The sequence below is a fragment of the Pusillimonas sp. SM2304 genome, assembly GCF_031628915.1.
In the GTDB taxonomy this organism is placed as follows: domain Bacteria; phylum Pseudomonadota; class Gammaproteobacteria; order Burkholderiales; family Burkholderiaceae_B; genus Pusillimonas_C.
Genome location: NZ_JAVLUJ010000001.1, coordinates 230,420 through 1,153,165, shown reverse-complemented (window position 1 = coordinate 1,153,165; position 922,746 = coordinate 230,420). Strand labels below are relative to the sequence as shown.

General features: G+C 60.9%; 833 protein-coding genes, 6 tRNA genes, 3 pseudogenes and 2 riboswitches (2 of these 844 only partly in view). Of the genes and pseudogenes, 505 read left to right on the top strand and 337 right to left on the bottom strand.

The annotated features are described in order from the left end of the window. On the bottom strand, positions 1-1,456 hold the 5' portion of the coding sequence (locus tag RE432_RS05250; protein ID WP_310932186.1) for a GDYXXLXY domain-containing protein. 1,094 nt of this gene lie to the left of the window's left edge; the window shows 1,456 of its 2,550 coding nt (coding positions 1-1,456); it begins with the start codon at positions 1,454-1,456; the stop codon falls past the left edge of the window. Between the two features lie 62 nt (positions 1,457-1,518). Between RE432_RS05250 and RE432_RS05245 the strand changes: the two genes are divergently transcribed. Next, positions 1,519-4,203 (top strand): DNA topoisomerase III, encoded by a 2,685-nt coding sequence (locus RE432_RS05245; protein WP_310932184.1) that lies wholly within the window; start codon positions 1,519-1,521, stop codon positions 4,201-4,203. 757 nt (positions 4,204-4,960) lie between these two features. Here RE432_RS05245 and RE432_RS05240 read toward each other — a convergent pair. After that, on the bottom strand, positions 4,961-6,028 hold the full coding sequence (locus RE432_RS05240) for a LacI family DNA-binding transcriptional regulator (RefSeq protein ID WP_310932182.1): 1,068 nt from the start codon (positions 6,026-6,028) through the stop codon (positions 4,961-4,963). Between the two features lie 104 nt (positions 6,029-6,132). Between RE432_RS05240 and RE432_RS05235 the strand changes: the two genes are divergently transcribed. From RE432_RS05235 to RE432_RS05220, 4 genes are all read left to right on the top strand, one after another. Continuing rightward, positions 6,133-6,705: a gluconokinase gene (locus tag RE432_RS05235; protein ID WP_310932180.1), complete on the top strand. Its 573-nt coding sequence runs from the start codon at positions 6,133-6,135 to the stop codon at positions 6,703-6,705. Further along, on the top strand, positions 6,692-7,195 hold the full coding sequence (locus tag RE432_RS05230) for a TRAP transporter small permease (RefSeq protein ID WP_310932178.1): 504 nt from the start codon (positions 6,692-6,694) through the stop codon (positions 7,193-7,195). The genes RE432_RS05235 and RE432_RS05230 overlap by 14 nt, the downstream gene beginning before the upstream one ends. Position 7,196: 1 nt before the next feature. Beyond that, positions 7,197-8,477, top strand: a complete 1,281-nt coding sequence (locus tag RE432_RS05225; protein WP_310932176.1) for a TRAP transporter large permease subunit — start codon at positions 7,197-7,199, stop codon at positions 8,475-8,477. Positions 8,478-8,555: 78 nt separating this feature from the next. After that, complete coding sequence (locus tag RE432_RS05220; RefSeq protein ID WP_310932174.1) at positions 8,556-9,572, top strand: TRAP transporter substrate-binding protein; 1,017 nt, start codon at positions 8,556-8,558, stop codon at positions 9,570-9,572. A 128-nt stretch (positions 9,573-9,700) separates the two neighbouring features. On the opposite strand, the gene RE432_RS05215 is transcribed toward RE432_RS05220, so the two are convergent. From RE432_RS05215 to RE432_RS05195, 5 genes are all read right to left on the bottom strand, one after another. Next, complete coding sequence (locus tag RE432_RS05215) at positions 9,701-9,895, bottom strand: hypothetical protein (RefSeq protein ID WP_310932172.1); 195 nt, start codon at positions 9,893-9,895, stop codon at positions 9,701-9,703. Between the two features lie 746 nt (positions 9,896-10,641). Next, positions 10,642-11,916 (bottom strand): TRAP transporter large permease subunit, encoded by a 1,275-nt coding sequence (locus tag RE432_RS05210; RefSeq protein WP_310932170.1) that lies wholly within the window; start codon positions 11,914-11,916, stop codon positions 10,642-10,644. Positions 11,917-11,970: 54 nt separating this feature from the next. Next, on the bottom strand, positions 11,971-12,465 hold the full coding sequence (locus RE432_RS05205; protein ID WP_310932168.1) for a TRAP transporter small permease: 495 nt from the start codon (positions 12,463-12,465) through the stop codon (positions 11,971-11,973). 109 nt (positions 12,466-12,574) lie between these two features. Beyond that, positions 12,575-13,555: a TRAP transporter substrate-binding protein gene (locus tag RE432_RS05200; protein ID WP_310932166.1), complete on the bottom strand. Its 981-nt coding sequence runs from the start codon at positions 13,553-13,555 to the stop codon at positions 12,575-12,577. 83 nt (positions 13,556-13,638) lie between these two features. After that, on the bottom strand, positions 13,639-14,133 hold the full coding sequence (locus RE432_RS05195) for an Lrp/AsnC family transcriptional regulator (protein ID WP_310932165.1): 495 nt from the start codon (positions 14,131-14,133) through the stop codon (positions 13,639-13,641). 243 nt (positions 14,134-14,376) lie between these two features. Between RE432_RS05195 and mdeB the strand changes: the two genes are divergently transcribed. Then, positions 14,377-17,031 carry an alpha-ketoglutarate dehydrogenase gene (mdeB, locus tag RE432_RS05190; protein ID WP_310932164.1) on the top strand — a complete coding sequence of 885 codons (2,655 nt, stop codon included), beginning with the start codon at positions 14,377-14,379 and terminating at the stop codon, positions 17,029-17,031. 15 nt (positions 17,032-17,046) lie between these two features. Here the strand turns inward: mdeB and ilvB are convergent, their stop codons facing one another. After that, positions 17,047-18,792, bottom strand: a complete 1,746-nt coding sequence (ilvB, locus tag RE432_RS05185; RefSeq protein ID WP_310932162.1) for a biosynthetic-type acetolactate synthase large subunit — start codon at positions 18,790-18,792, stop codon at positions 17,047-17,049. 76 nt (positions 18,793-18,868) lie between these two features. On the opposite strand from ilvB, the gene RE432_RS05180 reads away from it, so the two are divergent. Further along, the gene (locus tag RE432_RS05180) at positions 18,869-19,423 is read left to right on the top strand and encodes an SET domain-containing protein-lysine N-methyltransferase (protein ID WP_310932161.1); all 555 of its coding nucleotides are present in this window, start codon (positions 18,869-18,871) and stop codon (positions 19,421-19,423) included. On the opposite strand, the gene RE432_RS05175 is transcribed toward RE432_RS05180, so the two are convergent. Continuing rightward, complete coding sequence (locus RE432_RS05175) at positions 19,418-20,353, bottom strand: LysR substrate-binding domain-containing protein (protein WP_310932160.1); 936 nt, start codon at positions 20,351-20,353, stop codon at positions 19,418-19,420. The genes RE432_RS05180 and RE432_RS05175 overlap by 6 nt on opposite strands. A 72-nt stretch (positions 20,354-20,425) precedes the next feature. Between RE432_RS05175 and RE432_RS05170 the strand changes: the two genes are divergently transcribed. The 5 genes from RE432_RS05170 to RE432_RS05150 all read left to right on the top strand — a co-directional run bounded on the left by RE432_RS05170 (position 20,426) and on the right by RE432_RS05150 (position 25,751). Continuing rightward, positions 20,426-21,625, top strand: a complete 1,200-nt coding sequence (locus RE432_RS05170) for a M20 aminoacylase family protein (protein WP_310932158.1) — start codon at positions 20,426-20,428, stop codon at positions 21,623-21,625. A 45-nt stretch (positions 21,626-21,670) separates the two neighbouring features. Next, on the top strand, positions 21,671-22,651 hold the full coding sequence (locus tag RE432_RS05165) for a tripartite tricarboxylate transporter substrate binding protein (RefSeq protein WP_310932157.1): 981 nt from the start codon (positions 21,671-21,673) through the stop codon (positions 22,649-22,651). A 166-nt stretch (positions 22,652-22,817) separates the two neighbouring features. Continuing rightward, positions 22,818-23,348 carry a TRAP transporter small permease gene (locus RE432_RS05160; RefSeq protein ID WP_310932156.1) on the top strand — a complete coding sequence of 177 codons (531 nt, stop codon included), beginning with the start codon at positions 22,818-22,820 and terminating at the stop codon, positions 23,346-23,348. Further along, positions 23,345-24,643 (top strand): TRAP transporter large permease, encoded by a 1,299-nt coding sequence (locus RE432_RS05155; protein WP_310932155.1) that lies wholly within the window; start codon positions 23,345-23,347, stop codon positions 24,641-24,643. Before RE432_RS05160 ends, RE432_RS05155 begins: the two co-directional genes overlap by 4 nt. Before the next feature lie 76 nt (positions 24,644-24,719). After that, positions 24,720-25,751, top strand: a complete 1,032-nt coding sequence (locus RE432_RS05150; RefSeq protein ID WP_310932154.1) for a DctP family TRAP transporter solute-binding subunit — start codon at positions 24,720-24,722, stop codon at positions 25,749-25,751. 1,226 nt (positions 25,752-26,977) lie between these two features. Here the strand turns inward: RE432_RS05150 and RE432_RS05145 are convergent. Beyond that, positions 26,978-27,475, bottom strand: coding sequence for a nucleoside 2-deoxyribosyltransferase (locus RE432_RS05145; protein ID WP_310932153.1), 498 nt, complete (start codon positions 27,473-27,475; stop codon positions 26,978-26,980). 55 nt (positions 27,476-27,530) lie between these two features. Next, positions 27,531-29,033: an AMP nucleosidase gene (locus RE432_RS05140; RefSeq protein ID WP_310932152.1), complete on the bottom strand. Its 1,503-nt coding sequence runs from the start codon at positions 29,031-29,033 to the stop codon at positions 27,531-27,533. 176 nt (positions 29,034-29,209) lie between these two features. On the opposite strand from RE432_RS05140, the gene RE432_RS05135 reads away from it, so the two are divergent. Continuing rightward, entirely contained in the window at positions 29,210-30,145 is a 936-nt protein-coding gene (locus RE432_RS05135; RefSeq protein ID WP_310932150.1) for an AEC family transporter, read from the top strand. Between the two features lie 72 nt (positions 30,146-30,217). Here RE432_RS05135 and RE432_RS05130 read toward each other — a convergent pair. The 3 genes and pseudogenes from RE432_RS05130 to RE432_RS05120 all read right to left on the bottom strand — a co-directional run. Further along, a pseudogene (locus RE432_RS05130) lies at positions 30,218-30,511 on the bottom strand (4a-hydroxytetrahydrobiopterin dehydratase); the annotation flags it as partial. A gap of 90 nt (positions 30,512-30,601) precedes the next feature. Then, a complete protein-coding gene (gene guaD, locus RE432_RS05125; RefSeq protein ID WP_310932149.1) occupies positions 30,602-31,951 on the bottom strand; it encodes a guanine deaminase in 1,350 nt (449 codons plus the stop codon). Between the two features lie 92 nt (positions 31,952-32,043). Continuing rightward, positions 32,044-32,961, bottom strand: a complete 918-nt coding sequence (locus RE432_RS05120; protein WP_310932148.1) for a LysR family transcriptional regulator — start codon at positions 32,959-32,961, stop codon at positions 32,044-32,046. Between the two features lie 204 nt (positions 32,962-33,165). On the opposite strand from RE432_RS05120, the gene RE432_RS05115 reads away from it, so the two are divergent. From RE432_RS05115 to RE432_RS05090, 6 genes are all read left to right on the top strand, one after another. Further along, complete coding sequence (locus tag RE432_RS05115) at positions 33,166-35,325, top strand: malate synthase G (RefSeq protein ID WP_310932147.1); 2,160 nt, start codon at positions 33,166-33,168, stop codon at positions 35,323-35,325. A 215-nt stretch (positions 35,326-35,540) separates the two neighbouring features. After that, positions 35,541-36,554, top strand: a complete 1,014-nt coding sequence (locus tag RE432_RS05110) for an ABC transporter substrate-binding protein (protein ID WP_310932146.1) — start codon at positions 35,541-35,543, stop codon at positions 36,552-36,554. 21 nt (positions 36,555-36,575) lie between these two features. Beyond that, positions 36,576-37,343 carry an ABC transporter ATP-binding protein gene (locus RE432_RS05105; RefSeq protein ID WP_310932144.1) on the top strand — a complete coding sequence of 256 codons (768 nt, stop codon included), beginning with the start codon at positions 36,576-36,578 and terminating at the stop codon, positions 37,341-37,343. Further along, positions 37,340-38,209, top strand: a complete 870-nt coding sequence (locus tag RE432_RS05100; protein WP_310932143.1) for an ABC transporter permease — start codon at positions 37,340-37,342, stop codon at positions 38,207-38,209. Before RE432_RS05105 ends, RE432_RS05100 begins: the two co-directional genes overlap by 4 nt. Before the next feature lie 24 nt (positions 38,210-38,233). Then, entirely contained in the window at positions 38,234-39,961 is a 1,728-nt protein-coding gene (araD, locus tag RE432_RS05095; protein WP_310932142.1) for an L-arabinonate dehydratase, read from the top strand. A 142-nt stretch (positions 39,962-40,103) separates the two neighbouring features. Beyond that, entirely contained in the window at positions 40,104-41,708 is a 1,605-nt protein-coding gene (locus RE432_RS05090) for an argininosuccinate lyase (RefSeq protein ID WP_310932140.1), read from the top strand. A gap of 66 nt (positions 41,709-41,774) precedes the next feature. Here RE432_RS05090 and RE432_RS05085 read toward each other — a convergent pair whose 3' ends face one another. Together RE432_RS05085 and RE432_RS05080 are read right to left on the bottom strand one after the other, a co-directional pair. Then, positions 41,775-42,965: an acetylornithine transaminase gene (locus RE432_RS05085; RefSeq protein WP_310932139.1), complete on the bottom strand. Its 1,191-nt coding sequence runs from the start codon at positions 42,963-42,965 to the stop codon at positions 41,775-41,777. Between the two features lie 94 nt (positions 42,966-43,059). Continuing rightward, complete coding sequence (locus tag RE432_RS05080) at positions 43,060-43,950, bottom strand: EamA family transporter (protein WP_310932138.1); 891 nt, start codon at positions 43,948-43,950, stop codon at positions 43,060-43,062. A gap of 106 nt (positions 43,951-44,056) precedes the next feature. Between RE432_RS05080 and RE432_RS05075 the strand changes: the two genes are divergently transcribed. Beyond that, positions 44,057-44,929, top strand: a complete 873-nt coding sequence (locus RE432_RS05075) for an MOSC N-terminal beta barrel domain-containing protein (RefSeq protein ID WP_310932137.1) — start codon at positions 44,057-44,059, stop codon at positions 44,927-44,929. 28 nt (positions 44,930-44,957) lie between these two features. Here RE432_RS05075 and RE432_RS05070 read toward each other — a convergent pair whose 3' ends face one another. From RE432_RS05070 to dinB, 3 genes are all read right to left on the bottom strand, one after another. Further along, positions 44,958-45,620: an amino acid ABC transporter permease gene (locus tag RE432_RS05070; protein WP_310932135.1), complete on the bottom strand. Its 663-nt coding sequence runs from the start codon at positions 45,618-45,620 to the stop codon at positions 44,958-44,960. A 19-nt stretch (positions 45,621-45,639) separates the two neighbouring features. Continuing rightward, positions 45,640-46,449 (bottom strand): cystine ABC transporter substrate-binding protein, encoded by an 810-nt coding sequence (locus RE432_RS05065; protein ID WP_310932133.1) that lies wholly within the window; start codon positions 46,447-46,449, stop codon positions 45,640-45,642. A gap of 221 nt (positions 46,450-46,670) precedes the next feature. After that, entirely contained in the window at positions 46,671-47,834 is a 1,164-nt protein-coding gene (gene dinB / locus RE432_RS05060; protein WP_310932132.1) for a DNA polymerase IV, read from the bottom strand. Positions 47,835-48,024: 190 nt separating this feature from the next. Between dinB and RE432_RS05055 the strand changes: the two genes are divergently transcribed. The 9 genes from RE432_RS05055 to RE432_RS05015 all read left to right on the top strand — a co-directional run bounded on the left by RE432_RS05055 (position 48,025) and on the right by RE432_RS05015 (position 59,405). Further along, a complete protein-coding gene (locus RE432_RS05055) occupies positions 48,025-49,332 on the top strand; it encodes a CmpA/NrtA family ABC transporter substrate-binding protein (RefSeq protein ID WP_310932131.1) in 1,308 nt (435 codons plus the stop codon). An 11-nt stretch (positions 49,333-49,343) separates the two neighbouring features. Further along, the gene (ntrB, locus tag RE432_RS05050) at positions 49,344-50,171 is read left to right on the top strand and encodes a nitrate ABC transporter permease (protein WP_310932130.1); all 828 of its coding nucleotides are present in this window, start codon (positions 49,344-49,346) and stop codon (positions 50,169-50,171) included. 4 nt (positions 50,172-50,175) lie between these two features. Beyond that, on the top strand, positions 50,176-51,033 hold the full coding sequence (locus RE432_RS05045) for an ABC transporter ATP-binding protein (RefSeq protein WP_409079813.1): 858 nt from the start codon (positions 50,176-50,178) through the stop codon (positions 51,031-51,033). Then, positions 51,030-53,462, top strand: coding sequence for a nitrite reductase large subunit NirB (gene nirB, locus RE432_RS05040; RefSeq protein ID WP_310932129.1), 2,433 nt, complete (start codon positions 51,030-51,032; stop codon positions 53,460-53,462). Before RE432_RS05045 ends, nirB begins: the two co-directional genes overlap by 4 nt. 6 nt (positions 53,463-53,468) lie before the next feature. Next, on the top strand, positions 53,469-53,804 hold the full coding sequence (gene nirD / locus RE432_RS05035; RefSeq protein WP_310932128.1) for a nitrite reductase small subunit NirD: 336 nt from the start codon (positions 53,469-53,471) through the stop codon (positions 53,802-53,804). A gap of 9 nt (positions 53,805-53,813) precedes the next feature. Further along, a complete protein-coding gene (locus RE432_RS05030) occupies positions 53,814-56,537 on the top strand; it encodes a molybdopterin-dependent oxidoreductase (RefSeq protein WP_310932127.1) in 2,724 nt (907 codons plus the stop codon). Beyond that, positions 56,534-57,325 (top strand): uroporphyrinogen-III C-methyltransferase, encoded by a 792-nt coding sequence (gene cobA, locus RE432_RS05025; RefSeq protein ID WP_310932126.1) that lies wholly within the window; start codon positions 56,534-56,536, stop codon positions 57,323-57,325. Before RE432_RS05030 ends, cobA begins: the two co-directional genes overlap by 4 nt. A 120-nt stretch (positions 57,326-57,445) precedes the next feature. After that, positions 57,446-59,017 carry an ABC transporter substrate-binding protein gene (locus tag RE432_RS05020; RefSeq protein ID WP_310932125.1) on the top strand — a complete coding sequence of 524 codons (1,572 nt, stop codon included), beginning with the start codon at positions 57,446-57,448 and terminating at the stop codon, positions 59,015-59,017. 133 nt (positions 59,018-59,150) lie between these two features. After that, a complete protein-coding gene (locus RE432_RS05015; RefSeq protein ID WP_310932124.1) occupies positions 59,151-59,405 on the top strand; it encodes a heavy-metal-associated domain-containing protein in 255 nt (84 codons plus the stop codon). 7 nt (positions 59,406-59,412) lie between these two features. Here RE432_RS05015 and RE432_RS05010 read toward each other — a convergent pair whose 3' ends face one another. Beyond that, complete coding sequence (locus tag RE432_RS05010; protein WP_310932123.1) at positions 59,413-60,351, bottom strand: 2-hydroxyacid dehydrogenase; 939 nt, start codon at positions 60,349-60,351, stop codon at positions 59,413-59,415. Between the two features lie 152 nt (positions 60,352-60,503). On the opposite strand from RE432_RS05010, the gene RE432_RS05005 reads away from it, so the two are divergent. Then, positions 60,504-61,382 carry a LysR family transcriptional regulator gene (locus tag RE432_RS05005; RefSeq protein ID WP_310932122.1) on the top strand — a complete coding sequence of 293 codons (879 nt, stop codon included), beginning with the start codon at positions 60,504-60,506 and terminating at the stop codon, positions 61,380-61,382. A 46-nt stretch (positions 61,383-61,428) separates the two neighbouring features. Here the strand turns inward: RE432_RS05005 and RE432_RS05000 are convergent, their stop codons facing one another. Then, on the bottom strand, positions 61,429-63,174 hold the full coding sequence (locus tag RE432_RS05000) for an IlvD/Edd family dehydratase (RefSeq protein ID WP_310932121.1): 1,746 nt from the start codon (positions 63,172-63,174) through the stop codon (positions 61,429-61,431). 21 nt (positions 63,175-63,195) lie between these two features. Then, the gene (locus RE432_RS04995; protein ID WP_310932120.1) at positions 63,196-64,206 is read right to left on the bottom strand and encodes a tripartite tricarboxylate transporter substrate binding protein; all 1,011 of its coding nucleotides are present in this window, start codon (positions 64,204-64,206) and stop codon (positions 63,196-63,198) included. Positions 64,207-64,341: 135 nt separating this feature from the next. Between RE432_RS04995 and RE432_RS04990 the strand changes: the two genes are divergently transcribed. After that, on the top strand, positions 64,342-64,926 hold the full coding sequence (locus RE432_RS04990) for a DNA-3-methyladenine glycosylase I (RefSeq protein WP_310932119.1): 585 nt from the start codon (positions 64,342-64,344) through the stop codon (positions 64,924-64,926). Between the two features lie 80 nt (positions 64,927-65,006). On the opposite strand, the gene RE432_RS04985 is transcribed toward RE432_RS04990, so the two are convergent. From RE432_RS04985 to RE432_RS04975, 3 genes are all read right to left on the bottom strand, one after another. Next, positions 65,007-65,432: an organic hydroperoxide resistance protein gene (locus RE432_RS04985; RefSeq protein ID WP_310932118.1), complete on the bottom strand. Its 426-nt coding sequence runs from the start codon at positions 65,430-65,432 to the stop codon at positions 65,007-65,009. Between the two features lie 155 nt (positions 65,433-65,587). Further along, positions 65,588-66,055 carry a MarR family transcriptional regulator gene (locus RE432_RS04980; RefSeq protein WP_310932117.1) on the bottom strand — a complete coding sequence of 156 codons (468 nt, stop codon included), beginning with the start codon at positions 66,053-66,055 and terminating at the stop codon, positions 65,588-65,590. Between the two features lie 157 nt (positions 66,056-66,212). Continuing rightward, positions 66,213-66,995 carry an IclR family transcriptional regulator gene (locus RE432_RS04975; protein ID WP_310932116.1) on the bottom strand — a complete coding sequence of 261 codons (783 nt, stop codon included), beginning with the start codon at positions 66,993-66,995 and terminating at the stop codon, positions 66,213-66,215. Positions 66,996-67,144: 149 nt separating this feature from the next. Here RE432_RS04975 and RE432_RS04970 point away from each other — a divergent pair, with 149 nt between their 5' ends. Next, positions 67,145-68,044, top strand: coding sequence for an NAD(P)-dependent oxidoreductase (locus RE432_RS04970; RefSeq protein WP_310932115.1), 900 nt, complete (start codon positions 67,145-67,147; stop codon positions 68,042-68,044). 46 nt (positions 68,045-68,090) lie between these two features. Here RE432_RS04970 and RE432_RS04965 read toward each other — a convergent pair whose 3' ends face one another. Genes RE432_RS04965 through RE432_RS04930 form a run of 8 tightly spaced genes read right to left on the bottom strand, consistent with a single transcriptional unit; the run spans position 68,091 to position 77,307 of the window. Continuing rightward, a complete protein-coding gene (locus RE432_RS04965) occupies positions 68,091-69,320 on the bottom strand; it encodes a CoA transferase (protein WP_310932114.1) in 1,230 nt (409 codons plus the stop codon). Positions 69,321-69,333: 13 nt separating this feature from the next. Further along, positions 69,334-70,476 carry a thiolase family protein gene (locus tag RE432_RS04960; protein WP_310932113.1) on the bottom strand — a complete coding sequence of 381 codons (1,143 nt, stop codon included), beginning with the start codon at positions 70,474-70,476 and terminating at the stop codon, positions 69,334-69,336. Between the two features lies 1 nt (position 70,477). Then, positions 70,478-70,921 (bottom strand): OB-fold domain-containing protein, encoded by a 444-nt coding sequence (locus RE432_RS04955; protein WP_310932112.1) that lies wholly within the window; start codon positions 70,919-70,921, stop codon positions 70,478-70,480. A gap of 39 nt (positions 70,922-70,960) precedes the next feature. Continuing rightward, entirely contained in the window at positions 70,961-72,307 is a 1,347-nt protein-coding gene (locus tag RE432_RS04950) for an MmgE/PrpD family protein (RefSeq protein ID WP_310932111.1), read from the bottom strand. Continuing rightward, positions 72,294-73,526, bottom strand: a complete 1,233-nt coding sequence (locus tag RE432_RS04945; RefSeq protein ID WP_310932110.1) for a methylaspartate ammonia-lyase — start codon at positions 73,524-73,526, stop codon at positions 72,294-72,296. Before RE432_RS04945 ends, RE432_RS04950 begins: the two co-directional genes overlap by 14 nt. Before the next feature lie 34 nt (positions 73,527-73,560). Further along, entirely contained in the window at positions 73,561-74,343 is a 783-nt protein-coding gene (locus tag RE432_RS04940; protein ID WP_310932109.1) for an enoyl-CoA hydratase-related protein, read from the bottom strand. A 6-nt stretch (positions 74,344-74,349) separates the two neighbouring features. Further along, positions 74,350-76,245 (bottom strand): TRAP transporter large permease subunit, encoded by a 1,896-nt coding sequence (locus RE432_RS04935; protein ID WP_310932108.1) that lies wholly within the window; start codon positions 76,243-76,245, stop codon positions 74,350-74,352. Between the two features lie 39 nt (positions 76,246-76,284). Beyond that, positions 76,285-77,307, bottom strand: coding sequence for a TRAP transporter substrate-binding protein DctP (locus tag RE432_RS04930; RefSeq protein ID WP_310932107.1), 1,023 nt, complete (start codon positions 77,305-77,307; stop codon positions 76,285-76,287). A gap of 201 nt (positions 77,308-77,508) precedes the next feature. Between RE432_RS04930 and RE432_RS04925 the strand changes: the two genes are divergently transcribed. After that, positions 77,509-78,507 carry an NADPH:quinone reductase gene (locus RE432_RS04925; protein WP_310932106.1) on the top strand — a complete coding sequence of 333 codons (999 nt, stop codon included), beginning with the start codon at positions 77,509-77,511 and terminating at the stop codon, positions 78,505-78,507. Positions 78,508-78,602: 95 nt separating this feature from the next. Here the strand turns inward: RE432_RS04925 and soxR are convergent, their stop codons facing one another. Then, a complete protein-coding gene (soxR, locus tag RE432_RS04920; protein ID WP_310932105.1) occupies positions 78,603-79,058 on the bottom strand; it encodes a redox-sensitive transcriptional activator SoxR in 456 nt (151 codons plus the stop codon). A gap of 78 nt (positions 79,059-79,136) precedes the next feature. On the opposite strand from soxR, the gene RE432_RS04915 reads away from it, so the two are divergent. Together RE432_RS04915 and RE432_RS04910 are read left to right on the top strand one after the other, a co-directional pair. Continuing rightward, complete coding sequence (locus RE432_RS04915; RefSeq protein ID WP_310932104.1) at positions 79,137-79,694, top strand: NAD(P)H-dependent oxidoreductase; 558 nt, start codon at positions 79,137-79,139, stop codon at positions 79,692-79,694. Between the two features lie 26 nt (positions 79,695-79,720). Then, positions 79,721-80,623: an AlkA N-terminal domain-containing protein gene (locus tag RE432_RS04910; protein WP_310932103.1), complete on the top strand. Its 903-nt coding sequence runs from the start codon at positions 79,721-79,723 to the stop codon at positions 80,621-80,623. A 41-nt stretch (positions 80,624-80,664) separates the two neighbouring features. Here the strand turns inward: RE432_RS04910 and RE432_RS04905 are convergent, their stop codons facing one another. From RE432_RS04905 to RE432_RS04895, 3 genes are read right to left on the bottom strand one after another with little or no spacing between them, the layout of a single operon-like run. After that, entirely contained in the window at positions 80,665-82,020 is a 1,356-nt protein-coding gene (locus RE432_RS04905) for a M48 family metalloprotease (RefSeq protein ID WP_310932102.1), read from the bottom strand. Further along, positions 82,017-82,385 (bottom strand): hypothetical protein, encoded by a 369-nt coding sequence (locus RE432_RS04900; RefSeq protein ID WP_310932100.1) that lies wholly within the window; start codon positions 82,383-82,385, stop codon positions 82,017-82,019. Before RE432_RS04900 ends, RE432_RS04905 begins: the two co-directional genes overlap by 4 nt. Continuing rightward, positions 82,382-83,893: a CHASE2 domain-containing protein gene (locus RE432_RS04895; RefSeq protein ID WP_310932098.1), complete on the bottom strand. Its 1,512-nt coding sequence runs from the start codon at positions 83,891-83,893 to the stop codon at positions 82,382-82,384. Before RE432_RS04895 ends, RE432_RS04900 begins: the two co-directional genes overlap by 4 nt. A gap of 179 nt (positions 83,894-84,072) precedes the next feature. On the opposite strand from RE432_RS04895, the gene RE432_RS04890 reads away from it, so the two are divergent. Further along, positions 84,073-85,296 carry an MFS transporter gene (locus tag RE432_RS04890; protein WP_310932097.1) on the top strand — a complete coding sequence of 408 codons (1,224 nt, stop codon included), beginning with the start codon at positions 84,073-84,075 and terminating at the stop codon, positions 85,294-85,296. 31 nt (positions 85,297-85,327) lie between these two features. Here the strand turns inward: RE432_RS04890 and RE432_RS04885 are convergent, their stop codons facing one another. From RE432_RS04885 to tssA, 17 genes are all read right to left on the bottom strand, one after another. Then, positions 85,328-89,281: a type VI secretion protein IcmF/TssM N-terminal domain-containing protein gene (locus tag RE432_RS04885; protein ID WP_310932096.1), complete on the bottom strand. Its 3,954-nt coding sequence runs from the start codon at positions 89,279-89,281 to the stop codon at positions 85,328-85,330. Positions 89,282-89,285: 4 nt separating this feature from the next. Next, entirely contained in the window at positions 89,286-89,921 is a 636-nt protein-coding gene (locus RE432_RS04880) for a DotU family type IV/VI secretion system protein (RefSeq protein WP_310932095.1), read from the bottom strand. 34 nt (positions 89,922-89,955) lie between these two features. Further along, on the bottom strand, positions 89,956-91,353 hold the full coding sequence (gene tssK, locus RE432_RS04875) for a type VI secretion system baseplate subunit TssK (RefSeq protein ID WP_310932094.1): 1,398 nt from the start codon (positions 91,351-91,353) through the stop codon (positions 89,956-89,958). Beyond that, the gene (gene tssJ, locus RE432_RS04870; protein ID WP_310932093.1) at positions 91,350-92,063 is read right to left on the bottom strand and encodes a type VI secretion system lipoprotein TssJ; all 714 of its coding nucleotides are present in this window, start codon (positions 92,061-92,063) and stop codon (positions 91,350-91,352) included. Before tssJ ends, tssK begins: the two co-directional genes overlap by 4 nt. 7 nt (positions 92,064-92,070) lie before the next feature. Further along, positions 92,071-92,475 carry a DUF4150 domain-containing protein gene (locus tag RE432_RS04865; RefSeq protein WP_310932092.1) on the bottom strand — a complete coding sequence of 135 codons (405 nt, stop codon included), beginning with the start codon at positions 92,473-92,475 and terminating at the stop codon, positions 92,071-92,073. 10 nt (positions 92,476-92,485) lie between these two features. Further along, positions 92,486-93,178, bottom strand: coding sequence for a DUF3540 domain-containing protein (locus RE432_RS04860; RefSeq protein WP_310932091.1), 693 nt, complete (start codon positions 93,176-93,178; stop codon positions 92,486-92,488). Positions 93,179-93,198: 20 nt separating this feature from the next. Further along, complete coding sequence (locus RE432_RS04855) at positions 93,199-94,149, bottom strand: pentapeptide repeat-containing protein (protein ID WP_310932090.1); 951 nt, start codon at positions 94,147-94,149, stop codon at positions 93,199-93,201. Then, positions 94,142-96,766, bottom strand: a complete 2,625-nt coding sequence (locus tag RE432_RS04850) for a DUF2169 domain-containing protein (RefSeq protein ID WP_310932089.1) — start codon at positions 96,764-96,766, stop codon at positions 94,142-94,144. The genes RE432_RS04855 and RE432_RS04850 overlap by 8 nt, the downstream gene beginning before the upstream one ends. Positions 96,767-96,779: 13 nt before the next feature. Then, the gene (locus tag RE432_RS04845; protein WP_310932088.1) at positions 96,780-99,248 is read right to left on the bottom strand and encodes a type VI secretion system Vgr family protein; all 2,469 of its coding nucleotides are present in this window, start codon (positions 99,246-99,248) and stop codon (positions 96,780-96,782) included. After that, a complete protein-coding gene (gene tssH / locus RE432_RS04840) occupies positions 99,245-101,932 on the bottom strand; it encodes a type VI secretion system ATPase TssH (RefSeq protein ID WP_310932087.1) in 2,688 nt (895 codons plus the stop codon). The genes RE432_RS04845 and tssH overlap by 4 nt, the downstream gene beginning before the upstream one ends. Then, positions 101,929-102,966 carry a type VI secretion system baseplate subunit TssG gene (gene tssG / locus RE432_RS04835; RefSeq protein WP_310932086.1) on the bottom strand — a complete coding sequence of 346 codons (1,038 nt, stop codon included), beginning with the start codon at positions 102,964-102,966 and terminating at the stop codon, positions 101,929-101,931. The genes tssH and tssG overlap by 4 nt, the downstream gene beginning before the upstream one ends. After that, a complete protein-coding gene (gene tssF / locus RE432_RS04830; RefSeq protein ID WP_310932085.1) occupies positions 102,930-104,651 on the bottom strand; it encodes a type VI secretion system baseplate subunit TssF in 1,722 nt (573 codons plus the stop codon). The genes tssG and tssF overlap by 37 nt, the downstream gene beginning before the upstream one ends. A 2-nt stretch (positions 104,652-104,653) precedes the next feature. Continuing rightward, complete coding sequence (tssE, locus tag RE432_RS04825) at positions 104,654-105,073, bottom strand: type VI secretion system baseplate subunit TssE (RefSeq protein ID WP_310932084.1); 420 nt, start codon at positions 105,071-105,073, stop codon at positions 104,654-104,656. A gap of 39 nt (positions 105,074-105,112) precedes the next feature. Next, positions 105,113-105,601 (bottom strand): Hcp family type VI secretion system effector, encoded by a 489-nt coding sequence (locus RE432_RS04820; RefSeq protein ID WP_310932083.1) that lies wholly within the window; start codon positions 105,599-105,601, stop codon positions 105,113-105,115. A gap of 92 nt (positions 105,602-105,693) precedes the next feature. Beyond that, a complete protein-coding gene (gene tssC / locus RE432_RS04815; RefSeq protein ID WP_310932082.1) occupies positions 105,694-107,181 on the bottom strand; it encodes a type VI secretion system contractile sheath large subunit in 1,488 nt (495 codons plus the stop codon). A gap of 3 nt (positions 107,182-107,184) precedes the next feature. Continuing rightward, on the bottom strand, positions 107,185-107,700 hold the full coding sequence (gene tssB / locus RE432_RS04810) for a type VI secretion system contractile sheath small subunit (protein ID WP_310932081.1): 516 nt from the start codon (positions 107,698-107,700) through the stop codon (positions 107,185-107,187). A gap of 26 nt (positions 107,701-107,726) precedes the next feature. Further along, complete coding sequence (gene tssA / locus RE432_RS04805; protein WP_310932080.1) at positions 107,727-109,334, bottom strand: type VI secretion system protein TssA; 1,608 nt, start codon at positions 109,332-109,334, stop codon at positions 107,727-107,729. Between the two features lie 338 nt (positions 109,335-109,672). Between tssA and RE432_RS04800 the strand changes: the two genes are divergently transcribed. Beyond that, positions 109,673-113,278, top strand: a complete 3,606-nt coding sequence (locus tag RE432_RS04800; RefSeq protein ID WP_310932079.1) for an AAA family ATPase — start codon at positions 109,673-109,675, stop codon at positions 113,276-113,278. A 6-nt stretch (positions 113,279-113,284) separates the two neighbouring features. Here the strand turns inward: RE432_RS04800 and RE432_RS04795 are convergent, their stop codons facing one another. Further along, on the bottom strand, positions 113,285-114,532 hold the full coding sequence (locus RE432_RS04795; RefSeq protein WP_310932078.1) for a D-amino acid dehydrogenase: 1,248 nt from the start codon (positions 114,530-114,532) through the stop codon (positions 113,285-113,287). Between the two features lie 135 nt (positions 114,533-114,667). Then, a riboswitch (glycine riboswitch) is annotated at positions 114,668-114,758 on the bottom strand. Between the two features lie 79 nt (positions 114,759-114,837). Next, complete coding sequence (locus tag RE432_RS04790; protein WP_310933029.1) at positions 114,838-115,068, bottom strand: DUF3820 family protein; 231 nt, start codon at positions 115,066-115,068, stop codon at positions 114,838-114,840. 78 nt (positions 115,069-115,146) lie between these two features. Between RE432_RS04790 and RE432_RS04785 the strand changes: the two genes are divergently transcribed. Together RE432_RS04785 and RE432_RS04780 are read left to right on the top strand one after the other, a co-directional pair. Continuing rightward, the gene (locus RE432_RS04785; RefSeq protein WP_310932077.1) at positions 115,147-116,151 is read left to right on the top strand and encodes an NADP-dependent oxidoreductase; all 1,005 of its coding nucleotides are present in this window, start codon (positions 115,147-115,149) and stop codon (positions 116,149-116,151) included. Between the two features lie 48 nt (positions 116,152-116,199). After that, the gene (locus RE432_RS04780; RefSeq protein WP_310932076.1) at positions 116,200-116,874 is read left to right on the top strand and encodes a hypothetical protein; all 675 of its coding nucleotides are present in this window, start codon (positions 116,200-116,202) and stop codon (positions 116,872-116,874) included. A 13-nt stretch (positions 116,875-116,887) separates the two neighbouring features. On the opposite strand, the gene RE432_RS04775 is transcribed toward RE432_RS04780, so the two are convergent. From RE432_RS04775 to RE432_RS04765, 3 genes are read right to left on the bottom strand one after another with little or no spacing between them, the layout of a single operon-like run. After that, on the bottom strand, positions 116,888-117,226 hold the full coding sequence (locus tag RE432_RS04775; protein ID WP_310932075.1) for a hypothetical protein: 339 nt from the start codon (positions 117,224-117,226) through the stop codon (positions 116,888-116,890). A 5-nt stretch (positions 117,227-117,231) separates the two neighbouring features. Continuing rightward, positions 117,232-119,778 (bottom strand): cbb3-type cytochrome c oxidase subunit I, encoded by a 2,547-nt coding sequence (locus RE432_RS04770; protein WP_310932074.1) that lies wholly within the window; start codon positions 119,776-119,778, stop codon positions 117,232-117,234. Then, positions 119,775-120,725, bottom strand: a complete 951-nt coding sequence (locus RE432_RS04765; RefSeq protein ID WP_310932073.1) for a c-type cytochrome — start codon at positions 120,723-120,725, stop codon at positions 119,775-119,777. Before RE432_RS04765 ends, RE432_RS04770 begins: the two co-directional genes overlap by 4 nt. Before the next feature lie 422 nt (positions 120,726-121,147). On the opposite strand from RE432_RS04765, the gene RE432_RS04760 reads away from it, so the two are divergent. Then, complete coding sequence (locus RE432_RS04760; protein ID WP_310932072.1) at positions 121,148-121,552, top strand: c-type cytochrome; 405 nt, start codon at positions 121,148-121,150, stop codon at positions 121,550-121,552. Between the two features lie 18 nt (positions 121,553-121,570). Then, a complete protein-coding gene (locus tag RE432_RS04755) occupies positions 121,571-122,437 on the top strand; it encodes a c-type cytochrome (protein ID WP_310932071.1) in 867 nt (288 codons plus the stop codon). 45 nt (positions 122,438-122,482) lie between these two features. On the opposite strand, the gene RE432_RS04750 is transcribed toward RE432_RS04755, so the two are convergent. Next, complete coding sequence (locus RE432_RS04750; RefSeq protein WP_310932070.1) at positions 122,483-123,190, bottom strand: TerC family protein; 708 nt, start codon at positions 123,188-123,190, stop codon at positions 122,483-122,485. A gap of 496 nt (positions 123,191-123,686) precedes the next feature. Here RE432_RS04750 and RE432_RS04745 point away from each other — a divergent pair, with 496 nt between their 5' ends. The 6 genes from RE432_RS04745 (at position 123,687) to RE432_RS04720 (ending at position 130,722) form a co-directional block, all read left to right on the top strand. Then, positions 123,687-124,226 carry a hypothetical protein gene (locus tag RE432_RS04745; protein ID WP_310932069.1) on the top strand — a complete coding sequence of 180 codons (540 nt, stop codon included), beginning with the start codon at positions 123,687-123,689 and terminating at the stop codon, positions 124,224-124,226. Positions 124,227-124,279: 53 nt separating this feature from the next. After that, positions 124,280-127,000: an ATP-binding cassette domain-containing protein gene (locus RE432_RS04740; protein WP_310932068.1), complete on the top strand. Its 2,721-nt coding sequence runs from the start codon at positions 124,280-124,282 to the stop codon at positions 126,998-127,000. Between the two features lie 33 nt (positions 127,001-127,033). After that, positions 127,034-127,606, top strand: coding sequence for a hypothetical protein (locus RE432_RS04735; protein WP_310932067.1), 573 nt, complete (start codon positions 127,034-127,036; stop codon positions 127,604-127,606). A 7-nt stretch (positions 127,607-127,613) separates the two neighbouring features. Then, a complete protein-coding gene (locus RE432_RS04730; RefSeq protein ID WP_310932066.1) occupies positions 127,614-128,315 on the top strand; it encodes a PIG-L family deacetylase in 702 nt (233 codons plus the stop codon). A 41-nt stretch (positions 128,316-128,356) separates the two neighbouring features. Continuing rightward, on the top strand, positions 128,357-129,199 hold the full coding sequence (locus RE432_RS04725) for a glycosyltransferase family 2 protein (protein WP_409079812.1): 843 nt from the start codon (positions 128,357-128,359) through the stop codon (positions 129,197-129,199). 122 nt (positions 129,200-129,321) lie between these two features. Further along, positions 129,322-130,722, top strand: coding sequence for a UDP-glucose/GDP-mannose dehydrogenase family protein (locus RE432_RS04720; protein WP_310932064.1), 1,401 nt, complete (start codon positions 129,322-129,324; stop codon positions 130,720-130,722). Here the strand turns inward: RE432_RS04720 and RE432_RS04715 are convergent. From RE432_RS04715 to RE432_RS04665, 11 genes are all read right to left on the bottom strand, one after another. After that, complete coding sequence (locus RE432_RS04715) at positions 130,623-131,603, bottom strand: UDP-glucuronic acid decarboxylase family protein (protein ID WP_310932063.1); 981 nt, start codon at positions 131,601-131,603, stop codon at positions 130,623-130,625. The two genes, RE432_RS04720 and RE432_RS04715, sit on opposite strands and share 100 nt — an antisense overlap. Next, complete coding sequence (locus tag RE432_RS04710) at positions 131,596-132,558, bottom strand: glycosyltransferase family 4 protein (protein ID WP_310932062.1); 963 nt, start codon at positions 132,556-132,558, stop codon at positions 131,596-131,598. Before RE432_RS04710 ends, RE432_RS04715 begins: the two co-directional genes overlap by 8 nt. After that, positions 132,558-133,622, bottom strand: coding sequence for a glycosyltransferase family 9 protein (locus RE432_RS04705; RefSeq protein ID WP_310932060.1), 1,065 nt, complete (start codon positions 133,620-133,622; stop codon positions 132,558-132,560). The genes RE432_RS04710 and RE432_RS04705 overlap by 1 nt, the downstream gene beginning before the upstream one ends. Beyond that, positions 133,619-134,605: a glycosyltransferase gene (locus RE432_RS04700; RefSeq protein ID WP_310932059.1), complete on the bottom strand. Its 987-nt coding sequence runs from the start codon at positions 134,603-134,605 to the stop codon at positions 133,619-133,621. The genes RE432_RS04705 and RE432_RS04700 overlap by 4 nt, the downstream gene beginning before the upstream one ends. Continuing rightward, positions 134,602-136,335 carry a carbamoyltransferase C-terminal domain-containing protein gene (locus RE432_RS04695; protein ID WP_310932058.1) on the bottom strand — a complete coding sequence of 578 codons (1,734 nt, stop codon included), beginning with the start codon at positions 136,333-136,335 and terminating at the stop codon, positions 134,602-134,604. Before RE432_RS04695 ends, RE432_RS04700 begins: the two co-directional genes overlap by 4 nt. A gap of 14 nt (positions 136,336-136,349) precedes the next feature. Further along, positions 136,350-137,456 carry a glycosyltransferase family 9 protein gene (locus tag RE432_RS04690; protein WP_310932057.1) on the bottom strand — a complete coding sequence of 369 codons (1,107 nt, stop codon included), beginning with the start codon at positions 137,454-137,456 and terminating at the stop codon, positions 136,350-136,352. Next, positions 137,453-138,040 carry an HAD family hydrolase gene (locus tag RE432_RS04685; protein ID WP_310932056.1) on the bottom strand — a complete coding sequence of 196 codons (588 nt, stop codon included), beginning with the start codon at positions 138,038-138,040 and terminating at the stop codon, positions 137,453-137,455. The genes RE432_RS04690 and RE432_RS04685 overlap by 4 nt, the downstream gene beginning before the upstream one ends. Beyond that, positions 138,031-138,765: an SDR family oxidoreductase gene (locus tag RE432_RS04680; protein ID WP_310932055.1), complete on the bottom strand. Its 735-nt coding sequence runs from the start codon at positions 138,763-138,765 to the stop codon at positions 138,031-138,033. Before RE432_RS04680 ends, RE432_RS04685 begins: the two co-directional genes overlap by 10 nt. Before the next feature lie 72 nt (positions 138,766-138,837). Next, entirely contained in the window at positions 138,838-140,121 is a 1,284-nt protein-coding gene (locus tag RE432_RS04675) for a glycosyltransferase family 1 protein (protein WP_310932054.1), read from the bottom strand. A 111-nt stretch (positions 140,122-140,232) separates the two neighbouring features. Continuing rightward, on the bottom strand, positions 140,233-141,324 hold the full coding sequence (locus RE432_RS04670) for an FUSC family protein (protein ID WP_310932053.1): 1,092 nt from the start codon (positions 141,322-141,324) through the stop codon (positions 140,233-140,235). Between the two features lie 101 nt (positions 141,325-141,425). Continuing rightward, positions 141,426-142,313 (bottom strand): YihY/virulence factor BrkB family protein, encoded by an 888-nt coding sequence (locus RE432_RS04665; RefSeq protein ID WP_310932052.1) that lies wholly within the window; start codon positions 142,311-142,313, stop codon positions 141,426-141,428. Between the two features lie 181 nt (positions 142,314-142,494). On the opposite strand from RE432_RS04665, the gene RE432_RS04660 reads away from it, so the two are divergent. Then, the gene (locus RE432_RS04660) at positions 142,495-143,490 is read left to right on the top strand and encodes an SDR family oxidoreductase (RefSeq protein WP_310932051.1); all 996 of its coding nucleotides are present in this window, start codon (positions 142,495-142,497) and stop codon (positions 143,488-143,490) included. 89 nt (positions 143,491-143,579) lie between these two features. Here the strand turns inward: RE432_RS04660 and RE432_RS04655 are convergent, their stop codons facing one another. The 4 genes from RE432_RS04655 to dnaA all read right to left on the bottom strand — a co-directional run bounded on the left by RE432_RS04655 (position 143,580) and on the right by dnaA (position 152,404). Then, positions 143,580-146,948 carry an autotransporter domain-containing protein gene (locus tag RE432_RS04655; RefSeq protein WP_310932050.1) on the bottom strand — a complete coding sequence of 1,123 codons (3,369 nt, stop codon included), beginning with the start codon at positions 146,946-146,948 and terminating at the stop codon, positions 143,580-143,582. Between the two features lie 377 nt (positions 146,949-147,325). After that, positions 147,326-149,776: a DNA topoisomerase (ATP-hydrolyzing) subunit B gene (gyrB, locus tag RE432_RS04650; RefSeq protein ID WP_310932049.1), complete on the bottom strand. Its 2,451-nt coding sequence runs from the start codon at positions 149,774-149,776 to the stop codon at positions 147,326-147,328. Between the two features lie 94 nt (positions 149,777-149,870). Next, positions 149,871-150,980 (bottom strand): DNA polymerase III subunit beta, encoded by a 1,110-nt coding sequence (gene dnaN / locus RE432_RS04645; protein WP_310932048.1) that lies wholly within the window; start codon positions 150,978-150,980, stop codon positions 149,871-149,873. 2 nt (positions 150,981-150,982) lie between these two features. Beyond that, a complete protein-coding gene (gene dnaA, locus RE432_RS04640; protein WP_310932047.1) occupies positions 150,983-152,404 on the bottom strand; it encodes a chromosomal replication initiator protein DnaA in 1,422 nt (473 codons plus the stop codon). A 371-nt stretch (positions 152,405-152,775) separates the two neighbouring features. Here dnaA and rpmH point away from each other — a divergent pair, with 371 nt between their 5' ends. From rpmH to RE432_RS04585, 11 genes are all read left to right on the top strand, one after another. Next, positions 152,776-152,910 carry a 50S ribosomal protein L34 gene (gene rpmH, locus RE432_RS04635; protein ID WP_128355903.1) on the top strand — a complete coding sequence of 45 codons (135 nt, stop codon included), beginning with the start codon at positions 152,776-152,778 and terminating at the stop codon, positions 152,908-152,910. Positions 152,911-152,964: 54 nt separating this feature from the next. Next, positions 152,965-153,333 carry a ribonuclease P protein component gene (gene rnpA, locus RE432_RS04630; RefSeq protein WP_310933028.1) on the top strand — a complete coding sequence of 123 codons (369 nt, stop codon included), beginning with the start codon at positions 152,965-152,967 and terminating at the stop codon, positions 153,331-153,333. Further along, positions 153,330-153,569: a membrane protein insertion efficiency factor YidD gene (gene yidD, locus RE432_RS04625; protein WP_310932046.1), complete on the top strand. Its 240-nt coding sequence runs from the start codon at positions 153,330-153,332 to the stop codon at positions 153,567-153,569. Before rnpA ends, yidD begins: the two co-directional genes overlap by 4 nt. A 124-nt stretch (positions 153,570-153,693) precedes the next feature. After that, entirely contained in the window at positions 153,694-155,391 is a 1,698-nt protein-coding gene (gene yidC, locus RE432_RS04620; protein ID WP_310932045.1) for a membrane protein insertase YidC, read from the top strand. 341 nt (positions 155,392-155,732) lie between these two features. Continuing rightward, on the top strand, positions 155,733-156,938 hold the full coding sequence (locus tag RE432_RS04615) for an ABC transporter substrate-binding protein (protein WP_310932044.1): 1,206 nt from the start codon (positions 155,733-155,735) through the stop codon (positions 156,936-156,938). A 55-nt stretch (positions 156,939-156,993) separates the two neighbouring features. Beyond that, positions 156,994-157,914 carry a branched-chain amino acid ABC transporter permease gene (locus tag RE432_RS04610; RefSeq protein WP_310932043.1) on the top strand — a complete coding sequence of 307 codons (921 nt, stop codon included), beginning with the start codon at positions 156,994-156,996 and terminating at the stop codon, positions 157,912-157,914. Positions 157,915-157,928: 14 nt separating this feature from the next. Beyond that, positions 157,929-158,927 (top strand): branched-chain amino acid ABC transporter permease, encoded by a 999-nt coding sequence (locus tag RE432_RS04605; protein ID WP_310932042.1) that lies wholly within the window; start codon positions 157,929-157,931, stop codon positions 158,925-158,927. Next, the gene (locus RE432_RS04600) at positions 158,924-159,667 is read left to right on the top strand and encodes an ABC transporter ATP-binding protein (protein ID WP_310932041.1); all 744 of its coding nucleotides are present in this window, start codon (positions 158,924-158,926) and stop codon (positions 159,665-159,667) included. The genes RE432_RS04605 and RE432_RS04600 overlap by 4 nt, the downstream gene beginning before the upstream one ends. After that, on the top strand, positions 159,664-160,377 hold the full coding sequence (locus RE432_RS04595; RefSeq protein ID WP_310932040.1) for an ABC transporter ATP-binding protein: 714 nt from the start codon (positions 159,664-159,666) through the stop codon (positions 160,375-160,377). The genes RE432_RS04600 and RE432_RS04595 overlap by 4 nt, the downstream gene beginning before the upstream one ends. A 23-nt stretch (positions 160,378-160,400) precedes the next feature. Then, positions 160,401-161,555 (top strand): iron-containing alcohol dehydrogenase, encoded by a 1,155-nt coding sequence (locus RE432_RS04590; protein WP_310932039.1) that lies wholly within the window; start codon positions 160,401-160,403, stop codon positions 161,553-161,555. 215 nt (positions 161,556-161,770) lie between these two features. After that, complete coding sequence (locus RE432_RS04585; RefSeq protein WP_310932038.1) at positions 161,771-163,204, top strand: catalase; 1,434 nt, start codon at positions 161,771-161,773, stop codon at positions 163,202-163,204. Here the strand turns inward: RE432_RS04585 and RE432_RS04580 are convergent. The 4 genes from RE432_RS04580 to RE432_RS04565 form a co-directional block, all read right to left on the bottom strand. Then, the gene (locus RE432_RS04580) at positions 163,201-164,172 is read right to left on the bottom strand and encodes a succinylglutamate desuccinylase/aspartoacylase family protein (protein ID WP_310932037.1); all 972 of its coding nucleotides are present in this window, start codon (positions 164,170-164,172) and stop codon (positions 163,201-163,203) included. The genes RE432_RS04585 and RE432_RS04580 overlap by 4 nt on opposite strands. Before the next feature lie 30 nt (positions 164,173-164,202). Beyond that, positions 164,203-165,189 carry a tripartite tricarboxylate transporter substrate binding protein gene (locus RE432_RS04575; RefSeq protein WP_310932036.1) on the bottom strand — a complete coding sequence of 329 codons (987 nt, stop codon included), beginning with the start codon at positions 165,187-165,189 and terminating at the stop codon, positions 164,203-164,205. 186 nt (positions 165,190-165,375) lie between these two features. Next, entirely contained in the window at positions 165,376-166,284 is a 909-nt protein-coding gene (locus RE432_RS04570) for a LysR substrate-binding domain-containing protein (RefSeq protein ID WP_310932035.1), read from the bottom strand. A 25-nt stretch (positions 166,285-166,309) separates the two neighbouring features. Then, positions 166,310-166,606: a YciI family protein gene (locus RE432_RS04565; protein ID WP_310932034.1), complete on the bottom strand. Its 297-nt coding sequence runs from the start codon at positions 166,604-166,606 to the stop codon at positions 166,310-166,312. A gap of 77 nt (positions 166,607-166,683) precedes the next feature. On the opposite strand from RE432_RS04565, the gene mnmE reads away from it, so the two are divergent. Together mnmE and RE432_RS04555 are read left to right on the top strand one after the other, a co-directional pair. Next, on the top strand, positions 166,684-168,069 hold the full coding sequence (gene mnmE, locus RE432_RS04560) for a tRNA uridine-5-carboxymethylaminomethyl(34) synthesis GTPase MnmE (RefSeq protein WP_409079811.1): 1,386 nt from the start codon (positions 166,684-166,686) through the stop codon (positions 168,067-168,069). Positions 168,070-168,197: 128 nt separating this feature from the next. Then, the gene (locus RE432_RS04555; protein ID WP_310932033.1) at positions 168,198-168,365 is read left to right on the top strand and encodes a hypothetical protein; all 168 of its coding nucleotides are present in this window, start codon (positions 168,198-168,200) and stop codon (positions 168,363-168,365) included. Here the strand turns inward: RE432_RS04555 and RE432_RS04550 are convergent. Then, on the bottom strand, positions 168,362-168,982 hold the full coding sequence (locus tag RE432_RS04550; RefSeq protein ID WP_310932032.1) for a Fic family protein: 621 nt from the start codon (positions 168,980-168,982) through the stop codon (positions 168,362-168,364). The genes RE432_RS04555 and RE432_RS04550 overlap by 4 nt on opposite strands. Before the next feature lie 460 nt (positions 168,983-169,442). Further along, entirely contained in the window at positions 169,443-170,612 is a 1,170-nt protein-coding gene (locus RE432_RS04545) for a methionine aminotransferase (RefSeq protein WP_310932031.1), read from the bottom strand. 314 nt (positions 170,613-170,926) lie between these two features. Between RE432_RS04545 and RE432_RS04540 the strand changes: the two genes are divergently transcribed. The 19 genes from RE432_RS04540 to rpoC all read left to right on the top strand — a co-directional run bounded on the left by RE432_RS04540 (position 170,927) and on the right by rpoC (position 191,557). Next, positions 170,927-171,133 carry a cold-shock protein gene (locus tag RE432_RS04540; RefSeq protein WP_013743985.1) on the top strand — a complete coding sequence of 69 codons (207 nt, stop codon included), beginning with the start codon at positions 170,927-170,929 and terminating at the stop codon, positions 171,131-171,133. Between the two features lie 641 nt (positions 171,134-171,774). Then, on the top strand, positions 171,775-173,691 hold the full coding sequence (gene mnmG, locus RE432_RS04535) for a tRNA uridine-5-carboxymethylaminomethyl(34) synthesis enzyme MnmG (protein ID WP_310932030.1): 1,917 nt from the start codon (positions 171,775-171,777) through the stop codon (positions 173,689-173,691). Further along, positions 173,691-174,365 carry a 16S rRNA (guanine(527)-N(7))-methyltransferase RsmG gene (rsmG, locus tag RE432_RS04530; RefSeq protein ID WP_310932029.1) on the top strand — a complete coding sequence of 225 codons (675 nt, stop codon included), beginning with the start codon at positions 173,691-173,693 and terminating at the stop codon, positions 174,363-174,365. The genes mnmG and rsmG overlap by 1 nt, the downstream gene beginning before the upstream one ends. Next, positions 174,362-175,180 carry an AAA family ATPase gene (locus tag RE432_RS04525; RefSeq protein ID WP_310932027.1) on the top strand — a complete coding sequence of 273 codons (819 nt, stop codon included), beginning with the start codon at positions 174,362-174,364 and terminating at the stop codon, positions 175,178-175,180. The genes rsmG and RE432_RS04525 overlap by 4 nt, the downstream gene beginning before the upstream one ends. Positions 175,181-175,205: 25 nt before the next feature. Beyond that, the gene (locus RE432_RS04520) at positions 175,206-176,126 is read left to right on the top strand and encodes a ParB/RepB/Spo0J family partition protein (RefSeq protein ID WP_310932026.1); all 921 of its coding nucleotides are present in this window, start codon (positions 175,206-175,208) and stop codon (positions 176,124-176,126) included. A 338-nt stretch (positions 176,127-176,464) separates the two neighbouring features. Next, positions 176,465-177,775, top strand: coding sequence for a short-chain fatty acid transporter (locus RE432_RS04515; RefSeq protein WP_310932025.1), 1,311 nt, complete (start codon positions 176,465-176,467; stop codon positions 177,773-177,775). A gap of 69 nt (positions 177,776-177,844) precedes the next feature. After that, a tRNA-Tyr gene (locus tag RE432_RS04510) sits at positions 177,845-177,931 on the top strand. A 96-nt stretch (positions 177,932-178,027) separates the two neighbouring features. Beyond that, positions 178,028-178,101 (top strand) — tRNA-Gly (locus tag RE432_RS04505). A gap of 52 nt (positions 178,102-178,153) precedes the next feature. Next, positions 178,154-178,228 (top strand) — tRNA-Thr (locus RE432_RS04500). Between the two features lie 52 nt (positions 178,229-178,280). Beyond that, on the top strand, positions 178,281-179,474 hold the full coding sequence (gene tuf, locus RE432_RS04495) for an elongation factor Tu (RefSeq protein WP_310932007.1): 1,194 nt from the start codon (positions 178,281-178,283) through the stop codon (positions 179,472-179,474). A 93-nt stretch (positions 179,475-179,567) separates the two neighbouring features. Continuing rightward, positions 179,568-179,643, top strand: a tRNA-Trp gene (locus tag RE432_RS04490). 48 nt (positions 179,644-179,691) lie between these two features. After that, positions 179,692-180,072: a preprotein translocase subunit SecE gene (gene secE, locus RE432_RS04485; protein ID WP_310932024.1), complete on the top strand. Its 381-nt coding sequence runs from the start codon at positions 179,692-179,694 to the stop codon at positions 180,070-180,072. A gap of 9 nt (positions 180,073-180,081) precedes the next feature. Then, complete coding sequence (nusG, locus tag RE432_RS04480; RefSeq protein WP_310932023.1) at positions 180,082-180,615, top strand: transcription termination/antitermination protein NusG; 534 nt, start codon at positions 180,082-180,084, stop codon at positions 180,613-180,615. Between the two features lie 65 nt (positions 180,616-180,680). Continuing rightward, positions 180,681-181,112 (top strand): 50S ribosomal protein L11, encoded by a 432-nt coding sequence (rplK, locus tag RE432_RS04475; RefSeq protein ID WP_013743977.1) that lies wholly within the window; start codon positions 180,681-180,683, stop codon positions 181,110-181,112. A 2-nt stretch (positions 181,113-181,114) separates the two neighbouring features. Continuing rightward, the gene (gene rplA / locus RE432_RS04470) at positions 181,115-181,810 is read left to right on the top strand and encodes a 50S ribosomal protein L1 (protein ID WP_310932021.1); all 696 of its coding nucleotides are present in this window, start codon (positions 181,115-181,117) and stop codon (positions 181,808-181,810) included. Positions 181,811-182,062: 252 nt separating this feature from the next. Continuing rightward, positions 182,063-182,587: a 50S ribosomal protein L10 gene (gene rplJ / locus RE432_RS04465; protein ID WP_310932020.1), complete on the top strand. Its 525-nt coding sequence runs from the start codon at positions 182,063-182,065 to the stop codon at positions 182,585-182,587. Positions 182,588-182,659: 72 nt separating this feature from the next. After that, positions 182,660-183,040 carry a 50S ribosomal protein L7/L12 gene (rplL, locus tag RE432_RS04460; RefSeq protein WP_013743974.1) on the top strand — a complete coding sequence of 127 codons (381 nt, stop codon included), beginning with the start codon at positions 182,660-182,662 and terminating at the stop codon, positions 183,038-183,040. Positions 183,041-183,200: 160 nt separating this feature from the next. Then, positions 183,201-187,313: a DNA-directed RNA polymerase subunit beta gene (gene rpoB, locus RE432_RS04455; RefSeq protein WP_310932018.1), complete on the top strand. Its 4,113-nt coding sequence runs from the start codon at positions 183,201-183,203 to the stop codon at positions 187,311-187,313. Then, positions 187,313-191,557: a DNA-directed RNA polymerase subunit beta' gene (rpoC, locus tag RE432_RS04450; protein WP_310932016.1), complete on the top strand. Its 4,245-nt coding sequence runs from the start codon at positions 187,313-187,315 to the stop codon at positions 191,555-191,557. The genes rpoB and rpoC overlap by 1 nt, the downstream gene beginning before the upstream one ends. 82 nt (positions 191,558-191,639) lie before the next feature. Here the strand turns inward: rpoC and RE432_RS04445 are convergent, their stop codons facing one another. Genes RE432_RS04445 through RE432_RS04430 form a run of 4 tightly spaced genes read right to left on the bottom strand, consistent with a single transcriptional unit; the run spans position 191,640 to position 195,788 of the window. Further along, complete coding sequence (locus tag RE432_RS04445; protein ID WP_310932015.1) at positions 191,640-191,975, bottom strand: SMR family transporter; 336 nt, start codon at positions 191,973-191,975, stop codon at positions 191,640-191,642. Between the two features lie 42 nt (positions 191,976-192,017). Then, positions 192,018-193,976 carry a CHASE2 domain-containing protein gene (locus RE432_RS04440; protein WP_310932014.1) on the bottom strand — a complete coding sequence of 653 codons (1,959 nt, stop codon included), beginning with the start codon at positions 193,974-193,976 and terminating at the stop codon, positions 192,018-192,020. A 1-nt stretch (position 193,977) separates the two neighbouring features. Beyond that, positions 193,978-195,084 carry a FecR domain-containing protein gene (locus tag RE432_RS04435; protein WP_310932012.1) on the bottom strand — a complete coding sequence of 369 codons (1,107 nt, stop codon included), beginning with the start codon at positions 195,082-195,084 and terminating at the stop codon, positions 193,978-193,980. Further along, positions 195,081-195,788 carry a response regulator transcription factor gene (locus tag RE432_RS04430; protein WP_310932011.1) on the bottom strand — a complete coding sequence of 236 codons (708 nt, stop codon included), beginning with the start codon at positions 195,786-195,788 and terminating at the stop codon, positions 195,081-195,083. Before RE432_RS04430 ends, RE432_RS04435 begins: the two co-directional genes overlap by 4 nt. 132 nt (positions 195,789-195,920) lie before the next feature. Between RE432_RS04430 and RE432_RS04425 the strand changes: the two genes are divergently transcribed. The 6 genes from RE432_RS04425 to rpsJ all read left to right on the top strand — a co-directional run bounded on the left by RE432_RS04425 (position 195,921) and on the right by rpsJ (position 201,040). Further along, positions 195,921-196,163 carry a hypothetical protein gene (locus tag RE432_RS04425; RefSeq protein ID WP_310932010.1) on the top strand — a complete coding sequence of 81 codons (243 nt, stop codon included), beginning with the start codon at positions 195,921-195,923 and terminating at the stop codon, positions 196,161-196,163. A gap of 130 nt (positions 196,164-196,293) precedes the next feature. Next, on the top strand, positions 196,294-196,671 hold the full coding sequence (rpsL, locus tag RE432_RS04420; protein WP_041682771.1) for a 30S ribosomal protein S12: 378 nt from the start codon (positions 196,294-196,296) through the stop codon (positions 196,669-196,671). 136 nt (positions 196,672-196,807) lie between these two features. Beyond that, positions 196,808-197,278: a 30S ribosomal protein S7 gene (rpsG, locus tag RE432_RS04415; protein ID WP_130038211.1), complete on the top strand. Its 471-nt coding sequence runs from the start codon at positions 196,808-196,810 to the stop codon at positions 197,276-197,278. 18 nt (positions 197,279-197,296) lie between these two features. Then, on the top strand, positions 197,297-199,399 hold the full coding sequence (gene fusA / locus RE432_RS04410) for an elongation factor G (protein WP_310932009.1): 2,103 nt from the start codon (positions 197,297-197,299) through the stop codon (positions 199,397-199,399). Positions 199,400-199,474: 75 nt separating this feature from the next. Then, positions 199,475-200,668, top strand: a complete 1,194-nt coding sequence (tuf, locus tag RE432_RS04405; RefSeq protein WP_310932007.1) for an elongation factor Tu — start codon at positions 199,475-199,477, stop codon at positions 200,666-200,668. A 60-nt stretch (positions 200,669-200,728) separates the two neighbouring features. Then, positions 200,729-201,040, top strand: coding sequence for a 30S ribosomal protein S10 (rpsJ, locus tag RE432_RS04400; RefSeq protein ID WP_013743964.1), 312 nt, complete (start codon positions 200,729-200,731; stop codon positions 201,038-201,040). A gap of 115 nt (positions 201,041-201,155) precedes the next feature. Here rpsJ and RE432_RS04395 read toward each other — a convergent pair whose 3' ends face one another. Continuing rightward, positions 201,156-202,736 (bottom strand): IclR family transcriptional regulator C-terminal domain-containing protein, encoded by a 1,581-nt coding sequence (locus tag RE432_RS04395; RefSeq protein WP_310932006.1) that lies wholly within the window; start codon positions 202,734-202,736, stop codon positions 201,156-201,158. 201 nt (positions 202,737-202,937) lie between these two features. Between RE432_RS04395 and RE432_RS04390 the strand changes: the two genes are divergently transcribed. The 3 genes from RE432_RS04390 to RE432_RS04380 are packed head-to-tail and all read left to right on the top strand — an operon-like array spanning position 202,938 to position 204,540. Beyond that, positions 202,938-203,747, top strand: a complete 810-nt coding sequence (locus RE432_RS04390) for a ribonuclease activity regulator RraA (RefSeq protein ID WP_310932005.1) — start codon at positions 202,938-202,940, stop codon at positions 203,745-203,747. 30 nt (positions 203,748-203,777) lie between these two features. Beyond that, positions 203,778-204,233, top strand: coding sequence for a nuclear transport factor 2 family protein (locus RE432_RS04385; RefSeq protein ID WP_310932004.1), 456 nt, complete (start codon positions 203,778-203,780; stop codon positions 204,231-204,233). A 13-nt stretch (positions 204,234-204,246) separates the two neighbouring features. After that, positions 204,247-204,540, top strand: a complete 294-nt coding sequence (locus RE432_RS04380; protein ID WP_310932003.1) for a Dabb family protein — start codon at positions 204,247-204,249, stop codon at positions 204,538-204,540. 59 nt (positions 204,541-204,599) lie between these two features. Here the strand turns inward: RE432_RS04380 and RE432_RS04375 are convergent, their stop codons facing one another. Beyond that, positions 204,600-205,793, bottom strand: coding sequence for an L-talarate/galactarate dehydratase (locus RE432_RS04375; protein WP_310932002.1), 1,194 nt, complete (start codon positions 205,791-205,793; stop codon positions 204,600-204,602). A gap of 92 nt (positions 205,794-205,885) precedes the next feature. After that, positions 205,886-206,884, bottom strand: coding sequence for a tripartite tricarboxylate transporter substrate binding protein (locus tag RE432_RS04370; RefSeq protein WP_310932001.1), 999 nt, complete (start codon positions 206,882-206,884; stop codon positions 205,886-205,888). Positions 206,885-207,306: 422 nt separating this feature from the next. On the opposite strand from RE432_RS04370, the pseudogene RE432_RS04365 reads away from it, so the two are divergent. From RE432_RS04365 to rpsQ, 13 genes and pseudogenes are all read left to right on the top strand, one after another. Next, a pseudogene (locus RE432_RS04365) lies at positions 207,307-208,209 on the top strand (ABC transporter substrate-binding protein); the annotation flags it as partial. 177 nt (positions 208,210-208,386) lie between these two features. After that, positions 208,387-209,250: a proline/glycine betaine ABC transporter permease gene (locus RE432_RS04360; RefSeq protein WP_310933026.1), complete on the top strand. Its 864-nt coding sequence runs from the start codon at positions 208,387-208,389 to the stop codon at positions 209,248-209,250. Beyond that, the gene (locus RE432_RS04355; protein ID WP_310931999.1) at positions 209,250-210,083 is read left to right on the top strand and encodes a betaine/proline/choline family ABC transporter ATP-binding protein; all 834 of its coding nucleotides are present in this window, start codon (positions 209,250-209,252) and stop codon (positions 210,081-210,083) included. The genes RE432_RS04360 and RE432_RS04355 overlap by 1 nt, the downstream gene beginning before the upstream one ends. A gap of 248 nt (positions 210,084-210,331) precedes the next feature. Beyond that, a complete protein-coding gene (rplC, locus tag RE432_RS04350; RefSeq protein ID WP_310931998.1) occupies positions 210,332-211,021 on the top strand; it encodes a 50S ribosomal protein L3 in 690 nt (229 codons plus the stop codon). A gap of 2 nt (positions 211,022-211,023) precedes the next feature. Beyond that, complete coding sequence (rplD, locus tag RE432_RS04345) at positions 211,024-211,644, top strand: 50S ribosomal protein L4 (protein ID WP_310931997.1); 621 nt, start codon at positions 211,024-211,026, stop codon at positions 211,642-211,644. Then, positions 211,641-211,937: a 50S ribosomal protein L23 gene (rplW, locus tag RE432_RS04340; RefSeq protein WP_130038195.1), complete on the top strand. Its 297-nt coding sequence runs from the start codon at positions 211,641-211,643 to the stop codon at positions 211,935-211,937. The genes rplD and rplW overlap by 4 nt, the downstream gene beginning before the upstream one ends. Further along, entirely contained in the window at positions 211,938-212,765 is an 828-nt protein-coding gene (gene rplB, locus RE432_RS04335; RefSeq protein WP_310931996.1) for a 50S ribosomal protein L2, read from the top strand. It begins immediately after the preceding gene. A gap of 12 nt (positions 212,766-212,777) precedes the next feature. Continuing rightward, positions 212,778-213,053: a 30S ribosomal protein S19 gene (gene rpsS, locus RE432_RS04330; protein ID WP_013743956.1), complete on the top strand. Its 276-nt coding sequence runs from the start codon at positions 212,778-212,780 to the stop codon at positions 213,051-213,053. A 3-nt stretch (positions 213,054-213,056) separates the two neighbouring features. Further along, on the top strand, positions 213,057-213,386 hold the full coding sequence (rplV, locus tag RE432_RS04325) for a 50S ribosomal protein L22 (RefSeq protein WP_129969638.1): 330 nt from the start codon (positions 213,057-213,059) through the stop codon (positions 213,384-213,386). 9 nt (positions 213,387-213,395) lie between these two features. Next, positions 213,396-214,196 (top strand): 30S ribosomal protein S3, encoded by an 801-nt coding sequence (gene rpsC / locus RE432_RS04320; RefSeq protein ID WP_310931995.1) that lies wholly within the window; start codon positions 213,396-213,398, stop codon positions 214,194-214,196. Between the two features lie 2 nt (positions 214,197-214,198). Then, positions 214,199-214,615, top strand: a complete 417-nt coding sequence (gene rplP / locus RE432_RS04315) for a 50S ribosomal protein L16 (protein ID WP_180068450.1) — start codon at positions 214,199-214,201, stop codon at positions 214,613-214,615. 9 nt (positions 214,616-214,624) lie between these two features. After that, positions 214,625-214,816 (top strand): 50S ribosomal protein L29, encoded by a 192-nt coding sequence (rpmC, locus tag RE432_RS04310; RefSeq protein WP_013743952.1) that lies wholly within the window; start codon positions 214,625-214,627, stop codon positions 214,814-214,816. Between the two features lies 1 nt (position 214,817). Beyond that, positions 214,818-215,099, top strand: a complete 282-nt coding sequence (gene rpsQ, locus RE432_RS04305) for a 30S ribosomal protein S17 (protein ID WP_310931993.1) — start codon at positions 214,818-214,820, stop codon at positions 215,097-215,099. A 101-nt stretch (positions 215,100-215,200) separates the two neighbouring features. On the opposite strand, the gene RE432_RS04300 is transcribed toward rpsQ, so the two are convergent. From RE432_RS04300 to RE432_RS04265, 8 genes are all read right to left on the bottom strand, one after another. Continuing rightward, positions 215,201-216,892, bottom strand: a complete 1,692-nt coding sequence (locus RE432_RS04300) for an AMP-binding protein (protein ID WP_310931992.1) — start codon at positions 216,890-216,892, stop codon at positions 215,201-215,203. Between the two features lie 75 nt (positions 216,893-216,967). Then, positions 216,968-217,486, bottom strand: a complete 519-nt coding sequence (locus RE432_RS04295) for a DUF4442 domain-containing protein (protein WP_310931990.1) — start codon at positions 217,484-217,486, stop codon at positions 216,968-216,970. A gap of 22 nt (positions 217,487-217,508) precedes the next feature. After that, entirely contained in the window at positions 217,509-218,828 is a 1,320-nt protein-coding gene (locus RE432_RS04290; RefSeq protein ID WP_310931989.1) for an outer membrane protein transport protein, read from the bottom strand. 97 nt (positions 218,829-218,925) lie between these two features. After that, entirely contained in the window at positions 218,926-220,884 is a 1,959-nt protein-coding gene (locus RE432_RS04285; RefSeq protein WP_310931988.1) for a 3-hydroxyacyl-CoA dehydrogenase NAD-binding domain-containing protein, read from the bottom strand. 2 nt (positions 220,885-220,886) lie between these two features. Continuing rightward, positions 220,887-222,179, bottom strand: a complete 1,293-nt coding sequence (locus RE432_RS04280) for an acetyl-CoA C-acetyltransferase (protein WP_310931987.1) — start codon at positions 222,177-222,179, stop codon at positions 220,887-220,889. Positions 222,180-222,190: 11 nt separating this feature from the next. After that, on the bottom strand, positions 222,191-224,539 hold the full coding sequence (locus RE432_RS04275; RefSeq protein WP_310931985.1) for an acyl-CoA dehydrogenase: 2,349 nt from the start codon (positions 224,537-224,539) through the stop codon (positions 222,191-222,193). Further along, positions 224,536-225,270, bottom strand: a complete 735-nt coding sequence (locus RE432_RS04270; RefSeq protein ID WP_310931984.1) for a TetR/AcrR family transcriptional regulator — start codon at positions 225,268-225,270, stop codon at positions 224,536-224,538. The genes RE432_RS04275 and RE432_RS04270 overlap by 4 nt, the downstream gene beginning before the upstream one ends. A 213-nt stretch (positions 225,271-225,483) precedes the next feature. Next, entirely contained in the window at positions 225,484-226,911 is a 1,428-nt protein-coding gene (locus tag RE432_RS04265) for an NAD-dependent succinate-semialdehyde dehydrogenase (RefSeq protein ID WP_310931982.1), read from the bottom strand. Positions 226,912-227,540: 629 nt separating this feature from the next. Between RE432_RS04265 and RE432_RS04260 the strand changes: the two genes are divergently transcribed. The 29 genes from RE432_RS04260 (at position 227,541) to dsbD (ending at position 266,507) form a co-directional block, all read left to right on the top strand. Continuing rightward, on the top strand, positions 227,541-228,992 hold the full coding sequence (locus tag RE432_RS04260; protein WP_310931981.1) for a TolC family outer membrane protein: 1,452 nt from the start codon (positions 227,541-227,543) through the stop codon (positions 228,990-228,992). Positions 228,993-229,050: 58 nt separating this feature from the next. Then, positions 229,051-229,269: a hypothetical protein gene (locus RE432_RS04255; RefSeq protein ID WP_310931980.1), complete on the top strand. Its 219-nt coding sequence runs from the start codon at positions 229,051-229,053 to the stop codon at positions 229,267-229,269. Then, on the top strand, positions 229,269-231,434 hold the full coding sequence (locus RE432_RS04250; RefSeq protein WP_310933025.1) for a type I secretion system permease/ATPase: 2,166 nt from the start codon (positions 229,269-229,271) through the stop codon (positions 231,432-231,434). The genes RE432_RS04255 and RE432_RS04250 overlap by 1 nt, the downstream gene beginning before the upstream one ends. Next, a complete protein-coding gene (locus RE432_RS04245) occupies positions 231,431-232,771 on the top strand; it encodes an HlyD family type I secretion periplasmic adaptor subunit (protein WP_310931979.1) in 1,341 nt (446 codons plus the stop codon). Before RE432_RS04250 ends, RE432_RS04245 begins: the two co-directional genes overlap by 4 nt. Positions 232,772-232,795: 24 nt before the next feature. Then, positions 232,796-233,416, top strand: a complete 621-nt coding sequence (locus RE432_RS04240; protein WP_310931978.1) for a response regulator transcription factor — start codon at positions 232,796-232,798, stop codon at positions 233,414-233,416. Positions 233,417-233,706: 290 nt separating this feature from the next. Then, the gene (locus tag RE432_RS04235) at positions 233,707-242,712 is read left to right on the top strand and encodes a retention module-containing protein (RefSeq protein ID WP_310931977.1); all 9,006 of its coding nucleotides are present in this window, start codon (positions 233,707-233,709) and stop codon (positions 242,710-242,712) included. 253 nt (positions 242,713-242,965) lie between these two features. Beyond that, positions 242,966-251,941, top strand: a complete 8,976-nt coding sequence (locus RE432_RS04230) for a retention module-containing protein (protein ID WP_310931976.1) — start codon at positions 242,966-242,968, stop codon at positions 251,939-251,941. A gap of 78 nt (positions 251,942-252,019) precedes the next feature. After that, positions 252,020-252,706 (top strand): transglutaminase-like cysteine peptidase, encoded by a 687-nt coding sequence (locus tag RE432_RS04225; RefSeq protein ID WP_310931975.1) that lies wholly within the window; start codon positions 252,020-252,022, stop codon positions 252,704-252,706. A 54-nt stretch (positions 252,707-252,760) separates the two neighbouring features. Then, positions 252,761-254,767, top strand: coding sequence for a LapD/MoxY N-terminal periplasmic domain-containing protein (locus RE432_RS04220; protein ID WP_310931974.1), 2,007 nt, complete (start codon positions 252,761-252,763; stop codon positions 254,765-254,767). 334 nt (positions 254,768-255,101) lie between these two features. After that, on the top strand, positions 255,102-255,470 hold the full coding sequence (rplN, locus tag RE432_RS04215; RefSeq protein ID WP_013743946.1) for a 50S ribosomal protein L14: 369 nt from the start codon (positions 255,102-255,104) through the stop codon (positions 255,468-255,470). 10 nt (positions 255,471-255,480) lie between these two features. Then, the gene (gene rplX, locus RE432_RS04210) at positions 255,481-255,801 is read left to right on the top strand and encodes a 50S ribosomal protein L24 (RefSeq protein ID WP_310931973.1); all 321 of its coding nucleotides are present in this window, start codon (positions 255,481-255,483) and stop codon (positions 255,799-255,801) included. Between the two features lie 12 nt (positions 255,802-255,813). Then, positions 255,814-256,353 (top strand): 50S ribosomal protein L5, encoded by a 540-nt coding sequence (rplE, locus tag RE432_RS04205; protein ID WP_310931972.1) that lies wholly within the window; start codon positions 255,814-255,816, stop codon positions 256,351-256,353. An 11-nt stretch (positions 256,354-256,364) separates the two neighbouring features. Then, positions 256,365-256,670 carry a 30S ribosomal protein S14 gene (gene rpsN / locus RE432_RS04200; protein WP_310931971.1) on the top strand — a complete coding sequence of 102 codons (306 nt, stop codon included), beginning with the start codon at positions 256,365-256,367 and terminating at the stop codon, positions 256,668-256,670. Between the two features lie 11 nt (positions 256,671-256,681). Beyond that, complete coding sequence (gene rpsH, locus RE432_RS04195) at positions 256,682-257,077, top strand: 30S ribosomal protein S8 (RefSeq protein WP_310931970.1); 396 nt, start codon at positions 256,682-256,684, stop codon at positions 257,075-257,077. 10 nt (positions 257,078-257,087) lie between these two features. Further along, entirely contained in the window at positions 257,088-257,621 is a 534-nt protein-coding gene (gene rplF, locus RE432_RS04190; protein ID WP_310931969.1) for a 50S ribosomal protein L6, read from the top strand. 21 nt (positions 257,622-257,642) lie between these two features. Beyond that, the gene (rplR, locus tag RE432_RS04185; RefSeq protein ID WP_310931968.1) at positions 257,643-258,008 is read left to right on the top strand and encodes a 50S ribosomal protein L18; all 366 of its coding nucleotides are present in this window, start codon (positions 257,643-257,645) and stop codon (positions 258,006-258,008) included. 15 nt (positions 258,009-258,023) lie between these two features. Then, a complete protein-coding gene (gene rpsE, locus RE432_RS04180) occupies positions 258,024-258,545 on the top strand; it encodes a 30S ribosomal protein S5 (protein ID WP_227683198.1) in 522 nt (173 codons plus the stop codon). 3 nt (positions 258,546-258,548) lie between these two features. Then, positions 258,549-258,734, top strand: a complete 186-nt coding sequence (gene rpmD, locus RE432_RS04175; protein WP_013743938.1) for a 50S ribosomal protein L30 — start codon at positions 258,549-258,551, stop codon at positions 258,732-258,734. 11 nt (positions 258,735-258,745) lie between these two features. Next, positions 258,746-259,186, top strand: a complete 441-nt coding sequence (rplO, locus tag RE432_RS04170) for a 50S ribosomal protein L15 (protein WP_310931967.1) — start codon at positions 258,746-258,748, stop codon at positions 259,184-259,186. A 9-nt stretch (positions 259,187-259,195) separates the two neighbouring features. Next, complete coding sequence (gene secY, locus RE432_RS04165) at positions 259,196-260,521, top strand: preprotein translocase subunit SecY (RefSeq protein ID WP_310931966.1); 1,326 nt, start codon at positions 259,196-259,198, stop codon at positions 260,519-260,521. A 6-nt stretch (positions 260,522-260,527) separates the two neighbouring features. Further along, a complete protein-coding gene (gene infA / locus RE432_RS04160; RefSeq protein ID WP_009523889.1) occupies positions 260,528-260,746 on the top strand; it encodes a translation initiation factor IF-1 in 219 nt (72 codons plus the stop codon). Between the two features lie 31 nt (positions 260,747-260,777). Beyond that, a complete protein-coding gene (gene rpmJ / locus RE432_RS04155) occupies positions 260,778-260,891 on the top strand; it encodes a 50S ribosomal protein L36 (RefSeq protein WP_003805360.1) in 114 nt (37 codons plus the stop codon). A gap of 33 nt (positions 260,892-260,924) precedes the next feature. After that, positions 260,925-261,290 carry a 30S ribosomal protein S13 gene (gene rpsM, locus RE432_RS04150; protein WP_165023368.1) on the top strand — a complete coding sequence of 122 codons (366 nt, stop codon included), beginning with the start codon at positions 260,925-260,927 and terminating at the stop codon, positions 261,288-261,290. Between the two features lie 14 nt (positions 261,291-261,304). Next, positions 261,305-261,706 carry a 30S ribosomal protein S11 gene (rpsK, locus tag RE432_RS04145; protein WP_013743934.1) on the top strand — a complete coding sequence of 134 codons (402 nt, stop codon included), beginning with the start codon at positions 261,305-261,307 and terminating at the stop codon, positions 261,704-261,706. Between the two features lie 11 nt (positions 261,707-261,717). Further along, positions 261,718-262,341 carry a 30S ribosomal protein S4 gene (rpsD, locus tag RE432_RS04140; protein ID WP_310931950.1) on the top strand — a complete coding sequence of 208 codons (624 nt, stop codon included), beginning with the start codon at positions 261,718-261,720 and terminating at the stop codon, positions 262,339-262,341. Between the two features lie 166 nt (positions 262,342-262,507). Continuing rightward, the gene (locus RE432_RS04135; protein ID WP_310931948.1) at positions 262,508-263,497 is read left to right on the top strand and encodes a DNA-directed RNA polymerase subunit alpha; all 990 of its coding nucleotides are present in this window, start codon (positions 262,508-262,510) and stop codon (positions 263,495-263,497) included. Positions 263,498-263,654: 157 nt separating this feature from the next. Continuing rightward, positions 263,655-264,038, top strand: a complete 384-nt coding sequence (gene rplQ, locus RE432_RS04130) for a 50S ribosomal protein L17 (protein ID WP_310931946.1) — start codon at positions 263,655-263,657, stop codon at positions 264,036-264,038. 92 nt (positions 264,039-264,130) lie between these two features. After that, on the top strand, positions 264,131-264,472 hold the full coding sequence (gene cutA / locus RE432_RS04125; RefSeq protein WP_310931944.1) for a divalent-cation tolerance protein CutA: 342 nt from the start codon (positions 264,131-264,133) through the stop codon (positions 264,470-264,472). A gap of 106 nt (positions 264,473-264,578) precedes the next feature. Beyond that, positions 264,579-266,507, top strand: coding sequence for a protein-disulfide reductase DsbD (gene dsbD, locus RE432_RS04120; protein WP_310933024.1), 1,929 nt, complete (start codon positions 264,579-264,581; stop codon positions 266,505-266,507). Between the two features lie 60 nt (positions 266,508-266,567). Here the strand turns inward: dsbD and RE432_RS04115 are convergent, their stop codons facing one another. From RE432_RS04115 to yihA, 3 genes are all read right to left on the bottom strand, one after another. Next, on the bottom strand, positions 266,568-266,774 hold the full coding sequence (locus tag RE432_RS04115; protein ID WP_310931943.1) for a dodecin: 207 nt from the start codon (positions 266,772-266,774) through the stop codon (positions 266,568-266,570). An 83-nt stretch (positions 266,775-266,857) separates the two neighbouring features. Continuing rightward, entirely contained in the window at positions 266,858-267,874 is a 1,017-nt protein-coding gene (gene hemB / locus RE432_RS04110) for a porphobilinogen synthase (protein WP_310931942.1), read from the bottom strand. Beyond that, positions 267,871-268,494, bottom strand: a complete 624-nt coding sequence (yihA, locus tag RE432_RS04105; protein ID WP_310931941.1) for a ribosome biogenesis GTP-binding protein YihA/YsxC — start codon at positions 268,492-268,494, stop codon at positions 267,871-267,873. Before yihA ends, hemB begins: the two co-directional genes overlap by 4 nt. 153 nt (positions 268,495-268,647) lie before the next feature. Between yihA and RE432_RS04100 the strand changes: the two genes are divergently transcribed. The 4 genes from RE432_RS04100 to RE432_RS04085 all read left to right on the top strand — a co-directional run bounded on the left by RE432_RS04100 (position 268,648) and on the right by RE432_RS04085 (position 274,118). After that, entirely contained in the window at positions 268,648-269,349 is a 702-nt protein-coding gene (locus RE432_RS04100) for a c-type cytochrome (RefSeq protein WP_310931939.1), read from the top strand. Between the two features lie 160 nt (positions 269,350-269,509). Then, entirely contained in the window at positions 269,510-271,495 is a 1,986-nt protein-coding gene (locus RE432_RS04095; protein WP_310933023.1) for a cytochrome c biogenesis protein ResB, read from the top strand. Between the two features lie 11 nt (positions 271,496-271,506). Then, on the top strand, positions 271,507-272,865 hold the full coding sequence (gene ccsB / locus RE432_RS04090; protein WP_310931938.1) for a c-type cytochrome biogenesis protein CcsB: 1,359 nt from the start codon (positions 271,507-271,509) through the stop codon (positions 272,863-272,865). A gap of 230 nt (positions 272,866-273,095) precedes the next feature. Then, on the top strand, positions 273,096-274,118 hold the full coding sequence (locus tag RE432_RS04085; protein ID WP_310931936.1) for a GGDEF domain-containing protein: 1,023 nt from the start codon (positions 273,096-273,098) through the stop codon (positions 274,116-274,118). Between the two features lie 27 nt (positions 274,119-274,145). Here the strand turns inward: RE432_RS04085 and RE432_RS04080 are convergent, their stop codons facing one another. The 4 genes from RE432_RS04080 to RE432_RS04065 form a co-directional block, all read right to left on the bottom strand. Further along, on the bottom strand, positions 274,146-277,061 hold the full coding sequence (locus RE432_RS04080; RefSeq protein WP_310931934.1) for an EAL domain-containing protein: 2,916 nt from the start codon (positions 277,059-277,061) through the stop codon (positions 274,146-274,148). Positions 277,062-277,330: 269 nt separating this feature from the next. Beyond that, positions 277,331-278,599 (bottom strand): diaminopimelate decarboxylase, encoded by a 1,269-nt coding sequence (gene lysA / locus RE432_RS04075; RefSeq protein WP_310931933.1) that lies wholly within the window; start codon positions 278,597-278,599, stop codon positions 277,331-277,333. 56 nt (positions 278,600-278,655) lie between these two features. Beyond that, complete coding sequence (gene lptM, locus RE432_RS04070) at positions 278,656-278,898, bottom strand: LPS translocon maturation chaperone LptM (protein ID WP_310931932.1); 243 nt, start codon at positions 278,896-278,898, stop codon at positions 278,656-278,658. 13 nt (positions 278,899-278,911) lie between these two features. Beyond that, positions 278,912-281,338 (bottom strand): PBP1A family penicillin-binding protein, encoded by a 2,427-nt coding sequence (locus RE432_RS04065; protein WP_310931930.1) that lies wholly within the window; start codon positions 281,336-281,338, stop codon positions 278,912-278,914. Positions 281,339-281,453: 115 nt separating this feature from the next. Between RE432_RS04065 and RE432_RS04060 the strand changes: the two genes are divergently transcribed. From RE432_RS04060 to RE432_RS04050, 3 genes are read left to right on the top strand one after another with little or no spacing between them, the layout of a single operon-like run. Further along, positions 281,454-282,050: a shikimate kinase gene (locus tag RE432_RS04060; protein WP_310931928.1), complete on the top strand. Its 597-nt coding sequence runs from the start codon at positions 281,454-281,456 to the stop codon at positions 282,048-282,050. After that, on the top strand, positions 282,047-283,135 hold the full coding sequence (aroB, locus tag RE432_RS04055; protein ID WP_310931926.1) for a 3-dehydroquinate synthase: 1,089 nt from the start codon (positions 282,047-282,049) through the stop codon (positions 283,133-283,135). The genes RE432_RS04060 and aroB overlap by 4 nt, the downstream gene beginning before the upstream one ends. Positions 283,136-283,144: 9 nt before the next feature. Beyond that, the gene (locus RE432_RS04050; protein WP_310931925.1) at positions 283,145-284,272 is read left to right on the top strand and encodes a deoxyguanosinetriphosphate triphosphohydrolase; all 1,128 of its coding nucleotides are present in this window, start codon (positions 283,145-283,147) and stop codon (positions 284,270-284,272) included. A gap of 16 nt (positions 284,273-284,288) precedes the next feature. On the opposite strand, the gene uvrA is transcribed toward RE432_RS04050, so the two are convergent. Next, the gene (gene uvrA, locus RE432_RS04045; protein WP_310933022.1) at positions 284,289-287,138 is read right to left on the bottom strand and encodes an excinuclease ABC subunit UvrA; all 2,850 of its coding nucleotides are present in this window, start codon (positions 287,136-287,138) and stop codon (positions 284,289-284,291) included. 144 nt (positions 287,139-287,282) lie between these two features. On the opposite strand from uvrA, the gene RE432_RS04040 reads away from it, so the two are divergent. From RE432_RS04040 to RE432_RS03950, 19 genes are all read left to right on the top strand, one after another. Beyond that, positions 287,283-288,491, top strand: coding sequence for an MFS transporter (locus tag RE432_RS04040; RefSeq protein WP_310931924.1), 1,209 nt, complete (start codon positions 287,283-287,285; stop codon positions 288,489-288,491). 74 nt (positions 288,492-288,565) lie between these two features. Continuing rightward, positions 288,566-289,477, top strand: coding sequence for a LysR substrate-binding domain-containing protein (locus RE432_RS04035; protein WP_310931923.1), 912 nt, complete (start codon positions 288,566-288,568; stop codon positions 289,475-289,477). A gap of 153 nt (positions 289,478-289,630) precedes the next feature. Then, positions 289,631-290,620 (top strand): D-2-hydroxyacid dehydrogenase family protein, encoded by a 990-nt coding sequence (locus RE432_RS04030; RefSeq protein ID WP_310931922.1) that lies wholly within the window; start codon positions 289,631-289,633, stop codon positions 290,618-290,620. Between the two features lie 11 nt (positions 290,621-290,631). Beyond that, entirely contained in the window at positions 290,632-291,651 is a 1,020-nt protein-coding gene (locus RE432_RS04025) for a tripartite tricarboxylate transporter substrate binding protein (protein ID WP_310931920.1), read from the top strand. 20 nt (positions 291,652-291,671) lie between these two features. Further along, positions 291,672-292,691 carry a tripartite tricarboxylate transporter substrate binding protein gene (locus RE432_RS04020; protein WP_310931919.1) on the top strand — a complete coding sequence of 340 codons (1,020 nt, stop codon included), beginning with the start codon at positions 291,672-291,674 and terminating at the stop codon, positions 292,689-292,691. 30 nt (positions 292,692-292,721) lie between these two features. Then, positions 292,722-293,543 (top strand): polysaccharide deacetylase family protein, encoded by an 822-nt coding sequence (locus RE432_RS04015; protein ID WP_310931918.1) that lies wholly within the window; start codon positions 292,722-292,724, stop codon positions 293,541-293,543. 55 nt (positions 293,544-293,598) lie between these two features. Next, entirely contained in the window at positions 293,599-296,253 is a 2,655-nt protein-coding gene (gene acnA / locus RE432_RS04010) for an aconitate hydratase AcnA (RefSeq protein ID WP_310931917.1), read from the top strand. A 2-nt stretch (positions 296,254-296,255) separates the two neighbouring features. After that, the gene (locus RE432_RS04005; protein ID WP_310931916.1) at positions 296,256-297,248 is read left to right on the top strand and encodes a 2-hydroxyacid dehydrogenase; all 993 of its coding nucleotides are present in this window, start codon (positions 296,256-296,258) and stop codon (positions 297,246-297,248) included. Positions 297,249-297,317: 69 nt separating this feature from the next. After that, on the top strand, positions 297,318-298,118 hold the full coding sequence (locus RE432_RS04000) for an amidohydrolase family protein (protein ID WP_310931915.1): 801 nt from the start codon (positions 297,318-297,320) through the stop codon (positions 298,116-298,118). Further along, the gene (locus RE432_RS03995) at positions 298,115-299,479 is read left to right on the top strand and encodes an MmgE/PrpD family protein (protein WP_310931914.1); all 1,365 of its coding nucleotides are present in this window, start codon (positions 298,115-298,117) and stop codon (positions 299,477-299,479) included. The genes RE432_RS04000 and RE432_RS03995 overlap by 4 nt, the downstream gene beginning before the upstream one ends. Before the next feature lie 416 nt (positions 299,480-299,895). Further along, complete coding sequence (gene ssb / locus RE432_RS03990) at positions 299,896-300,381, top strand: single-stranded DNA-binding protein (RefSeq protein ID WP_310931913.1); 486 nt, start codon at positions 299,896-299,898, stop codon at positions 300,379-300,381. Between the two features lie 71 nt (positions 300,382-300,452). Continuing rightward, positions 300,453-301,139 carry a TetR/AcrR family transcriptional regulator gene (locus RE432_RS03985; RefSeq protein WP_310931912.1) on the top strand — a complete coding sequence of 229 codons (687 nt, stop codon included), beginning with the start codon at positions 300,453-300,455 and terminating at the stop codon, positions 301,137-301,139. A 93-nt stretch (positions 301,140-301,232) separates the two neighbouring features. Next, positions 301,233-302,087 carry a MaoC family dehydratase gene (locus tag RE432_RS03980; protein WP_310931911.1) on the top strand — a complete coding sequence of 285 codons (855 nt, stop codon included), beginning with the start codon at positions 301,233-301,235 and terminating at the stop codon, positions 302,085-302,087. After that, positions 302,084-302,968: a branched-chain amino acid ABC transporter permease gene (locus tag RE432_RS03975; protein WP_310931910.1), complete on the top strand. Its 885-nt coding sequence runs from the start codon at positions 302,084-302,086 to the stop codon at positions 302,966-302,968. Before RE432_RS03980 ends, RE432_RS03975 begins: the two co-directional genes overlap by 4 nt. 1 nt (position 302,969) lies before the next feature. Next, positions 302,970-304,007, top strand: coding sequence for a branched-chain amino acid ABC transporter permease (locus tag RE432_RS03970; protein ID WP_310931909.1), 1,038 nt, complete (start codon positions 302,970-302,972; stop codon positions 304,005-304,007). Beyond that, positions 304,000-304,716, top strand: coding sequence for an ABC transporter ATP-binding protein (locus tag RE432_RS03965; RefSeq protein WP_310931908.1), 717 nt, complete (start codon positions 304,000-304,002; stop codon positions 304,714-304,716). Before RE432_RS03970 ends, RE432_RS03965 begins: the two co-directional genes overlap by 8 nt. Continuing rightward, positions 304,709-305,410, top strand: a complete 702-nt coding sequence (locus RE432_RS03960) for an ABC transporter ATP-binding protein (RefSeq protein ID WP_310931907.1) — start codon at positions 304,709-304,711, stop codon at positions 305,408-305,410. The genes RE432_RS03965 and RE432_RS03960 overlap by 8 nt, the downstream gene beginning before the upstream one ends. A 41-nt stretch (positions 305,411-305,451) precedes the next feature. Next, complete coding sequence (locus tag RE432_RS03955; protein WP_310931906.1) at positions 305,452-306,687, top strand: ABC transporter substrate-binding protein; 1,236 nt, start codon at positions 305,452-305,454, stop codon at positions 306,685-306,687. A gap of 16 nt (positions 306,688-306,703) precedes the next feature. Next, positions 306,704-308,311, top strand: coding sequence for an AMP-binding protein (locus RE432_RS03950; RefSeq protein ID WP_310931905.1), 1,608 nt, complete (start codon positions 306,704-306,706; stop codon positions 308,309-308,311). A 23-nt stretch (positions 308,312-308,334) separates the two neighbouring features. Here the strand turns inward: RE432_RS03950 and RE432_RS03945 are convergent, their stop codons facing one another. Continuing rightward, a complete protein-coding gene (locus RE432_RS03945; RefSeq protein WP_310931904.1) occupies positions 308,335-309,369 on the bottom strand; it encodes a LysR family transcriptional regulator in 1,035 nt (344 codons plus the stop codon). Positions 309,370-309,450: 81 nt separating this feature from the next. Here RE432_RS03945 and RE432_RS03940 point away from each other — a divergent pair, with 81 nt between their 5' ends. The 3 genes from RE432_RS03940 to RE432_RS03930 all read left to right on the top strand — a co-directional run bounded on the left by RE432_RS03940 (position 309,451) and on the right by RE432_RS03930 (position 312,255). Beyond that, on the top strand, positions 309,451-310,806 hold the full coding sequence (locus RE432_RS03940; RefSeq protein WP_310931903.1) for an acyclic terpene utilization AtuA family protein: 1,356 nt from the start codon (positions 309,451-309,453) through the stop codon (positions 310,804-310,806). Positions 310,807-310,808: 2 nt separating this feature from the next. Continuing rightward, complete coding sequence (locus RE432_RS03935; RefSeq protein WP_310931902.1) at positions 310,809-311,198, top strand: hypothetical protein; 390 nt, start codon at positions 310,809-310,811, stop codon at positions 311,196-311,198. Between the two features lie 76 nt (positions 311,199-311,274). Continuing rightward, the gene (locus RE432_RS03930; RefSeq protein ID WP_310931901.1) at positions 311,275-312,255 is read left to right on the top strand and encodes a tripartite tricarboxylate transporter substrate binding protein; all 981 of its coding nucleotides are present in this window, start codon (positions 311,275-311,277) and stop codon (positions 312,253-312,255) included. A gap of 41 nt (positions 312,256-312,296) precedes the next feature. Here RE432_RS03930 and RE432_RS03925 read toward each other — a convergent pair whose 3' ends face one another. Next, on the bottom strand, positions 312,297-313,919 hold the full coding sequence (locus tag RE432_RS03925) for an MFS transporter (RefSeq protein WP_310931900.1): 1,623 nt from the start codon (positions 313,917-313,919) through the stop codon (positions 312,297-312,299). Positions 313,920-314,100: 181 nt separating this feature from the next. Here RE432_RS03925 and RE432_RS03920 point away from each other — a divergent pair, with 181 nt between their 5' ends. Both RE432_RS03920 and RE432_RS03915 read left to right on the top strand, forming a co-directional pair. Beyond that, positions 314,101-315,261, top strand: a complete 1,161-nt coding sequence (locus RE432_RS03920; protein ID WP_310931899.1) for a PepSY domain-containing protein — start codon at positions 314,101-314,103, stop codon at positions 315,259-315,261. Next, entirely contained in the window at positions 315,258-315,452 is a 195-nt protein-coding gene (locus tag RE432_RS03915; protein ID WP_310931898.1) for a hypothetical protein, read from the top strand. The genes RE432_RS03920 and RE432_RS03915 overlap by 4 nt, the downstream gene beginning before the upstream one ends. On the opposite strand, the gene RE432_RS03910 is transcribed toward RE432_RS03915, so the two are convergent. Continuing rightward, the gene (locus RE432_RS03910; protein WP_310931897.1) at positions 315,446-316,024 is read right to left on the bottom strand and encodes an AAA family ATPase; all 579 of its coding nucleotides are present in this window, start codon (positions 316,022-316,024) and stop codon (positions 315,446-315,448) included. The two genes, RE432_RS03915 and RE432_RS03910, sit on opposite strands and share 7 nt — an antisense overlap. Before the next feature lie 210 nt (positions 316,025-316,234). Between RE432_RS03910 and RE432_RS03905 the strand changes: the two genes are divergently transcribed. Next, positions 316,235-316,420: a DUF3008 family protein gene (locus RE432_RS03905; protein WP_310931896.1), complete on the top strand. Its 186-nt coding sequence runs from the start codon at positions 316,235-316,237 to the stop codon at positions 316,418-316,420. A gap of 43 nt (positions 316,421-316,463) precedes the next feature. Here RE432_RS03905 and RE432_RS03900 read toward each other — a convergent pair whose 3' ends face one another. After that, positions 316,464-317,369 (bottom strand): LysR family transcriptional regulator, encoded by a 906-nt coding sequence (locus RE432_RS03900; protein WP_310931895.1) that lies wholly within the window; start codon positions 317,367-317,369, stop codon positions 316,464-316,466. A gap of 128 nt (positions 317,370-317,497) precedes the next feature. Here RE432_RS03900 and RE432_RS03895 point away from each other — a divergent pair, with 128 nt between their 5' ends. From RE432_RS03895 to RE432_RS03870, 6 genes are read left to right on the top strand one after another with little or no spacing between them, the layout of a single operon-like run. Further along, a complete protein-coding gene (locus RE432_RS03895; protein ID WP_310931894.1) occupies positions 317,498-318,496 on the top strand; it encodes a D-cysteine desulfhydrase in 999 nt (332 codons plus the stop codon). Between the two features lie 21 nt (positions 318,497-318,517). Next, entirely contained in the window at positions 318,518-319,417 is a 900-nt protein-coding gene (locus RE432_RS03890; protein ID WP_310931893.1) for an amino acid ABC transporter substrate-binding protein, read from the top strand. Positions 319,418-319,426: 9 nt separating this feature from the next. Further along, entirely contained in the window at positions 319,427-320,185 is a 759-nt protein-coding gene (locus RE432_RS03885) for an amino acid ABC transporter permease (protein WP_310931892.1), read from the top strand. Then, positions 320,182-320,871: an ABC transporter permease subunit gene (locus RE432_RS03880; RefSeq protein WP_310931891.1), complete on the top strand. Its 690-nt coding sequence runs from the start codon at positions 320,182-320,184 to the stop codon at positions 320,869-320,871. Before RE432_RS03885 ends, RE432_RS03880 begins: the two co-directional genes overlap by 4 nt. 27 nt (positions 320,872-320,898) lie before the next feature. Then, on the top strand, positions 320,899-321,633 hold the full coding sequence (locus tag RE432_RS03875) for an amino acid ABC transporter ATP-binding protein (protein WP_310931890.1): 735 nt from the start codon (positions 320,899-320,901) through the stop codon (positions 321,631-321,633). Between the two features lie 2 nt (positions 321,634-321,635). Further along, on the top strand, positions 321,636-322,358 hold the full coding sequence (locus RE432_RS03870; RefSeq protein WP_310931889.1) for an aspartate/glutamate racemase family protein: 723 nt from the start codon (positions 321,636-321,638) through the stop codon (positions 322,356-322,358). Between the two features lies 1 nt (position 322,359). On the opposite strand, the gene RE432_RS03865 is transcribed toward RE432_RS03870, so the two are convergent. Beyond that, complete coding sequence (locus RE432_RS03865) at positions 322,360-322,968, bottom strand: 2OG-Fe(II) oxygenase (protein WP_310931888.1); 609 nt, start codon at positions 322,966-322,968, stop codon at positions 322,360-322,362. Positions 322,969-323,153: 185 nt separating this feature from the next. Here RE432_RS03865 and RE432_RS03860 point away from each other — a divergent pair, with 185 nt between their 5' ends. From RE432_RS03860 to RE432_RS03760, 21 genes are all read left to right on the top strand, one after another. Continuing rightward, positions 323,154-324,203, top strand: coding sequence for an aromatic ring-hydroxylating dioxygenase subunit alpha (locus RE432_RS03860; protein ID WP_310931887.1), 1,050 nt, complete (start codon positions 323,154-323,156; stop codon positions 324,201-324,203). 15 nt (positions 324,204-324,218) lie between these two features. Beyond that, complete coding sequence (locus tag RE432_RS03855; RefSeq protein WP_310931886.1) at positions 324,219-324,341, top strand: hypothetical protein; 123 nt, start codon at positions 324,219-324,221, stop codon at positions 324,339-324,341. Positions 324,342-324,485: 144 nt separating this feature from the next. Then, complete coding sequence (locus RE432_RS03850; protein ID WP_310931885.1) at positions 324,486-325,682, top strand: PLP-dependent aminotransferase family protein; 1,197 nt, start codon at positions 324,486-324,488, stop codon at positions 325,680-325,682. 45 nt (positions 325,683-325,727) lie between these two features. After that, positions 325,728-326,720, top strand: coding sequence for a 4-hydroxybenzoate octaprenyltransferase (gene ubiA / locus RE432_RS03845; protein WP_409079810.1), 993 nt, complete (start codon positions 325,728-325,730; stop codon positions 326,718-326,720). A 19-nt stretch (positions 326,721-326,739) separates the two neighbouring features. Continuing rightward, positions 326,740-328,020 (top strand): putative Na+/H+ antiporter, encoded by a 1,281-nt coding sequence (locus RE432_RS03840; protein ID WP_310931884.1) that lies wholly within the window; start codon positions 326,740-326,742, stop codon positions 328,018-328,020. Positions 328,021-328,146: 126 nt separating this feature from the next. Next, on the top strand, positions 328,147-328,467 hold the full coding sequence (locus RE432_RS03835) for an FmdB family zinc ribbon protein (protein WP_310931883.1): 321 nt from the start codon (positions 328,147-328,149) through the stop codon (positions 328,465-328,467). Between the two features lie 19 nt (positions 328,468-328,486). Continuing rightward, entirely contained in the window at positions 328,487-329,179 is a 693-nt protein-coding gene (locus RE432_RS03830) for a DUF502 domain-containing protein (protein WP_310931882.1), read from the top strand. Between the two features lie 37 nt (positions 329,180-329,216). Further along, positions 329,217-331,007, top strand: a complete 1,791-nt coding sequence (gene aspS, locus RE432_RS03825) for an aspartate--tRNA ligase (RefSeq protein WP_310931881.1) — start codon at positions 329,217-329,219, stop codon at positions 331,005-331,007. A 32-nt stretch (positions 331,008-331,039) separates the two neighbouring features. Beyond that, positions 331,040-331,897 carry an endonuclease/exonuclease/phosphatase family protein gene (locus RE432_RS03820; RefSeq protein WP_310931880.1) on the top strand — a complete coding sequence of 286 codons (858 nt, stop codon included), beginning with the start codon at positions 331,040-331,042 and terminating at the stop codon, positions 331,895-331,897. A 2-nt stretch (positions 331,898-331,899) separates the two neighbouring features. Continuing rightward, complete coding sequence (locus RE432_RS03815; protein ID WP_310931879.1) at positions 331,900-332,769, top strand: alpha/beta hydrolase; 870 nt, start codon at positions 331,900-331,902, stop codon at positions 332,767-332,769. Between the two features lie 30 nt (positions 332,770-332,799). Continuing rightward, complete coding sequence (gene clsB / locus RE432_RS03810; RefSeq protein WP_310931878.1) at positions 332,800-334,029, top strand: cardiolipin synthase ClsB; 1,230 nt, start codon at positions 332,800-332,802, stop codon at positions 334,027-334,029. A 122-nt stretch (positions 334,030-334,151) separates the two neighbouring features. After that, entirely contained in the window at positions 334,152-335,258 is a 1,107-nt protein-coding gene (locus RE432_RS03805) for an S-(hydroxymethyl)glutathione dehydrogenase/class III alcohol dehydrogenase (protein WP_310931877.1), read from the top strand. Then, on the top strand, positions 335,258-336,130 hold the full coding sequence (fghA, locus tag RE432_RS03800; protein WP_409079809.1) for an S-formylglutathione hydrolase: 873 nt from the start codon (positions 335,258-335,260) through the stop codon (positions 336,128-336,130). Before RE432_RS03805 ends, fghA begins: the two co-directional genes overlap by 1 nt. 137 nt (positions 336,131-336,267) lie before the next feature. Further along, positions 336,268-337,770 carry an aldehyde dehydrogenase family protein gene (locus RE432_RS03795; protein WP_310931876.1) on the top strand — a complete coding sequence of 501 codons (1,503 nt, stop codon included), beginning with the start codon at positions 336,268-336,270 and terminating at the stop codon, positions 337,768-337,770. Positions 337,771-337,820: 50 nt separating this feature from the next. Next, the gene (locus RE432_RS03790; protein ID WP_310931875.1) at positions 337,821-338,702 is read left to right on the top strand and encodes a transporter; all 882 of its coding nucleotides are present in this window, start codon (positions 337,821-337,823) and stop codon (positions 338,700-338,702) included. Positions 338,703-338,733: 31 nt separating this feature from the next. Continuing rightward, positions 338,734-339,921: an amine dehydrogenase large subunit gene (locus RE432_RS03785; RefSeq protein WP_310931874.1), complete on the top strand. Its 1,188-nt coding sequence runs from the start codon at positions 338,734-338,736 to the stop codon at positions 339,919-339,921. Beyond that, the gene (locus RE432_RS03780; RefSeq protein WP_310931873.1) at positions 339,921-340,454 is read left to right on the top strand and encodes a MauE/DoxX family redox-associated membrane protein; all 534 of its coding nucleotides are present in this window, start codon (positions 339,921-339,923) and stop codon (positions 340,452-340,454) included. Before RE432_RS03785 ends, RE432_RS03780 begins: the two co-directional genes overlap by 1 nt. A 9-nt stretch (positions 340,455-340,463) precedes the next feature. Further along, entirely contained in the window at positions 340,464-341,102 is a 639-nt protein-coding gene (gene mauD / locus RE432_RS03775; protein WP_310933019.1) for a methylamine dehydrogenase accessory protein MauD, read from the top strand. After that, complete coding sequence (locus RE432_RS03770) at positions 341,086-341,604, top strand: methylamine dehydrogenase light chain (RefSeq protein WP_310931872.1); 519 nt, start codon at positions 341,086-341,088, stop codon at positions 341,602-341,604. Before mauD ends, RE432_RS03770 begins: the two co-directional genes overlap by 17 nt. An 8-nt stretch (positions 341,605-341,612) precedes the next feature. Further along, the gene (locus tag RE432_RS03765; protein ID WP_310931871.1) at positions 341,613-342,128 is read left to right on the top strand and encodes a cytochrome C; all 516 of its coding nucleotides are present in this window, start codon (positions 341,613-341,615) and stop codon (positions 342,126-342,128) included. A gap of 159 nt (positions 342,129-342,287) precedes the next feature. Further along, entirely contained in the window at positions 342,288-343,238 is a 951-nt protein-coding gene (locus tag RE432_RS03760; protein WP_409079808.1) for a helix-turn-helix domain-containing protein, read from the top strand. 30 nt (positions 343,239-343,268) lie between these two features. On the opposite strand, the gene RE432_RS03755 is transcribed toward RE432_RS03760, so the two are convergent. From RE432_RS03755 to RE432_RS03705, 11 genes are all read right to left on the bottom strand, one after another. Continuing rightward, positions 343,269-344,423 (bottom strand): ABC transporter substrate-binding protein, encoded by a 1,155-nt coding sequence (locus RE432_RS03755; protein ID WP_310931869.1) that lies wholly within the window; start codon positions 344,421-344,423, stop codon positions 343,269-343,271. Positions 344,424-344,589: 166 nt separating this feature from the next. After that, complete coding sequence (locus tag RE432_RS03750; RefSeq protein WP_310931868.1) at positions 344,590-345,318, bottom strand: SDR family oxidoreductase; 729 nt, start codon at positions 345,316-345,318, stop codon at positions 344,590-344,592. Next, positions 345,315-346,115: a cyclase family protein gene (locus RE432_RS03745; RefSeq protein WP_310931867.1), complete on the bottom strand. Its 801-nt coding sequence runs from the start codon at positions 346,113-346,115 to the stop codon at positions 345,315-345,317. Before RE432_RS03745 ends, RE432_RS03750 begins: the two co-directional genes overlap by 4 nt. A 58-nt stretch (positions 346,116-346,173) precedes the next feature. After that, positions 346,174-347,418: an SDR family NAD(P)-dependent oxidoreductase gene (locus RE432_RS03740; RefSeq protein ID WP_310931866.1), complete on the bottom strand. Its 1,245-nt coding sequence runs from the start codon at positions 347,416-347,418 to the stop codon at positions 346,174-346,176. Next, positions 347,415-348,590 (bottom strand): thiolase family protein, encoded by a 1,176-nt coding sequence (locus RE432_RS03735; RefSeq protein WP_310931865.1) that lies wholly within the window; start codon positions 348,588-348,590, stop codon positions 347,415-347,417. The genes RE432_RS03740 and RE432_RS03735 overlap by 4 nt, the downstream gene beginning before the upstream one ends. Continuing rightward, entirely contained in the window at positions 348,587-350,218 is a 1,632-nt protein-coding gene (locus RE432_RS03730; protein WP_310931864.1) for an AMP-binding protein, read from the bottom strand. The genes RE432_RS03735 and RE432_RS03730 overlap by 4 nt, the downstream gene beginning before the upstream one ends. A gap of 10 nt (positions 350,219-350,228) precedes the next feature. Then, on the bottom strand, positions 350,229-350,723 hold the full coding sequence (locus tag RE432_RS03725) for an aromatic-ring-hydroxylating dioxygenase subunit beta (protein WP_310931863.1): 495 nt from the start codon (positions 350,721-350,723) through the stop codon (positions 350,229-350,231). Further along, entirely contained in the window at positions 350,720-352,042 is a 1,323-nt protein-coding gene (locus tag RE432_RS03720; RefSeq protein ID WP_409079807.1) for an aromatic ring-hydroxylating dioxygenase subunit alpha, read from the bottom strand. The genes RE432_RS03725 and RE432_RS03720 overlap by 4 nt, the downstream gene beginning before the upstream one ends. 16 nt (positions 352,043-352,058) lie before the next feature. Then, positions 352,059-353,036 carry a PDR/VanB family oxidoreductase gene (locus RE432_RS03715; RefSeq protein ID WP_310931862.1) on the bottom strand — a complete coding sequence of 326 codons (978 nt, stop codon included), beginning with the start codon at positions 353,034-353,036 and terminating at the stop codon, positions 352,059-352,061. A gap of 28 nt (positions 353,037-353,064) precedes the next feature. Beyond that, positions 353,065-354,618 (bottom strand): indolepyruvate oxidoreductase subunit beta family protein, encoded by a 1,554-nt coding sequence (locus RE432_RS03710; protein WP_310931861.1) that lies wholly within the window; start codon positions 354,616-354,618, stop codon positions 353,065-353,067. Positions 354,619-354,624: 6 nt separating this feature from the next. Next, complete coding sequence (locus tag RE432_RS03705; protein ID WP_310931860.1) at positions 354,625-356,835, bottom strand: indolepyruvate ferredoxin oxidoreductase subunit alpha; 2,211 nt, start codon at positions 356,833-356,835, stop codon at positions 354,625-354,627. A gap of 265 nt (positions 356,836-357,100) precedes the next feature. Between RE432_RS03705 and RE432_RS03700 the strand changes: the two genes are divergently transcribed. Next, positions 357,101-357,535 carry a MarR family transcriptional regulator gene (locus RE432_RS03700; protein WP_310931859.1) on the top strand — a complete coding sequence of 145 codons (435 nt, stop codon included), beginning with the start codon at positions 357,101-357,103 and terminating at the stop codon, positions 357,533-357,535. 221 nt (positions 357,536-357,756) lie between these two features. Next, the gene (gene rpoH / locus RE432_RS03695; RefSeq protein ID WP_310931858.1) at positions 357,757-358,641 is read left to right on the top strand and encodes an RNA polymerase sigma factor RpoH; all 885 of its coding nucleotides are present in this window, start codon (positions 357,757-357,759) and stop codon (positions 358,639-358,641) included. 198 nt (positions 358,642-358,839) lie between these two features. On the opposite strand, the gene RE432_RS03690 is transcribed toward rpoH, so the two are convergent. Beyond that, the gene (locus tag RE432_RS03690; protein ID WP_310931857.1) at positions 358,840-359,475 is read right to left on the bottom strand and encodes a LysE family translocator; all 636 of its coding nucleotides are present in this window, start codon (positions 359,473-359,475) and stop codon (positions 358,840-358,842) included. Between the two features lie 179 nt (positions 359,476-359,654). Here RE432_RS03690 and RE432_RS03685 point away from each other — a divergent pair, with 179 nt between their 5' ends. Together RE432_RS03685 and RE432_RS03680 are read left to right on the top strand one after the other, a co-directional pair. Next, positions 359,655-361,691, top strand: coding sequence for an EAL domain-containing protein (locus RE432_RS03685; RefSeq protein WP_310931856.1), 2,037 nt, complete (start codon positions 359,655-359,657; stop codon positions 361,689-361,691). Positions 361,692-361,830: 139 nt separating this feature from the next. Next, entirely contained in the window at positions 361,831-364,449 is a 2,619-nt protein-coding gene (locus RE432_RS03680; RefSeq protein ID WP_310931855.1) for a cation:proton antiporter, read from the top strand. On the opposite strand, the gene RE432_RS03675 is transcribed toward RE432_RS03680, so the two are convergent. The 5 genes from RE432_RS03675 to RE432_RS03655 form a co-directional block, all read right to left on the bottom strand. Next, positions 364,444-365,046, bottom strand: coding sequence for an SCO family protein (locus RE432_RS03675; protein WP_310931854.1), 603 nt, complete (start codon positions 365,044-365,046; stop codon positions 364,444-364,446). The two genes, RE432_RS03680 and RE432_RS03675, sit on opposite strands and share 6 nt — an antisense overlap. Before the next feature lie 20 nt (positions 365,047-365,066). Then, a complete protein-coding gene (gene cyoE, locus RE432_RS03670; protein ID WP_310931853.1) occupies positions 365,067-365,957 on the bottom strand; it encodes a heme o synthase in 891 nt (296 codons plus the stop codon). After that, positions 365,954-366,976: a COX15/CtaA family protein gene (locus tag RE432_RS03665; protein WP_310933017.1), complete on the bottom strand. Its 1,023-nt coding sequence runs from the start codon at positions 366,974-366,976 to the stop codon at positions 365,954-365,956. Before RE432_RS03665 ends, cyoE begins: the two co-directional genes overlap by 4 nt. 82 nt (positions 366,977-367,058) lie before the next feature. Then, a complete protein-coding gene (locus RE432_RS03660) occupies positions 367,059-367,625 on the bottom strand; it encodes a hypothetical protein (protein ID WP_310933016.1) in 567 nt (188 codons plus the stop codon). 84 nt (positions 367,626-367,709) lie between these two features. After that, a complete protein-coding gene (locus RE432_RS03655; RefSeq protein WP_310931852.1) occupies positions 367,710-368,504 on the bottom strand; it encodes an SURF1 family protein in 795 nt (264 codons plus the stop codon). 36 nt (positions 368,505-368,540) lie between these two features. Between RE432_RS03655 and RE432_RS03650 the strand changes: the two genes are divergently transcribed. After that, positions 368,541-368,747, top strand: a complete 207-nt coding sequence (locus RE432_RS03650; RefSeq protein WP_130038048.1) for a twin transmembrane helix small protein — start codon at positions 368,541-368,543, stop codon at positions 368,745-368,747. A gap of 148 nt (positions 368,748-368,895) precedes the next feature. Here RE432_RS03650 and RE432_RS03645 read toward each other — a convergent pair whose 3' ends face one another. From RE432_RS03645 to coxB, 4 genes are all read right to left on the bottom strand, one after another. After that, positions 368,896-369,771: a cytochrome c oxidase subunit 3 gene (locus RE432_RS03645; RefSeq protein WP_310931851.1), complete on the bottom strand. Its 876-nt coding sequence runs from the start codon at positions 369,769-369,771 to the stop codon at positions 368,896-368,898. A 35-nt stretch (positions 369,772-369,806) separates the two neighbouring features. After that, the gene (locus RE432_RS03640; protein ID WP_310931850.1) at positions 369,807-370,034 is read right to left on the bottom strand and encodes a DUF2970 domain-containing protein; all 228 of its coding nucleotides are present in this window, start codon (positions 370,032-370,034) and stop codon (positions 369,807-369,809) included. A 125-nt stretch (positions 370,035-370,159) separates the two neighbouring features. Beyond that, a complete protein-coding gene (ctaD, locus tag RE432_RS03635; protein ID WP_310931849.1) occupies positions 370,160-371,758 on the bottom strand; it encodes a cytochrome c oxidase subunit I in 1,599 nt (532 codons plus the stop codon). Positions 371,759-371,844: 86 nt separating this feature from the next. Next, entirely contained in the window at positions 371,845-372,930 is a 1,086-nt protein-coding gene (gene coxB, locus RE432_RS03630; protein WP_409079806.1) for a cytochrome c oxidase subunit II, read from the bottom strand. A gap of 334 nt (positions 372,931-373,264) precedes the next feature. Here coxB and RE432_RS03625 point away from each other — a divergent pair, with 334 nt between their 5' ends. From RE432_RS03625 to RE432_RS03570, 12 genes are all read left to right on the top strand, one after another. Then, positions 373,265-374,098 carry a DUF4743 domain-containing protein gene (locus RE432_RS03625; RefSeq protein ID WP_310931847.1) on the top strand — a complete coding sequence of 278 codons (834 nt, stop codon included), beginning with the start codon at positions 373,265-373,267 and terminating at the stop codon, positions 374,096-374,098. A 165-nt stretch (positions 374,099-374,263) separates the two neighbouring features. Next, positions 374,264-375,013 carry a PhaM family polyhydroxyalkanoate granule multifunctional regulatory protein gene (locus RE432_RS03620; RefSeq protein WP_310931846.1) on the top strand — a complete coding sequence of 250 codons (750 nt, stop codon included), beginning with the start codon at positions 374,264-374,266 and terminating at the stop codon, positions 375,011-375,013. Positions 375,014-375,077: 64 nt separating this feature from the next. After that, on the top strand, positions 375,078-376,451 hold the full coding sequence (gene glmU, locus RE432_RS03615; RefSeq protein ID WP_310931845.1) for a bifunctional UDP-N-acetylglucosamine diphosphorylase/glucosamine-1-phosphate N-acetyltransferase GlmU: 1,374 nt from the start codon (positions 375,078-375,080) through the stop codon (positions 376,449-376,451). Between the two features lie 5 nt (positions 376,452-376,456). Beyond that, the gene (locus tag RE432_RS03610) at positions 376,457-377,845 is read left to right on the top strand and encodes an MFS transporter (RefSeq protein WP_310931844.1); all 1,389 of its coding nucleotides are present in this window, start codon (positions 376,457-376,459) and stop codon (positions 377,843-377,845) included. Positions 377,846-377,854: 9 nt separating this feature from the next. Next, complete coding sequence (locus tag RE432_RS03605) at positions 377,855-378,922, top strand: glycosyltransferase family 4 protein (protein ID WP_310931843.1); 1,068 nt, start codon at positions 377,855-377,857, stop codon at positions 378,920-378,922. Between the two features lie 184 nt (positions 378,923-379,106). Then, entirely contained in the window at positions 379,107-380,309 is a 1,203-nt protein-coding gene (locus RE432_RS03600; RefSeq protein WP_310931842.1) for an ABC transporter substrate-binding protein, read from the top strand. A gap of 147 nt (positions 380,310-380,456) precedes the next feature. Then, entirely contained in the window at positions 380,457-381,317 is an 861-nt protein-coding gene (locus RE432_RS03595) for a branched-chain amino acid ABC transporter permease (RefSeq protein WP_310931841.1), read from the top strand. After that, complete coding sequence (locus RE432_RS03590) at positions 381,314-382,300, top strand: branched-chain amino acid ABC transporter permease (RefSeq protein WP_310931840.1); 987 nt, start codon at positions 381,314-381,316, stop codon at positions 382,298-382,300. The genes RE432_RS03595 and RE432_RS03590 overlap by 4 nt, the downstream gene beginning before the upstream one ends. Next, positions 382,297-383,061, top strand: a complete 765-nt coding sequence (locus tag RE432_RS03585) for an ABC transporter ATP-binding protein (RefSeq protein ID WP_310931839.1) — start codon at positions 382,297-382,299, stop codon at positions 383,059-383,061. Before RE432_RS03590 ends, RE432_RS03585 begins: the two co-directional genes overlap by 4 nt. Further along, positions 383,061-383,765: an ABC transporter ATP-binding protein gene (locus RE432_RS03580; RefSeq protein ID WP_310931838.1), complete on the top strand. Its 705-nt coding sequence runs from the start codon at positions 383,061-383,063 to the stop codon at positions 383,763-383,765. Before RE432_RS03585 ends, RE432_RS03580 begins: the two co-directional genes overlap by 1 nt. A gap of 36 nt (positions 383,766-383,801) precedes the next feature. Then, positions 383,802-385,067 carry a Zn-dependent hydrolase gene (locus RE432_RS03575; RefSeq protein ID WP_310931837.1) on the top strand — a complete coding sequence of 422 codons (1,266 nt, stop codon included), beginning with the start codon at positions 383,802-383,804 and terminating at the stop codon, positions 385,065-385,067. Between the two features lie 15 nt (positions 385,068-385,082). Next, positions 385,083-386,594: a M81 family metallopeptidase gene (locus RE432_RS03570; RefSeq protein WP_310931836.1), complete on the top strand. Its 1,512-nt coding sequence runs from the start codon at positions 385,083-385,085 to the stop codon at positions 386,592-386,594. On the opposite strand, the gene RE432_RS03565 is transcribed toward RE432_RS03570, so the two are convergent. After that, the gene (locus RE432_RS03565; RefSeq protein ID WP_310931835.1) at positions 386,591-387,094 is read right to left on the bottom strand and encodes an Lrp/AsnC family transcriptional regulator; all 504 of its coding nucleotides are present in this window, start codon (positions 387,092-387,094) and stop codon (positions 386,591-386,593) included. The two genes, RE432_RS03570 and RE432_RS03565, sit on opposite strands and share 4 nt — an antisense overlap. Positions 387,095-387,242: 148 nt before the next feature. Here RE432_RS03565 and glmS point away from each other — a divergent pair, with 148 nt between their 5' ends. Together glmS and RE432_RS03555 are read left to right on the top strand one after the other, a co-directional pair. Next, positions 387,243-389,075: a glutamine--fructose-6-phosphate transaminase (isomerizing) gene (glmS, locus tag RE432_RS03560; protein ID WP_310931834.1), complete on the top strand. Its 1,833-nt coding sequence runs from the start codon at positions 387,243-387,245 to the stop codon at positions 389,073-389,075. A gap of 383 nt (positions 389,076-389,458) precedes the next feature. Further along, a complete protein-coding gene (locus tag RE432_RS03555; protein ID WP_310931833.1) occupies positions 389,459-390,481 on the top strand; it encodes a LysR family transcriptional regulator in 1,023 nt (340 codons plus the stop codon). A gap of 20 nt (positions 390,482-390,501) precedes the next feature. On the opposite strand, the gene RE432_RS03550 is transcribed toward RE432_RS03555, so the two are convergent. Beyond that, positions 390,502-390,963 carry a Rid family hydrolase gene (locus RE432_RS03550; RefSeq protein ID WP_310931832.1) on the bottom strand — a complete coding sequence of 154 codons (462 nt, stop codon included), beginning with the start codon at positions 390,961-390,963 and terminating at the stop codon, positions 390,502-390,504. 344 nt (positions 390,964-391,307) lie between these two features. Between RE432_RS03550 and RE432_RS03545 the strand changes: the two genes are divergently transcribed. Then, positions 391,308-392,894: an MFS transporter gene (locus RE432_RS03545; RefSeq protein ID WP_310931831.1), complete on the top strand. Its 1,587-nt coding sequence runs from the start codon at positions 391,308-391,310 to the stop codon at positions 392,892-392,894. 78 nt (positions 392,895-392,972) lie between these two features. Here the strand turns inward: RE432_RS03545 and RE432_RS03540 are convergent, their stop codons facing one another. From RE432_RS03540 to RE432_RS03530, 3 genes are all read right to left on the bottom strand, one after another. Then, positions 392,973-393,557, bottom strand: coding sequence for an AraC family transcriptional regulator (locus RE432_RS03540; RefSeq protein WP_310931830.1), 585 nt, complete (start codon positions 393,555-393,557; stop codon positions 392,973-392,975). Positions 393,558-393,685: 128 nt separating this feature from the next. Then, positions 393,686-394,324 carry a response regulator gene (locus RE432_RS03535; RefSeq protein WP_409079805.1) on the bottom strand — a complete coding sequence of 213 codons (639 nt, stop codon included), beginning with the start codon at positions 394,322-394,324 and terminating at the stop codon, positions 393,686-393,688. Next, positions 394,321-397,419: a two-component regulator propeller domain-containing protein gene (locus RE432_RS03530; RefSeq protein ID WP_310931828.1), complete on the bottom strand. Its 3,099-nt coding sequence runs from the start codon at positions 397,417-397,419 to the stop codon at positions 394,321-394,323. The genes RE432_RS03535 and RE432_RS03530 overlap by 4 nt, the downstream gene beginning before the upstream one ends. 289 nt (positions 397,420-397,708) lie before the next feature. Between RE432_RS03530 and RE432_RS03525 the strand changes: the two genes are divergently transcribed. From RE432_RS03525 to RE432_RS03505, 5 genes are all read left to right on the top strand, one after another. After that, a complete protein-coding gene (locus RE432_RS03525) occupies positions 397,709-398,395 on the top strand; it encodes a hydrolase (protein WP_310931827.1) in 687 nt (228 codons plus the stop codon). Positions 398,396-398,502: 107 nt separating this feature from the next. Beyond that, on the top strand, positions 398,503-398,763 hold the full coding sequence (locus RE432_RS03520) for a XapX domain-containing protein (protein WP_310931826.1): 261 nt from the start codon (positions 398,503-398,505) through the stop codon (positions 398,761-398,763). Positions 398,764-398,876: 113 nt separating this feature from the next. Continuing rightward, entirely contained in the window at positions 398,877-400,772 is a 1,896-nt protein-coding gene (locus RE432_RS03515; RefSeq protein ID WP_310933015.1) for an amidohydrolase, read from the top strand. 16 nt (positions 400,773-400,788) lie between these two features. Beyond that, a complete protein-coding gene (locus RE432_RS03510; protein WP_310931825.1) occupies positions 400,789-401,229 on the top strand; it encodes a DoxX family protein in 441 nt (146 codons plus the stop codon). 93 nt (positions 401,230-401,322) lie between these two features. Beyond that, complete coding sequence (locus tag RE432_RS03505; protein WP_310931824.1) at positions 401,323-402,216, top strand: pirin family protein; 894 nt, start codon at positions 401,323-401,325, stop codon at positions 402,214-402,216. 73 nt (positions 402,217-402,289) lie between these two features. Here the strand turns inward: RE432_RS03505 and RE432_RS03500 are convergent, their stop codons facing one another. The 4 genes from RE432_RS03500 to RE432_RS03485 form a co-directional block, all read right to left on the bottom strand. Beyond that, positions 402,290-404,383 carry an acetate--CoA ligase family protein gene (locus RE432_RS03500; protein ID WP_310931823.1) on the bottom strand — a complete coding sequence of 698 codons (2,094 nt, stop codon included), beginning with the start codon at positions 404,381-404,383 and terminating at the stop codon, positions 402,290-402,292. 194 nt (positions 404,384-404,577) lie between these two features. Beyond that, a complete protein-coding gene (locus RE432_RS03495) occupies positions 404,578-405,729 on the bottom strand; it encodes an acyl-CoA dehydrogenase family protein (protein WP_310931822.1) in 1,152 nt (383 codons plus the stop codon). Between the two features lie 29 nt (positions 405,730-405,758). Further along, the gene (locus RE432_RS03490) at positions 405,759-406,730 is read right to left on the bottom strand and encodes a tripartite tricarboxylate transporter substrate binding protein (RefSeq protein WP_310931821.1); all 972 of its coding nucleotides are present in this window, start codon (positions 406,728-406,730) and stop codon (positions 405,759-405,761) included. Positions 406,731-406,814: 84 nt separating this feature from the next. Continuing rightward, on the bottom strand, positions 406,815-407,981 hold the full coding sequence (locus tag RE432_RS03485) for an acyl-CoA dehydrogenase family protein (protein ID WP_310931820.1): 1,167 nt from the start codon (positions 407,979-407,981) through the stop codon (positions 406,815-406,817). A gap of 187 nt (positions 407,982-408,168) precedes the next feature. Here RE432_RS03485 and RE432_RS03480 point away from each other — a divergent pair, with 187 nt between their 5' ends. Both RE432_RS03480 and RE432_RS03475 read left to right on the top strand, forming a co-directional pair. Beyond that, positions 408,169-408,945, top strand: coding sequence for an IclR family transcriptional regulator (locus RE432_RS03480; RefSeq protein WP_310931819.1), 777 nt, complete (start codon positions 408,169-408,171; stop codon positions 408,943-408,945). Beyond that, on the top strand, positions 408,942-409,769 hold the full coding sequence (locus tag RE432_RS03475) for a helix-turn-helix domain-containing protein (RefSeq protein ID WP_310931818.1): 828 nt from the start codon (positions 408,942-408,944) through the stop codon (positions 409,767-409,769). Before RE432_RS03480 ends, RE432_RS03475 begins: the two co-directional genes overlap by 4 nt. 44 nt (positions 409,770-409,813) lie before the next feature. On the opposite strand, the gene RE432_RS03470 is transcribed toward RE432_RS03475, so the two are convergent. Continuing rightward, positions 409,814-410,707, bottom strand: coding sequence for a LysR family transcriptional regulator (locus tag RE432_RS03470; RefSeq protein ID WP_310931817.1), 894 nt, complete (start codon positions 410,705-410,707; stop codon positions 409,814-409,816). A gap of 95 nt (positions 410,708-410,802) precedes the next feature. On the opposite strand from RE432_RS03470, the gene RE432_RS03465 reads away from it, so the two are divergent. The 8 genes from RE432_RS03465 to RE432_RS03430 all read left to right on the top strand — a co-directional run bounded on the left by RE432_RS03465 (position 410,803) and on the right by RE432_RS03430 (position 419,498). After that, complete coding sequence (locus RE432_RS03465) at positions 410,803-411,669, top strand: pirin family protein (protein WP_310931816.1); 867 nt, start codon at positions 410,803-410,805, stop codon at positions 411,667-411,669. Between the two features lie 37 nt (positions 411,670-411,706). Further along, positions 411,707-412,396 carry a hydrolase gene (locus RE432_RS03460; RefSeq protein WP_310931815.1) on the top strand — a complete coding sequence of 230 codons (690 nt, stop codon included), beginning with the start codon at positions 411,707-411,709 and terminating at the stop codon, positions 412,394-412,396. A gap of 121 nt (positions 412,397-412,517) precedes the next feature. Next, positions 412,518-413,408: a pirin family protein gene (locus tag RE432_RS03455; protein ID WP_310931814.1), complete on the top strand. Its 891-nt coding sequence runs from the start codon at positions 412,518-412,520 to the stop codon at positions 413,406-413,408. A gap of 24 nt (positions 413,409-413,432) precedes the next feature. Further along, entirely contained in the window at positions 413,433-414,023 is a 591-nt protein-coding gene (locus tag RE432_RS03450) for an NADPH-dependent FMN reductase (RefSeq protein WP_310931813.1), read from the top strand. Positions 414,024-414,181: 158 nt separating this feature from the next. Further along, positions 414,182-414,697: a sigma-70 family RNA polymerase sigma factor gene (locus RE432_RS03445; protein WP_310933014.1), complete on the top strand. Its 516-nt coding sequence runs from the start codon at positions 414,182-414,184 to the stop codon at positions 414,695-414,697. Positions 414,698-414,713: 16 nt separating this feature from the next. Continuing rightward, positions 414,714-415,745, top strand: coding sequence for a FecR domain-containing protein (locus RE432_RS03440; RefSeq protein WP_310931812.1), 1,032 nt, complete (start codon positions 414,714-414,716; stop codon positions 415,743-415,745). Positions 415,746-415,938: 193 nt separating this feature from the next. Further along, complete coding sequence (locus RE432_RS03435) at positions 415,939-418,419, top strand: TonB-dependent siderophore receptor (RefSeq protein ID WP_310931811.1); 2,481 nt, start codon at positions 415,939-415,941, stop codon at positions 418,417-418,419. Next, positions 418,419-419,498, top strand: coding sequence for a serine hydrolase domain-containing protein (locus tag RE432_RS03430; RefSeq protein WP_310931810.1), 1,080 nt, complete (start codon positions 418,419-418,421; stop codon positions 419,496-419,498). The genes RE432_RS03435 and RE432_RS03430 overlap by 1 nt, the downstream gene beginning before the upstream one ends. On the opposite strand, the gene RE432_RS03425 is transcribed toward RE432_RS03430, so the two are convergent. After that, complete coding sequence (locus RE432_RS03425; RefSeq protein WP_310931809.1) at positions 419,487-420,062, bottom strand: cysteine dioxygenase; 576 nt, start codon at positions 420,060-420,062, stop codon at positions 419,487-419,489. The genes RE432_RS03430 and RE432_RS03425 overlap by 12 nt on opposite strands. A gap of 61 nt (positions 420,063-420,123) precedes the next feature. After that, positions 420,124-420,891, bottom strand: a complete 768-nt coding sequence (locus RE432_RS03420) for an IclR family transcriptional regulator (RefSeq protein WP_310931808.1) — start codon at positions 420,889-420,891, stop codon at positions 420,124-420,126. A gap of 293 nt (positions 420,892-421,184) precedes the next feature. Here RE432_RS03420 and RE432_RS03415 point away from each other — a divergent pair, with 293 nt between their 5' ends. From RE432_RS03415 to RE432_RS03395, 5 genes are all read left to right on the top strand, one after another. Further along, positions 421,185-422,399 carry a mandelate racemase/muconate lactonizing enzyme family protein gene (locus RE432_RS03415; RefSeq protein ID WP_310931807.1) on the top strand — a complete coding sequence of 405 codons (1,215 nt, stop codon included), beginning with the start codon at positions 421,185-421,187 and terminating at the stop codon, positions 422,397-422,399. 85 nt (positions 422,400-422,484) lie between these two features. Then, positions 422,485-422,832 (top strand): carboxymuconolactone decarboxylase family protein, encoded by a 348-nt coding sequence (locus RE432_RS03410; protein ID WP_310931806.1) that lies wholly within the window; start codon positions 422,485-422,487, stop codon positions 422,830-422,832. Positions 422,833-423,017: 185 nt separating this feature from the next. Next, complete coding sequence (locus RE432_RS03405) at positions 423,018-424,001, top strand: tripartite tricarboxylate transporter substrate binding protein (RefSeq protein ID WP_310931805.1); 984 nt, start codon at positions 423,018-423,020, stop codon at positions 423,999-424,001. A 9-nt stretch (positions 424,002-424,010) separates the two neighbouring features. Continuing rightward, on the top strand, positions 424,011-425,510 hold the full coding sequence (locus RE432_RS03400; protein ID WP_310931804.1) for a class I adenylate-forming enzyme family protein: 1,500 nt from the start codon (positions 424,011-424,013) through the stop codon (positions 425,508-425,510). Next, positions 425,507-426,253 carry an enoyl-CoA hydratase-related protein gene (locus tag RE432_RS03395; RefSeq protein WP_310931803.1) on the top strand — a complete coding sequence of 249 codons (747 nt, stop codon included), beginning with the start codon at positions 425,507-425,509 and terminating at the stop codon, positions 426,251-426,253. The genes RE432_RS03400 and RE432_RS03395 overlap by 4 nt, the downstream gene beginning before the upstream one ends. A gap of 88 nt (positions 426,254-426,341) precedes the next feature. On the opposite strand, the gene RE432_RS03390 is transcribed toward RE432_RS03395, so the two are convergent. Next, positions 426,342-427,091, bottom strand: a complete 750-nt coding sequence (locus RE432_RS03390; protein ID WP_310931802.1) for a GntR family transcriptional regulator — start codon at positions 427,089-427,091, stop codon at positions 426,342-426,344. 206 nt (positions 427,092-427,297) lie between these two features. Here RE432_RS03390 and RE432_RS03385 point away from each other — a divergent pair, with 206 nt between their 5' ends. Then, positions 427,298-428,443: a mandelate racemase/muconate lactonizing enzyme family protein gene (locus RE432_RS03385; protein WP_310931801.1), complete on the top strand. Its 1,146-nt coding sequence runs from the start codon at positions 427,298-427,300 to the stop codon at positions 428,441-428,443. A gap of 30 nt (positions 428,444-428,473) precedes the next feature. Then, positions 428,474-429,445 carry a tripartite tricarboxylate transporter substrate binding protein gene (locus tag RE432_RS03380; protein WP_310931800.1) on the top strand — a complete coding sequence of 324 codons (972 nt, stop codon included), beginning with the start codon at positions 428,474-428,476 and terminating at the stop codon, positions 429,443-429,445. A gap of 46 nt (positions 429,446-429,491) precedes the next feature. Here the strand turns inward: RE432_RS03380 and RE432_RS03375 are convergent, their stop codons facing one another. Both RE432_RS03375 and RE432_RS03370 read right to left on the bottom strand, forming a co-directional pair. Further along, positions 429,492-429,755: a Txe/YoeB family addiction module toxin gene (locus RE432_RS03375; RefSeq protein WP_310933013.1), complete on the bottom strand. Its 264-nt coding sequence runs from the start codon at positions 429,753-429,755 to the stop codon at positions 429,492-429,494. Next, a complete protein-coding gene (locus RE432_RS03370) occupies positions 429,752-429,997 on the bottom strand; it encodes a type II toxin-antitoxin system Phd/YefM family antitoxin (RefSeq protein WP_310931799.1) in 246 nt (81 codons plus the stop codon). The genes RE432_RS03375 and RE432_RS03370 overlap by 4 nt, the downstream gene beginning before the upstream one ends. A gap of 258 nt (positions 429,998-430,255) precedes the next feature. On the opposite strand from RE432_RS03370, the gene RE432_RS03365 reads away from it, so the two are divergent. The 9 genes from RE432_RS03365 to RE432_RS03325 all read left to right on the top strand — a co-directional run bounded on the left by RE432_RS03365 (position 430,256) and on the right by RE432_RS03325 (position 437,133). Continuing rightward, positions 430,256-430,945: a GntR family transcriptional regulator gene (locus tag RE432_RS03365; RefSeq protein WP_310931798.1), complete on the top strand. Its 690-nt coding sequence runs from the start codon at positions 430,256-430,258 to the stop codon at positions 430,943-430,945. 18 nt (positions 430,946-430,963) lie between these two features. Further along, complete coding sequence (locus tag RE432_RS03360; RefSeq protein WP_310931797.1) at positions 430,964-431,878, top strand: fumarylacetoacetate hydrolase family protein; 915 nt, start codon at positions 430,964-430,966, stop codon at positions 431,876-431,878. Positions 431,879-431,925: 47 nt separating this feature from the next. Further along, positions 431,926-432,321, top strand: coding sequence for a cupin domain-containing protein (locus RE432_RS03355; RefSeq protein ID WP_310931796.1), 396 nt, complete (start codon positions 431,926-431,928; stop codon positions 432,319-432,321). Between the two features lie 40 nt (positions 432,322-432,361). Further along, on the top strand, positions 432,362-433,369 hold the full coding sequence (locus RE432_RS03350; protein WP_310931795.1) for a TRAP transporter substrate-binding protein: 1,008 nt from the start codon (positions 432,362-432,364) through the stop codon (positions 433,367-433,369). A gap of 71 nt (positions 433,370-433,440) precedes the next feature. Continuing rightward, positions 433,441-433,956, top strand: coding sequence for a TRAP transporter small permease (locus tag RE432_RS03345; RefSeq protein WP_310931794.1), 516 nt, complete (start codon positions 433,441-433,443; stop codon positions 433,954-433,956). After that, positions 433,953-435,233: a TRAP transporter large permease subunit gene (locus tag RE432_RS03340; protein ID WP_310931793.1), complete on the top strand. Its 1,281-nt coding sequence runs from the start codon at positions 433,953-433,955 to the stop codon at positions 435,231-435,233. The genes RE432_RS03345 and RE432_RS03340 overlap by 4 nt, the downstream gene beginning before the upstream one ends. A 6-nt stretch (positions 435,234-435,239) precedes the next feature. Next, entirely contained in the window at positions 435,240-435,992 is a 753-nt protein-coding gene (locus RE432_RS03335) for an SDR family NAD(P)-dependent oxidoreductase (RefSeq protein ID WP_310931792.1), read from the top strand. A 16-nt stretch (positions 435,993-436,008) separates the two neighbouring features. After that, positions 436,009-436,791, top strand: coding sequence for an SDR family oxidoreductase (locus RE432_RS03330; RefSeq protein WP_310931791.1), 783 nt, complete (start codon positions 436,009-436,011; stop codon positions 436,789-436,791). A 30-nt stretch (positions 436,792-436,821) separates the two neighbouring features. Then, the gene (locus RE432_RS03325; RefSeq protein WP_310931790.1) at positions 436,822-437,133 is read left to right on the top strand and encodes a Dabb family protein; all 312 of its coding nucleotides are present in this window, start codon (positions 436,822-436,824) and stop codon (positions 437,131-437,133) included. A 70-nt stretch (positions 437,134-437,203) separates the two neighbouring features. Here RE432_RS03325 and RE432_RS03320 read toward each other — a convergent pair whose 3' ends face one another. From RE432_RS03320 to mbhE, 9 genes are read right to left on the bottom strand one after another with little or no spacing between them, the layout of a single operon-like run. Beyond that, positions 437,204-438,523 carry a sigma-54 dependent transcriptional regulator gene (locus RE432_RS03320; protein WP_310931789.1) on the bottom strand — a complete coding sequence of 440 codons (1,320 nt, stop codon included), beginning with the start codon at positions 438,521-438,523 and terminating at the stop codon, positions 437,204-437,206. Continuing rightward, on the bottom strand, positions 438,520-439,923 hold the full coding sequence (locus tag RE432_RS03315) for a HAMP domain-containing sensor histidine kinase (RefSeq protein WP_310931788.1): 1,404 nt from the start codon (positions 439,921-439,923) through the stop codon (positions 438,520-438,522). The genes RE432_RS03320 and RE432_RS03315 overlap by 4 nt, the downstream gene beginning before the upstream one ends. Positions 439,924-439,983: 60 nt before the next feature. Continuing rightward, entirely contained in the window at positions 439,984-440,403 is a 420-nt protein-coding gene (gene mnhG, locus RE432_RS03310; RefSeq protein WP_310931787.1) for a monovalent cation/H(+) antiporter subunit G, read from the bottom strand. A 1-nt stretch (position 440,404) separates the two neighbouring features. Continuing rightward, positions 440,405-440,695 (bottom strand): monovalent cation/H+ antiporter complex subunit F, encoded by a 291-nt coding sequence (locus RE432_RS03305; RefSeq protein ID WP_310931786.1) that lies wholly within the window; start codon positions 440,693-440,695, stop codon positions 440,405-440,407. Next, a complete protein-coding gene (locus RE432_RS03300; protein WP_310931785.1) occupies positions 440,692-441,021 on the bottom strand; it encodes a Na+/H+ antiporter subunit E in 330 nt (109 codons plus the stop codon). The genes RE432_RS03305 and RE432_RS03300 overlap by 4 nt, the downstream gene beginning before the upstream one ends. Further along, the gene (locus RE432_RS03295; protein WP_310931784.1) at positions 441,008-442,519 is read right to left on the bottom strand and encodes a proton-conducting transporter membrane subunit; all 1,512 of its coding nucleotides are present in this window, start codon (positions 442,517-442,519) and stop codon (positions 441,008-441,010) included. Before RE432_RS03295 ends, RE432_RS03300 begins: the two co-directional genes overlap by 14 nt. Next, positions 442,516-442,902 carry an NADH-quinone oxidoreductase subunit K gene (locus tag RE432_RS03290; RefSeq protein WP_310931783.1) on the bottom strand — a complete coding sequence of 129 codons (387 nt, stop codon included), beginning with the start codon at positions 442,900-442,902 and terminating at the stop codon, positions 442,516-442,518. Before RE432_RS03290 ends, RE432_RS03295 begins: the two co-directional genes overlap by 4 nt. After that, positions 442,903-443,301, bottom strand: coding sequence for an MnhB domain-containing protein (locus tag RE432_RS03285; protein ID WP_310931782.1), 399 nt, complete (start codon positions 443,299-443,301; stop codon positions 442,903-442,905). Continuing rightward, positions 443,298-445,646, bottom strand: a complete 2,349-nt coding sequence (gene mbhE, locus RE432_RS03280; protein ID WP_310931781.1) for a hydrogen gas-evolving membrane-bound hydrogenase subunit E — start codon at positions 445,644-445,646, stop codon at positions 443,298-443,300. Before mbhE ends, RE432_RS03285 begins: the two co-directional genes overlap by 4 nt. A gap of 258 nt (positions 445,647-445,904) precedes the next feature. Between mbhE and RE432_RS03275 the strand changes: the two genes are divergently transcribed. Further along, a complete protein-coding gene (locus RE432_RS03275; protein WP_310931780.1) occupies positions 445,905-446,513 on the top strand; it encodes a hypothetical protein in 609 nt (202 codons plus the stop codon). Between the two features lie 94 nt (positions 446,514-446,607). On the opposite strand, the gene RE432_RS03270 is transcribed toward RE432_RS03275, so the two are convergent. From RE432_RS03270 to RE432_RS03260, 3 genes are read right to left on the bottom strand one after another with little or no spacing between them, the layout of a single operon-like run. Further along, complete coding sequence (locus RE432_RS03270; RefSeq protein ID WP_310931779.1) at positions 446,608-447,501, bottom strand: MaoC family dehydratase N-terminal domain-containing protein; 894 nt, start codon at positions 447,499-447,501, stop codon at positions 446,608-446,610. 53 nt (positions 447,502-447,554) lie between these two features. Continuing rightward, complete coding sequence (locus RE432_RS03265) at positions 447,555-448,529, bottom strand: YhdH/YhfP family quinone oxidoreductase (RefSeq protein ID WP_310931778.1); 975 nt, start codon at positions 448,527-448,529, stop codon at positions 447,555-447,557. A gap of 41 nt (positions 448,530-448,570) precedes the next feature. After that, on the bottom strand, positions 448,571-449,794 hold the full coding sequence (locus RE432_RS03260; RefSeq protein ID WP_310931777.1) for a CoA transferase: 1,224 nt from the start codon (positions 449,792-449,794) through the stop codon (positions 448,571-448,573). 155 nt (positions 449,795-449,949) lie between these two features. On the opposite strand from RE432_RS03260, the gene RE432_RS03255 reads away from it, so the two are divergent. From RE432_RS03255 to RE432_RS03225, 6 genes are all read left to right on the top strand, one after another. After that, positions 449,950-450,750, top strand: coding sequence for an IclR family transcriptional regulator (locus RE432_RS03255; RefSeq protein ID WP_310933012.1), 801 nt, complete (start codon positions 449,950-449,952; stop codon positions 450,748-450,750). Positions 450,751-450,781: 31 nt separating this feature from the next. Next, the gene (locus RE432_RS03250; protein ID WP_310931776.1) at positions 450,782-451,774 is read left to right on the top strand and encodes a tripartite tricarboxylate transporter substrate-binding protein; all 993 of its coding nucleotides are present in this window, start codon (positions 450,782-450,784) and stop codon (positions 451,772-451,774) included. Positions 451,775-451,828: 54 nt separating this feature from the next. Next, positions 451,829-452,812 (top strand): tripartite tricarboxylate transporter substrate binding protein, encoded by a 984-nt coding sequence (locus tag RE432_RS03245; RefSeq protein ID WP_310931775.1) that lies wholly within the window; start codon positions 451,829-451,831, stop codon positions 452,810-452,812. A 66-nt stretch (positions 452,813-452,878) separates the two neighbouring features. Next, complete coding sequence (locus RE432_RS03240; protein ID WP_310931774.1) at positions 452,879-454,093, top strand: acyl-CoA dehydrogenase family protein; 1,215 nt, start codon at positions 452,879-452,881, stop codon at positions 454,091-454,093. A gap of 261 nt (positions 454,094-454,354) precedes the next feature. Beyond that, positions 454,355-455,071: an AzlC family ABC transporter permease gene (locus RE432_RS03230; RefSeq protein ID WP_310931773.1), complete on the top strand. Its 717-nt coding sequence runs from the start codon at positions 454,355-454,357 to the stop codon at positions 455,069-455,071. After that, complete coding sequence (locus RE432_RS03225; RefSeq protein ID WP_310931772.1) at positions 455,061-455,369, top strand: AzlD domain-containing protein; 309 nt, start codon at positions 455,061-455,063, stop codon at positions 455,367-455,369. The genes RE432_RS03230 and RE432_RS03225 overlap by 11 nt, the downstream gene beginning before the upstream one ends. 83 nt (positions 455,370-455,452) lie before the next feature. On the opposite strand, the gene RE432_RS03220 is transcribed toward RE432_RS03225, so the two are convergent. Next, positions 455,453-456,436, bottom strand: coding sequence for a tripartite tricarboxylate transporter substrate binding protein (locus RE432_RS03220; RefSeq protein WP_310931771.1), 984 nt, complete (start codon positions 456,434-456,436; stop codon positions 455,453-455,455). A gap of 182 nt (positions 456,437-456,618) precedes the next feature. Next, positions 456,619-457,374 carry an IclR family transcriptional regulator gene (locus RE432_RS03215; RefSeq protein WP_310931770.1) on the bottom strand — a complete coding sequence of 252 codons (756 nt, stop codon included), beginning with the start codon at positions 457,372-457,374 and terminating at the stop codon, positions 456,619-456,621. 122 nt (positions 457,375-457,496) lie between these two features. On the opposite strand from RE432_RS03215, the gene RE432_RS03210 reads away from it, so the two are divergent. From RE432_RS03210 to RE432_RS03175, 8 genes are all read left to right on the top strand, one after another. Further along, positions 457,497-458,453 (top strand): tripartite tricarboxylate transporter substrate binding protein, encoded by a 957-nt coding sequence (locus RE432_RS03210; protein ID WP_310931769.1) that lies wholly within the window; start codon positions 457,497-457,499, stop codon positions 458,451-458,453. 28 nt (positions 458,454-458,481) lie between these two features. After that, positions 458,482-459,408 (top strand): amidohydrolase family protein, encoded by a 927-nt coding sequence (locus tag RE432_RS03205; protein ID WP_310931768.1) that lies wholly within the window; start codon positions 458,482-458,484, stop codon positions 459,406-459,408. Continuing rightward, entirely contained in the window at positions 459,408-460,403 is a 996-nt protein-coding gene (locus tag RE432_RS03200; RefSeq protein ID WP_409079835.1) for a Bug family tripartite tricarboxylate transporter substrate binding protein, read from the top strand. Before RE432_RS03205 ends, RE432_RS03200 begins: the two co-directional genes overlap by 1 nt. Positions 460,404-460,466: 63 nt before the next feature. Then, the gene (locus RE432_RS03195; protein ID WP_310931766.1) at positions 460,467-461,150 is read left to right on the top strand and encodes an RraA family protein; all 684 of its coding nucleotides are present in this window, start codon (positions 460,467-460,469) and stop codon (positions 461,148-461,150) included. 35 nt (positions 461,151-461,185) lie between these two features. Continuing rightward, positions 461,186-462,109, top strand: a complete 924-nt coding sequence (locus RE432_RS03190) for a hydroxyacid dehydrogenase (RefSeq protein WP_310933011.1) — start codon at positions 461,186-461,188, stop codon at positions 462,107-462,109. Between the two features lie 4 nt (positions 462,110-462,113). Continuing rightward, positions 462,114-463,079 carry a tripartite tricarboxylate transporter substrate-binding protein gene (locus RE432_RS03185; RefSeq protein ID WP_310931765.1) on the top strand — a complete coding sequence of 322 codons (966 nt, stop codon included), beginning with the start codon at positions 462,114-462,116 and terminating at the stop codon, positions 463,077-463,079. A gap of 61 nt (positions 463,080-463,140) precedes the next feature. Then, the gene (locus RE432_RS03180; protein WP_310931764.1) at positions 463,141-464,037 is read left to right on the top strand and encodes an amidohydrolase family protein; all 897 of its coding nucleotides are present in this window, start codon (positions 463,141-463,143) and stop codon (positions 464,035-464,037) included. Positions 464,038-464,103: 66 nt separating this feature from the next. Beyond that, entirely contained in the window at positions 464,104-465,021 is a 918-nt protein-coding gene (locus RE432_RS03175) for an SMP-30/gluconolactonase/LRE family protein (RefSeq protein ID WP_310933010.1), read from the top strand. Positions 465,022-465,061: 40 nt separating this feature from the next. Here RE432_RS03175 and RE432_RS03170 read toward each other — a convergent pair whose 3' ends face one another. Continuing rightward, positions 465,062-466,624, bottom strand: a complete 1,563-nt coding sequence (locus RE432_RS03170; RefSeq protein ID WP_310931763.1) for a sulfatase-like hydrolase/transferase — start codon at positions 466,622-466,624, stop codon at positions 465,062-465,064. Positions 466,625-466,651: 27 nt separating this feature from the next. Continuing rightward, positions 466,652-467,635, bottom strand: coding sequence for a tripartite tricarboxylate transporter substrate-binding protein (locus RE432_RS03165; protein ID WP_310931762.1), 984 nt, complete (start codon positions 467,633-467,635; stop codon positions 466,652-466,654). A 106-nt stretch (positions 467,636-467,741) separates the two neighbouring features. Here RE432_RS03165 and RE432_RS03160 point away from each other — a divergent pair, with 106 nt between their 5' ends. From RE432_RS03160 to RE432_RS03140, 5 genes are all read left to right on the top strand, one after another. Further along, on the top strand, positions 467,742-468,320 hold the full coding sequence (locus RE432_RS03160; protein WP_310931761.1) for a MarR family winged helix-turn-helix transcriptional regulator: 579 nt from the start codon (positions 467,742-467,744) through the stop codon (positions 468,318-468,320). Positions 468,321-468,447: 127 nt separating this feature from the next. Further along, complete coding sequence (locus RE432_RS03155; RefSeq protein ID WP_310931760.1) at positions 468,448-468,951, top strand: sigma-70 family RNA polymerase sigma factor; 504 nt, start codon at positions 468,448-468,450, stop codon at positions 468,949-468,951. 89 nt (positions 468,952-469,040) lie between these two features. Continuing rightward, complete coding sequence (locus tag RE432_RS03150) at positions 469,041-470,039, top strand: FecR family protein (RefSeq protein WP_310931759.1); 999 nt, start codon at positions 469,041-469,043, stop codon at positions 470,037-470,039. A 209-nt stretch (positions 470,040-470,248) separates the two neighbouring features. Continuing rightward, positions 470,249-472,663: a TonB-dependent receptor gene (locus RE432_RS03145; RefSeq protein WP_310931758.1), complete on the top strand. Its 2,415-nt coding sequence runs from the start codon at positions 470,249-470,251 to the stop codon at positions 472,661-472,663. A gap of 39 nt (positions 472,664-472,702) precedes the next feature. After that, positions 472,703-473,872 (top strand): YncE family protein, encoded by a 1,170-nt coding sequence (locus RE432_RS03140; protein WP_310931757.1) that lies wholly within the window; start codon positions 472,703-472,705, stop codon positions 473,870-473,872. Between the two features lie 59 nt (positions 473,873-473,931). Here the strand turns inward: RE432_RS03140 and RE432_RS03135 are convergent, their stop codons facing one another. After that, positions 473,932-474,579, bottom strand: coding sequence for an FMN-binding negative transcriptional regulator (locus RE432_RS03135; RefSeq protein ID WP_310931756.1), 648 nt, complete (start codon positions 474,577-474,579; stop codon positions 473,932-473,934). Between the two features lie 103 nt (positions 474,580-474,682). On the opposite strand from RE432_RS03135, the gene RE432_RS03130 reads away from it, so the two are divergent. After that, positions 474,683-476,200 carry a PLP-dependent aminotransferase family protein gene (locus RE432_RS03130; protein ID WP_310931755.1) on the top strand — a complete coding sequence of 506 codons (1,518 nt, stop codon included), beginning with the start codon at positions 474,683-474,685 and terminating at the stop codon, positions 476,198-476,200. A gap of 5 nt (positions 476,201-476,205) precedes the next feature. Here the strand turns inward: RE432_RS03130 and RE432_RS03125 are convergent, their stop codons facing one another. Beyond that, positions 476,206-477,429 (bottom strand): MFS transporter, encoded by a 1,224-nt coding sequence (locus RE432_RS03125; protein ID WP_310931754.1) that lies wholly within the window; start codon positions 477,427-477,429, stop codon positions 476,206-476,208. 212 nt (positions 477,430-477,641) lie between these two features. After that, positions 477,642-478,649: a LysR substrate-binding domain-containing protein gene (locus RE432_RS03120; protein WP_310931753.1), complete on the bottom strand. Its 1,008-nt coding sequence runs from the start codon at positions 478,647-478,649 to the stop codon at positions 477,642-477,644. A 111-nt stretch (positions 478,650-478,760) separates the two neighbouring features. On the opposite strand from RE432_RS03120, the gene RE432_RS03115 reads away from it, so the two are divergent. The 4 genes from RE432_RS03115 (at position 478,761) to rssA (ending at position 483,172) form a co-directional block, all read left to right on the top strand. After that, positions 478,761-480,596: a gamma-glutamyltransferase family protein gene (locus RE432_RS03115; RefSeq protein ID WP_310931752.1), complete on the top strand. Its 1,836-nt coding sequence runs from the start codon at positions 478,761-478,763 to the stop codon at positions 480,594-480,596. Positions 480,597-480,677: 81 nt separating this feature from the next. Then, on the top strand, positions 480,678-481,652 hold the full coding sequence (locus tag RE432_RS03110; RefSeq protein ID WP_310931751.1) for a tripartite tricarboxylate transporter substrate binding protein: 975 nt from the start codon (positions 480,678-480,680) through the stop codon (positions 481,650-481,652). 9 nt (positions 481,653-481,661) lie between these two features. Continuing rightward, positions 481,662-482,183: a GAF domain-containing protein gene (locus RE432_RS03105; protein ID WP_310931750.1), complete on the top strand. Its 522-nt coding sequence runs from the start codon at positions 481,662-481,664 to the stop codon at positions 482,181-482,183. Positions 482,184-482,266: 83 nt separating this feature from the next. Beyond that, positions 482,267-483,172, top strand: a complete 906-nt coding sequence (gene rssA / locus RE432_RS03100) for a patatin-like phospholipase RssA (protein WP_310931749.1) — start codon at positions 482,267-482,269, stop codon at positions 483,170-483,172. Positions 483,173-483,212: 40 nt separating this feature from the next. Here the strand turns inward: rssA and RE432_RS03095 are convergent, their stop codons facing one another. Further along, positions 483,213-484,499 carry an MFS transporter gene (locus tag RE432_RS03095; protein ID WP_310933009.1) on the bottom strand — a complete coding sequence of 429 codons (1,287 nt, stop codon included), beginning with the start codon at positions 484,497-484,499 and terminating at the stop codon, positions 483,213-483,215. Positions 484,500-484,606: 107 nt separating this feature from the next. Here RE432_RS03095 and RE432_RS03090 point away from each other — a divergent pair, with 107 nt between their 5' ends. Then, positions 484,607-485,395, top strand: a complete 789-nt coding sequence (locus tag RE432_RS03090) for a winged helix-turn-helix domain-containing protein (protein WP_310931748.1) — start codon at positions 484,607-484,609, stop codon at positions 485,393-485,395. Positions 485,396-485,447: 52 nt separating this feature from the next. After that, positions 485,448-485,933 carry a hypothetical protein gene (locus tag RE432_RS03085; protein WP_310931747.1) on the top strand — a complete coding sequence of 162 codons (486 nt, stop codon included), beginning with the start codon at positions 485,448-485,450 and terminating at the stop codon, positions 485,931-485,933. A gap of 58 nt (positions 485,934-485,991) precedes the next feature. Here the strand turns inward: RE432_RS03085 and RE432_RS03080 are convergent, their stop codons facing one another. The 8 genes from RE432_RS03080 to RE432_RS03045 form a co-directional block, all read right to left on the bottom strand. Then, the gene (locus tag RE432_RS03080; RefSeq protein ID WP_310931746.1) at positions 485,992-486,387 is read right to left on the bottom strand and encodes a VOC family protein; all 396 of its coding nucleotides are present in this window, start codon (positions 486,385-486,387) and stop codon (positions 485,992-485,994) included. A 64-nt stretch (positions 486,388-486,451) separates the two neighbouring features. Then, positions 486,452-487,204 (bottom strand): SDR family oxidoreductase, encoded by a 753-nt coding sequence (locus RE432_RS03075; RefSeq protein ID WP_310931745.1) that lies wholly within the window; start codon positions 487,202-487,204, stop codon positions 486,452-486,454. Between the two features lie 67 nt (positions 487,205-487,271). Further along, entirely contained in the window at positions 487,272-487,790 is a 519-nt protein-coding gene (locus RE432_RS03070) for an Ohr family peroxiredoxin (RefSeq protein WP_310931744.1), read from the bottom strand. 19 nt (positions 487,791-487,809) lie between these two features. Continuing rightward, positions 487,810-488,565, bottom strand: coding sequence for an SDR family oxidoreductase (locus RE432_RS03065; protein ID WP_310931743.1), 756 nt, complete (start codon positions 488,563-488,565; stop codon positions 487,810-487,812). Positions 488,566-488,679: 114 nt separating this feature from the next. Continuing rightward, a complete protein-coding gene (locus RE432_RS03060) occupies positions 488,680-489,666 on the bottom strand; it encodes a LysR substrate-binding domain-containing protein (protein WP_310931742.1) in 987 nt (328 codons plus the stop codon). 83 nt (positions 489,667-489,749) lie between these two features. Beyond that, a complete protein-coding gene (locus RE432_RS03055) occupies positions 489,750-490,157 on the bottom strand; it encodes a cupin domain-containing protein (protein WP_310931741.1) in 408 nt (135 codons plus the stop codon). 70 nt (positions 490,158-490,227) lie between these two features. Then, positions 490,228-490,707 carry a carboxymuconolactone decarboxylase family protein gene (locus RE432_RS03050; protein WP_310931740.1) on the bottom strand — a complete coding sequence of 160 codons (480 nt, stop codon included), beginning with the start codon at positions 490,705-490,707 and terminating at the stop codon, positions 490,228-490,230. A 142-nt stretch (positions 490,708-490,849) separates the two neighbouring features. Beyond that, the gene (locus tag RE432_RS03045) at positions 490,850-491,773 is read right to left on the bottom strand and encodes an RNA polymerase sigma-70 factor (RefSeq protein ID WP_310933008.1); all 924 of its coding nucleotides are present in this window, start codon (positions 491,771-491,773) and stop codon (positions 490,850-490,852) included. A 296-nt stretch (positions 491,774-492,069) separates the two neighbouring features. On the opposite strand from RE432_RS03045, the gene RE432_RS03040 reads away from it, so the two are divergent. Continuing rightward, positions 492,070-492,561: a hypothetical protein gene (locus RE432_RS03040; RefSeq protein ID WP_310931739.1), complete on the top strand. Its 492-nt coding sequence runs from the start codon at positions 492,070-492,072 to the stop codon at positions 492,559-492,561. 79 nt (positions 492,562-492,640) lie between these two features. Here the strand turns inward: RE432_RS03040 and RE432_RS03035 are convergent, their stop codons facing one another. From RE432_RS03035 to RE432_RS03020, 4 genes are read right to left on the bottom strand one after another with little or no spacing between them, the layout of a single operon-like run. Continuing rightward, entirely contained in the window at positions 492,641-493,492 is an 852-nt protein-coding gene (locus tag RE432_RS03035; protein ID WP_310931738.1) for an amidohydrolase family protein, read from the bottom strand. Then, positions 493,492-494,556 carry an isocitrate/isopropylmalate family dehydrogenase gene (locus RE432_RS03030; RefSeq protein WP_310931737.1) on the bottom strand — a complete coding sequence of 355 codons (1,065 nt, stop codon included), beginning with the start codon at positions 494,554-494,556 and terminating at the stop codon, positions 493,492-493,494. The genes RE432_RS03035 and RE432_RS03030 overlap by 1 nt, the downstream gene beginning before the upstream one ends. Positions 494,557-494,578: 22 nt before the next feature. Further along, on the bottom strand, positions 494,579-495,610 hold the full coding sequence (locus tag RE432_RS03025; RefSeq protein WP_310931736.1) for a tripartite tricarboxylate transporter substrate binding protein: 1,032 nt from the start codon (positions 495,608-495,610) through the stop codon (positions 494,579-494,581). Further along, complete coding sequence (locus RE432_RS03020) at positions 495,607-496,272, bottom strand: GntR family transcriptional regulator (protein ID WP_310931735.1); 666 nt, start codon at positions 496,270-496,272, stop codon at positions 495,607-495,609. Before RE432_RS03020 ends, RE432_RS03025 begins: the two co-directional genes overlap by 4 nt. 297 nt (positions 496,273-496,569) lie before the next feature. Between RE432_RS03020 and RE432_RS03015 the strand changes: the two genes are divergently transcribed. Then, entirely contained in the window at positions 496,570-497,499 is a 930-nt protein-coding gene (locus tag RE432_RS03015; protein ID WP_310931734.1) for an ABC transporter substrate-binding protein, read from the top strand. A gap of 190 nt (positions 497,500-497,689) precedes the next feature. Continuing rightward, complete coding sequence (locus tag RE432_RS03010) at positions 497,690-498,571, top strand: tripartite tricarboxylate transporter substrate binding protein (RefSeq protein WP_310931733.1); 882 nt, start codon at positions 497,690-497,692, stop codon at positions 498,569-498,571. 8 nt (positions 498,572-498,579) lie between these two features. On the opposite strand, the gene RE432_RS03005 is transcribed toward RE432_RS03010, so the two are convergent. The 10 genes from RE432_RS03005 to RE432_RS02960 are packed head-to-tail and all read right to left on the bottom strand — an operon-like array spanning position 498,580 to position 508,671. Next, positions 498,580-499,476, bottom strand: coding sequence for a DMT family transporter (locus tag RE432_RS03005; protein ID WP_310931732.1), 897 nt, complete (start codon positions 499,474-499,476; stop codon positions 498,580-498,582). A 31-nt stretch (positions 499,477-499,507) separates the two neighbouring features. Beyond that, complete coding sequence (locus RE432_RS03000; RefSeq protein ID WP_310931731.1) at positions 499,508-500,494, bottom strand: NAD(P)-dependent oxidoreductase; 987 nt, start codon at positions 500,492-500,494, stop codon at positions 499,508-499,510. Beyond that, positions 500,491-501,384, bottom strand: a complete 894-nt coding sequence (locus RE432_RS02995; RefSeq protein ID WP_310931730.1) for an alpha/beta hydrolase — start codon at positions 501,382-501,384, stop codon at positions 500,491-500,493. The genes RE432_RS03000 and RE432_RS02995 overlap by 4 nt, the downstream gene beginning before the upstream one ends. 8 nt (positions 501,385-501,392) lie before the next feature. Continuing rightward, entirely contained in the window at positions 501,393-502,214 is an 822-nt protein-coding gene (locus tag RE432_RS02990; RefSeq protein WP_310931729.1) for a sugar phosphate isomerase/epimerase family protein, read from the bottom strand. After that, on the bottom strand, positions 502,204-503,460 hold the full coding sequence (locus tag RE432_RS02985; RefSeq protein ID WP_310931728.1) for a TRAP transporter large permease: 1,257 nt from the start codon (positions 503,458-503,460) through the stop codon (positions 502,204-502,206). The genes RE432_RS02990 and RE432_RS02985 overlap by 11 nt, the downstream gene beginning before the upstream one ends. 9 nt (positions 503,461-503,469) lie before the next feature. Beyond that, positions 503,470-504,006, bottom strand: a complete 537-nt coding sequence (locus tag RE432_RS02980) for a TRAP transporter small permease (protein ID WP_310931727.1) — start codon at positions 504,004-504,006, stop codon at positions 503,470-503,472. Positions 504,007-504,022: 16 nt separating this feature from the next. Further along, a complete protein-coding gene (dctP, locus tag RE432_RS02975) occupies positions 504,023-505,027 on the bottom strand; it encodes a TRAP transporter substrate-binding protein DctP (RefSeq protein WP_310931726.1) in 1,005 nt (334 codons plus the stop codon). A gap of 42 nt (positions 505,028-505,069) precedes the next feature. Continuing rightward, a complete protein-coding gene (locus RE432_RS02970) occupies positions 505,070-505,852 on the bottom strand; it encodes an enoyl-CoA hydratase (RefSeq protein ID WP_310931725.1) in 783 nt (260 codons plus the stop codon). Then, entirely contained in the window at positions 505,852-507,039 is a 1,188-nt protein-coding gene (locus RE432_RS02965; protein ID WP_310931724.1) for a CoA transferase, read from the bottom strand. The genes RE432_RS02970 and RE432_RS02965 overlap by 1 nt, the downstream gene beginning before the upstream one ends. 18 nt (positions 507,040-507,057) lie before the next feature. Further along, complete coding sequence (locus RE432_RS02960; RefSeq protein WP_310931723.1) at positions 507,058-508,671, bottom strand: amidase; 1,614 nt, start codon at positions 508,669-508,671, stop codon at positions 507,058-507,060. A 101-nt stretch (positions 508,672-508,772) separates the two neighbouring features. On the opposite strand from RE432_RS02960, the gene RE432_RS02955 reads away from it, so the two are divergent. Then, positions 508,773-509,432, top strand: a complete 660-nt coding sequence (locus RE432_RS02955; RefSeq protein ID WP_310931722.1) for a GntR family transcriptional regulator — start codon at positions 508,773-508,775, stop codon at positions 509,430-509,432. 35 nt (positions 509,433-509,467) lie between these two features. On the opposite strand, the gene RE432_RS02950 is transcribed toward RE432_RS02955, so the two are convergent. After that, positions 509,468-510,367, bottom strand: a complete 900-nt coding sequence (locus RE432_RS02950; RefSeq protein ID WP_310931721.1) for an alpha/beta hydrolase — start codon at positions 510,365-510,367, stop codon at positions 509,468-509,470. A 179-nt stretch (positions 510,368-510,546) separates the two neighbouring features. Here RE432_RS02950 and RE432_RS02945 point away from each other — a divergent pair, with 179 nt between their 5' ends. Both RE432_RS02945 and RE432_RS02940 read left to right on the top strand, forming a co-directional pair. Continuing rightward, positions 510,547-510,963, top strand: coding sequence for a DUF411 domain-containing protein (locus RE432_RS02945; protein ID WP_310931720.1), 417 nt, complete (start codon positions 510,547-510,549; stop codon positions 510,961-510,963). A 63-nt stretch (positions 510,964-511,026) separates the two neighbouring features. Then, entirely contained in the window at positions 511,027-511,974 is a 948-nt protein-coding gene (locus tag RE432_RS02940) for a hypothetical protein (RefSeq protein ID WP_310931719.1), read from the top strand. Between the two features lie 64 nt (positions 511,975-512,038). Here the strand turns inward: RE432_RS02940 and RE432_RS02935 are convergent, their stop codons facing one another. The 10 genes from RE432_RS02935 to RE432_RS02890 form a co-directional block, all read right to left on the bottom strand. Then, positions 512,039-514,072: a TRAP transporter fused permease subunit gene (locus RE432_RS02935; RefSeq protein ID WP_310931718.1), complete on the bottom strand. Its 2,034-nt coding sequence runs from the start codon at positions 514,070-514,072 to the stop codon at positions 512,039-512,041. 63 nt (positions 514,073-514,135) lie between these two features. Beyond that, a complete protein-coding gene (locus RE432_RS02930) occupies positions 514,136-515,098 on the bottom strand; it encodes a TAXI family TRAP transporter solute-binding subunit (protein ID WP_310931717.1) in 963 nt (320 codons plus the stop codon). Positions 515,099-515,231: 133 nt separating this feature from the next. Then, the gene (locus tag RE432_RS02925; protein WP_310931716.1) at positions 515,232-517,952 is read right to left on the bottom strand and encodes a bifunctional diguanylate cyclase/phosphodiesterase; all 2,721 of its coding nucleotides are present in this window, start codon (positions 517,950-517,952) and stop codon (positions 515,232-515,234) included. A gap of 141 nt (positions 517,953-518,093) precedes the next feature. Continuing rightward, positions 518,094-519,449, bottom strand: coding sequence for an amidase (locus RE432_RS02920; protein ID WP_310931715.1), 1,356 nt, complete (start codon positions 519,447-519,449; stop codon positions 518,094-518,096). Between the two features lie 19 nt (positions 519,450-519,468). Next, positions 519,469-520,152, bottom strand: coding sequence for a DUF2848 domain-containing protein (locus RE432_RS02915; RefSeq protein WP_310931714.1), 684 nt, complete (start codon positions 520,150-520,152; stop codon positions 519,469-519,471). A 22-nt stretch (positions 520,153-520,174) separates the two neighbouring features. Continuing rightward, positions 520,175-521,458 (bottom strand): TRAP transporter large permease, encoded by a 1,284-nt coding sequence (locus RE432_RS02910; protein ID WP_310931713.1) that lies wholly within the window; start codon positions 521,456-521,458, stop codon positions 520,175-520,177. Further along, positions 521,455-522,078, bottom strand: coding sequence for a TRAP transporter small permease (locus tag RE432_RS02905; RefSeq protein WP_310931712.1), 624 nt, complete (start codon positions 522,076-522,078; stop codon positions 521,455-521,457). The genes RE432_RS02910 and RE432_RS02905 overlap by 4 nt, the downstream gene beginning before the upstream one ends. 62 nt (positions 522,079-522,140) lie before the next feature. After that, positions 522,141-523,199, bottom strand: coding sequence for a TRAP transporter substrate-binding protein (locus RE432_RS02900; protein ID WP_310931711.1), 1,059 nt, complete (start codon positions 523,197-523,199; stop codon positions 522,141-522,143). Between the two features lie 126 nt (positions 523,200-523,325). After that, on the bottom strand, positions 523,326-524,132 hold the full coding sequence (locus tag RE432_RS02895) for a putative hydro-lyase (RefSeq protein ID WP_310931710.1): 807 nt from the start codon (positions 524,130-524,132) through the stop codon (positions 523,326-523,328). A 97-nt stretch (positions 524,133-524,229) separates the two neighbouring features. Next, on the bottom strand, positions 524,230-525,126 hold the full coding sequence (locus RE432_RS02890) for a LysR family transcriptional regulator (protein ID WP_310931709.1): 897 nt from the start codon (positions 525,124-525,126) through the stop codon (positions 524,230-524,232). Between the two features lie 122 nt (positions 525,127-525,248). Between RE432_RS02890 and RE432_RS02885 the strand changes: the two genes are divergently transcribed. The 4 genes from RE432_RS02885 (at position 525,249) to RE432_RS02870 (ending at position 528,923) form a co-directional block, all read left to right on the top strand. Further along, positions 525,249-526,745, top strand: a complete 1,497-nt coding sequence (locus RE432_RS02885) for a diguanylate cyclase domain-containing protein (protein ID WP_409079804.1) — start codon at positions 525,249-525,251, stop codon at positions 526,743-526,745. A gap of 165 nt (positions 526,746-526,910) precedes the next feature. Beyond that, positions 526,911-527,636 carry a TerC family protein gene (locus RE432_RS02880; protein WP_310931708.1) on the top strand — a complete coding sequence of 242 codons (726 nt, stop codon included), beginning with the start codon at positions 526,911-526,913 and terminating at the stop codon, positions 527,634-527,636. A 66-nt stretch (positions 527,637-527,702) separates the two neighbouring features. Continuing rightward, positions 527,703-527,831 (top strand): hypothetical protein, encoded by a 129-nt coding sequence (locus tag RE432_RS02875; protein WP_310931707.1) that lies wholly within the window; start codon positions 527,703-527,705, stop codon positions 527,829-527,831. Between the two features lie 207 nt (positions 527,832-528,038). Further along, positions 528,039-528,923 (top strand): hypothetical protein, encoded by an 885-nt coding sequence (locus RE432_RS02870; protein ID WP_310931706.1) that lies wholly within the window; start codon positions 528,039-528,041, stop codon positions 528,921-528,923. A 48-nt stretch (positions 528,924-528,971) separates the two neighbouring features. On the opposite strand, the gene RE432_RS02865 is transcribed toward RE432_RS02870, so the two are convergent. From RE432_RS02865 to RE432_RS02850, 4 genes are all read right to left on the bottom strand, one after another. Next, the gene (locus RE432_RS02865) at positions 528,972-529,337 is read right to left on the bottom strand and encodes a DUF4148 domain-containing protein (protein ID WP_310931705.1); all 366 of its coding nucleotides are present in this window, start codon (positions 529,335-529,337) and stop codon (positions 528,972-528,974) included. A 279-nt stretch (positions 529,338-529,616) separates the two neighbouring features. Next, positions 529,617-529,817 carry a DUF2061 domain-containing protein gene (locus RE432_RS02860; RefSeq protein ID WP_310931704.1) on the bottom strand — a complete coding sequence of 67 codons (201 nt, stop codon included), beginning with the start codon at positions 529,815-529,817 and terminating at the stop codon, positions 529,617-529,619. 131 nt (positions 529,818-529,948) lie between these two features. After that, positions 529,949-530,287, bottom strand: a complete 339-nt coding sequence (gene fdxA, locus RE432_RS02855; protein ID WP_310931703.1) for a ferredoxin FdxA — start codon at positions 530,285-530,287, stop codon at positions 529,949-529,951. A gap of 56 nt (positions 530,288-530,343) precedes the next feature. Beyond that, entirely contained in the window at positions 530,344-530,946 is a 603-nt protein-coding gene (locus RE432_RS02850; protein ID WP_310931702.1) for an FmdE family protein, read from the bottom strand. Between the two features lie 231 nt (positions 530,947-531,177). On the opposite strand from RE432_RS02850, the gene RE432_RS02845 reads away from it, so the two are divergent. Genes RE432_RS02845 through RE432_RS02835 form a run of 3 tightly spaced genes read left to right on the top strand, consistent with a single transcriptional unit; the run spans position 531,178 to position 535,693 of the window. Beyond that, complete coding sequence (locus tag RE432_RS02845) at positions 531,178-533,988, top strand: aconitate hydratase (protein ID WP_310931701.1); 2,811 nt, start codon at positions 531,178-531,180, stop codon at positions 533,986-533,988. Between the two features lie 28 nt (positions 533,989-534,016). Continuing rightward, entirely contained in the window at positions 534,017-534,229 is a 213-nt protein-coding gene (locus tag RE432_RS02840) for a SlyX family protein (RefSeq protein ID WP_310931700.1), read from the top strand. Between the two features lie 51 nt (positions 534,230-534,280). Continuing rightward, positions 534,281-535,693, top strand: coding sequence for an MFS transporter (locus RE432_RS02835; protein WP_310931699.1), 1,413 nt, complete (start codon positions 534,281-534,283; stop codon positions 535,691-535,693). A gap of 19 nt (positions 535,694-535,712) precedes the next feature. Here the strand turns inward: RE432_RS02835 and RE432_RS02830 are convergent, their stop codons facing one another. Further along, positions 535,713-536,552: an aldo/keto reductase gene (locus RE432_RS02830; RefSeq protein ID WP_310931698.1), complete on the bottom strand. Its 840-nt coding sequence runs from the start codon at positions 536,550-536,552 to the stop codon at positions 535,713-535,715. 157 nt (positions 536,553-536,709) lie between these two features. Between RE432_RS02830 and panB the strand changes: the two genes are divergently transcribed. The 5 genes from panB (at position 536,710) to RE432_RS02805 (ending at position 541,547) form a co-directional block, all read left to right on the top strand. Further along, a complete protein-coding gene (gene panB, locus RE432_RS02825; RefSeq protein WP_310931697.1) occupies positions 536,710-537,531 on the top strand; it encodes a 3-methyl-2-oxobutanoate hydroxymethyltransferase in 822 nt (273 codons plus the stop codon). A gap of 119 nt (positions 537,532-537,650) precedes the next feature. After that, entirely contained in the window at positions 537,651-538,613 is a 963-nt protein-coding gene (locus tag RE432_RS02820; RefSeq protein ID WP_310931696.1) for a LysR family transcriptional regulator, read from the top strand. Positions 538,614-538,729: 116 nt separating this feature from the next. Next, a complete protein-coding gene (rmuC, locus tag RE432_RS02815) occupies positions 538,730-540,178 on the top strand; it encodes a DNA recombination protein RmuC (protein WP_310931695.1) in 1,449 nt (482 codons plus the stop codon). Between the two features lie 61 nt (positions 540,179-540,239). Then, complete coding sequence (locus RE432_RS02810; RefSeq protein ID WP_310931694.1) at positions 540,240-540,650, top strand: PaaI family thioesterase; 411 nt, start codon at positions 540,240-540,242, stop codon at positions 540,648-540,650. Between the two features lie 15 nt (positions 540,651-540,665). Further along, on the top strand, positions 540,666-541,547 hold the full coding sequence (locus RE432_RS02805) for a ZIP family metal transporter (RefSeq protein ID WP_310931693.1): 882 nt from the start codon (positions 540,666-540,668) through the stop codon (positions 541,545-541,547). Between the two features lie 36 nt (positions 541,548-541,583). On the opposite strand, the gene RE432_RS02800 is transcribed toward RE432_RS02805, so the two are convergent. After that, entirely contained in the window at positions 541,584-544,214 is a 2,631-nt protein-coding gene (locus tag RE432_RS02800) for an EAL domain-containing protein (RefSeq protein WP_310931692.1), read from the bottom strand. 456 nt (positions 544,215-544,670) lie between these two features. Here RE432_RS02800 and RE432_RS02795 point away from each other — a divergent pair, with 456 nt between their 5' ends. The 5 genes from RE432_RS02795 to RE432_RS02775 all read left to right on the top strand — a co-directional run bounded on the left by RE432_RS02795 (position 544,671) and on the right by RE432_RS02775 (position 552,433). Continuing rightward, positions 544,671-545,627: a TAXI family TRAP transporter solute-binding subunit gene (locus RE432_RS02795; RefSeq protein ID WP_310933006.1), complete on the top strand. Its 957-nt coding sequence runs from the start codon at positions 544,671-544,673 to the stop codon at positions 545,625-545,627. A 140-nt stretch (positions 545,628-545,767) separates the two neighbouring features. Continuing rightward, on the top strand, positions 545,768-548,404 hold the full coding sequence (locus RE432_RS02790) for a TRAP transporter fused permease subunit (protein ID WP_310931691.1): 2,637 nt from the start codon (positions 545,768-545,770) through the stop codon (positions 548,402-548,404). A 94-nt stretch (positions 548,405-548,498) separates the two neighbouring features. Continuing rightward, positions 548,499-549,698, top strand: a complete 1,200-nt coding sequence (locus RE432_RS02785) for a glycine C-acetyltransferase (protein ID WP_310933005.1) — start codon at positions 548,499-548,501, stop codon at positions 549,696-549,698. 725 nt (positions 549,699-550,423) lie between these two features. Beyond that, positions 550,424-551,452, top strand: coding sequence for an L-threonine 3-dehydrogenase (gene tdh, locus RE432_RS02780; RefSeq protein WP_310931690.1), 1,029 nt, complete (start codon positions 550,424-550,426; stop codon positions 551,450-551,452). A 30-nt stretch (positions 551,453-551,482) separates the two neighbouring features. Then, on the top strand, positions 551,483-552,433 hold the full coding sequence (locus RE432_RS02775) for a pseudouridine synthase (protein WP_310931689.1): 951 nt from the start codon (positions 551,483-551,485) through the stop codon (positions 552,431-552,433). 9 nt (positions 552,434-552,442) lie between these two features. Here the strand turns inward: RE432_RS02775 and RE432_RS02770 are convergent, their stop codons facing one another. The 7 genes from RE432_RS02770 to RE432_RS02740 all read right to left on the bottom strand — a co-directional run bounded on the left by RE432_RS02770 (position 552,443) and on the right by RE432_RS02740 (position 559,301). Beyond that, positions 552,443-553,489 carry an asparaginase gene (locus tag RE432_RS02770; RefSeq protein WP_310931688.1) on the bottom strand — a complete coding sequence of 349 codons (1,047 nt, stop codon included), beginning with the start codon at positions 553,487-553,489 and terminating at the stop codon, positions 552,443-552,445. Further along, positions 553,486-554,160: an ABC transporter permease subunit gene (locus tag RE432_RS02765; RefSeq protein ID WP_310931687.1), complete on the bottom strand. Its 675-nt coding sequence runs from the start codon at positions 554,158-554,160 to the stop codon at positions 553,486-553,488. Before RE432_RS02765 ends, RE432_RS02770 begins: the two co-directional genes overlap by 4 nt. After that, positions 554,160-554,873, bottom strand: a complete 714-nt coding sequence (locus RE432_RS02760; RefSeq protein WP_310931686.1) for an ABC transporter permease subunit — start codon at positions 554,871-554,873, stop codon at positions 554,160-554,162. The genes RE432_RS02765 and RE432_RS02760 overlap by 1 nt, the downstream gene beginning before the upstream one ends. Before the next feature lie 6 nt (positions 554,874-554,879). Further along, entirely contained in the window at positions 554,880-555,695 is an 816-nt protein-coding gene (locus RE432_RS02755; protein WP_310931685.1) for a transporter substrate-binding domain-containing protein, read from the bottom strand. A 126-nt stretch (positions 555,696-555,821) separates the two neighbouring features. Then, complete coding sequence (locus tag RE432_RS02750) at positions 555,822-556,595, bottom strand: ATP-binding cassette domain-containing protein (RefSeq protein WP_310931684.1); 774 nt, start codon at positions 556,593-556,595, stop codon at positions 555,822-555,824. Between the two features lie 90 nt (positions 556,596-556,685). After that, positions 556,686-558,164 (bottom strand): RNA polymerase factor sigma-54, encoded by a 1,479-nt coding sequence (locus RE432_RS02745; protein WP_310933004.1) that lies wholly within the window; start codon positions 558,162-558,164, stop codon positions 556,686-556,688. 174 nt (positions 558,165-558,338) lie between these two features. Beyond that, on the bottom strand, positions 558,339-559,301 hold the full coding sequence (locus tag RE432_RS02740) for a sigma-54 dependent transcriptional regulator (protein ID WP_310931683.1): 963 nt from the start codon (positions 559,299-559,301) through the stop codon (positions 558,339-558,341). A 161-nt stretch (positions 559,302-559,462) separates the two neighbouring features. Between RE432_RS02740 and RE432_RS02735 the strand changes: the two genes are divergently transcribed. Both RE432_RS02735 and RE432_RS02730 read left to right on the top strand, forming a co-directional pair. Further along, positions 559,463-560,812, top strand: coding sequence for a sigma-54 dependent transcriptional regulator (locus RE432_RS02735; protein ID WP_310931682.1), 1,350 nt, complete (start codon positions 559,463-559,465; stop codon positions 560,810-560,812). A gap of 73 nt (positions 560,813-560,885) precedes the next feature. Continuing rightward, the gene (locus RE432_RS02730) at positions 560,886-561,812 is read left to right on the top strand and encodes a glycosyltransferase (protein ID WP_310931681.1); all 927 of its coding nucleotides are present in this window, start codon (positions 560,886-560,888) and stop codon (positions 561,810-561,812) included. A gap of 21 nt (positions 561,813-561,833) precedes the next feature. On the opposite strand, the gene RE432_RS02725 is transcribed toward RE432_RS02730, so the two are convergent. Continuing rightward, on the bottom strand, positions 561,834-562,088 hold the full coding sequence (locus tag RE432_RS02725) for a hypothetical protein (protein WP_310931680.1): 255 nt from the start codon (positions 562,086-562,088) through the stop codon (positions 561,834-561,836). Between the two features lie 142 nt (positions 562,089-562,230). On the opposite strand from RE432_RS02725, the gene glgA reads away from it, so the two are divergent. The 3 genes from glgA to treY are packed head-to-tail and all read left to right on the top strand — an operon-like array spanning position 562,231 to position 568,170. Continuing rightward, the gene (gene glgA / locus RE432_RS02720; RefSeq protein WP_310931679.1) at positions 562,231-563,853 is read left to right on the top strand and encodes a glycogen synthase GlgA; all 1,623 of its coding nucleotides are present in this window, start codon (positions 562,231-562,233) and stop codon (positions 563,851-563,853) included. Beyond that, positions 563,843-565,660 (top strand): malto-oligosyltrehalose trehalohydrolase, encoded by a 1,818-nt coding sequence (gene treZ, locus RE432_RS02715; protein ID WP_310931678.1) that lies wholly within the window; start codon positions 563,843-563,845, stop codon positions 565,658-565,660. Before glgA ends, treZ begins: the two co-directional genes overlap by 11 nt. Next, positions 565,657-568,170 (top strand): malto-oligosyltrehalose synthase, encoded by a 2,514-nt coding sequence (gene treY, locus RE432_RS02710; RefSeq protein ID WP_310931677.1) that lies wholly within the window; start codon positions 565,657-565,659, stop codon positions 568,168-568,170. Before treZ ends, treY begins: the two co-directional genes overlap by 4 nt. Here treY and RE432_RS02705 read toward each other — a convergent pair. Then, positions 568,167-569,456: a Glu/Leu/Phe/Val dehydrogenase gene (locus tag RE432_RS02705; protein ID WP_310931676.1), complete on the bottom strand. Its 1,290-nt coding sequence runs from the start codon at positions 569,454-569,456 to the stop codon at positions 568,167-568,169. The genes treY and RE432_RS02705 overlap by 4 nt on opposite strands. Before the next feature lie 263 nt (positions 569,457-569,719). Between RE432_RS02705 and RE432_RS02700 the strand changes: the two genes are divergently transcribed. The 4 genes from RE432_RS02700 (at position 569,720) to RE432_RS02685 (ending at position 573,727) form a co-directional block, all read left to right on the top strand. Then, complete coding sequence (locus tag RE432_RS02700; RefSeq protein WP_409079803.1) at positions 569,720-570,436, top strand: phosphoadenylyl-sulfate reductase; 717 nt, start codon at positions 569,720-569,722, stop codon at positions 570,434-570,436. A 13-nt stretch (positions 570,437-570,449) separates the two neighbouring features. Next, positions 570,450-571,358 carry a sulfate adenylyltransferase subunit CysD gene (cysD, locus tag RE432_RS02695; RefSeq protein WP_310931674.1) on the top strand — a complete coding sequence of 303 codons (909 nt, stop codon included), beginning with the start codon at positions 570,450-570,452 and terminating at the stop codon, positions 571,356-571,358. Further along, the gene (locus tag RE432_RS02690) at positions 571,358-572,653 is read left to right on the top strand and encodes a GTP-binding protein (RefSeq protein WP_310931673.1); all 1,296 of its coding nucleotides are present in this window, start codon (positions 571,358-571,360) and stop codon (positions 572,651-572,653) included. Before cysD ends, RE432_RS02690 begins: the two co-directional genes overlap by 1 nt. 111 nt (positions 572,654-572,764) lie before the next feature. After that, on the top strand, positions 572,765-573,727 hold the full coding sequence (locus tag RE432_RS02685; protein ID WP_310931672.1) for a tripartite tricarboxylate transporter substrate binding protein: 963 nt from the start codon (positions 572,765-572,767) through the stop codon (positions 573,725-573,727). Between the two features lie 4 nt (positions 573,728-573,731). Here the strand turns inward: RE432_RS02685 and RE432_RS02680 are convergent, their stop codons facing one another. Further along, positions 573,732-574,406, bottom strand: coding sequence for a Crp/Fnr family transcriptional regulator (locus RE432_RS02680; protein ID WP_310931671.1), 675 nt, complete (start codon positions 574,404-574,406; stop codon positions 573,732-573,734). A gap of 175 nt (positions 574,407-574,581) precedes the next feature. On the opposite strand from RE432_RS02680, the gene RE432_RS02675 reads away from it, so the two are divergent. The 12 genes and pseudogenes from RE432_RS02675 (at position 574,582) to RE432_RS02620 (ending at position 589,978) form a co-directional block, all read left to right on the top strand. Continuing rightward, complete coding sequence (locus tag RE432_RS02675; protein ID WP_310931670.1) at positions 574,582-576,558, top strand: AMP-binding protein; 1,977 nt, start codon at positions 574,582-574,584, stop codon at positions 576,556-576,558. Further along, the gene (locus tag RE432_RS02670; protein ID WP_310931669.1) at positions 576,559-577,356 is read left to right on the top strand and encodes an ABC transporter ATP-binding protein; all 798 of its coding nucleotides are present in this window, start codon (positions 576,559-576,561) and stop codon (positions 577,354-577,356) included. Between the two features lie 11 nt (positions 577,357-577,367). Next, the gene (locus RE432_RS02665; RefSeq protein ID WP_310931668.1) at positions 577,368-578,297 is read left to right on the top strand and encodes a branched-chain amino acid ABC transporter permease; all 930 of its coding nucleotides are present in this window, start codon (positions 577,368-577,370) and stop codon (positions 578,295-578,297) included. A gap of 21 nt (positions 578,298-578,318) precedes the next feature. Continuing rightward, complete coding sequence (locus RE432_RS02660) at positions 578,319-579,383, top strand: branched-chain amino acid ABC transporter permease (RefSeq protein ID WP_310931667.1); 1,065 nt, start codon at positions 578,319-578,321, stop codon at positions 579,381-579,383. Between the two features lie 105 nt (positions 579,384-579,488). Next, positions 579,489-580,814 carry an ABC transporter substrate-binding protein gene (locus RE432_RS02655; RefSeq protein ID WP_310931666.1) on the top strand — a complete coding sequence of 442 codons (1,326 nt, stop codon included), beginning with the start codon at positions 579,489-579,491 and terminating at the stop codon, positions 580,812-580,814. A gap of 69 nt (positions 580,815-580,883) precedes the next feature. Continuing rightward, the gene (locus tag RE432_RS02650; RefSeq protein ID WP_310931665.1) at positions 580,884-581,714 is read left to right on the top strand and encodes an ABC transporter ATP-binding protein; all 831 of its coding nucleotides are present in this window, start codon (positions 580,884-580,886) and stop codon (positions 581,712-581,714) included. Between the two features lie 38 nt (positions 581,715-581,752). Next, the gene (locus RE432_RS02645; protein ID WP_310931664.1) at positions 581,753-583,027 is read left to right on the top strand and encodes an AMP-binding protein; all 1,275 of its coding nucleotides are present in this window, start codon (positions 581,753-581,755) and stop codon (positions 583,025-583,027) included. A 110-nt stretch (positions 583,028-583,137) separates the two neighbouring features. Continuing rightward, positions 583,138-584,115, top strand: coding sequence for an amino acid ABC transporter substrate-binding protein (locus tag RE432_RS02640; protein WP_409079834.1), 978 nt, complete (start codon positions 583,138-583,140; stop codon positions 584,113-584,115). Positions 584,116-584,458: 343 nt separating this feature from the next. Beyond that, positions 584,459-584,932, top strand: a complete 474-nt coding sequence (locus RE432_RS02635) for a GNAT family N-acetyltransferase (RefSeq protein ID WP_310933003.1) — start codon at positions 584,459-584,461, stop codon at positions 584,930-584,932. 440 nt (positions 584,933-585,372) lie between these two features. Beyond that, positions 585,373-589,041 (top strand): restriction endonuclease, encoded by a 3,669-nt coding sequence (locus RE432_RS02630; protein ID WP_310931662.1) that lies wholly within the window; start codon positions 585,373-585,375, stop codon positions 589,039-589,041. Between the two features lie 224 nt (positions 589,042-589,265). Beyond that, positions 589,266-589,367: pseudogene (locus RE432_RS02625) on the top strand (integrase); the annotation flags it as partial. Between the two features lie 311 nt (positions 589,368-589,678). Further along, positions 589,679-589,978 carry an addiction module antidote protein gene (locus RE432_RS02620; RefSeq protein ID WP_310931661.1) on the top strand — a complete coding sequence of 100 codons (300 nt, stop codon included), beginning with the start codon at positions 589,679-589,681 and terminating at the stop codon, positions 589,976-589,978. 52 nt (positions 589,979-590,030) lie between these two features. On the opposite strand, the gene RE432_RS02615 is transcribed toward RE432_RS02620, so the two are convergent. From RE432_RS02615 to dprA, 11 genes are all read right to left on the bottom strand, one after another. Next, positions 590,031-590,645, bottom strand: coding sequence for an ATP-binding cassette domain-containing protein (locus RE432_RS02615; protein ID WP_310933002.1), 615 nt, complete (start codon positions 590,643-590,645; stop codon positions 590,031-590,033). 23 nt (positions 590,646-590,668) lie between these two features. Further along, on the bottom strand, positions 590,669-591,085 hold the full coding sequence (locus tag RE432_RS02610) for a VOC family protein (protein WP_310931660.1): 417 nt from the start codon (positions 591,083-591,085) through the stop codon (positions 590,669-590,671). Positions 591,086-591,158: 73 nt separating this feature from the next. After that, positions 591,159-591,707: a YdeI/OmpD-associated family protein gene (locus tag RE432_RS02605; RefSeq protein ID WP_310931659.1), complete on the bottom strand. Its 549-nt coding sequence runs from the start codon at positions 591,705-591,707 to the stop codon at positions 591,159-591,161. Positions 591,708-591,832: 125 nt separating this feature from the next. Beyond that, positions 591,833-592,360, bottom strand: a complete 528-nt coding sequence (locus RE432_RS02600) for a nucleotidyltransferase family protein (protein ID WP_310933001.1) — start codon at positions 592,358-592,360, stop codon at positions 591,833-591,835. A 312-nt stretch (positions 592,361-592,672) separates the two neighbouring features. Then, positions 592,673-594,028: a hypothetical protein gene (locus tag RE432_RS02595; protein ID WP_310931658.1), complete on the bottom strand. Its 1,356-nt coding sequence runs from the start codon at positions 594,026-594,028 to the stop codon at positions 592,673-592,675. 351 nt (positions 594,029-594,379) lie between these two features. After that, positions 594,380-595,051: a hypothetical protein gene (locus RE432_RS02590; RefSeq protein ID WP_310931657.1), complete on the bottom strand. Its 672-nt coding sequence runs from the start codon at positions 595,049-595,051 to the stop codon at positions 594,380-594,382. A 599-nt stretch (positions 595,052-595,650) separates the two neighbouring features. Further along, positions 595,651-595,995: a type II toxin-antitoxin system RelE/ParE family toxin gene (locus RE432_RS02585; RefSeq protein WP_310931656.1), complete on the bottom strand. Its 345-nt coding sequence runs from the start codon at positions 595,993-595,995 to the stop codon at positions 595,651-595,653. After that, positions 595,976-596,236, bottom strand: a complete 261-nt coding sequence (locus RE432_RS02580) for an addiction module antitoxin (RefSeq protein WP_310931655.1) — start codon at positions 596,234-596,236, stop codon at positions 595,976-595,978. Before RE432_RS02580 ends, RE432_RS02585 begins: the two co-directional genes overlap by 20 nt. A 96-nt stretch (positions 596,237-596,332) precedes the next feature. Beyond that, positions 596,333-596,812: a hypothetical protein gene (locus tag RE432_RS02575; RefSeq protein WP_409079802.1), complete on the bottom strand. Its 480-nt coding sequence runs from the start codon at positions 596,810-596,812 to the stop codon at positions 596,333-596,335. After that, positions 596,812-597,720 (bottom strand): hydroxymethylglutaryl-CoA lyase, encoded by a 909-nt coding sequence (locus RE432_RS02570; protein ID WP_310931654.1) that lies wholly within the window; start codon positions 597,718-597,720, stop codon positions 596,812-596,814. The genes RE432_RS02575 and RE432_RS02570 overlap by 1 nt, the downstream gene beginning before the upstream one ends. Positions 597,721-597,763: 43 nt before the next feature. Continuing rightward, the gene (gene dprA, locus RE432_RS02565) at positions 597,764-598,912 is read right to left on the bottom strand and encodes a DNA-processing protein DprA (RefSeq protein ID WP_310931653.1); all 1,149 of its coding nucleotides are present in this window, start codon (positions 598,910-598,912) and stop codon (positions 597,764-597,766) included. A 137-nt stretch (positions 598,913-599,049) separates the two neighbouring features. Between dprA and def the strand changes: the two genes are divergently transcribed. Genes def through RE432_RS02550 form a run of 3 tightly spaced genes read left to right on the top strand, consistent with a single transcriptional unit; the run spans position 599,050 to position 601,196 of the window. Further along, positions 599,050-599,562, top strand: a complete 513-nt coding sequence (def, locus tag RE432_RS02560; protein WP_310931652.1) for a peptide deformylase — start codon at positions 599,050-599,052, stop codon at positions 599,560-599,562. Between the two features lie 6 nt (positions 599,563-599,568). Continuing rightward, positions 599,569-600,528 (top strand): methionyl-tRNA formyltransferase, encoded by a 960-nt coding sequence (gene fmt, locus RE432_RS02555; RefSeq protein WP_310931651.1) that lies wholly within the window; start codon positions 599,569-599,571, stop codon positions 600,526-600,528. Between the two features lie 35 nt (positions 600,529-600,563). Next, on the top strand, positions 600,564-601,196 hold the full coding sequence (locus RE432_RS02550; protein WP_310931650.1) for a class I SAM-dependent methyltransferase: 633 nt from the start codon (positions 600,564-600,566) through the stop codon (positions 601,194-601,196). Here RE432_RS02550 and rimO read toward each other — a convergent pair. Further along, positions 601,193-602,509, bottom strand: a complete 1,317-nt coding sequence (gene rimO / locus RE432_RS02545; RefSeq protein ID WP_310931649.1) for a 30S ribosomal protein S12 methylthiotransferase RimO — start codon at positions 602,507-602,509, stop codon at positions 601,193-601,195. The two genes, RE432_RS02550 and rimO, sit on opposite strands and share 4 nt — an antisense overlap. 147 nt (positions 602,510-602,656) lie before the next feature. Between rimO and rsmB the strand changes: the two genes are divergently transcribed. From rsmB to RE432_RS02525, 4 genes are read left to right on the top strand one after another with little or no spacing between them, the layout of a single operon-like run. Then, on the top strand, positions 602,657-604,012 hold the full coding sequence (gene rsmB / locus RE432_RS02540) for a 16S rRNA (cytosine(967)-C(5))-methyltransferase RsmB (RefSeq protein WP_310931648.1): 1,356 nt from the start codon (positions 602,657-602,659) through the stop codon (positions 604,010-604,012). A 55-nt stretch (positions 604,013-604,067) separates the two neighbouring features. Then, positions 604,068-604,643, top strand: coding sequence for a DUF4390 domain-containing protein (locus RE432_RS02535; RefSeq protein ID WP_409079801.1), 576 nt, complete (start codon positions 604,068-604,070; stop codon positions 604,641-604,643). Then, on the top strand, positions 604,595-606,985 hold the full coding sequence (locus RE432_RS02530) for an ATP-binding protein (RefSeq protein ID WP_310931647.1): 2,391 nt from the start codon (positions 604,595-604,597) through the stop codon (positions 606,983-606,985). The genes RE432_RS02535 and RE432_RS02530 overlap by 49 nt, the downstream gene beginning before the upstream one ends. Positions 606,986-606,995: 10 nt before the next feature. Further along, positions 606,996-607,688: a response regulator gene (locus RE432_RS02525; RefSeq protein WP_310931646.1), complete on the top strand. Its 693-nt coding sequence runs from the start codon at positions 606,996-606,998 to the stop codon at positions 607,686-607,688. 12 nt (positions 607,689-607,700) lie between these two features. On the opposite strand, the gene RE432_RS02520 is transcribed toward RE432_RS02525, so the two are convergent. After that, the gene (locus RE432_RS02520) at positions 607,701-608,654 is read right to left on the bottom strand and encodes a methyltransferase domain-containing protein (RefSeq protein WP_310931645.1); all 954 of its coding nucleotides are present in this window, start codon (positions 608,652-608,654) and stop codon (positions 607,701-607,703) included. Positions 608,655-608,735: 81 nt separating this feature from the next. On the opposite strand from RE432_RS02520, the gene RE432_RS02515 reads away from it, so the two are divergent. After that, complete coding sequence (locus RE432_RS02515) at positions 608,736-609,506, top strand: ComF family protein (protein WP_310931644.1); 771 nt, start codon at positions 608,736-608,738, stop codon at positions 609,504-609,506. Between the two features lie 67 nt (positions 609,507-609,573). Then, entirely contained in the window at positions 609,574-610,044 is a 471-nt protein-coding gene (locus RE432_RS02510; RefSeq protein WP_310931643.1) for a tRNA (cytidine(34)-2'-O)-methyltransferase, read from the top strand. 880 nt (positions 610,045-610,924) lie between these two features. Here the strand turns inward: RE432_RS02510 and RE432_RS02505 are convergent. The 5 genes from RE432_RS02505 to RE432_RS02485 are packed head-to-tail and all read right to left on the bottom strand — an operon-like array spanning position 610,925 to position 614,287. Next, entirely contained in the window at positions 610,925-611,923 is a 999-nt protein-coding gene (locus tag RE432_RS02505; protein ID WP_310931642.1) for a tripartite tricarboxylate transporter substrate binding protein, read from the bottom strand. 31 nt (positions 611,924-611,954) lie between these two features. Next, positions 611,955-613,016, bottom strand: coding sequence for an NAD(P)H-dependent glycerol-3-phosphate dehydrogenase (locus RE432_RS02500; protein WP_310931641.1), 1,062 nt, complete (start codon positions 613,014-613,016; stop codon positions 611,955-611,957). Between the two features lie 12 nt (positions 613,017-613,028). Beyond that, positions 613,029-613,553 carry a protein-export chaperone SecB gene (secB, locus tag RE432_RS02495; protein ID WP_310931640.1) on the bottom strand — a complete coding sequence of 175 codons (525 nt, stop codon included), beginning with the start codon at positions 613,551-613,553 and terminating at the stop codon, positions 613,029-613,031. A gap of 40 nt (positions 613,554-613,593) precedes the next feature. Further along, a complete protein-coding gene (gene grxC / locus RE432_RS02490; RefSeq protein WP_310931639.1) occupies positions 613,594-613,857 on the bottom strand; it encodes a glutaredoxin 3 in 264 nt (87 codons plus the stop codon). 19 nt (positions 613,858-613,876) lie between these two features. Further along, on the bottom strand, positions 613,877-614,287 hold the full coding sequence (locus RE432_RS02485; RefSeq protein ID WP_310931638.1) for a rhodanese-like domain-containing protein: 411 nt from the start codon (positions 614,285-614,287) through the stop codon (positions 613,877-613,879). 89 nt (positions 614,288-614,376) lie between these two features. Between RE432_RS02485 and gpmA the strand changes: the two genes are divergently transcribed. The 4 genes from gpmA to RE432_RS02465 all read left to right on the top strand — a co-directional run bounded on the left by gpmA (position 614,377) and on the right by RE432_RS02465 (position 618,889). Continuing rightward, the gene (gene gpmA, locus RE432_RS02480; protein ID WP_310931637.1) at positions 614,377-615,126 is read left to right on the top strand and encodes a 2,3-diphosphoglycerate-dependent phosphoglycerate mutase; all 750 of its coding nucleotides are present in this window, start codon (positions 614,377-614,379) and stop codon (positions 615,124-615,126) included. Positions 615,127-615,128: 2 nt separating this feature from the next. After that, positions 615,129-616,496, top strand: a complete 1,368-nt coding sequence (locus RE432_RS02475; protein ID WP_310931636.1) for a peptidoglycan DD-metalloendopeptidase family protein — start codon at positions 615,129-615,131, stop codon at positions 616,494-616,496. A gap of 108 nt (positions 616,497-616,604) precedes the next feature. Further along, positions 616,605-618,113 (top strand): S41 family peptidase, encoded by a 1,509-nt coding sequence (locus RE432_RS02470; RefSeq protein ID WP_310931635.1) that lies wholly within the window; start codon positions 616,605-616,607, stop codon positions 618,111-618,113. After that, complete coding sequence (locus RE432_RS02465) at positions 618,110-618,889, top strand: molybdopterin-synthase adenylyltransferase MoeB (RefSeq protein WP_310931634.1); 780 nt, start codon at positions 618,110-618,112, stop codon at positions 618,887-618,889. The genes RE432_RS02470 and RE432_RS02465 overlap by 4 nt, the downstream gene beginning before the upstream one ends. On the opposite strand, the gene RE432_RS02460 is transcribed toward RE432_RS02465, so the two are convergent. From RE432_RS02460 to RE432_RS02435, 6 genes are read right to left on the bottom strand one after another with little or no spacing between them, the layout of a single operon-like run. Then, the gene (locus RE432_RS02460) at positions 618,819-619,577 is read right to left on the bottom strand and encodes a pyrimidine 5'-nucleotidase (protein WP_310931633.1); all 759 of its coding nucleotides are present in this window, start codon (positions 619,575-619,577) and stop codon (positions 618,819-618,821) included. The genes RE432_RS02465 and RE432_RS02460 overlap by 71 nt on opposite strands. Next, positions 619,578-620,480 (bottom strand): acetylglutamate kinase, encoded by a 903-nt coding sequence (gene argB, locus RE432_RS02455; protein WP_310931632.1) that lies wholly within the window; start codon positions 620,478-620,480, stop codon positions 619,578-619,580. It abuts the gene before it with no gap. A 1-nt stretch (position 620,481) separates the two neighbouring features. Beyond that, on the bottom strand, positions 620,482-620,976 hold the full coding sequence (locus tag RE432_RS02450) for a TlpA disulfide reductase family protein (RefSeq protein WP_310931631.1): 495 nt from the start codon (positions 620,974-620,976) through the stop codon (positions 620,482-620,484). Then, a complete protein-coding gene (locus RE432_RS02445; RefSeq protein ID WP_310931630.1) occupies positions 620,973-621,674 on the bottom strand; it encodes a BON domain-containing protein in 702 nt (233 codons plus the stop codon). Before RE432_RS02445 ends, RE432_RS02450 begins: the two co-directional genes overlap by 4 nt. Further along, positions 621,674-622,267 carry a phosphoheptose isomerase gene (locus RE432_RS02440; protein WP_310931629.1) on the bottom strand — a complete coding sequence of 198 codons (594 nt, stop codon included), beginning with the start codon at positions 622,265-622,267 and terminating at the stop codon, positions 621,674-621,676. The genes RE432_RS02445 and RE432_RS02440 overlap by 1 nt, the downstream gene beginning before the upstream one ends. An 8-nt stretch (positions 622,268-622,275) precedes the next feature. Then, positions 622,276-622,758 carry a YraN family protein gene (locus RE432_RS02435; protein WP_310931628.1) on the bottom strand — a complete coding sequence of 161 codons (483 nt, stop codon included), beginning with the start codon at positions 622,756-622,758 and terminating at the stop codon, positions 622,276-622,278. Between the two features lie 38 nt (positions 622,759-622,796). Between RE432_RS02435 and rsmI the strand changes: the two genes are divergently transcribed. Next, a complete protein-coding gene (rsmI, locus tag RE432_RS02430) occupies positions 622,797-623,738 on the top strand; it encodes a 16S rRNA (cytidine(1402)-2'-O)-methyltransferase (RefSeq protein WP_310931627.1) in 942 nt (313 codons plus the stop codon). Here rsmI and RE432_RS02425 read toward each other — a convergent pair. The 10 genes from RE432_RS02425 to RE432_RS02380 all read right to left on the bottom strand — a co-directional run bounded on the left by RE432_RS02425 (position 623,721) and on the right by RE432_RS02380 (position 631,440). Further along, positions 623,721-624,746 (bottom strand): septal ring lytic transglycosylase RlpA family protein, encoded by a 1,026-nt coding sequence (locus RE432_RS02425; protein WP_310931626.1) that lies wholly within the window; start codon positions 624,744-624,746, stop codon positions 623,721-623,723. The two genes, rsmI and RE432_RS02425, sit on opposite strands and share 18 nt — an antisense overlap. Beyond that, complete coding sequence (gene rapZ / locus RE432_RS02420) at positions 624,743-625,615, bottom strand: RNase adapter RapZ (protein WP_310931625.1); 873 nt, start codon at positions 625,613-625,615, stop codon at positions 624,743-624,745. The genes RE432_RS02425 and rapZ overlap by 4 nt, the downstream gene beginning before the upstream one ends. A 38-nt stretch (positions 625,616-625,653) precedes the next feature. Next, entirely contained in the window at positions 625,654-626,589 is a 936-nt protein-coding gene (hprK, locus tag RE432_RS02415; RefSeq protein ID WP_310931624.1) for an HPr(Ser) kinase/phosphatase, read from the bottom strand. 9 nt (positions 626,590-626,598) lie between these two features. Beyond that, positions 626,599-627,054 carry a PTS sugar transporter subunit IIA gene (locus RE432_RS02410; protein ID WP_310931623.1) on the bottom strand — a complete coding sequence of 152 codons (456 nt, stop codon included), beginning with the start codon at positions 627,052-627,054 and terminating at the stop codon, positions 626,599-626,601. A gap of 153 nt (positions 627,055-627,207) precedes the next feature. Further along, positions 627,208-627,537, bottom strand: coding sequence for a ribosome hibernation-promoting factor, HPF/YfiA family (hpf, locus tag RE432_RS02405; protein WP_310931622.1), 330 nt, complete (start codon positions 627,535-627,537; stop codon positions 627,208-627,210). Between the two features lie 211 nt (positions 627,538-627,748). Next, complete coding sequence (gene lptB / locus RE432_RS02400) at positions 627,749-628,543, bottom strand: LPS export ABC transporter ATP-binding protein (RefSeq protein WP_310931621.1); 795 nt, start codon at positions 628,541-628,543, stop codon at positions 627,749-627,751. A 32-nt stretch (positions 628,544-628,575) separates the two neighbouring features. Then, positions 628,576-629,226 (bottom strand): lipopolysaccharide transport periplasmic protein LptA, encoded by a 651-nt coding sequence (gene lptA / locus RE432_RS02395; protein ID WP_310931620.1) that lies wholly within the window; start codon positions 629,224-629,226, stop codon positions 628,576-628,578. Next, complete coding sequence (gene lptC / locus RE432_RS02390; protein ID WP_310931619.1) at positions 629,223-629,846, bottom strand: LPS export ABC transporter periplasmic protein LptC; 624 nt, start codon at positions 629,844-629,846, stop codon at positions 629,223-629,225. The genes lptA and lptC overlap by 4 nt, the downstream gene beginning before the upstream one ends. A 2-nt stretch (positions 629,847-629,848) precedes the next feature. Further along, complete coding sequence (locus RE432_RS02385; RefSeq protein ID WP_310931618.1) at positions 629,849-630,448, bottom strand: HAD hydrolase family protein; 600 nt, start codon at positions 630,446-630,448, stop codon at positions 629,849-629,851. 2 nt (positions 630,449-630,450) lie between these two features. Then, positions 630,451-631,440 (bottom strand): KpsF/GutQ family sugar-phosphate isomerase, encoded by a 990-nt coding sequence (locus RE432_RS02380; RefSeq protein ID WP_310931617.1) that lies wholly within the window; start codon positions 631,438-631,440, stop codon positions 630,451-630,453. Positions 631,441-631,648: 208 nt separating this feature from the next. Between RE432_RS02380 and RE432_RS02375 the strand changes: the two genes are divergently transcribed. Continuing rightward, positions 631,649-632,200 carry an adenine phosphoribosyltransferase gene (locus RE432_RS02375; protein ID WP_310931616.1) on the top strand — a complete coding sequence of 184 codons (552 nt, stop codon included), beginning with the start codon at positions 631,649-631,651 and terminating at the stop codon, positions 632,198-632,200. A gap of 22 nt (positions 632,201-632,222) precedes the next feature. Here the strand turns inward: RE432_RS02375 and RE432_RS02370 are convergent, their stop codons facing one another. Together RE432_RS02370 and RE432_RS02365 are read right to left on the bottom strand one after the other, a co-directional pair. After that, a complete protein-coding gene (locus tag RE432_RS02370) occupies positions 632,223-636,161 on the bottom strand; it encodes an FAD/FMN-binding oxidoreductase (RefSeq protein ID WP_310931615.1) in 3,939 nt (1,312 codons plus the stop codon). Between the two features lie 75 nt (positions 636,162-636,236). Further along, the gene (locus RE432_RS02365; RefSeq protein ID WP_310931614.1) at positions 636,237-636,758 is read right to left on the bottom strand and encodes a YqaA family protein; all 522 of its coding nucleotides are present in this window, start codon (positions 636,756-636,758) and stop codon (positions 636,237-636,239) included. A 102-nt stretch (positions 636,759-636,860) separates the two neighbouring features. On the opposite strand from RE432_RS02365, the gene ilvA reads away from it, so the two are divergent. Then, entirely contained in the window at positions 636,861-638,369 is a 1,509-nt protein-coding gene (ilvA, locus tag RE432_RS02360) for a threonine ammonia-lyase, biosynthetic (protein ID WP_310931613.1), read from the top strand. Position 638,370: 1 nt separating this feature from the next. On the opposite strand, the gene RE432_RS02355 is transcribed toward ilvA, so the two are convergent. From RE432_RS02355 to phoB, 5 genes are all read right to left on the bottom strand, one after another. Then, on the bottom strand, positions 638,371-639,357 hold the full coding sequence (locus RE432_RS02355) for a biotin-dependent carboxyltransferase family protein (protein ID WP_310931612.1): 987 nt from the start codon (positions 639,355-639,357) through the stop codon (positions 638,371-638,373). Next, complete coding sequence (gene pxpB / locus RE432_RS02350; RefSeq protein ID WP_310931611.1) at positions 639,354-640,085, bottom strand: 5-oxoprolinase subunit PxpB; 732 nt, start codon at positions 640,083-640,085, stop codon at positions 639,354-639,356. The genes RE432_RS02355 and pxpB overlap by 4 nt, the downstream gene beginning before the upstream one ends. An 8-nt stretch (positions 640,086-640,093) precedes the next feature. Continuing rightward, the gene (locus tag RE432_RS02345) at positions 640,094-640,525 is read right to left on the bottom strand and encodes a VOC family protein (protein ID WP_310931610.1); all 432 of its coding nucleotides are present in this window, start codon (positions 640,523-640,525) and stop codon (positions 640,094-640,096) included. A 116-nt stretch (positions 640,526-640,641) separates the two neighbouring features. After that, positions 640,642-641,937, bottom strand: coding sequence for a phosphate regulon sensor histidine kinase PhoR (phoR, locus tag RE432_RS02340; protein ID WP_310931609.1), 1,296 nt, complete (start codon positions 641,935-641,937; stop codon positions 640,642-640,644). A 48-nt stretch (positions 641,938-641,985) separates the two neighbouring features. Next, positions 641,986-642,687 carry a phosphate regulon transcriptional regulator PhoB gene (gene phoB / locus RE432_RS02335; protein WP_310931608.1) on the bottom strand — a complete coding sequence of 234 codons (702 nt, stop codon included), beginning with the start codon at positions 642,685-642,687 and terminating at the stop codon, positions 641,986-641,988. 205 nt (positions 642,688-642,892) lie between these two features. Between phoB and ubiE the strand changes: the two genes are divergently transcribed. From ubiE to RE432_RS02305, 6 genes are all read left to right on the top strand, one after another. Then, entirely contained in the window at positions 642,893-643,687 is a 795-nt protein-coding gene (gene ubiE, locus RE432_RS02330; RefSeq protein ID WP_310931607.1) for a bifunctional demethylmenaquinone methyltransferase/2-methoxy-6-polyprenyl-1,4-benzoquinol methylase UbiE, read from the top strand. Between the two features lie 190 nt (positions 643,688-643,877). Further along, positions 643,878-644,852, top strand: coding sequence for a TIM44-like domain-containing protein (locus tag RE432_RS02325; protein ID WP_310931606.1), 975 nt, complete (start codon positions 643,878-643,880; stop codon positions 644,850-644,852). Between the two features lie 243 nt (positions 644,853-645,095). Next, positions 645,096-645,674: an SCP2 sterol-binding domain-containing protein gene (locus tag RE432_RS02320; protein WP_310931605.1), complete on the top strand. Its 579-nt coding sequence runs from the start codon at positions 645,096-645,098 to the stop codon at positions 645,672-645,674. Between the two features lie 2 nt (positions 645,675-645,676). Continuing rightward, the gene (gene ubiB, locus RE432_RS02315; RefSeq protein WP_310931604.1) at positions 645,677-647,233 is read left to right on the top strand and encodes a ubiquinone biosynthesis regulatory protein kinase UbiB; all 1,557 of its coding nucleotides are present in this window, start codon (positions 645,677-645,679) and stop codon (positions 647,231-647,233) included. Between the two features lie 138 nt (positions 647,234-647,371). Continuing rightward, entirely contained in the window at positions 647,372-648,223 is an 852-nt protein-coding gene (locus tag RE432_RS02310) for a ferritin-like domain-containing protein (RefSeq protein WP_310931603.1), read from the top strand. A gap of 6 nt (positions 648,224-648,229) precedes the next feature. Next, positions 648,230-648,712 carry an adenylyltransferase/cytidyltransferase family protein gene (locus RE432_RS02305; protein ID WP_310931602.1) on the top strand — a complete coding sequence of 161 codons (483 nt, stop codon included), beginning with the start codon at positions 648,230-648,232 and terminating at the stop codon, positions 648,710-648,712. A gap of 51 nt (positions 648,713-648,763) precedes the next feature. On the opposite strand, the gene RE432_RS02300 is transcribed toward RE432_RS02305, so the two are convergent. The 8 genes from RE432_RS02300 to RE432_RS02265 all read right to left on the bottom strand — a co-directional run bounded on the left by RE432_RS02300 (position 648,764) and on the right by RE432_RS02265 (position 656,194). Next, complete coding sequence (locus tag RE432_RS02300; protein WP_310931601.1) at positions 648,764-650,122, bottom strand: TolC family outer membrane protein; 1,359 nt, start codon at positions 650,120-650,122, stop codon at positions 648,764-648,766. After that, the gene (locus RE432_RS02295) at positions 650,123-650,803 is read right to left on the bottom strand and encodes a protein-L-isoaspartate O-methyltransferase (RefSeq protein WP_310931600.1); all 681 of its coding nucleotides are present in this window, start codon (positions 650,801-650,803) and stop codon (positions 650,123-650,125) included. A gap of 103 nt (positions 650,804-650,906) precedes the next feature. Then, positions 650,907-651,728, bottom strand: coding sequence for a bifunctional hydroxymethylpyrimidine kinase/phosphomethylpyrimidine kinase (gene thiD / locus RE432_RS02290; RefSeq protein WP_310931599.1), 822 nt, complete (start codon positions 651,726-651,728; stop codon positions 650,907-650,909). A gap of 10 nt (positions 651,729-651,738) precedes the next feature. Further along, positions 651,739-652,536, bottom strand: a complete 798-nt coding sequence (locus RE432_RS02285) for a thiazole synthase (protein ID WP_310931598.1) — start codon at positions 652,534-652,536, stop codon at positions 651,739-651,741. Between the two features lie 108 nt (positions 652,537-652,644). After that, the gene (locus tag RE432_RS02280) at positions 652,645-653,496 is read right to left on the bottom strand and encodes a cobalamin-binding protein (protein ID WP_310931597.1); all 852 of its coding nucleotides are present in this window, start codon (positions 653,494-653,496) and stop codon (positions 652,645-652,647) included. 108 nt (positions 653,497-653,604) lie between these two features. Further along, positions 653,605-653,919 (bottom strand): transcriptional regulator, encoded by a 315-nt coding sequence (locus tag RE432_RS02275; RefSeq protein ID WP_310931596.1) that lies wholly within the window; start codon positions 653,917-653,919, stop codon positions 653,605-653,607. Continuing rightward, on the bottom strand, positions 653,916-654,254 hold the full coding sequence (locus RE432_RS02270) for a toxin (protein ID WP_310931595.1): 339 nt from the start codon (positions 654,252-654,254) through the stop codon (positions 653,916-653,918). The genes RE432_RS02275 and RE432_RS02270 overlap by 4 nt, the downstream gene beginning before the upstream one ends. A 47-nt stretch (positions 654,255-654,301) precedes the next feature. Beyond that, entirely contained in the window at positions 654,302-656,194 is a 1,893-nt protein-coding gene (locus RE432_RS02265; RefSeq protein WP_310931594.1) for a TonB-dependent receptor domain-containing protein, read from the bottom strand. 110 nt (positions 656,195-656,304) lie between these two features. Next, positions 656,305-656,485, bottom strand: a riboswitch (cobalamin riboswitch). Between the two features lie 222 nt (positions 656,486-656,707). On the opposite strand from RE432_RS02265, the gene RE432_RS02260 reads away from it, so the two are divergent. The 5 genes from RE432_RS02260 to RE432_RS02240 all read left to right on the top strand — a co-directional run bounded on the left by RE432_RS02260 (position 656,708) and on the right by RE432_RS02240 (position 665,202). Continuing rightward, on the top strand, positions 656,708-657,583 hold the full coding sequence (locus tag RE432_RS02260) for a hypothetical protein (protein WP_310931593.1): 876 nt from the start codon (positions 656,708-656,710) through the stop codon (positions 657,581-657,583). Then, the gene (locus RE432_RS02255) at positions 657,568-658,746 is read left to right on the top strand and encodes a hypothetical protein (protein WP_310931592.1); all 1,179 of its coding nucleotides are present in this window, start codon (positions 657,568-657,570) and stop codon (positions 658,744-658,746) included. Before RE432_RS02260 ends, RE432_RS02255 begins: the two co-directional genes overlap by 16 nt. A gap of 15 nt (positions 658,747-658,761) precedes the next feature. Further along, complete coding sequence (locus RE432_RS02250; RefSeq protein ID WP_310931591.1) at positions 658,762-660,429, top strand: hypothetical protein; 1,668 nt, start codon at positions 658,762-658,764, stop codon at positions 660,427-660,429. A gap of 150 nt (positions 660,430-660,579) precedes the next feature. Continuing rightward, complete coding sequence (metH, locus tag RE432_RS02245) at positions 660,580-664,353, top strand: methionine synthase (protein WP_310931590.1); 3,774 nt, start codon at positions 660,580-660,582, stop codon at positions 664,351-664,353. Between the two features lie 18 nt (positions 664,354-664,371). After that, positions 664,372-665,202, top strand: coding sequence for a helix-turn-helix transcriptional regulator (locus RE432_RS02240; RefSeq protein ID WP_310931589.1), 831 nt, complete (start codon positions 664,372-664,374; stop codon positions 665,200-665,202). A gap of 38 nt (positions 665,203-665,240) precedes the next feature. On the opposite strand, the gene RE432_RS02235 is transcribed toward RE432_RS02240, so the two are convergent. Next, a complete protein-coding gene (locus RE432_RS02235) occupies positions 665,241-666,614 on the bottom strand; it encodes a DHA2 family efflux MFS transporter permease subunit (RefSeq protein ID WP_310932998.1) in 1,374 nt (457 codons plus the stop codon). Positions 666,615-666,770: 156 nt separating this feature from the next. Here RE432_RS02235 and RE432_RS02230 point away from each other — a divergent pair, with 156 nt between their 5' ends. From RE432_RS02230 to RE432_RS02215, 4 genes are all read left to right on the top strand, one after another. After that, on the top strand, positions 666,771-666,959 hold the full coding sequence (locus RE432_RS02230; protein WP_310931588.1) for a DUF3460 family protein: 189 nt from the start codon (positions 666,771-666,773) through the stop codon (positions 666,957-666,959). Positions 666,960-666,967: 8 nt separating this feature from the next. Next, positions 666,968-667,846 (top strand): ScpA family protein, encoded by an 879-nt coding sequence (locus RE432_RS02225; RefSeq protein WP_310931587.1) that lies wholly within the window; start codon positions 666,968-666,970, stop codon positions 667,844-667,846. Between the two features lie 36 nt (positions 667,847-667,882). Continuing rightward, a complete protein-coding gene (panC, locus tag RE432_RS02220; RefSeq protein WP_310931586.1) occupies positions 667,883-668,734 on the top strand; it encodes a pantoate--beta-alanine ligase in 852 nt (283 codons plus the stop codon). A gap of 61 nt (positions 668,735-668,795) precedes the next feature. Continuing rightward, positions 668,796-669,026 carry a helix-turn-helix transcriptional regulator gene (locus tag RE432_RS02215; protein WP_310931585.1) on the top strand — a complete coding sequence of 77 codons (231 nt, stop codon included), beginning with the start codon at positions 668,796-668,798 and terminating at the stop codon, positions 669,024-669,026. Between the two features lie 18 nt (positions 669,027-669,044). Here RE432_RS02215 and RE432_RS02210 read toward each other — a convergent pair whose 3' ends face one another. Next, positions 669,045-669,704, bottom strand: coding sequence for a hypothetical protein (locus RE432_RS02210; protein ID WP_310931584.1), 660 nt, complete (start codon positions 669,702-669,704; stop codon positions 669,045-669,047). Positions 669,705-669,830: 126 nt separating this feature from the next. Between RE432_RS02210 and RE432_RS02205 the strand changes: the two genes are divergently transcribed. The 7 genes from RE432_RS02205 to RE432_RS02175 all read left to right on the top strand — a co-directional run bounded on the left by RE432_RS02205 (position 669,831) and on the right by RE432_RS02175 (position 681,297). Further along, positions 669,831-670,622: an A24 family peptidase gene (locus RE432_RS02205; RefSeq protein WP_310931583.1), complete on the top strand. Its 792-nt coding sequence runs from the start codon at positions 669,831-669,833 to the stop codon at positions 670,620-670,622. An 11-nt stretch (positions 670,623-670,633) separates the two neighbouring features. Beyond that, positions 670,634-671,281 carry a dephospho-CoA kinase gene (coaE, locus tag RE432_RS02200; protein WP_310931582.1) on the top strand — a complete coding sequence of 216 codons (648 nt, stop codon included), beginning with the start codon at positions 670,634-670,636 and terminating at the stop codon, positions 671,279-671,281. Positions 671,282-671,304: 23 nt separating this feature from the next. Beyond that, positions 671,305-672,057, top strand: a complete 753-nt coding sequence (gene zapD / locus RE432_RS02195) for a cell division protein ZapD (protein ID WP_310931581.1) — start codon at positions 671,305-671,307, stop codon at positions 672,055-672,057. A 151-nt stretch (positions 672,058-672,208) separates the two neighbouring features. Further along, entirely contained in the window at positions 672,209-673,471 is a 1,263-nt protein-coding gene (locus tag RE432_RS02190; protein WP_310931580.1) for an MdtA/MuxA family multidrug efflux RND transporter periplasmic adaptor subunit, read from the top strand. Between the two features lie 9 nt (positions 673,472-673,480). Beyond that, a complete protein-coding gene (locus RE432_RS02185) occupies positions 673,481-676,588 on the top strand; it encodes an MdtB/MuxB family multidrug efflux RND transporter permease subunit (RefSeq protein WP_310931579.1) in 3,108 nt (1,035 codons plus the stop codon). Next, a complete protein-coding gene (locus RE432_RS02180; RefSeq protein ID WP_310931578.1) occupies positions 676,585-679,689 on the top strand; it encodes a multidrug efflux RND transporter permease subunit in 3,105 nt (1,034 codons plus the stop codon). The genes RE432_RS02185 and RE432_RS02180 overlap by 4 nt, the downstream gene beginning before the upstream one ends. Before the next feature lie 51 nt (positions 679,690-679,740). After that, positions 679,741-681,297, top strand: coding sequence for an efflux transporter outer membrane subunit (locus tag RE432_RS02175; protein ID WP_310931577.1), 1,557 nt, complete (start codon positions 679,741-679,743; stop codon positions 681,295-681,297). Positions 681,298-681,324: 27 nt separating this feature from the next. Here RE432_RS02175 and RE432_RS02170 read toward each other — a convergent pair whose 3' ends face one another. Both RE432_RS02170 and RE432_RS02165 read right to left on the bottom strand, forming a co-directional pair. Beyond that, positions 681,325-682,296 carry a Nudix family hydrolase gene (locus tag RE432_RS02170; protein ID WP_310931576.1) on the bottom strand — a complete coding sequence of 324 codons (972 nt, stop codon included), beginning with the start codon at positions 682,294-682,296 and terminating at the stop codon, positions 681,325-681,327. Between the two features lie 57 nt (positions 682,297-682,353). Continuing rightward, on the bottom strand, positions 682,354-683,220 hold the full coding sequence (locus RE432_RS02165) for an ATP-binding protein (RefSeq protein ID WP_310931575.1): 867 nt from the start codon (positions 683,218-683,220) through the stop codon (positions 682,354-682,356). A 139-nt stretch (positions 683,221-683,359) separates the two neighbouring features. Between RE432_RS02165 and RE432_RS02160 the strand changes: the two genes are divergently transcribed. Then, positions 683,360-684,325, top strand: coding sequence for a polyprenyl synthetase family protein (locus RE432_RS02160; protein WP_310931574.1), 966 nt, complete (start codon positions 683,360-683,362; stop codon positions 684,323-684,325). Positions 684,326-684,372: 47 nt separating this feature from the next. Beyond that, positions 684,373-684,449, top strand: a tRNA-Pro gene (locus RE432_RS02155). A gap of 61 nt (positions 684,450-684,510) precedes the next feature. On the opposite strand, the gene RE432_RS02150 is transcribed toward RE432_RS02155, so the two are convergent. Further along, positions 684,511-685,578, bottom strand: coding sequence for an alkene reductase (locus RE432_RS02150; RefSeq protein WP_310931573.1), 1,068 nt, complete (start codon positions 685,576-685,578; stop codon positions 684,511-684,513). Positions 685,579-685,685: 107 nt separating this feature from the next. On the opposite strand from RE432_RS02150, the gene RE432_RS02145 reads away from it, so the two are divergent. From RE432_RS02145 to RE432_RS02135, 3 genes are all read left to right on the top strand, one after another. Then, the gene (locus RE432_RS02145; protein WP_310931572.1) at positions 685,686-686,579 is read left to right on the top strand and encodes a LysR family transcriptional regulator; all 894 of its coding nucleotides are present in this window, start codon (positions 685,686-685,688) and stop codon (positions 686,577-686,579) included. A 124-nt stretch (positions 686,580-686,703) separates the two neighbouring features. Next, entirely contained in the window at positions 686,704-686,937 is a 234-nt protein-coding gene (locus tag RE432_RS02140) for an AbrB/MazE/SpoVT family DNA-binding domain-containing protein (protein ID WP_310932997.1), read from the top strand. Continuing rightward, the gene (locus tag RE432_RS02135; RefSeq protein WP_310931571.1) at positions 686,924-687,340 is read left to right on the top strand and encodes a PIN domain-containing protein; all 417 of its coding nucleotides are present in this window, start codon (positions 686,924-686,926) and stop codon (positions 687,338-687,340) included. Before RE432_RS02140 ends, RE432_RS02135 begins: the two co-directional genes overlap by 14 nt. Before the next feature lie 56 nt (positions 687,341-687,396). Here the strand turns inward: RE432_RS02135 and RE432_RS02130 are convergent, their stop codons facing one another. Further along, entirely contained in the window at positions 687,397-688,446 is a 1,050-nt protein-coding gene (locus RE432_RS02130; RefSeq protein ID WP_310931570.1) for an NADP(H)-dependent aldo-keto reductase, read from the bottom strand. Between the two features lie 487 nt (positions 688,447-688,933). On the opposite strand from RE432_RS02130, the gene RE432_RS02125 reads away from it, so the two are divergent. The 11 genes from RE432_RS02125 to RE432_RS02075 all read left to right on the top strand — a co-directional run bounded on the left by RE432_RS02125 (position 688,934) and on the right by RE432_RS02075 (position 700,680). Beyond that, positions 688,934-689,923, top strand: a complete 990-nt coding sequence (locus RE432_RS02125) for a tripartite tricarboxylate transporter substrate binding protein (RefSeq protein WP_310931569.1) — start codon at positions 688,934-688,936, stop codon at positions 689,921-689,923. A 73-nt stretch (positions 689,924-689,996) separates the two neighbouring features. Continuing rightward, entirely contained in the window at positions 689,997-690,782 is a 786-nt protein-coding gene (locus tag RE432_RS02120; RefSeq protein WP_310931568.1) for a helix-turn-helix domain-containing protein, read from the top strand. 14 nt (positions 690,783-690,796) lie between these two features. Then, positions 690,797-691,975 (top strand): acyl-CoA dehydrogenase family protein, encoded by a 1,179-nt coding sequence (locus RE432_RS02115; RefSeq protein ID WP_310931567.1) that lies wholly within the window; start codon positions 690,797-690,799, stop codon positions 691,973-691,975. 9 nt (positions 691,976-691,984) lie between these two features. Then, positions 691,985-693,160, top strand: coding sequence for an acyl-CoA dehydrogenase family protein (locus RE432_RS02110; protein ID WP_310931566.1), 1,176 nt, complete (start codon positions 691,985-691,987; stop codon positions 693,158-693,160). Between the two features lie 138 nt (positions 693,161-693,298). Then, positions 693,299-693,691, top strand: a complete 393-nt coding sequence (locus tag RE432_RS02105) for an OB-fold domain-containing protein (protein WP_310931565.1) — start codon at positions 693,299-693,301, stop codon at positions 693,689-693,691. After that, positions 693,688-694,848, top strand: a complete 1,161-nt coding sequence (locus RE432_RS02100) for a thiolase (RefSeq protein WP_409079800.1) — start codon at positions 693,688-693,690, stop codon at positions 694,846-694,848. The genes RE432_RS02105 and RE432_RS02100 overlap by 4 nt, the downstream gene beginning before the upstream one ends. Before the next feature lie 4 nt (positions 694,849-694,852). Continuing rightward, positions 694,853-695,542 carry a 3-oxoacid CoA-transferase subunit A gene (locus RE432_RS02095; protein ID WP_310931564.1) on the top strand — a complete coding sequence of 230 codons (690 nt, stop codon included), beginning with the start codon at positions 694,853-694,855 and terminating at the stop codon, positions 695,540-695,542. Next, positions 695,539-696,204 carry a 3-oxoacid CoA-transferase subunit B gene (locus RE432_RS02090; protein ID WP_310931563.1) on the top strand — a complete coding sequence of 222 codons (666 nt, stop codon included), beginning with the start codon at positions 695,539-695,541 and terminating at the stop codon, positions 696,202-696,204. Before RE432_RS02095 ends, RE432_RS02090 begins: the two co-directional genes overlap by 4 nt. Further along, positions 696,194-697,381 carry an acyl-CoA dehydrogenase family protein gene (locus tag RE432_RS02085; protein ID WP_310931562.1) on the top strand — a complete coding sequence of 396 codons (1,188 nt, stop codon included), beginning with the start codon at positions 696,194-696,196 and terminating at the stop codon, positions 697,379-697,381. Before RE432_RS02090 ends, RE432_RS02085 begins: the two co-directional genes overlap by 11 nt. 2 nt (positions 697,382-697,383) lie before the next feature. Continuing rightward, complete coding sequence (locus tag RE432_RS02080; protein ID WP_310931561.1) at positions 697,384-698,511, top strand: acyl-CoA dehydrogenase family protein; 1,128 nt, start codon at positions 697,384-697,386, stop codon at positions 698,509-698,511. 51 nt (positions 698,512-698,562) lie between these two features. Continuing rightward, positions 698,563-700,680, top strand: a complete 2,118-nt coding sequence (locus tag RE432_RS02075) for a 3-hydroxyacyl-CoA dehydrogenase NAD-binding domain-containing protein (RefSeq protein WP_310931560.1) — start codon at positions 698,563-698,565, stop codon at positions 700,678-700,680. A gap of 102 nt (positions 700,681-700,782) precedes the next feature. Here RE432_RS02075 and RE432_RS02070 read toward each other — a convergent pair whose 3' ends face one another. Beyond that, positions 700,783-701,757 (bottom strand): tripartite tricarboxylate transporter substrate binding protein, encoded by a 975-nt coding sequence (locus RE432_RS02070; RefSeq protein WP_310931559.1) that lies wholly within the window; start codon positions 701,755-701,757, stop codon positions 700,783-700,785. A gap of 285 nt (positions 701,758-702,042) precedes the next feature. On the opposite strand from RE432_RS02070, the gene RE432_RS02065 reads away from it, so the two are divergent. The 9 genes from RE432_RS02065 to RE432_RS02025 all read left to right on the top strand — a co-directional run bounded on the left by RE432_RS02065 (position 702,043) and on the right by RE432_RS02025 (position 713,913). Beyond that, complete coding sequence (locus RE432_RS02065) at positions 702,043-703,077, top strand: YncE family protein (protein ID WP_310931558.1); 1,035 nt, start codon at positions 702,043-702,045, stop codon at positions 703,075-703,077. A gap of 316 nt (positions 703,078-703,393) precedes the next feature. Further along, positions 703,394-704,524, top strand: a complete 1,131-nt coding sequence (locus tag RE432_RS02060; RefSeq protein ID WP_310931557.1) for a C4-dicarboxylate TRAP transporter substrate-binding protein — start codon at positions 703,394-703,396, stop codon at positions 704,522-704,524. A 12-nt stretch (positions 704,525-704,536) separates the two neighbouring features. Then, on the top strand, positions 704,537-706,561 hold the full coding sequence (locus tag RE432_RS02055) for a hydantoinase/oxoprolinase family protein (protein WP_310931556.1): 2,025 nt from the start codon (positions 704,537-704,539) through the stop codon (positions 706,559-706,561). Next, positions 706,554-708,245 carry a hydantoinase B/oxoprolinase family protein gene (locus RE432_RS02050; protein ID WP_310931555.1) on the top strand — a complete coding sequence of 564 codons (1,692 nt, stop codon included), beginning with the start codon at positions 706,554-706,556 and terminating at the stop codon, positions 708,243-708,245. Before RE432_RS02055 ends, RE432_RS02050 begins: the two co-directional genes overlap by 8 nt. A 9-nt stretch (positions 708,246-708,254) precedes the next feature. After that, positions 708,255-708,782 (top strand): TRAP transporter small permease, encoded by a 528-nt coding sequence (locus tag RE432_RS02045; RefSeq protein WP_310931554.1) that lies wholly within the window; start codon positions 708,255-708,257, stop codon positions 708,780-708,782. Between the two features lie 33 nt (positions 708,783-708,815). Then, entirely contained in the window at positions 708,816-710,123 is a 1,308-nt protein-coding gene (locus RE432_RS02040; RefSeq protein WP_310931553.1) for a TRAP transporter large permease subunit, read from the top strand. 19 nt (positions 710,124-710,142) lie between these two features. Next, entirely contained in the window at positions 710,143-710,799 is a 657-nt protein-coding gene (locus tag RE432_RS02035) for a helix-turn-helix domain-containing protein (protein ID WP_310931552.1), read from the top strand. 52 nt (positions 710,800-710,851) lie between these two features. Beyond that, a complete protein-coding gene (locus RE432_RS02030) occupies positions 710,852-712,621 on the top strand; it encodes a gamma-glutamyltransferase (RefSeq protein WP_310931551.1) in 1,770 nt (589 codons plus the stop codon). Then, positions 712,618-713,913, top strand: coding sequence for an FAD-binding oxidoreductase (locus tag RE432_RS02025; protein ID WP_310931550.1), 1,296 nt, complete (start codon positions 712,618-712,620; stop codon positions 713,911-713,913). Before RE432_RS02030 ends, RE432_RS02025 begins: the two co-directional genes overlap by 4 nt. A gap of 53 nt (positions 713,914-713,966) precedes the next feature. Here RE432_RS02025 and RE432_RS02020 read toward each other — a convergent pair whose 3' ends face one another. The 6 genes from RE432_RS02020 to RE432_RS01995 form a co-directional block, all read right to left on the bottom strand. Continuing rightward, positions 713,967-714,953: a tripartite tricarboxylate transporter substrate binding protein gene (locus RE432_RS02020; RefSeq protein ID WP_310931549.1), complete on the bottom strand. Its 987-nt coding sequence runs from the start codon at positions 714,951-714,953 to the stop codon at positions 713,967-713,969. Positions 714,954-715,087: 134 nt separating this feature from the next. Then, complete coding sequence (locus RE432_RS02015) at positions 715,088-716,086, bottom strand: hydroxyacid dehydrogenase (protein ID WP_310931548.1); 999 nt, start codon at positions 716,084-716,086, stop codon at positions 715,088-715,090. A 41-nt stretch (positions 716,087-716,127) separates the two neighbouring features. Next, positions 716,128-717,198, bottom strand: coding sequence for a tartrate dehydrogenase (locus RE432_RS02010; RefSeq protein WP_310931547.1), 1,071 nt, complete (start codon positions 717,196-717,198; stop codon positions 716,128-716,130). 13 nt (positions 717,199-717,211) lie between these two features. Further along, a complete protein-coding gene (locus tag RE432_RS02005) occupies positions 717,212-718,123 on the bottom strand; it encodes an NAD(P)-dependent oxidoreductase (RefSeq protein WP_310931546.1) in 912 nt (303 codons plus the stop codon). 32 nt (positions 718,124-718,155) lie between these two features. After that, a complete protein-coding gene (locus RE432_RS02000) occupies positions 718,156-719,616 on the bottom strand; it encodes an NAD-dependent succinate-semialdehyde dehydrogenase (RefSeq protein WP_310931545.1) in 1,461 nt (486 codons plus the stop codon). After that, a complete protein-coding gene (locus RE432_RS01995) occupies positions 719,613-720,620 on the bottom strand; it encodes a D-glycerate dehydrogenase (RefSeq protein WP_310931544.1) in 1,008 nt (335 codons plus the stop codon). Before RE432_RS01995 ends, RE432_RS02000 begins: the two co-directional genes overlap by 4 nt. A gap of 181 nt (positions 720,621-720,801) precedes the next feature. On the opposite strand from RE432_RS01995, the gene RE432_RS01990 reads away from it, so the two are divergent. Then, on the top strand, positions 720,802-721,590 hold the full coding sequence (locus RE432_RS01990; protein WP_310932995.1) for a FadR/GntR family transcriptional regulator: 789 nt from the start codon (positions 720,802-720,804) through the stop codon (positions 721,588-721,590). 72 nt (positions 721,591-721,662) lie between these two features. Here RE432_RS01990 and RE432_RS01985 read toward each other — a convergent pair whose 3' ends face one another. From RE432_RS01985 to RE432_RS01975, 3 genes are all read right to left on the bottom strand, one after another. Next, positions 721,663-722,772 carry an enolase C-terminal domain-like protein gene (locus RE432_RS01985; protein WP_310931543.1) on the bottom strand — a complete coding sequence of 370 codons (1,110 nt, stop codon included), beginning with the start codon at positions 722,770-722,772 and terminating at the stop codon, positions 721,663-721,665. Between the two features lie 16 nt (positions 722,773-722,788). Next, positions 722,789-723,763 (bottom strand): tripartite tricarboxylate transporter substrate binding protein, encoded by a 975-nt coding sequence (locus RE432_RS01980; RefSeq protein WP_310931542.1) that lies wholly within the window; start codon positions 723,761-723,763, stop codon positions 722,789-722,791. A 190-nt stretch (positions 723,764-723,953) separates the two neighbouring features. Continuing rightward, entirely contained in the window at positions 723,954-725,378 is a 1,425-nt protein-coding gene (locus RE432_RS01975; protein ID WP_310931541.1) for a PLP-dependent aminotransferase family protein, read from the bottom strand. 90 nt (positions 725,379-725,468) lie between these two features. Here RE432_RS01975 and RE432_RS01970 point away from each other — a divergent pair, with 90 nt between their 5' ends. The 8 genes from RE432_RS01970 to RE432_RS01935 all read left to right on the top strand — a co-directional run bounded on the left by RE432_RS01970 (position 725,469) and on the right by RE432_RS01935 (position 732,406). Continuing rightward, positions 725,469-725,900, top strand: coding sequence for a GNAT family N-acetyltransferase (locus RE432_RS01970; RefSeq protein ID WP_310931540.1), 432 nt, complete (start codon positions 725,469-725,471; stop codon positions 725,898-725,900). Positions 725,901-725,961: 61 nt separating this feature from the next. Further along, on the top strand, positions 725,962-726,393 hold the full coding sequence (locus RE432_RS01965) for a carboxymuconolactone decarboxylase family protein (RefSeq protein WP_310931539.1): 432 nt from the start codon (positions 725,962-725,964) through the stop codon (positions 726,391-726,393). Positions 726,394-726,417: 24 nt separating this feature from the next. Further along, positions 726,418-727,608, top strand: a complete 1,191-nt coding sequence (locus RE432_RS01960) for an NAD(P)/FAD-dependent oxidoreductase (RefSeq protein WP_310931538.1) — start codon at positions 726,418-726,420, stop codon at positions 727,606-727,608. Between the two features lie 70 nt (positions 727,609-727,678). Further along, entirely contained in the window at positions 727,679-728,290 is a 612-nt protein-coding gene (locus tag RE432_RS01955; RefSeq protein WP_310931537.1) for an NAD(P)H-dependent oxidoreductase, read from the top strand. Positions 728,291-728,393: 103 nt separating this feature from the next. Continuing rightward, complete coding sequence (locus tag RE432_RS01950; RefSeq protein ID WP_310931536.1) at positions 728,394-729,584, top strand: CaiB/BaiF CoA-transferase family protein; 1,191 nt, start codon at positions 728,394-728,396, stop codon at positions 729,582-729,584. Between the two features lie 3 nt (positions 729,585-729,587). After that, on the top strand, positions 729,588-730,553 hold the full coding sequence (locus RE432_RS01945) for a tripartite tricarboxylate transporter substrate binding protein (RefSeq protein WP_310931535.1): 966 nt from the start codon (positions 729,588-729,590) through the stop codon (positions 730,551-730,553). 8 nt (positions 730,554-730,561) lie between these two features. Continuing rightward, positions 730,562-731,347: an enoyl-CoA hydratase gene (locus tag RE432_RS01940; RefSeq protein ID WP_310931534.1), complete on the top strand. Its 786-nt coding sequence runs from the start codon at positions 730,562-730,564 to the stop codon at positions 731,345-731,347. Positions 731,348-731,455: 108 nt separating this feature from the next. Then, complete coding sequence (locus tag RE432_RS01935; RefSeq protein ID WP_310931533.1) at positions 731,456-732,406, top strand: LysR family transcriptional regulator; 951 nt, start codon at positions 731,456-731,458, stop codon at positions 732,404-732,406. A 47-nt stretch (positions 732,407-732,453) separates the two neighbouring features. On the opposite strand, the gene RE432_RS01930 is transcribed toward RE432_RS01935, so the two are convergent. Next, complete coding sequence (locus RE432_RS01930; protein ID WP_310931532.1) at positions 732,454-733,554, bottom strand: YncE family protein; 1,101 nt, start codon at positions 733,552-733,554, stop codon at positions 732,454-732,456. 196 nt (positions 733,555-733,750) lie between these two features. Between RE432_RS01930 and RE432_RS01925 the strand changes: the two genes are divergently transcribed. After that, a complete protein-coding gene (locus tag RE432_RS01925) occupies positions 733,751-735,940 on the top strand; it encodes a TonB-dependent receptor (protein ID WP_409079799.1) in 2,190 nt (729 codons plus the stop codon). A gap of 106 nt (positions 735,941-736,046) precedes the next feature. Here the strand turns inward: RE432_RS01925 and RE432_RS01920 are convergent, their stop codons facing one another. After that, complete coding sequence (locus RE432_RS01920; protein ID WP_310931531.1) at positions 736,047-736,958, bottom strand: LysR family transcriptional regulator; 912 nt, start codon at positions 736,956-736,958, stop codon at positions 736,047-736,049. Positions 736,959-737,058: 100 nt separating this feature from the next. On the opposite strand from RE432_RS01920, the gene RE432_RS01915 reads away from it, so the two are divergent. The 3 genes from RE432_RS01915 (at position 737,059) to RE432_RS01905 (ending at position 740,997) form a co-directional block, all read left to right on the top strand. Beyond that, positions 737,059-738,768 carry an acyl-CoA dehydrogenase family protein gene (locus RE432_RS01915; protein ID WP_310931530.1) on the top strand — a complete coding sequence of 570 codons (1,710 nt, stop codon included), beginning with the start codon at positions 737,059-737,061 and terminating at the stop codon, positions 738,766-738,768. Positions 738,769-738,843: 75 nt separating this feature from the next. After that, positions 738,844-739,821 carry a tripartite tricarboxylate transporter substrate binding protein gene (locus RE432_RS01910; protein ID WP_310931529.1) on the top strand — a complete coding sequence of 326 codons (978 nt, stop codon included), beginning with the start codon at positions 738,844-738,846 and terminating at the stop codon, positions 739,819-739,821. An 18-nt stretch (positions 739,822-739,839) separates the two neighbouring features. Continuing rightward, a complete protein-coding gene (locus RE432_RS01905) occupies positions 739,840-740,997 on the top strand; it encodes a CoA transferase (RefSeq protein ID WP_310931528.1) in 1,158 nt (385 codons plus the stop codon). 8 nt (positions 740,998-741,005) lie between these two features. Here the strand turns inward: RE432_RS01905 and RE432_RS01900 are convergent, their stop codons facing one another. After that, entirely contained in the window at positions 741,006-742,367 is a 1,362-nt protein-coding gene (locus tag RE432_RS01900; RefSeq protein WP_310931527.1) for an MFS transporter, read from the bottom strand. 208 nt (positions 742,368-742,575) lie between these two features. Between RE432_RS01900 and cyoA the strand changes: the two genes are divergently transcribed. From cyoA to RE432_RS01865, 7 genes are all read left to right on the top strand, one after another. Further along, positions 742,576-743,667 (top strand): ubiquinol oxidase subunit II, encoded by a 1,092-nt coding sequence (cyoA, locus tag RE432_RS01895; protein ID WP_310931526.1) that lies wholly within the window; start codon positions 742,576-742,578, stop codon positions 743,665-743,667. 108 nt (positions 743,668-743,775) lie between these two features. Continuing rightward, on the top strand, positions 743,776-745,767 hold the full coding sequence (gene cyoB / locus RE432_RS01890) for a cytochrome o ubiquinol oxidase subunit I (protein WP_310931525.1): 1,992 nt from the start codon (positions 743,776-743,778) through the stop codon (positions 745,765-745,767). Beyond that, a complete protein-coding gene (gene cyoC / locus RE432_RS01885) occupies positions 745,760-746,398 on the top strand; it encodes a cytochrome o ubiquinol oxidase subunit III (protein ID WP_310931524.1) in 639 nt (212 codons plus the stop codon). Before cyoB ends, cyoC begins: the two co-directional genes overlap by 8 nt. Next, complete coding sequence (gene cyoD, locus RE432_RS01880) at positions 746,398-746,793, top strand: cytochrome o ubiquinol oxidase subunit IV (RefSeq protein WP_310931523.1); 396 nt, start codon at positions 746,398-746,400, stop codon at positions 746,791-746,793. The genes cyoC and cyoD overlap by 1 nt, the downstream gene beginning before the upstream one ends. Before the next feature lie 79 nt (positions 746,794-746,872). Then, positions 746,873-747,664: an SURF1 family protein gene (locus tag RE432_RS01875; protein WP_310931522.1), complete on the top strand. Its 792-nt coding sequence runs from the start codon at positions 746,873-746,875 to the stop codon at positions 747,662-747,664. Continuing rightward, positions 747,661-748,992, top strand: coding sequence for an ATP-binding protein (locus tag RE432_RS01870; RefSeq protein WP_310931521.1), 1,332 nt, complete (start codon positions 747,661-747,663; stop codon positions 748,990-748,992). Before RE432_RS01875 ends, RE432_RS01870 begins: the two co-directional genes overlap by 4 nt. Continuing rightward, the gene (locus RE432_RS01865) at positions 748,982-749,560 is read left to right on the top strand and encodes a response regulator transcription factor (protein ID WP_310931520.1); all 579 of its coding nucleotides are present in this window, start codon (positions 748,982-748,984) and stop codon (positions 749,558-749,560) included. Before RE432_RS01870 ends, RE432_RS01865 begins: the two co-directional genes overlap by 11 nt. Positions 749,561-749,573: 13 nt before the next feature. Here the strand turns inward: RE432_RS01865 and RE432_RS01860 are convergent, their stop codons facing one another. After that, positions 749,574-750,446, bottom strand: a complete 873-nt coding sequence (locus RE432_RS01860; protein ID WP_310931519.1) for a LysR family transcriptional regulator — start codon at positions 750,444-750,446, stop codon at positions 749,574-749,576. 70 nt (positions 750,447-750,516) lie between these two features. Between RE432_RS01860 and RE432_RS01855 the strand changes: the two genes are divergently transcribed. Genes RE432_RS01855 through RE432_RS01845 form a run of 3 tightly spaced genes read left to right on the top strand, consistent with a single transcriptional unit; the run spans position 750,517 to position 753,263 of the window. Then, positions 750,517-751,368, top strand: a complete 852-nt coding sequence (locus RE432_RS01855; RefSeq protein ID WP_310931518.1) for an amidohydrolase family protein — start codon at positions 750,517-750,519, stop codon at positions 751,366-751,368. 8 nt (positions 751,369-751,376) lie between these two features. Next, on the top strand, positions 751,377-752,369 hold the full coding sequence (locus RE432_RS01850; RefSeq protein ID WP_310931517.1) for a tripartite tricarboxylate transporter substrate binding protein: 993 nt from the start codon (positions 751,377-751,379) through the stop codon (positions 752,367-752,369). 57 nt (positions 752,370-752,426) lie between these two features. Next, positions 752,427-753,263: a zinc-dependent peptidase gene (locus RE432_RS01845; RefSeq protein WP_310931516.1), complete on the top strand. Its 837-nt coding sequence runs from the start codon at positions 752,427-752,429 to the stop codon at positions 753,261-753,263. Positions 753,264-753,296: 33 nt separating this feature from the next. On the opposite strand, the gene RE432_RS01840 is transcribed toward RE432_RS01845, so the two are convergent. Further along, complete coding sequence (locus RE432_RS01840) at positions 753,297-754,055, bottom strand: SDR family oxidoreductase (RefSeq protein ID WP_310931515.1); 759 nt, start codon at positions 754,053-754,055, stop codon at positions 753,297-753,299. Between the two features lie 53 nt (positions 754,056-754,108). Then, positions 754,109-754,831, bottom strand: coding sequence for a DUF2238 domain-containing protein (locus RE432_RS01835; protein ID WP_310931514.1), 723 nt, complete (start codon positions 754,829-754,831; stop codon positions 754,109-754,111). A gap of 152 nt (positions 754,832-754,983) precedes the next feature. Here RE432_RS01835 and RE432_RS01830 point away from each other — a divergent pair, with 152 nt between their 5' ends. From RE432_RS01830 to RE432_RS01805, 6 genes are all read left to right on the top strand, one after another. Then, entirely contained in the window at positions 754,984-756,180 is a 1,197-nt protein-coding gene (locus RE432_RS01830) for an MFS transporter (RefSeq protein WP_310931513.1), read from the top strand. Beyond that, a complete protein-coding gene (locus tag RE432_RS01825; RefSeq protein WP_310931512.1) occupies positions 756,161-756,838 on the top strand; it encodes a response regulator in 678 nt (225 codons plus the stop codon). The genes RE432_RS01830 and RE432_RS01825 overlap by 20 nt, the downstream gene beginning before the upstream one ends. Next, complete coding sequence (locus tag RE432_RS01820) at positions 756,831-758,261, top strand: sensor histidine kinase (RefSeq protein WP_310931511.1); 1,431 nt, start codon at positions 756,831-756,833, stop codon at positions 758,259-758,261. Before RE432_RS01825 ends, RE432_RS01820 begins: the two co-directional genes overlap by 8 nt. 164 nt (positions 758,262-758,425) lie before the next feature. Beyond that, positions 758,426-759,370 (top strand): tripartite tricarboxylate transporter substrate binding protein, encoded by a 945-nt coding sequence (locus RE432_RS01815; protein WP_310932993.1) that lies wholly within the window; start codon positions 758,426-758,428, stop codon positions 759,368-759,370. Positions 759,371-759,374: 4 nt separating this feature from the next. Next, entirely contained in the window at positions 759,375-759,809 is a 435-nt protein-coding gene (locus RE432_RS01810) for a tripartite tricarboxylate transporter TctB family protein (protein ID WP_310931510.1), read from the top strand. Further along, entirely contained in the window at positions 759,809-761,329 is a 1,521-nt protein-coding gene (locus RE432_RS01805; RefSeq protein WP_310931509.1) for a tripartite tricarboxylate transporter permease, read from the top strand. Before RE432_RS01810 ends, RE432_RS01805 begins: the two co-directional genes overlap by 1 nt. A 10-nt stretch (positions 761,330-761,339) precedes the next feature. On the opposite strand, the gene RE432_RS01800 is transcribed toward RE432_RS01805, so the two are convergent. Beyond that, positions 761,340-762,689 carry a CoA transferase gene (locus tag RE432_RS01800; protein WP_409079833.1) on the bottom strand — a complete coding sequence of 450 codons (1,350 nt, stop codon included), beginning with the start codon at positions 762,687-762,689 and terminating at the stop codon, positions 761,340-761,342. Between the two features lie 538 nt (positions 762,690-763,227). On the opposite strand from RE432_RS01800, the gene RE432_RS01795 reads away from it, so the two are divergent. Further along, a complete protein-coding gene (locus RE432_RS01795; protein WP_310931507.1) occupies positions 763,228-764,925 on the top strand; it encodes a sodium:solute symporter family protein in 1,698 nt (565 codons plus the stop codon). Between the two features lie 12 nt (positions 764,926-764,937). Continuing rightward, positions 764,938-765,069, top strand: a complete 132-nt coding sequence (locus tag RE432_RS01790) for a putative transporter small subunit (protein ID WP_409079798.1) — start codon at positions 764,938-764,940, stop codon at positions 765,067-765,069. A gap of 2 nt (positions 765,070-765,071) precedes the next feature. On the opposite strand, the gene ppc is transcribed toward RE432_RS01790, so the two are convergent. From ppc to RE432_RS01750, 8 genes are all read right to left on the bottom strand, one after another. Then, positions 765,072-767,927 carry a phosphoenolpyruvate carboxylase gene (gene ppc / locus RE432_RS01785; RefSeq protein ID WP_310931506.1) on the bottom strand — a complete coding sequence of 952 codons (2,856 nt, stop codon included), beginning with the start codon at positions 767,925-767,927 and terminating at the stop codon, positions 765,072-765,074. A 41-nt stretch (positions 767,928-767,968) separates the two neighbouring features. Then, positions 767,969-768,343, bottom strand: coding sequence for a Rieske 2Fe-2S domain-containing protein (locus tag RE432_RS01780; RefSeq protein WP_310931505.1), 375 nt, complete (start codon positions 768,341-768,343; stop codon positions 767,969-767,971). A 55-nt stretch (positions 768,344-768,398) separates the two neighbouring features. Beyond that, positions 768,399-769,148, bottom strand: coding sequence for an SDR family oxidoreductase (locus tag RE432_RS01775; RefSeq protein ID WP_310931504.1), 750 nt, complete (start codon positions 769,146-769,148; stop codon positions 768,399-768,401). 108 nt (positions 769,149-769,256) lie between these two features. Next, positions 769,257-771,359, bottom strand: a complete 2,103-nt coding sequence (locus RE432_RS01770) for a TonB-dependent receptor domain-containing protein (RefSeq protein WP_310931503.1) — start codon at positions 771,357-771,359, stop codon at positions 769,257-769,259. Positions 771,360-771,382: 23 nt separating this feature from the next. Further along, positions 771,383-771,823, bottom strand: coding sequence for a hypothetical protein (locus RE432_RS01765; protein ID WP_310931502.1), 441 nt, complete (start codon positions 771,821-771,823; stop codon positions 771,383-771,385). Next, entirely contained in the window at positions 771,820-772,512 is a 693-nt protein-coding gene (locus tag RE432_RS01760) for an ATP-binding cassette domain-containing protein (protein WP_310931501.1), read from the bottom strand. The genes RE432_RS01765 and RE432_RS01760 overlap by 4 nt, the downstream gene beginning before the upstream one ends. Next, entirely contained in the window at positions 772,505-773,287 is a 783-nt protein-coding gene (locus tag RE432_RS01755) for an ABC transporter permease subunit (RefSeq protein ID WP_310931500.1), read from the bottom strand. The genes RE432_RS01760 and RE432_RS01755 overlap by 8 nt, the downstream gene beginning before the upstream one ends. Next, positions 773,284-774,282, bottom strand: coding sequence for an ABC transporter substrate-binding protein (locus RE432_RS01750; RefSeq protein ID WP_310931499.1), 999 nt, complete (start codon positions 774,280-774,282; stop codon positions 773,284-773,286). The genes RE432_RS01755 and RE432_RS01750 overlap by 4 nt, the downstream gene beginning before the upstream one ends. Before the next feature lie 217 nt (positions 774,283-774,499). Between RE432_RS01750 and ilvD the strand changes: the two genes are divergently transcribed. Further along, positions 774,500-776,185 carry a dihydroxy-acid dehydratase gene (gene ilvD / locus RE432_RS01745; RefSeq protein ID WP_310931498.1) on the top strand — a complete coding sequence of 562 codons (1,686 nt, stop codon included), beginning with the start codon at positions 774,500-774,502 and terminating at the stop codon, positions 776,183-776,185. Here the strand turns inward: ilvD and RE432_RS01740 are convergent. Next, on the bottom strand, positions 776,182-777,384 hold the full coding sequence (locus tag RE432_RS01740; protein ID WP_310931497.1) for an MFS transporter: 1,203 nt from the start codon (positions 777,382-777,384) through the stop codon (positions 776,182-776,184). The two genes, ilvD and RE432_RS01740, sit on opposite strands and share 4 nt — an antisense overlap. 101 nt (positions 777,385-777,485) lie before the next feature. Here RE432_RS01740 and nadE point away from each other — a divergent pair, with 101 nt between their 5' ends. Further along, the gene (gene nadE / locus RE432_RS01735; RefSeq protein WP_310931496.1) at positions 777,486-778,319 is read left to right on the top strand and encodes an ammonia-dependent NAD(+) synthetase; all 834 of its coding nucleotides are present in this window, start codon (positions 777,486-777,488) and stop codon (positions 778,317-778,319) included. 50 nt (positions 778,320-778,369) lie between these two features. Here the strand turns inward: nadE and RE432_RS01730 are convergent, their stop codons facing one another. Together RE432_RS01730 and RE432_RS01725 are read right to left on the bottom strand one after the other, a co-directional pair. Next, positions 778,370-779,941, bottom strand: coding sequence for a sensor domain-containing diguanylate cyclase (locus RE432_RS01730; protein ID WP_310931495.1), 1,572 nt, complete (start codon positions 779,939-779,941; stop codon positions 778,370-778,372). Positions 779,942-780,058: 117 nt separating this feature from the next. Next, entirely contained in the window at positions 780,059-781,108 is a 1,050-nt protein-coding gene (locus tag RE432_RS01725) for a cytochrome-c peroxidase (protein ID WP_310931494.1), read from the bottom strand. Positions 781,109-781,270: 162 nt separating this feature from the next. Between RE432_RS01725 and RE432_RS01720 the strand changes: the two genes are divergently transcribed. Beyond that, entirely contained in the window at positions 781,271-782,014 is a 744-nt protein-coding gene (locus RE432_RS01720) for a TSUP family transporter (protein WP_310931493.1), read from the top strand. Positions 782,015-782,038: 24 nt separating this feature from the next. Here the strand turns inward: RE432_RS01720 and RE432_RS01715 are convergent, their stop codons facing one another. Next, positions 782,039-782,671, bottom strand: coding sequence for a LysE family transporter (locus RE432_RS01715; protein WP_310931492.1), 633 nt, complete (start codon positions 782,669-782,671; stop codon positions 782,039-782,041). A 143-nt stretch (positions 782,672-782,814) separates the two neighbouring features. Between RE432_RS01715 and RE432_RS01710 the strand changes: the two genes are divergently transcribed. From RE432_RS01710 to RE432_RS01695, 4 genes are all read left to right on the top strand, one after another. Beyond that, positions 782,815-783,711 carry a LysR family transcriptional regulator ArgP gene (locus RE432_RS01710; RefSeq protein WP_310931491.1) on the top strand — a complete coding sequence of 299 codons (897 nt, stop codon included), beginning with the start codon at positions 782,815-782,817 and terminating at the stop codon, positions 783,709-783,711. 174 nt (positions 783,712-783,885) lie between these two features. Beyond that, complete coding sequence (locus RE432_RS01705) at positions 783,886-785,019, top strand: C4-dicarboxylate TRAP transporter substrate-binding protein (protein WP_310931490.1); 1,134 nt, start codon at positions 783,886-783,888, stop codon at positions 785,017-785,019. A gap of 39 nt (positions 785,020-785,058) precedes the next feature. After that, a complete protein-coding gene (locus RE432_RS01700) occupies positions 785,059-785,592 on the top strand; it encodes a TRAP transporter small permease subunit (RefSeq protein ID WP_310931489.1) in 534 nt (177 codons plus the stop codon). Positions 785,593-785,595: 3 nt separating this feature from the next. Further along, positions 785,596-786,903, top strand: coding sequence for a TRAP transporter large permease (locus RE432_RS01695; protein ID WP_310931488.1), 1,308 nt, complete (start codon positions 785,596-785,598; stop codon positions 786,901-786,903). Between the two features lie 86 nt (positions 786,904-786,989). Here RE432_RS01695 and RE432_RS01690 read toward each other — a convergent pair whose 3' ends face one another. Both RE432_RS01690 and RE432_RS01685 read right to left on the bottom strand, forming a co-directional pair. Beyond that, on the bottom strand, positions 786,990-787,358 hold the full coding sequence (locus tag RE432_RS01690; RefSeq protein WP_310931487.1) for a tautomerase family protein: 369 nt from the start codon (positions 787,356-787,358) through the stop codon (positions 786,990-786,992). Positions 787,359-787,360: 2 nt separating this feature from the next. Continuing rightward, the gene (locus tag RE432_RS01685) at positions 787,361-788,152 is read right to left on the bottom strand and encodes a crotonase/enoyl-CoA hydratase family protein (RefSeq protein ID WP_310931486.1); all 792 of its coding nucleotides are present in this window, start codon (positions 788,150-788,152) and stop codon (positions 787,361-787,363) included. Positions 788,153-788,418: 266 nt separating this feature from the next. Between RE432_RS01685 and RE432_RS01680 the strand changes: the two genes are divergently transcribed. From RE432_RS01680 to RE432_RS01660, 5 genes are read left to right on the top strand one after another with little or no spacing between them, the layout of a single operon-like run. Beyond that, complete coding sequence (locus tag RE432_RS01680) at positions 788,419-789,570, top strand: acyl-CoA dehydrogenase family protein (protein ID WP_310931485.1); 1,152 nt, start codon at positions 788,419-788,421, stop codon at positions 789,568-789,570. Between the two features lie 9 nt (positions 789,571-789,579). Beyond that, complete coding sequence (locus RE432_RS01675) at positions 789,580-790,581, top strand: acyl-CoA dehydrogenase (RefSeq protein WP_310931484.1); 1,002 nt, start codon at positions 789,580-789,582, stop codon at positions 790,579-790,581. A gap of 54 nt (positions 790,582-790,635) precedes the next feature. Beyond that, complete coding sequence (locus tag RE432_RS01670) at positions 790,636-791,856, top strand: CaiB/BaiF CoA-transferase family protein (protein WP_310931483.1); 1,221 nt, start codon at positions 790,636-790,638, stop codon at positions 791,854-791,856. Positions 791,857-791,865: 9 nt separating this feature from the next. Further along, on the top strand, positions 791,866-793,047 hold the full coding sequence (locus RE432_RS01665) for an alpha-hydroxy acid oxidase (protein WP_310931482.1): 1,182 nt from the start codon (positions 791,866-791,868) through the stop codon (positions 793,045-793,047). Beyond that, positions 793,044-794,036, top strand: a complete 993-nt coding sequence (locus tag RE432_RS01660; protein WP_310931481.1) for a quinone oxidoreductase — start codon at positions 793,044-793,046, stop codon at positions 794,034-794,036. Before RE432_RS01665 ends, RE432_RS01660 begins: the two co-directional genes overlap by 4 nt. Before the next feature lie 55 nt (positions 794,037-794,091). On the opposite strand, the gene RE432_RS01655 is transcribed toward RE432_RS01660, so the two are convergent. Then, entirely contained in the window at positions 794,092-794,871 is a 780-nt protein-coding gene (locus tag RE432_RS01655; RefSeq protein WP_310931480.1) for an SDR family oxidoreductase, read from the bottom strand. A 165-nt stretch (positions 794,872-795,036) separates the two neighbouring features. Here RE432_RS01655 and RE432_RS01650 point away from each other — a divergent pair, with 165 nt between their 5' ends. From RE432_RS01650 to RE432_RS01610, 9 genes are all read left to right on the top strand, one after another. Beyond that, a complete protein-coding gene (locus RE432_RS01650; protein WP_310931479.1) occupies positions 795,037-795,936 on the top strand; it encodes a LysR family transcriptional regulator in 900 nt (299 codons plus the stop codon). 117 nt (positions 795,937-796,053) lie between these two features. Further along, entirely contained in the window at positions 796,054-797,742 is a 1,689-nt protein-coding gene (locus RE432_RS01645) for a thiamine pyrophosphate-binding protein (RefSeq protein ID WP_310931478.1), read from the top strand. Between the two features lie 37 nt (positions 797,743-797,779). Beyond that, positions 797,780-799,234: an aldehyde dehydrogenase family protein gene (locus RE432_RS01640; RefSeq protein WP_310931477.1), complete on the top strand. Its 1,455-nt coding sequence runs from the start codon at positions 797,780-797,782 to the stop codon at positions 799,232-799,234. A gap of 52 nt (positions 799,235-799,286) precedes the next feature. Further along, positions 799,287-799,961, top strand: coding sequence for an RraA family protein (locus RE432_RS01635; protein ID WP_310931476.1), 675 nt, complete (start codon positions 799,287-799,289; stop codon positions 799,959-799,961). A 30-nt stretch (positions 799,962-799,991) separates the two neighbouring features. Then, positions 799,992-800,843: an IclR family transcriptional regulator C-terminal domain-containing protein gene (locus RE432_RS01630; protein WP_310931475.1), complete on the top strand. Its 852-nt coding sequence runs from the start codon at positions 799,992-799,994 to the stop codon at positions 800,841-800,843. 282 nt (positions 800,844-801,125) lie between these two features. After that, positions 801,126-802,094, top strand: coding sequence for a tripartite tricarboxylate transporter substrate binding protein (locus tag RE432_RS01625; protein ID WP_310931474.1), 969 nt, complete (start codon positions 801,126-801,128; stop codon positions 802,092-802,094). Then, positions 802,091-802,714, top strand: a complete 624-nt coding sequence (locus tag RE432_RS01620) for a glutathione S-transferase family protein (RefSeq protein WP_310931473.1) — start codon at positions 802,091-802,093, stop codon at positions 802,712-802,714. Before RE432_RS01625 ends, RE432_RS01620 begins: the two co-directional genes overlap by 4 nt. Before the next feature lie 33 nt (positions 802,715-802,747). Beyond that, complete coding sequence (locus RE432_RS01615; protein WP_310932991.1) at positions 802,748-803,530, top strand: aldolase; 783 nt, start codon at positions 802,748-802,750, stop codon at positions 803,528-803,530. An 81-nt stretch (positions 803,531-803,611) separates the two neighbouring features. Further along, complete coding sequence (locus RE432_RS01610) at positions 803,612-804,172, top strand: cupin domain-containing protein (RefSeq protein ID WP_310931472.1); 561 nt, start codon at positions 803,612-803,614, stop codon at positions 804,170-804,172. A 67-nt stretch (positions 804,173-804,239) separates the two neighbouring features. Here the strand turns inward: RE432_RS01610 and RE432_RS01605 are convergent, their stop codons facing one another. Beyond that, a complete protein-coding gene (locus tag RE432_RS01605; RefSeq protein WP_310931471.1) occupies positions 804,240-804,521 on the bottom strand; it encodes a peptidylprolyl isomerase in 282 nt (93 codons plus the stop codon). A 116-nt stretch (positions 804,522-804,637) separates the two neighbouring features. Between RE432_RS01605 and RE432_RS01600 the strand changes: the two genes are divergently transcribed. From RE432_RS01600 to RE432_RS01580, 5 genes are all read left to right on the top strand, one after another. Continuing rightward, a complete protein-coding gene (locus RE432_RS01600; protein ID WP_310931470.1) occupies positions 804,638-805,438 on the top strand; it encodes a uracil-DNA glycosylase in 801 nt (266 codons plus the stop codon). 18 nt (positions 805,439-805,456) lie between these two features. Continuing rightward, positions 805,457-806,584: an aminotransferase class V-fold PLP-dependent enzyme gene (locus RE432_RS01595; RefSeq protein ID WP_310931469.1), complete on the top strand. Its 1,128-nt coding sequence runs from the start codon at positions 805,457-805,459 to the stop codon at positions 806,582-806,584. 142 nt (positions 806,585-806,726) lie between these two features. Continuing rightward, entirely contained in the window at positions 806,727-806,948 is a 222-nt protein-coding gene (locus RE432_RS01590; protein ID WP_310931468.1) for a YgdI/YgdR family lipoprotein, read from the top strand. A 63-nt stretch (positions 806,949-807,011) separates the two neighbouring features. Continuing rightward, positions 807,012-807,488, top strand: a complete 477-nt coding sequence (locus RE432_RS01585) for a VOC family protein (protein WP_310931467.1) — start codon at positions 807,012-807,014, stop codon at positions 807,486-807,488. A 70-nt stretch (positions 807,489-807,558) separates the two neighbouring features. After that, complete coding sequence (locus RE432_RS01580; RefSeq protein ID WP_310931466.1) at positions 807,559-809,040, top strand: MFS transporter; 1,482 nt, start codon at positions 807,559-807,561, stop codon at positions 809,038-809,040. 42 nt (positions 809,041-809,082) lie between these two features. On the opposite strand, the gene RE432_RS01575 is transcribed toward RE432_RS01580, so the two are convergent. Continuing rightward, entirely contained in the window at positions 809,083-809,778 is a 696-nt protein-coding gene (locus RE432_RS01575) for a GntR family transcriptional regulator (RefSeq protein ID WP_310931465.1), read from the bottom strand. Between the two features lie 222 nt (positions 809,779-810,000). On the opposite strand from RE432_RS01575, the gene gabT reads away from it, so the two are divergent. The 17 genes from gabT to RE432_RS01490 all read left to right on the top strand — a co-directional run bounded on the left by gabT (position 810,001) and on the right by RE432_RS01490 (position 827,549). Beyond that, complete coding sequence (gene gabT, locus RE432_RS01570) at positions 810,001-811,353, top strand: 4-aminobutyrate--2-oxoglutarate transaminase (protein WP_310931464.1); 1,353 nt, start codon at positions 810,001-810,003, stop codon at positions 811,351-811,353. Further along, entirely contained in the window at positions 811,350-812,324 is a 975-nt protein-coding gene (locus RE432_RS01565) for a hypothetical protein (RefSeq protein ID WP_310931463.1), read from the top strand. The genes gabT and RE432_RS01565 overlap by 4 nt, the downstream gene beginning before the upstream one ends. A 1-nt stretch (position 812,325) precedes the next feature. Beyond that, positions 812,326-813,099, top strand: a complete 774-nt coding sequence (locus tag RE432_RS01560) for an enoyl-CoA hydratase-related protein (protein WP_310931462.1) — start codon at positions 812,326-812,328, stop codon at positions 813,097-813,099. Between the two features lie 17 nt (positions 813,100-813,116). Beyond that, positions 813,117-814,322: a CoA transferase gene (locus tag RE432_RS01555; RefSeq protein WP_310931461.1), complete on the top strand. Its 1,206-nt coding sequence runs from the start codon at positions 813,117-813,119 to the stop codon at positions 814,320-814,322. Between the two features lie 44 nt (positions 814,323-814,366). Next, positions 814,367-815,599, top strand: a complete 1,233-nt coding sequence (locus RE432_RS01550; protein ID WP_310931460.1) for an ABC transporter substrate-binding protein — start codon at positions 814,367-814,369, stop codon at positions 815,597-815,599. A gap of 21 nt (positions 815,600-815,620) precedes the next feature. Further along, positions 815,621-816,496, top strand: coding sequence for a branched-chain amino acid ABC transporter permease (locus RE432_RS01545; RefSeq protein WP_310931459.1), 876 nt, complete (start codon positions 815,621-815,623; stop codon positions 816,494-816,496). Positions 816,497-816,501: 5 nt separating this feature from the next. Beyond that, positions 816,502-817,398: a branched-chain amino acid ABC transporter permease gene (locus tag RE432_RS01540; RefSeq protein WP_310931458.1), complete on the top strand. Its 897-nt coding sequence runs from the start codon at positions 816,502-816,504 to the stop codon at positions 817,396-817,398. Continuing rightward, the gene (locus tag RE432_RS01535; protein WP_310931457.1) at positions 817,398-818,159 is read left to right on the top strand and encodes an ABC transporter ATP-binding protein; all 762 of its coding nucleotides are present in this window, start codon (positions 817,398-817,400) and stop codon (positions 818,157-818,159) included. Before RE432_RS01540 ends, RE432_RS01535 begins: the two co-directional genes overlap by 1 nt. Before the next feature lie 122 nt (positions 818,160-818,281). Beyond that, positions 818,282-818,944, top strand: a complete 663-nt coding sequence (locus RE432_RS01530; protein WP_409079832.1) for an ABC transporter ATP-binding protein — start codon at positions 818,282-818,284, stop codon at positions 818,942-818,944. Then, complete coding sequence (locus RE432_RS01525; RefSeq protein ID WP_310931455.1) at positions 818,941-820,308, top strand: amidase; 1,368 nt, start codon at positions 818,941-818,943, stop codon at positions 820,306-820,308. The genes RE432_RS01530 and RE432_RS01525 overlap by 4 nt, the downstream gene beginning before the upstream one ends. 210 nt (positions 820,309-820,518) lie before the next feature. Continuing rightward, positions 820,519-821,649 carry a mandelate racemase/muconate lactonizing enzyme family protein gene (locus RE432_RS01520; RefSeq protein WP_310931454.1) on the top strand — a complete coding sequence of 377 codons (1,131 nt, stop codon included), beginning with the start codon at positions 820,519-820,521 and terminating at the stop codon, positions 821,647-821,649. A gap of 32 nt (positions 821,650-821,681) precedes the next feature. Next, positions 821,682-822,881, top strand: coding sequence for an ABC transporter substrate-binding protein (locus RE432_RS01515; protein ID WP_310931453.1), 1,200 nt, complete (start codon positions 821,682-821,684; stop codon positions 822,879-822,881). Between the two features lie 83 nt (positions 822,882-822,964). Beyond that, positions 822,965-823,825 (top strand): branched-chain amino acid ABC transporter permease, encoded by an 861-nt coding sequence (locus RE432_RS01510; protein ID WP_310931452.1) that lies wholly within the window; start codon positions 822,965-822,967, stop codon positions 823,823-823,825. A 14-nt stretch (positions 823,826-823,839) separates the two neighbouring features. Continuing rightward, positions 823,840-824,895 carry a branched-chain amino acid ABC transporter permease gene (locus RE432_RS01505; RefSeq protein WP_310931451.1) on the top strand — a complete coding sequence of 352 codons (1,056 nt, stop codon included), beginning with the start codon at positions 823,840-823,842 and terminating at the stop codon, positions 824,893-824,895. 1 nt (position 824,896) lies between these two features. Next, on the top strand, positions 824,897-825,652 hold the full coding sequence (locus RE432_RS01500) for an ABC transporter ATP-binding protein (protein WP_310931450.1): 756 nt from the start codon (positions 824,897-824,899) through the stop codon (positions 825,650-825,652). Between the two features lies 1 nt (position 825,653). After that, the gene (locus RE432_RS01495) at positions 825,654-826,406 is read left to right on the top strand and encodes an ABC transporter ATP-binding protein (protein ID WP_310931449.1); all 753 of its coding nucleotides are present in this window, start codon (positions 825,654-825,656) and stop codon (positions 826,404-826,406) included. A gap of 45 nt (positions 826,407-826,451) precedes the next feature. Continuing rightward, positions 826,452-827,549, top strand: a complete 1,098-nt coding sequence (locus RE432_RS01490; protein WP_310931448.1) for a mandelate racemase/muconate lactonizing enzyme family protein — start codon at positions 826,452-826,454, stop codon at positions 827,547-827,549. On the opposite strand, the gene RE432_RS01485 is transcribed toward RE432_RS01490, so the two are convergent. Both RE432_RS01485 and RE432_RS01480 read right to left on the bottom strand, forming a co-directional pair. Next, positions 827,543-828,838 (bottom strand): FAD-dependent oxidoreductase, encoded by a 1,296-nt coding sequence (locus RE432_RS01485; protein WP_310931447.1) that lies wholly within the window; start codon positions 828,836-828,838, stop codon positions 827,543-827,545. The genes RE432_RS01490 and RE432_RS01485 overlap by 7 nt on opposite strands. Positions 828,839-828,875: 37 nt before the next feature. Then, positions 828,876-829,577 (bottom strand): GntR family transcriptional regulator, encoded by a 702-nt coding sequence (locus RE432_RS01480; protein WP_310931446.1) that lies wholly within the window; start codon positions 829,575-829,577, stop codon positions 828,876-828,878. Positions 829,578-829,731: 154 nt separating this feature from the next. On the opposite strand from RE432_RS01480, the gene RE432_RS01475 reads away from it, so the two are divergent. Genes RE432_RS01475 through RE432_RS01455 form a run of 5 tightly spaced genes read left to right on the top strand, consistent with a single transcriptional unit; the run spans position 829,732 to position 834,867 of the window. Then, the gene (locus tag RE432_RS01475) at positions 829,732-830,694 is read left to right on the top strand and encodes a tripartite tricarboxylate transporter substrate binding protein (protein WP_310931445.1); all 963 of its coding nucleotides are present in this window, start codon (positions 829,732-829,734) and stop codon (positions 830,692-830,694) included. Positions 830,695-830,705: 11 nt separating this feature from the next. After that, a complete protein-coding gene (locus RE432_RS01470; protein ID WP_310931444.1) occupies positions 830,706-831,845 on the top strand; it encodes a mandelate racemase/muconate lactonizing enzyme family protein in 1,140 nt (379 codons plus the stop codon). A gap of 4 nt (positions 831,846-831,849) precedes the next feature. Next, positions 831,850-832,740, top strand: coding sequence for a fumarylacetoacetate hydrolase family protein (locus RE432_RS01465; protein WP_310931443.1), 891 nt, complete (start codon positions 831,850-831,852; stop codon positions 832,738-832,740). Between the two features lie 4 nt (positions 832,741-832,744). Then, positions 832,745-833,704, top strand: coding sequence for an NAD(P)-dependent oxidoreductase (locus RE432_RS01460; RefSeq protein ID WP_310931442.1), 960 nt, complete (start codon positions 832,745-832,747; stop codon positions 833,702-833,704). A 20-nt stretch (positions 833,705-833,724) separates the two neighbouring features. Then, complete coding sequence (locus RE432_RS01455) at positions 833,725-834,867, top strand: mandelate racemase/muconate lactonizing enzyme family protein (RefSeq protein ID WP_310931441.1); 1,143 nt, start codon at positions 833,725-833,727, stop codon at positions 834,865-834,867. 87 nt (positions 834,868-834,954) lie between these two features. Here the strand turns inward: RE432_RS01455 and RE432_RS01450 are convergent, their stop codons facing one another. Next, positions 834,955-835,281, bottom strand: coding sequence for a BON domain-containing protein (locus RE432_RS01450; protein ID WP_310931440.1), 327 nt, complete (start codon positions 835,279-835,281; stop codon positions 834,955-834,957). A 255-nt stretch (positions 835,282-835,536) separates the two neighbouring features. Here RE432_RS01450 and fdnG point away from each other — a divergent pair, with 255 nt between their 5' ends. The 9 genes from fdnG to selD all read left to right on the top strand — a co-directional run bounded on the left by fdnG (position 835,537) and on the right by selD (position 847,813). Continuing rightward, positions 835,537-838,605 carry a formate dehydrogenase-N subunit alpha gene (gene fdnG / locus RE432_RS01445; RefSeq protein ID WP_310931439.1) on the top strand — a complete coding sequence of 1,023 codons (3,069 nt, stop codon included), beginning with the start codon at positions 835,537-835,539 and terminating at the stop codon, positions 838,603-838,605. Between the two features lie 11 nt (positions 838,606-838,616). After that, positions 838,617-839,513: a formate dehydrogenase subunit beta gene (fdxH, locus tag RE432_RS01440; protein WP_310931438.1), complete on the top strand. Its 897-nt coding sequence runs from the start codon at positions 838,617-838,619 to the stop codon at positions 839,511-839,513. Then, positions 839,506-840,147: a formate dehydrogenase subunit gamma gene (locus RE432_RS01435; RefSeq protein ID WP_310931437.1), complete on the top strand. Its 642-nt coding sequence runs from the start codon at positions 839,506-839,508 to the stop codon at positions 840,145-840,147. Before fdxH ends, RE432_RS01435 begins: the two co-directional genes overlap by 8 nt. Positions 840,148-840,241: 94 nt before the next feature. Beyond that, positions 840,242-841,180 (top strand): formate dehydrogenase accessory protein FdhE, encoded by a 939-nt coding sequence (fdhE, locus tag RE432_RS01430; RefSeq protein WP_310931436.1) that lies wholly within the window; start codon positions 840,242-840,244, stop codon positions 841,178-841,180. Next, entirely contained in the window at positions 841,177-842,628 is a 1,452-nt protein-coding gene (gene selA, locus RE432_RS01425; RefSeq protein ID WP_310931435.1) for an L-seryl-tRNA(Sec) selenium transferase, read from the top strand. The genes fdhE and selA overlap by 4 nt, the downstream gene beginning before the upstream one ends. Then, positions 842,625-844,553 (top strand): selenocysteine-specific translation elongation factor, encoded by a 1,929-nt coding sequence (gene selB, locus RE432_RS01420; RefSeq protein ID WP_310931434.1) that lies wholly within the window; start codon positions 842,625-842,627, stop codon positions 844,551-844,553. The genes selA and selB overlap by 4 nt, the downstream gene beginning before the upstream one ends. 9 nt (positions 844,554-844,562) lie before the next feature. Further along, positions 844,563-844,658: transfer RNA gene (locus RE432_RS01415), tRNA-Sec, on the top strand. A gap of 251 nt (positions 844,659-844,909) precedes the next feature. After that, positions 844,910-846,661 (top strand): diguanylate cyclase domain-containing protein, encoded by a 1,752-nt coding sequence (locus RE432_RS01410; RefSeq protein WP_310931433.1) that lies wholly within the window; start codon positions 844,910-844,912, stop codon positions 846,659-846,661. Between the two features lie 90 nt (positions 846,662-846,751). Next, the gene (selD, locus tag RE432_RS01405) at positions 846,752-847,813 is read left to right on the top strand and encodes a selenide, water dikinase SelD (RefSeq protein WP_310931432.1); all 1,062 of its coding nucleotides are present in this window, start codon (positions 846,752-846,754) and stop codon (positions 847,811-847,813) included. A gap of 14 nt (positions 847,814-847,827) precedes the next feature. Here selD and RE432_RS01400 read toward each other — a convergent pair whose 3' ends face one another. Next, entirely contained in the window at positions 847,828-848,745 is a 918-nt protein-coding gene (locus RE432_RS01400) for a LysR substrate-binding domain-containing protein (protein ID WP_310931431.1), read from the bottom strand. A 148-nt stretch (positions 848,746-848,893) separates the two neighbouring features. Here RE432_RS01400 and RE432_RS01395 point away from each other — a divergent pair, with 148 nt between their 5' ends. The 4 genes from RE432_RS01395 (at position 848,894) to RE432_RS01380 (ending at position 853,034) form a co-directional block, all read left to right on the top strand. Beyond that, the gene (locus RE432_RS01395; RefSeq protein ID WP_310931430.1) at positions 848,894-849,898 is read left to right on the top strand and encodes a tripartite tricarboxylate transporter substrate binding protein; all 1,005 of its coding nucleotides are present in this window, start codon (positions 848,894-848,896) and stop codon (positions 849,896-849,898) included. A gap of 4 nt (positions 849,899-849,902) precedes the next feature. Next, on the top strand, positions 849,903-850,967 hold the full coding sequence (locus RE432_RS01390; RefSeq protein ID WP_310931429.1) for a maleylacetate reductase: 1,065 nt from the start codon (positions 849,903-849,905) through the stop codon (positions 850,965-850,967). A 127-nt stretch (positions 850,968-851,094) separates the two neighbouring features. Then, complete coding sequence (locus tag RE432_RS01385; protein WP_310931428.1) at positions 851,095-851,880, top strand: citryl-CoA lyase; 786 nt, start codon at positions 851,095-851,097, stop codon at positions 851,878-851,880. Continuing rightward, positions 851,877-853,034: a CoA transferase gene (locus RE432_RS01380; protein WP_310931427.1), complete on the top strand. Its 1,158-nt coding sequence runs from the start codon at positions 851,877-851,879 to the stop codon at positions 853,032-853,034. Before RE432_RS01385 ends, RE432_RS01380 begins: the two co-directional genes overlap by 4 nt. A gap of 76 nt (positions 853,035-853,110) precedes the next feature. On the opposite strand, the gene RE432_RS01375 is transcribed toward RE432_RS01380, so the two are convergent. Together RE432_RS01375 and RE432_RS01370 are read right to left on the bottom strand one after the other, a co-directional pair. After that, positions 853,111-853,731, bottom strand: coding sequence for a DUF4202 domain-containing protein (locus RE432_RS01375; protein ID WP_310931426.1), 621 nt, complete (start codon positions 853,729-853,731; stop codon positions 853,111-853,113). 35 nt (positions 853,732-853,766) lie between these two features. Continuing rightward, positions 853,767-854,552 carry an IclR family transcriptional regulator C-terminal domain-containing protein gene (locus tag RE432_RS01370; RefSeq protein WP_310931425.1) on the bottom strand — a complete coding sequence of 262 codons (786 nt, stop codon included), beginning with the start codon at positions 854,550-854,552 and terminating at the stop codon, positions 853,767-853,769. Between the two features lie 190 nt (positions 854,553-854,742). Between RE432_RS01370 and RE432_RS19595 the strand changes: the two genes are divergently transcribed. Together RE432_RS19595 and RE432_RS01360 are read left to right on the top strand one after the other, a co-directional pair. After that, positions 854,743-855,918: a TauD/TfdA dioxygenase family protein gene (locus RE432_RS19595; RefSeq protein WP_409079797.1), complete on the top strand. Its 1,176-nt coding sequence runs from the start codon at positions 854,743-854,745 to the stop codon at positions 855,916-855,918. Then, positions 855,813-856,541 carry an alpha/beta fold hydrolase gene (locus RE432_RS01360; protein ID WP_409079796.1) on the top strand — a complete coding sequence of 243 codons (729 nt, stop codon included), beginning with the start codon at positions 855,813-855,815 and terminating at the stop codon, positions 856,539-856,541. Before RE432_RS19595 ends, RE432_RS01360 begins: the two co-directional genes overlap by 106 nt. 62 nt (positions 856,542-856,603) lie before the next feature. Here RE432_RS01360 and RE432_RS01355 read toward each other — a convergent pair whose 3' ends face one another. From RE432_RS01355 to RE432_RS01345, 3 genes are all read right to left on the bottom strand, one after another. Continuing rightward, positions 856,604-857,593 carry a tripartite tricarboxylate transporter substrate binding protein gene (locus RE432_RS01355; protein WP_310931423.1) on the bottom strand — a complete coding sequence of 330 codons (990 nt, stop codon included), beginning with the start codon at positions 857,591-857,593 and terminating at the stop codon, positions 856,604-856,606. A 105-nt stretch (positions 857,594-857,698) separates the two neighbouring features. Further along, positions 857,699-858,703 (bottom strand): tripartite tricarboxylate transporter substrate binding protein, encoded by a 1,005-nt coding sequence (locus RE432_RS01350; RefSeq protein ID WP_310931422.1) that lies wholly within the window; start codon positions 858,701-858,703, stop codon positions 857,699-857,701. Positions 858,704-858,765: 62 nt separating this feature from the next. After that, positions 858,766-860,331, bottom strand: coding sequence for an acetolactate synthase large subunit (locus RE432_RS01345; protein WP_310931421.1), 1,566 nt, complete (start codon positions 860,329-860,331; stop codon positions 858,766-858,768). Positions 860,332-860,503: 172 nt separating this feature from the next. On the opposite strand from RE432_RS01345, the gene RE432_RS01340 reads away from it, so the two are divergent. From RE432_RS01340 to RE432_RS01315, 6 genes are read left to right on the top strand one after another with little or no spacing between them, the layout of a single operon-like run. After that, positions 860,504-861,553, top strand: coding sequence for a glycoside hydrolase family 88 protein (locus RE432_RS01340; RefSeq protein ID WP_310931420.1), 1,050 nt, complete (start codon positions 860,504-860,506; stop codon positions 861,551-861,553). A 2-nt stretch (positions 861,554-861,555) separates the two neighbouring features. Continuing rightward, entirely contained in the window at positions 861,556-862,746 is a 1,191-nt protein-coding gene (locus tag RE432_RS01335) for a CaiB/BaiF CoA-transferase family protein (RefSeq protein WP_310931419.1), read from the top strand. A gap of 35 nt (positions 862,747-862,781) precedes the next feature. After that, positions 862,782-863,912: an acyl-CoA dehydrogenase family protein gene (locus tag RE432_RS01330; RefSeq protein WP_310931418.1), complete on the top strand. Its 1,131-nt coding sequence runs from the start codon at positions 862,782-862,784 to the stop codon at positions 863,910-863,912. 12 nt (positions 863,913-863,924) lie between these two features. After that, the gene (locus RE432_RS01325; RefSeq protein WP_310931417.1) at positions 863,925-865,055 is read left to right on the top strand and encodes a CoA transferase; all 1,131 of its coding nucleotides are present in this window, start codon (positions 863,925-863,927) and stop codon (positions 865,053-865,055) included. A gap of 48 nt (positions 865,056-865,103) precedes the next feature. Beyond that, on the top strand, positions 865,104-866,780 hold the full coding sequence (locus RE432_RS01320) for an AMP-binding protein (RefSeq protein WP_310931416.1): 1,677 nt from the start codon (positions 865,104-865,106) through the stop codon (positions 866,778-866,780). A 35-nt stretch (positions 866,781-866,815) separates the two neighbouring features. Further along, positions 866,816-867,469, top strand: a complete 654-nt coding sequence (locus RE432_RS01315) for a TetR/AcrR family transcriptional regulator (protein WP_310931415.1) — start codon at positions 866,816-866,818, stop codon at positions 867,467-867,469. Here RE432_RS01315 and RE432_RS01310 read toward each other — a convergent pair. From RE432_RS01310 to RE432_RS01295, 4 genes are read right to left on the bottom strand one after another with little or no spacing between them, the layout of a single operon-like run. Then, positions 867,439-868,197: a GntR family transcriptional regulator gene (locus RE432_RS01310; RefSeq protein WP_310931414.1), complete on the bottom strand. Its 759-nt coding sequence runs from the start codon at positions 868,195-868,197 to the stop codon at positions 867,439-867,441. The two genes, RE432_RS01315 and RE432_RS01310, sit on opposite strands and share 31 nt — an antisense overlap. Beyond that, a complete protein-coding gene (locus tag RE432_RS01305) occupies positions 868,198-869,775 on the bottom strand; it encodes an AMP-binding protein (protein ID WP_310931413.1) in 1,578 nt (525 codons plus the stop codon). 27 nt (positions 869,776-869,802) lie between these two features. Further along, positions 869,803-870,843, bottom strand: coding sequence for a cyclase family protein (locus RE432_RS01300; RefSeq protein WP_310931412.1), 1,041 nt, complete (start codon positions 870,841-870,843; stop codon positions 869,803-869,805). A gap of 44 nt (positions 870,844-870,887) precedes the next feature. Further along, on the bottom strand, positions 870,888-871,610 hold the full coding sequence (locus tag RE432_RS01295; RefSeq protein WP_310931411.1) for an SDR family oxidoreductase: 723 nt from the start codon (positions 871,608-871,610) through the stop codon (positions 870,888-870,890). A gap of 124 nt (positions 871,611-871,734) precedes the next feature. On the opposite strand from RE432_RS01295, the gene RE432_RS01290 reads away from it, so the two are divergent. The 6 genes from RE432_RS01290 (at position 871,735) to RE432_RS01265 (ending at position 877,959) form a co-directional block, all read left to right on the top strand. Next, positions 871,735-872,712, top strand: a complete 978-nt coding sequence (locus RE432_RS01290; protein WP_310931410.1) for a tripartite tricarboxylate transporter substrate binding protein — start codon at positions 871,735-871,737, stop codon at positions 872,710-872,712. 50 nt (positions 872,713-872,762) lie between these two features. Continuing rightward, positions 872,763-873,938, top strand: coding sequence for an acyl-CoA dehydrogenase family protein (locus RE432_RS01285; protein WP_310931409.1), 1,176 nt, complete (start codon positions 872,763-872,765; stop codon positions 873,936-873,938). Between the two features lie 7 nt (positions 873,939-873,945). Further along, positions 873,946-874,359, top strand: a complete 414-nt coding sequence (gene arfB / locus RE432_RS01280) for an alternative ribosome rescue aminoacyl-tRNA hydrolase ArfB (RefSeq protein ID WP_310931408.1) — start codon at positions 873,946-873,948, stop codon at positions 874,357-874,359. A 137-nt stretch (positions 874,360-874,496) separates the two neighbouring features. Continuing rightward, positions 874,497-875,297 carry a citryl-CoA lyase gene (locus RE432_RS01275; protein ID WP_409079831.1) on the top strand — a complete coding sequence of 267 codons (801 nt, stop codon included), beginning with the start codon at positions 874,497-874,499 and terminating at the stop codon, positions 875,295-875,297. Between the two features lie 3 nt (positions 875,298-875,300). Next, on the top strand, positions 875,301-876,932 hold the full coding sequence (locus RE432_RS01270; protein WP_310931406.1) for an AMP-binding protein: 1,632 nt from the start codon (positions 875,301-875,303) through the stop codon (positions 876,930-876,932). Between the two features lie 43 nt (positions 876,933-876,975). Next, positions 876,976-877,959, top strand: coding sequence for a tripartite tricarboxylate transporter substrate binding protein (locus tag RE432_RS01265; RefSeq protein ID WP_310931405.1), 984 nt, complete (start codon positions 876,976-876,978; stop codon positions 877,957-877,959). Between the two features lie 70 nt (positions 877,960-878,029). Here the strand turns inward: RE432_RS01265 and RE432_RS01260 are convergent, their stop codons facing one another. After that, entirely contained in the window at positions 878,030-878,830 is an 801-nt protein-coding gene (locus tag RE432_RS01260; protein WP_310931404.1) for an IclR family transcriptional regulator C-terminal domain-containing protein, read from the bottom strand. A gap of 22 nt (positions 878,831-878,852) precedes the next feature. Further along, a complete protein-coding gene (locus RE432_RS01255; protein WP_310931403.1) occupies positions 878,853-881,285 on the bottom strand; it encodes a membrane-bound PQQ-dependent dehydrogenase, glucose/quinate/shikimate family in 2,433 nt (810 codons plus the stop codon). Positions 881,286-881,559: 274 nt separating this feature from the next. On the opposite strand from RE432_RS01255, the gene RE432_RS01250 reads away from it, so the two are divergent. Genes RE432_RS01250 through RE432_RS01240 form a run of 3 tightly spaced genes read left to right on the top strand, consistent with a single transcriptional unit; the run spans position 881,560 to position 884,514 of the window. Beyond that, positions 881,560-882,516 (top strand): tripartite tricarboxylate transporter substrate-binding protein, encoded by a 957-nt coding sequence (locus RE432_RS01250; protein WP_310931402.1) that lies wholly within the window; start codon positions 881,560-881,562, stop codon positions 882,514-882,516. Positions 882,517-882,537: 21 nt separating this feature from the next. Next, a complete protein-coding gene (locus RE432_RS01245; protein ID WP_310931401.1) occupies positions 882,538-883,026 on the top strand; it encodes a tripartite tricarboxylate transporter TctB family protein in 489 nt (162 codons plus the stop codon). Next, complete coding sequence (locus RE432_RS01240) at positions 883,027-884,514, top strand: tripartite tricarboxylate transporter permease (RefSeq protein WP_310931400.1); 1,488 nt, start codon at positions 883,027-883,029, stop codon at positions 884,512-884,514. It begins immediately after the preceding gene. Here the strand turns inward: RE432_RS01240 and RE432_RS01235 are convergent. Then, positions 884,498-885,427, bottom strand: a complete 930-nt coding sequence (locus tag RE432_RS01235; RefSeq protein WP_310931399.1) for a LysR family transcriptional regulator — start codon at positions 885,425-885,427, stop codon at positions 884,498-884,500. The two genes, RE432_RS01240 and RE432_RS01235, sit on opposite strands and share 17 nt — an antisense overlap. A gap of 177 nt (positions 885,428-885,604) precedes the next feature. Between RE432_RS01235 and RE432_RS01230 the strand changes: the two genes are divergently transcribed. Genes RE432_RS01230 through RE432_RS01220 form a run of 3 tightly spaced genes read left to right on the top strand, consistent with a single transcriptional unit; the run spans position 885,605 to position 888,967 of the window. Beyond that, positions 885,605-887,080, top strand: a complete 1,476-nt coding sequence (locus tag RE432_RS01230; RefSeq protein WP_310931398.1) for an aldehyde dehydrogenase — start codon at positions 885,605-885,607, stop codon at positions 887,078-887,080. Between the two features lie 20 nt (positions 887,081-887,100). Continuing rightward, on the top strand, positions 887,101-888,054 hold the full coding sequence (locus RE432_RS01225) for a tripartite tricarboxylate transporter substrate binding protein (protein WP_310931397.1): 954 nt from the start codon (positions 887,101-887,103) through the stop codon (positions 888,052-888,054). A gap of 16 nt (positions 888,055-888,070) precedes the next feature. Then, positions 888,071-888,967 carry an NAD(P)-dependent oxidoreductase gene (locus RE432_RS01220; RefSeq protein ID WP_310931396.1) on the top strand — a complete coding sequence of 299 codons (897 nt, stop codon included), beginning with the start codon at positions 888,071-888,073 and terminating at the stop codon, positions 888,965-888,967. A 141-nt stretch (positions 888,968-889,108) separates the two neighbouring features. On the opposite strand, the gene RE432_RS01215 is transcribed toward RE432_RS01220, so the two are convergent. The 7 genes from RE432_RS01215 to RE432_RS01185 all read right to left on the bottom strand — a co-directional run bounded on the left by RE432_RS01215 (position 889,109) and on the right by RE432_RS01185 (position 895,981). Beyond that, positions 889,109-890,089: a N(4)-(beta-N-acetylglucosaminyl)-L-asparaginase gene (locus RE432_RS01215; protein ID WP_310931395.1), complete on the bottom strand. Its 981-nt coding sequence runs from the start codon at positions 890,087-890,089 to the stop codon at positions 889,109-889,111. Positions 890,090-890,154: 65 nt separating this feature from the next. After that, positions 890,155-891,201 (bottom strand): extracellular solute-binding protein, encoded by a 1,047-nt coding sequence (locus RE432_RS01210; RefSeq protein WP_310931394.1) that lies wholly within the window; start codon positions 891,199-891,201, stop codon positions 890,155-890,157. A gap of 41 nt (positions 891,202-891,242) precedes the next feature. Beyond that, the gene (locus RE432_RS01205) at positions 891,243-892,112 is read right to left on the bottom strand and encodes an ABC transporter permease (RefSeq protein WP_310931393.1); all 870 of its coding nucleotides are present in this window, start codon (positions 892,110-892,112) and stop codon (positions 891,243-891,245) included. After that, entirely contained in the window at positions 892,109-893,113 is a 1,005-nt protein-coding gene (locus RE432_RS01200) for an ABC transporter ATP-binding protein (RefSeq protein WP_310931392.1), read from the bottom strand. The genes RE432_RS01205 and RE432_RS01200 overlap by 4 nt, the downstream gene beginning before the upstream one ends. A 71-nt stretch (positions 893,114-893,184) precedes the next feature. After that, entirely contained in the window at positions 893,185-894,015 is an 831-nt protein-coding gene (locus RE432_RS01195; RefSeq protein ID WP_310931391.1) for an ABC transporter permease, read from the bottom strand. A gap of 26 nt (positions 894,016-894,041) precedes the next feature. Then, positions 894,042-894,974: a MurR/RpiR family transcriptional regulator gene (locus RE432_RS01190; RefSeq protein ID WP_310931390.1), complete on the bottom strand. Its 933-nt coding sequence runs from the start codon at positions 894,972-894,974 to the stop codon at positions 894,042-894,044. Between the two features lie 128 nt (positions 894,975-895,102). After that, on the bottom strand, positions 895,103-895,981 hold the full coding sequence (locus RE432_RS01185; RefSeq protein ID WP_310931389.1) for a LysR family transcriptional regulator: 879 nt from the start codon (positions 895,979-895,981) through the stop codon (positions 895,103-895,105). Positions 895,982-896,124: 143 nt separating this feature from the next. Here RE432_RS01185 and RE432_RS01180 point away from each other — a divergent pair, with 143 nt between their 5' ends. Continuing rightward, a complete protein-coding gene (locus tag RE432_RS01180; RefSeq protein ID WP_310931388.1) occupies positions 896,125-896,739 on the top strand; it encodes an RraA family protein in 615 nt (204 codons plus the stop codon). Between the two features lie 23 nt (positions 896,740-896,762). Then, entirely contained in the window at positions 896,763-897,743 is a 981-nt protein-coding gene (locus RE432_RS01175) for a tripartite tricarboxylate transporter substrate binding protein (RefSeq protein WP_310931387.1), read from the top strand. Between the two features lies 1 nt (position 897,744). On the opposite strand, the gene RE432_RS01170 is transcribed toward RE432_RS01175, so the two are convergent. Further along, on the bottom strand, positions 897,745-898,053 hold the full coding sequence (locus tag RE432_RS01170) for a YchJ family metal-binding protein (RefSeq protein WP_310931386.1): 309 nt from the start codon (positions 898,051-898,053) through the stop codon (positions 897,745-897,747). 236 nt (positions 898,054-898,289) lie between these two features. Here RE432_RS01170 and RE432_RS01165 point away from each other — a divergent pair, with 236 nt between their 5' ends. The 5 genes from RE432_RS01165 (at position 898,290) to RE432_RS01145 (ending at position 903,998) form a co-directional block, all read left to right on the top strand. Further along, complete coding sequence (locus RE432_RS01165; protein WP_310931385.1) at positions 898,290-899,213, top strand: LysR family transcriptional regulator; 924 nt, start codon at positions 898,290-898,292, stop codon at positions 899,211-899,213. Positions 899,214-899,324: 111 nt separating this feature from the next. Next, positions 899,325-900,752 (top strand): FAD-dependent tricarballylate dehydrogenase TcuA, encoded by a 1,428-nt coding sequence (tcuA, locus tag RE432_RS01160; protein WP_310931384.1) that lies wholly within the window; start codon positions 899,325-899,327, stop codon positions 900,750-900,752. Continuing rightward, on the top strand, positions 900,739-901,911 hold the full coding sequence (tcuB, locus tag RE432_RS01155; protein WP_310932990.1) for a tricarballylate utilization 4Fe-4S protein TcuB: 1,173 nt from the start codon (positions 900,739-900,741) through the stop codon (positions 901,909-901,911). The genes tcuA and tcuB overlap by 14 nt, the downstream gene beginning before the upstream one ends. Before the next feature lie 49 nt (positions 901,912-901,960). Next, positions 901,961-902,914: a Bug family tripartite tricarboxylate transporter substrate binding protein gene (locus RE432_RS01150; RefSeq protein ID WP_409079830.1), complete on the top strand. Its 954-nt coding sequence runs from the start codon at positions 901,961-901,963 to the stop codon at positions 902,912-902,914. 112 nt (positions 902,915-903,026) lie between these two features. Continuing rightward, a complete protein-coding gene (locus tag RE432_RS01145) occupies positions 903,027-903,998 on the top strand; it encodes a tripartite tricarboxylate transporter substrate binding protein (RefSeq protein WP_310931382.1) in 972 nt (323 codons plus the stop codon). 17 nt (positions 903,999-904,015) lie between these two features. Here RE432_RS01145 and RE432_RS01140 read toward each other — a convergent pair whose 3' ends face one another. Continuing rightward, complete coding sequence (locus tag RE432_RS01140; RefSeq protein ID WP_310931381.1) at positions 904,016-904,708, bottom strand: transglycosylase SLT domain-containing protein; 693 nt, start codon at positions 904,706-904,708, stop codon at positions 904,016-904,018. A gap of 290 nt (positions 904,709-904,998) precedes the next feature. Between RE432_RS01140 and RE432_RS01135 the strand changes: the two genes are divergently transcribed. Then, positions 904,999-905,352 (top strand): DUF1428 family protein, encoded by a 354-nt coding sequence (locus RE432_RS01135; RefSeq protein ID WP_310931380.1) that lies wholly within the window; start codon positions 904,999-905,001, stop codon positions 905,350-905,352. 2 nt (positions 905,353-905,354) lie between these two features. Here the strand turns inward: RE432_RS01135 and RE432_RS01130 are convergent, their stop codons facing one another. Beyond that, the gene (locus RE432_RS01130; protein ID WP_310931379.1) at positions 905,355-906,269 is read right to left on the bottom strand and encodes a LysR substrate-binding domain-containing protein; all 915 of its coding nucleotides are present in this window, start codon (positions 906,267-906,269) and stop codon (positions 905,355-905,357) included. Between the two features lie 150 nt (positions 906,270-906,419). On the opposite strand from RE432_RS01130, the gene RE432_RS01125 reads away from it, so the two are divergent. Both RE432_RS01125 and RE432_RS01120 read left to right on the top strand, forming a co-directional pair. Then, positions 906,420-906,806: a RidA family protein gene (locus RE432_RS01125; protein ID WP_310931378.1), complete on the top strand. Its 387-nt coding sequence runs from the start codon at positions 906,420-906,422 to the stop codon at positions 906,804-906,806. Between the two features lie 5 nt (positions 906,807-906,811). Then, positions 906,812-907,960, top strand: a complete 1,149-nt coding sequence (locus RE432_RS01120; RefSeq protein ID WP_310931377.1) for an NADH:flavin oxidoreductase — start codon at positions 906,812-906,814, stop codon at positions 907,958-907,960. Here the strand turns inward: RE432_RS01120 and RE432_RS01115 are convergent. Continuing rightward, positions 907,947-908,366 carry a helix-turn-helix domain-containing protein gene (locus RE432_RS01115; RefSeq protein WP_310931376.1) on the bottom strand — a complete coding sequence of 140 codons (420 nt, stop codon included), beginning with the start codon at positions 908,364-908,366 and terminating at the stop codon, positions 907,947-907,949. The genes RE432_RS01120 and RE432_RS01115 overlap by 14 nt on opposite strands. A gap of 145 nt (positions 908,367-908,511) precedes the next feature. Between RE432_RS01115 and RE432_RS01110 the strand changes: the two genes are divergently transcribed. From RE432_RS01110 to RE432_RS01090, 5 genes are all read left to right on the top strand, one after another. Next, positions 908,512-909,351 carry an SDR family oxidoreductase gene (locus RE432_RS01110; RefSeq protein WP_310931375.1) on the top strand — a complete coding sequence of 280 codons (840 nt, stop codon included), beginning with the start codon at positions 908,512-908,514 and terminating at the stop codon, positions 909,349-909,351. A 137-nt stretch (positions 909,352-909,488) separates the two neighbouring features. Beyond that, entirely contained in the window at positions 909,489-910,166 is a 678-nt protein-coding gene (locus RE432_RS01105; RefSeq protein ID WP_310931374.1) for a TetR family transcriptional regulator, read from the top strand. 35 nt (positions 910,167-910,201) lie between these two features. Next, positions 910,202-911,182, top strand: coding sequence for a tripartite tricarboxylate transporter substrate binding protein (locus RE432_RS01100; protein ID WP_310931373.1), 981 nt, complete (start codon positions 910,202-910,204; stop codon positions 911,180-911,182). Between the two features lie 2 nt (positions 911,183-911,184). Beyond that, the gene (fahA, locus tag RE432_RS01095) at positions 911,185-912,513 is read left to right on the top strand and encodes a fumarylacetoacetase (protein ID WP_310931372.1); all 1,329 of its coding nucleotides are present in this window, start codon (positions 911,185-911,187) and stop codon (positions 912,511-912,513) included. Between the two features lie 32 nt (positions 912,514-912,545). Beyond that, positions 912,546-913,085, top strand: coding sequence for a cupin domain-containing protein (locus RE432_RS01090; RefSeq protein WP_310931371.1), 540 nt, complete (start codon positions 912,546-912,548; stop codon positions 913,083-913,085). A 14-nt stretch (positions 913,086-913,099) separates the two neighbouring features. Here RE432_RS01090 and RE432_RS01085 read toward each other — a convergent pair whose 3' ends face one another. The 3 genes from RE432_RS01085 to RE432_RS01075 form a co-directional block, all read right to left on the bottom strand. Continuing rightward, the gene (locus tag RE432_RS01085) at positions 913,100-913,828 is read right to left on the bottom strand and encodes a peptidoglycan DD-metalloendopeptidase family protein (RefSeq protein WP_310931370.1); all 729 of its coding nucleotides are present in this window, start codon (positions 913,826-913,828) and stop codon (positions 913,100-913,102) included. 95 nt (positions 913,829-913,923) lie between these two features. After that, a complete protein-coding gene (locus RE432_RS01080) occupies positions 913,924-914,937 on the bottom strand; it encodes a CaiB/BaiF CoA-transferase family protein (protein ID WP_310931369.1) in 1,014 nt (337 codons plus the stop codon). Between the two features lie 102 nt (positions 914,938-915,039). After that, positions 915,040-915,870 carry an IclR family transcriptional regulator gene (locus RE432_RS01075; RefSeq protein ID WP_310931368.1) on the bottom strand — a complete coding sequence of 277 codons (831 nt, stop codon included), beginning with the start codon at positions 915,868-915,870 and terminating at the stop codon, positions 915,040-915,042. A gap of 172 nt (positions 915,871-916,042) precedes the next feature. Between RE432_RS01075 and RE432_RS01070 the strand changes: the two genes are divergently transcribed. From RE432_RS01070 to RE432_RS01060, 3 genes are read left to right on the top strand one after another with little or no spacing between them, the layout of a single operon-like run. Continuing rightward, entirely contained in the window at positions 916,043-917,032 is a 990-nt protein-coding gene (locus tag RE432_RS01070) for a tripartite tricarboxylate transporter substrate binding protein (protein ID WP_310931367.1), read from the top strand. Between the two features lie 22 nt (positions 917,033-917,054). Further along, entirely contained in the window at positions 917,055-918,470 is a 1,416-nt protein-coding gene (locus RE432_RS01065) for an MmgE/PrpD family protein (RefSeq protein ID WP_310931366.1), read from the top strand. 55 nt (positions 918,471-918,525) lie between these two features. Further along, entirely contained in the window at positions 918,526-919,248 is a 723-nt protein-coding gene (locus RE432_RS01060) for an SDR family oxidoreductase (protein ID WP_310931365.1), read from the top strand. A 10-nt stretch (positions 919,249-919,258) separates the two neighbouring features. Here RE432_RS01060 and RE432_RS01055 read toward each other — a convergent pair whose 3' ends face one another. The 4 genes in view from RE432_RS01055 to RE432_RS01040 are tightly spaced (at most 24 nt apart) and all read right to left on the bottom strand, a layout consistent with a single transcriptional unit that may run on beyond the window. Further along, positions 919,259-919,747, bottom strand: a complete 489-nt coding sequence (locus tag RE432_RS01055) for a flavin reductase family protein (RefSeq protein ID WP_310931364.1) — start codon at positions 919,745-919,747, stop codon at positions 919,259-919,261. Then, entirely contained in the window at positions 919,744-921,144 is a 1,401-nt protein-coding gene (locus RE432_RS01050) for a hypothetical protein (RefSeq protein ID WP_310931363.1), read from the bottom strand. The genes RE432_RS01055 and RE432_RS01050 overlap by 4 nt, the downstream gene beginning before the upstream one ends. 15 nt (positions 921,145-921,159) lie before the next feature. Next, positions 921,160-921,630: a flavin reductase family protein gene (locus RE432_RS01045; protein WP_310931362.1), complete on the bottom strand. Its 471-nt coding sequence runs from the start codon at positions 921,628-921,630 to the stop codon at positions 921,160-921,162. 24 nt (positions 921,631-921,654) lie between these two features. Further along, on the bottom strand, positions 921,655-922,746 hold the 3' portion of the coding sequence (locus RE432_RS01040; RefSeq protein ID WP_310931361.1) for an acyl-CoA dehydrogenase family protein. 75 nt of this gene lie beyond the right edge of the window; only the last 1,092 of its 1,167 coding nucleotides appear in the window; its start codon lies beyond the right edge, outside the window; it ends in the stop codon at positions 921,655-921,657.

Genomic DNA, 922,746 nt, shown 5'->3' with positions numbered 1-922,746 from the left:
GGCGGGCAGCGGCGAAAGCCAGGACCCCGGCCACCGCCAGCCACCATAGGCGCAAGTAAGCCGGCACATGCTGCCAGATGGACCCTTTGTCGAACAAGGCATTCAGGGCCTCATACTCCGGCCCGGGCCAGGTCAACAGGCAGGCCAGCGCCAGGACGAAAAATGCGCACAAGAAGCGCAAGGCAGCCCCAGCGGCCCAACCGTAGACGATGATGCCGAGCAGCAGCGTGCCCGCCGTCCTGGGCAAAGCACCGACATCGTCCAGCGCATACAGCCCCGACCCCGCCATGATCAGCCCCGTTGCGGTCAGCGTCATGCCCAGCTCACGGATGACGCTGCCGCCGCCCCTGAGAGCCAGCAGGCCCAGGCCGCACACCACCAGGCCGGCCAGCCACAGCTGCTCGAGCTCCAGGTCCAGCGTCATGAACAGGAACACAATAATCAGAATGGCGGACAGCCCCATGACGGCCAGGCGAAACAGGCTCACGTACCAGGGGTCCAGCCCCGGCGCGGCGTCCTGCGCCGGCTCAGCGCTATCCGAAGGCCTGGCCGCGCGAATCAGCTTGCCCAGTTGGCGCAGGGCCAGGCCGGCCAGCACCAGCAGCGCCACAATCGCCAGCAGCAGCGAGGCTTCGGACTCGACCCAGCTCAGCAACGGAATCGCCAGCAGGAAGAAAGCGGTGGCGGCAGCCAGGCTGACCATGGCCAGGTCGGGGCGCCAGGCGGTATAGACGCGGTACATCAGGGCCATGGCCATCAGCCCGATGGCGGCCGGCGCCGCGGGGCCGTTCTGCATATCGAAGCCCGCCATGGCTGCCACGATCAGCCAGCCCGCCATGGCTGCCGCCAGCGCGCGCGGCCCAATCCGCCAGGGGTCGTCCAGTAGCGCGCCCGCCCTTTCCCAGAGCGCCAGCAGCACCGCGTTCATCAGCGCCAGCAGCAAACCGGCGCTCGCCCAGTGCGGGGTGGCGCCGAACCAGAACCGCCCATCGAGCATGTTCAGGTATAAAGCCGCGGCCAGATTCAACAGCAAGGCGAACAGCATGCCCAGGAACACCGTGCGCGCGGCCAGCAGCCAGGGGAGGATCAATACGGCCCAAAGCAGGAACAGCTGCCAGGGATCCGCGCCAGTCTGATATATTTGGCCCACGAGGGCCAGCAAACCGCCAACCGTCACAGCAGCCAGCGCAGTCAGCAGGGCAAAAGGCGAGAAATCGCGAATGGCGGACGGCCTGAGGGCGCCCGACTGACGCCAGGCCAGGAAAACCAGCAGCACCAGCACAACCTGGGTGCCGGCCAGCTTCTGGAAGGCGCTGGCGTGTTCCCAATTGGCTGCAAGCCAGCTGATACCGGCGCTGGCCAGCAGCAGGCAAGCCAGCGCAAGCGCCGTTTTTTGCAGGAAAACGGCCCAGGAAATGCCCCGCACGGGATGGCTTTGTTGACCCTCGACTTGCATAGTGCGTTTCTCACCTCGTATTATCCGCGCTATTGCTGCTGAAACGCAGTTACTGGAAACTCATGACTAAAACGCTCATTATTGCCGAGAAACCCTCGGTTGCCCTGGACATTTCCCGCGCCCTCGGCGGCTTCACCCGGGAAGGCGACTATTTTGAAAGCGAGCACTACGTGCTGGCTTCCAGCGTGGGCCACCTGCTCAGCCTGGTTGCGCCCAACGATCCGGTGCGCGGCAAATGGAGCTTCACGCACCTTCCCGTGATTCCGCCTCAGTTCGAGCTGGGCCCCACCGACAAGCGGTCGTCCGAACGGCTCAAGCTGCTGGTCAAGCTGCTCAAGCGCAAGGATGTCGATGCGGTGATCAACGCTTGCGACGCGGGGCGCGAGGGCGAGCTCATCTTCCGGTACATTGTGCAGTATTCAGGGGTCAAGAAACCCGTCAAGCGCCTGTGGCTGCGTTCGATGACGCAAGCCGCCATACGCGAAGCCTTCGCCAACCTGCGCGACGACGACGCCATGAAGCCGCTGGAGGCAGCGGCCCGGTCGCGCGCCGAAGCGGACTGGCTGGTCGGCATCAACGGCACGCGCGCCATGACGGCGTTCAACAGCAAGGACGGCGGCTTTTTCAAGACACCGGTCGGCCGCGTGCAGACGCCCACCCTGGCCATCGTCAACGAACGCGAAGAGCGCATACGCAAGTTCGTGTCGCGCGATTATTGGGAAGTGCATGCCACCTTTGTGGCCGCGGCGGGTTTCTACAGCGGGCGCTGGTTCGACCCCAAGTTCGTCAAGGACGAGCGCGACCCCGAGCAGCGCGACTCCCGGCTCTGGTCCAGCACGGCCGCGCAAACCATCGTCATGGCCTGCCGTGGGCAACCGGGCCATGTGACCGAGGAGTCCAAGCCTTCCACGCAGATGTCGCCAGCGCTGTTCGACCTGACCTCGCTGCAGCGCGAGGCCAACTCGCGCTTCGGGTTTTCGGCCAAGACCACCCTGGCGCTGGCTCAAACGCTGTATGAACGCCACAAGGCATTGACCTATCCGCGTACCGACTCGCGCTATCTGCCGGAAGACTATATTCAAACGGTTCAGCAGACGATGGAAGCCTTGGCTGAAGGCGGCTCCGCGGCCGCGGCTCCCGTACGCCCGTTTGCGGAAACAGTGTGCAAGCAGAAATGGGTCAAGCCCAACCGGCGCATTTTCGACAATAAAAAGGTGTCGGATCACTTTGCCATTATTCCGACGCTGCAGATCCCGCGTGAATTAAGCGAGGCCGAAAGCAAGATCTACGACCTGATCGCCAAACGCTTCCTGGCCGTATTTTTCCCCGCCGCCGAGTTCCGCACCACCACCCGGATTACCGAGGTATCGGGGCATCACTTCAAGACGGAAGGCAAGGTGCTGATTGCGCCGGGCTGGCTGGCGATCTACGGCCGCGAGGCGCAAGGCGACGATACGACATTGGTCGCCGTGTCCGAAGGCGAGCAGGTCAAGACCGAAGATGTCGAATCCAAGGGGCTGGTCACCAAGCCGCCCGCGCACTTCACCGAGGCCACGCTGCTGTCGGCCATGGAAGGCGCGGGCAAGCTGGTGGACGACGAGGCGCTGCGCGAAGCGATGTCGGAACGCGGCCTGGGCACGCCGGCGACGCGGGCGGCGATTATCGAGGGCCTACTGAATGAAGGGTATTTGCGGCGCGAAGGCCGCGACCTGGTCACGAGCGCCAAGGCGCGCCAGTTGATGACGCTGCTGTCGGGACTGGGGGTGAATGAACTGACCTCGCCCGAGCTGACCGGGGGCTGGGAGCACCGTCTGAAGCAGATCGAGCAGCGCGAGCTGGATCGCGATGCCTTCATGCGGGAAATTGCCCAAATGACGCAGGTGATCGTCAAGCGGGCAAAGGAATATGAGCGGGACACGGTGCCGGGCGATTATGCAACGCTGGCGACGCCGTGTCCGAAATGCGGCAGCGTGGTGAAAGAAAACTACCGCCGCTATGCCTGCACCAGCTGCGATTTTTCGATCGGGAAACATCCGGGCGGGCGGACGTTCGAGATTGCCGAGGTCGAGGAACTGCTGACGAAGCGGGAACTGGGCCCCCTGCCGGGTTTCATCAGCAAGATGGGGCGGCCGTTCGCGGCGTTGCTGCGGATTACGGATGAATACAAGCTGGAGTTCGATTTCGGCCAGAAGGACGACGAGGACACGGAGCCGGTCGATTTTTCAGGCCATACGCCGGTGGGCGAGTGTCCGAAATGCCACCATAAGGTGTATGAGCATGGCATGAATTATGTCTGCGAGAAGTCGGTGGGCCCGGAGAAGACCTGCGATTTCCGTACGGGCAAGATGATTTTGCAGCAGGAGATTTCGGCCGAGCAGGTCAGCAAGTTGTTGTCGGAGGGCAAGACGGATTTGCTGGACGGTTTTGTGTCGAGCCGTACGAACCGGAAGTTCAAGGCGTTTTTGGTGAAGCAGCCGAACGGGAAAGTTGGTTTCGAGTTTGAGCCGCGGCCCGAGAAGCCGGGAAAGAAGGCGGCGTCCAAGACAGCGGCCAAAACAGCGACGAAGGCGGCAACGAAGACGGCTGCCAAGAAGGCGGCGGCTAAAAAGACGACGAGCAAGACAGCCACCAAGGCGCCAGCCAAGAAGGCAGCGGCTAAAAAGGCGGCCAGCAAGACGGCTGTGAAGAAGGCGGCCAAGGCGGCGCCTGTGGCAACCACGGGGGATGATGACGATCCGCCGTTTTAGGGGTTGTCGCAGTTGCGGTGAATGGGGCGGCGTCTTTTTGGGGCGCCGTTTTTTTGCCTTGTACGTCTTGCCGATTGGTTGGTTCCCTGCTGTTTCTTTCGTTCGGTTTCGTTTTTTTATGCCTGCTTTTTGTTTTGTGCCTCGGCCTCGTGCCTGCTTTTTGGCCTTGTTCTTGTTCTTAAGGAAGGTCGGCGTGACGCGGGTGGCGGGCCATCGCTGTTTCTCTGTTTCTCTGTTGTCTTCGTTGCCGCTGTTGTCGCTGCTAGTCGGAACAAGCGCAGCGGCACATGTGAATCGTAATCCATCTGTTTTGCGCAGGCTGACTACATTCGCTACAGAGGTGTTTGGGGTGGAGGGGGTGGAAAAAGTTTGAGGCGCTGCGTCACGGTATTTACAAGAAACAGGACACCGTTCGCAGCGACGATCTTTTTCCACCCCCTCCACCCCAAACGCCTTGACATCACCGTAGTAAAAGCTCACCTTGATACCGCCGTAGCATCAACCATCGCCGCCCCTTTATGTCCGCCGAGCTGTTCGTGATGCCCACAAGCCCTGCGGTGTGCCTTGGGCTGGTTCCGGCTACGGCGTGCTTGTTTCCGCGTCTACGTCGTCCAGGCGGGCGGCGGGAGAACTCGCGCTGACGCGCTCAGACAGCTCCCGCCTTTTTCCCCGCCTTCCCTTCCGTAGCCCGCGGCGCACGCCTAACCGCCGGCCCCAGCCCAAGGCACACCGCAGGGCCGGCGATCAAGCGACACGGTCAGCTGCTTTCGCGCACCATCAGCTCGAAACCCAAATCGATGGCGGGTTCGGGAACAGAATCGCCGCGCATGAGTTTGAGGAGCATGTCGGCGGCGGCCAGTCCGATTTCCCGGCGGGGGGTGCGCAGGCTGGATAGAGCGGGCAGCATTTGGGCGTTGCCCGGAAGGTCGTTGAATCCGACAATGCTGACCCGGCCGGGGACGGATACGTTCATGCGCAGGGCCTGGAGCAAGCCGCCATGGGCCAGGTCGTCGTTACAGAAGAAGATGGCATCGATGTCCGGATGGGCCGACATGAGCTGCTCGAAGCATTCGGCACCCAGTGCCACTGACGACGGTTTGGGGCTGAGGATTTCCAGCGCGGGATCGTAGCAGCGGGCCTCTTGCAATGCGGATCTGAAGCCGCCGGCGCGTTCTATTGTGCGCGGGTCAAGCTGGGCGCCGACAAAAGCGATTTTCTTGCGGCCTCGGGCCAGGAGATGGCCGGCAACGGCGCGGGCGGCTTCGTCCTGCGAGAAGCCCACGCAGTGCAGCGAGGAGTCGTCGCTCAGTTCCATGACGTGTACGCAGGGGGTGCGGCTGTCCTGGATCAGTTTGCGTTGGCCTTGGCTGCGGTCCAGCCCGGTCAGGATGATACCTGCGGGTCTGTGCGACAGATAGCTTTCAAGCAAGGCGGCTTCCCGGGCGGGCTGGTAGTGGGTGATGCCGACAAACACCTGATAGCCGGCATGCCACATGGATTCCTGCACCGCTTCAAGCAGGTCGGTGAACAGGGTGTTGGACAGCATGGGGATCAGGACGACGACATGAGTGCTTTTGGCCGAGGCCAGCGCACGGGCGGAAGGGTCGGGCCGATAGCCGAGTTTTTCCACGGCGGCGCGAACCCGCCGGGCCAGCTCGGGGTCGACCCGGGCTTTGCCGCTGACAACGCGAGAAGCGGTAATGGGGCTGACGCCTGCTATCGCCGCGACGTCGGCCAGGGTGACGCGGCCCGTGGCACGGCTGCTGGCGCGTGGCTTTCTGACCCTGGAGACGGGTGGCGTTGCGGGTAAAGAAGGGTCGGTCATACGTGTAATCCCTAGCTTGTGCCGCACATTATGATAGCGCTATCTTTGCGGCTTGCTCTGGTTTAGCCAGAGTACCCATTTTACGGAAGTTTCCTTTTTTTTCAATGATAAAGATAGCGCTATCTTCTATAGAAACCGACGCACCGGATCAGGGATTCATTGCACCGCAGGCGGTGGTGGTCATGGGCGTATCGGGCAGCGGCAAGTCGACCGTGGGCCAATTGCTGGCGCAGACGCTGGAATGGACGTTCATTGAAGGCGACGCATATCACAGCCCCGGCAACTGCGCCAAAATGGAAGCCGGTATCCCGTTGACCGATGCCGACCGCGCTTCGTGGCTGGATGTATTGGGCGTGCAGTTGTCGATGCATAGCGCCCAAGGCGTGGTGCTGAGCTGTTCGGCGCTCAAGTCCAAGTATCGCAATCAGCTACGCGCGCATGTGCCTGCGCTGCGTTTCATCTGGCTGAAGCTTGAACGCAGCGCGGCGCAAGCCCGCGTGGCGGCGCGTGGGTCCAGCCATTTCTTTCCGCCGGCGCTGATCGATAGCCAGTTTCAGACGCTCGAACCGCCTGTCGATGAAACCGCGCTATTGCCGATAGACGGCGATCAACCCGTTTCCGACATTATCCAGGCCAGCCTGCGCTGGCTGCATGCGAGACAACATGAATCCATCTGAAGTGTTCATCAACCCGGACAGTCCGAAGCCATTGCTGCTGAAGGCTGCCGAGGCGTTCCTGGCCGTTACGCTGACCATCATGGTGGTCGCAGTGTTCAGCAATGTGGTGCTGCGCTATGCCTTCGACACAGGGCTGGTCATGTACGAGGAGCTGTCCCGGCTGCTGTTCGTATGGCTGGTCTGCGTCGGAACGACGGTGGCGGCCTACGAGAACAAGCATCTGAGCTTTACGCTCGTCGTCGACCGCGTCGGCCCCCGGACGCGCAGTGCGCTGTACTTCCTTGCGGCAGGCATTGCGGCGGTCGTGCTGGGCATGGTGGTCAAGGGTTCTTGGGATCAGGTGCTGGCCGGCATGCAAAGCTTCAGTCCGGTCATGGGCTACCCCTTGGCACTGGCTGCGGCGGCAACGCTCTTCATGGCCTGCGTCATGGAAATACTGCTCTTCAAGGAAGTGATCGTCGATCGGCTTCTGCGGCGGAAGGGGCGCTGATATGGAATCCACTTTATTGTTTCTGGCGGTGCTGTTCGGCGGCATGGCCATCGGCATCTCGATTGCCGTATCACTGATCTTGTCGGCTGTGGCGCTGATGTGGCAACTGGATTTTTTCAATACCCAGTTGCTGGCGCAGAACCTGCAGGCGGGGTTCGATAACTTCCCCTTGCTGGCCGTGCCCTTTTTCATTCTAGCCGGCGAATTGATGAACGCAGGCGGACTCAGTCAGCGCATTATCGACATGGCGCGCGCTTTCGTGGGCCATATCTCGGGCGGCCTGGGTTATGTGGCGGTGTTCGCCTCGGTGCTGCTGGCCTCGATGAGCGGTTCGGCCATCGCCGATACGGCTGCGCTGGCAACGATTCTGCTGCCCATGATGCGCCAGCAGAATTATCCGGAAGGCTATAGCGCCGGGCTGCTCGGTTCAGGCGGCATCATTGCGCCCATCATCCCGCCGTCGCTGCCCTTCATCATCTATGGCGTCACCACCAATACGTCCATCAGCCAGTTGTTCATCAGCGGCGTCTTTCCCGGAATCCTGATGGGTACTGCGCTCTTGCTTGCGTGGCGGTCGATTGCACGCCGGCACAAATTGCCTTCCATGGAGAAAAAAGACTGGGCATTCCGGAAACAGGCGCTGGCCAACGGCACATGGGCCATCGTGATGCCTGTCATTATCCTGGGCGGCATCCGCTTCGGTATCTTCACCCCGACCGAAGCGGCGGTCGTCGCGGCAGTCTATGCATTTTTCGTGGCGCGCTTCATCTACAAGGCCATGACGTGGGCCGACTGCTACAAGGTGCTGGTCGCCTCCAGCAAAACGACGGCGGTGGTCATGTTCCTGTGCGGGGCCGCCACGGTCGCGGCCTACATGATCACGCTGGCCGACCTGCCCAACCAGTTGGCCGTGCTGTTCGAACCCATCATGGACAAGCCGCTGCTGTTCATGGCGCTGATGGTTTTCTTCCTTCTGCTGGTGGGCACGTCCATGGACCTGACCCCCACCATCCTGATTTTCGCGCCGGTGTGCTTGCCGCTGGCCATGAAAGCGGGCATCGACCCGATCTATTTCGGCTTCATGTTCGTGTTCACCGGCTGCCTGGGCCTGATCACGCCGCCGGTGGGCACTGTTCTGAATGTCGTGGCGGGCGTGGGGCGCATCCGGATGGAATCCGTCATCAAAGGCATCTCGCCGTTTCTGATGGTCTACGTGATTCTGCTGGCGCTGTTCGTGCTGTTCCCGCAATTGATTATTGCGCCGGCACGCTGGCTGAATTGATACAAGGCAGCTTGATGCCGCCGCAACACCGGCGCTTATGCGCCGTTGCAGTCTTCACTCTATATAAGGAGAGACACCATGAAGTTGAAAACACTGTTTCTTGCCGCCGCACTCGTTGCCGGCTCGCCCGTGCTTACCGCGCACGCGGCTGATATCCAGTCGCGCCTGATCCGTTTTGGCTACGGCCTGAACCAGGACTCCAACCAGGGCCGCGCCGCCAAGGTTTTTGCCGACGAGGTGGCCAAGCTATCGGACGGCAAGATGAAAGTCCGGGCCATTGGCGCGGCCGCCCTGGGCTCCGATATCCAGATGCAGCAGGCTTTGATCGGAGGCGCTCAGGAAATGATGGTGGGCTCTACCGCAACACTGGTGGGCATCACCAAAGAGATGGCCATCTGGGACACCCCTTTCCTGTTCAATTCGGGCGAAGAGGCGGATAAGGTGCTGGACGGCCCTACAGGCACGCTGATCAAGGACAAGCTGAAAGACAAGGGTCTGGTCGGCCTGGTGTACTGGGAGAACGGTTTCCGCAACTTGACCAACAGCCGCCATCCGGTCGCCACGGCTGACGATTTCAGCGGACTGAAGTTGCGTGTGATGCAGAACAATGTGTTCCTGGAAACGTTCCAGAAGCTGGGCGCGAATGCGATTCCGCTGCCGTTCTCGGAGCTGTTTACGGCGTTGGAGACGAAGACGGTGGATGGGCAGGAAAATCCGTTCAATACGATTCTGTCGAGCAAGTTCTACGAGGTTCAAAAGTACTTGAGCGTGACCAACCATGTGTACAGCCCGTGGATTGTGACGGTAAGCAAGCGCTGGTGGGATGGCTTGAGTGCGGACGAGCAGGATGTGCTGATGAAGGCGGCCGAGACCAGCCGCGACTATGAGCGCAAGGATACGCGGGATGAGGCGGACAAGGCGTTGGCTGCTTTGAAGGAGCACGGGATGGAAGTGAATGTGGCGGGTCCGGACAGCGTTGAGCAGATGCGCAAGACGATTGCGCCGGTGAATGAGCAGATCAAGAAGGAGGTGGGTGCGGAGATCTGGCAAGCGGTGCAGGATGAGCTGGCGGAGATTCGGAAGCAGGGGTCGTAATGGCTGGGGTTGGTTGAATTGAGCATGGCTATGAGCGGCGTCTTTTTGGGGCGCCGTTTTTTTTGGCTGCTTTTCTTTTGTGTATTGTTTTTGTATCTACGTTGTTTGTCTCGTTTTGGGCCTGGGTTTTATGCCTCGTCCTTGTCCTTGGACCCGTCCTTGCCCTTGGACCCGTCCTTGTCCTCGTTCTTAAGGAAGGCCAGTGTGGCGGGGGCTGTTCCGGCTTCGCGCGCTACGGCCTTGGCTGCGCCAAGGCTGCCCGTATCAGGCCGGGCAATCAGGGCGGGGGCGGAACTCGGCCGGTCGGGCCAGTGGCCCGACATGCACCGGCCTCAAACAGGCCGCCCCCTTGCCTCCCTGATTGCCCGGCCTGAGACGGCGTGCGCGAGGCGCCTGCACAGCCCCCGCCACGCTGACCTTCTTAGGAATCGAATGATTGAACGAATGATAAACGCCTGACGCTGTGCGTGGCTTGGCCGCTGGTGGCAGGCCATCGCTGTTTCTCTGTTGTCTTCGTTGTCGCTGTTGTCTCTGTTGTCTCTGCTGGCCGGAACAAGCGCAGCGGCACATATGAATCGTAATCCATCTGTTGTGTGCAGGCTGACTACACCTGCTACAGAGGTGTTTGGGGTGGAGGGGGTGGAAAAAGTTTGAGGCGCTGCGTCACGGTATTTACAAGAAACAGGACACCGTTCGCAGCGACGATCTTTTTCAACCCCCTCCACCCCAAACACCTTGACATCACCGTAGTAAAAGCTCACCTTGATACCACCGTAGCATCAGCCATCGCCGCCCCTTTATGTTCGCCGAGCTGTTCGTGATGCCCATAAGCCCTGCGGTGCGCCTTGGGCTGGGGCCGGCGGTTAGGCGTGCGCCGCGGGCTACGGAAGGGAAGGCGGGGAAAAAGGCGGGAGCTGTCTGAGCGCGCCAGCGCGAGTTCTCCCGCCGCCCGCCTGGACGACGTAGACGCGGAAACAAGCACGCCGTAGCCGGAACCAGCCCAAGGCACACCGCAGGGCCGTCGTTCCGCACACAACAACGCATCAACTCAAAACGGCGTTACGCCCCTCTACCCATACACCAGCTCCTTAAAGAACAGCGTGATCCAAGGCACATAGGTGATGACCAGCAAGCACCCGACGACCACCGCGACAAAGGGCAGCAGCGGCCGTATCAGCCGTTCTATGGGCAGGTTGGCGACGGTGCAGGCGGCAAACAGGTTGACGCCGAAAGGCGGCGTGACCATGCCCAGGGCCAGGTTGACCACCATGATGACGCCGAAGTGGGCCGGGTCCACCCCGAACTGCATGGCTACCGGCAGCAGCAAGGGGGCCAGCACGACGATGGAGGCGGATGTCTCGATGAACATGCCGATGATGAACAGCGCTGCGTTGACGCCCAGCAGGAATGCATACTTGTCGTGGAAGATCATGCCCAGCCAGTCGCCCAAGGCGGCGGGGATGCCCGCCCGGTTGAGCAGGAAGCCGAATACGCCTGCGTTGGCGATGACGAACATGATGACGGCGGTGGAAATCACAGAGCGGTGCAAGGTGGCCGACAGGCTTGCGAAGGTCAGCCGGCGATACACGAATATGCCGACGATCAATGCGTAGACGACGGCCACGGCCGAGGCTTCGGTGGGGGTGAAGATGCCGCCGTAGATGCCGCCCAGGATGATGGCGGGCATCAGCAGGGCCAGCCAGGCGCGCTTCAAGGCCGGCCACAGGGGCAGGCGGTCTGCGCCGTCGTGCTTGCCATAGCCATGCCGGCGGGCATACAGCCAAACGTAGATCATCAGGGTGCCCGCGATGAGGATGCCCGGGCCGATGCCGGCGATGAAGAGTTCCCCCACCGAGGTATCGGTCGATACGGCGAACAGAATCATGGGGATGGATGGCGGAATGATCACGCCCAGTTCGGCGGCCGAGGCTTGCAGCGAAGCGGCAAAAGGCTTGGGGTAGCCATGCTTGACCATGGCGGGAATCAGGATGGCGCCGACGGCGAAGGTGGTGGCCACGCTGGACCCGGCCACTGCGGCGAAGATCATGCAGGTCAGGACGCAGCTGCATGCCAGTCCGCCCTGCATGCCGCCGACCACGCTTTTGGCAAAGTCGACCATGCGCTCGGAAATGCCGCCGGCCTCCATCAGGTTGCCGGCCAGGATGAAGAAAGGCACGGCGACCAGGGGATATTTATCGAGCGCGGCGTAAACCTGCTGCGCAATCACCAGCCAGGTCATGCCGTCGTAGGCGACCCCCAGCATGCTGGCCAGCCCGATGGACACAGCCACCGGCACCGACAGCGCAAAAAACAGCAACATTGAAACAACCATCAACTGCGGCATGGTTTCACCTGGTTTTGTTCGTTATGGAATGGGTTGTCAATCACGTTGCGCCTGTCAGATGACGGTGTCGTCGACAATCGCCTTGCGCGGCCCTTCGGACCAATAGGCCACGACCGCCAGTATGGCCAGCGTCATGCCGATGGGGATGGAGATATACACCCAAGAGATGGATACCTCGAGGCTGGGCATGGTCTGGAAACGCACCCGCCACGACATCTGGCCGCCCACCCAGGCCAGGAAACCCAGAAAGCTGACGCAAATGACCAGGATCAGATGCTCGAGCCAGCGCTTGTTGCGCGGCCCCAGAAAGCTGTGCAGCATTTCGACGCTGAGCATGGCGCCTTGCCTGAAGGCCAGCGCGACGCCCAGCATGACCGTCCAGATGAGCGAGGCGCGGGTCCAGGCTTCGCTCCAGTCGGCCGGGGTCGCCAGGACGAAGCGCGCAATGACCTGGTAGAAGCCCGCCGCGACGGCGGAAAGGATCAATAGCTGGGTAATGACCGAGACCAGCCGAAAGAGGGAACGGTCCAGAAAGCGAATGACTGTCACTGCCTTGTCCTGTGTATGTCGCGCCAGGCGTCCGAAGCCGGAACAGGCCGGCAAACGACAGAGGCTGGCGTATAGCCAGCCCCGTTCTTGGCGCTACGTGCTCATGGTTTTACTTTGTGTTTTGAATCGACTCGACCAGTTCCTTGCCGAACTGTTTGTGGTACTGCGGGTAGACCGGTTGCACCGCCTTGACGAAGGCAGCGTGATCAACCGTGTTGACCTGCATGCCTTCCTTCTTGACCGCATCCACGCCACTGGCTTCGATGTCATCGACGTACTTGCGCATGGCCACGGCGGCATCGTGGCCGGCTGCCTTGAATTTTTCCTTGTCGGCGTCGGACAGGCCGTCGTAGACGTTGGGCGACATCAGGACCAGGGCCGGACCGTATACGTGGGCCGTCAGCGACAGGAATTTCTGCAGTTGGGGCAGTTTGGCGGACACGATCACGGACAAGGGATTTTCCTGGCCGTCGATGGTGCCTTGCTGCAAGGCGGTGGCCACTTCGGGCCAGGCCATGGGCGTAGCCAGGATGCCGATTTCGCGGAAGGCGGCAATGTGGATGGGGTTTTCGGTGGTGCGGATTTTCAGGCCCTTGGCGTCTGCGGGCGAGGCGACCGGACGCACGTTATTGGTCAGGTGGCGAAAGCCCTGCTCGCCCCAGGCCAGGGCCACGATGCCGCGCTTGGGGAATTCTTGCAGCATTTGCTGGCCGATATCGCCGTCGAGCACTTTACGGGCGTGGTCCAGGTCGCGGAACAGGAAGGGGATATCGAACACCCCCGTCTTGGGGACGAAGTTCAGCGTCGCGCCGGTGGATACGATGGCGATATCGATGGTGCCCAGTTGCAGGCCTTCGATGACTTCGCGCTCGCCGCCCAGGGCGCTGTTGGCGAACTGCTGGACCTTGAATTCGCCCTGCGTGCTGCCTTCGATGGATTTGGCAAAGGCATCGGCACCCGCACCGTAGTGGGAATTGGTCGACAAGGCATAGGCCATCTTGAGGTTGCTGGCTGCCAGTACGGGCGCAGCGGCGAACATGCCGGCCACCGATGCGGCCAGCAGTGCTTTTGTAAACCAGGTATTACGCATTTTTTCCCCAACTATGTGGTCATTGTGAAACGGCTCTCAGGGTTTTACCTTAATCGCCGCCAGCACGATATTGGGGTTTTCTATCAAGCAGCGCCTGTTCTGCCCGCCGGCAAGGGCAGCGCGGTTTTATACAGCACTTGCTTCAATGCGAAGCTGGAGCGGATTTTCTCAATGCCGGGGATGGGCGTCAGCTGGTCCAGGATGAAACGCTCCAGCGCCGAGATATTGGGCACGGCAACGCGAATCAGATAGTCGGAATCCCCCGTCATCAAATAGCATTCCATGACCTCCGGGTGCTCGGCGATGCGGCCCTCGAAGCTGGCCAAGGCTTCCTTTTCCTGTGATTTCAGGCTGATGGAGATGAATACGTTCAGGCCCAGGCCCAAAGACGCCGCATCAGCCAGCGCCACGTAGCGCGCGATCACCCCGGCGGCCTCCAGGGCCTTGACCCTGACCAGGCAGGGCGATGGCGACAGGTGCACACGGCGGGCCAGCTCGACGTTGCTCAGCCTGCCGTCGCGCTGCAACTCGTCCAGGATGCGCAGATCGGTCGCATCCAGTTCAACGCTTGGCTTCATGTAAGACTCCCCCGGTTTTGCAAGCCGCTATCTGGTTCCGGCACGGTCCGGCCCCATGGTCCACAGTCGGAGCAGCGCGCAACGCAAATTGAACATACGTTAAAAACTGATTTTTAAAGCATTTTATGCTTAAAAACCATCTTGCGGCATGTGAATTTAGAAGCCCATGCCGACGCTTTGGACGCACAATAAACAGCATCGGATCGCATTCCCCACACCACCCGCCGTCACACGAGCCCAGACATGAATTCGCCGCTGTCCCTGCACCATCTGCTCCCCTCCTCCGACCCGCATGGAGACGCGGACCCGGAAGAAACCCTGGAATGGCGCGAAGCCTTCCAGGCCCTGATCGCGACCCAGGGCGCCGAACGCGGCACCTTCATGCTGCAGGAGCTGCACCGCCTGGCCAGCGGACTGCAAGTCCCCTGTCTGCCGCCGGCCGGCACACCGTACGTCAACACCATCCCGGCGCAGCAGCAGCCGGACTTTCCCGGCGACCTCGACCTGGAAACGCGGCTGGGCGGGCTGATGCGCTGGAATGCGCTGGCCATGGTGGTGCGCGCCAACGCAGCCTATGGTGAACTGGGCGGACACATTGCCAGCTATGCCAGTGCCGCCGATCTGTTCGAGGTGGGCTTCAATCACTTCTTCCAGGCTCGCCGCGACGGCGCCGACGCGCATGGCGGCGACCTGGTGTTCTTCCAGCCTCACAGCGCCCCCGGCGTCTATGCCCGCGCCTATCTTGAAGGGCGCCTGCAGGAGCAGGACCTGGCCCACTATCGCCAGGAGCTGCGCGGCCCGCGCGAAGGCGCGCGCGGCCTGTGCAGCTACCCGCACCCCTATCTCATGCCGGATTTCTGGCAGTTTCCCACCGGGTCCATGGGCATTGGTCCCATCAGCGCCATTTATCAGGCCCGCTTTATGCGCTACCTGACCCACCGGGGCCTGCTGGACTGCACGGGCCGCAAAGTGTGGGGGATATTCGGCGACGGCGAAATGGACGAGCCCGAATCCATGAGCGCGCTGACCCTGGCGGCGCGCGAAGGCCTGGACAATCTGGTGTGGGTGGTCAACTGTAATCTGCAGCGGCTGGATGGCCCGGTGCGCGGCAATGCACGCATCGTCGACGAACTCGAGCGCTTGTTCCTGGGCGCGGGCTGGAATGTCATCAAACTGCTGTGGGGCAGCGACTGGGACGGCCTGTTCGCCCGCGATACGCAAGGCGCGCTGGTGCGCGCCTTGTCCAATACCGTCGACGGGCAGATGCAAACCTTTGCCGCCAAAGACGGCCGCTACAACCGCGATCATTTCTTTGGCCAGAATCCCGACCTGATCCGGCTGGCGCAAGGCATGACCGACGAGCAGATCGACACCCTCAAGCGCGGCGGGCACGATCTGGTGAAGATCCATGCCGCCTATGCGGCCGCGGCCGCGCATCGCGGCCAGCCCACCGTCATCCTGGCGCACACCAAGAAGGGTTACGGCATGGGCACGGCCGGCCAGGGCCGCATGACCACGCACTCGCACAAGAAATTCGAAGATACCGATCTGCTGGCGTTCCGGGATCGCTTCAAGCTGCCCTTGACCGACGAGCAGACCTTGCGCCTGGAGTTTTTCAAGCCCGCCCAGGACAGCCCCGAGTTGCAGTACATGCACAGCAAGCGCGAGGCCCTGGGCGGCTATCTGCCTGTACGCCATACAGACGCCGACCGCGTGGCGTTGCCCTTGCTGAACGACTATGCCCGGTTTGCCCTGCAAGGCAAAGGCCGCGAGATGTCCACCACCATGGCCTTCGTGCGCATGCTGGGCGGACTGCTCAAGGACCGTGAACTGAGCCCGCGCATCGTCCCCATCGTCGCCGACGAGGCCCGCACCTTCGGCATGGCCAATCTGTTCAAGCAGGTGGGCATTTATTCCAGCGTTGGCCAACGCTACGAGCCCGAGGACATCGGTTCGCTGCTCAGCTACCACGAGGCCACCAACGGGCAGATCCTGGAGGAAGGCATCAGCGAGGCCGGGGCCCTGTCCAGTTGGACGGCGGCCGCCACCAGCTACAGCGTGCATGGCCTGGCCATGCTGCCTTTCTACATTTATTACTCGATGTTCGGCTTCCAGCGCGTCGGCGACCTGATCTGGGCAGCGGCCGACCAGCGCCCGCGCGGTTTCCTGATCGGCGCCACGTCGGGCCGAACCACCCTGGCGGGCGAGGGCCTGCAGCACCAGGACGGCAGCAGCCACCTGTGGGCGTCAGCCATCCCCAACTGCAAGGCTTACGATCCCGCCTTCGCGGGCGAACTGGCCGTCATCATTGATCACGGCCTGCGGGAAATGCTGCAGGAACAGCGCGACGTCTTCTATTACGTAACGGTCATGAACGAGAACTACGCCCAGCCCGACCTGCCTGACGACAAGCACGGCGATGTGATCCGCGGCGCCTACCATTACGCCCGCTACGACGCGCAAGGCGGCGCCGCGCAGGCGCCTTGCGCCACCTTGCTGGGTTCGGGCGCCATCCTGACCGAAGCCGTGCGCGCTGCCCAGGCGCTGGCCGCCGAAGGCATCACCGTGGACGTATACAGCGTTACCAGCTGGAGCGAGCTTGCCCGTGAAGGACACGATGTCGTGTCGGCCGACCTGGCCGATGCCGATGCCGTAAACCGCTGCTTCATCGCCCGCCAATTGGCGGGCAGCGCCGGCCCCATCGTGGCCGCCAGCGACTATGTGCGTCTGGTCCCCGAATCTATCCGCGCCTACCTGCCAGCCGGCCGCCGCTACCTGACCCTGGGCACAGACGGCTTCGGCCGCAGCGATACCCGCGGCGAACTACGGCGCTATTTCCAGGTCGATGCCCACGCCATTGCGCAGGCGGCGCGGGCCGGCCTGGGCCGGCCCGGCTAGGAGCGCCGCAGCACGCTAGTCTTCAACGTACCAGGTGTCCTCGGATAGCATGACTTGCTGATGGCCATAGCCGGCGGGCATCATGGGGAAACAGTTTTCCTGGGCCAGCACGACCACGTCCAGGAAGTAAGGCCCCTCGTAGGCCATGCATTCGGCCAGGGCCGCGTCCAGGCCGGCCGGGTCTTCGACCCGCGCGGCGCCCCAGCCGAAGGCCTTGGCCAAGGCCACGAAGTCAGGCAGCGAGGCGTTATAGCTATGGCTGTAGCGCCCGTCGTGTATCAGTTCCTGCCACTGGCGCACCATGCCCATGTGGCCGTTGTTGCACAACACCACTTTGACCGGCGTCTGGTGCTGGGTGGCGCTGGCCAGTTCCTGGATGTTCATGAGTATCGAGGCATCGCCGCTGACGCAGACCACCGGCTTGCCGGGATGCGCGATCTGCGCGCCGATGGCCGCCGGCAGGCCGTAACCCATGGTGCCCGCCCCGCCGGAGGTCAGCCAGCGATTGGGGCGATTGAACTTGATGTATTGCGCGGCCCACATCTGATGCTGGCCGACATCGGTGGAAATGATGGCATCGGTGCCGGTCAGCGCCTGGTCCAGGCGCTGCATCAAGTGCTGCGGCAGAATGTGTTCGGGCGACGGCGTTACCTTCAGGCAGTCTTTGGCGCGCCAGACGCCTATGCGCTGCCACCAGGGCTCCAGCCGCGCGGCGTCGGGGGCAAGCTGGGCCAGTTCCTTGCGCAGCGCGCGCAGCAGGGGATAACAATCACCCACGAGGGCGACATCGGCGCGCACCACCTTGTTGATGGAAGCCGGGTCGATATCCAGGTGAATCTTGCTGGCGTGCGGGCAGAAGTCCGACAGGCGGCCCGTGATGCGGTCGTCGAACCGGGCGCCCACGCAGATGATCAGGTCGGCATGGTGCATGGCCAAGTTGGCTTCCAGCGTGCCGTGCATGCCCAGCATGCCCAGGAACAAGGGGTCGTCCGCAGGGAAGGCACCCAGGCCCATCAGGGTCAGCGTGCAGGGCGCCCCCATGTCCTGCACCAGGCTGGCAAAGGCGTGGCAGGCGTCGATACCCGAGTTGATCAGGCCTCCGCCGCCATAGAAAACCGGCCGCTTGGCGTTGGCGATCAACGCCACTGCGCGCTTGACGGCGGCTTCGGTGGCTGGGCTGTTGGTCTCGACGGCCACCGCTTCCGGCGCATCGGTATCGCCCGTTTGCTCGGGCACCAGGCCGATCTGCATGTCTTTGGGAAAGTCCAGCAGCACCGGCCCGGGCCGGCCCGACGTCGTCAATTGATAGGCCTTGGCCGCCATCGGGGCCACGTCTTCCGTGCGCCGGACTTGCGCATTCCACTTGGTGACCGGGCGCGAAATGCCAATGGCGTCGCATTCCTGGAAAGCATCGGTGCCGATCGCCCCCGTGGCGACCTGCCCGCTGATGCACAGCACGGGAATCGAATCGCACAAGGCGTCCAGCAGGCCCGATGTGGTGTTGGCCATGCCCGGCCCCGAGGTCACGATCACCACGCCCGGCTTGCCGGTGGAACGGGCATAGCCTTCGGCCGCGTGCACGGCCCCCTGCTCGTGCCTGACCAGCACATGGCGTATGCGCGGTTCGGAATACAGGGCGTCGTACAGCGGCAGCACGGCGCCGCCCGGATACCCGAAAATCGTGTCCACCCCATTGGCGATCAGGGTGTCGAGCAGGGCTTGGGCACCGTTGCGGGTGACGGTTTCAGTAGTAGTATTCACGGGATCACGCTTTATTGCATAAGATATCGGTCACAGAAGTTTATTACCTTTTCATGCTGCGCCACAAAACCCACTTATGACTGAACCCTCTCAACCCTGGCACCTTGTCAAGAAATCCACGCTGCATGGCACGGGGGTTTTCGCCGCCCGCGATATTCCGGCGGGTACGCAAATCGTCGAATATCGCGGCAAGCGCATCACACCCGAGCGGGCGGACGAGATGCATCCGGTCAACCCCGACGACCCTTTCCACACATTTTTCTTCTCGCTCAGCAGCGGCAAAATCATTGATGGCGGCGACCGGGGCAATGACGCGCGCTGGATCAACCACGCCTGCGCGCCCAACTGCGAGGCGCAGGAAAACGCCAGCGGCAAGAAGGTGCACATCGTCGCCTTGCAGGACATTCCCGCCGGGGCCGAGCTGTTCTATGACTACGGCCTGATCCTGGATGGCCGCATCACGAAAACGCTGCGCCAGCAGTATCAGTGCCTATGCGGCGCCGACACGTGCCGCGGCACCATGCTGGCCCTGCCCAAGAAAAAACCGGCCGCGTCCGCGAAAAGCAAAAAGCCGGCGAAAAAGAACAAAAGCGCCGGCAAGAAAGACAAGGCACGCGCCAAGGGCTCATGATCCCGCCGGCCATGACGCCTTGCCCGACTGCCGCTTCAGGTACAAGCCGAACAGGTCGGCCAGGGTCATGGCAGCGGCCGAAAGCGGCACATTTTTCAGGCGCAAGATGCCCAGCACTGCGTCAGGCAGGTCGATATCGAAACGGATTATTCCCGCCGCTTGCGCGCCGATCGACGGCGCATCAAAGAACACGGCGGGCAACACGGTCAGCATATCGGTGCTGCTGATCAACTGCCAGTTGGTCAGCGTTGAGTTGCAATCCAGGATGCGCGCGGGCGGCGCAAGCCCGCGATCCGCCATCCAGTTCAAGACGCGCTCGCTATAGCTGCCTGCATGCAGGCTGAAGATCCACTCGTAATCCAGCAAGTCAGCGATATGGGCGGTATGCGCCATGGGATGGCCCTTGCGGCCCGCCACATAGAAAGGCGTGCGTACCAGCGGCTCGAAGCTGAGCGCATCGGGAACCAGGCCGGGCTGGGCCATGACGACCGCGAAGTCGAGTTCGCCGTCGAGCAAGGCCGGCGCGACCAGCGATGGCAAGCCTTCGCGCAGGTTCAGCGCCACCTGCGGCTTCAAGCGCCGGAAATGCGTGCACACATCGGACAGCACCGATAGAACCACCATGGGAGTCACCCCCACGGCCAGCCGGGCGTGCCCCTGCCCCGTCAAGGCCTGAATTTCAGACCGGGCGATATCCAACTGCCGATGCGCCACCTTGGCCCGGTCTTGCAGAATCTTTCCGGCGGCGGTCAGTTCCACCCCCCGATAACTTCTGATTAACAGCTCGGCGCCCACCTCGCCTTCCAGCGCTTTCAAGGACTTGGTCAAGGCCGCCTGCGACAGGTTGAGCTGCCGAGCAGCGCCCCTGATGGTGCCGGTTTCGGCCACGGCGAGCAGCGCGTTCAGATGATGCTGTTTCATACCGCTCATGATAACTACTGGTTGTCATGAAAAACAAATTATCAGTGCATGGATTGCAACAGCCTCATCAATAATGCAGCCATGGATATCAAAACACGACAAGCCAGCCACTGGGATGACTACATTGCGCTCAGGCGCGACATCCATCGCCATCCCGAGCTTGGCTTCGAAGAGCATCGCACCGCGGGCCTGGTGGCGGACCGCCTGAGGGCGCTGGGCTACACCGTGACCGAAGGCATCGCCGGAACGGGGCTGGTGGGCAGCCTTCGCCACGGCGCATCGGCGCGCAGCATAGGATTGCGCGCCGACATGGATGCCCTGCCCATTCAAGAAGCCAACGACATTGCGTGGGCCAGCCAGACGCCGAACATCATGCATGCCTGCGGCCACGATGGCCATACCGCCATCTTGCTCGCGGCCGCCCATGCCATTGCCCAGCGCCGCGCCTTCGACGGCACGGTCAATCTGATCTTCCAGCCCGCCGAGGAATTGGGCGGCGGCGGCGGTGCGCGGCGCATGATCGAAGAAGGCCTGTTCGAACGCTTTCCCTGTGACGCTGTATTTGCCCTGCACAATATGCCTGGGTGGCCCGCCGGCCAGTTCATGTTCAAAGATCAAGTCATGATGGCCTCGGCCGACCGGGTGGTGGTGACCTTTCAGGGCAAGGGCGGCCATGGCGCCGTGCCCCACCGGGCCGTCGACCCGACCATTGCGGCCGCCAGCGCCATCATGGCGCTGCAGACCATCGCCTCGCGCACGATAGACCCCCTGCAAAGCGTGGTCATCAGCGTGGGGGCGCTGAACGCCGGTTCCACCTACAACGTGATCCCCGACAGCGCCCGTCTTGAACTGAGCGTGCGCACGCTCTCGGCCACCGTGCGCGACCAGTTGGAAGCCAGCATCACCCGCATCTGCACATTGCAGGCCGAAAGCTTTGGCGCAAGCGCCCACATCGACTATCAGCGCGGCTACCCCGTTCTGGTCAACACGACAGCGGAAACACAAAGCGCCATCGCCGTGGCCCGGCAGCAATTCGGCGATGCCAGGGTCGTGACCGATATCGACCCCTTGATGGGCAGCGAGGATTTCGCCTACATGCTGCGCGAATGTCCGGGCTGCTATCTGCTGATCGGCAATGGCCAGATCGGCGAGCACGACGACGCCACCGGCCTGACGAACTGCATGGTGCACAACCCGGGCTACGACTTCAACGACGCCTGCCTGGCCCCCGCCGCCACGTTCTGGGCGGCGCTGGTCGAGCACCGCCTGGCGCCGGCCTGAGTCCGCCAGGCATTCGCCTACCTATATCCATAAACGGAGACATCCATGCATAAACCGCTACTCGCGCTGGGCCTTGCCGCCACCGCCCTGTTTTCCCTGCTATCGCCCGCCGCAGCGGCCTCTTCGGCCCAAGTCAACCTTGTCGTGCCTTACCCGGCCGGCGGCGGATCCGATTTCATCGCCCGTACGCTGGCCCCCGTGCTGGCCGAAGCCCTGGGCCAGAACATCATTGTCGAGAACCTGGGCGGCGCAGGAGGCGCTTTGGGCAGCCACCGCGTGCTGCAACGCCCCGCCGACGGCCATACGCTGCTGTTGGGCTCGCCCAACGAAGTCATTCTTGCCCCGGCGGTCAACAATGCACTGGAGTACAAGGCCGAGGACTTCCAACTGGTCGGGGCCGCGACCCAGACCAGCCAAGTCCTCGTCGCCCGCCCTTCTCTTGAAGCCCCCGACATCAAGGCTTTGCTGGCACAGGCCAAAGCGCCTTCAGCCGAGCCCATCAGCTACGGCAGCGTCGGGATAGGCTCGCTTTATCACGTCACCGGCGCCATGCTGGCCTCGGAAACCCACAGCGATATGTTCCACGTTCCCTATCGCGGCGCGGCGCCGTTGGTCCAGGATCTGATCGGCGGGCAAGTGGACATCGCCTTCCTGCCCCTGGCGGGCAATGTGCTGGGCCTGATTCAGGATAAAAAGCTGAAGGCGCTGGGCGTTGCGCAGGCCGAACGCAACCCCCTGGCGCCCGGCATTCCCACCCTGGGCGAAATCGATCCGCAATTGGCGAACTTCCACTACCCCACCTGGGCGGGCTTGCTGGTCCGGGCAGGCACCCCGGACGAAGCGCTTGTCCGGCTGCAAACCGCGCTGGGCAAAGCCCTGGCCGACCCCAAAGTCAGGGCCAGCATCCAGGACAGCGGTTCCGGCGTCGCCGAGCCGCCAAGCCTCGAACAGGCCCGCCGCTTCTATGAGCAGGAAACCAGCCTATTCCGCAAGATTGTGTCGGACAAGCACATCAGCGTCGACTAAGCCCGTCGACTGAACCGGCAGGCCAGGGGAGGGCCGGCGGGGCGGCATCCTGGCTGCCCCGCCGGCCCTCCCCCCATAAACGCGGGAAACCCCGGGCTAGCAAAAACGGCACGACGCGTTAGCATGTCGGCTATTGCATAAAACAGCCGTTCTACACATTGCCCCCATGTCTTCCCCGAATCAACCCGACGACGAACCCATAGAACCCATTCTGCCCGACGTTGCAGACCCTCCCGTCAAAGTCCCCCTTAACATCGAAGACTGGATTTCAGTGCTCGTCATGGCGGCGCTGGCGCTGATCACCTTCGTCAACGTGATCACCCGCTACCTGACCAACGGCTCCCTGGCCTGGACGGAAGAAATCTCCGTCTTCCTGCTGATTGTGCTGACCATGACGGCGGGGGCCACCGCCTTCGTGCGCAACCAGCACATACGCATCGAACTGTTCGCCGACGGCGGCACGCCCGCGCGGCGGCGCAAGCTGGCCCTGGTCAGCTACGCCCTGGTCCTGGCCTTTTTCGTATTGCTCACCATCCTGTCCGCGCGCATGGCGCTGGACGAATACAACTGGGGCGACACCTCGCCCGCCATCGGCGTGCCCACCTGGTGGTATTCGATCTGGATGCCGGTGTTGTCCTTTGCCATTTCCTTGCGCATCGCCGGCATGCTGCGCCGCTTGCTGCGGGGCCAGGCATGATCGTCACCACCCTGTTCATTGTCTTCATCATCCTGATGGTCATCGGCATGCCGGTGGGCGTGGCGCTGGGCATCGCCGGCACCCTGGCCATCGTGATGTCCAACCTGGACACCCAGTGGTTCGGCCTGCTGGCGGTGCCGCAAAGCTTTTACGCCGGCCTGGCCAAATACCCCTTGCTGGCCATTCCCATGTTCGTGCTGGTGGGGTCGATTTTCGACCGTTCCGGCGTAGCCAGCCGCCTAGTCAATTTCGCCATTGCCATCGTGGGCCGCGGCCCGGGCATGCTGCCGCTGGTGGCGATCGCCGTGGCCATGTTCCTGGGCGGTATCTCGGGTTCAGGACCGGCCTGCGCCGCCGCCGTCGGCGCCGTGATGATAGGCGCCATGACCCGCGCCGGTTACCCCAAGCCCTACTCGGCCAGCATTGTGGCCGCGGGCGCCTCGACCGACATCCTGATCCCTCCCTCCATCGCCTTCATCGTCTATTCCATCCTGGTGCCGCAAGCGTCCGTGCCCGCCCTGTTCGCGGCCGGCATGTTCCCCGGCATTCTGGCCGGTATCGCGTTGATCATCCCGGCCGTCTGGATGGCCAGGCGCCACAACATGGGCAGCCTGGAAAGCAGCCTGCCGCGTCCGCCCTTCTGGTCCAGCCTGTTCGAGGCTTCGTGGGGCCTGATCGCGCCGGTCATCATCCTGGGCGGCATGCGCATGGGCTATTTCACGCCCACCGAGGCCGCGGTGGTTGCCGTGTTCTATGGCCTTTTCGTAGGCATGTGCGTGCATCGCACCATCAAATTCCGCGATCTGTTCATCATCCTGCGCGAAGCCGCCGAGCTTTCAGCCGTCATCATGCTGGTCGTGACCCTGGCCGGCATTTTTGCCTGGGCCTTGTCCACCCTGAGCGTGATCGACCCCATTACCCAGGCCATTGTCAATTCCGGCTTGGGCGAGTACGGCGTGCTGACGCTCTTGATCGTGCTGCTGGTGATCCTGGGCATGTTCCTGGACGGCATCTCGATCTTCCTGATCTTCGTGCCGCTGCTCATGCCCATTGCCAATACCTATAACTGGGATGCGGTCTGGTTTGGCGTGATCCTGACGCTGATGGTGGCGGTGGGCCAGTTCACGCCGCCGCTGGCCGTCAACCTGATGGTGTCATGCCGCATCGCCAAAGTGCCGATGGAAAGCACAGTACGCTGGGTGCTGTGGCTGCTGGTGTCCATGTTTGCGGTGTTGTTGCTGGTGATTCTGTTCCCCGAGCTGGCGCTGTGGCTGCCCCGCTACCTTGGCTTCTAGAAATAGTTACCCTTTACCCGCCGGCAGGCGCCACGCCACCGGCATTTCCGTGCATTGACACACCCGAGGAGACCTTATGAAAATCCGTTCACTACTTGGCGCCATCACCTGCGCGGTGGCGGCCCTGGCGGCAAGCTCCGCCGCCCACGCCGCCAACTACAAATCCGAATACAAGCTGTCCATCGTAGTCGGCACCACCTTCCCCTGGGGCCAGGGCGCTGAAATCTGGTCCAAGCTGGTCAAGGAACGCACCGACGGGCGCATCAACATCAAGATCTATCCCGGCACCTCGCTGGTGCAAGGCGATCAGACCCGCGAATTCACCGCGATTCGCCAGGGCGTGATCGACATGGCTATCGGCTCCACCATCAACTGGTCGCCCCAGATCAAGCAATTGAATCTGTTCTCGCTGCCCTTCCTGATGCCCGACTATGCCGCCATCGACGCCCTGATACACGGCGAAGTCGGCAAGCAGCTGTTCAAGGACATTGAAAAAGCCGGCGTTGTACCGCTGGCCTGGGGCGAAAACGGCTATCGGCAGCTCAGCAACTCCAAGCACGAGATCAAATCGCCGGAAGACCTGAAAGGCCTGAAACTGCGCGTGGTCGGCTCGCCGCTGTATATCGACACATTCACTGCGCTGGGCGCCAATCCCACGCAAATGAGCTGGGCCGATGCGCAACCCGCACTGGCGACCGGCGCCGTAGATGGCCAGGAAAACCCGCTGTCCATTTACGCCGGCGCCAAGCTGTACGACGTGGCCCAAAAATACCTGACGCTCTGGAACTACGTGGCCGACCCGCTGGTGTTCGTGGTGAACAAGCAGGTGTGGGAGTCCTGGACCGAGGAAGATCGCAAGATCGTGCGTCAAGCCGCCATCGATGCCGCCGAGCAAGAAATCGTTATCGCACGCAAGGGCGTGACGCCCGAAGACCCGTCCATGCTGAAGGACATCGAAGGCCACGGCGTGACCGTCACCAGCCTGACGCCCGAGCAACATGAGGCGTTCGTGCAGGTGACCAAGCCGGTGTTCGAGAAATGGAAGAAGACCATTGGCGAGGACTTGGTCGATCAGGCCCAGAAGGATATCGCGGCCCGCAAGAAGTAAGAAGCGCGATGCAGGTGAACACCCGGCGGATGCTTTTGCCGGGTGTTCTCTTTTGACATGACCTGTTCAGGTTGGACTGTTCAGGTCTTTGAACACGGGTTGTTTGGGGCCTATGGCATGGGTTGTTCAGATCTTAAACATGGACTGCTCAGGCCTTTACATGGGTTGTTCAGGTCTTTGAACACGGGCTGTCCGGTTGACCGGGGTATCGGGCTAGTCGAAGGCGGTTCAGGCCTGCGGCCTGAACTTCCCGGATTTTGCCCGGACCCAGGGCGGCCGCGGAACTCGTGCGCTCGGGCCAGTGGCCCGAAAACGCGCACTCAAACAGCCGCTGCCTTGCACCCCTGGCTCCGGACAAAACCCGGCGCCTCCGAAAACCGCCCTCCACCCCTGTCAGCCGCACAGCCCTGTAAAGCGTCTGATTGGGCTGAACCCATCGATAGGACTGCACTCGGCAATTGGACTGAACTCATCGCTGTGCCATGGCGTCTTGATAGAGCGTCCATGGTTCGAAGCGCATGGCTCGACGCACAGGGCATTTGGGCGGAAATGCCCTGCATTGCATGACCTCAAGCGTGAGTGCGAGCTGACTGTTTGACTTCTGGAGTATTTGACTTCTGAGCAGGTGCCCAAGCCACCCGTCATGACAGGTAGCAAAGAGCGAACCCTGCACGACTGAGTCCGGCTGCATTCAGGCTGCAGTCGCTTGGTACAGGCATCGCACCCATGCCATCCCCCACGACAGACAGTAAAGAACCAAACCCTGCACGACAGCGTTCAGCGTCCATCGCACAACACCACCCATGCCCATCCATCCCATGACATGACAAGCAAAACGGGGTACCAATCCTATTTATTATGAGGCCTGCCGGGTGCTTGCGGGGTGGTCGGGCGACTTTGGGCCACGCCGTGGCAAGACGGGCTGGCGGAGAGGCAAGGGCGCAGTTGTCTGAGCGCCGGCTTTCGGGCCACCGGCCCGATGGCGCGAGTTCTGCGCCTGCTCCGCCAGGCTGGCTTGACGCGGGCAGTCCTGCGCAGCAGGACCGGGGCACGGAAGCCCGGCTACCCCGCAAGCACCCGGCAGGCCGCCTTAAAAAACCCAAACCACCCCAAAAAGCACCAAAAGCCTGAACCCTCAAACACCCATCTTCAGGCCACCACCCCATCAATGCCGCAAGTTCTGCGCCCACTCCGGCAGCCTAACCTGGAAAGCGCCACAACTGAAATCAGGCATGCTCAGCCATCTCGCTCAAGCAATCCTCAATCGAGCCGATGACCACCTGCGCGCTGCAGGCAACCATCAGATTCAGATTAAGCCCGAAATCCTCCACCGTATAACCCTGAGTATCCGTATAAACCGGACTGCCCGGCGCACGTATCGCCGCCACCTGCTTCACCAAAGGCCGCGCATCATCGGTATACACCCACACCGGCTTGCCCAGCGCAGTCGCATAGCCCACCTCAAAGACAGTGCCCGAATCAGGCTCCGCCCCCCGAAAAGCATTGACGTTCGCCGCCACCATATCCGCCTCGTGGATCAGGCCAACATTGGCGCGGTATATCCATAGCGCCAACTCCGGCCCCGCCAAACTTCTGGGGGCCTCGTTATCAAGCGGGTACAGCCCCTTAAAACCGTACTTGCTGCACAAATCCTTCAGCGTATCGCCCCATTCTCGGGCGTCGGGCCGGAACACATCGAAGCCGGCCAGGTAAATCGATTTCATCTTCACTCCCGCCCGAAGGCCATCGCCGCATAATCCGGCGCAAGACCGCACCGGCCTATTTGAATGCGGTTTCGATAAAGCTGCGCAACTTGCGCGAATGCAGCCGCTCGCGCGGCATATCGCGCAATAGTTCCAGCGCCCGGATGCCAATATGCAAGTGCTGCCCGACCTGAGTGCGATAAAAGTCGCTGGCCATACCCGGCAATTTCAGCTCGCCATGCAGCGGCTTGTCGGACACGCACAGCAAAGTACCGTAAGGCACCCGAAAGCGGAAACCATTGGCGGCAATAGTGGCCGACTCCATATCCAGCGCAATGGCGCGCGATTGCGACAGGCGCTGCACCGGTTCATGGTGATCGCGCAGCTCCCAGTTGCGGTTGTCAATCGACGCCACCGTGCCCGTGCGCATAATCTTCTTCAGCTCCCACCCCGACAGGCCCGAGACATCGGCCACGGCCTGCTCCAGCGCAATCTGTATTTCCGCCAGCGGCGGCACCGGCACCCACGTGGGCAGATCGGCATCCAGCACATGGTCCTGGCGGACATACCCGTGCGCCAGGACATAATCGCCCAGGCGCTGGGTGGTCCGCAGGCCGGCGCAGTGGCCCAGCATCAGCCAGGCCGAAGGCCGCAGCACCGCCACGTGATCGGTAATGGTCTTGGCGTTGGACGGCCCGATGCCGATGTTGATCAAGGTGATGCCCATGTGCTTGTCGCGCACCAGATGGTAGGACGGCATCTGCGGCACACGCATGAGCGGCAGGCCAATGCGCTCGGCATCGGCGCCGGCCCGCGTGATGACATTGCCCGGCTCGACCAGCGCGGTATAGCCGCCCTCGCCCTGCGCCAGCGTTTCCTTGGCCCACTGGCAGAACTCATCGACATAGAACTGATAGTTGGTAAAAAGCACGAAATTCTGGAAGTGCTCGGGTGCCGTGGCCGTGTAGTGCTGCAGGCGGTGCAGGGAATAATCGACGCGCGGCGCGGTAAAAGGCGCCAGCGGCTGCGGCTCTTCCGGCCTGCCCAGCCATGTGCCATTGACAATGGCGTCGTCGGTCACCGCCAGGTTGGGCACATCGAAATGATCGCGCAGCGCATCGCCCAGCAGGGAGTCTGAGTAGACGCCCTCCACATACTCCCCGTCGCCGAACGAAAAGTGCAGGGGAATCGGCATGTCGGACTCGCCGACCTCGACCGGGACCCCATGATTCTTGATCAGCAAGCCGATCTGCTCGAGCAGGTAATCGAAGTACAGCGCGGGCTGGGTCACCGTGGTCATGTAGGCGCCCGGTTCGACCACGTGGCCGTATGACAGGCGGCTGTCGACTTCCTGATAGGTATTCACCTTGATCCGGATGGCCGGGTAATAGGCCCGCACGCGCCGGCCGCCCGCATGGCGGCCCTTGGCATAGTCGGCAAAGGCGTCCCGGATGAAGGCGGTATTCCTGGCGTAGATCTCGACCAAGCGCTCTGTGGCGGCTCGGGCGTCGGTATAGGCCGTGAAGGGAATGACGGGCGGCAACAGGGTGGAGGGCGCAGAGTCCGATGAGTCAAACATGTTCGCTACCAGCAAAAATGACAATATATAAATCTACTATGACACGATATGCGTTGCCGTGCACTGATCCCCACGGCGCTTGAATATTTGTTTTAATAAGCCCGATCCGAATCAGGGCCTGCCCCGGTCCCAACACGGTCCCACCCGTCAACAGGCCCTAGCCGGCAGGAGCCCCCTTGAGCGTCATCATCAATGCTGTTTTCCCGCTGTTCGCGCTCATTCTGATCGGCTACCTGAGTGCCCGGAACAGGCTGCTGGGGCCGGGCGCGGTCGACAGCCTGAACAAGTTCGTCGTCTACATGGCGCTGCCCGCCCTGCTGTTCCAGGCCATGGCGCAAATCACCTGGGACGAGATCAACCAGCCGGGCTATATCGCCGCAACGGTTCTTTCCATCGCCGCCGTCTTCGGGGTGTCTTACCTGCTGGACCGCCACCGCCGCGGCCGCCTGGCCGATGCCAGCATTGAAGGCCTGGCGGCCTCTTATTCGAATGCGGGGTTCATGGGCATACCTCTGTGCCTGATGCTGTTCGGCGACGCCGGCCTGCCGCCGGTCATTATTGCCACCCTATTGACCGCCTGTGGCCTGTTCGCGTTTTCCATCGTACTGATCGAGGTCGACCTGCAGGCCTCGCCCAGCATGTGGCGTACGGCGCGCAAGGTGGGCATGGCATTGCTGCGCAATCCCCTGGTCGCCGCCCCGCTGCTGGGCCTGCTGATGGCCGCCATGCAATGGCCCCTGCCCTATGCCGTCGAGCAATTCACCACCTTGCTGGGCGCGGCCGCCAGCCCCTGCGCGCTGGTGACAATAGGCCTGTTCCTGGCCCAGGGCCAGCCCACCGAACATCACGGCGCCGTCTGGCGCATCGTAGCGCTGAAGCTGGTCCTGCATCCGCTGATCGCCTTCGTGCTGGTGTACTGGGTTTTCGATATGCCGCCGCTATGGGCCAGCACCGCCATCCTGCTTGCCGCCCTGCCGGTGGGCACGGGCCCCTTCATGCTGGCCAAGCTATACGAACGCGAGCCCGCCATTGCCTCGCGCGCCATCTTGCTGTCCACCGTGCTGTCGCTGGCCACCGTATCGCTGCTGGTGTCCTGGCTGCACCCCGCCTGACTGCTTTCCGGGCCAGGGCGGCGGCCGCTTTGGCGCATAGCGCAGGCCGTGCCGGTCAAACCCCGGCAAGGCTCAGGCCAGTTGGTCCATGAACAAGGCCAGGGCCACATCCCGCTCGGTGACGCCCTTGGCATCATGCGTGGTCAGCGTGACATTCAGCCGGTTGTACACGTTGGTCCATTCGGGATGGTGGTCGAGCTTTTCAGCCTGCATGGCCACTTGCGTCATGAATCCGAAAGCCTCGTTGAAATTCTTGAAGATAAACGTCTTGTGAATGGCATCGCGCCCCTCGGTGGCCGACCAGCCCTCGAGCAACAGCAGGGCGGACGGGGCGCCGATCAATTTCAGCTGGTTCTTCATGATGACTTTCCTTTGAGTGAAGCGTCGTCAAAACCGCGTAGCCTTACATCATAACGGGTTCACCTAGCCCGAATATGACAAACTGCGCGTCCCGCCCTACTGGCCGCGCGCCGGGCTGCCGTCACGCGCATGCAGCAGCCGGCCGGCCGAATAGGCCGCGGCCACGGCACGGTCGTCGCCCAGCATGATCAGCGCGAAAAGCACCTCTTCCAGCGATTCGGCGCGCGCCGTGCGCCGTGCCAGCAGCGGCGTCGCTTGCGGATCGAGCACGATGAAATCGGCCTCGGCCCCCGGCGCCAAGGTGCCGATCCGGCCGCCCAGGTCCAGCCCGCGGGCGGCGCCTTCAGTGGCCAGGTAGAACAGGCTGTGGCCGCTCAGGTGGTGGCCGTTCATGCGGGCCACATTGTGGGCGGCCGCCATGGTCTGCAGCATGGAAAGCGAGGTGCCGCCCCCCACATCGCTGGCCAGGGCGACCGGCATGCGGCTCGCCTCGGCCGCGGCGAAGTCGAACAGGCCGCTGCCCAGGAACAGGTTCGAGGTCGGGCAATGCGCGGCCAGCGCCCCCGCTTCGCCCATGCGGCGCCGGTCATGCTCGTCCAGCCAGATGCAATGCCCATACACTGCGCGCGGGCGCAGCAGGCCGAACTGATCGTAGATATCCAGATAACTGCGATGGCCCGGAAACAGCGCCATCGCCCAGGCGACTTCCTGGGTGTTTTCCGCCACGTGGCTTTGTATGAAGACGTCGGGGTAGCGTTGCGCCAGCTCGCCGCACAAGGCCAGTTGCGCCGGCGTCGACGTCGGGGCGAACCGCGGCGTCAAGCCGTACATCTGGCGCCCCTGGCCGTGCCAGCGCTGAATCAGGGCCTCGCTGTCGCGCGCACCCGATTCAGCCGTGTCCTGCAAGTAGCCGGGACAATTCCTATCCATCAATACCTTGCCCGCCACCATGCGCACGTTGCGCGCGTGGCTTTCGGCAAAAAAGGCGTCGGCCGAGCCCGGGTGCACGGTGCAATACACCAGCGCCGTGGTGGTGCCGCTGCGCAGCAGCTCGTCCAGGAAGAAGCGCGCCACATCGGCGGCATAGGCCGGATCTTCAAAGCGCCGCTCGGCCGGAAAGGTGTAAGTGTCCAGCCACGACAACAGCCCGGGCGCCGGCGAGGCAATGATGTCGGTCTGCGGGTAATGAACGTGGGTATCGATGAAGCCCGGCACAATCAGCTTGCCGCGCCAGTCCACAACGGGCAAGCCTTCCAGCCCGGGCGACAAGGCTGCGTAATCGCCCAGTTGCACAATGCGGCCATGCTCGACGATCAGCAGTCCATCCGGCACGTACACGGTCGACCCGTCGTCCACGTCGGGGCCGGGCGGCGCGGCAAAGTAGAGCAGTTGCGCGCGATAAGCGGTTTTTTCGTCGGGCCTGCCGGCCTGGTCGGTTGGCAGCATCAAGCGTTCACTTCACGGGTTGCGGCATCCGGTATGGATACGGTCAACGGCAATGGTAGCAGGACATGACCCGGCAGCCCCCGCGACGCGCATCAATCCGCCGCGCTGTCTTCCCAGTATGCCGGCCGGTTGTAGATGTCGCGCAGATAATCAATGAAGTGGCGCACCTTGGCCGGCAAATAGCGCTGCTGCGGGTACACGGCCTGTATGTCGTAGTCGGGCAGTGCAAACTCATCCAGCACGGTCATCAAGGTGCCCTGCTTGAGTTCAGCCTGGATTTCCCAGGTAGAGCGCCAACCCACGCCCAGGCCCTGCTTGACCCAGCCGTGCAGCAGCTCGCCGTCATTGCAGGCCAGGTCGCCTTCGACCCGAACGGCAAAGGGCTTGCCGTCGCGCACGAAAATCCAGCCGCGCTGCTGCCCGCCCTGCAAGTTGAAAGCCAGGCAGTTATGCCGCGTCAGGTCTTCGGGAATGCGCGGCACGCCATAGCGATTGAAATAGTCGGGCGTCCCGCACACCACGCGCTGGTTCGGATACAGATGCAGGGCCACGTAGTTGGGGTCCTTGACCTCGCCCACGCGGATGGCCACGTCATAACCTTCCCGCACCAGGTCTTCAACGCTGTCGGTAAAATTGAAGGACAGGCGCAGTTCCGGATAGGCCTTGCGGAAAGCGGCTGCATGCGGCGCTACATGCTTGCGGCCGAAAGCCGCCGGCGCCGCCACGGCCAAATGGCCTCGCACCACATTGCGGCCCGCGCTGATACTGCCTTCGGCCGCGTCGAAGTCCAGCAGCAGTTGCTGGCAGCTTTCCAGGAACTGCTCGCCCAGGTCCGTCAGGGTCAGGCCCCGGGTCGAACGATGCATCAGTTGCACGCCCAGGCGGCGCTCCAGCGAGGTCAGCCGCCGGCCCATGACCACGGGCGTCACCCCTTCGACCAGCGCGGCCGCCGCAAAGCTGCCTTTCTCGGCAATCAGGGCAAAGCTGCGTATCGTGGTGTAGCGATCCATTCCATACCTTTGTTTAAGGGCTATACCCGTACCGTAAGGGAAAAATGGGCGAACTTCGGCCTATAAAGCCCTTTATTCGATACTAAAAGTATCGACAGCAAGGATGAATCATAGCATTCAATTTGGCCGGTTTTTTCACTATCCTATCGTCATATCGGCGCGTTCAGGCTGCCGTCCCTTCATTACTCTATCCAAAGGAACATCATGAGCGAACGCACTTCCAGCAATCGGCTGCAGATTGCCACTGAGCTGTACCAATTCATCCAGGAAGAAGCCCTGCCCGGCACCGGCCTGGACGCCGCCGCTTTCTGGTCCGGCTTCGACCAGTTGGTGCACGACCTGGCGCCCAAGAACCGTCAATTGCTGGCCGAGCGCGATCGCCTGCAGGCCGAGCTCGACAACTGGTATCGCAACAACCCCGGGCCGATCAAAGACGCCGAAGCCTACCAGGCCTTCCTGCGCCAGATCGGCTACCTGAAAGACGCGCCCGCCAAGGTGGCCGTCAAGACCAGCAAGGTCGACTTTGAAATTACCAACCAGGCGGGTCCGCAACTGGTCGTGCCCATCACCAATGCGCGCTACGCCCTGAACGCCGCCAATGCCCGCTGGGGCAGCCTGTACGACGCCCTGTACGGCACCGACGCCATTGCGGAAGACGGCGGCGCCACGCGCGCCGGGGGCTACAACCCGGTGCGCGGCGCCAAAGTGGTTGCCTTTGCCCGCGCCTTCCTGGACGACAGCATCCCCTTGGCCTCCGGTTCGCACAGCGATGCCAAAGCCTATGCCGTCGCCGACGGCCGGTTGCAGGTCACCCTGGGCAACGGGCAGCAGACCACGCTTGCGGACACCGGCCTGTTCCTGGGCTACCGCGGCGACGCCGCCAAACCCGAAGCGCTGGTTTTCCGCCATAACGGCCTGCACATCGAAATCCAGATCGACAACAGCCACCCCATCGGCAGCCAGGACCCGGCCGGCATCAAAGATGTCGTGCTTGAAGCGGCGCTGACCACCATCATGGACTGCGAAGATTCCATCGCCGCCGTCGACGCCCAGGACAAGGTCACCGCCTACCGCAACTGGCTGGGGCTGATGAACGGCACCCTGACCGAGGAAGTCGCCAAAGGCGGCAAAACGTTTACCCGCGCCCTGAACCCCGACCGCGAATACATCGACCTGAACGGCAACACCCAGTCGCTGCACGGCCGTTCGCTCATGTTCATCCGCAACGTGGGGCATCTGATGACCAACCCGGCCATTCTCGACGACGCCGGACGCGAAGTCCCCGAAGGCATACTGGACGGCGTCTTCACCTCGCTGATCGCCATGCACGACCTGAAAAAGCAGGGCAACTCGCGCGCGGGTTCCATCTACATCGTCAAGCCCAAGATGCACGGCCCCGACGAAGTGGCCTTTGCCACCGAACTCTTCGCCCGGACCGAAGCCTTGCTGGGCCTGGAGCCCAACACGATCAAAATGGGCATCATGGACGAAGAACGCCGCACCAGCGCCAACCTGAAGGCGTGCATCGACGCCGCCCGCGAGCGCGTCGCCTTCATCAACACGGGCTTTCTGGACCGCACGGGCGACGAGATGCACACCTCGATGGAGGCCGGCCCCATGGTGCGCAAAGGCGACATGAAGCGCAGCACCTGGATCGATGCCTACGAACGCAACAACGTGCAGACCGGGCTGGAATGCGGCCTGCGCGGCCAGGCGCAGATCGGCAAGGGCATGTGGGCCATGCCCGACCTGATGGCCGACATGCTGGAGCAGAAAATCGGCCACCTGAAGGCGGGCGGCAATACGGCCTGGGTCCCCTCGCCCACCGCCGCCACCCTGCATGCCCTGCACTATCATCAAATCGATGTGCAGGAAGTGCAGCGCGGCATGGAAGGCCGGTCCGAACCCTTGCTCACCAAGCTGCTGACCATTCCCGTGGCTACCGACACCAACTGGTCGGCCCAGGAAATCCAGGAAGAGCTCGACAACAACGCCCAGGGCATCCTGGGTTATGTGGTGCGCTGGATCGACCAGGGCATAGGCTGCTCCAAGGTGCCCGACATCCATAACGTGGGGCTCATGGAAGACCGCGCCACCCTGCGCATCTCGAGCCAGCACATGGCCAACTGGCTGCGCCATGGCGTGGTCAGCGCAGAGCAGGTCCGGGAAACCATGGAACGCATGGCTGCCGTGGTCGACGGCCAGAACGCGGGCGACCCGCTGTACCGGCCCATGGCGGGGCATTTCGATACCTCGTCCGCCTACAAGGCCGCTTGCGACCTCGTCTTCAAGGGCCTGGAGCAGCCCAACGGCTATACCGAGCCGCTGCTGCACCAATGGCGCCAGGTCGTGAAGGCGCAATAAGCCTGACTGCCCGTCCCGGCCCAGAACGCCCGAAGGTCCGCCTTCGGGCGTTTTTGCCTTGCGGCGTCCACGCGAGGCGTTATAGTTAAAAACAATCGCGTCCTGAAATTGATGAATATTAATGATTTATCGTTCACATACTAATATATTAGTATGTTTCCTGTTGATTGCAGCACGCATAAACCAAAACAGTCATTCAACGGAGACAACACACCATGAAGCGAACTCGCCAATATGCCGCCGCCATCCTGATGGCCGCGATTGCAGGCACGGCCGGCGTTGCCGGCGCCCAGGAAAAAACCGAAATCACCATCACCAAGCAGCCCAGCATCTTGTATCTTCCCGCCTTGGTCATGCAAAAGCAGGAACTGATCGAGAAGAAAGCAGCGGAAGAAGGCTTGAAAGACCTGAAGGTCAACTGGCGTTCATTCAGCGGCGGCGGCGCCGCCACCGATGCCTTGCTGTCCGACAATGTGGAAATCGTCAACAGCGGTGTCGGCAACCTGCTGCTTTTGTGGGATCGCACCAAAGGCAAGGTCAAGGGCATTACCACCCATTCGGCGCTGCCGCTTGCCCTGGTCAGCCGCGACCCCAATATCAACGGGCTGAAGGATTTCGGCCCCAAGGACAAGATTGCGGTGCCCACCGTGCGCGTCTCGACCCAGGCCATCCTGCTGCAGATGGCGGCCGAAAAGGAGTTCGGCGCAGACAACTGGTCCAAGCTGGACGCCAATACGGTCCAGTTGGGCCACCCGGATGCCGCCGCCATGCTGGCCAATCCCAATGGCGAAATTTCCACGCACTTTGCCGCGCCGCCCTTCTTTTACAAAGAGCTCAAGACCATACCCAACGCCCATGTGATCCTGCGCTCCAACGACATCATCGACGGCGGCCTGTCGCAATCGACGCTGTTCACGACCACCAAGTTCGCCGAGGCCAACCCCAAAATCATCAAGGCCGTGCTGGCGGCATCGCAGGAAGCCATTGATTTCATCAAGGCCAACACCGAGCAGGCGGTGGACATCTACCGCGAAGTCAGTGGCGACCAGACCAGCGCCGCCGAACTGCTGGATATGCTCAAGCAGCCCGGCATGATGGACTTCCAGATGGCGCCGGCGGGTTCGATGAAGTTTGCCGAACACATGGCCAAGGTCGGCATCCTGAAGACCAAGCCCGAGCAATGGACGGATTATTTCCTGCCCGAATCCGCCTCGTTGAACGGCAGCTAAGCCCTGTTTCCGGAGAACCCGATGTCACACCTGCTGGAAGTGGATGCCGTCACCTTGCGGTACAAAACGCCTGAAAGCATTATTACCGCGACCGACAAAGTCAGTTTCAATGTCGGCAGCGCAGACCGCTTTGTACTGCTTGGCCCATCGGGCTGTGGCAAATCGACCTTGCTCAAGGCCGTGGGCGGCTACCTGACGCCGGAAGAAGGCGAAATCCGCATCAAGGGCAAGCCCGTCAAGCGTCCCGGCGCGGACCGCATGATGGTGTTCCAGGAGTTCGACCAGTTGCTGCCATGGAAGACCGTTCTGGAAAACGTCATGTTTCCCTTGCTGGTCGCCCGCAAGATGCCCAGGAAAGAGGCCGAGGAACGCGCCCGCAACTATGTCGAGAAAGTACACCTGGGCAAGTTCGCCGACAGCTACACCCACACGCTGTCGGGCGGCATGAAGCAGCGCGTGGCGATTGCGCGGGGCATGTCGATGGAACCCGACATCCTGCTGATGGACGAGCCATTCGCCGCGCTGGACGCCCTGACGCGGCGCCAGATGCAGGATGAACTGCTGCAGTTGTGGGACGAAACGCGCTTTACCGTGATGTTCGTCACCCACTCGATTGCCGAAGCCATCCGGATCGGCAATCGCATTTTGCTGCTGTCGCCGCATCCGGGCGAAGTCAAGGCCGAAGTCTCCGGCATCGAAGCCATTGCCGACGATCCGGCCGCCGCCGCCGAGCTGGAGCACGAGATTCACGGATTGCTGTTCAATCAAGAAGAAGCCCACACATCATGACACGCCCCACCATCACCCTGAAACAGGACACCGCGGCCGAACAGGATGCCGCCCGAAAAGTCGTGCTGGTGCGCGAGCTGCCGCTGATTCAAAGGCTATGGGGCAACGCCTTCCTGCGCAAGACGCTCATCATCCTGCTGCTGGCGCTGGCCTGGGAAGTGTATGGCCGCGTGCTGGACAACCCGCTGCTGTTTCCCACGCTGTCCGACACCATAGGCGCTTTCTTCGGCCGCATTGCCGATGGCGTGCTGGTCGACCGGGCCTGGACATCCATGAAGGTCCTGCTCATAGGCTATACCTTGGGGATCATACTGGCTGCCGTCATCACCATCCTGGCGATCAGTACCCAGATCGGCACCGACTTCCTGGAAGTCATGACGGCCATGTTCAATCCGCTGCCGGCCATCGCTCTGCTGCCGCTCGCCCTGATCTGGTTCGGGCTGGGTACCACCAGCATCGTTTTCGTGCTGCTGCATTCCGTCGTGTGGGTCGTCGCGCTCAATACGCAGTCGGGCTTCATGGCCGTATCGCACACCTTGCGCATGGTGGGCCGCAACTACGAGCTGACGGGCCTGAACTATGTGGCCAAGATCCTGATACCGGCCGCCTTTCCTTCTATTTTGACCGGCCTGAAAATTGGCTGGGCCTTCGCCTGGCGCACGCTGATTGCCGCCGAACTGGTCTTTGGCGTGGCATCGGGCCAGGGCGGCCTGGGCTGGTTCATTTTCGAAAACCGCAACCTGCTCGACATCCCCGCCGTGTTTGCCGGTTTGCTGACTGTGATTATCATCGGACTGATCGTCGAGAATTTCGTCTTCCGGCTGATCGAGAAAAAAACCGTACGCCGTTGGGGCATGCAAAGCTAAGCAGACACGATACAAAGGAAGGATATGAAAACGCCGGAATCATTACGCAGCGCGCGCTGGTTTGCGCCCGATGACTTGCGCGGCTTCGGCCATCGATCGCGCATCATGCAGATGGGCTATGGGCCCGAAGACTGGGCGGGCAAACCCGTCATCGCCATCATCAACACCTGGTCAGACATCAATCCCTGTCATGCGCATTTCAAGCAAAGGGTCGAGGACATCAAGCGCGGCGTGCTGCAAGCCGGCGGTTTCCCGCTAGAGCTGCCGGCCCAGTCGCTGGCCGAGCAATACGTCAAGCCGTCGACCATGCTCTACCGGAACCTGCTGGCGCTGGAAACCGAAGAGCTGATACGCTGCCATCCGGTGGACGGCGTCGTCTTGATGGGCGGGTGCGACAAGACCACGCCCGCCTTGCTGATGGGGGCGAGCAGCGCGGGCGTGCCGGCGATCTACGTACCGGCCGGCCCCATGCTGCGCGGCAACTGGGAAGGCCAGACCCTGGGTTCGGGGTCGGATGCCTGGAAATACTGGGACGAGCGCCGCGCCGGCAACATCACGCCGGTGCAATGGCTGGGCATAGAAGGCGGCATTGCACGATCGCACGGCCACTGCATGACCATGGGCACGGCCAGCACCATGACGGCCATTGCCGAGGCGCTGGGCATGACCTTGCCGGGGGCGTCATCCATCCCCGCGGCCGACGCCAATCATGTACGCATGTGCGCGGAAGCCGGCCGCCGCATCGTGTACATGGTCTGGGAAGACCTGACTCCGTCCAAGATACAAACCACCGCCTCGTTCCTGAACGCCATCACGGTGGCCATGGCCATGGGCTGCTCGACCAACGCCATTATCCACGTCATCGCGCAGGCCCGGCGCGCGGGCTGCGACATCAGCCTGGACGACTTCGAACGGGCCAGCCGCAAAGTCCCGGTCATCGCCAATGTGCGCCCCAGCGGCGAACGCTACCTGATGGAAGACTTCTACTATGCGGGCGGGCTGCGGGCATTGATGGCCCAGCTGAAAAGCCTGCTTGACCTGACTGTGCTGACGGTCACGGGCAAGACGCTGGGCGAGACCCTGGAAGGCGCGCAAGTCTATAACGACGATGTGATCCGCAGCCTGGACAATCCCATTTACGACGAAGGTTCGCTGGCGGTGCTCAAAGGCAACCTGGCGCCCGACGGCTGCGTCATCAAGCCGGCCGCCGCCGAGCCGCGCCTGCGCAAGCACACCGGCAAGGCCCTGGTCTTCGACAGCTATCCCGACATGAAGGCGCAGCTCAACCGGCCCGACCTGGATGTCAGCGCCGATCACGTGCTGATCCTGCGCAATGTCGGTCCGCAAGGCGGGCCGGGCATGCCCGAATGGGGCATGATCCCCATTCCTCAAAAGCTGGTCGAGCAAGGCGTGCGCGACATGCTGCGGATTTCGGACGCGCGCATGAGCGGCACCAGTTACGGCGCCTGCATCCTGCACGTAGCGCCTGAAGCCTATGTGGGCGGCCCGCTGGGCCTGGTCGAAACCGGCGATGAAATTTCCGTGGACGTGGCCGCACGCAGCCTGCATCTGCATGTGAGCCCCCAGGAACTGGCCCGGCGCCAGGCGGCGCGCACCGCGCCCGAACCCCGCTACGAACGCGGCTACGGCTGGATGTTTACCCGACACATTCAGCAGGCCGATGCCGGCTGCGATTTCGACTTCCTGCAAACCGACTTCGGCAAGGCGGCAGGCGAGCCCGATATCTTCTAGGGCCGCCGTCCAGGCGCTTGCATCGCGCCCCGCAAGGGAAGAGGCGGGCCCACCGGCCTGCAAGCTTTTTTTACAGTTCACGCCCGGCAGCCATGCTATGTTGAAGCACCATAACAATCGACAATGCATACGGAGACATGGCGTGAACCTTAAACTAGCCCTTATTATTTCTGCGCTATCGCTTCCGCCTGTGGCGGCTTTTGCCGCCGACACCGGGCAACTGCCTTGCCGCACGACCGCGGAATGCAACCAGCAGGCCGCCAAGGCGGGCACCTCGACAGGCACGCCTTCCGCGGGCGACATCGGCACCAGCGAAACCGATCAGGCCGAAGACCAGTTCTATTGGCTCAACAAGATCAACAAGGCGTCCGTGGTCATGCTGACCGAAGAGCAGATCATCACGCCGGACATGGGCAAGAAAATCGCCGGCGGCGTGGCGCACGCCATCGAGCAGGCCGGCCAGCCCGATGGCAAGCGTCCCAAGGACGTACTTCAGATCGAGCGCATCATCAGCGATGCCATCGGGCCGGATGCCTCGCTGGTGCATACCGGCCGCAGCCGGCAAGACATGTACGCCACCTACCGCATGGCCAAGCTGCGCACCCAGCTGCTGGATTATTCCGATGCGCTGAACACGCTGCGCGAACGCATCGTGGCCACCGCGGCCCAGAACGTCGACACCATCGTGCCCGCCTATACCAACGGCGTGCAGGCCATGCCCATCAGCTATGCGCATTACCTGCTGGCCTACGAGGCCTCGTTCGAACGCGATGCCCAGCGCATCCATGAACTCTACAAGCGGCTGAACCGCAGTGCCATGGGCACCGCCGTCCTGGCCAATTCAAGCTGGCCCCTGAACCGGGAAAGGCTGGCTGATTTGCTGGGCTTCGACGGCGTGATCGAGAACTCCCTGGACTCCAGCCAGGTCAGCCCCTCTGATATTTCGCTGGAAGCTGTCGGCATCGCGTCGTCGGCCGCCATCCGCCTGGGCGCGGTATTGGGCGACATCCATACGCAATACCACCAGACCCGGCCCTGGCTCTTGTTGGACGAAAGCTCTACCTACACCAGCAGCGCCATGCCGCAAAAACGCAATCCAGGCATCATCATGCGGGCCCGCGAAGCCGCCTCCGATGTAGTGGGGCTGGGGCAAACCGTTGTCTTCCGGGCGCACAACGTCACGACCGGCATGACGGACTATAAGTCCTCCTGGGCCGAGATCGGCTTCTTTCCGCAAGCCATCAAGATGATAGAAGGCATGAACAAAGTCATGGATGCCTTGAAGATCAATCCCGAGCGTTCGCTGGAAGAGCTTGAGGACGACTGGACCACGTCCATGGAGCTGGCCGAAACGCTGCAGAAGGAGCACAAGATCCCCTTCCGCGTGGGCCATAGCTTTGCCTCGGCCATTGTGACCGAAGCGCGCAGCCACGGATTCAAGCCCAAGGACTTCCCCTACCCCACGGCCGTCGAGCTTTATGCCAAGGTCATCGCCAAGTACAAGCTGCCCGATACCATCCTGCCTATCCAGGAAGCCGAGTTCCGGCAAGTGCTGTCGCCGGCATTCATGGTGAAAACCCGTCTGGGCACAGGCGGCCCGCAGCCGGCCGAAGTCGAGCGCATGCTGGCCCAGGCCCAGGCCACGCTCAAGGCCGATCAGGACTGGATGCAGGCGACGCGCAAGAAGCTGGCCGATGCCGACAGCCGGCTTGACCAGGTGTTCAATCAGCTCAAGAACGGAAGCTGAAGCCGTTAACAGCAAAAAAGGCAACCCGCTGGGGTTGCCCTTTTTATTGCCGCCCCGACGGAAGGACTACGCGCGAACCTTGGCCACGACGTCGTCCAGCATGGCCAGCATCAGGTCGATTTCCTCGGCCGTCACATTCAGGGCCGGCATGAAGCGCAACAGCGAAGGCCGCGGCGCATTCAGCAACAGGCCTTTGGGCGTCCAGTCGCGTGCGGTATCGACCATGGCAACGGCGTCATCGCGATCCAGTATCAAGGCGCGCAACAGGCCGGTGCCGCGCTCGCCCTTCATGCCCCATTTGGCCGACAGCGCCAGCAGCCCTTCGGACAACTGCTGCGCCCGCGCGTTGACCGCCTCAAGAAAGCCGGGCGCGGTCAGGGTATCGAACACCGCCACGCCAACCGCCGTCATGAGCGGGTTGCCGTTATAGGTGCCGCCCTGGTCGCCATACGCAAACACGCACACCTCTTCGCGCGCGCACAGGGCGGCCAAGGGCACGCCCGCGCCTATGCCCTTGCCCAGGGTCATGATGTCGGGCGTAACGCCTGTCTGCTCGTAGGCGAACAGCGTGCCGGTGCGGCCCATGCCGGTCTGCACCTCGTCGACGATCAGCAACAGGCCGTGCTCATCGGCCAGCTTGCGCAGGCCCTGCATGAACTCGCGGGTGGCGGGAATCACGCCGCCCTCGCCTTGCACCGGCTCGAGCATGATGGCCACGGTCTTGTCGTCGACCAGCGCGCGCACCGAGTCCAGATCGTTCAGGCCGGCCTTGGGAAAGCCATCGACCTGAGGCGCGAACATCGTATCCCAGCCCGGCTTGCCCGATGCCGACATGGTGGCCAGCGTACGGCCGTGGAAGCTGTGATCGAAAGTGATGATCTTGTAGGCGCCATTGCGCTTGACCCGGCCCCATTTGCGCGCCAGCTTGATGGCGCCTTCGTTGGCCTCGGCCCCGCTGTTGGCAAAGAAAATACGGTCAAAGCACGAAGCGCCCGTCAGGCGCTTGGCGAGCTCCATCGATGGCGTGTTGTAGAACGCCGGCGAAGGGTTGACCAGCAGCTCGGACTGCGCGTTCAGGGCTTGCGTCAGTTCGGGCGGACAGTGGCCCAGGCAATTGACCGCCCATCCTTGAACAAAATCCAGGTATCGCTTGCCAAGATGATCTTCCAGCCAGGCGCCTTGCCCTCGCACAAAAACGAGTTCGGGACGCGGGGTGATGTCCATGAGCGCCTTGACGCCCGACTGATCAAATTTCATTGTGGCTTCCTGTATTCAAGAAAAAAGGATTGCAGCAAACCCTGCGGCTCGGATTTTACCGCAGTACGGCGCGCGGCAAGGCCTGCGGCCGCTTTCACGCCCGCCGTGCGCGGCGCAGCAACGCCGCCAGCATCGGCCCGAATGTATTGACCGCCAGACCCAGCATGACGACCAGCCCCCCCGCCCACTGGATCAGCGCCATCTGCTCGCCCAGCAGCCAGGCCGCCGACACCAGGCCAAGCACCGGCACGGCCAGGCTGAGCGGCGCCACTTTGCTGGCCGGATGCCGCGACAGCAGGCGGCCCCACAGGACATAGCCGATGACGGTGGCGATCAGGGCAAGATAGGCCACGGCCAGTATGCCCACATGCGTGATGCCCGACAGGCTGGCCTGTATGGCTTGCGGCCCCTCCAGCGTCCACGACAAGGCCAGGAAAGGCAGGGGCGGGATTAGCGCGCCCCACACCACCAGGCCCAGCATGTCCACCTTGCCGGCGTGCTTGACCACGATATTGCCGGTGGCCCAGCATAGCGCCGCCAGCAATGTCAGCAGAAAGCCCAATAAAGTCATGGAGCCCGGCGCCGCCCCCAACTGGATCAGGAACAAGCCCAATACGGCCGCCCCCATGCCCAGGATGTTGTGCCTGCGCACGCCTTCGCCCAGCAGCAGCGCCGCAATCAGTACGGTAAAGAACGCCTGCGACTGCAGCACCAGCGAAGCCAGGCCCGCCGGCATGCCCACGTACATGGCGGTAAACAGGAAGACGAACTGGCCCAGGCTGATGGTCAGGCCATACAAAATGATAATGCGCCAGGGCAATTGGGGCCGCTTGACGAACAAGATGGCGGGAAACACCACAAACGTGAACCGCAAGGCGCCCAGCAGCAAAGGAGGCACTTCGCTCAGCCCGATCTTGATCATCACAAAGTTCACGCCCCAGGCACAGATCACGACCAGTGCCGCCAGCCAGTCTTTCAATGGCATCCAGATTCCTTCACGGATACATTCAGGAAAGCGGTATTATGCGCTAGTTGACCTGGCCGGCACGCGGCCGCAACACCCCCGTCCATGACTACACAGCGCCACGGCCATGACTATTTCCCTTCTCAGCCTGCACAGCTATCCGGTCAAGTCCTGCGCCGGCATTTCACACACGCGCGCCCGCATCAGCCAGAGCGGCCTGCTGTTCGACAGGCAATGGGTCATTGTCGACGGGAACGGCGTCTTCATGACGCAGCGCCAATACCCAAAAATGGCATTGATCCAGCCCGCGGTCCAGGACGGCGACCTGACGCTGTCCGCGCCCGGCATGCCCGACATTATGGTGCCCTGGCTGACCGACACCGCCGAGCCCGCCCAGGTCCTGGTACGCATCTGGGCGGCCGATACCCTGGGTTTTGACGAGGGCAGCGCCGTGGCCGCCTGGCTGAGCGATTTCCTGGCGCTGCCATGCCGGCTGCTGCGCGTACACCCTGAAGCCGAGCGCCTGGCCAGCCCAGAGCGCGTACAGGACTGGCGCCTGAAGCATTACGACCTGGCGCCCGACTTCCCCGTCCGGCACCGCTTCGGTTTTGCGGACGGCTTTCCCTTCCTGATCGCCAACCAGGGTTCGCTGGACGACCTGAACCAGCGGCTGCGGGCCAAGGGGCAGCCGCCCGTCCCCATGAACCGCTTTCGGCCCAATATTGTGCTGCAGGGGCTGGAACCCTACGAAGAAGACTATCTGGCCTGCATCAAAGTGGGCCAGCTGACCCTGGCCATCGTCAAGCGCTGTGCCCGCTGCCCCATCCCCAATATCGATCAGGCGACCGCCCTGTCGGCCAGCGAGCCCGGCCTGACGCTGGCCGAGTACAGGCAGTTCCCTGAAGGGGTCCTGTTTGGGGTGAATGCCGTGGCCGCCGGCGCGGGCGTGGGCGCCAGCCTGCAGGCTGGCGATCAGGCCGAGGCCGAGTTCGACTTGTGACCCCGGCGGCCGGGCCGGCGGGCAGGTCCTAGGCGTTGCGGGTACTGCGGCCGTAGTGTTTTTCCAGACGACCCTGCACACGCTCCAGGCACAGGCTCAGCATCCAGTAAATGCCGGCGGCGGCCAGGTACAGGGGCAAAGGCTGGAAGGTGGTGGCAATGACATCCTTGGTGGCCAGCAATAACTCCGTGACCGTAATCACCGACACCAGCGAGGTATCCTTGATCAGGCTGATCAAGGTATTGCTCATCGAGGGCACCGCCAGCCGCAAGGCTTGCGGCATGACGACATAATGCAGGTTCTGCCAGTAGTTCAGCCCCAGGCTGTAGCCCGCCGACCATTGGCCGCGGGAAATCCCCACGATCGCGCCGCGCAGGCTTTCCGAAATATAAGCCCCCGCATTCAGGCTCAGCGCCAACACGCCAGCGGTCAGCGGCTCGAACGAAATGCCCACGCTGGGCAGGCCGTAGTAAATAATGAACACCTGCACCAGCAGCGGCGTGCCGCGCATCATGCTGACATACACCGTGGCCGGCACCTGGCTCCAGCGGCTGGGAATAATGCGCGCCACAGCCAGCACAAAACCCACCAGCAATCCGCCGAACATGGCCGAAAAGGCAAAGATCAATGTATAGCCGGTCCCTTTCAAAAGAATGGGACCGGCCAGGACCATCAGGTCGAAGAAATTCATGCTTGGTCAGTCACGGGAATTACTCGGGCTTGCGAACCTTGCTGACGTCGATGCCAAACCACTTGTTCGAGATCTTGGCAAACTCGCCATCGGCAAACGAGTCTTCCAGCGCTTTGTTCACCGCGGCCTCGAAGCCCGGGTTGCCTTTACGGAAAGGGATGCCGTTGAACTTGGGCTCGCCCACGATGGCCCCGCCCTTGATGGGAATATTGGATGTCTTGACCAGATAAGCGGTCATCAGTTGATCGTTCAGCGCAGCATCGACACGCCGGCTGACCAGGTCTGACAGGTACTCAGGCGCGCCGGGGTAGCTTTTGACATCGACGCCTTCCTGCGCCTTGGCCAGGGCTTCGTAGTTGCTGCCTTGCGATACGCCCAGCTTCTTGCCTTTCAGGTCGGCAAAGCTGGTGTAGCCGGCGTCGTCATTCTTGCGCAGGATCAGTTGCGGGCTGGACGCCACATAGGGCACGGAAAAATCAAAGGTTTTTTGCCTTTCCGGGGTAATGCCCACCTGGTTGACGATGACGTCGAACTTGCCCGAACTGAGGCCGGCCAGGATCGCGCTCCATTCCGTCTTGACGAACTGCACCTTGACGCCGAGCTTGTCGGCAATCAGTTGCGAGACCTCGATATCAAAGCCGTCGAGCTCGCCGGTCTTGGTGTCGACATAATTGAAGGGCGGGTACGTGCCTTCTACCCCAACGATCAGCGTGCCGCGTTCCTTGACCGTATCGATCAGGTCGGCCGCCTGGGCGCCGGCGGCGGCAAACGCCGACACGGCCGTCACGCCGGCTGCGAGCAAGCCGCGTACAAAACGAGAAAATTTCATGGTTGATTCCTGCCAGAGTTCAGTAAAAGCGGACGATGGCCACCGTGCGAAGCCGTCTGTGGATGCATCCGCCAGAAGCATATGCTAACAAGCTTTCCGGCCGTTTATAACGATAGGATAATTACTTATATATTACCAAAAGACATATAAATAAATGATAGATTGGTTTTTCGTTATTAGAAATCGCACCCCCGGATAGCGGCACGCCCGTCCCCTCGGCGCTAATAAAGGCTCAACTGGCTGGGCCCCCTGACGACGTCGTCCCCGGCATCCGTTCCAGGCTCCAAACCGCTGACGCGCACGCCCAGCAGACGAATCCTGTGCGCCATCGTGATGCGTTTCAGGCACAGTCCGGCCGCATGGTGTATGGCCTGTGCCCTGCCGATGGGGGCGGGCAGGGTCAGGTCGCGCGTGACCGTGCGGAAATTGTCGAAACGCAGCTTGATGCCTATGGTACGCCCCACATAGCCCTTGCGCAGCAGATCGCCCTCGAGCTGTTCGCACAACTGCAGAAACTGGGCGGACAGCACAGTGCGATCGCGCTGCACGTGCAGATCCCGGTCAAAGGTGGTTTCGCGGCTGATGGACTTGGGTTCCGAATACGTGACCACCGGCCGATCGTCAATGCCGCGCGCAACATTCAGCAGCCAACGCGCATAGCTCAGCCCAAACAGGGTTTGCAGGACCTCGGGCGGCGCGGCGGCCAGTTCGGCAATCGTCTGGATGCCCGCCGCGGCAAGCCGGGCGTTGGCCTTGGGGCCTATGCCGTTGACTTTGCCGACCGGCAAAGGCCAGATCCTGGCCTCGAGGTCGCCGGGTCCAATCACCGTTATGCCGTCGGGTTTGTCCAGCTCGGAAGCGATCTTGGACAACAGCTTGTTGGGTGAAATGCCAATGGAACAGGTCAGCCCGGTGGCCTGGAAAACCGCCTGTTTGATGCGGCGGGCCAGCACCAGGGTGTCATCCGGGTGGTTGCTCAGGTCGACATAGATTTCGTCGATGCCCCGATCTTCGATATGGTCGGCGACGCTGGCCACCGCCGCCTTGAACCGGCGTGAATAATCACGATAAGCCTTGAAATCCACCGGCAGCAGAATGGCCTCTGGCGCCAGTTGGGCCGCCTTCATCATGCCCATGGCCGAGAACACGCCCAGCGCCCGCGCTTCGTAGGTCGAGGTCGTGACCACGCCCCGGCCCACATAGCCCCGCAAGCGGGAAAACAGGCGTGTGCCATCGGGCAGCACGCTGGGCTGGCTGGCGCTGCCACCGCCGATCACCACAGGCAAGCCTTTCAGCTCTGGATAGCGCAGGCGCTCGACCGACGCATAAAAGGCGTCCATATCCAGATGAGCGATGCGGCGGGTGGGAGCGTGATCGGGGTCCATGACAAGCTGCTGTACAAATGCACAGCAAATTATAGGCCAAGGCCGGTCTGCCGGCGGCACAGTCCTGGTGCGGCGCAACATGCCGCGCACAATCGCGGTGCGCTGCGCCGCGCCCGCGGCCTGCCGGGACGGCGCATAAACTGGCACGCGTTTTGCTTTGACTCCTGTGCCACGTTTACATGGAGTCCCAATGAAAGCCGCCCACAAGCCGTCCCGTTTCTTCACCGCAACAAGCGCCGTCCCATCGCAAGCCGCCCGCGTCGACCGGCAACGGCGCACCCTGCTTGGCGCCACGGCGGCCGCGGGGCTGGGCGCGCTCTCGCTGATCGATCCCATGGTCCGCGCCGCCGCCTGGGCCGCCGGTTCCGACGCGCCCGAAAAATCCGAAGTGAAAATAGGCTTTATTCCCTTGACCGACTGCGCCTCGGTGGTCATGGCGTCGGTCATGGGGTTCGACCAGAAGCATGGCATCAAGATCATCCCGGCCAAGGAAGCGTCATGGGCCGGGGTCCGGGAAAAACTCGCCAACGGCGATCTGGACTGTGCCCATGTGCTGTACGGTCTGATCTACGGCATGCAGCTTGGCCTGGCGGGCGCGCAACAAGACATGGCCGTGCTCATGGGCCTGAACCAGAATGGCCAGGGCATCACCTTGTCCAGGCAACTGCACGAGGCCGGCGTGACCGATGGCGCATCGCTGGCGCAGAAAATCGCCAGTGATTCGCGCCAGTACACCTTCGCCCACACCTTTCCCACCGGCACGCACGCCATGTGGCTGTATTACTGGCTGGCCAGCTTCGGCATCGACCCCGGCAAAATGCGCAACGTCACCGTCCCGCCCCCGCAAATGGTGGCCAATATGCGCATCGGCAATGTCGACGGCTTCTGCGTGGGCGAACCCTGGAACGCGCGCGCCATCATCGATAAGCTGGGCTTCAGCGCAGCCGCGTCGCAAGACATCTGGGTGGACCACCCCGAGAAAGTGCTGGGTACCCGCGGCGATTTCGTCGAACGCTACCCGAATACCGCACGCGCGGTCACAGCCGCCGTGCTCGAGGCCAGCCGCTGGATAGACAGCTCGCCCGACAACGTGCGCAAGACGGCGGAAACGATTGCGGCCAAATCGTATGTGAACACCGATGTGGCCACCATCATGGGCCGCATGCTCGGGCAGTACGAGAACGGGCTGGGCAAGTCCTGGACGGATGCGCACGCCATGCGCTTTCACGGCGACGGCGCGGTGAACTTCCCCTACTTGAGCGACGGCATGTGGTTCCTGACTCAGCACAAGCGCTGGGGCCTGCTTAAAAACCACCCCGACTATCTGGCTGTGGCCCGGCAGGTCAACCGGATCGACGTCTACAAGCAGGCCGCCGCGGCGGCAAACGTGTCCCTGCCCGCCGGCGAATCGCGCGCCAGCACACTGCTGGACGGTGTACGGTGGGACGGCAGCGACCCGGCCGGCTATGCCGACGGCTTCAGCATCAAAGCGGCATGAGAGGAAGGCATATGAATCTGGCAAGCTCTTCCTTCTGGCTGGAAAGCGCTAAAAGCTGGCGCGCCGGCGCCGGGCGGCTGGCCTGCGCGTGCGCCGGCCCCCTTGTCGGCTTCGCGCTGCTGCTGATCGTCTGGAAAGTCATTTCCATGCGGATCGCCGACATTCCCGCGCCGGAATCCACCCTGCTGGCCGCCTTCGAGCTGTTCAAGCATCCGTTCTACGACAATGGCCCCAACGACGTGGGCATAGGCTGGAACATTCTGGCCTCGCTCAGCCGCGTGGCCATCGGCTTTGCACTGGCGGCGCTCGTCGGCATCCCCGCCGGCTTCCTGATCGGACGCGTGCCGGTCATCAATGCCATCTGCTCGCCCGTCATCAACCTGCTGCGCCCCATTTCGCCGCTGGCCTGGCTGCCGCTGGGGCTGCTGCTGTTCAAGGCCGCCGGCCCCGCCGCCATCTGGGCCATTTTCATCTGTTCCATCTGGCCCATGATCATCAACACCGCCGACGGGGTCAGGCGCGTGCCGCAAGACTACCTGAACGTGGCGCGGGTCCTGAATCTGTCCGAATGGAACGTCTTCACGCGCATTCTGCTGCCCTCGGCGCTGCCCTACATGATGACCGGCGTGCGCTTGTCGATCGGCACGGCCTGGCTGGTCATCGTCGCGGCCGAAATGCTGACCGGCGGCACCGGCCTGGGATTCTGGCTATGGGACGAGTGGAACAACCTGAACGTACAGAACATCCTGATTGCCGTGCTGGTCATCGGCGTGATCGGGCTGATTCTGGACCTGGGCCTGCTTGCCGCGGCCCGGCGCCTGGACCATAGCGAGACCTGACATCATGGAAAAATTCGTACGCATTGAATACGTCGGACAAACCTTCGACACGCGCAACGGCCCTTTCGTCGCGCTGCGCGACATCAACCTGGACATCCGGCAAGGCGAGTTCATCTCGCTGATCGGGCATTCGGGCTGCGGCAAATCCACCCTGCTCAATCTGATTGCCGGGCTGGACCGCCCCACGGAAGGCGTGCTGCTGTGCGCCGAGAAGGAAATCACCGGCCCGGGTCCCGACCGCGCGGTGGTGTTCCAGAACCATAGCCTGCTGCCCTGGCTGACCTGCTACCAGAACGTTCATCTGGCGGTGGAGCGCGTCTTCGGCGCCCGCGAAACGCGGGGGGAACTGAATGTGCGGACGGCGTCGGCCTTGAACCTGGTGGGCTTGCGCCATGCCATGCACAAACTGCCCAGGGAGATATCGGGCGGCATGAAGCAGCGCGTCGGCATCGCCCGGGCGCTGGCGATCGAACCGAAAGTGCTGTTGCTGGACGAACCCTTCGGCGCGCTGGACTCGCTGACCCGCGCCCATCTGCAGGACGAGCTGCTGCGCATCGTCGCCGCCACGTCGACCACGGCCATCATGGTGACGCACGATGTGGACGAAGCCGTCCTGCTGTCCGACCGCATTGTCATGCTCACCAACGGCCCGGCCGCCACCATCGGCCAGATCCTGGCGGTCGGCCTGCCCCGTCCGCGCAACCGCGTCGCGCTGCTGGACGACCCCCGCTATGCCGCCTGCCGCAGCGCCGTGCTCGGCTTCCTGCATCAGCGCCACGCCCATTCCTCGCAACCGGCCAGCGGCAGCCATCGCGGACCCGGCGCCGAACAGACGCCCCTCCAACTTGTGAAAGCATCATGAAGAAAATGAAACTTGTCGTCGTCGGCAACGGCATGGCCGGCATCCGTACCCTGGAAGAACTGCTGAAGCTGGACAGCGGCCTGTACGACATCACGGTGTTCGGCGCCGAGCCGTATCCCAACTACAACCGCATTCTGCTGTCGCCCGTGCTGACGGGCGAGCAAACCATCCAGGACATCATCCTGAACGACCAAAGCTGGTACAAGGCCAATGGCATCACCCTGCACCTGAACAGCACGGTCACCCAGATCAATCGGGCGCGCAAGGAAGTCGTGACCGCCGACGGCATCGTGGCCCGCTACGACCGCCTGCTGCTGGCCACCGGCTCCAAGCCGTTCATCCTGCCGGTGCCCGGCGCCCAACTGGACGGCGTCATCACTTTTCGCGACATCCGCGACGTCAATCTGATGATAGAGGCGGCGGGGCGGCTCAAGCAGGCCGTGGTGATCGGCGGCGGCCTGCTGGGGCTGGAAGCCGCCAACGGCCTGGCCTCGCGCGGCATGCAAGTGTCGGTGGTGCATCTGGGCGCAACGCTGCTGGATCGCCAGCTCGACACCGCCGCCGCCGCGCTGCTGCAGTCCAGCCTGGAAGCGCGCGGCCTGCGTTTCCTGATGTCGCACCAGACCGAAGCGATCCTGGGCAATGATCAGGGGTCGGTACGCGGCATACGGTTCAAGGACGGCAGCGAACTGGCCACCGACCTGGTGGTCATGGCGGTGGGCATACGGCCCGACACCGACCTGGCCGAGGCCGCCGGCATCTATACCGATCGCGGCATCGTCGTGAACGACACGCTACAGACCTACGACCCCAGCATCTACGCCGTGGGCGAGTGCGTCAGCCATCGCGGCATGGCCTACGGCCTGGTCGCGCCCCTGTTCGAACAGGCCAAGGTCGCCGCCAACCATCTGGCCTTTCATGGCATTGGCCGCTATGCCGGCAGCACCACCTCCACCAAGCTGAAAGTCACCGGCATCGACGTCTTCTCCGCCGGCGAATTCGTTGGCGGCCCCGACACCGAAGCCATTACGCTGGCCGACCCGACAGGCGGCGTCTACAAGAAGCTGGTCATCCGCGAGGACAAGCTGATCGGCGCCTGCCTGTACGGCGACACCGTGGACGGCGCCTGGTATTTCCGCCTGATACGCGAAGGAAAATCCATCAGCGAACTGCGCGAACACCTGATGTTCGGCGAAGGCGCTATCGGCGACACAGGGCATGCCGGCGAACACAGTGTCGCGGGCATGCCCGACACCACGGAAATCTGCGGCTGCAACGGGGTGTGCAAAGGCACCATCGTCAAAGCCATACGCGAGCAGGGGCTGTTCACGGTCGACGAGGTGAAGAAACACACCAAGGCCGCCAGTTCCTGCGGATCGTGCACCGGGCTGGTGGAACAGCTGCTGATCAGTTGCATCGGCGGCGCCGCCGACATCAAGCCCAAATCCGAAAAAGCCATCTGCGCCTGCGCCGACTACACCCACGGCGAAATACGCAAGGCCATACGCGAACAGCACCTGACCAGCATTCCCCAGACCTTGCGCTTTCTGGAATGGCGCAGCACCGATGGATGCGCCACCTGCCGTCCCGCCTTGAACTACTACCTGATGTCCACTTGGCCGGGCGAAGCCAAAGACGACGCCCAGTCGCGGCTGATCAACGAACGCGCGCATGCCAACATCCAGAAGGATGGCACCTACTCTGTGGTGCCGCGCATGTGGGGCGGCGTGACCAACCCGTCCGAACTGCGCCGCATCGCCGATGTGGCCGACAAGTACCAGGTGCCCATGGTCAAGGTCACCGGCGGCCAGCGCATCGATCTGCTGGGCATCAGGAAGGAAGACCTGCCGGCCGTCTGGAAAGATCTGGATATGCCGTCGGGCCACGCCTACGGCAAGAGCCTGCGCACGGTCAAGACCTGCGTGGGCAAGGAATTCTGCCGCTTCGGCACGCAAGACTCCACCGGCATGGGCATCGCGCTGGAAAAAGACCTGGTCGGCATGTGGAGCCCGCACAAGGTCAAGCTGGCGGTATCGGGCTGCCCGCGCAACTGCGCCGAATCCGGGATCAAGGACATCGGCATCATCGCGGTGGATTCCGGCTGGGAGCTGTATGTGGGCGGCAACGGCGGCATCAAGACCGAAGTGGCCCAGTTCTTTGTCAAGCTCCAGACGCATGAAGAAGTGCTGGAATACACCGGCGCCTTTCTGCAGCTGTACCGCGAAGAAGCCTTTTATCTTGAGCGCACCTGCCACTATCTGGCGCGGGTCGGGCTGGAACACGCCAAGGCGCGCGTTGTGGACGACGCCGCCAACCGGGCCGAACTCTATGCGCGGCTCAAGTTCGCCATTTCCTTCGAGCAGGACCCCTGGGCCGAGCGCATTGCGCCGACGCCCGCCCGCCGTGAATTCGAAACCCTTACCGCCTGAACGCCCATGAATGCTTCCCTTTCCGCCCAACAATGGACCCCGGTCTGCCTTGTCGACGACATCCCCCGGCTGGGATCGCGCATCGTGCATCAGGCGGGCCGCGAGCCCATCGCCGTATTCCGCTCCTCGGACGATCACATCTTTGCCGTGATCGATCGCTGCCCGCACAAGGGCGGCCCGCTGTCGGCGGGACTGGTGCATGGCCACGCCGTCAGTTGCCCCCTGCATGGCTGGAATATCAACCTGGAAGACGGCCAGGCCCAGGCGCCCGACCAGGGCTGCGCCCACAAGATAGGCACGCGCGTCGACGCCGGACGGGTGTACCTGGACCTGCCGGATTAGGGCCAGCCCATGAGCACAACCCCCGCACAGGACGCCGGCGGCCCGGTTCGCGACACCGCGTCGATCTGCTGCTACTGCGGCACGGGCTGCGGCGTGCGGATACGCAGCCAGGGCCAGCAAGTGCTGGGTGTGTCCGGCGACGCGCAGCACCCCTCCAGCCACGGCCAGCTGTGCAGCAAGGGCCGCGAGCTGGCGGCCACCGTCCGCCACGACCACAGCCGCATCCTGCGGGCACAATGGCGTCCCGACAAAAACACGGCGCGCCACGACATCCCCCTGGCGGACGCCTGCGACATCGCCGCCGGCAAGCTGGCCGAAACCATCATCATGCATGGCCCCGACGCCGTGGGCTTTTATCTGTCGGGACAACTGCTCACCGAAGACTATGCCGTGTTCAACAAACTGGCGCGCGCGCTGGTCGGCACCAACAACATCGACACCAACTCGCGCCTGTGCATGTCCAGCGCGGTATCGGGCTACAAGCTGACGCTGGGCGCCGATGCGCCGCCCGCCTGCTACGACGATCTGGACCATGCCGGCGCCGTGATGATTGCCGGCGCCAACATGGCGTATGCGCATCCGGTCCTGTTCCGCCGCCTGGCGCAGGCCAAGGCGCGGCGGCCCGGCATGAAGGTCATCGTCGTGGATCCGCGCCGCAGCGACACCTGCGACATCGCCGACCTGCACCTGGCGATTGCGCCCGGCAGCGACGTGGCGCTGTTTCACGCCATGCTCAACGTCATGGTGTGGGAAGACCTGATCGACCGCGACTACATCGCGCGGCATACCCAGGACTTCGCCGCCTTGAAGCGGCGCATTCATGAGTTCACGCCACAGGCCGCGCAGGAAGTCTGCGGCGTGCCGGCCGCCGACATCATCCAGTGCGCCCGCTGGTTCGGCCAGGCCGATGCCGCGCTCTCGCTGTACACCATGGGCCTGAACCAATCCAGCAGCGGCACCGCGAAGAACGCCGCACTGATTCACCTGCACCTGGCCACCGGCCACATCGGCAAGCCGGGCGCCGGCCCGTTCTCGCTGACGGGCCAGCCCAATGCCATGGGCGGGCGCGAAGCCGGCGGCATGGCCACCCTGCTGCCCGGCCATCGCAGCCCGGACAATGCCGCGCACCGCGCCGAAGTGGCCCGGCTGTGGCAGGTCGACGCGCTGCCCGATACGCCTGGCCATACGGCCATCGACATGTTCGACGCGGTACTGAAGGGCGACATCAAAGTCTTGTGGATCGCAGCCACCAACCCGGCCCAGTCCCTGCCCGACCAGGCCCGGGTGCGCGCTGCCCTGCAAAAAGCCGAGCTGGTGATCGTACAGGAGGCCTTCGCCCATACCGAAACCCTGGCGTACGCCGATCTGGTCCTGCCGGCCGCGACCTGGCCCGAGAAAGACGGCACCGTCACCAACTCGGAACGGCGCATCAGCCGCGTGCGCGCCGCCATCGCCCCGCCCGGCGACGCGCAACCCGACTGGAAGATGGCCTGCACCGTTGCCCGCAAGCTGGCCCAGCACATCGCGCCAGGCAAAGCCGACCTGTTCGATTATCAGGACGAAGCCGCCATTTTTGCCGAGCATGCACGCAACACCGCCGGCCGCGACCTGGACTACAGCGCACTGGACTACGCCGCGCTGGACGCGCACGGCCCGCAGCAATGGCCTTATCTGCAGCCCACGCAGGCGCCCCGGCGCCTGTATGGGGACGGCCTGTTCCCCACGGACAACGGCCGGGCCCGATTCATCGATGTGGGCTACGCACCGGTGGCCGAGAACATTTCCGCCCACTACCCCTTGCGCCTGACGACCGGACGCATGCGCGACCAATGGCACACCATGAGCCGCAGCGGCCTGGCGCCCGCGCTCAGCCGCCACGTCGAAGAACCCTTTGTCTACCTGCACCCCGGCGACATGCAGCGCTACCGCATCGCCGACGATGCCCTGGTCAAGATCAAGACACGCCGCGGCCATGTGGTCCTGCCGGCCAAAAGCGACGACAGCCTGAAGCCGGGACACGCCTTCCTGCACATGCACTGGGGTAGTGCGTACATGGCGGGCCATGGCGTCAATGCGCTGGCCAACAGCGCGCGCGACCCGATCTCGCATCAGCCCGAACTCAAGCACAGCGCGGCGGGCATTGAAGTGCTCCAGTATGCCTGGCATGCCAGCGCATGGGCACAGGGCGATCCCACGCAATGGCGGCAGAAGCTCAGCCCCTGGCTCAAGCGCTTTCCCTATGCGGTGCTGGTGCCGTCGGCGCTGGGCGGGCAGAGCGTGCGGCTGCGCCTGGCCAGCCCCGAAGCCGCCACGCCCCAGACCCTGGCCATGCTGGCGGCCGACCTGGGCCTGGAAGCGGCCAACCTGGCCTATGACGATCCCGCGCGCGGCATCCTGCGCCGCGTCCTGCATCGCGACGGCGGCCTGGCCGCCTATCTGCTGGCGGGCGACACCCGCGCGGCCGATGCCCTGCTGCAATGGGCCGACACCGGCGACACGCCCGCCCATGTCAGCCAGCTGCTCATGGGACGCCAACCCGCCGTTGCGCGCGCGCGCATCGTGTGCACCTGTGCCAGCGTCTCCGACACCGATCTGCAAGCGGCCATCCAGGCCGGACAAGACCTGGAAGCGCTCAAGGCCTCGCTCAAGTGCGGCATGACCTGCGGCTCCTGCCTGCCGCAGATCAAGCGCATGATTGCACAACACGCCCCTTCGACGGAGCCACACGCATGAACACACCAACACCCGCGACCCGCCCCCGCGGCAAAGTCTGGCTCATCGGCGCCGGGCCGGGCGACGCCGAGCTGCTGACCTTGAAAGCGGCCCGCGTTCTGCAGTCGTGCTCCATCTGGCTGGTGGACGACCTGGTCGGGCAAGACATCCTTGCGCTGGCCGCCCCCTCCACCCGCCTGATCAAGGTAGGCAAACGCGGCGGATGCCGCTCTACGCCCCAGCCCTTCATTCTGAGGCTGATGGCGCGCTATGCGCGCAAAGGCCATGCCGTGGCCCGGCTCAAGGGCGGGGACCCTTTCATTTTCGGGCGCGGCGGAGAGGAAATGGCCTGGCTGGACCATCACGGCATCGATGCCGAAGCGCTCAGCGGCATCACCGCCGGACTGGCCGCGGGCGCCGCCCTGGGGCTGCCGCTGACCCATCGGGCCTGCGCGCGCGGCGTCACCCTGGTCACCGCCCATACCGCGGACGGCAGCCAGCCCAATTGGGGCGCGCTGGCCCAAAGCGGCCTGACCATTGTCTGCTATATGGGGATGAGCAACATACAGGCCTTGACCCATCAGTTGCTGACAGCCGGCTTTCGCGCCGATCTGCCGGTTGCCGTGGTCCAGCACGTTTCCTGTGCTGCGCAAAAGCACCTGATCGCCACGCTTGCCACCCTGGCGCGCGAGGTCAAGGCCAGCGGCCTGGGCAGCCCCTCGGTCATCGTGCTGGGCGAAGCGGCCGGCCTGGCCTGCCGCGCCACCCGCCACGCCGAGACAGCCATGCCTATGCCGCTGGCCATGTAAGGCCTTGCCCGCAGCGGCTTGCCTCTTTTGCCACAAATATCAGATTGACCAGGCTGGCGGGCTCGTGCATTATCGCCTCGAATCGCGGTCTTTGTTTCAAATCTTGGCAAGGAGGCTCTCTTGCATCGTTCACTTATGGCCGTCGTCCTTGCCGCCGCCATCGTTCTGCCGACCGCAAGCCAGGCCAAAACGCTGCGTTGGGCCAGCCGCGGCGACATCCTGACCATGGACCCGCATGCGCAGAATGAAGGGCTGACCAACACCATTTCCAGCTATGTCTATGAACCGCTGGTGGCCTACGACCAGCACTTCAAGATCGTGCCCGCCCTGGCCGTCAGTTGGGAACAGCCCGCGCCGACCATCTGGCGCTTCGCCCTGCGCGAAGGCGTCAAGTTCCACGACGGCACGCCCTTCACCGCCAACGATGTCGTGTTCTCGATCCAGCGGGCCCGCAGCCCCGCATCCCGGTTCAAGGTCTACGTCAACAGCATCGTCGAAGCCAGGCGCGTCGACGACCTGACGGTCGAGCTCGTCACCAGCAGCCCCAACCCCATCCTGCTGCGGCAGTTGACCAATGTGTTCATCATGAGCCGTGCCTGGGCCGAACAGCACGATGCGGTCGCGCCGCACGAGGCCTCCACGACGGGGACCGCCCTTGCCGCGCACCGTGCCAACGGCACAGGGCCCTACAAGCTGGAATCGCACGAAGCGGAAGGGAGCACGATTTTCACGGAGCATGCCAACTGGTGGAACAAACGCCAGAAAATCGGCAATGTCAGCAAGGTCGTCTACACGCCCATCAAGCAAGATACCGCGCGCACCATGGCGCTGCTGTCCGGCGCCATCGACTTCGTGCTGGACCCCGCCGCCCAGTACCTGGGCCGGCTGCGGCAACAGGCCAAAGTGGTCGAAAGCAACGAGTACCGCACCCTGTTCCTGGGCTTCGACCAGAAAAGCCCTGAACTGAAGTACGCCAACGTCAAAGGCAAGAATCCGTTTGCCGACCCGCGCGTGCGCGAAGCGCTCTATCGCGCCATCGACACCAACTCCATCAAGAAGTCCGTCATGCGCGGCGCGGCATCGCCCACCGGCACCATGATCGCACCGCAAGTCCATGGCTGGACCGAAAGCCTGAACCGGCGCGTGCCCCACGACCCCGATAAGGCCCGGGCCCTGCTGAAAGAAGCGGGCTACCCGAACACGCTCGAGTTCACACTGGACTGCCCCAACAACCGCTATATGAACGACGAAGCCATTTGCCAGGCCATCATCAATATGTGGTCCAAGGTCGGCGTCAAGGCAACGCTCAACGCCTTGCCCAGCAGCGCCTACTTTCCCAAGCTCCAGGCCTACGACACCAGCGCCTATCTGCTCGGCTGGGGGGTGCCGACTTTCGATGCCCTGTATACGCTGCAAAGCCTGATCCACAGTCCAGGCGAAGGCGCCGACGGCGCCTTCAACCTGAGCGGCTACGCCAATCCGGACGTCGACGCGCTGATCGATCAGATCAAAACCGAGCTCGATCCGGCCGTGCGCGACGAGGCCATCCACAAGGCGCTGACGCTGCATGCCAACGACTTCGGCCACATCCCCCTGCATAATCAAATCATTCCGTGGGCCATGCAGAAGCATGTCCATGTCGTCCATCGCGCCGACAATCGCCTGTCCGCCGAGTGGGTCGTGATCGATTAGACCGCAAGCGCAATAGGGATAAGCGCGGGTTCGCCGATTAAGATACCTACAATATGAACCTTCAAGAAGGCGGCCTGCAAACCGCCTGTCCATTCACAACGAACCCCGGGTTCGCTCCTTCTGAAGGAAACTCATGCAAATCGGAGTACTCAAACTCGCCGGCCTGGAAACCGAACAATGCGCCGCCACGCTGGCCGGGGCGCTCAAGGCCGTGAACGGCGTCAACGCCGTCGACGTGTCATTCAGCCACAGCAAGGCCACCGTCTCGTTCGATGAAGACCTGGTTTCCACCCAGCGCCTGCACGTCGCGGTGGAAGATGCGGGCTACCACATTGCAAAACCCGTGCATGGGGAAGACGGCGCGTGTTGCGGCGGCTGCGGCGGCTGATCAGGCGTCAGCCGACCGGCGTCAGGGCCTGGCCCGTCTTGAAGAAACCGCTCAGGTTATCGATGGCCAGGTCGGCCATCCGCAGCCGGGTTTCATTCGTGGCGCTGCCCATATGCGGCGCCAGCACCACATTGGAGAAACCGCGCAAAGGGCTGTCGCCCAGCGGTTCCTCATTGAACACATCCAGCGCGGCGCCGGCAATTACCTGGCCGGCCAACGCCGCGCACAGCTGCGCCTCGTCCACCACGCTGCCCCGGGCGACATTGACCAGCACACCCGACGGCCCCAACGCGCGCAACACCGCGGCATTGATCAGATGATGGGTCGCGGGCCCGCCCGGACAGCACACGATCAAGATATCGGTGTCGGCGGCCAGCTTTTCGACGTCATCGTAAAAATCCCATGTAAGGTCCTGCCGCGTCCGGCCGAAATAGGCAATCTCAACCCGGAACGGCAGCAGCCGCTGGGCAATTTCCCGGCCTATCCGGCCCAGGCCCACAATGCCGACTCTTTTGCCGGCCAGCGTCGTCGTCAACGGGAATGGCGCCGTCTGCCATGCGCCGCTCTTGACGAAGGCATCCGCAGCGGGAATATGCCGCAATAGCGACAGCAGCAGGCCAAGCGCCAGCTCGGCCACGGCTTCATTCAGCACATCGGGGGTGTTGGTCACCACGACCCCCTTCTTTTGCGCATACTCGACCGGAATGCCGTCGTAGCCGACGCCATTGGTCGCGATAATGCGCAGCCTGGGCAAACGGTCTATCAGCGCTTCGGCGATGCGGTAGTTCGAGCGGGTCACGATACCTTCTATCCGTTCGCACAAGGCCGGATCGCCGTCCAGGTCGCCGGGCTCGAACAGTTGAAAGGTCTGGTGCAGTTTCTGGTCTATGCGTTCTGGAAAAACACCCACTTTCAGTATCGGCGGGAACGGCAGGGGCATCGTCATGGCGTGTGGGCAGGTCAGCAATCAATAAGGTCGAAAAAAGTGAAACCGCAGCAGCGTGCGCATAGTATTGCACCGGCGGCTTTTACGTTAAAGTAGTTCACCCTTGATTCACAGCAAAGAATTTTTTACGTTAACCGAACCCGCCCAAGCCCATGGATACGAAATACATGCAAAGCTTCGTTGCCGTTGTCGAAGCCGGTTCATTTGCCGAAGCGGCGCGGCGGCTCGATCTGACCTCGGCCGCCATCGCGGCACGCATCAAGGCGCTCGAGAACGACCTGGGCGTCACCCTGGTCCAGCGTTCGGGCCGCTCCGTCAAGCCCACCGAAAGCGGCATCCGCATCCTTGAGGGGGCCAAGGCGGTCATGCGCGATATCCGCGATCTGCGGGCCATGGCCACGGGGGGCGACCAGTTGGGCGAGTTCAGAATAGGCTGTTTCATCTCGGCCCTGACCAGTGTGCTGCCGCCCTTGCTCAAGCGGGTCTACGCGCTGTATCCGGGCACGTCCATTTTTGTGACGCCGGGCGCATCGGTGGATCTTTGCAGCAAGGTCGCCAGCGGCGAGCTGGATGCCGCCATCGTCGTCGAGCCCCAGTTCGCCGTGCCCAAGAACTGTGACTGGCAGCCCCTGATGGAAGAGCCACTGGTGGTCATTGCGCACAGCAGCCTGAAGGATCAGTCCGCCCACCACTTGCTGGAAACGCAGCCCTTCATTCGGTACGACCGCAACATCCATGGCGGCCAGTTGGCCGAACGCTATCTGCGGGATCATCAACTGCATCCAAAGCAAAGGCTGGAAATCAACGGCATACAGCCCATTGCCGCCCTGGTCCACGAAGGCCTGGGGGTGTCGCTGATCCCCGACTGGTCGGCCATGTGGCAATCGCTGTCCATTGCGCGCATTCCCCTGCCTGGCCGGGCGCCGGTGCGGCGCAACGGCCTGATCTGGAACAGGCAGGGCCATCACGCAAAAATGGCCTCGCTGATCCACCACGAGGCCAAGGATATCTTTGTGGCGCCTGCGGAATAAGCCGTCAAGCGCGGGCGGCCGCGCACCGCGCCGCCCCGCATGGTGTTTATTTGGGCGCCCTGCCGTTCACACTAGGCGCGCGCAGGAAGTCGAAGTCCACCCCCTTGTCGGCCTGGGTCACGGTATCCAGAAACAGCTTCTTGTAGCCCCGCTCCGCGGTGGGCGGCACCACTGGCGCGGCCGCCTTGCGCCTGGCCAGCTCCTCGTCGGAAACCAGCAGGGCAATTTCGCGGCGCTTGACGCTCAGGCGGATGCGATCGCCATTCTGCACATACGCCAGGGGGCCGCCGATGGCCGATTCGGGCGTCACGTGCAGCACGATCGTGCCGAAAGCGGTGCCGCTCATGCGGCCATCGGAAATCCGGACGATGTCCTTGACCCCCTTGACCGCCAGCTTGCGGGGAATGGGGATGTAACCCGCCTCGGGCATGCCGGGCGCGCCTTTGGGGCCGATATTCTTCAGCACCAGGATATCGTCGGCCTGTACATCCAGATCGTCGCCGTCGATCCGGTCGGCCATGTCGGCCGCATTTTCGAAGACCACGGCACGGCCCTCGTGCTCCATCAAGACGGGGTCGGCCGAGGACTGCTTGATAATCGCCCCGCCCGGAGCCAGGTTGCCTTCCAGCACGGCGATGCCGCCTTGCGGATAAATGGGGTCGGCAGCCGTCTTGACCACATCCTGCGCAAACCCCGGCCCCGCGGCCTCGATCTCTTCGCCCAGCGTGCGGCCGGTCACGGTCAGCGCATTTAGATTCAGCAGGGGCTTGAGCTCGCGCAGCAACGTGGCCATGCCGCCTGCCTTGTGGAAGTCTTCCATATAGTGCTGGCCTGATGGCTTCAGATCCAGCAGCACCGGCGTTTCCTTGCCCATGCGATCCAGCGCCTTCAGGTCGATGTCGATGCCCAGCCGCCCGGCAATCGCCGTCAGGTGGACAATGCCATTGGTCGAACCGCCGATGGCCAGCAACACCCGCATGGCGTTTTCAATCGCGTCGGCCGTCAGCACCTTGTCGATGGTCAGGCCGGTCTGCGCCATCTTGACGGCCTGCGCGCCCGTCAGCTCCGCGATGCGCATGCGATCGGCGGTGACGGCCGGCGGCGTCGCGCCGCCCGGCACCGTCATGCCCAGGGCTTCCGCAATACACGCCATGGTGCTGGCCGTGCCCATGACCGAACAGGTGCCCACGCTGGCCACCAACTGATTATTGACGTCGGCGATTTCCTCGTCGGCGATTTCTTCCGCCCGATACTTGCCCCAATACCGGCGGCAGTCGGTACAGGCGCCCACCCGCACCGAGCGATGCGAACCGGTCAGCATGGAGCCGGTGATCAACTGGATGGCCGGAATGCCGGCCGAGGCCGCCCCCATCAGTTGCGCCGGCACGGTCTTGTCGCAGCCGCCGATCAGCACCACCGCATCCATGGGCGCCGCCCGGATCATTTCCTCGGTGTCCATGGACATGAGGTTGCGCAGGTACATGCTGGTCGGAAACGAAAAGCTTTCGTGGATGGAAATAGTGGGAAAGTCCATGGGCAAGCCGCCCGCCAGCATAATCCCCCGCTTGACCGCCTCGATCAGTTGCGGCGCGTTGCCATGGCAAGGGTTATAAGCGCTTCCTGTGTTGGCAATGCCGATGACGGGCCGGTCCAGCGCCGAATCGGTGTAGCCGGCGCCTTTGATGAAGGCCTTGCGCAAGAACAGGGAAAAACCATTATCGCCGTAGCTGGTCAAACCTTTACGCAGCCCGGAGGCGTTTTCGTCAGGCACTTGGGGATTGCTTTTGGACATATGCTGCAGTTCTCTTCAGGGTTAATTGACGGTGATCTTGCCGTCGTGAATCACTTTGGCCCACTGGTCGATTTCGGATTTCAGCCGTTTTTGCGACTCGGGCACCGACATCGGGCTGGCGTAGACGCCTTGCTCCAGCAATTGGGACCTGACCTCGTCCTTGCTCAGGGCTTTGACCAGCGCGGCATTCAGTTTATCGACAATTTCGGGCGCTGTGCCGGTGGGCGCCATGACGCCGAACAGCGAGCTGACGTTGAATCCGGTCAAGCCTTGCTCCTGGGCGGTGGGCACGTCGGGCAGCATCGAGATGCGCTCCGGCGTCAGCACGGCCAGGGGACGCAACTGACCGCTTTTGATAAAGGCAATCGCCGCCGGTACGGTTTCCGTCATGGTCTCGACCTGGCCACCCACCAGATCCGTCATGGCTGGGCCGCTGCCGCGATAGGCCACATGCACGATATTGACACCGGCGATTTGCTTGAACAGCTCCATGGCCATGCGCTGGGGCGCGCCCGCGCCGGACGATGCGAAATTCAGCTTGCCGGGATTTTCCTTGGCGTAAGACACCAGCTCGTTCAAGGAGTTGATGGGCAGCTTGGGATTGACCACCGCGACCAGGGGCACCGAACCGGCAATGCCGACGGGCGTCAGGTCTTTTTCCAGATCGTACTGCAGCTTGCCCTTTTCCAGCGTTGCCATCACCGAGTGCGACGTCAAAGCGCCCATCAGCAAGGTATAGCCATCGGGCTTGGCGCGCGCCACTTCGCCCGCGCCGATATTGCCGCCGGCGCCGCCGCGGTTTTCAATCACCACTTGCTGGCCGATCTCATCGCTCAGGTTCTTGCCGACGATGCGGCCGATGACATCGGTTGCGCCGCCGGGCGGGTAAGGAATGATCAGGCGTATGGGCTTGTCGGGATAGGATTCCGCGGCATGGGCCATCCCTGCCAGCGGCGCGGCCGCGACCAGCGCACAGATCGAAAGGCTGCTCGCCAGCCGCCCGGGGGTCAGTTGAATCAGTTTACTTAACATGCTTGTCCCTTTTAATATGAATTATCTATATTGGTTCGTCGCTGCATCCGCATCATCCCAAAGTTCGCCGCGCAGTAAACCAAAAAACTTTTTTTTCAATCACTAAAATTTGCACCCATCCATCGAGCCCCCGACATGACGCCAGACAACCGATTGACCCGCTGCGCCTGGTGTTCCAGCGACCCCGTCTACATGGCCTATCACGACACTGAGTGGGGCGTACCGTCGCACGACCCGCGCCATCTGTTCGAAATGCTGCTGCTGGAAGGCTTTCAGGCCGGGCTGTCGTGGATCACCGTGCTCAAGAAGCGCCCGCGCTACCGCCAGGTCATGTTCGGCTTCGACCCGGAACGGCTCGCCGGCATGAGCGACGGCTACATCCAGGAACTGATGCAAGACCCCGGCATCATCCGCAACCGCCTGAAGCTGAACGCCGCGCGCCAGAACGCCCAGGCCTGGCTCAGGCAAAGCGACCCGGTGGCCCTGATCTGGTCCTTTGTGGACGGCCAACCCAAGATCAACCATTACGCGCGTATGCAGGACGTCCCCACGATCACACCCGAGGCCCAGACCATGAGCCGCACGCTGAAGAAAGCCGGCTTCAATTTCGTCGGGCCCACCATCTGCCAGTCCTACCTGCAGGCCATCGGCTGCCTGATGGATCACACGACCGATTGCCATCGGCACGCGGCGCTGGCGCGGCCCAGCGGCAATAAATAAGCCACGCGGCGCCCCTGGAACGAGGCGCCGCGTGGCCGGCACTGCCTTGGAGGACGCGGTAAAACCGCAATCCCCGCGGCTTACACCAAGGTCAGCGTCACATCAATATTGCCGCGCGTGGCGTTCGAATAAGGGCAAACCACGTGCGCCTTGTCCACCAGCGCCTGCACCTGGTCGCGCGGCAGGCCGGGCACCGCGATCTTCAGCTCTACTTCAATCCCGAAACCGCTGGGAATGGGCCCGATGCCCACATTGCCCTGGATATTCGTTTCGGCGGGCAGAGCGACCTTTTCACGCGAAGCCACCAGCTTCAGCGCACCCAGAAAGCACGCCGAATAGCCTGCGGCAAACAGCTGCTCGGGGTTGGTCCCCTGCCCCCCAGCGCCGCCGAGTTCGGCCGGGGTCGCCAGCTTGACATCCAGCGCCCCGTCGGACGACACCGCACGGCCGTCACGGCCGCCATTTGCCGTTGCCTGGGCACGGTAAAGCACTTTTTCTATAGACATGGTCAATCTCCTGATAAATAAAAAAAACAGACATCAAACGGAATCAGCGGCGCTGCTTCAGCCGGCCCGCTGGCGCCGGCAATTAATATACGCGATTAAATAGTACGCTATTTATTTTATAAAACCTTTCATACCCCTATCCCGGCCAGGGTTACTTATCCATGCTTAAGCAGGCGTTTGCGCAACTTTTCCAGGGCTTTCTTGGTAGAGGCCAACTCGTCCGGCGAGCACTGCACCGCACAAACCACCCCTTCCGGAACGGACTCGGCCCGGGCCCGTACATGCCGGCCTTCGGTGGTCAAGGACACAATCACCTGGCGTTCGTCCGACACCGCGCGCTTGCGCTGCAACAGGCCGGCGGTTTCAAGCCGCTTGAGCAAAGGCGTCAGCGTGGCCGAGTCCAGAAACAGCCGCTCGCCGATCTCGGACACCGTCAACTCGTCACGCTCCCAAAGCACCATCATGACCAGGTACTGAGGGTAGGTCAGCCCCAATTCGCGCAGCAGTCCACGATACACCTTGTTCATGGCCAGGCTGGTGGAATACAGGGCGAAGCAGAGCTGGTCGTCCAGCAACAAACCGGGATGGCCGATGGGTTGTGCCAATGCTTTCTTTGATTTCATATGTGTATTATTAAATAGAGCACTATTTAAATGCAAGCTATTTTTTGTGCGGGCGGCCGGCGTAGTCCTTGCGGCTTATAGCCATAGCCGGGGGGCCTGGGTCTTGCTCGGCCAGCTCGTTGCCGGACTGCGCAACGGGGCAGCCCTGAGGCGCGATCTATTCAGGCATCACATAGCCCAGGCTGCGGCTTAGGCGGGCCGCATGCTCTATCAGCGCAGCCCCCAGTGTCTTTTCCTGCTTGGGATCAAAACGGGTTTGCGGAACGGTTATGCACACCGAACCAACGACCTTGCGATTGGCGCCGAAAACGGGGGCGCCCAAGCCGACCGACCCCGCTACCCGCTGTCCAGGGGTATAGGCGTAGCCGCGTTTTCTGGTCAGCGCCAAATCAGCATGCGTGCGTTCGTCTATCGGGTCCCCGCTGACTTGAGAAGGCCCCGAGCTTGCCAAAATGTCGTCGATCTCGGCCTGCGGCAAGAAGGCCAGGATGCTGCGGGCCGACGCCCCCCACGCCAATGGCAGAGGTGTGTTTTCACGGATGTCGTAACGCAGCAAGTGCGTCCCGTGGATGACCTTTGAAATGGTGTAGCGCTGCTGTTGCTCAAGATACAGGCACAGAAGGCTGGTTTCATTGAATTGATCGACCAGTGACTGCAACACGGGCACAGCCAGGTCCACCAGTTGCGATGAGCTCACCACCAAAGATGAAATACGGACAAATTCGGCGGCACAGAAATAGGTCTTGGTGACCGGATTGCGTCCCACCAGCCCTTCTTTGATAAGCAGCGCAAGCAGCCGGTGGATGGTGGACGGCGCCAACCCCAGCTTTTCCGACAGCACGGTCAGCGTCAGGTCGTTGTGGCTTTCCGCCATCAAGCGCAGGAGCGCAATGACCCGCGCCACGGTGCCCAGAGATTCCGCCGTCTTCTCTTGATTCATAGACTGATAAACATCCAGATAAAGGTTAAAATCATACCATTGAGCAGAATCAATTACCACTAAACGGAAATACTATCGCCTAGTCATCATCGCATACTCCGGCACGGCGCCCGGAAAACGATACTGGCCCGGGTAAATAAAGGAGCAACATGGATAGCACGGTTGGTTTTATCGGTTTGGGGCATATGGGGGGCGCCATTGCCGAACAATACTTGAAAGCCGGCCACAAGACGGTTGTTTTCGACTTGTCTGAAAAGCTCATGGCCAAATTGGCAGCACAGGGCGCACAAGCCGCAGGGTCGGCGCGCCAACTGGCCGACAGCGTTGACATCATCGTTGCCTGCCTGCCCTCTCCCGCTGCCAGCCATGCCGTTGCGCTCGGCGAGCAGGGCATATGCCATGGCCGGAAAGTCAAATTTTATATAGAAACCTCTACGATCGGCGTGATGGCCTGCAAGAACATCGCCGCAGGGCTCGCCCAGTACCAGATCCAGATGATCGACGCCCCCGTCAGCGGCGGCCCGCGGGCGGCAGCCCAGGGCAAGCTCACCTCTATGGTTGCAGCCCCGGCAGCCGCATGGGACCAGGCCAGTCCCGTCATCAATGCCTATAGCGGCAAGACCTTTTTAGTAGGCAAAGAGCCCGGCCTTGCCCAGGCCTGCAAGCTGGTCAACAATGCCCTGTCGCTCTCGACGCTGGCGCTTGCTTGCGAAACCGCCGTGTTCGGTGTTGCCGCCGGCCTGGACGCCCACACGATGATCGAGGTCATCAATGCCAGCTCGGGCCGCAGCGCCGCGACCCAGGACAAATTTCCCGCCTCAATATTGAATCGCCATTTTGACTACGGCGCGTCTGTGCGCACCGCCGCCAAGGACCTGGCGCTGTTCGTGCAAGAGGCCCAGGCCCTGGGCATGGACGTCTCGGGCACCAGCCGCCTGGCCGACATCTGGAAGAACGCCGAAGCGGCGGGTGATCCAGAGCGTGATTTCACCACGCTCATTCAGCATTACGAAACGGCGCCCGACGTCATCGTCGGCCGCCCGGCTTGAGGCCTCCCCAGTCAAAGGGAGGCCGTGTTCCAGGCCGCGTGTCCGCTTAACCCCGCTCCGGCGCGTTGCTGAACACGACGGTCTTGCTGTCGACGAGGCGCGCAATACGGTCGCCATCCATATCCAGCCAGGCGCCCAGCACGCCCCGCGCATCCGCGCCCAGCGCGGGCGGGTAGCGTCCAGGCAATTCAGGCGCATCGATGAACTTGATGGGGTTGCCCACCACATCGATTGTCGTGCCATTGTGCTTGCTCAACGGCATGATCATGCCGCGCCCGCTGTGCCGGGCATCGTCCAGCGCCTCGGGCACTGTTTTGATCAAGGCCACCGGCACGCCATTTTCCGCCAGCGGCTCCACCCACTGCGCAGCCGGCCGCGCCAGGAAGGCGGCCTCCAGCAACGCCCACAGGGCCTCGCGGTTTTCCAGCCGCTTATCGCCGCTGGCGAACCTTGGGTCATCTTTCAACTCGCCCAAGCCCAGGGTATCGCACAAACCATGCCACATGCGCTCTGTATTGGCGGTAATGACCAGTTCACGCCCGTCGCCCCCCACAAAGGAACGATAGGTGGGAATGGAGTCATGCCGGGCCGCCTGCCGCTGCGGGGTGATCCCGGCAATCAAGGCATAGGTACTTTGATACGAGAGCATCGCCAACTGGCAATCCAGCATGGAAACATCAATATGGCATCCTGGCTCGCCACGTCCGCGCGCCGCCAATGCGGCATTGATGGCAATGGCGGCATACATGCCCGCCACCATGTCTCCGGCGGGAATGCCCAGCCTGACTGCCGGGCGCCCCGGCTCGCCCGTCAGGCTCATGACCCCCGCCAAGGCTTGCACGATCATGTCATAGGCCGGCCTGTCGCTCAGCGGGCCATCCTGGCCGAACCCGCTTATCGACGCCCAGATCAAGCCCGGCGACGCCGCCCGAAGCGCCTCGACGTCCAGACCGATGCGCGCCGCGACGCCGGGGCGATAGTTCTCGACCACCACATCCGACTTGCCGATCAAGTCTTTGGCCAAGGCCAGGCCCTCGGGCGATTTCATATTGATGGCGATACTTTTCTTGTCCCGGTTGATGCCCAGGAAATAAGCGCTTTCGCCTTCGACAAAATAAGGGGGGATATGCCGGCTTGAATCACCCCCGGGCGCCTCGAGCTTGACGACTTCAGCCCCCAGGTCGGCCAGTATCTGCGTGCAGAACGGCCCCGAAAGAAACGTCGTCAAGTCAAGAATGCGATACCCCTTCAGGGGCTTGCTGCTTACAACCGTCATTTTGTTGCGACCCCTACGCAGTCTCGTAAAGATGAATGGTGCAGGCGCCATGATCCAGGCCGGCAATGCCGCCGCCGGTAACGTGGCTCAGACCGCGCTTCGCGCCATCTACCTGGCGTTGGCCCGCCTGGCCCGTCAGTTGCCAATAGATCTCCACCGCCTGTGCCACACCGCTGGCTCCGACCGGGTGGCCTTTCGATAACAGGCCGCCGCTGGGATTGACCACGACGTCCCCGCCATAGGTGGTTTTCCCCTGCCGCAAATAGTTGGCCGACTCTCCGGGCGGACACAGGCCCAGCGCCTCGTAGTACACCAGCTCGGCAATGGAGAACGCATCATGCAGCTCGATGACGTCCAGGTCTTTTGGGCCAAAGCCGGCGGCTTCATAGGCGTCCGATGCCGAGTCATAGCTGATCTCGGGACGCAGCATGTCGCGAAAGCCCGCCGTGACCTGGCCGGAATGCAGAACAGACGCAGCAATGCGCACGGCGGGCTTGCCCAGCTTGCGCCGGCCCGCTTCGGAAACCAGAATGACGCAGGCCGCGCCATCGCCCGTGGGGCAGCATTGCATCAAGGTCAGGGGGTCGGAGATGGGCCGCGACTGCAGTACTTGCTCAACGGTCACCTCGCTGCGGAACTGCGCATAAGGGTTCCGCACACCATGCCGGCGCGCCTTGACGCTGACTTGCGCCAGGTCTTCCACCGTGGCGTCCCGCTCGTGCAGGTAGCGTCTTGCACGCATCGCATACACCGCGGGCATGACGATGCCTTGCCTGACCTCGGGGTCTTCGACGACCAAGGGCAGCGTTCCCCCGCCAAACTGGGTCAGCTTGTCCACGCCGATCACCAGGACAATATCGTGCCTGCCCGCGGCAATGTCCTTCCAGGCCAGATGCAAAGCGGTTGCACCGCCCGAACAAGCATTGTCCACATTGGTCACGGGAATAGACCCGATGCCCAGCTCTTTGACAATGCGCTGGCCTGTCAGCATGCCGCCGAAGGCATGGCCGCATACCGCGGCATCCACCTGCCCGGGCGCCACACCCGCGGACTTGAGCGCATTCAGGACGGCGGGCACCGCCAGGCCGGAATAACTGCTGTCGCGATGCTTGCCCATGGGTATCATCGCCGCACCCACAATATATGCTTGACTCATTTCATACTCCAGTCTGTTTTCCAACGGGCACCACAAACCAATCATCGCCCTCGGCGCGCACTTGAACCGGCTGATCGCAGGCCAGCGGCACGCCATCGGGCGCTTTCACGTGCGCCAGGACGCGCACCCCGTTGGGAAAATCCACGTAACCCAGCGTGTACGGCACGGCACGGGTAGCGGAAACATGTATGGCGCTGTAGGAATACAGGATTCCGTCGGGGCCGAACAGAAATGGCTCCATGTCCCGCGCGCCGGTTTCCAGGCACACTTCGCGCACCGGAAAAGCCATGCTGCCCGATGAGCGGCTGCGGCTGCCGCGCAGCAGCACAGCGCCGTCGCGTACCACGAATGGCGGTTCCGCACCCTCTTTCAGGTCCTCAAACGGCAACGCATCGGCGGCAAAGCCGGCGCCCGATGTCGCCGCATCCAATACAAGGTCTTTCATTTATTCATGCTCCTGATTAATCCGTATAAATTGCCGGGGCTACGCCACACAGTGGTCCAGCAGGCCATGCACGTTGGGTAAATGTTCCACCTGCTGTATCTGGGCCAACAGCGCCGCGCAGCGGGATGCGCCCAATACCGGCTCGGCCAGGCGCTGAAACTTGGCGGTCAGGCGGTGCTCCTGGCCGGCCAGGTCGCTACTGGCCACGCCTGCGTCATGAACGCAGGAATAGCGCTCTGCCCGTTTGGTCTGGACATGCACTTCGGCCTGCATGGACGGCCAGCCATCGACCAGCTCGACCACCACCTTGTCGCGCAAGGCGACCGCATCGTCCGCGTTGACGGCTTCGTCCGTATAGGATTCGATTTTTCCTGTATCGACGCCCAGCAGGGCAAATGCCACGTTCAGGCGCAAGCTGAACTTTCCCTGCATCCCGGTCGATGGGCTCTGGATATTGCATATCGAGTCGGAAGACCGATCCGCGCGGACCCATACCGCCTCGACGTCTTCGGCCCCTAAGCCATGCCGGGCCTTGATCTGCCGCACGCATTCAATGGCCGCATGGGTGCCATAGCACGAGGCGTCATACTTGAACAGCGTGTTCCGGATATGGAAGTAGTCAGGCTCGTGCTCCAGCGCCTGATCAACATTGAAATCAGCGCTGTGCGTCGACGCAAAGCCCATGGCGCATTCCAGGATGTCCGGGCGGCTGTCCACCCCCCTGGCCACCCATAAGGCCGCTTCCACGCCGCGCCGCGCCGCCAGGCCGGCATGCAGCGGCTTGACCATGGTGCCGAACATGGCTTTCAAGCCGGCTGCCTGCGTTCCTGCAATACCCAGGGCCGCGGCCGTTTGTGCCGCATCGAACTTGAGCAAATGGGCGCAGGCCGCTGCGGCGCCCAATCCAGAAACCGTTCCGGTGGCATGAAAGCCGCGCTCCAGATGATCCGGGCATACCAGCTTGCCGATGCGGCAAGCGGTCTCATATCCGGCAACAAACGCCGCGACCACATCGGCGCCGGCGCTGCCTTTTTGTTCGGCCAATGCCAGCACAGCGGGAAAAATCACCGCCGTCGGGTGGCCCGAGATCGCCAGGTTGACGTCGTCGAAATCCAGCGCGTGAGCCGTCATGCCGTTCACCAGCGCGGCGTGGGCAGCGGGATACCTGCTCGCATGCCCTACAATGCGCGCGTTTCCGCCTGACGGCACATCGGTATCGTTGGCCAATGCGCTATGTACGGGGTCGTCCAACGCAGCAAGAGTCACACTGAACCAATCCAGTATGCACTGCCTGGCCAGCGTGCGCACATCGGCCGGCAGCGTATCCGTCCGGTACGACAGCGCGCGCCGGCTCAGCGCCATGGTCACCGCTTCACGATTGGGCATCTTCGTGCTCCAGCCGCGCCGCTGTCCTGCGCATTTCATTGGTGGTCACCATCAGCCCTTCGTCAAAGCCCAGGCCTGGACGTGTGAACATGCGCCAGACATTCATGGCCATGCCGACATGCACCGACGCTCGCACAGAGATATCGGTTTCGTTGCAGCTGCCGCCCAGATACGGCAGTACGCCGTGCTCATGGCAAATGCGTATCGAATCGATGGTGTTGGTCAAAGAACCATTGTCGGGCGTCTTGATCTGGAACACATGGGCGGCGCGCGCCTGGGCGAAGCGCTTGGCTTCGCCCGGCGCGTTGACCCATTCGTCAGCGACCAGCCGGCAGCTCATCCCTCGCCGCTCAAGCTCCTCATAGAGCTGCGCCATGCGCTCCATCGCTTCAGGCGCGGTGTCGGCATAGAGCGGATCTTCGAAATAGACCTGCCGGCCTGCGGCTCGCGACACCACGTCGGACAGATAATTGCAGATTGCGTCCACATTGTTGTCCAGCATCCGGCCAAGCGACGAGTGAAAGTCGAAATGCAAATCGGGCGTATACCCCTGCCCGCCGATTTCATCGATGCGCGCATTGATCCACGATACATACTCGGGCAGGCGCTCGCATTGCTCCCGCGTCTGGATGGCATATTGCGGGAACATGGATATCTGCCGCGCAATGGCCTTGTCCACATTGTCTTTCCAGTTGCCGCCGCAAGATCCCGCCAGGCCTGGCAAGGAATAATGCTGGACACCGTACTCCCGCATGAGCACGCGGGCCATCGTCGTGCGCGCCGACAAAGCCGCCGCCGACAACAAGGCTTGAGACATGCCGAAAGCGATCGGCCGCAAAAGTATGTCTTGATGCGGTTCGCTATCAAGCAGTGCGGCCGCAGCCCTGAAGCCCTCGAAGCGGCGCCCCTCGAACAAGGCGCGCAGGACCTCTTGCGTCTTCCCCAAATCTTGCGCAAGCACAGGGGCGGGCCTGCCGCCATAGCCCAGATTCAGGACCGTCACGCAATCCCCGTACGCGTACTGGCCGTCCGCCAGCTCCAGCATGATGCAATAGGCCACGCTGGGCTCGCGGATGGCATTGAACCCGGGCGAGCGCGCCGGCCCCTTGAAGAAAAAACCATCGGCCGGCGCGCCCAACTGAATCGCGGGCTGATCGTTCACCCAGAAACCGCCAATGCCTTCGACCAAGGCAAGGCGTTTTATCTCTAATTCCGACACGGTATCTCCTGTTTCTTTGGTTTGGCGCGCATAGTCAACAACCCGTGAATTCGGGCTTGCGCTTTTCGCGGAAGGCCGCCTGGCCTTCAACATAATCGCGGCTTGCAAAGCACCGCTTCAACGCGGCTTCGCAGGCTTCGTAGTCATAGGGCCCGGGGCTTGCCGATTGATCAATCGCAATTTTGCTGGCTTGCTGCGTCAATGGCGCCATGGCGCAAATCGACGCGGCTATTTCCGTGAACGCATCATCGTTGCAAACACGATTGATCAGTCCCATGTCCACCGCTTGGCGCGCACTGTAGCGGTCGGCGGTCAGCATGATTTCCTTGGCGTGCGCCGGCCCCACCAGACTGGCCAGGCGCTGCAGCCACAGGTGCTGGTAGGCAAGGCCAAGCTTGCCGGCAGGGATGGCAAAGAATGCATCCTCGGTCGCATAGCGCAGGTCGCAGTGGATGGCCAGTGCCAAACCGGCGCCTATGCAGTAGCCGTGGATCCGGGCCACCAGCGGCTTGCGAAACGCCCGCAGGCTGTCGATGGCGCCCGAGACCGTCGCGTTATAGCGCGCGACGCCTTCCGGCGTACTGCGCAGCGCGCCGAATTGCGAGATATCCGAACCCGCGGCAAAAGCGTCCCGTCCTGCGCCCCTGATCACGGCTAACCGGCAGCCTGGATCCTGATCAAGGCGCTGGAGCAAGCCCGGAATGCTTTCCCACATATCGAATGTCAAGGCATTGTGCTTGCGCGCATGATCGATATACAGGCAGGCAACCGGCCCGTCCTGTTCCAGGCGTATTTGGGGGTTTGATTGGTCGTCCATATGCGCCTACCGGTTGAAACCCATCGTGCTGGGGAACCACAGTGCCAGGTCGGGCCAGGCCATGACCAGCGCCAATGCCAGCATCATCAAGGCAATGAACGGCCAGACGCCCCGTATGACCACCCCCAGCCGCGCTTTGGTAATGCCCTGCACCACAAACAGGTTCATGCCGACAGGCGGGGTGATCAACGACACTTCCATCAGGATCACCAGCAAGATAGCGAACCACACACCATCAAAGCCCAGCGTGGTGACCAGGGGATACACAATCGGCAAAGTGATCAGAAGGATGGACACGACTTCAAGGAACATGCCCAGTATCAGGTAGATCACCACCAGCACCGCCATCACCGTCCAGCGCGAGATTTCCATTTCCTGGACAAAATCGAGCAGATTCTGCGGCAGCTGCAGTACGGTTGTAATCATGCCAAGCAGGATCGCCCCGACGATGATCATCATGATCATGCCGCTGCTGAGGATGCCCTCGGCCATGACGGCCTGCAGGTCGCGCAGGCGTATCGTTTTGCGCAGCAGGCCCACGACCAGCCCATACAGCACCGCCACCGCCGCGGCTTCCGTGGGCGTGAAGATGCCGGTGTAGATGCCCACCAGGATGATCACCGGAGCCAGCACACCCCAGATGGCTTCCTTGGTCGCGGCAACGCGCTCCGTCATGCTGGCTGCGGGGGTTGTGCTTTTCTCGCTCGCAAGCACCACATACACCGCGAACAAGGTCAGCAGCAGGACACCGGGCACCACACCCGCCATGAACAGCGCGCCCGTCGATTCGTCCGTCATGCCGCTGTATAGAATCAAAGGGGTGCTGGGTGGTATCAGGATGCCCAGCGTGCCGCCGGCGGCCACAATGCCATAGGCAAAGTGCGGCTTGTAGCCCCGCTTGAGCATTTCAGGGATGGCAAGTATGCCTATCGCCGCCGCGGTCGCGATACTGGACCCGGATATTGCTGCGAATACCCCGCAAGCCAATACCGTGGCCACGCCGAATCCGCCCCGGATGTGGCCTATCCAGGCCGCGGCGAAGTTGAACAGTTCGGGGCCGATGCGCCCGGCGAGCAGGATCTGCCCCGCAAGCACATACAGGGGCACCGCAAGCAAGGTATTGCTGTGCGTTGCCTTATAGCCAATCTGCGCGAGCTGCGGATAGCCGTCGGCGCCGAACACATAGAAAATACCGATGGTTCCCGCCACGCCCAGGCAGGTGAAAACCGGCACCCCCGCCACCAGCAGGCTGATCAGGAACAGGAAAAGGCCCAGGCCCGGCCAGTCATTGGCCAACAGATAGATACCCGCGCCAGCCCCAGCCAGCACCAGCGCAAGAAAGGCGGCCGGGCTGCGCAGGAAAAGACCCGTTTTGCGCTCGGGTCCCGGCAGCGACGGCCATTCCGCCACCGTCCGGCACAGTTCCCGGATGATTTGCAGGATGAAAATGAACAGCCCCAGCACCATGCCCGCCAGCACCATATAGGCCGGCGTCCGGATGATCGTCGGCTCAAGCTCCCCGGTAGCAAAGGTATGCGCCATGTCCTGGTAGGAATACACCAGCATGAACCCGATGAAGCCCAGCATCAACAGCAAGGAAAGCAGCTCGGACGCGGCCTTCACCCGCGGCGCGGCCAAGGCGATCATCAGGTCCACCGCCAAATGCTTTTTTTCCTTCAGGACGAATCCCGCTGCAATAAAGCTGAACCACACCAGCGAGTACGTGGATATGTCATATACCCATACCGACGGTTGGGAGAACAAGGCGCGGGAAAGGATTTCATAGCCTATAAAGACCGAAACCGCCACCATGATCCAACCCGCAAAGGAGCCGGCGGCGGTTGATGCTCGATCTATCAGGCTGCCCAGACTGGCTGTTGTCGGCCTGCTTATTGTTGTCATGATCTGAATTGTCTCTGTTCGTTGCCGGGACAGCCTGCTTTATTCGCCACGCAGTGCGTTGGCCTTTTCCAGGATTTCGTTAGCCTGCGCTTCGCCCACGTGCTCGCGATATTTCTTTTCAAGCGCGGGCCACACGACCTGCTTGATCCGGTCGAATTCCGCGGGTTCGATCTGCTCGTCGATTTCAAGACCGTTTTCACCCAGTTTCACGATCGCGTCGGCGCTGGCTTTCTGGAACGCATCGCGCGTGAACGTCTCGACCTTATCCGCGGCTTGTTCCACCGCCTTTTGCTGATCCGGCGTCAGCTTATTCCAGGTATCAAGATTGATCAGGATGGCGTATGACAGCACCGGCTGGATGAAGCTCGGCTGCGTGATCAAGTACTTGCCCACTTCATAGAATTTGCGGGACAAGTGGCTGGTGGGGCCAGACATCGTGCCGTCTATGGTGCCTTTCGACATGGCGTCGTAGGCTTCACTGGAGCTCATGACAACGGGCGAACTTCCCACCGCCTGCAGGAACGACGCCGCGTATTCGCCGTAGCCGCGCAGCTTGGTGCCTTTGAAGTCTTCAAGCTTTTGAATCTCTTTTTTGCTGATCAATGCTTCAGCGTCGTAATCCGCCCAACCCAGCAGCTTGACGTTGCCCTTCTCGGCCAGGTCCTTGGCAATGATGGGCGACACGAACTTGCGTATCGCATAGTAGTGCTCAAGATCTTTGTAGTAGGTGGGCATGTACAGAATACCGGCCGAAGGCACCAGGCCTGCCCACATATCCAGTTGCACGACGCCCATGTTCACCGCACCGGTCGGGATCACCTTGACCGCATCGCGGTCGTTGTACAGCTGACCGGCGGGGAAGGTGTCGACTTTCAGTTTCTTGTCGGTGGTTTTTTCCACTTCCTTTTTGAAAACACGCAGCGCTTCCGTCATGTGATGGCCCAGCGGCAGCGTGCCGATGATGCGGATTTTGTCGACCGACTGGGACCAGGCGGCGCCCGACATGAATGAGCACGCCATCAAGGCCACAAGATATCGCTTCAGGGGGGAGGTATTCATCATAGTGTCTCGTTAAAGTTGGTTTTGTGTCGGACAGAACGGCTCTGTTGCTGTCCCCTTGCTGAGCGATCTGACGCCGCCTTTTATTCCGCTGAATGGAAGTTAATTCCGTTTAATGGATAGTCTATAAGGTATTTGCTACCATTGCAATAGGGAAAACACGGCGTCCAGCCCACATCGCCATCAGGCATAAAAAGGAAAATCATGAAAGCAGCTTGGTACGAACGCAGCGGTAAAGCATCCGAAGTCCTGCAGGTAGGCACACAGGCCAAACCGGCGCCCCAGCCGGGCGAAGTGCTGGTGCGCATCCATGCAAGCGGGGTCAACCCCTCTGACACCAAGGCGCGCAATGGACTGCGGTCGCGGAATGCGGGATACGCCAAAGTCATTCCCCATCAAGACGGCGCGGGCGTTATCGAAGCGGTCGGCAAGGGCGTTGACCCAGGACGGGTGGGGGAGCGCGTATGGATCTATGAGGCGCAACTTGGCCGCCCATTTGGCTGCGCGGCGCAGTACACGGCCGTGCCGGACGCCAACGCGGTGCCATTGCCCGAGCACACCAGCTACGAAGAAGGCGCCTGCCTGGGCGTCCCTGCCCTGACGGCGCATTACTGCGTCACCGCCGACGGCCCCATTCAAGGCAAAACGGTTCTCGTTCACGGGGGCGCCGGCGCTGTCGGCTTTTACGCCATCCAGTTCGCCAAGCTTGCGCAAGCCACGGTGATCAGCACCATCAGCACGCCTGAACAAGCGCAAATCGCCAAGCGGGCCGGCGCAGACCATATTATTTTTCGCAAGAGCGAAAACATCAAAGATCGTATCGCCGACATCACCCAGGCTGAAGCAGGCCGAGGCATCGACCGCATCATTGATGTCGCGTTCGGCGCGAACCTGCAAACCAATATCGCTGTCCTGAAGCAGAACGGCGTCATTGCCACCTACGCCTCCGATCAGGCCGCGACGCCGCAGATTCCTTTTCACGACCTGCTGGCGCTGAACGCCACCATCCGTTACGTGCTCGTATACCGCATGAGCCGGGCCGACCACCAACGATCCATTCAAGCCGTCACCGAAGCCCTGCGGGCGCAGCAACTGACGCACCACATTGCCGCCAGGTTCAGCCTGGACCAGATTGTCCAGGCTCACGAAACTGTCGAAGCCGGCTCGCCCGGCGGCAAAGTCATGCTGGTGATCGACCCATAAAAAGGTCAATCGCCCCTTACGGCTACGGCATCGCTTGCTTGACGCAGCCGTAACGCGCCAGCCCCATCAACGCCGGCCGGCGCATCCCTTGCGGCTCACAGCCATAGCCGGGGGCCCGGGCCTTGCTCGGCCAGCTCGTCGCCGGGATTGCGCAACGGGCATGACTGCGTCGACAGGCATCCACAGCCAATGCATTGATTGAGCTGGTCGCGCAGCGCGGTCAAGGCCACAATCCTGTCATCCAGATCCTGATGCCATAGCGCCGACAAGCGCTGCCAATCGTTCACCGTGGGCGTGCTTCCCGTGGGCAGCGTCTTCAGCGCCTGCCCTATGGCGGCCAACGGAATCCCCACGCGCTGGGCCACCTTGATGATGGCAATGCGCCGCAGCACCTCCCGGTGATAGCGGCGCTGGTTGCCTTGATTGCGCAGGCTATGAATCAAGCCTTTCGCCTCATAGAAATGCAAGGCGGAAACGGCAACGCCGCTGCGGGCCGCCACCTCCCCCACCGACAGCAGCTTGTCGCGGTCTTCCGGCCGTATCTTTGCCACGGCAAACCCCTTTACCTAAAGTTAAGTTTAGGTTTTATAACATGGCCTACCCATTACATTCCGCCGGGAGCAACATCCGTGAACCAGCGAATCAGCTTGGCCATTATCTACGGCAGCGCACGCCAGGACTGCTATTGCGACACCATCATCGAATGGATCGCTTCGGCAGCCGCCCGCTACAGCCACTTCGATCTTCAACTGATCGATCCGCTCGAATCAAGCCGGGCCCGCGGGCCATCGTCTCCGGGCTTGCCGCTCAAGCAGCTTGAGCACCAGCTTGGCCAGGCCGATGCCTTCATCGTCATCACGCCGGGCTATCACTACGGCCATGTCGCCCCGTTGAATGGCTTGATCGACACGGCCCGCGAACACTGGCAGGCCAAGCCCGTCGGCTTCATCTCGTACGGGGGCCTGTCCGGCGACCTGCGGGCAACCGAGCAGTTGCGCCTGATGTTCGCCAAGCTGCATGCCATTACCCTGAGTGAAAGCGTCAATTTCGCCAGCCCCGGACAAGACCCCTGCGCCGCGGGGCCGTCTGCCGAGCCCGCCGCCGGCCTGGACGCCATGAAATCCTTGCTGGCCAATCTGGGCAGATGGGCAACGGCCCTGCGCGCCGCCCGCTATGCGATGACGTAAGGAGCGCAGGCTGCTACGATGCGCCCATGCCTGCCCATCTGACCTGCCAGATACCGCTGCCCCCGGGATTCCGGCCCGGCGACACCCTGGCCTTCCATCGCCGCGACACCCAGGAAATCGCCGAACGCGCCCACGGGGCGTCGCTGCAAAAAGGCCTGTTATGGCAGGGTGCGCCAGCCTGCTTGAGCCTGCGCCTGGAGCCTGGGCAAGTCTTGGCTGAACTGGCGCTGGACGGCACGGCATCCGGCGATAGCCAGGCGCAGCTGGACAGCATGCTGCGGCGCATGCTTGGCCTGTCGCAGGACGTGGATGCCTTCGAACAGGCGTATCGCGGGCACCCGCTGATCGGCCCCCTGGTCAGCCGGCAGGCCGGATTGCGCGTGCCGCTGGCCGCCACGCCCTTCGAGGCCCTGTCCTGGGCCATCATCGGCCAGCAGATCAGCGTCAGCGCCGCCGTATCCATACGGCGCAAGCTGATACAGGCCGCGAACGTCAATCACTCGGACGGTTTGCTATGCCATCCAGGCCCCGAGCAGGTCGCCGCCCTGGGCGCGGAAGGCCTGCGCCAGGCGGGGTTTTCGGCCAGCAAGAGCCAGACGCTGCTGCACATTGCAGACCTGGTCGCAAGCGGGCAACTACCCTTCGACCGCTGGCAGCAGGCACCGCCCATCGACGAAATCCGTGATCGCCTGCTGGCCCTGCGCGGCATTGGTCCCTGGACCGTCAGCTATACCCTGTTGCGCGGCTTCGGATGGCTGGATGGCTCATTGCACGGCGATGTGGCCGTACGCCGGGGCATCGAGACCTTGCTGGAGACGCCTGAAAAACTCAGCGAGAAACAGGCCAAGGCCTGGCTGGAAGCCTTTTCACCCTGGCGCGCCCTGCTGGCCGCGCACTTGTGGGCGTCGCGCTCCAGCACCGCATATTGACCACGGCGCGGCGCCGCCAGGGCTGCCGCCGCGAACCTGGCCTACCAATCCGCCAGCCTGCCCGACTGCGCCTGCTTGCTGAACTGGTCGCATAGATTCAGCGTCTTCTGGTCATCCACCATTGTCATCAAGCATCGGCTCATGGAAAAAAGATGGGCCGTGAAGAGTTTGTGGCGCTCTGCCAGGTAACCCTCCACCGGCAAGAGCGCAGGCATCAGGCCGACTTCTTCGTGCGCCTCTTGAATGACCTTTTCCACCTCCCGCGCATCGCCCCGGCGGTCCACCTGCTTGTACAGCGCATTGAAGGTCCAGGCTGTTCGCGGCCGGCTCTCGAAGCTTTGAGTCAGATAGGCGGCCGCTTTCGCTTTGTTGCCCGTCATGGCATAAGCCGCGGCCAGCTTGTTGGATACCGCCACATTCCCCGCCAGCGTGGACGGTATCGGGCGGCGCTCAAGGCGCGCCAGGTTTCTTTTCAGCGTTGCGGCGTTGTTCGACACCAGGCTATTCATGCTGAACAAGTAATCGATGGACGCAAACGTAGGCGGCCTGGGCCCCGCCCTGCGGCGCCGGTCTTCCGGATCGAGCTGTCGGGCAGCCACGACTATCGCTTTCAAACGCTCGTCCCGGTCCTGGTAAATGCTTTGCTCGACGCCGGTCAGCTGCTTGCTGCACGCCTTCAGGTTCAAGGACGTTTTCCTGCCCTCGCTCTTCACGCACTCGCCAGCCGTGGCCGGGCGTGCGGCGTTCACCTGGGCGCCATATTCCGACAGCCGGCGTATGGCCATCTTCAGTCCGTCTATCGAATAGCCCGCCTTCGCCAACAGGTTCATGGCAAACAGGTCGGCCTCCGATTCCTGGCCGGTATTCCACTGGCGGTAGATCAGCCCCTTGGCCGCATCGTCCACATACTCGCCCAGCATCATCGTGTAGCCGCCCTGTCCCAGCGCAAACCCGCCGGCCTTGGCCATGTACAGTGACGCGTCCTGCAGAAAGCCCTTGATGTTGTCGCCCTCGTAGGCGTGGCCCATTTCATGGGCCAGAATGGCGGCGACCTCATCTTCCGACTCCGCCTGGGCAAGCAGGCCCGCCGAGAGCACCAATGTCTTGTGCGACAAGGAGTAGGCCTCGTAGCCGCCGAAGGAGTCCACCAGCACCACGCAATCGCAAGGCTTGCCATGCGCCTGCTCCAGCCGCTTGCGTATGTCTTCCACATAGCCGATCAGCGCCAGGTCCTGCACCATGGTCCTGTCCATCTGATGCAGGCGCTGGGTGTCGATGATGTTGACCGGGTTTTCATAGCCGGCCATCTGCTTGCCGGCGCCCGTCCCGGCAATGCCCGCGCAGCCGGCCAGCACAGATGCCGCCGCCAGCGCCCATAGCGTTTTGATCCCTCTCATTTGCATGCTTCTCCCGCCCCTTTTACGCTCGCCGAGCGCGCGTCCACCGCAAGCGTCACCGGCACGGTCTTGCAAGCGTCGTTGACCAGTTTCTCACCCGCCAGCGTGACGTCGGCCCTGGAAATCCTGTAGGCGTTGCCGCCGCTCTTGAACTGAAGGGTGCCGTCCTTCTGCCGGGACGCGCTCAGCGGAAACTTGATGGCGCCCAGGTCCGACACCATGACATAGCTGCCATCTTTGACGGCGACGACTTCGATGCTGTCCGGATTGGGAATAGCGACAATGCGCAGCGCCTGGGCCGTTGCCTGCTGCGTCGTGACAAGGCCGCCCAACACGAATGCGGTCAGAATAAGGGTTGATTTCATCCGTTTGCCTCTCCATTTTCCTGTTCAAGTTTGTTTTCCGTACCGGCCACCACCTGGCGCAGCAAAGGCACCAAGGCAATCAAGGACAGCCAGCCTTCCGGCGCGATATCGCCCACCACATAAAAGCCCACATACAGGCCCACTACGGCAAGCGCGAAAAGCGCCCACAGGCCAAGCCGTCCCAGCGCCCATCGCGCGGTATGCATCCATCGGCGCCCCGCAGCGGCCGCATCTGCCGCCGCCCGCTGTTGGACATGTCTTCGTGTTTTGCGGGGCGCCTTGCCGCCGGCCCGCTTGCGCCGCCCCCTGTGCACCCAGAAAGCCAGCAACAAGGCCAGCCATACCCCTATGCTCAGCCCCCGGATATCGCGATCGCGGATATAACCGCTGCCCATGCGGTCCAGGTTCTCCAACGCTGCGGCGTGCAGGTAAACGCCCTGGATCTGCCCGTACAAAGGCGTCAGGTGGTAGTCGTTCATGCTTTTCATCACCACGCCCACCAGCACGGCATAGGGTTCGCCGGGCGCCAGATGCGGCGGCCGGAGGCTGGCCGGTTGACCGGCGTACAGCTCCGACAAACGGACTTGATGAAAAGGCAGGCAAGCAGGCGGGGCGATGTCCAGCTGATTCGTCATGCCCAGCATCCGGCCGACAATGCTCCGAACGCCGGCCAGCACGCGGCGCCATCCCTGAATCGGATCCCTTGTGCTGCAGCCCGGCTCATTCAGGACCTCCCACTGCAAGGCCAGGGGGGCCGCATCCTGGTCCCGCGCCCAGCCGCAATCCTGTCCGCGCCGCTCGCACAAGGCCAGGTATAAAGCCGTTGCCGCCAGGGCTGTCTTTTCCTTCGGCTGCGCGACGCCGTCCCGCGCGCCAAGCGACGCGTGCAGGGGGTAGTAGTCGCCATAGCCCTCCCATGCCGACACCGCCAGCAATGGCTCATCCAGCGCTGTATAGGCGTCCGCCGATATAGGCATGTAGGCGCCGCCGCCCGCCAGGTATACGGACGGCATCTGTGGATGCTGGTTGGCCCGCTGCACCAGCCGCCCCAACGGCGCCATGGTCCCGCTCAACGTGCGGGGACGTTCGAAGAAAATATCGTAGAAGATGCCAGCAGGGCGCTCCGTCGCCGGCGGATTCATCAGATCGCGAAGAATGCGGCTATGGTCCGCGTAGGCCAGCGGCCAGTCATTGGCCTGCATCCAGCCCTGCCCCTCATTGTGCAGCCCCTTGATACTTTCATAATCTATCGACACAACCGTGATCGGCGCCGGCGCGACCGGGTACAGGTAGGCCCTGATGCGGCTCAGCTCGTCGGACAAAGCCTTGTCCGACGCGGAAGACAGGCCAAAGGGGTCTGCCTGAATGGCCCAGACACCCAATCCAAAGTAAATCAGAAAAGGCACAAGCCGCCACTGCCTGGCCTTTGTCAGCCAGCTTGCCGCAGGGCCGCGCACCGATTGCCTCGCCTTTGTTTGTTCGGGTGCCTTGACAACGCCTTCCGTCACCTTCCTCACCTTGCCGCAGTATTTTTACAAAAGTTACTTTTGAAGCAAATTAACAACAAAGTATACATTTGTTAATGATAGGCGCTGCGGCAGGCAGAAAAACATTGGACTGATATTAATTCGCTTGCCGTACAGACTACGAGCGGGCCAAAATAGCGGCTCGCTCACGAAGGAAATGTATGTTTCAGTCATTGCGCCGGCCCGACGCGCTGGTCATCACGCTGGCGGCGGCCGGCATCCTCATGGTCACCATGGGCATACGCCAGTCGTTCGGTCTGTTCATCAGCCCGATGAATGCCTCGACCGGCATGGGTATCGCCACCATCAGCCTTGCGCTGGCCATTGGGCAGTTCACCTGGGGCGCCATCCAGCCTATCGCCGGCGCGGTCGCCGACCGGTATGGCGCCCGCTCGGTGCTGATAGGCGGGCTGGTCATACTGGCGGCCGGCTGCACCCTGACACCCTTTATTTCCAACGGTTTTGGGCTGGCGGTATCGCTGGGGCTGCTGGCCAGCATCGGCTCGGGCGCCGGCAGCTTCTCGGTCTTGATCGGGGCCGGCTCGCAGCGGCTGCCCGCCGAATCGCGCGGCGCCGCCTCGGGCGTCATCAACGCCGGAGGCTCTTTCGGCCAGTTCGTTTTCGCGCCGGTCACGCAAGGCCTGATCCAGGCCGTGGGCTGGATGGGCGCCATGTGGGCCCTGGCCGTCGCCGCCCTGGCGACCCTGCCGCTGGTCGGCAAGGTGGCGGGCGCCAAGTCGGCGCCGCGCCCCCAACACACGGACAGCAACGACCTGGGCCTGCGCAATGCCGTCGGCAGCGCCATGAAGGACCGCAGCTATCTGCTGCTTCATGCCGGCTTTTTCACTTGCGGCTTTCACATCGCCTTCATCGTCACCCACCTGCCTGGCGAAGTCGATCTGTGCGGCCTGCCGCCCTCCGTCGCCAGCTGGTCGCTGGCCATCATCGGCCTGGCCAATATCCTGGGCAGCCTGTATGCCGGCTCCTGGGTTTCCAAATATCGCAGCAAATATGTGCTGTCGGCCATGTATGGCTCGCGCGCCGTGCTGATTGCCTGGTATTTGATGATGCCCAGCACGTCCTGGACGTTTTATCTCTTTGCCGCCGGCCTGGGCTTTACTTGGCTGGCCACTGTTCCGCCCACGGCGGCCATTGTCGGCAAGCTGTTCGGCACCCGCTATCTGGCCACCCTGTTCGGGATGACGCTGTTGTCGCACCAGATCGGCGGCTTTCTGGGCGCATGGCTGGGCGGCATTGCCATTTACCAGTTCGGCGACTTTGGCTGGATGTGGTACGCCGATATTGCGCTGGCCTTGATGGCCGCCATCGTCAACCTGCCCATACGCGAGGCGCCCGTGGCGCGCCCCGCGCTGGGCACAAGCTGATCAATAATACACAGCCTGCGCATGACTTTTTCTATTGATCCATGCGTATCACGTAGGGCTTGACCCGCAGCAGGCGTGCAATATCCCGGGCTGCCTCGTCGGCAGCCCGCTGGCTATCGAAACCGCCAGCCCGAATGTTCCGGTATGTGCCGCTCTTCAGGGTAATAGGGTCATCCTGCACTTGGTAGTTGTGTTGCTCGAGCGCCGCGCGCACCTTGTCCGGATGCTCAAAGACACCCACTTGCACAGCATATTCACCGGCGCCGTCCGTATCGGCGCGCAGCACCGGCTTGGGTTCCGGCCCGGCATGCTTCTGTTGCGCCTCATTGGCGCCTTCCATTTTGGCTTCGTCCTGACCGGATGAAGGCGCAATCGTATACAGCTCCAGCGTATTGGCCGGCCCCATGCACATCGTAATAATGCTGTCGGGCAGTGGTGGAGGCGACCCCGTTCTTGCTTCGTCGGGGGCCGCCACCTTCATCTGCTGCATGGCGCTCAAGGTATCCTTGACCTCCCGAGCTTGTGCGTGCAGGGTGTCCGCCTCGGCAAAGGCCTGCAAGACGGCTTCCTGACCGCTCTGCCGATACACCACATCCAGCCATTCGACGCCGGCTTGCTGCATGGCATCGGCGCTGTCGGGAAAGTCCGCAGGGGTGTAACGCCGCTTTCCGCTGGCATACTCCTGCAGGAAGCGGACAAAGCCGTCGGCCCCGCTCCAGTGCTGCCCCACTTCAAAGCCTTCATACTTGATACGTAACTGTGTGTCCGCACACTGGGACATCGACCAAGTGAAAACCTGGCTGTTCGAGAAGTTCAGATTCTCCAGCACGACAGGCCCCCCCGCGCACTGCAGGCTAAGCGTAATTCGCTCGGGCCGCTCACGCGCGTCGGCGTTGGTCAATGGCGGCTCGGTACTCAGCGTGACATTACCTTTGACCTCTTCCAGCTTGGCGATCTGCTCATCCAGTTGCTGAGCCTGGTCCTTCAGGGCTGCCGCGGATTCCTGAACGCGCTGATTTTCCAGCTGCGCCCCGGCCACGGTGGCCTTGCGCAATTGCGCAAGGCTGGCAAACGCATAGAACTGTCCATTAAGCGGCACCGTGCCTGTGCCATCCAGTGCCTTGCGAGGCAGATAGCGCGTGCCATCCCGATCCACGAAGTGCTTCACGTCCCCGTCCAGAAAGACATTGACCTGCCCTTGCTCGCCAAAGAGCAGGGTATCGGCCAACTGCCTGTCGGTCACGCCCTGGACAGTGCCCCGTACATTGACGTTCCAACTGCTCTGCAAGGAGCAGGCCACATTGCGGGCCGCGTAGTCCAGCGTAAATTCCAGCGGGCCCTGCAGGATTTGCCAAACGACAGCCGTACGCGGGTCCACCGCGGGATCGTAATGCTTGCGCAGATCCTCAAGCGCCCGATGGGCGTCGATCAGGGGAACGTCTTTGACCTTCGGATCGTGCCCATACGACCAAACCTCGATCGCCGCCGCCATGGCGCTGCCATCTCCCTGCAGCAAGGGCTGGGTCGTGGCGCGCACGCCCACCAGGTAATCCTGCATGATTTTCAAGGCCTGCTTGTCCGCCTGCAGACTGGCATAGCCCTGGCCGAAGGAGGTGTTTTGCGGCAAAGCCTTGAGCACCTCGCCGCCAAACTGCTGTATGACGTCGACATTCTGCCGCGCGGTCAGGCCGGTGCGCGCTTGCGCACCGGCCTGCTTGGCAACAGGCGGCAGTTTCACCAAGCCGCCCAGCTTGGCCAACTGCTCAGCCCGTACCAGCCACTCAGGACGCGCATCGGCCGGCAGCGACGCCGACAACTCGGAAAGCCGGCGCATATACATGCTGTAGGGGCCCGTGGAGGTCATTAATGACGACAACACCGTGCGCCGGGCTGTGGCGTCGGCCAGCAAATCAGGCGCATGCAGGAATGCATCCGAAAAGGCGTACCAGCTCTGCAGGCCAATATCCAGGTACAGCTTTTCATACTGGGCCGTACGCTGCTGCCAGAGCGTCGGGTTGTTGGTGGCAGCCGCGATCTCTTGAAGAAAGGCGGCAACGGCCGCTTTACCCTTCACCGTCAACGCGGCCGGCACGAAAGGCAGACGCTCATCCGGCGGAATGTCCCAGAAATCCGTCAGCCGCATGGGCTGCAATTGGGGCTGCAGCGCAGCCCAGGCATGCACCCATTTCACAGGCAACTCGGGCAGGCCGATATCCACCAGCGCCGTCTGGAGTGCCTTTTGCTCATCAATCAACAACTGGCGGCTCTGCTGCCACGACAGATAGTCACGATACATGTCCCCGAGCAGCAACCCATCCACATACTCCACATCATTCGTCTGGCCAGCCGGCATCAGCGCGGCCACTTCTATTCCCGACGTAGGAAGCCGGGAGATATCCAACCCGTTCAGCCGCGCACTGACCAGATTGGTGCGCCGCACCAGATTCTGGGCCAGTGCGACCGTCATCTTCTCTGGCCGGGCCTGAAGATCCACCGACAGAATGCGCTCAAGCAAGGGCGCCAGATTCGCCACCAGCACTTCGCGGTAGAAGGCGTCCGTATAAGCGTCTTGCATCGCCTTCTGGCCGGCCGTCACCCGGCTCTGGAAAGGCAGCCAGCGCGTCTTCCAGGCGGGGCGCTCATTCAGCGTATGAATGGCATGACGCACATCGTGCAAGGCGTGCAAGTCGGTACTCAGGCCGCCGGAAAAGTCCGCCTTGCTCCCCAGTTGGCCATGGCTGGCCTGCGCCAGTTGTTCCCTGGCGATATTGGCCGAATAAATCAGGAAAACGCCCACACCCACGCAACCCAGCAACCAGCCCGCCACAGCAACATGACGCAGCAGGCGGCGCCAATGGCGCCAGCGCTCCAGCGGTTGCCAGGCCGCGCGCTGCGCTGGCAAGACATCATCAAAAAGGCCGGCACTGAACCAATCCGCCTGCTGCTGCGGCCGCGCGTCGTGCGCCGTGAAGAACAAACCTCTCAGCAGCGGCGTTTCCGCATACGGCGTAGCCACGAAGGCGGGACGCAATACCTTGTCCAGTCTGTCTGCCAGCGGCGCCATTCGCTCGGGCAGGCCAAATGCATCCTGCTGAGGGTTGGCATGAATACCTTGCTGTATGCGAAGGTCGCGCATGCGTCCCAGCGTGTGTGCGAACGCCGTGTCGATAAACTCGCCAATGTTGTCGGCATGGCCGGCGCCGGTATAGCCCATGGCCCATTTCCGGGCGTCTTCGCCCAGCGATGCCGCCCAGCTTGCAAAACCCGGCAGCGCTTCGCAGTCGGTCAGCACAAGATAGACCGGCATCCGGGCGTTGTAAACGCGCGTCAATTCATCGACACGCTTACGCAAGGCCTGCCCCGCATCCGCCAGAACGGTGTCGCTGCTGTCGAGCAGCCAGCGGGCGCTCAGGGCCAGCACCAGCCCATTGAGCGGCTCACGGCGGCGTGTGCGGATCATCCAGTGCAGCAGCCGCTGCCAATTCGATGCTGAAGGCGCGAGCGCTTCCCGGCTGGCGCCCGGCTCCAGCATGACCAGACCGGGCAGCAGCCACCATTGCAGGACGGGAGACTCTTCGCCCCTGCCCGACACCGCCTCGCGGGCCGCCGCCCGGCGCAGCATACCCGTACGCGCTTCGTCGTCCGGACCCAATGCCAGGAACCAGGGCAGTACATACAGCGGCGAGCCGAAGCGCGACAGGCGCGACTGCTTCAACGCTGTCAACCCGGCGCGCCAATCCGCATCAAGGCGGCCGGTGCTTTCTGTCGAGCCCATGGCAGGGCGCGCCAACCTTCTGCGCAAGCGCCAGGCATACCAGTACCGGCGCAACCAGGACAGAGCCAGCACGCCCACAATGACCCCGGCAAACAGCAACAGCGATTTCCAGAGCGGCCAACTGAGGTACACGCCCAGCACCCAGCACGCCCCGGCCAGCAGGACCAGGCAAATCACCCATAACACGGCACTGAAAAGTTTTTTCATCATGACTTCAGAGCCCCTTGGTCATGGGACCGACCAAATCCGCCACCACGTGCGTCAGTTGCACATCAAGGTAGACGAACAGCGCAAGCAGTGCCAGCAGCGGACCGATCACCAATATCAGCAGCGACATCGAGGGCCCCCACCGTTGCGCAACCGGACCGGCTGCTGACGCGTTGGCTTTGGGAAACAGAGGCAAGCCGTTGCCCAGCGGCGCCATGCCGTTCTCCTGCGCCACGCGCTCGAGCAAATCTCGACGGAACTGCGTCAGCTCGGCGGGTGGCCGATGCGAGTAGTCCCCCTGAAACCCTGCCAGCAGCATCAGTGCATAGACTTCGCGCACCTCCCGCGCTTGCGGCGCCAGGCCCTCCAGGCGCTCGAAAAAGCCGACACCAGCCCGCGTGGTCGAAAAATAATGGCGCTGAAGGGGTGAAAGCCGCCAGGCGGCGGCGCCTGGCCAGTCGAAAGACATCGCCAGTTCATCAATCCAGGCCACCACCGCGTACAGGGCATCCTGCACCTCATCGGGCGCGTGGCCATGCCGGGCCGCACTCACGCAGCATTCGTCCAGCGACGCCTTCAATTGGACAACCACGTCGGCGGCGGTGGCGCCTTCCTGTCTGATGGCGCCGTAAGCGGATTCCATTTCGGGTATCCAGTAACTGGCAAGACGCATCACATCACCCTTTAATCACGATCAGTTCCAGCCGGAGTTCGGCTGGAGGATTGGGCAGGAAGAGCATCAAGCGGCCATCGGCTGCAACGTCTTCCCAAAGTCCGGACTGGCTTTCTATCCGGAAGTAGACCGCCCCGCTACGCCGAGGCATGCCCAGCGGCAGGGTTTGCAGCGGAATCAGTTCAATGCCCGGCAGGGCGCGGCTTACCGTCGTCTCGATGGCATCAGGCGGCGCCAGCTTGCCTTCGAGCAGCAGCATGTCGGCCATGTCGGCGGGCGCCAACGCGCTGCGGGCAAGCAAATAGTAGCGATGGCGCGGACCAAAGAATGCCCCAGGCATGTCGGCGCGGTACAGCGTATCGGCAGCACCGTCGCGCTCGAAACGCACGAACATCTCGGGCCCCAGCGTGATCTCGTTGAGCAAGCGCAGAAGCAAGGCCTTCATGGCGTCAAAGACGGCGCCCTGGTCCGCATGATCGTAAGGCTGCAGCAAAGTCTGATGATCGCGGGTTTCACCCAATAGATCGCAATACTCGGTGAACGTGCTCAGCTCCCCCGCCAGTTGGCGCAACACGCCATAGACTTGCCAGGGGTGTGTTTCGCGCGCTTCGATCAAGTGGTTCAGTTGCGGTCCGTACCGATTCAATACCGACAATGCCAGCACAGTACCCAACTGGGCGTCGCCTTCGCCGCCACGGTTGGCCAGCGGCTGCTTGAACACCTCGAGCTGGCGCGCACGACCAATAATCTCGTCACGCAGCTCGTGCAGCAAATGGTGCAACTGCCCGGCCGCCGCCAGTGTCATGCTGGGGGGCGCAAATCCTGCCACTGGACGCACCTGTTCGCCGTCCTGCTCCAGACGCGCCAGCGGAATCAGCTCGTAATCGCCCAGGTTATCGATCTCGTCTTCCCAGAAAATCCTGAGCACATAGCTCATCAAGGCCACGTTGCCGGGCGCACCGGCGCCATACCGGTCCGGCACTTCCTGCGGATCGGCCAAGGCCGCGAATCGCGAGCGGCTTTGCGCCGCATCGTCCAAAGTTTCGTAGCGCTTGACGTTCGCCTCATCGTCGATCAAGCGGCGCAAGCCCAGATAGGCCGTGCGTGGCCCCTGGGTGAAGTCGGCCAACTCGAAACGGCGCGACTCCACCCGGGCATTGCCCGGAAACTCCGTAAAGGCCCCATCGCGCCAGCGCACGGCAACATGGCTTATGGCCAGGCTGCGCGCCTGTAATCCTGATTGATCGAGCTTCAGGGCGCAGTATCCCCACATCCAGGGGGCGGTCAAGGTCAGGTGCCGCTCCAGGGCCCGCTCCAGCTTCGCCTCTTGGTGCTGGAAGTGCTGCGGCTCAAGGAAGAGGCCCTGATGCCAGAAGATAGTAGGTTTCAGGTGATCACTCATTTTTTTTCTGAAGAAGTATCCGTGGAAGGCGTGTCGGCCGACGCCGACCCTGGCCCATCGGTGGATGGATGCACCAGGCCGGCTTCGGGCTTGACGGGATGGGTGGGTTGGGCCTTGCTGCTGGGCGAGTCTTGAATACCGGAGGGCCCCAAGCGCAAGGAAATCTTCAACGGCTCGGGGGCGGCCGCTCGTGTCTTGACCACGATGCCGGAAGAATCCACCTGCACGCCGATACGGTACAGCCGTGCGCTGCGTGCGGGATCCAAATGGTCATAGCCGGCAACCAGGCCGATGTACTTTGCGTTTTCAACGCGCACCAGGTCCAGCCGGCGCTTTTGGCCGGGCGCAATGTAAATGCGCCGCAACGATAATGTTCCGTCAGGAGGGCTTTCAGCCAACAGCAGGCTCTTGAGCGTGGCAGCGCTGGCCACCAGCTTGTTGAAAGCACTTGGGTCGGCCATCTGCACGAGCGACAGCGCGAGCATATGCGGCTGGCCCCCGGACTCGTTCAAGGACGGGTCGGCTTGTATGTCCACCTGAATGCCGTCCTCGGCATAAGACCATTTCATGTCTTTCAGGGCGTCCTGCTCGGAATTACCGCCCAGCATGCTGTTGACCGAGCTGCACCCGGCAATCAGCATGCCGCAGGCGAGCACGAGCAGGCAACGCGGCAGACGGATAGCGGGGCAAGCGAGGTTCTTATCAAACATGGCGGCCTCAACTCATCAGCATGACGACTGTCTGGCTGGGCGAGGCCACCAGGCCAACCGTATTGGTATTGTTCTGGGTCGTCATGCAAGAAAGCCGCACCCCCGGCTTGCCGCCTATCATCACCTTCATGCTTCCCATGGTGAACGCCGCTTCGCCCATGATCTTGTGGGTCGCGACGCCGCCGCCGGCCGTCCCCGCCTGGTCGCCGTTGCTCAGCATAATCTTGGTGGCCTGATTCAGGGCCGGCATGGCAACGAGCAACACGTTCTCAACGATGCCGCCCGGATCAGCCACGGTCGTGGCCGCGATATTGGGATAGGGAACCGGAATCGGTGATGGAGCGGCCGGGGTCAGGCAAACGTCGGGAGCGGTGGCAACGGCCTGCGCACCGGCGTTATTCAATGCAAACATTCGTATCCTCCTAACCAATCTGTACAGAATCGCCGTCAACGGCGATACGGTCACGGCCAACCAGCGTTGCCGTACCCGCGCGCATGGTCAAGTCGCGGGCCACAAGCTGTCGGCTGGAGTCTGCGCTGACCTCCTCATGCCCCGCAATACGCCGAGTGCTGCGTCCCAGGTGCGACTCGCTGCTGGCCGCAATTTCTACATGCTCGCGCGCAATATCGGTTCGCCTATCCCAATGGGACTGCATCTGGGTACCGCTGATGGCCAGCGCCTTGCAATCGACTTTGGCCGACACCACACTGACCTGCGCGGTTTGCGCGCTGACGGCAAGCCCGGCGCCGGCGTCCAGGGCCAGCCCCTGCTCCGCCGCAATCTCCAGCCGGCCGCCACGGGCCTGCAGGCGCGCATTGCCCTGGACCGAGAGCACGGCCGTTTCATCCTTGTGCTCACGCTCGAGCACCGTCAACACATAGCCTTTGGCGCCGGTGGTGCTCACCAGAACGACGTCGCCCAATGCGGGCTGCAACAGGCAGCCTGCGGCCGCCACCACCCAAATGGCCCCGGCATCGGTCAGCGCGCAATAGCGCTCCCCATCCTGCATCACCAGGCGTGCGTGGTACTGCCGCGCCTGGCAGCCTGTGTTGCCTGGAACCCTGTCCGGCGCAGTCCCGGCAACGTCGGTCGATCGTACTTGTGTTGTATTCATGGTGGGCTCGCAAAAAGTGTTCAGACAGCGGGTTGCCATAATTCCGCCTCCCGCAGTTGTGCATCGTCACGCCGCACATCATCCAGCACGGCATCGCGCCATACCGCGCGCGGCAACTGGGCGGCGTGCAGCAGGCCGCCCTTCAGATTGACCTTGGAAAAGTCGGCGTTGACCGCCTGGAAGTGGGAAAGATCGGCGTGGCACATCCGGCTGCCAGTGAAATCGATGGCCATGGACGAGGCCTCGTAGAAACGCGCATTGAGCAGCGAGGCGCCCCGCAGCGTGGCGTGATCCAGCCGCGCCATATCGAAGATCGCGCTGTCCAGCATCGCGCCGTCCAAGCAGGCGTTATCCAGCGTGGCGCGGTACAGCGACAGGCCGGCCGCCTGAACTCCGCGTAGATCAAGCGCCGGCGCCATGACACGATTGAAGGCGCACTGCACCAGCGTGGCATCAGCCAGCGAACATCCTTCCAACGTGCTGTCCGGCAGCAGCACCCTGTTCCAGCAGGCGCCCGCCAGGTCCAGGTCCTGCAAAGTGCATTGGGATAGCCAGGCCTCGCCGATCAGGGCGGACTGCAGCTTGCAAGCGCGAAACACCGTATCCAGCGCAGCCAGCCGCGTCATGTCGGCCTCGTGGAAGTCGCAATCCTGCCAGGTCGAGTTCTGCATCCAGGTGTGGTCCAGCCTGGCGCCGCGCAATGACACGCCCGTGGCGGTGCACTGCGAAAAGTGGGCATTGCTCAATACCGCCGCATCCAGACCCGCCTGGTCCAGCGTGCACGCCACCCATGAACTGCCTTCCAGGTTCGCGCCATCCAGGCGCGTGCCGTTCAGATTCATGCCCTGCAGGCGCACACCCGACAAGTCCGCCTGGCGCAAATCGGCCTGAGCCAGCAATTGCGGAGCAATCTCGCCCCCCTTGCGCAGCATGGCTGTCAGTTCATCAGTGCTGCGTACGGCATCAACCATGGCCATACTCCTGCAGCAGGCGGCAGCGCGTCATAAGGGCCTGGTCAAGCGTCAACCCCTGGATGGTGGCCGTGCGCGTCTCGCAGGCATGCAGATTGGCCCCCGTCAGATCCGTATCCAGCAGCGTGGCCTGTCGCATCGACGCCTGCATCAAATTGGCGCCCCGCCAGCTCGCCTGGGCGATGCGGCTATCAGTAAAGTCCGCCTTGCGCGCCTCCATCCGCCAGGCATCCGTGCCGCTCAGGTCGCATGCTTTGACAAAGGCACCGTCCAGCCGCGCCTCGCGCAGAATGGCGCCCGCCAGGGCGGTATTCTGCAGGCTTGCCGCTTCCAGGTCTGCGGCGTGCAGATTGGCGTTGTTCAGTTGCGTGTCAAGCAAAGTGCGCAATCCAGGCATGCTGGCGCCATCGAACTGCGCATGCGCAGCCTGGCAGGCCTGCAGCGTCGACCCCGCCAGCGTGGCGGCATTGAACCGGGCACCGTCCAAGGCACATTGCTCAAAGCTCGCCTTGCTGAAGTGACTGCCCGATGCATCGATGCCAGGCATAGCACAGTGTTGAAACACCGTACGCAAACCGCAAGCCTGCTTCAGCCGGGCGCCCGCCAGGCTGCATTCCACAAACTGCGCATCGTCCCAGCGGCTGGCTTCAAGCTCGCTGCCGTCCAGCACGCATTGGTGCAGGCGTGCACCCGAACCATCGACACCGGCCAGCCGACTGTCCTGAATGTGGCAGGCGTCAAGCTGCGCACCGGCCAGGCAAGCCGACTCAAGGCGGACGGCACTCAAGACACACTGCGTCAGGATGGCATCTGTCAGGTTGGCGGAATCGAGTTGTGCACCTTGCAGATTGCAGCGCGTGAGCACGGCCTGACGCAAGTCCACCTGGCTCAGTTCCACGCCCGACAAGTCCAGATCTTCCATCTGCGTCCAGGCGCACGACTCACCCGCCTCAACCCGATTCAGCAAATCCTCACGCGTCAGCGGCACTCTGGGCCCTTCAGGCAGGCCCGTCCCGCCCCGCGCGCGACCCTCTGCCGCCAGGGCCGCATCCGCTTCTTGCTGCGCGGCGTCATATTGCGCCTGCAACTGTGCCCCCAGCCCTTCCATTTCTTTTTCAAAGGCAGCCACTTCATCAACCAGAGGCTGGCGCGGCATATCGTCGGGCAAAGGCATGATCCTGGCCAGTCCCGCGAGCGTGTCGGGCAGCTTTGGCTGGGTGGCAGCCTGGGCCCGCAACGCATCGGCATCCAGGCCTTGCGCCGTCAGCGCATCACGCGCCTCTTGCTCGGCTTGAACAAATGCCTGGTCAATCCGCGCTTTCAACGCCGCGGCATACGCAGCCGGCTCGCTGGGCAAGGGCGGTTCCGGCGGTTCAACCGGGGGCTTGGGCGCACGCGCACGCAACGCCGCCACATCCAGGCCCTGCGCGCGCACCTGCGCCGTGGCTTCCGCCTCGGCCGACTGAAACGCCTGCTCAATGTCCTGGGTCAACGTTGACTCGAACTCGGCAGCCGTACTGCCGGCCTCTTCCTGGGCGGCCTGTATCTTAGCCAGCGCTTCTGGAGCCAGCGGCACGGGCACGGGCGGCGCGGTGGCGTGCTCCGCTTCCAGCGCATCGCGCCATGCTTGCGACCAATGCGCCAGCGGGTTGGGCGACTCCGTCAAGCTCTCGGTAAACACCGCCAGGCCTGCAATATCCCTGGCATCCTCGCGTGCCACCTTGGTCTGTGCACGGTACAGCACAACGGCCCGCTCATCGTTAGGCATGAGCCATACCGTATCCAGGTCCAGCGCCAACTCTTGGTGACGATCAGGCTCGGCCACGGTGCGCAGCAGCAGCCGCGGGCGCAGACCCGGCAGCTTGCCACGCACTTCCGGTTGCCGCGGATGCATGTTGCGCACGAACCATGGCTCATCGCCGCGCCAGTATGCGGCCTGGCATTGGGCGGGATCGAAACGATCGAACCAACGGGGATCGGTATCATCGGGCAGCCAGGGCAGACGCCGGAGCGCCCATGCCTCATCCAGCTTACCCAGCCAGCGCGTACGTGCAATGCTGCCCATGGGGTGCGGCCCGAATGTCGCGGTGGCGGGCGTATCGGTGGGCTTCAGCACGGGATGGGCGGGCAACTCGACATTAGGCAGGGCGAGCCCATCGAGCTCCACACCCTCGGGGGCCCATCCGCGGCCATACGGGTTATCGCTCCACTCGGGCGCGCCATAGGCGCGCGCCAGACCGACAGGCATGCGCTCGAAAGGACGCGGTTCGCTAGCCTGCCAGCCCGACAGCCCACGCGTCCAGTAACGGTCGCCCAGCACCAGCAGGCTGGTTTCCAATGTGCCCACGCCCGCCTGCACCGTCAAGCCGGTGACCTGGCTTCCCTGCGGCGCGCAAGCCTCCCCCGCCACCCCGAAGCCGCCTCCCGCTTTCTTCTCGCCCAAATCGAACGGCTCGTCAGGAAAGAGGGGCAGCAGCCAGGACCAGGCCGCCTGCTCCGTCAAACGCACGCCATCCAGCCCGAAGACATAGGCAACAGTCACCGTCAGCGTCGGCCGGCCGGTGCGTTCCGCATGGTTCAACAGCAGGAGTACATCATCAGGTTTATGGATATGCATATCGGCGCCAGTGCTACCCAAACTTGATGAGACTGCCGTTGACGGTCGCCATGCCCGCCGACTTCAGTTCAATCTGTGCAGGTGCGGACAACTTCGCCGACGCCAAATCCAGCTTGAGCTTGCTATCGCCCGTGCTGACCTCCGTGAGCAAACTGCCGCTTATGCCCGTCAACTCGCCAACAATATTGGTCTGCGTGCCCATCACAGTCGTCTCGACGATGTTGGAGGAGAAACCCTCTCCCGTCTGTGTCATGAGCTTGATCAAAGGGCTTTTCATCGTGTAGCTCTTATAAGCGTCGCCCTTGTAAGTCAGTGTCTTGAACTCGCGTTCCAGGGTGTCTTCCGACCACGTCAGGCGTTTGACCTTGTAACTTCGCCCCACTGCATTGGTGCTGTTGATCACCATCTTCTTCTCTTTCAGATTCATTTCACTGCCGCCCACCCAGGAAATCGCGGCGCCAAAGCCAAACTGGCTTTCAAACGTGCCGCCAATGAAGTTTTCTGTTTTCAGGCCAAACGTCAAGTTCGCCACGATCGACTCAGCAAGCTCGAACTTTGCGCCGGTAAAGTTTTCGAACACCACCCCCCCGCTGTGCTCCATCGACAGCCAGGGAGCCCAAGGCCACGTCCGCTCGCTACCCAGAAATTTGTCCATCGCAGTGTCTGACCCGGCACACACCCGATAGTGGTCGGGCACTTCTATCAGGATACTTCTGCCGCCGTAGATTTCAGCGTGATTCTCTGCGCTCAACAAGAAGCCGGGGCTGACCTCCTCCTCTTCGTCCTCAGGCACCGCTCCCAGATTCAGCATGGCTTTCGGGTTGCTTGTGGACAGACGGATGTACGTGTCCGCCTCCTCTTCCAGATGGTCTTCGCTGGCCGGATCGGTCTCGGGTGGTTCGCCATCCTGCATGGATAAGCAACTGCCCGCGGGCGTCCGTATTACGTGCTGGCGCGCGTTGTCCTGCGTCACCACACTGGGCGCTTCGGCGTTGGGCAGTGCGCCCACAATCACGGGCTGATCCGGATCGCCATTCAGGAAAGAGATCAATACCTCTGTGCCTTCGCGCAGCGGGAAATGCATCCCCGCATCAGCCAGGCCTTGCTGCGAGGCCCCGCCTGCGTAGGGACTGCTCATGCGCAACCAGGCGGAATTGCGATAACTGCCGTAGTTTTCGCGCACGAAGGTCAATTGCACTTTGTAGCGCCCCTTGTCATCTGGCTGGGCATAACGCTTGGGACCGGTCTCCTGATCCATGTCCACAAAACCACTCATCAGCCGGGTGATGTGCGGCACAGGCGTGTTGCGCGGTGGACGGAACTGAATCGGCTCGCTCTGGGCGGCCTGATCCTGCCAGCGCGGCAAGGCTGTAAACCGGGCGCAGTAGGACGGCTCGTCGCTGGCCGATGATGCATCCGGCGTCTGCGCCCCTTCATGCTCGACGCGCAACACGTAATACTGGGCGGCGTCCGATTGACGCTGATATTCCGACACCGCGACAAATCGGCCTGCCGACATCCCGGGTGTGCGCGCTTCGCCCTGCACGCCCAGGCTGCGACAAGCAAGCTCCTGAGCACGCCACTGCGCAAGGGTCGCGCCCGGCACACTGTCCTGCGCGTCGGTACCGTCCAGCACCGAGAAGTGGTCTGCGATACTCTGGCGCTCACCCTGCCCGGGGAAGGCGGCCCGTATATCCGCGCCTGCCTTCATTTCGAGCCGGACATTATCCTGTTCATGCAGGGCATGCAGCGTGACCGTGGCAGGCCGCAGGGCAACATGGCGGTCCATCCGCGTCAGGACAATCTGGCGAGTATCCGGGTCGAGCGCCCCCTTGGGATAGTAGATGGCGTTGTCCATCTGCGCAGGCTGCTGCGAGACATCGTTGCCGAACACGATCGATTCCCGATCTTCACCCTGCTCAAACCAGAAGTACACACCATAGAACTCCAGCTTGCGCTTCAGGAAATCCAGGCAACTTTCTTCGAACTGGCACACGAATTCGCGGCGCATGGAAGCCAGCGCCTGGTCCGGCACGGCAATACGATAGTCGTACGGTGCATCATCGCTGTGATACTTCTCGTTCAATTGCGCCTGCCAAAGCAGTTGCATGATCAGGTCATCCAGCTGCTCGTTCAGATAAATGTCGGACCATGTACGCAGCGCCAAGCGGACCAGCCTGGGCTCGAGCACCAGTTGGTAGTAGTCATAGATTTCATCATGCCCGTATTGCGCGCCCTGCGTGACGATGCCATGCCATCTTGCGGCCGATCCATCGGGCTTGCGCAGGCCCAGCGTCGCAGGCTTATCCAGCAGCGTTTCCAGCGCCAGATCGGCACCGCGCACCGCCACCGTCACTTCGAAGCGATACGGTTGCGACACGGCTTCGGTCCCGCGCCACCGCGTCACCAGAATATCCTGACCCGGGAGCAAATCCTGCAGAGCACGGCAGATAAAGGTGTAGTCGTAAGTGCTTTCCGTCATGATGCTGTTTCCTGAGCCGTGTCATCCACATCATTTGCCGCCACCGTGTCCGTTGCATCAAACAAGGGGTCTATGACCCATCCGCCCGCCTCGCCGGGGCTGACATGCAAGCCTTTAAGCTTGCGGCCTTCCGCCATGGCCGACAGCACCGCGTCGGACAACAGCGGGGTCAGGCTCTTGCCCAGAATAAAATCGATATTGCGCGCGCCGCTGTCCACTTCGGTGCACCGGGCAGCAATGGTCTGCGAGACGTCCGGCGCAAAATCGAGTGCAATGCGATTCGCCGAACTCAAGCGCTGCGTCAGGCGTCCCAACTTCAGGTCCACGATGCCGGTCAGATACTCTGGCGGCAAGGTGTAGTAAGGCACGACGGTCATGCGGGCCAGCAGCGCCGGCTTGAAGTACTTCGCCAACAGGGGGTGTATGGCCTCGCTCAGTGCATCCGGGTCGGGCCGGCCTTCGCGCGTCATGGCGGTGATCTCGTCGGTGGCCAGGTTGCTGGTCAGGAAGACGACGGTATTGCTGAAATCAATCACCCGGCCCTCACCGTCAGCCAACGTCCCTTTGTCGAACACCTGGTAGAACAGATTAAGCACATCCGGATGCGCTTTCTCGACCTCGTCCAGCAACACCACAGAGTAAGGCCGCTTGCGCACCGCTTCGGTCAAGATACCGCCTTCGCCATAGCCAACATAGCCGGGGGGCGAACCGACCAGACGGCTGACCGTATGCTTTTCCTGGAATTCGCTCATGTTCACCGACACCAGCGACTGCTCACCGCCAAAGAGCTGGTCGGCCACTGTCAGCGCGGTTTCGGTCTTGCCCACGCCCGATGGGCCCACCAGCAGGAACACACCCATGGGCTGCTGCGGGTCGCGCAAGCCGGACTGCGCAGCCTTTACCGCGGCGGTGATCTTGTCCACCGCGTGGTCCTGGCCACGTATGCGCTCTTTCATGCTGGTCGCCAGCGCCAAGATTCCCCCCACGGCATCGCGCTGCATTTTGCCCAGGGGCACCCCGGTCCAGTCCGACACCACGCGAGCAACGGCATCGGGATCGGTCTCGATGAAGATCAGGGGATCATCGCCCTGCAGCTGTGCCAGCTTATCGTGCACGGCACGCAGCTGAACGGCAAGCGCCTCGGCGTCCGGCGTTTCCTTTTCGTCAAGTTGCTTTCTCAAGGACACGACTTCTTCTGCTGCTGCTTTCTGTTGCTGCCAACGGGCATGCAGGGCATCGCATTGCGCCTGGATCCCGGTGGACTCTTCGGTAATGGCCGCCAGGCGCGTTTGGTGCGCGCCAGGGCTGTAGTCCTGATCGCGCTGCAACGCGGCACGCTCGCGCTCCAGCCCTGCCAGCGCGTGCTCAAGACGTTCGAGTTCGGCCGGCTTGATGCCCATGCCTATACGCACGCGTGCAGCGGCGGTGTCCAGCAGGTCGACCGCCTTGTCGGGCAGCAAGCGTCCCGTGATGTAGCGACTGGCCAACTGCGCGGCCGCCACGATGGCATCATCACGCACAATCACGCCATGGGCCGCCTCGTAGCGGTCTTTCAGGCCGCGCAGAATCTGTACCGCCGTGCCCGTATCGGGTTCCTCCAGCTTGACCACCTGGAACCGGCGCGCCAGAGCCGGGTCCTTTTCAAAATACTTCTTGTATTCGGACCAGGTGGTGGCGGCAATGGTCCGCAGTTCGCCGCGGGCCAAGGCCGGCTTGAGCAGGTTGGCGGCATCCCCGCCCCCGGCTTGGCCGCCCGCCCCGATCAGCATGTGCGCCTCATCGATGAACAGGATGACCGGTTGCGTGGACGCCTTGATCTCGTCGATGACGCCGCGCAATCGCTTCTCGAATTCACCCTTCACACTGGCGCCGGCTTCCAGCAGGCCCAGGTCCAGGCCCAGCAAACGCGTGCCGTGCAGGAAATCGGGCACGTCATCGTTGACGATGCGCAAGGCAAGGCCTTCGACGACTGCGGTCTTGCCCACACCGGGTTCGCCTACGCAGATTGGGTTGTTCTTGCGCCGGCGGGCAAGAATGTCGATCATCTGGCGGATCTCGCTGTCTCGTCCAAACACCGGGTCGACCTTGCCGGCAGCGGCCTTGGCGGTGAAGTCCTCGCAGAACTGATTGATGGCTTCCTCGCCGCGGGCGGGCGGACGCGCGCCGGCCGCAGCCGCTTCGCCCCCGGCGCCGGCCTGCAAGTCGGTTTCGGACGAACCGGCCGTTATCTCGTCAAAGCGCGACGTCAACGTGTCCCGGGAAATCGCGCGCAAGGTGTCGACCCATTGGGTTCCGGCGCCGTAATAACCCAAGCGGGCCGCCAGCGCCAACACCATCGCACCGCTGCTGATGCGCCGTTGGCCCAGCGTAATGGACGCCATCAGCCAGGACTCCTGCACCCACTCCGTCAGCAGTGCCGCAAATACGGGCCGACCCGGATTGCCGTTCTTGAGTTGCGCCAGGCTATCGTCCAGCTGTGCTGCAAGACGCAAAGGGTCGATATCGAAGTGCGTCAGGATCCGCAGCGTGTCACTGCCGGCATCATCGAGCAAGCGGCGCAACATGTGCTCGATCCCAATCTCATAGTGATTGCGGGCCAGCGTCAAACCGGCAGCGCCTTCCAGCGCAGCGGAGCAATAGGGGTTCAGACGAGCAAACAGCGGTTTGAGTTCTACCAACATCATAATGAGGCCCTCGTGTTCAAGCGGTGCGTGTCGGTATCGACAGGAAGAAAGATTTCGTCGCAACTGCGGCCCGGCGAAGCGGCGTCGCCCGGCACCGCCTCGGGCAGCCAGGTATTCAGCCCCAGGCGATGCCATCGATGGCCCAAAGCCACGCGCTGACGATGTTGCGTCGCCACGCGCAAGCCCAACACACACTCGACAGGTGTGTCGACGTAGTGTCCGATCGCCTGGGTCAGCCGTTCATGCTGGCGGCCTCCCGGCAGCAGATCGGACAATTGCTTTGCCGGAATCGGTCCGATGTGAATAATCACCAGGCTTGATCGCTCCGTCACGTGCCGACCCAGCAGGGCGTTCTCGCCCAAGGCGCAAGCCTGTTGACCCAACACAGTTCGTGCCGTCACAGGAATCGGCGCCTCGCGCGACACGCAAGGCTCGACATCAACCGGCATGCTGTCCAGCAAACCGCTCACCAGTGCTTCCAATCCCAATGCCGAACGTGGCGACTGATTGAAATTACCCGCATGCGGCAGCAAGGCCTGCAAGCCAATGCCGGGCACTTGCTTGCCCTTCTGCTGCAATCCGACCATTGCCATCAGTTGGTTCAGCCGATCCGGATCGCGCCGTTCGGCAACGGCAAGCCATATACGGTTCTTCTCCCAGGCCTTGAAGAGCATGGGATACAGCTTGGCGTGCAAAATATCCAGAAAATCACGTGAGCTCGACCCGCCCGCCAGTTGCTCATCAATCAAGTCTTCCGTATAGAACGTGGGCAGGGGCGACGTTACCCCGTACAGTCCAAAGAAATTGGCCGTGATATGGACCTTATCGCCGTCGGCGGCAATGGCGTCGATGTCGTTCTCGGGGAACGATAGCTTGAGCGCAGGCCGCACACGCACTGCCTGCGCAAAGTCCCGAACGCCCAAGCGCAGCCGCAGCAGGCGCAGCGCCTGAAAGAAGGCGTAGCGCGAGCCGTTGTCCAGCAGCGAATCGATATCCGCTACAGAAGGCGAAAGCGGCCGATCTTCGCGGGCCATGTCAGTATGTCTCCGTTAACGGTGTCTTCGATTGTGAGCGCACTGAATGTGTTCAGCGCGACGGTTCCTGCCAGCAGTTCATCCAGTACCGTGCCAAAAAGAAACAAGCTTCCTTTGCCTGGAAAATGGTCCCCCTGACACCGGATATGCACCTCACTGCCCTGGACCGGGACGCCGCGCACGATGCGCCGGGCCGGTTCCACGCGGATGTCCTCGATGGCGCCCACCGCCCGGCTTGCCGCCGCATGACGTTGTCCACTAGCTTGCTGCGGCGGCACATACAACGACAGCAGGTCGCGAAGCTGATTCTCGCTGGCCATCGAAAGGTGATTGGCATTCAAATGCGACAACACGCGCCAAAGGAGCTTGCTGTCGAAGTTGGGCGGGCTGTAAGGCGTGACGCTATTGATGTTGCGAAAGCCCACGCGCGCCGGCGAATTGTCGGTGGGCGTATTGATATCGCCCAAACGCAAGCTTTCGGGCAGCGCTCCGTGCGTGCAAGTCAGGGCAACCGAAAGCGTCAGCGGCTGAGGATCGTCGTCAGGAGCATAAGGCAAACTCAGGTGATGCTCATAGTCCCGGCCCAAAGCCGAGGGGCGGATGCGCACGTTGTATGACGCCGCCTCGCCCTCGAACGCCGAGAATGGGTGGTAAGCCAACTCCTCGCCCGTGGCGGTACGCGCGTTGACCTTGTCAATGGAAAAGATCTGTTCGGTATGCCGGCTCCCTCGCGATACAGGCTGCACTTTGTAGTCCGGCAAACGGTGGTCGACACGGATGGGGTGCGCATCGACACGCAGCAGATTGGCTGCGGGCGTGGCGTTCATGACAAAGCTCGATGGACTCATGCGCGGCGCCCAATCGGGAACCTGCTCGAACTTGAGCAGGATAGAAAAATGCGTGGCGGCGTGTCGCTCGGGCCACTGCGAGAAGCCGCTCACATCCACGAACAACAGCTTCTCGGGTAGTGCGAAGTACTCATGCAAGATGCGCCACGCCGGGTGCGCCGTGGCGGGCCAGGGCAGCAGATCCAGACCTGGACGCAGTCCCGCCGGCGTGATGCACGAAGACGGCAGGACGGTAACCGCGCCCTTCTCGGCGCTGATGTGCACCTCACTCACATAGCGCATCAACAGCAGAAACAACCGCGAGGCGTCGGCGTGGGCGTCGCCCAGGAAAAAACGCAGGCTGTCACTGTTCCAACTGCCGGGCGCGGCACCGGTATAGCGCATGCGTAAGCGTAACGCCCGCGCCGACGTGTCGCCCCCTTCCCATTGCGCTGACACCAGCTCAACCGGCTCCAGCGTTACAGGAAACGACGCGCGAAACACCACGCGCTGGCCATCGATAGGGACCGAACCGAACTCCGTGCCGGCCGGAATCGTCATCGCCTGCTCAAGCAGCATGCGCGGCTCGTACTGCATGATGGTCATGCAAGGCAGAGGTTGCAGGAAGTGCGGAAACAACAGCTGGGCCAGGTTCTGTATGAACTCAGGGAAATCGTCATCCAGCCGCTGACGAATCAGGCCGGTCATGAAAGCCACACCCTCAAGCAACCGCTCTACGTCGGGATCGCTGGCCCGGTCCGCGCCGAGCATGGGCGCCAGCGCGGGATTGTTCTGCGCAAACTCGACGCCCAGCTTGCGCAGGTAAGTCAGCTCCTGTTCGTAGTAGCGGTTCAACATGACTATTGCCTCCTGAGCGACACTTGGCCGTTGGAAGACACATGCGAGGACAGCCGCACCGGAATATCCCGGTCGCCCACGTTGACCGTGCCGGAAATGCTGAACGCCAGTGACAGGACGTCTTCCTGGCTGGTAGAGAACGTAATCCGCGACTGGTGCAGACGCGGTTCGTAGCGCTGGATCATGCGGCTCATGTCCTCAATGATCTGGTCCGTCGTACCGGCACTGAAAGAGCCGGCAAGATTGGTGAAATCGGGTACGCCGAAGGCGGCGTCAATGGGTACGCTGCCCTGGCGCGTGTTCAGGATGCGATGCAGATGGTCCAGTATGGAGTTGATGAGAATCTCTGCCCGGGTCGTGTGGCCCAGTTCCTCATCCGCCCCCACGCTGGCAATGCGCTCGAGCAGACGGCGTTCGTTCATGGCAGCGGGAACGTGGCGCACCACGTCCCAACCTCTGCATTAGCTCTTGGGCGCCAGCCATGAGTCTTCCGCCTCGATGCCGTCAGGCTCCCATGTCCACACGATTTTCTCGTAGGTCATGCCGACGTCTTCCATATGCCCAAGCTGCCGGCTGACCGGATCCAGGCAGTTGGGCACCCACAATCGCGTGCTCACCACGACCGCCTTTTCCAGATGGACGGTGTAGTATTTTTCTTCAGTACCCTTGGGGCTGATACGGTAGAACTCCAGATCGACGGTCTTGAGCTGCTCGCCCGAGCACAGCGCCTGGTACAGCTTGGGGGACGACTTGTCGATTTCCTTGGTCAGCGTGATCCCAAGGTGCTGGCGTTTTCCCGACGGCAGGCCGGTTTGCGGATTCTTGGGCAGTTCAATCACATGTTCGACAGCTTGAATCAGAATCTTTCCCTGATGTCCGATGACTTCGCACGACCCTTCGATTTTGCCCTGGTTCTCGCCTTCCAGAGTGAGGTAGCATGGCATTGGCATGATAAAATTTCCTTGCAGTAATAGATGTAGTGAAGTTGCTGTAAAAGTCCCGGTGGCGGCACGCACGCTCCCACCGGGCGTTCAATTGTGGTTCAGCTCTTATCGAGCTTGCCCACTAGCGAAAGCGTGAAGGAAGCCCCCATGTACTTGAAATGCGGGCGCACCTTCAAACCTACGCGATACCATCCGGGGTCGCCTTCAACGTCCGAAACAGTAATTTCTGCCTGGCGCAGCGGCCTGCGGCTGCGTACACCTGCCGCAGGGTTATCCATATCCGCCACATACTGGCGGATCCAGTTGTTCAGTTCGGCTTCCAGATCATTACGCTCTTTCCAGGTACCGATGTTCTCGCGCTGAATGACCTTGATGTAATGCGCCAGGCGGCTCACTACGAAGATGTATGGCAACTGGGTGCCCAGCTTGTAGTTCAACTCGGCCTGTTTGCCTTCGGGGTTATTGCCGAAAAACTTCGGCTTCTGCACCGAATTGGCTGAAAAGAACGCCGCGTTGTCCGTGTTCTTGCGCATGGTCAGGCCAATAAACCCCTGCTCGGCCAGTTCGAACTCGCGCCGCTCCGAGATCAACACCTCGGTGGGAATCTTCATCTGCGACTCGCCCATGGCCTCGTAGTTGTAGACCGGCAAGTCTCCTACCGTACCGCCGCCCTGCGGGCCAATGATGTTTGCGCACCAGCGATATTGACCAAAGCTTTCAGACAGCCGGCTCGCAAAGGCAAAGGCCGCATTGCCCCATAGGAAGCTTTTGTTGCCGCCCGATACTTCTTCGTTGTAGCGGAACTTCTTGCTGGGGACAGTTTCGTCGCCATAGGGCACGCGCAGCAGGAAGTTCGGCATGGTCAACCCCACAAAGCGGGCGTCCTCGGATTCACGGAAGGCGTTCCACTTGGCGTACTGGGGACCTTCGAAAACCGCCGACAAATCCTTCAAATTGGCCAGTTCCGAATACGACTCCATACCGAAGAACTGGGGTCCCGCAGCCGCAATGAATGGCGCATGCGCCATGGCGGACACGCTGGCGATCGACTGCAGCAGCTTGATGTCCTGGCCGCCGGGGCCAAAGTCGTAGTTACCGATGATGGTGCCGAAGGGCTGGCCGCCGAACTGGCCGAACTCCGCCGTGTAGACGGCCTTGTACAGGCCTGAGCGAGTCACATCGGGCGCATCCTCGAAGTCATCCAGCAACGCTTGCTTGGACACGTTCAGAATCTCGATACGGTTGTTCTCGCGGAAGTCGGTGCGGTCCACCAAAAACTTCAGCGAGCGCCAGGCCGATTCCATTTTCTGGAATTGCTCTTGGTGCATGATGGCGTCAACCTGCTGGCAAAGCTTGCTGTCCAGGTTGGAAATCATCTCATCAATCAAGCCCTGGCTGACCTTTTCACGTGCCCGGGACGGTTCCAGCAATTCAGCCACGAAGGCTTCCAGGCCCTGGCGGGTGATTGAGTACGCATCATCACCGGGCTTGACCCGTGTCGATTCGATCAGTTGGTCGATCAGCGAGCCCTCGGCCTGGGCTTCGGGCTTGGCCGCATCGGGCTGTGCCTGGGTGTTGTCGTTCATTGATTACTCCTTGTCCTGGCCATCCGGCCCCTTGTCCTGCACGCCCAGTTCGCTCAACAAGCGCTCCCGGGCGCCTTCATCCTGAATGAGGGTCTGAAGCTGCTTGCGAAAATCGGGCAGATTTCCCAATGGTCCCTTGAGCGACTTAAGCGCTTCGCGCAATGCGATCAACTGACGCAGCTCCGGCACCTGTTCGACAATGGCATCGGGCTCGAAATCGCGAATATTCTCGAACTTCAACGACACAGGCACCTGCTCGTCCGGGTCGCCTTCGGAAAGCTTGTTCGGCACCGACATATTCAGCTCCAGCCCCTGCCCCTTGAGCACATCGTTGAAGTTGTCCTTGTCGACCTGAATAGGCTTGCGCTCATCAAGCGGGGTATCGACCTCTTTGAGCGTGAAGTCGCCGATCACGAGCTGCTTGAGCGGCAGTTCGACGTCTTCCTGGGCATCGCCCGTCGAGGGCTTGTAGACGATGTTCACGCGCTCTTTAGGTGCTACCGATCCATCCTTGGCCATCTTTGTTCTCCTTGAGGCTGATGTACTCAACCAGTTGTTGATTGTGAAAGCTGCCAGGCGGCACGCACGTCGACACGCGACAAGCGCCCCAGAATGGCGGCAGCCGGGCTGGCGTCATTGACGCCGTATCGCAATTCAATGCCTGCCGCCAGCGCCAGGGCTTGCCGCGCAAGCTCGGGCTCCCAGTCTTCCAGTCGATGCGCATCGATGGCCTCCAGCAAGGGAAGCATCAATGCCCGCATATCGGTCTTTGCATCAAACCGATGTATCAGGCCGCACTGTGCAAGCCGCAGCCGAAACCCATCCCGCCGTCCATCCACCTGGTGCGCCGCGCCTTGCAGATGCTCCAGCGCTTCGTTCAGTTTGCCTTCCGCAGCTTTGCTTTCCGCCTCGCGCATCAACACGGCAATGTCGTCGGCGCCCGCCTCTGCCGTTGCGACGGACGTGGCATCCAGGCTCTGCAGCCATATCTGCGTGACGCTGTCGGCAAAGGGCCGCTCGTCGTTGAATGCCAGTTGCGCCAGTTCAGGCAACCTGGCATTCAAGCGGCTGGTTTCGAACGCCACCGCGGCAGCCCCCTCATTGGCCCCCAACTGAATCAAGGCATGGTGACTGGCGCGGTTCAAATCGAGCCAGCACGGAAAGCTTGCCAGGCGCGATTCCGCGAACCGTACGACGGCTTCGGGCTCGCCGGTCTGGACGATCTGCACAAAGCTGTCGATGATTTGCCCAGCCGGAGCAGGCAAGCGTGTCGTGCGGCCTTGCGACTGCGGCAACTGATCCAGCGTGGTCCAGGCACAGATACGGTTCAGCCGAAACAGAATCGGCGCGGTCGGCAGCTCCTGTACGAACCAGTCGACCAAGGGGTGCAAGGCGGCCAAGGCGTGTTCCACAGCCTCACTGGCCTGCGCAGCGGAAGCGGGTACAGCGATCGGCGCCATCGCTGCGGGGGCCTGCTTGCTGGCAGGCGATGCCACTGCAGCATTCGTATTGGCGGCGGCGCTTGTAGGGGGTGCCGAGCCTGCTGCTTGGTCACCCTGCATCGCGGCGCCCTGCACCTCTTCCGACTGTTCTGGTACCTGTACGGGCAAGCGCCGCAGCACCGCCGCCAGGCCATAAAAGGCAGGTGCCTGATCATCATGTCCTTGCCATAGCTCATCAAGTACATTCCAGTCTTCCAGCATCTGCGCATGCAATGCCTCGTCCAGCGCGGGCATTTGCCCTGAAGCCTGTTCACCGAACGCTTCGCTTAACTGGTCCAGCAGCCATTGCATCTGATTGCGCCGGCCGCGGAGCCGGGTGGTTGGCGGAGACATGGTGTCCCAAAAGTTTTCCACCAGACCGCGCAACACATGAATCCCGTCGGCCAGGCCAGGCAGGCCGTGCTGGTGGAACCACCCCAGCGCAAGCCAGGTACCGCAAGCCAGGTCCTTGCCCTCCTCACGCAGTATCTTGCTTGCCAGCTGCGCCACCACAGGCCACTCTATGGATGTGCTGGCATGGATGTCATTCAGGCGGTCGATCTGTGTCTGAAGCGCGGCGAATGTCTCGCCGGCGCGCGGATCGCCCCCCAATGGGGGGGTCGCGCTGATTGGCGATGATCCCAGATTGCGCTCGGCAAGTGTGTCGTACACGGATTGCACCCTTTGTCCAGATTCGAATAGAACCGCCTTGGCAACCTCAGGATTTACCGACTGGGGATCAGGCGTACTTGCTACTCGGTGGAAATTTGTTGCAATGCTAAACAAAAAGTCGTTAACGGAATGTTTAAGAGAAATTTTTTTAATTCTTGACGTTTTATAAACAATTAACGATCCTTTAACGTTTAACGGCTTATATTCCGTTGTCGCAGATACATTTCCTCTTAATCGTTTCTCTTTGAAAGAAGGCATTCGTTAGCGGCTGACGCCCCCAATGTGCTGTTCGCGCATTGCCGGACCGCCAACCATTGCCTTCAAATAGGCTGCCTGTCATGCACCCTAGTCTGACTCGACCCATACAATTGAGGTTGCTCGGCGAATTCGATGTCGCAGTAGACGATATCAGCGGTGCACGTGCCATCAACTACACCAAACCCAGGCTGTTGCTGGCGATTTTGGCGCTCTCGGCAGGCAAGCCCTATACGCGGCTCGAACTGGCCAACATGCTGTGGCCCGCCAATCAGCAGGACAGCCGGGCCAACCTGCGTCACGCACTGTTTGTGCTCAGGCGATTGTTCGAGTCTGTGCCCAGCGCCTGGATTTCGTCCAACAGCACGCTGGCCCTCAACCCCGACGTCATCATGGTCGATGTATTGGCGCTTACGGGCGCCTACGGCGTCTTGGACCATGAAGAGCGCCTGGCCTACTATCGGGGCGGTTTGCTCGAGTACATGGACTTGCCCGAAATCCCTGCATTCTCGAGCTGGCGCAGCGGCTGGCAGGCGCGCATCGAGCGCGAGGCCACGGAATGCCGTGAAAAGCTCGTCAAGATGCTCGTCGCCACAGGCCAGCGCGCCAAAGCCAGTGAAGTGGCCAAGCATTGGGTACATCAACATCCAGGGGACGAAGGCGCACATCGCCATCTGATACGCTTGCTGCGCGACGCAGGCAATCAAGAAGCCGCCATGCTGGCGCTGGACCATTGCAAGAGCATGCTGCGCCAGTACCGTAATGTCGAACCGTCGGATCAGACGCTCGATCTGCTTGGCCAATTCGCCCTGTCCGCATCACGCGCCCCCGCGCCCCCGGAGCCCGCGCAAACGCTCGCCGTTACGCGTCAGTTGCGCCCGCTGGCCGTTCTGGCGGTCACGCTGGTTCTGGACGACACGGATGCCGACGCAGAAGAACAGCTACGGCGCCTTCGCACAGCGGCAGACGCTATCCGCATCCAAGCCGAACAGACCGGCGCCCATGTGCAACGCGGGGTGGAAGGGAGCCTTCTGATCGTCAGTGGCTACCCCGGCCTGGCGGAACGGCCGGCCCACCTTTGCGCGCGGCTGGCCTGCGCGCTGCGCGAGTCCACCCTGCCCGAAGGCGTAAGCATCGGCATGGGCATGCACGCAAACGTGAGCAAGATTTCGGTCAGTGATTCACCCCACCCTGCCCGCCTGCTCTATCAGCGTGCCATGCGGCTTTCCTATCTGGCCGAATCCGATGAAATCCTGGTCTCGGCGGGTGTACGCGACCGCATCATCGATCAGTTCACGGTGCATGCAGAGATGCGCCATGGGCATAATCGATACGTACTCGACTTCCAGCGCGAAGCGCGCCCGGTGGGACGCATGTTCGGCCGGGTACGTGAGTTCGATACGCTGGTGCGCCTATGGGCTCACCTGCCGATGGGTCAGGAGCCGGTGGGGGTACTGGTTCGTGGCGGCCTGGGCATCGGCAAGTCTTTGCTGGCCGGCGTCATGGCCGAGTATGTGCGCCGCACGGGCGGAGAAGTGCACACGCTATATTGTGAAGAAGGCTATGAGCACAAGCCATTTCATCCTGTACGCAATTATCTTTCCACGGGCGCCGGTCAATCGTGGACAGAAGGCCGCTCGCCTCTGGCCCGCGACGTAACGGTTTTGCTGCACCGCACCCTATACCCTGAGAAGGCGCGATCGAACGCAGCCACTGCATTACCCAACGGCCCGCAGACGCGCCCGGCGGTACTTGATGCCATGTCGCAGCTATTGCTAAGCCGCGCGAACGGCCAGGCACCGCTGCTGATCATCTGGGAGGATCTGCATTGGGCAGATCCATCCAGCCTGGCATTGCTGAGCGGGCTCATGCAGCGTTGCCAGACCGCACCCACGATGGTGCTGTGCACGACCCGCAACGCGTTTACTTGCCCGTGGCTCACGAACGAGCTTCTGCTCAAACCCCTCGACAAGCGTGCCATGGCCGAACTGGTCGTACATCGCTCGCGCGGCCAGCACCTGTCCTCCTCACAGCGCGATCGCATTGTCGAAAAAGCTGACGGCATACCCTTATTTGCAGACGAAATCGTGCGTCAGGTTGCCCTGGGCGACACCATCAGCACCACACCCGTCATGCTCGACCTGATCGCTGCACGCATTTCAGCACTCGTCCCCGAAGCGCGGCAACTGGCACAATTTGCCTCGGTGGCTGGCCGGATCGACGACAGCCTGGTTGCGCAGTTCGGGCTGGAACAGGAAATGAAACCCAGGCAAGTGCTCGTGCTGCTGCGCCAGTTAAGCCAGCACGGCTTGGTCGACGAAGGCATGCCCGCGCGCTTCTGCCATGCTGTCACGCGCGATGCGATCTACCAAACACTGGATGCCGCGCAACGCCGCCGCCTGCACCAACAGATCGCACAGTTTCTCATTAACCAAGAGCCGCGCAAGGCGCGCAGCGATGCCGCTTATGTGGCCCGTCACCTGGACGCCGCCGAGCATCCAGATGCCTGCCGCTGGTGGTGCGTCGCCGGCCGCGATGCCCTGGCGCAATCAACCGCCAACGAGGCGGAGATCATGGCCAGGCGCGCGCTGTCGGCCCTGGCCCGCATCGATGACCCTCACGTGCGGCGCAAGCTCGAACTTGAATGCCAGTTACTGCTTGGATCTGCGCTGACCTTGCTCAAGGGCGGCGGGGCGCAAGAGACATCAGACGTCTACGATCGCCTGGCCGCATTGCACCAGCAGGACGACGACCCCGATATCCATTATCAAACCCAGTGGGGCGAATGGGTGGTAGCCTTCAACACCCTGCCCCACGCACAGGCCCTGCACCGGGCCGAGCAGCTGCTGCTGCTTGCTGAAGAACGTGGCGCAAACATGCAGATGGCTTCGGCCCAATATGCGCTGGGGCAATCACGGCTGTTCATGGGCGATGTGGTCAGCGCGGAACGCTGGCTACGGGCGTGCCTGCATTCATTGGGCGGCCTTGCCGGAGGCAATAAGCGCGCCTACACGTGGGGCGCGGAAAGGGCTCAAAGCGCGCGTGGCTTGCTGGGTTGGGTGCTGGCCTTGCAGGGACGGGAAGAAGAGGGAATGAAGGTCGTCAAGATGGCCTTGTCCGACGGGCCCGAATCCAGCGCAATCTCGGGCCGCACACTTTGTCAGGCAGTCCTGTCTGAGCTATACCGCCTGCGCGGCGATGTGGAAGGCACATTCAAGGCAGCCTCTGAGCTCAAGGCCATGACCGAGAGCGTTGATTTGGCATTTTGGAAAGGTCTGGCTCAAGGTATGTCGGGATGGGCGCTGGCGCATCGGGGCGACAACCGGGGACTAGGACAAATCGAGCATGCCATCACGGTTTCCAGCCATGCCATGCCGGTATGGCAATCACTGCTGGAATTATTGCTCGCCGATTCACTCACCTACCTGGGCCAGCCTGTCCAGGCGCTTGAGGCAGTAGAGCGAGCCGGCGTGCTGATCGAGCGTTATGGCACGCAGTGTTTCCGCGGTGCATACTTGTGCCTTAACGGCGATGGCCTGGCCGGCGAGGGTCAGCCAGGCCAAGCCAAGGCGTGCTGGCAACAGGCAATGGTCGAAAGCCGCCGGCTCGGCCTATCGTTATATGCGCGCCGTGCCGAGCTCAGGCTGAACACCGCCTTGGGCGGCGTCGGCACGACAACACCTGCGTGACGCCACTCAGGCCGGCACCGGTTCGGCGGACGGCCCCGCCGCCTGCTGTATCGTGTCGACCAGCATGTGCGCCGTCACCGCCGACAGCGTCCACCCCAGATGGCCATGGCCGGTGTTGTAGAAGACACCGGCACGCCGTCCGGCTTTTACCCGGGGCATCATATCGGGCATCATGGGCCGCAGGCCGGCCCACGGAATAACACGCGAAGTGTCGATGCCGGGAAAATGGCGCCGCACCCAGTCGGTCAGGGGCTGAATGCGGTCTGCGCGAATGTCTTTGTTGAAACCATTGAACTCCGCCGTGCCGGCCACGCGAAAACGGCCGCGCCCCAGGCGGCTGGTCACGATCTTGGCTTCTTCGTCCAGCAGGCTGGTCCAGGGGGTTGCCTCCTGGCTGGCCTCATCATCGAGATTGACGGTAATGGAATAGCCTTTGACCGGATACACGTTAAGGCGGTCGCCCAGCATGGCCGCGACTTGGCGGCTGGCTGTGCCGGCGCACACGACCACCGCGTCCACATCCAGCTGCCCGGCCTGCGCCCCCGCCTGGCTGAATACGACTTGATGGCCCTGGCCGGTTGAAAGAATATTCCGCAGCTCGGTATCCATCAGGAACGTGACGCCTTTGCGTTCGCATGCCAGCGCCAGTCCGCGCGTGAACTTGTGGATATCGCCGGTCGCATCGGATGGCGTATAGAACCCGCCGTAGCAGTCCCGGGTCAGGGCGGGTTCTATCTGGCGGGCCTCCTGGGCGGTGACTTCATACCGGTCCAGGCCGCCCTCGCGCAGCAGCGTGTTCACGCGCCGGCCGGATTCGAAGCTAGCTTTATCGTGATAGATATGCAGGATGCCGCGCCGCTCCAGATCGAAATCAATGTTCTCGTCTTCCGCCATCTGGTAAAGATGCTGTCTGGCTTCAATGGCCAGGCGGGTGGTCTTGATGGTATTGGCGCGGTAATGGGCGATATAGCGTACAAACTCGGCCATCCATGCATACTTGTGCCAGCTTGGGGCCGGATTCACCAGCAGGGGCGCATCGCGCTGCAGCATCCAGCGCATGCCTTTCATGATGGTGGAGGTGTTATTCCAGACCTCGGCATTGCTGGCCGACAGCTGCCCGCCGTTGGCGTAAGAGGTTTCCATGGCGCTATAGCGCTGGCGATCGATGACGGTGACTTTATACCCCTGCCGGGCCAGGGCATAGGCAGACGTGACGCCGGTAATGCCGGCGCCAATAATGGCGATGTGGTGCATGAGAGCTCCAAAAAAGGTGGTCGCCGCCGTTTGACGGCGACGCCCCATCTGTTCTTGGTACCTGAGAGTTTCACCATGCCGGCTTGCGGATGGCTCCCCTTCGGTGGGCGCGAAAGCGCCGCTCTCCAGATCGTCTTGGTGTATGCAGTCCTGTTGCCTGAGAGTTTCCGGGGCGGTTGCTCCGTCGGCGCCGGCACAATGTGCCGGACTCTTCTGCATAACCTGTATTTCGACTGCATAAGCCTACCTGTTATAGGCGGGCAGCTCAATAGGGGGAAACACATATTGCGCAATCAGGCGCCGCATCATGGCGCACGGTCCGCGCCGGCCTTGCGCAGCGGCGCCAGCAAAGGGGTCAGGCCGTTGTGATCCACTTCATGCATCAAGGCCAGCAGGCGCCCGATTTCACCCTTGGGAAAGCCGTTCCGGGCAAACCAGTTCAGGTAATGGCCGGGTAAATCGGCCAGCAAGCGCCCTTTGTATTTGCCGTAGGGCATCGTACGGGATACAAGCAGTTCCAGGTCTTCGGGTTGCATGGTCAGTGCGCGGGCCATCATCAGTTGGGTACACTGGATTTTAAGACCTCTTTGCCCGCTATTGATCAGGAGAACAATGTGAGCCCGCTTGTCAACGAATGCATCCGCGTCGCAACGCGGCCCACCGGTATTCCGGCACCCGGGCATTTCCGCATGGACACCGCGGCGGTGCCGCCGCTCGAACAAGGCCAGATTCTGGTGCAGAACCAGTGGCTGTCGGTTGAACCGGCGATGCGGGGCTGGCTGGCCGATGCCAACAACTATGCCAGCGTAGCGGTCGGCGACGTCATGCGTTCGCTCTGCGTCGGCGTTGTGGTGCAGTCCAGGGCAAAGGGCTTCAACGAAGGCGAGTGCCTGATGGGCTGGTTCGGCTGGCAGAAATATGCCGCGGTGCAGCCCGCCGCCGTCGTACAGAAGATCACCGCCACCGACCTGCCGCCATCGCTGTACTTGGGCGTGCTGGGGCTGAACGGCGTCACCGCCGCGACGGCCCTGGACAAACTGGGACAGCCCCAACAGGGCGAAACCGTCGTCGTGTCCACCGCCGCGGGCGGGGTCGGATCCTGCGTGGGCCAGTTGGCGAAAGCCCTGGGCTGCCGCAGCGTCGGCTTGACCAGCACGCCTGAAAAAGTCCAGGCCTGCCAAACACGATTCGGCTACGACCACGCCATCAACTACAAGACCCAGGACATCGGCCGGGCCCTGAAAGAGGCCTGCCCCAACGGGGTGGACGTGTACTTCGACAATACGGCCGGGCCGATCTCGGACGCCGTCCTGCCTCACCTGGCCATAGGCGCAAGAGTCATCGTATGCGGCACCGCATCGATCGCCAACTGGGATCCCCCGCCCTCCGGCCTGCGCGTCGAACGCATCTTGCTGACCCGGCGCGCCCGCATGCAGGGCTTCATTCTGTTCGACCACATGGACACGTATCCGTCCTATGTGCGCCAACTGGAAGACATGGTCCGGACAAACCAGCTGGCCTACAGCGAACACATCACCGACGGCCTGGATACCGCCATGGGCGCGATTCAGGAGCTCTACCGGGGCGAAAACCTGGGCAAGCGCCTGATTCGCTTGTAGGCCCGGCCAAGTACACTAACAGGCAACGCAGACACTGCCGAGGTTCACGTGCGCTATTTCGATTTCAGTTCGTGGCAAGGAATCCTGACCACCCTGTTGGGGCTCGCCCTGTTCACCCTGATCGGCGTGGGCGTGCGGGTGCTCATGATGCAAACCCTGCAGCAACGCCGCGAGCGCATGAACCGGCAGATCAATGAGCGGCTCAGGACACTGATTGCCGCCTACAAGACCTTGGGGGGCTCTTTCACCGGGCGGCTCACGGTAGACCCCACGCATCTGCGCGACTTGGGCGCACAAGCGCCGGTACAGGACGAAGAAGCCGGCAGCCAGGATGCGGCCAGCGGCTCCGACCGCTCACGCCGCATCCGCGATGCCGTCGAAGCCGCCTTGGCGGACATTGTCCTTCTGGGGACCGAAGAGCATGTCCGCCTGGCAGGCCAGGCGGCCGCCGACATGGCTGCAGGCCGCCCCATCCACACCGCCGAACTGGTGATCTCCCTGCGCAATTTCATCCGCAAGGCGCTTGATCTGGGACCGGTGCCGGACGATGCCGAGATCCCGCTTCAAGGGCCGACCCGTGTGCAAGGCAGCGGCAGCCGCGCAAAGAGCGATGGCGCAAGAAGCGGCGGACGCGGCGGCGGCATGGGCGGCGGTGGCGGAGCCGGCATGGGCATGGGGCTTGGCCTTGGCGCGGGGCGCAAAGACACCGACCCCCATGGGTGACCGCCTTGCCCCGCTAACAGGCAGGCACCAGCAACACCGGTATGGTCTCCCAGACGATCGCCAAGGCAGACAACAAGCTGAGCGCACCGGCCGTCCATAAAACAAACCCCCGGTCCTCACTGCGCCGCAACTGTGTGCGCAGGCGCAGGAAGATCAAGCCCATCGCGGCAAGCGCCAGCACGCTCGCCGCCACAATAATCCACGCGGACACCGGCGCCCCCAGCCAGGCGCCATACAGCGCGGGCCGCGCGCAAGCCACGCCATGCACCGAATAGATGAACAGAAAGTGTGCCGCCCAAATGAGGGGGCCGGCAAGCATGAACAAGAAGACGCGAGAGAAGCTCCTTTGCATGCGCTTCATCCGATCAGGCGCGGAAAGCCGTGGATCAACCCCAAAGAGAGCAAACCCTGCGCTACCGTGTAGTGCCAGAAAATCATCGTACTGTCGTAGCAGGCCCGCCGCGCCGGCGACAGCCTGCCAGCCAGCGAACGCGCCATCGTGAATACGCCCATGTAACACAGCGCCGTCGTCAATACGCCCAACAGGCCGACCACGGCATAGACCGCCGCGGCATAGCCGCTATCCTGCGGCCGCAAGCCCGCCTGCCACTGGGCATGGCCCTCCAGGCCAACCGCCGCCAGCAGCATCAGCAAGGCAACCGGCATGCCCAGGCACAATCCTTTCTGCCTTGACTGCCCCAGCCTGCGTCCGAGCCACGCCAGTACCGCGCTGCTGCCCAGGAGCAGGCAGGCGGACGCCAGGGGGAAAGCCGCCGCGGGAAGCCGGGCCGGATCGGGCCACATTCCCGGCGACGTCGTCCACAAGAACAGATAGGCGAACATCAGCGAGCTGAAAATGCTGGTGCAGACCATGATAAGCATGATCATGGCCCACCAGGAATGAGAGGCACTGCCGCGGCAAGATACCGGCACGCGCACGCCGCCTCCGATGTCCACCGGAGGGTGATCCGGCCCCGCATCGGCATCCCACAGCCAGCGCCATATCATCGCCAGGGCCAGCAGGCCGCAAGCCGCCGCCAATGCGGTCATCTTGAAGGTCAACAGCAGGAAGAAGCCCGCCGTGCCAAGCGCGGCAAAGAAAGGCGGCCAGCCCGGCCCCGGCAGCTCGAGCAGATATTCGGGCCGCGCATCCAGGGCGTTCGTCACCAGCGTCGACCGCCGCCCGGTTGGCGCATCGGGCAGGTAGTAGCGCCCCGCGGCCACGTCTTCGGCCAGGCCGGGCTGGTCCCAAAGGGGCTCCCGGCTTGTCACGATCGGGATACTGCGCAGCCCGAACGTGCTGCTGGGCGCCCACTCCAGGGAGCCGGCCCGCCACAGGTTGCCGGCATTCCGCCCCTGGCTCGGGCGGAAGTTGCGGGCCAGGTCGGCCAAGAACACCAGCACGCCGGCGGCAATCATATAGGCGCCCACCGTGGACACCATGTTGAGCACGCCCCAGCCAACGCTGTCGGCATAGGTGTAGACACGCCGGGGCATGCCCGCCAGGCCCGTAAAGTGCATGGGGAAGAAACTGACGTTGAAGCCAATGAACATCAGCCAGAACGCCCAACGCCCAAGCCGGTCGGACAGGGCGCGCGCGCTGATGAAAGGCGCCCAATAATAAAAGGCCGAAAACAGCGGGAAGACCATGCCGCCAATCAGCACATAATGAAGATGCGCCACAATGAAGTAGCTGTCATGCGCTTGCAAGTCGAAGGGTATGACCGCCACCATGACCCCGGTCAGCCCGCCCAGCACAAAGATAAAGAAAAACCCCAGTATGAACAGCATGGGAACCTGCAGCGGACGCAAGCGGCGCGCCAGGGCGATGGTGGCGATCCAGGCAAATACCTGTATGCCGGTCGGCACGGACACCGCCATGCTGGCCGCCGACGCAAAGCTCAGCGATAGCTGCGGAATACCGGTGGCGAACATGTGGTGCACCCATAAGCCGAAGCTCAGGAAGCCGGTCGCAACGACCGCCAGCACAACCAGGCGATAGCCGACCAGCGGCGTACCCGTCATGGCCGGAATGATCATCGACACCATGCCCGCCCCCGGCAGGAAAATAATATAGACCTCCGGGTGGCCAAAGAACCAGAACAAATGCTGCCACAGCAGGGGGTCGCCGCCTCGTTCGGCAATGAAGAAAGGCAAATCAAAGGCGCGTTCCAGCTCCAATAGCGCCGTGGCCACGATCACGGCCGGGAATGCGATGATCACCATGCCGCAGAACACCAACATCACCCACGCAAAAATGGGCATCCGGTCCAGCGTCATGCCCGGCGCGCGTGTCCGCAAGATGCCAATCGCCAGCTCAATGGCGCCGGCAATCGCCGAGATCTCGATGAAGCCGATACCAAGCAGCCACAGGTCCGCGTTAAGGGCGGGCGAATAGGTGGAACCGGTCAGCGGCGGGTACATAAACCAGCCGCCCTCGGGCGCCAGTCCCACAAAGATGCTGCAGAAAAAAATCACGCCGCCGACGGCATACGCCCAATAGGCATACGCGGACAAACGCGGAAACGGCAGGTCGCGCGCACCCAGCATATTCGGCAGAAGCAGCATGGCCATGGCTTCCACCGCCGGCACCGCAAACAGGAACATCATCACCGTGCCATGCATGGTGAACAGCTGGTTGTACAGCTCATGTCCGATCAAATCATTGTCGGGCACGGCCAACTGCGTACGCATCAGCAGCGCCAGCACACCGGCAAGCAGGAAGAACAGCAGCGCCGTGCCGATGTAAAACAGTCCAACATTGGTGTTATTGACGACCGTGAGCGCACGCAGCCCGCGCGGAGGCTGCCAGACACGCCGCAATTGCTCCAGCTCTCCGTCAGGCCGGGGCAAGGAGTTGGGCAGCGCGGATACCCGGTCCGCTGTCGGATGCTCGGGCGTCACTGGAGACTTTCCATGTAGTGCGCAACAGCCCGCAAGTCCTCGCCGGACAATTGGTCGAACGAGGGCATGTGATTGCCCGGCTTGATACGCTGGCTTGCCCCGATCCAGCCGGCCAGCGTCCCGGCATTATTGGGCAATACGCCCGCCGCCAGCGAAAGGCGGCTGCCGACATGCGTCAGGTCGGGGCCGAGCGTGCCCGCCGCCTGGGTGCCCCGGATGGCATGACACTGCGCGCAAGCCTGCATGAAGGTCTGCTTCCCGCTCCTGAGCCTGGCATCGGCCGGCTCCCGCGCCGGCTGACGTTGCGATGCCAGCCATGTCTGGAAGGCGTCCGGCGCCATCGCCTGGACGTCGAACATCATCTTGGCATGCTGCGCGCCGCAGTATTCCGCGCACTGGCCGCGAAAGACGCCCGGCTCGTTGGCTTGCACCCGCAGACGATTGACATGCCCCGGCACCATATCCAGCTTGCCGGCCAGGTTGGGCACCCAGAAACTGTGGATCACATTGTCCGATTTGAGCACGAACTCCACAGGCAGGCCCGACGGGATGCGGATGTCGTTTGCCGTTTCAAACATCGTCCGGCCGTCATGGTCCAGATACCGCAGCCGCCACCACCACATTTCGCCGATCACTTCGATACGCAATACCGGCTGCGTACCGGCCCGGACCATGGACGAAGCCGCATTCAAGGCATAGACCAGCAGTGCGCTCAGGACGATCACCGGAAAAGCAATGCCGGCGCCGATGATCACCGAGCGCCGGCCCAACAGCCTGCGCAGCGCGGGCGGGCCGGCCAGCGCCAGAAACAGCATGGCAAGGACCAGCAAAAAGATCAGGGCCGCGCCGATGAACAGGACCCAGCTGATTTCCACAATCCGGCCGGCATCTTCGCTGCCGGGATGAAGGGCCGATTGCACACCCGCCCACACTGGAAGCGGCAACATCACGAGAAGTACAGTAGGGCGCGAACGAAACATAAGAAGGTCCGGTGCTGGGGGTTGGCCGGAAAAACACAGGTGGATCGGCGTATGGCGGCAGTGAGCCATTGCGTTTAGCACGTTGCATGCCACCCTGGCCGCAGCATGGGGGATACGCAGGCAGCCACCCGCGAAAGCGTGCAGCGCATGGGTATGTTTTCGCCCGATTTTGAATAATTTACACACGCGTTCGCTTATTTTTGCCGTCGGCGCACGCCGCAATGCCGGGACTTGTCCATGGCCTGCGGACCTTGGCAAAGAATTTGCTAAGGAACGACAGGATCAGCAAGCGTGAACGGGCCAGGACGCCCTTTTTGGCTCCGTGCAATTACATTCAGATGCAAAAGAGATTTCCAAGACCGGCTTTTCTTCTCTGCATGGCAGCGTGCGTGCCTATCCCGGCTGCGGGCCGACGCTGGCCCTTGCTGGCCGTGATTGCGCTCTTCGCGCTCGCCGGCTGTGGCAAGGCGCCTCCCCCGCTTTCACCCCGGGGCCAAGCCGATCAGTTGACAGGAACAGACGTAGAACGTGGCAGGCAACTGATCGGAAGCTATGGCTGCGTCGCCTGCCACACTATCCCGGGCGTAAAGGGCCCTGCGCCACAGGTCGGTCCGCCGCTGGCCGACATGGCGTTGCGTGCCTACATCGGCGGGGTGTTGCCGAACACGCCCGACAACCTGGTGCAATGGCTGCTTGACCCGCCGGCCATCGATCCGCGCACCGCCATGCCCAACATGGGACTCAGCACCGGCGATGCCAAGGACATCGCCGCCTACCTTCTTACCCTCCACTAACCTCAGGGGCAGCCGAAGATGAAGACATGGAAGCGCGTTGCAGGCATTACCCTGACGGCATCAGCGGCAAGCGCCGCGCTGCTGGGGGGGCTGTTTGTGTATTCGGGTGTGTACGACGTCAGCGCGACTGACCAGCACACCGCCCCCGTGTATCACTTGCTCGAAACCTCCTTGCGGCGCTCGGTCAAGCTGCGCACGTCCGGCACAGAGGTGCCCAACCTGGAAGATACCGGGCGCGTCGTCGCCGGCTTCAAGCTCTTTCGTTCGCATTGCGTCCAATGCCACGGCGCGCCGGGGATCGCGCCCCAGCCTTTTGCGCTGGGCCTGACGCCTGCGCCCGCATCGCTGGTCGCTTCCGCCCAGGAGTGGACGGCAGCCGAAACCCACTGGATCATCCGGCGTGGCATCAAGATGAGCGGCATGCCTGCATGGCAGTACCGGATGAGCGACGAGGAAATATGGGACGTGGTGGCCTTCATGAAAGTCTTGCCGACCTTATCGCCGGCCGACTACGCGCGCTGGAGCCGGGAGCACGCCGAGACGCCATCGGCAACGCCGCAGGCGCCCATCACATCGGCGGCGCAAGAAGCCCGGCTTGGCGATGCGGGCGCCGGAAAAAAGGCGCTGCAGCAATACCTGTGCGCCACATGCCACGCTATCCCCGGCGTCGTTGGCGCGGATAAGCATGTCGGGCCGCCCTTGGCGGGCATCGCCAACCGGCAATATATTGCCGGGGTATTACCCAATACCCCGGCCAATATGCTGCGCTGGCTGCGCAAGCCGACTGGGGTCGACCCCCTGTCGGCCATGCCCGACCTGGGCGTAAGCGAGCAAGATGCACGCGATATCGCCGCATTTCTATACACGCTGCGCGAGCCGCAATAAGCAGGCCGCGCAGCGTAACGGCGCCATCGCCGGACCGTGGGCTGCTTAGGCGCTGGCCATGGCGGCGCGCTTGCGCTGCGCAAACCAACGGCCGGCCAGCACAATGATCAAGGCGCCTGCCACTTCAGCCGACAGCTTCAACATGCCTGAGGGCTCGCCGAACTGCTCCACAATGACAATGTCCGTGATCAGCATCCCGCCTGCAATCCAGCCCAGCAACCCTGCGCCGAAAGTGACGACGCTGGGGAAGCGGTCGATCAGTTTCAGCACCAGCGTGCTGCCCCAGATGATGATGGGCACGCTGACGACCAGGCCGAAGATGACCAGGCCCATTTGATGTTCGGGATTGGCCCCCTGCGCCGCGCCCGCGATGGCGATGACATTGTCCAGACTCATCACAAAATCGGCCACGATGATCGTCTTGACGGCGGACATAATGGACGTGCCGCCATTGATCTTGCCGTGCGCATCCTCTTCTGGAATCAGCAGCTTGATGCCGACCCACACCAGCAATAGCGCACCCACGATCTTCAGGAACGGCACACTGAGCAAGGTCAATGCAAAAGCAATCAGGGCCACACGCAGGCCGATCGCGCCCGCCGTACCCCATAGAATCCCCTGCATGCGCTGTTTGCGCGGCAGATTCCGGCAGGCCAGCGCAATGACCACGGCATTATCGCCGCCCAGCAGAATGTCGATCAGGATGATCTGAAAGACCGCTGCCCAGCTCAGTGTTTGTAAAAATTCAAGCATAAGTCACCCTTTAGGTACCAAGATAAAAACTGTGAAGGGAAACGGATCAGGCCAGTGCCATGGCCTGCTTGCTTGAACCACACGCGGTGTAGACATGTAGACAGGGCGAGCGTCAGACAAAAACAAAAATGGCCTGATCCGTAAGGACGCAGGCCACAGCTATCGCTGGAGTATAGACCTTGCCCTTATTGGCAAGGTCTTGCTTGCAACATGACTGTTGCCCGAGCACCGGGAGCTTGCAAAGACTTGCAAAACTGCCGTAATGACGATGCTGCGGTGGAAAGCTACTCCCCTTGATGGACGTAAGTATATTCACACATCGCGGAAAGTCAAGGTTTTTTCATGTCTGGCTCCTGTTCCGCGCTCCGCCACAGTCGGCACATGTATTGCTGAGCAAACCAGCATCGGTCGCATCCTGTGGCCGATGCTGCACCCAGGGGCATGCCGCAGCGCTGTGCGCGGCCCCCTATAAACCAGCGTTATACGAGGTAAAGCGATGAGTAAAGCGCATGGAGCACTGGGCAGCGCACTGGCCGACAAGTCCGCAGCCAAGCAGGCGGTGGATCTGGCCTTGCCCATGATCGAAAAGGGAATCGCATCGCGCACACTGGGCGAAAGCGGGTTCTTGTACATCGTCATCATGGATCCCGGACTCAGGCCGGAACACTGTGACTTTGAACAGGCCATTCTTTACGAGCATGCAGTCGGCGACCGTGACGCCTGGGATGCCGACTACGCCCGTTACGCGCGCGAAAAAGCCCGTGTGTGCTGGCGTGTGCAGCGTAGTGGACACGAGCTTCGCTACATGGCGGCACACTTGCTCAGGGCTGTCGAAACGGGCGTCTGGGGCGGTGTCTGGGCTGACGGGATCGCGGTCGGCGTCAGTGGCGCGGATCCCTGGTTCGACGAAGCCATTGGCACAGCCGTCGCCGGCTTTCTACGCGCCATTGCAAAGCAAAGGGCTTTGCAGATGGCCGAAAGGCTGGAACTCGGCCGGCATGACAATCACGGCTCGCATCAACTGCCTTTGACTTGAGCTGATGCGTGAAAAAGCTCGCAAAGACCCTGCGTTACCCCCGGATCAGATTCATGGAGCAACGTGAACTCTATGCCACTATTTGGCAGGTAGTCTGGCGGTTCCGGCGGCGGACGGCCTTGGCGCTGGTCTTGCTGATCGCCGCCAAAGTCTTTGCCCTGCTTGTACCGGTATCCCTGAAGCACATCATCGATAGCCTGGACGGCGGCCACCTCTCGCTGAGCTTGCCGGTGTTCCTGCTGCTGGCCTACGCGCTGCTGCGTTTTCTTTCAGGCTTGTTCACCGAACTGCGAGACATGGCCTTCGCCAAGGTGACCGCTACGGCGGTGGCCGACTTTACCGTACGGGTATTCGAGCACTTGCATCGGCTTGGCGCACGGTTCCTTGGCAGCCAGCAAACTGGCGTGTTTGCCCGCGATGTGTCGCGCGGCACGGCAGGCATAGGCTTCTTGCTTGGTACCGCGCTGTTTACCGTGCTGCCCACGGTCATCGAGATCACATCCATCATCATCATTCTGCTTTCTGCGTACCGAATGGGGTTTGCAGCGGTACTGGCCGTTACCTTCATGGCCTACGCGATCTACACCATCGTGTTTACCGAGAGGCGCATTCACTACCAGCGCGCCTTGAATGAACTGGACTCCGCCGCCAATGGCCACTTGGTGGACAGCCTGATGAACTACGAAACCGTCAAGCTCTATACCAGTGAACGGTCCGAATCAAACAGATTGAGCAGCATCATGAGCCGCTGGATAGGCGTAGGCGTCGACAACCAGAAAGCATTGTCGGTACTGCACATAGGACAGAGCGCGATCATTGCGGTGGGCGTAGCCCTGGTCATGCTGATGGCCGGACAGGATGTGGTCAATGCCGGCCTGAGCGTGGGAGACCTCGTTTTGATCAATGCCTATGTCATACAAGTCTGCCTGCCACTGAACACACTCGGCCTGATTTTTCGCCAGACACGCGAGGCCTTGATCAATGCCGAGCGCATGTCGAGCCTGCTGCGCCTGCCCACGGAAACAGACCAGGATAAGCGCCCGCCCGCCCTGGACATTCATGGCGGGGCGGTCTGTTTCGACCACGTCGATTTCGCCTATGACTCCGCCCGGCAGATACTGTACGACATCAGCTTTCGAATCGAGTCCGGCCAGCAGGTAGCGGTAGTCGGCGGAAGCGGATCCGGTAAATCGACGCTGACGCGACTACTGCTGCGCCTATACGATGCCGATGCCGGCAGTGTCACTGTCGACGGCCAGGATGTTCGCGCCGTCACGCAGGCCAGCCTGCGCGCCAGCATAGGCGTCGTCCCGCAAGAGTCCCTGCTGTTCAACAACACCATCTTCTATAACATCGCTTACGGAAAGCCTGGGGCAAGCATGGGCCAGGTGATTGAGGCCGCCAAGGCTGCCCGCATTCACGAACTCATAGAAAGCCTGCCGGCCCAGTACGACACGCCGGTCGGCGAGCGCGGCATCAAGCTGTCCGGCGGAGAACGCCAGCGTATCGCCATTGCCCGCGCATTTCTCAAGAATCCGCCCATACTCGTGCTGGACGAAGCGACCTCGGCGCTTGATACGCGTACCGAAAGAGCGATTCAGCAAGAATTGAAGGCCCTGTCGCGGGGGCGGACGACACTTATCATCGCCCATCGGCTATCGACTATCGTCGACGCCGGCCTGATTCTCGTCATGGACCATGGCCGTATCACCGAGCGCGGCACGCATCACGAGTTGCTTCGCCAGCAAGGACAGTACGCCCAGATGTGGCAACTGCAACTTCAGCAGGAAGCAATGCACGAAAAAGAAGCCCGGCTCAGCGCCCAGCCGATCAACCTCGTGGCGCTGGTAGCGGGCGTGCTGGATGCCATCCGGCCTGCTATCAATGCTCGAAACATCGCGCTCTATACCTTGATCCGGGCCGATACCGCCCGTGTGACCGGCGATCCCGGGGCGCTCCAGCACCTGCTGGGTGAAATGCTGGAGAATGCCATCCTGTTCACGCCGCCCGGTGGCCGCATAGCCATCAGCCTGGAACGAGCGGGAACGGAAGTCGTCGTTACGGTCACGGACAGTCGGTATGCGGCTAGCGAAGAAAGCATCGCGGATGCCCCCGATAAGCCGGCCGCCCTCGCCGCGGCCGATGGGAATGTCGCGTTGCTGGACCCGCCACGCGCCCATGCATTGATGGAGAAAATGGGCGGACGATTCGAGGTGCAAACTGCCGCGGATGGGCCGGGACTGTCTTTCGTTCTACACATGCCAATGCGCGCGGTGGTGGAAATGGCTCCCCATGTCGCCCCTCCGGATGCCGCACCCGAACCTCTTAAGGGGCTTGAAATATATGTGGTCGACGACCAAGAGGAAGCCCGGATATTGCTGGGTGAATCACTGGAAGACCATGGCGCCCATACGCGTCTTTTCACGTCGGGCGAGGCCATCGTCGCCGCATTGTCCGAGCGCCCTCAAGATCAATGGCCCCACGTGCTGGTGTGCGACATTTCGCTGGGCGACACCGACGGCTACCAAGTGATAGGGAAAATCCGGCAGATCGAAGAAGACCGCGATGTGTCCTTGCGCCGGCGTTTGCCCGCCATCGCGCTGTCCGGGCATTCCGCCGCCGAGGACAGGCTTTATGCGTTGCTCGCGGGCTTCCAGGTTTACATGGCCAAGCCCGTGGACCCGCGCGAGCTGGTGGCGACCGTTCTCGCCCTGACACGAGGCACAGTACCGGCTTCATCGTCGGCCCACCCGGACCGGCAGATCAAGCCATGAACGCATGTTCGACATCAACTTATGGAGGTGTATATGAGCAGCAAGCATTTTTCATCGACAACCGCCCAGTGGCCCGACGACGCCCGAGAGGCGGCGCAACTGGTGATCGATCAGTATGGCGAGCCTGACGAGGCCACGCCCAGTTGCTTAGTGTGGCATAAGCCTGGGCCCTGGAAGCGCATCGTGGCTTCCCGAGAGGTACACGAGCACCATTTCCCCGCACCCCATCTGGATTCGGTGGAGTCCGTCATCAACTACCGTATCCCCGATGATAAGGCGCAAGACATCTATTTGTTCGATGGAAGCGTCGTCGTGAACCGGACCGAGGGGGAAGTATCCGCCCGTTGCCATGACGAGCAAGCCAACTTTCTTGCCCTGAACCTTGTTCATGATATTGCCACGGGGGCCAAGAACGTGCAGCAGGCGCGCGACTACTACGCGCTGGAGTTTCTGAATGCGCGCCGCAAAAAGCCCACACCATACATGGAGAAATTGCGCTTCACGCCGGCGGCCGGCTCCGCGGCAGACCCGGACACCCGCGTGCTGTCCGATGCGGCATTGCAGGAGGCGGTCGAAGAAGGAAAACGCAATTCTCCACACGTTTAGCCTCGATATGGTTACCGGCATCTCATCTTCCCCGGGCGCGATCATTGTCGTTTCGCCGCATTACGATGACGCGGTCTTCAGTTGCGGCGATCTGCTGGCGCTGTCGCCGGGAAGCACCGTTGTCACCGTTTATACCGGCCTCCCGCGCAATCCAGGCATACTTACCGACTGGGACCGGCGCTGCGGGTTCGCCAGCGCGGCGGATGCGATGCGGGCACGCGCTATGGAGAACAGCAAGGCGTTGACGCTTTTACAGGCCAGCGGCGTCGATCTTGACTTCCTGGACAGCCAGTATGCGTCACCCGCGGACAATGGGTCTGATTTGCTGGGCGATACGCTGGCATCCACGATCGCCCGGATGCAGCCTTCTGCCGTATTCTTCCCGCTGGGACTATTCCACGAAGATCACATCCATGTGTCGGATGCCCTGATCGCGGCATGCTATCGCTTTCCGGCCATTCTTTGGTTCGCCTATGAAGACATCCCCTACCGCAAGCGGACAGAACAAGTGCGGCAACGGCTGGCACAGCTTATCGACCGGGGCATCGGTGTCACGCCATTTCATCTTGGTAGCGCGGCGCGCTACAAGGCAAGCGCCATCAACGCCTACCGAAGCCAGTTTCGCGGCCTGGGCTACGAAGACGGACAGCCGGTGCTGAGACATCCCGAGCAATACTGGCGCCTGCATTCCAACATGGAGCTTCTATAGTGCTTGCGGCCGCGCCTGACAGTGAACGTGTAACGGTCGTCATGCTGACACATAACCGTAGCGAAGAGCTATGCCGCAGCCTTGCGCACCTGCTGGCCCTGCCCGAGCAGCCGCTTGTCATCGTGGTCGACAATGCCAGCACCGACGACACCCTGGATTGCGTCTCGGCCAGGTTTCCACAAGCCAGGCTCGTACGGGCCGAGCGCAATCTGGGCGCCGCCGGCCGCAACCTGGGCGTGGAACACGTACGGACCCCCTATGTAGCGTTCAGCGATGACGACACGTGGTGGGCGCCGGGCTCACTTCACACGGCGGCGGATTTGCTTGACGGGCATCCTGACATTGCCGTGCTGAACGCCTGCATCGCCGTAGGCCCCGAAGCGCGTCCCGACCCCGCCTGTACCGCCATGGCGTCAAGCCCGCTGGAAGCGGTGGCGGGCGTAGGCCCCAGGCTGACCGGCTTCATGGCCGGTGCCGCGGTCATGCGCACCAGCGCGTTCATCCGGGCCGGCGGCTACTGGCGCGCTTTCTTCATTGGCGGAGAAGAAGCCTTGCTGGCGCTGGACATTCTGGACGCAAACGGGCTCATCGTCTATGCGCCCGCACTCCAGATGCATCATTGGCCTTCAAAGGCGCGGGATGATGGCTTGCGGCGCAGGTTGATAGCCCGCAACGGGATATGGACTGCCTGGCTGCGGCTGCCATGGCGGCTGGCGTGGCGCAGAACCTTGCAGGCCGTGCTGCGATTGCCCACGTGGCGCTTGCGTTTCCAGGTACTGGCAGATGCCCTGCGCGAAGCGGCTGCCATCCGGTCAAGACGGCGTGTCTTGCGTCCGGAAACCTGTGCGTTGCTGAAGCGTGTGTGGCAACACGAAACACAATGACTTGCAGTATCCGCGCAGGCATACCGTTTGCTTGAAGGTGCAGGCGTACATACTTGATTTGCAAGGTTCGCATCATGCCCTTCCGCGTCGGCGGACGCATTTTTCTACAACAGGATTTCACCATGAACGTCGTTGTCATTGGCTCTGGCTATGTAGGCTTGGTTACCGGGTGTTGTCTTGCCGAAGCGGGCAACCGGGTGATTTGCGTCGACCACGATGCCGAAAAAATTGCCATGCTCATGGCCGGCCGAGTGCCTTTTCATGAGCCCGGGCTAGAGGCGATACTCCAGGCCCAGTGGGCCGCCGGCCGGCTTTCCTTCGACACCCGCATCGCACGGGCCATGCAAGACGTCGATGTTGCCTTCCTTGCGGTCGGCACGCCCGCGCGGGCGGATGGCGGCGCCGATCTCGGGAACTTGATGCGCTGCGCTCACGAACTGGCGAACACGGTGTTCGACGACTGCATTGTCGTCGTCAAGTCCACTGTTCCCGTCGGCACCGGCGACCGTATCGAGGCCCTATTGAATGAGAAGCGTGATGTCTCTTCCAGCTACCTGAAGGTACGGGTGGCGTCCAACCCCGAGTTTCTCGCGGAGGGGCGGGCCGTGCACGATTTCCGACATCCAGACCGTATTGTCATTGGCGCAAACGACCCTGGCGCAGCGTTGGTGCTGGCACAGTTGTACGCCCCGTTCGACGATCATGGACAACGCATCATGCTCATGGACCGACGCACGGCTGAATTTTCCAAATATGCCTGCAACGCCATGTTGGCCGCGCGAATCTCGATGATCAACGAACTGGCCGGCCTGGCCGGAAGCTTCGGCGCCAACATACAAGCCATCTGCAGCGTCCTGAAGGGCGACCCCCGGATAGGCGGCAGCTACCTGTACCCCGGCGCTGGCTATGGCGGCTCCTGCCTGCCCAAAGATGTGCGTGCGCTCATCCATGCAGCAAGAGGCGTGGGTGAGCCCGCCGATATGCTCCGCAGTGCGCAACGGGTGAATCGCCGGCAGGGGCGGCGCCTTCTGAACGCGGTACGCGAACATGTTGGCGGCCGTCTGAAGGGAAAGCATATTGCGATATGGGGCTTGTCTTTCAAGCCGGGCACCGACGATGTGCGCGCGGCGCCCAGCCTGACGCTGATTCGCCACTTGCTGGAAGAAGGCGCCATCATATCCGCGTACGATCCGGTGGCCATGCGCCCCGCGCAGCGCGCATTGGGCATGGCGCCTGTCGTATTCGGCAGCTCGCCCCTGGATGTGTGCCGGGACGCGGAAGCACTCATCGTGATGACGGAGTGGGACGAATTCAAGGCGCCGGACTTCGCAGCGCTGTCCCGCTGCATGCGCGGGGCGATGGTCTTTGACGCCCGCGCCATCTATCACACCGGCACCTTACAGCAATATGGCTTGCAGCATTATCATGTGGGTTCATGGACGCGGCAGGAAGCGCCGGCAAAATATGCATATGTACGCGCCAGGCCCTCATCCAGCGACACGGTCGGCTGCCAGCTCAGGTGACGCTTCGCCAGCTCGATATCGGGGCAACGCAGGACCGGATCGTCAGAGGGCAAGGGCTGGAACTCTATCTGCGGGCAGCCCGGCGACAAGCTGCAAACACGCCGGGCAATATCCAGCACCGACACCTCTTCTGTGTTGCCCAGGTTGACAGGGCCCTGGAAGCCGGCGGGGCTATTCATCAATAGCACCAGGCCGTCTATCATGTCATCGACGTAACAAAGCGATCTCGTCTGGCTGCCGTCGCCATAGATGGTAAGCGCCTCGCCCGCAAGCGCCTGGCAAATGAAATTCGACACGACGCGCCCGTCATCCGGCGCCATGCCAGGTCCGTAGGTGTTGAAAATGCGGGCTATCTTTACGGACGTGTGGCGCTGACGCGCGTAATCCGTAAACAGCGTTTCGGCGCAACGCTTTCCTTCGTCATAGCACGAGCGCAGACCGACGGGATTCACGTTGCCGTGATAACCCTCGACCTGGGGGTGTACTTGCGGCCCGCCATAGACTTCGCTGGTCGATGCCTGCAGTATCCGGGCATTGCTGGCCGTGGCCAGCTCCAGCAAATTCAGCGCGCCCTGCACGCAAGTGCGCACCGTGTGTATGGGGTCGGCCTGGTAGTGGCGCGGCGAGGCCGCGCAAGCAAGATTGTAGATTTGCGTCGGCCGCAAACCTTTCGGCAATGGATTGATGATGTCGTGGTGTATTAACATGAATCGAGCATCGTCAAGCATGCATGCGACGTTCTCCCGGGGGCCCGTCAAAAAACTATCCATGCAGATTACCCGATGGCCTTGCGCCAATAGCCGGCGGCACAGATGTGCGCCCAGGAAACCTGCGCCGCCGGCAACCAATGTAACGTGAGACTCACTATGTATTTCAGACATTGCCCACTCCCGTCAGTTTAAAAAGCAGGCGCTCCCAGTCCGCCACAAATCGCGTCATGTTGTACCGTTCGCGCGCTGTACGCCGTGCGGCCTCGCCCCATTCCCGCGCCATGGCCGCGTCCGCCAGAAGCTGGCGCGCCACGTCGAGCAAGGCAGGCCGCCGGTTATCGACATAACCGTTGATGCCATTCTGAATAACACGAGGCAGTTCCGTGGCCGCAACGCCCACCACCGGCACGCCTGCCATCATGGCCTCTATCAATGAAAGTCCCAGGCTGGCATACCTGATGGGCGTAAAGAAGAAACGGTAGCGCGCCACAAAGGCCGGCACGTTCATGTTGTCTATCTCGCCTTTGCCGCCCGCCATGGATTCCGAGCCCATGCCGATCAAGTCGAGCGGAATGCGGCTTCGCGCCCACTCGTAAACATCGGCGCCGACGCGCCGGCCACGGGCGCCAAGGTTGTTGATCACCACAATACCGCGCTCCAGCTCCCCCCCGTAGCTCACACCTTCAGCCTCAGGCACCCCATGCTCGATCACGGCGTCCGGCATGCCGCCGGCATCCCACATCAATGCGTTGTAGTGCGTAACGTGCACGAGCACACCGTGCCCATGCTGGAAAAAATGCCGTGTGTCGGTAGGGTGCGGCTCGGGCGGATTATGCTCGATATAGGCGCTGGGCAGCGCTTGCTGGGCCGAGGTCAACAGCGACAACCTGTCGTGCTCGTACGCTTGGCGCGATTGATAAATGACGCAGTCAAACGGCTCATCGCGTAGCTGGTCCGCGGGCACCATGCGCACATTGCCGCCCCAAGGTATTTTATTGCCCAGCATGGCATAGCCCGGCCGGCCGTCGGGCATCACCGGAACAATGAATTCATGGGGCACCTGCGTCAGAGAATAAAGATAATTCCCATGAACGTGCCAAGTAAGGATACGCAGCCGGGCCGTCATCAGTGTCTGCCCCTGTTCAGATGCCCAAACGCTTCCGCCAGCACGTGATCCACCTCGACGCCCAGCGCGCAAGGATGGCCGATGGGACACTCATCGTAGGCGCAGGGGCGGCACTCGGCGCCAGCATGCAGGACCGTATGCCGGCGCGTATCCAGCGGCGCCCACCTGGCCACATCGCTCCCGCAGGCAATGACCACGCTGGGCAAATGCACGCTGGCCGCCACGTGCGAGATGCCGGTGTCGTTGCAGACCAGCAATCGCCCGCGCTGCAGCAGACTGGCCAGCGCACCCAGCGAAGTCTTGCCGCACATATCCACGGTGGGCACGCCCGCATCAACCGTCAGCGCGCGGGCCATTTCCGCTTCGCCCTGGCTGCCAGTGACCGCCACCTGCCAGCCCGCGCCAGCCAGCGCACGGGCCACGGCGGCATAGCGGCCCAGCGGCCAGCGCCTTGATGCCAGCCGGGCGCCCGGATGTATGAATATCGTCCTATCCAATGCCAGCCCCAGGCCGGCCGCCAGCGTGTCGGCTTCCGCCTCGTCTGCCGTACTGACCGGAAACTCCAGCGTATCGTCTTCTGCATCCAGGCCCATATACCTGAGCAGGGCAAGATAGCGATGCACCTCATGCAGATGATCGGGCCAAGGCAAGAGCCGCCCCTGTACGGCCAGCTCGTCCCGTGGGACGAAGCCGGCCCATTGAGCAGGCGCCATGGCCCGCACAATGTCGTTGGACTGTTGCCCGCTGCCATGCATTTGCAGAACCATATCGAAAGCCCGCGCACGCATATCCCGATAAAATGCCGGCAAGGCGCCCTTGCGCACCGCCTGCTCGGGGAAGGCCGGATCGCCGGGAAATTCGACCAGCTCGTCCAGATAGGCGGAAAAGTGACGCAGCACCGGCTTGGCGCTTTGCAAACCCACCAGCGTGATGCGCGCATCAGGCAGCTTCTTGCGCAGGGCGCGCAATGCCGGCATGGCGCACAGCATGTCGCCCAGATTCAATGCCCGGAACACGGCCACATGCTTCGCTGTGGCTTCCCAGTCCGCAGCGCGGCTCGTCATGGAAACCTCGGCCCGAAGCGGCGCGCGCCGACCAGGCGCCAGAATAGGGAAAGCGGCGGAATGAAAAGCGAAGTGACGAACAGTTCGGCAGCGTTGCGTACCGTGAGCGCGCTCACGGACAGGCGCCGCAAGAAAAATGATACGGTGGCCAGCCCCCAGCCGGCTAATGTGAATGCCGCCAATCCGCTACGGCCTGCCAGCGCAAACAACAGGGTGAGCAGCAACAAGCCTGATATAAGCACATACAGCCACGGGGGGCCCTGCCGTATCCGCTCGCGATAAAGCCGCGGATGCTTGCAGAACAGCAACACATCGAACAGCACTTTCTTTTGCATGCCTATCCCAGCGGCGAAACGCGTTTCCCGCAACGGATGCACCACCACCGCCCGCGGCGCCCGCGCGACAACGCATCCCCCTTCCAGCAGCGTGAAATGCAGATCGGAATCTTCGCGCCACGCCATGCCGAAACGCTCGTCGAAGCCCTTGACGGCTTCAAGCACGTCGCGCCGCACAAAGCAGTTGGCGGTGACAAACTCCGCCCGGGTCAAGCCCGCGGCATCCAGCTCAATATCCGAAGGTCTCTCGGGTAGCGGCATGAGTATCCGCCCGGCGGCCGCATCAGCGCCTGTGCCCATGACTTCAAGGCCTTCCGCAAGCCATGCCGCATCGGGCACCGTATCATCGTCGGTAAATGCAACGACAGGCGCGCAGGCACGTTGCCAGCCGCGGTTGCGGGCGGCTGCCGGCCCTTGCGTATCGGCGATCTCCAGATAGAGCACGTTCGGCCCATGCGGCATCGCGGCCCGCGCCTTTTGCACCGCCTCCCGCGCCTGACTGCTCGGACCATCGTCGCACACGATGATCTCGAACGCGCCGGGCTCGAGCGTCTGGCGTGCAAGCGCGCCCAGGCAGCGCTCAAGCAAATCGGGCCGCTGGTACGTGGGCACGACCACACTGATCCGCAAGGGTGCGTTGGCGTTCATGGCGTTTTCTCTACGAGATAACGCCCTATCAGCAGGGCATCGAGCGGCGAGGTCCAGAATGACTCGAGCGCGTCGCGCGGACTGCACACCACCGGCTCGCCACGTGTATTGAAAGAAGTATTCACCAGCACAGGCACTCCGGTGTTTGCCTCGAATTCGGACAGCAGTTCGTGAAGCAGCGGATTCTGGCGCTTGCTGACAGTCTGGACCCGGGCCGTGCCGTCCGTATGGCGCACAGCCGGAATCAGCGCCGCCTTTTCCGGCAGCACGTCGAAAACGAACAGCATGAAGGGCGCCTCGATGCAGTCTTTGCCGCGGCTGTCGAACCACTGCTGCGCTTTCTCGGCAAGCACCACCGGCGCAACCGGCCTGAAGTCTTCGCGATCCTTGAGCTCATTCAGCCGGGCCTGCATGGCGCTGCTGCGCGGAGACGCCAGAATGGAGCGCCCTCCCAGCGCCCTGGGTCCGAACTCCATTCTGCCCTGAAACCATCCGATCACTTTTTCATCCGCCAGCAGCTCGGCGGCCGTCCGAGCCACATTGGACAGCTTCCGATGCGGAACCCCCGAGCGCGTCAAGAACTGATCGATCTCGTCGTCGCCATAATCCGGCCCAAGATAAGCATGGTCCATGAACCACCTGGTTTGTTTCGCTTTGTCCTGTTGCCCGTCTACCCACAGCGCGGCGCCAAGCGAGGTGCCGGCGTCTCCTGCGGCAGGCTGCACCCAGATGTTGTCGAATGGGCCATGGTTGGCCAGATGGGAGTTCAGGACGCAATTAAGCGCAACGCCGCCCGCCATGCACAGGTTTCGAGACTGTGTTTGCTGGTGCAGCCATTCAGCCATCGCCAGCACGGTCTCTTCAAGGACTTTTTGCAGGGAATGCGCAATGTCCATGTGCTGCGGCAGAAACTCCGCGCCATGCACCCTCGCCGGCCCAAAGGTCTCTACCCAGCGACCGGGGTGCAACGTATACCCCCCTGCGCCGTCGTATTGCAGGATGCGCCGGAACTCCTCAAGGTAGGCGGGCTTGCCATACGAAGCCAGCGCCATGACTTTATATTCATCGGAAGAATGCAAAAAGCCCAGGTAACGCGTTACCTCTTCATAAAGCAAGCCTAGCGAGTGCGGCAGGCAGACTTGCTTGATGCGATCATAGCGGCCCTTCGCGTAAAGCCCATAGCTGGTCGTCGTGCGTTCGCCGCGTCCGTCCATGGTCAGTACCGCCGCTTCCTCGTAGGGCGCGGCCATGAAGGCGCTGGCCTCGTGGCACAGGTGATGCTCCAGGAATTGCCAGCGATCCATAACATGCTGCAAAGTGTCATGTCGAAAACGCTTCTGCACATGCAAGGGCACCCCGTCAACGAGCTGACGCGGCGCATTCAGAATATACGAAAGGAACAACCCATCCCACGGCGATCCCGGGCCTTTCCATTGTGCCGACGGTTCCAGCGGCAACACGATACGCCCGTCCGGCGCAATATCCTCCTTGAGCAGAGACGGGTCAAAGGCATACACAATATGGTCGACGTCGGCCAGCTCGCATCCGGCTTGCGCCAGACAATAATCAATCGAGCGGTAAGGCAGCTGCCATGTGGAAAAAGGCACTGGCCGCTTGCCATGCTTGATCCGGGTAAAGCGCTCTTCCTCTACCGCGGCCAGCACTGTCCCGTCACGCACAATCGACGCGGAGCAATCATGAAACGTCGCATTGAGACCCAAGGTCAACATGGGTGTCCTCCCGTTCAGGCAACCCGGTCAGGCTGCCTGGCAGATAGCGGCCGGGTTTCGGCCAGCAGTTCCAGTACGGCGCCGCACACCGCTTCGGGCGGCACCTTGCGTAAACAATCATGGTGTCGTTCCGGGCATGCGCTGCGATAGCAGTACTTGCAGGGAACGTCGTGATACAAAAGGCGATGCGGCACCATCCATGGCGCATGCTGTGGATTCGTCAATGCATACAGATCCACTACGGGCGTGCCCAAGGCCGCGGCCAGATGCACCGGCCCCGTATTGTTGGACAACAGCAGCCCGGCCGTCTCGATCAGGCAGGCCAATTCGCCCAGGCTGAGCGCACCAGCCAGATCCACGACCGGTACCCGGACACACATCCGGGCAATCTCGTGCGTAAGGGCTTGTTCCGTAGCGTCGCCGGTCAGTATGACGGTGCCCGCGCGCGCGCCCAACTGCGTCAGCGCCTGGGCGAAGTGCTCAGCCGGATAGCGCCGCGAAGACGCCGTGGCACCGCAATGGGCCACGACCAGCGCATCATCAGGATTCAGGCCCCGGGCGGCCAGCTTGTCGCGCAGACTGCGGTGGTCAGTACGCCGCGTCTCAAAGACAAGCCGGGGATCGTGTGAAAACGCGCCAGTCCGCTCGACCAGATCAAGTTGCCGCCGTGCCTCATGCCGCGTTGCCGGACCAGGCTCGGTTTCATGTGCCCAGTGTGACAACAAGCGGTAGGGATTTTCCCGGCAGTGAGCCAGCGTCAGCGGTATGCCGGCCAGGCGGCACATGAATGCGGCGGGCAATGGGTTCTGACTGTAGACCGTAAAAATGACAGCCGCGTCAAATTGCCCCCGGCGCAATGCCTGGATGATGCGCGCATCGTCGGCCGGGTCGCCACGTTCATTCTTCACCCAGGGGGCATCGTAGGCCAGGACCTCGTCGATGTCGGGCAGAAAAGGAGCCAGCGCCGCGCCTGCGGGCGAAGCCAGGAGCGTCAGGCGCCGGCCTGGACACGCATGCCTCAAGGCCCGCATGGCAGGCGTGGTCATGAGCACATCGCCCATGTTGTCCAGGCGGATACACAACACTCTGGACGCATTGGCCCAGCTCGACGCACCGCTCATGGCAGCCCCTCTTCGATCTGTAGCTGGCGGGCCGCCAACAGATGGCTGGCGGCGTCCAAGTCCGGCAACCGATAATCAGGTGTCCGCCACTCATTCATCATCCATTCAGTTTCATTGCCGTTATCGATCAGCACGGTCTGGCAGCCCGCGCGGCGGCCCGCTTCGATATCGTTAAGAATGTCACCCACGAACCACGAGCGGGATAGGTCGATATGGTGCCGTTCAGCGGCAAGCAGCAGCAGGCCCGGCGCGGGTTTTCTGCAGTCGCATACACGGGCATAAGCAGGCAGCAATCCATCGGGATGATGCGGGCAGAAATAAAAGCCAGCCAGTCTGGCGCCCAACGCCAAGAACATCTGGCGCAAACGCTGCTGCATGCCGCAAAGCTCGTCAAAGCCAAACTTGCCCAGCGCAATGCCTGGCTGGTTGCTGACGATAATGATCGGCATATTCAACTGTGCCAGCCGGGAAATTCCCTGTCGCGCTCCGGGTGCAAAAACCATCTTCACAGGATCGGCGTTATAAGGCACGTCTTGCAAAACCGTACCATCCTTATCCAGGAAAACAGCAGGCCTCAGGGCCATGATGTTTCCTTCATGGGCAGCACCATCACTTCGGGTATCACGGTCTGCGGGGGTTGGGTCAACACAAACTTGACGGCCCGGGCCACATTGTGCGGATCTTGCAGGGACTCGACATCGATGTCAGGAAACCGATCAAGCAAGAAAGGCGTGCGCATCCCACCGGCAATGACCGCCGACACCTTGACCCCCGCGCCGCGCAGTTCGGCGTGCAAGGCATGGGTAAGCCCCATCAAACCCCATTTACTGGCGTGATAGGCGCTCGCGTTGGGCCACGTCCGCCGGGATGCTGTGGACGCAATATTGACAATATGGCCGCCGGAAGCCAAATGGGCCAAACCATGCTTGGCAAGCAGAAAGGGGCCTGTCAGATTGGTCGCCATGACGCGGTGCCAATCCGCCGTCTCCATCTCGCGTATGCCTATCGTCACGTCGACGCCTGCGTTATTGATGATGGCGTCCAGGCGGCCAAACCGCGACACCACGCGCGCGAGCACGTCGATAATGACTTGTTCGTCGCCAACGTCCATCAAGAAGGCGTGTGCGGTCCCACCCGCCTGATTGATGTCGTCCGCTATCCGGCCCGCGGTGGTTTCGTTAATATCGGCCACTGCCAGTTGCGCGCCTTCCCGCGCCAGCACGCTGCACATTGCCGCGCCCAGCCCGCTCCCGCCGCCGGTGACCAAAATGACCCTGCCGGCAAGGCTTTCGTCGTCGTAAGCGTCCATTTTTACTCCATATCGGTCTGGTACCGCCGGCCATGCCAGGCGTCCAGGTTAAAGGGCTCGCAATGAATGAGATCAGTGAGCGAGTGGCAAGCGCTCGCCAGCAGATAGCTTCCACGGCGAAGTGCGCTGGCTGCCCAGGCTGTCGAATATGGCTGCCAGCTCCGAGCCGACACGCCGCCATGTGAACATCTTGTGCGCGCGCAGCGCGCCGGCACGGCCCATTCGCGCGGAAAGGACACGGTCACCGGCAAGCACGGCCAACTTCTCCGCCAACGCGTCGGGGTCTTTGGGCGGCACCAGGAAACCCGTCTCGCCATCCACCACGGTGTACCGGATGCCCCCCGTGTTGGACCCGATTACCGGCCGGCGGCATGCCATGGCTTCAACCGGCGTAATGCCGAATGGCTCATACCAGGGCGTTGTCACAAAAACGTCAGAAGCGCTGTAGTAACGGCTTAACTGGTTTCGCCCGCGGCTTCCTGTAAATTCCACAAAGTCGGCAATCTTTTCTTCCCGGGCGACCTGCATAAGGCGTTCCAGTTCTTCTGTATCGCCAGAACCGCCCACCGACAGATTGCCGCCCACCACGCACAAGCGCGCCTGAACGCCATGCCGTGTCCGCAACCGCGCCAAGGCCCGTATGACGTTGTCTATGCCTTTGCGAGGCACCATGCGGCCGAGCTGGAGCAGGTAAAAGGTGTCGTCATCCCACCCAAGCGTCTTTCGGGCGTCAGGCATCTTGAGCGGGGTCAGTTCGCTCGGGTCATAACCGCAAGGGACCATGCTGATGCGATCAGGGTCGGCATCATAAAGCGCTATCAGATCCCGTTTGTCTTGAGGGCACTCCGCAATAATGCAATCGGCGTTGCGCACGATGTTTTCCTCGATGGGAAAGCGGCAGTCGGAAAAATGATCGTTGTGGGCCTGATGAAGCCGCCGCACTTTTCCGAGCGCGTGAAAAGTGACGGCCAGAGGTGTATTGGTTTGCTTGGCCAGCGGCATGGACGCCAGGGCCGACATAAAAAAATTGGCGTGTATGACGTCGTACTGAATCACGTGTTCATGCACATATGATTGCATGTAATCGCCAAATTCCTTCATGTAGGGGAGCAGGCTCTCTTTGGGCAGATGGCGCGCCGGCCCGGCAGGGACATGGATAATGCGTACATTGTTGTCCCAATCCATCTGCTCGGGCAGATACGGGTTATCCAGCCGCGTGAAAACATCCACACAATGCCCCTGGCGAGCCAGCTCCCGCGCGACATTCGCTACATACACATTTTGTCCGCCGCTATCCACACCGCCCAACTGTGCCAGTGGGGATGCGTGCTCACTGACGATTGCGATTCTTTGCATTCTTGCTCTCCGGTTGACTCATACGGCCCGCTGACTGGGGGCTGCGCTCTTTTCCATCTGTACGCCATCACAGAGAACCGGTATGCAAACAGCATGCCCAACGCAGGGTAGTCAGCACGTCTCCTTGCGCGGCTGTCGCGCTTCGCCCACGTGCTGCGCCAATGCGTCTATGCTGACTACTATCGAATGGCATGCCCACTTCAGCGCCATAAGGTATTCGCGCTCCTCGGTTGTATCGGCGTCATCGCATATTTCGTCGATCGCCTGGCAGAATTCTTCATATCGCCGCCAGATCTCCCCTATCTCCGCACGATTGCGCCCCGCCGCCAGCGCATCGCCAAGGCGGTTCAGTTGCGCTTGCATCATGCTCGCCAGATTCTGTATTGCTTCCACTTGTACCTGACTCATCTGGCACGAGGGAGGCGCTTGGCTAAAGCGGTCGGCGAGCGCCAGGCTTTGTTGCAGGTGGCCCGCCTGCTCCAGCAGCGCTTCGGACATGGCCGCATAGCGCTGCTTCCTGAAAGTGAACGACGGTTTTTCCATGCCTGCCTGCTGCCACATCAACGAAGCCCTGTGTATGGCGCTCAGGGCGTCGGCCTGCATTTCCGGGCTCTTGCGTGCTTCCCCGTCGGTCACGCAACGCATACATTCAACGATGTATTCTCCAGACATACGCAACGCATTCGCAAGCTGTACATTGGCACTGCGGTGCGCGCTGACCGGAAATACGATCAAGCATGCCAATATGGCGCTGCACGAGCCGACGGTAATGGCGGCTACCTTTTCGAAAGCGCTTTCAATCAGCTGAATGTCAGGTGTAACGGTAATGATGGAAACGGTCACGAGCCCGTAGGAAAGCGCGGGCCACCGCACGGAAATCAGGCTCATGACAAGCACACCCACGCCCAGCACCGTGACCTGTCCGCTGCCCACGTGCCCCGCGCCCAGTATCAGCAGGATGGCAATGACCGCCCCCACCAGAGCGCCCGCCACCCTCCACAAGGCCAAATCGATGGTTCCGCCAATGTTCGCCTGGACCACAAACAGGGCAGAGAACACCGCCCACGAGGCCGTTTCCAGCGGCAACAGATGCATAGCCCCGTAAGCCATCAACACCGCGCTGACCGTCTGTACGGTGGTCCGAACATCATCATGCTCCAGGAATCGGACGGCCCGGGATGGCAGCAATGAAAGCACCGTCATCTTCCCCTCCTTGCCGGCGCGGCGCCAACCGCCTCAGGCACGACGATGGCCACAGACAGCCTGGTCGTCACACAGAAGAGACTCGGGGAATACACACCCGCTCATGCGCGGCCTTTACGCTGTTCTGCGCCACGCCCACGGCGCGAGCCATGGTGATTGGCGTAGAACCAGGTGAACTCCGCCCCCAGCAGGAACACTTGTGCAGCGTAATACACCCAGATCAAGACAACGACCAGGGACCCGGACGCCGTCAGCGATGAAATCGTCGCGCTTTTGCCCACATACAGCCCGATCAACACCTTGCCGATCTCGAACAGGACTGCGGTCACGATAGCGCCGACCCAAACGTCGCGCCACGCGATCGAAGCCTGAGGCATGTACTTGAAGATCACCGCAAACAGCACCGTGGCAATGCCCAGCGACGCAATCGCATTCAAGCCCTGCATCAGCGCTTCCCATCCCGGAAACAAACCGGTCGCCCATTGGCCCAGCACAGCCAGTCCGGCGCTGACGACTAAAGAGACCAGCAGCAAGAAGCCCAAGCCCAGTATCAGCCCCAAAGACAGCAGCCTGGCACGCACCATCCGCCACCACCCGGCTGTCTGCCGCAGTGCAGGTACTTCCCATATGCGGTCCAGCGCGCTTTGCAGTTCTGCGAAAACGCGCGTTGCGCCGACAAGCAGTATTCCTATACTGATCAAAGTGGCGCTCAGGCCCTGCGTCGGCTTGTCCGCGCTGCGGATAAGCGTCTGTACGCTTTCCGCGCCCTCTTGTCCGACCTGCCCGCCAAGCTGACGGAAGACTTCCCCCCGCACCGCATCTTCGCCCCACAGAAAGCCGGCCACCGCAATCACGATAATCAGCAAAGGTGCGATTGAAAATACGGTATAGAACGCGATGGCGGCGCCCATGCTCGAAGCATAGTCGTCCCGCCAGGCCTGGTATGAACACTTTGCCAAATGAAGAAACTGTCTGGGGGTCAGGTGCATGGTCCTCCTCACTGCCGCATGCTCACACCTCTGCCGGGCGCAGTGCGTCCAGCAAGCGGCGTGCCACCGGAGAGCGGCGGCGCGGCACGCCGCTTGCAGCCCTGTCGTAACGCCAAAGCAGGATCAATGGACCGCGCTGTTCCGCGCGGGGGACTTCAGCACCTTCAGACAGGAGAACCACATGAGCCAAGGAAAAGATTCCAAGCCCAAGACAGAAAGTACCGCCGAAAAACAGCGCGACATTCAAAAGCAGCAAGACCGCAACGATGCCGGCAAGCCGGAGCAGAAGCCAGGCCAGAAAGACGCCAGCCAGGCTGGCGGACGCAAGCATCCCGAGCCGCCCATGCCCGCGCAGCACCTGGACAAGCCCGGCAGGGAAAAGGATATGCATCTCAAGCCTCAGTATCACGCGCCGCACTATAAAGGCAGCGGCAAGCTCGAGGGCTTTGCCACGATCGTGACGGGCGGCGATTCCGGCATAGGCCGGGCGGTGGCCGTCCTGTTTGCCCGCGAGGGCGCGGACGTTGCCATCGTTTACCTTGAAGAACATGCGGATGCCGAAGAAACCAAGCAGGCTGTTGAGGCAGAAGGCGGAAAATGCCTGCTGATACCCGGCGACGTCAAGGATCCGGCGTTCTGCCAGCGCGCCATTCAAAAAACCGTGGACGCTTTTGGAAAACTGGATGTCCTGGTGAACAACGCCGCCTTTCAAGAGCATGCCGACACCCTGGACCAGATCACGGACGAGCGCTTCGACGAGACGATGCGCACCAATATCTATGGCTACTTCTACATGGCGCGCGCAGCCCTGCCCCATCTCAGGGAGGGCTGCAGCATCATCAACACCGGTTCAGTGACGGGGATCAAAGGACACGCTACGCTGCTGGACTATTCCAGCACCAAGGGCGCCATCCATGCGTTTACCATGTCTTTGGCGTCCAATCTGGCCAAGAAAGGCGTGCGGGTGAATGCCGTGGCGCCAGGGCCCATATGGACACCGCTGAATCCGGCCGATCAACAGGCAAGCGAAATCACCTCTTTCGGGAAAAACACAGCCATGGGACGCCCCGGCCAACCGGAAGAATTATCGCCGGCCTATGTGTACTTGGCCTCTCCCGTTTGCTCCAGCTACGTGACAGGGATCGTTCTGCCGGTCATGGGCAGCCCCGGCGGATAGGCGCTTGGGCACGGTCTCCTCATTGGCGTCACTGCACGGTTGTCGTTCTGAGCCCCAGGGCCGCGGTATGGCTGGCCCGAAGCGCGCCCTTAGAACCGTGTACGGAGCAAAGCCTTGGCGGTATGCGACGAACCCTGGTTTGCCAGAGAGCCCGAATAGCCAATCCCGAACTGCGTGGTCGGCGAAAGCTGCCAGTCAAGGCTAAAGTCCAGCAAAGCGGCGTCTTTGGCCAGCGGCGCACCTTGGATGCCATAGGCGGGTCCGCCCTGGGCAAACGCCAGCGTGGATTCAACATCACGTTTGCTGAGCGCATGCTGCCAGCCCAGCTTGGTGCTGACGACAACAGGCTCGGCCTGGCCCAGTACAAAGCTGCCTTTCACCCCCAGTGTGGACCACGCATAGTTGCGCGAGCGGCTTTCGCCACGCAAGGCCAGGCTGCCGCCGTCCTCGGCGAAGGCATCGTTCTTTAGCCACAGCGCATTCACGCCCACAAAAGGCTCGACCACGAGAGCGTCTGCCAACTGCAGGGGATAGCCAACTTCGCCAAACAGCGTAGTGGCCGTCCCGCCATACTTAGCCGAGAGGTGATCAGACAAGGCGCCGATAGCCACATTACGAGAAGTATTGAAATCCAGATCGCTGTAGCTGGCGCCCGCACGCAAAGCCAACTTACCCAAACGGGTGCCGGCATAGGCCGTAGCGGAAAGTGCTTTGGTGTCGGCACTGGAATTGCGTGCATGCACGCTGACGTCCGATGTCGCGTAGCTAACCGCCACCCCGGCGCGCACAGCACCCAGGTCGGTATCTACGCCCAGGCTCAAACCGCCTGCATCGCGCACACTGACTTTGGCGCTATTATCGTTGCCGCTCAGGTGGGCCAGCTCGCCATTGGCCTGTACCCAAAGCTGCGTACCCTTGGCATTGACATCCAGGCGGTTCAACGCGGTACGCCGCAGCGTTTCGCTTTGCTGCGCCACGGCGCTGAGCGTCGAAGCGTGCACTTCGCCCGACAAGGCATCGAAAGCCTGACGGGCTCCCTCGGCCGTGCTCGTAATCAAGGCTTGGTAAACCGGGCTGTCCGCAGCAAAGACGCTGTCGATCGCTCCGGCTGTCGCACGCTGGTTGGGTGTTGCTGCCATCTGCGAAAAGGTCGCGCCATTGCGGGTCAAGGCCAAAGTGACCGTATTGGGGGCATATATCAGGCTGGGGTTCAGGAAGGCAAAATTGCTGGTGGCGTTCTCAAAGCGTCCCGATATACCGCCATCCGCATCAAGGATCAGGTAACTCGTATACGGGTTGTAGTTGCCGGCTTCGGCCAGCACTTGGACAGTACCGCCATTCAGCACCGCCGAACCCGAAGTCAGGATCTTGTCGCTATTGCCAGCGGCATCTACCTCGACCGCGTAAATCGATCCGGCATCGAATTGCACGTCGTTGTTCACGCGCAAGGTGCCGATGGAGTTGCCCGGCGCGATGGTGCCGCCCTGGCGCACGATGACGGAACCCGCCACACCGCTGCCTCCCAGCACACCAGAATTCTGCACGGTGATGGTGCCCGGCAGTTGGCCATTGAGCATTAACCAGCCGCTATTGACATTGACCTGGCCGCTGAAGCCGCTGAAGCCTGTCAGATTGAGCGCCGCCGCACCATTTTTATTGAATGTGCCCGTCCCTGAGAGGATACCGCCAAAGCTGCTGTCATTGTTCTGGTTGACCGTCAGGTTGCCCGTCGCCCCGAAAGCGAGCTCGCCACCGCTGCCACTGAGGCCGGCCACCGTCTGGGTCTTGCCACTGAGATCGAAAGTCCCGTCATTGATCAATATATCCGTGCGCGGATCCAGTTGGGCCGCCAGGCTGACAGTCCCACCCTGCACCACGGTGGTCCCTTGATAATGGTAATCACCGGAGAGCTTCAGGACGCCGTTGCCGCGCTTGATAAGTCCGCCGCTACCGGACAAGGCGCCGAGATAATCGTAATCACCGGTTTGATCGAAAATCAGCGTGCCATGATTGACCGCATCACCCGTCAGACTGCCATTGGTTGCGCCATCGCCCACCTGCAGCAGGCCATTGGCGTCGATCCGCACCGTCCCGCCCAACGTTCCCGTCAAGAGCACCGTGCCCGCTTTGATGGCGGTGTTTCCACTGAAGCCGCTGCTATCGCCTGCCAGCACCGTCGTTCCCGACAAGACATCCACCGTGCCGTTTCCTGAAATGTCGGAGGCCAGCACATAATCGGTAGCCGTGTGGTTGAGCACTAGCTTACCCGTACCGTCCCCGAACACAATCCCTTTGGCCGTGGATATATTGCCCGCGCCTGTGGCGGCTTGGCCGGCTGCGGCGCCGATATTGAGCGTACCTGTTGAACCCGCAGCGTAGGCAATCCGAATACCCCCAGCCCCATCATCGCGCAAGGTGGCGCCGTTCGACACGGTTGCCGTTCCCGCGCCTTGATAACCCACCATCGTGTAATTATTGGAGCGGGCCACGGTGCCTGCGCCATCCAGTGTCAGCGTCCCTTTGCCCGTGTTGTTAAAACCAAGAATCGTCGTGGCAGCATCTGCGGACCCGCCCTCGCTGAGAGCCAGCGTACCCTCGCCGCTATACCCAACCGCCATGTAATCAGAACCCGTCGTCCCCAAGCTGGAAATCCGACTGTCCGCACCCTTGATGTCGACATAGCCCACCCCGGTGGCGGTCGAGCCCACCTTGAGAGCCCCTTGTGCGATCGTCACGACAGCACCATCAGCCACTTTGAGCGTACCCATATCGGACTGACCGACTGTCACATTCGCGTCGGTCACCATCCAAGAGGTTCCATCGCCTTCCACCGTGGCGTCGCCGGTGGCCCCGGCATTGAGGCCGATGGACGCCGAATAGGTCGTCGCCGTAGCACCGTCCGACAACCGGAAAGTCCCTTTGCCCGAACTGCCTATGCCCAGACTTCGGCTACTGAAGGAACTGCCATTACCGGCGACATTGAGTGTGCCATGGCTGCTGTCATTGCTGATTGCCCCTAAAGTAACGTCTGTATCGACAAGCACAGACCCGCCATTGTCGATACTGAGTATCCCCTTGCTGTAATAACCCACCGTCAACCCTGAGGTTGTCAGTGTCGAGCCATTGCCATCTACCGTCAGCATCCCGGATTCTTGGGTGATATTGGGTGCGGCGCCGTTATTCGTGCTGTTGCCGATCACAAGGCTCTTTGCCGTCAGTTCCCCCCCGCTCTCAATGGCCAAAGACGAGCCGTCTACGCTGCCGATGAACACATTGTTGGCTTCTGCGCCCGGCTGCGAGATGACAGGCTGCGTCGAGGCAGGGGACTTGATGAATACGAAAACAGGGGATTCCAAGGCAGGCAGGGCTGCGCCGGACCAGTTGGCCGCGTCATGCCAGTTGTCGTTGTTTCCTAGCCAAGTAGTCGTCTGTGCCCAAGCGGTTGGTTGTATGGCCATAGCCAGCAACGAATATTGAAGACTTTTCTTTGAGCGCTGAATACTTCGCGCTTTGCCTCGAATGATTCGATTGCCAGATCCCATGTTTGCCCCTTGGTTTTTGCTGTAATGAGTGGTTCCAATCACAAAAGCAAACTTTCGGAATTGGTAAAAAATTTTACAGCATAAAGTGACATGTTGATACATTCACGCCTAACAAACTTGTAAGTGCACTTGAACAGTCGACCTCTTCTTTGCGTGACAGCACACTTGGATTGATCCACAGTGCACACGGCTTGATCGAGGGGTTTCGGAGCCCGTCCAATAGAAACAAGGCCCATAAGTTTGTCAACTTATGGGCCTTGGATTTTCAGCGTATGCCTTCGCCTATATAGCGCCTAAACGTCAATATTCCCCGCCTGCAGGGCGTGCGACTCGATGAATGCCCGGCGCGGCTCGACGTTGTCGCCCATCAGCGTGGTGAAGATTTCGTCCGCCGCGATGGCGTCTTCGATCTGCACGCGCAACAGACGGCGCACATTCGGGTCCATGGTGGTTTCCCATAGTTGCTGCGGGTTCATCTCGCCCAGGCCTTTATAGCGCTGCTTGCTGATGCTGCGATCGGCTTCGCTGCGCAGCCATTGCATGGCTTCGCGGAAATCCGAAATGTACTTTTCCTTGCGCCGGTCGCCTTCGCCGCGTACGACCATCGCGCCCGTTCCCATCAGGCCGGTAAAGGTCTGAGCGGCCTTGGACAAGATGGCATAGTCGGCGCCCCGCACAAAGGCACGGTCGAAAATGGTGACCCGCACATTGCCGTGGTGCATGCGATTGAGCACCAGGCGCCAGGAGTCGCCTTCTTCATTGGCTTCGACGTTGACCGTTACCCCATTGGGCACAGCGGGGTCGTTGATGGCGTCGAACAAGCGCTGCGCCGATGCCGCAGCCTGGTCGGCATCGGCCAGGCTGATCTGCACGCCTTCGGCCATGGCCGACAGGGCTTCGGTATCCATGGTGCGCGTCAGGCGGTTGATGACGGAATCGGCCATGATGTACTGGCGTGCCAGCTCGGCCAGCGCATCGCCGGTAATGGGATCGGCGCCTTCCTTGACGAACAGGGCGGCATCCTTGAGCGCAACCTGCAGCATGAACTGCGCTTCTTCCGCATCGTCTTTCAAGTAGCGCTCGTCGCGGCCGACCTTGACCTTGTACAAGGGCGGCTGTGCAATATACACGTGGCCGCGCTCGACCAGTTCCGGCATTTGACGGTACAGCAGTGTCAGCAGCAAGGTGCGGATGTGCGCGCCATCGACGTCGGCGTCGGTCATGATGATGATGCGGTGATAGCGCAGCTTGTCGATATTGAAGTCGGGGCCGATACTGGTGCCCAGCGCGGTAATCAGCGTGGTGATCTGTTCGCTGGCGATCAGGCGGTCGAAGCGGGCCTTTTCCACGTTCAGCACTTTACCGCGCAGGGGCAGGATGGCCTGGAACTTGCGGTCGCGGCCTTGCTTGGCCGACCCGCCGGCGGAATCGCCTTCGACGATGTAGATTTCGCACAGGGCGGGGTCTTTTTCCTGGCAGTCGGCCAGTTTGCCCGGCAGGCCGGCGCCTTCCAGCACGCTTTTACGGCGCGTCATTTCGCGCGCTTTGCGGGCTGCATCGCGCGCGCGCGCGGCCTCGATCACCTTGTTGCACAAGGCCTTGGCATCGTTGGGGTTCTCGAGCAGCCAGGTCTCCAGCGTGCGGGCAACAGCCTCTTCAACCGCCGGACGCACTTCGCTGGACACCAGCTTGTCTTTGGTCTGGCTGCTGAACTTGGGCTCGGGCACTTTCACCGACAGCACGCAAGCCAGGCCTTCGCGCATGTCGTCGCCGGTGGTGTCGACCTTGGCTTTCTTGGCCAGTTCGTTGTCGGCAATGTATTTGTTCAACACACGGGTCATGGCCGCGCGCAGGCCGGTCAGGTGGGTGCCGCCGTCGCGCTGCGGAATGTTGTTGGTAAAGCACAGCACCGTTTCGGTATAGCTGTCATTCCATTGCATGGCCACATCGACGCCTATGGTCGTATCGCCCACGATAGACTCGGTGCTGACCGAGAACACATTGCCATGCAAGACGGTTTTGGCGCGGTTGATGTACTCGACAAAGCCTTTCACGCCGCCCAGAAAGGCGAAATCCTCTTCCTTGTCGTTGCGCTCGTCGATCAGGCGGATCTTGACGCCGTTGTTCAGGAAGGACAGCTCGCGCAGGCGTTTGGCAAGAACGTCGTAGTGGTATTCGATGTTCTCGAAAATTTCATCGTCGGCCAGGAACTGGACGCGGGTGCCCGAGGCATCGCTTGCGCCGGTCACCGCCAGGGGCTCGACGCGTTCGCCGCGCCGGAACTCCATTTCGTGGGTCTGGCCGTTGCGCGAGATCGTCAGGCGCAGCCATTGCGACAAAGCGTTCACGCACGATACGCCCACCCCGTGCAAGCCGCCCGAGACCTTGTATGAGTTGTGGTCGAACTTGCCGCCGGCGTGCAGTTCGGTCATCACGATTTCAGCCGCGCTGCGGTGAAATTCGTCGTCTTTGTGTATGTCGGTGGGAATGCCGCGTCCGTTGTCGCTGACGGAAATACTGTTGTCGGCGTGTATGGTCACGACGATATCGTCGCAATAACCCGCCAGCGCTTCGTCGATGGCGTTATCGACGACTTCGAAAACCATATGATGCAGGCCGGTTCCGTCGGAGGTGTCGCCAATGTACATGCCCGGGCGCTTGCGTACCGCTTCAAGCCCCTTGAGCATTTTGATGGAGTCCGCACCGTATCCGGGCACGGCGACATTCGTGGTTTGATCTGACATAGTTTATGAAAACCTTATATACGCCTTGCGGCTATTGAAGCGCTCCGGGCCATGCGGCCCGGGCACGCTTCGTGCAACGTGACATTCCGGGGACTTAAATGCGCATCGGCATGACAACGTATTTGAACTGGTCGTCTTCCGGCGACGTGATCAGCGCCGACGCGTTGACATCGGGCTGTACCGACCACTGTATTGTTTCGGTCTTGACGTTGGCCAGGACGTCGAGCAGGTAGCTGACGTTGAAACCCACATCCAGCGGCTCGTGGCTGTAATCGATATCGATCTCTTCCTGCGCCTCTTCCTGCTCGGCGTTCGACGAGGAAATCTTCAACTGGTTGTCCGACAGCTGCAGGCGCACGCCCTTGAGCTTGTCGGTGGTCAGAATGGCGGCGCGCTGCAAGCTGCCCTGCAGTATTTCGCGATTGACCGCGAAGTGCCGCGTGTAGTTGCTGGGGATGACGCGGGTGAAGTCGGGGAACTTGCCTTCGACCAGCTTGGACACCAGCTCGACGTCGCCAAAGCGGAAGCGGATCTGGCCGACGGCGACATCGATGGATACCGGCTCATCGGTGTCGGCAAGCAGGCGCTGCATTTCCAGGACCGTCTTGCGCGGCACGATCACGTCGTGCTTGCCTTCAATGCCATCGACCGCTGTGCCGCTGTGCGCCAGGCGGTGGCCATCGGTGGCAACGGTGCGCACAAAACCCGGCTCGAACACAAACAGCAAGCCGTTCAGGTAATAGCGGATATCCTGCTGGGCCATGGCGAAATGCACCATGTTGAACAGGTGCTTCAGCGTTTTCTGCGGCAGCGAGAACGACACATCCCATTTTTCGGGCTGGGCCAGGGTGGGAAATTCGGTGGCGCCCAGCGTCTGCAGGGCAAAACGGCTTTTGCCCGACTGTACCGACAGCTTGGCGCTGGCCAGGCCCAGCTTGATATCGCCCGATTCGGGCAAAGCGCGCAGGATGTCCAGCAGTTTGCGCGCGGCAACCGTCGTCGACTCGTTCTCGTCGCCCACGCCGAACTCGGCATGGGTGGTGATTTGAACCTCGAGGTCGGTGGCAATGAACGCCACGCTCTTGCCTTCTTTACGCAGCAGAATATTGGCCAGGATCGGCAGCGTGTTCCTTCTTTCGACAATTCCCGCTACGGTCGATAAGGGCTTGAGCAATGCATCACGAGTCGCTTGTACGAGTTGCATGGTTATCCTTTTAAGGTTTGTTCTAATACGTGAAGAGCGTGGTTGAGCTCGGTCTGCTTGGACCTGGCATCGGCAATTTTACGCACTGCATGCAGCACGGTCGTGTGATCCCGCCCGCCGAACAAATCGCCAATTTCGGGCAGGCTTTTTTGTGTGAGTTCCTTGGCCAGGTACATGGCCACCTGACGCGGCATGGCAATGTTGGCGGGCCGGCGCTTGGAATACATGTCGGCCACTTTGATCTTGTAAAAGTCGGCCACGGTCTTTTGTATGTTCTCGACCGTGATCTGCCCGTTGGACACGGACAGCAAATCTTTCAGGGCGTCTTTGCAGACATCGACAGTAAGCACTTCGCGCCCGTGGAAGCGGGCATACGCCGACACCTTGCGCAGCGCGCCTTCAAGCTCGCGCACATTGCTGCGCAGATGCTTGGCAATGAAGAAGGCGACCTCCTCGGGCATGGTCACGCCCTCGGTGGCGGCCTTGTGCAGCAAGATCGCCACCCGCATTTCAAGCTCGGGCGGCTCGATGGCCACCGTCAGGCCTGAATCGAAGCGGGAGATCAGCCGGCTGTCGATATTGGCCAATTCCTTGGGGTAAGTGTCGGACGTAATGATGATTTGCTTGCGCTGCGCGACCATGGCCTCGAACGCATAGAAGAACTCTTCCTGGGTCCGGTTCTTGCCGGCGAAGAATTGAATGTCGTCAATCAGCAACAAATCCAGCGAATGGTAATAACGCTTGAATTCGTCGAACGCCTTGCGCTGATAGGCCTTGACCACGTCGGACACGTACTGGTCGGCATGAACATACCGCACCCGGGTCCCGGTGCCGTTGGCCAGCAGGGTGTTGCCGATGGCGTGGATCAGATGGGTTTTACCCAGGCCCACGCCACCGTACAGGAACAGCGGGTTATATGACACGCCCGGGTTCTCGGCAACCTGCAGGGCGGCCGCGCGGGCCAACTGGTTGGCCTTCCCGGTCACGAAATTATCGAAGGTCAGATCGGTGTTCAAGCGCGAGCGGTCGTGCGCCAGTTCGACGGCGGCATTGACCGCCGCCGCAGCCGGGGTCGCACTGGCCGCAACGGGGGCGGGCGCGCCGGGCACGATAGGTGCTGACGCAGCGGCAGCAGGCGCGGGCGCACGGCTGGCGGCAGGACCGCGCGACGCCCCCCCGCCGCTGGCCAGCTCGAACGCAACCTGCACTGGACGCTCGTACCATTCGGCGGCCAGCGTTTCTATCTGATGCGAAAAATTCTTGCGCACCCAGTCCAGCTTGAACCGGTTCGGCGCGGAAATGCGCAGCACCGCCTGCGTCTCGTCGAACGCAAGCGGTACCAGGGGGCGTATCCAGGCGCTTATTTGCTGCGGAGGTAGGTCCTGCTCCAGTCGCTGGACGCAAGTCTGCCAAAAATCTTTCATGTCCACCACTTCTGTAAACCTCGATTCTACCCTGTCGAAGGCCTAGTTATCCACAGGCCGGACAATCCAGATACCGTGTAAAGGCGCTAACCATTTGACTAAACACCAAAAATTTGATGAAATGGCGGGCTGTACACCGAATTTTTAACACCCAAACCAGTATTGCCCGGCATGCATCCGGGCCTTGTGCCCCGGGGGCGCCCCGCGGACACAAGCCCGGAATCCCTGGGGGTGCGTGCCCAAGACGGGTCCGCGCCAGCCTCTTGCCGGATTCAAGCCAGGAATTCGTAGGGCTTCGCCTTAAGAATCCCTACGTGTCCAAGCGGCGGATCAACACTGGTTTTTGGCAGCTCTTTTATTTTGGATTATTCATGAAACGCACTTTTCAACCTTCAGTTACCCGTCGCAAACGCACCCACGGCTTTCGCGTCCGCATGAAAACCCGCGGCGGCCGTGCCGTGATCAACGCGCGCCGCGCCAAAGGCCGCAAGCAGCTGGCTGTTTAAGCCTGCCGCTTACCGCCCCGGCCGGCTGGCCCCATGGCTGGTGAAACAGCCTCGATGCGTGCCACGTTTCCCGCTGCGGCCCGCTTGCACCGCCCCTCCGAGTATGCGCTGGCCCTTAAAGGCAAGCGTCTTGCCAGAGGGGCGTTGTTCGTTGTTACGACGCCACGCTCAGGTCCGGACCTTATTCCCGCCTCTTCCGCCCGGCTCGGGCTGATCATCGCCAAGCGTTTTGCGGCCCGATCGGTCACCCGCAATACAATCAAGCGTGTGATTCGCGAGGCTTTCCGCCACAAGCGGCACAGTTTGCCCGCCCGCGATCTGGTGTTCAGGCTGCACACCAAAGTCATGCCCGTCAGCCTGACGGCGCTGAAGAAACAGGTGCGCGACGAGGTCGACATGCTGCTTGACCGGGCCATGCAATGATCAAGGCCTTGCTCATCGCCCCCATCCGGTTCTACCGGTATTTTTTAAGCCCATGGGTGGGCAGAAGCTGCCGCTTCACCCCCACGTGCTCGCAGTACGCAATAGAAGCAATCGAAACGCATGGAGCCCTGAAAGGCTTATGGCTGGCAGTACGCCGCATTGGCCGCTGCCAGCCCTGGTGCCCGGGCGGATACGACCCGGTCCCCGAACCGAAGCCGCGCCACCGGCATGGTTGAGCCGCCGGTGGCGCGGCCCGGCTCGCGGTTGTTTTTTTCGTATAAATCCCCGCTCATCTGAGATTCAGCTGGGCTACGTTAAACTGTTGGGCTTTTGCTCGGCTTTAACTCAAAAACAGGCGCTATGGATATCCGACGCACCGTCCTCTGGATGATTTTCTCTCTCTCGCTCTTGCTGTTATGGAATAACTGGCAAGTGCATAATGGCAGGCCCTCATTGTTTGGCGCCAGTTCGACGGCCACACAGACGGCCGAGGCGCCGCAACCAGCGGCCGCACCGGATCCCAGCGTACCCAACGCAGCGCCCAGCACACCGGCCGCGCCGGCGGCGGCAGGCGAGGCCGCCGTGCCCGCCAGCGACAGCCCGGCGCCCGCCACCGCCGCATCGCAAAAAATCAACATCACAACAGATGTCTATGATCTGACCTTCGACACGATGGGCGCCCAACTGGTCAAGGCGGAGCTGGTCAAATACACCGCCCCCGGCAGCAAGGACGAGCCCATGGTCCTGCTGGACAACTCCAGCACCTCGATCTACCTTGCGCAAACGGGCGTCATCGGCGCCGCGGATGGGCAAAGCTATCCCACCCATCTGACGCCGTTCAGGCTGGTGTCGTCCGAAAACACCCTGACGGGCGACATGCTCAAGGTCGTGTTCGAGGCCGAGTCCGGCGATGTCAAGGTCGTCAAGACCTACACCCTGCACAAGGGCCGCTACGATATCGACGTCCAGCACGACATCCACAACCTGGGCACGGCACCCATTACGCCGTCGCTGTACTTGCAGCTGGCGCGCGATGGCAACGACCCGTCCGATAAGTCGTCGTTCTACAGCACCTTCACCGGTCCCGCCCTGTATTCGGCCGACGACAAGTTCCAGAAGATCACGTTCTCGGACATCGACAAGGGCAAATCCAGCTATACCAAACAGGCCGACAATGGCTGGATAGGCATGGTCCAGCATTATTTTGCATCGGCGTGGGTTCCCCCCGAAGGCAAAGTGCGCCACAACGAAGCGCTGCGCCTGTCCACCAATCTGTACGCCATCCGCAGCATCGAGAACGTGGGCACCATTCAGCCCGGCCAGAACCTGGCTGTGGACGCCCACCTGTGGGTCGGCCCGCAGGACCAGAAAGCCATGAGCGAGCTGGCCCCCGGGCTCGAGCTGGTGGTCGACTATGGCTGGCTGACCATTATCGCCAAGCCTTTGTTCAAAATCATGACCTGGCTGCACGCCATCTTGGGCAACTGGGGTTGGACCATTGTTGCACTGACCTTCCTGATCAAGCTGGTGTTCTACCCCCTGTCGGCCGCCAGCTACCGCTCGATGGCCAAGATGAAGCAGGTCACGCCCCGCCTGCAGGCGCTGCGCGAAAAATTCGGCGACGACAAGGCCAAGCTGAACGCCGCCATGATGGAGATGTACCGGACCGAGAAAATCAACCCGCTGGGCGGCTGCCTGCCCATGGTGGTGCAGATCCCGGTCTTCATTTCGCTGTACTGGGTGCTGCTGGGCAGCGTGGAAATGCGCGGCGCGCCCTGGATCCTGTGGATTCAAGATCTGTCTGTGCGCGATCCGTGGTTCATTTTGCCGGCCTTCATGATGGCAACCATGTTCCTGCAGATCAAGCTCAACCCCACGCCGCCGGACCCCACACAGGCCAAGATCATGATGATCATGCCCTTGGTCTTCGGCGGCATGATGTTCTTCTTCCCCGCCGGGCTGGTGCTTTACTGGTGCGTGAATAACGCGGTGTCCATCGCCCAGCAACGCTACATCATGCACAAGCTCGACAAAGAAACCGCGGCCGCCAATCGCTGATCGCAGGCTCCGCCTTCCCAAGCGCCTCCCTTTCCGGAGGCGCTTTTTTTGCCGCCGGGCCGTCTCAAGGCAAAAAACACCCCCTTGGGGGGCAGCAAGCAGGTACCTGCCTGCGCAGCGTGGGGGCTTTCTGTCCCGCCGGGCCGCCCCAAGGCAAAAACGCCCCCTTGGGCCCCATTCGTTCATTGGGTATTTCCCGATGGAAAAAGCTTTAGGCTTAATGTAATTTTGCGGTACGCTGTCATCTGTGCCGCCAGAAAACCCACGGCCATGGCAGCACCTATTTAAATTGATTATCCAGAACAACATCTTCGCTAGCCTCTATGCGAACAGGAGACACCATGAACCTCGCCACTTCGCCTGCAAGGCGCCGCCGCTTTCTGCGCCATAGCCTGGCCGCCGCTGTGCTATGCGGCACGCTCGGCGCCACCACGGCCAGCTTTGCGCAAGAATCCGTCAAAATCGGCTTTATCGGTACGCTGTCAGGGCCGGGCGGGGCACTGGGCCAGGACCAGTACGACGCCTTCATGCTGGCCATCCAGCAAAATGGGGGCAAGCTGGGCGGGGTGCCCGTCGAAATCGTGCGCGAAGACGACCAGCTCAAGCCCGATGTCGGCGTGCAGGCGGCCACCAAGCTGCTTAAAAGCGAGAATGTCGACATCATCACGGGGGTCACCTTCTCCAACGTCATGATGGCCATTCATAAACCCATCACCGACGCCAAGGTCTTCTTTATCGGTTCCAACGCGGGGCCAGCCCCCATCGCCGGCAAGGCCTGCTCGCCGTACTTTTTCTCCACCTCTTGGGATAACGACCAGCTTCACGAAGCGGGTGGCCAGCTGGCCACCGACCTGGGCTACAAGAACATGTACGTCATGGCCGCCAACTACCAAGCTGGCCGCGACGCCGTGTCGGGCTTCAAGCGCGACTACACCGGCAATGTCATCGACGAGGTCTACACCCAGGTCAACCAGCCCGATTATTCAGCCGAAATCGCCCAGTTGCAGGCCGCGTCGCCCGACGCCGTCTATGTGTTCTATCCCGGCGGCATGGGGGTCAACTTCGTCAAGCAATACCGCCAGGCCGGCCTGCTGGGCAAGGTGCCGCTGATCTCGGTGTCCACCATCGACGGCTCCACCCTGCCGGCGCTCAAATCGCTGGCGGTGGGCGCCATTACCAGCGCCCCCTACGCGCCTAATATCGACAACGCCCAGAACAAGCAGTTCGTCGACGCCTTCGTCAAGGCCTACAAGCGGCAGCCCTCCATGTACGCCGCGCAGTCCTACGATGCCGCCAACCTGATCGCTTCGGCGCTGGAAAAGGTCAAGGGCAAGCTCGACGACAAAGACGCAGTCCTGGCCGCGCTGAAAGCCGCCGATTTCGATTCGGTGCGGGGCGACTTCAAGTTCGCGTCGAACCAGTTCCCCGACGCACCGTTCTACCGCGTCGACGTGGTCGAAGGCCCCGACGGCGCCGAGCTCCAGGCCAAGACGCCCATCGTCATCCAGACGCGCGCCGGCTTCCCGGATCAGTGCCCTATGAAGTAAACCCGCCCGCCGGCCAGCCGCAAGGCTGGCCGGCCTAGTTGTTCCGGAGGCCCCATTGAGCCTGACCCTATTTGTAATTCAATCGCTGAACGGTCTCCAGCTGGGCGTGCTGCTGTTCCTCATGGCGGCCGGCCTGACCCTCGTCTTCGGCATCATGAGCTTCGTCAACCTGGCCCATGGCTCCATGTACATGATGGGGGCCTTCTTCGCCGCATCGCTGTACAACGCCACGGGCTCGTTCCTGCTGGCGGCGCTGTTGCTCATTCCCGCCATGATGGCACTGGGGCTGGCGGTGGAATGGATCGCGCTTCGCAAGCTTTACCAGCGCGATCACCTGGACCAGGTGCTGGCCACCTTCGGGCTCATCCTGTTCTTCAATGAGATCGCCCGCATGATCTGGGGGCCGTCCCCCTACTACATGGACGTGCCCGAATTCCTGTCCGGCGCCATCAATCTGTTCGGGATACGCTATCCCGCCTACCGCTTCGTCATCATCAGCTCCGGCCTGCTGATCGCGCTGGGCTGCTACCTGCTCATACACCGTACCCGCGTCGGCATGCTCATCCGCGCCGGCGCCACCAACCGGGCCATGGTCGGCGCGCTGGGCGTCAATATCGTCCTGCTCAACTCCCTGCTGTTCGCCCTGGGCGCAGTCCTGGCGGGACTGGCCGGCCTGCTGGCCGGACCCATCATGTCGGTCCAGGCCGGCATGGGCGAGCCTATTCTTATCCTGACCATGGTGGTCATCGTCATCGGGGGCATCGGCTCCATACGCGGCGCCTTCTATGCGGCCCTGATCGTCGGCGTGGTCGATACGCTCGGCCGCACGCTGCTGCCCACGCTGCTGCGCAGCTTTCTGGAACGCAGCAGCGCCGATATCGCCGGCCCCGCCCTGGCCTCCATGATGATCTACCTGCTCATGGCCGTGGTACTGGCCATCAAGCCCAAGGGCCTGTTTCCCGTCCATAACACCTGAACCACACACGCCTCATGCGACTGTCTTCCCTTCTTCCGCAAAAGTGGTCCACCAGTGGTGTGATCAGCGCATGCCTGCTGGCCGGGCTTGCGCTGGTGCCCCTGTATGCGCGCAGCATGGCCGACCCCTTTGTGGTCACCCTGATTACCCGCATCCTGATTTTTGCCATTGCCGCCCTGTCCCTGAACCTGATCCTGGGCTATGGCGGGCTGGTCAGCTTCGGGCACGCGCTATACCTGGGGCTGGGCGTGTACGCCGCAGCCATCCTGAGCTTTCATGGCATCGACAACGGCTGGCTGCAACTGCTGGTCACCCTGGCCGTGTGCAGTCTGGTGGGCCTGTTCACCGGCAGCATCGTGCTGCGCACTTCGGGCATCTCCTTCATCATGATCACGCTGGCTTTTGCCCAGATGTTCTACTTTCTGTTTGTCAGCCTAAGCCAGTACGGCGGGGACGACGGCCTGCGGCTGGCCAGCGGCAGCGACTTCAGCGGCATGATCCTGACCGATCCGCGCAGCTTGTACTTCACCTCGTTCATTCTGCTTTGCCTTTGCCTGTACGGATGCCACCGCCTGGTGCACTCGCGCTTCGGCGTCGTGATCCGTGCCAGCAAAAGCAATGAGCAGCGCATGAAGGCCCTGGGTTATCCCACCTATCGCTACCGCCTGGCCATTTATGTCATCTCGGCCGCGCTGTGCGGCGTGGCCGGACTGCTTTACGGCAACCTGACCCAGTTCGGCTCGCCATCTTATATGTCATGGACCATGTCGGGCGAGCTTATCGTGATGGTCATGCTGGGCGGCATGGGCACCTTGTTCGGGCCGCTGTTCGGCGCGCTTGCCATGATCCTGACCGAAGAGGGACTCAAGGCGCTGACGGAACACTGGATGGCCCTGTTCGGCCCCCTGATCGTCATCATCATCATCACCAGCCGCCTGGGCGTCGCGGGCATACTGCAGACCCTTGACCAGCGCCGCGGCAAACCGGCCGCCGAACGCAAGGAGCCGGCATGAGCCTACTGACCGTCAAGCAACTGGTAAAACGCTACGGCGGGCTGACGGCCACCGACCACTTCGATTTCGACGTGCGGCCGGGTGAAATCCATGCCGTCATCGGACCCAATGGGGCCGGCAAAAGCACGCTGATCACGCAACTGGCCGGCGAAATCAAGCCGGACGCCGGCCAGATCCTGTTCAATGGCCACGACATCACGGCGGAACGCGTGGAGCAGCGGGCGCTGCGCGGCATCGCCCGCTCTTACCAGATCACCTCGGTGTTCTCTGAATTTTCCGCCCTGCAGAACGTCATGCTCACGGTCCAGGCCCACCAAGGCCACAGTTTCCGCTTCTGGTCGCCCACCTCGCGCCAAGCTTCGCTGGTCGAGCCGGCCGAGCAAGCGCTGGAGCGCGTCGGCCTGAAAGACCGCCTGCATGTCCCGGTTTCCGACATGGCGCACGGGGAACAGCGCCAGCTGGAATTGGCCATGGTGCTGGCCGGACAGCCCCGGCTGCTGCTGCTCGACGAACCCATGGCCGGCATGAGCCAGGCGGAATCCCTGCAGATGACCACCCTGCTGCACAGCCTTAAAGGCCAGTACGGCATCGTACTGGTCGAGCACGACATGGACGCCGTCTTCAGGCTGGCCGACCGCATTACCGTACTGGTGTACGGGCGCAGCATTGTATGCGGCGCGCCGGACGAGATACGCGCCAACCCGGACGTCAGGGCCGCTTACCTTGGAGGTGACGAATGACCGCCGCCATGCTCGAGGTCCGCGACATCCATGCCTTTTACGGACCAAGCCAGGCCTTGTTCGGCATGAACTTCACCGTCATGCCGGGCCAGTTCGTTACCCTGCTGGGCCGCAACGGCATGGGCAAATCGACCAGCGTCAAGACCATCATGGGGCTGATTCAGCCCACCCAGGGTTCCATTCATTTCGACGGGCGGGAAATCATCGGCCTGCCATCGTACAAAGTGGCGCGCGCCGGCATGGGGCTGGTACCCGAAGGGCGGCAGATTTTCCCCAACCTGAGCGTGCGCGAAAACCTGGTCGCCACCGCCCATAACCGGCAGCGTTCGGCGTCGCCCTGGACGCTGGAACGCATCTTCTCGCTCTTCCCCCGCCTGGCCGAGCGGGCCGGCAACCTGGGCTCCAACCTGTCGGGCGGCGAACAGCAGATGCTGGCCATCGGACGCGCCCTCATGACCAACCCCCGCCTGCTGATCCTGGACGAAGCCACGGAAGGGCTGGCGCCGCTCATTCGCGCGGAGATCTGGCAATGCCTGGCGGGGCTCAAGGCGCTGGGGCTGACCATCATCTGTATCGACAAGAACCTGAATTCCCTGCTCACACTGGCCGATCAGCACTATATTGTCGAAAAAGGCCATGTGGTCTGGTCGGGCGACTCGGCACAACTGGACGCGCAACGGCCGCAACTGCAAACGTATCTGGGCGTCTAGCGCTCATTCAGGAGACCTGCACAATGAACCCATTCGCATTCCGTACCGTGGCCGACATTGTGGTGGAAACCGGCGCGATGGAACGACTGGGGCCGCTGCTGCGCGAGCGCTATGCGCAAACCCGGCTTTGCCTGGTCACCGATCGCCATCTGCACCAAAGCGGCCTGCTGAATCCGGCGCTGGCCAGCCTGGAAACGGTCGGCTGGCAGGTCAGCATTATCGACGACGTCGTGGCAGACCCGCCGGAGCATGTCGTGCTGGCCGCCGCCGATCGCGCGCGCCAGGCCGACGCCGAAGTCGTCGTGGGGGTGGGCGGCGGGTCTTCCATGGACGTGGCCAAGCTGCTTGCCCTCTTGCTGGGTTCCGACCAACCCCTGCCGGACATGTACGGCATCGGCAACGTGCGCGGCCCGCGGCTGCCCCTGGTGCAGATTCCCACCACAGCGGGCACCGGCTCCGAAGTCACGCCCATCTCTATCGTCACCACGGGCGAAACCACCAAATCCGGCGTCGTGTCGCCCGTGCTGTACGCCGACCTGGCCATTCTGGACGCACAGCTCACCACCGGCCTGCCGCCCAAGGCCACTGCCGCCACCGGCATCGACGCCATGGTCCATGCCATCGAAGCCTATACCAGCAAGCATCTGAAGAATCCCATCTCCGACATGCTGGCCGTCAAAGCCTTGCAACTGCTGTCCGCCAACTTGCTGCCGGCCTGCCGCAACGGCCAGGACCTGGCGGCCCGGGAAGCCATGCTGCTGGGCGCGATGCTGGCGGGCCAATCCTTCGCCAACGCGCCGGTGGCCGCCGTGCACGCCCTGGCCTACCCCATAGGCGGCATCTTCCATGTCGCGCATGGCCTGTCCAATTCCCTGGTCTTGCCGCATGTGCTGCGCTTCAATGCCCCCGCGGCGTCCCGCCTGTACGCCGAGCTCGCCGACATCATCGTGCCGGGCCCTGCCGGCAGCGACGAAGCCAAGACCAACGCCCTGATCGCCTACGCCGACTCCCTGGCTCAGGCCACCGGCATCGAAACCACCCTGCGCCAGGTCGGCGTGCAAGAACACGACCTGCGGCACATGGCCCAAGAAGCCATGAAGCAGACGCGCCTGCTGGGCAACAACCCCCGGGACGTGACTGAAGAAGACGCCTACGGCATCTACGCCGCGGCATTCTGATCCGCGTCGAGCGCCGAGGTATCACCCCCTTTTGTGTCAGCGCCGTCCATATAGTCAATAACTATTGATTCAAGTCAATTAATCAATTTTACTATCGGGCCGTAGATCGGTAGACTGCCTCCATGCGTTCGACACGGTGCTTGGCATTCACACAGGTACGCCAGGATCAAAGCCGTCGAATCGTTTCGTCATACACCACTCCCAGGAGGCCCATCATGAAAAAACTCACTACCGCGGCTGGCGCGCCCGTTGTCGATAATCAAAATATCCAGACTGCAGGCCCTCGCGGTCCCGCCTTGCTGCAGGACGTATGGTTGATTGAAAAACTGGCGCACTTCGACCGCGAGGTCATCCCCGAGCGCCGCATGCACGCCAAGGGCGCGGGCGCATATGGCACGTTCACCGTCACGCACGACATCACCCAATACACGCGCGCCAAGATTTTTTCGGAAGTCGGCAAGCAAACGCCGATGTTCGCCCGGTTTTCAACCGTTGCGGGCGAGCGCGGCGCGGCGGATGCAGAACGCGACATTCGCGGGATCGCCATGAAGTTCTATACCGAAGAAGGCAACTGGGACCTGGTGGGCAATAACACCCCCGTCTTCTTCTTTCGCGACCCGCTCAAGTTCCCCGACCTGAACCATGCCGTCAAGCGCGATCCTCGCACCGGCATGCGCAGCGCCCAGAACAACTGGGAGTTCTGGACGGGCCTGCCCGAAGCACTGCACCAGGTCACCATCGTCATGAGCGATCGGGGCATCCCCGCGGGCTTTCGCAACATGCATCTGTTCGGCAGCCACACGTTCAGCTTCATCAACGCCGCCAATGAACGCTTCTGGGTAAAGTTCACCTTCAAGACCCAGCAAGGCATCAAGAACCTGACCGACGCCCAGGCCTGTGAACTGGTCGGCCAAGACCGCGAAAGCTCGCAGCGCGACCTGTTCAACGCCATCGAGAACAAAGACTTCCCGCGCTGGACCGTCTATGTGCAGATCATGCCCGAAAAAGAAGCCGGCACCTACCACCTTAACCCCTTCGACCTGACCAAGGTCTGGCCGCATGGCGATTACCCGCTGATCGAAGTCGGTGTTCTGGAGCTGAACCGCAATCCCGAAAACTTCTTTGCCGAAGTCGAGCAGGCGGCCTTCACCCCCGCCAATGTGGTGCCGGGCATCAGCTTCTCGCCCGACAGAATGCTGCAGGCCCGCCTGTTTTCCTACGGCGACGCCCAACGCTATCGCCTGGGCGTCAACCATCACCAGATCCCGGTCAACGCCCCCAAGTGCCCGTACCATAGCTTTCACCGCGACGGCGCCATGCGCGTCGATGGCAATTACGGCCGCACGACGGGCAACGAACCCAACACCCAGGGCGAATGGCAGGAACAGCCCGAGTTCCGCGAACCGCCGCTGTCCATCGAAGGCGCGGCCGACCACTGGAACCACCGCGAAGATACCGACTACTTCTCGCAACCCGGCAATCTGTTCCGCTTGATGAACGACACGCAAAAGCAGGCACTGTTCGACAATACCGCGCGTGCTATTTCAGGGGTGTCGAAAGACGTGCAGGACCGCCACATCGATCACTGCACGCAAGCCGATCCGGCCTATGGCGCGGGCGTTGCGGCCGCCATCAAGGCGCTGGGCTAAGAAGCAGCCGCAGCCTGGGCCTGGGGCAACGGCGAGTAGTCCCTGGCCAGCCTTACCACCGTGACCCCAGGGCGCAACTGCCGCAGCGATGGCATGACCAGGGTGCAGTTGTCATAAGGCGTCGTGATCGGCTGGCCGTCGGCCCAGCCGATCAGCGCGCCGGCTTTGGACAGGCATTCCAGGCCTTGCCAATCCTGGGCGAAGCGTACGTCCATGGACGGCGCGACAACCGCATCCGTCACCTCCAGGACACGTTGCGCCAAAGGGTCGGGCCGAAGCCAGTCTTGCGGAATCTGATCGGCGTCCAGCACACCGGCCTCGCGCAACATGCGGGCCACCATGTCAACGGCCACCCAGCGGGCATCCGGATCACCGTGGTAGCCGCATTCAATCAACAACGCGCAGGCGTCATCCCCCGGATCACCGAAACGGCCGTAATCACGCAAGCGCACGCCATCTTTATGGCCCGCATCGACAATCACATGTTCCGGCGCCGCCAGGGTGCGGGCCAATGCAATATTGCGCGGCAGCACACCCGTCAACAGCAAGGGCTTGCTGGGCTCATGCATGGAATGCAGGTCCAGCAACCAATCGGCCCGCTTTACCCATGGCAACAGCTCGGCGGCGCGGCGGCGCTCGCGGTTGCCGGCCGCCGCAAGCCGCTCATCCAGCCACACCCGATTCAGATCTTCGTCAAGATACCGGCTTGCATCAGGCCGCTGCAGGTCAAAATGATCGTAGCCGTCCAGGTTGCAGAAGGCCAGTATCCATGCGCCTCGCCGGGGCCGCAGGCCACTGGAAAGCAGTGTCTTCAGGGCCCAGGCCCCGCACAGCTCATTGCCATGGACCAGCGATGTCACCATCACCGTCCGCCCGGGCAGGCCCGAGTCAACATGCCACACTCCCGGGGTGCCGGTATTGCCCAGGCGCTCCTGCGCCAAATCGGGATAAGGAAGATCAAAACTCATGGTCGATTGCCCTGGATGTATGTACCCGGCTTACTGGCGTTCAATCTTCGCCAGCTTGACCAGGCGGCCGTATTTTTCAGTTTCCGTCACCTGGAATTGCGCGGCGTCCATGCCGGGCTGATACAAGGTGGCGCCGCTGGCCGCCATCTTCTCGCGAAAAGCGTCTTGCTGAAGAATATCGTCGAGCGCCGACCGCAATGCGGCGACGACATCATCGGGCAAGCCGGCGGGCCCATACAAGCCGAACCAGACATTGATATCGACTTTTTCGAATCCGGGCGTGCCCGACAGCGCGGGAATATCCGGCGCCGCCGGCGAGGCTTGCGTCTCGGTGACGCCCAACGCCACAACCTTGCCCGACTTCACATGCGGCAGTCCCGAAGACATGACAAAGACACCAAAATCCAGCTGTCCACTTACCAGGTCCGTCAGCAAGGGCGATACGCCCCGGTAGGGGATGTGCTCGGCATGCGTCTGGGTCGATTCGTTGATCATTTCCCCCGCCAAGTGCAGTGCCGTGCCCACGCCTGAAGAGCCAAACGTATAAGCGCCGGACGCACCCTGCTTGAGCTTCTCCAGGTATTGGGCGGCATTCGTCACGCCGGTTTCCCTGGATGCGACCAGCATCATCGGCTGGGCTGCGATCATGCCGACAGGCGTAAAGTCTTTCAGGCCATCGTAGCGCACCGCGCTGTTGATCATTCCCGCAATGACCATTTCGTTGGTGGAGCCTACCAGCAAGGTGTAGCCATCGGCCGTGGCACGGGCGACCCGATTGGCGCCAATGGTGCCGCCGGCCCCACCCAGGTTTTCAATCACCACACTTTGCCCCAACCGCTCGGACAAGGCTTCGCCGAATACCCGCGCCGTCAGGTCCACGCTGCCGCCGGCCGGGTAGCCCACGACAATGGTGATGGCCTTGGAGGGATAGCCGGCCGCGTGCGAGGGCGCCGCGGCCGAGAGGAGCGAAGAAGATAATAAAGCGGCCAATGCGCCGCGACAGAAAAAGCGCTTCATAGTATGTCCCTGTTTTATTCTTATGAAACCGATCGTGGTCGACCGGCGCTCTATGCGCGGATATATCGCTATCCGTACCAGTCCGTTTGTGGACCAGTGGACATTCTGATCAAGCCTTTCATCGTAGACGTGCTGATTCAGCACATTGCCGTGCCAAATACGATGGCCAGCGATGCTTCTTCTTGATTATCTTTTTTCCATCGCCTTCCATACCGCCTCGGCCACATTGGAAAGCCGGCTGCGTGAACGGTACAAGCGCACCTCGAAGGCAATCTGCTCGCTACGGCCGCCCAGCACGGCCAGGGAACCCTGCCTGCAGTCCGCCGCAACCATGGACCAAGGCAACCAGGCAATGCCCAGCCCGTTCGATACCGTGCCATGTACCGCATCCAGGGAATCACAGCGTATTGAAGGAACCAGCGGATAAGGCATGGTCTCAATCCGATCGCCCACAATGCGCCCCATGGCGAGCCCCCTGGAATAGGCAATCAATGGCAGCGAGCCATGCCCCCCCTCCAGCGCATAGCGCGGCTTTCCCTGGGCCGTGACCTGGCAAACCGGCACCAGCTTATCGGTTGTCAACGTCATGTATTGATAGTTGTCGGGATGAAGCTCCAGCGACATTGCGGGATGCTCGTAGCACACCAGGAAGTCCGCCTTGCCTTGCGCCAGGCGGGCCGACATATCGGCCATCATGCCCGTGAAAATATCCACGGGCGTCGCCGGTGCAAGCACAGCCGGCCGGCTTTTGCGCAATCGGGCCACCCAATCGGCCACCAGCGTGCGTCCCAGGCTTCTTCCGGCGGCGATACGCAACGCGTCCGGCGACTCGCCGCCGTGCAGCGAGATTTGGCTGCGCACGCGCTGAAGCTGCTCAATGACCTGACAGGCGGTCTTGAGCAGCACCTCGCCCTGCTCCGTCAACACGACCGGGACTTGCGACCGATCGACAAGCGGCGCGCCCGCCCAGCGTTCCAGCGCGCGGATACGGCGCCCGAAAGCGGGATGGGTGACATGACGCGCTTCCGCCGCCCGTACAAAGCTTCTGGCCCGCGCAAGCGCGATGAAATCCTCGAAAAGCTTCAGTTGCGACATGACTTCAGGCGGTAGCGGCTACTTCTTACAGATAGCATTCGCCGTTCAAATAGGCCTTGCGCCAGCGTGTAATCACAGTGCGCTCGAACAGGCCGCCGGCCGCAAACGGGTCGGCGTTCACAAAGTCTTCCGCTTCGGCACGGGTTTCAAGATCGACAATATAGACACTGCCGGTGCCTCCGGTGCCGTCATCCTCGAGCTTGGCGCCGCAAGCCAGCAACAAGGACTTGTTCTCCTCCAGATAGTCCAGATGCTTGTCGCGCAACGCCTGGCGCAGCGCTTGCGTATGAGGCTTGTCAAAGGTTTCGATCAGAAATGGCATAAGGGCTCCTGGTTCAAGATAAACTGTCTCTGCCGCAATATTAGTACGCTTTCCCCTTTTCCAACCAAGTACCTGCCATGACCTTGCGTTCGCACGACCCCATTGTTGCCATTGCCACCGCCCCCGGCCGCGGCGGTATCGGCGTCGTGCGCGTGTCGGGAAGCCATCTGGAACCCTTGCTCGCCGCCCTGTTCAACACACCGCTCCAGGCCCGGCACGCATATTACCTGCCCTTCAACGACCGGCACGGCGACGCCATCGACGCCGGCATCGCCCTATTCTTCAAGGGCCCGCATTCCTATACCGGCGAAGACGTACTCGAGCTGCAGGGCCACGGCGGCCCCGCCGTGTTGCGCCGTCTGCTGGCGCGCTGCCTGGAAGCTGGCGCGCCGCTGGGGATCCGTCACGCCGAGCCGGGCGAGTTCACCCACCGCGCCTTCCTGAACGAACGCCTGGACCTGGCCCAGGCCGAGGCCGTCGCCGACTTGATCGATGCGTCCTCCGAGGCGGCGGCGCGCAGCGCCATGGCCTCTTTGAGCGGTGCGTTTTCCCAGCACGTCAATGCCCTGAGCGACCGCATCGTTCACTTGCGCATGCTGGTCGAAGCCACCCTGGATTTTCCAGAGGAAGAAATCGACTTTCTTGAAAAATACCAGGCCCGCGAAGCCCTGGAGGCCATCCAGAACGACCTGCGCCACCTGACACAACAGGCCCGCCAAGGCATGATTCTGCGTGAAGGCCTGCACGTCGTACTGGCCGGCCAGCCCAACGTGGGCAAGTCCAGCCTGCTGAACGCCCTGGCCGGCGACGACGTCGCCATCGTCACCCCCATTGCCGGCACCACGCGCGACAAAGTCATACAACAAATCCACATACAAGGCGTCCCCCTGCACATCGTGGATACCGCCGGCCTGCGCGACACCGATGACACCGTCGAAAGCATAGGCATCGCGCGGACCTGGGCCGAAATCGAAAAAGCCAACGTCATCATCCACCTGCAAGACGCGCGCGCCCAGAACGACGAACTCGACACCGCCATCACCCAGCGGCTGCCCGCCCGTACACCCGTGCTCAAGGTATTCAACAAGATAGACCTACTGCCGGAACCTGGGCAGACGCCGCATCCAGACAGCAGCGATGGCCGCCAGGAACTGGCGCTGGGCATTTCGGCCAAAACCGGGGCCGGGCTCGACACCTTGCGCCAAAAGCTCCTGGACATCGCCGGCTGGAACCCCGGCACTGAATCTCCCTGGCTCGCACGCGAACGGCACCTGACCGCTCTGCAACACGCCAACGAACACCTGTCGCTGGCCGAAGAGCACGCCAGCCAGAACGACCGCGTGCTGGACCTGTTCGCCGAAGAACTCCGCCTGGCCCACGAAGCGCTCTGCCAGATCACCGGCCAGTTCACCAGCGATGACCTGCTGGGCGAGATTTTTTCCAGTTTCTGTATTGGGAAGTGATGCGGGGTCCGCTAGGGCGAAGGCAACTGTCGTACTAATCTCACACGCGGCGCGAATCGGGCCCGCGTTTCTTTTTATTGTGTCCGGGAAAAGTTATAATCAAGACAATTCAAGCACTTACTCACTCAATGAAATCCAAACCCGCAGTGGCAGCAAAGCCCGCGCAAACGCGCATCATACGCGCCGTGGCCAGCTCGACGGCGATCGAAACGGGTCAGTCCATCAAAGAGCTTGAAGCCTTGCTCAAGGCGCAAACCAGCAAGTACCAGCAACTTAACCTGGCCACTGCCAACTAGGCCGGTTCCAGCGCACGCGCAGTCCAGAATTTCATCGGCTCGTAGTTACGGCCCAAGCCCTGCTGTATGGCCAGAATGTAGTCCGGCCGGTTTTGCTCCCAACTGCTGTAGTCCAGCGGGCCATGCCCGGCCTGCACAGCCATGACGTCGGCCAGCAAGCGTGAAATCCGCCCATTGCCCTCCCTGAAGGGGTGCATCAAAATAAACTCCACATGCGTCACGGCAATGGCTTCTACCAGCTGTTCGTGTCCATAAGCCGTGCAGGGCGTATATTGGGCCAGACAATCGCGGTCGAAGCTACCCAGCAGCCTGGCCACTTGCGCGGCCGGTGCAAACGGAAATCCGCCCTTGCTCATGTTTACCGTACGTACCTGCCCCGCCCACGCATAGACATTTCCCAGCCAACGCCGGTGCCAGGTCCTTAGATGATGGGCCGTGATACGGCCCTGCGGAAGGTGGTCCCGCAAGACGGATTCGTACAGCTTCTGCAGCAGTACCAGTTCGGCCTCGTCTATGTCAGCCGGATCGCGTATCCCCAGCTTGTTCGCCAGCACGAGGCCATTGGATCCAGGTTCCAACCAGCCTTGTGCCCCGCTTACATCGTATCGGGTCGTCATAAGCCACCTATACGGACGGTGTCAAGACATTGTAGACGGCTGCGATCAGCGCGCAAATGGGTTTATTTACATAATGTCACAATATAAATGGCGAATGAAAACCTGCCAAGACCTGTGGATAACTCTTAGGAAGGGAAATTGTGCACAGCTTGTGGATGAGGCAGGGACAACTCATCGCTTTTCCCTGGCAAGAAAAGTTATCCTGATTTCATCCTTCTTGAAAACATGACTTATGCCCGCCTGAATAATCCTGCAGCCTATTGAAAAATATAAGGGTTTCATGCTTGTTCGAGTTATCCACAGACACCCATTATCATTAGTCTTTATATATAGAAAAGATAAAGAACAGCTAAAACATTACTGCCCAAATCCCGTCCAGCCCGGCTTTCACGCTACATGTATACTTCATCGGGTCAATAAAAAGCCCGCAACAGCGGGCATGTATGAAAGTGATAGGGCTTTAAATGCGAACCAGTTTTTCAATTGCTGCATCCAGGGTGTCGTCCCGCTTGGCAAAACAAAACCGAATCAGCTTATGGTTGGATTCGGGTGCGTCCGGTGTCCGATAGAAAGCCGATACAGGAATAACGCCTACCCCATGCTCCACTGTCATCCAACGCGCAAACTCGGCTTCGGGCAGATCCGAGACTGCGCTGTAATCGGCCAGCAGGAAAAAGGTCCCTTGACTATGCATGGGAACAAAGCGGGTGCTGGCCAAGCCATTGGCCAAACGATCGCGCTTTTCTTGGTAGAACGCCGATAAGCCGGCATAAGCCCGTTCGTTTTTCATATAGCCCGCCAGGGCGACTTGCATGGGGGATGTCACCGTGAACACCATGAACTGGTGTACTTTGCGAATTTCAGTGGAAATAGCTTTGGGTGCACAGCAATAACCGATTTTCCAGCCAGTAGCGCTATAGGTTTTGCCGAAGGACGACACAATAATGGCATGGGCGGCCAGCAAGGGGCGGCTGGCAAGGCTTTGATGGGGCTGGCCATCAAACACCAGGTGTTCATAGACTTCGTCGGACAAAAGCAGAATGCCTGTTTCCTTGACAATATCTTCCAGCTTGTCCAGGTCGTCCGCGGTCAGATTGATACAAGTGGGATTGTGCGGGAAGTTAAGGATCAACATCCGGGTTTTAGACGTGATGGCTTCACGAACCCGTTGCCAATCCACGCGGTAGGAAGGGGTATCCAGCGTAGGCGCCAGCATAGGTACGATCACCGGCTTCCCGCCTGCCAATTGAATGGCGGGTATGTATAAATCGTAGAAGGGTTCAATAATGACCACTTCATCGCCTTGCTGGACAAACGCCAGAATGCTGGCCATCAGGGCTTCGCTGGCGCCGCTGGTGACGGTGATCTCGGTGTCGGGGTCATAGCCGTGTCCGTATAGGGTCTGTACCTTTGTCGAGATTTGTTGACGCAAGGCCAGTACCCCCGCCATGGGGGGATACTGGTTATAGCCATCCTGCATGGCCTGGGTAACCAGATCCAGCAAGGCTTGGTCGGGATCAAAGTCCGGAAAGCCCTGCCCCAGGTTGATGGCTTGATGCTCGGTTGCCAGTTGACTCATGACGGTGAAAATAGTGGTACCGACGTCGGGCAGCTTGGAAGTAAAGTTCATGATCTCTGTTAGTTTTTTAATGAAGAAAGTATCGATAAATGCATAGCGTAAGCTTGGCACTACCTGCTTATTGTGGCCACAATGTTGCATGACGGAAAAATACCACATTGGGGTTAACTATCATTTGATAAAGCCATTAGGCATGGTTATGCTCACACCTGCAGTAATAATCAAGCCGTACGCAATTTCGCGGTTAGCAGCCAGTAAAACTTTAGGCTTAAATCAATTCTTGCCTATTGTTTCTTGATGGTCTAGGTTCGAGTCAGCGTCCTTGGTTAATTGCATTTTTGTTTATTTTTAGGACGCTACACATCATGGCTCAAAAGGGCAAAGTTAAGTGGTTTAACGCCGACAAAGGCTTCGGTTTTATTACACCCGACGCAGGCGGCACCGACGTATTCGCTCATTTCTCGGCAATCGAAGGACGCGGCTACCGCAGCCTGAATGAAGGCCAGGAAGTCGAGTTTGAAGTCAAGGATGGCCCCAAGGGTCCCCAAGCAGCCGAGATTCGCCCGCTGTAATCCTTGCCTGATTTTGTGTAGCGCCATAGCGTGTTCACACTGGCAAACGCCCTCGCCGCAAGCGTGGGCGTTTTTCTTTGTGCGTCACCCTGCTTTTGTTCTCCTTTCTTTGCCAGTACCGCACTGAAGTTATCCTGAATATATGCACTGGGCTGTCCACAGTATTATCCACAGGCCGATCGCTTCAGAAGAAAACCCATAACCCGCCTGAATATTGGCAGTATGCTTTCATTTCTGCTCAGCGTGCCACCATGCAATGGGACGTTGACCATGCATAGTCTGCATCCCTAACTATACACAACTTATCCTCTTGATTATCCCCAACCTTATCCACAGCGAGGCCTTGAGCAGAATATGTACAGAGGGTCCTAGTGTGGGCATTATTTGAGCAGACGCTTTCTTCTGTGCGTGCTTTTCAGTTCCCGTTGTTCCGAATCGCTGGAAACCTGTGTTCCACGTGGAACACACCGATACCACTTCTATGTTCCCTTATAGATCACTGATGGATGGTTCCACGTGAAACAACTCTGGACTCACTTTGCACGTTCTTTCTTAAAATAACTTCTGAATGGTTTCACGTGGAACAGTCAGGAGTAGCCGAAGTATAATAAGACGTTAAGCCTCTTTCGCTCGAGCGAACAATGATTTATCCAGACGAATTTGACGTGATTGTCGTAGGTGGCGGTCACGCCGGCACCGAAGCCGCTCTGGCTGCGGCACGCACGGGTGCGTCCACCCTGCTCTTGACCCACAATATGGAAACACTGGGTCAGATGTCTTGTAACCCCTCTATCGGCGGTATAGGGAAAGGCCACTTGGTTAAAGAGGTCGATGCTCTTGGTGGAGCAATGGCCTATGCGACCGACCAGGCTGGTATTCAGTTCAGAGTGCTGAATCGATCCAAGGGGCCGGCAGTCCGTGCTACCCGGGCCCAGGCCGACCGTTCCCTTTATAGGATGGCCATCAGGACGACACTGCAGAATCAAGCTAACCTCACCATCTTTCAGCAGTCTGTCGATGACTTGATGCTGGAGGGCGACCGGGTTGTGGGCGCGGTAACGCAAATTGGTCTGAAGTTCAGGGGACGAACCGTGGTACTGACTGCGGGGACCTTCTTGAACGGATTGATTCACGTGGGACTAGACCATTATTCCGCAGGGCGTGCCGGCGATCCGCCTGCTATCACTTTGGGCCAGCGGCTGAAAGAATTGAAGTTACCGCAGGGTCGTTTAAAAACTGGGACACCCCCCAGGATCGATGCACGAAGCATAGACTTCAGCAAGACAGAGGTGCAGGCGGGCGATACGGATCCTATTCCGGTATTTTCTTACCTGGGTTCGGCATCCATGCATCCAGAGCAGCTTCCGTGCTGGATTACCCACACCAACGAAAGAACACACGATATCATTCGATCGGGCCTGGATCGTTCTCCCATGTATAGCGATAGTGCCACCATAGAAGGGATAGGCCCCAGGTACTGTCCTTCCATCGAGGACAAAATTCATCGCTTCGCCGATAAGTCCAGCCATCAGATATTCCTGGAACCGGAAGGGCTAACCACTCAAGAAATATATCCAAACGGTGTCTCTACCAGCTTGCCATTCGATATTCAGCTTGCGCTGATAAGAACACTACCGGGTTTGGAAAATGCGGTGATCATGCGCCCAGGGTATGCCATTGAGTATGACTACTTTGATCCACGTGAACTCAGCTCGACTCTGGAAACACGGGCGATAAAGGGCCTGTTCTTTGCGGGCCAGATCAACGGAACCACAGGATATGAGGAAGCGGCTGCACAAGGGTTGTTGGCTGGAGTGAATGCGGCTCGGCAAGCCCGGGGCGAAGAGGGATGGTGCCCCAAGCGAAACGAAGCTTATCTTGGCGTACTTGTTGACGACCTGATCACCCGTGGAGTCACCGAACCGTATCGCATGTTTACTTCGCGTGCGGAGTATCGCCTTAGTCTTCGTGAAGATAACGCGGATATGCGCTTGACTGAAATAGGGCGCGAACTCGGTCTGGTTGATGATCATAGATGGGACTTGTTCAACAGGAAGCGCGATGATGTTTCACGTGAAACAGAACGGCTTAAATCCGCCTGGATCAACCCCAAGACCTTGACCCAGCATGCTGCAGAAGCGCTATTGGGTAAGCAGTTGGAAAAAGAGCATTCAATGCATGATCTGTTGAAAAGGCCGCAAGTCAGCTACAAAGCACTCATGGCTTTGCACAAGGAAGACGGCAGCTTGGTGGCAGGTCCCGGCTTGTCCGACGCTGTGGCCGCAGAGCAGGTGGAAATACAGATCAAGTACGCCGGCTATGTCGCAAAGCAGCAGGAAGAAATCGACCGGCAGGCAGAACAGGAATCCCAATTGATTCCCGTGGATATTGATTATGATGCCATCACCAGCCTATCTATCGAGGTGCGGCAGCGTCTTAAAGCGAGCCGGCCTGAAACGATAGGGCAGGCCAGTCGGATTTCCGGTGTTACGCCGGCGGCTATCTCTTTGTTGCTGATTCACATCAAACGACTGCAGTATCGGAAGAAAGCAGCGTAATGGCCGCAGCGGAACAATTCAGGCAGCGTTTACTTGCTGCGGGGCAAGCATTAAAGATAGATATCGATGCCCAGCAGGCTGACATGCTTTTGACCTATTTAGCGCAACTGCAACGTTGGAATAAAACCTATAATCTAACGGCATTGCGCGATCCGGAACAGATGCTGGTTCAGCACGTTTTCGATAGCCTTTCAGTACTAAGGCCTTTACTCAATATACTGGATAAAAACACAGTATCAAACAGACTTGTCGTGGACGTCGGTTCTGGCGCCGGTCTGCCTGGTGTTGTGCTGGCGATCATGCAGCCAAACTGGCAAGTGCATTGCATTGATGCGGTTGAAAAGAAGATGGCGTTTGTCCGGCAAATGGCTGGTGTACTGCGTTTGCCCAACTTGCAAGCGCAGCACCGCCGCATCGAAAGCATGCCCGTGTTTGAAGCCGATATTGTGGTTTCCCGCGCGTTTGCATCACTGGCCGATTTTGCTACCCTTGCCGGACGCCATGTCGGGCCGGAAGGGCACTTGGTCGCCATGAAAGGGCGTGAGCCCCATGACGAAGCGCAGGCCTTGCAACAGAACACCCCATGGCATATTAGCCGCATCGAAACATTGTCTGTACCCGAGTTGAACGCCCAGCGCTGCCTGGTTTGGATGAGCCGTCAAGGAAACCTATGAGTCAGAGTATGTCCACCGCCAATGTATTTTGCATTGCAAACCAGAAAGGCGGTGTGGGGAAAACCACCACTGCCATCAACCTTGCCGCGGCACTGGCTGCATTAGGCAAACGGGTGCTGCTGATCGATCTGGACCCCCAAGGCAACGCAACCATGGGCAGCGGTGTCGACAAAAACAAAGTAGAGCAGAATCTTTACCAAGTGCTGATCGGCGATGTCACCATTGCCCAGGCCCGGGTTCGCTCAGAGGCGGGGGGGTACGACGTCCTGCCGGCGAACCGGGAGCTTTCGGGTGCGGAAATTGATTTGATCCAGATGGATGACCGCGAACAGCAGCTTAAGCAAGCCATTGTCCAGGTGGGCGATGACTATGACTTTGTGCTGATAGACTGCCCGCCAACGCTGTCCTTGCTGACGCTCAATGGCCTGGCATCGGCACATGGGGTCATCATACCCATGCAGTGCGAATATTTCGCGCTGGAAGGCCTGTCCGACCTGGTCAATACCATCAAGCGGGTGCACCGCAATATCAATCCGGAACTCCAGTTGATTGGTTTGTTGCGGGTCATGTTCGATGCGCGGGTTACCCTGCAGCAACAGGTGTCGGCGCAGATAGAGGCCCATTTCGGCGACAGGGTCTTCGATACGATCGTACCGCGCAACGTGCGCCTGGCGGAAGCGCCCAGTCATGGTTTGCCCGGCATTGTCTACGATAAGAATTCACGCGGTGCAAAGGCATATACCGAATTCGGCGATGAGCTTATCAAGCGTGTCAAGAAGGAAGCCCTGCGCCAGCAGGCACGGCCACGCATTTAACCGGATCTGAAAAGGAACACACACTATGGCAACGAGAAAACCCAAAGGCTTGGGACGCGGGCTGGAGGCATTGCTGGGTGAGGACGCCCCCGCCATTGGCAACCTTGGCCGATCCGAACCTGAAAGCAACCTGCCGTCCACCCTTAAAGTAGGGCTGATGCGAGCCGGTAAGTATCAGCCGCGCACACGCATGGACGAAGGCGCGTTGAACGAGCTGGCCGACTCCATCCGCGCCCAGGGCATCATGCAGCCCATTCTGGTGCGGCCTCTGGCGGGCAAAGACAGCGGCAAGTACGAAATCATTGCGGGCGAACGACGCTACCGCGCGGCCAAGCTCGCGGGCTTGGCGGAAGTGCCGGTGCTGGTGCGCGAAGTGCCCGACGAAAACGCGGCTGTCATGGCCCTGATCGAAAACATACAGCGGGAAGACCTGAATCCCCTGGAAGAAGCCCAAGGGGTACGGCGCCTGCTTGATGAGTTCGGGCTCACGCATGACCAGGCTGCGCAGGCTATTGGGCGTTCCCGGCCGGCAACCAGCAATCTGCTGCGTCTTTTGAATCTGGCAGGTCCGGTGCAAACCATGCTGCTTGCCGGCGACATTGATATGGGCCATGCCCGGGCACTGCTGGCCACGGATGCCGCCACGCAGATCCTGCTGGCCAACGAAGTGATCGCCAAGCGTTTGTCGGTCCGGGAAACTGAAAAACTGGTCAGCCGTTCGGTCCGCGAGGCGGACGAGCCCGCCGCCAAACCCCAACGCAACGGCGCCGCCCAGAACGGCGATGTAAAACGGATGGAAGAAGCGCTGTCGGATCACCTGGGTACCAAAGTCAGCCTGAAGATGGGCGCCAAGAACAAAGGCCAGCTGCAGATCGACTTCCATGGCTGGGAGCACCTGAACGCCTTGCTTGAGCGTCAGGGCCTGTCAGGCATCGTCGACGGTTGACCCTTCTTCCCAAGGCCTTTCCCGTCGGCCGGGCTTGAGCTTGCCTTTCATCAAGCATCCCTTCTTTTTATGCGGGAAACAAGGGTAAATACCAATCGGGATTACCCTTGTTTCCCGCTTCGTGCGTGGTAGGATTCCGTCGGCGTCTTTCCTGACGCGAGGAACATCCAGCTTGTGATCACGCTTTCCGGCCAAGCCGGGCCGTCTGCAAAGCTCATCCCATGATTTGTCAGCGCACGCGGCCAAGTGCGCAAGGATTGTGTGTGCAGGCTGGCTGTGCTGCGGCGGCTTCAGGCGGATTGCGTATCTATTCATATCGACAGGAACAAGAATTCAACATGTTTAAAGCCTTGACTCGCTCATCAGTCAAACTGGTAGAGCGCTATTTGCCCGATCCGTATATTTTCGTCATATTGCTGACCCTGTTCGCCGGCGTGTCGGCGGTTCTGGTCGAAAGCAAGACGCCGATGGAAATCGTCACCATGTGGGGCGATGGGTTCTGGGGGCTGCTGGGCTTTACCATGCAAATGGTGCTGGTGCTGGTCGCCGGCTACATGATGGCCAGTACGCCATTGATCAAGCGTGTGCTGGCGGTGCTGGCCCGTTTGGCGAAAACGCCCGGTTCGGCCATTATCCTGGTCACCGTCGTTGCATTGATCGCCAACTGGATCAACTGGGGCTTCGGCCTGGTGGTCAGCGCGCTATTCGCCAAGCAATTGGCCCGCACGGTGCGGGTCGACTACCGTTTGCTGGTCGCCAGCGCGTATTCGGGCTTTGTCGTGTGGCACGGCGGCCTGGCCGGCTCGATTCCACTGACCATTGCCACCGAAGGGCATTTCCAGGCAGACAAGATCGGCCTGATTTCCACCAGCGACACCATATTCTCGACCTATAACCTGTTGATCATCCTGGTCATGTTCATTATGGTGCCATTGGTCAACCGGTTCATGATGCCGGACGAGAAAGACAGCATCTATGTTGAAGAAAGCAAGCTGAATGAAGCGGTTGCGGCGGGCGAGAAGGACAATCGCCCCGCAGCCAGGCTGGAAAACAGCAAAATCCTGTCGCTGCTGATCGGCGTAGCGGGCCTTGCCTATATTTTCGATTACTACGTCGTGCGCGGCGGCGGTCTGAATCTGAATATCATCAACTTCACTTTTCTGTTCCTGGCGATCGTGCTGCACGGCAATGCCCGCAACCTGCTCGATAGCCTGGACGAAGCCATCAAGGGGGCGGCGGGCATCGTGATCCAGTTTCCCTTCTATGCGGGCATTATGGCCATCATCATGCATTCGGGCCTGGCAACTACCCTGTCGGACTGGATGACCTCGTTCGCCACGGCCGATAGCCTGCCGTTCTGGACGTTCATGAGCGCCGGGATCGTCAATATCTTCATCCCTTCGGGCGGCGGTCAATGGGCGGTGCAAAGCCCGGTCGTCATTGCCACGGCCCAGGCGCTGGGCGCCGACATGCCGCGTGTTGCGATGGCCGTTGCCTGGGGGGATGCCTGGACCAATCTGCTGCAGCCCTTCTGGGCGCTGCCGGTGCTCGCCATAGCGGGTCTCAAGGCCAAGGACATCATGGGCTATTGCCTGATCCAGCTGTTCGTGACGGGGGCCATCGTCTCGGTCGGGTTGACCTACTTCTGACTCTTGTCCCGTCGTCAATAGGTATTTGACAGGGTCTAAAAAACCCTGCATAATTCGGAGTTCGCTTTTGGTGGGATGCCCGAGTGGTTAAAGGGGGCAGACTGTAAATCTGTTGGCCTTGCGCCTACGTTGGTTCGAATCCAACTCCCACCACCAGCAGCATTGTGATTTTGCGTATTGCCACACCACTTGGCCATGCGGCAGCACAGTAAATACAGCAGCAAAACAGCGGCGCTGGTGAAACGAATCTTCGCGGGTGTAGCTCAATGGTAGAGCAACAGCCTTCCAAGCTGATGATGAGGGTTCGATTCCCTTCACCCGCTCCAGTACAGTTTTTCGAATTTCGCCCCGCAAGGGGCGGAAAGCAACAAAGCAGTTGCCCATGTGGCTCAGTGGTAGAGCACTCCCTTGGTAAGGGAGAGGTCACGCGTTCGATCCGCGTCATGGGCACCAAAAACTTTTATTTTTATTTATAGCTCTAATTCCATAGTCAGGAGTGTCAGCCATGGCAAAAGGTAAGTTTGAACGGACCAAACCGCACGTAAACGTAGGTACGATCGGGCACGTTGACCACGGCAAGACCACGCTTACAGCGGCAATCACCACGGTGCTGGCCAAGGCCTTCGGGTCGGGCGAGGCCAAGGGTTACGATCAGATCGACGCGGCGCCCGAAGAGAAGGCGCGCGGTATCACGATCAACACCTCGCACGTTGAGTACGAAACGGCCGCGCGCCACTACGCGCACGTTGACTGCCCGGGCCACGCTGACTATGTCAAGAACATGATCACGGGCGCGGCGCAAATGGACGGCGCCATTCTGGTGGTATCGGCCGCTGACGGCCCCATGCCGCAAACGCGCGAGCACATCCTGCTGTCGCGCCAGGTGGGCGTGCCTTACATCATCGTGTTCCTGAACAAGGCCGACATGGTCGATGACGAAGAGCTGCTCGAGCTGGTCGAGATGGAAGTGCGCGAACTGCTCTCGAAGTACGACTTTCCGGGCGATGACACGCCGATCGTCAAGGGCTCTGCCAAGCTGGCGCTCGAAGGCGACGAAGGCCCGCTGGGCAAGGAAGCGATCCTGAAGCTGGCCGAAGCGCTGGACACGTACATCCCCACGCCCGAGCGCGCGGTGGACGGCACGTTCCTGATGCCGGTCGAGGACGTGTTCTCGATCTCGGGTCGCGGCACGGTGGTCACAGGCCGTATCGAGCGCGGTATCGTCAAGGTGGGCGAGGAAATCGAGATCGTGGGCATCAAGGACACGGTCAAGACCACGTGCACGGGCGTAGAGATGTTCCGCAAGCTGCTCGATCAGGGCGAGGCGGGCGATAACGTGGGTATCTTGCTGCGCGGCACCAAGCGCGAAGACGTCGAGCGCGGCCAGGTGCTGGCCAAGCCCGGCTCGATCAAGCCGCACACGGACTTCTCGGCCGAGGTGTACATTCTGTCCAAGGACGAGGGTGGCCGTCACACGCCGTTCTTCCAGGGCTATCGTCCCCAGTTCTACTTCCGTACGACGGACGTGACGGGCACGATCGAGCTGCCGGCGGACAAGGAAATGGTCCTGCCAGGCGATAACGTGTCGATGAAGGTGAGCCTGATCGCGCCGATCGCCATGGAAGAGGGCCTGCGCTTCGCTATTCGCGAAGGCGGCCGTACCGTGGGCGCAGGCGTCGTCGCCAGCATCACTAAGTAAGCGTCAAGTTGTATTGCGGACGGGCGCTATGCGCTCCTCCGCTTTTGTTGTAAAGGGCGATGGCGTCATAAGGTGTCATCGCTTTCAGGGTCTAGGGGTATAGCTCAATTGGCAGAGCGTCGGTCTCCAAAACCGAAGGTTGTAGGTTCGATTCCTACTGCCCCTGCCACACAGTCAGTCACATCGCAGCCGCCCACGCGGCGCCACATGCCGGAATATGTCGAATAGCAACGTAGAAACCGTTACCAGTAGCACAGATCGCGTCAAGCTGGGTCTGGCGGTGCTTGTTATCGTGGCCGGCATCGTCGGCTATTCGATGCTCGAAGACCAGCCAACCATCGCGCGCGTCGGTGTGTTCATCGGCAGCCTGGTTGTCGCCGCCGTCATCGCATGGTTCAGCGAGCCCGGGCGCCGCACCTTGAGTTTTGGGCGCGATTCCTATAACGAAGTGAAGCGTGTTGTCTGGCCGACGCGCAAAGAGTCCATACAAATGACGGGTATCGTCTTTGTATTTGTGATTGTGATGGGACTCTTGTTGTGGGTCGTCGACAAAGGTCTTGAGTGGGTCATTTATGGCCTGCTGCTGGGCTGGAAATAAAGGACACACATGAGCAAGCGTTGGTATGTCGTCCACGTTTATTCCGGTATGGAAAAAAGCGTGCACAAAGCGCTCGTCGAGCGTATCGAGCGTGCAGGGCTGGAAACATCCTTCGGACGGATTCTGGTTCCCTCCGAAGAAGTCGTCGAAGTAAAGGGCGGTAAGAAATCCATTACCGAACGCCGTATTTTCCCGGGTTACGTGCTGGTCGAAATGGACCTCACTGACGAAACCTGGCACTTGGTCAAGAATACCAACCGGGTAACCGGTTTTCTGGGCGGTTCCGGTAACCGTCCCGCGCCGATATCCGAGCGCGAAGTCGAAAAAATTCTGTCGCAAATGGAAGAGGGCGTCGAAAAACCGAAGCCCAAAGTCCTTTTCGAGGTGGGCGAAATGGTCCGCGTCAAAGAAGGCCCGTTTGCAGACTTCAACGGCAACGTCGAAGAAGTCAACTACGAGAAAAGCAAAGTGCGTGTCTCGGTCACCATTTTTGGCCGCGCCACCCCTGTCGAACTCGATTTTGGTCAGGTCGAAAAAACCTGAATTTTCAACCCCGGGGAGCCGTCCGCGCACAGCGCGCCGGTGTTTGAACCCGCAAGGAGCTAAGCATGGCGAAGAAAATCGTCGGCTTTATCAAGCTGCAAGTACCAGCTGGTAAGGCTAATCCCTCACCCCCTATCGGTCCGGCGCTGGGTCAGCGCGGTCTGAACATCATGGAATTCTGCAAGGCGTTCAACGCCAAAACCCAAGGCGTCGAGCCGGGTTTGCCCATTCCTGTGGTCATTACCGCCTACGCAGACAAGAGCTTCACCTTCATCATGAAGACGCCGCCTGCCACCATCCTGATCAAAAAGGCCAGTGGTGTGCAGAAGGGCTCGGCACGTCCCAACCTCGACAAAGTCGGTGTGTTGACGCGCGCTCAAGCTGAAGAAATCGCCAAGACCAAAACGCCCGACCTGACAGCCGCCGATCTGGACGCCGCTGTTCGCACGATCGCTGGCAGCGCTCGCAGCATGGGCATCACGGTTGAAGGGGTATAAGCATGGCCAAGTTGAACAAGCGCGCGGCCGCTATTGCCGCCAAGATCGATCGCAACAAGTTCTACCCTGTTGCCGAAGCGTTGACCCTGGTCAAGGAAACCGCCACCGCCAAATTCGATGAGTCCATCGACGTGGCCGTGCAGTTGGGCATCGACCCCAAGAAGTCCGACCAGCTCGTCCGTGGCTCGGTCGTCCTGCCCGCCGGCACCGGAAAATCGGTGCGGGTTGCCGTGTTCGCCCAAGGCGACAAGGCTGAAGCCGCCAAGGCTGCCGGCGCCGATATCGTCGGCATGGAAGACCTGGCTGAAACCATCAAGGGTGGCCAGATCGATTTCGACATCCTGATCGCTTCGCCCGACACAATGCGTATCGTCGGCGCCCTGGGCCAGGTGCTGGGTCCCCGCGGCCTGATGCCCAACCCCAAGGTCGGCACGGTGACGCCCGACGTCGCCACGGCGGTCAAGAATGCCAAGGCAGGCCAGGTTCAGTACCGTACCGACAAGGCCGGTATTATCCACGCCACCATCGGCCGCGCCTCTTTCGGCGTCGAACAACTGCAAACCAACCTTGCCGCGCTGGTCGAAGCCTTGAACAAGGCCCGTCCCGCTGCCGCCAAGGGTGTGTACCTGCGCAAGCTGGCCGTTTCGTCCACCATGGGCGGCGGTGCGCGCGTAGAAATAGCTTCTCTGGCGGCGTAAGCGCTGCCGGAAACAGAACTTTGGGCTGTGCCTGGGATTCTCCAGGCATTGCTGTCAAAGACCGCTGGAGCCGGGCCATTAACGTACTCGTACGCCAGGGCCAGGCTTAATTTCAGACTGTTCGCAGTTTGATTCCAGCGCAGACGGCGTCCCATGGAAGATTTCTTGTTGTATGAAGAACTCGACCAGGTGCGCCGCATTCGGTAGACGCAAGGGACCCTCCCATGCGTCATTTGATGGAGTGTTCAAACCGTGAGTCTCAATCGTAAAGAGAAAGCGGTAGTTATCGAAGAGGTCTCTGCAGAAGTTGCAAAGGCGCAATCGATCATTATCGCTGAGTACCGTGGTCTGGACGTCGCCTCTGTTACCGTATTGCGCAAAACTGCGCGTGAGTCGGGTGTGTATTTGCGTGTTCTGAAGAACACGCTAGTCCGTCGCGCTGTGGCTGGAACTCCCTACGAGGAGCTCACAGCCCAGTTGACCGGTCCGCTGATCTATGCGGTCAGCGCCGATCCAGTCTCGGCGGCAAAAGTACTTGCCGGTTTCGCAAAGACCAACGAAAAGCTGGTTATCAAAGGCGGGGCATTGCCCAACAGCCTGTTGGACCAGGATGGCGTAAAGGCTTTGGCCACGATGCCTTCCCGCGAAGAGTTGCTTTCGAAACTTATGGGTACGATGCAAGCACCCGTCACGCAATTTGTGCGTACGCTCAACGAAGTTCCAACCAAGTTCGCCCGCGGCCTTGCTGCTGTGCGCGATCAAAAAGCGGCCGCGTAAGCAGCCGCCCGGAATTTCGTCGAACCGAGCGACACCCAACCCTGGCATTTATCAATATTTGGAGTTCTTAAAATGGCATTAAGCAAAGCTGAAATCCTTGACGCTATCGCTAGCATGACCGTGCTCGAATTGTCCGAGCTGATCAAGGAAATGGAAGAAAAATTTGGCGTGTCGGCTGCTGCCGCCGCTGTGGCTGTGGCTGCTCCCGCTGCCGGTGGCGCTGCCGCCGCTGCTGAAGAGCAAACCGAGTTCACCGTTGTTCTGGCTGAAGTCGGCGCCAACAAGGTCAGCGTCATCAAGGCCGTGCGCGAAATCACCGGTCTGGGCCTGAAAGAAGCCAAGGACCTGGTTGACGGCGCTCCCAAGCCCGTTAAAGAAGGCCTGGCCAAAGCCGACGCCGAAGCTGCACAGAAAAAGCTTGAAGAAGCTGGCGCAAAAGTCGAACTCAAGTAAGACTTTTCCTGCTTGCCCGGGAAGGCTTTGGCCCTCCCGGGCTTTTGCGTTTCCAGAAAACCCGCGATTCCGGTGCGGTTATTGTCCCGAGTGGGGTTTTCTGGAGTCGTAAACCAGGGCCGTGGTTGACGGCCCATGTAACCCTCGAGTCGGAGTGCTCATGCCTTATTCGTATACCGAAAAAAAGCGCATACGCAAGAGCTTCGCCAAGCGTGAAGACGTCCAGGACGTCCCTTACCTTTTGGCGACTCAACTGCAATCATTTAAAACATTTTTGCAGGCGGATACTACACCATCCAAACGCAAAGAAGAAGGCCTGCAAGCGGCTTTCAGTTCAATTTTTCCGATCGTAAGCCATAATCAGATGGCGCGCCTGGAGTTCGTGAGCTACGTGCTTGGTGAACCCGTGTTCGACGTCAAAGAATGTCAACTGCGCGGCCTGACCTATGCTTCGCCGCTGCGCGCCAAGGTGCGCCTGGTCCTGATGGATCGCGAAGTCAGCAAACCCACCATCAAGGAAGTCAAAGAGCAGGAAGTGTACATGGGCGAAATTCCGCTCATGACCAACACCGGCTCGTTCGTCATCAACGGCACCGAGCGCGTGATCGTATCGCAGCTGCACCGGTCGCCGGGTGTCTTCTTCGAACATGACCGCGGCAAAACCCACAGTTCGGGCAAGCTGCTGTTCTCGGCACGCGTGATCCCCTACCGCGGCTCCTGGCTCGACTTCGAGTTCGACCCGAAAGACATCCTGTTCTTCCGTGTCGACCGTCGCCGCAAGATGCCCGTCACCATCCTGCTGAAAGCCATTGGCATGACGCCGGAAGCCATCCTGGCCTACTTCTCGGACTTCGACAACGTCGAGATCCACAACGAAGGCGGCATGCTCGAGTTCGTGTCCGAGCGCTGGAAGGGCGAAGTGGCGCATTTCGACATCACCGATCGCTCCGGCGCGGTCATTGTCGAAAAAGACAAGCGCATCAACGCCAAGCACCTGCGCGACCTGGCCAACGCCAAGGTCGAGCGCATTTCCGTGCCCGAGGATTTCCTGCTGGGCCGGATTCTGGCCAAGGGCGTGGTCAACCCCGAAACGGGCGAAATCATCGCCAATGCCAACGACGAGATCACGGAAACCATTCTGGCCGACATCCGCGCCGCGAATATCCGCGAAATCCAAACGCTGTACATCAACGACCTGGACCGCGGCGGCTATATTTCGCAAACGCTGCGCACGGACGAAACCGTGGATCAGATGGCTGCGCGCGTTGCCATCTACCGCATGATGCGTCCTGGCGAGCCGCCTACCGAGGACGCCGTCGAAGCCCTGTTCCAGCGCTTGTTCTACAGCGAAGAAGCCTACGATCTGTCGCGCGTGGGCCGCATGAAGGTCAACAGCCGTCTAGGCCGTGGCGAAGACATCACCGGTCCCATGACGCTGACCAACGAAGACATTCTTGAAACCATCAAGGTACTGGTCGAACTGCGTAACGGCCGTGGCCAGATCGACGATATCGATCACCTGGGCAATCGCCGCGTGCGCTGTGTCGGCGAATTGGCCGAAAACCAGTTCCGCGCCGGTCTGGTGCGTGTCGAGCGCGCCGTCAAAGAACGTCTGGGCCAGGCAGAGACCGAAAACCTCATGCCGCATGACCTGATCAACTCCAAGCCGATCTCGGCCGCGATCAAAGAGTTCTTCGGCTCCAGCCAGCTGTCGCAGTTCATGGATCAGACCAATCCGCTGTCCGAGATCACGCACAAGCGCCGTGTATCGGCCTTGGGCCCCGGCGGTCTGACCCGCGAGCGCGCCGGCTTCGAAGTGCGCGACGTGCATCCCACGCACTACGGCCGCGTTTGCCCGATCGAAACGCCTGAAGGTCCGAACATCGGCCTGATCAACTCCATGGCGCTGTATGCGCGCCTGAACGAGTACGGCTTCCTGGAAACCCCGTATCGCAAGATTATCGAGGGCAAGGTCAGCGAGCAGATCGACTACCTGTCGGCCATCGAGGAAAGCAACTACGTCATTGCCCAGGCCAACGCCGAGCTTGACGCGGAAGGCCGCTTTGTCGATGACCTGGTCGCTTGCCGCCAGGCTGGTGAAACCATGCTGACCGCACCGTCCAACGTGCACTACATGGACGTCGCACCGTCGCAGATCGTTTCCGTGGCCGCATCGCTCATTCCCTTCCTTGAGCACGACGACGCGAACCGGGCCTTGATGGGCGCCAACATGCAGCGCCAGGCCGTCCCTTGCCTGCGCCCCGAAAAACCGCTGGTGGGCACCGGCATCGAGCGCACCGTTGCGGTCGACTCGGGCACCACCGTGCAGGCGGTTCGCGGCGGTATCGTCGATCATGTCGATGCCGAGCGTGTGGTGATCCGCGTGAACGATGACGAAAACGTGGCCGGCGAAGTGGGTGTAGACATCTACAACCTCATCAAGTACACGCGTTCCAACCAGAACACCAACATCAACCAGCGTCCCATCGTCAAGCGTGGCGATCACGTGGCGCGCGGCGACGTCCTGGCCGACGGCGCCTCGACCGACCTGGGCGAGTTGGCGTTGGGGCAGAACATGCTGATCGCGTTCATGCCCTGGAACGGCTATAACTTCGAAGACTCGATCCTGATCTCCGAAAAAATCGTGGCCGACGACCGCTACACCTCGATTCACATCGAAGAACTGACGGTCGTTGCCCGCGATACCAAGCTGGGCGCCGAAGAAATCACGCGCGACATCAGCAACCTGGCCGAAACCCAGTTGAACCGCCTGGATGACTCCGGCATTGTCTACATCGGCGCCGAAGTGCGCGCCGACGACGTGCTGGTCGGCAAGGTCACGCCCAAGGGCGAAACCCAGCTGACGCCGGAAGAAAAACTGCTGCGCGCCATCTTTGGTGAAAAAGCTTCCGACGTCAAAGACACCTCGCTGCGCGTGCCTTCGGGCATGGTGGGCACGGTGATCGACGTCCAGGTCTTCACCCGTGAAGGCATCGAGCGCGACAAGCGTGCGCAATCCATCATCGACGACGAACTGCGCCGCTATCGCCAGGATCTGAACGATCAGCTGCGCATCGTCGAAGACGATACGTTCGACCGTATCGGCAAGTTCCTGGTCGGCAAGACCGTCAACGGCGGCCCGCGCAAGCTGGCCAAGGGTTCGGCGCTCGACAAGGCCTACCTGACCGACCTGGATCGCTGGCAGTGGTTCGACATCCGCCTGGCGGATGAAGAGCACGCCGTGGTGCTGGAGCAGGCCAAGGAATCGCTCGAACAGAAGCGCCATCAATTCGACCTGGCCTTCGAGGAAAAGCGCAAGAAGCTCACGCAGGGCGACGAATTGCCTCCAGGCGTGCTGAAGATGATCAAGGTCTACCTGGCCGTCAAGCGCCGCTTGCAGCCGGGCGACAAGATGGCCGGCCGTCACGGCAACAAGGGCGTGGTCTCGCGTATCACGCCGGTTGAAGACATGCCGCACATGGCCGACGGCACCCCTGCCGACATCGTACTGAACCCGCTGGGCGTGCCTTCCCGGATGAACGTCGGGCAGGTGCTCGAAGTCCACCTGGGCTGGGCGGCCAAGGGGGTGGGTTATCGCATCGCCGACATGCTTCAGGACGAAAAGAATATTCAGGTCAAGAATATTCGCGGCTATCTGGAAAAGGTCTACAACACCACCGGGGCCGGCGCGCGCATCGGCGAGCTGTCCGACGACGAAGTGGTCGAAATGGCCCGTAACCTGAAGAACGGCGTGCCGCTTGCGACACCGGTTTTCGACGGGGCGACCGAAGGGGAAATCACCCAGATGCTCGAATTGGCCTACCCGGACGACATCGCGGACCGCCTGAAGCTGACGCCCACGCGTTCGCAGGCATGGCTGTTCGACGGCCGCACGGGCGAGCAGTTCGAGCGCCCGGTCACCATCGGTTATATGCACTACCTGAAGCTGCATCACCTGGTTGACGACAAGATGCATGCCCGCTCGACCGGACCTTACTCGCTCGTGACGCAGCAGCCCCTGGGCGGTAAAGCCCAGTTCGGCGGCCAGCGTTTCGGCGAGATGGAAGTCTGGGCGCTGGAAGCCTACGGTGCTTCGTACACGCTGCAAGAGATGCTCACGGTCAAGTCCGACGACATCTCCGGCCGCACCAAAGTGTACGAGAACATCGTCAAGGGCGACCACGTCATCGATGCCGGCATGCCTGAGTCGTTCAACGTTCTGGTCAAAGAAATTAGATCCCTGTCCCTGGACATGGATTTGGAGCGTAAATAATGAAAGCGCTACTCGATCTATTCAAACAAGTCTCGCAAGACGAGCAATTCGATGCCATCAAGATTGGTATCGCGTCGCCTGAAAAAGTGCGGTCGTGGTCTTACGGCGAGGTTCGCAAGCCGGAAACCATCAACTACCGTACTTTCAAGCCCGAGCGCGATGGCCTGTTCTGCGCCAAGATCTTCGGTCCGATCAAAGACTACGAATGCCTTTGCGGAAAGTACAAGCGCCTGAAGCATCGCGGCGTGATCTGCGAAAAGTGCGGTGTCGAAGTCACCGTGGCCAAAGTGCGCCGCGAGCGCATGGGCCATATCGAACTGGCCAGCCCGGTTGCGCACATCTGGTTCCTGAAGAGCCTGCCCTCGCGTCTGGGCATGGTGCTCGACATGACCCTGCGCGACATCGAACGCGTGCTGTATTTTGAAGCATGGTGCGTGATCGAACCCGGCATGACCCCGCTCAAGCGCGGCCAGATCATGTCCGACGACGACTTCCTGGCCAAGACCGAAGAGTACGGCGACGACTTCCACGCCCTGATGGGCGCGGAAGCCGTGCGCGAATTGCTGCGCACCATCGACATCGACCGCGATGTCGAAACGCTGCGCGCCGAACTCAAGGCCACATCGTCCGACGCCAAGATCAAGAAAATTTCCAAGCGCCTGAAAGTGCTGGAAGGCTTCCAGAAATCGGGCATCAAGCCCGAGTGGATGGTCATGGAAGTGCTGCCCGTGCTGCCGCCCGACCTGCGTCCGCTGGTGCCGCTCGATGGCGGCCGTTTCGCCACGTCCGACCTGAATGACCTGTATCGCCGCGTCATCAACCGCAACAACCGCCTGAAGCGCCTGCTGGAGCTCAAGGCCCCCGACATCATCCTGCGCAACGAAAAACGCATGCTGCAGGAATCGGTGGACTCCTTGCTGGACAACGGACGCCGCGGCAAAGCCATGACCGGCGCCAACAAGCGCCAGCTCAAGTCCCTGGCCGACATGATCAAGGGCAAGAGCGGCCGTTTCCGTCAGAACCTGCTGGGCAAGCGCGTCGACTACTCCGGCCGTTCGGTCATTGTGGTGGGTCCTCAGCTCAAGCTGCACCAGTGCGGCCTGCCCAAGCTGATGGCGCTGGAACTGTTCAAGCCTTTCATTTTCAATCGTCTTGAAATGATGGGCCTGGCCACGACCATCAAGGCCGCCAAGAAGCTGGTGGAAAGCCAGGAACCGGTCGTCTGGGATATTCTCGAAGAAGTCATCCGCGAACACCCGGTCATGCTCAACCGTGCGCCTACGCTGCACCGCCTGGGCATTCAGGCTTTCGAGCCGGTGCTGATCGAAGGCAAGGCCATTCAACTGCATCCGCTGGTTTGCGCCGCCTTCAACGCCGACTTCGACGGCGACCAGATGGCCGTTCACGTGCCGCTGTCGCTGGAAGCCCAGCTGGAAGCGCGCACCCTGATGCTCGCGTCCAACAACGTGCTGTTCCCCGCCAACGGCGAACCCTCCATCGTACCGTCGCAAGACATCGTGCTGGGCCTGTACTACACGACGCGCGAACGCATCAACGGCAAGGGCGAAGGCCTGTTCTTCATGGACATCGCTGAAGTCCAGCGCGCCTATGACAACCGCGAAGTCGAGCTGCAAAGCCGCATCACGGTGCGCCTGAACGAGTACGAGAAAGACGCCGAAGGCCAATGGCAGCCGGTGCTCAAGCGTTTCGAGACCACGGTCGGCCGCGCACTGCTGTCGGAAATCCTGCCGCAGGGCCTGCCGTTCTCGGTGCTGAACCGCCCGCTGAAAAAGAAAGAAATTTCCCGCCTCATCAACCAGTCGTTCCGCCGTTGCGGTCTGCGTGCCACGGTGATCTTCGCCGACAAGCTCATGCAGTCCGGCTTCAGGCTGGCTACGCGCGGCGGTATCTCCATCGCCATGAGCGACATGCTGATCCCCTCGGTCAAGGAAGACATCCTTGCGCAGGCCAGCAAGGAAGTCAAAGAGATCGACAAGCAGTACTCGTCGGGTCTGGTCACGTCTCAAGAGCGCTACAACAACGTGGTCGACATCTGGGGCAAGGCCGGCGACAAGGTCGGCAAGGCCATGATGGAACAACTGGCGACCGAGCCCGTGGTCAACCGCCACGGCGAAGAGGAACGCCAGGAATCGTTCAACTCGATCTACATGATGGCCGACTCGGGCGCGCGGGGTTCCGCCGCCCAGATCCGCCAATTGGCCGGGATGCGCGGCCTGATGGCCAAGCCAGACGGTTCGATTATCGAAACGCCGATTACCGCCAACTTCCGTGAAGGCTTGAACGTACTTCAGTACTTCATCTCGACGCACGGGGCGCGTAAAGGCCTGGCCGATACCGCGCTGAAGACGGCAAACTCGGGTTACCTGACACGCCGTCTGGTCGACGTGACCCAGGATCTGGTCATCACCGAATCCGATTGCGGCACGACACGCGGCTACTCCATGAAAGCCCTGGTCGAAGGCGGCGAGGTCATCGAGCCCCTGCGCGACCGTATCCTGGGCCGCGTGGCTGCCGTCGACATCGTCAATCCCGACACGCAGGAAACCGCCGTTGCAGCGGGAACCCTGCTGGACGAAGACCTGGTCGAATACATCGACAGCATCGGCGTCGACGAAGTCAAGGTGCGTACTCCGCTGACTTGCGAAACGCGTCATGGCCTGTGCGCGCACTGCTATGGCCGCGACCTGGGCCGCGGCTACCTGGTGAACCGCGGCGAAGCGGTCGGCGTGATTGCCGCCCAGTCCATCGGTGAGCCCGGCACGCAGCTGACGATGCGTACCTTCCACATCGGTGGCGCCGCATCGCGTGCAGCCATGGCCAGCTCGGTTGAAACCAAGTCGGCCGGCAGTATCGGCTTTGCCATCGGCTTGCGCTATGTCACCAATGCCAAAGGCGAGCGCGTGGCCATTTCCCGTTCGGGCGAGATCGTCATTTTCGACGACAACCGCCGCGAGCGCGAACGCCACAAGATCCCTTACGGCGCAACGATCGCCGTGGGCGACGGCGATACCGTGAAGGCCGGCCAGCGCCTGGCCAGCTGGGACCCGCTGACGCGTCCTATCGTGTCCGAATACGCCGGTCAGATCCGCTTCGAGAACATCGAGGAAGGCGTCACGGTGGCCCGCCAGCTGGATGAAGTCACCGGCCTGTCCACGCTGGTGGTCATCACGCCCAAGACGCGCGGCGGCAAGACCATGATGCGTCCTCAGATCAAGCTTCTGAACGAAGCCGGCGAAGAGGTCAAGATCTCGGGCACCGATCACTCGGTGAATATTTCATTCCCGGTGGGCGCACTGATCACCGTTCGCGACGGCCAGCAGGTTACCGTCGGCGAGGTGCTGGCGCGTATCCCGCAAGAGTCGCAGAAAACCCGCGATATTACGGGCGGTCTGCCTCGCGTTGCCGAGCTGTTCGAAGCCCGTTCGCCCAAAGACGCCGGCATGCTGGCCGATGTCACGGGTACGGTTTCCTTCGGCAAGGACACCAAGGGCAAGCAGCGCCTGGTCATCACCGACCTGGAAGGCGTCAGCCACGAGTTCCTGATTCCCAAGGAAAAACAGGTGCTGGTGCACGACGGCCAGGTGGTGAACAAGGGCGAAATGATCGTCGACGGCCCGGCCGATCCGCACGACATCCTGCGCCTGCAGGGCATCGAGCGGCTGGCCAGCTATGTGGTCAACGAAGTTCAGGACGTGTACCGTCTGCAGGGCGTGAAGATCAACGACAAGCACATTGAAGTGATTGTGCGTCAGATGCTGCGCCGTGTAACGATCACCGATGCCGGCGATAGCAGCTTCATCACCGGTGAACAGGTCGAGCGTTCCGAACTGCTCAATGAAAACGACCGCATGGATGCCGAAGGCAAGATCCCCGCAACCTACGACAACGTGCTGCTGGGTATCACCAAGGCCTCGCTGTCGACCGACTCGTTCATTTCCGCGGCTTCGTTCCAGGAGACCACGCGTGTCCTGACCGAAGCGGCGATCATGGGCAAGCGCGACGATTTGCGTGGCCTGAAAGAGAACGTCATCGTTGGCCGCCTGATTCCCGCAGGTACCGGCATGTCGTATCACATGGCGCGCAAAGACAAAGAGGCGCACGAGGCAGCCGAGCGTCAAGCCGCTCGCGCCCTGGCCAATCCTTTCGAGGACACGCCGGCCGAAGTCGTGGAAAGCCAGGAGCCGCCGGCTGCTGACGACGCCGCAGGCAACACCGAAGCGTAACGCTTCGCTTTGCTCCAGCAAAAACGCCAGGTTTCACAACCTGGCGTTTTTTTTGCTGTGGACGATAAAGGTGCGCCGCGGCTTAGTGTGGAACGCTTTTGGAAAACACGTTGACGACCAGCACGCCGGCCACGATAAGGCTCAGGCCCAGTATGGCCGGAAGGTCCAGCGCCTGCTTGTGAACCACCCAGCCGGCCAGGGAGATCAGCACGATGCCGACACCCGACCAGATCGCGTAGGCGATGCCGGTAGGAATCGTCTTGAGCGTCAATGACAGGCAGTAAAACGCCAGGGCGTAGCCGATGATGACGACGATGCTTGGAACGAGCCGATTGAAGCCGTCCGATGATTTGAGTGCGGTCGTCGCAATGACCTCGGCAACGATTGCAATCCCCAAGGGGATGTAAGGGGAAGCCATGTAGTTGCTCTCCGTAAATGAAAGGATTGTTTGCGTGGCCGCCTACGGCACGCGCGGCAGACGTATGCTGAAGGTGCTGCCCGCGCCTTCCCGGCTTTGAACGGTGATGGTGCCGCGGTGACGGTTGATGACCGTGATGACGAACGCCAGGCCCAGGCCGGTGCCGGTGGGATTGTGCGGCGCGTCTTCTTTGATGCGGGCAAATGGTATGAAGAGTGTAGCCTGTTGATCGGCGCTGATGCCGCGCCCCTGATCCTGAATGATCAGCGACCAGGCATCCTGGTCTTCGATAATGCGGCAGGCGACTTCGGTGTGGTCCGCGCTGTACTTCAAGGCATTGTCCAGCAGGTTGCAGCAAGCGCGCGTCAACAGGGCCAGGTCGCCCATGACCCATGCCTGGTCGGGATGCTGGTCGAACCGGATATGGATGCTTTTCTGGCGTGCCGGCGCCCAGAACTCGTCGCAGCATTGCGCCAGCAGTTCCACCAAGTCGACGCGCTGCCGCGACAAGGGCGCCGCTTCCGCCCTGGCAAGCTGGACGAAGCCGTCGACCAGGCCCAGCGTCTTGCCGGCGTAGGTATCGATACGCTGCAGGAATTCCGCCGGCGGCAGGGCGGTTCCGGGCTCTTGCTGCAGTTGCGTCAGCGCCAGAATCGAATTCTGGGGTGCCCGCATGTCGTGAGACAGGAATCGCAGGGTTTCATCGCGCTTCTGGTGGGCTTGGCGCAGTTGCGCGATGGCGCCATGCAACTGGGTGACGCGGGCGGAAAGCGACCCGCCCGCGTGTGCCGGTTCGTCTGCGCCCGCCAGGCCATGCAGGCCCTGCCGTTCGGCGTTCAGGGCCAGCAACTCGCGGTCGATGTGCTGGAGCGCCGCTTCTTGACTGCGCCAGCTCCACACGGGGTAGGCCAGTGCGACGCCGATGATGCTGGCAGTGATGGGTGTCCAGAATTGGGCATAACGCATCAGCAGCCAGCTGGCCGCGAAGATCAGCAACAGCGCGATCAGGGTGGCCAGGAACGATCGGCGGGGCGAGAGGCGGCGCAGCGCCGTGCAGGCCAGCAGCACGGGCAGGCAGGCCAGCAAGCTGCCCAGCCACCGCGGCGGGGTGCGTATCCAGTGGTCATGAAGAGCGCTGTGCAGGCCATTGGCCATGATCTCGACCCCTGCCATGGCCTCGCCCTGCTGCGATAGGGGGGTGGGAAAGACGTCGCCCAGGCCCGATCCCCAGGAACCGACCAGAACGAGCTTGCCTTTGAACGCGGATTCCGGAATATGCCCGTTCAGCACCTGGGCATAGGGGTAGATGGTGAAATGGCCGGGTGTCCCGGCATAGGGAATCAACCGCTGCGCAGGCTGCTCCAGAAGGCGCCGCAGGCTGGCCTGGTCGTTGGCCACGTCCAGCATGGCCGCAATGAAATGGTGCGCCTGCCCGTCAGCGTCCAGGGGCTGGAACAGCGTCAGCGACCGGATGACGCCGTCCGTGCTGGGGTAGATGTTGATGTAGCCCAGGGCCGCGGCGGCCAGGCTGAGCGGCTCGAGCGGGTCCAGGGTGTGGCGCCCGCCGGGCTCGATGACCTGCGGCAGGACGACCCGGCCGTGCCGCGCGATGGCCTGTGCCAGGGTCTGGTCATCCTTGGGGTAGGCCGGATTCGTGTCGCTCAGCACAAAGTCCATGCCGACCACGCGTGCCTGGCGCAGTTTGTCGAGCAGTTGCGCGTGCAGGGCGCGGCGCCAGGGCCAGTATCCGATCTGATTGATGCTGCCGTCATCGATGGCCACGATGACGATGTCCTCGTCATGGACGGGCTGGGTCGTGGCGGCCAGCATTTTGTCGTAGAACACTTGGTCCAGCCGCGTCAGCCCGGCCTGCGGGCTGAAATACGCGATGCACAGCGTCAAAAAAACCATGACCGCCATGACCAGCCGCCATTCCGTCTGGACTCGCCGTTCCAGATTGCCCCAGAAGCGCGCGTCCGTTTCGCGGGCGGGACGCGGCATGTCAGTAGTCCGTCAGCACCACGAATTGGCCGAACTGGGTCGATATGGGGGCGCCGTCGGAGGACTGCAGCACGGGCTGGCCCAGGAAGGGCTGGACGGCATCCGCGCCATTCAGGCCATCGGCATCGATGCCGCGCACCATGACGTAATACGTGCCTGCGCCGGGGGCGCGGAACGAGGCATCGGTCGAGTGGATGCGCTGGCTGGAATACAGCTGGGTGCCCTGGGGATCGCCCGCAACGCGCAGCAGATACGCGCTTGCGCCGGCTACCGGCGGAAAGGTGGTGGTCCAGCCGCCGCCGTCGCGCACAGGGGCGGCAAGGACGGGCGCGGGCAGCAAAGTCTTGACGCCCAGCAGTTTGCCGTCGGGATTGACCGCCGCGCCTTGACCGGGCCTCAGGCGGGCCGATTCGGCGTCCCCGGCATGGAGTCCCGCGGCCCCGGCCAGGACTTCGCTTTGGGCGCCTTGGGCGTTGGCGTGCACCCGTAGATGCGTGCCCCGCACGCCGGTGATGCTGACAGGGGTGCGGACCTCGAAACGCCCCACGCCGGTGCCTTGCGGCGCCACCTGCGATTCCAGCGAGCCGTCTTCCAGCGTGAAGATGGTGTCGGTCAGTGCCGTGCCCTTGAACACCCGGAGGCGTTCCAGGCGGAGCGCCGATTGGGCCGGAATGGTAAGCGCGCTGCCGTCTTCCAGGGCCAGTGTGACGAAGCCGTTGGCCTCGGTATGTACGACGTCGCCTTCGGCAAGGACGCTGCCGGCGGCCAGGGGCCCCTGATTCGTTCGTGCCTGCCCCGCCACGTGTGTGACCTGGGCTTGCGCCGGCAGTTCGGGGATCAGCGAAAAGGGGATTTTAAGTTCCAGGCCGATGGGCAGCGCTGTGGGCTCCTGGACGGCGTTGAGCGTTTGCAGCGTGCGCCAGTGATCCGCCCGGTCGGTGAAACGCTCTGCCAGGGCGGTCAGGGTATCGCCGCTGACGACCCGATAAATAAAGTTGTCGCCCTGCGCGCCCGCCGGCTGGGCCAGGCTGGGGGTGCAGAACAGACTTGCAAAGACGAAAAGGATGAGCGGCCGGATAAGGCGGGGTAAAAGCAAGGAAAGCGTCATGAGGGTTCAGAAGTGTCCGAGACCAGTTCCAGGCGGTAGCCCAGGGCATAGGAAGAGATCAGGCGTACGCCATGCTCGGGCCGCAGCTGCAATTTGCGGCGGATGTTGGAAAGATGGGTGTCCAAGGTCCGCGATGTGGCGGGAATGTCGCGGTTCCATACATTGCTGCTGAGCACATCGCGGGAAAACAGCTTGCCGGGGTTGCGAAAAAGCAGCAGGGCCAGCTCGTACTCCTTGGGCGCCAGCTCGGCTTTCCGGCCATGCAGCGCAATGCTTTCGGTAGCCGGGTCGATCTCGAATGCGCCGCAGCGGAACGGCCCTTCGTTGTGGGCTTCGGTATTATGGCGCCGCAGCAAGGCGTCTACACGGGCCAGCAGCTCGCCCTGGCGCACCGGCTTGAGCATATAGTCGTCGGCGCCGGCCCGCAAACCCGCCACCAGGTCGTTTTCCAGGACCCGGCTGGTCAGGAACATAAGGGGAAGCGAGTATCCCAGGTTGCCGCGCACCCATCGGACGACATCGATCCCGCTGATATCGGGCAATTCCCAGTCAATCAGCAGCAAATCGAAGCTGGCCTTGCGTTGCAGCGCGGCCAGAAGCCCGCTGCCTGTATCGAACAACGTGCATTGGTGTCCGGCCGAGACCAGGATTTCGTGTATGAGCCGACCTTGGGCAAGGTCATCTTCGACGGAGGCTATATTCATGCAGGATTTGGCCCCTTAATGAGTGAGTGAGAGCTAGGCCAATGTTACGAGTTAGGTCCAATGTTACGATACCACTCAAGCCGTGTCGAGCGATGCCGCCTGCCGCCCCCTTTGTCCGGCATGGCGCAGGCCATGTTGCGCGTCCTGCAACACTTTGCACCCTGGCGCTTGCTCATTTTATTTTGGGCGTGCTATGATGGTGAGCTAACTTTAAGGGTCGTGTTTTCTTTTGGTATGTATTTTGGTATACGGCAAGCTTTGCCGCGTACCGGCCCCAAACACACTGCCAACCCTGTAAGTTATTTTCAAGTTTTGCTGCAAGGCCCGCTCTTTTACGTTATTCGTGTCAGGCGGTTTTTTGCGCAAACCGCCTGAAGCTCTTGGGCCGGGGTTGTATTGTCATCTTTGTCATATAGCCTTGGCGCCAAAGAACAGGCGTTTATTCAAATACGTAAATCTAAGTACGCAAGTACCGATTTTAAACGTCACAGGATGCGTAAAGGTTATGCCAACCATTAGCCAACTCGTGCGCAAGCCGCGCGAAGTCTCCCGCGAGAGCAGCAAGAGCCCGGCGCTCGAGAACTGCCCTCAGCGGCGCGGTGTCTGCACTCGCGTGTACACCACCACCCCTAAAAAACCTAACTCGGCTTTGCGTAAAGTCGCCAAGGTGCGTCTGACCAACGGCTTCGAAGTCATTTCGTACATCGGCGGCGAAGGCCACAACCTGCAAGAACACTCGGTGGTTCTTGTGCGTGGCGGCCGTGTAAAAGACTTGCCAGGTGTGCGTTACCACATCGTGCGCGGTTCGCTCGACTTGCAAGGTGTCAAAGACCGCAAGCAGTCGCGTTCCAAGTACGGCGCAAAACGCCCGAAAAAAGCCTAAGTTTTTCCCTAGTCCAGCCAGTCTGGTCATCTCAGTGCAGCCGTGGGCATGGGCCCATAGCATGTAAGTGACCATTTAGATAAATGGTCGTGGCCGTGTAAAAGCGGTTCAACTGAACTGTCACAAGGAAGTTAAAATGCCTCGTCGTCGCGAAGTTCCCAAACGTGAAATTCTCCCCGATCCCAAGTTTGGCAGCGTAGAGCTCGCCAAATTCATGAACGTTGTTATGTTGTCTGGTAAAAAAGCCGTCGCTGAACGTATTGTTTACGGCGCGTTCGACCAGATACAGGCTAAAACTGGCAAAGAGCCCATCGAGGTGTTCAACACTGCGATTAACAACATCAAGCCTCTCGTTGAAGTGAAAAGCCGCCGTGTAGGTGGCGCGAACTATCAAGTGCCGGTTGAAGTGCGCCCTGTGCGCCGCCTGGCCCTGGCCATGCGCTGGTTGCGTGAAGCAGCCAAGAAGCGTGGCGAGAAATCGATGGATCTGCGCCTGGCCGGTGAATTGCTTGACGCCTCCGAAGGCCGTGGCGGGGCGATGAAGAAGCGTGACGACACGCACAAGATGGCCGAGGCCAACAAAGCATTCAGCCATTTCCGTTGGTAATCTAAGGACATTTTTATTATGGCCCGCAAAACCCCCATTTCGCGCTATCGCAATATCGGTATTTCCGCGCACATCGACGCAGGGAAAACTACCACTACCGAGCGCATCCTGTTCTACACCGGCGTCAACCACAAGATTGGCGAAACCCATGAAGGCTCGGCCACCATGGACTGGATGGAGCAGGAGCAAGAGCGCGGCATTACCATTACTTCAGCGGCCACTACGGCATTCTGGCGCGGCATGGCCGGCGATCGCCCCGAGCACCGCATCAACATCATCGACACCCCGGGACACGTTGACTTCACCATTGAAGTCGAGCGCTCCATGCGCGTGCTCGATGGCGCCTGCATGGTGTATTGCGCTGTGGGCGGTGTGCAGCCCCAGTCGGAAACCGTATGGCGTCAGGCCAATAAATACGGCGTGCCCCGTTTGGCGTTCATCAACAAGATGGACCGCACCGGCGCGAACTTCTTCAAGGTCTACGACCAGCTCAAGCTGCGCCTGAAGGCCAATCCTGTGCCTATCGTGATCCCAATCGGGGCCGAAGACACCTTCACGGGCGTCGTCGACCTGATTCGCATGAAAGGCATCATCTGGGACGAAGCCAGCCAGGGCACCAAGTTCGAATACGTCGATATCCCCGCTGAATTGGTCGATTCGGCCAACGAATGGCGTGAAAAGCTGGTCGAGTCGGCAGCGGAATCGTCCGAAACGCTCATGGACAAATACCTGGAAACAGGCGAACTGACCGAAGACGAAATCAATTTGGGCATCCGTACCCGCACCATCGCTGGCGAAATCCAGCCCATGCTGTGCGGCACGGCGTTCAAGAACAAGGGCGTGCAGCGCATGCTCGACGCAGTTATCGACTATCTGCCTTCGCCCGTGGACATCCCGCCGGTTGAAGGTGTCGACGATGACGGCAACGCCATCAGCCTGCCGGCTGACGACAGCGCCAAGTTTTCGGCATTGGCCTTCAAGCTCATGAGCGATCCGTTCGTGGGCCAACTGACGTTCGTGCGCGTGTACTCGGGTGTTCTGAATGCCGGTGAAACGGTGTACAACCCCATCAAAGGCAAGAAAGAACGTATCGGCCGTATTCTGCAGATGCACGCCAACAACCGTGCTGAAATCAAGGAAGTTCTGGCCGGCGACATCGCCGCGGTGGTGGGCCTGAAAGACGTAACCACGGGTGAAACCCTGTGCGACGTCGGTCAGCACATCCTGCTCGAAAAAATGGAATTCCCCGAGCCCGTGATTTCGCAGGCCGTTGAACCCAAGACCAAAGCCGACCAGGAAAAAATGGGCATCGCGCTGTCGCGCCTTGCACAGGAAGATCCTTCGTTCCGCGTACGCAGCGACGAAGAATCCGGCCAAACCATTATTTCCGGCATGGGCGAGCTTCACCTGGAAGTGCTGGTTGACCGCATGCGCCGCGAATTCGGCGTCGAGGCCAATGTCGGCAAGCCGCAAGTGGCCTACCGCGAAACCATCCGCAAGACGTGCGAAGAAATCGAAGGCAAGTTCGTCAAGCAGTCGGGCGGTCGTGGTCAGTACGGTCACGTCGTGCTCAAGCTCGAGCCGCTTGAGCCGGGCGGCGGCTACCAATTTGTCGACGCCATCAAGGGCGGTGTGGTTCCTCGCGAATACATCCCCGCGGTCGACAAGGGCATCCAGGAAACCCTGCCAGCCGGCGTGGTGGCGGGTTACCCGGTCGTAGACGTCAAGGTAACGCTGTTCTTCGGTTCTTACCACGATGTCGACTCGAACGAAAACGCATTCCGCATGGCTGCCTCGATGGCATTCAAGGACGGCATGCGCAAGGCCAGCCCGGTCTTGCTCGAGCCCATGATGGCGGTTGAAGTCGAAACGCCGGAAGACTATGCCGGTACGGTCATGGGCGATCTGTCCTCCCGTCGCGGCATGGTCCAGGGCATGGACGATATTATTGGCGGTGGCAAGATCATCAAGGCCGAAGTACCCCTGGCCGAAATGTTTGGCTACTCGACCAACCTGCGTTCGCAAACGCAAGGTCGCGCAACGTACACGATGGAGTTCAAGCACTACGCCGAAGCTCCCAAGAACGTTGCTGATGAAGTCATCAGCGCGCGCGGCAAGTAATTAATCAGCGCCTGCCCGCAAGGTTGCGGGCAGGTAAATTTTTTTGTTTCCTTGAAAACATTGATGGGATAAATCATGGCAAAAGGTAAGTTTGAACGGACCAAACCGCACGTAAACGTAGGTACGATCGGGCACGTTGACCACGGCAAGACCACGCTTACAGCGGCAATCACCACGGTGCTGGCCAAGGCCTTCGGGTCGGGCGAGGCCAAGGGTTACGATCAGATCGACGCGGCGCCCGAAGAGAAGGCGCGCGGTATCACGATCAACACCTCGCACGTTGAGTACGAAACGGCCGCGCGCCACTACGCGCACGTTGACTGCCCGGGCCACGCTGACTATGTCAAGAACATGATCACGGGCGCGGCGCAAATGGACGGCGCCATTCTGGTGGTATCGGCCGCTGACGGCCCCATGCCGCAAACGCGCGAGCACATCCTGCTGTCGCGCCAGGTGGGCGTGCCTTACATCATCGTGTTCCTGAACAAGGCCGACATGGTCGATGACGAAGAGCTGCTCGAGCTGGTCGAGATGGAAGTGCGCGAACTGCTCTCGAAGTACGACTTTCCGGGCGATGACACGCCGATCGTCAAGGGCTCTGCCAAGCTGGCGCTCGAAGGCGACGAAGGCCCGCTGGGCAAGGAAGCGATCCTGAAGCTGGCCGAAGCGCTGGACACGTACATCCCCACGCCCGAGCGCGCGGTGGACGGCACGTTCCTGATGCCGGTCGAGGACGTGTTCTCGATCTCGGGTCGCGGCACGGTGGTCACAGGCCGTATCGAGCGCGGTATCGTCAAGGTGGGCGAGGAAATCGAGATCGTGGGCATCAAGGACACGGTCAAGACCACGTGCACGGGCGTAGAGATGTTCCGCAAGCTGCTCGATCAGGGCGAGGCGGGCGATAACGTGGGTATCTTGCTGCGCGGCACCAAGCGCGAAGACGTCGAGCGCGGCCAGGTGCTGGCCAAGCCCGGCTCGATCAAGCCGCACACGGACTTCTCGGCCGAGGTGTACATTCTGTCCAAGGACGAGGGTGGCCGTCACACGCCGTTCTTCCAGGGCTATCGTCCCCAGTTCTACTTCCGTACGACGGACGTGACGGGCACGATCGAGCTGCCGGCGGACAAGGAAATGGTCCTGCCAGGCGATAACGTGTCGATGAAGGTGAGCCTGATCGCGCCGATCGCCATGGAAGAGGGCCTGCGCTTCGCTATTCGCGAAGGCGGCCGTACCGTGGGCGCAGGCGTCGTCGCCAGCATCACTAAGTAATCTGCTTGTCCAGACGGGGGCGATATTGCCCCCGGTCTAATTCGTTCTTTAGGAATTCCCATGAAAAACCAGAAAATCCGCATCCGTCTGAAAGCATTCGACTATAAGCTGATTGACCAATCCGCTGCCGAAATCGTCGAAACCGCCAAGCGCACGGGCGCGGTTGTGCGTGGTCCCGTACCGCTGCCGACTCGTATTCGCCGTTACGACGTGCTGCGTTCGCCGCACGTCAACAAGACGTCGCGCGACCAATTCGAAATGCGTACTCACCAGCGCCTCATGGACATCGTTGATCCAACGGATAAAACGGTTGACGCACTGATGCGCCTGGACCTGCCCGCAGGTGTGGACGTGGAAATCGCGTTGCAGTAAGACACTTCATGCAAGCCCCTTTTGGGGCGCAAGTAAAAACGCCATGCATTCGTGCATGGCGTTTTGCATGATGCGGCCTGCCTGGCCGTGCGCAAGACGCTTGTTGTGCAAGGGCTTAGCTTGCGCTCACGGTAAACAGCCTGCCCGACAAGGGCGCTGAAGCCAGTGCGTCCAGCGACACAAACTGGCGGGCGCTGGTCACATACAGCGTCGTCAGTTCCGGGCCGCCCAGCGCCAGGTCGGTTGGGCAGGGCACAGGCATGCCGATCACCCGGTCGACATTGCCGTCGAGCGAGAAGCGGATGACGCTCCAGCCGTCCCGCAACGCTACCCACAGGCCTCCCCGGCCGTCCAGCATCAGGCCCGCCGGCTGGCCGGAGCCCCGGGGCATGCTGACGAAGCGCCGGATGTTCTGGTTGGCGGGATTCAGGATGAAGATGGAACCCGATTCCGGTGCGGTCATGTAGAGCAGGTTTTCCCGGGTATCCCAGCGCAGGCTGCCGCTGGCTTCATCCAGGTTCCAAAGCGCTTCGTAGCGGCCTTCCATGTCGGCCGGCCCGGCGGTAAACGAGCCGTCGTCCGCCTCGATCACCATCCAGAGCCGGCCGGCCGGTTCGGCGCACAAAGCCTGGATGCGGCCAGGCAGATCCAAGTCGACGGCTTGGGCTTGACCCTCGGCATCCAGAAGCAGGCAGCCGCCGTCGTGGGCGATGAACAGCCGGTCGCCGGCCAGCGCCATGCCGTGTATCGGTCCTTCGACCCGGGCCAGTTCCCGGTCGATGCCGTCCTTCAGGACGCGCACGGCGGGAGCCAGGGTATCGGCCCAATACAAGCAATCCTGGTCCTGCGACCATATCGGAAATGCGCCATGAAAGGCCCAGGGTCCCGGCACGGGCGCGGCCTCGTCGGGTACGGCGGGCGCGGGCATGTCGACGATCAACTGGGCGCCGACCCGCTTGGCCGCGTCGGCCACTTCCGGACCCAGCAAGTCGAGCCGCTCACGCGTCAGCCGATAGGCCGGTCCGGCAACGCTGAGCGCGCCCCTTACCTTGCCTTGGGAGTCGGTGATGGGGGCGCCCACGCAGCGTATGCCCAGCTCCATTTCCTCGTCATCGATGGCGTAGCCGCGCGCGGCGGTAATGCGTATCTCCGCCTGCAGGCGCCGCCGGTCGGTGATGGTCAGCGGCGTCTTGGGGCGCAGCGAGATCTCCTTGATCAGCCCGTCTCGCGTGGCGTCGTCCAGCGCCGACAGGATCGCCTTGCCCTGGCTGGTACAGTGCAAAGGCTTGTGCTTGCCGAGCACGGCTTCCGACCGATGGCTGTGCGCCCCGTCCGCCCGATCCAGCGAAAGCACTTCCAGCCCATCGCGCGCCGCCAGGTAGGTGGTTTCGCCGGTGAGGTCGCGCAAGGCGCGTATTTCGACCGAGGCTGCCGCGACCAGATCGGGCATTGAGTATGCCTGACGGGCCATTTCAAAGCTGCGCAGACCCAGGCAGTAGACTTTACGCAGGGGATCGCGCCTGACCATGCCCCGGGCCACTAGGGTCGCCAGCAGGCGGTAGACCGTGGTGCGCGGCAGATTCAGCAGGGCAGCCAGCTCGGCCTGGCTGGCGCCTTCCGGCGCGGCGCTGATGGCCTGCAGCAGGTCGATGGCTTTTTCCAGAGCCCCTGTTCCGTTACCGAAGTTTGCTGACATGGCGCACTCGTCTCAGTGTGTGGGATTTATCGGCCGGCTTGGACCCAGGTATGGAAAACGAACACGCCGGCACAGCCTTGTCATCATTATAATTTTTCTATACTGGTTTTAAATGTGGCCCTGCTGCTTTGTCTCATTGAATGAGACAAAGCAGCAGGCGACGACGCCTTCATAGTCTTACCCGATCTGGAATCCATCGCCATGTCTGCCTTGTACCCGCCGCCGCTCAAGTCCATTCCCCAACGCGCCCCCACGGTGCATGTGCCGACAGCGGTGCTGGACCGGCTGGCCAAGGTGAGCAGCGGCTCCCTGACCACACAGTTGTACATCAAAGGTTTTCGCCAGCCCGTCTTGCACGGACTGGTGTCCTTGAACAAGAAAATCAAACCGTTCGCGGGCCGCGCGTATACGATGCGCTTCATCCCCGCGCGCGAGGACGTCGACGTGTACGGCAACCTGACGACCCAGCCCGATGCCGACAACCTGCAGTGGGTCGGCGTCGAGCAGATCGAGCCGGGCCATGTGCTGGTGATCGACAGCAACAAAGACGGGCGCGCCGCTTCGATGGGAAATATGCTGGTCACGCGCATGATGATGCGGGGCGCGCGCGCAGTGGTGACCGATGGCACATTCCGCGACGGCACCGAACTCAGTGAAATGGACTTCCCGGTATGGAGCACGGGGGTGACCGCGACCACGCGCCTGTCTTATCACCACGTGGCCGATCTGCAGGTGCCCATAGGATGCGCCGGCGTGGCCATTTATCCGGGCGATGTCATCCACGGCGATGGCGACAATATCACGGTTGTACCTGCCCACCTGGCGGCCGAGATGGCCGATCTGTGCGAGGCGCGCGACGATATCGAGGCCTACCTGGCGCTGCGCGTGCGCGCCGGCGAGCCTTTGTGGGGGCTGTATCCGCCCAGCCCGGAAACACGCGCGCAGTACCATGACTGGGTCGCGCAGGGGCGTCCGGCGATTCCGGCGGGCCAACCCGCCACCGGGACGTAATGACTCTTTATCGCAACAGAAGGAAAGGCTATGACCGCTACCCGCTACACCCCGGCAGATCATGAAGCGCTGATACGCCGCTATTTTCAGGCATGCAATGCCGCCAGCTATGAAGATCTGGTCGATTGCTTCACGCCGGATGCCGTGCATTATTTTCCGGCCGGATTGCCGGACGTGCCGTGGCGGTCCGCCGATACGATTGCCCGTAAATGGATATGGTGTGTCGAGAACCTGGGTTCGAAATGGACCATAGAAAAGATCCTGGTCAGTCACAACAGCCCCGAGGCCGTCATCGAATGGACGCACTGGAAGACCGGCCAGGGCACGGCATTGCGCGGCGACGAGTGGTACCGCTTTGATCCCGAAACAGGCAAGATCAGTGAAATAAGGGCGTACTATGCCGCGCCGGCGGACAAAACGGCGGCGATCAACGAACTGGTGGCGTTCGACTATCCGGGCCGCGGTTATCACTTGAAACCCGAATAACGAGGAATGCCTGATGATCAAGCATATTGTGATGTTCCGGCGCAAGGCCGGTGTGGCTTTCCAGGCGGGGCTGGAACAAGGCCTGGTCGAGCGCATGCGCGGGCTGAATAAACAGGTCGATTGCATACGCGAATGGCGGCTTCAAGCCAACGAAGTCGATCGCCCGATCAGCTGGCATTATGTGCTCGAGTCGTCATTCGACAATGTGGATGCGCTGAACGAATACCTGTTTCATCCGGTGCATCAGGCGTTGATTGCCGACCTGAAGCCTTATTTCGAGTGGGGCGCCGTCGATTACACGGCATAGCGGCAAGCCGGCCGCCGGCGCGCTGACCTGGATACGCTCCGGGCCGGCGCGCCCGTCCGTCAGGGCTTCTTGCCTACGGCGTGCGTGTCCGCAGTCCAGCGCTGGGCCTGTTCGCTTAGCGTGAATCCCAGGCCTGGGCGGTCAGAGACATACATGCGGCCATCCTTCAGATGCATCTGTTCATTGAACAGCGGACCCAGCCATTCGAAATGCTCGAGCCAGGGTTCGATACCGTAGGCCGCGGCCAGATGCAGGTGAATTTCCATGGCAAAGTGCGGCGCCAGCTTGCGCTGCTTGAACTCGCCCAGGGCCATGATCTTCAGGAACGGGGTGATGCCGCCTACGCGCGGGGCATCCGGCTGGATGAAGTCGGTGCCGGCCTGGATAAGTTGAGCGTGCTCATCGAAGCAGGTCAGCATTTCTCCGGTGGCGATGGCGGTATCGAAGCGGTCGGCCAGCAGGCCATGGCCTTCGAAATCATGTGCGTCCAGCGGCTCCTCGATCCAGGTCAGGTCGAACTGCTCAAGCGCCCGGCAGGCCCGGGTCGCCTGCTGGCGATCCCATTGCTGGTTTGCATCCACCATCAGCGGAAAACTGTCGCCTAGCAGCTTGCGGACGGCGCCTACCCGCTCGATATCGATCGACAAGTCCGGTTGCCCCACTTTCAGTTTGATGCCGCCGATTCCGCTGGCGCGGCTGATCTCTACATTCTTCAGCACCTGGTCCAGCGGCGTGTGAAGATACCCGCCCGAGGTGTTGTAGCACTGGACCGAGTCGCGCTGCGCCCCCAGCAGCTTGGCCAGCGGCAGGCCGGCGCGCTTGGCCTTCATGTCCCATAAGGCGATGTCGAATGGCGCAATCGCTTGCGTGGTCAGGCCGCTGCGGCCCATGCTGGCTCCGGCCCACAGCAGCTTGGTGAACAGCCGCGAAATGTCGTTGGGGTCTTCGCCGATCAGATTGGGGGCCAGTTCCTTGGCATGCGCGTACATGCCCGGGCCGCCCGCGCGCTTCGAGTAGCCGAATCCAATGCCCGAAAAACCGTCTTTGGTATGGATCTCGGCAAAGATGAAGGCGATTTCGGTCAGCGGCTTTTGACGTCCGGTCAGCACTTTGGCATCGCTGACCGGCGTGCCCAGCGGCAGGTAGACCAAAGACAGGTCAATGGCGGCGATACGGTCGCCGGCGTCGGCTGCTGTGCGGGCATCGGCAGCAACCTGGGCATACGAAACGATGGTGGATTCGACGGATTTCATGGCGGGTCTTCATAAAGGAAATGCGGAAACACGATACGCTCCCAGCAGCGTGTCCATCGTGCTTCCGGCATGGGCGTGGATAAACAGAATGCTTATTTGGCGGCGGTGGGCGCCTTGATGTTGGCATCCTTGATCAGATTGCCCCATTGCTGGATCTCCTGATCAACGAACTTGGTGTATTCCTCGGAGGTTGACGTAATGACCACGAAACCGGTGGACTCGAGCTTGGCGCGCGTCTCGGGCTTCTTGAAGGCTTTGATCAGGGCCTGCTCGATCTTCTTGACAATGGGCATGGGCGTGCCCGCGGGCGCAGACAAGCCGGCCCATGACACGGCCAGGAAGCCTGGGTAGCCCGACTCGGCAACCGTCGGCACATCGGGGAACTTGGGATTGCGTTCGGCGCTGGCCACAGCCAATGCCCTGAGCTTGCCGGCCTGTACGTGGGGCAGCACGGCGTCCTGGTTGACGAACATGGTGTGCACTTCGTTGGCCAGAACGGCGGTCAGGCCTGGCGCGCCGCCCCGGTAAGGCACACCCGTCATGTTGATGTTGGCTTTATGCTTGAGCAGTTCCATCGACATGTGGCCCGATGCGCCGAAGGTGACGGCGTAGTTCACTTCCCCGGGGTGGGCTTTGGCGTAATCCACGAATTCCTGCAAGGTCTTGGCGGGAAACTGCGGATTGACCACAATGACGTTGGGGCCTGCCTGCAACTGCGAAATGTGGACGAAATCCTTGAGCGAGTCGTAGCTGGGCTTGGGTTCCAGGCCGTGCACAATGGCATTGCTGCCGATGCCCGACAGCAGCAGCGTGTAGCCGTCCGGCTTGGCGCGCGCCGCGACCGCGGTGCCGATGACCCCGCCGGCGCCGCCCTTGTTCTCTACCACGAAGGACTGGCCCAGTTCCTTTCCCAGCTCGTCGGCCATGAGCCGGGCCATCAGGTCGCTGGTGCCGCCCGCCGGGAAGGGCACCAGAATGGTGACCGGGCGTTCCGGATAATTATCTGCCTGGGCAAAGCCCGCGGTGGGAAGGACGGTCGATGTGGCGGCGAGTACGCAGGCCGCCAGGAAGGTACGCTTGGTAATCATCATGGTGTGTCTCCTTCGTTTTTCTGATAGTGGTGGTATGCAGCAGTCCGGGGACGGATACATGGCCAGGGCATAGAGGCCGGCCCCGGCCACGTTGGTGAGCCTTGAGGGCTCGAACAGGTTCGCATCGCCTTCTATGAACTTGGGACTATTGCCTCAGTGCCGGTGCAGCCGGTCTGTGTGCATATTCTTGTGCAGTGCCGTCATTAGCGCAAGAAGTGGTTCATGTCCATGACTTTTCAGCACCCTGCTTGTCCCGCAATTTGGGAGTTTCCAGTCTGGACGCTGCCAACGCATTGCAGTAAGCTCTACCAGAGCGCCTTAGGCGCAAATAAAACGCCATGCTCACAACATGGCGTTTTGCATTGGGGCGGCCAAAGCACGCGACAGGTCGTTTGTGTAGATAAAACAGAGGGCCCGTCCAAATGAAAACACTGCTGCGCATGCTCGGGATTTTGTCGGTGTGCCTGGCCGTTGTGCTGCCGCATGCCGCCCGTGCGCAAGCCGCACCCTGCAATGGCGGGCAACCGGTCAAACTGGCCGACCTCAGTTGGGAAAGCGCCACCTTCACCACGCATGTCATCAGCAAGCTGCTGAGTGCCGGCTATGGCTGCGAAACCGAAATCGTGCCGGGCGCATCGGCTGCCATCGAGTCGGCGCTGGTGCAGGACGACCTGCAGGTCATTGCCGAAATGTGGTCGGGCCGGTCGGCCATTATCGAGCAGGCTGTGCAACGGGGCCAGGTCAAGATCGTGGGCGATACGCTGGCCGGCGGCGCCGAGCAAGGGTGGTACGTACCCGACTACCTGATTCACGGGGACCCGGAACGCGGCATCAAGGCGCTGGCGCCCGACCTGGAAAGCTGGCGCGATCTGGCACGGTACAAGTCGCTGTTTACCGACCCCGAGGACCCCGCCAAGGGCCGCTTCCTGAACTGCCCCTCGGGCTGGGTCTGCGAAAAAACCAATAGCCGGCTGCTGCAGCTGCATGGGCTGGAAGAGGACTACACTAATTTTCGCGCGGGAACCGGGGCGGCGCTGGATGCCGCGATCAGTTCGGCGTACGACCAGGGCAGACCTATCCTGTTCTATTACTGGCAGCCCGCAGGCCTGATGGCCAAGTATAAGTTCCACAAGATCCAGCAAGACCCCTTCAACAAATCGTGCTGGGACGCCATCGTCAGCGGCGAAGGCGAGTTGTGTTCTTCCGACTTCCTGCTGGCGCGCCTGGCCGTAGCTGTGTCCGCGCCCTTTGCCGAGCGGAATCCCGAGCTCGAGGCTTTCTTCGAGAAGCTGCAGTTCGAGCCCGAGCTGCTGAACCGCATGATTCTGGTCATGACCGAGACACGCACCGGGGGCGAGGCGATGGCCGATCAGTTCCTGCGCGAGCATCCCGAAGTCTGGCATGCCTGGCTGTCGCCGCCCATGGTCGAACGCGTGAATGCCGCGCTGGATATCAAGCCGGCAGCCGACGCGGGCGACGGGCCACCCGCGGCCACGGGCGGCATCTTTCCGGATTGGTCGGCCGCCGCTTTCGTGAACCGCCAATTGATGGGGATGGTCAAGGCATACGGCGGCGTGTTCCGGCAGGCCAGCAACCTCATGCTGACCGGCGTGCTGCTGCCCGTGGAGCGCCTGATGCAGGCCATCCCGCCCTGGGCCTTCCTGCTGCTGGTGGCGGCGCTGTCGTGGCATGCGACACGCAAGCCGGTGGCGACGGTGCTGTATGTGGTGTGCCTGTACCTGATTGGCGCCGTGGGCTTATGGGACAAGCTCATCCAGACTTTTGCGCTGGTGCTGGTCTCGACCCTGGTGTCTATTGTGCTGGGCGTGCCGATCGGCATCATTGCCGCCCGCAGCCGGCTGTTGAGGCGGGTGCTGACGCCGGTGCTCGACGTCATGCAGACTTTGCCCAGTTTCGTCTACCTGATTCCGGTGCTGATGCTGTTTGGGCTGGGCAAAGTGCCCGCCCTGTTCGCCACCATTATCTACGCCGTGCCGCCCTTGATCCGCTTGACCATACTGGGTCTGCGCCAGGTCGATCCCGATGTCATGGAGGCGGCGCAGGCCTTCGGCGTCACGCGCTGGCAAATGCTGACTCGGGTGACCCTGCCGCTGGCCCGCCCCAGCATCATGGCCGGCATCAACCAGACCACCATGATGGCGCTGGCCATGGTTGTCGTGGCCTCCATGATCGGCGCGCGCGGCCTGGGTGAAGACGTACTGGCCGGCATCCAGACGCTGGATGTGGGCCGGGGCCTGCAGGCGGGGGTGGCGATTGTCATCCTGGCCATTGTGATAGACCGGATTACCCAGGCCTATGGGCAGCCGCGCCGGCGCCGCCGCGCCCCACAACAAGAGAAACTCTGATGAGCGATGCCAAGATAGAAATACGCGACGTCTACAAAGTGTTCGGCCCCCGCGAGGGCGGGCCGCAAGAGGCCAGGGCGGTCGAGCTTTTGCGCCAGGGGGCGGACAAGACCAGTGTCCAGGCCGATACGGGCTGCAACGTGGGCCTGGCCGGCGTCAGCGCGCAGCTGCCGGAAGGGCAGATCTCGTGCATCATGGGCCTGTCGGGGTCGGGCAAATCGACCCTGGTCCGGCATCTGAACCGCCTGATCGACCCGTCCGCCGGCCAGATTCTGGTCGATGGCCAGAATATCCTGGAACTGAGCATGCCCGAGCTGCGCGAACTGCGCCGGCGCCGCATCAGCATGGTGTTTCAGAATTTCGGCCTGCTGCCGCACATCAATGTCATCGATAACGTTGCCTTCGGCCTGAGCGTGCGCGGCGAAAACCAGGCCCAGGCGCGCAAGGCCGCCCGTACCTGGCTGGAGCGGGTCGGCCTGCTGGAGTATGAAAAAAACTACCCGGATGAGTTATCGGGCGGGATGCGCCAGCGGGTAGGCCTGGCCCGCGCCCTGGCTATCGATGCCGATGTCCTGCTGATGGACGAAGCGTTCTCGGCGCTGGACCCGCTGATCCGCTACGATATGCAGGACCAGTTGCTGACTTTGCAGCAGCGCCTGCAGAAAACCATTGTGTTCATCACCCATGATATCGAAGAGGCCTTGCGCCTGGGCCAGAACATTGTCATTTTGCGCGATGGCAAGGTGGAACAGGTGGGTACGCCGGACGACATCCGCCACCATCCGGCCAACGAATATGTGGAAAGGTTTGTGGTGCGGCGGACCGAGGCGTAGGCCAAGGGTGTTGCTTTTCCGCCAAGCTTGCCGTGCTTTGGGGTAAATACCCATAGCCTGCTTGCAAGATGGTGCTTGTCCATGCTAAAGTGCTAAGCTTGACCGAAAAAAATTTGGTGCGCGTTTGCGCGCTGCCAGGGTGATTTGGTCAATACAGGTATCAAGAAATCGTGTGCGCCTGGGCGGGAAACCGCCTTGTGCGCACTGTAATTAGCCCCGACCAATCGCAGTCGGGAATGGAGAAAACGATGTCGAACTCGACACCTACACCCGCCGCTCATCGGCTGGGGCTTGTGGGGCGTAAAGTTGGCATGACCCGTATTTTCACCGAGGAAGGCGAGTCCATCCCGGTGACCGTACTGGACGTGTCGAACAACCGCGTTACCCAAGTCAAGTCGCCAGAAATCGATGGCTATGCGGCTGTGCAAGTTGCCTACGGTACACGTCGCGCTACCCGCGTGACCAAGCCCCAGGCAGGGCATTACGCCAAAGCCGGCGCCGAAGCCGGCAGCATCCTGAAAGAATTCCGTCTAGACCCCGCCAAGGCCGCTGAGTTTTCAGCCGGCGCTGTCGTGGCCGTCGAAAGCGTCTTCGAAGCAGGGCAAAAGGTTGATGTCACTGGCACGACGATTGGTAAAGGCTTTGCCGGCACCATCAAGCGGCACCATTTTGCCGGTCAGCGCAACTCCCACGGTAACTCGCTTTCGCACCGTGTTCCGGGCTCCATCGGTATGGCGCAGGATCCGGGCCGTGTTTTCCCCGGCAAGAAAATGTCGGGTCACCTGGGCGATGCTACCCGTACCGTTCAAAACCTCGACATCGTGCGTGTCGACGCCGAACGCGGCTTGTTGCTGGTCAAGGGCGCAGTCCCCGGCCACAAGAATGCCGACGTGATCGTGCGTCCCGCCATCAAGATGTCGGCCAAGAAAGGAGCCTAATCATGGAACTCAAGCTCCTGAATGACCAGGGTCAATCCTCTGCTACGGTTGCCGCGCCCGACACCATTTTCGGCCGCGACTTCAACGAAGCGCTTGTGCACCAAATCGTTGTGGCCTTCCAGGCCAACGCCCGCAGCGGCAATCGTGCGCAAAAAGGCCGCGATACCGTCAAGCACAGCACCAAGAAGCCATGGCGCCAAAAAGGCACCGGCCGTGCCCGTGCGGGTATGACTTCCTCGCCCATCTGGCGTGGGGGTGGCCGCGCGTTCCCGAACTCGCCCGAAGAGAACTTCTCGCATAAGGTCAACAAGAAAATGTATCGTGCCGGTCTGCGCGCGATCCTTTCCCAGTTGGCGCGCGAAGACCGCATCGCCGTCGTCGATACGTTCGTCCTTGACGCCCCCAAGACCAAGCTGGCTGCCGACAAGCTCAAAAGCATGGGTCTGGAATCGGTGCTCATCATTACCGACGTGCTCGACGAAAACGTTTATCTCGCTACGCGCAACCTGCCGCACGTTGCCGTGGTCGAACCGCGTTATGCCGATCCGCTGTCGCTGATCCACTACAAGAAAGTGCTGATCACCAAGCCGGCTATCGCTCAACTCGAGGAGATGTTGGGATGAACGCCGAACGCTTATTGCAAGTTATCCTGGCTCCTATCGTGACTGAAAAAGCCACGTTCGTTGCCGAAAAAAATCAGCAAATCGCTTTCCGTGTAGCGGCCGACGCTACCAAGCCTGAAATCAAAGCTGCTGTCGAACTCCTTTTCAAAGTCGAAGTCGAGTCCGTGCAGGTTTTGAACCGCAAGGGCAAAGAAAAGCGTTTTGGCCGTTTCATGGGTCGCCGCCGTAACGAGCGCAAGGCATATGTGTCGCTCAAAGACGGTCAGGAACTCGACTTTACAGAGGTGAACTAAATGGCACTCGTAAAAGTCAAGCCGACTTCGGCCGGCCGCCGTGGCATGATCAAGGTCGTTAGCCCTAATCTGCACAAAGGCGAGCCGTTCGCAGCTCTGCTCGAAAAGAAAAAACGTGGTTCTGGCCGTAACAACAATGGCCACATCACCGTTCGCCACCGTGGCGGCGGTCACAAGCAGCACTACCGCCTGGTCGATTTCCGTCGCAACAAAGACGGCATTCCGGCCAAGGTCGAGCGCCTTGAATACGACCCCAACCGCACTGCGCATATCGCACTGCTGTGCTATGCCGACGGCGAGCGCCGCTACATCATCGCTCCGCGCGGTCTGGAAGTGGGTGCAACGCTGTTGTCCGGCCTGGATGCTCCCATCCGCGCAGGCAACACGCTGCCTATCCGCAACATACCCGTGGGTTCCACTATTCACTGCATCGAAATGCTTCCGGGCAAGGGTGCACAAATAGCACGCTCCGCCGGTGCATCGGCTGTCCTGCTGGCTCGTGAAGGTACATACGCTCAGGTGCGCTTGCGCTCCGGCGAAGTCCGTCGCGTTCACATCGACTGCCGCGCAACCATAGGCGAAGTCGGAAACGAAGAACACAGCTTGCGTCAAATCGGTAAAGCCGGTGCCATGCGCTGGCGTGGTGTGCGTCCTACCGTTCGTGGCGTTGCCATGAACCCGGTCGATCACCCGCACGGTGGTGGTGAAGGACGTACTGGCGAAGGTCGCGAACCGGTCAGCCCATGGGGTACGCCGGCCAAGGGCTACAGAACCCGTAGTAACAAGCGCACGGACAATATGATTGTCTCGCGTCGCAAGCGCAAGTAAGGGGCGAACAACATGTCACGTTCGATCAAAAAAGGCCCATTCGTCGATGCGCATCTGATCAAGAAGGTCGATGCCGCTGTCGAGGAAAAAGGCAAAAAGCCGATCAAAACCTGGTCGCGCCGTTCCACCATCCTGCCCGAGTTCATTGGGCTGACGATTGCTGTGCACAATGGCCGCCAGCACGTTCCCGTTTACATCAACGAGAACATGGTCGGCCACAAGCTCGGCGAGTTCGCACTGACCCGTACGTTCAAGGGTCATGCTGCGGACAAAAAGTCCAAGAGGTAAGTGATGGAAACTACAGCAATTATCCGTGGAGTCCATATTTCGGCCCAGAAAACACGTCTTGTAGCGGACCTCATCCGCGGCAAGTCCGTTGCCCAGGCGCTGAATATCCTGACTTTCACACCCAAGAAGGCCGCGGGCATCCTCAAGAAAGCGCTTGAGTCCGCGATCGCCAACGCCGAGCACAACGACGGCGCCGACATCGATGAACTCAAGGTCACCACGATCTACGTGGACAAGGGCCAGTCGATGAAGCGTTTCTCCGCACGTGCAAAAGGCCGCGGTAACCGTATCGAGAAGCAGACTTGCCACATTGTGGTCAAAGTCGGGGCTTAAGGAGTCACAATGGGACAGAAAATACACCCGATTGGGTTCCGCCTCGCGGTCAACCGCAACTGGAGTTCGCGCTGGTACGCAGACGATAAAGCCTTTGGCGGCATGCTCGCCGAAGACATCCGCGTACGCGAATATCTGAAGAAAAAACTGAAAAGCGCTTCCGTTGGTCGCGTGGTGATCGAGCGTCCTGCCAAGAACGCCCGTATTACGGTTTACTCGGCTCGCCCGGGTGTCGTGATCGGCAAGCGCGGCGAAGACATCGAAAGCCTCAAGGCCGATCTGCAGCGCCTGATGGGCGTGCCCGTGCACGTCAACATCGAAGAAATCCGCAAGCCCGAAACCGACGCTCAGCTGATTGCCGACTCCATCGCGCAGCAGCTTGAAAAACGCATTATGTTCCGCCGCGCCATGAAACGCGCCATGCAGAACGCCATGCGCCTGGGTGCCCAAGGCATCAAGATCATGAGCTCGGGCCGTTTGAACGGCATCGAAATTGCCCGTACCGAATGGTATCGCGAAGGCCGTGTGCCCCTGCACACCCTGCGCGCCAACATCGATTACGGCACTTCCGAAGCCCAAACGACCTACGGCATTATCGGTATCAAAGTCTGGGTCTACAAGGGCGACATGCTGCCTAACGGCGAATTGCCTCCCGAGACCGCCGCGCCTCGTGATGAAGAGCGCCGTCCGCGTCGCGCGCCTCGTGGCGAACGTCCCGATGGCCGTCGTCCTGGTGGTGGTGGCCGTGGTCGGGCCCCTCGCAAAGACGCTGCGCCAGCTGCTGCTGCGCCGGCGCCTGAAGGAGAATAAACATGCTGCAACCGTCACGCAGAAAATACCGCAAAGAGCACAAAGGCCGCAATACCGGCCTGGCGACTCGCGGTGCGCAAGTATCGTTTGGTGAATTCGGTCTGAAAGCCACGGGTCGTGGCCGCCTGACCGCGCGCCAGATCGAATCTGCTCGTCGTGCGATCAACCGTCACATCAAACGTGGCGGCCGTATCTGGATCCGCATCTTCCCCGATAAGCCGATTTCGCAGAAACCTGCTGAAGTCCGTATGGGTAACGGTAAAGGTAATCCTGAATACTGGGTCGCAGAAATTCAACCCGGCAAGGTGCTCTATGAAATGGAAGGTGTAAGCGAAGAGCTTGCACGTGAAGCTTTCCGCCTGGCCGCCGCTAAGTTGCCGATTTCCACGACCTTCGTGTCGCGGCACATTGGTGCTTAAGGAGACCTCATGAAAGCCAGCGAACTCCGTTCCAAAGATGCTACCGAGCTCAGCAAAGAGCTCGAAAGCCTGCTGAAGGCACAATTCAACCTGCGCATGCAGCGTGCCACCCAGCAGCTTTCCAATACCAGTCAGATCGGTAAAGTCCGCCGCGATATCGCGCGCGTCCGTACCATCATGACTGAGAACGCAGGAAAGTAAAATGAGCGAAACTCAAAACACTCAAGCCGCCAAGCGCCAACGTACCCTCATTGGCCAGGTGGTCAGCAACAAGATGGACAAGACTGTCGTGGTTCGCGTCGAGCGCCGCGTCAAGCACCCCATCTTTGGCAAGATCATCGTACGCTCGAACAAGTACAAAGCGCATGATGAAACCAACCAGTACAACGAAGGCGACACGGTTGAAATCGCGGAAGGCCGTCCTATCTCGCGCGACAAGTCGTGGACTGTTGTGCGTTTGCTGGAAGCCGCACGCGTGATCTAAGAAACCGGTCCGGCGGCAAGCGCCGCCAGGCTGCGTTCACTTCGCTACGCAACAAAAAAGCCCCGAATCCGTTCGGGGCTTTTTATTTGAGCCGGGGCTTTTCATTTCTCCTGTGTGGCGTCTTCCTTGATTTCTTCCTTCAGTTCGCGCCGCAGAATCTTGCCCACATTGCTGCGGGGCAGGTCGTCGCGGAACTCGACCAGTTTCGGCGCCTTGTAGCCCGTCAGCTTGCTGCGGCAGAACTTGATCAGTTCTTCTTCCGTCAGCGTGTTGTTCTTGCGGATCACGAACAACTTCACGACTTCCCCCGAGTGCTCGTCGGGCACGCCGATGGCGGCCGCGTCGCGCACATCGGGATGCTCCATGGCCACGGCCTCGACCTCGTTGGGATACACATTGAAGCCCGACACCAGGATCATGTCCTTCTTGCGATCCAGGATGTACACATAGCCCTGCTCGTCGACGTAGCCGATATCGCCCGTCATCAGGAAGCCGTCCGGGTGGAAGGCCTTCCTGGTTTCGTCGGGTTTGTTCCAGTAGCCCGGCGTCACCTGGGGACCGCGCACGCATATCTCGCCGCTTTCGCCCTGGGGCAGGTCCTGCCCCGTTTCGTTGCGTATGGAAATTTCGGTGGATGATACCGGCAGGCCGATGGAGCCGGTGAACTCGGTTTTATCGAGCGGATTGATGGTGACGGCCGGCGAGGTTTCGGTCAGGCCGTAGGCTTGGGCAATAGGCTTGCCGGTGGTTTTCAGCCAGCGTTGGGCGATGACTTCCTGGACCGCCATGCCGCCGCCCAGCGCCAGCTTGAGCGCGCTGAAATCCAGCTTGGCGAAATCGGGATGGTTGAGCAAGGCATTGAACAGGGTGTTGACCCCGGTGATGGCCGTGAACTTGTGCTGGCCCAGGCTTTTGGTAAAGGCGGGAATGTCGCGGGGATTGACGATGAGCAGGTTGCGGGCGCCCAGCTTCATGAAGGTCAGGCAATTGGCCGTCAGGGCGAAGATATGATACAGCGGCAAGGCCGTGACGATCAGTTCCCGGCTGCCGTCCAGATAGGGATCGACCCAGGCCTGGGCCTGGCATACGTTGGCCACCATGTTGCCGTGCGTGAGCATGGCGCCTTTGGCGACGCCCGTGGTGCCGCCGGTGTACTGCAGCAAGGCAAGCTCTTTGTGCGACAGTTCGGGGCGCGTGTAAGGCAGGCTGCGGCCTTCCTTGAGCACCTGCTTCAAGTCCAGGGTGCCGGATAGCGAATAGGCGGGGATCAGTTTCTTGACGTGCCGCACCACCAGGTTGGTGACCGCCCCCTTGACCGTGCCCAGCATATCGCCCAGCGATGTCATGACGATGGTCTTGATCGGCGTGTTCGGCAGCGCTTTCTGCAAAGTGTGGGCGAAGTTCTCGGCGATGACGATGGTTTCAGCTCCGGAATCCTGCAGCTGGTGCTCGAGTTCGCTGGGGGTGTACAGGGGGTTGGTGTTGACCGCGACGGCCCCTATGCGCAGCACGCCGAACAGGCAGACCGGGTACTGCAGCAGGTTGGGCATCATCAAGGCGACCCGGTCGCCTTTCTTGACGCCGCGGGCTTGCAGCCAGGCGGCGAAGTGCCGTGAACGCGCATCGAGCTCGGCATAGGTCATCTGGACACCCATGCTGATATAGGCGACGTTCTGCGCGTAGCGCGAGCAGCTTTCTTCGAACATGGCCACCAGCGAATCGTACTTGGCCGCTTCGGCGGTGATGTCGGCCGGTATGCCGGATGGATAGTGGTCTAGCCAGATAGGTTCCATGATGTCTGCCCTGTTGAATTGCGTCTTTGCGCCGGCCGAAGTGAGCCCGCTTTATGGTAGCACCCGCTGCGTTTTTCAACGTGATGCCGGCGAACCCTGCATTTTTTGTTTGTGATGATGCTTGTCGGCGATATATACCATGCGCTCCACCACCGTGTATATATTTCCCAGATCGTCCTTGAGCTCGATGGTGTAGCGGCGCGATGTCTCGTGCTGGGCGTCCAGTTCTTGTTCTATTTGTGCCAGCTCATCGGCGGCGAGCCGGAAATCGGCGTGCAAGGTGGTGTAGGCCGGCCGGCGGTAGCGTATGGACGCCGCCTTGTCCCAAATGATGACGTCGCGTTCCATCAGCGTGAGCAGCATGGCGACATGTACGCCGTCAGTGACGGCGTACAGGGAACCGCCGTACAGCGAGCCCACAAAATTGCGCGTACGCCGCGCCAGAGGCAGGCGCACGCGCACGTGCGTGAGGTCCGGCGAGATGTACGCCACGCGGCCGCCGGTGCCCCGAAAGGCCGGATGAAAGTTGAAGCCCACGCGCATGACCCATGCGCGCCACCGGGGCGGCACCCGTTTGAGCGTGGAAAGCTTCATGCCGGTATTGCGGTGGCCAGGATCAGAAGCGGTGCGATACCTGCACGCCAATAATATTGGCATTGGACGAATAATCGCCCCGCACGGTGCCCTTGCTTGCCGCATCGGTGTCGTTGTCGATCGACGTGCTCTTTACAAACAGATGCGCGTAGCCGATGTCGACGCTGGTGCGGTCGTTGACGTTGTACTGCGCGCCAACCGATACCCAATAGCGATTGTTGTCGGGCAAAGAGGTGGGGCGATACTTGCTGCTGTCCACGGGCGATTGATCCCACGCCACCCCGCCCTTCAGGGTCCACTGGTGATTCAGCCTGTAATTGGCGCCGAATGCAACGCGCCAGGTATCGCGAAAGCGCAGGTCAAGCTCGTCGTCGAACGCGGGGTTGCCATTGTTGATCTTCAGCGATTTGATGCTGCTCCAGCCGGTCCACGATACATCGGCCAGCAATTGCCATTTGCTGTTCAGGTCGTGCACCACACTGAAAATAGCCGTGTCGGGCAGTTCGACCGTGGCCTTGGCATCGAAGTGGGTCGGGATGGGAACGGGTGTCGTATTGTCGATGTTGGTATCGCCGCTGGCCTTGATCTTGACCTTGGACCGGTACGACAAGCCCAGCCGTGTATCAGGAGTGACCTGGTACATCAGGCCCAGATTCCAGCCCCAGGCGTCCCCTTTCATCTTGACTTGCGCTTCTAGGTCGGGGGCTCCCAGCAAGGTCGGCGCCAGAGGGTTGGCCATGCCGCCGGGCAATTGGCCGATCAGGCCCGCAGCCGGGCTGTTGCGCCGATAGTTGGCATCGAGCTGCATCCAGTTGACCCCCGCGCCGATGGACAGCTGGTCATTGACCTTATAAGCCACCGAGGGGTTGATGTTGATGCTCTTGATGCTGAACTTCTTGGAATGGTAGCGCCCCACCCAGCCCTCGTCGTATTCGGTCATCAGCCCGAAGGGCGCGCCTATGCCCAGGCCCAGGTACCAGCTGGGGTTCACTTCCCACGACACATAGGCATTGGGCACTAGGCCCAGCGAACCGGCATCGCCCCCGTTGTCCGATCCCAGGGGAAGTCCGCCGGGTCCCGTGCTGCCGCTATTCTTGAACTTGAACGATGGCCTGACGCCCGTGAGGCCGCCCGAGACATTCACGCCCGGCAAGCGGGTCATGCCTGCCGGATTGTAGTAGATCGTACTGGCATTCTCGGCAATAGCGGCCGATCCCGCGTAAGCGTTGCCAATGCCGCTTGCATTTTGCTCCAGCAGTTGGAAACCCGCTGCCTGGGCGCCCCCTGCGCCCAGGCCCAGTATGATTGCCGAAACGATGCGCAACGACTGTGCTGCTTTCATATGCCACCTCCGTTTGAATCCATGCTGATTCATCAATGAATTGAGAGAGAACTTTCTTCTTATGGAATGACAGGTGCTACCTGAAAAGATGCGGACATCAGCTTGTGGACTGTGTGTCCAAGGGGTCTGTGCAGCTGTAGTGCAGGGGGCCGCCGCGGAAAGGAGCAAATCCCGTGCCAAAGATGACACCGGCATCGGCCAGGTCGGCATCCGCTACGACACCCTGTTCAAGCTGCTGCCGGGTTTTGTCTATCAAGGGGGTAATCAGGCGAGCCGCCAGGTCGGGCGGTATGGCGCCTGCCTCTTGCTTGACCGCCTTGCCGTCTTTCCAGCGGTAGAACCCCTGTCCCGACTTGCGGCCCAGTTCATTGCGAGCCAGGTGGTGTTCCAGGCAAGCCGGCATGCTTGCTTGATCGGATAGCTGGCGGCCGGCATCCCGGGCGATGTCCAGGCCCACGGTGTCGATCAGTTCGATGGGCCCCATGGGCATGCCGAACTTCAGCATGGCCGCGTCCAGGGTCTCGGGCGGGATACCTTCGTCCACGCAGCGCATGGCTTCCAGCATATAAGGCGCCAGGACGGCATTGACCAGGAAGCCGGGCGTGCTTTGTACGGGCAAGGGCAGTTTGCCGATCGCGTCCACAAAAGCGTAGGTGGCGGTTTTAACCGCCGCGCCGACCCCGTCGGTTTCCACCACCTCCACCAGCGGCATTTTTGCCACGGGGTTGAAAAAATGAATACCGATGAAGCGCTCCGGCCTATCCAGGCCCATGCGCAGTTCTTCCAGCGACAGGCTGGACGTATTGGTGGCCAGAATGGCGCCAGGCTTCATCAGCGGTTCGATCTGCGCATACAGGCCGCGCTTGATATCGGCGTTTTCTGTGATGGCTTCGATCACGAAGTCGGCATGCCGGACGCCGTCGCCCCGCAGGTCCGGCGTGAGCCGGTCGGCGGCGGCCCGGGCATCGCGAGGGTGCCGGGTCTTGCGTGCAAACAGCGTGTGGGCCCGCCCCTGCGCCGCCGCGATGCGTTCGCGGTCCTGGTCCTGCAGGGTCACGGTGAACCCTTTCAGCGCGCACCAGGCGGCGATGTCGCCGCCCATGACGCCCGCGCCGATGACATGCACATGACGGGCGTGAGGCTGCTGGCGCCCCGCTTTGCCGAACGCCTTCAGGCGCTCTTGCAATCGAAAGACACGCAGCAGATTGCGGGCGGTATCGGACCGGATCAGTTGGTCGACCAGTTGCGGCGCCTTGAGCGCGTTGCCGTCATGCTTGGCCCATATCTGCAGGATGGCCCGTGGGGCCAGGTAGTGGCGATAGGGGTCGCGGCCATCCAGTTTCCGGGTGGTCTGCCTGACGACCAGGGGTCGCGCCAAGGGACTGTTGAGCCATGCGGGCAAGCCTTTGGCGCGGCGCCGGGGTTTGCCGCCCAGCACCATTGCCTTGGCGGCCTGCTCCGCCAGCCGGGGCGCCACCAGGCCATCGGCCAGGCCCAGCCTGGCGGCCTTGCGGGCATCTTGCGGTTTGCCGCTGAGCATCATGTCCAGTGCGGCCGGCGCGCCAATCAAGCGCGGCAGGCGCTGCATGCCGCCCCACCCGGGGAAGATGCCCAGCATGACTTCGGGCAGCGACAGCGATGTACCGGCTTGGTCCACCACCAGGCGATAGCGGCATGCCAGGGCCAGCTCCAGCCCGCCGCCCAGGCAGTGGCCGCGTATCAGGGCCAGCGTGGGGTAGTCCACCTTGGCCAGGCGATTGAACAAGGTCCATCCGCGCGAGACCAGCTCCATGCCTTTGGCGGGGGTGTCCAGGCCGGCGAACTCGTCGATATTCGCCCCCGCAATGAAACCGGCCTCTTTGCCGGACTGGATCACCACCCCGGCGGGGCGAGTCTGGTCGAAGTAGTCCAGCGCCAGGCCCAGTTCGTGCATGACGTCGGCCGAAAGCCGGTTGACCGCGCTGCCGGGACAATCCAGGGTAAGCCAGGCGACGCGTTCGTCGTCCAGGCGGCAGCTGAAATTGGCCAGGCCCAATGAATCAAAATCATGCGTCATGGTCATCCCTCGTTGTGGCAGGTTTCGATCAACATGGCGCCGCCCTGCCCGCCGCCTATGCAGATGCTGGCAATGCCGCACTTGAGATGCCGCGCATGCAAGGCGTTGAGCAGATGCAGCACAATGCGGGCGCCCGATGCGCCGACCGGGTGCCCCAGCGCAATGGCGCCGCCGTCGACGTTCAGCTTTTCCGGGTCCAGCTCGCCCAGGGCAGCACGGCCCAGGTGCTCCTGGCACCAGGATTCGTCGCGCCAGGCGGCCAGGCAGCCCAGCACCTGGGCGGAAAATGCTTCATTGATTTCCCATAAGTCCAGGTCGTTCAGGCCGAGCTGGTGACGTTCCAGCAAGGGGGTGGACGCCATGACCGGACCCAGCCCCATGACGGCCGGATCCAGTCCGGCCCATTGGGCGTCGGTAATACGGCCCAGCGGTTTCAGTTGCCAGCGGTCTACCGCGGCCTGGGAAGCCAGCAGCAGCAGCGCTGCGCCGTCGGTCACCTGAGAGCTGTTGCCGGCCGTGATATTGCCCCAGGGTTTGTCGAAGACGGGCTTGAGCTGCCCCAGCTTGGCCGGGGTGGAGTCCGCGCGGATGCCGTCGTCCTGGGCATAGAGCCGGCCTGTCGGGTCGGCAAGCGGCACTACTTCCTGGAATGCGTCCGCTTGCTGCGCCGCGAGTGCGCGCTGATGGCTTTGGGCGGCGTACGCGTCCATGGCCTGGCGGCTGATGCCGAACTGGTGGGCCAGGTTTTCGGCGGTCTGGCCCATGGACAAGCCGATAACGGGGTCGGTCAGCCCTTTGAGCAGCCCGATGACGGGCGCCAGGTGTTTGGGCCGCAGCGTTTTCAAGGTGGCCAGCTTCTGGCTCAGGCTGCGGCTTCCGCCCCAGGCCGCCAGCCATTTCACCATCTCGTCGGACAGCAGGACCGGCGCGCGCGACAGGGCGTCCACGCCGCCCGCCAGCACCAGATCGGACCGCCCGGTTTGAATCGACATCAGTCCCGAATCAAGCGCCTGCATGCCTGACGCGCAATTGCGCATGACTGTCCAGCCGGGCACCTTGTGGCCGCAGCCAAGGCGTAGCGCAATGACCCGCCCGATATTGGTTTCGTCCGGCGAGGGGGCGGCGCAGCCGATGATGACTTCGTCCAGGTCGGCGGGTGTAAAGGCTTGCCGCAGCAGTAGCTCGCGTCCGGTCTGGACGGCGAGGTCGGACGCGGCAAATGGGCCGGGCGCATTGCGGGCCTTCAGGAAGGGGCTGCGCGCGCCGTCAACGATATATACCGGTTCAAAAGCCATATGTCTTGTCCTTATGCAACTTTGCGCGCCGGCGATGCCGCGGCGCCGGCAGTGCTCGACATGTCGAAGGGGAAGTCGTCCACGGCAATCACGCGGTCACGCAGCGCGTTGCGGCGTTGAATGCGCTGGTATTCGTCGTCGTCGATGCCGCCGGCGGCATGTACGGCTGTGGCAATGTCGCGTACGTTGGCCAGAGGGTTGCCGTCCAGCTTGCCGCTTTTTTCGAACTTGCGGATCTTGCTGTCTATGGCGGCGGTATCGCGCGTCATGGCGAAGGCCGCTTCGATGGCGCCTACAGGGTCCTGTACGTCGTCGGGCACGAAGCAGTCGCGTGTCAGGCGGTCACGGCTGGCGCCAGGCTGGGTCAGCAGCTTCGCGACGTCTTGGCCGAGCTGGTCGGAGGGCGGGCCGAAGGGGTGGCCGAAAGGGAAAACCAGCACGCGCAAGGCGCCCGCCACCACGCGGTTAGGGAAATTCGCCAGCACGCCTTCGAACGCATCCTGCATTGTGTGCAGGGCGTCTTGAATCGCCCAGTGTGCCAGGGGGGCGTCGGCGGCTTGGCGGCCTTCGTCTTCAAAACGCTTGAGCGTTGCGGAAATCAAATACATTTGAGACAGGATGTCGCCCAGCCGGGCCGACAGGCGTTCGCGCATTTTCAGCGAGCCGCCCAGCACCAGCATGGCGGCATCGGCCAGTACGGCAAACGCGCTGGAATAACGGCCAAGCTGCCTGTAGTACACCGCCATGTCGTCCGCAACGTCGGTGTCTATCTTGACCAGGCGGGCGCCCGTCAGGCCGTGGCCCAGCGCGCGCAGCACGTTGCCCACCGTAAAGCGGACATGGCCCCAGAAGGCCTGGTCGAAGTCGTGCAGGCCCTGTTTGGGGTCGGGATGCTGGGCGGCGTGCATTTCATCCAGCACGTGGGGATGGCAGCGGATGGCGCCCTGGCCGAAGATGATCAGGCTGCGGGTCAGGATATTGGCGCCTTCCACCGTGATGCCCACCGGAATCTGCTGGTAGGCGCGGCCCAGGAAGTTCGATGGCCCCAGGCATATGCCCTTGCCGCCTATGATGTCCATGCCGTCGTTGACGACGCTGCGGCCGCGCTCGGTCAGGTGGTATTTGACGATGGCCGAGACCACCGACGGCTTTTCACCCAGGTCGACCGCCGTGGCCGTCATGCTGCGGGCCGCATCGATCAGGTAGGTGTTGCCGCCTATGCGGGCCAAGGCTTCTTCGACGCCTTCGAATTTGCCGATAGGCGTGCGGAACTGGTGGCGGACCAGGCAATAGGCGCCTACGGCGCGTGTGGTGATCTTGGCCATGCCGGTAAATGACGAGGGCAGGGAAATCGAGCGTCCGGCGGCCAGGCACTCCATCAGCATGCGCCATCCCTGGCCCGCCATGGCGGCGCCGCCGATAATGAAATCCAGCGGCATGAAGACATCGCGGCCGCGCGTGGGGCCGTTCATGAACATGGCATTCAAGGGAAAGTGGCGGCGCCCGGTTTCGACGCCCGGGTGATCGGCGGGCACCAAAGCGCAGGTGATGCCGATGTCTTTCTGCGGGCCGAGCAGGCCGTCGGGATCGTACAGCCGGAAAGCCAGCCCCAGCAGGGTGCAGACGGGCGCCAGGGTGATGTAGCGCTTGTCCCAGCTGACGCGCATGCCCAGCACTTGCCGCCCTTCCCATTCGCCCATGCATACAATGCCGCTGTCGGGAATAGCGGCGGCATCGGAGCCCGCCCACGGGCTGGTCAAGGCAAACGCGGGTATGTCCTCGCCCGTGGCCAAGCGGGGCAAATAATGGCTTTTCTGCTCGTCGGTGCCGTAGTGCAGCAAGAGTTCGGCGGGCCCCAGCGAGTTGGGTACCATGACGGTGACCGACAGGGCGGAGTTGCGGGTAGACAGCTTGGTCACCACCTGCGAATGCGCCAGAGCCGAGAAACCGCGGCCTCCGTATTCCTTGGGAATAATGAGACTGAAGAAACGGTTCTCCTTGATGTACTGCCAGACCGGCGCGGGCATGTCGTACAGCTCGTGGGTAACTTGCCAGTCATCGACCATGCCGCACACCGTTTCCACCTCGTTGTCCAGGAAGTCTTGTTCTTCTTGGGTCAGTTGCGGTTTGGGAATGGCGTGCAGCTTGGCCCACTGCGGTTTGCCGCGGAACAGCTCGGCCTCCCACCATACGGTGCCCGCTTCCAGCGCATCGCGCTCGGTGTCGGACATTTGTGGAAGAATTTTCCGGTAGAGCGCGAATATCCGGCGCGACAGCAGGGCATAGCGCAAGGGCCGCAGGCCCAGGACCAGGGCTGCGGCCACGATAAGAATAGCCAGCAAGGCAATGAAGGCGTTCATGAAAAGCTCCTGGAGTCAGGTGCTGCCGTGGGGGTGGGCGATTCGTGTTTGCCGTAGGCTGGCAAGGGCTCGGCGCCGGGCAGCGGCGCCCGCAAGCCGCCCAGCAAAAAGCTCATCAAGCGATCCAGCAGCAGTTGCGTGTTGCCGGCTTCGCCGTTTTGCGTATGGGACAAGTTGGCGGCGGCACGCAGATCGGACGTTCCGCCGATGGCGTACGACGTAGCCCCCAGCATGAACTGAAAGCGCCAGACGATTTCGTCTTCGGGTACGCCGGGAAGCGATTTGAGCAGCGCATGCTTGAAGCGCGCGAACACGCCGGAGTGCTCGTCGATGATGGCGGCCCGGATGAAGCCCCCCGGATCGGACATGCTGCGCTCCAGCAAAGGGACGAAGGCGGTCGGGCTGTCGCCGGCGCCGCAGGCATGGCGCACCAGCGGGCCGAAAAATGCCTCCACAATCTGCGACGGCTTGAGCGCCAGCCCCTGCGCCTGTTGCTCCAGCTCGTCCAGCAGGGTCAGGCGTTCATTATTCAGGGCGGCCAGGCGCCGTTGAAAGACGGCTTGTACCAAGCCGTCTTTAGAGCCGAAGTGGTAGTTCACGGCGGAAAGGTTGACCTGAGCCGCCGTGGTGATCTGGCGCATCGAGGTGTTGTCGTGTCCTTGGCGGGCGAATAACTGCTCGGCGGCATCAAGAATGGTGTCACGGGTAGCGGAGGAGCGAGAGGCGACCATGGTGTCTGAGGGTGTGTAAGTGGCAAGAATTAGTTCAAACGTTTGTTTGAATTTACGCGTGAAACAGGGAAAATGAAAGCTGGGGTTTGTCCCAAGTCCTGGGAAGGGGCAGGCACAGCGCGGGCAACATTCAGGCCAAGAAAAACCGCCATGCCCTTTTCAGGGACATGGCGGTCAGTGAAATCCACGGCGCCGCACAGGCGCCGAATGGCATCAGATATGGGTCACGAACTTGGTGACCAGATAGCCGTCGAAGGTTTCCGTGCCGCCTTCGCTGCCGATGCCGCTGTCTTTGATGCCGCCGAACGGGGTTTCGGGCAAGGCGCTGCCGAAGTGGTTGATGTTGACCATGCCCGCCTCGATGCCGTTCGATACTTTGGTCGCCGTCTGCAGGGAATTGGTGAACACGTAGGATGACAAGCCGAAGGGCAGCGAATTGGCCCGCTTGATGACATCGTCGGTGTCCGAAAACCGGGTCAGAGGCGCAATCGGCCCGAACGGTTCTTCCGTCATCAACATCGAGTCCTCGGGGACATCGGTTACCACGGTTGGCGAGAAGAAATGGCCTTTGCGGTCAAGGGTCTCGCCGCCCAGCACCACTTTGCCGCCCAACTGCAGTGCGTTGTCGACGAACTTCTGCATGGTCGGAACACGGCGTTCGTGCGCCAGAGGCCCCATTTGCGTGTCGGGGTCCAGGCCATCGCCGACCTTGACGGTTTTAAGCGTATTGACGAACCCTTCCAGGAACTGGTCATAGACCTTTTCGTGAATGTAGAAGCGGGTGGGCGACACGCATACCTGACCGGCGTTGCGGACTTTGAAGCGGGCCAGTTGCTTGGCGGCGCGGTCGATATCGGCGTCGTCGAAAACCAGGACGGGGGAATGGCCGCCCAGCTCCATGGTGACGCGCTTCATGTGGGCGCTGGCCAAGGATGCCAAGTGTTTGCCCACGGGTACCGACCCCGTGAATGACACCTTGCGCACGATGGGCGAGCGGATCAAGTAGTCGGACACTTCGCTGGGTACGCCCCAGACAATGTTCAGCACGCCGGGAGGCAGGCCGGCATCGTGGAACATGCGGGCAATGGCCATGACAGCGCTGGGCGAATCTTCAGGCCCCTTCAGGATGATGGTGCAGCCGGCGCCGATGGCGGCGCACACCTTGCGTATGGCCTGGTTATAGGGGAAGTTCCAGGGGGTAAAGGCGGCGCAGACGCCAATGGGCTCGCGCAGCACCATCTGCCGGACCTCCGGCGAGCGCGGCAAGATCACGCGTCCGTATATGCGCCGGCATTCTTCGGCATGCCAGTCGGCGTGATCGGCGCAGGACATGATTTCGCCCACGGATTCGGCCAGCGGCTTGCCCTGGTCGAGGGTCATGTTGCGGCCGATTTCCTGGGCGCGCTCGCGCGACAGCTGGCCTACCTTGCGAAGGATCTCGGAACGCTGCATGGGCGAGCTGTGCCGCCAGGTTTCGAAGGCCCGCGCGGCTGCGGCCAAGGCCCTGTCCAGGTCGGCGGTACTGGCATGCGGCAACTGTCCCAATACGTCAAGCGTGGCCGGGTTGGTGACTTCTTCGGTCTTACGGCCATCGCCCTCCAGGAATTCACCATCTATATATAGGGCCAGTGTCTCGTACATGTTTGTTCTCGCTTGCGGATAGGGGATTATGAAAGATCAGTGGGGCGCCGCCGTACGGAAGCGCCCCATGTTTTATAGCATGGGGGCGCCGCTGCATAAAAGTTGCCCCGATGCAACGTTTGGTGTTTTGTCCCGATTTATGCTGGTTTTTGGGAATTTACCCGGGGAAACGGTGGATTCCCGATACGCCGTGAGCAATAAAAATAAGCAAAATTAACAATTGTTGTGCTAAAAGAGTGTAAAAGCGGGTGTTTATAGATAGTAATAACAGACATTAATGGATACAATCGCCCCAAGATGAAGATCGCGCATGCGTTTCGGCGGCGTCTGCCTGCAGTGCCCAGCGAAACCAATGCCGTATCCGATATCCCCAAGACGCAAGGTTATGCTTCAAGAATACGGGCCAGAATCCCGTAGCTCCGCCTTGCCACTAGCGAGCTAGACGGTCGAGTGCCACGAAGGGTCATAAAACAATACGACTCCGTTTGCGGAACACTCGCTTCCCTGTAAGCGGAATACACCCACCCTGAATAAATAAGCCACTGGTCATTGACCAGGCAGACACGTGTGCGTCGATGCAGCGTGCTCGCGCTTTCATATAAACCTTCAAAGCATTCCAGGAGACCCTGATGTCCTTGCGTCAAGTGATAGGTGTTGCTTTATTCTCAGCAGCAACGACTTCCGCCCCCGTGGCGTGGTCGCAAACGAGCAACATTCAGCAGTCCATAGAAAGAACCGTACTGAGCCACCCGGAGATCCAGGCTCGGTTTCATGACTTTCAGTCTACGCTGGAGGGGCAAAATGTAACGCGCGGCGGCTTGTTGCCGGAAATCACCGCCCAGGGCTGGACCGGCCGGGAGTGGCGGGGCAGCACGTCGGACTCCGATTCGGCAGACTGGAGCCGCAACGGCTATAGCCTGCAATTGCGCCAGTTGCTGTTTGATGGCTTCTCGACCCTGAACAATGTCAAGCAACTGGGTTTTGAGAAGCTGTCGGGCTATTACGAGTTGCTGTCGACGGTTGACAACCTGGCCGCCGAAGCCGCCTTTGCCTACCTGGATGTGCAGCGCTATCGGGAAATGGAACAATTGGCGCGCGACAACTACGGCGTGCACGAAGCGACCTTGAAGCAGATACGCGAACGCCAGGAGTCGGGTGTAGGCCGGGGTGTGGATCTTGAGCAAGCCAATGGCCGGCTGGCCCTGGCGCAGTCCAATCAAATGACGGAAACCAGCAACCTGAACGATGTTTCCATGCGGTATCGCCGCATTGTGGGCGAGGCCCCGCCTGCGACACTGCTGGATGCGCCCGATATCTCGACTTATCTGCCCGACGCACCCAAAGACTTCCTGCCGGCATTGCGCAGCAGCCCCATGATTCTGTCCAAGCAGGCCTTGGTGCAGGCTTCCGAAGCGGGCGTGTCGTCCGCCAAGGGCCTGCATGCGCCCACGCTCGAACTCAGGGCCGCCACGGGCAAAGACCGCGCGCAGCCCGGCATGCCGTATCGCGACGCCCAAAGCTCCAACGTGCAACTGGTCCTGTCATACAACCTGTTCCGCGGCGGCGCCGACCAGGCCCGGGTGCGCCAGACCAAGGCGCAGTCCTACGCGGCACGCGATGTGCGCGACTACACCTGCCGCAATCTGCAGCAGGACCTGTCGGTTGCCTGGAACAACATCATCAAGCTGCGCGAGCAAATGCCCTTTCTGCAAGAGCATGAGCTGGCCACGTCCAAGGTCCGCACCGCCTATATGCAGCAGTTCCAGATTGGTCAGCGTTCCTTGCTTGACTTGCTGGACACCGAGAATGAGCTGTTTGATTCGCGCCGCGCGCTGGTCAACGCTGTTTACGACCTGAAAAAAGCCGAGTTCCGCTGGCTGGCGCTGTCGCACCGCGTGTTGCCGGCGGTGTCGCTGTCGCAGCCTTACGACGACGCGCCCGACGAAATCAAAGAGCTGGAATTCACTGAAGAACACTATCAGGCTTGCATGGCGCCCGCGCCCGACACCAGCAATCTTAAACCGATTGCCATGGAGTACCGCGACAATATGCAGCCGCCCGTTATCAAGACCTTGAACTGATCGGATCGGGGCGCAGCCGCGCCCAGGATCATCGTGGTGTTGCCATGAAGGACGTTTTGTGGAAAAAGATCAAGCCCGGAATGCAGAACTTTCAAACCTGGACGCTGGCTTCATCCGGGTTCTGGAAGATCTTATCGACGCGTTGCTGGCGAACGGTACGTTGCGGCTGACTGACTTGCCGCCAGAAGCACTGGCCAAGTTGAATCAGCGCAAGCATGCGCGCAAGCGCTTGCGCAACGCGCTTGACCTGATCGACGACGAGGACAGTGTGCTGTGATGCAAGCCGTCCACGACCCGCAAAATCAGTCTCATCCGCCGCACCTGGTGCATGACGACCCCCTGCTGGCCTGCATGGTGGCGTTGACCAAAATCCACGGCCATCCCTGCTCGGCCCAGGCCTTGTCGGGCGGACTGCCTTTGGTCAACGACAGGCTGACCCTGGCCCTGCTGCCCCGCGCCGCGGCGCGGGCGCATTGCTCGGCGCGTTTGCTGCGGCGCCAGTTGAACAACTTGCCCGATGCCCTGCTGCCGGCGATTCTCATCCTGAAGGGCGAACGCGCCTGCCTGTTGCTCGAGGCCCGGGCCGGTACGTACGTGGTGCAATATCCGGAAGTGGACACGCCGGTCGAGGTTGTGGCCGACGTGCTGAATGCCGACTACACAGGGCTGGCCTACTTCGTCAAGCCGCTGTTCCGCTTCGAGCCGCGCGCGCGGGACACCCCCCAGGCGCGCAGCAAGCATTGGTTCTGGGCAGTGGTGTTCGAAAACTGGCGCCTGTACCGCGACGCCCTGCTGGCCGCCGTGCTGATCAATATCTTTGCCCTGGTCATGCCGCTGTACACCATGAATGTGTACGACCGCGTGGTGCCCAACAATGCGATTGAAACCCTGTGGGTGCTGACGGCCGGCATTGCGATTGCGATGGTGTTCAACCTGGTGCTGACCAGTGTGCGGTCTTATGTGATCGACACCGCCAGCAAGCGGGTCGACGTCAAGTTGTCGGCCCGGATCATGGAGCAGGTCCTGGATCTGCGCATGGAAGCGCGGCCCGCTTCGGTGGGTTCGTTCGCCGCCAACCTGCGCTCGTTCGAATCTGTGCGCGACTTTATTGCATCGGCCAGCCTGACCACGCTGGTCGACTTGCCCTTCGTCCTGCTTTTCCTGGCGGTGATGGCCTGGATTTCCCCCTGGATGATCATTCCGCCGATCGTCGCCATTGTGGTGGTGCTGGTGGTGTCCTTCGTCGCCCAGGCGCGCATGTCGGCGCTGGTGGTGGAAACCTTTCAGGCCAGCGCCCAGCGCAACGCCGGCCTGGTCGAGTCCCTGGCCGGGCTGGAAACCGTCAAGACGCTGAATGCGCAGGGAACCGCCCAGCGCAAATGGGAAAGCGCCACCGAATTCCTGGCGCGCCTGGGTGCCCGCATCAAGCTGATTTCGGCGGTGACGGTCGGCTTTGTGCAGACGGCCCAGCAACTGGTCACTATCAGCGTTATTGTGATCGGCACCTTCCTGATCCAGGATGCGGCCTTGTCCCTGGGCGGCATCATCGCCTCGTCCATGATCGCCGGCCGTTGCCTGGCGCCTTTGGGCCAGGTTGCGGGCCTGATGATGCAGTATCAGAATGCGCGGATTTCGCTGGCGTCCATCGACAATTACATGGGCATGCCGGTCGAGCGTCCGATCGAGCGGAACTTTGTGCCGCGCCCCTTCCTGAAAGGCGCCATCGAACTGCGCAATGTCAGCTTTCAATACCCGGGTAGCGCCCAGGGGGCGCTGGACAAGGTCAATCTGAAATTCGCGCCCGGCGAGAAAGTCGGCATTATCGGGCGTATCGGATCGGGCAAGTCCACGCTGGAAAAGCTTATTCTGGGCCTGTATGAGCCCACAGCGGGGGCGGTGCTGGTGGACGGTATCGATATCAAGCAGATCGATCCGGCCGACCTGCGCCGCGCCATTGGCTATGTACCGCAAGACCCCGTGCTTTTCTATGGCAGCCTGAAATACAACCTGACCCTGGGCGCACCGTTTGCCGAAGATTCGCGCATGTTGAATGCTGCCCGGGTGGCGGGTATCGAAGAATTCGCCGCGCGGCACCCCGACGGCTATGACATGATGATAGGCGAACGCGGCGAGTCCCTGTCGGGCGGTCAACGCCAGTCGGTGGCGGTGGGCAGGGCGTTGATCAACGACCCGCCCATATTGTTGATGGACGAACCCAGCAGCAATATGGACAACCAAAGCGAAGCGCTGCTCAAGCGGCGCCTGAAAGCCATCTCCACCGATAAGACGCTGGTCCTGATCACGCACCGGACGGCGCTGCTGGAACTGGTCGACCGCCTGATCGTCGTGGATAACGGACATGTCGTCGCCGACGGTCCGAAAGACCAGGTGGTGGAAGCCTTGCGCCAGGGCCGTATCGGCCGCTCGCGGGAGGCCGCATGATGCCCGCAGGCGGACTGAAGAACGGTATTGCGTCGAGCCGCAGCGAGGCGGAAGTCAGCGACGCCAATCTGGTCATCGAGCTGCAGCAGGCGCGAGGTTCCCGCCTGTTGTTGTGGGTGTCCTTGCTGGCGGTGGTTGCGCTGATCGTGTGGGCGTCCATGGGCAGCATCGACGAAGTGGTGCGCGGGGAAGGCAAGGTCGTGCCATCGCGCCAGGTACAGATCGTGCAAAGCCTGGATGGCGGTATTGTCGAAGAGATCCTCATCCGGCCGGGCCAGGCAGTGGAAGCGGGCCAGACGCTGCTGCGCATCGACCCCACCCGCCAGTCTTCGTCGCTGGGCGAGAACCAGGCCGAGATGCTCAGCCTGACGGCCCGCGCAGCGCGCCTGGAAGCCCTGGCCACGGGCGAGCCTTTCGTGGCGCCCGAGGAAGTCCTGCTCAAGGCGCCGCAGGTGGTCGAGATGGAGCGCCGCGTATGGGAGTCGCGCACGCAGGAGCTGAATGCCGCCATCAAGCAGGCACAGGATCAGCTCAAGCAGCGCGAGCAGGAGCTGCGTGAAACACAGGCCAACCGCGACCAGGCCGCGTCCAGTTGTGGGCTGACGTCCCGCGAGCTGCAGGTGACGCGGCCATTGCTTAAAAGCGGCGCCGTTTCCGAGGTCGATCTGCTGCGCCTGCAACGCGATGTGGCCCGCTATTGCGGCGAAGCCAAGGCGGCGGGCGCACAGATCGACCGTATCCATGCCGCCATTGACGAGGCCAGCACCAAGGTGGAAGAGTCGGAACTGACCGTGCGCAACCAGGCCCGGGTCGAGCTGTCGGAGGTGCGCGGCAAGCTGGCTACCCTGCAGCAGGGGCAAGTGGCCTTGGTCGACCGGGTCAACCTGGCCGAAGTGCGCTCGCCGGTGCGGGGCACGATCAAATCGCTGATGGCCAACACGGTGGGCGGCGTGGTGCAGCCGGGCAAGGACATTCTGGAAATCGTGCCGACCGACGACACGCTGTTGCTGGAGGTGCGCGTCAACCCGCGCGATATCGGCTTCCTGCATCCGGACCAGAAGGCTGAAGTCAAATTCACCGCCTACGACTTTGCCATTTATGGCGGACTGCAAGGGCAGGTCGAGCAAATTGGCGCCGACACGATAACCGACGAAAAAGGCAATTCTTTCTACATCGTCAAAGTCAGGACAGACCGTGCTTATGTGGGGGACGATGCCCGTCCCATCATTCCCGGAATGGTGGCGGAAGTACACATATTGACAGGCAAGAGGACAGTGATGCAGTACCTGCTCAAGCCCGTTTTGCGGGCTCGAGCCAACGCGTTTACCGAGCGCTAGGCTCTCGGGGTTAAAGAGGTTGATATGCAAGCGGTTTCAGTATTGTTCGTTACGCACGACGACATCCTGTGGCAGCATTGGCGGCAACTGGATCAGGCCGCATGGCTGCCCGCGCGTGGCCGGGGACTGCAGGATTTAAGGCGTTGGAGCGGCCAAGGCCGCGGCTTGGCCGTGCTGGACGCAAGCCTGCCGGGCTTGCCCGCCTGGGGCGATCCGGCCTGGGCGGGCCTGGTGGCCGGCCAGAAAGTGGTCGTGGCCAGCATGCACCCTCATGACGAAGAGGGCAAACAAGTGCTGGCATCGGGCGCAAGCGGCTATATCCACGCCTACATGCCCACGAAGGCGATGGCGACGGTGTTGGAAACGGTCGCGGCCGGCAGCGTATGGATGGGCCAGACCTTGCTGGCCCGCCTGTTGCGCCAGATCGATCACACCCTGCATAAAACCGATTACTGGGGCGAAGGCCTGACCTCGCGCGAGAAAGAAGTGGCCGAGCGCGCCGCCATAGGGCACAGCAACCAGGCCATTGCCGAAACACTGGGCATCACCGAAAGAACCGTGCGGGCCCACTTGTCTGCTGTATTCCAGAAACTGGGCGTGAACGATCGCTTGATGCTGGCTTTGAAGGTGCACGGTATCCAGTAAAACGACACCACCGCATAGATCCGTGCCGCCGCAGCGGCTTGACGGCCCCTTTCGCATCACCCGCGCAAGGGGCCGCATGCGTTTTACAACACGCTAAACACAAACTTTACTCAACTTGACGTTTCAAGGCGGCGAAAAGGCGTCTTTTCGCCTGAACCTGTCGTGTCCGACAGTATTCAGGCAAACGCCCGGCACCTACCATCCCAGTGCTGTTTCGTCTGCTGCGCCTTTTTGCAAGGGGCGGCAATCCGCATCTCATCAATTGCTTAATCGTTAAAGGTTCTCTCATCATGGCAACGAGCACATCCCTGATCACACAAGTCACTGGTCAAGCCTGGGTACGGGGCAGCGACGGGTCGCTGACCGCCCTGCAGCCGGGTATGCGTGTGCCGGTCGGTGCGGATATTGTGACCGCCGTCGGGGGCAGCGTTCAATTGCAGGCTGACGGCCTGCCGCCTATTACCATCGGCGCAGGCCAGGATGTGCAGCTGAGCGCTGACATGTTCCAGCCGGACGTTGATCCGGCATCCGCTGCCGCGGAAACGCCGGCCGATGCGGACGTAGCCCGGGTTGCTCGTGCGCTTGAATCCGGGACGGACCCCTTTGAAGAGCTCGATCCCACCGCTGCCGTGGTGCAGGGCTCGGGCGGCGATGGCGGCAGCAGCTTCACTCGCTTGGCAGCCGTGGTGGAAACCACGACCCCCTTGGGCCTGGAATACCCCCGCCCGGTGGTCCCCACGCCAGAAGAAATCCGCTTGGGCGGCACCGGCAGCAACCGGGCGCCCGAGTTGGTCGATCAAGGCGTATCCGGTACGGGCTTGCTGGACCAGTTCAATGATGACAGCGACGACATCACTCCCATCAACGTCGGCATGCATTTCACCGACCCCGATGGCAACCCTTTGACCTTTACCGCCACTGGCCTGCCCCCCGGGCTGGTGCTGGACCCGATTACCGGCATCATCAGCGGTACGCTTGACAGCTCCGCCAGCCAGGGCGGCACGAACGGCAACGGCATTTACAAGGTCGTGATTACCGCCACCGACCCCTATGGCGCCAGCACATCGCTGACCTTCAATTGGGGCGTCAACAACCCGCCGCCCGTCGCTGATGACGATGCCGCCACCACCGAAGAAAACACCGTCGTCACCGGCAATGTGCTGCGCGGCGAACCCGGCACAGGAGTGGGCCGCGACAGCGACCCCGATGGCGACAAACTGGTGGTGACGGAAGTCACCAATACCGACGGCGCCAAAGTGCCGGCCGGCAGCCCGATTACGGGCGTAAACACCGATGGCGGCAAGGGCGGCGGTACTTTCGTCATTCACCCTGACGGCAGCTACACCTTCACGCCCGGTAAAGACTTCGATTACCTGGCCGACGGCGAAAGCACCACCACCACGGTCACCTACAAGATCAGCGATGGCGACGGCGGATTCGATACCGCCACCCTGACGATCACCGTCACGGGCAGCAACGATGCGCCGCGAATCGATGCGGGCGGTACCGACGACGCGGCGACCATTACCGAAATCGAAGACGGCAAGCCGGGCGAAAACACGGTCACGCATGAAAAAACAGGCGTCATCAAATTTGCCGATGCCGACGACAGCGATACCCACACTATCGACGTGGCGCCCAATCAGCCCGGCTACCTGGGCGAACTGACTATTGCCGACAATGGCGACCGGACCATAGGCTGGACGTTCAAGGTCGATGACAAGGATATTGATTACCTGGCCGTGGGCGAGACGCTGACGCAGGAATACGAAGTGACCGTGACGGATGAAAACGGCGCACAGACCAAGCAAACCGTCACGATCACCATCGTGGGTACGAACGATGCGCCCGTCATTGACGAGGCCGGCAGCGACACGACGGGCGCAGTCACTGAAGATGCGGCGGACCCCACGGCGAGCGGTTCGCTGGCATGGGGCGATGCCGACACCCGAGACGAGCATACCTGGACGGTGACCCAGCCAGGTCAGTACGGTGAGCTGACCATTAACGATAACGGCGAGTGGGTCTATGAGCTGGACAGCCGGAAGGCCGATCATCTGCCTGCCGGAGAAACAGCGACCGACACCATTACCGTAAAAGTCGACGACGGCCATGGCGGATGGGATACGCAAGAAATTGTCATTACTATTACCGGCACGAACGACGTGCCGGTCATTGAGGACACGACTGTGGCCGCCGGCCTGGTCAAGGAAGCCGGCCATGAGGAAGCGGGCATCCCCAGCGTCGCGGGGCAACTGGTGGCCAGCGATGCCGACGACGATGCCAAGCTGACCTGGAACTTGAAGGATGCGGATGACAACGATGCCTTGACGCTGCAGGGCGTGTACGGGTCCATTACCCTGAACGCCCAGACGGGCGAATGGACGTATACGCTGAACAACGACGCCGACGTGACCGAAAAGCTGAACGCTGGGGACAAGGAAACCGAAATCTTCAAAGCCTACGTCAGCGATGGCCAGGGCGGCGTGGTGGAGCAGAACATCACGGTAATCGTTGAAGGCACCAACGACGCGCCTGTGGCGGTTGCCGATACGGATACCGTTGTAGAGGCTGGCGTTGCTATTGGCGGCAACGATGCGTTTGCCGGCGCCAAGGCGCAAGCCACGGGCAACGTGCTGGACAACGACACCGATGTGGACGAGGGCGACAAGGCGAATCTGAAAGTGGGGGGTGTTTACCTGGGCGCGGATACCAGCGGCACCGAAAGCGCGGCAGGCAGTCCCGTGGACGGCAAGTATGGCAGCCTGGTGTTGAATGCAGATGGCACGTACACCTATACCCTGGCGGATGGTAGTAGCGAGGTGCAGGCACTGAAGGCGGGTGCTGAAGTCACGGAAACCTTTACCTACGTGGTCGTGGACGAGCAGGGCGCCGAACACTCGAATACATTGACCATTACCATCACCGGCACCAATGATGCGCCAACGATTACTTCTGACGCCACCGCAGCCCAGGGGACGGTGACTGAGGCAGGGCATGACGCGGATGGGACGGCGAATCCTGGCGTCGACACGGTCGGCGGCACCTTGACCTCGGATGATGTGGATGCCGATGCAACGGCCACCTGGAGCATCCAGGGCAGCGGCAACGGCACGTATGGCACGATTGCAATCGATCCGTCGACGGGGCAATGGACCTACACGCTGGATAATGATCGCGATGCAACCCAGGCGCTCAAGAATGGCGACGAAAAAACGGAAACCTTCACGGCCCGCGTTCAGGACGAGCATGGCGCCTGGGCCGAGCAGGTCATCACGGTGACCGTGCATGGCACCAACGATGCGCCCACGGCCACCGGCGAAAACGTGACGCTGAACGAGGATCCCACCGAGGGCCCTGCGGCCAATGCCAAGATCGGCAACGTGCTGGACAATGACCACAATGCTGAAGGCGACAATCTGGTCATCAGGGAATTCACCATCGAGAGTAATGTGGCAGGTGATGACGGCGCCTTGGTGGTCTACCAGCCCGGCACGGTCGTCGAGTTTGCCAACGGTATCGGCACATTTGTGTTGAACGCCGATGGCAGCTATGTCTTTACGCCCGCAGCGAACTATTCAGGACCCGTACCCAAAATCACCTACACCGTGCAAGAGCCTTCCGGCAGCGGTGAAGACGGCCTGACGGCGACCGCTGACCTGCAGTTCACGGTGACGCCGGTGGCCGATGCTCCCGAGTTGTCTGACCCCACAGACGTGGATACGCCCGAAGACACTGCCATTGCCTTGAACCTGACGGCGCCCGTTGTGACAGACAAGGTCGACCATAACGGCGCCGCAGGCGATGGCGACAACCCTGAGCAGCTTGGGCCGATTACCCTGACGGGCATTCCGGCGGGTGTCCAGCTGCTTGATGGCGACGGCCATGTGTTGGCTACGTCGAATGGCGGGCCTATCACGATCGTGCTGAGCAACCCTGAAGCCGGCAATGGCCACACTGCCGGCGCCACCGGCGTGAGCATGACCAAAGAGCAGTTCGAGTCGCTCCAGGTCAATCCTGTCGCCCATGACGGCAACAATTTTACGGTGACGGTCAGTGTCGGCAGCTATGAAGTCGACAATGCCGGCAATCCCCTTCCCGGCATTGCGCCCGCCACGACCACGGTCACTGTCGAGGTGGATGTGCAGGCGGTGACCGACCCGGTCACGCTTGAATTCGAGGACGGCACGGCTGAACGCACCGTCTCCATGAACGAGGATGCCAAGTTCGACCTGACCAGCCAGCTCAAAGCGGCATTTGAGGACACGGATGGTAGCGAGCAGCGCGAGATCGTGATTGGCGGCCTTCCCCCCGGATCGAGTGTCTTCGTGAACGGAACGGCGATCACGGTGGGAAGCGATGGCAGTTTCACCATACCGACCACAGGCCAGACCGGCGACATCGGCAGCTTCCCCAAGATAGAAATCCGCCCGCCCGCTCATTTCAGCGGCGATATCGACAATATAACCGTCACGCTCAATGCCAAGGACACGGATGGAGACAGCAGCCATACGACGACGGTCGAGACCGATAGCGTTACGCTGAACTTGCAGGTGGGCGCCGTGGCGGGCGACGTGTCCGTCGGCGGCGTGACCGGCAAGGAAGATACAGCGATCAAATTCCTGGCCAACGTCAAGCTGGTGGATCTGGATGGCAGCGAGACCATCACGGGGCTTGCCATCAAAGGCGTGCCAGAGGGCTGGGTCGTCAAGGATGCCGGCGGAAATGAGGTGCTTCCGGATGCGGATGGAAACTATGTCCTGCCCGGAACGAGTCTTGGCACAGATGCTTCCGGCAACTTGACGGCATACAAGGATTGGACCGTTACGCCCCCCGCGCACAGCAGCAAGGATGCCACCTTCACGCTGAATATTGAAACGACCGATGTCAATCCCGTGACAGGCGTACCCCATGTCGTTGACAAGGACTACAGTCTTAACGTGACGGTGACGCCCGTGGCTGAAAAGGTAGGTGGCGACACCGACGGCGATACGAACGCCGACCTGACCATGACGGGGGGCCACAGCTACAGCGATGGCGTAGCGGGCGCCGAGGACGGCTGGTTTGAGCTCAATCAGGATGGCTTCAATCTGCAAGCGGGCTGGGCCAACGAGGACGGCCGGCCCATGGATGGCGCCGGGCCTAACGATCATGCCGCGGATGGTGGTACGGAAGCCACGTATGCCTTGCTCACGCCGGTTCTGGTACAAGGAGACTCCGAAGCCAAGACCTCCGTAGAGGGCGCGCAGTTCAGCTACATCGATGCGGATGGCAAGGAAGTGGTCCTTACCTACAATGGCAAGGATCCCGTCCAGATTCCGATGGAGTTCCTGCATACGGTCAAGTTCAAGGCGCCCCCGCATGTGTCGGGCGAGTTCCAGATAGGGGTCCAGGCCAAAACGGTCGATACTGATCCCGACACCGGCGCAACGGTCGAGGCGATTTCCGGCAATGCGACGCTGGATGGCATCTTCATCGCGCCCGTGGCCGACAAGGTGACGCTGGCGGTGGGCGGCGTCGATGGCAGGGCGCAGGGCGATGAAGACACCGCCATCGGCCTGTCCATCCGCCCCAGCAGCTCGGATCCTTCGGAGATCTTCACGGTCAGGATCAGTGATATCCCCGCCGGCGCGGTGTTGACCTATGACGGCGCGGTTGTAGAGATCGTCGGCGGTATCGCCACGATCCCGGATTTCGACAGCAGCAAGCCTCTGACCATTACGCCGCCGCTAAACAGCAATACGGATTTCACCCTTAAAGTGGAAGCGCAATCGGTCGATGCCAGCCCTGGCGGCCCAACCAGCGAATCGCCCTGGCAAACGCAGGATTTGCCTGTTCGCGTCGATGGCGTGGCCGATGCGGCAAACGTCGAGCTCAATGATGTGTCATTCGTCGAAGACCAATCAGGCGCAGGCATTACCATCAGCTTGTCCGAGCTGGTTGCCAGCGCCACGCTGACGGATACCGACGGTTCTGAAACCTTGTCGTTCAAGATCACCGGCTTGCCCGACGGCTTTACCGTCGAAGGGGCGACTTTCATCGGGGGCGAAGGCGCCGAACGCGAATGGGTGTTTACCCAGGACCAGTTGAACAGTGTTTCTATCAAGGTGCCCGAGCACTACAGCGGCAAGCTGCCGGGAGAGCTATTGGCCATCACCACCGAGAACGACGGACATTCGACCGGAACGTCGGTGGACTGGAGTGTGGACATCACCCCTTCGCCCGAATCCGATATGGCGATGCGCTCCATTATTAACGAAGACCAGCGCGGCAAGGTGGACTTCAGCATTGCCAACAATCATGGCGATACCGATGAAGCGCTGACGGCGGTGTGGATCAAGGTTGATGAGGTGGACGGCAAGGATTTCACCTTGTTCCTGGGCGAGAATGGGCCAAGCCTTGCACAGGCGCTTATACAAGGCTTAATCCAACTGGATAGTACGGGCCAGTATTACGAGCTGCGCGGCGATAACATCAATAATGTCTACGCCCAGGCAGGCGAAAACTTTGCCGGCAATCAGCCCGGAAAGCCCAACCCCTCTTTCGATGTGAAGTACGAAGTCACCGATAAATCCAATGACGGTACGCAAACGGAAGTCACGCTTGTAAAAGAGGGCCAGCACACGCTGGAGGTCGCTCCTGTTACAGATCCGATTGACTTGGTGCTGGGCAACGTTACCGGTGATGGCGTGACTGGCAGTGCGACGGACGGCTTTACCTTGACGCAAAGCGGCCAAATCAGTGTCGATATTACGTTAGCTAAACAGCCAGACGAGTCGGCGGGCACTGGCCCGGATCATGACGGCAGCGAACAGTTCACGCAAGTCGTCATTTCCGGTGTGCCTGACGGCATGCTTGTCGACGGCCTGAACGTCGGCGGCCAACCTATCGGCAGCGTGACTTTCCTGGGTGACGGCAAGTGGGTCATTTCCATTCCGCAAGACCAGTATCCCGCCTTCACGGGTAGCGGCATTGCCGGCAGTGTGCAGTTCAGCGCAGGCAGCCACTTGAGCGGCAACTTGGTAAACCACCCCATTACCATCACGGTCGTCACGCAGGACAGCGGCGCGACGGGCACGGCGACGGATAGCGAAACCTTGCTGGTATCCACCGACTTCGCGGACGGCGGCGACCCCGAACCGACGGTAGATGTCACGTTTACGCAGAACCCGGACTTTGTGGGGACGGAAGACACGTCCTTCAAGCTGAGTGAGGCGTTTGCCGGCACGGTGAACGGATCCGGCACCCATTTCACCGTGGTGCTGACTTTGCCCCCGGGCGCCCAGGTCAGCAGCGGCGGCCAGGCCCTTACGCCGACCATGATTGATGGCCAGGAAGTCTGGGTCATCAGCGGTCAGGGCGATCAGGCTGCGCTCGATGCTTTCCTGGATAACATCCTGGTCACACCGCCCGCCAACTTGAACGACAACACGGGCGGTTTCGAGATCGATGCCACCTTTGCGGCGCATCTGGACAATGGCAGCCAGGATCAGGCCAAGCTGGAAGATGTGGTGATCCCCTTGACGCCTGTGACCGACCCCGCCGTGATCGAGGTCGGTTTCTGGGCTGCTGACGAGAACGGCCAGCCGACTGAAGAACCTGCGCAGGAAGGCCGCGATGTGGCCATCACCCTGGATGTGACCAGCCCGCTGGACGGCGCCACCGCATTAGGCGACACCTTATACGTCAAATTCGAAGAAGGCGGCGGCTTGAGCGGCGGCATCTTGAAAGACGCGGACGGCAACCCGCTGGTTCTGCAGTCCGTGGCGGCAGGCCAGGTGCCGGGCCTGGACGCGGGTGACTACTATGTGGTTGATCTGGGCGGCAACGCCACTGCGCCTCACAATGTGAACTTGATCTATACCCCTGCTGAAGGCCAGGCATTCCAGGATGGAACGCTTGCTGTGGGGGCGTGGGCACAGAATCAGGAGCTGGGCGCGGAAAATACCACCCTTGGCACGGGCGTCGCCACGGGCGAGCTGCAAGGCGTCAACAACGGCTACGAGATCACCGTCGGTACAGAGGTGGAGCCCGGTAGCTGGGTGGTCACCGGGGCTGAAAACCAGCATGGGGGCGCCGGCGGCCGTATCCAGTTGGATGTGGGCGGCGCGGGGCTGATTGATGCCGATAGCTCGGAATCCGCCTTTGTGGCCTTGCTGAAGAACCTGCCCGCCGGTTTCCTGGTCTACGTCGGCAGCGATGCCGGCTCCGCGGTATTGGCCGGGAACGCCGGGGTCGACGCCAACGGCAACAACGTCTGGAATATTCCTTTGGACGCCAACGGCATGTTGCCCGCCTATATTGCCGTGCAGCCGCCGCAGAATTGGAGCGGTACGCTGGAAGATGTGCATCTGTCCGTGCTGTCGGGCGAGAATGGCCAGGACACCCGCGACACGACGGTGGCGGAATTCGACCTGGTCGTAGAGGCCAAGGCGGACGGCATCCTGTCGTTCAGCCCGGCGCCCTCCTTTGGCCAAGAGGGCGACATTATTCAACTGAACCTGAATATGGTCATGGCCGACGGTAAGCTCGCGGGTGAAACCGACCAGTCGCACGAAACCATCACGCTGACCTTGTCAGGCCTGGGCGAACATACCGCGTTCTACGTGGGTGGCGGCCTGGACGGCTTGTTGGGAAGCGACAAAGTCACGTATGACAGCGTTACCGACACCTACACGGTGTCAGGCTTGAGCCAGGCTGATGCCGACAAGCTTGGTTTTGTCCAGGCGGCGGGTGCGGCACAAGGCACGGTCACTGTTGACGCGTGGACCGTCGAGTCGGCAGGGGGCGACGCCTCCGACGTGAAGACGGGCGAGTTCGACCTGAGCATCTTTGACCATCCCGCCACAAATGGGGACGACACACTGCTGTACGGCGGCGGCCTGCTCGATGGCGGTACCGGCGAAGACACTGTCTGGCTGCGTCTGGGCGAAGACATCGACTTTGGTGAGGTCAACGGCGGCGATATTTTCAGGAATATCGAGACGATCGACCTGACTCGCCCGGGCTTCGACCATGAATTGTCGAACTTGAGCGCCGAAGACGTCCTTGATATGACGGATGCCGACAACTTCCTGACGATCAAGGGCGATGAAGGTGATGCGCTATCGTTGGCGGGCGACGGCTGGAGGCTTGATGATGCCAAGACGGAAGAGTATGGCAAGGATGTATACACCGCCAAGGTGCAGCAGGGAGATCAGGAAGTTGATGTCTTTGTGGCGGTTGACGGTGTAGAGCTTGCCAATCAGCTTGCCAACAAGTTGATTCAACAGGGTGGCGCTGCCACAGAAGGGTAGAAAACCTGCAGTCTGATTGAGCGTTGCTGCTCACATCGCCCGCCTATGCAACCCGTAGGCGGGCGATTTTCACAAGTGGCCTAAACCATTTGGTGATCAGCCAAATCAGTAAAAACTTCCAAAACCTGTCGCCAGCGCCAGTATCGCAATATCAAATGGTTACCTATGATCCGGTTTTACTTACATAATTGCGTCGTCTTGTAACTATTTGTGCGCCGCAACTAGCCAATCACCTACTAGGGAATCTTTGGACATGGCAACAACTTCGCTGGTCACACAAGTAACAGGTCAAGCCTGGGTTCGCGGCGCAGACGGTGCACTGAACCCTTTACGTCAAGGTATGCGCGTACCGGCAGACGCCGAAATCGTTACCGCCACAGGGGGGAGCGTGCAGTTGCAGGCCGACGGCCTGCCGCTGATGACCATCGGTGAAAACCGTGATGTCCAGATGGGCCCCGATACCGCCGAAGCGGATGTGGACCCTTCCACAGCGGCGGTCGCCGCGCCGGCCGACCCCGCCGTCGCCCAGGTGCTGGCGGCGCTGAACGATGGCGCCGACCCTTTTGAAAACCTTGATCCTACCGCGGCTGTTGTACAGGGCGGCTCGGGCGGCGATGGCGGCAGCAGCTTTACCCGTTTGGTGGGTATTGTCGAAACCACGACGCCGCTGGGTCTGGAGTACCCGCGCCCGGGCACGCCCAGCGTGGAAGATGTACGGCTGGGCGGCACGGGTGGCAACACCGAAGACGACGAGGCGGTTGTGCAAGTGCCGCTGCCTACATTAACGATCGAAGACCTGAACGCGATCGAGGCAGGGCAAATTACGATTGCCGAAGATGCGGCGGGCGCCGTTTCGGGCAGCTTCACCATCAGCGCAGCCGCTGGCCTGGCCTTCCTGACCGTCGGCAACACGACCCTGACCGCTGCGCAACTGAACAATATTGCAGCAAATCCCGTCACGATCCAGACGGCCAATGGGAACATTACGCTGACCGGTTTCGACCCGGCAACCGGGAAAGTATCGTACGAATACAGCGTTGATGGCGCACAGGACCACTCCGGCGGCGACGATTCGGTCAACGACATCGTACCTATCACGGTGACCGACAGCAGCGGGCGCCAGGTGACCGATAACCTGGGCATCCACATTACCGACACCAACCCTAGCGCCCAGAACGACGATGGCGGGCAGTTGGTTGAAGATGCGGCGGTGGGTGAAATCAGCGGTAATGTGACCGGCAACGATACCGCTTTCGACGGCCCGGGCAACGTAAGCTGGGCAGGTAGCGAAAACGCTGCCGTATTGGCACAGTTGGCGCAGTACGGCGACATCGTCTTGGGCAACGACGGAAAATGGTCGTTCACGCTGGACAATGCCAAGCCTGCGGTTCAGGCACTGGCCGAGGGCCAGGTCATTGATTTCAGTATCAACTATGTACTGACCGATGCCGACGGCGACTCGGTCCAGGCAACGCTATCGTTCAGCATCAAGGGTAGCAACGATACGCCGGTCATCACCTCTGGCGCGCAGTCCGCTACGATTACAGAGATTGCGGACAATGCCACAGGCGAGAATGCCACCGAGCATGCCGCCAACGGCACCATCACCTTTACCGATGTGGATACGCTGGATACCCATAGTGCTTCGGTTCAGGCACAAGGCAACGGCTACCTGGGCACACTGGTGTTGGGTAGTGTGGATGCCGCCACAAAGAGCGTGGACTGGGACTTCACCGTTGAGGACAGCGTGTTGGATTCGCTGGCCGCGGGGCAAACCCTGACGCAGGATTACGTCGTGACTGTTGCTGACGGCCATGGCGGCACAGTCACCCAAACCATCACTATTACGATCGTGGGTACGAATGATGTGCCTGTGATCACCTCGGGTGTGCAGGCCGCTACGATTACCGAGATTGCAGACAAGGCCACAGGCGAGAATGCGACCGAGCATGCTGCCGCTGGCACCATCGCCTTTACCGACGTGGATACGCTGGATGCCCATAGCGCTTCGGTTCAGGCGCAAGGCAACGGCTACCTGGGCACATTGGTATTGGGTAGTGTTGATGCCGCCACAAAGAGCGTGGGCTGGGATTTCACCGTTGAGGACAGCGTGCTGGATTCGCTGGCCGCTGGGCAAACCTTGACGCAGGATTACGTGGTCACGATCGCTGATGGCCACGGCGGGGAAGCTACCCAAACCATCACTATTACGATCGTGGGTACGAATGACGCACCCGTGATTACTTCGGGCGTCCAGGCGGCGACCATTACCGAAGTCGTTGATGGCGAGGCTGGAGAGAACACGCTGCAGCATGAAGCCAATGGCACCATCACGTTTAACGACGTGGACACAATTGATACCCATAGCGCAGCAGTTCGGGCGCTCGGTTCAAGGTATATAGGTTCGTTGACCCTGGAGCCCGTGAACCAATCGGCTGACAGTGTAGGCTGGAATTTCAAGGTTTCGGACAAGGTACTGGATTCACTGGCTGCCGGCCAGACGCTGACGCAGCGCTATGAGATTACCGTTGCCGACGGTCACGGCGGAAGCGCCAAGCAGGTGGTGACGATCACCATAGTGGGTACCAACGATGCCCCGGTCATTGTGTCGGGCAATCAAGACAGCACGATCACAGAGATCGGCGATCATGCCTTCGGCGAGAACGTCTTGCCTCACCTTGCTGGCGGGCTCATCCGCTTCTCGGACGTAGACACGACAGACAGGCATACGGCCACGGTGCAGCCACAGGAAAGCGATTACCTGGGAACGCTGACTCTGAGCCCGGTTGGGCAGCTTACGAATAGCGTGGTGTGGGCATTCTCCGTTGGTGACGGTCAGCTTGACCACCTGGCTGCTGGCGAAACATTGGTTCAGAAGTACGATGTGACCATCGATGACGGTCATGGCGGCACAGTTGTACAGACGATCACGATTACGCTCGTAGGCACGAACGATGCGCCGGTGATTACTTCCACCGTCCAGGCGGCGGCCATCACCGAGGTCGAGGATGGCAAGGCCGGCGAGAACGCTACCGAGCATGCCGCCAACGGTGCGATCACCTTTGCCGATGTGGATCTGACCGATGAGCATACGGCCACCTTCACGGCCCATGGCAACGGCTACCTGGGTACGTTGGTGCTGGGTAATGTTGATCAGACCGGCAACAGCGTGGGCTGGGACTTCAAGGTGCAAGACAGCGTGCTCGATTCGCTGGCCGCTGGGCAGACCCTGACGCAAACCTACACGGTGACGATCAGCGACGGCAAGGGCGGCACGGCCACGCAGGACATCACGATTACCATTACAGGGACCAATGATGCGCCGGTCATCAGCGGTCCGGATACCGGTGCGGTACAGGAAGATGGTGCGTTGACAGCCCAAGGCCAATTGACGGTGGCTGATGTGGACACCACCGACACGCATACCTGGTCGATTGATGGCGATGGCCAGGGTACTTATGGTTCGTTTGCCCTGGATGCGACAGGTAAGTGGGTATACACGCTGGACAACACCAAGCCGGAGGTTCAGGCGCTTGATGCAGGCGATACGCGCACCGAGACCTTCACGGTTCTGGTGGATGACGGCAACGGCGGTATTGACACGCAGTTGGTGACCATCACCGTCCACGGTGCTGACGACAGCGGCAGCGTCACGGTGGATGCGGGTACAGGCAATGATGCGGGCAAGGTGTACGAAGCAGCTCTGGACGATGCGGATGATGGGCGCGAGACCACCACTGGCACGATCAGTGTAAGCAGCACCGACGGCATCGCCACGGTCACCATAGGCGGGACAGAATACGCGCTGGGCGACTGGCTGAACAAGAGCGTAGATACCGGTGAAGGTACGCTGACGATCACATCGGTGACGCCTGCGGCGGATGGCAAGAGTGCCGAGATCGGCTACAGCTATACGCTCAAGGAAGCACAGACGCACGATAAAGCCACGAGCGATGATCAGATCACCGATACCATCGCCGTGACGGTCGACGGGATTGGCGGCTCCACCGCGTCGGGCAACATCACGATCAGTATCGTTGATGATGTGCCCGTGGCTCATGCCATCGATGCGGGTTCCGTCACAGAAGATACGGCTGACACGGCTGTCGGCGGCGACGTCACGGCCGACGCAGGCAACGCCTTCGGCGCCGACGGCGAGCATGCCACAACTGCAGTCACTTGGGGCGATACGATCACCGCCACGCTGGGCGGTGTAACCGTTAACCTGGCTGACTACGGCAGCCTGGAACAGAATCCTGATGGCTCCTGGTCCTTCACTCTGGACAACACCAAGGCAGCCACGCAGCAGCTTCAGGCCGGTCAAAGCATCGATGTCTCCTTCGGCTACAGCCTGACGGATGCCGATGGCGACGTCAAGTCCAGTACGGTCAGCTTCCAGATCCATGGCGCGGATGACAGCGGCAGCGTCACGGTGGATGCGGGTACAGGCGATGATGCGGGCAAAGTGTACGAAGCAGCGCTGAATGACAGCGCCGATGACCGCGAAACAACCACGGGCACGATCAGTGTAAGCAGTACCGACGGCATCGCCACGGTCACCATAGGCGGGACAGAATACGCGCTGGGCGACTGGCTGAACAAGAGCGTAGATACCGGTGAAGGTACGCTGACGATCACATCGGTGACGCCTGCGGCGGATGGCAAGAGTGCCGAGATCGGCTACAGCTATACGCTCAAGGAAGCACAGACGCACGATAAAGCCACGAGCGATGATCAGATCACCGACACCATCGCCGTGACGGTCGACGGGATTGGCGGTTCGACCGCGTCGGGCAACATCACGATCAGCATTGTGGACGACGTGCCGGTGGCCCATGCCATCGATGCGGGTTCCATTACAGAAGACACAGCTGACACGACGGTCGGCGGCGACGTCACGGCTGATGCGGGCAACGCCTTCGGCGCGGACGGCGAGCATGCCACGAGCGCTGTCGACTGGAGCAATACGGTCACCGCCACGCTGGGCGGCGCGTCCGTTGACCTGGCTGACTACGGCAGCCTGGAACAGAATCCTGATGGCACCTGGTCCTTCACTCTGGACAACACCAAAGCGGCCACGCAGCAGTTGGCGGCAGGCCAAAGCATCGATGTCTCCTTCGGCTACAGCCTGACCGATGCCGATGGCGACGTCAAGTCCAGTACGGTCAGCTTCCAGATCCATGGCGCGAACGATGCGCCGATCATTACGAGCGCCCCTGCCGTCGCAACGGTGTCGGAAGAAGGCTTGCCGACGGGCATCGAGGATGATGACGGATCGCCCGCCGACACGACGAACAGCGCGGTGGCAACGGGTCAAGTCACCTTTACCGATGCCGACACCGCAGCGACCAATATCTCGGTATCGCTTACCGTGCCTGCAACGGAACTCAAGTCGCATGGCACCGCCGTGCAGTGGGGTCTAAGCCAAGACGGCCAGACCTTGCTTGGCACAGCAAATGGCCAGGATGTCATCAAGGTCACTATCGATGACGCGGGCAACTATAAGGTGGAAGTGCTTGGACCGGTCGATCATCCAGACACCACGACAGAGGATGTCATCAGCCTGAATGTTGGCGTCGTCGTGAGCGACGGCGCTAAAAGCGCGTCAACCACGATCACCATCAACATCGAAGACGATTCGCCCAAAGTCGTGCAGACGGACGTTGTAGCGGTGACTTCCACCGGTATTCCGGATGTATATACCGGCATGGTGAGCTTTGCGGACGGCGCAGATCAAAACGGCCAAGTGCTTACGTTTGCCAACGGTGCTGTGGAAGTGAGCGCCAAGGGCTTCAAGGCAGAAGACGATCTGACGCTGGTCGCTGCCGATGTCGTCAAGGACAGCAACGGCTTGGGCGTAGACAGTGTCGGCCCCTATTTCCCCATTCCTGGCGAAGTTGATTTCCGCAAGACTGCCGATGATTCCGCGTCGGAAGAACTGACCATCAGGCTGACCGGCGGCAAAGTTGCTTATGGCGCCAAGATCGGGTTTGCCGACATGTTCGGCGGTGAACTGGAAAGAGGGGTCGCCGAGTTCTATCGGGATGGCGTATTGATCGCCACCCAAGAGTTCTCTTCGGATCAAAGCAGCGGCAACTATGCGGCCAACTTCGTTGTGGAAGAAGGCGGTTTCGACACCATCGTTCTGAAGGCGTTGGACAACGGAAAATCACATACCCACAACGACAACAGCGATTTTACGGTCACCAGCGTAGAGTTCCTGGGTACCAGCGAAGTCAAGGCATTTGCTTCGGCCGAGGGCACGTTAAATTATCAGTATGGCGCGGACGGTGCCGGCGATATTGCGCTTACCGGTGTAGAGGGCGGGCTTAAAACCTGGGATGGCAGGGATGTGACATCCACCCTGGTTAGCGATAACTTGATACAAGGCCGGGATAGCAGCGGCGCATTGGTCTACGAGATACGCTTGACTCCTGCGACCGGTAAATGGGAGCTGTTCCAGTACCAGCACATGGCTGAGGGTGATGACGGCAAAATCGACTTCACTTTCAAGGTTACCGATGCCGACGGCGATGGGAAAGAGGGTATGTTCCAGGTTGCGCCGGCGGCTGCACCCGTCGACTTGCCTCCCACAATAGAGGCTGACAGCACGAATCTTTCGGAAGCCAACGTCATCGGACATGGGTCAACGTCGGTGTCTGGCACCATGAATATTGGCGACCCCGATACGCCGGCCGCGCAACTTGAAGTTTCGCTGGTTATTACCCCCGAAATGCAAGGCATGACCTCGGGCGGCGCACCTATCGTATGGGCCACGAGTAACGGTGGCCATACGCTGGAGGGGTCTGCAGGAGGCCAGGTGGTGGTCAAGGTCACGATCGATGATGCGGGCCGGTATGACGTGACCTTGTCGGGCCCTGTTGATCATGGCCAGCCAGGCCAGGACACGCTTGGCCTGAACGTGGGCGTTCAAGTCTCCGATGGCAACACCACGACGGATTCGACGCTTACGATCAATATTCAAGACGATGTGCCGGTTGCCAATCCCTACGCGGATCAGTCGGCAATCCAAACGGTCAGTACGAACGTTCTGCTGATGATTGACGTGTCAGGCAGCATGGGGGGAGAGAAAAACTGGAATGGCTCATTGGTATATCCCAGTGGCGTTTTTGAAAACGGCGTGGAGTTGACCCGCTTGGAAGTTGCCAAACGCGCGATAGCCGCCATGCTGGACAAGTACGATGACTTGGGCGACGTCAAGGTGCGTGTAGTCACATTCAGCAGCAGTGGCTCGCAGAAAGGCGGCGCATGGCTGTCCGTAGACGACGCCATGGACTACATCAATGGGCTGTCTGCAAACGGTGGCACCAACTACGATGCCGCATTGAACTCCGCGACTTCGGCTTGGGGAAGCAATGGCAAGATTCCGGGTGCTAACAATGTTTCGTACTTCTTCTCGGACGGGGCCCCCTCCAGCAACAGCGACGGTATCAACAGTACGGAGCAGACTGCTTGGGAAAACTTCCTGAAGGGTAACGACATCAACTCGTACGCCATCGGCATGGGCACCAATGTGAACGAAGGCAATCTGAAGCCCATTGCGTATGATGGCGTGAATAACAGCAATAATGATGCCGCCAACGTCATTCTTGTCGACAACTTCAATGATCTGGCCGACCGGATTTCCGGCACGGTGGGGTCGCCGACGGTACAAGGCGGCCTGATTTCGGGTTCGCTGACCGAAGGTGCCCATGTGGGCGCGGACGGTGGATATGTGCAGTCGATCACCATCGACGGGGTGACTTACACATACAACCCGGATGCGAACACCGTGTCAGCCAGCGGTGGTGCCTCTGCCGGGGTTTACAACGCTTCTACACATACCCTGACGATTACGACCGGACTTGATGCCAAATTCGTTATCAACCTCGACACCGGTGCATTTACGCATACCGGGGCCACCCAAACCGGTGCTGACCAGTTCAACTACACGGTGGCGGACGGAGACGGCGACTCGGCGAGCTCTACGCTGACCATTACCGTTACAGGTCCTGTGGCGCCGGATGCGGTCAACGACCACATCATCACCAACATTCTTAGCTCGCAGATCACCATTGATTCGGCAGTATTGCTGGCCAACGATCAACCCGGCACAGCGGCTCAGCCGCTGGGCGATGTAACGGTCAATACCGGCTGGCTGGGGGCGGACTTTACTCGGAGCAGCGTACGGACTTACGACTTTGACACTCCGGGCAACCAAAATGGCAACAAGGCGCTGACAGTGGCGCGCAATCAGTTCTCCAAGTCAGGCCAGCCTGCGGATCGGGCTCAGGTCAAGGTGGATGGCTATCTCGCCAAATCTGACAGCACTAACGGCAACAATATAGACATCATTACTGTGGCGCTGGTCGCAGGGGAAAGGCTGACGCTGGATCATGATCTTAGTGCTGGCTGGATCAAGATGGAGTACAAGGCGCCAGGTGGTAACTGGACAGCGATCGATGATGGTTCATTCATAGATGCCCAGCATAGTGGCGACTATGAGATACGTATCACGAATATTCAGGATCCTGGCTCTAACCATTGGTTGTGGGGATGGCAACCGGGCAGTACCGGAGCAGAAGACTACCTGCTCACGATGACGGTCGACTACAGCAACGCACAGGTGGTCAATCCGGCCGATGTGCATGACTCCTACACCCTCAATGGTGCCGCGGGCAGCGATTCGGCTGATATCACCGTGTCTTACCAGGCGGGCAATACGCTGCAGGGTACAGATGGGCATGACACGCTGTTGGCTGGATCTGGCAACGACACACTGATCGGCGGCAAGGGCGACGATATCTTGATTGGCGGCAAAGGCAACGACACCATGACGGGAGGCGAAGGTGACGACACCTTCCTGTGGCTGGCCAATGATCAGGGTTCGACGTCCCATTTCGCCAGTGACACCATCACGGACTTCGGTCTTGGCGGCGCCAAGGGCAACGATGTGCTGGACCTGAGCGATCTGCTGGTGGGCGAGCAGTCTGTGGGCAGGGACGGCCAGGGCAATCTTGACCTGGATGGCTACCTGCACCTGGCACAGAACGGCGCCGATACCGTCATCAAGGTCAACACCCAAGGCAACCTGGGCGCGAACGGCAGCAATGCCGACCAGCAGATCATCCTTAAGGATGTCGATCTGGCCGACCTGGCAGGCAGTGGCAATCAGAACGAAATGATCAAGAACCTGATCGACAGCGGCAAGCTGAATGTCGACCAGTAAGCCGGGTTGTTTGGGGTGCTAAGACGCAACAAATGATTGTTATTATTAACTTTTTGTTTGCTGCGGCTTAGCGTTCCCATGATTGCTGTTCGAGTGCGTCGTCATCTGTTTACGGCCAGCACAGTTATTGTGCTGGCGTTGCCGTTGGCGATTTTTACGCCGCTGCAGGCCCTGCAGTTCGACGCTTCCCGGATCCAGCAGTCGGCGCGGGCCAGCTATGGGCAGCAGGGGGCCGAGACGGTGTCCCGCTGGCTGGCCATGCTGTCTCAGCAGCACGGCCAGCCGGAATCCGCGCAGTTGAAGGCGGTCAACAGTTTCTGGAACGCCACCGTGCGGGGCGGCGAAGACGCAGTGATCTGGAAACAGGCGGATTATTGGGCGACGCCGCTGGAAACCTTGGGCAAGCGGTGGGGCGACTGCGAAGACTTCGTGATCGGCAAGTATTTCTCGTTAGTGCATGTGGGCGTGCCGGCCGAGAAGTTGCGCTTTATTTACGTCAGGGCGCGCTTGGGCGGGCTGGGCAGTTCGCAAACCATTGCGCACATGGTGCTGGGCTATTACAGCAGTCCAGACGCCGAACCCCTGGTGCTGGACAGCTTGACCAGTTCTATTGTGCCGGCCAGCCAGCGGCGCGACCTGACGCCTGTGTTCAGTTTCAATGCCCAAGGTGTTTATGTTGCCGGCGCTGCGCAGGCCCCGGTCGAGCGGATCAGCCGGTGGCGCAATTTGCTTGTCCGCATGGAGCGAGAGGGTTTTCGTCCCTGAAGCAGTCATTTTTCATAGTCGGCTGGGTGCTTCCGGCCTGAAGGCAGAATAACGATGTCCTTACTTAAACAATTGTTGATCAGTGTCACGGTGGCGATTCTATGCATACTGGTGGGGACACTGGTGCTTAGTATTGATGGCGCGCGCACTTATCTGAACAATCAACTGCAGGCGCAAAGCGAAAACGCGGCCTCGTCGCTGGCCTTGTCGTTGTCGCAGCCTGCCAATCAGGACGAGGTGTTGCGCGAGCTGCTGATGTCGGCCTTGTTCGACAGCGGGCAGTTCCGGCAGGTGCGTTTCAGCGGGGTGGACGGGCAGGTGGTGTTTGACCGCAGTATGCCCGCTTCGGTCAGCGGCACTGTCCCCGAATGGTTCAGCCAGGCGCTGCCGCTGAGGCAGCCCTCCGCCGTGCGTTATATCAGCGACGGCTGGAAACAGGTGGGCGAGCTCACGGTAACGGCCGATGACTTGTTCGCGCGCGAGACCTTGTGGAAGACCAGCGCGCGCGTCCTGCTGCTGGTGGTGGGGGCCGGTTTGCTGTGGGCGCTGTTTGTGGTGTTGCTGATGCGTTGGCTCAAGCGTGTGCTGAATGATGAGATTACCGAGCAGGTACGGGCGATCGCCGAGGGCGGGGCGCCCGCCCAACCTCACCGCAGGCGCATCGCCGAGCTTAGCCAGGCGACCCAGGCCATCAAGGAGGTGCGCCAGCGTGTGCGGGCCACGGCGCAAGAGCAGGTAGCCCGCATCGAGTCGCTGCAGCTGGAGCTGAACAGCGATCCGGTGACGGGCCTGGCCAACCGCAAGTTTTTCGTGAATGAGCTGCGCCGTGTCCTTCAGGCCGGCGATGCGGCGTCCGAGGGGCATGTCCTGATTTTCCGCCAGCGCGATCTGGCCGGGGTGAATGCCCAGATGGCACGGGTCGAGGCCGATTCCTGGCTGCGCTCGGTGGGTGAAACGGTGCTTCGCATCCTTCATGACAGCGTCGAGGGGCAAGAGGTCGGGGAAAAACCGCTGCTGGCCCGCTTGAATGGGTCGGATTTTGTGTTGCTGCTGCCGGTGTTCAACGGCTTGCGGGCTACGCGCCTGGTCGAAAAAGTCAGGCAGGCGCTGAGTATTTCACGTGTGCGCGTGGCGGGCGGCGGTTTGTGCCGCTGGAGCCTGGCGCTGACGGATTATTCGGCGGACTGCCTGGTCAGCGATGTCCTGGCCAGGCTGGATCACGGCCTGATGAGTGCGGAGAGCGCGGGGAAAGACAATATAGAGGTGGTTGCCCGTGCCGACGGGCAACCGGGCCTTGCCTCGGCCGCCCCGGGTGAAAAAGCCTGGCGCAGCCTGATCGACGACGCTTTGCTTTATGGCAGGCTGGAACTCAGCGTGCAGCCCTTGGTGTACGAAAACGACACGGTCACTGATCGCCATGAGGCGACGCTGGCATTGCGTGACGAGGCCAATGGCGGCAGCCTGCTGTCGGGCCATTTGTTCATGCCGGCGGCGGTCCGGTTGGGCTTGTCGGCGGCCTGCGACCTGCGCGCCATCGACTTGGGCCTGACCTGGCTGAGCCAGCATCCGGGCAAGCTGGTCGTGCGGGTGTCCCTGCCCTCGCTGCTGCAACCGCATTACCTGCCCGAAATGAAACGCCGCCTGCAGGGCCTGAAGGCGCAGCCCGAAACGGTGAACCGCCTGATTCTGGAAATCGATGCCCATGGGCTTGTGGCCTATGCGGAAGAAGTCGAGGCGTTCTGCCGCGAGGTCGTGTCCGCCGGGGCGGGCGTGGGCCTGCGCCGCCTGGCCGAACAGCCGGCGGCTTTGCTGTACCTGCACCGTGCGCCGCTGCACTACATCAAACTGGGCGGCGACATCATCGGCGGCTTGATGAGCAGTCCAGGCGCCATGCAATTGATGGTGGCGATCAGCGAAACGGCCATCGGCATGGGCATCAAGGTATACGCCGATGAGGTCGGCGATGCGGGAACGGCCGCTGTGCTGCGCGAATACGGCGTACAACTGGCCGAGGGCGCGGTCCCGGTCCAGGAAGAACAGGAAGGCGGCTTCGGAGAATAGTTGGTTGTGGCGCGCGCGCCGCATCGGCGGGGCGCGTATCGGGTTTTTTTGTGCGATACGCCACATAGGGTGAATATTCACTTGCAAACCTTCCCGAAACATTCTATTATCTAGGACTTGCCTATTTCAGGCGGCTGCAACAGCCCTTGGATTAAGGATGCAAGGTGGTTTCGCATGAATAGCGGGGCAGCCAAGTGCAGGCAGGCAAAACACAGTTTTTTTAGCAGATTTCAACCCAGGGCCGGGTATGTGCCGGGCCTGACGGGACCAAAACTGGTTGTGTGGCGTTACCGATGTTGGTGCGCCGCGCGTCTAAGTTGGAACAGGAAAAATCATGATCCAAATGCAGACCACGCTGGACGTGGCCGATAACACTGGCGCACGCTCGATTATGTGCATCAAGGTGTTAGGCGGCTCGAAGCGCCGTTATGCCGCTATCGGTGACATTATCAAGGTTAGTGTCAAAGATGCGGCCCCACGCGGACGCGTCAAGAAGGGCGAAATTTATAACGCAGTAGTGGTTCGTACCGCTAAGGGCGTTCGTCGCAAAGACGGTTCGCTGATCAAGTTCGGTGGCAATGCCGCCGTGCTGCTCAACGCTAAACTGGAACCCATCGGCACCCGTATCTTCGGACCTGTCACGCGCGAGCTGCGTACAGAAAAGTTCATGAAGATCGTGTCTCTGGCTCCAGAAGTGCTGTAAGGAGCCCATCATGGAAAAAATCCGTAAAGGCGACGAGGTCATCGTATTGACCGGTCGCGACAAAAAGCGCCGCGGCACCGTATTGCAGCGTGTTGACGCTGACCATGTGCTGGTAGAAGGCATCAATGTCGTCAAGAAGCACGTCAAGGCCAATCCCATGGCGGGTTCGCAAGGCGGCATCATCGACAAGACCATGCCCATCCACATTTCCAATGTGGCCCTTTTCAACCCCGAGACCGGCAAGGCCGATCGCGTTGGCGTGAAAGTGGTGGATGGCAGCAAGGTCCGTGTATTCCGTTCCAGCGGCGCTGTCGTTGGCGCCAAGGCTTAAGGGGCGAAGAACATGGCTCGTTTACAAGAGTTTTACCGCAGCAAGGTCATGGCCGACCTGCAAGCCAAATTTGGCTACAAAAGCATCATGGAAGTGCCGCGCATCAGCAAGATCACCCTGAACATGGGTGTGTCCGAAGCGGTTGCCGACAAGAAAGTCATTGAGCATGCAGTCTCTGACTTGACCAAGATCGCAGGCCAGAAGCCAGTTGTCACCAAGACACGCAAAGCCATCGCGGGCTTCAAGATCCGTGAAGACTACCCCATCGGCTGCATGGTCACTCTGCGTGGCCGCCGCATGTACGAATTTCTTGACCGCCTGGTCGCCGTGGCACTGCCGCGCGTGCGCGACTTCCGCGGTATTTCGGGTCGTGCTTTCGATGGACGTGGCAACTACAACATCGGGGTGAAAGAGCAAATCATTTTCCCTGAAATCGAATACGACAAAATCGACGCCGTACGTGGGATGAACATCAGCATCACCACGACAGCCAAGACCGACGACGAAGCCAAGGCACTGCTTACCGCCTTTAGCTTCCCGTTTCGCAATTAAGGGGCGATGACGTGGCAAAACTTTCACTCATCAATCGCGATATCAAACGCGCCAAGCTGGCAGAAAAATTTGCACCCAAGCGTGCCGCACTGAAAGCCATCATCGACGACCAGACCAAGTCCGACGAAGAACGCTATCAGGCTCGCCTGCAACTGCAACAACTGCCGCGCAATGCAAACCCGACCCGCCAACGCAATCGTTGCGTGGTGACCGGCCGTTCGCGCGGTGTTTACAGCAAGTTCGGTTTAACTCGTCACAAATTGCGTGAAATGGCAATGCGTGGCGAAGTGCCGGGCATGACCAAAGCCAGCTGGTAGGAGAAATACACATGAGCATGAGCGATCCCATCGCCGACATGTTGACCCGCGTGCGCAATGCGCAACAAGTCAACAAAACGTCGGTCAGCATGCCCTCCTCGAAGCTTAAGGCAGCCATTGCTGCCGTGCTGAAAGACGAAGGCTACATCGACAGTTTCCAGATCACCGGCGACCAGGCCAAGCCTGTCCTCGAGATCACCCTGAAATACTACGCTGGCCGTCCGGTCATCGAGCGCATCGACCGCGTTTCCCGTCCAGGGCTGCGCATTTACAAAGGCAGCAAGACCATTCCTCAAGTGATGAATGGCCTGGGCGTCGCCATTGTATCGACGCCGCGCGGTGTCATGACCGATCGCAAAGCACGCGCCACCGGCGTGGGCGGCGAAGTACTGTGCTACGTGGCCTAAGGAGATACATATGTCACGTATTGCTAAGTACCCGGTCCCCGTACCCCAGGGCGTAGAAGCCACGATCAGCGCAGGCCAGATTGCCGTTAAAGGTCCTTTGGGCACGCTGACGCAAGACTTGACGGGCGACGTCGTCGTTCGTCAAGAAGACGGTCAACTGACATTTGCTGTTGCCAACGAGTCCCGCCAGGCCAAGGCCATGTCGGGCACATTGCGCGCATTGGTTGCCAACATGGTAACGGGCGTCAGCAAAGGCTTCGAGCGTCGTCTCAACCTGGTCGGCGTGGGTTTCCGCGCTCAGGTTCAGGGCGAAGCACTGAAGTTGCAGCTTGGTTTTTCCCATGACATCGTTCACAGCATGCCTGCTGGCGTCAAGGTCGAGTGCCCCACTCAGACCGAGATCGTCATCAAGGGCGCCAACAAGCAGGTCGTTGGCCAGGTGGCTGCTGAAATCCGTGCATACCGCGAACCCGAACCCTACAAGGGCAAGGGCGTGCGTTACGCCGATGAACGCGTCATCATCAAAGAAACCAAGAAGAAATAAGCGCGCAGGCAAGGACGAATTATGGACAAGAAAATCTCCCGTTTGCGTCGTGCGGTTTCGACTCGCCGGAAAATCTCCGAGTTGCGTGTACATCGCCTCTCGATTTACCGCTCGAATCTGCACATTTACGCGAACATCATTTCGCCGGAAGGCGATCGTGTGCTCGTCAGCGCTTCCACGCTCGAGCCCGAAGTGCGCAAAGAGCTCGCCAGCCAGAAAGTCAACGGCGGCAACACTGCCGCTGCAGGCCTGGTCGGCAAGCGCGTAGCCGAAAAAGCAAAAGCTGCCGGTATCGAGCTGGTTGCATTTGATCGTTCGGGCTTCCGTTATCATGGCCGCGTCAAAGCGCTGGCCGACGCCGCGCGTGAAGCCGGCTTGAAATTCTAAGCAAGGAATTGTCAAATGGCTAAAGCACAAGGCAGGCAAGCCGCCGAAAAAGAAAACGACGACGGCTTGCGTGAAAAAATGATTGCGGTCAACCGCGTCAGCAAGGTGGTCAAGGGTGGTCGCACCATGAGCTTTGCTGCGTTGACCGTAGTAGGTGATGGCGATGGCCGCATCGGCATGGGCAAAGGTAAAGCCCGTGAAGTGCCCGTCGCTGTACAAAAAGCAATGGAACAGGCACGCCGCGGTCTGGTCAAGGTGTCGCTCAAGAACGGCACGCTGCACCACACTGTCGTTGGCAAGCATGGCGCCTCTACCGTTCTCATTTCGCCAGCCGCTGAAGGTACCGGTGTGATCGCCGGCGGCCCGATGCGCGCTATTTTCGAAGTGATGGGCGTTCGTAACGTGGTTGCAAAGAGCCTGGGCTCCAGCAATCCTTACAACTTGGTCCGCGCAACGCTGAACGGCTTGCGTGCCTGCTCGACTCCTGCCGAAGTGGCTGCCAAGCGCGGCAAGTCGGTAGAAGAAATTCTGGGGTAAGTCATGGCACAGAAGCAAATCAAAGTTACTCTCGTGCGCTCTGTCATCGGCACCAAGGCATCTCACCGCGCAACCGTGCGTGGTCTGGGCCTGGGCCGCATTAACAGCAGCCGTGTATTGGTCGATACGCCCGAGGTGCGTGGGATGATCCGCAAGGTGGATTACCTCGTTACCGTCTCGGAAGCCTGAAAGGAATCGGGATGTCAGAAACTCAACTTAATACGCTAAAGCCGGCTGAAGGCGCCAAGCATGCTCGCCGCCGTGTCGGTCGCGGTATTGGCTCGGGCCTGGGTAAAACCGCTGGCCGCGGCCATAAAGGTCAAAAATCGCGCACTGGCGGTTTCCACAAGGTCGGTTTTGAAGGCGGTCAAATGCCTTTGCAACGCCGTCTGCCGAAACGCGGCTTCACGCCTTTGGGCCAACACCTGTCGGCCGAGGTTCGCCTGTCCGACCTCGAACGCCTGCCTGTCGACGAAATCGACGTGCAAGTGCTCAAGCAAGCCGGTGTGGTGGGCCAGGCCGTTCGTTACGCCAAGGTCATCAAGTCCGGCGAACTGACGCGCAAGGTCGTCCTGAAAGGGATTGCCGCGACGGCCGGCGCTCGCGCCGCAATCGAAGCTGCTGGCGGTTCGCTGGCTTAAGGGGCAACGGTGGCTAAAGCTCAGGCACAGAGTAAATCGGGTTCCCGCTACGGCGATTTGAAACGCCGTATCGTGTTCTTGGTACTCGCCCTGGTGGTCTATCGGTTGGGAACGCACATTCCCGTCCCTGGCATCAACCCCGATGCGCTGGCCGACATGTTCCAACAGAACCAGGGCGGTATCCTGGGTTTGTTCAACATGTTCTCCGGTGGCGCGCTTGAACGGTTTTCCGTGTTCGCGCTGGGCATCATGCCGTATATCTCCGCGTCCATCATCATGCAGTTGATGGCGGTCGTGGTGCCTACCCTGGAAGCGATCAAGAAAGAAGGCGAATCGGGCCGGCGCAAGATCACCCAGTACACCCGCTACGGCACGGTGTTCCTGGCGCTGATCCAGGCAGTCGGTATTTCGGTCGCGCTTGAGTCGCAGCCCGGGCTGGTCATTGATCCAGGCTTGATGTTCCGCTTTACCACCATCGTTACGCTGGTGACCGGCACCATGTTCCTCATGTGGCTGGGCGAGCAGATTACCGAGCGTGGCATGGGCAACGGTATTTCCATCCTGATTTTTGCCGGGATCGTCGCGGGCTTGCCCAGCGCGCTGGCCGGAATGCTGGATCTGGTGCGTACCGATTCCATGTCGGTGTTGTCGGCGCTGTTCATCTTCGTGATGGTCATCGCGGTTACTTACTTCGTGGTGTTCGTTGAACGCGGCCAGCGCCGCGTCACGGTCAACTACGCCAAGCGTCAGGTTGGCAACAAGATCTACGGTGGGCAAAGTTCGCACTTGCCCCTCAAGCTGAATATGTCCGGGGTCATCCCGCCCATCTTCGCCTCGTCGATCATTCTGTTGCCCGCCACGGTAACCAGCTGGTTCTCCAGCAATCCGAACATGCGTTGGCTGGGTGATCTGGCTGCAGTCTTGTCGCCGGGGCAACCGCTGTACATTACGTTGTATTCCGCCGCCATTATTTTCTTTTGCTTCTTTTATACGGCATTGGTGTTCAACAGTCGTGAAACGGCAGATAACCTGAAGAAAAGCGGTGCTTTTGTTCCGGGTATCCGGCCAGGTGAGCAAACTTCGCGCTATATCGACAAGATACTGATGCGATTGACCCTGGCAGGCGCTCTTTACATAACTTTGGTGTGCTTGTTGCCCGAACTTATGCAAGCGCGCTGGAACGTGCCGTTCTATTTCGGTGGCACCTCTCTGTTAATTATCGTGGTGGTGACCATGGATTTCATGGCGCAGGCTCAGGCCTACATGATGTCTCACCAATACGACTCGCTGCTCAAGAAGGCCAACTTCAAGGGTGCGGGACTGCCAATGCGGTAGAAGGGAATGGCAAAGGACGACGTCATACAAATGCAAGGTGAGGTTCTCGAGAACCTTCCCAACGCAACTTTTCGCGTCAAGCTCGAAAACGGCCACGTAGTGCTAGGCCACATATCAGGCAAGATGCGTATGCATTACATCCGGATTCTGCCGGGTGACAAGGTCACAGTGGAGCTCACGCCCTATGACCTGTCGCGTGCCAGAATTGTCTTCCGCTCTAAATAAGCGGCCGGTTACAGGAAACTAGGAGTCAACCATGAAGGTAATGGCATCGGTAAAGCGGATCTGCCGCAACTGCAAGATCATTAAACGTCACGGCGTGGTGCGCGTCATTTGCACCGACCCACGTCACAAGCAGCGCCAGGGCTAACGCCAGGCGCAACGGATTTAACAAGGAACAGTCATGGCCCGTATTGCTGGCATCAACATTCCGCCGCATCAACACGCCGAAATCGGTCTTACCGCTATTTTTGGTATTGGTCGCACTCGCGCTCGCAAAATCTGCGAAGCCGCGGGCATCGAACTTTCCAAGAAGGTCAAAGATCTGACCGACGCCGAACTCGAGCGTATCCGCGAACACGTTGGCGTGTTCACGGTTGAAGGTGATTTGCGTCGCGAAGTACAACTGTCGATCAAGCGTCTGATCGATTTGGGAACTTACCGGGGTATGCGCCACAAGCGTGGCCTGCCCGTACGCGGCCAACGTACGCGTACCAACGCCCGCACCCGTAAAGGGCCGCGTCGCGCTGCTGCTTCCCTGAAGAAATAATCGAGGAATAGAAGATGGCGAAAGCTTCCAACAGCGGCGCATCGCGCGTACGCAAGAAAATCAAGAAGAGCGTGTCGGACGGCATTGCGCACGTTCACGCGTCCTTCAACAACACGATCATCACCATTACCGATCGCCAGGGCAATGCCTTGTCGTGGGCGACGTCCGGTGGTGCAGGTTTCAAGGGCTCGCGCAAGTCCACGCCGTTCGCCGCCCAGGTGGCTGCCGAATCGGCCGGCCGCGTAGCGTTGGAATATGGCATCAAAACACTAGAAGTTCGCATCAAGGGCCCCGGTCCTGGCCGCGAGTCGTCCGTGCGTGCGCTGAATGCGCTGGGTATCAAGATTTCCAGCATTTCAGACATCACGCCCGTGCCGCATAACGGCTGCCGTCCGCCCAAGCGTCGTCGCATCTAAGGGGAAGCATCTTGGCACGTTATATTGGACCTAAATGCAAACTCTCGCGTCGCGAGGGTACAGATTTGTTCTTGAAGAGCGCACGTCGCTCGCTCGATTCGAAATGCAAAATCGAATCCAAACCCGGCCAGCATGGCCGTACTTCGGGCGCTCGTACGTCCGACTACGGTGTGCAGCTGCGCGAGAAGCAAAAACTCAAGCGCATGTACGGCGTTCTGGAAAAGCAGTTCCGCAAATATTTCGCTGAAGCTGAGCGTCGCCGTGGCAACACTGGCGAGACCCTGATTCAGTTGCTGGAATCGCGCCTGGACAACGTCGTCTACCGCATGGGCTTTGGCTCGACGCGCGCAGAAGCCCGTCAGTTGGTGAACCACCGTGCTGTCGAACTCAACGGCCACACCGCAGACATCGCTTCCATGCTGGTCAAGGCGGGTGACGTGATTTCGATTCGCGAGAAAGCCAAATCGCAGTTGCGCATTCGTGAATCGCTCGATCTGGCGACCGGCCAAGGCCTGCCGCAGTGGGTCGAAGTCGACGCCAACAAGCTCACCGGTACCTTCAAGCAAGCTCCCGACCGCGCTGATGTCGCCCGCGACGTCAACGAGTCGATGGTTGTCGAGTTGTACTCGCGCTAATCGCAGTAGTTGTACTCGCGCTAATCGCAGTATTGCAGTATTGCCGCAAACCGCCCACTTCTTCGGCCTTGGCTGGAAAGTGGGCTTTGCGGTTCTTCGCCGGTTCGCCGGCTTGTCCGTCAGCCTTATCGGTGTAACGAGCCGAGGGTATTGAAAAGGAACACACATGTCGTCTCAAGGTTTTCTGAAACCCCGTTCTATCGAAGTCGAACCCGTTGGCAAGAATCACGCTCGTGTCGTGATGGAGCCGTTCGAGCGTGGCTATGGCCACACGCTGGGCAATGCCCTGCGCCGCATCCTGTTGTCGTCCATGACCGGTTACGCGCCCACTGAAGTCCAAATGACGGGCGTGGTGCACGAGTACTCGACCATTGCCGGCGTTCGCGAAGATGTGGTCGACATTCTGCTGAACCTGAAGGGCGTGGTGTTCAAGCTGCACAACCGCGAAGAAGTGACGCTGGTACTGCGCAAGCAGGGCGCCGGCGTTGTACTGGCCAGCGATATCGAATTGCCGCACGATGTGGAAATCATCAACCCCGATCACGTCATTGCCACGTTGACCGACGCAGGCAAGCTTGAAATGCAGATCAAGGTCGAGCAAGGCCGCGGCTACGTGCCCGGTAATATCCGCGCCCTGTCCGATGACCGCACCCACACCATCGGCCGTATTTTGCTCGACGCATCGTACAGCCCGGTGCGCCGCGTCAGCTACGCTGTCGAAAGCGCGCGTGTTGAACAGCGTACCGACCTCGACAAGCTGGTGCTCGATATCGAAACCAACGGTGTGGTCTCGCCTGAAGAAGCGGTTCGTCAATCGGCACGCATCCTGATGGACCAGATTTCGGTATTCGCCGCCCTGGAAGGTGCTGGCGATTCGTACGACACGGCACCGTCGCGCGGCACGCCGCAGATCGACCCCGTGTTGCTGCGCCCGGTCGACGATCTGGAACTCACCGTCCGTTCGGCCAACTGCCTGAAGGCCGAAAACATCTACTACATCGGCGACTTGATCCAGCGTACCGAAAACGAATTGCTCAAGACCCCCAACCTGGGCCGCAAATCGTTGAACGAAATCAAGGAAGTGCTTGCCGCGCGCGGCCTGACTTTGGGCATGAAGCTCGAGAACTGGCCTCCCCTGGGTCTGGAACGTCCGTAATTGCAACAAGGCGGGCTGCTTTGGCGGCCCGCTCAAGAAATGGGGCGATGGCACAAATGTGTTAAAGTCCCGCCTTCACCCGGACCGCAGCATTGCTGATAGAAGAGCCGGTTAACCAGCGGATTCGTCCGCTAACCTAGATTCAAAGGAAAACATCATGCGTCACCGTAGTGGTCTGCGTAAACTAAATCGCACCAGCAGTCATCGTCTTGCCATGTTCCGCAACATGGCCGTTTCGTTGCTGACTCACGAAGCCATCAAAACTACTTTGCCCAAAGCGAAAGAGCTGCGCCGCGTCGTCGAGCCGCTGATCACGCTGGGTAAAGAACCCACCCTGGCCAACAAGCGCCTGGCTTTCGCCCGCCTGCGCGACCGCGATGCCGTGGTCAAGCTGTTTGCCGAAATCGGTCCTCGCTATAAAGAGCGCAACGGCGGCTACACCCGTGTGCTGAAAATGGGTTTCCGTCAGGGCGATAACGCCCCCATGGCATTCATGGAGCTTGTCGACCGTCCGGAAGTCGAGGAAGTCGAAGCCGAATAAAGGCTCAAGCACTCCAGAAGAACGGGCCTAGGGCCCGTTTTTTTATACACGGTAAAATCGCTTGTATGCAGTGATTTGTCAGGTTGAAAACCATGAACTCCTCTGTGCTGTCCGCCCACGATGCGGTCGTGATTCTAAGCAACGCACCCGACATGCTGCTGGCCAAGCGCATCGCGCATGTGCTGGTCGAGGAACAACTGGCCGCTTGCGTGAACCTTGGGGCGCCGGGCTTGTCTATGTACATGTGGCAGGGCGAGCTGGAAGGCACGGAAGAGGTGCCCATGACCATCAAGACAACAGGGGCACGGGCACAAGCCGTGATGGAGCGCCTGATGGCGCTACACCCTTACGAGGTCCCAGAAGTGCTGGTGCTGCCCGTTTTGGGCGGCTCCGCCGGCTATCTGGAGTGGCTGCGGGCACAAGTACAGGTTTAAAGGAAATTTTATGCGGTCTATGCCGCCGGCTAAGAACATGGCACAGGCGCAGGCAGGCCTTATGCCACGGCAATCCCCCAGGGATGCCCATCGTCAGTACGCGTTGATGGCCGCCTTGTTCAGCGCCTTGCTGATGGCAGTCCTGTTGTTGCGGCCCGGCCCGGCCCTGGCGGAAGAGGAGTTCCTGGACCCCGAGGTGGCTTTTGTCCTGTCGGCCGCCACCCAGGCGCCGGATGCCCTGGACGTCCACTTCAAGATTGCGCCCAAGTACTATATGTACCGGGAGCGCTTCGAGTTCACGGCGTCGACCGATGCGGCATCGAAGATGCTGGGCGAGCCCGTTTATCCTGCCGGCATCGTCAAATACGACCCCACTTTCGAGAAAGACCTCGAGGTCTACTACCACCAGGTGACGGTGCGCGTGCCGTTGGCGCCGGGCGGGCAGCAGCCTTTTACCCTGTCGGTCACCAGCCAGGGTTGCGCCGACGCCGGACTCTGCTATCCGCCCATGACCAAGGAAATCCAACTGACCCCGGTCGCGGGCGGCTACCAGGCGCAGGGGCAGCATGTGGTGGCCAGTGTTCCGCCACCGCGTTCGCAAGCCGAACTGACGGCGGAAGCCGGCGCCGCAAGTACCGCCGGCCTAGGCAGCGCGCTGCAGTTGGGCGATACGGGGTTTGCCGCGTATCTGGCCGACGCGGGCTGGGCGCAGATCATTCTGCTGTCCTTGCTGCTGGGCTTGTTGTTGTCCTTTACGCCCTGCGTTTTGCCCATGGTGCCGATACTGCTGGCGATACTGGCCGGCAACGCGGACGAGCAAAAGAAAATATCACGCTGGCGCGGCCTGTCGCTGGCGGCGGTATTTGTGTTGGGCATGTCCATTGTCTACACCGTACTGGGCGTGGCGGCCGGGCTGATCGGCGCCAGTCTGGCCAACTGGCTGCAGACGCCTTGGGTGCTGACGCTGTTTGCCATCTTGCTGGCCTTGCTGGCCTTGGCCATGTTCGACGTATTGACCGTTCAGGCTCCCGCCGCCATGCAGTCCGCGCTCAACCATCGTCTGGCCCGCTTGCCGGGGGGACGCTATGGCGGCGTTTTCTTGATGGGGATGGTCTCGGCGTTGATTGTCGGACCCTGCGTGGCCGCGCCGCTGGCAGGTATTCTGCTGTTCATTTCGCAAACCGGCGACCTGGTGCTGGGGGGCACGGCCCTGTTCGCCATGGCCTGGGGTGAAGGCTTGCTGTTGCTGGCCGTGGGCGCAAGCTCCGGCCTGTTGCTGCCCAAGGCGGGCCCCTGGATGAACGGCGTCAAGCGCTTGTTCGGTATTTTGCTGCTGGCCACGGCCTGGTGGATGGTCAATTCCATTTTGCCGGGCTGGCTGAATATGCTGGGATGGGCCTTGCTGGCTTTGTGGGGCGGCGTCATGCTGGGCGCCTTCGACGCCATGCACGCCGGGGTCGGCACGGGGCGGCTTCTTGGCAAGGCCCTGGGCCTGCTGTTGGCCTTGTGGGCGGCCGTATTGATCGTGGGCATGGCAGCGGGCGGCCGCGAGCTGCTGCGGCCCTTGGCCCCCTTTGCGGGCATGGGCGCGGCATCAAGCGCCGCCGTCGCCGGCCCGGACGGCGATGCCATCAAGGAACAGTTCACACAGGTGCGTTCGGTGCAAGAGCTGGACAACCTGCTGGCCAATGCCAATCGTCCGGTGATGCTGGATTTTTATGCGGACTGGTGTGTGTCGTGCATAGAAATGGAAAAATTCACGTTCACGGACCCGGGCGTGGCGCGGCAGATGTCGCAATTGCTGCTGGTGCAGGCCGATGTCACGAAGAATACGGATGATGACCGGGCCTTGCTGAAGCGTTTCAACCTGTTCGGGCCGCCGGGCATCATTTTCTTTGACGCGCAGGGCCGGCAACTGGCCGATGCCCGGGTCATCGGGTTCAAGAACGCGCGGGATTTCGGGGCGGTGCTCGACAAGGTGCTGGCCGGGCGTGCAGAGCCGGCGCCTGGCTTGCTGTCGCTGACGAGTCAATGAACCCCCAGGGTTGATCCTGACAGGCGCCAGAGGCCGTCTGCTGGCCTCTGGCGTGGATGTTTACTCGAGTGTGAACCCGAGCTTGATGGTGACTTGCCAATGTGCGACTTTACCGTCGGAAACATGGCCACGCGTTTCTATTACTGTAAACCACTGAATATTGCGCACGGTTTCGCTGGCTTTCGCGAGCGCCGTGTTGATGGCGTCTTCGATGCTGACTGTGGAGGAGCCCGTCAGCTCAAGATGTTTATAGACATGATCACCCATGCGATTTCTCCTAAAGGGACATCAGGCCTTTCATCTTAAGCTTTTGGGCGGCTCAGGTATATGCCGTTTTCGATGCGTGGCGATTATTGCTGCGCTTTCAGAAGCTTTGCCGCCGCCACCGCGAAATACGTCAGAATCCCATCGCCGCCCGCTCGCTTGAAGGCCAGCAGCGATTCCATCATCACCTTGTCGTGATCCAGCCAGCCATTGGCCGCCGCCGCCTTGATCATCGCGTATTCGCCGCTCACCTGGTATGCATACGTCGGCATTCCGAAGGCGTCCTTCACATCGCGCAAAATATCCAGGTAAGGCAAGCCGGGCTTGACCATGACCATATCCGCGCCTTCGCGGATATCTGCCGCGACCTCCCGCAGGGCTTCGTTGCGATTGGCCGGGTCCATCTGGTACGTGGCCTTGTTCGACTTGCCCAGATTGGCAGCCGATCCCACCGCGTCGCGGAAGGGGCCGTAAAACGCACTGGCGTATTTTGCCGAGTACGCCATGATGCGCGTATAGATCAATTGCTGCGCTTCCAGCGCCTGGCGTATCGCACCGATGCGCCCGTCCATCATGTCGGACGGCGCGACGATGTCCACGCCTGACTGCGCCTGGACCAATGCCTGCCGGGTCAGGATATCGACGGTGGGCTCGTTCAGCACATAGCCGTTTTCATCGATCACGCCATCCTGGCCGTGGCTGGTATAGGGGTCCAGCGCTACGTCTGTCAGGATACCCAGTTCCGGAAAATGCTGCTTCAGGGAAGCGACGACGCGCGGGATCAGGCCGTCGGGATTGGCCGCTTCGATGCCGTCCGGCGTCTTCAGCCCCGCGTCGATCACCGGGAACAGCGCCAGGACGGGGATGCCCAGCGATACGCATTCCTGGGCCGCCTTGAGCAGCGTGTCGGGCGAATAGCGCACAACGCCGGGCATGGAGGGAACGGGTTCCTGCACGCCCTGGCCTTCCATGACGAAGACCGGATAGATCAGGTCGTTGGCGGTCAGCACATTTTCGCGGACCAGGCGGCGCGAAAAATCATCGCGGCGATTGCGGCGCAGGCGGGTGGCGGGAAAGTCGGTGGGAAGCATAAAAGAAGTCATGGCACTACCTTGGGGGAAATCCAGTTTTCAATTTGCGCAGCGGCCGTGTCCAGGCCAATGCGGTGTGTGGCGGAGAACGGCATGGCGTTCAGGGCGCCGATATCGGCAAGTTGCTTTTTGACGGCGGCAACGGCCTTGATGCGCTGGCCGTACGGAAACTTGTCGGCCTTGGTCAGCAAGGCCAGGACCGGGGTGCCGGTGGGGGCGATCCAGTCGGCCAGGCGGCGATCCAGTTCGGTCACGCCGCGCCGTATGTCGATGAGCATGACGATGCCTGCCAAAGACGGACGGTCGCGCAGATAGCCGCCCAGCACGTCGGCCCATTCTTCGCGGGCCTCGCGGGCGACCGACGCATAGCCGTAGCCGGGCAAATCGACCAGGAAGCCCAGGAAGGCGCCGGGTTCGACCGGATCGGGGATGCCGAACAGGTTGATCAGGCGGGTGCGCCCGGGCGTTTTACTGGAAAAGGCCAGGCGACGCTGATTGGTCAGCACATTGATGGCCGAGGATTTGCCCGAATTGGATCGGCCAACAAAACAGACTTCGGCCGTTGTGGGCGGCGGCAACTGGTCGAGGCGGGCCGCTGAAACGGTGAAGGAAGCGCGATGCAAAATGGACACTGGTTTACCTAGGTCGGTTTAATTCAACTGCTATTGTATAATCGCAGGTTTGAAACAGTTGCGTCATTTCTTCCTGGGCGTGCTTTAGGGGAAGTGGCATTGTCATCGTGGTGTCTACGGCACCCGGATCGAATAGCGATCGTCGAGGTCTTCATGAAGCGTATGCTTTCCAGAATCGTAGTTGCCAGCGGCTTGCTGCTGGGGTCTTCCGTAGTTTCCTTGGTCCACGCCGCCGATGTGGCCGTTGCCAAACCCGATGCCGCCAAGGGCGAGCAGCTTTATGCCAACGGCGATGCCGCGCGCGGCATCCTCGCCTGTGCGAGCTGTCATGGCGCGGCCGGGAACAGCACCATTCCGGCCAACCCCAACCTGGCAAGCCAGCCGCACGAATATCTGGTCAAGCAACTGGTCGACTTTACCGCCAAAGACGATAAATCCAAACCTGCCCGTGGCGGCGCCAATGGCGCGCCTTCGATCATGGCGCCCTTTGCCGCCGCGCTCAGCCCCGAAGACAGGCAAAATCTTGCCTACTACCTGGCCCAGCAGGCGCTGGACCCCGAAGCCGCAGGCACGGCCAGCAAAGAAGCCACCATGGAACGCGGCCAGCATATCTGGCGCGGCGGCTTGCCCGATCGCAAGGTACCTGCCTGTGCGGGTTGCCACTCGCCCAACGGCGCGGGCATTCCTGGCAGCTATCCCCGCCTGGCCGGCCAGCATCCCGCCTATCTAGAAGAACAGCTCAAGCACTTCCGCAGCGGCGACCGGGCCAATAATACGGTCATGCACGAGATCGCCGACCGCATGTCCGACGCCGACATCGCCGCCGTGGCGGACTATGCCGCAGGTTTGCGCTAAAACAAAAAATCATTCTGTCGCGGCATACGTACCGCGACAACCGCTTTAAAATAATGGGGGACGCTATCGCTGGCATCCCCTTTTTTATGAAGACCGCCCCGTGAAATCTTCTTCATCCACGCGTCGCCTTGGCGCAGACGTCTTCGAACTGCTCGGCTCCATGCGCTTTGCAGTCAGTTTGCTGATGTTTATCTGCGTGGCGAGCGTGATCGGCACGGTGCTGCAGCAAAATCAGGCCGACAACAACTACATTGACCAGTTCGGGCCTTTCTGGTTTACGGTTTTCGACAAATTCTCCATCTGGCATATTTATAACAGCTGGTGGTTTTTGCTGATCATGGCTTTCCTGGTGGTGTCGACCACCATTTGCCTGCTGCGCAATGCGCCCAAAATGGTGCGCGACATGCAGTCATTCCGCGAATATGTGCGCGCCAGCAGTTTGCGCTCGTTTCACCATCGGGTCGAAGCCACGGCACCGGTTTCCCCTGCGGAAAGCCTTGCCCGCCTGCAGCAGTGGCTGGGGGCGCAGGGTTATAAATCCAAGGTCAGGCAAGACGGCGACAGCATGATGCTGGCCGCCAAGAAGGGCGCCGCCAACCGCCTGGGGTATATCTTTGCCCATGCCGCCATTGTGGTGATCTGTGTCGGCGGCCTGCTTGACAGCGAATTGCCGGTGCGCCTGCAGGTGTGGCTGGGAGGCAAGCAACCCGTTACGGAGAACATGCTGATCTCACAGGTGCCCGAATCGGGCCGGCTGTCCGCGCGCAACCCCAGCTTCCGGGCCAATATGCTGGTGCCCGAAGGCGCGCAAAGCAGCAGCGGCATCATCAGCGTCGACGAGGGCGTGCTGGTGCAGCCCTTGCCCTTCACCCTGAAGCTGAACAAGTTCCTGGTCGATTATTACTCCACCGGCATGCCCAGCAGCTTCAAGAGCGAGGTCGAGGTGACGGACCCGGAAACGGGCAAATCCTTCAGCCAGACCATCGAAGTCAATGAGCCGTTGCGCTACAAGGGCGTTACCGTGTATCAGTCCAGCTTCGACGATGGCGGCAGCACGCTCGAATTGCTTGGCTACCCCCTGGCAGGCGCTTCGGCCAAGCCTTTCGAGCTGGCCGGCACCGTGGGGTCGAGTGCGGATCTGATGGCTGCCGGCGGGAGCAGGGCAGTACCGTTGAAGATCGAGTTTTCGGGTTTGCGCGTGATCAACGTTGAAGACCTGTCGGGCGAGGTCGCCCCCCAGCCCAAGGCGGTCATTGATCACGTGGCGGCGGTCACCGGCAGCGCGGCGGGGGCCAAGAATGAACATCTGCGGAATGTGGGCCCCAGCGTTCAGTACCGGATTATCGGCGAAGACGGGCAGTCTTATGAATACACCAACTACATGCTGCCCATGATGCTGGATGACAGCCTGGTCTTTCTGGCCGGGGTGCGTGAATCGGAAGCCGTGCCGTACCGCTACGTCCGGATTCCCGCCGATGCCGACAACTCGGTGGCCGAATTCATGAATTTGCGGGCGGCCCTGGCTGATCCTGCTGCAGTGCAGCAGGCAGCGCAGCGGTTTGCCCGGAAGAATGCCAATGAAACCATGCAGGCGCCCATGCTCGAGAAAGCTGTGCTCGGAGCGCTGGATACTTTCTACCGCAAAGGTTTCAACGGCATCATCGAGCAGGTTCCCGAGCAGGACCGCGAAAAAGTCCTGGGTTTTGCCGTCCCCATGATTCAGCTATCATTGGCCGAGCTGCGTGATGTGATGCGTGAACGTTCTGGCCAAACGGCGGTCAAACGCGAAGGTCAGGAAGGCATTCAGGCTGATCAATGGATACAGATGTCACTGTTGGCGCTGGCCAATCTGCCCGATTATCCGGCGCCGGTGTTCCTGACGCTCAAAGGATTCGATCAGGTCGAGGCCAGTGTATTTCAGGTGGCGCGCAGTCCCGGCAAGAATACGGTTTACCTGGGCTGCCTGTTCTTGATCATCGGCGTTTTTTCCATGTTTTATATCCGTGATCGCAGGGTGTGGGTATGGATCAAGCCCCATGCCGGCGGTAGCGAGCTGTTGGCCGCCATGACATCGCAGCGGCGTACGCTTGACTTCAATCACGAGTTCGACCGTTTCAAAGAGGCGTTCAAGCGTCTCTCCACGTAACGAGGTTCCCAATGTCCGAGTCCATCATCCAGTCGAGTACTCCCTTGTGGCAAGAGGCCATGACGGCCAGCGGCGACTCGCGCGGCCGCCGGGGCAAGCCCGATTGGACCGATATCGTCTTTTTCCTGCTGCTGGCGGCGGGTGCCGCGTGGGCGCTGACCCAGTTCAGCCAAAGCATGGATTACTACGAAAAGCTCATTCTCTGTGGTTCGGTGGCCGGCCTGAGCTGGATGGCCTGGCTGTGGCGTCCCTTGCGCACGCTCATGGTTGTGTCCGGCGCAAGCGCTTTGTTCGCCATCTGGCTCTATAGCGGCGGCGGGGGACTGGGGCAAGGCGATATCGCCCGTGCCGAGAACGTGTTCTTCCTGAAGTACCTGTTTTCGTCCCAGTCGGCCATTTTGTGGATGTGCTCGCTGTTTGTGCTGGCCATGGTGTGTTACTGGATCGGTATTTTCAGCCAGACGGCGGCGTGGCTGGGCACGGCGCTGACCTGGGGGGCGGTGTATGCGGGCGTCACGGGCATGCTGGTGCGCTGGCGCGAAGGCCATTTGCTGGGCCCGGATATCGGCCATATTCCCGTTAGCAACTTGTATGAAGTGTTCGTGCTGTTTGCGCTGATCACGGCTCTGTTTTACCTTTATTACGAACGCCGCTACGCGACGCGCGCGCTAGGCGGTTTCGTGTTGCTGGTCATCAGTTCGGCAGTGGTTTTCCTGCTGTGGTATTCGTTCACGCGCGACGCGTTCCAGATCCAGCCGCTGGTGCCCGCCTTGAAAAGCTGGTGGATGAAGCTGCACGTACCGGCCAATTTCATCGGCTATGGCACGTTCTCGCTGGCGGCAATGGTGGGGTTTGCCTACCTGGTCAAAGAGCATGGCCAGACGCGTTCGCTCAGCAAGCTGGCGCCCGTGTTTTTGCTGGGCGCCGTTCTGTGTGCCGAGCCGATGGTGTTTGGCTCCGGCGAGCTGTCGGCCACGTGGATGTTGTACTTTGGCATAGGCGCCATCATTGTGGGCACCATTCTGGCCTTTCGCGGCCCCATCGCCAGCAAGCTGCCTTCGCTCGAGATCCTCGACGACATCATGTATCGGGCCATTGCCGTCGGGTTCGCCTTCTTTACGGTGGCCACGGTGCTGGGCGCGCTTTGGGCGGCCGATGCCTGGGGCACCTACTGGCAATGGGACCCCAAGGAAACCTGGGCGCTGATCGTCTGGCTCAATTATGCCGCCTGGCTGCACATGCGCCTGATGAAAGGCCTGCGCGGCACCATGGCCGCCTACTGGGCGCTGGCGGGCCTGCTGATCACCAGTTTTGCCTTCCTGGGGGTGAATATGTTCCTGTCGGGCCTGCACTCATACGGCGAGCTATAGGCGCCCGGGCCGCCTGGGGCGGCGCCTGGACACGGGCGCCGCTTTTTTCATGCTGTCGGCTGGCATGATAGCTATTGCGCCGAAACACAAATAAAGTGTATTGAATTCCTATATATATGATAATATGGCTAAATTTGCTGCTGAATGTAAATTAAGTTTCAATACGTGGTAAGCGGCGCGCCTGGTGTGATGTGCAGCACCAACTTCTTTGCTCTAAAAAATAACTAATTATGTTTGTGGTTAAAGAAGGCCCGGGCATTAAAGTGCGGGCAACGATACTGGCCAGTGAAGCGCTCTTGGCACAGCTGAACATGCTGCAGGTGTTTTTGCCGTTGCCAGGCTGGCTTGTCAGCAAGAGCGACGGCCAACAATCCGACATGGTCGCCGCCACGGGCGTTTTCGACCCCCTTCCCTGCGAACAGCTGGAACGCCTGTTGCAAGAGAACTGGCAGGGTGCGCGCCGGGTCGAAGACTTTTACTATCGCCTGGCGACCGAGGCCGAACGGCAGTGGCTGCAAGAGCATATGGCCGTTGGCTCGCAGGGGCTGTACCTGGTCATGGCCGACTTGTGCGAGCCCGACGGCCGCAGTGTAGGCCGCGTACTGGGGCTGGCCCCGGAAGCCTCGCTGTCGGGGCTGATCGTCGGCGCCGATAAAATTGCCTTGTGCCTGCAGGCCATGATGTTTACGGTCGCCCTGCAGGCAGAGCTCGACGCCGCCGAGCAACTGGTGGTCGAAATGCAGCACGACGCCTTCACGGATCCCTTGACGGGCATCTTCAATCGGGCCGGCTGGATCAACCGGCTTGCGCATATCGACGATCAGGCCTCGGCATCGGACGAAGACGCGGCCATTGTCATGCTCGATCTCGATTTCCTGAAGGTGGTCAACGACAGCCGGGGCCACGCGGCGGGAGACGATCTGCTGCGCCTGACGGCACAGACGATTTCATCGGTGCTGCGCAACAGCGATTCGGTGGGACGGCTGGGCGGCGATGAGTTCGGCGTGGTCATACAGCATGCAACCCCCATGGCGGCGGAAAGGCTGCTGGAGCGCCTGAAAGAGGCGCTGGCCGTGGTGGACATACAGATTTCGATCGGCATGGCCTTAAGGTCTGAATCCGGCAGCCTGAAGAACGCCATGCACCTGGCTGACCAGCGCATGTATATCGAAAAGCGCAAGAAATCGCTTCCGGTCAGGACGCGCGCCACGGACAACGACAGCTCGCTGCTAGCCAACAGCAACGTTGCCTGAGTGCCTCATTGCCTGGCAGGCAATGGCTCAGGCCCCGTTCTGCTTCACTCTTGAAATAAATGCCAGGGTATCGGGCGAACTCACCAGATCGGTGATGCTGTTCGCGTTCAGGATATCGATGGGCGGCCTGCCCTTGGACACCACAAAGCCCTGCACGTAGTCTACGCCCATGTTTTTAAGGGCTTCCAGGGTAGCGCCGTCTTCGACCCATTCCGCGATGCTCTTCATGCCCAGGTTGCGGGCCAGCTCGATCACGGTGCGCACAATGGCCACATTGGTGTCATTGGCCAGCATGTCCTTGATCAGCGCGCCATCGATCTTGATGGCATCGGTGCGCAGTTCTTTCAGGTACGAGAAGGACGAATAGCCGGCGCCGAAGTCATCCAGCGAAATGCGGACCCCCATGCGCTGCAGGCGCTTTATGAAGACGCGGGTACGGTCCAGATCCTGCAGGGCGACCCCCTCGGTGATTTCAACGTACAGGCGATCCGTCAAGTGTTCGTGTTTGGCCAGGCAGGCGAACAGCGCTTCGATGAACTTGTCGTCGTTCAGCGAAACACCGCTTAGGTTGATACTGACGAACTGCGTCTTGGACAGCCGCTTTTCATGCTTGGCCAGCCATTCCAGCGTGGCTGAAAACACCCATTTGTCAATAATGGAGATGGTTCCGTTTTCTTCGGCCGACGCCACGAACTTGCCCGTGGGAATGATGGCGCCGGTAGAGTCCCTGACCCGCAGCAGCACCTCGAAGTTAAGCGATTCCAGCGGCTTGTGCAGCGACATGATGGGCTGCAGCTCCAGGTACAGGCCGCGGGGCGATTCGCTGCCTTCCAGCTCATCGAACAGGCGCAGTTCTTCGGCATGCTCTTGCAGTTCGTGCGAATCGTGTTCGTAGACGACCACGTCCTGGCGCTGCTTGCGCGCTTCCCGGCAGGCATGGCTGGCAGCGGAAATGGCGTCTTTGGCGTTCATGCTGCTGTTGACTTCCACCACGCCGATTGCGCTTTTTACGTGGAAGGCGCGCGTACCGATATGGAAGGCCGACGAATGCAGGTCTTCGATGATCTTGATGGCGGCTTCACGGGCTTCGTTGGCCTTGGTATTGGGGAAGATGACAATGAACTCATCGCCCCCGATGCGGCCGACCTTTTGCGATTCGGACAGGGAAGACTGGATGCGCTCGCAAACCTGCTTGAGCACTTCGTCGCCCGCAGTATGGCCAAACAGGCCGTTGATGCGCTTGAAATGGTCCAGGTCCAGATAGGCCAGCGCGCAGGGCTCGCCGTTGGCCAGGCTCTCCAGCGATTTGTCCAGTTCCTTTTCGATGCCCCGGCGGTTCAGGACATCGGTCAGCGGGTCGCGTTCGGCCATCAGGCGCAGCCGGTTCATGGTTTTGGTGCGTTCGGTGATGTCCTGCAAGGACCCTTCGATGCGGTTGCCCCCCAGCGCGATGCGCACGACAAAATGCCGCGGCCGGTCGGGCTGGATGGCCGAGTCGATGAGCTTGATCTCGACCTCTTTGCCGGCCGCCGTCAGGTCGGACAGATGCTGCCAGTCTTGCGTTTCGAAATAGTCGGTCCAGTACACGGTGCCGTCATTGACCAGCGAAAAGCCCAGCATTTGTTCCAGAACCGGATTGGCGCGCTGGAAGGTGTTGTCCATATCCAGCGAAAACATGCCTATGGGCGTGACGGTGTAATTCGAGACCAGTTCGGTTTGTGCGCGTATGCGCTCGCGCCGATCTTCGCGCATGCGTTCGGCCACGGCCAGCGCGATCATGATGTTGGACAGCAGCAAGGCAATGACGGCGTTGAAGATGTCGATGAACTGGGTGCGGCCGAACACCGCCATGACGATGCCGGACAGCATGACGCACAGCGCCATGCCCAGCGAGACGATATGCCACATCCATATTCTGGACCGCGTCTGGTACACGGTGCGGGTCAGCAGGAAGGCGGCCACGGCAATCCCATAGCCGCAACTGACCCACATGAGCGGCTGGAACCATTTATAGGGCAAGATGAATGCGCCCGCCAGCAGGGCTATGCCGGCCCACTGCGCTATGCGCAGCAAGATGGGACGGCTGGCGGTATCGCTGTTGCGGAACAACTGCGTGAACAGGGTATAGGTCAACAGATAGTACGCGGCGATGGTCAGTTGCCGGATAAAAGGCATCCAGTCCAGCGGAATGCTGCGCCCCAGCCATTGGGTATCCCAGCCCATGGCAAAGGCGCCCAGCCTCAGGTTGCCGACCAGCCAGGCAGCCAGCAACAGGTAGATCCATTCGCGGTTGGTGATGGCAATGACAACGATAAACAGTGCGATGGTCAGCAGGCCGCCTTCGAGCAGGCTGATGCCGCGTACAAAACGGTTGGTTGATTTCCTGAGATCGGTGATGGACCAGTGCTCGACCGAGAACGGGCCGGCATCGGCAAACGTAGCATGGCAGAGCATGGAAACAGGCGTTTCGCTGCGGCCCAGCATGACCGCGAATCCTTGCTTGGATGAGCGCAGAGAGCCGGTGGCCTGATCGCGATTGGCGGTGCCCAAAGGCTTGAGGGTGCGCGTGTTCCAGCACGCCAGCGACTCTGTGTGCCGCGAGGGGATGTCGACGGCATCTTCGCCCAGTTCGGGGCGGAACGGCACGTCGACCAGAAACCAGGTGGGCGCATCGGTGCGGGCGGACCGGACCGGATTCTGGGTCTTGAGCGCCGACAATGCCGTGTACGGGGTCTGGAAGGCGCTGCTGTCGGGCAGCAGCCGGATCTCGAGCGTGCGCCCATGCGTGATCGGGTACAGGTTGTTCAGCGCCAGCAGCGCCAGCGAGGACACAACCAGTATCCCGATAGGGACGAGATACAGGGAAAAGTAGTAAATCAGCCGACCTCTGAAGGTAGCAATCTTCGCGGCAGAAATGCGGCTAAACGTGTTTGAAACCGTCATGATTTACTGTAGTGGACCTTGTTGCCCTGTAATCGCCCGGTCAAGGTCGTTACCGAAGCGTTATGTTTTGAATTTATATCGCTGCCTGTTTCAACAGGAAAACGGCAGGCGCTTTTATCAATGCCAGGTTTTCGCAACACGGCCCTGTGTGGGGGCCGCCAATTATGAAGCGAATAACCTGTTTACGTCCTGTACGGCGAATTCTTTATAGTGCTTGGTATGCGTGCTGGGTTATGTGCGTCCCTATTGTTATGAACCGCCGGGCCGGATTAGTCAAGTACGGTTTCGGTCGAAAACAGACTTCCCAGTGTCTCCCTGGGGCGTACAACATGCGCTTTGGCGCCATCGACCATGACTTCGGCGGCGCGCGGACGGGTGTTGTATTGGCTGGCCATGGTAAAGGCATAGGCGCCGGCCGACATGATGGCCAGCAGATCGCCCTGCTGCAGTTCCATGGGCCGGTCGCGGGCCAGCCAGTCGCCGCTTTCACAGATCGGGCCCACGATGTCGTAACGAGGCGTGCTGCCTTCGGACTGGCGGGGCGCGACGGCCTCGACGCTGTGCCAGGCGTCGTAAAGGGTCGGGCGCAGCAGGTCGTTCATGGCGGCATCCACAATGGCGAAATTCTTCGCCTCGCTATGCTTCAGGAACTCGACGCGCGTCAGCAGCGCGCCGGCGTTGCCCACCAGCGACCGGCCCGGTTCGAGCACGATCTGCAAGTGGGCCAGGCCCTGCTGTTCCAGCACGCGGAACACATTGTCCAGCAGGTCGGTGGGCGACAAGGGGGTTTCGTCGGTATAGCGGATCCCGATGCCGCCGCCCAGGTCCAGGTGCTTCAGGTGGATGCCTTGGCTGGCCAGAGCCTGGATCAGCGCCACCAGTTTGTCGAGTGCGTCGAGATAGGGGCTGACCTCGGTGATCTGCGAACCGATATGACAGTCCACGCCCACGACCTGGAGGCTGGGCAGGGCCGCGGCGCGCTGGTACACCGCCATGGCGCTTTCAATGGCAATGCCGAATTTGTTTTCTTTAAGGCCGGTCGAAATGTAAGGATGGGTTTTCGCGTCGACGTCGGGATTGACCCGCAGGGATACGGGGGCAACTTTACCCATTTCCTGCGCCACCTGGGCCAGCCGCAGCAGCTCGGCTTCGGACTCGACGTTGAAACACTTCACACCCGCTTCCAGTGCGGCCCGCATTTCCCAAACCTGCTTGCCCACGCCCGAAAAGACGATCTTGCCGGGGTCCCCGCCAATGGCCAGGACACGGGCCAGTTCGCCGCCCGACACAATATCGAAGCCTGACCCCAACTGCTTGAATTCATTGAGCACGGCCAGGTTGGAATTGGCCTTCATGCCATAGCACACCAGTACATTGCGGCCTTCGGACGCAACACGGTAGGCATCCCAGGCATCGTGCAGGGCTTGACGCGAATAAACATACAGCGGCGTACCGTGTTCTTCAGCCAGCGCGGCCAGCGAGACGTCCTCGGCGTGTAGCGTGTTGTTCTTGAACTGGAAATGTGCTGCGACAGTCATCGTGGATGGCTTGAAAAGAATAAGTCTTCAATGTTACTGGATGTTATGCCCTTTGCCTAGTTCAGTTGCACTGGGCTGGGTGTGGCCGATGCCGGCGATTCGCCGGGCTGGCCGGCCGCTTCGGCTTCCGGGAGCGCCGCCGGTGTCGGAGGCGTGGTCAGCGATGCGTCGGGCGCGGGCGGCGGGGGCATGTATAGCGGGCCTTTGTAGCCGCAAGCGGCCAGCATGGAAACCAGGAAAAGGCCGGTTGCCAGGCGGCAAACGCCGATGGCGCGCGTCGTACTGCGGGGCGCTTGCATAAAGGACTCCAATTTAAAACGGGACGTTGGGCGGCTGTTCACGTCGCGGACTGCTGGTCAGCTGATTGAGCAGGTCTCCGATGCCGTCCGGCCCGCCGCCATCGACCGGGATGTCGTTGGGGGAAGGCAGGCCCACCCGTGCAACGGCCTGGCCGGGCGGGAACTCCGAGAAATAGAATTCGCCATCGATCCTGGCCAAACCGTCGGGGATGGGGCCTGGCGGCGTCTGGGGCTGATCTTCCAGGGCATCGCGCATGTAGTTCAGCCAGATGGGAAGCGAGGCGCCGCCGCCCGTTTCGCTTGAACCCAGCGAGCGAGGGCGGTCATAGCCCATCCAGACCACGCCGACGAGCTTGGGCGTGAAGCCGGCGAACCAGGCATCGTGAGAATCGTTGGTGGTGCCGGTCTTGCCGCCGATATCGTCGCGCTTCAGTTCGCGGTGAACGCGCGCGCCCGTACCGTAGGTGGCCACCCCGCGCATCATGTCGTTCATGACATAGACCGTGCGTGGATCGATGGCCCGCGCAGCGGCGTCGCCGGCAACAACCGGCTTGGCCTGCATGATGACTTTACCGCTGCTGTCCGTGACATGATCGATCAGATAGGGCGGGACACGGTAGCCGCCATTGGCAAATACCGAATAGGCTCCGGCCAGTTGCAGCGGCGTGACGCTGCCGGCGCCCAGCGCAAGCGGCAAAACGGCTGGCTGGCGGGCGCGGTCGAAGCCGAAACGGGTCAGGTAGTCTTGCACATACTTGGGCCCCACCGCCTGCATGATGCGGATCGACACCATGTTCTTGGACTTGTACAGGCCTTGGCGCATGGTCAGCATGGGCTCGTACTGGTTGCCGTAGTTCTTGGGCGTCCAGGCTTTCGAGCCGGTTTGCGCGGCGGTCAGGACAAAGGGTTCGTCGGATACCTGTGTGCCCGGGGTCAGCCCCCGCTCAAGCGCCGAGGCATAAATAAACGGTTTGAACGCCGAGCCGGGCTGCCGCCAGGCCTGGGTGACGCGGTTGAACTTGCCTTCTTCGAAGTTGAACCCCCCCACCAGCGCCTTGATCGCGCCGTCCTGCGGACGCAGGGACACAAAGGCGGCCTGGACGTCGGGCATGTTGATCACTTCCCAGTGTTCGCCGTTCATGTGCAGGTACACCACCGAACCGCGCTGTATGCGCACATCGGCCTTGGCGTCCTTGACCAGGCCGCGCGCCACGATCTTGAGCGCGCCCTTGTCGGTGACATCGATGATTTCGGTGGCGCTGCGGGCCACCGTGATCTTGGTGGGGCTTGCGTCGAGCACCACCCCGGTCAGCAGATCGCCCTCGTCGGGGTATTTTTCCTGCAGCTCGTCCAGCAGGGCATCCAGCTGGGCCGGATCTTTTTCGATGCCGGCAGGCAGGCTGAGGGTTTCCTCGGGGCCCGGGTAGCGGGCGCGGCGGGTGTAGTCGAGTATGCCTTCGCGCACGGCGTCGTAGGCGGCTTCCTGGTCTTGCGATGTGACCGTGGTGTAGACATTGAAGCCGCGTGAATAAATGTTGTCCTGGTACACGCCGTAAAGCAGCTGCCGTGCGAGCTCGGCCACATATTCGCCGTGAATCGCATAGCCGCCGGCGGGGGTGCCCGGGGCCGATTTAATCACGATTTCCTGAGCCCTGGCCTGTTCGTATTCGGCCTCGGTCAGGTAGCCCAGGTTCTTCATGCGCCCCAATACATAGAGCTGGCGCGATTTGGCGCGCTCGAAGTTGGCAATGGGATTGAAGCGGGACGGCGCCTTGGGGATGCCGGCCAGCATGGCGGCCTCGGCCGGCGTGATCTCGCCCAGTTGCTTGCCGAAATAGGTGCGCGATGCCGCCGCAAAGCCGTATGCGCGATGACCCAGGTAGATCTGGTTCATGTATAGATCCAGAATCTGGTCTTTGGTCAGCGTCGCTTCGATCTTGAAGGTTAGCAGCAGTTCGTAAAACTTGCGGGTGTAGGTTTTTTCGGACGACAGGTAGAAGTTGCGGGCGACCTGCATGGTAATGGTGCTGGCCCCTTGCGTTTTGGACATATGCGTCAGGTTGGCGACGACTGCGCGCGCAACGCCTGTCCAGTCGATGCCGCCGTGCTGGTAAAAGCGATCGTCTTCGGCTGATAAAATGGCCGATTTCATGACGTCGGGTATTTCGTTGAAGCGCAGTACGTTCCGGCGTTCTTCGCCAAATTCGCCTATCAGTACTTTATCGGCCGTATAGATGCGCAGAGGCACGCGAGGCCGGTAATCGATCATCGCGCTCAGGTCGGGCAGGTTGGGCCAGGCAAGCGCCAGGGCCAGTGAACCGAGCAAGGCCACGCACAGTCCAAGGCCGGCCATAAAAATGCCGGCCTTCAAGATAAAGCGGCCGAGCCACGAAGACTGCGTGTCGGATTTGTTTTTCGAGGAATTGGTAGAGGAACTCATTAGGGGCGATTTTAAGTCTAACCTTGGTCAGACTATGATTTGCGCATCAGGTTTATGTAACCGAGTAATGCAGTGTAGCGGCGTAAGGTCGGATTGCAAGTGGGATAATACACAAATGAATGATTCTTTACCTATCGAATCCGCCGAGCCGCGGCTTGAGGACGGCCTTCAGGCCGATCTGCTGCCATACAGCCAGCCGGTGTTCTTGGTCGGCATGATGGGTGCAGGAAAAACCACGATCGGCCGCCAGCTTGCACGCGCCCTGAACCGGGAATTTCTGGATCTGGATCACGAGCTGGAGGCGCGCTGCGGTGTCCGGGTATCGTTGATTTTCGACATCGAAGGCGAAGAAGGGTTCCGTAAACGAGAGTCCGCGGCCCTGGAGGAATGTTCGCAACGCCGCCATATTGTACTGGCGACCGGCGGCGGCGCGGTGCTGGCCCCCGAAAACCAGCGCTGCCTGAACGAGCGCGGCGTGGTGGTATACCTGCGTGCGACCGCCGAAGAGCTGTTTCGCCGCGTGTCGCGCGACCGCAACCGCCCCTTGCTGCAAACCGCCGATCCACAAGCCAGCCTGCGCACACTGTTGGCGCAACGCGAGCCTATATACGAAAGCGTGGCCGACCTGACATTCGAAACCGGCAACATGCCGGCCACGCAGGTTGTGCGCTCGCTTCTTTCCATGCTGCAACACTACGAGGTGCAATCATGAGCACAGTCCAGGTCGATACACCCGGGGGCGCCTACCCCATCCACATCGATTCGGACCGCCTGGGCCGTCTGGCGCAAAGCATTCCGGACGATGCCACCACGATTGCGCTGGTCAGCAATGCGACGGTGGCCGGGCATTATCGCGCGCGGGCCGAAGCGGCGCTGGCGGCAAGCGGAAAGCGTCTGGTGTACATCGAACTGCCGGACGGCGAAGCCCATAAAGACTGGCAGACCCTGAATCTGATTTTCGACGGCTTGTTACAAAACAGGCTGGATCGCAAGGCCGTATTGATCGCCCTGGGGGGCGGGGTGATCGGCGACATGGTCGGATTTGCCGCAGCCAGCTACATGCGGGGTATCCGCTTTGTGCAGGTGCCCACCACGCTGCTGGCCCAGGTGGATTCGTCGGTGGGGGGCAAAACCGCCATCAACCATCCCTTGGGCAAGAATATGATCGGCGCCTTCTATCAGCCGGTGGCCGTCGAGATCGATATCGATGTCCTGTCGACCTTGCCTGCGCGCGAAATATCCGCCGGCCTGGCCGAAGTCATCAAGTACGGCCTGATTATCGATGCCGAATTTTTTACCTGGTGCGAGCAGAATGTCGGCGCCTTGCGCGCGCTCGATCGCGCAGCCATTACCTATGCCATCCAGCGTTCCTGCGAGCTCAAGGCTTATGTGGTGTCGCAAGATGAACGCGAATCGGGCCTGCGCGCCATTTTGAACTTTGGCCATACCTTTGGGCACGCCATTGAGTCCGGCCTGGGATACGGTGCCTGGCTGCATGGCGAAGCCGTCGGTTGCGGCATGGTGCAAGCGGCCGAGCTGTCGGCCTTGACGCATGGCCTGCCGGCCGACAGCGTCGAGCGTGTGCGGGCGCTGGTGCGGGCCATAGGCTGCCCGGTGCAGGCTCCCGACTTGGGAACGGCCCGCTGGCTCGAACTGATGCAGGTGGACAAGAAAACGGAAGGCGGCCAACTGCGTTTTGTCCTGCTGCCTGAAATCGGGCAGGCATGTTTTGAACCCGTGCCGGCCGAGGCCCTGCAGCGGGTCCTGGAGCAAGCCGCTGTACCGGCACAGGCATAGAAGCCAGCCATGACCGAGATTGCGCCCTACGCTTGCGATCCGGGCCGCACCCGCGGCCGGCGGCATCCCGAGGAGCCGCCGGCCGGGCGCAACCAGTTCCAGCGTGACCGCGATCGCATCATCCACTGCAATGCCTTTCGGCTGCTTGAATACAAGACCCAGGTTTTCATCAACCACGAGGGCGACCTGTTCCGCACCCGCCTGACCCACAGCATCGAGGTCGCCCAGATTGCCCGTACGCTTGCGCGCAACCTAGGCCTGCACGAAGACCTGACCGAGGCGATTTCGCTGGCGCATGATCTGGGCCATACCCCGTTTGGCCATGCGGGGCAGGACGAGCTGAACGCCTGCATGCGCGAACTGGCCCCGCAAGCCGGGGGCTTTGAGCACAACCTGCAAAGCCTGCGGGTGGTCGATGAACTGGAAGAGCGCTATGCGTCCTTCAATGGCTTGAATCTATGTTTTGAAACCCGCGAAGGCATATTGAAGCACTGCTCGGTCAAGCATGCGCGGCTGCTGGGCGACGTGGGAGAGCGCTTCCTGGCGCGGACGCAGCCGTCGCTGGAAGCGCAGATAGCCAATCTGGCCGACGAAATCGCCTACAACAATCATGACATCGATGATGGCCTGCGATCCGGGCTCATCACGCTGGAACAACTGCAGATGCTCGAAATTTTCGCCACGCATCATGCGCAGGTCAGGCGCAAGCACCCGCGGATAGAAAAGCGGCGCCTGATCGCCGAAATCATCCGTGCCATGATCAATACCCTGGTGGTGGATCTGACTGAAAACACGCTGGCCAATATTCGGACCCACAAGCCCGGCAGCGTGGACGATATCCGCGCCAGCCCGGCCATCGCCGCATTTTCGCCGTCCATGCGCCGCCAGGCCAACGCCCTGAAAAGCTTCCTGCTTGAAAATCTGTACCGTCACTACCGCGTGATGCGCATGACGACCAAGGCCCGCGCCATCGTGCGCGAGCTATTCGAGGCGTTTTTGCGCGAGCCGCGCCTGCTGGCCGACGAATACCGGCGCGATGATGAGGTGGCGCAGGCACGGGCCATTGCCGATTACATCGCGGGCATGACAGACCGCTACGCGATCCGCGAGCACGGTCTGCTGTTCCGCATGGACTAGCTTTGCGGCCTGCTGCTTACGCTCGACCCAGATAGGGACGCAAGTAGCTGCCGGTGTGGCTGGTCGGCGTGGCGGCGATGTCCTCGGGCGTGCCCTGCGCGACGATCCGGCCCCCGCCATTGCCGCCTTCGGGGCCCATGTCTATGATCCAGTCGGCGGTCTTGATGACGTCCAGGTTGTGTTCGATGACGACGACGGTGTTGCCGCCTTCGACCAGCTTGCGCAGCACATCGAGCAGCAGGGCGATATCGTGAAAGTGCAGGCCCGTGGTGGGCTCGTCCAGTATGTACAAAGTGCGCCCCGTGCTGCGCTTGGACAGCTCCAGCGACAGCTTGACGCGCTGCGCCTCGCCCCCCGACAGCGTCGTGGCGCTTTGCCCGAGCCGCAAGTACGACAGCCCGACGTCCATCAGGGTATGCAGCTTGCGCGACACGGTCGGTACGGCTTCAAAATAGTCCAGCGCCTGTTCGACCGTCAGCTCCAGCACTTCGCTGACATTGCGGCCCCGGTAGCGGATCTCCAGTGTTTCCCGGTTGTAGCGTTTGCCGCCGCAAACATCGCAAGGGACGTACATGTCGGGCAGGAAGTGCATTTCCACCTTGACGACGCCGTCGCCCTGGCAGGCTTCGCAGCGGCCGCCTTTCACATTGAACGAAAAGCGGCCCGGGTCGTAGCCGCGCGTGCGTGATTCGGGCACCCCCGCGAACAGTTCGCGTATAGGCGTGAACATGCCGGTGTAGGTGGCCGGATTGCTGCGCGGCGTGCGGCCGATGGGACTTTGGTCGACATTGATGATCTTGTCGAAGTGCGCCAGGCCGTCAAGACTGTCGTAGGGCGCGGGTTCGGTCTGGGCGCGATGCAGTTTTTGCGCCACCGCCGTGGCGAGCGTGTCGTTGATCAGGGTGGATTTGCCCGAGCCCGATACGCCGGTGATGCACACCAGGCGTCCGGCCGGTATGGACAGATCCACCGATTTGAGGTTATTGCCTCGGCAGCCCTTCAGCTCCAGCCTGGGCAAATCGGGCGTCACGGGACGCCGGGCGGGGATGGCAATGCGTTGCGCCCCGCTCAGGTATTGGCCGGTCAATGACTTCGGGTTGCCGGCCAGATCCTGCGGCGTGCCCTGGGCCACGATGCGGCCGCCATGCTCGCCCGCGCCCGGCCCCATGTCCAGGACGAAATCGGCCGAGCGGATCATGTCTTCGTCGTGCTCGACCACGATCACACTGTTGCCCAGATCGCGCAGATGCTGCAGCGTCTGGATCAGTCGGTCGTTGTCGCGTTGATGCAGGCCGATCGACGGCTCATCCAGCACGTACATGACACCGGTCAGCCCCGAGCCTATCTGGCTGGCCAGCCTGATGCGCTGCGCTTCGCCCCCCGATATCGTGTCGGCGCTGCGGTCCAGCGACAGGTAGCTCAGCCCGACATTATTGAGGAACTGCAGGCGCGCTTCGATCTCGCGCACGATGCGGTCGGCGATTTCCTTTTTGGCCCCGGCGAGCACCAGGTCCTGGAACCAGGCCAGGCAGGCCGACAAGGACAGGGCCTCGACCTCGAAAATGGCGCGGCCGCGCCGCTCGGCCTCGCCCGGTTCATTGCCTATGAGCACATGGCGTGCTTCGGCGCGCAGGCGCGAACCCTGGCAGTCGGGACAGGTCTTGGTGTGCCGGTACTTGCCCAGCTCTTCGCGTACGGCGCTGGAGTCGGTTTCGCGCCAGCGCCGTTCCAGATTGGGAATAATGCCTTCGAATGCGTGCTTCTTGACCGTGGTCCGGCCTTTTTCGTTCAGGTACAGGAAGGAGATTTCCTCGTCGCCCGAACCGAACAGGACGCGCTCGCGGATCTCGGGCGCAAGCGCTTCGAAGGGCGTGTCGATGTCGAAATCGTAATGGGCGGCCAGACTGGTCAGCAGTGTGTGGGTGAACGCATTGCGGCGATCCCAGCCGCTGACCGCGCCGCTGGCCAGGCTCAGTTCGGGAAAGGCCACGACTCGCTTGGGATCGAAAAAATCCACGCAACCCAGGCCATCGCAGGTGGGACAGGCGCCCACCGGATTATTGAAGCTGAACAGGCGCGGCTCGAGTTCCGTCAGGCTGTGATGGCAGACCGGGCAGGCGTACCGGCTCGAGAAAGCGTGTTCTTCGCCGGTGTCCATATTCAACGCGATGACGCGGCCCTCGGCCAGGCCGAGCGCCGTTTCGAAGCTTTCCGCCAGCCGCTGCTGGCTTTCGGGCTTGACGCGCAACCGGTCCACGACCACATCGAAATCGTGTTTTTCGGTTTTCTTCAGGGGCGTCAGGGTGTCGATGGACACCATTTCGCCGTTGACGCGCAGGCGCACGAAGCCCTGGGCCTGCAGGCTGGCGCATTCGTCTTCGAAGCTGCCCTTGCGCGAGCGGGCCAGCGGCGCCAGGATGGCGAGCCGCGTATCCGGCGCCCAGCTCAATACCTTGTCGACCATCTGGCTGACGCTCTGTGCCTGCAGCGGCAGGCCGTGCTCGGGGCAATAAGGCGTACCGACCCGCGCGTACAATAGCCGCAGGTAGTCATGGATTTCGGTAATGGTCCCCACTGTCGAGCGCGGATTATGGCCGGCTGATTTCTGTTCGATGGATATCGCGGGCGACAGGCCTTCGATCAGGTCGACGTCGGGCTTGTCCATCAACTGCAGGAACTGGCGGGCGTAGGCCGACAGGCTTTCCACGTAGCGGCGCTGGCCCTCGGCATACAGGGTGTCGAAGGCAAGCGATGATTTCCCCGAGCCGGACAGGCCGGTCACCACCACCAGTTTATGGCGGGGCAGGTCGACGGAAATATTTTTAAGATTATGCGTTCGGGCGCCCCGAATGCGTATCGCTTCCATAAGCTTCATCGTGATTGAAGGTCCTGAGCCTTTCAAAGGCCAACTTGCTACTATAACGCGCAGCCCGTTTCTGTGTGCCGGCCGGTTTACGCAAACTTGCGATAATGCGGCGTCTGACCGGGCTTTTTAACTAACCGAGTTTTTATGAGCATCCCTGCCGCCCATCCGGGCCATTCACCCAAAGCCAGGCTGAAGCTGACGCCCACGGAACGGCGCGCCAGCATCACCCTGGCGCTGCTTTTTGCCTCGCGCATGCTGGGGCTGTTCCTGCTGACGCCGATTTTTGCCGTGGCGGCCCAGGCCTTGCCCGGCGGCCATGATGCCGCCCGCGTCGGCCTGGCGCTGGGGGCTTATGGCTTGACCCAGGCCGTCATGCAGATTCCCCTGGGCATGGCGTCCGACCGCTGGGGGCGCAGGCCCGTCATTGTCTTCGGCATGTTGTTGTTCATTGCCGGCGGAGTGATCTGCGCGCTGGCCGAAAGCGTGGACTGGATTACCGTGGGCCGGGTCATACAGGGCCTGGGGGCGGTATCGGCGGCGATCACCGCCTGGGTGGCCGACGCCACCCGCCCCGAAGTGCGCACGCGCGCCATGGCCATGGTGGGCGGCTCCATCGGCGTGTCGTTTGCCGTATCGCTGGTGCTGTCGCCTATGCTGGTGGGCGAGTTCGGCCTGTCGGGCCTGTTCTGGGCCATCAGCCTGCTGGGCTTCGTGTGCCTGCTGATTGCCTGCTTTGTGGTGCCTTCGGTGCCGCAGGCCAAGGCGCCCATCATCCAGGCCCGCCCGCGCGACGTGCTGGGGCATATTGACCTGCTGCGCTTGAATTTCGGCGTATTCTGCTTGCATTTCATCCTGATGGCGCTATTCATTGTGGTGCCCGGCCTGCTGGCGGGGCTGGGGCAATACGACTCGGCCAATTTATGGGAAGTGTATTTGCCGGTCATTTTGCTGTCTTTCGTGTTGATGGTGCCCGCCGTGTTTTACACGGAGACCCGGCGGGTGCACAAAGTGGCGCTCGAAGTCGCCGTAGCGGGGCTGGTCGTGGTGCTGGCCCTGATGCCGCTGGCCAGCAGCAGCTTTTTTGCCATCGTCGCCATGCTGGTGGGCTTTTTCATCGCTTTCAACATTCTCGAGGCCTTGCAGCCTTCGCTGGTGTCAAGGGTGGCGCCCCCCGAATACAAGGGGCTGGCCCTGGGTTTCTACAACACGGCGCAGTCGCTGGGCGTGTTCCTGGGCGGGGTGACGGGCGGCCTGCTGGCCTCGCAGGGCCGGCCCTCCGCCGTTTTCCTGCTGGCGTCCGCCCTGGCGTTTGTGTGGTTCCTGACCGCGCGGGGCTTCAAGGACCAGGCCTGAGTCTCTGGGAAGGGTTTTCATCTCGCGCCGGCTGATTAAAATGATATGCAGCGGCCCCTATGAGACTACGAACTATGAAATCCCATCGCCTCGACTATTTCTGCAAGGTCGCAGAGTTCGGCAGCTTTTCACGGGCCGCTATAGCATTGGGCATCAACCAGTCGGCCCTATCCCGCCACATTACCAACCTTGAGAAAGAGCTTGGTGTTCCGCTTTTTTATCGGAACGGCCGCGGCATTATCCCGACCGAACAGGGAACACGCCTGTTCTTGCGTGCGTCGAAGGCGCTCGAGGAACTGCGGTCGGCCCAGCAGGAAGTCATGCGTTCGGGTGATACCGCCTTGAACTCGGTCGTGATCGGCATGCCTCCAACCCTGGGGCGAGTGCTCGTCAGGCCAGTAACGGAACGGCTTCTTGCCAAGTTTCCAGACGCCAAACTACGATTTCTTGAGGGGCTGACGGGCAACGTGATCGAGTGGATCGATGAGGGACGCGTCGACATCGCCGTCTTCTACGGAAGCTGGGCTACCCATCGCCTGGGCGCTGAAGTGCTGATGGAAGAAAAACTCTGCCTTATTTCCAGCAAAGACGCTCCTAGGCTGGGCGATACGGTTCCGTCAGCCATCCTTGGCAAGGTGCCGCTGATTGCGCCCAGCCATGTTCACGGTCTGCGCCGGCGGCTCGAGGTGCTGGCGGCCGAGCAAAACCTGACACTTGATATCCGTATCGAAGCAGACTCCCTGGACTTGATCCTGGCGCTGGTGAAGGCCGGGTTCGGGCGGTGCCTTCTTCCTGAGCAAGCCGTACGCGGCGAATTGCTACGCGGAGAAATTCAACTCACGGAACTGGTGGCGCCCGAAGTCACCCGCTCGATGATTCTTGCCTCGCCCAATAATCATCCCAGGGTTCATGGCTTTCACGAGGTGGCGGCCGCCATCAAAGCTGAAGTTGAAATCATGTTGCAGAATAAAACGACAAAAAACTGAGCGCCGTGCGTCGGTCCGAGGGGATGCCTCCATCTCTTCGCCGGCGTAGACTGAATCCCGCCCGGACCTATGACATTTAGTCATATCAGCCTGACGCTTAAAAACGCATGCTTCTGAGGACTATCATTTTTGGACACTTACCAGAGGTCCAATATGCATATCGTTATTGCAGACGACTATCAGCGTTGCGTCAGAGAGCTTGAGTGCTTTTCCCTGCTGGCGGGGCATGACATCACCGTTTACGAAACGGCGGCAAAAGACAAGGCCGAACTCATCAAGCGTCTATCGGCGGCGGAGATCCTTGTCGTGGTGCGCGAGCGCATCACGCTAGACGAAGAAGTCATTGCCGCATTGCCGCGGCTGCAGCACATTGCGCTGGTCGGGCGCCATACCAAGACCATCGACTTTGAAGCCTGTACCCGTCACGGCATAGTCGTCACTAACGGGGTGTTCGCATCGCCCATTGCCCCGGCCGAACTGACGATGGCGCTCATCCTGGCGTCACGCCGCAATGTCGTGCTCGAGGCAAACCGCATGAGGGCCGGCGAGTGGCCCAGCACCTTCTCGTATCGGCTCGATGGGTCGACATTGGGAATCTACGGGCTGGGCGTCATCGGGGAGCGCGTTGCCCGCGCATGCGCCGCGCTCGGAATGAACATCCTGGTGTGGGGCGGCGAAGGCTCGCAGACCAGGGCAAAGGCAGCCGGTTACGAGATTGCCGAGAGCCGGGAAAGCTTCTTCAAACGGGCGGACGTTCTATCCATTCACCTGCGTTACGGCCCTAGCACCAAGGGTGCTGTGAAACTCGACGACCTTCGTTTGATGAAGCCCTCGTCGCTGTTCGTGAATACGGCGAGAGCCGAACTCATCGAGCCAGATGCGCTTGTGACCGCCCTTCGTGAAGGGCGGCCCGGGTCGGCCGCTGTCGATGTCTATGAAGTAGAGCCGGTGCTGAACGGCGACCATCCATTGCTGAAAATGGACAACGTGATTTGCATGCCGCATCTTGGCTGGGCCGATAAGGAGACTTTTGAACTGTATTACGGGGAGGCATTCGAGCAGGTCAGGAATTTTGCGACCGACGGACCTCTTCGCATTGTGAACAAAGACGTAACAAGGCGAGCGGTTTCTGCCAAAAAATAAAGGAGACAGACATGAAGCGTGACATTGAATGTACACATCCATCGCACCGCGTAGCCAGACTGAAGAAGCTGATTATCTACGCAATAGGCTCGATGGCGTTCGCCCTTGCACCCGCTATAGCGGCGGCTCAGAGCTACCCAAGCAAGATCGTGCGCATCGTCGTGGCGCAGGCGCCCGGCTCTTCGGCGGACGTCGTGGCGCGTATCCTTGCAAAGAAACTGAATGAACATTGGAATAACCCGGTAATCGTCGAGAACAAGCCCGGGGCGAACGGCAATATAGGTATGGGCGCGGTGGCCACGGCCGCTCCCGACGGCTACACACTTGGCCTTGCCGTGCCAAGCGTGATGACCGTCAACCCCTTTGTCTACAAAAATATGTCGTTCAAGCCGATGGAAGATCTGGTCCCTGTGACGCAAGTCACATCCATTGAATTCGGGCTATTCGTAAATCCCGAATTGCCGATCAAGACTGTGGAGGAATTGATCTCCTACAGCAAGAAAAAAACCGAAGGCTTGACCTATAGCTCTGCGGGCGTCGGGAATCTTGGGCATCTGGCGGGTGAGCTATTCGCCGGCCAGGCAGGCGTCACGATGCGCCATATTCCAAACAAAGGCGACACCCCCGGCCTGCTCGATGTGATGAGCGGATCAACCGACATGATGTTCGCGCCGCTGCCGTCGGCCCTGGGGTTTGTCCGCAGCGGCAAGCTCACGCTGCTTGCGGTCGCCTCGCGCAAGCGCACGACGTCTTTCCCCGATGTGCCCACGTTGATCGAATCAAATCTTCCAAATGCGATTACCGAGGGCTGGACCGGCATCGTCGCACCGGCTGGCACCCCGCCCTCGGTGATCGCCGAGATCGAGCAAGCGGTCAACAACATACTCAAGGACCAGGAAGTCACGGCGGCAATCAACAGCCAAGGCTTTGACGTTGCCGGTACGAGCTCCGAAAGTTTCGGCCAATTGATGCAGGCGGATACCCTCAAGTGGGGGCAAGTGATCGAAAAAGCCGGCATCAAATTCAACTAATAGAAAAAAAAGGCTAAATCATGAGAACGCTTTATCAACGGACAAATACGTTCGACAACACTCGCCGCAGTATCCTGAAGTATGCCAGCGGCACGGTGGTTGCCGCGGCGCTTCCCTCTTTCGCATTTGCACAGTCATACCCCGAGAAACCAAGCAAGATACTCCTGGGCTACTCAGCGGGCGGCACCGCTGACACGATGCTCCGCCTTGTGGCCCAGCAGTTGACGATCGAGTTTGGACAGCCATTCGTCGTTGAGAACAAGCCTGGCGCCAGTGGAAACATAGCGGCGACTCAAGTAGCCCGGTCGCCGGCGGATGGCTATTCATTGTTGCTGGGAAATACGGCCGAAATGGCCGTGAACAGTTCTTTCATGAAGCACACCGGATTCGATGTGGAAAAGGACTTTGCTCCGGTTGCGCTCGTCTACGATGTGCCGCTCGCGCTAGTGGTCAGCGCAGCGTCGCCGTTCAAGACACTCGATGATCTGATCGCGGCTGCAAAAAAACCAAATAGCAATATCACCTTCGCATCCGCCGGTCAGGGCAGCCCGGGGCATCTGGCCGGCGAAGAACTGGCGCGCAGCATGAACGCCTCCACCAGTATCACCCACGTTCCCTACAAGGGCGCGGCGCCCGCATTGGTCGACGTTATTGCCGGCCATGTCACCTATTACTTCTCGGGCGTGACTGCCATCACGCAATTTGTTAAGTCCGGACAGGTCCGGGTTCTTGCCCTCTCCTCGCAGAAGCGTTCCCGCTTCATGAAGGACGTGCCTACGATTGCCGAGCTGACCGGCGCGGATTTCAGCTTCACCTTATGGGGCGGAGTCTTTGCACCGGCCAAGACAGACAGGCTGATCATCGAGGCGCTGAACAAAAAAATAGGAACGGCCATGGCACAGCCCAACATCAAGGCGGCCATGGAACGTGAGGGCTCAGACGCAAATCCGATGTCGCCAGATGAATTTTCCGCCTTTGTAAAAAGCGAATCGGAAAGATATCGGCTGCTCGTTGAAAACCTTGGCATCAAGCCTGAATAAATGAATGAACGATCGTTAAAAGGAATATAGATGGACAAGCAGATGATATGGCCGGAAAACAAGAAAATCGCCGTGGTGTTCAATGTTTGCGTCGAAGCCTGGTCCGATGGAAAGGCCCCGGGAATCAGCCCGATGGGGAACCCTTTGCCGTCCGGCGTGCTGGACAACATGGCAATTTCGTGGGCTTCGTATGGCTATAAAGAGGGGATCTATCGACTGCTCGATGGGTTTGCAAAACACGGGCTGAAAGCCAGCATGATGGTCAACGGCATCGTCGCCGAACGCGCGCCCGAAGCGGTCAAGGCCATCGCCATGGGCGGCCACGAAGTGCTTTCACATTCATATTCCATGGATGTGATTCCAGCGCTGCTCGATGAAGCCGAAGAGAAAAAAAACATTCAACGTTGTCTGGAACTGCTTGAGAACGCTTCCGGACAGCAGGTGAAGGGCTGGTTGAGTCCCCGCGGCACGCCCAGTCCCAATACTGGCCGTCTTCTGAGCGACGCCGGCTTCAAGTGGTATGGCGATGTTTTCGACAGAGACCTCCCCTATCTGCAGGAATTCAACGGCAAGAAGATCGTCGCCATTCCCCTGGGCACCGATGTGAACGACATGCCTTTCATGAAATACGGCGCGCCACCGAAGCAGATGCTGGAATCCTTCATGCAGAACCTGGAGGTAGCCAATGCGAGTGGGGAAACCTGCATTATTGATGTCACCAGCCACGCGCATATCTTCGGCCGGCCGCGCGGCGCCTACTTCTACGCCCAGATCATGGCCGAGGCAGCCAGATCGGGCGCTTGGGTTGCCACGCGCAGCCAGATTGCGGATCACGTGCTTGCCTCCGCGTGACCCCTGATCGCAATCCTGTTGCACGTCGGGACGCAGTTCAGAAACACTGGAATATATGGAAAAGTTTGACATTCAATCGCAGCCATCCACACTTGAGGCCGGCAGTAAAAAGTACGAGTATTACAGCCTTGCGCAGGCCAATGCCCAGAGGGGGGAAGAGGTCGATCGCCTTCCGTATTCACTCAAGATTCTGCTGGAGAACCTGCTCCGGCAGCATGCGGAAGGCATTGCCACAAGCGATGACATCGCTAACGTAATCGACTGGCTCAAGGCGCGTACCTCCAGCAATGAAGTGGGTTTCAGGCCCGCGCGCGTAATGATGGTCGATTCTTCCGGCATTCCCTGCCTGGGCGATATGGCTGCGATGCGCGATGCCCTTCACAAGCTGGGCGGAGATCCACAGAAGATCAATCCATCGATTCCTGTGGATTTCATTGTCGACCACTCGGTCATTGTCGATTATTCAGGGACGCCCGAAGCGCTCTCCAGGAATGTTGCGCTGGAATTCCAGCGTAACCAGGAACGCTACGCCTTCTTGAAGTGGGGGGCCAAAGCATTCAACAACATGCGCCTGTTTCCCCCGGGAACGGGCATCTGCCATCAAATCAATCTGGAATTCCTTGCGCGTGTCGTATGGTCAAAGGAAGAGAACGGCCAGACGCAGGTCTACCCCGATTCGGTGCTAGGCATGGACAGCCATACACCGATGGTCAATAGCCTTGGCGTGCTGGGATGGGGCGTGGGAGGACTGGAAGGCGGGACGGCCGCGATGGGCGAGCCTGTATCGATGCTGATCCCGGAGGTGGTGGGGTGCGTGCTGACGGGGCGGCCGAAGCCGGGAATCACCGCCACTGACATCGTCCTGACCATTGTGGAAGCGTTGCGCAAACATGATTTGGTTGGGAAATTCATTGAGTACGTAGGCCAGGGAGTGCATCATCTGTCAGCCCTGGACCGCGCGACCATTGCCAATATGACACCCGAAATCGGGGCTACCGTCGGCTTCTTCCCTGTCGATTCGGAGACGATTCGTTTCCTGCGCCAGACGGGCCGAAGCGCCGAGCAGGTCGAGCTGGTCGAAGCCTACTGCAAGGCGCAGGGGCTTTGGAGGGAGTGTGAAGATCCCTTGCCCGAATACACCAGCATCATTGAAATCGATTTATCCAGTATCAGTGCCTCGATCGCCGGCCCACGCCACCCGCAGCAGCGCATCTCCATTCAGGATGCTCCAGCTGCTTTCAGTGGATGGCTGGCCTCGTTGAATGATCGCAAGCCGACGAATGGCGTCCAGGGTTCAGTGAAGGATGGCGATCTGATCATCGCGGCTATTACAAGCTGCACCAATACGGCGAACCCTTATGTGATGGTCGCCGCGGGCCTCCTGGCCCGCAACGCTGTAGAACGAGGCTTGCGAGTGCCGGCGCATGTCAAGACGTCACTCTCGCCAGGGTCACGGGTCGTCAGCGACTACCTCGAGAAAAGCGGGTTGATGCGCTCGCTTGAACAGCTCGGGTTCAACCTGGCCGGTTTCGGATGCATGACCTGTATAGGGAATTCCGGCGGCATAGACGAAACGATCGCCCGCGACATCAAGCAGCACGACATAGCCGCGGTCGCCGTGCTCTCGGGAAATCGTAATTTCGAAGGGCGTGTTCACCCCAGTGCGCGGGCCAACTTCTTGGCCTCGCCCCCCCTGGTGGTTGCGTACGCGCTGGCGGGGTCGATCCGCAAAAATCTGGTAACGGAGCCTCTTGGCGCGGACAAGGATGGGAAGCCTGTTTACTTGCGCGACATATGGCCCGGGCAAAGCGAGATCCAAGAGATCGTGGATGCCTCGCTTGTGCCTTCCGCGTTCAGTAGCCGCTACCTGGACGTCAGCAGAGGCACGCCCGAGTGGGCGTCGATAAACGCAGCCGATGGCGCCCTTTTCGCCTGGCCTCGCAGCACGTTCGTACGCCGTCCCCCATTCTTCGATCAGTTGGCCGCAAGCCCCGAGCCCACGGAAAACATCGTTGGCGCACGCGCGCTCGCGATATTCGGCGACATGCTCACCACCGATCATATCTCGCCAATCGGGGCGATTTCCCCTGGCACCTCCGCTGCGAACTACATGCAGTCTATTGGAATAGCACAGAAGGATTTTGTGAATTTCGGAGCGCGGCGACTGAATCATTCGATCATGGTCCGCGGGACTTTCGCAAACATCAGGATCAGGAATGAAATGACACCTAATGTCGAGGGCGGCTATACAAGGCATATGCCGGACGGCGAACAGATGTTCATCTTCGACGCGGCAGAGAAATATCGCACCGAAAACATACCCGTTGTCGTTGTCGGGGGAAAGGATTACGGAGCCGGATCATCGCGCGACTGGGCGGCGAAGGGAACGCGCCTGCTTGGGGTTCGCGCGGTGATCGCCGAGTCGTTTGAGCGCATCCATCGTTCAAACCTTGTTGGGATCGGCGTGGTACCGCTTCAGTTCATGCCAGGAGAAACACGCAAGACATTGGAGCTTGATGGCGCCGAGGTGTTCGATATCGATGGGCTGGACGGCGACATCCTTCCCAAGTCCAGGGCGGGATGCGTCATTACTTACGCAGACGGCCGCAAGAAAAGAATTTCGCTATTGATTCGGCTCGACACCTCTCGCGAGGTGGAGTACTTCAAGCATGGCGGAATCCTGAATATCGCGATACGCGAGAGGCTTTAGACATGTCACATTCCAGCGTTTTGTTCCTCCACGGCCTTGATGAGCCGCTAGTCGATCTCATCGTGTCGGCCGCCGCTCCTGATTTCACGGTCACCGCGCTCAAAGGAAGCGCGGCGGAAAGCGAGCAGATTGCCGCCGCGTGCGTGGCGGACTTCATGATGATCTACCGTGCGAAACCGTCCGCCAATGTGCTCAAGAGCGCAAAACGCGCACGCCTCATCCAGTTGTTGGCGGCGGGCTACGACGGAATGGACATGGAGATCATCAAGAAACTTGGCATCCCATGCGCCAACAATGGCGGCGCGAATTCATGGGCGGTTGCGGATCATACCTTGCTGCTGATGCTATCCCTTTATCGCCGCCTCATTGAAACCGACAAAGAGGTGCGCGAGGGGAAGTGGCAGTCGGGAACCACGGGCCTCAATACCTTCGAGATGGCTGGAAAGCTGGTGGGGATACTCGGGCTTGGCAATATCGGGCAGAAAGTGGCGAAGCGTGTCCAGGCGTTCGATGCCCGTGTGCAGTACCACAGCCGCCGGCGCTTGAGTCCGGACCACGAAAAAGCGCTGGGCGTGACTTATGCAAGCCTCGATGAGCTATGCGTTACGTCTGACATATTGAGTCTTCATGCGCCGCTTACCGACGAAACCGAGAAACTCATCAATGCCGAACGCCTGCGGTCGATGAAAGCATCGGCCATGCTCATCAACACAAGCCGGGGCGCTCTTGTGGATGAAGCGGCCCTGGCAGAGGCTTTGCGCTCCGGGCGTATTGCGGGGGCTGGCCTGGATGCATTTGTCGACGAACCCGTCAAGCCCGACAGCGAGCTGCTCGCGCTAAAGAATGTCGTGCTTTCGCCGCACACCGGCGGGACGACTGCCGACACCTGGCTGCGCCGCGCCCGCTTCGGATTCGGCAATATGCGCAAGGTATGCGACGGAGAGGCGCCGGAGGCGCTGGTCAATGGGATTCCCGCCAGAGTGATCGCGAATTGACGTCGCCTTTCGCATGGGCTCCCGCATCGTTTTCACTGAATATATGATCTTCCTGCATAGTTAATCATCATGATAGACACACACGTCCATATGTTTGTTCGAGGCCTCAAGTTGGCATCCGTCAGGCGATACGCTCCGGATTACGATGCAACCGTAGAGGCATATCAGCAGCTCATGAGCAAGACAGGTATTTCGCGCGCAGTCATCGTCCAGCCTAGTTTTCTGGGCACCGACAATAGCTATATGTGCGGGATCATCAAGCGGTTCCCCGACACATTCCGAGGCATCGCCACCGTCGACGCGAGCATCCCGGATGACGAGCTCGACGCCCTTGACGCAAGCGGCATCGTCGGAATCAGACTGAACCTGGATGGGCTGCCCCTACCTGATTTTTCTTCGGCCGAATGGGTGCGCCTGTTCGAAGCGCTGCGCAAGCGGCGCTGGCAGATCGAGGTCCACCGGCAGGGCAAGGATATCCCAACGCTTATTGCCCCTTTGCTGGACACCGGCCTGGACATCGTCGTTGATCATTTCGGCCGTCCTGATGACGAGGACGGCGTGAACGACCCCGGATTCCTGTACATGATGCAGCGCAGAGACTCGAAGAATCTTTGGGTCAAGCTTTCCGCGTCGTACCGCAATGGCGATAAAGGGCGCGGCGCAGCCACGGCGGTCAAGGCCGCCCGCATGCTGATCGATAACCTGGGGCCGGATCGGCTGGTGTGGGGCAGCGACTGGCCCCATACGCGACACGAAGAACAGCAGAGCATTCCAGCGACGATCAAAGAGTTTCAAACGTGGGTCCCCTCTGAATCTATGCGTGAACTGATTCTCGAATCCAACGCGGCCAGACTCTTTCACTTTGAATGAACATCATGCCAGATCAGATAAAAAGCCAAACTCAGCGTGTATGCGATTACATCGTGGAAGCGCAGGTGCGCGATATTCCCCCCGACGTGATGGGCGAAGCAAAGAAGTGCCTGGTCGACTGGGTGGCGGTCTGCATCGGAGCCTATGGTTCCCAAGAGGCCGAGATCGTGAAGTCGACCTTCGGGCAGTGGCAGAGCCGCGGCGGTTCACCCTTGCTCGAAGGGGGGAGCGCAAGCCCGGCCATCGCGGCATCTGTCAACGCAACGCTTTCACATTGCCTGGACTACGATGACACGCACATCTCCTCCGTGATTCATGTGAGCGGTCCCCTGTGGGCTGCAATTCTTTCAGTCGGGGCCGATCGATGCGTGGATGAAAACCTTTTGCTCAGGGCGTTCGTCACCGGCTTCGAAGTTGCAGCGAGGATCGGCGGCAATGGTATCGGTCTGCGCATGAACACCAACGGCTGGCATGCAACCCCAGCGTTGGGGCGCATTGCGGTTGCCGCCGCGCTCGCGGTGGTTGCCAGGCTTCCCAAAGAAAAAATCCCGCATGCATTGGGTATCGCCGCGGCTCAGGCGTCGGGTCTTACTTCCGCGTTCGGCACCATGTGCAAGCCATTCCAGATAGGCAAGACAGCAATGGATGGCGTCTTGTCGATGGAACTTGCGGAAGCCGGCTTGACCGGGCCTGCCGACGTCCTGGATACGACGCGCAGCTTCGTTCAAACCATGTTCCAGGACGGCGAGCTTACCCTGCAATTGGCGCCCTTTGAAGATGTCTGGGAAATCCGGAATAATAGCTTCAAGCCGTACGCGGCATGCCAGTTGACTCATGCAGCCATTGATGCGGCACGCATGATGGCGCCAGCGCTTGGGAATCGCGACGTTCAGAGCGTGCAAGCCATTGTCAACCCTCTGGCGTTGAAGATTGCCGGCATCCGCAATCCAGTCAGCACGACGCAGGCAAAATTCAGCCTGGCCTATTGCGTTGCGCTTGGTTTGCAGGGGTACGCCGCTACACTCGAAGACTTTGCGCTTGATCGCGTCACTGATGCGCGGCTGGCCGCACTCGCGGCCCAGGTCAAGGTTGTCGCTGATCAGTCCATGAGCCGCACCTCGGCGCGGCTGGAGGTCAGGCTCGCTTCCGGACATGTGCTTCATCAGGATGTGGAGCACGCATCAGGCAGTATTGGCAACCCCCTATCGTGGGAAGACGTCGACAACAAGTTCATCGCCGTGGTCAAACCGAAGCTGGGAGAAAAGGCAGACGTGTTGCGGCAAGTCTTGCACTCATTCGAGCTGCGCGGCTCGCTGAGGCGTTTGTTCGACCTTTCCCGTACTCCTGAAGATCACGCTTGATCATCCTGCGTCCTGATGGACCTTTGGAGCGTGTGAGCAAGTGTGCTGGAAAAGACGCACTGAGGTTGAGACGGCCCTGATAAAGGTTATGATTTCTCGTAACGTAGCGATGTCTACGTAAAGAGGGTAAAGTTTTTATTTTATCGGCAGAGCCTTGGCGCTTAAACGGCCAGGTACAAATTCAGAGTACGAGTAAGTTACACTGCTTTGGTAAGCATCACCTCAGGGTACTCAACCTTTGCCGGGAATACAAAAAGCTTTGATGCCAAAATAAAATTCATCTTTGGCGTCCGACAGGATTTTTGGTTTGGTTGACCCTTGAAAATTCATAACTATTTGATTTTATTCAGTTATAAGCGACGATTTTTTGTCCGGTGACGGAAAATTTCTGTCTATTCACAGTTAAGGGTATTGTCATGGCCTCAGTCAACAAAGTTATTCTCGTCGGCAACCTGGGACGAGATCCCGAAGTACGCTACAGCCCCGACGGCGCAGCCATTTGCAACGTATCCATCGCTACGACCAGCACCTGGAAGGACAAGGCCACCGGCGAAAAGCGCGAAGAAACCGAATGGCACCGGGTCGTGTTCTACAACCGGCTGGCCGAAATCGCCGGCGAATACCTTAAAAAGGGCCGCGCCGTGTATGTCGAAGGCCGCCTGAAGACCCGCAAATGGCAAGACAAGGACACCGGCGCCGACCGCTACAGCACCGATATCGTGGCCGACCAAATGCAAATGCTGGGCGGCCGCGACAGCGATGCCGGCATGGGCGGCGGCACCGAATACAACCAAGCGCCTGCCCAGCAGCGCAGCCAGCGTCCCGCCCAACCGCGCCCTGCCGCGCCCCAGGCTTCGCCGGCAGCGAACTTGGCCGATATGGACGACGATATCCCGTTCTAAATAACGCCGCCTACTCTTCCGCTATGCGGGCCTACCGCGACGTCAAGGCGCGTCGCGCGGGTCACTTTGCCATGTCCATAAAAAAACCAACTAAAACGAAGAAACGTCCGTGGGCCGGCGCCGCGCCACGACTCAATGTTCGTGACCTTAAGCTGGACGCCATCTATCGTGAAGCGGCTGCTTGCTTTCGCCACAATGGTTACCACGGCACCTCGCTGGAAGTCGTGGCGCAACGCCTCGGTGTTGGCAAGGCGACGCTCTACCATTACTTTTCGAACAAACAAGAGCTCTTGTTCCAGTGCCATATGGTCGCTGCCGATCAAGCCATCGCAGCTGTCAGTGACGACACGGATATATCTGGTCTGGAAAGACTGCGCTTAAGTATGAAGCGCTACACCGAGTCGATCATCGGGCCTGAGAGTTACAGCGTCGTCATCCTGGAAGAACGATCGCTCGCCCCCGATCAACTAAAACTCGTTATCGAAAAGCGCGATGAATTTGAGAGGCGCCTTCAGGCAGTTGTTTTGGTCGGCCAAGCGGATGGGACCATATTGCCCTGTGATCCCAAATTCGCCGTGTTTGCAGCGCTGGGCGCAGCCAATTGGGTCACCAAATGGTATCGCTCCAACGGCAGTTGGACGATAGGACAGGTCGCTGACGCTATGTCGCATTTTATTGTACGTGGCCTAGCTGCAGGCGCTGATTTTTCAATGAGTGAAAACCCTATATTCCCCAATAAATCAATGCCTAACAACTAATCTCGACTTTAAAGTCGAATTATCGACTCATTGGTTTACTTATCGACTTTCGGGTCATATACTTGCTGATCACGTAACTCTAGTGGACAGCAAATGTCGACGAAGTCTTCTATTCAAGCAGCGTCCGAGGCTGTGTTCGTGCGATGGGCGCCAGAGGGGTTCAAGTATCCAGTCCGCCCTATTGTGCATAGTGCACAGTGGCAGGCGGAGCGATTAAGCGCTTCTGACGTGTCGCATCATGTGCATGGCGATGTCGCGGAAGCGGGATTGTTCGGATTGGATTGCTTCGATTCCATGGTTCAGGCCGGCCTGAACATTGACGGCTATATCTTTTTTGACCAGACGTTCACGGTGTCCCGCCTGCCCGCATTGGGTGAGCAGCTCACTATAGAGGGTGAAGTGTGCGGCGTTCTGCCTGTAAAAAGAGGCTTGTTCGTGGATGAGACGTTTACGGTGCGCGATGCACATGCACGTGTTTGCCTGACCACCCGACTGCGCGGCATCGTCGATGTTTCGACGGCTTCGCTGCCAGAGGTGCACCGGATGCCCGTACGTGACAGCGCTCCTGAAGACGGCTGGCGGCAGGTCGCATCCAAGACGCTCACTCCTGACCACGTTAGAAGGTTTTCGGAAGACGTCGGAAATGATCTGCATTTCGACCCGGCTGCAGCCGCACGGTATGGCTTCGATGCACCGTTGGCGCAGGGCGTCATGTCTGCTGTCTATCTGCTTTCGCCGCTTGCCATGGGACGCATGCCTGCGCGCTTTGATGTAACCATCGACTTTCTTCGACCTATTTACTGGCATTCGCCCGTCACGCTATGGGCCCGCGACACGGCGCAAAGTGATTCGATTTCCATGGTGCAGACTCGGGACGAAGCCGATAAGGTTACTGCGCACCTCAGTGTGCGGTCGTTGTCATATATCAATAAGAAATTGTCGCCATGACTATGATCCTAGTTCAGCTCATTGTGTCCGGCATATTGCTTGGCATCATTTACGCATTGGTAAGTGTTGGTCTGACACTTATCTTTGGGGTTTCGCGCGTCAAGAACTTTGCGCACGGCGACTTTGTCATGTTGGGCATGTATGGAGCCTACGTACTGAACACCACATGGGACATTGATCCGTACATTGGCATATTGATCGTTGCACCCGTGATGTTCGCCTTTGGTTGGTTCATTGCCCGGCTACTCATCAAGCCCATTATCGGGGCGCCACAGGTCGCGCAGATTTTTGCCACCTTGGGCCTGGGTTTGGTATTGCAGAACATTGCCTTGTTCGTATTCGGCGCCGACTTTCGTTCGGCGACTTCAGTCGCCTCGGGTCACATCGTGCGTATCGGAGGCGTGAGTCTGCCGCTGGCCAGCCTCATTGCGTCGGTGGTGGCTTTGGTGGTCATACTCGGTCTCTATCTCTTTCTGCGTCGCTCGTATCTTGGCAAGGCGATGCGTGCAGTCGCGCAGGATCGTCGGGCGGCAGCGTTGATGAGCATCAACGTTAGCCGCATCGACTTTCTTACATTTGGCCTTGGCGCGGCATGTGCCGGGATTGCGGGTGCCTTGCTGGTGCCGCTGATGCCGGTTTATCCGACGGTTGGCTTCAATCTGGTTTTGATCGCTTTTGTCGTCGTGATCCTTGGCGGGCTGGGAAGCCTGTGGGGTGCGCTTGTAGGCGGGATAGCCATTGGGCTCATTGAGAATCTAAGTGCCTTTTTCATTGGTTCAGAAATGAGGCAAGTGGCTTACTTTGTGGTGTTCCTCATTGTGCTCCTCGTGAGGCCTGCCGGGTTGTTCGGCATCAAAGGTTCGGAAAAGATAGGAGCGTGACGTGAAGACATCGAATGACGGTTTAATGAGTAAAGCCTTGGGTCTTCCAGGAACGCTGGTCTTTCTTGCGCTGGTTGCCCTGTTTCCGATATTTGTCTCGGACAGCTATGCACTGCATTTCGTATGGAAGATACTGTTCTGGACGGTTGCCGCATGCGCGTGGAATATAGCCGGTGGCTACGCAGGACAATTCTCTCTGGGGCATGCGGCCTTCTTTGGCATAGGCGCCTACACCTCGACCATACTTTTCATCAGTTTCGGCGTGAGCCCCTGGCTGGGCATGTTCGTCGGCGCGGTGCTTGCCGCCCTGGTGTCCGTTGTGTTGGCAAAGCTGACGTTGCGCCTGAAGGGGCCATTCTTCGCTCTCGCGACAATCGCATTTGCTGAAGTCTTACGTATTGTCGTTGTGAATATGCGGGACATCACTGGTGGATCGCAGGGACTATCAGTGCCCTTCCAGCCGGGAATCGGCAATATGATGTTCGGAGGTAGAGAGGCCTATTTGTATGTAATGCTCGCTCTCCTTGTGATCGTGGTGCTGATCACCCATGCCCTTGAGCGCTCGTGGCTAGGCTATTCGCTTGCAGCGATAAGAAATGATGAAGAGGCCGCAGAAACACTGGGCGTCGATACCGAGGCGATGAAGATACTGGCAACAGGTATCAGCGCTTTCCTGATCGCTATCGTTGGCACTTTGTACGCCCAATACATTCTTCTGATAGAGCCGTCGACGGTCATGGGGCTCGATTTTTCGATACAGGTCGCGGTCATTGCCATTATTGGTGGCATGGCTACGCCGGCGGGCCCAATTCTGGGAGCGCTATTGATCGTGCCGCTAAGCGAGTACTTGCGGGCCGAGTTTGGAGGAACGTTTCAAGGGCTCTACCTATTGGTGTACGGTGCGCTCCTGATGATTATGGTGATCTTCATGCCCACCGGCATGGCCAGCGTCTTCCGCGACCCCAAAGCGGCCTGGCATCGAATCCGAGCGATCTTCCTCGGACAGCGAAGGAGAGGGGGAGGTAAGCGGCATGCTTGAAGTTCAGAACGTCTCGAGGCACTTCGGTGGAGTGAAGGCAGTCGACGGGGTGTCATTTAGCGTGAAGCAAGGCAGTATCGTTGGGTTGATCGGTCCCAATGGCGCCGGCAAAACGACGCTTTTCAACTGCATCGCCGGCGCAATTCCACCGTCACTCGGTGAGATCCGACTCGATGGGAAAGAGATTGCGGGCTTGAGAAGCCATGCGGTATGCAGACTTGGGCTGGCGCGCACCTATCAGATCGTGCGGCCGTTTAACGATCTAAGCGTTTTGGACAATGTCATTGTGGGTGCACTGAATCGCAGCCGTAATATTGGACGGGCCCGAAAGTACGCCGAAGAGGCCTTGGACATGACGGGACTTGCCCATGCGCGGGACCTACCCGCAAGCCAGCTCCCTTTGCCTGGCAGGAAGCGCCTGGAGATTTCGCGTGCCCTGGCCTCTGGCCCAAGAATACTGTTGCTTGATGAAGTCATGGCCGGACTTAACCCGACGGAAGTAGAGACCGCAATTGGCCTGATTCGGGACATCAGCAAAAGCGGCGTCACTATTTTGATCATCGAGCACTTGATGCGGGTAATCACCTCGGTAAGTGAACACATTGTTGTGCTCCATCACGGCCAGAAGCTCGCTGAAGGCCCACCGGCGGAAGTCATGAAGAACAAGGACGTTATCGCAGCTTATCTTGGAGAGGACTTCGTTGCTTAAAATACGCTCACTTGATGCCTACTATGGCGAATTCCAGGTGCTGTACGACGTCGAACTAGACGTTTCTCCCGGCGAAGTGGTTGTTGTGGTCGGAGCGAATGGTGCTGGCAAGACCTCTCTGATCAATGCGCTCTCGGGAACTATCGACCGGGAAGGAGAGGTATGGTTCGATCAGCGCAATATTTCTACCGTACCGGCACATGAAATCGCGGCAACGGGGCTTGTACAAGTTCCCGAGGGAAGACGCTTGTTCCCCTTTTTGAGCGTGATGGAAAACCTGGAGCTAGGTGCCTACCCGGCACACGCGCGAGCCTCTGCTGACGACACGAAGCGACGCGTGTTCGACCTGATGCCGCGCCTTCGCGAAAGGGTGGACCAGCTTGCGGGCTCCCTCAGCGGAGGTGAGCAGCAGCTATGTGCTATCGGTCGTGCGCTGATGTCACAGCCCCGCGTACTGATGTTGGATGAGCCGACGCTCGGTCTTGCACCCATCATGGTATCGATGGTCTTTGAACTCATTGATGAGATCCGCGCAAGCGGCACCACGATCCTGCTTGTCGAGCAGAACGTAAACCGATCGCTTGAGCTGGCTGACCGAGGTTATGTGCTGGAGGGGGGGCGCGTCGTACTCGAAGGAACAGGAGCAGAGTTGTTAGCAAACGATAGGCTGAAGGCAGCCTATCTGGGCGGTTGATTTCTATACTTATCTATACATCCAAGATTGGAGGAAGACATATGCGATTTAAAAGAATCATCGCGGGGCTCACCCTGCTGACTGCAGCGGTTTCACCTGTCGCGCTAGCTGCGGAAGAGATAAAAATTGGAACATTGTTTCCTCTAAGCGGCCCAATGGCCCTGCTGGGCAACGAAGCCTTCAAGGCGGCTGAAGTTGCGCGCGACATGGTCAACGAAAAAGGTGGAGTGCTAGGCAAGCAAGTTGTCTTCGCGTCGGCCGATGCCCCCAGCCCGACAGCGGCTAACGCTGAGGCGACCCGTTTAATCATTCGGGAAAAGGTGCCCCTTATTGCGGGTAGCTATTCAAGCGCCATCGCTCTGGCTGGAAGCGAGGTGTCTGAGCGTGAAGGCGTCTTGTACTGGGAAACCGTAGCAGTGGCCGACAAGATCACCGAAAGGAACTACAAGAACGTCGTGCGTCTGACGTTCAATGCCTCCATGATGGGGCAAACGGCAGCCAAGTTTGCGCATGAACTGGCCGGCCGTCTGGGTAAGGATCCCAAGGATTTTCGTCTGGCCATCATCTCAGAGGACTCAGAGTTTGGTCAATCCGTCGGCGACGCGGCGGCTGCCGAAGGCAAGAACCTTGGAATGAAAGTAGTCGCAAACGAGTTCTACAGCAAGACGGTCACAGATTTGTCATCGCTGGTATTGACGCTCAAATCCAAGCGGCCTGATGCCATCATCGCTACCTCTTACCTTAACGACGGCATTCTTTTCTGGCGACAAGCCAGGGAGCTGGATCTCAACGTTGATGCCATGATCGGCATTGGAACGGGATATGCGTTACCCGACTTCGTACAGGCTGCGGGCGATTCCGCAAATGGTATCTTTGACGTCGATGCACCCAGCTCGCTGAACATCGCTGCGCTGCCCGAAAAAACACAGAAGCTCTACACAGAGTTCACCAAGCGCTTCCAGGAGAAAACCGGTCGGCAGCCAGGGCCTCTTGCGTATATATCGTTTGGTGGTTTCTGGACACTCTTTACCGACGTGATACCACAAGCCGGTTCGATGGATCCCGCTGCATTGCGCAAAGTCGCTGGATCATTGGATATGCCTGCGGGATCCCTCTTAACTGGCGCAGGCGTTAAGTTGGATGAGAGGGGTCAGAATACGCGTGCACTGATATCAGTCATGCAGTGGCAAGATCAGAAGCTTGAGGTTGTATGGCCCGACAATGTGGCCTCAAAACAGGCCATCATGATTCCGTTGCCCGCATGGAGCGAACGTTAACCATTGGTAGAAAGCGATGGCATTGGACCTGTCCCCTACTGTCACACAGTTACTTCAGCTGGCGGCAAATGCGCATCCGGAGGCCAGGCTCATTTGGGCAGGCGCGGGCACGCGTAGCTACAAGCAACTGCTGGACGCCAGCCAGCGATGCGCGGGAGCGATGGCGCAGTTAGGCATCCAAAAAGGCGACAGGGTCGCCTTCTGGATGCCTAACGGCTGGGCGTATCTCGACTTCCTGTTCGGCGCGTTGCAATTGGGCGCCATCGCTGTAGCGGTTAACACGCGGTTTCGTGCGGCCGAAGTTGGCGCCATACTGAATCACACTCGGCCCAAAGCGCTGGTCATGGAGCCCGGCTTTCACGATATTCCCTTTGGGAACATATTGGCGAGCATTGAGCCTCATTGCGTCGCGAGCATCACGACTCTTTTTTCCTGTGGTGCCGGGGGCTTGGCTAGCAACGTCCTGCCTGATGTGCAGGTGGTTCCGTACGAGCAAGCGCTTTCCGGGCCTGTCGCACTGACGCAGCCCTCACCACAGGATTCCTGTGTGATCTTCACCACGTCGGGCACAACCAGCGGGCCGAAGTTCGTGGTGCATAATCACAGGTCTGTGGCGGGGCACGCGATAGAAGCTGCAAGCGCGTTTGGCTACGACGATTCCGATGCCCAGCTTTTGCATGCGCTTCCGTTTTGTGGCATTTTTGGCTTCAGCCAGCTTACCGCCACGATTGCTGCAGGGGCGAGCAGCATTTTCATGACGATGTTTGAGGCTGTAGAGTGCGCGCGGCTGATGCAAGAATCCACGGTCACTCATATTAGCGGGACCGACGACTTGCTAAAGCGGGTTTTGGACGTGACTACGCAAGATAGGCCATTTCCGCGATTAAGGGAGTGCGTATACGCGGGCTTTAATCCTGCCTTGGCCACCTTCCCCGAGGTTGCTGATGTTCGTGGGATGCGATTGATTGGATGCTTCGGCATGAGCGAAATCCATTCGTTTTTTTCGCGCCAGCCGGCGGATGCACCCGTCCAAGAAAGAAAGCGTCCGGGGGGCCTGCCGGTGGGCGCGACCACCAAGGTACGGGTTCGTGACACCGATACCGGTCACCTTTTGACTTATGGAGAGATCGGCGAACTGGAAATCTTTTCTAGGCACATGTTCTCCGAGTACTTTGATCAACCGGAGGCGACCCGGCTCGCCTTTACGGAAGACGGCTACTTCAAGACTGGCGATCTTGGTTGTGTTTACAACGATGGTCGCTACGAGTTCAGAGGCCGGCGAGGGGACTACATGCGGCTGTCCGGCTTTCAGGTGAATCCGCTGGATATTGAGCTTGTGATTCAGGAAATCGCTGCCGTGAATACAGCGATCGTTGTTGAAGCGCCAGCAGCAACGGGTACCCGGGCCGTGGCGTTCGTGAGGCTGAATGTTGGCCAGCTTTGGGACGAAGACGCGATACGTCAGCATTGCATAGACCGCTTGGCCAATTTCAAGGTTCCGGCTCGTTTTATTCAAGTAGAGACCTTTCCCTCGGTGATGGGGCCGAACGGAGAAAAAATTCAGCGTGGAAATCTGAAAACAGAAGCAGCTATGGCGCTTGCCTGTACACGGCATCCGCAGTAGAAGGGGAGGCACCACCAAGGCGTCTAAGAGTGGCGCTTTTTATTCGGCTGCGACCCACCGGCCTTGGCAAAATGCGTTTCCAGAAACGTCACGAAGGCCTTCACCCGGGGCGCTGGCGTCCGCCCTTGCGGATACAGCACATACATGATGTCGGCTTGCGCTTGTTCGTAATCGGAGAGCACTTGCACCAGACGCCCGGCGGTGATGTCCCTGGCGATATGAAATTCTGCCAGGCGCACGATGCCCAAGCCCTGTAGCGCCAGCGTGCGCAGCAGTTCTCCCTGGTCAGCCCCGATATAGCCGGGAATATTGATGGTGCGCGGGCCGGCCGGCTCCATAAAGGTCCAGGCGTTCCAGTGCGTGCGTATGGTGAAGTTCAGGCACTGATGGCTGGCTAGCTCGGCGGGGCTGCCGGGGGTGCCGTGGCGTTGCAGGTATTCGGGGGCGGCGGCGACGATCCAGCGCCGCTGGAATAGCGGCTTGCCGATCAGGGAAAGCTCGGTCGGATTGCCGCTGTGTATGGCGACGTCTATCCCTTTCTTGAGAAAGTCGCCCCGCTCTGTACCGATGATGAATTCAATGCGCAGCTTGGGATGCAATTGCAGGAAGCGGGGCAACAGCGGCGCCAGTTCATACTTGGCGAAGGTGAGCGATGTATGGATGTGAAGTACGCCGGCCACGTCCCGTTCGTGCGGGCTGACGGCATTTTCCGCCTGGGCCATGGCGGCGACCACATGCTGGCTCGCGGCCTGGAAGTTGTGCCCTTCTTGGGTCAATCGTATGGAACCGGCAATACGATCGAACAGGCGTACCTGCAAACGGGATTCAAGCCTTGCGATGAGCTTGCTGACGGCGGAAGGGCTGCGTTGAAGGCGCCGCGCGGCCGCCGAAAAGCTGCCCTCTTCAACCACGCATAGAAACACCATGATTTCGGTGAACTTGTCCATGCGCAAGTGCCTGTCGTCATCGATCAGCATGGCGGCCGATTCTCCTTTCAGTCGAACCCATGGCCTTGCTTGCCGGGGCGGGTGGTTCGTCAGCCTGTGAATTGTATTCATAGGTCCTTTGTCTTGGCGATAGTGGTTGACCCGTGTTTCGGTGGGTAGACTCGATTCAGATCAATTGAAGGAGACAGAACCATGGCAAAAACAATCCGCATCGGCTCGGGTGCGGCGTGGTGGGGCGATCGTGTCGAACCCGCCGCGGTCAACGCCGAGCGCGGCGATCTGGACTATCTGTGTTTCGAGACCATGGCCGAAGCCACCGTGTCGGCGGCGCAGGTGCGCAGCCGGCGCGACCCCGGCTTTCCCGGTTATGACACCTACCTGGAAGACCGCATGCGCGCGGTGCTGCCGGCCTGCATGCGCCGAGGGACGCGGATTATCTCCAATCAGGGCTGGATCAATCCCGCCGCCGCCGCCGAGCGTATCGTGGAGCTGCTGCGTGAGCTGGGGATTTCGGGCGTCAAGGTGGCGGCTGTGACCGGCAGCCTGATCACCGACCGTGTGCTGGACCTGACTGATCGCATCCTTGAAAATGGCGAGCCTACCAGCACGCTGGCGCCGACCTTGATTTCGGCGGAAGCCTATATGGGCGCCGAGCCCATTGTCGAGGCCTTGAACGCAGGCGCGCACATCGTGGTGACGGGCCGTGTGGCCGACCCGTCCATCTTCATGGCGCCCATGATGCATGAGTTCGGGTGGGATCCGCTGGACCATAGCCGCCTTGGGCCCGGCAACGGGCTGGGGCATTTGCTGGAATGCGGCGCCCAGGTGACCGGCGGCTACTTTTCAGATCCGGGCTTCAAAGACGTGCCTGAGCCCTGGAACTTCGGTTTCCCCATTGCCGAAGTCAGCGAGGACGGTTCGGCGGTCATTACGAAAGCGCCGGATACGGGCGGCGCGGTCACCTTGCAGACGGTGAAAGAACAACTGCTGTACGAGGTGCATGACCCGGCCAATTACATCACCCCCGATGTCGTGGTGGACTTCACCACGGTCAACCTGGAAGCCATCGGTCCCGATCGTGTGCGTGTGTCCGGCATCAGCGGCAAACCGCGGACGCCCACGCTGAAGGTGTCCATTGGCTGCACCGAAGGGTTTATTGGCGAAGATATGTTCTTCTACGCCGGCCCCGGCGCCTTGCGGCGATCGAAACTGGCCAAACGCATTCTTGAAGAGCGCTTCAAGACCGTGAACCTGCAGGCCGACGAGTTCCGCGTGGATTTCCTGGGCATGAATGCCATTCATGGGGATGCCACGCCCGACAACGCACCTGAGCCGTATGAGATCGCGGTGCGCGTGGCGGCGCGCACCAAAACGCGCGAAGAAGCGGCCAAAGTGGGCCGCGAGGTGGACGGCATGGCCGTGTCGGGCATCGCCCACACCGGCAAGCGCGTTCCGCACCAGGACCGCACCCGCGAAATCATCGGCGTCTGGTCATCGCTTGTACCGCGCGAACATGTGCCCGCCACCGTTACTTACTTCGAGAGCTGACCATGAAAGTACTTCTTCAGCATGTAGCGCATGCGCGCTCCGGCGATAAAGGCAATACCTCCAATATTTCAGTGTTTGCCTACGAGCCCGAATTCTACGATCTGCTTAAAACCCAACTGACGGCGGAACGCCTGAAGGCGTTCTATCGCGCGGCCATCAAGGGCGAAGTATTGCGCTATGAAGTCGACAATATCCAGGCACTCAACTTTGTTGCGCACGGCGCGCTGGGCGGCGGCGTTTCGCGCAGCCTGTGCCTGGACAACTACGGAAAAGCGCTGTCGGCCGCGATACTCGGCTTCGAGATAGAGGTCCCCGATAGCCTGGCGCATAAATTACACGGACAGCATTTGCTCAAGCCCGTGCAGCGCGTCGATGAAAACCTGACCGCCTAAAGGCGCCGCGCCAAAGGAAAAAGACGGAGCACTATAAAAACTCAGCAGGACACGACCTATCAATAAGGAGACAAGCATGTTGAACAAAAAGTGGCACGTATTGGCGCTGAGCCTGGGCGCCGTCGCGGCGATGGGTGGCGCCGCCCCGGCCTATGCCGACTATCCGGACCGGGCGGTCACCATGGTGGTGCCCTACCCGCCGGGCGGCACCACCGATATTCTGGCGCGGCTGGTATCGAACAAGCTTACCGAGAAACTGGGCCAGACCTTCGTGGTCGAGAACCGGCCGGGCGCGGGCGGGCAGATCGGCACGGCCGCTGTGGCGCGTGCCAAACCCGATGGCTACACCATCATGATGGGCACCATTAATACGCATGGCATCAATGCTGCCCTGATGAAGTCATTGTCTTACAAGACGATTGAGGACTTTGCGCCTGTGAGCACGGTGGCCGATACGCCCAACGTGCTGATCGCGACGAAAGATGCGCCGTTTTCCAACTTGAAAGAGATGATCGCCTACGCCAAGGCCAATCCGGGCGCGATCAGCTTCGGCTCCACGAGCATGGGCGGCAGCCCGCACATGTCGGGCGAACTGCTCAAGGCGAAAGCCGGCATCGACATGGTTCACGTTCCCTACCAGGGCGGCGGGCCCATGTTGAATGATGTGATCGGCGGGCAGATTCCTATTGGTTTCGATAATTTGCCGTCTTCGGCTGCGCATATCGCCTCGGGCAATGTGCGCGGTCTTGCCGTGACCACCACCGAGCGCTGGAGCAGCTTCAAAGACATACCCACCATGGTTGAGTCGGGCGTGGAAGACTACGAAGTCGCGGCGTGGTTCGGGGTCCTGGCGCCCGCCGCAACGCCCAAGCCCATCGTGGAAAAACTCAGCACGGCCATTGCGGAGGCATTGAAAGAAGAAGAGGTGGCCAAGCGGCTGGAAGGCCTGGGCGCCCGCCCTGTGGGCGACACGCCCGAGCAATTCACCGAGCGTATCAAGAGCGAGGTGGCAAAGTGGACCGAGGTCGTTGAAATCAACAAGATGGAGCGGCTATAGCGGCGGCCTGACCGCCCCCTTATTTGCGCGCGGCGGGCGGACTAGGGTATTTCGGTATGCTGCTTGAGCGGCATATCGTCGCGTATCGGTACGGTCTGGCGTTCTATCATGCGGTGCACATGCGGTGGCCGCTGGCCGCGGTGCAAGGCCAGCAACTGGTCGAACACTTCCGCATCGGCCTGGGTGCGGCGCTGGTGATGGCGCACGTACTCCACCCAGGTAGGCACGTGGTAGCTCTCGGACCAGATGCGCGGGTTTTCCAGGTCGCGCAGTAGCGACCACTGGCGCGCGCCATCGCGCAGGCGGATGCGGCGGCGCTGCGCCATCAGGTTAAGAAAGGTATTGACATCCTGCTGGGCGATTTCGTAGTCGACCATGACCAGGATGGGCCCGCTGCGCGGCCTCAGGTCCAGTTGCAGGGTCGGTTCGTTGAACCGGTCGAGCGGGTCAAGACTGAGCTTGCTGAATTCCGGCAGCACATAACGCAGCCCAACGGCCGCGCCCAGCACCAGCACGGCGCCCGATGCAATCAGCGCGTTGCCGGTTCCGTGGGCATCGGCCGTGAGGCCCCAGATCCAGCTGCCCGCCGCCATGCCGCCGAACGTGGCGGTTTGGTATAGCGCCAGCGCGCGCCCCACGACCCAGCGCGGGGTGGACAACTGCACCGTCACGTTGAACAGCGACAAGGTCAACACCCAGCATGCCCCGGCGGGCAGGACGGCCAGGCAGCTGAGCCACATCTGGCGGCTGAAGGCCAATGCGACCACGCTCAGGGCAAACAGCAGGAAGGTTGCCCGCACAATGGTTTCGTTGCCCCAGCGCTCACGCACGCGTGCATTGAGCAAGGCGCCCCCGATCGCGCCCGCACCGAAGCAGCCCAGGATGATGCCGTACGAGAACGCGCCGCCCGCCACCAGGTCGCGCGTCACCAACGGCAGCAAGGCCAGGACCGAGACCGCCGACAGCCCGAAGAGGAAGCTGCGGAACATGACTTTCAGCAGATTGGGCGACATGGCGATATAGCGCAGTCCCACCGACATGGCGCTGCCGAACGATTCCCGCGGCAACGTGCTGGGCGCCCGTTGCGGCTTCCAGCGCGACAGCGCCCTGATCAGGGCGATATAGCTGAGCGCATTGACGGCAAAGGCGAAGGCCGCGCCCGCGACCGCCACAATCAGGCCGCCCACGGCAGGACCGATACTGCGCATAAGGTTGTAGCTCATGCTGTTCAGCGTGACGGCGCCCGGAAGGTCTTCGCGCGGAACGAGGTCGCCCATGGACGCCTGCCACGAGGGGTTGTGCAGGGCGGTTCCGCAGCCGATAAGGAAGGTAAAGGCCAGCAGCAGCCAGGGCGTCAGCAGCCCCGTCACGGCAAAGATGGCCAGCCCCGCCGAGACGACCATCATCAGTATCTGCGCCACCAGCATGATGTTGCGGCGGTCAAAGTTGTCGGCCAGCGCGCCGGCCGCGAGCGAGAAAATCATAATGGGCAGCGTCGTGGCGGCTTGTACCAGGGCAACCATGTCGTCCGACGCGGAGATGGTGGTCATCATCCAGCCGGCGCCCACAATTTGAATCAGGCCGCCCAGATTGGACGCCAGGGTGGCTGTCCAGAGCGTGCGGAAGGCGGCGTGCCGGAAGGGAGCTAAAGGGGAAACACTCATAAGAGGCAATAATGCTGCGCGGCTGTGCGGAAGTTACACGGCATCTTATGCCAGTTGGCGCATAAGAGCCACGACTTGATGCCCGGACGTTGTATGAAAAGGCCAATAATAATTTGTCAGGTAAAAACAATAACGTTTATCATTTCGTTTTGGACTTTTCTTGAAGCAAGCCGAGGGTGATATGACGAATGGTGCGCTTCGCACGTGGGCGTGGGTACACAAGTGGACCAGCCTGGTGTGTACGATCTTCATGCTGTTGCTCTGTCTGACCGGCTTACCGCTGATTTTCCATCATGAAATCGGCCATTTGCTGGGCACGGAAACCGAGACCGCCGCCATGCCGGCCGATACCCCCAGGGCGGACATCGACCAGGTTCTGGACGCGGCGCGCGCGGTGTATCCGGGCAAGCTGGTGCGCTATATCAGCCAGGAACCCGATGACAACACTTTCTGGTACGTAAGCCTGGCGGCGACGCTGGATGAGCAGGAAAAATTCGACGTGGCGGTGGTGGATGCGCGGACAGCCCAGGTGCTGGGCACGCCGCGGTTCGACGAAGGATTCATGGCGATCATGACCCGGCTGCATATCGATCTGTTTGCCGGCGTGCCGGGCATGCTGTTTCTGGGGTTCATGGGGCTATTGCTGGTCATCGCCATTGTTTCGGGGGTGGTGCTGTATGCGCCTTTCATGCGCAAGCTGGACTTTGGCACGGTGCGGCGCGATCGCTCCACGCAGTTGAAATGGCTGGACCTGCACAACGTGCTGGGTGTCACGACGGTGGCCTGGGCTTTTGCGGTGGGCGTCACCGGCGTGATCAACACCTTGTCGGTGCCTGCCGTCGGCTATTGGCAATCCAGCCATGTGATGCCGCTGATTGCGCAGTACCAGCAAGGCAGGACCGCGCCGGCTCCCGCCCCTGGACAGTGGGCTTCGCTGCAAAAGGCGGTCGTGGCCGCCGAGGCCACCGAGCCGGGCATGACGCTGAGCTTTGTGGCTTTTCCGGGTGCGCTGGGCGCCACCGACCACCACTACGCCATCTATATGCGGGGCGAAACGCCTGTGACTTCGCGGCTGTACAAGCCTGTGCTGGCCGACGGCGCGACGGGCGAAGTGATCGTCAGCATCGATCCGCCCTGGTATCTGAAAACCCTGTATTTATCGCAGCCCCTGCATTTTGGGGATTACGGCGGCATGCCCTTGAAGATATTGTGGGCCTTGCTGGACCTGATCACGATTGTGGTGCTGGGCAGCGGCCTTTACCTGTGGTGGAGCAAGGCGCGCTCGGCGCGGCGGCGCAGCGCCCTGCAAGCCGAGACAGTTGTTCATGCGGGGTCAGTATGAAGTCTTCTTTCAAGAGCAAGAAACAAATATTTTTCATCCCCGCCGTGCTGGCCCTGTTGACGGCCTTTGGCCTGGTGGCCGGCTTGGTGGGGGACGGCGCTTACGACCTGATATCCTGGTTGGCTTTACTGGCGCCGGTGCTTGTGGTGGCCTGGGCCTGGCTGCTGTACCGGCCTAAAAACGTTCATTGAATCAGGGCGTCCAGGGCGCTGATCTGTTCGGCCAAGGGCAGGCTGGCATCCAGTACCGGCACGCGTCCGTCCTGAACGGGAATGGGGCGCTTGAGCGCGCTGATGTAATCGTCCCAATGGTCCAGCTTCCACTGATCGCGCGGGTCTGCCCGCTGGATGATGCGATCCCTGCGCACAGGAATGGGCAGCTCGAGCCAGACATGGCGCAACTGCGTGTGCTGCGGGAATCCCAGCGCCTGATTCGAGAACAGGGCGGATGAGGCCAGCTCGCGGCTCCAGGGGGCGGGAAAGACCACATTCAGGCCAAGCTCAAGCTGGTCCCTGGCGATGCGCAAGGTACTCAGGTATTCAAGGTCGCGGACTTGGTCTTTAAAGAAAGGGCTGTCCCGGTCATTGGGGTCTTGGCCCATGGCCTCTAGAAAGGGGCCGGACCAGATTTCACTGACCACATCTTTGTCCAGGACGCACCAGGCCCGCCCCTGGGCTTGCTGCTGCGCAACAAAATGGTCGGTCAGGAAGGATTTGCCGGTTCCCGCGTGGCCAAGGATAAATAAAGCAGTGGTATGGCTCAAAGTGTGCACCCGGTGATACGCGCGATGATACGCAAACGCTAATGGCTTATTAAACCAGAGTCTGCATCGCCCTGTCGGCGGCCGCCTGACGCGACGCGATAATGATTTGCTTACATGTCCATGTATTCTGTTGTTGGATGCGCGGCCTGTCCGGAGAATAATGGATAGGTGTCATTGCTTATAGCGGATCATCCGTTCAGGAGGCTTGTCATGCCAGCTAAATCCCAGGCTCAGCAAAAGGCCGCCGGCGCAGCATTGTCGGCCAAGCGGGGCGATACCAAGGTCAGCCAGCTGAAAGGCGCATCGAAATCCATGTACGAATCCATGAGCCCGAAAGAGCTCAAGGATCTGGCGGAAACCAAGCGCAAGGGCAAGCCCGAGCATAAGTCCCATTGATTGCCGTCCCGGAAGCGCGGCATCGCCGTCCGGGACGGCAGATTCAGGCCTGCGTCGAGCCCAGCAGGTTCCAGATCCGGTCGATGGCGGGCGGGTAGGGGGCGCGGGCGTTGCGGTACAGGCCCAGCTCGAGCGAGACGCTTTCCAGACCGTCGTCCAGGGCGGCCAGGCTGCCCGCCAGCAACTCGCGCTGTATCAGGCTTTCAGGCAGCCAGGCCATGCCCAGGCCGGCCATGACCATCTCTTTGACGCCGGCCAGGAAGACGGATTCGTGGACGATTTCGACGCGCTGGCGCCGCAGCAAGGCGCCCAGGCTGTGCTTGTACATGATGCGCCCCAGAAAGCTGTCGAGCGGATACGCCAGCAGCTTCAGGCTTTCGCCCGCGCGCGGCCTGTGCATGGGCTTGCCGTCGGCGGCCAGCGCGCTGACCGGCATCAGGGTTTCGGTGCCCAGGCACATGCGGCCCGCGTCCGGCATCAGATTCAGCAAGAGTTCGTCGGACTCTTCCATGCATAGCAGCAGATCCGCCTGATCCCGCATGAACAGCGTGACGCATTCGTCCCGGTTTTCGGACCGTACCTTGAATTCCAGCTGCGCCGCCGGGTTCTGGGTAATGAGTTTCAGCAAAGCGGGAAGCCGGGTCATGGTCAGCGAGTGCTGGGTGGCCAGTATGACCCGTGCCATGCCATTGTTTTCGGACTGTATGCGGGTACGCAGCTGATTCAGGTCATGCAGCAGGGCGCGAAACTCCGGAATGTGGTGTTCGGCGACCGCCGTCAGGCGCATGGGCTGGCTGCGCCGGTCTATCAGCTCTGCATCCAGCCATGCTTCCAGCAGTTGAATGCGGCGCGAGAACGCAGGCTGCGTCACGTTGCGCAAGACCGCAGCCCGAGAAAACGTGCCCGCGTCCACCAGGGCAAGCAGGTCTTCTATCCAGGACAGCTTCATAGGGGTCTCCGTTCCGGTATGCAAGAAATGCATAAGCCACTAAGAATATAGTATTAGGCAAAGTGCCATGCTGTCAGTACGATGCGAAAATTATCTGGCTTTTCCGCCGTCTTTTTGGAGTCGTTGCAATGCATCTTGGTGCCTTTCCCCGTATCCGCTTGGGACATTTCCCCACGCCCCTGGAGTTCATGCCGAATCTGACCAGGCATTTGAACGGACCCAATCTGTATATCAAGCGCGACGATTGCACCGGCCTGGCCACCGGCGGCAATAAAACCCGCAAGCTGGAATTCCTGGTGGCGCAGGCCCTGGAACAGGGCGCCGATACCCTGATCACGCAAGGCGCGGTGCAGTCGAATCACGCGCGTCAAACGGTGGCGGCGGCAGCCCGGCTGGGTCTGAAGTGCAAGATTCTGCTCGAGCAGCGGGTCAACGATGGCGGCGACGAGTACGAGGAGTCCGGCAACGTGTTGCTCGATCGCCTGCTGGGCGGCGAGATCGTTGCCCGTTATCCGGCCAACACGGATATGCAGCAGGAAATGGACAAGCTGGCGGCCGAGTTGCGCAGCGCCGGCAGCAAACCCTATGTCATACCGGGGGGCGGTTCCAATCCCGTGGGTGCGCTGGGCTATGTGGGCTGCGCGCAAGAACTGCTGAACCAGTCCTTTGAAACGGGCCTGCGCATCGATCACGTGGTGCACGCCACAGGCAGCACCGGTACGCAGGCCGGGCTGGTGGTGGGCCTGCGCAGTAGCAATAGCGGCATACCGGTCTATGGCGTCAGCGTGCGCGCGCCCAAGGAAAAGCAGGAAGAAAATGTATGGAAGCTGGTGCAGGCCACGGCCGACTACATGGGCTTGCCGCCTTCGTCGGTGGAGCGCGCCGATGTGGTGGCCAATTCCGATTATGTGGGCGATGGCTACGGTGTGCCGACCAAGTCCATGATTGAAGCGGTCCGCCTGACCGCCGAGCTTGAAGCAATCCTGCTGGACCCGGTATATTCTGGCAAAGGTATGGCCGGGCTGATCGATCTGATCCGTTCGGGGCATTTCAAGAAAGATGAAAACGTGGTGTTCGTGCACACTGGCGGCGCAGTAGGCCTGTATGGGTACCGCCAGATTTTCTAGGCATACCAAGGAGACAAAACCATGAAAATATCCACCCTTACCCTTTTTACGGCGCTTGCCGTGGCCGTGGCGGCGCCTGTACATGCCGATGGCCGTTTGGAAAAAATAAAATCCAGCGGTGAAATCGCATTGGGACATCGCGATTCCTCTATTCCTTTTTCCTACCTTGACGACAAACAGCAGCCCATCGGCTATTCCATGGACATCTGCCACAAAATCGTGGATGCCGTGAAAGAAAAGCTGGGCATGGACAAGATCAATGTTAAGGTCGTGCCGGTCACCTCCTCGACGCGTATTCCGCTGCTGGCCAACGGTACGGTCGACCTGAATTGCGGTTCGTCGACCAATACGGTCGAGCGCCAGGCGCAGGTCACGTTTGCCCCCACCACCTTCGTGACGGCGACCCGCTTCGTGGCCAAGAAATCATCCAATATCAATAACCTGGACGACCTGAAAGGCAAGACCGTTGTGTCCACGGCGGGCACCAGCAACATACGCTGGGCGACCGGCGCCAACGACCAGCAAAAACTCGGCATGAGCATCATCCCCGCCAAAGATCACGCCGAGGCCATGCTGACCGTCAATAGCGGGCGGGCAGCGGCCTTCTTCATGGACGACATTCTGCTGGCCGGACTGGTGGCCACCTCGCGCGATCCGGGCGAATGGGTGATCAGCAAAGATGCCTATACCGTCGAGCCCTATGCCATTATGGAGCCCAAGAACGATCCCGAATTCAAAAAGGTGGTGGACGACACCATTATCGGCATGATGAAAGACGGTTCACTGGCCGAGCTCTACAAGAAATGGTTCGAATCGCCGATTCCGCCCAAGAACGTCAACCTGAATTGGCCCATGAGCGAACAGCTCAAGAAGGTGGTGGCCAATCCAACCGATTCGCCCGACCCCGCTGATTACCAATAACAGGCCGGTATGAATTACAGCTGGAACTGGCTGGTCTTTTTTGACGAGGCGCCAGGCGGTGTCACCTATCTGGAGACGCTGCTTGGCGGCCTGGCCTGGACGGTAGGCACGGCGGCATTGTCATGGATCCTGGCCTTGACCATGGGCACCATTGTGGGCGTGGCGCGCACCACCAACGTGGCATGGGCCCGGCGCCTGGGCACCGCGTATGTGGAATTGCTGCGCAACATACCCCTGCTGGTGCAGATGTTCCTGTGGTATTTCGTGATGCCGGAACTCGTGCCGCGCGCCTTGGGCGATGCCATCAAGCAGATTGCGCCGCCCTGGGGCATATTCGTGCCGGCCGTGCTGTGCCTGGGCTTTTATACCTCGTCGCGGGTGGCCGAGCAGGTCAGGGCCGGCATCGAGTCGCTGCCGCCCGGCCAGCGCATGGCGGCCACCGCCCTGGGGCTGGAAACCATGCAAGTGTATCGCTATGTGCTGTTGCCCAGCTCGTTTCGCATCATCCTGCCGCCGCTGACCTCGGAACTGCTCAACCTGATCAAGAACACGTCGGTGGCGTTTACCATCGGCCTGTTCGAGCTGGTGGGGGCGGCGCGGTCCATGCAGGAGTTCAGCTTCCAGGTGTTTGAAACCTTTGCGCTGGCGACGCTGTTCTACCTGATTTTGAACCTGATCGTGGTGCGCGGCATGCAGTTGGTGGAACGGCGCCTGGCCGTCCCCGGCTTTATCGGCCCCGTATCGGCGGTTGAAAAGGTGGCGCCATGAACGGCTTCGACTTCGATGTGATTCAGCGTTCCTGGGTGTATCTGTTCAGGGACGGCATGGTGTTTACGCTGAAGCTGACGCTGATGTCGGCGCTGGGCGGCCTGGTGCTGGGCACCTTGCTGGCTATGTGCCGCCTTTCGGGGATCAAGCCCCTGGCCTGGGTGGCCGGGTTGTATGTGAATCTGCTGCGTGCCTTGCCGCTGATCCTGGTTATTTTCTGGTTCTATTTCCTGGTGCCCTACATTGGCGCCTGGCTGACGGGCGCATCGCGGCCGGTGGCTGTGGGGGGCTTCACATCGGCGCTGGTTACCTTCACCCTGTTCGAAGCGGCTTACTTTTGCGAGATCATGCGTGCCGGCATCCAGTCGGTGCCGCGCGGGCAGCTTGCCGCCGGCTATGCATTGGGCATGACTTACTGGCAGGTCATGGGCAAGGTGGTGCTGCCGCAGGCGTTTCGCAACATGACGCCCATATTGCTGACCCAAACCATCGTCCTGTTTCAGGACACCTCGCTGGTGTATGTGCTGTCGCTGACCGATTTTCTGGGCGCGGCGGTCAAAGTGGCGCAGCGCGACGGCCGCCTGATTGAAATGTACATGTTTGTTGCGGTGGTCTATTTCATCATGAGCTATGCCGCTTCGTTGCTGGTGCGATACCTACGCCAGCGCACCAGCATTGTGCGATAAGATGCAAACGAAACAGCGGGAGTCTGAATGATAGAAATCAAGCACGTCAGCAAGTGGTACGGATCGACCCAGGTGCTGGACGATTGCAGCACGCAGGTGGCCAACGGCGAGGTCGTCGTGGTGTGCGGGCCGTCCGGGTCCGGCAAGTCGACCTTGATCAAGACCGTCAATGGCCTTGAACCCTTCCAGAAAGGTGAAATCCTGGTGGACGGCGTATCGGTGGGCGCGCCCGGCACCAATCTGCCCAAGCTGCGCGCGCGCATCGGCATGGTCTTTCAAAGCTTCGAGCTGTTCCCGCATTTGTCCGTCACGCAAAACCTGGTGCTGGCGCAAGTCAAGGTGCTGGGCCGCAGCACTGACGAGGCCACCACCCGGGCCATGACCTTGCTTGACCGGGTGGGCCTGCGGGCGCACCAGGACAAATTCCCGGGGCAACTGTCGGGCGGTCAGCAGCAGCGCGTAGCCATTGCCCGCGCCCTGGCGATGGACCCGATTGCCATGCTGTTCGACGAACCCACCTCGGCGCTTGACCCGGAAATGGTCAACGAGGTGCTGGATGTCATGGTTGACCTGGCCCGCGAGGGCATGACCATGATGGTGGTGACCCACGAAATGGGCTTTGCCCGCAAAGTCGCCGACCGCGTCGTCTTCATGGACGTGGGGAAGATCGTTGAGGACTGCGGCAACGAAGAGTTTTTCGGCAATCTGGAAGCGCGCTCTGAGCGCGCGCAGCAATTTCTTTCCAAGATCCTGCATCACTGATCATGTCCGACAGCGCGTTTACCGGCCGTTTCCTGGGTGTGCTGGGTGGCATGGGCCCAATGGCCGGCGCCGCTTTCATGGTTCGCCTGACAGCGCTGACCGACGCCGCGACCGAGCAGCAGCATGTGCCGGCCATGTTATGGAGCGATCCCAGGGTACCTGACCGGCCCGCGGGGTATGCGGGCACCGGCGAAGACCCTTTTCCGTGGATGCTGCATGGCGTCCGGCAAATGGAACAGATGGGGGCGGGCGCGGTGGCCATCCCCTGCAATACCGCGCACCTTTGGTACGACAGGCTGGCGGCCGGCACTTCGCTGGCCGTATTGCATATTGTGCGGTCGGTGGTGGCCGACCTGCGGCGCCAGGGCATCGCGCAGGGCCGTATCGGTCTGCTGGGCACGGCGGCCACCTTGAGTTCCGGCCTGTATCAGCGCGAGCTCGAAGCCCAGGGCTATGAATGCGTCCTGCTGCCCCAGGAAGATTTGCTGCGTTACTGCGCGGAATCGATCAGGCGGGTGAAGCTGAACCAGACCGAGGCCGCCTTCGAGCCGGCGGCCCAGTGCGTGCGCCTGCTGCGCCGCCAAGGCGTGGATGCGGTGGTGCTGGGCTGCACTGAATTGCCGCTGGCCTTGCCGCATGGCTTGCGGCCGTCACTGGACGTCGCCGTGATCGACTCGATCGATGCGCTGGCCCGGGCGGCCATCGCCTGGCATCGCGGCGGCTGATTCAGGCCCTGTCGGTACGAAGCCAGCCGGTCAGGCTCCAGCGGGTCCGGGTGCACGGCAGCACTTCGTGGGGAAAGAGGTCGCTGCGAAACAGGACCAGCCGTCCGGGCTGCGGCAAGATTCGCGCAACTTCCCTGTTTTCGTCCTGGGGGTCATACAGGCACAGCTCGCCCTGATCGGCGGCGGTCCATTGCGGATTCAGATAGAGCACCAGCGATAGCTTGCGGTGGCGCTGGCCTTGGTGCTGATCCCTGTGCTTTTTGTAGCCCTGGCCGGCGGGGTAGCGTGCAAAATGGAATTCCGCGCTGTGCAGGCCTGCATAGAGCAGCCGGTTGAGGTCTTGCTTGAGTTCGGCCGCCCATTGCAGGAACTGGCTGCTGGGCTGGTCCGCGGGGCCTGGCTCGATCCAGCAGATGGCGTCGCCCCGTATCTGGGTGTCCAGCGTGTGCGTTGCCAGGCGCCCGATGCCGGCCTGCCGGAAGGCATCCGATGCCCAGGCCTGGGTGCATTCCGTGTATAGGCCGTGCCGCAAAGACGTGTCGATGATTCCGTCTGAAACAGCCCATCCCTGGTCCGCCAGTGTGTCGATCAGGTGTTCAGTAGGCGCCATGGCGCACCACAAATATAAATCGGTGCAAGGAACTCATGATGTTGTCTGTTCTGTTCAAAACAGCGCTAAAAAAGTGGGGGTGGGATTATAAATCACGGCCCAGCGTATACGCTAGGTGGGTCCAGAAATGGAATGAACTATGATTTACCCGTTGTGATTTGACCAAGTATTGCCAAGGAGTATGCATGTTCCTGAAGAACGCCTGGTATGTGGCGGCCACCGATCACGAAGTCGGCCGTCATCTGCACGCTGTGAAAGTGCTGGGCGAAGACATTGTGCTGTACCGGACCCGGGACGGTGTCGTCGTGGCGCTCGAAGACGCCTGTCCGCACCGCAGGCTGCCCCTGTCGATGGGCCGTTTGCAGGGGGATGAGGTCGAGTGCGGTTACCACGGCCTGGTGTTTGACTGCGCGGGCGCCTGTACGCGCGCGCCCGGCATGGCGCATCCGCCCAAGCCGGCCGTGGTGCGCAGCTACCCCATTGCCGAGCGTTACGGCCTGGTCTGGATCTGGATGGGCGATTCCGCTCAGGCCGACCCCGCCGATATCGTCCAGGTAGCGCACTGGGGCGATCCGGCCTGGGGGGTGAACCGGGGCGATGCCATGCTGGTGCAGTGCAACTATCTGTACCTGACCGACAATCTGCTCGATCCCTCGCATGTGTCGTGGGTGCACCAGACCTCGTTCGGGAATGCGTCCATGATAGGCGAGCCCCTGAAAACCCAGGTCAACGATGATGGGGTGCTGGTTTCACGCTGGATGCGCAATGTCGAGGTGGCGCCGTTTTATGCAAAATTCGTCAAGTTCGACGGCAACTGCGACCGCAAGCAGCATTACGAAGTGCGTGTTCCCGCCCATGCGGTGATCAAGGCGATCTTCACGCCTGCGGGCACAGCGTCCGACACCGAGCCTTTTCACCCCGATGTCTTCCTGATGGATTCCTATAATTTCCTGACGCCGGTCGACGAATCCACCACGCGCTATTTCTGGTTCCAGCTGCGCAATTTCAGTCCCGACGACGAGTCGGTGTCGAAACAGTTCGCGGAAGATGTACGTGGGGCTTTCGAAGAAGACCGCGTCGTGCTGGAGGCGGTCCACGCCGGCATGGCCAAGAATCCCTCAAAGATGAATCTGCCGCTGGACGCGGGTCCGCTGCGTTTCCGCCAGAAAATGAAAGCGCTGATCGAGGCGGAGCAGGCCGCGGGGCAGCCTGCCGCGTTGGTGGCGGCTCGATAACATTTGGAGTAAGACATGACAACGGGTGAATGGATCGTACTGGGGATTTTCGGGGTCGGGATCGCGTGTTCGATCTCGCTGTTCTGGTGGTTGATCCGCAACGTCAGGCGCGATAGCCGGCGTGATGGCGAAAGCTGAGCCCGAACGCGGCAAGCCCGCCTGTAGCGGCGTGTTCAGGATGCCGCGCCAGCGCGGCCTGGTGGTGGATTGACGCTGATTGCGTTAATCTATAACGTTATTTCTTTTTGCTCTTTACCTTATTACCGGGAATTTTTCAGGATCATGGATTCGTACAGCCTTCCTTATACTTTTTCGCAGCGCGCCCAACAACTTACCAGCTCTACCATCCGCGAGATTCTGAAAGTTACCGAACGTCCTGAAATCATTTCGTTTGCGGGCGGCCTGCCGTCGCCCAAGGGGTTTCCGGTAGACGTCATCAACAACGCCTTTGACCGCGTCCTGCAACAAAGCGGCCCATCGGCGCTGCAGTACGGCCCCACCGAAGGCTACGCGCCCTTGCGCGCCTGGGTGGCCGAAGACCTGAAAAGCAATGGCGCCGATGTCTCGCCCGACGAAGTCCTGATCGTCTCGGGTTCGCAGCAGGCGCTCGATATGCTGGGCAAGCTGTTCATTGACCCGGGCAGCAAGGTGCTGGTCGAGGCGCCCACCTACCTGGGCGCGCTCCAGTCGTTCTCCCTGTTCGAACCCAATTATGTGGCCGTTCCCACCGACGCAGGCGGCCTGATCCCCGAAGCGCTCACCGCCGAGCGCGCCGCGGGCGCCCGTTTTATCTACGCCTTGCCCAACTTCCAGAACCCCACCGGCCTGACCCTGAATCTGGAACGGCGCCAGGCGCTGGTCGAGCGCTGCGCCGCCTTGCAGGTGCCCATTATCGAAGACGACCCCTACGGCGAACTGCGTTATGCCGGCGAACCGCAGCCCGGCCTGCTGGGGCTGGGCCGTCAGGCCGGGGCAACCGTCATCCGGCTGGGCACGTTTTCGAAAGTGCTGGCGCCTGGCCTGCGCTTGGGCTACATCGTTGCCCCCCGGCCGATCGTGGCCAAGCTGGTGCAGATCAAGCAGGCCACCGACCTGCATACGGCCAGCCTTACCCAGATGGCTGTCTACGAAGCCGTCAAAGACGGTTTCCTGGCCACCCATCTGCCCAAGGTGCGCGATCTGTACAAAGAGCAATGCGGCTATATGCTCGACGCCATGGACCAGCATTTTCCGGACACGGTCACCTGGACGCGCCCCGAGGGCGGCATGTTCATCTGGGTGACTTTGCCCGCCCATATCGACGGCACCCAGTTGCTGGCGCGCGCGATTGAACGCAATGTGGCCTTTGTGCCGGGCGCCCCCTTCTATGCGGATCCCAATCCAAAGACCAACACCCTGCGCCTGAGCTTTGTGACCGTTTCCGAAGAGAAAATCCGGGAAGGCATTGCCATCCTGGGACAACTGATCAAAGAAAGCTGATCCCTGGCCCTGAGCCTGCCGCAGGCTCAGGGTCCGCCATTTGCAATGACACCTCCCGCTTCAAACGAATCTCCGCAAGGTCAGGCAGACCGGCACTTTCCCGACAAGGCGCCGGGAACGCCGGACTTGGCCGACATGCGTCCCGATGACTGGGTGGCCCGATGGCTGCCGCCGTCCTGGGGGCCTTACGCCCGGCTTTGCCGGCTGGACCGGCCGGTGGGCACTTGGCTGACGCTCTTGCCCTGCCTGGCGGCCCTGGTGCAGGCGGCCGACGGCTGGCCCACGCTGTTCAGGCTCTTTATTTTCTCGCTGGGCGCGCTGCTGATGCGGGGCATCGGGTGCTGCTTCAACGACATTTTCGACCGCGACATCGACCAGAAGGTCGAACGCACGCGCTTCCGCCCCTTGACCAGCGGGCAATTGAGCCTGAAAAACGCCTTGTGGTTCGTCTTGGCCCAGTTGGCCGTGTGCGCGCTGCTGCTGCTGGCGTTGAACCCCTACAGCCGCTGGCTGGCGGTGGCCTTGCTGCCCATTGTCATCGTCTACCCCCTGTGCAAGCGGTTTACCTACTGGCCGCAAGTGGTGCTGGGCATCGGTTTTAACTGGGGCATGCTGATGGCCTGGTCCGACACGCAAAACACCGTGCCGGCGGCGGCGATCGCCATGTGGCTGGGCGCGGTGCTGTGGCAGGTGGGCTATGACTCCATCTACGCCTATGTCGATGTGCGCGACGACGTCAAGCTTGGCTTGCATTCCACCGCCTTGCGTTTTGCCGACAAGGGGAAAATCTGGATCAGCGGGTTTTATATCGCGACCATTGCCTTGTGGCTGTATGCCGGCGCGGCCATGGAGCTGGACTGGCCCTATTTTGTGGTCATTGCCGCCATCGCCGCACACTTCTTCTGGCAAATGTGCGTGTTCAGCCTGGCCAGGCCGGATCGTAATTTCATGTTGTTTCGCGCCAATATGGCGGTGGGCGTGCTGCTGCTTGTGGCTGCGCTGGCAGGCACCGTCTTGCGGCAATGGATGCCAATTTAATCAATAAAAAGGGTCGGGCATGACCAGCTTTCTGGAATATCTTGCGACCGCGCTGTTTGCGATCGCCATCATCCATACCTTTTCGGTGCCGGTTTTTGCGCGCCTGGCCAATCGCGGCGGCCCGCATGCGGGCTTGTGGCATTTGTTGTCAGAGGTTGAGGCGGTATTTGGGGTCTGGGCGTGCGTGCTGCTGGCCTGCATGGCCCTGTTTTCCGGGGTGGGCGATACGGTCACTTATATCGACACACGCAACTTCACCGAGCCGGCGTTTGTCTTTGCGATTATGGTGGTGGCGGCCAGCCGCCCCATTCTTGAACTGGTCAATATGGCGGTCAAGGCGCTGGCGCGGATATTGCCGATCCGCAATGAGCTGGCCATGTTCTTCGTGATCATGTCCTTTGTGCCCCTGGCGGGCTCCTTCATTACCGAACCGGCCGCCATGACGCTGGCCGCCCTGTTGCTGCGCGACGCCTATTTCGGCCGTCCGGGGCAGGACGGTTTCAAGTACATGACGCTGGGGGTGCTGTTCGTCAATATCTCCATCGGCGGGGTGCTGACGGCATACGCTGCGCCGCCGGTGCTGATGGTGGCGCAAACCTTCAACTGGGATACGGCCTACATGGCGACGCATTTCGGCTGGCGCGCTGCGGTGGCGGTGTGCATCAACGCCGCGGCCTTGACCTTTATCTGCCGTACACACTTGCTGGATGGCAGCATAGGCCGAAATGCGCCGGACGAATCTGCGGCGGTACGTCCGGCAGTGCCGTGGGTGGTGATTGCCATCCACACGCTGTTTCTGGTCGGCGTAGTGCTGTCGGCCCATCATCCCGTTGTTTTCCTTGGTTTTTTGATGCTTTTCATCGGTTACGCCCATGCCTACAAGCGTCATCAGAATCCCCTGCTGATCCGCGAAGGCTTGATGGTCGGGTTCTTCCTGGCCGGATTGGTGGTGCTGGGCGGCCTGCAGAAATGGTGGCTGCAGGACTTGCTGGCCGGTTTGTCGCCCACGGTGCTGTATTGGGGCGCCACGGCGCTGACGGCCGTCACGGACAATGCCGCGCTGACCTACCTGGGTTCACTGGTCGAAGGTACCAGCGAGCAGTGGCGTTATATGCTGGTGGCCGGTGCGGTGACCGGCGGGGGCTTGACGGTCATTGCCAATGCGCCGAATCCAGCGGGTTTTTCGATTCTGAAGGGTTGTTTCCCCGATGGCGCGATTTCTCCGCTGAAGCTGTTGATGGCCGCGGCCATCCCCACCTTGGTGGCGGCAGGCATGTTCATGTTGCCCAAATCGTTCTAAGGCCCGCCAGGGCGGGTATTGCCTGGCAAAACCGGCTAAAATTAGCCGGTTTTGTTGCTGGTCCGCGCGTCCCCGCTCTTGCATAGCGGGCGGTTTCCGGCGTTTTTATTTGCTTGGGATGTTCTCGTGCCTATTTATGCTTACAAATGCAGCGCCTGTGGCCATGCCCAGGATGTCCTGCAGAAGATGTCCGACCCTGTCCTGACGGTTTGCCCCGAATGCGGGGAAAGCACCTATGCAAAGCAGGTGACCGCCGCCGGTTTTCAATTGAAGGGTTCAGGCTGGTATGTGACCGATTTCCGCAATGGCAACAGCAGCGGCGGCGCCAAGCCGGCTTCCTCCGATGCCGCCTCCGGCAGCGCTGGCAACAGTGCGGCTGCGACTACGGCCGCGCCAGCAGCGCCCGCCGCCCCTGCGGCGCCGGCCGCCAGCACGCCCGGCACCTGACCGGGTATCCGGGCACCGCATGCGTTTCTTCAAGCGTTACTTCGTCACCGGCCTGCTGATCTGGATTCCCCTGGTCATCACGGTATGGGTCATTGCCTTGCTGATCAGCACGCTCGAAAGCGTCGTGCCGCCCTTTCTGACATCGCAGTCGCTGTTCGGCTATCAGATTCCCGGCTTTCAGGTCGTCCTGGTGCTGGGAGTGGTATTGTTGACGGGTTTGCTTGGCGCCAACTTCATCGGGCAGACGCTGGTCGACCGCTGGGAGCAACTACTGGGCCGCATACCGCTGGTCCGGTCGATTTATAATTCGGTCAAGCAGGTAAGCGATACGGTGCTGGCCCCCGGCGGCCAGGCCTTTCGCGAGGCCGTCCTGGTCCAGTACCCGCGGCAGGGCGCCTGGACGATTGCATTTCTGACGGGGGCGCCCAGCGGCGAAATTGCCGAGAAGCTGGGGGGCGACTATATCAGCGTCTACGTGCCCACCACGCCCAACCCGACGTCGGGCTTTTTCCTGATGATGCCGCGCGAGGATGTGCAGGTGCTCGACATGAGCGTCGATGCGGCGCTCAAATACATTGTGTCCATGGGGGTCGTGGCGCCTGTTTCCGTCAAAGCGCTCGAGGACGGCCACGAAGCGGTTTCGATGGTCGAGGCCGCGCAACGCATTGACCAGGCCGATGAAACCCATCGCCCCGGAAACGGCCAGCCCTGATTTTTGTTTACAGAATTTTTATACGGAGTAATCCTTGATGCGTACCTGCTATACCGGCGAGGTCAGTAAAGAACAACTTGACCAGACAGTGACTTTGTTTGGCTGGGTCCATCGTCGTCGCGACCATGGCGGCGTGATTTTCATTGACTTGCGCGATCGTGCCGGTTTGGCGCAGATCGTGGTCGATCCCGATAATGTCGAGGCCTTTGCCACCGCCGAGCACATCCGCAACGAGTTCTGCATCCGCGTCACAGGCTTGGTGCGGCTGCGCCCCGAAGGTACCAGCAATCCCGACCTGAAGTCGGGTGAAATCGAGGTGCTGTGCCGCGAAATCGAAGTGCTGAACGCGTCGGTCACGCCGCCCTTCCAGCTGGACGACGACAATCTGTCGGAAACCACGCGCCTGACCCATCGCGTGCTTGATCTGCGCCGGCCGCAAATGCAGCACAATCTGATGCTGCGCTACCGCGTGTCCATCGAAGTGCGCAAGTATCTGGACAACCTGGGCTTCATCGACATCGAAACCCCGATGCTGACCAAGAGCACGCCCGAAGGCGCGCGCGACTACCTGGTGCCTTCACGGGTCAACGACGGCCAGTTTTTTGCCCTACCGCAGTCGCCGCAGTTGTTCAAGCAGCTATTGATGGTCTCGGGTTTCGACCGCTATTACCAGATCACCAAGTGCTTCCGCGACGAGGACTTGCGCGCGGATCGCCAGCCGGAATTCACCCAGATCGATTGCGAAACCTCTTTCCTGAACGAGGCGCAGATCCGTGAAATTTTTGAAGGCATGATCCGGCATGTGTTCGCCAGCGTGCAACAGGTCGAATTGCCGGGCAGCTTCCCCACCATGACGTGGGAAGAAGCCATGCGCCGCTATGGTTCCGACAAACCCGACCTGCGCGTCAAGCTGGAGTTCGTCGATGTCGGCGACCTGATGCAGGACGTCGAGTTCAAGGTGTTTTCGGCGCCCGCCAACGATCCGGCCAGCCGCGTCGTGGCCTTGCGCATTCCCGGCGGCGCCAGCATGCCCCGCAGCGAAATCGACGCCTACACCAAGTTCGTCGCCATTTACGGCGCCAAGGGCCTGGCCTATATCAAGGTCAACGACGCGGCCGCCATACCCGAAGGCCTGCAGTCGCCCATCGTCAAGAACATCAGTGTCGATGCCTTGACCAAAGTCATTGAGCGCACCGGCGCGCAAAGCGGCGACCTGATCTTTTTTGGCGCCGACAAGGCCAAGGTGGTCAACGATGCCATTGGCGCCCTGCGGGTCAAGATCGGCCACAGCGAGTTCGGCAAGCAGAGCGGCCTGTTCGAGGCCGGCTGGATGCCGCTGTGGGTGGTGGATTTCCCCATGTTCGAATACGACGAGGAAGAAGGCCGCTACTTTGCCGCTCATCATCCCTTCACCAGCCCGAAAGACGGCCACGAGGATCTGCTTGAAACCGATCCCGCCAGCGCGCTGGCGAAGGCGTACGACCTGGTGCTCAATGGCTGGGAAGTCGGCGGCGGTTCGGTGCGTATTCATCGCGCCGAGGTCCAGACCAAAGTATTCCAGGCCCTTAATATCGGCGCCGAAGAAGCGCGCGCCAAGTTCGGCTTCCTGCTCGATGCCCTGCAATATGGCGCACCCCCGCACGGCGGCGTGGCCTTCGGGCTGGACCGCCTGGTCACCATGATGGCCGGGGCGGAATCCATTCGCGACGTCATCGCTTTCCCCAAGACGCAACGCGCCCAGTGCTTGCTGACGCAGGCCCCCTCGGCCGTCGACGAGAAGCAATTGCGGGAGCTGCATATCCGCCTGCGCAATACCGAGGTAAAGTAAGCAGCAGGGATATAAGCGCAAGGAGGGTGCGGGTGTCGGTGATCCGGGTCGTCAGTTACAACATTCACAAGGGCCGTTCGGCGACGGGCGGCAGGGAATCGTTGTCCGACTTGCGGCTCGGCTTGTACGGCCTGTCTCCCGACTTGCTTTTCCTGCAAGAGGTGCAGGGCCGCAACGAGCAGCGGTTCAGCCTGGATGCACAGCACGAATCCCTGGCGGCAGCACTGTGCATGCATGCCGCCTATGGCTGCAATGCCGTGCGTCAGCGCACCGATCACGGCAATGCCCTGTTGTCGCGCTACCCCATTCTGCAGCACGAGAACCAGGATATTTCCGATCACAGGCTTGAGCAGCGCGGGCTCTTGCATGCCCTGGTGGAAGTACAGGGCGTGCCGGTGCATTGCCTGGTGGTGCATCTGGGCTTGTTTGCCGGAGGGCGCTCACGCCAGGTGGCTGCCTTGCTCGAGCGCATCAAGCGGATGGTGCCCGAAGGCGAGCCCATGCTGATCGCCGGCGACTTCAACGATTGGAGCAACCGGCTGGCGCCGCTGTTCGTGCAGCAGTTGGGCCTGTACGAGGTGTTCGCCATCGCTCCGCATCAAGATCCCGGCCCCCGCCTGTTGCGCTACTCGGTCGAGCGTTTGCGCAATAGCTTGCGGGGCACGCCGCAAAGCGCGCCGCTGGCCCAGAAAGTGCACGAATTGGGTATTAACGGCGCGGCGCGGATGACCCCCCCGCCCCGCACCTTTCCCGCCGCGTTCCCGTGGCTGCGGCTGGATCGCATCTATCAGCGGGGCTTTGCCGTGCGCAAAGCACGGGTGTTGCAGGGCATACCGTGGAAGCAGATTTCCGACCACGCCCCGCTTTATGCCGAACTGGAGCTGCCTTGATCATGACCGGTCCGGACATCAACCCCATGGGCTATTCCCCCGACGAAATCGACCGGCAATACAACGCCCGCGCTTCCGTTCCCGATTGCCTGCCTTTCCTGCAAGCGTACGCCGACACCAGCAAGCGGGCGCGCGAACAGCTGGGGGGCGAGCTGTCCGTGCCTTATGGCGCGCATCCCGACGAGACACTGGACATTTTTCCGGCTGCGCAAGCAGATGCGCCGGTATTCGTCTTTATCCACGGCGGCTACTGGCGCGCGCTGTCGAAAGACGACTCCTCGTTCATGGCGCCGGCTTTTACCGCGGCGGGCGCCACGGTGGTCGCGGTCAACTATTCGCTGGCGCCCGCCGCGTCGCTCCCCGTCATTGTCGATCAATGCCGCCGCGCCGTTGCGTGGGTGCATAAGCACATCAGCCGCTTTCAGGGCGATCCGGCGCGCATCCACGTCAGCGGCAGTTCCGCCGGGGGCCACCTTGCCGGCATGATGTTGGCCCGCGGATGGCACGATGCGCTGGGCGTGCCTGGCAACGTCGTGCACAGCGCCAGCCCCATCAGCGGGCTGTTCGACCTGCGCCCGCTGCTGAGCACGCACATCAATGCCTGGGCGCACCTGGACCCGCAGTCGGCGCAGGCACTGAGCCCGGTGTTTCACCTGCCGGATCAGGGCTGTCCCCTATTGCTTGCCTGGGGCGAGCACGAGACAGCCGAGTTCAAGCGCCAAAGCCGCCTGTATGCCCAGGCCTGGCAGGCCCGTGGGTATCCCGCCAGCACGCTCGAGGCGCCGGGCGTCAACCACTTCAACATACTGATGGATTTGCGTGATCCCCATTCGGCGCTGAGCCGTTCGATTCTTGGCTTGATGGGTCTGTGAGCCCGTCCGGCCCCGGCAGGGCAGGTGTGTATGGCGCGTAAAGACTTGCGATTGAACTGGCACGAAGGCAATCAGATCGATCTGCTGCAAAACGGTGCGGCCTTTTTCCCCGCCCTGTGCGAAGCCATCGACGCCGCGCAGCGATCCGTGCACCTGGAAACCTATATTTTCAACTTGGACCCGGCGGGCGAGTTGGTGCTGGACCATCTGCGGCAGGCCTGCGAGCGCGGCGTGAAGGTGCGTGTGGTGATAGACGGCTTTGGCAGCCAGGCGCATGCGCAGGACATCGTCCGGCAACTGGCCGGCATGGGCGCGCAGTACCGGGTGTACCGGCCCGAGCCAGCGGGCGTGGGCGCGGTCCGTTTCAATCTGCGGCGCTTGCGGCGGTTGCATCGCAAAGTCACGGTGGTGGATCATGCCGTGGCGTTTGTGGGGGGCATCAACGTCCTGGACGATTACGTCGACGTCCCCGATGATGGCCAGGGGCCCAGGCCGCGTTTTGATTTTGCCGTGCGCCTGCGGGGGCCGATTGTCGACGATGTGGCCCGGGCGCAGCGCGGGCTATGGTTGCGCATGGCCTGGCGCCGGCGCGACGACTGGGCGGCGTTCTATGAGCGCCTGACGCATTTGCGGCAATGGATGCAGTCGCGGCGCAAGAAGGGGCAGCCCGTTTTCACGCCGGGCCGGCGCGCGGCCTTGCTGCTGCGCGACAACATACGGTTTCGCCAGACCATTGAGAATGTGTACTTGGCCACCATGGCGCATGCAAAAGCCGACATCCTGATTGCCAATGCCTATTTTTTCCCGGGCCGCCGATTGCGCAAGGCGCTGGAGGAAGCCGCGCGGCGGGGCGTGCGCGTCAGGCTGCTGCTGCAGGGCCGTTCCGAGTATCCCATGCAATACCGGGCGTGCCGCTATATGTACTGCAAGCTGCTGGACGACGGCATAGAACTGTACGAATACATGGCCAGCTATCTGCACGCCAAGGTCGCCGTGATCGACCAGTGCGCCATGGTGGGGTCGTCCAACCTGGACCCCTTCAGCCTTCTGCTGGCGCGCGAGGCGAACGTGTATGTCCAGGATGCCGGTTTCGCCAGGGACCTGGCCGGGGCGATCGAGACCGAAATCCGCAATAACGCGCAGCCGGTGACCGAAGACAGCCTGCAGCGGCGAAGCTGGCTGGGCCGCTGGGTCGATGCCTTTTCCTATTTCATGCTGCGCGTGGGCGTGGCGCTCACGGGCAAGTCGTCGGAGTACTGACGATGCGCGGAAAAACGGAGTAACGTCGCGCATATCCGGTCCATCATCGTTTTTTTTCGTTTAACATCACAGGTGGCTGCGCCCGCAGGGGCGCCATGGTATGCAAACAGTTAGGAGCAGGTATGAAAACGAAAGCGGCAATTGCCTGGAAGGCGGGCGCACCACTGACGATTGAAGAGGTCGAGCTTGCCGGCCCCAAGGCCGGCGAAGTGCTGGTCGAGATCAAGGCCACGGGTATCTGTCATACCGACTACTACACCTTGTCGGGCGCCGATCCTGAAGGTATTTTTCCGTCTATCCTGGGTCACGAAGGCGCCGGGGTCGTGCTGGAAACCGGTCCTGGCGTCACCTCGCTCAAGGCGGGCGACCACGTCATCCCGCTTTACACGCCCGAGTGCCGCCAGTGCAAATCCTGCCTGTCGCGCAAAACCAATTTGTGCACGGCCATACGCGCGACCCAAGGCAAGGGCCTGATGCCCGACGGCACATCGCGCTTCACGGTGGGCGGCAAGCCGGTGCACCACTACATGGGCACGTCCACCTTCTCCAACCACATCGTGGTCCCCGAGATTGCGCTGGCCAAGATTCGCAACGATGCCCCTTTCGACAAGGTGTGCTACATCGGCTGCGGCGTCACCACGGGCCTGGGGGCGGTGCTGTTTACCGCCAAGGTCGAAGCCGGCGCCAATGTGGTGGTGTTTGGCCTGGGCGGCATCGGCCTGAACGTCATACAAGGCGCCAAGATGGTGGGCGCCGACAAAATCATCGGTGTCGACTTGAACCCGGAACGCGAAGCCATGGCCCGTAAGTTCGGCATGACGCACTTCATCAATCCCAACGAGGTTGAAAATGTGGTCGACCACATCATTGCGCTGACCGACGGGGGCGCCGACTATTCGTTCGAGTGCATCGGCAATACCAAGGTCATGCGCCAGGCGCTGGAATGCTGCCACCGCGGCTGGGGCCAGTCCATCATCATCGGCGTGGCCGAAGCGGGCGCGGAAATCTCCACCAGGCCCTTCCAGCTGGTCACCGGCCGTGAATGGAAAGGCTCGGCGTTCGGCGGCGCGCGCGGCCGGACCGACGTCCCGAAAATCGTCGACTGGTATATGGACGGCAAGATCAACATCGACGACCTGATCACCCACAAGCTCGGGCTCGAGCAGATCAACGACGGTTTCGATCTGATGAAACGCGGCGAATCGATTCGTTCCGTCGTGGTGTACTGATGACGGGCCCCAAGTCACTGGATGATCTGGAGCTGCTCAGCGAACATCGTTGCTTCGATGGCGTCCAGCGCTATTATCAGCACAGCTCCGAAGCCGTTGGGCTGCCCATGCGGTTTTCCGTGTTCATCCCCCAGCAGGCAAGCGAAGGACGCGTGCCGGTCCTGTTCTACCTGGCGGGCCTGACGTGCACGGAAGAAACCTTCATGATCAAGGCGGGCGCCCAGCGCGCCGCCGCCCAGCACGGCCTGATGCTGGTGGCGCCCGATACCAGCCCGCGCGGCGCGCAGATTCCCGGCGAAGACGAAAGCTGGGACTTCGGCACCGGCGCCGGTTTCTACCTGGATGCCACGCAAGAGCCCTGGAGCCGCCATTACCGCATGGAAAGCTACGTGGCCGACGAGCTCTTTGGCATCGCCACCACCCTGTTGCCGGGCCAGGCCGCGTGCGCGGGCATCTTTGGCCATTCCATGGGCGGCCATGGCGCGCTGGTCCTGGCGCAGCGGCATCGCGACAAATTCCAGTCGGTCTCGGCCTTTGCGCCGATCGCGGCGCCTTCGCGCTGCCCCTGGGGTGAAAAAGCATTCACAGGCTATCTGGGGGCCGATCGCCAGGCCTGGGCCGACTACGATGCGACGCTGCTGATGGAAAGATCGCAGAACCCTTTTCCACAGGGTATTTTGATCGACCAGGGCCTGGCGGACGGCTTCCTGGCCGAGCAACTGCACCCCGAAGCCTTCGAGGCCGCCTGCGCGCAGGTCGGGCAGCCGCTGGTGCTGCGCCGGCACAAGGGCTACGACCACGGCTATTACTTCATCTCGACCTTCATGCAGGACCACATCGACTTTCACGCCGAGCGCCTGCGCGGCGGTTGAGTAGGTACTAATACCTACTCGTCGTGATTTCAAGCATGAGGTGCGCAAACTGACATGCCAGGGTGCACGGGTAGACAATACCTGTGCACCCTGCGTTGCTATGCTTCATTTTGATGAAGCCCTCAGGAGCAACGGATATGTCGGTCACCCTGGCACAGAGTCGGCCCGAGCTTGCCGCGATACGCGAGCACATGATTATCGATGGCCAGCCCTGCACGCAGGGCGATGGCGCGACCATCCCCGTTTACGATCCCGCCACAGGCAAGGTCATTGCCCAGCAGATACAGGCCGGGTCCAAGCAGGTCGACCAGGCCGTGCAGGCGGCCCGCAGGGCTTTCGGCCATCCGGCCTGGCGCGACCTGCCCCCGGTTGCGCGCGAGCGTTTGCTGCTGAACCTGGCGGATCTGGTCGAGCAGCACGCAGAGGCCTTGGCCAGGCTGGAGACGCTGAACAACGGCAAGCTGCTGGCGCTTTCGCAAGGGCTGGAGGTGGGCGCGGGCGCGCAGTGGCTGCGCTATATGGCAGGCTGGTCCACCAAGATATCCGGAGAGACGCTGAATGTCTCTATCCCTTTTCCTCCGGGCTTTCATTATCACGCCTATACACGGCCAGAGCCGGTTGGCGTCGTGGCGGCCATCGTGCCCTGGAACTTTCCGCTGCTCATGGCCATATGGAAGATAGCGCCTGCGGTTGCAACCGGCTGCACCGTGGTCCTGAAGCCGGCCGAGGAAACCCCGCTGACCGCAATCCGGCTGGCTGAATTGGCGCTTGAGGCGGGTTTCCCGCCCGGGGTCATCAATGTGATTACAGGCCGTGGCGAGGTGACGGGCGCCGCGCTGGTGGCGCACCCCGGCGTCGACAAGATTGCCTTCACCGGCTCCACCGAGGTGGGCAAGTTGATCGGCCATGCCGCTATGGACGACATGAAGCGTGTGTCGCTGGAGCTGGGGGGCAAGTCGCCGGTTGTGGTGCTGGACGACTGCGATGTCGAACTTGCCGTGCAAGGCGCGGCGAACGCGATCTTTTTCAATCAAGGGCAGGTTTGCACGGCCGGGTCGCGCCTGTATGTCCAGGAAGGCATTTATGACAAGGTCGTATCCGGGCTTGCCGACCTGGCTGCGGGGATGACGCTGGGTTCCGGCTTTGACCCGACCACCCAGATCGGCCCCATGGTGTCGGCCAGGCACCGCAGGCGGGTTCTGGACTATATCGACATCGGCAGGCAGGAAGGCGCGCGCTTGCTGAGCGGCGGGCAGGCGGCGGATGGCGATGGCTATTTTGTGCGGCCAGCGGTATTCGCCGATGTGGACCGCGATGCGCGCATCGCGCGGGAAGAGATCTTCGGGCCGGTGGTGGCCGCGGCCAAGTTTGCCAGTGACGAGCAGGCCATTGCCTTGGCCAACGATACTTGTTTTGGCCTGGGCGCCAGTATATGGAGCAATGACCTGGCGCGGGTCAACCAGATGATTCCCCGCATCAGGGCAGGCACGGTCTGGGTCAATACGCACAACATGCTCGACCCGCACATGCCTTTTGGCGGCTACAAGCAATCAGGCATCGGCAGGGAGCATGGCCGCGCGGCGATTGACATGTATCTGGAAAGCAAGTCGGTCTGCATGGCTTACCCGTCCAGGCATTGACTGCATCATCGTAGCCGACACACAAATTACATAATGGCTAAGGAGACATAATGATGAAAGGAGCATATAGCGGCGCCTGTGCCGTACTGGCCGGCCTGATGTGCCTGGGCCTGTCGGGCGTTGCGCAAGCGGGCGATCCAAGCGCACGCGACTGGATTCCCGCGCCGCCCGGTACGAATGTGATCGCCACGTACTTGGCATCGCTGCACAGCCATGGCTTTTATGATCGGGGGGATCGCATACCCAACGGCCCCAAGGTGGACGTCCAGGCGCTGGTTCTGCGTCCCATGGCCTTTCGCCAGATCGGCAATGTCACGGTCCAGTACGAGTTGATTGCGCCGATGTATCGCACTTCCCTGAAAGTGCCTGGCGTGCCCGACGATCGTATGACCGGTTTTGGGGATGTGCAGGCCGGCGCGGCATTCTGGTTCTATAACAATGAAGAAACCAAGACCTGGTTTGCCTGGGAGCCATTCATTACCTTCCCGATCGGACGCTACGACGGATCCCATGCTGATGTGTCGCCCGGCAAGAACCGATGGACCACCATCCAGGATTTCGCTTTCGTGAAGGGGTTTGGCGAGTCGACGTTTCTTGAGGGCGTGGCCGAATTCGAGTTCTACGGAAACAATGACAACTACTACGGCCAGACGCTGAAGAAATCCCCTTCTATCCGTTTGATGGCACTGGCTTCGACCAATATTTCACCGAATGCTTATGTGGGGCTGCGGTATCGCTATGAAACGGGTGGCCGCGAGAAGGTCAATGGCCAGGTTTATACGCCGCGCCTGAAAAACCATCAGTTGGCCGCAGAAGCCACGTACCAGATTAACGACGCGAACCAGATCCAGCTTCAGTACATTCACGATCTGAAGGTGGAAACCGGACCACGCATGCGGGGTGTGCAGCTGCGTTATGCCTATGCGTTCTGAAATGAATGTTTCAGTCAGGAGACGAAAACACATGACTACTTCTTCCAAAATCCACCCGCTTGCGCTCAGCCTGCTCGCCACCGCGCTTATGCTTGGGCCCGGGTGGGCCACGGCCCAGCAGGCCCCGCTCGAGACGCTGACAGGCGGGCATGTTCTGCCGGCGGATGCTTCGCAACGTATTTATGTAATGGATTCGGTCTTTCAGCATCTGACCGAGAGCCGCCTGAACATCTTTGATGGCGCCACGGGAAAATTCCTGGGCATGGTACCCACCAGTTACAACGGCCATATGCAATTGTCCAAAGACGGCTCTCGCATCTACACCATGACAACCTATCACGAGCGGGTGACACGGGGAAAGCGGACGGATGTGGTCGAGATCTGGGACGCGTCGGCGCTGACCTTCAAAAAGGAAATCATCATTCCTCCAAAAAGGGCGCAAGCACTGAACTATCGCGGCATTTTCCGGCAGACGACCGATGGCAAGTTCATTGTGCTGCAAAATGCCACGCCCGCCACATCGATCACCGTGGTCGATATGGAGCAGGGGAAATTCGCAAGCGAAATCACCGCAACAGCCGGGTGCTGGAGCGTTATCCCCCTGCCCAACAAGCCGCGCAGCTTCATGACGATATGCGGGGACGGCGCATTGCTGTCGATCGATCTGGATGAGCAGGGCAAGGTGGCCAGGCAGCACCGCAGCAAGCCCATGTTCCCGGTACAGGACGACCCTGTTTTCATTGCGCCGGGCTTGGCGGGCGATACCGCCTACTTTGTCTCGTTCTACGGCAACGTCTATACCGCCAGGCTGGGCGGGGACGAGATCACATTCGAGCCGGTGTGGTCCTTGCTGGACGAGGCTGACAAGGCCCAGGGCTGGGTGCCGGGCGGGTACAACGTCATTGATGTGGAACAGGCCAACAAGCGCTTGTATGTATTCATGCATCCCGATGGCAAAGAAGGATCGCACAAGAATCCCGCGGCGGAAATCTGGGTATACGATCTGGAAAGCAAGAAGCGGATAGCGCGCGTGCCGGGGCGCGACGGCCTGTCGATGTCGGTGGCGCAAGGGCCGGCCCCGCGCCTGTTGACGCTGGATGGAGGCAACGTGAACATCTACGATATCAGCGCGGCTGAACCCAAGTACCTGAGAACCATAGAGGGCGCCGGCGAGGCCGCTTTGCAGGTCGAGCCGCAGCCCCAGGCCGGAGGCAAATAATGGATCCCATCCTGATCTATGCGGCGACGGCCAGCCTGGCCGTCATCCTGTTGCTGGGGGCGCTGCAAAAGCTGCGCCACTTCCTGCTGTTCGAGTCCGCCGTATCGGGCTACGCCCTGCTTCCGCCAGGGGGGGTACGCCTCTTTTCCGTGCTGTTTCTGGGCGCCGAATTACTGGCTGGCCTCATGCTGCTGGTTCCGTCCGCACGAATGGCTGGGGCTGTGCTCGCCCTGGCGGTGCTGCTTTGCGCCACCAGCGGCATTGTGATCAACCTGCTGCGCGGGCATCGGGATATTGATTGCGGCTGCGGCGGTTTTTCGCAGAAAGCGGGTGGGCTGTCCGGGTGGCTGGTCGTGCGCAATATGGTGCTGGCCGGCCTGTCCGCCCCGGTGCTGTTGGCCATGCACAGTTCGGGCCGGCCCTTGAGCCTGATGGACGGATTGACGTTTGTGGGCGCTACCCTGGCGGTGCTGGGGCTTTACTTTACGTTCAATCTGCTGATCGATACCCATACCCGATTCCAGGAAATATAAGGAGACATGATGAGTGCGTTAATGATTTCAAATGTTGTGCTGTGGGTGGTCGTACTTTGTCTGGTCTTGCTGGTTCTGGCGCTTTCCCGGCAGATCGGCGTGCTGTACGAAAGGGTGGCGCCCATGGGGGCATTGACCATGGACAGGGGCCCCGGCGTGGGCGAGGCGGCGCCTGAGTTCGAGCTGTCCGACATGCTGGGGAACAAGCAGACCGTGGGCCGCGCCGGCGCCCGCAGCCAACTGCTGTTCTTCCTGTCGCCCACATGCCCTGTGTGCAAGAAGCTGCTGCCTATTCTGAAGTCGGTGGCGGCAACCGAAAGGAAATGGCTGGACATCGTCCTGGCCAGCGATGGCGAAATGCCCGAGCACCTGGCCTTCTACCGCCAGGCGGGACTGGAGCAGTTCCCCTATCTGTTGTCGAATCAGCTGGGGATGCGCTTTCAGATCAGCAAGCTGCCTTATGCCGTGTTGATCGACGACGCCGGCATCATTCGCGCCAAGGGGCTGATCAACTCGCGGGAACAGCTGGAAAGCTTGTTTACGGCAAAAGAGCTGGGCGTGGGGTCGGCGCAAGAGTACCTGGCGGGCAACACGCTGCAGGAAGTGAACGTATCGCGTAAGGAGAACGTCAATGCGCTGGCTGGATAAACTGGGCGAGAACGTCGCCCGCAAGGTGGCCCATACCTCATCGCGCCGCAGTGTGCTGTGCACCCTCGGCAAGGCAATGGTGGCGTCGGCATTCGTCATGCCTGTCCTGCCTGTGGCCCGCGCATCAGGCAAGCCGTCCGATCTTGAAACCGCAAGCGATGAAGCGCTGACGTCCTGCGATTACTGGCGCTATTGCGCGGTAGACGGATTCCTGTGCTCGTGCTGCGGCGGGACGGCCACAACCTGCCCGCCGGGCACAACACCGTCGCCTATCTCGTGGGTGGGTACTTGCCATAACCCCAACGACGGCAAGGACTACCTGGTCAGCTACCATGACTGTTGCGGGAAAACCGCGTGCAACCGGTGCTTGTGCTCGGCACAGACCCGGGAGCGTCCCGGTTACGAGTTCTTCCTGCACAACGACGTTAACTGGTGCATGGCGAACGAGAACTCCACCTTCCACTGCACCACGTCCGTGGTCGTGGGGCTGGCCAAGAACTGAGGCGCGCCATGCGTTGCAGCCAGTGGGTCGCCTTGCTTATGCTCCTGGGCGGGGGGCTGGACGCCGTTGTGGCGGCGCCAGCGTCCGTGCCGGCCGCAGCGGCGCCGGCAGCCTATGCGGAAAGCACGGCGGCTTATAAAGACTACATGCTGCAATGTGCTGGCTGCCATCGCTACGATGGCGCGGGCGTTTCGCAAAGGGCCGTGCCCAGTTTCCGTAACTCGGTCGGCCTGCTGGCCACGCTGCCCGCGGGCCGCGACTACATGATTCGCGTCCCCGGTGCGGCACAGTCCCAGCTGGGCAATGCCGAACTGGCTGCCGTCCTGAACTGGATTGTGGCAACGTATGGGCCCGATCGCGCGGCGTCCGGTTTCAGGCCGTTTACCCCCGCCGAGGTGGGGGCGGCGCGCCCTTATCGTTTCGACGACGTGGCCCCGGTGCGCAGGGCGCTTGATCAACAGCTTGCAGAGCAAGGCCACCAACTGTCACCGTATACCTTTGGCGAAAATACAGACCACCCATGATGTGCCGGCCGCCGGGTCAGCCCGGCGAATAGGATGAGTACAGGTTTTTACTCATATATTCATCCGGGAATTTTAGGTATAAAATTTTTCTGGGCCGGTTTTTATCATCATGGCTCGCCCGGTGTCATGCACGGCCCGATTTTATAAGGCATTAGGCGTATGTCGTCCATGCTGCTACGTACCCCCCGCAAGCGTTACGACAACCAAAATCTTTGGCGCGATGGTGTGTGCGAATATTTTGTGCCGCTCGAAGTCAATCCAAGCCGGGGCGGCCCCTTTATCAATATCGCCGCCAGTGACACACTGGGCTGTTTACAGGTGACCGAGCTGTTGACCTCGGCGCAAAGTGTGTGCCGCACCCGCCGGCTGGCCGACCGCTCCGAAGCCAGCGGCTACAAGGTCACCCTGCAGCTGTCAGGCCGCAGCGAAATCATCCAGGAGCAGCGGGCTGCCATCTTGCAGCCGGGCGACTGGAGCCTGTATGACACGACCCGGCCTTACCAGGTCTCTGTCGACCAGGATGCCCATTTTCTGGTGCTGCAAATATCCACCTCGAATATGTTGGTGTGGCAGCCTTATCTGCAGCGTGCCGTGGCCCGCCCCTACAGCGCGCGCCACGGCAGTGCTCGTATTGCGATGGAAACCCTGCAGCTGGCGCTGACGGAAAGCCCCAGCCTTTCCAGCACAGCCACGCGCCATGTCGCACATTCTGTTCTGGAAATGATCGGGCTGAATATTTTCGAGCAGTCCGGCGCATCGAGCATGTCCGACCTTGACGAGGTCCGGCATGCCCAGTTCCGCAACATCCGGCAGTATATCGATGACAACCTGCACGATCCCGACCTTTCGGTCATGGCCATCGCCAATCGGTTTCGTGTGTCGCGCCGCTATCTGTACAAGCTGTTTTCAGGCCAGAGCATGACGCCGGCCGATTACATCCTGGGGGCGCGCCTTGAGCGTTGCCGCGATCTGCTGGCCGACACGGCCATGACACGCCAGATTAGTGAAATCGCCTATCAGTACGGTTTCTCCGACTCGACGGTATTCAGCCATGCATTCCGGCGCCGCTTCGGGATGTCGCCTTCCGAGTGGCGGCGTCAGGGTAGCTGACCGCCGCCGCGAACAGGCGCCGGCCCGCGCTTACTTCACCAGCCGCCATTGCCCGTCTTTCACGGTAATCAGCTCGCGGCCGCGGTCATCGAAACCGCTGTGGTCTTCGGGGCTCATGTTGTAGACGCCTTGCGTGGCCACCAATTCCTTGGTTTGTTCCAGCGCGTCGCGCAATGCGCTGCGAAACTCCTTGGTGCCGGGCTTGGCCGTTTTGGCGGCTTCAGGAATGGCTTGCTCCAGCAGCAGGCCGGCATCGTACACGTTCGCCCCGAAGGTGGCGGGCTTCTCGCCATACTTTTCGCTGTAGCGGGCGATATAGTCTTCGGCCACTTTCTTCGACGGGTTGGTATCGGCGATTTCAGGCAGGACCAGCATCAGGCTGGCGGCCAGTATGGTGCCTTCAACCTGTTTTCCGCCCAGAGACAGAAAGGCCGGCAGCGCGGCGCCATGGGTTTGGTAGAACTGGCCCTTGTAGCCCTGCTTGACCAGGGTGGTTTCGGGCAGCACGGCGGCCGAGCCCGTGCCGGCGACCAGCACGGCGTCGGGCTTGGCCGACAGGACTTTAAGCGCCTGGCCGGTGACGGAGCTGTCGGAGCGCTGATAGCGTTCCACGGCCACGATCTTGATGTTGTGCTCTTTGGCCAGTTCCGAAAACACTTTCAGCCAGTTCTCGCCGTAGGCGTCGTTCAGCCCGATGAAGCCGGCGGTCTTGATGCCCGACTGGGCCATGTGGCCGACCAGCGCCTTGGCGATGATGTCGTCGTTCTGGGTGGTCTTGAAGACCCATTTCTTTTCGGGCGTCATGGGCAGGACGACAGAGGCCGTGCCAACGGGCGCCAGCATGGGGGTGCCCGATTCGGCGGCGAACTGGATCACGCCCATGGCATTGGGAGAGCCGGACGGGCCGATCAAGGCGTCGACTTTTTCTTCGGTAATGAGCTTCTTGAAGTTGGTGACCGACTGCGTGGGGTCGCTGGCGTCGTCCAGAGAGACATATTCGACGGTCAGGTCGCCGATCTTCCGGGGCAGCAGCGCAACGGTGTTCCGCTGCGGAATGCCGATGAGCGCGGTGGGGCCGGTGGCCGAGGTGACCACACCCACTTTGACCTGGGCGAAGCCAGGGGCGGGGGCCATGCCGACGGCGGCAAACAGGGCGGCGGATAGAGCGAGTTTCTTGAAAGGCATGGGTTTGTCTCCGTGGGGTTTTATGCTGCGTAGTCGTGACGAAGGGGATAAAACGTTTTTTTACTGTTATTCAGGGTGGCAAAACAAAAGATAGTTGATGCTTAAAATAGATATTACGTGCGGCGTTTATTTCTGTAAACAGGCGCTTTCCCGCGATGGGCGGGCTTCATATGGTGACCGAGCTGACGCTGGCGCCCCCGCACACGTATAGGGTCTGGCCGGTCACAAAGCTGTTGGCCGGGTCGGCAAAAAACATCACCGCGCGGGCGACGTCGTCGGCGCGCCCCAGGCGCTGCACGGGTATGCCTTGGGCAATATTGCGTTCGCGCTCGCTGCCTGCCGGAATCACGTCGTAGAACATATCGGTCTGTATGGGGCCGGGCGCGACGACATTGACCGTGATGCCTTTGGGGGCGAGCTCCAGCGACCAGGTGCGGGCCATGCCTATCATGCCCGCCTTGGTCGCGGAGTAGGCCGTGCGGGTGGGCAGCCCCAGGGCGCCGCGGGACGACATCAACACAATCCGGCCGAAGCCCGCGCTTTCCATGCCGGGCAGCGCTGCCTGGACCAGCGAGATCGCGGACCCCAGGTGAATCTGGGTCAAGCCTTGCAGTTCGTCCAGCGAGACATCAGGCAGCAGATTGGGCCAGATGACTCCGGCGTTGTGCACGATATGGCTGACGGCGTGCTGTTTGGCGATTTCATGGCCGGCCTGTGCGGTCGCCTGCGGGTCCAGCAAATCCACCAGCACCGAATGCAGCCGGGCATGGGTGAAGTCCGGCGCGCGCCTGGCCAGTGAAATGACTTCGTAGCCGGCATCCAGCATCTGGCGGCAGATTTCAGCGCCGATGCCGGCGCTGCCGCCGGTGACGATGGCGGTGTAAGGTTTGCTCATGCGCCCTTCCCGTTCGTGTTGGGCGTCAGGGCCAGGACGCGCAAGGGGCTGCCCGAACCGCTGCGTATCTTCAGGGGGGCGGAGAAGATCACGGCCCCCTTGGCGGGGAGCTGGTCCAGATTGGTCATGCATTGCAGCCCGTAGCGGTTGTTGCCGTGCATGAAGTAGTGGCAGGGAAAGGGCGGATCCAGATGCTGGGCCTGCCCGGTGTCCGTGCCCACCGATTCGGTGCCGAAGCCATGTACGTCGCGTTCCTTGATCAGCCAGGGGACGACCTGGGCGTCGGGGCCGGGCGAGTGGGCGCCGTCTTCCTGCATGTTCAGGTAGTCGGTGGGCTTGCTGCGCTTGGACCAATCGGTTCGCATGAATACCCAGGAGCGCGCGGGGATCTTGCCATGCGTGGCCTCCCATTGTTCGACGAAGTCGATGGTCAGCAGGAAGTCGGGGTTCTGGCGCGATTCGCTCGAGCAATCTATGACACAGGCTTCGGCAATAAAGGATTCCAGCGGAATGGTGTCCACGGTGTTGTCGGGCAGGTCTTTGCCGCTGACCCAGTGGGCGGGGGCGTCAAAGTGGGTGCCCGTGTGTTCCGACATGGAAAAGTTGTTCCAGTACCAGGCTGGCCCGCGCTCGTCGTAGCGCGAGATCTCTTCGATGCGAAACGGCCAGGCCTGGCCGAACTCAGGCGGCAGCACGATGGTGGGAAACTCGGGCGTTAGCGTTTCGGTCAGATCTACGATCTTGATCTTGCCGGAAACCAGTTCCGCCATGAATTGTGTCAGTGCCGTGGTCGTCATGGTGTCTCCTGATGGATGGTCGTGGTGGCAGGGGCGCCGCTTGGCAAGCGGGCGGGCGTCATGCGCCGCCCAGTTCGCGTTCCAGCCCCTTGGGGTTGTCGCGCAGGCGCGACATGAACTCCTGGGCGACATCGCCCACGTAGACATCTTCCGTGCCCGCCTGCAACGCTTTCACGATCGCCGCGGCGACCGCTTTGGGGTTGACCCGCGGGGGCGGGGTCAACTGTTCCCATTCATGGTCGACCGGACCCGGAAAAACGTTGACGACGCGCACGCCGGATTGCAGGAACTCATTGCGCAGGCACTGGGCCACCGACAGCGCGGCGGCCTGCGAGGCGGACCAGATGCCGCGCGACGGCAGATTGACGTGCGCGTAGATGGACAGCACGTTGACCCAGGCCACGGCGCTGTTCAGGCCGTCGGCCGCGCGCGCCGCCATGCCGGGGCCGAAATGCTGGGCCAGGCGCATCAGCCCCATGCAGTTGACGTCCAGCGCGTCGCGTGCCTTGCCGATGTCGCGGCTGTGCAGCACGCCGCCGTCCCGTTCATAGCCGGCCGTGTTGACCAGGATATCCACCTTGCCGCCGATGCTGCGTGAAACGCGCTCGACCGAGTCGGTGTCGGTGATGTTCAGGTCCTGGACCTGGATGCGGGCATCGTCGCACAGGGTGTTGAAGGCGGCCGATTGCTTCCAGATTTCCGGGTCGCCGGCAAACACGGTGGTGGCGCCGGCATCCAGCAAGGCGCTGATGACCGCCATGCCCACGGCGGACTTGCCATCGGTGACCAGCACCCGCCTGAATTTCGGGTCGCACGAGGTTTCGCGCAGGACTTTGTCGTCTTCCATATGGGGAGTCGCCTGTAAGGGAAGTGCAATCATGACCGCTTGCCCGCTGCGATCGAGTTTGAGCGCCAGCCGGACGGTGTCGCCGTCCTGGCAGTCGCCATGAACGTGGGCCACGACAGACGGGCCGGCGGCCATTTGTACCGTGCCAATGCGCCAGGGCAGGCGTTCGCGGAAATACAGATCGTTGCTGTGGTGCAGCACCGTAGAGACCAGCAGCCGGCCTTCCGGATTGACCGTTTGCCAGCGCAACTGGCCGGATAGGCATTGGTGGCAGACTTCGCGCGGCGGGTACTGCACGGCGGCGCAATCCTGGCAGACCTGCAGGCTGAAACGGCCCTCGGCTGCAGCGGCGGTCAGGCCCAGCGCGCGCCGGCTGCGTGGCGCGGGCGGCCGGGTGGCTTGCCGGGTGCGGGCCACCGGATTCTTGCGCGGCGGCTTGGAAAGCGCTTGGGTCATGCGTCGCTCCTTGCAAGCAGGGCGGCGGCGGTGCAGATGCCGCGGTCGTAATTGATCATGCCGAATCCGCTGACCAGGCCGATTTTTGCATTGCTCACCTGGGTGCCGGCGGCTTGCCCGGTCAACTGGCGCAAGGCTTCGACCATGCCCAGATAACCGCCCGCGGCCCCCGCCTGACCCACCGACAACTGCCCGCCGTTGGTATTGAAGGGGAAGCTGCCGTCCACCGTAAAGCTGTGGTCGCGCACGAATTGCGGCGCATCGCCTTTATCGCAGAAACCCAGGTCTTCGATCTGCATCAGGTTGATGACGGGGTAGTCGTCGTAGGCCTGCATGAAGTCCACGTCTTGCGGGCCTACGCCCGCGTGCGCGTAGAAGCTGTCGCGGTCCATGGTCCAGCCGCCGCGCGTCTGTATGGGGTCGTCCATCCAGGCATTGTGCCGTTCGAGGGTGGACAGGATGCGGACAAAGGGCAGCCCCAGTTCGCGTGCGCGCGCTTCGCGCATGACCAGGAAACCGTCCGCGCCGGCGCAAGGCATGACGCAGTCGAATAAATGGATGGGTTCGGTAATGGCGCGGGCATCCAGGTACTGCTGCAGCGTCAGCGGCTTTTTCATGAGGGCATGCGGGTAGCGCAAGGCGTTATCGCGCTGGGCCACGCAGAGCTTGCCGAAGTCCTCGCGCGTGGCGCCGCTGGCATTCATATAGTGGCGGGTCAGCAAGGCGAAGCTGGCGTTGGGGCCGCCTGCCCCATACGGATAGACGCCGTCTTGCGCAAAGCGCGAAAACTGGCTGACGGTGTGCCGGAAGGAATCCACGTGGTTGGTGTCGCCCGCCAGGCACGCCACGATATCGGCATCCCCCGCCTGCACGGCCCGCGCGGCCCGGCGCAGGCCGATGACGCCGCTGGCGCCGCCCATGGGAATGTGGTCCAGCCAGCGCGGGCTCATGCCCAGGTGCTGGGTCAGCCCCACGGCGGTGTCGGGCGCCAGCGTAAAGCTCGATACGCACATGCCGTCGATGTGCGTCTTGGCGATCCCGGCCTGCCGGATCAAGGCGCCCAGGGCCATGCCCAGCCACCAGTGCGCGCTTTCTATCGAATAGCGCACGTAGGGAATGGTAACGGGCACGGTCGCGACAATGCCGTCGTAGCCCTGGCGGCTTGCGGTCATGCGGCGGGCTCCTGGCGTTTTTTCATGGCGCGGGTATCTATGCACAGCGGGGAGCCCGGCAGGGCGGGAGCAAGCTTCTTCAGCTCGCCGCGTTGTATCTTGTTGGTGGCGGTGAGCGGCAGCTCGTCCACCAACGCAACATACCCGGGAACCTTGTAATACGCCAGCTGTGTCAGGCTCCAGGCGACGATGTCCTTGGCCAGGACACCCGCCTGCCCGGACTCCAGGGGGCGATGCAGCACCACGCAGGCCAGGACTTCATCGCCGCGCACTGCGTCGGGTACGGCGGCGACGGCAACGGTTCGGACGGCAGGGTGCTGCCCCAGCACGGACTCGACCTCGACGGCGGATATATTTTCGCCGCTGCGGCGGATCACATTCTTTTTGCGGTCTACGAAGTGCAGGGCGCCTTGCTTGTCCCGCCTGACGATATCGCCCGTATGAAACCAGCCGTCTTGCCAGGCTTCCTGGGTGGCCGCCTGGTCTTTCAGGTAGCCCGCAAAAAAACCGAAACGGGGATTGGCGCCGGCATGCCTGACCAGGAGCTCGCCATTTTCATCGGCGGCGGCATCCTGGCCGGCATCGTTCAGCAGCCGGACCAGGACATCGGCTTCTTCCTGGCCGAAACAGCTGGTGCCGATGTGGCGCGGTTCGCGATTGGCGATGATGACGGCGCCTGCGCCGGTTTCCGTCATGGCCCAGGCCTCCAGCAGAGGAAAACCGAAACGCTGCTCGAACGGCTCATGCAGCGAACGTTCGACGCCGGCACCGAAGCCGAACCGCACTTGATGGGCTGTATCTTGCGGGGCCGCCCCGGCTTTCATGAGGATGGCGGGCATGACCCCAAGATAATGCACGACCGTCGCGCGGGCATCGCGCACGGTATTCCACCACGAGGCGGGATGGAAGCGGTCAATGGGAATCAGGCAGCCGCCTATGGCCACCATGGCCATTACGGAATAGGCCATGGCATTCATGTGCACCAGCGGCAGGGGCGTCAGCATGCGCTCGCTACCTTGGCGCAGCGTGGCCAGGCCGCCGATGTTGGCGTACCACCTTCCCGCATGCAGGAAATATTCGTTGGGCAGTATGCAGCCCTTGGGCCGGCCGGTGGTGCCCGAGGTATACAGCAGGGCGCATTCGCTTGCGCTGCCGGGCGCCTGATCTTTCAGCGGCGCTTCGCAGGCGGCGGGCGGCGGCGCGTCGTCCGGGCCGGCCAGGGCCAGCGGCTGGCCGGCCGCTCTGGCGGCCGCGGCCAGGCTGGCATGGCGCTCGGGCAGGGCGATGGCAATGACGATCTCGGCATGGCCCACCAGATATTCGAGTTCGGCCGCCCGCAGGTCTGCATTAATGGGAACAACGGAAACGCCCAGGCCGTTCAGCGCAAACCAGTGCAGCAGGAAATCAGGCCGGTTCTCCAGCAGCAGGCCGGCGCGATGGCCATGGCCGTAACCGGCGGCCGCATAGGCGACCATCAGGCCGTCGATGCGCTCCCGAGCCTGGCTGTAGGTGATCTCGCCGGCGGCGATGCCGTAGATGTGCGCCGTTTCGGGCATGACGCACAGAAAAGGCTGGCCGGGCCATTGTCGCGCTGCATCGGTAAAGGCGTGGTAAACCGTATTGGACAAAACCTTCCCCTTACATGAACAGCTGAATGCTGCGCAATGCCGCGTCGCAGTTGAGCAGGTCGATGCGCTTTTGCTGTATGCGCAAGGCGCCGTCCACGGCCAGCAGTTCGAGCGTGGCCCAGCCTGCATAGAGCGATTGCTGGTCAAGCCGGGACTCCACGTAATGGAAGGCCGTGCGTACGGCATATTGGCCTTTTTCGGGCTGGTGCCACGGGTGGCCGGATTCAATGCCGGGCTGCTGCAGCAGATGATGGCTGCGGCTCTTGGGCTGTTGGGAAAACGTGCGCTGGCCGGCCAGCCGCTCGATGCGCACGCGCAGCAGCAGCTTGTCTTCGTACATCAACGAGCCTTCCAGCAGCGGGTCGGTCTGGCCGTGCGACAGCGGCATCCAGTAATGGCCGTCTTCGGTGAAAAGCGCCAGCCAGTCGTCAAAGCGCTGCTCGTCCAGCATGCGCGCCTCGGCATAGGCAAAATCGATGAGCTGTTGATCCGTGACGTGACTCATGCTGTCTCCTTCATGGTGGCCGTCATATAGCGAGCCCATGCCTGGTACTGGTTGCGCATCTGCCACTCACTGGTGCCGTTGGTGATTTCATTCTTGCGCCCGGCCTCGTCCGATTCATAAAGACGCGCCACATTGACCCAGTCGCGGCCGCGGCTGTGCAGCCCATGCTGCGACCGTTCGTAGACTTCATGGTCGTCGTGGCCCACGACCGACGTGGGAGCGTTGATCAGGCGGTTGTACATAAGCGTGCGCTCCAGCAGCTTGTCCGGCGCGCCCACCAGGCGGAAAGTCCACGACTCCACCAGCGTCTTGTTGGCGGCCAGGGGTTTGAATATTCGCAAGGTCTGGATCGGCCCCTTGACCATGATGTTGGGGAAATAGGTGGTGTTGTGCCGCGTGTCGCCCAGGATTTCCTGGGTGCGCTCTTTGCCGTAAGCCGCCTCCATGGCTTCAAGGTAGGCGGGCACGGGGGAATAGGCGGCATGAATCGAGTTGCTGACGCCTGTATGCCCGTGGCCGTTTTCCCAGACGCGTATGCCCATGCCTTCGAAGAACTCATAGGGGGAAATGAAGGGGGCGAACTGCTCGACCGCCATGGGCTTGGGTGTGCCTTCGGGCGCTTCTTCCCACACGCGCACGGCCGTGCCCGCCGATGACTCGTGCGCCACCATGGGGTGGCAGGTATCGGTCTGGTTGTCGACCAGCATCTTCCAGTTGCAGTCATGCAGATAGCGCAGGACGCCGCCCGCCACCTGAAGCTCGCCGGCCGGCGAGCGGTCCACCATGTTGTCGATGGTCGACAGCGATTCGCCGAAGAATGCGTCGAACGACTGCCCTTCGGCGCTGAGCCGGCAGAAAACGAAGCCGCGATAGTCGCGCACATTCTGGACGGGGGCCATGCCCTGGCTGGCTTCACAGGCCTTGAAGACGTCCGGATCGTAGCCTTTTTTCAGGGGGACGGACAGCAATTGCCCATCGGTCTTGAAGGTCCAGGCATGGTAGGGACAGCGGAAGAATTTTCCGGTATTGCCGCAGGTATCGGCCGCCACCATGACGCCTTTGTGCGGGCAGCGGTTATGCAGCACGCGTATGGTTTTATCCGTGTGCCGCACCATGATGACGGGCTGGTCCCCGATGGTGGTGGTGTAGAAATCGCCCGGATTGGGCACCTGGCTGGCATGGCCCACGTAGACCCAGGTGTTGGCAAACAGGTGCTCCATTTCCAGCTCAAAGATTTCGTCATCGATGAACAGGTCCTTGTGCACCTCGGTCGGGCGCACAAGCGCGGAGACGGCGGCGGGATTGTTTCGATAGTGCATGATGGCCTCCTGTCAATCAAAGATCCAGAACCAGCCGGTCGGAATGGCTGCGGGAAATGCAGATCTGGATGACGTCGCCGGCATCGCGTTCCGCATCGGAAAGGTAGTAGTCGCGGTGGTCGGGCGTGCCTTCCAGCACAGTGGCCTGGCAGACGCCGCATTCGCCGCGCCGGCAGTCGTACAGCGGGTCGCAGCCGGCCTCTTCCAGAACGTCCAGTATGGTTTTGTCGGCGGGCACCTGAAGCACTTTGCCCGACTGCCTGAGTTCCACCTCGAAAGCCCGGTCGCCGAATTGCGGGGCGGCGTTGGCAAACAGTTCGAAATGCAGATGGGCATTCGGCCAGGACTTGTTGCGCGACTGCTCGATCACCGCATCGATCAGCCCCTTGGGTCCACACACATACACATGCTGCTTCTGATTGATCTGGTCCAGCAGATCGGGCAGGGGCAACTGCGTGCCGGCATCATCGTCGGCATGGACATGCAAGGCATCGCCGTGGCATTCGGCCAGGGTCTGCAGAAACCCCATTTGTTCACGGCTGCGTCCGTAATAGTGCAGGATGAAAGGACGGCCCGCGCGCTTCAGGGCGGCGGCCATGGAGGCGATGGGGGTAATGCCGATGCCCCCGGCGATCAGGACGACGGTTTGTTCGTTGGCGTGGATATCGTGCAGCGGGAAGTCATTCTTAGGGCCTTCTACCTCCAGCGTGTCGCCGGCCTGCAAGCCGTGCATGAACTGCGAGCCGCCGGTGCTGGGATCTTCCAGGCGCACGCCCAGGCGATAGGCGCTGGGCGTATTGAATGCGGCCTCGTCGCCGTCCAGGCACACCAGTGAATAGCAGCGCGGCTCGGACTGGCCTGGAATCCTGATTTTAAGATGGGCGCCCGCGGCAAAAGGCGGAAGCGTGCCGCCGTCGGCGGCCGTCAGGGTGATGCTGCGGATCATCGGTGTTTCAACACGCGTGTCGCTTACGGTCAGGGTCAGTTTGGCCACGGCAGGTCTCGTTTACGTGATTGGGGGGTCAGCCAGGGGCGCTGACGGTCTGCGCCATCAGGCTGTCGAGCTTGTCGCCCTGGTCGTCGGCCAGGGCCGCCTCGCGCAGCGCATGCAAGCGGGCGGCCGCATTGGGTTGGCCCAGCAACTGGCTGGCCGCCAGGCTGAGCCGCTGGTACTTGCTGTTGCCCCGCTCGTGCGTATCGCTATAGCCTTTGACCAGGCGCCGGCAGTTCACGACCTCGACCGCCAGGTCGTAATCATGATGGACGGTGTCGGACATGAGCTTGAGCCATTGCGCCAGGCTCCTGGCCTCGATCTGGTGCCTTAGGGTGCGCCGGCGGAAACGGCGCATGCCGGCCAGGGTGTACAGCATCAGGAAGCCGCTCAGGGTGCCGCTGCGCAAAAAACGCCCTTTGCGGAAATAACGGCTCAGAAAGCGGCTGAGCCGTGGCGAACGCTCGATGGCGCGGCCCAGTCCCGCCGGCAGGGTGCCGCATATTTCGTCCAGGCGCGGATGCATGTACTCGGTGGTGTAGACCAATTGGCCGGGCGCGGCGCGCACTTCCTTGCGTACCCGCTCGAAGCGGGCAGCCCGTGTTTTCAGGTCGGCGACACGGATGACGTCGTCGTAGGCCATGGCGACCGCCACGTAGCGCGCCGCCGCCGTCGTCAGCGCCCAGTCTTTCGGAGCGCCGCCAAATTGCGCATCCAGCGCGCGGACGTCGTGCATGTGGTCCAGGTACTCGTGGGCATAGCGCAGGTCCTGGAATTCCAGCGCGCGGCGCAGGCCGGCCACCAGCAGGGGCTGTGCCTGCGCGGGGAAGTTCTGGCGGATGTCGTCCAGAAGCCCTTGCACTTTTGGATGGCTGGCTTTTTCGGGAATGCTGTCCACCGGCCTGGCGGTGTCGATGAAAGGCGGTGTCCGGGGCGCCTGCGCGGCAGCGTCAAAGCCCAGGCCGAACGCCTTCAGGCTGGCGGCCACGCCCACGCCTGCGCGCTGTATGGTGGCTTCATAATCGTTGCGCGCAAAAGGCAGTGCGCCGCTGCCCGCCAGCGCGCCGAACAGGCTGGCGCTGATGACACTGCCCGCCTCGTCGGCCAGCGCCTGCAGGTCGAAGCAGTAAAACCGCCTGGCGGCCTCCCGGCCTGCCTCCAGCACGGTATTGGGATCGGCGATACCGTTGCCATGCGCGGACTTTTCAGAGACGGCATAGCTGCGGTGCGAAGACGAGATCAGCGTGGTGCGTGCCGGCGTGACCAACCCGCGCTGTATGGCGCGGCCGCCCTCCATCAGTTCGGCCGCAATCACAATATCGACATCGCCGGGGGTGGGCATCATGGCCAGGGCCGGGGCCTGGCCGGCGGCCTGCACGGCGCTTTCGGGCAGCAATTCCAGGTAGTAGATGGTGGCGCCGGTACGCTGGGCCACGCCCGGAACCGACGTGGTCTGGGCCCACCACTGAGCGTGTTCGGCCATGTCGACGATCCAGTCGGCCAGAACGCCGCCGCCCTGCCCGCCCATGGCCAGAATGGCGATCTTGATGGGTGTGCCCGCATGGAATGCAATGGGTGTCGTCATGGCAGCCTACAGGGAATAGCGGTTCAGCTGCGTGCTGCGGCGCGATTGCAGGTAGCCGATCACGCGCTGACGCATGCCGGCCTTGAAGGTGTCCCACCGGCTGGGGTTGTGCACGATATCGGCCCGGTAGAACGATGGGCACAGGACGGCGGCGTGGGCGACTTCGCCGCAATTGCCGCAGCCCACGCAACTGTTGTCCACGTGGGCGACCGGATCTTCCTTCAGCGGGTCGCCGCTGTCCTTGATGGTCAGCGACGGGCAGCCCGACAGCCGCATACAGGCGTGGTCGCCGGTACAGACATCGGGGTCCACGCCGAAGCGTTCCTTCACTGCCCGCTTGCCGCTTTTGACGGCCTTGTTGAACAGCGGCTTGACCCGGCGCTGCTTGTTCAGCATGCATTCCGATTGGGCAATAATGACCTTGGGGCCCTTGGCGGGCGTCGTCAGGGCTTCTTCGATGGTGGCCTGCACTTTGGCGACATCGTAGGTACGGTCCAGGGTGCGCAGCCACTTGACCCCCACGCCGCGCACCGCTTTTTCGATGGGGTTGTTGGTGGACCGGTTGGCGTTGCGGGCTCGTGACGACAGAATGTCCTGCCCGCCCGTGGCCGCTGAATAATAGTTGTCGATAATGATGATGACGCCGTCGTACTTGTTGAAGACGGCATTGCCCAGGCCCGAAGCCAGGCCGTTATGCCAGAATCCGCCGTCGCCCATGATGGAAATGGCCCGTTTGGATGACGGCACGTTGAAGGCGGCGGCGCTGGATGCGCCCAGGCCGTAGCCCATGGTCGTGGCGCCCAGGTTGAAGGGCGGCAAAATGGAAAACAGGTGGCAGCCGATATCGCAGGCAATGTGGTGCTCGCCCAGCTTCTTCTGCGCCAGGGTCAGGGCCGAAAACACCGGCCGCTCGGGGCAGCCGGTACAGAAGCCGGCGGGCCGGGCGGGCACGGCTTGCGCCAGCGCAGCTTGATGCGCGGGCTTGACTGTGGGATGAAAGGTGATGGGCTGGTCCTTGGGCTGCGGCCGCGCGGCCTGCCGGACGTCCATGGCCGGTAGGGGCGTATCGGGCAGGGTAGGCAGCAGCTCGGGCTTGTGCTCGGCCAGGAAGCCTTGCAGGCCGTCGCGCATCACGGCGGTCGTATATTCGCCCGCCATGGGCAGGAAGCCTTTGCCCGACAGCAGGGTGGCGATGCCGGCCTTGCGCAGGATGGTGTGCAGGCTTTGTTCTATATAGTCGGGCTGCCCCTCTTCGAACAGCAGGACGGCTTTCTTGCCGCGGCAGAATGCGGTGATCTCGTCGTCGATGACCGGGTAGGTGACGTTCATGACATACAGCGGAATCCGGCTGTTGCCGAAGCTGTCGGCCAGCCCCAGCAATTGCAGGGCGCGGATCACGCCGTTGTAGAGTCCGCCTTGCAGGATCAGGCCCAGGTCATCGTGATCGCCCTGGAAATGTTCGTTCAAGCCGTGCTGCTTGATGAAGCTGACGGCGGCCGGCCAGCGGGCATTGATTTTCTCGTGCTCGTGCTGAAACGAGGCGGGCGGCAGCACAATGCGGTTGGTGTCGCGCACCGGCTGGTCCATGGCCTGGCTCAGCGTCATGGCGGGGCGCCGATTGTCTTTGGCGGTGAAGCGCCCGTGTACATGGCAGCCGCGTATGCGCAGTTGCAGGATCACCGGCGTGTTGCTGGCTTCAGACAGCTGGAAGCCGTCTTCCACCGCCTTGACCATGCTTTCCAGATTGGGCCGGGGGTCAAGCAGCCAGATTTGCGATTTCATGGCAAAGGCATGGGTGCGCTCTTGCATGATGGAAGAGCCTTCGCCGTAGTCTTCGCCCACGATGACCAGGGCGCCGCCCGTGACCCCGCCTGACGCCAGGTTGGCCAGCGCATCCGAGGCGACGTTGGTCCCCACGGTGGATTTCCAGGTGACGGCGCCGCGTATCGGGTACATGACGGACGCCGCCAAGGTGGCCGCGGCGGTGGCTTCCGAAGCGCTGGCCTCGAAATGCACGCCCAGTTCATCCAGGATCTCTTGCGCATCGGCCAGCACGTCCATCAGGTGCGAGATGGGCGAGCCCTGATAGCCCGCCACATAGCCCACGCCCGATTGCAGCAAACCCTTGGTGACGGCCAGTATGCCTTCGCCCCGGAATTCCTGGCCTTCGCCGATACGCAGCTGCTGTACCTCTTTCTTGAATGAACGCTCTGCCATGTTGCCTCCGGGACGACGCAATGTTGTGTCTGTTCTTTTGCTTGTCCCAGATACTTTAGGCTTCAAGCGACAGCGCGTCAATAAAAATCATGAAAATTCATGTATAGGCAAAATTTAATATACAGAACAGGTGCTTGTGTATAAGTACTTACCATTAAATTGGTGCGTCCGACGTACGGAAACAGGCATTTGCAGGCTACTATTAAACTTGCATACGCCAGGGCGCACGGGGCGCCTGGTTCTGTCCGCATATAGGAATGTTGTCATGCAAGCTGATGGGTCGACTCGTTTTGTGCATCGTTACCTGGCGTCGGTGCTGGCGCAGGCGAGCCATCGAATTTCGGCGGAATTCCATGTGGAGGTCAGGAAAGCGGGCCTGACAGTCACCGAGTGGCGGGTGCTGGGCAGCCTGATCGATGGCGAAGGCGAAACCGTCGGCAGGCTGGCTGAACTGGCCGTCACCAAGCAGCCCACGCTCAGCAAAGTGCTGCCCGGCTTGGCCTCGCAGGGGTATATCAGCCTGCAGACGGCACGCAGCGACCGGCGCCAGACCATGGTGACGATCACACCGAAAGGCGCGAAGCTGATCAGTGGGTTGTGCGAGCAGGCGCTGGCGCACCAGCGGCGCGTGTTGTCCAAACTCGACGCCGACCACGCCGACCGGCTGGTCGACATGCTGCGGGCCATTATTGCGCACTGAAGCGCCCGGATCGGTCGCTATGGCAGCGGCGTGCCTGGTTTTGACATGACACGGTTTTCGCCCAAAAAAACAGCCAAAATGCGCTTTGGACATGAACTTTTCATCAAAAAACGGCTCTTACAGATATATCATGTGTCAAAATGTTCTTGTATTAGCACTCAGCCATCCAGAGTGCTAATATAATGATAAACATCGCTTTTTTCAGGGGGATCCCTCGTCTGATGACTCATCGTTCGCAATCTTTAGCCCTGTCCAACAATCAATTGGCCATGGCGATCTCGAATCCGGGTGCTTTAGGCACGATCGAAGCCTATATCAGCGCTGTCAATCGTCTGCCCATGCTCACGCAAGAGGAAGAAACGAATTTGGGCAAGCGCCTGCGCGACGACTCCGACCTTGATGCCGCGCGCCAACTGATCACCTCGCATTTGCGCCTGGTCGTTTCCATTGCGCGCCAGTACTTGGGCTATGGGCTGGCGCATGCCGACCTTATTCAGGAAGGCAATGTTGGCCTCATGAAGGCGGTAAAACGTTTCGACCCTGATCGCGGCGTACGCCTGGTGTCGTTTGCCGTGCATTGGATCAAGGCTGAAATCCACGAATATATTGTGCGCAACTGGCGCCTGGTCAAGGTGGCCACCACCAAAGCGCAACGCAAGCTGTTCTTCAATTTGCGCCGCATGCGCCCCGATGGGCAAACACTGGACACCGAGCAGGTCAACGAGATCGCGCGCGAACTGAATGTGCGTCCCGAAGACGTCTCCGAAATGGAAGTCCGCATGTCCGGGCGTGAATTGGCGCTGGAAAGTCCCAACGACGACGAAGACCATTACGCGCCTATCACCTACTTGTCGGACGAGGGGCAGCAAGAGCCCTCGCGCGTGCTCGAACGGCGCGCCTACGATGCCTTGCAGGGTGCCGGCCTGGCCGATGCCCTGGACGGGCTGGATGCGCGTTCGCGTCATATTGTGCAGGCCCGCTGGCTGCAGGATGACGGCGGGGCAACCTTGCACGAGCTGGCCGCCGAATATGGCATATCGGCCGAGCGGGTAAGGCAGATTGAAGCCGCGGCATTCAAGAAGCTGCGTACGGCGCTGGCGGATTAGCGCATAGATATAATTTTTTACACCTTAAGTCGGCGGAAGCAGAACTTATTCGCAGTTGGCCTGACTAACTTCCTATGAGCGATGTGTTTGCATCACGATGCGCGAGGCATCGTTCATCATCCGCTTCGGCTTCTCCTCTTCCCCTCCCTTTTGAAGCGGATGTTTTATGGGACACCTCCAGGTGTCCCATTTTTTCGTTCAGCGCCGTCCTTCCATAGCCATGCGCACGGCCAGGCCGGCCAGGACGGTGCCCATGAGCCAGCGCTGCACGACCTGCCACACGGGCCGGCCGGCAAGAAAGACCGCGATCGAGCCGGCCATGATGGCAATCAGGGCATTGACGCTCATGCTGATCATAATTTGGGTAAAGCCCAGTACCAGGGATTGCGTGAGTATGCTTGCTTGATCCGCGGGGCTGATGAACTGGGGTAGCAGCGACAAGTACATGATGGCAATCTTGGGGTTCAGCAGATTGGTGACAAACCCCATGGTGAATAGCTTGCGCGGGCTGTCCTTGGGCAATTCGCGCACATGGAACGGCGAGTGGCCGCCCGGCTTGACCGCCTGCCATGCCAAGTACAGCAAATAGAGCGCGCCTCCGATGCGTAATGCGTCATATGCATAGGGAACCGCCAGGACGAGCGCGGTAATGCCCAATGCCGCGCAAAGCATATAAAAGACGAAGCCCATTGCCACGCCGCCCAGGGAAATGAGCCCGGCAGCGCGGCCCTGGCAGATCGACCGCGAAATAAGATAGATCATGTTCGGGCCGGGCGTGAGGACCATGCCCAGTGAAATCAGGCCAAATGCAAGCAGGTTGGACAGTTCTGGCATGGGTGTGCGTCCTGTGATGGGGGGAAGGGGTAGCGCCGCAGGATCAGTATAATGCAGCGGGCTTCGCTCATGCGGGGCGCGCAACAGGGCGGCGATGGAATCATTGCAAGCCCGGCCCCTTAATAAATGGGCAAGCCTGTCGTTAACGTTTTATCCCTTCCCAAACACATACCCTTCTCATGATGCAAGGCACTTACGCCCCCGCTCTGGTGGCCATGTCGATTGTCGTGGCCGTCGTGGCGGCCTATACCGCCATCGATATGGCGCGGCGCATTGCCTCGACGCGCGATCGTGTCTCGCGCTGGTGGCTGGCCGGAGGCGCCTGCGCCATGGGCACGGGTGTCTGGTCCATGCATTTCGTGGGCATGCTGGCTTTCAGTCTGCCCATGCCTATGGGCTACGACCCGGCCATTACATTGCTGTCATGGTTTATTGCGGTCGCCGCTTCGGCTTTTGCGCTCTGGCTGACCGCGCGCTCCCGGCTCCCGATGCACCTGCTGGCGACCGGCGCCCTGGTGATGGGCGGCGGCATCGCGAGCATGCACTATACCGGCATGGCCTCGATGCAGATGCAGCCGGGTATCGATTACAACCCTTGGCTCCTGGCCCTGTCGGTCACTGTCGCCGTCGTGGCATCGGGTGTCGGGCTGTATATCATTCACATCCTGCGTTCCACGCAGCGCCACGCCCGCTGGTTGCGCCTGGCGGCTGCCCTGCTGATCGGTGCAAGCATTGTCGGCATGCACTATATCGGCATGGCTGCCGCCCGCTTTCCTGTCGGCAGCATTTGCGGCGCGGCGCAAGATGGGCTGCAGACCGAATGGCTGGCAAGCCTGATCGTCCTTGGCTCGCTGGGCGTCCTGGCCATTGCCTTGATCATATCCGTGCTGGACCAGCGCCTGGAGTCGCGCACAGCGGTGCTGGCCAAATCGCTGGCGCACGCCAATCGCGAGCTGACTCACTTGGCCCTGCACGATTCGCTGACCAAACTGCCCAACCGGCTGCTGCTTCGCGACCGCTTGGCCCAGGCGATCGGGCCGCGCGCCCGGTTCGCCGTGATCTTCATGGACCTGGACGGTTTCAAGGCCGTCAACGATGCTTTCGGCCACCATATGGGCGACCTGCTGCTCATCGAAGTGGCGCGCCGCTTGTGTACCGCCCAGCGCCATGCGGATACCGTTGCGCGCCTGGGCGGCGATGAGTTCGTCCTCCTGATTCACATTGAAACCCGCGAAGACGCCGAGGCCGTTGCCCGGCGCCTGATTGAACTGATCCGTCAGCCGGTCCGGATCGATGGGCAGGACCTGCGCATCTCCACCAGTCTGGGCATTGCCCTGTACCCGGAAGACGGCGCCGACTTCGATTCCCTGGTATCCAATGCCGACGCGGCCATGTACCACGCCAAGGAACAGGGCCGTAACGACTATTGTTTCTTCGAGCCCGCCATGAACGTGCTGGCCCAGAGCCAACTGCAGTTGTTACAGGCGCTGGCTCCGGGTCTGGGGCGCAACGAGTTCTATCTGCTGTACCAGCCCAAATACAACGCGGCGGACAAGAAACTGGTCGGTGTGGAAGCCCTGGTCCGCTGGGCGCATCCCACCCAGGGCCTCATCGGGCCGGATGTCTTCATCCCCTTGGCCGAGCGTTCCGGCCTGATCATCGAGCTGGGCCTGTGGATACTGGACGAAGCCTGCCGCCAGTTGGCCGAATGGCACCGGCAGGGCAAGCTGATCCAGATGTCCGTCAATCTGTCCGCCCTGCAGTTCTGCAGCACCCGCCTGGTCGATGATATCAGTGCGTGCCTGGCCCGGCATGCGCTGCCGCCCCAGTATCTGACCCTGGAAATCACCGAATCCATGGCCATGCAGGATGTCGAGCACAGCTTGCGTATGCTGCAGCAATTGCGCGCGCTGGGGGTCATGATTTCGATCGACGACTTCGGGACGGGCTACTCCAGCCTGGTCTATCTGAAACGCCTGCCGGCCAGTGAACTGAAGATCGACCGCGATTTCGTGAACAACCTGCAAGGCGGCCAGGAAGACGCCGCCATTGTCTCGGCCATTATCGGCCTGGGCAAGACGCTGGGGCTGACCGTCACCGCCGAGGGCGTTGAAACAGACGCGCAGCAGGACTTCCTGGCCGAGCAAGGCTGCGATCTGCTGCAGGGCTTCCTGCTTGGCCGCCCGGCGCCCGCCGCGGCACTGAGCTTCGGCTGACTGTTTCTGCATAGGGCGGCTGCCTGCCGCCTGTCCATGCGATGCGGGGCCGAAAAAAACTTTCGCCCGAACACGAAACGGCTGAAAAAAAGCGATATCCTTGGGTTTCCGTCGGTAGACACGGGCAAGGAACACAACAATGCAGATAGGACACCTGGTTTTTGGCCTGGCCGGCTTGCTGGCCCTGGTGTCCTTCATGCCGCCGGTCGCGGGCCGCTTGCATCTGCCCTACTCAGTGTTGCTGGCCATTGTGGGCTTTGTGCTGGGCTTGATCATCCATGTCCATGGCTGGGCGCCTCTGGTCATGTCCGACTTCCTGGATTCGCTGCAGAACTTCGAGGTTTCATCGGAAACCTTCTTGTTCGTCTTCTTGCCCATTCTGCTTTTCGAGACGGCCCTGTCCATGAACGTGCGGCGCTTGCTGGACGATATCGGGCCTATCCTGATGATGGCGATTGTGGCGGTGGTGGTCTGCACGCTTGCCGTGGGCTTTTCCATCAGCGCGGTATCGGGCTATGGCCTGGTGGTTTGCCTGATGCTGGGCGCGATCGTGGCGACCACCGACCCGATTGCCGTGGTGGGCGTGTTTCGCGAAGTGGGCGCGCCCAAGCGCCTGACCACGCTGGTCGAAGGCGAGTCGCTGTTCAATGATGCGGCGTCCATTGCCTTGTACTCGGTGTTGCTGACCGTCATGTATGGGGGCGGCACTTTGTCCACCGGCAAGGTGTTCTACAGCTTTGTATTCAGCTTTATCGGGGGCGGTTTGGCTGGTTTCCTGATGGGCCGCCTGGCCAGCGGCCTGTTCATCTGGCTGCGGGGCTGGCCCACTGCCGAAATCACCCTGACGGTCGCGCTGGCCTACCTGACTTTCTATATCTCCGAGCATTATCTGGGGGTATCGGGGGTGGTGGCCACGGTCATTGCCGGCCTGGTCGTCGGTTCAACCGGCCGCACCCGCATGTCGCCCGCCACATTCGAGCAATTGTCCAGTTCGTGGTCGCAGTTTGGCTTCTGGGCCAACTCCCTTATCTTCGTGTTTGCAGCCATGCTGATCCCGCGCATGATGGCCGACATCACCTGGACCCAGGTCCTGCTGGTGCTGCTGGTGTTTGCCGTGACGCTGCTGGCGCGGGCATTGATGGTATTTGGCGTGTTGCCGCTGCTGGGCCTGACGCGCTTCGGCACCAAGGTCAGCCCGGCCTACCGTATTGTCATGTGGTGGGGCGGGCTGCGTGGCGCGGTATCGCTGGCGCTGGCGCTGGCGGTCACCGAGCAGCACAATGTGCCCTATGAGGCGCGGCAGTTCATTGCGGTGGCCACCACGGGCTTTGTGTTGATGACCTTGTTCATCAATGGTGTCAGCCTTAGAAAGCTGATAGGCCGGTTGGGGCTTAACCAGCTTTCGCCTTTCGAGCGAACCTTGCGCAACCAGGCGGTGGTGGTGGCGCTGGAGGACCTGCGGGAAAAGACCCAGGAAATTGCCGAATATGAGCATATCGGCCAAGATGCCCGGGACCGGGTGCAATCGGTGTTCGATGCGACCCTGGCCAGTGTGGATGGCGGCGAGCTGGCGCAATTGTCGCTGGATCAGAAAGTATCCATGGGCCTGGCGGTGGTCGCGGCCCGCGAAGAAGAACTGTTTTTCGATACGCTGAAGGCGCAGGTGGTTGACTGGCGCACGGCCGAATCGCTGCTGGCCCGGGCCGAGCGGCTGAGCGATGCGGTGCGCGCCGGCGGCCTGCAGGGCTTCGAGGCGGCCATTGCCGCCGACTTGCGCTATTCGTCGAACTTCCGCCTGGCGTTGCGCCTGCACTATCTGTTCGGCTTCCAGGAGTGGCTCAGGCGTGAGCTGGCCAAGCGATTCACCAATCTGATGTGCAAGCGCTCGGTGGCGCAGCAACTGATCCGTTTTGCTGAAAAAGAGATCCAGCCCTTGCTGGGGCCGGAGGCCACCGGCATCATCATCGAAGCGCACAAGCACCGCCTGGTCCTGCTGGAAAGCGCCCTGCAGGCCATGAGCCTGCAGTATCCCGTCTTTGCCCAATGGCTCCAGGAAGCCTATCTGGGGCGCATGGCCCGTGCGCTGGAGCGCTTGCGCTATCGCGATATGCTGTCGCAGTTTCTGATTACGGGCGAAATGTATTCGGATCTGGTCAAGCAGATAGACCTGCGTTGGGAGCACGTGCAGAAGCATCCTGCGCTGGATATCGCCATGAGCGCGAGCGACCTGGTCGGCCGCATACCGCTGTTCGGGGGCTTGTCGCCGGAAGCGCTCAAATCCATCGGCAAGCTGTTGAAGCCGCGCCTGGCCGTGCCCGGCCAGCATATTCGCATGCAGATCGGCCGCAGCCGGGCCATGTATATTGTGGCGTCGGGGGCGGTCACCCTGGACTTGCCGGATGGGACCACCGTAGAGTTGGGCACGGGTGAAATCTTTGGCGAGATGGCCTTGCTGGCCGGCGCCGAATTCGAAGCCAAGGCAACGTCGCTGGGCTACAGCCGCTTGCTCATGCTGCTAGAGGGTGACTTTGATACCTTGCTGGATCGCGACCCGGTCCTGAGGGAAAAAGTCGAAACGGTGGCCAGGCAGCGCTTGCGCGCCCTGGAGGTCTGGCAGGAATTCGAGTCGGGCCAGCGCCAGCACGAGCCCTTGCCCGATCTGTCGCGGCGCGCGTCCACGGATGCCGATGCCCAAGGCGACACGGATGCGTCGGACAAACCCGGCCCTGATGCACCGGCGCCCCGCGACGCCCTATAGCAATTGACGGATGTCGCTGGCGATGTCCTGGGCGGACGCATTGCCGCTGACCAGCACCCGTGCTTCGCCTTTGGGGTCGATCAGGTAAAAGGACGAGGCATGGTCCATGGAGTACTGCTCCGGCGTGGCGCCGGGGGATTTGGCGTAATACGCCTTGAATGACTTGGCGGTGGCGCTCAGTTGCTCGGGCGAGCCGGTCAGGCCCACAAAGCTGGGGTGAAAGGCGGTTACGTAGGCGGACAGGACTTCGGGCGTATCGCGCGCCGGGTCGACGCTGATCATCAGCACCTGGACCTTGCCGGCGTCTTCGCCCAGCAGTTCCATGGTCTCGGACAGCTCGGCCATGGCGGTGGGGCAGACGTCGGGGCATTGGGTAAAGCCGAAGAACACGACGGCGACCTTGCCTTTGTAGTCGGCCAGCGTGCGGACCTGGCCGGTGCCGTCCACCATGGCCATCTCGCGGCCCAGCTTGGTGCCGGTGATGTCGGACCCAATGAACGCAATGTCTTCCTTGCCGCATGCGCTTAACGCGGATGCGAATCCCGCCGCCATGGCGGCGGTGAGCAAGGTGCGGCGCTTGTTTGAAAACACAGACATAAGACTTCCGGAAAAAGAGATCAAATGAGCCTGACCCAGTGGTCGATCAGCAGGGCCCCGAACAGCAGCGCCAGGTACAAAATGGAAAAACGGAACAGTTTGCGCGATAGTTCGTCGGAGTAAGCTTTGTACAAGCGCCAGGCATACATGATGAACATGCCGCTGAGCACAATGGCGGATATCAGGTAGAACAGGCCGCTCATGCGTACGATGAAGGGCAGCAGGGTCGCGGCAAACAGTACAAAGCTGTACAGCAGTATATGCAGGCGCGTGAACTGCTTGCCATGGGTCACCGGCAGCATGGGCAAGCCCGCCTTGGCGTAGTCGTTGTTGCGGTAAAGCGCCAGGGCCCAGAAATGCGGCGGGGTCCAGATGAAGATGATCAGGACGAGTATCCAGCCCTCGGCCGGCACGGAATTGGCCACGGCGGCCCAGCCCAGCGCGGGCGGCATGGCGCCCGACAGGCCGCCGATCACAATATTCTGCGGGGTCAGCGGCTTGAGAATGACGGTGTAGATAATGGCATAGCCGACAAAGGTGGCAAACGTCAGCCACATGGTCAGCGGATTCACCAGATGGTAAAGCACCACCATGCCCAGGCCGCCCAGCACGCCCGACAACATGATGACCTGCATGTTGCTGATGGTGCCCCGGGCGGTGCCGCGCCTTGCCGTGCGCAGCATGCGCGCATCGATTTCCTGCTCTATCAGGCAGTTCACGGCGAATGCGGCCGCGGCCAGGAGCCAGATGCCGGCCGTGGCGGCCACGACGACGCCCAGGTCGGGCAGGCCGGGGCTGGCCAGGAACATGCCAATGACGGCGCAGAACACGGCCAGTTGGGTAACCCGGGGTTTGGTCAGTACCAGATACTGCCGGAAAAGAGCTTGCGTGGGAGCAGGAACGGTAGTCATGCCGGTATTTTAGTCTGTTGGGCGCGCGAAAGGCGCAGCAAGAGTGTGACGCTGGCCAGGACCAGGCCGGCCGCGCCGCCATTATGCAATACCGCGATCAGCAGGGGCCATTGGAAGAAGATCGTGGTCAGGCCCGTCAACAACTGGGCCAGCAGCAGGGCCAGCATTAATCTGGCCGGCCCGCGCAGGCCCGGCTCGCGCAGCATTTTCCAGCCCAATACGCCCAGATAGGCAAACACCAGGAAAGCAAAGTTGCGATGGGTCCAGTGAATCGCCGTAAGCGCATGTTGTGAAATCATCTCGCCCGATGGCAGCATGCCCAGGCCGCGGATCAGCGAATAGCCGCCTTCAAAATCCATAGGCGGGACCCATTCGCCGTGGCAGGTGGGAAAGTCCATGCAGGCCAGCGCCGCGTAATTGGTGCTGACCCAGCCGCCCAGCGCGATCTGGGCAAAGAGCAGGGCCAGGCCGCCTGCCATCCAGGGCAGCCAGCGCCGCGCGGACCCGTGCACGGGCACATGCGTTTTTTCGCGGGCGGCCAGCCAAGTCATGAGGGCCAGCAGGATCATGCCGCCCAGCAGGTGGGACGTCACCACGATGGGCATGAGCTGGTGCGTGACCGTCCAGGCCCCGAACGCGCCTTGCACACAGACAGCCACCAGCGTGACGACGGCCAGGCGGGGGGTGTGGCCCAGCTCGCGCCGATACCGCCAGGCCAGATAGACGATGCCGATGATCATCATGCCCAACAGCGAGCCGACGTAGCGGTGGATCATCTCGATCCAGGCTTTCGAGAAGCTGACCGCGCCGTAAGGCATGGCCTGCAGTGCTTGCTCGATGTGGCTGCTGGCTCCGATCGGCGTGATTTTGCCGTAGCAGCCCGGCCAGTCCGGGCAGCCGAGCCCCGAGTCAGTCAGCCGTACGAAAGCGCCGAACATGATCAGGTCCAGCGTCAGGAACCAGGTTACAAAGACCAGTTTCCGATAGCGTGAAACCAGCCGCTCCGTCGCCTTGCGCAGGCCGGCGCCGGGCGTGCCTTCGGCGGCTTCTGCGCGTTGAGGGTCAGCGGTGTGCGTGCTCATGTCATCGTCCTTCCGGTCATTAGCCTATGCGTGAATTGCGGATCAGCTTGCTGAGATCGTCACGCACCGAGATCGGATCGGCATCGGCCGGAAACTGCATCATCAGGTTGCCCAGCGGGTCGATGATCCACATGGGCGCCTTGAGCGCCGCTTCGCGTTCGGCGGCACTGGCCTGCGGCGCCAGGAAGGCAGCCAGTTTTTCGGGGTCGGCCCGCAGCATATTGGTGCCTTTGTAGGCGTCCATGACCTGGTCGGGAATGGGGGCGTCGTCGGTCAGGAACCACACGCGGGTCAAGCGCTCTACATTTTTACCCTGGCTGGCGTGCGAGTTGCGCAGGATGAACAGTTTCTTGACGCACGATTCCGGGCAGGCGCCGCTGTCCGCGGTGACCAGTATCCATTTTCCATGCAGGCTGGACAGCTCGAAGGGCTGGCCGTCCAGGGTGGTCAGCGGCAATGCGCCGGCGTCGGGCACAGGACGTTGCGGCTGTATCAAGGCGCCATAGTTGGTATGGTCGGTGGGGCGCAGCCCCAGCGCGGGTACATAGTAGGCCAACAAAGCGAAGACCACGGGCGCCAAACACATGATCACGATCAGGTAGAGCGGCCAGACCGACCTGCGGCGAGCTTGAGCAGGCGTGACGGGGGAGTTGCTTACCACGAGAATTCCTTAAAAAGAGTTGGGTTTGCCGCGCCGGCGCACAGTACGCCAGGCAATGACCAGCCAGGCAATGGCCGCAATGGCGGCAAATCCAAACCATTGCAGGGCATAGCCTTTGTTCTTGTCGGCATCCAGGGAGGGTTCGGGCCACTCGCGCAGCAACTGGGCTCCCGTTTCGGTTTCGCCATTTTCCTGGATCGCATCCGCAGTTTGCGCCAGGACCATCGGCATGAATTTTAAGCCAGTTGCCGCCGCATAGGCGTCCAGGTCCAGATTCTGCACCCGGGGAGGCCCTTGCGCGGGATCGGGCAAGGTGGACGGCAACTGCGTGGCGCTGCTGAGTTCGAACAGCCTGGGCACCCGCGCCAGCAGTTCGCCGGCGATGGTCTGCTTGCCATCGGGGGCGGGAATCGCCGGCAGGGCCTGCTCTATCGATGCGGGCCGGGGCAGCCATCCGCGCAGTACCAGTACGGCGGTATCGGCCTTGCCGTCCAGCATCAGGGGGGTAGCCACCCAGTAACCCGGCCGGCCTTGGTAATTGCGATTCTCCAGCAGCACCGTCAGGTCGTGCCGCCATACGCCTTGCGCGCTGGCAGGGCGCCATGCCGTGAAGGCGCTGGGCGGTGTGCCGGCGCTGAGCTGCAAGGGCGCGGTACTGCGCCCCGCCTGAATATCTTGCTTGATGGCGATGCGCTGGGCGGCGCGGTCCAACTGCCAGTTGCCCAGCGAAACACACACCACGGCCACTATGCCCAGCAAGAGCAGGGCGGACAAACTGCGATAAATCGTGTGTGGACGAGCCATGTCTGCAATAATTCAGGTTTAATCGGAGGCCAAATAATGCGTTACATCGTGATCCTGGCGTTCCTGGGGATTATAGGAAGCCTGGCTTCTGCGCTGGTATACCTAATGCGTGACAAAGGCGGGACCAATCGTACGGTCAATGCGCTGACAGTGCGTATAGGCCTGTCGATCGCCCTGTTTCTGTTTGTGCTGTTCGCACACCACATGGGCTGGATAGAAAGCACCGGCATCGCTGCCCGGTAATTCCATTTTCAGATCAGGGAACAAGCCCTGCATTGTGCAGGCGGTGCCTGCTTGCGCCACCCCAAAGGGGGGCTTTCTGCCTTGGGACGGCGCAAGGGCAGAAAAAAAGGCTGGCCAGGGCCAGCCTTTGTCTTGCGGCCCCGATCGCCTAGAACCAGTATACGAACAAGTACAGGCCCAGCCAAACGACGTCGACAAAGTGCCAGTACCAGGCGGCGCCCTCGAAACCGAAGTGATGATCGGCGCTGAAGTGGCCCCTGATCAGGCGGAACAGGATAACGGTCAGGAACGTGGCGCCCAGAATGACGTGGAAGCCGTGGAAACCCGTCAGCATGTAAAACAGCGCACCATAGGCGCCCGAGTCAAAGCGCAGGTTCAGGTCCTGGTAGGCGTGGTGATACTCGTAAGCCTGACAGGCCACGAAGGTGAAGCCCAGGATCACGGTGGCAGCCAGCCAGAAGATGGCTTTGCCGCGATGGCTGGCGCGCAGCGCGTGGTGCGAAATGGTCAGGGTCAGGCCCGAGGTAAGCAGCAGCGCCGTGTTGATGGTGGGCAGCCAGAAGGGGCCTACCGTCTTGAACTCGGGTACTACGCCCGCAGGTCCCAGATTGGGCCAGGTGCCCGAAAAGTTGGGCCACAGCAGGTTCTGGTGGTCAAGGTTGCTGAGCCAGGGCGTGGTGACTTCGCGGGCATACCAGAGCGAGCCGAAGAACGCGGCGAAGAACATGACTTCCGAGAAAATGAACCAGGCCATGCTCCAGCGGTAGGAGTGATCGACCCGCTGGCTGTTGATGCCGCTTTCGGATTCGCGAATGGCATCGCCAAACCAGCCATACAGCACCACGAACAGGCTGAGTATGCCGACAATGAAAAGCCAGAAGCCGACGGTGTAGTTGTTGATCCACAGCGCGGCGCCCAGCAGCGCAAAGAGCAATGACATGCTGGCGCGTACCGGGTGGACTGATTCGGCGGGCACGTAGTAGTAAGGTGCCTCTTTGCCCTGAGCCAAGTGACTTGCACTCATGGTGTTCTCCTGCGAATTATTGAATAAAAATATTATTAGATCGTCAAATAGCCAATGAACCAACGGGCAGCCATTATCAGTCCCACTACAAAAACAATAGCGGCGATGACGCCGGCAATGATCAAGTGAACCGGATTGAGGCTGCCGATGTCTTCAGTGTAGCCCCTGCCCTTGCGCACCCCGAAAAACCCCCAGGCCACTGCTTTGAGCGTCTGAAAGAAGTTCAGCTTGCGGCGAGAGAGTTCTTTGATGTCGTCGGTCATGGCTTCATCCGCCCAGGGACCCGCCGCGCCAGAAGGCCCACACCATGACTGCGATCACGAGGATCACCAGCGCGATGGCCGTGTTGCGGTTCTTCCGGCGTTGTTCGGGTGTCATGTGCGTGGCCTTACTTGACAACGGGAGGCGTTACAAAGGTATGGAAAGGCGCGGGCGAAGGCACGGACCATTCCAGGCCGGTAGCGCCTTCCCAAGGCTTGGCGGGGGCGGGTTCGCCACGGCCGTTCCAGGCCCTGAGGGCCAGGAACAGGAAGATCAGTTGCGAAAAGCCGAAGAAGAAGGCGCCGATGGTGGCGATTTCGTTGAAATCGGTGAATTGCGCAGGGTAATCAGCGTAGCGGCGCGGCATGCCGGCCAGCCCCAGGAAGTGCATGGGGAAGAATGTGATGTTGAACGAGATCATGCTGGTCCAGAAGTGCCATTTCCCCAGCTTTTCGCTATACATGCGGCCCGTCCATTTGGGCAGCCAGTAGTAGGCGCCCGAATACATGCCGAAGAGCGAACCCGCAACCATCACGTAGTGGAAGTGGGCGATCACGTAGTAGGTGTCGTGGACGGCGATATCGATGGGCGCCACCGCCAGGATCAGGCCGGTAAAGCCGCCGATGGTGAACACGAAGATAAAGCCGATGGCGAACAGCATGGGTGTTTCGAAGGTCATGGACCCGCGCCACATGGTGGCGACCCAGTTGAAGACCTTGACGCCCGTGGGAATGGAGATGAGCATGGTGGCGTACATGAAGTACAGCTGGCCAGTCACCGGCATGCCCGTGGCGAACATGTGGTGCGCCCAAACCAGGAAGGACAGGATCGCGATGGCCGCGGTGGCGTACACCATGGAGGCGTAGCCAAACAGCTGCTTGCGGGAAAAGGCGGGCACGACGGCCGACACAATACCGAAAGCCGGCAGGATCATGACATAGACTTCGGGGTGGCCGAAGAACCAGAACACGTGCTGATACAGGACGGGGTCGCCGCCTGCGGCTGCGTTGAAGAAAGAGGTGCCGAAGTGGCGGTCCGTCAGGAGCATGGTGACCGCGGCGGCCAGTACCGGCATGATGGCGATGAGCAGGTAGGCAGTGATCAGCCAGGTCCAGCAGAACAGCGGCATTTTCATCAGGGTCATGCCCGGCGCGCGCATGTTCAGCACCGTGACAATGATGTTGATGGCGCCCATGATGGACGATGCGCCCAGGATGTGCACGGCGAAGATGTTGAAGTCCATGCCCGGGCCCATTTGCAGCGACAGCGGCGCGTACATGGTCCAGCCGGCGGCGTTGGCGCCGCCCGGCACGAAGAAGGAGACCGTGAACAGGATGGCGCCGATGGGCAGCAGCCAGAAGCTGAAGTTGTTCATGCGGGCAAAGGCCATGTCGGATGCGCCGATCTGCAGCGGGATCATCCAGTTGGCAAAGCCCACGAAGGCCGGCATGATGGCGCCGAAAATCATGATCAGGCCATGCATGGTGGTGAACTGGTTGAACAGTTCAGGCTGGAAGAACTGCAGGCCGGGGGAAAACAGCTCGGTGCGCAGCAGCAAGGCCAGCACGCCGCCTTCCAGCAGCATGCAGAACGAAAAGATCAGGTACATCGTACCGATATCTTTGTGGTTGGTGGCAAACAGCCAACGGCGCCAGCCGTGCGGTTTGTGGTCGTGGTCGTCGTGGCCGTGACCGGCTGGGACGTGATCGGCAGCAACACTGCTCATGGTGGACTCCTTCCTGCTTAGCCGGGCCGCCGCCTTGCGGCAACCCGGTAAGAAACATTCAAATTTGTTTTACACGCGCTAACGGTTTAGCGCAAGGCTTTGACATCAGCGGGTTGAACAACGGGGTCCTTGCCCTTGCCCGCATTGCCCCAGGCATTGCGGGTGTAGGTGATGACCGCGGCGATTTCAACGTCGTTCAACTGGTCGCGGAAAGCCGCCATGGCGGTTCCCGGATGACCGTTCAGCACGGTGAGGATTTGATCTTTCATGGGGCCGAGCACGTATTTTTCGTCGCCGTCAAGCGCGGGGAAGGTGCCTGGCAGGCCCTTGCCGTTGGCCTGGTGACAGGCTACGCAGTTGGCGGTGTATACGGTGTTGCCGCGAGCGATCAGCTCGTCCTGGGTCCATTCTTTGTTGGGGTCGTCGGCCGCCGAGGCCAGCGCCTTCTTTTGCTCGCCCGCCCAGTTGTCGTAGTCTTCTTGCGAGACCACATTGACCACAATAGGCATGAAGGCGTGATCTTTACCACAGAGCTCGGCGCATTGGCCGCGGTAGACGCCGACTTTCTCGGCGCGGAACCAGGTGTCGCGCAGGAAGCCGGGCATGGCGTCTTGCTTGACGCCGAATTCGGGAATCATCCACGAGTGGATCACGTCGTTGGAAGTCAGGACGATCCGCACTTTCTTGTCGACAGGCACGACCAGCTCGTTGTCGACTTCCATCAGGTAGGTGTCGCTGCGGGGCTCGGTGCCTTCGATCTGCGCGCGGGGCGTGGTCAGGTTGGACAGGAATTTGACGCCTTGCGCGGGGCCGTCGATGTATTCATAGCCCCATTTCCATTGGAAGCCCGTGACCTTGACGGTCAGGTCGGCGCTGGAGGTGTCTTTCATGGCGACCACCGTGCGCGTGGCGGGCAGGGCCATGCCGATGACGATCAGGAAGGGGATCACGGTCCAGGCGATTTCGACGCCGACGTGTTCGTGGAACTTGGCGGGGACGGCGCCGCGCGATTTGCGGTGCATGAAGATGGAGTAAAACATTGCCCCAAACACGCCCACGAAAATGATGGCACAGATGATGAGCATCATCCAGTGAATCCATACAATTTCCTGCTGTATTTGCGTCACCCCCTCGTGGAGGTTGAGCTGATTAACCCTGGGGCCTCCGGGCATATCCTTGATCTGCGCACTGGCAATGCCCGCCATGAGCAATGCGCCAGTGCCCAGTAACCCTCTCAACTTCTTCATGCTGACCTCGAAATACGACGCGCCCTAGCCAAACGTTGATTCTGATCAAACAATATGATCGGAATGACGCCGAATGAGCACACAATTATTGGACGGCAGGCTTAAAATGTTAAAGCCGTGAACTACCTGCTCGAATTTACTTAAAGACCGCAGAATTATAGCGAACTAGAGCTGACCGTGGGCTGGCACTGCGTTGTCATCAGCTTGGCGGCTGTTAAAAACAGCGCATGGGCAGGCAGGCTTACACTACAATTATTGCATGAAAGATGCACACGCCCGCGCGTTGGCGCCCGCCCTTCAGGCGCGCCATCGACAACTGATCAAACGAATTCAGCAGTTGCCGCCTAGCGGCTCCCGGCCCTTGACCGTAGCGGGCCGGGTCGCGGGCTGGATTACCGCCAAGGCCACCGGACACCTGCAGGGGCTGCCCGGCGTGCATATTGAAGACGAAGCCGTGCACATTACTTCGGCGCCAAGCCAGCGTCTACCGCTTAACGCCGTATTGGCGCGGCTTGCGGTGTCGCTCAAGGATACCGGCTGCCTGCGTGGCTGGCGCGACGAGCTGCTGGATGTGGTCGGTGAAGGCCGCCGGCTGGGCGCCATCGAACGCGCCGCGGTCCGGCCCTTGGGTCTGTTGACGAAGGCGGTGCATCTGAACGCCTGGTCCCCCGATGGCCGGCTCTGGATTGCGCGCCGCGCGTCCAGCAAATCGACGGACCCCGGGCTGTGGGACACCTTGGTCGGCGGGCTGGTCGCTGCCGGCGAAAGCCTGGAGAATTCATTGTTGCGGGAAAGCAACGAGGAGGCCGGGCTCCAGGCGGCCGACATAGAAAGCCGTTCAGCGCTGCGCATTATCTTGCGCATGCACCGTCGTCTGCCAGAGGGCTATCAGGTCGAGGATGTGCTGGTCAGCGACTGCGTACTGGCTGAATCGGTGCAACCCAAGAACCTGGACGGCGAGGTCAGCGAGATCCGGCTGGTCGGCATGGACGAACTCCGCGAGTTGGTCGAGGCGGGCGAGTTCACGCGCGAAGCCGAGCTGGTCGTACTGGATGGCCTGCAAAAACGGATAGAGCAAGGCCTGATCCTGTAGTGCCGGCGATGCAAACGCCTTAAGGGCATCCGTCCTCCATTCTTGATTAGACGGCGCCGATGCTTCAGTTTAAGCTAACCGTGTACAGGGCGCGGCGACCGCAGCCGGCGGCACGCCCCTTTCTTTAACCGACAGCGCTTACCGGCAGCGCTCAAGGAGCCCACCATGGCCACTCAACCTCACAACCCTTTTGTGTTGCCCGGGTTCGGACAAAGCGGCGGCTTGGCCAACAATCCCCTGATGGCCAGCATGGAAATGATGCGCCAGGCCTGGCAGGGCCTGGCCAACGCGGGCGGCCTGGATCATTCGGCCGTCGCGACCCCCATGAGCATCGACGACCTGGATCGGCGCATCAGCGATCTGCGCGCCGTCGAAAACTGGCTGCGCATGAACTTGTCCATGCTGTCCAGCACCATACAGGGGCTGGAAGTACAGCGGGCAACGATTTCCACGCTGAAATCATTCATGAGCAGTACCGCATCGGCTGCGGGCGGCACGGCGCCGGCGGGGCCGTCGCCGCTCGAAGTCGTGCTGGGCATCAAGCCCGATGCCTCGCGCGGGGCGCCCGAACCGGCTCCCGAGCCGGAAACGCCCCAGGATCAGGCGGCTGCGGCGCAGGGTGTCAATGCCGCCGCTGCGCAGGGCTGGTGGGACATGCTCCAGCAACAGTTTGACAACCTGGCGTCCGCGACGGCTGCCACCCTGCAAAGCGCGGAAACCGCCCGGGCCGCCGCCGCGGCGGCGGCACAGCAATCGGCGCAAGCCTCGTCGGACTCTACCCTGGGCCGGCAGCCCCCGCGCAAGCCGGCCAAGAAGGCCGCGCGCACGGCGACGGCGTCCCGGCCCGCCAAGAAAACGGCCAGGAAGACGCCGGCGCGCAAACGCACGCCGGGGGCCGCCGGCCAAGGCAGCTAGGTCCGTGTGCAATTCCGTGATTCCGGGTATTCTGATTCCTTAGCCATATTTAATAAGTCTTTTCATGCTGAACATTGTTATTCTGGCCGCTGGCCTTGGCAAACGCATGCAGTCCGATCTGCCCAAGGTGCTGCATCCGCTGGCGGGCAAACCTATGTTGGCGCACGTACTCGACAATGCGCGTGCGCTGGATCCCAATCGTATCGTGGTGGTGGTGGGGCACGGCGCCGAGCGCGTCAAGCAGGCCTTTGCCGACCAGCCGGACATCGAATTTGCCTTGCAAAGTCCACAGCAGGGGACCGGGCATGCCGTACAGCAGGCGGCGCCCTTACTGCAGGAAAGCGGCAAAGCGGACGACGCCACCCTGGTCCTGTATGGCGATGTGCCGCTGGTGCAGTCCGACACGCTGCGGCGCTTGATCGACGCGCGCGCCGGCGGCATGGCGGTGCTCACTGAAAAACTGGACGATCCGTCCGGCTACGGCCGCATCGTGCGCAATGACCGGAACGAAGTCGTGCGCATTGTGGAGCACAAGGATGCCACAGCGGCGGAACAAGCCATCAACGAAGTCAATACCGGCATATTGGTCGCGCCTACAGGCCGTCTAAAAGACTGGCTCTCGCGCATCGACAACAACAATGCCCAGGGCGAATACTATCTGACCGACGTGGTGGGCCTGTCGGTGGCGGACGGCCTGCCGGTTTATGCCGCGCACCCTGCCGCCGCCTGGGAAACCCTGGGCGTCAACAGCCGTATACAGCAGGCGCAGCTAGAGCGCAACTGGCAGGGCGAGCAGGCGCGGCGCCTGCTCGAGGCGGGCGTGACGCTGGCCGATCCCGCCCGTTTCGACCTGCGCGGCGCGCTGGTTTGCGGCCGCGATGTCTTTATTGACGTGGGCTGCGTGTTCGAGGGCCGGGTCGAACTGGCCGATGGTGTGCGCGTCGGTCCCCATTGCGTCATTAAAGACGCCGTGATCGGCGCGGGTACGCGCATCGAGGCGTTCAGCCATGTTCAAGAGGCCCAGGTGGCCGACGAAGCGCACATCGGGCCGTACGCGCGTTTGCGCCCCGGCGCCCAGATCGGCGCCCAGGCGCACGTCGGCAACTTCGTGGAAATCAAGAAAAGCGTGCTGGGCCAAGGTTCCAAGGCCAATCATCTGGCGTATATCGGCGATGCCCGGATCGGCGCCCGCGTCAACATTGGCGCCGGGACCATTACGTGCAATTACGATGGCGTCAACAAATCGCTGACCGTGATCGAGGACGATGCCTTTATCGGCTCCGACACCCAGTTGGTCGCGCCGGTGCGCGTGGGGCAAGGCGCCACGCTGGGGGCCGGCACCACCCTGACCAAGGATGCGCCGGCAGGCAAGCTGACCATTTCGCGGCCTGTTCAAAAAACCATTGACGGCTGGACGCGGCCCATCAAGAAATCGTAAGTCTTATGGGAGCCAATGCTGAGTCTGGCCCCTCAGGCAGTTGCGCAGACGGCCTGGACGCGCCCCGCCGCCACTGGGCCGCGCTGACATTATTGCTGGCGCTGACCATTTCCGTGCTGGATGCCAGCATGGCCAATGTGGCGCTGCCTGCCATCGCGACGGCCCTGAATAGGGACCCCGCCGATGTGGTCTGGGTCGTCATTGCCTATAACCTGATCGTGGTCGTTTCATTGTTGCCGCTGTCCGCCATGGCGGAGCGCATTGGGTTCCGGCGCATGTTCACCCTGGGCCTGACCTTGTTCATGGCGGCGTCCCTGGCGTCGGCGGCGTCGGGAACCCTGGTGACGCTGATGCTTGCGCGCGTGGCGCAAGGATTGGGCTCGGCCATGCTGATGTGCCTGTTCGGCGGGTTGGTGCGCAATATCTATCCCCTGAACAAGCTGGGCGTGGGCCTGAGCCTGAATGCCATGACGGTTGGCGTGATGTCGGTGCTGGGGCCGACTCTGGGCGCGTTCATCTTGCAGTGGGCGTCGTGGCACTGGATCTTCCTGGTGACCATTCCTTTATGCCTGATTGCTTATTCCGGCATACGCTTCCTGCCGGACATCCCCCGCAACAGCGGACGTTTCGACTGGACCGCCTGCGCATTGAGCGTGCCGCTTTTCGGCCTGTCCATTATCGGCCTGGATGCGCTGGTCAAGAACCCATTGCAGGCGGCCTTGTGCCTGCTGCTGGCGGCGCTGGCCGGCTGGGTGCTGGTGCGGCGCTCGCGCGATCAGACGGCGCCCATCATGCCGATCGACTTGCTGCGCATCACGCCCATTGCCTATGCCGTTGGGGCATCGGCTTTTTCCTTTGCCGCCCAGATGTCCGCCTTTGTGGCGCTGCCCTTTTACTTCAAGCAGGTGCTGGGCTATTCCTATGGCGATGTGGGCCTGCTGCTGGGCGCCTGGTCGGTCGGCGTCGCGGTCATGGCGCCGGTGGCGGGCTATTTGTCCGACCGTTATGCGGTGGCGGTGCTGTGCGGCATCGGCGCGGGCGGTATTGCCCTGGGCATGCTCTGGCTGATATTGTTGCCGGTGAGTTCGGCATTTCTGTGGTTTGTGCTGGCCATGTTGCTGGCGGGCGTGGGCTTTGGTTTTTTCCAGACGCCCAACAATCGCGCTTTGCTGGCCGGTTCCCCCCGGCATCGCAGCGGCGCGGCGGGGGGCATGCAGGCCACCACGCGCGTGTTTGGACAGAGCTTCGGTACGACGCTGGTGGGGCTGTCGTTCAACCTGAGCGCAAACCATGGCGCCAGGCTGGGCGTGATGGCGGCCATTGTCTGCGCCCTGATCGCCATGTTCATCAATGTCATTCGTCATCAGAGTCCCATCGCGGACCTGGAGCTTTAAGCGTATTCAATGAAAATCCTGCAACTGAACTTCGAGCGGGGCTGGCGCGGCGGCGAGCGGCAGACCTTGCTGTGCATGGAACAGTTTCGCCGGGCCGGGCATCAGGTGGTGCTGCTGGCGCGCGCCGGTGGCGAACTGGCCGCGCGCGCCAAAGAAGCGGGATTCCTTGTGCATGAGCGCTCGAATATCGGCGGTGTCTGCCGGCTGCTGTTGAGCCAGGGCAGGCGTTTCGATATCGTGCACGCGCAAACTGCCAATATGGTGACCTGGCTGGCTCTGTTTCGCGTATGGCTGGGCCGCCGGGTTGTCTTTACGCGGCGTACCGCCTTTCCCGTGCCCCCGCGCCGCCAGCGCCGCACCTTGTGGAAGTGGAAGCACGTGGATATATTGGTGGCCATCAGCCAGGCAGCCGCCGCAGAGCCGCGGCGGCTGGGCTTGCAGGTCAGCCTGATTCCCAGCGCCATCGAGGCAAAACTGCTGGACCTGGATCATACCCGCGCCTTTGCCGAGCAGTTCAACCTGTCGGGCAGGCGGATGCTGGCCACGGCCGCGTCGCTGACGATCGATAAAGATCCGTGCACCTTGGTGCGGGCGGTACATGCCCTGCGGCAGCTGCGTGACGATTTCATCTTTCTGCACTTGGGGGCGGGGGGCGATGCCGAAGCGGATGCGCGGGCGCTGGTGCGCGAGCTGGGCCTGGAGCAAACATATGTATTTGCCGGCTTCCAGACGGGCGTTGAAGATCTGTATAGGCTGATGGATGTTTTTGTGCTGAGTTCCCGCGAGGAAGCCCTGGGTTCCAGTGTGCTGGATGCTTTCCTGTATTCGGTGCCGGTGGTCGCGACGGATGCCGGGGGATTGAAAGAGATACTGGCTGGCGGACGCGGGCAACTGTGTCCGGTGGGCGATCATCAGGCGCTGGCTGACGCCATGCATCGGGTGTTGTCCGACCGCGGCCTGCGGGCCGACATGACTGAAAAAGCCCGTCAATACGTGCTTCAGGAACACGATCCGCAAGTCATGGGGGAACGCTATCTGGCCGAGTTCGAGCGCTTGGTGGGCGAAGCCAAAGGCTGACCGAAGAGGCCAGTACAGTTTCTTAGTTCATGCCTGTACAGTTGTTATTATTCTTGATATCTGTATATTTTCGTCATATGGGCCTTCTGTTAGGATTTGTCGTGCAGTGTGCGCCAGAATACAGGCCATTACGCACGGTTCTGGCACAACAGTATCAAGAATTATTAAAACGCCCGGAGACATTATGAATAGACGCGACCTGTTGAAAATAGGCAGCCTTGCTGCGCTGGCCACACCGTTTGCGGTCAAAACGGCGTTTGCCGCCGACGACCCCATCGTTTTTGGCGCCCCCAATCCCATGTCGGGGCCTTTTGCGGCCAACGGCAAATTTGCCGAGATGGGCGTGCAACTGTTTGTCGAGCACAATAAAACCCTGATCGGACGGCCTGTTTCATACCGGGTGCTCGATACCCAAGGCAAGCCGGCAACCGCCGTCCGGCAGGTGCAAGACCTGTTCGAACAGCAGAAGGCCCGCTTCTTTGCCGGCGGCATTCTGTCATCGGAAGCGCTGGCCATGGGCAAGAGCCTGGACAAGCAGGGCGGTATCTTTGTGACGACGGCGGGGGCCGATGAAATCACCGGGTCGGACTGCAATCATGCCATGTTCCGCTGGTCCGTTCCCACCTATGGCGCTGTGCGGGAAACCGTTGGGCCGCTGATCAAGCAGCATCCCGATGCCAAGCGCTGGTACACCATTACGCCCCAGTATGTTTTTGGCGAGGGCCTGCTCAGCGCCACCAAGAATATCCTGAAGGAAAACAATCTGGAGCACGTGGGCAACAGCTACCATTCCCTGGACGAGCGCGAATTCAGCGGCTATCTGACCAACGCCATGGCTGCCAAGCCCGATGTCTTGGTGCTGCTGAACTTCGGTTCGCAAAGCTCGGAAGCCCTGCGCCAGGCAGTCAGCTTCGGCATGAAGACCAACACCATCATCCTGATGGCCTGGGCGTCGGGCCTGGAGCAGTTTGAGTCGCTGGGCGCCGATCTGTGCCAAGACGTCTATTTTGGCGTCCAGTACTGGCACACCATTGATTCGCCGCTGAACAAGCAGTTGGTGGAGCAAACGCGCGCCAAATTCAACATGAATCCGAACTACAGCCTGGCGGGGGCCTACATCATTACCAAAATGATGGCCGATGGCATCGTCAAGGCGAACTCGGCGGACCCGGACAAAGTGATCGCGGCCATGGAAGGGGCCGAATACGACGGCCTGACCGGCAAGGAAATGATCCGCAAAGAAGATCATCAGGTCATCAAGAATTACTACCTGCTCAAGGGCAAGGCCAAGGCCGCCATGAAAGACAAGGACGACTATGTCGATGTCGTCCATGGCGGGCAGTCGTTCCTGACGCCCGAGCAGGCGGGTTGCAAGATGTCCACCTGACCGGCAGCGGGCAGCGCAGCCTGCTGTGCTGTGCTGCGCTGCCGGCCCGTCCGCTTTATCGTTCAGCCATCAGTTCAAACTTTTTAGTTCTTCTCCCGGATTTACCTGTATGCATCCGGGCGGCAGAGCGGGGGATTCCTGCCGATCATGAATTTATACCTGCTGCAAGTGATCAACGGCATAGGCATAGGAATGATTTATTTCCTGCTGGCCGTGGGGCTGTCGATTGTGTTCGGCCTGCTGCGTTTCGTGAATTTTGCCCACGGGGCGTTTTACCTGCTGGGCGCCTATGCCTGCTACCAGTTGATGCGCCTGGGCCTGAATTTCTGGGTTGTTCTGGTCGTGGGGCCTATTCTGGTGGGCTTTTGCGCCTGGCTGGTTGAGCGCATGCTGCTGCGCCGTATCTACGATCTGCCGCACGAGTTCCATATTCTGTTCACGCTGGGCCTGGCCTGGGCCATACAAGAGCTCGTCATCCTGTACTGGGGGCCGGTGGGCGTGAATGTGCCGCCGCCGGATTCCTTGCAAGGCGTCGTCATGTGGGGCTCGTTCATCTATCCCAAGTACCGGGTGTTCCTGATTGCATTTTCCGCAGTGCTGGCGGTGGCCATCTGGTTGCTGCTCGAACGTACGCGCCTGGGCAGCATCGTGCGGGCGGGCAGCGAGTCGGCCGAAATGGTCACGCTGCTGCGTTTCAATGTGTACAAGGTGTTCGGCCTGACCTTTGCGCTGGGCGCCGCGACCGCGGGCCTGGCCGGGGTATTGGCCGCGCCCTTGCGCGGGGTCGAGCCGTTCATGGGGATCGAAGCGCTGGCCGTCGCCTTTGTCGTGGTGGTGGTCGGCGGCATGGGAAGCTTTAGCGGCGCCTTGCTGGGCGGATTGCTGGTGGGTATTGTGCAAAGCGTCATGAGCACGCTATGGCCGCAGGGCGCCAGCCTGATGATTTACGTTGCCATGGCGCTGGTGCTGCTGCTCCGGCCGGACGGCCTGATGGGGAGAAGCCAATGATCCTCGTAAAAAACAATCGCTATCTGTTGATGGCGCTGGCCGCCGTGCTGTTGCTGCCGGTGTTCCTGGAGTCGGGCTCGCTGGCGTCCGAGGTCCTGATCTTCGCGCTTGCGGCGCTGGGCTGCAATCTGTTGCTGGGCTATGCGGGCCTGCTGTCCTTCGGCCAAGGCATTTTCTTCGGTGTCGGCAGCTACGCGCTGGGTATATTGCTGACCCGCACGGGTCTGCCCATGCCCCTGGTCCTGTTGGCGGCGATTGCGCTGGGCGCTATCGTGGCGGGGATGGTAGGGTGGCTGGCCATACGCCAGAAAGGCGTCTACTTTGTCATGCTGACCCTGGCGCTGACGCAGATGTTTTACTTCATCGCCTATTCCACGCCTGAATGGACGGGCGGCGACAATGGCCTGCTTGATATCCCCAGCCTGCCCTTGAGCATTTTCGGCTATGTGCTGCTGCCCAACAAAACCGCCTGGCAATACTACAGCTTTGTGGCATTGCTGTTCATGGTGGTGTACTGGGCCTTGCAGCGGGTGGTGGATTCCATCTTCGGCCGCACCCTGCTGGCCATACGCGACAACCCCGCGCGCGCCACGGCACTGGGCTACAACATCATGCATTTCAAGCTCACGGCGTTCATGATTTCGGGCGGCGTCACGGCTTTGGCCGGCGCCCTGTATGCCATGATGACCGGCATTGCGCCCTTGACCAGCATCAACTACCACATGAGCGAAGTCATTCTGCTGGTCACGGTGCTGGGCGGGACCGGCAGCCTGATCGCGTCGCTGCTGGGGGCGGCGTTCTACGTGATCGTCTCCGATTGGCTTTCGCACTTGTGGCCGCGCTGGCTCTTGCTGTTCGGCTTGCTGTTGATGGCGGTGAGCCTGTATATGCAGGGCGGCTTGTGGGGCGCGCTAAAGCTGCTGTCCGGGCGGTTCGGGTCTGCCTCCCGCAAGACCGGAAAAAATGCGAAGGAGCCGTCATGACGCAGCCTATTCTTGATGCAAGCGGCGTGGTCAAGCGCTATGGCAAATTCCAGGCTTTGTCAGGCGTGGACCTGCGCGTCACGCCTAACACGATTCACTCGGTGATCGGGCCCAACGGCGCCGGCAAGACGACCTTGTTCCATGCGCTGACCGGCACCGTCCCCTTGACGGCGGGATCGATCTTGCTGAATGGGCAGGAAGTGGGCAAGCTGCCGGATCACGAGCGTGTGCAACTGGGCATGGCCCGCTCGTTCCAGGTGACTTCGCTGTTTCCCAGCCTGACCGTGCGCGAGAACCTGCGCGTCGCGGCGCAAGGCATACAGCCCGGCAAGGCCTTGCACTTCTGGTCCAAGGCCTTGCTGCACGATGCCCATGACGAGCTGATCCGTTCCATACTTGAACGGCTGGAACTGACCCATTGCCTGCATCGCACCAGCAGCCAGCTGTCGCATGGACAGCAGCGCCGGCTCGAAGTGGGCATGGCCCTGGCGGCCAAGCCCAAGATCATTTTCCTGGACGAGCCTACCTCCGGCATGGGCATCGATGACATCGATGCCATGAAAGCCATTATCCATGGCCTGCGCGACGACTTGACGGTCGTGCTGATCGAGCACAACATGGGCATTGTCATGGATATCTCCGACACGATCACGGTCATGCAACTGGGCAAGGTGCTGGTGGAAGGCGCGCCCGAACAGGTCAAGGGCGATGCGCGCGTGCGCGAAGCGTATCTGGGTAACATGATCACGGGGGGAGCCTGATGCTGCTCACAGTCGAAAACATAGACGCTTATTACGGGCTGAGCCACGTCATCCAGGGTGTGTCGCTGCAAGTGGACAAGGGCGAGCTCGTGTGCCTGCTGGGGCGCAACGGCGCCGGCAAGTCCACCACACTCAAAAGCATTATGGGCATTGTGCCTGCCAGACAGGGGAAGATCGCCTTTGACGGCACCGACATCACCGCGCTGCCCACGTACCGCATTGCCGACCACGACATCTGCTTCGTGCCCGAGCACCGGGGCATATTCCGCTTGCTGACGGTCGAAGAAAACCTGAAGCTGGCCGCGCACAAGAAGTCGCGCTGGTCGCTGGACGACATCTACACGATTTTTCCCAGGCTGCGCGAGCGGCGCAACAACGGCGGCGGGCAGTTGTCGGGCGGCGAGCAGCAAATGCTGGCCATAGGCCGCGCGCTGATGAATTCGCCCCAGCTGCTTATACTGGACGAACCGGTGGAAGGACTGGCGCCGGTGATTGTGGAAGAGATCGTCGAACAGCTCAAACTGATCAAGAATAGCGGCATTGCCATCTTGCTGGTTGAGCAGAACCTGGAAGTCTGCACACAGCTTGCCGACCGGCACTATATTCTTGAAAGCGGGCGTATTGTGTATCACAACGACAACGCGGCCTTTGCCGCCGATGCGTATGTCAAAGATAAATACCTGGGAGTCGGTGTGCCGGAATAAGGCACCGGCGATTGCCACTGCATAGAGAGGTCATTGATGATGGATACCGCTACTGTCAACACCGCAACGCTGCGCATCGACTCGCAGCGCCTATGGGATTCGCTCATGTCGCTGGCGCAAATCGGCGCCACGCCCAAGGGGGGCGTTTGCCGCCTGGCCCTGACCGATCTGGACAAACAAGGCCGTGACTTGTTCGTGCAATGGGCCGAGCAGGCCGGCTGCACGGTGCGAGTGGACCAGATCGGCAACATCTTTGCCCGCCGCGACGGGCTCGATAACACCCTGCCGCCGGTACTGACCGGCAGCCATATCGATACCCAGCCCACCGGTGGCAAGTTCGATGGCAATTATGGGGTGCTGGCCGGGCTGGAAGTCATACGCCGCCTCAACGATCAGGGCATACAGACCCAGGCGCCGCTGGAAGTCGTGGTCTGGACCAATGAAGAAGGCTCGCGCTTCGTGCCCGTGATGATGGGCTCCGGGGTGTTTGCCGGCGCCTTCACCCTGGATCATGTTCTGGTTCAGACTGATACCGAAGGCAAAAGCGTCGGCGACGAGCTGAAAAGAATTGGCTATGCCGGCGCGACGCCCTGCGCGCCTTTCCCGGTCAAGGCCTATTTTGAAGCGCACATCGAGCAGGGGCCCATGCTGGAAGCGACCGATAACGTTATCGGTGTCGTCACGGGCGCACTGGGCCAGCGCTGGTACGACGTGGTGGTCACGGGCATGGAAGCGCACGCAGGGCCTACGCCCATGGAACTGCGCAAGGACGCCCTGCTGGCGGCCGCCCGCTTGATCCAGGACATCAACCAGATTGCGCTCGATCATGCTCCGCACGCGCGTTCGACCGTGGGCTGGATCGATGCCTACCCGAACTCGCGCAACGTCATCCCCGGCACCGTCAAGCTGAGCGTCGATCTGCGCGCCGCCAGCGACGATGTCCTGAGCGCCATGGACGGCGAATTGAAAGCGTTGTGCACCCGCCTGCAGGACGAAGGCCGGGTCAGCCTGTCGATGGAGCAGGTGGTGTATTTCCCGCCGCAGCCCTTTCATCAGGAGCAGGTCGATGCCGTGCGCCAGGCCAGCCAACACCTGGGCCTGTCGCATAAAGACATCGTCAGCGGCGCCGGTCACGATGCGGTGTATATGGCGCGCGTTACGCCCACCGCCATGATTTTCGTACCTTGCAAGGACGGCATCAGCCACAATGAAATCGAAGATGCCAAGCAGGATCACCTGGAAGCCGGGTGCAATGTGTTGCTTCAGGCCATGCTGCAGCAAGCCGGCGTGGCGGGCGGCTGAGGGGAACCACCACTCATGAAACTACTGATCGCCCGACTGAACCACGAAACCAATACGTTCTCGCCCGTGCCGACACCGCTGTCGGACTTCGGCGCCCGCGGTCCCGACTACGATGCCGACGCCTACCAGGCCAATAAAGGCGCGCGTACGGCCATGGGCGCATTCATCGACCTGGCCGAAGCGGCCGGCGCCGAGATCGTGACCCCTTTGTCCGCCACGGCCAATCCCAGCGGTCCGGTCGATGCGCAGGCTTATCACAGCATGTGCCAGCGCATTCTGGATGTGGCGCCGGGCTGCGATGCCCTGATGCTGGACCTGCACGGCGCCATGGTCGTGCAAGACAGCGACGACGGCGAGGGCGACCTGCTGGAACGCCTGCGGCAGCGTTGCCCCGGCATACCCATTGCCGTCGCGCTGGATCTGCACGGCAACGTCACCCAGAAAATGATAGACAACGCCGACATCATCGCCGGCTTCAAAACCTATCCGCACATCGATATGTACGAAGCGGGGCAATTGGCCGGCAGCCTGCTGCTGCAAAAGCTGGACGGCAAGATCGCGCCTGCCCTGGCGTGGCGGCGCCTGCCCCTGATGACGCACACGCTGAAAAGCTCCACCCAGTCGCCAGCCATGCGGGCGGCCGTCGGCCAGGCAATACAACTGGAAGAGCAAGGTAGCGTGTACGCGGCCACCATCATGGCCGGGTTTGCGCTGGCCGACATCCCCGCGCCCTGCATCAGCGTGGTCGTGGTGGGCAAAGACCAGGCCTCGGCGCAGCAGGCCGCCGACGCGCTGGCTGGCGATATCTGGGCCGACCGCGACGGCTTCGTCTATAGCAGCCCGCCCCTGGCCGATGCCATCCGCACGGCCAGGCGCATGGCCGAACAGCCCGGCCTGGCCCAGGCGGAATGCGGCAATGCCGAAGGCCCCGTACTGCTGCTGGATCACAGCGACAATTGCATGTCGGGCGGTACCTGCGACACCATGGACGTCTTGCAAGAGGCATTGGCGCAAGGGCTCGGCAATATTGCCGTGGGGCCGCTGTGCGACCCCGAGGCGGTGGCCAAACTGTTCGATGCCGGCGAAGGGCAAAGCATCACCCTTGAGTTAGGCAATAAAAGGCCGCTGACCAGCCTGGGCATAGAAAAAACGCCGGTCACACTGAGCGGGACGGTGGCGCGGCTGAGCGCGGGCGAATATGTGATTACCGGGCCGACCTACCGGGGCATGAAATGCAGCATGGGCCGGACCGCCCTGTTCGATACCGGCGACGTGCAAATCGTGGTCACTGAGAAGACGCAGGAACCCTGGGACCTGGGCGTGTTTACCTGTGTGGGGGTCGACCCCGCCAGCAAGGACTACCTGCTGCTGAAATCGCGCATGTATTGCCGTCCCGTGTTCTTTCCCATCGCCAAAGGCTATGTGGAATGCGACAGCCAGGGGGTGACCAGTTCCAACTACGATCTGTTTCCCTTCCAGAAAGTGCAGCGGCCCGTGTACCCGCTGGATGCGGACGTGACGTTTTAATCCTGATCCGCGCGCGGGTTCGGCAGTACGAGCCGGGTTTCAAACTTGCTTCGATGTATGGAAAAGAACGTGCGCACATTGCGCACGTTGGCCTGCGATGTAAACATAGTGTGCGCCATGGCGTGATAGGCCGGCATGTCGGCCACTTGCGCCACCACAATGAAGTCGGGCCCGGGCGATACCCGGTAGCACTGCAAAATGGCGGATGCGTGGCTGATGTGCGCCTCGAATGCGTCCAGATGTTCGGCCGTTTGAACATCGAGCGTGATCTCGATAATGGCGGTCAGGCCGCTGGCGACTTTTTCCGGGTTGACGATGGCGACCTGCTTTTCGATCACGCCTTCGTCGATCAGCCGCCGCACGCGTCGCAGGCAGGTCGGCGCCGATGCATGCACACGCTGCGCCAGATCCTGATTGGTCAAAGAGCTGTCGGCCTGCATCTGCTCCAGAATACGTAAATCCAGCTCATCAAGGCGTGTTTCAGTTTTGTTGTCTTTCATTTATTTCATTTTATAGGATGAATATGAAATAATCTAACGACATAAATAGACACAGAAATATAATGCCATTTATAAGAAAAATAAGAAATCTAATTTCTTCTTAACTTACGCACAATACACAGGTACTCAATTATCTGGAGCAAGCTTTATGTGTGGAATTGTTGGCGCGGTTGCGCAACGGGACATCACCCCCATCCTGCTCGAAGGCCTGAAGCGCCTGGAATACCGCGGCTACGACTCCTGTGGCGTTGCTGTGCACGCCCAGGGCGAACTGCGTCGCGCACGCAGCACCGAGCGGGTTGCCGAGCTTGCCGATCAGGTCGCCAAAGAAGGCATCGAAGGCTTTACCGGCATCGCCCATACCCGCTGGGCCACGCATGGCGCGCCCGCCACCCACAACGCCCATCCGCATTTTTCCGGGCAGGGCAAAGCGTCTGCCCGTATCGCGCTGGTGCATAACGGCATTATCGAAAACCACGACGAACTGCGCGCCGAGCTGCAGGCGGCAGGCTATGTGTTCGAAAGCCAGACCGATACTGAAGTCATCGCCCACCTGGTCGACCATCTATACTCCGGCGATCTGCTCGAAGCCGTGCAGCAGGCCACCCGCCGGCTGGCCGGCGCCTACGCCATTGCCGTATTCTGCCGCGATGAGCCGCACCGTGTGGTCGGCGCGCGCCATGGTTCGCCGCTGGTCGTGGGCCGGGGCGACAACGAAAACTTCCTGGCATCCGACGCGCTGGCCCTGGCGGGCACCACCGACCAGATCGTTTACCTGGAAGACGGCGATGTGGTCGACCTGCAGCTTGCCCGCATCTGGATCGTCGACATGGAAGGCCGGCCCGTAGAGCGCGACGTGCACACCGTCCAAGTGCATACGGGCGCGGCCGAGCTTGGCCCCTACCGCCACTACATGCAGAAAGAGATCTTTGAACAGCCCCGCGCCGTCAGCGACACCCTGCAAGATATCGAAAGCATCACCCCCGAACTCTTCGGGGACGGCGCCTACAAGGTCTTCAATGAAATCGACAGCGTGCTGATCCTGGCCTGCGGCACCAGCTACTACGCCGGCCTGACCGCCAAATATTGGCTGGAGTCCATCGCCAAAATCCCCGTCAATGTTGAAATCGCCAGCGAGTATCGCTACCGCGACAGCGTGCCCAACCCGCGCTCGCTTGTCGTGACCATTTCGCAGTCCGGCGAAACGGCCGATACCCTGGCCGCCCTGAAGCACGCGCGCAGCCTGGGCATGGCCCACACACTGACCATCTGCAACGTGTCGACCAGCGCCATGGTGCGCGAATGCGAATTGAACTACATCACGCGCGCCGGCGTGGAAATCGGTGTCGCCTCGACCAAGGCCTTTACCACGCAGTTGACCGCCCTGTGCCTGTTGACCCTGGCGCTGGCCCAGACCAAGGGCCAGCTCAGCGACGAGCGCGAAGCCGACATGCTGAAGTCATTGCGCCACCTGCCTGTGGCCATTGGCGCCGTGCTGGCCCTGGAGCCGCAAATCATGGCCTGGGCCGACCGCTTCGCCAGCAAGGAAAACGCCTTGTTCCTGGGGCGCGGCATGCATTACCCCATCGCCCTGGAAGGCGCATTGAAGCTCAAGGAAATCAGCTACATCCACGCCGAGGCCTATCCGGCCGGGGAGCTCAAGCATGGCCCGCTGGCCCTGGTGACCGAAGCCATGCCGGTGGTGACGATCGCGCCGCGCGACGAACTGCTGGAAAAACTGAAATCCAATATGCAGGAAGTGCATGCGCGCGGCGGCGAACTGTATGTGTTTGCCGACGCCGACACCAAGATCGTGAACAGCGACGGCATCCACGTGATCCGCATGCCCGAGAACTACGGGAAGCTGTCGCCGATACTGCATACGATACCGCTGCAGTTGCTCGCCTATCACACCGCATGCGCCCGGGGTACGGATGTGGATAAACCCAGGAATCTGGCGAAGAGCGTGACGGTGGAGTAGGGATTAGTTCAGCGCAAGGAACACCTAAGTGTGTTTTGTCGCATGAATCTTCCATAACAGCAGATCTGTCCAATTAACAGAGGGCCGATCTTGAGATAGTGACAACGTCTTATGGCGTTGGCGTGATTGAGGCCATTAATAGCCGAAATGCTCTGGTTGACTATGCGTACACGATGGTACACAGAGCGCTGCAGCGAGCCGGGCACGGGCGGACGCTCTGCCCCGGTGGCTGCCTCTCTGTAATCATCAGGGCGCACACGGTTCGAGCCAGATCGAATCAAGCCATGTTCTGACTGATTCGATCGCTGCGCCCTGTAAAAATAAACACGACGAAGGGGAGGGGCGAACATGAAACTCTATACTTTCTCTCTGAAGTGGTCTTTATGAATGTCGGTCACAAACCATGCGGCGTGTCTGCGCCGCTAATGCGTGATGCAGATATGATGGTCCGCCATGGTGTACATGACCGTGCCAGGCGGGATCCGGGCGACCCAGCCGGCCAGCTTTCCTGGGATGATCTTCGTATCGTCAAGATACTCGGCGAATGCGGCAATCGCGCCGCTACGGCTACGAAGCTTGGCATCAATGTGTCCACCGTGTCGCGCCGAGTGGCTCAGCTTGAGCAGACGCTGGGGGTCGTCTTGTTCGATCGGCGCCGTTCCGGGCATCGGCTCACTGCCGAGGGATTGGAATTGCGAGCGCTCGCCGAGCGAGTCGAGCTCGATATCGTGAGTGTCGCCCGCCGGGTCACGCCCGCCATGCAGGGGGCGCTTGGCAAACTGCGCATCACCATGAGTGATTCATTGTTATTGAACTTCTTCACCCCTTTGATCGCAGACTTCAAAGCCGCCCATGCGGCGATAGTGGTTGAGGTTTTTGTCGGCAACGGTACCCTGAATCTTGCCCGGGACGAATCGGATATCGCGCTGAGGGCCACCAAGAATCCGCCAGAGAGCCTTGTCGGACGCAAGCTCGCGACGATCGCGTGGGCGCCATATGGACGCGCTGCAGATTTCCCTTATAAGATCCCTGCCCCGAACGCGCTCTACGATCAAGTGTGGGTGTCCTATACCGCGAGTTTGTCCAACCTCCAGGCAGCGTACTACGTCGAGAGCAGAGTCGCCGCGCGGAATATCTCGTACCGGTGCGATTCCGTAGCCGCCATAGGCGCGGCGGTCGCTGCGGGGCTTGGCCTGGGGTTTCTTCCTTGCATGCTGGGCGACAGCATGCCCGGGTTGAGGCGTGTCGGCCCCATCATGGCCGAGCTGAATGATGAGCTTTGGCTGCTCACCCATCCGGACATCAGAAAATCCCAGCGAGTCCGGGCTTTCATGAATTTTTGCGCGGATGCCGTTGCCAGGCAGAAGCCCTTGATCGAAGGGCACATGCCCCTCCTGGTTGCATAGCTCGCTGCCGGGAGGGGTTGTCAGGCGTTCGGCTTATCAAGTTCCGCCTTGCAGGCGATTTCGATAAGCAACGGAGGCTGAGCCAGCCTGGCCACACCTATCAGGTGGCTCGCGCATTGCGGCCGTTCGGTACCATAGGCTTGCTTGCGAACTTTGCCGGCTGCGGCGAACGCTGCATCCACATCCAGCACAAACAACGTTTCTTCCACTACGTCGTCAAGTGACGCGCCAAATCGCGCAAGCAATTTGGCAATGTTGTCGTAGGCGGTGCGCATCTGCGCTTCCATGGTGGAAAAATCGCTGGGCTTGCCTGTCTCGTCGAGTGCTGCCGCCGCCACAAGATTGCCGCTTTCGTCGTGGCTTAATTGGCCGGACACATAGATCGTGTTGCCCACCCGTAACGCCTGCGGATAGCCGTAAGCCTCTTCCCATGGCACGCCCCAATAGGTGGTTTTCCGGTCGCTTGAACGAGTCGTTGTCATTGCTCTCTCCTTGGGTAATGTGGGCCGCCTAGAGTTGGGCGGTCCCGATAGAGCCAAGGTATCACAGGCGAAAAGCGCCAAGAGAGGCATTCCTGCACTCGTATATAAGCAAAATTGCACACGCTGGAAATCTCTAAACCCCGCTACCGTACTGTCGGCGGAATGGTGCCAACCTGATGGGCGCTACAACTAAACAACGATGCATTGACCGCATGAATCTTCCAGAACAGTAAGCCTGTCCAATTAGTAGAGGGGCGTTTACGAGATAGTGATGTTGCAGTGATAGCAGCAGCGAATTTGCGGCGCTCTCGACCGAATCTATTTCCTGCTGAAAAGGAGCCGAAATGACCGCCATTGATATATCCTCCCCGGCGAAGGGCCCGCTCGGCTTCCCGGTCTTTCGGGCGCTGTGGATCGCCACGATTATCTCCAACGTCGGCACCTGGATGCATGATGTCGGTGCGGGGTGGCTGATGACCTCGTTGTCTCCCAGCCCGCTGCTGGTAGCGCTGGTGCAGGCCGCCACGACCCTGCCCATGTTCTTGCTGGCCCTGCCGGCCGGAGCGCTGGCCGACATCGTTGATCGCCGGAAGATGCTGCTGGCCGCGCAAGTCCTCGGCCTTACTGCCGCAGCAACTCTGGCCTTCCTGACGCTTCAGGGGTTGACCACCCCGTGGGTACTGCTCGCCGCCACCTTTATTCTCGGCTTGGCAGCGGCGCTTAGCGCGCCGGTGTTTCAGGCCATCGTCCCGGAGCTGGTAGACAAGGCTGCCTTACCCGATGCGGTGGCGCTCAACAGCCTGGGCGTCAACATCTCGCGTGCCATCGGCCCGGCGCTTGGCGGGGTGATTGTTGCGATAGCCGGCGTTCCAGCGGTCTTCGCGCTGAATGCCGTGTCGGTTGTTGCGGTACTGATTGTGCTTGTCACGTGGAAACGCCCCGAGACCCTACATCGTCTGCCGCCCGAACATTTTTTCGGCGCACTTCGGGCTGGCTATCGCTATGCGCGCCACTCGCCAGCGTTGCGGCTAGTGCTGATCCGCACCCTGGGCTTCTTTTTGTTCAGCAGTGCACTTTGGGCGATGCTGCCGCTGGTGGGCCGCCGTGAACTGGGACTGGATGCAGCGGGCTACGGCGGGCTTCTCGGCTGCATGGGCGCCGGCGCTGTTGTCGGGGCATTGTTACTGAAACAGCTGCGCCAGAAGGTAGCCTCAAACACAACCTCGATCGGGGCGACACTGCTGTTCGCGGCCGCAACCCTTGCGCTCGCGTTGGCGCACAATGCGTGGCTGGCGGGAGCAGTGATGTTCGTTGCCGGTCTCGCCTGGATCGGCATGCTGACCTCACTCAACGTCGCGGCGCAGATGGCCTCGCCTGGGTGGGTCAAGGCACGGGCGCTCGCAGTCTATCTGCTGGTGTTTCAAGGAGCCATGACGGGTGGCAGTATCCTGTGGGGAACCCTTGCCAGCAGCGCGGGCGTCAACGGTGCCTTGACCATCGCAGCCATCGGCCAGACGCTGGCGATTGTGCTGGCCTTGCGCTGGCGGCTGCCGAAAGACTCCACCACCGACCTGGCTCCTTCGAACCATTGGGCCGAGCCTGTTGTCGCGACCCCGCTTGCCAATGACCGCGGGCCCGTTCTGATCGAAATAGAGTATCGGGTCGCCCCGGAACGTCAGGAGGATTTCATTACAGCCCTTCGCGATTTTCGTGTGACGCGCCATCGCGACGGTGCGATCCGCTGGGACGTCTGGGAGGACGTCGCTGAGCCCGGGCGGGTGGTTGAGGAATTTGTCGTTGAAAGCTGGATCGAGCATCAGCGCCAGCATGCGAGAGTGACCCATAGCGATGCCTTGGATCAAGAACTGTTGAATGCCTTTCACATTGGCGGCCAGCCGCCTGTGGTCCGTCATCTGTTGCGGCCAATTTGACCGGGCACGGTCTAGGCTGACACGCTGTTTCGCACTGGCAAGCCGGTTCCGGGAAATGTGGCGTACACCGGCATCGGATTAAGCTGCCAATTCCTTGGCCCAAGCAGGGTGAACCGCTTGGTCCTCGTACAGCTCGAGCCTGCGCAGACGTCTCCAGGTTTGAGGGGGCATGCCAATTTCACGCCGAAATGTTCGGCTGAAATGGGATTGGTCGCAGAAACCGTGGCTCAAAGCGATTTCAGTGAGTGAGGAATCCGTGGTAAGCATGATCTGGCAAGCTGAATCGATGCGGCGGCTTGCCAGATAAGCCAGGGGGGGCATACCGAATGTATTTTTGAAAGCATGCGAAAAGTGGCTGACGCTCAGGCTCAGGACTGCGGCTAAGCGAGACGTACGAATCGGGGCATCAAGGTGAGCATCGATATAGTCCACTACGCGCTTGATTTGCCAGTTGGCGAGACAGCCAAAGCTGGTTTTCGGCAGCGTTTCGCCTTCCTGCAATATGTTCAAAGCGCGAGTCAGGTACAGGGACGTCAAGTTGAGGTCGCCGGACAGGGATGCCTGGGCATCTTTTATCAACAGGATGATGCTTTCGTGGCTTCCGTCGAAAATACGGCGTCGAGTCTGGTTGCCCGAGACGGTTATCGGAGTGCTGGCATGCATAGGTGTACTCCACTGTGGTCCCGTGCTTCGGGGACCCTGTTCATTTACAACATGCCAGTCATGTTAGGGCGCATGCTCTCTGCCCATAAGACTACATCGGGGGGAGAAGCACCCCCCTATAAGTGGGGTTATACGGTGACGATGCCGCGCTGAATGCCGATCGTGACCGCATGGGTGCGATTGAGCGCGCCCGTTTTCTCCATGATGCTTCGCAGGTGCCCTTTGACGGTGTCTTCGGAGATCGACAGTTCCGCTGCGATCTGCTTGTTTGGTTTGCCCATGGCCACGCACTGCAGGACTTCTATTTCCCTCGGCGTCAGTGATTCCTGGCTCAGGTGGTCGGCCAGCTCTGCTGCGATATCCGAGTGAATATATCGCTTGCCTGCTGCAATGGTGCGTATTGCACCCAGGAGCTCTTTACGTAGCGTGCTTTTCAACAGATATCCGTAGGCGCCCGCTTTGATTGCATGCAATGCCCGAACATCTCGTTGGTAGGTGGTCAGGACGGCAATGCGAGCGAGAGGAAACTCGGCACGAATGGCGTGTATCGCCTCGACGCCACCCATTCCGGGCATTTGCAAATCCATCAGGGTGACATCCGGCTGCAGTGCGCGAAACATCTGTAGGGCTTCGTACCCATTCGCAGCTTCGCCAGCCAGTACGATATCCGGCTGCGTACTGAGCGCGGCGGCAATCCCTTCACGCAACATGGGGTGATCATCAACGACCAGGACGCGGATTATTTCTTTCGTTGGCTGCATAGTCATGGTTCCGATCGGAATAATGCGCGCAGCCACGGGACCAGGCGGCGCTGCCCCTGCCGGTAGGCCGTCGAGGCGGGTACAGTCAACTCAACCACAGTGCCACTGTGGACTCCTCTCCGTATAGACAGCCGTCCCCCCATCTTTTGCGCACGCTCGAGCATCCCATGAAGTCCCCAGTGGCCGGGGCGCATATTAGGAGGTACGTACTGCAGATCGATACCGTTGCCATCATCGCTGACGATGAGTTGAAACGTTTGCCAGGTATAAGCCACCTTGATCTTCACATTCTTCGCATGTGCATGCTGGACAGTGTTCATGAGTGCTTCATGGCCGATACGATAACTCTCTTCTTCGACGATAGGGTGTAGCAGTCTAGGTGTGCCTTGATTGCTTAACGTGAAGTTTGTGGAGCTGATCTCCTGCAACCCACGGGTGAGGTCAGTGAGCGCAGTGATGAGACTCAGGCCAGAACGACTTACATCTCGTAATTCGCTCACTCGATTTCGAGCTTCTACCAATACGAGATCGGCGCGGCCGAGCGCATGTTCCATCTTGCCTCGCACCGGATCCGCAGGGGGAAGTGATTCAGCAACAGCTTGGAAGGTCAACGCTAGCCCTTGCACGCTTTGCAAAAGCGTGTCGTGCAGCTCGCGGGCGATTCGTTCGCGTTCCGCATGCCGCTCCTGAAGGCGGGCTCGGAGCTGCTCGGTTGCTCGTTGCATTTTAATCCGATGCAGCCTCCACAACGCAGCCGCCGCGGCGATACAGCACAGTAGAATGAATAGCGGGTCGCGGTAGAAAACGGGCCGAATGCTGAAGCGCAGCGACGCCTCGTCGGCGCTGAGCACGCCGTCAGGATTGGTCGCTCGAACGCGAAATCGGTAGCTCCCTGGACCCAAGTCGGTATAGATGGCTTTGCGCACTGCGGCGACCCGCTGCCAGTCCGTGTCGATTCCTTCCAGTTGATAGCGAAAATGCATGCCGTGATGGCCGGAGAGATTAAGTGCGGAATAGGCGATTTCAATACGCTTGGGTTGAGGTTCGAGCTGGGGCAATCTATTGACTGGAAGTTCTGTGCCGTCCACGGTGAATGACTCGATCAGTGGCTTGGCATTCGCGCGTTTCGGCGCGGGCTGTGCCGGGTCGATCCCGATTACGCCGTTGCTGGTGGCAAACCACAAGCGTCCGTCCGTGCTGCGCACCGCAGTGGGCAAGGGCAGCACTTGATGCGGGTCATTCGCCAGTCCGCCTATCGCCTCATGGCTGCGAAAGCTGATGTGGTGATCCGGATCCGCCATGGTGCGTTGAAGCTCGTGCGTGCTTATCTGGAAGATGCCGTTTTTACTATGTAACCAAAGATCATAGCTGCCATCGCCCCGCCGCATGTCGCTGGGCGTGGCGATGATGGCGTAGATATTGTCAAACAGGCCGTTGTCGGGCAGTCGCAGGCTCTGGAAGCGTTTTCCGTTGAACAGTGCCACGCCACGTTCGCCGCCAACCCATGTCTGCCCGTCCTGATGCAGCATCGCCGTGACATGACCGATTTGCAATCCTTCTTTTGCTCCCCAGTGCCTTTCCCCGCCATCGTCGTAAGTGACAATCAAGTTGTTACGGTATCCGAACCAAAGCTGGCCCTGCTGTGTTGTGCTGGCTGAGACGGGCATCAACTGGCTGGGGTCATTATTGGGAGGGGCTGCCTTGGACCAACGCCCATTACGGAGCACGAAGAGGCCAGCACGGTTGATCGACACCCACAAGTTGCCGGCCCGGTCCAGAGTCATTGCACGGACGGCGGAATCGGGCTCGTCGTCGATAGGCAAGGAGGCCACACGCTCTGTTTTGTCGTTCTGTACGCGCCAGATGCCGTTAGTCCCGGCCAGCCAGACCTTACCTTCCGGGTCACTGAAAGCGCTATGGATCGGTGCCGGCACATCCAGGTGGACAAGTCCCAATTTGCTCAGGCGCATGACCGGCAGGTTACTCGTAGCCGCCAAGACGCTGCCGTCAGCCCCGGCGGCCAAGGCAAAGTTCAGGGCATGCTTTGGGAAGGGGGCCTGGACTATGTCGCTGGGACGGAAACGATCAAGCCCGGCACTGGTGCCCACCCAAATATTACCTTCCGCATCCTCGAGCATCGAGCGCACCGTCTCGGCGCTCAATCCGTCCTGGACCGAGTATTCCTTCGCCTTACCGAGTGCTGCGTGCAAGTCGTCATCGGAAGGCGCCATATAACGTATGCCACTGCTGCTGGTGCTCACCCATAAGGCACCATTGCTGTCGAATAACAGTCCGTTGGCACCGTCAACGACAGTCCTCAGGGTCACTGTCGCTTTGTCCTTCAGAACGAAACGCCGCAGCACCCCGCCGTATCGTTCTGCCAACCAGATTGAACCGTCGGGCGCCTGTGTGATCTGGCTGACGCGATCAACCGCGATGCCTGCATCGATGAACTTCCGGGCTCCGGACGGCAGGTAAAACAGCCGTTCTTCATTGGCCGCCCATAGCGTGCCAATGCGGTCGAGAAACACCGCGTGGGCATGTTGTCCAGGAAAATTCCAGTTGGAACCGATGCGTTGCCACGTTTCGCCGTCGAAACGCGCCAACCCATCATTGGCAGCAATCCAGACGGCGTCGTTGCGATCTTTGGCGATGCCGTAGACGACTCCGCGTGGCAGTCCATCGTTCGCCGAATAGTTCGTTATGCCCGCTTCGGTGATGAAGCTCACCCCCCCTTTGCGCAAACCCACCCAAAGACCATCGTCTTCTGCCTGGAGTGCGGAAACGATGCCCAGCGTCTGGTTGTCGGGCGATGTGTAGCGCACGAAACGCAAGCCATCGAAGCGGTAAAGCGTATCGTTGGTGCCAAGCCAGAGGTAGCCGTCACGCGTCTGTGCCATTGCCCCGATCTGGTTCGGGGCTTCGTCGGCAAGCGTCCAACGCCGGTGCTCGCGCTCGTCCAACTGAGACGCTGACGCCAGGAGCGTCTCACTGAATGACAGCAGGAAAATCGACACACTGCACATCCCCAAGGCCATCGGCACACGCCATAGCCGTTCTAGAACCCGTAATGGCCCGTTCATTGAGTAAGTGCTCGACATTCTTATCACGTCCTGAGTCTGAAGCTTATTGCGAAGTGATGGAGGGTCGTGTCGGAGAATTTCTCTGGTCAAGAATACATTGACCGCATGAATCTTCCATAACAGCAAATCGGTCCAATTAAGAGATGGCCAATCTTGAGATAGTCATATTGCCTTACGGCAATAGGTGAATAAGGCCATTAAAGGCCGATAACCGCTCGGGCGTCCGCCCCAGGTACCGCCATGGTCAATCGGGTGTCGCTGCCATGAGGGCGGTAATTGTACAAGCATACTCTATAGGACTTTTAACATGACCAATCCGAAACTCGAAGTACTGACGCCAGAAAATTGTCAGGTCATTTTCATCGATCAGCAACCGCAAATGGCCTTTGGGGTGCAAAGCATTGATCGACAAACGTTGAAGAACAACGTGGTTGGACTGGCTAAAGCTGCAAAGGTTTTCTCGATTCCGACCACTATCACCACCGTCGAATCGGATAGTTTCTCTGGCTATAGCTACCCTGAACTGCTGTCGGTCTTCCCCGAGGCGCCTATTCTTGAGCGCACCTCGATGAACTCTTGGGACGATCAGAAAGTGCGCGACGCGCTCAAGAAAAATGGCCGCAAGAAAGTGGTCGTATCCGGTTTGTGGACTGAAGTCTGCAACAACACCTTCGCGCTGTCGGCCATGCTGGAAGGAGGCTACGAGATCTACATGGTAGAAGATGCGTCGGGTGGCACAAGCCAAGCGGCCCACGACTACTCCATGCAGCGCATGATTCAGGCTGGCGTCGTGCCCGTTACCTGGCTGCAAGTCCTGCTCGAGTGGCAACGCGACTGGAAGAACAAGACAACTTACGACGCAGTCATGGAGCTGGTCAAAGAGCACGCCGGCGCCTATGGCATGGGGGTTGACTATGCATACACGATGGTGCACAAAGCGCCGCAGCGAACCGAACACGGGCCGACGCTTGCTCCGGTGGCTGCCTCTCTGTAACCAGCAGGGCGCACACGGTATTCGAACCGGATCGAATCAAGCCATGTCCTGACTGATTCGATCGTTGCACCCTTTGCAAATAAACACGACCCAGGGAAGGAGCGAACATGAAGCTTTATATCTTTTCTATAGGCGCCGGCGTATTGGTGGGTGTTATCTATAGCCTGCTTAGTGTGCGCTCGCCAGCCCCGCCGCTGGTCGCACTGCTAGGCTTGCTCGGCATGTTGATCGGTGAGCAGCTTATTCCGGTGAGCAAGCATATCTTGGACGGGACGGCCTTCACCACTGCCTGCGCGAAAACGCAAGCGACTGAGCATGTGCTAGGACAACTGCCGGGAAGGCATCGGATAAGCAAGGACACGGTATGAGCAGCCGCCGGAGTGTCCTTGGCGTTGCTACTTCGCTTGCATCCGCCGCTGCACTTAATAGCATGATGGGGCGCAAGAGCGTCGCAGCAGTCATTCGTAAAGGAGATTCTCTAGTGGCTGATTCCATTCCAGATATTGTTTTCCATAATGGCCGGATCACGACACTTGATCGGGGCAACCCTGCCGCTACAGCGGTCGCCATCAAAGACGGAAAGTTTCTGGCGGTCGGTTCGGATAGTGACATGCTCGCCCTGGCCACCCCGGCAACCCGGGCCATTGATTTGCTGGGCAGGCAAGTACTTCCCGGCCTATATGACAATCATACCCATGTGGTTCGGGGCGGTCTGAACTACAACCTGGAGTTGCGCTGGGATGGCGTGCGTTCATTGGCCGATGCGCTGGACATGCTGCGCCGCCAGGTCGCTATCACGCCTGCACCGCAGTGGGTCCGTGTGGTGGGGGGATTCACCGAACATCAGTTCGCCGAAAAACGCTTGCCGACGATCGACGAAATAAATGCTATTGCGCCTGACACGCCGGTTTTTCTTCTGCACCTTTACGACCGGGCGTTGCTGAACGGTGCTGCGCTACGGGCGGTCGGCTATACCAAAGATACGCCGCAGCCTCCGGGCGGGGAAATTACGCGCGATGCGAATGGCAATCCGACTGGCTTGCTGCTGGCCAAGCCCAACGCGATGATTCTTTACTCCACTTTGGCTAAAGGCCCTAAGCTGCCTTTTGACTATCAGGTCAATTCAACGCGTCACTTCATGCGTGAACTCAATCGTTTGGGTGTCACAGGTCTGATTGATGCGGGGGGCGGTTTTCAGAACTATCCGGAAGATTATGCCGTTATCCAGAAACTGGCAGATGAAGGCCAGATGACGGTGCGCCTGGCCTATAACCTTTTCACGCAAAAACCCAAGGAGGAGAAGGAAGACTTCCTGAACTGGACGAGCAGCGTAAAGTACAAACAAGGGACGGACTACTTTCGTCACAATGGCGCCGGCGAGATGCTGGTGTTCTCTGCTGCTGATTTTGAGGATTTTCGCCAGCCGCGGCCAGATATGCCGCCCGAAATGGAAGGCGAGCTGGAAGAGGTAGTCCGCATTCTGGCGCAAAACAACTGGCCCTGGCGCCTGCATGCCACGTATGACGAGACCATATCGCGGGCGCTGGATGTGTTCGAGAAGGTCAATCAAGATATCCCGCTGCGAGGCATCAACTGGTTCTTCGATCACGCCGAAACAATATCCGACAAGTCGATTGATCGCGTAGCCGAGTTGGGTGGTGGCATTGCGGTACAGCATCGCATGGCGTACCAAGGCGAATACTTTGTTGAGCGCTACGGTGCCAAAGCCGCCGAAGCGACCCCTCCGATTGCCAAGATACTGGACAGAGGCGTAAAGGTTTCCGCTGGAACGGATGCCACGCGTGTAGCGTCTTATAACCCCTGGGTATCGCTTTCCTGGATGATCACGGGGAAAACGGTGGGTGGCATGCGCTTGTATCCCCAGCATAATCTTCTCGATCGGGAAACGGCGCTGAGAATGTGGACGGAGAATGTTGCCTGGTTCTCCAATGAGGAGAACAAGCGAGGGCGCATCCAGGCAGGCCAGTTCGCTGACTTCATCGTTCCCAGTAAAGACTATTTTGGGGTGCCGGAAGACGAGATTTCGTTTCTTACCTCGCACTTGACCGTGGTGGGCGGACGCATTGTTTATGGTGAGGAGCAATTTCTTTCGCTGGATGATAATCCAGTGCCGCCCGCCATGCCGGATTGGTCGCCCACGCGCCTGTTCAAAGGCTATGGGGCTTGGGGCGAACCGGAGGGCGCAGGCAAGAACTCCCTTCAACCGCTCCGATATAAGGCTATTGCCTCGTGCGGCTGCGCTAGCGCATGTGGGTTGCATGGCCATGACCATGCACGGGCCTGGGCGTCAAAGGTGCCTGCCTCTGACCTAAACGGCTTCTTTGGTGCGTTGGGCTGCTCTTGCTGGGCTGTTTAAGGAGCCGCCGATGTCTATGAACAACACGCTTGCTAATAGATTGGCCGCAACGGCGCGGCTAGTCTTCGGAAGTAGAACCGTCCGCTTTATTGCGTACCTGGGATTATGCGCGGCATATTTGCAGGGTGGCTTGGTCAAGCTCACGGATTTTCCTGGTGCCATCGCAGAAATGAATCACTTTGGGCTGACGCCGGCATCGCTGTTTGCTGTGCTGGTGATCGCACTGGAACTGGGTGCGTCGGCGATGATACTGACAGGCCGTCTGCGCTGGCTGGGAGCCTTGGGGTTAGCGGGTTTCACATTGCTTGCCACGGGCATCGCCTTGCGTTACTGGGAGCTACCTATAGGACACGAACGTTTCATGGCTGCGAATGCATTCTTTGAGCACCTTGGCTTGGTCGGTGGCTTCCTTCTCGTGGCATGGCTGGATTTCCAGGAAAACGAGTATGACGGGTAAGCGCTCCGTTCTCTATGGGATCTCGCTTGGAGCAGTCGGCGTTTTATTTGTTGCAAGGAATTTTTCAGCGGTTGGCCTGACGGGAGACACGGCATGATTGAAATGGTTATCGAGCAGCGGCGTCGCGATCTTGGCGGCGGCTTCGAAGTCGGCCGCGTTTTGCCGATCGCAAAGCAACGCATGGTGGGGCCTTTTATTTTCTTCGACCACATGGGTCCGCTTGATCTCGCACCTGGTATTGACCAGAGCCTTGATGTTCGCGCTCATCCGCATATCGGACTTGCAACGGTGACCTATCTGTTTTCTGGCGAAGTAATGCATCGCGATAGCCTTGGCTACGAGCAGGCGATCCGGCCACAGGAAGTGAACTGGATGACTGCGGGCAGCGGCATCACGCATAGCGAACGGTTCGAGCGAGCGCGGATGCAAGGCGATCACCTGCACGGCATCCAAGCCTGGGTCGCGCTGCCGACCGAGTTGGAAGAAATCGCCCCGTCCTTTTCGCATCGTTCGGGGAGTGAGCTACCGAAATGGAACGAGGATGGCGTAAACGGACAGCTTATCGCCGGTAGTGCCTATGGCCTGACAGCCGGTGTCGAAACGTATTCTCCGCTGTTCTATGCCCATCTCGATATGATGCCGGGCGCGACTGCCGAGATACCAAGTGGACACCGGGAGCGTGCGATATACATCGCCAGCGGTGCGGTAGAGCTGGATGGTACGCGCTACGAGCGTGGCAGGATGCTTGTGCTCGGCGCGAACGCCTCGAGCGTGCGGGCCTTGGAACGCGCTGCGGTGATGGTTCTTGGCGGCGAGCCCGTCGGAGAGCGCTTCCTTTATTGGAACTTCGTGTCCTCCTCGAAGGATAGGCTCGCGCAGGCGGCATCTGACTGGAAGGCGGGAAGGATGAAGCTGCCGGACGCCGACGATGCAGAGTTCATTCCGCTGCCGGACGAGCCGAAGCCGCCCGCGCCAGCCATGTCATGAGCTTGCATACGTTGGAAGCTTCATTTGAATCAATGCGGTGTCCCGGAATGTGCATGATGCCGGCGGTCATTCGTCAGCCCTTCAGTACAACCAACGCGTCAAGCGCCATGGCGCCCTGGCCGTCAGGCAAGACGACAAATGGATTCACATCGATGGACGAGAGCCTGTCGCGCAAAGTATGGGCCAGATGAGAAAGCGAAGAAAGCGCTTGGGCGATCGCGTCGATGTCCATTGGGCCCTGGCCGCGCGCACCCTGTAGGAGTGCCAGCGCGCGCGTTTCTTCTATCATGCTTCGTGCTTCTGCCTTGTCGAAGGGCGCCAGGCGAAAGCTTACGTCCTTGAGCACTTCCACGAATATTCCGCCCAGGCCGAACATGACCACCGGGCCGAAAACCGGGTCGACAAGCACGCCCAGAATGCACTCCGAACCGCCTTTCACCATGGGCGCAAGTAGAACGCCTTCGATGCGGGCGTCAGGCGCATGCCGGGTGACATTCGACAGGATTGTCTCGTACGCTTGCGCCGCCGCGTCGGCGCCGTTGATGTTGAGCAGGACTCCGCCAGCATCGCTTTTGTGCAGGATATCGGACGAAAGCACCTTCAAGGCAAGAGGGCGGCCGATTTTCCCGGCCAGGGCTGATGCCTGTGCTTTGGAATGGGCGACGTCGATGGATACAACCGGAATGCCCGCTCCTGACAGCACCTGAAGGGATTGGGCTTCATTCAGCGCCCCGCCCCCGGCGGGGATCTCAACATTGACTGTGTGAGGCGTGGGCGCATTGGCCAAGCGGCGAACGCGCGTGGCTGCGATGGTCCGGATGGCGGTGCTGGGATCAGAGAAGACCATTGCGCCGCGCCGCTCGAGTTCAGCTCGTTTGTCGTCCGGCAACAGGGTGCATATCGCAAGCGGGCGCGCTTGTGGATGTCCACGTGCCATGTCTGCCAGTTCACACATGTGGGGCCAGAGCGTGTCAGACGAGCCCGCCGCGGCAAGAAACACCGTCAATGCGCCGTACTGTTGCGTATCGAGCATGCTGGACACGGTATCGCGCAGTATGGTTGGATCGGTAAGGGCCTGGCCGGTGACGTCGACGGGGTTGCCGGCGCTGGCGAATGTGATGCGTTCGAGCAGTTTGCGCTGATCGTCTTTGGGCAAGGCGGGCAACGAGAGCTCGTGATCGTCCGCCTCATCAGCCATCAGGGCGCCCACCCCACCTGAAACGGAAACGATTCCCACGCTGGCCTGTGATGGACGTTGCTCCCAAACACTTAAGGCATGGCCGATGTTGAAGAAGTCATCAATCGTTCGGGCACGGATCACGCCGTACTGTTTGAATAGCGCGTCATAGACAGCATCGTCGCCCGCAAGTGCGGCGGTATGTGAAGCGGCCGCGCGCGCGCCGGAAGCCGTACGTCCGATCTTCGTCATGATGACGGGCTTGCCTGCCTGGGCGGCTGCGGCGAGTGCGCGTTTCAGCTTGTCGCCGTCTTTGCAACCTTCCATGTAAGCCATGATGATCCGGGTGGCCGGGTCTTCGACCAGCCAAGCGATGCAGTCCGCGACGGTGACATCGCTTTCATTGCCGGTGCTCGCCCAGAACGAGAGCCCTACTCCGCGCTGCCGCGCCATGCTGTATGCGTAGGCGCCGAAGGCCCCGCTTTGACTGACCATGCCCACGTGTCCGGGCAAGGCTTCGCTCTGGAGCGCTGCGGGGGTGAACGTGGCATACACGCGTTTTCGCATATTGATGAACCCCAGGCAGTTGGGACCCAACAGTCGTATACCCCGCTCAGCGGCAATGCGTTCAAGCCGTGATTGCTCGGCACGCCCGTCGTCACCGGTTTCCGCGAACCCTGATGTCAGCAGGACCGCAGCCTTCACCTGGCCCGGCCGCGCATCCTCAAGTGCATTGCAAACATGTTGTGCGGGCACCGCCAGGATGGCCAGGTCAATATCCTGTTCGATCTTTCCCAATGAGTCGTGGCATATCAGCCCCTGCACTTCACCGACCCTTGGATTGACAGGCAGGATGCGCCCCTCAAAGCCATATTGCTTCAAGAGCTGTATGGGTACCGCGCCCACCTTCCCAAGGGTATCGGATGCGCCGACAACAGCGATGCTGTCCGGCGAGAACAGTGTTTGCAGTGATGGAGAGAATGAAGTCATAACCGTATTTTTGGTAAGTCAAATTTGAGCGGCAATGCGCCCGTATGCTGGCGATTCAGGATGGAAGCCAGGTGTTCCTCGATGTTCTCAAGTCCAATCATCCTTGTCGTTGAGGCCAGCGTAGACAATGCAAATAAGGCCATCGCCTGCATGGCGCCGAAAGGCCTTGAAAGGAGGAGCGCGATAAGGCGATGTCATGGGGAAATATTCCTGTCCAGGATACGGCGGGCGAGTGCGCTTCGATGCACTTCGTTTGCGCCGTCGTAGATACGAAATGGCCGCATTTCACGCCAGATCGCCGAGATGGCTGCATCTTCCGAAATGCCCAGGGCGCCGCACATTTGCATGGCCCGGTCGGCGACCCGGCCGACGGCTTCAGAAACAAATACTTTGGCCATGCTGGAGTGGTGTTTCACGGATTTCCCTTCATCCATGAGCGCGGCGCAGTGCAGTGTAAGGAGCCGGCTGGCATGAAGATCGATATGGGAGTCGGCCACCATGGCTTGCACTTGTTGCTGTTCTGCCAGGCGGGCGCCAAACGAAACGCGCTCGTTGACATAACCCTGTGCAATGTCCATGGCGCGTCGTGCCCGCCCGATAAACCGCATGCAGTGAGACAAGCGCGCCGGCTCCAGCCGTAACTGGATGTGCGCCAAGCCTTTGCCCACGACACCTAGAACGGCATCGTCAGCGAGTTCACAGTCTTCAAGAAGGATCTCGGCATGTCCGCCGATCTGATACCCGGTCACCATGGGGATGTCGCGTACGACGCGGTAGCCTGGCGTGGCCGTCTCAAAGACAAATAGCGTCACGCCTTCTTCAGTTCGGGCCGGCACGATAGCGATATCTGCCTTGATGCCGCCACTGATAAATTTCTTGTGCCCATTCAGCACCCATTTGCCGTGTTTGCGACGTGCCGTAGTCTGAAGCATGGAAGGATCGGACCCAGCCCCCGGTGCAGGTTCCGTCATGGCAAAGCAAGCGCGTTTCTCGCTCCGAGCGATGGGCTCCAGGAACTGTGCGCGCTGTGCGGGGCTTGCCAATAGATCGAGCAGCAGCGCGTTGGGTTGATCCGGCGGGGCGCAGTTCAATGCGATGGGGCCCAGCAGGCTGCGTGCGGACTCTTCGAAAAGCTCGGCGCAGGCAAGCCAGGGTAGTGCCAGCCCGCCATACTCACGGGGTAGCTGGGGGCCATAAATGCCTGCTTCCCTGGCTTGCCGGCGTAGTGTTCTGGCGATGTCATCCAGGGCATCCACATCCCGCTCGATGTCCAGGCTTTCGAGTGGGATGGCGACGTCGTCGATGAATCTCCGTACGCGCTCTTTCAGTTCCTTTAGTGTGCGCATGATGAACGGGTCTCCTGTGCGACTTATGCTTATTGCAAAGTTGTATTGGTTTGCTTGATCAGGTCTGCCCACCAAGCGGTCTCGTTGCGGATTTGTTCGCCAAATGCTTCAGGTGTGTTGCCTTCGGGTTCTGCGCCCAGTTGGGTCAGGCGTTCCTGAATGTCGGGTTGATTCAGCACCTCTACGCATGCTGCATGAAGTTTTTGAATAATCTCGGGTGGTGTGTCCTTGGGCGCCATCAGCCCCTTCCAGGCCATGACAACGTAATCATCGACGCCCGCTTCCTCGAACGTAGGAAGCTCGGGTACGGCCTCTGCCCGCGATGCACTGGGCAGGGCGAGCGCGCGAAGCTGGCCGGATTTCACATGGGGCAGCAGGGGCGGCATGTTGTCTATCATCGCGTTGATGCGGTTGGCAAGCAGATCGGTAATCGCGGGGCCTGTTCCTTTATAAGGCACATGCAGCATGTCTATGCCCGCCTTCTGGTTCAACAGTTGGCCGGCAAGGTGTCCGGGCGTGCCTGTGCCGGGTGAGCCGTAGCTGATCGTGCCAGGATGCTTCTTGGCATATGCGATGAATTCCTGCAAGGTGTTGGCGGGCACCTCTGGGTTCACCACCATCATGTTATGTTCCCGCGTCAGGGCAGTGATGGGCGCCAGGTCCTTGATGGGGCTGAAGGACATGTCTTTGTACAGGCTGGGGTTGATGACGGTGGGGCCCGCGGCGGCAAGCAACAAGGTATAGCCGTCTGGTTTAGCTTGGGCCACGGCTGCGCCGCCAATGTTTCCCGCGGCGCCGACCTTGTTTTCCACGACAACCGTCTGGCCCAGGATGGGTTGCAGGGCTTTGGCGAGCAAGCGCCCCAGGATGTCTGTGGATCCTCCGGGCGAAAACGGCACGATCAGTTTGATGGGATGTTCGGGATAGGCGGCATGCGCCGTCAGGGGCGCAGCCAGGCTGGCTGTTGCGATCAGGGAGGACGCAATAATCTGTTTGAACATGGTGTGTCTCCTGTGTTGTGAGTGAAGGCGTGTGATGCACGATTGATGTGCATAGCGCCGATCTGCTTCTTATGGGTGAGAGCGTTACTTTCCTACGCTATAGCCAGCCTGCTTCAGACTGTGCTTGGCAATCGTGAGTTGGTGTATTTGGCTGGTGCCTTCGTACAGCCGGAACAGACGTACGTCGCGATAGAACCTTTCCATGCCGTAGTCGGCGATGTAGCCATAGCCGCCAAGCATCTGTATGCACCGATCGGCCACTCGGCCGCACATTTCCGATGAAAAGTACTTGCAGATAGAGGCGTTCATGGTGACGTCTTCGCCGCTGTCCCGCTGACGCGCGGTTTGCAGCACGAGCGCTTTTGCTGCCTGGATTTCGGTCTGGCATTCGGCAATCATGGCCTGTACCAATTGGAAGTTCATGAGTGACTGGCCAAATTGCTGCCGAGTCGCGACGAAGGCCATGGCATCGTTCAGCATGCGTATGGCGGGGCCTATGCACAGCGCAGCAAGGTGTATCCGTTGCTTGTTCAGAACTTTCATGGCTGTCTTGAAGCCGCGGCCTTCGGTGCCGCCGATGATGTTAGCGGCGGGCACGCGGCAATTGTCGAAATGCACCTCGGATACCGGGGAGCCGGCCTGGCCCATTTTGTCGTATGGCTTTCCAGTTGACAGGCCGGCAACGCCTCGCTCGACAATGAAAGCGGAAATGCCGTTTGCGCTCTTGTCGTCCGGGTTGGTGCGGGCCAGGACGGTAAAGAGATCTGCGATGGGGGCGTTGGTAATGAAGCACTTTGTGCCATTCAAAACGAAATGATCGCCGTCCCTGCGTGCACTTGTCTTTAACGCCGTGGCATCCGAGCCCGCCTCCGGTTCGGTCAGTGCAAAAGACCCCGTCTTTTTCCCCGACGCCAAGTCGGGCAGATAACGTTGCTTCTGTTCATCCGTGCCGTCCGCGACCAAGCCTTCCGATCCAATGCCGGTATTGGTTCCGACACGCGCGCGGAAAGCGACCGAGCATTGCGACAGCTCCATGGCCGCCAGGACAAGTTCTTCCGTCGTCATGCCCAAACCCCCGTACTGTTCAGGAATCGAGTAGCCGAACATGTGCTGCCTGGCCATTTCCTGCACCAGCTCGTCAGGCACTTCATCTTCCTTCGCCACGCGTTCTTCATGGGGAACGAGCCGCTCGCGTACAAATGAGCGCAGGGTATCGAGAAACAGATAAAAGCTTTCTTGGTCTCGGATCATGATGGGTCCTTGGGGGCAGAGGAATGGCTAAGCGGCCGTGTCTTCGTGTCTTGGCGCAACCAAATATTTGTGGAAAGCGTATCAATGTATTTAAAATATAGATATCTATGTTTTGACATATTGAACAAACTATTGAAATGGCCGTGTTCACCGCGGTGGAACCGATTCGGAGATGCATGTGTCTGTCATGAAAACCAAAGAGAAAACCGACCCGGCCTTTGCCACATCCTTGGCAAATGGCTTCGCCGTGCTGGAGTGTTTCCGCGCAGGGGACCCGGTGCTCAGCAATAAAGACCTTGTCGTGCGTACTGGCCTATCCAAGGCGACGATCTCCAGATTGACCTACACGCTTTCGTTGCGGGGGCTATTGCAATATGACCCGGCCTTACGCCGATATCGGCTAGGATCGCGGGTACTTTCGTTGGGGTATCCGCTCCTGGCGGGTATTCCTGTGCGCCAACAGGCCCGGCCCATCATCCGGCGCCTCGCCGAGACGACGGGCGGGACCGTTTCCTTGGGTGTGAAACATGAAATGCGTATGGTCTACATCGAGACCAACCGCAGCCACGATCTGATGGCTTTTCGTCCAGACCTGGGCGCCTCGCTGCCTATCCTGGCGACGGCCATGGGGCGGGCATGGCTCTGTGGCGTATCGCCGGACGCACGCACTGCAACGCTGGAGTCGTTGCATAAGGCAGAGCCCGGCCTACACGATCACCATGACGTTGTCAGCGCTTCACTGAAGCAGTTTGAACAGTTGGGATTCTGTGTCTCGGAAGGAGCGTGGTTTGCAGACGTACACGCCGTTGCTGTCCCCTTGCGAACAAAAATAAATGAAGGGCCATTGGTGCTTAATTGCGGCGTAACGTTGAATCGCCTGAGTGGAAAGCCCATTGCCGAGGCCGCAGGGCCCGCCTTATTGCAGGCCGCAGCCGACATAGAACGTTTGGAGGCAGGCGCATGAATCAATGGAAGACTACTTTTCCTGAAGCTGCTGATAAGCAATTCGCATCGACCGTTGCCCAGGGCATTGATGTGCTTGCTGCATTCCGGCCGGGTGACAATAGCTTACGCAATCGCGATATTTCAGAGCGCACCGGTATTCCCAGGCCGACGGTTACCCGCTTGGCGGCGACCTTGGTTCAACTGGGCTACTTGCGGCGTAACCCGTCGAAGCAGGCGGGCTATCTGCTGGGATTCGGACTGCTCACGCTGGGATATCCTCTGCTGGCAAGCATGCAATTGCGGCAGATGGCGCGGCCATTGATGACGCAACTTGCAAGTGAGATCAATGGCGCAGTATCACTTGTGATACGCGACGGACTGGATATGCTTTATGTCGAGACGGCGCGTGCAAACGAAGGGTTGCTGACACATCCGGATATTGGCTCTACATTACCGATGCTGACCACGGCGGCGGGCCGGGCCTGGCTGTGCAGTGCGCCTGCCAACGAGCGCCAAGACGTGATGAACAGCCTGCGTGTGAAGTTGCCACGGCAGTACGAGCAGGGTGTGCAGGGTGTGGAACGCGCCATGAAAGACTTCAGTCGCTTGGGTTATTGCTACAACAATACGGAATGGCGTGCGGATTCCTACGGCTTTGCGATACCCCTGCGGCGTGCCCTGCATTCACGGTTGTTCGTTTTCAACTGCGGCGTGCCGCTGGAGGCAGGATCGTTCGAGGAACTGAATAGCATTGTCCCGCCAAAGCTGGCATCGCTTGTGCGTGGTGTCGAAGCCATGCTGGGATTGGATTACGGTACTCACCCTGGTGCTGCGCATCCATAGTCATCGGCAGTGTGGTGTAACCCTCCGATAGGTTCAGAATCCAATTACGATTCCTCTAATAACTTCCTCAGCTCTTGGGAAGCTATATCAACAAACATTCGAAGCTTGAGCGGCATGAAACGCTGGCGAGGATAGACGATGTTAATTTCATGGACGTTGGCATGCCATTTTGGAAGGACGCGCAGCAGCCGTCCCTCTTCGCACTCCGAACGACAAAGATAACTCGGGAGCAAAGCAACGCCCTCGCCACCCAGCGCCATGGCACGGATCACTCCCACATCGTTGGCCATCACTTTGCCAGACATGGGAACGGTCACAGTTGCGTTCCCATCGTTAAATGTCCATGTTTCTTTGCCAAGAGGCGTGAATTGCAAGCAGTTATGGTGACGCAGCGCCTGCGGTGAATTCAACGATGGTGCTGATTTCAGATAGCTTTCGCTGGCGAAGGGCACCCAGCGCGCAATGCCGATTTTTTTGGCGACCAATGTCGAGTCCTTGAGCTTGCCTGTTCGAATCGCTACGTCCACGCCTTCGGCGACTAAGTCGACATAACGATTTCTTAGCACCATATCCACATTGACTTGTGGAAAATTGCGCCTGGACCGGCTGAGAATGTTGGCCAGAATTTGATCGCCGATATCTGCAGGTGCTGTGACACGCAGCAGGCCTTTCGGTTCAGCAACCAGCGCCGTTACCGCTGTTTCCGCCTCGGATAAATAACCCAGACCAATGGATGCATGCTGATAGTACAACTGGCCAGTATCTGTCAGATGCAGTCGCCGTGTCGTTCGTTGCAACAGCGTTATACCTAATCGCTTTTCAAGACGCGCGACTCGTGTGCTGACTGTGGATGTGGGCAAGCCGAGCTGACGCGCGGCGGCACTAAAGCTCCCGGCCTCCACCACCTTGACGAAAACGGCAGCTTCGTTGAAGTCCATTATTCATTTGAATGAAAAGTAATTATCAATTTAACCATCTAGTTCATGAATTGTCGACGGAGTAGAGTGAAGAATCTTGGTTAGGGACGGCGATCATGAAAAAACTGGCGTTTATTAAACAGAGCACCGATAGCCACTGGGTAGGCGATGGCTTCCCAGTCAGAGGCATCTTTTCCTACAATGACATTGCCGAGGAAATGTCTCCCTTTCTTCTCCTGGATTACGCGGGTCCTGCTGATTTTCCGCCGACAAGCAGCCGTCTAGGCGTCGGCCAACACCCGCATCGCGGCTTCGAAACAGTCACCATTGTCTACGAAGGTGGGGTGTCGCACCATGACTCCACAGGCGGTGGTGGCACCATCGGCCCAGGCGACGTGCAGTGGATGACCGCTGCCTCAGGTTTGATCCACGAGGAATACCATAGTCCGGAATTCGCTAAAAAAGGCGGCGCTTTCGAGATGGTTCAGCTGTGGGTCAACCTGCCAGCCAAAGACAAGATGTCAGCTCCCGGTTATCAGAGCATCACGGCGGATCAAATCCCCAACGTGGCATTGCCAAAACAGAGCGGCACAGTACGTGTTATCGCCGGCCAATACAAAGACGCTTTAGGCCCGGCTCAAACATTCAGCCCAATCAACGTGTGGGATCTTCGCCTGACAGCAGGCCACCGTTTGTCACTTGACCTGCCTGCCGGGCATACAACAGCTCTTTTTGTCCTGAATGGCACTATTCGGATCGGCGATCGACACACTGTCGGTGCCGCAGCATTGGCTGTCATGGAGCGCGATGGAAATCGGCTTGAGTTTGATGTCATCGAGGACACAACATTGCTCCTGCTTAACGGTGCGCCGCTGAACGAACCCGTTTTTGGATACGGTCCGTTCGTCATGAACTCGCAAGAGGAAATCATTCAGGCAATGAATGATTTTAACAACGGCCATTTCGGACAGATTGGCCATTAACTTGGCAGTAATTTCAGCATCTTTTAAAGGAATGCTTATGAACTTTCCAAACAATATCGCGAACTTCGATGGCGCACGACCGGTTATCAATCCGGACGATGCAGCCATGCTATTGATCGACCACCAAAGCGGTTTGTTCCAAACCGTAAAAGATATGCCCATGACGACGTTGCGCGCGCACGCCGCCACACTCGCCAAGATCGCAACACTGTGCAAGCTTCCGGTCATTACCACGGCCTCGGTGCCGCAAGGACCGAACGGGCCGCTGATTCCCGAGATCCACCAGAATGCGCCTCACGCCCAATACGTAGCGCGTAAAGGGGAAATCAATGCGTGGGATAACGCTGAATTCGTTGCCGCAGTCAAGGCGACGGGTCGAAAAACCCTCATTATTGCGGGCACCATCACCAGTGTGTGCATGGCCTTCCCGGCTATTAGCGCGGTGCACGAGGGCTACAAAGTATTCGCGGTGATTGACGCTTCGGGCACGTATTCAAAGATGGCACAGGAAATTACATTGGCGCGCATTGTGCAGGCCGGCGTTGTGCCGATTGACATGGGGGCTATCGCAGCTGAACTACAAAAAACGTGGAATCGTGAGGATGCCCAGCAGTGGGCCGAGGTCTACACCAATATATTTCCTCCCTATCAGTTATTGATCGAGAGCTACACCAAGGCGCAAGAGGTACTCAGCAACAAGGAACAGCTGGACTCACAACGTAAGTAAGGCTTTCAACACGTGGGGCTGATCAACGCTTACACGACCCTCAAATCAGGCAAGTAAGAAACAGGATCATCCGCGATCATGACAGCCTGTAGCAGCCAGATCATTTTGCAAGGAAATGGATATGATTGAAATGGTAATCCATCAGCGCCGCCGCAGCTTAGGCGGATTCGACGTCGGACGCGTGCTGCCATTCGCCAAGCGGCGAATGGTGGGGCCGTTTGTGTTTTTCGACCATATGGGCCCGCTGGATATGCCTGCACACGTGTCGCGCAAGGTTGACGTCAGGCCGCACCCGCATATTGGGCTATCGACCGTCACTTACCTTTTCTCTGGTGAAATCATGCATCGCGACAGCGTTGGCTCCGAGCAAGCGATCCGCGCCGGCGAAGTCAACTGGATGGTCGCGGGACGCGGTATCACTCACTCGGAGCGATTCGAACGCGCGCGGCGCGAAGGCGACCATCTTCACGGTATCCAGGCTTGGGTGGCGCTCCCCGAAGCGGACGAGGAAAGCGAACCCGCGTTCGCTCATCATGATGGCGGTGATCTGCCAATCTGGCGCGATAACGGGGTGCGCGGGCGGCTGATTGCAGGAGACGCATTCGGTCTTAGTGCGCGCGTGCACACCCACTCGCCATTGTTCTATGCGCATCTGGACATGGAAGCAGGTGCGAAGGCGGCACTGCCCGACGGGCATCGAGAGCGTGCGCTCTATGTGGCATCTGGTTCAGTAGAGATGGCGGGTGCGCGCCACCAAGCGGGCGACATGCTGGTCGTCGGGCCGGGTGATTCAGGCTTCGCCGCGCTTGAGCCTTCGGCCGTCATGCTGCTGGGCGGCGAGCCTCTCGGTGAACGCTACTTGTATTGGAATTTTGTCTCTTCATCCAAAGATCGCCTGGAGCAGGCCAAGGCCGACTGGACGGCGGGGCGAATGAAGCTGCCTGATCTTGATCATGACGAGTTCATTCCGCTACCCGAAGAGGCTGCCTCTTCGCCCAATCCGATGTCCTAGGACACGAAATTCAGGAGAATGATCATGACCAAACTGGTCGGCATTGCTGGAAGCTTGCGGCGCCATTCCTATAACCGGGGTCTATTGAAAGCCGCTGTGGAATCCATGCCATCCGGCGCAACGCTAGAGGTAGCCGAGATCGATGAGATCCCACTGTATAACGCCGATCTCGAAGAGTCCGATGGTATTCCTCACGCTGTCAACCGCATTAAGGACGCGATTGCAGTCGCCGATGGATTACTGCTGGTGACACCCGAATATAACAACGGCATTCCAGGTGTATTCAAGAACGTCATTGATTGGCTCTCGCGCCCGCCGACGGACATCCCCCGTGTTTTTCACGGCAAGCCAGTGGCGTTGATTGGCGTCTCGCCTGGCGGATTTGGCACCGTGCTCGCGCAAAATAGCTGGCTGTCGGTGCTTCACACGCTGGGTACCCGGCCTTGGTTCGAGGGCCGTCTGCTTGTTTCGCGCGCCGGCTCCATGTTCGATAGCGAGGGCAATCTTACAGACAAGGATACGCGTGAGAGGTTAAGCGGGTTTTTAGACGGCTTCGCGACGTTTGTAAGAGCGGGCGCTGCGGCCCGACGCGGCGGACAAAACATGGGCTCATAGATGTACTGCACTGATGTTATCCGAATTGGGGCCAGTACGCATAAGGTATATAATGCGACTCATTCCCATTTAAGACTTCAGGACGACGGTCAGTGCAGGATCAGCCATCGCACGGCATTTTGCCGGCGGCCGAACATCAATCGCAGCCAAGCGTGCAAATGCTATACAGCCATCACAGCAACTGGTTGTATGGCTGGCTGCGGCGCAGGCTGGGCTGCCCCCACAATGCCGCGGATTTACTGCATGATGTCTACGTGCGGGTGCTGGTCTCCGGCCGTACGCCGACTTCGGAGCAGGCGCGGCCGCACCTGATGCAAATCGCCAAGGGCCTGGTGGTCGACCGGCATCGGCGCCAGCAGATTGAACAGGCTTATCTGGAAGCACTGGCGGCCCGGCACCACGAGTATGCGCCTTCCCCCGAAGAGCGAAGTATTGCACTGAACGCCTTGCTGCGCATTTGCAGCATGCTGGATGGCCTGCCGCCGAAAGTACGCGAGACTTTTCTGCTGTCCCGCTTCGAGGGGTTGACCTACACCGACATTGCTGCCCGCGAAGGGATTTCTGTGGCGACCGTCAGGAAATATATGCTCAAAGCCTTGATGGCATGCTTTGTCGCGCTGGAAGGCGAAGGGCCGTTGTCCACGAACGCAAACCCCGGCATGCCTGCCTGCTAATCCCATAACAAGAATCATGACGGACTCAGTCTCTTCCTCTGCGCCTGCGGCCCGGCATGACCTCTGGCCGGCGTCTGGAACCACCATCAGCCAGGCCAGCCTGGACGCGCTCCAGTGGCAGGTGGCATGGTGGTCCGGAGAATTGAGCGCCGAAGAGCGTCAGGCATTCGACACCTGGCTGGCGGCCGATGCGGCGCATCAGCACGCTTGGTCACATGTGCAGGGCATAGGCCGGGAATTGGCTGCCGTGCCGGGCGCCATAGCGGGTCCGGCGCTGCGTGCGGCATTGCCGCCGCGCGGCGGCAATGCGCGCCGCAATGTATTGCGCGGAATGTGCCTGCTGGCGGGCGGGGCGGCATCGGCCTACCTGCTGCGGGAAAGCGGACAATGGGCCGCGCTCAATGCCGATTACCGCAGCGCGCGCGGAGAGCGCCAGGATCTGACTCTGCCGGATGGGACGCGCCTGTCCTTGAATACCGCCAGTGCGGTGGATCTTCGGTTCAATGAGCGCGAGCGGCGTGTCTTGCTGCGCAGCGGCGAGGTGCTGATCACGACGTCGGCCGACCAGGCGCCCGTTCATCGGCCTTTCATCGTGCAGACAGATGAAGGCAGCGTGCAGGCCTTGGGCACGCAGTTTCTGCTAAGACGTCTGGAAGACGCTTCGCCTGCCTTGACGTCTGTGCAGGTGTTTGATGGCGCCGTTGACATCGTGCCGGTTTCGGGCAGTGTGCCGCTGCGCTTGAAGGCGGGGCAGCAGGCCCGATTCAGCCGGAGTGATGTACAGGCGCCGGCCATTGCCGACCCGCAGGACGCGGCCTGGCGGCAAGGCCTGCTGGTGGCCGAGCGCCAGCGACTGGGGGATTTCCTGGCTGAGCTGAGCCGTTATCGGGCAGGTGTCCTGCGTTGCGATCCCGCTGTGGCCGACCTGCTGGTGTCCGGCGTCTATCCCCTGCAAGACATCGATAAGGTTCTGGCGTCTTTGGCGCAGGCACTGCCCATTCGCGTGCATCGCATGACGCGCTATTGGGTCACGGTGGCCGCAGCGTGAAAGACATCCATGGTGTTCCTGCGCCGACCTATCGTGCTGTTACAAAATAATCAGGCATTGCCGTAGCGCTTTTCCCTGCTCGCTCGGGATATAGGGTAAGGACCCGCATCGATGACGGGCGCTTATATCCAAATACAAAAGGGAATCTATGGGAATCAGTCGTTCGCAACAAGGTGCCAGGCCATCTGTCGTCATGCGCAATGCCTTATCGCAAGCCGTCCTGGCTGCTTGCCTGATGCTGGGGGCTTCGGTGGCGGTGGCGCAGGCGCCAGCGGGGCCGGCAGCCCAAGCCTACTACGATATTCCGGCGGGCACGCTCGACCAGGTGCTGAATCGCTTCGCCTCGAGCGCGGGCTTCATGCTGGTGATCGATGCCACCTTGACCTCGGGCAAGACCAGCCCGGGCCTGAGCGGCAGCCATACGCCACGGGAAGGCCTGGCAACCATACTGGCGGACAGCGGACTGGAGGCGGTGCAACAGGCGGGCGGGGGCTATTCCCTTCGGCGTGCGCCGGAAGCCCGGAGCGGCAGGCAACTCGATGCCGTTCTGGTAAGAGGCGCGCGCGAGACAGCCACGGGCCCGGCGAACGGCTATTTGGCTACGCGCAGCGCCACCGCCACGAAGAGCGATACGGAGCTCATGGATACGCCCGCATCCGTGTCGGTCGTGACCCAGCAGCAAATCGAAGCCCAGGCCACGCGCACCATAGGCGAGGCTTTGCGCTATGTGCCCGGCGTGGCGGTGGAGTTCGATGGGGTGGATTCCCGTTTTGACACGATTGCGTTCCGGGGCTTCGATGCCGGTTCGACCACCTGGCTGGATGGCATAAAGCTTGAAGGTGGCGTGGGCTCCGGCAATAACTGGACCCTGCCGCAGGTCGATCCTTATACCCTGGAGCGCATCGAAGTGCTGAAGGGGCCGGCTTCGGTGATCTACGGCCAGGTCGTGCCGGGCGGGATGGTGAATATGGTCAGCAAACGTCCCACTCGCGACCCGATCGGGAATATCGACCTGACGGTGGGTTCGCCCGAGCAGAAACGCCTGGGCGTAGACTTGGGTGGCGCGCTGGGTGATTCCGGCGTGGCGGCATGGCGTCTGCTGGCCCTGTCCTCCGATGCTGACAGCCATATGGATTATGTCGAACGCAAGCGCACGATGGTGGCGCCGTCGGTCAAGCTGCCGCTGGGTGAAAACGGCGAGATCACCTTAATGGGATCGTTCCAGCGTGATCGGGGCGGCAGCGACTACGCCTGGCTGCCCGCCTACGGCACGCTATACGACAACCCAAACGGGGAAATCCCGCTATCGCGTTTCATAGGCGAGCCGGGCTTCGACCGTTACGACCGCGATCAGGATATTGTCGGCTGGTCGGTTGAATACGATATGAATGACTCCTGGACGTTGCGGCAAAACCTGCGCGCGCAGCGCATCAAGACAACAATGGAATCCGTAACCAGCGATATGTATGGGGCGGGCGACCCGGCTGAATGGGGTTGGGATGGGCGTACCATCGATCGCTACGCCAACCGGGGTATTGGCACGGCGCGTGCGCTGGGGGTGGATACCCAGTCGGAATGGCGGATATCGGTGGGCGAGGCCAAGCATACCTTGCTGGCCGGCATCGACTACCACCGCAGTAGGTTTGATGCCCAGCGCGAAACGGCCGACGTGGGCCCGGCCGGCAGCGCCGGCGCCTTTGATCTGTACGCCCCCGTTTATGGTGCACAGATCGGCGCCTTTTCGCCTTTGAGTGCGGTCGACAGCAAAAGCCGTCAAACAGGCTTCTATCTGCAGGACCAAGTGGAATGGGGCAAATGGCGGCTGGTGGGCGGCATCAGGCATGACCGCTCCACGATCAGCGGTAGCACCGAATACCGAGGCTCCGGTGAGTTAGAAGACATCGGCCAGCGGGACAGTGCCACGACGGGGCGGCTGGGCGCGCTGTACCGCTTTGATTCCGGCTGGGCGCCCTATATAAGCTATGCCACCTCGTTCGAGCCGGTGGCCGGCGCCACGGCCGAAGGCTCGCCGTTCGAACCCATGCGGGGCAAGCAAACGGAGATCGGCATCAAGTACCAGCCCACGGGCGCCAAGTGGATGGCCAGCCTGGCCGTTTTCGACTTGCGCCAAACCAACCGCCTGACTGACGATCCCGTCCATGGGTACCCCGACCAGGTGCAAACGGGTGAGGTGCGCTCGCGCGGCCTGGAGCTCTCGGTGACCGGGCGCCTGAGCCCCAACTGGTCGGTCATCGGCAGCTACGCCTACCTGGATACCGAAGTGACCGATAGCGAGATCCCCGAAGAGCTGGGCAAGCCAGCGCTTTATGTGCCCAAGCATCAGGCTTCGCTGTGGGTCGACTACACCGTTACCGGGCAAAGCGCGCTGGCGGGCACAGTGATGGGCGTGGGCATACGGCATGTCGGCTCCTCGCACGGGGGCGACATCGAAGCGCCTTCCTATGCCAGCATCAAGATTCCCTCGCACACCGTGGCTGATCTGCGCATTGCCACCCAGCTGCGCAGGCTGTCGCCGGCATTCGGAGACAGCGAGCTGGCGCTGAACGTCACCAACATCACAGACAAACGCTATGTGAACGGTTGTGGATCCTTATGGACTTGCGGTTGGGGGCTGGGGCGCCAGGTCAGCCTGACGTTCTCGGGGCGCTTCTGATGAAGCGCATGCTGGCGGGCATATTGTTGGCGGCGGGTGCGAGTGTGGGCCCTGAGGCCCTGGCGCAGTCAAGCGCCGCAATGGAACATGAGCCGGGCTGCGCCTGGGTGCGCCTGCATCCCGCGTTGGGGAATGCAGCCGGCGGCTGGGGGGCTGCAGACAGGCAGACAGGGCGCCCCAATGACGCGGACACCATCTTCAACATCGCCTCGGTGTCCAAGCAATTCACGGCGCTTGCCGTGCTGCTGTTGGCGCATGAGCGGCAAGTCGACCTGGATGCGCCGCTGTCGCGATACCTGCCGCAAATAACGGGAGAGCTGGGCACGCCCACGTTGCGACAGATGCTGCGGCATACCTCGGGTCTGCCAGACTATATTTCCCCCTTGTTCGACGGCGGGCGCGAGGATGAGGTGGTGACCGTGGCGGAAACCATGGCGGTCATCCTGCGCCAGCCGCAACTGGAATTTACGCCAGGATCGCGTTTTGACTACAGCAATACCGGCTATTTTCTATTGGGCCAAGTGGTTGAGCATGTCAGCGGCCAGACGCTGGCTGATTTTTCCAGGCAGTATATTTTCCAGCCGCTGGGCATGAGCGCTACCACCATTGTCGATCATTATCCCAGCGGCATTGCGCGGTTGGCGCGCGGTTATGAAAAGCGGGACGGGCATGTCAGTATCAGCGAATCGGCGTGGGAGCAATCCGGCGACGGCCAGGTGCACACCAGCGCCCGCGACATGCTGCGCTGGCTGCGGCACCTGGATGCCGACACGCCGTTGGCAACGCCGGGCGGCTTGCATACCGCCGGTGTCTTGACCCTGTTGACCGAGGGCAATGTTCCGGTGGCGGGTAAGCCTGAAGTCAGCTATCACTACGGGCTCGAGGCCGTCAACCTGGGAAACGAGGCCGTGTGGGCGCACGGCGGCGGCTGGGCGGGCTATCGCAGTTTCATGGCATACGCGCCCAAAAGCCATCGCGGCGCGGCGGTCCTGTGCAATATTACGGACGTCGATGTGAAGGCGGTGGCAGAAGGGCTGTTGGCCGGTGAATTGCGAAAGATAAAGAGGTCAGACCCATAAATTAGGTACGGTTTCGTTTGAATAGCCCGACACAAACTCTTTGCGCGTCGCCGTCTGGGGATCAAAAACGCTACGGGTGATGCGGCCAATATTGCCTCCATACAAATGGATGCTAATAGAAACCTGATCGTCATAGGCATTGCTGACACGGTGAATGTCGCCGATGCGTGGCGATACGCAGGCAACCTGGCCTGGCCGCAGCACATGAGCCTCGCCAGCCTGTTCAAGGCTGCCATTGACAAAGTGGTAAGGTTGATCGATTTCAGCGCCACGCAACATACCGATAACGCCCCAAACAGTATGATCGTGCACCGGCGTTTTTTGCCCTGGACCCCATACAAAGCTCACTATCGAAAACCGATCTTGAGGGTCACCGTACAACAGGTACTGACGATAGTATTGAGAATGCGGCTGGGCAAACTCGGCCGGCAGCCAATCGTCCTTGGCCACTAAGTTGGCGATTAACTGTTGCGCCTCATTGAGAATGCTGCTTTCATCCAGGCCTTGCCGCTCAACCAAGCGGCTTAAGGCTTCGATCGTGTTCAATAGCTTTGCATCCGGCATGAGTGCCTCCTTATGGTCGATTGTGTTCCGTCACGGCTATTCCGTTGCGCGTGCATTTGTGTCAAGCAAGGCCAAAGTAGCGGCCGCTGTATCCCATATGAGCAGAAAGCTGTTGCGCAATCTGCTGCACCACCGGCGCATACTCCGCCATTTTCTGATTGGTGAGCCGTTCCAACGGCCCTGATATGCCTAAAGCCGCCACGGCGTTGTCCAGTCCATTGAAAACAGGTGCCGCGATACCGCCTATGCCTGCGCGCCATTCGCCACGATTGATGGCATAGCCGATGCGGCTGATGTCAGCCAATTCTTGTTTGAGCACAGGCATGGACACATGCGTGGCGTCTGTATGTTTTTGAATGGCGTTGCCGTAATGTTCGATGTAATCGGGGGCTTGAAAAGCCAATAAGGCCTTGCCGGTAGCCACGGCATAGGCCGGAGCCCTGCCCCCAACGGCGGAGTAGGCCAGCAAAGGTTGAGGGCTGTCGACTTTGTCGACATAGACGACATCGACGCCGTCGAGCACTGATAGGTGAACGGTTTCGCTCGTCCGGCGGGCCAATTCGCGCATAAAGGGCGGAGCGAACTTGCGGGCATCGAGGTTCGCCAACTGGCGTGCGCCCAGCTCGAACATTTTGAGGGTGCAGCCATACGCACCCGTGGAGGGGTCACGCCGCACATAACCCGCATGCGCCAAAGTCTGCAAGGTACGGTGGGTATTACTGAGCGTGAGACCTACTTCGCTTGAGATTTCGTCTAGGGTGAGCGCCTGTCCGTCAAGACGGCTGATCGCCTCCAGCACAGTAAGCCCTTTCAATAGCGTCTTGTCCATTTAATTCCTATATATTGGGATTAAATATGTATTCTATATGTTTTTAAAGAAAATTCGCCCATAGACTCAAAACTATATTTTACACACCATAATCCTGTTTTAACAGATAGCAAGGCTGCTCAAACAATATGTTTTCCTATCATTTGAGAAATGAATATTAAATATTGTAGATTTTCTTTCCTTACGATATGATGATTTTCACGAAAGCAAAAATAGCGCTACTCATGCAGAAGTCCGCATGGACATGCCGCAGGAAAGCAGCGTAGTCGACGCCGACAACACAAGGAGACGACATGGTCGTAACAAATGTGGAAACAATGAGTTGCGATGCAGGATGGCGCAACTATTACTTCGTGAAAATCACCACTGATAAAGGCATTGTCGGCTGGGCTGAATACGATGAAGGCTTCGGTTCGCCGGGCGTTACCAAGGTCATCCAAACGCTTTCGGCTCTGCTCATCAATCAGCCGCTACCGGGCGTGGAGTTATTCCATGCGCATGCCTACGCTCGAACACGGCCCGCCGCAGGCGGTATTGCCGCGGAAGGAATCGCCGCTCTGGAAAACGCACTACTCGATGCGCATGCCAAGCGCCTGGGTGTGCCATGCTACGAATTGCTGGGAGGCAAAGTGCGCGACACGCTGCGTGTGTACTGGTCTCATTGCCCCGCCTGGCGCATTAACCATCCCAAGTACTTTGGGCCTGCCGTCACAGATCTGGCGGGCGTCGCAGAGATGGGCAAAGAGGCTCAACAACGGGGCTTCACAGGTTTGAAAACCAATCTTTTCATGTTTGACGACGGCCCTGCCTATGCGTGGCGGCCAGGGTTTGCCTCGCCTTTCCAGCCTGATCTTAATATTGAGCGCCGCCATGTGCGCAACCTGCGCGATAACATCGAGGCCCTACGCGAGGGCGCCGGCCCCGACATGGATATCCTGCTCGATGTCAATTTTCACGCTAAAACGGAAGGCTTCCTGAAGCTGCTGCGCGGGACCGCCGATCTGGATATTTTCTGGGTCGAGATCGATAGCTACAACCCCGATGCCCTGGCGTATATCCGCGATCACAGCCCCCACCCCATCAGCTCTTGCGAAACCTTGTTCGGTGCGCGCGAGTTCCTGCCTTACTTTGAAAAAAATGCCGTCGATGTCGCCATTATCGATGTTGTATGGAACGGTGCCTGGCAGGCCAAGAAAATCGCCGCCCTGGCCGACATCCATGAAGTGAACATTGCGCCACATAACTTTTATGGACACCTGTGCACCATGATGAATGCCCATTTTGCGTGCTCGGTGCCGAACTTCCGCATCATGGAAACCGATATCGATCGCCTGGCGTGGGACAAAGAACTCTTTACCCACATACCCGAATACAAAGACGGGCACCTTGTCGTGCCCGATAGGCCGGGCTGGGGCACCGAACCCATCGAAGCTGCCATTTGCAGGTATCCCCCGCGGAGCGGCGGCGGTTTGGTGCAGCCCAGGCAGACGTCCTCCACCCAGTCATGAGCTCAGCCCGTCCAAGGTTCACTGAAAGCTCAATTAGCTCGATTCTTACCAAGCCAGACTCACCCATCCTAAAGGAGATATCACCATGATGAACAACTGGATCGACCAACTCAGCAACTTGCGCAAAGGGGGCAAAGCACTTGCCGACCATAATCCGGCAGTCGTCAAGGCCTATCGAGGGCTGAACGAAGCGCTTGGCGAAGGCGGCGCACTCGACAGCAAAACCCGCGAGCTTATCGCCCTTGCTGTGGCGGTTACCACACGTTGTGACGGCTGCATTTCGTCTCATTCCGCGGCAGCCCGCCAAGCTGGCGCCACCGAGCAAGAAGTGGCTGAAGCCTTGGGCACCGCTATCGCCCTGAACGCCGGCGCCGCCTATGTGTACTCCGCCAGAGCAATGGAAGCTTTCGGGCAGTTCGGCGAAAACAAATAAAAGATTTCCCAGCCCGCACGACGCCTTTGCCTGGAACTGCCTTCAGCCCTGCAAAGCGGGCTGCTCCAAGTACCCAGTTAATTACCCATACCAAACAGAATCCGCAAAATATGTTGAATCAGTAGCCTATTCATTTCCATACCAGCTGCTCCACGCTATGGAGCAGCAACAAAGAGGAGACAAGTATGAAAAGCGCAACTCAATATAACTTTCGCTGGCTAGGTTCCGTTGCAGCCCTGTCTGCAACCATGATGCTGGCTGCCAGCCCGGTACATGCGGCCTGGCCGGATGACCAGCCGATCAGAATGATCATTCCCTATGCGCCCGGCGGCGCAACCGACACCTTGGGCCGCATCATTTCCAAAAGTCTGTCCGACAGCCTTAAGCAAACCGTTATCGTAGAAAATCGGCCAGGGGCTGGCAGCATGATCGGCTCCGAATACGTGGTCCGGGCAACACCAGACGGCTACACGCTGGTATTGGGCAGCATCTCTAATGTATTGAATGCTTTTTTCTACAAAGCGCCTCTCTATGACATCTTGACCGACCTCAAGCCCGTGGGGCAGGTAGTGTCCGTGCCCAACTTCCTTGGCGTTCATAAAGATGTTCCGGCCAACTCCATCAAAGAGCTCATTGCCTTGGCCAAGGAAAAACCGGGCGAGCTTAGTTGTGCGGTGTCAGGAGTAGGCTCATCTCCCCATTTGTCTTGCGAGCTGTTCAAGGCTTTGGCCGGCATAGACCTTATTACCACGCCGTTCAAGGGCGGCGCGCCCGCCATTCAATCGACGATGGGCGGGCAAACGACGATGTTCTTCGCCAATGAGGCGCGACCCTATATCGAGGCCGGTCAAGTTCGCGGCCTGGGCGTGACCACCCCCGAACGGTCAGAATACTCGCCTGATCTGCCGGCCATCGCCGACCAGTTGCCTGGCTACGATGTAACCGCATGGTATGGCGTGTGGGCGCCAGCCAACACGCCCGACGATATCGTGAACCGCATCAGCGACGAGCTGAATAAATCACTGAAAGATAAACAGGTCCTGAACGTGCTGGCCTCATTGGGCGCCTCTCCAACCCCTAGCGATCCGGAAAAATTCACTTCCTACATCAAAAGCGAGTACGAGCGCTGGAAAGGGATTACCGCAAAGATGGACATTCAGCAGCAATAGGGGCACATCATGCAACGCATCGCCGACTGTATTTCTGAATGGGTGGCAAGTTCCCCGGATCAGCCTGCCATTTCAGACGACCATTACCATTGGACGTACACTGAACTTGATCTGCACATTCGCCAAGCCGTACAGTATCTTCGCTCTCTTGGCGTGGGGCCAGGCGATCGCGTTGTGCTGATCGGCGAGAACAGCGCCACCTTGGCTGCGCTGATTCTCGCCACGGGCTGCCTCGACGCATGGGCTGTGCTCGAGAACGCCCGGCGCGCCGCAATGGAAGTAGACGCGGTGTGCAAGCATGCGCACCCGCGCGTCATTATCCATGTGGTCGACAACTCGCCGGCGGCCCGCGAGCATGCCCAACGCAACCATGCCGTCAGTACTGAAACACCCTTTGGACTTGTCGCGGCAAGTCCGGTTGACCCAACCAGCCAGCCCGAGCCCGTCCACTTGAGCGGCGCAGATCAAGTTGGGGTGCTGATCTATACAACAGGCACCACAGGCGTGCCCAAAGGTGTGATGATCACACATGCCAACCTGCTGCATATCGGCAGGCAGATGCAGCAAGAACGCCGGCTCACACCCGATGACCGCGTGTATGGCGTGCTCCCCATCACCCATGTCATGGGCCTGGCATCCGGGCTACTGGGCACGCTCTCGTCCGGGGCTCGTATCAAAATGGTGGCACGCTTCGACAGGGAGCGCTGCATACAATCCCTGCGGGAGGATGGCATTACCATCCTGCAGGGGGCGCCGGCCATGTTTGCCCGGCTTGCCCAGGGGTGTGCCCCGATGAAAAGCCCGGGGCCCGGCCTTCGGGTAATCGCTGCGGGTGGAGCACCGTTGGATGCCGGCATCAAAAAGAAGGTTGAGGCCGTATTCGGAATGACCTTGCACAATGGCTATGGTTTAACCGAAGGTTCCGGCGTGTGCTGGACACGCCTGGACGACGACAACCAAGATTGCTCAGTGGGGCCGCCCAACCCCGGTATGGAACTGCGCATCTGCGACAAAGCAGGCAAACCCGTCGCGCCCGGAGAGGTCGGCGAGTTATGGATACGCGGTCCTTGCATTATGAAAGGCTATTACAAAATGCCCGAGCTGACCCGAGAGGTACTTGCTCCAGGCGGTTGGTTCAACTCTCAAGACCTGGCTTGGCAAGCTCCTGACGGTCGCATCCACATACACGGCCGCAGCAAAGAGCTCATCATACGCTCGGGCTTCAATGTCTCGCCCCTGGAAGTCGAAACGGCACTGAATACCCACGAGCTCGTCCAGTACTCTGCCGTGCTGGGCCATACCAAAGATGGTAACGAACAAATCATTGCCGTTATTGAACCGAAGGCAAACGCCACCCTCTGCGAGACCGAGCTGAAAGCCTATCTGGCGGACAGGCTGTCGCCCTACAAACGGCCCAGCCGAATCATCTTCATGGACAACCTTCCCGTTGCGCCAAACGGAAAAGTACTGAAGCAACAACTTATGCAGAAAATAGGAGAAATATTATGAGTGACATCGTGACCTATGAATCGCGAGATGGCATCGCCCTGGTGTCAATCAATTGCCCAGACCGGCTCAACGCGATCGGCCCGGAGGTGGAGGCCGGATTGCGTCAGGCGTGGTTGCGGTTGCGTGATAGCGACGAAGACCGCGTCGCCATCCTCACGGGTGTCGGCGAAAAAGCGTTTTCGGCAGGCAAAGACATGAAATCCAGCGCCCCGCCCGACTATCGCAGCTTTACGCCAGGCGTAGGCGTGCAGCTCGACAAACCCATTATTTCAGCCGTCTCCGGCTGGTGCATCGGAGGCGCCGTGGTCATTGCCCAGATGTGTGATTTATGCGTTGCGACCGAAGACGCCAAGTTCACCTACCCCGAGGCTCAAATGGGCTTCGCCGGAGGGATGATCGCCTCTCTTGCTTCCCGCATACCTGTGAAAGTGGCCATGGAGCTCATGTTGCTGGGCGAGGTTATCGACGCGCAACGGGCCTATGATGTCGGCATGGTGAACCGTGTGGTGCCCAAAGGCCAGCACATCGAGGAAGCGATGAAGATGGCCCGCCGGCTGGCAGCCAATGCCCCCATCGTGATGTCTATGCTTAAACGATTTGCGGCGGCCACCGTGCCGCAAAGTCCGGTGGAAATTGCCGGCCACGCTTGGTGTGAAACTGAGCGTGTCTTTAGCAGTGAAGACTTCCAGGAAGGCCTGAATAGCTTTGCCGAAAAGCGCCCGCCTGTATTTTCAGGCCGATAGACGAGAAACGGAGGAAGAATGTTGAAAGTAGTCTTGATCGACAAGAAAGATGATCAACAAACTTTTTACGCTTCAGTGAGGCCCGGCCCTAAGGCTTGAGATCAATCTCCAGCCTGATCGCATCGCCGCGATAACTGACTTCGGCGTAGTACACGATACGGCCATCGTCGCTACGGAACACCCGCGTCATATTGGCCAATGGTGCGCTGGTGGGGATGCCCAGCAGATCCGCCGTTTCCGCATCTGCGGCCGAAATGCTCAAGGTTTGTTTGGCCTCTTGGACGATCAACGATTTATGCTGGAGGAGTAGCGGTATGACCGCAAGGCTGCGAAACTGCGCAGGCTTGGAATTGAAGATGTCTTGTGCAATATACAAAGCGATGACGCAGTAGGGTCGCCCGTCCAGCGAGTGCAAACGCCGCATATAGATATAGTCGGCCGGGCCATCTGGCGCAATGGGCAGCGTACGCGGGGTTTCGTCGATTTCGAGTATCTTGGGCGACAAGCTTTTATAGGTTTGCGCAAGCTCGTACAAAGACGTTTCCAGTGGCGTGGTCTTGATCGGCGTCGCGGCTTGCGTAACAAAAGTGCCCTGTCCGCGTTGACTGCTCAGCAAGCCCTCTTTGACTAAAAGCTGCACCGCTTGGCGAGCGGTGGGCCGGGCAACGTCGAACTCTTCCGCAAGCTTGTGCAGCGAGGGCAGCAGTGTGCCGGCACGCCATGCGCCCGACGTGATGCGCTGGCGCAAGCGGTCAGCAATGCTCACATAACGAGGAATCAGGCTGGTCCGCCGCTCTGCGGCTTCAGCGGCCACCCCAGAGATCTCCGTATTTGCCAAGATTGGCTGCTCCAAAATAGTGAACGAGGCCGCCCCTGGCCGGGGCGGTGCCATGTGCCCATAGTTTACGTGAGCGCGAGATGGCCGTCGTCATAAAGTTAATAAGGTACATACTTCTTTACTTTAAACGGATAATTGGTTTAGCATGCCATAACGGCCGCGGCACGGCGCCGCGTCCCACCCCGCTCTCGTGACAGGAAACACCCATGCATCAGCAAGCCCACCCTTTCCATATCGTCAAGGCGGAAGCGATGGTTTTTCGCGCCCCTATCGACACCCCCGTGCGCACGTCTTTCGCGACGATGCATAATCGGCCGGCGCTGCTGATACGCCTTACCGATATCGACGGCTTCGTGGGCTGGGGTGAAGTTTGGTGTAATTTCCCCTCGGTTGGCGCTGAGCACCGGGCACGCTTGCTGTCCTCGGTGGTGGCGCCCATGCTATGCGCCGGCCCTTGGGCGTCTCCATTCGCCTGCTTCGACGCCTTGACGGCCCGGACCCATATTCTTGCGCTGCAAACCGGCGAACCCGGGCCGCTTGCCCAGATAATCGCCGGCGTGGATATCGCCGTATGGGATCTGGTTGCCAAACGAGCTGCTCAGCCCTTGTGGCAGCTGCTGGGCGGCGAGCATACGGTGGCCGTTTATGCCTCGGGTATCAGTCCAGATGAGGCAGTGAGCCTTGTAGACGCAAAAGCGAAAGAAGGCTACACCGCCTTCAAGCTCAAGGTGGGTTTTGACGACCAGCAGGATGAGAAAAATGTACAGCGGCTTCGGGACCATGTGGGCCCTGAGGGCGTACTGATGGTGGACGCCAACCAGGCGTGGAGCCTGGAACGCGCGCGCAAGATGATTGCGCAATTGGCACCCTATGGCCTGGCATGGATAGAAGAACCCGTACCCGCCGATACCCCCTGGGCTTCCTGGCGCCAATTGGCGGATGGCACGGAGCAGCGCCTGGCAGCGGGAGAAAACCTGCGTGGCGCAGCGGCCTTTTATGGCGCGCATACTGAAGGCGGGCTGCGCGTCATACAACCCGATATCGGCAAATGGGGCGGCTTTAGCGGCTGCTTGCCGGTAGGGCGTACCGCCAACGAACAAGGCCACTGGTTCTGCCCGCATTGGCTGGGCGCCGGGATTGGGTTGCGGGCCTCCATGCATTTGAAGGCCGCGGTCGGCGGGCCCGGCTATGTGGAAGTCGATTCCAACCCCAATCCCTTGCGTGAACTTTTGGCCGACCCGGATTTTTCTGTACAGGATGGCACCGTATCTTTGACCGATGAACCCGGACTGGGGGTAGAGCCTCTGCTTGATGCGGCCCGTCCCTATCTGGTGCCAGTATTGGCAGAATAATTCAACACCACTAGAGACAGGAGACATTCAATGAAGATCAAACACCTTATCCTTGCCGGACTATTGCCTCTGGGTCTGTCGCTGCAGGCTCACGCGCAAAGCAACTGGCCAGAACGCGCCGTCACCGTCGTGGTGCCGTACACGGCGGGTGGCGGCACCGATTCCGTTGCCCGTTTACTGGCGGAAAAGCTCACCGAGCGTTGGGGGCAAACCGTCGTCGTCTCGAACAAAGACGGTGCAAGCGGTACGATAGGCGCCGCCTACGTCGCCCGGGCCAAGCCCGATGGCTACACCCTTATGTTATCGGCAACGTCTGAGGTGGTGATCAGCCAGCACATCATGGACAAAATGCCCTATGACCCTGAAAAGGATCTGCAGCCGGTCACGCTGGCGGTCAAGCTGCCCTTCTTGCTCGTGTCCAATCCAAGTAAACCGTACAAGACAACCGCCGAGCTGATCGCCTACGCCAAGGAGCATCCGGGCACAGTCTCGTATGCCTCATCCGGAACCGGCACACCGCAGCATTTGGCCGGCGTTTTGCTTGAGCAATTGAGCGGCACCAAGCTCTTGCATATACCCTACAAGGGTGTCGCTCCTTCCATAAGCGCCTTGCTGGCGGACCAGATCGATATCGGTTTTGTCGGGTTGCCCATTGGCTTTTCGCATGTGCAAGCCGGGAAATTGCGGCCCTTGGCGGTATCTTCCACGGTGCGTTCCAATGCCGTCCCGGACGTTCCAACCGTCGGGGAGACCACAGGCCTTGGGGTCGAAGCCTTCGACCTGACCCAGTGGTTCGGCATCTGGGCACCTGCCGGCACGCCGGATGAGATTGTGCAAAAAGTCCAGCAGGATATCGCTGCCGTATTGAAGCTTCCCGAGTTGCGCGCAACGTTGGAGAAACAAGGTGCGGAGCCTAGCGGCATGCCGACAGCCGAGTTCGAGGAATTCGTCACAACCGAAAGAGCAAAGTTTGGCAAGATCGTCCAGGCATCGGGACTTTAACTTTATACGGCTCGCCCGTCACCATTCGGGCAGCCCATTCAGTTGCCTAAGCATAGTGTGTCCAAATTCTTAAAACACGGACGACACGTTCCTGAATAAACACCTCGTACACCAATCGATGCTGGATGTTGATGCGGCGGGAGTACGCCCCGGAAAGGTCACCGACCAATTTTTCGTAAGGCGGTGGATTCTGGAATGGATCATGCTCCAGAATCTCAAGCAGCGCTTGCACTTTAACTTTAAAGCCAGCCGCGGCTACCTTTTTCGCATCCTTGAGCGCCGCATTCGCGAAGACGACCTGCCAAGTCACCATTCCAGCTCTTTGGCGCTTTTGCCTAGCGGCTCTGCCATGCCTTCTTTGATGGATTCACGCATGCCAGGCACAGAGGCCAGATACAGGGTCTCTTGAATAGCGTCCCAATCGGCTTCCGAGATCAGCACGGCACTTGCCCGCTTGCCTGCAATTCGAATAGGTTGATGGGACTCGGCGGCTTGATCGATGAGGCGGTAAAGGTTCGCCCGCGCCTCGGTCGCAGTCAGGGTGGTGGACATAATGGATCTCCCAATACGCCTAAATGGTACGCTTTTACGTACGTAATATCAAATCATCATCCGTGAGAGACAAAGCGCGCTCTCGTTGCCCCGAAGGCTCGCAAAAGCCATGCACGCCATTCCAAATGTCATTACATGCGGACATAAACCGCGATATTCCTGGATTATTAGTCGTTCCTGCGCGTTAACCCTAATAGACATCAAATAGACACAAAATCATAATTTGCATCCATAACTTCTAGATTGCATACAAAATAGATGGATTGCACACCAAAAAAACACACTGCCCAGACCGTCTTTGAAGACGTCAGCGCACTATTGCTTGAAAGAATGAAGGGCATTACGGAGCCTGTGCGGGTCCGCGAGGAAGATCTCGCCAACCAACTGGGTGTAAGCCGGACCCCTGTTCGAGAAGCATTGATTCGTCTTGAAAGCACGGGTGTGGTGAGTTTGCGTCCGGGGCGGGGGGCTCTGCTTAGCCCGGTGACGGATGAGGAGTACATCGAATGGCTGCAACTGCGTGAGCAGCTTGAAGGCTTCGCAACGCGCGAGGCAGCCATGAATGCGTCTCAGCGTGACGTTGAACGTTTGCGTGGAATCTTCAAGCCCTTCCTCGATGAACAGGCAGGGGAGGCCGCGCCGGAGGCCTATGCTCAGGCGAATGTCGCATTCCACATAGAAATTATCAAGCTTGCCAACAATCAACTGCTTGAGAAAGTGTGGGAAGCGTTCGGACATCGCCAGACCACATATCGGCGGCAGACGATTAAGCGTTTGCATCGCAGCAGCGATTCACTGCGTGAGCATTTGGCCATTATTGAGGCGATAGCACAGCGTGATGCGCAATTGGCCGAGACGCTCGCGCGAGAACATGTTCGTTCTTTGTATAAGGCGTTTATACAGTCTCGATCCGAAGCCCCTATTCAGATCAAACCCCGTTCTATATAAGTTTTTTCAAGGCGTTAGATGAAGTTCTTAAGTTTTGCCATCGACAATCAGCCTCGCTTGGGGCTGTTGACAGATGAGGATCAGGTTGTTGATCTGACTATGATGCTGCGTTCCACTCCTGATCATGGGTTGATCGCTATTCCCGAGCGTGTTTCAGACCTGATTGAAGCAGGGGATGAAGCCATACTTCGTCTGCAGCGACTTATTTCAGAAAAAGGATCGGCGCGGCAGAGCCTTCAACGGCTGGACGAAGTCAATGTGCTGCCGCCACTGCGTCCGAAGAAAAATATCTATTGTGTGGGCCGAAACTATCGTGAACACATCATTGAAGGCAATATCGCCAACGGGCGCCCGGCCAATGCATTCCCTGAGGCCATAGAGTTCTTTTCTAAACCGCCAACGGCTGTGGTTGGTCATCGGGCAAATGTACGCCGGCACGCGGAGCTGACGAATAGCCTGGATTATGAAGTCGAGCTGGCGATCGTGATTGGAAAACGCGGCACTGACATCAAACGCGCCGATGCATTGAACTATGTATTTGGCTACACCATCGTCAATGACATTACAGCGCGTGATCTGCAAAAGCGGCACGGGCAATGGCTAAAGGGGAAAAGTCTGGATACGACCTGCCCCATGGGTCCGGTCGTCGTTCACCATTCTGCTGTTGGAGACCCCAATAACCTGAATGTGGGCTTGAAGGTGAATGGTGAGGAGCGTCAGAACGAGAATACGTCTTCCATGATCTTCAGTATTGAAGCCATTATCGAGCAGTTGTCGGCAGGCTTGACGCTTGAGCCGGGCGATGTCATCGCGACAGGTACACCCAAGGGCGTTGGTTTTGCGATGTCGCCGCCTGGGTGCCTGGAGATCGGCGATGTGGTTTCCGCGTGGGTTGAGCGTATTGGCACACTGACTAACACCATTGTTGACTGATTCAAGCAATCCGTCTTGAGTATTTCTATATTTACAGGAGAAGTTTGATGAACTTACCCGAGGAACTTGCACCTTATGCAACAGGGGAATTGGCTTCCCGCTATATCAATGTTGAAGAGCTGCCCTGGAAACCAACGCCTACACAAGGCATCGACATGAAGATATTGCTCGATGTGCCTGAAACCGGCTTGCTGACCGCGTTGTTCCGCTGGCAGCCAGGAACCGAATTGCCATTGCATGAGCACGTCGAAATCGAGCAGACCTATGTATTGAGTGGGAGCATTGTCGACGATGAGGGTGAGGTGCGTGAGGGAAACTATGTATGGCGTCCTAAAGGCAATCGCCATATTGCAAGGTCGCCTAATGGCGCGCTAGTCCTGTCATTCTTTCTCAAGCCTAACAAGTTCCTGGAAGGAGCGCTGGCTGGCAAGGAACTGAAGTAATCCACAACCTCATTTCAAGAGCACGAATCAGGAGACAGGTATGTCAAACAAATTCAAGAAAATTGCTGTAGGTATTATGGCTGCCACGATGGCCGGCCTTTCTTTTCAAGCCGTTGCACAAGTCAAGGCTAAGTTCAGCTATCCAGTCAGTCAGTCCAATCCGGTTGGGATGGCAGTCACCAAGTTTGTCGAGCTGGTTGACCAGAAGAGCGACGGAAAAATCAAGGTAACCGGCTATGCGGATGCGCAACTGGGCAACGAGATCCAGTCTATGTCGTCTGCACAAGGGGGCATCATCGAGCTGGCGGTGACGTCCACCGCGGGCGCTGCCGGTAACGTCAAGGAGCTGGGGATTTTCGACTTGCCCTTCATGTTTGAAACAGTGGAAGAGGCAGACGCTGTGGTGGACGGAGAGGTGGGACAGCAACTGCTGGATAAATTCAAAGAAAAGAATCTGGTCGGCCTGTGTTACTGGGACTATGGCTTTCGCCAAGTATCCAACAGTAAGCACCCCATCCGCAAGCTGGAAGATTTTGAGGGCCTGAAACTGCGTGCACTGCAGAATCGGATCTACATCGATATATTCAAGGCCTTGGGCGCAAATCCGCTGCCGCTGCCTTACCCAGAGACTTATACGGCCCTTGAAAGCAAAGCGATCGATGGGCAGGAAAGTGCTTATCTGGTGACGCAAAGCAGTGGTTACCAACAGATTCAGGCTTACATGACCGAGACCAATCATGTCTATCTGCCTGCCGTAGTGATGGCCAGCAAGCGTTTCTGGGACCGCCTTGGCGCTGAGGACCAGCAAGTCTTGGTGGACGCTTGCCATGAGGCAAAGCTTTATCACCGGGAAGTCAGCCGCAAGATGGAGCAGGATGTGGTCCAGGACCTTATCAAGGCCGGCATGGAAGTGAACACGATCGAGCCGGCCGAAAAGGCTCGCATGATTGAAGCGACTGCCGGCGTGACTGAGAAATACAAGGCCGAGTTGGGTGCTGAACTGGTTGATCAGGTTTTATCCACAGTTGAGGCAGTGCGCAAGCAGTAATTCACATGCTTAAAGGCCGGTCCGCTGACCGGCCTTTCCTGCTTTTTCTTCCTCTTTCAGAGGCATCCCTAATGTCAAAAATTGTTCAAGCCTACTTCGGCCTGCTGAAAATAGTCATTGTTGCCTGCTTGGCTGCCATGGTCATCATGGTATTTTCAAATGTGGTGCTGCGTTATGCCTTTAACTCGGGGTTGGCTGTATCAGAAGAGCTATCACGCTGGGCTTTTGTCTGGATGATCTTCCTGGGCTCCATCGTGGTCGTTAATGATCGCGCACACTTGGGTGTGGATATTGTTATTCAGGCACTAGGCCCGCGCAAGCGTAAAGCATGTTTGATTATTTCCAACGCCTTGATGGTGTATGCCTCCTGGTTGATATTGCTGGGCAGTATTGAGCAGACCAAGGTGAACATAGGGGCGACAGCGCCGGCTAGCGGGCTTTCCCAAGGCTGGTTTTTCTCGGTTGGCATCGTGTTTTCCGTATCGAGCGGGATCATTCTGCTCTATCAGCTATACATGCTGATACGTACGCCATCGGATCAGATTGACGCCCTGGCTCAGCGCCCAGCAACCGGAGCCGAACTATGATCTTGCTTATCTTTCTAGGCGTACTCCTTGGAAGTTTGGCTATCGGCATGCCAGTGGCCTATGCGCTGATCCTGACCGGCGTAGCAATGATGTACCAGCTGGATTTTTACGACCCGCAGATTGTCGCGCAGAATTTACTGAACGGTGCAGACAGCTTTCCACTGATGGCGGTGCCTTTCTTCATACTGGCGGGAGCCATTATGAACAAGGGGGGCTTGTCTCAACGCATCGTCGATCTGGCCCTTGCACTGGTCGGACACATAAAGGGCGGACTGGGCTATGTGACCATTCTTGCCGCTTGCATACTTGCAAGCTTGTCCGGCTCGGCAGCGGCCGATGCAGCAGCGCTTTCAGCGCTGTTGGTTCCCATGATGATGAAGGCAGGCCATTCCAAAGCGCTTTCTGGCGGCTTGGTCGCTTCCTCTGGCATTATTGCGTTGGTCATCCCCCCATCCATTGGCCTTGTGTTGATTGGGGTGACCGGCAATATTTCGATCACTGGGCTTTTCATGGCGGGTATTGTGCCCGGCGTCCTCATGGGTTTGTCGTTGAGCGTGGCCTGGTGGCTGGTATCACACAAAGAAAGCGTCAAGCCTATGCCGAAAGTGCCGGCGTCTGATGTGCGCAAGACATTGATCAAGAGCATCTGGGCGCTGATGCTTCCCGTCATCATTATTGTCGGCTTGCGTTTTGGGGTCTTCACGCCAACCGAAGCGGGCGTGGTTGCCGCCGTCTATGCGCTATTTGTCGCTACATGTGTTTATCGCGAACTGCGCTTGAAGCACCTATATAGGGTGTTTCTTGAGTCCGCGACCATGACGGCAACTGTTATGTTTCTGGTGGCGGCAGCGCTTGTGTCAGGCTGGATGATCACCATTGCAGGCCTGCCGGCGCAAGTGACTGCCTTAGTGGCGCCTTTTAGCGATTCACCCACGCTGCTGATGGCCATCATCATGGGGCTATTGTTGATTATCGGCATGGGCATGGACATGATTCCCATCGTGCTTATTCTGCTGCCGGTGCTACTGCCGTCCGTGATCGCTGCCGGTATCGATCCCGTCTATTTTGGCGTGATGTTTATGCTGGTATGTTCCATTGGCCTGATCACGCCGCCTGTCGGTGCCGTATTGAATGTGGTCGCGGGTGTGACTGGCACGCGGATGGTTGATCTGATCAAAGGGGTCTGGCCTTTCTTGCTGGCCCAGACACTGCTTATGATCCTCATGATTCTGTTCCCGGGAATCATCATGATGCCGTACAAATGGTTGATGGGATAAGCACAGATGACGCATGCAACAACATTTTGGAATGATTTTTCGGGTAGGGTAGCCGTGGTGACGGGGGCGGGATCCAGTGAAGGCATCGGATTTGCCACCTGCCGGCTGCTTGCGCAGTTGGGAGCACAGGTATATGCCCTGGACTTGGGGTTTCAGAACGATGCGCAAGGCAGCTGGACGCAGCTGGAATGTGATGTCTCTGATGCGCATGCCTGCGAAGCTGTATTCCGTACGATTGTTTCTGAGAGCCAGGGAATCGATGTGCTGGTTAACAATGCCGGAATCGTATCGGCGACACGCATCCCCGACATGGAAAGTGCCAGCTTCCAGCGCATGATGGAGGTCAATGCGCTAGGTGTGTTCAATGTGACGCATACCGCGCTTGAAGGCATGAAGGCGCGCGCAGGCGCCATTGTCAATGTGGCGTCTATCGCCGCGCAGCGTGGCGGCGGCTTGCAGGGTGGGGCGCATTACGCCGCATCCAAGGGGGCGGTCGCCAGCTTTACCAAGGCCTGCGCGCGCGAGCTGGGCCGTTGGGGCATACGCGCCAATTATGTGAACCCAGGCGTTATTCATACGGGCATGACCGATGGAAAGTTCAGTGCGGAGCAACTCGCTGGCATGCAAGCGCAAATCCCGCTTGGCCGGCTGGGCACGGCTGCAGAAGTCGCCAGTGCCATTGTCTTTCTGGCGTCGCCAGCGGCAGCATATATAACGGGTAGTGCTCTGGATGTGAATGGCGGCTACCACATTCATTGACTCGTCGGGAGAAGACATGTTTGCCGAGAAGAATTTTGAAGGGTGCCGAGTCATGATATCGGCCGGTGCGTCGGGGATAGGCAGAGCGATAGCTGACGCTTTTGTCGCGGCCGGAGCCCATGTACAGGTGTGCGATATTTCAGAGCCGGCACTAGCGGATGCAAGAGCCAGCCTGCCAAAAAATAGCGTATTTCGTGCCGACGTGGCTGATCCGGCTCAGGTAAGAGCCTGGTTCGAGCATGCGCTTGGCTTGTTGGGAGGGTTGGATGTATTGGTCAATAATGCGGGCATTGCCGGCCCGACTGCTGCGGTGACTGATGTATCTGATGAGGATTGGGATCGTTGCATGGCTGTCAATTTGCGTAGCCATTTTTTGTGTGTCAAGCAAGCGGTGCCAGCGCTAAGGGATTCCAACCGCGCCACCATCATCAATATGAGTTCGGTGGCTGGCCGCCTGCCCTATGCCTTACGCACGCCTTATTCTGCATCCAAGTGGGGAGTTATCGGCTTTACTCAAAGCCTGGCGCTTGAGCTTGGCGGTGACAACATTGCGGTCAACGCCATATTGCCGGGTATTGTGGATAGTGATCGTGTACACCAAGTGGTGGAGGCCAAAGCGCAGGCACAAGGAGTGGATATACAGGCCAAATATGAGGAAGTGCTGGAGCATGTCGCCTTGCATCGCATGATTCCTCGCAGCGACATTGCGGCAACGGCCTTGTTTCTGGCATCGTCAGCAGGCCGAAGCATATCGGGTCAATGCCTGAATGTGTGCGCCGGGGTACAAACCCTGCGCTGACGAAATACACAAAGTTCTTCTGGTACAAGTATGTTTTTGCACATTGTAATGATGCGGTTCGACGATAGCGTGGATGCTCAGTTTTTTGAGCATGTTCACAGGTACGCCCAGCGTGTGGAGTCAGAGTGCGGCGGACTGCTGATGTATCATTTTGGCGAAAATAAGGCGGATCGGGCTGGCGGATACAACTATGTGACCAGTTCGGTATTCGTGGATGCTGCCGCACACGATGATTATCAGGTCAGCCCAGCGCATACGGCAATGAAGGCGTTCATGGGTCCATATATTAAAGAGGTCGTGGTTTACGATAGCGTTGTGCCCGATATCAGGTCGCCGCGTTAACTCTCTGCAAACTGTTCCCCGTAGTTGTCTGGCCGTTTTGTGCTTTGGTTTGCGCCGCTCGCCTCTATGCTCATGACTGTCCCTCGCTTTGCCGCCGCTTCCACAAGGTAGTCCGCGATATACCAAGCCGCTTTGCGGCTTCACCGATTCTTCCGCCGCACTCGGCGATCACCCGCTCGATCTCTTCTCGTTCAGCGCTTGCGCGTGCATGAGAGAGAGAGGGCGGCGTAGTTGGCTGCTGAGCCATTTCAGGGAAGATGTCGCTGACATTGAGTACGGACTTGTCGGCCAATGCGCAGGCCTGCGCGACCCTATTTGTAAGTTCGCGCATGTTTCCGGGCCACTGATGCGTGATAAGCGCCCTTTTGGTTGCGTCGGAAAGCGAGAAAGGAGTTAACGGATTGTTGGAACCATAAGCTTCCAAAAGCTTCTCGGTGAGTGGAATGATATCCGCCACTCGTCCGCGTAGAGGAGGGAGAGTGAGTTGGGCATTCTGCAAGCGATAATAAAGGTCGGCACGCAATTGGCCTGATTCGAGCGCTGCGTTGATATCTGCGGTGGTCGCCGCCACGACACGCCCCTTGAACGGTACAAATGTATTGCCCCCTATCCTGTGGAAGCCGCCATCCTGCAGCGCCCGGGCAAGAAGAATTTGCATTTTTGGATGCATTTCGCAAATTTCGTCGAGGAATAAAGTGCCAGTGCCAACTTGTTCTAGCAAACCTATACTGGGCGTCAGGGAACCATGTGCTGGGGCAATCTCACTGCCGAAGTATTTATTTTCCAGCGTTGTCTCGGTGATGTCCGCACAACTGACAGGAATGAAAGGTGCTGGCGCTCGTCCGGAGGCCTCGTGGATAAGCCGGGCAGCCATTTCCTTGCCCGTGCCGCTTTCTCCTAGCAGCAATATTGAGAAGCTTTCTCGTGCCAGCCGCTTTAACTGAGATACAACCCGGCCCATCTCCGGGGTTTCATAGTGGAAGCCGCGCAGGGAAACCTTTGCGCCACGCGGCAGCGAGGCACGTGCAAGACTCGACTTAATTCGCCTGACAAGATCATTAATGTCATACGGCTTTATCAAGTAGTCAGTGGCGCCTGTTTTGACCAAGTCAATTGCCTGCTGAATATCTGCGTATGCCGTCGCAAAAATGACGTCCGTTTCCCAGATGAGCTTTCCCGCCCGCTTATACAAGTCCGTACCGGTTCCGTCGGGCAGCCTAATGTCGCACATCATGAGTGCAGGTTCGTACTTTTCCAGGCTTCCCAACGCATCAGAAATAGTTTGCGCCCAGTGAACCGATATCCCCTCTAAACGCAGACGCTGTGCTACGGCACCGCCCAAGACGCCATCATCTTCAACTAGAAGTACATCAATATTATCCCGTTTCATTGAGTGTCAATCTCCGTTAAGGGGAATCTTAACTCGATGGTAGAGCCTCGGCCTCCTTGGTTGTACACCGCAATTTCACCCTTCATGTCTTGGGTCAGGCGACGTACGATCTCTAACCCCAGCGACCTGTCGCTGAGTACCGCATCCCCGGCCAAAAGAAAGTTTCGTACATGCTGGGGTAGCCCTTCGCCTTCGTCGCTTACCTTCATGGTGAAGACGTTGTCACGGTATGATGCCTCAAGCGCCACGGTGCCGCCCGCGGGTGAAGATTGGATGGCGTTGAGCAGAAGGTTCAGAGCAATTTGCCGAATCTTGAACGCATCGAGCTTCACCGAAGAAAATGGCGAAAGATGATGTGCCGCATTCACTCTTTTGCGTGCCGCATGGGGGTCTACCAGCAAGAGCACGTCATGCAGGTCCCGGCTTTCCAGGTCAGGGCCTGGAGCGCTTGGACGATACGCCTTTAGCGTCGCCTCGGCAACCCCCTGAAGAGACTGAACTCCGCGGTCAATGAAATCCAATGCCTCTCCTCGAATACGGTCATTTTCACCGTACATGCGTATAGTCTGAAGGGCCGTCATCATCCCGGCGAGCGGGTTGCGCAGCTCGTGGGCCAGTGTTGCAGCAATGCGGCCCAGCAATGCTTGCTGGTCCTGCTTGGCAAGTTGCTCGGACAGCCTTTCGCGATCCTGCACCGCTGTGGTCATGCGATTGTATGCCTGCATGAGCGTGGACGTTTCTTCGTCGTCCTTCGGAATATGTGATTCTTCAATTTCCTGGGGGCCGAACGCGACCGCGTTTGATAAATGTTCGTTGATGGTCCTTAAGGGGCGTTGCATGCGGCGAATGACGATGTAGCCGACAAACGCGGCGACGATGCTCATTAGCGCACCAATCAACACGAGCTGCAAGTGCAAGGCAGAGCGCTTTTGAGCGTATTCAGAAAGGTCTAGGTTCGCGGCAATGATCCCGCTTTCCCCTAACTCACGCCAGACCCACATGCTTTGGGATTCAGGCTCATAAAAATACCCCTTTGAGGCGAGGGAAATGGCGTCGGGAGGCGGTGTTGTCGCTTCCAGGTTTGGGCCCGATACGTGGGCCATGATGCCGACGTCTTCGTCGATAAGCACGAGTTGCCGGTCCACTATGCCTAAATAGAAATCCAAGGATTGCCGCAACGCGCGGTCAATGCCTTCGGAGTCATTCTTTCGATAGGCGGGCAGCACGGAAGCAGACAGACCGTCCAGATAGACTTGACCCACACGCTCGGTCAACTGTTCATATTGCTTCGATAAGCTGAAGACTGCGATCTGCGTGACCAGCATGGCAATCGCAAAAATCATGATTGCCGACAGCAACGGAATTCTGACCAATAGAGGTATACGACGGAACCACTTCAAAATATCGGACTCCTCTTGCCACGCACTGGCATGTTATTAATGCTGCAGCACGGCCGGATCTCACTGCTCTGGCAGTGCCTTGGGTGCGCTGGCCATCGTCTTAGCCGCTGGCTGCTCGCTAGATGTTGAAGCATCCGACTCTACGAAAACATGGGAGGGTAGTACATTGTCCAAATCGTTGCGCGCTGTTCCCTCCCAAAGGCTGACGCCACCTATGAAACCGGCTTTACCTAGCAAGTGAGAGGCAATCGGCGTCGTCATGAAAAGAAACAAGATGGCCAGGGCAATCTTAATCCATGCATCCCATGAGGGCTGATACAGGCCAGCTCCCACCAGAATCAGGCTAGGTCCTACCACGCCTGCTTTGGTTGCCGCGTGCATGCGCATGAAAAAGTCAGGCAGGCGAAGGACACCCAAGGCAGCAATGAACGTGATGATGGATCCAGAGAGCACACAGAATGCGGACAGCCATATCAACATTTTAGTCCTCTCTATCTTGCGCGGCCCCCCGCGCAATGAAGCCAGCAAAGGCTACGGTCGCGAGAAAGCCAATGAGTGCGATGCCAAGCACTACGTCGATAAATGCCATTGAGCCGCTGGCGATAGCGGCTAGCGCCGCAATGCCGACGCCAAGCAGGCACAGCATGTCCAGGGCAACCACCCTATCCCCGGCATGCGGCCCACGAACTATGCGTATGCACACCAGGATCATGGACAGAAACAGCAGAAATTTGCTGATCTCGATGGCCACCGAGAAAACGGTATCTATCATCGCAGCACCTTTAGTATCTGGCGTTCAAACCCTTGTTTGATGTCCTGGATCACCGAGTCCGAGTAGTTCATCACATGAGCGTACAGGCGGCTTTTATCTTCCGAGATGTACAGTGTCGTCGTGCCCGGAGTCAAGGTCACCATGTTTGCAAGAAGCGCAATGCCCAAGTCGCTTTTCACATCCAAAGGAACCTCGACGATGGCGCTTTGAGAAACCCGCTTTGGGTGGAGAACGTTCAACACAACATCATGGACGGACTTGGCCAGCTCCCTGCCGAAGGTGAGGATGAGCACTGTCCAGTTGAATAACCAGCTAATCGCGCGCATAGGGGCTCTCCAATACAGCATTGATGTAGTGACTACGGTTCGTCAGCTGACCCGCCGCGTCGACAGAGAAAACCACAAACGGCTCAGGATTCAAGCCGATGCACAGGGTGATTGCCGATAACGCAGCGATAGCAACGTATTGGGCAGCGAATGAGCTGTTCGAACCCGGTGCGGGGGCGGGCGCTGGTGTTGCCGGTGCCTTCCAGAACGCTTCGTTCCAGATTTTCAGCATGGAATACAGCGTGAGCACGCCCACGATCAAGGCAGTGGCGGCCAAGTACCAACTGCCCGCATCGAGACTGGGCTTGACGACGAGGTATTTAGCCCAGAAGCCCGAAAGAGGAGGCAGGCCCGCGAGCGATAGCGCGGGGATGCAAAACATGATTGCAAGGAAGGGCGCAGTCCGGTGCAGGCCCCCGATCTGTTTGAGTTGATATGAGCCGCTCTTTCTTCTGATGACGCCGCCGATCAAGAAAAGATTAGCCTTCACAATAATGTGATGCACGATATAAAGCACCGAACCCGCAAGAGCCAGGGGCGTTGCAATCGCAACGCCTACAAGCATGTAGCCGATCTGGCTAATGACATGAAAAGAAAGGATTTTTCGAATATCGAAGTGGGAAGCCGCGCCAAGAACGCCGGTGATCATGGTAAGCGCAGCGATGATGCCGATGATGATCGCCAGCCCCTCTGTGACCGGGAAAATAAGCGTGAAGCATCGAACAATGGCGTATACACCTACTTTGGTCAGCAAAGCGGCAAAGATCGCCAGTACTGGCGTGCTGGCTGTGTGGTAGGACGCAGGTAGCCAGAAGAACAGCGGGAATAATGCCGCTTTCGAGGCGAATGCCAACAAGAACAATACGGCCAAGGCCCCCACCAGGCCAGTGTTCTCTATCGTGGGAACTCGATTCGCAAGGTCGGCCATGTTCAATGTGCCGGTTGCACCGTATAGAAAGGCGACGGCCACAAGAAATATTGTGGTCATCACGAGATTCAGCATCACGTACTTTACGCCGGCATCCAGTTGTTCTTTCGTGCCTCCCAGCACCAGTAGGCCAAAGGACGAGATCAGCATGATCTCGAACCATACGTACATATTGAAGATGTCGCCGGTCATAAAGGCACCTGTCACCCCCAGCAGCAGCCCGTGATACAAGGGGTGGAACATCGGGCGGCCATGCTCTTCTGGATCAGTCAGTTGATAGACCGCAATCACCACAGCCATGATGGCCGTAATGAGCACCATCGCCGATGTCAGATTATCGGCAACGAAGCTGATCCCGAAAGGAGCTTCCCATGAGCCAAACTGGGTCGCCAGAATGGTGCCGTCTATCGTGGCGCTTAACAATGCGATGGCACTCAATAGGAAGACGAAACTTGAAACAAGGCTGGCAAGCCGCTGTAGATGGGCCGTGCGCCATAGCAGTGTCGTCAGTGCCAAACCAGCTAGAGGCGCCGCAATTGGGATGGTGAGCAGGGCATGAGACGACATCATTGCTTAGCCTCGCTCAGCTCGCTGGCCGTATCCGATGCGATGGGCTCCGCTACTCTCATCTCCTCGGTGTCGACAATATGCAGGCGTTGATGCGCTTTATGCAGTAACACCACAGTGAAGGCAACCAGAGAAAATGAAATCACAATCGCTGTCAAGATAAGGGCCTGCGGCAGAGGGTTGGCGCTCATGGCAATGGTGATCTGATCACCCGATATAAGCGGCGGCAAACTAGAGCCAAGGCGGCCGGCGACGAAGAGGGTGAGGTTGGCTGCGTTGCCGAGCAGTAGCAGGCCCAAGACCATGCGCAGCACATTGCGAGACATCAGAAGATAGGCTGCGACACCCGCCATTACCCCAATTGCAATGATATAAAGCGGCTCCATTCATTGCTCCAGGAAAAGGCTGAGGAATGTCAGAATGGCGCCGAGCACAGTGAGGTAGACGCCGATATCAAACAGCAGTGTCGTACCTAGAGCAATACCCGCAACTTCTGTCCAGGCATGCGTCAGGTACGCGGCATTCCCCATTAACCCGGCTATGCCGGAGATCAATGCAGCGCTAAGTCCAAATGCCAGGAGTTGCAACGAGTCAATAGGCAGGACTTTCCTGAGCGCTGCATGTCCGCGAGGCAAGGCATAGCAGGCATAGCCAGCCGCCGCAATGAGGCCGCCAATAAATCCTCCGCCCGGCTCGTTATGGCCGCGCCAAAGCAAGTAGAGCGATAGCAGTAAAGCGAACGGAAGGACGACGGTAGACCCGACCCTGAAAATGATGGAGTTCATTGCACTGCCCCGGAAGCGGCCCTTGCATCATCATCAAGGGGTTCATTCTGTTTCCCGGCGCTGAAGTACACCGCGACTGCGGCTAAGGCCGCCAGGGCCAGCACGGTTATCTCTCCTAAGGTATCCAGTGCCCGGAAATCCACAATGATGACGTTGACGAGATTGCGCCCGTGAGCCAATGGGTAGCTGGATTCACGGAAAAAGTCGGACAAAGACTCGTTGAACGGCAGTGCCACTACACTGAACATCACGATGACGAACATCAGTCCGAACATCATTCCGATGAAGACATCTCGTAGCCGTTGCCTGGATGAACGTGGGTCGGACGTGCGGAAAGGCATGTGGCCAATGACTGCCAGCAAAATGACTACAGACAGCGCTTCAACTGAAAACTGGGTAAAGGCCAGGTCAGGGGCGCCTCCCAGCAGAAATACAATCGCCACGCCAAAGCCGACAGTCCCCGCGGAGATGATTCCCTGTATAAAGCTGCGTGAGCGCAGCACCATCATGGAGGCCGCAATTAATAGAATGGGCAATATGGCCTCCGCCCCGATCCCCTTTGCATGGAGCGGGGGAAGCGCCAGTGCGTCGTTCAGCACCATGGCGATCAACGTCGCTGCCGTGACGATACCTACGCTCATCGCCATATAGTGACGCAAGCTGCCGGTTTGAATCAGGCCGGTTTGCCAGCCGGAGAATCTGACCAGCGCATCCAGGGCCCGGTCATACAGCGCATCGGGGCCCCAGTCGTCGATCAGGCGGCAATCCGTCAAACGCCGCTGGATGCGGCTCCAGCAAAGATAAATACCGGTTCCGATGGCCAAGGTCACCACGCTCAGCGCCAGCATTGGCGTAAATCCATGCCATAGGTTTAGCTGAGGCTCAATGACCTCACCCTGGACCGCAGTGGCCGAAGCGGCCAGCAGATCTTGAATCCACCTTGGCATAAGCCCTAGAACCAGTCCCAATACCGCCAGGACCAGGGGCCCTATCCACATGCTGATTGATGGATCATGAGGAGTTGAGCCAGACTGTTTCAGGGTTTCTGACGGGGTGCCAAGAAAGCAGCGCAATGCAATCACCCCTGCGACCACTACCATACATGCGTTAGCCAGTATGACGACAGCAAATGCAATAATCGAAAGTTCAGCGGAAATTGCGGCCTCGTAGATCAGTTCTTTGCCAATAAATCCAAATAATGGAGGGATGCCCGCCATGGACAGGCAGGCCGCGCAGGCAACTCCCGCCGTAATGGGCATGTTTTGAGCCAAACCGCCAAGTATCGAACTATCCCTTGTCCCGGCTGAATGATCGATCATGCCAGCGACCATGAATAGACATGCTTTGTAAAGGGCATGCACGACAAGGAAGGTCACCATGGCTGTGGTCGCGGTGGGATGGTCGATTCCGATCAGTGTGATGAGTGTCCCAAGAGACACAATGGTTGTATAAGCCAGGATGCGCTTAAGGTCGGTTTCGCGAAGCGCGAGAATCGCTCCAGAAAGCATGGTGATGCAGCCCACACCGACCAGCAAGGGCGTCCAAAGTTCTATATCCGATAGGGCGGGGCTTAGGCGTGCCATGAGATAGACGCCGAGCTTTACCATGGTTGCCGAATGCAGGTAGGCGGACACCGGTGTGGGGGCCACCATTGCGTTGGCTAACCATGAGTGCAATGGAAACTGGGCAGACTTGGAGCATGCACCGATGGCGATCAGGATGAGAACCACCGAACCGATGGGGGCCGTAAGCATAGCGCTTACATCGGTCGTGAGTATCTCGGATATCCGGTAGGTTCCTGCAAGATTGCCCAGCAGGACGATACCGGCAAGCATGGCCAGGCCTCCTGCGACAGTGATAAGCAAGCCTTGCTGTGCGGAGCGCCGGGACTCTGCTTGACTGGGGTTGAATCCAATCAACATGAACGACGATAAGCTTGTCAGCTCCCAAAATACCAGCAGCCCGAAAAGATCATCTGAAATGACTGCGCCGAGCATTGACGCCATGAAAACGGCCAATGCCGCAAAAAACCGGGGAGTCTGCCAGTTCCTTGGAAGATAGGCGGAAGCATAGAGAAAAATGGCTGTGCCGATCCCTGTGATCAGCAAAGCAAATATCAGGGACAGGCCGTCAAGCCGAAACGAGAGCGAGATTCCCAGGGCCGGTATCCAATGAACATGCTGAACGACGGCGCCCAGTTGCGTGACCACAGGACCATGGCACGCAAACCCAATAAACAACAACGCAGGGATGAGCGCCAGAAATGACGAGCTCCCATAGCGTGCTGCTAAGTATGCAATGGGCGCCGACAAGAAGGAGAGAAAAATCAGGGATGAAAGCGTCATGCCTTAAAGGCCACAGGTCAAAAAATATGCTGGCGTTCATTTCATAACAATTTCATACCTCGCATCAATGAATAAAAAAAACGTTCGCGAATGTGAACCTAAATGTTCATCTTGTTCTGAAAAGTGAACGCGGAAGAATATTAGGCAGTGAGGATGTTTATTAACTCAACAATGCTCCCCCCGGGCGGGGCAGAATAATAACTATGGAGTGAGGCGTGTCCGCATGCCGGCGCTTATTGCAACAACCGAAGGATAACGATGGTGAAAGAACTGCTCTACGATTGGTTCGGTTTGAATGAGTGGCTGTTTACTGTTCTCTACTCGTTGCATTTCCCTTATCTTGGCCGAATCTGGGAATTGGCAAGCTATGGGTACAGCTATTGGGCGGTTGCTTTTGTTGCCATCGCCCTTGGCTATCGCTACCTGCGGATACGGCACACTGCAACTGAGCAGGAACTTGAGAGCATGGGGGAGTTCATGGTTGGGCTCATCATGGCTTTCAGTGTGGTCTGGTGTTCCTTGTACACGTTCCAGAATGTCACTTTGATGCCTCGGCCATGGGCTGTGCTTCAAGATGCAGTTGCGGCTCAAAGTCCAGTTCTGTGGCACGAAGGGATGCCAGCTTCAGCGCCTGCGATATCACTGATGTTCGCCTGCCTGGCCTGGAAACATGTAGGTGGCCGGGCAAGGAAGTGGCTTCAGTTTTATGTGATACTTGGCTGCTTGCTGAGCATCGTCTCTGGTGTTAACTGGCCCGTCGAAGTGTTGGCTGGCGCGTTCGTAGGCTGGATCGGCGTCCGATTTGGACAATGGTACGTTCGCCTTGGCAGGAGGCTGGTTGCGCCTAAAAAAACTAGGGATATTTAAAGTTATGCGAGACCTTGCGTAAGCAGCTAAAAACTTTTATGGAAAAAATGGATGTGCGTCCGCTCGAAGGGTCGCCCGAAGACGCTGGGACCCTTCAGTTGAATATGCCTTCAGCGTGCATGCAGGTCCTGTTGCGATAGTCTGTGGCCCATGTGGTGAACTGTTTGCCCGAGGACGGGTGAAGGCGCAGGTTCAGACGGAAGGGATGCAGATCGAAGATGGGATGCACGGCTTTGAATGAGAACGACTGTATACGCCGCCTTGGGCAGTGGCGATCGACAAGGTCGAGCAATAGCGTAGCGATCAAGGGCCCATGAACGACTAGTCCGGGATAGCCTTCTGTTTGTGTTGCATGGGGGCGATCATAATGGATGCGATGCGAATTAGAGGTCAGGGCTGAATAGCGGAACAGCAAAATCTCATCCGGCACGATCTCTCTCGAATGGTCGGGTTCTGGCTCCTGTTCGGCGCTGCGGCAGGCTGGGTCACCGTCCTGCTGGGTTTTTGCGGGCTTCATCGGCCTTTTTTCCCCAAGGCCGCGAAATACGATAGTGTGGCGCTCGGTCAGCGCGACCCCTTGGGGGCCGGTCAGTGTGTGCTCCAGCTCCACAAAAACCAGCTCTCCTGTACGTCCCTGCTTGTGCGCAATATTGGCAATCCTGGACGCTCGGCGGATGGCGCCGCCCACATGAAGATCGTCGTGAAATTGCAATGCGCTGGATGCCCACATTCTTCTAGGTAAGGAAATAGGTGGCAGGATGTCTGACTCGAGCGGCATCCCGTCGGCTCTAAGCTGGGATTGCTCCAATATGGGCTGGCCATATAGCCAATGCCACAAAGGGGGCAGAGCCGGTGCTTTTCCGTTCAGCAGGTCGAGTCTGCCCAAGGTTGCCGCCATGCGGGCGAAGGGTTCTGCGGTAATCCGGCCGTCCCAACGGGTGGTTTTTCCTATCCACTGCCGCAAATACTGGATATCGATATCCGTCATAGTCGAGCTTCCATAAGAGTAGACTCCCCTATAGGGGCAGCACGGAGCCTGCTTTAAAAGCGCAATAGTGTGCGGCCTGACGCTTTTCCGCTCAAGTGGTCGTCGGCATACTCCAACAGGCCATCGATACCTATTGTGTGGATGTGCGGTTTGAGCAGTGAAAAATCGGGGCGCCAGTCTGTGGCCAACCTATTCCAAAGTCGTTCGCGGACCGGCCAGGGTGCATTGGCCACTATGCCGAACATATCTATGCCACGAAGAATGAAGGGAAGAATATTGGTTTCGAACCCGTTCCCGGACGCGTTGCCGACTGCTGCCAGGGCGCCGCCATCCTGAAGAGAGCGCAATAACCACGAAAGCGTGTGCCCGGAGACGTTGTCTATGGCGGCGGCGAAACGCGGCGTTTCCACGAGTTTCGTTTCGTCCGCGATTTGCCGGGCGTCGATGATCTCCGATGCGCCCAGTGCCATGAGCGCGGACTTTTCCTCTATTCGCCTTGTCAGGGCCGCCACGCGATAGCCGGCCCGGGATAGAATCAGTATCGAAAGGATGCCTACGGCGCCGGTAGCGCCGCTGACCGCGATCATGCCGAATTCGGGTCCGATGCCGAGCTGCTGGAATCGCTCCAACGCCATGGCGGCTGTGAAGCCTGGCACGCCTATCATGGCGGCCTGGCAGGGACTCAATCCGGCGGGAATTGCCATGACGTGTGCCGCGGGCACTCGGGCGTACTCGGCGAACCCGCCGTCAAATGCGATGCCGGTTTGGAATCCATGAACGATGACCGCCTGGCCTGCCGAGAATCCGTCGACGGAAGCGTGGACGATGTCTCCCACCAGCTCGATCCCCGCAATCCGTGGGTAACTGGTAATTACTTTTGCCTTGCCTTTTATGGATAGGCAGTCCTTGTAATTCACGCCTGCATACCGTGTCCGGATAATGACCTCGCCGGCGGACAAGTCATCCAGTCTCAACGATGTCAGCGTCGAAGTAACGCGCTTGTCGATGTAGTCAGAGCGAAGCGCCATAAACGTATCGGGCAGGAGTGAGGAAGGCATCATGTCTCCAATTAGATTGCGCCGGTTCGGCGCAGGTGCTGGATTTCTTCTGGGGAAAAGCCAAGCTCTTCATAAACCTGATCGTTGTGTTCGCCGATACCAGGACCGGATCTTGGGGGCTCGATATTTCGGCCGACGGCGCGAGGGACGATACATGGAGCGGGGAGACTGCCGTAGTCGGGATCAGGCAGGCGGATAATGGCTTCGCGGGCGCAAAATTGAGGATCCCGGACTATGTCTTCAATGGTATATACCTTGCTGAAGGGCACGTTCTCGGACTCGAGCCTGTTCTGAATATTTTCGTAGGGCTGCTGTTCGAACCAGGCGCGCAGCCCCGCGTCAAGCGCAGCCATGTTTTCAACACGGGCCGGATTCGAGCTGAATCGGGAATCGCTTATCCATTCCGGCTTGCCTATGCAGTGGCACAGGCGGGCGAAAATCGAGTTCGATGAGGCGACCAGCGAAAAGTACACATCGTCCCGACTTCGGTACATGTCTGAGGGCGCTGTATAGCCGGCGGTATTGCCTTCGTGTGTGCGTACTTGCTGAAGCTGCTCGTGCTCGACGGGCAAGGGATCCAGAAAGCGAAATAAAGCTTCTGTGGCCGAAAGATCAATCTCGACGCCTATCTCGTCGGGACTGGAGCGCAGCCGCGCCACTTCTGATGCAATCGAGAATGCGCCGAACAACCCAGCCACCGCATCGCCGATCGGGAAATTTGAATGCAATGGCGGGCCGTCGACGGGGCCCGTCAGGTTGGTGAGACCGCTCATGGCTTCGAATATGCGCGCGTAGCCTGGGCGTGTCTTGTAGGGACCCGTCTGACCAAAGCCGGTCAATCGCAGAATAATCAGCCGTGGATTAATTGCGAAAAGTGTTTTGGCATCCAGTCCCCATCTGTCTAGGGTGCCGGTGCGAAAGTTCTCTACCAGCACATCAAAATGCGGCAGCATGCGCAGGAAAGCCATACGGCCTTCGTTGGTGCGAACGTCGAGTGTGATGCCCCTTTTGCCTCTGTTCGCCGTCTTCCACCACAGGGGTTTACCGTCCTTGATGGGTTGCAGGCCCCGCAGCGCGTCGCTGCCATCCGGCAGTTCCAGCTTGATGACGTCGGCCCCGTGGTCGGCGCATAGCGTGGCGCCGAAGGGAGCTGCCACGACCGTTGCCATATCCAGGATCCGGACGCCCGCCAGTGGTCCCGCTGTATTTCCTTTTGTCTCCACGCCATGCTCCATTAGGACTTGATTGAGCACTTTATAGAGTCGCCAAGCGGGTTAACAAGTATTGTTCCGCTAAGCGAAACACAATACGGATATGCGGCACTATCCGTTGACATAATCCCTACCTGATCACGATCATAAGCTGGGCATTCTGGAGAAGAGTATTGACCATGCCATTAAACGAGCACGTACCCGATCAGCTTCATGCCACCGACAGGCAGTTTGCCGTCAGTCTGGCGCGTGGCATGGCCATACTCAGGGTTTTTACCGCTGATCAGCCCGTACTGGGAAATCGGGAAATCTGCGACCGGACCGGGCTGGCCAAGGCCACGGTATCACGGCTGACGTATACGTTGACGCTGCTGGGTTATCTGAGCCACGTGAGCGGCTTGCAGAAATACCGGTTGGGCCCCGGCGTGTTGTCCTTGGGCTATCCGTTTTTGGCCAGTTTGACCATACGACAGGTTATTAGGCCCTTCATGGAAAAGCTGGCGCAGGACACCGGATGCACCATCAATCTGGGGATGCTGGATAGAACGCGTGTTGTCTTTGTGGAAACCTGCCGATTGGATGAGAGCAATATTTACAGGCCGGATATCGGAAGCACAAGGCCCGTACTGGCCACTTCCGTGGGCCGGGCTTTGCTGCTGGGTAGCGGGGTCAAGGAGCGAGAGTCCTTGCTGAACAGGATCCGGGTAGAGGATCCGATTGAGTACAGGCGCTTGCTTCCCTTATGGAATGCGGATGTGAAGGAGTTCCAGCGTAGGGCTTATTGCCATTCCAGGGGCGACTGGAAGAAAGAAATTCATGGCATCGCCGCTCCGATACGCCGGTCTGCTCGCGAGGAGGGCATCGCGCTTAACTGCACGCTTACGGGCGCTCAAGTAAACAAGGATTTTCTGTCAAAAACAGTCGCGCCGCAGCTGTTGAAAGCCGTGCGTGAGATCGAACACGCAACCGGCTTTATCTGACCAGGCCGCCACGACAATAGGAGACTTCGCCATGATGTGTGTTTTCAAACGGTATGCGATATGTGTTGCTGCCGCTACGCTGCTGGTTCTTGCCACTGCCATGACGCAGGCACACGCTGCAGCTTATCCCGATCGTCCCATAAAAATCGTGGTCCCATTTCCGGCGGGCGGGTGGGTAGACTCAACGGCCCGGCTAGTCGGAGAGAAACTGTCGGAGAAATATGGAAAACCTGTGGTGGTCGAGAATCGCACCGGGGCGGGCGGTTCCATCGGGACCGAGTACGTGGCCAAGGCAAGCCCTGATGGTTATACGATCTTGTGTATTAGTCCGGCCCATACCATTTTGCCTAATTTGACCCGGAAACCAGCATGGGACGCTGAAAAGGATTTTCGCGCTTTACAAGGTGTTGGAGAGATATCCACGGTCATAGCCGTGCACGATGCCGTACCCGCGGATAGTCTCGCAGCGCTGTTGCAACTGGCCAAGGACAGCACCAGAGCCCCCCTCACGATCGGTTCGGGCGGCGTCGGAACATCCATACACTTGGCAGGCGCACTGCTTGCGCAGCAAGCCAACGTCTCGTTGAGCCATATTCCTTACCGCGGCCAACCCGATGCGATCGCGGATCTCATTGCCGGGCGCATCACCATGATGCCACTGGCAGCGTCCATTGCGATGCCGCATGTAAAAACCGGGGCACTGCGTATTCTGGCAATGACCTCGGGTGCAAGAACGTCCAAACTACCCAATGTCCCCACCGTTGCCGAGGCGGCGGGCTTGCCTGATTACCAAGCAAGCACGTGGACGGGGTTCGTTGCGCCTTATGCGACTCCGGACGCTGTTGTGGAACAGCTCTCGAATGATATTGGACTGATCTTGGGAATGCCTGACGTGCGGGCCAAGCTTGAAACGCTGGGTATTGAGCTTCACGTTCGCGATGCATTCGCCTTCGATTCCTTTATTGCGGCAGAGAACAAAAAGTGGGCGCACGTGATCGCTCAGGAAAATCTGCAGGTTGAATGAGCAGAGTGTATCGGCAATGAAGAATAAATAATTTCAATTCATCGGAGACAAAACATGAATATATACAGTAAGGCGGTGACCAGCCTGTTCGTTGCGCTGGCAGGTGTTCTTGGCGGCCATCACGCGGCCGCTGCAGCTTATCCCGATAGGCCGATAAAAATCATTGTGCCATTCACGGCCGGTGGAGTGGTGGATCAGATTGCCCGCAGCATCGGAGAGAAGCTTTCACAGAAATACGGACAGCCCGTTATTGTGGACAACAAGGCCGGGGCGAGCGGTGCCATCGGGACGGAAACAGCGATGTCAGCGCCGCCGGATGGTTACACGCTTCTGTGCGTCAGCCCAGGACATGTCATCCTGCCCCCTTTGGCCAAGAAACCCAAATGGGATCCCAACAACGACTTTAGGGGTATACACGGTTTCGGGGAGATCCCCAACGTGATTGCCGTGCCTGCGTCGCTGCCGGTCAAGACCATAGGCGATCTGATCTCCCTGGCCAAGGAACGCGAAGCCGATCCCCTGACCTTCGCTTCGCCCGGCATGGGCACGTCCATACACCTGGCCGGCGTGATGCTGGCCCAGCAGGCCAGTATCAATCTGACGCATGTGCCCTATCGTGGGCAGCCGGACGCCATGACGGACTTGATTGCGGGGCGGGTGGACATGATGCCGCTGTCCAGTCCGCTGGCCAAGCCGCATATCGATTCCGGGAAGCTGCGCGGCCTGGCCGTGACGACATCATATGAGTCGTCACTGCTGCCCGGCATTCCGGCGCTGGCGAAAGAGGCCGGTCTGCCGGATTATCAGGCGAGCACATGGTTCGGCTTCGTGACGCAGGCCAAGGTGCCGGATGGCATCGTCGAGCAGCTTTCGAACGACATTGCCGGCATTCTGAAGATGCCCGATGTTCAGCAGCAGTTTTCTACCCTGGGGCTGGAGCTCACGCCGCGCGATCATGCACAGTTCGATATTTTCGTCGATCAGGAGTACGAGAAATGGAAGGCGGTTATCGAGGAAGGGAAACTGCAGATCGACTGAAGCAGTACTAGTTCAACAAGCAAATGGCCGGCAAGTTGCGGCGGCCGGCAACGAAAAGGGAAAACAATGTCCAGGTTATTCGGCGACCATTTTCTGAATAAATTAACTTCCGAGGAGCGCGTGCTCATCACTCGGCTCCGAGCCATCTGTGATGCCGATATAGGTCCCAATGCCGCGCAAGTAGGAAGCAAAGATGATTTTGCCTGGGACACTTTTCGTCTCCTGGCCGGGGCCGGCATTATCGCAACGGCCTTTCCCGAGCAGTATGGCGGCACGGACGCACGGCAAGCGGTTCGAATACGCATCATTGAAGAGCTGGGGCGGGTATGCAGCGCAGCGGCGTCGATGATTACCGGGGCCGACTTGTCCGCCCGGGCTATCGTAGCGGGGGCGTCGGATGAATTAAAGGCGGCCCTTGTGCCGCGGCTTGCGAACGGCGAGATACAGGCTGCGTTCGGGTTGACCGAGCCGGGCGCAGGATCAGATGTCCGTTCATTGAAAACGACGATGCAGCGAACGGGCGATGATTATGTGATCAACGGTGAGAAGAAGTTCATTACGCGAGCTGGAACGGCGGACTGGTTGGTGATCGTGGGGCGCTCTATCGATGATAGCTCGAAGTTTATTGCGGCGCTGGTGTCTCGTGATGCCAAGGGAGTGACGATAGGACCGTCCGCGGGAAAGCTGGGATGGTATGGCGTACCGATAGCCTCTATCTATCTGAAAGATGTAAGAGTTCCGGCTACCCATCGCCTGGGCCAAGAGGGGGATGGGTTCAATCTCGCACAGGATGCGCTCGTTAGGGCTCGCATCGGACATGCCTCCATGGCTTTGGGCCGAGCCATCGGCGCGGTGGAAATCGCCGCGACCTATGCATGTGATCGTGATGTTTTCGGAAAATCGCTGGGCGGCCATCAGGGCGTGCAATGGATGTTCGCCGAGATGGTCACTCAGATCGAGGCCGCGCGCGCCTTGGTTGCATTGGCGGCCGACAAATACGACAGCGGAGACGCCGACAGCGCGATCTATGCATCAATGGCCAAGCTGCACGCCACAGACCTAGGAATGAAGGTCGTTACGGATGCTCTCCAGCTGACTGGGGGGCGGGGGTATTTGAAGGACTTCCCGCTCGAACGTTTCTTCCGCGACGCCAAATTGAATCAGATTGGCGAGGGCTCCAGCGAAGTGCATAAAACGGTCATTGGACGCGATGCGATTCGGCGCGCAGCTAAAGCGGACCGCAATCCATGCCTGAGAGACGGTTCGCTTACGGATTATTAGCGGGAACGCTGAAGCCGAAGACCAAGCGCAACCGCCTACGCGCCTTCCGACACCCTGAGCGTTTTGACCAGCAGTTTATAGAGCCGATCCACCGCTTCGGAGCCCTGCGATGCGCGGCTGCGGAACACGGAAACTTCCATGGGGGCTGAATAATCATTAGATAAACGAATAATGGCCCTATGAATTATCCGCTTTCATAAATCATATTTCTGGCGCATAGTACATCCCTTCCAAAAAAAACATGGAGTTAAAGGAACAAAGATGGCAAACGCCAATACTGGATTGCATCAGTTGGACCGGTCTCTGGTCTGGTCCGGCTTCAGGCAACTGACGCCGATTGCCCTGTTTGTGACGGCCTTCGGGGCGGCCTTCGGCCTGGCTGCCGCGCAGGCTGGTCTTAGCCATTCGATCGTCATCGTCATGAGCATGCTGGTTTTTGCCGGCGCCGCCCAATTTGCTGCCCTGGATTTATGGGGGGCGCAGATACCGCTGCTTGCCATGATAGCCACGGTTTTTGCAATCAACGCCCGGCACCTGCTCATGGGCGCCACACTGTATCCCTGGCTGCGCCGGCTGCCGCCTGTAAAGCGCTATGGCGTAATGCTGGTGGCGTCCGACGCCAATTGGGCGATGTCCATGCAGGCATTCAGCCGTGGAAAGCCAGGCCTGGGCCTGCTATTCGGAGGCGGTCTTGCCCTGTGGGTATTCTGGGTGATCGGCAGCTGGATCGGAACCTACTTCGGCAACGCCATCAGCGACCCCAGGCGTTTCGGCCTGGATATGATCATGGGCTGTTTCCTGCTCGCCATGGTGGTCAGCGGTGAGAAAAATCTGCGCATGGTGGCCATCTGGGCGGTGGCGGGTTTTTCATCTCTGCTGGCTTACTGGTATTTGCCGGAGAACAGCCATGTCATCGTAGGCGCATTGACAGGCGGCGTTGCCGGAACGGTTTTTGGAGGGCAGGACGATGAGTCTTGACGGGACAGGTACAGGGGCGTTGATTACGGTGCTTGTCATGGCGGTCGTGACATTGGCAACCCGCTGGGGCGGTGTGTATGTGATGTCCTTCGTGCCGATCAGCAAAGGGGTAAAGCGGTTTATCCAGGGCATGTCGGGTTCTGTGCTGGTGGCGCTGCTTGCCCCCATGGCGGTGACGGGCGATAACGGAGCCCGCCTGGCTCTGCTGACCACAGCCATTCTTATGCTGCTGTTCAAAAGGCCCTTGCCAGCCATTGCTGGCGGTATATTGGTGGCTGCTTTGGCAAGGGGTTTTTAGGCGGATTCGCCCTGCCGCCTTTGGGATTCAGTCAAGGTCGAACAGGCAAAACTCACGCCTGCAGCGCTCATTAGCCCGCCCTGTTAATTCAGCTTTACGCCAGCGTCACGAATGATTTTGGCCCACAGCTCGGTATCCGATGCCAAGCGTTGTTTAAACTGTTCAGAGGTCCCGCCAAGCACAATACTTCCTTCTGCTTCCAGCTTTTTGACTACGGATTCATCATCGAGCACTTTGTTAACAGCGTCATTGATCTTGGCAATAATTGGCTGAGGCGTTCCAGAGGGCGCCAGCAAGCCAAACCAGGTAATTGCTTCGTAGCCCTGGAAGTCCTTGGTTTCACCCAGTGTCGGGACATCCGGCAATACGCCGACGCGTTTGGACGATGTGACGCCTAATGCCCGGAGCTTCTTGTCTTGTATAGAGCCAAGAAGCGTTGGGACGGATGACATGTACATGTCAATACGATTTCCCATTAAATCCGTGATTGCGAAAGACGCCCCTTTGTAAGGCACCATCATGAACTTGATATCACCGGTGCTTTGCATGAATGCTCCGGCCAGGTGTGAAACAGTGCCATTTCCGGAGAAGCCTAGCGAGACGCTTTCGGGCTTTTCCCTGGAGGCCGCAACGACGTCGGCCAGGCTTTTGTACTGGGAGTCCGCGCCGACGGCAAGGACAATGGGAGACGCCGCCACCAATACGATTGGCGTGAGATCTTTCAGCGGATCGTAGGGCAGATTTGGATACAGCGTGGGGTTAATGGCCAGATTACTGGTTTGTCCCAGCACGATTGTGTATCCATTGGGCGCTGACTTTACCGCAGCGTCCACGCCGATATTTCCGCCTGCGCCTGGACGATTCTCTACAACAATATTCCAGCCAAACTCGTTAGTCAGCTTTTCAGCCACGACACGCCCGAACATGTCTGTCCCGCCGCCCGGTGGAAATGGAACGATCAGCTTGATGACGCGCTGTGGGTAGTTGTCGGCTGCGTTGGCCAAGCCAGGTAAACCCATGAGTGCGGTCATCAGGCCGCATGCAAACAAAGTGCGAAACGAAATCATCTACAACCTCCCAATAATTGTTTTAGTGCGAGGCTTACTCTAGGTAGTTATTTCATTTATCGCAACTATGTTTCTGCTAGTGAAACACGCTCTGTCTGATGAAACATAATGCTTATGTGATTGTGTGGCAAGCGTCCTTTTAGGGTTATGCCGGCATTGTCATCCGTTTGCCTTTCGATGGGCTATTGGCTGAAGTGCCTGGCCACTTTGGTTCCCTGATGTACGCCCATCATTGCGCGTGACAAGTGGCTTGCCGCGGCAAGAATCACCTCTTTTTGTGCTTCCAGGACCTGTTCAGTCAGCCTTGATAGCGGGCCTGATATGCAGATGGCGCCAAGGAGTGTCCAGTTGACGCTGTAGATGGGAGCCGAGATGCTGGAAACCTCGGGATCGCGCTCACCCAGTGAAATCATGTAGCCCGCGCGTCGTATTGACTCGTACGGCTCGCCGGCTTCACCCGAGAATGCCAGAATGACCCTGCCGGGGCCGCCAAGATTCAACGGCAGCCCTGCACCGACCCGGACGTGATGGCGTATGGATCTTGGCCCTTCCACACGCACGACGCAGATCCGCTGGTTTCCTTCCCGCACATAAAAAGTGGCGCTTTCCCCTGTGGTTGCAGAGAGTTCGCGCAGGACGGGCTCGACCACGTCGTGCACGTTGAATGTCGCTTGATAGCAGGCGCCTAGCCAGCCGGCAGCCCGGGCCAGCCGCCATGTTCCGTCAGCGCGTTGGGCAAGGTAATCATCCATTGCCAATGTTCTTGCCAGCCGCAGTACGGTAGAGCGGTGTTCCCCGGTTCGGCGGCTTAATTCTGCGAGCGAAAGATAAGAGTCGTCCATGCTGAAAGCCTGAAGGATGCGCATCGCCCGACGCACGGCCTCGACCCCGTCCTGGGTGCCGGAATCGGAATCATCAGATTTTTTTGAGCTTTTCATTGGTCAGAACATGTTCTAGTACACGATACGCTATTGTATTCAGTGAAACACAATCCCACAATACCCAGGCCTGAGCAACGCTCGGAAAAATCAACACACAACATGAACTGGGAGAGATAAGTATGAAAAAAATCATTGTGGGCGCCTTGGTCGCCATCTCGGCAATTCCTGCCGTGGCTGCGGCGAACTATCCGGACCGGCCCATAACACTCGTCGTTCCCTATGCTCCGGGCGGGACTGCCGATGCCTTGGCCCGGGTGATTGCCCTCAATCTGGGCAAGAAGCTCAATCAAAGCGTGGTAGTGGAGAACAAGTCGGGCGCAAGCGGGATGATTGGCGAGTCGTATGTCGCCCGCGCCAAAGCGGACGGTTATACCGTGCTCTATGACGCAACGCCGTTGTCCATCAATCCTGCGTTGCACACATTGAATTTTGATCCCGCGGTTGATTTGGCGCCGTTGACCATGGTGTCGGTTACGCCCAATATTCTGGTGGTTCCTACATCTTCGGAACTCAATAGCATCGAGGATGTCGTCAAGACAGCCAAGGCAGAGCCTGGCAAGCTGACTTTCGCTTCGGGCGGGACCGGCACAGTGCAATTCATGGCGGGTGAGCTGTTCCGGCAAGGATGGGCGCTGGAAATGTTGCATGTGCCCTATAAAAGCGGGGGGCCGGCAATCATGGCCACTGTGGGTGGCCAGGTGAACATGATGTTCACGAATATTTCTTCCTCATTGCCGTTGGCCAAAGACGGGCAGGTGAAAGTACTGGCCATCACTTCGCCAAAGCGAAATGCATTGCTGCCAGACACACCAACAATGGCGGAATCGGGGCTAGAGGGCTATCAAGTATATGAATGGAATGGCATGTTTGTGCCCAAAGGTACGCCTGACGCGGTGGTGGACACGCTTCAGGCGGCTGTGCGCGAGGTCTTGCAGCAGCCTGAAGTGAAAGCGAAGTTCGACTCTTTAGGGGCTGATATTGTGGCATCTGGGCCGGATGATTTCGCAAAATTCCTTCATAAGGAGTTTGCGAAATGGGAAGGGGTCGTGAGCAAGTCCGGCCTTACCAAGCAATAACGGGCAACGCCTGCAAGTGAAGGCAAGAATGTCAGCCCACTGCCATACGGAACCTACGCGGGACGTCGTCGCCTATTCCGCAGGAACGGCCAGGCCGAGGGCAAGGATTCCGGATGGTGCATGCGACTGTCATATCCACGTCTATGACGCCAGATTTCCGTCAGCGCGCAATGCAACGCTGTGCCCGCCCGATGCTTCGGTCGCGCAGTATCGGGGGCTTCAGCGCCGCTTGGGTATAAGCAGAGCCATTTTGGTGACGCCCTCTACATACGGAAGCGACAACCGATGCATGTTGGCCGCCCTGGCGCAAATGGGGGATAGCGCGCGCGGCGTTGCCGTCATTGATGGGTCGGAAAGCGACCAGGCATTGCAAAAGCTTCACGATGCAGGCGTGCGTGGAATTCGTCTGAACCTATCCCTTGGGGTTGCGGGCACGATTGATGACTTGGAGCCATTGGCGCGGCGGGTGGCAGAACTTGGGTGGCATGTACAGCTTCTGATGTCGCCCGATCAGTTGGCGGCCATTGCCGGACTGCTTAGGAAACTTCCTAACCAGATTGTCTTTGATCACATGGGCCGTTTGCGTCCGCATGACGCGTGTCGCCATCCCGCGCACAGATTGATGCTTCAACTTCTATGCGAGGAGCGGGCATGGGTCAAGCTGTCGGGCGGCTACCTGCTTAGTGACACCGGCGACGTCAATGATCCAAACCTTGACAGCCTCGCAGTCAGCTTCATTGATGCCGCGCTCGAGCGTGTTATTTGGGGGTCGGATTGGCCCCACGCGACCGCATCAGCAGGACGTCAGCCCATGCCGGATGACGCACACCAGATTGATCGACTGGCCGGATGGGCTGGTGACGCGCGAATGCTGGAAAGAATCCTCGTTATCAACCCCGCCATGCTTTATGGCTTTGATGACAAGCACGACTATATTTTTTTGAAGGAAACATGATGAGCACACATTCATACCTGCAGAGTCTTGCCCGGCGCCGGATCCTGATCGGTACCGTGGCCGCCCTTGCTGCATGGGGGATTCGCGCAGAAGAGGCGTGGCCCGATGGGAAGACAATGACCTGGGTCGTGCCGTACCCTCCTGGGGGCAGTACTGATGTCCTGGGGCGCGCCATTGCTCGTCAGGTAGACGCGTCGCTCGGCACGACGGTGGTTGTTGAAAATCGCCCAGGGGCAACGGGCACTATTGGCGCGGCACGTGTGGCGCGGTCTGCCCCCGATGGCCTGACAGTACTTGGAACGTCAATTGGGCCTCAGGCGATAGCGCCGCACATCATGGGTAGCCTGCCTTATGATCCAGTCGAGGATTTCGCCCCGGTCATTACAGTAGGCACGATTCCCCATATTCTGGTTGTGGGCGCAAAGCAGCCGTATCAGTCTGTCAAGGCGTTGGTGGACGAGGCCAAGGCGAGTCCGGATCATCTTGCATTCGCCTCTGGGGGCACAGGCACAGTACTGCATATGCAGGGCGAGCTTCTGCAGCAGCAGACGGGAGCCCGCTTCATCCATGTCCCCTACAAGGGGGATACGCCAGCCCTGCAGGACACTCTGGGAGAGCAGGTGCAATTCATGTTTGCGCCAGCCGCCGCAGCGCTGCCTCACATACAAAGCGGAACACTGCGTCCCCTTGCGGTCACGTCAGCACAGCGCCTGCCGGCCTTGCCCAATGTTCCAACAATGGCTGAGCTTGGCTTCAATGATTTCGTTGTGGAGCAGTGGCAAGCCGTTTTTGTGCCTGCCTCTACGCCGTCTTCGACGATTCAACGCTTGAACGGCGCCATTGAGAAAGCACTCCAGACGCCTGATCTCACGGCGCTTGCGGACAAGCTGGGCATCACTTTAGTCGGTGGCACGCCCCAAGCGCTTGATGAGCGGCGCCGAGCCGATTTCTCGAAATGGGGAAAGCTCATTCGCGAAGCGGGCATCCAGCGTTGATGCGCTGATCCAAGCTGCTGAAACTCAAACTCAAACTCTACAAGCCATTAGAAGGACCATATTATGACCATACCTGAAATAATCAAGGACTTCCCCCGCCTGCCGGCCGATACCGTTCGTCGGGCAGCCGCATTTCAGCCAGCCATTCTGGCCGATGTGGCGGGTAGGCGAGGGGCGCTGCATGGGCGCATACGGCCTTTGCATTCTGGAATGAAGCTTGCCGGGTCCGCACTTACCGTAGAGGTGCGCCCTGGCGACAATCTGATGATTCATGCGGCAATGGCAATCGCCAAGCCCGGCGATGTGCTTGTGATTGATGGAAAAGGCGATTTGACCTCGGCGTTGATGGGCACAATCATGATGACGGCTTGCCGGCAATTGGGCATTGCCGGCATCGTCATTGACGGGGCCGCGCGCGACAGCCTGGAAATCATCGAGATGGATTACCCTGTGTTCGCTGCGGGAACCAACCCGAACGGCCCAACCAAAAACATTGGTGGCCGTATAGGCCACCCTGTGACGGTAGGGGGGGTCACCGTTCATCCGGGTGATTTCATCACCGGCGATAACGACGGCGTCGTCGTTGTTGAGCGTCAGAAAATCGACAGCCTATTGGCTGCAGCCGACAAAAAAGTCAAAGACGAGGCCGGGCGCATAGCGGCCATCAAAACCGGCGACACCAAACCGAAGTGGTTGGCCGACGCACTGCGCGCTGCCGGTGTGCTCAAAGACGGAGAAGCGCTGTGAGTTCACCGGTAGCCAATCGGACAAACAAACCCGCTATTCTGGTGACGGCTGCGGATCTGGCGCCAGAAGCGTTGGCATTGCTCAGCGACTACGAAATCGTCTATGCGGGCAAGGCCCCGGCCGAGCAGGACATCGTCGAGCTATGCCGTATCCATAACCCGATTGCCATTATTGTCCGCTACAGCAAGGTGGGTGCGCAGGCAATGGACGCAGCCCCGTCTTTGCGCGTTATTTCCAAGCATGGCAGTGGAACCGATACGATCGACAAGATGGCCGCCGAGGCTCGCAATATAAGGGTCGTGGCTGCAGTAGGGGCGAACGCAGCGGCTGTCGCGGAGCAAACGTTCGCCCTGTTGCTCGCCTGCGCCAAATCGGTGGTTGAGCTCAATGCACGCATGCACGCCGGACACTGGGACAAGGCGACACACAAGAGCCTGGAGCTGAACGGCAGGACACTCGGGCTGGTTGGCCTGGGCGAGATTGGCGTACGTGTTGCGGAAATAGCCCGGGCGGTAAATATGCGCGTCATCGCTTTCGATCCGTATGCCCGCAATTTCCCGGATCATGTCAAGCAGGTGAGTCTGGAAGAACTTTTTCATGAGTCAGATGTGATATCACTGCATTGCCCGCTTACTGACGAAAATCGCCATTTGATCAATGCGGAAACACTGACCCGGTGCAGGCGCGGCGTCATCGTGATCAATACGGCTCGCGGGGGCTTGATTGACGAAGCAGCCTTGCTTTCGGCGGTGCGTTCAGGTCGCGTTATGGCGGCAGGGCTTGACAGCTTCTCTGTTGAGCCCATGGCGGCCGGCCATGACTTCCAGGGAGAGCAGAACATCATCCTCAGTCCTCATGTCGGAGGCGTTACACGCGCTGCGTACGTGAAAATGGGCGTGGCGGCTGCAAAGAATCTGCTGGCGGTTCTGGAAAACCGAGCCCAAGTTTCGAGGAGATAAAGCAATGAACAGAATGCTCATGACAGGCGCACTGGTTGCGATGGCCGCGATGCCTGCCCTTGCGTCGGCCGATTATCCAAATCGCCCTGTGAAGCTGATTGTCGGATTTTCAGCGGGAGGCCCTACTGATATTGTTGCGCGTGCATTTGCAGATCAGGCAGGGCAATATCTTCAACAGCCTTTTATTGTCGAGAACAAGCCGGGCGCCAATACCATCATTGCCGCGACAGAAGTGGCGGGTGCCAAGCCCGATGGATACACCCTGCTTTTTGGCGCTACAAACCATGCAATGATTCCCGCCTTGTATAAGGCAAAGGTGAATTTTGATGCCCTCAAGTCTTTTGCGCCCATTTGCACGATCGCCGCTAGCCCCTATGTGCTGGTTGTCGGCCCCTCTATGCCCGCCAAAGACTTGGGCGACTTTCTGCAGCTCATCCAAGCCAAGCCGGGGGAGCGTACCTACGCGACTCCGGGAGTAGGTAGTTCGGGGCACTTCGCCAGCGTGCAGCTTTTGCGCTCAATGAATGCATCCATGAACCATATTCCCTATAAAGGGGCGGCACAGGCCATGTCAGATGTCATGGGCGGACAGGTGGACAGCTCTTTGGCAACGCTGGGGTCTGTCATGCCGCAGATACAAACTGGCAAATTGAAAGCGCTGGCGGTGGCTGCTGCAACCCGTTCTCCGCTCTTGCCTGATGTGCCGACTTTTGAAGAAGCGGGCGGAGGGCGTTTCGTTGCGGATGCCTGGTATGGCTTGCTCGCACCCGCAGGTACGCCTAAGGAGGTCTTGGTAAAGCTTCAGGATGCCGCAACAAGATTTTCAAAGGAGCCAGACATGGCAACAAAATTGCAAGTACTTGGCTTGAGTCCTCAAAATACGTGTGCAGACGCATTTACTAAGCAATTGGCTCAGGAGATTCAAGCAACGACGGAGCTTGCTCATGATCTGGGACTACAGTCTGAATAGTGCTCTTTAGCTTTGTCGCCAGGCTCTTGCCAGAAAAATCCCCTGCGTGTTTCGACAATATATGAACGAACTATCTAGATTTGCGACCGCGACAGCGGCTGCTCCTCATTCGCTTGGCACCAACAAGCCAAAGCAGGCATTGCCTGCGAACGCATGCGACAGTCACATGCATATATTCGATCCGCAATTCTCTGTATCAGCCCATTGGGGGCGCACGCCGCCAGTGGCCCGGGTTGATGCGTATCGAAGATTGCAGGCAAGGCTTGGCACCACACGAGCTGTGGTCGTGACGCCATCAACTTATGGCACTGACAATGCCTGCACCATTGATGCGTTAATGCAATTGGGTGAGGATGCCAGAGGCGTCGCCGTGGTCGACGCCAATGCCACCCAGTCTGAGCTGGGCCAATTGGCCGTCCATGGCGTTTGCGGCCTGCGGGTTAACTTCGTGACGCGGCAGTCCTGGGGTGAAACCACCGCAGGACTGCTCACGGCCCTGGCAGATAAAGCGGCCGGGTTTGGGTGGCATATACAGATATTCGTGCATCCAGAACAGCTTGTCGCGCTTGCGCCTGTGCTGTCCCGCCTTCCCGTGCCGCTGGTGATTGATCATATGGGGCGTCTCGATCCCGCCGAGGCGGGACAAGGGGAGGCCTATACGGTCATGCGCCGATTGCTGGACCAAGGCAATGCTTGGGTGAAGCTGTCAGGCGCTTATATGCGTTCAGCGTCAGGCGAACCAAACTATGCCGACACGTTGAGCTTGGGCCGCGCTCTTGTGCGGCATGCGCCAGAGCGATTGGTGTGGGGCAGCGATTGGCCGCACACCACGCAGCACCCCGACAGCGTCAATGATGCTCATCTTGTTGATCTGCTATACGGTTGGTGTGCAACGCAGGATATGGCGCAGCGCGTGCTGGTGGACAACCCGGCCAGGCTTTACGGGTTTCCGCTTTGACGTTGATGTCTGCTATTGATTGATGCAAAGCCGGCTTTGTTTTTTTGTCTGAACCAGGAAATATTGATGTATCTTCGGCATCCCCCAACGTTCCAAGAGCTAGCGCTCTTTTCCTCCATGCCCGCTGCTTTCAGGCGCATGGAGCCCAGTGCATGGGCTGACGCGAATCGTGCTGGCGCTATGGTGGACTCTTTTCTGGAAGGTCCTGTTTTTGATCAAAAGGGAAACCTTTACGTCACAGACATTCCGTGGGGCCGCATTTTCCGTATTGATCCAAATGGCGTCTGGACGCTTGTCGCCGAGTACGATGGTGAACCAAACGGGATGAAGTTCCTGAATGAAAGCACACTGCTGATCACGGACTACAAGAACGGCCTGATGCAATTGAATCTTGCGAACGGCAAGGTGTCACCCTTTCTTGAGCGCCGTAATAGCGAGCGGTTCAAAGGGGTCAATGATCTGGTTTTCGATGCCGAAGGAAACTTATATTTTACGGATCAGGGGCAAAGCGGCCTGCATGACCCAACCGGACGCCTCTATCGGCTACGCGCCAATGGTCAACTGGACTTGCTGCTGAGCAATGTTCCCAGCCCTAACGGTGTGGCGCTTTCTCCGGACAACAAAGTGCTGTATTTAGCCGTTACTCGCGGAAACTGCGTCTGGCGCGTACCGCTTTTAGCCGATGGGAGCGTGTCCAAAGTCAGCCGGTTCTTTACGTCTTACGGACCAAGCGGTCCGGATGGATTGGCTGTGGACGTGAACGGCCGCTTGCTGGTGGCCAATCCGGGACTGGGCTACGTTTGGGTGTTGAATACGCGCGCCGAACCCGAGCGGATTCTACATGGACCAACTGGCGCGTCGACCACGAACCTGGCATTTGGAGGCCAGGACAAGCGTACGTTGTTTGTGACGGACTCAACGCACGGCACGATCTTGTTTGCCGAGCTTGATGCTGCGGGCTTGCCCCTTTGCGGGCGCCAATAATACAAGGCACAGCATTTTTCCTGTATCTTGGCCCGCAGGCTCACCACTGCCCAAAAAACACCCCCGCTTTCTTGTATGCGTTAGTCCCTTTCTCAACCGCCTCGTCGCTGACTGTCGTGCGCCGTTTCAGGCCGCTGAACCAGGTAAGCAGGCGGTCGCGGCATTCTGCCCGAGCCGAGGCATAGGCGGGGTCCTGGCCCAGGTCATGGAATTGGTCGGGGTCGGCGTGCAAATCGTAAAGCTGCTCGGGCTCGTCCATCCAGTACACATAGCGCCACCGGTCGGTGCGCACGGACCAGGCGCGGGCGTTCTGCGGCGTTTTATCCACCAGCAACCGCGAGAGCCGATAGCTGTAGTCCAGTTCCGAGAAGACACAATCGCGCCATTCGACCGGCTGCTCATGCAAGATGGGCAGCAAGCTGCGCCCTTCCAGGCGATGCTTGGGCAGGGGCAGGCCCAGCCAGTCCAGGATGGTGGGCAGCACGTCCACGGATTCCACCATGCGTGGCTCGACACTGCCGCGGGTGGCGTCCGCCTTGGCGGACGGATCCACCACGATCATTGGCACGCGCTGCACGGTGTCGTAGAAAAGCTCTTTTTCGCCCAGCCAGTGATCCCCCAGGAAATCGCCATGGTCGGCGGTGAAGATGATCAGGGTATTGTCGATCAGCCCGCTGCGGTCCATGTAATCGAAAAGCCGGCCCAGGTGATCATCGAGCTGGGTGATGAGGCCCTGATAGGCGGGCCGTACCGTGCGGATGCATTCATCCGTGGAAAAGCTGATGCTTTCTTCGTGCTGGCGATAGGCGTCCAGCACGGGATGCGCATGGTGCCGTTCGGCTTCGCTGCGTACAACAGGCAGGCATTGGTCGGGGCTGTACATGGCGTGGTAGGGGTCGGGCGCAATGTAGGGCCAATGCGGCTTGACGTAGCTCAGGTGCATGACCCAGGGCTGGTCGCCCTGTTGCTGCATGAATTGCAGCGCCTGGTCCGTCATGTAGGCCGTTTCAGAGTGCGCTTCACGCACCAGGGATGGGTATCGCGCGTTGCGCATATGCCAGCCGCTGACAGGCTTGCCATCGGGGCCTTGCGCGGAAATGACGAAATCCGTCCAGGGGTCGTCCGACACATAGCCGTGGCGGCGCAGGTAAGCAGGGTAGCCGCTTTCGTCGCCGGGTTCATGATGGCCATCGTAGCGGTCGATCTCTTCGAAGCCGCCGCTGCTTAGCAAGCGGCCCAGCTCGCTGCCGCCGTCCAGCGCAAGCCGTTCCAGGCCGGCGTGGTCGACCATGATATGGGTCTTGCCGGCCAGAACCAGCTTGCGGCCGCTTGCGCGCAGGTACTCGCCCAGCGTGACTTCGCCCACAGACAGCGGCACGCGATTCCAGGTGGCCCCATGCGTGGAGGGGTAGCGGCCCGTGTAGTAGCTCATGCGTGATGGGCCGCATACGCCGGAATTGACAAAGGCGCGGTCGAACCGTACGCCCCGTTTGGCAAGCGCATCGATATTTGGCGTGCGGATGAACGGGTGGCCATAGCACGCCAGATGATCGGCGCGCAGTTGGTCCGCCATGATGAAAAGGACATTCTTGGGTGAGCTCATCGGCTTTGCCTGGCGCAGGTCTACGATTTATTTAGTGACGACAAAGCCGGATGCCTTGACGACCGGCGCCCATTGCGCGCGGAATGCGTCCACCATCTTGCCTGTTTCCTGGGCATTGGCGGACACCGGAATCAGGTCGTTTTCCTGAAGCGTTTTGCGTATTTCAGGATCGGCCGTTACCGACTTGATGACTTCACCCAGCATGGCGGCTTTGTCCTTGGGCATGGCGGAAGAGGCGAAGAATGTGTTCCAGCCCGCTGCCTGCAGGTCGATGCCCGCTTGTTTGAATGTGGGGACATCCGGCAGCGCCGCTTCGCGCTCTTGTCCGGACGTTGCCAGAATGCGGATGCGCTTCCCCTGATGCTGGCGCGTCAAGACATCCAGCGTGTCGATGGCCAGCGGGACGGCGCCACCGATCAGGTCGGTGATGACGGGCGCTGAGCCCCGATAGCCGATGATCTGGCCTTCGGCGCCGATCTGGTCGGAAAGCATCAAGCCAAAGAAGTGCGGCAGGCTGCCCGTTGCGGGAACCCCGATATTGAATTCAGCCGGATTGGACTTGGCCCATTCCACCAGTTCTTGCATGTCTTTGCTTGGATTGTCTGCCGAAACGGCGACACCGAAGCCATACTCGGTCACCATGGAGACGGGTTGGAAGTCTTTTTCCGCATCGTAGGCCAGGCTCTCGAAAACCAGTGGCGCCACCACCATCACTGCCGGATTGCCAAGCAGCAATATGTTTTCGTCGGGGCCGGCATTCTTGACCTGCTGTGCAGCGATACGGCCGCCAGCGCCCGTCTTGTTCTCTACAACGACCGGCACGCCCAGCTTGGCCTGCAGGCCGGTGGCGACGATGCGCGCCGCGCGATCGGTGGCGCCGCCCGGCGCATAGCCGACGACGATGGTCACGGGGCCGGACAGTTTGGGGGCATCGCCCTGCGCGGCGCCAGCGGCACAGGCGGCGAACAGGATGCACGGCAGCAGGGCGGCCCGAAATGCGCTCTTGATCATGGTTGGTCTCCTCGACTTGATTTGTCTTAATATTGAGTGGCAGCTTACCAAGCTGGGCATTAATTGTTCTAATCAAGTATCAGACTGTCAGGGAAAGTTCCGATCCATGGGCAACAAAACGACTGGCTTCACGCGCAAGCCGGCGGACTTGGCCGCCTTGACCGACCCGCTGCCGACGCTGGGAGACATGATGATGTTCAAGCTGTATCGTGCCTGGTCGGCGGGGAATCCCATTTTTACGCGTTTGTGCGAAGGGCGCTTTAATATCACCCGCCGTGAATGGCGCCTGCTGGCGATCGCGGTCCAGCACGATAGCCTGACCTCCACCCAACTGGCCCAAGCGGCGGCCCTGGATGCGCCGCGCACATCGCGGGCACTGGGTTCCTTATGCGGTAAAGGGTTGCTGCTGCGCAGCCGCGACCCCGCCGATGCGAGAACGGTGCATATATCCGTGACGCAGCAAGGCGCTGGCCTGTATCGGCAAATAATGCCCATCGTTGCATCATTGAATGACGTGATTTTCCAGGACCTGGATGCAGAAGAGCTTCAGGCATTAAGCTCCATGCTGGACCGTGTCATGCGCCGAGCCGGCCAGATGCTGGAAGCGGATCTGATCAAGGAACGGCCGCACAGAAGCCGTCCGGGGAAAGCCGCGCCGGCTCCTGGGACATTCGAATCATCCTGAACCGGGGCGGCAATGACGTTGACCCGGATTGAGCCGCGCTGCCTCGTGCCCGCTCTGTTCACCATAAGCATTGAATGAGAATCATTGTTAATATTGCGGGGTTGTTTCACTTCCGCTTTCTGTTGCCATGTTCCATCCGCCTGCGCCCAAGAAAGGCTGGCTCGCTCATTACAGCGAGTTGATCGGGGCGTGGGCGCAGCGCACGGCATCCCGCCAGGATGCCGAAGATGCCGTGCAGGACACGGCGCTTGCGATGCTTGAGGCGGACAGCACGGCGATTCGGGACGAGGGCAATTACTTTCGACGCGCGGTTTTCAATCGCTCGATCAGTATCCACCGCGCCGAATCGCTGCGGAAAACGCAAGGCCTGGATGAGCTGCCGGATGACATGCACCCTGTGGAAGCCAGCGCCCAGACGATGTATGAGGCCGACCAACTGGCCCGGATCGTGCTCCAGGCCTTGGCCGAGCTGCCCGATGCATGCCAGATAGCCTTCAGGTTGCGTCAGGTCGAGAGTTTGTCCAATGGCGAGATCGCCCAACGGATGGGCGTGAGCCGCAACATGGTGGAGCGTTACATGATGCGTACGACCCGTCATTTACAAGATAAGTTACAAGAAAATGGATGTTGATCGTTCAGGAGCGGGCCTGTCTGCAGCGTCATATTCAATGAAAGGCTGCGATGTGTTCGAGCCCCTGCACGTGACGCCGGAACATCACCATGACTGACCGAATAGATCCTGCGACATTGACTGACCCGCGCGACCTGGCTGCCTACTGGCATACACGCTTGCAGTCCGATGAGGTCACCGAGCAAGAGCGGGCGGCGTTTGAACGCTGGCGGCAGTCTGATCCCGACAATGCGCGGCAGTATCAGCGGGTGCTTGATATCTGGGCGCTTGCCGATGCTTTGCCAAAAAGCCAGGTGAGCGAGCTGGGCCGCGCTCGCCCCGCAGGGACTTGGCGGGACCGGCTTGGGTTCGGAAGACCGGTATGGGCAGTTGGCCTGGCCGTGGCCTGTAGCCTGGCCTTGGTGCTTCTGGTCGCCGATCCGGCCGGATGGCGGGAAGCCCCGAGCTACCAGGCAGAGTTCAAGACGGCGCATGGCGAGCGTCGGCAAGTCGTCTTGCCGGATGATTCTATGCTGACGCTGAATACGGATACGGTGGCGGCGGTACGTTTCTTCAAAAATAAGCGCAGTGTGCTGCTTGCAAAAGGAGAGGCGTTTTTCCAGGTGGAAGAAGACGGGACGCCTTTTACCGTCGATGTCGATTCGGGCATGGTGCGCGTAACGGGAACGCGCTTCAACGTGCGCCGCATGCACGATCATGCTTTTGGCGTAGGCGTGCTCGAAGGAAGCGTCGAGGTCGACACCGGCCCCTGGTGGCGCCGGACGACCGTTGCGCTCGGCCCGGGAAATACCGCCCGCTCTACCGCGGCGGGGGACATCAAGGTACAAAGCGATGTGGACATGGACCGCATGCTGGCTTGGCGTGAAGGTAAGGTCGTGTTCCGCGGCACCCTGTTGGCGGATGCCATTCAGGAAGTCAATCGCTATGCGCAGAAGCGGCTCACCCTTGCGGACGTCTCGACTGGCCGCCTGCGGGTGTCGGGCGTTTTCAGCATAGATGACCCGGCCTCGTTCGTTGATTCGTTGCCGCAGATCGTGCCAGTAGCCATGCGCGAGCGTTCGGGCGTGATCGAAATCCTGCCGCGCTAGCGACCGCCCCGGGTGGTTGCCGTCTTGCCCTTCCTTTCATTGTTACAAATAATATTGATTCTTATTTGAGGATTCGTTCAGGAGGCTCATGCCTTCAAGCGTCTTTATGGTGAGGGGATGAGCGCCACTCGTCTCAAATCAATGATGTCGGCCTCTGGACTCAAAGGACCGGACACTGTCACCGCAGACTTTCAAGGACGAATCAAACCGTGAGCACCCGTATTTCACGCAAGACCACCAGACGGTGGGCAATGCGCTCGGCACTATGCCTGAACTTGACCGCTTTGGCCGTTTTTACTGTATTGAGCGCGGGCTACCCTGTGCAGGCGCTGGCGCAAGAGGCCGCAACGCAGATCAACTTGCCTGCGCAATCACTGGATGATTCCTTGATCCAGTTGGGCCGGCAAACCTCGCTGCAGTTCTTTTACACGCCCGACACCGTCGCCGGCGTGCAGGCTCCACGGGTTCAGGGGCGCATGACGCCTGAAGAGGCTTTGAAGCGATTGCTTGAGGGGACCTCTGTCGAGTACCGGCGCGAGGGCAGGAATGTGACGCTTTCAAGGCTGTTGAGCACGACTCAGCTGGGCGCCGTGAAGGTCGTGGGCGGCCGGGGCGACTTGCCGCCGGCCTATGCGGGTGGCCAGGTGGCCACCGGCGGCCGCGTAGGATTGCTGGGCACCAAAGATGTGATGGAGACGCCGTTCAACACGATCAGTTATACCGATGCGTTCATCCAGGATATCCAGGCCCAGGATCTGGGGCGTGTCATTTCGCTGACCGATCCGTCCGTTTACAAGAACGGCGCAACAGGGATGATTTCGGATAATTTCAGCATTCGCGGCTTCAGCATTTCGGGCGGGGATGTGGCGTTTGGAGGCCTATACGGGCTTATTCCTTATTATCGCGTCACGCCTGAACTGGCGGAGCGCATAGAAGTGCTGAAAGGGCCTTCGGCGCTGCTGAACGGCATGCCGCCCGGCGGTTCGGTGGGCGGCAGCATCAATATTGTGCCCAAGCACGCGGGCGAAGAGCCCCTGGCCAGGGTAACGGGCACTTATATGTCGGATGCGCAGTTCGGCACGCACGTAGATGTGGGGCGGCGCTTCGGCGATGACAATCAGTTCGGCATTCGCTTCAATGGCGTGTACCGGGATGGCGATAGCCCCGTCGATAACCAGACCCAGTCGTCCAAGCTGGCTTCCCTTGGATTGGACTGGCGCTCGGATCGCGTCAGGCTGTCGGCCGACATGTATACCAATGAAGATCATGTGGATGGGCTGAATCGCGGGGTTTCGCTTGCGCCCGGCATCGACGTGCCGCGTCCCCCCGATCCTGACGTATTGCTTGCGCCGGACTGGACATTCTCCAACACTAAGGACAGGGCGGTGATTCTGCGTGGCGAGGTGGATATCACTCGGGACATCACTGCCTATGCCGCCTGGGGAAAGAGCAAGACGGATTTCGACTCGCTGGCCAGCAGCACCTATACCATTTTCAACGACGCGGGAGACTACCGGAACAATTTTGCGCACCAGCGCTCCATCTTCGACAGGGACTCGGCCGAGATTGGCCTGCGATCCCGTTTTCGCACAGGGAGCGTCGGACACGAGCTGGCAGTGACGGCCACCTACTACAAGCACACGAATCAATTCGGCTTCTTGCGCAATATGATGGCCGAGGACTGGGTGACCAATATTTACGATCCGGCCTGGGGCCCGACGGTGGGCGCCGGCTTCAGCAGCGAGCCCCTGCCCAAGACCGGCGCCGTGCGCAGCAACAGCTATGGCGTGGCCGATACACTTTCCTTTGCAGAGGATCGTGTGCAGCTGACGCTGGGCGTGCGCCGGCAAACCGTGGTCAGCGACACCTTCGACGCCGCCAGCGGCGATCGTACCGCCCGCTATGATGCCGGCGCCACGACCCCCGCGGTGGCCCTGCTGGTCAAGGCAAATGACAGCCTGTCGATTTATGGCAACTACATAGAAGGACTGAGTCAAGGGGCGACGGCGCCCGCAACGGCGGAAAATGCTGGCGAGGTCTTTCCCCCGTACAAGACCAAGCAGCGGGAGATCGGCCTGAAAATGGATTTCGGCCGCTTTGCAGGGGTGTTGAGCGCCTTTCAGATAGCGCGCCCCAATGCCTACACCGATCCGGTCAGCAACGTGTACTCATTCGGCGGCGAGCAGCGCAACCGCGGCGTCGAGCTGAGCTTCTATGGCGAAGCGGCCAAAGGCCTGCGGTTGATGGGCGGCATTGCCTATACGCAGGCCAAGCTGACCAAGACGGCGGGCGGCGTCGACCAAGGCAAGCTGGCTACTGCCGTACCCGCGTGGCAGGCCAAACTGGGCGCGGAGTGGGATGTGCCGGCCGTGCAGGGCCTGACACTGACGGGCAATATGGTGTCGATGTCCAAGCAATACATCAATGCAGACAATTCCTTGTCGGTGCCGGGCCGCACCGTATTCGATCTGGGCGCCCGGTATATGACCTCGATTGCGGATCATCCGCTCACGCTGCGGGCGACTGTCCAGAACCTGACCAATAAAGCCTATTGGGCCGGTTCACTGGCCAGCGGCACGGGCGCGCCCCGGACCTTTCTGCTTTCCGCTTCGCTGGAGTATTAACACCTGTTCTTTGTTGTCATGAGTCCTTTAGGAATGAATATGAAACACAACTTCTTGCGTTGGTCCGCCATGGCCATTGTTGCGGCGGCACTTGCCGCTTGCGGTACACCCTCGGGTACCCGGCACAGTGCGACGGGCGCCACCCTTGCGCAACAGGCCGCGCAACCCCAGGTCAGCCGCCAGGCGCTGGGCCAGGGACTGTATGAGGTGGCCTATTCGCCGCGTCAGAATGCGGTCTTCGTTGCCGCCTCGGGCGGCTTCGGGGAAGGGGCCGATGCGCCCCGGATACTGCGCCTGAATCCCGACACGCTGGCGGTCCAGGCCGAAATCAAGCTGGAACGCAAGGGGTTTGGCGTCGTGCTGGATGACGAGGCCGATCGTCTTTATGTGGGCAACACGTCGGATGCCGCGATCACTGTGATTGACACGGCGGCGAATCAGGTGATTGGCGTGGTGCAACTGGCTGAAAAAATCAGCGGCACTGGCCCCGACGGCAAGGTGCAGGAGCGCTACCCGCACAACTTCCGCGAAATGGTGATCGACAAGGCCAATCACCGTCTTTACGCACCCGGACTGTGGTTCAAGGACAGTGCCCTGTACGTGGTGGATACCCGCAAGCTGGCGCTGGAAACCGTGATCCCGGGCTTTGGCTTCGTCGCCACCGGCATCACGCTGGACGCCCGGCGCAACGCCCTGTATGTGTCGAATCTGCAAGGGCAGCTCTACACCGTCGATACACGCACGCTGGCCATCCGCGACAAGGCGGAAGTACAAGGCGACCAATTGCTGAACCTGGCGCTGGACAGCAAGCGCAATCGCGTACTGGCCATCGACCAGGGCATGGACCGCATCGACGGCATGCGCAAGAAACTGGGCGGCCTGGACTATCAGAACCGGGGCAACGGCAACCAGGTGGTAGTCATCGATCCGGCGGATGGCAGCGTGCTGCACAGCATTCCCACCGGAGAAGGGCCGGTTGCCTTGCTGCTGGATGAACAGCGCGACCGCTTGTACGTTACCAATCGCGGCTCAGGCACCGTGACGGTGTACGACAGCAGCCGTTACGCACTGCTGCATTCGATGGCGCTGCCCGCCCATCCCAACAGCCTGAGCCTGGACCCCAAGACCGGCGCAGTCTACGCCAGCGTCAAGAATGGGTCCGACGATCCCAAGGGCAGCAAGGAAAGCGTGGCGCGCATCCAGTTCTGAGCGGATGGGGCCGGTGGGGAACACGGCGGTTGGACGGTTAGCGCTACGGCAGAAACCGCCTATTGGTCCCTTTCCGGCTTGGCGCGGGCACAGGCCAGCATGGCGTCGCCAAGTGCATGGTTGCCTTGAGCCTTGAGTGCTTCGCCTGCGCCGCGTATGTCGCCGGCTTCCTTGTTCTGGCCCAGCTTCAACTTGCCCACAAGGCGTGTGATGTCGATCTCCAGGCCGACAATCGCCTTGAGCATGCCGTCAATGAAATCCTTGGGGCTGTCGGTCATTTTCCAGGGAGCCGGCTGAGAGGCTTCATGGGTACGGGTCAAACGGGCAACCATGCCGCGCACGAAGCGTTCGTCGTCACGGATGGCAATGCGCCCATAAGCGTGGACCACCCTGTAGTTCCAGGTAGGCACCTGCTTGTGGAACTGGTGCTTGGAGGGATACCAATTGGGCGAAACATAGGCATCGGCGGCCCGAAAAACCACCAGGACCTCATCGCCGTCGGCGACGTCTTGCCACAACGGATTGGCGCGCGCCACATGGGCGGTCAGCATGCCCATCTGGCCTGGCTTGGGATCCAGTTCAAACGGAATATGGTTGGCATCCAGTCCGCTCGCGCCATGGGTGACCAGCATTCCAAAAGGATGCTGTTTGATCAAGTCATGCAGCGCCTCGGTGCGAGGCTCATTAAAATGGGTGGGTACGTACATATCGAATTTCCTGGTTCTGGACGGTCATCCAATTTGGATTATTTCTATTTTCTGGATTACTATGAAGGGCCACAATTGACAAAATCTTCTATACCAGAATCGTATGTCCAGACGCCCTCAAGCCGTGGAATTGCCGCCTCTTGGCGGATTCGACCGTACTCAAGGGCATCTTAGCCGTCAATTAACACAGTCGCTGCGCGAGGCGATACGCGCGGGCAGCTTGAAGCCCGGCGATTTGCTTCCTTCGAGCCGGCAACTGGCCAGCTCGCTCGGCATCGCGCGCGGCACCGTCCTGGAAGCATACGAGCAACTGATCGCCGAGGGATTCCTCGACTCGCAAGCCAGGGCGGGTACGCGGGTGGCTTCAGCGCTGTCGCGATCGCAGCCGCCTGGCGGTAGCGATTCGCAAAGACAGGCGGCCAACACCGCGCCGGCTTCACTTCCGGCGTCTGCAGCCGCCTTTGCCAAGGTCGCCGAGCAATTCAAAGCGCATCCGCCGATACCCTTTGCCGTTTCCGTTCCCGTCGGGCCCACGGCCCCCGATGAAACATGGCGGCGGCTGGGCAATCGCATACGGGCCAAAGGGCCCGGCGCGCCATCCGGCTATGATGATCCACAAGGCGTCGGCACCCTGCGCGCAGCGGTGGCCGAGTACGTGCGAAGATCGCGCTCGGTGCGGTGCCGCGCCGAGCAAGTCATCATCACGACGGGAACCCAGCAAGGCTTGTATCTCGCTTGCCAAGTGCTGCTCGGGGCGACGGACAAGGTATGGGTCGAAGACCCGGCTTATTGGGGCATTACGAAAATCCTGGAAAGCACGGGCCATCCAGAGCGCATGGTGCGCGTTCCTGTCGACGAGGAAGGCATCGACGTTCGTGCCGGCATCGCGCTGGCAAAGGATGCGCGTGCTGCGTTTGTCACGCCTTCGCATCAATACCCGCTAGGCATGGTAATGAGCATGGGGCGCAGGGATGCGCTGGGGATGTGGGCGCAAAAGAACAAGGCCTGGATCATCGAGGACGACTACGACAGCGAACTGCGTTACGCCGGTTATCCTTTTCCTTCGCTGCAAGGGTTTGCGCCGGATCAGGTCGTCTACCTCGGCACCTTCAGCAAAATCCTGTTCCCATCCTTGCGCCTGGGCTATGCCATTGTTCCCGACGCTTTGGTACCCGCCTTCTGCGGCGCGCGTTTACTGATGGACAGGCACACGCCGACCGCCGACCAGCATGTGCTTTCCGCGTTCATCAACGAAGGGCATCTGGATCGGCACATCCGGCGCATTCGGAGTGTGTACGCCGATCGGAGAAGCGAATTGATAGGCATGCTCAACCGATGGATTCCCCAGGATCTTGGATGGCTGCAGCCCAGCGATCAGGGCATGCACCTGGTCCTTTGGCTGGCGCACGGCATGGACGACACCCTGTTGGCGTCGCATGCGATGGAAGCGGGGGTTGTTGTGCGCGCCGTATCGCCCATGTATTCGGAAGGCCGTGGCCGACCAGGGCTGCTCCTGGGCTTGGGCGGCTTCAGCAATGCGCAGATCGAGGCGGCGGTTCGGCGCCTGGCCGGACTGATCAAGATGATGGGCAAGACCGGGCATAAGCCGGCGCACGGCTGAACGCTTCAACTTCCCGCAGCGTGTTGAGCTGCCAGTGGGCGCATGTGCGGGTGGCGCTGGAAAAACACCGCGACAGGTACCGCCGCCGCGATGACCAGGGCGCAGAAGATGTAGACCGCCGTCTCCATGCCCCAGTGGTCGGCGATCCAGCCTATGCCCAACATGGGCACCATGCTGCCGATGTAGCCCACCACCAGATAGGTGGCCAGCAATCCCGAGCGATTGCCGGACGTGGCAAGACGATTGATCATGCTCATGCCGGCGAGCATGGCCATGCCGTGTCCCAGCGCAGTCAGCAATACGCCCAACGCGAACAAAAGGGCCGAGCCGGCCTGCAGGTTCACCATCAGTATTGCATTGCTGGCCGCCAGGCTGATCAACCCCGCGGCGCCGCAGTAGTGGGTCGGCATTCTTGCGGCCATGACCTGGACGACGGCCGAAGCAAACAGAATCAAGGCAATGGCTGTGCCGCTGACCACCGGGCCGTGCCAAGGCAGCAGCTTGTCCAGAAACAAGGGGGCCATGGACGCGTACAGGCCGAAGACGCCGAATGCCAGGAAGGGCAGGCAGCAGGTCAGCACAAAAGCCCTGGAGGTGCCGGACTCGGGCCAGGTCAGTGTCGGCAGGACATCGCGCCAACGCAAGCGATCGCCCGCGCTGGGTTTGGCGCTGTCGGGCAACTTCAGGCGGCATAGTGCCGTCAGGCCCAAGGCGCCCAGAAGCAGGGTCGGGACATAGGTGCTTACCAACGGAGCGGGCGCCCATTGCCCAAAGACGCCGCCCACCAGTGGCCCCAGGCCGAAACCAAAGGCCATCAAAAAGCCGGTCATCATGGCCACGTGCTGCGTATTGCCGCGGCGAGACAGCTTGGACAAACCGACGGTAGAGCTTGTGGTCAGCATGCTCGAGGCCACACCCACAATGAAGCGCCCAATATTCAGGCTGGCCATGTTCCATGCGATCAGGCTGATGGCGGTGCCAATCAGCGCCAGCGCCAAGCCGCATTGCATCATCGGACGAAAACCCACGCGATCGGGCAAGCGTCCCAGGAACAGCAGGCCAAACAGCGCGCCGCCCATGTAAACCACGTAGATGATCGAGATATCGCTCGTCTGCAGCTGCCATGCCTCTTTGTAGAGCGCATACAAGGGGCTGATGAGCGCAGTGCCCATCACGCCAACGATCATGGCAAAACTCACCCAGGCAAAGGGGGATCCTTTCAGTTTCATTTTTCAACCATTTCGCGGCCGGCAGCGGTCAAGACTATGCATTGGGCGCGTCGGACTGGCCAAGGCGTTGCTGGGATTCTAGTTTGCATGCGGAGCATTTTACTACGGGTTTACCCTAGGTTCGGGCCGATGGTAAACGTATTGAACAAGTATTCACGAGGTCCGGCTCGGTCCGGCACTGATCCGGTAGGTTGAAACAGCCAGGGCACCGTTCATTTTGTGGCGAAATATGCTTGATTGCATAGTTCTTTCAGTATCTCGGCGAACTTATCTTCCGCGTCCACCGGCATATCGCGAACACGACGTATCAGGCTCAGCGGTGGCAGTTCCCAATCCATCTTCCAGGGCAGGATACCTACCCCGCCGCGTCGCACCATGTCCAGGGCAATGTCTTCCGGCACCACGGAAACAACGCTTTCGTTCGTGCTAAGCACTCCGTGCATGATGTCAATGGAATAGGTTTCAATGATGGGCAAAGGGACGGGTACTTGCTCCTGGGTGAACAGTTCAGCCATCTTGGCTCCCACTGGCGTCGCCAACGATGGCAGTATCCACTTCATGGTCGCCAGTGTGCGCCAGTCGAGCGGCCGTTCCCCCAGGCGTTCAAGCAGATGGTTGTGGCCGATAAGCACGGGGCGCTGCACGTACAGTACTTCGTGCCACAAGTTTTCCCTGCCGGCCATGGCGGAGGCGCGCCCCAGGACACAGTCAAGCTCGTGGTCGCACAAGGATTGCAGCAGGTGATCGGTAGTGGCCTGCTGAACCGCGATGATGATGTTGTGACGCTCATATAGTCGTGTGATCGCCTGTGTTAACAACGAGCCCGACACGTAAGGAACAGCACCAATAAGCAGCCGGGCGCTGTGGCCTTTGCGCACCGCTTCCATTTCGGAAGCCCAGTGATGCAGCTCGCGCAGCATACGGCCGGATTTCAGCATGGCAAGCTTGCCCATGTCTGTAGGAATCAAGCCACGCCCGGAACGGGTGAACAGGGGGGCGCCGAATAGCGACTCTATTTCAGCCAGTGTTTTCGTGACCGCGGGTTGACTGATTCCCGTCTCCTGGGCCACACGTGTTAGCGAGCCATATCGCTCAATATTCTTGAGCATGTCAAGGTGACGCATTTTCATTCTGGCAATGACGCTCGCTGTCGCCGGCGATGCAGTGACTCGGTCGGTGGGCTCCGTCGCCGAGCGGCTGATTGCATTTTTTTCCGTCATATCGCCCTCTGTAATCTGATAACCAAATGGTTATGTATTCATCATAAATAAGATGCTTGCGGTAATTTTAAGTCGATATACTTTTCATATCTCCTCTCTACGGGATCTGCTATGGCCGAATTCACGACAAGACCTGAAATACAGGGCACGTTCGGCGTTGTATCGTCTACGCACTGGTTGGCGTCGCAGGTCGCCATGGGTGTCCTGGAGCGAGGGGGCAATGCGTTCGATGCAGCGGTGGCCGGCGGATTCATGCTGCAGATTGTCGAGCCCCACCTGAATGGGCCCGGTGGCGAAGCGCCCATCATGATCTGGAGCGAGTCGGAAAAACGCATGCGTGTTATTTGCGGGCAGGGCACAGCGCCCGCCCTGGCGACGCCGTCATTCTTCCGCGGCCAGGGGCTGGACCTGGTGCCCGGCATAGGCCTTTTGCCCGCTACGGTGCCTGGCGCCTTTGGTGGCTGGCTGACCATGCTGAGGGACTACGGCACCTGGGAACTGGACGATGTGCTGCGCCCGGCCATCAATTACGCCAATAATGGCTTCCCCTTGGTGCCTCGTGTTGTGCAGGCCATCGTCGCGGTCGAAAGTATGTTCCGCAATGAATGGACCTCGTCGGCAAAAGTCTGGTTGCCTGATGGCCGCTTGCCGAGACCGGATGCGCTATTCCGCAATCCTGCTGTGGCCGCAACGTATACGCGTATAGCGGCCGAGGCGGCAAACCGGGGCACTGACCGCGCATCCCGCATCAATGCTGCCTTGTCCCTGTGGTATCGCGGCTTCGTGGCCGAGTCCATAGACAATTTCTACCGTCATGTCGCGGTGCGCGATTGCACGGGCGAGCGCCATCATGGTCTTCTCAGGCTATCCGATATGGCGGATTGGCAGGCGAGTTACGAAGAGCCTGTCATGGTGGACTATGGCCGATACGCCGTAGCCAAGTGCGGGCCTTGGTCGCAGGGGCCGGTGTTTCTTCAGCAGCTTGCCATGCTGAAACATACTGATATTGCGACACATGCGGCGGATTCGGCTGCATTTGTCCATTGCATTGCGGAGGTCGCCAAGTTGGCCATGGCTGACCGGCTGGCCTGGTACGGCGATCCGGCTCATGTTGATGTGCCGCTGGACACGCTGTTGTCCGATGCCTACGCGAGGGATCGCGTAAAGGCGCTGGCTGCGCAAGCGTCGAAGGTATTGAATCCTGGCCACCCACAGGGCCGCGCGCCGCAACTGCCTGACCTGGAGGTCGCCGGTCGCGTGCTGGCGGGTGCCGATGGGCGTTTCGGCATTGGCGAGCCGACCTTTGCCGAGCTCCCTCCCGTGGACACTTGGCTGGATCGGGAAATATTTGTGGGCGATACCTGCCACCTTGACGTCATTGATCGATTCGGAAACATGGTGGCCGCCACGCCGTCCGGCGGGTGGCTGTCCTCGAGTCCTGTGATCCCGGATCTGGGCTTTTCCATCAACACACGCTTGCAGATGACTTGGCTGGACGATGGGGTGCCCGGCCGCTTGCAAGCGGGTGCGCGTCCGAATACGACCTTGTCGCCCGGCATGGCGCTCCGTGATGGACAGCCTTACATGGCCTTTGGCACACCCGGGGGCGATCAACAGGATCAGTGGACATTGGCTTTCTTCATCCGGCATGCAGCATTGGGTATGAACTTGCAGCAGGCCATCGATGCACCGTCCTGGCATGTGGAGCATTATCCCGCTTCATTCTGGCCACGCGCCATGAAGGTCAATCGCCTTGCCATTGAATCGCGCTTCCCCTCGGATACGTTGGCCAAGCTGGCCGAGGCGGGGCATGAGGTCATTGTCGGCGGCCCGTGGTCCGAGGGCAGAATCAGCGCCTGCACGCGGGAGTCTGCTGAAGGAGGCGGTCTATTGCTGCGCGCGGCGGCCAACCCGCGTGGCATGCAAGGTTATGCGGTAGGACGCTGATAAATAGCGCATCCCGTGTTTGCCAGGCGTTATGCGCTTAACGATCAGAACCAGAAAATCAACCTAATCAGGAGACGAAACATGCTATGCAATATACGCAAAGTTGTGAGCGCCGGGAGCCTGGTGCTCCTTGCTGCATTTTCCACGGCGGCGGGTGCCGCCTGGCCCGATAAACCCGTTACGATCATCGTGCCGTGGGCGCCAGGGGGCTCCACCGACATTCTTGCACGCGTCATATCAGAGCATCTAGGCAAAAGCCTGGGCCAGCCTTTCGTGGTTGAGAACCGCGCTGGCGCATCAGGCAATGTGGGGTCCAGTCTGGTCGCAAGGGCCAAGCCGGATGGCTACACGCTCCTGGTCGGTTCCATGAGTACGCACACCATGAATCAGGCCTTATATTCCAAGATGCCTTTCGATGGCGTCAAGGATTTCACGCCGATTGCCAAGCTGGCGCTGGTGACCAACACCATGGTTATCAATCCATCCGTGCCCGCAAACAACGTTGCAGAGTTTATTGCCTATGCAAAAACGCGGCCCGGAGAGATTGCCTACGCTTCAGCCGGGCCTGGCTCGACCAACCACCTGAGCGCCGCGCTGTTTGAAAAGGCTACTGGCATTACCATGCTGCACGTGCCGTATCGCGGCGGCGCGCCGGCGGTGCTGGATACCGTCGGCGATCGAACCCAGCTCCTGTTTACCGCCGGCACGCAGTCGCTTCCCTTCGTGAAAGACAACAAGCTCAAGCTGCTCGGTGTTACGGAAGCGGACCGTGCTCCGACCTTGCCCGATGTACCCACCGTCGACGAGACCGTTCCAGGTTACGAGCTCACCGTCTGGTATGGGGCTTTTGGTCCGGCTGGCTTGCCTGCTGATATCGTGGATCGTTTGAATACCGAGATCAATAAAGCGCTGAAGGATCCCGAGGTGGTCAGCAAGATGGAAAGCATGGCTGTGCAGGTTGTGGAAAGCACGCCTGAGCAATTTTCCCAGGATTTAGCCCGCGATGCCGAGAAGTACGACAAGCTTGTGCGTGACCTGGGCATACGTATCGAATAAGGCAGGAAGATGCCAGATATTCTTGAAGTCGGCGGTACGCCCTTGGCTGGAATAGACGAGGTTGCGCAGGCTTGCGCGTCATCCGACGCGCAAGCCCTGTTTTCTGCTGTAGATGTTTATTTGCGAAGGGAATTGAAACAGACGTTGTGTACCGTAAACCGCTACGAGGCCGAACATGAGCGGCTGACAAGGCTGTATAGCTCGAACCCGTCCTCTTATCCCGTCGGCCACAGCAAGGAAAAATCCGGCACTGCCTGGGGACGTCATGTGCTGCACGAACGTCGCGTGTTCGTGGGCCAGGGGGTGGATGCTATTCGGCAATTCTTCGACGATTACCATACGATCCACGCTCTGGGCTTAAGATCGGTCATCAATGTACCCATTGTCGTTCAAGATCATTGCTTGGGGACGTTGAACGTACTTATGCAGTCTGAAGTGGTGGACGCCTCCATGATTCAGTGGGCACGGCTTGCAGGCCTTCTGGCGACTCCTGGGTTCCTCACGGTTGCGGGTTCTGGGCGCTTATCCTAGACATGCGATCCGGCGCCTGCGGTGCGGCATGCTAAATTGACCCGTTATCGCCTACCCTTTCCGGATCATCGAATAGAACAGCCATGCGACTTGCGAAGCCCAAGATCGGACTTGCCCTGGGTAGTGGATCAGCACGGGGTTGGTCGCATATCGGTATTATCCGTGTGCTTGAAGAGGCGGGCATCGTGCCCGATGTCGTCTGCGGCACGTCTATCGGTGCCCTGGTGGGGGCGGCTTACGCCGATGATCAGCTTGAACCCCTGGAAAGCTGGGTGCGCGGCCTGACGTGGCAGAGCGTCATGGGCCTGCTCGACTTCACGATCAATGGCGGTCTTATCCACGGCGAGAAGCTCTTTAGCTTTCTTCGCGCGCATTTCAGCGACCGGGACATCGCTTCATTGCCCAAAACATTTGCCGCCGTCGCTACCGAACTGGTCACCGGACGTGAAGTATGGCTGCGCGAGGGTTCTGTGATCGATGCCGTACGCGCTTCCGCCGCGTTGCCGGGTCTATTCAAACCGTCGCAGCTCGATGGGCGCCTGGTGGTGGACGGCGCGCTGGTGAATCCCGTGCCTGTGTCGCTTTGCCGCGCGATGGGCGCCGATATCGTGATCGCGGTGGATTTGAATTCGGACCTTATTGGGCGTCACTTCGACCTTGGCCAGGAGCCCGAAGCGCCTGAGCCCCCCAGCGCGCTGGCAACCGTTCTGGATAAATTGCCACTGGGGCTGGGCCGCCTGAAAAGCGGACCCGCCTCTTCGACGGTGATGCCGTCCATATTCGACGTGCTGAGCATCAGCCTGAACATCATGCAGGTACGCATTACCCGCAGCCGCCTGGCCGGCGAGCCTGCCGATGTACTGATCCGGCCGCGCCTGGCCAATTTTGCGCTGATGGATTACCACCGTGCTGCTCAAGCAATCGAAGAGGGCGAGCGGGCCGCCAACCAGGCATTGCCTGAACTACAGGAGCTACTGGGGCTGCGCTAAGGGGCGGATGTTGACTGCCGCAGGCGAGCGCGCTTAACCATTACCCCGCATCCGTTGCATGGACACCCTTGCGAGGCTGGCGATAAGCCAGGTATGCCGTTGCGGCAAGGAGCTGTACGCCAATGGCTGTGGCAAAGAACAGGCCTTGCGCGGCACCCGGTTCTCCGCTGGCATGGCTCTGCAGCAGGCCGAAGAATGCCGGCGCGAAAGCGTAAGTGCCTTGTCCAATTGCCACGATCAGGGCGACGACTCTGGATACATCTTCGGAGGAAAAATCTGTTTGAGCAACGAGCGGCGGGATAGAGGTGGCATTGCCAATACCCGAGCCAAACAGCACTATGCCAAGGGTGATGAGCCATATGTCGTGCCCGCCAGATAACAGCAAGGTCGCTGATCCAATGGCCTGGACGAAATAGCCAGCGGCGGCAACGGCACGCCGGTTTCCAAACCGCTGAACCGCCTGCGCCGCAATTGAGCGCCCGGCAATGGCACAGGCGGTTCCAAGACCCAAGAGCCAGCCCATCCGCTGGGCGCCTACCGCGGGGGAAAAAATATTGAAAAGATGAGCCAGCAAACCGATCTGGGCAAACAGGCCGATTGCCATGCCCGCTGACAGCGTAATGAAGGCGCGGTTACGCCAAAGCGAGTAGCCGGGTAGGGCTGCCCTGGCATTTGTTCGAAGCTGCGGGGCTTCAGCCGCGTCCGGCTTCTCGCCATCAAGAGATTGCCCGATGCTCTTTGGGGTTTTAGTAAACACATGGCCGGCTAGCAGCAGCACGGTGACAACCACGATCATGCCCACCACGCTCGCCGCGCCCAGGAACCCCAGTTGACCGATCAATGCCACCCACAGCGGCGAGAAAATCACCCCGCCAATGCTGGCTCCGTTATAAGCCTTGCTCAACGCCGTTGGACGGTTCTTGTGATACCAGGCCGCAACAATGGTATTGACCGCAACCGCTCCCATGGTTACCCATCCTGCGCCCGTCAATAGCGCTACTGCAAACAGTTGCCATGGCTCCTGGACCATTGCCCAGCCGACGACACCGACCGAGGTGAGCACGGCACCGCCTGCCGTGGCTGCAGGTAAGCCAATCCGGGCATAAAGGCGCGGCAGGCTTGCAATCACCAGCGCGCCGACCAGAAAATGCACGGTTACGGCAGACGAAACAAGACTTAACGGCCAGTTGGTTCGCTGTGCCACCTCAGCCAGGTAAATGGGCGGGCCATAAAACCCGACACCCCAGCCCAAGACAGCCAGGAGGAATGCGGCACGTACAGCCCAAACGCCAAAAAACGTCGGCTGCTGGCAGGTCGGGGGAGACATCACGTGGGTCGTCCTTCAATCGGGCAAATGCGGGTAGGGGGAAATGAACTTCATTTTGGCGATGGCGGATGCCGGATGCTACGGTGCAGGCCGTATCATGGAGCGGCATGCTGTTGTTAGAATCGGGATACATTCCAGGAGTTGCCATGGTCAGTGTCTCTTCCATTGCTCAAACCGCCTCTTTGGTTGGAGATATCGCTCGCGCCAGCATGCTGGCTGCATTGATGGACGGACGCGCGCTGACAGCAACAGAACTGGCTCGTGTCGCCAGCATTACGCCCCAGACCGCCAGCGGCCACCTCGGCCTGTTGGTCAATGCAGGCCTGGTCGTCAGGCAGTGTCAAGGGCGGCATCGGTACCACCGCTTGGCCTCGCCGGCTGTCGCCCAAATGATCGAGAGCATCATGGCTCTGGCGACTGACCCGGACAAACCGGGCATGCCCGTGCGCAGTCACGCGCCTGTCACAGGCCCGCGCGACAAAGCGATGCGCTATGCCCGCAGCTGCTATGATCATTTGGCAGGCCAACTGGCGGTGGAGATTGCTGAGAGCCTTATCGATTCCGGACGCATTGAGCTTTCAAGCGACGGTGGTGTACTGACCGACGAGGGCGATAGGTTCTTGCGATCGCTGGACGTAGATCTGGATGCTGCTCGCCAGCGCGCATCGAGCCGGGGAACACGGCGAATGTTTTGCCGCACGTGCCTGGATTGGAGCGAAAGACGCCATCATATTGGCGGTGCCCTCGGGGCTGCGCTGTTCCAATGCTATCTCGAGAACGGCTGGATTCGGCGTATCGCAGGAAGTCGCGCTATAACAGTCACGCCCCATGGCCGGCAAGCCATTCAAGAGGCTTTTTCCCTGTGCGCTCCGCTGTCTGGGGATGCCCGCCGATAATGCTGACATATGTGTACCCTAGAGGCTTTGTTAATTGTCATAAGGTGATGCAATGCAGACAACCCATTCCAGTCTGAACGTTTCCAGTACCTCGACGGACTGGCGCGGCGTGGCGCTATCGAACTTTCCCCTTTCTCCCTTTGTGCTGGATGGTACCTTGTTTGCCTCGGTGGAAGGGTTCATCCAAGGTATCAAGTTTCCGGAGGGCGATCCACGAAGGGACCAGGCGTTCCAGTCTAGCGCGTGGGATGCCAAGAACCTGGGCGACCAAGCGGATCGTAGCGGTGCATACTGGGCCGGTGCATGCATTTCCTACGGTTCCACTGAGCACCATCGGCTGATCGAGCGGGCGATCCGTGCGCGTATCGAGCAGTCTGTCGGGTTGCGGACAGTGCTGGCCTCCACGGATGGGCTGACGCTGATTCACGATACCGGGCACGGGCCTGATTCTCCCACGACCTCGCTGCCTGCGGCCGTGTTCTGCAGAATCCTGACCGACCTGCGCGACGAATTGCTTCTTGGGAAAGCGCTGTCCTGAGCAGCAGCCAAGCGTCCGGCTCGTGGTCAGGATCTGTGCGGGAGCAACCTTAAGCGGCTTAGTCGCGGTAAGTTTCGCCGGTGAACTCGATAAGGCAAAAGCCATGGCCGAAGGGGTCCGAAAAGCTGATGCATTTTGAGCCTTGCCACTCAACGCACTCGCTTTCCTGAAGCGCGCCGGCATGAATGGCGCGCTTCGCGGCTTCCTCTATATCGTCCACGACAAAATCAATGTGAACCGGTGTCCAGTGCCGTGTGTATTGCCGCCCCTGAACATGGCTGCTTGCCGGATGTGAACCTGCTGCTTTACGCAGAAGATAGAGGGTGGACGATGCGCCAGTCAGTTCTGCCACATCTTCATCGATAGTGCGGTGTAGATTCAGTGATAAAGCCGCGCTGTAGAAATCGATTGCGGGGCCAAGCTCCGGGACATCAATATTGACCAGTATTTTCACAGTTGCCTCACTCGGACTTTGTTTGCGCCGCCACCTATGATACTGCCGGGGCGGCTTGCCCGGGTCAGGTCGCGTTCAGGCCGCCATCCACAGTGATGACCTGGCCGGTGATCCATGCCGCCTGGGGCGAGGCGAGCGAAACAATCCAGTCGGCAACCTCTGCGGGGTGTCCGCGCCGGCCGAGCGGAATGCGTGCGCGTTCCTGTGCTTTGACGCTTTCGATCTGCTCGTCCGACAGTTTCATTCGCTCTGACAGGAAGTCAGTTTCGGTGGGGCCTGCGGCCACAGCGTTCACGCGTATGCCGTCGGAGGCCAGTTCAAGCGCCCAGCATCTTGTCATGTGCTCGAGCGCTGCTTTGCTGGCTGCGTAATGCGATAGCATTCCGGCGGCCTTGTGCCCGAAGGTGCTCGACACATTGATGATGTTGCCGGCGGATTGCTTCAAGTAAGACAGCGCGGCGCTGGCCAGCAGCGACGGTCCGAAGACGTTGATGGAAAAGATTTCGCTGATCCGGTCGAAACCGGCGTCAGACAAAGGCAGGATGGCGCCGGCGCCGGCATTGTTGACCAGCACATCCAGGCGGCCATAGCGATGGATGACCTCGCCGATGGTGCGCGCGGCGTCGGCGGGGTTGCCAGCGTCCGCCACGATGTAATCGATGCGAGGGGCCGTGCGCGCAGCGTGCTGCAGCGCTTCCTGCCGGCGTCCGGTGATGACTGCTTGGGCGCCCTGTTCGGCGAACTTTGATGCCGCGGAAAGGCCGATGCCGGCGCCGCCGCCGGTCACCAGTACTACTTGGTCGTTGAATGGGGTCATGATGCTGCTCAAGAAGGAAGGGGGGTGATGCTCTGATTGATCTGTGACTTGCGCTATGACGGACGTGTCATTTGGACTCGCCTGCCGCGTCCGCGGGCACGAGCGCGACAATGTTCGTGATGCCCTGCCTGGCCATCTTCGTGTACGGGCAGAAGCGCTCGGTATTGCGGATCAGCTCTTCGGCCACGGATTTTTCTATGCCCGGCAAGCGGATCCGTGTATGCGCGGTCAGAACGAACAGGCCATCCATGGGGTCGCGGCTGAAGTCGACCTTGACCTCTACCGAGCTGCCCGGAATCGGGATTCCCTCTCGCGCGGCGAGCAGGCTCAGGGCGCCGTGAAAACAGGCGGCGTACCCGGCCGCGAACAGTTGCTCCGGGTTGGTGCCTCCGCCTGGTCCGCCCAGCGCCTGGGGCAGGCGCAGGTGGACGTCCAAGTTGCCATCATCGGACCGGGCGACGCCCGATGCGCGTCCATGGCCGGCATCGCCGCCCGTCACGGTGACGGTGGTTGAATAAAGCGTTTGTGTATCGCGCCCGCGGTATCGCTCCAGCAGGGATAAGGGCGGTGGGTGTAATGTGACCATGATAGTCTGCGCCTGCCGTTTACCTCGATGCTTGCGACTGGGCGAACCAGGTATCGAAATTCAGGGTGCCCAGGCGAGGGTTGGCGCCTGGCATCAGGGTGTCGTGCTTGAGCTGCGCGCCGAAGTAGGGGGCGTGTTCGTCTTCTATCACGCTGCGTGAATCCGAACTTGCCGCCAGGTAGCGCTGCACCAGATCAGACAGTCTTACCCGCTCGGGGCCGGCAATTTCCACGATCCCATTGCGGGGCTCGCCGACCGCATAGTCTGTTACGGCGGCGGCGACGTCATCCGAAGAAATCGGCTGGAAAAATGCCGGGGATATCCGGATGCTGTCTCCCGAGCTGCCCGACTGCGCAATGCCCCCCAGGAACTCGAAGAACTGGGTGGAGTGGACAATGGTGTAAGGGACGCCCGATTCGCGTATGCGCTTTTCCTGCGCGATCTTGCCGCGGAAATAGCCGCTTTGCGCCAGACGGTCGGTGCCGACGACAGACAGGGCGACGTGATGCCGGACCCCGGCTGCAATTTCGGCGGCGAACAGATTGCGGCCCGATGTTTCGAAGAACTCCAGGACGTCCTGGTCCGCGAACGAAGGGGAGTTGGCCAGGTCTACGACGACATCTGTGCCGGCCATGGCTTGCGCCAGGCCTTCGCCCGTGATGGTGTTGATGCCCGTTGCGGGAGCGGCCGCAATGACCTGGTGTCCTTGCGTTTCAAGATGGTTGACGACTTTGCTTCCGATGAGCCCGGTGCCTCCAATGACAACGATTTTCATGACATGCTCCTGATGGTGGTGTGTGTAGGAAAAATTGTAGGGTCGAGCCTTTGCTTGCGGTAGCGCCGCGCAGGTCCCCACGGTGTTGCACCAAGCGCACCAATGCCGCGGCCATCAGGCCGCGGAATGGCCCAGGGTGGTCAGGCATTGCAGATCAAGAGAGCGGGTTTGTTCGGTAACGTGATCAACGAATACGCGGATTCTGGCGGGAAGCTGTTTACGGCTCAGGTAGCATAGGTAGTGGCCGCCGTCGTCGGGTGCGTGCTGGGCAAGGCAGGCGACCAGCTTCTGGCTCCGGAGAAGATCGCACACCAGGTAGGCGGGAAGCTGTGCGATGCCCTGATCGTGCAGTACGGCCTGCAGGATCAGGTCCATATCATTGAAGGTATGCTGGGCGGGAGGTAAACGCCTTTGGGTCAAGCCATCGACCTTCAGTTCCCATTCCCGCGCGCGCCCGGAGGCGGTACGAAAGTTGATGCAGTGGTGCCGGGCCAGGTCGTCTATCTGGCGCGGCAGGCCCTTGGCCTGGGCGTATGCGGGCGAAGCGCACACAATCATCTGCATCGGTATCAGTTGCCGCGCCACGATATCGCAGTCTTCCATCCGGCCGTCCCGAAAAGAGACATCGATGCGGTCCGCCGTGAAATCCGCAGGGCGGTCATCCAGCACCAGCTCCAGCGTGATATCGGGGTATTGCGCATGAAAGCCCGGCAGCAGCGGGGCGACCACGTTGCGGCCGAAACCGGGCGTCGAGTGGATGCGCAGATGGCCCCTTGGGGGGCCGTTGCGCAGTTCGCGCATGTCTTCCAGCGCCTGAACGATGCGCGTCACGCCAGGCTGGCAGTTTTCATAGAACAGCTCGCCCTCGCGGGTCAGTGATGTGCTGCGTGTCGTGCGGTGGAACAGGCGGGCATCCAGTTGCGCCTCGAGCTTCTGTACGCTTCGGCTGACGGCGGATCGGCCTATGCCCAGGCGATCGCTGGCACGGGAAAAGCTGCCTTCGTCGGCCACGGCCAGGAAGGCAACAACACCCGCATAACTGGTGACAAAGCTGCTGGCAAGCGCGTCGGCCGCCCCGGGGGAATGATTGGTCGTATCCATACTCAGCTAGACGTGCGGATACGGCGGCGCGTGACACAGCACGCCGTTTTTTTACCAACTGTTACGTTTTCATCGGCCTGGGGCTAGTGCTCCGGGATGAAAAAAGGCACGTTCTGGTCCTTCAGCAAGACGACCAGGAACTTAGCCGGTTCGGTTTGGCTCGCGTTGCGTCCGACCGTGTGCAAGTCGTTGGGCCTTTCATAGAAGCTTTGTCCAGGCGTCAGCGTGACTTCCCGGCCGCCCTGGACCTGCATCACGATAGCGCCCTCCAGTACGTACACGAAGCTGTGCGCATGGTGCCGGTGGACCGGATCGACGGCGCCTGGAGGATAGTCGACCGTGATCATCAGCGCTTCCTTGCCGGGATAATCCTCCAGCGGTTCAGTCATGACCTCGGTGACGATGGCCTGGGGCGGCGCGGCCTGGGCCACGTTGGCCAGCACGCCTGCGACGGTCAGGAAAACGAATGCAGCTTGTCTTAGGCTAAACATAATGAAACCCTTAAAAAGCGGCCCGATTGGCCGGGCCCGGCCCGTCGGACGACTGGCGGTACGGCGCCGTTCAGGCGAGGTTGGCTTTGTCCAGGCCAAATGCTTTGTCGGCCGAGCCTGGCACCGTCTTGAAGGCGACATTGGCGCGGTTCCATCCATTGATGGCCATGAGCTCGAATGTCAGGTCGGACAGTTCTTTTTCGTTCAACTGGGTCCGCACGCGTTCGTAGATTTCGTCCGGCACGCCGTGTTCGGGCAGTTGGGTCAGCGCCTCGGCCCAGGCCAGGGCCGCGCGTTCACGCGGCGCAAAGAGCGTTGATTCGCGCCACGTAGCCACGTGATGAAGCCGCAGCGCCCGTTCGCCGTGAAGATGGGCTTCTTTTACATGCATATCCAGGCAAAATCCGCAGCCGTTCAATTGTGAGGCACGGATTGAAACAAGATCGCGAATAGATTCTTCTATGGCGCTGCTCTTCAGGGTGTTGCTGAACTCCATGAATTTCTTGAACAGCTCGGGTGACTGCTGAATGTAGTTGATGCGCTGTGTCATGATGGCTCCAGATGATGATAAGGACAGCGCCCTGGTTTGTGGGGGCACTGATCACGGCGAAAGGCCGTATGTCGTCATCGTAGGGAAGAGCGGTGTTGCGCGGTAGTCATGCCGAGGGGCTCACTGTGTTGCCTGATACGCATCAAACAGCAGCATGATGGGCGCGTGAGCCTGGAGGGCGGCCTTGGCGGTTCTGGTATGCCGCGGCGATGCGGGCCAGTTTGTCGGGGTTGCGTTGAACGTAGATATGGGTGATGCGTCCATCATCGATGTCGAACAATTGCGCAGACTCCAGCGCGCCTTCGATGAAGCGCAGCAGCGCCCACTGTTCATTGAGTATGGCCAGCTCAATGTGCAGCGCACGCTTGTAACGCAGCGATGCGGCGAAGAACAGCTGGGCAATGCGCCTGCCGCCGACCATCGGTTTCGGAAAGCTGCTTACCCGGCCGCCGCCATCGCCCATCAGCACGGCGTCCTCAGCCAGGAATGCGTGGATGCCGGCAAAGTCGCCGCGCTCAAGCACTTGTGAAAATGCCTGCAGCAGGTGGTGATGTTTCTCGGGCGATACGGCAAAGCGCGGCCGCTCGTCGCGCAGCTGCGCTTTTGCCCGGCTCACCAATTGGCGGCATGCCGCCTGTGTCTTGCCCGTCACTTCGGCAATCTGGCCATAGTCGGCATCAAACACTTCACGCAAGAGAAAGGCTGCGCGCGCTTCAGGCGTCAGCCGTTCGAGCAGTATCAGATAGGCCATCGACACATCGTCGGCCCGTTCGCTGACTTCTTCAGGCGTGGGCGGCAAGTCAGTCATCTGGGGTTCGGGCAGCCATATCCCGCTGTAGTGTTCCCTTTGCGCCTTGGCGGCGCGCAGCCGGTCTATGGCCAGCCGGGTGGTGACCGTGACGAGCCAGGCTTCCGGGTTGTCTATGCGCTGCCGCGCGGCGGCATCCCAGCGCAGCCAGGCATCCTGCACGACGTCTTCAGCTTCGGCGACCGACCCCAGCATTCGATAGGCGATTTTCTGCAATCGCGGCCGGAGCTGGTTGAAAGTCTGTGCATCGTCGTCCATGGGTAAGACCGCCTTGCGCTGGGGATGTGGGTCGAACTGCATAGTATTTCCTGGCCTGGGGATTTGTCTATGGGCCAGGTGGATGCGCTGGCCGGCGCAGGCCTGCCTGCTATGACACGACGCTGCCGCGATTGATGCGCGAAAGACAACACAGTGGAACCCTTTGCCTATCTACCGCAAGCGTTGGCGGATCAATAGTATTTGCCTGACGGAGCGGCTCTTGACGCAGGTTCGAAAGCATCAGGATTCGATCTTCCGTTTTTATCTTTTGACTTCATCAAGGACTTATCATGCATATGAAATCCACCCTTCTCACCCTCACTTTCGGCGTCGTTGCCGCCGCCTCGGCGGCCCAGGGCGCTAGCCTGACTCAGGCGGCGGATAACGCGGGCAAGCACGCGTTCATCTACAACGGCGAAGCCGGCGATTATGGCGCGCCGGCAAAGAGCACGCTGGACCGCTCTGCTGTTCTTGCGGATTATGCGGCCTGGCGCGATGCCGGCCTGGCGCAGGAGCATGCGGGCGAACAGACGCCTGATACCTTTAGCGCAGCCTACCGCTCAAAGCGTGCTCTCGATCAGCAATGGGTCTTGCGCAAGGACTCGCAGGGCGGTATGGCGCAAGCGCCGGAGCGCACGCCGACACGCGAGGAAGTTGCCGCCGATGCCGCCGCTTGGCGAGCGGCAGGGCTGCAGGGGGTGTGGCAGGGCGAGCAGACCCCCGACACGCATGGGCCTGCTTACCAGCAAAAGCTGGCGACCTACCGTCAATTGATTGGACAGGGTTGAGCCCTTGTTCATCCTGCGAGCGCCGCTCGTGCGTATTTCACAACTACAGCAGCCGCTGGAAGAAATCGCCGCAGCGCCCTCAAAACCGATATAGCCGCGCCGGATTGTCCGACAGAATTTTGCGTGCCGCATCGGTGCCATGCAGCCATTGTGCGATCTCATCCAGCAACTGCGCGGCGCTGACGTCGCGAAACCGGCTGACTTGCGTGGATGCTTTGCCGGGCTCCCGGTTGGTGTGCGGCCAATCGCTGGCCCATACCAGCTTGTCGGCCTGGGCCGTGACCAGGATTTGCGCCAGCTGAGCGACCCCTTCGGGTGTTCCGCCCGGAATGCGATAAGCGCCCGAAAGCTTTACATATAGATCGCCGTCGCTCAGGGCCTGCGCCAGCGCGGCGGCATCCCGCTCCGAATCCATGCTGTTCAGCGGAACCAGTCCGAAGTGATCGATGACGACGGGAACGGGTAGCGCGCCGAGCCAGGGCAGGCACGGCTTGAGCACCGGGTAGGCGGCATACACTTGCAGATGCCAGCCCAGGCCGGCGATGCGCGAGGCCCATTTTTGCAGCGTGGTTTTCAGGCTGGCGGCGTCGCGCAAGCCTGTGCTTTCGAGGTTGAGCCTGAGGCCCCGCACGCCGGCCTCATCCATTTTCTTGAGTTCGCTGTCGGAAACAGAAGGGGCTGCAACGGCGATGCCGCGGGCGTTTCCTTCCATTTCATGGAGCGCGTCAAGCAGGCATTGGTTGTCGACACCATAAAAGCTTGGCTGAATGATGACTGCGCGCTCGAAGCCGATACGCGCCAGATGGGCGCGCAAATCGGCTATCGAGGCGGGGCCGGCGGTATAGGGCCGGTCTGGCAGCATGGGATAGCGCTGTGAGTCTCCCACGACATGAACGTGGCAGTCACACGCATGTGCAGGAATCGCCGCCATCAGTGTTCCTGTGCGATGCGTTTGGACAGCAGCCGTCCGGTTTCCGCGGTGCCCAGGGTGCCGCCGACGTCGCGTGTGGCTTCCTTGGACTCGATCGCCGCGGCCACGCCGTTGAAAATCGCGTCCGCCGCTGTCTGGTACTGGGCTTGGCCGGTTTTTCGGGCATGCCAGGCCAGCAGCATGGCGGCCGAAAGCACCAGCGAGAAAGGATTGGCAATGTCCTGGCCGGCGATGTCCGGCGCGGAACCGTGCGCCGCCTGCCCCATGGCGTACTGGTCGCCCGCGTTGAGCGAGCCGCCCAGGCCCAGGCTGCCCGAGAGCTCCGCGGTCAGGTCGGACAGAATGTCGCCGAACATATTGGTGGTCACGATCACATCGAAACGCTGCGGCGCCCGGACCACGTGAGCCATCATGGCATCGACGATGAAGTCATCGACCTTCACTTGCGGGAACTCACGGCCGACCTCGTGGCAAATATCGATGAACATGCCGTCGGCAATCTTCAGGACATTGGCCTTGTGGACAATGCTGACATGCTTGTTGCGGGTCATGGCCAGCTCGAATGCCGCGCGGGCGATGCGTTCGCAGCATGGGCGCGTGATGCGGCGCAGCGAGATGGCCACATCGGGCGTAATCAGCATTTCGCTAGAACCGGACTCGACGTTGCGGTCGGAATAGAAGCCTTCTGTGTTTTCGCGGACCACCACCAGGTCGAATTCGCCAAGGCGTGCCGGCATGCCCGGGTAGGTGCGCGAAGGCCGGATGTTGGCGTACAGGTCCAGGGACTTGCGGAAGAATTTGGAGGGATTGATTTCCCCTTTCGATTCGTCCTTCATGTCGAAAGTAGACATCGGGCCCAACATCAGCCCGTCAGCCTTCTTGACTTTTTCAAGCAGGGCGGGCGTGACTGTGGCGCCATGGCGCTTCAGGCTGTCGAGCCCGGCCAGGTCGGTTTCAAGTTCCAGGCCCAGCTTGTATCGCGAGGAGGCGGCTTCCAGGACGCTGACCGTTGCGGCCATTGTTTCGGGGCCGATGCCGTCGCCAGGTAGGACGATGATTTTCATGCTGCTGTTGCTCCGCTAAGGGTTAACCAATCTTGATGCCGAGAGTGTCGATGACCTTGCGGTACTTGGCGATCTCCTGCTCGACAAACTGCAGGAATTCGTCGGATGAGTTTTGCCTGACTGCGGCGCCGTCGGCCTCCAGGCGTTCCCGGATTTCCGGCCTGGCCAATAACGCATTGACGTCCTGGTTCAAGCGCTGGACGATGTCGGCGGGTGTCTTCTTGGGTAAAAAGTACCCGCCCCAGAGACTGTAGTTAAAGCCCGGCACAATGGTTTCGTTCAACGTGGGGACGTCTGGCAGCGCGCCCATCCGCTCAAGGGATGCAACCGCAATGGCCTTGACCGTTCCCGCCTTGATATGAGGCATGGCCGCTGAGGCGCTGGAAAAGAAGAAATCAACTTGCCCGCCGATGACGTCGGTCATGGCCTGGCCGGCGCCCTTGTAGGGAACATGCACCATGTCTGTTTGGGTCTCCAGAGTCATGGCTGCCGCGGCCAGGTGGCCGGGCGTGGCGGTGCCCGACGATGCGTAGGCCAGTCCGCCCTGACGGTCTTTGGCCTGGCTGACCAGTTCGGCCGGTGTGCTGAAGCTGGCCTTGGCCGGCGCAATGATGACTAGCGGCGAGTCGCCCACCAGTGCGACGGGTTGAAGGTCGTTTAAGGTGTCGTACCCGGCATCCTTGTTGGCCGACGGGATGATGGCGATCTCGCCGGTTTGACCCAGGAGCGCGGTGTAGCCGTCGGCGCCGGATCGGATCACGTTGCGGGTACCCAGCATGCCGGTTGCGCCAGGGCGGTTTTCGACCACGACGCTTTGGCCCAGCAGGGCGGCCAGCGGTTCAGAGAGTATCCGGGCGAACAGATCGCCTTGCCCGCCGGGCGAATAAGGAACGATGACGCTGATGGGGCGTGCGGGATATGCGGATGCGGCAAAGGCTGTCTGCATGCCTGACGCCAGCATCATGGCGCCGATGCCGCCTGCTTTAAGGAAACCGCGGCGGCTGATTCCGCCCGGGTTCGTGCCTATCGGCCTGGTTTCAAAATACGATGTCATGTGAGTTCCTGTTCAATGTGAGTGTTTACTTCCCGCAGCATGCGCAGCCGCTCTAAATAGGCCTGCCGTATGTGATGCCGGGCCGCGTCGCCCGCCGCTTGCGGGTCCCGCGCGCGGATCGCCGCCAGAATGGATGCATGTTCCCGGAGGGCAAGGGCCGCCCGCTTTTCGGTAGCTAGCGTGCTGCGGCCCAGCAGATACGTTGTATCGGTGAGCGCGTTAAGGGACCGGATCAGGTGGCGATTGTGCGCGGCGGTGTAGATCGCGTTGTGAAATGCCAGATTCAGCGCGACGGCATCCATGTCTGGATGATGCTCGTCTTCCAGAATGGCTGCCATGTTGTCGATCTCGGCATCGGTCGCATGCCTGGCGGCGAACTCGGCTGCTGCGCCTTCAAGCACTTCGCGCATGGAATACAGCTCCGTCACACCGCGCTGGTCGATTCTGGTGACGACCAGCCCACGGCGCGGTTCATGGGTGAGCAGGCCTTCGTCTTCAAGCCGCTTGAGCGCTTCACGAACGGGTGTGCGGCCCAGCCCCAGGTGATTGGCAACATCGATTTCCCGCAGGCGATCGTCTGCCGCGAAATCGCCCGACATAATGCGTCGCTTGATTTCGTTGTATGCAGCGAAGAACTGTGTGTTTTTCTTGGAGATGGGCATGGGCTGGAACGTCCGGGGGCAAAAATGAGTCGCTGCCGGTTGCGGGCAAAGACCGCGGAAGCAGGCGGCTGTCTGTTCTGCATATTATTGCATACAAAAATATGCAATGAAAAAGGCTGTACCAGCCGTAGTGGTCGTTCGGGAAAAATTGAATAGATAGAATATGAAATGTATTTACAGTCTATTTAAAAACACATAAGATAGATAAATATATATTTATTTCTCGATGCCAGAATAATCCAGCCATTTCACCTGAAAGGCTTTTAGAGGCGGGCAGATAGCCTGGACAGGTGCGCAATGAAATTAAAAATAGTCGAAAACTTCCGCGCGGTCTTCTATACCCCGTTCTACCTGCTCAGGGTGCTGCGTTTCGCTGAAGAGGAAGGGATAGAGATCGAGTGGATAGACGCGAATGTACCGGGTGGCGCCATTGAACTCCTGAAGCGGGGTGAAGCCGATCTGAGCTGGGGCGGCCCCATGCGCATCATGAAGGATCACGATAGTGAGCCTGGGTCGGAGCGATCTTTGATTGGTTTTTGCCAAGTCGTGAGTAAAGATCCTTTCTCTCTCGTCAGCCGAAGGGAATGCGCGTCGATGAGTCTTGCAGAGCTTCCCGCCCTGCGGCTTGCCGTGACCAAAGAGGTGCCGACGCCCTGGCTGTGCCTGCAAGCCGACCTGGAGGAGGCTGGTGTGGACGTCAAGTCGCTGGCTTCAGTTACGCAGGACAAGACGCAGGAAGCGCAGCTTCAAGCATTGCGCTCCGGAGCGGTCGACGTCGTGCAAGTTTTCGAACCGTTCGTAAGCCAGGCGCTTGAGGATGATGCCTACGGTGTGCTGTATGACGCCGCTGGCCGGGGCCCCACCCTCTATACCACTTTCATTGCCACTCGGGCAGCTGTGCAACGCCATGCCGAGGCATTCTCCGCAGTGTCTCGGGCGATGGCGCGCACACAGGCCTGGATGCAGTGCAATACGGAAGCTATCTCTGAAACCTGCGAACCGTATTTTCCCGGGCTTGCGCCCGCTCTGCTAAGGGCGGCGACCGCGCGATATCTGCGTGCCGGCATCTGGTCGACCGGACCCGCCGTGGACGAGGCCGGGTTCAACCGTCTTTCCCATAGCCTGCATAAAGGCGGCTTTATCGCCCAACCAGGAAACTTCGCTCGCTGTATCTGGACGCCCGGCCATTCCAGCCGGCATCGGATCACCGCGCGATTCGGGCGCTGAATCAAAAATCAAATCGTCAAATCAAGAACCCATCGGAGGCAACATGAAGTCATTCTCTCTTATACATTCTGCACAGCAATTTTTGCGCAGACCTTGCCGCGGCTCGGCTTGGGCGGCTGCGGCGCTGATCGGCAGCGTACTGTCTGTCGCACCCGTGCAGGGCAGTGCCGCGGGGTACCCGGAGCGCGCCATGTCTTTGGTGGTCCCTTTCCCGGCGGGCGGGCCGGCCGATATTGTCGCGCGCCTTTATGCGCAACACCTGAGCACGCTGACGGGCAAGCCGGTTGTCGTAGAGAATCCGGCTGGGGCGGGTGGCACGATCGGCACGCGGGCGGTTGCCCAGGCGAAGCCGGATGGATACACCTTGCTGTTCGGCACGACGAGCACGGTTGTCATCAATCAGCTCATCATGAAGAATGTTCCCTACGATTTCGACAAGGACTTCAGTGTGCTGGGGTTGATCGCCAACGCGCCGCATGTCTTGGCGGTACGTTCGAGCTTTCCGGCCAAGGACATCGCCGAGCTCGTTGCACTGGCCAAGAAGGACCCAGGCCAGTACACCTTCGCTTCCTCGGGCATCGGCACCATTGTGCAGATGGGAGCGGAGCTGTTTCGCCTGGAGACGGGCACCGACCTGCTGCATATTCCCTTCAAGGGCGGGAGTGCGGCCACATTGGCGTTGGTCTCTGGGGATGTCGATATGACGGTGAACGATATGACGACGCTTAAGTCGCTGATCACCGACGGCCGATTGCGGCCCTTGGCCGTAGCGCATACGCAGCGTCTTGCACTGCTTCCTGACGTTCCCACCTTTGCGGAACTGGGCTATGCAGGCATCCAGTCCAGTACCTGGTGGGGGCTTGCCGTTCATTCCGATACGCCGGAAGACATCAAGGGCACGCTGCGCGCGCTGCACGCCAAGATCATCGCAGACCCTGCCTACAAGGCGCGTTTGGCAGAGATGGCTGTGGATACCCTGGACCTTGCATCCGACCAGACCACAGCGTTTGTAAAGGCGGAGAACGAAAAGTGGAGCCGCGTGGTCAAGGAAGCCAACATCAGCGTGGACTGATCGTGAACTCAGTTTACCGGGGCTTTCTTGCCCAGGTAGACAACGGCAATGACCGATAAAGAGAACAAGATGGTTGCGGTGTCCAGGCTTTCTCCGGCAATGGGCACCGCACACAGCAGGGCGATGAACGGTTGCACAAGCTGAACCTGGCTGACGCGCACGGCCCCGCCAAGCACCAGGCCCCGGTACCAGGCAAAGAAGCCCAGCCACATGGGGAAAACACCCAGATACACGACCCCGCTCCAGGCTTGCCACGTAGCATGGGTAGGCGGCCAGTAAAAAATGCATGCGGCCAGCATGGGCGCCAGCGCCATGACCAGTATCCAGCAGATGACCTGAGCGGCAGGAATGACGGCGGATGCGCGCGCGCCGGCGATATAGCCGATTGCCGCGGAGAACACGGCGGCCAGCAGCAGCCAGTTACCCGACGAAATGCTGCCCCCGCCTTTGTAGATGGCGAAAGCGACAACGAGCAGGCTGCCGGCCAGCGCGCAGGCCCAGAACTGCAGGGAGGGCCGCTGCCTGAAGTAGAGACTGCCGCATACGGCCGTGGCCAGGGGGAGAATGCCTATCACCACTGCAGCATGCATGGCGTGCAAATCTCGAAGCGCGAGCGCCAGGAGCATTGGAAATCCGACGACGGTTCCCAGGCCGCTGACGAACATGCAGGCCCACAGCTCCCTGGGGGGCGGCTTGCACCGAATAGCGATCAGGTAAACAAGGCTCAGCAGGCCCGCCAGGGCGGCCCGGCCGGCCGTGACGAACTGCGGGGACAGCTGCGGCTCGGCCGCGTCGCCCACGGCCAGCCGCGTCATCGGGAGAGAGGTAGCGAAGATCACTACCCCCACCAAGCCTAATAACAAACCCTTGCCGTGCTCAGGGCGCGATAATGCAGCAGGCTTCATGTCTACTCTCGTGATGCTCAAAAAAACAGGGTCAGGCGCGGGACAGAAGGCCGGCGTCGAGCCAGCCCAGATAGTCGTCCAAAGCGGTTTCGGCATTGAACGCAGGGGCGTAGCCCAATTCGCTTTCCAGCCGTTCGATCGAGAACGGCGCGCGGGGAGAGGGCGTCAAGCGGCCAACATTGGCGTGGGCGGCATCGACGGCCGTGTCGAAGGTAAAGCCAGGGAAACGCCGCGCAAGCAATTCGCACCAATGCGTTGCCGACCAAGGCTGACCGGTTGCGATCTGGTAGACATCGTGTTGCAGGGACGGGGCTTCAAGCAGCAGGGCCACGGCTTTTGCCACATCGCGCGAGTAGATCCAGTCGTTGGGAAGAACGGGCGCCAGGCTGGCATGTTCCCGCTGTTGGGCGAGTCGCACCAAGTGGTAGGCCAGGCTCAGCGTGTCGCGTACGCCGGTGTCGTGTTCCCAACGTCCGAATACGACGCCCAGGCGGGCGACGACAACGTTCAGGCCGTTCATGCTGCGGTATCGGCATGCTAGCCGTTCGGCGGCATACTTGGTGATGCCGTAAAGGGAGTCAGGCACCGGAAGGTCGTGTTCCGGATCGAGCTTGCCGCTGCGCTTGACCCTGTCCCCGTAGACTGACCCGGTGCCTAGTTGCACAATGCGCTGCACGCCATGGGCCATGGCGGCTTCCAAGACTTCCAGTGTTCCGATCAAGTTAACCTGGATGACCGGGTGCGGCTGGTTTCGTTCGCGTTCGGGGCCAGCGGTGATTGCCGCGCCATGGATCACTTTCGTGATGTGGTGCCGCTGCATGGCGGCACGCAGGGCGGCCCGGTCGCACACGTCGCCGATTTCGCAACTGACGCGGCCGCCCAGACCCTGAAGATAGGGCTGTGCTCCCGCCGGTATGGGCGCAGGCCCATAAGTCACAACGGAAAGCCCCTTGGATAGAAGCTCTTCAAGTATTGCGAGCCCAACGAAGCCCGTTCCGCCTGTAATCAAAATAGTCATTTCCGCGCCTGCTCCATGCCGGTAATGGTGTCGGCCATCGTAGCCGGGTCGCGCATGGGCCAGCGTCCGCTGGCCGCGTAGGCCATGAAGCCGCCTACGACGCGGTTGAATTCGTCTGCCGCCTCAAGGTTGATGGTGTGTCCGCAGTTCGGAATGATGGACAAGGCGGCAGAAGGAATGGCCCGCTTCAGCATCAGGCCCGGGGCAAGGCAGGGCCAGTCTTCATCTCCGTTGAGGATCAGGGTGGGCACTTGCAGTTTCGCCAGTGCGTCACCCAGCTCATACAGCGAGGGACGTTCGCGCTGCACGCCTAATTGGGTGTTTGCGGAGCCCAGTGCGGAATGCGTCTTCATCATGTTGACGAACTCCTCGTAGCCGCGCGGATCCGAGTGCTTGAATGGCTGTCGTGTCGGCCCTTGTGTATAGCGCAGGGCGAACGCCTCCATGCCTTGGGACAGCAGGACGTCTGCGCTCGCCTCCGATTCCTGCCGGAACTGGTGGCGGCGGTCAGGCTCCGCACCGTATCCGGCTCCGGCTACGCAAAGCGACAAGGCGCGTTCAGGGAAATTCAAGCCCAGGTGAAGTGCCGCAAAGCCGCCCATGGACAGTCCGACAATATGCGCTTTCTCTACATGCGCCGCGTCCATGACGGCAATGATGTCGCGTACTGCCTGCGCTTGAGAGTACGCCGACACCGCCTCTGGCACTTCAGAAGGCGGATAGCCGCGGGCGTTGAAAGTGATGCATCGGTAACGGCGGCTGAAATGGCGCACTTGCAGCTCCCAGCTACGCATGTTGCCGGCAAACTCGTGGACGAAGACAATGGGTTCCCCTTCGCCGGTGGTTTCGTAATAGAGTTTCACGTCATCGGAAGACAGTGCTATCGCCATGTTTTGTCCTATTTGAGTTTCAGTTGACGGGCTGCTGCATGGATCAACGCAGCATAGTCTTGGCCCGGAAGTTGGTCGATGAAGAGTTCCAGTTCCAGCGTGCACTTTCCGGGCTGCCATCCGAGCGACTCGAGCTGGGCGAGCACAGACAGCCTGCCCTGCCCCAGCGGTGCGCGCACTGCGAGGTTCGGCGCGCCGCGCCAGTCCACGTCGCAGATTTGCAATAGACCCACGTCGCAGCCCTGGCCGCACAGCGTGCGGGCAAGATCCGGATCGGCCCACAGGTGGTAGTAATCCAGATTCAGCTTCAGGCCGGGAATCTTGGAAAAAATCCGTTCGGTTTGGGAAATACTGTGAACACAGCTTTTGGTGAAAGCGTTGGCAATCCACAGCGGCTCCAGCACCAGTTGTACACCATAGTCGGCCGCCTTCTGAGCAAACCCTGCCAGGGCATCCTGCGCCTGGCGGCGGGCGATGTCCAGCGGTACTGTTTCGTCGGCGGCGCCGATAATGATGTTCAGCACGCCGGCATCCAGTTCCGACGCGATGTCCAGCAGGCGGTCATTACGCTGCGCCTGACCCGCATCGGCCGAGAGAAAGAACCCTGCGGTATTGATCGAAGACACCTTTAGGCCGCATCCATTCAGCACGCGGCGCAGCGATGGCACGCTGGCGCCCGCCAAGGCGGCCTCGGTCAGGCCGATTCCATCGAAACCCGCCTCGGCCACCTCTTGCGCAAATGAGTCCAGCCTTACTTGCGGGGGACAAAGATAGTGATTGACGGCATAACGGGGGCGCGCCATGGTTTTGTCCTTGTCGTCAGAAGGCATTGAACAGCTCTGGAACACCGGGTATGAACACCATGCCTACCATGAAGACGGCCAGCAGGAGGACGAAAGGGATGCAACCTTTGAAAACGCGCATGACCGGCACATTGCTGATGGCGCTGATCGCAAATAGATTCAGGCCGATCGGCGGGGTGATGACGGCGATTTCCATGTTCAGGATGACGAAGATGCCAAAGAAAATGGGGTTGATCTCAAAGCCGGCCAGCATGGGAAGCAGGATGGGCATGGTGATGAGGATGACGGATATCACCTCGAGAAACATGCCGATCACCAGGAAGAACAGCATGATGCCCAAGAAGAAGCCGGCCTGGGTCAGGTCAAGGCTGGTCACATAGTCAAACATGATGTGCGGGACGCGCTCATTGGTCATGGCGTAGCCGAAGAGCTGGGCGCCTGCCAGAATCAGCATGATGATCGATGAGGTCGTGGCGGCATCGGTCAGCGTGGCCAAGATCTGGCGCAGCTTTTGACCATATACGAAGGCCAGGAGCAAGGCGTAGACGCAACTTACCGCCGCGGCCTCCATGGGCGTGAACAGGCCGCTGTAGATGCCGCCAAGCACGATGATGGGCGAAAGCAGGACGCCGAAAGCGGCCTTGAATGCCGCCCACCGCTCTGCAGCCGTGGCTTTGGGCAGGGGTGGTACGCCGGAGCGTATCCCGTACCAGTAGGCAACGATGACCAGGCATATCGTCAGGGCTATGCCCACGGCCGCGCCCGCGGCGAACAATTTTGCAATAGAGCTTTCTGTCACCATGCCATAGACGACGAGCGGCACGCTGGGCGGCAGAAGAATGCCCAGGCCGCCCGCGCTCGCGATCAATCCCACGCAAAGCGTGCGGTCGTAGCCGCGCTTTACCATTTCGGGGATCATTACGGTGCCGATGGCCGCCGCGGTGGCCACCGAACTGCCGCAAATGGAGGCGAACATGGCTGTCGCAATGACTGCGATGGCCAGAAGCCCGCCGCGCGTATGGCGCAAGAACGTGTCGATCAGCGCGATCAAGCGCATGGTCGCGCCGCTGCGGCTCATGATCTCGGCGGCAAGAATGAAGAAGGGAATGGCCAGCAGGCCGGATGAGTTCAGCGAACCGAACAATTGAGACGCCAAAGCGTCGGGCGATGCATTCTGGGTGAACAGGTAAACCAGGCCGCAAGCGCCGAGGGCGAATGCCACTGGCATCCCTCCGACAAGCCCGGCCGCCAACGCTGAGAAGGTTGCAAACATGATGTCTCGTTAGGGCAGTTGATCGATGGGTAAATTGGCTGACTCGCGTTTCAGTTGCTCGGGGGAAATCCTCAGCAGGTGAATCACCCGCTGTAAAAGACGCAAGGCAAGCAGAAACCCGCCGATGGGCAGAATGAGTTGAGGAATCCACAGCGGCAGACGCAGCATGGTCATGGTCATTTCGCCGAAGAACCAGCTTTCGTAAGCGAGCATCGCGCCCGAATACATCAGGAAAGCGGCAAACATGAAGGACATCAGTGTGCCGAAGATGTCCAGCCAGCGGCCGATCGGGGCCGGAACGACGTTGAAGATGATATCGATGCGCACGTGGAGATTGCGTTTGACGGCAATCGAAGCCGTGAAAAAGATGCTCCAGATGACGGCGAACGAAGCGATTTCGTCGGCCCCCACCATGGATACCCCAAACAGACTGCGGCCTGCGATTTCAGTGACGATCAGCATGACCGAGAGGGTCAGGAAGAGCCCCCCGATCATGAGTTCCACTTTGTCCCATGCAAGGCCAAGACGATGCAGAGCAGCGAACATGAAGAGCTCCCGTGTTTCAGTTCGGCTTCTTGAGCGCGGATTTCAGTTTTTCAACTTGGGCGATGCGCTGCTTGATGCTGTCAGGCTGGGCGTCATACACCGGTTTCATGGCAGCGCGCCAGTCAGCCAGGTCTTCTTCCGTCAGGTCCGCAATCGTTACGCCATTGTCCGTCAGCAGCTTCTCCGAAGCCGCGATGTTTTCCACCGCGTGATTGAAGTTCCATTTTTCGGACAGCGCCATGGCTTCCTGGATGACGCGCTTGTGCTCGTCGCTGAGTGATTTCCAGCGTGCCTCGTTGATAACGATGCCGTAGCCGCCCACGAACATGGTCATGCGCGTGGCAGCTTTTGTCACCTCATACCAACGGCTGGGCGCCGCAAACGTCACGGCGGAGATCACGCCTTCGATCAGGCCCTGCTGCAAACCCAGATAAACGTCCGGTCCGGGCATGGAAACGGGAATGCCCTTCGCGGCGCGGACACCCGCCTCGAGGGGAGCGGATGGAAACACGCGGATTTTGCGGCCCGCGAGGTCTGCCGGCTTCGTCACCGGCGTTTCACGCGTGAACAGGAAGCCGGGGCCATCGTGCCAGATGCCCAGGCCGTGCAATCGGTTCCGGCTGAGCGTTCCAAGCATTTCGCGCCCAAGCTCGCCCTGGATGATTTCCATGCCCTGCAGCGCGTTATCAAACAGCAGGGGCAGGTAGAAGACATCCCAGGAATCATCGAAAGGAACGAAGTAGCTGGTTTGCGGCGCGATGATGTCGACCTGCCCGCGCATGGCTGCCCGGACTTCGTCCTTGGTGGGAATCAATTGCGCGCCGGGAAATACTTCGATTTTCAGGGAGCCGCCGCTCAGTTCGGCGACTTTCTCAGCGAAATAGCTTGCTGTGCGGCCCTTTGCCTGCTGCTCGGGCGCTTCGTGCGAGAACTTCAGAACGACGGGCTCGGCCGCCATGGCGGATGGCGCCCAGAGTCCGGCCAGCAGGCTCAGCGCCGAAAGAAACTTCCAATGGTTCATGTTGTCACCTCTGTGTTGAGTAGTTAGTTGTATGCATTGAGATCAACGGCCCTGGAAAACGGGCCTGCGTTTCTGTGCGAAGGCCAACTGGCCTTCTTTGTAATCAGCGCTGTCGAAGCAGGCCTGGATGGCCTGCAGGGCCTCTTCTTGCTGTCTGGCGTCGTCGGGCGTATTGATCGCGCGGATCGTTCGCTTCAAGGCCCGCAGGGTCAGCGGCGCGTTGGAGGCGATGGTTTCGGCCAGCCGGGCAGCATCTTCGGCAAACGTTTCATCGTCGAACACCTGGTTCACGAAACCGATCTGCCGGGCCCGCTCCGCATCGAACGGTTCGCCCATGAAGAACACCTCTTTCAACGACGAGGGACCCAGCAGTTCCAGAAACGCCTTCACCCCCGTCATGCCGTAGCCCAGCCCGAGGCGGGCCGCGGGCATCCGGAAGCGGGCCGATCTGGCGGCATAGCGCAAGTCGCAGCTGCCCGCCAGACCCAGGCCGCCGCCGTAACACAGGCCGTTGACGGCGGCCACCGTCGGCAGGGCGCTATCGCGGATTGCCGTCTCGGCGCTGCGCACGGCGCTTTCGTATGCTTCTACGTCTTCAGGCGTGCTGCGTACCTGGGCGAACTCCGAGATGTCCGCGCCCGAGATAAAGGCCTGATTGCCGGCGCCTGTGAGCATCACGACGCGTACATCGGGGTTTGCTTCGAACTGCGTCATCCAATGCGGGATGGCACGCCACATGGCCAGCGTCATGGCATTGCGCTTCGAGGCGTTGTCGACTTTGAGCCAGGCGACGCCATCCATGACCTCGCCGTGTATCGCGGCCATCAGACGACTCCCTTTTCCGCGAACGCGCGGATGTCGTCGTCCGAGAAGCCTGCTTCACGAAGCACGGAATCGGTGTGCTCCCCCCACTGCGGCGCACCGGAATCCACCTCTGCCGGCGTGCGGGACAGCTTGACGGGCTGGGTAATGACGGTGACGTCGACACCCACGCTGGTCGGAACTGTCTTGCTCACGCCAAGATGCTGGACTTGTGGGTCTTCGAATACCTGCGGCATGGTATAGACGGGGCCGCATGGGACGCCGCCTTCATTCAGGGCGGTAACCCAGTGGTCCACGCCGTGCTTTGCGAAGATGGGGTCCAGTACCTGGTTGAGTGTCGCCCTGTTCTGCACGCGCGCGCGCTCGTTGGCGAATTCAGGCATGCCGATCAGATGTTCGCTTCCGATGATTTTGCACAGCCGCTGCCATGTCCCTTCACCCGATGAGCCTAGGTTGAAGAGGCCATCGCTTGCTTTGTAGACCCCCATGGGACTGCTGGTGGGATGGTCGTTGCCGACGGCAACGGGAATATCTCCGTCATTGAGATAACGGGCCGCCTGGAAGTCGAGCATGGCAATCAGCGAGTGGAGCAGCGAGGACTGCACCCATTGTCCCTGGCCTGAGCGTTCCCGCTCGATGACCGCCATCAGGATGCCCACGGCGGCGTACATGCCGGCGCCCACGTCCGCCACGGCAAGGCCGGCGCGCATAGGCCGGCCGCCGGCTTCGCCGGTTACGGACATCAGGCCGCTGACCCCCTGGATGATCTGGTCGAACCCCGGACGGCGTTCGTAGGGGCCGGACTGGCCGTAACCCGAAATGCTGGCCAGAATGATGCGCGGATTAATATCCTTCAGGATGTCGTAGCTCAGGCCCAGCCGTTCCTTCACGTCCGGCCGCCAGTTTTCCACGATGATGTCAGCCGTCTCGGCCAGCTTGTACAGAATCTTCCTGCCTTCCGGATACTTCAGGTTGAGCGTCATGGACCGTTTGTTGCGGTTCAGATTCTGGAAGTCGCCGCTCATGCGGTCGGCGGCGAACATGGCCTCGTTGGGATCGACGCCGGGAGGCGGCTCGATCCGGATGACGTCGGCACCAAAGTCGGCCAGGATCCGTACACATGCCGGGCCTGCCCTTACCCTGGATAGATCAAGTACGCGTAGTCCGGATAATGCCTTGGCATCTAACATAACAATCCTACCTTCAATTCAATATACATACGTTGTTTGCATAGGCGGCGCGTCCGGGTCGGGCTGACCCATCCGTCCGCAGTTTTCCACTTCAAATTTGCGCGCGAAGTCCAGAATCAGCGATTCTGTGCCTGGGCGCCCCAGGATCTGCACGCTCACGGGGCGGCCTTCCTGATCCGCCCCCACGGGCATGACCAGCGCAGGCAGATCCAGGAAATTGGCCGGCATCATCCATCGATACATTTCGAGCAGGACGGCGGGGTCGAAGTCCGGGCTGGCAAAGGACACCTGTCCGCGATCGGGAACCGGTATCGAAAAGGCGGGACAGATCAAGATGTCTGCATTGCTGAAGTACCGGTCCGTAAATGCTTTGCTCAGGCGCGGCCTTTCAGAGAGGGCGTGGGCGTACCACGCCTGCGGCAGGAGCAGCCCTTGGGCGCAGAGCTGCCGCGCTGCGGTGTTCATCGATCCTGCCGAGGCCCGCAGGCCCGCCATGTGGTGCCGCGCCGCTTCGTAATAGAACAGGGTTTCGCCGAAGGCGGCGGCCTCGCGCGGAAACTCGAGCGGAGTCTGTTGCCATGCCTGGGCCGGCGCCTGCCGGGACAGGAAAGACGCGAGCACCTCGGCAACGTGGGGATGCATGGTGGATAGGTCCAGCGCATTGGCTATGCGAGCGGGTGTTTGCGTCTGATCAATCGTGGCCGGGGTCTTGCCTGCCGCCGCAAGATAAAGCGTGTGAAGATCCGCTGCGGAGCGCGCGATCAAGCCAACCGTGTCCAGGCTGGGCGCCAGCGGCAGTACGCCTTCGCCCGATAAGAGGCCGCGCGACGGTTTCAAGCCCAGCACGCCGCAGGATGCCGCGGGAATGCGGACGGAACCCGCGGTGTCGGTTCCCAGCGCGCCATAGCAGAACCCCGCCGCCACGGCCGCGGCGGACCCGCTGGAGGAGCCGCCCACGAACCAGGCTTCGTTCAAGGGGTTCACGACATCGGGAAAGTGATGGTTTTCTGATGTGGCGCCGCAGGCTCGCTCAGCCATGGCCAGCGCCGCCATCTGGGTGGCGCCGCTGGCTTGCAGCGTGCGAATGACAGGCGCCATAGCGGGTACGTCTGCCGGACGTTCGCCTTCAGCCTGCCCGTTGCCGGGTGCGAATTCGCCGCAAGCAATATTGTCTTTGTGTGCCAGCCCGACGCCCGCAAGGGAGCCATTCGCGTTGACCGGGACGGTCTCTTGGCAGAAGCGTACGACGCTGTGGATGCGGATATCGGCGGCTTCGAATGAGCGGCGCTGAATGTCCAGGGATTCGTGTACCGACAGGCGTCCCTGCCGTATCCAGGCACGCAGCCCGGCAATGCTTGATGGCAGTTCGTTCGACGGTAGCGGCTTGATGAAAGGCCGCGCGTGCGCCGGGGAAGATCCTGTTGCGGTGGGCGGCGCTGCGCGCAACGATGTCGCCGGCGCTGTCTGGCTGCTTGCCTTGGCGGCGTCCGATGCCGGCTGAAAGAACCTAGCCAGGCGTTGCGCGGCCTTGCCCGCCTGCCTTGACGTGACAGAATCGAGTTCAATACCGAGCTCGCGCAGTCTGCGCTCGGGTAATATTGAGTCCGGTTCAAGTTTGTTTAAACAAGCCATTAATGTATATTTATCATCATTAAAAATATATTAAGTTGTGTGCTAGTATATATAAAAAAGAAGGCCACGGTATTAGTACTACTACTAGGGAAGTTTTGCGGATGAAGGTCAGCGACAGAATTCGAGAAGAAATCGAAAGCCAGCTTCTAGGGGGGACTTTATTGCCTGGTGATCAGGTCGATGAAAGCGAACTGGCGGCTCGGTATGAGGTTTCACGCACTCCTGTGCGAGAGGCCTTGCTGCAGCTGCAGGCACAGGGGCTGCTCACCAGCTTGTCGCGCGGCGGCATGGTCGTGGCCAAGATGGATGTTCAGCAGTTGCTGTCGATGTGGGAACTGCTTGCAGAACTCGAAAGCCTTTGCGCGCGCTACGCCTGTGAACGTATGTCGCCGGAAGAGCGCGAGGCATTGAGCCTACTGCACGAAGATACTTTGCCGATTGTCGATGCGAATGACGAGCTGGGTTGGCAGGAAGCCAATCTTGCCTTCCATGAGATGCTGTACAAGGGGTCGCGTAACCCCTATCTGCGCCAAGAGATATTAAGAATGCGCACCAAGACGGGTGCTTACCGGCGGCATGCGTTTGGCGCGGTCGGCCGCATACAGACTTCCTATTCGCATCACACTGAAGTACTGAAGGCATTGCTTTCCGGCGATCCGCAGGCGGCCGCCAGTGCAATGTTTCATCATATGAGCCCCGGCCACGGAACACGGGGCGTAACCGATATGATCGTCAACATGCCCAAGTCCTTATTGGGTTGACGCCGTCCCGCGCGAACCAGCGGATCACGGGACGGTCATCCCGCCGCGCCGTCCTGGAAGAACGCCAGCATATCCTGCAGGACCTCGTCCGGCTTTTCCTCTGCCAGATAGTGGCCGCAGTCCACCGCATGTCCCGATACCGCGCCATGCGATACCTCGCGCCATAAGGCCAGGACGTCGAAACATTTCCCGACGGCGCCGTGCTGACCCCACAGCACGCGCAGCGGCGCGGACACATGGTGTCCCTTGCTCCTGTCGGCACGATCATGCTCGAGGTCTATGCCTGCCGAAGCGCGATAGTCGCTGCAGATGCTCATGGCGGTTCCGGGTATGGCGATGCAGCGCTCGTACTCGGCCAGGGCTTCGGGCCGGAATGCGGACAGGCCTGCGTGCCTGCGGCCCGAGACGTTGTGCAGGTAGGCGACCGGGTCGGCTTCGATCAAGCGTTCCGGCAAGGGGGCGGGCTGGATCAGGAAGAACCAGTGCCAGTAGGCGCGCGCAAAAGCCTGTGTCGTGCGTTCATACATGGCCAGGGTGGGCGCAATATCCAGGAGAAACAGTCGCCTGACGCGCTCGGGATGATCAAGCGCCAGGCGGTGGGCAACGCGCGCGCCGCGATCATGCCCGCCCACCAGGAAGTCTTCCGCGCCGAAATGCTGCATGACCTCGACCATGTCGCGCGCCATGATGCGCTTGGAGTACGCGGCAGAGTCGTCTCCGCCCGGATCGGGCCGGTCAGAGTCGCCGCAGCCGCGCAGGTCAGGCATGACGACGGTATAGCGCTTGGCCAGCTCGGGGGCGATGCGATGCCACATGACATGGCTTTGCGGATGGCCATGAATGAGCAATAGCGCCGGGCCCTGTCCGCCCGTCCTTGCGTGTATGCGAACACCGTCGCTCAATGTCAGCGTGTGCGTGGCGAAATGGTCGAACATGCGTCGTGTCCCTCCGTGGTTGACAAGGGTATGTTAACTGCCATTGGCTTTAGCAGCGCATCGGCAAGCCATGCCATATCGGCGGCGCACAGGTCAATGCGGCCAGCGGGAATCGGCCGGGCCGTCGGGCTAAAATGCATGCTTGATTACATTCCCTAGCCATTGAAAGGCGTCTAGACATGAAAACTGCATTAATGGCCGCTGCCTTGCTGGTAGCTTCCGCGGCTGCGCATGCCGACAACCGTTCCTTGACCGTCTACCAGGACCCCTACTGCGGGTGTTGTACAGGCTGGGTCGAGTATATGCGCGAATCCGGCTTCACCGTTCAAGCCATCAAGACGCCGGATATGGGTTCGGTCAAGCAGCGGCTCGGCGTGCCGGCGGCGCTTGGCTCCTGCCATACGGCGGTGGTGCATGGAACCGGACAGATTATTGAAGGCCACGTACCGGCAAGCGCCGTACATAAACTGCTGGCCGATACATCGGTGAAAGGGGTGGCTGCGCCGGGCATGCCCCTGAACGCACCGGGGATGGGGGCCTTGGACGGTAATCTGGTCACCGTGGATTTCGACGGCAAGCCGTTTTCAAGGGACTGAACGGGCCGTTCTCTTGCCAGGCTGTGGTCATCAACCAGAATAATCGTCATAAAATAGCCACCTATGAGCAAGGTAGATGAGGGGTCCGCCGCCCGTCGCGCCGGCCGCGCTGTATTGATGGGGCCGGAAACGGACAAGGAGTTTATGCCGCTAGGCTCGTTCGAGATACGGCGAAGGGTGCTGCTTGCCCGCCTGACGGCGGCCTTGCGTGATGATGTCCAGCGTTATATAGGCATGCCGGCTGGCCGCATATTGCTGAAGCGCTGGCTGAGCGGCAAACGCGGCGCGCGCTTTATCGAGCGTCACGGCTTGCCGCGCCATAATCTTGAAGAATACCTGGGGGCGCCAGCCCTGACGCTGCACATCGACCCGCGCACGTTGATCCGCAACGTGGCTTTCCTGCCCCGGAAGGTCGAAAAGCGGCCGTCGTCGATGGCATTCATCTGGGATGGCCACTGGGACTTGCGGCGCGACGATCTGCGGCTGGGGTCGCGCTATCGCTTCATCAGCGACATCGACGAACACCGCGACCAACTGGAACGCACCGAGCGCTTCCAGGAGCTGGCAGCCTGTATCGAGCAGGGCAGGCCGTGGTCGTCTCACCAGAAGGGTATCTTGCTGGACACGCCGGAAAAGATAAAAAGCTATCTGCGGGTGTATATCGGCTATCTGGATGATATGGCGGCCAAAGGCTACGTGGCCGACGTAACCCGCGATGACCTGGGCGTGGCCATTTCCCGCGAGGGCCGCATCCTGAAAATCAATCGCGGGCTGCATCGCCTGGCGATGGCCCAGCGTCTGGGCCTGCCGCGGGTACCTGTGCGGGTGCGCGCTGTGCACCGTATTTGGTGGGACCAGATCACAGAAGGGGCGTCGGGGCAGCTTGCGCTGGAGCGTCTGTGCCAGGCACTGGGCCAGTGCGTCGCCGAGCAGAAGGCAGGCACGCTGGACAGCGCGCCCAGCGATTTCCCGTCGGAGGGGTTCTGGCCGCTGCCCCGCCGTGCGGACTGACCCCGCCCTGACCGGCCAATCCGGACGGCGTGCCGCCAGCCGCCCCGACTGGCCGCAACGCTGATCAGGCGGGTACCGGCTCCTGCTTGCGCCGCAGCCATTGCGACCCCAGGGCCAGCAAGATCAGGGCGTATCCGATCGAATTCGAGACCGGGCCGGGGTAGACCAGCAGGAACCCGGCCACGATCAGGAAGACACGTTCGAGCACCGAGGCCCGTACGATCAGCCAACCCTGGAAGCCCACGGCCAGGGCAAAAATGCCTGCCGCCGCCGTGAAGGTGATTTGTGCGATGGAAAGCCAGCTTGCCGAGGCCAGGGCTTCGGTCGTGCCCATGAGCAGCAGGCTTTGGCCGCTGGGGTCCAGCACAAAGATAAAGGGTACGAGGAAGGCCGGTATGGTGTACTTCCAGCACTGCAGGGTGGTTTTATAGGGGTCGCCGCCGGTGATGGCCGAGGCGGCGAATGGCGACAGGGCGGTGGGCGGAGACACCTCGGACAGCACGGCATAGTAAAAGATGAACATGTGCGCGGCAAAGTCGGGCACGCCCAGCTTGATCAACGCCGGCGCCGTGATCACGGCGCAAATGATGTACGAAGCGGTGACCGGCACGGCCAGGCCTATGATCCAGACGACCAGCGCGGTGTAGATGGCTGTCAGCAACAGCGAGCCGCCTGCGTAGTCGATGACGATCCCGCTGAACTTCAGGCCCAGGCCGGTCATGGTGACGATCCCGACGATAATGCCCGCGCCGGCGCATGTGGCGCCGACATTGAGCATGCCGACCGAACCGGCCCGCAGCGCTTGAATCAGGGGTGACTGGAAAAAGAGCTCGGACGCCTTCCCTTTGCCGCGGAACAGATCATAAGAGATCATGGCCGTGTCGGAGCGCAGGAAACTGGTCAGGAAGGACACGATGGTGGCCCAGAACACCGACATGACGGGCGAAAAACCCCACAGCATGAATGCCACAATGGAGATCAGCGACAGGAAGTGGAACCAATAGTGCCGGGTCAGATTCCAGACGGTGTCCACCTTCTTGATCAGGGTGTTCTTCATGCCGTACTTGCGTACGTCTATCTCGACCATCATGAACAGGGCAAGATAAAACAGGCAGGTGGGAATGACGGCCATCAGCAGGACATCCAGATAGGATATCTTGAGGAACTCGGCAATGATGAAGGCCGCCGCGCCCATGACAGGCGGCGAGATGATGGCGCCCAGGCCGCCCGCCGCCAGCAGGCCGCCCGCGGCGTTGCGCTCGTATCCGACTTTGGCCAGCATGGGCCAGGCCACCGAACCCAGGGTGACGGTGGTGGCGACCCCCGATCCCGACGGCCCCCCAAGCAGGAACGATGCCAGCACCACCGTGCGTCCGGCGCCCGCGGGTTTGCCGCCCATGGCTGAAAAGGAAAAGTCGATGTAGAACCGGCCCGCGCCCGAGAACTGAAGGAAAGCGCCAAAAATGGTGAACAGGATGATCAGTGAAGACGACACATCGACCGCGACGCCGTAAATGCCTTCAAGCGTCATATACATGAAGCCGACGATGCGCCCGATTTCGTAGCCTTTGTGGGTCCAGGGATGGGGCAGGTAGGGACCCAGGAAGGCATACAGCAGAAAGCAGATCGATATGGCGGGCAGTATCCAGCCTATCGTGCGGCGCATGGCTTCGAGCACCAGCAGGATCAGCGATACGCCGAAGAAGATGTCCCAAGGCAGCGGCCGTGTGTTGCGGTCGGTGAAGTCATCGCCGCCCATGATCAGGTACACGACAATGGCAATAGAGAGCAAGGCGATCAGCCAGTCCCACCACATGATGCGGTGGCGAAAGCGTTTGCTGACGGGAAAGATCAGGAACGATAGAAACAGCACAAAGCCCACGTGTATGGGGCGCAAGGTTTGCGTGGGTACGATCGAGTAGGCGGCATACAGGTGAAACAGCGACATCACCACCGCCACGGTCGCCAGGAAAACGCCCAGCCAGCCGCCGATCCGATTCGCTGCGCCCTCTTCTTCTTCGATGTATTCCTCGGCCTTTTTCAGGGCCTCGTCACTGACAACGGCTGTTGTCGTATCCGATTCCATTTTGTCATTCATGCTTGGGTCCAGTAAATGAAAAAACCCCAACCATGTACGAGGTTGGGGTGGTGGGCCGGGCGTTTAGTTGATGCTGACGCCGCGCTCTTCAAAGTACTTGATGGCGCCTGGATGGAATGGAACCGGCGTGGCCGATGCCTTTTGCTTGTCGAGCTGGAACTCGGCCGTATCCTTGTGGACCGCGATCAGGTCGTCGCGGCTTTCGAAGATGGTCTTGACGATGTTGTAGGCGGTTTCGTCAGACATTTTTTCGCTGGCGACGAGGATGTTCATGACGGTGGCCTGCTTGTTGTCGGCATCCATGCCGCGATACGTCGTTTTCGGAATGACGTCTTCGACGTACAGGTTGCCGTATTGTTTATTCATGGCAGGGACCAGGTCGGCGTTGTCGATCATTTTGATCTTGGTTCCCGGGGTGTTGGCCAGATCGGTCACGGCCGACGTAGGCAGGCCGCCCACCCAGAAAAAGGCGTCGATCTTGTTGTCTTTGACGCCGTTGACCGATTCGGCCACGCTCAGCCGCTCGCGCTTGACGTCTTTGTCTTTGTCGAGCCCCGCGGCTTCGAGCAGGCGAAACGCCATGACTTCGGTGGCACTGCCCGGCGAGCCTGTGGAAACGCGCTTGCCTTTCAGGTCGGCCACGCTGTTGATGCCGCGCCCTTCAGTGGTGACGACGTGCATGCGGTTGGGATACAGGATCATGAGGGTGCGCAGAGGCACCTTCTGCCCTTCGAACTTGTTTTCGCCTTTGTAGGCGTCCTGGCTGGCATCGGCCATGGCCAGCCCGATATAAGAGGCATCGCCATCAATCAGCTTCAGATTGTCGACCGAGCCGCCGGTGACTTCGGCCGTGGCTTCCATGCCGGGTACTTTCTTGGACAGGACCGAGGCAATGCCGCCGCCGATCGGATAATAAACCCCGCCAGTGCCTCCAGTGGCAATGGAAATGTTTTCTGCGCTTGCCGTTTGTACCGCCGCCAGCGAGAAACACAACATAAATGCAAACTGCTTGATGGAAAGTTTCATGATGTCTCCTGTGAACGCCTTTGATGAGTGTTGCGCGAGAGGGTGCGCAACTTTTTTTGTATAGCAATCCGGTACAGGCTGGAATGGGCAAGTTGCACATTAAACCTGCATCGGCTCGCGCGTCAATGGGCGTTTATATGGATCGGCCCGCCGCCAGGGCATCGGGCAGTATTTCGCGTCCGTCTTTTTCCCTCAGGCGCTGCGCCAGGGCGGCGAAAGACAGCGGTTTGGCGAACAGATAGCCCTGGAACTGGTCGCAGGCGTTGTCGTTCAGGAAGTGGTACTGGGCTTCCGTTTCCACGCCTTCGGCGACCACCTTGAGGTTCAGGTGGTGGGCCAGTCCGATAATGGCCTTGACGATGGCGGCATCGTCGCTGTCGCTGATCACTTCGTTCACGAAGGACTTGTCTATCTTGACTTTGTCGATGGGCAGCTTTTTCAGATAATTCAGGCTGGAGTAGCCCGTGCCGAAATCGTCGATCGAGGTTCTGATGCCCAGGGCGTTCAGGGTCTTGAGCCGGGCGATGGTAATGGCCTGGTCGCCAAGCATGGTGCCTTCGGTGATTTCCAGTGCAATGCATTCGGCCGGCAAAGCGTGGCGCGACAAGGTGGCGGCCAGGGTATCGATGAAATCGTTGTGTTCGAATACCAGGGGTGGAATGTTGATCGCAACATGGAAGCTGGCCAACTGGCGGTCGCGCAGCCTTCGGAGGTCGTGGCAGGCCCGGTCCAGCACCCAGTTGGTCAGTTGGATGATCTGGCCGGTGTCTTCCGCCAGGGGAACGAACTTGATGGGGGGAATGGTGCCCAGCTTGGGATGAAACCAGCGCAGCAGGGCTTCCACCGCTACGATATCGCCCGTCCCCCGTTCGATCACCGGCTGGTAATGCAGCTCCAGGGTATCGGTGTCAAGGGCGTTCTGCAGTTCGTTGCGCAGTTGCAGGCGCTCCGCGACGGCGGCGCTCAAGTTGGATGAATATTCCCGCCAGGCGCCGGGCGCTTCCCGTTTGGCGCGGCCGAGCGCCAGGTCGGCTTCGCTGACCAGGCCCATGGGGTTGTCCATGCCCACGCTTTTACCGGTCAGGCCAGCGCTGGCCGTCAGGCGCAGTTCCATGTTGTCGAAGTGATAGGGGGCGGAGAAACGATCCAGAATACGGTTGATCAGATCGGTGACGGCTTCCCGCGATGTGCTGTTCATCGCGACAACGAACTCGTTGCTTTCTATCTGGGCCACGAAGCCGCTGTGTCCGACTTCGGTGACGATTCGGCGGGTGGCCTCTTGCAGGGCGTAGTCGCCCACGCCATGGCCCAGGGTGTCATTGATCAGCTTGATGCCGTCAAGCTCGAAGATGGCGAGCCACACCGGGCCTTTGCCGCGTGCCTGGCAGATTTCCGCCAGCCTGTTTTCCAGGGAAGCCTTGTTGGGCAAGCCCGTCAGCGAGTTGTGCAGGGCGCTGTGGTAAAGCTGTTGCGAACGGCGCAGCAGGACCAGGGCCTGCTTTCTTAGCCCGATCATAGTGTGCGTGAAGGCAAGGCAAACCAGCAGGATCAGGTTGGGCAATAGCGTCACCGGCTGCGACCAGTGCTGAACGTGCCAGGAAGACAGGGTCCAGGACATCCCGTTGTTCAGTGGAACCGCCGTGTTGGCGATGTGCGATATGCGTCCCGACTGGCCAACGCTGTCGTACAGAATCCGGTCATCGTCCTGGATGCGGAACTGAACCTGTCCCAGATTGGGGCCAAGCGCCTTGGAAATAAGTACGGGCAGGTTTTGTATAGCCACGATGGTCCAGCCCTTCATCGATGCGCTGGTCAGCGGGACGGCGATGAGCGAGCGCGGGGTCGAGGATGTCGTGCTGTCTATGCTGCGCATCTGGGCCTGCGCATTCAGGTGCGCGTGGGCCAGCCACATCGCCATGTCGGGCGTGCCCAGGTAGCCAGCCAGCCAGTTGCGGGTCTGGCTGTCGCCGCCTTGCGCCCAGTGGAAGGTGTGGCTGGGGTCGATGACCGCGATGAACTCGAGTGTGTAGATATGCCCCAGATAGCTGACCAGCTCTTCATTGACCAGCGAAACGGGAGGTATGGCGTCAAGCGCATCCCAGCGGCGGGCCATGCGGTCTATCAGGGCAATCTGGTCGCTGACTTCGTGGCGCAGGCTTTCCGCGACGCGGGCTGTCGCCGTCTGGGCGAAACTGTGCGCGCTGCCGCGGCTTTGTTCGGTCACGGCATACCACGCCGCCACCGAAATCAATGTGCCCACGATGCCGATGATGGCAATCGTGCGCTCATGGTTGAGCAAGCGGCTGGTTCTGGGACGGCGGCTTGTCGCCCAGACGGCGCCGGCGCCCAATATGCCCAGCAGGGTTTCCAGATTGGCCGAGTTGGCATGCTCGTACATGGTCGGCGGCAACCAGGCGGAGACCAGCCGAAGGTAAAGGATCCCGATGATGACCAGGGCGGACATAATGCGCGATGCCTGCCGCCAGCCCGGGCCGAGGCTGCTGCAGATGGCGGCCAGCGATAACAGGCTGATCAGCAGAGTGCGGACGGATTCGGCGTCGACGGCAACGCCTTCCGCAGCCAGATACGCACACACGACCAGCGAGAAGAATGCCAGCATGCGTGAAAGCAGCGGCACACTGCGCGCAGTAAACAGGGCCGCGCCCAATAAAAAGGCAATGGCGGCGGTGTCGCGTGAAATCAGGGGGCCGGGCAGGGATTGCGCCGTTGACCAGAGATGGTCGAGGGGGGCCAATGCGCCCAGCCACATCAGCGAGAACGCGACCAGAAAAATAGGAAAACGCCGGAAATGCGCTTCGCTATCTTTCTCTATTGTCTCGGGTGCGTTCGGCATGGAGGAGTCGTCTGGATCATGTTCAAAGCCGAATTTGCTCAGCTCGCCTGAGGCTAATAGTGCTGTTTACGACATGCTATGCGACACGAGTGTAGCAAAAATACACATTTTTGCTGCGAAATGAAACCGCCAGGCGGCGGGTCAGCCCCGCTGTGCGGCCAGGGCGGCCTCGATGGCGGCGCCCGCATTCAGGATGTGCTGATCGTGCATGGCCGGGCCTGCGACCATCAGTCCCACGGGGGCGGCGCCGGCGGGATGGCAGGGCAGCGACAAGGCGCAGCCGTCGAAGAAATTGATGAGCGTGGGGTTGCGCAGAATCAGCCCATTGGCGGCAAAGTAGGCGTCGTCCGAGTCTTGCAGCGTCTTGATGGCGGGCGCCACGACCGGTACGGTGGGCATCAGCAGCGCATCGTACTGGCGCAGGCGCTGTTGCAACGACGCAATCCAGGCGGGGCGGGTTTCCAGCAGTTCGATGTAGTCGGCCGCAGACATGTCTTTGCCGCGCAGGATGCGCGATGCGACGCGCGGGTCGTATTGACCGGCGTGCTGTTCAAGCAACTGCTTGTGCCATGCCCAGGCCTCGGCGCAGACGAAGCCGCCCAGGCGGTTGATGGCGGCAAGCTGCTCGAACTCCGGCAGTGTGATCACATCCACCTGTGCGCCCTGGGCTTGCAGGGTGGCCAGAGTTTGTTCGAAGACCCCGCGTACATGGTCGTCGGCGCCATCGAGTACGACCGAGGCGGGTACGGCAAAGCGCAGTTGTTTCAGTAAGGGCGGGACGGGCGCCGGCGATGCTTGCCCCGACAGGATACCGTCAAGGGTGGCGCAGCAGGCTACCGTGGCGGCCAGGGGGCCGATGGAATCCAGACTGAAAGACAGCGGCAAGGCGCCTGTTTGCGGGATGCGGCGGGCCGTCGGCTTGAAGCCCGTCAGGCCGCAGAAAGCCGATGGAATACGCACCGAGCCGCCGGTGTCCGTGCCGATGGCGGCGACCGACATCCGGTCGGCGACGGAAACACCCGCCCCCGACGAGGAGCCGCCCGGTATGCGGCCGGTGGCGCGATCCCAAGGGCTGCTGGGCGTGCCGTAGTGGGGGTTCAGACCCAGCCCCGAAAAGGCGAACTCGGTCATGTTGGTTTTGCCGACAATGACCGCGCCGGCATCGATCAGCCGCTGTACGATGACGGCGTTCTGCTGGGCCGCCGGAGCGTCTTTGAGCACGACCGACCCTGCCCGCGTGGTGTCGCCGGCGACATCGAACAGGTCTTTGACCGAAATGGGCAGGCCGTCGATGGGTGAGCGCGCCAGGCCGGCCGAGCGCAGCAGGTCGGAGGCCTGGGCGGCGGCCAGCGCCTGCTTTTCATACACCGCGGTGAACGTATGCGCGCCTGCCCCTTCGGGCAAGGCGATGCGCGCCAGGGCGGCCTGGGTCAGTTCCAGCGAGGTGGTTTCGCCGTTATTCAATGCGGTTTGCAGTTCGAGCAGGGTGGGCAGCATGTCGTTCAGGTAGTAAGGCTTATGCCACTTCGGGCAGAATGTTCAGAGTATAGCGGTGCCGGATGCTGCGTTCCAGGCGCGGGTCGAACAGCTCCATGGTAAATACGGGCGACGGACGAATACCGCCGATGGCGGCGACGGTGCCGCAGGTCATGCCGGCATGACCAGGGATGGCGGGCTGGCCAAAATGGCCTTCGACCAGCTCCAGCGGGGGGCGCAGCAGCGCCAGCGGGCCTTCCTGATACAGCACCGTCTTCCCGTCCTCTTCTATCCAGGCCCGCAGGATGAGCTCGTCCCAGTGGCTGGCGACGTCGTCGTAGGCCCAGGCGGTGCGGGCCACCGGCTTGGCGCACAGTTGCTTGGACAAGGCAACGCTGTGCGCTTCGAGCTTGCGGTCGGTGTGGTCAGAGGCCAGGCTGATCAGGCTTTTGCCCTGATGCGAGAAGATGAAGACTTCCGCTTCGCCGGACGAGCCGTCACCGACCACCTCGACTTCTTCCTGCTGCGTCAGCTGGTTCGATGCGATGCGGTAGTACAGCGGTACGGCGCTGGGACGCGGCACGCCCAGTTCAGCCAGTTCTTCAATGTGGTGTTCGATGGCGGCCAGGTCGCGGCCGGCCCAGCCGGCCACGATGCAGGTCGTGATGTCGACCTCGACAGTGCGGGCTTGCCCGGCCTGGATCAGTTCAAAGGAAAGTTGCATAGCGGTTCTCGTAAATGATGCGTTAACTGAAAATGCGCGGCAGCCATAGCGCCAGGCCAGGAGCCCACGCAAGCAGGGCCACCATCAGGAGCAGCATGATCACGAAGGGCAGGCTGCCTATCATGACGTCGTTCATGCTGCCGCTCTTGCGCAGGCTCTGGACCACGAACAAGTTCAGGCCCACAGGGGGAGTGATCAGAGCGGCCTCGACCAGAATGATGATGACGATGCCCAGCCAGACGGGGTCGAAGCCCAGCGCGATCATGATGGGCGCCACGATGGGAATGGTCGTGATCATCATGGACAAGGTTTCCATGAAGCAGCCCAGCACCAGGTAGAAGACCACCAGGATCAGCAGCATCGTGGTCGGCGAGACATCCAGGCCGGTGATGGTGCTGGTCAGCAGGGTGGTCAGGCCCGCGGCCGACATGATGAAGTTCAGGAAGGCGGCGCCGATAACGATCAGCATGATCATGGCGGTGGCCTTCATGGTGCCTTCCATGACCTCGCGCAGCATGCCCAGCGTCAGCCGGCGCATGCAGGCCGCCAGGATCAGCGCGCCGACCACGCCCAGGGCAGCGGCTTCGGTGGGCGTGGCCACCCCCGCGTAAATAGACCCCACCACCAGCAGGAAGATGCCCAGCGGCGGAAGCAGGTGCACCAGGCTGGCAAGCCGCTGCCCCCAGCTTGCCGACACTTTCTGGCCGCCCCACTTGGGTTTGACGACGCAGGCCAGGGCGATGGCCAGCATGAAGAGCCCAGCCATGGCCAGGCCCGGAATAATGCCTGCCAGGTATAGGCGGGGCACGGAGGTATTGGTCAGGACGCCGTAAATGATCAGATTGATGGAGGGCGGAATCAAGATGCCCAGGGTGCCGCCGGCGGCCAGGCTGCCCAGGAACAGCGATTCGTTATAGCCCTTCTTTTTTATTTGCGGAATGGCCACGGTGCCGACGGTTGCGGCAGTGGCCACGCTGGAGCCCGAGGTTGCGGCAAACAGGGCGCTGGCGCCGATGTTGGCGTGCATCAGGCCGCCCGGCAGCCACGACAGCCACAGGCTCATCGCGTTATACATTCTTTCCGCCAGGCCCGACCGCAGCAGGATTTCGCCCAGCATGACGAACAGCGGGATGGCGACGAGCAGGAATTCGTTGCTGGTGGCCCAGGAGACTTCGCCGATGGCGCGTGTGAGCGGCAGCATGGAATACAGGGGATCCAGGATCAGGCCCAGGACGCCGAGCGCCGCGCCTACCGGTATGCTGATGCCGAGCAGGACGAGCAGTAAAACCAGGGTGGTCGTGATCATGGCTTGTCTCCCAGTACCATTTTTTCGCCGGCTTCGGCTTCTTCGGCGGCTTCTTCCTGCGTGCTGCGGATGCCGCAGAGTGCGCGGATGGTAGAGAGGTCTCCGGTGACCAGCGCGAGCGAGGAGCGGATCAGCATCAGGGCCAATACCAGGCAGAGCCAGGCCAGGCCGGCGACCCATAGGAACTGAGGTATCCACAGCGGGGTGGCCATGACGGTATTGGCCGTCGCCTTGCGTGTCCATGACAGCATGGCGACATCACCGGCGTAGCGGGTCAGGTAGGCGATGAAGACCGCGAGCGCGACCAGCGCGATCCAGTCCAGTACGGCGCAGATTCGGGGCGGCAAGAGCTGGTACAGCGCATCTATGCGGATGTTGGCGCGCTGCAGCGTGGCAAAGGCCAGCGCCCACGAAATGCTGATGGCAAACGCGTAGCCCGACAATTCATCCGATCCGCCCAGGGCAAAGCCCAGGACCTTTCGCGTGATGACATCGGCGGTAATGTAAAGGGCGCTGATCAGGGTCAGGCCGCCGGCCACCCAGATGGCGACGCGCGACAGGCTTGTGGCGCTGGCCAGCAGCCGATTGAGCAGCGGATATCGTTCTGTTGTGTTGTTCATGATGGTCACCGTTCAGGTGGTTGGCGGCGGCCCATGCCGCCGCCGTGCAGACACCGTTGCGGCTATTTGCTTGCCGTGATGTTCAGCTTCTTGCCGATGGTGTCGTTGAAGTCCTGGACGCATTCGGCCGAGCAGCGTGCGGCCCACTTGGGCACCACGGTTTCCGACGCGATTTTCTTGAGCAGTTCCCGATCGGCGTCGGTGGGTTCCACCAGTTTCATTTTGCCCTTGACCGGCTGGGTGCACGCGTCGGCGCCGGTGTTGCAGTCATAGCCTTCCTGCGTTTCCTTGCCGGCGGCTTCCCAGATTTTGTCTGTCATGACATCGATGTTTTTCTGCAGGAAGTCCTGCACTTTGGGGTCCAGCTTGTTCCAGTAGTCCAGGTTCGCGGCATGGATCTGCTGATTCCAGTTGATCGGCAAGGCGTACAGGTGCGTGCTGACTTCGTACCATTTGGCCGAATAGCCCGACATGGAGCCCGTGATGGCGCAATCCACGACGCCATTTTGCAGGGCGGGCACGACTTCCCCGAATGGGATCGTGACGCTGGAACCGCCCAGGGCCTGGACGAACTCAGCGGTTGTCCGGCTGCTGGTGCGGACCTTCTTGCCCTTCAGGTCGGCCAGGTCGTTCACTTCGGCGTTGCAGAACAGGACTTGGGCAGGGTAGGTGGAAAACCCGAGGACCTTGATGTTGTTGTTGGCGTAGAACTTCTCGTAGGCAGGCTGGAAGGCGTCGGTGATTTCCCGGGCGGTCTGGATGTCCGGGGCCAGGCCGGCCAGGTCGATGGCTTCGTTGATCGGGTTGTCGCTGGCGAAGTAGGCAATCGTCGCCGTGCCGATGGGGATAACGCCCTGGCCGATGAGGCGCAGGATTTCCGGACCTTTCAGGCCCATTTCGTTGAACCCTTTGATGGTGGTCGTGATCTTGCCTTCGGACAGATCGGGAACGGTCTTGGTCCAGAAAGGCTGCTCGAAGTTTTGGTAAGCGGTCAGGTTGCTGAGCCCGCCCACTACCTGTAATTGCGTTTGGGGCAGGCCGGCTACTTTTTCTTGTGCTATGGCGCCGGCGTTGATCAGCAAGGTGCTGGCAGCCAGTGTCGATAAAAGCATTTTTTTCATTACGATCTCCTCAGGGGTAAGCAAAAAACACGACGTAGTTGGATGTCGCTGCGAACAGGCGCCCGATACGCGGCGCACTGCAAAAACAAGCCCCGCAGGGCAGGCAAGGACTGTGCCCCGCCAAGCCTAGAATGAAGCCAGGCTGGTGTTGCTGATATCGGTAATCAGCATGTGGCCGGGTGCATGGGTAATGCTGAACGCCGGCTTGACCGTGTGGATGATGGCTTGCGGCGTGACGCCACAGGCCCAGAACACAGGAATTTCGTCCTTGTGGATCGTGACGGGGTCGCCATAATCGGGCCGGCCGATATCGCGGATGCCGATGTGCGCCGGGTCGCCCAGGTGTACCGGCGCGCCGTGCACCGAGGGAAAGCGCGAGGTGATCTGGATGGCACGGATCGCGTCGCTGGCTTTCATGGGGCGCATGGATACGACCAGCGGACCGTTCAGGCTGGCGGCGCCCGCGGTGGGAATGCTGGTCCGGTACATGGGGACGTTGACGCCCTGGCTGATGTGGCGGACGTCGATGCCGTCCGCCAGCAGCGCTTCTTCGAATGAAAACGAGCATCCGATCAGGAAGGACACCAGATCGTCCTGCCAGACGTCCATCAGGTCCCCGGGTTCGGACACCAGTTCCCCGTGGCGCCAGACGCGGTATTTGGGTACGTCTCGGCGCAGGTCGATGCCGTCTCCGGCGGCGGGTACGGCATACTGGCCCGGCTCGGTCACCGCCAGCAGCGGGCATGGTTTGGGATTGCGCTGGCAGAACAGCAGGAATTCGTCGGCCAGCGGCCGCGGCAAGATCATCAGGTTGGCCTGTACGCAGCCCGGGGCCAGCCCGGCGGTGGGTCCGGCATGCTCGCCTCGCCGAATCAATGCGCGGCAGCGGGCAGCCTCTGAGGCAAGCGTCTGGCGGATGTGGACTTGATTCATGGAAGCTCTATACCTGTGTTGATACAGCTTCTAGATTGCAGCTTATCTTACTCCCCTTGTCCAATTGTTAGTTCGCATGCCCGGCGATAAATATTTCTTATGTCTGGGCTTCAAAGCCTTTGGCAATGCGCTGGGCCAGGCGCGCGACGGTGCGCACGGTATGGCTGTCGGGGGAGTCTATCCAGCACGCGTAGAAGCTCAGGGGCGGGGGCGTCTTGGCAACATCGAGCACGCACAATTTGCCCTGCGCGACCTCCCGCGTAATGATGGCGGGAGCGATGACGCTGGCGCCGATGCCGCGCAGCGTCATTTGAACGATAGTGCTCAGCGATGCGCTGCCGTAGATCCGTGGCGTTTTGATGCCCGCTTCAAGCAGGAAGCTTTTGACGGTATGGTAAGGCTGGCTGACCGAGGGATAGGTGATCACCGGATAGCGGCCCAGCTCGGTGATCGTGATGCGCCGTCCATGCAGGCCCATCGAGGGGCTGGCGACCCATGCCAAGTCGTAGTCGCACAGGTGCAAGTGGCATTCCTTGGGTTCCTGGGTAGGGCCCAGCAGCATGGCCAGGTCGATCTGGTGCGATGCCAGCAAGCTCCTGAGCACATGCGTGGTGTCCACGTGGATTTCGACCACCAGCGCGGGGTATTTCTGGTGCAGTTCGTCGATGAGGTCGTGCAGCCAGGTCTGTACCAGGGTTTCCGACGTACCCAGACGCAAGGTGCCGCGCACGGCATTGTGCGCTTTGGCCACCCTTAGCATGTCGTTGCGCAGTTCCAGCATGCGTTGCGCGTGCGATAAAAGCTCCTGGCCCTTTTCGGTCAGTTTGATGCCGCGCGCGCCGCGTTCGAACAGCCGCACTGTCATGGTGGACTCCATGGCGGCAATGCGCTGGGAAATGGCCGGCTGCGTTGTGTTGAGCTTTTCAGCCGCCGCGCGAAAGCTGCCCAGCTCGGCCACCCAGACAAACGCGTCGATTTGCTTGAAATCAATCATGAGATGCGATCAAGTGTTGTAAAAATAGCTCGTATAGCCATCATACGGTTTGTTTTCAACCGTTTACGTCGTTAGCATGGCGCGGTCGCCCTGGATAGGGAGTACCATGTCTGCCAACTTTAATGAATGACGTCGCCCCTATGCACGTAGACCCCTTGGAAATGTCCGGAGTCGTGGTCAATGATCTGCCTGACCTGTTCGACATTTCGCCCACGGCTTTGTGGCTGGAAGACTATAGTCGCCTGCATATTCTTTTTGCGCAATGGCGAAGCGAAGGCGTCACGGACTTGCGCAGCTTTTTGCTGCAAGATCCGGCGCGCTTGGCCGCCTGCTCCGCCAGTATTCGCGTAGTGCGTGTCAATCAGCGCACATTGTCGCTGTATGCCGCTGCATCGTTCGAAGAGCTTTCCGCGCGCCTGAACGAGATTCTGCGCGACGATACCTACGATGCGCTGCTGGACGAGCTCGAGCAGCTCTGGCAGGGGCGCTCCGCCTTCCAAAGCAAGAGCGTGAACTACGCTCTGGATGGCCGCCGCCTGGATATCCTGCTCAAGGGCGTCGTTCTGCCGGGATACGAAGCCAATTGGCAGCGTGTCCTGGTGACGGTGGACGACATCACCGAACTCGAGGATGTGCGCCGGCGCGTGGCGGCCAGCGAGCAATATGCCCGCGGCATTTTTACACAGGCGCCCGTGTCGCTATGGGTCGAGGACTTCAGCGCGATCAAGCACCTGCTCGATGATGTGCGCCAGCAGGGAATACAGGATTTCCGCACCTTTGTCGATGTGCATCCCGAGTTCGTGGACCGGTGCATGCTGGAAATCAGGGTGCGCGACGTCAATCGCTATACCTTGTTCATGTTCAACGCCAGCGACAAGCGCGAGCTGCTTGCGCGGCTGCCCGAGGTGTTCCGCGACGACATGCGCATGTCGTTTCGGCAACAGCTTGTCGACTTATGGGACGGCAGGCTGTTTCAGCAGCGCGAGGTCACCAATTACGCGCTGGATGGCAAGGCCTTGCATGTCCATTTGCAGTTTTCGGTGTTCCCCGGGCATGAGCAAGACTGGGGGCTGGTGCTGCTGGCGCTGACCGACATTACCGCGCGCAAGAAGGCTGAATCGTATCTTGAGTATCTGGGCAAGCACGATGTCTTGACCGGGCTGAAGAACCGCTCGTATTACGTTGACGAGGTCAACCGGCTGGAGCGCAAGGAATTGTGGCCGGTGACGGCCATCATCATCGATCTGAACAATCTGAAGAATACCAATGACCAGTTGGGGCACACGGCGGGCGATGCCTTGTTGCGGCGCACCGGCGAGGTCCTGTCCAAGGCGGTCGACAAGTGCTTTCCGGCCGCGCGCATCGGCGGCGACGAATTTGCCGTGTTGATGCCGGGGGTGGATGCCGACGGGGGGCGGGAAATGCTTGAAAGCATCCGCAAGCTGATCGACCTGAACAATCAGTTTTATACCGGTCCGGCGCTTAGCCTCTCCATGGGTATGGCAACGTGCAGCAAAGGCGGGCGCCTGGAAGACACGCTGCGCGAAGCCGACCTGGCCATGTACGAGAACAAGCGCAGATATTACGAAACGTCCGATATCGATAGACGGCGCATCTGAGGCGTCCTGCCGCAGCCTGCAGGACCGCGGCCCGGCCGGCAAAGCCTGATGTCAATGTGGTCTTTATGGTTTTTTGTTCAGCTTGGCGTTAGCATGTAAATATATCGTGTTACGAGTATTTATTGCGCTGCGGCTGATTCGGATCATGACGGGAGAGGGCGGAAGATGTTGGCTTTTTTTGAAAATTTGAGCTGGATTACGGTATTTCAGATCGTCATGGTCGATGTGCTGCTGGGCGGCGACAATGCCGTCGTGATCGCCTTGGCTTGCCGTAATTTGCCGCCCGAAAGGCGGATGCAAGGGATTCTGTGGGGCACGGGCGGGGCCATTGCCTTGCGGGTGGTTTTGATCGTCTTTGCCCTGACCCTGCTGAGCCTGCCTTTTGTGAAGCTGCTGGGCGGCGCGCTGTTGATATGGATAGGCATCAAACTGATGGCGCCCCAGGAAGACGAGGGCGATATCCAGGGCAACAGCTCTTTGCTGGCCGCCATCAAAACCATCATTCTGGCCGACTTCGTGATGAGTCTGGATAACGTGATTGCCATTGCCGGCGCGGCGCAGGGCGCGCACGCCGATCATCAGGTCGTCCTGGTGATCTTCGGTCTGCTGGTCAGCGTACCCATTATTATCTGGGGCAGTACCTTGCTGCTGCGCTTGCTGGATCGCTTCCCCTTTATTGTGACGCTGGGCGCCGGGCTGCTTGGCTGGATCGCCGCGGGCATGCTGGTGACGGATGTATTCGTGACGAACCGGTTCGGCCCGGTCGACGGCTTGCCCAAAGTGGCGGTGGAAGTGGCCGGCGCGCTGATCGTCGTGGCCGCGGGCTACTGGCTGGCAAGCCGCAGGGGGGCGGCTATGGGGGCAGGCCGGGAGCAGCGCGAGTCCGCCTGATGGGCCGGGCCCCGCCAGGCCGATGCAAGCCGTGGTTTGCACTACAATCCGATGATGTCCCTGTCTATGGTCAATTCCCTGCTGCCTCTTGAACGCGCGGTTCAGATGGCACGCTCCCGATCACTGCACGCACTGTTCCTGGGTTCCCAGGACGTCGCCGTGCGGTCGGCCTACGCCCGCGCCAAGCCCGGCTAACACGGGCGCCGCGCCTTGGGCGCGTCACGTCCAGCCGGTGTGGTGTGCGTTGCGCCCAGCAGCCCGCCCTTGCAGCATCGCCATTTTCCGCATTCATGCCCTCGGGCCGCCACAGCGCGGCGCGTACATTCGCACGGCTGATTCCTGTTTCATTCCGGGCAAGGCTTCGCGCCTTTCCGTTTGCGCACGCTGTTCGACCTATCCGCCATGCAACTTACCAAGAAATTCGTCAAAGCCAAGAATCCCTGCACCTCGGGCTACCGCTGGTTCCTTCGCGACCAGAACGGCCAGGGTGACTACCAGGCCATACTGGATGCGCTCATCGCCGACAATCGGGTCGACGATGCCTGCTGGCTGCTGGATCAGTTTGGCCCGACAGATGCCGTCCTGACCGTCGATTTCATCGATGCCAATGCCCTGGTTTTCGCCGGAACGCTGATTGTGCGGCAAGGTATCGCCGTGGACACGGTGGTGCGCGCGGGGGGCTCGATACGGTCCGGAGGCGGGATCAAGGCGGGTACCGACATTGTCGCGGGGGCGGGTATAGACGCCAAAGGCAGCATTATCAGCGGCGGGTGCATCCGGGCCGACGATGACGTGCGCGCGGGTTGGGGCATCGAGGCGTCGTCCCGCTTCGAGTGCGGCGGCAATGTGCGCGCTGAATGGGACGTCAGCGCTGGCCAGGGTATTGCCGTAACGGGCGACATCCGGGCGGGGCAAAGCGTGGTCGCGGGTGGTTCGATCAAATGCGAGCAAGGCATCAAGGCCGGCGGCAGAGTCCAGGCGGAACATGATATCTGGGTGGCCCGGGGCATACAGGCGGGCGATTCCATTGTCGCGGGCAATCATATTGAAACAGGATGGGGCATGCAGTCGGGCTGCGATATTGTGGCCGACGGCGCGATCAAGGCGGGCGAAGGCTTGGCGGCCGAAGGGCGGATAGCACCCGGATCAGGCCATGGCGTGTACGCGGGGCTGCGCGTCAGGCTGGATGCCTGGGCTGACGCGGCCAGGGTCATGGCCCAAGCCAAGCCGGAACAATTGATCAGCGGGTATTGGTGCGGGACCGATGCGCAGGCCTCGTCCGCATAGCAACAAGCCCGCCGCGAAGGCGGGCTGCCGCAATGGGCTGGTGAACGCTCAGGCTTCTATCTGGTGTACCTGGCCGGACGAGACATAGTCAAACAGTTCGGCCTGCACTTGGGCGCGGGACTTGTCGCTTTCGGCGGCCGCGACGGGCGGGTAGTCCAGTTCACCGGTGCTGATCAGATTGGCGGAACGGGCGGCAGCCAGTTCGGCCTGGACATCGGCGCGGCTTTTAGGGTTGCTGTCCGTGGCCTGTGCCAGCGGGTAATCCAGCTCGCCCTGGCTGACCAGGCCTTGGGCTTGGGCGGCTTGCAGTTCGGCCACGACCTGGGCGCGCGTTTTGACGGGCTCGTCGGCCGCCTGGGCGGCTCCCGCCAACGCGGCCAAGGAAATCATCAAGGTGCTTGCTAGGGTTTTCATACTCATTAACTCCGTCAGTGATTAAAAATGAATACCGAATCGGCGCTTGTGGCGCCGCCTTGCGCTGTGCAAGGTGTGTTTCGATGGAGTTCAGTATGAGGATGTTTGATACTAGGATAAACCCGTATTTCTTATAAACTTAATTCCATTTTTATCAACAATGCATGGTTTTTCTCAGGAAAATAGCAGAAAACTATACTAGTCATCAGAAAACACAATGGCGGCCCAGGTGGCTGCCCTGGCCTAGCAGGCTTGATGGCGCCCCTGACGTTTCACGATTCAAGCTGCTTGCGCGCGTGGCCGGGGGCGCAGCTTGTCCCACAGGCGGTCGTGCAGCGGCAGCAGTACGACATTGCAGATGGGCTCCAGTATGGCGGCCACCCCGCCGGTGGCCAGCGACCCGGTAAACGCGTACGTCACGGCAAAGGCCACAGACATGTGCAAGCCGACCTGGCTGGTTTTGCGGGCAAGCAACAACATGAACTTCTCCTATTAGCAGCATATGCGCAAATGATAATCACTATCATTTATTTGGAGAAGTTGATTGTTCTGATCGATTTGATAGGTTACGGCTATCCTGTTGAAGGCGGACCGGTCCTGGCGCTTCTGGGTCAGGCGGGTTCGGTTTCCAGCATGGACAATTTATCTTTGGCCGCCGCCCAGCGTTCGTGATCGGGCAAGGGGTCCTTGGCCTGGCTGATCCGCTTCCAGGCCGGGTGCTGCGACAACTTGCGATTAAGCTCGATGAAGTGCCGCTGATCATCTGCGATCTCGTGATCACTGACAATCGCGCCCACTGGGCACTCAGCCACACAGATTGAGCAGTCTATGCATTCATCCGGGTTGATGACCAGAAAATTGGGACCTTCCATAAAGCAATCCATCGGGCATACCGTGACACAGTCTGTGTATTTGCACTGTATGCATGCCTCGGTTACTACATACGTCATTCGCTGCTCGGTGCATAAGGGTAACTACTTATTCTACCTTAGCGGCCGGGTGCGATTCATGAAGAATAGGTGACGATCCCCGGGTGATCGGCCTGTTCCAGAATCTGCCGGACACGTTCCTGCCATGCCTGGCCGAATGAATCCTTCTGGGACTGATCGGCCTGCCCGCTCAGTATGTTGTGCAAGGCCGGCATCAGCGTGGCGGGGGCGGGCACCACATTGGCGTGAAACGCCACTTCAACGCTTGCTGCGGTATCGAGCCGTTGAAAGCGGATTTCACCGGCAATGGGCGCATCGAAGAACATCAAGTTGCGCCGGTCGTATTGTCCGCCCAAGCCCTTGAAGCCGGTGTCGGCTGTTGCGCCGGTGATAAAACCGACGACGTTGGCGATGACGCCCGTTACGCCGCTTAGCGCACTGTCGCGAAACTCAACCTTGATGCCTCCCCGCTGGGGCAGGGCGTCGCCGTATAGCTTCTTCAGGGCATTGCGGGTCATCAGGTAGGCGCCGGCCACCGTGGGGCAGGAATGGCCGGCCAGTTTCACGATGTCGCCGTATGCGTATTCGATGATGCCGTTCGTGGCGGCGCCCAGGAGCGCCGACAAGGGGTCTTGCATGACGATCTTGGGGGCTTGGTCGAAAAAGGCGGGGTAGGTCATGGGGGGCTCCGTGCACAACAAACAAAGGGGCCGTATCGCGCAGCGGCGCGAGCGGCGTGCTGGTTGAATATCTTGGTTGAATATAGCGCTCCTGCGGGCCGGAACAGGGATAGCCCCGACGTGCAGTGTGGATTACGCCTGGGGGTATTCTTTATGTAACGGCCTGAACATGATATGGTGGTCCGATCTGCCCCGGTGCCGGGGGTGTGCCGCTACAAGGAGGATTGCGTCATGGCCAGCGTTGATTCATTTAATGCCCAAAGTCAGTTGCAGGTGGGGGATAAGTCCTACGGCATATACCGGCTCGATGCGCTGGCGCAGGCCGGGCTCGATGTGGCCAGCTTGCCTTACAGCCTGAAAATCCTGCTGGAAAACCTGTTGCGGACGGAAAACGGCACGGACATTACCGCCGAAGACATCCGGGCCTTGGCCAACTGGGACGCCAGTGCCGAACCCAACCGGGAAATCGCCTTCACGCCGACCCGGGTGGTATTGCAGGACTTCACCGGCGTGCCGGCGGTGGTGGATCTGGCCGCCATGCGCGAGGCGATGCAAGATCTGGGGGGCGATGCCAGCCGCATCAACCCCCTGGCGCCGGTCGAGCTGGTCATCGACCATTCCGTCATCGTCGACGCTTTTGGAACGAACGATGCTTTTCGGCGCAATGTCGAGATCGAGTACGGGCGCAACCTGGAGCGTTATCAGTTTCTGCGTTGGGGCCAGAGCGCTTTCGATGATTTCAAGGTGGTGCCGCCGGGCACGGGCATTGTGCACCAGGTCAACCTTGAGCATCTGTCGCGCGTGGTGTTCACGCAGGAAAAAGACGGCGCCGTCACCGCGTATCCCGACACCTGTGTGGGGACCGACTCGCATACGCCCATGGTCAACGGCCTGGGCGTGGTGGCATGGGGGGTAGGCGGTATCGAGGCCGAGGCCGCGATGCTGGGCCAGCCCATTTCCATGCTGATTCCGCGCGTGGTGGGTTTCAAGCTGACCGGGGCGCTGCCGGAAGGGTCGACCGCAACCGACCTGGTGCTGACCATTACCGAAATGCTGCGCAAGCACCGGGTCGTGGGCAAGTTCGTCGAGTTCTACGGCCCGGGCGTCGCCGCGGTGCCGTTGGCCAATCGGGCCACCATCGGCAACATGAGCCCCGAATACGGCTCCACCATTTCCATTTTCCCGATTGACCAGGTCACGCTTGACTACATGGCCTTGACGGGCCGTTCGCCAGAGCAGATTGCCCTGGTCGAGGCCTATGCCAAAGCACAGGGGCTGTGGCACGATCCCCATGCCGAGCCGCGTTATTCCGAGCGCCTGGAGCTGGACCTGTCGACGGTCGTGCCATCGATTGCCGGCCCCAAGCGCCCGCAAGACCGTATCGAACTGTCGGATGCCAAGCCGGCCTTCCGTGGGGCCTTGGCAGCGCTGATTGACGATACCGACCTGAAGCCGCAAGGCTACGACAAGGCGGTCGCTGAATCCTTCCCGGCCTCTGATTCGCCTGCCTACGAGGATTCCGCCCAGCGCTCGCAGCCGCCCACCGATCACACGGCGGAAACACCCGCGGGTCAGTTGCGGCAGCGCGATCCCGTCTCTATCACCCTGGGCGACGGCACGCCATGCCAGATCGATCACGGTTCGGTGGTCATTGCCGCCATCACGTCGTGTACCAACACCTCCAACCCCACCGTCATGATGGCGGCCGCGCTGCTGGCCAAGAAAGCCGTCGAGCGCGGGTTGGCCCGCAAGCCCTGGGTCAAGACCAGCCTTGCGCCAGGGTCGCGCGTGGTCACCGACTACTACGACCGGGCGGGGCTGACGCCTTACCTTGAAGCGCTGGGCTTCAATCTGGTGGGCTATGGGTGTACCACCTGTATCGGGAACTCCGGGCCACTGATCCCCGAGGTCAGCCAGGCCGTCAACGATCACGATTTGGCGGTGGTGTCGGTGCTCTCGGGCAACCGGAATTTCGAAGGCCGCATCCACGCCGAAGTCAAAATGAATTATTTGATGTCGCCGCCGCTGGTGGTGGCCTATGCGTTGGCCGGCACCATGGACATTGACCTGTTCAACGAGCCGCTGGCGACCGGCAAGGATGGCCAGGCCGTCTACCTGAAAGATATCTGGCCATCGGCGGCCGAGGTGGCCGCGGTGGTCGAGTCGTCGATCGCATCCGACATGTACCGCAGCGGCTATGCCGATGTGTTCGCCGGAGACCAGCGCTGGCGCGATTTGCCGACGCCGCAGGGCGCCATTTTCGATTGGGATGCCGCATCGACCTATGTGCGCAAGCCGCCCTATTTCCAGGATATGCCCAGGGCGCCCGAGCAGGTTGCCGATATTGCCGGCGCCAGGGTGCTGGCCAAGCTGGGCGACTCGGTGACCACCGATCACATCAGTCCGGCAGGCTCCATTGCCAGGAATTCCCCTGCAGCGGCTTACTTGACGTCGCACGGCGTGGCGCCCGAGGATTTCAACTCCTATGGCTCGCGCCGGGGCAACCACGAAGTGATGATACGCGGCACGTTTGCCAACGTGCGCCTGCGCAACCAACTGGCGCCGGGCACCGAAGGCGGGTACACGCGCGACTTTACCCGGGCCGATGCGCCCGTTGCCACGATCTTCGACGCCTCGCGCGCCTACATTCAGGCCGGCACGCCCCTGGTGATTCTGGCCGGCAAGGAATACGGTTCGGGCTCGTCGCGCGACTGGGCGGCCAAAGGCACCGTATTGCTGGGTGTGCGGGCGGTGATCGCGGAATCCTACGAACGCATCCACCGCTCCAATCTGCTGGGCATGGGCGTCATGCCCTTGCAGTATCCTGATGGGCAGAACGCCGAATCGCTGGGCCTGACGGGCGAAGAGGTGTTCGACATCATAGGGGTGGACGCGCTGAACACCGGCGCCATCCCCGAGACGGTCAAGGTCCGGGCCGGCGCCGTCGAATTCGATGCCCTGGTTCGCATCGACACGCCCAGCGAAGCGGCTTACTACCGCCATGGCGGCATCATGCAGTATGTGTTGCGCAGCCTGCTCTAAAATGGCTGTTTTCTTATAGAGTTGCCGCGTGAACACGGAACAGCGTCTGGTCGACATCGAAATCAAGCTCACGGACCAAGAGGACCTGGTCCAGGAGCTCAACCAGCTGGTCTACCAGCAGCAGAAGCAGATCGACGAACTGCGTGCCTTGTGTACCGCACTGGTCAAGCGGCTGGGCGAAACGGCCGGCGGCGATGCCGGCGCCGATCCGTATGCGCACGAGAAACCGCCGCATTATTGATGTGATCGCTTACACTGGCGCCGGTTCGAGAAATCAATAGCTGGCAGGTTTATGCAGAACACACATACCGGGTCATGGTCGGACCTTCTACGGGGCCGCAACGGCCTGCGATCATTGGCTCTGGCGGGCGGCGTGGCGGTGCACGCGGTCAATGTCTATATTGTGACGACCATTTTGCCGTCGGTCGTCAACGACATAGGCGGGCTGGAATACTACGCCTGGAACACGACGCTGTTTGTGGTGGCGTCCATCCTGGGATCGGCGCTGTCTCCCAAGGCGCTGGACAGATTCGGCCTGAAGCAGGCTTTCTTGTTGACGATTGCCGTGTTTGTGGCGGGCACGATGGCTTGCGCCCTGGCGCCGAGCATGCCCTGGCTGCTGGTCGGGCGCACGGCGCAGGGTTTTGGCGGCGGGCTGTTGCTGGGGCTGAGCTACTCCGCCGTCCGGATTGTGTTCGAAGAGCGTTTGTGGTCGCGCGCCATGGTGCTGGTGTCCAGCATGTGGGGGGTGGCGACGCTGTCGGGGCCGGCCATAGGCGGGATCTTTGCGCAAACAGGGCACTGGCGCCTGGCCTTCTGGTCGGTCTTGCCGATCGCCGCATTGCTTGCCTTGCTGGTGCAGACGCAATTGAACAAGCAGGATGACACGCGGCCCGACGCGCGCGTCAAGGCGCCGCTGGGCAGGATTTCCATGCTGGCCGTGTCGGTATTGATGGTGTCGGTTGCCAGCCTGTCTTCGAACTGGGCCTGGAATGTGGCCGGAATCGCGGCGGGCCTGGCCATCACCGTGATGATCGCCAAAGCGGATAACCGTGCCGGCATACGCCTTTTTCCCACTGGCTCTTATTCAGCGCATACCGCGCTGGGCAGCCTGTATGCCTGCATCTGCCTGTTGAGCATCGGGGTGACCACCGAAATCTACATCCCTTACTTCTTGCAGGCGATTCATGGCAAAAGCCCCCTGATCGCCGGTTACTGGACTGCCTTGATGTCGGCCGGGTGGACGATGGGGTCGTTCATCAGCTCGAGCCGCTCGCCGGCCACCGCCAACCGCCTGATTCAGGCGGGGCCTGTTGTATCGTCCGTGTCGTTGGCCCTGCTGGCGGCCTTGCTGCCCTTGAGCGGCTTGTCGCAGGGCGGCGCCCATCAGGTGAATTGGCTGATTGTTCCGTTGCTGGGCGTAGGCCTGGGGGTGGGCTTTTGCTGGCCCAACCTGCTGACCCGTGTGTTCAGGTCGGCGCCCAAGGGCCAGGAAAATATTGCGTCGGCAGCCATTACCACCTTGCAGCTGTACGCCATGGCCATGGGGGCGGCCCTGGCTGGAATGGTCACGAATGCCGCTGGTTTTACCGAGCCGGGGGGCGTGCAGGGCGCGCAGCAGGCTGCCGCGGCCCTGTTTGTGGTGTTTGCCTGCGCGCCGGGGCTGGCCGCCTTCATGACGGGGGGCGCCCGCCGGGCGGCCTGATGCTGGGCCGGCCTACGGCCTACTTGGGCAAGTGAAAGCGTTCCGGGTCGGGGCCGTCGCGGCCGTCGGGACGGTCCATTTGCGCAATGGCCGCCATGTCTTGATCATCGAGCGCGAAGTCGAAGATATGAAAGTTTTCGCGTAGCCGTTCGGGGTGAACCGATTTCGGGATGACCATATTGCCCAGTTGGATATGCCAGCGGAGAATGACCTGCGCCACGCTGCGGTTGTGCTTGTGCGCGATACGGGCCAGGCCCGGGTCGTCGAGCAAACGTCCGCGCCCCAGCGGGCTCCATGCTTCGGTCACGATATCGTGCTCGGCATGGAAATCGCGCAGCTCGGCTTGCTGGAAATGCGGGTGCAGTTCAATTTGATTCAGCACGGGCAGCACGCCGGTTTCGTCCAGGAGCTTTTGCAAATGGCTGATATTGAAGTTGCATACCCCTATGGATTTGGCGCGCCCCTCGTCGCGCAACTGGATCATGCTTTCCCACGCTTCCACGAACAGCCCGATTTTGGGGACGGGCCAGTGGATCAGGTACAGGTCGACGTAGTCCAGCCCCAGCTTTTCCAGGCTTTCATTGAAGGCCGCTTTGGATATATCGTGACCATGGCGGTCGTTCCATAGCTTGGTGGTAACAAAGAGTTCTTCCCGCTTGATGCCCGACTGGGCGATGCCCTGTCCGACGCCGGTTTCGTTTTCGTAGATGGCGGCCGTGTCGATGGAACGGTAGCCGATATCCAATGCGGCCTTGACGACCGATGCGGCGATATCGTCTTCAACTTGCCATACTCCCAGACCCAGTTGCGGTGCGCTTTTGCCATCGTGAAACGTAACGGTGTGCTGATTGCTAGACATGAATGCCCTCCGTGATGCGTAAGCACTGAAAACCGATGATGTGCTCGGTGATTTGTCCTTTGGGGTAATCTAGCCGATTATACGGTTGTTGCAGCGCGGAAAAACTTTATTTGGTTACCTTCCGCATCCGGTACTTGATGTTTTTCAGGAGAACGAGATGAGTGTACATAGCCAGGCCAAACGTATCAGCGTACCGCAGCTCATGCAGTACAAAGGCCAGCAGAAAATTGCGGCCCTGACGGCCTATACGGCCCCGTTTGCCCGGCTGCTGGACGAAGCGCTCGACATGATATTGATCGGCGATTCCACCGCCATGGTGGGTTACGCCATGCCCGACACGCTGTCGATCACTGTTGACCAGATGGCCGCGCATGCGGCGGCTGTCGTGCGGTCCACGCAGCGCGTCTGCGTGATCGTCGACATGCCCTTCGGCAGCTACCAGGAGTCACCGCAGCAGGCGTTTGCCAATGCGGCCAGGATGCTGGCCGCCAGCGGCGCCGACGGCATCAAGGTGGAAGGGGGCGCGGCGTTGGCGGATACCACGCGCTTCTTGGTCGACCGGGGTATTCCCGTGCTGGCGCACGTGGGCCTGATGCCGCAATACGTCAATACGATGGGGGGGTTCAAGGCCCAGGGGATGACCGATGAATCCGCCGAGCGCATCCTGCAGGATGCGCAGGCCCATGAGCAGGCCGGCGCCTTTGGCGTCGTTCTTGAAGGGGTCGCCGAAGCGCTGGGGCGTCGCATTACCGAAACGCTGGCGGTGCCCACCATAGGCATAGGCGCTTCGCCCAGTTGCGATGGCCAGATTCTGGTCACGGAAGACATTCTGGGCTTGAGCGGTGATCGTATTCCCAAGTTCGCCAAGCAGTTTGCCGATGTGGCAAGTGTCATACGTTCTGCGGCGCAGCAATACGCGTCCGATGTAAAGGCGGGCGCTTTTCCGGGGCTGGAACACTGTTTTGGTGTAAAAAAGTAACAAACCCATCGCTAGAAGCGGGGCGGTGCGATGAAGTTAGATACATCAGATGCAAAAAATTACATAATGTATATGATGGTGGACAGCCCACCTTGAAACGCTTAACACGCTGTTGATTTATGGAAATCCGCCAACTCGAAGCTTTTGCCGCAGTGTATTCCGCTGGCAGCGTTACGGCGGCAGGCCGTATGCTGGATCGTTCCCAGCCTATGGTAAGCCGGCAAATCCAGGATCTGGAAAACGAGCTCGGGTTCACCTTGTTCACCCGGACCCGGCCGCAGGTCACCCTGACCGAACAGGGCCGGCAGTTTTACGACGAGGTGCGCAATGTGCTGGCGGGTCTGCAGCAACTGGACGCCAGGACACACGAAATTGCGCAAGGGTGGGCGCGCCCATTGCGGATCGCGGCGACCGATGCGCTCAGCTCCAACCTGATTCCCGTAGTGATTGGCCAACTTGAGCGCAGCGCGCCGGTGTTCGAAAACCGGATGTACATCGACACCATGCCGCCCGAGCAGGTGGTGGAAAGCGTAGCCGATGGCCAGGCCGATATCGGTATCGTCAGCCTGCCCGTCGATCTGGGGCGTTGCCATTTGAACTGGTCGGGTCAGGCGCCTTGTGTACTGGCTCTGCCTGACGCGCATCCCTTGACTGCGCATGAAACCGTCAGCCTGGACGACCTGGGCGACAACACGGTGATCACCATGTCGAACCGTTCGCGCCTGCGTCACCGGCTGTCGACGGCCTTGCTGCAGAAAGACCCCACCGCCCGGCCGAGGCGCTATATTGAAACCACGTCGTCCATCAATGCGCTGATGCTGGTTCGGGCCGGCGTGGGGCTTGCTCTGATGGACCCATTGACCGCAGTCAGCCTGAAGCCCTCGGGCGTGGTGTATCGGCCCATCGATCGCTATGTGCCTTATCTGCTGGGCGCGATTACGCACCGGGATCGGGTATTGCCGGCGGAAGGCCGGCGTGTCCTGCAGGCGATCTGGGACTATGTCAGCGCTTACATCCCCCGTTTTGTCGCCGGCGATGCCACGGGCCTGCCCAAGGATGCCGACCCGTTCGAGGGGCAGTAGGCGCCGGGTCAGCGCGCCGCCGGTCCATGGCGGCGTGCCGGGCTGAAAGCAGACGCCTTCAGCCTCTGCCGCAAGGACCTATCATATGCCTGATGACGGCATAAGGAATCGGCACGATGTATCCAATATCTATAGAAATGACCGGCGTCTTGCTGGGTCTGGCGTGCGCCCTGGCGGGCGCGGGGGCGGCGGCCCTGTTTTTCCGCGGAGTGCTGGCCAAGGCGCGTGCCGAACGGCGGGCCGCGGACCTTGAAAAAAACCATGCCGAGCGCGAGCTCGCCCGGTTGGAGTCGACGGCGCACAACCTGCAGGAACGGCTGGAAGAAGCCCGCGACCAGTTGGCGGCCAGGGAGGCCCAGCAGCACACACTCATGCTACGCGCTTCGCGGCTGGAAAATGAGCTGATCGAACTGCAAGCTGTTCATGCCGAAAAGCTGATCAGTTTTCAGGACATGAAGCAGGGGTTCGAGCAATCCCGGGCGCAATTGAAGACCGAGTTCCAGAATTTGGCCAATCAGATTCTTGAGGAAAAGGGCAGGATTTTCGCGCAGAACAGCCAGAGCTCGCTGGATGCCATGCTCAAGCCCTTGCGCGATCAGATTGACGGTTTCCAGCGGCGCGTCAATCAAGTGCACGACGATACCGTGCGCGGCAACGTGTCGCTGGAGGCGGAGATAAAGCGCGTGCTCGAGGCGGGCATGAAAATCAGCACGGAAGCCAATACGCTGGCCTCGGCGTTGAAAGGGGACAAGAAAACCACGGGAAACTGGGGCGAAGTCCAGCTTGAACGCAGCCTGCAATCGGCCGGATTGGTCAAGGGCGATCACTACGCCGCCCAGCCGCGTTTCAAAGATGGGCATGGCAACCCGCGCCAACCCGATTTCGTGGTGACGCTGCCGGATCGCAAGCATATCGTGATTGACAGCAAGGTCTCGCTGGTGGATTACAACCGCGCCATGGCCGCCGAGACGGAAGCCGACCGGCTGGGCGCGCTGGATGCCCACGTCAAGGCAGTGCGCAATCATATCGACGATCTTGGAAAAAAAGACTACAGCAATCTGATCGGCATGCGCAGTCCGAGTTTCGTCCTGATGTTCATGCCCGTCGAACCCGCCTATATCGAGGCCATGAAGCACAATCAGGAGCTGTTCAACTATGGATACCAGCGCAATGTGATCCTGGTGTCGCACACGACCTTGATGCCTATTCTGAAAACCGTCGCCAATCTGTGGATGATTGCGCGCAGCAATGAGCAAACCCATGAACTCAGTGAGCGCGCAGGCGATATCTATAATCAGGTCGTGGTGGTGGCCGAGCGCTTGAAGAGGCTGGGCGCTACGCTGGACACCGTCAGCCGGCATTACAACGAGACGGTCAGGGCAGTGGCCGGGCAACAGGGCTTGTACGGCAAGGCGTCCCGGTTCAATGAGCTGTCGTCCAGGGCGAACAAGACCATGCCGGAGATCGAGCCGCTGCATGCGGACTTCGAGGGCGAGCGGCTGGAACTGATTGTGGGCGATGCGCCCGCCGCGGCCGATCCGGCGCCCGCGCCGGATGGGTCTTGAGGCATGCCTGCGCCGCACAGGGTAAGCTTACGCCTTTGAAACTACCTCGGTTCCCTTCAGTATGAGTCAGGACTGCAATACAGCGCTTTCTATCGGCAACCCGTTCCTCGAGTGGATGGGCGTCACGTTAAAAGAGTGGTCGCCGGGGTATGCCGAAATGCATCTACCCGTGTCGGCCAAGTTGGGAAATCGCACAGGCCGCGTCCACGGAGGCGTAATATGTACCCTGCTGGATTCGGTGTCGGGCTATAGCGGCCTGTATTCCGGGCCGGATGGCCCCCAATTGCGCAGCCTGACCTTGTCCTTGACGACGAATTTCATCGATAGCGGCGACGGCGAGGTCCTGGTCGCCAAAGGGTTTATCGAGCGTAAAGGCCGGAGTGTGTTTTTTACCCGGGCCGAGGTTTGGATGGACGACGCCCTGTTGATGGCGACAGCGGTGGGGACGTTCAAGTATTTGCGGACTAAATAGCTTCTACTTATTCATATGGATGACGTTCAAGCAGTCCGGCCGCGCTATAGCGTCGGCCTTCTCATTTTGGCCATCGTGCTGGTATTGCTGGGCATCGAGCTTTACGCAAGCCTGATTGCGCCGGATCCCAGGCTGCTTGGCGCATTGCGCTGGGGATTGCTGGCTGCGTTCGCCACGACCTTGGGCACCCTGCCCGTCCTGTTTTCCTTGCCCTTTTCGCAACGCGCCAATGACACCATGCTGGGCTTCGGCGCCGGCGTCATGCTGGCCGCCAGTTCCTTTTCCCTGATCATTCCGGCGCTGAACAGTGCCAAGGAGCAGGGCGCGGGTCCTTGGGGGGCGGGCGGCATTGTCGCCGCCGGCATTCTGGTGGGCGCCGTGGGCTTGCTGCTGATCGACCGGCTGCTTCCGCACGAGCACTTCGTCAAGGGCCTGGAGGGCGGAAAAGCCCGGAAGCTGAAGCGGGTGTGGCTGTTCGTGATTGCCATTTGCTTGCATAACCTTCCCGAAGGCCTGGCCATAGGGGTCGGGTTTGCGGGGGGTGACATCGTCGGCGCCCGAGCCCTGGCCGTCGGGATTTCCATACAAGATGTGCCAGAGGGGTTAGTGGTGGCGCTGGCCTTGAGCGGGGTCGGCTACCGCCGTGGGACGGCGGTTGGGGTAGCAATGCTTTCGGGGCTGGTCGAACCCCTGGCCGCTGTGCTGGGGGTGGCCATTATCGGCCTGTCCGCCGCCTTGCTGCCTTGGGGGCTGGCCGCAGCCGCCGGCGCCATGCTTTTTGTCATCAGCCACGAGATCATTCCCGAGTCGCACCGGCAGGGGCACGAGTCGTATGCCACCCTTGGCCTGATGTTGGGATTTGTCGTGATGATGCTGCTGGATACCGCCATGGCTTGATCCGGGCATGGCCCGAACCTGCGCCCTGGCGCTTGTTCAGGCGGGATGCCTGGCCAGCCATTGCGCAATAGGGGCTGGCCGTGCGAACAGGTAGCCTTGCATGGCATCGCAACGCTGCGCTATCAGGAAGTCCGCCTGTGTCTGCGTTTCCACGCCTTCGGCGACCACATGCAGCTTGAGCTTGCGCGCCACGGCAAGAATCAATTCCACGATGGCTGCGTTGTCGGCGCCGTGCTGGGTATCGTGCACGAAGCATTTGTCAATCTTGAGTTCATAGAGCGGCAGCCGCTTCAGGTACGACAGGTTGGAATAACCGGTGCCGAAGTCGTCGATGGAGAAGCGGATGCCGATGCCGGCCAGCTCGATCATGCGGTCGGCCGCGCCCTGCAGGTCTTCGATCAGAATGCCTTCCGTCACCTCGAAAATCAGCCGCTCGGGCGGCGCGCCCGTTTCCTGAAGGATTTCACGCACGCGCGTGACAAAGTCGGCCTGCCTGAACTGACGGGGGCTGACGTTGATGGAGAGCGGGTACAGCTCGCCGGCTTGCTCCAGCCGCTTGATGATCTGGCAGGCCTGCTGCAGCACCCAGTCGCCGATACGCAGAATAAGGCCGGTATCTTCCGCGACCGGGATGAAGCGTGAAGGCGAAACGGGGCCGAGCGTGGGATGGTGCCAGCGCGCCAGCAATTCGGCGCCCACGATAGTGTGCGACATGTCGTACTGGGCTTGTATATACAGCTGGAACTGATCGGTGCCGATGGCCTGGGCCAGCTCGCGCTCCAGGGTCAGCCGCTCCTGAAGATCCGTCTGCATGCGGGTTTCGTAAAAGGCCACCTGGTTGCGGCCTGATTCTTTCGAGCGCGACATGGCCGTATCGGCCTCGCGCAGTACATCGGCGGCACTCTTGCCATCAGGCTGGATGAGCGTGACACCGATACTGGCGCCGCAAAGGTAATCCTGGCCATCGATCAGGAAGGGCTGGGCAAGCGCGCCGCGAACGCTCTCGGCGATATTCATGGCTGTGCGGGCGGCTTCTTGCTGAGTGCGGCCCAGGCGCTCGAGCAGAATCACAAATTCATCCCCGCCCAGGCGGGCGATGGTGCTTTGGTTGCACACCTCGTTCTTCAGGCGCTGCGCCGCATCGCACAACAAGGTATCGCCCGTTGCATGGCTGCTTGAGTCATTGATGCGCTTGAAGTGATCCAGGTCGATGAACAGTACCGATGCGAAACCCGTGCCGCGGCGTATCGCGTCGATGGCTTGTTCCATGCGCTCCAGCAGCAGGCGCCGGTTGGGCAGCTTGGTCAAGGTGTCGTAGAAGGCCAGTTGATGCGCGGCCAGCCGGGCCGCCTTGTGTTCGGTCACGTCGGTCGAGATGCCGCACAACGACTCTATGGCGCCCTTGTTGTTCCTGAGGGGGATCTTGATCGAGAAATAGGTTCTGGCGCTGCCGTTCTCCAGCGTCACGTCCTCTTCCTGCGCCACGCGTTCGCCATGCGTGATCACCCTGAGCTCGCTCAGGCGCGTTTCGGCCAGGCCTTCGTGCTGGATCAACTGGTCATCGCTGCGGCCAATAAGGTCGGGCAGGTCGAGTCCGAAAAACTCGCAGACCTTGCGGTTGCCATAGCGGTACTTGAGCTGCCTGTCTTTGATATAGATGTGCGCATCCACGCTGTCCAGGATGGTATTGAGCTTGGCCTCGCTGGCCTGGAGGTGGCGTGTTTGACGGGCCACCTGGGTTTTCAGAAGTGTGGCGATGCCCAGGGCCCCCAATAGCAGCGTTCCCAGCGCCGAGAGGGCCCACCAGAGCCACGCCGGCAGGTGGGGGGAGGGAGCGGGCTTGCCCCAACGCTGCAGAATATTGAAGTAGCGCGAGCCCGGGTCGGCCTGCCACGCGGCCAGGTGCTTGTCGATCGCGTTCAGCAGATGCCTGTGGCGTCCTTTGCCTGTAGCGTAATACATCTGTATGGGTTGGAAAATCACGGAAGTGGCCACCAGCCGGTATGCCTGCGCGTGCAGCTCGCCAAAATGATAATTGGCGACAACGGCATCGGCCTGGCCATTGGCGACCATTTGAAATCCCGTTTCAAACTGGTCGACTTCCAGCAGGTTGGCGTGAATGCCGAAACTCGATGCCATGGATTTCAGATAATCAAGCTGAATCGACGCGGCCAAAACCGCTACGCGCTTGTTCTGCAGATCGAGCACCGAGTGGATGGAGCCGTCGTCGCGCCCATAGATTTGCGACCAGCTATGCAATGCGGGCAATTGATGGAAGTCGTACCGCAGCTCGCGGTCATGGTTGCGTGCCACATCGGGCAGAAGATCGATCCGACCGTCTTGCAAGGCCTGAAGGCAGTCTTGCCATGCACAGGGTACGGCGCGCAGCACCCAGCCCTCTTCCTTCGCCACCTCGGTCAGCAGCTCGCCGAGGATGCCGCTGGGCTGGCCATTCTCGCCCATATGCAGCTTGGGGAAGTCTTCAAGGACGCCGACGGTGAAGCTGCGCTGCTGGCCCAGTGCGGCGCTGGACACAAAAAAGGAAGCGAGCAGCAGGAAGGGGAACAGAAGCGCGGCCGCTTTGCGAAAGAACCCCCTTGATGGAGCCTGCTGCGCGACGCCCTGGCATCGTGGGAATGATGTGCTCTGTTCGTGATGTAAAACCATGGTTACTTATGGGTTCAGTAGCCATTGCTGATAAAACATGTTAACACTCGTAGTATTAAGACACGAACCTTATTTGTGCTTAACATCCGCGTTTTTATAGGTAAAAACCCTGATATATGCCTCTGTTTTAACGTGTTCTGCTGTTTGTACAATGCCCGATCCGTTCGCGTATGCAAAAATGGCACCAGAAAATTTGTATGGCTTTGTGAAAAAAGGCCAACGGGATAGTGTCTGGAATCGGCAAGGCAAACCTGGAAAACCGCCAGTGCGGGGCGGGTCGGCAGATCCTGCATTAAGAAAAACACATTGTTTGTTTTAACACTTGCATTTACACACACACAAAGTGTGGGCTGCGGGTGCATCGTACCGGTTAGAGTCCGGCAACAGTAGAGGGGAAACCCAAGGAGAAACATTATGCGAAAACTATTCAGCGCTTCCGTCAGCAAGCGCCTGGCCATGACCGCCGGCGCTGCTGCGATGTTCGCGGCACTGGCCTCGCCGCTGCCTGCCGCGGCTCAGCAGAAATTCGTCAGCATTGGCACGGGCGGGGTCACCGGCGTGTACTACGCCGCGGGCGGCGCCATTTGCCGCCTGGTCAATAAAGACCGTGCCGACCACGGCGTGCGCTGTTCGGTGGAATCCACCGGCGGCTCGGTTTTCAATATCAACACCATCAAGGCCGGCGAGCTCGACCTGGGCGTTGTGCAGTCCGACGTGGGCTTCAACGCCTACAATGGTCAAGGCCAGTTCAAGGATGCGGGCGAGTTCAAGAAACTGCGTTCGGTGTTCTCGCTGCACCCCGAGCCCTTCACGTATGTCGTGCGCAAAGAAGCCAACATCAAGTCTTTTGAAGACTTGAAGGGCAAGCGCTTCAACGTGGGCAACCCGGGTTCGGGCACGCGCGCCTCCATGGAGCAATTCCTGGCGGCCAGCGGCACCGATCTGAGCTACTTCTCGCTGGCTTCCGAACTGCGCCCCGACGAGCACGGCCCAGCGCTGTGCGACGGCAAGATCGACGGCTTCATGTATGGCGTGGGCCACCCTTCGGCCAACATCCAGGATCCCACCACCACTTGCGGCGCACAGTTGATGTCGCTGACCGGCCCCGTGGTCGACAAGCTGGTCGCCGATTATCCCTACTATGCCAAGGCAACGATTCCCGCGGGCCTGTATCCCAACAACCCGCAGGAAACCAACACTTATGGCGTGCTGGCCACCTTTGTAACGTCGGCCGATGTGCCTGAAGAAACCGTCTACCTGGTCGTCAAGGCCGTATTCGAGAACTTCGAGGACTTCAAGAAGCTGCATCCGGCATTTGGCCATCTGGAAGCCAAAGACATGGTCAAGAACGGTCTGTCCGCGCCTTTGCATCCTGGCGCTGAAAAGTACTTCAAAGAGAAAGGCCTGCTGTAAAGATAAGGCGCGCGTGCCTGCGCGCGCTATTGTTCATTTAGCAGCATCAGGCGGCCAATGGCCGCCTGTCTGGTAGTAAGGCCCGGCAAGTGCTCATCGCTTGCCGGGTGAACCCGATAGAAACACCAAGGGGAAACCGCATGAGCACCACTTCACCGCCGTCCGCCATCGATACGCAGACCAACGCCAATCTTGAACAACTGGTTGCCGACGTCGACCGCGGAGGCCGTAATGTAGGCGGGATAACGGGCGCTGTGCTGTTTTGCGGTGCCGTTTTCTGGTCGCTGTTTCAGCTGTGGTATGCGTCGCCGCTGCCATTTGCCCTGAACCTGGGTATTTTCAACGATACGGAAGCACGCGCCCTGCATCTGGGCATCGCGATGTTCCTGGGGTATTTGGCCTACCCCGCGCGCAAGAGTTCGCCGCGCGACAAAATGCCTCTGATAGATTGGGTATTGGCTTTGATCGCGGGGTTCTGCGGCGCCTACCTGTTCCTGTTCTATAAAGAGCTGGCAACGCGCCCCGGCATTCCCACGCTCATGGACATCACTGTGGCGTCGATCGGCCTGCTGCTGTTGCTCGAGGTGACGCGGCGCGCGCTGGGGGCGCCCATGGCGGTGCTGGGCGCCGTATTCGTGTCTTATGTATTCCTGGGGCCTTGGCTGCCCGATGCGCTGGCGCATCGCGGCGCATCGATAGAACGCCTGGTGTCCCATATGTGGTTGACGACCGAAGGCGTGTACGGCGTTGCGCTGGGTGTGTCGGTGTCCTATATTTTCATTTTCGTCTTGCTGGGTTCTTTGCTTGACCGCTGCGGCGCGGGCAACTACATGATGCAGGTTTCCTTCGCCCTGCTGGGCCACTTGCGCGGCGGTCCGGCCAAGGTGGCCGTGGTGTCGTCGGCCGTGAACGGCATTGTGTCGGCTTCGTCGGTGGCCAATGTGGTCACCGGCGGCATCTTTACCATTCCGCTCATGAAGAAGGCGGGCTATGGCGGGGTCCGCGCCGGCGCCATCGAAACCGCGTCATCGGTGAACGGGCAAATCATGCCCCCGGTGATGGGCGCCGCCGCCTTCCTGATGATCGAGTACGTGGGCATTCCTTATACCGACATCCTGCGCCATGCGCTGCTGCCGGCCAGCATTTCATACATTGCCCTGTTCTATATCGTCCACCTGGAAGCCATGAAGCTGGGCATACAGCCCATGATGTCGGCCGGCAAGCCGCGCACAGCGCTGCAGAAGCTGGCGGGCTGGGGCATGGGTATCGCGGGTTCCGTGATCGTCATGGCGCTGGTGTACTGGATTGGTGTGGGCGTTCAGACGGTGGCGGGCGCGGCGGCAACACCGATTCTCGTCGCCATCCTGACTGTCTTGTATTTGTGGCTGCTGCGCATTTCGGCATCGCATCCCGATCTTCCCACCGATATCAATATCACCAATCCCACCCGGCCCGAGCCCTGGCCCACGGTGCGTTCGGGCCTGTATTTCCTGATTCCCATCGGGATTCTGGTCTGGTGCCTGACCGTCGAGCAATTCTCGGCCGGCCTGTCGGCCTTCTGGGCCGTGGTGGCCATGGTCCTGCAAATGCTGACGCAGCGGCCGCTGATTGCCTGGTTCCGCAAGCAGTCCGTGGCGCCAGCTGCCAAGCTAGGCATGTCTGAAACCATCAATGGCTTGCAGGAAGGCGCCCGCAACATGATCGGCATCGCCATCGCCTGCGGCACGGCCGGCCTGATCGTGGGGGCCATTACCCTGACCGGCTTGGGCCTGCGCATGACGGCATTTGTCGAGCTGGTGTCCATGGGCAATGTGCTGATGATGCTGGTGTTTACCGCTGCCGTCTGCCTGGTATTGGGCCTGGGCATGCCGACCACTGCCAACTACATCCTGATGGCGACATTGATGGCGCCGGTGGTGGTTGAGCTGGGCGCGCAAAGCGGCCTGGTGATTCCGCTGATCGCCGTGCACATGTTTGTGTTCTATTACGGCATCATGGCCGACATCACCCCGCCGGTCGGGCTGGCGACCTTTGCCGCGGCGGCGATCTCGGGCGAGGACCCCATCAAGACGGGTATCCAGGGCGTGACCTACGCCATGCGCACCGCGGTGCTGCCGTTCATGTTCATTTTCAACCCCTTGCTGCTGCTGATCGATGTGGACGGCATCGGTGAGCTGTTCCTGGTGGTGTCCGGCGCCATTCTGGCGTCGCTGACCTTTGCCGCCGCCACTATGAAATGGATGCGTGTCAGGGCGACCTGGGCCGAAGTCGGCTTGTTGCTGCTGGTGACGTTCATGCTGTTCCGCCCGGACTTCTTCATGAATTACGTGGCGCCGAAGTACGAGACACGGCCTGCGGCGGAATTGCTCAAGATTGCCGCCGAGATGCCGCCCAAGGGGCGCCTGGTGGTGCAGCTGACCGGCATGAGCCTGGAAGGCGAGGACAAGCAGAAAACGGTCGCGGTACCGCTGGCCGCGCTGCCTGAAGACAATCAGGCAACGGGCGACGCAGCCGGCCTGGCGCGCTTGTCGGCGGCCGGCCTGACGGTCATGGCCATGGGCGATCAGGCGCAGATTGCCGCTGTGCGCTTCGGCAGCCAGGCCCGGCGCGCCGGCTGGGAGCAGGGCTGGGACATTACACAAGTCAAGGTGCCGAACCCGCGCCGTCCGTCCGAGTTCTGGTCCTACATTCCCGCGTTGCTGATTCTGGCGTTCATCTGGTTCAAGCAAGGTGTCCGGATGCGGCGCGAGGAAAACACCCATCCCGTCGCTGCCTGATATTTTCTGCTTGCGTATAAGGGCCATGTCTTAAGGGACTGGCCCTTTTTTTGTATAGTGACAGCTGGATGCTTCTTCTATGAACAGGTTGGTTATGCAGACTATTTTTCTTGATCATGTGCGGGATCAGATCCAGCAATTGCGCAACGACGGTTTCTATAAGCCCGAGCGGGTCATGGCCGGGCAGCAGTCTTCCCAGGTGCAACTGGAGGACGGCAGCCGTGTGCTGAACTTTTGCGCGAATAACTATCTGGGCCTGGCCAATGACGCACGGCTGATCGACGCGGCAAAGCAGGGGCTGGATAGCGCCGGCTTCGGCCTGGCGTCGGTGCGTTTCATCTGCGGCACGCAAACAGGGCATAAGGCGCTGGAGCAAGGCCTGGCGCGTTTCCTGAAAATGGATGATGCGATTCTGTATTCCAGCTGCTTCGACGCCAACGGGGGCTTGTTCGAGGTGCTGCTCGGCGAGCAGGATGCGGTCATCAGCGACGCGTTGAATCATGCCAGCATCATCGATGGCGTGCGCTTGTGCAAGGCAAAACGGTATCGCTACCAGAACAATAATATGGCGGATCTGCGCAGCCAGTTGCAGGCCGCAGACGCCGCGGGCGCGCGCTATAAGCTGATTGCGACGGATGGGGTGTTTTCGATGGACGGCATTATTGCCGACCTGAAGTCGATTTGCGACCTGGCGGATGAATTCAATGCGATGGTGATGGTGGATGATTCGCATGCGGTCGGGTTTATTGGTGAGCATGGCCGGGGGACGCCGGAGCATTGTGGCGTAGAGGGCAGGGTGCATGTACTGACGGGTACGTTGGGCAAAGCGCTGGGCGGGGCTTCGGGCGGCTATGTGGCGGCGCAGGGGCCGGTGGTCGAGCTGCTGCGGCAGCGTTCGCGGCCTTATCTGTTTTCGAATACGCTGGCGCCGGCGATTGTGTCGGCGTCGCTGCGCGTGCTTGATCTGCTGCAAAGCGACGAAGGCGGGGCGTTGCGCGAGCGTGTCCATGCCAATGGGCAGCAATTCCGGCAGGCCATGGCGTCGCTGGGTTTTGATCTGGTGCCAGGCGGGCATCCCATTATTCCCGTGATGTTCGGGGAAGCCCAACGGGCGGCGGACATGGCCGAAGCGCTGTTGGCCGAAGGGGTCTACGTGATTGGTTTTTCGTATCCGGTGGTGCCCAAGGGACAGGCGCGGATACGCACGCAAATGAGCGCGGCGCATACGCCGGAGCAGATTATGCAAGCAGTGGCGGCGTTTGAGCGGGCGGGGCGCAGGCTGGGGGTGATCTGATCGGGCGCGTAAAAATGCGTGTTGTTGCTGCGGCTTGTGCTTTTTTTGCGTTCTTTAGTTCTTAAGAAAGACCCGGGCGGCAGGTGCTGCTCCGGCTTCGCGCGCTACGGCCTCGGCTGCGCCAAGGCTGCCCGGTTCAGACACTGAAATCGCTGCGGGGGCGGAACTCGCCCGGTCGGGCCGGTGGCCCGACATTCGCCGGGCTCAAACAGCCGCCCCCTTGCATCAGCGATTTCAGCGCCCGAACCGGCGTGCGCGAGGCGCCTGCACAGCACCTGCCGCCCGGGTCTTTTCAGGACATGACGTATTCACGCTCTGCCATACCATCCAAATCAGGTATGTCCTGCCCGTTTATGAAGGCGCTGTGGAGGCTGGGGCCGGGTAGAGCGCCGGTTGAGCAAGCCGCGCCGCGGGCCTGAGGACGGGGGCGTAAGAGGACGCGCATGTTTGAGCAAGAAGGGGTCCGGGGGACCGCTTCTTGCGAGTTCGCGTCCGACCCCGTCCTCAGGCCCGTGGCGCGGGAAGCCACGGCAAAGCCGTGGCCGCAGCGATCGGCGCGGCACCTGGCCCCAGCCTGCGCAGCGCCTGGCTTAAAAACAGCATGCTGCACCGGTCTCCACAGTACCTGGCCTAGAAACAGCATACTGGCCTTTGCCTATAGCTCACTGAGCACGTCCAGCGTAGATTTATAATGACGGCCCCGCCACCTGGACCTGGAGCCCGCCATGCGCGCCCTTGCAAAGCTTGAACCCACCATTGGACTGACGCTGACCGACGTCGAGCGGCCGGTTGTCGGCCATAACGACGTCCTGATCAAAATCACCAAGACCGCCATCTGCGGCACGGACATCCATATCTGGAAGTGGGACGACTGGGCCAGCAAAACCATCCCCGTTCCCATGCATGTCGGCCATGAGTATGTGGGCGAGATCGTCGAAATCGGGCAGGAAGTCAGCGGCTTCAACATTGGCGACCGCGTCTCCGGCGAAGGCCATATTACCTGTGGGTTCTGCCGTAACTGCCGCGCAGGGCGGCGTCATCTGTGCCGCAACACCCTGGGGGTCGGCGTCAACCGGCCCGGTGCATTTGCCGAATATCTGGCCATTCCGGCCTTCAATGCCTTCAAGATCCCCGATGATGTTTCCGATGAACTGGCTGCCATTTTCGACCCTTTCGGCAATGCCACCCATACCGCGCTGGCCTTCAATCTGGTGGGCGAGGATGTGCTGATCACGGGCGCCGGCCCGATCGGCGCCATGGCGGCGGCGATTGCCCGGCATGTGGGCGCGCGCAATGTGGTGATTACCGATGTGAATGATTATCGGCTTGAGCTGGCCGCGAAGATGGGCGCCAGCCGCACAGTGAATGTCGCGCGCGAGTCGCTGCGCGACGTCATGAATGAACTGGGCATGAACGAGGGCTTCGATGTGGGGCTGGAAATGTCGGGCGTGCCCAGCGCCTTCACCAGCATGCTCGAGCAGATGAATCACGGCGGGAAGATTGCCATGCTGGGCCTGTTGCCCGCGGGGGTGGGCATCGACTGGAACCAGGTGATTTTCAAGGGGCTGGAGATCAAGGGCATCTATGGCCGCGAGATGTTCGAGACCTGGTACAAAATGGTGGCCATGCTGCAAAGCGGGCTTGATCTGTCTCCCATCATTACGCATCGCTTTCCGGTCGATGAGTATCGCGCCGGATTCGATGCCATGTTGTCGGGCCAAAGCGGCAAAGTCGTGCTGGATTGGGCGGCCTGAAGCTTTGCTGCATCATCGGGATCCAGGCTGTTGAAAAAGGCGCAGCGAATTGAATGGGTGCGCCGGGCGCCGCTGCCGCTGCGTGACGGCGTGGCGCCCAGCCGGGTTTATTTGCCGCAAGGTCCGTGGCTGAACTTGCGGGATTTCGTGCTTCAGCGCTTTCCACACGTGCCGCGGGATGTCTTGCTCGAGCGGCTGGCGCGGGGCGATATTGTCGATGACGCCGGGGTGGTTCAAACGCTGGCCAGTCCGTATCGGGCGCTGGGCTGGCTGTGGTATTACCGCGAGGTGCCTGCCGAAGCGCATGTGCCCTTTGAGTTGCCTGTGTTGTTTCGCGATGATTATCTGGTCGCGGTCGACAAGCCGCATTTTCTGGCCAGCATTCCTGGCGGCCGGTATCTTCGCGAAACGGCATTGATACGCTTGCGCCAATCGCTGGAATTGCCCTTGCTCAGTCCCATTCATCGGCTGGACCGCGATACGGCCGGCGTCCTGCTGTTCTGCGCGGCCCCCGAGCAGCGCGGCGCGTATCAGGCGCTGTTTCAGACGCGCGACGTGCGGAAAGAATACGAGGCCATTGCCCCGCTGCGCGCCGATCTGGTTTTTCCCTTGGTGCATCGCAGCCGCCTGCAGGCGCGCCCCGGGCATTTCACGATGCAAGAGGTCGGCGGCGAGCCGAACAGCGAGACCCATATCGACTTGATGGACACCCTGGGCGATCTAGGGCGATACCGCCTGCGCCCGCATACGGGACGCAAACATCAGTTGCGCGCGCATATGAGCGCCCTGGGAATACCGATCTGCAACGACGCCTTCTACCCCGCGCTGCAGGCGCATGCCGATGCCGATGACTTCAGCCATCCGCTGCAGCTGCTGGCCCGTTCGATTGAATTCACCGACCCCGTCAGCGGCCTGCCAAGGCGCTTTGAAAGCCGGCGCGTGCTGCAGGCGGTGTCTGGGCGCCAGGACGGCGGCGCTTAGCCGTCCAGCTTAGTACTGTTCAAAATACGACTCGATCGTCGCGCGGTCGTGCGTTTGCGTCAGGGCCAGCATCAGCAGTATGCGTGCTTTTTGCGGGTTCAGCGACTGGGCCGCGATCAAGCCGCGCCGGGCATCGTCCGGGCTGGCGGAAACCATGCCGGCGCCGCAGCGGCTGCTGCGCACGCAAGGGATGTGATGCTTCTTGGCCAGGCGGACGCCTTTCTGGGCTTGCGGCGACAGGCTGCCATTGCCGCTGCCGGCGATGACGATGCCTTGGGCGCCGGCGGCGATCGCCGCCTCGTACAGATGCAGTCCGGCATCCTGGTGATCGTAAAGGATGTCGACCCAAGGCAAGGTCTTGAGGCCAGCCAGGCTGAACCGGGTTTCGGCGGGATGCTTGATGGGGGCCTGGAACAGATGCAGGCGGCCGTTATGGATCTGGCCCAGGCTGCCGTATCCGGGGGATCCGAAAGCGTTGACCTGCGCCGTATGGGTTTTGCTGACGAAACGGGCGGCATGGACGCTATCGTTCAGCGTGGCCAGCACGCCCAGATCCCGGGCGTCCGGATGCGCGGCCAACAGGACGGCGTTGTACAGATTCAGCGGCCCGTCGGCGCTCAATGCCGAGGCCGGCCGCATGGCGCCGACGATGACGACGGGCTTGGCGCTGTGGATGGTCAGGTGCAGAAAGCAGGCCGTTTCTTCCAGCGTATCCGTGCCGTGCGTGATGACGATGCCGTCGATGCCGGGGTCGGCCAGCAGGCGATTGACCTTGGCCGCCAGCTTGAGCAGCATGGCATGGGTGATGTTGCGGCTGTCGACGTTGAAGACTTGCTGGCACTGGATGTTGGCCAGGGACGACAAGGCCGGTACGGCCGACAGCAGGTCGTCTATGCCTTCGGTGACGGTGTAGTCGGCCAGGACGGTAGCGCTGGACGCGGTGGATGCGATGGTGCCGCCGGTGCCGAGCAGGGCGATGTTGGGCAGGGTATTCATCAACAGGGGCTCCTGTTCGGCGCCGGTGCGCTGGCCGGTCCGTTCAATCGGTTGATTCAATGCTTGAGCCTGCGTTCCAGCAGGTGCAGGCAGGCCAGTAGAAAGAAATTGATCATCAGGTACAGCGCGCCGGCCAATACGAAGGTTTCGATGATGGCATAGTTCTGGTTCATCAGGCGTTTGGCGTGCCCGGTAAGTTCCATGACGGCAATGGTGGAGGCCAGGCTGGTGCCTTTGATGGCCAGCACGATTTCGTTGCTGTAGGCGGGCAGTGCCTGGCGGATCGCCAGGGGAAACACGATGCGCCGGAAACGCAGCAGGGCAGGCATGCCGCAGGCGCGGGCCGCGTCGATCTGCCCCTTGGGAACAGACTGGAAGCCGCCGCGCAAGACTTCACTGATGTAGGCGCCGCTGTTCAGGGCGATCGCCAGAATGGCGCAGCGGCCGCCATCGCTGAAGAGCCACCACAGGGCGGGATTATCGCGCACGAAGCTGATGGTGCCGATGCCGTAGTACAGGATGAACAATTGCACCAGCAGCGGCGTACCCCGAAAACAGGTGCTGTACAGGAAAGAAAAGCGGGCCGCCAGGGTGTTGGGGGTATTGCGCATCAGGGCCAGTGCCAGCCCGATCATCGATGCGAAAAAAATAGAGGTCAGCCCGATATAGACGCTCAGGCCAAAACCCTGGAACAGATTGACGATGGTGTGCTGGAACAGATCGGCATCCATTACGCATGCCCCATCATGCCGCGCCCGTAACGCCGCTCGGCCAGGACGAAAACCCCCTGGCTGGCCGCGCCGATCGCGAAATACAAGGCCCCTGCCATCAGATACAGGGCCAATGGCTCACGGGTCGCGGCGGCGCCCAATACCGCGGCCCGCATGATTTCGACCAGGCCCACCAGCGAGATCAGGGCCGTGTCCTTGAGCGCCGTCTGCCACACATTGTTGGTGCCGGGCAGCGCATACCAGAACATCTGCGGCAGGACGACACGAAACAGGCGCTGGCGGGCCGACATGCCGATGGCGCGGGCCGCTTCGATCTGCCCGGCCGGGATGGCCTTGAGCGCGCCGCGGAACACCTCTACGCCATAGGAACCCGAGATCAGGCCAATGGCCAATATGCCGACCAGGGCCGGGAACCAGCTGGTCATGGCGTCTTGCCAGCGCAACGCGTCGGCCAGATCGGCCGCGGCCTGGACTGAGCCAAAGAACAGCAGATAGATAATAAGCAGCTCGGGGATGCTGCGCACAAGCGTGGTGTACAGGCTGACCAGCAGGCTGAGCAGCCTGGGGCCCGATGTCTTGACGCTGGCGCCCAGGATGCCGATGACGATACCCAGCGCCATGCCCAGCACTGAAATCAACAGCGTCATGGCGGTGCCGCGCAGGAGCGTCCAGCCCCATCCGTCGCGCAGCACCGCGAGTATCGTGTCGAGCATGTGGTTTTACTTCTTGCAGACCTCGTAGTTCGAAATGTCGATATCGAACCATTTTTCGCTGGAGGCCTTGATGGTGCCGTCGTTGATCAGCTTGCACAAGGCGGCGTCGACTTTCTCTTTGAGCTCGATCTTGTCCTTGTTGATGCCGACGCCTATGCCATAGCCCAGCACCTCGGGGGCGGACGAGCCCTTGATCACCAGTTGGGACAAGGCGAAATCCTTGTCGCCGACTTTCTTCAGGAATTTCGATTGCGAGGTCAGGTCGGCAAACGTGGCATTCAGGCGGCCGGCGTCCAGGTCGATCTGCATCTGATCCAGCGTATCGTAATTCTTGATGTTCAGGTCCGGCGCCTTTTGGCGCAGATAATCGCCATGCGTGGTCCCGCCCTGCACGCCCACGGTTTTCCCGGACAGGCCCTTGAAGATGTCTTCGGCGCTGCCGGCGCTGATCAGCTCGCTGTCCTTGGGCAGAACAAAAAGGGCATCTTCCACGGCGTAAGGAATGCTGAACGCAATGCGCTTGCCGCGCTCGGGCGTGACCGACATGCCTGAAATGATCAGGTCGAAGCGGTTGGCGTCGAGCGATGGAATCAGGCTGTCGAAGGCCTGGACGACAAAGCGGCAGTCGGCATTCAGTTCTTTGCACAGTGCGTTGCCGACGTCGGCGTCGAAGCCGCTGACTTTGCCGGCCGCATCGACCATGCTCCAGGGCGGGTAGCCGCCTTCAGTGCCTATCTTCAGGGTGTCGGCCGAGGCGGTGCCGAGTCCCAGCAGGGCCAGGCCCGTGCAAAGCACGGCTTTCTGCAAAAATGGTGTGATCACGTTGGTCTTCCTTGGAGCGGCTGAAACAGCCGGCGGTTTTTATGGCTTACTGACTGCGCAGCTGCCCCGCGATGGGCGTTGGCGCTGCTGAATTCAGGATATTACCAAAGTAGGCAGGGGCCGGCTTCAGTAAGTGGGCAGCAGGAACTGGCGCAAACGCTGGGATTCGGGCTGGTCGAACAAGGCGCCGGGGGGGCCTTCTTCCTCGACCAGGCCATTGTGCATGAACAAGGTATGGTCCGAAACCTCCCGCGCGAACTTCATTTCGTGCGTGACAAGAATCATGCTGCGGCCTTCGTCGGCCAGTTGCCGGATGACGCGCAGTACCTCGCCCACCATTTCGGGGTCCAGCGCCGATGTGGGTTCGTCAAACAGCAGGACGTCGGGGTTCATGGCCAGCGCGCGCGCAATGGCGACCCGCTGCTGCTGCCCGCCCGACAGCTCGCTGGGATAGGCGTCCTTTTTATCGGACAGACCCACTTTTGCCAGAAGCTCAAGGGCATGCTCAGTGGCCTGGCTTTTGGGGACGCCCTGGACATGCACTGGGCCTTCCAGCAGGTTTTGCAGCACATTGCGATGGGACCACAGGTTGAAGTTCTGGAACACCATGCCCAGGCGGGCGCGAACGCGTTCAAGCTGCCGGTGATCGCTGCTGACGGCCACGCCATCGCGCCCCTTGTGGCTGCGCAGGGTTTCCTTGCCGATGCGCACGACGCCCTCGTCCGGCACGACCAGATGGTTGATGCAGCGCAGCAAAGTGCTTTTGCCCGAGCCTGACGCGCCGATGATGGACAGCACATCGCCTTGCAGGGCGGTGAAGGATATGCCGCGCAGCACCTGGTTCGCGCCAAACGATTTGTGGATGTTTTCAGCCTTGACGGCAAAGTCGGCAGCGGTCATGGGGCGGGGCGCGGGTAGAACGAGGCAGGCATGGCAAAAAGGGCCGGAAAGCAGCAAATGGGCTATTTTAGTGCCATTTCCCGAAGCGGGTCAGGGTGCGCGCCTGAGTTCGGCGGGGGGTACCTTGATCTGCGTCCGGTATTTGGATACGGTCCGCCGCGCCACCATGATCCCCTCGCGCCCGAGCTTGCGGGCCAGCGTGACGTCGGACAGCGGCGCCTTGGGGTCTTCCTCGTCAATCATCTCTTGTATGAGCGCCCGCACGGCGCCGGCGGAGCAGGTGCCGCCGGAGCTCGTGGCCAGCTCACGCGAGAAAAAGTGCTTGAACTCGAAGATGCCGCGAGGCGACGACAGGTATTTGTTGCTGGTGGCGCGCGAGACGGTCGATTCGTGTATGCCGAGCTCATCGGCGATTTCGCTGAGCATCAGTGGGCGCAGTGCGATTTCACCGTAATCGAAGAAAGTCTGCTGTCGCGCGACGATGGCCTGGGCCACGCGCTGAATGGTGCTGCAGCGCTGTTCCAGGCTGCGCATCAGCCACCGTGCCTCTTGCAGGGCTTGTGCCATCAATTGGCGGTCATGGTAGCGGGTACCGCGAAACAGTTTGGCGTACGTGCTGTTCAGGCGTGCCTGGGGGATGGCCGCGCTATTCGATACCGCAATCCACTGGCTGCCTGCTTTGCGCACGATGACGTCCGGGACAATGTAGGTAGACGGGTCGACACTGCTGTAGCGTGCGCCGGGCCGGGGCTCCAGCGTGCGTATGAGCGCGCAGGCCGACTGGATGGCATCGGGTGTGCTGTCCAGGGCATGCGCAAGGCCGGTGTAGTCGCAGCGTCCAAGCTTGTCCAGATGCGCCGACACGATCTCCATGGCCAGTGTCCGCTCGGGCGTCGCGTCGGGCAAGGCCTGCAGTTGCAGCATCATGCATTCACGCAGATCGCGTGCGCCCAGTCCCGGCGCGCCAAGCTGTTGTATCAAGTGCAGGGCGGTTTCCCACTCGTCATCGCCGGGCGCGGGCGTGAACTGGCCCGCGGGCGCCAGTTCGTCGAAAGGTACCCGCAGATAGCCGTCCTGGTCGATGGCTTCAATAATGTATTCGACCAGATATTGGTCGCGCTCGCTGAGCTGGCAACTGCACAAATCAGCGCGCAAGGCTTCCTGCATGGAGGTGTCGCTGCGCGCCCATTGGCCCACATCGCTGTCGGACTGATGTGAACCGTTGCGCTCGGGGTAGTCGCCGGAATAGGCGGAGGGCGCCGGCATGGCGTCCGCTTCAGCCTGTGCAAAGGCCGGGACGTCGCTGGGCGCTTCGGCAAAGAGCGAGCCGTCGGCCGCGGCGTCGTGGCCGGTGTCGGCGCTTGCCCCGTCTGCTGGCTCGCCGCCGTCGGGACTGGCCTGCCCCTCGCCCGAGGAGGGATCGTCGGGGTCTTCCAGGAAGGGATTGCTGGCGATGGCCTCGGCCACCTCGCGGTTGAAGTCCAGTGTGGACATCTGCAACAGCTTGACGGACTGCTGCAGCCTGGGCGTCAGGGCAAGTTGCTGACGTACCTGCAGTTCAAAGTGCATCTGGGCCACGTGGCATCTCCTGGTTCAGTTTTTCGTTCTATCCAACAAAGGAATACCAAGCAAAAACCATGCCAGAAATTCAGCGTGTGCCGTATATAGGAGCGACGCGCCGGAACTCCCTGATGGGGCGTTGATAAATTACCGATGGGTGTAAGAAGTGCTGAGGCGCGGCCGTCAGACGGTCTCGGAGGCGTCGTTCAGGCTGCGGAACCGCTCCAGCCGGTTGTAGAGCGTTTTGGGACTGATGCCCAGGGCCAGGGCTGTGCGGCGCTTGTCGCCGGCATAGTAATCCAAGGTAGCCATGATGACGGCCCGCTGCGCCGTCGACAGCGAGGTACCAACGGGGATTTTCAGAATGCCTTGCCTGGCTTCAAGCGTGTTGGGGCGGAACATGGGCGCAATGGGCGCGATCTCGATGATCTCGTCGGCCAGGATATGGGCGCGGGTAATGACATTCTTGAGTTCGCGGATATTGCCCGGCCAGTCGTGCGCCTCAAGGACCTCCACGGCGGTGTCTGAAAGCTTTTTCCGCGTTTTTTCCTGCTCGTTGATTTCATCGACAAAGCGCTGCGCAAAATAGCCGATGTCGGCTTTGCGCTCGCGCAGCGAAGGTATCCAGATCGGAAAGACGGCCAGGCGGTACAGCAGGTCGGAACGGAAGCAGCCCGCCTGCGCCGCTTCCTTGGGGTCCCGGTTGGTGGCGGCAATGATGCGGACATTGGTCTTGAGCAATTCGGACCCGCCCACCCGGTGATATTGGCCGCTTTCCAGCACCCTGAGCAACTGAACTTGCATGGACAAGGGCATTTCGGTGATTTCGTCCAGGAACAGCGTGCCGTTGTGCGCTTGTTCAAAACAGCCCGCGGTGGTCGCCGAAGCGCCGGTGAAGCTGCCTTTCTCGTGTCCAAACAATTCGCTTTCCGCCAGGGTGGCGGTAATGGCGCCGCAATTGATGGCGACGAATGGCCCCTTGCGCCGGCCGCTGCGATGATGAATGGCACGCGCAACAATCTCTTTGCCGGTGCCGCTTTCACCGACAAGTAGGACGCTGGCCTCGGTAGGCGCGGCCTTGACGATGGCGCGGGCAAGCTCGAATGCCGCTGGAGATCGTCCCAAAATCCGGGAGGTTTTTTTCATTCGGCACAGTCTAGTATGAAACCGCGATGCGCTGCGTATAAACTCATTTTGTTTCAAAAGTCATGGCTGTTTACGGGCGACTGGCGCGAAACCGCGTACGATTAAAGCTAAAACAAGTCGTGAAGACATATAAACTATAAACTAGCCTACTGGGGGCGTTGATGCCGCATCTTTTGATCGTTGATGATGATTCTGCCGTGCGAGAACTCGTGGCGGATATCGCTGTCGAAGATGGTTATACCGTTGCCCAGGCCGGGGATGTCAGGCAGGCCAGGATTCAGATGGAGCGCCAGGCGCCAGACGTCGTCCTGCTGGATATGCAGTTGCCCGACGGCGACGGCATGACGTTCTGGAAAGCCGCCGGTTTGCCGGATGCGCAAGTTGTATTCATGACCGCGCATTCCAGCGTCGATAGCGCCATCGACGCCTTGCGTTGCGGTGCCGTCGATTACCTGCTTAAACCGGTCAGTCTGCGGCGTTTGCGCGGCGTGCTCGAGGAACTCAAGTCGATGTTGGTCAGCCGGCCTTTGCCCGGTTCGGCCGATTGCTTTGCCAAGATGATCGGGCAGTCGCGCGCCATGCAGCTGCTGTGCGCGCATATTGAAAAGGTTGCGCCCACGCGCGCCACGGTTTTGCTGGTGGGCGAAAGCGGAACCGGCAAAGAGCTCGCTGCCGAGGCCATCCATCTGGCCAGTCCGCGGCATCAGCAGCCGTTCATGCCGGTCAATTGCGGGGCGATTGCTTCCAACCTGATCGAAAGCGAATTGTTCGGCCATGAAAAAGGCAGCTTTACCGGCGCCGACCGCCAGCACAAAGGATATTTCGAACGCGCCTGCGGCGGCACGCTGTTCCTGGATGAAATCACCGAGATGTCGATGGAGCTGCAGGTGCGCCTGTTGCGGGTTTTGGAAACCGGCCGTTTCATGCGCGTGGGAACGCACGAAGAGATTGCCACCGACGTCCGGGTGATTGCCGCCACCAACCGCAACCCTGAGCAGGCTGTCAGCAGCGGCGTCCTGCGTGAAGATCTTTACCACCGCCTGAGCGTTTTTCCGCTGGAGCTGCCCCCTTTGCGCGAGCGTGAAGACGATGTCCTGCTGCTGGCCAACCACTTTCTGGATGAACTCAACGCCGAGGACGGCACCAAGAAAACATTTTCCGCCGAGGCGCTCAAGGCCATGCAGGAATATTCGTGGCCGGGCAATATACGCGAACTGCGCAATTACGTGTACCGCAGCTACATTCTTGCCGATGAGGTCATCAAGGGCGACTTCAACTCTTTCGAGCTGGAAGCGCACTCGGCGGGATGGGGCTCCGAAATCCTGGTGCCGGTAGGGGTGCCGCTGGCCGATGCCAACCGGCAGCTTATTCTGGCGACGCTGAAACAGTGCGGCGGGGTCAAGAAAGCGGCGGCCGAGATGCTGGGCATCAGCCTGAAGACCTTGTACAACCGGCTTGACGAGTATGGCGCGGCAGGCGATGTCGACGAGTCGCCGTCCCGGTTGCGCTGATTTGCGCCGAGCTTGCCGGGCACGTTGCATGCTGGCGGGTTTGACCTGTTCATTCTAGGCAAGGCGGATTGACATGTGGACTGAAGGACGCGTATCGGTCGTTGTGGTGACGCACAATAAGCGCAGGCAGTTATTGCACACACTTGAATCGCTGCGCAGCTTGCCGGGACGAAGGCCGATTATTGTGATCGATAACGGTTCGGTCGACGGAACGGCGGCGGCGATTGCCGAGCAGTTCCCTTCGGTATTGCTGATCAGGGCGCGCCGTAATCTTGGCGCGGCGGCGCGTAATATCGGCGTCGCCTATGTCCATACCCCCTACATTGCTTTCTGCGACGACGACATGCAGTGGGAGGCCGGGGCCTTGGAGCGCGCGGTTGCGATGCTGGATGCGTCCCCCGATGTGGCCGTTTTGAATGCCTGCGTGCAGATCGGGCCTACCCGGTCGCTCAGCCCGGCGTGTGTGGCCATGGCCCAAAGTCCCTTGTCGCGCGAGTGTCTGCCCGGCCCGCAATTACTGGATTTCATGGCGGGCGCCTGCGTGATGCGGACGCGTGCTTTCTACGACGTGGGGGGCTACTGGCCGCCATTCTTCCTGGGTGGCGAAGAGGCACTGATGGCGCTGGATATGGTCGAGCGCGGCTGGCGCATCGTCTATGCGGACGACGTCGTGAGCCGGCGTTTTCCGGCCAGGCCCGCCAGTGTCCGCGGAGACGAAAGGCTGCGGATACGCAATGACATATGGGTGGCCTGGATGCGCCGCCCGCTACGCCCCGCATGGCGCAAGACGTGCGAGCAGCTGGGCAATGCGCGCTTGCGGGGTATTTTCTGGCGCACCCTGGCCGATGCCGCGATCGGACTGCCCCGAGCCCTGCGGCAGCGCCGCGTGATATCGCCCGCCGTTGAAAACATGCGGGCCCTGCTGGATACCGTGCCGGCCGATCTGTCCTCCTCGCTGGTTTCCGTGATCAACCCCGCCCAAAAACACCACTCGGTATAGCCGGCGCCCACGCCTAGTGCACTAGTGCAGCCAGTGGGCGCGGCGCGCCACCCGCGCCGGCGGCTGTTGCCCGGGCGGCCGGTTCGGTTCCCGTATTTCGTCGGGCGCTTCCCGCGGCGGCAGGTCGACTTCCCTGTCTGTTTCATCAGGACCGCCGGGAGGGGTTTCCGGGGGGATGGCCGGGTCGTGTTCCGGGGGATCGGGCGGCTCGGGCACGTGCGCCCATTGGCCAAGGCGGCCGCTGTCGGCAAATGTTTTGAAGATTCTTTCAGTCATCGCGTTCTCCTGGCTGGCCATGCTGCAGTGCGCAAAAACATATAAGCAAGCCGTCCTGTGTTGCCGGCAAGTATCGTGCCGCGGGGCGGGCACGATACTTGCCTCTGGAAAACCGACTATGGCCAAGAACAGGAGAAATATCGTGGCGCTGAAAATACTGGTAGTGTCTGCTGAAGCGTTTCCCTTGGCGAAAACGGGCGGTCTGGGCGATGCGGTCAGCGGCTTGTCGCAATCCCTGCTTGCGCAGGACGCGCAGGTGACGCTGATGCTTCCCGCTTATCGAGGCACGCGGGAAGCCCTCCGCTATGTGCGCGAAGTAGCGGTATTGACGGGAATGCCGGGAGGGGACGCCGTGCTGCTGGCCGGAGAATGCCCGGCGCTGGGCCTGCCTGTATTGCTGCTCAAGAATGACGCCCTGTATGACCGCGATGGTTTGTACGTCGACGAAGACGGCAACGAGTATCAGGACAATGCGGTTCGCTTCGCCGCCTTGGCGCATGCCGCTGCGCGGGTGGCGCGCGGCCTGGATTCCGTCCCGCGCCCTCATATCGTGCATTGCCATGACTGGCATGCCGCGCTGGTGCCCCTGTTGCTGCGCCAGCACCAGATCGACGAGGTCAAAACCGTACTGACTTTGCATAACGTGGCTTTCCAGGGGTGGTTTCCCTCGACGCTCGCACCCTCGCTGGGCATCTCCGAATCTTATTGCACCGGCAAGGGGCTGGATGCGCACGGCTGCCTTAATTTCCTGAAAGCGGGTATTAGCCTTGCCGACTTGATTACGGTTGTCAGCCATAACTATGCGCGTGAAATCCTGACGCCCGCCTTTGGCTGCGGTCTGGAAGACACCTTGCGGGCGCGTGTCAGCGATACCATGTCCATTCCCAACGGCATTGATTCAAGTCTGTGGAACCCGCAGCGCGACCGCTATCTGGCGGGGCGTTGCTTCAGCGCCGATGAGCTTGGCAACAAGGCGGTGTGCAAGCGTGAGCTGCAGCGCCGGTTTGGCTTGGCCCAAGACGACCGGGCGGTGGTGATGGCGATGGGCAGCCGCCTGACGACCCAGAAGATGGCGGATGTCGTGGTCGAGGCCGTCCCGCTTGCGCTGGAGGCGCATCCGGCATTGCAGGTATGCATCATGGGGCAGGGCGACAAGGCGCTGGAAAAAGCCCTGTCGGCATTGGAGCAGGCCTATCCCGGACGTTGCAGCGTCCATATCGGCTTTGACGAGGCCCAGGCCCATCTGCTGCACGCGGGGTCCGACATGCTGCTGCATGGCAGCCGTTTTGAGCCGTTCGGACTCACGCCTATTTATGCCATGCGCTATGGCACCCTGCCGATCGGGTCGCGGCTGGGCGGCATGGCCGATACGATTGCGGATCCGGGGGCGGACAAGCCGACGGCCGCCATGCGGGCAGGCTCCGGCATTCTGTTTGAAGGCGAGCGCCCGCAGGACATGGCGCGGGCCATCGATCGCGCCATGTCTTTGCATGGCCAGCCCGATGTGTGGCGGGCCATGCGTCAAAATGCCATGCGCGCCGATTTCGACTGGTCCAGGTCGGCGCCCATGTACATGCGTGCCTATCAATTGTTGCGGCCCGATGTGGCCGTCGATCGCATTCCGGAACGCCGCCGCAGCGTCGTGCCGCTACGGAGCTGGACGCCTGTGCGGGCCGACGCGGACCGGGCGGGACCCCGTCCAGGCCTGGCTGCGGGGAAAATGACGCGGACACTGGGCAGCGGCTCGGGGGCCGGTGTTGTTTGACTACACATTTGGCGCCGTTCCGCAGGGTGATGGCCAGGTCAGGTTCAGGCTATGGGCGCCCGATGCGCCGCTGGTTTATCTGGAGCGGACGGGCTATGACGCCGTGGGCATGACAAAGGTGGGCGACGGCTTCCATGAACTGTGCTGCCCAGGAGCGCCCGGCATGCGCTACGGATATCGCCTGGATTCGGGGCTGCGTATCGCCGATCCCGCCTCGCGTCTGCAGGACGGCGATATCCATGATGCGAGCGTTGTGACGGATACGGGTGCGTACGCCTGGCGCAATGACGATTGGCGGGGACGGCCCTGGACGGATACCGTGCTGTATGAAATCCATCCCGGTCTGGCGGGGGGGTTCCGCGGCGTGCAGGAAAGGCTGGCCGACTTGGCCGAACTGGGCGTGACAGCGATCGAACTGATGCCGATCGGGGATTTCCCCGGCGCGCGGAATTGGGGTTATGACGGCGTGCTGCCGTACGCGCCGGACTGCGCCTACGGCACCCCCGACGAGTTGCGCTTGCTGATCGATACGGCGCATGGCATGGGCCTGCAGGTTTTTCTGGATGTGGTGTACAACCATTTCGGCCCAGAGGGCAACTACCTGGCTGCGTATGCGTCGGGCTTCTTCGATCATGATTTGAGTACGCCCTGGGGGGCGGCGATTGATTTCAGCCAGCCTCAGGTCAGGTCGTTTTTTGCCGAGAATGCCCTGTACTGGCTGCAGGAATTTCGCTTCGACGGCTTGCGCCTGGATGCGGCGCACGCCATATCCGACCGTGGCTGGCTGGTCGACATGGCCCGTTTCGTTCGCAGCCATGTCGAGCCCGGCCGCCATGTGCACTTGGTGCTGGAGCATGAGGGCAATGCATCCAGTCTGTTGCGGCAGGGCTTCGATGCGCAATGGAACGACGATGCCCATCATGTCTTGCACCACATCCTGACCGGCGAGACCGATGGCTATTATGCGGCCTATGCCGACGACCCGACCGGCAAGCTGGCGCGTTGCCTGGCGGAAGGGTTTGTGTACCAGGGGCAGGCCAGCATTGCGCATGCCGGCCGGGCGCGTGGCGAACCCAGCGCGGGCCTGCCGCCGACGGCGTTTGTGTTCTTCCTGCAGAATCACGACCAGACCGGCAACCGCGCGCAGGGCGAGCGGCTCCTGACGCTGTGTAAAAACCGCGAGCAGAAGCTGAAGGCGGCGATTGCCTTGCAGTTGCTGGCGCCCCACATTCCATTGATCTTCATGGGCGAGGAGTGTGGTTCGACCGCGCCGTTCCTGTACTTCACCAGTTTTCTGGACGCGGGCCTGCAGGAAGTCGTCGCTGACGGACGGCGCAAGGAGTTCGCCGCCTTCCAGTCATTTTCCGGTCCTGTCCCAGAGGCGCCCATACCGGACCCTGGCAGCCTGCAGACCTGGGCCGCGGCCCGCGTCGAGCCGAACCAGCAAGACATACAGGCCCGGCGCTGGCGTGCCTGGTACAAGCAGCTGTTGGATCTGCGCCGCCGGTTCATCAGCCCTTATCTGAGCCATGCCGCCATCGTGTCTGTGGACATTGCCGGGCCGCTTGCCGTGCGGGCCTGCTGGCGCCTGGACAAGCAGACTTTGCTGGGTATCCATACGAACTTGTCCGATCAGGACATTGCCCTGCAGGCGAAGATCCCGAGTAGCGAGATGATCGTCTTCGCAAGCCGGGACAAGGCTGACGACGCCTTGCGGCACGGGATGCTGCTGGCCGGCAGCTCGGTGGTCACGATTGCGCCGGACGCGGCCAGGTCACAGGGGGCCGGGAAACGGGGGGCGGCATGAACGCGCCGCGCGCCACCGCCCGACTGCAGCTGCATGCCGGTTTCACCCTGGTGGACGCGTGCCGGCAAGTGCCTTATTACGCGGGCCTGGGTGTCAGCCATTACTACCTGTCGCCGGTCACGCGCGCGCGTCCGGGCTCGACACACGGCTACGACGTCATCGACCATGCCGCCGTCAGCGCCGAGCTGGGGGGCGAAGAGGCATTGATCAGGCTGGCGGCCCGGCTGCGCGAATACGGCATGGGTCTGGTCCTGGATATCGTTCCCAATCACATGGCGGCCCATGCCGGCAATGCGTGGTGGTGGGATGTGCTGCGGCACGGGGTGGACAGCGTCCACGCCTCGTGGTTCGACATCGACTGGGATCCGCCCGAGGAATCATTGCGCGGCAAGGTGCTGGCGCCGTTTCTGCCCGATCCATATGAAGCGAGCCTGTCCAGCGGCGCCATTCAGCTGGTCTACGACGGCAAGACGCGCGCTTTCCAGATCGATGCCTGCGGCGCGCGCTATCCTGTCGCGCCGGATACGCTGGACGAAGATGGCGACCCGGCCCCGCGCGTGCAAGACTACGATGGCCGCGACGCGCAGGGACGCCGGCGATTGCATGCGCTGCTTTCGCGGCAGCACTACCAACTGGCTTGGTGGCGCACGGCCGCCGAACGCATCAATTGGCGGCGCTTCTTCGAGGTGAACGAACTGGTCGGCGTGTGTGTCGAGCGGCCGGAGGTTTTCGATGCCGTGCATGGGCTGACTTTGCGCCTGTACGCCCAAGGCCTGATCGACGGCGTGCGTATCGATCACGTAGATGGCCTGGCCGATCCGGCGGCTTATTGCCGTATGCTGCGCGCCAGGCTGCTTGGCTGCTCCGGGCAGCGTCCGGGCGAATTGCAGGGCCAGGCGCCCTGGCTGATCGTGGAAAAGATACTTGCGCCAGGTGAACGGCTGGACCCGGACTGGCAGGTGGCCGGCACGACGGGGTACGACTTCATGGACCAGACCGGCGCGGTGCTGCACGATAGCGCAGGCCAGGCGGTATTGACCCGGCAATGGGAAAGCGTGGCCCGGGATGCGCGCGATGTCACGGCCTACGTGCGCGAAGCGAGGCGCGCGATGGTGGACCGCCATTTTGCGGCCGAGCGCAACAGTGTGCTGCGGGCAGTGTGCCGTGCGGCGCAGACTGGCCCGCACACACGCCGCTGGCGCGCCGCGGCGGTTGGCCGGATGCTGGACGATATGCTGGTGGCGTTTCCCACGTATCGCAGCTATGTGGGCCGCGCGGCCCTGCCGGACCGTTTGTGGCAAGAGGCTGTCGGGCGCTTTCAGCAATTGACGCCGCCCCTGGCGGCCAAGTCGCTGGAAGATACTGTGTTCTATCGCTACGGCCGCTTGTTGTCCCGCAACGAGGTCGGTTCGGACCCGGCCGTGTTTTCCATGCCGGCGTCCCGCTACCATCAGGAAAACGGTTGGCGCGCCCAGCATGCGCAGCAATCCATGCTGGCCACGGCAACGCACGATCACAAGCGCGGCGAAGATGCGCGCGCGCGTCTTGCAGTGCTCAGCGAAGTGCCTGAAGCCTGGTGCGATGCCAGCCGGCGCTGGCTGGCCTGGCCCGGCGCAGGCCTGGACTTGTCCGATGCCGTTCAGGCGGGCGAGCGCTATATGCTGTTGCAGACGATGGTGGGCGCCTGGCCCCTGGATCTTGGCCTGGACGATGCGCCGGGCCTGCATGATTTCATGCAGCGCCTGGGGCGCTGGCAGGTCAAGGCGATGCGAGAGGCCAAGCTGACGTCCAGTTGGCTGGAACCGCAGCTTGACGGCGAGGAGCGTGCGCTGGCATTTCTGGACAGCCTGTTGCCGGGCCAGATGAATCATGGCTTGCTTGGCGAGGTGGCGCGGTTCGTGCAGCAGATTGCGCCGGCGGGCGCCGTCAATAGCCTTGCCCAGGTATTGCTGCGCTGTACTGTACCTGGCGTGCCCGACTTGTATCAGGGCACAGAGTTTTGGGATTTCAGCCTGGTTGACCCGGATAATCGCCGGCCCGTCGATTTTGCCGCCCGGCATGCCGCGCTGGCGGGGCTGGACGCGGGCTGCACGCCGAATGATTTGCTGCGCGAGTGGCGCAGCGGACGGATCAAACAGGCTGTGCTGGTGCGCGCCCTGGGCTTGCGGCATGCCATGCCGGCGGTGTTCGCCGGCGGCAGCTATGCCCCGCTGCCGGCACGGGGCGCGCGCGGCGACCGGGTCGTGGCCTTTTTGCGGGCGGGTGAAGGCGGGCAGGCCATTGCCGTTGCGCCGGTCAAGTGCTGTTCGGGAGTCGGCTGCGGCCAAGGCCTGCCCCTGATCGACCCGGCCTTCTGGGACGACACTGCGCTATTGCTGCCGCCCGGGTATGCGGGCGCAGGCTTGACCGATGTGTTGAGCGGCGCGCGGCTTGTATGCGCCGCCGATGGCAGCCTTGGGCTGGCCGATGCGCTGGCCAGCTTGCCGGTGGCGCTGCTGGTGCCCGATTAAGGGTACAGGCCGCGCACTTCGCGTGCTTCCAGAATACGCGTGCAGGCGGTGATGAAGGCGGCGGTCCTTTGGCTGACCTTGTGCTCCTTGGCGACCGCAGAAATCGAGGTGTAGGCAGCCCGCATCATGGTTTCAAGACGCTGATTGATTTCCTGTTCGCTCCAGTAGAAGCTGGAGAAATCCTGCACCCACTCGAAATAGCTGACCGTGACACCGCCGGCATTGGCCAGAACGTCGGGAACGATCAAGGTGCCGTTGGACGTCAGGATATCGTCGGCCTCGGGGGTGGTGGGGCCGTTGGCGCCCTCGATCACGATCTTGGCGCGCACCGAGTTGGCGTTGTCCTGGTTCAGTTGGCCTTCCAGGGCGGCAGGGATCAGCAGCTCGGTTTCCAGCGCCCAGAACTCCGCAGGCGCCAGGATGTCGGTGCCGGGGGCGCCGGCCACGCCGCCATGCTCTTCCACATGCTTGAGCAGCGCCAGGACGTCCAGGCCGCCATCATTGTGCACGCAGCCGGTGTGGTCCTGGATGGCGATGACTTTCGCGCCCGCTTCGTAGAACAGCCGGGCAGCGGTTCCGCCCACGTTTCCGAAGCCCTGGATCACGATGCGGGCGCCCTCGATGGGGATGCCGGCGTCGCGGGCCGCTTCGCAGCCCACCACGAAAACGCCGCGCCCCGTGGCTTCGACGCGGCCCAGGCTGCCGCCCAGCGATACCGGTTTGCCGGTGACCACGCCGGTGGTGGTGGCGCCTTCGTTCATGGAGTAGGTGTCCATCATCCAGGCCATGGTCTGTGCATTGGTGTTGACGTCGGGCGCGGGGATGTCTTTGTAGGGCCCGATGATGGCGCCGATTTCGCTGGTGTAGCGGCGCGTGATGCGTTCGAGCTCGCCGCGGGAATAGTTGCGCGGATCGATGCGCACGCCGCCTTTGGCGCCGCCGAACGGCAGATTGACGGCGGCCGACTTGACCGACATCCAGGCCGCCAGCGCCATGACTTCAGACAGCGTGACGTCCTGGTGGAAGCGCACACCGCCCTTGCCGGGGCCGCGCGAAGTGTTGTGCTGGACCCGGTAGCCTTCGAAGTGGGCAATGGTGCCGTTGTCGAGTTCGACCGGGACGTCGACGATCAGCGAGCGCTTGGGGCGCTTCAGTGTCTCGACCCATTTGGCCAGCCTGCCCAGGTAGGGCGTTACACGCTCGACCTGCTCAAGATAGATGCCCCAGGGCCCCAGTTCGTTGGCGTTCAGATAGGAAGGAAGTGCATGGGTCGGGTGTTCTGACATGGTCGGGCCTTATGCGAATGGGTGAAATGAAGGAAACAAGGTCATACGGGAGCCCGTATTTTAGTGCGCAGAAAATATTACGTCCCCAATAAATATCTCTATTGATTAAATAGGGACGGATAGTCCGCATGAGCATATGCCTTTTTCTATTAATGGCTCGTGGTGATAAACACTTAACTATTAAGTCGTTCCCTTGCCGTCGCCGTGTCGGCAGAATGACTGCTTTACGTTGTCGCCGCGGGCCGCCGCGGCGCAGGCAATACATGAGTGCAATGCTGACTTCTTTGGATGCCGCGACCGACAGGCAATGGATACGGTTGCATGAAAGGCTGGCGGGTATTTCAGACAAACACCCCGATGCGGTTTTTGCATCGTCGCTGGGCGTGGAAGACATGTTGCTGGCGCACGCGATTTTTGAAGCCGGGCTGCCTATCGAGGTCTTCACGCTGGACACGGGGCGCTTGCACCCTGAAACCCTGGCGCTGGCAGGCCGCATCCGCGAGCGTTATGGCGTTACGGTAAATATGGTGCAGCCAGATCCCGCTGCGGTCAAGAAGCATGTAGATGAGCATGGGGCGTTTGCCTTCTACGAAAGCATCGATCTCAGGAAAGCCTGTTGCGGCATACGCAAGGTGGAGCCGCTGCGGCGCGCCTTGCGGGGCCGTTCCGCCTGGTTGACGGGGCAGCGCCGCGAACAGTCGCTGACGCGCACCGAACTGGCCGAATCGGAGTTCGACGCCGCCTTTGGCCTGCAGAAATACAACCCTCTGGCCAGCTGGACGCTGGAGCAGGTCTGGGAGATCGTGCACGCATTGGACGTCCCTTATAACCCGCTGCACGAGCAGGGCTACCCATCGATAGGCTGCGAGCCCTGTACGCGCGCCATCCGCCCCGGCGAGGATGTGCGGGCGGGGCGCTGGTGGTGGGAGCAAAAGCTGTCGAAAGAATGCGGCCTGCATGCAGGCCAGGTCAAGAACTGAATAGGATACGAGCATGGGCGAAGTTTCTGCGCGCACACATCTGGACTGGCTGGAATCCGAAGCCATTTATATTCTGCGCGAAGTTGCGGCCGAATGCGAGCGGCCGGTGCTGCTGTTTTCCGGCGGCAAGGATTCCGTGGTGCTGCTACGCCTGGCCGAGAAGGCCTTTCGCCCGGCGGGGTTTCCGTTCCCCTTGATGCACATCGACACCGGCCACAACTTTGACGAAGTCATCGCGTTTCGCGACCGGCGGGTGGCCGAACTGGGTGAAACATTGATCGTGCGCAGCGTCGAGGACTCGATTGCGCGGGGCACGGTCGCCTTGCGCCGCGAGACGGATTCACGCAATGCCGCCCAGGCCACGACGTTGCTCGAGGCCATCGAGGAGTTCGGCTTCGATGCCTGCATTGGCGGCGCCCGGCGCGACGAAGAAAAAGCGCGCGCCAAAGAAAGGGTGTTCTCGTTCCGGAATGAATTCGGCCAGTGGGACCCCAAGGCCCAGCGCCCCGAGCTCTGGAACTTGTTCAATACCAAGGTGCATGCCGGTGAAAACATGCGCGTTTTCCCCATTTCGAACTGGACCGAGCTTGATGTCTGGCAGTACATCGCGCGCGAGCAGCTCAGCCTGCCCTCGATTTACTACGCGCATGAGCGCTTGGTTGTGCGGCGCAACGGGCTGCTGGTTCCGGTGACGCCGATCACCCCGCCGCGCCCAACGGAAATTCCCGAGCGCCTGACGGTGCGCTTTCGCACCGTGGGCGATATTTCCTGCACCTGCCCCGTAGCCTCGGCCGCAGCCGATCCGCTGGCCATCATTGCCGAGACCGCGATCACGACCATTACCGAGCGCGGCGCCACCCGCATGGATGACCAGACGTCCGAGGCCTCGATGGAGCGCCGCAAGAAACAGGGGTATTTCTGATGAATGCAATCAACGATGCATGGGTATCGGCCCATGATACGGGCGTGCTGCGCCTGATTACCGCCGGTTCGGTGGATGACGGAAAATCGACGCTGATCGGGCGCTTGCTGTACGACAGCAAGGGGGTGTTTGCCGATCAGATGGCGTCCATCGCGCGCTCCAAGTACAAGCGGGTGGCCGCCGATGAGGTCGATCTGGCCTTGCTGACCGATGGCCTGGAAGCCGAGCGGGAGCAGGGCATTACCATCGATGTGGCGTATCGTTACTTTGCCACGCCGCTGCGCAAATTCATTATTGCCGATGCGCCGGGGCATGAGCAGTACACCCGTAATATGGTGACCGGCGCATCCACGGCGCAGGTGGCGATTGTGCTGGTCGATGCGAGCCGGGCGGCCGATGGCCGGCTGTTGCCCCAGACCAAGCGCCACAGCGCCCTGGCCCACTTGCTGGGCTTGCAGCATGTGGTCGTGGCCGTGAACAAGATGGATCTGGTCGGCTGGGACCCGCAGGTCTTCGAGCGCATCCGCCAGTCTTACGCCGAGCTGGCCGAAACGGTGGGCATCGGACATTTCCACATCATCCCCATGTCTGCCTTGAAGGGCGACAACGTGGTCGAACCGTCGGAGAACACGCCCTGGTATGACGGGCCCACGCTGCTGTCGCTGCTGGAATCCCTGCCCAGCGGCACTGCGGCCACCCAGGCTTCGTCCCGTTTCTTTGTCCAGTGGGTGATCCGCCACGGCGGCCACAACATCAATGATTTCCGGGGCTATGCTGGGCAGCTCGCGGGGGCGGGCCTGCGCGTGGGCGACGAGGTCAAAGTGCTGCCCTCCGGCCAGACCGCGCGCATCGCCCGGCTGCTGAGTTTCGATCAGGATGTCGGCCAGGCCAACGGCGGCGAAAGCGTCACCATCGTCCTGGACCGGGATATTGACGTATCGCGCGGCGACCTGATCGTGCCAGCCGATGCCCAGATCAGGCTGGAGCGCGAGTTCGATGCCGAACTGTGCTGGCTGGATCAGCAGGCCCTGAACCCGGCTCGCCCGTATTGGCTGAAACAAGGCACGCGCCTGACCCAGGCGCGCGTCAAGGCCGTGCATACCCGCCGCGACATCCAGACCCTGCACGACGTGGCGTGGAACGGGGTACTGGACATGAACGATATCGGGCATGCAACGCTGCTTGCGCGGGATATCCTGGCGCTGGACCCCTACACCCAGCATCCCGCCACCGGCGCGTTCATCTTGATCGATGCGGCAACCCACCAGACCGTGGCGGCGGGCATGGTGCGTTAGCAGGGCATCCGGGGGCAGGCAAATCCCGGGTTTCATCCCCGGTTGTTCCGTAGCATAATCCATTGCAAGCATCAACATTTTGGATTGATATCGTCTACGGAGAAACCTTTTATGTCTAAAACAATAAAAACCCTGGTGGCGGCATCGCTGCTGGGCGCCGCCAGCCTGGCCCATGCCGCCTGGCCGGATCGGGCCGTCCAGTGGGTCATTCCTTATCCGGCCGGCGGCGGTTCCGACGTCATCGGCCGTGTTGTGGCGTCAAGCCTGGAAAAACAGCTGGGCCAGACCATCGTGGTCGAGAACAAGCCGGGCGCGGCCACCATTATTGGCGCCACCTATATCCAGAATGCCAAGCCTGACGGCTATGTGGTGGGTACCGCCGATTCCGGTACGCTGGCGTTCAACCCTTCGCTGTATGCTTCGCTGCAGTACGATCCCGACCAGTTCACCTATATAGGCGGCCTGGCCCGCTTTCCCCTGATGCTGGCCGTGAACGAGAGCTCGCCCTTCAAGACGGTGCAGGATGTCATCGCCGCGGCACGCGAAAATCCGGACAAGCTTACGTCGGCATCGGCGGGTGCGGGTTCGCCCCACCATCTGGCGCTGGAAATGTTCAAGCAGCGCGCCGACGTCAAGATTACCCATGTGCCCTATAAAGGCGCGGCCCCGGCGCTGCAGGATTTGCTGGGCGGACAGGTCAGCATAGGCTTTGTCGATTCGGCGGCGGGCGCCGCCAACATCAAGGCCGGCAAGTTGCGCGTGCTGGCGGTGGCGACCCCCGAGCGCCTGGCGACCTTGCCTGACGTACCCACCATGGCCGAAGCCGGTGTCCAGAACTTCACGGCCTATGCGTGGCAAGGCCTGGTCGGTCCGGCTGATTTGCCCGCCCAGGTTGTCGACAAGCTGGGCGCCGACTTGCAGACCGCGTTGAAAGCGCCAGAGGTCGACGAGAAAATCCGCGCCATGGGTGTCGAGCCCATGCCCATGTCAGCCAGCGATTTCAAGGCTTATGCGCAGGCGCAGCAAAAAGAATGGGCCGAGGTGATCAAGAAGGCGGACATCAAGCTGGATTGATGCCTTATTTGCCGTACTGGCGCAGGCCGGCCAGATCCAGCACCTGGACCGCTCCGTACTCGACCTTCAAGAGCCGGGCGGCTTCCAGGGTGCGCAGCGCTTGATTGGTGCGCTGCCGCGAGATGCGCGCCAAATAACCGATTTCTTCCTGGGTGATGTCCAGGCGCATGCCCTTGCCGGGATACAGCAGCGGGTTGAACAGTTCGGCCAGGCAGCGGGCCACCCGGGCGTCGGGCGCCAGCAGCCGGTCGTACTCGGCTTTGCCGATGAACTGGCCCACGCGTTCGTTGAGTTGATGCAGCAGATAGCGGTTGAAGGGGATGCTGCTGTCCAGCAACCAATTAAAGGTGCTTTCCGGCAGGCGTGCAATGGTCGAGTCGCGCAAGGCAACCACATCGTACTTGCGCGCTTCGCATTTCAGCAATGAACCTTCGCCTATCCATCCGCCGGCGGGCACGCCGGTCAGCGAGGCCATTTTTCCGTCCTGGTTGCCCACCGACACTTTGACCAGGCCCGCCAGCACGCCGATCCAGGCGTAGGCTTTTTCGCCTTTGCGCTCTATCATGGCTCCTGCTGGATACTGTGCCACTGAAATGTCCCGCTGCACGCGGGCCTGCTGCTCGGCGCTCAACAGGCCGAACCAGGCTGCCGCATCTTGCAGTGAGTCTTTCAGTAGCATGAGGATTTACCCTAGAAAAAGCAGGAATGTCATATTAGCGACAGTTGACGTGTAAGCAAGTCTATAACGTGTAAGCAAGCTCTGTAACTTAGCGCACTGCATCATAGAACAGCTGCTTGCATACATTAAAAAATCCCTATCCAAAGGGTTGGAATTCTGGCTGAAGGAGACAACCTTGGCGCAAGACCTGCCGACGCAACGCGAATCCGCTGTGCCCGCTACATTTCCGGCATGGGTGGAGCATCACGCCAACGTGCGTGGCGCGCGCCCTGCAATGCGTGAAAAAGACCTTGGCATATGGCAAACCATGACATGGGCCGAACTTGCGCGGCAAGTGCGCGAGCTGGCCAACGGGCTGGCCGCCCTGGGTGTTGAACCCGGTCAGCACGTGGCTATTGTAGGCGAGAACCGCCCCCGCCTGTACCTGTCGATGATGGCCGCGCAGGCTATTGGCGCCATTCCCGTTCCCCTTTACCAGGATGCCGTGGCGCAGGAAATGCTCTACGTCCTGCAAGATGCCGAAATCCGCGTCTGTGTGGTCGAGAACCAGGAACAGGTCGACAAAATGCTGGAGGCCGCCGAGCAGTGCCCGGCCCTGACTTACATCATCTACGACGACCCGCGCGGCCTGCGCAATTACCGGCAGGAAAGGCTGCTGGGTTTTGATCGCCTGCTTGAACAGGGGCGAGAATACGCCCTGGCGCACCCGGAGTATGTCGACGCCGCCATGGCGGCCCTACGCCCCGGCGATGCCGCCGCCATGTTCTATACCTCGGGCACCACGGGCAAGCCCAAAGGCGTGATGCTGTCGCATCATGCGCTGATCGACCGTGCGCTGGCCATACAGGAACTGGAAAACCTGACCGACCGGGAAGACGTGCTGGCTTACCTGCCGCCGGCCTGGATAGGCCAGAACATGTTTTCGTACACCCAGTTTCTGGTGACCGGCTTTACCGTGAATCATCCGGAGTCGCCCGATACGGTCTCGATCGACATGCACGACATCGGCCCCACGTATTACTTTGCCCCGCCCCGGGTGCTGGAAGGCCTGCTCACGCACGTCATGATCCGCATGGAAGACGCCAGCGCCATCAAGCGCAAGCTGTTCCATGCCTTCATGAAGCTGGCGCGCCGGGTCGGCGTGCGCATCCTGGACAAGGATCCCGGCGTCGGTACCCTGGACCGGCTCAAGTACGCGCTGGGCAATGTGCTGGTTTATGGTCCTTTGCGCAACGCGCTGGGCATGAGCCGGGTACGCATCGCCTATACGGCGGGCGAGGCTATCGGGCCGGATCTGTTCGTGTTCTACCGGTCCATCGGCATCAACTTGAAGCAGCTCTACGGCTCCACCGAAACCTCGGTATTCGTATGCGTGCAGGCCGACGGCCATGTGCGGTCCGACACCGTTGGGCCGCCGGTAAAGGGGGTCGAGATCCGCGTGGCCGAGAACGGCGAAATCCAGGTCAAGAGCCCCGGCATGTTCAAGGGCTATTACCGCAACCCCGAGGCCACCGCCGAGTCCTATACGGCAGACGGCTGGTACCACACAGGCGATGCGGGCTACCTTGATCCGGATGGCCAGCTCAAGATCATCGACCGGGCCAAAGATGTGGGCAAACTGGCTGACGGCAGCCTGTTCGCGCCCAAGTATCTGGAGAACAAGCTCAAGTTCTTTCAGCACATCAAGGAAGCCGTGGCCTTTGGCGCCAATATGACGGAAGTGTGCGCCTTCATCAACATCGACCTGGAAGCCGTGGGCAACTGGGCCGAAAGGCGGGGCCTGCCTTATGCCGGCTATACCGACTTGGCCGGCAAGCCCGAGGTCTACGAACTGATCCGCGATTGCGTCAATCAGGTCAATGCCGAGCTGGCCGACGACCCCAAGCTGGCCGGCTCGCAGATTTCGCGCTTCCTGATCCTGCACAAAGAGCTCGACCCTGATGACGACGAACTGACCCGCACCCGCAAAGTGCGGCGGGCCTTCATTGCGCAAAAGTATGGCGTGCTGGTCGATGCCCTGTTCCAGGGCAAGGCAAACCAGTTCATCGAGACCGAGGTCAAGTTCGAGGACGGACGCAGCGGCAAGATATCCGCCGATCTGAAGATCGCTCCGGCAACCGTCTATTCCGGCAACAGCAAAAAGGCGGCATAAATGAGTCAAGCTGCTCACAACCAGCGTATTGGGGACACCATCCTCGACATGAAGCACATCTCACTGGCTTTTGGTGGGGTGAAGGCACTGACCGATATTTCCTTTGATGTAAAAGAGCACGAAATCCGGGCCATCATCGGCCCCAATGGCGCCGGAAAAAGCTCCATGCTCAATGTCATCAACGGCGTCTATACGCCGCAGCAGGGCGAAATCACCCTGGCGGGCGTGAAGTTCTCGAAAATGAACTCACGCCGCGCGGCTGAAATGGGCATTGCGCGTACCTTCCAGAACCTGGCCCTGTTCAAGGGCATGAGCGTGCTGGACAACATCATGACGGGGCGCAATCTGCGCATGACCAGCGGCGTCCTGGCCCAGGCCTTCCGGCTGGGGTCGGCCGAGCGCGAAGAAATCGCCCACCGCGAATTCGTTGAAAACATCATCGACTTCCTCGAGATCCAGGCCTATCGCAAGACCCCGGTCGGGCGGCTGCCCTATGGCCTGCAAAAGCGGGTCGATCTGGGCCGCGCGCTGGCCATGGAGCCGCGCATGCTGTTGCTGGACGAGCCCATGGCCGGCATGAATATCGAAGAGAAACAGGACATGAGCCGTTTCATCCTGGACGTCAACGACGAATACGGCACCACCATCGTGCTGATCGAGCACGACATGGGGGTGGTCATGGACATCTCCGACCGCGTGGTGGTGCTGGATTACGGCAAGAAAATCGGCGACGGCCTGCCCGACGAGGTACGCCAGAATCCGGACGTGATCCAGGCTTATCTTGGCGCCAGCCACTAGGGACGACAGACATGGCATTTTTTCTTGAAACTCTGTTCGGCGGCCTGATGACGGGCATGCTGTATTCGCTGGTCGCGCTGGGCTTTGTGCTGATCTTCAAGGCGTCGGGCGTCTTCAATTTTGCGCAAGGCGCCATGGTGCTGATCGCGGCCCTGGCCATGGCGCGCCTGTCTGAATGGATACCCCGGTGGCTGGGCATTGAAAGCCTGATCCTGGCCAATGTGCTGGCCTTTATTGTCGGCGCGCTCTTCATGTGGCTGATCGCCGTGGTCATCGAGCGCTGGGTGCTGCGCTATCTGGTCAATCAGGAAGGCACGACCTTGCTGATGGCCACCATCGGCATCAGCTATTTCCTGGACGGCATGGGCCAGATGATTTTCGGCAGCAGCGTCTATTCCATTGACGTGGGCATGCCTAAAGATCCGGTCTTCATCCTGGACACGATGTTCGAAGGTGGCCTGCTGATCAGCCTGGAAGACCTGACCGCGGCCGGGGTGTCGGCGTTGCTGGTGGCTGTGCTGGCCTTTTTCTTTCAGTACACCTCGGTGGGGCGCGCCTTGCGTGCGGTGGCCGACGACCACCAGGCGGCGCAGTCCATCGGGATCCCCTTGAACCGGATCTGGGTCGTGGTATGGACGGTCGCCGGGCTGGTGGCGCTGGTGGCCGGCATTATCTGGGGGTCCAAGTTCGGCGTGCAGTTCACCCTGTCGACCGCCGCCCTGCGCGCGCTGCCGGTGGTGATCCTGGGCGGGCTCACGTCCGTGCCCGGGGCCATCATCGGCGGGCTGATCATCGGCGTCGGGGAAAAGCTGTCCGAAGTGTACCTGGGGCCTTATGTGGGGGGAGGGATCGAAATCTGGTTTGCCTACATGCTTGCCCTGGTGTTCCTGCTGTTTCGCCCGCAAGGTTTGTTCGGCGAAAAAATTATCGACCGCGTATAAGCGATAAGGGTACAGACGACTATGTTCTATCGTGAAAACGGCCAATTCAAAAGCACTTACCGGGCGGATCAGCAGATCTTCCCCATCCGGCAGGACCGGACCTTCATGCTGGGGCTGCTGCTTGCCGCCTTCGTGCTGGTGCCCCTGCTGGCGTCGAACTATTTCCTGCAGGCTATTTTTACCCCCTTCCTGATCCTGTCGCTGGCAGCGATCGGCCTGAATATCCTGGTGGGCTACTGCGGCCAGATATCCATTGGCTCGGGTGCATTCATGGCGGTGGGCGCCTACGCCGCCTGGAACTTCGGCGTGCGCATCCCGGCCACGCCGCTGGTCGTGCAGATTCTGCTGGGCGGGGTGTTTGCGACCCTGGTCGGCGTGGTGTTCGGCGTGCCCAGCCTGCGCATACGCGGCCTGTACCTGGCCGTGACCACGCTGGCTGCCCAGTTTTTTGTCGACTGGGCCTTCCTGCGCATTCCCTACTTCACCAATTACTCCTCGTCGGGCAACGTCTCGGTGCCGACCTTGTCGGCCTTCGGCCTGCCCGTGCAGACGCCGGTCCAGCGCTATCTGTTTGTGCTGGTTTTTGTCGTGGTCTTTGCGCTGCTTGCCAAGAATCTGGTGCGCGGGGCCATCGGGCGGCAATGGATGGCCATACGCGACATGGATGTGGCGGCTTCCGTGATCGGAATCCGGCCGGTCTACGCCAAGCTCACGGCGTTTGCCGTCAGCTCATTCATCATCGGCGTGGCCGGCGCGTTATGGGCGTATATCCATCTGGGTTCATGGGAGCCTTTGGCGTTCGACCTGAACCGTTCGCTGCAATTGCTGTTCATTGTCATTATCGGCGGGCTGGGGTCGATCGTGGGCAGCTTCTTCGGCGCGGCCTTCATGGTGCTGCTGCCGGTGCTGCTGACCAACGTCCCTCATCTGTTTGGCGTGTCCATTCCCATCGACGTGGCGTCGCACATCGAGCACATGGTCTTTGGCGCCCTGATTGTTTTCTTCCTGATCGTCGAGCCGCACGGACTGGCACGGCTATGGAGCATAGGCAAGGAAAAACTGCGTATCTGGCCTTTCCCGCATTAAGGGGGCAGGCCCTGGTTTTGGCAATACATCAGTAACCCGGCTGGCCTGTTCAGGCCATGCCGAAACACAAACGGTGCATTCAGACACCATCAGGAGGACTTGGAGATGAAGCGTTCATTTAAATTGGCTGCAGCTATGTTTGCGGTCGCGGGCACCCTGGCGGCCGCATCGCTGCCCGCCGCAGCCGCCGAAGAGCAGTTCATACCACTGCTGGCATACCGTACGGGTTCCTTCGCACCCCTGGGCATCCCATGGGCCGATGGCAAGATGGACTACCTGAAACTGGTCAACGAGCGCGACGGCGGCATCAACGGCGTCAAGATCGTCTACGAGGAATGCGAAACGGCCTACGCTACCGATCGCGGCGTCGAGTGCTACGAGCGCCTGAAGAACAAGCAGGGCGGCGCGTCCGGCTTCGATACGCAGTCCACGGGCATTACCTTTGCCTTGACCGACAAAGCCATTGTCGACGGCTTCTCTATCGAGACCATGGGCTATGGCTTGTCGCAGTCGGCCGACGGGTCCGTATTCAAGTGGAACTTCCCGCTGCTGGGCACTTACTGGACGGCGGCCGACGTCATGATCCAGGACATTGCCAAGAAGCTGGGCGGCGAAGACAAGCTCAAGGGCAAGAAGATCGCCCTGGTCTATCACGACTCGCCCTATGGCAAAGAGCCTATCGCGCTGCTGCAGCAACGCGCCAAGGCCAATGGTTTCGAGCTCCTGCTCTATCCGGTTACCGCGCCCGGCGTGCAGCAAAAGTCCACCTGGCTGCAGGTTCGCCAAAGCCGTCCCGACTATCTGCTGCTATGGAGCGCCGGCATCATGACGCCGACGGCAATACGCGAAGCGCAGGCGGTGGGCTATTCCCGCGACAAGATCTACGGCATCTGGTGGGCCAGCTCCGAGAACGACGTCCAGGATCTGGGCCAGGTGGCCAAAGGCTATAACGGCATCACGATCCATAACAGCGCCGACCATGGCCGCGTTCACGAAGACCTGAAAAAGCATGTCTACGACAAAGGCCAGGGCAGCGATTCCGACGGCAAGTATGTGGGCACCATCGCGCATACCCGCGGCATGATGATTTCCATGCTGCAGGTCGAGGCCATACGCACTGCGCAGGAAAAATACGGCAAGGGCAAGCACATGACGCCCGAGCAGGTGCGCTGGGGGTTCGAGAATCTGAACATCACCCAGGAGCGCCTGGAGGAATTGGGCTTCGCCGAGCTGATGAAACCCGTCAAGACCTCATGCAGCAATCACATGGGCGACGACTGGGCGCGCATCATCCAGTGGAACGGCTCCAAGTTCGACATCGTGTCCGATTGGTATCAGTCCGACAAGAAGTTCGTGGAGCCGCTGGTGAAGGATCTGGCCGCCAAGTATGCCTCCGAGAAGAAACTCGAAGTCCGTCAGTGCGAGGGCTAATGTAGTGCCTGGTTCCCGGCGGCGGCCACCAGGCGGCCGCCGGGGCAGGCGATTGCAGGAAACACACGTATGAATGCAACTGTTCAGGCTGAAACCCCGAATATCCTCCTTAATGTCAATGGCATCGAGGTGATCTACAACCACGTCATTCTGGTGCTCAAAGGGGTTTCGCTGTGCGTGCCCGAGGGCAAGATCGTGGCCTTGCTGGGGGCCAATGGGGCCGGTAAAACGACCACATTGCGGGCGGTGTCCAACCTGCTCAAGGCCGAGCGCGGCGACGTCACCAAGGGCAGCATCGACTATCGCGGCGAGCGTATCGAAAGGCTGACGCCCTCGGACCTGGTCAAGCGCGGCGTGGTGCAGGTGATGGAGGGGCGCCATTGCTTTGCCCACCTGACCATCGAAGAGAACCTGTTGACCGGGGCTTATACCCGCAAGATCAGCCGGGGCGACCTGAGCGCTTCGCTGGACAAGGTCTACCAGTATTTTCCGCGTTTAAAGCAGCGCCGCGGCAGCCAGGCAGGCTATACCTCGGGCGGCGAGCAGCAAATGACCGCCATCGGACGCGCCCTGATGGCCAGTCCCACCACGATTCTGCTTGATGAGCCTTCCATGGGGCTGGCGCCGCAGATTGTGGAAGAGATCTTTGAAATCGTGCGCGACTTGAACCAGCGTGAGCGCGTGAGCTTCCTGCTGGCTGAACAGAACACCAATATCGCGCTGCGCTATGCCGATTATGGCTACATCCTGGAAAACGGGCGCGTGATGATGGACGGCGAGGCCGGCGAACTGGCCGAAAACGAGGACGTTAAAGAGTTCTATCTAGGGGTGTCCAGCGGCGAGCGCAAAAGCTTTCGCGACACCAAATTCTATCGGCGACGCAAGCGCTGGCTGGCTTAGGCCGAGTTTCAGGCCTGGCGGCCTGACGGGATGACACCATGAGCAACTATTACGAAGATCGCGAAGCGGCAAGTGAAGCTGAACGCGAGCAGGATTTGCTGGCACGCCTGCCGGATGCGTTAAGGCGCGCCCGCGAGCGGGCGCCGGCCATTGCCCAGCAGTTGCAGGGACTGGACCCCGCAGCGGTCCACAGCCGCGGCGATCTGGAACAGATACCCGTGATCCGCAAAAGCGAACTGCTGCAGGCGCAGCTTGCCATGCGGCAAGGCAAGGCGGGGCAGGGGCTGTCCCCTGTCAGCCGGCTGTTTGGCGGGTTCTCCGCCATCGGCTGGGGCGAGGCCGCCCGGGTCTTCGCATCGCCCGGACCCATCTACGAGCCGGAAAGCCGGCGCAAGGATTACTGGGGGTTTGCCCGGTCGCTCTATGCGGCCGGCTTCCGGCCGGGCGAGCTGGTCTACAACTGCTTTTCGTATCACTTCACCCCGGCCGGTTCCATGATGGAAACCGCGGCGCACGCCCTGGGCTGCACGGTGTTTCCCGGCGGTGTCGGGCAAACCGAGCAGCAGGTACAGGCCATTGCCGATCTGGCGCCCACGGGATACACCGGCACGCCCAGCTTCCTGAAGATCATTCTGGAAAAAGCCGACGAAATGGGTGTGGCCTTGCCGTCGCTCAAGCGCGCCCTGTTTTCGGGCGAGGCGTTTCCGCCTTCTTTGTGCAAATGGTTCGCCGACCGCGGCATCGACGGCTATCAGGCCTACGGCAGCGCCGACCTGGGCATGATGGCCTACGAAACGCCGGCCCGGGAGGGCCTGGTGGTGAACGAAGACATCATTCTTGAAATCGTGCGTCCGGGCACGGGCCAGCCCGTAGCGGAAGGCGAGGTCGGGGAAGTGGTCGTCACCACGCTCAATCCTGATTACCCGCTGGTCCGCTTCGGCACCGGGGATTTGTCGGCGCTGATGCCGGGCCGCTCGCCTTGCGGCCGCAGCAATATGCGCATCCGGGGCTGGCTGGGACGGGCCGATCAGACCACCAAGGTCAGGGGCATGTTCGTGCATCCGGCGCAGGTGGCCAATGTACTGCAACGGCACCCCGAGGTACGGAAGGCCAGGCTGGTGGTCAGCGGCAAGGTGGGCAGCGACGTCATGGTGCTGAAGGCCGAACTGGCCCAGCATGACCAGGACACGCTGACGCGGCTGGCCGACTCGGTGCGCGAGCTGACCAAGCTGCGGGCCGACATCGAGCCCGTGACGCCGGGCAGCCTGCCCAATGACGGCAAGGTGATCGACGATATACGCAGTTACGAATAAGTTTATGTGTTTTACCTATGCTCGATTGCAGTAATATGCATTCAAACTGTTGTCGATACTAGGGGATATCCATGCGCAAGTTCAAGTATGTTGTCGGTGTTGCAGTCCTGATGTCGGGTGTTTCGGCGGCCCATGCCGATACGCTCGACGTGGTCAAGCAGCGTGGCGTAGTCCATTGCGGCGTCACGACGGGCTTTGCGGGCTTTTCGGCCCCCGACGCCAAGGGGGAATGGCAGGGGCTGGATATCGACCTGTGCCGCGCCGTGGCCGCCGCAACGCTGGGCGACGCAAAGAAATACAAAGCAGTGCCGCTGAACGCGCAACAACGCTTTACGGCGCTGCAGTCGGGCGAAATCGATCTGCTGGCCCGCAACACCACGGTGACGCAGCAGCGCGATACGGCCCTGGGGGCGATCTCGGCGGGGGTCAACTTCTATGACGGCCAGGGCTTCCTGGTGCAGAAGTCGCTGGGCGTGAACAGCGCCAAAGAACTGAACGGCGCGTCGGTCTGCATGCAGACCGGGACCTCGAACGAGAACACGATGGCCGACTGGGCGCGTGCGAACAAGGTCGATTACAAGCCTGTGGTCATTGAACAGTTCAACGAGGTCGTGAATGCGTTTGCGGCGGGCCGTTGCGATGTGTTCACGACCGATGCCTCGGGACTGGCGTCCATCCGCATTTCCAAGCTGTCCAATCCTGACGATTACCAGGTGTTGCCTGAAATCATTTCCAAAGAGCCGCTGGGGCCGTTCGTGCGCCAGGGCGACGACCGCTGGCTGAATGTGGTGAAGTGGACGCTGCAGGCGATGATAGGCGCCGAAGAACTGGGCATCACGTCGGACAACGTGGATGAGCAGTTGAAAAGCACGAACCCCAATGTGCTGCGCTTGCTGGGCGTAACCGAAGGGGCGGGCAAGAACCTGGGCGTGGACGAGAAGTGGGGCTATAACATCATCAAGCAGGTGGGTAATTACGGCGAGAGCTTCGAGCGCAATGTGGGGCAGGGCAGCCCGTTGAAGATACAGCGCGGCTTGAATGCGCAGTGGACCGATGGCGGGCTGATGTATGGGCTGCCGATTCGTTGATTGCTAGCGGGTTCTGATCGGGGGCTGGCGCGTGCTTGTGTTCTAAACGAGACGCCATGCCTGGCGCTGGATGCCGCGAGAGAATCGCACGATCCCGGCGTTGCCGGGATTGCCCGCCGGTCTGGGCCCTGCCGAGGCGGCCGCGAAACTCGCAACGTTGGCAGCCCCCCGGGCTGCCAACACCCTTGTTGCTCGATCAGTCGCGGCCTTGCCTCCTCGGCAGGGCCCAGACCGGCGGCGTGCTCAATCCTCGCTCTATCCAGCGCCAGGCATGGCGTCTTTAGAGTGGGTCAATGCGGATGGCGGTGGATGGCTGCTGAGGTTGCCGGCCTACGGGGGATGGATGAAAGTTCGACGGTTCAAGGTGGGGGACGAAGCCGCATTATTCAAGGTCTTTATATCGGCCATACACGACATCGCATCGCGCGACTACACTCTTGAACAAATAGCGGCTTGGGCGCCGACAGATACCGCCCCAGAAGTGTGGGCCGGCCGCATGAGGGGTTTGCGGCCTTTTGTTGTAGAAGTCGACGGCGGCATTGCCGGGTACGCCGACCTTCAGCCCAGTGGATACATCGATCATTTCTTTGTATCGGGAGCCTATCCGCGGCAAGGCATTGGCACCCTGCTGATGCATCGCATCCATGACGAAGCCAAGCTACTCGGGATTGGCGAACTGACGGCGGATGTAAGCAAGACCGCCGAGCCTTTCTTCCTGCGCCATGGCTTTGAAGTGGTGGCGCGAGGAGGTCCGATTCTGAGGGGCGTGGTGCTGGAAAATGCGTTGATGCGGAAGGGCTTGCTTCAGGGGGCATGATGCTCGGGTAATTCTAGGGTGGGTTTGGTCGTTTTTTTGGCTGAAATCGGCCAGAAGCGGCCCCTCGACTGGCAGGGGTCCGATAAATAGCTCGTTTCGTGCAGGAAAAAATGGAGCTCTGTTCTCTTCCCCTTTCGTTCCTCTGAGGGTTAGATAGACGCCACGCGAATACGGCTCAGATAGTGGGCGCGTCTGCAGGTCTTTGATTTCTAAAAATTTTAGATTTCTGATCTTGTGGGTTAGGTCGGAGCTGGAACGCTACCGTTATCCGTTAGCGTGCAATCCATCTAATCACTGTTACGTGAGCAAACCAATCGTGGTTAATAGACTATTACCAAAAACGTTTTCCACAGACTCGTTGACGAGACTTGCCGCTTTCAGCCCCACCCGACAATCCCCGCTCGGTAAGTTTTCATACAAAGCGAAATATCGGAGCAAAAATGACCGGAGTACCAGATCCATCCAAAAATTTTCCCCCATTGTATGAAGCACGGTCAGTACCTTTCGAAAAGCTGTCTGCCGATGACTTCGAAAAGTGCGTTTTTGGGTGTTTTCTCGCAATCGGGTCGCATCAAGGACTGCGTATCGATGGTCAGCCCGCTGGCAGCGGCGATGGAGGGTTCGACGCTTACGGAGTAGTAGTGGACTCAAACAGGAAGCTCTGCATCCAATGCAAGCGGCAGAAAACTAGTTTGGGGCTACCCCTGTTGGCGAAAGAGGTCGCAAAGGTGGCATTGACCACCCGCCTTGAGAACTCTGATGTGGGAGTTCATTTCTTCATCTGTACCGGTGGGGTGACTCAGGAGCTGCGTCGTCTACTCCGAGAGACAGACCGGATCGAGATCCTCAATGCAGCCCAATCGGTGATCCGCCGGGCTACAGAGGGTGAGCTGCACGCGCTGCGAGAACGTCTGATTCAGGCGGGAGAGGACGCCGAAGAGGTTGTTGGCTCGTACGTGCAAAGACTCGATAGACTTGTAGCGTGGGATATGGGGGAATTCGACGCTGCGCTTTCACCCGCTTGGGACTCAGCGTTCCAAGTTCTCGAACGCTACTTTAGGGTATCCACAGCCGTTCGAGAGCACCCCCGCGCCCTATTCGACCGCCAAGCCTATCAAGACATGAGCAGGAGCTTTACTAGTGTCATACAGCCCCAACTCGAGGAAAGCGAGTTACCCGTGGGGCTTGTTGAATTGTCGGGCGCTGATCCAGGACCTCAAGAAGCGGCCCAAAGGAAAAACCTTCTCACTGTGAAGTCGTTGGCCGCTCTCGCGCCTGGTGAAGCCGCGTTAGTCGTGGCCGAAGGAGGCGCTGGGAAAACCACTCTACTCGAGCTAGTCCGAGCGGAAGTTGCGCGGGATTCATCAAGCTCAAAGCTCGCCGTGCTCATCACCTGCGCGGAGTACATGCCTGGAGCCCTCGACACTGCGGTGCACGCGCAACTTGCTGTTAAAAGCGGTAGTTGGAGAATGCTCCCTGACCAGATCCAAATCCTCTGTGACGGAATCAACGAAGCTCCGCCAAGTGCAGTGAGAACACTTTTCGGCGAACTGAGACCATTGCTGAGGTCAAAAAGCATCTCATGCATCTTTACGTCACGCGAAGACAGTCGAGTGGTTCGCACCGTTCTACCGACTGTCCCATGCGCATCGCTCCGCCTCGCGCCACTCACTCCCGGCAGAGTTCGAGAACTTGCGCAACATGAGCTCGCGGACGAATCGGAGGTCTCCGTATTCACAGACGCCCACCGAGCAATGGCTACACGGACAGCGGGGCACTTCATGTGGACTCCTTTTGCGGTCCGGGTTGCTCTGAAGCGTTGGAAAGATTCACGGAGACTGGGGAACACATTAAGCGATCTATTGGATGCGATTGTTTCTGCGCGCGCCGAACGTGATCTTGAGATTCAGTCAGAAGACTCGTCGCCAGATCTGCCCAAGGCAAGTGTATTGGCATTAGCTTCGGCCATGGCCTTCGAGATGCTCGTCGTTGATGGTCAGGCTGCGTGCAGCGCCGACGCAATCGGAGCCACCCTCAAGCGGGCCATACGCTTATGTTCCAATGTTTACGGGGCAGATGGGCTGAATAGCAGTCAGTTCACCGGCTTGCTACAGAAGCATGACCTCGTGCAGCGAACTTCTGATGAGAGTTTCCGATGGAACCACCAGTTGGTGGCCGGAGCTCTTGCTGCGCGGCACCTTGCTTCCCAGTGGAGGCAGCACCTAAGCGCACTCCAGCAACCGCTGACAGATGATGCATGGGTGTTTGTGACTAGGCTTATTCCTAAGTCGGACTTGGACGAATACCTAGCTGAGCTCTTTCACGCAGACCTGATGCTCGGGGCTAGGGCGACAGAAGAGCTTTCAGTTGGTGAAAGAGACCGGAGCCTGCAACATATTTTCAAAGCGCTTCAACCAGGACAGCCTGAAGAACTTCAGGTAACGGGCTTCTTTGCCTTGGCCAGGGTGGGGACGCAACACGCGCTATCATTTCTCCGGGAAACTGCAGAAAGCCGGAGAAGCGAAAATAGTTTCCTGGCCGCACGAGCCTTGGCCTACTCCGGAGACCGGTTGTTCCTACTCGAGCTGGGAGCAAAAGTTGATAGGCACAGGCGGATGGGATGGATGATGTCTGGGGGTGAAATATCCGTTTGGGAGTCAGCTTCCCTCGCAGATCGAATCGCCATTGCCCGGGAGCGACTCACGTCAGTTGTGCCGGGGGAACCCGTGAACGAGTCGCTCAGCTTGCTCGGTTACGAGGCCTCACAGCAAGACATCCCTCTCCTCGAGATTCACTTGCGTGCCTCCAAGGATCTTACTGCGTGGGTCACTGCCCTGCGAGCGATTAAGAGCGGGAATCAGGATCGTGCCCAGTGTCTGCTCGAGGAAACGCTCTCGGAAGCAAGGGATAGCGCGACCAAGGCCGCGATCATGACGGCGGGGCACAGATTGGGATTGTCGGTAGATGTCGACGAAGCGTTTTCTGTTCTCATTGATCTATTCTCGGGAGAATCCGAGGATGATAACAATGTGGTTATTAGGAGCGACCTCATCGAGAAAGTCCTCGGGGAGCTGCCGCTCACTATGTCCATCCGTCGCGCAGTTGAAGGTCAACTTCCCACGAGCACGGGCTCGAAGAAATCCAGCCTTTGGCGGCTAGCTACTCGTATCGAAAGCAAAATGCTTGCGCTCGTCGCGCTAGATATGTTCGACAATGATTTAGAAAATGTAGGAATGGCGGCAAACTTTTTCGTTGCCCATCAAACGCTCCGCGACGAGCATCACGATGCACTTCAAGCAGCGATCGATCGATACCTGTCAGATAAAACGAACTGGTTTACTTTCAATTCTTGGCGAGTCTTGGCGCTTGCCGCGGAGCTTGAATTCACCGCGAAAACTGCGGAACTCCTACAAAGGATGATTCTCCGTCTCGCGGAGCTACGAGAACTAGTCGACGGCGGAACGATGCCAACATTCGATAAATCAGAAGAACATATCGCTCGAGACTTTACAATCGAATCTGCGAGGTTTCGCCTTCAGGATTACGCTCGTTATTTGGTCTCGGGAGCAGTGGGGGCGCATCGACTCATACCGTCCGGTGTGTTACTGGAATTCTTGCATTTCGAATTGGCAAGCTCTACTCCGGGCAAGGAAATAGTGAATGTCTACCGTGAGATGGATCCTAACTTACTTGACAGCGAGCTGGAAAAGGTACGCGACAAATGGGCCCAGCGCGCCAGTCTGGAAATGGTGTGTGAGTTTGGGTTGACCGATCGACGGCTGGAACTCCTGCGCACCCATTTAAGAGAGACCTATTGCCACCCAATGGGGCTGGGCTTTGTAAAAAGAGCGCTTGAGAAGTGCTGGAATTCCCATGCCTGCGCAATGGTTGTTGAAACTATCACAAATCTCGAAAACTGGCCGGAAAGCTGGCAACAGTTCTTCTCGGACTTTATTGATATGGTAAGGATGAGAGTAACGAGCGCTGACAGGAATCTCATCGAGCGGAACCTTGATTTGGCTAAAACGGCTTTCGCCCGAAGGGTGCTGCGAGTATGGCGGCAAGCGACTCTTGATTCTCGGGTAGGTTTGTCTCGTCTTGAGACGTAGGAAAATAGAGCAAATACAGGATACTGGTGCACGCTGGATGCGCACATAACAAACAGTTGCAGTAGATGCCAGCAAGCTGACACGGCTGAACACGGGCGTTATGTTCAATGAACCCATGGGGCCTGTTATCGGCCTAGTTCATTGCTCCGATGTCCGCTTTGGGTCGAGTTCGGCCATCCAAATTTAGCTGCAATCGGCCAGAGGCACGGATAGTTGACGGATGAGTGACCACAATCGGGCTATATCCTACAGCCTATGGCACACACCCGATGCGACGAGCAGAAGCATCACTCATTTATCAACGTACCAAGAATTTGAGAGCAGTCCCGCCGGGCAGTCACCCTCCGTATTTGCTGCCGGGTCAGAATCTGATTTTTTCTAATATCTGCGTCAGTTCGCCTCGCTACCTATAAGCCTGCGTATGTAAAACTAAAAACTTGCAAACCGTATCCTTGAGGATACAATAAGCGTATGTACAGCATCATTGAAACTGAGCAATTTGTACAGTGGCTCGATGGCCTAAAAGATCGTACGACTCGTGCGCGGCTACAGCTTCGTCTAAGGAAGGCGTCGCTTGGAAATCTCGGAGACCACAAATCTGTTGGTGACAACGTGTGGGAAATGCACGAAGTCTGAAATGAGCAAGATCAAGACCCGTCCGTTTGATGTATCCAACTACCTCAAGGATGAGGCAGATACCGCCGCCTATCTTCAGGCCGCAATTGAAGATGGCGATCCAGCGCTGTTGGCGGCGGCGTTGGGCGACATCGCCAGAGCCCGAGGTATGACCCAATTGGCCCGCGACACGGGACTATCTAGGGAAAGTCTTTACAAGAGTCTTTCGGGAGAGCGTGCGCCCAGCTCCGATACCTTGTTCAAGGTTATCCATGCTATGGGTTTTAAGCTGACGGTAGAGCCTCTGATTACGCAGGGCTGAATCCTGGTGTGTCAGGAGACGGCCAAGACCAGCGCGACTGCGGCACCACCGTTTAGCGCAACTCAGCAACCGTGACAATACGTGCCCCACAGGCCTCGACCAGTTCCGCATCATGACTGGCGAACAGCACGACACGGTCCCGGGACCAGGTGTTGAACTGTTCCGCCAGCGCGGCGCGCGCCTGCGTGTCCAGCCCGCTGCTGGGGCCGTCTGCCACGACGACGGCTGGTTGACCCAAGGCGGCGGCGGTCAGGAATACCTTGCGGCGCGTACCCGTGGACATTTGCTCGAAGCGCTTGTCCAGATGCGGCTCCAGTCCCAGCCGATAGGCCAGGTCAAGCACGGCATCATCGACTTTCGTGTTCTTTTCCTGGGCTACTTGCTTTAGCAATTCGCGCCCTGTCAGCATGGGAAACGTCAGGCAGTTGTCTGGCACATAGGCCAGGCGGGTTTTGGCTTGCTGCGGCGCCAGGGAGAGCGAATGCCCATCAATCCAGACATGCCCGGCATCCGGCGCGATCACGCCCGCAATAATGCCCAGCAAACTGGACTTGCCGGTGCTGTCTTCTTCGCATAGCGCCACACACCCAGGGGAGAACGCCTGGGTCAGCCCCTGGAATACGATGTGGTCGCCATAGCGCTTGCTGAGATTGTCGATGCGTAGCATGCCGGCAAGTGTACACATTCCGCTCATTCATCCCATTGCGGGTTCCAGACAATCTCCCATAGATGTCCGTCCGGGTCCTGAAAATATCCCGAATAGCCGCCCCAGAATGTATCGTGCGCTGACTTGACGATAGCGGCGCCCGCCGAAGCCGCTTGGGCCATGACGGCATCCACTTCGGCTTTCGAGGAAACGTTGTGACCCAAAGTCATCCCGGTGGGATTGGCAATGCCGGCTTCCAGCCCTGTGTCATGGGCGATGCTCGTGCGAGGCCAGAGCGCCAGGCGAAGGCCGGGCTGCAGGTCGATGAAAGCAACCGCCCCATACTCGAACTCTTTGCCTACGATGCCTTCGGTGGGAAAACCCAATCCGTCGCGGTAGAAACGCAGGGATGCTTCAAGATCGCCGACGCCAAGCGTGATGACGGTGATTCGTGGTTTCATGACCGGCTCCATTGGGAAGCTATCTCTTCAGGACAACACGCCAGGCCGGCAAGCGCCTTGTGTTGCCTTCCCGTTAATCTTTCGCCTTGGGTGCGCTAAGGCTCTTGCTGTAGTAGCCCGAGGGATCGAAGCAGCACACGCGCTTCTTGCCTGACGCAAGCATCTCGCAGGCATTCTCGACACGGCGCTGCCGGGTCTTGGCCTGCTTTGCCGATTCAACCCAATGGATCCAGTCAAGGCGCGCGATGGTCGTCGTGTCTTCCCAGGTAGATTTGGCTTCCGCAGACGTGGCAAGGGCTTCTTGCAGGTCATCGGGCAACTGCGGCTCTGGCTCTGGATCGGCCGGAGAAATTTGAACGGCAACCACGTCGCCAGGCGATGCCGCCGCAGCCTTTTGCAGCTGCTGGCTGACCTTGAGCCAGTGACTAAGCTGCCCATCGGGGTCAAGCGTGGCCCGAAAAGCGTGCCCATTAATCGTGCCGTCTACCGACGTCCTGCCGCGCCTGGGCAGCTTGTCACTGACGGTTTTCGGCAAGACAAGAAACGCCCATGCATCGTCCTTGCCCGGATTCTCGGGACGAAGCAGCTTTGTCTTGAATGCAAACCCTTCCGTTTCCGCCATGTCAGGATACCTTTGAAGCTTAGGGGGAGGTGAACCACAACCCCAGCGCAGTGGCACGTCAAATAGCGATGGACAGGAGCAGCGCTACGGGGTTTTCTCTATTTTGTATCCCTTTTGAGCTGCGTTCAAGAAAATTTGGACCGATTACAGATCGTAAGCTTTGGCCATCTTTCCTCGAATCGCTTCGATTGAACACGCTGCATGAACGTTTCAAATGTCACTCGGGATGGATTGTGACGGACTCGCAACTCGAACAAGTCATTCAGCCCATAAGGGGCTATTACATGCAAAGAGTCAGTCGCATCCAAGAAAACACCAACACATGTGGCATATTCCGGCCATGTGGCAAGCCCATCCTCTAATGAGGTTAAAGGTGAAACCTGCTGGCCGAAGGCATGTAGATACCAGTCGTGCACTCGGGCCTGATTGGTTACTTCGCACGTGAAGCCCGGAAGCAATAGACTCAGTCGCTGCTGTAGCTGTGCATCTACGTCAAGTGGCGCCTGCGCATCAAAGTATGCGACATCCAAGTCACCCACCCCTGTAGGCTCACGAAAGCCATGCAAGCTATCCCAAACCAAGGCCCGGATGACTCCGGCTCCAATGCACCATGAGGATAAGCCGAGCGAGCGTACCGCTCTTAGCGCATTCATCAACGGCGCAGAAGATTGGACTAGAGCGAACAATTGCTGTTGATAGGTGCCTTGTCTGTTGGGAATCATTTCGCTGCGACTTGCTTTTCAATGCTCTATCTAGAGATCGCGTCTTTGGATAGAAAAGGGCTGCTTCGGGCCGATTGTATCCAAAGCCGGAGAGGCTGCTTTCGACCCTGAGCGGTCATTCAGGGAATGAAAAAGCGGTTGCCTAACATAGAAGAGACTTTCGGACAGTAGGCCAATGAAAACGGGTAAATAGGATAACTGCGTCGACTGTTACCGACTGCGCACGCAAGAGCACTCGCCCTCCTATCTCACATACTTTCGACGTTCGTAGGACGTTTTTGCCGCACTACCCTCGACGATAGCAAACATAGCAGTCCGTCCGTGTTCGAGCCCAGCTCCGAGAATTTCGGCGATGAGCGTTAGACCTCGCTCATCGCAACCGATCCATCCTTCACGTGCGAGTTGAACAAATTGGGTGTTGTTCAGATATCTTGGGCAATTGCTGTATCCAATGCGATGTCCTCCATGCTTGCCTCTCGCCTCGGGTAACTCAAGAAATCGCTTGAGGTGATAGTGTCCCAAAGTGATTCCTGCAACAAGCGCATCATCTCGGGCATCGGGACGCGTCGTCTCGCAGAACTTGAAATAAAAGGCCTCGTCGGTTAAGCGCCAGTGCTTCATGGCGTGTGTGGTCGAGGGTGATTGCCTTGCAATTGCGGCTCCAGCGCGGTCCATGGCCTCAATCTGACTTCTAAGCTGCGCATCCACTAGGTACGACCAGGTCTTGCCATGATCGTCGCTCTTCGGGGCCATGGACTTGTATTGAAGCAACAGGAATGACTCGAAATCCGCCATGAAAATCAGTAAGTCGATACCAAGAACCGTCTCTAGGGGCTTCTTGTCATAGACGTGAACACGTACTTCACGCGCTCCAGGACCAACGAAACGGCCGCTTCGAGCTTCCTCTGCCCTCAGAAGGCCTTTGAAGGCCTGTTGGTCGCGTCGAATGAGATCTTGCTCTTGCAAAGGCTCATGGTCCAGCAGGTCAAGAACCGAAGTCGCGGTGCCAACGCATGAAAGATCTGCTTCTCTCAGAATCATTTTACGATCCAATGACGCAATATCAAATGTCAGGCCGAGCGCGTCGCGCTGCTCCGTGAGCCTAAGAATACGCTTTTCGTGACCCACAAGCTGACCATGTTGGTCACGCATAGCGACAAGGGAGTCCAAGCGCTCTGACAGAGCGGGCCGCTGACGCTTAATTGCATTGAGAACAAAGTGCCACTCTTCATGAGGAATGCGTCTGAATGTCTCTGCTGTGCAGAGCCGTTTAGCGGCAGGAAACACGTCAGCAACTTCCTCCTGCTTGATCGACTCTTCGATCATTATTGGCGACCACATTCGCATCTTTAATTTGCCGGTACCGCCGCTCCCATGCATGCGATCCATCAGTACCACAGCGTCGATTCCGACCTTGCCCGGTGTCAACGATAACAACGCAATTTCACGCCGCTCGAAAACCCAATCCATTGCTGAAAAGGCCTCTGATGCTTCCCCCGGATAGTGCAAGTTTTCGGCGATTTTTCCCATTCGACCAGGTTCGAACGTGAGAAAATAACCGGAATACGGAGGCTGCTTCGTTTTTGATTTTGGCGCCAACGGCTGTCCTCCTCATCAACAATGTACTGACGCACTTGGGCGCGCCGCCTAAGGAACGATAGCTACTTTTTTCTACGGTGAACTATCTATAATTAGGAAACTCTCAATATCGGCTGTCGGCACTATAGGCCAAACCAATCGGCCAATCAGTTTTCGCGACGGACTGCTCCTGGCCGATTGTAGCCAACGCCGGAGAGGCCGAACTCGACCCATTGCTGAGGCTCAGTCTCTCGGAAAGCAGACGTTCAACGTCTAGCTTGAGGGGCGCAGAGACAGCCAGCAAAGCTGGCGGGCGGAACGTCCCACTCGAAGTGCTTGTTGGGCAGCACCCCCGAGAACACAGGAGAGGAACTAAGATTTTCGGTCAAAGATGCCAGGGGCGACTGCCTCAACGTACTGACGTGAGTCAGCATGTATTTGATCCCGATAGTCGTAGCCAATTCTGTCTAGCCTCCGAATATTGTCCGCCTGGCAGCGCCCCCACTGCTCTGGCGATGGGCCTTGAGCTTGGTAGCCTCCTTGCCAGACCACAGGGCCAGAGATCATCAAATGGAATGTGTCTGTTTGAAGTTCGTCGCCTTCGTCGAAATCAAAGCGAAGGAAGCACCGATAAACAGTTGGTTCATGCCCTCCCGACTTGCGTCCAACCATTACATTGAAGTTCACAACTTCGTTGGGGGCAATGGAGTGTTTTCCAACGAAGGAGGGGGTACTTTCATCAATTGCTACGTCATATGTAAAATCTGCTTGGCTCAGACTGAATTGCATGCCTATCTGATGGCATAACCTTATGGTTTCGTTGCCGGATGATATTAGTGATCCCTTAAGAAGAAATGCCGTTACATCTCCATTATTCTTAAGAATGATGTTAAGTCTCTGCCTTAACGCGCCGTGTTCATGGTCATCGGCAATCTCCATACGCACAAGACGAATCATCGGTGGTGACTTTGGAATGGAGAGAATTGCATCTCGTCCCGCTTGAACTATCGTGCAATTGTTTCCTGCGTTTGCTGACTGAGACATCCAATGGCTCCCTTTTTCAGTCCTGCTTGTGACTTCCAACGCTCGCATCACGTCCGGCCTGAACAATTTGCGAACCTTGGCCTGCCTTAGAATTCTGATTCAATGTTATTGTCTTTTTCCCGTTGCGTTGTCGCAGTAAATGGGCCAAGACTGCCGCAACCACCGCTGTTCCTACACCGCTAAATATTATTGCCCAGTTTGTTCTAATGAAGTCGATCATCCTGTGCCTCCGTGTCGATTGGATAAGCGAGTACTTAACCCTAACCTCTGAGTAGTGTGCTGTTTGCGAAGCGGCTTCCTGATCAGGAAGCCACGCCGCTCCCGTTTCGGTGACGCCCAACTTTTTATAGGGAGACAGGTTTGCTCTTCATCATCGGCACGTGCTCCCTAACATGGCGCGGCCGCTTGGCGAAGAATGGCTTCCAGACTGGCTTTGCGCAATTCTTCTGTGCAGATGTACAGCATTAACAGAATAGCCAAAAACCTCACTCTACCGATTTCAATTCCAGAACATCAAACGGCTGCTTTGCCGCAGCAAGTCTGAGCGTCCGCTCCTGGCCGGAAGCGGCCGGTAGAGGCGGCTGAGCGCCGGCAAGGTGTCACAGGCCGAAGTCTTCCTGGAAACGATCAATTTGATGCATCTGCTCGTGCAGGATCGTCACGATACCAACGTCGTTGTTCGAGAGCCGTCGCCAGTAGACGAAATGCCGTTCGTAGCGAAAGAAGTAACCGTCGATGCCGAATTCGGCCGGGATGGGACGCGACGGTGTCTTGCGCGTATCGATTCCGGCGAAAGCCTTGAACAAGCCGTTGATATAGCGGTCGGCCTGTTGTCTTCCCCAATGATCTCGTGTGTAGCGGTAGATTTCGTCGAGCCGGTAGGTGGCCGCTTCTTGAACGCGAACCTGTACCTTGGCCACGCCCTCAAGTCCGGTTGCGGGCAATCACGTCGGCCGCGGTCAACGGCTGGTACGAAGACTCCGGGGCCGCATAGGCATGGGCCAATTCCGTCTTCAATCGGTCAAACGCTTCTTTCTCCGTACGCTCTTTATCCCGGCGGATCAGGTCGCGCATGTACTCGCTGACGTTCTCATAAGCACCGTCCTTCCCCACGTTGGCAGCGACGAAATCGCTGAGCGGGCCGCTAAGGCGGACCGTCATGGTCGTGGTGTTTGTTCGAGGCATGGGTCGCTCCCGTTGCGGTGATGTATTCAATATAACCATATTTGAATACAGCGGCAAGCCTGCGCAATGGTCTGAAGCCGCCGCAGACACAAAACCCTATTTACGCCGCCTATAAACCAGCGATATCCGCGCAAAAGCAACTTGCAGCTCCTTCGTCCCCGCCTGGAACACCACCGGCCGGCCGCGCGGGACAAAGCAGATCAGCCGCTTCGATGCCACCAGCGGTATGAACTTGGCGAACTGAATGTCTTCCCAGGCGACTTCGCGCCGGCCCAGCCACGACTGCTGTATGCCCGACTCGGTGATGCGCGTTTCGGACACCGTCATGTAGCGGGCCAGGATGACCAGGCCGATAAAGCACACAATGATGCTGCCGGAGACCATGGGGCTGATATTCTGGCCGACCGGGCTGGCGGCAATGCGGGTGATCTGGATGCCGATGAAGGCCAGCACCGCCCACGCCAGCACCTTGATCCATTTCGGCCAGGCCATGCCCTGCAGGGGCAGCGGGCCGATGTCCTGCAGAAGCTGGGCGTGCTCTTCCGGGCTGGGTTTCAGCAGGGCGGGCAGGCTCACTATGCGGCCTTGCGCGCGGCCAGCGCGGTACCCGCGCGGCTGGACGATTTGCGCCCCAGGTTTTGCGACATCCACAGCCCGGTATCGACCACGGCGTCCAGGTCGATGCCCGTTTCGATGCCCAGACCGTGCAGCATGTACAGTACGTCTTCGGTGGCGACGTTGCCCGTGGCGCCCTTGGCGTAGGGGCAGCCGCCCAGGCCGGCGACGGAGCTGTGGAAAATGGAAATGCCCGCTTCCATGGCGGCCAGGATATTGGCCAGGGATTGGCCATAGGTGTCGTGGAAGTGGCCGGACACGCGGCTGGGGTCGACGACTTCCGTGACGGCGCGCATGACTTCGCCCACGCGCTTGGCGGTGCCCACGCCTATGGTGTCGGCGACGTCGATTTCGTCGCAGCCCAGGGCCAGCATGCGCTGGGCCACATCGACCACCGATGCGATCGGGGTTTCGCCCTGGTAGGGACAGCCCAGCGAACAGCTGATGCTGCCGCGCAGCCGCAGGCCTGCGGCTTTTGCCGCCTGGGCCACAGGCTCGAAGCGGGCGATGGACTCGGCGATGGAGCAATTGATGTTCTTTTGCGAGAAGGCCTCGCTGGCGGCGCCGAAAATCACGACTTCGTCCGCCCCGGCGGCCTGGGCCGCTTCAAAGCCGCGCAGGTTGGGGGTCAGCACCGAATAGAGGGTGCCGGGCCGGCGCGTAATGCCGGCCATGACTTCGGCGCCGTCGGCCATTTGCGGCACCCACTTGGGCGAAACAAATGAGGCCGCCTCGACATTGACGAAACCCGCGGCCGACAGGCGGTTCACCAATTCGATTTTCTGGGCGGTGCTGACAAATTCTTTTTCGTTTTGCAGCCCATCGCGAGGCGAGACCTCGACGATTTTGACTTTACTGGGTAAAGACATGGCGGTAATCCTTGATAGCGTGGCGGGTCATGAACCCACTATATTACCGTGAATGTTGCGGTTGACGGCGCATGAAGCGGCCATCGTCCTGCCTGGCCACGGCCTCTGACAGCTCCAGGCCCAGCAGACGGCTGTTCAGTAAAGGCAAGTCCAGCCCGGTGCGCCTTTGCAGCGTGTCCAGGTCGATGGGGTCGAACCCCATGGCGTCCAGAATGTGCTGCGCGGTGGGGTCGTGGTCAGGGGGCGGCGGGGCGGGCTTGCCTTGGGCGGCCGCCGATGATGAGGCCTGGCCCGGCCGGCCAAGCTCCTCGTCGATATCCTGGGCCGACTCGACCAGTTTGGCGCCTTGCCGTATCAGCGCATGGCAGCCGCGCGACAAAGGCGAATGAATGGAACCGGGGATGGCAAAGACTTCCCGGCCTGTTTCGGACGCCAGGCGGGCGGTGATCAGCGAGCCGCTTTGCTTGGCCGCTTCGACGACCAGCACGCCGCGCGCCAGGCCTGCCACCAGGCGGTTGCGCTTGGGAAACTGATAGGGAATGGCGCGCGTGCCCAGCGGGAATTCCGACACCAGGGCGCCTTGCGCCGCAATCTGATGGGCCAGGTCGCGGTTGCGGGCAGGGTAGACGATGTCGATGCCGGTGCCCATGATGGCCAGGGTGCCGCCCGCATCCGGCCCCGCCTGCAGCGCGCCTTCGTGTGCGGCGGTATCGATGCCCAGGGCCAGCCCGCTGGCCACGCACCAGCCGGCTTGGGCAAGGTGCCGGGCGAATGCGCGGGCGTTATCCATGCCGCCCGCGCTGGCGCTGCGCGCCCCCACGATGGCGATGCTGGGACGGGACAGAAAGGCGGGGTCGCCATTCACGTAGAGCAGCAGCGGTGGATCGTGAATGTCCAGCAAGGCGCGGGGGTAGGCCGGATCGGCCAGCGTCAGAAGGTGGTGCCGGGGGTTGTCCAGCCACGCCAGGGTCTGGGAAATCGTGTCTTGCACGGTATCGCTGGCCGGCTGCCTGAGCTGTTGCGCCAGCGGGCCGGGCACTATCCGGGCCAGGGCGGCGGCGGGCATGGCGTAGATGTCGTGGGGCAGGCCCAGGGCGGCCAGCAAATGGCGCGCCTGGGCCGGACCCAGGCCGGGCTCAAGCGACAAGCGTATCCACGAGCAGAGCTCTTCTTTGGGCAGAATAAGGGGCATTGCGCTAGTTTGACACAAGCCAGGCCGCTTTTGGCCGCGGCGGGACGAACTTGACGCGCTGCCGGCCGCCGCTTTGGCGCGCGGGCGCAAAGTTTGTTTTATCATAGAGGCTTACACGCTTTACCGGATCTTTTCTTATGGCTTTACTCCCAATTCTTCGGTATCCCGACCCGCGCTTGCACAAGGTTGCCAAGCCGGTCCAGGAGGTCGATGATCGCATTCGCCAACTGGTGCGCGACATGGCTGAAACCATGTACGACGCCCCGGGTGTGGGGCTGGCGGCAACCCAGGTCGATGTGCACGAGCGCGTGGTCGTCATCGACGTGTCTGAAGACGGTAATGAGCTGATCGTGCTGATCAATCCGGAAATCACCTGGAAAAGCGACGAAGTCCAGGTATACGAAGAAGGCTGCCTGTCGGTCCCGGGTGTTTACGACGAGGTCCAGCGTTCGGCGCGCATACGGGTGCGCGCCCTGAACGAGCAGGGCGAAACCTATGAGTTCGATGCCGAAGGCCTGCTGGCCGTGTGTGTGCAGCATGAGCTCGATCATCTGATGGGCAAGGTGTTTGTCGAATACCTGTCGGTGCTGAAGCAGAACCGCATCAAGACGCGTCTGCGCAAACAAGAGCGCGAAGCGCTCAAGGCCTGATCATCCATGCGTATTGTTTTTGCCGGTACGCCGGAGTTCGCCCGCCAGGCGCTTGACGCCATCTTGGCGGCGGGGCATCAGGTGCCGCTGGTCCTGACCCAGCCTGACCGGCCATCGGGCCGCGGCCTGAAGCTCACGCCCAGCGCGGTCAAGCAGGCTGCCGTGGCGGCGGGTATCCCGGTCTGCCAGCCTCGCAGCTTGCGTCTGGATGGCAAGTATCCGGAAGAAGCCCGCGCGGCGCAGCAGGCGCTGCATGACGCGGCGCCCGACTTGATGGTGGTGGCCGCCTACGGCCTGATCCTGCCCGAATGGGTGCTGACGCTGCCCACGCACGGTTGTTTCAATATCCATGCCAGCCTGCTGCCGCGCTGGCGCGGCGCCGCGCCCATACAGCGCGCCATCGAGGCTGGCGATGCGCAAACCGGCGTGACCATCATGCAGATGGATCAGGGCCTGGACACGGGCGACATGCTGTTGGCGCGGACGGTGCCCATTGCCGGCACGCAGAATGCGGCGGAACTGCACGATGCGCTGGCGGTTGCGGGCGCCGGCGCTATTCTGGACGCCATCGATGCCTTGCAGCAGGGGGCGCTGACCGCGCAGCCGCAGCCTGAAACAGGCGTGACGTATGCCGCCAAGCTGGACAAGTCGGAGTCGCCGCTGGATTTCAGCCAGCCTGCGGCCATACTGGCGCGGCGCATACGCGCCTTCAATCCGGTTCCGGGCTCGACCATGGTCCTGCCCGGCCTGAAAGACCCGGTCAAGGTGTGGCATGCCCAGGCTTTGCCGGCCGCGGCCGGCGCTCAGGGCAGCCCCGAGCGGCAGCCCGGCCAGGTGCTGCAGGTGGATACCCAGGGCATCGACATCGCGACAGCCGACGGCATATTGCGCTTGCTCGAACTGCAGAAGGCAGGCGGCAAGCGCCAGCCGGTGGCGGCCTTCGTCCAGGGATGGCACGAGCGCTAGCCGGCGCTGCCGGGCCAGGGTTTACGGGGAAAGCGATGACGACACGGCCCGTTGATGAGCTCAAGCATATTTCGGCGGCAACGCTCGACCATTACCGGCAGAGCGCGGAAGGTTTTCGCAAGGGGACGGCGGACCACGATGTCAGCCAGAATATCGACGCTTTCTTGCGCCATATCCAGGGCCCGCCGCCCTATCGCGTGCTGGATTTCGGCTGCGGCCCGGGGCGCGATCTCTTGACGTTTACGCGTCTGGGCCATGTGGCCGTCGGCCTGGACGGCACCGATGCGTTTGTGGCCATGGCCCGCGATCAGGCCAACTGCGAAGTGTGGCAGCAGGATTTCCTGGCGCTGGACTTGCCCGATGCCGGTTTCGACGGTGTGTTTGCCAATGCCTCGCTGTTCCATGTGCCCAGCCTGGCTCTGCCCGGGGTGCTGGCGCAATTGCATGCAACGCTGAAACCGGGGGGCGTTCTGTTCAGTTCCAATCCGCGCGGCCAGAATCAGGAAGGCTGGAACAGCGGCCGCTACGGCGTGTATCACGATATTGAATCGTGGCGGACGCTGCTGACGGCCGCGGGGTTCACTGAACTGGAACATTATTACCGGCCGGCGGGCCTGCCGCGTGCGCAGCAGCCCTGGCTGGCCAGTGTGTGGCGCAAGGCGGACTAGACCGCGTCTGCGTACAAATCGTATTCGTCGGAATCCGTGACGCGCGCGCGCACCATATCGCCCGGCTTCAGCGTTTTGTCGCTGCTGACGAAGACATTGCCGTCGATTTCCGGCGCATCGGCGCTGGATCGGCCAATGGCGCCGTCCTCGTCGATTTCATCGATCAGCACATCGATTTCCCGGCCCACCTTGCTGGCCAGGCGGGCGGTTGAAATGGCTTGCTGGTGCGCCATGAAACGGTCCCAGCGTTCTTGCTTGACCTCGTCGGGCACCTGATCGGCCAGTTCGTTGGCGCGCGCGCCTTCCACCGGCGAATACTGGAAACAGCCTACGCGATCGAGCTGGGCCTCGGTCATCCAGTCCAGCAAGTATTGGAAGTCCTCTTCCGTTTCGCCGGGGAAGCCCACGATGAAGGTGGAGCGCAGGGTCAAGTCCGGACAGGTCTCGCGCCAGCTTTTGATGCGGGCCAGCGTGCGGTCCTCGAAGGCCGGGCGCTTCATGGCTTTCAGGATCTTGGGGCTGGCGTGCTGGAAGGGAATGTCCAGATAGGGCAGGATCTTGCCGTCGGCCATCAGCGGAATGACTTCATCGACGTGGGGATAGGGGTACACATAGTGCAGCCGGGTCCATACGCCAAAGCCGGCCAGCGCTTCGCTCAGTTGCGTCATATGGGTCTTGATGGGCCGCCCGTTCCAGAAACCGCTGCGGAACTTGACGTCGACCCCGTAGGCGCTGGTGTCCTGGGAAATGACCAGCAGCTCTTTGACCCCGGCCTTGACCAGGCGCTCGGCCTCGCCCATGACGTCGCCGATGGGGCGGCTGACCAGATTGCCGCGCATGGACGGAATAATACAGAAGCTGCAGCGGTGGTTGCAGCCTTCGGAAATCTTCAGGTAAGCGTAATGGCGCGGCGTCAGCTTGATGCCTTGCGGCGGCACCAGATCGATATACGGATCATGGCTCAGGCTGGGCGGCGCCGCTTCGTGCACGGCGCGAACCACTTGCTCGTATTGCTGGGGGCCGGTCACCGCCAGCACAGCGGGATGCACATCGCGTATCAGCGATTCTTCCACCCCCATACAGCCGGTGACGATGACTTTGCCGTTCTCGGCAATGGCCTCGCCGATCGCGTCCAGGGACTCGGCCTTGGCGCTGTCGATGAAGCCGCAGGTGTTGACCACGACGACATCGGCATTGTCGTAGTCGGGCGTGATCGCGTAGCCCTCGGTACGCAATTGCGTCAGGATGCGCTCGGAATCAACCAGCGCCTTGGGGCATCCCAGGCTGACAAAGCCGACTTTAGGGGAACTCATGGTGTACCTCGTTGAGCCTGGGGCTCGATAAATATTCGGACAAAATTCTCAAAGGATCAGGGGCGGGCTTTCCGGTGCGAACGGGTCTTGTTTGCAATTTGATGATAAAGTCCGTGTCAAAGCGAACTCACGCAGGTTGTTGCATTCGTGCCCAATACCCCCTCCAAGCCGACCCGTACTTCAGCACTCTCCGACACCATTTTGGCCAGCGCGCAAAATGTGCAGGCGGTGCTGGCCGGCCGTTCGCTGTCGGACAGCCTGGCATCGACGCCGGCCGCCTTGCGCGCTTCGGCCCAGTCGGTGTCGTTCCATGTCATGCGGCATTTGGGGCTAGCGCGTGCCGTGAAGCAGATACTGGTTCGGCGCACGCCGCCCAACCCCGCATTCGACGCCCTGCTGCTGGTGTCCCTGGCATTGCTCGACACCGCGCTGGCGTATGCCGATGAGGCGGCGCCGGACCCGGCCAAATGGCGCCGTGTCCCGGTGTATGCCGCACATACCGTGGTCGACCAGGCCGTCAAGGCAGTCGGCAGCCAGCACAAGATGCGCGCCTATAAAGCCTTGTTGAACGGCACCTTAAGGGGTTTCATACGGGAAAGAAGCGTTATTTTAGCGCAGGCCGGGGAAAACCCGGAAGCGGTCTTCAACCACCCCGCCTGGTGGGTTGCCCAGGTGCGCCGCAGTTATCCTGATCAGTGGGAAGCCTTGTTGCGCGCGGCGAACGTGCCGGGCCCCATGACTTTGCGCGTGAACGTGCGCCGCTGCTCGGTGACGCAGCTGCTGGCCGCCCTGAAGGCGGCCGATATACCGGCAGTCCATGTGCGGGATGAAGCGATCGTCCTGCTGACGCCGCAGCCGGTTCAGGCCATTCCCGGCTTCGAGCAAGGATGGTGGTCGGTGCAGGATCTGGCTGCCCAGCAGGCGGGCCTGCTGCTGCCCGTCCAGGCCGGCATGCGGGTGCTGGATGCCTGCGCGGCGCCGGGCGGGAAAACAGCCCACCTGCTGGAACGGGCCGATGTCGAGCTGCTGGCGCTGGATACGGACCCGGGCAGGCTGGAACGGGTCACGCAAAATGTGCAGCGCCTGGGCCTGGACAGCCCTTCGGTGTCCGTGCGCTGCGCCGACGCCGCCGATGTGCAGGCCTGGTGGGACGGCCAGCCCTTTGATGCCGTCCTGGCCGATGTGCCGTGCACGGCATCGGGCGTGGTGCGCCGCCACCCCGATATCAGGTGGCTAAGACGCGAGGCCGATATCGCCAAGACGGCCGCCCTGCAGCGCACGATCGTGGACGCGCTCTGGAAAACGGTCAGGCCCGGCGGCCATTTGCTTTATGCTACATGTTCCATTTTCCCGCAAGAAGGCGAGCAGCAGGCTTCCCGGTTCTGTACGCGCCATGCCGATGCGGTCCGGCTTGCCGCGCCGGGGCAATTGTTGCCCCTGGCCGATGATCAGGCGGTGTCCCATGATGGCTTCTTCTATGCATTGTTTGCCAAGAAGACCTGAGTCGACAAAAATGGCGTATTGGTTCGGTTTTATGTATGTATACCGGTGAGCATTCATGTTGCGACTTTTGCTGACTTTCGTTCTGTGCCTGTTCGTGCCCGCGCATGCCGATGTCGGCATGCCGGACGAGGGCGAGCGCGTGGTCAGCGTAGAGCCGGTCGTGCGCGACGGTAAGCTGTATATCGACGCGGATATCGATTTCTCGGTCACCGGCGATTTGCGCAATGCCGCCCAGAAAGGGGTGCCCATCTACTTTACCGCCGATCTTGAGATCGTCTCGACGCGCTGGTGGTGGTTCGACAAGAAGGTCGTCAACGAGCAGCAAACCTGGCGCATTGTGTATAACGCCCTGACACGGCAATGGCGGGTGGGCACGGGCGAGCTGTCCTTGCCCGAGTCGTCGCTGGACGATGCGCTGTCCCTGGTGCGCAATATACGCGGCTGGGCCGTTGCGAACATCAACGACCTGGAGCACGATGAAGAATATACAGGGCGATTGCGCGTGCGCCTTGATACCTCGCTTCTTGCCCGGCCCTTCCAGGTCGACGCGCTCAATAGCAGTGCCTGGTCCCTCGCTACCCCATGGAAAAATTTCAGCTTTTCAATTTCCGTCGACGAGCCTCGGCCTTAACCCGCTGGAGCCTGCGCATCGCGCTGGCCGTCGCGGCCGGCAGTGCGCTGGCGCTGCTGGCCCTGTTGGTATGGTCCACCGGGAATGCGTCGCGCTATGCCCAGCAATACGACACACTGCTGGTGCTCAATGGCATCTTTGCCGTCGCCTTGATTTCGTGGGTGGTGGTGCTGGCGGCGCGGCTGATGCGCCAGATCCGCCGGCGGCAGTTCGGCGCGCGGCTGACCGCCCGGTTCGCTTTGTACTTCGCCCTGATCGGTGTGCTGCCGGGCGTGCTGATCTACGTCCTGTCGGTGCAGTTCATGTCGCGCTCCATCGAGTCGTGGTTCAACGTCCGGGTCGACAGCGCGCTCGAGGCCGGCCTGAATCTGGGCCGTGCCGCGCTTGATTCGCAACTGGGCGATCTGAACAGCCGCGCCAAGGACATGGCCGTCCAGTTGGGCAATGCCAGCGACGCCGACATGGCGCTTATCATTACGCGCCTGCGCGAATCCAGCGGCGTGGCCGAGGCGCTGGTGTTTACCGGCAACGGACGCCTGGTCGCCTTTTCTTCATCCGCCTTCGGGCAGCTTTTTCCGGACGTGCCGCCTTCCAGCGTCATCAACCAGTTGCGTGTATCGCGCGGCTACTCCGCCGCCGAGGCCGACGAAGTGCCCGACGGCGCGCAAGAAGAAGGCGCCGCGTCCAATATCGGTTTGCACCTGCGGGTGGTGGTGCCGGTCAGCACACCCGACCGGCTTTCGACCTCATTGGGGGTCTCGCCCGATACGCGCTGGCTCCAGGTGATCGAGTCCGTGCCCGAGCAAATCGCCCGCAATGCGAACCAGGTCCAGCAAGGGTTCCGCGACTATCAGGAACTGGCCTTGTCGCGGCTGGGCTTGCGCAAGCTGTACGGCATCACCCTGACCCTGGCGCTGATCCTGGCCGTGTTCGCCGCCGTGGTGGTGGCCCTGGCCGTTTCCCGCCGCCTGGTCAGCCCCCTGCTGACCTTGGCCGCCGGCACGCAGGCGGTGGGGGTGGGCGATTACCGGCCCTTGCCCGAGCCGCCCGAAAAAGACGAAGTGGGGCAACTGACCCGATCCTTCAATGCCATGACGCGGCAACTGGACGAAGCGCGTCATATGGTCGAGAAGAACCGCCAGCAACTGGAGCGTTCCAACGTCTATCTGGAGTCCGTGCTCAGCAACCTGTCGTCGGGTGTGCTGGTGTTCGATGAAATGTTCCGGGTGACCATGTTCAACCAAGGCGCGCAAAGCATTTTGCGCGTGGACTTGCGCTCGGTCAAAGGGCGCCCGCTGGAAACGGCCGACGGCGCCTTTGCCTTGTCGCAACTGATACGTCAGGCCTTTGCCGCGCACACCGCCGTCGGCTCGGAGCGCTTGTACTGGCAGCAGCAATTCGAGCTGGAGCTGGAAGCCGCCACCGACAATGAACAGAAAAAACACGTGGTCACGCTGCTGGCGCGGGGAACGCATTTAAGCGTGGATGGGCGCGGCAACGGCTATCTGGTGGTGTTCGACGACATCAGCGAAGTCATTTCGGCCAGCCGTACCGTCGCGTGGGGCGAAGTCGCCAGGCGGCTCGCGCACGAGATCAAGAATCCGCTGACGCCCATACAGCTTTCGGCGGAGCGGCTGGCCATGAAGCTGGAGGGGCGCCTGAGCACGGAAGATGCCGCCATGCTGACGCGCTCGACCAATACCATCGTGAACCAGGTGGCCTCGCTCAAGAAAATGGTGGACGACTTCCGCGAGTATGCGCGCACGCCGCCCGCGCAAATGCAGCCCATTGACATCAACGGGCTGGTTGCCGATGTCCTGGCGCTTTACGGCTGGGATCCCGTCGTCGGCACAGTGCGCGAGGATGGCCGCAGCGTCGGGCTGCATGTGGAGTTCGACCCGGAGCTTCCCCATGTCGAGGGCGATCCAACGCAATTGCGGCAAGTCATCCATAATCTGCTGGCCAACGCCCGCGATGCCGCCACGCAGGACCAGCCCCTTGCGGATGCCCGGATTTATGTGCAGACTAAGCGGACCCATTCGCGTACCGACGATGGCGCCGAGCACCTTGCCGTCAGGCTGACGGTGGCCGACAATGGATCGGGCTTTGCGCCGCAGGTGCTCAATCGGGTGTTCGAGCCTTATGTCACGACCAAGGCAAGCGGAACAGGGCTTGGACTTGCTATAGTTAAAAAAATTATCGAGGAACACGGCGGCCGGATTGATATTTCAAACCGCCGTGAGGGGGGCGCACGCATTTCCATCCTCTTGATGCGCCTTGCCAATGTACAGTCCGCGCTGGACGAAGCAGAGCAAGGGAACGATAATGCGGAAAAAAGGTAGGTGACGCTTTATGGCCAGAATTCTGGTTGTTGATGACGAAATTGGTATCCGTGAACTCTTGTCAGAAATTCTTTACGACGAAGGGCACACGGTAGAGCTTGCAGAAAACGCCGCACAGGCAAGGGCTGCGCGCCTGCGGGCACGACCCGATCTGGTCCTGCTCGATATCTGGATGCCCGACACCGATGGGGTCAGCCTGCTCAAAGAGTGGGGCTCGCAGGGTTTGCTCGACATGCCGGTCATCATGATGAGCGGTCACGCCACCGTCGATACCGCCGTCGAGGCCACGCGTATCGGCGCCGTCGATTTTCTTGAAAAACCCATTACGCTTCAGAAGCTGCTGAAGACCATCGCCGCCGGGCTGGCCAGGCCGGTGGTGACGCCGGCCCTGGTGGCGGCCGCGCGATTGCCCGAACGCAGCAACACCGATCAGGCGCCGCGGCTCACCACGGGGCCGCTGCCCGAAGCGCCGGAACCGGTCGTCGAACCCAACAATTCGCTGTTGGGCAGCATTTCGCTGGATCAGCCCCTGCGCGATGCGCGCGATGAGTTCGAACGCATTTATTTCGAATACCATCTGGGCCGTGAAAACCACAGCATGACGCGCGTGTCCGAGAAAACCGGCCTGGAGCGCACGCACCTGTATCGCAAGCTCAAGCAACTGGGTATTGATTCTTCGCGCAAGAAGAACACCACCGCCTGACCCTGAACGGAATCAGGGCTTGTCGCTTTTCCGGGGCTTGACGGTGGGCCGTGTGTTGTTGGGATCTTTCGAGCGGCCTATCGACCCCACCGAAATCCGCGTTTCGCCCGGCATGGCTTGGTATGCCGCCGAACGCCAGGCATGGCCGTAGGCGACTTCCAGGCTCAGATGGATTGTGCCGTCGTGGCCGCGTTGCGCTTCCAGGGCGTTCAGCAGCCTTTCCTGCCATGCCCGCCCGCTTAGCCCCTGTTTGCGATCCATGCTGGGGTTGCCCCCCAGCACGCGCATGTCCTCGAGCAGCTTCTGCGGTGTGCGGTAAGTCAGTGTCAGGATTTCCTGGTCCATGACCGGATCGGCGAACCCGCGTTCGATCAGCAGGTCGCCGAAATCGTGCATGTCGACAAATTCAGGCGTGGCGGTGGCCAGCCCCGCGCGCTCGATGGCGCTGCGCAGTTCCGCCAGCGACCCCGGGCCCAGGCACGAGAACATGACCAGGGCGCCCGGCTTAAGAATGCGGCGCCATTCGCTCAAGACATCATGAGGCTCCGGATGCCAGTGCAGGGCCATGTTGGACCACACCAGGTCCTGGGATTCCGGGGCAAGCCCCGAGCTGGCCATGTCGGCCTGCACAAAGCGGACGGGGGGGGTCGGCTTGTTGCGCAGCTTTTGCCACAGCCCCGGCTTGGCGACATAGCGCTCACGGGCGACATCCAGCAGTGCCGCACAGTTGTCCAGCCCGGCATAGTCCAGGGTGGGATAACGCGCGCGCAAAGGCTCAAGCGCATGCCCGGCGCCACAGCCCGCATCCAGCACGGTCACGGGTGCGATGCGTATATAGCTCAATCGTTGCAGCATCCGCTGGGCGACCTCGCCATACAGGAACTGGGCGGCATCCAGGGGGCTGCGGCGGGCAAACTGCTGGCGGACATGCGCTGGATTGATGCGCAGGGAAGGTGGCTGTGACATTGATGTGTACGCGCGTATGGTATTTGGAAAAGAAAAATGCTCAGATAGCGGCAGCGTCGTTGCCTACGAGGAAATCCTATTATGGCCTATCTGCATGCCTTGCGCGAATTCACCGCCCGCCTGCTTGGGCAGGTGCCCGCAAGCTGCGGCCTGTGCCTGGGCAGCGCACAAGGAGGGCGGCTTTGCGGCTATTGTCATCGCGCCGTCACGCACTCCATGGCCCAAAGCGGGCCCCGATGCACTGTATGCCAGCTGGTCCTGAACGGCGCAGGCATCTGTCCCGACTGTGTGCAGCATACCCCCGCGTTCGACCGCGTCATTGCGGCATTCGACTATGCGCCGCCCGGCGACCTGCTGATCCATCGCCTGAAAGTACAGCGGCAATTTATCAGCGCCGGGATGCTTGCGGGCCTGCTGGCCGACGCCGTGCTGGCGTCGACCCCCGCATTGCACGCCGATGCCGTACTGGTGCCTGTGCCGGCCAGCCGGGCCGCGCTGCTGCGGCGCGGCTTCAATCCCGCCGCCGAGCTTGCCCGCAGCCTGGCAAGAAAGCTGCGCAGGCCCTGCCGGCCCGAGTTGCTGCTGCGTACGCGGGAAGGCGTCAAGCAGGCCCAGCTAGGCCGCATAGAGCGGGCGCGTAGCGTCCAGGCGCTGTATAGCTGCCCCCCGCGTGTGCAGGGCCTGCACATTGCCGTCGTCGATGACGTGCTGACGACAGGCAGTACCCTGCACAGCATTGCGAAGGCCTTTAAAGCCGGGGGAGCGGCGTCGGTATGGGGGCTGGTACTGGCCCGCACGCCCTATCCTGCCGACGGCCTTGCCGCGGCACCCGGGCCGGATCCACGTGATTGAAACGACGTAGCCTGTAAAATCAGGGCCGGCGCGGCGTGTTGCCGGCGCACCCTCTTTGACCGCATTCATGTTCCATATCGTTCTGGTTTCCCCCGAGATTCCGCCCAATACGGGCAATGTCATTCGCCTGGCCGCCAACACCGGCGCCCGCCTGCATCTGGTGCGGCCGCTGGGCTTTGAACTGGAGGACAAGAAGCTCAAAAGGGCAGGGCTGGATTACCACGAGTGGGCGGCCATGCAGGTGCACGACAGCCTTGACGCCGCCCTGTCCGCCACAGGCAGCGACCCGGCGCGCCGCTACGCCCTGACCACCAAAGGCAGCCGCCTGATCGGCGAGTTCGCTTTCCAATCGGGCGATGTATTCGTGTTCGGCCGCGAAACGGCCGGACTCTCTGCCGAGGAGCTAGCCCGCTTCCCCGCTGAGCAACGCCTGCGCCTGCCCATGATGCCGCAGCAACGCAGCCTGAATCTGTCCAATGCCGTGGCGGTCACGGTGTTCGAGGCCTGGCGGCAGGCGTCGTATGCAGGAGGCGTGTAAAACGGCTTCCAACATGGAACCGAGTCCCGATCCCTAAGGCGCTGGCTGTATCGGGATGCTTTGGATTGTCGGTTCTCATGACGTTGTCCGGGGCGGGTGGCGGTGGCCGGCTACGGCGTGCTTGCTTCCGCGTCTTCCTCGTCCGGCCGGGCGTCGGCCGAACTCCCTCGCTGCGCTCGGTCAGACAGCGGCCGGGCGTCGGCCGAACTCCCTCGCTGCGCTCGGTCAGACAGCGGCCGACGACATCCCCCGGCCTCCTTCGGAAGCACGCGGCGCACGCCTAACCGCCGGCCACCGCCACCCGCCCCGGACAACTGCGAAATCGCAATGGGCTCTGCTCCGCTATAAGCGGAAGGCGACATCCAGTGTGGCCACGCATTGCAAGGCGTCCATGACCATGATCAGACAACAACATCCAAGGCCGTCATGCGCGCCAAGCCGTCCATGACAGCATGGCACGTATAAAAAAATAAGGCGCATCCCAAAGTGCGCGATCCTAAAAAGGCGTATGCGGTGGGGGCTGTGAAGGCGCCTCGCGCACGCCGTTTGAGCCAGGCAAATCGGGGATGCAAGGCTGCGATTGTTCGAACCCGACGGGTGTCGGGCCACTGGCCCGACCGGGTGAGTTTCGCAGCCGCCACGATTTGCCTGGCTCAAACGGGAAACCCTGGCAAAGCCAGGGTCGTAGCGCGCGAAGCCGGAACAGCCCCCACCGCATACGCCTTTCTTAAGAACCCAAAATGAAGCGTTAAAAAGCCAAAAAACGCACATAGCCCTCAGCACAAAAGAGAGCCAAAAAGCACATCAACACAAGCCGCGCCCCATAAAAAAAGGCGTCCCGCCGGACGCCCTTGGCATAGAAAATAGAGAAAATTCGCCCTTAATCCAGCGAAAGCCCCAGCCGGTTGATCACCTCATCCCAACGCTTCTTCTCATTCACCACCAGCTCGGTCAACCCCTCCGGCGTCGACGCGGCAGGCGTGAAATACAGCGCCGCCATCTTCTCTTTTACATCCTCCCGCTCCAGAATCTTGCCGATCGACGCATTCAGCCGCGTCACAATCTCATCCGGCGTCCCCGCCGGCACAAATATCGCATCCCACGAAATCGACTCAAACCCCGGGTAGCCCTGAGAAGCCATCGTCGGGATGCCCGGCAGGACATCGCTCGCTTCCAGACTGGTGATCGCCAACGCCCTGGCCTTGCCTGCCTTGACCTGCGACATGGCAATGCCCGGCACCATAAAGCCCGCCTGAATATCGCCCCCCAGAATCGAGGTAATGATTTGCGGGAAGCCGGTGTAGGGAATCTGCTGCAGGCTGATGCCGGCCTGATGCTCAAGCATGGCCATGCCCAGGTGGGAAGAGCTGCCCGGGCCCACCGTGCCGTAATTCAGCTCGCCGGGCTTGGCTTTGGCCAAGGCCACGAACGCCTGCACATCTTTTGCCTCAAAGTCCTGCGGCACCACCAGCACATTGGGGCTGGTGCCCACCAGCGTAATCGGGGCCAAGTCCTTCAGCGGGTCGTAGCCCAGCGTTTTCTTGTACAGGGTAGGCGCGGTGACCATGGGCCCGTTGATGGTCAGCAGGATCGTGTAGCCGTCTGGCTTGGCCTTGCTGGCAAAGCGCGTGCCGATATTGCCGCCGGCGCCCGGCTTGTTGTCGATCACCACCGCCTGCCCCAGGTCTTTGGCCAGGGGCTCGGCAATGGCGCGCGCCAGAATGTCGGGCGACGAACCAGCCGGGAAAGGCACGACCATCTGGATGGGACGCTCGGGCCAAGCCGCTTGCGCCGCGGAGGAGAGCGCGAGCAGGGTGGCGCCGGCCAGCGCCAGGGCCGAAGCCTGCAACCGCCGCCGTGTGATAGAAAACCCAGTCATGAAAGATTCCTTGAGCAGAAAACAGAAAATATCAGAGCGCAGCCGAAGGCGACTCGGGCCTGGCTTCGCGCGAGAGCAGGCCGGATACCGCCCGCTCGGGCGCCAGGCCCTCGAACAAGACCTTGCACACGGCTTCGGTAATGGGCAGGGCGACCTGATGCTGCCGGCCCAGGGCCAGCGCGGCCCGGGCGCAGCGCACCCCTTCGGCTGTCATGCCGCCGGCCAGGATGTCATCCAGCGTCTTCCCTTGGGCAATGGCAATACCCACCTGCCGGTTGCGCGACAGATCGCCGGTTGCGGTCAGCACCAGATCGCCGAGCCCGGTCAGCCCGGAAAAGGTGGCCGCCTGCCCGCCCAATGCCAGGCCCAATCTTTGCATTTCGGCCAATCCGCGGGTGATCAGCGCGGCCCGGGCATTGGTGCCCAGCTTGAGGCCGTCGGAAATGCCGCAGGCGATGGCCATGACGTTTTTCAGGGCGCCGCCGACCTCGACGCCCACGATATCGGTGCTGCTGTAGATGCGCGCGTTGCTGCCGTGCATGGCATCGATGACGGCCTGGGCGGTCCAGTCGTGGTGGGTGGCGATGGTGAGGGCCACAGGCAGGCCTTGCGCGACCTCGCGCGCAAACGATGGCCCCGAGAGCACCCCCAGGCCAATCCCGGGCAGGCCGGAAAACGCTTGCTGGGCAATCTGTTGGGGCAGTTGGCCGGTGTCGGGCTGGAAACCCTTGCAGGTCCAGACCACACTGAGCCGGCCTTGCGGCCCTGAGGCGGCCAGCGCCTTGGCCAGCCGGGCGCATAGGCTGGCCAGGCCGACGACCGGCACGCCAAGAATGATCAGGCCCTGGCTGTCCGGCCCTTGGCAGGCATGATCGACCGCCTGTTGAAAGTCGGCGGTGGCGCGCAGGGCCGGGGGCAGGGCGATATCAGGCAGATAGCGGCGGTTCGTGTGCGTCTGCCCGATGGCGTCGGCCAGCTCGGGGTCGCGCGCCCACAGCAGCGTATCGGCTTGCGCGCTGGCCAGCACGGCCAGCGCGGTGCCCCAACTGCCGGCGCCCAGTACAGAGACGCGCAGACGCTGCGGGCCGCTCATGCCGGGGCGCCTTTATTGGCGCGTGGCGCCGGGAGGCAGGATCAGGCCGGAATCATCCTTGCCGCCTTCCTGTTGCTGTGCCAGCTCGGCCACGCGTTGCTCGTACAGGCTCTGGAAGTTGACTTCCGCCAGATGCAGCGCGGGCAGCGATGTGCGGTTGATGGCATCGGCCACATTGGCGCGCAGATAGGGGTACAGCATGGTCGGGCACACAATGCCGATCAAGGGGTCAAGCTGTTCGGCGGGAATGTTGGCCGCTTCGAAGATGCCGGCCTGGGTGGCTTCGATCAGGTACAGGACCTTGTCCTGGATGCGGGTGGTGACCGTGGCGGTCACCGTAGCTTCGTAGACGGTTTCGGCCAGGCGCTGGCCCCCTACGTTGATGGAGACTTCGACGGTTGGGCCTTCCTGCTCAAGAAAGATTTGAGGCGCATTGGGCATTTCCAGCGACAAGTCTTTGACGTAGGTGCGCTGCAGACTGAAGCTGGGGTCCTGGCTGCCTTGTGCGTCCTGGTTGTTTGATTTCTGATCAGCCATGTGATTTCCAAAAAAGATATAAGGGGTGGGTGGAAGCGTTTCAGGCTTCGGCGTTGAGCAAAGGCATCAGGCCATCGGCGCGATCCAGTGCGGCCAGATCGTCATAGCCGCCGACGTGGGTCTGGCCTATGTAGATCTGCGGCACCGTGCGCCGGCCGGTACGCTCCATCATGATGGCACGCTGGCCGGGGTCCTGGTCTATGCGGATTTTCTGGATGTCGGCCACGCCGCGCTGCTTGAGCAGCATTTCGGCGCGGACGCAGTACGGACACACGGCGGTGCAGTACATGGTTACGGTAGCCATGGGTTTCCTTGCTGAAAGATCAGTGTTTCCTGGACAGCGGCATGCCGCCTTGCACCCAGCTGTTCAGGCCGCCGTCCAGGCAGACTGCCTGATCATAGCCCTGCTTGCGCAGATTGCCTGCAACGCGCGCCGAGTCGCGGCCGCGGTCGCATACGACGATAATCGGCTTGTCTTTGGGTAAAGATCCCAGTTTAGCCTGAAGATCGGCGGCCGGCAGATTGCGCGCCTGGGGTATGCTGCCGGTTTTGAACGATTCGCTGCTGCGGATGTCCAGGAACAGTCCCTGCTGCTGGTTGGCCAGTTGCACGGCTTGCTGCACGCTGACCGTCTTGGCGCCCCCCTTCAGCAGGTTGGGCAGCATCAGCATGACGCCGGACGCAATGGCGACGAATATGAAAATGAGGTTGTTCTGGTCTGAAAAAAAGTCCACGTTGTATCCTGAAAGTGCCTTTGGAAAAAAGACAGAATTCGTGGATTATAAAATGGACAGAGAATTTCAACTTTTGGGTGATTTTTATCATGCATAAACTTGTTCTGATGCGCCACGGCGAAAGCCAGTGGAATCTTGAAAACCGCTTTACGGGCTGGACGGACGTCGACCTGACCGATACCGGGCGCCAGCAGGCCCGTCAGGCCGGCGAACTGCTCAAGGAAAAGGGCTTCGAGTTCGACCTGGCTTATTCCTCGGTGCTCAAGCGCGCCATCCGCACGCTCTGGATCGCGCTGGACGCCATGGACGCCATGCATACCCCCACCGGGCTCAGCTGGCGCTTGAACGAGCGCCACTATGGCGCCTTGCAGGGGCTGAACAAAGCCGAGACGGCCCAGAAGTTCGGCGACGAGCAGGTCCTGATCTGGCGGCGCGCCTATGCGATCGCGCCTGATCCGCTCGACCTGGACGACCCGCGCCACCCCCGTTTCGACCGCCGCTACGCCAAGATCGCGGCCGACAAGCTTCCCGCCACGGAATGCCTGAAAGACACCGTCGAGCGCGTGCTGCCGTTCTGGAACGAGTCCATCGCGCCGGCCATGCGCGCGGGCCGGCGGGTGCTGGTCTCGGCGCACGGCAATAGCCTTCGGGCCCTGATTAAGCATCTGGATGGCATCTCCGACGACGATATCGTGCATCTGAACATACCCACGGGTCAGCCGCTGGTGTACGAGCTCGATGACGATCTGCGTCCCATTCGTCATTACTATCTTGGCGATCCGGCCGAGATCGAAGCGGCGATGGCGGCGGTGGCCAATCAGGGCAAGGCAAGGAAATAAGCATGCGTCGTGCGTTCGGCTGTATTGCGCTGGCTCTATGGGCGGGGCTGGCCTGCGCCGCCGAACCGGCACTGACGCAAAAGCAGGCGGACGCCCGGCGGCAGCAGGCTGAATTGCGCGCGCGCATCGAGACCTTGCAGGCGGAGATCGACCGCCGCGAGTCGGCGCGGCGCGATGCCGCCCACCAGCTCAAGGCATCCGAATCCGCCATTTCGGCCAGCAACCGCCGTCTGGCCGAGCTGGCCGAGCGGCAAAAGCAGGCAGAGCTCGAGTTGCGGGACATCGAGGCGCGGACCGGCAAGCAGAAGGAGCAACTGGGCTTGCGCCAGTCCGAGCTGGGCGAGCAGCTGCGCGCCCAATACGCCGGCGGCCTCTCGCCCTGGACGGCGCTCCTGTCAGGCGACAACCCCCAGGAGATCGGGCGCGACCTGAGCTATCTGGGGTACATCACGCAGGCCCAGGCCGATGCGGTGCGCGCCGTTCGCCAGGCGCTTGAGACCCTGGCCGCGCTGCAGGCCCAGTCAGAGGCGCGCCAGAAGGAACTGGCCCAATTGGCGCAGGACACCGCGGAAGAGAAAAAATCGCTGGAAGCGCAAAAGGCGGATCGGCAGCAGGTGCTGAGCCGCATCGAGTCCGACCTGAAGGAGCAGCGCAGCCAGGCCACGCGCCTGAAGCGGAACGATGAGCATCTGGGTGAGCTGATCACAGGCCTTGAAGCGGCCATTGCCAAGCAGCGCGAAGAGGCGCGGATCGCCGAGGAAAAACGCCGAGCGGAAGCCGCCCGGCGGGCCGAAGAGGCGCGTCAGGCTGCCCTGGCCGCGCAGGCGGCGCAGGAAAAAGCCCGGCGCGAGCGCGACCAGCAGGCCGCCGAGCGGGCTCGCCTGCAGGTAGAGCGGGCCCGGGAACAGGCCCGCGCCCAGGAAGAGGCCGCCGCCCAGGCAGCCCGCCAGCCGGCCCGCAGCGAGCCCGCTGGCGGCTTCAGCGGCTTGAGCAAGGGGGCGCCCTACCCGGTGCGCAGCAATGACGTCCTGGGGCGTTTTGGCGCGGAACGGCCTGACGGCGGCCTGTGGCGCGGCATTGTGTTGCGCGCGCCCGAGGGCAGCGCCATCAAGGCCATTGCCCCCGGCCGTGTGGTGTACGCCAATTGGCTGGCCGGATTCGGCAACATCATGATCATCGACCACGGCGCCAAATACCTGAGCGTGTATGCGTACAATCAGAGTTTGCTCAAGCGCGTCGGCGATATCGTGATCGCGGGCGACACTATCGCAACGGTCGGCGCAACGGGCGGTCAGGTCGAGTCGGGTCTATACTTTGAAATCAGGCATCAGGGTGTTCCCGTGAATCCCCTGCTATGGTTAAGGCAGTAATTTCGTTACTATATTTAGTAGCGGTGCGCGGCCCCCGCCGGCTGGTCCAGACCGGCCCGGCCATAGCGGGGCGGCGCATTGACTTTACATACTACTTCGGGAATGTGCATGAGCACTCGCAGGTTAGGCAGTTTTGGTTTGGTGGTTGTCGGCGCGCTGGGCGGCGTCCTGATCAGCCTGGGCATCACGGCGGCGGCGCAGCGGGGCGATCCCCTGCCGCTCAAGGATCTGCAACAGTTTGCCAACGTGTTCGCGGCGATCAAAAGCAGCTACGTAGAGCCCGTCACCGATCAAAAACTCGTCAACGACGCCATCAAGGGCCTGTTCAGCGACCTTGATCCGCATTCCGCCTATCTGGATGCCGAAGCGTTCAAGGAAATGGAAGCCATTACGCAAGGCGGCTTCGGCGGGCTGGGGATCGAAATCGGCAGCGAAGACGGCATGCCCAAAGTGATTTCGCCCATCGAAGACACGCCCGCGGCGCGGGCCGGCATTCTGGCGGGCGACCTGATCACGCATATCGACGGCAAGCCCACCAAGGGCATGACGCTCAACGAGGCCATCAAGCTGATGCGCGGCGAGCCCAAAACCGCGATTGTGCTGACCATCAAGCGCCAGGACAACGAAAAGCCCATTGTGGTGAATATTGTGCGCGACCTGATCAAGGTCCGCAGCGTACGCAGCAAAATGCTGGACAACAATGTGGCCTATGTCCGGATTGCCCAGTTCCAGGAACGCACGGTGGAAGACCTGGGCCGGCAGCTTCGATCGCTGGGGGGCGAACGCGGGCCCAAGGCGCTGATCCTGGATTTACGCAACGATCCGGGCGGCCTGCTCGATGGCGCCATAGGCGTGTCGTCGGCCTTCCTCAAGCCCGACGTGCTGGTGGTGTCCACCAAGGGGCGCATCCCCTCGTCCAACCGCGAATATTTCTCCAAGCCGGCCGACTACATGCGCGGCTACTTCAATGGCGATGACACGCAAGATGCCTCCAAGGTCGCTGCGTGGGCCAAGTCGGTGCCCATGGTGGTGCTGGTCAATGTGGGTTCCGCCTCGGCCTCGGAAATCGTGGCCGGCGCCCTGCAGGACCACGGGCGCGCCAAGATCATCGGCAACCGGACCTTTGGCAAGGGCTCGGTGCAAAGCGTATTGCCGCTGAGCGAAGATACCGGCATCAAGCTGACGACAGCGCGTTATTACACGCCCAAAGGCCGCTCCATCCAGGTGACGGGGGTCGAACCCGATATCCTGGTGGACGATACCTCGCAGGGCAATCTGTTCCGCCTGCCGCGCGAGGTGGATCTGCAGCGCCACCTGATCAATGGCAATTTCGCCGAGGATGAACAGGGCAAGCCGGACGAGGACGACACCAAGGTCGAACCCAAGATGTTCGAGTTCGGCGGCGATGACGACTATCAACTGAAGCAGGCCATCAACTTCCTGGAAGGGCGCCCCGTCAAGAAAAGCGATCCCAGCCAGGTGGCCAAGGCCGATGCGTCCTCGGACAAGGGTGGCAAGACGCCTGCAGCAGAAAAAAAAAGTCCAGTGAATCCCACTGAGCCAAGCGTCGAGCGTTTCCGGATTACCCCCGACGGAGTGGTTCCGGCGCCGCAATGAACGATGAACAGTTGCTGCGCTATGCCCGGCACATACTGCTGGACGAATTCGGCATAGAGGGGCAGGAACGCCTGCAGGCCGCGCGGGTGCTGATTGTCGGGGCCGGGGGGCTGGGCTCGCCCGCAGCCTGCTACCTGGCCGCTTCAGGCGTCGGGCATCTGGTGCTGGCCGACGACGATGAAGTGGAGCTGAGCAATCTGCAGCGCCAGATCCTGCATACCACCGGCCGCGTGGGCTGGCCCAAGGCCGAATCAGGCAAGCGGATGCTCCAGGCCTTGAACCCGGATATTCACATACAGGCCCTGGTCAGCCGGCTGGATGGCCCGGCGCTGGACGAGCAGGTCAGCCTGGCTGATGTGGTGCTGGACTGTTGCGATAACTTTGCCACGCGCCATGCCGTCAACCGGTCCTGCGTGAAGTACCGCAAGCCCTTGGTGTCGGGGGCGGCCATACGGTTTGCCGGCCAGATCAGTGTGTTTGATCTGCGCCGCGGCGACGCGCCCTGCTACCACTGTCTTTTTCCCGAAGCCGACGACGTCGAAGAGCTGCGCTGCGCCACCACGGGCGTCCTGGCGCCGCTGGTGGGCATTGTGGGCAGCACCCAGGCTGCCGAGGCGATCAAGGTCTTGACGGGGATGGGCGAGACGCTGACGGGACGCATGCTGTGCCTGGACGCTTTGTCCATGCAGTGGCAGACCCTGCGTTTCAAGCGCGATCCGGCCTGCCTAGTATGCGCAGGCCGTGACGCCCCGCCAGCAGACGGCCCACCGAATTGACCCGCAGGTCGACATAATGGCCGCGGCCGCTGTGCATGCCTGAAAAAGGCGTGCCCGGGTGGAATACGTGCACGGTGCGCATGCCGACCTGGCGGGCGCTTTTCAGGTTGCGCAAGGTATCTTCGACCAGTATCACCTGGCGGGCCGGCACCCCCAGGCGGGCCAATACCTGCCGCATCAGTGCGACGGACGGCTTGGGCCGCATCCGGCCCTGGGCGGTCATGTGATCAATGGCCCATAGATGCTCAAAATGATGCAGGATGCCCAGGGTTTTAAGCACCTCGCGCGCATAGGCCAGCGGTGCGTTGGTCAGCAGGATCTTGCGCCCTTTCAGTTGCCTGAGCTTGCGGTCCAGGCCGTTTTCCGAGTGCACCAGTTGCGCAATCGGGAAATCATGGCTCAGGGCCAGAAAATCATGGGCATTCGCGCCGTGGTGGCGCACCATGCCGATGACGGTTGCGCCGTAGCGTTGCCAATAGGATTTGCGCAGCGCATTGGCCGTATCGGGGTCAAGCTGCAGGGTCGATGCGACAGCGTGGGCCATGGCCCCATCGATTGCCTTGAAGATGCCCTTGGAGCAGTCGTGCAGCGTATTGTCCAGGTCGAACAGCCACACGGTTTGCCTTGCCTGGGCGCGGCTGGCGGGCCGCCGCGGATAGCGCGGCGCCAAGGCACTGCGCGATCGCATTCAGTGCGAGCTGATCATGGTGCCCACGCCCTGGTCCGTCAGGATTTCGAGCAGCAGGCAGTGCGGTACGCGGCCATCGACGACGTGGACAGAGGTGACGCCATTGCGCGCGGCATCGAGCGCCGATGAAATCTTGGGCAGCATGCCGCCTGAAATCGTGCCGTCTTCGAACAGTTCGTCGATGGTCTGTGCGGACAGGCTGCGCAGCAGTTCGCCGTTCTTGTCCAGCACGCCGGGGGTGTTGGTCATCATGACCAGTTTTTCAGCGCCCAGGACTTCGGCCATCTTTCCGGCCACCACATCGGCGTTGATGTTGTAGGCGCGGCCATCTTCGCCATAGCCTATGGACGAGATGACGGGAATGAATTGGTCGTCTTGCAGAGCCTTCACGACAGCGGGTTCGATGCGCGTGATGTCGCCCACATAACCGATATCGAGCCACTGGCCCGGATTTTCCTTGTCGGCCAGCAGCTTCTTGCGGGTCTGGATCAGGCAGCCGTCCTTGCCTGTCAGGCCCACGGCCTTGCCGCCGGCTTCGTTGATCATCATGACGATGTCTTGCTGTACCTGCCCGCCCAGCACCCACTCCACCACTTCCATGGTTTCCGCGTCGGTAATGCGCATGCCCTGGACAAAAGCGCCTTCTTTGCCGATGCGCTTCAGGGCCGCGTTGATCTGGGGCCCGCCGCCGTGCACCACGACGGGGTTCAGCCCGACCAGCTTGAGCAGCACGACATCGTGGGCGAAGCTGCGTTGCAGCTGTTCTTCGGTCATGGCGTTGCCGCCGTACTTGATGACGACGGTCTTGCCGTGAAAGCGGCGGATGTAGGGCAAGGCTTCCGCCAGGACGTCGGCTTTCACGGTGGAGGAGTAGCTGGTGGGCAGGTCGGTGGAAGAGGTCATGTTAACTGGCCAATGCCTTGTTGACGGTGCTTAGGAAGTCTGCCTTGTCGTAGTTGCCAAGGTAGCGCTTGATAATATGGCCTTGCTTGTCGATCAGGAAGGCGGTGGGGGTCAGTTGCACATCGCCGAACGCCTTGGCGATTTCGCCCTGGGCGTCGATGGCGACCGTAAAGGGCAACTGGCGCGTTTCAGCGTAGTTCTTGACGTAGTTGGCCGGGTCGTACTGCATGGCGACGGCAATGGTATCGAAACCCCTGGGCGACAGCTCGTTGTAGTACTTGATGGTGTCCGGCATTTGTGCAATGCAGGTCACGCAACTGGTGGCCCAGAACTTGACCAGCACCACCTTGCCGCGCAAGTCTTGCGTGGTGATTTTCTCGCCGGTCAGTGAGGTGAAGGTGACGTCGGGCGCTGTTTTGGCCGATCCCGCAAATTGCCAGATGCCGACCCCTGCCAGGGCCAGCACGGCAACGATGCCGATAAGAACTTTTTTCATTGCACAGGCAGGGCTTCTACGCCGTTGGAAGATTCAGTCGTGCTGGCTGCGCCCGGCGATGCGGCATCGTCGATGGGGGCCGGCGAGGCCGGGACGGCAATGCTTTCGGGCGAGACAATCTGGAACAATTTTACTACTTTGTTGACCCCGCTTACGCCGGCGGCGGCCTTGGCGGCCCGTTGGCCTTCGGCATCGGTGACTTTCCCCAGCATGTAGACAATGCCGCGCTCGGTGGTGACCGAGATGGTGCGGCTGGGTACTTCTTTGGTGTTGATCAGCGCGGTACGCACCTTGGAGCTGAGCCAGGTGTCGTTGGTGCGCACGCTGACCGGGGTCAGGTCGCCGACCCGGATCTGGTTGACGACTTTCTGTACTTTTTCAACCCCTTGGGCCGCTTCGCCGGCTTTCTGCTTGTCCTGCTCGGTGGGGACGTCGCCCGTCAGCAGCAGCAACCCGGCGTACGAGGTGGTATTGACCCGGCCTTTGTCTTCGAACAGCTTGCGCATTTCGGCCGCGGCCTTCATTTCGATGGCTTGGTCTTCGACCTGTTCGCCGGCTGTGCGGCGGTCAGTGGCAACCGCCGCCGTGGTGGCCGCCGCGCCGCCCACCACCAGGGCGCCGCAGCCCGAAAGAGCGGTCAGGCCCGCCAGGGCCACGCCGGCCAGTAATAGCCGCTGGGTATTTCGCTGTGTAGACATTAAAGGGTATCTCCGAGTAATAGGGCATCGATGCCGTCGCACAGGGCATGCAGCAGGACGATGTGCACTTCCTGGATACGCATGGTCCGATCATGCGGAACGCATAAATGGATGTCGGTTTCATTCAGCAAGCCGGTAATCTGGCCGCCGCCCTTGCCGGTCAGGGCGATGACAGACATTTCGCGGTCGTGCGCCGCCTCGATAGACCGGATAACGTTGGGAGAGTTCCCGCTGGTGGAAATGGCCACCAGGACGTCCCCGGGCTGCCCCAGTGCGTTGACTTGCCGTTCGAAGAGGGCGTCGAAGCCGTAATCGTTGCCGACCGCCGTGAGGATGGAGGTATCGGTATTCAGGGCCACGCCGGCCAGCGGCAGGCGGTCGCGCTCGAAGCGGCCCACCAGTTCGGCAATGAAGTGCTGGGCGTCGGCGGCCGAACCGCCGTTGCCGCAGGCCAGGATTTTGCCGTTGTTGGCGAGCGCGCCGAACAGCAGGTCCACGGCCGTCGACAAAGGCTGGGCCAGCTCGCGGGAACTGGCCTTGAAGGCGTCTATCGCATCATCGAAGTGCGATGTCATGTGGGATGTCATGTCCATGATGTGCATTATCTCATGTCGAATGCGTTCTGTATCCATGTCAGGCCGCCGGGCTCGATGCTGACCACATCAAAACGGCAGGCGGGCGGCCTGCCGCCGAAAAATCGCCTGGCCAGCTGCGGCAGCAGATAGTGCGCCGTCCTGATCAGGCGCTGTTGCTTCTGGCGGTTTACACTGGCGGCGGCGCCGCCGTATTGGCGTGTATGCCGATGGCGGACCTCGATAAAGGCCAGTATGCCGCCGTCATTGGCCACCAGGTCGATTTCGCCTGTTGTGCTGCGCAGGTTCCGGCCCAGCACGATCAGGCCGCGCGCTTGCAGGTACTGGCAGGCGCGGTCCTCGGCGCGGTATCCGGTTTTCTGGCTGGGCGACAGCGCTATGGGGCCGGCAAGGCGGCGCGGCGTGCCGCTGCGCGTTTTGCGGCGCCGCGCCCGGGCCGCTTTTTGCTGGGCGGCATGGGCCAGTTCGTACAGCAAGGCGTCATCCTTCATGGTTCACCCCATGTCTTAATAAGGTCTATGGTTCAAGTATGAGCGAAATGTCCGATTTTCCAGACTCCCAGGCGACATGGAAACGTCTCACCGAGCGCGTGGGCGGGCAGCATTGGCCTGCGGCGTGCCTGTATGTGGTCGCCACGCCCATAGGCAATCTGGGCGACCTGAGCCTGCGCGCCTGGCAGACGCTGGCGCGCTGCGATGTGATTGCCGCGGAAGATACCCGCGCAAGCCGGGCCTTGCTGGATGCCTGGGGGGTGGCCACCCCGTTGATGGCGGCCCACCGCCACAACGAAGCCGCGGCGGCGCAAGCCATCGTCGGCCGGCTGGCGGCCGGCGAGCGCGTGGCGCTGGTATCGGATGCCGGCGCGCCGGCGGTCAGCGACCCCGGCGCGCGCATTGTGCGGGCGGTGCGCGACGCGGGCTATGCCGTCATCGCGATCCCGGGCGCCAGCGCAGTCATCACGGCGCTCATGGCCAGCGGGGTGACGTCCGACGAGAACCCCGCCTTCGTGTTTGCAGGGTTCATGCCGGCCAAGGCGGGCGCCCGGCAAAAGTGGCTGCAGCGCTGGTGCGCCGTCCCCGCGCCCATCGTCATGTTCGAGTCGCCCCATCGCCTGGCGGCCGCCGTCAAGGATCTGGTGCAGGTGTGCGGGCCCGAGCGCATGCTGACCTTCGCGCGCGAGCTGACCAAGCGTTTCGAGCAGGTGCATACCGTCAGGGCCGGCGCGGCGGCCGATTGGCTTGCGCAGGACGCGCATCATGCCCAGGGCGAGTTTGTGCTGATCGTGCATGAAGCAGAGCGCGAAACCGTGCATGAGGAGATCGATCCGGGCACGTCTGTGCTGCTGGATGCCTTGCTTGAGCACATGTCGGTGCGCGATGCCGCGCGCGTGGCGGCCAAGGTCTCGGGGCTGCCGCGCGATGTCCTGTATGCGCTGGCGCTGGCGCGCCAGGATTCAGCGCAGGGCCATTGAGGGCTGCTGCCCGGTTTCCTGCTGGATGCGCAGGGCTGCGTTCACCGCCGCCGTACGCGATGGATAAGGGCCGATCTGGACCCGATACACGTTGCTGGACGCCTGTACATGGGCGGGCCGGCTTTCCACCTCGCCGATCTGGGCATTGAGCTTCTGGGCCAGGCTATCGGCCGTCTGCTGCGCCGAAAACGCACCGAATTGCAGATAGACCTGCCCGCCCGGCGCGGCCATGGTGTCCGATGTGGCGCCGGGCGCCTGGGCTGGGCTGGCGGTCGGCGCAGGAGGAGCCGCGGCGATCACCTGGCCGTCGTCATGCTGCAGCGCATCCAGGGCATCCGGTATAGCGGGCGCCGCGTCTGGCGGGGCCTGGGTGGTCAGTACGGGCGGCGCGGGGACCGCCGCAGGCGGGATGGGGGTGGCTTTGGGCTGTTCATAGTTGTTGTCGCGGATGTCCTGGTTGGTGATGGCTTCGACGATCACCTGGCCGCTGCCGGGCCCGATGATGCCGAGCTTGGCGGCGGCCACGTACGACAAGTCGATAATGCGCGAGCTATGGAAAGGTCCGCGGTCGTTGATGCGCACAATGACTGATTTTCCCGTGGATGCGCGGGTGACCCGCGCATAGCTGGGCAGCGGCAAAGTGGGGTGGGCGGCCGTCATGGCGTGCATATCGTAGGTTTCGCCATTGGCCGTTTTCTTGCCGTGAAACTTGCGTCCGTACCAGGACGCCGTGCCTTCCTGGCGAAATGGCCGTTCGTCGCTGACGGGGACATAACGCTTGCCGAATACGACATAAGGCTTGAAGTTGGCGCGGGCATGCGTTTCTACCCGGGGGACGGCGTTCGGGATGGCCTCGATATCGGCGGGGATGTTGCTGCCCGGGCCATCGTCCTTGTAGTAGCCCCCGCCCCGGCTGCCGCCGCCGGAGCCGCCCGGACCCGAGCAGCCTGCCAGCACCAGCGCGCCCAGGCTCAGCAAGGCAATGATCAGGGTCCGGATACGCGTCATGGGATGTCGGGCGGCGGTTGGTTGCGATGCCTGATCAGCAGTGGCGAATGGTCCGCGAATCGCAATGCCAACTGCTCGGTCACATAGACCGAGCGGTGCTTGCCGCCCGTGCAGCCGACGGCGACGGTGAGGTAGTTGCGGGTATCCTGCATGTAGAGCGGCAGCCAGCGGCGGATGAAGCCGGCGATGTCTTCGATCATGGTTTCCACGCTGCCGAACTGGGCCAGCCATTGGGCCACCGGCTCGTCACGCCCCGTCAGGGGGCGCAGATTGCTGTCGTAATGCGGATTGGGCAGGCAGCGCACGTCGAACACCAGGTCAGCATCGCCGGGTACGCCGCGCTTGTAGGCGAAGGATTCAAAGGTAAGCACGACGGGCGCCCTGTCGGCCTGGACCAGATCGCGCACCCAGGCCCGGAGCTGGCCGGGCGTAAGGTCCGACGTGTCGATGACGTGTTCCTGTTCGCGCAGGGGGGCCAGCAGTTCGCGCTCGGTGTCTATGCATTGTTGCAACGAGGGGGATTTCCCGCCTTGCTGCAGGCGGTCGGTGAGCGGATGGCGGCGCCGTGATTCGGAATAGCGCTGTTTCAGCGTGTGGTCGTTCGCGTCCAGGAAAATGACCCGGAAGGCGGTCCCCATGGCGCGCAGGCTGGTGATGACGTCGGGCAGTTCGGCCAGTTCGCCGGGCGTCCGTACATCGATGGCTACCGCGACGCGCTCGAGCTTGCTTTCACGCGTGCTGGCAATGAAATCGTGCAGGAATCGCACGGGAAGGTTGTCGACACAGGTGTAGCCGGCGTCTTCGAGCAGCCGTAAGGCAACGGATTTGCCTGAACCCGAGATCCCTGTGATAAGAACGATTTTGAGCATGGCGGAGACGTCCTGCTGATGTGTACTGCTAAAAAACTTTACGGCGGATCCTGCCGGCTGCTTTCCATGATGGCAATGGCTTGCCGTTCAATGAACTCGCCCATGGTGTCGATGCCGCGCAGGGTCAGAATGGTATTGCGCACGGCGGCTTCGACCAGAACGGCCAAGTTGCGGCCGGCGGCAACCTGCAGCATAACGCGCCGTATTGGAATGCCGAGTATTTCTTCGGTCTGGTCCTGGACCGGCAGGCGCTCGAAAGCTTCGGGCGTGGAGCGTATCAGCTGCACAACGAGTTTGAGCTTCATTTTTCGGCGTACCGAGGTTTCGCCGAAAATGGTGCGGATATCGAGCAGGCCCAGCCCCCTGACTTCCAGCAGATTCTGCAGCAGCGACGGGCATTGGCCTTCGATCATGTTGGGCGCTGTGCGGGAAAGCTCGACGGCGTCGTCGGCCACCAGCCCGTGTCCGCGCGAAATCAGCTCGAGCGCCAGTTCGCTTTTGCCCAGCCCGGATTCGCCGGTAATCAGCACGCCCAGGCCCAGGACGTCCATGAACACGCCGTGCGCCGTGGTTTTGGGCGCCAGCCGTTTTCCCAGGTAGATGCGTAATAAATCAATCAGTTGCGCGGCGTCTATGGGGGTCGACAGCAGGGGGATCTGCTGCTGGTTGCAGAAGGCGCTCAGGTCGTCGGGCGCCGGCATGTTTTCCGCCAGCAAGATGGCCGGGACCCCGCCGGCGACCAGGTCTTCAAGATGATGTCCGCGGCGCTTGACGTCGAACCGCGTGTAGTATGAAAGTTCCTCGGTGCCGAAAACCTGGATGCGGGAGGGGTGGATCAGGTTCAGGTGGCCCACCAGGTCGGCGCCCGACATGCCCAGGTCCGGAATCAGCCTGTGCGCCGCGCCCAGGCCGGCTACCCAGGTGAACGGTATTTTGTCGGCGTTGTCACTGACGAGTTCCTGGATAGTCAGCATGGCGGCCCCTTACTCCGGCGCGTTGGTCAGGAGCCGGTGGATGACGGCCGGATCGGTTTCCGTATTGAGTGCCTGCCGCAGGCTGGCGTCGGACATCAGGCGGGCGATCTCCGCCAGTAGATCCAGGTGGAGTTGCGTGGCGGTTTCGGGGACCAGCAGAATGAACAGCAGGCTGGCCATGCGCCCGTCGGTCGCGTCAAAACGCACCGGGTCTTCAAGGCGGATGAAAGCGGCGCAGGGCTCTTTCAGGTCTTTGATGCGGCCATGAGGAACCGCAACGTGGTGGCCCAGTGCCGTGGAGCCCAGGCGCTCGCGGGCGATCAGGCTTTGGAAGACGGCGGTGCGGGCAATGCCCTGGTGATTTTCAAAAAGCAGGCCGGCCTGCTCAAATGCCCGCTTTTTGCTGGTAACAGCCAGATCAAGCACAACATTTGACAGCGGCAAGATACGCGACAATAAGTTCATAAGAGACATTATATGGGCTTTGGCGCCAACATATAAAAGTAGCATAACTAAGGCCCCAATCACACAGGGCGATTGAGGCCAGTTGCCGATTTGCCAAATGCGCATAAAGGCAGGGGCTGTGGCCCTGCGGGCATGGCGGGATCGGGGCGAGTGTTATTCGGCGGCGGGTAGATCTTGCCGCTTCACAGGCTCGTGAGCGTGGTTCTGTACTTTGGTTTTGTACTTGATGACCTGGCGGTCGATTTTGTCGGCCAGCAGATCGATGGCTGCGTAGAGATTTTCGTCGACGGCCTCGCAGTGGATGTCTTTGCCCCGCAATCGCATGGTGACTTCTGCATTGTGCTTGAGGCGGTCTATCGAGAGTATGACCTGTGTGTCGATTACGTTATCAAAATGTCGCGATACCCGTGCCATTTTGTTCATGACGTATTCTCGGATGGCTGGGGTTACTTCCAGGTGACGACCAGTGATGCTCAGGTTCATATTGGGCTCTCCTTGCAAGAAAAAAAGATGCGCAGACGCGCGGCTCATGTAATAGGGATTCCTCCTTTTAATAAGTTCGTCATGATTTCAGTGTATAGATTATGTGGCGTAAATCAAGTGAGCCAGATCAAATAATTGTCAGGTTCACGGGCGGCAAGGGGGCGGCGGAAGGCCGGCCGCGCACGGCCGCCGGCGCGATCCCGCCACGGCATTACATTTTGAAGTTCTTGCCCAGATACACTTTCCGGACGGCTTCGTTGTCGATGATTTCGCTGGGATGGCCGTTGGTCAGCACTTTGCCTTCGCTGATGATGTAGGCGCGATCGCATATGCCCAGCGTTTCGCGAACGTTGTGGTCGGTGATCAGCACGCCGATGTTGCGGCTTTTCAGAAAGTGCACAATGCGCTGGATTTCGATGACGGCAATGGGGTCCACGCCGGCGAAGGGCTCATCTAGAAGAATGAAGCGCGGGTGTGTGGCCAGGGCGCGCGCGATCTCGACGCGGCGGCGTTCGCCGCCCGACAGCGATATGGCGGTATTGCGGCGTATATGCCCAATCTGCAGCTCGTCGATCAGCGATTCCAGGTTTTCCCCGATTTTGGCCGAGCTTAAGGGTTTTCCCCCTTCGTCGACCTGCAGCTCCAGCACGGCCCGTATGTTTTCTTCCACCGTCAGGCGCCGGAAAACCGATGCGTCCTGCGGCAGGTACGACAGCCCCAGGCGTGCCCGCTTGTGCATGGGCATGCTGGTGATGGGTGTATCGTCGATTTCGATGCGACCGGCATCGGTGGGCACAATGCCGACGATCATGTAGAAGCTGGTGGTCTTGCCTGCGCCATTGGGTCCCAGCAGGCCCACGACCTCGCCGCTGTCGACGGACAGCGACACATCCTGCACGACGGTGCGCTTGCCATAGGTCTTGCGCAGGCCCGTGGCGCGCAGGCTGCCCTGGGTGGCGCTGTGGGGGCGGGTGGCTGCGGACTTTGGCTTGTGGCTAGAGAGCATAAATGGGTGTTTTCAGGTAAGCGGAGCCGGACCTATTGGGCCGGCTGGGCGGATTTCTTCTGGCATTCGGCCGCTGCTTTGTCGGCCTTGGCGCGAGGCTGGGCCAAGGAACGCACGCGGCCGCCGGCGGCAGCGGAATTGGGGCCGCCAAAAGCCTGATAAGTATCGGACTTTTCTTTGTAGATGACGCGTTCGCCCTTGATGCTGTCGAAGGGCTTGCCGCACACATAGCGGGTGATGACGGCCTGGCCGATCATTTCGAGCTCTTCGGTTTTGCCGTTGTACTCGCTGCGCAGGCCCTGCGCTTCGATCACCTCGAATTTTTCGGGGTTTTCCTGGCGGATGTGAACCAGTTTGCCGGCGTTCATGGTGGCGGTTCCGTACTGAAAGCCTTCGGCGTCCTCACGCATGGCCAGGCGGTCGGAGCGCAGCGTCATCAGGCCGCGCGTCATGATGACGTTGCCGGTGAAGATGCTTTCCTTCTTGACGTCGTCGTAATTAAGGGTGTCGGACAGAATCAGGGTGTCGGGTTCTTCGGCCGGCGCATTGCCGCCGTTTTGCTGCGCCGCGGCGGGCGCTGTTCCGGCGGCTTCCTGGGACTGCGCCGGCACGGATGCCGCCAGGGCGGTCAGTGCCGCGGCCAGCAGCCATGCCGCGAAAGAGGTGGGGCGTTGTGGTTTCATGGTTTTTTTTCTGTTGTCCCAGAGGTATTGGAGCGGTTCGGCTGGGATTCCTCGCCTGAAATCTTGACATCGGTGGCGGAAAACACCTGCAACTGCCGGGTCTTGTTATCGTACCGCATGCCCTTGCCGTTCATGGTCGATTTGCCATTGATGACCAAGGCGGGCAGGTCGGTGAAAACCACGTCCTCGTCCGGCAGCAAGGTCAGTTGGTCGCTGGTGACGTCAATGGCGGAACGGTCGGGCCCGGGCATGCGATGGACGTGCGCATTGCCCTTCATGATGATTCGGGCGCCGTCCTGGTCCATGATTGCAATGTCGGAAGTGCCGACGGTGATGGGCGAGCCGGGCTGCTGGCCGGTCGCCCTGGCGGTGGTGATTTCGTAGGAGTCGTCGTCGGGGAAGTGCTGCATGCGCACGCCTTCCAGGCGGTTGATGGCGACGCCGGCCGGGTCGGTGCGCACCATGACGAAATTCTGCGCCCAGGAATCGGGTTCGTGCGTGACCCGGCGGGGCGGATCGATGGGAATGGCGCGCTGGGCATAGTCGGCCGCCCACCACGTCCCCATGACCAAGGCCACGAGCAACAGCACGGCAATCAGGGCGGGGGCGCGTTCTTTCATGTCTACTGTATGTTGCCGCTCATGCGCATGGCGCCCGGGTTGAAGAAGGCGCTGAGCCTGCCTTGCGCGGCCAGGATCAGATCGCAGCATTCACGTACCGCGCCCGCGCCGCCCGCCTGCGTCGACACCCAATGGGCCAACTGGGCCACATAGGCGGGCGCATTCGGTACGCTGGCGGCGAAGCCCACGCGCTGAAGCGCCGCCAAGTCGATGATGTCGTCCCCCATGTAGCCGGTCTCGGCAAGCGAACAGCCGTGCTCCTGGGCGATGGCGCCCAGCGCCTGGGCCTTGTCGCGCACGCCCTGGTGAACCACGGCGATCCCCAGCTCGGCCGCGCGGCGGTCCACAATCGGGCCCTCGCGGCCAGTAATCAGGGCCACGGTAACACCGCTTTCCCGCATCAGCCGCAAGCCATGGCCGTCCAGCACATTGAAGCGCTTGACGAGTTCGCCATGCTCGCCGTACCACAGGCTTCCGTCGGTCAGCACGCCGTCGACATCGAAGGCCATCAGGCGCACTTGGCGGGCCCGTTCGACGACGGGAGGCGCGATTTTTGCCAGGATCAGGGCTTCGACAGGGTGGGGCAGGGTGGACGGCTTCATGGTCAGATCACTTTTGCGGCGAGCAGGTCGTGCATATGTAAAGCGCCTAATAATAGCCCGCTCTCGTCCACGACGAGCATTTGATTAAGGCGTCCGGCATCCATCAGGGTGGCGGCTTCGACGGCAAGCGCAGCCGGCCCGATGGTTTTCGGGTGGCGGCTCATGCCGTCGACCACGCGCAGGGGGCGGATGTCGCCGTCGCGGGCGATCAGCCTGCGCAGGTCCCCGTCGGTGAAGATGCCGACCGGCTTGCTGTCTTCATCCAGCACAATGGCCATGCCCATGCCTTTGGACGACATGACGACCAGGGCTTCGGGGACGGGCGTGCCGGCTTGCACAATCGGCAAGGCATCGCCCTGGCGCATGACGTCGCGGACAAAGGTCAGCAAGCGGCGCCCCAGCGCCCCGCCGGGATGCGAGCGGGCAAAGTCCTCGCGGCTGAAGCCGCGTGCTTCCAGGCAGGCCACCGCGATGGCATCGCCCAGCACCAAGGCGGCGGTCGTGCTGGCCGTGGGCGCCAGGTTGAGCGGGCAGGCTTCTTGCGCCACGTGCGCATCCAGGTGCAGGTCGGCGTTGCGGGCCAGCGCTGACTGGGGGTTGCCTGTGATGGAAATAAGTCTTGCGCCCATCCTTTTAATGACAGACAGAACCGTCAAAAGTTCATGGGCCGTGCCGGAATACGAGATGGCCAGCACGATGTCCTGGCGGGTCAGCATGCCCAGGTCGCCGTGAATGGCTTCGGCGCCATGCATGAAGAAGGCGGGGGTGCCGGTGGACGCCAGGGTCGCGGCGATTTTCTTGGCAATGTGGCCCGACTTGCCGATGCCGGTGACCACGACACGCCCCTGACAGGCGAGCACCATGGAGACCGCCTGTTCGAAGGAATCGTCCAGGCGGGCATCCAGCGCCTGCAATGCGGCGATTTCGGTATTGAACGTGCGGTGCGCAGAGGCGAGCGCGCCTTCGTTCGAGGCGTGAGGTGTTTTATCCATCTGAGGATTTTAAACGCACACGGGCTACTTGCCACCTGTTACCGCAATATGAATCCGCGGTGCGCAAGCGGGCGGCGGTTTCTGTGTTGAGGATGGCGCAATCCTGTAAACTGCCGGGTGACACCCTGCGTCTCGTTGGGGGTAACCAAGGGCAATGCGGCGCGGTTTGCGCCCCCGGCCCCTGCTCTCTTCTGTTTTGGCGATTTACATGCACATTGACCCCGCTGTTTACGTTCGCAACACGATTCGCAGCGTTCCAGACTGGCCCAAGCCCGGCGTGACTTTCCGCGATATTACCCCGGTACTGCAAGACCCGCGTTCCTTTCGGGTGCTGATCGACCTGTTCGTCTACCGCTATATGCGGCAAAGGCTGGACCTGGTGGCCGGTGTCGATGCGCGCGGCTTCATCCTGGGGTCGGTGCTGGCTTACGAACTGAATCTGGGCTTTGTGCCGGTGCGCAAGAAAGGCAAGCTGCCTTTCCGGACGGTGGCAGAGGAGTACTCGCTGGAATACGGCAACGCGTCGGTCGAAATGCATACCGACTCGGTACGGCCGGGGCAGCGTGTTTTGTTGATCGACGACCTGATCGCTACGGGCGGCACCATGCTGGCGGCCTCGAAGCTGCTGCAGCGGCTGGGCGCCAACGTGATCGAGGCCGCCGCCATTATCGACCTGCCTTATCTGGGCGGGTCGCAGGCATTGAAGCATACCGGCCTGGATATCTATACCGTTTGCAGCTTCGACGAAGGCGCGCCCTGACGGCGCGCCTTCGGCCGCGGGGTTACACCAGCACGCGCTCGATGCCGCCTGCATTGGCCTCATGCACATAGTCCTGCATCCAGCTTTCGCCCAGAATGTGGCGCGCCATTTCGACCACGATATAGTCGGCGTCCATGCCGGTCTCGCCTTCATAGCGTGACAGGCCCTGCAGGCATGAAGGACAGGAAGTCAGGATCTTGACCTCGCCCTGGTAGCCGTCCGAGCGGATCGCGGCGGTGTTCTTGGTCAGCTCCTCGGACTTGCGGAAACGGACCTGGGTCGAGATGTCGGGGCGCGAAACCGCCAGCGTGCCCGATTCGCCGCAGCAGCGATCGGTTTTGATGGCGCCGTCGCCCACCAGCGACTTGACCGTTTTCATCGGGTCCTGCAGCTTCATGGGGGTATGGCAGGGGTCGTGGTACATATAACGCACCCCCTGCACGCCCTGTATCTGGATGCCCTTTTCAAGCAGGTATTCGTGGATATCGATCAGCCGGCAGCCCGGAAAGATTTTCTCGAATTCATAGCCCGCCAACTGGTCGTAGCAGGTGCCGCAACTGACCACCACGGTCTTGATGTCCAGGTAGTTCAGCGTGGTCGCCATGCGATGGAACAGGACCCGGTTGTCGGTGATGATTTTCTCGGCCTTGTCCGTCATGCCGTTGCCGCGTTGCGGATAGCCGCAGCATAGGTATCCGGGCGGCAGAACCGTTTGTACGCCGGCATGCCACAGCATGGCCTGCGTGGCCAGCCCCACCTGCGAGAACAGTCTTTCCGACCCGCAACCCGGGAAATAGAACACCGCCTCGGTATCGGACGATGTCGTGGCCGGATTGCGGATGATGGGCACGTAGTTGGGGTCTTCGATGTCCAGCAGCTTGCGGGCTGTCTGCTTGGGCAGGCCGCCGGGCATTTTCTTGTTGATGAAGTGGATGACCTGCTCGCGCATGGGCGCCTTGCCCACGGTGGCCGGGGGCTGGGAGACCTGCTTGCGCGAGGAGCCCGCCAATACATCATGGGCCATGCGCTGCGCCTTGTAGCCGACGTCTATCATGGCCTTGCGCGTCGCCTTGATGACGCGCGGGTCTTTGGCGTTAAGGAAGAACATCGCGGCCGTGGTGCCGGGATTGAACGATTTCTTGCCCATGCGGCGCAGCAAGGCGCGCATTTCCATGGACACGTCGCCGAAGTCGATGTCGACCGGACAGGGGTTGTAGCACTTGTGGCAGACCGTACAGTGATCGGCCACGTCTTCGAACTCTTCCCAGTGCTTCAGGCTGACGCCGCGGCGTGTCTGCTCTTCGTAAAGAAAGGCCTCGATCAGCAAGGAGGTGGCCAGTATCTTGTTGCGCGGCGAGTACAGCAGGTTGGCGCGCGGCACATGGGTGGCGCATACTGGCTTGCATTTGCCGCAGCGCAGGCAGTCTTTGATGGCGTTGGAAATGGAACCGATCTCGCTGCGCTGCATGATCAGCGATTCGTGGCCCAGCAAGTTGAAGCTGGGCGTCCAGGCATGGCGCAGGTCGGCGCCGGGCAGGAGCTTGCCGGCGTTGAAACGGCCGGTCGGATCGACGCGGCGCTTGTAATCCTGGAAGGGGGCCAGTTCCTCTTCCGTCAGGAACTCGTACTTGGTCAGGCCGATGCCGTGTTCGCCGGAAATGACGCCGTCCAGGTCGCGGGCAATCTGCATGATGCGCGCAACCGTTTCGTTGGCCTCGCGCAGCATCTCGTAATCGTCGGAGTTGACCGGGATATTGGTATGCACGTTGCCGTCGCCCGCATGCATGTGCAGGGCGACAAAGACCCGGCTCTTCAGGATGCGGTCGTGGATGGCCTGGATTTCGGCCAACACCGCCGCACAGTCCGCGCCGGCGAAATAGCGTTCCATTTGCGAGCGCACCTCGGTTTTCCAGGAGATGCGCAGGGTATGGTCCTGAACGATGTCGAAAATGGTGGCATCGGGCTGCTGCGCCAGGCGCTCGGACAGCATGGGTTCCAGTTCTTGCAGGCCCAGGCCGAGCAGGGCTTGCAGCCCCTGGCTGAGCGGCATGTCAAGATTTTCCAGCAGCCAGCGCCAGCGCGCCCCGACGGCCTGCAGGCACTGCACGGCATCGTGCTTGCGTTCCGCCAGGATTTCTTCGCGGGTGTGCTCGGCGTCGTCGTGGTCTTCGATCTTGCCGATGGGCAGCTCGCCCTTCAGGAAGAATTCCAGCGCATCCAGCAGGCGCAGCTTGTTGCGCGTGGACAGCTCGATATTGATGCGTTCGATGGCATCGGTGTATTCGCCCATGCGGCCAAGGGGAATGACGACGTCTTCGTTGATCTTGAAGGCGTTGGTATGGCGTGCAATGGCCGCGGTGCGCGAGCGGTCGAGCCAGAATTTTTTGCGCGCCTCGGCGCTGACGGCGACAAAGCCTTCGCCATGACGCGTATTGGCGATGCGCACGACCTCGCTGGCGGCCAGCGCCACGGCATCGGCGTCGTCGCCGACGATATCGCCGATGAGCACCATTTTGGGCAAGCCGCCCCGTTTGCTCTTGGTGGCGTAGCCCACCGCGCGCAGATAGCGCTCGTCCAGGTGTTCCAGCCCGGCCAGGATGGCGCCTTGTTGGCGCCCCGCGCCGTCAAGGTAGTTCTTGACCTCGACGATGGACGGCACGGCGTTGCGCGCCTGGCCGAAGAACTCCATACAGACGGTGCGCGTATGGGCGGGCATGCGGTGCAGGATCCAGCGGGCCGAGGTGATCAGGCCGTCGCAGCCTTCTTTTTGAACGCCCGGCAGGCCTGCCAGGAATTTGTCGGTAACGTCTTTGCCCAGACCGGCCTTGCGAAAGCGCGAACCCTCGATGGCCAGGATTTCACTACGCAGCAAGACCGCGCCCGGCGCCGCATTGCCGTCGAACCACTTGAGTTCGAAGCGGGCTTCGTCCACATCGTGGATTTTGCCCTGGTTGTGATCCAGCCGGGTCACGTCGAGCCAGTTGCCGTCGGGGTCGACCATGCGCCACCAGGCCAGGTTATCTAGCGCCGTGCCCCACAGCACGGCTTTCTTGCCGCCCGCGTTCATGGCGACATTGCCGCCCACACAGGAGGCATCGGCGGAGGTGGGATCGACGGCAAAGACATAGCCGGCGGCTTCGGCGGCCTCGGCCACGCGCCGCGTGACCACGCCGGCGCCTGTCAGTATGGTGCGCACGGGCTCATCCACGCCGGGAAGCTGGCTGGCCTCGACAGCGCCGATGGCATCCAGTTTTTCCGTGTTGATCACAACCGATTGCGCGGTCAGGGGAATCGCGCCGCCGGTATAGCCCGTGCCGCCGCCCCGTGGGATGATGGTCAGTTCGAGCTCGATACAGGCACGCACCAGGGCGGCGATTTCGTTTTCGCTGTCGGGCGTCAGGACCACGAAGGGATACTCGACGCGCCAGTCGGTGGCGTCGGTCACATGCGACACGCGCGACAGGCCGTCGAACTTGATGTTGTCTTTGTGGGTGATGCGCCCCAGGCGCTTGATGGCCTTCTTGCGCAGTTCGCGGGTCGTGGCGAACTCATGTTCGAACGCGGCGACGGCGCTGCGGGCGGCGCCCAGCAGGCGGGCCACCTTGGTGTCCCGTTCGGTGGCGCTGGCATCGCGGCGCTGGTCGATTTCATTCAGCCGGTGGTTCAGCGCCTGGATGAGCAATTGCTGGCGTTTGGGGTTGTCCAGCAGGTCGTCATGCAGATAGGGGTTGCGCCGTACGACCCAGATATCGCCCAGCACTTCGAACAGCATGCGGGCCGAACGGCCGGTGCGGCGCTCGCCGCGCAGTTCGGAAAGCATTTGCCATGCCTCTTCGCCGAGCAGCCGCAGGACGATCTCGCGGTCGGAGTAAGAGGTGTAGTTGTAGGGGATTTCGCGCAGGCGGGACGTGGTGGCAGGAGCCTGGACGGCAAGCAGGTGACTGGCTACGGGGGCGTTCATGACGAGTAAAGAAGGAGGGCCCTTAAAGGCGTAGTGTAAGGGATTACGAGAAGTTTATCTTGAACGGACAGCGGTCTAATGCGTTTCGGGGAAAAACCACAGCAAGGCCGCGGTCATCGCCAGGTAGCGGAAAAACTTGCCCGCGGCCATGTAGAACATGCAGGGCCAGAAGGAAAGCCGGAGCCAGCCGGCCACTGCGCACAGGGGGTCGCCGACCAGGGGCAGCCACGAGAACAGCAGCGCCGGGGGTCCCAGCCTGTGCAGCCAGTAGCTGACGTAATCGTGCCAGCGGCCGCCCGTCTTGCTGTGGGGCTTGTAGGGGTGTTTTTCGCGCCAGCGCTCGTAGGCTTTTTCGGCGCCCAGGCCCATGCCGTAACTGATGGCGCCGCCCGCCGTGTTGCCCAGCGTGGCAACCAGGACGGCGGGCCAGAACATGTCGGGCGCAAGCTTGATGTAGCCGAAGACGGCGGGTTCGGAACCCAGCGGAAGCAGGGTGGCGGACAGCAGGCTGACCAGGAAAATAGCGCTCAACCCTACACGCGGCAAAGCCAGGGTAAGGAGCAGCCAATGCACCGACGATTGCAACCATGCTTCCATAGCGCGCTAGTGTATAGCTGAAACCGCGCTATGGTATTCTGTCGTTCACCATTTCCTTACAATTCTTGCTGTTTCGAACGCCATCTCCCGCCGCTTCCCCCCATGTCCACAGACTATCTAAAACGCATCCTTACATCCAAGGTTTACGACGTTGCCGTCGAATCGCCACTTGAATTCGCTGCCCAGGTTTCGGCCCGCATTCAAAACAAGGTGTATATCAAGCGCGAAGATACGCAGCCGGTATTCAGTTTCAAGGTGCGCGGGGCCTACAACAAGATGGCCAACCTGGATAAGACCGAGCTCAAGCGCGGTGTGATTGCGGCCTCGGCGGGCAACCATGCCCAGGGCGTGGCGCTGTCGGCCAGGCGGCTGGGCTGCCGGGCGGTCATCGTCATGCCGGTGACAACGCCGCAGGTCAAGATCGATGCCGTGCGCGGTTTCGGCGGCGAAGTCGTGCTGATGGGCGAAAGCTTTTCCGATGCCTACGAGCATGCCAAGGAGCTGGAAAAGAAAGAAAAGCTCACCTTCGTCCATCCCTTCGACGATCCCGATGTCATTGCCGGCCAAGGCACCATAGGCATGGAGATCCTGCGCCAGCGTCCTGGCCCCATCGACGCGATTTTCATCGCGATCGGCGGCGGCGGGCTGATCGCCGGGGTGGCGGCCTATGTCAAACAGCTGCGACCCGAGATCAAGGTGATCGGCGTGCAGACTGTGGATTCGGATGCCATGGTGCGCAGCATCCAGGCGGGCAGGCGGCTGACCTTGAATGACGTGGGCCTGTTTTCCGACGGTACCGCCGTCAAGCAGGTGGGCCTGGAAAACTTCAAGCTGGCCCGGGAATACGTGGACGACTACGTGCTGGTCGATACCGATGCCATTGCCGCCGCGATCAAGGACGTTTTCCAGGACACGCGCAGCGTGCTTGAGCCGGCGGGCGCCCTGGCGCTGGCGGGCGCCAAGCGCTACGCCGCGCAGAACAAGTGGAAAGACAAGCACATTGTGGCGATTGCCAGCGGCGCCAACATGAATTTCGACCGGCTGCGGTTCGTGGCCGAGCGTGCCGACGTGGGCGAAGCGCGCGAAGCCTTGTTTGCGCTGACCATTCCCGAAAAACGGGGCAGTTTCTTGCGCTTGTGCGAGGCCGTGGGGGATCGCAGCGTCACTGAATTCAACTACCGGATCTCCGATGCCGAACAGGCGCATGTGTATGTGGGCCTGCAGATCCGCGCCGAGGCCGAGATCGAAAAACTGGCCAATAATTTCCGCAAGAAAGGCTTTGGCACGCTGGACCTGACCAGCAACGAGATGGCCAAGACGCATTTACGCTACATGGTGGGCGGCCGCTCCGACCTGGCCAACCATGAGCTGCTGTTCCGTTTTGAATTCCCCGAGCGCCCCGGCGCCCTGATGAAGTTCCTGGGCGCCATGCGCCCGGACTGGAATATCAGCCTGTTCCATTACCGTAATCAGGGTGATGATTACGGCCGGATCCTGGTGGGGATTCAGGTGCCGCCCGCCGACAAGAAGGAGTTCAAGGCCTTCCTGGACGGCCTGGGCTACCCCTACTGGAACGAAAGCGATAACCCCGCCTACCCGCTTTTCCTGTAAGTCAGGCAAATAACCGGCGCAGCGGGCTCAAGGCTTGATGCAGGCGGCCGAAGGCTGCTTCGCGCTGGCTGTCCAGTTGCTGGGCTTCCTCCAGGCTGATTTCCGTAAACCTGAGCGTGTCGCCCGGCATGCCCTGGGCAATGATGGGCAGGTCTACCGTGGCGACATGGGCGATCTTGGCGTAGCCGCCGGTGGTCTGGCGGTCGGCCATCAGCACGATGGGATGGCCATCGGGCGGCACCTGGACACTGCCAAAACTGGTGGCTTCCGACAACAATTGCCGGCTGCTGCGCAGCGGCAGCTGCGCGCCTTGCAGCCGGTAGCCCATGCGTTCGGACTGGGGGCTTATCCGGTATTCGCCTGAGAAAAAATCATGGATGGCGCGTTCCGTGAACAGCGGGGCATGCGCTCCGCGCACCGCGCGGACCGTTGCACGATGGGTCAGGCCCAGCGTGGCGGGCAGATATATCTTGGTTTCCCAGAGTTCGCGGGCCAGCGCATCCAGATCGCGCGCGTCCAGGCGGGCCTGCACGGGCAGGACGTCGCCTTTTTGCAGCGCCCTGCCTTTGAATCCGCCGAAACCGCCCCGCAGGTAGGTGCTGCGGCTGGACATGACCGTGGGCAGGCCGATGCCGCCGTGCCAGGCGATATAGGCGCGCAGGCCCGACGCCCTGGCGCCGAACGCCAGCACATCGCCGCTGCGGACGATCAACGGGCGGTTGTTGGGCACCGGTTCCTGGTTCAGCGTGGGATTGAGCTGCGCGCCGCAGATGGCAATGCAGGCCGGCGCATCGAAGCGCAAGGTCGGCCCGGTCAGGGTGATCTCCAGCGTGGCCTCGTCTTCCTCGTTGCCCACCAGCAGGTTGGCCAGGCGGTGGGCCTGGCTGTCCATGACGCCACCCACCGGCACGCCCAGGTGCTGATGGCCCGTGCGCCCCAGGTCCTGGAAGCTGGACAGCATGCCGGGTTTAAGGACGTGTATGCTCATGCCGGCTGGCCCTGCAGGGCCAGGAAGTCTTCCTGGCTGATGGGGACGAAGTTCACCGTGTCGCCCGGCGACAGCAAGGTCGGCGGTTCGTGATCGGGGTTGAACAGGATGGCAGGCGTTGCCCCGATGATATGCCAGCCGCCGGGCGAGGCGTTGGGGTAGATCATGGTTTGCAGGTTTGCAATCGCGACCGATCCGGCCGGCACCAGGGTGCGCGGCGTGGCGCGCCGGCCGATGGCCAGTTGCTCGTCGTGCACACCGATATAGGGCGCGCCCGGCGCAAAGCCCAGCATGAACACATAGGCAGGCTTGTGGCTGTGCAGGCGAATGACTTCTTGCGGGTCGAGCTTGCAGTGCTCGGCAACGTGCGCCAGGTCGGGACCGTAGTCGCCGCCATAACAGACCGGGATGTCGATTTGCCTGGCTGCGCCCGCCTGTTGCGCTGCGCCCAACGCTTTACCCAGCGTGTTTTCTATCTGGGCCGCCAGGTGCTCGGCATGCATGCCGGCGTCCAGGCGGTTTGGCCGATAGTGCAGCGCGACCGAATTGAAGGTGGGCACGATATCGCTGATGCCCTGCAGGTTGGCGGACCGCAGGGCAGCCGCCGCCGCGCTGCAGCGCCGGCCCGTTTCTACATCGATCCCATCGCCAAAGACCAACAGAAGGGTCCGGTCGCCTTGCGGCACAAGGGTCCATGGCCGTGCGCCGGCGTCTGTATGGCCCGCCATGGCGCCACCTATTTTGCGAACAGGGAGTCGAGGTTCTTGAACGACTTGAATTCCAGCGCGTTGCCCGACGGATCCATGAAGAACATGGTGGCCTGTTCGCCGACTTCGCCCTTGAACCGGACATAGGGCTCGATCACGAACTTGGTGCCGGCGTCTTGCAGTTTCTTGGCCAGGGCTTCCCAGACGGGCATGTCCAGCACCGCGCCAAAGTGGCGTACGGGCACATTGTGATCGTCGACGCTGCTGGTTTGCGTGCCGCCGCATTCTTCGGGGGCCAGGTGCGCAACGATCTGGTGGCCGTGAAAATTGAAATCAACCCATTGGTCGGACGACCGGCCTTCAGGACAGCCCAGCAGCTCGCCGTAAAAGGCGCGCGCTTCAGTCAGGTCGCGGACGGGGAAAGCCAGATGGAAAGGGGGAAGGGTGCTTGGTGTGGACATGGGGTGCTCCGGATCGGTCTTGTGGCTGCCGTTTGCGCAAGGGCGCGCAGGCAGCCATTTTAATGGGTTTTACGAAGCACCGTCGCCGGCTGGCCGGTTACCTTGTGAGGCCGGCTTCAGTCGGTCTGGCTGACCCTGGATGGGGGGAATATCAGCGAAAAAAGACTGCCTGCGCCAAAGCGGCTGTGTATCGTCAATTCCGCATTATGCCGCATCGCTACGTGCTTGGTAATGGCCAGCCCCAGCCCGGTGCCGCCGGTGGCGCGGGAACGGCCGCGATCCACCCGATAAAAGCGTTCCGTCAGCCTGGGAATGTCTTGCGAGGCAATGCCTATCCCGGTGTCCTGGACGGAATAGCAGGCCTGGCCGCTTTCGGTGATGTACCAACTGACGGTAATGGTGCCGTCTTTCGGGGTATAGCGTATGGCATTGGTCAACAGGTTTGAAACCGCCGAGGCAAGCTCGGTTTCAATGCCGTTGACGCACAGGTCGTCGGCGACGTTTTCGACGAACACATGCTGGTCGCCCGAGAGCACCCGCCCTTGCTGCAGCGCGGTGTGGATCAGCGCGCTCATGCGCACCGGCTCGCCTTCCGCATTGGGCGATGATTCAAGCGTGGACAAGGTCAGCAAATCGGCCACGATGGCCTGCATGCGCTGCGCCTGCTCCAGCATCATGGCCTGATAGCGTTGCCGCTGCTCGCCGCTGAGCGAGCCTTCCGGCATATCGTGCAGGGTTTCCAGGAAGCCCGACAGCACGGTCAGGGGCGTGCGCAGTTCGTGCGATACGTTGGCCACAAAGTCTTTGCGTGTGGTTTCAAGCTTTTCGACTTGCGTGACGTCGCGGGTCACCACCAGGAATTGCCCCAGGCCGTAGCGGGTCAGCTGCACCAGCAGGGCCTTTTCCTGCCCGTCCTTGTTCAGGTGCATCAGCAAGGGCACGGGCCAGCTGTTTTGCCGCGCATAGCGGGCAAATTCGGGCGCGCGCAAGATGTTGAATATGCTGTGGTTGCGGTCCACATGCAGGTCCAGGCCGATATGTTCGCTGGCGGTCTGGTTGCACCAGGTCAGCAACATGGATTCGTCAAGGGTAATGGCGCCATCGGGCAAGGCTTCCGCGGCCAGCATGATGCCGTCGACATGCCGGTTCAGCGCCGTGATTTCTTGCTGGTTCTTGCGCAGTTGGCGGTAAATGGGGGCCAGGATGTCGTCCCATGGCCCTATCGACGGCGGCGGCGGGTCGTTGATGTTCTTGATCCAGGCCTGGATGCGCGACAATTGCCAGCCGCTGACCAGGATCATGCAGGACAGGCCGAAGGCAAACAGGCCCCAGCCTGCATTCGACCCGAGCCACGAGGCGCATATCCAGCCAAAAATCGCCCACAAGCCGATTGAAATGATGGTTTTTATCATGTTGACAACAATTCTGGCCGCGGGCCGGTGACTCTTTACAAAGGGTGTTCAAGCAAGCCTGGGCAATTGCGCGGTAAACCGGTATCCGGCGCCGCGTACGGTTTCGATGTGGTTCTCGAGCTGGGCCGGCTCCAGCGCCTTGCGCAGGCGGCGTATATGCACGTCGACCGTGCGTTCTTCAACAAAGACATGGTCGCCCCATACCTGGTCCAGCAACTGAGCGCGTGAAAATACCCGCTCGGTATGCGTCATGAAAAAGTGTAGCAGGCGAAATTCAGTAGGGCCTATGGTCAGCGAGTGGCCGTCGCCCGTCACACGGTGAGTGGACGGGTCCAGCTTGAGCGCGCCGATCTGGATAATGTCGTCGGTCAGTTGCGGCGCACGCCTGCGTAGCACGGCCTTGATGCGGGCAATCAGCTCTTTGGGGGAAAACGGCTTGGTAATGTAGTCGTCGGCGCCCGCCTCCAGGCCTTCCACCTTGTCGTGCTCCGCCCCTTTCGCTGTCAGCATGATGACCGGGACGTGGCGGGTGCGCTCGTCGGAACGCAAGGTGCGGGCGAGCGTAATGCCCGATGCGCCCGGCAGCATCCAGTCCAGCAAGATCAGGTCGGGGAGTTCCGCCCGGATGAGTGTCTGGGCTTGCTCGGCATCGAAGGCGCGAAGCACCTTATGGCCGGCAAAAGACAAGTTCACCGAAATAAGTTCCTGGATGGCGGGCTCATCTTCTACAACAAGTATGGTTGTGCTCATAGCGCTGAATAATACGTTAAGTGATCTGGCATGAAATAAAATGATGAAGAACTCCTGAAAGGCCTTCATATGCCGCAATAATATGGCGTAAATATTTCAGGTTTGTGAAAATTGCCCGGGCCGAAGGTAACCAAGGGTTTTATTCGGCCAGCCCGATGGCGCTGCGTGAATACCCAGGCAGATAATGAGGTACGATTAACAAACCATGCAAAATACCCATTCCCCTTCGCCCCGTTCCGATCAGCCGGCCGCGGCTTCGCAAGCCGAAGCCAGCACGCATTTTGGCTTTAAAACGGTGGCCGAAAAAGAAAAAGCGGGCAAAGTGGCCGAGGTCTTTCATTCCGTCGCCAGCCGCTACGACGTCATGAACGACCTGATGTCCGTCGGCTTGCACCGCGTCTGGAAAGCGTTCACCATCGGGCGGGCCGATGTCCGCCCTGGCATGAAAGTCCTGGATATCGCAGGGGGCACCGGCGATCTGGCGCGCGCCTTCGCCAAAAAGGCGGGCGCCGCGGGCGAGGTCTGGCTGACCGACATCAATGACTCCATGCTGCGTGTCGGGCGCGACCGTCTGACTGACAAGGGCCTGCTGGTGCCCGCGGCGGTATGCGATGCCGAAAAGCTTCCCTTTCCGTCCGGGTATTTCGACCGTGTCAGCGTGGCCTTTGGCCTGCGCAACATGACGCACAAAGACCAGGCCCTGGCCGAGATGCGGCGTGTGCTGAAACCGGGCGGCAAGCTTTTGGTGCTGGAGTTCTCGCGGGTGGCCAAGCCGCTGGCGCCGGCTTACGACTGGTATTCCTTCAATATCCTGCCCTGGCTGGGCAAGAAAGTGGCCGGCGACGAAGAAAGCTATCGCTATCTGGCCGAGTCCATCCGCATGCATCCCGACCAGGGCACGCTGGCCGGCATGCTGGAAACCGCAGGCCTGTCGCGGGTGCGTTACTTCAACCTGAGCGCCGGGCTGGTTGCGCTCCACGAAGGCGTCAACTTGGGCTAAGCGGGTTCTACGCCTTAAATATCCGATCCTGGTCCGGTTTTTTACCCCTGGGTTGAACTTTTTTTGCCCAGCCGGTCTTACTTTATGCTAATGTTCAGCTTCCAGTAAGATTTCCTTGCCTTACCGAGCCACTACACAAACTAGATTTACCTGCAGCACGCTCGCGGCTGCTGCAATACAGGAGCAATACATGTCCAAACGATTCTCCCGGCTGCTTGCCATGGCCCTGCTGGCCGTTTCGGCCAGCGCGATGCTGACGGTGTCCTTCGACGCCGAGGCGCGCCGCATGGGCGGTGGTAAAAGCTTTGGCCGCCAATCGTCCAATATCACGCAACAGCGCCAGGCGGTCACGCCGCCCGCGGCATCGGCCACGCCTCGTACGGCGGCGCCTGCGGCCGGCGCGGCAACAGCGGGCGCGGCCAGCACGGCCAAAAGCGGCATGTCCCGCTGGCTGGGCCCCGTCGCCGGCATAGCGGCCGGTCTGGGTATCGCCGCATTGCTGTCCAGCATGGGCCTGTCCGGCGCATTCCTGGAATTCATGTCCAGTCTGCTGCTGATCGGGCTGCTGGTTTTCGGCGTTATATTTATTGTCCGCCGTTTGCGTGGGGGCGCGGCCCGTCCGGCCATGCAGCAAGCCGGCGGCAACACCATGAACCGCCAGAATGCCGCCCAGTCGCAAAATACCTGGCAACAGGCCAGCTCGCCTGCGGCTGCGCCCGCGCCGGCCGCTCCGGTTGCTGAAGTGCCTGCCGTGCCGGCGCCGCCGCTCGACCAAAGCTGGTTCATTCCCAGCGATTTCGATACAGCCGCCTTCCTGGCCAACGCCAAGGCCCAGTTCATCGAAATCCAGGCGGTCTGGGACAGCGGCGATCTGACCAAGCTGAAGGAATACATGACCGACGACCTGGTCGCCGAAGTCAAGCCCGAAATCCTTGCGCGCGCCGAAGGCAATGTGACCCAGGTCGTGTTGCTGAATGCAGAGCTGCTGGGCATCGAGGCCGTCTCGGGCGGCCACTTGGCCAGCGTCCGGTATTCCGGCATGCTGCGCGAGGCCAAAGATGCCGAGGCCTTCCGCTTCGAAGAAGTCTGGAATCTGTACAAAGCCGACAACGCGGGCTGGCTGCTCGCCGGCATCCAGCAGATTCCGGTGGAATACGCCAGCTAAGCGCAACCACGGGGCCGCCGCGCTTGCGCCGGCGGGCCTGCTGTTTTTCCATGTGGCGCCCCGGGCGCCACGTTTGCTTTGGGCCGCTACGTTGCCATGGACAACGCCGGACCAGCCCGGCCGGACTGTCTCTTCTTAAAACCGTTAAACTTGGGTTCTTGCCCGACTCACGGTTTTGCCGCGCGATCACAGACTATGTTTCCTTTGCCCTCTTTTGTTGCTCCCGTCGCAGTCTATGCACGTGTGCTGAACACTTTGTTGCAGCGCGAAGACTGGGCTCGCGACCGTCTGGCCAGGCACGCGGGGAAGACAGTCAGGTTCATGGTGGGCAACTTCAAAATCAGCTTTGCGGTGCAGGCGGCCGGTCTGGTCCAGCCGTCCGACCGGGCGGTGGTGCCCGACGTCACGCTGACCATTCCGCCCGACCGGCTGGCCGATCTGCCTGGTGTGCTGCACGCCCGCGATCCGGCCCTGCTGACTGAACTGCTGCACGTGCAAGGCGATGCGGGGCTGGCGCAGGTGGTTTCCGACCTGGCGCGCGATCTGCGCTGGGATGTCGAAGACGACCTGTCCAGGGTGGTGGGCGACGTGGCGGCGGTCCGCCTGCTGAAAGCGGGCGGTGTATTGGCCGGGGGGGTGCAGTCGGCGGCGGTCCGCCTGGCGGGTAATGTCAGCGAGTTCCTGTCTGAAGAAAGCGCGCTTTTGGCAAGCCGGCCCGCCTTTGATGATTGGACCGCCGATGTGCAGGCCATGGCGAACAGGCTCGATCAGCTTGACCGCCGCGTTGCGGCCCTTGCGCCGCGTTCTGCGCGCGGGGTTTGATCATGTTCACGCTTTTCCGCCTGCTGCACATCATTTGCGTGGCCCTGCGCTTCAGGCTCGACGAACTCGTCCTGTCGGGCATCAAGCATCCGGTGGCGTATGGCCTGTTGCGGGTGGCGCGGTTCGGCCGGCCGCCCAAGACGCCGCGCGGCGTGCGTTTGCGGCTTGCCCTTGAGTCGCTGGGCCCCATTTTTGTGAAGTTCGGTCAGGTGCTGTCCACGCGGCGCGATCTGATTCCGCTGGATGTCGCCGTCGAACTGGCATTGCTGCAGGACCGCGTGCCGCCTTTCCCGTCCGACAAGGCGGCGGCTTCGATCGAGGCCGCGCTGGGCGCTTCGCCCCATACCTTGTTCAAGCATTTTGAAACCGATCCGGTCGCGTCGGCCTCGATCGCCCAGGTGCATTTTGCGGTGTTGCACGATGGCCGCGATGTCGCGGTCAAGGTGCTGCGCCCGGGCATGCGCGACATCATTGAAAAAGACCTGTCGCTGCTGCGCGTATTGGCCGGCCTGGTCGAACGGCTGGCCGCCGACGGCCGCCGGCTGAAACCCCGGCAGGTCGTTGCCGAGTTCGACAATTACCTGCACGACGAGCTTGACCTGATCCGCGAAGCGGCCAATTGCAGTCAGTTGCGCCGCAACTTTTCCGCCGAGGCCGGTCGCGAGCATCTGCTGATGATCCCGGAGGTCGTGTGGGAATACTGCGCCACCACGGTTTTCACCATGGAGCGCATGCGGGGCATACCCATCAGCCAGATCGAGCGCTTGAAGGCGGCCAATATCGATACCCGCGAGCTGGGCCGCAAGGGCGTCGAGATTTTCTTCATGCAGGTTTTTTCGGACGGCTTTTTCCACGCCGACATGCATCCGGGCAATATCTATGTGTCGGACCAGCCCGAAACCCTGGGCCGCTACATTGCCCTGGACTTCGGCATCGTCGGCTCGCTGTCCGAGTTCGACAAAAATTACCTGGCGCAGAACTTCCTGGCGTTCTTCCGGCGCGACTATCACCGGGTGGCGCAATTGCATATCGAGTCGGGCTGGGTGCCGCCCACCACGCGCGAAGAAGAGCTCGAGGGGGCGGTGCGCGCGGTATGCGAGCCTTATTTCGACCGGCCCTTGTCTGAAATTTCCCTGGGGCAGGTCTTGTTGCGCCTGTTCCAGACGTCTCGCCGTTTCAATGTCGAGATACAGCCTCAGTTGGTGTTGCTGCAAAAAACACTGTTGAATGTCGAGGGCATGGGCCGCGAACTCGATCCCAACCTCGACCTGTGGCAGACGGCCAAGCCCTATCTGGAAAAATGGATGCACGAACGCATAGGCCTGACCGGCCTGCGCCGGCAACTGGATAAAGAAGCCAGCCAGTGGGCCCAGCTCCTGCCGCAGATTCCCCGGTTGGTGTATGCCAACCTGAACCGCCCCGACACCGGCCCTGGGTTAAACTTGGAAGTGCAGCGCATGCGCCGCGCCCAGGAACAGACCAATCGCCTGTTGATGGCCTTGTCCGCCATCGTGGCGGTCGCACTGGGGGTCGCCGTATGGGCACTGACCCGGCACTAAGTGGCCGCTTCCAGGGGTCCGGCCCATATAAAAACATCAATCCTGCTGAAATATTCCTGTTAACTGCACGCCTTATAGTGACAGGATGCAGGTGGCGCGCCCTGGCGGTGTCATTTTAGATACTTAAGAGAGATTTCTATGCTTTACCCTGAACTGTTCAAATCAATGGAAGCGGTGCGCTGGAATATGGCGTCGGACATTCCATGGGACGAATACGATGCCAGCAAGCTGTCCGACGATCAGGCGTATACGATCAAAATGAACGCCATCACGGAATGGGCGGCCCTGCCGGCCACCGAGATGTTCCTGCGCGACAACCGCGACGACAGCGATTTTTGCGCCTTCATGTCCGTATGGTTTTTTGAAGAGCAGAAGCACTCGCTGGCGCTGATCGAATACCTGCGCCGCTTCCGCCCGGAGCTGGTGCCCACCGAAGAAGAGCTGCACAAGGTGCGCTTCGAGTTCGACCCGGCGCCCGCGCTTGAAACGCTGATGCTGCATTTTTGCGGCGAGGTACGCCTTAACCACTGGTATCGGCGCGCTTCCGACTGGCATACCGAGCCGGTCATCAAGGCCATCTATAAGATTATTGCGCAAGACGAGGCCCGCCATGCCGGCGCCTACCTGCGCTACATGAAACGCGCCCTGGTGTATCAGGGCAAGGAATTCGGCCATAACGCCCGTATCGCCTTTTCCAAGATCGGTGTCTTGATGGCGTCGGCCCATCGCACGCCGCAGGCCCTGCATCCGACCAATCTGCACGTCAACAAAGAGCTTTATCCGCAAGATACGGTGCAGTCCAAGCTGCCGTCGCCGGGCTGGCTGGAGAACTGGCTGGACAATCAGATTTGTTTCGACAACGACTGGGAAACCAAGGTCAGCTCGCGGATTCTGCATAATATGTCGTTGCTCATGGACAATACCTTCAATACGGTGCAGGACTTGAACCGCTACCGTAAAGAACTGATCAAGACGGTTGTTCCCGCCTGATCAAGCATGGCGGCCCGATTCGAATCCAAGATCCTGTCCCGGCAGGCATGCGTGGCGGCGGTGCAGGCCGGCGCCTTGCCGCGGCCCCTGATTTTCACCAACGGTGTGTTCGACATCCTGCATCGCGGGCATGTGACCTACCTGGACGAGGCTGCCCAACTGGGAGCCAGCCTCATCGTCGCGATCAATACCGATGAGTCGGTGCGGCGCCTGGGCAAGGGCGATGACCGGCCGCTTAACACGCTGGCCGACAGGGCCGCGCTGCTGGCGGCCCTGTCCTGCGTCAGCATGGTGACGGACTTCCACGAAGACACACCGCAGGCCCTGATTGAGCAACTCAGGCCGGACGTGATCGTCAAAGGGGGCGATTACGACATGAATACCTTGCCTGAAACCGCCAGCGTCAGAAGCTGGGGCGGGCGGGCAGTGGCGATTCCGTTCGAGTTCCAGCGTTCGACCACGGCGCTGATCGGCAAGATACGGCGCTAGGGGTCGCCGCCCGCAAGGGCGGCCGTGTGTGGTGGCGGCCCGCCGGCCGGATCAAGAGGGGCGGTCGGTCAGCAACTGATTGATGGCGACGATGTCCTGGTCGGTCAGGATGCCGCTGCTGGCCTTCAGGCGCAGGCTGCTCATCAGCGTATCGTACCGGGCGCGTGACAGGCTGCGCTGGGTCTCGTACAACTGCTGCTGCGCGTTCAGCACGTCGATATTGATCCGCACGCCCACTTCGTAGCCGGTCTGGTTGGCTTGCAGCGAGGCCTGGCTGGATTTTTCCGCGGCCTGCAGGGCCTTGATTTGCGCCAGCCCCGAGGTCACCCCCGAAAAATGCTGCTGTGTCGACTGCACGGCCTGGCGTTTTGCATTTTCAAGCTCGTAGCGCGCCTGCTGCAGACGCGAGGTCTGTTCGCGCACCACCGATGAGATTTCCCCGCCGGTAAAAATGGGAATGGATAATTGCAGCCCGATGCTGCTGTTCAGGGAACGCGGGCCGCCGTCGGTGTTGTACAGGCCCCGGTCGCTTGCGCTGCCCGTTTGCGCCTGCAGGCTGAGGCGCGGGTAGTGCTGGCTTTTGGCGATATCAATCTGTTTTTCGGCGATCTTGGCGGCAAGGTCCGCCTGGGCCACCGTCAGGCTGGCGTTGCTCGACTGATGGGTCCAGTCGCTCAGGCGATTGGGGTTGGGGCCAGGCAGCTCGGTGCCGGGCGCCAGTTCAGCCAGTTGGCCCGGCCGTTCGTTGATGAGCCGAGCCAGTTCGTCCTGGTTGATCTGCAGCGCGTTTTCCGCCTGAAGTTCACCGGCATTCAGCAAGTCCAGCCGCGCCTGGGCCTCGTAGGTGTCGGCGATGGTGGTGCTGCCCAGTTCGAAACCCTGGCGCGCTGCGCGAAGCTGTGTTTCGACGGCGGCCTTTTCCGCCCGCAGGGCGCGCAGGGTGTCCTGGGCGGCCAGGACATCGAAATAGGCCTGCGATACGCGCAGGATCAGGTCTTGATAGGCGTTGGCCTGCGCAACATCGGCCAGGCTGGCGATATATTCGGCCCGCTTGAGGCCGCCCCACGCACTGAGGTCGATAATGGGTTGCGTCAGGGTCAGCGCCCACAGGGCGCGCCGGTCGCTGTTGCTGTTGTTCAGGCCGCTGATGCGGCGGCGGTCATTCAGTTCGGCAACCGTATCGGCCGTAACATAAGGCAGCAGTTGCGCCCGTGCCTGCGGGATTTTTTCTTGTTCGGCGTTGCGTCCGGCCTGGCTGGCGGCGAAGATGGGGTCGCGCTGTATCGCCATCTGCCATATTTGCAGAAGGTCTTGCGTCGGCTGGCGGGACGCTTGCGCGTGGCCGGGCAGCGCACTGGCCGCCAGAAGCAGCGCAAGTCCCAGGGTAACGTACTTGCCTGCTTTTGCCATTTAGAACTTGAACTGGCTGACTGCTGCGCCGCGCAGCGGCTTGATGACCGTGTCGAACAGGCTGGTGGTTTCGAAGCTGGCGGCGCTGGTGCGGGTAATGCGGCACGCTGTCATGACGGGCGACTGGCCCACCACGACCACCAGCCTGCCGCCCAGGCGCAACTGATACTTCAGGGCGTCGGGCACGACGGGCACCGACCCGGTGACCAGGATGGCGTCGTATTCGGTGGTGCCCCAGCCGGCATGGGCATCGCCAGTCTCGACCTTGACGTTGTCCGCATGGTTGCGCTGCAGATTTTCCAGGGCGAAGCTGGCCAGGCGGCTATCGACTTCAATGCTGGTGACCTGTTGCGACAGCCGGGCCAGCAGGGCGGCCTGGTAACCCGACCCGGTGCCGATCTCGAGTACGCAGTCAGTGGGCTTGAGCTGCAATTCCTGGGCAAGGCGCGCTTCGACCTTGGGCGTCAGCATGCTTTCGCGGGTATCGACCGAATTGATGATGAGCGGGAGCTCGACGTCGGAAAAGGCCAGGCCCTGCATGGGGGCGGGCACATAGCGTTCGCGCTGGACTTCGAAAAGCGCCTGCAGGACCCGGGTATCCAGCACTTCCCAGGGACGGATCTGCTGCTCGACCATATTGAATCGAGCACGTTCGATTTCTGACAGGGCAGTAACGTTCATGGTTTCTACAAATAAAAACAAAAGTAAAGAATAGTATTGTATGAGGCTGGTTCCGGCGCTTGGCCGGATGAGCGTACATTGTGCTTACTATAGCGTATTTGTGTTACTTTGGCGCTCGCCACCAGGCATGGAAATGTTGCACCGGGCCGTGGCCCGAGCCCACGCCCAGCTCGCCTGAGCGGGCAATGGCATTGACCAGATAGGCCTTGGCCTGGCGTGCCGCCTCGGGCACATCATTGACTTGCGGCAGCAGCGCCGCCAACGCCGCCGACAAGGTGCATCCGGTGCCATGGGTGTTGCGGGTTGCAATGCGCGTGCCGGGCAGCTCGATCAGGCGGTCGCCATTGTGCAGGACATCGATCGTGTCGTTGCCGGGCAGATGCCCCCCTTTCAGGAAGACCCATCGTTCGCCCGAGTCGCTCAGCAGGCGGCGCAGCTTCTCGGCCGTGCGGCGCATTTCTTTCAGTGTCTCGACCGGGGAAGCCGACAGCAGTACGCCCGCTTCGGGCAGATTGGGGGTGATCATGCTGGCCAGGGGCAGCAGGCTTTCCCGCAGTTCGTTGACGGCGGCCCGTTCCAGCAGGTGGTCGCCGCTCTTGGCCACCATGACCGGATCCAGGACCAGATGCGCGGGCTTCCAGTGGGCCAGGCGGTCGGCCACGACGCGCGTGACCGCCTGCTGGCCCAGCATGCCGATCTTCACCGCATCGATGCGCACATCGGCGAACAGCGTGTCGATCTGCGCGGCGACAAAGTCGGGCGGCACGGGGCATATGCCCGTGACAGCCTGGGTGTTCTGCGCGGTCAGCGCGGCAATGACGGCCGTGCCGTAGGCGCCCAGGGCGCTCATGGTCTTGATGTCGGCCAGGACGCCCGCGCCGCCCGAAGGATCGACGCCGGCAATGGAAAGCGTGTTGGGGATCATGCGTTATCGTTTATTTGCGGGGCTCGAGCAGGCCCTCGGTCGGTGAGCTGGGGTCGGCGCTGTAGAGCTTGCGCGGCACCCGGCCCGCCAAAAAGGCATCGCGGCCGGCTTCGACGGCTTGCTTCATGGCGCGGGCCATCAGAACGGGATTGCGCGCGCCGGCAATGGCGGTATTCATCAAAATCGCGTCGCAGCCCAGTTCCATGGCCACGGCGGCATCCGAGGCCGTGCCCACGCCTGCATCCACCAGCACCGGCACGCTGGCCTGGTCGATGATCAGGCGCAGGTTCCAGGGGTTGAGAATGCCCATGCCGGACCCTATCAGTGAAGCCAGCGGCATGATGGCGACGCAGCCGATGTCTTCCAGCATGCGGCACTGAATGGGATCGTCGGTGCAATACACCATGACCTTGAAGCCTTCTTTGACCAGGGTGCGCGCGGCATCCAGGGTTTCGGGCATATTGGGAAACAGGTTGTCTTTGTCGCCCAGCACCTCGAGCTTGACCAGGTCGTGGCCGTCGAGCAGTTCGCGCGCCAGGCGCAGCGTGCGCACGGCGTCTTCGGCGGTATAGCAGCCGGCGGTGTTGGGCAGGATGGTGAACTTCGAGGGCGGCAGGAAGTCCAGCAGATTGGGTTCATTGGCGTTCTGGCCGATATTGGTGCGGCGTATGGCAACGGTAACGATTTCTGCCCCGCTGGCGTCGATGGCCTGGCGGGTTTCTTCAAAATCCTTGTATTTGCCCGTACCTACCAATAGGCGTGAGGAATACTGGCGTCCTGCAATGTCAAGCGTATCTGCGTAATTCATGTGTGTGCGGCGTGTTGAGTACGGTGTGGGTGGGGCAATATGAAAGAATAATCCATTTGCGCCCGGTGTGTGCGGGACGCCGGGCTTCACACACACCGGGCTTCATATTTACCTGGCCCGGTCCAGATACCGGCAAAGCTGCTCTGTGGCGTCAATCAGGCGCGGGCCGGGGCGAAACAGCGCATCGGGGTCTATGGCATAGACATGGCCGCGCAAGGCGGCGGGCAGCTTCAAGCCTGCCCAGCGCTGGCGGGCATCGTCCTGCGCGCCGGCTGCGATGGCGGGGGTAATGACGACATCGGGCTGCTTGACCAGAAGATTTTCCACGCTGACCTGCGGCGCGGCCACGTTCGCGGCGGCATAGATGTTGACGCCGCCGCAGCGCTGCAGCGCGTCGTTCAGCAAGGGGTCGCTGCCGATGGTGTACAGGGGCGAGGTGCCGACTTCGATAAAAACGGATACCGGTTTTTTCTGCGCATACCGGGCGCCAAGCGCATCAAGGCGCTGTGTCAGCGTATGCGCCATGGCACCGGCCTGGGCTTCGGTGCCGAACAGCTTGCCGAAGCGAATGATTTCGGCGGGGATGTCGCCGAGCTTTTCAGGCCGCGAATAGATCAGCGGAACGCCCAGGCTGGACAATGACGATGCCAGGGCCTGCGCCGCGCCATAGGGCAGCCAGGCGACGACCAGGTTCGGCCGGAAGGAAAGGGCTTTTTCCACGCTGACGTGCAGCCCGTCGCCGATGCGTGGGATGGCTTGGGCGGCGGGCGGGTAATCGCTGCTGATGACCGTGGCAACGATCTTGTCGCCCGCGCCGGCGGCATAAATCAATTCCGTAATGTGCGGGGCCAGCGCAATGGCGCGGGTGGCGGGCGCTTGCGCGGCGGCGCCGGCGCTCCACGCCAGACAGCAAGCGGCAAAACGGATTGCCGCTATGCCGGCGGGCGCCCGGAGCCTCACGGTTTACACGTTAAACGGGAAGAACGGGCTACGATCCGCGCCATTGCTTGCTGTACTGGCTGGCATAGTCATTTTGTACCCGCTTTCATACCCGCTTTTGCAAATCTGTCATACCACCGCCAGCCGTTCCACCGTATCGGGGAACTTCTCGACCAGGCGGATCAGCAAGGCGGCCTGAGCGTTGGGCTTGGCGCGGCCCTGCTCCCAGTTTTCCAGGGTGCGGGGGTTGATGCGCAGGTAGCGGGCGAACACCGGGCGCGACAGGTGCAGGCGCTCGCGCAGGGCCAGCAACTCGTCGGCGGTCACGTCCGGCGCCGGGTGAGTTTCCACCTCGTGCGTGCGCAGCGTCTGCTTGCCAACGCGCGCATTCGTCAGGGCATCGAAGCCCTCGACAATCTCTGCAAACAGGTTCCGCTTTTTCATCGCCTCGCCTCCAGTTCCACTTTCAACATGCCCTTGAGCGCCTTCTTCTCGTCGGGGCTCAAGTCGGTCATTTCGTCCTTGTCGTACAGGGTGAACAACCAAAATTGCGAGCCGCCATCCCACCAGTAGTAGATCATCCGCAAGCCGCCTCGCTTACCTTTGCCTCGGCGCGGGTCGCCATGCCGCAACTTGCGCAGGCCGCCCGTACCTTCGATGACATCCCCGGCTTCGGGATTCTTCATCATGGCCACTTGCAGACCACGGAAACCCTCGTCGTCCAAGTAGTCGCCTCGGTAGCGGGTGAAGGCGGGCAGTTCGACGAAGACGGCTTTCATTTCTCAAATTATACGCAAGTTGCGGATACATACAAGGGGCTTTCCGCTTACATCCTGAACGAGAAGTTCACGAAGACGTTGGAGCCCGGCGTGTTGTAGCCGCGCACCAGGGTGTAGTCCTTGTCCAGAATATTGTTCCAGCGAACCTGCACGCCCACGTTCTTGCTGAAATCGTAGGCGGCGGTCAAGTTGACCAGGCTATAGCCGCCCAGCGCAATCTGGTTGGCCACGTCGTCGTAGCGCTTGCCTGTGAACTGGTATTCGGCGCCCAGGGCCAAGGCATTGATCCGGTGCTCGACGCCCAGCATGTAAACCTGCTTTGCCCTGCGGATCAGGCGGCTGCCGGACTCCCCTTCCACGGGGTTGTCATTGCGCGGGTTCATGAAGTCGGCGCTGGCGCGGAAGCTTGTATTGCCGTAATCTTGCTCGGCCGTCAACGTGAGCCCGCGGATCGTCGCGCGATCGATATTCCTGGCCGTGCAGTCAAAATTGACATCGCAGCTGTAACCGTTGATCAAGTCGCGGATCTTGTTCTGATAAACCACCAGCCCCAGGCGCGTGGTGTCTGTCGTGTAGCGCAGGCGGGCCTCGATATTGCGGGATTTTTCAGGTTTCAGATCGGGGTTGCCCGAGAACGAGCCCGATGGAAAGCCATTCCAATAGTACTGTTCAAAGGGGTAGTACAAGTCCGCGAATGTAGGGGCGCGAAAACCGGTATTGCCCGAGACGCCTATCGTCCATGCCGGGGCCAGGTCAAAATCATAGGACAGGCCGCCGGTGGTTTCGTTGCCGTAGCCCGTGATGTTGTCGTTGCGCACACTGGCCTGGACATGATGCCTGTCGAAGCTGCCTCGATACACCAGGCCGGCCGAATTGGTGTCTCGTTGACGGGTGGTGTAGTTGGACGCGGCGTCGGGCCTTTCTTCCAGTCTTTCCAGAATCACCGAAACATTTTGCCTCTCTGAAAATTTCAGGTTGTTCTGCCACGAATAGGAACGTTGCAGCGAGCCGAATGTATAGGCGCCGCCGAAGCTCCGGCTGTCGTTATGCTCTTTCGAGAAGCCAAATCGCAGCACGCTTTGCCAGAAATCGGTGATGTCGTCGGTGCTGGTCAGGGTATAGGCTTGCTGGCGCGTGATGGCATGGGCGGGCAGGTCGCCCATGCCCATGTCGAAATCGCCATCGATATAGCCGTTGTAGGCCGTCAGCCCAATGTGGTGGCCGGGGCGCCAGCGGTATCCCACTGAACCGGACAGGGCATGCTGGCTGTAGCCGTCCACGTCACTGTTGTACGAGCCCGACTGCGGGTTCGTGGCGTTGAATCCCCCGCTGTCCGCCATGCTGGCCGACAGCGCATAGTCCCACCCATCTTGGGCGCCTGAAAAGCCCAGGCTGGATTTGAACGTGTCGTCGGACCCATAGCCGATATTGCTCCAGGCGCTGAGCGGGCGGTCTTCATCGCCTTTTCGGGTAATGATGTTGATCACGCCGCCGATGGCGTCCGAACCATACAAACTACTGGCGGCGCCGCGCACCACTTCGATGCGTTCGATGACGGATGGGTCGATGGCATTCCAGCTGGTTGCGCCTGACGTGATGCTGTTGATGCGGATGCCATCAATCAGCACGAGTGTCTGGCTTGCGTTGGCGCCGCGCAGGAAAATGCTGGTCTGCGTCTGCGGCCCGCCGCTATTGGAAAACTGAATGCCCGGTTGCTTGGCCAGGATGTCGGCCACGCTGTTCTGGCCTTGCTTCTGAAGGTCAGCCTTGTCGATCACGGTCACATCACCGATGACGTCTTTTTCCAGTTGGGGCGTACGGCTGGCCGTGACCACGATGTTATCGAGCTGGGGGGCGGGGGTGTTGGTTTGGGCGCCTGCCGTGGCGGCAGCAAGACAGGAAAGCACGGCAAGCGTTTGCCGATTGAATGTGAAAGGCATGATAGACCCTGAGAAACGCGCGTCCCCGCACGTCGGAAGCAATAAAAACATCCCTGGCTGCGGCGGGCGGTGCGCCGCAGCGCGCCGCACATGCCTGAAGACCAGGAAATGGACCAAGGGGTGATCAAGGCTGGTGTCGGGCTGGCATGCATGGCATGCCTACCGTTGCGGGGGCAGCACAGTTTGTTCGCGCAGCGTTGTGTGGCGGGCAAGCGCGGGGTCTGTTTCCCATTTGACTTTCGCAGAGCGCGGGCGGGCACCGCTGTGCATGCCTGGCTCCGAAAGCACCTCTTTCGTGACGAAATATATCACAGCGACTTGCCTGATTGCTGTGCCGGCTTCGATGTTCAGGCCGCAGTCAGAATTTTCTTTTCACATTTTGATATATCTGATAATGTACGCCGAACCCGCGCCGCGCGTGCTCGCAGACGGACAGGCGGGCGTGCTGCCTGCGGCGCCGGATGAAACGTATGCAGACCAACTGAATCAGCTTAAGAATAAAAGGGGATAGGGGTGAATACAGTTGCACGACGGTATGGATGCCGCAAATCGCTTGCGCTGCTGGCTGCGGGTTTCTTGATGGCCCCGCTGGCGCAGGCCCAAGAGGCCCTGAGGTCGCTGGGACCGGTGCCCGACCCGGCTGCGGCGGCATTGGCGCCGCGCGCCCTGGCGGACTTGAATCGCATGATCACTCAGGGCGATGCCTATTTCGACCTGGGCCAGGGCGTGGCTTGCAAGGTCGATGTGGCTCAGCGGCAGAAAGAGGCCGATAAATGGGCGGCGGCGGCGTCCGGCGCGGTGATGACGACGATCAAAGAGGCTGCGCAATCCATGATTTCGGGAGCCTGCCCAGACGGCGATGGTGTCTTCTCGGGGCCTGTTGAATACGTGGAGGCAAGCCTGAGCCGCACCGAGATGAGCAATATTGTCATGGACACGCACACAGCCTTGCGCGTACAGGGTGTCCAGGTGCAGGGCCGCGCGGTGGGCGAGAGCACAAGCTTCACGCGCAACCGGAGCACGACCTATCACAAGCTGGCTTCGGGGGAGCTTGTGGCGCCGCAAGGCGCGGCGGCGCAGGATGTCAGCTACTTCCTGACCTACGCGACCGATGACCAGAGTGGCAAAACGATCAAGCCCCGCGTCATGTTCAGCTTCGACGCGGCGCGGAAAATCGTGGTGGTCAATGTCACGGAAAGCCCCGATGGCGTGCGGGAAGTGAGCACCATGTATACGGATGGCAAGCTTTTCATGCGCTCGCGCAGCAAGAACGGCAACTACCATGGCTTGACGGAGTATTTCGATCCCACCCTGGTCCAGATCAACAAGGACAAGGTGTGCTATCAAAACGGGACCGAAATCAAGGCCTTGCAATGCCCGGACACGTGATGCGCCGTTGCGCGCGCAGCGGCTTGGCCGCCGCGGTGTCGCTTGCCCTGGCTGGGTGCCTGGCGACCACGACGGTTCCCGACCCTTACAGCCAGTACAGCCCTGAAGACAGGCAGAAAATACTGGACGACAATATGCTGCGGGCTCAGCAGCATCAAGACCAGATACGAGAGCAGGCCTGGCAGGACACGATCACGCCCGAAATGCTGCGCCAGCGCCTGAGCACAGGCAACACCGGCCCGGTGGAAGGCATACTTTCACGGGGCATGGATGTGTTCGAAGGCCAGATGGAGGCCACCCCGAATCCCTATACCGGGCGGACTTTGTACACGTACAGCCGGGGGTCTTATCTTTCCAGCGTCAGGGAAAACATGCCGATCGGGTTCAACGGCTTGTATCGTGGCGATTTCAAGTACTTTCACGACCAGGCGGCCGCCCGGCCGCGCGGCACAATAGTGATGATTGGGTCCTTCACCCGTCATGACGGGATGCAGGACAAGGGCGTCTACGTGGCCGAGAACGCTGTGGCAACGGTGCCGCTGCATTTCGTCAAAGCTACGCCTGAATACCTGACGCGTATCGAGCAGCGCTATACCTCCCAGGTTGCGCGGTTTCGGGAAGAGCAGATGCGTGCCGCACAAGAGGCCGAAACCTCGTCCAGCTTTGGGCCGATGCTGGCCTTGGGGCTGGGTGGCCTGATTCTTTCCGCCGCGAATATCCCCAGCTCCGATGTCATGAGCATAGGGTCGGCCCTGTTCAGCGACGTCATGACCGATGGCCAGTCCAACGCGCTGGCGACCCTGGTGCAGCAGAAAACCGGCAGCTATCTGGGCAACACCATAGGCGCAGGCCAGGGCGGCAATGTCGTGCAGGCCGCGGTCGCCCGAGCCACCCGGGTGGGCGGGGCGCCTGCGTCCGGCGCCGGCATGGCAAGTGCTCCGTCGCGAGCGGCGAACAGCGCGGCCTCATTCAGCACCAGCCAGTATCAATTCAGTTGCCCCAGCGGGCATTCCAGCTCGGTGCCCATTACCTACAAGACACCGTCTTGCCTGGCGGCCAAGCAGGAAATGACCCGTATCTATGCCTGCAATCTGGTGGGTGAATTCCAGCGGGTTGCCAGCGTATGCAGCGCAGGTTGCGGGTCGCCGCAATGCGGAGAATGAACATGACGGGGCCGCATGCCTGAGCGCGCCTATCCCGGCAAGCCGGTCCGGCGCCTGGCTTTATGGCTGTGCCTTGCCGCCGCCACTGCCTTGCTGACGGGCTGCCTGGCGGTGCTGGATACCTTTGCGCCGGGGGCGGGCAAAGCACCGGCCGCCGGGGCGGGTCCTGCGGCGGGAGCCGGTGCGGAAGCGGGAGCTGTTGCGCCGGACGCCCGCGCGGCCACGCCGCGTGCCACCGCCGCGGTACGGCCCGCAGCTTCCGGCCCGCATGCGCCAGGCGATCTGTATTTCGTCATTGCCGATCAGCAAGGCCGAAACACCCAGGGCTGGCGTTTGCAGGTAACGGCTGCAGCGGCGCAGCAGGGCTTTATGCCCTTTTTGTCCACTGCCATGGGGGCGGGCATGTACCTGAAGGCGCAGCTCTGGCCCGACCGCTATCAAGTGCGCGTGCTGGCGCAAGGCCCGTTGTTCGACGCCTGGGTGCCGGTGGGCTCGGGGGCGGCCACGGTTGTGTATGTCGAGCCGTCTTCGGGCGCGGTTTCAGTGCTGCAAGGGGTGGCTGCCGAGCAGGTGCTGGCGCCGTTGGGGCCAGCTGCGCGCGAGCTGCGCCTGCGGCAAACCTACCAACCCTTGCGGATCGCCCTGCCGGCCGGACTGGAAGGGCGTTATTACGGCCCGCGCGAAGGAAACAAGCCCGCAGGGCGCGGGCAGCTGGACCTGTTCCAAAGACAGAAGCGGGTCGCCACCGTCGAAGAAGCGGCGGCGGATGAGCAAGGGCAGTTCACGGGGCAGCCTGTATTTGTGGATGGCCGCAAGGTGGATGGCGCGCTGGGACAGGACAATGGATTACAGGATGGCGTCACCACCGAATACCAGGACGGCCGTATTTTCAAGGGTCGGTACGAGGGTGTCGAGCCGCGCGAAGGCACGATGCGGTATCCGGACGGCACGGCATGGACGGGGGTGTTCGAGCGAGGCGAGCCTGTGGGCGAAGGCGCATTGAAGCTGGCCGACGGCACAGTCATCCTGAAAGCACCGGGACCCGATGCCACGGAACTGGATGGCATCTACGCGTGTGTGATGCCCAATGGGCGCAAGGGGCAATGCCGGTACATCGAGGGTGAGCGCATTGCCTCCAGCGCCGACTACACCCGGCGGGTCGAGGCGCGCCGGCGCGCCAAGGCCGCGGCGGAGCAGGCGGCGCTGCCGCCGCCGTCCGGCCAGCCGAAGGCGGCCGAAGAAGCCCCGCCGCGCGCGCCCGATGCCGCGCCGGCGGCCTCCGGGGCAAAACCGGCAGCGCCTCCGCCCGCTGGGGCGGCGCCCGCTCCCGCGCCCGAACAGGCGCCGCCGCAAGCGCCCGCCATGACGCAGTCGGGTAGCGGCTGCGGCCGGGTCAATGGGCAATACGCCACGAACAGCGGCTTAAGCAAACTGACCTTCGATGGCCGCGGGCGCGGCCATATGTGGCAGCATACCTATGGCGGCGCTCGTTCGTATACCTTCGATATCGACTTCCGGTACAGCGGCTCGCACGACAGCATGCGTTTTGAATACGAAGAAGGCATCTACCGGGATGCGGGCGGGAAGGTGCTGAGCCGCCAGAAAATCCCCGGCGGTTCGGCTTCATGCAGCTACGATGGGCGTTTGCTGAACATCGGCGGCACCAAGTACTTCAAGCAATAGCCGCCGCTGGGGCGGCCGCCGGGCCGCCCCGCCGCCGCCCCGGCATGGCCGGGCGATACAATAGGCACTATTCTTATAGTTAGTCCGGACGTAGCCTGGCGCACGCTTTTGCGCCTTGGCGCGTACCGCTTTACCTTTTTCAGGTCAGCCGTGTCTTATCCTTCCCTGCCGTATCCGCTTTCTTCTTATACCCATGGCGCCGGGTTTGCGCGCTTGTTGGGTGAACGTATCCTGATTCTGGATGGGGCCATGGGCACCATGATCCAGCAATACAAATTAAGCGAAACGGACTTCCGCGGCGAGCGCTTTGCGCAGCACGTCAAAGACGTCAAGGGCAATAATGAGCTGCTGTCGCTGGTGCGGCCCGACATCATTGCCCAGATACATCGCCAGTACCTGGCGGCGGGCGCCGATGTCATCGAAACCAATACCTTTGGCGCCACCGCCATTGCCCAGGGCGACTATGGCCTGCCCGAACTGGCCTACGAACTGAACGTGGAGTCGGCCAAGCTGGCGCGCGCCGCCTGCGATGAGTACAGCACGCCCGAGCGCCCGCGCTTTGTGGCCGGCGCCCTGGGGCCGCAGCCCAAAACGGCGTCCATTTCCCCCGATGTCAATGATCCGGCCGCGCGCAACGTGACCTTCGAGCAACTGCGCGATGCCTATACAGAACAACTGAACGGCCTGCTGGATGGCGGTATCGATATCGTCCTGATCGAAACCATTTTCGATACCTTGAATGCCAAAGCCGCCATTTTCGCGGTTGAAACCGTTTTTGAGACACGCGGCGTACGCTTGCCCGTGATGATTTCGGGCACGGTCACCGATGCGTCGGGCCGCATTCTGTCGGGGCAGACGGTCGAGGCCTTCTGGAATTCGGTCCGCCATGCACGGCCCATCACCATTGGCCTGAACTGTGCGCTGGGCGCGGCCCTGATGCGGCCCTATGTGGCCGAGCTGTCCAAGATCTGCGACACCTATGTGTGCGTATATCCCAACGCGGGCCTGCCCAACCCCATGGCCGAAACGGGCTTTGACGAAACACCGGAAGACACCTCCTCCCTGCTGGAGGAATTTGCGCAGGCTGGCCTGGTCAATATGGCCGGCGGCTGTTGCGGCACGACGCCCGAGCACATCCGGGCGATTGCCGGCAAGGTGGCCAGCCTGCCGGTGCGCCAGGTACCGCAGGTGCCCATCAAGACGCGCCTGTCGGGGCTGGAGCCGCTGACGATCGACGAAGACTCCCTGTATGTGAATGTGGGCGAGCGCACCAACGTGACCGGCAGCAAGATGTTCCTGCGGCTGATACGCGAAGAAAAATATGACGAGGCGCTGGCGGTGGCGCGCCAGCAGGTTGAAAACGGCGCCCAGATCATCGATATCAATATGGACGAAGCCATGCTGGATTCGGCCGTCTGCATGCGGCGTTTCCTGAACATGATCGCCTCCGAGCCCGATATCGCCCGCGTGCCCATCATGATAGACAGTTCCAAATGGGACGTGATCGAGCAGGGCCTGCGTTGTGTGCAGGGCAAGCCGGTGGTCAACTCCATTTCCATGAAAGAGGGCGAAGCCGCTTTCCTCGAGCACGCGCGCCTGTGCCGCAAGTACGGGGCCGCCGCGGTGGTCATGGCCTTCGACGAGCAGGGCCAGGCCGACAACCTTCAGCGGCGCAAGGACATTTGCGAACGGGCCTACCGCCTGCTGGTCGACGAGGTGGGCTTCCCGCCCGAGGACATCATCTTCGACCCGAACGTCTTCGCCATTGCCACCGGTATCGACGAGCACAACCACTATGCCGTGGACTTCATCGAAGCCACGGGCTGGATCACCCAGAACCTGCGGTACGCGCGCGTCTCGGGCGGCGTGTCCAACGTCAGTTTTTCCTTCCGCGGCAACGAAGCCATGCGGGAAGCCATTCACACTGTTTTCCTGTACTACGCCATCCAGCAGGGTATGACCATGGGTATCGTGAACGCCGGGCAACTGGGCGTTTACCAGGATATCGATAAGAAAGTCCTGGACATGGTCGAAGACGTGGTGCTGGACCGCGCCGAGCCCTTGGGCAAGACGGACCCGGCGGATGAGCGCACGTCCACCGAACGGCTGGTCGAGCTGGCCGAGACCATCAAGGGCTCGGGCGTCAAGAAGGAAGAAGACCTGACCTGGCGCGAGCAGGCGGTCGAGCAGCGCCTGTCGCATGCCCTGGTGCATGGCATTACCAGCTTCATCGTGGAAGACACCGAAGAGGTTCGCCAGAAGATCGCCGATGCGGGCGGCCGGCCGATTCAAGTCATTGAAGGCCCGCTCATGGACGGCATGAACATCGTGGGCGACCTGTTCGGCGCCGGCAAGATGTTCCTGCCGCAGGTGGTCAAGTCGGCGCGGGTGATGAAGCAGGCGGTCGCTCACCTGATTCCCTTCATCGAGGAAGAAAAACGGCAGATCGAGGCCGCGGGCGGCGACGTGCGCTCCAAAGGCAAGATCGTCATCGCCACGGTCAAGGGCGATGTGCACGATATCGGCAAGAATATCGTGACCGTCGTCCTGCAGTGCAATAACTTCGAAGTCGTGAACATGGGCGTCATGGTGCCGTGCGCCGAGATCCTGGCCAAGGCCAAGGAAGAAAACTGCGACATCGTCGGGCTGTCGGGGCTGATTACGCCCAGCCTCGAGGAAATGGCCTATGTCGCCTCGGAAATGCAGCGTGACGACTACTTCCGCAGCCGCAAGCTGCCTTTGCTGGTCGGGGGCGCCACCACCAGCCGCGTGCATACGGCGGTGAAGATCGCGCCCAACTACGAAGGGCCGGTGATCTATGTGCCCGACGCCAGCCGCTCGGTGGGCGTGGCCACCAACCTGATGTCGGATCAGGTGGACAGCTATCTGGCGGAAGTCGCCGAAGAGTACGATCTGGTGCGCACGCGCCACGCCAACCGCAAGGCAACCCCGCTGGTCAGCCTGGCCCAGGCCCGCGCGGACCGCCCGCAGATCGATTGGGCCGGCTACACGCCGCCCCGGCCCAAGTTCATTGGCCGGCGCACCTTCAAGAATTATGACTTGTCCGAAGTCGTGCAGTTCCTGGACTGGACCCCTTTCTTCCAGACCTGGAGCCTGTTCGGCCAGTATCCGGCCATTCTCGATGACAAGGTGGTTGGCGAGCAGGCGCGCAAGGTCTTTGCAGAGGGCCAGGCGATGCTCAAGAAAATCATCGAAGGCCGCTGGCTGACGGCAAGCGGCGTGGTCGCGTTCTACCCGGCCAACACCGTCAATGACGACGACATTGAAATCTACCGCGACGAATCCCGCTCGGACGTCCTGTTCACCTGGCGCAACGTGCGCCAGCAAACGGTCAAGCGCGAGGGCGTCGAGAACAAATGCCTGGCCGATTACATCGCGCCCAAAGACACCGGGGTTGCCGACTATATCGGCATGTTTGCCGTGACCGGCGGCCTGGGCATCGAAAAGTACGACAAACGCTTCCTGGACGACAACGACGACTATTCCAGCATCATGCTCAAGTCCATTGCCGACCGTCTGGCCGAAGGCTTTGCCGAGTGCCTGCACGCGCGTGTGCGCCGCGATCTATGGGGCTATGTGCCGGACGAGTCTCTGGACAACGAGGCCATCATCGCCGAGAAGTATCAGGGCATCCGCCCGGCCCCCGGCTACCCGGCCTGCCCCGAGCACGTGGTCAAGAAAGACATGTTCGAGGTGCTGGATGCCGGGGAAATCGGCATGGAACTGACCGAGGGCTACGCCATGTTCCCGGCGTCCAGTGTGTCGGGCTTTTACTTCAGCCATCCCAAGTCGCAGTACTTCAATGTGGGCAATATCGGCGATGACCAGGTCCAAGACTATGTGCAGCGCAGCGGCCGCGACGAAGAAGATGTGCGGCGCACGCTGGCCAGCACGCTCAGGTAGCGGCGGCAGGATGTAATCATGCAAAAAACAGCCTCGGGCTCTACGCCGTCCGCCGACCAGGCCGCATCGGTCCGGCGCAAGGCGCTGGGCGACTTCCTGCGCCAGGCGCGGGGGCGGGTGCAACCCGAGTCCGTTGGCCTGCCGTCCGGCGTCCGGCGCCGCACCCCGGGCCTGCGGCGCGAAGAGATCGCGCAGTTATGCGGCATCAGCGTCACCTGGTATACCTGGATAGAGCAGGGGCGCGATGTGTCGGTGTCGGCCGGCGTCTGGTCGCGGCTGGCGTCGGTGCTGGACTTGGCCCGGGCCGAGCGTCATTACCTGTTCGAGCTGGCCGAATGCGCCGATCCCGAACATGGCCGCGATTATGTGATGCCGCTGCCGGCCTATCTGGCCGGCTGCGTGCACAGCATTACCGCGCCGGCCTATATTCTTGACCGCTGCTGGAATGTGCTGTCGCGCAATAGCGCGCTGCTGCACCTGTTCGACGGCTGGCCCGACCGGGACGCCTCCCCCAATTTGCTGCGTTATATCTTCAGCGATCCGGCGGCGCGCCATCTGGTGGTGGATTGGGAGCAGCGCGCCAGCCGCGTGGTGGCCGAGTTCAGGGCCGATGCGGCCGTCCACGCCGACGAGCCCGATGTGCGGGCCGTGCTCGACGAGCTGCTGCAGGCCAGCCCGGTATTCGCGCACTGGTGGACACGGCATGCGGTGGTGGACCGGGAAGGGGGACTCAGGGAGTTCAACCACCCCGCGGACGGCATACTGCGGTATCAGCAGATCACGTTCCGCCTGGCGACGCGTCCCGATTGCAAGCTGGTCATGCTGCTGGAAAACCCGGCCGCTGCCTGATCGAGGGCCTGCCGGGGCCGGATTGCGGGCACGCTTGCCTAGGCCTTTACATTGGCATGCAGGTGGTTGCCGGCGTTGGGCGCCAGCTTCATGAACGACAGGGCCGATGCGGCCGTGATCAGGCCCGTCACCACAAAGCCCCAGATGATGTCGATCAGGGCCAGCTTGACATCGCCCCGCCATGCCATGCTCAGGTTCAGCGTGACGGCGGCACAGGCCACGCCCAGGCTGATCCCCAACTGCTGGGCCGTGGCGGCAAAGCTGCTGGCGCGGCTCATGGCTTCGGCGTCCAGGTCGGCATAGGTCAGCGTATTGACGGCGGTGAATTGCAGCGACCGGAAGAAGCCGCCCGCAATCAGGATCGCGGCCATGACCCATATGGGCGTATCGCTGCGGAACAGCCCGCATAGCGCGACGAAAGCGCCCGCCAGCAAGGCATTGACGATCAGGACGCGCTTGAAGCCGAAACGCTGGATGATGGGCGTGGCGACCAGCTTCATCGCCATCGAGCCGATCGCGCCGGTAAAGGTGATCATGCCGGCTGAAAAAGGCGACAGCCCGAAACCCACTTGCAGCAGAATGGCCAGCAGGAAGGGGGCGGCGCCAATGGCGAAGCGGCACAGATTGCCGCCCAGGGTCGAGATGGCGAAAGTGGGCGTGCGCAGTAAAGACAGGTCGATGATGGGGTAGGGCGCGCGGCGGGCATGCCAGACATACAGCACCCCGCACACCAGGCCGGTTCCGAGCAGGGCCAGCAGTTGGCCCGGCGCCAGGGAGCGGTGCCCTATGGCTTCCAGGCCCGATACCAGGGTCGCCAGGCAGATGCCGCTGAGCAGGAAGCCCGGCCAGTCCAGGCGGCGGGGTTCGCTGGGGTAGTCGTCCTTGATGTAGTGCTGGATCAGGATAATGCCCAATATGCCCACGGGAATGTTGATCAGGAAAATCCAGTGCCAGGAAGCGAAGGTCACCAGGAATCCGCCCAGCGGAGGGCCTATCATCGGGCCCAGCAGGGCGGGCAGCGACAGGAAGGCCATGGCTTTGAGCAGCTCGGTCTTGGGGACTTTCCGCAGCAAAATGACCCGGCCCACCGGCACCATCATGGCGCCGGCCACCCCTTGCAGGACCCGGGCGGCCACCAGTTGGCCAATGTTCTGCGACGCGGCACAGGCGATGGAGCTCGCGGTGAAGAGGAGAATAGCCGCCATGAATACCCGCTTCGCCCCGAAGCGGTCAGCCGCCCATCCGCTGACGGGCACAAATACAGCAACCGCCAGCAAATAGCTGGTAATGGCCACGTTCATGCGGACGACGCTGGTATCCAGCGCCAGCGCCATGGCGGGCAGGGCGGTGGCCACAACGGTGGCATCCAGCATTTGCATGAATAATGCACACCCCACAATGAAGGGGATCATGCGGATCGCGCGGCGCTCGCGTGCGGAAAGGGGGGTGTCAGACGGGCGGGATGATGGATCAGGCGGGTCGGCAGCAGGCATCAGGACGTTCTAATTGCGCTCAAGTGAAGTAAACTCGAACTTTGTAGGTTAAACCACATCTGGCATATAAGTATTATGGCAAAGAATTACGAGTCCGAAATTACTCAGTTCCTGAAAAAATACAAAAAGGAACATCCCGATACGGAAGCGCGCCAGCGTGAAGGCCGCGCCCGGCTCTGGGACAAGCACATCGACCCGGAAGCCCAGGAAGGCTTTCGCGCCGGCAAAGTGCCGCAAAAGCCCTACGTCTATCAAACCAGCTAGCCGCTTGCATGTCTGAACACAAGGCGGGGTCCGCGGCGCTGAGTGCTTTGGTCAACCCCGACATAGACAGTACGCCCGACGTGGTCGATAGCGTGGCCCTGGCTCGCCTGTATGGCGAGCCTTTGTTTGCCATGCCGCAAGATCTGTATATTCCTCCGGATGCCCTCGAGGTTTTCCTGGAAACCTTTCAGGGTCCGCTGGATTTGCTGCTGTATCTGATACGCAAGCAAAATTTCAACGTGCTCGATATTCCCATGGCCGAAGTGACCCGGCAGTATCTGTCCTACGTTGATCAGATCCGCAAGCAGAACCTTGAGCTGGCGGGCGAATATCTGTTGATGGCGGCGCTGCTGATCGAGATCAAGTCGCGCATGCTGCTGCCGGTCAAGAAATCCGATACGGGCGAAGACGTCGACGACCCCCGGGCGGAACTGGTCAGGCGGCTGCTCGAATACGAGCAAATGAAGCTGGCGGCCCAGAAGCTCGATGCACTGCCGCGATTGGGCCGCGATTTTCAGCGCGCGCAAGCGGTCATGGATGTGCAGATCGAGCACATGCTGCCCGACGTCAGCCCCGACGATCTGCGCAGCGCCTGGCTCGACATCATGCGCCGGGCCAAGCTCAACGCCCACCACCGCATCACGCGCGAACAATTATCCGTGCGCGATCACATGAGCCAGATCCTAAGGCGGCTCAGCGATGTGCAGTTCATGGAGTTCAACGAACTGTTCATGGAGCGTGTCGACCAGGGCGATGCCGTGGCGGTGGTCGTGGTGCATTTTCTTGCCATGCTCGAACTGGCCCGCGAATCGCTGCTCGACATCACCCAGGCCGAGCCCTATGCGCCCATCTATGTGCGCCTGTCCTATATCCGTGCCGCCGCCTGACGGGCGGGCGTCATCACTCCCCGAACGGAGACTGTCTTGAAAGTCGTTCACACTATTGAAGAATTGCGTGATCAGTTGCGCGGGCAGTTGCGCGTGGCCTTTGTGCCCACAATGGGCAATCTGCATCCGGCGCATCTGGCCTTGATGAAGCTGGCGCGCCAGCACGGCGACCCGGTGGTCGCCAGTATTTTCGTGAATCGCCTGCAGTTCGGTCCCAACGAGGATTTCGATCGCTATCCGCGCACCCTGGCGGCCGATATCGAGAAGCTGGAACGCGAGCGGGATGTCTATGTGCTGTTCGCGCCCAACGAACGCGAGATGTACCCCGAGCCCCAGAACTTCCAGGTCCAGCCGCCCTCTGATCTGGGCGGCATCCTGGAAGGCGAGTTCCGCCCCGGGTTCTTCGGCGGCGTCAGCACCGTCGTGCTGAAGCTCTTTTCCTGCGTGCAGCCCAGTGTGGCGGTGTTCGGCAAAAAAGATTATCAGCAACTGATGGTCATCCGCAATATGTGCCGGCAGTTCCAGTTGCCCGTCAATATCCTGGCGCATGAAACCGTGCGGGATGCCGACGGGCTGGCGCTGTCGTCGCGCAATGTATTCCTGCAGCCCGCCGAGCGGGCCGAGGCGCCCCAGCTGTATGCCGCCCTGCGCGCGGTGGAAGCGGGCATCCAGGGCGGAAACAGCGATACGCAGGCGCTCGAAGCGCAGGCGGCCGCACAGCTGTCGTCGCGCGGCTGGGACGTGGATTACGTTTCATTGCGCCGGCAGCGCGATCTGCTCCGCCCCTCGGCGGAAGAGGTCGTCGCAGGCGAGCCGCTGGTGGTGCTGGCCGCGGCGAAACTGGGGGCCACCCGCTTGATCGACAACCTGGAGATCTGTAAGAAGTGACAGCAGACGTGCCGGTTTGCTTGTGCCAGAATGCCTTATCGCTCACAGCAAGGAGGCAACAGTGGCCGACATTCATTATTCCGACTCTTCGCCGTTCTCGGTGCTGACGCCTCGCGAACGCGACGTCATGGTTTACGTCGCACGCGGCAAACCCAATAAAATCATTGCCGCCGAACTGGGCGTCTCGCAACGCACGATCGAAGCGCATCGCGCCCGTATTTTCCAGAAAATGCAGGTTCGCAATGCCGTCGAACTTGCGCACCGCGTCTTGTCGCAGCGCCGTTTTACCTGAACCGGCGCCGTCCGCGGCTTAGTCGCACTGCAGCGGCGTTTTGTCCTTGATCTCGTCTATTGCATCGATATCGGCCTGCCGGGTCAGGTGGTACGCCAGCGTGGGCCGGATGTCGTTGATCATATTGATGCGCAGCACATTGTCATTGACGAAGGTCAGGTTGGCCATGCTGGCCTGGCTCTTTTGCTGAAGCATGATGCGCAGCGGCTGGGTACCGATGACATCCCAGCAGCCTTGCTGAACAATACGGCTGCTTTGGGCATCGGGGTTGTCCAGCAGCACGGTGCGCGCCCGCCATTCGCCGCTGGGCGCCAAAGTCAGGGTAATGCGCCTAGCGGAACAGCCGCTTTCGCCGCTCAGGCAGGGCACGGTGCCCAGAAAGGTCTTGGGTTCAGCCAGCGGGCGCGCCTTGATCACGGTTTCCTGGGCCGGCGCTTCCTGGCTGGCGATGGCTTTGGGCGGCTGGTTGTCCCCGAAGCCCAATTGTATTTGCGAAGGGGCCCGCGCGCCGCTCCGGCCTTGCGCTTTCTGCTGGGCATCGGATGCCGTGCTGTCGTGCGGCACGGCGTAATAGCCAGCCGGCTTCTGCTGGGCGCAACCGGCCATGGCCAGGGCCAGCAGCGCAGCGCCCATGGGCTTGATCATCGGGTATCGGGTCACGGCGGTTAAGCAAGACATGGCGGGTTCCAAAGGCGGCTGTTCATGGATGGATCGGGGGGCGGCATAGGGGGGCAAGCCCTCGACATTACGCATTCTACGCATTAATCGGCCCAATCGTAAAACATAAAAGATAAAAGGTCTGCGATGTCGTTCCTTCCTGCTTTCGTGCCGGGGCAAGGCTTGGCCCTGCTGGCATTAGCCGTTGTGGCCGGCCTGGCGGGCGGTTGGTGCTGGACCGCCTCCCTGAGCTATGCGCGCAGGCTCCATGCCGGCGGCCAGGCTGATGCCTCCGGCCTGGCCGCCGCCTTGTCGTCGGCGGCGCGGGTGTGCCGGCGCAGGGCATGGCTTGCTGCGCTGGCCGTGTTGCGCGGGCGGCCTCGCTTGCGCAGGGTTGATGGGGGCTGCCTGGCCAGCGCCGCCTTGCTGGCGGCGGGTTGTACGGCATCGATGTCGCACTATGGCTTCACGCCGCATGCGCTGCTGGTCTGCGTGGCGGGGGCCCAGTTGCTGCTGCTGGCGCTCATCGACGCGCGCACCTGGCTATTGCCCGATGCGTTGACCTTGCCTTTGCTATGGATGGGGCTGGCCTTGTGCTGGATGGGCTGGGGGACGGTCTCTTTGCACAATGCCTTGGCGGGCGCCATGGCCGGCTATGGCGTCCTATGGCTGCTGCAGCAGGGCTTCCGGCGCGTGCGCGGGCTCGACGGCATGGGCCATGGCGACTTGAAGCTGCTGGCCGCATTGGGCGCCTGGGTGGGCTGGCAGGCCTTGCCGTGGGTTTTGCTGGCGGCGTGTGTGTCGGCCACGGTGTTTGCCATGGCGCGGCAAAGAACGCTCTTCCCCTCGGGCGCGTATCCGTTCGGCCCCTTTCTGGCCATGGCGGGAATGGGTGTTTTCATCCTCGGGTCTGAGGTACATTTGTGGTTTTACCGATAAGGGTGTGCGGGATGTACAAAATTGGCCTGACGGGTGGCATAGGCTCGGGTAAAAGCAAGGTGGCCGACCTGCTTGCCGGCTGGGGCGCCGCCATCGTCGACACCGATGTCATCGCGCACGAACTGACCGCACCGGGCGGCGCGGCCATCGAGCCCATACGGCATCAATTCGGCCCCGACGTCATTGCGCCGACCGGGGCGCTCGACCGGCAAGCCATGCGCGAACTGGTGTTCGACAGTCCGCAAGCCAGAATACAGCTTGAGTCCATCCTTCATCCTATGATAAGTTCCGTTACACGGCAGCGTGCCGGGGCGGCGCGGGGATGTTATCTTGTATTCGTCGTGCCCCTGCTGGTGGAGTCCATGGCGCAATCCGGCCGATGGCGGGACCAGCTTGATCGTATTTGCGTTGTCGATTGCGATCCCGCCACGCAGGTCGCAAGGGTGCAGGCCCGCAGCGGGCTGACGCCAGAGGCTATTGCGCGTATCATGTCGGCACAGGCCACGCGGGAGGCGCGCCTGGCGGCGGCTGACGATGTTGTACTCAACGATGCTCAAACCAGTGTCGATGATCTTGTTCGCCGAAGCCGGGTGTTGCACGACAAATGGTGCAGCCTGGCGCAAGGCCAGTCCAGTTCACTTGCAGGCAGTCGTTCCTAGTCATTAAAAAGGTTTTTGTTCGCGTGATTCTTTATGAATATCCTTGCAACGAACGCGTAAGGTCTCTGCTAAGGGTCGAGCATCTCTTTGACAGGTTGTTTTTCTTCGCCAAAGGCACCGATGTTCATTATCATCAGATTTCGGTGGCCACCCTGTTCGATCTGCTCGATATCTGTGATCGTACCGATTTGCGGGGTGCGGTTCTGCAAGATCTTGAACGCCAGCGTGTTTCACTGGGCGCATTGCGCCAGCATCCCGGCGTCGACGCCCAGACACTCGATGCCATGCTCGCCGAAATCCAGGGCGCCGCGGCCGAATTGGGCGCGCAAGGCCGCATAGGCCAGGAACTGCGCGACAACGAATGGCTGGCCAGCCTGCGCGGCCGCGTTGCCGTCCCGGGCGGTTCGTCCCAGGTCGATATGCCTTCCTATTTCTCGTGGCAGCTCAAGCCGCCCGAAATCCGCACGCGCGACCTGCACCAGTGGATCACGCCCTTCTTGCCCCTGTATAAAGGGCTGGCGCTTATCCTGCGGGTGCTGCGCGACTCGGGCGATGCGGCCGAGGTCGTGGCCCGCCAGGGCGCCTACCAGGAAATGCTGGGCGGCAAGGTATTCCAGTTGTTGCGTGTATGGGTCGATACCGCCCTGGATATCTTCCCGGAAATAAGCGCCAATAAATACGTGATCTGGGTTCGCTTCGCCTCTCAGGACCCCGAGCTGAAGCCGCAGCCCATTACGCGCGACATCACGTTCAAGCTGGCGCGCTGCAACGTTTAAGCCGCCCCAGGGGCGGATTGGCCGCCGCGTGCGCCGCCGTACGGATACCGGATAGTTGTTGCGTTCCATTTCAAATAAACAATTTTGGTGTTCGCCGTATCGACAATAGGCGAAAATGTCGCCTGTTTCGTTCGTACCCGGAGAACACTGCATGTCGGATTCACGCTCCGAACCGTCCCGACGCCGAAGGCCGTACTGGTTCTGGTTGATCGCCCTGCTGCTGATTGCGGCGGGGGTTTACTGGTGGACCGGCCAGGACAGCGGCCAGAAGCCGCAGGGCGGCGACCCCATTTTCGGGCGAGGCATGATGGCATCCATGCCGGTGCCTGTCAAAGTGGCCACGGCGGAAACCGGGCTGATCAATCACACACTCAAGGCGATAGGCACGGTGGCGGCTTTCAACACCGTGATCGTACGCAGCCGGGTCGATGGCGAACTCCAGAAAATCGCCTTTGCCGACGGGCAAAAGGTGCAGGCCGGCGATCTCCTGGCGCAGATCGACCCGCGCACCTATCAGGTGGCGCTCGACCAGGCCCTGGGCCAGCAGAAGCAGAACGAGGCGCAACTGCAGAACGCCCAGCGCGATTTGCAACGCTACCAGCTGCTGTATAAACAGAATTCGATCGCCAAGCAGCAGGTCGATGCCCAGGCCGCGCTGGTGCAGCAACTGCTGGGGTCGCGCAAGAGCGACCAAGCGGCCGTCGACAGCGCCACATTGCAGTTGTCGTTCACCCGCATCACGGCCCCCATTACCGGCCGCCTGGGTTTGCGCAAGGTCGATGAAGGCAACATGGTCAACGCCTCTAACACGGACGGCATCGTCACCATTACCCAGACCCAGCCCATTTCAGTCTTGTTCACCCTGCCGCAGGCGCAATTGCCTGAGGTGCTGGCACAGTTGCGCGCCGGCAAGAACCTGGTGGCCGATCTGTACGACCGCGACGATCAGCGCAAAATCGCCAGCGGGCAACTGGTGTCGGTGGACAATCAGATCGACGTTGCAACCGGCACGGTTTCCTTCAAGGCCCGCTTCGAGAACGAGGACGAATCCCTGTTTCCGAACCAGTTCGTGAATGTGCGCCTGCGCGTCGATGCGGCGTCGGCCCTGGTCATTCCCACACTGGCCGTGCAGCAGGGCTCAATAGGCGCTTTTGTCTATCAGGTCAACGATGACAACAAGGTGCATATCCAACCCATTGTGGTGGGCCGTGTCGATGACCAGCGCATTGCCGTCGAGTCCGGCCTGAGCGCGGGGCAGCGGGTGGTCACCGAAGGGGTGGACCGCCTGCGCGAAGGTTCCACTGTCCAGATCGTCACGGGCGACGCGGCGCCCGCCGCGGCCGTGCCGGCAACCGGGGCGCCAACGCGCTCTGGCACGGGCGGCTCCGGTACGGGCCGGCGCTCGCCGCACTAGGACAAGACGGTGAACTTGTCCCGCCTGTTTATCCTGAGGCCGGTGGCCACGACGTTGGCCATGATCGCCTTGCTGATTTCCGGCATCATGGCGTATCGCCTGCTGCCGGTATCGGCGTTGCCGCAGGTGGACTATCCCACGATACAAGTATCTACTTTGTATCCGGGCGCGAGCCCCGATGTGATGACCGCGCTGGTGACTTCGCCGCTGGAGCGCCAATTCGGGCAAATGCCGGGGCTGACCCAGATGACCTCGTCCAGCTCGGGCGGCTCATCGATGATCACCCTGCAGTTCGATCTTGACCTGCCGCTGGACGTGGCCGAGCAGGAAGTCCAGGCCGCCATCAATGCCGCGTCCAATCTGCTGCCCGGCGATTTGCCGGCGCCCCCCATTTACAACAAGGTGAATCCGGCGGACACGGCCGTGATCAGCCTGGCGGTGACGTCGCCCACCTTGCCGCTGTACGACGTGCGCGACCTGATCGACATACGGGTTGCCCAGAAATTGTCCCAGATCACGGGCGTGGGCCTGGTCAGCATTGCGGGCGGTCAGCGCCCCGCGGTGCGGATACAGGCCAATCCCCAGGCCCTGGCCGCGCACAACCTGACGCTGTCCAGCCTGAGAAGCGCGATTGTGGGCGCCAACGTGAACCAGCCAAAAGGCAATCTGGATGGGCCAGAGCGCTCGACCACGATCAATGCCAATGACCAGTTGCGCTCCGTCGAGGACTACCAGCAATTGATCGTGGCCTACGAAAACGGCGCAGCGCTGCGCTTGCGGGACGTGGCGCAGACCCGGCAGGATGCCGAGAACATCCGGCAGGCCGCCTGGATAGGCGCCACCCCGGCCATCCTGCTCAATATCCAGCGCCAGCCGGGCGCCAATGTCATCGAAGTGGTCGACCGCGTGAAGGCCTTGCTGCCGTCGCTGAAACAGGCGCTGCCGGTGGGCGTGGACGTCAGCGTCGCCACCGACCGCACGCAAACCATACGCGATTCGATTTCCCACGTGCAGTTCGAGATGCTGCTGGCAATTGCCCTGGTGGTGCTGGTGACCTTTGTGTTCCTGCGCAGCTGGACGGCCACCTTTATCCCCAGCGTCGTCGTCCCCTTGTCGCTGGTGGGTACGTTCGGCATCATGTACTTGTCCGGCTTCAGCATCAATAACCTGACGCTGATGGCGCTGACGATCGCCACCGGTTTCGTGGTGGATGATGCCATCGTCATGATCGAGAATATCGCGCGCTATATCGAGCGGGGCGAAAGCGCGATGCAGGCCGCCTTGAAGGGCGCGGCCCAGATCGGCTTCACCCTGGTATCGCTGACCCTGTCGCTGATTGCCGTGCTGATTCCGCTGCTGTTCATGAGCGACGTCATCGGGCGCCTGTTCCGCGAATTTGCCATTACGCTGGCGGTGGCCATTCTGCTGTCGCTGGTGATCTCGCTGACGCTCACGCCCATGATGTGCGCGCGCCTGCTCAAGGCGGAGTCCGAAGTCAGGCACAGCCGTTTCCAGCAGGCAGCCGGCCGTTGGATGGATAACTTGATCCAGTCGTACGACCGTGGCCTGAAGTGGGTGCTGTCGCACCAACTGCTGACTTTGTGGGTCGCGGCAGGCACGCTGGCGCTGACCGGCCTGCTGTACATGGCGGTGCCCAAGGGCTTCTTTCCGCAGCAGGATACGGGCTTGATCCAGGCCATCAGCCAGGGCCCGCAAACGGTTTCTTTCGCCTCCATGGCGCAGCGCCAGCATGCCGCGGTCGAGCGCATTCTGCAAGATCCGGACGTGGCGGCGGTTACCTCCTTTATCGGCATCGATGGCACCAACAGCACGCTGAATACCGGCCGCATGCAGATTGCCCTGAAGCCGATAGGCGAGCGCAGCGACAACGCCCGGATCATTATCGACCGCCTGGGCGGCGCGCTGGCCTCGCTGCCCGACATACAGGTGTTCATGCAACCCGTCCAGGATTTGACCGTGGATGACCGGGTCAGCCGCACACAGTATCAGATGACCTTGTCCGATCCCGATCATTCCCTGATGCTGGAGTGGACGCCCCGGCTGGTGGATGCCTTGCGCAAGGTGCCGGAGCTGCAGGACGTGGTGGATGACCTGCAAAGCAGCGGCCTGCAGACGTCGCTGGTCATAGACCGCGATGCCGCCGCGCGTTTGGGCGTGACCAATGCGGTGATCGACGATGCCCTGTACGACGCCTTCGGCCAGCGCTTGATTTCCACCATCTTCACGCAATCCAGCCAGTACCGCGTCGTGCTGGAGGTGGCGCCGCAATTCCGGCAAGACCCGCAAGCGCTGGCGCAGATCTACGTGCCCACGTCATCGGGCACGCCCGTGCCCATCAGCAGCATCGCACGCATAGAACAGAACAGTTCGCTCTTGTCCATTGAACGCCTGGGGCAGTTTCCCGCCACCACGATTTCATTCAACCTGGCGCCGGGCGTGGCCTTGTCGGATGCGGTCCAGGCTGTCCGGCATGCCCAGGCGGAGCTGTCCATGCCCGCTTCGCTGGACCTGCGCTTCCAGGGGGCCGCCCGGGCGTTCCAGGCATCGCTGTCCAGCACCCTTTGGCTGATGCTGGCGGCCGTTGCCGTCATGTATATCGTGCTGGGCATTCTGTACGAAAGCTATATACACCCCGTCACCATCCTGTCGACGCTGCCGTCGGCGGCCATTGGGGCTTTGCTGGCCTTGCTGCTCACAGGGTCCGACCTGGACATGATAGGCGTCATCGGCATTATTCTGCTGATCGGCATCGTCAAGAAGAACGCCATCATGATGATAGATTTTGCGCTGGATGCCGAGCGCACGCGCGGCCTGGCGCCCCGCGAAGCCATCCATGAAGCGGCCCTGCTGCGGTTCAGGCCCATTCTGATGACCACGCTGGCGGCGCTGTTCAGCGCCATCCCACTGATGCTGGCGACGGGTTCGGGCTCGGAGCTCAGGCAGCCGCTGGGCCTGGTCATGGTGGGCGGTTTGCTGTGCAGCCAGGTGCTGACCCTGTTCACCACGCCCGTGATCTACCTGATGTTCGACCGGCTGGCCCGCCGCATCCGCGCCTATCGCGGCCATCGCCCCGCCGATGGCGGAGCCGTTCCATGAGGCTGTTTGCCGTCTTCATCATGCGGCCGGTGGCGACGACGCTGCTGTGCCTGGCCATGGTGCTGTCGGGCGGGCTGGCTTTTGTTTTCCTGCCGGTGGCGCCCTTGCCGCAGGTCGATTTTCCCATGATTTCGGTGTCGGCCAGCATGGCCGGCGCCAGCCCCGAGACCATGGCGTCCAGCGTGGCGACGCCGCTGGAGCAGTCGCTGGGCACGATTGCCGGGCTCAGCGAAATGAGTTCGCGCAGTTCCGAAGGCTCTACCCGCATCTCCCTGATGTTCGACATGGACCGCGACATCAACAGCGCGGCGCGCGATGTGCAGGCGGCCATCAATGCGGCCCGCAGCATGTTGCCGTCAAGCCTGCGCAGCAATCCCACTTATCACAAGGTCAACCCGGCGTCGTCGCCGATCATGGTGCTGGCGTTGACATCGCAAACGGCGACCCAGGGCCAGTTATACGATCTGGCGTCAACCGTGCTGGCGCAGAAGCTGGCGCAGGTGGTGGGCGTGGGCGAGGTCGAGGTGGGAGGCAGCTCGCTGCCCGCGATCCGGGTCAGCCTGAATCCGCAGGCATTGAACAGCGCGGGCGTGGCGCTGGACGAGGTGCGCGCGGCTTTGTCCAATGCCAACACCATGCGTCCGAATGGCGTCGTGGAGAACGACAGCTATCACTGGCAGATCAGCTCGGGCGGGCAACTGTCCCGCGCCGAACAGTACAAGCCGCTGATTGTCGCCTGGCGCGAGGGCTCGCCCATCCGCCTGCAGGACGTGGCGCGCGTGGAAGACTCGGTCGAAAATGTCTTCAACACGGGCTTTTTCAATGACCGGCAGGCCGTGCTGCTGATTGTCCGCCGCCAGGCCGATGCCAACATCATCAAGACGGTCGATGCCATACGCGAGCATATCCCCGCCTTCGAGGCCATGCTGCCCGCGCATGTGGCCCTGACCGTTGCCCAGGACCGCACGCCCAGCATACGGGCCTCCCTGCATGAGGCGGAAATCACCTTATTGATTGCGGTGGTCCTGGTGACGCTGGTGGTATTGCTGTTCCTGGGCAACCTTCGGGCGGCCCTGATACCGGCCATTGCGGTGCCTGCGTCGCTGATCACCACCTTCAGCCTGATGCTGTGGTTCGGCTACACCTTGAATACCATTTCCCTGATGGCCTTGATCGTCGCCACCGGCTTTGTGGTGGACGACGCCATCGTTGTGCTAGAAAACATCATGCGCCATATCGAACGGGGCATGTCCCCCATGCGCGCAGCCATTCGCGGCGCCAGGGAGGTAGGTTTCACGGTGCTTGCCATGAGCCTGTCGCTGGTGGCGGTCTTTATCCCCATGCTGTTGATGGGCGGGCTGGTGGGGCGGCTGTTCAAGGAGTTTGCCGTGACCCTGTCGGTGGCCATACTGGTGTCGCTGCTGATTTCGCTGACCCTGACGCCGATGATGTGCGCACGTCTGCTGCGGCGGCGGGCGGCTGAGCAAGCCGAGCGGCCGGGGCTGCTCAAGCGCGGCATCCGGGCCGCGGGCGATTTTTTCTGGCGTGGCTACAAGCGGTCGCTGGATTGGGCGCTGCGGCACAGCCGCCTGATGATGGTGCTGCTGATGGCGACGATAGGGCTTAATTTTTACTTGTACGCCTCGGTGCCCAAGGGGTTTCTTCCGCAACAGGATACCGGTCAGTTGCTGGGCTTCTTTCGCGTCGATCAGGGCACGTCGTTTCATGCCATGCGGCCCAAGCTCGATCATTTCCGGAAGGTATTGATGGCGGACCCCGCCATCGAAAGCGTGACCGGTTTTGCCGGTGGGCGCGGCGGCAGCAACTCCACCTTCATGATGATCCAGCTCAAGCCGCTGGCCGAGCGCCAGGCCAGCGCCGCCGACATCGTCAATCGGCTGCGCACCCGGTTCGAGGGCGTGCCCGGCGCGCGGATGTTTCTGGTGCCCCAGCAGGACATCTTCGTGGGCGGGCGCCAGAGCAGCGGCGGTTCTTACGATTACAGCCTGTTGGCCAGCGAGATCGCCACCCTGAAGACGTGGCTGCCCAGGGTGCAGCAGGCGCTGGCGGGGCTGCCCGAGCTGGTGGATGTGGATACGGACGTCGAAGACAAGGGCCGGCGGGTCGAGCTGGTGATCGATCGCGACGCGGCGACCCGCCTGGGCGTCAACATGTCGCTGATCGCCTCGACCTTGAACAGTTCGTTCAGCCAGCGCCAGGTGTCGGTGATTTACGGCCGGCTGAACCAATACCATGTCGTCATGGGCGTCGATGACCAGTACGCGCAGGATGCCGAGTCGCTCAAGCAGGTTCAGGTGGTCACGGCCGACGGCAACCGCGTCCCGCTGTCCGCCTTTACCCGCTTCGAAGTGGGCAGCGCGCCGCTGAGCGTCAGTCACCAGGGCCTGTTCGCCGCCGAGTCGATTTCGTTCAGCCTGGCGCCCGGCGTGTCGCTGGAGCAGGCCACCCGCTCCATCGAAAATGCCGTGGCCCGCACGGGCCTGCCCACCCAGCAGATCCAGGCCGGCTTCCAGGGCACTGCCCAGGCCTTGCAGCAGTCCATGGCGCAGCAACCGTGGCTGATTCTTGCGGCCCTGTTGACCATGTATATTGTGCTGGGCATGCTCTATGAAAGCTATGTGCATCCCATCACTATCTTGTCGACCTTGCCGTCGGCGGGCATTGGCGCGCTGCTGGCGCTGATCATGCTGGGCGAAGAGTTTTCGCTGATTGCCCTGATCGGCGTGTTCTTGCTGATCGGCATCGTCAAGAAGAACGCCATCATGATGGTGGACTTTGCCCTGCTGGCCGAGCGGCGCGATGGCCTGTCCTCGCGCGAGGCCATTTACCAGGCTTGCCTGGTGCGTTTTCGCCCCATCATGATGACGACCATTTCCGCCCTGTTTGGCGCTTTGCCGCTGGTGCTGGCATCGGGCGCCGGCGTGGAAATGCGCCGGCCGCTGGGGCTGACGATCGTCGGGGGCCTGATCCTGAGCCAGATGCTGACGCTGTACACAACGCCTGTGGTGTACTTGTATCTGGATCGCTTCCGCTTGTGGGCCCAGCGCAAGCGGGGCGGGGAAGTCGCGCCGCAAGCATAGCGGTGCCGGGCAAAAGGAACGGAAGCGCTTAATTTTTCAGAGAATTCAACCATGAGACTTGTTGCCGCGAATGCATTTTCCAGGACAGCGATGCTGATCAGGCTGGCCCTGGCGAGCACGACGCTGTTGCTGGGCGCATGCGCCGTGGGGCCCGACTACACACGCCCATCCATGGATGTCGGCCTGTCGTATAAAGAACTGCTGGAATCCGGCAAGCTGGGCGAGCAGGTGGCGGGCGCTTCGACGGCCGCCGTCAAAGGCTGGGTGCCGGCGCAGCCTGGCGACGCCGTTCTGCGCGGCGACTGGTGGCACATGTTTGGTGATCCCGCGCTGTCGGGGCTGATGTCGACGCTGCAGGACGCCAACCTGGATATCATTCAGGCCGAGGCGCAGTATCGCCAGGCGCGCGCCTTGTTGCAGTCGGCGCGCTCCGGTTTCTTTCCCACCGTCGGCGTGTCGGCCTCGGGTAGCCGCAGCGGCAGCGGCCGTGACGGCAGCGTGACGACCGGGGTGGGCAGCGACAATCCCTCCAACCAGTACTCTATCAGCGGCGACGTCAGCTGGGAACCCGATTTGTGGGGCCGGGTGCGCCGTTCGGTGGAGTCCAGCGGGGCCAGCCTGCAGGCCAGTGCCGCCGACGTCGCCACGACCCGGCTCAGCATGCAATCCACGTTGGCGCAAACCTATTTCCAGCTGCGCGTGATGGACGCCGAAATGCGCTTGCTGCAGCAGACGGTCGATGCCTATCAGCGTTCACTGACCATGACGCAAAATCGCTACGAAGCCGGCATCGCCGCGCAGGCCGATGTGGAAGTGTCGCGTACCCAGTTGGAAAACGGCCGTACGCAGCTCTTGGCGCTGGACTGGCAACGGGCTCAGCTGGAGCATGCGATCGCGGTCCTGATGGGCCAGACGCCCGCCAGCTTTGCGCTTGCCCCCGCCGATACGCTGGCCGGCGTGCCGGTGGTGCCCGTGGGCTTGCCGTCGCAATTGCTGCAGCGGCGGCCCGATGTGGCAGCGGCCGAACGCCGCACCGCGGAAGCCAATGCGCGTATCGGCATCGCACAGGCGGCCTGGTTTCCCGACCTGACCCTGAGCGCGCAGGGCGGCTTTCGCAGCAGTCAATGGGCGCAATGGCTCTCGGCGCCCGCCAGCTTCTGGTCCTTGGGCCCCGCACTGGCCTTGACGATCTTCGACGGCGGCGCCCGCGAAGCGCAACTGCAAGAGGCCCGTGCCGGCTACGATGCGCAGGTGGCTTCGTATCGTCAGACCGTGCTGACGGCGCTGCGCGAAGTCGAAGACTATCTGGTTCAATTGCACGTGCTGGGCCAGGAACAGATCACGCAGGGGCGAGCGCTGGCCTCGGCGCGCGAGTCGTTGCGCCTGACCCGGAATCAATACGAAGCTGGCCTGATCGATTACCTGAGCGTGGTCCAGGTGGAAACCACGGCGCTGAGCACAGAGCGCGCAGCCTTGTCGCTGGTGTCCGACCGCCTGCAGGCCAGCGTGCGGCTGATCGCGGCGCTGGGCGGCGGGTGGGACGTGGCCCAGATGGATGCCGCCGCCCCCGAAGCCGTGCAAGCGGGTCAAGCCGCCAGCGGCGGCTGAACGCGCGGCAACCCCGGCGCGATGGGGCTAGTCCAGTAGGTGACGTATGCCGGCGATGCCGTGCGCGCCATGCTGGCGGGCAGTGTCCAGGGTCGCCGCCGACTGGCCGCCGATCGCAAACACGGGCAAGCCCGCATCGCTCATCACCGATGCAAACCCGGGCCATCCCATGCCGGGTTGATCTGGGTGCGAAGGCGTGTCAAGCACATGGCCCAGGACGGCAAAGTCCGCCTCCAGGGCGCGCGCGGCCTTCAGGTCCTGGGCATCGTGCGCCGATACCGCAATCAAGCCAGGGACTTTGTTTTTGATTTCCGCGCCGGCATCGGCCAGCGCGCGGGCGTCGGCCGCACGAAAATGCACGCCATCGGCCTGCGCCCACCAGCTTTCAGGGTGGCCGCTGTTGACCAGGCAACGGGCCTGGTGCCGGTGGCATAGCTGGACGACGCGTTTGAATGCCGCGTACGCGTCCTGCTCTGATTGCGCCACCCAGCCGGGCTCGCGAAACTGCACGAGCTTCAGGCCGTTTTGCAGGGCCTGGGCAAGCTTGTCCAGATAGGCCCCCAGCCCATCGCTGCCGCCTATGGACGTCAGCAGGTAGCGGTCGGGTAGCTGTATCCAGCGCAGCGGCGGTTCCGTGGCGGGCAATAAGGGCCCGACATCAAGCTGCGCGCCCGGCGTGACCCACGCCAATGTCTGGCCTTCGACGCCGGTGGGCTCGCCTGTCCAGCCGGTGACCCGGCAAAATGCCAGCTGAACGATGTTCTTGGGATACTCATGGGTATAGGTCACCCAGGGCGTTGCGTTGGTCACCTCGATATCCAGTTCTTCCTTCAGCTCGCGCGCCAAGGCCTGGAGCGTGGTTTCGCCCGGCTCGATCTTGCCGCCGGGCAACTCCCACCAACCCGGCCAGGGCTTGTCCGAGGGACGTTGCGCCAGCAACAGCGAACCATCCGGCTGCAGAATCAGGCCGGCGGCCACTTTAATAAAAGGCTTGGTCATCGTAGGGGATTCCGTACAGCAGGGAAGTGAACCGGCGCATGGGATGCGGCGGCTGCGTCAGACATGGCGGGCGGCCCAGTCGCGCGCGAACTGCCGGGCGACACGGCCCGAGCGCGAGCCGCGCTCCAGCGCCCATTGCAGCGCTTCAGTGCGCGAGGTTTCGATATCGGCGGCCGTGCAGCCATGCTCGCCCAGCCAGTAATTGACGATATCCAGGTAATCGTCTTGCTTGAAGGGGTAGAAAGACAGCCACAGGCCAAAGCGTTCCGAGAGCGAGATTTTCTCTTCCACCGTTTCGCCGGGGTGGATTTCGCCGTCGGACTGATGCTTGGCGCTTAAATTCTCGCTCATGTATTCCGGCATCAGGTGGCGCCGGTTGGACGTGGCATAGATCAGCACGTTGTCGCCGCCCGCGCTGACCGAACCGTCCAGCACCGATTTCAGCACCTTGTAGCCTGCCTCGCCTTCTTCAAAAGACAGGTCATCACAGAAAATAATGAAGCGTTCCGGACGTGCGCTGACCAGGTCGACGATATCGCCCAGATCGCCCATGTCGGCCTTGTCCACTTCGATCAGGCGCAGGCCCTGTGCGCCGTAGGTGGCCAGCATGGCCTTGACCAGCGAACTTTTGCCCGTCCCCCGTGCGCCCGTCATCAACACATTGTTGGCAGGCTTCTTGTGCAGAAAATGCTGGGTATTGCGGTCAATGATGTCTTTTTGCCGTTCAATATGCTGCAAGTCCTCAAGGTGAATGGTCGACACATTCTGGACCGCATCCAGCCAGCCCCGGGCGCCGCGCTTGCGCCAGCGGAAGGCGTGCGCCGACCAGTCGATCTCGGGCGGTGCGGGGGGCAGCCAGGCCTCCAGTTGGGCCAAAACACGTTCGGCGCGGCTAATCAGCGTACTCAGGTCGTGGGCCGTCACTGCATTCTCCAGATATAAATTGCGGGCAAAACCCACATTATCGCTAATTTGGGCCGGACTATCAGCACGGCGCGTCACGTATAATCCCGTCTTGATCCGACTGATCCTGTCAACATTCACCTTGAGCCCGGACCACGCTTTGAATCTCCCCGAGTTAATTGCCCCCATAGCGAACGACATGAAAGCGGTTGACGCGGTTATCCGCGCCCGCCTGAATTCGGATGTCGTCCTCATACGAACAATAGGCGACTACATCGTGGGTGCAGGCGGCAAGCGCATGCGGCCGGCCATGTTGTTGATGATGGCCAACGCGCTGGGGTATCGCGGCCCGAACCACCACCTGTTGGCAGCCGTGGTCGAATTCATCCATACCGCCACCTTGCTGCACGACGACGTGGTCGACGAGTCCGACCTGCGCCGCGGCCGCAGCACCGCCAATGCGGTGTTCGGCAACGCCGCCAGCGTATTGGTGGGCGACTACCTGTATTCGCGCTCCTTCGAAATGATGGTCGAATCCAACTCCATGCCCGCCATGTCGGTGCTGTCGGCCGCAACCACCGTCATTGCCGAAGGCGAAGTGCTGCAATTGCTGAACGTGCACGACCCCGATGTATCCATGGACCGCTACCTGCAGGTCGTGCGCTATAAAACCGCCAAGCTGTTCGAAGCGGCCACCCAGGTAGGCGCCATTGTCGGCGGCGCGACGCCCGAGCAGGAAGCCGCCGCGGCCGCGTACGGGCGCCACATCGGCACCGCCTTCCAGTTGATCGACGACGTGCTGGACTACGGCGGCGACGCCGAGGCGCTGGGCAAGAATGTGGGCGACGATCTGCGCGAAGGCAAACCCACCATGCCCCTGATACGCGTCATGGAAGTCGGCTCCGCCCAGCAAAAGCAACTGATACAGGACGCCATCAAAACGGGCGAGGCCGATTTTGCCGCCGTGGCGCAAGCCATACACGATACCCAGGCGCTGGACTTTACCCGTCAAGCCGCCGTGACCGAAGCGGAACTGGCCCGCAAAGCCCTGGCCGGCCTGCCCGTTTCCGTTCATCAGCAATCTTTGCTAGAATTTTGTTCTTTCGCGGTAGAACGCGATTATTGAATCCCGAGTTGCCGGCAGCCTGGCTGTTGGCAGCAAACGCCAAAAATCGGGGCGTAGCTCAGCCTGGTAGAGTACTACGTTCGGGACGTAGGAGTCGCACGTTCGAATCGTGTCGCCCCGACCAGATTTTGATGAAAAGCCCTTGTTTAACAAGGGCTTTTTGTTTTTCGCTATGGGCAGATTCCTCAACCCGCGTTTGTTCCAGTCATGAAGGGATAGTCGATGTAACCCTGGGTGCCCGGCGAGTAAAAGGTGTTCTTGTCTGGTGTGTTCAGTGCTGCACCTTGGCGAAATCGCTCGGGTAGGTCAGGATTGGCCAGGAAGCTTCCACCAAACACGGTGGCATCGGCGCGCCCTTCGGCCAGCATGGCTTCAGCAGCAGCCTGGTCCAGGCCGCCGCCAGCGAGATAAGCGCCGTTAAAGCGTGGGCGCAATAGGGCGTGGTAATCGACGCTGGCGCCGAACAGGGCAACATGCAGGTAGGCCAGATCGAACGCACGCAGTTGTTCGACCAAGTGGGTGTAGGTCTCCTGAGGAGCGGCATCGGTGATGCTGTTGAAGTTCATCTCTGGTGAAATCTTGATGCCGACGCGATCGGCCCCAACCTGTGCCACTATGGCAGCCAGCACTTCCAGCACAAAGCGGGCGCGACCTTCAACCGAACCGCCATATTGATCCTGGCGCTGATTGCTGCCCGAGGACAGGAACTGTTCGGGTAGATAGCCGGACGCCGCATGAAGCTCCACGCCGTCAAACCCCGCATCGATTGCGCGGCGAGCGGCTTGGGCATAGCCTTCAATGACGCCGGCTATTTCGGTCAGGCTCAACTCACGGGGTGTCACGTAATCAACCTGGCCAACAGGCGTCCACGCCTGGCCTTCCGGCTTGATCGCGGAGGGTGCCACGGGCGTTTCCCCAGCAATCAGCGAGGGGTGCGAGATCCGGCCGCAGTGCATCAACTGCATGAAAATACGGCCGCCTTTGGTGTGAACGGCTTCGGTCACTTTCTTCCAGGCCTGGACCTGAGTGTCGGTTTCGATGCCGGGCGTGCGTACATAACCCTTGCCCATGGCGACCGGAAAGACGCCTTCGGTGATGATCAGCCCCGCACTGGCACGTTGTGCGTAGTATTGGGCGACCATATCGCCAGGGACGCCATCGTCGCCTGAACGCGAGCGGGTCATGGGCGCCATGACCAGGCGATTTGGCAATGTATGGCGGCCAATCTGGACAGGGGTGAAAAGCTGGCTCATGTGTTGTGCTCCTTGGATGAATATGCGTGTAGACATCATCGTTGATGGCTGATCTGGGATAAAGTAGCTAAACTCGAAATAATTGATCCATTTATGGAGCAATAGGTATGGAATTACTGAACGACATGGCTTTGTTCGTCGAGGTCGTCAAAGCAGGGGGCTTTCGCCGGGCGGCTGACGCCGTCGGTATGCCAAACTCCACGGTCTCGCGCCGAATCAGTGGCCTGGAGAAAGCCATTGGGCTGCGCCTGCTTCACCGAACAACGCGCAAGATGGAGTTGACCGAGGCCGGCCAGATCTATTTTGAGCGGTGCAAGCGCATTGTCGATGAGGCGAAATTAGCGCATGAACAGCTTGGGGAAATGTTGGCTCAGCCGAGCGGCGTATTGAAAGCATCGTTGCCGGTGGACTTTGCCAATATCTACTTGGCGCCGCTTATCACCGAATTTGCTCGCCACTACCCTGGCATCACTTTTGATTTCGATTTGACGCCTCGTCTCGTTGACCTTGTGTCCGAGCCTTTCGATGTGGCCATCCGCATGGGCAAGCCGCCAAGCTCCAATCTGATCGCTCGCCACCTGGCCGACTTGCCATGCCATCTTTACGCCTCGCCGCGCTATCTTGAGGCGTTTGGCGAACCTGGTGATCCCAACGATTTAGCCCGGCACGAATGCCTTGCATTCCGGACGACAAAGCCCGCCGTGTGGACGCTACACAGGGCCGATGAGGTCGTGAATGTCACTGTCGGGGGCCGATTTCAGGTCAATAGCATGGGGTTGATTCTGCGGCTGGCCACACTCGATCAAGGGATTATTGTCTTGCCAGCGGAAACGGTCGCCGACGATGTGGCGCAAGGGCGCTTGCGTCGCATTCTTCCCGAATGGCAGGGGCCTTCAACGCCCGTCTATGCAATGACCGAAACCCGTCTTCTCCCCGCCAAGACGCGTTGTTTTATTGAGTTTCTGCGCGAACGGCTTATCACGTATGCGAGGGGTGGATAAACGCCCCGCGGCAGCCTTCGACCTAAGGCTTGCGTCAGTTCCTTGCCATACGAATTTTCAAGGTTTGAATATCATCACCGTAGGATATACAATTTAAATGTATATCAATGAGCGGAGGTATGGCATGCAGGTTGCGAAATGGGGAAATAGCCTGGCGGTGCGCCTTCCCGCCAGTGTGGTCGAGGCGCTGGAACTGCGTGAGGGTGACAATATCGAGATTATCGTCGATGACGCACGCACGTTTGCCGTTCGCAAAAAGCCGGGGTCTGAGGCTTTGCTGAAGCGTCTGCGTAGCTTCAGGGGAAAGCTACCGGCAGACTTCCACTTCAATCGGGATAAGGCGAATGCGCGCGATTAAGTTCAAGCACTTCCTTGATAGCAATGTGGTGTTGTATTTGCTATCCAGCGACCCGGCCAAAGCGGATACGGCTGAACGTTTGCTTGTGGCCGGGCCTGTCATCAGTGTCCAAGTGCTCAATGAAGTGGCACACGTTTGTCGTCGCAAGCTACAGATGAGCTGGGATGAAATCACTCATTTTCTGGGACTGGTACGGAGTTTTTGCAAGGTCGTACCGTTAACAGAAGCTATCCATGACGGTGCGCGATTGATTGCTGAGCGGCACAAAATCTCTTTCTATGATGCTTGCATCGCCGCAGCAGCGATTGCTGCGGGATGCCAGACGCTTTATAGCGAAGACATGAACCATGGGCAGTGTCTGGAAGACGGATTGAGTTTAAAGAACCCATTTGCTTCCGAATAGGACGGCGCTACCGGCCACGCTTTTTCCGGCATCAATGCGCTTACCCATCTTGTCAATCACGGCGCAGGATACGGATAGCGCTGGTGAATGGCCTGGATGGCGTCCATGACCTCTTGCGATAGCGTCACCTCGGCGCTGTCGATGTTTTCTTTCAACTGGTCAAGGCGGGTGGCGCCCATCAGGTTGCTGGTGACAAAGGGCTGCTGGTTCACAAATGCCAACGCCATGGTGGCGGGCGACAAGCCGTGATCACGCGCCAACTGCACATACTCGGCCGTGGCGCGTTCGGCCTGCGGCTTCGCGTAGCGGTCAAAGCGCGTGAACAGCGTCATGCGGGCGCCTTCGGGGCGCGCGCCGTTCAGGTATTTGCCCGCCAGCACACCCATGGCCAAGGGCGAGTACGCCAACAGCCCCACGCCTTCTAGGTGGCTGAATTCCGACAGGCCGTTTTCGTAGATGCGGTTGAGCAGGTTGTAGGGGTTTTGAATGGATACGATGCGGGGCAGGCTTCGCGTTTCGGCAAGCTTCAGGAACTGCGCCACGCCCCAGGGGGTTTCGTTGGATACCCCGATATGGCGCACTTTACCGGCTTTGACGAAGTCTTGCAGCGCCTCCAGGGTTTCTTCGATGGGGACCGTGTCGGCGTCGGTTTTCCAGGGGTAGCCGGGACGGCCGAATGTGGTGGTGGTGCGATCTGGCCAGTGCAGCTGGTATAGGTCGATATGGTCGGTCTGCAGGCGCTTCAGGCTGGCGTCCAGCGCTTCGCTCATGTTCTTGCGGTTCAAATGCGTCTGGCCGTTGCGGATATGGCTGGGGCGTTTCGGGTCGGTGGCCGGGCCCGAGACCTTGCTGGTCAGCACAATGTCCTGGCGCCGGCCCGTTTTGGCCAGCCAGGTGCCAATATAGGCTTCGGTGCGGCCTTGTGTCTCGGGCTTGGGCGGCACAGGATACATTTCCGCGGTGTCCACCAGGTTGACCCCCTGGGACAAAGCGTAGTCGATCTGCTCGTGGGCTTCCGATTCGGTGTTCTGTTCGCCCCAGGTCATTGTGCCCAGGCCGATCAGGCTGACCTCAAGGTCTGTATGGCCAAGTTTGCGGTATTTCAAGGTTGGCGCTCCGGCTGAATAGTTTCTGGCAACGCCGGCGAGGCGCCGGCGACCGGTCGATGTTAACACCGCAGCCGGCGCGGATAAGCCCTAGGGGTTTTTTCGTGCCCGGCCGTTTAACGCCTGGTTCATACAGCCTGAATGGCGGACATAAATATCACGTATGTGATGGTAGAGAGATGCATAAATCTCTAGAATAGGCATCAACATGAAAGAAGCGGTCGCCAGGTGTGCAAACACCTGGAACAGGCTTCGCAGCGTGTCAGGTTTCGCTGCGGCAGCCCAGTAATCACGCGGCGTTGCTTGCCGTTCAAAATTTAATCAACACCTTTATACCAAAGTGAATCCGGGTGCGCCCGGGGGGTGGCTGTGCGCGCTCGTTTTGTGTAGTGGCGGCACCTATTTCCCCCATGGCCGACCTGTCAAATCAAGTCAATCGACATGGCTTGCGGCTGGAATCAGTTGTCACAATCTAAGGAGACCCCCTATGTTTCGCAGATTAAGTCGTCTTGTATGGTGTGTTGTTGCCGCGTCCGGCCTGGCGGCTGTTTCAGCATCGGCGCTGGCGGGCGCCGAATCGCAATATCCTCAACAAGCCATCCGGCTGGTTGTCGCAACGGCCCCGGGGGGCGGCGGCGACATGATCGCCCGCATTTTCGCCGACGGGCTCTCCAAGGAACTGAAGCAACCGGTGGTGGTCGAGAACAAGCCGGGCGCCAGTGGCGTCATCGCCGCAACCAGCGTGCTGCGCAGCGCACCCGATGGCTATACCTTGCTGCTGGCCGTCGCCACCTACGTGCAGGTGCCGGCCATTCAGAAGTCTTTTCCCTTCGACCCGAAGTCTGACTTCATTCCTATTTCCCTTGTTGCCCGCTCCAGCAGCGTCTTGCTGGTGAATCGCAAGATGGGTGTGAAGACGGTGGCCGAGCTGGCTGCCGCCATGGCCGCCAACCCGACGGGCTTTAATTTTGGCTCGTGGGGGAATGGGTCAACCGCCCATTTCATGGGCGAGCTGCTCAACTTGAAGACCAACAGCAAGGCGGCCCATGTCGCGTACAAAGGTTCAGGGCCTATGCTCACCGATCTTCTGGCGGGCGTGATCTCCTTTGCCTTTACGGATGTCGGCGCGGCGCAGCCTCACTTGCCGTCTGATCGTGTGCTGCCTTTGGCCGTATTGGGCAACAGGCGTATCGATAGCTTGCCCGAAGTCCCCACGATGGGCGAGGCGGGTTTTGATGGGTTTGATGTGGTGGGTTGGGTTGGCGTGCTGGTACCCCGGGGCACCCCGGCGGACATCGTTGCCATTCTGGAACGGGCGAGCGTGAACGCAGGCAAAAGTGCGAGGGTTCGGCAAAGGCTTACCGACTTGAGCCTGGAGCCCGTAGGCAGCAATAGCGCAGAGTTCGCCAGCCACTTGCAGAAAGACATGGCGACCTGGGCAGAGATTGCCGAAAAAGCAGGCATGAAGGCCGAGTGATCAACATCAGAAGGCCATGGGCGTGATGAATCTTTTTATTCGCGGTCAGGAACGAAATCTGGGGGAACGCTCAGTGAAATCCGCCGGGCGCGTTTTTGAGCTGATCGAGATCTTCGAGCAACTGCGAAGGCCCGCAACGGTTGCAGAGCTCGTCAAGGCCAGCGGTTTTCCGCAATCCAGCACGTCCATGCTTTTGGATACGCTGACGCGTATGGGCTACTTGTGCTGGAACCCCGAAGAGAGAACCTATCTTCCCAGCCTCAGATTGAATATGTTGGGCGGCTGGGTGCACGACATTGCCCTGCCGCGCAGCAACCTGCGCTTGGCCATGCAAGAACTCAGCCGGCGCACAAATCTTAGTGTCGTGCTCGGACAGCGTGTTGGCAGGCGGGTGCAGTACGCCTATGTGGTGTATGCCGCCAGCGACCGGGCCGGTGATGTGCCGATCGGGGCCGTGCGGCCCCTGACCGATACCGGGCTGGGGTATGCCCTGATGGCGGCCATGCCGCATAACGAGGTCCGCCGCATCGCCACGGCGTGCCTGGCCGAACGAGGGCGTCCGCCCAATGCGGGCGAGGTCGACAGAGTCATGAAAATGGTCAGTACCGTCGCTCAGGTCGGCTTTGCCTATTCCAGCAGGATGCAGAGTGCCGGCAAAGCGTCGTTCTCATTCAATCTGGCGCGGGCCGAAGGCGCCAACCCTGAATTCGGCATGCTGGGCTTGGCGTTGGCGGGCACAGACCAGGCCATAGAACGGAATCTGCTGGACATCATCCGTGCGATTAACGGCATCGCGCAGGAGTTCCTGCAGGATGTCCAGATTGGTATTGATCCTAATACGCCTATTAATTCCATTTGAACAAGGAATAGAAAATGGACATGAACATCAGCGATGAAGAACTGCGATTCCGCCAGGAGGTCAGGGCTTTCGCGCTAGAAAATCTGCCCGACAGTGTCCGGAACAAGGTGCTGTTCGGCGAAAAACTCGACAAGCAAGAGTATGTGGATTGGCAGCAGCGCTTGTATCGCCAGGGGTGGATTGCACCGTCCTGGCCAGTCGAGTACGGCGGCACGGGCTGGAGCCTGTCAAAGCGGCGGGTGTTTCACCACGAGCTCGCGCTGTGCTGCGCGCCTGAAACCATTCCATTTGGCATCACCATGATAGGCCCGGTGCTGTATACCTTCGGTTCGGCCGCCCAGAAACAGAAATACCTGCCAGGTATTCTCAAGTCGGAGCAATGGTGGTGCCAGGGGTTTTCCGAACCCAACGCCGGGTCTGACCTGGCCTCGCTGCAAACCCGGGCAAGGGGGCGCGATCACCATTATGTCGTCAGCGGACAAAAGACCTGGACCACGCATGGCCGCCATGCCGACATGATGTTCTGCCTTGCCCGCACCTCGGACGAGGCCAAGAAGCAGGATGGCATTTCCTTTCTGCTGCTTGATATGACGCTGCCGGGCGTGGAAGTCCGCCTTATCGACACAATCGATGAAGGGGCAAGTATCTGCGAGGTCTTTCTGAACGATGTGAAAGTCCCCAGGGAAAACCTGGTCGGCCTTGAAGGGCGGGGCTGGAGCTATGCCAAGTTTCTGCTGGGCCACGAACGCGCCATGATCGCCCGTGTCGGGCGCTCGCGCATGCAGCTTGAGCGGGCCAAGCGCATTGTCAAGGCGCAACCATCCGGTACGCATTCGCCGGCAGGCCAGTCTTTGCTGCTGCAGCGGCTTGTCAAGATAGAAGCGCGCCTGCGCGCGCTCGAGGTATCGGAACTTCGCGCCCTTGATGATTATCAGCCTGCCAAGGGTTTCGACGGGGCGGCTGCCTCCATGCTCAAGATCGAGGGGTCGGAAGTCTGCCAGGAACTCACCGAGCTTTTACTGGACCTGACGGGGCGGTATTCAAAGGTTTACCTGGGCCGCCATCAACAATCGCCGATAGGCGGCACGGATGCGCACGGGATGATGGGCGACCATCTGTTCAACCGGGTCGCCACGATCTATGGCGGAAGTACCGAAATCCAAAAAAACATTATTGCCAAGAGCCGACTGTAAGGAGCTCCCATGAATTTTTCTCTTACTGCGGATCATGAAATGATCCGCGACAGCATGCGCGACTACTTTACGGACAACTATCCATTCGCCAGGCATCTGGACCGGATCCGGCATAGGCGCGGCATGGATGCGGAGCTCTGGGCCGGCATGGCCGGCTTGGGCTGGCTGGGCCTGATGGTGCCCGCCGAGGCGGGCGGCGTCGGCGCGGGCCAGGAAGAGGGCATGCTGCTGATGCAAGAGGCCGGGGCGGCGCTGAACGCCGAACCCCTGCTTGCAACGGCTGTGCTTGCCGCGCCGCTCTTGGCGCAAGCCTTGTCCAGTGCGCTGATTGCAGAAGCGCTCGAGGCCACCCTGGCCGGCCGCGCCAGCCTGGCCCTGGCGTGGTCGGAAAGCAGCCATGGGTTTGATCCGCTGAAGATTCAAACCACAGCTGTGCGCACGGGCGCGTCCGGCTTCCGCCTGAACGGGGCAAAAGTCCTGGTCGATAACGGAGGCAGCGCTGATTGGATCATTATTCCCGCCCGCATCGGCGCAGGTGAAGAACCGCTTGATGGCATTTCCTTGTTTCTGGTGCCGGGCGGTGCAAAGGGCTTGACCCGCAAGCCTGTTCCGATGATAGACGGCTCCTGGGCTGCCGACCTGGTGCTGGAAGATGTCCAGATCGACAGCTCGCATCTGATCGGCGATGCGGATCAGGGCGGGCCTGCCTTGCTGGCCGCGGTCTACCGTGGCCTGGCTGCCAATTGCGCCGAGGCGCTGGGCGCAATCGGCCGTTCCATCGAGCTATGCCAAGTGTATCTGCAGGAGCGCAAGCAATTTGGCAAGCCTCTTGGCGCCTTCCAGGCGCTGCAGCATCGCTATGTCGATATGGTGGTGGCCGAGGAACGGGCGCGCTCCATGTCGCTGGTGGCGACCATCCGCGCCAACGAACAGGCGCTTGACGATGACGACGCCATTCGGGATTTCAGCCTTGCCAAGCAGGTCGTGGGCCAAGTTGCCCGGATGGTGGGCAGCGATGCCATCCAGCTGCATGGCGGCATGGGCATGGCCCTGGAATACCCCATTGGTCACTATTACCGGAAGCTGCTTCACTGCGATGCGGGTTTTGGCACCCCGGATGACCACCTTTCAATCCTAGTTGAAACCGATGTGCGCATCCAGCAGCGCGACGAAATTCGTGTTTGAGAACAACTAAAGCCGGGTTCGAATTTTTCGGATGGCCGCAGTAGATAGCGGTCTATAGAATGAGTTTCACCTGCCGGTGTAGGTAAGGCTCTTTAAATCATTAAAAATGGAGACCGCCGCACCCGCGGCGTTTAAAGCATGACGCATATAGAAGCGGATCAATCGTTCAGCGCAGAACGATATTATTTTTCTCAACTCGAGCTAGGCCGGTTCACCCTGCCCAAATGCCGGGTATGCGCCCGCCTGCACTTCTTTCCCCGCCTGATCTGCCCGCATTGCGGATCCGACTCCCTGGACTGGGCGGTCCCTAGCGGGAAGGGCCAGGTCTATTCCACCACGGTTGTGCGCAGCAAGACCGAAGACTACACCGTCTGCCTGATCGATCTTGAAGAGGGGCCGCGGCTCATGAGCCAGGTGGTCGATATTGCGCCCGATGCGGTGCAGATCGGCATGCCTGTCGCCGCCCGCGTCGATCGCGTGGATGGCATGCCCTTGCTGGTGTTCACGCCGGTGGAAAGGGGGCAGGCATGATGCGCAGCTACCGAGGTACAACGGCCATTCTGGGTACCGGCATGGCGGGGTTGGGGGACTGCGGCGGCCGCAGTGAACAAGAAATTATCGCCCAGGCGGCTCATCGCGCGCTGCGGGCCAGCGGACTGCGCGTGCAGGACGTCGACGGCCTCATCACGTCGAGCCTGACGTCGTCATTGTGGGTGTTGCGCATGGCCGAGTATCTGGGCATTCAGCCCCGATTCTCAGACAGCACCATGTTCGGCGGATCGTCCTTTATCGCCGATTTGAAGATCGCTGCGATGGCCATCGAGTCGGGGCAGTGCGACAACGTACTGATCTGCTACGGCGCCAACCCGCGCAGTGTGCCCAGCAGCAGCGAGATCAACCGGATGCGGGCCGTCTTGGACCCTCAGCCATACGAGCACCCGTACAAGCCCTTCAATCCGGTTTCCAGCTATGCCCTGGCGGCTGCGCGCCACATGCATGAATACGGCACGACGCGGGAACAACTGGCCGAGGTCGCCGTTGCCGCGCGCAAGTGGGCCCAGCTCAATCCCGATGCTTTCCTGCGCACCCCCCTGACGATCGATGATGTGCTGAATGCCAAGATGGTTTCCGACCCGTTCACCGTACGCGATTGCTGCCTGGTGACGGATGGGGCGGGCGCCTTTGTGGTGACCAGCGCCGAGCGCGCGCGCGATCTGCATGCACGGCCCATTTATGTGCTGGGCACGGGCCATGCGCATTCGCACCGGCAGATTTCATGCATGCCCGACCTGACCGTGACATCCGCCCGGGAATCGGGCCGGGCGGCCTTTGCCGAAGCGGGCCTGGGGCCGGCCGACATCGACCTGGTAGAGCTTTACGATGCCTTCACGATCAACCCCATCCTCTTCCTCGAGGACCTTGGCTTTTGCGCCAAGGGCGAGGGCGGATCGTTCATCGGCCAGGGGCGCATCGAACCCGGCGGCGCCCTTCCCATGAACACCAACGGCGGAGGCTTATCTTTCACGCATCCGGGCATGTACAGCATTTTCCTGGTCATCGAGGCGGTGACGCAGTTGCGGCGCGAGGCCGGCGAGCGCCAGGTCGACAAAGCGGATATCGCCTTGGTGCACGGCAACGGCGGCGTGCTCTCCAGCCAGGCGACAGCCATACTTTCCCATTCTTTATGAGGACATGATGGACAAGATCATTCCCTCCCTGGCCGAGGCGGTGGCCGACATTCCCGACGGCGCAACCGTGCTGGTCAGCGGCTTTGGAAGTTCAGGCCAGCCCATTGAGCTGCTCGATGCCCTGGTCGAGCAGGGCGCGCGCGAGCTGACCATTGTGTGCAACAACAGCGGCGCAGGCGACACCGGCCTGGGGCGCCTGGTCCGGATGGGGCGCGTGCGCAAGCTGATTGCTTCCTATCCGCGCGGGACGGAATCGCAGGCGTTCGACGAAGCCTATGCCAGCGGCCGCATCGAGTACGAGTGCGTGCCCCAGGGTACGCTGGCTGAACGCCTGCGCGCCGCCGGTTCCGGCCTGGGCGGCTTCTATACGCCGACCGGCTATGGAACGCAGTTGGCTGACGGCAAGGAAACCCGCATGATCAATAACGTGGGCCATGTGTATGAAGCGCCCCTGCGCGGCGATTATGCGCTGGTGAAGGCGCATCGCGCCGACCCCTGCGGAAACCTCATCTACCGCAAGGCGGGCCGTAATTTCGGGCCGTTGATGTGCATGGCGTCGGCCAATACGGTGGTTCAGGTGCACGAGTGCGTGCGTGCCGGAGAGATCAATCCAGAGCATATCGTGACGCCCGGAATTTTTGTGCAACGGGTGGTTCAGGTCACCGATGCCTACGTTGCCGGAGAAAACCCATGACCCTGCAACGCTATACGCGCGCCGATATTGCACGCCGCGCCGCCGCCGACATTCCCCCGCGCTCCTATGTGAACCTGGGCATAGGCCTGCCGGTGATGGCGCTGGATTTCTGGACACCCGGGCACGGCGTGATGGTGCACAGCGAGAACGGCATCCTGGGCCTCAGAGCGCGGACGGATGACGATCCCTTCGACCCGGACCTTACCAACGCCGCCAAGCAGCATGTGGCCATGGGCCCGGGCGGGGCTTATTTCCACCATGCCGACTCCTTCGCCATGATGCGCGGAGGACATCTTGACTACTGCATTCTTGGCGCCTATCAGGTAGCCCAGAACGGCGACATCGCCAACTGGTCGCTGAATCAGCCGGGGGTGGCCACGACGGTCGGCGGCGCCATGGACCTGGTGGTGGGCGCCAAGCACGTCTACGTACTGATGGAACACACCACGCGCGACGGCCGGCCGCGATTGCTCCGTCATTGCGAGCTTCCCCTGACGGGCGCGGGCTGCGTGGATCGCGTCTACACGGACCTGGCCACGCTGGACATCACCGCCGATGGTTTCTTGGTGCGCGACATGGCGCCCGGCCTCACGCGTGAAGCACTGCAGGCCGCGACCGGCGCTCCGCTGCGCTATTCGGAAGCACTGAATCATGTCAAATGAACTGCATGCCTTTCGCCAAGAGGTTCTCACCTTCTTGCGCGGGAATCTGCCGCCGGACTTGCAGCGCAAGGTCATGGGCCACCAGCGCCTCACGAAGGAAGACTTCCTGCGCTGGCACCGTATTCTGTTCGAGCATGGCTGGGTCGCTCCCAGCTGGCCCGTCGAGTATGGCGGCATGGCCTGGAGCCTGGAAAAGCGCAATCTCTTCGACGAGGAGTGCGCGCTGGCGGGCGCCCCGGAAACCATGCCTTTCGGCTTGCGCATGGTGGCCCCCGTCTTGATGAAATATGGGTCCGAATGGCAGAAGGCGCATTTCCTGCCCCGTATCCTGAGCGGCGAGGATTGGTGGTGCCAGGGCTATTCCGAACCGGCTGCGGGCTCCGACCTGGCGGGTCTGAAGACACGGGCAAAGCGGGAGGGCGATCATTACATCCTCAACGGCCAGAAGACCTGGACGACCTATGCGCAATACGCCGACATGATGTTCTGCCTGGCGCGCACCGGATCGGAAGGCAAGCCGCAGGAAGGCATTTCTTTTTTCCTCGTCGACATGCACAGCCCGGGCGTCTCGCTTCGTCCCATACGGACGCTGGACGGCGGCGAAGAGATCAACGAAGTCTTCCTGGACAATGTCGCGGTGCCGGCCACCCATCTGGTGGGCAAGGAGAATCTCGGCTGGACGTATGCCAAGTATCTGTTGTCGCACGAGCGTTTCGGCGCCGCGCGGGTGGGGCGCGCGAAGCGCGAGCTGGCCCACTTGCAGCGCCTGGCCTCGATGCGCGAACTCGACGGCAGGCCCATGGACCAGGACCCCTTGTTCGCCCAGACATTGGCCAAGCTGGAGATCGACACCCTGGCGCTGGAACAGACCAGCCTGCGGCTGATCGACCGTGACCAGCGCGGGGCCGGCCATGGGGCCGAGGCCTCTATATTGAAGTTCCTGGGGTCGACGCTGGCCCAGAAGATCAGCGAGGCGCTGGTTGACGTCGCCGACATCCATGGGCTGGCCTACCGGTCCGAACTGCTGGAGTCTGACAATGCGGCGGGCGAGCCCGCGCCTGCGGACGAGCTGGAAGCCATGCCGGGTTTTTATCTGAATCTGCGCAAGATCACTATATACGGCGGCACGGATGAGGTGCAGAAGAACATCATTGCCAAACTGGCGCTGGGACTCTAGCCATGCAAGATGCTTTCAACGATGACCAGCGCATGCTGGACGATGCGGTCAACCGCTATCTGGAACGGGCCTATCCCGCGCCGGCGGGCAGGCCGCCCGTTTCTGTAACCAGCGCGCCGAGTGAGTCGCCGCATTGGCAAGCCTGGGTCGACATGGGGCTGGTCGGCCTTGCGCTGCCGTCCGAGGCCGGCGGAATGGACGGGAGGCTGGAAGAACTGTGTATCGTGATGCAGCGCTTCGGCCAGTATCTGGCGGTCGAATGTTATGACAGCTCGGCCGTGCTGGCCGGCCAGGTGCTAAGGCGCTTGCCCGACTCCGTCGCCGCCCATGAACTGCTGGCGCAGCTGGCGGCGGGCAGCGCCACACCGGTCCTTGCCCACACAGAGTCTCAGGGCGATACGGCGCTGGCATCCATACAGACCCAGGCTGCAAAAGTGGACGGGGGCTGGGTGCTCAATGGCGCCAAGCGCTGCGTGGCCTGGGGCGGGAATGCCGGGCAGCTTTTGGTGTCGGCGGCAACGGACCGGGATGCCGCCCTGTTCCTGGTTCCCGCCGGTTCGCCGGGGCTGGTATGCACCAGTGCTATCGGCCTGGACGCCAGGCCTTATGCCGATATCGAACTGAATGGTTGCCGTGTCGCCCAGGCCCACTATCTGGGGCGGGCGGCGCCGGCCCTGGATGTTGCGCAGGACGTCGCCCGGGTGGCCTTGTGCGCCGAAGCCGTTGGGGCCATGCAGGCGCTGCTGACTGTGACCACTGAATACGTGCGCGCACGGCATCAGTTCAATCGTCCGCTGGGCTCCTTCCAGGCCATCCAGCATCGGCTGGTGGACATGCTGATGCTGCTCGAGCAAGCCCGCTCGCTGATGTGGCTGGCGGCCGCCACGGACCCATCGGACTCCCGCTTTGCCCGCCTGGCATCGGCGGCGAAAGCCAAGTGCGGCGAGGCGGCGCGCTTCATCGGCGAGCAGGCCATTCATCTGCATGGCGGCATGGGCATGACCGACGAGTTGCCGGTCGGCCATTACGTGAAGCGCCTGCTTGCCATTGAATACACGCTGGGCACCACGCGCCAGCATCTGGCGCGTTATCGGAAACTGGCGCTGGAAGAAAACGCGGAGGCCCGCTAGCCGGGTGTTGTACTTCAGCATTGTGGTGAAACGACAGCCTTAAGGATACTCATGAGCAATTCAACTTCGGACAATACGAATACCTTTCTTTCCGATACCGTACGCTATGCCGTGCACGGCAACGTAGCGGTCATCACCCTTGACAATCCCCCCGTCAATGGCCTGGGGGACACCGTGCGCGCGGGCATCTACGCCGGCATCGAGCGTGCTGGGGACGATGCCCGGATCAACGCAGTGGTGCTGATCGGCGCGGGCAAGGGGTTCAGCGGCGGGGCGGATATCCGCCAGTTCAATACGCCGGCCGCCAATGCCCAGCCTACCTTGCGGGCAGTGATCGCGCGCATAGAGGCCAGCGGCAAGCCGGTCATCGCTGCCATCCACGGTTTTGCGCTCGGCGGCGGGCTGGAGCTGGCACTGGGCTGCCACTATCGCATTGCCCAGTCCGCCACGCGCCTGGGCCTGCCGGAGGTCAGCCTTGGCCTGATTCCCGGCGGAGGCGGTACGCAACGCTTGCCGCGCCTGGTCGGGGCGGCGACGGCATTGTCCATGATCCAGGGCGGCAAGCCTGTCGATGCCCAGGCCGCCCAGGCCATCGGACTTGTCGATGCGCTGGCGCAGGGCGACCTGCTGGATGAAGCCCTGACCTTTGCGCGCTCATGCGCCGCCAAAGCAACGCATCCTGTGATCGGACGCCGCTCTGTGGATGCGAAGGGCCTGGATTTCAACGGCGCGCGAACCCATATCCGGGCCAAAGCACGCAATGCGCTGGCGCAGGGCGTCGCCATCGACTGCGTCGAGGCCGCCACCCGCCTACCCTTCGAGGCCGGGCTGGACGAAGAGCGCAGGCAGTTCGACGCACTGGTGGACGGCGACGTTTCCAAGTCATTGCGTCATCTTTTCTTTGCCGAGAAGGAAGCCCCGCGCATTGCCGGCGCCCACCGCGGCAAGCAAGCCGGTATCGACATTCAACGCATCGGCATTCTGGGCGCGGGCACCATGGGCGGGGGTATCGCCATGGCCTGCGCCAATGCGGGCTTTCCCGTCGTGCTGTGCGAACGCGAACAGGCGGCGCTGGATCGCGGCCTGGCGCGCATGCGCAAGAATTACGAGATCACCGCCGCCAAGGGGAAGCTGAGCCAGGATGACATCGAGCAGCGCCTGGGGCTGATTACCCCCAGCCTCGATCTGAACGATTTCGCCGATATGGATCTGGTCATCGAGGCGGTGTTCGAAGACATCGCCGTCAAGAAGGACGTCTTTCGGCAACTGGATGCCGTCTGCAAGTGGGATGCCATTCTGGCCACCAATACCTCCCGCCTGAATATCGACGAGATTGCCGCCAGCATCGGCCGGCCGGAATCGGTGATCGGCTTGCATTTCTTCAGCCCCGCCAACGTGATGAAGCTGCTAGAGGTCGTGCGTGGCGCGAAGACCCGCCCCGACGTGATTGCCGCGAGCATGGACATAGCGCAGCGCATTGGCAAGATTCCCGTGCTGGTGGGCGTGTGTGAAGGCTTTGTGGGCAATCGCATGCTGACCGGCTATTGGCGGGAGGCCGGCTTCCTGCTGGAAGAGGGCGCAAGCCCGCAGCAGGTGGATGGCGCGCTGACCCGTTTCGGCATGGCCATGGGTCCGCTGGCCATGGCGGATCTGGCGGGCATGGACATCAATTGGGCCACCCGCAAGCGGCTGGCGCCCACGCGTCCCGCTCATTTACGCTATTCCAAGGTTGCGGACCGGATCTGCGAGCGCGGGCGCTTCGGACAAAAGACCGGCGCGGGGTACTATCGCTATGAAGCGGGCAGCCGGACTCCGCTGCCCGATCCCATCGTTGACGAAATCATCCAGGCCTGCGCCCGTGAGGCCGGCATCGCGCGCCGCGAAATCACCGATGAGGAAATCGTCGAACGCTGCATGCTGGCGCTGGTCAACGAGGGCGCGCAAATCATCGATGAAGGCATCGTCCAGCGCGCCTCCGACATCGACGTGATTTATGTGAACGGCTATGGATTCCCCGCAACGCGTGGCGGCCCGATGTTCTATGCGCAGACATTAGGGCTGGAAACCACCCTGAAGAAAATCAGCGACTTGCGCAGCAAGCATGACGAACATTGGAAGCCGGCGCCCTTGCTTGAGCGGCTGGTGGCAAAAGGGGCCAAGACGTTCTGACCGCTTTGCGGAAACTTGCCCGCCTCGCGATTGACATGCCGCGAGGCGGGTTGGTTTTAAGCGCTTAAGCGCTTCAGGTAGGGCAACGGATCAGGCAGCGGGTCACTCCACCTGGATGTTTGCGTCCTTCACGACCTTATGCCATTTTGCCGCTTCGTTCGCTACGAATTCACGGACTTGTTCCGGTGTCATGGGACCGGGTACGTCACTGTTGCTTTGCGCCAGGCGTTCTACCATTTCCGGGGAGTTCATGATCTCGCTCGTCGCCTGATTCAGCTTTTGCACAATGGCGGAATCCGTTCCCGCGGGGGCATAGAAGCCGAGCCAGGTATAGACATCAAGGCCGGGCGCGCCGGCATCAGAGAAATTCTGCAGGTCGGGAAACTGCTTGCTGGGCGCCGCGCTGGCCAGGCCGATGGCGCGCACATGACCAGACCGTATGAAGCTGGCGGCGCTGGTCGCGTCTTGTATGGCGACGGGTACTTCGCCTGCGATGACCGCCTGGGTGCCCGGGGCGGCGCCCTTGTAGGGAATATGCTCCAGGGGTATGCCGGTAATGAGCTTCAGCCATTCACCGCCCAAATGGGTGGAGCCGCCGAACCCGGCGGAGCTATACGGCACACTGGGCTGGGCCTTGGCCCAGGCCAGGAATTCGGGAATGGTTTTGGCGGGCACTTCAGGATTCACCAGGACCAAATTGGGTGAACGGGCCAGAATGCCGAGGGGTTCAAAATCCTTGACGGGATCGTAGCGCACTTTCGGGTTGACGGCGGGGCCGATCACATGCCCGGTTGCGCTGACCAACAGCGTGTATCCATCATTCTTCTGGCGGGCCACGTACTCGGTGCCTACCTGCCCCGCGGCGCCGGGCTTGTTTTCCACCACAAAGGTCTGGCCGAGCTTCTTGCTTAATTCGCCGGTAAGCAAGCGCGTCACGGTATCCGTCATCCCGCCCGGTGCAAAAGCCACGACGACGGTGACCGGCCGTTCTGGATAGGCGGCGTGGGCCACGCCCGCCGAAAAGCCGAAAGCAAGCAGTGCGCCGAGCGCACTGCGATGAAGCATGCTGCGAGTCATAGGAGTCTCCTTTGTTGGTATCGAAACATGCCTATGGGACTGCCCGCTTTTCCGCGGCCGATTTGACATGTTCACTGGTTATTACTGGCTATCAGTATCCCTGTGACATGTCTTTGTTTCCATCCGAATTGTTCGAATGGAGCGTTAGGTATTCTCGACAGCGGCGGCGCAGTATGGGTTGCGCCCCTAATGCATTGAATGAGAATCATTGTTAACATTACGGGCTTCTTCGACTTTCGTTGCCTGCCATCGACGGTTTGATTCCATAAACTTTCAGGAACCCCTATGAAACACACCTTATTGCGCTTGTCCGCGGTCGCCTTGCTGGTCGGGACGCTTGCCGCTTGCGGCACACATGCCCCCTCAAGCTCGTCGGCCAGCCAGGCGGCCGCCTACGTCCCCATCAAGGCCGAGCAGGTCCAGCGCCAGGCCATCGCCAAAGGTGTGTATGAGCTGGTCTATTCCCCCAAGCGGAATGCGGTGTTTGTAGCGTCCTCCGGCGGTTGGGGGGACCAAGCCGATCCGGCCAAGATCGTGCGCCTGAACCCGGACACGCTGGCAGTGGAAGCCGAGATTCCGTTGCAGCGCAAGGCATTCGGGCTGGCGCTGGACGACGCGGCGGGCCGCCTGTATGTGGGCAATACCGTGGACACCTCGCTGACGGTGGTGGACATTGCCGCCCAGCGCGAAGTGGCGGTGATTCAACTGGAGCAGAAGGTCAAGGGGGCGGATGGCAAAGAACGCTATCAGCGCGATCTGCGCCAACTGGTCGTGGACCCGGATAACCATCGTGTCTACATCGCCGCCCATGCGTTCGAGCATGGCAGCGTGCTGTACGTGGTGAATACCGACACCCTGCAGGTTGAAAAAAGAATAGAAGGGCTGGGTAATGCCAAAGCGCCGGGAATCTGGCTGGATGCCGCCACCAACCGCCTGTTCGTGACCGACCAGGGCAGCAAGTCGCTGGGCGAGTACATTGCCAAGACCGTTCCCGGCTATAGCTCGAACGGCAAGGGCAATCGCGTGGTGGTGCTGGATGCGGATACCGGCGCCGTGCAAGCGAGTGTCCCCACGGGTGAAGGCCCATTGCAGCTCTGGCTGGATGCCAAGCGCAAGCGCCTGTACGTGACCAATCGCAGCGCGGGCGCCATCAGCGTCCACCACAGCGATACCTATGAGCTGCTGGACACCATTCCTGTACCCACGCATCCCAATACGCTGGCACAGGACGCCGAGCGCAATGTGGTCTTCGTCACCATCAAGAACGGCGAGGGCGATCCCAAGGGCAGCAAGGAAAGCGTAGCGCGGCTGCAGTTCTAAGCAGGCGCGAGTCCCGGAAAACGCATGCGGCTGCCGCCCAGGCCTGGGCGGCAGCCGCTGTCGCTTGCGCAGGCGCTCAACGCAGCGCTCGCGATCTTCGGGATTTTACTTATAGTCTAAAATTTTCTGATAATTAAAATAGAAATGAAATTATTAGCCAAATAGTTCATTTTTCTGGCTACCCACTGAAAAACATGGTTCTCATGCTGGGCTGCCGCCCGGATCTGAGGCTGTGGTTCAACAGTCGTTTTCCCTTAGCGATATGTGCGCTTTCATGCGGTTGCCGGCCAAGGCGCACTCTTACGGAGCGTGTACTATGCAGATCAAAAAGCTATGGACAGCAGTGGCGTTAAGCGCCGCATTGGGCTTCAGTTCAGTCGCTGGCGCCAAGACCGAACTGAATGCCAGCATCTGGTTTCCGGAAAGCCAGCCGCTGACGCGTTACGGCTATATGGAATGGGCCAAGAAAGTTGACAAGGCCTCTGATGGCGACATCAAGATCAACGTCTTTACCGATACCACGCTGTTGCCTGTCGTCGCGCACTTGAGCGGGTTGCGCGACGGCATCGCGGACATTACTTATCACGCAGGCACCTATACGCCATCTGATTTGCCCGAGGACAACGTCTTGGCCGTGCTGGGCATCGTGCAGGAAGATCCTCTGCTGACGACGTTCGCCGTTGCCGATTTCTATATGAACGATCCGGATATGCAGGCCTTGTGGAAGCGGCAGAAGATCACTTTCCTGGGGGCTTATGCCAGCGTTCCGTATGTCCTGATCTGCCGCAAGAAGGTCGAGAACATAGGGGATTTGAAAGGCCTGAAATTGCGTACCGCCGGGCCGGTCTATGCTGAATGGGCGCGCTCCGTAGGGGCGGCGCCGGTCAATGTGCCGTCCAGTGAAATGTTCACGGGCCTGGACAAGGGCCAGATCGATTGTGCCGTCATGGGCGCCAACGAACTCAAGACACGGTCGCTGTGGGATGTCGCCAAACATGTGAACCTGGCGAACCTGGGGCCTTACTTTGCAGGTTGGGAATGGGCCATGAACCGCGCGAAGTGGAATAAGCTGACCGATGGCCAACGCCGTATTCTTCTGGATACCATTGCCGAATCCACCGTCGAAACTGAGCTGGCCTATATTGCGGTCGGCGACGAGGCCATCAAAGAATCATCGAACCACGGCGTGACGGTATATCAGCCGTCCAGTGAAATCGAGCAGTCCATCACGGACTTTGCGTCGCATGCGCGCGCCCTGGCCGTCAAAGAAGGCACGGAGCGTTTCAAGCTGAAAGACGCCGAGGGGTTGATCAGCCGCTTTGAAGCAACGGTGGCCAAATGGGACAAGCTCATGCAAGGCGTGGACCGCACTGACGCCAAAGCCTTGACGGCGCTGCTCAAAGACAATCTTTACAGCAAGATCGATGAAAAAACTTACGGTAAGTAAAAGGTGATGGCAATGCGTATTGGTGTTGAAGTAGGCGGGACGTTCACGGACTTGGTCGCTATAGGCGTGGACGGGGTCCAGGTGTTGAAAGTGCCGAGCACGCCCAGCCATCCAGATGAAGGCGCCTTCAATGCGTTGACTGCCAGCGGGATACCGCTGGGCGACGTGATCGATTTGGCGCATGGGTCAACCGTTGCCACCAATGCCGTGTTGGAGCGCAAAGGATTCAAGACGGCTTTTATTACCACGCAAGGGTTTCGCGATATCCTGTCGCTGCAGCGGCATGGCCGCAGCAATATTTACGACCTGGCCTATCAGAAACCGGAGCCGGTGGTCGAGCGCCATGACAGCCTTGAGGTCGCCGAGAGGGTGCTGGCAAACGGAGAGATCCTGACTCGCCTGGACCCAGAGGCCGTCAAGCAGAGCCTGATACCCGCTTTGACCAAGGGCGGATACCAGGCTGTGGCCATCTGCCTGCTGAACGCCTACGTCAATCCTGCTCATGAACATCTGTTGCGTCAGTTGCTGGCCGACGCGCTGCCCGATCTGCATGTCACCGTGTCGTCCGACATCACGCGCGAGTTCCGCGAGTATGAGCGCGCGTCCACCACGGCATTGTCCGCCTATGTGCAGCCTGTCATGGATCGCTATGTGTCGCGCTTTATCCAGCGCCTTGAAGCGTCCGAGTTCATGGGCCGTTTCAGCGTGATGCAGTCCAATGGCGGCAAGCTGCCGGCCGAGGCCATGCGCGCCAATGCGATCAGTGCGTTGTTGTCTGGCCCGGCAGCCGGTGTGATGGGCGCGGCGCGGCAAGTGGCCCGTTCTGGGTATAGCAACCTGATTACGCTGGATATGGGTGGAACGTCCACCGACGTTTGCGTCGTGGTCGATGGCAAGCCGCAACTGACCAATGAGTTTTCGATCGATGGATTGCCGGTCCGCATTCCTGTTCTGGATATCAACACGGTGGGCGCCGGGGGCGGCAGCATTATCTGGATAGATGAGGGCGGCATGCTGCGTGTCGGTCCCAAGTCCGCGGGCGCCGTGCCGGGGCCCGCATGTTATGGCAAAGGCGGCGAGCAGCCAACCGTAACGGATGCGCACGTCATTCGCCGCGCCATACTTCCGGAAACTTTTCTGGGCGGTCGCATGCCCATCGATTCAGAGCGGGCCAGCGCATCGCTGCAACCCATTGCGGATCACTTTGGCATGACGCTGGAAGAGGCGGCCGATAGCGCCATTCAGTTATCGAATGCCAATATCGTTCGCGCTATCCAGGTGATTTCCACCGAGCGCGGCCATGACCCCCGTGACAACGTGCTGGTCCCTTACGGGGGGGCCGGGCCTTTGCACGCCGCCCAGGTGGCCAGCGATTTGGGCATCCGCACGATTGTCGTGCCACCCAACTCGGGTGTCATTTCCGCTTACGGCTTGCTGGCCAGCGATTTCATTCAGTTTGAAAGCCTGACGCGGCGCGGCGTGCTGGGTGACGAGTCGGCCGAAGTGATACGCCACGTCTTCCAGGATATGAGCGAACGCGCGATAGCCAGGGCCCGGGATATGTCGCTGGATGGCGAGTTTATCCTCAGCTTCGTTGTATACATGCGTTTCGTCGGCCAGGCATTTGAAGTCCCGGTAGAGCTCGTGACGACGGACCTCGACAGCCTGACGCCCGCTCGCTTGCGCGAACTGTTTGGCCTGATGCATCAGAAGTTGTTCTTTTTCGGCGCCGAAGACGACAAGCCCATTGAATACGTGTCGTTCCGGCTGGGGCTGACCGCGCCTTTGGAAAAAGTGCCGCAACTGTCCGAATCTGAAGCGCACTTTACCGAGCCGCGCACCATCGAGCTGTTTGACCAGGGGCGGTGGCGCGAGGCAAAGTTGATCAGCCGCGCGGCCATGGAGGTTGACCAAGTCTTTGCCGGACCTGCCTTGCTGGAAGATGCGACCTCTACCTTGCTGGTGCCGACAGGCTGGGATGCCCATCGCGACAGTCATGACAACACTATCCTTACCCGGAGCGACGACCATGCTTGATACCGTCAAACACGCCAGCCCTGCCCAAGAGGCGCTCAATCCCGTCGACTACGCAGTCATCACGCAAGGGTTGATCGCGGCAGCGCGTGAAATGGGCGTAAAGCTGATACGGTCGGCATATTCGACCATTATTCGCGAGGCTGCCGATGCGTCGGCAGCGTTGTTTGATCGCGATGGCAATGTTGTCGCCCAGGCAGAGCTGATTCCCATGCAACTGGGGCCTATGTCCGAAATCTTCCATGCCTGCGCCCAGGCCGATCCGGTCGAGAGCCTGCAGGAAGGCGATTTCTACATCACCAATGACCCTTATTCCGGTGGCCAGCACCTGCAGGACGTATTCATTTATTCGCCCATTTTCTTCGAGGGCGAGTTAGTGGGATTTGCCGGTACCGTAGCCCATCACCTGGATCTGGGGGGCGGTAATCCGGGCCTGACCACCGAAGCCGTGGATGTTCATGCCGAAGGGATAATTTTTCCCCCTACCCGATACAACCATGCCCGGGATTGGGAGGGCCGCGGGCCGCTCAAGCGGATGGTGGCTGCCAATATTCGCGTGCCGGGTCAAACGATAGGCGACTTCGACGCGCAATTTGCCGCCAATTCCGTGGGGGCCGAGCGCATGCGCCAACTGTGCGAAAAATATGGGGCGGCCACCCTGCGCGCAGCCATGGGCGAGCTGGTCGATTATTCCGAGCGCCGCTTCCGGATGGCATTGTCGCAACTTGCCGACGGTGTTTATCATGGCGAGGACTCGGTCGACGACGATGGCATTACCGACCAGCCGCTGACGGTCAAGGCGGCTGTCACGGTAAAAGGCGACACGATCGAAATCGATTTCGACGGCACCTGCCCCCAGGTGTCCCGCAATTTGAACTGCCCGTTCTCTTCCACGATCTCCGCTGCGCTGTCGGCGGTCAAATCGGCGTTGACCAGCCCCGACATCCCGTTCAACGAGGGGCTCAAGCGCCCAGTCCGCATTCGCGCGCCCAAGGGGTCGCTGGTCAATCCCAATTATCCCGCGCCGGTGCGGGCGCGCATGGAGGCAGGCTATCGTTGCTTTAATGCGGTACTCAAGGCGTTGGCGCAAGTCGCGCCAGACAAAGTCATTGCCGGCGGCAATGACGCCACGCTTGTCACGTCGCTGTCCCACCAGGATCAGGGTAAATACAAGGTCTATCTGGAGGTCTATGGGGGTGGATTCGGCGCCTCGCTGCATCGCGATGGCTGCGATGCGGTGGACTCGCCCTTGTCGAATTGCACGAACACGCCCATCGAAGCGACCGATATGGATTTCGATCACTTTCGCATCGTCGGCTATGGCCTGATTCCGGACTCCGCCGGTCACGGCCGGCACCGGGGCGGGCTAGGTTTTTATCGCAGCTTTGAGATATTGAAAGATGGGGTCAACTTTGCCATGTACGCGGACCGTTTCCGCGTGGTGCCTTATGGTTTGTTCGGTGGCGCCGATGGCAAACCGGGCTCCGGTGAAATTCTGCGTGACGGTAAAAAGCTTCCCCTGAAAAGCAAGGACAACCAGACGCTGCGCAAAGGGGATATCGTCACCATTTACACGGCGGGCGGCGGCGGCTATGGCCCCGCCAGCGAGCGTGCGCGTGAAGATATCGAATACGACATCCAGCATGGGTATGTCACGCAACAAGCTTCACGCGCCATATATGGGTAAGGTGGGTCTATGCATCCAATAGAAAAAATCATCCGTGGGTTTGTGCATGTGCTGACCTTCATCGCGGGGATCAGTCTGTTGCTGATGATGACTCAGACGGTTGTCGACGTTATGCTCAATAACTTCATGGGCGCGCCCATCGAAGGTAATCTCGAGGTGATCTCCGCCTATCACATGGTGTTGGCGGTGTTCTTGCCGCTGGCCTATGTTGAGCTTCGCCATGAGCACATCAATGCAGACTTGTTTGTACGCTTGCTGTCCCCCAGGCTGCAGCGCGGCATCTATATATTTGGGTGCCTGGTTTCCTGCTGCTTCTTTGGGGTACTGGCCTGGCAGACCCTGCAAGACGCGATCAGCTCATACCAGATCAGAGAAGTGATCATGGGCTCAATTTACATTGAGGTCTGGCCCTCGAAGTTCTCGCTGCCTTTTGGCTTCTTTGCGATTGTTCTGGTCCTGCTGCTGCATATCTGGAAGGCGCTTACAGATCCCGATTTTGATCCCTCTCCGGAAAGCCCCGAAGCCGAGGGTATTTGATGCGGCCTATTGGGTTCATCACAGGAAAGTTGCATGGATAATATAACGATTGGTTTTGTCGGCTTGGCGGCGGGCTTGGTGCTGGTGGGGCTTCGGGTGCCCATTGGTGTGGCATTGGGGTCGGTATCGTTCCTGGGTATTGCGGCCATACTCAACGCCAACGCAGCGTGGGGGATGGTCACGGCCGTGCCGTTTAACTTTGTCGGTGACTGGAACCTGACTGCCATCCCGATGTTTCTCCTGATGGGCTATGTGGCCGGGTCTACCGGCTTGTCTAAAGGCTTGTTCGAGGCGGCGCGCATTTTTCTGTCGCGGCTGCCGGGGGGGTTGGCGGTGGCCAGCGTGGGCGCTTGCGGCTTGCTATCGGCTGCTTCGGGTTCAAGCGTGGCGGTATCGGCGGCCTTTGCCCGGATCGCCACGCCCGAAATGTTGCGTTATCGCTATGACCCCGGCTTGGCCAGCGGCGTCGTAGCGTCGGCCGGAACGCTGGGGTCGCTGATACCGCCCAGTATCCTGATGATTCTGTACGGTTATGTGGCCGAGGTTTCCATTGCCAAGGTCTTTATGGCGGGCTTTTTACCTGGTCTGCTCTCGGCCTTGATGTTCGCGGGCATGATCATGATTCGGGTCAAGCTCAAACCGTCGCTCGCGCCGCCTATTCAGGAAACGTTCAGCCGTGAAGCCAAAATGGCCGCGCTGAAGAATGTCTGGCCATTGCCGGTGCTGATCATCGGCGTGCTGGTGGGTATTTTCGTCGGCGTGTTCACGCCCACTGAAGCGGGGGCCGTGGGCGCCGCCATGTCTATTGTATTGGCGATGGTACGGCGTTCGCTGACATGGAGAAACCTGTATCAATCGGTCACCCTCACGCTGACGGGCACCGCCGGTATATTCATGGTCGTGATTGGTACGGTGCTGCTGGGCCGTTTCATGGTGCTGAGCGGCGTTCCGGTATTCATTACCGACTGGTTCATGAGCTTGGGCAGCAGCCAGTTGGCCGTCATTCTTGCGGTGTCCATACTGTATCTGATCCTGGGCTGCTTCCTGGATTCCATTGGCCTGCTGTTGCTGACCTTGCCCATTGTTCTGCCTCTGGCGCGGGAATCAGGCATGGACTTGATCTGGTTCGGCATCATACTTGTCAAGTTGCTTGAACTGGGCTTGGTTACGCCGCCGGTAGGGCTGAATGTGTATGTCACCAAAAGCGCGCTGGGCAATCTGGTCAGCCTGACGACGATCTTTCGCGGTGTTGGCTGGTTTGTGGTAACGGATCTTGTTACGCTGGCGCTATTGGTTGCGTTTCCGTGGATCTCGCTGGTGCTGCCGGGGATGATGGATTGAATGAAGGGGGAGTCTAGCTTTGTCTGACCATAATCTTTTTCGCGGGCCGCTCGCCTCTGATACCTCGAGCGCCAAAGAGGCCACGCCCCGTCAAGATGCGGCTGCCTCGGTGGCGTGGTCCCAAGGAATCGCGCAGAAGCTGCGGCAGCGCCGCAAGGTAAAGCGGCTCTCGCTGAAAGCGCTGGCAGAGAAGGCGGGCCTGTCCATAGGTCTTCTGAGCCAGATCGAGCGAGGCGTTTCCACGCCTTCATTGCGTTCGCTCAGCCAGGTCTGCCAGGCGTTGGAAATGCCCATGGCTTGGTTGTTCGATAGGGATCACTCCTTACCCATTCCTGAACCCTCCGTGGTGCGGCTGGCGCAGCGGCGGCGCATGGATCTTGGCTCGGGCGGGATGATCAAAGAGATTCTGTCGCCGGACTCCATATCGGACATTCAGCTCATGCGCTTTGTCATTCATTCGGGGGGCAAGTCGGGCGACAGTCCGGCTCAGCACCCCACCGGCGCCAAGTGCGGCACCGTGCTCGCAGGTTGTCTGGGGCTCGAGATAAATGGCCAGGAGCACATCATTAACCAGCACGATTCCTTCGCGTTCAAAGCCAATGCGCAGTATCGCTTCTGGGCGGTAGGCGATGCTGATTGCGAAGTGATTTGGGCGGTTACGCCTGCGCTGTATTGATTGATGTGGCATGTTTTGAGAAGGGTGGCCCGATCGGCCTTGGGGAGTGGGTATGCAATCTCGGCAGGTGATCAGTCGGACGGGGGTTCAGGGCGGGCGGGGCGCCATCGCGGCAGCGCGTGAATTGAGCGCGGCGGCGGCCGAGGCCATGCTTGAGCAAGGCGGCAACGCCGTGGATGCCGCCGTGGCTGCGGCGTTCGTGGCCGGTGTGATCGAACCGATGGAAACGACGCTTGCCGGCTCGGGTTTCATGCTGGTCGGCCTGCCGGACGGCCAGACGCACAGTGTCGAGTTCGGCCCCAGAGCGCCACTGGCCGCGCGACCCGACATGTTCAAGATCGACAGTAACCGGGATATCGACCGTGGCTTGGGTATTTCGATGGTGGTCGGGGATGAAAATGTCCAGGGCGCCAAGGCCGCCGGTGTACCGGGAACCCTGGCCGGCCTGGCTGTCGGCCATGCCCGGTTTGGGTGCTTACCCCTGTCGACGGTGCTGGCGCCTGCCATCAGAGCGGCCCATGATGGGTTTCCGGCAGATGCCTACTTTGCGCTTGAAGCGCTGGAACACATACATATTTTACGGGCCGACGCTGGGGCGCGGGCGCTGTTCCTGCGCGACGACCTGCCGCCCGCCAGCGCGCACCTGGGCAGCGCAACCCTTGGCCAGCCGGATCTGATACGTCAGCCCGCGTTGGGGCGCAGCCTGGAACAGATTGCCGCCCAGGGAGTCCAAGCTTTTTATCAGGGAGAGCTCGGCGATGCTTTCCTGCAAACTCATCGCGAGCTGGGCGGGCTGTTGACGCGCAATGATCTGCAGGCCGTCCAGCCATGCGTGGCCACGCCGCGCCGTTTGTGTTTCAGGGGCTATGAGGTCTGGGCCCCTTGGGCGCCGTCGGGGGCCATTACAGAGCTGCAGATGCTTAATATCTGGCAGGCTTTGTATCCCGACTCCCCTCCTCTGGAAGACAGCGCAGAGCGTCTGGATCACCTGGCCCAGGCAAGTTGGCATGCCTTTGCCGACCGCTACCACTGGCTGGCTGACGCCGAAGCCGTGCCGGTTCCGGAAGCAGGGCTGTTGTCCGATAGCTACGCGCGCGAGATCGCGGCGCTTATCCGTGCCGGACATCCGCCTCCGCGTAGCGTTGGGGCCGAGACGCCCTGGAATTACTTTGCCCGCCACGCGGCTCATGATCCCTGGGCGCATGAGCCGGGCGCGGCGCCTTCCCCTGCATGGTCACCCGATGGCGGCACCGCCCCGCCTGCGGGGACCACGCATGTGTCGGTGGTGGATGGGCAGGGCATGGCGGTATCGATCACGCACACGGCGGCCAATCACTGTGGCGCAAAAGTGGTCTGTGAACGGACGGGTCTGTTATTTGACGCAGCCATGGGCTGGTTCAATGCACGTGAAGGGGCGGCCAACAGCATTGCGCCTGGAAAACGCCCCTTGGCCAATATGGGGCCTCTGCTGCTGACGCGCGGCGGCCGGACGCTGGCGGCGATTGGCGCACCCGGAGGCCGCCGCATTATCAATGCCGTGGTGCAAGTGGTCTTAAATCTTGTGGAGCGCGACATGGCGCCGGACCTTGCCTTGCAGGCGCCGCGGATAGATGCCAGCGGCACGGCCTTGCTTGCCTCTGAACGGCTGGCCGGGGTTGTGGCCGGCCTGCAAGAGGCATACGGGCCTGTGGCGCTTGTCGGCGAACAGCACCAGGGTTATGGCTATGAGCTGGCCAGGCCCGTGATGGCTTTGCACGATGGTCAGGCTGGGCATGCCGCAGTCGATCCTTTTAGCCGTGGTTATGCAAGAGGTATCAAGTGAATCAGAACTACTCGGAACGGCCCTTCCCTCCATCATTGTGGCATGCGACGGCGACGCCGGCGCCGTTGACGCCGCCCATTCAGGAAAGTGCTCACACCAGCGTCGTGATTATCGGAGCAGGGTACACGGGCTTGTCAATGGCGCTGCATTTGGCCGAAAAGGGCGTTGACGTGATTGTGCTGGATGCCGAACAGCCTGGCTGGGGGGCGTCGGGCCGCAATGGCGGGCAAGTCATTCCTGGCCTCAAGTACGACCCGGACGAGCTGGTGTCCCGCTTCGGCGCGAAGTGGGGCGAAGCGCTGATACGCTTATCCGGGGCCGCCGCCGATACGGTTTTTGATCTGATCGATAAATATCAGATATCGTGCGATGCGGTGCGCAAGGGCTGGATACAGACTGCCCACTCGCAGAACATGATGCGGGTGATGGAGCGGCGCGCCAGTCAGTGGGCGCGTCGTGGCGCGCCAGTCCAGTTACTCGATCAATCAGCCGTCGCGCAGCGCATTGGCACAGGCGGTTTCATGGGCGGCTGGATTGATTCTCGCGCTGGCAGCGTGCAGCCGCTTAGCTATGCGCGCGGACTGGCCCGCGCGGCTCAGGGGTTGGGCGTTCAGATTTATGGCCAAAGCCGCGCCACGCGGATCAGCAAGGTTTCCGAAGGCTGGCAGGTGGCCGCTGGACATGGCGCGACGGTGACGGCATCGCAGGTGCTGATTGCCACCAATGGCTATACCGACGGATTGTGGCCGAGCCTGCGCCAGACCGTGCTGGCGGCGAACAGTTTTTTAGTGGCGACGCCGCCGCTGTCCGACGAGCAGGGCGCTGCAATTCTTCCCGGCCGCGAGGTCAGCTCCGACTCGCGCAGATTGCTGGTGTACTTTCGCCGGGACGCGCAGGGGCGTTTAGTGCTGGGTGGAAGAGGCCCGTTTTCCAATCCGCAGGGAACGTCGGAGTGGGCGCATATCGAGCGCGCCCTGGAACTGCTGTTTCCGCAGTTGAAAGGCATTGCTTATGAATATCGGTGGGCAGGCCGGGTAGCGGTAACGGCCGACTTCATGCCGCATGTCCATCAGCCGGCCCCCGGCCTGCATATTGCCCTTGGCTACAACGGCCGCGGTATCGCCATGGCGACGACAATGGGAAAAGTGATGGCCGAGCATATCGCAGGCGATCCGACGGTTCCTTTGCCGTATCCCGTCACAGCCATCAAACCTATTCCTTTCCATCATCTTCAGCGTTTTTACATGGCCGCGGGGGTGGCGTGGTACCGTCTGCTCGATGCCCTATCCTAACAGGCGGCGGGGCAAGGGTGCGCCGACACGGTCAAGCCGCGTCGGCGCGATGACTATTCGATCTTTATGCCCGCGCGATCGATGACGCCGGTCCATTTCTTGACTTCCGCATTGACCAGGGCCTTGAACTCGGCGGGAGAGCTGGCGACCACTTCCACGCCTTGTTTGCCGAATCGTTCGATCACGTCTTTTTCATGCAGCATCTTTACCATGCCGGCGTTCACCTTTTCGATCACATCGGCGGGCGTGCCGGCCGGCGCCTGCATACCAAACCAGACAGACACTTCATAGCCGGGTACGCCGGCTTCCACCACGGTAGGAACGTCGGGCAACAGCGCGGCGCGTTTAATGCCCGTGGATGCCAGTGCGTTAAGCTTGCCCGCCGTGATGTTGGGATAGACATTGGGCAGATTGTCGAACAAGACGTCGATGTCGCCGGCAAGCAGCGCGGTGACCGCCGGTGCGCTGCCCTTGTACGGAATGTGGGTCATCTTGGTCCCGGTCAGTTCCAGGAACAGCTCCATGGAAAGATGATTCGATGAGCCGGAGCCTGTTGAGCCATAGTTGATCTCGCCCGGATGGGCCTTGGCGTAGTCGATGAGTGCTTTGACGCTCTTGAACTTGGAGTCGGCCCGTACGGTAAGAATATTCTGCGTGCTGCCTGCCCAGATGACGGGTTCAAAGTCCTTGAGCGCGTCATAAGGCATTTTGTCTCGATAAAGCCCGGGCAAAGCGGAGAAGGGCAGCGGCGTGATCAGCAAGGTATAGCCATCGGGCTTGGATTGGGCGACTGCCGTGTTGCCGATCAGGGTGTTGCCGCCCGGCTTGTTCTCGACCACGACAGATTGATCCCACGCTTTGGTCAGATACTCGCTTGCCGTTCTGGCAAGGGTGTCATTGAATCCGCCTGGCGTATAGGGAACGACGATGCGAACGGGCTTGTCGGGATAGGATTCCGCTGTATTGGCCGCAGGCGCACTGAGCGACGCCAATGACAGGCTTAATCCGCCAAGCAGCAAGGTCATTTTTCTGATGTTCATGGTTGTCTCCTTGGCCCTGGGGGCCGTGTGTTATTGATTTAGCATTTCACGATATATCCCGGCCTATTGACCGCCGGGTGTCTTGCCTTCGGGAAGCCGATAGGACAGGGGAATGGCGGTGATGCGGGTGATGCTCACTGGGTCTCCTGGTTGTTGTAGCATTCGCGATTGACGACATTGTCCGGCCGCTCGCCGCGCAGGAGCGCCAGTTGGGCTTCTACGGCCATCAGGCCCATGGCAAGCTCTGCATCCTGCGTGGTGCCGGCCAGGTGGGGGGTGAGCGCAACCCGCGGATGGTTGCGAAGCCGGCTGTCCATGGGCAAGGGCTGGGTAGCGAATACATCCAGCGCCGCGCCGCCGATCTGCCCGCTTTCCAGCGCATCGATCAGGTCTGTTTCATTGATCACCGGGCCTCGGGACACATTGATGAGGACCAGGCCGGGCTTGGCGCGCGACAGAATGCCGCGGTTGATCAGGCCGCGTGTCTGCTCGGTCAGGGGGCAGGCCAGCACAACGAAGTCGCTGGATTCAAACAAGGCCTCCAGCTCCATGGCGATAATGCCTTCCGGCAGGCGAGCAGGATTGCGCGTGCAGGCCGCGACGCGCATGCCAAAGCCCCCCGCGGCGATTTGCGCAATGCGGTGGCCGATAGCGCCGAACCCCACGATGCCTATCGTCCGCCCGCGCAGTTCGAAGGTCATGGCGGGCGCGGTTTTACGCACATGCCAGTTGCCCTGGCGCAACTGGTCGTCAAAGAACCTGAAGCGGCGCGCGCTTTCCAGCATGGCAGTGACGGCGTATTCGGCGACCGCATTGGCATTGACCGCCGGGGTGTTGGCAACGGGCAGGCCTTGCCGTGTCGCGCTGTCCACCGGGATGAAGTCCAGGCCAACGCCGTGGCGCACCACGCCGCGCAATGTGTTGGGGCCTTCGAGCAGGTCGGCGGGCAACTGCCGCCTCACGATGAGCCCGTGCGCGTCCTGGATTTCAAGGCGCAGGACCCGGGCCGCTTCGGCCGCATCCAGGCCGGGATCCAGGGTGGTCACCGTTGCGGCATGGGCCAGCATGTCATGCGCCTTGGGGTGTATGGGATCGGTCAGCACGACTTTGGGCTGTGTGTCGGGTTGCTTCATGGTGGGGTCAACGGCCTTGATGTGTGAAGGGTTCAGGACGGCTATTTCACATAGCCCAGGATCTGCCTGGTAAAGGCATCGGTGCTTGCGTTGCCGCCCAGGTCGGGGGTGACCTGCCGATCCGGTGCCGACAGCGCCTGTTCGATGGCGCGCATGACGGTTGCCGCGGCTGCGTTCTCGCCCAGGTGATCAAGCATCATGGCGGCTGACCAGATTTGCCCGATGGGGTTGGCGATGCCTTGCCCCGCGATGTCGGGCGCCGAGCCATGAACGGGTTCGAACATCGAGGGATGCTTGCGTTCCGGATTGATGTTTGCGCTGGGAGCGACCGCAATGGTTCCCGTCACGCCGGGGCCAAGGTCCGACAAGATGTCGCCGAACAGGTTGGAGCCGACCACCACATCGAAGCGCTCTGGCGACATGACGAAGCGTGCCGCCAGGATGTCGATGTGGTACTGGTCGGTGACGATGGCGGGGTAGTGGGCGGCCATGGCGGCAAAACGCTCATCCCAGAAAGGCATTGAATGATAAATGCCGTTGGATTTGGTGGCCGAGGTAACGTGATCGAGCCCCAGGCCCTTGGCCAGTTCAAAAGCGTAGCGCAGAATCCGGTCGGTGCCCCGGCGCGTAAAAATCGCTTCCTGGGTAACGAATTCGTGTTCCGTGCCCGCGAACATGCGGCCGCCGACCTGGGAGTACTCGCCTTCCGTGTTCTCGCGGACAATCCAGAAGCTGATCTTTCGTTCATGCGCATTGGCCAGGGGGCAAGGCACGCCGGGAAGCAGTCTTACAGGACGCAGGTTGACGTATTGGTCGAACTCGCGGCGTATGGGAATAAGCAGGTTCCACAGGGAAATGTGGTCTGGAACGCCGGGAAACCCGACTGCGCCCAGAAAGACAGCATCACTGTCGCGCAGCCGGTCAATGCCATCGTCCGGCATCATTTTTCCGGTGGCTTTATAGGTTTCGCAGCTCCAGTCATAGTGCTTGTACTTTAAGGTGAAGCCGTGCAGTTGGCTGACGGCGTTCAGTACGCTTAGCCCCGCCGGAACGACTTCTTTGCCGATGCCGTCGCCCGGAATGACTGAAATGGTATAGGTGTTGTTGGACATGCCGATCTTGTGGTTATTTGCTGAGGGCGGCCGCGGAAGCGGGCGTGGCGGCAAGGTGGCCGATCAATGCCGGCACGGGGGATTGTTCAAGCCCGGCCTGCGCGGCTTCCGCATACAGGCCCTTGATTGCCAGGGCGAGCGCGCCGTGGGCGCCCTGTTCCTGGGCCATGGTGCAGTAATAGCCCATGTCCTTCAGTGCATTGGCCATGGAAAAGCGGAAGCCCGAGGGATCTTCCGATTCGATGTAGGGGCGCAGACGGTTCAATACAACGCCGCCTCCGCCCCCCGCGGCCAGGATGTCGCAGAATGTTTGCGGATCGGTGCCGGTCTGGCGGGCGCAGGCCGCCGCTTCGGCCAGCACGGCCGAGAAGCCCAGCGACACATAATTGTGCAGCAGCTTCATCTGATGGCCGGCGCCCACGCCGCCGGCGTAAGCGATGTTCTCGGCATAGCTCTGGAGGACGGGCAGGCACTCCTCGAACACCTGGCGGTCGCCGCCGACGATCAAGTTCAGGCGGCCCTCGGCGGCTTCTTTCGGGGTACGCGTCATGGGTGCGTCCAGGAAGCGTCCGCCCGCATCGTGGACGGCCTGGGCGATTTTGAGGGTGGACGACGGTATAGCGGTCGAGCAGTCAATGACCGTGCTGCCCGGCTTCAGGCCTTCCAGCACGCCGCCCTTCTGGAAGAGGATCTCTTCCACCTGGGGCGAGCCTGTTACGCAGAGGATGAGTATATCGGTTGCCCCGGCCAGATCGGCCGCCCGCTGGCTGGTCTTCGCGCCAGCGGCGAGCAGCGTGTCCAAAGGCTGATTCCCCGGGTGGTCGAGTAGCGTCAGGGGAAAGCCGTTACGCAGTAGGCTGGCGGCGATGCCGGACCCCATCAGACCGGTGCCGATCAGGCCGATATGCGGCTTTTGTTCTGTCATGAATGTTGCTCCTGGAATAAGGTGTGTGCTGTTTATGGGGCGCCAAGCCCGCCCGCGCAGATATATTTGATCTCGACGTAATCATCGACGCCATATTTGGACCCTTCGCGGCCGATGCCGGATTCCTTGACGCCGCCGAAGGGCGCCAGCTCAGTCGAAATAATGCCTTCGTTCAGCCCTACGATGCCGGTTTCAAGGGCTTCTGCGACGCGCCAGGCGCGGCTGTAGTCCGACGTGTAGAAGTAGGCGGCGAGCCCGAATGGGGTGTCGTTGGCAAGGCCGATCACTTCTTGCTCGGTACTGAATCGTATCAGCGGGGCCACGGGGCCGAATGTTTCTTCATGCATGAGCTTTGCCTGGCGCGAGACATTCACAAGAATGGAGGGCTCATAGAACAGGCCGCCCGATTCATGCGCGCGGCCGCCGATCAGGGCGCTTGCCCCGCCAGAGAGGGCGTCTTCTATATGCTCCTGCACCTTGTCAATCGCCGCCTGATCGATGAGCGGGCCAAGGTCGACGTCTTCTTCCAGGCCATTGCCCACTTGCAAGGCCAAAACCGCCTGTTTAAGGCGCTCGGCAAAGGCGTCGTAGACGCCTTCCTGGACGAATATGCGGTTTGCGCACACACATGTCTGGCCGGCGTTTCGGAATTTGGAGGCCATGGCGCCCGCCACGGCCAGGTCGAGATCGGCGTCGTCGAAGACAATGAACGGCGCATTGCCGCCCAGTTCCATCGATACTTTCTTCATGGTTGCGGCGCATTGCTGCATCAGATACTTGCCCACGCTGGTTGAGCCGGTGAACGAGAGCTTGCGCACGAGCGCGTTGCTGGTCAGTTCTTCGCCCACGGTGCCTGACTTCCCGGTGACCACGTTGAGCACGCCGGGCGGAATGCCCGCTTCTTGAGCCAGTTCGGCCAGCGCCAGGGCGGAGTAAGGCGTGGCGGTGGCAGGCTTGATGACAATGGTGCAGCCGGCCGCCAGCGCGGCGCCCGCCTTGCGCGTGATCATCGCATTCGGAAAATTCCACGGCGTGATGGCGGCGACCACGCCCACCGGTTGTTTGATGACGATGATGCGGCGGTCGGAGGTGGCTGCCGGAATGACGTCGCCATATACTCGCTTCGCCTCTTCTGCGAACCATTCCAGGAATGATGCGCCATAGGCGATTTCGCCACGGGATTCTTTAAGCGGCTTCCCCTGTTCAAGGGTAAGCAGCCTGGCCAGGTCTTCTTGATGCGCCATGCACAAGTCGTACCAGCGGCGTATCAGCTGCGCGCGCTGTTTGGCGGCCATCGCGCGCCAGGCGGGCAGCGCGCGGTTCGCCGACTCGATGGCCCGGCGCACATCCTGCTGGGTAAGGGAGGGCACAGTACCCAATGCGGACTGGTCCGCGGGATTGGTGACTTCTATGGTTTGTCCATTGGACGCGTCGGTCCATGCGCCGTCTATATAGCATTGCTGGCGGAATAAGGAAGGTCTTGTCAAATTCATTGGGCAGTCTCTCGAGTGTGTGCGGGATGGGGAGGATGAAGCAGATTGTTCGGTGTGCCGCCTTGGAAAAGGGCATCCAGCCCATTGATCAGCAGCCAGCCCATGGCGTCGCGGGTTTCCTTGGTGGCGCTGCCGATGTGCGGCGAAAGAAATACATTGTCGAGCTTGCGGTAGCGTGGGTCGACATGGGGTTCATTGGCGAATACGTCCAGGCCGGCGGCAAACAGGCGGCCCGCCGACAGCGCGCCGATCAAGGCCTCGTCGTCCACCAGCTCGCCGCGGGATATATTCACCAGCACGGCTTGCGGCGGCATAAGCGCGATGCGCTCGGCATTGATGACGCCTTTCAATTGCGGCGATCCGGGCACGGCGATGACGAGTACGTCGGCAAGGCGCAGCGCATCGTCCAGGTTGGCATGGTAAATGGCGTTGGCTGCCTGCGCTGGCGGCAGGGGGCGCCGGTTGTGGTAATGGATTTCCATGCCGAACGCTTGCGCGCGGGTGGCGATTTCCCGCCCGATGCGGCCCATGCCGAATATGACGGCACGCTTTCCTTTCAGGCCGGTCCCCAGCAATTGGGTCGGGCTCCATCCCGTCCAGTCGCCGCTGCGCACCAGGCGGTCCGCTTCGTAGCCGCGGCGGCATGCATTGAGCATCAGCATCATGGCTATCTCGGCGCACGCATCGCTTAACACGTCGGGCGTGTGCAGCACGCCGATGCCCAGTGCTTGAGCCTCGGCTAGGTCGATGTGGTCGTATCCCACCGAGAGCGTAGCCACGTAGCGCAAAGTGGGCGACAGCCGGCGCAGAACTTCTTTATTGATCTGCTCGGTGGCGCTGGCAAACAGCACCTGCGCGCCCTGCGCGGTATGGACGATTTCCTGAGGCGACAGAATGCTGTCCTGCTCATTCACGTGCAGCGCATAGCGTGTCCGCATGGCGGCTTCCACGCTGTCGGTGAACCGGCGGCACAGGTATGCCCTGGGTTTCGTCGGACTTGTCATCTCCTGCATATTCTCCATGTCATCGGTTTTTGGTACTATTAATTTATATGACGAATTTGTCAAGAATTTTTTAAGCTGATAGTATTCATCTTATTCCCAGCGGCACGTCCCTTGGGCAAGCGGCCAAAGGCCGGCTTCAGCTTCCAACCGGTAAGTAAGGATGAAAGGCGACCGTTGAGTGATGCAAGAAAACAAGCAAAGCAATGAAAGAACGCTCTCCGATCGGCTCACCGACATGCTGGCTCGCGAGATCCGCAGCGGCGCCTATCCCGTGAATGCGCGGCTGCCCACCGAAAAGTTCATGACAGAAGAATACGGTGTCAGCCGCACCGTCGTGCGGGAAGTGATTTCACGCCTCAAGTCCGCAGGCCTTGTGGAAACCCGCCAGGGCAGCGGCACCGTGGTACTGGACCCGGCCTCCAGCGATGCGTTCCGGCTTGGCCGGCCTGACGAAGACCCGGCCCGCGGTGTTTTGCGCATCATTGAATTGCGCCGGGGCCTGGAAGGGGAAATGGCGGCTTTGGCCGCAGAGCGGCGCAGCGCGCAGGACATGCTGCGCATTAATCGGGCGCTTGCTGAAATAGACCATGCCGTCCAGATGGATGGCGATGGCGTCGAAGAAGACCTGGCTTTTCATATTGCTATTGCACGGGCCACCGGCAATCCGCATTACCCGGAACTGCTCGGTATGTTGACGCGCGCCCTGAAGGATGCCATACGGGTAACGCGCGGGAACGAAGCGCGCCAGGCCCGGCTTGCCGAAGACGTACGCAACGAACACGAGGCAATCCGGGCCGCGATCGAACGCCAGGACATCGATGCCGCAAGGGCTGCGGCGTTCCATCACATGCTGAGTACGTCCAAGCGTATCCAGAATGTCGATCCCGAATACTGGCAAGGCGCCAGCAGCGCGGCTGCGGGCAGATTGGCGCGCACCCGGTTGGCGTCCGAGCTAAGGAAAGGGAAGTAGACATCGTGCGATCGGGGGCAATGCGGCCGACCGGGCCGCTAGGCGTCGGGCCGCATTGCCATCGGTTCGCGATCAAGCCAGTATTGCCAGCTTCTTCCTGGAAATAAGATCGAAGTCTATGTTCGCGCCCAGACCCGGCCCTGTGGGCGCGAGCACCATGCCTTCGCCGTTGACGGCGATGTCTTCTGCAAGCCCGTACTTCTGGGCTTCGTCGGGCAAAAGAACTTCGAAGAATTCCGTGTTGCGAATCGCCATGGTGACATGCAGATTGGCTACGTTATTCAGCGAATTGCCGCCGTGATGAATCTCGAAGTTCATCCCGAATGCTTCTGCAAGGTGAGCGGCCTTCAGTATTGTCGTGATCCCGCCTTTCACCGCCACGTCGCCACGCAGGTAATCCGTTGCTTTTTCAGTCAGCCACGCCACATAGGTATCCAGGCCGGCGATGGGGTATTCCGTTGCCATAATGGGGATGTGAAGCTGCTGCTTGAGCTTCTGGTAGTTGTAGATATCCCACTCCGCCAAGGGGTCTTCGTACCAGTAGTAATTCATTTCCTGTATGGCCCTGCCCACCCGCAGCGCCTGCGGATAGTCGTAGCCCCAGGTCGAGTCCAGCATCAGCTTGTAATCGTCGCCCACCGCTTTGCGAACGGTTTCGCACAACCGGATGTCTTCCTGCCAATTCTGCGGAGGATGGATCTTGTAGGCGGCCCAGTTCCTTGCTTGGAATGACAGCGCCTGCTCTGCGTAAGAGGCATGATCCGGCAGTACGGCCGAGCTGGCGTAGGCGGGGATGCGGTCGCGGAACGAACCGATCAGGCGGTGGATGGGCAGTCCGGCAACCTTCCCGGCAATATCCCATAGGGCGATATCCACCGCGCCTATGGAGCGGATGCTTGCGTTTCTTGAACGTTGCCAGAGCGATTTGTTCAAGGCTTCCCGATCGAGCGGGTTCCGCCCAAGCAGCGCGGGCTTTAGAAAGTGAATGAGGCCGGGGCCGTCCATGTCGGCCGGATTGCGTGCCGAACCCAGGAAGGCATGCCCCGCCACGCCTTCATCGGTCAAGATCTCCAGCAAACCCAGTTTGCTTTCGCCGCCAAAGCTGCCGGTGTGCTTGCCATAGCTTGTGGCGGTGATGCCGTCCCAGGAAAAAAGGGTCAGGCTGACGTCGGTGATTTTCATGAAGCATGCCTCCGGATCAATTGGCCTTGATGCCATTTTCGACCACAACCTTACCCCATTTCTCGGCTTCATTCTGAATGAATGCTTGCGCCTCTTCGGGCGAGCTGGGCTTTACGACAGCGGCCTGTTTTGCGACGCTGTCGACAAATTCGGGGTCCTGCTGGATCTTTGCGATCTCTTTGTTCAGCAGTGCGATCACCTCCGGCGGGGTGCCCGCGGGAGCCAGAAGCGCGCTCCAGGTTTCCGCAACCATGTCGGGATAGCCGAGTTCCGTGAGCGTGGGGGTGTCAGGCAGCAGGGCCGAACGCACCGGAGAGCCCAGCGCGATGGGTTTCACCTTGCCGGCGCGGATATGCTCCAGATATTCAGTCAGGTTGCCGGAGGACATATCCAGGGTACCGCCGAGCAGGTCGATGACGACAGGCGCGCCCCCTTTGTACGGCACGAAAGTCAAGTGGGTATCGGCGCGGCGTTGCAGCGTGGCCATGAGCAAGTGCGGCAGGCCTCCGGGCGGTCCATAGCCAAAGCTGAGGGTCTCCGACGGAGACTTGGCGCGGGCAAGCAACTGCTCAAGGTTATCAAAGGGGGCGTCCGAGCGGGTGGCAATGACAACGGTGTTCGCAATCACCAGCGAGATGGGCTTGAAGTCGTGCAGCGCATCGTATCGTATCGAGTCGTATAGCTTCAGGCTGGTCGCAATCGGGCCGGATGCGGTGTAAAGCAGGGTATACCCATCGGGGGCTGCCTTGGAGACATATTCCGCGCCAATAATCCCGCTGGCGCCGGCGCGATTCTCCACCACGAAAGGCTGTCCCAGGGACGCTTGGAGCCGGGCGGCGAGGACGCGCGCCATGTTGTCCGTGGCGGCCCCGGCGGGAAAGGGTACGACGACCCTGACCGGCCGTTCAGGATAGGCCTGCGCCGCAGCCGTGGCGGTCAGAACCGCCATCGAGCAGGCGGCGGCAAAACGGCGAGTGAGCGTAACTAACATGAGTCTCCTTTTTTTATGGATGGCAGTTCAAGTACCAAGGCTTGCGCCGAATAAATTTCGCCAAATGATACTATAAATTCATATGACAAAATCATGTAATGACTGCGCAGTGTAAAGAGGCGTGCAGGAGAAGTCCACTTTTTTTGAACAGCGCATTGGCCTCGCCCCGCTTCCCGGCCAGGGGGCCAGGCTATGACTGGGCCAGCGCCGTTTTCAGGCGCCGGACCGGTGCCAGCGCTTCTTCAGCCGTTGCGAAGTTGGCGAACCCCATCAGCAAGCCGCCCTGCGGTGACTTGCGCAGCCGCCAGTCGCTCAGTGCATGAAGGGCGAGCCCTTTGGCGGTTGCGGCCGCGACCAGGGCTTTGTCGCTCTGGCGGGCGTTCAGGTGAGCCAATACATGGATGCCGCCTGCCTGCGGCTGGACATGCAGGCGTTCCCCCATTGTCTGTATCAGCGCATCGACCAGATAGCCGCGCCGCGCCGCATACAAGGTTCGCATCTTGCGCAGATGCCGGGCAAAGTGGCCCTGTTCCATGAAATCCGCCACCATGGCCTGGGGCAGGATAGAGCCGGGCCCCGGAAGGTGATTCGCCATCTCTTCAAACTTCTCGACCTGAGGCGCCGGCACAACGAGGTAGGCCAACCGCAAACCGGGGAAGAGCACTTTGCTGAAGGTGCCGGTATAGAGCACTCGTCCATCGCGGTCCAGGCTTTTCAGGGCCGGCAAGGGCCGGCCGTGATAGCGGAACTCGCTGTCGTAGTCGTCCTCGACAATCCACGATCGGCGGCGGCTGGCCCAATCGAGCAATTCCAGCCGCCGTGGCAAAGACAGGGCCATGCCCATCGGGCTTTGATGGGTGGGCGTCACCACAACGAAACGCGCATGCGCGGCGCGTTGCTGGCCAAGACGCACGTTCAAGCCTTCCTCGTCCACGGGCACCGCTTCCAGGCGCAGCCCCGCGCGTTCCAGGAACTGCCGGGCAAGAATGTAGCCGGGGTCCTCGTACCAGCCCTGGTCTCCGGTTTGCAGCAGCGTGCGCCGCACGAGTTCCAGGGCTCCCCGATAGCCGGCCGTAACGAATACCTGGCGGTGCGAGCAGGCGATGCCGCGCGATATGCCCAGATAGGTGGCAATGGCGCGTCGCAGTGGTTCGTACCCCGCCGGATCGGGATAGGTCATGGCCGCTGTTCCTAGCGTGCGCAGCTTGCGCCCGGCCAGGCGCGCCCAGGTCTTGCGGGGAAAGGCATCGAGCGCCGGCAAGCCAAGCTGGAAGGGCTGGGCTTCGATGCCCATGGCCGGTGGGTGAGGCGATGCATGGGCGGGGGGCGCAGGCGCCTTCGCATCCCCGGGCTCGGGCAGCGTCCCCAGCCGGGGGGATACGACGGTTCCCGCCGCGCCGCGCGCCATGAAATAGCCCTCGCTGACCAGAATCTGATAGGCCATTTCGACCGTGCCGCGCGCCAGGCCCAATTCGCTGGCAAGGCTGCGCACGGATGGCACGCGATCTCCCGGGCGGAGCTTGCCGCTTGTAATCGCTTCGCGGTAGCGCCGATACAGCTGCAGGTAGATCGGCACGCCCTGCTTTCGGCTCAGTTTCAGGTGCTTCACGTCCATCGGCTATGTCCCATTAATTCAGTCAATTCTTGCATCTATTTGCTGGGTCATTATTTTCCTACATTACAGACTTGCATAACAAGGAAATCCATGAGCACTTTTCAATTGCGCCCTGTCGACAGCGATCAGGACTATCAGGCCTGCTTCGAGGTCATGCGCGCACTGCGGCCCCACCTGGACAATGCCGCCGCATTCGCCGCGCAAGCGCGTCGCCAGGCCGGGCAGGGATACCGCCTGCTGGCCGCCTGGCAAGACGCGCAGGTCAAGGGCCTGGCCGGCTTTCGCATTCAGGAAAATCTGCTGTATGGGCGTTTCCTGTACGTCGATGACCTGGTGGCCGCCCCCGATGCGCGCCGCCTTGGCGTGGGCGGCAAGCTGCTGGATGCATTGCGCGATGAAGCGCGGCGGCAAGACTGCGCCCACTTCGTCCTGGATACCGCCCTGGGCAATGCGCTGGGGCAGCGTTTCTACTTTCGCCAAGGCCTGCTGGCCAGGGGAATGCATTTCTGTCAGCCGCTGTAGACCATGCGAACCATGAGTATGGCGGCGTTTTCATCCTTCCTTCATTACAGGAAAACCTTTCATGACTAACCTTCGTTTGCCCTACTGGACCCTGTCTCCCGACGCTTACCAGGGGCTGAGCGCCACCAAGAAAGCACTGGAAAAGAGCACGCTTGGCAAGGAGTTGATCGATCTGGTCTGGCTGCGCATGTCGCAGATCAATGGCTGCTCTTTCTGCCTGGAAATGCATGCCAAATCATTGCGCGCCGGCGGCGTGCCGGATGCCAAGCTGGACAGCCTGGCCGGGTGGCGAGTAAGCGAGCGTTTCACCGAGCGTGAACGTGCCGTGCTGGCTTGGACGGAAGCGCTGACGCATGTGGACCGGACCCATGCGCCCGATGAGGATTTCGAGCCGCTCAAGGCGCATTTCAGCGATGTCGACATCGCGGACCTGTGTTTTGCCATCGCATTGATGAGCGCATTCAATCGCCTGGCGATCGGAATGCGTCAATAAGGAATCGCCTCAGGAGCATGAAGTATGTCGAAACGCATTATTGTCATTGGAGCCGGCTTTGCCGGCATGTGGAGCGCGCTGTCAGCCGCCCGCTTGCTTGATCAGGCAGGGCGCACCGACGTCGAGGTTACGGTGATCGCGCAGGAGCCCGAGCTGCACGTCCGTCCCCGTCTATACGAGCAGAACCCGGGCGGCATGAAGGCGCCGCTGCAAGAAATCTTCGCGGCTGCCGGCGTCAAATTCATCCAGGGCGAGGTGGAGCATATCGATGTGGTGGAACAGAAGGTGAGCACATCGCAGCACAGCATCAGCTATGACCGCTTGGTGCTGGCCGCGGGAAGCCGGCTGCATTGTCCGCCGATCCCGGGCCTGCACGAACATGCTTTCAATGTCGACCAGGTCGCTGATGCCGCGAAACTTGAAGCTCATATACATGGCCTGTCGCAGCGCCCGGAAAGCGCCCGGCGCAATACCGTGGTGGTTGCGGGCGCCGGTTTTACCGGCATCGAGACCGCAGCCGAAATGCCGGCCCGCTTGCGCGCAGTCCTGGGGGAAGATGCGGCCGTGAGTGTGATCATGGTCGAGCGCAATGCCGAGCTGGGCCCGGACCTGGGCGCCGGTCCGCGGCCGGTCATCACGCAAGCGCTGACCGACCTGGGGGTAACGTGGAGGCTGGGCGTCGGGGTTGCCGCCGTCGATGCGCAGGGTGTAACGCTGGAGAACGGGCAGCGTATCGAGGCCGATACCGTTATCTGGACAGCGGGTGCGCGCGCCAGCGGGCTCACGGCGCACATTCCGGCGGAGCGCGACAGCTTCAATCGGCTCCATGTTGACCGCAACCTCAAGGTCAAGGGCGTCGAGGCGGTGTTTGCCGCGGGCGATTGCGCTTATGCCGCTACCGATGACGAAGGGAACTACGCGATGATGTCTTGCCAGCACGCCATGAATCTTGGCCGCTCGGCAGGGCACAATGTCGCGGCGGACTTGCTGGGAGAGACGCCGATTCCGTACAGCCAGCCGAAGTACGTCACCTGCCTGGACCTGGGCCCATGGGGCGCCGTCTATACGGAAGGCTGGAACCGCCAGGTGATGCTGGCAGGCGCGGAGGCCAAGGCGTTGAAGACAAAAATCAATACGGAGTGGATCTATCCGCCTGGCGGAGATCGCGCAGAGATCTTTACCCTGGCCGATCCGCGCCGCATCGTCGTGGCCTGACAAAGCGATCGGCATGCGTCGTGTTTGCGCGGCGCGATTGCCAGCCTATCAAGCTATCTGAGGACCTAGTATGAAAATTCTACATATCGACTGCAGCCCGAGGGCGCAGTCCCATAGCCGCCGGCTCTCGGCCGGCATTGTCGAACGGTTGCTTGCGGGCAGCCCCGGCGCCAGCGTTACGCGCCGTGACCTGGGCCGGGAGCCCATACCGCATGCCGATCCCGGCTACGCGACGGCCCTGTCGTCCGCCGATGCCCTGGCCGCCGGACTGTCGAACGGCGCTTTGCAGCTGTCGGAACAACTGATACAGGAAGTGGAGGCCGCCGATGTCCTGGTCATTGGCACGCCGATGAACAATTTCACAGTGCCTTCTGTCCTTAAAGCATGGATAGACCAGATCCTGCGGATCGGCCGTACATTTGCCGCCTCCCCGACAGGAAAAATCGGGTTGCTGCAGGATAGGCCCGTGTTCATCGGCATTGCCTCGGGGGGCGTTTTCACAGGCGATCGCGCCAACCAGCCGGACTTCCTGACCCCTTATCTGACGGCGGCGCTGGGGTGCGTGGGATTGAATGCGCTGCGCTTCTTGCCATTACAGGCCACCGCATTTCTTGACCCGGAACGGCTCGCCGCCGCAAGAGCGTCGTTGATCGCGACGGTCGACGCGCTGACCCCCTCTTAACGGGCGTGTTGGACAAATTCGAACACAGCGGCCGAAAACTTCAACTGGTCACGCTTTTGCTTCCGCCTTAGACTGCCAGGCATTATTTGATGAAGGCGGGCGTATGTTGAGTGCGGCATTGACGGGCGTAAAAGTAGTTGATTTATCACGTATATTGGCCGGCCCGTGGTGTACGCAGAATCTTGCCGATCTGGGCGCCGACGTCATCAAGATTGAAAGAGCCGGCAGCGGGGACGATACGCGCGGCTGGGGGCCGCCTTATCTTGAACCCGTAGACGGCGAAACCTTGTCGGCCTACTTTACTTGCTGCAATCGCGGCAAGAAGTCGGTTGCACTGGACTTCACCCAGGAAGCCGACCGGCAGTCATTGCTGGCGCTCATTCGCGATGCCGATGTGCTGGTGGAAAACTTTCGTGTCGGGACACTGAAAAAATACGGGCTTGACTACGATCGCGTCAAGGCAGTCAATCCGCAGCTTATCTACGCGTCCATTACGGGCTATGGGCAAACCGGGCCAAAGGCGCATCGCCCCGGCTATGACTACATTTTCCAGGGCCTTGGCGGCTTGATGAGCTACACGGGGCGGGCCGATGGCGAGCCGGGCGCCGGGCCCTTGCGCACGGGCGTCGCCGTCGTGGATATCGCCACCGGCATGTACGCGACTTCCGCGGTCCTGGCGGCCTTGTTCCAGCGCACGCAAACAGGCAAGGGCGCATGGCTGGACCTGGCGCTGCTGGACGTGGCCGTTGCATTGAACGCCAACCAGGCCGCCAATTTCCTGGTGTCGGGCTCGAGCCCGCAGCGTAGCGGCAACGCGCATCCCAACCTGGCTCCCTACGAGGTCTTCCGGGCCAGCGACGGCTTTTTCATTCTGGCCATCGGCAACGACACGCAGTTTGCGCGCTTCTGCGATTTTTGCGGCCGGCCCGAGCTGGCGCAGGATGCCCGGTTCAAGACGAACAGCGGCCGGATCGACAACTTGGCCTCGTTGCGGACCTTGTTGGGTGAAATACTGGCGGCGCAGCCGCGCCAATACTGGACCGAGGCGCTCGACAAGCTGGGCATATCCTGGGGTTCGGTCAACTCGCTTGAAGAGGTGTTCCAGGACGAGCAAGTCCTGCACCGCCGCATGCTTCAAAAAACCACCCATCCCAAGCTGGGTGAAATCCGTCTGGTCAAAAATCCCATGTTGGCCGGAAACCAAGAAGATGGCACGTCCCCTGCCGCTCCGCCCATGCTGGGCGAGCATACAGAGTCGGTGCTTGGGTGCTTGAAAACAAACATTGAGAGATAAACAATGCGTCAACACATCAAAGCCGGCATTGCGGCCGGCCTGTTTTCTTTGTCCACCGCAGCCGCTGCCGCCTATCCGGACCGCACGGTCGAATTCATTGTTCCCTACGCGCCGGGCGGGACCACCGACCTGATTGCCCGTATCGTGGCCACCAAGCTCAGCGATGTCCTGGGCCAGTCTGTGGTGGTCGTCAATAAACCCGGCGCCGGTGGCGCGGTGGGCAGCGCCTATGCCGCACGCCAGAAGCCCGACGGCTACACCTTGGTCATGGCGGTAGAGAGCTCGCATGCCGTCAACCCCAGCGTGCAGAAAAAGTCCCAGTATGACCCTGTCAACGACTTCACGCCCATCAGCAATCTTGCCAATGTGCTGGGCGTTCTGGACGTCAATGCCAAGTCGGACATCAAGACCTTCCAGCAATTGCTCGATGTGCTGAAAGCGGAGCCGGGCAAGCTGTCCTTCGGTTCGTCCGGGCTGGGGGGCTATAGCCATCTGTTCGGCGAACGCTTCCTGAGCGTGACGAAAACCGATATGCTCCATGTGCCCTACAACGGCCTGGGCCCTGCGTTGACCGGGCTTCTGGGCGGCCAGATCGATGTCGTGTTCGACAACCTTCCGTCTTCCGCCGGCCAAATCGCCGCCGGCGCGTTTCGCCCGCTTGCCGTGGCGGCGCCGACCCGGGTAAAGAGCCTGCCGGATGTGCCCACCTATGCCGAAGTCGGATACCCGCAATTGAACACGCCGTCGTGGTTTGGCATGGCGGGGCCGGCCAAGCTGCCCGCCGATGTGCTCGACACCCTGAACAAGGCGGTGGGCGAAGTCCTGGCCGACCCCGAGGTCATCGCGCTGATTGAAAAGCAGGGCGCCGTCCCCGACCACACTACCCCCGAGGCGTTCAAGCAGGTCATTGAGGCGTCCAACGAAAGGTGGCAAGACGTTGTGCAGGCCATTGGCTTTGAAAAACTCTGAGGTGAACCATGAATACAAACGCCTGGTCTGAATACGCCGGCCTGTCGGTGGATGATAGCGGCATCGGGATACTGCGCATCCAGAATGCGGGGAAACTGAATATCCTGGGTACGCCGGTCATTCGCGCGCTGACCGATGCGCTGGATCATATTGCGGGCCGCGACGATATCCGCGTGCTGGTCGTGCGGGGCGATGGCGATCGCGCATTCATCGCCGGCGCCGACATCAAGGAAATGGCGCACTTCGACATGCAGCGCGCCGAAGCCTTCATCGATGGCCTGCGCAAGCTTTCCGATGCGGTGCGCCTGCTGCCCAAGCCGGTGATCGCCCGCATTCCCGGATGGTGCCTGGGCGGCGGCATGGAGTTCGCGCTGGCGTGCGATTTCCGCATTGGCGCGGATGCGGCCAAAATGGGTATGCCCGAAGTCAAGGTGGGCATTCCATCCATCATCCAGGCGGCCTTGCTGCCCCGGTTGATCGGCACCGCGCGTTCCAACTGGATGCTGCTGACGGGCGAGGTCGTGGATGCCGATAAGGCCTTGAGCTGGGGGCTGCTCGATAGTGTGGCGCCGCTGGACGGCCTGGACGAAGAGGTAACGCGCGTTGCCCGGATGATGACCGATCTGGGGCCGGCGGCCCTGGCCCAGCAGAAAAGACTGTTGCGCGAGTGGGAGAACGAGCCGCTCGAAACATCCATCTTGAACGGCGTGCGCGAGTTTGCGCAGGCGTTCAATACCGGCGAACCGCAGAAGTACATGGGTGAATTCATCAAGGCCAAACAGACGTCCGGTTAGCAACACGGCCGTCACCGTTTGACGTCCCCGATTCCTGGGTATGGGGATCGGGGGTTTTTCGTTTGCGCGGCGAAAAGGGCCTATTATGCTTGTCCAAGCTCAAGCTGTTTGCGTAACGATCAACGGGGCATCATATTGCGCTACGAACTCAAAGACCTGAAACTCTTTCTTGCCATCGTCCAGGCTCAGAACCTGTCGGCCGGGGCGGCCAAAATGCACATGACCGCGTCGTCGGCCAGCTATCGGCTCAAAAACCTTGAATATACGGTCGGCGGCGAGCTATTCCTGCGGACGTCGAAGGGGATGACGCCGACAGCGGCAGGGGAAGTCCTGGCCCGGCATGCCAAGAGACTGTTGGCGGGCGTCGAGGCCATGCACACAGAGCTTAGCGACTATTCCAGCAATTTGCGCGGCTCCATCAGGGTGCTTGCCAACAGCAGCTCGCTCAATGGTTTTCTGCTTCCCAGCCTGGCCAGGTTCCTGACCGGCAATACGGGCATCAATGTGGATCTGAAGGAAAAGGAAAGCCTGAAGATCAGCAGCGAGATCGAGGAAGGGGTGGCTGACATCGGCATTGGCGCGGATCTGGAGCCCTTGCCCAGCCTGGAGCGCCGGCTTTATGCGCAGGACCGGCTGGTCTGCGTGGTGCCGGCCGACCACCCTTTGGCGCGCGCTCCATGCACGTCGTTCGAGGAAACCCTGGACCATGACCTGGTGTCCATGCAGCGCGCAAGCAGCAACTTCCTGTTCTTGTCCAATCAGGCGCGCCTGGCGGGAAAGGCCATGAAAGTGCGCGTGCATGTGCACAATTTCAATGCGACGCTTTATATGGTCCAGGCGGGCGTGGGCATCGCCATTGTTCCCGCCAGCATCGCCGGTACGGTGGCGGGGCAGGGCTTACTGGCTGCGCTTCCCATGACGGATGCCTGGGCCGAGCGAACGCTGCATTTGGTGCTGCGGGCCGAAACCGGGGACCAGTCCATGCTTGTCCGGCAGTTCGCCGATATTCTGTTGGACGACCCTCAGGTCGTGGAAGCGCGCCAGTCGCATTCGGGATAAGGCCGAACGGGCCGCCGGATGGCGTCCAGCCCGTTCGCCCGCCCCCTTCAGGGCAGCTCGATCCGGGCGATGCTGCCTTCCCCGCTGGCGGAGTAGTCCTTGTTGTGCGGCGTTTTGATCGTCACGTACAAGGTCTTGCCGTCGGGGCCGATCAGCAGGCTGTTGGGCATGGGCGGCAGCGTGTAGGTCTTGGTGGTACGCAGGCTGGCGGCATCGACCACGCTGACTTTGCCCTGTTCGCGATGCGATACATACAGTTCGTCGCGAGCGGGGTTGTACTTGATGCCCATTGAATCGCCGATATCGATGCGATCGGCGACTTGGCCGGTACGCGTGTCGAAGGCCAGCACGGTCTTCTGCTTGGAGTGATCGGTGACGAACAGACGGTGGCGCTTCGCGTCCAGCGCCAGGTTCAGCAGCAGATACGATTTGCCGTCGCCCGGCGTCCAGCGCTCAAGAATGCGGTTCTCGCGGGTATCGATGACCAGGACTTCGCCGTCGCCGTTGGCCGAGTACAGGCGCTGCGTTTCCTTATCCAGCAGCAGGCCGGTGACCCATTTTCCCGCATTCGGAATGGTCGCGCGCACGGCCAGGGTGTCGGCGTCGACCAGCCAGATAATGCCCGGGTCGCCGACCCCGCCCACATACAGGGCTTTTTGTTCGGGATCGTAGATGACCTGGCGCAGACCATAGGCGGAACCGTCCTTGCTTTGCTCGGTGAACTTCACCTGCGCCTTGATTTTTCCGGTCTTGGTGTCCATGGCGCTCAAGCCGCTGGCCAGGCTATTGGTGACATACAGCGTGTCGCCCTCGGGATTGACGGCCAGTCCGAAATCCTTCTCGTTGGTGTGCGTCATGCCCAGGGTCTGCAAGGTGTCGGGGTCCAGCTTGTAGATGACTCCGCCTTCGGTTCCCGTAATGGCTTCGGCCGAGGCGACGTACAGCGCCTTGCTGGCGTGGCTGTAGGCAGCCTCGTAGATGCCTCGCGCCACGGGGCGGCGCGTTGCGCCGTCGGCGGTGATGGTGACGGCCTGGACGTCGGCGTTGGCCTGCGGCGTTTGCGCCTGAACGACGGAAGCTCCCCCCAGCGCCAGGGCGATGGCAAGAGACGTACGAGAGAGAGCGGCCAGGGTAGGAGAGTATTTCATGATGAGCGGATGTGTGATAAAGGGGTCTGGAAGAGGGGGGAAGGCAATGTCACCTGATTGCAACACTATACAATATTAAACCGATAATAGGTGTGAGAATCATTTGCATTTGATGTATTCTTTGCAAGGCAGGAACTGCTTGTTCTAGCCACGCCTTGCCAGCAAGCGCGCCCATTTCCTCCTTCATCGACCAGATATGAATACCCTCAAACCCATCGTATTGGCCGTCATCGCAGCGTGCATGAATGCCGCGCATGCCCAGGACACCGATGCGTCGCAAAATACCCCTTCCGTCCAGACGCTGGAGAATATCCGGGTCGAATCCAGCGCGGACGCATCCGCCGAGGGCCTGTCTCCCGCTTATGCGGGCGGGCAGGTGGCACGCGGCGGCCGGGCGGGAATACTGGGCACGCGCGACTATATGGAGACGCCCTTCAGCATCACCAGTTACACCAGCGAATACATTCAGGATCGCCAGGCACGCAGCGTAGGCGATGTGCTGCGGGGCGATCCGAGTGTGCGCGTGGCGCGCGGCTTCGGCAATTTCCAGGAGTCGTATTTCATTCGCGGTTTTCCCCTGGAGTCGGACTCGACGGCCTATAACGGCCTGTATGGCATATTGCCGCGCCAGTACATTGCGGCCGAACTGTTCGAGCGGGTAGAGGTGCTGCGCGGCGCCTCAACCTTCCTGAACGGGGCGTCTCCGGGTGGGCAGGGGATGGGGGGCGCCCTGAATCTGCTGCCCAAGCGCGCGGGCAATGACCCACTGACCCAATTGTCGGCGGGATGGGGCAGTGGCGGGCATGGCCAGGCCGCTGTGGATATCGGGCGCCGGTTTGGCGACGAGCAGCGTCTGGGCGTGCGATTGAATGCGGCGCGCCATGACGGGGGCAGCCCTGTGGACCGTGAGGATTCCGAATTGAGCCTGGTGTCTCTGGGTGTAGACTGGCGTGGCGAGCGCTTGCGCTTGTCTGGGGATATCGGCTGGCAGGAGCACAAGCTCAAGCAGACGCGGCCCAACGTCACGCTGGCCGCCGGGACCGAGGTGCCGTCCGCGCCCAGTGCCCGCACGAACTTCGCCCAGCCCTGGACTTACTCGAATGAGCGGGATCTGTTCGGCACGCTGCGCGGGGAATACGACATCACAGACCAGGTGACCGCCTGGGCTGCTTACGGCATGCGCCGGACGGATGAGGCAAATTCGCTGGCCGGAGTCACGGTCAATAACGGCGCGACCGGAGACGGCACCTACTACCGATTCGACAATACGCGTGAGGATACAGTCGATACCGGGGAAATCGGCCTGCGTGGCAAACTGCGCACGGGACCGGTGGGGCACGAGTGGGTGGTATCGGCGTCCTATTACGAGCTTGAAAAGAAGAACGCCTATGCCATGGACTTCTTCAACACATTCGCGACCAACATCTATCATCCCGTCTATCGCGCCCGCCCCGATATCAGTGCAGGGGCATTTACAGGAAATGACCTGGATTCGCCGGCGTTGCAGGGCCGGATTCGACTAAGCAGCGTGGCAGTGGGCGATACGCTGTCTTTCCTGGACGACCGCATCCAGGCAACGGTTGGCGCCCGCCACCAGAAGCTGCACACCCAGGAGTTCGCTTATGACACGGGAACGCCTGGGCCTGCTTATGATGACAGCCGCGTGTCGCCCGCCGTCGGCTTGGTGTTCAAAGTGACGCCCGAATGGTCGATCTATGGCAACTACATCGAATCGCTGGCGCCGGGGGAGACCGCTCCAGGCAATGCCGTCAATCAAGGCCAGATGCTCAAGCCGTATGTGTCCAAGCAGAAAGAAGCCGGCGTCAAGTACGACGGCGGGCGTTTTGGGGCGGGGCTGGCGCTTTTCACCACTGACAAGCCGCGGGGCGTTCTGGGTGAGGACAATGTGTTTTCGGAATCGGGCAAGGATCGCCATCGTGGGGTCGAGCTAACGGGGTTTGGCGAATTGCAGCGCGGGGTGCGAGTGCTGGGTGGCGCCACCTGGCTGGATGCCAAGCAGATCAGCACGGGCGATGCGGTCACTGAAGGCAAACGCACCATAGGCGTGCCGCGCCTGCAAGCCAACCTGGGCGTCGAATGGGATATTCCGGGCGTGCAGGGCTTGACCGTCGATGGTCAGGTCGCGTACACCGGGTCCAGCTATGCCGATGCTGCGAACACGCAGAAAGTACCTTCATGGACGCGGCTGGATATAGGTGCGCGCTACTTATGGGAACTGAACGGTACGCTGGTCACACTGCGGGCACGTGTGGACAATCTTGCCGATCGCGATTACTGGGCTTCCGTCGGAGGTTATCCAGGTTCAGGCTACCTGGCTCTGGGCAGTGGCCGGACCTATTCATTGAGCGCGAGTTTCGAATTCTGACGAGCACGCCTGGTGGCTGTGATCAAGGCGGCCAGGACGGAGTTGTTGCGTCAAATGACGGGCATCGATGTCGTGCATGTACCCTGCAAAGGCTCCGGTCCGATGCTCACGTGGGCGCGCCGGGCCGGCCTTCGTCCGCATAGAACTGCTTGATGAGCTGGACGTGGTTCTCGGTGGTTTGCGACACGGGCGCATGGCGCCAGATCACGCTTGTGACGGACCGCTGCTTATGGCTGAACGGCAAAAAACGGATGCCGGGCAGTTCGCTTGCAGCCAGGCACCGGGGCACGATGGAGACGCCCATCTCCCGAGAGACCAGGGATGCCACGCTAAGCCAGTGGCGCGCTTCGTGCCTGACATTGGGCAAGAACCCGGCATGCACGCACATGGCGAACAGTGTTTCGTAGTACACCGGCGAAAAGGCGCGCGAGAAAAAAATGAACTCTTCGTTGGCCAGGTCGATGAGCTTGAGGGCGGACTGGTCCGCAAGGCGATGGGAGGCGGGCAGGCAAATCGAAAAGGGCTCGACAATCAGCGCTTCCGCGGAAACCGCTTCCGGCACCGGGTTGGCGTGGATGAAGCCGATGTCAATGCCCCCGCGCTCCACCAGCTCGATCTGTTCCGCGGAGTTCATCTCGAGCAAGGCGTGCTCAATGCCGGGGTAGTGGTCCTTGCAGCGCTTCAAGACCACGGGAAGCTTGCGGTATAGCATCGATCCCACGAAGCCGATTTTTATGTGTCCTTGCAGGCCGGCATGGATCCGCGCAACCAGGCCGGCGACATCGGCGTTCCGGCGCAGCAGGAACAAAGCCTCTTTATAGAAAGCGCGGCCCGCGGCGGTCAGTTCTACGTGTCGGCTGTTGCGCAGAAACAAGGGCGCGCCCAGGCTTTCTTCCAGCTGTTTGATCGCGTAGCTGAGCGGCGGCTGCGATAGATGAAGGCGCTTTGCCGCTCGGCTAAAGCTGAGTTCCTCTGCAACGGCGACGAAGTATCGCAACTGGCGGGCGTCAAGGTCCATGGCGTTATCTATACAAGATTTGTATAGATAGTAACAAAGACGGTATTGGAATCAATCACTTGTTCGGTCTTAAGATGGATCAACATTTGTAGGGGGTCTTATGACTGCTCAGATTTCATACCCGCCCGCCGCCTCCAATATTCCGGATTCGCGCGGCCTCAATTTGTTCAGCGCCGATCCGTATTCAAAGGCCTTGTTGCAGGTGTATCTGCCGCGCGATCTGTACGATCACTTGCTTCCGCATTTCATTGAGCTGGGCGCAATGGCCGGCGGCAAGCTCGATGAACTGGCGGCGATTGCCGATCAGCATCCGCCCGAGCTTTCAGTACGGAATCGGGCAGGGCAAGACCAGTCGGTCATCAACAAGCATCCCGCCTATGTCGAGCTCGAGCGCCTGGCCTACAGCCGCTATGGCTTGGCCGCCATGTCGCACCGGGCCGGCGTGCTGGGTTGGGACGCGCCCATGCCGCCCGCGGCGAAATATGCCCTGACGCATCTGTTCGTGCAGGCCGAGTTCGGCTTGTGCTGCCCTGTCAGCATGACGGACTCCTTGGCCCGAACCCTAAGGAAATTTGGCGATCCTGCGCTGATTGAATGGGTGTTGCCCCAGGTGACGTCGCTGGATTTCGATGAGCTCAAGCAGGGCGCGATGTTCATGACAGAGCAGGCCGCCGGCTCCGACGTCAGCGCCACTGAAACCCTGGCGCGGGAACAGTCCGACGGGCGCTGGCTGTTGTACGGCGATAAATGGTTCTGCTCCAACCCCGATGCGGGTTTTGCGATGGTGTTGGCCCGCAGTGAAACCAAACAGGGCCTGGCGGGCGTTTCCCTATTCCTGTTGCCCAGAATCCTTCCAGAGGGCGGCATCAACCACTATCGCATTCTGCGCCTGAAAGACAAGCTGGGGACGCGTTCCATGGCAAGCGGCGAAATTCGCCTCGAGGGCGCCCAGGCATGGCTGGTGGGCGAGCGCGGACGCGGCTTCCAGCACATGGCCGATATGATCAACAACTCACGCCTGTCCAACGGGATGCGGGCCGCCGGCCTGATGCGGCGCGCCGTCAGCGAGGCCGTATTCGTCGCTGAAAACCGGCGCGCCTTTGGCAAGCGGCTGATCGATATGCCCCTGATGCAGCGCCAGTTGCTCAAGATGATGGTGTCGGCGGAACAGGCCCGATCCGTGATGTACCAGACAGCCGCCGCGCTCGAGCGCTCCGACAAAGGCGATGCCCAGGCCAAGGTGCTGGCGCGCATCCTGACGCCGCTTATCAAGTTCCGCGCGTGCCGGGATGCCAGGAAAGTGACGGGGGACGCCATGGAAGTGCGTGGCGGCTGCGGCTACATCGAAGAGTGGACCGAGCCGCGCCTGCTGCGCGACGCGCATCTTGGGTCGATCTGGGAGGGCACCAGCAACATCGTCGCGCTCGACGTCATGCGGGCCATCCGCAAAAACAATTGCCTGGATGGCTTGCGCGCGCACATAGAGGGCCTGCTGGCCGACGGCATGCCTTGTCCGGCGGACCTGGCGGCTACGCAGCGCCAGAGCATTGACAAGGCGTACGCGCTCGCCGCCAGCGCCGCGCAGGAAGAGAATTCCGCCCTGGCGCGCCAGGCCGCATCGGCCCTGTACAACGTCATGTCCTTGGCAACCATGCGGTGGGAAGCGCGCAAAACCGGTCTGGAAAGCCGGAACGACCTTGCGGACCTGGTCCTGGTCCACAAGCTGGCGCCCCATGACCCCTGCTCGGTTTCCGAATTCAAGGTGAATCAAAGCCGGTTGCTGCCGGAAACGCCGCAGCCGGTTCATTGACCGGCACATCACCCGCCGTGATGGCCACGGCGTATCAACACACTTAAAAAAATCCGAAAGGATACGGAGACATTGATGAAAAAACTGCTTATCGCCTTACTATGTTCCGCTGCCGCCGTGTGCGGCGCCACTGCCGCGGTGGCGGGCGAGAATTATCCCGCCCAGCCGATCAAGCTTATTGTGCCCTTCCCGCCGGGCGGCCCCACCGACGCCTTGGCCCGCCGGCTGGGCGAGAAACTGGCCCAGCCGCTGGGGCAAACCGTGATTGTCGAGAACAAAGCGGGCGCGGGGGGGAATATCGGCTCGGAGTTCGTCGCCAACGCCAAGCCCGACGGCTACACCATCCTGTTTGGCACGTCGGGCCCGCTCGCGATCAACATCAGTCTGTACAAGAAGCTGGGCTACGATCCGCGTAGAAGCTTTGAGCCCATCGTTCGCATTGGGCACTTGCCGAACATCCTGGTCGTCAATCCGCAAGTGCCGGCCAGCAATCTGAAGGAACTGATCGCGTATGGCAAGGCCAATCCCGACAAGCTTTCCTTTGCCTCGTCGGGCAACGGCGCCTCTTCCCATTTGGCCGGTGTGCTGTTCAACGAGATGGCGGGCACGCATGTCCTGCATATACCGTATCGCGGCACCGGTCCCGCCTTGAACGACCTGATCGGCGGCCAGGTTTCCATGGCCTTCACCGACATCCTCACGGCGCTGCCGCATGTCAAAAGCGGCGGCTTGCGCGCCATAGGGCTGGCTTCCGCAGACCGTTCGGCCGCTTTGCCCGACCTGCCTACACTCAGTGAACAGGGGCTGTCCGGTTACGACGTGAGCGTATTCTTCGGCATCGTGGCGCCCAAAGGCACGCCCCCGGCCGTGGTCGAGAAACTGAATGCGGCCTTCAATCAGGCCATGGCGGACCCGTCCATCCGCGAGACGCTCGCGCATCAGGGCATTGTGCGCGCCGACGACACGACGCCGCAGGGCCTGGCCACCTTCATCAACAGCGAAGTCGACAAATGGCAGGCCGTGATCAAGGGCGCCGACATTTCCCTGGACTAATCATTTTCTGGACGCATCATGACTTTAGGCAACGCCGCTACCCAGGGCGCCCTGCAGGGCTGCAAGGTGATCGATCTATCGCGCGTGCTGGGCGGCCCATACTGCACCCAGATCCTGGCCGACCACGGCGCGGAAGTATTCAAGGTCGAACCGCCCACGGGCGATGAAACGCGTGGGTGGGGGCCGCCGTTCCTGGACGGCACGGCCTCGTACTTTCTGGGCGTCAACCGGAACAAGCTGGGCCTGGCGCTGGATTTGTCCAATCCGGATGGAAAAGCCTTCTTGCGGGCGCTGCTGCAGGACGCGGACGTGCTGGTCGAGAACTTCAAGCCCGGCACACTGGAAAAGTGGGGGTTGGGCGTCGACGTCCTGCAGCAGGCGTTTCCGCAACTGGTGCACTGCCGGATCAGCGGTTTCGGCGCGGACGGCCCGCTGGGCGGGCTGCCGGGCTACGACGCCTGCGCCCAGGCGATGTGCGGCTTGATGAGCGTGAATGGGGATGCGGACGGCGAGCCGACACGGGTGGGCCTGCCTGTCGTCGACATGGTGACAGGCCTGAATGCCGCGTTGGCCATACTGCTGGCCCTGAACGAGCGGCACCGCAGCGGCTTGGGGCAGTTTTTGGACATTACGCTGTTTGACTGCGCCATTTCGCTGCTGCATCCGCATGCGGCCAATTACTTTCTAAGCGGCAACATACCTCAGCGCACCGGTAATGCCCACCCGAATATCGCGCCGTATGAAACGTTCCGGACGGCGCGGGGCGACATTTTCCTTGCCGTGGGAAATAACCGGCAGTTCGAACTGTTGGCAGCGGAATTGCAGCATCCCGAGTTGGCTGCGGACGCGCGATTCCAGTCCAATGCCGATCGGCTCAAGCACCGAAAGGCGCTTGGGGAAATACTTGGACGCCTTCTGAAGCAACACGAGGCAGCGGATTTTGCCCAGATACTGCTTAAAAAGGGCGTGCCCGCGGCGCCCGTGCTGAATGTGGAAGAACTGCTGCAGCACCCGCACACCCGGCACAGGGGTATGGTGCTGGAAAAGGACGGCTATCAAGCAATTGCCTCGCCGATCAAGCTGTCGCGCACGCCGGCCGGACTGCGCAGCTTGCCCCCGGCCTTCGGCGAGCACACCGAAGCCGTCAAGCAAGCGTTGGGCTTGCCTGAACCCTAGCAGCGGTTTTACCTGGGCGCGGCCGCCCGCCCCCGCACGCGGCGATTGATGCGCAGGGCCAGCAAGGTGCAGGCCGAACCAGACAGCAGGTATAGGCTGATGGCCCACAGGCCGAATTGCGCCGACAGGCCCAGGACGACCAAAGGCGCAAACGCGGCGCCGATCAGCCAGGCAAGGTCGGTGGTCAGCGCCGCGCCCGTATAGCGGCAGCGCGGCAGGAAGTTGGCCGTGGCCGTGCCGGACGATTGCCCGTAAGACAGGCCCAGCAGCGCGAAGCCGATCAGGATGAAGGCGTCCTGGCTGGCCGCGCCGCCGGACAGCAGCCAAGGCGATGCCAGCGCAAAGATGCCGATCAATACCGCCAGCAGCGCAAGTGTGGTGCGCCGCCCCAGGCGGTCGGCGATCAGGCCCGACGCGAAGGTCGCGGCGATGCCGATGGCCGCGCCGATCAGTTCGATGATCAGGACATCGGCGATGGCTTGGCTGCGGTGGATGGCGATCCAGGACAGCGGGAAAATCGTCACCAGGTGAAAGAGCGCATAGCTGGCCAGCGAGGCAAAAGCGCCGATGAACAGGTTATAGCCCTGGGTCCGCAGCATTTCCAGCGTGCCGATGGGCTGGAGTTCGCGCTCTTCAAGCAGGCGGGTGTATTCGCTGGCGAGCACCAGGCGCAGGCGCGCGAACAGGCCGACGACGTTGATGGCGAATGCCACGAAAAAGGGGAAACGCCAGCCCCAGGCAAGGAAGTCCGCCTGGGAAAGCCGAGTGTGCAGGTACAAGAACAGGGCGCCCGCCACCAGAAACCCCAGCGGAGCGGCCAACTGGCCCACCATCGAATACCAGCCGCGCTTGCTGGCCGGCGCATTCAGCGCCAGCAGGGACGGCAAGCCATCCCAGGAGCCGCCGTAGGCAATGCCCTGCAGGCTGCGGAAGATGGCCAGCAGGACGATGGCCAGGACACCGGCGCCGGCATGGGTGGGCAGGAAGGCGATGCCGGCTGTGGCCGAACCCAGCAGGAACAGCGCGGCGGTGAGCTTGACGCCCCGGCCCCAGCGCTTCTGGATAAGCATGAAGAGGGCGGTGCCGAAAGGCCGGAAGATAAAGGCCAGGGCAAAGATGGCGAAGGAATACATCGTGCCGGTGAACGGATCGGCAAAGGGGAAGAACACCTGCGGGAACACCAGCACCGAGGCGATGCCGTAAGTGAAGAAGTCGAAGAATTCCGATGTGCGCCCAATGACCACGCCGACGGCAATGTCGCCGGGGCTGACTTCCGTGTCGTGGCCGGCGGCGGCCCGGGCTGTCCGGGCGCGGTCGTCGCGCTTGGCGCGCGCGCCGGGAGGGTAGGAATTCAGGGCGTGATCAGTCATTGCAGCGGTCCTTCCAAACTTGAAACCTGGCCATACTTGGGCTACAGAATCGCATTCCTGATGCCAGGACGCCATTGGACAAAACCCGAAGCATGCTGTCGCGCCGGCATGGGGGCATAGGACAAAATGTCCAATTCCCGCCGACGCGTTTCAATCTTATAGTAGCCGCTTCTTTCCAGGTAACTATCGTATTTCCGGCGTTGCGGCAATGATTCGTATCAATTTTTTGAGATTTTCCCTTCTTTCCGCCGCCGCCTTCCTGTTGAGCGGCTGCAACGCGGTATTGCTCAAGCCCTCCGGGGACATTGCCGTGCAGCAGCGCGATCTGATCTATGTGGCCACCGGCCTGATGCTGATCGTCATCGTGCCGGTCATTATCGCGACCATCGTATTCGCCTGGCGGTATCGCGCTTCGAACACCAGCGCCCAGTACGATCCGGAATGGCATCACTCCACCAAGCTCGAACTGGTGATCTGGTCCGTGCCGCTGATGATCATCATTGCGCTGGGCAGCATTACCTGGGTCAGCACCCATCTGCTGGATCCCTATCGCCCCCTTGACCGCATCGACGCCAACCGGCCTGTTGCGGCCGACGTGCGGCCCCTGACGGTGGAAGTGGTGGCGCTCGATTGGAAGTGGCTGTTCATCTACCCAGAATACGGTATTGCCGCGCTCAACGAGCTGGCGGCGCCGGTTGACCGTCCCATCGAGTTCAAGATCACCGCCTCCTCGGTCATGAATTCCTTCTTCATCCCCGCGCTGGCCGGGCAAATCTACGCCATGGCCGGCATGCAGACCAAGCTGCATGCCGTCATCAACAAACCGGGCGTTTACCAAGGGATTTCCGCCAATTACAGCGGGGCCGGGTTCTCGGGCATGAACTTCAAGTTCCACGGCCTGGACGACGACGGCTTCCGGGAATGGGTCAAGACGAACCGCGCCGAAGGCGGCGAACTGGATCGCGGCGCCTATCTTGCCCTGGAGCGCCCCAGCCAGAACGAGGCCGTGCGCCGCTACGCCAGTGTGGCGCCCGATTTGTTCGACGCCATCGTCAATCGCTGCGTGGCGCCCGGCACCATTTGCATGGGCGACATGATGCATAGGGATGCGCAGGGCGGCGGCGGGCTGGAGGGTATTCCTCTTCCCGGTACGCCGGGCGCGCCCGGCATGGGCCGGCCGGCCGCGGGGCTGGACACGTCGGCCGATTTCCTGGGCGACTTGTGCACATTCCCCGATACCGCCGCAGCGGCCGCGCAAGATCCGAAGGATGCCCTTGCCATGACCCTGGCCCGACGCTAAGGGCGCCCCTGCCGCGCCAAGCCCCGGAAGGGGCGGCAGACTTTCCGGTACGCCTTGCGCTGCCGTTTTCCAAACCTTGCCCTTATGGCAATACCCGAAGTAAGACTTATGGACCTGCAAAATCTGGTGTTCGGCCGCCTGACCTGGGATTCGATTCCCCTGCACGAACCGATCCTGGTCGCGACGTTCGCCGCCGTCGTCCTTGGCGGCGTCGCGCTGCTGTACCTGCTTTCCCGCTACCGCTTGTGGGGCGGCTTGTGGAACGACTGGATCACCAGCATCGATCACAAGAAGATCGGCATCATGTACATGATCCTAGGCATCGTCATGTTGCTGCGCGGCTTTGCCGACGCCATCATGATGCGTATCCAGCAAGCCATCGCGTTCGGCGACGCCTCGGGCTACTTGCCGCCGCATCATTACGACCAGATCTTTACCGCGCATGGCGTGATCATGATCTTCTTTGTGGCCATGCCGCTGGTGACGGGGCTGATGAACTATCTGGTGCCGCTCCAGATCGGCGCCCGCGACGTGGCATTCCCTTTCCTGAACAACTTCAGTTTCTGGATGACCGCCAGCGGCGCGGCGCTGGTCATGGTGTCCCTGTTCGTCGGCGAGTTCGCCAAGACGGGCTGGCTGGCCTACCCGCCGCTTTCCGGGCTGGAATACAGCCCCGATGTGGGCGTGGATTATTACATCTGGGCCTTGCAGATCGCCGGGGTCGGCACCTTGCTGTCGGGCATCAACCTGGTGGTCACCATCGTCAAGATGCGTGCGCCCGGCATGACGATGATGAAGATGCCGGTCTTTACCTGGACCGCGCTGTGCACCAACGTGCTCATCATTATTTCCTTCCCCGTGCTGACCGCCACGCTGGCGCTGCTGGGCATGGACCGCTACCTGGGGACCCAGTTTTTCACGAACGATCTGGGCGGCAACCCGATGATGTACGTGAACCTGATCTGGATCTGGGGCCATCCCGAGGTCTACATCCTGATTCTGCCCTTGTTCGGCGTGTTTTCCGAGGTGGTCTCGACCTACTCGCGCAAGCGGCTGTTCGGCTATACCTCGATGGTGTACGCGACCATCGTCATTACCGTGCTGTCCTATCTTGTGTGGCTGCATCATTTTTTCACGATGGGTTCGGGGGCGAGCGTCAATTCTTTCTTCGGCATCACCACCATGATCATCTCGATCCCGACGGGTGCCAAGATATTCAACTGGCTGTTCACGATGTACCGGGGCCGTATCCGCTTCGAGCTGCCCATGATGTGGACGATTGCCTTCATGATCACCTTCGTCATCGGCGGCATGACGGGCGTGCTGCTTGCCGTGCCGCCGGCCGACTTTGTCCTGCACAACAGCCTGTTCCTGATTGCGCACTTCCACAACGTCATCATCGGCGGCGTGCTGTTCGGCCTGTTTGCCGGCATCAATTATTGGTTTCCGAAGGCCTTCGGCTACACGCTCGATACGTTCTGGGGCAAGTGCTCGTTCTGGTTCTGGGTCGTGGGCTTCTGGGTCGCCTTCATGCCGCTGTACATCCTGGGCCTGATGGGTATTACCCGCCGCGTCAGTCATTTTGAGGACCCATCGCTGCAGATATGGTTCCAGGTTGCCGCGGTGGGCGCCTTCCTGATCGCGCTGGGCATTGCCAGTTTCCTGATACAGCTGTACGTCAGCTACCGCGACCGCGAAGCCCTGCGCGATGTGTCGGGCGACCCGTGGGATGGCCGGACGCTGGAATGGGCCACGTCGTCGCCGCCGCCCAGCTACAACTTCGCCTTCACGCCGCGCATCCATAGCGGCGATGCATGGTGGGATATGAAGCAGCGCGGCTATCAGCGCCCCCAAGACGGTTTCATGGCCATTCACATGCCCAGGAACACGGGGGCCGGCTTCATCCTGGCCGCCCTGAGCACCGTCTGCGGTTTTGCCCTGGTCTGGCGCATGTGGCCGCTGACGGCGCTGTCGTTCTTCGGCATTGTGGCCTATGCCATTTATCACACCTTCAACTACCAGCGCGACTTCCATATTCCCGCCGAGGAAGTCAGCCAGGTTGAAGCGGAACGTACCTTGCAGCTTGCGAATCATGTCTAATACCCACGTCCTTCATCACCCGGGCGCGGCCCCCCAGGCCGCCGCGCCCGACTTCATCGTCAGGGAAGCGCATCATCCCCAGAACGGAACCCTGCTGGGATTCTGGATCTACCTGATGAGCGACTGCCTGATCTTCGCCTGCCTGTTCGCGGTCTACGGCGTACAGGGCCGCAGCTATGCGGGCGGCCCTTCGGGGGCTGACCTGTTCGACCTTTCCCTGGTGGCGCTCAACACGGCCATGCTGTTGCTGTCGTCCATCACGTACGGCTTTGCCATGCTCAAGATGCAGCAGGGCCGAGTGCGGGGCACCATGGGCTGGCTGGCCGTGACGGGCCTGTTCGGACTGGCCTTTCTGGGACTTGAGCTGTATGAGTTCGCCCACTTGCTGCATCTGGGGGCGGGGCCGCAACGCAGCGCTTTCCTGTCGGCGTTCTTCACGCTGGTGGGCACGCACGGGCTGCACGTCGCGTTCGGCATCATCTGGCTGGTGACGCTGCTGTTCCAGCTCAAGCGCCATGGGCTGATTCCCGAGAACCGCCGCCGCCTGATGTGCCTGTCGATGTTCTGGCACTTCCTGGATGTAATCTGGATCGGCGTCTTCAGCTTTGTCTACCTGATGGGGGTACTGTAATGAGCGCACACCACAACGACGAACATGCAGTGCATCACGATGCGCATGGCCACGAAGACGGCCACGCGCCCAGCACCTTCAAGGGATATATGACGGGATTCGTGCTGTCGGCGATCCTGACGATCATCCCCTTCTGGCTGGTCATGGGCGATGTGCTCGATGGCAAGAGCGCGACCGCCCTGGCGGTGCTCGGGATAGGCGCCGTGCAGATGGTTGTGCACATGGTCTATTTTCTGCACATGAATTCCCGCTCCGAAGGCGGCTGGACCCTGCTGGCCTTGATCTTCACCTTGGTGATCGTCATGATTGCCATGGCCGGCTCGCTATGGGTGATGTACCATTTGAATACCAACATGATGCCGGGTCCGCTACACGATATGCACAGCATGTCTTGACATTCCGGCAAGGTTTTCCAGGCTGATGCCCCGTCCCTCGCCCCTCGATGCTTGCGCAGCGCACCCCAGGCACATCCGGATGCTTCGTCCCGCAGCGCTCGCGCTATGGGCGGCGCTGGCGCTGCTGTGCTTCTGCGGCTTCATGGCCCTGGGCACTTGGCAAGTGCAGCGCCTGCACTGGAAGCATGACCTGATCGAGCGGGTTGCGCAGCGCGTTCACGCGGTCCCCGTGCCCGCCCCCGGGCAACACAACTGGCCGGCCGTCAACGCCGAGCGCAACGAATACCAGCGCGTGCGCCTGGAAGGCATCCTGCTGAACCGGCATGAAACCTTCGTCCAGGCCTCGACCGAGCTCGGCGCGGGCTTTTGGGTGCTCACGCCCATGCGGCTGGCGGACGGCAGCCTGGTGTGGGTGAATCGCGGGTTTGTCGATCCGGCCCGGCGCGATCCGGCCCGGCGCGGCGCGCCGCAGCCCGAAGGCCTCACGACCATCACGGGACTCCTGCGCATGAGCGAACCGGGCGGCGGCTTCCTGCGGCAGAACGACCCGGCGCAAGGGCGCTGGTATTCGCGCGATATCCAGGCCCTCGCCTCGGCGCACGGCCTGGCGCCCGCGGCGCCTTATTTCGTTGATCAAGAGGGCGGACCGGGCGCGCCAGAAATAGGGCCGATGAGCGCGGCGCCGGCAATCTGGCCCGTGCCGGGCATGACGGTCGTGGCTTTCCGTGACCACCACCTGGGCTACGCGATCACGTGGTATGTGCTGGCGCTGATGGTGGCCGCGGCGTCTTTTTACGTGGGCCGCCTGGAATACCGGCAGCGGCGCCGGCGCGGCGTGGCCGCCGACCGCGTCCGGGTGCGGCACGCATGAGCCCGATAGAAGCCGCTGCCGCGCTCGACGACGATCAGACGCGCCGTCCAGGCGACTACGCGACCGGCCGGCACGATCTGCGCCAGTTGATCCAGTTGCGCTGGATTGCCGTATTGGGACAGGTCGTCACCATATTCCTGGCGATAGTGGTTTTTCAATTGCCGTTGCCGCTGAAAAGCATGATTGTTGTGCTGGCCGCGCTGGTCGGCTTCAACCTGTTCAGCCGGCTGCGGCTGCACTTGCGCATCCCCGTCAGCCAGGCAGAGCTTTTCCTGGCCTTGCTGCTGGATGTGCTGGCGTTGACGGCGCAGCTTTATTTAAGCGGCGGCCCCACCAATCCCTTCATCTTCCTGTTCCTGCTGCAGGTGACGCTGGCCGCTGTGCTGCTCAGGCCCTTGCCGTCCTGGATCATTGTCGTGCTGAGCACGGTGGCGTTTATCGGGCTGGGCCTGACGAGCCAGGACTTCGCTTTGCCGCTGGAGCTGGGCAGGGGGCTGTCCAGCCCTTTCATCCTGGGGATGCTGGTCTGCTTTGTATTGAACGCCATCCTGATTGTGATCTTCATCAGCCGCATTACCCGCAATGTGCGCTCGCGCGATGCGCGCCTGGCCGACATGCGCCAGCGCGCCTCGGAAGAAGAGCACATCGTCCACATGGGGCTGCTGGCTTCGGGCGCGGCGCACGAGTTGGGCACGCCGCTGGCCACCCTGGACGTCATCCTGGGCGACTGGTCCCACGCGCCGCCTTTTCGGGACGATCCGGAGCTGGCGCAGGATGTCCGGGAAATGCAGGCCCAGGTCCGGCGCTGCAAGGCGATCGTCAGCGGCATCCTGATGTCGGCGGGCGAGGCGCGCGGCGAGGCGCCCACCGAAACGTCGGTTCATGCTTTCCTGGATGAACTGGTGGCGCAGTGGCGCGTTTCACGCCAGAGCGCGCATCTTGACTACGAGAACAGGTTCGGCGAGGATGCGCGCATTATTTCCGACCTGGCGCTCAAGCAGATGATCTGCAATGTGCTGGACAATGCCCTGGAAGCCTCTCCGCGCGGCCAGCGGCTTGTCGTCACGCGCGAGGCGGGAAGCCTGGTCCTGGCGGTGACCGACATGGGGCCGGGGTTCGATCCGGCCATTCTGCAGGACCTGGGCAAGCCCTATCAGTCGACCAAGGGACGGCCCGGCGGCGGCCTGGGGCTTTTCCTGTCCCTCAAGGTCGCGCGTACACTCAGCGGCAGCCTGGTGGCCAGGAACCTGTCTTTCGGCGGCGCGTCCGTCACGATCCGGCTGCCGTTGTCCGCACTTGCCCCCGGGGAGGCCGGCCATGACGAATGAACCCAGCGACGCGTCCGTCCCGGACGCCGCGGCTCGGGCCGAGCGCCTGCTGCTTGTGGTGGAAGATGACGCCGCCTTGTCGCGCACGCTATCGCGCTCTTTCGGACGCCGCGGTTACCGCGTCATCAGCGCCGATAGCCTGGAAGGCGTCGAAAAGCTCCTGGCCGACCATTCACCCGGCTACGCCGTCGTCGACCTGAAGCTGCATGGCGAAGCCTCGGGGCTGGCCTGCGTGCAGACCTTGCACAGCAAGGACCCTTCCATGCTGATCGTCGTGCTGACGGGTTTTGCCAGCATCGCCACGGCGGTCGAAGCGATCAAGCTGGGCGCCTGCCACTACTTGGCCAAGCCGTCCAACACCGACGACATCGAACGCGCCTTCCAGATGACCGAAGGCAACACCGGCGTCGAGCTGGCCAAGCGGCAGGCATCGATCAAGACCCTGGAGTGGGAGCGCATCCACGAGATGCTGGTGGCGACCGATTTCAATATCTCCGAAGCCGCGCGGCGCCTGGGCATGCACAGGCGGACCCTGGCCCGCAAGCTGGAAAAGCGGCAGGTCAGCTGAACAGGCCCACCCTTCATACATCGGCAAAAAGCAAGTCCATGGCGGCAGCAGATTTTGCGGCGCAGATGGCGACCAGATCGAAATTGGGCAGATGGTGCGAATCCGAGATATCCAGGAAGGTGACGCCGGGGAAATCCAGCGTGCTTATCCAGCTTGGCAGAAGGCCGATCCCCATGCCGCCCGCTACGCAGGACATGACGGTCAGGGTGCGGTTGGCATGCATGTTGATCTTGACGCTGCATCCGGCTTTGCGGATACCGTCGGTAATGCCGGTGTAGAACACCGGCAATTGGTCCTGCGGATACATGATCAGCCCGATCTCGGCAATCTGCGCCAGGTTGATCGTCGGCGGCATATAACGAGACATGGCAGTGGGCACCGCGGCAATCAGGCGGTCCTGGCGCAGGACTTTTTCGTACATATGACCCGATACGGTGACGGGCGCATGCATCAGGCCGATGTCTATCATGCCCAGCTCAAGGGCGGATGCCAGCTCGTCGTTGCCCATTTCCTTCAAGGTGATGTCCAGATCGGGAGCGTGGCTGCGTACCTTGCGCAACGCCTTGGGCAAGACGTCGAACAGAGCCGACGAGACCAGGCCGATGACCAGGGAACCGGCCAGGCCTTTGCGGGTGGCCTTGGCCTTGCGCGAGGCCTCGTCCAGGCGGAACATGCCGCTTCTGACGTCGTCCGCGATGATGAGCGCCGCAGCGGTGGGCAGGGCGCCGTTGCGGGAGCGCTCGAACAGCTTGACGCCCAGGCTCTTTTCCATGCGCGCAATGGACTGGCTGAGCGCCGGCTGGGCGACCCCCAACTGGTGAGCAGCTTGGCTGATGGCGCCATGCTCCAGGACGGCCAGAAAGTTTCTCAGTTGGCTTATTTCCATAGCTAATCAATATAGATAAAGATTGCTTTCATAATAGATCAGTATAGTGACAATCGCTAGAATCTTGCGGATGTGTACTGAAAACGCTCCAGCAGGCAAACCGATTGCCCCTATCTTGCCGCCCGGCGCCATCGACAGTCATGCTCATGTTTTTGCGCCGGGCTTGCCGGTTGTCGAAGCGCGGCGCTATACGCCGGATTATGCGGCGCCGCTGGACGAATACCTGGCGCTGCTGGATGAACATGGCCTGGCCCACGGGGTGCTGGTTCAACCCAGCTTTCTGGGCACGGATAACCATTACCTGATGGGGGCCTTGCGTCAGGCGGCGGGGCGCTGCCGCGGGGTTGTCGTGGTCGACCCCGGCGTGGAAGCGGACGAGCTCAAGGCCATGGACGACTGCGGCATTGTGGGCATTCGGCTGAATCTGTTCGGCCGTCCGCTCCCGGATTTTACGCAAGCAGCGTGGCAAGGACTCTTTGAAAAGCTGAATGTGCTGGATTGGCATGTGGAAGTCCATTGCCCTTATCAGCAACTGCCGCTCATCATGCCGGCGCTGATGCAAGGGGTGCGCAAGATCGTTGTCGATCATTTTGGCCGCCCGGATTTCAAGCAGGGTGTCCAGCCCGGCCAGCTCCAGTATTTATGCAGCTTGGCTGACTGCGGATTTATATGGGTCAAGTTGTCGGCGATATACCGGATTTGGCCTGAAGGTTCGGTCGATGAGTGCACAGCTGTCGTCAGGCATTTGATCGATTGTTTCGGTGCTCGGCGCCTGATGTGGGGCAGCGATTGGCCCCATACGGAGCATGAGTCACTCAGTTCGGTGCGCAATCCACTGCGTTGGCTGATCGATGCAGTGGAAAGCCAGGATGAGCTGGCTGCTGTCTTGACGCATACCCCTAAATTGCTTTTTCGATTCTGAGGATAACGATGTCCAATACCAAGTACGCGTTTAAGAAAATCGCCCTGCAGGCCAAGTATGCCTTGGGCGCATTGGTCCTGGGTTGTTCAGCGGCGGCAAGCGCCGCTTACCCCGACCGGCCCATTACCATGGTGGTCAGCTATCCTCCGGGTGGCACAGTCGATCTGGTCGCCCGCCTGATCGCCCCCGAGCTTGAGAAAGAGCTGGGCCAGACTGTGGTGGTGGATAACAAGGGCGGCGCGGGCGGCATGCTGGGCGGCGCTTTTGTGTCGCGTGCCAAGCCGGACGGCTACACGATCTTGATGGATGCCTCCAATCACGCACAGAACCCGGCCCTGCGCGAAAAAATGACCTTCGATACCCTGAAGGATTTTGCGCCCGTGTCGCTGCTGATCAAAGTGCCCAACGTCCTGGTCGTCAATCCCGCCTCAGCCATCAAGTCGGTGGATGACTTGAAGGCCGAGGACAAGGCCAGCGAGCATACGCTTTACTATGCATCGTCCGGTCCTGGCTCGGCCCAGCATCTTGCCGGTGAACTGTTCAACGTCCTGGGGGGTACGAAGCTGATTCACGTGCCCTATAAAGGCGGTGGTCCGGCCATGATCGACGTCATGGGCAATCAGGTTCCCATGATGTTCGCCAGCCTGGGATCGTCGTGGACGCATATCAAGAGCGGGAAGCTGCGTGCCATTGCCTTGGGCGGCGCAGAACACAGCAAGCTGCTGCCTGGCGTACCCACCATTGCCGAGTCGGGCTTGCCGGGTTATGAGTCCTACGAGTGGAATGCCATTTTTGCGCCGGCGGGCACACCGCAGGACATCCTGAACCAGTTGTCCGCAGCCCTGGCCAAGGTGTTGCAGAACCCCGATGTGCAGCAGCGTCTTGCCGACCTGGGTGCGGACACGATCGGATCGTCGCCGGAACAGCTGCGCGCTTTCGTCCAGGACGAAATCGCGAAATGGAAGGATGTGGCGGCCAAGGCCAAGATCTCTTTGGATTGATGCCCAGCCCGCGCATGCTAGCATCGTAGCCATTCTGTTTCCTGAAATGAAAAGCACATGCTCAGATGGCTTGCGGGGCGGGGCGCCTCGCATAAGAACGTATCGCGCGAACTGGCGCTGATTTCTCCTGAAGCCTGGCAGGCCGTTCTGGACGGCTTGCCTTTTCTGGCGGGCCTTGCGCCTGCCGAAGACGAGGCCTTGCGCCATCGGGCGGCCTGGCTGCTGGCCAGCAAGAACTTCAGCGGGGCGCAGGGCCTGGTGTTGACCGATGACATCATGCTGTCCATTGCCGCGCAGGCGGCCTTGCCTATTCTGGCGCTCGACCCGGTCCTGTACGAGGGCTGGATCGACATCATTGTGTATCCGGGCGGTTTCCTGACGCAGCGCGTGGAAACCGACGAGGCCGGGGTGGTGCATGAATATGTACAGGAGACGTCCGGCGAGGCCTGGGAGGGCGGGCCGGTCATTCTGTCATGGGACGATGCGGGCCCGGGCCGGGACCACGACGCCAATGTCGTCATCCATGAGTTTGCCCACAAGCTGGATCAATACGGCAGCGATGTCGATGGCATGCCCAGCCTGGATGCGCACCCCACGCTGCGGCCCCGCCAGTGGCGCAATGTGCTGGAGCAGTCCTTCGATGCCTTCAACGAGGCCTTGACCGCGGTCGAGGATGCCATCCCCGGCGATGTGGACCCTGAATCGGAAGAAGGGGAGGCCTGGTTCGACACCCTGCCGCTCGACCCGTATGCGGCGACGAATGAAGCCGAATTCTTCGCGGTCAGTTCCGAGGCCTTCTTCGTCCGCCCGCGGCCGCTGGCGCTCGGCCTGCCGGCTTGGTATGGCTTGCTGTCGGAATACTATCGGCAGGACCCGCTGCGGCGGCTGGCCTGATCCCTCTGTGCCGCCGCCTGCCAGGCGACGGCGTCAGCCGCGCCCGATGAAGGGCATTTTGGTGGCCATGACGGTCATGAACTGAACGTTGGCGTCCAGCGGCAGGCTGGCCATGTACAGCACGGCGCTGGCCACATGCCCGACGTCCATCAAGGGCTCGGGCCGGGTCGACCCGTCTGCCTGCAATACGCCTCTGTTCATGACTTCAGTCATGTCGCTGGCCGCGTTGCCGATATCGATCTGGCCGCAGGCAATGTCGTATTTCCGGCCGTCCAGCGACGTGGCTTTGGTCAGGCCGGTGATGGCATGCTTGGTGGCGGTATAGGACACCGCGTTGGGACGCGGTGCGTGGGCCGAAATCGAGCCGTTGTTGATAATGCGTCCGCCCTGTGGCTGCTGCGCTTTCATCAGGCGGAAGGCGCCTTGCGTGCATAGAAACGCGCCGGTCAGGTTGATGTCGACCGCCGACTTCCATTGCTCGTATTCCAGGTCTTCCAGCGAGGCCGAGCGCGCGAAAATACCGGCGTTGTTGAACAGCAGATCGAGCCGTCCAAAATGCTGCCTGATCTGCTCGAACAGGTGATCGACGGCGACCGGGTCGCTGACGTCGGTGGGTACGGCCAGCGCTTGTACGCCAAGGGCCCGCGCTGCCTGGGCCGTTTCTTCCAGCGGCTCTTTGCGGCGGCCGGCCAGTGCCACCGCATAGCCGGCGCCCGCCAGCGCCAGAGCGATGCTTTTGCCGATGCCCGAGCCTGCGCCGGTAATCAGTGCGTACTTTTGCTGTGTCGTCATTGTCTGCTCCTTGGTTCGACGGCGTTTCTTGTGCTGGGCATTATACGGCGGGCCTAGGCCCTTTCCGTTCGCGCCTGGGCCGGTTTTTTCATGTTCTGCGACCATTCCCAGGCCACGTCCCGGTGCAGTTTTGCATTGATGGCTGCGGTGATCAGCATGGCCAGCAGGGCGCCCAGCGCGGCCAGCCCCATGTCTTTGTGGGCATCCCAGATGTCGCCCTGGGTGCCCAGATACTGCATGCCCAGGTCGCCGCCGAACATCATGGCCGCGCCCCATTCGATCAGTTCGTACAGCGCCGATGTGCTCAGCGTAAAGTCCAGCGGCAGGAAGTACGCCCAGAAGCCGCGCACTTCGACAATGCGCAGAAAGAACTCGCGGATGGGATAGGCCAGCAGCAGTCCGTATGAAAAGTGCACGAGGCGGTCGTAATGGTTGCGCTCCCAGCCGAACAGGCTGTTCAGGCTGCGGCCCGTCAGCGCCTGCCACCACGGGTCATAGGGCACTTCGGAGTAGGTATAGTGCGAGCCCAGCGTATGCAGCGACAGGAACAGCAGGATCAGCAGCAAAGAGGCATTCGAGAAGCGGAACTGGCGCCGTATGGCCCAAAGCAGGCAGAACAGCGCCAGGACCAGCGCGTTCTCCAGGAGCCAGGCCGCGCGGTCGACCGGCCGGATGGCCAGCGCCAGCCACAGAATAAAGTATGCGGCGGCGGCGATCGCCACGGCGGCTTGGCCCGCCGGACGCGCGGCAGCCTGGGCCTGAGCGGATGCTGACATGTCTTGCCTCGTGCTCGTGAAGGTTCATGCGCAGTGTACCGCCAGGCGGACGCCGGCAAGCGCGGACGGCGCCTTGGTGGCAAAATGACCGGCTTGGGCTTGCTTGACATCGCTGCGGATGGCCGCCGACGAACAATGCCCGCGAGCAACACATGACCGAGACATCATTCCGCTGGAGCCAGATCATTATCCCCGCCTTCGGGCCTTCATTGCTGTTCGGCATCGCCAACGGGGCCATTCTGCCCGTCATCGCGCTCAGCGCCATTGCCTTGGGCGCATCGCACGCGATGTCGGGCGTCATTGCCGCCTTGATCGGCTTTGGTTCCCTGGTCTGCAATATTCCGGCGGCCATGATCACGGCGCGCTTCGGTGAGCGGCGCTCGCTGATCGGAGCCTCGGCCGTCAGCGTGCTGGCGCTGTCGCTTTGCATCCTGGCGAAACATCCCGCCCTGCTGGCGCTGGGTGTTCTGCTCATGGGCATGGCCACATCGGTGTTCTATCTGGCGCGGCAAACCTTTTTGATGGAAGTGGCGCCTGTCCATATGCGGGCCCGGGCGTTTTCGACGCTGGGCGGCACGCAGCGCATCGGCATGTTCATCGGCCCTTTCGGCGCGGCGGGGCTGATGCACTTCGTTGGGCTCGACGGCGCGTATCTGGTCGCCATTGCGGCGCTGGTCACGGCCGGCGCACTCGCGTTCGCGCTGCCCGAACTGCAGCCGCGCGCCGAAAGCGGCGCGGCGGATGCGCCCCGTCCACGCATGGCCGCGATCGCCGTCGAGCATAAGCGGGTGTTCATGACGCTGGGCCTGGGCTGCCTGCTGATCGGGGCCATGCGCGCCTCGCGCCAGGTGGCGATCCCCTTGTGGGCGGATGCCATCGGCCTGAGCCCCACGGCCACAGCGATTATTTTCGGCTGCGTGTCGTCCATCGATATGCTGGTGTTCTACCCGGCCGGAAAAATCATGGATCACTTCGGCCGCCTCTGGGTTGCCCTGCCGTGCTCGCTGATGCTGGCTGCCTCGCTGCTGGCCCTGCCGCTGACCGCGACGATGGCGCCTTTCGTGGCCGTCTGCCTGTTGATGGGGCTGGGCAACGGCATTGGGTCGGGCATTGTGATGACGTTGGGCGCGGATGCCGCGCCGGCGAACGCACGCACCGAATTCCTGGGGATTTGGCGGCTGATCGCCGACATGGGCACCAGCGCCGGACCCTTCGTGCTGGCCGGATTGACGGCCCTGATTTCGCTGGCCGCGGGTATTGCCGCAACGGGCGCCTTCGGCCTGGTGTCGGCGTATATTTTCTGGCGTGCGATGCCGCACGGGACGCAACATGCGCATACTGCTGATTGAAGACGAAACCGAACTGGCCCATTGGCTGTCGCGCAGCCTGGCCAGGCACGGCGGCTTTGCCGTTGAGTGGGCTGACGATGCCGAGCTGGCCGAGCGGCGCATGGCGGTCGAGGAATTCGACGTCATTGTCCTGGACCTGGGCTTGCCCGGCATGGACGGGCGCAGCTTCCTGACCCGTTTGCGCGCGCGCGACGACCGTACCCCGGTCCTGGTGCTGACGGCCCGCGATTCCCTGGCGGAACGCGTCGGCACCCTGCATGAAGGGGCGGACGATTTCCTGCGCAAGCCCTTTGTCATCGAAGAACTCGAAGCCAGGCTGATTGCCCTGATCCGGCGCAGCCGCGGCCGCGAGCATCCCCGGCTGGCGCTGGGCAAGCTGGTTTTCGATACCGCGGCCTTGCGGTTCCTGGTCGACGGCCAGCCGCTGGCGCTCTCGCCCCGCGAGTTCGCCGTGCTTCGTGTCTTGATACAAAAAAGCGGCGAGCCGATACCCAAGCAGCAGATCCTCGACCGTATCAGTTCCGACGACAAAGAGATCAACCTGGAAGCCATCGAGGTGCTGATACACCGCTTGCGCAAGAAGCTGGTGAATACCGGCACGCAAATCGAAACCTTGCGCGGCATGGGCTATTGCCTGGAGCCCGTCGGCGATGCTTGAGAAGATTGCCAGCAAGGGGATAGGGCTCAAGTCCCTGTTGCTGTGGACGCTGGTGCCGGCCCTGATCCTGTTCATGGTGTTTGCCTTGTGGCTGTCCAGCCATATGCTGCGCGCGCAGATCGATATTGCCTACGATCGTTCCCTGGCGGGGGCGTTGCGCGCCATCGATCACCAGATATCCACAGTCAGCGGCGGGTTGTCGATAGAGCTGCCCTACCTGATGCTGGAATTCTTCGAACTGACCGCCAATGAAAACGTGTATTACCGGGTCTTGACTGAAGATGGCCTGGCCGACATCGGCAATCAGCAGTTACCGCTGCCCGAGCAGTATCTGGTGTCGGGCGTGCCCCAGTTCTACACCGCCGGCTACCTGGGCGAAACGGTGCGCATCGCGGCACTGGCCCGAGAGATGGACCCGCCCTTGTACAACAACCGCGGCGGCCGCGTGATTGTCCTGGTGGGCGAAGATATTGAAACGCGCGAAGCCTTCATCCAGTCCATGTTGCTGCGCTCGATAGAGCGCGATCTGATTTCAGTTGTCTTGGTCGTGCTGATTGTCGTGTTCGGCGTTTTGTTCGCCGTGCGGCCTTTGTCGCGCCTGAGGGACGAGCTGGAAGGACGCCATCACAATGATTTGCGGCCCATCGAGGCGCGCGGCATGCCGGCGGAGGTTCAGCCGCTGGTGATGGCGGTCAATCTTCATATGGAGCGCTACGAACAACAGGCGCGCCTGCAAAGCCAGTTTCTGGACGATGCCTCGCATCAGTTGCGCACGCCGCTGACCGTCCTGCGCGCGCAACTGGGCTACGCCCTGCGCGAGCAGGACCCCAAGGAAGTGCGCGCGGCGCTGCTGGCCATGCGCGAAGGACTGGATCGCGCGGTTCGGACCGCCAATCAAATGCTGTCCCTGGCCCGGGCCAAGGAGCCGCCTTCCTTCGACACAGGAGAGGGGCTGGAGAAAGTTGATCTGGTCGGCGTTGCCCAGGAAGTGCTCAAGGGGGTCTACCCCATCGCGCGGGCAAAGCGGCTGGACTTTGGCCTGGAGTGTCCGGATCGGGCTGTTGAGGTATGGGGCCAGGAATGGCTGATACGCGAAGCGGTCGTCAATCTGGTGGACAACGCGGTGCGCTACACCCCGGAAGGGGGCGTGATGACCCTGCGTGTAGAGGGTGCCGGCCGGCAGGCTCGCGTGATCGTCGAAGACAGCGGTCCGGGGATGTCCAAGGCCGATATCGACAAGGCGGGCTTGCGGTTCAGGCGCGGCAGCGCCGGGCGCAACACCAGCGGCGCTGGCTTGGGACTGGCGATTGTGCAGGCCATCATGCAGCAGCACCGCGGGCAGTTTCAGCTGGAGTCCGAAGGCAAGGGGTGCCGGGCCATATTGGTGTTTTCCCTAGATTTCGCCCCCGATCGCTATTCCTGAAAGAATTGAAAGCCTTTAGAAAGGCAAGGTTTCGTACGCTTGCCCGGTCAGGCCTTCTATCAGAAGAAGTAAAGGCCTTGTATACGGCTTTTTTTCAGGAGACAACAATGAAAAACTTATCTGCAGGGAAACTATTGGCCGGCCTGCTGCTCGGCAGCGGCGTGATGATGGCCTTTTCCGGCGTGGCCGGCGCGCAGGAACCCAAGCGGCCGCAATGTATTGCACCGGCACAGCCCGGGGGCGGCTTTGACCTGACCTGCCGTCTGGCCCAGGAAGGCCTGAAAGCGGCCGATCAGCTTAAAGAGCCGATGCGCATCATATACATGCCGGGCGGGATCGGCGCGGTGGCCTACAACCACGTGGTCGCCCAGAAGCCCGATGATGGCAGTTCGATCATCGCGTTTTCAGGCGGCTCGCTGCTGAATCTGGCACAGGGCAAGTTCGGAAAATACGGCGTTGACGACGTGCGCTGGCTGTCGGCGGTCGGTTCCGATTATGGCGTGGCGGTAGTGCGCGACGACTCCCCGTATAAAACACTGGGCGACCTGATGACCGCCTTCAAGGCCGACCCCAGCAAAATCGTGCTGGGCGCCGGCGGCACGGTAGGCAGCCAGGACTGGATGAAGGCCGCGCTGACCGCCAAGGCGGCGGATGTTGATTACAAGAAAATGCGTTTCGTGGCCTTCGAAGGGGGCGGCGAAGCCATTACGGCCTTGCGCGGCGGGCATATCCAGGCATACATGGGCGATGCGGCCGAGGCCTTCACCATGCTGGAAGGCGGCGCGCCTATCCGGGTGCTGGCCGTCTTCAACAGCGAACGCCTGCCCGGCAAGCTGTCCAGCGTGCCGACAGCCAAAGAACAGGGCTTTGACATCGACTGGCCCATTATCCGGGGCTTCTACGTGGGGCCCAAAGTGTCCGACGAGGAATACAACTGGTGGGTCGAAGCGTTCAAGCAGACGCAGGACAGCCCGGAATTTGCCGCCTTGCAGCAAAAACAAGGCCTGTTTCCCTTCAAGAAAGCCGGTGCGGAACTTGACGCCTACGTCAAGGAGCGGGTCAAGGCTTATGCAGAGCTTGCCGATTCCTTTGGCCTGATCAAGAAGTAAGCACATGAACGACCGTGTAATCGGCATCGCCGCCCTGGCCTTCGGTGGGTTGATGGTCTGGTTCGGCTGGGGAATAGAGGCGCCGTTTTCATACGAGCCCGTCGGCCCCCGGGCGTTCCCCATGCTGTTGGCCGCCATTATTTCCTTATGCGGACTCTGGCTCCTGCTCAGGGGCAAGGAAAGCGCCGAACCCAATCCGCCCGGCGCCAATGGCCGCATCTTGCTGATGGTGGGCTATTGCATTGCCTACGCCTTTTTCTTCCAGATGCTGGGCTTCATTATTGCCACGACCTTGATGACTATCTTGGTGGGCCGGCTGTTTGGCGGCGCCTGGTGGAAGGTGACGGTGGGCGGGCTGGTGATGAGTGTGCTGTTCTTTCTGCTGTTCGACCAGGCGCTTGATGTGGTGCTGCCCCTGGGCCTGCTGGAGACACTGTGATGAGCGAAATCCTTTCGCATTTGAGTATCGGCTTCGGCGTTGCCGCGTCCTGGACGAATCTGCTGGTTGCCGCGCTGGGCGCCTTCTTCGGCACACTGGTCGGCGTCCTGCCCGGCCTGGGGCCGATCAATGGCGTGGCCATGCTGATCCCGATTGCCTTTGCCATGAATCTGCCGCCCGAAACGGCACTGATCCTGCTGGCAGCCGTGTATGTGGGCGCCGAGTACGGCGGGCGCATCACCTCGATCCTGATCAACGTGCCCGGCGAGGCCAGCGCCATCATGACCACGCTCGACGGCTATCCGCTGGCGCGCCAGGGCCTGGCCAACGTGGCGTTGTCGCTGTCGGCCTGGTCGGCGTTCTTCGGCGCCATCGTCGCCGTGTTCGGCATCATCCTCTTGGCGCCCCTACTGGCCAAATGGGCGCTGGCATTCGGCCCGGCCGAATACTTTGTGCTGATGGTCTTTGCGTTCTGCTGCCTGACCAGCCTGCTTAGCGAGAAGCCCGTCAAGGGCGTGTTGTCGGCCATGATAGGCCTGTCCATTGCCACGGTGGGCGTGGACGCCAACTCAGGCGTGTATCGCTACACGTTCGATTCCGTGCATTTGTTCGACGGCATCGAGTTTGTCGTGGTCGTCATTGCCCTGTTCGCGGTGGCCGAGCTGCTGGAAATGCTCGAGAAAGTCATGGCGGGCCATAAGGTCGAAGTGCAGTCCAGCGGGCGCAAGCTGTTCAACCTGAAAGAGCTCGCCTATACATGGTGGAGCGTGGTGCGCAGCGCTTTCCTGGGTTTCGGCGTGGGGGTGTTGCCCGGCGCCGGCGCCAGCGTCGCGGCCGCGGTGGCTTACTCTAACGAAAAGCGCATCTGCGAAGAGAAAGACCCCAACGCCAAATTCGGCAAGGGCGATATGCGCGGCCTGGTCGCGCCCGAAGCGGCGGCCACCTCGTCGGCCATCGGCTCGTTCGTGCCCATGCTGACACTGGGCGTACCCGGCTCGGGCACGACGGCGGTCATGATGGGCGCATTGACCCTGTACAACATCACGCCGGGTCCGGTGCTGTTCGACACCAAGCCTGAACTGGTGTGGGGCCTGATCGCGTCGCTGTTCATCGCCAACGTCATGCTGTTCATCATGAACGTACCCATGGTGCGGGTGTTTTCCAAAGTGCTGTCGGTGCCCGGCTGGATGATGGTGCCCGGCATCCTGACGATCAGCTATATCGGCGTCTATGCCATTAATGCGGGTACCTTCGATCTGTTGATGGTGGCCGGTATCGGGGCAGTGGGGTATTTGCTGCGCAAAGGCGGCCTGCCCATGGCGCCCCTGGTGCTGGGCGTCGTGCTGGGCGACATGATGGAACAGAACCTGCGGCGGGCTTTGTCGATGACCGACGGCGCGCTGAGCGTGCTGGTCAGCAGCAACATCGCCATCGGCTTGTGGATTGTGTCGATCGCCATCGTGGTTGTGCCGCCGGTCTTGCGTTATGTGAAAAGGCGCAGGAAAGCGGCGCTGCGGTAAGCAAGCCGCGCTAGCGCCATTCGGCGCGGCTGCTGCGCAATGCATGGGCGGGAAGGTCCCAGTGCATGGCGGCGCCTTCCACGGTGCAAGGCGGCTTGATCCGGTGCGCAGGCCCCCAGCTTGTGCGCTCAAGCGCTGCCGAACAATCATCGGCATGTTCAGGTGCCAACGGGGCGGATTCTTCCGCCCCGTTCTGCGTCATCAGCAGATGGGCGGTCCGGGCCAAGGACAGGCGGCTGTGCGTGCCCCGCCCGCTGGCCAGGCGCTCGGACAGACCGTCCAGCACCGCGGCCGCCATCAGATAGCCTGTGGCCTGATCCAGCGCCTGTACCGGCAGCGGTGTGGGGCGGTCTGCGCCATAGCGCTTCATTCCCGTGTCGGCAATGCCGCAACTCATTTGCACCAGGCTGTCGAACCCGCGCCGCGTTTGCCAGGGACCGGTCCAGCCGTATGCGTTCAGGCAGACGTCGATCAGCCCCGGCCGGATGCGCTGGCGCGCCTGTGCATCCAGCCCCAGCCGGTCCAGGGCATCGGCCCGGTAACCGTGCACAAGGACATCGGCGCCCGCCAGCAATGTCTTGAGCTGTTCTTTCTGCGCGGCGATACGCAGATCCAGTTGCGCGCAGCGCTTGCCCAGGGTGACTTCGGGCACCATGCCGGGTTCAGTCCAGAAGGGCGGGTCGATACGCAATACCTGGGCCCCGTAGCCGGCAAGAAAGCGGGTCGATACCGGCCCCGCCAGCACCCGCGTCAGGTCCAGTACGCGGATGCCGTCAAGCGGGCGTTCCAGCCGCCCGGCCGGGTCTGCGTTTGGGCCCACATCGCCCGCCTGGTGGTGGAACAGGGGTTCGGCTTGCAAGGCCAGGCCTTGCGGGTGTTCCCGCCAAGCCGCCTGGGTGCGCATGGCGGCGGCGCAACCGCCCGCCGCCACGATCGCCGATTCCAGTTCGATGGCGCGCCGGTTGGCCATGGCGCGGGCGACTCGGTCATGCGCGGGCTCGACGTCCAGCACGGCCAGCGCCGCCGCGCGGTGATGCGGTGCGTTGGCATGCAGGCGTATCCAGCCGTCTTCGGTAGCGTAGTCCCCCGTGACGGGATCCCGCACGGCGGGAAGCGGCCATCCCTGGGGCCTTAACGACGTGGCGAACCAGAAGGAAGCCAGCCGCCGATCGACCGAGACGGCGGGCAGCCGGCCGAAGCGCTGCGCCATATAGCGGGCCAGTGACTGGGCCGCCGTCGCGATGGATGCCGCAGCGAAATCGGTGCAGGGAAATGCCGCGGGCAGGCTGCCGCTTCCTGTCAGTGCCGGCAATGCGTCGACGGCCGCTGCGCGCGCGCCGGCGGCGCCTGGCGCCTGCATGGCGCGCATGAATGCGGCGAAAGCGGTAGAGTGAGTCATGACGGGTTGCCACGCGATGAAAAGCCCATGCCTGCATCATACTTTCTTGCATAGGGCGAGGCTACTTTCCCTTGCGCTTGGGCACGCAATATGGACTTGCCGGGCATACGGCGCTACAATGCTGGTCTTGCGCTGCTTGGTGCAATCGCCATGCCAGAGGCTTTCTGGCAAGGTATCAGGCAGAAATTACGGGAAACCCGCTTTCCTATCACAAGGCCGCTACGCGGTGGCCCGGCTTTTCAAGCCGAAACAATCATACCCGGCCGAATACGGCCGCGGAACAATCAAGCTGACCCGCATGGGCCAGCATCGCAGCATACAGGCGCTTGCAATCCCTGGCCGAGTCTCGGCGGTTCGCTATGGTCTGTTGCTGTTGCAACAAGGCACCTGATTTGTGTCTTTCATCAGGCCTGCTCCGCAACGGAAACGTTTCGGCCGCGGGCCGGAATGATTGCGCGCGTCGATTTCAGGGGCCACGCACATGAGGATGATTTCGACAATGCAAGAGGCTGATTTTTTTCAACTATCGACATCCACGGCGCTATTGCTGCTCGTGGGTTTCTACGGGCTGACGTTCCTGCTTTCACTGGCAATCGGAAAAAAGAAAGAGAACGTCGACGGCTATATGGTGTCGAATAATGCGGTGGGTTTTGGCTTGTCGGCCGCCAGCATGATTGCCACCTGGATCTGGGCGGCGTCGTTTTATGCCAGCGCCACATCCGGGTATCGCTACGGGTTGTCGGGGCCGCTGCACTATGGCTTGTGGGGGGCGCTGATGATTCTGTTCATCTACCCGTATGGGCGGCGCTTTCGCCAACTGGCGCCCAAGGCGCACACCCTGGCCGAAGTGGTTCAGGCACGCCATGGTACGTCCAGCCAGTTGATCATGGCCGTGTCCAATCTGATCGGCAGTTGCATCAGCCTGATGGTCAACTTCACCGCCGCGGGCGCGCTGGTCTCTATACTGAGTCCGCTCAGCTTCATACAGGGCGTGCTGATCGCCGGCCTGGGCGTGCTGTCCTATACCTTGTGGTCGGGCTTTCGCGCTTCGGTCATGACGGACTTTGCGCAGTTGATCGCCATGATTCTTGCCGCGGTCGTGATTATCCCGCTGATCTTCTTCAATGCCGGCGGCACCGATATGCTGATGGCGAACCTGGGCAGCCTGAGCGCCGAGCAAGGGGATTTCTTCTCGACCACGGCCATCCTTGAGCAAGGCGCGCCGTACTTTGTGGCGGTGCTGGCCTATGCCATCGGCAACCAGACCATTGCACAGCGCTTGTTTGCCGTGCGCGAAGACTTGATCAAGTCCACCTTCCTGACCGCCACGATCGGCTACGGCGCCGTCGTGATCGGCCTGGGCATGCTGGGCCTGCTGGCGCTGCTGGTTGGGCTGGAGCCGCACGGCGGCGACATGAACAACATTATTCCGCAGATGGCATCCACGTATTTGCCGCCCTTCGGCATTGCGCTGTTTTTCATTCTGGTGGTGGGCTCGCTGTCCTCAACGGCGGACTCCGATCTGTCGGCGTTGTCGGCCATCATGATGACCGACGTCTATGGCAAGAACCTGGCACGCGGCAAGCCCGATCCCAAGCGCATGTTGTGGTGGGGCCGCGCCACCATGGTTGTGGCCACGATGCTGGGCGTGATCTTCGCCAGCCTGCGGCTGGATATCCTGGTCATGCTGGTGTTTGTCGGCGCATTGTGGGGCGCGATTGTCTTTCCGGTGATCGTCAGCTTCTACTGGGACCGCGTCACCAACAAGGCCTTTACCAGCGCCGTGATCGCCGCGGTGCTGCTGTTTACCACCGCCCGTTTCGAACTGCTGCCGCTGGAAGGCGCGGTTGCGGTCTTTTTTGAACTGTGCGCCTCGATGGGCATGGGCGTCGTGATCGGATTGATGACCTTCGCCTTCTTCAACCGCAAGATCGCGATTGCGCTGGGTGTGCTGGTGGCCTTCGGGTCCATGCCTTTCGTTGTGGGTTTTCTGCGCGACTATGCCGTGCTGCTCAGCTCGCTGACCGCTTACGGTGTCAGTGCCGTGGTGTGCGTAGCGATCAGCCTGCGCAGCAAAGAGCGTTTCGATTTCGACGTGCTGGCTGAACGGGTCACCTCGTTTCATCAAGACGAGAAGGCCGCGGCCGCCAAGCACGGTGTTGTGTTGAACGGCGGCCCCGCGGCCGCCAATGCTTAAAAAGGAGAGAAAATGTCCACGATGTTATTGACTGGCTACATCCTCGTCTGGCCTGTGATCTCGGCAGCCGTCCTGTTGGCATTGATCGTTGCGCTGATCCGCGACATGCGCGCCGCCCATAAGGAAGGCGGCGGCATGATTTAGTGTCAGCCCGAGTTCCTCAGGCCCGCCGCAATGCCATTGATGGTCATGTGTATGGCCCGCTGGCTGCGGCTTTCTTCGTCGCCGCTTTGGTTCTCGTGAGCCAGGCGGTGACGCCGCAATAGCTCCACCTGCAGGTGGTTCAGCGGGTCGATGTAGGCAAAGCGTTCGCTCAGCGCCGTGCCCAGCAGTTCGTCTTTGGCCAGCAGTTCGTGCTGGCACACCTTCCTGAACATGTCCAGCGTCAAGGCGAATTCGGCCTCGATCAGTCCAAATACATGGTTGCGCAGCTTGCGGTCCGGCACCAGGCTGGCATAGCGCCTGGCAATGCCCAGATCCGTCTTGGCCAGCACCTGTTCCATATTCGACAGCAAGGTCTTGAAGAAGGGCCAGACCTGCGCCATTTCCCGCAATTGTTTCAGGCGCAGCGCCGGCGTGGCGGGCGCGCCTTCGCCGCCGCTTTCGACATAGGCGTGCAAGGCGGTGCCCATGCCATACCAGCCCGTCAGCATCACGCGGCACTGCGCCCAGGAAAAGCCCCAGGGGATGGCGCGCAGGTCTTCGATCTTCTGGCTCGACTTGCGCGCGGCGGGGCGCGAACCGATGTTCAGGCCGGCGATTTCAAGAATGGGGGTCGAGGCAAAGAAGTAATCGTTGAACCCCGGCGTGCCATACACAAGGTCGCGATAGCTTTGCTGGGCGGCCTGCGACATCGCGTCCATGGCCGCGCCGAAGCGGGCCATGTTCTTGTCTTCCGTCTGCGAGGCGGAGGGTCCCGTCGCCAAGCTGGTTTCCAGCATGGCCGCCACAAAGTTTTCAAGGTGCCAGCGGCCCACTTCGGCATCCTTGTACTTGCCCTGTATGACTTCGCCCTGTTCGGTCAGCCGTATTTGCCCATTGACGGTTCCGGGCGGCTGCGCCTGAATGGCCTCGAAGCTGGGGCCGCCGCCGCGCGCCACCGAACCGCCGCGGCCATGAAAGAGGCGCAGGCGGACTTTGTGTTTCTTGAACACCTGCACCAACTGCCTTTCAGCGTAATACAAGGACCAGTTGGAGGTCAGGTAGCCGCCGTCCTTGTTGCTGTCGGAATAGCCCAGCATGACTTCCTGTATGCCGTCCTGGGCGTGCGCCGTCCGTTTGGCCACTTCGGGCAAGCCCAGCCAGGCATCCATGATCTGGGGGCCGCGCATCAGGTCGGGTATGGTCTCGAACAGCGGCACCACCATCAAGCCGTCCTGGGCCGGATCAGAGGCCTTGCCGGCGTCGGGCGCGATCAGGCCGGTTTCCTGTTGCAGCACCAGCACTTCCAGCAAGTCGCTCAGCGTTTCGGTGTGCGACACAATGGCCTGCCGGATGGCCGACGGACCGTAGCGGCGCCGGCAGGCGGCGGCCATGCGCAAGATCGCCAGCTCTTTCTCGGTTTCGGCCGAGTAGCGTATCCAGGGCGATACCAGCGGCCGGATCTGCCGGATCTCATCACGCAGGAGGCTGATGCGGTCCTCTTCGGACAAGGCGCTGTAATGGACGGGCTTGTTGTTCAAGCGCACGCCCGCCGCCTTGAACAGCTCGGTCAGCACGCGCTCGTGCACATCGGAGCTTTGCCGCAGATCGACCGTGGCCAGGTGGAAGCCAAAAATGCTGACCGCTTGCAGCAGGCCTGAAAGACGCAGTTGGGCGATCAGATTGCCGTGGTGCTGGTCCAGCGAATCGGCAATGATCTGCAGATCGTGCTGGAAAGCAGCGGGGCTTTCGTAAGGCGGCGCCTCGTAGGTGGGGCGCAATGCCAACTGGCGGCCGGTCAGGGCGACGGAGCTTGCCGCCAGCCGGGCGTACAAATGGATGAAGGCGCGGCGATAGGGTTCGTCGATCCGGTGGGCCGAGGCATCCTGGCTGACCAGCGACAGCGCCAGCAGCTCGGGGCTGGCCGTGCCCAGCGTGCGCGACAGCGAGACCTCGGTGCCCAGCGCCTTGATCTCGTCAAGATAGTGCCGCAGCACAAGGGTGGATTGCCGGAGCAAGGCCTGTTCCAGCGTGGACGCATCGACATTGGGGTTGCCGTCGCGGTCGCCGCCTATCCAGCTGCCCATCCGCAAGAAGGGGGGCAGCGGCCGGGTCTGGACATCGAACAGTTTGCGTCCCGCCGGCTGCAGGCGCGTGCCCAGATCCTGGTACAGCCGGGGGATGGCCGTCAGGAAGGTGCTGGTGTAGTAGGTCAGGGCATTGTCGATCTCGTCTTGCACCGTCAGCTTCTCGCGCCGCAGCATGCGTGTCTGCCATAGGGTGGCGACCAGGCCCGCCAGGGTTCGGTCCAGCAGCCGCTGTTCGGATGACGTCAGCGTGGCATCGCTGTGCGCCAGTTGCCGGGCGATCTCGCGATGCAGGTCCAGCGTGCTCTTGCGCTGGACTTCGGTTGGGTGGGCGGTCAGCACCGGCACGATGCAGGCGCTTTCCAGGTAGCGCAACACCTTGCGTGGCCCCACCCCTTTGCTGTGGAGCAAATCCAGCGCGTGCTGCAGGCTGCCCCGCATGGGAGCCTGGGCATGCAGCTCGTGCTGCCGCTGGCGCCGGTTCTGGTCGCGGTCCTCGGCAATGTTGGACAGGTGCAGAAAATAGCTGAACGCGCGGGCCACGGAGTTGGCTTCTTCATCGGCGAGCCGCGCAATCTGCCGCTCCAGCACCCGGCTGTCCGCCGGCTTGCCTTCGCGGCGAAACTTGACGGCGGCGCGCCGCAGCTTTTCGATGACGTCGTAAACGGCCTTGCCTTCGCATTCCCTGATCACTTCCCCCAGCGTTTTGCCGAGTTGCCGGATGTCGTTGCGCAAAGAGGTGGGCGCCTTGCTGAGGGCGGGGGGCTGATTCACGAAGTCTCCTGGATGAGTGTGGTTATAGGACGATATTACTTCTAGGCCGGCTGGGTCTTGCCTTCCGGCCGCCACAGCACGACCCGCTTTCCATCGCGCTCTTCTTCCGACACGTGCAGGGCGCTCAGCCTGCTGGGCAGGCAGGGGCCGCCGGTGCAGTCGCCGGTGTCGGGCTTGAAGGTGGCGCCATGCCGCGCGCACATCAACAGGTCGCCGGCCCGGGTGAAGACATGGCCCTCCCAGTCCAGCTCCGAGCCCGCATGCGGGCAGCGGTTCAGGTAGCCGCGCGCCTGGCCGTTGTAGCGGATGAACAGGGCGGTCGTTGCCTGGCCGGCGTGTTGCACCGGCAGCTTACAGGCCAGGCCTCCATCGACCAGGTCGGAAGACGGGCAGACAGTCACAGTGAAGTCGGTCATGGATCGTGAAAGCAAAGACAGCAACAAAGAGGCGTATTGTAGCGGCGCACCGCCGCTACAGCCCTCCGGCGCATTGCACCACCGTGCCTGTCATGTACGAGGCCGCGGGCGACAGCAGCCATGCGACGGCCTCGGCAATTTCTTCCGGCCGGGCCAGCCGGCCCAGGGGAATCTTGGGCGCAACGCGTTCGGGACGGCCGGGCTCGCCCGCTGTCGCATGGATGTCGGTCAGGGTAGAGCCCGGCGACAGGCCGCACACGCGTATGCCTTGGCCGGCCACCTCGCGCGCCAGGCCCAGCGTAAAGGTGTCCACCGCAGCCTTGCTGGCGGCGTAATGGATATATTCATTGGGACTGCCGGTGCGGGCCGCGACCGACGATACATTCACAATCACCCCGCCGGCGCCGTGGCGGGCAAAGCATGCAAGCGCCTGGCGCGCGCACTGCATGACGCCGAACACATTGACCTGGAAGACGCGCGTGATGGTGGCGTCGGTGGTCTGCGAAAAGGGCCCGATGGGGCCTGTGATGCCGGTGTTGTTGACCAGGGCCGTGAGCGGCCCCAGGTGCTGTTCCGCTTCCTGGAACAGGCGCGGGATGTCGTCCGGCTTGCCGACGTCGCCCTGGATGACCACGGCCTTGCGGCCATGCTTCCTGACGGCGCGTGCCACGCCCTCTGCAGCCGCGGCGTCCTTGACGTAGTTGATGGCCACATTGTAGCCATCGCGCGCGGCGGCAAGGGCGGTGGCGGCGCCTATGCCGCGGCCGGCGCCGGTAATCAGGACGGTGGGTTCACTGGGTGCCATGCTGTCTCCCGATGGGTCTTGTCATTCAGGAGCATTATGCTTGAAAACAGGCTGGGACCGGACACTGCTCCGGCGGGCCAGGCCCCCGGAGCAGCATCGTGGCGGCCATCAGAACTTGTAGCTCAGCCCCGCGCTGACACTGCGGCCATTGCCGGGCAGGTAGCCCGGCGCGGTGGCGACCGAGGTACTGCGTATGGCATAGCTGCTGATGTACTTGCGGTCGGTCAGGTTGTCGCCGGCCAGCCAGGCGCTCCAGTGCTTGTCGTGCTGATAGGCAAGCTTGAAGCCCAGCAAGGCGTACGAGTTCTGCTCCGTGCCCGGCACATTGGCGTGGTTCACCGGCGTATCCGACGGCATCCAGCGCAGGTTGGGTCCGAAACGCAGGCCGCCGATGCGGTACATCAGTTCGGCGCTGATCATGTGCCGGGGCACGCCCGCGATCCGGTTGCCGTCGAATTCGCCGCCGCGGAAGCGGAAGTCGCTGAAGGTATAGGCCAGGCGATAGTCGAAGGCGCCGGCACCCGGGCCGGGCAGCGTGCCGTTCAAGCCGGCTTCGATGCCCTGGTGCCGGGTGCGGTCGGTGTAGTTGAAGGTGCCGGCCGAGCCAAAGCCCGAGGCGTTGGTGACGCTCATCAGTTCGTCATCCACATTGCTTCGGTACAGCGTCAGGGACCAGTTGGCGGCATAGCGGCCATCAGACAACTGGCCGTCGGCGCCGATTTCGTAGGTCGTGGCGCGTTGCACGTCCAGTTCATTGATTTGCGTGCTGGCCATGCCCATCATGGGGTTCTGGACGCTGCCGGTAATGATCTCCCAGTAGGTGGGGGCCTCGTTGCTGCGGCTGATGTTGGCGAACAGGCGCAGCCGCGCGCTGGGCTGCCAGATCACGCCGATCTTTGGACTGGCATAAGACCAGTCCTGATCCACCTTGCTGCCGCTGTCCCGGTCATGCGTGTCCCGAACCGCCTGGGTGTACTTCAGGTCGCCCGCCACGCTCCATTCCGGTGTCACATGCCATTGCAGGCCGATCAGCGCGCTGCGGTTCTCGGCTTGCAGGTCGTAGTGGCCAAAGCGCCTTACATTGCTGCCGTTGGCGGGGCTGACGATGTACAGATCGCGGTCCAGATCGCTGCGGGACCAGTCCAGCGCGAAGCGGTAGTCGACCGTATTCCATTTTCCGGCCAGCGCCCATTGCGCGCCATAGGTGTCGCCGGTGGTCGGCGTCGAGACGGTGGGCTCGGTGAAGGTGTCGTCGATGTTCTGCCAGTACACGCCAAAAGTCTGGTTCAGGGCGTCGGTGCCCCAATAGCTGCGGTTGGCCAGGCGCAACTGCTCGGTCTTGCGATGGGGGTCGCGCTGATAGATGTTGGGCTGATCGCCGGGCTGGTCGCCCATGACGCCGCGCGGATCATCCCAGACGCGGTTCTTGGGCACAACGGTGGGGATGTCGAACTCAAGATCGGTGTACGACAGATAAGTGCGGTTTTCGAAGTTGTCGCCGCGCACCCCGAAGTTGCCGTGCAGGCTGGTGCGTTCGGAATCCGAATGGTGCCGGAAGCCGTCGGCCTTGTCGTGGCTCAGGCTAAGGCGGCCGTCCAGCCGCTCGCCCTCGAACCCCTTGGCGGCATGCAGGCCCAAGCGGCCGAAGCTGCCGCCTTCCACGCTGATGACATCGTTGCCGGTGCCGGTAAACGACTGGAAGTCCAGTTCGCCGCCCAAGGTGGTGGCGCCGGCCGACAGGGCATTGGCTCCGCGCCGGACGCTGATCAGGCGGGCGTTGCGCGGTTCCAGCAGGCCAATGACGAACGATCCGTCAGCCAGATTGAGCGGCAGGCCGTCTTGCATCAGCAGCACGCCGCGATTGAGCGGATTGCTTTGTATGCCTGAACCCCGGATATTCAGCCGGGGCTGGTCGATGCCGCCAAAGAAGTCCTGCACCACGATGCCCGGCTGGAAATCCAGCGCATCGCGCAGGGTGACAAGGCGAACCTCGTCTTGCGGCGTGACCAGATTGGTGCCGCCGGGCACTTGCTGCAGCGTTGCGCGCTCTTGGGCGGGGCTGGGCTGCAAGGGCGTGGCGGTGGCGTCGCCCGTGACGACGATAGGCGCAAGCGTGGCGGCCCGATCAGCCTGGGCATGGGCGCCAGGCTGCCAAAGGACGCCCAATGCCATGCTCAGGGCAAGGCGCCGGAAAGCAGGAGTAGTTGACATGTTTTCCCCGTAGGATTTTTTTGTTACCAGTGCAGATAGAACATCGCCTTGGCTAGCAGAACGATGCCGATCATGTGACAGAAAACGCTCAAGTGGATGTACTTGAAATGGATGGAGTGCAGCTTGCCTTTGCGGCGCAGTGTCATGGCGGTCAGGAAGTGGCCGAACACGCTCAGGGCCAGCGTAATCTTGACGGTCAGCAACAGCCCGAAGCTGTTGTCCAGCGGGTGCGCCAGCGCGGCCCGATGCTCCCACGCCATGCCGGCGCCGGCGCTGTACAGCACCAGCAGCACCCAGGGCATAAGACGGCGTGCGCGCGTGCCGATGGCGATCTCCATCGTGCGCATCACATCGCGCGGAACATGCTTGCGCACGCTTTCCAGAATCAGCACCTCGAAGAACACGGTGCCGATGAACATCAAGGCGGCGAACAAGTGGATAGTCAGAAGAAGGGGATAGCTCATGATGTGGGCGGTTCCTGGTTGAGCAGGGCGCGGTGCGGGAGAGGGGCCGCCTGGCGGCCCGATGCGGCGGCCTCCAGCGCGAAGGGGGTGATTTTCCGGTCGGCGATCACGATGCAGCGATCGACCATATCGACCAGCTCATGGGGATGATGGCTGATGCACAGCATCGCCGCGCCCGTATCGGCAACGCATTCGACGCACAGCTTGCCAAGGTCCGCGCGCAGGGCCGGATCGAGCGCGCTGAAGGGTTCGTCCAGCAACAGCAAGTCGGGCTGCAGGGCGAAGGCGCGCGCCAGGGCGGCGCGTTGCGCCATGCCTCCCGACAGCTCGTGCGGCCAGGCACGGGAAGATGAAGCCAGGCCGACGCGTGCCAGCCAGTGGCGTGCACGGGCTTGCGCTTCCTGTTTTGCAAGGCCGGCAGCCAGCAAGGGGATTTCGATGTTCTGGTGAATGCGGCGCCAAGGCAACAGGCGCGGCTCCTGGAAGACCAGCAGCGGGTGCCGGTAGCTATTGATGCAGGCGCCGCTGCTGGTGGCCAGCAGGCCGGCTGCCATTTTCAACAGCGAGCTCTTGCCCGTTCCGCTGGCGCCGACAATGCCCACGCGTTCGCCGGGACGCAAGACGAAACTCACCTGATCCAGAACGGACAGCGGCCCGAAGCGCAGCGAGACATCGCGCAACTCAAGCATGACTGGGCTCCCGCCACTGGGTCAGCCGGCGCTGCACCGGTTGCAGCAAGGCGAATTCAAGTGCCGCGACCAGCAACAGAATCAGGATGACCCAGGCATACAGTTCACCGCTGTCGAATGTGCTGCGCGCATTGGCCAATGCAAAGCCCGCGCCGCTGTCGGCGCCCAGCACTTCGGCCATCACCACCAGGCGCACCCCGCCGCAGGTGGCAATCAGAAGCGCCGCCGTCAGGGGCGCGGCCAGGGCGGGCAGGTATAAATGGCGCAGGCGCAGCCAGGGGCCGTAGCGGTAGACATGCGCCATTTCCACCAGGGAGCGGTCGACCAGGAGCATGCCCTTGACGGTGTTCACGTACATGCCGGGCGCCATCATGAGCACGGTAATGAAGATCACCATGGACGAGCCCAACCCGAACCACAGCATGGCCAGCACCACGACCACGACGGGCGGGATGGCCATCAGCAGCCAGCGCAAAGGCTCTAGCAGCCCGCGCAGCCGGGCGTTATGGCCGGCCAGCACACCCAGGGCGAATCCGATCAGGCAGCCGGTTCCCACGCCGATGCCGATACGCGTGAGGCTGGCGCTGGCGTGTTGCCAGAACGAATCGCTTTGCACCAGCGCCGCCGCCGCGCGCAGGGCCTGTATGGGCGTTGCCATCAACAAGGGGCCCAGGGCGCGGGCGGCCAGTTCCCAGCCGGCCAGAATCAGCAGGACGCCCGCCAGCGACCAGCCTTTCGATGTGCGCTGCGGTGCGCGCAAGAGTACGGGCTTCATGGTCCGTAGAAGCCGGCATCGGGCAGGCGGCCGCCGATGGCTTGCGGATTATGCTTGCCCAGCAAGGTGTACAGCGCTTCCAGTTGCGGGCGCACTTCGCTGGCGGGCCGGCTGTCCAGGCGCGTGGCGCGGATGGCGCTTTCCACAGCGTCGGCGGGCAGATGGGGAATGTGCCGATGCACCATGCCGGCGCAAGGCCCGGGGTTTTGCGTGCACCAGGCGGCTGATTCGGCATAGGCTTGTTCAACGGCCTGGCTCAGCCCGATGTCTTGCGCCACCGTCGCGTTTGCCATCACGCCGGCCTGGGGCAGTTCGGCTTGGTCCGGGAAACTGACGCGCCAGCTGTCCTCCAGGCTTTCCACCCGGTAGAGCGGGGCGCCGTTCTGCTGTTGGTTGCGCCACATCAGCAGGGAAGCGGTCGGCTCCACCAGCAGGGCGTTCTGGCCCTGGCCGGTCAGCATCAGCGCGATGGCGTCCTGCGAGTCGCGGGTGTGGCGCAGGCGGACCTGCTTGCCGGCCGGGAAATCCTGCTTGATCAACAGGGCTTCCAGCAGCGCCGCGGGCAGGTCGCGCTGGAACGGCGCCAGCAACTCACGGCCGGCCAGATCGGAAAAGCTTTTGACCTCGGGGTCGCGGCTGACCAGCCATAAAATCCCCCACACCGATATGTTCAGCAGGCGCACGGGCGCGCCGCGGTTGGCCATCAGCGCGGGTAGATTGCTCGGTGCGGCGCTGAAGTCTATTTCCTTCTTGGCCAGCAGCACGCGCAACTGGTCGGGGTTCTGCCATAGGCGGAATTCAAGCTTGCCGGTGTATTCGGCCAGGGCGCCGGTTTCCACCATATGCAGCAAAGGATAAGTGACCAGCGCGGCCGGGCCCGCCAAAGTCAGCTTGTCATACCTGCCGGCGGCCTGCAGGCCCGGTGCGACGGCCAGCAGGCCTGCCAGCAAGGCCCCAGCCCAATGAATGGAACGGATTCCCAGTGCTTTGAACATGATGTAATTAATAACGATTCTCAATCGCAAATAATCACATGGTTTCAATTTGTCATCCATGATGTAGATCAAGAATTTTCGATCGGGCGGCCCGGACGTCGTCGCCCCGGATGATTCGGGGCGGACGTCCGGGCCGCAAGGATGTAAACTGAGCGACTTGATCTGGCTAGGCCGGCCATGCCGGCGTTCCGTCCAACCTACCCCTATAAGGAAGGCAATGAGTTCGTCCAAACGTCTGCGGTCCGCAAATATCACCCAGGGTCCGGCCCGCGCGCCGAATCGTTCCATGTACTACGCCCTGGGCTACAAAGAAGAAGACTTCGGCAAGCCCATGGTGGGCGTGGCCAATGGCTACAGCACCATTACCCCCTGTAACAGTGGCCTGCAGAAACTGGCCGATGCGGCCATTGAAGCCATTGAAACGTCGGGGGGCAACGCCCAGGTCTTCGGCACGCCGACCATCTCCGATGGCATGGCCATGGGCACAGAAGGGATGAAGTACTCGCTGGTCTCGCGCGAGGTCATTGCCGACTGCGTGGAAACCTGCGTACAGGGCCAGTGGATGGACGGCGTCGTCGTCATCGGCGGCTGCGACAAGAATATGCCGGGCGGCATGATGGGCATGCTGCGCGCCAACGTACCCGCCATTTATGTCTATGGCGGCACCATTTTGCCGGGGCGCTTGAACAATAAAGACCTGAATATCGTCAGTGTCTTCGAGGCTGTCGGCGAAAACGCGGCGGGCCGCATGAGCGACCAGGAACTCAAGCAGATCGAGCTGCACGCCATTCCCGGCCCGGGCTCTTGCGGCGGCATGTACACCGCCAACACCATGAGCTCGGCCTTCGAGGCCTTGGGCATGAGCCTGCCGTACTCGTCCACCATGGCCAATGTGCACGACGAAAAGACGCAGTCGGCGGCCGAATCGGCGCGCGTCCTGCTCAAGGCGATCGAGCAAGATCTTAAACCGCGCGACATCGTGACGCGCAAATCCATTGAAAACGCTGTCAGCGTCATCATGGCCACCGGCGGCTCCACCAATGCCGTCCTGCATATTCTGGCCATTGCCCATGCGGCCGGGGTCGAGTGGACGATCGACGACTTCGAGCGCGTGCGCCAGCGCGTGCCGGTCATCTGCGATCTCAAGCCCAGCGGCCATTTCCTGGCCGTCGATTTCCACAAGGCGGGCGGCGTGCCGCAAGTCATGAAGATACTGTTGAATGCCGGCCTGATCAACGGCGATTGCATCACCATCACCGGCCAGACGATTGCGCAGATTCTCGAGGACGTCCCCGATACGCCCAGCGCCGACCAGAACGTCATCTTTACCATCGACCAAGCCTTGTACAAGCAAGGCCATCTGGCCATCCTCAAGGGCAATCTGTCGCCCGAGGGCGCGGTGGCCAAGATTACGGGCCTGAAGAATCCGGTCATTACCGGCCCGGCCCGCGTATTCGACGACGAGCAATCCGCGCTCAAGGCCATTCTGGATGGCAAGATCAAGGCGGGTGATGTCATGGTATTGCGTTACCTGGGCCCCAAGGGCGGCCCCGGCATGCCCGAAATGCTGGCGCCCACGGGGGCCCTGATCGGCGCCGGCCTGGGCGACTCGGTCGGCCTGATTACCGATGGCCGGTTCTCGGGCGGTACCTGGGGGATGGTGGTCGGCCACGTGGCGCCTGAAGCGGCGGTGGGCGGTACCATTGCCCTGGTCCAGGAAGATGATTCCATCACCATCGACGCGCACCAATTGCTCTTGCAATTGAATGTGCCCGAGGCGGAAATCGAAACCCGGCGCGCGGCCTGGAAAGCGCCCGAGCCCCGCTACCGGCGCGGCGTGCAGGCCAAGTTTGCCTTCAATGCCTCGACCGCCAGTACCGGCGCCGTGCTGGACAAGTTCTAAGCCACGAACGCGGCCCGGTAGCGCCAGAGCAGCCACAGGCAGAGGCCGGTGGGCAGGATCAGCGCCGCGTAGGCCGCTCCGTAGCTGCCGGCGGCGCTGGCGATCATGCCGAACAGGGGCGGGCCGACCACCACGCCCAGGAAGGTCATGGCCAGGGTGCCGCCCGTGGCTACGCTGGCCTGCCCTGCCGGTGCCTGGCGCGCCACTTCCGCCAGGTACACGCCATTCCAGCCGATGGCGCAACTGCCGAATATCGACAGCACGATCAAGACGACCCATTGCGCATCGGTGTACTTGAGCAAGGGGGTGGCCAGCGCGCAGACGACAATCAGCAGCGCCAGCACAGCCAGCATTCTGACCGGCCCCAACAGGCGATCCGACACATAGCCCCATAGCAGGCGTCCCGCGACGCCGGCCGCCTGGGAAACGGCCAGGATGAAGCCGGCGGCGATCAGGCCCAGGCTCAGGTCTTCGTGCAGGAAAGTCACCATATAGGTGGTCAGCGATACCTGGGTCATGGAAAACAGGAACGACACGCCCGCCAGCACCGCCAGGCTGCGCTGGCTGAAGACAAGCCGCAGCGGGCCCATCAGGCCGTTGCCGAACGACAGGCGCTGCGCGGGATTCCTGTCGGAGTCCAGGGCGGCGCACAGGGGTTGTATGGCGATGGCGCACAGCAGGCTCGCGGCCGCCACCAGCAAAAAGGCCCACTGCCATCCCACGATATCGCTCAGCCCCGGCACGATGACACCGGCCAGCACGCCGCCCAGCGGCACCCCTGTCTGCTTGATCGAAAACACGAAGGACATACGGTGCGCCGGCGTGCTGCGCGCAAGCAGGTGCGAACTGGCGGGCGTGATGGGCCCATAGCCCATTCCGATCAGCAATGCGCCGATGGCGGAGGCAATCGGAGAGGCGATCGCGCAGGCGGCAACGCCCGCCGCGCACAGCGCCAGGCCGGCCTGGCTGGCGCGTATGGCGCCAAAGCGCCGCACGGCGCCGCCGGCGAGCAGGCTGGCGGTCATGGCGCCGGCATAGGCTATGGCCACATACAGACCGACATAGGCGGTGGAAATGCCCAGCGTTGCGGCCACGGTCGGCGCGACGACCGGCAAGGTGATCAGGCACATGGCTACCAGGGATTGCACCGTCAGTGTGGCGGCAAGTACAACAGATGCGGAAGGCGTGGCGGCGCTCATGGAAAAATGAATCCAGTGTTGGTCAGTGTCGTATCATAGTCCTTCGGGCCGATCGGGCCCGCCCATCCCCCCGGACCCGCTCCACCTAAGAAGGACAGATCGTGTTAACACCCGAACAACGCGCTATCCAGCATGCCATCATCACAGAGCTTTGCGTCAGCGAAGCGTTTGACGCCGACCGCGAAATCGAACGCCGGGTCAAGTTCCTGGCCGACTATCTTGTTTCCACCGGCGCCCGCGCCCTGGTCCTGGGGATCAGCGGGGGCGTTGATTCCCTGGTCGGCGGCTGCTTGTCGCAGCGCGCCGTCGATCTGGTCCGCAATCGCGGCCGCGAGGCCGTCTTTGTCGCGATGCGGCTGCCTTACGGCAAACAGCGCGACGAGCACGATGCGCAGGCCTCGCTGAACGTCATCCAGCCCGACCAGATGGCCACCGTCAACATCAAGCCGGCCGCCGATGCCATGCTGGATGCCGTACTGGCTGGCGGCGTGGTCTTTCGCGACGCGGCCCAACAGGACTTTCTGCTGGGCAACATCAAGGCCCGCCAGCGCATGATCGCGCAGTACGCCGCGGCGGGCGCGCATGGCGGGCTGGTGGTGGGCACCGACCATGCGGCCGAGGCGCTCATGGGTTTCTTCACCAAGTTTGGCGATGGCGCCGCCGATCTGACCCCGCTCACGGGCTTGAACAAACGCCGGGTCAGGGCGCTGGCGCAGGCGCTGGGCGCGCCCGACTCCCTTGTCATGAAAGTGCCGACCGCCGATCTTGAATCGCTGACGCCGCTCAAGCCCGATGAAGATGCATTCGGCGTGACCTACGGCGATATCGATGATTTTCTGGAAGGAAAGGCGGTCTCGCCCGAGGTGTACGAGATCATCCTGCGCACTTATCGCCATTCCGAGCACAAACGGTCTTTGCCTAAATTTCCCGTGTAAAGGGCCGCGGCGGGCTGAACATCCGGGACCGCCGGGCGGGCGCGGGCCGTTCAGGCCAGTTCCGATGCCTGCCGGGTACAGTTCCTGCCGTCTTTCTTGGCTTTATACAGGGCGGCGTCCGCCAGTTTCAACGCGGCGCCTACGCTGTGGGCGTCGGTGGGGTACTGGGCAATGCCCAGCGATACGGTGATTTTTCCGCAGGGGCTGAAGTCCGTATGCTCGATGCTGAAGCGCAGGCGCTCGGCAAACAGCAACGCCGATTCGGGCGTCGCATTGGGCAGGACCACCACGAATTCTTCGCCGCCCAGGCGGGCGATGATGTCGGTTTCGCGCACCTGCTCGACGGTCACCGAGGCGATGGTCTTGAGCACTTCATCGCCCGCGGCGTGCCCATAAGTATCATTGACCACCTTGAAATGATCGATGTCGAACAGGACCAGGGCCACCGGGACTCTGTCTTGCGACAGGACCGTTAGCGCGGCGTCCAGCCCGCGCCGGTTGGTCACGGCGGTCAGCGGATCAGTGGTGTTTTCCTGGTGCAAGCGCCGCAAGCGCAGCGCGACGGCGGAGAATCCGGTCAGCAAGGCTTCGCGCAGCAGGGAAGCTTCGTGGTACCAGCCTTTGATATACCGGATACGGGCAAAGTTGGCCCGATTATCCAGGTTGGAAGCGACTTCGGCCAGGTCGGTCAAGGGGCGGGCGATGAACTTCGATAGCCAGCCTATGGCCAGCAGGCTCAGCAATGAAATGGGTACCGAGTAATAAAAGGCTTGCCAGAACAGGCCGCCCAGCCCCGCCAGCGCGGCCTGGGTCGGCCGTTGCGCGACGATGCCCCAGCCGGTGGACGCCACGGGTGCATAGCCCGCCAGTACGTCGATGCCGTTTTCGGTGGTCAGCCTGAGCGCGCCCCGTTCGCCTCTTAGCGCCGCCTGCACGCTCAGGTTGTCCAGCTTGGAGGTACCGATCTGGCTGAGTTCAGGGTGGTAGATGACGTTACCGGTCTGGTCCACCACATACAGGTAGGAATTGTCTTTATAGAAGTGATTGCCCAGGGCCGAGCGCAGGGCATTGGCTTCATGCAAATAGATGGTGCCGGCGATGTAGCCGCGGCAGTGATCATCCTTATCCAGGATGGGCTGGGTGATCATGACGATCCAGTTGTTGTCGGCCCTGCGGAAGGGGGCGGTGATATAAGGCCGGCACATGGCCAGGATCTGGGCAATCTGCGGGGCTTGTATCGTGGTGCCGATGACATCCAGATTGGCCGGCACGCCGGCAATCGCCACGCCCGATGCGGCGGCGACGAATAATGAATTGAAGCCGGCCGTCATGTTGGCCAGCCGCTGCAGCGTGGCTTGCGTGCGTTGCGAGGTCAGTGCTTGATCGGCCAGGTCGCTGGCCGCGCCTTCCAGCAGAAGGCGGGAAGAGCGGATATAGGCGTCCGTGATGTGGGCCAGCTTCTGTGCGTACACCCGGTTCGATTCCAGGGTGTTTTCCATGAGTACTTCGCGCTGCACCTGGTAGGCGGCATAAAAGCTGTTTGCCAGCGCCAATGCGACAAAGAAAAAACACATCCATAGAATCAACCGGCGCAGGTCGACGTGGAACAGGAATTTTGTCATCAGCAAACACAACGCAAAAGTGGCCGCAGCCGGTGAGTATACCGGCTTACGGCGCTTGCGCTGCATCTGCTTGGCGACGCGGCCGTTGCGGCCAGCGTTGCCGCTGTGTGCCGCCTGCTACTGCTGCGGCCGGGGCGTGGCGGCGGTGCTGCGCGGCAGGATGGGATACTCCACGCGCGGCTGTTCGCCCGTCAGGGTGTGCAAGAACTGCGTAATCGCCTTGACTTCCTCGTCGTTCAGCTCGTGGCCCAGTTGGCTCGACCCCATGATCGCCACGGCCTGCTCCAGATCCCAGACTTCTCCGCTATGGAAGTAGGGGGCCGTCAGCGCAATATTGCGCAGGGGCCCCGCCCGGAATACATATTCGTCGGACGCGGTGTTGGTCACGGTGAAGCGGCCCTTGTCGCCGGGGGGCAAGATGTCTGCGCCGGGCTTCTTGATGACGCCGAAGGGGAAGTAGCCTTGTCCGCCGACGTTGACGCCCGAGTGGCAGGCCACACAGCCTTTATTGATGAAAAGCCCCAGTCCTTTCAGCTCGGCGCCGTTTAGCGTTTCCTTGCCGGCCAGATACTGGTCGAAGCGCGAATTCGGCGTGACCAGCGTGGTTTCAAACGCTTCGATCGCCTTGGCCATATTGTCGAAGTTGACCGGATCCTGCTCGTTCGGGAACGCGCGTCCGAAAAACTCGACATACTCGGGAATGCTGCGCAGCGTTTCTTCTACGTGCTCGGGTGTGGCGTTCATTTCGACGCTGGCTTGCACCGGCCCCTTGGCCTGCTCGGCCAGGTCTTTGGCGCGGCCATCCCAGAACTGGGCGGCATTGAAGACGGCGTTCAGCACGGTGGGCGAATTGCGCGGGCCGTGCTGCCAGCCGTGGCCGATGGAGGTGGGAATATTATCGGCGCCGCCTGTGCCGACGCTGTGACAGGTATTGCAGCTGATGATATTGCTGCGCGATAGCCGCGGCTCGAAGAACAGCCATTTGCCCAGTTCTATCTGCTCGGCGGACAGCCCCTTTTCCTTGACGATCACTTCCATTTCCGGAATGGGCCGGAACAATTGACGCGCCGTTTCCCTGAGCTGATCAGTGGGAGGCTCGGCGGCGCCAGCCCCTGTAACACCCAGCGCCAGGGTGGTGCATAAAGCAAAAAGCATGCGCTTTGACATGGTGATCCCCTTGTTGGTGAATAATCACCCTTATCTGAGCATGGTTATTTTCGGCCTGCTTTGACGGGAGTCAAAACAAGTTGTTTTTTGCGTTGCGGCGCCGGGCCAGGCTCCGGTTCTATAATTCACCGCTATCGATTCGTCATCGGGTGGGAATACAAGGTGCATATAGGTTTATTGGCAGTGCTGGCGCTCTCCGTGCTGGGAACCTCTTTTCTGTCAGGGGTGTTCGGCATGGCTGGCGGCATGGTGCTGATGGGCATCCTGATCGCTTTCCTGCCTGTTTCCGCCGCCATGGTGCTGCACGGCACGGCACAGATGACGTCCAACGGATGGCGCGCTTTGCTATGGCGCCGCAATACCGACTACCGGATCTTCGGACGCTATGTACTGGGCTTGCTGGGCGCCGCCCTGTTGTTTACGTTCATTGGCTTTGTCCCCGACCGGGCCATGGTGCTGATAGGCCTGGGCATCATCCCCTTCCTGGCGGTCCTGGTGCCTGCACGGTATGTGCCGCAAGCCAGCAGCCGCTTCGGTGCCGAGGTATGCGGCTTCCTGAATACCTGCATGCAGTTCATCGCCGGCGTGTCGGGCCCATTGCTGGACGTCTTTTTTGTGCGCAGCGATATGGACAGGCGTTCGGTGGTGGCCACCAAAGCGGCCTGCCAGACTTTTTCCCACCTGGCCAAGCTGGTTTATTTCACCCGCGTCATGGGGGGCGAGTCCGGGGTCGAAGAGGTGGCCATGGGCATCGCCGTCGTCATGGCGATAGCAGGGACTACATTAAGCAAGTTTGTCCTGGAAAAGCTGACCGACAATCAGTTCCGGCGCTGGACGCAGGGGATCGTGATGACCATAGGCGTCGTCTATCTGGCGCAGGGCGCCTATGTGCTGGCGACGCGCTAGGCATCTGGCCGGCGGGCGCCGTATTCAAGCCCCTTTATAGGCAAGCCCAAAAGCCAGGCCCGCCATGATGACGGCGATGCAGCCGTCCAGTATCCGCCAGGCGCGCGGGTTGGCAAAGAGCGGGGCAAACAGGCGCGACCCCACTCCCAGTACCGCCAGCCAGATCAGGCTGGCGGTGAAAGCCCCTGCCGCAAACCCATCGCGGGCGTCGCCGAAGCTGTGGGCCAGCGACCCCACCACCATCATGTCCAGCCAGAAATGGGGGTTGAGCAGGCTGAAGCCCATGGCGCCCAGCAATGCCGCGCGCCGGGACGGCACTGCCTGTTCGGCCAGGGCCAGCGCCGAACCCTTGCTGAGCGCGCGGCGCGCCGATTGCAAGGCATACCAGAGCAGAAAAGCCACACCGAACCAAAGAATCACGGCGGTCAGCCAGGGAAACCAGACGGCGATGGTCTGCAAGCCCCAGACACTGGCAAAGATAAAGACCAGGTCGATCAATCCGCAGGTCAGCAGAATGCTGAACAAGTGCGAGCGCATCAGCCCTTGCCGCAGAATGAAAGCGCTTTGCGCGCCCACGACCGCAAACAGCCCCAGGCCGGTGGCGGCGCCGCTGGCCCAGGCCGAGAAGAACGAGGAGTTGGTGATGAGCGAAAACATGAATCAGTCCAGCGATTGTTGCAAAAGCAGCCTTGCCGGCGGCATGAGGCTGAATGGCGCTATTCTGATCGGCGTACTATATAAAATAAAACTAAATTAAGTAATGTATATTAAGCAATACTTAATTTAGGGATGGGCCAGACATGCATATCGACCACGCCAACTTGCGTGCCTTGGCCGCGGTGGTGCGCGAGGGGAGCTTCGAACGGGCGGCGGCCGCGTTAAGCGTGACGCCCTCCGCGGTGTCGCAGCGTATCAAGTCGCTGGAAGAGCGCATGGGCAGGCTGCTGGTGCAGCGCACGGTGCCCGCCGTGGCCACGCCCGACGGGCACGTACTGGTGCACTTGGCCGAACAAACCGCCTTGCTCGAGCATGACGCCCTGAGCCGGCTCGGCGTCGAAGATCCTGCGCAGCAGGCCAGTATCGCCGTGGCGGTCAACCACGACAGCCTGGAAACCTGGTTCATGCACGCCGCCGAGCTGTTCGCGTCCCGCACGCACACGACGCTGGATCTGCAGTCCGAAGACCAGGACCATACGGCGGAGCTTTTGCGCAAGGGGGCGGTCCTGGGGGCCGTCACCACACTGGCCGACCCCGTGCAGGGTTGCAGGAATCACGCGCTGGGCAGCATGCGCTATGTCGCCACCTGCTCGCCTTCGTTCCACGCGCGTCATTTTGCCGCTGGGCTGAATGCGCGCGCCCTGGAGTCGGCCCCCGTCCTGGTTTTCAATCGCAAAGACGCATTGCAGGCCCGCTTCGCCCAGAAAGTCATGCGCGGCGCGGCCTGGCGGCCCCCCGTATGGTGGCTGCCGTCTTCGCGGGCATTTGTGCAGGCCACCCTGGCGGGGCTGGGCTGGACCATGAATCCGCTGCCGCTGATCCAGCAGCATCTGGATGAAGGCCGCCTGGTGCCGCTGCGCGCGCGGGCCTGGGAAGACGTTCCGCTGTATTGGCAGCATTGGCGCGTGAACTCGCAAGCCATGGATGCCCTGACGGAGTCGGTGCTGAAGGCGTCGGGCAGCCTGGTGCGCAAGCGGTAATCGCCGGCATGCAGGCCTTACGGGTATGCCCTAATGTATATTCAAATCGTATCAGGATCGATATAAATAATATTAGACAAGCGATATCGGTTGATCGCATAGTGTCCCGCATCGCTTGATGGGCTTCAAGCTAAAAACATACGGCCCCATCCTGATAAAACTTCGGAGGAAGACATGGCATTGCAGACAAAGTTTGCCCAAATCGTAGCGGCCGGCGCATTGGCGCTGATGGCGGGCACCGCATTTTCCAAGACGACGATACGCGCCAGCAGTTGGCACCCGCCCAAGCATCCCGGCGTGGTCGGCGGGTATGTGCCGTTCATGGATTACGTCAAGGAAGCCTCGAAAGGCGATATCGACTTCAAGTTCTGGAGCGGCGGCGCGCTACTGGGCGCGACCGATACGCTGCCGGGCATACGCAATGACGTGGCCGATATCGGCGTACTGGCCCTGACGTACTTCCCGGCCGAGTTTCCGTATTTCCAGCTGATCTCCGACCTGGCCATGCTGTCGAGCAATCCGCCGGCCGTCGCGGCCGCGGTGACCGAATTGGTGACGCTGCACTGCGAACCCTGCCGCAAGGACTTTACCGACAAGGGCCTGGTGTTCACCTCGTCTTACTCCACGACGCCGTACACGCTGATCGCCAAGACCCCGCTCAAGGCGCCCGCCGACTTGCAGGGCAAGAAGTTCCGTTCGGCCGGCACGGTATGGGACAGGTGGACGCAGCATGTGGGCGGCACCTCGGTCAATGTTTCCGCCGCTGAAATGTTCGAGGCGCTGGACCGGGGCGGTGTGGATGTGGCCGTGTTCTCGCCCTCGGCCCTGCAATCATACAGCCTGTGGGATGTGGCCAAGTACGATGTGATGCTGCCTTTAGGGACTTACGCAGCCATGTCCTTGTTCACGATGAATCAGGATTTCTGGAAAGACCTGACCGATGACCAGCGCCGCATTCTGCTCGACGGCTCGGCGGTCGGCGCAATCGGCGTGACCTTCGAATACATGAACAGCGATGAAAGCGCGATGAAGCTTGCCAAAGAGCATCAGGTCAACATCCTGGAGCCAAGCCAGGAACTGCTGGACCAGCGTGAAGCCTTCGTCGAGAAGGACCTGGTTCAAGCCGCCGCCATTGCCAAAGCGCGCTATCGCATCAATGACGCGGAAAAATGGATAGAACAATACCGCGAGCTGCTCAAGAAATGGGACGGCATTGTCGAGCAGACGGGCGGCGATCGCCAGAAGCTGGTCAAAGCCATGCAGGACGAAATCTACGCCAAGATCGATCCTTCCTCGTACGGCATGTAAACCCGCCGTCATCGATGACCCCCTTACCAGAGATCGCCTATGGCCAGCCTTGTCAGATATCTTGAGCGAATATTTCTCGTCGCCGGCGCGCTGGCCCTGCTGGGCATGATGCTGCACGTGACGGCCGACGTGATTGCCAAGTACGTGTTCAATTCCCCGGTTCCACTGACCATGGAAATGGTCACTTACTACTACATGGCGGCCGTGGTGTTTTTGCCCTTGTTTTCACTCGAACGCAAGGGGGCCAGCCTGGTCCATGTCGAACTGGTCTATGGCATGTTGTCGCTTCGCCTACGCAGGGTGCTGCTTCCGGCGGCCCTGCTGCTGGCTGCGATGTTCTGCGCATGCGCCGCTTATGCGGCGTGGAAGCCCGCCATGCAGGCATTGGGCGCCGGCACCTATGCGGGAAGCATCGTGGTCGTGTCGATCTGGCCCACGCGCTTTCTTCCCGTCATCGGTTTTGGCTTGCTGGCCTTTACGCTGGCGATCAAGGCATTCAGCACCATTCGCCACGGCATCAGCCAGGACGACGAGGATCTGCTCGAATCCGTGTCGCTTGAAGGGAAAGAATAGTTTATGGACGGCATTACTTTAGGTTTTTCAGGGCTGATCCTTGTCGTCGTGTTGCTGATGTTGCGGGTTCCTGTGGGTGTTGCGCTGGGCGGCGTCGCCTTCGGCGGCATCTGGGCCTACGTCGGGCCGCGTGCGGCGTGGGGCACTTTGTCGCAGATCCCGTACGAGTTCACGGCGCACTGGACGCTGAGCTCCATTCCCATGTTCCTGTTGATGGGCTATGTGGCCTATTACTCCAAGATCACTGAAGCGCTGTTTCGTACGGCGCAGTTGTGGCTGGGCCGCTTGCCCGGAGGGCTGGGCATTGCCTCGGTCTCGGGCGCGGCGGGTTTTGCGGCTGTGACGGGGTCCAGCCTGGCCGCGGCCGCGGCCATGGGCCGGATTGCAGTGCCCGAAATGACGCGCCTGGGCTACCAGCCCGGTTTTTCGGCGGGTATTGTCGCGGCGGCGGGCACAATAGGCTCGATGATACCGCCCAGCATCATCATGATCGTCTATGGGGTGTTTGCCGAAGTGTCCATCGGGCAGCTATTCATCGCGGGCGTGATCCCGGGCATACTGACGGCGATCTTCTATTCCATCGTCATTGCGACCCGCGTCACGATCACGCCGTCGATCGCGCCACGCATGCCGGCGCTTCCGCCGCTGTCGGTCAGGATGCGCTCCCTGCTTGAAATCTGGCCTTTTGTGCTGTTGGTCATCGGCGTATTCGGCGGCTTGTTTTCAGGCGTCTTCACGCCGACCGAAGCGGGCGCGGTGGGGGCTTTCCTTGCCTTTGTGATTGCGTTGCTGAAACGCGCCCTGACATGGAGCGTTGTGCGGCAGGCCGTGGTCGAGACCATACGCGGCACGGCGTCCATTTTCTTCATTGCCATCGGCGCCGCGCTGTTGACGCGCTTCCTGGCCATGACCGGCTTGCCCGATTTCATGTCGGAGCACATTACGTCCATGGACGTGCACCCCCTGGTCCTGATGGGGGCGATTGCGCTGCTGTATCTGTTTCTGGGTATGTTCCTGGATCCGCTGGGCTGCATGCTGCTGACGCTGCCCATTGTATTGCCCATACTCGAGGCCCAGGATGCCAATCTGGTCTGGTTCGGCATACTGCTCGTCAAGTTCCTGGAGATCGGCTTGATCACGCCGCCGGTCGGCCTGAACGTCTTCGTCATCAAGGAAATCGTCGGCAACAAAGTGCCGCTGGCCCAGATTTTTGGCGGCGTGACCTGGTTTATTGTGTCCGACCTGGTATTGGTGATGCTCATGGTGCTGGTGCCGTCTATCGTCCTGTTCCTGCCGCAGTTCGTGCAATGACGTAACGGACGGGGCGGCGGCATCCGCCGCCGGCGCAAAAAAGGGCAGGCCGCAAGCCTGCCCTGTTGGTTGACGGCCGCGCAGCCTTATCTTCCGGCCTGTTTTGCGCTGATGCCGTCGGCCACGCCCATATCCGTTTTGGGGACGTCCTGAATGATCACGCGGATGTCCTTGGGCGATATGCCTATGCTGGCGCTGCCCGCTTGATTCAAGGCCAGAATAAGCGCGGCCTTTTGCGCCTCGGTTCGCCCTTCGATCAGGTAAGCGATAAAGGTGAGCAGGTCGGCGCCCAGTTTCCCGGCCACAATGGTTTCCTGGCTTTCCTGCAGGAAGATGCGGATGCTGGGCAGTGGCGCCTGTATGCTGTCTGCAATCGCTTGCGTCGCGTGTTCAAGCAAGGCGGTTTTTTGAGCGGCGCTGTAGCCGGCGGCAAGTTGGGCGGTAATGATAGGCATGATTATTTCTTCTTGGCTCGTTGATCAAGGAACTTTTGCACGGCTTGCGCGTGCCCGGCTGTTTTATGCGCGATCGCCTGGAAGGCGGCCGACATTTCCAGTACGGTATCCAGACGACTGTGCTGGCCTTCGCGCAGCAGACGTTTGCTCATGCGCACGGCTTCCGGCGGGTTGGTGACAATACGGCGCGCCAGGGCAAGGCTGGCGTCCAGCAGTTGATCCGGCGGCACGATCTGCGATAGCAAACCCCACGCCATGGCCTGCTGGGCGTCAATAGCATCGCCGGTAAATGTCATTTCAGCCGCACGCGACATCCCCACGATGCGGGGCAGGAACCAGGCGCCGCCATCACCGGGCACAATGCCCAGCTTGACGAAGCTTTCGGCGAACACGGCCTGGTCGGACGCAATGCGCATATCGCACATGCAGGCCAGGTCGAAGCCCGCGCCGATGGCGGCTCCGTTGACCGCCGCAATGGTGGGGACTTCCAGGTTATGCAGGGCTAGCGGCAAGCGCTGTATGCCATATTGATATTCATGGCGCAGCGCGGCGGCCTCGAATTCGGGTTTCAGCTGCCGCCCCATTTCAGCGATGTTGCCGCCCGACGAGAACGCCTTCCCGGCGCCGGTAATGATGACCACCCGAACGCTGGGGTCGTTCTGGATGCGTTCGAAGGCGGCCAGGAACTCATCCACCATAGGGTTGCCGGTCAGGGCATTGCGGGTGGACGCATCGTCCATCGTCAACAGCACGATACCGTCGTCGTCCTGTTTGAAGTGCAGCACGTTTTCCATACTCATCCTCATAGTGTGTGATGCTAGGTTAGAAGGTCGACGCGCCTGAGGCCAATATTATTTTCGCCGTGCCTGATACCCGTGGTGTATGGGATGCCGGCCGGCTTGGCGTAGCGGGGCATGCTGATAGCGATTCCGTATCAATATTCAAAAAAATAATATTAGACATGGATATGCGTAAGCACGGATAGTATCCCCGTGAATGATGTGCGGGCCGTGCCTTTCGCCGCGGCCTTCCGGCAGGGACAAGAACAGACAAGCTGATCATGATAGATACTTTAGAACTCACGCCTATTCCACCTGCCTATGATGCGTTCCGGGCGGAAGTGCGCGCCTTTTTGAATGACGCCCTGCAAGACATGCCGCCCGAACGGCGGGCGCGCTCGTGGATGGGCTTCGACCCGGACTTCAGCCGGAAGCTGGCGCAGCGCGGGTGGCTCGGCCTGACGCTGCCCAAGGAATATGGCGGCGCAGGCAAGGGCGCCTATGCACGGTTTGTATTGTCCGAGGAATTGCTGGCCGCGGGGGCGCCGGTTTCCGCGCACTGGATTGCCGATCGCCAAAGCGGGCCGCTGATCCTGAAGTATGGCACCGACGCCCAAAAATCCTTCTATCTGCCCAGGATCAGCCAGGCCGAGGCTTTTTTCTGCATTGGCATGAGCGAGCCCAACTCCGGCTCCGATCTGGCCAGCATTCGAACCCGCGCCGTGCGCACGGAAAAGGGCTGGACCTTGAATGGCAGCAAGATATGGACGACCAATGCGCAGCATTCGCATTACATGATCGCCCTGATGCGTACGTCGGGCGAGCCCGCGGATCGCTATAAAGGCCTGTCCCAATTGATCGTCGACCTGAGCCTGCCGGGCGTGACCGTCCGGCCCATCAACGATATGGCGGGCGATGCCCATTTTTCCGAAGTGTTTTTCGAGAACGTCGCCTGCCCGGCCGACGCGCTGATCGGCACCGAGGGCGATGGATGGGCGCAGGTCAACGCAGAGCTGGCGTTCGAACGCAGCGGTCCGGAGCGTTTGTATTCCAGCATGGTCTTACTGGAAACCTGGCTGAAGTATTGCCGGCGACATCGTCTGGGCGGCGCGCATACCACGGCGGCACTGGGCAAAATGGTGTCCTGGCTGGCGGTGCTGCGCTTGATGTCGATTTCCCTGGCCGGCAAGCTTGACCGGGGCGAGAGCCCGGCGATTGAAGCCACGATCGTCAAGGATATCGGGACGGAAATAGAACAAGCTATTCCCCGCCTGATCGGCGATGTGCTGGGCGCCGAACCGGCCGCGCCAACGGATATCGCGCTGATGCGGGCGCTGTCGTATCTGGAACAGCTTGCGCCTTCTTTCTCGTTAAGGGGCGGCACCCGCGAAATCTTGCGAGGCATCATTGCGCGCGGGCTGGGCCTGCGCTAAGGAACACGGATGGACGATTTATTCTCGGATGCGCTGGAGCGCCTGTTTGAACAGATGTCAACGCCGGCCGTCATACGTCAGGTGGAACATGACGGAAACGCCAAGGCGCTTTGGGCCGGCATTGAAGCATCGGGTTTTCTTGATGCGTTGGTTCCCGAACAGCATGGGGGGGCGGGCCTTACCCTGGCCCAGGCTTTCCCCTTGTTCATGTCGGCCGGCCGGCACGCCGTTCCCGTGCCGTTCGCGCAGACGATGCTGGCCAGGGCTTATCTGGCCCAGGTGGGGGCGGCGGCGCCTGCGGGCGCCATTGCGCTGCTCGGGCACCTGGATGCGCCTGAAACGGATGCGCCGCTGCGCGCTTTCGTGCCATTCGGCAGGACGGCCGACTGGGTGCTGGCAAGGGTCGATGGCCGCGTCCGCCTGTTGCCGGTGGAAGACCGTTTCCGCCTTGACGGCGCGGGGTATGGCGGCCTGGGCAGCGACATTCAGTGGACCGGCGGATGGGACGGCGCGGCCCAGGTGCCGGATGCGGGCTGCGATATCGATAGCCTTGCGGCGGCAAGCTATTCGGCGCAGATTGCGGGCGCGGCCGACCGGGTTCTGGCCTTGACGCTGGACTATGCGAACCAGCGCACCCAGTTCGGCAAGCCCATCGGAAAATTCCAGGCCGTGCAGAATCAAATCAGCATCATGGCCGAACGGGTCTGGGTGTCGCGCATGGCTGCGCAACTGGCATGCCAGTCCGATGACTGGCGCCCGCAGGCCCTGATGGCAGCGGCAGGCAAGGCCAGAACGAGCGAAGCGGCCGCCATCGTGGCCGACATCAGCCATGCCGTGCATGGCGCCATTGGCATCACAGAGGAATACGACTTGCAGCTGTACACCCGGAAGCTGCGCGAATGGCGGCATGCGGGCGGATCGGAAACCTATTGGGAAAGCCGCCTGGGCGGCGAACTGCTGCGCCAGGACGACACCGCTTTGTCCTTCATGTGCGGGACGCTTTCCCCCTGAGCGACGCCGCGCCGGATACGAATGCCAGTAAACAAAAACAGACAGGAGAGGCAGGTGGAGCAAGCCAGGCAGGACAAACCGCAGGAAGGGGCGTTGCACGGGATACGGGTGCTGGACATGAGCCGGGTGCTGGCCGGACCCTGGTGCACGCAGACCCTGGCCGACCTGGGCGCGGAAGTATGGAAGGTCGAGGCGCCGGTGCAGGGCGACGACACGCGCTCGTGGCTGCCCCCCGAACGGGATGGCGAGTCCACCTATTTCATGTGCGCCAACCGAAGCAAGCAATCGCTTGCGGTCAATCTGAAATTGCCGGAAGGCCAGGCGCTGATACGCCGCCTGGCCGAGCAGGCGGACGTGCTGGTGGAAAACTACCGGCTGGGGACGCTTGAGCGTTTCGGCCTGGGCTACGAAGATCTGGCGCGCATCAACCCGCGCCTGATCTATTGCTCTATTTCGGGATATGGCCGGACGGGGCTGCGGGCTGGCGAGCCGGGCTATGACTTCATTATTCAGGCTGAAAGCGGCTTGATGTCCATTACGGGCGCCGACGATGGCGAGCCCATGAAGCTGGGCGTGGCCATCACGGACCTGGTGACGGGAATGAACGGTGTGCAGGCGATCTTGGCCGCCTTGTTCGCGCGCGAGCGGTCCGGCGCCGGCCAGCATATCGACCTGGCTTTGCTGGACGGCGCGATCAGCGTGCTGGCCAACATCGGGTCGGGCTACCTGGCGGCCGGCAATGAGCCCCGGCGTTTCGGCAATGCGCATCCTACCGTCGTGCCTTATCAAATCATGGCGTCGTCCGATGGGCAGTTCGCCCTGGCGGTGGGTAACGACAGGCAGTTTGCGGCCTTGTGCCGCGCGGTGGGCAGGCCGGAGCTGGCCGAGGACGAACGTTATCGCCTTAACCGGCACCGCGTGCTCAACCGCAACACCTTGGTGCCGGCGCTTCAGCGTATTTTCTCCGGACAGCCAACGGCTCACTGGCTCCAGTGCATTCGTGCCGCGGGTGTGCCCGCCGGTTCGGTCAGGACAGTACCCGAAGCGCTGGAAGCGCCCGAGGTCAAGGCCCGGGGCCTGATCGCCCAGGTCGAGGACGCGCGCCACGGCACGCTGCGCCTGACGGCCTCGCCGTTGCAACTGCGCGGGACGCCGCCGCGCCCGCCGGGCGCGCCGCCCAGGCTGGGCGAGCATACGGATGTCATACTGCGCCGTGTACTGGCCTGCTCGTCCGCGCAGATTGAACAGTGGCGCGCAGCCGGGGTTATTGCGTAGGAGCGCTGAGTGAATTTGACACCTTTTCTTTCCCTGGCCGACTTCGAGGCGGCTGCCCGCCGCACCTTGCCTCATGCCGTCTATGGCTATGTATTTGGCGGCACCGAAGACAGCTTGAGCGTGAAGGCCAATCGGGCAGTATTCGACCGCCTGGGGTTCAGGCCGCGCGGCCTGACCGGGGTTGCCAACAGAAGCCAGTCGGTCAATGTGTGGGGCACCGAGTATCCATCCCCGGTGGGTATCGCGCCGATGGGCGTGACCGCCATCTGCCGTTATCGCTGCGATATGGACCTGGCTGTCGCGGCCCGGTCGCGCGGCTTGCCCTATGTGCTCAGCGGCGCCTCGAATGTGGCGCTTGAGGACATCCAGGAGAATCCGGGCGGCGCATGGTACCAGGGCTATTTCCCGGGCGACAAGCAGCGTCTGGAACGCATTGTCCAGCGTTTGCTCAGGGCGAATGTGCAAGTGCTGGTCGTAACCAGCGACACGCCGGTGGCCGCCAACCGGGAAAACAATCAGCGCAATGGCTTCACGATTCCGTTCAGGCCCAGCTGGCGTTTGTTGCTGGACGGCATGCTTCATCCTTCCTGGTCCTGCGGCGTATTCCTTAAGACATTGCGTCAAGACGGCATTCCACGCTTCCTGAACCTGTACGAAGAGCCCGGCCCGGCGATCACCGCTGAACCTGAACAGGGCTTCCGGGGCGGGCGGGACCTCCTGACTTGGGAGCACATGAGCTGGCTGCGGGACCTGTGGCCGGGCAAGCTGGTGGTCAAGGGCATCATGCATCCGGGCGACGCGGAAATCGCCGTCAAGCGGGGCATGGATGCGGTGATCGTTTCCAACCACGGCGGCCGCCAGCTGGACGGCGCCATGCCTGCGCTGGCTGCCTTGCCCGGCATCAAGGCGGCGGTGCCTGAAGATTTTCCCCTGATGATCGATGGCGGCTTCCGGCGCGGTACCGATGTGCTCAAGGCCGTTGCGCTGGGCGCCAGGCTGGTCTTCATCGGCCGCCCCGCCTTGTATGGCGCGTCGGTGGCGGGTGCGGAAGGGGCCGGAAAGGTGCTGGACATCCTTCGTCAGGAAATCGACCGCAACCTGGCGCTGCTCGGTTGCGAAAACATCAATGAATTGAATACCGACTACCTGGACCCGGTTCAGTTGCGGTCATTCATCGGGAGACCTCTATGACGGCAAATGACATGACACGCGCCATTGTGCTTTCGGAGCATGGCGGACCTGAAGTCCTGCGCTTGAAGGAAGTGGCCGTCCCGGCGCCCGGCCCGGGCGAAGTCACCGTGTCCTGCCGCGCGGCGGGCGTCAACTTCATCGATGTCTACTATCGCTCCGGCTTGTATCCGCATCCTTTGCCTCATGGGCTGGGGATGGAAGGGGCCGGCGTGATCGAAGCGGTCGGCCAGGGGGTGGACGATCTGGCGGTGGGCGACCGGGTGGCGCATGCCATGGGCCCGCTGGGTTCTTATGCCGAACGGCGAACCATGCCGGCGTCCACCTTGGTGAAGCTGCCTGACGGCATTTCCTTCGATCAGGGCGCAGCCGTCATGATGAAAGGCCTGACGGCGCAATATCTGCTGCGGCAGACCTATCCGGTTCAGGCGGGAGAGGTGATTCTTTTCCATGCGGCGGCGGGAGGCGTTGGCCTGATCGCCTGCCAGTGGGCCCGGCATCTGGGGGTCAAGCTGATCGGTACGGCGTCCAGCGCGGAAAAAACCGCCCTGGCCAGAGAAAACGGCGCGTGGCAGACCATAGACTATTCCCGCGAAGATGTGACCGAGCGGGTCATGGAGCTGACCGGCGGCAAGGGCGTACCCGTCGTGTACGACGGCGTGGGCCGTTCAACCTGGTCCACCTCGCTGGCCTGCCTGCAGACGCGCGGCATGATGGTGAACTTCGGCAATGCGTCGGGCCCGGTCACGGGCATTGATTTGTCCGCGCTGCAGAAAAAGTCGTTGTATGTCACCAGGCCGGGCATTACCGCGTATGTCGATACCCGCCCCAAACTCACGGCTGCCGCACAGGAACTGTTCGGCCTGATGAGCCAGGGCGCGCTTCATGTATCCGTTTCCCGCCGGTATGCTCTGGATGAGGCCGCGCAGGCGCATGAATTGCTCGAGTCCCGGCAAACCACTGGCTCGTGCATCATCGGCCTGCCTGGCTAAGCGTCAAGCACCCCGGGGCGGCCAGCCCGTAGGCCTGGCCGCCCCGCGTTTCCTGCTAGAGCATGCCGTGGTAAACGCCGCCGTCGATCAATAGATTCTGGCCCGTGATGTAGCTGGCATGGGCGCTGCACAGGAAGGCGCAGGCATGGCCGAACTCGGCAGGATCCCCAAATCGGCCAGCGGGTATGGCGGCCTTTTGCCGGGTGATTTCCTCGTCCAGCGGAACGCCGGTGGCCTGCGCACGCTGCGTATTGTTGGCGTGCAGGCGCGCTGTATCGAACTTTCCCGGCAAAAGATTGTTGATCGTGACGTTGTGTTGGACGACCTGCCGCGCCAGCCCTGCGGTAAAGCCGGTCAAGCCGGCCCGGGCGCCGTTGGACAGGCACAGGATATCCACGGGGGCCTTGACCGCCATCGAGGTAATGTTGACGATGCGGCCGAACCGCCGCGCGATCATGGGGTCCAGCGTGGCCTTGATCATTTCTATGGGGGCCAGCATGTTTGCATCCAGGGCGGCCAGCCAGTCCTCTCGTGAAAAACCGCGAAAATCCCCCGGCGGCGGCCCCCCCGCATTATTGACCAGGATGTCCACTTGCGGGGCGGCGGCCAGCACCCGTTCGCGCCCGGCCGCGGTGGCGATATCGGCGGCCACCGCAATCACTTGCGTGCCGGCCTCGCGCCTGATCTGTTCTGCGCTGTCCTGCAGCGCCTGTTCCGTGCGGGCAACCAGGACGATATTGACGCCTTCTTGTGCAAGCTGCTGCGCGCAGGCGTAGCCCAATCCCTTGCTGGCGCCACAGACAATTGCCCATTTTTCTTTCAGGCCAAGCTCCACGTATGCCTCCTTGCCGTATTGAATCAATCCGCAGCCTGGCCTGATGTTGAGCCCAGGCGCCGGGGCCGATAACACCTTATAAGCGATTCGATTCACTATCCAATATTATTATTCAATTAGTTGATATCATTTGAATATGGATAAAAAACATAAGATGGAGCAAACATGGATTTTCGTCACCTGCAGCAGTTTGTGACGCTTGCGGAAACGCTGAACTTCCGGCGCGCCGCCGAGAAACTGCATATGTCCCAACCGCCGCTGTCGGTATCCATTCGCAAGCTTGAGTCCGAAATAGGCGTGGACCTGTTCACCCGCGGCAAAGAAGGGGTAAAGCTCACCAAAAGCGGGGAAGCCGCATTAAGCGATGCCAAGCGGGCCCTGTTTCATGCGCATCAGTTCAGCGAGGCCGCCCAGACGGCGGCGATAGGGGAAGGCGGCGTCTTGCGTGTCGGTTTCGTGGGGTCGGCAACGCACTTCATCCTGCCCCAGATCCTCACTGTTTTTCGGGCCCGCTACCCCGGCGTTCAACTGGTATTGCGCGAAGCGACCTCGATACGTGTCATGGAAAGCCTGGAGGACGACACCATGGACGTGGGCGTAGTGCGCGTGCCCGTGTCGTCGAAATCGGGCAGCAGGCTGCTGTCCTTGCAGACCGAGCATTTCGTGCTGGCCGTGCCGCGCTCGCACCCTCTGGCGGCAAGCGAGCAGGTCAAGCTCAAGGACTTGGCGGATGAAGGCTTTATTTTGTATACGCCCACCGACGCGGCTGGCTTGCGCATGGCGGCCGTCCATGCCTGCCAACTGCGCGGCTTTACACCGCAGGTGGCTCAAGAGGCCGTGCAAGTGCAGACGGTGCTGAGCCTGGTGGAGGCCGGTTTGGGGATCGCGTTGGTGCCGGCGGTAAGCCGGCGTTTCGCGGGGGACTACATCGTCTACAAAACACTGACGGATTTTCCCGAAAGCGCCACCATCGGTATTTCGTTGGCCTGGAAACCGAGCGCGGAAACGGCGACGGCGCGCAACTTCAGGCTGACGGCCAAGGAAGTCTTCAAAATGGAATTGTGATGTAAAAAATTTCATTCAATAAAATTTTAATTGCATTTAATGCTTGCCTGGCGTTCAATATGGTTTTGATCGCCAGTGGTGATGGCGTTCGTCAGTCAGAACTCGATAGGGGCAAGCATGCAAGCAAATACAGGCCGGGCGCGCACCGGCGGACAAATCTTGGTGGACCAGCTTCGCATACATGGCATAGACCATGTCTTTTGCGTTCCCGGTGAAAGCTATCTGGCGGTGCTGGATGCCTTGCACGATTCCAGCATCACCGTCACGGTCTGCCGTCATGAAGGCGGCGCCGCCATGATGGCCGAGGCGCACGGCAAGCTGACGGGGCGCCCTGCGGCCTGCTTTGTGACCCGGGCGCCGGGCGCCACCAATGCCGCATCGGGCATCCATATCGCTTACCACGACTCGACGCCCATGCTGGTGTTTGTCGGGCAGGTGGAGCGCGGGGTGCGCGAGCGCGACGCCCTGCAAGAGCTGGACTACCGCGCGGCGTTCCAACCGCTGGCGAAATGGGCGACCGAGATCGACGATGCCGCCCGTATTCCGGAAATTGTTTCCCGGGCCATGCACCTGAGCATGTCGGGACGCCCGGGGCCTGTCGTCATTTCTTTGCCGGAAGACATGCTGGTCGATAGCGTGGATGTCCAGGACGGGCGGGCGGCGCAGGCCGCTGTGTCTTACCCCGGACCGCAACAGATCGATGCGCTGCAGGCCTTGTTGTCCAAAGCGGAGCGCCCTTTGATTGTGCTGGGCGGTTCGCGCTGGACGCCCCAGGCGGTCGAGCAGTTCACCCGCATTGCCCAGGCGTGGGGCGCCCCCGTGACGGTGTCCTTGCGACGTCAAATGCTGTTCCCGACGGATCATGATTGCTTTGTCGGCGACCTGGGTTTTGGCCCCAATCCCAAGCTGGTCCAGTACGTCAAGCAGGCCGACTTGCTGCTGCTGATAGGCAGCCGCATGTCGGAAGTGCCGAGCCAGGGCTATACGCTGATGGATATTCCGGTTCCGGGGCAGACGTTGATTCATGTGCATCCCGACGCCGGCGAACTGGGGCGGGTCTATCAGCCGACGCTGGCGGTCAATGCCGCGCCGGCCGAATTCGTAGAAGCCATAGGGCAGATAGCACTGCCGGCATCCGAATCGCGTTCCCGCTACCTGGCGGACGCCCGGAATGAATATTTGGCATGGAGCGATACCGCCGCCATCCATTCCCCCGGGGCGCTGCAAATGGCGCAAGTCATGGATTACCTGAACAAGCACTTGCCCGACGACGCCATTGTGTGCAACGGGGCGGGCAACTATGCCACGTGGGTACACCGTTTCCATCATTTCAAGCGTTTCGGCAGCCAGCTTGCGCCAACGTCGGGTTCCATGGGCTATGGCGTGCCGGCCGCGGTCGGGGCAAAGCGCATACTGCCCGACCGCACGGTCCTTGCGTTTGCCGGGGACGGCTGCTTCCTGATGCATGGCCAGGAGTTCGCGACCGCTGTGCAATACCAACTGCCCGTCATCATCATCATTGTCGACAATGGCATGCTTGGCACCATACGCATGCATCAGGAAAGGGAATACCCGGGCCGTACGGTTGCGACGGACCTGAAGAACCCTGATTTCGCCGTTTATGCGGCCGCTTTCGGCGGACATGGCGAACGTGTCGAGCGCAGCGAGGACTTTCCGCCTGCGTTCGAACGGGCCCTGGCTTCCGGCAAGCCGGCGATCATCCACTGCCTGATCGACCCGGAAGCGATCAATCCTTCGTACACACTGAGCAGTGTGCGCGATGCCGCGGTGGCTGCCGGCCGCTAGCGCTTTGCGTGCTGCACATCCTTCAAGGAGCATCGATATGGTTGAACGCTACGGTAATTTGATAGATGACGAATGGGTCACGACGGATTCGTTGAATATCAACATCAATCCCTCTGATACGAACGACATCATTGGCGAGTATGCACGCGCGTCCGAGGCGGACGTGCACGCCGCGGTCGCCGCGGCCCGGCAGGCCTTCCGGGCCTGGTCGCATACGGCGCCGCTGGTCCGGCATGACATCCTGGCGCGCGCCTCGGCTGAAGTCGCCCAGCGCGCGGATGAGCTGGGCCGGCTGTTATCGCGCGAGGAAGGCAAGACGCTGGTGGAAGGGGTGGGCGAGGCCAAGCGTGCCGCGCAGGTCCTGGCGTTCATGGCGGGCGAGGCCTTGCGCATTGGCGGCGAGCGTATCGCGGGCTTGCAAGAAGGCAGCGATGCCGAGGTCACGCGCGAGCCGCTGGGGGTGATCGGTGTGATCACGCCCTGGAACTTTCCGATTGCGATTCCGTCGTGGAAGATCGGCGCCGCCCTGGCTTACGGCAACTGCGTGGTCTTCAAGCCGGCCGAGCTTGTGCCGGGATCGGCCTGGGAACTGGTGTCCATCTTGCGGCGCGCGGGCCTGCCGCCCGGCGTGCTCAACCTGGTGATGGGCAGCGGCAGGCTGGTCGGCGGCGTATTGACCGCGCATAAAGAGGTCGATGCGATTTCGTTCACCGGCTCCGTGCCGACGGGCCGCGGTATTGCCGCGGCCAGCGTGGCGGGTCCGGCCATGAAACGGCTGCAGCTTGAAATGGGCGGCAAGAATCCGCTGGTGGTGCTGGACGATGCCGATCTGGACCTGGCCGTCGAGTGCGCGGTAAACGGGGCCTTCTACAGCGCCGGGCAGCGTTGCACCGCGTCGTCGCGGCTCATTGTCACCGATGGCATACATGATCGTTTTGTGCAGGCCGTGGTGGCCCGGCTCGAGGCGCTCCGGATCGGCCATGCCCTGGACGCGGACAACCAGATCGGACCGGTCGTGGATCAAAGCCAACTGGATACCGACCTGGAATACCTGGAAATCGGCGTGCGGGAAAATGCCGTGCTGCGCTGGGGCGGAAAGCGCCTGGAACGTCCGACGCCCGGGTTCTATCTTCAGCCCGCCCTGTTTACCGATGTCCAGCCGGATATGCGCATTGCCCGGGAAGAAATCTTCGGGCCGATTGCGTCGGTGCTGCGGGTCAGCGGCTACGAAGAAGCGCTGGCCGTTGCCAACGATACCGAATTCGGCTTGTCGTCGGGCATTTGCACATCCAGCCTGAAGTACGCAACGCACTTCAAGCGCCATAGCGAAGCGGGCATCGTCAAGGTGAACCAAGGGACCAGCGGCCTGGATTTCCATTTGCCGTTCGGGGGGCGGAAGGCCTCGTCGTACGGTCCGCGAGAGCAAGGCCGCTACTCCGCCGAGTTCTACACCATCGTCAAGACCGCCTACACGTCCGCCGGCATGGTGTAAGGACAATTCAAGACTACATTGCAGCAGGGCTGAGCCTGCACAGGAGAAAGGAATGGGGATAACAATAGGCACGCGGCCGGAATCATCGGCGGATCTGATCGAGCAGTTTCGGGGGCTGGAAACCAGCACCGTAGGCAACGTCCTGGATGACCTGGGGCTGGGCGGCATTATGCTGAACATCAAGCCGGTGACGCCCGGCATGTCGTTTGTGGGGGCCGCCTTGACGGTCAAGGAAGTGACAGGGGTGCAGCATACCTACAAGGCCGAAGAGTTCGGCCTGGGCGCCGTGGTGGATCGCATCAGTCCGCTTGACGTGGTCGTGATCGACAATGGGGGCCAGCAGGTGTCCACATGGGGCGGCGTTGCCTCGGTGGCGGCGGTCAGAAACGGCGCCGCCGGCCTGGTGGTCGACGGCGGCATCCGCGATGCAGACGAAATCATCGAGCTCGGCTTTGCGGCTTTCTCGCGCCATATCGTGCCTTTATCGGCCAAGACGCGGGTAAAAGTCATCGAAATGAATTCCACAGTTAAAATCGACGGCGTGGCGGTAGCGCCGGGCGATATTCTTGTGGGTGACACAACGGGTATTGTGCGGGTGCCGCTCGCACGCGCGGCCGAAGTGGCCGCCAAGGCCAGGGCGCTGGAAGAGCAGGATAAACAGGCCATCGCCGAAATCAAGTCAGGATTGAGCTTTACCGAGGCCCTGAAAAAGTTCTCGAAACTCTGACGCTTACCGTTGTTGCAAACCAAAGGCCTTATGGCAAAGCTTGAATCGACCCTGTCAAATACCGCCATCGCTTCACCGCGTCCGGCTGAACCGGAGCCCACCGCCCCCACAGGCACTTTGTCGCGCGGCCTGGCGGTCATGGATGTATTGCTCGCGAGCAGCCAGCCTCTGTCGCTGGCCGAGGTAGCCGCCAAGGTGGGCCTGGACCAAAGTACGACGCTCAGGCTTTTGCGGGCCTTGGAAACCGAGAGGCAGGTTTTGCGCCTGGCTGACGGAAAGCGTTATCTGGCCTCGCCCAAAGCATTGCGGCCCTTGTCTTTATTCCATCCCCTGGAGGCGCTGCGGCGCGAAGCCGCCCCGATGCTGCGGGACTTGGCCAGCAAGCTGTCCAAGACCGTCGTGCTGGTGGTGTACTTTGGGCTGGAGCGCGTCGTGCTGGATGTGCTGCAGTCCCCCGGTTCCCTGAGCCCCTATTACGAGTCGTGGCTGAAAGGGCCGCTGCATGCCTCCGGCCCCGGCAAGGCCCTGCTGTTGTCGATGGACGATAAAAGCCGCAAATCGGCGCTGGGGGCCGAACCCTATGCGGCATTCACCGATGCGACCATTCGCTCGTGGGATGCCATACAGCGTAATCTGCAAGAGGCCGCCCAGCTTGGCGTCATCAGTGTGGTCGATGAGCATTATGACGGCTTGACGGCCCTGGCGGCCAACTTCTTCGGCGATACACGCAATGCATTGGGTTGCATCGTGGTAACCGGCCATTCATCCGAGCTCGATGCCGACGCGCGGCAATGGATCGCCAAAGAGCTGGCCGGGTGCGCGCGCCTGATGCCCTTCCAGGCGGCATCGCTTCGGCAGCTCGAGATCCTGTCAGGCCGGTAGGCAGCCGGCCCCCTTCAGAAGCCCATTGCATGCATGGCTAGCATGCTGCTGCCGCGCGCAGCGCTGCATGGGCGAGCGGACGGTATCGTCCGCTGTGACGGCGAGCCGCCTGCGTCTCTATCACCGCCCAAGGGCGCGCGAACCTCCTGCCCTTGTCGCCCGCTCACGCGGTGGCGGGGAAATAAAACTTGCCGCGCTGTCCTCAGAATTGACATAGATCAATTATGAGGACACAATTTGTCCTATAGGAAATTATTTATCCAAATAGGACAAGGAGAAGACATGAGTTTTATAAAGAAAATGGCAGGCTTGGGCCTGGTTGCGCTATTGGCGGCTTCGAGCGCTTCGGCGGCTACCTACCCGAGCGGGCCCGTTCGGCTGATCGTTCCGTTCGGCGCGGGCGGCATCACGGACATCATTGCCCGGCACCTGGGCAAGCAGATGTCCGAGGAACTGGGTCAAACCGTGGTCATAGAAAACCGGTCCGGCGCGGGGGGGACCATAGGAGCCCAAGCCTTCGCGACAGCCGAGCCCAATGGCTACACGGTATTCATGGGCACCGTAGGGACGCAGATCGTCAATCCATTGATCATGCCCAAGGTCAATTACGATTCGGACAAATTTGTTCCCGTCGGTATGATTTCCGGGTCGCCCTATGTCCTGGCGGCGCGATCAGGCCTGAATCTGGGCTCCTTGCAGGAGCTGGTGGATTATGCCAAACAGAATCCGAATAAGCTCAACTTCGGTTCAGCCGGCATAGGCAGTTCGCCTCATCTAGGCATGGAACTGCTGAAATACACCGCTGATGTCGATATCGTCCATATTCCCTTCAAGAGCGGCGGGGAAGCGGTCAATGCGGCCGTGGGCGGGCAGGTTGACCTGGTGATGGATGCTATTCCCGTCATCATGCCGCAGGTTCGCGCCGGAAAGCTCACGGCATTTGCGGTTGCCACCGACGAGCCCTCGCCCGCCGCGCCAGAGGTCCCGACCAGCAAAGCAGCCGGCAATGAAAATCTGAAGATCAGTTCGTGGAATGCACTGTATGTGCCCGAGGGCACCCCCGACGATGTGACACAGGCGTTGAGCCAAGCCTTGCAGCGGGCCTTGGCGAACAAAGCGTTCGCCAGTGCGCTGCAGAGCCAGGGCAGCCAAGTCTATACGGGCGGGGAACAAGAGTATCAGGCTTTCATTTCCGCAGAGAAAGCCAAGTGGAACGAAATCATCGGCAAGGCAGGCATAACCCTTCAATGAATACCGCACTGAAAAAACCTATGGAGCTGATCGATACCCGGCTTTCCGGAAATGCCTGGAAAGTCCGCCTGTTGGCAGGCTACCTGGATATCCCGTTAAAGCGCAGCAGCTTATCCATTGTGGATGGCGACCTGGAGACCGACGGCTTTGCGCAGATCAATCCTGTACGCCAGGTGCCGGTCCTGCGCACGCGCGAGGGGCAGTGGCTGTCAGAGTCGCCGGCCATATTATGGTACCTGAGCGAGGGCAGCCATTTCTTGCCGCGATCTCATGCTGAACAGGCCGAAGTCATCCAATGGCTTGCCTTCGAGCAAACTCAGCACATGTATTACTTTGCCCAGCCCAGGCTGAGAATCGCTTTGCGGAAGACGATGGAGTTGCACGATCCGCAGGCAGACGCCTGGCGCGAAATCGGCCATAAGGCCCTGCGGGTGCTGGAATCGCATTTAAAAGCCCGCAGCTACATGGTGGGCGCCCAGCCCAGTATTGCGGACGTGGCACTGTACCCCTACACCCGCATGGCGGCGGAAGGGGGCTACGATTTAACGCCTTATGCCGCTGTCCAGGCTTGGCTGGACCGTATGGGCTCGCTCCCGGGCTATACGCCCCTGGTCGATTGAAACGAGTGGTTTATGCAAAAGGAAGGTGAAACGATGTCCAACACGATGGAATTGTCCAAGGCGGAGCTGGTGAAACGCGCGCAAGCCCAGATGCAGACGCAACTGAACATAACCGAGCGGTCCGCCCGCGAAAAACTGGCCATTACATGCCGCGTGCTATTTGATGGCGGCCACGATTCCGGGCTGGCGGGGCAGATTACGGCCCGAGGCGCGGAACCGGGCACCTACTACACGCAAAGCCTGGGCCTGGGGTTTGATGAGATCAGCGTGTCCAATTTTCTGCTGGTAGATGAAGACCTGCGCGTGCTTGAAGGCCAGGGCATGCCGAACCCCGCGAATCGTTTTCATTCGTGGGTGTATCGGGCCCGGCCCGATGTGCAGTGCATTGTCCATACGCATCCTTTGCATGTCGCGGCGCTGTCCATGCTAGAAGTGCCGCTCGTCGTATCGCATATGGATAACTGCCCCTTATATGACGATTGCGCCTTTCTGTCCGATTGGCCGGGCGTGCCGGTCGGCAACGAAGAAGGCGAACTCATCTCCAAGGCCTTGGGGGACAAGCGGGCAATCCTGCTGGCGCATCACGGGATGCTCGTGGCCGCGTCCTCGATTGAAGAGGCTTGTGTCTTGTCGTTGCAGTTTGAGCGTACGGCGCGCATGCAGCTGCTTGCCATGGCGGCGGGCGACATCAAACCGATCAAACCAGAACTGGGCCGCGAAGCGCACGACTGGATACTGAAGCCGCGCCGCTCCGAAATCGGTTTTGAGTACTACGCGCGCCGAGCGTTGAAGCGTTACCCGGATGTCCTGGATTAAGGCGGGTCTGTAGGCCGCAGCGTGGCTATGTGTATCATTTGGGCATGTCGGAATATTTATTCTTATGCCTGAGTGGTGTGCATGGACGAAATCTCTTTTAGATTAAAGGCGCTGCGGCGCCAGCATCAGTTTTCCCTGGAACAGCTGTCCCAGCGAACAGGTTTAACTAAAAGCTATCTGTCCAAGCTGGAGCGGGCCGTCAGCGAGCCGTCTATCTCGACCGTCTTGAAATTGGCCCAGGCCTACGGGATAGGCGTGTCCCAACTGATCGGATCAGGAGAAGGGGGCGACAGCGAAGCCATCAGCGTCGTGCGGCGCGGCGAGCGCGAGCCCCTGGATCGGCGCGGCAAAGAGATGGGCTATCGTTACGAGGCCATGGCCGGCAAGCGTCTGGTCAAGGCGATGGACCCGTTTATTGTTTATCCGCCCCGGGCTGATGAAGCCTCGCCCTCGTCGTTTCCCCACGTCGGCGAAGAATTCATGTTTGTGCTAAAGGGTACGGTGATGATTACCGTCGGTGGGAAAGAGCACCGGCTCGGTGCCGGCGACTCGATTTATTTTGATTCGGAATTGCCCCATAAGCTCATTACCGTAGGCCGAGGCAGCGCCGAAGTCCTGGTCGTTGCCGCAAAGGGCAGCTAACCTCGCCTTACAACATGGCAAAATGGGCGCGCCGGCGGCCTTTTGGGCGGGGCCGGCGCGAACGCAATCAGTCTTCGCGGCTGGTGACTTCAAGCAAGTGGTAGCCGAACTGGGTTTTTACGGGGCCTTGCACCACATTGACGGGTGCGCTGAATACAACTTCATCGAATTCCTTGACCATCTGGCCACGGCCGAAGGTGCCCAGGTTGCCGCCATCACGGCTTGAGGGGCAGCTTGAGTTTTCGCGGGCAATGTCTGCAAAGTCGGCGCCGCCTTCGATAGCGGCTTTGAGCTCATTGCATTTCTCTTCGGTCGAGACAAGAATATGGCGAGCTGAAGCTTGGGTCATGGTTTACTCCTTCTTGAATAGTTCCCACAGAATAACCCAATCGGGGCGGCGGGGCTGGATTCGCGCGCTAATTTCCCCGCGGAAAATCTGAACCCTTGTGCTAGCATTCAGCTCATATGGACATCGACGATACGTCGGCTGCAGCGCCGCCCTCTGCCGGACAGGCGCAGAACGCTTTCCAGGGCGACTTGCTGGCGCAGGCGGGCGATTTGCCGCCCGCCTGGCAAGACGCGTTTGTAAACAGGCGTGAACAGCAAACCCTGCTTGATCTGGATGGTTTCCTGGAAGAGCGCCTCCAGGCGGGCGCGCTCATATTTCCCCTGAGGCCGTTTCGGGCGCTGCTTGAAACAAGGCCGGAAGACGTACAGGTGGTGCTCCTGGGGCAAGACCCCTACCACGGGCCCAACCAGGCGCAGGGGCTGGCCTTTTCCGTGCCCGATTTCTGTCCCGTTCCCCCCAGCTTAAGGAATATGTTCGCCGAGCTGGCGAAGGAATACCCCGATACCTTCGTCAAGCAGCGCCACAGTCTGGTGCGCTGGGCCAGGCAGGGCGTGCTGCTGCTGAATACCTCCCTGACTGTCGAGGCGCACAAGCCGGCTTCCCACGCAAAGCGGGGATGGGAAACCATTACCGATGCAATCATCGAAAGGGTGTTGCGCGAGCCCCGGCCCAAAGTGTTCTTGCTGTGGGGGTCGCATGCGCAATCCAAAGAGGCGCTGCTGCAGGCCCACCCCCCGGCCGGCCCGGTACTGGTGCTCAAGGCCAACCATCCTTCACCGCTGTCCGCATTGCGCCCGCCGCGGCCCTTCATCGGTTGTGGGCATTTTGGCAAGGCCAATGAATGGCTGCGTGCACAGGGCGAGTCCGGTGTAGACTGGCTCGAAAACAGCACACCCCAGCAAGCTGTATCAACATAATACATACCGGAGACAACCATGCCCAGCCTTTTGCCCGATGTCGATCCCGATGGATTGTTGGAATATTCAGTGGTCTACACGGACCGCGCCGTCAACCATATGTCGAATGCGTTTCAGGGCGTGATGAAGGACATCTCCCGAACCCTGAAGCAGGTCTATAACGCGCCGACCGCGATTGTCATACCCGGCAGCGGGACCTTCGGCATGGAGGCGGTCGCCCGGCAGTTTGCAACCAACAAGCGCTGCCTGGTCATTCGCAACGGATGGTTCAGTTTTCGCTGGAGCCAGATTTTCGATATGGGCGGCATTCCGTCGGATACGGTCGTGCTCAAGGCGCGTCCCGTTGATGACGGCAAGCAAGCGGCTTTCATGCCGCCGCCTGTGGAAGAAGTCGTGGCGGCCATCAAGACCCACAAGCCCGATCTGGTCTTTGCGCCGCACGTTGAAACCGCATCCGGCATCATGCTGCCGGATGACTATATGCGCAAGGTTGCCGATGCCGTCCATGCGGAAGGCGGGCTCTTCGTGCTGGATTGCATCGCGTCGGGCACGCTGTGGGTCGATATGAAGGCAATCGGTATCGATGTGCTGATCAGTGCGCCGCAAAAGGGCTGGACGGGGTCGGCATGCTGCGGCCTCGTCATGCTTGGCGAACAGGCCCGCCAGCGTATCGGCGACACGGTCAGCACCAGCTTCGCCTGCGACCTGCGCAAATGGATGCAGATCATGGAGGCCTACGAGCAGGGCGGCTTTGCCTATCATGCGACCATGCCCACCGACGCGCTGACCATCCTGCGCGATGTCATGGCCGAAACCGAGGCCTACGGTTTCGACAAAGTCAGGGCGGAACAGCAGGCGCTGGGCGATGCCGTGCGCGCATTGATGCAAGAAAAAGGGTTCAAGAGCGTGGCGGCCGACGGCTATGCCGCGCCGGGCGTCGTCGTCAGCTACACCGACGACGACGGCATACAGTCAACCAGGAAATTCGCCGAAGCGGGTATACAGGCTGCCGCGGGCGTACCGCTGCAATGCGACGAACCGGCCGACTTCAAAACCTTCCGTCTTGGCTTGTTCGGGCTGGACAAGCTGCACAATATCGAACGTACTGTCGGCAATCTGGCAAAAGCCCTGGACGCGATCGTCTAGCGCGCCCGGCCCTGGCCTGCATGCAGGGCTGGCTCCTTGAGGATGGAAATGTAAACCGCTGTGGTCAACGCTGACACAGCCTTACAGTATGTTTCCCGGCATCTTGTTACCGTGAAAGTTCAATCCTCACAGGGAGCGCTTTATGACGTTTAAGAAACTCTTGTTTGTCTTTGCCATTGCAGGTACCGGCGCGGTGGCGGGGTGTTCGACCCCTACGGAGATCACCACGACAGACGGCCAAACCACCATGACTGCGGACAAGCCTGAAATCAACGAGGACAAAGGCTTTGTCACCTACGAAAAAGATGGCAAGGAAGTCCAGACGAACACATCCGAAGTGCGTGAAATCAAAGAAGTGAAGTAACGCATTGGCCGGCGCGCCGCCGACCCAGGGCAGTGCGCCTTAAACCGCAGGCGGAGGCCCATCATGGCACAAGTCAGTCAGCATCTTTGGTTTGCAAAGGATATGAATGCGGCGATCAGCTTCTATGTGTCGCTGATTCCGGGTTCGACGATAGAGTGGGTCAAGCCCCTGCCGGCCGACACCCCAAGCGGTCCGGCCGGCAGCGTGCAACTGGCGTCATTCACGCTGGGCGATCAGCGCTACCAGGCCATCGAGGCGGGTCCGCTGGACAACTTCAATCATAGTTTCTCAATCGTGCTCGAATGCAGTGACCAGTCCGAGCTCGACCGTATTTGGGATGCGCTGAAAGACGGCGGCGAAGTGGAGCAGTGCGGCTGGCTGCGCGACCGCTGGGGCCTGAGCTGGCAAATTGTCCCCAGCAGGCTGGGCGAACTGCTTGACGATCCGGATCAGGAAAAGGTTCGCCGCGTGGTTGAAGCGATGCTGAATATGGTCAAGATCGACGTCAAGGGGCTTGAGGAGGCCGCCGCCCAAGCCTGAAGCCCACGGTAAAAGACGTCCTTCTCTGGAATAAGCTACGATCTCGTCTTGTTTTATTCCAAGAGTTTTCATGCGTGGGTTAAATGCCAACCGCTGGCTGATCCTGGCCATTATTTCAAGTGCACTGTTCCTGATCGTCATCGATATGACGGTGCTGTATACGGCGCTGCCGACCCTGACGCACGATTTGCGTGCGTCAGCCTCCGAAAAACTGTGGATCATCAATGCCTATGGCCTGGTGGTCGCCGGCTTGCTGCTGGGCATGGGCACGCTGGGCGATCGCCTGGGGCACAAGCGCCTGTTTGTGGCAGGCCTTGCCGTTTTCGGCATCGCATCATTATGCGCGGCCTTTTCTCCGACACCTGTTTTCCTGATCGCCGCGCGTGCGCTGCTGGCGGTGGGGGCGGCGATGATGATGCCGGCCACCTTGTCGATTCTCCGCCTCATCTTCACCGACGAAAGCGAACGTGCCATGGCCATCGGGCTATGGGCCGCCGTGGCGTCGGGCGGCGCTGCGTTCGGGCCGGTGCTGGGCGGCGTGTTGCTGGAGCATTTCTGGTGGGGGTCGGTATTCCTGATTAATGTGCCCGTGGTATTGGTGGCTCTGGTGCTGGCCATCTGGCTGATTCCGGGCCGGCCCGGCAACGCACATCAAAAGTGGGATCTGGTCGGGTCGCTGCAAGTGATGGTGGGCCTGATTGGCCTGGCCTACGCCATCAAGGAGCTGGGCAAGCTGGCGCCTTCTTATCAGGCGGCCCTTGTGGCATGCGCGGTGGGCTGCCTGTTTATCGGGATTTTTGTGCGGCGCCAGCGCCGCAGCGCCCAGCCCCTGCTTGACTTCACCATCTTTCTGCACCCCGGCTTTGGGGTGGCGGTGCTGTCGGCCCTGGTTGCGGCGATCGCGCTGATGGGCATGGAGTTGGTGTTTACCCAACGGCTGCAGCTCGTGCTGGACATGTCGCCTTTGGAAGCGGGCCTGTTCATCCTGCCACTGCCCCTGGCTTCTTTTGTGTCGGGACCTGTGGCCGGCCGCTGGCTGCCTCGCGTGGGTAGCCGAAGCATGCTGGCGGGCAGCTTGCTGGTTTCCGGCGCAGGCATGGCTGCGTGCATGGCGTTGTACAACGCATCGGCCCCTTTGCAGATGACGGCTCTGTTCGTGTTGGGAGCCGGCCTGGGCGCAGCCATGACGGCAGCATCCAGCACCATTATGAACAATGCGCCCGCTGAGCGAGCGGGCATGGCGGCGTCCGTGGAAGAGGTGTCGTACGAACTGGGCGGCGCCATAGGGGTCACCTTGATGGGCAGCATCCTGTCGGCGGTCTACAGTGCCGCCATGGCGCTGCCGGCCGGTCTTGCCGCGCCCGCCATGGCGCGGGATAGCCTGGACGAGGCCCTGTTGGCGGCTGAAAACCTGCCAGTGGAGGCTGCCAGCATCTTGATCGCGGCAGCCAAGGCGGCATTCGATCAGGGCTTCGTGATCGTCATGGGAAGCTGCGCCCTGCTGCTGGCCGTCACCGCCGCTGTTGTCTGGTTTCGTTATGGCCGGCGTTGACCGGCAGGCCTTACAGGGTGCTGCGCGGCTGCGTGCGTGACTTTACAGCACGTAGTTCTTGTACTTGCTGATGCTTTCTCGTGCGCTTTGGTTTAACTCGTGCACACAGCGGTCAGCCGCTTCGACATCATTGCCCACCATCGCGTCCAGCAAGTTCCGATACTGCTTGATGCCGATCTCCGCCCGCCCGGGCAACAAGGCCACACGTCGCATGGTGATCCGGATGCGGTCATAAATCCGCTCGATCAGATCATTCAAGACGGGGTTGGCCGCCATGCCGTTCAAGTAGTCGCGGAACGCCATGATCGAGTCTACGTGTTTGGCGATATCCCCGTTTTTCAGGCTATCTTCAAATTCCTTGCCGAGCAGTTCTTGAAGGTGCTTCCAGTCTTCAGGACTTGCATTCTGCATGGCCAGCCTGACTGTCAACGTATCGAGTGCCTCGCGCACCTCGTAAAGCTGGTAGGTCGTTTCCATGTCGACAGGACACACCACGGCGCCTTTGTTCGGCACGCGTTCGACAAGCTGCCTTTCCTCCAGGGCAGCCAATACCTCGCGCACTTTTGCCCTGGGAATGCCATAAGTTTGCACTAAATCGCCTTCGGGTATGCGCGAGCCGGGCAGCAGGGTCTGTGAAGATATTTTGTGCCGGACGTCCCGCACAATCTCTTGAGTGGACATAAACGAAGTCTCGTCGACGTCGGTAGCCTGGGATGTGGTTGTTTTACGTTTAGCCATCGTAGCTCTGGAGGTCTTTAGACGTTTGCTATTGAGGTACTTGCTGTTTTTGCTCGGCAAATCATACCAGCAAGGCGTAATCAAAATTGTACACAATATTTATTTCAATTTAAACTACTTTAAAAAGTTCATTTATGTATTTTATTATTGACACAATAAATAGTACATCCCATAATCTGCTCATCCATCGACAGAACGCCGCACGTATACAAAGGAGATTTCATGGCTGCCGAACCGTTCCCATCCAGGCCTGGTCAACAGTGTCTAGCCTATCTTGAGCAAAGAAATGCGTTTGTCGCCCGCGGCGTGGCCAACGGCCCCCCGGTCTTTGCCGGCCAGGCTTCGGGGTCTCTGGTCACCGACCTGGATGGGCATCAGTACCTGGATTTCGCCGGCGGCATTGGTACGCTGAATGTGGGCCATGCCCATCCCGAGGTCGTCAAGGCGGTGAAAGAGCAGGCCGACGCTTATCTGCATACGTGTTTCAACATTGTGATGTACCCGGGCTACATTGACTTGGCCCGGGAGCTTGTGCGCATTGTTCCTGGTGATTGGGACAAAAAAGCCATGCTCCAGAACAGTGGCGCTGAAGCGGTTGAAAATGCGATCAAAATCGCCCGCAACGCGACAGGGCGTTCGGCGGTCGTCGCTTTTGAAAATGCGTTTCATGGCCGCACGCTGATGGCCTTGACGCTGACTGCAAAGGCGCCCGCGTACAAAACAGGGTTTGGTCCCTTTCCCGGCGACGTCTACCGTGCACCGTTTCCTGTCGCGAACAACAAAGCGGGGCTTACCCCTCGGCAATGCAGCGACGAGGCCTTCGCCCAGTTCAAGCGCCTGATTGAGATGGAGGTGGGGCCCAAGCAGGTGGCCGCTGTCATTATCGAGCCCGTACAGGGGGAAGGCGGATTCCATGTCGCTCCTCCCGAGTTCTTGATGGCGTTACGGGCTTATTGCACCGAACACGGCATTGTGTTGATCGCCGACGAGATTCAATCCGGATTCTGTCGGACGGGCCAGTGGTTTGCCACCCAGCACGCGGGCGTCGCGGCAGACCTGTACACCTTGGCCAAGTCCATGGGCGGTGGAATGCCGATTGCCGCCGTTGTCGGCCGGGCAGACCTGATGGATGCGCCCGCGGTAGGCGGGCTGGGCGGCACCTATGCCGGAAATCCCCTGGCGTGCGCTGCTGCATTGGCCACCATCGGCATCATGGAACGGGACGACTACGCGAGCAAAGCCAGGGTGCTCGGGCAGGTGCTAACCGGGCGCTTCCAACAATGGGTACAAGACTATCCGATCGTCCGCGAGGTGAGGGGAGTTGGCGCAATGATGGCTGTTGAAATCGTGCAGGACAAGCAAAGCTGCGCACCCGGCACTGCGCTGACCGCCGATATTGTCGAACGGGCGTATCAGCAAGGGCTCATCCTTGTAAAGGCCGGGTTCTACGGAAACATTCTGCGCTTCCTGGGGCCGCTGAATATGGAGATATCGCAGTTGAATTCGGGATTGGATATTTTAGAGCGTGCTATTGCAGCCGTTTGCGGCATCAAGCGGGAAGAGGCTACGGTATGAACACATTGCTCAAGCTCGACAACGCAAGAAAGGTCGTGCGCTTGCTTGGAAACGTCCAGCCCGGCATGAATGTCCTCGTCCTTTTTGACTTCTACACAGAACATAACGCGCAGCCGCTGGCCATCGCGGTTCAGGAAGCGGGTGCGAACTTGCATCTGCTCCAGATAGAGGGCAGCCGGCGTCACGGCAAACAGTTTTCCGCCATCGTGGGCGAGGCAATGCGTTCGGCGGATCTCGTTATCGCGCTGACCCAGGCCAACGCTGCTCACACCGAAGCCCGTCAGCAAGCCACTCGGGCGGGTGTGGGCACCATCGTTCTGCCCGAGTCCAGCCTGGATGATTTTTTCCTGGCTGAAGGATGGAATGCCGATTTCATTAAGCTGCGGCCTGAAATCGAGGGCCTGGCCCAAGCTTTGACGGACGCCGCCACAGCGCGCGTGACCAGCGCTGCGGGGACGGACATCAGCATGAGCATCGAAGGGCGCACGGGCCGCGCTTTGCATGGATTCGCGAACACAAAAGACATTTCGGCCGGCTATTGCCTGGAGTCCAGCCTTGCGCCCGTCGAAGGGACCGCGAACGGCATCATCGTCGTCAATGCAAGCATTCCGGGGGTTTGTCTTATCAAAGACGAACCGGTGCGCATTGTATTCGAGCAAGGGATGGCGGTGTCCATCGAGGGTGGGCAGGAAGCGCGCCGTTTCCGCGATCTGCTGGAAAGCTTCAATGATCCATGGGTGTACAACCTGGGAGAGCTGGGCGTCGGCATGAACCCGTGCTGCACCCTGGACGGAACCATGCTGTCCGACGAAAGCGTTTATGGCTCGATTCAACTGGCGCTGGGTACCAGCGCCTACATTGGCGGCACCGTCAAGGCAGCGGCCCATTACGACACCATTGTGACTGAAGCCCAGTTATGGCTCGATGGCAAACTGGTCCTTGACGGCGATGTCGTTCAGGTCGGAGGCTAGCATGACGATACGTGTTGATCGCGATAGTGCCGGCATTGTGACGGTGCTGCTCGACAGGCCTGAAAAGCGTAACGCTTTCACATTGGACATGTATCGGCAGTTTGGTGACGCGTTCAGCGGCCTTGATGCCGACGATTCAGTGCGCTGTATCGTTGTCCGGGGCGCCGGTGGCGCTTTCTGTGCAGGCAGTGACATTGGCCGATTCGAAGATGATCGGAGTGATGGCGAGCAGGCCATGGAATATGCGCAGCTGACCCTCGATTTGACCGACAAGCTGAAATTCTCGCGTCACCCCACAGTGGCATGCATCGAGGGGCCGTGCGTAGGGGGAGGGCTTGAGATTGCTGCGCTATGCGACATCCGCATAGCGGCCAGAAGCGCACGTTTCGGCATACCGGCAAATCGTCTGGGCTTGACACTCGACTACCGTGAGCTGGCCGATCTTGTTGCGTTGATCGGCTCAGCCGCAACGCTGGAAATACTCCTTGAAGGGGCGATCTTCGATGCGCAGCTTGCGTTGCAGAAAGGCTTGATAACGCGTATTGCGGATGACGATGAGGTGGCGACTCACGCCTACGACACGGCAAAACGCATTGCCGCTGCCGCACCGCTTGTCAACCGCTGGCACAAGAAATTTGTCCGGCGCTTGCAAAGCGAAGAGCCCTTGACGCGACAGGAGCAGCATGAGCCGTATGCCTGCTTTGATACACAGGATTATCAGCTTGGCCAGGCCGCTTTCCTTCGCAAAGAGAAGCCGGTTTTTGTAGGACGCTAAGTCAAGGAAACTTAAACATGACATCAAGCAAAAGAACACCGCCGCTGGCTGGCCTCAAGGTCCTGGATCTGTCGCAGATCATGGCGGGGCCTTACTGCACGATGGTGTTGGCTGACCTGGGCGCCGAGGTGATCAAGGTCGAGAAGCCGGACACCGGAGACGATGCAAGGGAAATGGGGCCCTACGTGAACGGGGAGTCCAGCTGTTTCGCGCAAATCAACCGGAACAAGCTCGGTGTGTCGCTTAACTTGAAGAAGCCTGAAGCACGCGAGATTCTTTACCAACTGGCAAGCTGGGCGGATGTCGTCGTCGAGAACTATCGTGTGGGCGTGACGCGCTCCCTGGGTGTCGACTACGACACGTTAAGCAAGCTGAACCCCCGGCTTGTGTACTGCTCGATTTCGGGCTACGGCCAGACAGGCCCCTATGCCGAGAAGGGCGGGTTCGACTTGGTCGCGCAGGGCATGACCGGCATCATGAGCATGACCGGCGAGCCCGGCGGCCGTCCGCTCAAGTCAGGTATTGCCATCTATGACATCGGCGCCGGCTTGACCGCCGTCTATTCGATTCTTGCCGCGTGCATGCATCAGAAAGCGACGGGGGAAGGGCAGCATATCGATATTTCGCTGGCGGAATGCGGGCTTCCCTGGTTTATATGGGAGGCCGCGGCTTATTTTGCCGAAGGTACCGTGCCTTGTGCGACAGGCAGCCGGCATCGGGTTTCTGCCCCGTACCAGGCATTCAGCACCAGAAATGGCTACATCATCATTGGCGCGGCAAACCAGCGCACCTGGGAAAAGCTGTGCGCCAATGTCTTGGGGCGCCCCGGCCTGATTGCCGATCCCAGGTTCCTGACCAACTCCGATCGCTTGGCCAACATACATATTCTGGAACCCTTGCTTGAAAAGGAATTTGCCGAAGCGGATGCGGATGAATGGATTGCCCGATGCGAAGCCGCACAGGTGCCCTGTGGGCCGATCAACGACTTTGGCCAGGCGGTGAACGACCCCCATTATGCGGCGCGCGGCATGATCCAGGAGCTCGTGCATCCCAAACTGGGGAAAATGAAAACCATTGGCATACCTTCGCATTTTTCCCTGACCCCGGGCGCTATACGTGAGCCTGCGCCCACGCTGGGACAGCATACCGATGCCATTTTGCGTCGTTTCGGGCTGTCCGACGATCGTATTACCGAGTTACGTGCGTTGAAAGTAGTTCAATAAGTCAAATTCAACTATCTGTGCTTTACGCAACGAAAGGAGGCAGCATGAGCAACAATATCAATAACAGTCGTAGACGGTTTGTTTCATCCAGCGTAGCGGTGGCGGCGTCCACATTCTTTCCATGGGCGGCGAGCGCCCAGCAAGCCGCTGCTTTCAGATTGGGCGCGCTCAATTCCATTACGGGCGTCGGCGGCCCTTATGGTTCCGCCATGCTGGAATCGATCCGTATCGCGGTCGATGAGATCAACTCGGCCGGAGGCGCTGCGGGAAGGCTGTTCGAGCTCTATGCGGAAGACGATCAGACCAAACCCGATGCGGCCGTGCTGGCGGTCAAGAAGCTGATCGAAATCAACCGGGTCCAGGCTGTGGTCGGAGTGTGGCCTTCATCGGTCGGTTTAGCTGTCATGCCCATCACCAACAACGCCAACTTGATCATGATGAACACCTGCGGCGCGCCAGAGATGCAAACGGAGAACAAGGCGGGGCTGGCGTGGATGTTCCAGGCATCGAACGCCGTGTTCGGAAGGGCTTTTGCTCAAATTGCCCGGCAGCGGGGCTACAAGCGCCCGGCCGTGATGGCATTCAATAACTCCACATTCGTCGGGCTGGCCAATTACTTCAAGCAGACCTGGGAAGAAGACGGGGGCAAGGTGAGCGAGCTGATTATTTATGAGCCCAACCAAGCCACCTATAGGACAGAGCTGAATCGAGTCCTGGCCACCAAGCCCGATATCATCGCGCTTGGCTCTTATCGTCCGGATGCGACCATCATCATGAAAGAATGGTTTCAAACCGGACAAGACTGTAAATTCATCATGCCTGGCTGGACCGCAAACGAAGACCTCGTCAAGGCATTGGGTAAAGAAGCAACGGAAGGCGTCATTTCCGTTTCCAACGTTGCTGCGCATGATCACCCTGCCTACAAAAGCTACGCCGAGCGATTCAAAGCCAAGATGAAACGGGACCCCGACGTGTTCTCCGCGCAGAGCTATGACATGGTCATTACCCTTGGGCTGGCCATTGAAGCGGCCGGCGCAAAAGCATCGACCCTGGACATCAATGCCCAGATCCGCCCCGTCACCGACGACAGCGGCGTCAAAGTTTCTTCTTTTTCCCAAGGCCTGGAAGCGCTCAGGTCAGGCAAGGACATCAATTACGAAGGCGCGTCCTCCAGCCTCAATTTCGGCAAGTATGGCGAAACCGTACCCGACTTCGGCGTTTCCGACATCGAGGACGGAAAGCTCGTCCTTAAAGAGACCATTCCCGGGATGGCGTAAGCGGTAGCGATGGAGTCAAGTATGGAAGTAATCGCATTGATAAACGCCGCCATCAACGGCTTTGTGCTCGGCACGTTGATGGCGCTGCCTGTCCTGGCTATAACGATGATTTTCGGCATAGCGAGATTCCCCAATGTTGCCGCGGGCGACTACATGACGCTGGGAGCTTACAGTGCGGTTGCAGTCCAGACCTTCATGACCAGTTCTCTTGTCATGGGGGTGATCGCTGCCTGCCTGGTCACCGCCCTGGTATCGGTATTCTTCTACTTATGGGTGTTCCGGGCCTTGGCTGCGCGATCGAACATATCGCGGCTTATTGCCTCAATCGGTGTTGCCTTCGTTGTCCGGAACACCATCACCTTCTTTGCGGGGCAAGACCAGCATAGCCTGGATGTTCCTTTGGTCAGGGCATGGAATTTCAACGGCATCCGCATTCTCCCGACAGACGTCTATATCGTGCTGATCGCTGCGGGCGCGCTGGCATTGGTGTTCTACGTCTTGTACGGAACGCCTCTTGGACGCCGCATGAGGGCGGTTGCCGATAACACCGACTTAGCCGCGGTCAGCGGAATCCGATCGCATCGGGTCATGCTTTACCTGTGGATACTGTGCGGTGTTTTCTGCGGACTCGGAGGCGTTTTGCTGGGCATCAAGGCGGTGGTGATGCCAGAGCTGGGCTTCGAGCTGCTGATGCCCATGTTCGCGGCTGTCATTCTGGGCGGTATCGGCAACCCGCTGGGCGCCGTGATAGGCACACTGCTCTTTAGCATATCCCAGGAGGTCGCAAGTCTTTATATCGGCCCCTCGTACAAGATTGTCATGGCATTCCTGGTGCTATTGCTCGTTCTGTTATTCCGTCCCCAAGGCCTGTTCGGTCGGCCGCTTGCAGCAAGGTAAAGACTATGGAAGCTTATCTGATTGCCATATCGATCGGCATACTCATTTATATGATGATGGCCTTAGGCCTTTCGCTGCACTTCGGGTTCACGGGCCTGGTGAATTTTGGGCATGTGGGGTTCTTTGCCATTGGCTCTTACGCATCGGCCCTGCTATCCCTTCAGGGCGTGCCTGTTCTGCTTTCAATGGCGATGGCCGCCATCGTGACCGCCCTGGCCGCGTATCCGCTTGGGATCATCGCATTACGGCTGGGCAGCGACTATCTGGCCATCGTCACGCTGGGCTTCTCCGAGTCCGTGCGCATGATGCTGCAGACGGAAGAGTGGCTGACGCGAGGCATGCACGGCTTGCCCGGCATTCCCCGGCTTTTTGCCGGATGGGTCCCTTCCAATCACATCGATTTCTGGATCATGGTCTCTTTGCTGGGCGCCAACATCCTGATGTTCTGGGTCGTGCATCGCGTGGTGCGCAGCCCGTTCGGCAGAGTGATTGAAGCCATACGGGACAACGAGGTAGCGGTACGGGCGCTGGGCAAGAACCCAGCCCAGTTCAAGACGCGTTCGCTGATGCTGGGCGCAGGGCTGGCCGGCCTGGCAGGCGCCTTCCAGGCGCACTACCTGACATTCCTGAGTCCCGAGCAATTCGTGCCGCTCATCACTTTTTATATTTGGATCGCCATCTTCATCGGCGGCGTCCATCGTCTGGCCGGCGTGGCGCTCGGCACCATCATTCTGGTGGGCTTCCTCGAGGGCTCCCGCTTCGTCAAGGACGTGTTCGGCGGCATCTCCGAGGTGCAGATGGCCAGTGCCCGTATCTGGATCATTGGCATGGCCCTCATCCTTATCGTTCTGTACAGACCGCAAGGCATATTTGGCCCCAAGACAAGCAAGGAGAAAGCATAATGGCGCTTCTCAGCGTAAAGAACGTCAGTGCGAGTTTTGGCGGCTTCCTTGCCCTTGACGACGTCAGCCTGGACCTGCATAAAGGCGAGCTCCTGGGGTTGATAGGAACCAACGGGGCAGGGAAAAGCACGTTGTTCTCTGTGATTACCGGATATATTCCAAAGCGCAATGGCTCCATCACGTTCGCCAACGAACGGATCGACGAACTGCCCGTGCATATTCGCGTACGCCGAGGCCTTGCACGTACCTTTCAGGTTCCCCGGGAGTTCTCCCAGCTCTCGGTGTTCGACAACATGATGGCCGCTGCGCCCGACTTGCACGGCGAGCGTCTGCTGTCCTTGCTGCTCACGCCCCGAAAGGTCGCCCGCGAAGAGAAGCTCGTGGCCGAGCGCGCCAACGAGCTTCTTGACTTTCTTAACTTGCAGCGTGTCTCGAAAGAGCCGGCCGGCAAGCTGTCGGGCGGGCAGAAAAAGTTGCTGGAACTGGGACGCCTGCTGATGCTTGAGCCGAGTTGCATTCTGCTCGACGAGCCTTTTGCGGGCGTTAATCCGGTGCTGATCGAAGAGCTGGCCGAGCGGATAAAGAACCTTAACCAGCAGGGCATGACCGTCCTGATCATCGAACACAATCTTGAAGAGCTTGCCCGCATTGTTCCCCGCATGTATGTCATGGATCAAGGAAGGGTGATCGCGGAAGGCACGCCCGAATCCGTGCTGTCCGAAGAGCGGGTTCGCGAAGCCTATATGGGAGGCGTGGTATGACAGACCGCGATAGCAAGCACACGCGTGAAAATATCGCCCAGCCAAGCCATGATGAGGTCCTGCTTACGGTTTCCGGCTTATCCGGCGGCTACGGCGAGGTCGATATCGTCAGTGATATCGATATGTGCGTTAAAGCCAACGAGATCGTCACCATTGCGGGAACAAATGGCGCCGGTAAATCAACGCTTATAAAAGCCGTCATGGGTCTGTTGCCTAGAGTTCAAGGCGCCATGCAATTCAATGGAACCGATCTGATCGGCCTTCCCGTCGAGGATCGGATTGGCATCGGTATCTCCTATGTCCCGCAGGTGCATAACGTGTTCAGCACGCTTACGGTCCATGAGAACCTGCAGGTGGTCGAACAGGTTGCCAGGCTGAATGCCCGCATCGAGCAAATGTATGAGCTGTTTCCCGCCCTGGCTGGACGGCGCCGCACGTATGCATGCAATCTGTCGGGCGGTGAGCGTCAACAGCTCGCCTTTGCGCGGGCGCTGATGCCTTCCCCCAGGCTCATGCTGCTTGACGAACCCTCTGCCGCCTTGTCGCCTGCGCTGACCAACCAGGTATTTGCCGAAGTTGAGCGCCTGCCGTCCATCGGCGTGGCGGTATTGATGGTAGAACAACGCGCCCGGCATGCCCTGATGTTCAGCGACCGGGGCTATATCCTGGATTCGGGCCGGATCGTGCTGGCGGACACGGGCGAAAACCTGCTGGCAAATAAAGAAATGGCAGACCTTTACATTGGTACCTGCGGTGCCACACATTCAGATGGAGCAAGCGCATGACTCAGGCAGAAGTTTCGCATTCCGGCGTGACGGCCAGGCAGAGGACGACGCGGCCGTCTCCTTCTTCGCTTGCCGCCCTGACGGTCGCCCAGGGCATACAGGCTTTAGAGGCGGGGAAAATAAGCTGCGAGGCCTGGACGCAGGCCTGCCTGGAGCGTATTGCGCAACGAAATGGCGATGTGAAGGCGTGGGTCCATGTCGCTGCCGAGAGTGCGTTGGCGCATGCCCGGAAAGTAGACAAGGCAGGTCGCAGGAGCCTGTTCGATGGCGTGCCGCTCGGCATCAAGGACACCATAGACACCTTTGATATGCCCACCGAGCTTGGCGACCCGGAAATATTTCCTGCGCGCCAGCCCGTCAACGACGCGCCGGTCGTGGCGCGCGCCCGATCCTTGGGCTTTACCCTGCTGGGGAAGAATACCGTTTCTCGCCATGCGATCATGCTGCCCGGCCCCTGCCGTAATCCGCACGACATCACACGCACACCTGCCGCTTCATCGGCCGGGTCCGCGGCGGCGGTCGCCGATTTCATGGTCCCATTGTCTATCGGCACCCAGACTGCGGGTTCAATCCTGCGTCCCGCTTCATTCTGCGGCGTGGTAGGGTTCAAGCCTACTTTGGACTTGATTCCCTATGTCGGCATCCGTACTTATTCCCGTCCGCTCGATGTGGTGGGGCCGCTATGCCGATCTGTCGAGGATGCCCAGCTTTTCATGCACGGGTTTGTGGGCGACCCGCGCTTTTCCAGGCCAGGCAGTGGCGGTGATGCGATGCAGGCAAAGCTCGGCGTGTGGCGCCCGCGGGATTGGCCGATGGCAGAGGCCCGATCCCAAGAGATTTTTGAAGAGAACCTGCGAACGCTGTCGAATGCCGGCGTGTCGCTGACTGAATTGGCGATGCCCCAGGAGTTCGAGTCCATCGGCGATATACAAGACATCATCATGGCGTACGATCTGGCCCGCGAGTACGCCGACATCAAGAAACATCACGCGCAGTTATGCGATCCCGAGTTGATCGCCTATCTTGAGCTTGGCAGCACCTATTCCGCTCAGGATTACGCCGCTGCCCTGGACGCCGCCGATGTCTGCCGCAGGCAGTTCTATGCTGTCGCGGGTAAGGTCGATGCCATCGTGATGCCCGCTACCCTGGGCGAGGCCCCTGACGCGTCGACTACCGGAAGTTCCGTCTTCATACGCGCTTGGTCGCTATTGCATAACCCTTCTATTTCCCTGCCGGTTGCAAGGGGCGAACATGGCTTGCCTATTGCGATCCAGCTCGCAGGTTTCGTCAAGGAAGACCCCGCTTTGCTACGCATCGCGGCGCTGGTCGAGCGCATTCTGGGTAATCGGGCCCAAGATACCTAGTCCGCGACGGGCGCCCAGGGCCGGCGCTGAGTCAGCGGCCGGCAAACAAGCAGATTCTGCTTGCCCCCCCATCCCTTGCTGTATTTGATATTCAAACAATATCAAACTGATGAAAAATAATATTGGACGCAGTTTTTAGCAGCGTACATAGTTGGTCTCAATAAGCATGACACAGCACCTGGCACGGTTGCCCATCTAAGGAGACGCTTCATGTCTGCGGACATACGTATTGTTGCGGTACGAACTGCGCTCGTATCGTTGCCGCTCGAGCGGACGCTGAAAACATCAATACATGAAATCTCGTCGGTGTGTTGCCTGCTGGTCACGCTCGAGACCAACACCGGCTTGGTGGGCGAAGGCTACAGCTTCTGCTTCGACGCACGCCGCCTTGCCGCGATTTCGCAATTTACGCAAACGCTGTCGCCCATTGTGGTGGGCCAGGACCCGCACAACGTTCGGCGCTTCTGGGCCGACTTCATGCGGGGCTGCAATTTTTATGGGCAGGGCGGCATTTCTGTTCTGGCCTATAACGCCATCGACATCGCCTGCTGGGACTTGATCGGCAAGCTGGCTGAACGTCCCCTGTATCAGCTGTTTGGCGCGTTCCGCGATCGTGTGCCTGTGTATGCCAGCGCCGGGCTATGGCTCTCTTCGTCCCAAAGCGAACTGTGCGCCGAAGCCCAAGGCTTCATCCAGCAAGGTTTCAAGGCAATGAAAATGCGGCTCGGCTCGCCCGACTGGCGGCAGGACGTTGCCCGGGTAGAGGCGGTGCGCGCCACCATCGGCCCCGACATCACCCTGATGGCCGATGCCAATCAGGGCTTGAATGGCACGAAGGCCCTGCGCCTGGGCAAGGCGCTGGAGCCGTTCGGGCTGGAATGGTTCGAAGAACCCGTGCCGACCTGGGATGATGACGCCGGCGCCATGCTGGTTCGCAAGCTGGATATGGCGGTGGCCAGCGGGGAAACCGAATACACCAGCCAGGGTATCCGCCGCATGGCACGCCACGAAGCGGCGACCGTCTTCATGCCCGACTTGCAACGCATGGGCGGCTATACGGAAATGATGAATGCGGTCCGCTACCTGGGCGCGTGCGACCTGGCGGTTTCACCGCATATTTTTACCGAACACAGCCTGCACATCGTGGCCGCCGCCGGCAACGCCACCTGGTGCGAGCATATGCCGTGGTATGCCCCCCTGTTCAAGCAGAAGATGGCCATCGAAGCCGACGGCATGGTCAGCGTGCCGGACCGTCCCGGCGTGGGCTTCACGTTCGACTGGGACAACATCGAACAATTCAGGATTTCCAGCGCCGACTTGCAGCATCAAGACGCACAGTAAGCAGAAACAGACCAATCAACTCAAAGGAGAGCATGATGAGACATATTTTCCGCGCAGTGAAGTTTGCTGCAAAAGGGGCTGCCGCGCTGACGCTGGTCTGCGCCTCGGTCACCGCCCAGGCGAAAGAAGACGGACCCATCCGGATTGGCTGGCTTTCCTCGCTGACGGGGCCTTTGTCTTCCGCCGCCATCGCCGAGAACATGGGGGTTCAGTTTGCGGTGGAACAGATCAACGCGGCGGGCGGCATAGATGGGCGGAAACTGGAACTGATCACCCGCGACACGGTGGGGGACCCGACCAAGGCCGTCAACTTTGCCAAAGAGCTGGCCTTCAGCGAAAAAGTGGCTTTTGTCATCGGGCCGGTGAACTCGGGCGAGTCCCTGGCCACGGTCCCGATACTGACCCGCGCGAAGGTGCCCAACCTGATCATCGGTACCGTCGACGAACTGACCGATGCCAAGAAGTATCCCTACGCATTCCGCGTCATCAATACCAACGAACAATGGATCAGCAACGCCAATCGCTACGCCATCGATACGCTGAAACATAGCAAGGTGGCCGTCATCGGCGACACCACGGGCTACGGGGCCTCGTCCGCAAAGCGCGCGGCGGCACTGCTTGACGAAGCCGGCATCAAGCCGGTGTATTCGGTCTTGATCGACCCGAACAAGACCGACGTGACCGACGAGATCCAGAAAGCCCGCGACGCGGGCGCCGACGTGATCATGCCGTGGACGGCGTCGACCGGCTTGCTGGCCCGGATTCTGAATGCGCGCGGCAATAAGCAATGGGATGTCCCGGTGGTTGGGCACCCGGCCTTGATGGGCCTGCCCATCCGCGACCTGCTGAACAAACCGGAATACTGGGACAACACGTTTGCCGCGGGCTACCTGAGCACCACGTATAACGAGCAGGGCAAGCTTCCTGAAGCGACCGTCAAGCTCATGGACGAGATTCGTCCCAAGCTGGGCGGCAAGATCGACTTCACCTTTTGGTGGGTCGCCCTGGGGTATGACACGGTCAAGATCATCGAGCACGCAGTGCGCAAGACCAACGGCAGTACCGACCCGGAAGACATCAAGAAAGTGCTGGAGTCCACCTCCGATCTGCCAGGGGTGTACGCAAACTACACCTGGTCTCCCACGGACCATAACGGCTTTCCTGACTCTGCCATGGTGTTGAACCTGGCCAACACGTTCAACGACGGCAGCTTCAAGCTCGCCACACCCTAGGTTTGCCGCCCTGCCCAAGCCGCCGCCACGGGGGGTAGCTTGGGCGGCAAAGCCGGCAATTTTGATATCCACGGGAGGATTGCATGCTGAGTGTCCTGATTACCGGCCTGGCAATAGGCGCCTTGTATTCGGCCGCGGCGCTGGCCTACAACGTGATGTACTCGACGTCCAAGGTGCTGAGCATTACAACGGGGCACACCTTCATGGTGAGCAGCGTGGCGGGCGCCTTTCTGATCGGCGACCTGGGGCTGCCAAAGCCGGTCGGCCTGATCGGCGCAGTGGTCATTTCCATCCTGTTCGGGCTGGCGACCGAACGTATCGCCATCCGCCGCATACTGGCCCGCTCCGAAGAGCATTTGTGGCTGCTCAGCACATTGGCATTGGCCACGATAGTGCAGCAGTCCGTGGGCTTATGGTGGGGAACCGAGCCGCGCGCATTTCCAAGATTGATCCCGCAGGATTTCACGGCGGGCATTTGGGACCAGAAATACTGGCTGGTCATCGGTACGGTCGTGATCGTAGCGCTGGGGCTGGACTGGTTCTACCGGCATACGCTTTTTGGAAAGGTTTTCCTGGCCGTGGCCGAAGACCCTTTCGCCGCCAAGGCGCGGGGCATAGCGACTGACCGCATTCGGGCATTCTCCTATGGCATTGCGGGCTTTCTGGGCGGCCTGGTCGGTTTTGCCGCGGGGCAACTGACCTTCGCTTATTTCGCGCTCGGACTGACGCTGACGCTATTCGGCTTCATCGCCCTGGCCGCGGGCGGGCTGGGCAGCAATATGGGCGCCATCGTAGGCGGGCTGGTCCTGGGCCTGCTGTCCACATTCGCCACGTATTTCTTTGGGGGGGAATATCAACAGACCATTGCCGTCGGCCTGCTGATGTTGTTCCTGCTGATAAAGCCGGAAGGCTTGTTCGGAAACAAGCAAGTGAGGCATGTATGAACAGGCTGTCCAGTTTGAGCCCGAAGATCGTCTTGCTGGCGCTGCTGCTGGCCAGTCTTCCCTTCTGGGTCGGCAATCCTTATCAGCTGCATATCGCAACGCTGATTGGCACGTACTGGGTGCTCATCTGCGCCCTGAACCTGACGGTGGGCTACACAGGCATCCTTTCCATCGGGCATGTTGCCTTGTTGTCCATCGGCGCCTATTCCTATGCCATCCTGTCGGGCGATTATGAGCTCAGCCCATGGCTCGCCACCGCGTGCGCGGGCGCGCTGGGAGGCCTATGCGGTTTGCTGCTGGGCTTGCCATCGCTGCGGCTGCCCGGCTTCTATTTTGCGATGGCGACGATCGCCTTCTCGATGATGACCATGGAGTTCTCGCTGGCCCAGGACGAACTGACAGGCGGCGGCGCAGGCTTGAGCGTTGCCTCGTTCCCTGCTCCGTTCGATAGCCCGGAAGGCTTGTACTGGCTGGTGCTGGCCTTCGCCGCGGTGGTCACTTTCCTGTCCTGGAACCTGGTGCGCTTCATGTGGGGCCGGGCCTTGATCGCCGTGCGCGACAGCCATGTCGCGGCGTCCGCCGTCGGCGTACCCATCTTTCGCGCCAAGCTGAGTATCTTTACCTTCAGCGGCGTTGCGGCGGGGGTGGCCGGGGCCCTGTTTGCCTCGCTGCAAAGCTATATCACGCCCGAAACCTTTGTGTTCGAACTTAGCATGTTCTTCTTCGTATGCATCGTGATCGGGGGCCGCGGCTCGATGTGGGGGCCCTTCATCGGCACGGTCGTCCTGGCGGCGCTGCCCGAGCTGGCGGGTACGCTGGCGCATTGGGGGCAGTTTTTCTATGGCGTCCTGTTGCTGGCGGTGGTGTTGCTGATCCCCGAGGGCGTGGGCAGCGCGTTCACCCTGATCAAGGAAAAATACCGCCCCCAGAAGCGTGAAAAACATGTCGTCAGCCCTGACCTGGGACGGTTGCGCGCAGCGATTTCCCTGCACAAGGACGGTCAGGGGAATCCATCGCCCGATCATGCGGGCAACGGGCCACTGACACCGCTTAAACAATCGGAGCGCTGATATGCAAGGTATTCAGATCGATTCAGTCAGCAAACGGTTCGGCGGGGTTCTGGCCGTCAACGAGGTATCGCTCGAGCTGCAGGCTGGCCAGATACATGGCCTGATCGGTCCCAATGGCAGTGGCAAGACAACCTTGCTGAACTTGCTGTCGGGCTACTACGACATCGATGCCGGGACCATCCGGCTGGGCAGCCAGGCCTTGAACGACGCCACGGTCCAGGCGCGGGCCGGCCTGGGGATTGCACGTACTTTCCAGAAGCCCAGGCTTCTGGACAGCCTGAGCGCGCTGGACAACGCCATGCTCGGCGGTTGGCGCGATATCAAGGCCGGCTTCATCACCACAGCGCTGTCCGCCGGCGGCACGCGCGCTGAAGAACGCATGCTTAGGCATCGCGCCGAGGAAATCCTGCATGGCGTCGGCCTGGGCCGGATCAAGCACGAACTGGCCGGCAGGCTGGACCACGCCGAACAGCGCTTCCTTGAAATCGCCCGCAGCCTGTGCATGCGGCCGCAGTTCATCTTGCTGGATGAACCGGCAGGGGGGCTGACCGAGCATGAAATCGAGCAGCTTGCCGATATCGTTGTGGCCATGCGCGACGCCGGCCTGGGTGTGTTGATTGTGGAGCACCATACGGATTTCGTGTTCCGCATTTCCGATAAGGTGACCACCTTGAACCTGGGTAAACGCATCGCCTGCGGCACGCCGGACGAAGTGCGCAACGATCCGGAAGTGATTCGAGTCTATCTGGGAGCCTGACATGAATTCAGTTAACCGAAAGCAGGGCGACGCGCTTCTCGAGGTATCCGACCTTCGCGTTGCCTACGACAAGGCCGAGGTCGTACACGGCGTTGACCTGAAGGTGCACGAAGGCGAATTCGTCGTGCTGCTGGGCAGGAATGGCGCGGGCAAAAGCTCCATGCTGCATGCGATTTCGGGCTTGATACCCAAGAAAACGGGCCGTGTCCGGTTTGCCGGCGTGGATATCACCGGCGCAGACACCCGGACTACAGCGCGCGCCGGGCTGGTCAACGTGCTGGAAGGGCATAGGGTGTTTACAGGCCTGAGCGTCGAAGACAACCTGCTCTTGGGAACCTATGCCAAGAATCCGCACGGCGACAAGAGCAAGCTGGCGGATATCTATGAGCTGTTTCCCGAAATCGGCGAGCGGCGGCATCAACTGGCGTCCCGCTTGAGCGGCGGGCAGCAGCAGATTCTGGCCGTTGCGCAAGGCATTGTGGGTGAACCCAGGCTGCTGATACTGGACGAGCCCTCGGGCGGCCTGGCGCCCCTCGTGGTCCATCGCATCCTGACCGTTGCCAAGGAACTGACCAGCAAGGGCGTCGCGATATTGCTGGTGGAACAACTGGTCAAGGAGGCATTGAAGTTCGCGGACTACTGCTATCTGGTTGAAGCGGGCACCCTGGGCGGCGAAGGCACGGCCGAAGAGGTCAAGCAAGGGGAACTGATCCGCCGCATCTACCTGGGTGGCGCGCAAGCCGCGGCGGCTTGATCGCCGTCCTTGAACGCCTATCGTCTGAGTCTGAAGAGAGTACGCATGAACATCGCCTCCATTGAAACGATTGCCGTGGCCATTCCCTATAAGCACGACGGTGCGCTGACCGGTTTTGGCGGCACGGTATGGCCGAAGATGTCCTATCTGCTGATCAAGGTCGCCACAGAAGACGGCCTGACGGGGTGGGGCGAAGCATTTGGCTATAACGCCATTCCCGCCACGATCGCGGCAATGGAAACCATCGTGAAACCGCTGGCCCTGGGTCAGGACACGGCGGATATTGCGGCGCTCATGCACAAGCTGAAAAAGCCTTTGCACATTTTTGGCCGCAGCGGTCCCGTGCAGTATGCCTTGAGCGGCCTGGACATCGCCTTGTGGGATATTGCGGGCAAGCGCGCGGGTAAATCCGTGGCCGCCCTGCTTTCCAAGTCGACCCGGACGTCCGTGCCGGCTTACAAGAGCTTTATGCGGCTGACCGACCCCGAGGTTGTGTCGCGTGCCTGCAAACGCGCCCTGCAGCAGGGCTATAAAAGCCTGAAGCTGCACGAGATCAGCGTTGAGGCCGTTGCCGCCGCGCGCGAGGCGATAGGCGACGAGACCAGCCTGACCCTGGATGTGAACTGCGAATGGCGGGCCGACGATGCGATTCGCATGGCCGAAAGGCTTGCGCCCTATAAATTGAAATGGCTTGAAGAACCCGTATGGCCCCCTGAAGACCTGGCGGGCCTGATGCGCTTGCGGCGGGCCAGCAGCATTCCTGTGGCGCTAGGCGAGAACCTGGCCAACGCGCCTTCCTTCATGCCCCTGATCGAGGCGGGCGCTGTCGACTATTTTCAGCCAAGCGTCACCAAGGTCGGCGGAATCAGCGAGCTGCGAGACGTGGCGGAAGCCGCGGCCGATCATGGCCGGACACTCGCGCCGCACTCCCCTTATTTTGGCCCGGGGCTGCTGGCAACGCTGCAGCTGGCGGGCGCCTATCCGCATATCGGTGAAATCGAGGTGTTTGGCGTCGACCTGGAAAACACCTTGTTTGGCGACGTGGGGCGGGTGGGCAAGGACGGCGTGCTCAAGATCCCCGAGGCGCCGGGCCTGGGCGCCGACCCGGATCCGCAGATGATCGAACGCTACCGCATTCAGTGACTTTGCGGCCGGCCCAAGGCTTGCGCCTGTGCCCCAAAGCGTTCTGGCGCATACGGGGCCAGGCCGATGGCAGGGGGCAGCCCCTGCATTGCCCTGGCCAGCAGTTCGCCGCTTACGGCAGACAGGGTCAAGCCCAAATGCCCGTGCCCGAAGTTGAACCACAGGCCGCCGAATGACTGCGCGGGCCCCAGGATGGGCAAAGAGTCGGGCAGGCAGGGACGATGGCCCATCCACGATGTGGCTTTTGCCGCCGGATTCAGATCGGGAAATATAAGCTTGCCATACTTCTGTAAAAGCGCCACGCGCCGCGCTGTGGGGCCGCGTTCAAGGCCCCCGAACTCTACCGTGCCCGCAAGGCGCAAGCCGGGCTCCATCGGCGTCGCGAAAATCTTGCGGTCGGCGGCTACGACCGGCCTGCGCAATTCGATGCCGCTGTGGGCCAGCGTCAGGTGATACCCGCGCTGCGTTTCCAGGGGAATGCGGTAGCCTAGCCCTTTCAGCAAACCGGCAGACCATGCTCCGGCGCACACGACGATATGGTCCGCCTTGTGCGTCCCCTGTGTGCAGGCGACGCCCGTCACGCGCCGGCCTTCGGCCTGCAGGGCTGTGACGCGGTCGCGCACAAAATCGACGCCGCGCGCGGCCAGCCCGGCGGCCAGCACTTGGGCCTGTCGCAGCGGATTCACCACCATGCCCTGATCGGGCATGAAATAGCCCAGGCGATAGTGCGGCCCGACCTGGGGCTCCAGATCGCGTATCTGTTCCTGATTCAGCTTTTCTATGTGCATGCCGTGCTGGCGCCGCAGGGCCCAGCCGCCGCTATCTTTTTCCGCCGCCTTTTCATCGGGATAAACATGCAGCTGGCCGGTCGTTTGTATCAGGGCGCTTTCGCCCAGATCCTGCATGGCCTGTTGGTGATGCTGGATGGCCGGCGCCAGCAGTTGCTTCAGGGCGTGCGAAATGGCGGCCACCTGTTCGGGCGACGATGCGCGGACAAAGCGCAGCAGCCAGGGCGCGGCGGCAAGCCAGTAATGCGGGGGAACCGACAAGGGGCCGTCGGGGTCCAGCAACATCCTGGGGGCTTGCCGCACAACGCCGGGCAGCCCAAGGGGCGCAACCGATGCCGTGCTGAGCGCGCCGGCATTGCCGGCCGAGCAGCCCATGCCCGGTTCGCCATGATCAATGACTTGAACCCGCCAGCCTGCTTGCCGCAGGTAATAGGCGGTGTACAGGCCGACAATGCCGGCGCCGATCACGATGGCTTGCGGGGCTTGGCTGTCGTCGCTCATGCCGGGTTGGGTCCTTTGCTTGCGGGGGCGGGGCGCTTCAAGCCCTGGCTTGCGCTTGAAACTTCGGAACCTGCGCCAACTGATCGTAAATATAGGCGCCGGCTTCGGTGATGTCCATGCGGATGCTTTCGGCCACCTTGGCCGCATTCCCTTTTTTCAGCTGGATGACGGCCTCGTTGTGAAAGTCCCGCTGCTTCAGGCTCGGTACATATTCGCCCAGGACGGCATTGAGGGCGGGGCCGCAGCGCAGCCACAGGATTTCGGTGATGTCCTTGACGATATCCATCTGCGCGTGCGCATACAGGGAAAAATGAAAGCGCCGATGCAAGTCCAGGTAGGTGCTTTTGTTGTCGTTGTCAATGGACTCGCGCATCTTCTGCACGATGGTCTCCAGTTCGCGCACCTCGGCGCCAGAGATGTTGGCGGTTGCCGCGCTGGCCAGTCGCGATTCCAGATCGGCTCGCAGCAGCGTCAGTTGCCGGAACTGTTCGGCGTCCAGCCGCGGCACCGAGGCGCCGCCTTTCTGCCCGCCGGGACCCCGGTCAAGCACCCGCTCGGCAATCAAATGGTTGATGGCGTCGCGCACCGGTGTCAGGCTGATTCCCAGGTTGCCCGCCACCTCGCGCAGGACGATGCGCTCTCCCGGCTGGAACTTGCCCGACAGCAGCGCCTGCTTGAGCGCGGCATAGGCCAGATCCGACAGATTGTTTTTTGCTAATGGAACCAAAGGGGTCAACATGGTGTAGCGCTCTTTATACGATGCACTATGTTACCGGACACCCTGTTTCATATCAATGTTTGTTATTTGTTGTTTGTTATAACAAAAGAGGCTAGAATCCACTCCAGAGGCTCGGCACTGCACAGAGCCCGCCCCACATTTTCCAGGAGACGACATGAAATACTTCCGTATCGCCGCAGTGGCCATCGCTGCCCTTATCCCCCTTGCCGCGCATTCCGCCGATGATTTCCCCGCGCGCGACATACAGTTCGTCATTCCCTGGAATGCGGGCGGTTCCAACGACATTGCGGCGCGCCAATTGCAGAACATCATGCAAAAGCAGTCGGATGTGAATCTGATCGTGGAAAACGTGCCGGGCGCCACGGGGTCCATCGGCATGACCCGGGTGGCGCGCTCCGCGCCGGACGGCTATACCGTCGGCATGGGAACCAGTTCCACGTTGGCCCAGATTGCGCAAAAGCTCACGCCGCTCCAGAACGATCAGTTCACCCCCATTGCGCGCGTCTCGGTGGACCCCCTGATCTTGCTGGTGCCCGAGAACAGCCCCGCCAGCGATTTGAAGGGCTTTCTTGAGTACATGAAGAAGAATCCGGGGGTTTCCATCGGCACGCCCGGCACCAACAACCTGAATCACATCTTTGCGGAAATGACCGCGCGCGCTGCAGACACAAGCTATATCAATGTGCCCTATACCGGCGGCGCGAAGGTCATCATCGACCTGGCGGGCAACCAGATACAGGCGGCCGTGCTCAAGCCGTCGGAAAGCAAGGGCCAGATCGACGCCGGCAAGGTGCGTCCGCTGGGGGTATTCGCCAACGAACGCCTGGAGGTCATGCCGGATATCCCCACGTTCAAGGAATTGGGGTACGACGTGTTTCCCTTCGGCCCCCTGGTACAGATGGCCTATGTCGTGGCGCCCGCCGGCATTCCGGAAGAGGCCCGCGCAAAGTTGATCACGCTGTTCTCGAAAGCCATCGAAAGCCAGGAATTCAAGTCTTTTGCCGATCAGAACGGCGTCGTCATCAGCCCGCTGAATGGCGAGGACCTGACCAAGGAGATCAATGACGTGCAAAATACGCTGAACAGCGTCGCCGCCCAGGTATTCAAGAAGGACTAAGGAAAGCAATAATGAGCATCATCAAGAAAGTAACGTGCCACGTCGTCAGCGCGCCCATCGCAAGGCCATTCACTTCCTCAAGAGGATGGCTGTACAAGACCCGCGGCTCGTGCATCGTGGAAATTGAAACGCAGGACGGCACGGTGGGGTGGGGCGAGTGCTACGGCCCGGCGCATGTTTCACGCAGCTTCATCGATACGCAGTTCGCGCCGCGGATCATCGGCCGTGACGCCTTCGATGCCGAAGTCATCTGGGAGGACCTGTACAACCGCATCAAGGATTATGGCTCTAGCGGCATGGCCATCGCCGCGATCAGCGGGATAGACATCGCCCTGTGGGACATCATTGGCAAATCTTGCGGCAAGCCGGTGCATAAACTCATTGGCGGCGCTTTCCGCGACAAGGTGCAGGCCTATGCCACCGGTTTGTACTTCATCGATATGGACAGGCTTATCGAAGAGGCCGTCGAAGAGGCCCAGGGCTACGTTGAAGACGGCTTCACCGCCATCAAGATGAAAATAGGCCTGGGCTCGCCCAAGCTGGATATCGCCCGGGTCGAGGCCGTGCGCCGCGCCATCGGCGACGATATCCGCCTGATGGTCGACGCCAATCACTGCTTCACGGTGCCGGCCGCCATACGCCTGGGGCGAGAACTCGAAAAGCTCGATGTGGAATGGTTCGAAGAGCCCATTTCGCCGGAAGACCTGGATGGCTATGTGGAAGTGACGCGCGCGCTGGACATGGCGGTCGCGGGGGGCGAAAACGAGTACACCCGCTGGGGGTTCCGCGACATCGTCACCCGCAAGGCCATGGACATTGTCCAGCCCGATATCTGCGCCGCAGGCGGTTTCAGCGAATGCCGCAAGATTGCCGCATTGGCCACCGCGCACGGCGTGGAGTGTGTGCCGCATGCCTGGGGCTCGGTGATTGGCGTGGCCGCCACCCTGCATTTCATCGCGGCGCTGCCCGACCAGCCGCCCAGCTTCCGTCCGATGCCGCCGCTGTTCGAGTTCGAGCAATGCGAGAATCCGTTCCGGGATGACCTGGCGACAGAACCCATCTTGCAGCACAAGGGCGTGGTGACCATCCCCACGGGGGCGGGGCTGGGCATCGAGATCGATCGCGGCGTGCTGGCCAAGTATTCGGTCTAAGCCCATGCGATTCATCACCTTTGAGCATGAAGGGCGGGCCAGGGCCGGCGTGCTGCTCCCGCACAGCGATGACGGGCGGCCCGCCCAGTTGATCGACGGCGCGCATCCCGCCCGGCCTGAACCTTTGCAGCCCTTGGAGCCTTCCCTGATGGCGTGGATCGAATCTGGCCTGGTGGCGCTGTCCCTGTCCCTGAAAACAATCACGCCGGCGCCGGCCTGCCTGCTTCCCTTGGCGGCGGTGCGGCTGCTGGCACCCTTGCCGCGGCCGGGGAAGATTGTCGGCGCGGCGTTCAATTATCGGGACGGGCTGGCCGTGACGGGCCGACCGCCGCCGGAAGAGCCCGTCATCTTCGTCAAGTCGCGGTCGACGGTGATCGGGCACGACGAGCCCATCGTCCTGGCGCGCGGCCATGAGGTGACTTACGAGGCGGAGCTGGCCGCCGTCATCGGTACGCCGGCCTTGCGCGTCAGCGCGGACCAGGCCGTGGCCCATGTGTGCGGCTATGCCATCTTCAACGACGTCAGCTATACCAATCTGGTGCGCGAGGACGGCGGGTTTGTCCGGGGCAAGAATCAGCCCACCACCGGCCCGCTGGGCCCATGGATTGTTTCGGCGGACGATATCGCCGACCCGCATCATCTTCAGATCGAGCTGGATGTGGACAATGTCTTGCTGCAGTCATCGAGCACGGCGCAGATGCTGTTTCGCATCGACGAGCTCATTGCGTACGCCTCGGCGCGCATGCCCCTGGATGCAGGCGATATCATTGCCACTGGAACCCCTGCCGGCGTGGCGGCCAACCACCTGCCCGCGGCCTGGCTGAGGCACGGTCAGCGCGCCACCCTGCGTATCGAAGCGCTCGGCGAACTGAGCAATGCCGTTATGGAGATTTGACCGAATGAGTGCCGTACTACCCAAAGTGTTGTTGACCAATCCCATGCAAGAGGCCGAGCAGGCCCGCCTGGCCGCCAGCGCGCAAGTCATTGTCGCGCCCAGCACCGATGCGGACACCTTGCGCGCCCTGATCGCCGATGCCGATGTGCTGGTGGTGCGGGCAAAGCTGCCCGACGATATTTTCGAGCACCAGACCCGCCTGAAAGGCGTGGTTCGCCATGGGGTGGGGCTGGACATGATTCCCATGCCGCAGGCCACCGCGCACCGCATCCCCGTTGCGAACGTGCCGGGGTCCAATACCGCGTCGGTGGTCGAGTATTGCCTGAATGCGATGTTTTATCTGCAGCGCAATATGCAATCGCTGGCGCTGCAGGACCCGGTGGGCGATTGGGCGCCGGCCCGGCCGCGTGCCGACGGCATGGTGGAGCTTAGCGGGCAAACGCTGGGCATTGTCGGGGTCGGCACCATCGGAGGCGCGCTGGCCAAGGCGGCCATGGCCCTGGGCATGAATGTCATCGGCTTGGCGCGGCGGCCCGAAAGCCTGCCCCAAGGGGTCGCCTTCGCCGACAAGCAGACGCTTTTTTCCCAGGCGGACATCGTCGTCCTGGCGTGCCCCCTGACCGACGAGACGCGCAACCTGGCCGATGCGCAGACGCTGGCGATGATGAAGCGCAATGCCTTGCTGATCAATGTGTCGCGCGGTCCAGTGGTGAACACCTCGGCGCTGGTCGCGGCGCTGCAGGAAGGCAGGCTGGGCGGGGCCGCGCTCGATGTCCACGACGTACAGCCCATTCCGCCCGGCTTATATCCAGCGGGGCTGGACCGGCTGCTGTTGACGCCGCACGTGGCCGGCATCACGCAATCGAGCATGGCGCGGATGAGCCGCGGCGCCGCCGACGAGGTGCTCCGATTGCTGCAGGGCCAGCGCTTCGTCAATCTTGTCAATCCAGAAGTCTTCGAATAACCGGCACACTTGGCACGACTATGAAAATCACTCAGATTCAGGCTTTCCCTATTTCATTTCCCGTACCGGCCGATAAATCGGTCACGCTGGGCATAGGCCGCAGCGTCAAGCGCGATGCGGTTCTGGTGCGCGTCCAGACGGATGACGGCCTGACCGGCTGGGGCGAGGCGCATCACGGCCGCTGCCCCGGCGCGATTGCCCGCCTTGTGGACACGACCTTGCGCGAGTTGGTGACCGGCATGGACGCCCTGGACGTTTCCGGTGTGTGGGCCCGCGTCTACAAGATGCAGATCGGCAGCCATGGCATGGGCGCCGCCGCGGCCCTGGCGCTCAGCGGGCTCGACCTTGCCCTGTGGGACATCCGCTGCCAGGTTGCGGGCCTGCCGCTTTATCGGCTGCTGGGGGGCAAGAACCGCCCCATCAAAGCCTATGCGGGCGGTATTTCGCTGGGCTGGCAAGCGCCCGAGTCGCTTGCGGAAGAAGCAAAAAGCTATGTCGAGCAAGGCTACCGCGCGGTGAAGCTGCGTGTCGGCGACACCGTGGCGCGCGACATTGCGCGTGTCTCGGCGGTGCGCGCGGCGCTGGGCGCGGACATAGACATCCTGGTCGATGCCAACACCAATTACACCCTGGACGACACGCGCCGGGTCTTGCCGGCCTATGATGAATTGGGCGTGGGCTGGCTCGAGGAACCCTTCCCCGCGCACGACCTGGGGCTATATCGCCGTGCGGCGAAGCTCGGGCGCACGCCCCTGGCCGCCGGCGAAAATCACTACACGCGCTACGAGTTCGAGCCCCTGATTGCGTCCGAATCGGTCGGATTCGTGCAGCCCGACCTGTCCAAGACGGGCGGCGTTACCGAGTCCTTGAAAATAGCGGCGATTGCCAGCGCCCACCGGCTCAGCATCAATCCCCACACTTCGGCCACTGCGGTCAACATGGCGACCTCCATCAGCTTCCTGTGTGGCATCGACAATCCCGGCTACTTCGAAGCAGACCTGACTGCCTACAACCCCTTCCGGGACGACATGACGGACACGCCGCCTTATGTGCTCGATGGCGATGGCTGCGTCAGCGCGCTCGAAGGGATAGGCATAGGGCTGAGCATCGACGAAGCATTCGTCGCCGGGCACCCGCTGATCGAAGGGCCCTGCTACGTGTAGCGAATCAATGAGCATGCTGGCGGCCGACGTGTCCGCCAGCATGGTGGACGTTGCCACAGGCTATGGGTGGGAAGCCTGTATGCGCGCCTACTTCGGCGTGCCGTGAATCCGAATGTCGTTTCTGACCTCAATCACGCCAGGCACTTGGCGGGCGGCTTCAACGGCCTGGTTGGCTTTTTCCTTCGAGTCCACGAAGCCGCTCAACTGTGCCACGCCCTGGTAGACCTCTACCTTGACATCGGCGGCCGATACGTCAGGCGCTTCGACCAGCGCTGCCTTGACGCGCGCTTCGGTCACGGTATCGTCAGTGTATTGACCCGTGCTGCGGCGGCCGTCCTGAGCGGCGCAGGCAGTCAATGCGGCAGCCAGCGTCAGAATGCCGAGGTTGCGATATAAAGAAGCATGTTTTTTCATAGTGTCCCTCTTGATGGAATGTCCTGCCGCGGCGGCAGGGGGCGTACTTGATCGGCAAGTTGTGTGCCCGACGACTTGCAAACCGCATTCGGAGCCTTGAAATAACGCTGGCGTAAAACCGGCCCAACATGGCGGGCCCGGCTATGCAGGCCCGGATCATGGCTTTTTGCCGCCGGCGGCCTTATACTCGGTTCAAGAGGGGGCCGCGGGCCGTCTCTCATTAGATACATTGGTTTCAACCATCTGGAGGACGCCATGGTCAACATGAGCCGGCGGCAATTCTTCAAGGTGACGGGTACAACGTTGGCAAGCTCCAGCCTGACGCTGTTGGGCGCGGCGCCCACTCCGGCCCTGGCCGGGGTGCGCCAGTACAAGCTGGCGCGCATGACGGAAACGCGCAATACCTGTCCTTACTGTTCTGTGGCATGCGGCGTACTAATGTATAGCCTGGGCGATAACGCAAAAAACGCCCATCCGCGCATCATGCACATCGAAGGCGACCCTGACCATCCCGTGAATCGGGGCACGCTCTGTCCCAAAGGGGCTGGCCTGACCGACTTCATCAACAGCCCCAACCGGCTCAAGTACCCCGAATACCGCGCTCCCGGTTCCGACCAATGGGAACGCATCTCGTGGGACGACGCGCTGGACCGCATAGCGCGGCGTCTGAAAGACGACCGCGACGCCAACTTCATCGAACGAACCGACGACGGCAAAACGGTCAACCGTTGGCTGACCACCGGCATGCTGGCGGCATCGGCCAGCTCCAATGAAGTGGCCTACATTACGCACAAGGTATTCCGCAGTTTCGGCGCTCTGGCGTTCGATAACCAGGCACGTGTCTGACACGGCCCGACGGTGGCAGGTCTTGCCCCGACGTTTGGCCGAGGAGCGATGACGAACCATTGGGTCGACATCAAGAACGCGGACGTAGTACTGATCATGGGCGGCAATGCGGCCGAGGCGCACCCCTGTGGTTTCAAATGGGTGACTGAAGCCAAGGCGCACAACAAGGCCAAGCTGGTCGTTGTCGACCCGCGCTTCACGCGCTCGGCCTCGGTGGCGGATTTCTATGCGCCCATCCGAACGGGCACCGACATCGTCTTCCTGGGCGGGGTCATACGCTATCTGCTCGAGAACGACAAAATCCAGCATGAATACGTACGCAACTACACCGACCTTCCCTTTATCGTCCGCGAGGACTTCAACTTCGAAGACGGTTTATATTCCGGCTATAACGAAGACACCCGCAAGTACGACCAGTCCAGTTGGGACTACGAGCTGGGCGACGACGGCTATGCCAAGGTCGATCCCAGCCTGCAGCATCCTCGCTCGGTGTATCAACTGCTCAAGAAGCACTACGAGCGCTATACGCCCGACATGGTTGCGCGGGTTTGCGGCACGCCCGAAGACAAGTTCCTGAAGGTCTGTGAGCTGCTCGCCTCGACGGCGGGCAAAGATCGTGCTGGAACGATACTGTATGCGCTGGGCTGGACGCAGCACTCCATCGGTTCGCAAATCATTCGCACGGGCGCCATGGTGCAGTTGCTGCTGGGTAATATCGGCATACCGGGCGGCGGCATGAACGCGCTGCGCGGCCATTCAAACATCCAGGGCCTGACGGACCTGGGGCTGATGTCCAACCTGTTGCCCGGCTACCTGACCCTGCCCGCGGACAACGAGCAGTCCTACGGCGACTACATCAGCCGCCGCACGCAGTTGCCCCTGCGGCCGAACCAGCTTAGCTATTGGCGCAATTACGGCAAGTTCCACGTCAGCCTGATGAAAGCGTGGTGGGGCGATGCCGCTGGGCCCGATAATGATTGGGCCTACGATTACCTGCCCAAGATGGACAAGCCCTACGACATGCTGCAGGTATACGAGCTCATGCATCAGGGCAAGATGACGGGCTATATCTGCCAGGGGTTCAACCCGCTGGCGGCCGCGCCCTACAAAAGCAAGCTGCTCCAGGCATTTTCCAAGCTCAAGTTTCTGATCATCATGGACCCGCTGGTCACTGAGACCTCAGAGTTCTGGCGCAATGTCGGCGAACACAACGATGTGGATTCGGCGCAGATCCAGACAGAAGTCTTCCGCCTGCCCACCACCTGTTTTGCCGAGGAAGAGGGTGCGCTGGTCAACTCGGGACGCTGGCTGCAGTGGCACTGGAAAGGGGCCGAGCCGCCGGGCGAGGGCAAGAGCGACATCGAAATCATGGCGCTGATCTACCAGCGCATGCTGGGGCTGTACCAGAAAGAAGGCGGCAAGTTCCCCGATCCCATCGTCAACCTGGCCTGGCCTTACGCGACGCCCGACAACCCCAGCGCCCAGGATCTGGCCAAGGAAATCAACGGCCGGGCCATTGCCAATCTGCCGGACCCGGCCGACCCCGCAAAAATGCTGCGCAAGGCGGGCGAGCAGTTGTCCGGCTTCGGCGAACTGCGCGACGACGGTTCAACCCTCAGCGGATGCTGGCTGTACACCGGAAGCTGGACAGCGGCCGGCAACCAAATGGCCCGCCGCGACAACAGCGATCCAACCGGCATCGGCCAAACGCTGAACTGGGCGTGGGCCTGGCCTGCCAACCGCCGCATCATGTACAACCGTGCGTCCTGTGATGTAGCGGGCCAGCCTTTCAACCCGCGCCGTAGCCTTGTTCACTGGAACGGTACGTCATGGGTGGGGGCCGATGTGCCCGACTACAAGCTGGATGAGAATCCGGCGGGCGGCATGGGGCCTTTCATCATGAACCCCGAGGGCGTAGCCAGGTTCTTTGCCCGCAAGGGGATGGCCGAAGGGCCTTTCCCGGTGCATTACGAGCCGTTCGAAACGCCGGTGGGCTACAACCCGCTGTACCCCGACAACAAGCGGGCGGTCAGCAACCCCGCGGCCCGTGTCTTCGAGCAAGACCTGGCGGCCATGGGCACGGTGGCCGACTTCCCCCACGTGGGCACCACGTACCGGCTTACCGAGCACTTCCATTACTGGACCAAGCATGTCGAGCTCAATGCCATTCTGCAACCCGAGCAGTTCGTTGAAATCGGCGACGCGCTGGCCAGCGAGCTGGGCATCGCGCACGGCGCGCGCGTCAAGGTCTCGTCCAACCGCGGCTACATCAAGGCAGTGGCCGTGGTCACCAAGCGCATCAAGGCGCTGACGGTGGAAGGCAAAACCGTGCACCAGGTCGGCATCCCCATTCACTGGGGTTTTGTCGGGCTGGCCAAGCCGGGCTTCCTGGCCAACACCTTGACCCCATCGGTGGGCGACGGCAATTCTCAAACGCCGGAGTTCAAGTCCTTCCTGGTCAAGGTCGAAAAAGCATAGGAGCGTAAACCATGGCATTGCAATCACTGGATATCAAACGGCGCTCCGCAACCACCACGCCACCGCCCGGCGCGCGCCAGGCGGTCGTTGGCGGCGGCGTCGCCAAGCTGATCGACACGACCAAATGCATAGGCTGCAAAGCCTGTCAGGTGGCCTGTATGGAATGGAACGACCTGCGTGACGAAATCGGCACCAACGTGGGAGTCTATGACAATCCGGCCGACCTGACCGATCAATCCTGGACGATCATGCGGTTTTCCGAATATGAAAACACCGCCGGCGACCTGGAATGGCTGATCCGCAAGGACGGCTGCATGCACTGCGAAGACCCGGGCTGCCTGAAGGCGTGCCCGGCGCCGGGCGCCATCATTCAGTATCACAATGGCATCGTCGACTTCCACGAAGAAAACTGCATAGGCTGCGGCTACTGCATTACGGGCTGCCCGTTCGATGTCCCGCGTCTTTCCAAGCAGGACAACAAGGCCTACAAATGCACTTTGTGCTCCGACCGGGTGGCGGTGGGCCAAGAGCCCGCCTGCGTCAAGACCTGTCCGACCGGCGCCATTGTTTTCGGCACCAAGGAAGACATGCAAAAGCATGCCGACGACCGCATCGTTGACCTGAAATCCCGCGGCTTCGACCATGCCGGGCTGTACGACCCGGCCGGCGTGGGCGGCACCCATGTCATGTATGTGCTGCATCATGCGGATCGGCCGGGCCTGTACAGCAACTTGCCTAAAGACCCCGAGATCAGCCCCATGGTCGACCTGTGGAAGGGCATTGCCAAACCGCTGGGGGTGGCCGCCATGGCCTTGGCGGCCCTGACCGGCTTCTTCCATTACATTCGCACTGGGCCGAACGAGACGGACGAGGAAGACGAACGCAAAGCGGAGGCTATCGATGAATAAGGAACCCAGGCTGATCCAGCGCTATTCCACCAGCCAGCGCATCAACCACTGGATCATCGCCATTACGTTCGTGCTGCTGGCGGTGTCGGGCCTGGCTTTGTTTCATCCGGCCTTCTATTGGCTGAGCCATCTGCTTGGCGGCGGCGTCTGGACGCGTATTCTGCACCCTTTCATCGGGGTGCTGATGTTTGCCTGCTTCGCCGTGTTTGCCGCGCGCATGTTCCGTCATAATCTTATGTCCCGCCAAGATTGGCAATGGCTCCGGCATATGGGCGATGTGCTGAATAACCGCGAAGACAAGATCCCCGCGGCGGGCCGGTACAACGGGGGGCAAAAACTGCTGTTCTTCGTGCTGATTTTCCTGGTGCTGGGCCTGCTGCTGACCGGCGTGGTGATGTGGCGCTCGTACTTTGCCTTCCTGTTCCCCATCTGGGCCATACGGCTTGCCTCGCTGCTGCATGCGCTCTTTGCATTTCTGATGATTTGCGCGATCATAGTGCATGTCTATGCGGGGATATGGGTCAAGGGTTCAGTGCGCGCCATGACGCGGGGCACGGTGACGCCGGGTTGGGTCTGGAAGCATCACCGGGCCTGGCTGCGTCAATTGCGCGGCACCACGCCTGACAACAAGTAGTCCCGGTTTCCGGTCCTGCGCCTTCAAGTCCTTTACCCGCATGGCTGCCTCGCGCCCGTGGCGCGGGGCAGCCATTTTTTCAGGAGAATCTGTCTTGCAACGAGTTCTTGCGCGCGGCGAAATCGAAAGCCTTGACCACACCTCCATTCCTCGCCTGCGCCAGCCTGTCCGGGCCTCCGTTTTCGCCGACAGGGCGGCGCGCCTGCGTCAACTGGCGCAAGACAATCCGCTGTCCGCCTATCTGCTGCTGATGGCCGCCCTGGCTGATGGCCAGCACCAGGCCATCAGGCATTGCCGCATGCCTGGGCCCGATGACGAGCGCATTCATCTGGCCCAGGCCCATGGCATGCCGCCGCTGCAGGCCACGGGCTGGCAGCGCGACCCGGGGTGGCGCGCCCTGCTGGCCAGCCTGCTCACTCACATGGCAGCCCTGCCGGATGTGCCGGCCCAGGCGCTTCAAGCCGTACAGGCCTTGCAGCATCGCCTGGATAGCGACCCGGATGCCATCGAGGCCCAGGCCGATGCGGTGCTGGCAGAGCGCGAGGCGGGCGTGGATGCGGCTGCGGCGCCCTTCATCGTGGCGGCCCTGCAGGTGTACTGGACCAGCCTGGCGGCGGACTTCAACGAAAGCGACATGCCGGTGGTCAGTCCGCAGGGCGTCTGTCCGCTGTGCGGCAGCCTGCCGGTGGCCAGTGTGGTGCGTGTGGGCGGGCAGGCCGATGGCTGCCGCTATCTGTGCTGTTCGCTGTGTTCCGCCGAGTGGCATCTGGTGCGCGTGACCTGTTCTCACTGCCAGGACACCAAAGATGTCGCCTATCATTCGATCGAGGGCGGGCCTGAAGGGATCAAGGCCGAGTCCTGCGACCATTGCCATACCTATCGAAAAATCTTCTACCAGGAAAAAGCCTTGGGTGTCGACCCGGTGGCCGACGACCTGGCCAGCCTGACGCTGGACATGCTGATGGGGGAAGCCGGCTACGCCCGTGCGAGCGGCAACCCCTTGCTATGGCAGCACGAGCCTGTTGCATCATGACGGCGGAACTCGCTTCCATAGCGGACGGCACGGCGGACGACCGTCCCGCCTGTGCGGCGGATATTCCTTCGCTGGAGCGGCTGCTGGGGTCTGCGGCGGGTCAGACGCTGGCGGCTGAAGTCGGGCGCAGCCGGTTAACCGCGATATTGCGCCAGGTACTGGGTGAAGCGCGGTCCGGCGTACTGGCGGGCACGCTCTCCGCCAACGCGCTGCAAGCTGCTGTATTGCTTGATCAGGCGCAGTCGCGCATAGTGGCTCAGGACCAGCCCCGCCTGCGCGCGGTCTACAACCTGACGGGCACCGTGCTGCACACCAACCTGGGCCGGGCCCTGTTGCCCGATCAGGCGGTGCAGGCCGTGGTGCAGGCGCTTTCCTCGCCGGCCAACCTTGAGTTCGATCTGGACACCGGCCGCCGCGGCGACCGCGACGACCTGGTGGAAGGCCTGCTGCGCGAACTGACCGGGGCCGAGGCCGCTACCGTCGTCAACAACAATGCGGCGGCGGTGCTGCTTATGCTGAATGCGCTGGCCAACCGGCGCGAAGTCCTGGTGTCGCGCGGCGAGCTTGTCGAGATCGGCGGCGCCTTCCGTATTCCCGACATCATGCAGCGGGCGGGCGCCCGGCTGGTGGAAGTGGGCACGACCAACCGTACGCATCCGGCCGACTACGAGAACGGGGTCGGGCCGCGCACCGCCATGCTCATGAAAGTGCATTGCAGCAACTATGCCGTCACCGGTTTCACCCGCAGCGTGGCCGTGGCGAAAGTCGCCGATATCGCCCGCCGTCATGGCCTGCCGACCGCCGTGGACCTGGGCAGCGGCACGCTGCTGGACCTGACCCAATGGGGCCTGCCGCGCGAAGACACCGTGCGCGAGACGGTGCAGGCGGGCGCCGATATCGTCACCTTCAGCGGCGACAAACTGCTGGGCGGGCCTCAAGCGGGGATCATCGTTGGCCGCGCCGACCTGATTCGCAAGATCAAGAAAAATCCGTTGAAACGGGCGCTGCGCGTGGGCAAGCTGACGCTGGCCGCGCTGGAGCCCGTCTTGGCGCTGTATCGATCGCCGGAGCTGCTGGCCGACAGGCTGACCACACTGCGTTTGCTGACCCGGCCGCCCGCGCAGATGCAAAGGCAGGCCGAGCGCTTGCAAGGCGTGTTGCAGCAGGCCGTGGGGGATGGCTATACGGTGCAGGCCGCTGCCATGTTCAGCCAGATCGGCAGCGGGGCGCTGCCGGTGGACCAGCTTCCCAGCCATGGCCTGCTTGTGCGGCCTGCGGGCGCTGGCCGCACCGGACGATCATTGCAGAAGCTGGAGCGCTGGTTGCGGCAGTTGCCGCGGCCTGTCATTGCCCGTATCGCGCAGGATGCGCTTTGGCTCGACCTGCGCTGCCTGGAAGAGCGTGACGAGCCCGCCTTCGCCCAGCAGTTGCAAGGGCGCGCACGGTGATCATCGGTACGGCTGGGCACATCGATCACGGCAAGACCACGCTGGTGCGCGCGCTGACCGGCGTCGATACCGACAGGCTCAAGGAAGAAAAGGCGCGTGGCATTTCCATCGAGCTGGGCTACGCCTATGCGCCTTTGGCCAACGACGACATACTGGGCTTCATCGATGTGCCGGGCCACGAGCGCCTGATCCACACCATGGCGGCGGGTGCCAGCGGTATAGACTTCGGTTTGCTGGCCGTGGCCGCCGACGATGGCATCATGCCGCAGACGCGCGAGCATCTGGCCATTCTGTCCCTGCTGGGCGTGACCCAGGGCGCCGTCGCCCTGACCAAAGCCGACCGGGTCGACGCCGCGCGGCTGCGGCAAGTACAGGAGCAGGTCGTCCAGTTGGCGGCAGGCACTTTCCTGCAAGGCATGCCGGTCTTTCCCGTGAGCGCGGCCACGCCCGGCGACGCCGGCATCGAGGCCTTGCGCGGCCATCTGCATGCCGCCGCGCAGGCCATGGGCGCCCGAAATGAGGGCGGCCTGTTCCGGCTGGCGGTGGACCGGGTCTTTACCCTGAAAGGGCATGGCACGGTGGTCACCGGCACCGTCCAGGACGGGGTGCTGCGCCTGGACGACGATGCGCAGGACCTGCGCTTGATGCCCGCGGGGCAGAAACTGCGCGTGCGCAGTATTCATGCGCAGAACCAGAACGCCCAGGCTGCTCGGGCTGGCCAGCGCTGCGCATTGAATCTGGGCGGCATCGACAAAGACAGTATCGCGCGCGGCGATTGGGTTGCCGATGCGCGCTGCTTCCTGCCCTCGCGCAATATCGACGTGCACCTGCGGCTGTTGCCGGATACCGCCGCAGCCGTGCGTGCCTGGAGTCCTTTGCATATACACCTGGGCGCGTCGCATTATCTGGCGCACGCCGTGCCCTTGTCGCAGGCTTCGCTGTCTGCGGGCGAGTCAGGCTGGGTGCAACTGGTGTTCGACCAGCCCGTTTGCGCCCTGCCGGGCGACCGCTATATTGCCCGCGATGCGCAGGCCCGGCATACGGTGGGCGGCGGCGTGGTGCTGGACCCCGGCGCGCCCCAACGTAAACGCCGGTCGCCTGGGCGCCTGGCCTGGCTGCGGGCGGTCTCTGAACTGCATGCCGGCGGCGGCCTGCCGGCTTTGCTGCAACAGGCCCCCTGGGGCCTGGATGAGCACGAAGTCATGCGGCTGACAAGGCGGGCGCAGGATGAGCTGGCGCCGCCGGAGGGGGCCTTATGGGTGGCGACCCGGGGCGGCCAGGCCGCCCGCACTCTAATATTGGAAAAGCATTGGGACGCGCTGAACGGCCAGGCCCTGGAGGCCATGGTCTCTTTTCATGCGCGTTGGCCCGACGAGCCGGGCGTCGATACGGCGCGCCTGCGGCGCATGGCGTTGCCTGCCTTGCCGGAAACCTTGTGGCGGGCAGTGCGGGACAGCCTGCTGGACGAAGGGCGGCTGGCGCGCAATGGGCCCTGGCTGCATTTGCCGGGCCATGCCGCAACGCTGGCGCCGCAAGAGGCTGAACTGGCCGCGCGCTTGCTTCCGCTGATTCATGCGGGCGGTTTCGACCCCCCGTGGGTGCGCGACCTGGCCGCCCAGTTGAACGAGGCAGAGGGGGGCGTTCGGCAGATCTTGCTCAAGCTGCTGCGGCGCGGCGAACTGTATCAAGTGGTGCGCGACCTGTTCTACCACCGCGAACACATGCTGCGCCTGGCCCGCTTGCTGCAGTCGGCGGGCGGCGCCGAGGGGGTGGCGGCGGCGCAGTTTCGCGATCGCACCGGCCTGGGACGCAAGCGCAGCATACAGATTCTGGAGTTTTTCGACCGTGCCGGGTACACGCGGCGCTTGCGCGACCGGCATGTGCTGCGCAAAAATAGCGCGGACTTCTGGCAGCGGCTATCATAGCCCTCTACAGGAAGGCATTCGTGTCCGGTGGCATGGCTGGGCTTCAAACCCAGTTGGGGGCGTCAGACGCTCCCAGGTAGGTTCGACTCCTGCTGCTTTCCGCCAAGACTGCCCCCGCCCCGACCCCCCGCGTCACATGTTCAGGCGCCGAAAAATTGCTCAACGCAAATAACGGTTGATATACTTGTTACGAAATAAAACTTAAAGAGAGCTATTCGATGGCGCCCTGGCAACATCGCGTCGGTAGGCAGTTGAATCTGATCATCGCGTCGCTGTGCGCTGTTGCTCTCGTCAGCATTTGGCTGATCACATTCCAGCGTTGCGCCTCAGAGCGGGAGCAGGCGATCGCCGCTGCCATGAACTCAAACTCCAACCTGGCGATTGCTTTCGAGCAGCAGGTGTTTCGCACCCTGAAGGCCGCGGAACAGGTCGCCGCTTTCGTGCGCGAACGATACCTGGAAGAAGGCCCCGGCATAGACCTGCGGCAATGGGCTGAACAGCAGATCATCCGGGAAACCATGTTCACCATCATCAGTGTCGTGGACGAGGCAGGCTACATCGTCAGCAGCAGTCAGCCTACGGGTCAAGTGAACTATTCCGATCGGGCGTTCTTTCAGGCGCAGCGTGATAACGCGCACGATACGTTGTTCGTCAGCCTGCCGGTACTGGGCCGCGTTTCGGGCCGCGTCCAGATCCCGATGTCCTTGCGCATTTCCCGTCCTGACGGCAGCTTCGCCGGGGTGGTGGTGATGTCGGTCGATCCCGATAATTTCACCGGCCTTTATCACCACGCGGATTTGGGCAGCCGGGGCCTCCTGGAACTCACCAATCTGGACGGGGTGGTGCTTGGCCGAAAGATCGGCAAGGAAAACAGTTCCGCGCTTGACGCCGCGGATGTGGCCTGGCTGCAGCAGCACGCCACCGCGCCTGAAGGGCAATTCGTCGATGATGGGACGGCGGTGGATGGCGTGGCCCGCATCGTCAGCTATCGGGCCGTGGAAGGCTACCCGCTTATGGTGGCCGTGGGCACGGCCTATGCCGATGAGCTGGCGCCGGTGCGGCAGCGGCAGTCCTACTACCTGGGGGCGGCCGGCAGCGCCAGCATCGCCTTGTTGTTCTTTTCAAGGCTGCTGATGTCCATGCTGGCGCGTCAGCGTAAAGCGTCGGACGCTTTGCAGGCCAGTGAAGCGTTGTACCGGGCCGCCTTTCACCAGGCGGCGATGGGCATCGCTCACGTTGCCCCTGACGGCCGCATCCTGGATGCCAACGAAAAATTCTGCCTGATGCTGGGCTACCGCAGCGATGAGCTGCAGGCCCGGACCCTTTTCGAACTCAGCGATTCGGACGACAGAGACGCCGTACGGCAATTCCTCAAGCGCCGTTTGTCGGTCGGTTCATCGGTCTCTTCGCCAGAGATAGAAAAAACCTACCGCCGCAAGGATGGTTCCACGCTTTGGGTATGCGAGGCGCTCGGCGTGGTCAAAGACCCGGACGGCAAGCCGGAATTCCTGGTGGCGGTCACGCAAGACATCACGGCCCGCAAGGTGCTCGAAGCCCGTCTTTCGCACGACGCATTGCATGATGCGCTGACCGGCCTGCCCAACCGTGTCCTGTTCCAGGACCGGCTTGCGCAGGCGCTGGAATCCGCGACCCGGCACGGCTGCCTTGCCGCCGTACTGTATCTGGACCTGGATGGGTTCAAGTCGGTCAACGATAGCCATGGCCATACTGCCGGAGACAAGCTGCTGCAACGGGTGGCCCAGCGCCTGAAGACTTGCGTGCGCGCAGAGGATACTGCGGCACGGGTCGGCGGCGATGAGTTCGGCATCGTGCTGACCGGCTTGACCAGCGATCAGGATTACAAAGTGGTTGCGCTGAAGCTCATCGACACGCTGTCGGCACCCTACGAGCTTGAAGGGCTGTGCGCGCATATTTCGGCCAGTGTCGGCGTCGCCGTCTTCCCACGCCACGGCGAAACCGCCGCCGCCTTGCTGGCCCACGCCGATTCGGCCATGTATGCGGCCAAGCAGGCCGGCAAGAACCGCTATAGCGATGTGCCTTTGTCCACGCTCGGGCGGTCCGGCCCGCCCGATATCGATCCAGCATGAATGGCGGCTGCCTGGGCGCCCCGGCCTCTGCGCAAAACTGCTACAGTTGATTGGCTTTCGCTGCTTTTCGCCCCGTGTGAGGAGTCCATCATGAATGACCCCGTATCCGCCCAACACAAGCCCCGCCTGACATCGCTGTCTCATGGGGGCGGCTGCGGGTGCAAGATTGCGCCGGGTGTGCTGTCCGAACTGTTGGCGGGCATGCCGGCCGCGCAGCCTTATGCCGCGCTGATGGTGGGTAACGAAACCTCCGACGATGCGGCGGTGTACCGGCTGAACGACCAGCAGGCGCTGATTGCCACCACCGATTTCTTCATGCCCATCGTCGATGACCCTTATGATTTCGGGCGCATTGCCGCAGCCAACGCCCTGTCTGACGTCTATGCGATGGGCGGGTCGCCCATCATGGCGCTGGCCCTGGTAGGCATGCCCATCAATGTACTGCCCAAGTCCGATATCGCCGGTATTTTGCAGGGCGGCGCCGCCATCTGCGCCCAGGCGGGCATACCCGTAGCGGGCGGGCATTCCATCGATTCCGTCGAAGCCATATACGGCTTGGCGGCCATGGGCCTGGCGCATCCCGGCCACATCAAGCGCAATGCCGACGCCAGGGCGGGCGACGTACTGATTCTTGGCAAGGCGCTGGGGGTAGGCATTTTGTCGGCCGCCCTGAAGAAAGACATGCTGGATGCCGGCGGCTACCAGGCCATGATCGACAGCACCACCCAGTTGAACCGGCCCGGGGCCGTCCTGGGCGCCCTGGACGGCGTGCACGCCATGACCGACGTCACCGGCTTTGGCCTGTTGGGCCATGCCCTTGAAATGGCGCGCGCCTCGGGCCTGTCCGCAAGCTTGCGCCAGGCCGACCTGCCCTGGTTGCCGGGCGTGCGCCAATTGGCTGCGCAAGGGGTGGTGACGGGCGCGTCGGGCCGGAACTGGGCCTCCTATGGCGACGCCATCGCCCTGGCGCCCCAGGTGGATGACACCCTGCGCGCCTTGATGTGCGACCCTCAGACTTCCGGCGGCCTGCTGGTGGCTTGCGCCCCAGGCGTTGCCGGCCAGGTCCTGGATGTCTTCCGCTCTGAAGGTTTTGGGTACGCGACAGTCATTGGCGAATTGCGCGAGGGCGGGCCGGCTGTGCACGTGGCGTAAGCGGGGCGCCCCGCCTATGCGGGCGTGGCGCCGTGTGTGCTGGCCTTGGCTTTGGCCTGGGTCTGTTTCCGGATCAAGGCAATCAGGGCCGTGCTGGCCGGCGTCTGGTCGTGCCTGTCCATGAACAGCAGGCCGTGGGTGCGTATGGGCGTAGGCCCTTCCAGCGGAATGACACGCAGGGGCTTGTTATGCTCCGCGACCGCGCTGGGCGCGGCGATGATGCCCACGTTCTCGCGAACCAGCAGGCCCAGCATGGCCGGAATCGTGTTCATTTCGGCGATGACATTGGGCGTGGCGCCGGCGGCGTTGAAACACTCGTCAAGCAAGCGGCGGGTCGAAAAGCTGGGCGGCAGCAAGACCAGCGATTCACGATGCAATTCGGCTATCCGCAGGCGCTTGCGCTTGGCAAGCGGGTGCGTGCGGGCAACGATCAAGGCGAGTTCTTCGTTGAACAGCGGTTCGAAACGTATGCCTTCCTGTTGCTCGGGGCGATAGGCGATGCCCACATCCAGTTGCTCTGCTTTCAGCCCATTCGTAATGGCGTCGCCCGATAATTCCTCGATCACAATCTTGACGGTCGGGTTGTGCTTGAGAAACAGCGCAACGCAGTCGGGAAGGAAACCCAGGTTAAAGGTATGGGTGGTGCCGATGCGCACCGTGCCCGTCATGGGGGCGACGGTTTGCTTCAGTTCGCTCAGGCCCTGGTCTATGACGGACAGGGCGCGGGTGGCATAGGCCAGGAAAGATTCGCCGGCCTCGGTCAGCACCACGCGTTTGCTGCTGCGATCGAACAGGTGCTGTCCAATTTCGTCTTCCAGTTGGCGTATCTGGTGCGACAGGGTGGACTGGGTCACGTGGACGCGTTCGGCGGCGCGCGTGAAGTTCAGCGAACCGGCCAGGGCGATGAAATAGCGTAGGTGTCTGAGTTCCATGGCAAGCCTAATTATCGATATCATCGATGATAACTGACGAAATCAATCATTTCTATCTTTGCACGGGGCCGTATAGACTTGACCGGCAATGTGCTGAATACCAAGAACCAACCCGGTGCGGGAGCACTCAATACAGGAGGGGACACCCATGAATTTTCTTAACATTGAACGGCTGCACGGCCGCGCCTGGCAGCGCGTGATGGCCACGTTGATTGCCGCGCCTTTATTCTGCCTGGCCACGCCGGCCCAGTCCGAGGACTATCCCTCTAAAGCGGTGCGCATGGTTGTGCCGTTTGGTCCGGGAACGACGACCGATACGATCGCGCGGCTGATTTCTGAAAGGATGTCGCAAGAGCTGGGGCAGTCGATCATTATCGACAACAAGGCCGGCGCGGGCGGCACGATAGGCACCGCCCAGGTGGCGCGCAGCGCGCCGGACGGCTATACCATCGTCATGGGTACGGTGGGTACGCACGCGATCAACAAAGAACTGTATTCCAAGCGCGGCTACGATCCCGAGGCCGACTTCGAGCCTATCGCTTTTGTCGGGCAAACGCCCACGATTCTGGTGGTGGGCGGCAACTCCCCTTACCATTCGGTCAAGGAACTCGGCGAAGCCGCGGCAACCCCCCCGGGCGTGACGTTCTCGTCCGCGGGTAGCGGCACCTCGGGCCACCTGGCGGGCGAACTGCTGAAAGACCGGCTGGGCGGGGAAATGCTGCATGTTCCCTATAAAGAAGGCAGCATGGCCTTGCAGGATGTCATGTCCGGAGAAGTGCAGTTCATGTTCTACCATCCCGCCGCGGTATTGCCGCATGTAAAGGCAGGAAAACTGCGTGCCATCGGCGTATCCAGCAGCCGCCGCAGTATTGCCGCGCCTGATGTAGCCAGCGTGGCAGAGCAGACCAACAGCGATTTCGATCTGGTGGCCTGGTTCATGATGTACGCCCCGGCCGGAACGCCCGAGCCCGTGATGGACAAGCTGAAAAAGGCCGCCGATGTCGCGCTGGCCGACCCCGACCTGGCGGCCAAGCTCAAGGCTCAGGGCGTGGAGCCCGGCGGTGAGTCCACCCAGGATCTGGCCAAGTTTGAAGCGGTCGAGATCGACAAGTGGGCCGAGCTGGTCAAAAAGTCCGGCGCGAAGGTCAACTGACGCAATGCAAGCCTTCATCTATACCGCGCAACCCGTACGCGTCGTATTCGGCGCGGATGCCTGGAGCACGCTGCAGGCGGAAGCCGGCCGGCTGGGCGTCCGGAAGGCGCTGGTGCTGTGCACCCCGCGCCAGCGGGCGTTGGCCGAGCAGGCGATCGCAGTGCTCGCCGAGCGCGGCGCCGGTATATATGATCAGGCCGTCATGCATGTTCCCGTCGACACGGTGGCTGACGCCCAGGACGCCGCCCGCCGGGCGGGGGCCGACGGCGTCGTGGCCATAGGCGGCGGCTCCACCATAGGCCTGGCCAAGGCGCTGGCGATGGAAAGCGCCTGGCCCATCGTGGTGGTGCCGACGACCTATTCGGGGTCCGAGATGACCTCCATCTACGGGGTCACCGAAAACGGCATAAAGAAAACCGGCAAAGATCCACACGCGTTGCCCAGCACGGTGATCTACGATCCATCGCTGACCTTGAAGCTGCCGTTCGACATTTCGGTCGCCAGCGGCATGAATGCCATCGCGCACGCTGCCGAAGGCCTGTATGCCCAGGACGGCAACCCGGTGGTGGCACTGATGGCGGAAGAGGGCATCCGCGCCATGGCCAGCGGCTTGCGCCAGTTGAAAGCAGGCGCGGATGCGTCCGGCGCGCGGGGCGATTGCCTGTATGGCGCCTGGCTGTGCGGCACGGTGCTTGGCAATGCCGGCATGGCCTTGCATCACAAGCTTTGCCACACGCTGGGCGGCAGCTTCAATCTGCCCCATGCCCAGACCCATTCGATCGTGTTGCCGCATGCCATGGCCTACAACGCCGTCGCCGCCGACGCGGCCATGCAAAAAATTTCCCGTGCTCTGGGGCGCAACGATGTGTCCGCCGCAGGCGCCCTGTACGGCCTGGCCCAGGAGCTGGGCGCGACGCTGGCCTTGCAAGATATCGGCATGCGTGAAGCCGACCTGGATCAGGCGGCGGATATCGCTGCGTCCAGGCCGTACTGGAATCCCCGTCCCATCGAACGCGCAGGCATACGCACTTTGTTGCAAGCCGCGTATGAAGGGCGGCCGCCCGCCTGACCGGCTGTTCATCGGGTCGTCGACGACATGGCTTATTTTCAACGCAATCTTGATTTATTCATTGCATTCATTCAGTTGAACGCGTGCCTGGGTGCGCGGCGCTGTGAATGCCGCTTATTGGAACGACATGAAAATCGGTAAAGAAACCATTCCCCGCTCAGCCATCTGCACCTCCGATTCCGAGACGATCGTCGTCAGAGGCAAGAACCTTGCCGTTGACTTGATCGGCAAGATGTCCTTCACAGATTACTTTCACCTGCTTGTCACGGGCCAGCCGCCCACGCCGGCGGCGACGGCGGTGTTGAACGCCACGCTGGTCGCCATCGCTGAACACGGCCTGGTCCCTAGCGTGCAAGCCAGCCGCATGACCCTGGCGGCGGCGCCCGACGCCTTGCAGGGCGCGGTGGCGGCGGGCATCCTGGGTTGCGGCTCGGTGATTCTGGGCGCCTCTGAAACCTGCGGCGTCTTCCTGGAAGAGATCCGCGTGCGCGCGGGCGACGCCAAGGACTACGCCGAAGCAGCCAAGCAGGTGGTGGGCGAGTACCGCGCCGCCAAACGCGCCATCCCCGGCTATGGGCATCCCCTGCATAAAGAGCGCGACCCGCGCGTGACGGCGCTGTTCACGGTCGCGGAGCAAGCGGGGGCCGACATGACTTATGTAGAAATTGCCGATGTGGTCGAAAAAGTCATTCCCGGCGTCGTCGGGAAAAACCTCATGCTGAACGTCTCGGCGGCCATTCCCGCCGTTCTGCTCGGTGTGGGCTTTCCCATGGCGGCCTTAAGAGGCGTCCCCATCCTGGCGCGCACGGCGGGTCTTATCGGCCATCTGACCGAAGAATTCCAGAAGCCTATCGGCTTTGCCCTGTCATACCAGGCGACGCGCAACTACGTCTATGACGGAGAGATGCCATGATCAAAGTACTGAACGGCATACGCGTCCTGGAGCAAGGAACTTTCATTACGGGTCCTGCTGCGGGCATGTTGCTGGGCGACCTGGGCGCCGATGTCATCAAGATTGAACAGCCCGGCGCCGGCGACCCGTTCCGGGCTTTCAAGGGGGGCTTGTACAGCCCCCACTTCCAGACGTACAACCGCAATAAACGCAGCGTGACGCTGAATACCAAGGATGCCGACGACCTGGCTGCGTTCGATGAGCTGATCCGTTCGGCGGATGTCTATATCCAGAACTTTCGTCCCGGCGCCGCCGAACGGCTCAATGTGGGGGAAGCGCGTCTGCGCGAGATCAATCCCCGCCTGATCTACTGCTCGATCAGCGGTTTCGGGCCAACAGGCCCGGCCGCGTCGCGGCCCGCCTATGACTCGGTGGCGCAGGCCGCCAGCGGCTTCCTGGGCTTGTTGATCAATCCCGAGAACCCGCGTGTCGTCGGTCCGGCCCTGGCTGATTCCATCACGGGCTTTTACGCGGCCTACGGTATTCTGGGCGCGCTGCACGAGCGCAACAGCACGGGTATTGGCCGCAAGGTAGAGGTTTCCATGCTGGAAGCCATGAGCCACTTCAACCTGGATGCTTTCACGCACTATTATTCGGCGGGCGAGGTGATGGGGCCTTACAGCCGGCCTAGCGTTTCCCAGTCTTACGTCATGAAATGCGCCGACGGCAAATGGATTGCCCTGCATATGTCCTCGCCTGAAAAATTCTGGCAAGGCCTGGCGACCGCTATCGAGCAGCCCCAGCTGTTCCAGGATCCGCGTTTCTCGGACCGCAACGGACGCATCCAGAACCAGGAGGCATTGATCCAGGTCCTGGGGGATATCTTTGCGCAGCAGCCGCGCGAAGAGTGGTGCCGCCGTCTGGAAGCGGAAGATGTGCCGCATGCGCCCATGTACGACACCAGCGAAGCGCTGGAAGACCCGCAGGCCAAGCACCTGGAAATCCTGGTGTCCGCCAGACACAAGACCATGGGCGACTTCCACACCGTGCGCCCGCCGGTCTCGTTCGATGGGCAGCGCAGCACTGAGGTCGTGCCGCCGCCCGTGCTGGGCGAGCACAATGACGAAGTGCTCGGACCTGTGCGCAGCCGGCGCGAGCCCGTGAAAGAGGACTGAATCGGGCCTTGCCCTGTTCAACTTCCGCTTTACCCGCCTCGTTTCAGGCGGCAGGCGCGCCGCCTGTCATCGGGCATTACAGCCCCGCCAAGGCCTGGTCGACCACGGCGCGCCCGGCGGGGGTGTAATCAAGCGACAGCGCGTGCTGGCGCCCCGCGTCATCCATCTTGAGCAGCGACTTCTGCAGGATGCCGACGATCTTGTCTTCATTTTCCTGCCGGAATGATTCAAACTGATATTGCAGGAAAATCAGACATAGGGCATTTTCCATGACCTGAACATCGGCATCCTGCTTGATGCCTCGCTTCAGTACGATCGCCTGCACGCGCTCGACAACGCTTTCTTCGTAAGCCAGGCCGCGAAGAATGCCGCTTGCCAAATCGGCATGATGATGAGCCAGCGCCTTGCGCCAGGTTAGGTAGCCGATACGGCCTTCGGGATAATCGCCGCGCGGGATGTGCCAGCGGCCGATATGCTGGCATCGCGATGCCAGCTGCAAGGGCTCGGCAGCGTCGGGCTTGAGCCTGAGCACCCATTCCGTCAGCACCTGTGCCAGGAAATATTCACGCGGCCATTCTTTTCCTTGCCAGGAAAACAGATTGGGATCGGTTTTGTTGATGGCGTCAAAGGCGTCGAAAGCCTGCTCCATTCTGAGGTTGGAAGTCATTGTCTGGTCTTTGGGTGGTTGCTCGTTCATGGGTGTCGATCCGATCGAAGTGAGCTTTGCCGTTTCTAGCCTAGGTGCGCGAACCGGCTGCGGACTTGCTCTGCGGCTTCGCGCAGTACAGGCAGGATTTGGGTAATCATATCCTCGCGTGTGCGCCGCCCGTATACAAGACTGACGCTAAGCGCTGCAGGCGAGGATGACCGGGGAATCGAAATGGGGATGGCAACGCCTGCAAACCCTTCCACCAGTTCATCGAGCGATATGCTGAATTCTTGTTCCCGAACGGTATTGAGCTGTCGTTTGAGAGCCCGCGGGCTTGTTATGGTGTGAGGCGTCAAAGGCTTGAGGGGCGTGCGGTCCAAATAGAGATCCAGGGCAGGCGCATCAAGCTGGCCAAGTAAAGCATGCCCCATGGAGTGGGCATAGGCTGGAAGCCGGCTGCCCATCTTGAGGTCGAGCCTTAGTGGCTTGCCTGCTTCTTCCCGGCAAAGAAACACAATATCCGACCCTTCCAGCACGCCGATGGAACAGGTTTCTCCGACCGTTTCAGCCACCTTCGCAAGGATGGGGCGGACCAGGTCGGGCAAGTCGAGCGATGAAAAGTATGAAAAGCCCAGATCAAGCATCTTTGGAGTGGGAAGGAAGTTCCGGTCACTCTGCTTCAGATACTCCAGCCAGGTCAGCGTAAGCAATATTCGGCGCGCTGAGGCGCGTGCGATGCCCAGATGATCGGCCACATCCTGTATGGAAAGGGCGGGCGTCTCGCGCGAGTAGAGACCGAGTACTTTGAGCCCGTTGGCGAGGCTCTCAAGATGCTCTTTGGAACTGATGGTGCTGTGGTTCTCTTTCATGCGGTCGTCTGGAGGTTGCGTGCCCATAGCTAGGTTGCAGGTAGTGCCAAGTGCTTGTTCCAGTCACTATATCTCATGGCTTGACTTGGTGAGGCCTGCCAACTAACATCAAGTTGCGAACAAATGTTCGCAACTTGATGTTAACGCATAATAAACCGTGGACGGGTGTCAGGCCCACTGGGAGACAACGATGCAGATAAGGCCTCTTTCCGCTAACCTTGGCGCAGAAGTACTGGGTTTCGATCTGGAAAACGTCGGGGACGCCATGTTCCCGCAAGTGAACCGCTTGGTTCTTGAGCACCAGCTTGTCGTTTTCCGCAAGCAGTCCTTGTCTCCCGAAGGGCAGCTTGCATTGAGCCGGCGGTTCGGTCCGCTGGATATCCATCCCTTGACTCAATACAATCATCCGTCGTATCCCGAGATATTTGTACTGTCCAATGAGGTCAAGGATGGCAAGCCCGTTGGAATTACCGACGGTGGTTCTTATTGGCATTCTGATTTTGCATTTCGTGAAAAACCCGCCAAGGTCACGATATTGAATGCCCAGAAGATACCCGCAAGCGGCGGGGCCACCTTATTCGTCAACATGCATCAAACCTACGACGAGCTGGGTGACGATCTGAAGGACGCGCTCAACGGTCGCCGCGCGATTCATCGCTATCGCAAGAAGGCAAGCAACAACGGCGAGACGACCAAGGTGGTGATGACGGTAGACCAACTTGCGGCCACGCCGGATGTTGATCACCCGGTTGTCCGCACCCATCCTGAAACAGGCCGCCAGGCCCTGTTTGCCCATCCAGGCATTACCATCCAGATTGTCGGCATGGATGAACAGGACAGCGATGCGCTGCTAGGCGCGGTATTCGATCATTGCACCCAGGAAAAATACCAGTATGCCTATCAATGGGCGCCGGGCGATGTCGTCTTATGGGATAACAGGTGTGTCATGCACAAGGCAACGACAGGCGTGGTGGCTGTTACCGAGCCCGTACCATCTTTCGGACGACCATCATGGGAGACAAGCCTTTCTAGGGGAAGCGAATGCTCCATCAGCACTTCTCAACGCTCAAGCTTGAGTCCGGCCACGAAATTTCGCCTGTTACCCTGGCGTGGTCGCAGTATGGCCAAGCGCCTGCGCAAGCACGCAAGGTATACCTGCTGCTGCATGGCATTACCAGCAGTCCACAGGCTTTCCTGGGCGATCCGGCACCGACATTTGATGCCGGATGGTTTCAGGCTTGGGCGCAAGGCGCGTTCGATATGGCGCGCGACTGCGTGCTGGCGCCCAACGCACTGGGTTCCTGCTTTGGCTCCAGTTCGCCGCTGCAGGGTTCCAGTTCAAACGATTTTCCACTGTTCACCATAGCGGATACCGTTCGTTTTTACGCGCAATGGCTGCATTGGCTTGGTGTGGAAGCCGTAGATGGCGTCATCGGCTACTCGTACGGCGGATACCAGGCCTTCCAGTGGGCAATCCACCCGCCCGTCCCAACCGGGAAAGTGGTTGTACTCGCCTCGGCGCCCAAAGGCAATGGCACGAAAACTGACGTGGACCGGTTGTGGGGGCTTGCTGAGCGGCTTGATCATGGGGACGCTGGCGCCCAGCAGGCATGGCGCGCACAGAGAATCGATACATTGAGGCGCTACGGTTATGCCGATTGGCTAGCCGAGACAGGGGCGCCCGTCGATGAGACGCTGCAGCGCTATGCAACGCTTTGGGCGTCGCAATTCTGGCCACGGGCTTTGGCCTGCTTGCGGCATGCGGCAACGCGCTTCGATGTGCAAGAGGCGCTCAGAACAAAAGCGGGTGGCACGCCCATTCTTTGGGTAGTCAATCGCGGAGACAGTCTGTTTCCGTCGAATGATCTGCCCGCCGGGCAACACGCCAACCTTGAGCGCCAGTCCATCTGTGGCCGGTTTGGCCACAGCTCTCCAATGCTTGAGCCGGAGCTATGGATACCCTTGGCACGGGATTTCCTGCAATCGTAGCGGGCGGGTTGGGCAATGCTTCTGCAGTGCCCAAGAGCTGGGGCTGCAGAAGCGGGTGCTTGCTATTGGATCTTGATATCTTGCTCTTTGATGATGGCTCCCCAGCGGTCGGTTTCCGCATCGAGATACTGCTGAAACTCTTCCGGCGTTCCACCCTCGGCGAATACACCCGAAGCGGTGAGCTTCTCGACTACCTCGGGGGATCTGATCGCCCATGTAATGTCCTCGGATATCTTGGCAACCACTTCTTTGGGCGTGCCTCCTCTGGTAAAGATGCCGAACCAGGCAGCCGCCTGGAAGTCCGGGAAGCCTTGCTCGGCGATGGTGGGCACGTCCGGCAGCCAAGGCAAGCGCTTGGCTGAAGTGACGCCCAGGGGAACGACACGTCCTGTCTTGATGAACTCGAGCGCGCCGTTGTCGAACATCGCTTTGATTCGTCCAGCGATCAGATCCTGGTGGGCCGGTGAGCTCCCCTTATAGGGCACATGCTGGAACTTGATCCCGGATTGGCTGGCGAACAGTTCTCCGCCCAGGTGGGTGAAAGTAAGCGTGCCAGCCGATCCGAATGGAATGGGCTCCTCTTCGCTTCCTTTGTACTTTTCAATGAACTCGGCCACTGTCTTTACATTCATGCCGGGGTGCGTGATAAATACGCCTGGAACAGTGGTCAGGAGGGTAACCGGCGCGAAGTCTTTCTTGCTATCGTAGGGCAGGGAGTCCATGACCAGTGGATTCAGCGCAAAAGGCATCGCAGTCATCAAAAGCGTATAACCGTCAGGGGCCGAGTTTTTCACTTGCGATGTAGCGATCACCGTATTTCCCCCAGGCTTGTTGTCGACGATCACTTGCTGGTTCCAGCGCTCGCTAAGCTTCTGGGCGACGATGCGTGCCTGGGTGTCGGTGGTGCCTCCGGGCGGATAGGCAACGACAAGGCGGACGGGCCGGGTCGGGTAGTCAAGCGCATTGGCCAGGCCTGGCGCGACGGCGCATGAAGCCAGCAGAAGTGTGGATAATGTTTTGGCGGCATGGCCAAAAAAGAATGTCTGTCTCATATGTGTTTTATTCCTCTGGATGGTAAAGCTGCTTTTTGGCCAGGGTCCGGGCAAGCAGCGCCAGGCGATACGCTGTCTATGCCGGCCAGTCTGCCTTTTTAACCATTACATGGGTTGTACGTTCGCATCGCTTATCAGCTTGCTCCATCCCTTGCGCTGATCTGTGAGGAACTGCTTGGCGCTCGTGGTGGATTGGGGCGCGACCACCAATGATGCAGATGCTTCGATGCGCTTCTGAAACTCTGGATCCTCAAGCAAGCCCGCAAGGGATTTTTGAAGCTTATCGAGAATGTCTTGCGGTGTGTCGCTGGGTGCAAACAAGCCTTTCCAGGACCAGGGCGCAAGCTGGTCGAATTCCTTGTAGCCCAGTTCGGACATGGTGGGCACGTCAGGCAAAAGAGGCAGGCGCTTCTGTGCCACGACCCCCAATGCATTTGCCTTGCCGCCGGTGACCAGCGGGGCAGCAGTGATGGCTGTGTCGAAAACAGTATCGACCTGGCCGCTGATCACTGCTGTGAGCGCCTGCGAGCTACCGTTGTAGGGGACATGGACCATGCCGTCCAACTGGGCGGCCTGCTTGAATGTTTCGCCTGCCAAGTGCGTGGAGTTTCCCATGCCTGCTGATGAAAAGGTGATTTTGTCCGGATTTTTCTTGGCATAGTCGACAAACTCTTGCACAGTCGTGATGTTGCGTTTTATGTCGACAAGCATAAGAAACGGAAACTCCGACACAATGCCTATCGGTGTAAAAGCTTGCTCGGGATCGTAGGGAAGGTCTTTGTACAGAAACTGGCTTGCAGTGATGTCCGTGCCGCCGATCAGCAAAGTGTATCCGTCCGGTTTGGCCCGGGCTACATACGAATTGCCGACAGTACCGCTCGCTCCCGGTTTGTTTTCAACCACGACGGGTACGTTGAACTCGTTGGTGAAGTGCTGCGCGATCATCCGGCCGATCTGGTCGGTTGATCCGCCGGGTGAGAATGGGACGACAATAACGATGGGCTTGTCCGGATAGGCTGCCATGGCGGGGCTGGCGGCCAGGGCGGTCAGACTGCAGGCGGTCCCGGCCAACAGTATTTTCAGAAAATTCGCGCGGCTCTTTTTTTGCATGTATGTCTCCTTCCGTGGAAGTGGTTATGTGATATCGAAATAGGCAGACGGCCAGGAGGCCTTTACAGTACGACTTCAATCAGATTGGGTCCGGCATTCCGTATGCCGCCTTCCATCGCCTTGGCAAAGCCGGCCATGCTGTCGACCCTTGTCGCAGGCAGGCCATGCCCCCGCGCCAGATGCACCCAATCGAGTTGAGGCGAACCAATAGACAGCATTCGCTGGGCATTGGTGGATGCGGGCGGGCCGCCCATTGCTTCCAGTTCGCCGCTAAGGATCTGATATTTGCTGTTCGCGCAGATGACGACCGTTACATCGAGGTTTTCGCGTGCCATGGTCCAGAGGGACTGTACGGTGTACATTGCGCTGCCATCTCCTACGATGGTGACGACCTTCCGGTCGGGGCATGCGATCGCCGCCCCGGTGGCGCAAGGCAGCCCGTATCCGATGGCTCCGCCCGTGATCTCGAGCCAGTCGTGCGGTCGTGCCATCGCCGCGGACAGTTGCAGTTGCCGGCCAGTGGTGATCGCTTCATCAACGACGATGGCATTGTCTGGAAGCAAGGCGGCCAGTGCGCGTCCCATGTCAAGCGAATTTGGAGCGCCTTCGTTCCATGTCGGCGCCGTGCTGCCGTCGCTAAGATAGGCGACCTGATCCGCTCGTCCAGCGACGGCGTCGTTCAGCATGGCAAGTGCCAGCTCCACATCTTCATCCCCGTTCGCCAGCGTTTCTACCCTGCAGTCCGGGTGAGTGAGAAATCGCGGCTTGCCCGGATAGGCGAAAAACGCGACGGGCTTGATGGCATCGACCAAAATGAGCAAGCGGATGTCCTTCAAGGCTTCCAGCGCGCCATTAATTGGATAAGGGAGTTGCGGGATATTCACCCGGCCGGTGCCCCGTTCCGAACGGGCGTTCTTGTTTTCGGCCAGCAGCTTGCAACCCGTGCGTGCTGCAATTTGTCCGGCCAGCCTGGTTGAAGCGCCACGCATGGCGCGGCCGCCAAGAATCAGGGCGACAGAGCCGGGCTCATAGCCGCCAGATAGAAGCAACTTGGCAATCGCATCGATGATGGTCTGGGCCGGCGTGGGCGCTGGCCTTTGGGGCAGCTTCTGGGCGCCGCCCGCCGGGCTGTCGCCCCATGCGGCGTCCGCCGGCAAGATGAGCGATGCAACCCGCGCAGGCGGACCTGACGCCGCCTGGACGGCCGCCGCGGTGTCGTCAGCGGCAGTAAGCGACGATGCGCAGGTGCGCACCCAGCTCGACACGGGACGGGCAATGCCTTCGATATCGGAAGTCAGCGGCGCGTCGTTCGCAATGTGGTCGTGGGCGTGCTGCCCGATGATGTTTACGATGCCCGAGCGGGCGCGCCTGGCATTATGCAGATTGGCTAAGCCATTGCCCAGGCCTGGCCCCAAGTGCAGAAGGGTGGCGGCAGGTTTCTGGGCCATGCGGTAGTAACCGTCGGCCGCGCCCGTGACCACGCCTTCGAACAAGCCCAGTACGCAACGCATTTGCGGGACCCGGTCGAGTGCCGAAACGAAGTGCATTTCCGACGTGCCAGGATTGGCGAAGCATACCGAAACATCGTTGTTAAGCAAGGTATGCACCATTGCTTCTGAACCGTTCATTCTTCTTTCCTCTATGGATAGTTGCGCCGTGCCGCAGCGCTATTGTCATGAGAAGGGGCCCTGTGCCGTGCAGGATGATTGGCCTGAAAATTACCTGTATTTGCTTGACAGGCCTTCACATCGCAAATAACATGCTAGCCACATAGTATGTATCATCCAAGGAGATGTCAAGATGAATTTGGAGGAGTTGGTCAGGCGCGTGAGCGCGTATGTCAGGGACAATCCCAACGAGCGCGATTGTTGGCAGAAAGCCCCGGCCCTTACCGGCTTGCTGGCGTGGGATATGGAAGAATTCCGGCCCACCGTCCGCAAATGGATCGATCGGGCGGTTGCCACGCAAAAATCCGATGGCAATCTTAGTTACGGTGATTGGCATACCTCCAGCGGAGGGCATATTCGCTCCTTTACGCCGCTTGCGAGCGAAACGGCAGCGGTGGGCGCCCCCATGCTTGATCTATTTGCGCGACACCGCGACAGCCGGTATCTGGACAGCGCCGCCAAGCAGTACCAGTCGCTGTGCGATGCTCCCCGCACCTCTGAAGGGGGGATCTGGTCGCGAGGAGAGGGCCCCGAGCTCTGGATCGACTTTACCTATCTTATGTGCCCATTCATGGCGAAATTCGGCAAGCTGTCAGGCAACGAGGGCGCGATCGACGAGGCGTTCAAGCAGTTCGAGGTACATGTCCGCAGGCTTGTCGATGCTGAATTCAAGCTGGCGCGCCACGCTTGGTGCGAGAAACCCAACCATTTCCCTCAGTCCACTTTCTGGGCGCGCGGCAACGGCTGGCTGTTGGCGTGTTGCGCGGAATTGCTGCGTATTGCTCCGGATCACAGCGGCGCAGCTTTCGTCAAGCAAATGTATGCGGAGGTCCTGGGCGCGATGTCGTCGTGGCAGGATGCCTCAGGTTACTTTTTTCATGTGCTCGACGATCCGCTGTCCAACCTTGAAGCGTCGTCCACGCTGATGTATGCCTACAGCGCAGAGGAGGCGATACAGCTTGGCATACAGGTGGACGGTGTGTCGCAGGCCGAACTGCGCGAAAAGGCGATCCGCGCGTTCACGGTCGTGGCCGGTGGTGTAGAGGCGTCCGGCAAGGTGCCGGGCGTAGCCATGGTACCCGGAGGTCCTGGCGTGCCGTTTGACTGGACGCTGTTCGGCCAGGGGTTCTTTCTGTTGGCGGCCCATGTATTAAGGCCGCATTTGGCCGATCTGGAGATCTGAGCATGAAGGCAAAGAAGCCCGAAAACGAGAAAGGCGGCAACGCAGGCTCGCGCAAGCCGCTGGAAGGCATCCGCATCATCGACATGTCGCGGCTGGCGCCCGGCCCCTACTGCACGATGCTGCTGGCAGATCTGGGAGCAGAGGTCATCGTCGTCGGAGGGGGGCGGGCGGGCAATCCCATATCTACATTCTCGCGCGGCAAGCATTTTATCAAGCTGGACCTCAAGGCCCCGGCGGGGCGCGCAGCCCTGCAGCGCTTGTGCCGTACTGCGGATGTCTTCGTCGAGAGCTTTCGGCCGGGCGTATCCGCTCGGCTGGGGGCTGGGTACGACACACTGAAAGAAATCAATCCTAGCCTCATTTACTGCTCGCTGACCGGCTACGGCCAGGAAGGCGAACTGGCGCAGGAAGCCGGCCACGATCTGAGCTACCTGGCCCTGACGGGGGTGCTTGGCGCCATAGGCCCGCAAGACGGCCCTCCTTCGGCTCCCTTGAATCTGCTGGCCGATTTCGCTGCGGGCAGCTTTATCGCGGCGCTTGGAATCGTGACCGCCCTGTTCGATCGCACACGCACTGGGCAGGGGCAGTATATCGATGCGGCCATGATTGACGGTTGCCTTTCCCTGATGGCCATGCATTGGCCGGTCTGGAAAACGCCTATCCTGCCGGATCGCGGCGACGGCCTGCTTGCGGGCGGTGCTCCCTACTACCGATGCTATCGGTGCGCGGATGGAAAGTACATTTCCGTTGGTGCGCTGGAAACGCAGTTCTTTACCAATCTTTGGAGCACCATGATGGGCACCGCGGTGCCCGATCATATGGACATACGCGTATGGCCCGATATCCGCAACGCTTTCGAGCGCACATTTGCCCAGAAATCACGGGACGAATGGACTCAGCTTTTTGCAGGCAAGGATGCGTGCGTGATGCCTGTGCTGGCGCCTGAAGAAGTATGGGCGCATCCCCATATTGCGCAGCGCCATGCCAATACCTCGCCTGCCAACGTGCCGGTCATTCCCCGATTTGGAAACATGAGCCTGCAGCCGCCCAAAACGGACATCACGGATCGGTCCGACGAAATACTGAGCGCGGCAGGCCTCACGCCTGAGCAGATATCGCTGGCCAGCCCCGAGACGGAGCGGAATCGGATTCCATCTCGCACCTGGCCGCCCAAAATGACATTTTCTAAATAAATGAACAACCCCTGCCGGAAATTCAGGAGATATGCGTGAAAGCTACCCACTATGATGAAGTATACGATTCATATCGCGGCCAGATCCGTCGATTTGCCCTGGAGAAGGTCGCGCCCTTTGCGGCGACCGTCGACGAGGATGAGCGCCCTCCACTGGAGGCTTATGAAGCCAGCTTGGCGCTCGGCCTGCCTGGCCTGCCGTTTTCGGAAGAGTTCGGCGGACAGGATGGGGACGTCATCTCGCAGATCATTACCGTGGAAGAGCTTGCCCGGGTGTGCGCATCCTCGGCAACGACTGTCTCTACATGCTGGATCATGATGCTGGTACAGCGCTTTGGCTCGGATGAGCAGAAGCGCAAGCTCATTCCGCCCGTGGTGCAGGGGCAGCAGCGTTCGGCTTGGGGATTGACCGAGCCCAAGGGAGGCTCCGATCTCATGGGGGTGGTCGCGTCTGCCAAAAAGACGGCGGACGGATGGTTGCTCAATGGCACGAAAAGGTTCATTACCAATGGCGGCTGGGCAGACTGGTACTTGATCTTTGCGCGTACCGAGCCTGAAAAATTCGGGATTTTCCTGGTCAGCAAGCAGGACCAGGGTGTGTCCTTTGGTACGCCCGAACGCAAGATGGGTTTGCGTGGCAGCCCCACTTGCGATGTCATTCTTGAAGACTGCCTGATCCCCTTGGATCGCGTCGTGGGGGACCCGGCAAAGGGCGGGGAATACATCAGGGCCGGGCTTCTGGCCTCCAGGCTGAAGTATGCTGCCCACGGATTAGGCATTGCGCAAGGCGCGCTCGACGAAGCCGTGGCCTATACCCAGGGCAGGGAGCAATTTGGCCGCCCCGTTTCCGACTTCCAGATGATAAAGGGCATGGTGGCCGACATGGCCATGAAGGTGGAGGCCGGGCGCGCACTGCTGATGCACGCCGCAACATTGGTCCTGAATCAGGAGCCAGGCGCCAAGAAGTACGCGTCGATGGCAAAGGTCACGTGCACCGATGCGGCCATGTCGGTGGCGACAGATGCCGTCCAACTGCACGGCGGCTATGGCTATCTCAAGGACTATCCGGTGGAGCGCATGCTGCGCGATGCCAAGATTACCCAGATATGGGAAGGGACGAATCAGATCCAGCGTCTGATGATCGCCAAGGAAGTTTACGCAGGTTAAGTGGAGCGCTTTATGTCAGCAGTGTTGGATGGAACCAAGGTATTGGAGCTGTGCGAAGTATTCCAAGGGCCTCTGGCGGGGCAAATATTGGGCGACTTTGGCGCCGATGTAGTCAAGATCGAGAAGCCGGGCAGGGGGGATTCCCTGCGGCATAGTGATACGGTCGCCACCGCCCAGGGGAAAATGGGCGGGTACTTTGCCGCAGTGAACCGCAATAAGCGCTCCATCTGCTTGAATCTGAAGGAGGATGGCGATCGCGCCGCATTCCTCGATCTGGTCAGCGAGGCCGACGTGCTCATGCACAACTACCGGCCTGGTGTACTGGAAAAGCTTGGGTTCGGTTATGCAGAGCTTGAAAGACTGAACCCGCGTCTGATCTATGCCGCCGCGAGCGGATTTGGCGAGACGGGTCCGCTGAGCGGCATGGCTGGGCAGGATTTTCTCATCCAGTCGATCAGCGGGCTGGGATGGAAGACGACGGCCGGAGAAAATTCGCCTACCTTCATCAATGTGCCGATTGCCGACTACACCTCGGGTGTGCTGCTGGCACAGGGCATACTTCTGGCGCTATTGGAACGCACCCGTTCCGGACGCGGCCAGCAAGTGAATGTCTCCTTGTTCAACGCGCTGATCGCTATGCAGAGTCTTGAGGCATCGACGCATCTGAACTACGGGTACGAAACGCGGTGGTACGAGCGGGCGTTGAACTTCACAGCGGCCGCAAGCGACGGCTGGCTCAGCGTGATCGGCTTCTTTCGCGACAACCCATTGCAGCTGATTTGCCGCGCCCTGGATATTCCAGATCTGTCCGCGAAGCCCGAATGGTGCGACAAGCACGCGCAAGCGCGTCATAAGGAAGAGATTGCCGCTTTGCTCAGGCCGGAGTTTACGCGGCTCACGGTAGAAGAGGCGGTCAATAAGCTTCAGGATGCGGGTGTGCTTGCTGCGCCGATTCTCAGGTTCGAGGAGGCGTTGGCGCACGCACAGACGCGCGAAAATGGTCTAATAACCGCGGTGCCCGTCGAGGGGCAGGCAGACATGCAACTGGTGGCTAATCCATTGAAGCTTTCACGGACTCCAGCCACTGTCCGGCGCGGTCCGCCTGCACTGGACGCCCACCGGCACGAGGTGCTCGACAGATAGTATATTTAACGGTTAATACGGTTTTCCAAGGTGCGCAAGGACATGGATGTGACGATAGAACAGGACAGCTCGACAGTCGTCGGGGCGTCCTTGGCGGTGCCTGACACCATGGATTCAAGCTGGACAGTGCCGGGCATGCTCCGGGACTCCGTGCAGAAATATGGGCCGCGGCCTTTTCTCGAGGTGGTGGGCGGGGTGTCCGAGACCTATGAGCAAACATGGGAAAGCGTTTCGTATTTAGCCAGGTGCCTATCCGCACAGGGGGTACGCCAGCACGGACGCGTGTTGCTCATGCTGGCCAATACCCATCTGGCCGTGCATGGGTGGCTTGCGGTGAACCTGCTTAACGCCGTCGATGTAAGCATCAATACAGGGTACAAGGGGCAAAGCCTAGAGCACGCAGCCAATCTGAGCGCAGCTGAAGTCTTGTTGACCACGTCCGACCACCTGCCTGTCATCCTGCGCTCGGCGCCCCGGTTGACCTGTCTGCGTACTGTGATTCTGATGGACGATGCGTTGGATACGGTGTGGCCCGACGATACACGGTTGGATATCCTGCGCTTTGGCGAGCTTTCTGCCGCTGCGCCGGAATGTGTGTCCGCCCATGTGGCCATGCCGTGGGATATCGGGTCCGTCATCTATACGTCCGGTACCAGCGGACCCGCCAAGGGTGTGATGCTGCCCCATGGCCAGATTTCTCTGTTGGCCAGGTTGTCCGCCACCAAGACCGGCCTGCAGGACGATGATGTTTTCTTTTCTTTCTATCCCATGTACCACATGGCGGGCAAGTTCATGTCGGTGTTGGCCACGCTGTCAGTGGGCGGCAAGGTCGTGCTGGACATCGGCTTCACGCCGGGCGAGTGGTTGAAGAGGATCCGCGACTACGGCGCGACGGTGACCGCTGCGCATGGTCCTATGCTCGAGATGGTTTACGCTCAGCCGGCCTCTGCGTCTGACAAGAACCATCGCCTGCGGCTGATTCGAACGGCCCCCTTCCCCAAGCGGATCGCTGCGGCATTCGAAGAGCGCTTCGGTGTCAGAGGTATGGAAGTATGGGGAATGACCGAGGTCGGCGTCGTGTGCTGGGTCGATCCCCACGAGGCCTTGCGCGTCGGCTGTTGCGGCCGCGCGGATGCAAACTGGTACGAATTCATGGTGGTGGATCCCGTCACCGACATGAAGCTTCCTCCCGGGGAGGTCGGCGAGTTTGTGCTGCGGCCCAAAATGCCTTGGACGATGATGCAGGGCTATCTGGGCATGCCTGAGGAAACCCTGAACGCCTGGAGAAATTTCTGGTTCCACACGGGTGATTGCGGCTATATCGACGCCGAGGGCTATGCCTACTTCATTGATCGCGCCAAGGATCGGATTCGGCGCAGGGCCGAGAATATTTCGGCGGGGGATGTCGAAGCCGCGGCGCTGGCACACCCACTGGTCTCGGAGGCGGCTGCGCTGGGCGTGCCATCGGGATTCGAAGGCGACGATGACATCATGCTCTGTGTGGTCATGAAGCCGCAGGCTCAGTTGGATCACGTTGCATTTCTGCGGTTCCTGGCTGGTGAGTTGCCTCATTTCATGGTGCCGCGGTACTTGCGCCAGGTTGCCTCGCTTCCCCGGACAGTCACCGGCAAGCTGCAGCGCGCCATGCTGAATGGCATGATTTCCGAATCCGATGTCTGGGATAGAAAGCGGGCCGAAGTGGTATTGCGGGACCTGATAAGCTAAGAACAACATAGCAATAAAAAGGAAATGGCATCCTCATGGCAAAAAAGAGACGCGATAGTGAAGAAAGCATAGAAAAGATTGAACGCGCCGCCTTGCAACTTTTTGCGAAGAAGGGCTACTCGAACACCAGCCTTGAGCAGGTCGCCGATATGGCGGGGTTTACCAAGGGCGCTGTCTACTATTACTTCAAGACCAAGGAAACCCTGCTCCTGCATCTGCTTGCCCGCATCCAGGAGCGCTCTATCCAGGCGACTGCCCAGCGTGTGCATGATATGCCGGATGACGCGGTTCAGAAGCTGGAGGCATTTGTTCAACTACAGGCCCAGTGGGCAGCCACGTATCCGGACGATCTTGTGATTCTGGTGCTCACGAGCTTGGAGTTTCACGATGCCGATACACCCGTGCGCGAAGCCATCCGGAACTATTACCGGCTCATGGAAGAGCTGCTGACCGACGTGTTTACCATGGGCAAAAGCAGGGGCCAGATTAATCAGCGGGTCGACGTCACTTCCGCTGTGCTGGCCAATATCGCACGACACGATGGCAATATGTTGCTTTGGCACCGTAGCGGGTGCGATCCCTCGGTGGGCCGAGTGCTCACCTCGGCGGCGCGCCATGCCGTCCGCCAGTTTGGCGTTGACGCCGACCACGACGCCAGTCAGCGCGCGAGCAAATCCAGCTCCAGCTGAACAAACTTGGTCGGGAACTCCAGGCGGGCATAGTAAATGATGATGCCATCGGCGCAGGCAAAGCGGGTCACTTCGGCCACGCTTTCGCCCGGTTGAATGAGCAGGACATTGGCTGACTGGAAGCCCGCGCCGATGATGGTCAGCCGTTGGCGCGATTCCGATACGGTCAGCCCGGGGATGCGCGCAATGACCGAGGCTGCCGCCTGCGCCAGAAAGGCCTGCTTGTGCTTCTGGAACAGCGCATCGTCAATATAGACTTCGCTGTAGCAATAGGGCACGCCATCGCTGCTGTGCAGGCGGCAAAGATACTGGTAGGCAGGCGCGGGGGCGCCTTGGCATGCCATGTTGAATGCGGGCAGCCGCTTGACGGCGTGCTCGGACTCCACGATACGGTGCGTGCCAAGCACGTCGCTGAGCGCGACGGCTTCCTGCCAGTTCGTGGGAATATCCAGCGAGTAGGCGGCGCTGCTGCGCTTTTCTACAAACGTCCCCTTGCCCCGGCCTCTGGATATCAGGCCATCCGCTTCCAGTACGCCCAGCGCGTTCCGCAGTGTCATGCGCGACACCTGATAGGTGCGCATGAGTTCCTCGAGCGGCGGGACCTGGTGGCCGACAGGCCATACGCCCGCGTCCAGGTGGCGCCGGAACTCGGCGGCCAGCTGCAGGTAAAGCGGCTGCCGGCTGCGGCCCATGGCTGCCTGGCTGGCCTTGACGGTGTCAGTGTGCATTCAACATCTCAACATCTCTAGAGCCTGCTCTTGTAGTTTTCCACGCTGGATTTTATTCGAATTGGCGCTTTCCACGACGGGGAAGGCATCCACGATGCCAACCCGCAGGGGCACCTTGAATCCAGCCAGTTGCGCTTTGCAGCGCGCGATGATGGCCTGTTCCTGCAGACGGTGGCCGGGTTCCGCAATGACGAAGGCAACAGGCACGGTCTTGCCTTCGTGCGCCACGCCCACCACCTGGCAGTTGGCGACGCCATCCAGGTTCTCTATGAAGTTCTCGATCTCCAGCGGGTTGACCAGAAAGCCGCTCAGGCGAAGGAAATCGCCCCGCCGGGCATGGAAAACAAAGCTGCGGTCGTCGGTCGTGTGCCCCAGGTCGCCCGTCCGGAAATAGCCCTGTGCGTCGATGGCCTTCGCCGTGGCTTCCTCGTTGTCGAGGTAGCCTTTCATCAGGCTGGGCGTGCTGATCTCGATTTCGCCCACTGTGCCATGGGGCAATATTTCGCCGGTCTCGATGTCGCGTGCGCGGACACGTGCTTCAGGCCAGACCAGGCGGCCGCCCGCCTGTTGGCGTTCCGCCAGGGGGGCGTCCAGCGCCTGGCCCGCGGTCAGCGCCTGCAGCTCGCTGGAGCCATACAGGCCCACCAGCTTGATGCCGGCTTGTTCGGCGCGTTCCGGCAAGTCGTCCAGCGACGGTGCGAAGCTGGCGAAGCCCGCCACCCGAAGGGATGGGAATGGGTTGTCCTGGTTTCCGGCGGCATCAAGAATCCGGTCGAGCAATTCGTTGTTGGCATAGGTATGCGTCACGTGGAACTGTTGAATCTGCCGCGCGCATTCGGCTGGGCTCAAAACGGGTGACGAAACCAATGGCGCCCCGGCGGCCAGCCCGCCCAGCGCGGTCGAGAAGCCGAACGCGCCGCACAGGGGCGCCCCCAGCAGTACGGCGTCGTCCGGCCCGATGCCGAAGTAACGCGCAACATTCTGCCCATGGCTGATCAGGGTCTGCTGGTCGTGGACGACGAGCTTGGACTGCGACGTCGTCCCCGAGGTCGTATAGACCAAGGCATAGGCGTCGCCCGGTGCCTGGGGCGCATCTTTCAGGGCATCCGCGGGGGCGGGCAGCGCATAGCTGAAAGACGCCGCGCCACGCACCTGTTCCAGGCCGGCCGATTCGCCTACGACCATGACGGCCTTCAAGCCCTTGAGCTGCTCCGGCTCGACATCGTCCAGAATCTGCTGGAAGGGCAAGCCCTTGAAGGTCGGCCACATGACCAGCCATTGGCACTTGCCCCGGGCAAGCAGGTCGCCCACTTCCCGGCTGCGAAAGCGCGTATTCATGGATACGACCGTTATGCCCAGCCGCGCGCACGCCATGAATGTCGCCAGCCAGGCGGTGCAGTTGGGCAGCCATAAGGCCAGCCGATCGCCTGCGCGCGCGCCTTGGGTGTACAGCAGGCCGGCAACACGATTCGACTCGGCCAGCAGTTCGCTGTAGCGAACGGGCTGGTCGACATCGTAGAAGGCAATGGCATCGGGGCGTTGCGCGGCGTGTTGTTCAAGCAGTGTCTCAAAATTCATGGCGTAGCGTTATTCAGCGTCAAAGATTTATACGGTGGCGATCGGCGTGACGGGAGACCCGACGGCGCCGGGCAAGCGCAGGGGCGGGGCGGTCAGCAAAAAGCGATTGCGTTGATTGGCGCTTAACCATTCAGCCAGGTCGCGCAGATACCAGAGCTCGGCCAAAGGCAAGCCCAGCTTGAACAGACAATGGTGGTGCAGGGGCAGTAAAGACTTCTTCTTGCCCTCGCTGCGGGCCGGATAGGCCTCGACGGCGTAGTTGTCCGCGCAAATGGCGGCGATGCCGCTTTCGGTGATCCAGTTCAGCAGCTGAGTGTCCGCGCCATCGAGCACCGCGCCCGAGTTGTGCAGCTTGTCGCCATCCGGATTGCCGCCCATTTCCAGGACGGTCTCTGCAAAACCGGTGCGCAGCACCAGCATGTCGCCGGCTTCTACCTGAATGTTGTCCGACTTGAGGATGGCGGCAAGTTCCTGGTAACCGATGAGCGTGCGGCCATGACCGAAATGGCGTACGAAATCCACCATGACGCCCCGGCCTTGCATGCCTTTGACGGCAAAGTTTTCAATGCCGAGCTTCTTGGCGCCGAAGCTCGTGCCATGATCGCAGCAATGGGCTCCTTCCGCATGGGCGGGCGCATCGGGGATGTCGGCGCCTGCCTGGTAGCCGTTGTAGTAAACCTTGCGTGGCTGTCCATTGCCGTCCACGTCGAACTGCGCGCCCACGTGGGCCAGGGCGTCCCATTGCGTCGAGTATTGCAAGGACAAGGTGACCTGATCATCGCTGAGTACGTCGATGGACGTGGCGTCCAGGTTTTCCATGGGGAAGTTCATGTAGGGGACGCCGTCGCGCTCGGTTGCGGCCAGGCGCGGCGGTTTGCGGCGGGGGTTCAATACCATGCCGCCCGGCAGGTCCAGGGGAAGGGACAGGCAGAATACCTTGCCTGCGCGTACCTCGCGCACCCCCTTGAGCACCTGTTCCTCGGCCAGCAGGTTGACGCGTCCCAATTGGTCGTCAGGCCCGAAATCGCCCCAGTTCGACCCTTCCGGGCGTTGTGTCCAGCGTGTCATGCGTGTCTCCATTGTCTATACGTTAGATGAATGATGTGTTGCGTTCAGGCGGCGCCGATCGTGATGCCGCCGCAAACATAATGGGTTTGGCCCGTGACAAAGCCGCAGCGCTCATCCATGAAGTAGGCGACGGCGTGCGCCACGTCTTCCGGCTGACCGATTCTTCCCACCGGGATGCTGGCCAGAAGTTTCTGCGTGGCTTCGTTTTGATCGTCGTTGGCCCCTTGAAAAAACTCGGTGGCGATCGGCCCCGGCGCAATGGCGTTGACTGTAATGTGGTCGGCGGCCAGCTCAAGCGCCCAGGTGCGGGTCATGCCGATAATGCCCGCCTTGGTGGTGCTGTAGAGCGTACGCGCGGGCTTGCCCAGCGCGGCGCGTGAACCGATATTGACAATGCGCCCGCGACCCAGCGCGCGCATGCCGGGAAGCAGAGCCTGGGCGCACAGTATGTTGACCTCGAGATTCAGGGCCACCGCCTGGTGCAGCTGCGCTGTGTCCACGTCTTCAAGGCGGCCGGTGGGCACATAGCCCACGTTGTTGACCAGCCCGTAATAATGGGTTTGCGAGGTAATTTCGGCCATGGCTTGCTTGACTGCATTGCGCTCGGCCAGGTCGACCGTGTAGAAAGGCATGGCTTCCGGCCAGTCCGCGGGGCGCGTGCGGGCGATGCCGGTCACGGCGTATCCATCTTGAATCAGGCGCTCGCAAATGCTGCGGCCAATGCCGCGGCTGGCTCCGGTGACAAGGATGTTGGGGCGATTTTCCATAGCGTGACAAACCTCGAAAGCGTTCCGCGAAAGGCCTGGATTTTGAATTTCCAAAGCCATTAGTCTATAAAGCTAGACTTTAGGTTATTATAGACTGCATTTTCACTTAATGAGGAGACAAAAAATGAAATGTGCAAAATTCAGTGTTGTCGGCGGATGGATGCTGGGCGCCGCCAGTGCCTGCTTGGCGCTGGCGCCGGTTCAGGCGCATGCGCAAAATTTCCCCGCCCAGCCCATTCAACTGGTTGTCGGCTACGGCGCCGGCGGCGGCACCGATATGTGCTTCCGCGCCTTGGCGCTGACCGCCAGCAAGGAGCTTGGGCAATCGATCGTCATCGAAAACAAACCCGGCGCGGGGTCCTCGCTGTCCATTGGCTACATTTCGCGCCAGAAGCCCGATGGCTACAACATTGCGGCCTTGTCTACCGGTGCGGTGCTCAATCAATTCCTGGTGCCCAGCATCGACTATGACGTCATGAAGGATCTGACGCCCATCGCCATGGTGGCCCAGTACCAGGTCGGCTTGCTGGTGCGCGCCGACTCGCCATTGAAAACGCTCGACGACATCATCAAGGCCGCGAAGGAAAAGCCCAATGCCGTCGCCTTCAGTACGGCGGGGGTGGGTACGCCGCAGCACCTGACCATGGAAAAGCTGGGTGAAGAGGTAGGCGTGGAGTGGACGCACGTGCCTTATAAAAGCGGTATCGAAGCCTCCACCGCCCTGGTACGGGGCGATGTCGACGTCATGGCGCAAACGGCCGAATGGGTGCCTTTCGTGCGCGACGGGCGCTTGCGCCTGTTGAATGTGTTCACGGATGCGCGCATGGAAGGCTTTGCCGACGCACCCACCCTGGTGGAAGAGGGCTATGATCTGGTGGCGCCCAGCATCCTGGGGCTGGTCGGGCCCAAGGGAATGGATCCGGCTGTGGTCGCCAAGATCGATACCGCCTTCAAGGCGGCCATTGACACGGACCAGTTTCGCCAATGCACGGACCAGTTCGGCCTGAAGACCGACTACAAGGATGCCGCCGCCTTCACCCAGTACATCCAGCAGACCATCGATAAATGGGCGCCCGTCATCAAGAACCTGGACAGCAAGTAATATGTGGCCTGGATACACCCGCAAAAGCCTGCACGCCTTTGGAATAAATCATGACTCGTGAGTTCAACCACCTGGAGTGGCCCTTCTTTGATGATGCCCATCGCGACCTGGCACGCACGCTGGACCAATGGTGCCAGGACCAGAATCTGTCGGCGCTGGACGATGCCGATGTGTATGCGGCGTGCCGCGACCTAGTGCGGCGCATGGGCCAGGATGGGTGGCTGCGCTATTGCGTTCCTTCAGGCGATGGGGGCGAGCTGGGGGGGCGGCATCCTCAGCTGGACTCCCGTTCCCTGTGCCTGATCCGCGAAACGCTGGGCCGCTATCATGCGCTGGCCGATTTTGCCTTCGCCATGCAGGGCCTGGGTTCGGGGGCGATTTCCCTGGGCGGCAGCGATGCGCTGAAAAAGCGCTATTTGCCCTCGGTTGCCGCAGGAAAGCGTATTGCGGCATTTGCACTGTCCGAGCCCGAAGCGGGTTCGGATGTTGCCGCGCTCAGTTGCGCCGCGCGGGAAGAAGGCGGGGATTATGTGCTGAATGGCCATAAGACATGGATATCCAACGGCGGCCTGGCCGATTTCTACTGCGTGTTTGTGCGAACCGACGCCGATGCCGGGTCGCGCGGCATCAGCGCGTTCGTGGTGGATGCCGACACCCCGGGGCTTGAAATCCAAGAAAAGATCGACGTGATGTCCCCCCATCCCTTGGCGCTGCTGCGCTTTGACCAGTGCCGCGTGCCGGCGTCGAACATGCTGGGCGAACTGAACCAGGGGTTCAAGCTGGCCATGAGGACGCTTGATGTGTTCCGGTGCTCGGTCGCTGCGGCGGCCCTGGGTTTTGCGCGCCGCGCGCTGGACGAAGGGCTGGGGCACGCGCGCCGGCGCAAGATGTTCGGGCAGACGCTGGCGGACTTCCAGCTTACGCAGGCGGCCTTCGGCGATATCGCCGCCGAGATCGACCAGAGCGCACTGCTCACTTACCGGGCGGCCTGGGTGCGCGATGTCGCCGGCCGCTCTTCGACATCCGAAACCGCCATGGCCAAGATGATCTCGACCGAGTCCGCGCAATGGGTGATCGACCGCGTGCTGCAGATGTTCGGCGGCCAGGGCGTCGTGACCAACACGCCTATCGAGCGCCTGTACCGCGATATCCGCGCGCTGCGTATTTACGAAGGCGCAACGGAAGTACAGAAGCTGATCATTGCGCGAGAGCTGCTGAAGGGGTAAACCGCCGGTGACGCCTATTTCCACGGTACCCGTCCTGGAAGACGAAATCGTCTTCACGGCCGTGCGGGCCCAGGGCGCGGGCGGCCAGAACGTCAACAAGGTATCGAGCGCCATACACCTGCGGTTCTCGATTCCCGATTCCTCGCTGCCGGAGGCCATCAAGGAACGGCTGTTGGCCCTGAGGGACCAACGTATCACTGACGAAGGCGTTGTGGTCATCAAGGCGCAGAACAGCCGCAGCCAGGAACAGAACAAGGCCGATGCCATGGCCCGCCTGCAGGCTTTGGTCGATAGCGTCGCCGTCCCGCCCAAACGCCGCAAGCCCACCCGGCCCACCTTGGGTTCGCAGCGCCGGCGCCTAGAAGGCAAGGCTGTCCGCGCGCACGTAAAGCGCCTGCGCTCGCGGGTAGACAGCGTTTAAGAAGTAACCCTAGCTTGACACAACCCTGCATCTACTCCGATACTTCATTTGCGTATAACGAAAAAACTTTCGCATAACGAAAATAATTCATGCCCTGGCCTTCGCGGGAAAGGGAATGAAAGGAGTCTCAAGTGGCAGTGTTGCAGAACAAGCCGGTGGGTTTTACATCCATCGCTAAAGTCGAGGCCGACCGGGTGACGATCCGCGGCAAGGACCTTTGCTCGGAACTGATCGGGAAGACATCGTTCACCTGGTATTTCCTGTTCCTGATCACGGGCAAAGAACCCTCGCCCAATCTCGTAGCCCTTGCCGACGCCAGCCTTGTCGCCATCGCCGAGCATGGCTTCGTGCCCTCGGTCCAGGCAGCGCGCATGACGTACGCGGCCGCGCCCGATGCCATTCAGGGGGCTGTCGCGGCGGGGCTGCTGGGTTGCGGATCGGTGATCTTGGGGGCTTCCGAGACCGCAGGCCATTTGCTGCGCGAAGTCATTGACCGCTCCGCAAGCAAGCCGTGTTCGTACGACGAGGCGGCCAGTGAAATCCTGCAGGCGCTGCGCGCGTCAAAGTCTCCTGTTCCCGGTTTCGGGCACCCCATTCACCGCAACGAGGATCCGCGCGCCACGCAACTGCTGCATACTGCGGCGGAACTCGGGGCGGCCGGGGAACACGTACAGGCTTTGGACGCATTGGCCCGGAATATGGAAGCATCGTTCGGCCGATTCCTGCCGATGAATGTCTCAGCCGCGATTCCGGCCGTGCTGTTGGACGCGGGCTTTCCCTTGGCGGCCCTGCGCGGCGTACCGCTGGTCGCTCGCACCGGGTCGCTGGTTGCGCATTTGCTGGAAGAAGGAAGGTCTCCGCTAGGCTTCAGGATGGCGGCAAGCGCCGACGCCATGGTCGAGTACGTTGAAGCGGGCCCAGGCCTGCAAGGGAAGTAAGCCATGAAGACGGCTGACAAGGCGGCACTGCTTGCGCCCGACGACGTGGTGGCGCAATACCCGCCGCACTCATACACACTGCCCAGCCTGCTGGCCAGCCGGGTTCGCCTGCTGCCGGATAAACCATTCATGGTGTTCGACGATCAGTGCAGGACCTATGCGCAATTTGCCGCCGACGTCGAGCACGCGGCACGATGGCTGAGCGCCCGGGGGGTAGGCCAGAGGGATCGCGTCGCGGTCTTTTCCGGAAATCACCCCTCCACGGTAACGATACTTTTTGCATTGGCCCATGTGGGCGCCATCATGGTGCCCATCAATCCCGCCTTCGGTGTCGCGGAAGCCCGGTATGTGCTGCAGGATGCCCGTGTGCAAGGCGTGGTGTGCGCCACGGAAACGCTGGAGATCGCCCAGAGGGCATGCAGGGACATTGAGTCCGCGCCCTGGCTTGTTCAGAACGAGGCCGGCGCCGATCGAAAACTGCCTTGCCTGCAGGATGAAATCGCCGAAGCAACGGGGCCAGTGCCTCCTGCCGTGGCAACGCCGGAAGCCACCTGCGTATTCATCTATACATCGGGCACCACCGGGTCGCCCAAGGGGGCGATGCACAGCCAACAGGGCTATGTGATTACGGCGGAAGCTTTTGTGGTGCGCCTGTTTCTTCAGCCAGATGACCGCGTACTGTGCGTGCTGCCGCTGTTTCATATCAATGCGCTGTTCTACTCGGTAGGAGGGGCGCTGGCGGCGGGAGCGACCTTGATGCTGGCGCGGCGATTCTCCGCCGGCAGCTTCTGGACGACGGTTCAGCACAGCGGCGCGACCACGGTCAACCTGATCGGCGCGGCGGCATCGATTCTCTCCAAGCGGGATCGGTCCGAGTTCCGCACAGGGCACCGGATGACCAAGGCGTTCATTGCGCCGCTCGATGCATCCCTGGTCAGAACGTTCAAAGACGAATTCAATGTCGGCACATTGATAGAGTGTTACGGCATGACTGAAATTCCCGGCGTGCTGTCCAATCCCTTCCTGGGGCCGCATAAGCTGGGCAGCATGGGGGTGGTTTGCCGCCATCTTGCATCGCACCTGCCGCAACCCGAAGTGCGGATTGTCGATGAGCGCTTCCGCGACGTGGCGATAGGGGAAAAAGGGCAGTTGCTGGTTAAAACCCCAACGCTCATGCAGGGCTACTACCGAGACCCCGAGCGCACGGCAAGCGCGTTTCACGACGGGTGGTTCATGACGGGCGATATCGCCTGGCAGGATGAGGATGGCTTCCTGTGGTTTGTCGCGCGCCAGAAAGACATTATCCGGCGCCGCGGCGAGAACATATCCGGCGCCGAGATAGACCGCGTCATCAGCGCGCATCCGTCCGTACTGGAAGCCGCGGCAATCGGGGTGCCGTCCGAGCTTGGCGAAGAAGACATCCTGGCGGTGGTGGTGCCGCGCCCGGGCAAAAGCATGGCCAAGCAAGAGATCGAGCAATGGGTAGGGCAGCACCTGAGCACCGTCAAGATACCGCGCTATGTTGTGTTCGTGGAAGAGTTGCCGAAGACGGCTACGCAGCGGATCGAGAAGTTCAAGCTCAAGCAGGACCCCGATTTACTCGCGCGTGCGAAGGCATCCGCGGCAGGGGCATAACGAGAACGGCGATTGGCGCCAATCCAAGGATAAGGAGACAGACATGAGTGGATTCAAGCTTTTTACCCGGCTATTGGTTTCTGCGGCGGTCGGCGGCGCGATGCTTGCGGGGCCTGCCCAAGCACAGGACTACCCGACGAAACCGATACGGGTTGTTGTGCCGTACGCGCCGGGCGGGGCCACGGATATACTGGCCAGGCTGGTCGGCAAAGAACTGTCGGAAGCGACGGGACAAGCAGTGGTGGTCGAGAATAAATCCGGCGGGAACACCGGCATTGGCGCCTCGACGGTCGCCCGCGCCGAGCCGGATGGCTACACTTTGTTGTTCACCAATGATGCCACCTTTGTCCTGAACCCCGCGCTCTTCAAGACGCTGTCTTACGATATTGAAAAGGAGCTGACGCCGGTAGGTACTATCTGCTACCTGAACCTGGGCTTGGTGGTGTCCACCGCCACGCCTGCGTCCAGCATGAAGGAGTTTGCCGAGTACACCCAGAAGAATCCCGGCAAATTCGCTTATGGCTCTTTCGGCGTCGGAAGCCACCCCCATCTGATGGGCGAGGTCTACAAGAAGGCGGCCAATTCGGACATCACGCACGTTCCCTACAAGGGCTCTTCGCCGGCTGTCGTGGATGTGGTGGGCGGGCAAGTGCTGTTTACCTTTCCGGCATTGGCCACCATACAGGGGCATATCAAGGCGGATCGCGTAAAAGTCCTGGCCATCTCCGGCGAAGAGCGTTCACCCTTGCTGCCTGATGTGCCCACCTTTACCGAAGCGGGCTACCCCGACCTGAATATCGGCGGCTGGTACGGTTTCTTTGCGCCGAAAGACACTCCTGAAAAAATCGTCATGCAGCTCAACGAAACATTGGCCAAGCTTCTTGAAAATCCAACCTTCGTCGATGCCCTGGTGGCGCAAGGGACGGTTCCCCTGAAGATGACGCCGGATCAGATGACGGAAAGAATGAAAGTGGAAAGCGACCGCACCAAGGCGATTGCGCAGATGGCCAATATCACGGTCGACTGATCAGCCGCCCGGCATGTACAAAGCGCCCGCGTTTCAGCACCGACATCCGCGGGCGCAATGCATTGGGGCGTCAGGGCAGGACCGACCGCGACAGGGTGGGAAAGCGCGTGAGCTGCCTGGAAATCTGGTCCGAGGCGCGCAGGAGCGCGGGCAGACGAGTCTGCACCAGGGTGTCGCGGTCGACCCGGGTGGAATCGGCGGAACAGTTGATCGCGGCGATGACGCGCCCATCCTTGTCGCGTATCGGTACTGCCAGGGCGATGGTGCCATAGGCGATCGCGTCCTGCGCAATGGCATAGCCGTTTTCCCTGGCCTGTTCGCAGAGCCTCAATATTTGCGTGGCTGTCACAGGCGTCTTGTCGGTGAAGGCCGGAAAGGGGGCTTGTTCCAGATAAGCCGCGAGCTGGGCTTCCGGCAGGTGGCTCAGCAATAGATAGCCGGTCGAAGCGCTGTGGGCGGGCATTCTTGCCCCCACGTGCTGGCGCAAGCGGGCCGGGCGGTTGCTGGGAATATGCAATATATAGACGACATCATTGCCGTCCAGCGTCGTCAAGGAAGAGGCGTCGTGAAACGTGTCGACCAGTTCCTGCAAATAAATCTGCGCCACTTCGTTCAGGTTCATGGACTCAACGAATGCGGACCCCAGTTGCAAGACACGGGCGGTCAGCACGAAGCGGCGGGCATGCTGCCGGACATAGCCCAGTTCGACCAGGGTAAGCAAAGAGCGGCGCACCGTTGCGGGGCTCAGGCCCGTTCGCGCCGAAATTTCGCTGAGCGTCATTTCGGGCGTGGCGCTCGAGAATGCCTGGATGACGCTCAGCCCCCGTGCCAGGGCGGTGACGAACTCCGGACCATGTTCTTTGTTGTTCATGCTCGAATTATACGAAGTACGTTCATTTCCCCCGCAAGGCGTAGGCAATGACGTAGTCGCCGCGATCCGGTGATTGGCGTGCGCCGCCGGCCGAGATCACCACATACTGCTTGCCCGTCTTGGGCGATTTGTACGTGATGGGCCCGCCTTGGCTGCCCACGGGCAGGCGTTGTTTCCAGACTTCCTTGCCGCTGGCCGTGTCGAAGGCGCGCAGGTAGTAGTCCTGGGTGCCGGCGAAGAACAGCAGGCCGCCCTGGGTGGCCAGCGAGGCGCCCAGCGTGGGCATGCCCACTTCGAACGGCAACTGCATCTTGATGCCCATCGGGCCGGTGTCCTGCACGGTGCCCACGGGCACTTCCCAGGCGATTTTCTGGGTCTTCAGGTCGATGGCGGTCATGGTGCCGAAGGGCGGTTTTTGGCAAGGTATGCCCAGCGGCGACAAGAAGCGGTCCTTGATGACGGCATAGGGCGTGCCGCCCAGCGGTACTTGGCCCATGCCGGTGTTGGGCGCTTCGCCGCCGTCGGAGATCTGGCCGCCGGCCTGTTGCGGCATCATGCGCACCCACAGCCCCAGGCGCATGTCGTTCACGAAAATCAGATCGTTATTGGGATCGTGCGAAATGCCGCCCCAGTTCATGCCGCCCAGCGAACCGGGATAAGACAGGGAAACGTCCGTGTCCGGCGCGGTGAACAAGCCTTCATAGCGCATGGCCTTGAAGTCGATGCGGCACAGCAACTGGTCGAACAGCGTTGCGCCCCACATATCGGCTTCCGTCAGCGTCTGTGTGCCGATCTGCGGCATGCCTACCGAAACCGGTTGAGTCTTGGCGTAGTCTTCGCCGGGAATGCCGGCGGGCAGGACATCGCGCTCTTCCACCGGCGTCAGCGGCTGGCCGGTCTGGCGGTCCAGCACGAAAATCTGGCCCGCTTTGGTCGCCACCACCACGGCGGCTACTTTGCCGCCCGGGATGGGAAAGTCGATCAGCGCAGGCGCCATGGGTACGTCAAAGTCCCACAGGTCGTTGCGCACGGTCTGGTAGAGCCATTTTTCCTTGCCGGTGGAGGCATCCAGCGCCAGCACCGATGCGCCGTATTTCTTGTCCAGGGCCGTGCGCGTCACGCCGTACAGGTCCACCGAGGCCGATCCCACAGGCAAGAACACCGTATTCATGGCCGGATCGTAGGAGATGCCCGCCCATACATTTGGGGTAGAGCGCTGAAACGCCCCATCATCCGCCAAAGGCGCGTTGGGGTCATCCATGCCGGGATCGAAGTGCCAGCGCATCTGCCCGGTGATGACGTCGAAGCCGCGCACGACGCCGCCAGGCATGTCTACCTGCACGTTGTCCGCCACACGGCCGCCCACCACGATGGTGGTGCCGGCTACGGTCGGGGCCGCAGTCATGGTGTAGTAGGCTTTGTTGGCGATGGCGCCCATGCCGGCTTTCAGGTCCACTATGCCATGGTCGCCGAATTCGCCGCACATCTCGCCGTTATCGGAGTTGATCGCCACCAGGCGCGCATCGATCGTGTTCATCAGTACCCGGCGCTGGCAGCTATCGGCTGCGGGCAAGGTCACCGGCGTAACAGGGCTTGAGCCCGGCGCGGTGGGCTGGACCACAGGCGCGTTCGCGTCGAAATACGCCAGGCCGCGGCAACGTTCCCACACCCCGCCCACGCCGGCATTGAAGTCGCGCCGCCACAACTGCTTGCCGCTATCGACATCCAAGGCGATCACATTGTTCTTGGGCGTGCACAGAAACAGCTTGTCGCCGATCTGCATGGGCGTCAGCTGGTCTTCGGCGCCAGCGCCTGTCGATTCCGGGATATCGCCCGTCTGGAATACCCATGCCTGCGCAAGTTGATCGACATTGGCGACATTGATCTGGTCCAGCGCGGCAAAGCGGCCGGTACCGGCGTCATTGCCATAGTGGGCCCAGTTCTTTTGCTCCTGGTCCGGCGCAACCGGCACGGACTGGGCGGCTGGCGCCGTGGCGACCACCTCGGGGTGCTTGATGAACATCGACCCAAAACCGGCCAGGCCCAGCAGGCCCAGTACGATCCCGGCGATGACGCCGGTCTTGCCGGAGGCGCGGCTGCCGTCCGTCTTGCGCAGCAAAGGCAAGGTGAAAGCCACCACGCAGGCCAGGAAAGTCATGGCCAGCAAGCGCGAGATCAGCCCCCAGTATTCCAGGCCGACGTCGTACAGCGCCCACAGGACCGTGCCGGCGAAGCTTGCCAGGAACAGCCAGGCGCCCGCGCTGCGGCCGAGTGCCACCTGTATGGAGGAGGCAATGATGACAACACCGGCGATCAGAAAATACCGGCTGCCGCCGCGTGCGATGAGCAGCGCTCCGCCGATGGCCAGGAACAGGCCTGCGGCAAGCAGGCCCAGTGCCAGCAGGTATAGCCAGATTCGGCCCAGGCCTGGATCGATTTTTGGAGTGGCGCTCAAAAGGTGCTCCTGTTGAAAACGGCGGGCGGTCGCCGGCAAGTATTCACTGCCCATGCAGCGCATGGATGAGCCTTGATGATACGCCGCGCGGTCCTCTTTTGCAGTAGCCGCTAGCGTAGCGGCCCGGCCCGGCCTGCGGCGCCGCATAGGCCATACTCCCATGCATGAGGCCTCAAGGGGATAAACGCATTGACAGCCGATAGGCACCGGCTTACTCTGCCTGCTGACTTGCTCCAGAATGACGGGCAAACAGAAAGAACGCGAGGAGACCGGAATGAAAGTCAAACAGTTACTGAAATCACTGACCGTGATGGCGGCGTTGTGCATGGGCTCGGCGCACGCGCAGGTCAGCGTGATGCTGCCGGCCAATCCAGGCGGCGGCTGGGATTCCACTGGGCGCCAGGCGTTTCAGGCGATGAATCAGGCAGGCATCTACACGGGCACCGTGAATTTTTCCAATAAAGGCGGCGCGGGCGGCACCATAGGCTTGTCCGATTTCCAGCGCGCGCAGAAAGGCAAGCCCGACGCACTGGCGGTATTCGGGGCCATCACGGTGGGCGCCATCACACTGAACAGCTCGCCCGTCGACCTGAGCAAGTTCAAACCGGTTGCACGCCTGACCGCCGAATACCTGGTCCTTGCGGTCAAGGCGGACTCCCCCTATAAAACCCTGGATGATTTCGTCGCTTCGCTCAAGAGCGATCCCGGCGCCACCGCCGTTGGCGGCGGGTCGGCCGGCGGCGTCGACCACATTGCCTTGGCCTTGCTGGCGCAAAGCGCCGGCGTGCCTGTGCCGAAGCTGAACTATATTCCCCAGGCCGGCGGCGCGGACACCGTCATCGGCATCATCAACGGAACACTCAAGGCCGGTATCTCGGGCATTTCCGAGTTCCAGCAATTTGCCCAGGAAGGCCGTATACGCATATTGGGCATCACCACGGCCGAGCGCATGAAAGGCCTGGACGACATTCCCACGTTCAAAGAGGCTGGGTACGACGTGGAAATCGCGAACTGGCGCGGGATCCTGGGCTCCATCGACATGCCAGAGGCCAACCACAAGGAATGGGTGGAACGTTTTACCAAACTGAGCGAAAGCAAAGAATGGCAGGCCGTGCTCGATAAGCAGGGCTGGGATGCCTATTTCCTGCCGGGCGATGCTTTCGGTGAATTCATCCAGAGTGAAAGCAGCCGCATCAACCAGATTCTTAAAGACGCAGGCCTGGCCAAGTAATCACGCGCTCAGGGCTCAGAAATGTCGATGACCTTGTTGCGCAAGGGTCCCTGGTGGCTGGGGCTGGCCGTGATGTTCATGGGGGCGGTCTGCTTTTATGCCTCCACCGAGCTGGCCGCAACCGCACAGTATGCGGCCATTGGCCCCGGTATGTTTGTGGCCGGCGTCGGCTTCGGCTTGATCGGGCTGGGCGTGCTGCTGCTGATCCAGATCGCGCGCGGCGAAGTCTTCGAGCCCGAAGAGGCCGAGCATGCCGTGCCGGGCCAGGCCATGGACAAGCGGGCTTTCTTTACCGCCCTGCTGGCGGCCGTACTGCCCGCCCTGACCATCGAAGTGCTGGGGCTGCCGGTCACCGCCATGTTGTCGTTCATGCTGGTGGCGCGTGCGTTTGGTTCCAAGCGTCTTGTGTCCGATCTGGCCGTCGGGTTTGTGCTGGCCAGCCTGTGCTGGTTCATGTTCGGCTGGCTGGGTCTGCAGTTGGGCGGCTTCTTTCCCTTGGCGGGCTTCTAAATGGATACCCTGGCGCTGCTGCTGCATGGCTTTGAGGTTGCGCTGACGCCCAGCAACCTGATGTGGGCTCTGGTCGGGTCGATATTGGGAACCGCCATCGGCATTCTTCCCGGCATCGGGCCTGCGCTGACCATCGCCCTGTTATTGCCCGTCACGGTATCGGTGGGGCCGGTATCGGCCTTCATCATGTTCGCCGGGGTCTTGTACGGCGCCATGTACGGCGGGTCGACAACCTCCATCCTGATCAACACCCCCGGCGAGGCCGGTTCGATGATGACCGCGCTCGAGGGCAATAAAATGGCGCGGGCGGGCCGTGGCGCGGCGGCGCTGGCCACCGCGGCGATCGGCTCTTTTGTCGCCGGGACCATTGCCACCCTGCTGCTGACGTTTGCCGCGCCGGTGGTGGCGGAACTGGCGTTCCTGCTCAAGCCCGCCGATTACTTCGCGCTGACCGTTCTGGCCTTCACATCGGTGGCGGTCGTCATGGGCGCATCGCGGGTGCGCGGGTTTGTCTCCCTGTTCATCGGGCTGGCGCTGGGCGTGATCGGCATCGATGCCATGACCGGGCAGCCGCGCATGACATTCGGCATTGCGGCGCTGCTGGATGGCGTCGAATTGACCGTGGTGCTGGTGTCCTTGTTCGCGGTGGGCGAAATTCTGTATGTAGCCAGCCGCTACTCATACGGGCAGGACGAGATTGTTGCCATCAAGGGCAAGGCCTTCATGACGCGCGATGACTGGCGCCGTTCCTGGAAACCCTGGCTGCGCGGTACGGCCATCGGCTTTCCGATAGGCACCATCCCGGGGGGCGGGTCTGAAATTCCGACCATGCTGTCCTATACGCTCGAGAAAAAACTGTCGCGACACAAGGATGAGTTCGGTAAAGGGGCGATCGAGGGCGTGGCGGGGCCGGAGGCCGCCAACAATGCCTCGGCCGCCGGCATTCTGGTGCCGCTGCTTACACTCGGGCTGCCCACGTCCGCCACGGCGGCCATCTTGCTGGCGGCATTCCAGAACTACGGCCTGCAGCCCGGCCCCTTCCTGTTTACCAGCAATCCGGAACTGGTCTGGGGGCTGATCGCGTCCCTGTATATCGGCAATGCCATGCTGCTGGTCTTGAACCTGCCTTTGGTCGGCATATGGGTGAAGCTGCTGCAGATCCCCCGGCCGCAGTTGTATGCCGGCATCCTGGTCTTCGCCCTGATGGGCATCTGGGGCGTATCGGGTTCGGTATTCGAACTGGGGCTGATGGCCGCGCTGGGCGTGGTGGGCTATGTGATGCGGGTCTACGGGTTCCCCATTCCCCCGCTGCTGATCGGCGTGATCCTGGTGCCGCTGGCTGAAAACCAGCTCAGAACCGCTTTGGCGTCGGGCCAGGGCCGGGTGTCCGTCCTGTTCGAGACGCCCATTTCGATCACCTTCCTGGCGCTGGCCTTCCTGTTCCTGTTCTTGCCGGTGTTGCTGAAGCGGGTCAAGAAGGGGGGCTGATCCCGCCGCCCGCCTGCATGGCCGCCACCACTTCCTTCACTTTCTGAATGAAGGCGCGGCTGGCCGGCGAAAGGTGACGATCGCGCCGGTACAGAAGGCCGATACGGCGTTGCGCCGTGGCGTCGTTGATGGGTTTGTATTGCAGCGTCGCCATGGGCAGTGTGTTGAGCGGGAGTTTCGGCAGTACGGCAATGCCCAGGCCCTGCTTGACCAGCACCACTGCGGTGGTCATGTGCGTAATGTCATAGTGCAGCAAGGTGGGGGGTGACTCTGCCCGGACGGCTTTGTCGAACTGGCTGCGCGCGCTGGACCCCGGGGAAAGCAGGACCAGCTCATAGTCGAGCAAGTCTTTCCATGTGACGGCATCCAGGCGGCTGATGGGGTGTCCGGGCGGGAAAACGACGCAGAAGGTGTCATCCACCAGCGGCTCGAATGTCATGTCGGACATCTCGTCCAGCCGTGTGGCCAGCGCAAACTCCACCTGATTGGTGCGCAGCATATTGATCAATTCTTCGTTGTAGGCCTCCATCACCCTGGCCTCCAGGCCGGGGTACTGGTTGCGCAGTGCCGCCAAGGCAGGCGGCACCAGCGTCAGCGAGGCGGATGGCAGGGCCCCCACGACGGCCAGGCCGCGGCGCGCCGCGGCCAAATCGCTCATGCTGCGATAAGCCTCTTCCAGGTCGGCGATCGGGCGCTGGATGCGATCGCGCAGTTCGGCGCCGGCGGCGGTCAGTGTAATGGTTCGGGTGTTTCGCTCGAACAGTTTCAGATCCAGAACATTTTCCAGATCCTGAATGAGCGCCGTGAACGAAGGCTGGGTGACGCCAAGGCGGTTTGCCCCCATCGTGAACGACCCGGTTTCGACGGCATAGAGAAAGGCCTTAAGGGGCCGATATTTAATGTTGAGCGCCATAATAATGAAAGGGAGCAAAGCCTTGCGGTAAGACGCCTGGCCTATGTCGGCATGAAGTCAGTCGGCCGATATATAGTCAAAAGCTAATAGTAAGACATAAATTTCGATTTGTTTCTATAAATAGTATCCGGCACCATAGCGTTCACTCAAGACAAGTTCCACGGAGACGCTTCAATCATGGTTGCCCAGACCGTCAAACCCTTTCGAATCGGAAGCATTGTGCGCGACGATGCCGGCGCGGCCGGTGTCATTACGTCGATCAACCCAGCCGATGGCAGCATTGCCGGGCAAGTGGTGCGCGCCACGCCGGAAGATGTCGACACCGCCGTCAACGTGGCATGGGATGCCTTCCGCAACAAGCCTTGGCGCCGCCTGCGGCCCGACCAGCGCGCCACAGTGCTGTATGAAATCGGCCGCCGGATTTCCGCCGAGCGCGACCGGCTTGCCCATTTGCAGATGCTCGATAGCGGCAAGCCGCTGAAAGAATGCATCAATATGGTGAATGCCGCCGCCGGGCACTTCCGCTACTACGCAGCCGTATGCGAGACCTGGCAAGACGAAGTGACGTCGCCGCGCGGCGAGTACTTTTCGATGGCGCTGGCCGAGCCTTACGGCGTGGTGGCATGTATCACGCCGTGGAACTCACCCATCATGAACGAAGCGCAAAAGGCCGCGCCGGCGCTGGCTGCGGGCAATGCCGTGCTGATCAAGCCTTCGGAAGAAACCCCTCAACTGGCGCTGGAGCTGGTGCGCATCTGCACCGAAGCGGGGCTGCCCGAAGGTCTGCTGATCGCCTTGCCCGGCCTGGGCGAGGATGTCGGCGCGGCGCTGGTGAAGCATCCGGGCGTGCGGATGGTATCGTTCACCGGCGGCACGGAAACCGGCCGCGCAATTGGCGCGATCGCCGGACAGCGGCTGATTCCGGTCGGCCTGGAACTGGGCGGAAAATCGCCGCATATCGTGTTTGACGATGCCGACCTGGACCGCGCAGTGGCGGGCGTCATGTCGGGCATTTTCGGTTCAGCGGGACAAAGCTGCGTGGCCGGCTCCAGGCTGTTCGTGCAAAAGTCCGTCTATGGCAAAGTGCTGGATGCGCTGGTCGAGCGCTCGAAAGGGCTGCGTGTGCGTTTGCCTGATGATCCCGAGGTACAGATGGGACCGCTGGTGTCCACCGGGCACCGCCAGAAAGTCGCGGACTGCGTGGATCTTGCGCGCAGCGAAGGCGGGCAGGTGCTGGTGGGCGGTTACGCACCGCAGGAGCAGCCGCTGGATCAGGGCATGTTCTATATGCCTACGATTATCGATGGCCTGACGAACGCATCGCGCAGCGCCCAGGAAGAAATCTTCGGGCCCGTCCTGGTCGCCATGCCCTTCGAGGACGATGCCGACGTCGTGGCCCAGGCGAACGACACCGTGTTTGGCTTGGCCGCCGGCATGTGGACCGGCGACTATGCCCGGGCCTGGCGTGTCGCGCGCGAGATCGAGGCCGGCTCGGTCTGGATCAACACGTACAAGCAATCCCATATTGCGACGCCTTTCGGCGGGTTCAAGGATAGCGGCATCGGCCGCGAAAAAGGTTTGCACGGCTTGCGGCTGTATAGCCAGGTCAAGAGTGTATTTTTTGGCATGCACGAAAAGAGCATGTCGCTGTAATAACAGAAACGGAGAGACGGATGAACTTCAAACAATGCTTTACCGCGGCGGTATTTGGCGTGGCGCTGGCCGCATCGGGCAGCGCTTTCGCCTGGCCCGACCGGCCTATCGAGCTGATTGTCGGCTTTGCCCCCGGCGGCGGCACCGACCTGACTGCACGCACTCTGGCCAAGTATCTTGAGCAAGATCTGGGGCAGACCGTAACGGTGATCAACAAGCCCGGCGCGTCGGGCGCCATCGGGCTGGCCTACGTCGGGCGTGCCAAGCCTGACGGCTACACGCTGGCCATGACGAACATGCCCGGCCTGGTCAGCCTGCCGATCGAGCGCAAGGCGGGTTTCACGCTGGACAGCTTCACCTACCTGGCCAACCTGGTTCGCGACCCCAGCGCGTTCAGTGTCAAGCTGGACTCGCCCTACAAGTCGATGAAAGATCTGATCGCCGAAGCGGGCAAAGAAGCCGAGGCCATCAGCTATGGCTCCACCGGGGTGGGCACGGACGATCACTTGGCGCTTGTGCTGTTCGAGCAGGCCACGGGCGTGCAGTTGAATCACGTGCCGTTCAACGGCGCCGGCCCCTTGCGCAACGCCTTGCTGGGCGGGCATACCGATGTGGGCGGCATGAATCTGGGCGAAGCCATGCCTTATAACGGCGAGGTTGTGCGTATTCTGGGCCAGGCCAGCGAGAAGCGTTCGCCGCTTGCGCCGGACGTGCCCACCTTCAAAGAACAGGGCATTGACCTGGTTTTTGCATCGGAGCGCGGCGTGGTCGCCCCCAAGGGCCTGCCGGAAGAGGTCTCGGCTCGTCTGCGCGAAGCACTCAAGAAAGTGGCGGCAGAGCCGGAATTCCAGCAGCACATGCAGCAGCAGTTCACCGAAATGGATTACCTGGATGGCGATGCATGGCTTGCCCGCCTGAAGGAATCGGATGAGCGGTTCCGCAAACTGTGGGCCGAACAGCCCTGGACCGAGTAAGCAATAGGAACGGGTTATGAGCACGAAGCAAGTTGCCCTGTATGGGCTGGGCAATATGGGCTATCTGGTTGCCGAGCGGATTGCCGGGAAGTTTTCCCTGCAAGTGGCGGACCTTGACCAGGCTGCCGTGGCCAAGGCGCAAAGCGCCTTGGGCGCAGTGTCTATTCAGAAGCCTGAGGACCTGGCCAAAACCCAGGTCGTCGTGCTGTGCCTGCCCAGCCCGGCTGCTTCGCAGGCGGTGCTGGCGCAGATCGCGCCGCACTTGCCGGCCGATGCCGTGGTGGTCGAAACCAGCACGGTCAACCCCGCCGACATCCATGCCAGCGCCCGCATTCTGGCCAAGCATGGCATTGCCATGGTCGATGCATCCATCATGGCTGGCGTCAGCCAGATGGCCGCGGGTTCAGCCATGCTGCTGGTGGGCGGCGAAGAAGCGGCCCTGGCGTCCTGCGAAGATGTGCTGTCCGCCATCTCGGACAAGCGCATCTACTTCGGCCCTTCGGGTGCCGGGGCCGCGGCTAAAGTCATCAACAACGCGGTTGCGCATGCCGTCATGGTTGTCGTGGCAGAAGCCGGGTCTATGGCAACCGCCGCCGGCGTCGACTGCGAGAAGCTGGTCGGCCTGCTGTCCGACAAGCAAATGGGCCTGCATCGTCCGCTGACGCACCGTTACGCGGAGCGGATCATGCAGGGCAACTACGAGGGCGGCATGCCGCTGGAAGCTGCCCGCAAGGACTCGGTGCTGGCACTGGAGCTTGCCCAGTCCCTGCAAGTGCCCTTGTTCGCCATCCAGGGCGCGCACACTGCCTACGACATTGCATTGCGTGCCGGCTATGGCCGTGACGACTATGCGGCGATTGCCAAGGTCTGGGCTGACTGGGAGCGTCCCGCCGCCCCTTCGGCCCAAGGCTGATCCTCAACCCGCCTGAGCCACTCAGGCGGGCTGCGCCATCGCTTGCGGCCCCTCTGCCCATTGGGCGTTGACCAATTCCGCCATGCGCTGCGGTGCAATGCGCACGGCGGAATTGATGGGCTCAGACGCCGGCATCAAAGATCATGATTCTTTTGTATACACAGCCATTGCAAATGGCTTGTTCTGCGGGTGTTCCTCCGAGATCTGGATGATCTCGGCGGGCCGCGCTTCTGGGGCCTTCATCGTAGGCAACCAAAGCCAGTAGTGATTGTCGGGCAAGCCGTTGACCGCGACGGTGCGATGGTTACCCTTGTTATCAATGGCGTGTATGGTGACACGGCTGATCAGCCCGCCTTTCAGCGCGCGCATGTCATTGACTGCTTCGTCGACGGCTTGCCGGACGCTCATGCCCATTTTCATATACAGGACCACCGCTCTTGCGGTCCCGGCCCGGATTGTCATTTCGCCTGCGCCCGTGCAGGCGCAGGCGCCATATCGGCTGTCTGCATAGGACCCCGCCCCGATGACGGGGCTATCGCCGAGCCGGCCAGGATACTTCCATCCCCAGCCTGAAGTACTTGTCGCCGAAGCGATATGCTGGTGCCGATCCAGACAGAGAAATACTGTCGTATCCTTGCCGATCTCGGGGTCCACCGCGTTGTGGCAGTATTCGATCAAGGGAGCATCGGGCCATGTGGCCCGATGCTCCGCCTTGACCTCGCCATCGAACCATCGTTGCCATGCCGCGCTTGAATGAGGGCGAAGCAATTGGCCGGTCTCCGCCCCGATTTCATGGGCAAATCGGGCGGCGCCGTCGCCCACAAGAAATTCATGCGGCAGGCGTTCCAGCAGTTGGCGGGCGATGCTGACGGGATGCGTGTAGCCTTTTAACCCGCCGATGGCGCCGGTTCGCAAGGTCGAGCCGCACATCACCGATGCATCCAGTTCGACCTCGCCGAGCAGGTTCGGCCAGCCGCCTGTGCCCACGGTGCGCACCTCGGGGTCATCTTCGACCACCCGCACTCCCGCCTCTATGGCATCCAGCGCGAGCGCATCGCGTTCCAGCATCCCGGCAGCGACCGGAATGCCCGACTTGCCTTCGTTATTACATACGATAATCAAAATTACTTCCTTGTTTGTCGAACAATCGCACTGCGGCCGTTGCCCGCCGCAGTGCCATCACGGTATTAGAGGCCAGCGCGGAACTGGCGGTTCCAGAAATCGAGCAGCTGGCTCTTGTTCTGCATCAGCAGTTCAAAGTTGACAGGCACGAGCTGGTCCAGTTGGGCGCTGTTGAACCCGACCGAATCCTGCAAAGAGGGAGGGAGCGTGGCATTCAGGACGGTGGGCGCATACCCCATGGTTTCCGCAAAGGCGAGCTGAGCCTGCGGTTCGAGCATGCTGTTCAGATAGCGGGCTGCGCATGCGCCATTCTTGCCGCCGCCCGAAAGGCCCGCGCAGAACGTGGCCGGCAGGGCGCCTTCTTTGGGGAATACATAGGCCACGGGAAGCGCTGCTTTCGACCATTGCAGTGCCCGCGCCTTCCAGGTCATTGTGACCCAGATTTCTCCACTCTTGAGCGCGCTCGCCAAGGCGTCCACCGATGGGTAGACCTTGGGGGCGTTGTCACGCAAAGCCAGGAGGAAGTCCTGGCCGGCTTGCAGGTCGTCGCCTGATTTGCCTGAAGCCAGGGCGCCTGCCAATGTCAGATAATCGTATTGATCGTCCACCACTCCCACTTTCCCCTTCAGGCCCGGGTCGAGCAAGGACGCAAAGCTTTCCGGTGCGGTTTTCAGGAACTCGGTGTTGTATACCAGGACCAAGGCGCTGAAAATGTGGGGGATGGCGTAATCGGTCTTCAGCGTGGGGATGACGTGCTGCAGATTTGGCAGGGCCGCAGCGTCAAGGGGCGCAAGGGTGTCTTCGTGCGCCATTTGGTACATATCGTTGTCGCGCAGCAAGGCGATATCCATGGTGCTGCGGCGCGCACCCCTTTCCGCGCGCAGTTTGGTTTGGCGCTGCAAGGCTGCACCGACGTCGTAGACCACATTTATGCCGTCAGGCTTCACCAGCGGGTCGATGTTCTGTTGCAGCAGCCGCTGATAGTCTCCGCCCCAGGTTCCAACAACAAGGTCCTTGCCGCATGAGCCGGCCGCCCATGATAGCGAGGGCACCGCCGTGGCAAGGGTCAATGAGCTTGCTGTCTTGATGAAATGTCTGCGATTGAAATTCATGGTGGTCTCTTTGTAGGGTGTTGTCTATGAAGGTCGAACAGTCAGGCTGTCATGGTTTTTGCGTACTTCCGGTTGATAAGGCTGTGTGAGATCAGGGCCATGCCCAGGGTCGATATGACAAGGATGAGCGCCATCGCAGATCCGAAAGGCCAATCGGCTGCCTTGGTGATCTGGTCGTATAAGGCGGGCGCCATCATCGTGATGCCGGTGCCTCCCAGCAGTACAGGGGTTGCATAGGCGTTCATGCAAAGAATGAACACCAGCACCGTGCCCGCCGCCACGCCAGGCGTGGCGATCGGCAGGGTGATTCGCAGGAAGGTGACAACAGGGTTGGCGCCAAGGTTGCGCGCCGCCTCTTCGACCGAAAAGTCGATCCCCTCCAGGACGCTTTGCAGCGTCAGGATGAGGTAGGGCAAGACAATTCCCGTCGTGCCGATCACGACGGCGGCGGGCGTATAAAGCAGCTTTAGCGGCTCATCGGCAAGGCCCAGCCAACCAAGCAGGGTATTCACCGCTCCGGCGTGCCCAAGGATGATCATCCAGCCCGCCGCGCGAACGACATTTCCGACCAGCAGCGGAAACACCACAAGAATAATCATCAGGCTCTTGTGGCGGCTTTGCGTGCGCGCCAAAAAATAGGCGACGGGAAACCCCAGGACCAGGGCCATCAATGTGCATAGCGCCGCGATTTTCACGGTGACAAAAAAAATGTCCAGATAGTAGGGGTCTGTAAAGAATCTCTGGTAGTTCGCGAGCGTCAATCCTTCTTGAACGATGGCTTGCGCCGAACCGGCTTCAAAGCTGCCCCGCAGCAAGACAAACATAGGCAGAATGATGATGATCAGCACAACCAGCGATGCGGGACCTGCCAGACTGGGGCCTTGCCAGGCGCGAAAGGCCGTGCGCGTCATGCCGCGGCCTCTGAAAAAGCGATGCAGTCGTGTGCGTGGAAGTTTGCGATGGCCGCCATGCCGGGTTGCCAGCCCCGAAAGCCATTGCCTGGCTCGGGCAGGTTAGGGGCCTGAACGGTCAACAGCAAACCCGATTCGGCACGGAACCGGATATCGAGCTGATCGCCCAGATAGGTGACAGCATCGACGGTTCCTGTCAGTTGATTGGCAAAACCGGCTTGTGGCATTGCATCCAGGCGTATGCGCTCGGGACGCAATCCCAGTTGCTGACTGTTTGCGGCCAGGCCTGCGGCGTTGATCGATGTGGCTGACGTTGTCACGAATTCGGTCGCGCTGGCGCGGCGGCCAGGAAGGAAATTCATCCGCCCGAGAAAGCTGGCGACGAACAGGTTCGCCGGCCGTTCATACAGCTCTTCGGGGGTCCCGACTTGCTGAACCTTGCCGTCGAACATAACCGCCATGCGGTCAGAGATCGCCAACGCTTCTTCCTGGTCGTGCGTCACGAAAATCGTGCTCAGGCCCAGTTCCTGTTGGAGCGTGCGGATTTCCTCCCGCACTTCCAGGCGAAGCTTGGCGTCCAGATTGGAGAGCGGTTCATCGAGCAGAAAGGCTTTGGGACGGATGGCCAGCGCGCGGGCGATTGCGACCCGCTGCTGCTGCCCGCCCGAAAGCTCGCGTGGGTAGCGCTGGCTGAGATGCGACATGCGTACCAGCGCCAGCACTTCTGTAATGCGGATAGACCGGTCCTGCGGTTTGACCCGGTGCATTTCCAGTCCGAATGCAATATTTTGCTCTACCGTCATGTGAGGGAACAATGCATAGCGCTGGAAAACCATTCCGGTCTCGCGTTTGTGCACGGGTATGCGGGTGACATCGGTATCGCCGATATGTATGGAGCCCGCTGTAGGAGGAATGAACCCAGCGACCATCCGTAGCGTTGTCGTTTTTCCGCAGCCGCTGGGGCCAAGAAAAGTAACCAGCTCGCCGTCTGCGATATCCAATGAAAAATCCGAAACGGCTACCGTCTGTCCAAATTGTTTTTTTAGATTTCGAATGGAAATGTTGGCCATCTTTAGACTACCTGACTGAGTTTGACATAGCGGTCGGTGATCAGCATGGCGGCCCCCAGCAGAACGATCTGCACGGTCGATACAGCGGCCAGCGTGGGGTCAAGATTGAATTCCAGATATTGCATGATCGCGATAGGGAGGGTGGTGCTGCCGGGGCCGACCAGCGACAGCGACAACTCCAGGTTTTCGAAAGAAATAATGAAGCTGAACAGGGCGGCCGCGACGATGGCGGGACGCAGTACGGGAAGCGTGACGAACAGCAAGGCTTTAAGAGCGGAAGCGCCGAGATTCCGGGCCGCTTCTTCTAGGGCTGGATCGACGCCCATCAGATTGGCGGTTACCAAGCGAACGGTCCAGGGGATGGTCAAGCATATGTGCGCGAGCAGAAGGCCGCCGTACGTTCCCACGATATCCGTATCCAGCGTGTTTTCGGCCTGGATGTAGAACAGGTAGATGGCTACGCCAATGATGATGCCCGGTATCAACAAGGGAGAAAGCAGCAGGGTGTTGACGGCCCCCGCGCCCTTGAAGCGATACCGGACCAGGCCCAGCGCAGCCGCCAAGCCGAGGATGACACTGATGATGGCCGAGATGCTGGCGACCTGCAGGCTGACGATCAACCCGTCAAGAAATGCGGAGTTCTCCCAGGCGTTCACATACCATTTCCAGGTATAGCCAGAGGGCGGGAACGTGAGGATGGCGTCCTGGAAGAAACTCAGCCAGATGACAAAGAACAGGGGGCACAGCATGAAGGCATACACAAGTATGACCACAATGCGATGAACATACGTGGTCCACGGCAGCTTGTCGAAGGAAGGGAAGGAGATGGGCATGGACGGCTACGCGGATACGATGGGGTTCAGGGCTTCTTGCCCGAACGGCCGAAGTTGTGGTGGGTGTCGCTTGTCAACAGCCATGGCTGGGTGGCCGCGTTCATCGAGGCGGCAGCGTCGGCGGCATTGGGCTGCCGGTATGCGACGGCGCCGCATAGACCTTGGATCGTCGAAAGGACAATGGCATCGGAGTTCGATGCGAACTGTCTTTGCGTCTTTAGGTAGAGGGAAATGTCGGCGAAGGAAGCCAGCGGCGAAGTGGGGCCATCGGTGAGCGCCAGCACTTTTGCGCCTTGCTTGTGGCCAAAATGCGCCAGCCTGGCGGTGTCGTATATGTATTGAGGGAACATGATCGCAATGAGCAGATCGTTCTCCGTGACGTCATGCAGACGGCGTGCCGCGCCCACCGAGCCCGCGTTGACGGCCAGCGATTGAACGTTGCGGCAGTAGGGATTAAGCCCATATTCGAACTGCCCCGCCAGGTGCGCGCTGGTGCCCATGCCGACAATAAAGATACGATCCGCGTGGATGATGGACTCCACCGCGTGCTCGCATTCCGCCGACGTCAGCATCTGGCGCGTGGCCTGGAGATTTTCGATGTCCATGTCCAGCGCCGAGGCAATGATTTTATGGTCGGTGGCCCGGCTGTCGGCTTGCGCCTGGCGCAGTCGAGCCACCGGCGACATCGATTTTTCGAACTCCCGCATCAGGCATGCCCTGAAGCTTGAGTATTTGTCGAAACCGAGCATGCGGGCGAATCGGTTTGCGGTGGCGCTGGATACGTCATTGGCCTTCGCAAACTCTTCGATACTCATCGTTGCCGAGCGGAGCATTTGCGCCTGCGTGAACTCGGCCATCTTGATTTGGGCGGTCGTCAAAGCCGGAAGCGCGTGTGCAATACGTGTCTGTATCGACGCGTCCGTCTGACTCTTGGCTCGCCCAGGCGATGATTTTTTCATGGAATGACACAAAAATTTTACTTGTATCGAATTCTATGAAAATAAATATCCCTTGGGTAGTAGGTGGTTTCCCTAGCGCAGTACTTGGTGAGTTGATGGCTTCCCGTCGGGCTGGAGCGCGTGATGCACTACGAAAAACTGCACACCGACCGCGCTATCCGCGCAATATCCTTCAGGAACTCCACATCGCCATCGTCGCGGAACTGCGCGGCATAAAGCAGCCTGGGGTGATGCTTGCGCGTGGGCAGCCTGACCAGTTTTCTTGAAGCAAGCATGGCGCTGAAGTAGGCTTGCGGCAGGCAACTGATGCCTTGTCCGGCAGCGACCATGCTGGCGGTGGCAATCAGGCTGTTGATGGTGAATACATTCTTGTCGGGCGTGTAGGGGTGCAGCCATTCGTCGTAGACCTGGCTCAAGGCCGACTCATGGTTCTGCCGGATGATCGGCAAGCTGGCGATTTCCTCGCGCGAATAGATTCTGGCCCCATCCTTGTCCGGCCCGCCCATCCACGCCAGATCCAGATATCCCATCGGGATGGATTGCACATCCGCCTGCTGCGCGCGCCCCTGCATGATGCTGATCTGGATATTGTTGCCGGCCAGCAATTGTTCCAGCTCGGCCGTCATCCCGATCACAACCTCCAGCTCGATGCCCGGATAGTGCTCTTTCAAACGCTCGACCCATGCGGGCAGCCAAGTGATGGCCGTGATTTCAGTCACGCCCAGCGCAAGCTGCCTGCGCTTGAAGTGATGCGCTGAAAATCGCTCCAGCAGCGTATCGCGTTCCAACAGCATCCGTTCCGCGGCAGCCAATACTTCCCGGCCATCCTGCGTCAGCGCATTGCGTTGCCCCGAACGTGTGAACAGCGGCGTTTCCAGCGTTTGCTCAAGCTGCTGAATGCGTTTTGTGATGGCCGATTGCGTGGTGCAGAGTTTTTCCGCGCTGGCGGCCAGCGTGCCCAGTTTGGCGGCCCAGTAGAAAGCCTCCAGTTGGCGATATGACATCATGATTATTCCTTCATGGAATGTTTATCTGGCTAATTATTCACTATACAGAATTACACCATCATTCAATAATCGTCGTTCTTTTCATAGCGCACGGCGTCGAGCCCTTCTTTTATCAGGCGAGCGGGCGACGCCGCATACATGGCATGACAACACCTCAAGATCTTTTTTCCGGCTTGGCTTCGTCTATTGTGGGCGACTGCATGGACCGGCTGGCCGGCACGCATACCTTGCGCCCATTGCCCGGCACGCAGGGCCTGATCGGACGAGCGCTGACCGTCAAGGCCGCTCCCGGCGACAACCTGTATATTCATGCCGCCTTGCGGCAGGCGCAGCCAGGCGATGTCCTGGTGGTGGACGCGGCCGGCAACATCGAGCGTGCGCTGGTCGGCGAAATACTGATGAGCCTGGCGCGGGCAAAAGGGGTGCTGGGTTTCGTGGTGGATGGCGCCGCAAGGGATATCGATGCGTTCGAGCAAGCGGGCTACCCCTGCTATGCACGCGGCATCACGCTGCGGGGTCCTTACAAGAACGGCCCAGGGGCGATCAATGTGGCGGTCAGCATAGACGGCAACGTTGTACAGCCCGGGGATATTGTGGTGGGCGACGGTGACGGCGTGGTATTCGTGCCCGCCGCGCAAGCACAGGCGGTGGCCGCCGCCGCGCGCGCGCACCTGGAACGAGAACAGAAGATGCTGGCCGATATTGCCGCCGGCACCTATGACGATAGCTGGCTGAATCCACTGCTGGATCAGCGATAACACGACACAGAAGGAGAAAAACGATGTCCATCATCAGACGCGTGGTACCCCTATTCATGGGCGCGGCGCTGGCCTTGTCCACGCTTCAGCCCGCCTATGCGCAAGCGGCATACCCCGACAAGCCCGTGCGCTTGATCGTGCCTTGGGCGCCAGGCGGCGCCACCGACGTCATCGCCCGGCTGGTGGGGCAGAAGCTGGCCGAAAGGCTGGGGCAACCCGTTGTCATCGAGAACAAAGCGGGTGCCGGCGGCAATATCGGCACAGCGGCCTTTGTGCGCGAGAAGGCCGACGGCTACACACTGCTGATGACGACCAGTTCCACGCATGGCATCAATTCGCACCTGTATTCCCGGCCAGGCTTCGACGTTGAAAAAGACTTTGCGAACGTGGCGTTTGTGGGTTCCATACCCAATGTGCTCGAGGTTCCCGCCAAGTCCCAGTTCGACACGGCGCAGCAACTGCTGGATTATGCCCGCGAGCATCCCGGCAAGCTGAACTATGGCTCCGCGGGTGTGGGCTCGTCGCAGCATTTGGCTGCTGCGCAACTGATCCACAGCGCCGGCATCGACATCACGCATATCCCTTATAAAGGCAGCGGTCCGGCCGTGTCCGACCTGCTGGGCGCCAACCTGGATTTCATGCTGGATACGGGCTCCTTGGGCCAGGTCAAGGGCGGTGCGCTGAAAGCGCTGGCGGTTGCATCCAAGACGCGTCTTAAAGAGCTGCCCGACGTGCCTACGTTTGACGAAGTCGGCCTGAAGGATATGTATGCCGCCGCCTGGTACGGCGTGGCAACGCACGCCGGCGTGCCCGAGGACATCGTTCAAAAGCTCAATCAGGAAATCAACGGCATACTCGAACAGCCGGACATGGTCGCGCGCCTGGAAAGCATGGGCGTGCAGGTCGGCCCCTTGCGCAAGCCCAAGGAGCTGGATGCCTTTGTGAAAGAAGAGGGCGTGCGCTTCAAGGCCCTGGTGGAGATGTCCGGCGCAGTAATGGAGTAGGTCACTTTTCGACAAAGTCCCCATCTATATAAAACCACCTGCCGTCTTCACGCAGGAAGCGGCTGATCTCATGCAGCCGGACGGCTTGGCCATGGTGGCGGTATCGGGCAACGAACTCGACCGTGGCGTGGTCGGCGTCCTGCGCGGCATGGCCGCGCAGTTGCAGGCCCAGCCATTTTACGCCGGGGGCATTCCCTTCCAGGCTGGCTGGGCGCGTGCTGGCATGCCAGGTGTCCAGCAGGTAGCCGAGTTCGTCCAGCACGAACGCCGTGTAGCGGGACCGCATCAGCGTTTGGGCATCCGGCGCCATCAAGCGTTGCGCGCCGTGATGCCAGCGTGCGCAGCACGCGTCGTAGCTTGCGGCGTTTCCGCAAGGGCAGGGCGATGAGAAGGCTTTCTTTTTTTTTCACGATGTCGATGAAGCGGGCGCGCGTGGCCGCCCGCGCTGAATCAGGCGATTGAGTATATATCGAGGCTGTGCCGATCGCGATTCGCTACAATCGCTGCATGGATACGCCCCTTTACCTTTACTGAAGGCCCGCCGGCATGGAGCTGCGGCAGTTGCGTTACTTTGTCCGGGTGGTCGAGCTGGGCAGCATGGGCCGCGCGGCGCGCGACCTGGGTGTCGTGACGTCAGCGCTGAGCCAGCAGATCAGCCGGCTGGAAAGCGAGCTCAGTACGCGGCTTTTACAGCGTACCTCGACCGGCGTGGTGCCGACCGCCGCAGGAAAGGCGCTGCGCCAAGAGGCTGAACTGGTGCTGCGGCATGCCGCCAATGCGGCGCAAGCCGCCCAGGCTGCGCGGCTTGCCGGCCATGTGTCGATAGGCATGGCGCCCACGACGTCTTCCGTGCTGGGCGTGCCTTTGCTGCAGGCCATGCAGCGCCGTTACCCGGACGTGCGCTTGCACTTGGTCGAAAGCCTGTCCGGCAACTTGTCCCAAATGCTGGGCCGCCGCCAGTTGGACCTGGCCGTGCTGTTCCATGCCGGAAGCCGTCAAGGCTGGACATTGCTGCCGATGCTGACGGAACAGTTGTTTGTCGTGGCGCAGCCGGATCGCTATCCCTTGCCTGCAGAGGGCGGGTTGTCGCTGAACGACATCGTCAATCTTCCCCTGGTCTTGCCCACCGGATCGCATGGCCTGCGCGCCATCATCGATGCCGCCTTTTTCCATTATGGCCATGAGCCCAATGTGGTTGCCGAGGTCGACGGCTTGTCGATGCTGATGGACATTGTCCAGGCGGGGCTGGCCGCCACCATACAGCCTGGCGCGGCCGTGGTCCGCGCAAACGACAGGAAACTGCTGCGGATTCCTTTGCTTCACGACAAGATGGTGCGCCGCAATATCGTGGCCAGCCTGTCTGACGATCAGTTGTCCCCGGCAGGCCTGGCGGCCCGGGTGGTACTCGTCGACGTGATGCGCACCCTGGTTGCCGAGGGGCGCTGGCTGGGCGCTGAACTGATAGATTGAGCGGGCAGGGCGTTCATTTTTTGTGAACACCTGTGGCGTCATGCCTCGTAGCGGACGAAGGGAAACGCGCATAGAGTGCTGGGCATATAGATAGCCTTGCACGGATTTTCCATGTTTGATGTATTGGTAGTGGGTGGCGGGAACGCCGCACTGTGTGCTGCGCTGTGCGCGCGCGAAGCAGGCGCCAGCGTCCTGCTGCTAGAAGCGTCGCCACGCGAATGGCGCGGCGGCAATTCCCAGCACACGCGCAACTTGCGCTGCATGCACGATGCGCCCCAGGACGTGCTGGTCGATGCTTACCCCGAAGACGAATACTGGCGCGACCTGCTGGCCGTGACCGGGGGGCAGACCAATGAAAAGCTGGCTCGCCTTGTCATTCGCGCTTCCTCGACCTGTAGGGGGTGGATGCGCAAGCATGGCGTCCACTTCCAGCCGCCCTTGTCGGGCGCCCTGCACGTTGCGCGCACCAATGCTTTCTTCATGGGGGGCGGCAAGGCCCTGATCAACGCCTACTACCGCAGCGCCGAAAGCCTGGGGATACAAATACGCTATGACTCGCCCGTGGATGCCCTTGAACTGCGTGACGGGCGCTTCATTGCCGCCTGTACGAAAGGGGAACGCATCCAGGCCCGTGCCTGTGTGCTGGCCGCAGGCGGGTTTGAATCGAACCGCGAGTGGCTGCGCGAGGCCTGGGGCCAGAACGAACGCGGCGAATGGCCGGTCGACAACTTCCTGATCCGTGGCACGCGCTTCAACCAGGGCGTGCTCCTGAAGCATATGTTCGAGGAGCACCGCGCCGACAAGATCGGGGACCCGACCCAGGCGCATATGGTGGCCATCGATGCCCGGGCGCCCTTGTACGACGGCGGCATTTGCACCCGCATTGATTGCGTATCGCTGGGCGTGGTGGTGAACCGCGATGCCCAGCGCTTTTACGACGAAGGCGAAGACTTCTGGCCCAAGCGCTATGCCATCTGGGGCCGGCTGCTGGCCGGCCAGCCCGGGCAAATTGCCTATTCCATTATCGACAGCAAGGCGGTGGGGCGTTTCATGCCGCCGGTATTCCCTGGCGAAAAGGCCGGCAGCCTGCCTGAGCTTGCCGGCAAGCTGGGGCTGGACAGGGACGTGTTCATGCAAACACTCGACCGCTATAACGCCGCCTGTAGGGTGGGTACCTTCGACCATACCAAGCTGGATGACTGCCATACCGAAGGGGTGTCGCCGGCCAAGACGCACTGGGCCTTGCCGCTGGACCAGCCTCCGTTCTACGGCTATGCCTTGCGGCCCGGCGTGACCTTTACGTACCAGGGGCTGCTGACCGATGAAACAGCGGCCGTACGCTTCAATGACCAGCCCAGCGAGAACTTGTTCGTGGCGGGCGAGATGATGGCCGGCAATGTCCTGGGCAAAGGCTATACCGCCGGCATCGGCATGTCGATCGGCACGGCGTTCGGGCGCATCGCCGGCACGAACGCGGCCAAATCGGCGATGGGCGCGCAGCGCCTTGCCGTGCAGGAGGTCAATGATGCAGTCGCTTGAAGTCCTGGCGAAAGACGCCCTGGATCTGGGCGGTGGCGCTATTTCCGTGACCACGTCCGAAGCCGAAGCGGCAAGGCAATTGCAAGTATGCAACGCCTGCCGCTACTGCGAAGGCTTCTGTGCCATGTTCCCGGCCATGACGCAACGGCTGATGTTTGAAAAGGCCGACGTTCACTATCTTGCCAATTTGTGCCACAACTGCGGCGCCTGCCTGCATGCGTGCCAGTATGCGCCGCCGCACGAATTCGGCATCAATATTCCGCAAGCCATGGCGCAGGTGCGCGGCCAAACGTACAAGGATTACGCCTGGCCGCCGGCGTTGGGGAAATTGTACGAGCGCAACAGCCTGGTCCTGACGCTGGCCCTGGCTGCAGGCCTGGCCTTGTTCCTGGCGCTTGCCGTGGCCCAGGGCGGCGGGCTGTGGGACAGCGCGAAGGCGGGCGACTTCTACAATATTTTTCCGCACAACCTGCTGGTCGGCTTGTTCGCGCCCATCTTTCTGTTTGCGCTGTTGGCGCTGGGCATGGGCTTGCGCCGCTTCCTGCGCGACATTGGACCGGCAAGCAGTGGCGCGCCGGCCAGTACGCCGGCCGCCCTGGAAGCCACCCAGGCCGTGTTGCAGCTTAAGTACCTGGATGGCGGCCACGGCGAAGGCTGCAACAACGAAGATGACCGATTCACCTTGTCGCGCAGGCGCTTTCATCACTTCACTTTCTACGGCTTCATGTTGTGCTTTGCCGCAACCAGCCTGGCCACGGTGTATCACTACGCCTTCGGATGGCAGGCGCCTTATGACCTGCCGAGCCTGCCCAAGCTGTTGGGCGCCGCGGGCGGTGTGGCGCTGATGATCGGCACGGCGGGGCTTTGGTACCTGCATCGCCGGCGCCACCCCTTGCATGGCGATCCCGCCCAGAAGCCCATGGATCTCGGCTTTATTGCGTTGCTCTTTGCGATCAGCGCCAGCGGCCTTGCCTTGTGGCTGGGGCGCGGGACGCCGGCAATGGCCTTATTGCTTTGTTTACACCTGGGTGCGGTCATGGCCCTTTTCTTGACCATGCCTTACAGCAAGTTCGCGCATGGTTTCTTTCGCAGCGCGGCGCTATTGCGCTACGCCGTGGAAAAACGACAGCCCCGATCGGCGCAAGCTGACGCTGATTGACGGCAACGATGACACCAAAAGGAGACATTTCATGAAGTTGAATACGTTTATGGCCAGCCTGGCGCTGTCCGCAGGCGCCTTGATGGCGCCGGCGGCTCATGCCGCGCAGGACTTGCCCGACAGGCCGATCTCGTTGGTCGTCGGCTTTGTGGCGGGCGGCGCGGCCGATACCTCCGCCCGCCTGATTGCCGAGCAACTGAGCAAGAATACCGGCCGCTCGGTCGCGGTCGTCAACAAGCCCGGCGCAGGTGGCAACATTGCCCATCAGTATGTCGCCAACGGACCTGGAGACGGCAGCATGCTGTTATTGGGTTCGGTCGGCCCGCTCACCATTTCTCCGCATCTTATGGAAGTAGCGTACGACCCGTTCAAGGATCTGCTGCCCATTTCCGGCGGGGTGAACTTTCCCAACGTGCTGGTGGTCCATAAAGCCGCCGGCGTGAAAACATTGAAGGAATTCCTGGACCTGGCCAAGTCCCACCCCGAGCAAGTGGACTTTGCTTCGTCCGGATTTGGCGCCGCGTCGCATATGGCCGGCGAGCTGTTGAACATGGAGGCCGGTGTCAATATGGTCCACATCCCCTACAAGGGCGGGGCCCAGGCCATGCAGGATCTTCTGGGCGAACGCGTGATGTCGTACTTTTCGGCGCCGCCCACCGCCATGCCTTACGTCGAGGAAAACAGGCTGATCCCGCTGGCGACCACCGGCCTGAAACGGCCGGCTTATCTGCCTGACATACCGACAGTGGCCGAATCGGGCTATCCAGACTTCGAAGCGCTGAACTGGTATGCGTTCGTGGCGCCGGGCAAAACGCCGGAGGCCATGCTGGACCGCTGGAATGAGGAAATCGTCAAAGTCCTGACCGATCCCGCCGTCGAGAAAAAACTGACGGAATTCGGCATGACGCCGCAGCCGACGACGCGCCAGGAGTTTGCCGATTTCATCAAGAAGGAATCGGACAAATGGGGCAAGATCATCAAGGAACGCAACATCAAGAAGTAAGGCGCGGTGGCGGCGGGCCTGCAATGGGCCTGCCGCCCGGCATGCCTGCATGCCGCAGTCGAAGTACAATTTTCATCCTTGATGCATTCATCATTTTTTAAGGACGAGATCCGTGTACTCCAGAATAATCCGCCACGCGCTGACTGCGGTCGTGCTGGCCGCCGCTTCTACGGCCGCCTTTGCGGCCGGCTGGCCTGAAAAAACCGTGCGCGTCGTCGTTGCCTACCCCCCGGGCGGCGTCAGCGACACCATCACGCGCGCAATCTCGGAAAAGCTGGGCGAACGCCTGGGCGTCTCGTTTGTGGTCGAGAACAAGGGCGGGGCCGGCGGGACGATAGGGATGAATGAAGTGGCCCGGGCAACACCGGACGGCCACACCATCGGGTTCTCGTCCGTGAGCCCGCTGGCCTTGTCTCCGGCCATTCGGCAAACCCCCTACGACCCCCAGAACGATATTGCGCCGATAGGCAGCGTGATGGTGTCTCCGGTGATCTTGCTGGGCACCAAAGCCTTCAGCGGCAAGAGCGTGGCCGATCTGATCGCGCAGTCGCAGGCGGCGCCCGGCTCCTTGCGCTGGGCGACGTCGGGGCAGGGCTCGCTGGGGCACTTGATGCTGGAGCAACTGCAGCAGGCCGGCAAGATAGACGTGACGCACGTTCCCTACAAGGGGGCGGGCCAGCAACTGACCGATGCGCTGGGCGGGCAGTTTGAACTGATCTCCACCAACATGAGTCCCGCCTTGAAGGCCAACGTGGCCAATGGTACCTTCGTGCCCCTGGCGATTGCCGCGCCGGCCCGTGTCGATTCCCTGCCCCAGGTACCCACCTTCAGCGAACTGGGCTACCCCGAAGCCAACAAAATGTCCGTATTCGGTTTCTTTGCACCGGGCGGCACGCCGCAAGACATCGTGGCAAAGCTCAATGCAGAGATCAACCAGGTCGTGGCCATGCCCGACATCCAGAAGCTGCTGGTGGACAGCAACAATATTCCCGCCACCGGCACACCGCAGCAGTTTGCCGACGACATCCAGGCGGAACTGGCGTCCAACCGGAAGCTGGTCGAGAAAGTGGATTTGACGCAGTAGTCTTGGCGGGCTGCCGATCAGCCCATGACGGCAGCCTGGTCCGCGAGTTCAGCAAGCTTGCGCGACTCTTTAAGAATCTTGCCGGGGTAGCCGCGTGCGTTACCCGAATATTTTCCCAGGGCCTTGGTCAGGCTGCCGCCCGCCAGCTCCAGATACTCTTCCAGAATATCGGTGCCGACCCGTATATTGACTTCCGGGTCGAAGAGCGATTCGGATGGGCTCAGTTTTTCGCGATGCCAGCGGCGAACCACCTGCATCAGCCCCTGGGCGCCATAGCGGCTTTGCACGCGGGGGCGCAGCGAGCTTTCCTTCTGCATGATGGCAATCAGAAGCTCGGGCTCGATGCCATCGCGCTTTTCTGCTTCAGCCCAGGCAAGGTCCACGTACTTGCGCATGGCTGTCGCACTCTGCCTGAACTTCTTTGCAAGGTATTTGGCCTGCGCCTGCTTGCTGGCCTCTTCGGCGAGCGTTTGCAGGTGCTGGTCGCCAAGCCGTTCCGGCCCCGCGGCGGGGGCGGGCCATTGACGCAAGGTATCGTCGCTAAGAAGCGCCACATCTTGCGAGACGCTCAAGCTGTTCGCCAAGAGGCTGGCGGGACCCAGCATGCCGCACACGAGCAACAGCCCCAGGGCGGTTCGATAGGTGTTGCGGCGCAGCAGTAAAGAGGGAAATCTTGTAGTGAAGGGGTGGGGGATTCTTGTGTTGATCATTGGCCTTGGTGCTTTTTGCACCGTTATTTTCTTTAATAATCATAGCATTGCACTGCCAAGGCTGCTCCCCTGAATGTAAGTAAAAGGTACAGCAAGCCATGGCGGCCGCTATGCGGGCTATCCGTTTTTTTGACACATATGGAAAAACAGGGGCCAGACTTTCAGCACTATATTTTGATTGTTGCTTGAAAACGGGTTGCGCGGATGCATGCGTCCCGCGGTCCAAGAACCATGGAATGCGCTGAACGAGAGCGGGCCGAAGCCTCGACCCCCACCACAGGAGAGCGAAGATGAACTACGTAGAAGGATTTGTTGTAGCCGTGCCTGCCGCCAACAAGGAAACCTACAGAAGGCATGCCGAGGAAGCCTCGCATCTGTTCAAGGAATTCGGTGCGACCCGCTTTGTCGAGTGCTGGGGCGACGATGTGCCCGACGGAAAGGTCACGGACTTTCGCGGCGCGGTCAAGGCCAAAGAGGACGAGGTCGTCGTCTTTAGCTGGCTGGAATACCCATCCAAAGCGGTGCGCGATGCGGCGAATGAAAAAATGATGTCCGACCCGCGCATGAAGGAGTTTGGGGAGCAGATGTGCTTTGATGGCAAGCGCATGATTTTCGGCGGTTTCGTGCCGATACTGGACGTGTAAGACTATTTGCCGCCCGCTCGGCCGGGCGCGGTCACCTCCATTCCAGCGGCGGATCGCAGCCAGTCGGCCGCGGCGCGGATGCCCGCGCTCGGCGGCTGGCCGGCGCGCATCGCCAGATGGTAGGCGTGGCCTGGGATAGCCGGCCCGAAGGGCTGCACCAGGTGTCCCGCGGCAATTTCGTCTTTCATCAGCGTCAGGCTCAGCAAGGCAATCCCTTGGCCGGCCACAGCCGCCTGGCTGGCATGCCCCTCGTCCGAGTAGCGCAGCTGCCCAAGCGACGGATTCCACGGCAGCCCTGCCTGCGCAAACCACTTCTCCCAGGTGGGATTGCGGGGGTCGTCCTTCTTCCATTCGAAGTGAATGAGCGGCACGGACTGGAGCGCCGCAATCGAGCTGACGCCGAGCATGGGGTTGACCAGCGGTGCGTACTCGTCGGCAAACATGATTTCGGTCGCAAGGCCGGGGTACGGCCCGCGCCCGTAGCGCAGGGCGATGTCGAAGGTGTGGTCGGCAAGGTTCACGGCTTCGTCGGAAGCGTGAAGCTGCAAGTCGATGCCAGGGTGCAGGGCGTGAAAACCGGCCACCCTGGGTATCAGCCACTTCGCGGTAAAGGCATTGGTCGCCGAAATCGTCACTTTCTCTTTCCTGCCCGCCTGCGTCAGCCGGCCCAGCACAGCTTCGAACGCATCAAAGCCTTCTTGCAGCACGGGATAGAGCTGGGCTCCCGCCTCGGTGAGCCGCACTTGGCGAACCTGCCGCACAAATAGTTGCAGGCCGGTGTGCTCTTCAAGCGAGCGAATCTGGTGGCTGATTGCCGTCGGCGTGACAGACAGCTCGTTTGCGGCGCACTTGAAGCTGCCGTGCCGGGCGGCAGCCTCGAAAGCGCGCAAGGCGGAAAGAGGGGGGAGTCGCCGCATACATGCTCTATAGATAAGTTATTTTCATCTTATAACTCATAATTCATCGTTTGTCCGGCTATTTATATTGGGTCAATATGTCGCTCATGCCCATATTGATGAAATTGAATCATCAATTATGGATATTTCCCCCACCTCAAGGAGAGACCTATGCTTGAACGCGTCACGACACAGCCAGACAACTATGAACCCTTTCTGCTTTCGCAGGGCATCAAATTCGGCAACCTCGTTTTCATATCGGGCCAAGCCGGCGCCGCGGATGACGGAAAAATCGTGGAAGGCGGTTTCCAGGCCCAAGGCGAGCAGGCTTTTGCCAACTTGCGCCGCGCGCTTGAGGCGGCCGGATCGAGCCTGAAAGACGTCATCAAAGTCACCATCTTCGTCACCGATATGGGCCATTTCCAGGAAGTCGTTGCATTGCGGCGCAAGTTTTTTTCGGCCCCTTATCCGGCTGACACGATTGCCGAGATCAGCGCGCTCTATGATCCTAAAGCGTTGATCGAGATCGAAGCGATTGCGGCCCTTGGGGAGCGGTGATGAGCATGGACACGAACCATATCCAAAACAGCCCGTCGCCTCTTCGGCCGGACATCGAACCGCTGTTTACGCCGCTTCGGCTGGGCGCATTGACGCTGCCCAATCGTCTGGCCGTGGCGCCTATGACCCGGGTGAGCGCAACCGCCCAAGGCATTCCGACGCCGCGCATGGGCGACTATTACAGCGGCTTCGCCGAGGGCGGGTTTGGCCTGGTCATCACCGAAGGCATTTACACTGACGAGGCTTTCTCTCAGGGCTATCTGTTCCAGCCGGGCCTGGCGAATGACCCGCAACGCGACGCCTGGAAAACCATCGTCGCCGGCGTGCAGGCCCAGGGCGGGCGCGTGATCGCTCAACTCATGCATGCCGGGGCGCTTTCCCAGGGCAAGCCTTGGCGGGCCGGCACCATAGGGCCTTCGGCCCTGCGGCCCAAGGGCCAGCAGATGCGTTTCTACCGCGGGTCCGGCGACTATGCCGTGCCCCAGGCCATGACACAGCAAGACATCACGCATGCCGTCAGCGGATTTGCGAACGCCGCGCGGCGAGCCCGGGAGGCCGGCTTCGACGGTGTCGAGATTCACGGCGCCAACGGCTATCTGCTTGATCAGTTCCTGAGCAAGGGCATCAACTTGCGTGAAGATGGCTATGGCGGTGATGTGCAGGGCCGGCTTCGCTTGATCGCTGAAGTGGTGCATGCCGTGCGCGCAGCGGTGGGCGCCGATTTTGTGCTTGGCTTGCGTGTGTCCCAAAGCAAGGTCAATGATTTCCAGCATAAGTGGCTGGCGAAGGAGGCGCCGGAGATCTTCCAGCGGCTGGCCGTACTGCCGCTCGACTACCTGCACACCACAGAGTTCCAGGCCTGGATGCCCGCCTTCGGCCAGGGCGCCAGCCTGGCCGCCCTGGCCAAGCAGCATGTGGCGATGCCCGTATTGGCTAACGGTTCGCTGCATGATCCTGGCCAGGCGCGCCTATTGCTTGAGCGGGGCGAGGCGGATTTTGTTTCTTTGGGACGCGGCGCGCTGACGCATGCAGACTGGCCGCGGCGCGCCAGGGCCGGCGCCATGATGCAGGAATTCGACCCCGCCATCCTGTCGCCCATTGCAGATCTGGCCAATGCCGACAGCCTGCGGGGCGAACCGGCTACACCGCTTTAGCGCGCTGGTCGAAAGCGGTGCGTGCTTGCTCGATCGTGTCCAGATTCTGCTGCGCCCACACCCAGACCCCGCAAAAAGCGTCGCCCAGCCCAAGGCCCAGATCCGTCAGGCGATACTCGACCTTGGGCGGGATCACGGGGTGGACGGTTCGGATCAGCAGGCCTTCGCGCTCCATCTCGCGCAGGGTTTGGGTCAGCATCTTCTGGCTGATACCGGTGACCCGCTTGGCCAACTGCGTAAAGCGAAGCTCACCGTGCTCTGCCAAGACATCCAGGATGATCATTGTCCATTTGCCTGCGACCCGGGCGATCACCTCGTTCACCAGGGCCTCTACACGGGGATCAAGCTTTTCAGACTGAGCCAGCTTCCTTTGCGCTTCCGCGTGCTTGGCGATATCCACGGACATCCTGTTGCTCCTTTGATTTATTCAGTAAAGAAAATTAGGCACTCTCTTTTTGGTAAGTATAAAACTTTCAGGTGCCTTCTTTCCATTAGAAAGCTTCTCTCATATCATTTCAACCATGCCCGCTCATAGACGAGATGAGAGCAACATGGCCAACGAATCTTCCATCTTCAGCGGCGGTTCATCGGGCGCCCCTTCAACCCGGCAAATCAAGGAAGCAATGAGCATGCAACATACAGGCAACACCCTATTGATTACAGGCGGCGGCGCCGGCATTGGGCGCGAGCTGGCGCAGCGCTTCAATGATCTTGGCAACACCGTGATCATCACCGGCCGCCGCATGGAACCCTTGAACGAAACGATTGCCGGCCGCAATAATATGCACGCCCTGGTTCTGGATGTGGATGATCCAGCCGCGATCAACGCTTTCGCCAAACAGATCGTGGCCGACTATCCGGAACTGAACGTGCTGGTCAACAACGCCGGCATCATGCGCTATGAGGACCTGAGCAAGACGCGCGACCTGGGCGATGCCGAAGCGCAGATCACCACCAATCTGCTCGGCCCCATTCGGCTCACCAATGCACTGATCGATCATCTTAAGAGCCGGCCGAACCCGGTGGTGATCAACCTGTCGTCCGGCCTGGGATTCGTGCCGCGCGCCGATGCGGGCACCTACGGCGCTACCAAGGCGGGCATCCATTCCTACACGCTGTCTTTGCGCCGGCAACTGCAAGGCCAGGTCAAGGTCATCGAGATCGTCCCGCCCGCCGTCCAGACCGAGCTCACGCCCGGCCAATCGAGCCGCGATGGCTATATGCCGCTTGACGATTTCATTGACGAAGTCATGGCGAACTTTCTTCGGCAGCCCGTGCCGGATGAGATCCTGGTGCAGCGTGTGGCGTTTCTACGCTGGGCCGAGCGCGAAGATCGCTATGAGCAGACGTTCGAGACGCTCAACGCGCATGTCGCCGCCGCGGCTCGCTAAACCTGTCTCAAGGCACCACCGCTAAGCCATTGTGCGGAACCATTACGCATTGACCCGTATTAAACAGTTGATTTAAACGTCTGTTTAAAAATACAATAAGCCGGTTGTGGATTTTCAGCGTTGTTAAGAGAACCCTTATGCCGGCTTCCGAAACCAGACTTAAAGAAGAAATGAATAGCAGGGCGCGGATTATCGACGCCGCTACTGAATTGTTTGGAGAGAAAGGGGTAGATCGCGTTTCCCTCCGGGAGCTCACCAGTCGGGCCAATGTCAATGTGGCGCTGGTCAATTATCACTTCGGCAGCAAAGAAGGCTTGGCTGAAGCGGTCTTCGAAACGCTTGCGCGCCAAGTCAATGCTGAACGGACTTCAGCGCTTGAAGCCTTGCTGGAGCGAGATGGCGGTGCGCAAACCCATCTTGAAGACATTGTAGAAGTCTTCATGAGCCCTTACTTTGCGGCGACGTCCCGGCGCAGCGGCGCTTTGTTGGCTCAAATGATCTTGCGGCATCGTCTGGCGCCGACGCCCGGGACCAATCGCATTATCGAGGATCATTTTGATCCCATGGCAACACGTTTCATTGATGCCATGGCGCAAACATGCCCATCCGTGAAGCGGGAAGCGTTTTACTGGCGCTATGCCTTCATGGTCAGTTCGATCGTCCTGACGGTCACCGACAACTCCAAAGCGAATCGCCTTCTCAGGCTTTCCGAAGGCCAGGCTGATGCCACCGACATCGACAAGATGGCCGAAGCACTTCGCCATTTCCTTGTCGGGGCGCTGCAGGCGCCTGTTCCAGATACACCCAATAAATAGAACCCCCCATTTATTCGAAGCAACAGGAGATCAATATGCACAGTACGCGTGCTTGCCTTCCTATAAAAACACTGGCTGGATTAGCCCTGACGGCCGCGCTTGGTCCGGCGCTGGCCATGGCGGAATCGGCCGATACTTATCCGAGCAAACGCCTGGAGGTCATCCTTCCCTATGCCGCGGGCGGCGGCGTGGACGCCATGGCCCGCGCATTCTCGGAAGAGGCATCCAAGCTTACCCAGCAGCAGTGGGTCGTCGTCAATCGCCCGGGAGGGGGAGGCACAGTCGGGTTTTCAGCGTTGGCGCATGCTCAACCCAATGGCTATACCGTCGTTTTCTCGCCGGCCTCTGCACTGACGAACGCGCCTTTCCTTATAAGCAAGATGCCCTTCGAGGCTGATCAAATAGAACCTGTTTGCCAGATTTTCGAGAACGTATTCGCGTTAGCCGTCACGCCCGACTCTTCGATCAGCTCGCTAGAAGATTTAATTCAAAAAGCCAAGGCCGACCCAGGGGCCGTATCGTACGGCCATGCCGGCCCCGGCTCCGTCCCGCATCTTTCCGTTGCCGCGATCGAAAAGGCGCTTGGCATTACGCTGAACGGCATCGGCTACCGGGGCGACGGCCAAATGCTCCCTGACTTGATGGGCGGGCATGTGGACTTTGGCGCGCCCGCCATCTCATCTTTGGGCGGCAAAGATATGCGTGTCCTGGCCGTCCTTTCTGACAAGCGCCATCCGGCCTTGCCCGACGTGCCCTCGATGAGCGACCTGGGGTATCCGGCCACTACGCCGGGTCTCAATGGCTTGTACGTGCCCGCGGGCACACCCGCGCCTATTGTGAAGAAGTTAGAGGGTCTATGCCAGACGGTCGTCGAATCGAAGGCGTTCAACGACGCCGCGGCGAATCTCCAGCAGGTTCCGGCCTATCTGTCCGCAGCGCAGTTCAAGGCGCGGCTGCAGGCAACCTATAAGGAAAACGAAGCGCTGACTCGCGAACTGAATATCACCAAGGAGTAGCTATGGGACGCGTAACCGCAGCCGGCCTGGATGAAACACACGATCCCGCATTGAAAAGCTGGGTCGGTTCCGCCAACGCTGCAGAGACGGACTTCCCCATCCAGAATCTGCCTTTTGGCCTGTTCAGCACCGCATCGGATAAGCGCAAGCGGATTGGCGTTGCCATTGGGGAAGAGATCCTTGATCTGGATGCGGCGATCATGCATGGGGCATTACCCGCATTGCCCTCGGCAGTGACCTCTGCCTGCGCGCAGGACGCGCTGAACGATTTGATGGCCCTGGACAAGGCGCATGTTAAAACGCTCCGGCTCGCACTGTCCGGCGTGCTTCGGGCTGGTTCAAAGCAAGCACAGCAGGCTGCCCAGTGTCTTGTGCCGCAACGCGATGCTGTGATGCATTTGCCTGCACGGATAGGAAACTACACGGATTTCTTTACGTCCATTTATCACGCGCGCAATACCGGCCGCATGGTCCGCCCGGCCAATCCTTTGCTTCCCAACTTTCATACATTGCCGGTTGCGTACCACGGCCGGGCCTCTTCCATTCGCGTCAGTGGCACCCCATGCATACGGCCACATGGTCAAATTCTTCGTCATGGCTCCGAAAAGCCCGTCTATGCGCCGACGGAAAAGCTCGATTTCGAGCTCGAACTGGGGGTTTTCGTCGGGCAGGGCAATGCATTGGGCACACCGATTTCGATCGAAGAGGCAGAGCAGCACATATTTGGATTTTGCCTGCTTAACGACTGGTCGTCCCGTGACGTACAGCGCTGGGAGGCCCAACCGCTGGGGCCGTTCCTGGCCAAGAGTTTCCTGAGCTCTGTTTCGCCCTGGGTGATAACCATGGAAGCACTGGCCCCATTCAGGAGCCCGGCTGCGAAACGCGATCAGGATGCGGCCGCGCTGGTCTCCAACCTGGACGCCCGCGCCAATCAAGATGCGGGAGGCATAGATATTTCGCTAGAGGTGATTTTGCGTACCGAGCGCATGCGCGCGAACAAACGTGAGCATACGATCAGCCGCCCCGCTTATAAGGACCAATACTGGACCGTGGCCCAAATGATCACGCATCACACCGAAAACGGATGCCCGCTGCTGCCAGGAGACTTGCTGGGATCAGGCACGGTATCGGGCCCCTCTGATAAAGACCTGGGATGCCTGCTGGAACTGACCATGGATGGCAAAGAACCGTTGTCGCTGCCTGAGGATGAAGTACGCGCTTACTTGGAAGACGGTGATGAGATCATCCTCAAAGGCCGCTGCCAACGTGAGGGATATGTAGATATCGGATTTGGCGAGTGCACGGGGCAGGTTGTCGCCAGGCAGAATTAATGACATCAAACCGAACTTAAGGAATTTTCAAGATGGACCTATCAAAACCCCTGCGGCGCATTGTCACCGGCATTGACGCCAACGGCCGCTCGCGCATTGTTGAAGATGGGGCGTCGCCTTCTGTGCGCACTGTGGCGGAACGGCCCGGATACCGCGTTACCAATATATGGGCAACGGATTCAGCGCCTGCGGACATCAACGGCCCGGACCTGGTCGCCGGCCTTGGCGGGGTGCTCCCCCCCAAAAACGGCTCGGTGATCCGCATTATCGACATTCCCCCCGAGCCAAAAGATCCAGCCGAACGCGCGCGGGCCATGAAGGCCAGTTTTGGCCAATTGTTCGCCGATGCCCAGCACGCTCCCGAGCCTGGCCAGCATCCCGGCATGCACACGACCACCACCGTGGACTACGCCATCTTGCTGTCTGGCGAGCTCGTGGCCATTATGGATGAAGAGGAAGTGACCATGCAGGCTGGCGATGTGCTGATCCAGCGCGGCACCAACCACGGGTGGAGCAACCGCTCCAGCGAGCCGGCAAGAATCGCCTTCATTCTGCTGGATGGGCGCGGTTAGGCATCTTCGCTGATTTATTTAGGCAGATACCGCAATGCATCGACGGCCTTGCCGTCGTAGCGCAACTCAAAATACAGGTGGACGGCATTGCTGCCTGTGCTGCCCATCGCGGCAATGGTCTGCCCTTGCTTGACCTGCGCGCCTTCCTTGACCAGCAAGTTCTGGTTGTGGGCATAAACGCTCAGGAAATGCGTATCGTGGTTCACGATAAGCATATTGCCGTAACCGCGCAGGCCGTTGCCCGCGTACACCACCTTGCCCGCAGCGGCCGCCTTGACGGGCGAGCCCGCGGGGCCGGCAATATAGACGCCCTGCGTTGTGTGGGCCTGGGTTCCACGGCTGCGTGTTCCCTGGGCGGGCCAGACCAGCTTGATGGATCGCGGTGCTGCAACCGATGGGCCGGCCGACGGGCGTGGCGCCGATGAAGGCGGGGCAGTGCTTGCCTGGGCACCGCCTTTTATATTCAGGATCTGCCCGACCCGGATGTTATTGGGATTCTTCAGATTGTTTGACCGCATCAGGGAAGCAACGGTTTGTCCATACTGGCGCGCAATCTTTGTCAGGGTGTCGCCCTTTACAACGCGATACTGACCTGGCCCCAAAGGCTTGCTGGTCCCGCAAGCAGCTAGTACTACGGCCATGCCCAGCACGGCGATGAATCGGCCGTACGGACGAATCAGGGAGGCAAAGCTCAAGGGGCTTTTGATGGGGCGGAACCGGGTAAAAAGTGTCAGTAGATACATGGCTTGGGACCGAATGCGTGTCGCGTGCATAGTGACATACTACACGACGCGCTGACGCCCCTGACTGTTCAACGCTGCTGTCCACGCCTCTGATCTCAGGGAGGGTTCAGAAATTTAGGCGCAGGAACCGGCCTCGGATGGCCATCTACGAAGTGAAAGGCCCCGCGAGCCTGCAGATGCTGATTCCGTGCCGCCTCGTCTAGTGACAGCACGGGCACGCAGCAGGCATCGGTGCCGTCGAAACAGGCGGCCCACTCGTCACGCGTGCGTGTTCGGAACAGCGCTTCCAGATGTGCACGCAGTGTGGGCCACTGCGCTGTATCGTGCTGGGCTGCGATCCACTCAGGCCCTAGCCCGGCCTTCTGGCAAAAGCAGCGATAGAATTCTGGCTCTATTGCCCCCAACGACATATAGCCGCCGTCGGCTGTTTCATAGGTGTCATACCAGGGTGTACCGCCATTCAGCAGAGACGTGCCTCGCTCGTTCCGTTTGCCTGTGGCGGCTAAAATGCCAAAAGCGCCTGTAAGCATGGAAAGCGTGCCATCCACAATTGCGGCGTCCACTATGCGGCCACGTCCGTTAGCGCGGGCATCCACTAGTGCTGCCACGACGCCGAGTGCCAAGTAGAGCGCTCCGCCGCCTAAGTCGCCGACAAGGTTGGACGGCGTCGAAGGCTTGCGCCCTGCTTCGCCTATCGCATCCAGGGCGCCCGTAATGGCGATGTAATTGATGTCATGCCCCGCCATGCCGCTCATCGGCCCGCTCTGTCCCCAGCCAGTCATGCGGCCATAAACAAGCGATGGTTTCAGTGAAAAGCATGCCTGGGGACCTAGTCCCAGCCGTTCCATGACGCCGGGGCGAAATCCCTCCACCAGTATCTCTGCCTGCGAAATGCGTTGGCGCACCTCTTCCATACCTGCTTCGCTCTTGAGGTCAATGTCGATGGCTTCGCGCCCGGCAATCGTCGCCTGGGTGCCCATCGGCACCGTCTGATTCGGGCGCGAAATCCGTACTATATGCGCTCCCATCTGAGCCAACAGCATGCAGGCAAACGGCGCGGGACCGATTCCTGCAAATTCAATGACGTTAACCCCATTCAAAGGCTTCATTTCGATGCTCCTGTCTTTAGTGGGCTGTGGTTGATTTGGATCGGCCTTGACGTAGCAGGGCGCTATTGTCAAAAGGTGATACTGCCCAAGATCACGCTGGTTCTAGTTCACGGGATGCAATCTGGCTTCTCTGACGACTCTTTCGATCGTACGCACCATATGCACCAGTTTGGGGCCGATATCCTGTTCCAACTGATTTGGCTGGAGCGCATAGATTGGAATCGCGCAATTGAAAGCGAACAGTTCATTGTCGATTGTTGGCATCATGCATACGCCGACAGAATGAGCATCGGGAAGGAAGTCGCTGTGTCTAGTGCAGAAGTGACGAGCTTTATGTTGTTCAATTGCCTGGCTAATTTGGGTTTCATACTTCTCCCATAGGTCAGGCGCCTTTACTTTGATCTGATTGAGCAATGCATTCCTATCGGATTCTGGCAGCGTCGCAAGATACGCCCGCCCCATGGATGACACCAGAATCGGGAAGCTTTGGCCGACGTCAGGCTTGACTCGCAAAATAGTGCTGGATCGTTCTGAATCGATATAGATCATATTGAGCCTGTCGCGGATTCCGATCGATACCCATCCCTTTGCGTAATTTGCCAGTTCGCGCATGTACGGGCGGGCGATTTGCCGCACGCTCAGGTTGGCGAGCAGGGGGTACCCGATAGACAGCACAGCCGATCCAAGCCGGTACTTTCGTGAGGTGCTGTCCTGCTTGAGGTACCCCAGGCAAGTCAATGTGTAGGTAAGCCTGGATACTGTCGGTTTGGGCAAGCCGCTGCGAACCGAAAGCTCCTTGTTTCCGAACTCAGGGTTGAATGGGGAAAAACACCGCAGGATATCGAGTCCCCGTGCCAGCGTAGTCGCGAACTGGCGGTCATCTTCGTGCAACTCACGATCGCGCGATACGGAGTCGGTATATAAATTGTTCATTTAATTTTCCTCGATCACGAATAGTTGGGGCGCGTTTCGATATGACAAACAGAATAGGATAAAAGGCATATTTAAGGTTTAAATATTTCGCATAGCGAATCATTTCAATGTCTGCTCTGGCGTCGTACCTAGAATACGAAACGGACTAAGGGTCCGACAAGGAGGCCGGCAAATGAACGACGTGCACATTATTACTAAAGGAACAATATGCCGGCTGTTGCTGGCACTTGCCCTAGGCTTGGCCGGCCCCCCGGGCATGGCACAAGACTATCCTGATAAGCCAATCCGCATGCTGGTTGGAGCGTCTCCCGGCGGCACAACAGATATCGTTGCAAGACTGATCGCCAGCGAGCTGGAGAAAAAATTGAAACAGCCAGTCGCGGTGGAGAATCGGCCGGGGGCGGGTGGCAATCTGGCACTCAATGCAGTAGCCAAAGCGGCGCCTGACGGCTACACATTAGGGATGGCTTATTCGGGACTTGCGATCAATCCCGCCGTTATGCAGACGATGCCTTTCGATACGCTGAAGGATCTTGCCCCTATATCACTGGTCGCAACGGTGGATATGTTTCTATTGGTCGATCCAGCGTTGGGATTGCAGTCGGTGCAAGATTTTGTCGACATGGCCAAGCGCGAACCCGATAAGCTGGCTTTTGCAGCCAACGCGTTGGGGTCTGTCTCGCATTTGTCGGCCGCGCTGTTCAAATTGCGTACCGGCATTGACATTCCCATTGCGGTATACAAGGGAAGCGCGCCTGCTCTGGTCGACATCATGGGTGGATCTGTGTCGGCAATGTTCGACACGGTGCCTGGCGCGCTTTCCTTTGTGCAGCAGAAGCGGCTGCAGGTTATTGCGGTCGGAGGGAATCAACGCTTATCAATCTTGCCCGATACTCCTACCTTAGAAGAGGCGGGGCTGGCTGACTTTCAGATAGGCTCATGGTATGGCGTGGTGGCGCCGGCGGGAACACCTGGGCCGATTGCTGAAAGGCTCAGTGATGCTATGGGTGAAATCCTGGGCGGCACGGGTATCCGTGCACAGTTGGAAAAACAAATGCTGAATCCCAAAGGAACCTCTCCCGACGCGTTTAGATCGTTCATTGTGTCTGAAATGGCGCAGTGGGAGAAGGTGGCCAAGGATGCACAGATTGTTATCAAATAATACGCCTTAGGAGCAGACGAATATGTTGAATACCGCGTCATCGCCATTCATGCACACCGAAGAACCCGCTGACAGCGTATCTTCCCTGTTGGCTCGGCACGTTGCCGGTACTCGGTATGAAAGCTTGCCGGCGGATGCTGTCAGGGCATCCAAAGCCTTGATCCTGGACACCTTGTCCGTGGCGTGGGCAGGTGCCAATGCGACCGGTATTGAACAGGCCAGATATGCACTGTCCGATGTTGCGCAGGCGGGCCATGAAAGTCATGGGTCCGCGTGCCGGATTTGGGGCATGCACGCCAGTGCGCCCGCTCTTGATGCGGCATTCGTGAACAGTGCGGCAGCGGCGGCGCTTGATTTTGACCCCTTGCATTTGGATGCGGTCATGCATTCGCAGATCATGACGCTGCCAGCGCTCATGGCAGTTGCGCAGCAATTCAGATGCAGGGGCAAAGACTTCCTGGCCGCTCTGGTATTGGCCGACGATATCAACTGCCGGTTGAGCCTATCCGCGCAAGGCCATGACGGGTGGTTCTTTACGTCGATATTTGGAATTTTCGGAACTGCGGCCGCCAGTGCGAAACTGATGGGGGGCGACCAAGCAGTGATTTCGAACGCTTTGGGCATCGCATTATTTCAGGTTGCGGGCACTCAGCAGTCGATGCTGGAAAAGAGTTTGACCAAGCGGTTTATGGCTGCCTTTTCCGCCAGGGGAGGCGTTTTCTCAGCCATGTTGGCCAGCGCGGGTATTACGGCGCCTTCGATGCCGCTTGAAGGCCGGTTCGGGCTATCTTCGCTGTATCAGACGTGTGATTTTGATAAGGCTTTGCTCCAACTGGGCGATAAGTATGAGAACAGTGCGATTCACATCAAGAAATACCCATGTTGCGGTTGCTCGCACGCGTTGATCGAAGCTACCCTGGCGCTCACCGAAAAGCATTCTGTCAGGGCTGGCGATGTGGCCAGAATCAGCGTTCGGATCTCCGAGTTCATGAACCGCATGATTGGAGGCGAGTTCCTGCTCGATAAGCAAGATCCTGCGGTATTGGCTCAGTTCAACGCAAAGTATGCAGTGGCTTGTGCCCTGCTGCGTCATCGCTTCGAGCTGGAGGATCTCGAGCCGGCAAGCGTACGAGATCCGGCGATAGGCGATATTGCTGAGCGTATCGCGATAGAAATCGACCCGGAGAATAATGGCGAGCTGGTACCGGCCACTGTGATTCTCGAGCTGGCGTCAGGCCAGAAGCTTTCTCAACGGATCGATGTCTTCCCGGGGGCCACAAGCGCCGAATTCGCTCCTTCCGCGCTCCAGCAAAAAGCTCGGGGTTGTCTGAAAATGGGGCTGGCGCCCCTCGGGCCAGCGCAAATCGACAGCTTGATTGAACGAGTCGAAAACATTGAGTCAGTTACCAATATGGCTGACTTCTTCTTGGGAATGTAATCGTATAAAAGGGTGAAAAATGAGGGACTCTGAGTTCGAAGGAAAAGTCGTATGGGTGGTGGGCGCCACTGGCGCTTTAGGCGCAATAATATGCCGGCAACTGGTGGCATCGGGTGCTGTCGTCGTTGCATCAGGTCGGTCGCTTGATAAGCTCAAAGCGCTGCAGTCGGACCTTAGCGCCGAGAGTGTAGACATTGCGCAAGTGGATGTCAGGCTTGACTCAGCGATCAACGTGGTCATTCAGGGCATTGTCGCTGCTCATGGGCGCATCGATGCTTTGGTCAATACGACCTCTGTATCCCGGTTTGCCGATTTTCTGGAGCTTGACGACGAGGCGTGGCAAGAAATCCTGGACAGCAAGCTCATGGCTTATGTCCGCACGTGCAGAGCAGCCATTCCTTATATGATCAAGCAGGGGCAGGGGGATATTGTGAATATTTCGGGCCGCAGCGCTCGACAGCCTTTGCCCACGCATCTTCCAGGGGGCTGCGCAAATGCGGCTGTCAATCTCCTTAGCAAGGGTTTGGCTGATCGCTTCTATGACGACAATATTCGTGTCAACGTCGTGGCGCCTGGGCCGATCGAGTCTGAAAGATTCTCGGCCATTGAGTCGAGCCATCATCAGAACGCTGCTGCGTCAGCCCGGCCTGCGCTGACACGAAAGATAGGCGAGCCCTCAGACATTGCAGAAGCGGTCTTATGGCTGCTGTCAAGCCGTTCCCGGCAGTTGACTGGCGTCATCCTCCCCGTGGATGGCGGTAGCACGGTATGTGTATAAGCGCTCCTCGTTATTCGTGCAGAAGCGGAACACGTAGATCGTCAAGGTAATTGATTAAGCCGTCACATGCTTCTGAATAGGAAAACGAGCCCACCTCGCCGATGTAGAGCACATACGATCCCTGATTGATCCGCCGCGTTATGGTGACTTCGAAGTTGGCGGCTGCGTGCTTGATCAACGGGGCACCCAGCTCTGTGCCTTTGAACCACTCAAAATGATCTGCGCCGCGGTCGTTAACACAGTGGCTCCAGAGGTCTCGTTGATCGGCCGCCATGACGCTCAAGCCGCACTGAGCCCCCTCCGGCATCCTGGGCCTGCCGTTTTGTTCATGCGCCACACACCAGATGACCAGGCGTGGACACAAAGACAACGAATTGAATGAACTGGCCGTTATCGAGTGCAACCGTTTATCTTCATCTTCGTATCCAATGAGCACCAGCCCCCCTGCGACACGATGCCGTTGAGGCTGGCAGTGTTTTTGCAATGCGATTGTATTCATGAACCCTCCAGCACAATTAGCTTGGTTTTTGTTTCGGTCCGGGCCAGCGCTCCTGGCGGAACGAACTCAATATCGGTGGTTACTGTCAGCTCCCTGCGCAGCGTTTGTTCCATGGTTGCTTTCAGGCCTTGATCGGCATTGGCTGCTTCGACGCGAAGACGCAATGGTGGCTTGACTGCGGGTCCGGGCGTTTCCAGGACGATCTGCATGGCGCCATTCACCTGAGGCGAGAACTTGCCGATGACCGACTGGATGGCCGAGGGAAATACGTTCACCCCTCTAATGATCAGCATGTCGTCGCTTCGGCCGACAATGTCCATTCGGAATCCTGTTCTACCGCACTCGCATGCCGATGTGTACACTTTTATGATGTCTCCCGTGCGGTATCTCAAAAGCGGGCACGCCTGCCTGTCAAGATGGGTGAAGACATACTCTCCTTGCACCCCCTCCGCCATGTCCAGCAGTGCGCCAGTCTCGGGGTTGATCAATTCAATCAGCACCATGTCCGGGGTAAGATGGTGCTTGCCGTTACGATGTTTGCAATGGGCAAATGAGTTGGGGTGAGCATCTGAGGTCGAGGCAAAATCGTATACATGAGGCGTTCCCCAGATTTTTTCCATGCGTTTCTGGAAGGCCGGTTGTTCAAAGCCCGATTCGCCGCCACCGCAGATAATGCGAAGGCCCAGTTCGTTAGGACGCATGCCCAGCACTTCTTCGCACCGCTCGGCAAGGGCGGAAATGAACGATGGGGTACCGATCCATACAGTTGCCTTCAGTTGTTGCATTAGCTTTAACATGCCTTCCACGCGGCGTTCCGCTCCCACGGGAATGCTGACAGCGCCGAGTTTTTCGACCGCCGCGCACATCGGTATGCCGGCATTGAACATACTGAGCGCAAAGCCATTCACCACTCTGTCGCCGGGCCGTACGCCGAAGCCCCAAAGCGCGCGGGCAAGGCTTTCCGAACGTTGTGTCGTGTCATGTAGCGTATAGCCCTGAAATACAGACTTACCCGTTGTGCCCGACGTTGCGGTTACGCGTACGATGCGCTCCATGGGAGCCGCACGGTGCAAGCCAAAAGGGGGGTGGTTTTCCTGGCTTTCCCGCAATTCAGCCTTGGTCGTGAAAGGTATGCTTTGTATATCTTCGATCGTTTGAAACGCTGCAGGAACAAAGCCGCTGGCGCGAAATTTCTCTTTGTAGAAATCGGAGGACTCGGCCAAGTACATCAGTTGGCGCCGGAGCTTGCCGGTTTGTAAAGCGCGCATCTGTTCTATAGGCATGGTTTCCCGCCCCATATTCCAGAAAGGGCGGTTCATGTCGACGCTGCTTCCTATAATTTCTGGCGGCATGGGTGCCGGGTCGCCTGCAAGCAGTGAGTGATCGGAATTAGACATAGGAATCTCTCGCCATCAGTGTATTTGGGCGAATCGCCCAGCAAAGTACAGAAGGGGGGCGCCATCGGATACTTCGCTTTCGGTCACCTCGCCAATGAACATCACGTGATCTCCCACTACCGAGGACTCGAGTAGACGGCAGGCGTACCACGCAAGGCTTCCATCAATTTTTGGCAGCCGATGACAGCCGGCAAGCTCATAGCTGATGTCAACGTATCGGTCGGGGATAGGGGATGCAAATTGCTGCGCAATATTCACTTGGTTGCTCGCCAGGATGTTGACGGAGAAATAATCGGCTTGCTCAAAAACAATGCGTGTTTTGGAACTGGCGCCCAGGCTCCATGCCAGTCGGACGGGATCGGCGCTGACGGGAGTGACGGAATTGGCGGTCAATCCCACCAAGCGGCCATCGGCTCCGTGGGCGCTGATGACAGCGATACCGGTGGGGTAGCGCCCCAGAGCATTACGGAATTCACGAGAATCCATGTCCATATTCCCTACATCGTTCTACTAAAGGCGAGCGGTAGTGTCGTAGGGCTCACCGAGATAGAACTTGCCCAATGTCGATGCTGTTTTATCGAGGTTTTCATGCAAGGTGTGGATGCGCAGGTCCCGGAATAAGCGCGACATTGGAGAGTCGGCCCAGAACGCGCTTGATCCGGCGATCTGGGCGCCTTTGTCCATGGCCATGACTGCATTCTCTATGGCGCGGTGCTTTGCGCACATGGAAAACAGCTCGGCTTGCTCACGGTCACTGTTCTTCCACATCCAGGCGGCCCGATAGATAAGCCAGCGCACTGAGTCCGTTCCTACGCGGATCTCGCCCAGCCGGAGCTGTGTATACGAGTCGCTTGCCGTTCCACGCTTGGGCAGGTATTCGCAAAGCAAATCAAATATGGCCTCCGCGCCGCCAAGATACTGAGCAGCGAAACTAAGGTGAAATCGTGCCTGCCAGCGCTCACGAGGATAAATGCCCAGCTCGCCCAGGGCGTTGCTCTTGTCGACAAAACAATTATCCAGCTTGAACGAAGGGCTGTGCGCACCCCTCATTCCGATGGGGTTCCACGATTCCTGGATAACCGAGAAACCCTTGGCATCCTGGGGCACCAGGATGCCAAGATGGCCGTCGCTTCCTGCCATCCCTTTAACGCCTGCGAAAATCAGGTTATAGCTTACGTCCGCGCCCAAGGTGGCATAGTTCTTTACGCCGTTTAGTATGTAGCCGCCATCGGTGGGTTCGGCGGCAGTGATCAAGTTGTAGGCGCCTCTGGATGTGCGGCCAGGCTCACTGCCCGTGGCATTCAGTAAAGTGCCTTGCTCAAGTACGGGTTTCAGAACGCGCTCGCGCTGCTCATCGGTTCCTATCTGATCCACGTAGTGCGCGCCATGGCAATGGATATGAAAGCATTGCGCAGTGGACATGTCGCCACGAGCCGTTTGCTCGACAGCCAGCAAGTACAGCAGGGGGTCTTCTCCAGCCGTTCCGCTTCCCATGCCGCCCATGCGTTCTGAAATTGTTATTCCGTTCAGGCCGGCATCGAACAAAGCACGCAGATTCTCGCGTGGCGTGCTTGCCTCGACATCGTGCTTGGCGGCGTTCGC

Bases quoted from the DNA above. Each gene is read 5' to 3' on its own strand.
- RE432_RS02440 (WP_310931629.1), bottom strand. From the start codon at position 622,267: ATGGACATGACATCCCACATGACATCGCACTTCGATGATGCGATAGAC.
- RE432_RS04705 (WP_310932060.1), bottom strand. From the start codon at position 133,622: ATGACGAGCCGCGCTGCGGACTGGGAAGCCACAGCGAAGCATGTGGCC.
- glmS (WP_310931834.1), top strand. From the start codon at position 387,243: ATGTGTGGAATTGTTGGCGCGGTTGCGCAACGGGACATCACCCCCATC.
- RE432_RS02845 (WP_310931701.1), top strand. From the start codon at position 531,178: ATGGCCAGCGTTGATTCATTTAATGCCCAAAGTCAGTTGCAGGTGGGG.
- RE432_RS02210 (WP_310931584.1), bottom strand. From the start codon at position 669,704: ATGTCTTGCTTAACCGCCGTGACCCGATACCCGATGATCAAGCCCATG.
- RE432_RS03125 (WP_310931754.1), bottom strand. From the start codon at position 477,429: ATGAAACTGAAAGGATCCCCCTTTGCCTGGGTGAGTTTTGCCATGATC.
- RE432_RS02990 (WP_310931729.1), bottom strand. From the start codon at position 502,214: ATGCCTTCTGACGACAAGGACAAAACCATGGCGCGCCCCCGTTATGCC.
- RE432_RS01070 (WP_310931367.1), top strand. From the start codon at position 916,043: ATGAACGACGTGCACATTATTACTAAAGGAACAATATGCCGGCTGTTG.
- RE432_RS03045 (WP_310933008.1), bottom strand. From the start codon at position 491,773: ATGGACGACGATGCACAGACTTTCAACCAGCTCCGGCCGCGATTGCAG.
- RE432_RS02745 (WP_310933004.1), bottom strand. From the start codon at position 558,164: ATGCACTTTGAACTGCAGGTACGTCAGCAACTTGCCCTGACGCCCAGG.
- tssJ (WP_310932093.1), bottom strand. From the start codon at position 92,063: ATGTTTGATAAGAACCTCGCTTGCCCCGCTATCCGTCTGCCGCGTTGC.
- RE432_RS04905 (WP_310932102.1), bottom strand. From the start codon at position 82,020: ATGAGAGGGATCAAAACGCTATGGGCGCTGGCGGCGGCATCTGTGCTG.
- RE432_RS02810 (WP_310931694.1), top strand. From the start codon at position 540,240: ATGAGTCAGGACTGCAATACAGCGCTTTCTATCGGCAACCCGTTCCTC.
- tssH (WP_310932087.1), bottom strand. From the start codon at position 101,932: ATGATGTTGGTAGAACTCAAACCGCTGTTTGCTCGTCTGAACCCCTAT.
- RE432_RS03805 (WP_310931877.1), top strand. From the start codon at position 334,152: ATGAAAACGAAAGCGGCAATTGCCTGGAAGGCGGGCGCACCACTGACG.
- RE432_RS02760 (WP_310931686.1), bottom strand. From the start codon at position 554,873: ATGCTCGACACGATACTCGCGGTGCTGCGCGACGGATGGGGCTGGACG.
- RE432_RS02820 (WP_310931696.1), top strand. From the start codon at position 537,651: ATGGAAATCCGCCAACTCGAAGCTTTTGCCGCAGTGTATTCCGCTGGC.
- RE432_RS02065 (WP_310931558.1), top strand. From the start codon at position 702,043: ATGAAACACACCTTATTGCGCTTGTCCGCGGTCGCCTTGCTGGTCGGG.
- RE432_RS03165 (WP_310931762.1), bottom strand. From the start codon at position 467,635: ATGATCAAGAGCGCATTTCGGGCCGCCCTGCTGCCGTGCATCCTGTTC.
- RE432_RS04855 (WP_310932090.1), bottom strand. From the start codon at position 94,149: ATGGTTGATGCCGTACGCAGCACTGATGAACTGACAGCCATGCTGCGC.
- rplC (WP_310931998.1), top strand. From the start codon at position 210,332: ATGTCGAACTCGACACCTACACCCGCCGCTCATCGGCTGGGGCTTGTG.
- RE432_RS03955 (WP_310931906.1), top strand. From the start codon at position 305,452: ATGCGATTTAAAAGAATCATCGCGGGGCTCACCCTGCTGACTGCAGCG.
- RE432_RS04710 (WP_310932062.1), bottom strand. From the start codon at position 132,558: ATGACGGCCCGGCTGCGTATCCTTACTTGGCACGTTCATGGGAATTAT.
- cobA (WP_310932126.1), top strand. From the start codon at position 56,534: ATGAACACACCAACACCCGCGACCCGCCCCCGCGGCAAAGTCTGGCTC.
- RE432_RS03255 (WP_310933012.1), top strand. From the start codon at position 449,950: ATGCCATTAAACGAGCACGTACCCGATCAGCTTCATGCCACCGACAGG.
- fusA (WP_310932009.1), top strand. From the start codon at position 197,297: ATGGCCCGCAAAACCCCCATTTCGCGCTATCGCAATATCGGTATTTCC.
- RE432_RS03965 (WP_310931908.1), top strand. From the start codon at position 304,000: ATGCTTGAAGTTCAGAACGTCTCGAGGCACTTCGGTGGAGTGAAGGCA.
- mnhG (WP_310931787.1), bottom strand. From the start codon at position 440,403: ATGTTGATATGGCTGTCCGCATTCTGTGTGCTCTCTGGATCCATCATC.
- RE432_RS02375 (WP_310931616.1), top strand. From the start codon at position 631,649: ATGCACATTGACCCCGCTGTTTACGTTCGCAACACGATTCGCAGCGTT.
- RE432_RS02740 (WP_310931683.1), bottom strand. From the start codon at position 559,301: ATGAAAAAAACCTCCCGGATTTTGGGACGATCTCCAGCGGCATTCGAG.
- RE432_RS02995 (WP_310931730.1), bottom strand. From the start codon at position 501,384: ATGGCGATAGCACTGTCTTCCGATGACGTGAAACTCTATTACGAAACC.
- RE432_RS05120 (WP_310932148.1), bottom strand. From the start codon at position 32,961: ATGGATCGCTACACCACGATACGCAGCTTTGCCCTGATTGCCGAGAAA.
- RE432_RS02705 (WP_310931676.1), bottom strand. From the start codon at position 569,456: ATGTCAGAACACCCGACCCATGCACTTCCTTCCTATCTGAACGCCAAC.
- RE432_RS01350 (WP_310931422.1), bottom strand. From the start codon at position 858,703: ATGCAAAAAAAGAGCCGCGCGAATTTTCTGAAAATACTGTTGGCCGGG.
- RE432_RS04690 (WP_310932057.1), bottom strand. From the start codon at position 137,456: ATGAGCGGTGCGTCGAGCTGGGCCAATGCGTCCAGAGTGTTGTGTATC.
- rplA (WP_310932021.1), top strand. From the start codon at position 181,115: ATGGCCAAGTTGAACAAGCGCGCGGCCGCTATTGCCGCCAAGATCGAT.
- RE432_RS01195 (WP_310931391.1), bottom strand. From the start codon at position 894,015: ATGCCCATCTCCTTCCCTTCCTTCGACAAGCTGCCGTGGACCACGTAT.
- RE432_RS02945 (WP_310931720.1), top strand. From the start codon at position 510,547: ATGAAAACTGCATTAATGGCCGCTGCCTTGCTGGTAGCTTCCGCGGCT.
- tssK (WP_310932094.1), bottom strand. From the start codon at position 91,353: ATGAGTGATCACCTGAAACCTACTATCTTCTGGCATCAGGGCCTCTTC.
- RE432_RS02250 (WP_310931591.1), top strand. From the start codon at position 658,762: ATGCCTGAGCGCGCCTATCCCGGCAAGCCGGTCCGGCGCCTGGCTTTA.
- RE432_RS05085 (WP_310932139.1), bottom strand. From the start codon at position 42,965: ATGAAATTTGATCAGTCGGGCGTCAAGGCGCTCATGGACATCACCCCG.
- RE432_RS03780 (WP_310931873.1), top strand. From the start codon at position 339,921: ATGGATCCCATCCTGATCTATGCGGCGACGGCCAGCCTGGCCGTCATC.
- rplL (WP_013743974.1), top strand. From the start codon at position 182,660: ATGGCATTAAGCAAAGCTGAAATCCTTGACGCTATCGCTAGCATGACC.
- RE432_RS03755 (WP_310931869.1), bottom strand. From the start codon at position 344,423: ATGCCTTTCAAGAAACTCGCTCTATCCGCCGCCCTGTTTGCCGCCGTC.
- rplB (WP_310931996.1), top strand. From the start codon at position 211,938: ATGGCACTCGTAAAAGTCAAGCCGACTTCGGCCGGCCGCCGTGGCATG.
- RE432_RS03205 (WP_310931768.1), top strand. From the start codon at position 458,482: ATGTCAGCCCACTGCCATACGGAACCTACGCGGGACGTCGTCGCCTAT.
- RE432_RS02505 (WP_310931642.1), bottom strand. From the start codon at position 611,923: ATGACTGGGTTTTCTATCACACGGCGGCGGTTGCAGGCTTCGGCCCTG.
- RE432_RS03510 (WP_310931825.1), top strand. From the start codon at position 400,789: ATGAACAACACGCTTGCTAATAGATTGGCCGCAACGGCGCGGCTAGTC.
- RE432_RS01575 (WP_310931465.1), bottom strand. From the start codon at position 809,778: ATGGCTAAACGTAAAACAACCACATCCCAGGCTACCGACGTCGACGAG.
- RE432_RS03345 (WP_310931794.1), top strand. From the start codon at position 433,441: ATGTCAAAAATTGTTCAAGCCTACTTCGGCCTGCTGAAAATAGTCATT.
- RE432_RS02305 (WP_310931602.1), top strand. From the start codon at position 648,230: ATGGCGGCCCGATTCGAATCCAAGATCCTGTCCCGGCAGGCATGCGTG.
- RE432_RS01760 (WP_310931501.1), bottom strand. From the start codon at position 772,512: ATGCTTGAGTTGCGCGATGTCTCGCTGCGCTTCGGGCCGCTGTCCGTT.
- RE432_RS01710 (WP_310931491.1), top strand. From the start codon at position 782,815: ATGCATATCGACCACGCCAACTTGCGTGCCTTGGCCGCGGTGGTGCGC.
- RE432_RS02055 (WP_310931556.1), top strand. From the start codon at position 704,537: ATGCGTATTGGTGTTGAAGTAGGCGGGACGTTCACGGACTTGGTCGCT.
- RE432_RS05075 (WP_310932137.1), top strand. From the start codon at position 44,057: ATGACTATTTCCCTTCTCAGCCTGCACAGCTATCCGGTCAAGTCCTGC.
- RE432_RS05000 (WP_310932121.1), bottom strand. From the start codon at position 63,174: ATGTCCAAAAGCAATCCCCAAGTGCCTGACGAAAACGCCTCCGGGCTG.
- RE432_RS02985 (WP_310931728.1), bottom strand. From the start codon at position 503,460: ATGTTTGCAACCTTCTCAGCGTTGGCGGCCGGGCTTGTCGGAGGGATG.
- RE432_RS01545 (WP_310931459.1), top strand. From the start codon at position 815,621: ATGGAAGTAATCGCATTGATAAACGCCGCCATCAACGGCTTTGTGCTC.
- RE432_RS03330 (WP_310931791.1), top strand. From the start codon at position 436,009: ATGTTTGCCGAGAAGAATTTTGAAGGGTGCCGAGTCATGATATCGGCC.
- RE432_RS02685 (WP_310931672.1), top strand. From the start codon at position 572,765: ATGTCTAAAACAATAAAAACCCTGGTGGCGGCATCGCTGCTGGGCGCC.
- glmU (WP_310931845.1), top strand. From the start codon at position 375,078: ATGCTGAACATTGTTATTCTGGCCGCTGGCCTTGGCAAACGCATGCAG.
- RE432_RS02970 (WP_310931725.1), bottom strand. From the start codon at position 505,852: ATGGCCGCGATACACGGCGAGGTCATGGATGGCGTCGCCTGGCTCAAA.
- RE432_RS01840 (WP_310931515.1), bottom strand. From the start codon at position 754,055: ATGACGACACAGCAAAAGTACGCACTGATTACCGGCGCAGGCTCGGGC.
- RE432_RS03340 (WP_310931793.1), top strand. From the start codon at position 433,953: ATGATCTTGCTTATCTTTCTAGGCGTACTCCTTGGAAGTTTGGCTATC.
- RE432_RS02075 (WP_310931560.1), top strand. From the start codon at position 698,563: ATGAGCAATTCAACTTCGGACAATACGAATACCTTTCTTTCCGATACC.
- RE432_RS01595 (WP_310931469.1), top strand. From the start codon at position 805,457: ATGCCCAGCCTTTTGCCCGATGTCGATCCCGATGGATTGTTGGAATAT.
- RE432_RS02205 (WP_310931583.1), top strand. From the start codon at position 669,831: ATGTCGTTCCTTCCTGCTTTCGTGCCGGGGCAAGGCTTGGCCCTGCTG.
- yidC (WP_310932045.1), top strand. From the start codon at position 153,694: ATGGATATCCGACGCACCGTCCTCTGGATGATTTTCTCTCTCTCGCTC.
- RE432_RS05100 (WP_310932143.1), top strand. From the start codon at position 37,340: ATGACACGCCCCACCATCACCCTGAAACAGGACACCGCGGCCGAACAG.
- RE432_RS04115 (WP_310931943.1), bottom strand. From the start codon at position 266,774: ATGGGTGATCATGTCTATAAACATCTTGAGCTGACGGGCTCCTCCACA.
- fdxA (WP_310931703.1), bottom strand. From the start codon at position 530,287: ATGACGTATGTAGTAACCGAGGCATGCATACAGTGCAAATACACAGAC.
- RE432_RS04035 (WP_310931923.1), top strand. From the start codon at position 288,566: ATGAAATCCCATCGCCTCGACTATTTCTGCAAGGTCGCAGAGTTCGGC.
- RE432_RS03425 (WP_310931809.1), bottom strand. From the start codon at position 420,062: ATGCCGGATGCAAAGCTATTGAACACGATCGAAGCCTTAAGCCGCTTG.
- RE432_RS04940 (WP_310932109.1), bottom strand. From the start codon at position 74,343: ATGGACGACCAATCAAACCCCCAAATACGCCTGGAACAGGACGGGCCG.
- RE432_RS03795 (WP_310931876.1), top strand. From the start codon at position 336,268: ATGTCGGTCACCCTGGCACAGAGTCGGCCCGAGCTTGCCGCGATACGC.
- RE432_RS02535 (WP_409079801.1), top strand. From the start codon at position 604,068: ATGTTGCGACTTTTGCTGACTTTCGTTCTGTGCCTGTTCGTGCCCGCG.
- clsB (WP_310931878.1), top strand. From the start codon at position 332,800: ATGGCGCGTAAAGACTTGCGATTGAACTGGCACGAAGGCAATCAGATC.
- RE432_RS01860 (WP_310931519.1), bottom strand. From the start codon at position 750,446: ATGGAAATAAGCCAACTGAGAAACTTTCTGGCCGTCCTGGAGCATGGC.
- RE432_RS01130 (WP_310931379.1), bottom strand. From the start codon at position 906,269: ATGCGGCGACTCCCCCCTCTTTCCGCCTTGCGCGCTTTCGAGGCTGCC.
- RE432_RS03735 (WP_310931865.1), bottom strand. From the start codon at position 348,590: ATGACCGCAAGCCGCCAGGGCTACGACGGCATTGTCGCGACCGTGCCC.
- RE432_RS02890 (WP_310931709.1), bottom strand. From the start codon at position 525,126: ATGATTGATTTCAAGCAAATCGACGCGTTTGTCTGGGTGGCCGAGCTG.
- RE432_RS04265 (WP_310931982.1), bottom strand. From the start codon at position 226,911: ATGTACGAGACACTGGCCCTATATATAGATGGTGAATTCCTGGAGGGC.
- RE432_RS01695 (WP_310931488.1), top strand. From the start codon at position 785,596: ATGGACGGCATTACTTTAGGTTTTTCAGGGCTGATCCTTGTCGTCGTG.
- RE432_RS03625 (WP_310931847.1), top strand. From the start codon at position 373,265: ATGAAAGATGCACACGCCCGCGCGTTGGCGCCCGCCCTTCAGGCGCGC.
- RE432_RS04370 (WP_310932001.1), bottom strand. From the start codon at position 206,884: ATGATGATTACCAAGCGTACCTTCCTGGCGGCCTGCGTACTCGCCGCC.
- RE432_RS03540 (WP_310931830.1), bottom strand. From the start codon at position 393,557: ATGCATGCCAGCACTCCGATAACCGTCTCGGGCAACCAGACTCGACGC.
- rplO (WP_310931967.1), top strand. From the start codon at position 258,746: ATGTCAGAAACTCAACTTAATACGCTAAAGCCGGCTGAAGGCGCCAAG.
- RE432_RS04865 (WP_310932092.1), bottom strand. From the start codon at position 92,475: ATGTTTGCATTGAATAACGCCGGTGCGCAGGCCGTTGCCACCGCTCCC.
- RE432_RS03995 (WP_310931914.1), top strand. From the start codon at position 298,115: ATGAACATCATGCCAGATCAGATAAAAAGCCAAACTCAGCGTGTATGC.
- RE432_RS04850 (WP_310932089.1), bottom strand. From the start codon at position 96,766: ATGCATATCCATAAACCTGATGATGTACTCCTGCTGTTGAACCATGCG.
- RE432_RS03680 (WP_310931855.1), top strand. From the start codon at position 361,831: ATGCAGATAGGACACCTGGTTTTTGGCCTGGCCGGCTTGCTGGCCCTG.
- RE432_RS03935 (WP_310931902.1), top strand. From the start codon at position 310,809: ATGAAAGTACTTCTTCAGCATGTAGCGCATGCGCGCTCCGGCGATAAA.
- rplQ (WP_310931946.1), top strand. From the start codon at position 263,655: ATGCGTCACCGTAGTGGTCTGCGTAAACTAAATCGCACCAGCAGTCAT.
- RE432_RS03285 (WP_310931782.1), bottom strand. From the start codon at position 443,301: ATGAACTCCATCATTTTCAGGGTCGGGTCTACCGTCGTCCTTCCGTTC.
- RE432_RS04275 (WP_310931985.1), bottom strand. From the start codon at position 224,539: ATGAACGCCTTCATTGCCTTGCTGGCTATTCTTATCGTGGCCGCAGCC.
- RE432_RS03740 (WP_310931866.1), bottom strand. From the start codon at position 347,418: ATGACCCAAGCGCTTTCCAAGCCGCCGCGCAAGAATCCGGTGGCCCGC.
- RE432_RS03365 (WP_310931798.1), top strand. From the start codon at position 430,256: ATGGATTGCACACCAAAAAAACACACTGCCCAGACCGTCTTTGAAGAC.
- RE432_RS04540 (WP_013743985.1), top strand. From the start codon at position 170,927: ATGGCTCAAAAGGGCAAAGTTAAGTGGTTTAACGCCGACAAAGGCTTC.
- RE432_RS01190 (WP_310931390.1), bottom strand. From the start codon at position 894,974: ATGAAAAAATCATCGCCTGGGCGAGCCAAGAGTCAGACGGACGCGTCG.
- RE432_RS01565 (WP_310931463.1), top strand. From the start codon at position 811,350: ATGAACACATTGCTCAAGCTCGACAACGCAAGAAAGGTCGTGCGCTTG.
- RE432_RS03725 (WP_310931863.1), bottom strand. From the start codon at position 350,723: ATGAGTCACGTCACGGATCAACAGCTCATCGATTTTGCCTATGCCGAG.
- RE432_RS03075 (WP_310931745.1), bottom strand. From the start codon at position 487,204: ATGACCCCATTCAACGACCAAGTAGTACTGGTGACCGGCGGCGGCGCC.
- RE432_RS03950 (WP_310931905.1), top strand. From the start codon at position 306,704: ATGGCATTGGACCTGTCCCCTACTGTCACACAGTTACTTCAGCTGGCG.
- RE432_RS03580 (WP_310931838.1), top strand. From the start codon at position 383,061: ATGCTGCTCACAGTCGAAAACATAGACGCTTATTACGGGCTGAGCCAC.
- panB (WP_310931697.1), top strand. From the start codon at position 536,710: ATGAGTGTACATAGCCAGGCCAAACGTATCAGCGTACCGCAGCTCATG.
- infA (WP_009523889.1), top strand. From the start codon at position 260,528: ATGGCAAAGGACGACGTCATACAAATGCAAGGTGAGGTTCTCGAGAAC.
- RE432_RS02370 (WP_310931615.1), bottom strand. From the start codon at position 636,161: ATGAACGCCCCCGTAGCCAGTCACCTGCTTGCCGTCCAGGCTCCTGCC.
- RE432_RS02510 (WP_310931643.1), top strand. From the start codon at position 609,574: ATGTTCCATATCGTTCTGGTTTCCCCCGAGATTCCGCCCAATACGGGC.
- RE432_RS01585 (WP_310931467.1), top strand. From the start codon at position 807,012: ATGGCACAAGTCAGTCAGCATCTTTGGTTTGCAAAGGATATGAATGCG.
- fmt (WP_310931651.1), top strand. From the start codon at position 599,569: ATGCGTATTGTTTTTGCCGGTACGCCGGAGTTCGCCCGCCAGGCGCTT.
- RE432_RS01875 (WP_310931522.1), top strand. From the start codon at position 746,873: ATGCTTCGTCCCGCAGCGCTCGCGCTATGGGCGGCGCTGGCGCTGCTG.
- RE432_RS01765 (WP_310931502.1), bottom strand. From the start codon at position 771,823: ATGAGCTATCCCCTTCTTCTGACTATCCACTTGTTCGCCGCCTTGATG.
- RE432_RS01970 (WP_310931540.1), top strand. From the start codon at position 725,469: ATGAGCACTTTTCAATTGCGCCCTGTCGACAGCGATCAGGACTATCAG.
- tuf (WP_310932007.1), top strand. From the start codon at position 199,475: ATGGCAAAAGGTAAGTTTGAACGGACCAAACCGCACGTAAACGTAGGT.
- RE432_RS03470 (WP_310931817.1), bottom strand. From the start codon at position 410,707: ATGGACTTCAACGAAGCTGCCGTTTTCGTCAAGGTGGTGGAGGCCGGG.
- RE432_RS04985 (WP_310932118.1), bottom strand. From the start codon at position 65,432: ATGTCTATAGAAAAAGTGCTTTACCGTGCCCAGGCAACGGCAAATGGC.
- RE432_RS04745 (WP_310932069.1), top strand. From the start codon at position 123,687: ATGAGTAAAGCGCATGGAGCACTGGGCAGCGCACTGGCCGACAAGTCC.
- RE432_RS02300 (WP_310931601.1), bottom strand. From the start codon at position 650,122: ATGGCAAAAGCAGGCAAGTACGTTACCCTGGGACTTGCGCTGCTTCTG.
- RE432_RS03885 (WP_310931892.1), top strand. From the start codon at position 319,427: ATGAATTACAGCTGGAACTGGCTGGTCTTTTTTGACGAGGCGCCAGGC.
- RE432_RS03270 (WP_310931779.1), bottom strand. From the start codon at position 447,501: ATGACGGATATCGATATCCAGTATTTGCGGCAGTGGATAGGAAAAACC.
- RE432_RS02425 (WP_310931626.1), bottom strand. From the start codon at position 624,746: ATGACGCGTATCCGGACCCTGATCATTGCCTTGCTGAGCCTGGGCGCG.
- cyoA (WP_310931526.1), top strand. From the start codon at position 742,576: ATGATTCGTATCAATTTTTTGAGATTTTCCCTTCTTTCCGCCGCCGCC.
- RE432_RS04425 (WP_310932010.1), top strand. From the start codon at position 195,921: ATGTTGCGCGTCCTGCAACACTTTGCACCCTGGCGCTTGCTCATTTTA.
- fahA (WP_310931372.1), top strand. From the start codon at position 911,185: ATGGGACGCGTAACCGCAGCCGGCCTGGATGAAACACACGATCCCGCA.
- RE432_RS03610 (WP_310931844.1), top strand. From the start codon at position 376,457: ATGGGAGCCAATGCTGAGTCTGGCCCCTCAGGCAGTTGCGCAGACGGC.
- RE432_RS01300 (WP_310931412.1), bottom strand. From the start codon at position 870,843: ATGACACGCTGGACACAACGCCCGGAAGGGTCGAACTGGGGCGATTTC.
- rplN (WP_013743946.1), top strand. From the start codon at position 255,102: ATGATCCAAATGCAGACCACGCTGGACGTGGCCGATAACACTGGCGCA.
- RE432_RS02830 (WP_310931698.1), bottom strand. From the start codon at position 536,552: ATGTCTAGCAATCAGCACACCGTTACGTTTCACGATGGCAAAAGCGCA.
- RE432_RS02275 (WP_310931596.1), bottom strand. From the start codon at position 653,919: ATGAAAAAGCGGAACCTGTTTGCAGAGATTGTCGAGGGCTTCGATGCC.
- RE432_RS01910 (WP_310931529.1), top strand. From the start codon at position 738,844: ATGAAAAAACTGCTTATCGCCTTACTATGTTCCGCTGCCGCCGTGTGC.
- RE432_RS02030 (WP_310931551.1), top strand. From the start codon at position 710,852: ATGCAATCTCGGCAGGTGATCAGTCGGACGGGGGTTCAGGGCGGGCGG.
- RE432_RS04765 (WP_310932073.1), bottom strand. From the start codon at position 120,725: ATGTTGCCGCTTCCAGTGTGGGCGGGTGTGCAATCGGCCCTTCATCCC.
- RE432_RS02525 (WP_310931646.1), top strand. From the start codon at position 606,996: ATGGCCAGAATTCTGGTTGTTGATGACGAAATTGGTATCCGTGAACTC.
- RE432_RS01550 (WP_310931460.1), top strand. From the start codon at position 814,367: ATGAGCAACAATATCAATAACAGTCGTAGACGGTTTGTTTCATCCAGC.
- RE432_RS01560 (WP_310931462.1), top strand. From the start codon at position 812,326: ATGACGATACGTGTTGATCGCGATAGTGCCGGCATTGTGACGGTGCTG.
- grxC (WP_310931639.1), bottom strand. From the start codon at position 613,857: ATGGCTACCGTAACCATGTACTGCACCGCCGTGTGTCCGTACTGCGTC.
- RE432_RS05030 (WP_310932127.1), top strand. From the start codon at position 53,814: ATGAGCACAACCCCCGCACAGGACGCCGGCGGCCCGGTTCGCGACACC.
- RE432_RS03115 (WP_310931752.1), top strand. From the start codon at position 478,761: ATGGCCGAATTCACGACAAGACCTGAAATACAGGGCACGTTCGGCGTT.
- RE432_RS01725 (WP_310931494.1), bottom strand. From the start codon at position 781,108: ATGTCAAAGCGCATGCTTTTTGCTTTATGCACCACCCTGGCGCTGGGT.
- RE432_RS04260 (WP_310931981.1), top strand. From the start codon at position 227,541: ATGTCCTTGCGTCAAGTGATAGGTGTTGCTTTATTCTCAGCAGCAACG.
- RE432_RS02665 (WP_310931668.1), top strand. From the start codon at position 577,368: ATGGCATTTTTTCTTGAAACTCTGTTCGGCGGCCTGATGACGGGCATG.
- RE432_RS02085 (WP_310931562.1), top strand. From the start codon at position 696,194: ATGTCAAATGAACTGCATGCCTTTCGCCAAGAGGTTCTCACCTTCTTG.
- RE432_RS03120 (WP_310931753.1), bottom strand. From the start codon at position 478,649: ATGACGGAAAAAAATGCAATCAGCCGCTCGGCGACGGAGCCCACCGAC.
- RE432_RS01115 (WP_310931376.1), bottom strand. From the start codon at position 908,366: ATGTCCGTGGATATCGCCAAGCACGCGGAAGCGCAAAGGAAGCTGGCT.
- RE432_RS03215 (WP_310931770.1), bottom strand. From the start codon at position 457,374: ATGAAAAGCTCAAAAAAATCTGATGATTCCGATTCCGGCACCCAGGAC.
- RE432_RS01675 (WP_310931484.1), top strand. From the start codon at position 789,580: ATGGACGATTTATTCTCGGATGCGCTGGAGCGCCTGTTTGAACAGATG.
- RE432_RS01325 (WP_310931417.1), top strand. From the start codon at position 863,925: ATGTCAGCAGTGTTGGATGGAACCAAGGTATTGGAGCTGTGCGAAGTA.
- rpmH (WP_128355903.1), top strand. From the start codon at position 152,776: ATGAAACGCACTTTTCAACCTTCAGTTACCCGTCGCAAACGCACCCAC.
- RE432_RS01265 (WP_310931405.1), top strand. From the start codon at position 876,976: ATGAGTGGATTCAAGCTTTTTACCCGGCTATTGGTTTCTGCGGCGGTC.
- RE432_RS03090 (WP_310931748.1), top strand. From the start codon at position 484,607: ATGCTGTTGTTAGAATCGGGATACATTCCAGGAGTTGCCATGGTCAGT.
- RE432_RS02000 (WP_310931545.1), bottom strand. From the start codon at position 719,616: ATGAATTTGACAAGACCTTCCTTATTCCGCCAGCAATGCTATATAGAC.
- RE432_RS04100 (WP_310931939.1), top strand. From the start codon at position 268,648: ATGAAGCGTATGCTTTCCAGAATCGTAGTTGCCAGCGGCTTGCTGCTG.
- RE432_RS04600 (WP_310932041.1), top strand. From the start codon at position 158,924: ATGAGCCTACTGACCGTCAAGCAACTGGTAAAACGCTACGGCGGGCTG.
- RE432_RS04135 (WP_310931948.1), top strand. From the start codon at position 262,508: ATGTCGTCTCAAGGTTTTCTGAAACCCCGTTCTATCGAAGTCGAACCC.
- dnaN (WP_310932048.1), bottom strand. From the start codon at position 150,980: ATGCAACTCGTACAAGCGACTCGTGATGCATTGCTCAAGCCCTTATCG.
- RE432_RS03005 (WP_310931732.1), bottom strand. From the start codon at position 499,476: ATGAAGCCTGCTGCATTATCGCGCCCTGAGCACGGCAAGGGTTTGTTA.
- RE432_RS04910 (WP_310932103.1), top strand. From the start codon at position 79,721: ATGCCTGCCCATCTGACCTGCCAGATACCGCTGCCCCCGGGATTCCGG.
- rplP (WP_180068450.1), top strand. From the start codon at position 214,199: ATGCTGCAACCGTCACGCAGAAAATACCGCAAAGAGCACAAAGGCCGC.
- RE432_RS02325 (WP_310931606.1), top strand. From the start codon at position 643,878: ATGTCCAAACGATTCTCCCGGCTGCTTGCCATGGCCCTGCTGGCCGTT.
- selD (WP_310931432.1), top strand. From the start codon at position 846,752: ATGAATGACCCCGTATCCGCCCAACACAAGCCCCGCCTGACATCGCTG.
- RE432_RS01385 (WP_310931428.1), top strand. From the start codon at position 851,095: ATGAAAATCGGTAAAGAAACCATTCCCCGCTCAGCCATCTGCACCTCC.
- RE432_RS05065 (WP_310932133.1), bottom strand. From the start codon at position 46,449: ATGAAATTTTCTCGTTTTGTACGCGGCTTGCTCGCAGCCGGCGTGACG.
- RE432_RS03320 (WP_310931789.1), bottom strand. From the start codon at position 438,523: ATGAAACGGGATAATATTGATGTACTTCTAGTTGAAGATGATGGCGTC.
- RE432_RS05165 (WP_310932157.1), top strand. From the start codon at position 21,671: ATGCATAAACCGCTACTCGCGCTGGGCCTTGCCGCCACCGCCCTGTTT.
- RE432_RS01220 (WP_310931396.1), top strand. From the start codon at position 888,071: ATGAGCACGAAGCAAGTTGCCCTGTATGGGCTGGGCAATATGGGCTAT.
- gyrB (WP_310932049.1), bottom strand. From the start codon at position 149,776: ATGTCAGATCAAACCACGAATGTCGCCGTGCCCGGATACGGTGCGGAC.
- RE432_RS02765 (WP_310931687.1), bottom strand. From the start codon at position 554,160: ATGGATGCCGATCTGTTCCAGCACACCATCGTCAATCTGTTCCAGGGT.
- RE432_RS02070 (WP_310931559.1), bottom strand. From the start codon at position 701,757: ATGACTCGCAGCATGCTTCATCGCAGTGCGCTCGGCGCACTGCTTGCT.
- RE432_RS03130 (WP_310931755.1), top strand. From the start codon at position 474,683: ATGTCCAGACGCCCTCAAGCCGTGGAATTGCCGCCTCTTGGCGGATTC.
- RE432_RS01450 (WP_310931440.1), bottom strand. From the start codon at position 835,281: ATGAAAAAACATGCTTCTTTATATCGCAACCTCGGCATTCTGACGCTG.
- hpf (WP_310931622.1), bottom strand. From the start codon at position 627,537: ATGAACCTGAGCATCACTGGTCGTCACCTGGAAGTAACCCCAGCCATC.
- rplE (WP_310931972.1), top strand. From the start codon at position 255,814: ATGGCTCGTTTACAAGAGTTTTACCGCAGCAAGGTCATGGCCGACCTG.
- RE432_RS02850 (WP_310931702.1), bottom strand. From the start codon at position 530,946: ATGACCTACCCCGCCTTTTTCGACCAAGCCCCCAAGATCGTCATGCAA.
- rapZ (WP_310931625.1), bottom strand. From the start codon at position 625,615: ATGCTCAAAATCGTTCTTATCACAGGGATCTCGGGTTCAGGCAAATCC.
- RE432_RS02095 (WP_310931564.1), top strand. From the start codon at position 694,853: ATGATGGACAAGATCATTCCCTCCCTGGCCGAGGCGGTGGCCGACATT.
- RE432_RS04430 (WP_310932011.1), bottom strand. From the start codon at position 195,788: ATGAATATAGCCTCCGTCGAAGATGACCTTGCCCAAGGTCGGCTCATA.
- RE432_RS03245 (WP_310931775.1), top strand. From the start codon at position 451,829: ATGAATATATACAGTAAGGCGGTGACCAGCCTGTTCGTTGCGCTGGCA.
- RE432_RS04685 (WP_310932056.1), bottom strand. From the start codon at position 138,040: ATGGCCCTGAGGCCTGCTGTTTTCCTGGATAAGGATGGTACGGTTTTG.
- RE432_RS04000 (WP_310931915.1), top strand. From the start codon at position 297,318: ATGATAGACACACACGTCCATATGTTTGTTCGAGGCCTCAAGTTGGCA.
- RE432_RS02005 (WP_310931546.1), bottom strand. From the start codon at position 718,123: ATGACAGAACAAAAGCCGCATATCGGCCTGATCGGCACCGGTCTGATG.
- RE432_RS02460 (WP_310931633.1), bottom strand. From the start codon at position 619,577: ATGCGATCGCGCAGTGCCTTGGCGCCGCGCTATCCGCGGCGGCCCGCC.
- RE432_RS04590 (WP_310932039.1), top strand. From the start codon at position 160,401: ATGAACCCATTCGCATTCCGTACCGTGGCCGACATTGTGGTGGAAACC.
- RE432_RS02915 (WP_310931714.1), bottom strand. From the start codon at position 520,152: ATGCAACTTTCCTTTGAACTGATCCAGGCCGGGCAAGCCCGCACTGTC.
- RE432_RS03555 (WP_310931833.1), top strand. From the start codon at position 389,459: ATGAATGTCGGTCACAAACCATGCGGCGTGTCTGCGCCGCTAATGCGT.
- RE432_RS01460 (WP_310931442.1), top strand. From the start codon at position 832,745: ATGAGTGCCGTACTACCCAAAGTGTTGTTGACCAATCCCATGCAAGAG.
- RE432_RS03620 (WP_310931846.1), top strand. From the start codon at position 374,264: ATGGCCACTCAACCTCACAACCCTTTTGTGTTGCCCGGGTTCGGACAA.
- RE432_RS01270 (WP_310931406.1), top strand. From the start codon at position 875,301: ATGAAGACGGCTGACAAGGCGGCACTGCTTGCGCCCGACGACGTGGTG.
- RE432_RS01780 (WP_310931505.1), bottom strand. From the start codon at position 768,343: ATGACCGACTTCACTGTGACTGTCTGCCCGTCTTCCGACCTGGTCGAT.
- RE432_RS04725 (WP_409079812.1), top strand. From the start codon at position 128,357: ATGCTGACACATAACCGTAGCGAAGAGCTATGCCGCAGCCTTGCGCAC.
- dctP (WP_310931726.1), bottom strand. From the start codon at position 505,027: ATGAACCATTGGAAGTTTCTTTCGGCGCTGAGCCTGCTGGCCGGACTC.
- rplW (WP_130038195.1), top strand. From the start codon at position 211,641: ATGAACGCCGAACGCTTATTGCAAGTTATCCTGGCTCCTATCGTGACT.
- RE432_RS01075 (WP_310931368.1), bottom strand. From the start codon at position 915,870: ATGAACAATTTATATACCGACTCCGTATCGCGCGATCGTGAGTTGCAC.
- RE432_RS01990 (WP_310932995.1), top strand. From the start codon at position 720,802: ATGCAAGAAAACAAGCAAAGCAATGAAAGAACGCTCTCCGATCGGCTC.
- dinB (WP_310932132.1), bottom strand. From the start codon at position 47,834: ATGGACCCCGATCACGCTCCCACCCGCCGCATCGCTCATCTGGATATG.
- rpsG (WP_130038211.1), top strand. From the start codon at position 196,808: ATGCCTCGTCGTCGCGAAGTTCCCAAACGTGAAATTCTCCCCGATCCC.
- RE432_RS02630 (WP_310931662.1), top strand. From the start codon at position 585,373: ATGACCGGAGTACCAGATCCATCCAAAAATTTTCCCCCATTGTATGAA.
- rpmJ (WP_003805360.1), top strand. From the start codon at position 260,778: ATGAAGGTAATGGCATCGGTAAAGCGGATCTGCCGCAACTGCAAGATC.
- secB (WP_310931640.1), bottom strand. From the start codon at position 613,553: ATGGCTGATCAGAAATCAAACAACCAGGACGCACAAGGCAGCCAGGAC.
- RE432_RS04680 (WP_310932055.1), bottom strand. From the start codon at position 138,765: ATGGACGCTTACGACGACGAAAGCCTTGCCGGCAGGGTCATTTTGGTC.
- RE432_RS01630 (WP_310931475.1), top strand. From the start codon at position 799,992: ATGGCAAAGCTTGAATCGACCCTGTCAAATACCGCCATCGCTTCACCG.
- RE432_RS03985 (WP_310931912.1), top strand. From the start codon at position 300,453: ATGTCCATAAAAAAACCAACTAAAACGAAGAAACGTCCGTGGGCCGGC.
- RE432_RS04375 (WP_310932002.1), bottom strand. From the start codon at position 205,793: ATGAAATCCGTCGAATCCACCATCGTTTCGTATGCCCAGGTTGCTGCC.
- pxpB (WP_310931611.1), bottom strand. From the start codon at position 640,085: ATGGCGGGCCATACAGACGCCGGCGCACGGCCATGGACCCTTGTGCCG.
- RE432_RS03750 (WP_310931868.1), bottom strand. From the start codon at position 345,318: ATGAGCAAACCTTACACCGCCATCGTCACCGGCGGCAGCGCCGGCATC.
- RE432_RS04295 (WP_310931990.1), bottom strand. From the start codon at position 217,486: ATGAAGCTTTCCACGCTCAAACGGGTGCCGCCCCGGTGGCGCGCATGG.
- RE432_RS05230 (WP_310932178.1), top strand. From the start codon at position 6,692: ATGAATCCATCTGAAGTGTTCATCAACCCGGACAGTCCGAAGCCATTG.
- RE432_RS03690 (WP_310931857.1), bottom strand. From the start codon at position 359,475: ATGCCAGAACTGTCCAACCTGCTTGCATTTGGCCTGATTTCACTGGGC.
- RE432_RS04715 (WP_310932063.1), bottom strand. From the start codon at position 131,603: ATGTCTGAAATACATAGTGAGTCTCACGTTACATTGGTTGCCGGCGGC.
- RE432_RS03250 (WP_310931776.1), top strand. From the start codon at position 450,782: ATGATGTGTGTTTTCAAACGGTATGCGATATGTGTTGCTGCCGCTACG.
- RE432_RS01495 (WP_310931449.1), top strand. From the start codon at position 825,654: ATGAATTCAGTTAACCGAAAGCAGGGCGACGCGCTTCTCGAGGTATCC.
- RE432_RS04015 (WP_310931918.1), top strand. From the start codon at position 292,722: ATGGACAAGCAGATGATATGGCCGGAAAACAAGAAAATCGCCGTGGTG.
- RE432_RS03295 (WP_310931784.1), bottom strand. From the start codon at position 442,519: ATGATGTCGTCTCATGCCCTGCTCACCATCCCAATTGCGGCGCCTCTA.
- rplV (WP_129969638.1), top strand. From the start codon at position 213,057: ATGGAAACTACAGCAATTATCCGTGGAGTCCATATTTCGGCCCAGAAA.
- RE432_RS02310 (WP_310931603.1), top strand. From the start codon at position 647,372: ATGCTTTACCCTGAACTGTTCAAATCAATGGAAGCGGTGCGCTGGAAT.
- ubiE (WP_310931607.1), top strand. From the start codon at position 642,893: ATGCAAAATACCCATTCCCCTTCGCCCCGTTCCGATCAGCCGGCCGCG.
- nirD (WP_310932128.1), top strand. From the start codon at position 53,469: ATGAATGCTTCCCTTTCCGCCCAACAATGGACCCCGGTCTGCCTTGTC.
- RE432_RS05010 (WP_310932123.1), bottom strand. From the start codon at position 60,351: ATGACGATGCCCCTGCCGTTCCCGCCGATACTGAAAGTGGGTGTTTTT.
- RE432_RS02580 (WP_310931655.1), bottom strand. From the start codon at position 596,236: ATGCCTCGAACAAACACCACGACCATGACGGTCCGCCTTAGCGGCCCG.
- RE432_RS02965 (WP_310931724.1), bottom strand. From the start codon at position 507,039: ATGTTAGATGCCAAGGCATTATCCGGACTACGCGTACTTGATCTATCC.
- RE432_RS01740 (WP_310931497.1), bottom strand. From the start codon at position 777,384: ATGAGCGCCGCCACGCCTTCCGCATCTGTTGTACTTGCCGCCACACTG.
- RE432_RS01335 (WP_310931419.1), top strand. From the start codon at position 861,556: ATGAAGGCAAAGAAGCCCGAAAACGAGAAAGGCGGCAACGCAGGCTCG.
- RE432_RS03745 (WP_310931867.1), bottom strand. From the start codon at position 346,115: ATGACGACCACGGCACTGACACAATTCATGGCGGAACTGGTTTCCGGC.
- RE432_RS01835 (WP_310931514.1), bottom strand. From the start codon at position 754,831: ATGTCAGCATCCGCTCAGGCCCAGGCTGCCGCGCGTCCGGCGGGCCAA.
- RE432_RS01230 (WP_310931398.1), top strand. From the start codon at position 885,605: ATGGTTGCCCAGACCGTCAAACCCTTTCGAATCGGAAGCATTGTGCGC.
- RE432_RS04990 (WP_310932119.1), top strand. From the start codon at position 64,342: ATGACGCCAGACAACCGATTGACCCGCTGCGCCTGGTGTTCCAGCGAC.
- RE432_RS03030 (WP_310931737.1), bottom strand. From the start codon at position 494,556: ATGAAAATCATCGTCCTACCTGGCGACGGCATCGGCCCCGAAACAATG.
- RE432_RS02725 (WP_310931680.1), bottom strand. From the start codon at position 562,088: ATGACTGAAAGAATCTTCAAAACATTTGCCGACAGCGGCCGCCTTGGC.
- RE432_RS01590 (WP_310931468.1), top strand. From the start codon at position 806,727: ATGACGTTTAAGAAACTCTTGTTTGTCTTTGCCATTGCAGGTACCGGC.
- RE432_RS02380 (WP_310931617.1), bottom strand. From the start codon at position 631,440: ATGGATAAAACACCTCACGCCTCGAACGAAGGCGCGCTCGCCTCTGCG.
- ubiB (WP_310931604.1), top strand. From the start codon at position 645,677: ATGTTCACGCTTTTCCGCCTGCTGCACATCATTTGCGTGGCCCTGCGC.
- RE432_RS02895 (WP_310931710.1), bottom strand. From the start codon at position 524,132: ATGAATCAAGTCCACATCCGCCAGACGCTTGCCTCAGAGGCTGCCCGC.
- RE432_RS01650 (WP_310931479.1), top strand. From the start codon at position 795,037: ATGGATTTTCGTCACCTGCAGCAGTTTGTGACGCTTGCGGAAACGCTG.
- rnpA (WP_310933028.1), top strand. From the start codon at position 152,965: ATGCGTGCCACGTTTCCCGCTGCGGCCCGCTTGCACCGCCCCTCCGAG.
- RE432_RS03595 (WP_310931841.1), top strand. From the start codon at position 380,457: ATGAATTTATACCTGCTGCAAGTGATCAACGGCATAGGCATAGGAATG.
- RE432_RS04820 (WP_310932083.1), bottom strand. From the start codon at position 105,601: ATGCCAATGCCATGCTACCTCACTCTGGAAGGCGAGAACCAGGGCAAA.
- RE432_RS04960 (WP_310932113.1), bottom strand. From the start codon at position 70,476: ATGAGTCAAGCATATATTGTGGGTGCGGCGATGATACCCATGGGCAAG.
- RE432_RS03575 (WP_310931837.1), top strand. From the start codon at position 383,802: ATGATGGATACCGCTACTGTCAACACCGCAACGCTGCGCATCGACTCG.
- RE432_RS05070 (WP_310932135.1), bottom strand. From the start codon at position 45,620: ATGAATTTCTTCGACCTGATGGTCCTGGCCGGTCCCATTCTTTTGAAA.
- RE432_RS02785 (WP_310933005.1), top strand. From the start codon at position 548,499: ATGCAGACTATTTTTCTTGATCATGTGCGGGATCAGATCCAGCAATTG.
- RE432_RS02270 (WP_310931595.1), bottom strand. From the start codon at position 654,254: ATGAAAGCCGTCTTCGTCGAACTGCCCGCCTTCACCCGCTACCGAGGC.
- RE432_RS01610 (WP_310931472.1), top strand. From the start codon at position 803,612: ATGGACGAAATCTCTTTTAGATTAAAGGCGCTGCGGCGCCAGCATCAG.
- tssB (WP_310932081.1), bottom strand. From the start codon at position 107,700: ATGGCCAAGGATGGATCGGTAGCACCTAAAGAGCGCGTGAACATCGTC.
- RE432_RS02175 (WP_310931577.1), top strand. From the start codon at position 679,741: ATGAGACTTGTTGCCGCGAATGCATTTTCCAGGACAGCGATGCTGATC.
- RE432_RS01260 (WP_310931404.1), bottom strand. From the start codon at position 878,830: ATGAACAACAAAGAACATGGTCCGGAGTTCGTCACCGCCCTGGCACGG.
- RE432_RS03265 (WP_310931778.1), bottom strand. From the start codon at position 448,529: ATGGCGCTTCGCTCTGACTACATCGACAAGCGCGTTACTTCGACGCTG.
- rpsC (WP_310931995.1), top strand. From the start codon at position 213,396: ATGGGACAGAAAATACACCCGATTGGGTTCCGCCTCGCGGTCAACCGC.
- RE432_RS03335 (WP_310931792.1), top strand. From the start codon at position 435,240: ATGACGCATGCAACAACATTTTGGAATGATTTTTCGGGTAGGGTAGCC.
- RE432_RS03065 (WP_310931743.1), bottom strand. From the start codon at position 488,565: ATGAAAATCGTTGTCATTGGAGGCACCGGGCTCATCGGAAGCAAAGTC.
- RE432_RS05210 (WP_310932170.1), bottom strand. From the start codon at position 11,916: ATGCCGCAGTTGATGGTTGTTTCAATGTTGCTGTTTTTTGCGCTGTCG.
- RE432_RS03415 (WP_310931807.1), top strand. From the start codon at position 421,185: ATGGTCGTAACAAATGTGGAAACAATGAGTTGCGATGCAGGATGGCGC.
- RE432_RS03850 (WP_310931885.1), top strand. From the start codon at position 324,486: ATGGATTCGTACAGCCTTCCTTATACTTTTTCGCAGCGCGCCCAACAA.
- fghA (WP_409079809.1), top strand. From the start codon at position 335,258: ATGACGGGCCCCAAGTCACTGGATGATCTGGAGCTGCTCAGCGAACAT.
- RE432_RS03380 (WP_310931800.1), top strand. From the start codon at position 428,474: ATGAAGATCAAACACCTTATCCTTGCCGGACTATTGCCTCTGGGTCTG.
- RE432_RS02135 (WP_310931571.1), top strand. From the start codon at position 686,924: ATGCGCGCGATTAAGTTCAAGCACTTCCTTGATAGCAATGTGGTGTTG.
- RE432_RS02010 (WP_310931547.1), bottom strand. From the start codon at position 717,198: ATGTCCAACAACACCTATACCATTTCAGTCATTCCGGGCGACGGCATC.
- RE432_RS03785 (WP_310931874.1), top strand. From the start codon at position 338,734: ATGACTACTTCTTCCAAAATCCACCCGCTTGCGCTCAGCCTGCTCGCC.
- RE432_RS04280 (WP_310931987.1), bottom strand. From the start codon at position 222,179: ATGGCTTTTGAACCGGTATATATCGTTGACGGCGCGCGCAGCCCCTTC.
- RE432_RS03220 (WP_310931771.1), bottom strand. From the start codon at position 456,436: ATGATTTCGTTTCGCACTTTGTTTGCATGCGGCCTGATGACCGCACTC.
- rpsK (WP_013743934.1), top strand. From the start codon at position 261,305: ATGGCGAAAGCTTCCAACAGCGGCGCATCGCGCGTACGCAAGAAAATC.
- RE432_RS03475 (WP_310931818.1), top strand. From the start codon at position 408,942: ATGAATCAATGGAAGACTACTTTTCCTGAAGCTGCTGATAAGCAATTC.
- RE432_RS01685 (WP_310931486.1), bottom strand. From the start codon at position 788,152: ATGGAAAACGTGCTGCACTTCAAACAGGACGACGACGGTATCGTGCTG.
- RE432_RS04080 (WP_310931934.1), bottom strand. From the start codon at position 277,061: ATGACGGTTTCAAACACGTTTAGCCGCATTTCTGCCGCGAAGATTGCT.
- RE432_RS03605 (WP_310931843.1), top strand. From the start codon at position 377,855: ATGAAAATCCTGCAACTGAACTTCGAGCGGGGCTGGCGCGGCGGCGAG.
- RE432_RS04060 (WP_310931928.1), top strand. From the start codon at position 281,454: ATGAATGATTCTTTACCTATCGAATCCGCCGAGCCGCGGCTTGAGGAC.
- RE432_RS01960 (WP_310931538.1), top strand. From the start codon at position 726,418: ATGTCGAAACGCATTATTGTCATTGGAGCCGGCTTTGCCGGCATGTGG.
- RE432_RS02935 (WP_310931718.1), bottom strand. From the start codon at position 514,072: ATGAATGACAAAATGGAATCGGATACGACAACAGCCGTTGTCAGTGAC.
- RE432_RS03150 (WP_310931759.1), top strand. From the start codon at position 469,041: ATGACTGACCGAATAGATCCTGCGACATTGACTGACCCGCGCGACCTG.
- RE432_RS03015 (WP_310931734.1), top strand. From the start codon at position 496,570: ATGAAATTAAAAATAGTCGAAAACTTCCGCGCGGTCTTCTATACCCCG.
- RE432_RS01900 (WP_310931527.1), bottom strand. From the start codon at position 742,367: ATGACTGATCACGCCCTGAATTCCTACCCTCCCGGCGCGCGCGCCAAG.
- RE432_RS03180 (WP_310931764.1), top strand. From the start codon at position 463,141: ATGAACGAACTATCTAGATTTGCGACCGCGACAGCGGCTGCTCCTCAT.
- RE432_RS03860 (WP_310931887.1), top strand. From the start codon at position 323,154: ATGTTCCTGAAGAACGCCTGGTATGTGGCGGCCACCGATCACGAAGTC.
- RE432_RS04290 (WP_310931989.1), bottom strand. From the start codon at position 218,828: ATGAAAGCAGCACAGTCGTTGCGCATCGTTTCGGCAATCATACTGGGC.
- RE432_RS03400 (WP_310931804.1), top strand. From the start codon at position 424,011: ATGCAACGCATCGCCGACTGTATTTCTGAATGGGTGGCAAGTTCCCCG.
- RE432_RS04790 (WP_310933029.1), bottom strand. From the start codon at position 115,068: ATGCAACCCGAAGACCTGGAACTGCTTGTATCCCGTACGATGCCCTAC.
- RE432_RS01100 (WP_310931373.1), top strand. From the start codon at position 910,202: ATGCACAGTACGCGTGCTTGCCTTCCTATAAAAACACTGGCTGGATTA.
- lysA (WP_310931933.1), bottom strand. From the start codon at position 278,599: ATGACTGTCGCAGCACATTTCCAGTTCAAGAACAACACGCTACACGCC.
- RE432_RS03710 (WP_310931861.1), bottom strand. From the start codon at position 354,618: ATGACGACACCCATTGCATTCCATGCGGGCACACCCATCAAGATCGCC.
- RE432_RS03170 (WP_310931763.1), bottom strand. From the start codon at position 466,624: ATGAGCTCACCCAAGAATGTCCTTTTCATCATGGCGGACCAACTGCGC.
- RE432_RS02530 (WP_310931647.1), top strand. From the start codon at position 604,595: ATGGAAAAATTTCAGCTTTTCAATTTCCGTCGACGAGCCTCGGCCTTA.
- RE432_RS02900 (WP_310931711.1), bottom strand. From the start codon at position 523,199: ATGAAAAAAATGCTTTTATCGACACTGGCTGCCAGCACCTTGCTGATC.
- RE432_RS04615 (WP_310932044.1), top strand. From the start codon at position 155,733: ATGAACCTCGCCACTTCGCCTGCAAGGCGCCGCCGCTTTCTGCGCCAT.
- RE432_RS04975 (WP_310932116.1), bottom strand. From the start codon at position 66,995: ATGAATCAAGAGAAGACGGCGGAATCTCTGGGCACCGTGGCGCGGGTC.
- RE432_RS04525 (WP_310932027.1), top strand. From the start codon at position 174,362: ATGAGTCAGAGTATGTCCACCGCCAATGTATTTTGCATTGCAAACCAG.
- RE432_RS04240 (WP_310931978.1), top strand. From the start codon at position 232,796: ATGCAAGCGGTTTCAGTATTGTTCGTTACGCACGACGACATCCTGTGG.
- RE432_RS05015 (WP_310932124.1), top strand. From the start codon at position 59,151: ATGCAAATCGGAGTACTCAAACTCGCCGGCCTGGAAACCGAACAATGC.
- RE432_RS04930 (WP_310932107.1), bottom strand. From the start codon at position 77,307: ATGATGAATACCTCCCCCCTGAAGCGATATCTTGTGGCCTTGATGGCG.
- RE432_RS03260 (WP_310931777.1), bottom strand. From the start codon at position 449,794: ATGGAGCATGGCGTGGAGACAAAAGGAAATACAGCGGGACCACTGGCG.
- RE432_RS04390 (WP_310932005.1), top strand. From the start codon at position 202,938: ATGTCTGCCTTGTACCCGCCGCCGCTCAAGTCCATTCCCCAACGCGCC.
- RE432_RS04095 (WP_310933023.1), top strand. From the start codon at position 269,510: ATGCGCTTTGCAGTCAGTTTGCTGATGTTTATCTGCGTGGCGAGCGTG.
- nusG (WP_310932023.1), top strand. From the start codon at position 180,082: ATGAGCAAGCGTTGGTATGTCGTCCACGTTTATTCCGGTATGGAAAAA.
- dnaA (WP_310932047.1), bottom strand. From the start codon at position 152,404: ATGAAAGATTTTTGGCAGACTTGCGTCCAGCGACTGGAGCAGGACCTA.
- RE432_RS05235 (WP_310932180.1), top strand. From the start codon at position 6,133: ATGATAAAGATAGCGCTATCTTCTATAGAAACCGACGCACCGGATCAG.
- RE432_RS02635 (WP_310933003.1), top strand. From the start codon at position 584,459: ATGAAAGTTCGACGGTTCAAGGTGGGGGACGAAGCCGCATTATTCAAG.
- RE432_RS04040 (WP_310931924.1), top strand. From the start codon at position 287,283: ATGAGCATCCCTGCCGCCCATCCGGGCCATTCACCCAAAGCCAGGCTG.
- RE432_RS01555 (WP_310931461.1), top strand. From the start codon at position 813,117: ATGACATCAAGCAAAAGAACACCGCCGCTGGCTGGCCTCAAGGTCCTG.
- coaE (WP_310931582.1), top strand. From the start codon at position 670,634: ATGTACAAAATTGGCCTGACGGGTGGCATAGGCTCGGGTAAAAGCAAG.
- cyoB (WP_310931525.1), top strand. From the start codon at position 743,776: ATGGACCTGCAAAATCTGGTGTTCGGCCGCCTGACCTGGGATTCGATT.
- phoB (WP_310931608.1), bottom strand. From the start codon at position 642,687: ATGAGCACAACCATACTTGTTGTAGAAGATGAGCCCGCCATCCAGGAA.
- rpsQ (WP_310931993.1), top strand. From the start codon at position 214,818: ATGAGCGAAACTCAAAACACTCAAGCCGCCAAGCGCCAACGTACCCTC.
- RE432_RS03405 (WP_310931805.1), top strand. From the start codon at position 423,018: ATGAAAAGCGCAACTCAATATAACTTTCGCTGGCTAGGTTCCGTTGCA.
- RE432_RS03140 (WP_310931757.1), top strand. From the start codon at position 472,703: ATGAAACACAACTTCTTGCGTTGGTCCGCCATGGCCATTGTTGCGGCG.
- RE432_RS02660 (WP_310931667.1), top strand. From the start codon at position 578,319: ATGTTCTATCGTGAAAACGGCCAATTCAAAAGCACTTACCGGGCGGAT.
- RE432_RS04890 (WP_310932097.1), top strand. From the start codon at position 84,073: ATGTTTCAGTCATTGCGCCGGCCCGACGCGCTGGTCATCACGCTGGCG.
- thiD (WP_310931599.1), bottom strand. From the start codon at position 651,728: ATGATCCCCAACACGCTTTCCATTGCCGGCGTCGATCCTTCGGGCGGC.
- RE432_RS01295 (WP_310931411.1), bottom strand. From the start codon at position 871,610: ATGGAAAATCGCCCCAACATCCTTGTCACCGGAGCCAGCCGCGGCATT.
- RE432_RS01410 (WP_310931433.1), top strand. From the start codon at position 844,910: ATGAACTCAAACTCCAACCTGGCGATTGCTTTCGAGCAGCAGGTGTTT.
- RE432_RS03645 (WP_310931851.1), bottom strand. From the start codon at position 369,771: ATGAGTGCAAGTCACTTGGCTCAGGGCAAAGAGGCACCTTACTACTAC.
- RE432_RS04730 (WP_310932066.1), top strand. From the start codon at position 127,614: ATGGTTACCGGCATCTCATCTTCCCCGGGCGCGATCATTGTCGTTTCG.
- tssF (WP_310932085.1), bottom strand. From the start codon at position 104,651: ATGTTGAACCGCTACTACGAACAGGAGCTGACTTACCTGCGCAAGCTG.
- RE432_RS02365 (WP_310931614.1), bottom strand. From the start codon at position 636,758: ATGGAAGCATGGTTGCAATCGTCGGTGCATTGGCTGCTCCTTACCCTG.
- RE432_RS01795 (WP_310931507.1), top strand. From the start codon at position 763,228: ATGCAAGAGGCTGATTTTTTTCAACTATCGACATCCACGGCGCTATTG.
- RE432_RS02230 (WP_310931588.1), top strand. From the start codon at position 666,771: ATGGCAAAGAATTACGAGTCCGAAATTACTCAGTTCCTGAAAAAATAC.
- RE432_RS02110 (WP_310931566.1), top strand. From the start codon at position 691,985: ATGAATTTTTCTCTTACTGCGGATCATGAAATGATCCGCGACAGCATG.
- RE432_RS01135 (WP_310931380.1), top strand. From the start codon at position 904,999: ATGAACTACGTAGAAGGATTTGTTGTAGCCGTGCCTGCCGCCAACAAG.
- RE432_RS01165 (WP_310931385.1), top strand. From the start codon at position 898,290: ATGGAGCTGCGGCAGTTGCGTTACTTTGTCCGGGTGGTCGAGCTGGGC.
- RE432_RS02605 (WP_310931659.1), bottom strand. From the start codon at position 591,707: ATGGCGGAAACGGAAGGGTTTGCATTCAAGACAAAGCTGCTTCGTCCC.
- RE432_RS03855 (WP_310931886.1), top strand. From the start codon at position 324,219: ATGACAACGGGTGAATGGATCGTACTGGGGATTTTCGGGGTCGGGATC.
- RE432_RS05200 (WP_310932166.1), bottom strand. From the start codon at position 13,555: ATGCGTAATACCTGGTTTACAAAAGCACTGCTGGCCGCATCGGTGGCC.
- RE432_RS01755 (WP_310931500.1), bottom strand. From the start codon at position 773,287: ATGAAGCCCGTACTCTTGCGCGCACCGCAGCGCACATCGAAAGGCTGG.
- uvrA (WP_310933022.1), bottom strand. From the start codon at position 287,138: ATGGAAGCGATACGCATTCGGGGCGCCCGAACGCATAATCTTAAAAAT.
- RE432_RS02650 (WP_310931665.1), top strand. From the start codon at position 580,884: ATGAATGCAACTGTTCAGGCTGAAACCCCGAATATCCTCCTTAATGTC.
- RE432_RS04735 (WP_310932067.1), top strand. From the start codon at position 127,034: ATGAGCAGCAAGCATTTTTCATCGACAACCGCCCAGTGGCCCGACGAC.
- RE432_RS02550 (WP_310931650.1), top strand. From the start codon at position 600,564: ATGACGACACGGCCCGTTGATGAGCTCAAGCATATTTCGGCGGCAACG.
- RE432_RS01870 (WP_310931521.1), top strand. From the start codon at position 747,661: ATGAGCCCGATAGAAGCCGCTGCCGCGCTCGACGACGATCAGACGCGC.
- rmuC (WP_310931695.1), top strand. From the start codon at position 538,730: ATGTATCCAATATCTATAGAAATGACCGGCGTCTTGCTGGGTCTGGCG.
- RE432_RS04025 (WP_310931920.1), top strand. From the start codon at position 290,632: ATGAAGCGTGACATTGAATGTACACATCCATCGCACCGCGTAGCCAGA.
- mbhE (WP_310931781.1), bottom strand. From the start codon at position 445,646: ATGACGCTTTCATCCCTGATTTTTCTCTCCTTCTTGTCGGCGCCCATT.
- RE432_RS04860 (WP_310932091.1), bottom strand. From the start codon at position 93,178: ATGAATACAACACAAGTACGATCGACCGACGTTGCCGGGACTGCGCCG.
- rplD (WP_310931997.1), top strand. From the start codon at position 211,024: ATGGAACTCAAGCTCCTGAATGACCAGGGTCAATCCTCTGCTACGGTT.
- RE432_RS02590 (WP_310931657.1), bottom strand. From the start codon at position 595,051: ATGTCTCAGTCAGCAAACGCAGGAAACAATTGCACGATAGTTCAAGCG.
- RE432_RS02145 (WP_310931572.1), top strand. From the start codon at position 685,686: ATGGAATTACTGAACGACATGGCTTTGTTCGTCGAGGTCGTCAAAGCA.
- RE432_RS02140 (WP_310932997.1), top strand. From the start codon at position 686,704: ATGCAGGTTGCGAAATGGGGAAATAGCCTGGCGGTGCGCCTTCCCGCC.
- tcuA (WP_310931384.1), top strand. From the start codon at position 899,325: ATGTTTGATGTATTGGTAGTGGGTGGCGGGAACGCCGCACTGTGTGCT.
- RE432_RS01480 (WP_310931446.1), bottom strand. From the start codon at position 829,577: ATGTTGACCCCTTTGGTTCCATTAGCAAAAAACAATCTGTCGGATCTG.
- RE432_RS03640 (WP_310931850.1), bottom strand. From the start codon at position 370,034: ATGACCGACGACATCAAAGAACTCTCTCGCCGCAAGCTGAACTTCTTT.
- RE432_RS03135 (WP_310931756.1), bottom strand. From the start codon at position 474,579: ATGTACGTACCCACCCATTTTAATGAGCCTCGCACCGAGGCGCTGCAT.
- RE432_RS01435 (WP_310931437.1), top strand. From the start codon at position 839,506: ATGAATAAGGAACCCAGGCTGATCCAGCGCTATTCCACCAGCCAGCGC.
- RE432_RS01235 (WP_310931399.1), bottom strand. From the start codon at position 885,427: ATGGCGCTCAACATTAAATATCGGCCCCTTAAGGCCTTTCTCTATGCC.
- RE432_RS03095 (WP_310933009.1), bottom strand. From the start codon at position 484,499: ATGTCTCCCCCGACCTGCCAGCAGCCGACGTTTTTTGGCGTTTGGGCT.
- RE432_RS03160 (WP_310931761.1), top strand. From the start codon at position 467,742: ATGGGCAACAAAACGACTGGCTTCACGCGCAAGCCGGCGGACTTGGCC.
- RE432_RS01980 (WP_310931542.1), bottom strand. From the start codon at position 723,763: ATGTTAGTTACGCTCACTCGCCGTTTTGCCGCCGCCTGCTCGATGGCG.
- RE432_RS02800 (WP_310931692.1), bottom strand. From the start codon at position 544,214: ATGGTTTTACATCACGAACAGAGCACATCATTCCCACGATGCCAGGGC.
- RE432_RS04545 (WP_310932031.1), bottom strand. From the start codon at position 170,612: ATGAACTTTACTTCCAAGCTGCCCGACGTCGGTACCACTATTTTCACC.
- RE432_RS01400 (WP_310931431.1), bottom strand. From the start codon at position 848,745: ATGGAACTCAGACACCTACGCTATTTCATCGCCCTGGCCGGTTCGCTG.
- RE432_RS03945 (WP_310931904.1), bottom strand. From the start codon at position 309,369: ATGAATACAATTCACAGGCTGACGAACCACCCGCCCCGGCAAGCAAGG.
- RE432_RS02620 (WP_310931661.1), top strand. From the start codon at position 589,679: ATGAGCAAGATCAAGACCCGTCCGTTTGATGTATCCAACTACCTCAAG.
- RE432_RS03700 (WP_310931859.1), top strand. From the start codon at position 357,101: ATGCAAGCTGATGGGTCGACTCGTTTTGTGCATCGTTACCTGGCGTCG.
- RE432_RS04675 (WP_310932054.1), bottom strand. From the start codon at position 140,121: ATGCAAAGAATCGCAATCGTCAGTGAGCACGCATCCCCACTGGCACAG.
- tuf (WP_310932007.1), top strand. From the start codon at position 178,281: ATGGCAAAAGGTAAGTTTGAACGGACCAAACCGCACGTAAACGTAGGT.
- rplX (WP_310931973.1), top strand. From the start codon at position 255,481: ATGGAAAAAATCCGTAAAGGCGACGAGGTCATCGTATTGACCGGTCGC.
- RE432_RS01485 (WP_310931447.1), bottom strand. From the start codon at position 828,838: ATGAGCGACGACAGCCAAGCCCCGCAAGCCATCGTGATCGGCGCCGGC.
- RE432_RS04550 (WP_310932032.1), bottom strand. From the start codon at position 168,982: ATGACGACCCGATACGATGTAAGCGGGGCACAAGGCTGGTTGGAACCT.
- RE432_RS04670 (WP_310932053.1), bottom strand. From the start codon at position 141,324: ATGACGGTGCTTTCATTGCTGCCATCCCGGGCCGTCCGATTCCTGGAG.
- RE432_RS01600 (WP_310931470.1), top strand. From the start codon at position 804,638: ATGGACATCGACGATACGTCGGCTGCAGCGCCGCCCTCTGCCGGACAG.
- RE432_RS01180 (WP_310931388.1), top strand. From the start codon at position 896,125: ATGACAACACCTCAAGATCTTTTTTCCGGCTTGGCTTCGTCTATTGTG.
- RE432_RS02905 (WP_310931712.1), bottom strand. From the start codon at position 522,078: ATGAACAACACAACAGAACGATATCCGCTGCTCAATCGGCTGCTGGCC.
- RE432_RS05170 (WP_310932158.1), top strand. From the start codon at position 20,426: ATGGATATCAAAACACGACAAGCCAGCCACTGGGATGACTACATTGCG.
- cysD (WP_310931674.1), top strand. From the start codon at position 570,450: ATGGGCGAAGTTTCTGCGCGCACACATCTGGACTGGCTGGAATCCGAA.
- RE432_RS03830 (WP_310931882.1), top strand. From the start codon at position 328,487: ATGCGTTTCTTCAAGCGTTACTTCGTCACCGGCCTGCTGATCTGGATT.
- RE432_RS02860 (WP_310931704.1), bottom strand. From the start codon at position 529,817: ATGTTGTTGCTTGCCCGCAAAACCAGCCAGGTCGGCTTGCACATGTCT.
- RE432_RS03590 (WP_310931840.1), top strand. From the start codon at position 381,314: ATGATCCTCGTAAAAAACAATCGCTATCTGTTGATGGCGCTGGCCGCC.
- RE432_RS02735 (WP_310931682.1), top strand. From the start codon at position 559,463: ATGCCGCATCTTTTGATCGTTGATGATGATTCTGCCGTGCGAGAACTC.
- RE432_RS02920 (WP_310931715.1), bottom strand. From the start codon at position 519,449: ATGCTGCCCACCCTGCTCGAACTGCAAACCGCATTGAATAACGGCGAA.
- RE432_RS03360 (WP_310931797.1), top strand. From the start codon at position 430,964: ATGAAGTTCTTAAGTTTTGCCATCGACAATCAGCCTCGCTTGGGGCTG.
- cyoE (WP_310931853.1), bottom strand. From the start codon at position 365,957: ATGACTACCGTTCCTGCTCCCACGCAAGCTCTTTTCCGGCAGTATCTG.
- RE432_RS03355 (WP_310931796.1), top strand. From the start codon at position 431,926: ATGAACTTACCCGAGGAACTTGCACCTTATGCAACAGGGGAATTGGCT.
- RE432_RS03570 (WP_310931836.1), top strand. From the start codon at position 385,083: ATGAAACTACTGATCGCCCGACTGAACCACGAAACCAATACGTTCTCG.
- RE432_RS03585 (WP_310931839.1), top strand. From the start codon at position 382,297: ATGACGCAGCCTATTCTTGATGCAAGCGGCGTGGTCAAGCGCTATGGC.
- RE432_RS01775 (WP_310931504.1), bottom strand. From the start codon at position 769,148: ATGGCACCCAGTGAACCCACCGTCCTGATTACCGGCGCCGGCCGCGGC.
- guaD (WP_310932149.1), bottom strand. From the start codon at position 31,951: ATGCTGCCAACCGACCAGGCCGGCAGGCCCGACGAAAAAACCGCTTAT.
- RE432_RS02435 (WP_310931628.1), bottom strand. From the start codon at position 622,758: ATGAAGGATGACGCCTTGCTGTACGAACTGGCCCATGCCGCCCAGCAA.
- RE432_RS03440 (WP_310931812.1), top strand. From the start codon at position 414,714: ATGACGGACTCAGTCTCTTCCTCTGCGCCTGCGGCCCGGCATGACCTC.
- RE432_RS02515 (WP_310931644.1), top strand. From the start codon at position 608,736: ATGGCCTATCTGCATGCCTTGCGCGAATTCACCGCCCGCCTGCTTGGG.
- RE432_RS01905 (WP_310931528.1), top strand. From the start codon at position 739,840: ATGACTTTAGGCAACGCCGCTACCCAGGGCGCCCTGCAGGGCTGCAAG.
- RE432_RS05160 (WP_310932156.1), top strand. From the start codon at position 22,818: ATGTCTTCCCCGAATCAACCCGACGACGAACCCATAGAACCCATTCTG.
- RE432_RS01850 (WP_310931517.1), top strand. From the start codon at position 751,377: ATGTCCAATACCAAGTACGCGTTTAAGAAAATCGCCCTGCAGGCCAAG.
- RE432_RS03465 (WP_310931816.1), top strand. From the start codon at position 410,803: ATGAAAAAACTGGCGTTTATTAAACAGAGCACCGATAGCCACTGGGTA.
- RE432_RS02045 (WP_310931554.1), top strand. From the start codon at position 708,255: ATGCATCCAATAGAAAAAATCATCCGTGGGTTTGTGCATGTGCTGACC.
- RE432_RS03195 (WP_310931766.1), top strand. From the start codon at position 460,467: ATGACCATACCTGAAATAATCAAGGACTTCCCCCGCCTGCCGGCCGAT.
- RE432_RS02670 (WP_310931669.1), top strand. From the start codon at position 576,559: ATGAGTCAAGCTGCTCACAACCAGCGTATTGGGGACACCATCCTCGAC.
- RE432_RS03675 (WP_310931854.1), bottom strand. From the start codon at position 365,046: ATGTCTGTGTTTTCAAACAAGCGCCGCACCTTGCTCACCGCCGCCATG.
- RE432_RS05195 (WP_310932165.1), bottom strand. From the start codon at position 14,133: ATGAAGCCAAGCGTTGAACTGGATGCGACCGATCTGCGCATCCTGGAC.
- RE432_RS01915 (WP_310931530.1), top strand. From the start codon at position 737,059: ATGACTGCTCAGATTTCATACCCGCCCGCCGCCTCCAATATTCCGGAT.
- RE432_RS04585 (WP_310932038.1), top strand. From the start codon at position 161,771: ATGAAAAAACTCACTACCGCGGCTGGCGCGCCCGTTGTCGATAATCAA.
- RE432_RS03875 (WP_310931890.1), top strand. From the start codon at position 320,899: ATGATAGAAATCAAGCACGTCAGCAAGTGGTACGGATCGACCCAGGTG.
- RE432_RS03655 (WP_310931852.1), bottom strand. From the start codon at position 368,504: ATGGCTCGTCCACACACGATTTATCGCAGTTTGTCCGCCCTGCTCTTG.
- RE432_RS02940 (WP_310931719.1), top strand. From the start codon at position 511,027: ATGAGCAAGGTAGATGAGGGGTCCGCCGCCCGTCGCGCCGGCCGCGCT.
- RE432_RS05045 (WP_409079813.1), top strand. From the start codon at position 50,176: ATGGAAAAATTCGTACGCATTGAATACGTCGGACAAACCTTCGACACG.
- RE432_RS01305 (WP_310931413.1), bottom strand. From the start codon at position 869,775: ATGAATTTTGAGACACTGCTTGAACAACACGCCGCGCAACGCCCCGAT.
- fdxH (WP_310931438.1), top strand. From the start codon at position 838,617: ATGGCATTGCAATCACTGGATATCAAACGGCGCTCCGCAACCACCACG.
- RE432_RS02345 (WP_310931610.1), bottom strand. From the start codon at position 640,525: ATGTCCACACCAAGCACCCTTCCCCCTTTCCATCTGGCTTTCCCCGTC.
- RE432_RS01090 (WP_310931371.1), top strand. From the start codon at position 912,546: ATGGACCTATCAAAACCCCTGCGGCGCATTGTCACCGGCATTGACGCC.
- RE432_RS04995 (WP_310932120.1), bottom strand. From the start codon at position 64,206: ATGTTAAGTAAACTGATTCAACTGACCCCCGGGCGGCTGGCGAGCAGC.
- RE432_RS03525 (WP_310931827.1), top strand. From the start codon at position 397,709: ATGACCAATCCGAAACTCGAAGTACTGACGCCAGAAAATTGTCAGGTC.
- RE432_RS02450 (WP_310931631.1), bottom strand. From the start codon at position 620,976: ATGAAAAAAGTTCTTATCGGCATCGTTGCCGTGCTGGCCCTGGCAGGG.
- RE432_RS03010 (WP_310931733.1), top strand. From the start codon at position 497,690: ATGTCTTTGGTGGTCCCTTTCCCGGCGGGCGGGCCGGCCGATATTGTC.
- RE432_RS01395 (WP_310931430.1), top strand. From the start codon at position 848,894: ATGAATTTTCTTAACATTGAACGGCTGCACGGCCGCGCCTGGCAGCGC.
- RE432_RS01510 (WP_310931452.1), top strand. From the start codon at position 822,965: ATGCTGAGTGTCCTGATTACCGGCCTGGCAATAGGCGCCTTGTATTCG.
- RE432_RS02790 (WP_310931691.1), top strand. From the start codon at position 545,768: ATGAGCACCACTTCACCGCCGTCCGCCATCGATACGCAGACCAACGCC.
- RE432_RS04935 (WP_310932108.1), bottom strand. From the start codon at position 76,245: ATGACAACAATAAGCAGGCCGACAACAGCCAGTCTGGGCAGCCTGATA.
- RE432_RS01205 (WP_310931393.1), bottom strand. From the start codon at position 892,112: ATGACGCGCACGGCCTTTCGCGCCTGGCAAGGCCCCAGTCTGGCAGGT.
- RE432_RS01170 (WP_310931386.1), bottom strand. From the start codon at position 898,053: ATGGCGCCGGATGCCCAAACGCTGATGCGGTCCCGCTACACGGCGTTC.
- RE432_RS03765 (WP_310931871.1), top strand. From the start codon at position 341,613: ATGCGTTGCAGCCAGTGGGTCGCCTTGCTTATGCTCCTGGGCGGGGGG.
- RE432_RS03210 (WP_310931769.1), top strand. From the start codon at position 457,497: ATGAAAAAAATCATTGTGGGCGCCTTGGTCGCCATCTCGGCAATTCCT.
- RE432_RS01050 (WP_310931363.1), bottom strand. From the start codon at position 921,144: ATGTCTAATTCCGATCACTCACTGCTTGCAGGCGACCCGGCACCCATG.
- RE432_RS01940 (WP_310931534.1), top strand. From the start codon at position 730,562: ATGAATACAAACGCCTGGTCTGAATACGCCGGCCTGTCGGTGGATGAT.
- RE432_RS03790 (WP_310931875.1), top strand. From the start codon at position 337,821: ATGATGAAAGGAGCATATAGCGGCGCCTGTGCCGTACTGGCCGGCCTG.
- RE432_RS03840 (WP_310931884.1), top strand. From the start codon at position 326,740: ATGACCAGCTTTCTGGAATATCTTGCGACCGCGCTGTTTGCGATCGCC.
- rpsS (WP_013743956.1), top strand. From the start codon at position 212,778: ATGTCACGTTCGATCAAAAAAGGCCCATTCGTCGATGCGCATCTGATC.
- RE432_RS01150 (WP_409079830.1), top strand. From the start codon at position 901,961: ATGGCCAGCCTGGCGCTGTCCGCAGGCGCCTTGATGGCGCCGGCGGCT.
- RE432_RS03240 (WP_310931774.1), top strand. From the start codon at position 452,879: ATGTCCAGGTTATTCGGCGACCATTTTCTGAATAAATTAACTTCCGAG.
- RE432_RS01855 (WP_310931518.1), top strand. From the start codon at position 750,517: ATGTGTACTGAAAACGCTCCAGCAGGCAAACCGATTGCCCCTATCTTG.
- RE432_RS02700 (WP_409079803.1), top strand. From the start codon at position 569,720: ATGAGTGCAATGCTGACTTCTTTGGATGCCGCGACCGACAGGCAATGG.
- RE432_RS03200 (WP_409079835.1), top strand. From the start codon at position 459,408: ATGAGCACACATTCATACCTGCAGAGTCTTGCCCGGCGCCGGATCCTG.
- RE432_RS04795 (WP_310932078.1), bottom strand. From the start codon at position 114,532: ATGCACCACATCGCCATTATTGGCGCCGGCATTACCGGCGTCACGTCT.
- RE432_RS02950 (WP_310931721.1), bottom strand. From the start codon at position 510,367: ATGTTCGACCATTTCGCCACGCACACGCTGACATTGAGCGACGGTGTT.
- RE432_RS02475 (WP_310931636.1), top strand. From the start codon at position 615,129: ATGCGTCGTGCGTTCGGCTGTATTGCGCTGGCTCTATGGGCGGGGCTG.
- RE432_RS03500 (WP_310931823.1), bottom strand. From the start codon at position 404,383: ATGACTTCATTCTCTCCATCACTGCAAACACTGTTCTCGCCGGACAGC.
- rpsH (WP_310931970.1), top strand. From the start codon at position 256,682: ATGAGCATGAGCGATCCCATCGCCGACATGTTGACCCGCGTGCGCAAT.
- RE432_RS03915 (WP_310931898.1), top strand. From the start codon at position 315,258: ATGAAGTCTTCTTTCAAGAGCAAGAAACAAATATTTTTCATCCCCGCC.
- ssb (WP_310931913.1), top strand. From the start codon at position 299,896: ATGGCCTCAGTCAACAAAGTTATTCTCGTCGGCAACCTGGGACGAGAT.
- RE432_RS02930 (WP_310931717.1), bottom strand. From the start codon at position 515,098: ATGAAACTTTCCATCAAGCAGTTTGCATTTATGTTGTGTTTCTCGCTG.
- RE432_RS04775 (WP_310932075.1), bottom strand. From the start codon at position 117,226: ATGCAAAGGAGCTTCTCTCGCGTCTTCTTGTTCATGCTTGCCGGCCCC.
- RE432_RS04355 (WP_310931999.1), top strand. From the start codon at position 209,250: ATGAGCGATGCCAAGATAGAAATACGCGACGTCTACAAAGTGTTCGGC.
- RE432_RS03460 (WP_310931815.1), top strand. From the start codon at position 411,707: ATGAACTTTCCAAACAATATCGCGAACTTCGATGGCGCACGACCGGTT.
- RE432_RS02470 (WP_310931635.1), top strand. From the start codon at position 616,605: ATGAGCACTCGCAGGTTAGGCAGTTTTGGTTTGGTGGTTGTCGGCGCG.
- RE432_RS01805 (WP_310931509.1), top strand. From the start codon at position 759,809: ATGAGCGAAATCCTTTCGCATTTGAGTATCGGCTTCGGCGTTGCCGCG.
- RE432_RS01185 (WP_310931389.1), bottom strand. From the start codon at position 895,981: ATGATGTCATATCGCCAACTGGAGGCTTTCTACTGGGCCGCCAAACTG.
- RE432_RS03905 (WP_310931896.1), top strand. From the start codon at position 316,235: ATGCCAGCTAAATCCCAGGCTCAGCAAAAGGCCGCCGGCGCAGCATTG.
- RE432_RS01285 (WP_310931409.1), top strand. From the start codon at position 872,763: ATGACTCGTGAGTTCAACCACCTGGAGTGGCCCTTCTTTGATGATGCC.
- RE432_RS03895 (WP_310931894.1), top strand. From the start codon at position 317,498: ATGCATCTTGGTGCCTTTCCCCGTATCCGCTTGGGACATTTCCCCACG.
- RE432_RS01930 (WP_310931532.1), bottom strand. From the start codon at position 733,554: ATGAAATACTCTCCTACCCTGGCCGCTCTCTCTCGTACGTCTCTTGCC.
- RE432_RS03975 (WP_310931910.1), top strand. From the start codon at position 302,084: ATGACTATGATCCTAGTTCAGCTCATTGTGTCCGGCATATTGCTTGGC.
- RE432_RS01715 (WP_310931492.1), bottom strand. From the start codon at position 782,671: ATGTTTTCGCTCATCACCAACTCCTCGTTCTTCTCGGCCTGGGCCAGC.
- RE432_RS01790 (WP_409079798.1), top strand. From the start codon at position 764,938: ATGTCCACGATGTTATTGACTGGCTACATCCTCGTCTGGCCTGTGATC.
- rpmD (WP_013743938.1), top strand. From the start codon at position 258,549: ATGGCACAGAAGCAAATCAAAGTTACTCTCGTGCGCTCTGTCATCGGC.
- RE432_RS05105 (WP_310932144.1), top strand. From the start codon at position 36,576: ATGTCACACCTGCTGGAAGTGGATGCCGTCACCTTGCGGTACAAAACG.
- RE432_RS05110 (WP_310932146.1), top strand. From the start codon at position 35,541: ATGAAGCGAACTCGCCAATATGCCGCCGCCATCCTGATGGCCGCGATT.
- RE432_RS04955 (WP_310932112.1), bottom strand. From the start codon at position 70,921: ATGAAAGACCTTGTATTGGATGCGGCGACATCGGGCGCCGGCTTTGCC.
- RE432_RS01520 (WP_310931454.1), top strand. From the start codon at position 820,519: ATGTCTGCGGACATACGTATTGTTGCGGTACGAACTGCGCTCGTATCG.
- aroB (WP_310931926.1), top strand. From the start codon at position 282,047: ATGAGCACAGTCCAGGTCGATACACCCGGGGGCGCCTACCCCATCCAC.
- lptM (WP_310931932.1), bottom strand. From the start codon at position 278,898: ATGCAAGCGCCCCGCAGTACGACGCGCGCCATCGGCGTTTGCCGCCTG.
- RE432_RS03035 (WP_310931738.1), bottom strand. From the start codon at position 493,492: ATGGCGGCGATTCCTGCACATGCGTGTGACTGCCACGTTCATGTCGTG.
- RE432_RS04695 (WP_310932058.1), bottom strand. From the start codon at position 136,335: ATGTTGACCTTGGGTCTCAATGCGACGTTTCATGATTGCTCCGCGTCG.
- RE432_RS01110 (WP_310931375.1), top strand. From the start codon at position 908,512: ATGGCCAACGAATCTTCCATCTTCAGCGGCGGTTCATCGGGCGCCCCT.
- tdh (WP_310931690.1), top strand. From the start codon at position 550,424: ATGCGCGCCCTTGCAAAGCTTGAACCCACCATTGGACTGACGCTGACC.
- RE432_RS02015 (WP_310931548.1), bottom strand. From the start codon at position 716,086: ATGAAGCAACCCGACACACAGCCCAAAGTCGTGCTGACCGATCCCATA.
- RE432_RS03055 (WP_310931741.1), bottom strand. From the start codon at position 490,157: ATGTTTAGCCTAAGACAAGCTGCATTCGTTTTCCTGACCGTCGCAGGC.
- gabT (WP_310931464.1), top strand. From the start codon at position 810,001: ATGGCTGCCGAACCGTTCCCATCCAGGCCTGGTCAACAGTGTCTAGCC.
- mauD (WP_310933019.1), top strand. From the start codon at position 340,464: ATGAGTGCGTTAATGATTTCAAATGTTGTGCTGTGGGTGGTCGTACTT.
- rimO (WP_310931649.1), bottom strand. From the start codon at position 602,509: ATGAGTTCCCCTAAAGTCGGCTTTGTCAGCCTGGGATGCCCCAAGGCG.
- RE432_RS04245 (WP_310931979.1), top strand. From the start codon at position 231,431: ATGATGCCCGCAGGCGGACTGAAGAACGGTATTGCGTCGAGCCGCAGC.
- RE432_RS03600 (WP_310931842.1), top strand. From the start codon at position 379,107: ATGAATAGACGCGACCTGTTGAAAATAGGCAGCCTTGCTGCGCTGGCC.
- RE432_RS04580 (WP_310932037.1), bottom strand. From the start codon at position 164,172: ATGAGTTTTGATCTTCCTTATCCCGATTTGGCGCAGGAGCGCCTGGGC.
- RE432_RS03445 (WP_310933014.1), top strand. From the start codon at position 414,182: ATGCTATACAGCCATCACAGCAACTGGTTGTATGGCTGGCTGCGGCGC.
- RE432_RS05180 (WP_310932161.1), top strand. From the start codon at position 18,869: ATGACTGAACCCTCTCAACCCTGGCACCTTGTCAAGAAATCCACGCTG.
- RE432_RS03230 (WP_310931773.1), top strand. From the start codon at position 454,355: ATGGCAAACGCCAATACTGGATTGCATCAGTTGGACCGGTCTCTGGTC.
- RE432_RS01645 (WP_310931478.1), top strand. From the start codon at position 796,054: ATGCAAGCAAATACAGGCCGGGCGCGCACCGGCGGACAAATCTTGGTG.
- RE432_RS04085 (WP_310931936.1), top strand. From the start codon at position 273,096: ATGTTTGTGGTTAAAGAAGGCCCGGGCATTAAAGTGCGGGCAACGATA.
- RE432_RS04980 (WP_310932117.1), bottom strand. From the start codon at position 66,055: ATGAAATCAAAGAAAGCATTGGCACAACCCATCGGCCATCCCGGTTTG.
- rpoH (WP_310931858.1), top strand. From the start codon at position 357,757: ATGACTCATCGTTCGCAATCTTTAGCCCTGTCCAACAATCAATTGGCC.
- RE432_RS01250 (WP_310931402.1), top strand. From the start codon at position 881,560: ATGAAAGTCAAACAGTTACTGAAATCACTGACCGTGATGGCGGCGTTG.
- coxB (WP_409079806.1), bottom strand. From the start codon at position 372,930: ATGCCCGGAGGCCCCAGGGTTAATCAGCTCAACCTCCACGAGGGGGTG.
- RE432_RS01340 (WP_310931420.1), top strand. From the start codon at position 860,504: ATGAATTTGGAGGAGTTGGTCAGGCGCGTGAGCGCGTATGTCAGGGAC.
- RE432_RS04445 (WP_310932015.1), bottom strand. From the start codon at position 191,975: ATGGCTTCCCCTTACATCCCCTTGGGGATTGCAATCGTTGCCGAGGTC.
- rplK (WP_013743977.1), top strand. From the start codon at position 180,681: ATGGCGAAGAAAATCGTCGGCTTTATCAAGCTGCAAGTACCAGCTGGT.
- RE432_RS01055 (WP_310931364.1), bottom strand. From the start codon at position 919,747: ATGAATACAATCGCATTGCAAAAACACTGCCAGCCTCAACGGCATCGT.
- RE432_RS02885 (WP_409079804.1), top strand. From the start codon at position 525,249: ATGAATGACGTCGCCCCTATGCACGTAGACCCCTTGGAAATGTCCGGA.
- RE432_RS03350 (WP_310931795.1), top strand. From the start codon at position 432,362: ATGTCAAACAAATTCAAGAAAATTGCTGTAGGTATTATGGCTGCCACG.
- RE432_RS02570 (WP_310931654.1), bottom strand. From the start codon at position 597,720: ATGTCTTTACCCAGTAAAGTCAAAATCGTCGAGGTCTCGCCTCGCGAT.
- RE432_RS05150 (WP_310932154.1), top strand. From the start codon at position 24,720: ATGAAAATCCGTTCACTACTTGGCGCCATCACCTGCGCGGTGGCGGCC.
- RE432_RS01105 (WP_310931374.1), top strand. From the start codon at position 909,489: ATGCCGGCTTCCGAAACCAGACTTAAAGAAGAAATGAATAGCAGGGCG.
- RE432_RS01455 (WP_310931441.1), top strand. From the start codon at position 833,725: ATGAAAATCACTCAGATTCAGGCTTTCCCTATTTCATTTCCCGTACCG.
- RE432_RS01240 (WP_310931400.1), top strand. From the start codon at position 883,027: ATGGATACCCTGGCGCTGCTGCTGCATGGCTTTGAGGTTGCGCTGACG.
- RE432_RS04065 (WP_310931930.1), bottom strand. From the start codon at position 281,338: ATGAGTTCCTCTACCAATTCCTCGAAAAACAAATCCGACACGCAGTCT.
- RE432_RS01830 (WP_310931513.1), top strand. From the start codon at position 754,984: ATGACCGAGACATCATTCCGCTGGAGCCAGATCATTATCCCCGCCTTC.
- RE432_RS02445 (WP_310931630.1), bottom strand. From the start codon at position 621,674: ATGTCTACACAGCGAAATACCCAGCGGCTATTACTGGCCGGCGTGGCC.
- RE432_RS05225 (WP_310932176.1), top strand. From the start codon at position 7,197: ATGGAATCCACTTTATTGTTTCTGGCGGTGCTGTTCGGCGGCATGGCC.
- RE432_RS03155 (WP_310931760.1), top strand. From the start codon at position 468,448: ATGTTCCATCCGCCTGCGCCCAAGAAAGGCTGGCTCGCTCATTACAGC.
- RE432_RS04515 (WP_310932025.1), top strand. From the start codon at position 176,465: ATGTTTAAAGCCTTGACTCGCTCATCAGTCAAACTGGTAGAGCGCTAT.
- RE432_RS01580 (WP_310931466.1), top strand. From the start codon at position 807,559: ATGCGTGGGTTAAATGCCAACCGCTGGCTGATCCTGGCCATTATTTCA.
- selA (WP_310931435.1), top strand. From the start codon at position 841,177: ATGACGGCGGAACTCGCTTCCATAGCGGACGGCACGGCGGACGACCGT.
- RE432_RS02750 (WP_310931684.1), bottom strand. From the start codon at position 556,595: ATGACCGCTGCCGACTTTGCCGTCAAGGCTGAAAACATCCACAAATCG.
- RE432_RS04435 (WP_310932012.1), bottom strand. From the start codon at position 195,084: ATGACGCTTTCCTTGCTTTTACCCCGCCTTATCCGGCCGCTCATCCTT.
- RE432_RS02410 (WP_310931623.1), bottom strand. From the start codon at position 627,054: ATGAACTTATTGTCGCGTATCTTGCCGCTGTCAAATGTTGTGCTTGAT.
- RE432_RS01950 (WP_310931536.1), top strand. From the start codon at position 728,394: ATGTTGAGTGCGGCATTGACGGGCGTAAAAGTAGTTGATTTATCACGT.
- RE432_RS01640 (WP_310931477.1), top strand. From the start codon at position 797,780: ATGGTTGAACGCTACGGTAATTTGATAGATGACGAATGGGTCACGACG.
- RE432_RS01825 (WP_310931512.1), top strand. From the start codon at position 756,161: ATGCGCATACTGCTGATTGAAGACGAAACCGAACTGGCCCATTGGCTG.
- RE432_RS02255 (WP_310931592.1), top strand. From the start codon at position 657,568: ATGCCCGGACACGTGATGCGCCGTTGCGCGCGCAGCGGCTTGGCCGCC.
- RE432_RS03275 (WP_310931780.1), top strand. From the start codon at position 445,905: ATGGTGAAAGAACTGCTCTACGATTGGTTCGGTTTGAATGAGTGGCTG.
- RE432_RS02020 (WP_310931549.1), bottom strand. From the start codon at position 714,953: ATGAACATCAGAAAAATGACCTTGCTGCTTGGCGGATTAAGCCTGTCA.
- RE432_RS04595 (WP_310932040.1), top strand. From the start codon at position 159,664: ATGACCGCCGCCATGCTCGAGGTCCGCGACATCCATGCCTTTTACGGA.
- RE432_RS04270 (WP_310931984.1), bottom strand. From the start codon at position 225,270: ATGGTCGCCTCTCGCTCCTCCGCTACCCGTGACACCATTCTTGATGCC.
- RE432_RS03450 (WP_310931813.1), top strand. From the start codon at position 413,433: ATGACCAAACTGGTCGGCATTGCTGGAAGCTTGCGGCGCCATTCCTAT.
- RE432_RS05145 (WP_310932153.1), bottom strand. From the start codon at position 27,475: ATGAAATCGATTTACCTGGCCGGCTTCGATGTGTTCCGGCCCGACGCC.
- RE432_RS04555 (WP_310932033.1), top strand. From the start codon at position 168,198: ATGAAATCCAAACCCGCAGTGGCAGCAAAGCCCGCGCAAACGCGCATC.
- RE432_RS03050 (WP_310931740.1), bottom strand. From the start codon at position 490,707: ATGACACAGCGCATCAACTACATTCAGCAGTCACCCGAGCTGTTCAAG.
- RE432_RS01700 (WP_310931489.1), top strand. From the start codon at position 785,059: ATGGCCAGCCTTGTCAGATATCTTGAGCGAATATTTCTCGTCGCCGGC.
- lptB (WP_310931621.1), bottom strand. From the start codon at position 628,543: ATGCTCTCTAGCCACAAGCCAAAGTCCGCAGCCACCCGCCCCCACAGC.
- RE432_RS05215 (WP_310932172.1), bottom strand. From the start codon at position 9,895: ATGTCGGGCCACTGGCCCGACCGGCCGAGTTCCGCCCCCGCCCTGATT.
- RE432_RS03650 (WP_130038048.1), top strand. From the start codon at position 368,541: ATGCGTTACATCGTGATCCTGGCGTTCCTGGGGATTATAGGAAGCCTG.
- lptA (WP_310931620.1), bottom strand. From the start codon at position 629,226: ATGAAACCACAACGCCCCACCTCTTTCGCGGCATGGCTGCTGGCCGCG.
- RE432_RS04900 (WP_310932100.1), bottom strand. From the start codon at position 82,385: ATGAAATCAACCCTTATTCTGACCGCATTCGTGTTGGGCGGCCTTGTC.
- RE432_RS04750 (WP_310932070.1), bottom strand. From the start codon at position 123,190: ATGCTTGAATTTTTACAAACACTGAGCTGGGCAGCGGTCTTTCAGATC.
- RE432_RS01380 (WP_310931427.1), top strand. From the start codon at position 851,877: ATGATCAAAGTACTGAACGGCATACGCGTCCTGGAGCAAGGAACTTTC.
- RE432_RS02910 (WP_310931713.1), bottom strand. From the start codon at position 521,458: ATGATCACGACCACCCTGGTTTTACTGCTCGTCCTGCTCGGCATCAGC.
- RE432_RS03325 (WP_310931790.1), top strand. From the start codon at position 436,822: ATGTTTTTGCACATTGTAATGATGCGGTTCGACGATAGCGTGGATGCT.
- RE432_RS04235 (WP_310931977.1), top strand. From the start codon at position 233,707: ATGGCAACGAGCACATCCCTGATCACACAAGTCACTGGTCAAGCCTGG.
- aspS (WP_310931881.1), top strand. From the start codon at position 329,217: ATGCGTACCTGCTATACCGGCGAGGTCAGTAAAGAACAACTTGACCAG.
- RE432_RS01490 (WP_310931448.1), top strand. From the start codon at position 826,452: ATGAACATCGCCTCCATTGAAACGATTGCCGTGGCCATTCCCTATAAG.
- RE432_RS04575 (WP_310932036.1), bottom strand. From the start codon at position 165,189: ATGAAGCGCTTTTTCTGTCGCGGCGCATTGGCCGCTTTATTATCTTCT.
- ctaD (WP_310931849.1), bottom strand. From the start codon at position 371,758: ATGAGCAGTGTTGCTGCCGATCACGTCCCAGCCGGTCACGGCCACGAC.
- RE432_RS01945 (WP_310931535.1), top strand. From the start codon at position 729,588: ATGCGTCAACACATCAAAGCCGGCATTGCGGCCGGCCTGTTTTCTTTG.
- RE432_RS01210 (WP_310931394.1), bottom strand. From the start codon at position 891,201: ATGAATTTCAATCGCAGACATTTCATCAAGACAGCAAGCTCATTGACC.
- RE432_RS01085 (WP_310931370.1), bottom strand. From the start codon at position 913,828: ATGTATCTACTGACACTTTTTACCCGGTTCCGCCCCATCAAAAGCCCC.
- RE432_RS03000 (WP_310931731.1), bottom strand. From the start codon at position 500,494: ATGACTATTTTGATTACAGGCGGAACGGGCTTCGTTGGGCTCGCAATA.
- RE432_RS02520 (WP_310931645.1), bottom strand. From the start codon at position 608,654: ATGTCACAGCCACCTTCCCTGCGCATCAATCCAGCGCATGTCCGCCAG.
- rpsJ (WP_013743964.1), top strand. From the start codon at position 200,729: ATGAAAAACCAGAAAATCCGCATCCGTCTGAAAGCATTCGACTATAAG.
- RE432_RS02060 (WP_310931557.1), top strand. From the start codon at position 703,394: ATGCAGATCAAAAAGCTATGGACAGCAGTGGCGTTAAGCGCCGCATTG.
- RE432_RS02285 (WP_310931598.1), bottom strand. From the start codon at position 652,536: ATGAATTACGCAGATACGCTTGACATTGCAGGACGCCAGTATTCCTCA.
- RE432_RS03300 (WP_310931785.1), bottom strand. From the start codon at position 441,021: ATGCGCGCGATTAGCTGGTTATTCAACTGGACAGTGCTCATCCTCACC.
- RE432_RS01815 (WP_310932993.1), top strand. From the start codon at position 758,426: ATGATGGCCTTTTCCGGCGTGGCCGGCGCGCAGGAACCCAAGCGGCCG.
- RE432_RS01375 (WP_310931426.1), bottom strand. From the start codon at position 853,731: ATGAACGAGCAACCACCCAAAGACCAGACAATGACTTCCAACCTCAGA.
- RE432_RS04800 (WP_310932079.1), top strand. From the start codon at position 109,673: ATGCACCCTAGTCTGACTCGACCCATACAATTGAGGTTGCTCGGCGAA.
- RE432_RS01390 (WP_310931429.1), top strand. From the start codon at position 849,903: ATGCAAGCCTTCATCTATACCGCGCAACCCGTACGCGTCGTATTCGGC.
- tssC (WP_310932082.1), bottom strand. From the start codon at position 107,181: ATGAACGACAACACCCAGGCACAGCCCGATGCGGCCAAGCCCGAAGCC.
- RE432_RS01045 (WP_310931362.1), bottom strand. From the start codon at position 921,630: ATGGATTCTCGTGAATTCCGTAATGCTCTGGGGCGCTACCCCACCGGT.
- RE432_RS03020 (WP_310931735.1), bottom strand. From the start codon at position 496,272: ATGCCCATCTCCAAGAAAAACACACAGTTCTTCGCTGCATACAACGAA.
- RE432_RS01360 (WP_409079796.1), top strand. From the start codon at position 855,813: ATGGCGCGCGACTGCGTGCTGGCGCCCAACGCACTGGGTTCCTGCTTT.
- RE432_RS02640 (WP_409079834.1), top strand. From the start codon at position 583,138: ATGTCGGGTGTTTCGGCGGCCCATGCCGATACGCTCGACGTGGTCAAG.
- argB (WP_310931632.1), bottom strand. From the start codon at position 620,480: ATGACCTCTTCCACCGACCTGCCCACCAGCTACTCCTCCACCGTGAAA.
- RE432_RS03370 (WP_310931799.1), bottom strand. From the start codon at position 429,997: ATGTCCACCACCCTGACTGCGACCGAGGCGCGGGCGAACCTTTACCGC.
- RE432_RS04005 (WP_310931916.1), top strand. From the start codon at position 296,256: ATGTCACATTCCAGCGTTTTGTTCCTCCACGGCCTTGATGAGCCGCTA.
- rpoC (WP_310932016.1), top strand. From the start codon at position 187,313: ATGAAAGCGCTACTCGATCTATTCAAACAAGTCTCGCAAGACGAGCAA.
- RE432_RS04570 (WP_310932035.1), bottom strand. From the start codon at position 166,284: ATGTCGCAACTGAAGCTTTTCGAGGATTTCATCGCGCTTGCGCGGGCC.
- rpsE (WP_227683198.1), top strand. From the start codon at position 258,024: ATGGCTAAAGCACAAGGCAGGCAAGCCGCCGAAAAAGAAAACGACGAC.
- RE432_RS01525 (WP_310931455.1), top strand. From the start codon at position 818,941: ATGACTCAGGCAGAAGTTTCGCATTCCGGCGTGACGGCCAGGCAGAGG.
- nirB (WP_310932129.1), top strand. From the start codon at position 51,030: ATGAAGAAAATGAAACTTGTCGTCGTCGGCAACGGCATGGCCGGCATC.
- RE432_RS04655 (WP_310932050.1), bottom strand. From the start codon at position 146,948: ATGGCCATACAACCAACCGCTTGGGCACAGACGACTACTTGGCTAGGA.
- ubiA (WP_409079810.1), top strand. From the start codon at position 325,728: ATGACACCTCCCGCTTCAAACGAATCTCCGCAAGGTCAGGCAGACCGG.
- RE432_RS02925 (WP_310931716.1), bottom strand. From the start codon at position 517,952: ATGCCGAACGCACCCGAGACAATAGAGAAAGATAGCGAAGCGCATTTC.
- RE432_RS02100 (WP_409079800.1), top strand. From the start codon at position 693,688: ATGATGCGCAGCTACCGAGGTACAACGGCCATTCTGGGTACCGGCATG.
- RE432_RS03865 (WP_310931888.1), bottom strand. From the start codon at position 322,968: ATGGCGCCTACTGAACACCTGATCGACACACTGGCGGACCAGGGATGG.
- RE432_RS01080 (WP_310931369.1), bottom strand. From the start codon at position 914,937: ATGAAGCCTTTGAATGGGGTTAACGTCATTGAATTTGCAGGAATCGGT.
- RE432_RS02610 (WP_310931660.1), bottom strand. From the start codon at position 591,085: ATGAAACCACGAATCACCGTCATCACGCTTGGCGTCGGCGATCTTGAA.
- RE432_RS03705 (WP_310931860.1), bottom strand. From the start codon at position 356,835: ATGGCAGAGCGTTCATTCAAGAAAGAGGTACAGCAGCTGCGTATCGGC.
- RE432_RS04925 (WP_310932106.1), top strand. From the start codon at position 77,509: ATGAAAGCAGCTTGGTACGAACGCAGCGGTAAAGCATCCGAAGTCCTG.
- RE432_RS01345 (WP_310931421.1), bottom strand. From the start codon at position 860,331: ATGAACGGTTCAGAAGCAATGGTGCATACCTTGCTTAACAACGATGTT.
- RE432_RS05080 (WP_310932138.1), bottom strand. From the start codon at position 43,950: ATGCCATTGAAAGACTGGCTGGCGGCACTGGTCGTGATCTGTGCCTGG.
- RE432_RS03900 (WP_310931895.1), bottom strand. From the start codon at position 317,369: ATGAAGCTGTCCTGGATAGAAGACCTGCTTGCCCTGGTGGACGCGGGC.
- RE432_RS02125 (WP_310931569.1), top strand. From the start codon at position 688,934: ATGTTTCGCAGATTAAGTCGTCTTGTATGGTGTGTTGTTGCCGCGTCC.
- RE432_RS03920 (WP_310931899.1), top strand. From the start codon at position 314,101: ATGACGAATGGTGCGCTTCGCACGTGGGCGTGGGTACACAAGTGGACC.
- RE432_RS03720 (WP_409079807.1), bottom strand. From the start codon at position 352,042: ATGCACTATCGAAACAATCCCGCCGCCGTCTCCGCGCTTGTGCGCCCG.
- RE432_RS03870 (WP_310931889.1), top strand. From the start codon at position 321,636: ATGTCCGACAGCGCGTTTACCGGCCGTTTCCTGGGTGTGCTGGGTGGC.
- RE432_RS02240 (WP_310931589.1), top strand. From the start codon at position 664,372: ATGCAAAAAACAGCCTCGGGCTCTACGCCGTCCGCCGACCAGGCCGCA.
- tcuB (WP_310932990.1), top strand. From the start codon at position 900,739: ATGCAGTCGCTTGAAGTCCTGGCGAAAGACGCCCTGGATCTGGGCGGT.
- RE432_RS01820 (WP_310931511.1), top strand. From the start codon at position 756,831: ATGCTTGAGAAGATTGCCAGCAAGGGGATAGGGCTCAAGTCCCTGTTG.
- RE432_RS01635 (WP_310931476.1), top strand. From the start codon at position 799,287: ATGGGGATAACAATAGGCACGCGGCCGGAATCATCGGCGGATCTGATC.
- hemB (WP_310931942.1), bottom strand. From the start codon at position 267,874: ATGACTTCTTTTATGCTTCCCACCGACTTTCCCGCCACCCGCCTGCGC.
- RE432_RS02265 (WP_310931594.1), bottom strand. From the start codon at position 656,194: ATGCCTTTCACATTCAATCGGCAAACGCTTGCCGTGCTTTCCTGTCTT.
- cyoC (WP_310931524.1), top strand. From the start codon at position 745,760: ATGTCTAATACCCACGTCCTTCATCACCCGGGCGCGGCCCCCCAGGCC.
- RE432_RS03485 (WP_310931820.1), bottom strand. From the start codon at position 407,981: ATGATCCGAGACCAAGAAAGCTTTTATCTGTTTCTCGATACCCTGCGC.
- cyoD (WP_310931523.1), top strand. From the start codon at position 746,398: ATGAGCGCACACCACAACGACGAACATGCAGTGCATCACGATGCGCAT.
- rssA (WP_310931749.1), top strand. From the start codon at position 482,267: ATGCGACTTGCGAAGCCCAAGATCGGACTTGCCCTGGGTAGTGGATCA.
- RE432_RS04740 (WP_310932068.1), top strand. From the start codon at position 124,280: ATGGAGCAACGTGAACTCTATGCCACTATTTGGCAGGTAGTCTGGCGG.
- RE432_RS02090 (WP_310931563.1), top strand. From the start codon at position 695,539: ATGACCCTGCAACGCTATACGCGCGCCGATATTGCACGCCGCGCCGCC.
- RE432_RS04520 (WP_310932026.1), top strand. From the start codon at position 175,206: ATGGCAACGAGAAAACCCAAAGGCTTGGGACGCGGGCTGGAGGCATTG.
- RE432_RS01705 (WP_310931490.1), top strand. From the start codon at position 783,886: ATGGCATTGCAGACAAAGTTTGCCCAAATCGTAGCGGCCGGCGCATTG.
- RE432_RS02690 (WP_310931673.1), top strand. From the start codon at position 571,358: ATGAATGCAATCAACGATGCATGGGTATCGGCCCATGATACGGGCGTG.
- RE432_RS03105 (WP_310931750.1), top strand. From the start codon at position 481,662: ATGCCAGATATTCTTGAAGTCGGCGGTACGCCCTTGGCTGGAATAGAC.
- RE432_RS04660 (WP_310932051.1), top strand. From the start codon at position 142,495: ATGAGCCAAGGAAAAGATTCCAAGCCCAAGACAGAAAGTACCGCCGAA.
- RE432_RS04385 (WP_310932004.1), top strand. From the start codon at position 203,778: ATGACCGCTACCCGCTACACCCCGGCAGATCATGAAGCGCTGATACGC.
- RE432_RS02980 (WP_310931727.1), bottom strand. From the start codon at position 504,006: ATGTTCGCTGCTCTGCATCGTCTTGGCCTTGCATGGGACAAAGTGGAA.
- mnmG (WP_310932030.1), top strand. From the start codon at position 171,775: ATGATTTATCCAGACGAATTTGACGTGATTGTCGTAGGTGGCGGTCAC.
- RE432_RS02295 (WP_310931600.1), bottom strand. From the start codon at position 650,803: ATGAACGTTACTGCCCTGTCAGAAATCGAACGTGCTCGATTCAATATG.
- RE432_RS02050 (WP_310931555.1), top strand. From the start codon at position 706,554: ATGCTTGATACCGTCAAACACGCCAGCCCTGCCCAAGAGGCGCTCAAT.
- RE432_RS03930 (WP_310931901.1), top strand. From the start codon at position 311,275: ATGTTGAACAAAAAGTGGCACGTATTGGCGCTGAGCCTGGGCGCCGTC.
- RE432_RS01475 (WP_310931445.1), top strand. From the start codon at position 829,732: ATGAAATACTTCCGTATCGCCGCAGTGGCCATCGCTGCCCTTATCCCC.
- RE432_RS02115 (WP_310931567.1), top strand. From the start codon at position 690,797: ATGGACATGAACATCAGCGATGAAGAACTGCGATTCCGCCAGGAGGTC.
- RE432_RS02105 (WP_310931565.1), top strand. From the start codon at position 693,299: ATGACGCATATAGAAGCGGATCAATCGTTCAGCGCAGAACGATATTAT.
- RE432_RS03040 (WP_310931739.1), top strand. From the start codon at position 492,070: ATGAAATCCACCCTTCTCACCCTCACTTTCGGCGTCGTTGCCGCCGCC.
- RE432_RS04440 (WP_310932014.1), bottom strand. From the start codon at position 193,976: ATGCCGCGTCCCGCCCGCGAAACGGACGCGCGCTTCTGGGGCAATCTG.
- RE432_RS01925 (WP_409079799.1), top strand. From the start codon at position 733,751: ATGAATACCCTCAAACCCATCGTATTGGCCGTCATCGCAGCGTGCATG.
- gpmA (WP_310931637.1), top strand. From the start codon at position 614,377: ATGCATAAACTTGTTCTGATGCGCCACGGCGAAAGCCAGTGGAATCTT.
- RE432_RS03185 (WP_310931765.1), top strand. From the start codon at position 462,114: ATGAACAGAATGCTCATGACAGGCGCACTGGTTGCGATGGCCGCGATG.
- RE432_RS04380 (WP_310932003.1), top strand. From the start codon at position 204,247: ATGATCAAGCATATTGTGATGTTCCGGCGCAAGGCCGGTGTGGCTTTC.
- RE432_RS03980 (WP_310931911.1), top strand. From the start codon at position 301,233: ATGTCGACGAAGTCTTCTATTCAAGCAGCGTCCGAGGCTGTGTTCGTG.
- RE432_RS03420 (WP_310931808.1), bottom strand. From the start codon at position 420,891: ATGGACAAGACGCTATTGAAAGGGCTTACTGTGCTGGAGGCGATCAGC.
- RE432_RS01310 (WP_310931414.1), bottom strand. From the start codon at position 868,197: ATGCACACTGACACCGTCAAGGCCAGCCAGGCAGCCATGGGCCGCAGC.
- RE432_RS05115 (WP_310932147.1), top strand. From the start codon at position 33,166: ATGAGCGAACGCACTTCCAGCAATCGGCTGCAGATTGCCACTGAGCTG.
- RE432_RS02880 (WP_310931708.1), top strand. From the start codon at position 526,911: ATGTTGGCTTTTTTTGAAAATTTGAGCTGGATTACGGTATTTCAGATC.
- RE432_RS04845 (WP_310932088.1), bottom strand. From the start codon at position 99,248: ATGACGGAAAGCACTTACGACTACACCTTTATCTGCCGTGCTCTGCAG.
- rplF (WP_310931969.1), top strand. From the start codon at position 257,088: ATGTCACGTATTGCTAAGTACCCGGTCCCCGTACCCCAGGGCGTAGAA.
- RE432_RS04565 (WP_310932034.1), bottom strand. From the start codon at position 166,606: ATGCCATTTCTGATCGAAACCTTTGACAAGCCTCATACGCAAGCGCTG.
- secE (WP_310932024.1), top strand. From the start codon at position 179,692: ATGTCGAATAGCAACGTAGAAACCGTTACCAGTAGCACAGATCGCGTC.
- RE432_RS01660 (WP_310931481.1), top strand. From the start codon at position 793,044: ATGACGGCAAATGACATGACACGCGCCATTGTGCTTTCGGAGCATGGC.
- RE432_RS05005 (WP_310932122.1), top strand. From the start codon at position 60,504: ATGGATACGAAATACATGCAAAGCTTCGTTGCCGTTGTCGAAGCCGGT.
- RE432_RS02680 (WP_310931671.1), bottom strand. From the start codon at position 574,406: ATGCTACTGAAAGACTCACTGCAAGATGCGGCAGCCTGGTTCGGCCTG.
- RE432_RS04225 (WP_310931975.1), top strand. From the start codon at position 252,020: ATGATTGCTGTTCGAGTGCGTCGTCATCTGTTTACGGCCAGCACAGTT.
- RE432_RS04300 (WP_310931992.1), bottom strand. From the start codon at position 216,892: ATGGAACCTATCTGGCTAGACCACTATCCATCCGGCATACCGGCCGAC.
- RE432_RS02150 (WP_310931573.1), bottom strand. From the start codon at position 685,578: ATGAGCCAGCTTTTCACCCCTGTCCAGATTGGCCGCCATACATTGCCA.
- RE432_RS01290 (WP_310931410.1), top strand. From the start codon at position 871,735: ATGAAATGTGCAAAATTCAGTGTTGTCGGCGGATGGATGCTGGGCGCC.
- RE432_RS02645 (WP_310931664.1), top strand. From the start codon at position 581,753: ATGAGCAACTATTACGAAGATCGCGAAGCGGCAAGTGAAGCTGAACGC.
- RE432_RS03290 (WP_310931783.1), bottom strand. From the start codon at position 442,902: ATGGAGCCGCTTTATATCATTGCAATTGGGGTAATGGCGGGTGTCGCA.
- RE432_RS02190 (WP_310931580.1), top strand. From the start codon at position 672,209: ATGTCGGATTCACGCTCCGAACCGTCCCGACGCCGAAGGCCGTACTGG.
- acnA (WP_310931917.1), top strand. From the start codon at position 293,599: ATGGAAAAGTTTGACATTCAATCGCAGCCATCCACACTTGAGGCCGGC.
- RE432_RS03685 (WP_310931856.1), top strand. From the start codon at position 359,655: ATGATGCAAGGCACTTACGCCCCCGCTCTGGTGGCCATGTCGATTGTC.
- yidD (WP_310932046.1), top strand. From the start codon at position 153,330: ATGATCAAGGCCTTGCTCATCGCCCCCATCCGGTTCTACCGGTATTTT.
- RE432_RS03565 (WP_310931835.1), bottom strand. From the start codon at position 387,094: ATGAAAGACAACAAAACTGAAACACGCCTTGATGAGCTGGATTTACGT.
- tssE (WP_310932084.1), bottom strand. From the start codon at position 105,073: ATGAACGAACGCCGTCTGCTCGAGCGCATTGCCAGCGTGGGGGCGGAT.
- ccsB (WP_310931938.1), top strand. From the start codon at position 271,507: ATGTCCGAGTCCATCATCCAGTCGAGTACTCCCTTGTGGCAAGAGGCC.
- RE432_RS03815 (WP_310931879.1), top strand. From the start codon at position 331,900: ATGACCGGTCCGGACATCAACCCCATGGGCTATTCCCCCGACGAAATC.
- RE432_RS01615 (WP_310932991.1), top strand. From the start codon at position 802,748: ATGTCCAACACGATGGAATTGTCCAAGGCGGAGCTGGTGAAACGCGCG.
- rsmI (WP_310931627.1), top strand. From the start codon at position 622,797: ATGAGCGAAATGTCCGATTTTCCAGACTCCCAGGCGACATGGAAACGT.
- RE432_RS02500 (WP_310931641.1), bottom strand. From the start codon at position 613,016: ATGAGCGGCCCGCAGCGTCTGCGCGTCTCTGTACTGGGCGCCGGCAGT.
- RE432_RS03490 (WP_310931821.1), bottom strand. From the start codon at position 406,730: ATGTTCAAACAGATTATTGCGTCCTCCCTGATCGCAACAGCCAGCCTG.
- RE432_RS01680 (WP_310931485.1), top strand. From the start codon at position 788,419: ATGATAGATACTTTAGAACTCACGCCTATTCCACCTGCCTATGATGCG.
- RE432_RS02600 (WP_310933001.1), bottom strand. From the start codon at position 592,360: ATGAATGCGCTAAGAGCGGTACGCTCGCTCGGCTTATCCTCATGGTGC.
- RE432_RS04720 (WP_310932064.1), top strand. From the start codon at position 129,322: ATGAACGTCGTTGTCATTGGCTCTGGCTATGTAGGCTTGGTTACCGGG.
- RE432_RS04250 (WP_310933025.1), top strand. From the start codon at position 229,269: ATGCAAGCCGTCCACGACCCGCAAAATCAGTCTCATCCGCCGCACCTG.
- RE432_RS03070 (WP_310931744.1), bottom strand. From the start codon at position 487,790: ATGGTCACATTACACCCACCGCCCTTATCCCTGCTGGAGCGATACCGC.
- RE432_RS05245 (WP_310932184.1), top strand. From the start codon at position 1,519: ATGACTAAAACGCTCATTATTGCCGAGAAACCCTCGGTTGCCCTGGAC.
- RE432_RS03385 (WP_310931801.1), top strand. From the start codon at position 427,298: ATGCATCAGCAAGCCCACCCTTTCCATATCGTCAAGGCGGAAGCGATG.
- RE432_RS04665 (WP_310932052.1), bottom strand. From the start codon at position 142,313: ATGCACCTGACCCCCAGACAGTTTCTTCATTTGGCAAAGTGTTCATAC.
- RE432_RS01465 (WP_310931443.1), top strand. From the start codon at position 831,850: ATGCGATTCATCACCTTTGAGCATGAAGGGCGGGCCAGGGCCGGCGTG.
- RE432_RS01965 (WP_310931539.1), top strand. From the start codon at position 725,962: ATGACTAACCTTCGTTTGCCCTACTGGACCCTGTCTCCCGACGCTTAC.
- rpsL (WP_041682771.1), top strand. From the start codon at position 196,294: ATGCCAACCATTAGCCAACTCGTGCGCAAGCCGCGCGAAGTCTCCCGC.
- RE432_RS03660 (WP_310933016.1), bottom strand. From the start codon at position 367,625: ATGTGTTTGGCGCCCGTGGTCTTCGCTTTGTTGGCCTACTATGTACCC.
- RE432_RS02655 (WP_310931666.1), top strand. From the start codon at position 579,489: ATGAAGCGTTCATTTAAATTGGCTGCAGCTATGTTTGCGGTCGCGGGC.
- RE432_RS02355 (WP_310931612.1), bottom strand. From the start codon at position 639,357: ATGAGCATACACGTCCTTAAACCCGGCATGCTGTCCAGCTTCCAGGAC.
- RE432_RS01535 (WP_310931457.1), top strand. From the start codon at position 817,398: ATGGCGCTTCTCAGCGTAAAGAACGTCAGTGCGAGTTTTGGCGGCTTC.
- tssG (WP_310932086.1), bottom strand. From the start codon at position 102,966: ATGGCCCGCGAAGATCGGCCGCTTTCGCCTTCTGTAGCGGATATCGAT.
- RE432_RS05240 (WP_310932182.1), bottom strand. From the start codon at position 6,028: ATGACCGACCCTTCTTTACCCGCAACGCCACCCGTCTCCAGGGTCAGA.
- RE432_RS01125 (WP_310931378.1), top strand. From the start codon at position 906,420: ATGCTTGAACGCGTCACGACACAGCCAGACAACTATGAACCCTTTCTG.
- rsmG (WP_310932029.1), top strand. From the start codon at position 173,691: ATGGCCGCAGCGGAACAATTCAGGCAGCGTTTACTTGCTGCGGGGCAA.
- RE432_RS02795 (WP_310933006.1), top strand. From the start codon at position 544,671: ATGACCGCCGGCGCTGCTGCGATGTTCGCGGCACTGGCCTCGCCGCTG.
- RE432_RS01865 (WP_310931520.1), top strand. From the start codon at position 748,982: ATGACGAATGAACCCAGCGACGCGTCCGTCCCGGACGCCGCGGCTCGG.
- RE432_RS03535 (WP_409079805.1), bottom strand. From the start codon at position 394,324: ATGACTATGCAGCCAACGAAAGAAATAATCCGCGTCCTGGTCGTTGAT.
- RE432_RS03175 (WP_310933010.1), top strand. From the start codon at position 464,104: ATGTATCTTCGGCATCCCCCAACGTTCCAAGAGCTAGCGCTCTTTTCC.
- RE432_RS01530 (WP_409079832.1), top strand. From the start codon at position 818,282: ATGTGCGTTAAAGCCAACGAGATCGTCACCATTGCGGGAACAAATGGC.
- RE432_RS04030 (WP_310931922.1), top strand. From the start codon at position 289,631: ATGCATATCGTTATTGCAGACGACTATCAGCGTTGCGTCAGAGAGCTT.
- RE432_RS01845 (WP_310931516.1), top strand. From the start codon at position 752,427: ATGCTCAGATGGCTTGCGGGGCGGGGCGCCTCGCATAAGAACGTATCG.
- cutA (WP_310931944.1), top strand. From the start codon at position 264,131: ATGAACTCCTCTGTGCTGTCCGCCCACGATGCGGTCGTGATTCTAAGC.
- RE432_RS02385 (WP_310931618.1), bottom strand. From the start codon at position 630,448: ATGAAGCCGTCCACCCTGCCCCACCCTGTCGAAGCCCTGATCCTGGCA.
- RE432_RS03890 (WP_310931893.1), top strand. From the start codon at position 318,518: ATGAAAATATCCACCCTTACCCTTTTTACGGCGCTTGCCGTGGCCGTG.
- RE432_RS03110 (WP_310931751.1), top strand. From the start codon at position 480,678: ATGCTATGCAATATACGCAAAGTTGTGAGCGCCGGGAGCCTGGTGCTC.
- RE432_RS01140 (WP_310931381.1), bottom strand. From the start codon at position 904,708: ATGATCAACACAAGAATCCCCCACCCCTTCACTACAAGATTTCCCTCT.
- RE432_RS01800 (WP_409079833.1), bottom strand. From the start codon at position 762,689: ATGCAGGCGCCAGGCGCCGCCGGCGCGCGCGCAGCGGCCGTCGACGCA.
- RE432_RS03550 (WP_310931832.1), bottom strand. From the start codon at position 390,963: ATGACAACGACTCGTTCAAGCGACCGGAAAACCACCTATTGGGGCGTG.
- RE432_RS03760 (WP_409079808.1), top strand. From the start codon at position 342,288: ATGTCGTCCATGCTGCTACGTACCCCCCGCAAGCGTTACGACAACCAA.
- RE432_RS03520 (WP_310931826.1), top strand. From the start codon at position 398,503: ATGAAGCTTTATATCTTTTCTATAGGCGCCGGCGTATTGGTGGGTGTT.
- RE432_RS01625 (WP_310931474.1), top strand. From the start codon at position 801,126: ATGAGTTTTATAAAGAAAATGGCAGGCTTGGGCCTGGTTGCGCTATTG.
- RE432_RS01985 (WP_310931543.1), bottom strand. From the start codon at position 722,772: ATGAAAATCACCGACGTCAGCCTGACCCTTTTTTCCTGGGACGGCATC.
- RE432_RS03435 (WP_310931811.1), top strand. From the start codon at position 415,939: ATGCGCAATGCCTTATCGCAAGCCGTCCTGGCTGCTTGCCTGATGCTG.
- RE432_RS03880 (WP_310931891.1), top strand. From the start codon at position 320,182: ATGAACGGCTTCGACTTCGATGTGATTCAGCGTTCCTGGGTGTATCTG.
- ilvD (WP_310931498.1), top strand. From the start codon at position 774,500: ATGAGTTCGTCCAAACGTCTGCGGTCCGCAAATATCACCCAGGGTCCG.
- RE432_RS02170 (WP_310931576.1), bottom strand. From the start codon at position 682,296: ATGACCAAGCCTTTTATTAAAGTGGCCGCCGGCCTGATTCTGCAGCCG.
- RE432_RS05155 (WP_310932155.1), top strand. From the start codon at position 23,345: ATGATCGTCACCACCCTGTTCATTGTCTTCATCATCCTGATGGTCATC.
- RE432_RS02180 (WP_310931578.1), top strand. From the start codon at position 676,585: ATGAGGCTGTTTGCCGTCTTCATCATGCGGCCGGTGGCGACGACGCTG.
- RE432_RS01355 (WP_310931423.1), bottom strand. From the start codon at position 857,593: ATGAGACAGACATTCTTTTTTGGCCATGCCGCCAAAACATTATCCACA.
- RE432_RS01065 (WP_310931366.1), top strand. From the start codon at position 917,055: ATGTTGAATACCGCGTCATCGCCATTCATGCACACCGAAGAACCCGCT.
- RE432_RS01245 (WP_310931401.1), top strand. From the start codon at position 882,538: ATGTCGATGACCTTGTTGCGCAAGGGTCCCTGGTGGCTGGGGCTGGCC.
- treY (WP_310931677.1), top strand. From the start codon at position 565,657: ATGAACGCGCCGCGCGCCACCGCCCGACTGCAGCTGCATGCCGGTTTC.
- RE432_RS04230 (WP_310931976.1), top strand. From the start codon at position 242,966: ATGGCAACAACTTCGCTGGTCACACAAGTAACAGGTCAAGCCTGGGTT.
- RE432_RS01690 (WP_310931487.1), bottom strand. From the start codon at position 787,358: ATGCCTATCATTACCGCCCAACTTGCCGCCGGCTACAGCGCCGCTCAA.
- RE432_RS04050 (WP_310931925.1), top strand. From the start codon at position 283,145: ATGACCGAGATTGCGCCCTACGCTTGCGATCCGGGCCGCACCCGCGGC.
- RE432_RS01500 (WP_310931450.1), top strand. From the start codon at position 824,897: ATGCAAGGTATTCAGATCGATTCAGTCAGCAAACGGTTCGGCGGGGTT.
- RE432_RS04950 (WP_310932111.1), bottom strand. From the start codon at position 72,307: ATGCCCAATCGTGAAGCGGTGACCATGGCGCTGAGCCGGCGCGCGCTG.
- RE432_RS03505 (WP_310931824.1), top strand. From the start codon at position 401,323: ATGATTGAAATGGTTATCGAGCAGCGGCGTCGCGATCTTGGCGGCGGC.
- RE432_RS04285 (WP_310931988.1), bottom strand. From the start codon at position 220,884: ATGACGCATGATTTTGATTCATTGGGCCTGGCCAATTTCAGCTGCCGC.
- RE432_RS01515 (WP_310931453.1), top strand. From the start codon at position 821,682: ATGATGAGACATATTTTCCGCGCAGTGAAGTTTGCTGCAAAAGGGGCT.
- RE432_RS04965 (WP_310932114.1), bottom strand. From the start codon at position 69,320: ATGACGGTTGTAAGCAGCAAGCCCCTGAAGGGGTATCGCATTCTTGAC.
- RE432_RS01920 (WP_310931531.1), bottom strand. From the start codon at position 736,958: ATGGACCTTGACGCCCGCCAGTTGCGATACTTCGTCGCCGTTGCAGAG.
- RE432_RS01620 (WP_310931473.1), top strand. From the start codon at position 802,091: ATGAATACCGCACTGAAAAAACCTATGGAGCTGATCGATACCCGGCTT.
- RE432_RS01810 (WP_310931510.1), top strand. From the start codon at position 759,375: ATGAACGACCGTGTAATCGGCATCGCCGCCCTGGCCTTCGGTGGGTTG.
- RE432_RS01120 (WP_310931377.1), top strand. From the start codon at position 906,812: ATGGACACGAACCATATCCAAAACAGCCCGTCGCCTCTTCGGCCGGAC.
- RE432_RS01540 (WP_310931458.1), top strand. From the start codon at position 816,502: ATGGAAGCTTATCTGATTGCCATATCGATCGGCATACTCATTTATATG.
- RE432_RS01605 (WP_310931471.1), bottom strand. From the start codon at position 804,521: ATGACCCAAGCTTCAGCTCGCCATATTCTTGTCTCGACCGAAGAGAAA.
- RE432_RS02730 (WP_310931681.1), top strand. From the start codon at position 560,886: ATGTGGACTGAAGGACGCGTATCGGTCGTTGTGGTGACGCACAATAAG.
- RE432_RS03545 (WP_310931831.1), top strand. From the start codon at position 391,308: ATGACCGCCATTGATATATCCTCCCCGGCGAAGGGCCCGCTCGGCTTC.
- RE432_RS03225 (WP_310931772.1), top strand. From the start codon at position 455,061: ATGAGTCTTGACGGGACAGGTACAGGGGCGTTGATTACGGTGCTTGTC.
- RE432_RS02870 (WP_310931706.1), top strand. From the start codon at position 528,039: ATGCAACTTACCAAGAAATTCGTCAAAGCCAAGAATCCCTGCACCTCG.
- def (WP_310931652.1), top strand. From the start codon at position 599,050: ATGGCTTTACTCCCAATTCTTCGGTATCCCGACCCGCGCTTGCACAAG.
- RE432_RS04755 (WP_310932071.1), top strand. From the start codon at position 121,571: ATGAAGACATGGAAGCGCGTTGCAGGCATTACCCTGACGGCATCAGCG.
- RE432_RS05220 (WP_310932174.1), top strand. From the start codon at position 8,556: ATGAAGTTGAAAACACTGTTTCTTGCCGCCGCACTCGTTGCCGGCTCG.
- RE432_RS03925 (WP_310931900.1), bottom strand. From the start codon at position 313,919: ATGAGTGTTTCCCCTTTAGCTCCCTTCCGGCACGCCGCCTTCCGCACG.
- RE432_RS01370 (WP_310931425.1), bottom strand. From the start codon at position 854,552: ATGAAAGAGAACCACAGCACCATCAGTTCCAAAGAGCATCTTGAGAGC.
- RE432_RS01225 (WP_310931397.1), top strand. From the start codon at position 887,101: ATGAACTTCAAACAATGCTTTACCGCGGCGGTATTTGGCGTGGCGCTG.
- RE432_RS01770 (WP_310931503.1), bottom strand. From the start codon at position 771,359: ATGTCAACTACTCCTGCTTTCCGGCGCCTTGCCCTGAGCATGGCATTG.
- RE432_RS03410 (WP_310931806.1), top strand. From the start codon at position 422,485: ATGATGAACAACTGGATCGACCAACTCAGCAACTTGCGCAAAGGGGGC.
- RE432_RS04700 (WP_310932059.1), bottom strand. From the start codon at position 134,605: ATGAACGCCAACGCACCCTTGCGGATCAGTGTGGTCGTGCCCACGTAC.
- lptC (WP_310931619.1), bottom strand. From the start codon at position 629,846: ATGAAAGAACGCGCCCCCGCCCTGATTGCCGTGCTGTTGCTCGTGGCC.
- RE432_RS04880 (WP_310932095.1), bottom strand. From the start codon at position 89,921: ATGGAATCCGCTTACGGCGCCATCAGACAGGAAGGCGCCACCGCCGCC.
- RE432_RS03770 (WP_310931872.1), top strand. From the start codon at position 341,086: ATGCGCTGGCTGGATAAACTGGGCGAGAACGTCGCCCGCAAGGTGGCC.
- ilvA (WP_310931613.1), top strand. From the start codon at position 636,861: ATGTCCACAGACTATCTAAAACGCATCCTTACATCCAAGGTTTACGAC.
- ntrB (WP_310932130.1), top strand. From the start codon at position 49,344: ATGAATCTGGCAAGCTCTTCCTTCTGGCTGGAAAGCGCTAAAAGCTGG.
- RE432_RS05175 (WP_310932160.1), bottom strand. From the start codon at position 20,353: ATGAGCGGTATGAAACAGCATCATCTGAACGCGCTGCTCGCCGTGGCC.
- RE432_RS05140 (WP_310932152.1), bottom strand. From the start codon at position 29,033: ATGTTTGACTCATCGGACTCTGCGCCCTCCACCCTGTTGCCGCCCGTC.
- araD (WP_310932142.1), top strand. From the start codon at position 38,234: ATGAAAACGCCGGAATCATTACGCAGCGCGCGCTGGTTTGCGCCCGAT.
- RE432_RS03305 (WP_310931786.1), bottom strand. From the start codon at position 440,695: ATGATAGATACCGTTTTCTCGGTGGCCATCGAGATCAGCAAATTTCTG.
- RE432_RS01955 (WP_310931537.1), top strand. From the start codon at position 727,679: ATGAAAATTCTACATATCGACTGCAGCCCGAGGGCGCAGTCCCATAGC.
- RE432_RS01750 (WP_310931499.1), bottom strand. From the start codon at position 774,282: ATGTTCAAAGCACTGGGAATCCGTTCCATTCATTGGGCTGGGGCCTTG.
- RE432_RS03025 (WP_310931736.1), bottom strand. From the start codon at position 495,610: ATGACATCGTATTTTGAAACCAGGCCGATAGGCACGAACCCGGGCGGA.
- RE432_RS04395 (WP_310932006.1), bottom strand. From the start codon at position 202,736: ATGTCAGCAAACTTCGGTAACGGAACAGGGGCTCTGGAAAAAGCCATC.
- RE432_RS04970 (WP_310932115.1), top strand. From the start codon at position 67,145: ATGGATAGCACGGTTGGTTTTATCGGTTTGGGGCATATGGGGGGCGCC.
- dsbD (WP_310933024.1), top strand. From the start codon at position 264,579: ATGGCCGCCTTGTTCAGCGCCTTGCTGATGGCAGTCCTGTTGTTGCGG.
- RE432_RS02235 (WP_310932998.1), bottom strand. From the start codon at position 666,614: ATGATCCCCTTCATTGTGGGGTGTGCATTATTCATGCAAATGCTGGAT.
- rpmC (WP_013743952.1), top strand. From the start codon at position 214,625: ATGAAAGCCAGCGAACTCCGTTCCAAAGATGCTACCGAGCTCAGCAAA.
- RE432_RS03085 (WP_310931747.1), top strand. From the start codon at position 485,448: ATGCAGACAACCCATTCCAGTCTGAACGTTTCCAGTACCTCGACGGAC.
- RE432_RS04885 (WP_310932096.1), bottom strand. From the start codon at position 89,281: ATGATGAAAAAACTTTTCAGTGCCGTGTTATGGGTGATTTGCCTGGTC.
- RE432_RS02080 (WP_310931561.1), top strand. From the start codon at position 697,384: ATGCAAGATGCTTTCAACGATGACCAGCGCATGCTGGACGATGCGGTC.
- RE432_RS03480 (WP_310931819.1), top strand. From the start codon at position 408,169: ATGAAAACCAAAGAGAAAACCGACCCGGCCTTTGCCACATCCTTGGCA.
- RE432_RS03395 (WP_310931803.1), top strand. From the start codon at position 425,507: ATGAGTGACATCGTGACCTATGAATCGCGAGATGGCATCGCCCTGGTG.
- RE432_RS01730 (WP_310931495.1), bottom strand. From the start codon at position 779,941: ATGACAAAATTCCTGTTCCACGTCGACCTGCGCCGGTTGATTCTATGG.
- mdeB (WP_310932164.1), top strand. From the start codon at position 14,377: ATGAATTCGCCGCTGTCCCTGCACCATCTGCTCCCCTCCTCCGACCCG.
- RE432_RS01975 (WP_310931541.1), bottom strand. From the start codon at position 725,378: ATGGACGTGAAGCACCTGAAACTGAGCCGAAAGCAGGGCGTGCCGATC.
- RE432_RS01175 (WP_310931387.1), top strand. From the start codon at position 896,763: ATGTCCATCATCAGACGCGTGGTACCCCTATTCATGGGCGCGGCGCTG.
- RE432_RS01995 (WP_310931544.1), bottom strand. From the start codon at position 720,620: ATGACAAGTCCGACGAAACCCAGGGCATACCTGTGCCGCCGGTTCACC.
- RE432_RS02805 (WP_310931693.1), top strand. From the start codon at position 540,666: ATGGATGACGTTCAAGCAGTCCGGCCGCGCTATAGCGTCGGCCTTCTC.
- RE432_RS03495 (WP_310931822.1), bottom strand. From the start codon at position 405,729: ATGCGCACACTAAAGGAACTGAAAGAGCGCGTACGGAGATTCATCGAC.
- mnmE (WP_409079811.1), top strand. From the start codon at position 166,684: ATGACCTTGCGTTCGCACGACCCCATTGTTGCCATTGCCACCGCCCCC.
- RE432_RS04020 (WP_310931919.1), top strand. From the start codon at position 291,672: ATGAGAACGCTTTATCAACGGACAAATACGTTCGACAACACTCGCCGC.
- RE432_RS02865 (WP_310931705.1), bottom strand. From the start codon at position 529,337: ATGAAAACCCTAGCAAGCACCTTGATGATTTCCTTGGCCGCGTTGGCG.
- RE432_RS05055 (WP_310932131.1), top strand. From the start codon at position 48,025: ATGAAAGCCGCCCACAAGCCGTCCCGTTTCTTCACCGCAACAAGCGCC.
- RE432_RS04605 (WP_310932042.1), top strand. From the start codon at position 157,929: ATGCGACTGTCTTCCCTTCTTCCGCAAAAGTGGTCCACCAGTGGTGTG.
- RE432_RS19595 (WP_409079797.1), top strand. From the start codon at position 854,743: ATGCAGATAAGGCCTCTTTCCGCTAACCTTGGCGCAGAAGTACTGGGT.
- RE432_RS02225 (WP_310931587.1), top strand. From the start codon at position 666,968: ATGTCTGAACACAAGGCGGGGTCCGCGGCGCTGAGTGCTTTGGTCAAC.
- rpoB (WP_310932018.1), top strand. From the start codon at position 183,201: ATGCCTTATTCGTATACCGAAAAAAAGCGCATACGCAAGAGCTTCGCC.
- RE432_RS02955 (WP_310931722.1), top strand. From the start codon at position 508,773: ATGAAGGTCAGCGACAGAATTCGAGAAGAAATCGAAAGCCAGCTTCTA.
- RE432_RS01470 (WP_310931444.1), top strand. From the start codon at position 830,706: ATGAGCATCATCAAGAAAGTAACGTGCCACGTCGTCAGCGCGCCCATC.
- RE432_RS03430 (WP_310931810.1), top strand. From the start codon at position 418,419: ATGAAGCGCATGCTGGCGGGCATATTGTTGGCGGCGGGTGCGAGTGTG.
- RE432_RS03455 (WP_310931814.1), top strand. From the start codon at position 412,518: ATGATTGAAATGGTAATCCATCAGCGCCGCCGCAGCTTAGGCGGATTC.
- RE432_RS03940 (WP_310931903.1), top strand. From the start codon at position 309,451: ATGGCAAAAACAATCCGCATCGGCTCGGGTGCGGCGTGGTGGGGCGAT.
- RE432_RS02465 (WP_310931634.1), top strand. From the start codon at position 618,110: ATGAACGATGAACAGTTGCTGCGCTATGCCCGGCACATACTGCTGGAC.
- RE432_RS02960 (WP_310931723.1), bottom strand. From the start codon at position 508,671: ATGGCTTGTTTAAACAAACTTGAACCGGACTCAATATTACCCGAGCGC.
- hprK (WP_310931624.1), bottom strand. From the start codon at position 626,589: ATGCTGACTATCCAGGAACTCGTCAGTGACAACGCCGACAAAATACCG.
- RE432_RS03530 (WP_310931828.1), bottom strand. From the start codon at position 397,419: ATGTCGAGCACTTACTCAATGAACGGGCCATTACGGGTTCTAGAACGG.
- phoR (WP_310931609.1), bottom strand. From the start codon at position 641,937: ATGATAAAAACCATCATTTCAATCGGCTTGTGGGCGATTTTTGGCTGG.
- RE432_RS02615 (WP_310933002.1), bottom strand. From the start codon at position 590,645: ATGCTACGCATCGACAATCTCAGCAAGCGCTATGGCGACCACATCGTA.
- RE432_RS02040 (WP_310931553.1), top strand. From the start codon at position 708,816: ATGGATAATATAACGATTGGTTTTGTCGGCTTGGCGGCGGGCTTGGTG.
- dprA (WP_310931653.1), bottom strand. From the start codon at position 598,912: ATGCCCCTTATTCTGCCCAAAGAAGAGCTCTGCTCGTGGATACGCTTG.
- RE432_RS02875 (WP_310931707.1), top strand. From the start codon at position 527,703: ATGGTCAATTCCCTGCTGCCTCTTGAACGCGCGGTTCAGATGGCACGC.
- RE432_RS01315 (WP_310931415.1), top strand. From the start codon at position 866,816: ATGGCAAAAAAGAGACGCGATAGTGAAGAAAGCATAGAAAAGATTGAA.
- rpsM (WP_165023368.1), top strand. From the start codon at position 260,925: ATGGCCCGTATTGCTGGCATCAACATTCCGCCGCATCAACACGCCGAA.
- RE432_RS02835 (WP_310931699.1), top strand. From the start codon at position 534,281: ATGCAGAACACACATACCGGGTCATGGTCGGACCTTCTACGGGGCCGC.
- RE432_RS04220 (WP_310931974.1), top strand. From the start codon at position 252,761: ATGTCCTTACTTAAACAATTGTTGATCAGTGTCACGGTGGCGATTCTA.
- rplR (WP_310931968.1), top strand. From the start codon at position 257,643: ATGGACAAGAAAATCTCCCGTTTGCGTCGTGCGGTTTCGACTCGCCGG.
- RE432_RS03060 (WP_310931742.1), bottom strand. From the start codon at position 489,666: ATGGATACGACCAATCATTCCCCCGGGGCGGCCGACGCGCTTGCCAGC.